Raw genomic sequence first — 922,746 nt, 5'->3', positions numbered from 1 at the left:
TTTATTAGATAATCATCATGTTAAAACCCAAAAGTCTCATTTTTACCTTAAGTCTAGTCCCGTTCTTATTAGCATCTTTGCAATTGACCAGTGAGGGAGGTAGCACAACACCAGGAGGTCCTAGTGGAAATGTATTGCCTTCACCACCATCAATTCCACAAGATCCTGTACAACCAACACAACCACCACCACCAACCGGGAAAACAACTCCAGGAGGTTCTAGTGGTGGAAGCGGTGTCACCTTCATACCTAATGCAGAGAGCATAATCGTAACCAGAGAGGGGCAAAGTGCAACTCTAGCGGTTACACAAGAAGTTCAATCAGCCCTAAACCAGCTAGTTCCTAACATAGTTCAAGTGCTTGGCACAAGCGCTAATACTACTGACTTGGTCACCCTCGTGCTTGCACGTCCAGGGGTAACGGAAGCTGCTGCAAGAATAACAGCAGCTTTAACATCGGCGGGTATTAGTCCCCAGCTGGCGATCGCACTGGTTAATGCGCTGAACGGTTTATTCTCACCTTCCACTGCATCTTCACCCGGTGCTATGTTAGTTAGCACTAAGGATTGGAAAGGTAATAATACAGTGGCACAAGCAGGTGCGGCATTTAGCGTCAACATTGACAAGCTCAGTGCTGCCATTACTGCTTACAACGGTATTGTTATCGAAAGTAAACCACCTACTCTCAAACGTCTGTCTCAAGACGCAAGTTTCGTTGGTATTGGTCGTACCCTTAAACAATTGAGAAACGCTATCCCCTAAAGTCAAGAATAACCAGCGGAGGAATTTTTCCGCTGGTCTATTTTACTCTATACTGCTGCAAAGTACACTTTGGACTTCACAGGATCAGGAATCATGGTCTTTTCACCCGGTTGCCAGCCAGCTGGACAAACTTCATCAGGATGTGATTGTACGTGCTGAATTGCTTGCAGTATGCGTAGGGTCTCATCCACGCTACGACCAAAAGCCAAGTTATTTATGGTAGCGTGTTGAATAACCCCATCCTTGTCAATGATAAACAGACCACGCAAAGCAATCCCAGCATCGGGGTCAAGAACATTGTAAGCAGTGCTAATTTCTTTTTTAATATCTGAAACCAGGGGATAGTTCAAATCGCCAACACCACCAGATTTGCGGTCTGCTTGAATCCACGCCAAGTGAGAAAATTCACTATCCACAGAAATACCTAATACCTCTGTGTTCAATTTCTTGAACTCTTCGTAGCGATCGCTAAATGCTGTGATCTCAGTGGGGCAAACAAAGGTAAAATCCAAGGGATAGAAAAACAGAACCACATACTTGCCACGATATTCAGCAAGTTTGACAGCCTTAAAATCTTGGTCTACCACAGCTGTGGCTGTAAAATCGGGAGCCTGTTGGCCAACACGAAGACTAGTCATTAAAATACTTCTCCTTCAGCACATTGTATCAAATTTTCGGCGTGGGTTTTGTGACAGTTTATTTACAGTCTATTCCAACTATATCACAGTCATTACGATTTTGAGTAGTTAAATACTAAATTTAATTTCTCAACTGTACGGGCATAGCTAAATAGGTCATCTTTAAACCACCTAGGGGAGTAAAAATCACCGGGGTGAGATTTTGATTCAAGTGCATCTGAATTTCCGTAGATGGCAATTCCTTCAGTCCTTCTAGGAGATACTTGACATTAAAGGCAATATCAATATCTTCTCCGGAAATTTGTGCGGGCATTGACTCAGTAGCATTACCCACATCTTGGGCTTCACAAGATAAAGTAATTTCCTGGTCTCCAGTATTCATACTGATTTTAACAATATTGTTTTTCTGGTCAGCTAATATGGCAATTCGTTCCAAAGTACTGATAAATTGCTTCCTTTCCAACACCAGTTGTCTTTCAAACTGACGAGGTATTAATTGTCTATAGGAAGGGTATTGACCCTCCAGGGTGCGACTAGTTAAACGTTGATTTTGCCAAGCAAATACTATTTGACCTTCGTCTAAACATAAAGATACTGCCTCTTCTGAAGCACTATGGTTTAGCATTCTTTGTAGTTCTCGTAATGCCCTAGCAGGTACGGTCACTTCCAGTTGTTCATCATTTTCCAGGGGACGTTCATTAATGGTTTCTAAAACCGCCAACCGATGTCCATCCGTAGCTGCAAACTCTAAGACATCCTGTTTAACTGTTAAATGTACCCCTGTTAGAACCTGCTTAGTTTCATCACTACTAGTAGCAAATAATGAACCTTTTAAACCCTCAACTAGAGCTGCAGTGGTTATTTGGATAGGATTGGAACTCTCAATTAAGGGTAATTCAGGAAATTCTTCTGCCCCCATGGACCTAAGTTCATACTTACCATTTTTGGGCTTTAGAATAAAATTTATACCTTCTGTAGTAGAGTCTCCCGATTGGTCATCTAGGGTAATATCCCCCTCTGGTAAACGGGAAGTAATATCCACTAAGATTTTAGCAGGGAGAGCAACTGCTCCACCTTCTATCACCTCCGCAGTGAAACTAGTACGAATACCCAAGCTTAAATCAAAAGCTGTTAAACTAACTTGATTCGTATTTACATCCGCTTGCAAGAGTACATTAGCTAATATGGGATGGGTAGGTCTAGATGGTACTGCACGACTGACCAGGGCGAGATTGGTACTAAGATCGCTTTGAGAGCAAATTAATTTCATAAATCTGAACACAAATAGTGAAGGATCATCCTAGCAAATTTTCCGCTATCCTAGCTTATGCTTCCAACCCCCCACCAATTCCACTATTGGGCCAAGCCATGTTCTAAAGCGAATCTCACCAGTTCCGTACGACTATTGGTACCAGTTTTGCTAAATAGACGACTGACGTACTTCTCCACATTACGAACACTTGTTTCCAACTTACGAGCAATTTCTTTGTTCATTAATCCTTGGGCAACGAGATTTAAGACACTTTGCTCCCTTGGGGTTAAATCAATTGTAAACGGTGGTGGAGTCTGAGATATACCGATCCTAGGAGTTAATAAATCTTTAATTTTGGCAATCTCATGGGCCAACTTGGCAATTTCCATGTTTTCACTGTCTTCACCCGCAACTGTAGTCTGGGAAATACGCTTTTCTAGTAAATTGTTGATAATGGCGATCAGCTCATCTGGGTCAAAAGGCTTTGATAAATAGGCATCTACCCCTGCTTGATATCCTTGAATGCGATCGCCCGTCATACCTTTAGCGGTTAAAAAGATAACTGGTAGCGAAGCCAATCGGGGGTCATCTCGCAGTTGTTTGAGGAACTGATAGCCATCAACTTGGGGCATCATAATATCGGAAATTACCAAGTCGGGAGTATTTTGTTGTATTAATTCCCACCCTTCGCGGGCGTTACTGGCAACTCGAACACCGAAACCGCTTTCTTGTAAGTATTCCTTTACAGCTTCGCGTAACCCCGGTTCATCATCTACCAGTAACAGTTGTGCTGACATTGAAAATTTTCCCTATTTTACCGTTGACCTAATTACTAATAACTTAGCATATCATTAGTCATTCTCACCCTCCAATCTAGAAATTTTCAACTTTTTGTGGTGGTTGGGCAAATTTACTGTCCAAGATAGCGGAAATTGCACGAGCGTACTGTGGGTCACTCAAGGTTCCAATTAAATTGGGATTAGCTGCTAACTCTCGTTCTTGGGCTTGAGTTAAATCTAGCTGAATATCGGGTGTAATACCCTTTTTGTTGATATCCGTGCCTTTAGGAGTATAATAATGGGCAATGGTGATTGCTAAACCAGATCCATCAATTAACTCATGAACTGATTGTACTAGGGCCTTACCATAGGTTTGACTACCTACCACTACTGCTCGGTTATTATCCTTAAGAGCGCCGGTCAGAATTTCACTGGCGCTGGCGGAGTTACCATCTACCAATATGGCCAGGGGTCTATTAGTTAACGCAGTGCCATTGGCTTTGGTTTCTTCGCTACCGCCTACCCGATCTACAGTCTTGACAATACCGCCTTTATCTAACCACATGCGTGCTATTTCAATACTAGCTTGCAGTAAACCACCAGGATTACCACGCAGGTCTAATACATAAAAGTCCACCTTTTGATTATTCAAATCTCGAATTGCCCGATCCATCTGCTCCGCTGCATGACTACTAAATTCTTGTAATCGAATATAGCCAATACGACGTCCATTATCTCGTTTTAAAATATATCTTACGGTTGGTACTTCAATAGTTGCTCTTGTTAACTTGATATCAAGAAAACTGTTTCCTGGTCTGGATATTTTCAGGGTGATGGCAGTTCCTGCAGGACCGCGAATCAAGCTAGATGCTTCATCTATCTTCATTTTACTAGTGGATTTACCATTTATGGCAATAATTTCATCCCCTGCTTTAATACCCGCTTTATCTGCTGGTGAATTTTGTATAGGCTCTACCACAGTCAAGCGTTTGGTTTGCTCATTGATTTCCATGCGAATCCCTATACCTGTCACCTCACCAGAGGTTTGATTAGTCAGGGCTTCAAATTGTTTGGGATCCATAAATCTGGTGTAGGGATCTTCCAGTTTTTGGAGAGCTGATCTGATGGCTACATAAGCTTCTTGCTTGGATGTGTAGTTTTTGCTTAATAGACTTTGTCTAATTGCTTGCCAATTTTGTTGATTGAATTTACCATCAACATAGTCCCGATTGACAAGTTGCCATACTTGGTCTACCAGTGCTTTCGGACTGTCTTGTAAAGCGGCTTTAACCTGTTTAGTCCATGCTTGACCAAATAAAGACAGGGTAGCACTGGTAGCAACCATTGTACCAACTAGGGCTACACGCAGTGGTGAGTAAGGTTTCGCAGATTGATTCATGTAGGTCATCTCTAATAACGCGTGGAGAGTTAGAATTTGCTTGCCTTACCGCACAATCAACAACCATATTGGTGTTACCCTGATCACTCTTTGCTTTAAAGGCCCAAATTCCTTCCCCATTATAGCATTTTGTTGAACTGGTGGGGGGTTTTTAAGAAATATGTTTAAAACATTTGTACTAAAAGAATGGACTGTATGATAGATAGGGGAACTGTGGTAAAATAGTCTTTTTGAAATTGTTCTTCCCTGATTGCTGCGCAAAAACAGTCGATTTTAGTTTTAATATTTCCATAATCACTAGCTGGAGGGCCAAATTCATAATCCATTGAACTAGTAACTGGATTCTGGTAAGTGATTTTTAAAAACTCTCCCTCACCATCAACCCTAAACCCTAGAGATTTTAAAGATTCCAATCCCAGATGTAAGCTCTGGTCATTGATACCCAATTTCTGCAAAACTTTTAACCGAGTTGTTTTTTGATTGGTGCGACTCAAAAATTTGGCAATACCCACCAAGTTCAACCAAATTTCTTCAGGTGTGAGATAATTGGGCTGTGACCAAGCCAAAGCTAAGTGTTTTTGATGAGAAATGGCAGTTTTCAACCAACCTTTTACCTCATTCCAGCCGGTGGGACAGTGTTTAATGGTCAATATTGAATCGTGGTAATTTTCACTTGGTTGATTTCTCCAATCTATAATCATTGCCGATTTGTGAGATTGAACTTCCAAGTGAATTCCTAAGTCACTAGTAGGACGGACATCAATTAATCTAATTTGATGCTCTGGTTGTGCTTTATTGTTATTGATATCTATTTCCACTATACAATCACATCTCCCCTGGGGTAGGTCATTTTTATCATGTCCCCACCAAATCCCGGGAAACCGTTGTTGACTAGAATCATCTCCCATCAGAAATTTGGTTTTCAGATATTGAATTTTATTCCCCTGGTAATCTTGAATTTTCTCATGGGAAATATTTTCAAACCAACAGTTCTTAATTAGTAATTTTGGCACTGGATTTCCCATACCACAGGGTTCCATAAGTTTCAGCTCTAAAAATAATTCTCTGCCTAAATCTGCCACAGTTACTACTAGATCCGCCTGCACTGTGGGTGTGAGGTTTATTCCCCCTACAGATAATCGGAATTGTTGGTTAATCGCATCGGTAAATAATCCGATATTTTCCACAGATAAACTTAGTCCAGCAGCAAAGGGATGTCCGCCAAAACGATGTAATAAATGTGCCTGCTTTTGAACTAGTTGGTATAAATCAATAGAGTTAATTGAACGAGCTGATCCGCGAGCTAAGTTTGTTTTACTATCTAGTGAATCTGTACTTAATAAGATAGTTGGTTTTCCTGTTTCTTGAGCAATTTGACCCGCAACTAAACCCAAGACCCCACCTGGCCATTGACTATCTACTAAAACAATCACATGGGTGGTAGATAAATCTAATTCCCCCAGTTTTTTTCTGGCCTGTTCTTGAACATCTTTTTGCAATGATTTACGTCGAGAATTGGCTAATTCTGTCTCTTGTGCTAGTTGACCACACCTTTTAATATCTCTACTAGTTAATAGCTCTACACAGAAACTTCCATCACCATGAATCCTGCTAACAGCATTAATACGTGGACCTAATCCAAAAGAAATATCCATGGGGCGATCGCCATTTTTGTGGCACAGTTCCAGTAGTTTTTTGATTCCTGGTCTCCTGCTATGTAAGATACCTTTTTTAGATTCTTGGTGTAATTTATCAATTCCAATCTGAGCCAAATAGCGACAATCACCCTTCAATTGTACCAGGTCAGCAATTAATCCTATGGCAACCAAATCTAATAAATCTTCCAGGGGGTTTTGTGGTATGTCTGGCAAAGTTTCATATAATGCTTCGACTAATTTATAAGCTACCGCAACTCCAGAAAGATGAAATAATGAATGTGTTTCGGGTAAGTAACGAGGATTGATAATAGCACTGACGGGAGGACGTTCTGTTGGTAGGGTGTGATGATCGGTGACAATTAGGTCTATACCTAATTTCTGGGCATAAACAATCTCGTCAATGTTTGTACTTCCAGTGTCGCAGGTAACTATTAATCTACAACCTTGTTGGGCTAGACGTTCAATTCCGGCAAAATTTAACCCATGGGATTCTGTTAGTCGGTTGGGAATGTAATAGGTTAATTGTTCATACTGAGGGAAAAACTCTCCTAATCCATCCCATAGTAATGCGGTGGATGTAATACCATCGGCGTCAAAATCTCCCCAAATCCCTACTTTCTCCTTGGAGATTACTGCTGCTTTTAACCGATTGACTGCTAAATTCATCTCTTCTCCAAATTCAAAGGAACTTGCAGGTCGATAGTTTTTAAAATCGAGAAAATTGACCAGTTCTAATTCAGTTCTAATTCCTCTTTGCCATAGGATTTGCGCCACAAAGTTGGCTTTTGATTTCGATCCATGACGGATGTGATACTGTTTTTGAACTGCTTGCAGAAAATCTTGGGGAATTTCTATGTTTTCTAATAAAATCCACTTCATGGCATTGATTTATGTTGTCAACTTATATTTAATTACACCCGTTAAGTAGGGAGTACGATTATTTATAGGATGGGTTAGCGGTAGGGTAACTCATGGGAGCTACTTAGTTTTAACATTCTATTTCTGGAATGGGTTGAATATTTGCCCTCGGTAATTGATTGTCTATTTCACCATAACAACGATAGCTATATGGACAATATTCACAAAGTTTTCTATGTTTTGGCTGCTGAGGTAATGGTTGATTTTTTTTATATTGTTCTAGCCAAATAGATAGATTCTCCAGCAGCTGTTTTAACTGATTTCCGTTTTTTTTATGCTCCACATTACTATATCTAAACTCAATTTTTTTTGAATTCCCTTTTCCTGGGATAAACCAATAGGTCATAGATATATTTTTGGGTAGGTATGTGCTAGTTTCTGCCAAAACATACATGTAAAGTTTAGTTTGCCAATGACTGGCTAAAGACTTGATATCCTTTAAGTCTGGTAGTTGACGATAGGTTTTCCAGTCAAATATTTTCGCCTTTTCATTGTTGGCTATCAACAGGTCATAAATGACGGTTATTAAATAATCTCCCACTTGTAGATTTCTAGAATGTTCACTTTCCTGAAATGTCTCCCCCTCCTTTCCCGCTGTCAGGATTTCCGGTATCACTCCAGTTAAATCCAATATTAAACTTTTGAGTCGCTCATCTTCCCCTATAAAACTCTCAATCGGTAGTCCCATGGCTTGCTGTTGCATTAGCAAGTGAAAACGACTACCCAATGTTTTATACTCTTCCTGTTTAGGATCTGTGGGTGTTGTTAGCATATCTAAACATGTATGCTGAAACTTCCTGGGACAGTTCTCAATTAAGTTCAGATGTCCCTGGGAAATTCTAAATAATTCCTGTTCCACTCCTACCATTTTGCTGGGTTTTACCTAAGTTTAATATGGAAAATTATATCCCTAAGAAAATCCAAATACTCAAATAAATGCTATCCTCAAAAACATGATAACCACTAAACCGAGAATGCCAACACCCACAACTACTCCAAAAGTCACAGCTTTTCCCCTTGCCGCTGTAGTCGGTCAAGAGGCAATTAAAACCGCCCTGCTATTAGCAGCAGTAGATCCCGGTTTGGGAGGTGTGGTAATTGCTGGTCGTCGTGGTACGGCTAAATCGGTTATGGCACGAGGTATTCACGCTTTATTACCAGGGATAGAAGTTGTCAAAGACTCCATGAGCAATTGTGATCCAGAACAACCAGAATCCTGGGATGACCAACTAGTGGCACAAACGTCAGAGGAAATAGTCACAGAAATTATACCTGTCCCTTTTGTACAAATACCCCTGGGAGTAACGGAGGATCGGCTTTTAGGTTCAGTAGATGTGGAGCAGTCGGTCAAACAAGGTAAAACCGTATTTCAACCAGGACTTCTAGCTACCGCTAACCGGGGTGTATTATATATAGATGAAATCAATTTGCTCGATGATCAAATTAGTAATCAATTGTTGGCCGTCCTTTCGGAAGGACGTAACCAAATAGAAAGGGAAGGGATAAGTTTTCAACACCCCTGTAAACCCCTTTTTATTGCTACCTATAACCCTGAAGAAGGCCCCCTGAGAGAACATCTGCTTGATAGAATCGCTATAGCTCTTAGTGCAGACGGAGTACTCGGGTTAGACCAAAGAGTGCAAGCAGTTGAACAGGCGATCGCTTATTCCATATCTCCTCAAGAATTCATACAGCAATACAATGAGGATATAGACTCTCTCAAAACCCAAATATTACTGGCCAGGGAATGGTTAAAAGAAGTAACTATCTCCCCCGAGCAGATTACCTACCTGGTCAACGAAGCTATTCGTGCAGGAGTGGAAGGACACCGAGCAGAATTATTTGCTGTCCGTGTTGCTAAAGCATCAGCAGCATTGGATGGACGTAATAGTGTTAGTGCTGAAGACCTACGCCGTGCAGTAGAATTAGTTATAGTTCCCAGAACCACGGTTATTCAAACTCCACCACCAGACCAACCACCACCACCACCACCCCAAAATCAGCAGGACTCACCAGAACAACAAGAGGAGCAACAAGAAGAGGAACAACAACAAGAACAACAAGAGGAGCAACAGGAACCTCCAGATATTCCCCAAGAGTTTGTTTTTGACCCCGAGGGAGTAATTCTCGATCCAGAGGTACTATATTTCACCCAGATGGCTCAAAGACAAGGAAAATCGGGCAGTCGCAGTCTGATATTTTCAGAAGATAGGGGCCGTTATATCAAACCTATGTTACCCAAGGGCAAGGTTAAACGCATTGCCGTTGATGCTACTTTAAGAGCTGCCGCTCCATATCAAAAAGCGCGTCGTTTACGACAGCCAGGGAAAAGGGTGATAGTGGAACAGGGGGATATGCGAACAAAACGGTTAGTGAGAAAAGCTGGTGCCCTGGTAGTATTTGTTGTTGATGCTTCCGGTTCAATGGCTTTAAATAGAATGCAGTCAGCTAAGGGAGCAGTAATGCAACTTTTAACTGAATCCTATCAAAACCGAGATCAAATTGCCCTAATTCCTTTTAGGGGAGAACAAGCGGAAGTGTTATTACCTCCTACCCGGTCTATTGCTTTAGCAAAAACCCGGTTAGAAAAATTACCTTGTGGAGGTGGTTCCCCCTTGGCCCATGGATTAACCCAAGCGGTCAGAGTGGGTGTCAACGCCCAAATGGGAGGAGACATTGGACAAGTGGTGATAGTGGCAATTACCGACGGTAGAGGTAATATACCGCTCTCCAGATCCCTAGGGGAGTCCCAGGAACCAGGAGAAAAACCAGATATTAAGGGAGAGCTCCTAGATATTGCAGGGAGGATTAGAGCTTCCGGGATGCAGTTACTGGTAATAGATACAGAAAGTAAATTTGTTTCAACTGGTTTTGCCAAAGAACTAGCGAAAACAGCGGGAGGCAAATATTATCAACTACCGAAAGCAACTGATAGAGCGATCGCAGCTATGGCCAGGGGGGCCATGGAGGAGATGAGAAAGTAGGGGACTTATGGAGTTTCTGTAAAGGTTTTGACTTTGCCATCGGGGGAGTAAACAACTCTAATTCTGAGAGTTTTTCCTGCTTTATTACTAGAAACAAAGGGTTTACCAATTTCTGGCATACCTGTATTATCAATGTATTCTCTAGCAGCTTGATTTAAGGGCAAAATCCGCTGAATTGTGCCATCAACCTCCAGGGTAACACTATATTCTAGGGTTTGAGTAAAATCTGCGGGTGGGCGCCATTTACCTTGAAGATACTTCCCTGCTTCTGCTACTTGGGGTGTATCGTAAGATTTGTTTTCCTGACTGGTTATGGTGGTTAGGTCTTGTTTTGCAGTTCCTGCTGTGTCATTCTCCCCAGTTCTATTACTTCTATTTAATGGTTGTGTCTGAGGTAGGGAAGGATTAGGTAGACTGTCGGGTAACCTGTTGACATCTCCCGGAGGTATGTTAGAATTAGGTATTCTACCTTGTATTCGTGGATCTGTAGGATATCCCAGTATTTTAGGGGGCACTTGGGTGCTATTAGGACTATTAGGGATAATGTCTCCTGCAATTTCTGGTGTTTTTAGGGGATTTTTACCTGTTGTACCAGGGGTTGGTGTGGGGAAGACTGTGCCCGATCTAAGAACATCCAAATTTTCCTGGTTAGGACTGGGTAAATTAAAATTGGGTAAACCAGAAGGTAGGTCAGCTAAATCAGGTGACTTAACACCAGCATCCGGGTTCATAGTAGGTGCCCCGGTTGACATAGGTTCTTGAGGTTTTTGTTGCTCACTTACTCGCACCGAGCGCATATTACTAGCATATTGCCAGGTGAAGGGAGTTAGACCCAAAGCCAAAGTTAACACTGCTGCTACAGGAGCCCATCTGGGCAATTTGGAACTTATGAACCTTTCAGCTCCCATAGTTGGTAATGCAATTATATCAGCAGAATACTCATCCAAAGCACTAGATAAATCAAATAACTGTAATAGAGTCAGTTCAATCACCGGTCCAGATCTTTGGGTAGCTAGGGAACCTAGGTATAGTTTATGAGTTAGATTCTCCTGGAATTCTAGATAAATAGTAGCCTCTAAAACCCCCGTATTATCCCTATGATGGGGAAGGGAAGCAGATGCTGGAGACGCACTAGAAGCAATATCTTCCGCTTCCGAGGGTAACGTAGGGGGTTTGGAAGGTGTAGATTCCCGAAAAATCACACAAAACCTATCGGATGACTCTTGCAAAAGTTGCTGCACGTAGCTGCTTACAGCATTACATAAAACCTCCAACTGTTCCCGATTACCCTCAATAGGTATTCTCAAATCTTCTGGTAAAGTTGGATCATCAAAATGCAATTGAAAACGTAGCTGATCCACCACAGTTTGACTCATCCAACGAGATAAGGGTGAGCTTTCCGCTAGAATTTCTAACGTACAAGTGGGCGGTGTATAACGGCGAACAACAGAATTGGATCCAGGCATAGTAAAAATACCATTATCTTGTGGAACGGTCTAGCAATGTTAACCAGAGTCGGCGATGTCCAGTAGGAGAGCTATAAAAGAGTAAATCTATCAGTAGTTTAACTGCTAAATTAGTCAACAAATCAGTAGAAATTTTATCATCTTCCTCCATTCTTTCCTGGTAAACATTGCAGAAGTTATCTGTATAATCTGCCAGTAAAGCATTTTGATGAAGTTGTTGGTGATTAGCCGCTATTTTTTCTAATAAACCTACAGCGCGCCGAATTAACTCTTGATGTTGTTTAGCAAGATAACAAGTAATTAAAACCAGAGATCTAGCCTCATCCACATCTAGCTTTTTTCTCCCTCCTGGACTTTTGCGTAGGGGGTTAGATTGGCGTAATCGCCATAAAGCTATTCTATCGGGTACTTTTGATTCCAAATCCAGATGGGTAGCTGCGGATAACATCGCATCTGAACCAATACCAGTTAAAGTTTCCAGGGCTAAAAGCACTAAATCCAATTGAGTTTTAATGTTATCCCATTCTACCGAGTTAGGAGTTGGAAACTGACTTAATTCTTGCCATGGGGAATTGGCTTTGACTGACTTATCAGTCGATTGCATAACTTTTGTCATAGGTGATCCGGTAAATAAAAGCTATCAAGCATGACAACAACAAAGATTGATTGGTTTTGGTTGACTCAACTACCCAGTTTAAACAAGAGAATAGGTCTTGGTTTTATGGGAAATGAAAATTTATTGTCTTAATTGTGAGAAGTTTTTAAGTTTTGCCTATTTGATATGGGCGATAGTTACACCAGTACCACCGTCCACCCGGGATGCTGCTTCATAATGACTGACCCTAGGGTGCTGTTGCAAGAACTCATGAACTCCTTGTTTTAGTTTACCAGTTCCATGTCCATGAATAATCCATACTGGTCCTGCTGCTTGGGAAATAACTTGGTCTAAGATATATTCAGCATCCCCTACCCTTTTTCCGCGTAAATCAACAGTATTTTTGGATGTGCGCATCTCTAAATTCTCAGTCGATGTTGATGATGCTGCTATAAGTTCTTGTTTTTGCCCAGAAACTACAGCAAGTGGGACCTTGGTTTTGCTGGGTACTAATGGTTTTTCCCCATCTAGGGATTCCACATCCTCCAGGTTTACCGTCATTTTCATCATTCCAAATCGCACTGTCAATTCCCCATTTCCATCCGCAGCAGATATTACCTGGGCAGTTTGCCCTAATTTAGGTATGCGCACCCTTTCACCAGGTTCGGGGATAAATCCTTGTTTCACTTTTGGGGGAGCTACCGGTTGGTATTTATCCGCAATTTCAGTTAGTAACTTAGTTGCTTTTTGTGCATCTTGAGCTGTGGGTTTACCTTGTTGGAGCTGGCGAATTACCTGGGCAATTTCTCCCTTGGCTTGAGTAATGGCTTTCTGTACCGCTATCTCTTGGGAAGCTCGCAGATCTTTTTCCCTTTCTTCTAACGCTGTGGCTCTCTGGGAAACTTCTTTGTATAATTTCTCCGTCTGCTTGAGTAGTTCCTGGGCCGCTGCAGCTTTTGTTTCCTGACTCCGTCTTTGAGCTTCTAGTCCTGCAATTACTTGATTAACTTCATCCGTTGTTTCTCCTAGTTGGCTTTTAGCATTCTCCACTACCTCTGGTTTTAACCCCAACCGCAAAGCTATGGCCAGCGCATTAGAACGTCCCGGAATCCCCCACAATAATCTGTAGGTGGGGGAAAGGGTGGTTTCATTAAATTCTACTGAGGCATTTTCAAAACGAATATCCTCATATTTTAAGGATTTTAATTCCCCAAAGTGTGTAGTGGCAATGGTTAATTGAGCATGATCTCCAAGATATTTCAACAGTGCGATCGCCAGGGCGCTACCTTCCACTGGATCAGTACCTGCTCCTACTTCGTCCAAAAGAATCAGGGAATGACTGGTTTGGTAGGGTGAGGACTGTCTTTCTTCGCCAATAGCATTTAAAATGCGACTAATGCGACGAATATGACCAGAAAAGGTGGATAAACTTTGTGCCAAGGACTGTTCATCTCCAATATCAGCTAAAACGTGACTAAACCAGGGTATTTCCACCGGTTCACGTGCGGGAATAAATAAACCTACTTTAGCCATTAATGCGGCCAAACCCAAAGTTTTCAAGGTTACAGTTTTACCACCGGTATTTGGTCCAGTAATAGTGACAACTTTAATATGGGGACTAATTAGTAAGTCTACTGGAACCACTGGATGTCCCTGTTCGTGTTTTTGTTGCCAAACTAACAAGGGATGACGTAATTGCCGCAGAGTGATAATTTCGGAAGATGAACCTCCTGGTATGGAAGGGTGAATCAATCTAGGCGGATTACCCTCTATCCAAAGACTATATCTAGCTTTAGCTGCAGCTACATCTATAGTGGTGACAATGGCTAGTAACTTTTCTAGATCCGGTTTTACTTCTGCTACTTTTGTAGTTAATATCCTCAGTATGGCTTCTATTTCTACCTGTTCTCGTTTTAAGGTTTGACGCAATTGGTTGCCCATAGAAACAATACTATTGGGTTCAATATACAAGGTAGCACCACTAGTAGAAGAGTCGTGAACAATTCCAGGAACTGCATCTTTTTGTACTGCTTTCACAGGCAATACATAGCGATCGCCTCTTTGAGTAATAATCAGTTCCTGTAGAGCATTAGACTTAACTTGAATAATATTATGGAGTTTCTGGGTAATTTGACTACGTAATTTACGTAAATCCTCGCGGATTTCAGACAATTTTTGACTAGCGCGGTCTGCAATCTGGGCCCGCTCATCGATACAGTGATGAATTTCCTGCTCTAACTCAGGATAAGTTCGCAATTGGGAGACCAAATTACAGAGAATGGGTAAATCTTCCTGATTATCAATTACTCGACGTAAATTTCTTGCTCCTGCTAAGGTAGTAGCTATAGCCAACAGTTCTTCACTTGATAACAAACCATGAAGTTCAGCTCTTTCTAGGGAATCACCAATATCTTGAATTCCCTCAAAAGATAATCCTGAAATCAGTTGGCTTTCTAACTGATACACCTCCTTGGTTTGGCACAATAACCCTTCACTTTCCTCCAGTGTGGATGGAATTGGTAAGGAGCGAGTAACTATTGTACCTAACTTGGTTGCAGCAAAGCTAGAAAGATGTTGACAAAGCCTAGACCATTCTAATAATTCTAAAGTTTCCGTTGCTATCATGAATTGTCAAGTTTTAACTGAGTTTAAATGTAGACTTAAATAGTTTTATCTTTTATTGAGTTGGGGGGTGATTTGTCAGCCATCTTTTTCTCCACTGAGAAGTAGATTCTAGAGTAGATGTGAGAACTTCCTGTTCTCGTCGTTTCATGATATCAGGAGCTTGGTCTTGAAGTTGAGGGTCACGATAGGGAATGGCCGCACGGGTTTTTAAGTGTTCTATTTCTGCTGCACCCAGGGGATAAGTTTCTGTGATGTACTTGTGCTGATGTGGAGCATAACCAGCAATGGTTCCTGGAGTGCGTCTTCCCACAGGAGTGGTAGAGCCAATTATCAATCCAGCAGACATTAAAGCTGTACGAACAGCAGCAGCACACGAGTAAGTTGCCAGCAATCCACCTGGTTGCAAGCAAAGAGCAACCTTTTTAATAAACTCTACAGTCCATAGTTGGGGACAATGGGGTGGAGAAAAAGGATCTAGAAAAATCACATCTGCTAAAAAACCAGAGGAAAATACCTCCTGAATGGATTTTCTCCCGTCATTTATAACTAGTCTAACACTTAAATTATCATCTTGATAACAGTGTTTAAAGGCAATCTCCCTCAAAATTAGTTTATGCTCTTGATGCCAATCGGCAAAAACATTGTGACAAATTGCGGCTTGGGGAACCAGAGGATCCGACTCTAAACCTATAACCTCTATCCGACAATTGGGATTTTCTCCCCAAATAGATTGTAACGCTACGGCGGTGTTGTAACCTAATCCGTAACAAACATCTAAAATTTTAACATTTCCTGTTTGGGCGAATAGGGGTACTTGAGTGGGAATCACAAACTTGAGAAAACTCTCCTGTTTAGCACCATAAAGACTGTGGAAAGACTCTTGAAACTCTCCAGAGAAAAAAGTGAGGGAACCATCTTTTGTGACCTGGGGTAGAAAATCCATAGTATTTCTCTCAGATTTGCCCAAGTCTGTTCAATGTGCGGGCATTTTCCTCGGGTGTCCCTATGGTGATTCGTAATCCACCAGGTAATAATCTAATTAGAGTACCTTGACTCCTTAATTTCTGACTGATGGTTTTTAACACTCCATCGGGGGAATGATTGTGTTTTAACCGGACATAAATAAAATTAGTATTACTGGGAACTACCTCTAAAATGGGGTGTGTGGATAAATCTCGAATCAATTTATCTCTTTCTGTGAGAGTTTCAACGATAGAACTCAGTAAAAGTTGGCGATTTTGTAGTGCCACCAAAGCACCAGCTAAGGAAAAACTCGGTAAATTATAGGGTAGACGAACCTTTTCTAAAATAGAAATTACTTGGGGATGACCTACACAATAACCTACCCGCATGGCGGCCAGTCGAAAAGCTTTGGAAAATGTCCGTAAAATTACCCAATTAGGATGTTTGATTAATTTTTCTACCAGGGTGTTTTGACTGAATTCAAAATAAGCCTCATCAATAACCACTAATATGTCCGGTGGTAAACCTTGCAACCAATTTAACTCTGATATGGTCAAGCAGTTGGCGGTGGGAGAGTTAGGATGGACAACAAAAACCGCCCGCACGGGGGGATTTGCTCCTTTTAAAGCTGTTTGAGCAGCAGCTAAGTCCATTTCAAAGTGATCATGGTTCCTACCCACACTAACTACGGAAATACCCAAAGTTTGTGCCAGGATAGCGTACATGGAGAAGGTAGGATTGGCAACCAAAATAGAGCCTGCTCCTCCCAAACAGGTGGAAATTAGTAGGGAACGAATTAACTCATCCGAACCATTACCCACAGAAATGTTAACAGCACTGAAAGAATCAGAAGATAGACCAGCGGATTCACTCACATATTGAGCTATTTCCGCTTTTAGTGCTTCGTGCCCCCCATCGGGATAGCGATTAGACTCTATAGTGTGTTGAAAAGTCTCAGCCAGTTTTTTCTTAATTTCCTGTGGCAAATCGTAAGGACTTTCATTAGTATCAAGCCTATCCAGTTCAGTCTTTACTGGTTCTAACGTATCACTGCTGGGATGAGGTTTATAAGATGTGAATTCGGATAAATCCGGGCGAATAAAAGAAAACATATTGTTTGTCTGATAACTAATCCAATCACTCCAACTACCAGGATAAAGTTTAGCAGTGGAAATTCCCGCTATTTCTAAGGATAGCAAATTAACACAAGCGGTGACACCTGAACCACAATAAACAATGATTTCCGGACTATTTGCTATTGCTTGCCATCTTTCTCCTTGTTCTGACACTAAATAGCCCTGGCCATTTGTTACCCCTTGCCAAGGGTAATTTATAGCACCCGGAATATGACCAGCAATTGGATCAATGGGTTCCCTTTCCCCACGATAGCGATCGCCTTCCCTTGCGTCTATTAAAACTGGTTTGTTTTCTGTTAGTGTAGACTGATTAATTTGTTCTACATAATGTTTAACATAATTAAAATCCACAATTTTTGTTGCTTGTGGGTGGGGAGTAAAATTTCCCCTGGTTCCCGGTATGGTAGATGGTATATTAGAGATGGGGTAACCCAAACTTTGCCATCCGGAAAAACCGCCATCTAAAACGGCCACATTTTCGTGGCCTAGGTAACGTAATAGCCACCATAGTCGAGATGCAAATGCCAATCGAGAATCATCATAAGCGACTACCAAAGATTCCCCATGATTAATCCCCATTTGTGCCAGCTTATCAGCCAAAATAGACACATCTGGTAAAGGGTGTCTTCCCCCATGTTGACCAACCGCACCAGACAAATCTTGGTTTAAATCCAAGTAGTAAGCACCTGGTATGTGACCCATCTGGTATTGACTCCTTCCCAGTAGGGGATCCGTCAGGGAAAATCGACAATCCACAACTACTATACACGAGTCATCCTGTGTATTATTATCTGGATTGGTAATATTACCAAATAACCACTGTGGACTAACAAACAATTGCTGACAATATTTTAATTGGTTCATGTTCCCAGGAATCTCAACAACATTGATAATACAATGACATCTCCCTTAAATGCTTGTGAGTTTAAACGCTTGTGATTGGCAAGTTCGTGTGGCCACTTCTAGTGATTTGTCTGGAATTGCCCAAATAATAACCGAAAGCTTTTATTCCCAGAATGGTTTATGGGGATGGGCCTTCCCATTGTTTAAAATTGGCATTTATGAAGATCTCAGATACCGTCTCCAAACATTAATGCCTCACCAGACTTGTTTAGTCGCTATCCATACCAGCCAGTCAGGTAACCATCAGGTTCTTGGCACAGTAGAACTGGGAGTGCGATTTGTCCATAGCTGGACAAACTACAACAGGTTATCGCCTTATGTGTCTAACTTGGCTGTTGATCCAAGATATCGGAGATATGGTTTGGGTTCTAGTTTACTAACTAGTTGTGAACAAGTGTGTAAAAGTTGGGGATTTCAAGACATTTATCTTCATGTTTTGGAAAAAAATCATCAAGCTAGGAAGCTATACTTGAAGATGGGATATGAAATCTATAGGGTGGAGTCCAGTTGGCAGGATTTTTTCTTACCCTCCCGACAGTTTTTTTTGCATAAACGTCTTAAGTAAAATAATATCTCAAGTTAAGCTTACTAACAACTATGACAATTGAACTAACTGAAGAACTGAGTCAAGCAGTAGAGCAACGGCGCAATTTTGCCATTATTTCTCACCCGGATGCTGGTAAAACTACTCTGACAGAAAAACTGTTATTATACGGGGGTGCTATTCATGAAGCTGGGGCGGTTAAAGCTCGAAGAGACCAACGTAAGGTGACTTCTGACTGGATGGCTATGGAACAACAACGGGGTATTTCTATTACCTCTACAGTTTTACAATTTGTCTATCATAGCTGTCAAATTAACTTGCTGGATACCCCTGGACACCAAGATTTTAGTGAGGACACTTATAGAACTTTAGCAGCAGCTGATAATGCGGTAATGTTAATTGATGCTGCGAAGGGTCTAGAACCTCAAACTCGTAAACTGTTTGAAGTATGTAAATTAAGAGGTATTCCCATATTTACCTTTGTCAATAAACTTGACCGTCCCGGGAGAGAACCTCTGGAATTATTGGATGAAATTGAACAGGAATTGGGTTTACAGACATACGCCGTAAATTGGCCCATAGGTATGGGAGATAGATTTAAAGGGGTATTTGACCGTAACCATAACCAGATCCATCTATTTGAACGGAGCGCCCATGGAAGTAAGGAAGCTCGCAGTACAATGGTCAATCTGGGAGATGCTAAAATTCAGGAATTGTTAGATCAGGATCTTTACCACCAACTCAAGGATGAGTTAGAATTGCTGGAAGGTGCTGGCGAAGAACTGGATTTAGATTTAGTCCACCAGGGAAAAATGACTCCCATATTTTTTGGCAGTGCTATGACCAATTTCGGGGTGGAGTTGTTTCTTAAATGCTTTTTAGAATATGCCCTCAAACCTGGAGATCATCACAGCAGCGCAGGTAAAATTGCACCGACTTACCCAGAGTTTACGGGTTTTGTATTTAAACTGCAAGCCAATATGGACCCTAAACATAGAGATAGAGTCGCTTTTGTCCGGGTTTGCACAGGCAAATTTGAAAAAGATATGACAGTCAATCATGCTCGCACAGGTAAAGCAGTTCGTCTATCTCGACCTCAGAAACTTTTTGCCCAGGAAAGAGAATCTATAGATGTCGCTTACCCGGGTGATGTGATTGGGTTAAATAATCCCGGTGTGTTTGCTATTGGGGATACAATTTATACGGGACAAAAGCTAGAATATGAGGGAATTCCCTATTTTTCTCCAGAACTTTTTGCCACCTTAAGAAATCCTAACCCATCAAAATTCAAGCAATTTCAAAAAGGTGTTTCTGAGTTAAGAGAAGAAGGTGCTGTACAAATTATGTATTCAACGGATGAGGCTAAACGAGATCCGATTTTGGCAGCAGTTGGTCAGTTACAATTTGAGGTTGTTCAGTTCCGACTACAAAATGAGTATGGTGTGGAAACGATCCTTGACCTATTGCCATATACCGTAGCTCGATGGGTAGATGGTGGTTGGGATACTTTGAATAAGGTAGGACGTTTATTTAATACTATTACGGTGAAGGATTCTATGGGAAGACCCGTTTTACTATTCCGTAACGAGTGGAACTGTCAACAATTACAAGGAGACCATCCAGAGTTAAAACTCAGCTCAATTGCACCAGTGTTCTCCGCTGGGCAAACTGTCGAATAATCCCCAGCGATCGCTCTTTTACTCTTTCCTACTCCTCCTATGGTTCCATCCCAAAAGTCCTCTCTAGAGAAGGGTTTGTCTGCTCTTAAACAAGGCAGTTACTACGCGGCAATTAGTAGTCTTGTGCCTATTGTGAATAGACCAGATAACCATCATATTAAGTTACAGGCTCAAGTGGGTCTAGTTATGGCTTATGCACACACAGGGGAACTTTCTAAGGCGATCGCTGTGTGTAGGACTTTAGTTGGTAATGATAATGCTCAACCAACTAATTCCCAGGTACAACAATGGGCAAAGGTTGCTATTGAACATTTAATTAAGCGGCAACAAAGACAACAAGCTAAACAGTCTCGTTTAGTTGCTCAGTATAATTTACAGAATGACCGCCATTTAGTAGATTCAAAACAAACCATATCTAATGAAGATTATGAGGACTCTGATCAGGTTGAGCGTACCAATACTAAATCAAATATTGCTAATAGTCCTAACATAGAAACAGCAAGTATTTATTGGCGACAGGCTAAACGGGCTAAAGTGTGGCAACCGTTGCGGAAGTACCACTTTATCCGTTTTGCAATTCCAGGAATGATCACTATGATGGCCTTATTTTTTATTTGGCAATTTGTGATCAGCCTGATATTTATTTCAATGAATGAGGTTTTACATAGATTGCCTTATGTAGATCCATTGCCTTTTTTATATGTAAACCCAACTTTATTGATTTTAACTAGCTTATTATTCCTGTTATTATTTATGATGTCTCCTTGGTTATTGGATGGATTACTGGCAAAATTCTATCACCAACAGCCATTTTCCAAGGAAGCTTTACACCGATACAGTCGAGAGTCTGTAAGGATTATCCAAAGAACCTGTCAACTGAGAAAGTTCCCCCTACCTCAACTAAAAATCCTACCCCTAACAGTACCAATTATATTTACCTATGGAAACCTACCTCAGACTGCCAGAATCGTGGTCAGCCAAGGAATGCTCACACAACTAGCAGAGGATGAAATAGGGACAGTTTATGCCCTCGCCCTAGGGCAAATTGACTCCTGGGGTTTGGGGATTATGTCCTTAGCTGTTTTAATAAGTCTACCATTTTACCTAATTTATCAGCAAACAGCCATCTGGTCAACTAAAAATCAAAATATATTATGGCACTGGATTACCACAGGGTTGGGTAGTGTGAGTTATGGAATCTGGAGTTTGTTTACCGCTACAACCTTCATTAATTCTCGCCTACGTTTCAAAAATAGCGATCGCCAGGCAGTAGAAATGACGGGAAATCCCAATGGACTAATTCGCGCCCTGTTAAAGAATACCATTGGCATAGCCAGAAACATTAAAAATCAACAACAGACAAGCTGGGAACTAGAAAGTTTAAATATAGTTGCTCCTGTAGATTATAAACACAGCCTTTTTTTAGGCAGTACTGCTGGTCAATTCACCTGGGAATCATTATTAATATGGGAAAACAATCAACCATACCGCCAATGGTTTACACTAAATAATAGCCATCCCCTCCTGGGCGATCGCCTGGAAAATCTGTGTCAAATTGCTCACCAGTGGTACTTAGATACAGAACTGTACCCGATGAAACCAAATTCACCCCAGATAACAATGCAGTCATTTTTATTACAAATCGCCCCATTTTTAGGAATCCCTATAGGTTTAGGAATGGGGGTGATACTGTGGTTAACTTGGCAAATAGGTTATGGGTTGGAGCTGTTTCACTTAAAATGGATTTATGATGGGTGGTCTTTTTTGGTAGGATTCTTAATGATTGGATTTAGTATTGGCACAATTGTGAGGTTAAACGCCTTGTTTCCCGGAATTAAACCGGAGAACCTAAACAGTGAAAAACAAATGCTAAAATTCCTAACTAACCCTGTAGTTCTACCAATTAATAGCCTCAACATCCGAATCTCCGGTAGACTTTTGGGTAGGAGGGGTTCTGGTAACTGTGTAGGTCAGGATCTAATTTTGGAATCGGAAATTGGTTTAATCAAATTACACCATGTATGGTTCCCGACCTGGCGAAAACTAATGGGAGAGCAGATTACCCTAACGGGTTGGTTACGACGGGGAGCTACACCCTGGGTTGATGTTCACAGTTTAGAAACCATAAATGGTAAGATTATTTATGGTCACCATCCCATCTGGTCAACAGTAATAGCACTGATTGCTCAGTTCTGGGGTGCTTATATTCTATTAATGGAACCTGTTGTCGGTGGACTTTAAAAACTTTGGAAGCATGTATTCATGTCGTTTGAAACTATAGTTTAACAGATGGGATTAAAAAAATTGGTTTGCGGCGATTTTATTAGTAGCATTTATATAAGAGCCTATGTAAGAGCCAAAAGTCAATACTTTTCTTTTCTCACTTTCATGTAAACCTCGGAGGAAAAATTCATGTCCGTTCGTCTGTATATAGGTAATTTACCCAAAGAAGAAATTGACCGTCAAGAGTTGCAAGCTGTATTTGCTGCTGAGGGTGATGCAGTTACTACCAAACTAATAAAAGACAGAAAAACAGGTAAGTGTCGTGGTTTTGGCTTCTTGACAGTTAACAATGACGACCAAGCAGACCAAATTATCGAAAAATATAATGGTCAAATGTTCAAGGATGCGGCCATTAAACTAGAAAAGGCATTACCTAGAACCAAAGGTGAAGAGGGTGAGGAGCAAACCCCCAAACCAGTTCTACAATCTTCTAGTACACCAGCTCCAGTTCCCAGCACCAACAAACAGAGTCGTCGTGAAAAAAGTTCCAAAAAATCCAAGCGTGGTGGGTCACCTGTGGAAAGTACAACATCAGTTGATACGGATGCAATTCGTCCCGATCCCCGCTGGGCTGAACAGCTAACAAAAATCAAGCAGATGTTAACTGCTACTGCTCCGTAAACCTATCTTTGGGAAGTGGGGTAAGTTAATCAAGTCCATGCAACAACTAATATTTGTATGGGCTATATCTATCTTTTCCATGTAAATTAGGCGGAATATGGAAATGAGCAGAACCAACAAAGTTGACAACTCAACAGTTGCTGTAATATGATTTTACCAGTAGTTCAACTTAGGTTGAGTTACACAACCAAAAAATAAGCGCGTGTACCTATCGGATACAGCTAACGCACAAGCAAAAATATGGAAACCCAAGAAATTAAACAACTGCCTAAGCCCAGAAAAATATCAACCCAACCAACCCCTTCACAACATATCAAAGTACTGGATTGTAATCAACCAGTTAGTAGGGTCATATTTGAATGCTGGCATTGTAGACAAGGGATTTTGAGTGAGGTAGATATCACATCCTCACAGTTCTTAGAAGTTCCCTGTCCCAATTGTGGTAAAACTGCAATTAGACTGATGGCCAGTAAAATCTTATCCACCACAGCTATTCCCTCACCTTGGGGATAATCTCTAACTATTTTGCAACCCCTCGACTTCACTACCCTCACCGCAATCTGTAGTCAACTGAGAACTAACTGGCTACCAGCTCGTACAGAACAGGTCTACCAGCGCGATCGCCACACCATATCTCTGGCCCTGCGGACCATGAAAAAGCGGGACTGGCTAGATATATCATGGCATCCGCAAGCTACTCGTATTTGCATCGGCGAACCGCCGCCACGTATTCCTGATACTTTTACCTTTAGCCACCAGCTTGTACATCAGTTAGGGGGGTTAGCACTAGTAGCTATGGACTTTATCGCCCCTTGGGAAAGGGTAATAGACCTAAAATTTGCCCGTCGTCCAGGGGAATCGCCCCTTTATCATTTGTATGTGGAAATTATGGGTAAGTACAGTAATGTTATTCTTACCGATGCCAAAAATGAAATCATTACTGCTGCTCATCAGGTGAGTCAACAACAATCTAGTGTTCGTCCTATTCAAACTGGTCAACCCTACGAAATTCCGCCCAAACTTACCGGGAATATACCAAATTTAACGGAAACTGAGGCCAGATGGCAAGAAAGGGTAAGTTTAGTCCCAGGAAGTATTAAAAAGCAAATATTGAAAAGTTATAGTGGAGTTAGTGCTGCATTATTGGACTCCCTGTTATTAGTAGCCCACATATCTCCTGAAACTACCACTACCAGTTTAACTAATCAAGACTGGTCTAGACTATTTGCTAAATGGCAAGAGTGGTTACGGAGGCTAGAGGAGGGTAATTTTAAACCGGGGTGGACAAACCAAGGTTATACTGTTATGGGATGGGGTGAAATCCAATCAGTTGAGAACATTCAAGAACTCATTAATCAGTATTATACGCAGCAGCTTAATCAACAAGGATTTTATCAACTGCGCCATCAATTGAACCAGAAACTGCAAAATATTCTTGGTAAATTAAATACTAAAGCCAAAGCGTTTAAGGATAGGTTAGAACAGTCCGAGGATGCGGATAAGTACAAACAGCAAGCTGACTTGTTAATGGCGCACTTGCATCAATGGCAACCAGGTATGACAGAAATTATCCTTCCAGACTTTGAGACAGATCAACCCCAGAGGATTGTCCTGGAAGCGGACAAAAATGCTGTGCAAAATGCCCAACGGTTTTATAAACAACATCAGAAATTGAAACGCGCCCGAAATGCAGTATATCCTTTACTACTGGAAGTAAATAGAGAAATAGAGTATCTAGAGCAAGTAGAAGCTGCTATTAATCAAATAGATAGTTATCAAACAAAAGAAGATTTAGAAGCAATAGAAGAAATTAGAGACGAACTAATAGAACAAAAGTACTTAGAGGAATTAGAATATCGTCGTCCCAGTCAGAGTGAAACAGTCAGCCATAATTTTCACCATTATCGCACCCCCAGTGGGTTAGAAATTTTAATTGGTCGTAATAATCATCAGAATGATTATTTAACATTTAGAGTAGCAGGGGATTATGACCTGTGGTTTCACGCGCAGGAAATACCCGGAAGTCATGTTTTATTGAGATTGCCACCTGGCACAGTTCCTGAAGAAGCGGATTTAAAATATACAGCCAACATAGCAGCCTATTTTAGTCGCGCTCGTCATAGCGAACAGGTTCCCGTAGTGTATACTCGACCCAATAGAGTATATAAACCCAAAGGTGCCAAGCCAGGACTAGTAATTTATAAGCAAGAGAAAATTATATGGGGTAACCCAGGGAAAATTAGTCAGGTAATTAATCACTTGCAGCAGGGAGTATAGAAGTATGTCTATTAGTAGGTTTTTAGACCTAATTAAACTGGGAGAAAATTCCCGGGTAGAGTTTAAATCTGGTGGCTTTCGCAATGAAAGTTTAGCCAAAGAAATTGTGGCATTTGCTAATATGAAGGGTGGGACAATATTCGTGGGGGTGGAAGATAATGGCGAAATTTCAGGAGTAGAAAATTCCCAGGAATTGATGGAGAGAATCATTCAAATTTGCCGCAATAACATTCAACCACCATTAATTCCCGAACTGATATCAATTCCTCATCAGGATAAATATATTGTGGTTATAGAAATTGAAAAGGGTATCTGCAAACCTTATAAGGTAAAATCCCTAAATCGCTATTATATTAGAGCGGGTACGGTGGCCATTGAGCCAACCCAAGAAGAATTGGTCAGATTATTACAAGATGGCGGACAATTTCACTTTGAGATTTCCTCCTTACCCGGAACGGGAATAATAGATCTAGAACCATTAAGACTGGGTTACTATTGTCAAAAAATGAGAGATTTATCAGCAGAAGAGAACAACCCACGTACCTGGTATAACCTACAAATAATCGATGAACAAGAAAGATTGACCATTGGGGGAAGTCTTTTTTTTTCCAGACAAGTAGCCAGAATATTACCACAAGCAGGAATTGAATTAAATGCCTTTAGTGGTAATGATATTACCTCTCCTATAATTGATAGTTTAACCTTAACCGAAACCATTCCTGAAGCTATAGAAGTTAGTGAATCCTTTGTCAGAAGAAATTCTCGTCATCTTCCTATTTTTAACCCAGAAGAAACCCGTCGTCATGACCTACCTGACTATCAACCATTTGTCATTAGAGAACTACTAGTTAATGCTTTTGCCCACCGAGACTGGTCTATTTTCGGTCAACGTATTCGTCTGTCTTTATTTGGCGATCGCCTGGAAATATTTTCCCCTGGTAGTTTACCTAACACCCTGAGCTTAGAGAGAGCTTTAGCTGGAATTTCCTATTATCGCAATCCTCTGATTGCCCAAATGCTCAAAGATTATGGTCTGATGGATAGATTGGGGAGAGGACTATTTAAAATCATCAAATTTTATCGTTCTCAAAACCTTCTTCTACCTAACTTTGAGAGTACCAACGCATTTTTTAAAACAACTATCTATAAAAAAGAGCATATAGATGCCACATCAAACTCTTATACGAGCGATGAGGACTGAGCAATTTCTTGCCGTTTTCCAAAATCTGTACCGACTGTTACAATTCTTCTGTTACAATTCTTGATGACAGAAAGTCGGGAAAATACGTCTTTGACTACGTCGAACGGTTCAGTTTAACCATTGCTCATTGTATATTAGACGCGTGCAATTTGGTTTGACTCTACTAAGAAGAAAAAACGAACAACATTCTTGAGACCAGCTGTGGGAAGCTGGTCTTTTTGTTGTGCTAATATTTTGTGTTATGGTAGAACCTGTTATTGCGACTGGAGTTTATATGGCCATTAACCAAGAGGAAACAGATGTAATTGATTTACAGATATATTGGCTAATACTTAAACGGCGCTGGCTAGTAATATTACTTGTTATAGCTTCAGTGTTGGGGGCTGCCATTTCCTACACTTATTCCCAGAAACCAGTTTACCAAGCCAAGGGAAAACTGCTGTTTGAGAAAAAAGATGGAGTTTCTTCCCTAACAAGTTTAGCCACAAGTGTGGGAGAACTAGGAGGACTTGGAAATAATAGTAACCCTATAGACACAGAAGCGGAAGTGATTCGTTCCCATCCTCTGATTACAAAGACTATTAATCAACTAGGGATAAAAAATACCAAAGGTGAACCCATAGAAATTGACCGGTTTCTGAAACAACTGAAACTGCAAACAATTCGGGGTACGGACGTAATGGAGCTTTCTTATAATAGTACAAACCCCCAGGAAGCAGCGGATACAGTCAACACCCTAATGAAATATTACCTAGATAATAATATTCTCATCAATCGTTCAGAAGCAACAGCAGCAAGGAAATTCTTATCTCAGGAATTACCAAGGATAGAAAAACAAGTTATTAAAGCAGAACTGGAATTACGTCGGTTTAAAGAAATTAATAGAGTAGTAGCCCTAGATGCGGAAGCTAAAGTAGGTATAGAAACCCTGGGTAAGATAGATGAGGTAATTACCCAAGCCCAAGGTCAATTGGCAGCAGCTTCTACTAGATCATTAGCACTACAAAATGAGTTACAACTGAGTACCCAGCAAGCAGTCGCTCTCAGTAACATCAGTCAAATTCCAGGAGTGCAGCAGGTGCTGACAGAATATCAGAAGACCCAGCAGGAGTTGGCTATAGCTGAAACAACCTATACCAGTGACAACCCCAAGGTGGTCAATTTGCAGCTCAAGGAACAGGCCCTGAAAAAGCAATTGCAAGAGAGAGTATCCCAAACCATAGGTAATGCGGAAGTTTTACAACAGAGTAACTTGCAAATAGGAGAGTTAAAACAAGGACTAACTCAAGATTTGGTGAGATCGGAAGTAGAAAGACTAGCACTAGCTAATCAGGTTAAAGCTTTACAGAGTGTATTTATCATTAACAGAAGACGTTTAGACAGCTTACCTCGATTGGAGCAGCAACAACTGCAACTGCAAAGACAATTACAGGTAGCACAAGGCACTTATCAACAATTATTAAAACAATTACAAGAAGTTCAGGTACTGGAGAATCAAAATGTTGGTAATGCCAGGGTCATATCCAGCGCGTTAGTTCCTGAAATACCAATCTCCCCCAGAACAGCACTCAATATTGGTATTGGGGCGCTTGTAGGTCTGGTTTTGGGTGTGGGAACAGCACTACTATTAGAAACCTTGGATAAATCCGTCAAGAATATTGAGGAGTTAAATCGAATACTAGATTTACCCATGTTGGGAACCATTCCCCAGTACGAGAACACTAAAAGACAGAAAAATCAAGAGCAGGAAGAAAATCAAAGAGAGTTACCGATTCTTGATAATCCCTATTCACCTGTTAGCACATCCATTGAAATGTTGCAAACTAATCTGGGCTTTGCTACGGATAAAGAATTGCGGGTCATTTTACTCACCAGTTCCTCTCCTGGTGAAGGTAAGTCCTTTGTATCAGCCAATTTAGCCCTAGCAGCATCCCATCTAGGCAAAAGAGTCTTGATAGTAGATGGGGATCTACGTCGTCCCCGTCAACATAAAGTGTGGGGACTGCCCAACTTTGTGGGACTTAGTAACGTGCTAGTTGCCCAAACACAACTGGAAAATTGCTTACAGGATGTATCCTCGGTGCATGTTTTAACAGCTGGTAAGGTTCCGCCCAATCCAGTTAAGCTATTAGATTCCCAATCCATGGCCAGTTTAATCGCAGCAGCTCGCCAGGACTACGACTTTGTGATTATTGACACACCACCCCTAACTGCTGTAGCTGATGCACTGATTGTGGGCAAGTTGGTAGATGGGGTGTTGTTAGTTGTCCGCCCTGGTCAGGTAGAATCTTCAGCTGTGAAAGCATCCAATTCGTTACTGGCCCAGTCCAAAGTGCCAGTTTTAGGTATGGTGGTCAATGGTGTCAGTGAAGATAGCGGATATGGAGGATATTATTATTATAGAGGTTATTATGGTGATTTAAAAGACAAACGGGAGGGTGACTCACTGGCTATAAAAAGATAATGGTCATTTGATCAAACCACACTAAGACTATATGCTGTACCATCAAGACTTTTACACATGGGCATTACAACAAGCTCAATTACTACGGGAGAAAAAATTTCAGCAGGTTGACTGGGATCATATTATTGAGGAAATTGAAGATTTGGGAAGGAGTGAATATAGAGCCCTTGTATCAGCTATAGAGCAGTTATCATTGCATCTGCTCAAATGGCAGTTTCAACCCAATCACCGTTCCCCTAGCTGGAAAATGTCCATTGATAAACAGCGTATTCAGTTAGAGCGTTTATTGGAGGATAATCCTGGGTTAAGACAGCAGCTGGATGAAATGATTGCAAAAGGTTATAAATATGGGCGCAAAGGAGCAATTAAACAGACAAATCTTCCCGAGGAGCTATTTCCCTCCGCTTGTCCTTACACTTGGGAATCCTTAATGGATGACAAATTCCCGTTCGTTCTAGAAGAGGAAAATAACGGAATTAACTAGTTACTCATGCTATCAGTGAGGTGGAACCTATGATTGAGGTGGAAAAAACTACTGGAAGTTTGTATAATGCTGATTACCATTTATGGGTATTGGAAACTGTTAAACAGTTACAAGATAGAAATCTCTCTTCCCTAGACTGGGATAATTTAATTGAGGAAGTGTTCGATCTGAGTAGAAGACAAAAGAGGAAAGTGCAAAATCTCTTAAAACGGCTTATTGAGCATTTGCTCAAGCTCAAATATTGGCAAACGGAAGTGGAAAGAAATGCTAACCACTGGAAATCAGAAATTCTCAATTTTCGCCAGCAAATCAGACAAGAGTTGGAAGATAGTCCTAGTTTAAGGTCATATTTAGAACAGATACTTGATCAATCCTATGCAGATGCTAGAAAAATTGTCCTCACCCAAGCTAGTCTTTCCACGGAAACAATCCCCCTTGCTCCCCTAGGGAACCTAGGAGAGTTCTTGGATGAAACCTGGTGTTTGCCATAATGAGATATAATAGCTGGGACAGTTTGAAAAGCAGGACAAGTAATGAACTTTCCAGAAATTAATATCGCCGGTGAGGGAAAACTTCACGCCAACCTAAATACTTCTCTGGGTAAGATTGTGGTGAGACTAGAAGAAGAGCGTGCCCCCAACACCGTTAAAAACTTTGTTGGTCTAGCAACCGGAGCAATTGACTGGAAAGACCCACAAACTGGCAAATCTATGCAAGGAACCTCCGCTTATAGCGGTGTCAGGTTTCACCGTGTGATTCCTGGTTTTATGATTCAATGTGGAGACCCTCTCACCCTTTACCCCGATTTGGCTCGTCGTTGGGGCACCGGTGGTCCCGGATACAAGTTCCCTGATGAATTTCATCCCGATCTAAAGCATGATGCACCGGGTATTTTATCCATGGCTAATGCAGGACCTGGAACTAATGGTTCTCAGTGGTTTATTACGGAAGGACCAACTCCCCATTTAGATCGAAGACACAGTGTTTTTGGTTATGTGGTTGATGGTATGGATGTGGTCAATAAGATCGCTAATGTTTCTACCACGCGCGATCGCCCTAACCAAGATGTGACCCTGGATAGTGTAGAAATTTTCCGTCAGTAATTGTTCCCTCCTGGAGACCCCCCACTCTCTTAGGTGGGGGAGGGGTAAGGTCTAAGCAACATAGCTATAACTATCCTTAGATAGGTAATGTGGACTTAGGCTGTTTCAATCCCCTGCTCTCTTAGGTGGGTACTTCTATTGATTGGATAGGTAGTCCAACTCCATTCTTTGTTCCATTTGTCTGAGAAAGTAACCGGTCATCATGGCCGATGCTAAAAGTCCAGCCAAATTATCCCTATCCGTAGTAATTTGGATATTAAAATGATCTGGTGGTAGCATTCCTACCAAACCTTGGACATTTTGGGAGATAATCTGTTTGATTTCCGGCGTGACGGACTGGGCAACACGGGCTAGAACGTCAGGAGATTGATGCTGTAAATATTTTAATAGTTGGTTTGGATTTTCCCCAAATTGACCGTTCAGAACCTGATTACCATGTTCCTCAGAGTTGTCATTCAAAAAGTCAGGATCAAACACCATTGGCAATTCTTCTTACCTTAGTTGCTAATCCTACTCTAGCTCATAGTGGAAGAAAAAGGGTAGCCCGGGTGAGAAACCTTTTATATTTCTCTCTCCTTGATTTTCTGCTGCGGTAGCTCGTCTATCTGAAAATATTGATGAAATTTTGATGTTACCTGTAGGGAGTAAGACCGGGAATTGGGATCCTTCTTTTTGCGAATAAATCCTAACTCTACCAGTTCAGCAACATGGGGATATGCACTGGATCCTCGTAAATTAATTAAGTCGGTTTGCAAAATAGGACTATTTAAGGCGATCGCTGCTAATGTTCGTAAGGACCCGACTCCCAACTCTACCGGTATTAGGGTTTGTACTAAATCTTGAAAGTCTGCTCTTAGTTGTAAACCATAACTACCTTCTGTTTCTACAATTTCTAGGGCACTTTCCCTACGGGCATAATTGTCCATTAGTTCTATTATTCCCTCTTCAATTGTGTGGCGATCGCATCCTACATATTCAGCAATTTCACTCAAAGACAAGGATTGACCCTTTAAGTATAAAACTGCCTCTATTTTCAGAGATATAGGTATATTTTCTTGGGACATGTTGGGAGATTTGCTGTTGATATGGAGGGCAATCATCTGAGACTGAGGATCAATTCAGCGATCGCTAAATCTTGGGGAGTTGTCACTTTTAGGTTGGTTTCTTCTCCTGGGACTATGCGTACTTGGATGCCACACTTTTCAAATAGGGCTGCATCATCGGTTACTTCCCACCCTTGACGTACCCCTTCTGCATGACATTGTTTTAACAACTGCACATTGAAACCCTGGGGGGTTTGAGCTGCCCAAAGCTTTTCCCGTTTTGGCGTGGACTCAATTATACCACTTTCACCCACCACCTTGATTGTATCTTTTACTGGTACTGCAGCAATCAGTCCTGGGCAATTGAGAATGGCGATCGCACAGGCATTAAATAATTCTGGTGTTGCTAAACAGCGTGCTCCATCGTGAATCAACACTTCCTTAGCCTCTGATGGCAATGCTTGTAATCCATTGTAAACAGATTCTTGTCTAGTAGTACCGCCCGGAATAAACTCCACAGGTTTAGTCATAGCCAAACCAGCCACAATAGCTTTAAAATCGTGCCATTCTGAGGGTTGAGAAATAATCCCGATCCAACGGATCTGGCTGGCAGCTTCTGCGGCCAATAAGGTCCAAGCGATAATAGACTGAGAGTGAACCTTCAATAGCAATTTGTTGCAATTAGCACCCATTCTTTTGCCGCTACCGGCGGCTGGAATTAATAAATACACTGTTTTCCTCGATTTTACGACCACTAAGACTTGAGAAAAGGAATTTTCTGATCCCGATTTTCGATAAAATAGGAACGATAAGCCTCAATAAATATATTATTTATGCGAGTAGTAGCCCTTGTACCTGGTTCCATTGCCGATCAGATTCTTTTCTTTCCTACTTTAGATTCTCTACAGCGTTCTTATCCAAATGCCTGGATAGATGTGATTGTGGAACCTAGATCAAAGGTTGCTTACCAGGTGAACAAGTGTGTTCACGAGGTATTTCTCTTTGATTACAAAGACCGTAATAGTTTAGCAGATTGGAGCAACCTGTTGGGAACAATCCGCGACCGTGAGTATGACGTAGCTATTACTGCGGGAGAAAGTTGGTTTGTTGGTTTGTTTCTTTGGTTGAGTGGTATTCCTACCCGTATTGGCTTCCAGGGTAGTGGGTCCAATTTTCTTACCCATGTCATTTCTCCCAACACTTCCCAATACATACCTCATATCTACCATGATCTATTACAGCCTTTAGGCATTAACACAGCTTGTCCACCCCTAGCCATCAACTTGCTCAAACCAGATGTGGAGTGGGCTAAACAGCAACAAAAACGATTAGGTATTGGTGAAACAGGCTACATTTTGATTTATGGTGGTTATGGTGATTTATCTTCTGATCCCGACAATATCTACCCTATAGATAGTTGGCGGCAAATTATTGGAGAATGTGAGCAAAAACAGGCAGATTTGCCCATCTTAGTGGTTAAGGAACAGGGTGATGACTATTTTGTCCCTTCTTTATTAGAATCTTTCCCTGACATTAAGGCTATTCCCGTTCCCGACATTGGTAAATTGGCTGCTATTATTGGTGGTGCCAGTTTAATGATTACTGTTAATGGTTCTCCTTTACAATTAGCCATAGCTATACAAACCTATACTATTGCCTTACTAAGCTCTGCGGATTCAACTAAGTTAATGCCCGTTAATTACAAGTTCTTAGCTATTAAATCCCCCACAGGTAAAACAGCTGATATTCCACCAGCAAGTGTTTTAAAAACAATTTGGGGGGGTTAGGTAGTTAAGAGGGAAGGGGACAAAATTTTTGCTATTTGCTATTATAGTCGTAGTTAATAGCTAAATCCTCTTAACTATCAATCATTTCAAAAAAACCATCTTCTAATTCATAACCTAACATTTGCGCTAGAGATTTTAAACGGAACCTGGCAGGTATCTGATTCTGCTTTAACCAGTTACTCAAAATAAAAATTTTGTGCATCAAGAAAATTTCTAGAGATTCAGGGTTATATTGTATACCTTCTTTCTTGTGAAATTCGTGAGGTACTAACATGGCTGTATAACGTCCTAGCTCGCCAGATTTCCAGTCTAGCAAAAATGGTAGCCATGGATATTGGGCATCTAATCGCACAAACCATAGTCGGATCTCTGGAATTTCTGAGATTTCTCTGGGATCGTCATCTTGTCTTGGGTAGTCAATATCAAAGCGCAGTTGCTGCTCCTGGGATATGATTGACTCTTTTTGGAGAATTGATTCAATTACTTTTAGTGCGGGTGATAAATCTAAGTTATTGATAGAATCCCGACCTACCTGAATGCTGATTGTCATTGACCTGTTGGCTTATTGATCTGTACTTCTACATCAACGGTAGCAGTTTTCATTTCCTAATGCCAGCAATTTGCCGATTCCCAGTGGGGGGGGGAAATCAAATGGAGCGAAGCCAGTTCCAGCTAAAGCCATATTCATACATTTAAAACTAAAAATATGCAGAAACCTGTTATTTCTACACTGGGGATTCATTCCCTGGAAGATGCTTTAGAACGATGTCAACTTTTAGGCCTGCGAATTAGCCGTCAGCGTCGCTTTATATTAGAGTTACTTTGGGAATCTAAGGAACATCTCTCAGCTAGGGAGATTTATGATCGTCTGAATAGAAAAGGTAAGGAAATAGGTCATACGTCTGTTTATCAAAATTTGGAATTGCTCTCCAGTCAAGGGATTATTGAGTGTATTGAACATAGTCATGGCAGATTATATGGCAGTGTTACCCAAGCTCATAGTCATGTTAGCTGTATTGACAATCATGAAGTTATTGATGTACACGTGGAATTACCTTTGGACTTAATTCGCCAAGTTGAATTACAAACAGGCGTGAGAATAAAAAGTTATACCATTAACTTTTTTGGTATGCGTGATCCTAAACATGGTGATAGTATTGATAGTGTTGATTACTTACATTCCTTTGAGTGAGTTAGAGACGAATATTGACCGAACTGGGAAAAAATTCTGTTTTTACTTGACCTGACATGAGCGATCGCCTTTTGACTTTCTCACATCTGGGTGCGTTATTAATCGACTCAGATCCTATTTTTCGTCTGGGTTTAAGAATTGCTTTGGAAGCTTCATCTTCTATTAAAGTAGTAGGTGACGTTTCTAATGATAGTGCCGCGTTACAGTTATTAGGTGACACTGCTTCTAGTCAGGAACAGACTGATGAAAACGAAAATAGTCAAGAACCAAAAAAAGACCACAGAGAAATTAACCTAATAGTTTTAGAATTGGGTAGGAACTCTCAAGAAGCAGAGTTAGGGTTACAATTTTGTGAACAACTGAAAGCTCTATATCCCCATATACCAGTTCTATTGCTTACAGCTGTGTCCAATTCAGAAACTCTTTTGACAGCAAAAAATCTAGGTGTGAATGGCTATTGTCCCAAAGGTATATCAATTTCCCTATTAGTGGGGATTATGGAGGAAATTGCCAAGGGTGGTTATTATTGGTGGGAGAAAAATCCTAGTAAATCTCTAGATTCACCCTTGACCCGCTGGACACATAAAATCCACTCATCGGGAATTAGTTATATCACCCGAGATTTGACCAAGATTACGCTAAGACTAAGGATTCCTGGAATCCCATTATTGGAGCGAGTCATTTTAGCTGGACATAGGAGAGAACTGTTAGCTGCGGGTTGGTTAGTACATCAGTTATTTGGTTCATCGGAACCACAACCTGTTCCCAGGAATCGGGGTGAATCTGAGTCAGTACCAATAGCTAGCTCACCATTACAAACTAAAAAAGCTCTACAGTCAATAATATTTACGTCTTGCCTTGACAAGCTGCATTCTCATTTATCCAATATAGGGGAAGTGCCATTAGAAATTGATATCTTACGGGAAGAGAAAAAAAAGGAACTGCTTTATCTGATATTACAAAAATTATCTCAACGCCTAGATAAACTCCGAGATTGCCAATTTGAGATTTCCCAACTATCCAATTTAAAAAAGGAAATACTTTATGATTTATGGGAGGGAGTAGTGAGAGAGTTTTATGGTCAAATCCCCCAGGTAAATGTGGGTAAGAGTACCATAGAAACAGTGGGATTTTTATTAGATAATGCTAGGGGAGTAGAAACTGAAATCTTAGATAAAATTCCCCTGGTTGAAGAATTATTATCCTATCTAATTTGGCAAACGGACTTATATGTGGATAATAGGTTGTATTCTCCAGGTTCAGAGTCAGCCAATTATCAAATATTAATGATTTTAGAAAATCTATTGATTCAAATTGCCAATGGTGTATTGCAACCCCTAATTAACCTTTTAGCCGATGTGGAAACTGTCAAACAACATTTTTATGACCGTCATTTTATCTCCACACGAGAAATTGAAAGATTTAGAAACAACCTATCTTGGAAGTACTGGTTAACTCGCCATTTTGGTGAACCCCAGGCAATTTTTGAAAGTCGTTATGAACTGTTTGTCATTGCACCTCGTGGTATTGCTAAAACTTCTATTTATTCCCCCCGTAACCAGCAACTAGCTAACCTTTCTGGTATTCCCCTAGTAGTAACACTAGCACTGGAGTTTAGAGATGCGATCGCACCTCGGTTACAGTCTCTATTATCTTTTGTGGGTAATGTTATAGTGTTTGTTTTAACAAAAATAGTTGGTAGAGGTTTAGGATTAATTGCTCGTGGTGTGCTTCAGGGTCTTGGTAGTGTAAACTTAGGGGATAAACCCGGAAAATAATCATGACTGAAAACTAAAAAAACCAGTTTTTTAAAAGTATGGATAAGCAAAACCTCCTAGGATTATTAATCTCCTATGGCTATGCTATGAGCCTATTAATTATTAGTGAATTTCTGCATAGAGTATTTAAAATTAAACAAAGTATCACCCGCAAAATCGTTCACATATCTGCCGGTATGTGGGTATTTGGAATTTTGATTTTATTCAACAGTTGGCAAATAGGAATTATTCCCTTTGCTAGTTTTATAATGGTTAATTACCTATTGTATAAATATCCTCTGATTCATTCCCTAGATAGAAAAAATAGCTCCCCTGGTACAGTATATTTTGCCATTTCCATTACCATACTTTTTGCCCTATTCTGGAGACCCAATGAACCCACAGACCAGGTTACAATTGCACTAGCAGGGGTCATGTCTATGACCTGGGGAGATGCACTAGCAGCATTGATTGGGGAAAAATTTGGTCAGCACAAGTACCAGGTAGGAACCTCCGTTCGCTCCTGGGAAGGATCAGCTGTGATGTTTTTTGTCACCACAATGGTGATATTTCTGATATTACTACTAATTCCCGGTTCTTTATTTAGTCCATTAGCAACCCCCATAGATGGGTGGAGGGCAATGCTTGCTGCTGTGACCAGTGCCACTTTTGCTACCTTGCTAGAGGGGATTTCTCCCCGTGGCACGGATAACTTAAGCGTGCCCTTAATAACAGCTATAGTTGTATGGTTAATTATTGGTCGCTGAGATTCATATTTGAAACCAATCAACTATTTTCCTAGAGTTAGTTCTTCCTTTTTTCCTAAAATACCTTGAGGTCGCCAAATCATTAAGCTCATAAGAATGAAACCGATGAACATAATCCGAAAAGCACCAATACGCTCCGCATCTAAAGGAACTATTTTGGGTAAAAATTCCCTGGTTAGAGCATCATAGGCAAAATAAATTACCGCTCCCAAAATTGTCCCCAGATTATTGCCAGACCCTCCTAAAATTACCATAATCCAAGCATCAAAGGTCAGTTGTGGTTGAAAGTTATCGGGATAAATAGCACTCAGTTGCCAAGCAAAAAAAGCACCAGCAATTCCAGCGATCGCACCACCTAAGATTAAAGATTGTAATTTGTAGGAAAAAACATTTTTACCCAGAGCTTTAGGTACTTCTTCATCTTCTCGAATTGCTTTAAGAACACGTCCCCAAGGAGATTGGACTAAAAATTCTAACCGCCAAAATACAAAAGCTAGAACTAATAAGACCAGTAACATTAACCCTGCTTTGGGATTATAGTTGTAAAGTCCTAGCACACCAGCAATATAAATCGCTAATGACAACAAACCCAAAATTATGGCTACCACCAAATGGGAAGTAAATTCTGCTCTATGGTTATTCTTGCGAGTATTTTTTACCCAGCGCCACAGAGAAAATAAAGTAATACTTGTAAGTAAAGTAAGCACCCCAATCATCAGTAATCGGAACAATAAATTAGGTGTTGTTGCTAGGGGAATCACATAACTTTGAATACCAAAAGCTCCAGATATCCAGCGATCGCCCACTGGTAAATCTTGATTGTTAAAAACTAACCGAATCAGCTCGCCAGTACCAATAGTGACAATGCCCAAATAATCTTCTCTCAGACGTAAAGTAGCAAAACCAATGACCAGACCCAACAAAGCAGCCACAATTGCTCCAGCAACAGCAGATAAAAATAGAGGAATACCCTTGAGACTTAAAATAACAGTGGTATAGGCACCTAAAGTCATAAAAGCAATGTGACCGAAACTAATCAGACCAGTAAAACCCCACTGCAAATTAAGTCCCAATGCAAACAAAGAAAAAGTAGCGGTAGAAATAGCCAAGAAGATCAGGTATTCACTCATAACCAGGGATTTTTAAAAAGGGATAAGGGTGGGCGATCTTCACATAAGATAAGCCATAAATGTGATATAATAAGAACATTTAACAAAACTTAACCATATTTAACCAAAGTCATAACTCCTGATTACAAACTGTATAAGACAGAGCAGGGATCGCCAAAACCATAGATTAAACTGGAGTTTGACTAAGTTATGTGAGAATTCCCTCATTATGGATGCTAAGGAACTTTGGCAACGATACCAAGACTGGTTATATTACCACGAGGGATTAGGACTGTATCTAGATATCAGCCGAATGCGGTTTGATAACACTTTCGTGGAGTCATTACAGTCAAAATTTGAGCAAGCATTTAGGGAAATGGTAGACCTAGAAAAGGGAGCAATTGCCAATCCCGATGAAAATCGCATGGTGGGACATTACTGGTTGCGAAATCCCGATTTAGCACCCAATTCCCAACTGAGAGCAGAAATTGTCAGAACTTTAGAAGAAATCGAAGTTTTTGCAGATCAAGTGCACACTGGAGCCATACATCCTCCTAAAGAAAACCGCTTTACCGATATTATCTCCATTGGAATTGGAGGTTCAGCTTTAGGGCCACAATTTGTTGCAGAAGCACTTGCTCCTGACCTTCCCCCTCTTAACATTCACTTTATCGACAATAGTGACCCTGCAGGAATTGACCGAGTGCTTTCCCGCGTGGGAGATAGGTTAAGTAGCACCCTAGTATTAGTTATTTCTAAGTCTGGTGGTACACCTGAACCTCGCAATGGTATGATAGAGGTGAAACAGGCATACTCCCGTAGAAATTTAGACTTTGCCCAATATGCGATCGCCATTACTAGTACGGGTAGTAATCTGGATAAGGTTGCCAAATCAGAAAACTGGTTAGGAACCTTCCCCATGTATGATTGGGTAGGTGGAAGGACTTCAGAAATGTCCGCTGTGGGTTTAGTTCCAGCAGCATTGCAGGGTATTAATATTCGTGCTATGCTAGATGGTGCTAAACAGATGGATGATGCTACTCGCATTGCCAACATTAAAAATAATCCAGCAGCTTTATTAGCTTTGTCCTGGTATTTTTCTGGTAATGGTAAAGGTGAAAAGGACATGGTTGTCTTACCCTATAAAGACAGCTTGTTATTATTTAGCCGTTACTTACAGCAATTGGTAATGGAGTCTTTAGGCAAAGAGAAAGACCTAGATGGCAAGACTGTATATCAAGGTATTGCTGTGTATGGCAACAAAGGTTCAACAGACCAGCATGCTTATGTACAACAGTTAAGAGAAGGAGTGCCTAATTTTTTTGCCACCTTAATTGAGGTGTTGGAAGATCGTCAAGGTGCATCTTCGGAAATTGATCCTGGTGTAACTGCTGGTGATTACCTATCTGGGTTTTTATTAGGAACCCGTCAAGCACTTTATGAGAATCATCGGGATTCCATTACTGTGACAATTCCCCAGGTTAATGCTCAAACAGTAGGGGCATTAATTGCATTGTATGAGAGAGCTGTGGGTTTATATGCTAGTTTGGTAAATGTTAATGCTTATCATCAACCAGGCGTAGAAGCAGGGAAAAAAGCAGCAGCAGTAATACTGGACTTACAGAATAAGGTAATCAAGGTATTACAATCAGAAAAGAAAGGACTAACCATTGGGGAGATCGCTGATAAAGCGGGTGCTAGTGAGCAAGTAGAACCCATTTACAAAATTCTCCGTCATCTTCATGCTAATAATCGAGGTGTGGTTTTGACAGGTGACTTGAGTAAACCGGGAACTTTAACTGTTTCTTTGACTTAAAGACGGTCTTGAATCCCCGATATCTTAAAGACATCGGGGATTTGGGATAAAAGCGGTGTTGATGGAGATTAAACAGTTTCTAACCGCTAAATAGTGAGAAAGTGCAAATGCTCCCCAGGTTGAGCGGTAAAAGTTTCTAAACTACCTTGTAATTGAATTTTCCCTTGTTCTAATAAGACAATCCAATCAGCGCGGTGCATCACGCTGGGACGATGGGTAATTAAAATTGTGGTTTTTCCCTTGCGAAATGCCAATAGTCGGTCTAGAACATGGGTTTCGCTGACAGGGTCTAATCCAGCAGTAGCTTCATCTAATATGAGAACCGGAGGGTTATTGAGTATTCCTCGAGCGATCGCCAATCGTTGTCTTTGTCCACCGGAAAGATTAGCTCCAAACTCTCCCAAAACGGTTTGATACTTATGAGGTAGTTGACTGATAAAACCGTCAGCATCAGCAATTTCACAAGCTTGAACTATCTGATCAAAAGAAAGATTAGGTATACCCAATCTAAAGTTTTCTAAAATTGAACGACTCCAGAAATGGGGTTCTTGAGGTACATAAACTACCTGTTGGCGTAAACAATCAAGGGCGAGATCATGAATATTAAAAACTCCAATTCGGATGTTTCCTGAACTGGGTTGATATAACCCAGCTAAAAGTTTTGCCAGGGTACTTTTACCACAACCTGATTTACCAATGACAGCAATAATCTTACCACCGGGAAGTTTGAGAGAAAAATCATCTAATAGATCTACCCTTCCCAGATGGTGAAATGTCAAGTGAGAAAAAAAAATATCCGCATCACCAGCAATTTGAGCAATTGGTTTTTGTCCACCGCCCACTACTTCTGGCGTAGCATCAATTACTTCTAATAATCGGGAGATTGCGGTTTGTGAACGAAAATATTCATCCACCAGTCCCACCAGAAATACAATTAAAGCCAAAACATTAATTTGTAGGGTATTAAACGCCAGCATTTGTCCAATACTCAATTGATGGTTAATCACCAATATACTGCCCAAACCTAATAAAATAACACCACCTAAACTAGAAAGAAGTTTGGCGATAGTGCTATTAATAATATCCAGTTGAATGGTGCTAAAATTCAGATTGGCGAATCGACCAAAACGACTTTGGAACTCATCCCAAAATTGGGGTGCAGCATTGGTTGTTTTTACAACCTGAGCTCCTTTAAAGGTTTCCACTAATACTCCTTGATTTTCTGCTCCTAAAACCAAGAGACTACGAGTTTTTTGTTGCAGTATGGGCAAAAATGGTAGAGCAACCACAGTCATAACAGCGGCGAAAATTATAACTGCTATGGTTAATTGCCAGCTATAAAATAGCATTAGTCCTAAGGAAATAAGTGCCACAAAAAATTGGCTAGGCAAAAGAATGACAAGTTGAGAAACCAACTGATTAATTTCGTTAATATCACTCAAGCGACTGGTAATTTCACCACTACGACGGGACTCATAATAAGTTAAAGGCAATTGCAACAATTTACGACCAAAATCCAAGACCAATCCCAATTGTAATCTTTGCCCAAAATGGGCAATCATAGTAGATTGTATTAGTTGTAAACTGCTACTAAATATGGTCATCACGACCACAGCACACACTACTACTGAGAGTAGTTGTAGGTCACCCCTGACTAAAACATCATCGGTTAATAATTGAATGAGAACTGGAGTTCCTAAAGCTAACACACCCAGAATAATATTGATAATAATAACTTGTGCTAGTAGTCCACGATAGGGTAGAATCCTCAAGAAAAAGCGTAACAAACCACCATGAGGTTGCTCTTGAGATTGGCTAGAAAACTGTTCTGGGTCAGGTTCTAATAATAGAGTTACTCCATTCCAAGCTGCTAATAATTCTTGGCGTTCAATATAGCGAATACCTACAGCTGGATCAGCAATGACATATTTTTTGCCCCTAGTACCATAGAGAATGACCCAATGATGACCTCGCCAATGAATAATAGCTGGTAAGGGAATTTCTGTGATTGTGTCTAAAATTTGCGGTGCTGCTTTAACCGCTCTGGAATTGAATCCTAAACTATCCGATCCACGTTTTAAGCCCAATAATGTTGTTCCTAATTGTCCCGTTCCTACTGCTTCTCGACTTTTATTAATGGTGAGAAATCTCCCGTAATATTTGCAGATGGAAGCTAGACAAGCTGCTCCGCAGTCTTCTTCACTTGCTTGTAAAACACATTCGTATTTTTTTCTAGGTTGGAATGGATTAAACATCATATTTGAGTGTGGGACTTATTAATGAGTAATACTTGACAAAGTATGGAAATCGAGATAAATTATTCCCCATCCCTAATTACTAATTAGTCTAGCTTTGCGGAGGATAAATTGCATCACATTTTCTTGGCGGGAAATAATATCAGCACCTCCTTCCATCCCTGGTTGTAGATAACATTTATTTTGTCCTTTACCAAGGTATAATGTTTCTGGTTGCATAGTGACTTCGTATCCATTTATGCCATTACTATTGGTTATATTATTGTTTATATTGTTAGTTATAATATTACCAGGCAAAACATCTGGAGAAATATTTTTAACCCTACCCCTGAGAGTGCCATAATCTGGATAAGGACAAGCAGAAACTCGCATTTGAATTTTCTGTCCCACTTGTACTTTATTAATTTCCTGACTCGGTATATAAGCCTTAATTTCTAACGGAACATTGAGCGGAGCAATTTGGGCGATCGCTTGACCAGATTGAACCACTTGTCCAAGATTACGAAGTTTCAATTGTAGCAGTGTTCCAGTAATAGGTGCACGAATTACAGTTTTTTGTAAGTTAATTTCTGTTTGCAGCAAATCCTGACGGTAACGAGTTAGTTGTTTTTGTATTTCTAGCCTTTGTTGTAATAAGTTGCCCAGTTCTTTATTTAAAGCTGCAATAGTCATTTCTCCCCTCACTTGTTCCTGTTTTATGCGTTGTGATGCAATAATCACAGCCGAATTACTGGGATTCATAGTTGTTCTGGCTTTATATAGATTTGTTTGGGCAGTTTTGAAAGCCTGTTGTTTATCATCCCACAGACTTTGGGCATTATTCTTGGCACTTTCTAATTTCGCTCGCGCAGATTTTATTGCCTGTTGTTTTTCTTCTAGAAGACTCGCAGGAATAGCACCAGAACTGGCGATCGCTTGTAGTCTATTTCTTTGAATTATAGCGAGGTTTAAAGCAGTTTCTGCTTCTTGGATGGTAGATTTGAGAATTCCCTGTTTTTCTAGTCGTTGTAGTTGGGATTTGGCAAATTGAAAAGCAATTTCTGCTTGCAATAATTCTGCATTTCCCTTAATCCGTTGATCATCAAAATTACGTTGAGTTCCCATAAATTCCGATTGTGCAGCAAAAATTGTCTGCTCATTTAAATTAGTCTGATCTAGAATTTGGTTACGAATTTCATTGAGCTGAGAGTCAATTTCTAGCAGTTGTAATTGGGATTTTTGAATGCTGTCTTCTAATTGTTTCTTTTGGGTTTGTAATTGAGAATCATCAACAAAAGCCATGCTATCTCCTTGACGAACTACTTGATGATTTTGCACTAAAATTCTTTGCACTTCCCCAGAAATAGCTGACTCAACTAATTTGATTTCTCCCACCGGTCTAATAGTACCACTTACTTTAACGGTTGTTTTATAAGTCAGTATAGTTGTTAGAGCTATCCCGACCAAAAAAATAGTCAACATTATCCCCGCACCAATACTAGTCAATCTATGAATTTGAGGGAGAAACTCATTCACTTCAACCGGGTGCAAATGTTCAAAATTTGGATCATCATATCCATTCTCAATACCAGATTGAGAATCTCTTTGATATTGGTATAAAAATTTCACAGTATTTTATGGCAATAATTTACAAATACGCGCCAATACTCAGTAACGTTTAGCAATAGCCATAGATATTTATTGACCAAAGGTCATCTTTGTTAACTCTTATGATTTCCATCTAATAATATAAACATAAGCACTATTGCTCAGGAATTCATAAATCCGGGGATAGACTTTAGAAAGCGAAAGGGAGGAAATGGAGATTCTATTGGTTAGAGAAGTACCTCACTTGTTTGAGATCTGGAGTTTAGACTAAAGAAGTTGGGTTGAGGAATTCCCTAATATTTGATAATAACTGTATATCTCAAGATTATATTCTCCGGTTTAGAATCCATGTTTCCATTGTGGCTGAAAATTGCGATCGCTGCTGGTTGGGTCTTTTTGATCATATTAATTGCTTGGTTAGTCAGTCGGTTTACTCCTAGTCAACCGGAAATCATCCGTAAAATTGTGCATATTGGTAGTGGTAATGTAATTTTATTAGCTTGGTGGTTCCATATTCCTGCTTACGTGGGAATTAGTGCGGCAATTTTAGCTGGTCTAATTAGCGTCATATCATATTTTGTGCCAATTTTGCCTGGAATTAATAGTGTGGGGAGACAAAGTTTAGGCACTTTTTTTTATGCTGTGAGTATTGGAATTTTGGTTGGATATTTCTGGTATTTAAAAAAACCTGAATATGCAGCTTTAGGTATTTTAATTATGACCTGGGGTGATGGACTAGCAGCACTAATTGGGCAAAGATTTGGTAAGCACAAGTATTACCTCTTTGGCGCGAATAAAAGTTGGGAAGGTTCTTTAACCATGACAGTGGTCAGTTACTTAGTAAGTGTAATTATTTTGTTAGCAACACGGGGAAGTAGTTGGCAAATATGGTTAGTATCAGCGCTAGTATCTATCACTGCCACATTGTTAGAATCCGTTTCCTTTTTGGGGATTGATAATTTAACGGTTCCCATTGGTAGTGCTATTTTGGCCTATGGTTTGACCAGTCAATGATTATGATTTTAACGATATGGTTTTCTCCTTTGGGTGAGGAACAGTTCATTTTCCTGGCTGAAATATCTGAAAAAACCTCTTGACAAATGTCCAACAATCTGGTGATAATGATTGTTTGTGAAAACTTTACTTTTAATATAATCTCTTGGCTAACGTCATTGTCATAGGTGCTCAGTGGGGCGATGAAGGAAAAGGTAAAATAACCGACCTACTCAGCCGCTCTGCAGATGTGGTGGTACGTTACCAGGGGGGAGTTAATGCCGGTCATACAATAGTGGTGAACGGTCAAACATTTAAGTTGCACTTAATTCCCTCTGGTATATTGTATCCAGATACCGAGTGTATTATCGGCTGTGGGACAGTGATTGATCCACAGGTGTTAATAGGAGAACTCGACAAACTAGAAAAATTAAATATTTCCACGGACAATTTGCGCATATCCCAGACTGCTCACGTTACTATGCCCTATCATAGATTGATTGATCGGGCCTCGGAGGAGCAGAGGGGAAGTCATAAAATTGGCACCACCGGAAGAGGTATTGGTCCAACCTACGCGGATAAGTCAGAACGAACTGGGATCAGAGTTTTAGATCTGATGGATGCTGACGGGTTACGAGAACAGTTGGAATGGACAATAAACTATAAAAACGCAATTTTAGAGAAGTTGTATAATCTTCCTCCCCTGGATCCAGAACAGGTTTTTCAGGAGTATTTGGGTTATGCCAAAAGATTACGTCCTTTTGTGGTTGACACCTCGGTGAGAATATATGACGCAGTGCAAAAACGACGTAATATTCTGTTTGAAGGTGCTCAGGGCACTCTTCTGGATTTAGATCATGGAACCTATCCCTATGTTACCTCTTCCAATCCTGTAGCTGGAGGAGCTTGTGTGGGTACGGGTGTGGGACCAACAATGATAGATCGGGTAATTGGGGTCTCCAAGGCGTATACTACCAGAGTGGGTGAAGGACCATTCCCCACGGAACTCCAGGGGGAAATTGGTGATTTGTTAGCCAGTCGGGGCGCAGAATTTGGCACGACTACGGGAAGAAAACGTCGCTGTGGTTGGTTTGATGCAGTAATTGGACGTTATGCTGTCCGTATTAATGGCATGGATTGTATGGCTATTACCAAACTAGATGTTCTAGATGAGTTGAAGGAAATCAAGGTTTGTGTAGCTTATGAAATTGATGGTCAAAGGTGTGAACATTTCCCCACTAGTGCCCGTCAGTTCTCCCGTTGTCTTCCCATATATCAAACCTTACCTGGATGGCAAGTTTCTACTACAGAATGCCGTAGATTAGAGGATTTGCCTAAGCAGGCTTTGGAATATCTGAGATTCCTAGCGGAGTTGATGGAAGTTCCGATCGCGATTGTTTCCCTAGGAGCAAGTCGTGATCAGACTATAATTGTGGAGGATCCAATCCACGGCCCAAAACGGGCTTTATTGCAACCCAATGGTACACCAGTTGCAGTTTAGCAGGAACAGTGATTGGTGATTAATTGATAACTAATTGACAAGTTAAAACTAGTATGGCACTGACAGTAGAATCTCAAAAACGTCCAGAAGGCATTAAACCCAAAGCTTTACGCCGTTCTGGTTTAATCCCCGCCAATTTGTATGGACACAACGGTACTGAGTCAATTTCCTTGGCTCTGGAAGCTAAAACAGTTGACCGCTTGCTTAAACAAGCTGCACCTAATAAGACGGAAATTGAACTGAGTATTCCAGATCTTCAATGGACTGGTAAAACTGTTTTGAGGGAAGTTCAAGTTCACCCAGCGAAGGGAACTCCCTATCATTTGAGTTTTTTTGCAGCTAAGAGTTAAGGAGTCTTGAATCCTCGTGCTGCGGGTACGGGGATTCTTGGAAACTAAATGTAACTTCAATGGAAACTACAAGTATTGAAAATTTAGTTGATCAGATGTTACATGCGGAATTTTATCCTCACCCTGTAACCCAACCTATTCAAGTCATTCAAACTCATATCTCTTGGGTAGTTTTGACAGGCAATTATGTCTATAAGCTGAAGAAGTCTGTTAACTTTGGTTTTTTAGATTACTCAACTCTGGATAGGCGCTTACATTTTTGTCAGGAAGAATTACGCTTAAATCAACGTGGTGCCAGTAAGTTATATCTACAAGTTGTACCCATTACCTGGAGTGGTGGAAAATACCATTTGGGGGGAAAGGGTGAAATTGTGGAGTATGCGGTGAAAATGCGTCAATTTCCTGAAGATGCTTTATTTAGTCAGCTACTCTCCCAAGGTAAGTTAAATCAGCTCCATCTACAAGAACTAGGAAGGGTGCTGGCTGACTATCACACTAAATGTCTTACCAATGATTATATCAGTGGTTTTGGTCAAGTAGGGTTAGTGCGGTCAGCTATTGATGAGAATTATATTCAAACATTAAAATATATTCAAAAATATAGTGGTGGACCCCAAACTCAGTCCAGATTTGAAGAAACAAAAGCCTATACAGATAAGTTTTGTCAGCAGTATTCGGAATTATTTGCCAGCAGAATCGCCCACCAACGCATCCGTGAATGTCATGGAGATTTACACTTAGCAAATATTGCTCTGTGGAATGAAGAAATTATCCTTTTTGACTGTATTGAATTTAATGAGACCTTTCGCTTCGTGGATGTTATGTATGATGTGGCATTTACAGTCATGGATCTGGAGACAAAAGGTCGAGAAGATTTAGCAAATACCTTTTTAAATACTTATGTTGAGGAAACCGGAGACTGGGAGGGTTTACAAATACTACCTTTATATTTAACTCGTCAAGCTTATGTCAGAGCTAAAGTAAATTCATTTCTATTAGACGATAAAGCTATAGGGTCAGAAACTAGAGCGATCGCATCCCAAACAGCTGAAAAATATTATCAACAGGCGTGGAAATACACCCAACCCAGACAGGGAGAATTAATATTGATGTGTGGGTTATCTGGTTCTGGTAAAAGTACTACTGGGAGGTATTTAGCTGCTAAACTGGGGGCGGTTCATTTACGTTCTGACGCGGTGCGAAAACATCTGGCGGGTATTTCTCTTAGGGAGCGGGGTAGCAATGAAATATACACTCCAGAAATGACTCAAAAGACCTACAATCGGTTGTTAGTATGGGGAATTACACTGGCTAATCAAGGTTGGTCTGTGATTCTGGATGCTAAATATGATCGTAGGTATTTACGTCAACAGGTAATTGATCAAGCAAATAAACATCAACTACCTGCAAAAATTGTTTACTGTACTGCACCATTAGAGGTGTTAGAGGAACGTATACTACACCGTAGTAATGATATTACTGATGCTACTCCCGAATTATTAGCAAGTCAAGTTGAGCAATACGAAGTATTTACGGAGGAGGAACTACCATACATTATGGTAGTAGATACTACTCAACCTTTGGCTCAACAGATTAGTGGTAAATTTAGATAAGTTAAAGCTAGATGAGAGTGATGAAATTATGGCATCCAACAAAAATATCCTCAGCGAAATACTATCCACATCACCCAACTTTTTTTCTCAATTCGTGTTTGGGTTTTTATTAGCTGCGATTTCCAGGTTTGCGGGAGCTTCTTTAATTCTATGCGTATTTTTGGGAATTGTGGGTGGTTTAGCTTTAGGTTGGTTCACTATTGCTAACGAGAATAACGAAACAATTCCCAATGTTGCTGCTAATGATGGTATTGATGCTGCGCTGAAATACTGTTTAGTTTTCATGTTTAGTTTTTTGTTTATAGGTTATTCTGCTCCTATTAGTATTTTGTTTGGTTGTCTAGCTGGTTTAGGTGGAGGTTGGATTATTGCTTGGTGGAGAAGCAAGGAATTAACCGTCACTCAAATTCAAGATGATTTAGTAGAGGATGATGATCTTGAACAATCAGATACTAGAGTTACTAAGCGGAAAAAAAGATTACCTGTTCGTCGGTTACGTCGTCCTCCCGGAAGTTTCAATTTTCGATTTTGGGAAAAATAGGTAACTTTTTGCCCAACCTTTGTTAAACCACAATATGCCAACTATGTTTTTATATCTTTCTAAACTACTACCGCTGTTTTTTTATCCTTTGGGGTTAGCTAGTATAAGTTTAGTTATTGCCCTGATCACCCTATGGAAACGTCCTAAAATTGCAGCGGGTTGGATTGGGATATCCTTAGCTATACTAATCATATCTGGTAATGGGTGGGTATCTAAAAGTTTGGTTGCATCCCTGGAATGGCAAAACATCCCCCTGGAAAAAATACCCCAAGCTGAAGCGATTGTGGTTCTGGGTGGTGCTACCAAACCAGCTGCTTGGCCTCGTTCCACAGTAGACTTGAACGAGTCCGGAGACAGGGTAATCTATGCTGCTCAACTCTATGGACAAAAAAAAGCACCTTTGATTATTTTAAGTGGTGGACGTATTGATTGGCGTGGTGGTGGAACACCAGAATCAGCGGATATGGCTACTATTCTCATATCTCTAGGTATTCCTCCAGAAGTAATTATTGAGGAACCAAATTCCTTGAATACTTACGAAAACGCCGTCAATGTCAAGAAAATCCTGGAAAGTCGGGGAATCAAAAAAGTGTTATTGGTAACCTCAGCCATGCACACACCCCGGTCTCTGAAAATTTTTCAACGTCAGGGTGTGGAAGTAATTCCCGCTCCCACGGATTTTATTGTCAGTCGGAGTGACCTAGAAGAACTAATTGCTACTCCTAAGTCCACCATATTAAATTTGTTCCCCAGTGCTGACAATTTAAATGATTTTACCAACGCTTTAAAAGAATATATTGGTTACTTAGTCTATGCTCTGCGTGGTTGGTTATAGAATTACTGGTGGATTGACGCTCCCACAATAAACTCCGCATTGCGTAAGGATGAGGTTTTCTGTTATCATCTATTTTATGGCGTGTAACAGTTGAGGTTTAATGACTGATTATTTCCCAAGCAATTTACCGTTAAAATCAATTCCACACAGCAAAAAGACAGTAAACACCCCAATGGTGGAAACTGGAGATAGCAGTGGAAAATTAGCCTTCACCATAGCACAAGCAGCATCAGAACGTAAAGCAGGCGAAATTTTACTGCTCAAAGTAACAGATGTCTCCTACCTGTCCGATTATTTTCTGGTGATGACTGGTTATTCCAGGGTCCAGGTTAGGGCCATCTCCTCTGCTATAGAAGAAAAGGTGCAAACGGAATTACAACGTCGTCCTTTGCGCACAGAAGGAAAAGGGGAAGGTAGTTGGGTGTTACAAGACTATGGGGATGTGATTGTTCACATTATGATGCCCAAGGAACGAGAATTTTATAATTTGGAAGCGTTCTGGAGTCATGCAGAGCATATTCCTTTAGAAAACCCTAAAGACCTTGAGGATGATCCAAATGATAAGATCTTCGGTTGATAATTGTCCAGTTCCCATTGAACAGCAACCGCTCCACGAGTACGAGGAATTAAAAAATTCCTGGTTTTTTGGGGAGAGTACCCTAGGTTCGCGTGGTTACCTGACCAGAATTTTATGGATTTGGGGTTGGTCTTGGTTGATAGCTGGTCCGGTTTCAGCTTCTAGTTTCCCTGTAGAAAAGCATATATTTCATTTTATCCTTTGTGGTACTGCTATTGCTAGTCTAGTGGTGGTTCTGGTACTAATCAGGTTGTATCTAGGTTGGTTCTATATAAAAGACCGCCTTTACAGTGCCACGGTCTTATATGAGGAATCTGGCTGGTATGATGGACAAATATGGCATAAGCCACGGGAAATTATTGATCGAGATCGTTTAATTGTGGCTTATGAAATTAAACCCATTTTGGGACGCTTACAGATGACCTTTGGCGTGGTGGCTATTTTATATTTCACTGGCATTTTGGTCTGGAACCTGTTCTAGTTACCAAATCCGGGGAAGTAATTCTCCCCCGTGACTGATCACAATTACAATTTAGACCCACACTGGGAACAAAAATTATGAGTGGAAGAGTTTTTGGTCCCACAATGGTTACAATACGTTGATTCTACTACTGTGGTTGGTCCTGGTTTGGGTAACCCGAACATTTGGGCATTGCTCTTACCAGGTGCTACCATGGGATAGCAGTTTTCGTCTTTAGTGACATGAACGTTAACCACTACTGGACCCTTATGCTCTAACATTTCTGCTACTTTTTGTGATAACTCTTCTTGTTTAGTAATCACCATGCCCTTAATGCCATAAGCTTGCGCTAAAAGCTCAATATCAGGCATTCCTACTTCCATATTAGAACAGGAGTACCTCTCACCATAGAAGGCCTCTTGCCATTGTCTTACCATTCCTTGCCAACCGTTATTTAAAATTACGGTCTTGACATTTATGCCATATTGTGCTAAGGTTCCCAGTTCTTGTAAACACATTTGGAAACTGGCATCACCACTAATACAAATGACCTCTTCTTCAGGAAAGGCTACTTTGGCTCCCATAGCTGCGGGTACGCCAAAACCCATGGTGCCTAAACCCGCACTAGAAATCCACCGTCTTGGTCCATTTTTGAGGAATTGGGCAGCCCACATTTGATGTTGTCCCACATCGGTGGTGTAAATGGCGTTGGGAGCTTGTTTGCCAATTTCCACTATTACTTCTTGGGGGGAAATGCTATCAGGGTAGTGGGGAACAATGAGAGGGTAATCTTGTTTCCAACGACCAATTAGGTTTAGCCATTCCTGATTGCGATTATGGTGATTGTGATGATTGTTATGACATCGCCTCAATAGGTCTTCTAAGACGTTTTTCACATCCCCAACTATGGGAACTTCCGGAACTCGGTTTTTGCCCACTTCCGCTGGGTCAATATCAATGTGAATTACTTTCGCATGGGAAGCAAATTCATCTAGTTTTCCTGTTACTCTATCATCAAATCTTGCCCCTACACAAATTAGTAGGTCACAGTCTGTTACGGCAAAATTAGCGTATGCAGTTCCGTGCATACCTAACATTCCCAAGGACAGGGGATGATGTTCGTCAAATGCACCAATTCCCATCAGGGTGGTGGTGACTGGGATATTGAATAATTCCGCCAGTTCTTTGATTTCTTTATGGGATCCAGAGGCGATCGCTCCTCCACCGACATACAAGAGTGGTTTGCGACTTTCTGTGATTAGTTGAATAGCGGCATTAATTTGTCTAGGATTGCCCTTAACTGTGGGGCGATATCCCGGTAATTTAACCGAACCTGGTTCCACTGGGGTATAGTCAAATTTTTCCAGGGCTACATCCTTGGGAACGTCTATGAGAACTGGTCCAGGTCTACCCGTACTAGCTAGATGAAAGGCTTCAGCCACAATTCTGGCCATGTCCTTGGGATCCCGCACCACGTAAGAGTGTTTGACTATGGGCAAGGTAATACCATAAATATCTGTCTCTTGGAAAGCATCAGTACCAATAGCGGGTCTGGGTACTTGTCCAGTGACAATTATCATGGGTATGGAGTCCATGTAGGCGGTGGCAATACCTGTTACTAAGTTGGTAGCTCCCGGTCCGGAAGTACCAAAACATACCCCCACCTTGCCCGTTGCACGGGCATAACCATCCGCAGCATGGGAAGCACCTTGTTCATGACGAACTAGAATGTGTTTAATACTACCTGTTTCTTCTACTTTATACAGGTCATCATAAATAGGAAGTATAGCTCCTCCGGGATAACCAAAAATATACTCCACTCCATGACGGAGTAGACTATCCAACAGAGCAAAACCACCGGTTGCTCTTATGGGTTGGGTCCAGGAGTGGGAGATAGGAGCAGACTTGCGTTTTTCAGACTGTGAGGAATTGATTTGAGAAGGCGATCGCACGATTAACCTCAAAATATAACTAAAATTAAGCCTGGATTTTGTATTTAGGATACCATTTTAATTGAAAAACCGACACTTTATTTATTCTCTAGTATTTTGCCAGGTCCACAGGCCAATTATAGCCACAGTGAGACTCATGCCAAACAGAAATAAAGATAAACCCAGAGCATTCACCAGTTTAGTAGTAATTAGTAGGGGGAAGGAAAGGGCAATATTCACGGCGTGATTTTGAAAGCCAAATACCTTCCCGTGCATGGATGGGGGAGTATATTGTTGAATTAGGGTTTGCATGGGCACGTTAACCAGGGATGCTCCTAGACCCAGGAAAACACATAGAAATAAACCCCAGGGAAGGTTATAGGTGAAAATAAACATTCCCAGTGCCAATGCCATAAATATAAACCCAATTAGGGGTAAGGGTTGACGATCTAGCTGTTGACTAAAATGCCCAATTATTGCTGCGCCCAGAACCATACCTACACCAGCTGCAGCTACGAAAAAGCTAAAATCTGTTTGTTCTAATTTTAGTCTGTTTGCTAGTCTAATGGATAATTCCAGTAAAGATGCAAAAACGCAGTATAGAGCTACAATTTGAATCATAGCATTCCATACCAAGCGGTTTGTCCTGAGATATTGCCAACCCTGTAAAAATTCTGCCACCGGGTTGACTACAGAAGTGTGACGCTGTTCTCGAAACTGGATGGGTAGCATAATAGCAGCAGATAGCAAGTATAATAAACCCACCAGTAGTTCTTTACCAAAATCAATACCAATATGTTCCGCCTCATTTAAAATAGTAGAGCCTAAGGCGTAACCCACTATTAGTGCACCCATCATGGTACTACTAAATAGAGCATTAGCTGCCATCAAGTTCTCTTTTTTGACCATAAGAGGTATGGTAGCTTGTTCCGCTGGGGCAAAAAATTGAGTAACCGAGGAAATACCAAAATTCAGTGCTAATAGAATCCCCAGCTGTCGAGGTAAGAACGCTATACTCAGTGTTAATACACCGCGAATGACATCGGAACCAATCATAATTAACTTCTTGGGCATTCTGTCAACAATTACACCACCAACCGAACCAAAGAATATTGCTGGTAGGGTAAATGCCATATACAGATAAAACCTTCCAGTCCCCGATGATAAATGGGGAGGTAAGTATTTTTTCTCCAATAAATCAATCATTAGTATTAATAATACCTTATCAGCTAACTGGGATATTAGTTGACCAATCCACAGCAGCATAAAATTGCGGTTTTTGACCAGGGCACTAAAGCCTTGATTAATTGCAGTAGGTTCCGTGGGAAACATGAGAATTGTTTGATTGGTGATTGGCGAAAATCAAGACCCAAGGTTTAACCTCCATGGTCGGTTTACTCATAACTCACTATCATAACTTTTTAGCAGCAAATGTAAAAATTCCGTTGCACTCAGGTAGGTTGGACACCCGAAAAACCCTGTGGATAGGTTTTGCCAATAACCTTGCACTTTTCCCGGTGATCCCCACATTGACAAGTGTTCCACTGGTGGATCTGCATAGAAATTATCTTGCTTACTACCCAGAATAGCAGAACTCCAATGGGTAAAATAATCATGACTCAGACGATGAATGGGGAAATTACCACCTACCGGAACCCCCCACCCATCTATAGCTATCAACGCTTTTACATTTCCACCCCGCATTTGCCATTTGATAGCAGCACCCATCGCTCCCACCACACCCGCACTAAACCCAATGAATATCACCGGTAATTCTAACCTATTCCCCAGGCGATCGCCCAGAAACAGTAAAATATGAAATGTTGATAAGGTTAAAATTCCCTCCTCGGGAAATACTAACATGTTATCCATCTGTAGATTGTTGAGATTATTTTCCCCTACAGACCATAAATCCTCGATGAATCTTTGAGTTAATTCCCGCTGATGAATTCCAGGACAGATTACAATTTGCATAACTTCACCCCTCGTCTCCAGTTTTTTGAGAGTATGTATATTTTTATGTGCAACAGTATCCTATCCCCTGGGATAGGATAATAATGGTTGGGGATATAAGTATAGATTGTGATCTTTGGCTTTGATGATTTTTAAAATTGACATCAAAAGTCCCAAGATGATTCCACTAAAATATTGAGGTAATTATTGTGGTTGTAACACCAGAAAAACTACAACATACTCACGACCATCTACCAAACCATGACTCCATAGCGGTATTACTAATGGGTTATGGTGAAGTGGAGAGTTATGAGGATTTTGCTAATTATAATGAACAGGCTTTAAATCTGCTCACTGCCAAATTTGCACCCGTCCCCACTTGGATCTATCCTCCCCTAGCTAAACTTTTGGCATTATTTGACCGTCATGAATGGGGACATACCCATCATGATTTTATTTCTCCTCACAACGCTATTTTTGAAAAGCAGCGAGCAGGGATTGAACACGAATTACAACATAAGTGGGGTAATAAGGTTCAAGTTTTCAAAGCTTTTAACTTTTGCGCTCCCTTTTTGCCTGGACAAGTTTTAGCTGAGATTAAAAATCAAGGCTTTGAAAAAATCTTAATCTATCCCTTATTGGTAGTAGACTCTATTTTTACCAGTGGTATAGCCATTGAACAAGTTAATAACGCTTTAGCAGAATTATCGGATGGAGAACAACATTGGCTCAAGGGAACGCGTTATATTCCGTCATTTTACAATGAGCCAGAATATATAAGTTTAATGGCAAGACTAGTAGAGGAAAAAGTTAGTAGTGATTTGGCGACTAATTATTTACCTTCCCAAATTGGCATTGTACTGCTCAATCATGGTTGTCCACACAAAGCCAAAGGATTCACATCAGGAATTGATGAAAGTCAAATTCTCTATGAGTTAGTCAGGGAGAAATTAATTCACCGTTATCCCTTAATTTCTGTGGGTTGGTTAAACCACGACACACCTCTAATTGAATGGACTCAACCCAATGCTACTCAAGCTGCCAAAAATTTAATTCAATTGGGTGCTAAAGTGATCATATTTATGCCCATTGGTTTTGCCACAGAAAATCATGAAACTCTGTTGGATGTACACCATATAATTCATGATTTGGAGAAACAGTATTCTGGTCTAGACTATGTGCAAATGCCTTGTGTTAATGACCACCCACAATTCTTAAAAATGGCTGCCGGTTGGGCTAACACCCAGATTAGCGAGTTGATGAAGGAAGCAGGACAGGAAGTAAATCTTCAATTGTCCACCCATCATCACCATCACCACTAAGTTGAAACTCGGGGAGATAGGGGATTTGAAAATGCCAGGAACCAGACTTGAACTGGTGACACGAGGATTTTCAGTCCTCTGCTCTACCGACTGAGCTATCCCGGCTAGGTTTGTTTATTGCTCACATTAGATAACCATAACAAAGTTATAGTTATTTGTCAAGGGGGTTTCAAAGAAATTTTTTCATAAGAAAATTGTTGTATAATACCCATAAAATAGCGATCGCCATCTATCTCCTATTACATCCCCACGGAATTTTTTTCAGGGGGAGTTGACTATTGTCTCTTGGACATAATACTCTGACAATGGAAATTTGTGTCTTATATTTAATTCCACTCACTAGTATTTGATATTCACGAGCGATCGCTCTTCCTTGTAGGGAAATTATTTGTAGAATGGGTTACCCATAATGACTCACTACAAAACCAGTCGGTTTTCAACCGACTTAGGCTTTGAGACAATGAATTCCCTGTCTCCCCCACAGACAGTCTCCAGGTAAGGGTTAATTCAACCAATTATGGTTAATCCCGTAGAGATCACTTCGCAATCGCGTTTACATATATCCTGTGGGTTTGTTGGGTTTCGTTCCTCAACCCAACCTACGTGAATCTTATATTTAATTCCACATCCCGCTGGTGTTTCAACACTACTAATATTTCATATCTCCCGCGAGCGATCGCTCTTCCTTGTAGGGAAATTATTTATGGAAATCTATATCCTGCTGGTATTTGTAACACTACTAATATTTGATATTACCCCCCTTCGGGAAAGAGCGATCGCTATTCCACTCACTAGTATTTGATATTCGGGAGCGATCGCTCTTCCTTGTAGGGAAATTATTTGTAGAATGGGTTACCCATAATGACTCACTACAAAACCAGTCGGTTTTCAACCGACTTAGGCTTTGAGACAATGAATTCCCTGTCTCCCCCACAGACAGTCTCCAGGTAAGGGTTAATTCAACCAATTATGGTTAATCCCGTAGAGATCACTTCGCAATCGCGTTTACATATATCCTGTGGGTTTGTTGGGTTTCGTTCCTCAACCCAACCTACGTGAATCTTATATTTAATTCCACATCCCGCTGGTGTTTCAACACTACTAATATTTCATATCTCCCGCGAGCGATCGCTATTCCTTCTATCTCGTAGCAGAATTTTTCCCATCTTTAGTAATTACACCGAAAATCTCATAAAATAGCGATCGCCATTAATTTCAAGTGAGGAATCTAGGCGCCGATTTTTTTCTCTATGGGGGGGGTTGACTATTGTCTCTTGAACCTGATACTCTAATAATGGAAATCTGTGCACTTTTTTTTCAGATGCTTACACTCCATTATACTCAACCTTCATAATACCACATTTTTATCCCTTCGACCACAAAAAAACTTATCTCAACCCCCTATAAATATAATTTTTTCTTATTGTTTATCTTTATATATATGAATTTAGGTGTTAATACAATTATGCAACCGTCTTTTAGCGTTATTAACAATGAGCTTACAATCCCATATAGTTTGGTCACGTTTGGTAAATTTCCTGTTGTGTTTTCTCCACTCAACAATAATGGAACTCTATATCCCGCTGGTGTTTCAACACTACTAATATTTGATATCTCCCCTTCACGAAAAAGCGATCGCTATTCCTTGCAGGGAGGCACAATTATTTGTAGAAATGGGCTGGGGGTGTTGGGTTTCATACTTCAACCCAACCTACGTTGATCTTATATTTAATTCCACTCACCCACTTACAGGATTTTCCCCATCTTTGGTAGTCCCATAAAATAGCGATCGCAATTAATTTCAAGTTAGGAATCTAGGCGCCGATTTTTTTCTCCATGGGGGGAGTTGACTATTGACCCTTGAACCTGATACTCTGATAATGGAAATCCGTGCACTTTTTTCGCGAATGCTTACACTCCATTATACTCAACCCTCATAATACCACATTTCTACCCCTTCGACCATAAAAAAACTTATCTCATATATATGAATTTAGGTGTTAATACAATTGTGCAACCGTTTTTTAGCGTTATTAACAATAAGCTTACTTCGCAATCGTGTTTATATATATCCTGTGGGTTTGTTGGGTTTCGTTCCTCAACCCAACCTACGTTGATCTTATATTTAATTCCACTCACTAGTATTTGATATTCGGGAGCGATCACAATTAATTTCAAGTGAGGAATCTAGGCGCCGATTTTTTTCTCCATGAGGGGGTTGACTATTGTCTCTTGGACGTGATACTCTGATAATGGGAATCTGTGCACTTTTTTCGCGAATGCTCACACTCCATTATACTCAACCCTCATAATACCACATTTTTATCCCTTCAACCATAAAAAAACTTATCTTAACCCCCTATAAATATAATTTTTTCTTATTGTTTATCTTTATATATATGAATTTAGGTGTTAATACAATTGTGTAACCGTTTTTTAGCGTTATTAAAAATGAGTTTACAACCCCATATAGTTTGGTCACGTTTGGTAAATTGCTTGTTGAGTTTTCTCCACCTAATAATAATGGAACTCTATATCCCGCTGGTGTTTCAACACTACTAGTATTTGATATTACCCCCCTTCGCGAAAGAGCGATCGCTACTCCTTGTGGGGAGGCACAATTATTTGTAGGATGGGTTGGGGGTGTTGGGTTTCATACTTCAACCCAACCTACATTGTCTTATATTTAATTCCACTCACTAGTATTTGATATTCGCGAGCGATCTTCCTTCAACACCACATAGTTTACCATCCCGCTGGTCTTTCTAACACTACTAATATTTGATATTCCCCTCGCTAAAGAGCGATCGCTCTTCCTTCTATCTCCTGTAGGATTTTTCCCATCTTTGGTAATTGCACCGAAAATCCCATAAAATAGCGATCGCAATTAATTTCATGAGGGGGTTGACTATTGTCTTTATATCCTCCTCAATCTGACCCAGCTAAAAGTAAACACAAACAAAAGAAACTGCACAATTACTATGGTTGGACCAGAAGCTTGGTTAAATAGACCAGAAGCTGTCATGCCAATAATACTACTCATACAACCTATTACCACTGATAAGATTAAAAATCTACTGAAATGCTCACTCATTAATTTGGCTGTCGCTGAGGGAATCACTAAAAACGCGTTCACTAGTAATACTCCTACTGCTTTAATTGCTACTGCAACTGCTAAAGATAGTAAAATCACAAAACTATAGCGATATACTTCAACCGGTACACCTTGAACTTTAGCCACATCCGGATTGAGTGTTAACAAAATTTGCGATCGCATAGTTGATAATATAAAAATACTACTTATTAATAAGATGATCAGGGTTAAAATTAAATCCGTATGGTCAATGGCCAGAATATCCCCAAAGAGAACCGCCATTAGGTTACCACGATATCCCTGAATCATGGTGGTGAGGATCACACCGATGGCTAAGGATCCTGATAAGACTATACTAAGCACACTATCACTAGCTAAATCAGTTTGGTCGATTATGTAGAGGACAATGACACCAAAAATTAGGGTAAATGGCAATAACATCCAATGGGGATTAGTATTTAATAACACTCCCAAAGCAACTCCCACCAGTGCTGCATGACCCACCGCATGACTAAAAAAGGATAGTTGGCGTAGAGTGGCAAAACTGCCCAATAACCCCCCCAATGTTCCCATTAATACTGCGCCTATCATGGCACGTTGCATAAATGGGAATTGCAAAAGATTAAACAAGTCGTGAATATTAGTAATAAGACTAGTCATTATTTAATGATGATGTTGATAACGACTGAAACCTGGGCCATAGGTTGCTAACAGATTTTGTGGTGAAAGAGCAATTTCCGGTTTACCAGAACAGACCAAGGTTTGATTTAAGCAAAGCACGCGGTCACAATGGCGATTCACCATGTCAATATCGTGGGAAACCTGTAATACGGTCCACCCTTCTTCTAATTTTAACTGATTGAGCAAAGCATAAAAATCTGCTGCTCCCTGAATATCCACCCCAGCGAAAGCTTCGTCTAAAATTAGCAGTTTTCGGGGAGTTACTAAACAATAGGCCAACAAAACCCTTTTTAATTCACCACCACTGAGTGTGCCAATGGTCTTATTTCTTAAATGGTAGGAATTTGTACGCTGTAATGCTACCTTAATAGCTGTGGATTGTTGTTGTCGGATTTGTCGAAATTTACATAACCATGAATTAATAGACGAGCTATTTCTCCCACTGACTGATTCATATTGACCAATACCTAGTCCTACTAACTCACTTGTGGAAATAGGAAAACTACGGTCAAAGATAAAGTTTTGTGGTACATAGCCCAGTAATTGACGTAAATTCCCCAATCTAGAAAGGGGGAAACCAAAAACCTCAATTTTCCCAGCAGTGTGGGGAATCAAATCTAATATACCCTTTACCAGGGTACTTTTACCAGCACCGTTAGGTCCAACTATAGCTGTATCCGTCCCCGGAAACAATTCAAAGGAAACATCCCTAATGGCCAAATATTTCCCCTGGTAGATGTTCAACCCCTCTACCTTTAATATTGGTAATGTAATTTTTGACTGATTTGACGGATTTTGAGTCATTATTATTTTTGACATCCTGTTGCTAAACTTTTTAAGTTGTCTCTCATGGCTTGAAAATAATACTGGGGATTTCTCTCTCCTGTTTCTAACGAATTGAGGGAATATAAAGTCAGATTCAAATCTTGAGCAAGACTGGTAAGTAGTTTATTATCTATTCCTGGTTCGCTAAATAAAACTTTAACTTTGTACTTTCTCACCGTATTAATTACCGCTTGTATATCTCCTGGTGCAAGTTTGTCCTCTGGTAACTCTACTACTGCAACCTGTTTCAGATTATAACGTTTAGCCATATAAGGAAAAGCATCGTGAAAAGTAATGAAAGTACAGTTAGGTATTTTACCAAGAGTTTGCTCAAATTCCCTATTTAGATTATCCAGTTCCTGAATATAAGCTGCTGCATTAGTTTGATAGGTCTGTTTATTTTGCGCATCAGCTGCAATTAAACCATCTCTAATATTAATGACTTGCTGTTTGGCTAATACCGGATCCAACCATACATGGGGATTCCCCAGGGCGTGATCATGTTTGTGGTCATGTTTCTCCCCTTTTATTTTCTCCACCGGTGAACCATCATCCATCACCTTAATCCCTTTACTAGCATCAATTTCTACTAATTTAGGGTTTTTAGCATTTTTCACTGTACCCTCTAAAAACTCTTCCAACCCTAGACCGTTTTTTACCAAAATACTCCCAGTGGCGATCGCCTTGACATTATCTGGAGTAGATTGATATTCATGAATATCAGTACCAGGCTTTACTAACACGTCTACCTTGGCTACATCCCCTACTATAGCTTTAGTGAATAGGTAGACCGGTAAAAATGTTGCCACTATTTTAGTTTGAGTAGCTGGACTAGATTCGGTTGATGTTGATTTTTCTGTTGGTACATTAACCTGCGATCGCTCACAACCATATATTAAAGAAAGAAATAGGATAGAAGATGACCAACCTAAAATCCTTCTAGTAATCTTAGTAGTTTTGGTAGTTTTGCCAAAATTTTTCATGTTCTCTCCTCCAACCATACTAAAAAACATCACCAGAAAAATATTATAGTGATTATCATTATCATGTCAATAGGCAATGAGAAATCATAAGCATGGACGAGATTTTCATGGTAGCTATGCGAAATACGAATACAACCACGATTAAGTGGGAAATAAATCAGGGTTTGTTAACTTGAGGTTAAAAAAATGTTTGCTTGGTGTTAAGGTAAGAAAGAAAGGATTTTTCCTAAGTGTTTGCATTTATCCGGTAGTGGGTAAAAGTCCTAGTTATAAAGAGGTGTGAGGGAACCATGCAAAAATTTCTGTTGTATCTGCTAACAAGTTCTGTACTTGGCTATGCCATTTCTATGAGTGGCAGTGCTTTAGCCGAGGATGTGTCAAAAACAGAATCATCTGTACAGGTATCTGAGCCAAACTACATATCCCAGATGACATCCGTGTCCCAGCTATCAGACGTGCAACCGGGGGATTGGGCATTTCAAGCAATACAGTCATTAATTGAGCGTTATGGTTGTGTGGGTGGTTATCCCGATGGCAAGTTTCGTGGTAATCGAACACTGACCAGATTTGAATTTGCCGCCGCACTAAGTGCTTGTTTAGACCGTGTTAATGAGCTAATTAGTAGTGCTACTGCTGATCAGGTAACTAAACAGGACATTGCCAATATAGAGAGACTGCAAAAACAGTTTGGTCCGGAACTGGAAACTTTCAAGCGTCGTGTAGATACATTAGAGGCTAAAACCACCCGATTGGAAGCAACCCAATTTTCCACAACCACAAAATTGCAAGGTCAGGTAGTAGCTGTTGTTAGTGACATTTCTGCTAGGAAGGTTGACGGAAATCCGGGAGCGGGTAGGAGTGCCACCTTGGGAGCGCGGACAAGATTGGAGCTGGTTACCAGTTTTACAGGTAAAGATACCCTATTTACCAGACTTCAAAGTAATAACATTAGAACCCCTGATGTGGGAACTACAGAAGCAGGTTTCTACTTTGGGGGTGGTGTAGATAGTACAGCTCTTTCCGTGACTGCATTGTCATATAAATTTCCCATAGGTGATAAAACCCAGGTCATAGCTGTTGCTAACGATGGTGCAGCGGAGGACCTAACTACCACTATTACCAGCTTTAATGGTGATGGTGCTTTTGGTGCTTTATCTACCTTTGGTACGCGTAACCCTATTTACTCCCAATTGGGTGCTAGCGGTTTGGGAATAAACCACGAGTTCAATAAAAATTTAACATTGAGCCTAGGGTACTTGGGGGGAGCGATGGATCCCAGCAGTAGCGCTGCTAGTCCCGCTTCTGGTAAGGGTTTGTTTGAGGGACCCTACGGAGCTTTAGCTCAGCTAACTGTTAAACCAAGTGACCGTCTTACTCTGGGACTGACCTACATCAACTCCTACAATTTGCCACTTGCTGCGGGTAGCAATAATGCTACAACCAATTTCTTGGGCAATTTCTCCAGCAATTCCTACGGAGTACAAGCATCCCTGGGTGTTACCCCCAAACTGCGTTTAGAAGGTTGGGCGGGATATACCAAGAGCCAGTTGTTAACGGGTATAAAAGGAGATGTGGATATTTGGAACTATGCTGTTAACCTGGCCTTTCCAGATTTGTGGAAAAAAGGCAACTTGGGTGGTTTAATAGTCGGTATGCAGCCAAAAGTGACCAATGCAAGCACCACTTTGTCCGGACTTAAAGACAAAGATACTTCCTATCATTTGGAAGGTTTTTATCAGTTTAAAGTCAATGACAATATCACCGTCACTCCCGGTCTGATTTGGCTAACTGCACCAAATCACAACAAGCAAAATGACAGTGTTATTATTGGCGCGTTGAGAACTACCTTTAGTTTCTAACCAATCATAGGGGGATCCAGGGAATTGAATTCCCTGGATTAAAGCTCTAGTCAGGTGTGTTTAGTCCAACTGTGCCAAATAGGTAGCCAACGCTTCATTGACCAGCTGAGTCATGGGTTTATTTACTCTCTCTGAGGTTTGCTTGAGCTGTAAGTAAATGTCATCTTGCAAACTTACCCGATGTCGGTATTTACTAGTGCTAACTACCTCTTCTGGCTTGTAACTAGCTGAAAATTCCCGAATGGCATCCAAACCAACCCTATCACAAAAATCACCAAAACTCTCTTTCGCTTGACGGGACTTCTTGAAAAAGACAAAGATGGGTTCTAAAAAGCTCTCAATACTATTGTGGTGCAATTTCTCAATTATTGGTTGTGCTAATCTGGTTTGATCCGGGGAACCACCTAACCATACCTGATAGGATTCTGGCGCACTCCCTACAAACCCTAATTCAGCCATGTAGGGACGAGCGCACCCATTGGGACAACCGGTCATCCTCACCACAAAATGTTCTTTTTGCAGACCTACCTTATCCAGTAAGGTGCGAATCCGCTCTAATATTCCAGGTATTGCTCTTTCTGATTCGGTAATAGCTAAACCGCAGGTGGGTAAGGCTGGACAAGCCATAGCATAGCGGGTTAGGGCAGAAATGGTCTGGGGATTAGTAATTACCCCGGATCTTTCTAAAATGGCTTGAATGGTTTGCCGATCTTTGGGGACAATATCATAGAAAATTAGGTTCTGGTTGGGGGTAAGACGCATGGGTAGGTCAAACTGTTCAACTATGGTCCGTAAGGCAGTTTTTAGTTGAAATTTCCCCTCATCTTTCACTCGACCATTGTCTATGGAAATCCCTAGAAACAGATTACCATCCCCTTGCTCATTCCATCCCAGAAAATCTTGATATTTGAATGGTGGTAGCTCTTGGAAAGGTTTAACCTTGTTGCCAAAATACTCTTCTACTTTAGCCCGGAATTTATCTACTCCCCAGTCTTGTATTAGATATTTTAACCTGGCATGTCTTCTGTCCGTGCGATCGCCATAATCTCTTTGGGTGGCAACAATTGCTTTCACAAGCTCATAGACATCTTTTTTATCTACATAGCAAATAGCATCTGCTAACCGAGCAAAAGTTTCTTCCTTGTTATGGGTTCTTCCTAAACCACCACCAGCAAAGACGTTAAAACCCTCCAGTTCTCCTTGCTCATTAGTAATGACTACCAGGGTTAAATCCTGGGAATACAAATCTACGGAATTATCACCGGGTACGGTCACGCAAACTTTGAATTTACGTGGCATATAATAAGTGCCATAAATGGGCTCTACCGAGTCATGAAAAATAGTCCCAGTGCCATTTTTTTGCCTTGCTGCTTTTACTTCTGGGTGTTCCTGGGCTGTGATGGCTTTTTCCCCATCTAACCAAATTTCATAATAAGCTCCCGTTTGAGGAGACAGTAAATCAGCAACATTTTGGGCATATTCCCAAGCATATTGATATTCTGGACGGTTTTTCCAAGGTGCGGGGGGTGCCATCACATTGCGGTTAATATCCCCACAAGCTCCCAAGGTGGACCCAAGATTTTCGATGATAGTCCCAATTACGGTTTTCAAGTTCTTTTTTAACACACCATGAATTTGAAAACCTTGACGGGTAGTGGCTCTTAGTGTATGGTTACCATATTCATCAGCTAATTTATCTAAGGCTAGGTATAGCTGGGGCGGAACTAAACCACCAGGATTTTTTGTCCGCAGCATCATCTGATAGTCTTTCTCCTGTCCTTTGACGCGGTTATCCCTATTATCCTGTTGGTAGGAACCGTGAAACTTGAGAATTTGTATGGCGTCCTCGGTGAAATGGGTCGTATCCTCAAGGATTTCCGTGGCTAGGGGTTCTCTGAGAAAGTTACTTTTCTCTTTGATCCCTTCCACTTTAGAAGGCTTGCGATCGCTAATCGAGGAAGATGCAGAGTTAATCATTACAGTGACACAGGTGTTGGTAGTAAGGTAATTAGGTATGAGTTATATTGAGTTATGATTATTCAGAATTGCTCCTGATTGTTAATACCCCAAGTACATATATTTAGTCAATAAATGTAACTGAATGTTTATTTATTTTCATGCAAGTTTTGACATTTAACCTTCATTATTTCCCCTCATGGAGACTCCCGCTCTCTTCGGTTGACTGTTGAGGGCAAAATTTATCATTTAAGGTATTGTACATTTCTCTGGTGAACATGGCAAGTACTTTCGGGAGAAAAAGCCATGTTACCTAATGGAGAGAGAAAGACCACCAGGACCTGTGTTTTTAAGTACACATTAGGTCAAAGAGTAAACCTGACCATCAATTAATAGTCGGGTAATACCCTTGGCTTGCAAATGGTTACTAGTCTTGTGCAGCACCTTACTGTCAGGTATTCTAATCACTCGATCGCGTTTGGTAGAAAACCGTTTAGCCACTCGATGATTATCAAACACTGGCAGGGTTTTTTGTTGGGTTTCCACAATGGGTATAGCGCCTAAATCACCAAAGTCTTTTAGGGGTCTGGTAATTAATTCTGCACAGCGGTCAATGACTAAATAACATGTTTTTGGTAGGGGCGCAACTGAAAGTGGCAAAATTTGCACAGAGCTATCCCCAGCCCTAGGTCGGGTTACAAAAGGTGTGGGTCTTTCAAACTCCTCTTCTTCAAAATCCTCCTCATCTTCATATAAATCATCATCTAAATCATCCAAATCTTCTGAATCTTCCAGCAAATCATCACCAAACATATTAGCAATGATACTAGCTTGAGAATCGGTCTCTTCCAGGATTGTAACTTGGTTTTTAACTGGTTCCAGATCTAAAGAGACTGGAAAAGGAGGCTTGTCCGTTGCAGAGGAGCGTGTTTTCACTCTTCTAATGATGGGAGCAGGAATGGGTATAGCTTGAATATCTACAACACCTGCAATTTCCTTTATTACAGCTTTAGACACTTCCATCTGAGGTGTATCAACTCTGGTTACCTCAACCTTGGGAGGTTCTAATTCCTCCACGGGAGTTTGGGTAGCTGCAATCTCATCCTCCTGGGATTGACCCAGCAGGGGTAGTTGTTCATAGCTTACCAGGGCCCTACCTTCCGGAGTTCTAGCAGCGCGTTTGAGGGAAACTAGATACTCATAGTCTTCTTCCGGTAAAATACCTTTAAGCAGACGGCTAATGGTGGAGTTACTCACTCCATAGCGTTCTGCCAAAGTTGAGGTAGTTTCGGCGGTTTCTCTATAGAGTTTGAGAATTTCAGTCTTGTCTGAATCTGTTAGTTTTCTCACGGTAGACACCAAAATTTGTTAACTTTATTTGTCTGTAAGGCACTAATCGAACTTTTATGCACCATTTACATCCCTATCAGCAATTATCAGGAAATTTAAACTTCTTATTCTCACTTAGTCTGTTACTAAATTAACTAGAATTAGTAGGAGCTTTGGAAGCACGGGATTCATCACATTTAACCACTAACTTATAATAACTAGCTCGCCATTTGTCCAGTATATCGAGATTGAGGAACCATTGACAAGCTATCGTCAGATTTTGATTTATGGCTCAGAACCTTATACAAACATAAAGACACAGTTTAATTTTTGGGCAAAAGGTTGACATTCCGACAATTCCTGTCTATTGTAGAATTGTATGGCATTTGGGACTCCACCAAACACAAAAGCCTAAAAAATCTTCCCCGATCGTTGAGTCTGGGAATAGTGAGGGATGTTTTGAGAATTTACAAGTGCTGAAATTGGGCGCGTAGCTCAGTGGATAGAGCAATTGCCTTCTAAGCAATTGGTCGCAGGTTCGAACCCTGCCGCGCTCGCTTTTTATCTCATTCTGTACCCGCTTTGGTGGGTACCTTAAATGGTATAGCATCCTCCAAATAGCCCTCATACTCCTCAATTGCATCCAAAGCCGCGATCGCACTGGGATAATCCGCTAATTGGGTACAAAACTGAGCAATTTCTTCGGGAGTTACTGTATTGGTATCCTTAATCATGCTAGAATAGCGGGATTGGGAATTTAGGTAACTATCAAATGCTGAAGAATGACAAGTGGATAATTGAACAAGCAAAGAAAGGAATGATTGAACCATTTGAACCTAGTTTACTTCGCACTATCAAGTTAGAATCTGGCGCAGAAGTACCTGCATTGAGTTATGGTTTATCTTCCTATGGTTATGATATACGTTTATCACCTAAAGAATTTTTAGTATTTAAACATATTCCTGGAACAGTTGTTAATCCTAAAAAATTTAATCCCAAAAATTTAGAATCTGTAGATTTACAACATGATGAAGATGGAGATTTTTTTATTATTCCTGCACATTCTTATGGACTAGGAGTAGCATTAGAAAAATTACAAATACCTCCTAATGTAACTGCAATTTGTTTGGGAAAAAGCACTTATGCCCGTGTGGGTTTGATAGCAAATATTACACCTGCGGAGGCTTCGTGGAATGGCGCACTTACCCTGGAATTTAGTAATTCATCAAGTGCTGATTGTAGAATTTATGCCAATGAAGGAGTTGTGCAATTATTGTTTTTAGAAGGAGAACCATGTCAAACTACTTATGCAGATAGAGTAGGTAAATATCAAAATCAGCCTGAAAGAGTAACTTTAGCTAAAGTATAGTTGAATTATATTGAACTAAATTATGAGGAAAAATCATCATGGTACAAGTAGCACCAAAACTAATCACTGTCAATGAGTTTATTACTCAATATGGTGACAATAATCATTATGAATTAATTGATGGGGAATTAATCGAGATGGAACCCACTGGACCACATGAACAAATATCAGCTTTTACCAGTCGTAAACTCAATGTAGAAATTGATCATCAAGATTTACCATATTTTACACCTTCTCGCTGCTTGGTGAAACTTTTGGGAACTAATACGGCTTTTCGTCCTGATGTGATTGTACTGGATCAAACTCAATTAATTAATGAGCCTTTATGGCAACAAGAACCTGTAATTACATCAGGAAAATTAATTAAATTAATTGCAGAAGTTGTGAGTACAAACTGGCAAAATGATTATGCTCGTAAGGTGGAAGATTATGCTTTATTAGGTGTACCTGAATATTGGATTATAGATTATTTGGGTTTAGGTGGTAGGGAATATATTGGTAAAGTTAAGCAGCCAACTATTACTATTTGTAAGTTAATTGAAGATGAGTATCAAAAGCAGTTGTTTCAACATGATGATCTTCTTGTTTCTGCTATTTTGCCCAGTTTACAATTAACTGCAAAACAACTTTTAACTGCTGGTGGTAGTGTAAATATGGTAGGTAGATTGTAGGTTGGGTAGAACGCAACCCAACATTTCCGCATCTACTATCTCCTCGTCTCTCCTGCACCCAGGTATAATTCTCCCACTTTGGGATCTTGGAGTAATTCCTGACCTGATCCGGAAATCTCATCTTTTCCAGAGACTAATACATATCCTGTATGAGCTAGTTCTAGTGCTTTCCGAGCATTTTGCTCTACCAAGACTATAGCTGTTCCCCCCTGGTTAATTTGTTTAATCTGCTCAAAGACCTGGGTCACTAAAATAGGAGATAAAGCTGCTGAAGGTTCATCTAATAATAATAGTCTCGGTTCTAACATTAAAGCTTTACCCATAGCTAACATTTGCCTTTCTCCACCAGATAGAGTTCCAGCACGTTGCAAACGGCGATCGCCTAATCTGGGAAACATGGTGAAGATTTTATCTTTCAAGGGTTTTAGGGGGATATTTCTGACAAAAGCGCCCATTTCCAAATTTTCTTCTATGGTTAATGAGGGGAAAACGTTGGCTATTTGGGGTACATAACACATACCCTTCTTAACGATTTGATCACATTTTAACCCGTTGATTTTTTCTCCCCCAAAGGTGATGGTACCCGTGTGAGGTGTCAAGAGTCCAAAAATGGTTTTAGCCAAGGTAGATTTCCCTGCACCATTAGGACCAATGACAGTGACCAACTCTCCATAACCAACCCGAAAATTAATCCCTTGCAAAATATCCACATCCTTAATGTACCCCGCGTGGACGTTTTCTACTTCTAGTAGGTAATTATTTCTGGAGTTGTTTTTAGGACTATTTTCCGGGTTGTTTATCATCATTATCACCTATTATTGTGGTATTTTTTGTAATTCAGGTCGTTCCTGGGGAACTATTGCTCCTTCTACTGGGCAAACTTGTAAACATATACCACAATCAATACAAGTGGTAAAGTCTATCCAGTACCAATCTGTACCTTTCATATTCTTACCTAGACCTTCATGAATGCACGCTACTGGACAAGCAGTAACACAGTCTGCAACTCCTTCGCAAGTTTCTGTAACTATTGTATGTGGCATAGATTCTCCTCTCTTAATTATTTTTCCATCAACTAACGGTTTCAATTCTGCCTGTGCCATCGGATTTAATCCAGGCAATTTGGGCTATGGAGCGTTCTTTGGCATATTCACGAACCCCTTGAGGATCTTTGCCTCCTAATTCCATTTCCACCCTAATTAAATCGGCTGAATCTCGTAACTTTTGTGCATAAGCAAAAGTGGCAACTTGAGCATTGTCCCCTTCTGGTACTACTAACCAATTACTGGAAGGAATAGTTTGGGGTAATTGTTGGGTACTGGATAAAACTTGATATAAATCATCAATACTCAATTCAAACCCAATACCAGGAATATTTTCTCCTCGAGGATTATATAAACCCAACAGTTGGTCATAGCGACCTCCCCGTCCTAAAACCTGGGCCTGACCATTCAGGTCACCCACCACTTCAAACACAATTCCCGTGTAATAATCAATGGTTTGAATGAGACTCAGATCAAGAATGAGAGAAAATTTCCCTTCCGCTTCTAATAATTCCACCAGGGATTTCAGATGGTTGACCGCTGCTTGCTGACTGGAATCTAAAGGGAAATTACTGACTTTTTGCAACACCTCCCCACTTTTTCCCCGTAAATCCATCATGATTTTCGCCTGTTTATGTAGATCCTCACCCAGGGGTAAAGTATCTATGGCTACCCTATCTAAATTGGCGATCGCCATTCTCACCTGAGTTCTAATTTCCGGGGGGAAAGCATTGAGTAGGGACTTAGTAATTCCTGCTTCACCCAAAATTAAATGCCATTGGTTTAACCCTAGAGCTGTCAAACAGTTAGAGGTCAAAAGTAACACTTCTGCATTAGCCAATAAACCCTCAGCACCTAACAGTTCCACACCTGCTTGATAATATTCTTGCTGATGATTGTGTCGTTTTTCCCAATTACGACGAAACACATTGGCGTTGTAATATAATCGCTGGGGATAATGAGCCATGGCCATACGGGTAACCACAGTCCGAGCAATAGAAGCAGTCAATTCGGGACGTAAACCCAATTCTTCATCTTGACCGGTTTGTAACTGTATAACTTTATGGCGATCAATAGCTTCTCCAGCCATAATAGTATCCATACGCTCCAAAGTTGAGGTGATAATCCTGTGATATCCCCAACGATGAAAAACCTGTTGTAACCTATCTTCAATCCAGCGTTTTTGAGCCACATCTAAGGGTAATAAATCTCTAGCTCCCGCTGCTGGTTGATACACCATGATTTTTTCTTCCCACCAAACAAATAACTAAACCAAATCCAAATTAGCGGTTAACCTGCATTAGTTCATCACTAATGACCTGGTGAAGATAACTATTAGTAGCTAGGATCCTCCCAGAATCAATTTCTAAATCACTACCATTATAGGCGGTAACCTTACCTCCTGCTTCCCGCACTAAAATTATACCAGCAACCATATCCCAAGGAGCAAGACCCCTTTCCCAATAACCATCCACCCTTCCACAGCTGATGTAGGCTAAATCTAAGGCTGCGGATCCTCCCCGTCTCACACCTTGGGTCAGGTGGGTAAAGTGGCAAAATTCTGGATAGTTAGTATCGCTTGTTTCTCTTCTATCATAGGCAAAACCCGTAGTTAGGAGACTTTTGCTCAATTGTGTGGTAGAGGAGACTCGAATGGGACGACGGTTACGTGTTGCACCCAGACCAGCAGCAGCTTGAAATAGTTCACCCCGGAGAGGATCGTAAATCACACCCACTTTTGGCTCCCCCTCCACTAGTAAGCCAATGGAAGTGCAAAAACAGGGATATTGATGGGTATAGTTAGTTGTGCCATCGAGGGGATCAATTACCCACAGGTACTGACTGGTCTGATTTCCCACTTTTCCTGATTCTTCAGCTAGAATGGGGTGTTCGGGAAAGTGACGGTTAATTACTGCCAAAATTGCTTTTTCAGCGGTTTGATCAGCAGCAGTGACTAAATCACCGGGTCTGCCTTTTTCAGTAACTGCATCTTCTACCTTTCCTAAATAGTCTTGTAAAATCACACCAGCAGCTAGGGCTGCTTCTGTAGCAATATCTAGAAAAACTTGTAAATTCGTCATCTCCATGGCAAATAAAAAAGCAAGAACTCAACCGTTGATCCGACGAAATTGACCGGGAGTCAGACGTAAGGGGTTTTCTGGATTCCAAATCCCTTCCCCCATGAGTCTAGCCCAGTGTTGGGCATTTTCCAGGCGTAAATCGTACTTGTGATTGGGGGATCTTCCTGCAAATAGAGCATACCCCTGTTTGATGATTTGCTCGTTCACTAGCACTTGATCCTTCCAAACATAAGCTAGATTGCGTCCAAATTTATCCTGGGTTTGTAAATCAAATTCTAGTTTGATTTGGGCTAGTTTGATTTGGGCTAGTTTGATTTGGGCGCTATTGGTATTATTATTGGTAGTATTATCACTATTGGCATCTTGAATCAACTTTTCTAATAATTTTCTGGCATCTTCTCCCCAAGGGTACTGACGCAGGTCGGGGGCGTCTAAACCAATTAATCGCACGGAGGATACGGAATTTGTCGGATCTCCTATTTTTGCCACTTCTAGGGTTTGCCCGCTTACTACTCTTACCACTCTCGCTTGAACTATACTATCTTTGGTTCTGTCCTTGCTTTGACAACCTACTAAGAGCAACATTAGTGAACAACAAAGTACAATTGGCAGCAAACTTAGATAATTCCAGGAATTGCCCCTAATTGCCATCCTGGGTACTAAAAGTTCTATAATCCTCATTAATTTGCCTCTAGTCCTCTTCTAAGGGAAACCCAGCCCTTACTTTACCTTTGCCAAAAAATCGCCCGAATTGAAGTTCATAAACTTCATCCTCATCTTGGGTTTCTACCTCTAGGTTGGAACAAGCATAACTTACACACAACAAAGCATAACCTTGACGACGTAATTCTGGAGATAAACCAATAGCTTCGGGTTGGTAAATTTCCCCGGATAAAACTCTCACAGCACAGGTGGTACAAGCCCCATTGCGACAAGAAAAGGGCAATTCCACACCATTGTTTTCTGCGGAGTGGAGAATGTACCGATCATCGGGAACTTGCACCCTATGGGATAGACCAGTTTGGCGATTATGAACTGTAATTGTGTGGGTTTGAGCCATGTTTCGTCGGAGTTGGAAAAATATGTAGCTTACCACTCTATTGTAAAAAACATATCTGGCAAAAATGGCAAAAATTTTTTGATTTAACCATTGCATTTTTTAAGATCTTAGTTTATAGTTATAACTCATGACCTACTGGAGAGGTGGCCGAGTGGTTGAAGGCGCAGCACTGGAAATGCTGTTTGGAGGAAACTTCAACGAGGGTTCGAATCCCTCCCTCTCCGTCTCTTGGTTTTAATGGATGTAAGTGGGTGCCATGTTGATATTAACAAAACTGAAAAGTGACCACGGTCACACTGCTTTTGACTTAGTGTTACCCCTTACTGCTGAGGAACGCAGGCGCAGTCGTTATCGCTTGATATTAGAAAACGGACAGGAAATATGTTGGCGTTTATCTCGCGGGAGGGTTATTCATCATGGAGATATGCTCGCAGATGAAAGTGAAACAACTTGGATAAAAATTGTTGCCAAACCTGAACCTGTTTTGACAGTGGTTGGCACAACCCCTATACAATTACTACGAGCAGCTTATCACCTGGGCAATCGTCATATACCAGTGGAACTTACTACTGATTATTTGCGACTGTCTCCCGATTCAGTGCTACAATCGATGCTGCAAAAATTGCAGTTGGAGGTGACAGAAGAAGTAGCACCTTTTTACCCCGAACTAGGAGCTTATGGAGACCATCACTCTCACGAATAGTCGTTTTTTGTCTATTTTACAACTAGCCAGTCCCTCTTTACCTGTGGGTGCTTATAGCTATTCTGAGGGGTTAGAAGTGCTGGTGGAAAATAGGACTATTCACGACAGGGTTGGATTGAAAAATTGGTTAGATTCCGAATTGCGCTACGGTTCGATTCGTATTGATGGTGCAGTTATGATTAGAGCCATACAATCCACTAATTTGGCAGATCTAGAAGGGTTGAAAAAATGGAACTATTGGTTGTCTGCTTTTAGAGATACACAAGAACTGCGCGCTGCTAGTTGGCAAATGGGAAGATCTCTCTTACAATTATTGGGTAAGTTATCACCCCCAATTACATCTATATCCAATACGGTTGGTTATCCTTGTAACTATGCGATCGCCTTTGGTATTGGCTGTGGTCATTGGCAAATTGATGCTCGGGTAGGGTTGTTGGCATATTTACATAGCTGGGCGAGTAATTTAATTACAGCGGGCATAAAACTCATTCCCCTAGGTCAAACCAGTGGTCAAGAATTGTTGTGGGAGTTACAGGGACTATTAGATATAACGGTGGAGGAAATTCTTTCCCTGGAAGATGATCATCTCAGTTGCTGTAGTTGGGGTTTATCTTTAGCTAGTATGCAACACGAAACCCAGTATACAAGACTATTCAGGAGTTAGAATAGTTGATAAATATTAACACTAATAATAACTAATTATTGCTTATGAGTGCCTATCGTGTAGGAGTAGCAGGACCCGTGGGTTCTGGCAAGACAGCTTTAGTGGATGCACTATGTAAATCATTGCGGGAGAGTTATAAATTAGCGGTTGTTACCAACGATATTTATACTCAAGAGGATGCACAATTTTTGGTTCGCTCTCAAGCATTAGAGAGGGAGCGTATTTTAGGGGTAGAGACGGGGGGATGTCCTCACACAGCGATTCGAGAAGATGCTTCTATGAATTTGGCAGCTATTGAACAGTTAGAAGAAAAATTCACCGATTTAGATGTGGTCTTTTTAGAAAGTGGGGGAGATAATCTAGCTGCTACATTTAGTCCGGAATTAGTGGATTTAACCATCTATGTTATAGACGTTGCTGCGGGGGATAAAATTCCCCGCAAGGGTGGACCAGGAATTACTAAGTCAGATTTACTAGTTATTAATAAAACCGATCTCGCTCCCTACGTGGGTGCAGATCTAAATGTTATGGAACGAGACACCAAGAGAATGCGTGGGGAACAACCATTTATCTTTACTAACCTAAAAGTTCAAGCAGGGTTAGCAGATGTGATTGATTTTATAATATCAAGGATCTGCTAGGTTGTGAAGAGTTGAACCTATTAATTAATTAGGTCTGCTATGGATAATTGACGTTGCTTGCTTAGTTCCTGTATTCGCATCTTGTCAGCATATATAGTTTGGGCATAAAGACTATACTGATCTGGATCCGTGCTGGGATCTGTTTTCTGCCAAAGTTCTAAAAAGTGACGATAGCGATTTTCCCTAAATACTTTTTCCATACAGGCGATCGCAGCTTGAACTAGTTGACTTGTGCGTAGTAAGATTTCTTGTTTATTCTTCTCATTCAGTTGAAATATATGCTGAACCGGACCTAGATCATTTTGTGTTTCCAAATAGAGGTTCTGTAATTGAGAAATTAAATCTAGGGTTTGTGAAGGGAACTGCAAACTTTTTTCCCATAAAAAACGATGATGGGAAACACTAAATTCCAAATTACTGAATCCCAAGGTTTCGATGATTACTTGACGCTCTTGAGGACAATGGAGAAAAATTCTTAATAATAATCCTTCAGCTTGCTCCAACAGACTGGGTTGAGGATGGGATATTTGGTGTGTGTTTGGGGATGTGGTGGAATCTGGTTGAGGAGGGCGTGGAGTTGGTGTGCGACGAGGTGCAACCTGAGTGATGAGATTTTCCACTCTCAGGGGTATTAATCTAGTATCCCCTAAACTGAGGATTTCCGCACAGTGAGAGATATAGTAATTCAAGGTGTCACTATTTAAAATTTTTTGCAATAGCTTAACAAACTCCCTACTCACCAATTGAAAATCCGTAGGTTGTCTTAAATCTCGACCTTGAATAACTTGTGCAATTTGCCAGTCCAACCACAGGGGAGCGTCAACTAATAATTGCCCATAGTCTGTTACCGAGTGATTTTTTAAGTATTCATCCGCATCCTTACCATCAGGAATATGCAAGATTTTTAACTGTACCTCACCCTTATATGCCAAGTTGCTGATTTCCCCAATTGCTCGTTCTGTGGCATTAATCCCCGCCTTATCTCCATCAAAATTTAGCACTAATTGTTTTGATTCACTATATCGCAATAATAATCTTACCTGTTCCAAACTCAACGCCGTACCCAAAGAAGCTACCACATTATTAATTCCATTGGCATGGAGTGCGATCGCATCAAAATATCCCTCTACAACCACCGCCTGATCCAATTTAGAAATAGCATCTTTAGACACATCCAGAGCGAATAGGGTTTTACTCTTATCAAATAATTCTGTTTCGGGAGAATTCAAATATTTTGGTTGTTCATCAGTCAAAGTTCTACCACCAAAAGCAATCACCCTACCTTGAACATCACGGATGGGAATCATCAACCTATTACGAAATACATCATAATAACCACCACCTTCCTTTCTTGGTTTAATCAAACCAGCTTTTTCTACCAGCTGGGCGGGGTAATTTTTATTTTCCACCAGATAATGATATAAAGTTTCCCAACCTGGAGGAGCATAACCCAAGGCAAACTTTTCCACAGTCTCTGTTTTTAAAAACCGTTTTTTTTGTAAATATTGTAGTGCTTGTTGACCTATATCCTGTCTTAGAACATGTTGATAAAATTGACTCGTAGATGCTAAAACCTCAAATAATTGCTCCCGCAAAGATAACTGACGTTGTAATTCCTGTCTTTGTTCTGGTGCTAAAGTTTTCACAGGAACTTGATAGCGTTTAGCTAGATCCAGAACCACTTCTGCAAACTGCCTCTTATTCAAGTCCATCATAAACTTAATAGCATTTCCGGAAGCCTGACAACCGAAGCAATAGTATATTTGCTTAGTAGGACTAACAGTAAAACTGGGGGTTTTCTCCTCATGAAAAGGACATAAACCGACAAAATCCTTACCTCGTCTGCGTAAAACTACATAATCTGAGATAACATCCACAATGTCCGCACGATGTTTAACCTCTTCCACGGTATCTGGGTGTAAACGGGGGATTTGCATTTCTTCAGGAACTATTTATCGCACAAGTTCATAGTACCATTAAAATTAGTAAAATGGGATTGCTGGAGTAAGTCAGAATTTCCTTGACAATCCCGGACACAGCTGCATTGTCCGGGAACACCCGGAAGGATGCTGTGTGAATGTATCAGCTTAACCATAGGAATTCATCACAATGGGACGTATTTTCATTTCTGCTGCACATGGGGGTAAAGAAGATGGCAAAATTGACCCGGGAACTATAGCTGGGGGTACGACAGAATCCAGGGAAATGATTTTGTTACGAGACCTAATTGTTACAGAACTGCGAGGTCGTAACCTAGAAGTTTTATCTGTTCCCGATGATTTAAGTGCTGTCCAAACCATCTCTTGGATTAATTCTCGTAGTCGCGCTGGTGATGTGGCGCTAGAAATTCACACTGATGGTGCTAATAACCCCACAGTCAGAGGTGCGGGAGTGTTTTATATTGCTAACAACACCGAGCGGAAACAAAATGCAGAAATACTGTTAACAGGTTTGTTGCGTCGCGTCAATCAATTGCCCAGTCGAGGAGTGAGACCAGACACGGATAGTGGTTTGGGGAGGTTACAATTTTGTCGTCAAACCAATCTTCCTGCATTACTGATGCAGGTGGGGTTTATCACCAGTCCAGAAGACCGGAATTTATTACAGACTCGTCGTCGAGATTTTGCCCTAGGAATTGTTGATGGATTAGTTGGTTGGAGTAAAATCATTGCTCCTCAACCTGAGACTCCTGTAGATGCCAATTATCTGGCAATTAACATTAATATTAATGGGCAAAACTATGGTGAACAAGGAATATTAATTAATGGTAATTCCTATATCCCCGTAGACCTAGTAGATAGACTGCGCATTGATTTATCACGGGGATCTAATATTAATCGTGTAACTTATCGTCGTATTGTTTATGTTAAAGCCATCGAACTGCGGGAGTTTAACATTTCTATTGCTTGGGATAGCAGCACCAAAACTGTAAAACTGCGGTCAGTTTTGGCCATTTGTGCTGGACATATTGATCAAATAATTTCCAATGGTAGTACGACAGAAGTGCAACTACAACTGTTTTTGCGCAACAACAACGAAAATGCCTTAAATCAGTTTGGAGATATACCAAAACTCTATCGAGAAGAAGCTACATTAGAGGGTGTAAATCATGACATTGCCTTTTGTCAGATGTGTTTAGAAACCGGATTTTTAAGATTTGGCGGTGATATTAAACCACAACAAAACAATTTTGCCGGTTTAGGAGGAATTAGTGGTGGTGCAAAAGCAGCTTCTTTTAGTAGTGCCAGAATTGGTGTTAGAGCCCATATTCAACACTTAAAAGCATACGCAAGTTTGGAACCATTAGTGCAAGAAGAAGTAGATCCGCGTTTTAGGTTTGTGACCAGGGGAGTAGCACCCTCAGTGGATCAACTTTCTGGGAGATGGTCAGCGGATTTAGACTATGGAACAAAAATTAAAGCCTTGTTCAAAAGACTATATGAGTCAGCAGGACTAATTTAGCTGGTCTAATTCAGGGGGGTCTAATTCGGTGGTTAGACGCGTTTTTTCAATCCTTCTCCCCATTGATTTTTCGCATAGTCTTCAACCTTATGGCACAATGGATCCGAGTTCTCAAAAACTAGTCCCTAAACAGATTATTTCTAGCATGACTGCAATCACCAATCTTCCTAGTCTTTACGAACCCTTCTCCACAGAAGCAAAATGGCAAACATCCTGGGAAGAAAATCAAATTTACAAAGCAAATCCTAACCACCCCGGTGTGCCATACTGTGTTGTTATTCCGCCTCCAAATGTCACTGGTAGTTTGCACATGGGTCATGCCTTTGAAAGTGCGCTAATTGATGCCCTGGTGAGATATCATCGAATGAAAGGAAGGAATACACTATGGCTACCTGGTACTGACCACGCAAGTATAGCAGTACAAACTATTTTAGAAAAAAAACTTAAATCAGAAGGTAAAAACCGCTACGAATTAGGTAGAGAGAAATTCTTAGAAAGGGCTTGGCAATGGAAAGCTGAGTCTGGTGGTACGATTATTAATCAGTTACGACGTTTGGGTGTTTCAGTGGATTGGTCACGGGAACGCTTTACCTTAGACGAAGGGTTATCAAAAGCTGTTTTAGAAGCATTTATTAAACTTTATGAAGAGGGGTTAATTTACCGTAGTAATTATTTAGTCAACTGGTGTCCAGCTTCCCAGTCTGCTGTATCGGATCTAGAGGTAGAACCCAAGGAAGTAAATGGTAATTTGTGGCATTTTCGCTATTACCTTACTGATGGTACTGGATATGTGGAGGTAGCTACCACTAGACCAGAAACCATGTTAGGAGACACAGCAGTTGCAGTCAACCCAGAAGACTCAAGGTATAAGGATCTAATCGGAAAAACCCTAAATTTGCCGATTATGAACCGACAAATCCCGATTATTGCTGATGAGTTGGTTGATCCTGCTTTTGGTACGGGATGTGTGAAAGTTACCCCCGCCCATGACCCTAACGATTTTGAAATGGGTAAGCGCCACAACTTGCCGTTTATTAATATTATGAATAAAGACGGTACTCTTAACGACAATGCGGGGGAGTTTCAAGGACAAGACCGATTTGTTGCTAGAAAGAATGTAATTAGTCGTTTGGAATCGGAAAATCTACTAATAAAAGTAGAAGAATATAAACACACAGTACCTTATAGCGATCGCGGTAAAGTTCCTGTTGAGCCCCTACTTTCTACCCAGTGGTTTGTGAAAATTCGTCCTTTAGCGGACAAAACCCTAGAGTTCCTAGACCAAGAGAACTCACCGGAATTTGTCCCCCAGAGGTGGGGAAAAGTATATCGTGACTGGTTAGTTAATCTAAGGGACTGGTGTATTTCCCGTCAGTTGTGGTGGGGTCATCAAATTCCCGCTTGGTATGCTGTGAGTGAAACTGGGGGAGAAATTACCGACAGCACACCCTATTTTGTGGCTCACAACGAAATGGAAGCATTAGAAAAGGCCCGAGCTTTAGGGTGTGAAAATGTGCAACTAATTCAAGATCCGGATGTATTAGACACATGGTTCTCCTCTGGGTTATGGCCATTTTCTACCCTGGGATGGCCAGAAAAAACCCAGGATCTTGACACATATTACCCCACAACTACTCTAGTTACGGGCTTTGACATTATATTTTTCTGGGTAGCAAGAATGACCATGATGGCTGGACATTTCACCGGAAAAATGCCTTTCCAAACTGTGTATATCCATGGTCTTGTCCGAGATGAGAACAACAAGAAAATGTCCAAGTCAGCTAATAATGGGATTGATCCATTATTGTTGATTGACAAATATGGTACGGACGCTTTACGTTACACCCTAGTAAAAGAAGTGGTTGGTGCAGGTCAAGATATTCGTTTAGAATATGACCGTAAAAAGGATGAGTCAGTTTCAGTAGAAGCATCTCGTAATTTTGCTAATAAATTATGGAATGCGGCCAGATTTGTGATGATGAATTTGGATGGACAAACACCGGAGCAGTTGGGGGAACCCCAAGGGATAGAACTAAGTGATAGATGGATTCTTTCCCGTTATCATCAAGTGGTAAAACAAACCAATAACCATATTGATAATTATGGGTTAGGGGAAGCAGCTAAAGGGTTGTATGAATTTATTTGGGGAGACTTTTGTGATTGGTATATTGAACTGGTAAAATCCAGATTACAAAAGGATGCAGATCCCGTATCTCGGAAAACTGCCCAGCAAATACTGGCCTTAGTTTTATCGGGAGTGTTAAAGTTATTACATCCTTTCATGCCCCATATTACGGAAGAAATTTGGCAAACCCTCACCCAACAACCAATAGACAACCGGCAATTTTTAGCCTTGCAAAGTTATCCAGAAGCGGATGATAAATTAATTGATTCTGAGTTAGAAGAGCAGTTTGATTTATTGATTGCTACCATTCGTAATATTCGCAATTTGCGTGCGGAAGCTGATGTTAAACCTGGGGCAAAAATAACTGCTAATTTAGAAAGTGATAGCGAAAAGGAAAGAGCAATTTTAGTTGTTGGGCAAGATTATATCAAAGACCTAGCTAAGGTGGAAACTTTAACTATTAATATTCCTCAAGGGACTAAGGGGATTGAGGAAGAACCAGAAGTTAATGTAGGAACTGATGTAGGGACTAATATCGCGAATAATCTCGGGAATATCTTCAAGAATAGCGAGATTTTCAGCAGTCCCTATTGGGATAATTTCAGAACCCTAGCCATAATTTTGGGTGTGTTGGTGATACTCAAAGTTGCCTTTTTTGTGGGCAATACACTATTGAGTGTACCACTTTTTGGAGCTTTATTTGAAGCTGTGGGTTTGTTTTATGTAGTTTGGTTTGTTTTGCGTCATTTGGTCAATTGGAAAGCCAGACGGGAATTTTTGCACAAATACCTTCCAGCTCCCTCACAAACACCAGCATCGGAAACCAAATCTACAGAATCCACAGAACCTAGCGTCAGTGTGAAGGAAAATTCGATTTCAGGTGTGGTAGGTACAGTACAGATAGTAATTCCCCTAACTGGGGTGGTTGATGTGGAGGTGTTGCGAGCCAAATTGGAAAAAAGCCTAGGTAAAGTGCAAGCAGAAATAGATGCTTTAACTGGAAGGTTGAATAATCCTAACTTTGTTGACAAAGCTCCCCCAGCTGTGGTGCAAACCGCTAGAGATACTCTAGCAGAAGCAGAAAAACAAGCTCAGATTCTCAGGGAGAGACTCGCTGATTTATTGTAGGGTACATTAAGTCGGTTTCTAACCGACTATTATAAAAAACACCAGAGGTTGGAGTTAATAGTTTGATTCAAGGAAATGGGTTTAACATCAAAAAAGATCATTACAAAATTTGGAGGATTTAAAAAAGTTAGGAATAAGTGGGTGGGTGGAATTAAATATAAGATCAACGTAGGTTGGGTTGAGGAACGAAACCCAACAAACCAACCGGATATAAGTGCATGATCAAATTTATCTACCTACATTCATTGTAGGTTGGGTTGAGGAACGAAACCCAACAAACCAACCGGATATAAGTGCATGATCAAATTTATCTACCTACATTCATTGTAGGTTGGGTTGAGGAACGAAACCCAACAAACCAACCGGATATAAGTGCATGATCAAATTTATCTACCTACATTCATTGTAGGTTGGGTTGAGGAACGAAACCCAACAAACCAACCGGATATAAGTGCATAATCAAATTTATCTACCTACATTCATTGTAGGTTGGGTTGAGGAACGAAACCCAACAAACCAACCGGATATAAGTGCATGATCAAATTTATCTACCTACATTCATTGTAGGTTGGGTTGAGGAACGAAACCCAACAAACCAACCGGATATAAGTGCATAATCAAATTTATCTACCTACATTCATTGTAGGTTGGGTTGAGGAACGAAACCCAACAAACCAACCGGATATAAGTGCATAATCAAATTTATCTACCTACATTCATTGTAGGTTGGGTTGAGGAACGAAACCCAACAAACCAACCGGATATAAGTGCATAATCAAATTTATCTATCTACATTTATTTATATAGGGATAAAAAAAATTAGGGGGATGAGATAACTTTTTTTATGGTCGAGGGGATAAAAATGTGGCAATATGAGGGTTAAGTATAATGGAGTGTGAGCATCTGTGGAAAAGTGCAAAGACTTCCATTGTTAGGGTATCACATCCAAAGGTCAATAGTCAACCCCACCAAATGAAAATAAATAATAGCTGAAATTGCATCTGTTGTAGGACTTACATGATACTATAACTCAACTCTAAATATGTAAACTTATGAATATGGTAAATTCGCCAAATCCTAAATCTTTTGTGTATACTCGAAAAACACTATCTAGAGCAGAGCGAGCCCTCATCTGTTCACCCTTTCGCCTCAAACTCTTTCGAGACATGCAAAGTCAAAGTATTCCCCAAGGAGCGATCGCCACAGTAAATGGTGTCCAACAGGGTTATACCCAAGTTAGTCTCTCAGGGTTAAGATGTGATAATGCTTTAAGTTGGTTGATTGAAGTCGGGGTATTACGTCGAGAAGTTGATGGACAGGGAATCACCGATCGATTTCGTCTCACACCCCTTGGTCATCAATTGGTGGAAAAATTTGCCCACCAACCCTGGACTAGAGCTTCATGGGGCGATCGCCTGCAGGATGCTATAACTCGTTGGTTGCGTCTACCGTCAATCTAAATTTCGGATGGAAGTATGAAATCAATTATGGTGGTGGGAACAACATCCCACGCGGGTAAATCCCTAATCACAACAGCTTTGTGTCGTATCTTTTCTCAAAATGGATGGCGAGTGGCCCCCTTTAAAGGTCAAAATATGGCTTTAAACGCCTATGTCACTGCCAATGGTGGAGAAATAGGTTACGCTCAAGCTGTACAAGCTTGGGCAGCTAAAATACCTCCAACAGTAGAGATGAATCCAATTTTACTCAAGCCCCAGGGAGATATGACTTCTCAGGTCATTATTAAGGGAAAAGTTGTAGGTAAGGTTAGTGCTACGGATTATTATGAACAGTATTTTGAAATAGGTTGGCAAACGATCCAAGAGTGTCTGAAACAGTTAAGCTCGGAATTTGATTTGATTGTTTGTGAAGGTGCTGGAAGTCCTGCGGAAATTAATCTCAAGCATCGAGATCTAACTAACATGCGGGTGGCCAAATATCTAGGAGCATCCACGATTCTCGTAGTTGATATTGATAGAGGTGGAGCTTTTGCTCATGTGGTTGGTACCCTGGAATTGTTAGAACCAGAGGAACGAGCTCTAATCAAGGGGATAATCATCAATAAGTTCCGAGGAATGCGTTCTCTGCTAGATCCGGGAATTACATGGTTAGAAGAAAGGACGGGAATTCCAGTAATTGGGGTGATACCATACATTTCAGAAATATTCCCCGCAGAAGATTCCCTAGACTTATTGGATCGCAAATCCACTAAATTTCAATCTGATCTGAATATAGCAGTTATCCGATTACCCAGAATTGCTAATTTCACCGACTTTGATCCATTGGAATCGGAACCAACAATATCAGTGAAATATATAAGTCCTAAACAGGAGTTAGGATATCCTGATGCGGTGATTATTCCAGGGACAAAAACCACCATAGCCGATCTAATTGTGCTACAAAAAAGTGGCATGGCGGAAGCAATTCAACAATATGCGGCCAGTGGAGGTACAGTTTTAGGTATCTGTGGTGGGTTTCAAATGTTAGGTCAAGTAGTAGCAGATCCAGAAGGAATTGAGGGTCCACCTGGTAAATATCAGGGACTAAACCTATTGCCAATTAAAACCATAATTACAGGGCAAAAAACCGCTCGTCAACGTCAGGTAATTTCCAATTATCCCCAGATGGGTCTACCCATACAGGGATTTGAAATTCACCAAGGACGTTCTCGCATGGAAGAACCCACGGATAAATCCAGTCATGAATCCCCCTGTCATCCTCTATTTGATGATGCTAATTTAGGTCTAGTAGATAATTGTCAATCAATTTGGGGTACTTATTTACACGGAATTTTTGATAACGGAGCTTGGAGACGCAGTTGGCTAAATCGTCTTCGTCAACAGCGCGGTCTTAAGTCTTTGCCCACTGGTGTTGCCAATTACGGAGAACACAGAGAAAAGATTTTAGATTCCCTAGCTGCTGAAATTGAAAGCCATTTGAATTTGAGTCCTCTAACTAACATTGACACCACCAGATTGTAAAAACCCTTGATCTCATATTCCCATTTATCATGACGATTAATATTCGCTTTTTACCAGATAATGTTACCGTCACAGCCACAATAGGAGAATCTCTATTAGATGTGGCACAAAGAGCAGGAGTGTCCATCCCCACTGGCTGTTTAATGGGGACTTGTCATGCTTGTACTGTAGAATTAGATGATGGTGAAGTTATCCGGGCCTGCATCACACCTGTTCCTGCAGTAACAAAGGAACTAACCATACATCTTTTTACCGATCCCACTTGGTAGGAATGCTAATTTGACTGTTAGTAGTTTTGAAATACCAGATTTCCATTATTGTTGGGTTTTCTCCACCCAACAGGAAATTTACCAAATATGACCAAATTATGTGGGGTTGTATAACTTAAAATGGTTACACAATTGCATTAATCCCTTGTGAACAAGCTGTTATGGGTCATTGCTGGTATCTGTTTCCTTCTGTTCCCCTTCATTATTTTTAGCTTGCGATCGCTTTGCGACAGCAGAAACCAACTATATGCAAAACCTATCCGAACTACTGTGTCGGTATAAAGCTATAAGTAAAATCTATTAAGTGCAATCTCCCGCAGGGAGTGCTTCGCAATCGCCCATAGCATACCATTGTGGTATATATTTGATTTGCATTTATAGATTTTTTGAGGTAAATCAATATGTTATTTATTTTTCCACAAACAGTTCATAATTAAGTATAACTACTATAGTGGTTATAATCTTATATAAGTTAGTATTGTTCTACATAAAGTTTTTGATACAAAGGTATTTTTCTATGTCAAATTTCAAGTTTTCCAAAAGTCATAATCCTGAACTAGATGCTGCACGAATACAGCATGATAGCTTACCCAAAACTGAATATGGTAAAGGTAAGAGATTGTCAAAAGAAAAGCTGGAGCAAGATAAAAAGAAAAGTTATGAGAAAAGTTACCGATTGGGACAGCTTTTATATTCCGCTGTACAGGAACATTACTCTTACTTAGAACAAGCCAAATTTCTTGATAGTCTTATGAAAGTGATAACACATCTTGGTGATAACGCCAGGATATTTCCCGATATGGACTATGATGATATTTGGTATACAGATTACTATGACCTCATAGAATTGGCTAAAGATATGGGTCTAGGAGATTATACCTTACCTCACTGGCCTGAAGAATCAAACCCATTTCATCGCTATTTAGAACTAACGACTTCTGATTTAGTTCAAATAACTCTGATTTTTGTAAAAGAGACTGTAATTGACTAATATAAGTTTGGAGCAGATTTGAATAGTTAGATCCAGTATTTATTCAGAGAAACTTTGAAATCAAGAAAGAGATGAGCCTATGCAAAACAAAAGCAAGATGGGTCTTTCTATGAAAAGGACGACCACTGCCAATGATGGACTCTATCATTGCCGCGATCGCTCTTCAGAATTCCTTAACCCTAGTTACTCGTAATGAAAAAGATTTTGCAGGGATAGACGTAATTATGTGAATCTCTTGGGGGAGTAAGCTGGCCGTAACAGAAAGACCTTTTTCAGGTCTTACCCAGGAATAGGAATTTATTTTATATTTTCTCTGGGTCAATACCAAGGGAACGTAGATAGGCAACTAGTTTTTCTTTTTGTTGGCGTTCCCGAGTAGCGATAGCTTCTGCTTGCTCTTTAGCTTCCCGCAAGGGGAGTGGTTAAAGGTTGGCGCACAGTTGATAAGAGGGGGTGCAGGGTTGGAAAGTAGTCTCATCTGACTAATTTTAGCATTTGTTTTTGGTTTTGTGTTGGTTTTTAAAAGTATCTGTGGTCTTATTTAGTAGTATATAATGACAAGGGTGTGCTTCGAAATCGCATTTATATATATCCTGTTGGTTTGTTGGGTTTCGTGCCTCAACCCAACCTACGATTACTCCTTTACTAACGATCGCTATAACGACGTACTAAATTTTTCACAAATGATAAGCTGACCTTGAATCTTTCTGCCAACTGGCGTTGAGATCCCTCTCGAGCAACCCATGCTACAATCACTGTGGTCTTATTTAGTAGTATATAATGACAAGGGTGTGCTTCGAAATCGCATTTATATATATCCTGTTGGTTTGTTGGGTTTCGTTCCTCAACCCAACCTACGTTCATCTTGCGTTTAATTCCACTCACCCACTTATCCTAAGCAGCTAGGTCTAAGGGGAAGTTGTGCGCATTACGCTCGTGCATTACTTCCATACCTAGGTTAGCGCGGTTGATTACGTCAGCCCATGTACCGATTACCCGTCCTTTAACTACGAATAACGGTAATAGTGCGTCCCCCCGGACTAATAGCTTCCTCCGTACTAATTCTCTCTCCCATGGGTGGTAACCCCGCACGGCGATCGAAAATCACTAACCAACCTGTATCTAATCCTAACCCATCCAGATATTTATCCAATTGGATCAAACCCTGGGTTAGCGGGTCTAACTTTTCTTTCCGCACCTTTAACTCTATGCCCATCACCACTTTGCCATAGCGTAAACAAATATCCATCCTTCCAGAACCAATGGCATATTCTCGTTCTAACGTACCACCACCATTTACCACCCGATGTAAAAATGCCATTAACACTAAATGGGGAGCAATCTCATGATAGGGCGCACTTTTGAGTAGTGGTTCCCCATGTTGTCGCCAAAACTCCAGAAATGCTTCCAATAATTCATCGGGTAATAGTTCCCCCTGTTCATTTAGCCAACGAGGTTCAATAACTCCAATGGAAACCCTGGTTGTGTAACTCAACACCAAAGGTAGAACTTCCTGATAAATTGGATTGGCAATTTCTAAGCCATGTCCCCGGTCTCGACACAGTCCTAAATCCAGGACATAACGAATATCATCCTGTGGTACATCAGGTAAATCTTCACCTGCTAAAATTGGTTCAATAATGGTTTTGACTCGCTCTTCCCGTAATCTTTCTGCCAAACTATCTAAATGGGTATCCTGGCGCTGAATGAGATTTTCCTTAGCCTGGTTAATCACCTCAGCGGTAATGGGTTGGGTTATATCTTTCACTAAAACCTGGGTAGCTTGACGAGCTAGGGCGTTAACTAACCACGGTTGTCCATCGGTTAAATAAAATGCCTGTTGAATTGCTTCTGGGGTAAATACCTGTCCCGTAGCTTGTGTATGTTGTAAGTAAAGTTCTTCTACTTCACGTAAGGTAAAATTATTTAAAGTTAAGGATTCAGCCTTGATATTGAAGGGACTGGAGGTATTAAGTCTTTCACTTCCACCGGATTTAACCTTATAGTCCCGCACATCCCGCATGCCAATTAACCCCACCGAATGGGGAAACCCCTGGGGACGACGGGGAAAACCGGAACGTAATTGTCTTAAAATAAAGATTAAAGCTTCATCTGTTAGGGAATCTATTTCATCTAAAAAGATTACAAGAGGTCTTGGAGATTGGCCAGACCACTCACTTAAAGTTTTGCCTATTCCTGAGTCTGCTCCACGCTCTGGCCAATAGGATGGTTGCAGTTCTTTGGGTAAGTAAAATTTGATCGCCTGTTTCCATTCTTCCAAAATAACCTGCTCCGCTTGCTGGGGATTATGGGAAAACCCTGCTCCTACTTCCACAGAGAGCATGATGGCGGTGTATTCCCCACTATCAGTCAATTCTTGAGCTAGAGCTATCATAGCCGTGGTTTTGCCTACTTGTCGCGGTGCATGAATGATAAAGTAATTTTCTCCATCAATTAGCGCTTTCAAATCCGGTAGGCGAGCAGTGGGGGAGAGCATATAGTGGATATTAGCTTTACATGGTCCAGCAGTGTTAAAGTGTTTGGGCATGGTGAGAAGGAGTTTTTAAAAAATAACCTTACCGATTTTATTCTAGAATCTCTATAGGTGAACTCATAAGGGATCCAGCACCCAACACCCTCAACTCATGGCATTACTCAAATAATACGCCATAAAAAAAGCCCCGCACCAGGTGAGGAGCTTTTCATTTACCAGTAAGTAGGGAGGCACAATTATTTGTAGGATGCCCATGGGGGCGTTGGGTTTCGTTCCTCAACCCAACCTACGTTCATCTTGTGTTTAATTCCACTCACCCACTTATCCTATTCATCTTTACATAGTTTGGTCTTTTAACGCCAACTTACTTATTGGTTATTAAATAACCGTTGATTGCGGGAGCAGTCAATGCTACAGGAGCTACATTTACATAGCTAATTTACCCAGCATGATTAGGTAAATTATGAGGATCAATTCCTTGCGATCGCAAATAAGCTATTAACCTTTCTTTTTCCTGACGTTCCTGTTCAATCAGTTCTAAAGCCCAAGGTAACAAATTACCTGTTTTATCCCACCATCGCAACCAATAGCCAGTACGTCCTTCTTTTGTACCTTGCCAAGTTCCTAAAAATAGTCCCATTGACTTAATCCAATGACGACCATTTTCGTCTGGTTGCTTTAATTCATAACGTTCATCTTCCAGTTGATAATATTCTAATAATCCTCCATCTGGATCAAAAATGATATAAATAGGAACTTGCAAAATCTGTTCATAAAAAAACCATTTTCCTGGCGGATAGGTACGTTTAAATGAGTATTCTCCGCCTTCTTTATCTGACAAAAATTCCATAACCAAAGCCGGTATATCCCCTTCTAAATGGGGTGTATAGCTTTTGCGTCCTGGCAATATTTCTTTAACTGAAGGTATATATAGCCAATCTGGTGCTTTAGCGATAAATTGAGCATTTAATGTGGCACATAAGGCAAAATTAGCAGCAATTAACATCTGTGGTTGAATAAAACCACTGATTTCTAAACTTTCACATAAAGCACCTGCTAAAAGTGGTTGTCCTATATTGTCCACTGGTTCATCCTCTCGTTGAAAATCATTGGGTAACGCTTCCCATGAGATAACCAGTCCCGTCTGTGATTTACTTTCACTGAGTAGGGTTGCCATAAAAGTTACCTTTGCTCGATTTATTTTTATTCTATCAAAGCTTGTGGGAATGGAAGTGGGAATGGGCGATTGCGAAGCACTCCTTATGAGTAATCGTACTATTTAGCGTCTAATGTGTGAGTATTTTCTATATTAGCACTTCTTATGTAAGCACCTTTGAGGTCAGCACGTTCAAGGTTAGCATCTTCAAGGTTAGCACCTAACAGATCAGCATCTTTAAGGTTAGCACCTTCGAGGTCAGCACCTTCAAGGTTAGTATCTTCAAGGTTAGCACCTGACAGATCAGCATATTTAAGGTTAGCACCTTCGAGGTCAGCATATTTGAGGTTAGCACCTGACAGGTTAGCACCGTTCAGATAAGCATATTTGAGGTCAGCGCGTTCAAGGTTAGCATGTGACAAGTCACATTTTATACATATATTAGTTTCTAAAAGTTTTTCCAAATCAGACTGGCTATAGGCATAACTAGGACTAGTGCTAAAGCTAAAAGAGGAAACAAGAAACAAGGTCAATATCAGAGCTAAGGTGAGAAATCTTTTCATTGTTTTAAATCTGTAACCAAATTATCAAGAGAAATTATACCTGACTTTTCTTCTCTACAAAAGACCAACTAATAGAAATAACCGCATGGTTCAGAATGGTGGGCGATTGCGCAGCACTCGCTACGCGAGATCGCAAGGCACGCTCTCATCTAGGCACGTTTCATGTTCGGTTCCCGGTTCGTAAAAGGTTGACGGTAAACGTTTTCCGTCAAAGGATGAATCAGTTATTTCAAGGGTTTTGGGATATTTGGAGGGGCATTTTCTAAATGCACGCCCCTCAAAATCTTCAGAATTTTCCCTGAGGAAAACTGGCGCTCTTCTTTTTAATCTAAACACCGGAAGATAAACTTAGGTTGGGTTGAAGCATGAAACCCAACACCCCCATGGGTTACACTACTGCTAACCCATCCTATTAAACTTGTGTAGTCATGCGATCGCACGGAAAACCCTCGCAGGATGTGTATTCTCCTAGGAGGAAAACTGGCGCTCTTCTTTTTAATCTAAACACCGGAAGATAAACGTAGGTTGGGTTGAAGCATGAAACCCAACACTCCCATGGGTTACATTACTGCTAACCCATCCTATTAAACTTGTGTAGTCATGCGATCGCACGTAAACCCCCACAGGATATGTATTCTCCCGGGAGGAAAACTGGCGCTCTTCTTTTTAATCTAAACACCGGAAGATAAACGTAGGTTGGGTTGAAGCATGAAACCCAACACCCCCATGGGTTACACTACTGCTAACCCATCCTATTAAACTTGTGTAGTCATGCGATCGCACGGAAAACCCTCGCAGGATGTGTATTCTCCTAGGAGGAAAACTGGCGCTCTTCTTTTTAATCTAAACACCGGAAGATAAACGTAGGTTGGGTTGAAGCATGAAACCCAACACTCCCATGGGTTACATTACTGCTAACCCATCCTATTAAACTTGTGTAGTCATGCGATCGCACGTAAACCCCCACAGGATATGTATTCTCCCGGGAGGAAAACTGGCGCTCTTCTTTTTAATCTAAACACCGGAAGATAAACGTAGGTTGGGTTGAAGCATGAAACCCAACACCCCCATGGGTTACACTACTGCTAACCCATCCTATTAAACTTGTGTAGTCATGCGATCGCACGGAAAACCCTCGCAGGATGTGTATTCTCCTAGGAGGAAAACTGGCGCTCTTCTTTTTAATCTAAACACCGGAAGATAAACGTAGGTTGGGTTGAAGCATGAAACCCAACACCCCCATGGGTTACACTACTGCTAACCCATCCTATTAAACTTGTGTAGTCACGCGATCGCACGTAAACCCCCACAGGATATGTATTCTCCCGGGAGGAAAACTGGCGCTCTTCTTTTTAATCTAAACACCGGAAGATAAACGTAGGTTGGGTTGAAGCATGAAACCCAACACCCCCATGGGTTACACTACTGCTAACCCATCCTATTAAACTTGTGTAGTTATGCGATCGCACGTAAACCCCTCGCAGGATGTGTATTCTCCTGGGAGGAAAACTGGCGCTCTTCTTTTTAATCTAAACACCGGAAGATAAACGTAGGTTGGGTTGAAGCATGAAACCCAACACCCCCATGGGTTACACTACTGCTAACCCATCCTATTAAACTTGTGTAGTCATGCGATCGCACGGAAAACCCTCGCAGGATGTGTATTCTCCTAGGAGGAAAACTGGCGCTCTTCTTTTTAATCTAAACACCGGAAGATAAACGTAGGTTGGGTTGAAGCATGAAACCCAACACCCCCATGGGTTACACTACTGCTAACCCATCCTATTAAACTTGTGTAGTCATGCGATCGCACGGAAACCCCCCGCAGGATGTGTATTCTCCTAGGAGGAAAACTGGCGCTCTTCTTTTTAATCTAAACACCGGAAGATAAACGTAGGTTGGGTTGAAGCATGAAACCCAACACCCCCATGGGTTACACTACTGCTAACCCATCCTATTAAACTTGTGTAGTCATGCGATCGCACGGAAACCCCCACAGGATATGTATTCTCCTGGGAGGAAAACTGGCGCTCTTCTTTTTAATCTAAACACCGGAAGATAAACGTAGGTTGGGTTGAAGCATGAAACCCAACACCCCCATGGGTTACACTACTGCTAACCCATCCTATTAAACTTGTGTAGTCATGCGATCGCACGGAAACCCCCACAGGATGTGTATTCTCCTAGGAGGAAAACTGGCGCTCTTCTTTTTAATCTAAACACCGGAAGATAAACGTAGGTTGGGTTGAAGCATGAAACCCAACACCCCCATGGGTTACACTACTGCTAACCCATCCTATTAAACTTGTGTAGTCATGCGATCGCACGGAAAACCCTCGCAGGATGTGTATTCTCCTAGGAGGAAAACTGGCGCTCTTCTTTTTAATCTAAACACCGGAAGATAAACGTAGGTTGGGTTGAAGCATGAAACCCAACACTCCCATGGGTTACATTACTGCTAACCCATCCTATTAAACTTGTGTAGTCATGCGATCGCACGGAAACCCCCCGCAGGATGTGTATTCTCCTAGGAGGAAAACTGGCGCTCTTCTTTTTAATCTAAACACCGGAAGATAAACGTAGGTTGGGTTGAAGCATGAAACCCAACACCCCCATGGGTTACACTACTGCTAACCCATCCTATTAAACTTGTGTAGTTATGCGATCGCACGGAAAACCCTCGCAGGATGTGTATTCTCCTGGGAGGAAAACTGGCGCTCTTCTTTTTAATCTAAACACCGGAAGTAATCCCACGCTTTTCTATAGTCCTCTATCCTATCACATTTCTCAAAGGGTGCTTGATAGATGATACTTTGGTTCGCAGGATTATTAGATAAGGTCTGATTGACAATAGGTACTTCAACTGTACCAGTAGTCATATCTTTTATATCTTCCCATATATCTTCCCATCCCGGGGATTTAGTTTTAGGGTTACCTTTGCGGGGTAAACCTACCCCCACTAATCCTTTATTAGTCGTAAACACTATTCTACCATTCATGTCATAATAGGTGTCTTTTTCGTACTGTTGCATGACAGGAAACTGGACTCGATAGATGGTATTCAATTCATCTAGGGTCATACCTAAGCTCATAGCAGCTAATACATCTATTTCTAATAAAGCCTGTCTGCGGTCATAATCCGTACGTAAGGCATTATTCCTTTGCCAAAAGGGTGTAAGTTGACTAAAGAACTGACCGTTTAATCGCGGATCCTCTCTTTTACTCCAACTCTCTTGGGTGTATTCATTATGCCAGTTTTCCTCCCATAAATCCCCGTAGTATTGTGTTAGGCAGTTTAGTGCTAGGGTACGTATGTGTAATGAGGATATAACATTAGGATAGGGAAATTGGGAGAATGATTCATTAGACATCTCCGGAAATAGCCAAAGCGTTACCAATACTACTTTTTAAGGTGAGACACCCCAATACAAAAGTAGCTGACTGGTATGCTAAAATAAGCGTTAGAGATGCCTCTTGTTGGGAATTAACCAAAAGATAACACCTATGTGAGATAATTTATTTTTAGCCAAGTCCAAATCTTGATAACTAAAATAAGTAGGTTCCCATTCGGAAACGAACAAGTCCACAAATAGTCATGATTACCTGTTCATACTTACTTGAATTTAATCGAAATCTTTCTTGTGCCACTCTGAATATTTTCACTACACGAATTAAATGTTCAACAAAAATTCGTTCGGAAGCTAACTCTTTATTTTTTTCTTTTTGTTCAGACGTTAATTCTTGGTTTTTAGGTTTTTTTGTCGGAGTTTTCATTAACTCCTCTCCTTGATAAGCTTTATCACCACTAAATTTTTGTTTTTTATCAAATATATTTCTGGTTTCACGGAATAAATTTACATCACTTTTTGGACCAGGTTTACCCGCTACTACATCAACAATATCTTTACCATTTGGTAAAACGATTAGTTGACTTTTTCTAGTATGACAGGCTTTTTTACCTGAATAATATTTTTTTTGTTCTTGGTACTCTCCAGGTCTGTCTATAGGCTGTTCATAGCTATCCACTATTAACTCAAATTCTGTTAATATTTCTTTAACGACTTCGTAATCACTGGAGTTTTTTTTTACCTGTTCTAGCAAACTTGGTGGCAATAATTCTCCTATTATTGGCAACCAATAGTTAAAGATATCATTTGCAGTTGTTTCACTTACTCCAAATTGAATACCTAGTAGCTGAAATGTTGTTAACTGCCGTAAATATGTTAATGTTAAGATTATTTGCTCCGACGGTGATAATTTGGGTTTGCGCCCTCCACCGCCTTGAATAATTCGGGTTTTTTTTGATTCAACCAATTGTTGTTTCTGATGATGCAGTTTTATGGCTTTTTCCAAAAGTTGCTGTAACTGCTCATACTTCAGACCCAATAAACGGTGTGATTCGTGAGGATTATTCTGGATATATTCAGATATGTTGCTCATAATAAGTTGCCAAAAATACCATTTCATATTATTTTATCACACTTTGATTCTTTTTCGGAGATGTCTATTATAAAAATCACCTTTTCCTGTTGTTTTGATAAAAAAATCATAGGGTAAGGAGGATGATAGTCCAGTAACTGATATGAGATGTTTGGTATTTTCAAATGTGAAAGAAATACAAGTATGAACATGTCCAACTTGTTTAGGGATAATTGCTGGGATTAAGGTTCTTTCACCCGATTGACTTAACCTTCTTCTATAAGCAACCCGATAAAAATCAGTGACGGGTTTTTGCTCACCCCAGGGAACACGGGGGGTGCGGTCAAGATAATCTCTGGGAGTGCAGTCTGGGACGTAATTGGTGCGGGGGAGATAATCTGGGGGAATTTGGGTCAGGTCAATAACATCATAATCACTTTTGGTCTTACAAACCTTTCTGGGGGTTTTATTTAAAGGATTACCCACAAAGAAATGGGGGCCAGATAATATCAACTGTTCTGCACCCTGGGCAAATTGGGTGTTACGCTTAATAGTTTGGTCTTTTTGCGAATTGGTTTCATGCCACATTTCTGTAGCAAAATACTCACCCTGTAAATCACCTAAGCGCCTTTCTTGGGCTGCAAATTTCTCCAGTACCCCCATTAACTGCTGGGAATGTAAGGTTGGCAGTCGCGCTTCTTCCCCTGGGGTTCCCTCATCATCATAGAGTTGGGAAAATAGATTTAGTCTCTCCCTATTTACAGTGATAATTCTCTCTTTGTGTCCCTGTACATTCCACTTATTTGATTCATCTTTAATTCCTTTCACCTCCCCCTTACCATCATGCTCTAAACACTCATCCACGGTTTTACTGGTAAACAGGTTAGCTATGGTTGTAAATTCAGGTAATTTCTCTGAACCATAGACATTTAAACTGTATTTAACCCTATGTCCTATAGGAAACAGAATATATTGATTTTGAAACTGAAAATGATAACGCAATCGCTGATAAATTGCCCTACGTAACCTTCCCCCCTTGGGGTCATCATAAACCCCCTCAGGATGTAAAAAAGCTGACACTCCTCCTTCTCTGGTGTATCTCCACCCCTGGGGTAAAAAACACTTAAATAAATTAGTTTGTGACCCTTTTAGCAATGGATAATTCTGTTCCGCATTGAGAAAATTCTTGGTTCCGCTTATCTCTTCATACTCTTGTATATATGCAGCCCTCAATCCAGGATGTCTATCAAAAAGCTCCTCCCGCTTTTTCGCTAATTCACTCGCTGATAGGTTGCGGATGGCTATCCTGGGGTCATAATCCCCTAAAATTCCCCCTTCTTTCCATTCCATCTTTATCCAGGGGGGATTTCCTAATATGAGGTCAAAACCTCCTCTCTCCCAAAATATATCTGCAAATTCTAGTTCCCAATGGAAAAATCGCTGGTTGTTAACAACTTCATCTACTATCTGTAACCGAATATTCTTCTGCTTTAATTTGTTTAAGTTAACAAATCCCCATTGATTAATAAACTCTTCCCCCTCTTGTGGGGTTTGGGTCTCAGGAAATAGAGATAGCTGTCTGTTACTATCCAGCAACATTTCTGTTTCGCCTAAAATAATAGCTAGGTCACAAAAAAACTGCTCTCTGTCTGGTAATTCCTCTGCTTTTTCTATGGGCCAAAACCAAAGGGCGCACCAGTAGTCCATGACTAGCTTTAATCTCCTATAGGATGTGGCGTTCTCTATCCCTTCTGCAAGTTTCTCCTGGTCATGAATCTTATCTTTCTTCTCCAGGGCTATTTCTTGCTTTTTTTCTTCCTCCTGTCCCCATATATTTAGACTGTCTGTGGTTCTTTTTCTAATTCTTTTTAACTCTTGGGCATAATGATGCCACAGTTTATCAATTCTCTCACTTAATGTATGGGCATAGCTCCCTTGCTCGTCTGTTAATTCTTGACAAAACTCTTTTCGCCAATTATCTATTTTCTTGAGGTTCTCCCCAGTCATCTTTTTTATGATTTTATCTGTATAGTTCCCCATACCCGGATCTCCCAACAGAAAATGAAAAATTCCCCCTTTGGGTAAATTTTTCCCCAAGGATAGTTGTTCTGGTTCTTGTTCATACCACTTGGTATTTTTACTACTCTTGCTCTTTTTCTTTTCCGTAATATTGTTTAAGTAGTAGATTTGTCTCCTGGCTCCTATTAAGGAGTTTCCGCACTGCAACTGGAAGCCAAACCAAGGAATAAATATGTTATCTTTATCAGCTTCTGACGCATAAATACAATTTAACCATAGGGATACTTCTGCTAGTTCCATGGCTATAGGATTTTTATCAATCCCAAATACATTTCTATCGGCTAGGAGCATCTTAATCTTTTGTTGCTCTCGCATGGCTTGTTCATGACTTATTAACTCTCCTTTTTCTTTTTGTTTCCTTTCCAAATACGTTTCTGCTAACTGGTCTATTACCTCATTTAAAAAAGCTGCACTCCCCATGGCAGGTTCACATATAGTTAGCTCTAATATATCGTCTGCTTGCTTACCCTCTAATAGTTCTTTTAAAGCATATTTAACTAAACATTTGGTTAAACTTTGTGGAGTATAGTAACTAGCACTCTTTTCTCTATCTCTCCCAGCTAACCGAAACAAAAATTTCCCTTTGGGATGTTTACGAAATTCCCCTTTCTCCCAATCTATTACCAACTCCTCTTGCTTAAATTCATCCATCCGATGTTCTGGAATAAAATATGCTACTTCCAGATCTTGTTTTAAATTCTCTTTTTCCAGATCTTGTTTTAAATTCTCTTTGGCCTTTACTGTTTTCCCCCGGGTTACATTCCCCCTCTCATTAGTTTCTAGGTCTTCCTCTTCCTGTTCTTCTGACTCATCTCCAGATTCCTTTTTATTCCACGGTTGCACTTCATATAAATCCTCTTGGGCCAAAAAGGCAGAAAGACTTAAAAGACCTTCATATACTTCCCCTAACTGGTTTACACCTAGTTGGGCGTAGCTAATTCTCCCCCTTTTCCCCTCTTGTGTTGATAGGGACATTAACCGGATTATTTTTTGGAGGGCTACATTACGAAATTTAACTTCGTTTAGCATTTCTGTGTTTTTGGGATCAAACAGATGACTTTGCAAGGAGGGGAGACGAAAGGTCTTATGAATGGGTGTATCAGCTAAAGAGGGGTTTTCAGTGGTTAGTTGTTTTTGTTTATCTAATGGATAGCCTGACCACAGCAATTCAAAGAGTAACCTAATTGACCAATCTAGGTAATAATTCTCTTCATCTTCTTCTGTTAATTTAGCCAGTTCTACATCTCGCAATGCTTCTAGGCTATATCCTTGACGGTAAACATCAGATCCCATGGGTATATATCCTAGGTCTGGTCTGGCTTCTATATAAAATAAAAATAGCAATCTATATATCCATCTTAAACATTCTTTTTTTAATTGCTGAGGGTCTATTTCTACTACACCCTGTTCTTTTTGTTTTTGATTATCGAATACTCTCTTTCCTGACTTTTGCCAGTAATAAATGGCCTCATTCCCTAGTATTTCAATGGCTTCTCTTAGGGCAAACTTTAAGTTTTCGGAAATACTATAACTATGTCGGTAGCTCTTTTCTTCTATTATATCTAATAAGCAAGTACCGTCTTTTAGGACAATAGATTCCCGATGTAATAGGTTAGCAGTTACCATGAGAGATTTCTTATCTCTTTCTTCTAATAACTTTGCTAAATCAAATCTAATTAATCGAGAAGCATTCCACTTATAACGGTCTATTAATACTATTTGCTCCATATTTATCAATATTACCCATTTTGGGGGTGCATTCTGGGCAAAAATAGCGTCGTTTAAAAGCTCTTCTAAATTTCCTTGTACTACTTGTGGTTCCCGGGAGGATTTTTTCCCCTTTTGAACTTTACTGTTAAGTAGGTAGGTGGAATTAATTTCATTAATCTGCTCTTGATTTATTTCTAAAGAGAGAATATCACTGGTTTCTATACCCAGATTAAAAGCAGATAATATCCACACGTAGGGTTCGCCAGAGTTTTTCTTGACCTCCGCCACAATAGGTAATATTCTATCGTCATCTAATAACTTAAAATCTATTTTATATTCATAGCCTAAAATAGATAATAGCTTTCTTATTAAATCACTTTGTAATTCATACTTCTCTTGTTGGTTTGTAGTTCTTTCTACCCTATTCCGAACCTGAAAATACTCTTGTTGTATTTTTTCCAAAAGCTCATAAGCTGGTTTCTCTTCAGTTTCTTTGCTTTTTACATCTACATCTTTACTCAGCAAGGTATCTACATAATAAGGCGCATAAAACTCATTTTCAATTGAAATTCCTACTAGTGCCATATCTAACCTCTCAACACAGCAATTAACTTAATATAGGGAGTGGGGGAATTAAGAGCTTTGGCGCTACTAGTGCTCATATAGCGTTCTACCCACTGCTCATGCTCTTGAAACATTTTATCAATTTCTTGTTGTTTTTTTTCTACCTTTTCTTGTGTCATTTTTTGATTTATTCCACTGTCTAGGTAGAAATGATTCCATTTTTGAAGATGATACTGCCGTAGGTCCTTTAAACGACCTTTTTCTTTGGCTATTCTCTCATTCAGCTCTTGTTGTACTGTCTTTCTTTCTTTTTCTAAATATTCCTGCCCTTTTTTTACTACCTCCTTTAAAAAACTACTCACTTCACTAATGTCTATATTCCCAGGATTAGGTATGGGCTTATTTAAGCCTACTTTTTTTATAGTTTCAGCAAAATCTTCTATTCTATAAGGGTTATTATGATCCACAATAACTGAAAATTGACGACTAATAATTGGTGAACCTTGGCGATTAGAGAAACTGCCAAAACAGATAAAAGTTAAGGTTTTTTTGTCGCTAGGTAGTTGAATTACTGGTGCTTGATGTCGAGGAATGTGGAATAAACATCTGTCGGTTAACCATTCTACTAGGGGATGTAATTCCCACAGATATTGTTTCATTGACCATTGTTTTTCTTGTTGACGCGCATCAGCAATTTCCTTTTTTATCACTTGGGGTGAATCGGTGAGATATAATAAATCTTTTGGTTCTGGAATAATTTCTCTAGGCAATCTTTTATAGCGAGACCGTAATTCATCTGGCAACTGCAATTCAATAAACCTGACTTGCTGATTTATATTTAAATTTGTGACATTTACTATATCAGAACTTAGGGCGGTAGAGACAAAATCAAAGGTCGAATCAAACAGACTCAATAAACTTCCTGTTTCGCATAGCTCTTCTGGTTGTGGAGAACTTGAATAATCATCCTCCTGGTCATTTTCAAACCAGTCAAAAAGCCCTCCCTCCTCCTTTTTATTGTTGTTTTCTAACATACTATTAAACTCTTCAGCAGTCTTTCCCTGCTCTATCACGTCAGAAATATAGTTCTCCTCCTCCTGAGCATCAAACACCCCAATTAAAATTGCGGGATCTCCTATATTTTTAGTAGCCTGTTCCTCTTTGGCCAAGAGTACCTTAATAATACGATGTACCTCATCCATTCTATTTCTACGGGATCTAGTCAAGAGATACCTAATCTCGGGCTTTTTACTTTGTCCATAACGGTCTATTCTACCGTTTCTTTGTTGCAATGTCATAAAAGACCATGGTATGTCAAAATGAATTAATCTATGACTTAAATAATGTAAATTAATTCCTTCGGAAGCTACTTCTGTTGCTAACAGAATTCTCACTGGATCCTTTTCTTTAGAGAACTGTTCTACTACCTCTAACTGCTGGGTATCAGACATATCTCCTTTTAATTTTAAAATACTTCCTGATTTCAACTTTAAATCTTTCTGCAATTCTGTAAACAGAAAATCTAAGGTTTCTAACCTACCTGTAAAAATTACTAACCTATCCCCACTATCTTCCCCATTCCAGCTTAAATCTTGCTTTATCAATTTTAAAAGTCTTTGATATTTAGAAAAATCTTCCTTACCTACTTCACCTAAAGACTGTTGTAACTCTTGTAAAGCCTCTATATCTGCTCGATGATTTTCCCCACCCACCGGATTTTTTTTATTCCCTTCTTTTAGCTTTTTCAACCTGTTATTTACCGTTGCCAAACAAGCCTTATGACTAGAAAGAATAGACTTTAGCAGGGTGGTTTTAAATAACTGTCCACCCCGTAATTGCTTATCACCGGACAGGTTTAAGTTATCCAACAAATCAAATACCCTTTCTTCACTTTCGGAAGCTGGGGTATCAATAGATTGAGAATGACGTTCTGGGACATTATCCCGTAAATCTGCCAAAACATCCTTTTTAAACCGTCTGATATACAAATTTCGGATGTCATCTTTGGTATAATCAGACTCATCTGCAATGGCAGTAGGATCCAGCATATTCATCAAACTGGCGAAACTTTGTGGTTTTCCATCATGGGGAGTAGCAGAAAGGAGGATTAAGGTATCGGAGCGTTTTGAGAGACGCTGAGCCAATTTAGAGCGTAGAGAATTATCTTCTGCTCTTCTTCTTTTCGCTACATTATGAGCTTCATCAATAATAATAATATCCCAATTTGCCTTCTCCAAATAATTACGATATTCTCTGTCTTGTTTTAGGGTATCTATAGATATAATAGTGCGGTCATAATAATAGAAGGGATTATGGTTAGTAGGTATAATAGATTTTATGCGTTGAACCTCTGTAGAATCCAACCTTACCAAGGGGATAGTAAAACGGAACCAGAATTCTTTTTGGAACTGAGCCATCATGGACTTACTGGTTACCACCAAAATTCTTCTTCCCCGGTGTCGTGCAATTAATTCTGCTACGAGAATACCACATTCGAGAGTTTTACCTAGACCTACTCCATCTGCTATGAGCATTCTTTGGCGTAGCATTTTCAGAGCCATACTTGTAGGAGAGAGCTGATATTTAAGAGTATCCATTGCTGCTCTGTGTCCCACATATATTTTTGAGTCGGGGGGGGCTATTTGTTTTAGATTTGCTTCTATAAAGAGACGACTATTTCTATATTCGGGTGAGGTATCTGTAACCAGTCCAGTTTTCTCTGCTTTTAGCACTTCAAAGGGACCTTTTTTAGATTCTAATTCTTCTAGAAATAGGGATCTGGTGCCACGAATAAACTCTGACACCCCTACGACCTGAATTATTTTATCTCCATCGGAGGAGAGGGATACATCTTTTACTAACCATTCTGCATCTCTACATAAGATGCGTGCGCCCGGTGCTAGTTCCATGCTTTTTTTTACTTTTGCATTATTGTAGCAGAATCCTTTTGCCACGATTTTTCATCTATCTTTGGATAGATATTTTGTCGTGGATAATCGTAGGTTGGGTTGGGGGAGCTCAACACCCCTACGGGATATAAATGCGATTAGGAAGCACTCCCCGTGGGCGATTGCCAGAGTATTGGAAAAAATCAGGATAAGTTTAAAAAGGGACTGGGTTTACCATAATAGGTAACTAAAATCTGTTTCTTGGCTCTGGTCGCAGCTACATGCACTAAGCATCTCTCTCTGGTTAAAAACTGCTCTTTAGCTGTTAAATCCGCTGACCTCTCTAGGGCGCTCTTGAAAGGAATAATATCGGCGTTTACACTGGGTAAAATTATATGGTCAAATTGTAATCCTTTTACTCGGTGCATGGTGGCTATTCTTATCCTCTCTCCTCTCTCTTCTTGCTCTCCAATTATTTCTTGTATCTCTAGTTCTTTTAGCCCCTCTTTGTATCTCTCTATCAGTTCTTTGGTTCTTAATGCTATACAGGTTACGCTCTCTTTCTCTGTTTTGTTTATCTCTCTTAAAAAATTTAGAATGTATTCTATTTCTTCTTCTATGCTGTTAAATCCTTTTACTATGGGTTTCTCTCCATGCAATAAGGAACGATATTCTTTTAGGTTGTCTATACCACCATCTAGGTCGTCTATGGTAAGGGGTGATAATATGTCTGTGGCCCATTTGCGGTTCTCGTCTGTGGTACGATAGTTTAAAATCAGTTTTTTTGACCTCCCTCTAATATCTATGTCGCACTGGCTCAATTTCACCGCACTCCCATAAATCCTTTGGTGCCCATCCCCTACTATAAATATGTCGTTGGGTTTTGCAGGCCCTACTATGGCTCTAATTAGCTCAAATGCTATTTTGCTCATGTCCTGGGCTTCGTCTACTATGACGCTCTGATATTTTATCCCCCTGGGGTTCTGTTTTAATATCTCTATGCCATCTCTCATGGCGTCTTTTGGTTCCCTTAACCCCTCTTCACTCAGCAGGTTCATATATTCCTCTATCACTTTCCACACTTTCTGTCTCTGCTCTCTATTTAATCTTGTCCCTCTCCCTGTCCTTACTACTTTTAGGTAGTCTCTCAAGTTCTTACATTCGTTTGTCTGTATTATTTCTTCCCATTCTTGTTTATAAAAGTCTAGGCTTAAATTTGCTTCTTCTCTTTTATTATATGCTTTTTCCCATAATGGTCTGGTTTCTTTATCATAGGCAATTTTAATGTTTATGTTCTGTTGTTTAAAAAACTCTAGTAGCCATTTATCCCACATTCCGCACCCTAAGCTGTGACAGATCAAAGAGGATCCTAATGTAGTACATAATAACTAAAATTAATTCAGGGATTAAAGGGCTTAATGAGAATAAATAGCATTAATAGAGACATGGTGTGAGAAAGTAAAGTTTGGTAACAAAAAAGAGAATTGATAACCAAATAAGAAATAATTGATTGCAACAGAAATAGTAGAGGAAACTGTTGTGAAATTAAAAAGTGAAGAAATAGAAATTCAGAATATAGACCATCTAGGGATAGTAGCAGGAATAATAGATTCAATCGGAATAGTGGAAATAATAAATGAATTGATAGGAGTCGAAAAAGACGAAAAAGTAAATGCAGGTCAAGTAGTAAAAGCCATGATAATAAACGGGTTAGGATTTGTCTCAAAACCGTTATATATGTTTCCTGAATATTTTGAAACAATAGCCTGTGAACATCTAATAGGAGCAGGAGTAAAACCAGAATATCTCAACGATGATAAACTGGGGAGAGTCATGGATAAGATGTTTGAAAAAGGATTGAGTACAATCTTTTTTATCATCGCAGTAAAAGCTGCCCAAAAATTTGGAGTATCACTATCAACATCACATCTAGACTCATCATCAATGCACGTACATGGGAAGTATAACACTAGCTTACAAGAAGTAATATTTGAGAGTCAAAAAATAGGAGATAACCAAGAATTAGAGGAAATGACAGCGAAATTACCAAAAGAAATAACTATTAGTTATGGTTATTCTCGTGACCATCGTCCAGACTTAAAACAATTCATTATAGAAATGATATGTTCGGGAGATGGAGACATGCCAATATTTTTAAAACTAGCATCGGGCAACCAAGTAGATTCATCATGTTTTGGTCAAATAGCAGTAGAATATCAAAAACAATTAGAAGTTAATAGTCTTATGGTGGCTGATTCGGCTTTATATACAGAATCAAACCTGAAAATGATGTCAGAATTATCTTGGCTGTGTCGAGTACCAGTAAGTATAAAAGCGGCAAAATCATTAATCTTAACAATACCAGAATCAGAATTTATTGATAGTACAATACCAGGATATAAACTAGCATCAAAAATAGAAAATTATGCCGGAATAGAACAAAGATGGTTAGTAGTGCAAAGTCAAGAGAGGAGAGAATCAGACTTGCGTAAGCTCACCCAAAAAATTATCAAATCAGAATCAAAAGCCGTGCAAGATTTGAGAAAATTATCACAAGAAGAATTTGCTTGTGAAGCAGATGCTATCAAGGCATTATCAAAATTATCAAAACAGTTCAAATATCATAAAATTAACGAGAGTACAGTTACTCAAGTCAAATCTAATAAAAAAGATAGTTCAGGAGAAACATCCTATCAAATATTAGCAAAAGTCTCGGAAGATGAACGTAAAATTAATAGAGAATCCCTGAGTGCGGGACGTTTTATTATTGCTACTAATGTTTTGGATTCAAAGGAACTGAGCAATGATTCCATGCTCAGTGAATATAAAGCCCAGCAGTGTTGTGAAAGAGGGTTTCGTTTTCTCAAAGACCCATTATTTTTTGCAGACAGTATTTTCCTCAAAAGTCCTAAAAGAATAGAGTCAATGGGGATGATTATGGGTTTATGTTTACTGGTTTATACTTTGGCTCAACGTGAAATTAGAGCCGCACTCAGAGAGTCTAAATCAACAATTAAAGACCAATTAGGTAAACTAACTAACCGCCCTACTTTACGCTGGATTTTTCAATGCTTTCAGGGTATTCATTTAGTTGAATATAACAATGAAAAACAAGTCTCTAATTGGACTAAAGATAGAGATTTTATCTTGAATCTTTTGCCAAATGATTGTTTACGTTACTATCGATTAGTAACTTAATTATTGTCTCTATCAATTTAATTTATCATGTTTAAATGAGCTATTTGATTTACAGCTCCATTTTGCTATGTCTATAATCTTGTTTTTACCCTGGAAAAATTAGTCTATTTTATGATTTTACCTTGAATATCTTAATTTTATTTATTTGTTCACCTCTCTGGGTAATGTGAATTCTTATTGCTGCTTATTGAGAATAGATTTTGATGACATTTTTGCTGATTTACTGTTTCTCGAATGCTTTTTTCACTCTCTATGTTTATTTTTATGCTAACTTTGATTTTTATCTCAGTAATTTCCCTCCCCGATAGTTGAGGGTGCGGAATGTGGGATTTATCTAGGTTTACTACTTTTATCCGCTCCATCTCTTCTGGTGTAACTATTGTCTTTAAACTTGATGCTATGTCTATGCTTAAATTCCTGGTGTAGGTCGTAAATAATATGCGATCGCCTGGCATATTAAAACGATGGTGCACTAACCATTTAGCTCGGTGTAGGGCGACTACGGTTTTGCCAGTCCCTGCACCTCCTAAAACTCTAACGGGACCATTCCAGTCTCGTTCTACTAGTTTACGCTGGCTAGGATGTAAAAATACACGCCACTTTTCTAGGGGTGCTGCTAACATCTCTTCTAGTTCTATGTCTTCAGTAATAACTACAAACCGACTCAGGGTGTCCTGATTTTCTAGCGCTGTTTCTATATTCTCTACATCAATAGTTGTTTTGGGGGTCTCTATTAATTGGTAGATTTCTGGAAGTTTATAGCCAGCTGCTAACATAATTATACGGTCTGTACATTCCTGGGGAAGATGTGATAGTATGTTATCTACGTCTGCATCTGTAACTAGTTTTCGCAGGGCAGGAATTAACATTTGTGGTACGCCCAATCTCATTAAATCTTCGTCTTTGATATGGTCAAATCGCCCGGGTTGTTCCTGTTTTTGTGTGGTGAGTCTTTCTGTTGTATTTTGTATTTCTTCTGTATCAATAATTTGTAAAGCTCCAGATATCTGATTGATTTGACAAACTCTTTTTTGGGCCCAAAAATAGGCTAAATCGTGTTTACCTACCCATAATAAAGGATACAAGTTCCCGGTTTCTGGTTTGAGAATAATTGCCCGGTATTCTAAATCTATTCTCACTGACCTCATGCGGTTATCTTTACAGTCTTTTATGGTCTCATAGTTAATTCCACTACTGGTGGGGTTTTGTTTGAACCGATTGAGAAAGGAGGTAACTTTACTCTGAATGTTTTTGGGTAATCGCCCAAACTGGTCTAAAAAACTGTCTGCAATGGCTAATTTGACGGGATGTTTTAATTCGACCATTATCTTCTCTCCTTAATAGTTGTTTTTAAAAACTGGTTTAGGTTCTCTATCTGGGAGGATACTTCTTCTACTAATAAGCTATGCCACCCAGTTTGCTCAAATATATGTTTGTCTTCTACTGTGGTGACAATACTTACTTTCTCTTCTACCCAGCTTAGTTCCGCACTGGCTATCACTGCTCCCTTTTTGTTCTCTAATTCATAGCCCACTACTGGTAAATTCCACTGGTTCTCTATCATCTGGTCAATCCAAGGTACTAGATCCTCTTCTATGATTAACTCCTTTATACTCTGCCATTCTTTATTTACACCTCTACTAATATTATTATGTATATTTGTATCTAACCTGGTTTCCCAGGTGGGAACCATGGTGCTAAGGTTGTCCCTGTCACTGGTTGTGGTCATGGCATAAGTATAGGGTAAAAATTGATAGAGGTTTAACATGCGTAGCATTTCTTGCCAGTCCGATTGGTAAATTTCTTGCAACCGAATTAAAACTAAACTGCCATTTTTGTTCAATTCCTTATTTCGCTTGTGGTCAACTAGGGTAAAGATCTCTAGATTCTTTGATAATTCTATTACTCCACTATGATAGTTTTGAGGTCGATTCCACATTTCTAGTTGGGGTGCTAAAAAATCTTCTATAGCAGGGGGGGTCTGGTTTTTCTTCTGTGCCTGTAGGATAGTACGCAGCAGTGCCCAGTTTTGCCACAAACTATCTATGGGAGAATAAAGATAATCCATTAACCATTCCCAGCTACTTTTATCTTCTAAATGGGCAAGTTGACTACATTGGTAGTGTTCATATAGTTCTTTCCTTCTCTGATTAATCTGTGGATTGTTCAATGAGGAATCCATTCCAGATTTAGTCCCCCCATAATCAGTGGTGGAGTTATAAAAGGTGGTTTTCTGGTTTAATTGTTTATCTATATCCGCCCAGGTCAGTGACCAACACCAATAATCTCCGGTTTTTATAATCCCTAGACGTTGCTCTAAATCCTGGTCTATTCTTTCTTGGTGATACTCCCATCCATCAGTAAATACTACTATGGGTAAACTGTTAACCCGACTATGGGCGGGATAAAACACAAAATCTGCTCTGCAATTTAGAGGTAGTCCTTCTTCTTTACCTAAAGGAACTTGTAGCTCTATGTTCCAAGCCATTTCCCCTATTTTTAGGTAGTAGGCTTTTTTGCCATGGAGTAACAATGGTTGTAATTTGGTTTCTTCTCCATTTCTTGTATAGCTTGTCAAAGCTTGAATGAATTTAGACTCTAGTTCACTTTCTAGGTCGGAGTTAATGGACAGACCAGAAAGATTTTGGCTCTTCTCTTCTCCTAAATCTGACCAGTGGTTCAAAATTTCACTCAGTAGGGATTGGGCTGCTTTACTACTAGTAAAGTCTTGGTGAAAGCTATTACGATAGGCAAATAAACATTTATAACAACCATCTTCTCCCCTTTCTTGACAACTGCAATTAATTAATACATTTAAAGCCTGTTGAAACACCTGGCGCAGATCCTCTGGTCTACTATCTACCCTGTTCTCACACAACTGTCGCAAATAACCAGTCCCTCCGGGCACTGTGTCATATAGGTAAAGAAAGGATTTACGCAGTTTATTATCTGGTTGGGGTTCTTGCACTTGGGTAATTTGCAGGTGGTCTACCCTTCCTCCAAATTTTTGTTTCAAGCCTAATTGCAATGCAGCAATAAAGGAATGTAACCCCTGTTCGCTCCAAAATCTTTGATCTGGCATTAAAAATCTAATGGATTCGGACTCAAATTCTCGGTATAAATAAAGGGTCTCTATGGTCTCCGCTGCTTCTGGTCGTTCTCGCCATTTACAAGTTAGAGCATGGTCTCGTTCTTGACTTGATTGAGTGTTATTTTTTCTTAAAATCTTCCCACACCCCTTACAAATACGAAATCCTTCTGTAAAAAAGTTCTCTCCTGCTATTTCTACATTTTTCCCGTGGGGGAGGGTCTTCCCCAAATTTATTTCTCGGAATTTGGTTCGGGATATATACTCAAATCCAAAGGGAAATTCTGTACTCTTTACCAGATAAGTGTATTCCTTAAAGGATGGGTCAAAATCTACTAACAAATGGTTTTTAAAAAAACTAGAGTCCCTGTCTTCATTCTCATCCCCAAACCGACTTTCCCTATCTGAGGTGGTGGCTATTACTTGTTTGAGACAACACATCATGTAATCTACCTTGGTCTCCCCACATGGTGTCTCCACAGCGAGGACAAGTTTTTTGGCTATTAGAAAAATCAGGTGCAGCATAATGACAGTTGCGACAGATGCGCCATTTTTCTGGTTCAGATAGTTTTAAATCTATTTGGTCTATGGTTATAGATCTACCCTCTGCATAAAACACACAACCAGGTACAAGTTCTCTAATAGCAATTTGGCTCGGTCTCTCATAAGTATAAGCAAAGGGAGTTAGGTTTTTGTAAGTAGTTTCTCTATTGGAGCTATCCTCATCTGGTTTCTCCCTTCGGAGAATGACAGAGCGCAGGGTTACCCCCGCTTGCGGAAAAGAGTAGTTGGGTAACATCCCCTCATCTGTGAGAAAGTTAAACAAATTTTTCTGATTAATTTCTTTAATTAGTTGTTGAAAGGCTAGTTTTTCCTCTTCTAGTTCCTGTTTTAGATCCTGGTTGTTCGGTAAATTTTGAATCGTATCCGGTTTTTCACCCATTTTCTTTATGGTTCTTCCAATAGAATCTATTAGATTTTTTATACGCTTACGCTCTTTATTTATTTCCTTCAACCTTTCTAATATATCCAGGTGTATTCCATCTCCTGGAGTTATCCCTATAAAAGCACCTAATTCTTTCCTTAAATATTCCCCATCCACACGATTATAGTCTTCATATTGAGTGTTATCCCTGGTTTTCTCCCTTCCTTCCCTTAGATTTGTAAACAAAGACAAAAAATCATCTAGCAACTTTTTCTTATGACGCTCAATAAACTTCAGCCAGGTGTAAGGAAAACGTCCTTCATCACACTTATCTACCGCATCTAAACTCTTTTGCAATTGAATCGGTAACTCCTCCTTACTTACCCCCTGGGTCACCCAACAGTCTAAACAAAAAGCTGTTAACTGTCTTTTTAAGATAGCTGCTGCGTTTAAATAACACCCCGCTGGTTCTACCCTCCCATCTATCAATTCCCCAGGATCTGCATAGAAAAATAAATCATGGGCTTTTCCAGTAGCGATCGCACTGATGAGTGCATTACCCTGTTTTCGCCCTGCTCTTCCTACCCGTTGTTGAAAGTTAGCACTATTGGGGGGAATGGAACAAAGAACTATACTAGATAAGTCACCAATATTAATACCCATTTCTAGAGTAGAGGTAGCAGAAATCAAATTAGGGTCACAAGCACGGGCACTAGTAATAAACAATCTTTCTAAGTTCTCCCGGTGTGGACGACTAAGCATACTTGTATGTTCTTGAGCAAACACCCGGTGAACCTGACCCCTTTGATAAAGTTGGGAATAATAAACTAGACCTGAACTGGGAATCTGGTATTTTCCGTTACATTTACTGTTATAACAAGCACCTCCTACCCCAGCATGGGGGGAGAGAGTGACTGAGTGATTACAGCTATCACATAAAAAAACATCACCCTGGGGAAAAATCTCCATCACATTCATAGGAATTCCCCAAACATCCCCTTTTTCCGATTTTCTCCTTTCTAAAATCTTCGTTTTAGTCAGTATATCCAGGGTCTGGTAGAGAATTTGTTTGCACTGTTCTCTCATCAATAAACCAAAAGAACTAAACACCCGCTCTGTCCAATTTTCACACCAACTTCCCCTAGGAGAATTAGAAAAAACTGCCTCCCAGCTATTTTCTCCATTGTTGGTAGTCAAAAATCTAGGAATAGTAGCTGAATAACTAAATTTAGGCATAAACCATAACTTACTCCATACAAAATGGTTACCCCCTGTTTCAATATACCCATGATTAGCCACTACAGGTTGGTATATGCCCCCTAAAAGGCGTAGATGATTAAGTATACCAAATATAAATTCATGCACTTTGGGGTATGACACACCATGCAATAGCTCTATCTCATTATTTAAATAAATAATTAATTCTTGTACAGACTGCTCAATAATAGATTGATTAAAACCCACACTACATAACCCACTAGACTCGAGGGTGGTACCAATGGTAGCGCGATGACTAAACTGAGCTACAACTTCCCATTCCAGACGTTTTTTTAAAAAACTCAGCAAACGAGTAAGTTCCTCTTTGCTTAAAGAGTCGGGATTCTCTATCAGTTTTTCCCATTCTTGCAACCAATGTAAATCACTGGGAAGAAAGGTGGCCACATATTTAGTGTAATCCTTATCACCCTCTTTGGTTAAGGTAGTCAACCAATAGTCTGAAAAACCCTCTACTAGTTGTTTCAAACTTATCTTTCCCTCTCCCGCGCTTAAATTCTGCACTGCTTGAAAAATAGCTGTTCTAAGGGTAGTGCGATAGGTTCGAGAATTATAAAATCCTGCGCGATGGGCTGCATCTTGAACTGAATCAGAAAAAGCCAACAGTTTCTTATCTTGATTAAACTGAGTAGTATAAAGGGTACTCACAATAGTGCTGGTCAAACTAGCAGCTTGAGAACCTAAAATAGATAAACTATTAGTAGCTTGACAGTAAGGACAGTCATGAGTAGAAACAGACTTAGACTGCTTATTTGCTTTTTTTACTTTCAGTATATCTGGAATTTCTACATCTATTAATTCTTGGGAATTACAACTATGGCAAGTAACTGCATCAGGCAAATTAATTTTTAAACACTTGGAACAAAGACGAGCAGCAAAAGCAGGATCTAGATTATTTTTGGGATTATTTTTGGGATTATTTTTAGGAAAAATAAAACAAGTCAGAGGATTATAACTAAAAAATGCCTGATAGAAATCTTGTAAATTTAGAATTAATTTATCATCATTTTGGGATCTTTTTATTGCACCCCATCCCGTCATACCACAACTACGACAGTGAATAACAGGCATAGTTTTAGTTTTTTCTTTAATTTCTGCTGTTAAATCATCGGAAAATAAAAGCCGTGGTGTTGGTTCCACGGTAGCCACCATTCGTTTTAGTTCCCGGAACCATACATGTACCCTTAAATTAGCCCAAGGTCTTACCACAGAACTATTAGCCACATCTTGAGAGCGAGCTACAGCCATTAAAGAAAATATACTATCCAACAACAAAAAATTAAAATACCTATTCTCCGGACTATTATTATTAGGGAAATGAAGACGACGACCAATCTGCTCTATAATTTCATCATAAGTATAGCTCTTTTTAGACAGAATTCGCACCAGATTATGAACAATAGGCAAGGTTTTCAAATCTCTACCCAATTCTAGACACCATTCTTCTCCTAAATCTGCACCAGGTTCTGATATGCCATATCCCCCAGACCTTTGTAACCAAAGTTCAGCTTGGGCGCGAATATAATCTGCTGGAAACAGATAATTTTCGGCACTCAGAACCTCTTTATAATCTTGAGTAGGTATGGGAATTACATTCAGTAGACTTCCCGCTAAAAACTCCATATCAGGAATGCGTTTTTCTTCTATTAAGGCCTGGTCTTCAAAACACTCTTGAAATATAGTTTCAGCATAGCGTAAAATATTCCCTGACCCTTTGGCATTAGACCCCACTCCCAGGGTAGCAGAAGTTCCCACACAGGTTAAAAAATTTTCAGGCACCTGCAAGCGATATTTCAGCCTACGTAATAAACAAGCTAAATCAGTCCCTTGGGCACCATCAAAAGTATGGAACTCATCTACCACCAGATAGCGGAGAGTGTTTGGTTGATTATTTTGCCATAGAGATTGAGAATTGGGTTGAATTAACAGATAATCTAACATTTTATAATTGGTCAGCAGAATATCCGGGGGAGATGCCAAGAGTATTTGTTTATCAGTAATAACCTTTTCTTTAGTCATCACCTTAGTGGGATTTTCATCTTCCTCACCCACATATAACCCCGCCGTAACCTTCCCCTTTAGTGAAGGAATAGAATTAATAAACTTAGCTATTCGTTTAGCCTGATCCGTTGCCAAGGCATTCATCGGATAGATGAGAATTGCCTTGATTCCCCCTTCTTGAGAATAAATTCGGCAATGTTCTAAAACGGGAATTAAAAAACACTCTGTTTTTCCTGACCCAGTCCCCGTTGCAATTAAAGTAGAATGATAATGGGGAGGCATCAAGCGAGTAAAAGCCTCTTGTTGATGTAAATAGGGGATAAAATCTAGGGGAATATGGGGGAAAAAGTCCCTACCAATAGAGCCAGTTTTAAAAGGCATACCCAATGAAACATAGGGTCCCTTACACACATTATTTCCAGGCTGATAAACCCCTGATTCTTCTCCTGATTCTCCCTCTCTTTCTCTTATTATAGGTGGATGTAAAAAATCACCAATTAAATTTTTAAAAGGACTATTAGTCGGATGAAAAGTAGTAGAAATAAAGTCTTCTACATAGTTGCGAATTTGGTTTGCTAGTACTGATGGTATCATATTTTATCTAAGTATATATTTTGGTAAATACAATTTTACCATGTTATAATAAACATTACACTAGTTCAGATACACTTCTTAAAAGGGGCGATCTCACTAATCAGTTTTGGTCTAGATTATATGGTAATAATTATAAACCCTTGTACTTTTTATTGACAAGGGATTTTATATATAAATGTGTAAAAGCAAACTAATAGTCTGGGGAAATAATGCTACAAAATAGCGATTGCGAAGCACTCCCTACGGGAGATTGCACTTAACAGATTTTACTTATAGCTTTATGCTGTCGCAAAGCGATTGCATCTTACAGGTTACTATTGTAACATTTGTCCTAGTACAGTGTTTTTTTGCAGATGGGCGATTGCGAAGCACTCCTCATAGGCGATCGCTCTTACACAGTCTGTTTTCTAGACTTTACCATTTTGCTAATGTTTTAAGTTGCTATATTTATATATAGATTTTGTGGTATACTGGTGTGCTAGTAATCCACTATAAACTTTATACTTGATGCCTATTGGGTATTTTGAATCTCATGCGATCGCCAGTAGTAGTGTTAATAAAAACAGTGGTTCGGATAGTTTTTTCATCTCATCTAGAACCTGGCTGGATTTGTTCTCTAAAATCTCCAATAAACGACTGACATTAGAAAATTTAAATGTTACATTATGTTGTTGGTTCTACAATATTGACTATTATTCTATAAATTCTCTATAATAGGGGGATTCCAGGATTTATTTTAAATTTTATTAACCAAGTATATTTAAAAAGTAAAGTAATACAAATGACACTAAAACTAGTAATTAACGAAGGAACTGCGAAGGTCAAGAAAAAACGCTGGAATGCCTATTATTTCGTCGGGAACCTCGCAGCCTTGTGGGGTAAGGGTTTCAGCCATTATTTTGAGGGTAGTGGAGGTGAAAAAGAGAGAAATTTTGCTGACCTTCGCAAAGTGGGTCTAGACACCAGTCAGGGCAAGGGCTTAAAATGGAGGGACCCGCTTCCCTCTGGGAAGTGGAATCAATGGAAACACGTTTATCGTAAGCATTGTCTCACCTCGTCTACCTACCCGCTTCCCTCTGGGAAGTGGAATCAATGGAAACTCCCAATGTATGCCGTTGGGGTCTCTGCGTAATGCAGATAACCCGCTTCCCTCTGGGAAGTGGAATCAATGGAAACTCAAGAATGCGGCTGAGCAGTGGGGGATAGCGAGATATTTGACCCGCTTCCCTCTGGGAAGTGGAATCAATGGAAACATCTAGCTGATCTTGTAGCTCTGATAGGGCGTTGCAGATTACCCGCTTCCCTCTGGGAAGTGGAATCAATGGAAACTAGGTCATATTCCTGTGGGCTACCTGTTTGAACATCAACCCGCTTCCCTCTGGGAAGTGGAATCAATGGAAACCTAACTCGTCGATCAGATGATCGACTTTATTCCAGAAGTACCCGCTTCCCTCTGGGAAGTGGAATCAATGGAAACTTGGTGTTTGGTCGGATTGGTAATCTTCCCACAAATCCTACCCGCTTCCCTCTGGGAAGTGGAATCAATGGAAACATTCATCAAAGTAACAATCTCCATAACCTTATCTCACCCGCTTCCCTCTGGGAAGTGGAATCAATGGAAACTCTTTGAGCGAGGCAAAATCAAAGCCTTTTGCTGCGTAAAACCCGCTTCCCTCTGGGAAGTGGAATCAATGGAAACTGAAACAACCGCTGCGATTACCAGGATTACAGTCTCTTACCCGCTTCCCTCTGGGAAGTGGAATCAATGGAAACGGGTAGGTCGTCCCTGACAGCTCCTCATATCTCTTGAACCCGCTTCCCTCTGGGAAGTGGAATCAATGGAAACATATTTGGATGACCAGAAGTTTGTCATCTCGTACTTACACCCGCTTCCCTCTGGGAAGTGGAATCAATGGAAACTGAACTGACCATTAGCTCCCAGAACGCCGAAGTTGGGCAACCCGCTTCCCTCTGGGAAGTGGAATCAATGGAAACTGGTACTTCAATGACAGCCAATCGATGCCCATCTGACCCGCTTCCCTCTGGGAAGTGGAATCAATGGAAACAATTATTCAGTGAGACTAAAAAACAGGTGGACAGTTAACCCGCTTCCCTCTGGGAAGTGGAATCAATGGAAACGAAAAACTGTTCATTTGGTTAGGGGTATCTAGCCTTTAAACCCGCTTCCCTCTGGGAAGTGGAATCAATGGAAACATACAAGGAGCTCTAGATTATGCTAAACAAATTATGGAACCCGCTTCCCTCTGGGAAGTGGAATCAATGGAAACCCGCAATAAGACTTTAGAAGACTCTAATTCTTCATAAACCCGCTTCCCTCTGGGAAGTGGAATCAATGGAAACTTCGTACCAACCTCCTTGTTTGTTAAGTTTGCTCACCCGCTTCCCTCTGGGAAGTGGAATCAATGGAAACTTAATAGAGGCTTAAAGCCCCTATTACAGCAGTTTTCATGTAAATAAACCACAATGATTGAACCAATTAAGCGCATCCTCTGCTGTAATATAATTTACTGCACTTGTCATGGCCTCATTTAGGGCTTCTAATGTTCGTGCCTCCCGACTACGGAGAAATTGCTTTAATTTTGACCAACACAATTCTATCGGAGATAAGTCTGGAGAATAGGGGGGTAAAAACTTAACTTTTGCACCGACTGATTCAATTGACAATCTCACGCGCTCGGCATAATGAACCTTTAAATTATCCATAACAACAATAGCCCCTTTCCATAATTGAGGTACTAAAACCTGATTTACATAAGTGAGAAATACTTCTGTATTTGTGCTTCCCTCTACAGTCATTGCTGCCAGAATTCCATCCATATTTAAAGCCCCAATCAGAGAAATATTTTTGCCCTTGTTTCCTGGTACGCTACCAATTGCTCTTTGTCCATCTTGGCTTCTGGCAAACAACCTTGACATCCCTAAATTTATCCCCGATTCATCTAAAAACACTAAATTTCTAATATCAACTGTATCTACCCAACGACGATAATCATGCCTTAATTCTTGAACACGTGGAGTCTCCTGTTCACTGGCATTTAGACTTTTTTTTATGACGTAGACCCAACTTTTCTAAGGCTCGATGCATGGTTGTGATACTAACACTAGTGCCCGTCGTTTCTCTCAGGCGATCGCACAATTCTGAAAGTAGTAAATCATTTTTCTCATCCAGCCAAGACTTGATCATGTTTAAATATTGGCCTGCAATTACAGGCTTTTCATATCCTCCACATTGCTTTGGCTCAACTTGCCCAGTTTCACGATAACGACGTACTAAATTTCTCACAAATGATAAGCTGACCTTGAATCTTTCTGCCAACTGGCGTTGAGATCCCTCTTGAGCAACCCATGCTACAATCACGCGATTACGCAAATCTATTGAATAAGGTTTTGGCATATAATTTGACAGTACTTCTACTCTATTTTAGTTTATTACCCTTATTATAGCTTATCTTATTTTGTAGTTTAACTACATGAAAATTGCTGTAATTCATAAAGGACCCGCTTCCCTCTGGGAAGTGGAATCAATGGAAACCTTCCGCCACAAAAAAAGAAATTAATTTCTTCATAGCTACCCGCTTCCCTCTGGGAAGTGGAATCAATGGAAACAACCTCTAAATAATCTGTATTTTCCCCGTGGGGTTTAATACCCGCTTCCCTCTGGGAAGTGGAATCAATGGAAACGTCCAGTGAGCAGTCGGCTTCTGCGTAGATGCAGATGTCACCCGCTTCCCTCTGGGAAGTGGAATCAATGGAAACGGGGTTACCGGGGTTACCGGTTCGTCGAAAAATGAATCTACCCGCTTCCCTCTGGGAAGTGGAATCAATGGAAACTTCCCAGTAATTTGAAAGTAGTTAAAATCTGTCGAATAACCCGCTTCCCTCTGGGAAGTGGAATCAATGGAAACCACATAACCCGTCTTTTGTTTTGTCCACTCCAATGCTTACCCGCTTCCCTCTGGGAAGTGGAATCAATGGAAACCCTATCATATACATCTATCCAAGACTCTCTAACACCAACCCGCTTCCCTCTGGGAAGTGGAATCAATGGAAACGCGATAATAGTTCCGTTACAACCAATAAGGGAAACACACCCGCTTCCCTCTGGGAAGTGGAATCAATGGAAACCTACCCAACTCTTTTAGAGCTGAGCGGTAGAGATTTGAGACCCGCTTCCCTCTGGGAAGTGGAATCAATGGAAACTCTTATTATATCTAATGCTTTATTTATACGTAGCTTAAACGCTGGTACCCGCTTCCCTCTGCGAAGTGGAATTGATGGAAACATCCCTAATACTAGATCTACTGCATTCTCTATTGTCTGAAACTACTTCCCTCAAAGGAAGTAGAACTAATTAATGGAAAGATCTAAATGGTTCAGGTGGGCGATTGCGAAGCACTCCCTACGGGAGATCGCACTTAACAGATTTTACTTGTAGCTTGATACGGACACAGTAGTTCGGATAGGTTTTGCATATAGTTGGTTTCTGCTGTCGCAAAGCGATCGCAAGCTAAAAATAATGAAGGGGAACAGAAGGAAACAGATACCAGCAATGACCCATAACACCTTGTTCAGAGGTGACTGGGTTGAGCAAAGTATTGCGAGAACAGACAAGACATGTGAGATATTACTTTGACTCTAACCAAATGAGTGGGAGATTTTTGTATTTTTCATTTATGCTTGACAAGTCGCAAGAGTTTACAAAAATTATTAATTATTTTCTGTAAACCTATTGCATATCTGTTCAAGTAGTTTTATAATTAGAAAAAAGTAAGGTGATCTCTATTTCTTGATAGGAAGTCTCGATCACCTTACACCCCAAAAAGAGGCAAATAAATTATGGCACAAATTAGAAATTTCATCAGCAGCATTGATGATTCTGGAGTGGTTGACTCTAGGGTGGTTTCACAAGCTAGTCACCGGGAGCCACTAAAACACTTGTTAATTGGGACTAAAAAGACAGTGATTAGTACGGTTCACTATCTTCATGTGCTTGGTTATGCTAATGCAACGGATTGGAGCGATCTCACGCCAACTGGTAATTCAGGGGAGGTTATGAGTATTCTGGTAAGACACATTGTGATTAATTAGTTTCTTTGCTAACTCATGGGGAGACCCATGAGTTGGATCTATATCAGGGCGATCTGTTCTCTAGACTTTGCACTTCCTTCTAAAATCTACCCGGAGATAGATGTAAAACAGATAAAACTATGCTTTCCGCTGTTATTCCACAAGCGATCGCACCATACAGATTACCATTCTAACATTCATCTCAGTACAGTGATTTATCTGCAGGAAGGCGATTGCGAAGCACTCCCTACGGGCGATCGCGAAGCACTCCCTGCGGGGGATTGGGAAGCACTCCCTTTGGGAGATTGCATTTAATAATTCCCCGCAACTTCATTAATATCACCTGTCTGCTTGATTATTATCCCTTATTTTTCAACAACTCTCTTGTATCTGTTCCTAATGAATGGGATGACAAAATGTTAGATAAGTTCCGTCTACATTTACATAGCCAATTTACTTGGCATGATTAGGTAAACTATTAGGGTCAACTCCTTGCGATCGCAAGTAAGCTATTAACCTTTCTTTTTCCTGACGTTCCTGTTCTGCTCGTTGGCGTTCCTGCTCTGCTCGTTGGCGTTCCTGCTCTGCTAGTTGACGTTCCTGTTCAATCAGTTCTAAAGCCCAAGGTAACAAATTACCTGTTTTATCCCACCATCGCAACCAATAGCCAGTACGTCCTTCTTTTGTACCTTGCCAAGTTCCTAAAAATAGTCCCATTGACTTAATCCAATGACGACCATTTTCGTCTGGTTGCTTTAATTCATAACGTTCATCTTCCAGTTGATAATATTCTAATAATCCTCCATCTGGATCAAAAATGATATAAATAGGAACTTGCAAAATCTGTTCATAAAAAAACCATTTTCCTGGCGGATAGGTACGTTTAAATGAGTATTCTCCGCCTTCTTTATCTGACAAAAATTCCATAACCAAAGCCGGTATATCCCCTTCTAAATGGGGTGTATAGCTTTTGCGTCCTGGCAATATTTCTTTAACTGAAGGTATATATAGCCAATCTGGTGCTTTAGCGATAAATTGAGCATTTAATGTGGCACATAAAGCAAAATTAGCAGCAATTAACATCTGTGGTTGAATAAAACCACTGATTTCTAAACTTTCACATAAAGCACCTGCTAAAAGTGGTTGTCCTATATTGTCCACTGGTTCATCCTCTAGTTGAAAATCATCGGGTAACGCTTCCCATGAGATAACCAGTCCCGTCTGTGATTTACTTTCACTGAGTAGGGTTGCCATAAAAGTTACCTTTGCTCGATTTATTTTTATTCTATCAAAGCTTGTGGGAATGGAAAATTTATCTGTATTTTGTTCCCAGATAATTGCAGGCCAATATTTAAACATGATCAAGTCTTGGCTGGATGAGAAAAATGATTTACTACTTTCAGAATTATGCGATCGCCTGAGAGAAACGACGGGCACTAGTGTTAGTATCACAACCATGCATAGAGCCTTAGAAAAGTTGGGTCTACGTCATAAAAAAAGTCTAAATGCCAGTGAACAGGAGACTCCACTCTCCGATAGAATTATGTTGATCAAAATTAAAGCAATTTCTCCGTAGTCGTGAGGCACGAACATTAGAAGCCCTAAATGAGTGCATGACAAGTCCAGTAAATTATATTACAGGAGAGGATGCGCTTAATTGGTTCAATCATTGTGGTTTATTTACATGAAAACCGCTGTAATATTACACTCCCTACCTGGAGACTGTCTGTGGGGGAGACCGGGAATCAATGGCAATGATTTTGTTTCAGATCAAAGATTTGTAGTTTTCCTGTGGAAATTTTATTAATAAAGATTTTTGGAGCATCCACTCCTACTCTTTTTTGTAATAAATAGCAAGTCTCCGTAACAAAGTTCTCTTACTAGAATGTAAAAGTGGCATAGCAAACAACCCCCAAGCCAAACCGGTAACTAAACCAAAGGGAGTAACAACATAATTATTAAACTCCCACAAACCAAAAACCTCAGCAGCTAACTCCCAAGGATAAGCTGTCATCAAAATTGTAGCCACGGATGCACCCATCCAACCATATTGGTGTAACCAAAAAACTCCTTTCCCCTGGGTTAGACCATACAAAACACGTGTTATTAATAATCCCGTAACTGTTCCATAACACCGCATACAAACTGTCATAATGTAAGGGGGCGCTAATTCTAAACCGGTTTCAGGTTGAGGACAAACATGATCACCTATGAAATAAATTATATTACTGATAATTTGTAGTACAAACACATTAGATGCGGCCAAGAAGGGAGCTAAGGATGGACCCAATACCATTCCTGCTAAGAGAATGTCCGCAAAAAAGCTGACTGGACTAATTTTCTTTTGTGTTAGGTTTTGTTGAAGGATAGAATGGGACATATATTGTTTAATTAATATTGTTAATGAACTATGTGTTTAATTTGTTACGGTTCCGCTTTCCTATAACATTCTTACACACGCCAAGTAAATTACAAGCCTGGTGCATAGTTAAAGAAAGAAGTCCCGGATCTGATGGCGGTAAATTGTCCACGGGAATCTTGCTCAGGTCATAACCTAAAAGCCCAATTAGGCTTTGGGCAATCTCCTTTGCTAATAGGGGAGGTACGGAATTGCCAATCTGTCTATGTCCATGCCAAATAGTTCTATGAAACTGAAACCAGTCTGGAAAGGAATGTAATCTTGCAGCTTCACGGATGGAAATACAACGTGGATGAGAGTAATGTATGGGTCGGGGCGCAGTATGTGCACCTCGTTTACTATCTGTACCCGCTCTGAGGGTGTTAGAGGGTCTATAAGGATGTAATTTGAAGAGCCTAGTTGTTGGTTCTACTACTCCTTGGGGAACATTTTTAAATCTGACGATTGATTGTTCTGTGTGGGTAGAGGACAAATGACCGTAAATTAATTTTTGGGTAAAGGTTCTTCTGTGACATAGGTCAAATACACCATTGGGATCAAAGGAAAAGTTAGATCGGGGTCCACAATATTCCAATTTATCAGGACTGAGCCCTTCATCTTTCCCAATAAAAACTGAAACACCCTCTAAATCACTCAAAACGTCTGATGCTCCTAACCATGGTGGTAGAGAAGATAGCTCCCTACTTTTACTATTTGCTGTGGGTTTTTCAAACAGAACTCCGGGATATACTGGTTTTGGCATGTCCTTGCGCCAACCCAGCAAAATTAAACGAGATCTGTTTTGTGCCACACCAAAGTCCGCTGCATTCAAAATTAAAACCGGAACAATGGTATTATAGCCTATCTGGATAAATTCATGACAAAGATCCTCTATAAATCCCTTATGCTTGCCAGACACTATACCAGGAACATTTTCAAAAATAAAGTACCTTGGTTTGATGTCTCTGACAACTCTTACATATTCAAACACTAATTTGTTTCTGGGATCTTCTATGTGTCTATATCCCATTTGGGAAAATCCTTGACAGGGCGGTCCCCCAGCTAATAAATCAACTTCATTTATATCCTTATCATTTAAAATATTCCATAACTCTTCGCTAGACACATTTGATATGTCTCGACAAATATTTGCACAGTTGGGGAAATTATAGTTGTGAATGGCACTGTGAACGGGATCAATTTCAATAGATATCACTACCTCAAAACCAGCAGATTCTATTCCTAGAGAAAGTCCACCCGCTCCAGAAAATAAATCAATGGCAATTGGTCTTCTTTTTTGTCTTTCCTTGTTTTGGTTCATTTTTATGAATCATGGCTTGTGCCAGAACGCTATATAAAGAGTTGATGACGTTCTGGCTACTAAACCATCAACTAAATCACATCAGCTGGGGTGGTATTTTCTTTGTGGGGATTATATTTAAGCAACACACCATGATCGGCAATAATAAAACCTTGATCAGGGTTGAAAAATACAACCTTATATAAGTTAGCAGCAACTTCTTCCACCTCTCGGTCTTTTTCCCAGGTTTGACCACCATCTGTGCTGCGTAATAAATTACCACTACCGCCACCAATCCAGATTTCCTGGGGTGTGCGATAAGCTAAATCTAATAACCCCCAACTGGTAGACAACTCTGGATATCTAGCTTCTAACCACTCATCCGATTTAGCTGGGTCACTAAATTGCACTTGACCACCTCTTGCTAATAACCACAGTTGACCGTTATCAGCAAAACCCATATTTTCCAAACGTCGGGAACTATTGCGATTATGAGGTTCCCAAGCGGTCATCCCCGGTTCCCAAACAGAATAAAAACTACCCTTAGCAGAAACGGCGATATATTTACCGTCACTAGAACGCTCTAAATTGCGCACCACACCTACAGCAGTTTCTACTTGAGCCTTCCAGTTTAAACCACCATCTGTAGTCCCATATATTGCTCCCACATCCGTGGCCATTTCTGCTGCATTTTCACCCAGAGCTTTTACTAAAATAGGGCTACCGGGTAATTTCTGACTCAGGGGTAAGCTAGACCAAGATTTACCACCATCGGTGGTATGTAGTAGTACGGAGGGTTCACCCACAATCCAACCTTCTTGACCAGCGAAACTAATAGAGTCAAAACGAGACCTTGGCTCTTCCACTGCTAATTCTAAACGCTGCCAAGTCTTTCCACCATCTTTAGTTTCTAATAAGGTAGCATTGCTACCTACTAAATAACCATGATTGGGCTCATCTGTAAAGGCAATATCAAACAGTTTTTCCTCTGTTGGTACACTAATTATTTCCCAAGGGTTAAAACTGGTAGATGGAACCTTACTACAAGCAATACAGGTCAGCACCACTAGTAACACGGCAAATAATCCTTGCCACTTTTTTGTTATTGAACTCATCAGTATGTTTTAGTCTTTATCAAGAGTTGAATTTTTACAGGTTTTAGCCCTAGAGGGCTGTTATTGTAAGCCGTAGAGACTAATAAAAAACAAGAATCCCAAGGCTAAGGCACCAAAAATCAAGATGTTTTTTTGCGTTGGTGTGAGTTGATTAACACCAAATCCGTAACCTAAGTTCTCTTTGAAACCAGAAGCCGTGCCCGTAGGACCAATATTGGCAAAAGCCACTTTCTTAGCACTACATACTGGACATTTCCAATTTGTCGGTAAGTCGGCAAAAGCTGTGCCCGCTGGGATATTATATTTATCATCTCCCTTCTCTGGTTCATAAACATAACCGCAGGCGCGACACTCATAACGGTCTGGCGCCTGAGTCTCCAGAGCTTCTTGAGCTTGTTCACTCATGGTCGGATTCTCCTAGAGAGGAAATCTTAAATATACGTTAAAAATTATGACATTATATTTGTAAAACTTTTCGATAATTGTCAAAACCTAATCCAATAGTTTAGTCTGTCTGTTTCCTAGATTTCAGACAGGCCGAAAAGATATAATGTAAAAGAAGCTCACAGCCTTATTTTCCTCATAGTTTGGTAGATATCCATTGTGTTTGTCCTTAGCGGTTACGAATATCTTCTAGGCTTCTTAATCCTTTGTAGCCTAGTTCCAGCCCTGGCGCTGTCAGCATCTAAAATCCTGAGACCTAGTAGCTACAGTCCTGAACGACGCACTACTTATGAGTCCGGTATGGAACCTTTTGGTGGTGCCTGGATTCAATTTAACATTCGCTACTATATGTTTGCTCTAGTCTTTGTTGTCTTTGACGTGGAGACGGTTTTTCTTTACCCTTGGGCAGTGGCTTTCCACCGTTTAGGGCTATTGGCATTTATAGAGGCATTGATTTTTATTGCGATTCTTGTAGTCGCACTAGTTTACGCATGGCGTAAAGGAGCATTAGAATGGTCGTAGGTTCTAATTTAACCACCCAAGACAAAGAAAGAATTATTAATCCTATTGAGCGGCCCACCACAGTTACTCAGGAACTGTCAGAAAACGTCATTTTAACCACGGTAGATGACCTCTATAACTGGGCTAGGCTTTCTAGTTTGTGGCCTTTGTTATTTGGTACAGCTTGCTGTTTCATTGAATTTGCCGCTTTAATTGGCTCTCGTTTCGACTTCGACCGTTTTGGGTTAATTCCCCGTTCTAGCCCCCGTCAAGCTGATTTATTGATTACTGCTGGCACAATTACCATGAAGATGGGTCCTCAATTGGTACGTCTTTATGAACAAATGCCTGAACCTAAGTATGTGATCGCCATGGGAGCTTGTACTATTACTGGTGGGATGTTTAGCGTGGACTCTCCTAGTGCGGTGCGCGGGGTAGATAAGTTAATTCCTGTAGATGTGTATTTACCCGGTTGTCCTCCTCGTCCGGAAGCAATTATTGATGCAATTATTAAGTTGCGCAAAAAAATTGCTAATGATTCTATGCAGGAACGGGATCAAATTAAGCAAACCCATCGCTATTACAGTACTACCCACAGTATGAAACCAGTTCCAGAGATTTTAACTGGTAGGTATTTACAATCAGAAACTCGCTATAATCCACCCAAGGAATTAACTCAGGCAATTGGTATGCCTGTACCACCCGCACTGTTGACATCTAGGACAAAGGAGGAACAAAAGCGTGGCTGATGTGGAGTCTCAAGCGGAATCTAAACTGGTTCCTGCAGGTCAGGTTTCTACCTGGTTAACGGAAAATGGCTTTGACCATGAGTCTTTAAGTCCTGATGTCAATGGGGTAGAAATTATTAAGGTGGCACCGGATTTTTTACTACCCACTGCAACGGCTTTATATGCTTATGGGTTTAATTATCTCCAGTTTCAAGGAGGTATTGATTTAGGTCCTGGGCAGGATTTGGTTAGTGTTTACCATTTGATTAAGGTCAGTAGTGATGCTGATAAACCAGCTGAGGTAAGACTTAAGGTATTCTTACCCAGAGAGAATCCCGTTGTACCATCTGTGTACTGGATTTGGCGGACTGCTGACTGGCAAGAACGGGAATCCTATGACATGTTTGGTATTATTTATGAGGGTCATCCCAATTTGAAACGAATCCTGATGCCTGAAGATTGGGTGGGTTGGCCTTTGCGTAAGGACTACATTTCGCCGGATTTCTACGAGTTGCAAGATGCTTATTAAGTAGCATTTTTCATGCTCTTGTCCAGATTAATATCTATCTGCAAGATAATTGCAGATAGAATATAGAATTAGAATTAACTCTTAAAATTAACCCTGTTGTCTCTTTTTAATGAATCTGTGATTACTACTCCCCTTTCTCCTAACCTGTCCCAAGCTAGTTCTGTCCCCGATAGTCTGGGACGTTTTGGTCGCTTTGGGGGCAAATATGTTCCAGAAACTTTAATGCCAGCTTTGTTTGAATTGGAAGCGGCTTATCAGCGTTATCGTCAGGAGTCGGATTTTCAAACGGAATTACAGGCTTTACTAAAAGACTATGTAGGACGCTCCACACCTTTATACTTTGCCCAAAGACTTACTGCTCATTATGCTCTTCCTGATGGTACTGGGGCGCAAATTTATTTAAAGCGTGAGGATTTAAATCATACAGGTGCTCATAAAATTAATAATGCTCTTGGTCAGGTACTTTTAGCCAAACGCATGGGTAAAGAGCGAATTATTGCTGAAACCGGAGCAGGACAGCATGGGGTAGCTACAGCAACGGTATGCGCCCGGTTTGGTTTAAAATGTGTTATTTATATGGGCGTTCATGACATGGAACGCCAATCTTTAAATGTATTTAGAATGCGATTAATGGGTGCGGAAGTGAGGGGGGTAGCTGCGGGAACAGGTACTCTTAAAGATGCCACATCTGAAGCCATTCGGGATTGGGTGACTAATGTGGAAACAACTCACTATATTCTAGGATCAGTTGCTGGTCCCCATCCTTACCCCATGATGGTGCGAGACTTTCATGCTGTGATTGGTCGGGAAACCCGGGAGCAAGCTATGGAAAAATGGGGCGGTTTACCAGATATTCTTTTGGCTTGTGTGGGAGGGGGTTCTAATGCTATGGGACTTTTCCATGAGTTTGTTAAAGAACCTTCTGTACGATTAATTGGTGTGGAAGCAGCTGGTGAAGGGGTGGATACTGGTAAACATGCTGCTACTTTGACCAAAGGACAAGTGGGTGTATTGCATGGTGCTATGAGTTATTTGCTACAAGACGGGGAGGGGCAGGTTATTGAGCCACACTCTATTAGTGCAGGACTTGATTATCCTGGTGTTGGACCAGAACACAGTTATATGAAGGATACCGGTAGAGCTGAATATTATAGTGTAACAGATAGGGAAGCTTTAGAGGCTTTTCAAAGACTTTCCCAATTGGAGGGGATTATACCAGCTTTGGAAACATCCCATGCGATCGCTTATTTAGAAACTTTATGTCCCCAGTTAGTAGGTAGTCCACGAATTGTGATTAATTGTTCTGGTAGGGGTGATAAAGATGTACAGACAGCAGCGAAGTTTCTTATCCCAGGGTAACATCGCTGACTCTCAATCACCTGTGCTAGCTCCCGACACAGGATATTTGATTTTTCTTCTGAGGTCATCCCCGCAGTGCTTGTAGTCTTCCCAGGAAATGAGGTGGGAAGACCATAGTAGTCAAACATAGTAGTACAGAAAGCCTCTGTGTCCCCTTTGATGCGGTTACGCACATCATTCAGTAGGCGTTCAATCTTGAAATTACCTCCCTTGTGACCTGGCTTACCAATGAGGGAGGGGTAGACTGCTATTCCCTTTTGGGAAAAATGGGGACGCAATACCTCTTTGATAAAATCTTCTTCTGTCTGTCCTTCACAAATGATGTGAACGCGAATCATTTTCTAGGCCTCCCTCCAAGAATATTCTTCTCCCACAGTTCACCAATGCTATAATTTTCTAGCCAAGAGGAGAAATCCTCGCCATTGTAGCGTTTGAACACGGAAGCTCCTTCCTCCCGTTCAACTACAATCAAGTCGTCTATGCTAAACTCGTTAAGTAATGGGACAGATTGAGTGGAAACGATAACCTGGGTTCGGTTGGAGTTTGCTCGAATGAGAGAACCAAGCAAAACAATGGCATGGGGATGTAGTCCTAACTCTGGTTCGTCGATGATGATAGTGGAAGGAGGATTGGGTTGCATAAGAACCGTAACTAAACAGATGAATCGGAGTGAACCATCAGAAAGCTGACTGGGCCAAAAAGCATAATCGCTGTCTTTCTGTTTCCATAGCAACCGAATTTGCTGTTCTTCTGTTGGTAGAGTGGTAGGTTCAAGAACAAAATCATCAAAGAATGGGATCGCCAACGCCACGGTCTTACGAATCTGATTATATATGGCTGTCTCCTTTTGTTGCAGAAGGTATAGGTAAGCAGCAAGGTTAGACGCTTCGGGTCTGAGATGCTTATTGTCGTGAACTGAACAAGGGCGTTTTACGCCAGCCATGTCACTAGTATCGTGAAAGTGAAAGACCTTCCAGCTTGACATTGAGGAATAAATGTAATCCTCCATACTGTCTTGCTTTGCAGCTGCTTTCCAATCTCTCAAACATGACTCTGTTTGACCTGATTTAGTTTTCTTTTTTGGATCGAAGCGTGGGCCATCGAAATACTCTTCCTCCTCCAAGAAAACAAAACCAGAAGATGCTGTCGGTCCTAGAGTAAAGCTATATTGATTCCGCGCAAAATAAATTCTAGAATACAACTCAGGAGTCTCTCTGATTCCAAAGCTCAGAACTCGCTCCGCACCGCCCTGCTTTTGTACCCAAACTTGTAATCGCTGCTCTACCAGTTCACTGAGCATTGCGAAAAATGTGACAAAATTACTCTTTCCTGCGCCATTGGCACCGATAAGAATATTGAGCGATCGCATGGGGAAGTCTTGAAGGTTTTTGATAGACTTGTATCCTTTTATAGAGAGGCTACTTATAGGAAAACTCTTAGCAGCCATGATGTCCACCTCCTAGAAAAGTTTTAGGTAATTTTTCGTACCAGCGTGGTCTTGATTGAGATTGACACTCATGAGTAGTGTGTAGTAATATTGGAGTCTGTCCCACACTACCATTAATTTTGTGTCACAGTGGTCAAATTGAGTTATGACAAAAGAATCAGTCAACTTCCAGTTTTTACAACCGCAGGATTTACAACAGTTAGTACGTCTTGGTATTTTGGCTGAGGGCTATGTGTGGAATCAACCCAACACTTGTCTGGTTAAATTGTGCTACTTTGGCCAACTCTTGGCTCAATTAATTGCTGCTAGAACGGGAAATTTCCATTCCACTGTTGAAAACCAAGCAGACCTATTGAACCAATTAGAGCTAAAGGGAATTCTACCACAAAAGGTAGCCCTTCTATTCCATCAAGTTAGGGTTGTTAGTGATAGAGCAGCCTATGAGTATACTAGTGATTCTAGTCAGGCTTTGACTATATTAAAGATAGCTAGGGAGTTAGCTATCTGGTTTCATCGCACATTTGGTGGAAACACTACTTTTACCCCCAATCCTTTTATATCTCCTTCTAGTTCAGTTGATTATGGGGCAGAGTTAGAAATATTGCAACATATAGAAACTGAATTTGAACAGGCATTACCTAAATTTTCAGTTCATTTAGCGCAAATGCAGGCTGTCTGTAGTACCCTATCACCAAGACAGACTGACACTATTATTTCCCTAGGCAATCAGGCGGTTTTAGAAATTGACCTGGAAGAGGATGCCCATACCTACCTTTGTCGAGGAATTGCCCGCAGCGACTTAGGAGACCATCGGGGGGCAATAAATGATTTTACCCAGTCCATAAGTATTAATTCTAACCTAGCTCAGGCATATATGGAGCGGGGAATTGCCCGCAGCAATTTGGGGGATGGGCAAGGAGCAATAGAGGATTTTAACCAAGCTCTTGATATTAACCCTAATCTGGCTTTAGCTGCTTATAGTCGCGGAGTCACTCATAGTGATATGGGGTATCTTGAAAAAGCAATAGATGATTTCAACCAAGCTCTTCACCTTAATTCTGCTTTTTTTGATGCTTATACTAGACGGGGACTTGCTCGATATGATTTAGGGGATAAGCAGGGAGCAATAGATGATTTTAATCAGGTTATCAGGATTAATTCCCACTTTGCTGATGGTTATGCTGCTAGAGGACTTGTTTACTGTGACTTAGGAAACCATCAAGAAGCTATCAATGATTTTAGCCAGGCAATTAGAATTAATCCTAATTATGCCCAAGCGTACCATAATCGAGGTGTTGCTCGCAGTCAATTAGGAGATAAGCAGGGAGCAATAGACGACTATACCCAGAGCTTGAATCTTAATCCTAAGTTTGCTAGTGCCTATTACAACCGGGGCATAATTCGTAGTGACCTGGGTTCTAACAAGGCGGCCATGGATGATTACACCCAAGCTATCAGAATTAATCCTAATTATGCCGAAGCATATAATAATCGGGGAGCTATTCGTACTTACTTGGGAGATTATCAAGGAGCAATAGATGATTACATTCAAGCTCTCAGAGTTGATTATAACTATACTGAAGCCTATTATAATTGGGGAACTACCCGCATTAATTTAGAAGACAACCAGGGAGCAATAGATGATTATACCCAAGCCATTAATATTAATCCTAATTATGCTCAAGCCTACTACGGTCGGGGAATTGCTCGTTTTAACCTAGGAGATAAACAAGGAGCAATAGATGATTATACCCAGAGCTTGAGTCTTAATCCTAACTATGCTCAAGCCTACTACAACCGAGGAATTGCTCGCACTAGCTTAGGAGATAAACAAGGAGCGGTAGATGATTATACTCAAGCTATTAATATTAATCCTAATTATGCTCAAGCCTACTACGCTTGGGGAATGCTTCGTAGCGAACTGGGAGATAAACAAGGGGCGATAAATGATTATACTCAAGCACTCAATATTAACCCTGATGATACTGAAACCTACATTGCACGGGGACTGACCCGAAGTGAGTTGGGAGACAACCAGGGAGCAATAGATGATTATACCCAGGCCCTGAATCTTAATCCTGATTATGCTTACGTATATAACAATCGAGGAATTGTTCGTAGTCATATGGCAGACTATCAAACGGCAATAGATGATTATACGGAAGCCATTAATATTAGTCCTGATTATGCTGATGCCTACTATAATCGGGGGATTGCTTACTATGATTTAGCAAACTACCAGAGAGCAATAGATGATTACACTCAAGCTCTAGAAATTAAGTCTAATTGTGCTGATGCCTATATTGGTAGAGGAACTGCTCTTTATAAGTTAGGAGATAGCCAAGGGGCGATAAATGATTTCAATCATGGTCTGGATATTGACCCTAGTTATGCTGATGCTTATAACAATCGGGGAATTGTTCGCTATGAGCTGGGAGATCACCAGGGAGCAATAGGGGATTTCAATCATGCTCTTAATATTAATTCCAACTATGCCCAAGCTTATAACAATAGGGGAATTGTTCGCTATGAGTTGAGGGATAATCGGGGAGCAATAGAGGATTTCAATCACGCTCTTAATATTAACTCCAACTATGCCCAAGCCTATAACAATAGGGGAATTGTGCGTATTTGTTTGGGCGAGAGGCAATTGGCTATAGAAGATTTTACTCAAGCTACTATAATTGCCTCTAATTATACAGAATCATATATTAATAGAGGATATGCACGCTATGAATTGGGAAATAGACAAAAAGCCATAGAAGATTTTAATCAGGCTTTAAACATTAATCCCAATTACGCTCAAGCATACAACAATCGGGGAGTTGCATACACAGATTTGGGAGATAGGGAATGGGCTAAAGATGATTTTAGTCAAGCTCTCCAAATAAATCCTTATTATGCAGAAGCATACAACAATCGAGCAATTGTTTGCTATAAATTAGGGGATAGACAGGGAGCAATAGAGGATTTTAATCAAGCTTTGAAGATTAACTCCAATTATGTTGAAGCGTATAACATACGAGGGAACATTCGCTACGAATTGGGAGACAGACAGGGAGCAATAGAGGATTTTAACCGAGCTTTAAGTCTTGGTAGTTTAGACCTAAAGGAAAACCTCAAGTTTTGGGAGAAGGGAGGATTAACACTGACCATTAAACTCCGTAATTACCTTAACTTAAAGATCCTAAGCTTTGAAGTAGTTAGTAAGAAAAATTCCGGAGAGATAATCAAACGTGACGCTAGTGCGATATACTTTGTGGAGGATTTAGGTGATGATATCACCTTAGAAATGGTAGAAATTCCAGGAGGGACATTTACCATCAAGTCAGCTGAAAATCGGGGAAATGCGGAGGGGATTGCTGAACATTTAGTCACAATACCCAGTTTTTTCATGGGAAAATACGAGATAACACAGGAACAATATCAAGCTGTTACGGGAGATAACCCTTCTTATTTCAAGGGTGACAAACGCCCAGTAGAAAGGGTAAAGTGGAGTCAAGCACTTGATTTCTGCGAAGAACTCAGTCAGATTACTGGAAGGATATACACCTTACCTAGTGAAGCACAGTGGGAATATGCTTGTAGGGGGGGAACCAGCACAGAATTTCATTTTGGTGACACCATTACAACAGATCTGGTCAACTATCATGGAGACCATGGGGATAGTTTAGCACCTCAAGGACAATATCGCAAACAAACTACGGAGGTGGGAAGTTTCCCTCCCAACCCATTTGGATTATACGATATGCACGGGAACGTTTGGGAATGGTGTTTAGATCATTGGCGTGATCACTACCAAGATATACCAAAGGATGGTAGTCCATGGGTTGAGAAGGGAATTTTTGGTGTTTTTCGCGGCCATCTGTTACGTGGTGGTTCTTGGTGTGATTCTGCTAAACACTGTCGTTCTGGTTCCCGTAATCGTCATCTCTCTGACAAGAACAATTTGGGTTTCCGGGTTGTTTGCTCAAACCCCAATCGTTAAACATCCCCATCTACTTTTGGGAAAATTGCATAAGAATTAAAATTCCCATCCCTAACCCACACAGATTGGGTAACCATGCACCTACAAAGGGAGACAAAATTTCTGCTTGTGCTAAAGCTCCACAAACAGATAGTAATAAATAATAAATAAAAATGACTATAATGCTGACACCAAAACTCCTTCCTCTACCAGTGCGTTGGGGGATGGTTCCCATAGCTGAACCAACTAAACCAAAAATTATACAAATGAAGGGGAAGGCTATTTTTTGTTGGATTCTGACCTCCAATTTTTTAATTCTTTGGGGATTACCTGCTAACTTTTCTATTTCTAGTTGTTGTAATGATTGGGCAATGTTCATTTCTTCATAGTCTCGACTATTTTTAGCCACAATTAAGGGTGTGCTAGGCAATTGTAATTGCTGATGTTCAAAACGCAAAATATTTCGATAAGAACGATCAGGAGCAACTAAATAAATAGTGCCATTATAAAAGTCCCAAACTTGTTTATATGCATTCCATTGGGCAGATTCAGATACAACAATTTGATTTACTCCCGCTTGAGAACGATCAATAATTGTCAGTCCTTTCATTTTTTTGCCATCAAATTCATCAGCATAAAATAAGCGCGCCAATAGTCTACTACTACCGCCATCTTTTGTTTTTTCTTCTCGATATTCTGGATAATAAATATTCTGTTGTTTAAATGATGGTTGATCTGATTTTAAGGCCCTTTCTAGAGTAACACTAGCTTCATAATTGGCTGCGGGGGAAATATATTCATTAAATATATAGGTCATTCCAGTAACTAAACCACTCAGCAAAACTGCTGTTAGGACTATTCGATACACGCTCACACCACATCCTCTTAAAGCTATCAGTTCACTGTCACTGGATAACTTGCTATAAGTCATTAAAGTTGCTAGTAAAGTAGACATGGGAAAGGAATAAACCATGACGTAGGGCAATTTCAGCACAAACACTTTTAATGCAATGTTAATTGGTAGTCCGGATTCTACTACTTTGCGCAACAACTCAAATAAACTGTCAATGGCTAAGACTACGGAAGTAAAAGCACCAACACCAAATAGAAAGATGGGTAGTAGCTGCATCGCCAAGTAGCGATCCATAATAGAAAATGGCATCAGGGAGTTAATCGTGTAAAATGGTTTGGTCTGCATATGATGGTTCGTTCCTCAACCTAACCGACAAAATTGGGCGCAGATATGAAAAGTCAATAAATTATTATCATATTTGTTGGGTTTCGTATTAAACTCAACCTACAAATAATTGTGCCTCCCTACTTAATTGTTTCTAAAGGAGAAAGTGATTTCCTAAATAGTATTGACGCACAAGAGGATTATTGTATAGTTCATCAGCAATGCCAAAGGCTAAGATTTGTCCTTCCCGCATGATATAAGCTCTGTCAGTAATGGCCAGGGTTTCTCTAACATTGTGGTCAGTGATTAAAATACCCATACCACGCTCTCTCAATCGGGCAACAATTTGCTGAATTTCTGCCACTGCGATGGGGTCAACCCCAGCAAAGGGTTCGTCCAAAAACAGAAATTTCGGACCCTCCCTACCCGCTGCTAAAGCTCTAGCTAACTCTGTACGTCGTCTTTCACCCCCAGAAAGTTGAATACCCTTACTATTAACAACTTTTTGCAGGCGAAATTCTGTTAATAGTTCTCGTAGTCTACTAGACCATTCTCGCCTTGGCACATTAGTTTGCTCTAGAACTAAAAGTATATTTTCTTTGACAGATAGTTGACGAAAAATGCTCGCTTCCTGTGCAAGATAGCCAAGACCCAATCTAGCTCTTTTGTGCATGGCCATGGAAGTAATATCTAGTTCATCTAACCATACCTTGCCCTGATCTGGTTTTTCTAAACCCGTAGCAATGTAAAATGTTGTGGTTTTACCAGCACCATTGGGTCCTAACAAACCAACTATTTCACCTTGAGATACAGAAAGACTAACACGATTGACAATAACTCTTTTACTGTAAGACTTGTGAATATTTTCCAGAAAGATTTTCACTATCGCTGCTCTTGCAATGATTAATAGTAATTAGAGGGGAGACCGAGTTTTAGAACCTTGCTTAGGAGTTGGTTTGGTTGTTGGTCTACTAGTTGGTTGACTCAAATCATCATCCTCTATCATATAAATTGATTCCACCTGACGGTTAGATTGGGGTAGGGCGATAAATCGTCCCTCATCAATGAGATAGGTAACCTTTTCAGCTCTTATACTATTATTACCTTGCTGTAAAATATATACATTACCGCTAAAGTCTATCCGGCGTTCCTTACTAAAATATTGGGCTTGGGCAGCAGTTGCTTGAATTTGACGAGCAGGATAGAGCATCTGCACATTACCACGGGCAGTAATCACCTGAGTTTTAGCATCATACTCTTGAATGTCAGCACGGATGGTCAATGGGCGATTTCCCCCGGAAGATTGGGCGGTGGATAGCTTACCAGTTAGGGTAACCGTAATGATAGTTACAGGGAGCATTATAGCCAGTCCCAGACGGTGCATTTGTGATTTGAGCATAGGTGGACATGATAAAAGTTGATTGTAAGTGCAACGAAACATTCGACGTTTTCCGCTGATTAAAGTTTCTCAACTATGGAGTTTTGCTAACTTTGAAATCGGTGCCTAGGGGATTTGACCTGACAATCTTAGGCAAGGTCATGGTTGAAACCTCTTCTGGTTTTTCCTGCTGAATGACTTTTAAAAAGTTCACACTATCAATTAAAAGTTGCCACAAATTAATCCCATAATTGTTATCATCAGCCAAACGACGCAAACGATTCGTACCCTCACCCAATAGGATCATTGCTCCTCGCAAGTTGCTATTTTCCAGATGATATAAGGCCACGGCAATTTGCAAAATTCCCTGATAGAGGGTTTTTTCTGGTTCTGTTGCTTCTATCCACAGTGCTTCTAGGGTATCATGACAAGCGTAGAACTGTCCAGCATTGAACTGTTCTACACCTAACCAAAATTCTTCTGGTTGATTTCCATTCATCGGGAACTATCCCATACTGTCTCGTACTTCTTTAATGGTTGCCATGGAAATTTCTTGTAAGTTTTTCCCGGCAAATTCGTTGTCAGAAGTAAGGAAAAGCATACAGTGGCATTCTTTGCGCTCCCGCATTGGTACACAAGGACAATTCCAATAGGCGGCGCTAACTTCCGCTTCTTTGTCTTCATAATGACGACAGGGACACAATGGTGCACCTAAATCATCTTTGTGCTTGGCTAAACCTTCAATGACCACTGCTGTCACGGATGGTTCTGAACAAAAGTATGTTCCAGTCCGTTTGGCGTACTGTTCTGAAAAGTGCCGCATTGCTTCTAAGCTCTTATCACTGGATTTTGTGTTAACTTCTGAGTTGGTCATCGGAATCAGCTTTGATAATTTAAATATTTTCTTGTATTGTACAGTAGCTAGGGATAAGTTTTTGGTTTGTCCAGCTATTCATAATCATAATCGCGACCTAAGATTTAGACTACTTTGTATCGAAATTATCATCAAAATTATTCAAAAAACCGAAATTACGCGGAATCCGGATTACTTGCTGGTAAGATTTACTAAATTAGTATTGTATGTAACAGAATTTTGCTATTTTTTTTTATAGGATCGGAAGTTAGGTTCATTTTTAAAAAACTAAAAATTGCCAAACCAAAAAATAAAACTGTTTAGGTTTTACTGTTTAACCTCAACTTAACTTTTGCTTAACCAAAAGGGAGTTGTAACATAAGCCGAATAAATGATTTAATCGGAGTCACAGGAGGTTTTTACCATAAGTAAAAAAACTGCTGATGATATATAAGATCAATCATCATAGAAAGATAATAACCGGTCAGAATGTGATTTTTGTATTAAAATCAACAAAGAAGACCAAGTTTTAAAATTCAGGTCAGCCTGGATGGCATACCATACTACCCTGTGATAACATACACCAAGTATCTATGAACTCTACAACTAATAAAAGGATTGCCCTGATTTCCGTCCATGGTGATCCGGCGATAGAAATTGGCAAAGAAGAGGCCGGGGGACAAAATGTTTATGTTCGCCAGGTAGGTGAAGCACTATCCCAGCTAGGATGGCAAGTTGATATGTTCAGTCGTAAAGTCAGTCCTGACCAGGAGAATATTGTACAACATAATTCCCATTGTCGAACAATTAGATTGACAGCAGGACCAGTGGAATTTGTTTCCAGAGACCATGGTTTTCAATATTTACGAGAATTTGTAGAACAGCTATTAAAATTTCAGAAAGAAAGCGGTTTTAAATATGAACTAGTTCACACCAACTACTGGCTATCCAGCTGGGTGGGACTCCAATTGAGACAGATTCAAGGAACTAAACAGATTCACACATATCATTCCCTAGGAGTAGTCAAATATAACACTATAGAAAACATTCCACCCATTGCCAATCAAAGGTTGGCAGTGGAAAAAGAGGTGTTGGAAAAAGCGGAAGTGATTATAGCCACGAGTCCCCAAGAAGAAGAACAAATGAGAACTTTGATCAGTAGGAAAGGTAACATTACAGTTATTCCCTGTGGTACAAATGTTCGCCGGTTTAATTGTGTGGATAGAGGGGTGGCTAGAGATACATTAGGCATTGACAAGAAGGCCAAGGTTGTGCTCTATGTGGGGAGATTTGACCCTCGTAAAGGAATAGAAACTCTGGTTCGCGCAGTGCGAGAGTCAAGGTTTTTTGGAGACCAAAACCTGAAACTGATTATTGGTGGTGGGAGTACACCAGGTAATAGCGACGGGAAGGAACGCGATCGCATTGAGGGAATTGTCCGGGAACTAGGAATGGTGGAATATACACTTTTTCCCGGTTTGTTAAAAAGGGACATACTACCTTACTACTATTCTGCGGCTGATGTTTGTGTCATACCGAGTCATTATGAACCCTTTGGTCTAGTAGCCTTGGAATCCATGGCATGTGGTACACCAGTGATAGCTAGTGACGTGGGAGGGCTGCAATTTACCGTAGTAAGTGAGAACACAGGTTTACTGGCTCCCGTTCAAGACGTAACAGCTTTTAGCTATGCTATTGATAGGATTATTGGTAATCCTCAATGGCGAGATAAATTAGGTTTAGCTGGTAGTAAGAGAGTTGTAGAAAAGTTTAGTTGGGAGGGTGTGGCCAGTCAACTAAACACAGTTTATACTCAGGTGTTAGATAGGATGATTATCGGTTCACTAACACATCCCTTGTGAAACTACCATGTAGTGCATGGGGAATATGATGCTTTAAATGTAATTTAGCTATTGTTCCCTTTTTTAGGTCACTAGCATCTAAAATTACCATATATGAACGGTGATGTTCTGCATTATAAACCAAGCCTACAATCCATCCTGCATCTTCTTGTTGACCATGGGGATGGGGAATAAAGATTGGCTCACCCATAAAACCCCTGGGTGCAGCACTCCAAATCTCTTGTTTCCCCAACTCTAAATCAATTTTTAAAATGGCTTGTAAAGGAGCATTTCCCCGGGGATTATGAGCAGCGCTCATGTATAAATAACGGTAGGGTCTGCTTACGTGATCCGGATGAATAGCAGGAAATTCACAGGCGCGGTCATTTATTAATTTGGCTGTCACTGTTTCTGACAATAAATCTAGCTCAAATCTCCATAACTTTCCAGGGGCGATCGCATCAAAGTTTGTTTGTCGATAATCTTGATTGGTTTCAATGTCTGTTAAGGCTAAGGAATCATAACAGATAGAATCAACAATAACTTTATTGTCTATTTCAAAACCATTAGCATGGTGAAAAATAAACCCAGCTGTGGTTTCTAAAACCTTTACTCCCGAACATACCATGGGACTATGCTGACGGGGAATGAGAATAATTTTGGTGGGGAGATTTTTTTCCGGTTTAATACATTGTGCTGCACCAACTTTTCCTAAGGCAAAAGGAATGGGGTTAAAACTGAGGGGGTTTTGGAAGAAAATACAATAATTTTCGGTGATAACAAAATCATGAATAAAGCAAAAACCATCAATTTTATGATTTTGCTTACTTACCACTTCAGCATCTTGATTGAGTTCAAAAATTGTAATCTTTGTTTTTATTCCTGGTTCAATGGCAAAGTTAACTAGTTTGCCCTGGGGATCTACCCGGGGATGGGCACTGAAAGCTTCTCCTGATGATAAACCATGATTAAAATATTCTTTGCCCAAGGTTTCTAAGGTGTAAGGATTTAATGAATAAGGTTCCGCTGCTTCCCACAATGCCAGTAGTTTTTTACCCCAGTAAATAACATTTGTATTAGCAATATTCTTGGTTTTAAAGTCCAGTATATTAGCTAACCAACCACCAGGTTTTTGAGTCCCAAATACTCCGCGATAAAGAATTCTACCCGCTTTCTTTTCCGCTAAATAACCCTCAGTCTGTACAAATCGATTTCGGAAGTGGGCTCGACCTTCACTAAATATAATTTGACTAATCATTCCATCACCATCAAAGGGATGATGTATTCTTTGTCCGTTGATATCTAATAACCCAGGACCATTTTTAAAAACTGTCCCTTCCAGCTCCTTGGGTATTTCACCTTCTACCTCGTCAATCCAATAGTCATACTCTTCTTTCAGGGACTCATATCCCTGTTGCCAATCTTCGCGAGTATAGGATTTTTCTAAATTTTGCTGAGTAGGTATATCTATGGATTGCATGTTTTTATCAATTGATATTAAGTTTCATCTACTATTGTAACACTGGTAGGACTAATTTGGGGGAAACCTATTTGACCACCACTCCATATTCCATTTCCTCCTTACCGGGCAAAAGTTTGACAAATAACATTGGTAGTAAGGCAATCAAGTTAGTTATTACTAGTAGCAACCACAAACTGTCAAAATTGCTCTCTGTTATTCCTAACCAGTACATAATTAAAGCTCCGGATTCTCTGGAAACCAATCCACCTAGGTTAAATACTGACATCAATACTGCAAAGAGTGTTGCTTCTATTCCCAGGGGACAAATTCTAGCTGCTAATATCATGGTAGGCATAAATGCAATTTGTCCCATGGCTGCAATAATTAAGCTATCTCCCAAACTAAACCATCTATCATTTATCCCTAAAGCTCTATTGGTATGTGTAATTAGCATTAACATAGTCATTCTTAATAATACGGATATAATAATGCTCCAGGTAAAAATACTCTGAAATGGAACGTTTTTAAGAAATCGTTGGAAAATCCAAATACCAACTAAAGAAGCTAAACTAGTAAACAGATGTATCCTACCTAAAAACTCCGGTTGGAAATGCAGCTCGTTGGTAAAGAAGTAGAAATAAGCTGATTCTCCACTGGGAGTACATTGCCAGATAAAAATAAATAGGGTTGGTAGTAAAACTGCCCTAGTGCGAAAAGCTTGTAGAAGTTGATTAGTCTGAGTTCTAATACTCACTGACTTGCTCCTATCTTGCTGTGAGTCTTCTTGATAAACCGATGTTTCGGCAATAAACCAGGCAACTAGGGAGATAAGCAAGGGGAATAACGCAGTAATTAAAAACACTGTCTTTGTAGTAAAATACTCTAATACTAGTCCGCTGAAATAGGCTGTTAAAAAACTGCCCAAGGCATTGGCTCCCCAACACAGGGATTGGAGAGAACCAGCCTTGGCCTGAGATTCTAACCTGGCACGTTCAACAACCAAGGAATCAACTATCACATCGCTGACAGCAATAGCTAAAGAAGATAAGGTGACTGTTATTGTTGCTTTCCAGCTGCTATCTACTAATGTTGCTAAGGCTAACCAACTAGCAGCACCTAGAATCCCAGATAGGACTAGATAGGGACGACGACGGTAGCCAAATATGGGAAAAGTATCAGAAACAAAGCCAAATAATGGTTTAATCATCCAAGGTAGAGTAACTATACCTAGAATGGCTGAAACTTCTACCGGACTTAGCTGTAATTCATCTTTGAGGAAAAAACTCACTGAAAGACGAGACAATCCCAAGGCGCCCTGGACAAGATAGACTGCTAGAATAGCAATTAGTTCTGGCCCGGGTTTATGTCCTAAAAAAATCTTCTCGGTGATTGAATTATCAATTGATTCTTTAAGCTTGGAAAGGCCAGAAGAGTTAATCAGCATGTGATCAGATAGTGTTAAGTTTTGTAAAAATTTAGATCCATTTCCTCATTATATGATACCTTCTGTATCCCGATTTGCCTTTTTGGCAACAAGAATATAGCCTTAGCCATCATATCTACAGGGTTTTAGCCAGCTATTACTCCAACGATGTAACAGTGGAGGATTTGATAGAGGTAGTGTGGGCATTTTCCAATTGACCTGATATGCGACTTATGGTTAGTAGCGGTACTTCTTGACGACAGGATGGGCAAAACCAGTACAGTTCGCTGTGACGAATATGCCGCAAAACGGACCCGCCACAGCAGGGGCATGTATTGGCTCTATTACTCATGTCAATATCCTCCTAAAATTTTTATGCTTAGAGAAAAACTTAGTCAAGTTAAATGGATCCTTTGTTAATTTAGTGTTCACTAACTTGCCCGAGCAATTAGTTGGTTAGTCACAACTGCTTTTGTATATAGTGGTAATTTGATTTGACATATCCTGTTAGCAGTTCCAACCTCACTTAGAGGAATTTTAAGAGGAAAGAAATTTCTACTGAGTTTTTTTCAATTTAAATTAACTTTTCTAATTTCCACAAACAAGTTGGGTTGAAATAACAGTATATAGACAATAAATATAACCATTGTTATTATAGACTAGTATATAGTCGTTTCATCTGTCTTGGGGATCATAAGTGTAGGAGTATATTTGTTGCAATTGACAATTTTCAGATTTTGTAACTCCCCATACTATAATAATTAAATTAATATTCAATATTCTCAAATTCTCTGTTTGTATAACTATTGCTAAATCTGCTCATGAAAATTGCCACTTGGAATGTCAATTCAATTCGTACTCGTCTAGGACAGGTTATTAGCTGGTTAGGGGAAAATAACGTTGATGTTCTGTGTCTACAGGAAACCAAAGTCATAGACACGGATTTTCCCCTAACTGTATTTCATGACATGGGCTATAACACTTATATTTATGGACAGAAGGCTTACAATGGTGTAGCATTAATTAGTCGCCAGCCAATGAAAAGTGTAAGTACAGGGTTTTGTCAAGTCCTGGAAAATCTGGAACCTAAGTGGGATGACCAGAAAAGAGTAATCACGGGTATTGTAGATGAAGTAAGGATTATTAATCTGTATGTTCCTAATGGTTCAGCAGTGGGAAGTGAGAAATATCAATATAAATTGCAGTGGTTAGCAGTATTAAAAACATACCTGGAGGTTTTGCTGAAGTGTAATTCTGATATTATTATGTGTGGTGATTTTAACATTGCACTAGAAGATATAGACATTTATAAACAGGTAGATACAGAAAATCAGATTATGGCATCCTTACCAGAGAGACAAGCTTTAAGAGAGATTTTGAAACTGGGTTTTGGGGATGGGTTTCGCAAGTTTAATTCCCAGGGGGGTAATTATAGTTGGTGGGACTATCGTACTGGAGCTTTTAAAAGAAACTCGGGGTGGAGAATAGACCATCACTACTTAACAGATGTACTTTATAAACAAGCTAAAAGTTGCTTTATTGATATTAGTCCTAGAAAGCTAGAACAGCCTAGTGATCATGCACCCGTGATAGTGGAAGTTTAGTGGGTTTATTGCTCCTGAAATCCACCACCACCAGGAGTTTCTATGACAAAAATATCTCCTGGTTGCATTTCTGCGGTAGCAGTGCTATCTAAAACCTCTTGGATGCCATTTTCACGTTGTATCCAGTTGTTTCCCACCTTTCCTGGTGCTCCACCATTTAATCCAAAGGGGGGGACTAAACGATGACCAGAAAGAATATTTGCCGTCATGGATTCCAGAAATTTGATTTTTCTGACCACCCCATTACCCCCGGAATATTTTCCTTTACCCCCACTATTCTCACGGATAGTAAAACTTTCCACTATTACCGGATAACGGGTTTCTAGCACTTCTGGATCGGTAAGTAGGGAATTAGTCATGTGAGTGTGAACTGCATCTGTGCCATCAAAGTCCATACCTGCTCCGGAACCACCACAAATAGTTTCATAATATTGATATTTTTCATTGCCAAAAGTGAAATTATTCATAGTTCCTTGGGAAGCAGCCATTACACCTAGGGCACCATATAAAGCATCAACAATAGTTTGTGATGTTTCCACATTTCCTGCTACTACTGCTGCAGGATAGGTGGGATTTAGCATACAACCTTGAGGAATAATAATTTCTAAAGGTTTGAGACAGCCAGCATTAAGAGGAATATTGTCATCTACCAGAGTTCTAAAGACATATAATACTGCTGCTTGGGTTACAGCTTTAGGTGCATTAAAATTACTCTTTAATTGTGGTGATGTGCCCGTAAAATCAATTTTAGCTGTGCGATTTTCCCGATTAATAGTGACTTGAACTTGAATTTTTGCCCCACTATCCATGACATATGTAAAGGATCCATTTTTTAAAACATTGATAGTTCTTCTTACTGATTCTTCCGCATTATCTTGTACAAACTGCATATAAACTTTTACAGTTTCCAGCCCATAGTGATCAACCATTTTTATTAATTCTTGGCTTCCCCTGGCGTTAGCGGCAATTTGAGCTTTAAAATCTGCTATATTTTGCTCAGGATTGCGACTGGGATAGGGATGATTTAACAGATAATTTCTCACAGAGGTTTCTTGTAGCTCTCCTTCCTGAACCAGGAGAAAATTATCAAAAATAATCCCTTCTTGGGTAATATCCGTACTATGGGGAGGCATGGATCCGGGGGTAATACCACCGATATCTGATTGGTGTCCTCGGGATGCAACAAAAAATAGGGGAGAGTCTTGCCCAGTTTTTAAAAACATATTTGAAAATGGGGGTAAAAATATGGGCGTGATAGCAGTAACATCAGGTAAATGGGTTCCCCCATTGTAGGGATTATTGGATAGATAAACATTGCCTGGTTTAATTGTAGTTCCCAAATCATTAATTAAACAGCGCACGCTTTCACTCATGGAACCTAAATGCACAGGAATATGAGGAGCGTTAGCAACTAATAAACCAGAACTGTCAAAAATAGCGCAGGAAAAATCCAGACGTTCCTTAATATTAACTGATACAGCTGTGTTTTGCAGGACTATTCCCATTTGTTCGGCAATGAATTGATAGAGATTTTTAAAAATTTCTAAGCGAACTGGATCTGGCTGAATATGATCATATAGTTTTTTCATCTTTCTGCTCTTTCCAAGATTAAATGATTACGTTCGGTTAATTTTACTTGCCAATTGGGTTCAACCACAATGGTGCTGATTTTCTCCACAATAATAGCAGTACCTGGGATAATATCTCCCGGTTGTAAATCTTCTCTTCTATAAACTGGAGTATACCACCATCTATTGGCGGTAAATAGCTCAACTACTTCTAAAGGTTGGGGAATTTGCCCCTGGGGAAGTTGACGGGAAATGATGGGTTCTTCTGGTGTGTCCATCTGTTGAATCACCTCGACAAAAATAGATTCCACAATTAAGGTTTTTTCTGGCTGAATAAACCCATATCTTGATTTGTGTTCCCTGGCAAATTGCTGCTGTATTAATTCTATATCGTTTCTAAAATCGACGGATAAGGTAGAATTAGTTCCCTCATACTTGAGGTTAAGGTTTTTAATCACCCTGACTGACAAATGATTTACCTGATTTTCTGCTGGATTTAATTCTTGATTGGCGGAAATTTCTAAACGGGTAACTAATTCCTGTAATTGGGGAATTAAGGACTGATTCAAGGGTTTTTCTACTCCGGTGACTCTGGTAGCTCTCACATCAGCTAAACCCATTCCATAAGCTGACAATACACCAGCAAAGGGATGCAAAAATATCTTTTTCATTCCTAAAGTATCCGCAATTAAACAAGCTACCTGTCCACCTGCACCTCCAAAACAACATAATACATATTCGCTAATATCATAACCCCGTTGTAGACTAATTTTTTTAATGGCATTAGCCATATTTTCCACAGCAATAGCAATAAATCCTGATGCTACCTGTGGAGGAGAAAAGGATTTTCCTGTAGTTAATGTCATATTCTGGGTCAAGTTTGTAAACTTCTCCAGCACTATTTCCCTATCCAAAGGTAATTGACCATCATTTCCAAAAACTGCTGGAAAGTATTGGGGTTGAATCTTCCCCAACATAATATTAGCGTCTGTGACTGTTAATGGTCCCCCCCGTCTGTAGGATGCAGGTCCGGGATTTGAACCTGCAGATTCTGGACCTACACGATAGGTGGATCCATCAAAAGATAAAATTGAACCTCCACCTGCAGCAATGGTATTAATCGCTAGGACGGGAACTCGCATCCGCGCACCTGCTATTTCCGAATCTAATTGTCTTTCATATTCCCCTTTAAAATGGGCCACATCTGTGCTTGTTCCTCCCATATCAAAGGTGATGATTAAATTAAATCCCGCTCTTTTACTAGTTTGTACTGCACCAACAATACCACCAGCAGGTCCACTTAAAATGCTATCTTTACCTTGAAATTTCTCTGCATCAGTTAACCCACCATCAGATTTCATAAACATTAATTTTACCTCAGGAACCTGACTGGAAACTTGATTGACATAACGACGTAATATGGGTGTTAAATAAGCATCCACAACTGTTGTATCTCCCCGACTCACAAGTTTCATTAGGGGACTAACTTGATGGGAAATGGAAATTTGGGTAAATCCAATTTCTTCGGCAATTTTTCCTATTTCTTGTTCATGTTTGGGATAGCGATCGCCATGCATAAGAACGATGGCGCAACTGTCAATTCCTGTTTGATGAATTGTTTGTAGGTCGTATTTAATTTGGTGATAATTTACGGGAAATAACTCCTTACCTTGAGCATCATATCTAGCATCTACTTCAATTACTGCTTCATACAGCATGGTGGGTAAAATTATCTGTCGAGCGAAAATGTTAGGACGGTTTTGATAACCAATTCTTAAAGCATCTTTAAAGCCTTTATTAATGACTAAAACAACCCGGTCTCCATGTCTTTCTAGCAGTGCATTTGTTGCCACTGTTGTTCCCATTTTAATCACTTCTATAGTTTGACCAGGAATACTCTGTTGGAGGGGAACTCCCATAATATGACGAATTCCTTGAATTACCGCATCTGTATACTGATCGGGATTCTCTGACAATAATTTATAAACTATTACCCATTGTTGATCGGGTAAGGGAACAATTAAAAATCTCTGGGGGTAGTTTAATAATCTATTGATTATGTCCTGATTATCGGTTAACGCTACAATATCTGTAAATGTTCCACCTCTGTCTGCAAAGAATTTTAACACCGTTTATTTCCTCATTTTCCTGTCTATATAATACCATGACCAAGGAGTCAACCACCCAGCTATGAATTTTAACGATTAACCTATTTTATGGAAATGTAAAATCCATTGGCAAGTTGTTGTTCAGACTACACCATTTTATCATTACTTGTATTAGCATCGAATATGTTAACAATTGACGATTTTTGTTAATCAACCAACTGTTTTTAAAAACTATAGTCCTATCTCTCCCTTTTGGTATATATGAAATATTCCCCATGGGCCAATGCGGTTCAAGTTCGTCAAACTAAGGAAAACTTTGCCAAACCAGAGGAAAAATTATCTTATGAATTGGGTAAAGCAGTACAAGAACTCCCTCCTATTTATACCCGACTATTAGCTGGAACTATTAGTGCAATTGTATTTAGCAGTATTTTATGGGCTCACCTTTCTCAAGTTGATGAAGTCGCAACTGCAACGGGTGAGTTAATCGCTTCTACTCAAATTAGACCAGTCACATCCTTGGGTAATGGTTCTATTTTAGCAGTAAAGGTCAAGGAAGGAGATCGGGTTAATAAGGATCAAGTGTTAATTGAAAGGAATCCTGATTTTCAACAAACTGATATTAACCGTTTAACAAAGGCCAGTAAATTAATTGAGGAAGATTTACAACGTTTAGAAACTGAAAGAACTGGAGCAAAAACTACGGGAACCAAATTACAAGACGAGTTGTTAAATTCTCGGTTATCAGACTACAAGGCTAAACAAATGTCTGCAGAAGCAGAAGCGAAACGGCAACTTGCCAATATTCAGCAAGCAAAAATCAGATTGAGTCGCTTACAAGAAAATCTGGCTAACAGTAAACCTGGTGTAGTTAATTCCCAAAACAATTTGGTCAATGCAGAAAATATTCGTAATCAAATACAAAGCAATTTGAAAATTGCTACCACTAGAGAAGAAAATCTCAGGACTCTACTCACTCCTGGTGCAGTTCCTAGGGTTGATTATCTGGAAGCTTTGGAGAGGGTAAATAGGGCAAATACGGATATTATCAGAGCTGTTAATGAGGTAAATAATGCTAAAAACAGATTACTGGAAGCTCAGGATAGGGTGACCTCTTTAGAAAAAGATATTGCTGCTCAAAAACAGGAAATTAATCAAGCACAACAGACTTATCAATCCGCTAAAAGTCAAAGTTTAAGATTAACATCAGAGAGACAAAGCGAAATTTTAACCCAGATAAATAAACGTAGAGAAGAAATGACCAATATTGTTGGACAATTAGACCAGGCAAAAAAACAAAGGGAGAAAGAAATAATTAAGGCCCCAGTATCGGGAATAATTTATAAAATCAAAGCCACTAAGGGTCCAGTTCAATCCGGTGAAGAATTACTCTCTATTTTACCCGAAGGAGAAGATATTCTACTAGAAGTAAAAGTTCTCAATCGGGATATTGGTTTTATTCGTCAAGGTATGTCAGCAAAGGTGAAGTTGGCAACTTTCCCTTTTCAAGAATTCGGTGTGGTGGATGCTGAGGTTTTACAAATTAGTCCTAATGCGGTGGTTGATGAAAAATTAGGTTTGGTTTTTCCCACTAGGATTAGGTTAAATAAGCATTCAATTACTATGGATGGTCAGGAGGTGGAGTTTACTCCAGGGATGATGGCAAATGCGGAAATAGTGACTCGCAAAAAATCAATTCTGACTTTTATTGTGGAACCAATTACTAGAAGGTTCAATGAGGCTTTTTCCGTCAGGTAAGTTGGGATTGAATCTGAGTTATTAAACTCAACCCAGGAAAATCTTAGGATGGGTTACATCCACCCATCCTACAAATAATTCCCTACTTATAGCTGGGGAACAAACTGGGTTTTATCGGGAACAACAGTATACTCAGCTACGATTTGCTGGAACTCATTACCGTCTATAGTCTCTTTTTCAATCAAAAGATCTACTAGACGATCAGTAAGAGTACGATTTTGCTTCATGATGTTTTTTGCCAAATCATAACACTCTTCTACAATTGTTCTCACTTGTGCGTCAATACGAGCGGCAATAGATTCAGAATACTCCGATCTGGTTGTCCAATCACGTCCTAAAAAGACTTCCCCTTGTTGACTTTCTAGGGATAGGGGACCAAGTTCGGACATACCGAAACGTGTTACCATTTGGCGCGCCATACCAGTTACCTGTTGTAAATCATTTCCTGCACCGGTAGTAACTTCTGCTGCACCAAAAATTACATCCTCAGCTGCACGCCCTCCTAAAGCACCTGTAATTCTCGCCTTGAGTTGAGAACGGGTAATTAATCCTTGTTCTTCATTAGGCATAAACCAGGTTAAACCCTGTGCTTGTCCTCTGGGAATTAGGGTGACTTTTTGGACTGGATCATGATCTTTTAACAAAGTACCTATTAAGGCATGTCCTATTTCATGGTAGGCAATTAATCGCTTACTCTTGCTGTCTACTAAAGGAGTGCCTTCCATCCCTGCTACTACCCGGTCAACCGCATCATCAATTTCTAATAGGGTAATTGCTTCTTTGCGTCTTCTGGCGGTCAAAATGGCCGCTTCATTCAATAAGTTGGCTAGGTCAGCACCGCTAAATCCAGGAGTTCGACGGGCAATTGCCTCTAAGGACACGCTTTGATCTAGTTTCTTGTTGCGGGCATGAACCTCTAAGATTTCTAACCGCCCTTTAATGTCAGGTGTATCTACCGTCACCTGTCTGTCAAAACGTCCAGGACGTAAAAGAGCTGAGTCAAGGACATCAGGACGGTTGGTAGCAGCAATAATAATGATGCCAGTGTTACCTTCAAAACCATCCATTTCCGTTAACAATTGGTTCAGGGTCTGCTCCCGCTCATCATTTCCACCACCTATACCCGCACCCCGTTGACGACCTACAGCATCAATTTCATCTATAAAGATAATACAAGGGGCGTTATCTTTGGCTTTTTTAAACAGGTCACGAACTCGGGAAGCTCCCACACCCACAAACATTTCTACGAATTCCGAACCGGAAATAGAAAAGAATGGTACGCCTGCTTCACCAGCAATTGCTTTTGCTAATAGGGTTTTACCTGTTCCCGGTGGTCCTACTAGCAACACACCTTTGGGAATTTTCGCCCCTACTGCAGTAAATTTCTCTGGTTGCTTTAAGAAGGTAACAACTTCTTGTAATTCTTCTTTAGCTTCTTCAATACCAGCTACGTCATCAAATTTTACTCCGGTTTTAGCCTCCATTTGGAAACGAGCACGAGATTTACCAAAGCTCATGGCTTGACCTGGTCCCCCAGGAAGGTTGTTAGAACGACGGAACAAAAAGAATAAACCGCCAATCAATAACACGGGGAAGACTAAATTGCCTAATAGACCCCAGATGGCACCGTCGTTACGAACTGGGTGAGCATCAAAACTGACTTGATGTTCTTTTAGTTTGTTCACTAGTTCGGGCGCATTGAAGGGGAGATCTACACGCCAACGTTGAACATGGTTCTCAATATCCTGATCCAGGGCTTCAATAATAGCTGTTCTACCCCCGTCGTATAGGTCTACACTGGTTACACGATCAGCATCCAGGTATTCTAAAAATCGTCCGTAGGTCATTCTGGTATTGGCAGCATTTTTGCTTTGATCCCCTGGGGATCCAGCAAATGTACCTTGCCAGAGAAAAAAGCCTATTACCAGGGCCAATACTGACCAAAGTGCTACAACTCTCCAGGAAAATTTCATCTGTTAATTTGCCTCTAGTACTAATATGACTAATTTTGTAACGGATGCTTATAAATCCATTTTGTAATTTGACATGGCAACACAGTTTGCCTAAGCTAGATCTGGGAGGTTTCCCCGCAATCTTAATTAAATTTAACATATTTCTCATACTAATATCAAATATCAAACGAAAATTGAAAATCCTAGGAATGTGGATTAATTACAGTTGGGGATTTAATTTGTTAAATTATTACTCTGTGGGTAAACACAACACAAGGTGAGGAAGAAATGGGTGTCGAGTCAATTACCGATGAAATCGTCAAAGTTCATACTAATGGACATAAATCAGAATTGAAAAACCAAAAACATAAAAAACTACTACCCCCCAGCACTAAATCGGGTGATTTATCCCGCAGTTGGAAAATAGAGGATAGTGAAGATCTATATCGCATTGAAGGTTGGGGTAGACCTTATTTTTCCATTAATGCAGCAGGACATGTTACAGTCTCTCCCAAGGGAGATCGGGGTGGATCTCTGGACTTGTTTGAGTTGGTCAATGCTCTAAAACAACGAAATCTGGGACTACCTTTGTTAATTCGTTTCTCTGATATTTTAGAGGATCGTATAGAGCGCTTAAACTCTTGCTTTGCCAAGGCGATCGCTCGCTATAATTATTCTGGAGTGTATAGGGGGGTTTTTCCGGTCAAATGCAACCAAGAACGGCACTTAATTGAAGATTTGGTGCGTTTTGGCAAGCCTCATCAGTTTGGACTGGAAGCAGGTTCTAAGCCAGAATTAATGATTGCTCTGGCTTTATTAGACACACCAGGAGCTTTATTAGTTTGTAATGGCTATAAAGACCGAGAATATATAGAAACGGCAATGTTGGCTCAAAAACTAGGACAAACTCCAATTATTGTCCTGGAACAAATTGAAGAGGTCGATCTAGCGATCGCAGCTAGTGCTCAGTTAGGGATTAAACCAATTTTAGGAGTACGGGCAAAATTAAGCACTCAAGGCATGGGTAGATGGGGAACTTCCACGGGAGACCGTGCTAAATTTGGCTTGACTATTCCAGAAATCATGGAAGCTGTGGATAGGTTAAGATCTGCCAATTTACTGGATTGTTTACAACTACTTCACTTTCATATTGGCTCACAAATTTCTGCGATTAATGTGATTAAAGATGCCATTCAAGAAGCTAGTCGGATCTATGTGGAACTGGCAATGTTAGGTGCTGACATGAAGTTCTTGGATGTGGGTGGCGGGTTAGGAGTAGATTATGATGGTTCCCAAACAAATTTCTATGCCTCTAAAAACTACAATATGCAAAACTATGCCAATGATATTGTAGCAGAGTTGAAAGATACATGCTCGGAAAGTAAAATTCCTGTACCTACCCTAATTAGTGAAAGTGGAAGAGCGATCGCATCGCACCAGTCCGTGCTTATCTTTGATGTTTTAAGTACCAGTGATGTTCCACTGAATCCACCGGAGGAGCTCCAGGAAGGAGAATCCCCAATTATAAAATACTTGTGGGAGACATATCAGTGTATCAACAAAGAAAACTATCAAGAGTTCTATCATGACGCTGCCCAGTTCAAGGAAGAAGCGATTAGTCGATTTAACTTAGGCATATTACGTCTACAGGAGCGAGCCAAGGCTGAGCGTTTATACTGGGCTTGTTGTCAAAAAATCCTGGAAATTACTAGGCAACAAGAATATGTACCAGATGAATTGGAAGATCTGGAAAAAATCATGGCTTCTATCTATTACATTAATCTCTCCGTATTTCAATCAGCACCAGACTGTTGGGCCATAGACCAATTATTTCCTATCATGCCCATTCACCGTTTAGATGAAGAACCGACTCAAAGGGGCATTTTAGCAGACCTAACTTGTGATAGCGATGGCAAAATCGACCGATTTATCGATCTAAGAGATGTTAAATCGGTTTTAGAGCTGCATAAATTCAACCCTGATAAACCCTATTATTTAGGGATGTTCCTCAACGGTGCTTACCAAGAAATCATGGGCAACCTACATAACTTGTTTGGTGATACCAATGCTGTTCACATTCAACTTACGCCCAAAGGTTACCAAATTGAGCACGTTGTCAAAGGGGATACCATGAGCGAAGTAGTCAGTTATGTCCAGTATGATTCAGAAGACATGGTAGAAAATATTCGCCAGCGTTGTGAACAAGCTCTATTAGAAGACCGTATCACCTTATCCGAATCCCAAAGATTGCTGCAAACCTACGAACAAAGTCTGAGAAGATATACGTATCTAAATAACAGTTAATCAAAGTTATCAATCCCCATTCCCCTACCATTTCCTAAACTGTAATTGCTCCTAACAACTCGGCGATCGCTTGGTGTTCTGGAGGAATTTCAGCGGGTAGGGTTTGACGTGCATCAGTAATTAGCCAGTCTAAAGCTGCTGCTTGTACGTCAATAGCAGCGCCCATTTTATCTACACAATACCGTCCAAATACCAACTTATCTACCAAGCGAACTCCTGGACCTAAGCGAGACCATTCAAAAATCACACTATTATCCACAGTCGCACCCCCACAAATCCAGCAATTTGGTCCAATCATGGATGGTCCGACAATTTTGGCCCCATCCTCAATTCGAGTCATAGCACCAATGTAAACAGGTCCAGTAATATCTACCCGATCCCAATTTACGGCTACATTTAAACCAGTATATATATTTGGAGCAACTTCATAACCGGGTATTTGTACATTTTTAATCTCTCCCAGTAAAACACCGCGAATTGCCCGCCAATAATCAGGTACTTTACCAATATCTACCCATTCAAAATCCATGGGGATAGCATAAAAGGGAGCATTAATTTCCACCAGGTGGGGGAACAACTGACTACCAATGTCATATTCAACACCGGATGGGATATACTTAAACACTTCTGGCTCAAAGATATAAATACCGGTGTTAATATTGGTGCTGAGAGCTTCTTCAACGGATGGTTTTTCCTGAAAAGCTCGCACTCGGTTATCATGATCTGTGACAACCACACCATAACTAGAAACTTCCTCTTGGGGGACAGACTTGGTAATAATAGTAGCCATTGCACCCTTAGACCTGTGCCACTTAACTGCTGCGGTGAGGTCTAAATCAATTAAAGCATCACCACACAAAACTACAAATGTTTCATCAAAAAAAGGTGAGAAATCTTGGATACGACGCATTCCCCCAGCTGAACCGATAGCTTCCCCCACTAATTTCCCTTGATCGTCTATTTTACCCTCAAAAGAATAACCAATCTGCACTCCGAACCTTTGACCATCACGGAAATAATTTTCTATCTCCTCAGCTAAATGGCTCACATTAACCATGATCTGGTCAAACCCATGTTTACGCAATAACTCTAGCAAAAACTCCATTACTGGCTTTTGCAGAATGGGAATCATTGGTTTAGGAATGGTATATGTAATAGGGCGTACACGAGTGCCTTTACCCGCTGCTAGAATCATTGCTTTCATAAAATGTTACTCCTGTTCCTCAACCACAAGCCAGTTTATTATCATTAAAATACCCAATTATAGTTTGATTATCCAATACTTTTTGGCAACCACGGATTTTTAGTTATAGCTGGCCCACCAATCAATAATTTACCATTACCATATATTTATCAAATTTGATCTAAGAATTTAGGGTACTAGCAACTACTTCTGTCTTAATAACCGCACTTTGACTTCCTGATAAAATTCTTCCTGGAATAGCTCTACTTTAGACTGGGCACAAAGGAGCAATAGTGCCCAAAACACACTGACTAGGTTACCATGCTCGGAATTGTGCTCACTGCTAGATTTTTTGTCCACCTGATTTGCTTGTTGTGTACCACTCCACAACTCTACCAGTTCTTCTAATCCCCAGGATGGTTCTGATGAATTTTCTTCTTTTGCTGCTAGAAGCAACACCTGTTCCACCTCCACAGCAACCTGGGTGAGATTTTCCTGGTGGGCTAATTCTAAGGCCGCTTTCATGGTTTTCATAGTTGGCTGACGCCTAGGTCGCTCCGATTTGTTTGGCTTTTCTACCTCCTTTAGCTGACTAGCCATAATCTGTAACTGCTCGATTAATTCTACCAGAGTAACGCGACGCTTAGGTGGGGGCATGGCAGCGGTCCGCCTTCTTAATTGCCTCTCTAACTGCAACCTCTCTATACTATGTGACTCTGTATTGTTATCATCTGTAACTACATCTTCAGAACTATTATCTATTTCACTATCTATTCTTGACAACTCCATTAAGGTATTTGCTTTAAAAAGAACAAGCATAGATGCGGATAGAAAAGCCTGACCGGACTGGTGCAAATCTGATTCATAACCTTGAGTGGTACCTTGGGGTGACATGAATTCTAAATACCGGTCAATTACCTCAACTACTTCCACATTCCAGGGATCTATCTCTCCCCTTTTGGCCTGTTCAATCAGGTTGTTAATTGTTGCTAACAGATCTTTGGCATCCATGGAAATGTATAATTAAAAACCATTTTTTCTAAGTTATTCCGTTGTTTCTAATAGTGTCAACTGTACTCTTGATAGTACCCGCAATTGGTACTGCTACTAAAGTCCCCAGCAAACCTCCAATTTCAAATCCCATCAAAATGGCAATGAAAATCCATAGGGGATTGAGTCCGGTAAAATTACCAAGTAATTTGGGTGCTAGGATATTATCTCTGATCTGTTGTATGATAATTGCCACCATTGCTACTGGAAATGCTAACCACCAAGTCTGTAAGGATACTAGTAAGGTCACTAACCCTATACCCAAAGTAGCACCAATTACAGGAACTAGTTCGGAGATTCCTATAATAATCGCAAATAATAGAGCAAAGGGAACTCTTAAAAATAAAAAAATTGGTGTTAAAGCGATTACCATGAATAATGCTAACAACAGTTGACTCAAAAAAAAGTTATGAAAATTCAATTGTAAGGATTTGCTCAGGGGTAATCCAATATAGGATGGTAGTTGATTAATTAAGCCAGACCACAAGCGATCGCCATATATCAGCATATAAAATGCCAATACGACGACTAGGACTATATTTAAAAGTCCGGACAATAAAGTTCCAGCAAAACCCACTGCACCGGAGGCAATTTGTTGTAGAATATTTTGCACGCTGGCATTAATTTGACTGCTAACCACACTGAAATCAATATGCAAACGCTTTTGACGAGCTAAGACCTGTAACCTACTTAAATTTTCTTGACTGGAAGTCACCCAATCGGGGATATTTTTGAGGAGCTGGGTTGTTTGTTCCACTAGCATGGGGACTAGGGTAAAACCCAGAATCACCAATAGGGTTAAAGTAATCACTAAAACTATTATGACTGAGTAAGTTCTAGTAATCCTGGCCTTTTCTAGTAACTGGACAGGGTAATTGAGCAAAAAAGCTAAAATAGCTGCGATGCTGAGAATAGTGATTGGGTGCTGGAAGTAGTGGAACAACAAAGAGAGTAGCCAAACATTCACAGCGATAAGTGGACAGGCCAGTCCGTATGTTAATATAGTCTGCAGGGAAGCTGAAAGTCGCATGTTTAGTAATCAGGAACACAACAATGGATAGAACTATAGCGGATCTTCGACAGGACTACTCTTTACAAGAACTGGATGAGAAAAGTATTAATGGGAATCCCCTTGTACAATTTAGAATATGGTTTGATCAAGCTATAGCAGCGGAATTACCCGAACCTAATGCCATGACCCTGGCAACTTGCACCTGTGATGGCAAACCTTCAGCCAGAATGGTCTTGTTAAAAGACTTTGACGAGAGGGGTTTTGTGTTGTTTACTAATTATAATAGTCATAAGGGACAAGAGTTAGGGATAAATCCCCATGCAGCATTAGTTTTTTGGTGGGCACAATTGGAGCGTCAGGTGAGAATCGTTGGTGGGGTGGAAAAAATTTCCCCCCAGGAGTCTGATGGGTATTTTGAAGTGCGTCCCCATGGTAGTCGCTTGGGTGCTTGGGCATCTAATCAAAGTGAAGTCATTCCCCATCGGGAGTTTTTGCAATTAAAATTGGCAGAACTTGAGCAGAAATATGAAAATCAATCAATACCCCGACCTCCTGACTGGGGAGGGTTTCGAGTGATTCCCCAGGAAATTGAATTTTGGCAGGGGCGTTCTAGTCGGTTACACGATAGATTACTGTATACCCGTTTGCATAATCATGAGTGGAGGATAGAGCGGTTATCCCCTTAAATATGTTTAAATATATTATTTATTATCAGTTTTGATTGGGTATATTTAAACTGGAATATTTCAAGTAGTAACCAAACAAAACTATAATAATAATTATTAAGGTTCCAATACTGAGCATATTGGGGAGCCAAAACACTACCTCTATTTGATTTAACTCTCCCAGTTGCATTTGCCATGTTATTTGTTGGTTATTTGTTTCTGGTGGGAGAGGTTTTACAGTGGAATTAATATTCTTAATATTCCCCCAGGGTGTTTTGAGGGTAAAGTCTATGTTGAACAGGGAAATTTGAGTTTTATCCGAACTGTTTTTTTGTGCAACTACTCCTGCTAAAGAGCGCAAATCTAATTGATAAATTAAATTATTTCTGGATAGGAACAAAAAGTTATTTTCTTTTAGGGTTATGTTGGAAGTAATATTGATTGGTTCATGGAGAGAGGTTTGTAGGGAGTGTGGGTAAAAAGTGGCTAATTTCTCCTCTAGTTCTTGACCATGAGTAAAAGGTATTTTCACCACCAGTTCACCTGGAGAAATATATTTGGTGGAACCCCCTATGTTGCTGACGCGACGAGATAAAACATTAAACCACTCCTGTAAATAATCACTGCTGAAACTGGTCAAGTTTTCAGCAATCCGAATGTGTTGTACCCATTCAGCATTATTACTGTCATGGAAATTAATACCCAGATTGTATTCTACACAACCGGATAAGATTAAGGACATAAAGATGATTAAAATCATCATCACCTTTTTGGAGTTTTTTGCCAGCTTTATTAAGCTTCTGCTATGGATACTGTTTTTAAAAACCAACCTTGTGGTTTTGTATGTGGCCATATATTTTCTCCTTTAGAACAAGGTAAACTCCATCTAACTGCTAACAACCCATTCAGAAACTCAACCAAACTAAATAGGAAATAGTACAAGCAGCAATAATTAAAGCCACCCAAATAAAAAGATTATCCTGTGTATTTACCTGACTAAGATCCACATATTCTGAATCCGGGGATTTCTGGGGTGAAGTTGATTTTTGCGGAGCAATTAGGGTTTTGGTTTGACGCTCAGAAATTGTAGCAAAATCAGGTATCTCTGTCATCCATTCTTTTGGTCGTTTGAGTTTGGGAGCTTTTAATATGTAGACTAAGCGCTTGGCCTGGGATTTAACTTCATAATGGGGATGATGGGAAAGCTCTTGACAAAGGGCGATCGCCTCTTGGGATCTTCCCGTAGCTTCGTAAGCGTTAACTAACCAGATATTTACTTCTCCAGCAAAGCGAGAATTTTGGAACAGTAGACTGGTAGCTTTTTCCAAATTATCTACAGATTGTTGATATTCTCCGTTCTCAAAGGCGATTTTGCCTTGGGAGTAAAGATTTTTCGCAGTTTCTAGGTTTTCTGTGCCCATTGGTGATTAGTTCATTGATAGTTACTTAGGGCCTAAATTTCTAGCTCCATTGAGAAACTTTTGGATACAAGCCCTATTAGTGTTTACTGAAACTGAGATCCTAAAATCATAGTTCCAATCCCCACATCCGTAAATATTTCTAACAATAGAGCATGGGGAATACGACCATCAATTATATGGGCGGCCTTTACCCCCTGCGCAAGAGAGCGCACACAACAGTTAACCTTAGGGATCATACCCCCACTCACTATACCATCATTAATCAATTCTCTTGCTTCTCTAATATCTACTTTAGGAATTAAAGTAGATGGATCCTTGTAGTTTGTTAAAATCCCCCTAGTATCCGTTAATAAAATTAACTTTTCCGCCCCTAAAGCAGCTGCTATCTCTCCTGCTACTGTATCAGCGTTAATGTTATAAGCTTGTCCGCTATCGTCAGCTGCTACGCTAGACACTACTGGAATATAACCACTTTTAGAAAGGGTTTCTAGAATTTTGATATTAATGCTGCTGACTTCCCCCACAAAACCAATACTTTCATCTCCCTGGGGACGAGCGGTAATCAAATTACCATCTTTACCACACAGTCCCACTCCCATACCACCAGATTGGTTAATCAGAGAGACTATTTCTTTATTGACTCTACCTACTAGCACCATTTCTACCACATCCATGGTTGGTGCATCGGTTACTCGCAGGCCATTTTTAAATTGTGGTTCTATCCCTAGTTTATCCAACCAGCTATTAATCTCAGGACCTCCACCATGAACCAAAATCGGTCTTAGACCAACACAAGATAAAAATACAATGTCACGAATAACTTTGTCTTTAAGATTACTGTCTTTCATCGCCGCACCTCCGTATTTGACTACTACGGTACGACCTGAAAACTGCTGGATATATGGTAGAGCTTCGCTGAGAATTTTAACGCGGGTAGCTTCTGCTTGCCTGATATACTCAATATCGTTAACCATTATGTAAATATTCCAAGTTTGATGCTGAATTTGCTATGAAACTAAATATAGCTTTAGCCAGTTAATTTTGGAATTTCTGGTGTTTTCAAAACTCCGGGAATTGCCTGCAGAATATTGGTCACCGTTTGTTCTGGTGTTTCCTGTTGGGTAATCTCAATATGTAAATCAGCTTGTGAGTATAAACTATAACGCTTATCTAAAAGCGATCGCAATTTATTCTGGGTGTCTGGGTCTTGTAAAAGGGGTCTTGTTTGATCTTCTTTTAATCGTTCTAGTAGTATTTCCACTGGTACATCAAGCCAAATTATTAACCCATGATGGAGATAACTCCAATTTTCTCGGCGCAGAACAATGCCTCCACCTGTAGCAATGGTTAATTTAGTATAGGCACAGACTTGAGCTAAAACATTACTTTCCAGTTGACGAAATGCTGGTTCTCCCTCGGTGATGAAAATGTCGCTGATGGGTTTACCCGCAGCTTTGACTATAACTTCATCAGTATCTATAAAACTATAGTTGACTGCTTGTGCTAATAAATTACCAATGGTAGTTTTACCACTTCCCATCATGCCAATTAAATATAGGTTTACTCCTTTTAATAATTGCTTGATTGAACCATCCATGATCTATTCCTCATCTGTCAAAAAATCCCAATCATCATCAGTATCATTATCCCTTGGGTTGGTGCTTGGGGGTTGATAGGGGGGAATAATGACTCGATAGTCCGCATCATAAATAGATTCAGTTTTCCCCACCCCAGTATTTTTGGGTGACTGGGAACTGTAGGAATAAACGGAGTCGGAAGGAGAAACATTCCCTTGGGTTGGTGATTTTGGTGGTTGGGTCAAATCCCAGTCATCACCTTCCTGGGAACCCCTAAGCCAATCATCAAGTTCATCGCTGCTCTCATCATTGCCATTTCTTGACTTGGGTGGATTCTTCACCGAATGTATATTCTCTTGATTATAATTATCAAAAGATTTTGATCCGCTTGGGGGAGCAGATGAACCAGTGGTGGAATACCCAGTGATTTTCCACAGGGTGCTAACAAAGGTGTTAATAAGTAAAGATGTTAAACCACCAGCAGTAATGCTAAATAAAATCCACAAAGCTAGGGGTAGGGGACGACTCCGCATTCCCAAGAACATTAGGGGTAAGGTAGGAGCAAGATTTTGGGCCAATAAAATCATTAGTCCCACCAGTACTACCACTAAAAAAGGCAATTTTCTACTCACCACTGGTTACCAATTGATTTTCTTGCCTCAGATATGCTTGGATAAAATTATCCAGATCACCATTCATCACATCACCAATAGCTGTTGTTTCAAGGTTTGTACGCAAGTCTTTGACTATTTGGTAAGGATGAAAAACATAGTTACGTATTTGATTACCCCAGGATGCTTCTACCATGTCACCACGAATTTCAGCTATCTCTTGGGCACGTTGCTCTCTGGCAATAACTAAAAGCTTAGCCTTTAGACGAGCTAAAGCTTTTTCTTTATTTTGTAATTGCGATCGCTCTTCTGTACAACGCACTGCTACTCCCGTAGGAATATGAACTATGCGCACTGCTGTTTCCACCTTGTTGACGTTTTGTCCACCCTTACCCCCTGCTCTGGAGGTAGTGATTTCTAAATCTTTTTCTGGTATTTCTAGGGTAACGGAGTTATCTATTTGTGGCATAACTTCCACTCCAGCAAAACTAGTTTGGCGTTTACCATTGGCATTAAAAGGAGAAATTCTCACTAACCGATGGGTTCCCATTTCTGCGCGTAGATAACCATAGGCATAACGACCTGTAATTTCCAGGGTAGCTGATTTTATCCCCGCTTCATCACCTTCAGATTCTTCAGCTAGTGTCACTTTATAACCATGGGCTTCTGCCCAACGGGTGTACATTCGCATTAGCATAAATGCCCAGTCTTGGGCATCTGTTCCTCCTGCACCTGCATTGATTGTTAGGACTGCGCCCTGGCTATCGTAGGGTCCAGAAAGTAGTTGTTGTAACTCCCACTGATCCAGATCGCGGTGCATTTGGTTAATGGTAGTTTCAGCTTCCTGTAAGAGTCCTTCATCTGCTTCTAGTTCCAATAGTTCCACCACTGCTTTAGTATCTTCTAAGTCAGTCTGCCAGTGGTAATACTGATCTAGGTGAGATTTGAGGTCGTTTAGTTCCTGAAGCGTTTGTTGTGCCTGGTTTTGGTCTTCCCAAAATTCTGGTTGGGCTGAGATCTGTTCCAGGTCTTGAATTTTGGCTTTGACTGCGGGTACGTCAAAGATAGTCCTGGGTTTTACCCAGGCGATTACACAATACTTCTATTTCCCGTTTTAGTTCTAGAACTTCCATAGTTTATCCTATCCATAAGAACAAGAGTGTTGTAGGAGCAGTTAACTGCTCCTACTTTAATTGATTAAAGTTGATTAGTCCCGACTATTAATGGCAATTAACAGTCTCAAAATAAACACAAAAAGGTTAATGTATGTTAAATACATTGACAAAGCTGCGGGCAAGTATTCTTCATTGGTGTAAGTGCGGGGTAGTATGTAAAAATCTACTACAGATGCTCCAGCAAAGAGAAATACTCCTAGACCAGAAATACCAATTTCTAACCAGCTGGGTGTATAAACGCCGAACAGAGCAAAAACAAATTGAGTTAGGCATACAACAACTAAAGCTAGTATTCCCAGAGAAATGGTTTTCGTCAGGGCCATGCCATCGGATTCTGAAAGATTACTACCGATTTGACGGGCTACAATGAAGGTGATACCACATGATAAGGCTGCTATGCCAATACCCTGAATACCCACTCCTTGGGTGCCTAGAGCTACGAATACTAAGCCGCTGAGGGTGTATCCTGACAACAGACTATAAATGGCTAGGAGTGGCAAAGCAATGGCATTTTGACCCTTCTTGGCCACATTTTGGGCAACAAAGAACAAAATCAGTTCCACTACTACCGCACCCAAAAAACTAGAAAAGAATAGTTCTGGGTAGGAATTAATAATACCTAGACCACCATAGGTGCCCACAGCGGTGAGAACAAGACCACCACCAACATAGGGCAAAGCTTTGGCAATAACGTTGGAACCGACGAGACTGCGGTTTTGTGCCTCACGAAAAGCTTGACGAAAATTACTAGTGTTGCTCATACTACAAGTTTACAGCCGAATTTACAAATAGCAATTACCTATGTCATTATAACAACTCTATTCTATCACTATGAACTTCCGCGAAGAATTTAAACTATTACTCCGTGCCCGCTATCCCCTAATTTACATTCCTACCCAGGAAGAGGAAAGGGTGGAAGCTACTATTAGAGAAGAAGCAACAAATCAAGGAAATCGCCCGGTTTATACCTGGGACTTTGTTGATGGTTATCAGGGAAACCCTAATGATCAGGGTTTTGGTAAACGCAATCCTCTGCAAGCTTTAGAATTTGTTGAAAAAATACCATCGTCTGTCTGTGCGGTTATAATTTTAAGAGATTATCATCGCTTTTTAGACGATGTGGCTATTGCTCGCAAACTTCGCAATTTATCCCGACTCCTGAAATCTCAACCGAAAAACATTGTTTTATTATCCCCACGTGTTCTGATCCCCGATGATTTAACGGAAGTTATGACTGTGGTGGAATTCCCCTTACCCACTGTCCCGGAAATTAAAACTGAAGTGGAAAAATTGTTACAGGTCACGGGTAACTCTCTGTCTGGTAAGTTTGTTGATGATTTGGTACGTTCCTGTCAGGGTCTATCAATGGAAAGAATTCGCCGGGTTCTGTCACGGGCTTTAGCATCTCATGGAGAGCTATTGCCAGAAGATGTAGACCTGGTTCTGGAAGAAAAACGCCAAACTATTCGCCAAACCCAAATTCTTGACTTCTACCCTGCTACCGAGCAAATCTCTGATATTGGCGGGTTGGATAATCTCAAAGACTGGTTAATTCGCCGTGGTGGCTCATTTACACAACGGGCTCGACAGTACGGATTGCCACACCCCCGTGGTTTAATGTTGGTGGGAATTCAGGGAACTGGTAAGTCCCTCACTGCTAAGGCGATCGCTCACTATTGGCATTTACCTCTGTTACGCTTAGATGTGGGTCGTTTATTTGGGGGTTTAGTTGGTGAGTCGGAATCCCGCACTAGACAAATGATTCAAGTTGCTGAAGCTCTAGCTCCCTGTGTATTGTGGATTGATGAAATTGATAAGGCTTTTTCTGGTTTGGGTAGTAGGGGTGATGCGGGAACAACCAGTCGGGTATTTGGCACTTTTATTACCTGGTTAGCAGAAAAGACTTCTCCGGTATTTGTGGTTTCTACTGCTAATGATATTCAGTCTTTACCTCCGGAAATGTTGCGTAAGGGGCGATTTGATGAAATTTTCTTTGTGGGTTTACCCACCCAGGAAGAAAGAAAGGCTATTTTTCATGTTCACCTATCTAGGTTACGTCCCCACAATGTCAAGGGTTATGACATTGATAGATTGGCCTACGAAACTCCTGATTTCTCTGGAGCAGAAATTGAGCAGACTTTAATTGAGGCTATGCATATTGCGTTTAGTCAAAACCGTGATTTTATCACTGATGATGTTTTAGAAGCTGCTAGTCAAATCATTCCTCTAGCTAGAACAGCTGTGGAACAAATTCAACAACTTCAAGAATGGGCAGCTTCTGGTCGGGCCCGTCTAGCTTCTAAGCATAGTTCTTTAACTGAACGTATACAACGTCAATTATAGTAGGTGGTGGGATGTATCCTCTTGATAAAATAAGGAATAACTATGCTATCTGGTTTGCTTAAATTTGTGCTTGGATTTTTGTTGGCGATCGCCGTTTTGTTGGGTAGTGGTATGACAATAGCTATATACTTTATCAATCGCACTGCCATCGCTCCTGAAAAACCCATGTTTGCTAATGACAATCCCGATCCAAAACCTAATTTACCCAAGGTTACCCCCAAACAGGTGGTGAAGGTAAAACCAAAACCTACTGCAACACCAGAACTCAATCGGGAATCACCTACTGCTTTACCACCAGGATCCTATACTGCTGTGGTTACCTGGTCACAAGGTTTGAGTGTGCGAGATAAACCCGCTTTTGAGGGTCAAGCTATTGGTGGGGTTGCTGGTAATCAAAAAGTGATTATTTTAGAAACCAGTCAGGATGGTAAGTGGCAAAAAATTAGGATTCCAGATACTGATCAAGAAGGTTGGGTTAAAGCTGGTAATACGGAAAAATCAAATTGAAAGGGATAAATGGGAACCCTGTTGGTTCTTATTTACTTCTATTCGCGCCTGAAATGCTTCCTTGAGATGGGGAATATGGGTCACAGTCAAAATACAGGCAAAATCGCTCGCTATTGCGTTAATAGAAGCAATCAGGCGATCGCATCCTTCCGTATCTTGGGTGCCAAATCCCTCATCTATAATTAACAACTGTAGTGCAGCGCCAGCACGCTGGGCCAGCAATTTAGCCAATGCTAACCGAATAGCAAAATTAATTCTAAACGCCTCCCCTCCAGAGTAAGTTTCATAAGCTCTTGTACCTCTTGTGTCAGCAATTAAAATTTCTAAAGTGTCCACCAACTTAGCGCCTTTCTTAGCTGATTTACTCCCCAACTTCTGGGTAATAAACTGTACATGTAACTGACTACCACTCAACCGAGAAAGTAACTTGTTAGTCTCTGCTTCCAGTTGTGGTAACACATTTTCAATCATCAGTGCTTGGATACCATTTTTACCAAATGCCTGTGCCAATTCCTGATAAACGCGCTGTTTTTTCTTACAAACTGCTAATTGGTCCTTTTCTTGCTCATATTGATTTTGCAGCAGTTCTAACTGATGTATCTTTTGTTCCAACCTGCCTAAATGAGTAATAGTTTCATCCATTTCTCGACGACGAACTACCATCTTCTGGTCTAAATCAGCAATTTTCTCTGCTGGATTGACCATAGATGCTAATTGCTTCTCTATTTCGCCCATTTCCATGGCAAGTTTTTGTTTTAGCGCCTCTCTTTGCTGCAAATCACTACTCAAATCTGCCAGTCTTTTTTCCAGATAAGGATATTGTTGTTGAGCAGATAACAACTGCTGATGTTTCAATTGCCAATGTTGACTCCCTTGAACTTTTTTATGAATTTCCTGATGTGCTTCATGACTATAATCAATAGCAGCAATATGCACTGCTAATCTCCCAATTTCCTCAGCTATTGGTGAATTAGTCTGTTCCCATAGCACTTGTGCTTGTAACTCCTCAATCTTGGCTACTAGTTTAGGCTTAATCTGTGCTAGTTGAGCTATTTTCTTTTGAGCATCTTTAATCTGAGCCTGTTTAATTTCTGCCCATCGCCAACGCTCTATCTCACTTCTAGCTAAAGCGTGATTTTCTTCCTGATAATTTAGTTGTTGTAAATGCTGATCTACTTCTTGGAGTTCCTGTTGTAGTTCGGGAGCATAATCCCCTTGTAATTGAGCCTGTAAACTTTCCTTCTCTAAAGCAAGTTGCTTCAACCTTTCCCGGTCATCGATCATAGCTTGCAGATGAGCACCTAATTCTCCTTTTTTTTGCCTTAAAGACTCATATTCTGCCACCTGTCGGGAGATTGTCTGATATTCCGTCCTTAATGCTTGAATTTCTTGGTCAGACACTGCCAATAATTCTCGTGTTTGCCAAAATTGTTCCTGAGTATCCTTGTATTCTCCCTGAGTTTTCTCTACAACCCGACTCCAATTATGCTCATCTAAAGGACGTTCACAGAGGGGACATAGAGCATTAGGCTCCTGAAGTAGCTGTATCTTTTGTTCCAGCTTACCCAAAGATTTCTCGTATTCAGTTTGATGAGTTTGCAAACGTTCAATTACATGGCGACGATCATTTCCTTTTTCATGTACCCTTTGAAGATAGACACGTTTCTTTTCCAACTCCTCAATTTGCTTATCCAGTTGTGTAGCGGACTCCTGTAACCGAGAAAAGTCAGAATCTTTCGATTGTAGTTGTTGTCGAGTATTTTCCAACCCCTCCAATTTAGCTGACAAAGTAGCATAAACCCGGTCTATCCGACTTTGTAAACTTGCTCGTTGTTGTAGGAGGGGAGTCACTTGGATTTGTAACTGTTCCATCTGGTTAAGATGTTCACGAGCAGCAGATAAACTGCTCAATGCAGATTCTACTTCTTTAGACTTGTGTAAGCACCCTTGTAATTCCTGCTCCTGTTTTTCCGAGGCCTTTAATTCTACCGACTCCTGTTGTATTTGCAGTTGAATGGTTTGAACTCGTGTCCCTAGTTCCTGTTCTCGTGCTTGTTTAAAACTAATAGCAAGATTATGTTGCTCAAATTTCCTAGTAAAAGACTCTTCCTGAGATTGTAGAGCTTGAAAACCACTATAACCAGCTTGAATTTCTTCAGACTGACCTAAAATAGAATCTAACTCCTGCAATTGAGACTTGACAACTGAACCATCTTGATACAGGCGATCGCATTCTGGAACGAGATTCTGACACTGTTGTTGAACTACCCCCAACTTAGTTTCCCAATCGTGACGTTGACGTTCAACCACCTGTAGATCTTGCAACTGTTGATAATCAGAAGTCTGTTGTTGTTGCAAATGATGTAATCTGGTTTCCAAAGTTGCTCTTTGGGTTTGAATTGTCTCCTTATCAGTCAATTGTAATTGAATGTTGTGGATAGAACGTTCCAACTCTTCCACCCTTCCCTTACACTGCTTAGAATTATCCTTAGCTCTGTCCTCCAACAAATCATACTGATTGAGCTTTAACAACTCCGCCAAAATCTCCTTACGTTGAGCAGGTCCTTTTAGCATAAATTCATCAGCGCGTCCTTGGCGGAGGTAAGCCGAATTAATAAAAGTTTCATAATCCAACTTAATATGTTGGAGAATCAGGTCCTGGGTAGCACGGATACCCTTACCCGTAAGAGGACGAAAACCAGCAGGAGTTTCCAATTGAAATTCCAAAATACCTGTAGCACCTCGGGCACGAGTACGAATTACCCGATATTTTTGTAAATTGTTGTAGAAAGTAAAATCAACCCTAACCTCTTGTGATCCAGCATAGATAACATCATCCTCAATGTTGGCACGACTTTGACCCCAGATTGCCCAAGTTATAGACTCCAACAAAGAAGATTTACCTGCTCCATTAGGACCACAAATGCAGGCCGTGTGCAATCCCATAAAATCTAAAGTTGCATCACGGTAACTCAAAAAGTTTTTTAGAATCAGTCGAACTGGAATCATTATTAACTCTGGTGAGATATATACACAAGGTAGCAAATACTTCTATCCTAATAGTTTATTTCAAATTAGGGATGCAAAAAACGATTTTTTAGTGTTGAATGTTAAAGAGTGAGGAAATTCTTGACATTGGCCACGGATTTTTTCCCAAAAAATACTAACAACTAAAGATGTTACCATACCACAATACTACCCAATAATATGAATACTATGTTCTTTGCCAAACATCTTTTTTGCCTATCTAGTCTACTAACCCTAGTGGTTTTAGGTAGTGGTTCTTCTGCAACAGCACAGGTTATTCCATCAGATAATGCTGCTCCTCCTGGTCAATCTGCCCAATCTCAAATGGATGCTGCTTTAACAAGACCTATTCAAGAAGGGGGAAGTTATATTGGGGTGGGAGGAAATATTGGTATAAGTGGTGGTAGTTCGCCATTAGCTGATGGTAATTTTGGAATTGTCAGCAAGCTCTCCGTTTTCAATTCCTTCTCCATCAGACCAGGAGCGGTTTTAGGTAGTGATACCACATTTCTAGTTCCCATCACTTATGATTTTGCCTACCCACAAATAAAACAAGTATTAAATGGTTCCGCCCTACCCATTGCTCCCTATGCGGGAATTGGTGTGGCAATTAAAGACAGTAAGGATACTAATGTGCGAGTTCAAAATGATAAATATCCTAAAATTGCTCTGTTATTATCCGGTGGTGTGGATATGCCATTAAGTGATAGATTTACCGCTACAGCATCTATCAATGCGGGGTTTTTCCGCTCCGTTGATATTGGTTTGTTATTTGGTGTGGGTTATAGATTCAGCGGAATTTAGTCACCAGGGGGAGATACCTCCCCCATAACCCTATTTGGGACTTACTTGGTCAATAACCGTAATTTTACCATTATCACCCACGGTCCAAACATCATACACACCAAGTACATCGCCATTAGCATCCACATCCACATCCCCGCTGGCGCCTTGGTAATTAATCTTTGTGCCTGCTTTTATTAGTTTGAGTCCTTCACACACATCAGAAACTTCTTTACCACTACCTTCAGCAACTTCCCGGATTTTGCTGGCAATTCCCACACCGGTATTTTCTTTAGCCGATTGAGCTGCTAACACCAACAAAGCTGCAGCATCCCAGGCTTGGGGTGCGTATTCTCCCGGAGTGCCACCTTTCTTTTGTTGCCACAATTTTTTGAAGGACTCTAGGGCTTTACCGTTGGAACCGGGGGTTGTTCCTATTGCTCCAGATAATAAATATTTACCATCTGCTCCCTTACCCACCTGTTCTGGGAAGCTATCTGATTTCACTCCATCAGTCAATAGGATTTGTACTCCTTTAGCTACTCCTTGTTGATAAGCAGCTTTGAGAAATAAACTACCTGTTTCTGCATACATTACACCTAAAACCGCATCGGGCTTACCTGCAAAAGCGGCACCAGCTTCAGTTTCAAAAGTTTGGGCTTTGGGGTCATAGCGCACAGGTTTGTTCTTATTAACTACTGTTCCACCTAATTTCTCAAATGTTTGTACGAATGCTTTTTCAAAGCCTACACCATAGTCGTTATTAATCACAACTGTGGAAACTCTCTTAAAACCCTTTTTCTTGGCCAGTTGAGCTAAAGCCAATGCTTGATAGGTATCTGGTGGTGCAGTCCGTGCCCAAAAACCTTTAAAGTCACCTTTTTGAGCTTTTTCGGTAAATACGGGACTGGTGCTTCCTGGTGATATGAGCATAACCTTATTGGGTGTAGCTACTGAAACAGCTGCGGTGGAAACACTACTAGCAAAGGAACCAACTACACCAGCTACTTTATCTACTGTAGCTAGTTTAGTCATACCAGCTGCACCACTTTCTGGTTTGGTTTGGTCATCTACTTCCACTAGTTGTACTGGTTCACCATTCACACCACCACAAGCATTGACGGTTTCTACCAGTAGGGGGACTGAACCCGCCATTTGTTGACCAATGGAAGCTAGATCCCCAGTGGTTGGCAATAAACTACCAATTTTTAGACCTTTACCAGTTCCTGCGTTTGCAGGTGAGGTGGTATTACTTGTATTTTCGGTTGTATTTTGAGTTGTATTTTCACAACCACTCAAAAGACAGGCACTAGTTACCAATGTTACACTTAACACTAGAGAAACGTTACGTTTTAACATCTGTTTCCTTTCACTCCTTCCAATACCCTTAGAACCTAAAGTCAGCATAGTCACACGTAAGTTGTCCGTGCATGACTTTTAAAGATTAATCAAAGATTAAATTGTTATTTGCGCTGCTTTATTTAGCCAAAATGATTGTTCCACAACTTTTTATTTTTGTCAACAGGGATAATCAATGTTTAATAATTGTTCTAGGGTGTAAGGGCACTTAGTGGGAAACTGTAGTTTAAATTTTGTCTTGATCTGGACAAATTTTAATGCTCTTTGATAAATATTTTCCATCTCCTGCGCTAGAAACAATTGCAAGTTGGTTGTTAATCTATCTTGCATTTGATAACGAAATCCCAGCAATTCTGATTGCCAATGATGACTATTTATTTCGTGTTCTTCCCGCCAATATTGTATCAATAATAAGTGTCTGATAATCTACTCTAATAAACTCCTAACTGCATTTTTTTTCTCATTACCCAAGTCAGTTAATTCCTCAATTAAATTTTCTAAATCCAGCTGGTCAAACTGCCCATTCTTCAACAGTTTAATGTTGGTCAATAACCACTGGTAATCATCTGTTTGGTGCAGTTGTTGTAAATCTGCTAATCCTAGGTCTTCTGAATTGCCAATACTCATAATTTACCTCTAAGCTGTTCATTTACTGATGGTTAAGTAGCGGTAAGGTAACCCATGGGGGCGTTGGGTTTCGTTCCTTAACCCAACCTACGTTGATCTTGTGTTTAATTCCACCCACTTAGTTAACCAAGATAATTAATATCTAGCAATTGTTCTAGACTATAGGGAGATTCTCTAGGAAAATCAATTTGATGGTTTGTTTTTCGTTGTACGTAACCTAAAGCTCTTTGATAAATCTTTGGCATTTCTGCAACTAGATGGCTACGTAGTTTACTGGTTAATTTACTATTTACCTGATCTCGAAAGTTGTAAATTTCCGCTTGCCAATGTCCGGAACTTCTCTCAATTTCCACATGCCAATACTGATAGAGTAATAAGTGTCTAATAACCTGTTGCAACCAACTTTCTACTGCATTTTTTTTCTCGTTACCCAGGTCAGTTAATTCCTCAATTAAATTTTCTAAATCCAGCTGGTCAAACTGCTTATTCCTCAATAATTTAATGTTGGTCAACAACCACTGGTAATCATCTGTTTCGTGCAGTTGCTGTAAATCTCCTAACCCTAAGTCTTCTAAATTGCCAACACTCATACTTTCCCTCCCTAAATATTAGCTACTGACTAGAAAACCTTGTACTTTCTCTAAATAAGTCTCCGGATCCTCTAACATGGGAAAATGAGCTGTATCAGGGATTATTTCCAACTGAATTTTATCATTCAAATTGGCTGCTTTTTTCCCAAGATCAGCAGGAATAATGATATCATGTTCTCCAGCAATTAATAATGTGGGTACTGTTAATTTGGCAAATTCATCAGGCATGGTTTCTGCTTGTTCTTTGCTTACAGATGTGAAAATTGTCCCTAAAGCTGCATCGTAATTCGCAGCTACAAAATCTTCTAAAAAGGCTATTCTTTCACTATCAGGAATTGGACGATGCAAAAATCTCGCCATGAACATTCTGTCAGCTAAGGGTATTTTGGTTAACCATTGGGGGCGAAATTTAACTACATAACCACCGAATTGATAAAATGCAGCAAAGGCTTTTTCATCATATTCAAAGATTCCACTACAAGTCAAAATTCCTTTCACCACTCTTTGGGGATAACGATTGAAAAATAAGGTGGCAATTGAAGCTCCCATGGAATGAGCGTTAATATACACTCGCTCTAGGTTCAATTGGTTTAATAAAACTGCTAGATCTTCCGCGTATTCTGTTAGTTCATAGCTTAATTTAATATTTTCTTGATTATTCTTAGGCTGACATTCGGAACTGCCAAAACCTCTTAAATCATACAAAAAACAATCAAATCTCTCCGATAATACTTCGGCTGTACTACGCCAATATCTACAAGAACCTGCCCAACCATGCAAAAACACTATCACCGGTTTTGCTATTTCCGATGGTTTTCTTATCCATTCATAGTAGTGATTCACACCGCGAACTTCTATATAAGCCATAAACCGCTAATTATAATCCATATAATATATAGCTTTTTCCCGAATACCTCCCACAGGATTGATAAAGAATAGGGGGACAATTTTTGCTGTATCTCATCCCCAAACTCTTTTATCTATTTAGTCTAAGCAGATTCTGGCTTGGGCAAAGAAGAAGGATGAACTAACAATTCGGCTGTAGAACGCTTCTCTACCATCTCTCTTGTCACTGTGCAGGTGGTTACATCTTTACGAGATGGCAACTCATACATTACGTCTAACATTAGTTCCTCTACAATCCCTCGTAGCGCCCTGGCTCCTGTTTTTCTCCGGTACGCCTCCTGGGCGATCGCACTTAATGCTTCCTCTTTAAACTCCAGGTTTACATTATCCATTTTAAGCAGTTTTTGATATTGCTTGACTAAAGCGCTACGTGGCTGGGTGAGAATAGCCATGAGAGCATCCTCATCCAAGGGTTCCACCACTGCTACCATTGGCATACGTCCGATAAATTCTGGGATCATGCCAAATTTAACTAAATCATCGGGTTCTAATTGTTTAAGGGTGGTTGCTACCCGTTTTTCTCTAGATTGCCCTTCTCCAGATTGGACAAAGCCCATTGACTTTTTCCCCACTCTGTGATCTACTACTTTTTCTAAACCGACAAAAGCTCCGCCGCAAATAAATAAGATGTTGCTGGTGTCAATCTGAATGCAGTCTTGATAGGGGTGTTTACGTCCCCCCTGTGGTGGTACATTGGCAATAGTACCTTCTAACATTTTTAAAAGGGCTTGTTGTACCCCTTCACCAGATACATCTCTGGTAATGGAAGTGTTTTCACTCTTACGAGCAATCTTATCTATTTCGTCAATGTAGATTATTCCTCTTTGTGCTTCTTCCACATCTAAGTTGGCAACTTGTAATAGTCTCAGGAGAATATTCTCTACATCTTCTCCCACATATCCTGCTTCTGTTAAGGTTGTGGCATCTGCTACAGCAAAGGGAACATCTAGGATTTTGGCTAAGCTTTGAGCTAATAGGGTTTTACCACAACCAGTAGGACCAATTAAGAGAATGTTGGATTTTTGTAACTCCACACTGTCCTCTCCTGGGGACTTGTCATTTGCCTTACCTTGAGCTACTGCTAACCGTTTGTAGTGATTGTAAACAGCAACAGAAAGCACTTTTTTTGCCTCGTCCTGCCCAATAACGTGCTCATCTAAGTAGTTTTTAATTTCCCTGGGTTTAGGAATTTGATTCAGGGAGATATTAGCAGAATTAGTGCGACGTTTTGGAGTTTGTTCTGGTTTGGGTGGTGAAGAATTGGCCGCATTATTAGCATCTAACAGTTCTTCGTCCAAAATTTCGTTGCACAGCTCAACACATTCGTCACAGATGTATACTCCCGGACCTGCTATTAACTTCCGCACTTGCTCCTGAGACTTGCCGCAAAACGAACATTTTAAGTGTGAATCGTATTTAGACATATCAAGCCTCTTATTTAACGATAGTGACTGGTGCCCCGGATGAGGGGAGATTTTGTCTGGAAATAACCTGGTCAATTAAGCCATAATCTTTGGCTTCCTGTGGTGACATAAAAAAGTCACGCTCGGTATCAGCTTCAATTCTTTCTAAAGGTTGTCCAGTATGTTTTGACATTAGTTGATTTAAGTTAGCCTTAATATAAAGAATCTCGCGTGCTTGGATCTCAATATCAATCGCTTGTCCCTGGGCACCACCCAGTGGCTGATGAATCATGATCCGTGAATCTGGTAAAGACATGCGTTTACCCGCAGTCCCTGCGGTTAACAAAAATGCTCCCATACTAGCTGCTAGTCCAAAACAAATAGTTACTACATCAGGACGTATTTGTTGGATAGTATCATAGATCGCCATTCCTGCATAAACAGACCCTCCCGGGGAGTTGATGTACAGTTGAACGTCCTTTTCTGGGTCTTCTGCATCCAGAAATAATAATTGGGCAACTATAGAGTTGGCTACATTGTCATCTATGGCCGTTCCTAAAAAAATAATCCGCTCCCGCAGTAATCGGGAGTATATGTCAAATGCTCTCTCCCCCATACCAGACTGTTCCACCACCATGGGGACAATACTGCTAGGGCTAATAGGATTTAGGTTATTATAACCACATTGGATATTCATGGTGCTCAGACTAGTGATTGGGGGATTTTCCGACTGTGATATAAGCATACAAAAATATTTAAAACTTCAGTTAGACTAATTTGGACAGAATGAAGGCGAGGGTATGGTTTTTAAATATCGAGGTTTTTGGGGTTTGTGCTAACCATTATGCCCTATATTTACTTTTCTTGTGGTTTCTTGGGAAAAATTAGGTATTTATTCACGGGAAGACTTTACAAACAATGTCTTCCCATTCTTCTTACTCAGGTGTGACGGTTTCTGGTTCTTGGTCTCCACCACTCAAGGAACCTTCGGGTACTAGTTCTAGGGATGAGTTGGCAATTAGCCACTCCAGAACTTTCTCTCTTTCTAACTCTATCCCTAATACTAACTTTAAATTCTTTACATCTATGTCTTCACCAGAGTATTGTTGTAACACCTCGTCGGCTTTTTTCTTAACTTCTTCCTTATCTACTGTGATTGATTCCCGTTTAGCAATTTCTCTTATGGCTAAGTCGCGTTTGAGATCCTCAATTGCAGAGGGCCGTATATTTTCTCGTAATTGAACAACAGTTTCTTTGGTAAACAGTCTTTTCACGTCTAAACCCTGCTGTGCCAAGTTAAAAGCAGTTTTTTCTAGTCTGTGATCTACCTGCTGTTCAATCATGGTTTCTGGCAAATCAATTTCTACATGCTGCAACAACTCTTGCAACAAAGCCTCGTGCTTATTTTCAGTATTTTTTTCTTCTACCTTCTGTTGAAATTGTTTTTCCAAGGATGCTCTTAATTCTGCTAAGGTTTTAAAATCACTGACATCTTGGGCAAAATTGTCGTCCAATTCTGGCAGTTCTTTTTCCTTAATTTCCTTGAGTGTTACTGTAAATAATGCTGCTTTATTGGACAGGTTCTCATCGGGGTAATTATGGGGAAACTGAGCTGGAATTTCCCTAGTTTCTCCCGGAATCATGCCCACTATACCAGTGACAAATCCAGGAATAAACCGATCCTCATTTAAGTCCACTGAAAAATCTTCTCCCTGGGCACCAGGAATTAGTGCGGGTTCCTGTTCTGGGGTTTCCGCAAGTGATCCACTAAAATCCACTAGCACTACATCTCCTAATTGGGCCGCCCTTCCCTCTACTGGGACTAAGGTCGCTATTTTCTCCCGTTCTTCCTCAATGGCCCGATCTACTTTGGTGGAATCGTACTTGGCTTCCTCCGCTTTAATTTGCATTCCTGTGTATTGTTTAATGTTTACTTCAGGTTCCACATCCACTGCAGCAGAAAATGTCAAGGTTTCTCCTGGCTGGTATTTACCTATAAGATCATCGAAAGATGAAACCAGTTTTGGCTGACCAATGGCTTTTATATTCTCTTGTTTAACTGCTTGTTCAATAGCTTCTGGAATTAATTCCTCTAATACGGATGCTTTAACACGATTTGCGCCAATACGTTGCAATAATATTTGTCGGTTTACTTTGCCTTTACGAAACCCAGGAATGTTTACATTACGCATTAAGTCTTTAATTACTTGCTCGTACTTTTCTCTGGTGGATTCCTGTGTAATTTCTATTTCTAGTCCAATTTGGCTTTTTTCTAGTTTTTCCTGGGTAATTTTCATGCTTGGTCTCTTGTGGTATTTTTATCTTGACAGCTGTAGTAATCTGATTTAACTAACTTGCTAGGGTACAGATGTTGTAGTAGTCGCTGATAATCAACAGCAATCGTTAGAAATTATAAATCAGTTTTGTGCAGTTTGGGCAATAGATAGTGTGTGTTGGGAACTCAGCCCCCATTGTCCATTCCCTATTTTATCTAAAAGTTGTTTTTAGCCAACCTCATATCCATTCTACTCATGGTGATTTTCTGCTACAATAGGGATGATTAGTTTAAGGAGTCCCATTTGTCTAAATCCTATTCTGTAGCTATTTTAGGTGCTACCGGTGCTGTTGGTACAGAACTACTGGAACTACTGGAAAGTCGTAAATTCCCGGTCGATAATTTAAAATTATTGGCATCAGAACGCAGTGCTGGTAAGGTTATCCAATTTCAGGGAGAAAATCTGGTAATAGAGTCAGTGAATGACCGATCCTTTGACCAGATTGATATTGTGTTGGCTAGTGCTGGGGGTGGAACCTCCAAAATTTGGGCCCCAAAGGCCGTGGATAGGGGAGCGGTAGTTATAGATAATTCTAGCACTTTCCGCATGCACCCGGATGTGCCTTTGATTGTCCCAGAGGTGAACCCTCAAGAGGCGGCAAATCATAAAGGCATTATTGCTAATCCTAACTGTACAACAATACTTATGGCATTGGTTGTTTGGCCATTACATCAGGTCAAACCAGTTAAACGAATTGTAGCTGCTACCTATCAATCAGCCAGTGGTGCTGGAGCTAAAGCCATGGAAGAGGTGAAAGTCCAGTCCCAGTTTATATTGGAAGGTAAACAACCCGTGGCCCAGGTTCTTCCCTATCCCCTGGCTTTCAATTTATTCCCCCACAACTCTCCTATGACTAGTATGGGATATTGTGAGGAGGAATTAAAAATGGTCAATGAAACCCGGAAAATATTCGGGAATCAAGATATTAGAATTACTGCTACTTGTGTGCGGGTTCCCGTACTGCGAGCCCATTCGGAAGCTATTAATCTGGAGTTTGACACCCCCTTTGCTCCAGATACTGCTAGGCAAATTTTAAGTGGTTCCCCCGGTGTTCAATTGCTGGAAGATTGGCACAAGAATTATTTCCCCATGCCCATGGAGGCTAGTGGTAAGGATGAGGTTTTGGTGGGTAGAATTAGACAGGATATTTCCCACCCCTGTGGACTGGAACTGTGGCTATGTGGCGATCAGATTCGCAAGGGAGCAGCTTTAAATGCTGTACAAATCGCTGAATTATTAGTCAAAGAAAATCTTCTGGGTTAAACTACGGTATGCCTGGATTGTCAGTCATTTTTAATAATTTATTGTAAGGAGTGAAAAACGGGTGGGAGATTTTGGCACAGTCATAACGGCAATGATTACGCCGTTTACACCGGAGGGAAACGTTAACTACGATCTGGCAGGAAAATTGGCCTCCCATCTGGTTGATAATGGCACAGATACTGTGTTAGTATGTGGTACAACTGGTGAGTCCCCTACCCTCAGCTGGGATGAAGAATACCAGCTGTTTGTTGAGGTACTACAAGCTGTGTCGGGAAAAGCTCAGGTGATTGCAGGTTGTGGTTCCAATTCCACTACAGAGGCGATCGCAGCTACCCAAAAAGCAGCCAAATTGGGTGTACATGGTTCTTTACAAGTGGTACCCTACTACAATAAACCTCCCCAATCAGGACTATATAACCATTTCCAGGCGATCGCCAAATCCTGTCCGGATATGCCAGTTCTGTTATATAATGTTCCTAGCAGAACAGGTCAAAATTTAATTCCAGAAACAGTTATGGGACTGGCAGAAATTGATAACATTGTGGGAATTAAAGAAGCTAGTGGTAATTTGGATCAAACCAGCGAAATTCGCCGCTTGACACCACAGGAGTTTCAGATCTACTCTGGAGATGATTCCCTGACTCTACCCCTACTGGCAATTGGGGCCAAAGGAGTGGTTAGCGTGGCTTCCCATTTAGTAGGTAATCAAATTAAACAAATGATTGAGTCCTTTAGTCTTGGGCAAGTTAAAACTGCTACCGAGATTCATCTACAACTCTTTCCCCTGTTTAAGGCTTTGTTTTTAACTGCCAACCCTATTCCCGTTAAACAAGCCCTAAAAATAACTGGTTGGGATGTGGGATCCCTGCGTCTGCCACTATTAGAAGCTGATATGGAAGTATGTCAGAAATTAAAAACGGTGTTGTGCGAAATGAAATTGGTCTGAATCACCATTTTAAAATATCTTCATTGGTACTTTTATAAGCAGAATGATAAGGATTACCTACGCAGTGAAGAGTTTTCATCTCTAAGTAACAATTGTTAAAACTTTAATAAGAATGTGAAAATGTATATAAACAAAGTACCTTGACAAAATACACACCGAGTATCTTTCCCCCAGGGTTTAGTGGTTGACCATATTGGGGGAGATGATATACAAGAGTTCTATTTTATACGATAAATCTAACTTTCAACTGACGGATCACTGACACAATATCTAGGAGACAATGGCTAGAAACGAAGTTAATTCTACCCTCAAAATTATTCCCTTGGGGGGACTGCACGAAATAGGGAAAAACACATGTGTTTTCGAGTACGAGGATGAAATTATCCTCTTGGATGCTGGTCTGGCTTTCCCTACAGGAGCTATGCACGGTGTGAATATAGTGTTACCTGACACCACATACTTGAGAGAAAATAAGCATAAGATTCGGGGAATGATTGTTACCCATGGTCACGAAGACCACATAGGTGGCATAGCATTTCACCTGAAACAGTTTGATATCCCAGTTATTTACGGTCCCAGATTGGCACTAGCTGTACTGGAAGGAAAACTAGAAGAAGCAGGAGTGAGCGATCGCACCCAATTAAGAAAAGTAATGCCTCGTGACGTGGTGCGCATTGGCAAATCCTTTTTTGTGGAATATATTCGCAATACCCATTCCATAGCGGACAGTTTTACGGTTGCCATTCATACTCCCATAGGCGTGGTAATTCACACAGGGGATTTCAAAATTGACCACACGCCCATAGACGGAGAAACCTTTGATTTACAGCGTCTAGCAGAACATGGAGAAAAGGGAGTATTATGTCTCCTGAGCGACTCAACCAATGCGGAGGTGCCAGGTTTCACTCCTTCAGAGCGTGCGGTTTATCCTAATCTGGATCGGGTATTCTCCCAAGCGAGGGGAAGACTATTTGTCACCACATTTGCTTCCAGCGTTCATAGGATCAACATAGTGTTACAGCTGGCCAAGGAGCATAATCGGGTGGTAACAGTCATAGGGCGTTCAATGTTGAACTTCATTGCCCATGCCCGTAACCTGGGTTACATCAAGTGTGAAGATAGTCTATTTCAGCCCTTACATACCATTCGCAACTTACCGGATGAGAACGTAGTGATTCTGACCACTGGTTCCCAAGGGGAAACCATGGCCGCCATGACCCGCATTGCCAATAAAGAACACCCCCATATCAAAATTCGAGAGGGAGACACAGTAGTTTTCTCTGCCAACCCCATTCCTGGTAATACTATTGCCGTGGTCAACACCATTGACAAACTAATGATCCAGGGAGCCAAAGTAGTCTACGGTAGGGAGAAAGGAGTACACGTTTCTGGTCATGGTTGTCAGGAAGAGCAGAAACTGATGATAGCTCTAACCCGTCCTAAATTTTTTGTACCTGTCCATGGGGAACATCGGATGTTGGTTAAACACTCGGAAACCGCCCAAAGTATGGGAATTCCCCGAGAAAATATGGTAATCATCCGCAATGGAGATGTGATAGAACTAACAGAAAACTCCATCCGCATTGCAGCTCAAGTCCCCTCCGGTATCGAGCTAGTAGATACCACCAGTTCAGGAATGGTGAGCGCCAAAGTCCTACAAGAAAGACAAACTATGGCAGCAGAAGGACTAGCAACAGTAGCAGCAGCTATTGATTGGAATGGCAAACTGCTGGCTAAACCAGAAATCTACCTCCGAGGTGTAGTCACCAGCATCGAGCGATCGCTACTATTGAAGTGGGTACAGCAGCGGATTGAAGAAATTCTGAGTGTTCGTTGGTCTGATTTTTGCACCGCAGGTAGTAATGATGTAGACTGGGGTGGACTGCAAGACACCCTAGAGAAAGAGTTAGGTCGTTCACTGCGGCGGGAATTACAATGTCAGGCTTCCGTAACATTGTTACTACAAGTTCCCGAACAATTACCCGAAACCACAGTTAAAGCTTCTGATGGTAGAAGAAGAAGGCCCCGTTCTACCGCTGTGGCTTCATAGGAACTGGGAGAGGTGGAAATCAACATGTTGCCACCTTTCCCCAGATATGTTAAGATTCATTACGTTAGTCACCAAACTCATGTAAAGGTTCAGGTGTGAACTAGAATTGGAGAGGTGCCAAGTTATCAAAAACTGTGGGCAACAAACTATTCTTCCGGTAGAAGTAATTGTCAAATTGTATATTCATCAGTCACAAACAACCCTCATCATAAAAGAGGAGTAAACATGAAAGTATTTGAGAATACAACCAAAAAGATTTTTTTGACCAGTTGGGTATCGCCACACCAAATGGAAGCAAATCCCGGTAGTGTGGTCAACGAAGAACAGCATTCCCAGACTGGATGGGACATGCTGGGGCCTGTGCGTAACTGGTTAGATAACATCAAAGTACAGGATCGAGACTTTGCCCACATACTATGTAAACTAATTCCCGCCCAGTGTCCTTTTGAGCGGGATGTAAAACTACTGGGAAAAGTCCTGTTTCACATTCCCCCCTTGTGTAAGCTCAATCCCTTTTATGACCAGCTGACCTATCTAAGATTTCGGGCGCTATGTTATTTAGCAGACGAATGTGGTGAAGCTTAGAGATTTCTATCCCCCCGGTCTTTTTGTCTACGCCATTTTTGAATGGCATCTTGAGCATCCTCAAAAGCAGAAGTTTGGGGGGGTACTAAACCAGCAGTTTCTATAGCTTGGCTAAGTTCTCCCTGATCGGCATGATTTTTAGCCAGTTGTAAAATTTGGTCGCTCCAGTCATTAATAGCAGCTTGGGCCAGATCAAACTCCGGTTGTCCCGGTGGTATTTTTTTAGCCATTTTAATGGCATCACCATAACTAGATGCTTGGTCTGGTCGAATGAGGGACTTGGCCGTGTCCAAGAGAGGAGAAGTTAAATTTTGGGAAAATTCCGAATTGCTGCTGGTATCATGGGGCGTGGAGAATTTATGCAGTCGGAAACTGGCATGATTTTGTAGAATTATCGTTGCCATCACAATTACCCCAACAATAGTACCACCCCCCCACCAAATAAATTGTTGCCAAAGGGGAGCTGATTGTGGAGTGGAAAGTTGAGCATAATCCTTAGCAAAGGGAAGAATAGGGATAAATCTACTACCCCCCCTGTTACCCCCCCCATGGGACTGTAAAGAGGTAACTGTAGATTGATTTTTATTTTCTGCTATTTGATTTTCCGGTAAAAAGGAATTCAAATCAGGAGACTTTTGGGACTGGATCTCCTGAGCTAAGGGTAAAATCTGGGCGAAACTTTCCTGGGGAAAAATTAACTGTTCATTAGAATCGTGCTTCCACGCTTCTTCTAACTCTGAAGCTGGGAACATGGAATTAAGACGATCAGGAATAGCAATTACAGGGTTTTGAATAGGTCGCCAATGATGTTGACATAGTTGTGGAGCAAGATAACTTAAATAAGAGTCTAAATCTTTTAAACTACGACATTGGGCAGAAGATAAAGCTTCTAATAATGCTGCAGTAAAAAAACCATGACCTAATTCACTGCTTTCATGGGAGAATTGTTCTGGACTGCAAGACAGCATAATGGCCATATTTAATTCCCGAGCCAGATCGAGCATTTCCTGACCCACAGGAGCATCTGCTTGGGTTCCAAAAGCACGATTAATATCAAATATCAGTAGGACATTTAACCCAGCAGTTTGGAAACCTTGCATGATTTCCCCAACTGGTATAGCAGTTTCCCCAATCCTGTCTGGATTGGCATCCTGGGGCAATAAATAGTCTTTGTTGTTATAATTAACACCATAACCACTCAAGAAAAACCAGAGATAATCTCCTGGTTGCCAAAATTTTGCCTCCAGTTCGTGCAAGAAATATAATATATTTTCTCGGTTGGGGTGAGAAGACCTTTCTCCTCTTGCTGGGGAAGAATTTGTCATTAACAGACAATTCTCCTCTAAGAACCCCAATTCGGTCACTAATAAATCGTTTAATGCTTCTGCATCGTTTTGAGCCCAACCTAAAGGTTGAAATAACTCATACTGATTGATGCCAATAGTAATTGCCCAGTAATTTGCCATCCCGCCCTTAGTCGGTTCTTAGGTGCTTGAAAGAGAGTGTCATGAAGTGTGGTATAAACAAGTTACAATTACTGGCTATTATAAACCATACCTTGCTTATTTATTAGCCAATTTGGCAGATTTCCAATACTTAGCGGTTTTTTTAGTATTGAAATTAATAGAGCTGTTAGGTTGAGGAACGAAACCCACTTATATTGTATTTATAATGTTTTATTAGATTAATGGCAATCGCTCAAAAATTGATGATAAATTCCCAGTTGATGGACTAAAATAGGGAGGTTGTCAAAAATCACCATATTGGTTCTTATGGCCGTTCCTAAGAAGAAAACCTCTAAATCAAAACGAGACAAGCGTCGAGCTACTTGGAGACATAAAGCTGCTGTTGAGGCTAAAAAAGCTCTTTCTCTGGGTAAGTCAATTTTGTCTGGACGTTCTACTTTTGTTTATCCCACCGACGAAGACGAAGAATCCTAGATAAGTGGGTGGGTGGAATTGGAATCAAATATAAGATGAACGTAGGTTGGGTTGAAGTATGAAACCCAACACCACGGGTTACGCTACCACCCATCCTACAAATAATTGTGCCTCCCTACTTGCTCCAGAAACAACACCCTAACCAGTTGGTGAGTGCTTTTTCTGGAGGAGATTGTGAAAACCTAGGCTCCAATAATCTTTTTCGGCGTTGCATAATAGAGGTATGAATTGAGGTAATCTACTGTGCATTGTCCAAACTGCGGGTCTTCCAAAATCAGAAAGAATGGCAAACGTCGAGGTAAACAAAATCACATTTGTGTTGATTGTGGTCGTCAATTTATCGATGTCTATAGTCCACCTAAAGGCTATTCAGAAGAAGTTAAACAAAGTTGCCTGCGCTCTTATGTTAACGGTATGGGATTTAGAGCAATTGAACGCGATAAAGGCGTTCATCATACAACTATTATTTACTGGCTAAAACAAATTGGTTCCATACTTCCAGATGCTCCACCAGGAAACACCCTTGGTAGGTGAGCTTGATGAGTTGGAGACCTTTGTGGGATCAAAAAAAAACAAAATATGGTTGTGGACAGCAGTAAATCACTTCCGTAAAAATATCCTGGCTTGGGTTGTGGGAGACCACAGCTCACAAGCATTTCAACCTTTGTGGGACATCGTTAAACTCTGGCAATGCTTTTTTTATGTTACTGATGGGTGGAGGGTTTATCCGAGTTTTATTCAGCCAGAGGATCATATTGTGAGCAAAACATATATGACTAGGGTAGAGGGTGAAAATACACGTTTACGTCACTACTTAGCGCGACTACATAGAAAAACGCTATGCTATTCAAAATCTGTAGATATGCTTAGGTATTCAATTAAATTATTACTTCACTATTTAAAGTATGAAGTAATACCCGCGTTTAGTTGATTCATCCCGCAAATATGCAACGCCTCTTTTTCAAGGTGGACATCTTACTTAAATATGGTGCATAACGCCAGTTTAGATCCAATCGGAAACCATTATACAGAACACTTTTATAGTGAGAAAAAGTGTCAAATCCTGCTTTACCGTGATAGCTACCCATACCGCTATCACCAACTCCACCAAATGGTAAGGAAGAAACCGCTACTTGAATAATCGTGTCATTGATACATACGCCACCCGACGAAGTATTAGTCAAAACCTGTTCTTGCAGCTTTTTATTTTCAGAGAATAGATACAGAGCTAAAGGTTTGGGTTTAGAGTTAATGATTTCTATTACTTCTTGAATATCTGTATATTCAATTATGGGTAAAATGCGTCCGAATATTTCCTCTTCCATAATTTTATCAGTTAGGGAAATATCATCTATTAGTGTTGGTGCTATATATAACCGTTCTGGGTTTATTTTTCCTCCCACAATGATTCTACCAGCTTTAAGTAGTTCGGTTAATCTATGGAAATGATGTTTATTGATAATTCGGGCAAAATCTGGACTAACTTCTGGGTTATCTCCATAGAATTCTTGAAGAACTTGCTGGAGAGAATTGATTAAAGCTGATTTAATTTTTTTGTTTACCAACAGATAGTCGGGTGCAATACAAGTTTGACCAGCATTAATAAACTTGCCCCAAATAATACGTTTACTGGTGTGTTCTAGATTAATTTCTTTGTCAACAATACAAGGACTTTTGCCACCTAATTCTAGGGTGACTGGTGTAAGATGTTTAGCTGCTGCTGTCATAACTATCTTACCAATACTAGTACTACCTGTAAAGAAAATGTGATCAAATTTTTGTTCTAGTAGTTGCTTACTAGTTTCCACCCCACCTTCTACCACCCTAATGTATTCTGGTGGAAAATATTCGCCGATCAATTTTGCTAGCAATTTGGCTGTATGGGGTGCTAGTTCAGAGGGTTTAATGATGGTGCAATTACCCGCAGCGATAGATCCCACCAAAGGCGAAATAACCAACTGAAATGGATAATTCCAAGGGGAAACAATTAAAACCATTCCCAAGGGTTCGGGCAATATTTTAGCTGAATAGTTAAAGAACTCTAGGGGAACTCCAGTTTTTTTAGGTTTAGTCCATATTTTTATATGCTTAATGGCATAATCTATTTCTTTAATAGCTCCGATCTCCATGGCATAACTTTCAAATTCTGGTTTATTTAAATCACCCTTTAGAGCTGTAATAATAGACTCTTTATTATCAGTCACCAGGGTTCTCAATTTTTGCAGTTGTGCCAGGCGAAAATTAACATCTTTAGTTTTACCTGTGGCAAAGAATTCTCTTTGTGTTTGGAGATGGGTGGTTATGGTATTTGGGTCTACACTAGCAATGGAAATCATGTAATATTCCTCTAGGTTAACAGCTTCTCAACTCAAAATAGCTCAAAATAACTTAAAACAAAAAATATCTTTGTGCCATTGGTAAAATTGTGGCGGGTTTACAAGTTAATAATTCCCCATTGGCTCTGACCTCGTAGGTTTCTGGGTCAACCTCAATGCGCGGTAACCAATCATTCAGTTTCATATCCTGTTTAGTAATTGTTCTAGTTTTGCCAACAGCAACCACTGATTTCTTTAATCCTAACATTTGAGGAACTTCTCTGACTAAACCTATTTGGGACATAAAGGTTAATGATGTAGTGTGACGAGCACCAGCAAAATTACCAAACATAGGGCGGCTATGGACAGGTTGAGGTGTGGGAATACTGGCATTAGCATCACCCATTTGGGCCCAAGCAATCATTCCCCCCTTAATTACTATTTCCGGTTTCACACCGAAAAAAGCTGGGTTCCATAAACATAGATCCGCCATTTTTCCCTCTTCCACCGAACCAACATAATCAGCAATCCCATGGGTAATAGCAGGATTAATGGTGTATTTTGCTATATATCTTTGGGCGCGAAAATTATCTGCTCCTTTTCCTGGGGTGGAGAGTTCACCCCGCTGTACTTTCATTTTATGGGCAGTTTGCCAGGTTCTAATAATTACTTCCCCTACCCTTCCCATAGCTTGAGAATCGGAAGAAATCATACTAAAACCACCCAAATCGTGGAGAATATCTTCAGCTGCGATCGTCTCTCTTCTAATACGAGATTCGGCAAAGGCCACATCTTCAGGAATGCTAGGATCTAGATGATGACATACCATTAGCATGTCCAAATGTTCATCTAGTGTATTGAGAGTATAAGGACGAGTGGGATTGGTGGATGATGGTAACACATTGGCTTGTCCACACACTTTAATAATATCAGGTGCGTGACCTCCTCCTGCTCCCTCTGTGTGGTAGGTATGAATGGCCCGATGTTTAAATGCTGCAATGGTATCCTCCACAAAACCAGCTTCGTTTAAGGTATCAGTGTGAATGGCTACCTGAATATCATATTCATCGGCAATGGTTAAACAGGTGTCAATTGTTGCGGGTGTAGTGCCCCAGTCCTCATGGAGTTTTAAGCCTATTACTCCAGCTTCTATTTGTTCTATTAGTCCTTGAGGTTGACTGGTATTACCCTTACCAGAAAACCCTAAATTCACAGGGAAAGCATCTGCTGCTTGTAGCATTCGGTAAATATTCCATGGTCCTGGGGTACAAGTTGTGGCATTTGTTCCCGTAGCAGGTCCCGTTCCTCCACCAATCATGGTCGTAATCCCGGAAGCAATAGCTACCTCAATCTGTTGGGGACAAATAAAGTGTATGTGGGTGTCTATTCCACCAGCAGTGAGAATCATACCTTCACCAGCTAGAGCTTCAGTTCCAGGTCCAATAATGATGTCTATGTTGTCTTGAATGTAGGGATTTCCAGCTTTACCAATCTTATGAATTTTCCCATCTTTAATACCAACGTCTGCTTTAACCACACCCCACCAATCCAAAATTAGGGCGTTAGTAATGACTAAATCTACAGCACCATCCCTATTGGCAATTGGGGATTGTCCCATACCATCCCGAATCACTTTTCCTCCACCAAATTTGACCTCGTCTCCATAGGTGGTGAAGTCTCTCTCTACTTCTATAAATAACTCAGTGTCTGCCAATCTAATTTTGTCTCCTACGGTGGGTCCGTATGTTTCAGCGTAAGCCCGGCGATTCATTTTATAAGGCATTATTTCTCCTATTTATTATTTTGACTAGTTTAATTATTTTCTTTGTTTTGTTTATGCGCTTGTTCTTATAACTTACCGTTGATTTTACCGTTGAACCCATAGATTTCTCTTCTCCCTACTAGGGGAACTAGGGTAATTTCTTTCTCATCTCCAGGTTCAAATCTGACTGCTGTTCCTGCGGGGATATCTAGTCTCATTCCCCGTGCTTTTTCCCTGTCAAATTTCAGGGAGCTATTAACTTCATAAAAGTGAAAGTGTGAACCAATTTGGATAGGTCTATCTCCTGTATTGGCTACTATAAGGTTAGTGGTGCTGCGACTGGCGTTTAGTTCTATGTCACCTGGTAAGGTGATGATTTCTCCTGGAATCATGCTGGTTCCTCTATCGAATGGGATTGTGAACGGTTACTAATTTTGTGCCATCGGGAAATGTAGCTTCTACTTGCACTTCGTGAATCATTTCTGCTACACCCTCCATTACGTCCTCTCGGGTTAGTAGAGTTGTTCCATAACTCATTAGTTGTGCTACTGTTTGTCCATCCCTTGCTCCTTCAAGAATGGAAGCGGAAATCAGGGCTATGGACTCGGGATAATTTAACTTCAATCCTCGATTTTTTCTTCTTTCAGCTACTAAAGCAGCTGTGAATATTAATAACTTGTCTTTTTCCTGGGGTGTCAGTTGCATTTTTACCTCCTGGTTAGTTCCTGGTAATTTGCCAGACTCTAGGAATACAATTACCACGGTTTAACAAAGATTGTCGCAAATCTTGCCAAACATTTGTAAACCAATTTTTTGCCCAGGATGTAGAATTACCACGATATCTACACAACATTCCCTGTTCTAACCTGGTTACACCAGCATCCCACCCATTAGCAATCCCAGAACGGGACTTTTCTATCCTTTCCTCAGATATGGGTAAACCAACACAGACAAAACTGCCAATTACCGGGTTCCCTTTTAAACTATGAGGGTTGTAAAATGCTTCTACACCACCGGGTATATGTTGTCTGTCTATCCATAGTGGTACTTCCCCTTGCCATATTTCTGTGTGGGATAGGATTTCTCCTTCCAGGAATTTTTCCCCTCTTGCTGTTCTCCCCAGTCTACTGATTTCCCACCCTATAAAACTACTCCCTTCTCCTAATTCTATGCGCACGTCTTGTCTATATCTCCCACCATTAAATACTATTGTCTCTTGAGGTAGGTATTCTAAACATGATCCTCTATCTATTTGGATGCTTACTTTTTGTTTCGCATACAACCCATTGCTCCGATAGATTTTATTGGCAGCTGCTGTGGTTATTAGTACGTCCGTCTCCGATTGTAAGTGAATTTTTGAACTCAGGCGATCGCCTGCTACTACACCTCCAGCGGTATGTAAAATCACACTGTGACATATTTTTTCACCTTCTGGGTAAAAAGGGCGTTGTACTTTTAAGGGTGCTTGATTGTGACTGAACATTAATTGGGTGGAGTTTTGACGTTGAGCATAGACTAACTCGAGTTTTCCATGCCAACTATTTTCCTGGTTGTCCATAAGTAAGGAAACGCTATAATTGACTACCTAGCCATCTACCAAAAACTATGACTGCCAAAGTAATTAGTATCTGTAACCTCAAAGGTGGGGTGGGTAAAACCACTCTAGTAATGACCTTAGCAGAATATTTAGCAGGTGACACCATATATGACAAACGGGTGCTTCTGATCGACTTGGATCCTCAAACTAATCTCACTAGTGCTATGATGTCGGAAGATGTATGGGAGTGGGAATATGACCAAAAGGGTTTAACTCTACCTTTTTTACTGAAAAATGTCGATTACTTCCTGGAGAAACCCCATAGTACAAGGTTCATTGTTCAAGACCAGGTTTCTAATGTCAGAAATAAAAACTCTTTTAACTGTCTGCATTTAATTCCTAGTAGTCCCAGACTATTTGATGTTCAAGAGTACTTACCAGCTAATGCTGTAGCTATTTTACATAACATTCTTACACCCTTAAAAGAACAATATGACTATGTTCTCATTGATTGTCCACCTAGCATCAACAATGTGATCAAAAGTGCCTTCTACGCTAGCGATTTTTGTTTAATCCCCTGTGTACCCAGTCGCATGTCAATTCATGGTCTGGAATTACTCCTGGAAAAACTCAGACTATTTAAAAAAGAATATGACCATCATATCACTCCTATGGGTACCATCATCTCCCGCTATAATGGTACTAATTCTCAAACACACAATTTGAATTTTATTACTGTTAATCCTCTATTACCTCCCACTTTTACGATCAAAATTCCAGAAAGATCGAAAATAGCTGAAGGATTGGATTTTGACCAGCAGTTAACCTATAAACAAAAATATGGTGATGTCCATGAAACAATGATAGCGCTAGCTAAAGAGTTTATGTACAGAGTGGATAACAGCACTGTTTTTCAATCAGTGATTGCCTAGTTACTTTGAATAACAGCTCTATCAAAAACACGGTTACTTGTATCAATAGCGTTAATTTCCATCCTATCTGCATAAACATCATAAGCAGCAAAACTCAAATCCCTAGTAGAGTATTCTGTCCATGGGGAGCGACCAACGGGACGACTTCCCGCACCTGCACCGCAAATCAGATAGGTTGTGCCATTAATGGGTTTAGTTCGCTCATAATGATGTTCGTGACCGTTAATGTAAAGTTGAACTCCATACTTTTGAAATATGGGGGTGAAGGTTTTGATGAAATTGGCATTGCTCCCATAAACACCAGAAGCATAAATTGGGTGATGACCAAATACAATCTTCCAAACAGCTTTGCTGGAGTTTAGTTCTTTATCTAACCAAATTAGTTGATTTTTCCAGTCCGCATTGCCATTGGTATCTAAAGCGAAAAACTGAACGTTTTCTCGGGTGAAGGTATAGTATCTCCCTAACATGTTAAATTTGGGATAATTCACTTGAGGCACACCATTATCGGTTCTAATGTCGTGATTGCCCAAGCAAGCATGAAATTTCACGCCTTTTTCCAGTAAGGGTTGATAGGGACGTTCAAAAACTGCTTCTACTTTCTCAATTTCCCCATTGTTATAAATGTTGTCTCCAGCCAAAATAACCAGGTTGTAGGGTTTTTTGCGATGATATTCATTCATCGCTTTTGCTACTGCATACTGTCCTTTATCTCCTGTCCCCGTGTCTGCTACGGAAACAAATCGCAGTAATGGTTCCTGGGGTTGGACATTCCCCGCTATAGCAGTCTTGGAGGTAGCATTTTGACTGTTTTTGTTAATCAGGTTTTTGCTTACAACAGTTAGTCCTAGTGTACCTAAACCGCATAGGAGAAAAAATTCTCGTCTTTTCATAGTCATAATATCGGTATATGTTAGTTAGTGTTCACACATTTAATTATGTCCCAAGATAAAAAGCCTAGGTCTAAACCACAATTGCCAGACACACCCCCCTTAGGAGGATACCATAAGAAACCGCTATTTTGGAAAATTTTAATTATTCAGGTGCTGCGTGGGACAATAGGAATTCTCGAGAGAATGGTAACTAGGTTGGAGACTTCTTCTTCTACGACTTCAGAAAAAGGAGGTCTCCTACTATGGGTTGTTCGCAAATGGGATGGGTTTTTACGGGGTTTTCGTCTGTTTTTACCTTCTAAGGTGGCTAATAATGTATCCGATAGTTTCTTAACCCTGATTTTTGTCTTTCCTGCACTATTGGCAATTGGTGTTACAGCAATTTCTTTGATTTCCCAAATCCATTCTCAACCAGTTCCCCAATTAGGTGAATCAATAGCTGATTCTATTGTTGAGGACAAATCTCAACCCCAATTAGGTGAATCAATAGCTGATTCTATTGTCGAGGATAAGTCTGAACTTCAATTAGACGAATCAACATCTGATTCTACTGTTGAGGACAAATCTGAACCTCAATTAGGTGAACCAACAGCTGATTCTATTGTTGAGGGCAAGTCTAAACCTGAATTAAGTCAACCAGCAACTGATTTTATCCTCCGATCACAATCTGAAATAGAACCAGTGGAATTAATACCACAACCGGAAGTAACTGTATTTATAGAAAAGCAGCTAAAAGAAATCACCGCAATAAGTATAATAACCAAAGATAAACAAAGAATAGAGCTGGAACTTGTTCAATCAATTAAAACTAATTTCCGTATAAGTGAGATAGTGATCAAAATAAATGAGGATTGGTATAAATTAGAATCTTCACAACAGGAAAAGTTGGCAGCAAAAATATTAAAGAGCTGTCAAGAAATGGACCTGATTCATGTAAAACTTGTTAATGCTCGAAATCAAGTAATTGCCAGAAGTCCGGTAATTGGGACAAAAATGCTCTTCTTCCAATTTCCCACTTCATAGGATATAATGGTTTACGGATTCTTGTTTTCTCGCATTTTTTTTAAAGACCATATTTTTACGCATTGGTAATTTATGACCCAAACCTTCCACGTAGAAATCAACCATCAAGGGAAAAAGTATAATTTAGAAGTTCCTAGCGATGAAACTATACTATCTGCTGCTGAACAAGCAAGACTAGACCTACCTTCTTCCTGCCACGCAGGAGTATGTACCACTTGTGCGGCTTTAATTACAGAAGGGACTGTTGATCAATCAGATGGTATGGGTGTGGGAATGGAACTTCAAGCACAAGGTTATGCTTTGCTTTGTGTCGCTAAACCTCTTTCAAACCTAAAAATTGAAACCGAAAAGGAAGATGTGGTCTATCAAAAGCAATTTGGTACAGCCAACTAACAACGGATAATTAATATTAATAATTACAATACCTTTACCAACATGACTACCCATTTTATTACCGCTGAAATAGATCTGCAAGAAACTCCCGCAGAATTACAGCAAACTATTGAAGCAGAAATCAAAAAACAAGGTCAACCCCTCCGCTGGGCCGTAACCTCTGTAGATACTACCAGAGAAAAGGCGACTGTGGAAGCGGTGGTCACCCGTTAACCTATAGGCTTAGTCTGATGCAACGCCCATACACCGCAATTCTTATTATACCAACCGGTATAGGCGCTACTATTGGTGGTTATGCAGGTGATGCCATACCCTTAGCTAGGGTCATGTCACAGGTATGCGATCGCCTGATCACCCATCCCAACGTACTAAATGGTGCAAGTCTATACTGGAATATATCTAATTCCTACTATGTAGAGGGATACGGTTTAGATAAGTTTGCCTCTGGAGAGTGGGGACTGCGCCCAGTGCGTAGTAATAGAATAGGGGTAATTTTAGACAAAGCCATAGAGCCGGATTTGATGCTGCGGCACTTACAAACGGTGGATGGGGCCAGAGCAACCCTAGGTTTAAACATTGTAGACAGTATAGTTACGGATACTTCACTAGGGGTAGAAATAGGTATATCAACCTCTGGAATAAGTTGGGGAACTATATCTAACCCAGATAGTTTGTTGCGGGCGGCGGCAAAATTGGTAACCACAGAAAAAGTAGAAGCCATAGCAGTAGTGGGGAGATTTCCTGATACTATGGAAGGGGAAGAAAAATATCGTCAGGGAAAGGGGGTAGACCCAATAGCAGGTGCTGAAGCTGTAATTAGCCATTTATTGGTGCGAACCTTTAAAATTCCTTGCGCCCATGCTCCAGCTTTAGCAACATCCCCACCCGAATTGGATTTATCACCTCTTGCAGCTGCTGAAGAAATAGGTTATACTTATATGCCATCTGTTTTAGTGGGTCTGAGTCGTGCACCCCAATTTATTACCAGTGAAAAAAACAAAAGTTTACCTGGGGATATTTGGGTAGAGGAGATTGACGCTGTCATATCACCTGCGGGTGCTTGTGGTAGTAGTCTGCTCATGAGCTTAAGTCAAATACAGTGTCAAATAGTCACGGTTACAGGCAATGAGACACTGATCACCGTACCGGCTGCATCTTTAGGAATCAAATCTACACAAGTATCCTCTTACTTAGAGGCAATAGGTGTATTGGCGGCTCATAAAGCGGGAGTAGATCCTCAAGCATTATTAAGAGAATAAATATCGCCCATTTTTTTATTTTTCCCAGCCGTTTGCGATAACTAATTAACATCCATTAATACCCGTGGTAGAGCAACAAAAACAAGAACCAGATATTCCAGAGCTTTCACGCACCCAAGTTCTAATAGCAATGGGAATAACAGCCATTATCCTATGGACAGTTGCCAAACTGTGGTTAGGGTTTGGAGACGTTATTCTGTTTAGGTTGTACTGGCAACCTACACACTTAGTTTGGGGTTTAGGATTGGGTTTGAGCATCACCATTTTCAGTAGTGTAGCCTATCGAATTTCTTCCGATTATCGTGAAAGTGCTGATTATTACCTTCGTATGGTACTTAAACCCTTAGTTTTACCTGACTTAATATGGTTAGGACTGCTGCCCGGTTTAAGCGAAGAATTGTTATTTCGTGGTGTAATGCTACCCGCTTTAGGAGCAGATAATGTAGCCGTGATAATTTCCAGTCTTTGTTTTGGAGTTCTGCACCTCACTGGTGCCAAACAGTGGCCCTACGTGGTGTGGGCCACAATTATCGGCATAGTTTTATCCTATGGTGCCCTATGGAGTGGTAACTTACTATTACCCATTGTGGCGCACACTTCCACAAATTGGTTGGCTAGTTATTTGTGGAAAAGATGGCAAATGGCAACATAGTAGTAGAAGGGAATCGCCGAAAAGCACAAAGGGAGTACTAACGGCGAATTCAGCTAAAAATCATCTATTAAACTGCTTAACCTATCAATTACAGGATCAGTTTTTTCCACTGGAACAGGTTGGGAAACAGATGGGTTAAAAACGCCCAAGCTTACTGATGAAACCACAGATTGGCCCTGATTGACCATGTTAGCCAGTTGGGCTACCTGTTGACTAAGTTGCAGAATATGAGATTCCCTGGACAAAAAACGCCGTTCAAGCTCTGCGACTTGACGTTGTAACTCACTGATTTTTTGATCTGGAGACACGGGGATTGTACCACGGGTGGGTGGAGAAGATTCCAACCCACATAGGTACTGCCAAAGAGTTTCCTTGCAGAGGTCACTAAAAGTCTTGCTAGGGTTTGCCTGCAAATAACTTTCCACCTGTGCTAGTAGACTCTCATCGCTAATCCCAGGATTAAAAGTTACAGATTTAACTGTTTTTTTTGACCACTGGAACATTGTTTTTATTGGTTAGCAACCCGACTAGTAGATAATTGGGCTTCACCATAAAGATATTGTCCCAAAGCATTAGCTTCACGAGAGGGAGCGGCTAAATAAGCATTAATTCTAGCCTCTTTGAGCAATCTTTGGATATCCGCCCAGAAGAACTCGCCGCCACCACCGGTGATAATTACATCGGTCACCCGGTCTGGTAACCAAGCTAACACACGAGAGCAAATTTCTCTAGAAAACTGCTCTGTCAAGTTGGGGAGGAAATCATCCAGGTTAGTTGGCTTAGTAGCACCTTTAGGACGATAGAAACGTTCACCTTTTGGTTTGTTCACAGCAGAAATAAGTGCTAAGGACTGACTATCAGCACCCTCGATTTCACCTGCAACTCTCTGATAGAACTCACTCATGGCAAAATCTTCACTTTGGGAAAGACCTCGGGCAAAACGGAAGTTATCAACCATGATTAGGTCAATGGTTTGATGACCAATATCCACAATTCCCACGGAAATTGTAGTTAAATCTGGAACTAATGGACTCTTATTTGGTTGAGATTCTGTCCACAGGAGACTACCATAACCCTCTGGCATTACCCAGACCTTAGTGATACTAATAAGTAAGGATTCACCCCGAAACTTAACAGTATGCGGACCAGTCAATAAGCTAACTAACTGTGCTTTTTCTTTTTCAAATTGTTCTAAGGAGAGGAAGGGTAGACCCAAAACCACGGAAATTTCGCCTTGTAATTTGAAGTAACCAACAGCAGCTAACACTTTTACCAGAGCATCTTCCACCTTGGATTTGCCAACCCCTAGATTGGCACCAAAGTCTGCTGCCAATTGACCGACTGCATAACCACTTCCTTGATATTCCAACCACAAATCTATTATGGGATCGGCAGTTTTACCTTCAAATACACCACTGCGTATCTCTTCAGTGGACATGTGCTTAACATTGGCGGGAATAAAAGCTACAGTTCCAGGTTCGCGACTGACACAGGTTTTAGTAGAGGTTCTACCCAAATCAACACTGAGGATATTTTTCCCAGAACTACTGGTTGGCTTGTGAGTAAGGCCGATGCTGGATACAGTTTGTTTGCTGATACCACTATTCATAGGCACAGCGGCCAAATTAATTGGATTAGCTGCGGGGGTTGGTTCTGTCATGAAGGCTCCTGTTTGTTAACTTAGTTGTCTTGATTTTAAGAGGTTATAGCTTTAGCTAGAAAGTTTAGGACATGAGTTGATGGATAAAAGTGAGATCCAGAGAAAGGTTCTGGCTCACCTCCACCCTCTTACAGGTGGCTACGACTATAGCATATTCACATAATTATCGAGTATGTTGACCTTTGCGCTTAAATACCCAAAGGAAAAATAATACCAATATACCAACCAAAACAATTTTTGATATGGGGTCTATGTATTTTTCCACAAGTTTATACTGGGTTCCCAAGAGGTATCCAGAATATGTCAAAAAGCCAACCCACAGTGCACTACCAAGGGTAGTATATAGCAAAAAGGGTAACATGGGCATGTTGGCCATTCCAGCAGGGATGGAAATCAAGGTGCGAATTCCTGGTACTAAACGACCTATAAGAACTGCTTTGCTACCCTGTCTATTAAACCAGGTTTTAGCCTTGTCAATATCATCGCTAGATATAGCCAACCACTTACCATATTTTTTAGCCAGTTTTTTCAACTGTTGTTCTTGTAACAACCTACCTGGATAATACCAGATTAGAGCACCAAGTGCTGAACCCACTAGTCCTGAAAAAAACACACCAATTATATTCAGTTTTGCTCCTCCTGGTTGATAGGGACTGGCTGTAAATCCGGCCAATGGCATAATCAGTTCCGAGGGGATGGGAGGAAACAGATTTTCTAGGAACATCAGCATAGCAACGCCTATATATCCTAGAGAGTTAATTGTGTTAGTAATCCATTCGAGCATACTGAATTGTTTGTAAGTGTGTTCTTGGTGGTTGATGGGGAATTAGGTTAATATGTCTCCTATTCCCCACAGTTTAGTCCATGGCCATTCCTAAACGCTAGAGGTTAGGGATTGGGACACAGATTCAGTCTGCCATTCTAACGGATTCCAAACTCTTTCTTCCAGGGCCATTTGCTCAATTAAGCTGGCCAGTCTCAAAGCTTTTAGAGCTTGTTCACCACCCACGGAGGGCTGATTACCTCCACGTACACAGTTGACAAAATGTTCCAACTCGGCACTTAAGGGTTGAATGTTACTAGTATAGACTTTTTCTATGATGCCATCTTGTCTATAAAGAGTCTGACGGTCGTTCTGGGGATTGGTATTTTGTCGATGAATAAAAATTTCATTGTTGAGAAAATCAGCTTCTGTAAATGAATTTTTGCAATGAGCGACGATGTGGCGAATTTTTCGGTGGGTGACCTTACTAGCTGTGAGAGTGGCCACAATGCCATTGGCAAACCCTAGGGTAGCAGTGACGTAATCTAAATATCCTGAATCTAGGGAACGTGTGCCATTAGCTGTTAATTTGACCACTGATGAACCAGCTAACTCCAACAGCAAGTCTATGTCATGTATCATTAGGTCTAGTACCACTGATACATCATTAGCCCGACTTGAATAGGGGCTCATCCTATGGGACTCTAGTGCTAAAACCTCTTCGGTCTTCAACACCTGGCTTAGTTCTCTAAAAGCTGGGTTAAATCGCTCAATGTGTCCTACCTGTAAAATACATTGGGACTGGGCGGCAGCATTTACTAGAGATTCTGCTTCAGGAATGCTCGCGGCAATAGGTTTTTCAATTAGTACGTGTATTCCAGCAAGCAAGCAGTTAATGCCTACGGCATAATGGAGTCTCGTTGGAACCACAATACAAACAGCATCTACATGGGGTAATAAATCACAGTATTCTTCAAAAAATCTAACTTTATATCTACTGGCAGTTTCTATTCCTCTCTCCACGTTAATATCAGAAACCCCCACTAGCTCCACATCTTTCATAGAACTGAGCAACCGGGCATGATGTTGACCCATGTTACCCACCCCAATCACCCCCATGCGAATTGCACGCGGTTGGGTGCGTTGTGAGTATAGGTTCGGTTCCGCAACTGATATACTATTGTTGTGCACTATTTTTTCTCCTCAACCACCAAATTAAAAAATGCTACGGCTGTTGGCAATTATACTAAACTGTCAAACATTATCCGTGCAAAACCATCCAAATGGTAACATAGTAGCCCAGTTTGTGAAGAATTTTAAAATTTTTTAAATTTATGTTTTTTATGTTCAATTCCCAATTTACCTTGAAGTTTACCAAAAATCAATTATGAAGGCTGTAATTCTTTTGTCCGGAGGTTTGGATTCCTCTACGGTCTTATATCAGGCTCGTGCAGATGGTTATGAATGCTATGCTATTTCTTTTGATTATCACCAGCGACATCGGCGCGAGTTACAATCAGCTATGTCTATCGCCCAATCCCTAGGAGTGGTTGAACATCAACTGGTCACTTTTGATTTACGTTCTTGGGGGGGATCAGCTTTAACTGATAATTCCATCCCTGTTCCTCATAATCGTCCCCTAGACCAAATGTCGGAGTCTATTCCCATAACCTATGTCCCCGCTCGGAATACCATTTTTTTGAGCTTTGGTCTCGCCTATGCTGAAGCAATTAGGGCTGAACGGGTATATATAGGTGTTAACGCTTTAGATTATTCTGGCTATCCTGACTGTCGTCCTGATTATATCCACGCCATGCAGGAGGTGTTCCGTCTTGGAACTAAACAGGGTCGGGAAGGAAAACCTATTGATATTATCGCACCCCTGATCAATCTGACTAAGACCCAAATTATCCAGTTGGGTAACCGCTTAGGTGTACCCTGGGAATTAACTTGGTCTTGTTATAGTGGTGGGGAACACCCCTGTGGTGTCTGTGACTCCTGTCAGTTACGTTGGGCAGCTTTCCATGAATTGGGTCTAAAGGACCCAGGTGTGTAGTTAATTTTGTTGTAATTAAGTGCGCCCTGCTGGAATCGAACCAGCCTGAAGACGAATTAGTTACCTAAATTACCCAATTACTCGGATAACTCGGCTGCAAAACCGTGCTTGCGACTTTCACCGCACACGGCTTCAAGCTACACCCAATATCTCTTTTTGAGATACCGTCATCTCTTGGTGACTTTCATGACAGTGATTATGTACTACTGCCTTGTTTTCCTTTCTGTTGTTGTTCTTATTTCCGTCTATATAGTGGATTTTAAGGTAGTCCTCAACTGTTAGGTTTTGACCACATAAGTAGCATTTACCCTCTTGTTGTGTTATTCCGAACTTGATGTTTTGAGGTGTTTCCGGGTGGTCAGCCATTCTTTTCGTCCAATAGACCCAATCTCTGTCATAGGGGCTTTTTATTCCCTCTACTTTAATGTGTTGGGCGTATGGGAACTCGTATAATGTGGGTACTGTGAAGAGAGTGTTTCCTTCCTTCCACCCGAAAGTACTAGTCTTTCTTGGTGTTTTATGGAATATCTTCTTGCGTATGTACCCGAGACCGTCTTTGGCAAATCTTTTTCTTCCCCAGTTTAGATACACTTTATCTAGCCTGTGGTTTTCCAATTCCCCAAAGGTTTCCCAGGAGTGGCTACCTGACTTGAAGTAGTTTGCCCAGCTTCTGATTATCCAGCTCAACCGCTTGATCATCATCGGGGGGTTTTTGTCGTGTCCCTGATTTAGAGTTTCTTTGATGTCATTCACAAATCTTTCCACGGACTTCTCCGATGGTTTGATTTTAGTTAACATTCCCGGAAATTCGCCATTGACTTTTTCATTGGATTTGTACTTGCCTATTTTATAGGTTCTGATGTTAAATCCAAGAAAGTCTAGTCCTGGTTTTTCCCCGTTGTATTCCTCCATGGTGTGACACATCCTGATCTTTTGTTGATTTAGGTTTAACCCTATTTCTCCTAACCAGGTCTCTACTTCAGTCTTTACTGCTTTGATGGTTTCTTCTTCCCAGTGTAGTACCAGGAAGTCATGGGCGTATTTTATGAGTCTAGCTTCCCCTATCTCCTCGACCCTACCTTGAGCCTGATTGGCACTTAGATATGGAAATTTCTGGGAAATGTGAGTTTCTAGTCCGTGTAGTGCAATATTTGCCAAAAGAGGCGAAATGACCCCTCCCACTGGCACACCTTTTTCCATTGGATGGAATACCTCGCCTATCATTACTCCGCTTTTCAGCCAAGCCCTGATTTGGCGTTCCATTATGGGGAAGGTGTTACACTTTTCTACTATTGCCTCATGTTTTACCTTGTCAAAGCAACCACTAATATCCACACTTAGGACATAGCTAGTTCTTCTACGGACTTGGCTCTCAATGGCGCTGATCGCATCGTGACAGCTTCTCCCTGGTCTAAACCCATAGTTATTGGGTTCAAATTTTGCTTCCCATTCCGGTTCTAGAGCCATTTTTGCCAAGGCTTGTTTGGCTCTATCTTCCATCTTTGAAATTCCTAGATTTCTGGATTCTCCATTGGATTTGGGGATTTCCATCCTCGTTAATGGAATTGCCTTTCCGTCTAGTTCCAGGTTTTTGGCTAGGTCGATTATCTGGTCGCCATCTGCTGTTTTTTTACCCTTGTTATCCTGTGTGACCTTTTTGATTGCCAATAGTTTGGCGCTGTAGGAATTTATTAGGATTTTCTGATATTTAACAACAGAACTTTTATCACCAGTCAGAGATGCTTGATAAATCTTGGATTGTAACCGCGACACCTTGTACTGGATGTTATTCCAATCCAAACGTGTCCATACTGCTTCTTGAGCTTTAGTCATCGGCTTTCATCTTTGATTCACCTGAAATGTAGCCACTTACCTTTTGGCATATTCTACCCATTACAGGTAGACTTTGGCTTGAGGTAAGTTCCTTCCCAACTATCTTAGGCTTTGACTTAGCCTCCTTATAAAGGTTTACAAGACAGTTAGTTCCCAGTCTTTATTCGCCAACCATTGTTATGTTCACTTAGGCTCCTACTTTCTACGGTGTGGTCTGTAAGGTCAGAGTTCCTATCACTCAACATAGGGGTTACTTTGCCACATTGAACTTTTGTTCGCAGTGTGTCAGTCCATTTCACTGCTTTATTTAGCCGTAGTTCTGACGCAGGTTCACTTTCGTTAGCCATATGAACTCCCTCTCCTCTGCTTTGATCGGACTTTCTTAGCGTTGGATTTGTGTACTTGCTTCCCCCCTCTATTGGGTCAGAATAAAGAGGTGTACACTGGAGTCACCATCTGACTTGATGGAGGGACTTTCACCCTCATGGATGGAGTTGAGACTGTCGCACTGAGTTCGTTGCCTCCCCAATCGGCCAAAGGCGCTAGTTGCTTGAAGTTCAAACCAACTCAAACTAACATAGCATAGTTTTTATAATTTTACGCCAACCCAAAAAAAATTTTTTAGTTTAGGCTGGAAATCGCTATTAAACAAGGTCTGACAATGATAACAACAAATTCCACTGCGGTTCTAACTTTAATTTTGGTAGCCCTGATGCTGATGACAGGTTCAGTTAGTGCTTTTTTGGGTTTTTCTATGGGAAGCTCTGCTCTCAAGGGGGTAACATCACCGGATGGTCGTCCCACATCTAAGTTAATTAGTAGTAAGAATAATGATTTGCAATCTGTCCCTATATCTTTCTTAAAAGAAGAGGATATAATTAATCAGGTGAAAAAACGAATAGAAAAAAACAAGACTAACAATAATCGAACAAGGAAGGTCGAAGAAGAGGAAGAAACCGTATCCACAAAAGATAAATCTCAACAAAAAGCACAAGAACTTCCAGAAGAACCCCCACAGCCAGGATTTCCCGTGGTGGCTGAAAGTGAGGGTGTAAACATGTCCGTACGGTCAGCTAGTTATTCCGGTGGTCAACTCATACTCAAGGTCAAAATGCACAATCAGTCTGATGAATCTGTGAGATTTTTATATAGTTTTCTAGATGTTACAGACGATAAAGGCAGAGTTTTGACTGCTACTACAGATGGTTTACCCGCCGAGCTACCAGGTAACGGGCCCATATTTACGGGTAAGATTAGCATCCCCACTGCTTTACTTAACGATGTGAGTAGTTTAACCTTGTCTCTAACAGACTACCCTGCTCAAAAACTTAAATTACAGCTGTCTGATATTCCTGTAGAAAAATAAGGAAAAATAAAAAATCAACACCGGATTTCATCTAAAATAGGGAGTTGGGAGCAGTCTAAAATTCTCATAAAAATTATTCTACACGAGCTTGAGAGGTGATCACTTTTCCCCAGTTAATTTGGACAGATATAGGATTAAAATTGTTGTCAATACTAATTTTGATAACAATTAACGCCTTTTTTGTAGCAGCAGAATTTGCTATGGTAACTGTGCGTCGAACCCGCATTCATCAACTGGTTCAGTCTGGTGATGCACCTGCGATCGCAGTGGAAATGTTACAACGTAGTATTGATAGGTTGCTATCTACCGCTCAATTAGGTATTACTCTTTCTAGCTTGGCTCTGGGTTGGATTGGAGAAAGTAGCATTGTTCCCCTCATAGAAGCATGGCTACAATCTCTTTCTTTACCGGGCAATTTGGGGAATCTAAGTAATGTGGTAGTGGCTCATTCCTTATCAATTCCCCTGACCTTTTTTCTGATTGCCTACTTGCAGATTGTTCTGGGAGAATTATTTCCCAAATCAGTTGCGATGATGTATTCGGAAAAATTTGCCCGTCTTTTAGGCCCTTCGGTTAAAGCTATAGTTCGGTTTTTTAGTCCGGTCATTTGGATTCTCAACCAATCTACCCGTCACTTACTAAAATTATTTGGTGTTGAGTACACAGGTCAAAGTTGGAGACCTCCGGTAACACCGGAAGAATTGCAATTAATTATTTCGACGGAGCGAGAATCAACTGGATTAGAATTAGCTGAAAGGGAACTTTTAAACAATGTGTTTGAATTTGGAGAAATCACCACCCAATCGGTGATGATCCCCCGCACAAATATTATCTCTCTATCAGTAGACGCTAGTTTTCAAAAACTTCTGGAGGAAATAACATCTAGTGGATATTCTCGTTATCCCGTGATTGGTGAATCTTTAGATGATATTCGTGGCATTATCTATTTTCAAGACCTAGCCACACCCTTGTCCCAGGGAAAAATGAACCCAGAGACAAAAATTTACCCCTGGATGCGTTCTCCTCGGTTTGTCCCAGAACAAACCCTGGTGAGCGAATTATTATCAATGATGCAACGGGAAAAATCAACCATGGTAATTGTAGTTGATGAGTTTGGTGCTACAGCAGGTATGATCACCATTGGGGATGTTATTGAGGAAATTATCGGTCATGCGGGCAATTCTTCCGCAAATGAGGGGGTAGCAATTCAAAGATTAGAAAGGCAAAGTTTTCTAGTACAAGCACAGACAAATTTGGAAGAACTCAATCGGTTCCTACAAATTGACTTACCGCTTGCACGAGAATATCAAACTCTAGGTGGGTTTTTACTGTATCAGTTACAGAGAATACCCAGTAAAGGAGAAATTTATGTCTATAATAATCTACAATTTACTGTGGTTTCCGTTAATGGTCCTAGGTTACACCAAATTGAAATCACCACCAAATCACCAAAAAGCACTGAACCTAGCCGATTATAAATACAAGCTACCAAGATACTTATCTACAACCATTTAGCTGCTTCTTTAGCATGATAGGTTAGAATCATATCAGCACCTGCACGTTTAAATCCTGTTAGAGTTTCCATTACAACTCGCTGCTCATCTATCCAGCCATTTAAAGCAGCTGCTTTTACCATAGAATACTCTCCGGATACATTATAAGCTGCCACGGGTAAATTGCTAGCTTTTTTAACCTGCCAAATAATATCCATGTATGCCAAAGCAGGTTTTACCATCAGCATATCAGCACCTTCAATAATATCCAACTCTATTTCTTTGATAGCTTCCCGGGAATTAGCTGGATCCATTTGGTAAGTACGTCTGTCACCAAATTGTGGTGTGGAGTCTGCGGCATCTCTAAATGGACCATAATAGGCAGAAGCATACTTGGCAGCATAGGACATGATGGGAATATTTTCAAAACCTGCTTCATCTAAGCCAGCGCGAATAGCTTGGACAAAACCATCCATCATTCCAGAAGGAGCAATAATATCAGCACCAGCTTGAGCTTGAGAAATTGCAGTTTTTTTCAACAACTCTAAAGTGGGATCATTTAACACTCTTCCCGTTAAGTCTCCTGTTTGTAAGTAACCACAATGACCATGACTAGTGTACTCACACAAACAAGTATCCGTGACCACGATTAAATCTGGAATTGCCTGTTTAACTGCGGTTGTTGCCTTTTGCACAATGCCACAATCATGCCACGCACCAGTAGCATCTATATCTTTGTCTTCAGGTATACCAAATAAAATAATTGCTGGAATTCCTAAATCATAGACTTCCTTTGCTTCTTCCACAATTTTGTCTATGGAGAGTTGATAAACCCCTGGCATGGATTTTACCTCATTAGCGATACTTTCACCAGGAACAGCAAACAAAGGATAGATTAAATCGCTTGTAGTTAAGACAGTTTCACGCACCATCCGACGTAATTGAGGATGGGTACGTAAACGACGGGGACGATGGGTGGGAAACATAAAACCTAATTTGATCTTAGACAAGTGGACATACAACAAACAGTCACAAACACCATAATCGGGTCTGGGACTTTCAGCCAAAATGAAAACAGTGCTTAACTGTGTTTGCCTCACTGCTAATCAAGCTATGGGGCAATTTTATATTCTACAGCTGGATTGATACTTTCTCGGAAATAATTTACTAAAAATTAATGTTGACCTTTAAAAAACTCGAAAGATAAAAGGATAGCTAAAGGCCAGGTCTGGATTTGCCAGGACCTTGACAATGGCAAAAATTGTCAGCGCCCAGTGAATTAAATATCCCACACCCGCTAGAGGAAGTAATATTATTAGGGGTAGGACTAACCAACCCAACAGAAAAAACAAACCTGCTAAAATGGCCCCATAAAACCAAACGTTAAAATGGAAATTTATGGACTCCTTGGCATTGTCTTTAACAACTGGGTCATCGGAAATAATTAGTATGGCAACAGGTAAACCCACAGATATCACCGTAGTGCTAAAGAAAATGGCACCGTGGCACAGGGCGGAGAGTATTTTGCGTTTGTCTTGATCAAAGCCCGTATACATCTTAACTTTGTCCTTATCTCTTATGGTCACTCATACAGTTATTATTTCATACATTGAATAGATTTGACCATATCGACCATCCCCTTAATACCACAAAGTAAATCTAAGTGCTAAATTTGACTCAAAATAGGTCTTCTATCTGGGTTGCTGCTTCCACAGACCAGATACTAACACCAACTGCTGTTGCTCTTGGTAAGTTTGATGGTGTTCATCTTGGTCATCAACGAGTTATTGAACCGGTTCGAAATTCCCACACCCAAGACAATATAGACAATATAAAGTCCATTCACTCAACTGTTGTGACCTTTGATCCCCATCCTGAGGAATTTTTTAGCGGCCAACCCCGCTCCCTGTTAACACCACTGGTGGAAAAGATAGAATGTCTACAAGGACTAGGTATAGACCAATTGGTATTATTACCCTTTGATAGGGAATTATCCGCTCTTTCACCCCGGGATTTTGTGGAAAAAATCTTGGTGCAACAACTCCAATGTCGGAAAATTAGTGTGGGTGAAGACTTTTGTTTTGGTCAAAAACGTCTTGGCACTGCTAGGGATTTGCAAATTTTAGCTGGTTTGTATAATATACCTGTTAATATAGTTCCTATTCAAATGGATATGATTAATTTACCCGCAAATGATGACACAATAGATGGTCAGGAGAATCGTATTAGCACTTCCCTAATCCGAGAATCTTTATCTCTAGGTGATGTCCCCAGGGCTAACCGTCTATTGGGAAGACCTTATACTCTATCTGGTATAGTAGTCACCGGAAAAAAACTGGGTAGAACTATCGGTTTTCCCACAGCTAATCTGCAACTACCACAGGATAAATTTTTACCTCGTCAAGGAGTATATGCTGTTAGGGCTTTAATAGACACCAGTCCCCAGGTCATCCTTGGGGTGATGAATATTGGCAATCGCCCTACAGTTAATGGCTATTCTTTATCTGTAGAAGTACATTTGTTTGACTGGGAGGGGGACTTATATGGCAGACAATTAGTTCTGGAGCTAGTAGAATTCCTACGTCCTGAACAAAAGTTTCCCAATCTGGAGGCTCTTAAGCAGCAAATTGAACTAGACTGTGTCACTGCTAAGCATGTTTTTGCCGCTAGTTAGTCAAAAAGCCCATCGGAACTACCAGACGGGCTTTTTTTGATACAAGTGGCGGGAAGTGGATTTGAACCACTGACCTTCGGGTTATGAGCCCGACGAGCTACCAGGCTGCTCTATCCCGCGTTGCTTTTTTTCCTTACCCATCTAACATAACTCCAAATCTAGAATTTGTCAACTATAAAAATGATAATTCTCCAATTACCTCCAAACGTTTGTATTTGCTGAGGTTCATGAATTTATCTCCTAAACTTTGGGCCACGCTAGGACTAATCCATCCCATTTGTTGTAGGAGATGAATAGCTGCTGCGTACTTAGCTCGTTTGCTCCCATCAGCCACTTTAATGGTTAATCCCATTCCTTCCCCTAGTCTGCTAATACACTGCACTCCCTCAGCTCCAGACTTACTAATTAGTTCTCCGGGAGCCAATCGCATTATTTCCGTATCAAATTCTCCTTCTCCAGCTACCATCACTGGATGGTGATTCATCGCTCGCACAATCCTTTCCATATCTAGATTATTGCTAGACCCCAAAAGAGCATATAAGAAAGCCATTTGACCCAGTTGCATGAGATATGTCGGTGCACCACAGTCATCTCGAACACCTATAAATTCTGCCGCTGGCATTCTTAGTAGTTCCGCTACTTTGCTTAGAATCAACTGTTGGACAGGATGTTTTTTGTCTAAATAATTGTTTAAAGGCCAGTGCCTTTGCTGACAAACGGCTAACATACCCGCATGTTTACCAGAACAATTATATTCCAGTGGACTGCGCTTACCGGAAGGAATGGGGCATTGTAACATGGTTGTTTCTAGATCAACCCGCCAGATAATATTAAATACTTGTCTGACTTGTTCAATGCTACCTTGGTGAGAACTAGTGATAATCGCTAGATCGCGATCGCTCAAACCATAGCGTTCTATGGTGCCCGTGCTGGTCACGGCTAGAGCTTGAAATGGTTTCAATGCGGAACGGGCAAATGTGGCTGTTTCAGCGTTACCAGCTACAGATAAAACCCTTCCTCTGTCATCACTAACTGCAGCTTGCACTACGTGTCGAGATTCGATAATACCTTCTCGCAGTAGTCTAACTTCCAGATCTTTGGCCTGTGTTCTTTTTCCCATTGTCATGGGTCTATTTTGTAATTGGTCTTGTGGTGGTCATGATAATAAAATATCATATCACTGATTTCCAGTGGATTGGGGAATATAAAGGTAGGATAGTATTGATTAAATGACAAGGATCCCTATGTCCAAAACACAGTCTAAAAGTCAGCTCGTTAAGGGCACCAGTCAAAATCCTCTTGACCTCAAACCGGAGGTAGCTATCTCCATCCTCGGACTTTTTTCCGCTGCTAATGAGCAAGAAGGTATTATTTACACTAAAGATTACCCCATACCTGACCTGTTTGATGGGTTACAAATTTTTGATGAATACACTGAAGAAGAATTTAATGCTTTATCATCTACAGTGGATTCCTATATTGATGAAAACAAGAACCGACTTGAGGATCTCATCCCCAGTGCTATTTCATCTCTGTTAAAATTAGAGGATGAAGGTATTTATTGTGAAATCGCATACGTCCTGGCCCTACTCATCATGGATATTGATGAAGAATTATCTGAAGCTGACCAAGACTATCTACTTGCACTACAGGAAGCATTAAAGATTCCTGATGATCGTGCTGAAGAGTTAATAGATGAGATTTTTGATGAAGAATATGAAGATGAGGAGGAAGATGAAGACTAATAGAAGTTATGAAAAATTAGATAACTTTAAATAATTGCAACAAGTTTAATCGCACTTACCTGCTCATGAATAGTATTTAGTTTCATGGGCTTTTACGCTCCAATAGAATTCTAATCATATTGAGAACAATCCGTGGGGATTTGGATGACAAATTCTGTTCCCATTCCCGGTTGGGATAGACAATGAATTTTTCCCCGATGTTGATTGACTATAATTTGATAACTAATAGATAATCCTAAACCAGTACCTTCACCCACGGGTTTGGTCGTGAAAAAGGGCTCAAAAATTCGGTTTTTCATTTCGGTAGTCATCCCCTTGCCATTATCTTTAACACAAATTCTCACCCAATCACGACTAATCACTGATGTGGAGATGATTATTTTTCCCGTAAAAATCTCCTTTGCTGCTGCTGATAAAGTTAGTCGGTGTTCATATACAGCATCAATTGCATTACCAATTATATTCATAAATACTTGATTTAACTGAGAAGCATAACAAGTAATTAACGGCAGATCGCTATAGTTTTTGACAATAAGATTTTTGGCAGATCCTAACTTTTCCTTAAATTGAGGTTGTAAGAGGATTAAGGTACTGTCAATACTCTGGTGAATATCTAAAGGTTTAATTTCTGATTCATCGACACGAGAAAAATTACGTAAACTCACAACTAAATCTCGAATTCTTTCCGCACCTACGGACATAGAATTTAATACCTTTGGTAAATCAGCTACTAAAAAATCAACATTTATAGACTTAATTTTTTCTACAATTATCTGGTGGGGAGTGGGATATTCTTGTTGATAGATATTGAGTAAATCTAGTAGGTATTGAATGTAGTCAATGGCGTGATCAACATTAGCATATATAAAATTGACAGGATTGTTGATTTCATGAGCGATACTAGCTACCATTTGCCCTAGACTGGACATTTTTTCCGTGTGAATCAACTGCATTTGGGTAGATTTTAACTCCTGTAAAGTTTTTTCCAGATGGAGATTATTATCATTTAACTCCTTAGTTCTAATGGCGACTTTTTCTTCCAACCTTTCATATAGTTCAGCATTCTCTAAAGAAATAGCTGCTTGGGAAGATAGTAGTTTTAAAACTTTCAGTCTGTCGGGAGTAAATGCACCTGTAGTCAAGCGATTTTCCAGATAAATTATACCCATAAGTTGTCCATGCTTTAATATAGGATTACACAGTATAGACTTGGGCTGATATTTGATAATATAAGGATCTATAGCAAATTTTTTATCTATACTATTACTATCAATAAGTATCTCATTTTGAGTGTTGTTGACATAATTGATTATATTGATTGGGATATCCTGACTATCCTTAATTGGTATAAGTTCCCAACCGGTATTTTGATTTTCTTGTACTACAGTAAACAAGTTGGAGTCTTTTTTAAGAATTAACGTGGCTTTTTTTGCTCCTGTATTTTCAATAATTACATTCAATAGAGTACCCAGCAATTTATCTATTTTTATTTCTGATGAAATGGCTAAGGATGCTTTTGTAACTGTTTCCAAATCTAGAATAGCTGATACATTTTTGTTGCTATCCATAATTTTAGTCATAAAATTCGTTTCTTCTGCAATTATTGTTCTGGGTTTGAGGACAGGAGCAAGTAATTCAGGATAAGATATTTCCAGATCGATTACTTTTGATTTAGCTCCCCAATTCACATAACAATAATAAGCATCAATTAAGTAAGTTTGAGCAATTTTGTTCCTACCACAACTAAGATAGAATCTAGCAGCCAACTCATTTGCCAGAGCTTCTTCCTGAATGTATCTATTTTTTCTAGCACCCATAATAGCCTGGTCATAAAGTTCACCTGCTTGCCAATAATTGCTGAGAACTCTTGCCATTTCTGCTGCTATTAGATCATACTTATGTTGATAATTTTCTGGACATTGACTGGCCCATATTGCCATAGATTCTTGATTGACTTTAACCGTTCCTAGATATTTTTCTAAATTTTCTTGATTTGCATGTGATTTTTGGGAGCATTCACCCAACAGAACCAAAGAATAATAAAAATTATATTGGCTACAACCAATCTGAGTGAAGACGTAGTTCAAATGTTCAGTCATTTGAAGAACAGCTTCTAAAGATTTTTGATGGTTATGGAATAGGTAGAAAAATATAGTTTTAGCCAAGTAGAATGTGAATATTAGAGTAGAAGCTTTGGATTGGATTAAGATTGATAACAATTCAGTATTATCAAATGAATTATGAAAAGAACCAGAACTGGGATCATAATTTAACAACTCTAAAACTAATTGCTTCCAAATTAAATGTACTAGAACTGCGCCCTGTTGTTTAAATCTATACATTAAATTTATATGGGTTTCCAATTCCTGTAAAAGAAAGGTTAAATTTTCACCAATTAAAAATTTATTTTGATTATAGATAGCAGATGCGTAACCGACATGCTCTAAATCGCCAGTTTCCATGCCATAATTCATGCATTCTGATAAACTAGTTATGGTTTGTTGTAAGTGATTTTTCCAGAAATTAATGTTTGAGTTACAAGTTAAGAGAACCACACATTTAACTTCCTGAGTATTAAACCTGTTGGCTAAATTCAATGCCAATTGACCATAACGGTATCCATTGTCAATATTGCCAGCAACTCTACATAATAACAGACCATAATGGGCATAACCAGAAGCAGAAGTTGAACAATTACCATATTGTAATGATAAATGGATCATCGTAAAAACTATTCTGTCAAATAGTTTTAGGTCAAAACAATAGGTAGCGGTGGTAATATTTCCTAGTATTCGCATGGCTGCTATTTTATCAGGTGCAGTCATGACAGGTAAATTAATTAGTTCATCCACATAGTTTTGATTCTGATTCTTGAGAATTTTAGGTGATTCTTCTACCAATTGAATTCCCAACATATTGATAATATGTATACCTGTTTCAATTGCCAATTTTATTTGGACTTTTGCCATATATATTTGAATTTGTATCTCATATACAGGTACTTGATCAAGGAGGGTAACTGCCTTTTGTTGGACCAATTCAATATAGATTTCTGCCCGGTCAAAATTGATGTTGAGAAATTCTACTTCTACTGCTTCTAAGTACAAGTTTAAAGTTAGATAATAATGAGTTTCCCAGCTATTTGCTGGTAAAATTTCTAAGGCAAATCTTAAGTAATTAATAGCAGCTTCGTACGCTGTTGATAGTTTGGCTTTATGACCTGCTATTAAGTTCAGTTCAGCCAATTGATATTTTTCTACTTCCCTTGCTGTGTCAATTATTGTTCTGGCCACATTTAATTGATTAGCTATAATAAATATTTTTTCTTCTAGTTCCTTTTTATCTCTATTTTTAGAGTATTCATAAATTAATTGACCAAGATGCCAATGGGTTGATTCTTTCTCGTTATCTGGAATTAATAAATAGGCTGCTTGCTGTACTCGATCATGGAAGAATTTGTATTTTTTGATGTAATCATTTTGATAGGTTTCAGGATATAATAAATTGTGTTTTTCGTCTTGAGGAATAATCAGTTCTGCGGTCAAAGCATTCTGCAAGTTGGATGCTATTTCCAGCTGGGACTTCTCACAAGTAATGGCTAGGGTTAATAAATCAAACTCATTACCAATGCAAGCAGCGATCTTTAGCACTTCCTGTGTAGCAACGGGTAATTTGTGGATTTGTGTTGCTAAGGCGTTGCATATTTGCGGGATGAATCAACTAAACGCGGGTATTACTTCATACTTTAAATAGTGAAGTAATAATTTAATTGAATACCTAAGCATATCTACAGATTTTGAATAGCATAGCGTTTTTCTATGTAGTCGCGCTAAGTAGTGACGTAAACGTGTATTTTCACCCTCTACCCTAGTCATATATGTTTTGCTCACAATATGATCCTCTGGCTGAATAAAACTCGGATAAACCCTCCACCCATCAGTAACATAAAAAAAGCATTGCCAGAGTTTAACGATGTCCCACAAAGGTTGAAATGCTTGTGAGCTGTGGTCTCCCACAACCCAAGCCAGGATATTTTTACGGAAGTGATTTACTGCTGTCCACAACCATATTTTGTTTTTTTTTGATCCCACAAAGGTCTCCAACTCATCAAGCTCACCTACCAAGGGTGTTTCCTCAACTGGTGGAGCATCTGGAAGTATGGAACCAATTTGTTTTAGCCAGTAAATAATAGTTGTATGATGAACGCCTTTATCGCGTTCAATTGCTCTAAATCCCATACCGTTAACATAAGAGCGCAGGCAACTTTGTTTAACTTCTTCTGAATAGCCTTTAGGTGGACTATAGACATCGATAAATTGACGACCACAATCAACACAAATGTGATTTTGTTTACCTCGACGTTTGCCATTCTTTCTGATTTTGGAAGACCCGCAGTTTGGACAATGCACAGTAGATTACCTCAATTCATACCTCTATTATGCAACGCCGTTTTTTGGTTTAATATCTTTATGGATAATTTTGTAATTATACAAATACTCCAGTGCTTTCACCACTGCAATGGCAATTTTTAAAAACATATTTAGTGCCAGTGGTTGAGATTGGGCATAGTTGTAAACTGATATACCACCTATATCCTCACCAATTAGGGCGTAACTATTACCATAAGGTTCTAAAGTATAGGATTTAATAATATGGGGATGGTCAATTTTTTGAGTAATGGCAAATTGATTTTTTAAGGCTATCAATTCATTTAATGGGGGATATTGGGCGTTAGCAGTTTTTATAATTACCGATCTTTTAGTTGTTTCTTGTTCACCTCGATATACACTGGTTCTGCTGCTAACGTGAATTACCTCAAGTATTTTATAGCCTGGAAGTTGGATATGACTCTTTTCCATTGGAAATCTATTGTGTAGAAACACGAAATAAATGATTATATTTGGCATCATATAGATGCGATCGCCCACTTACGGTAGACAGTGCGGGGCTGATTATATACAAAGTGGTGCGCAGCAGTTTTTGTTCATCGGTGGACTCTGCCATTTTCTCTAGGGGGACAATAAAGATCTTTTCGTCGGGCCATCCTACGCGAAAACAAATAGCTACGGGAGTTTGTGGAGGATAATGTTGTAAAAGTTGGTTTTGGGCACTAGCTACATGACGTGCACTCAAATATAAACACAGACTAGCTTGATGTGCTGCTAAACTGGCCAATTGTTCCTGATCTGGTACTTTTGTTCTTCCACTCACCCGAGTGAGAATAATACTTTGCACCAAATCAGGAACTGTCAACTCTACTTTTAATTTTGCCGCAGCAGCTTGAAAGGCACTAACTCCAGGTACTATTTCAAAAGGTATATTCGAAGCGTTAAGTAATTCAATTTGTTCGTGAATAGCACTATATAAACTAACATCTCCTGAGTGAAGACGTACAACAAACTTATTAGATTGAACTGCTGCTATAATTGTGCCTACAATCTCCTCTAAAGTTTTGGTGGCGGTACCGATAACTTGTGCATCTGGACGACAAATATCCAGGATCTGTTGGGGAACCAAAGAGTCAGCGAAAAGTACCAAATCAGCAGCAGCTAATAGCCTTTGTGCTTTCACTGTCAATAAATCTGGGTCTCCAGGTCCTGCACCCACAATATACACTGCTGGTTTTAAGGAGTTAATCATGTTGCATCCAAAATAGGAAACTTCTGCCAATTTTCCCATGAAATTTCTCAATATTTCCGCCATGGTTTTCCGGATTCACCGCTTGCGAGTGGTAGAAAGATATGGTAGATGCACCCTGGTTAAGCCCTGGAGAACACTCTGGGGCATTTTTTATTGGTGGTTATAACTAGGAGATACTACATCAGGTAGGGAGCGTTTGTATACATAAAGCCAGACTAAACCGGCTAAACCCACTACTATTCCCGTTAAGCTAACCAATTGGGCAATTCTTAGAGAACCTAACATGAGACTATCCGTACGTAAACCTTCAATAGCAAATCTTCCTATACTATAGGCTACCCAGTAAACCAAAAATAAGGTTCCGGTTTTTAATTCTGGTTTGCCAGATAAACTCCGAAAAAATAAAGTTAGTAATAGAGCAAATACCATCAAATTCCACAGGGATTCATATAAAAAGGTGGGGTGGAAATACTCAAAATTTACCAAAGCAGGAGGACGATGTTCTGGTGGAATATATAGTTTCCAAGGCAAATCTGTAGGATCACCAAAAGCTTCAGAATTAAAGAAATTCCCCCAACGTCCAATAGCTTGACCTAAAATCAGAGAAGGCGCGACTAAATCTGCCAATTGCCAAAAAGATATTCTTTTAAGTCTGGCAAAGATTAAAGCGGCTATAATACCGCCAAGAATGGCTCCATGAATGGCTATACCACCTTGCCAAATGGCTAGGATTCTCCCGGGAGAACGGGAATATTCTGACCATTGAAATAGGACATAATATAATCTCGCAGCTGGAATAGCTCCCACTACCAGCCAAACGGATAAATCACTGATGATATCGGGATGTAAATGACGACGTTTGGCCAGATGCTGGGCAAGACTAACGCCAATTAATACGGCTGATGCAATTAGCAATCCATACCAACGAATAACAAATGGTCCAAATTCTAATCCAGGTACTACGGGACCTGGGGAGGTGAACTCGAACCCTAACAGTAAGGCGGAGAAATCTACTACCATGCAAGTTACCAAACAATATGTTTCTACTTCACAGGAAACAATTGCAAAATTTATGTAACTAATGTACAATATCACGACATATTAATCAATAAATTCCATCATTCACTTAAAAAGCCTGTTCCTCTAAGGGTATTAAACAGTGTACGCGAACCTGAAATCTTTCTAATTTCTATTCAACATGATTGCTATTTATCCTGGCAGCTTTGACCCTATTACCTTGGGACACCTTGATCTTATTGAACGAGCTACTCGGCTATTTAGTCGGGTCATTGTTGCTGTTCTGCGCAATCCTAACAAAACTCCATTGTTTACTGTGGAGCAGCGTCTGAAGCAGATTAGTTCAGCTACTAGCCATTTACCCAGCGTAGAGGTGGATAGTTTTGATGGATTAACGGTTAACTATGCCCAAATGCGACAAGCGGGGGTTTTATTACGTGGTTTGCGAGCTGTTTCTGATTTTGAGATAGAGTTACAAATGGCCCATACTAATAAAACCCTTTCAACTCAGGTCGAAACTGTTTTTCTCGCCACCTCTAATGAGCATAGCTTTTTAAGTAGTAGTGTGGTGAAAGAAATTGCCAGGTTCGGTGGATCTGTCGACCATCTTGTTCCCCCGCACATTGCTATGGATATATACCAATGCTACAGCCAAATCCCTCTATCCGAAAACCCAATGACCAGGATCTCCCAGTTCCCGAATATTCCCACCCCCAGAGAGTAGTAGACATTCTCCAGGAGCTTAACCGTCTGGAAGATATTATCCTCTCTGGGATGCAAATACCCTTTATCAGTCGTACCCTTATTGATGAGGATAAGTTCCTAGAGCAGTTAGATTTTATTCGGGTTTCTTTACCCTCTGTATTTCAGGAAGCAGCGGAAATTCTCCAAGAAAAGGAGGAGATTATATTGTCAGCGGAAGAATATGCACAACAGGTTATAGAAGCAGCACAAGTCAAAAGGTCTCAAATCTTGGCTGATAACGATATTATTCGCCAAGTAGAACGGGAAACTGTTCAACTCCGTCGTGAAGCACAACAGGAGTGTGATGCCATAATGCAAGACACTCTGGCAGAAATTGAACGTAAACGACGCGATTGTGACCACGAAATGGAAGAGACACGCCAAAATGCGATCGCCCATGCTAGGGAAATCGAAAATGGCGCGGATGAATATGCAGATCGGGTGTTGCAAAATATCGAGGAGGATCTACAAGAAATGTTGCGAATTGTCACTAATGGAAGACTACAACTAGGAGGGGAAAACCGAAAACAGAGTAGTCCAAAGGAATAAGTAACTACCTGCTAACACCAGCTAGGTCTAAAATCGGTGCGATCGCTTCTTCTTTTTTAACTGCCATAATATGTACACCCTGACACAAATCTTTTGCCATTCTTACCTGTTCTGAGGCAATTTTCATACCTTCTTCCAAAGGATATTTGGCTTTGGCTAGGCGCTGGATAATATGGTCGGGTATATTAACGCCAGGAACCATCTTATTAATAAACTGAGCATTTTTCGCTGATTTTAACAGAAAAATACCTGCTAACACGGGTTTATTATAACTAGAAGCAATTTTATCCATAAACTTCTCTAATTTTTCAAAATCAGTAATTAGCTGACTTTGAAAAAATTGTGCCCCTGCTTGCACTTTCCTTTCAAATCTACTCTGTAACCCAGACCAACTTTTAGATTGAGGATCCACTGCTGCTCCAGCAAACAAATCCAAACCTCCATCAACTAAGGTCCTATGATTAAAATCTAGTCCTTGGTTCATATTAGTAATTAATTGTAATAACCGGACAGATTCCAGGTCAAAAACAGCTCTAGCATCCGGATGATCACCAGCTTTGACTGGATCACCCGTCAAAGCTAAAATATTCCTAATACCCAGAGCATGGGCCCCCATCAAGTCAGCTTGCAGTCCAATTCTATTGCGATCGCGACAAGCTAACTGACAGATTGGTTCAATTCCATGTTGGCATAAAATGGCGCATACTGCCAAAGGTGACATACCCAAAACAGCACGACTACCATCAGTAATATTAACAGCATGAACTCTCCCCTTAAGAGTCGCTGACATGGCAATAGTATGGCTGATGTCCCCTCCCTTTGGGGGTGCAACTTCTGCAGTGATTAAAAATTCTCCTGCTTGTACCGCTTCACGGAAGCTAGTGAGAGAATTGCTAGTATGGATAGTGGTGTGATTTTCCTGCATGGTAAAAGTTTTATACTTGAAAGGTTTTATTTTCAGGCTTATAATGGTGCTGTATAGCCCAAAGCCCTCTTAACATCCGCTAAAGTTTGACTGGCTATAGCTTGAGCTTTTTCCCTACCTGCTTTAAGTACAGACTCTAAGTAACCCTTTTCTGTTCTTATCTCTTTGTACTTGTTTTGAATTGGTTCTAGAGCGTTAATAGTTGTTTCTGTAAGTAAAGGTTTAAACTTACCCCATCCCATATCAGCACACTCCCCAGCTACTGCTTCCTTAGTTTTGCCAGATAATAGCATATACAAGGTCAATAAATTATTACATTCAGGACGTGCTGGGTCATCAAAACTCAAACCCCGAACTGGATCGGTTTTACACCGTTTAATTTTATTGGCAATTTGATCTGGTGGATCCAAAACATTAATTCTGCTCAATTCAGAAGGGTCAGACTTAGACATTTTCTTAGTACCATCAGCTAAACTCATTACCCTGGCGCCCTCTTTCCTAATTAAAGGAGCAGGCAACTTCAATACGGGATTCTCTTGGGCAAACAAGTAATTAAACCTATTAACAATATCTCTGGCTAGTTCTAAATGTTGCTTTTGATCTTCACCTACTGGTACCTTATCTGCTTGATACAGCAAAATATCAGCAGCCATTAAAACCGGATAAATCAATAAACCTGTGCCAACATTTTCTCCCTGTTTAACCGCCTTCTCCTTAAACTGGATCATATCCTGTAGCCAGTTCAAAGGAGTAATACAGTTTAGTAACCAACAAAGTTCACTATGGGCAGGTACATGGGACTGTACAAAAATATGTGAGTGCTGTAAATCAATACCACAAGCTAAGTATAAAGCTGCAATAGTGTAGGTATCAGCTGCTAAAGTGGCAGGGTTATGTGGTACAGTGATAGCATGTAAATCTACCACGCAAAAGAAATTATCATACTGGTCTTGCATCTCTACCCAGTTGCGAATAGCACCTAAATAGTTCCCTAAGTGTAAGTTACCAGTTGGTTGAACTCCAGACAAAACGCGTTGCTTACCCATAATTGTTGGTGATTTTTTTTTGCCAACTACCATTCTACCGTTGTTTTTTAGCCTCCCGCAACTAAAGTTGGGGGGAGTTGAATCGACAAGTCGCGCTAAATTCAATTCACATGTATCTTAAATTATGTAGTTTCTGCAAATTTAACATGCTAAGTTTTGGGTGACCTATATTGCATTTTTAGGTCAAAGATCATAGATTATTCAATTATAGGAGATAAGTTACAGGAAAATAATTCCAAATTTATTAAGATAGCCAAGGTACTAAGTCTCCTAATTACTTAAAGTTCAGTGTAAATTAACTTACTTATTTTCTGCGTATTTGCCGAGAGGGGTGATTAAGAGTGCTGGAATTAGTTTTGATATTTATTTAGCGTGTAAGAGTTATAAATGCTTTTTCTTGACATTTTGTGTCGACGGTGCTGTTTACCATGGACAAAATCATTGACCTGGAAATAGTAAGGAAGATCTCAGGTAGTTTCGGCAAAAATTTCCCATCTTGGAGTTATTCTAACCATGCAAGTGAATGAGTCACGCACAAATGCTAATGTGAAGGCAAATATAGAAGCAGAAGCATGGCATTCCTTAGAACAGTCAATTCTTTACTATCAGAAACAACCAGTAGGCACATTAGCAGCTGTTGACCAGTCTGTAGAAGCTTTAAACTATGATCAGTGTTTCGTCAGAGATTTTGTTTCTTCAGCATTGGTATTTTTGATTAAGGGAAGAACGGACATTGTTAAAAATTTTCTAGAGGCCACATTAAAGTTACAGCCTAAACAAAAGGACTTGAATCCCTACAAACCAGGTAGAGGATTAATTCCAGCCAGCTTTAAAGTTGTCACTAACCATGGTGAAGAGCATTTAGAGGCTGATTTTGGAGAACACGCCATAGCTAGGGTGACCCCAGTAGACTCTTGTTTTTGGTGGTTAATCTTATTACGGGCTTATGTGGTAAGTACGAATGATTATGATTTAGCCTACCGACCCGATTTCCAAACAGGTATTCGATTAATTATGGATATTTGTTTAGCAAATCGCTTTGATATGTACCCTACTATATTAGTACCAGATGGTGCTTGTATGATAGATAGGCGCATGGGTATTTACGGACATCCACTGGAAATACAAGTGTTGTTTTTTGCTGCATTACGTGCAGCAAGGGAGTTGTTGGTTTGTGAAGGTAACGAGGATATAGTAGAAGCAATAGACCACAGATTACCATTGTTGGGTGGACATATTCGGGAACACTATTGGATAGATATTAATCGCCTCAGTGACATTTATCGCTTCAAGAGTGAAGAGTACGGAAAAACTGCGGTAAACCTTTTCAATATATATGCTGATTCCCTACCCTATTATAATTTAGATAAATGGTTACCAAGAAAGGGGGGTTACTTTGCGGGTAATGTGGGACCTTCTCAATTGGATACCCGGTTTTTTACCCTGGGTAATTTAATGGCAGTGATTTGTGACTTAGCCACAAAAACACAAGCACAAGCGGTTATGAATTTAATTGAAAAAAGATGGGAAGATTTGGTAGGGGATATGCCAATTAAGATTTGCTTCCCTGCTTTGGAAAATGAAGAGTACAGAGTGGTAACAGGATGTGACCCTAAAAATATACCTTGGTCTTATCACAATGCTGGAAATTGGCCGGTTTTAATGTGGATGTTAGCTGCAGCAGCGGTGAAAACAGGAAGAGTGAGTATGGCCCAAGAGGCGATAGAAATTGCCCAATCCAGACTAAGTGAGGATCAGTGGCCAGAGTATTATGATGGTAAAAAGGGTAGATTAATTGGCAAACAAGCGCGAAAGTACCAAACTTGGACTATTGCGGGATATTTATTGTCTCAGGAAATGATAGAAAATCCTGATTGTTTGTCCTTGGTTAGTTTTGAGAAATTGCCTCCCCAAGGAGCTTTTAAGGCTTGTAAGTTGGAATTTTCCACATAGATACAAGACAAGGATAAGGTTCTAATGAATCCCCGTCTCTTTAGAGCGGGGAAAAGTCAACTATAGTCCCATTTTCTCCATAATTAATTTTTGTACTCTTTCTTTTAAAACACTATTATTATTAATTTCTGCTGTGATTTGATTAAATCTGTCAACGGTGAGACTATGTTGGGATACTGTTTCTTCATATTCATTACAATAGTTGATAGCTATTTTCTGGGCACTTATGGGTAGGAACTTGATACTGTTTGCATCGTTACAAATAATTGTGGGGATGGCTCTGGTATTAATTAGAGTTTTAATCTCTTTAAAGGCTTGCTGACGTTTAGGTTCCATAATCATTACTGTTTGGGCATAGTTAGTGATTTCGCTACTGGTGATAGCCGGGTTTTGACCGTTGGCATTTAGTGGAAAAGTAAAGATTAGACTAGCAGCAGTGAAAATTGACAATAGGGGAAATTTTGACAGCTTAGATAGCATAATAAGAGTTGATAACTAGTACAAAATTGTTGTGACCATGGCACGTAAAATAGAGGCTTTGGGATTATCATTACCTCTTGGTTTAAAATATACAGTCATATTTATGTTAGTAGATTTGATTTATTCTCAGGTTGAAAAGTTCCGGATTTCTGATATAGTTGACAAAGTTCAATTACTTTAGTTTGAAGGGTAAGGATTTCAGAAGCTCCTTGCTTGAGACTAACTTCTAATTCCAACAGTAGAGGTAAGGAAAAAACTAGCTGTTCTACAGATAGAGACTTGACTTCTTGCTGTAAGAAGTAAATCCGTTTAGGATTGCTTACCTCCGCACCCTGGGCGATCGCCTGGGGATTGCGCTCTCCCGATTCCATCATCATTTTTACCCATAGCCAAGTACGGAATTGACCCGTGAGGGTAGCAACTATTCTTAGTCCTGGTTCAGCAGCGCCAATTAAATCTGCTAAAATGCCTAATGCTTTGGCTGAATCACCTGCTTTAATGGCCGCAGCTAATTGGAGGGTGTTGTGAGTGGTATTTCTGACTAGTTGGGTTACAATTGTACTAGTGAGTGGAATATTACTACTGGCTAAATAAAGACGCAATTTTTCTATTTCTGTGTAGAGAAGTCGGCTATCATTACCAATAGATTCCGCCAAAGTTTCAGCAACTTGTGGTGTTAGTTTGATGCCAATATCCTGAGCAGCTTGATTCACAGCTTGGACTAGTAATTCAGTTTTCCAGGGTGGGATGAGGGAAAACTCGCGGAAATCAGCAAATTGTTTGAGTAGTTTTGTGGACTTGAGACGTTCATCGGGTTTGTTGGGACTAGTCACCAACAAAAAGGAACTTTCTGGTATGACGGGTAAGGTGCGTTTTAGTTCCGAGAATATATTCTCCGGACAATTTTGACACAAGTTGGAGTTGATTAACCAAACTAACCTCCCACCAGCTCCAAAACTGGGTGTCATAACTTGATTCAGGGCCTGAATTACAGAATCACCCTGGTCAGGGAGAAAAGTAGTATAATTGAAACTAGTCCATAAAGGGTCAAGAATGCGATCGCGCAGTAAGGTAACTGCTTTTTCTATAGCAAAATCATCTTCACCCCAATAAATATAGATTGGCATGGTTGAATAGAGTGTGAAATCAGAGTATTAGAGACACTTCTATAGTATTGTGATTCTAATGGTATTGTGGAATTCATCTTGGGATTCATTATGAAACAGCTACTTAAACAATTATTCAGCACCCCTCAATACATCACTATCTTGATACTATCAGTATTATTGATGATCGTATCTGTCCCCACCACCCCAGCTGGTGCTACGGGGGTGTATCAAATACCTGATCTGACCCCCAATACTTGGATAGTAGACGAGGGAGATGTAATTAGTCGCTTTAACGAGGGGCAAATTACTAGTGCTTTTCAAGACCTGTCTCGAAAAACCGGTAAGGAAGTGCGAATAGTAACTATTCATCGGTTCGACTACGGAGAAACACCACAGAGCTTTGCTCAGGCCTTATTCACCAAATGGTTTCCCACACCTGAAACCCAGGCAAATCAATCCATTCTAGTGGTTGATACCTTAACAAATGGGGCCACCATCGTGAGTGGAGAACAGGTGAAAACTCTCTTGACCGATGAAATAGCTACCAGTGTTACGGAAAAAACCCTGGGAATAGAATTGCGTTCTGGCAATAAATACAACCAAGGATTGCTTAATGTGCGCGATCGCCTGGTAGCAGTGCTTTCTGGTGAACCTGATCCTGGTCCACCGGAGGAGAAAGAAAGCATCCAGGTAGAAGGGACATTTGCCACAGCAGAGCAGACTAATAAGAACAAGAGCAATTCTACTGCGTGGGTAGTAGGACTGTTAATTGCAGCGACGGTTATTCCCATGGCCACCTATTACATATACCAAATCAATCAACCATCCAAGGAAGGTTAAGACCACTCCCCGACAAATACTTAATCCTGCACGTACTCCTTTCCGGTAACTAAAGCCACCTCAGCTCGGACAAATTCCCGTCCCAAGTAGGCTGCATGGTTTAGGAAGCTAACAGGACAAGGTTCGGTTTGTTCAAAGATTTTCACACACAATTCTTTGGCAGTACGACCACTGAAAACAGTTGTGTGATTTCTTTCCACCTTACCTCGTGCAGGAATGACCTTACCGGTTTCTGGGTCCACAGCTAAACCACGTTCATCAATAAAATTAGTAAAGTGTTTAGCATGAATTAAACGCTCATTGGCATCTATATATATTATAAAGTAACCATGAGGGTCAAGGTCAATGTGACGTTGGGAAAGTTTATCGTCAATAGCAGTTAAATCGTCAATTATTAAATCCATGATTGTAGAAAAATATGTCCATATTTTCTTATCTTACAGATACAAGGTAATTTTTTGTCGATTGTTTTTAACAGGGATTAGGATTGAAAGGTAGATCTGCGTTCATAGCTGTTATCTGTTGTGCTTCATGATTATTTGCCTGGGAAATATAACGGCGTAAAAGTTGACCCAAGTGGTTATGATAAAAGCGGTGCAAACTGTGATTGGGAGTAGCTGGAAAACCTCGCCGTTGCTTGTGTCTACCACCTGCACCCGGATCGAAAATTTGGATTTTACGGGATATAGCCCACTCGATGGGTGTATAATAACAAGCATCAAAGTGGAGACAATCTATTTCTTGAAAACTTCCCCAGTAACGTCCATATAACCTGTCGTCTTTAAATAAACAAAAAGACATTCCTAAAGGTTGGCTTGTGGATTGCTGATTATGGGCGGCAAAAAATACTACCCGATGGCGATAATTAAGATATAGACTTTCAAAAAACCTTTTAGTTAGATACTTACTACCCCACCAACCGAACTTATCACAGGTATCAGAGTAAAATTCGTACATTAATGGAAATAAAGACTGAGGAATCTCCTCACCTGTGACAGCTTGGAGTTTTAACCCCGCTGTTTCCACCGCTTTACGTTCTCTTTTAATATTCCTCCTTTGGTTAGCATTAAAGATTTTTAAATAATCCTCAAAACTGGCAAAACCGTCATTTTGCCAAATATAGCTATGGTGTAACCAGGGGGTAAAACCCTGTTTTTCTAGCACTAATTGCCATTGGGGGTCAACATATAAAAAATGACAGCCAGAAATATTGTGCCTAACACAAAAATCATCAATTTCGCGAACCATAACCGCTGTGATTTCTTCCTCATCCTCTCCAGGAGCAATTAGAAAGCGATAACCTTCAGCAGGAGTAAGGGGTGACATTCCCAATAACTTTGGGTAGTAGTCCACACCTATACGATAAGCTAAATCTGCCCACTGATGATCAAAAACAAATTCTCCTTGACTATGCCCTTTAATATAAAGAGGAGCTGCACCGATTAATACATTATCACGCCATAACGTTAAATGGTTTGGTAACCAGCCAGTGTTAGCAGTGACGCTATGGGAACTTTCCATATTATGTAACCAGCACCATTCCAAAAAGGGGGTTTTTAGGGGTATTGCTAAAGCATCCCAAGCAGTTTGAGGAATTTGGCTAATGTGATCACTCCATTGTACAGAATAGTTAGATTTCACTTGTTTTACCATGGTTAGTTTGGGAGATTATCGGAGGATGACAAGGTAGGTTCCTCCCACTCAGATAATTGTCTATTTACCGCATTTGCAAAATCCTTAGATACCAACAAAACCTCTATACTTTGACTATTGCTATCAGTATAATTAACTTTTGCATATAATAAAGTATTATTAAAGTTAGGTTTACCAAGAACGAGTTGATGCTTTTCTTGACTTTGAAGTTTAATATCAATAACCGCAAAAGGTTTATCTAGTCCAAACTCACTTAATCGGCTAACTGGGACGGGGATGATATTTTCAGTTTTACCCTTAGTCAATAAATCTGTCAAATAGGAAACTATGGCTTTTTGTGCTGGCTTGGGCGTAGTGGATGGAGGTAGTTTCACTAACCAATTTGGCGGTTCGGATTTGCTCCTCTGTTCTAAATCCAATGTATAGTCTTGGGTTTTAATGGTTATTGACTGAATATCACCGGTATTAAAAGAAAAAATTTGCTTTTTTTCCCGTTGATTAGATTCTTGAGAATTGTTAGGTTGATTTATTTGTTTTTGGGTATTTTGTGCAACTTGTTCTAATTGACTCTTGCGTTTCATTTCATCAAAGTAGACAAAACCACCTAAAGCTAGGGCTAAAATTACTAAAACTAAAGTCGTGTGCTTCATTTTGCTCCAAAAAGGTAAGAAAAATAAACAATTATCAATTATCTTCTGAACCACCATATAACAACACTGCTCAAAAACCCAATGAGAGGTAAAATTAGTAGAGAGGAAACACCCAGCAAATTGGCTTTCATATTCGACATAATAATCCGACGGTTTGTTTGTTCCTTGGGTCGAATGGACAAAGGTTGTTCCTCTTTTTGACTCAACCAACTAACTGAATTGAGAAATACATCTCCATTCAATTGTTGCTGAAATAACCCATCCCTAGCAAACTGTGAATTGCCAAAAATAACCAATCGAGATTCTCGAGTCTTAGCTGGGGAATTTTCCTGCATGGGAGATGCTAACTTCTTAGTTAATGCTACACCTAATGTTAAAGGACCCTTTAAATCCTTACCTTCGTTAAACTCCAGCTTTTCGTTTTCTTGATCACTTTCAGCCCAACTATCAGGATATGCTTTAGTTCTGAGTAGAGGGGTAGACTGGATACCAGGAGTAGGTTCTACAAGAATAGGACGTGCGATAGGATAAAAAGAAATACCGTTGCGAAAATCCTGGGTGATGGGGTGTTGTCCATATTCGGTAATCAAAGGAGAAGCAGGTCCTAGTCCTAAATTTCCTCCAGTGATATCAATAGCCAATCGGTTGTCTAATTGCACACCCCAACTTTTTAGTAAAGTATCAAGTTTTGGGTCATGATTTGGGTCAATCATGAGCATAAGATTGCCACCAATATTCAGATAGTTTTCCAAAGCTGTAATTTCACCTGGCAATAATTCCCGTTTGGGACTGGCAATTACCACAACCCCAGCGTCTGCAGGGACTGTAGTTTGTTGGGTTAAGCTTAGAGCTAGAGGGGTAAAATTATTATCTGTTAATCCTTGAATAGCTTGGGATATGGAATTCTCAGGATTTTTAGAGTTGGCAATTTCTAATTCACCGTGACCTTGTAAAAGGTAAACTTTAGGAGAATCGTTGCTGATAATCTTTTGTAGTTGACTGGTTAACTTGACTTCTGATAGACGTTCATTTTCATTCACATTTTGTACCAACTGATGTTTATTATTATATTCAAGATACACTTTACCAAAATCATTGACTCCAAATTTTTCTGCCAAACCTGGTCTCGTTTGAGGATCAACATATTCAAAGCTAAATTGGGGATTTTGTTGACCATACCTTTTTAGTAATTCTTGATCCTCTGGATTTTTTTCCCTAGTGAATAACCAAAGTTTGGCTGGTTCAGGTAAGGTGCGCAGTATTTCTTGAGATTGGGGCGCTAGGGTAAATAACTGGGTTTCTGTTAGGTCTAACCGAATGTGATAGCGATTACCTAAAAAATTGATTAATCCTAGAATTGTTAGGACAGCTAATATGGCAATTACAGCATTGGTGTTTGACTGGGTAGAACGTTGTTGCCAAAACTGACTTTTGTGAGCTTGCACCAGTACCCAAAAAAGACAAATTACCACCCCAGCAGTAATAAACCCTAGAGGGAGAATAGTCCATTGGGATGTAGTGCCAATCGTTAACCCCAGAGCCAAAAAGAATGGTCCTAATAAGAATCCGAATACAATCAGTGGTTTGATGAAGTTGATTTTAAGTACTTGTCTCATTTTTAGTTATGTAAATCTCCGATGATTGTGACTCTTACTAAGGTGACTATTGGCGTTGAAAACGCAGAGCATCTATTGATTGAGCAGTCAGAAAAATTCCCAGAATAATATAGCTGGCAAATAGTATGAAGCTACTGCTATCTAAAATTCCCTTGATTAAGGTGTTGTAGTGTTTTAACAGGGATAGATAACTGAGAATTTGTCCTAGTAAGCCTGGTAATGCTTGTGATAGGGACTCTATTAATAAGATTAGGATAACCACTACAAAGGTCAAGATTGCTGCTAAAACAGTGCTACTTGTTAAGGAGGAAATGAACATTCCCAAGGATAAAATTGACGCAGCTAGGAGTATTAGTCCTAGATTGCTAATTAAAGGAATGACCAAAGATATGGATGGACTTGATTCGCTAATGACTATGATCTGTAGTCCTATTATTGGTAAGATCATACTGATGAAAAAGGTTAAAACTCCCAACAGTTTACCTAGAGCTACCGCCCAATTAGTAATTGGTGAGGTGGCTAACAATTCTAAGGTTCCTAATTTCCTTTCTTCTGCGTAAAGTCCCATGGAAAGAATAGGTAACACAAATAATAATAACCAACTTATCCGATCTAAGAATGCCCTAATAAACTCGTATGGTACGTCTATAGGAGGAATGGGTACTCCAAATTGTTGTCCTTGTAAATCATACATGGCAACTGTAGGTAAAATCCCTCCTGGACCTAATAGTATAAGTATGAAAAATACACTGGCAATAAACCAAAATATTCCCGCTATTCCATAAGCTAATGGTGATACAAAATAACTTTGTAATTCTCGTCGATAAATGGCAATTATATTAGGAATTATGATAGCTATATTACCCATATTAAATGTTGTCTCCTGAGGTTTGTGCTAGGTCTTTCGCTTCTACAAACTGAGATAAGATTTTTTCTTCAGTAGTGAGTCTCAAAAATACATCTTCTAGACTAGCACCAATTCGACGCATTTCGTGTAACTCAAATCCACCGTGAATTAATGCAGATGCTATATAATTTCCCAAATTCGATCCTGGTTCTGATAAAACACGCAGAACAGGATTCTGACATGTACTCAAGTTAGGCATGGATTCTACTAAACTTACCCCCGGTATATTTTGTAAAACTTGTTTAGCCAGGTCAACTTCCCCAGAAATAGTCAGCTCATAACCAGAACCTTGTGTTAACTTTGTCATCAGGTTTTCTGGACTGTTAGTAGCCACGATTTGACCACGGTTAATAATGGCTACTCGGTTACAGGTCATACTTACTTCCGGGAGAATGTGAGTGGAAAGAATAATGGTGTGTGTACCCGCTAAACTTTTAATCAGGTTTCGCACTTCGATAATTTGTCTGGGATCTAATCCCACCGTGGGTTCATCCAGAATAATAGCCGGGGGATCGTGAACAATGGCCTGGGCTATTCCCACTCTTTGACGAAATCCCTTGGAAAGCTTACGAATAATTACTTGACGCTTTTCTGTAATATTGCACCTGGCCATGGCAGCTTTCACTTTTGTCGGGCGATCGCCTGCTGGAATACCTTTAATTTGAGCCACGAAGTACAAAAAACCTTCCACAGTCATTTCGGGGTATAAGGGAGGTGTCTCTGGCAAATAACCGATTTTTTGGCGTACTGCTAGGGAATTATCCTGGACATCATATCCAGCAATTTTAACCGTTCCCTTACTAGGGGGGAGATAACCGGCCAAAATCCTCATGGTTGTGGTTTTACCTGCACCATTAGGACCCAAAAATCCCAGAATTTCACCGGGTTCTACTTTGAAGGTGACATCTGTGATTGCAAGGGTAGAACCATATATTTTACTCAGGTGATCAACTTCTATCATGAATTGTATACTGACAAGGTTGAAGACGGCATAATTTTTCTACTCTATTATACTCGCGGAAAAATTGTCTTATGGGGCGTTTTTATTCTCTAATTTTGATGGCAAATCCTATACTATTTATATTATATTACTACTTTTTAGGTGTTAACGTGTATTATGAAACTTGCTTCATTATATGTAAATCCTATAACCGGTAATGATAGCAATAATGGTTCACAGTTGAGTCCATTTAAAACTATCACCCGTGCCTTAAAAACTATCCCATCTCCAGGAATTATACGCTTGTCTGAGGGAAGCTATAGTACCCAAACCCGGGAGATTTTTCCCCTGGTTATCCCCCAAGGAGTCGTGCTGCTGGGTAATGAGTCTAAAAAGGGTGAAGGGATTATTATTACCGGAGGGGGTGAATATCAAAGTCCCAGTTTTGGTCTACAAAACATTACCTTGTTATTTTCCGGTAATGGAAGTATACTGGGTATAACGGTCACTAACTCTGTAAGTAAAGGAACTGGAATTTGGATTGAATCCGCAGCACCAACCTTAGCTAATAATACTTTGTGTAAATGTGGTCGGGAAGGAATATTGAGTACTGGTCAATCTAAACCGGCGATTTTGGATAATGTTTTTATACAGAATATTGCCAGCGGTTTAATGATGGCACGTTCTAGCAAGGGAGAGGTTTTGCGCAATGTGTTTGAAAATAATCCTGTGGGAATAGCTATTACGGATTTAGCCGCACCTTTGATTGCTAATAACAAGTTGGGGAAAAACCAAATCGGAATGGCAATCTCCCGCGATGCTAGTCCAGTATTGCGGGGGAATTTAATGTATCAAAATACCCAATGTGGTTTATCAATTAATGGTAATGCCATCCCTGACCTTGGCAAACCACAGGATCCTGCAGGCAATATTTTTCGGGAACAGGAAAATTTTGATGTTCAAAATAGTTCATCTCAAAGTCTAATTTCCGTAGGTAATCAACTCAATACGTCTCAGATTAAAGGATTGTTAGAACTGGTAGCAGCCACCAATGATACAATTATTCCAGTTATCAGTAGTAGCTTCTCTGACCTTTATGCACACTGGGCTACAGCTTTTATTACAGCTTTAGTAGCAAAGGGGTTTATTGGCGGTTTTCCTGATGGCACTTTTCAACCTAATACACCTATTACTCGTGCCCAATATGCGGCCTTGGTTAAGAAAACTTTTCAACTACCAGATAGTCAGAATCTAAATAGGTTTAAAGATGTTAGAACCGATTTCTGGGCTAATTCAGCTATTGCTAGTGCAGCTGATGGGGGTTTTTTAAGTGGTTTTCCTGATGGTACTTTTAGACCAGGACAAAACTTAACTAGGGTTCAAGCTATAGTATCTATTGTTAATGGCTTAAAACTCACTGGCAGCAATCCTAATGGTTTACTAATTTATGGCGATCGCGCACAAATTCCTAGTTATGCCATTAATGCAACAACCATTGCCACTCAAAAACTGCTAGTCCTGAATTATCCTCAGACAGATTTATTGGAACCCCTGAGAGAAATAACCCGTGCGGAAGTAGCAACCCTAATTTACCAAGCTTTAGTGGCTAAAGGTGAAGCAGAAGCTATAGCTTCCCCTTACATTGTCAAACCCGACAAGGAACAACCTTCTTTTTCTGATTTAGTGGGGCACTGGGCAGAAGCATATATTAGAGCATTAGTTAGCATGAATCTTACCAGTGGTTTTGCTGACGGTAGTTATCAACCAGATAAACCCATGACCAGATCTCAGTATGCAGCTTTAATAGCAGCTGCTTTCAACCCGGTAGCTAAACGACCAACTGTGGATTTTATAGACATTCCCAGTGACTTTTGGGCGGTCAAAGCTATTCAGATAGCTTCTAGTGGAGGATTTATTGCTGGATTTAGTGACCGGACTTTTCGTCCCGATCAAAACATCCAGAGAATACAAGTCATTGTCTCTCTGGTGAACGGACTGGGACTGGTTCCTAACCAGAATCACTCTTCCCTTAGTTATACGGATAAAAATGCTATCCCAGAATATGCCAAAGTGGCTGTGATCGCAGCAAGTCAACAAAATATAGTTATCAATTATCCAGATCCAAAAATACTGTCACCCACAAAGGAAGCTACCAGAGCAGAGGTAGCAGCTATGACATATCAGGCACTATTAGCTATAAAAAGGGTTAAACCCATTGCTGAGAGTTGATTTTTAATGGTTTATTCTGGGACTAACCATTAGAATATGTAACATCTATGTTATACAAAAATCGTCCTGTAGCTCACAATACCTTGAAGTAAATACAACCAGTGAAATGTTGACAGAAAGACTGACACTTATCGCCTAAAGGTTACTACCCAGAAATCATCCCTGGAAAATTAAGACCCCATGCTAACAAAATTCCCCAGTCCTTATGATGAATTAGCAGTTAACTTATTAGTCCACTATGGTTTTGACTTGAATGGACACACTGCCATTGACCTAGTTACCTACTGGGGTAAAGAATATCCCCATGATTGGTTACATATAGGAATTATAGAAGCTCTATATCAGGGACGGTATAAAGCAATCTCAGTGCAGCAAATATTGACATTTTGGCAACGAAGAGGATGCGTCTATTATCATTTCAATACGGAATTTGAACGAATGATTTGTAACAAGTTCCCACAAATTCTCAAGCAGGACTCGGGTACTGTTTTATCTGTTGGAACATCATTAAACTTGGCCCGTCCACGTAATGGAGTTAAAAAAGTGTCCTCCCACTCTGATAATTATCACTTTCAGAATAATGATTTATCGGAAGATTTATTTATGGAAACCTATCTAGCATCACCTCCCATACTACCCCAGACGAGAAATTTTCCATATAATAGTAGTGCGCCTTTAAAAGATGTAATTAATCATGAAAGCTTATCTGCACCGGAACCTTTATCAGAAGTAATACCCGTTAATATTAATCACCCTCCAATTGGTCAATTTACACCCGAAAGTACCAACAATTCGGAATTATTTACGTCTAAACTTATAGCTATGACTATCAACTAGGCAAAATTGCTTCTTAATTGATTACTGGTAGTTATATAATTAAGATAATTTGCTAGACTGTTGAAAACTGGAAAACTACTATTTTTTTATTCATATGTCCGAGGACAAATCAGACAAATTAAAATCCCACAATCGAATCGTCTACCGGGAATTTGGCAAGGATTCATCGGAAGCTCTAGAACGTCCTGTTCCCGAACTACCCCCTAACCAACAAAACATCAGGATACAAGCTACCCGCGCAGGAAGAAAAGGTAAAACAGTGACCTTAATTAGCGGATTTAAAAATAAACAAGAAAACCTTATAAGTTTGTTGAAGCAATTAAAAGCCCAATGTGGTACAGGGGGAACCTTGAAAGAAAACGAAATTGAGATTCAGGGGGATCATAAACAGAAAATTTTAGAGATTTTGTTGAAACTGGGTTACAAGGCTAAGATTAGCGGTGGTTGACCATCACTGCTGTATGAAGCCCACTTTCATGATTTTTAACGTTTTTGCTATGAGTACATAAAAAATGTAATTCCCTGAGAAGAAGAAAACTGCCAAACGGCGTTTAGGTGTTGAGTTGTAGACGAGTACAAAGAAATCCTGAGCCCTGTATGACAAATACTCGCACCCCACTAACAAAATACTAGCACCCCTACCCAAAAAAAAAGATTTAATTTTTATCACCCTGATATTTAGTGGGATGATTACATTTGAGTACATCAGTAATAAATCCAATAAATTCTATCCTAGGGACGGATAAATGGAGCATAAAAAGTGCTGCTATAAATCATTTATCGCCAATCACTTAACGCTCCTTAACAAATCAACTGCGAAAAGTGAGTGCACCATTCCACCGAACCCTTGTGAAATTCAATGACACTACCGGCCACAGGAATTCTCACTTCCTCCCCACAGGAACCTCCCACAGGTAAATCTGGTGGTTGTGGTTGCGACAGCACAACAACCTCAGAAATGGACGAAAAACTCAAAGAGCGGATTGCTAAACATCCTTGTTATAGTGAGGAAGCACATCACCATTATGCAAGAATGCATGTAGCAGTAGCTCCCGCATGCAATATTCAATGTAACTATTGTAACCGCAAATACGATTGTGCCAACGAAAGTCGTCCTGGGGTAGTCAGTGAACTGCTGACACCAGAGGAAGCTGCTCATAAGGTATTAGTAATTGCCAGTAAAATTCCCCAAATGACAGTTTTGGGAATTGCTGGACCGGGAGATCCCCTAGCCAATCCTGAAAAAACATTTCGTACCTTTGAGTTGATTGCGGATAAAGCGCCGGATATTAAGCTTTGTTTATCAACCAATGGTTTGATGCTACCGGAATATATTGAACGCATCAAACAGTTAAATATAGATCACGTAACTATTACCTTGAACACCATTGACCCAGAAATAGGTGCCAAAATTTATTCCTGGGTTCACTATAAGCGGAAGCGTTATAAAGGTGTGGAAGGTGCGAGAATTTTGCTAGAGAAGCAAATGGAAGGATTGCAGGCTTTAAAAGAAGCTGATATTTTATGTAAAGTTAATTCCGTGATGATTCCTGGAATTAATGATCAACATCTAGTAGAAGTTAACAAAGTAATTAGAGAAAAAGGTGCATTCCTGCATAACATTATGCCCCTGATTTCTGCTCCAGAACATGGTACATATTTTGGGTTAAACGGTCAACCAGGTCCGACTAATAAAGAACTCAAGGAAGTGCAAGATCAATGTTCTGGCAACATGAAAATGATGCGTCACTGTCGTCAGTGTCGAGCAGATGCGGTGGGACTATTAGGAGAAGATCGCAGCCAAGAATTTACCAAAGAGAAATTATTGGAAATGTCTCCAGAATACGATCTAGAAAAACGTCAACAAGTGCAAGAAGGTATTGAGAAATTCAGAGAAGAACTGAAACTGGCAAGACAAAAAGTTACTGTTGGTAAAAAAATACCCAATCAGCTAAAAATTCTGGTAGCTGTAGCAACTAAAGGCGGTGGGTTAGTTAATCAACACTTTGGACATGCTAAGGAATTTCAGGTCTACGAGGTGGATGGAAATGAAGTTCGTTATGTAAGTCACCGCAGAATTGATCAATATTGTCAGGGTGGATACGGTGAAGAAGCAACAGCTGAAAATATAATTAAAGCAATTGCTGATTGCCAAGCAGTTTTAGTTGCTAAAATTGGCAACTGTCCAAAAGAGAAATTGCATGCAGCGGGTATACAGACTGTGGAATCATACGATTTAATTGAGAAAGTTGCCCTAGAATTTTACGAACAGTATCTAAGGGCTAATTTATAGCCCTAGCCAAACCAGAACGCCTATCCAGCAATTTAGCCATCAACTCTTTTCCTAGGCGTTCTGGAAAAAGCTATATGTTAGAGCCCAAAATCTCCAAGGAGAAATAATCATGGCTTACACTATTACTAGCCAGTGCATTTCCTGCAATCTTTGTGTATCTGCATGTCCAAATGGTGCAATTGAAAAAGTTGAAGGTAAGCACATTATTGATGCCCAACGATGTACAAACTGCGCCAACACAATTTACACTGTACCTCAATGTAAAGCAGTTTGTCCTACAGCTAGTGGGTGTGTAGAACAACCGAAAGGTTATTGGGAAATTTGGTTTTCTACCTACAATCGTATCATAGCTAAACTGACAAACAAACAGGACTATTGGGAATGTTGGTATAACACCTATTCCCAGAAGTTAGGGGAGCAATTAAAGAAGCATCAAATTGTAGCTTAGGTACTCGATGGTAATTGGTAGATAGTAAAATACCCAAGCTATACATTTTCTATTTGCCGTTACCATTTATTAGCCATAAACAATAAATCATAAGTAATGAGTGAAATGTTGAAAAATTGTATCTATCTGGATAATAATGCAACTACTAAGGTAGATCCTCAGGTTTTGGAAGCCATGCTACCTTATTTAACAGACTACTATGCAAATCCTTCTAGTATGCATAGTTTCGGGGGTCAACTGGCTAAAAATGTGAAAATAGCTAGAGAAAATGTTGCAGCTTTATTGGGATCTCAAGAGTCAGAAATCATCTTCACAAGTTGTGGAACTGAAGGTGATAATGCTGCTATTAAAGCAGCTTTGTTATCTCAACCAGATAAGCGCCATATCATCACTTCCCAAGTAGAACACCCAGCGGTTTTGAATGTTTGTAAACAATTGGAAACCCAAGGTTATGAAGTTACTTATTTGTCTGTTAATAGTCAAGGACAAATAGACTTGAATGAATTAGAGGCATCCCTAACTGGAAACACTGCTTTGGTGACTATTATGTATGCCAATAATGAAACCGGCACTATATTTCCAATTGAAGAAATTGGTGCTAGAGTAAAAGAGTATGGAGCCATATTTCATGTTGATGCAGTACAAGCGGTAGGAAAATTACCCTTGAATATGAAGACTAGTACAATTGATATGTTAACTATGTCTGGTCATAAAATTCATGCTCCTAAGGGTATTGGTGCTTTGTATGTAAAACGTGGTGTGAGATTTCGTCCCTTTTTAATTGGTGGACACCAAGAAAGGGGAAGAAGAGCAGGGACAGAAAATGTTCCAGGAATTATTGGTTTAGGAAAGGCTGCTCAATTGGAATTATTGCACTTGGAAGAGGTAACTAAAAGAGAAAGAAAACTACGGGATAATTTGGAACAAAGTTTATTAACTAAAATTCCTGATTGTGCAGTTAATGGTGATATTAATCATCGTTTGCCTAATACTTCTAATATTGGTTTTAAGTATATTGAAGGTGAGGCCATACTGCTGCTTTTAAATAAGCATGGTATTTGTGCCTCCTCCGGTTCTGCTTGCACTTCTGGGTCTCTAGAACCATCTCATGTTTTAAGAGCTATGGGTTTACCTTATACTACCTTACATGGTTCAATTCGTTTTAGTCTTTCTCGCTATACTACCCAAGAGGAAATAGATCAGGTAGTAGCTGTCATGCCAGAAATTGTGGAAAAACTCCGCAGCTTATCTCCCTTCAAAAATGATGAAGCACAATGGTTACAACAGCAATCCTTAGTAAGTAGTAAGTAGTCATTGGTAAATCCACAAATTCCTAATCTAACACTCTAATCAACAATTATGTGGGACTATACAGACAAAGTATTAGAATTGTTTTACGAACCGAAAAACCAGGGGACAATAGAAGATAACAGGGAACCTGGAGTTAAGATAGCTACTGGTGAAGTGGGAAGTATTGCATGTGGTGATGCTTTAAGATTGCATTTGAAAGTTGAAGAAGCTACGGATAAAATTCTCGATGCTCGTTTTCAAACTTTTGGTTGTACCAGTGCCATTGCTTCTTCTAGTGCGTTAACCGAAATGGTGAAAGGTCTCACCTTAGATGAAGCTTTAAGAGTAACCAATAAGGAAATAGCAGCATATTTGGGTGGATTACCTGAAGCTAAAATGCACTGTTCAGTCATGGGACAAGAAGCCTTAGAAGCAGCTATTTATAATTATCGAGGTATTCCACTAGCATCCCATGAGGACGATGATGAAGGTGTCCTAATTTGTAGTTGTTTTGGCATCACAGATGCTAAGATAAAAAAAGCAGTAAGACAAAACAATCTGTTCAGCGCCGAACAGGTTACAAATTATGTAAAAGCTGGTGGTGGATGCGGTTCTTGTTTAGCAAAAATTGATGATATAATTAAACAAGTACAACAGGATTTTGCTCTAGAAATAGGCTCTGGAAATGGTACAGTAAGTCACAAACAATTTTCCGCTTTAGGTGATAATTTAAGAGAGCAGTTAGAGCAACAAAAACCACTAACTAATGTACAGAAAATTGCTCTGATTCAAAAAGTATTAGATGAAGAGGTCCGACCTGTTTTAATTGCCGACGGGGGAGACGTAGAATTGTATGACATAGAAGGTAATAAGGTCAAAGTCATTCTTAAAGGCGCCTGTGGTTCATGTTCTAGCAGTACCGCTACATTAAAGATAGCCATTGAATCAAGATTACGAGAGCGCGTCAACAAGGAAATTATCGTCGAAGCAGTTTAGTTTTGCTGCCAAATACTTACATTCTAATAAATATTATGAAAAACAGAACAGCACTATGTCTAGTAGAGCGTTCGCCACCATTAAACCGCGACGTTCTATACACGCTCACTGCCGTAGATACAAGGCGTGAGAAATCGACACACAAAAGACCGGTAAACCACTCAGACTAGGAACTAGGAAAAATGAGCGACGAAAGAATTAGACAGATAGCATTCTACGGCAAAGGCGGTATTGGTAAATCTACCACCTCTCAAAACACTCTAGCAGCTATGGCTGAAATGGGCCAACGCATTCTAATTGTGGGTTGCGACCCCAAAGCTGACTCTACCCGTTTGATGCTGCACTCTAAAGCTCAAACTACCGTATTGCACTTGGCTGCTGAGAAAGGTGCTGTAGAAGACCTGGAATTGGAAGAAGTAATGCTGGCCGGATTCCGTGGTGTTAAATGCGTGGAATCTGGTGGTCCAGAACCCGGTGTAGGTTGTGCTGGTCGTGGTATTATCACTGCCATTAACTTTTTAGAAGAAAATGGTGCTTACCAAGATTTAGACTTCGTTTCCTACGACGTATTGGGTGACGTTGTATGTGGTGGTTTCGCTATGCCCATTCGTGAAGGTAAAGCACAAGAAATCTACATCGTTACCTCCGGTGAAATGATGGCGATGTACGCTGCAAACAACATCGCTCGTGGTATTTTGAAATATGCTCACTCCGGTGGTGTGCGTTTAGGTGGTTTAATCTGTAATAGCCGTAAGGTTGACCGTGAAGCTGAATTGATTGAAAACTTAGCTGAACGTTTAAACACCCAAATGATTCACTTCGTACCTCGTGATAACATTGTTCAACACGCGGAGTTGCGTCGTATGACAGTTAACGAGTATGCACCTGATAGTAACCAGGCTCATGAATACCGTGCATTGGGTCAAAAGATCATCAATAACACCAAGCTAACTATTCCTACCCCCATGGAAATGGATGAGTTAGAAGCTCTGTTGATTGAGTATGGTATTCTTGATGATGACAGCAAAAACGCTGAAGTAATTGGCAAGCCTGCTTCTGCAAGCAAGTAGTATTTATTGATTGAGAAATGGGAAAAAGGAATGCTCTACATTAATTTCCTTTTTACCTTTCTTTGGCAAATTTGGGGATTCCCCTACCTAAACAATACTAGAAAGAGCAAACAGACATGACACCTCAAGACAACAAGAAGATTGTTGAAGAAAGAAAAGAACTGATTAAAGAAGTTCTCCAAGCTTACCCTGAAAAAGCTGCTAAGAAGCGTGAGAAGCATCTGAATGTACACGAAGAAGGTAAAACAGATTGTGGTGTTAAATCTAACATCAAATCTTTACCTGGTGTAATGACCGCCCGTGGTTGTGCTTATGCAGGTTCCAAGGGTGTGGTTTGGGGTCCTATTAAGGACATGATTCATATCAGCCATGGTCCTGTAGGTTGTGGTTACTGGTCTTGGTCTGGTCGTCGTAACTATTATTTAGGTACTACAGGTGTTGATACCTTTGGTACTATGCACTTCACTTCTGATTTCCAAGAACGGGACATTGTGTTTGGTGGAGACAAGAAGTTATTGAAGTTGATTCAAGAGTTGGAAGAATTGTTCCCCCTCAACCGTGGTGTTTCTGTCCAATCTGAATGTCCTATTGGTTTGATTGGAGATGATATCGAAGCGGTTTCTAAGACAGCTGCTAAGGAACTGGGTAAACCAGTGGTTCCTGTCCGTTGCGAAGGTTTCCGTGGGGTATCTCAGTCTTTGGGACACCACATCGCTAACGACCAAATCCGTGACTGGGTATTCCCCAGAGCAGATCAAGCTAAAAAAGACGGTAGTCTCAAGTTTGAATCTACCCCCTATGACGTAGCAATTATTGGTGATTATAACATCGGTGGCGACGCTTGGGCTAGCCGTATTCTTTTAGAAGAACTTGGTTTACGTGTTGTTGCTCAGTGGTCTGGTGACGGTACTATTAATGAAATGTTGTTGACTCCTAATGTGAAGATCAACCTCATTCACTGTTATCGTTCTATGAACTATATCAGTCGTCACATGGAAGAAGCTTATGGTATTCCTTGGATGGAGTATAATTTCTTCGGACCTACCAAGATTGCTGAATCTTTAAGAGCGATCGCAGCCAGATTTGACTCTAAGATTCAAGAAAATGCTGAAAAGGTAATTGCTAAGTATCAGCCTTCCATCGATGCGATTATTGCTAAATACGGTCCTCGCTTGGAAGGTAAAACCGTAGCCATGATGGTTGGTGGTTTACGTCCTCGTCACGTCGTACCTGCATTCAACGATTTGGGCATGAAGTTAGTTGGTACAGGTTACGAGTTTGCTCACAGTGACGACTATAAACGTACCACTCACTATATTGACAATGGCACAATCGTTTATGACGACGTAACCGCCTTTGAATTTGAAGAATTCATCAAAGCTCTGAAGCCAGATTTAATTGCTTCTGGCGTAAAAGAGAAGTACGTATTCCAAAAGATGGGTCTTCCTTTCCGTCAAATGCACTCTTGGGATTATTCTGGTCCTTACCACGGTTACGACGGGTTTGCCATTTTCGCTCGTGACATGGATTTGGCACTCAACAGTCCAACTTGGGGATTAATCGGTGCTCCCTGGAACAAATCTGCCAAGAAAGCTTTAAGAAAAGCTACAGCAGCAGTCTAAGCAAAGAAAATATCAGGGTAAATTGCCCCCATAAATACTAAACAGTATCCTATAAGCACTGACCAATATAAGTGAAAATATGGGCAAAGTGGGGGTGAGAAATTCAAGATTCAAAATTAAAAGTTCTCAAGTTTGAATTTTCCATTCTGAATTTTGGGCAACATTTCTGACCCCCTACTTAAAAAGGGGCAATTAACTGATATCGCCACAGAAACACAACATATACAGCAATCTTGGAGAACTAGAAATGCCTCAGAATCCGGAAAAAATCAAGGATCACGTTGAACTATTCCACCAACCAGAATACCAACAACTGTTCCAAAACAAGAAAGAATTTGAAAATGGTCACACCCCTGAAGAAGTTCAACGGGTTGCAGAATGGACAAAGACCTGGGAATATCGTGAAAAGAACTTCGCTCGTGAAGCTTTAACCATTAACCCTGCTAAAGGTTGCCAACCTTTGGGTGCTATGTTCGCTGCGGTGGGTTTTGAAGGCACTCTTCCCTTCGTTCAAGGTTCTCAAGGTTGCGTTGCTTATTTCCGTACACACTTAACCCGTCACTATAAAGAACCATTTTCTGGCGTTTCTTCTTCCATGACTGAAGACGCTGCGGTTTTCGGTGGTCTGCAAAACATGATTGATGGTTTAGCAAATGCATACACACTTTACAAACCTAAAATGATTGCAGTTTGCACCACCTGTATGGCGGAAGTTATCGGTGATGACCTGGGTGCATTTATCACCAATGCTAAGAATGCTGGTTCTGTACCCCAGGATTTACCCGTACCTTTTGCACACACACCTAGTTTTGTAGGATCCCACATCACCGGTTATGACAACATGATGAAGGGTATTCTTTCTAACCTAACAGCAGGTAAAAAGAAAGCCACCAGTAATGGTAAAATCAACTTCATCCCCGGTTTCGACACTTATGTAGAAAACAACCGTGAAGTGAAGCGTATAGCTGACCTAATGGGTATTAACTACACCCTGTTATCTGACAACAGTGATTATGTTGACTCACCTAACGATGGTGAATTTAACATGTACCCAGGTGGCACAAAACTAGAAGACGCAGCGGACTCCATCAACGCTAAAGCTACTGTTGCTCTCCAAGCTTACTCCACCAGCAAAACCCGCGACTACATCGCTAAGGAATGGGGTCAAAAAGTTGAAGTTTCTCGTCCTTGGGGTATTAAGGGTACAGACGAATTCTTGATGAAACTCAGCGAGTTAACTGGTAAAGCAATTCCTGCTGAATTAGAAGTAGAACGTGGTCGTGCAGTTGACGCTATGACTGACTCCCATGCGTGGGTACATGGTAAGCGTTTTGCTATCTACGGTGATCCTGACTTAGTGTATAGTGTTGTTGGGTTCATGCTAGAAATGGGTGCTGAACCTGTACACATTTTGGTTCACAACACTAATGAAGTATTTGAGAAAGAATTGAGAGGTCTTCTAGATTCTAGTGAATTCGGTAAAGAAGCTAAAATCTGGGGTGGTAAGGACTTATGGCACTTACGTTCCCTATTGTTTACTGAACCCGTAGACCTATTAATTGGTAACTCCTACGGTAAGTATTTGTGGCGTGATTGTGGTGTACCTTTAGTTAGAATTGGTTATCCCATCATGGATCGTCACCACTACCACCGTTATGCAACCGTTGGTTACAAGGGTGTTATTAACTTGTTGAGCTGGATTGTTAACACTATCTTTGAAGAAATTGACCGCAATACCAATGTTCCTGGTAAGACAGATATTTCTTACGACTTAATTCGCTAGACAAATAACGGTTAAGTAGGGAGGCACAATTATTTGTAGGATGGGTTAGTGGTAGGGTAACCCATGGGGGCGTTGGGTTTCGTTCCTCAACCCAACCTACGTTCATGTTTAATTCCACCCACCTACTTAGTTGTCAAGCATCATCTTGAGGCCACTAATCCCTAAGTTAGTATCGGATGGGGATTGGGTATTAACCCAATTCCCTATTTCAATGAATCACCTGGTATTAAACCAACGGAAAAATTCTCCAGTACCGAAATTATCAAGAATTGCTGTTATAAAAATTCAGTTACGGATAAATAGATATCTTTTTTTGAGAATTGAAATGTGTGAATCTAATGTGAAGAGGAATTTTGCAGTAAGTCTATAGATATTTCCAACCTTGAAGTTTTGGAAAGTAACTGAATTATAAAAACTGTCAAGACCAGACATAAAGCGAGACATCAATATGAAAATGACCCAAGGCAAAATTAACGAACTGCTGAATGAATCAGGGTGTGAACATAATCAAAAAAAGCAAGCACAAAAGAAAAATAAATCCTGCACCCAACAAGCTCAACCCGGTGCTGCTCAAGGTGGTTGTGCTTTTGATGGTGCAATGATAGCCTTAGTGCCCATCACTGATGCAGCACATTTAGTCCATGGTCCAATTGCGTGCGCGGGAAATTCCTGGGGGAGTCGAGGTAGTTTGTCTTCTGGACCAATGCTGTATAAGACCGGTTTCACCACTGACTTAACAGAAAATGATGTAATTTTTGGAGGTGAGAAAAAATTATATCAAGCCATTCTAGAAATTCACAAACGTTATCAACCATCAGCTGTATTTGTTTACGCTACCTGTGTAACTGCTTTGATTGGCGATGATATGGAAGCAGTATGTAAAGTAGCAGCTGAAAAAATTGGCATTCCAGTGATTCCCGTAATTTCTCCTGGATTTATTGGCAGTAAAAATTTGGGAAATCGATTTGCAGGTGAATCTTTATTGGAATATGTGGTGGGAACTGGTGAACCAGAACATACCACACCATATGATATTAATTTGATTGGTGAGTACAATATTGCGGGAGAAATGTGGGGTGTTTTGCCCTTATTTGAGAAATTGGGGATTCGAGTCCTTGCCAAAATTACTGGTGATGCTCGTTATCAAGAAATTACATACGCTCATCGAGCTAAGTTAAATGTGATGATCTGCTCGCGGGCATTATTAAATATGGCGCGGAAAATGGAGGAACGCTATGGTATTCCCTATATTGAAGAGTCATTTTATGGGATAGATGATATTAATCATTGTCTAATAAATGTGGCGGCTAAATTAGGAGATGGGGAATTACAAGCACGGACTAAGAAATTAATTGCTGAAGAAACTGCTGCTTTAGATATTGCTCTAGCACCTTATAGAGAAAGACTAAAGGGTAAACGAGTGGTACTATATACTGGGGGAGTAAAAAGTTGGTCAATTATTTCTGCTGCTAAAGATTTAGGGATAGAAGTAGTGGCAACAAGTACTAGAAAAAGTACGGAAGAGGATAAGGCTAAAATCAAGAAATTACTAGGCAATGATGGCATTATGTTAGAAAAAGGTAATGCCCAGGAATTATTAAAATTAGTGAGGGATACAAAAGCCGATATGTTAATAGCTGGTGGCAGAAATCAGTACACAGCATTAAAAGCAAGAATTCCCTTTTTAGATATTAATCAAGAGCGTCATCATCCCTATGCTGGTTATATGGGAATGGTGGAAATGGCCAGAGAATTGTACGAAGCTTTATATAGTCCCATCTGGGAACAAATTCGCAAACCAGCACCATGGGATAATGGGGAAACATTTTAATTATTAAAGATTACATTTATGGCAATAGTCACTATTCCTAATAAACCAGTTTCGGTTAATCCCCTAAAACAAAGTCAAGCCTTGGGAGCTGCTTTGGCTTTTCTGGGATTGAAAGGAACAATGCCTTTATTTCATGGTTCCCAAGGTTGTACAGCTTTTGCTAAGGTTGTATTAGTACGACATTTTCGGGAAGCAATTCCCTTAGCTACCACAGCTATGACAGAAGTCACCACCATTTTGGGGGGAGAGGAAAATGTGGAACAAGCAATTTTAACTCTGGTGGAAAAAGCTAAACCGGAAATTATTGGATTATGTACCACTGGATTAACAGAAACTAGGGGGGATGATATTGAACGTTTTTTGAAGGAAATTAGAAAACGTCATCCTGAATTAGACCATTTACCAATTATTTTTGCCCCTACTCCTGATTTTAAAGGTGCATTACAAGATGGTTTTGCAGTTGCTGTGGAAAGTATTGTCCAGCAAATACCTAAAGCTGGAGGGGTAAAAACAGAGCAAATTACCATTTTGGCCGGTTCTGCTTTTACTCCTGGGGACATTCAAGAAATTGAAGAAATGGTCAAATCCTTTGGATTAGAACCTATTTTTGTACCCAATTTAGGTGCTTCTCTAGACGGTCATCTGGAAGATGATTATCGTGCGGTAACAGTGAGTGGGACTACTCTCCCAGAACTGCGTGCTGTGGGTAGTTCAGCTTTTACTATTGCATTGGGTGAAAGTATGCGCGGGGCAGCAAAAATTCTTCAAGAAAGATTTAATACCGATTATGAGGTCTTTCGAGATTTAACAGGTTTAGAACCGGTGGATGAATTTTTGCAAGCTTTGTCGGTATTAAGTGGAAATCCGGTTCCGGAAAAATATAGTCGTCAACGTCGTCAATTACAAGATGGGATGTTAGACACTCATTTTTATTTAGGTGCCAAACGAATTTCTTTAGCATTAGAGCCAGATTTAATGTGGTCTATGATTAGGTTTTTACAGTCTATGGGTGCTTGTATTCATGGAGCTGTGAGCACCACTAAATCCCCCTTATTAGATATTTTACCCATTAAAAGTGTCACCATTGGGGATTTGGAAGATTTGGCAGATATAGCAGTTGGATCTGATTTATTGATTGGCAACTCTAATGTAAATACCATTGCCAAACGTCTGAGTATTCCCCTTTATCGTTTAGGAATACCAATTTATGACAGATTGGGAAATGGATTATTTACCAAGGTTGGTTATCGAGGAACTATGGAAGTTCTGTTTGCCATTGGCAACCTGTTTATAGAACATGAAGAGTCATTAATGATGCAACAATGGCAACATGTAATGAATAGGGGATAAATCAAATTCTCAAGTTGTTAGTTATAAAGGACAAATGAAAGTGAAAATTGCATTTACGACCAGTGATAGAATTCACGTCAATGCCCATTTTGGATGGGCTAAGGAAATTGATGTTTATGAAATTTCCGATCAAGGCTATGAATTTAGGGAGACTCTCAGGTTTGATGGTGAGTTAAAGGAAGATGGCAATGAGGATAAAATTACCCCTAAACTTGAGGCCTTACATGACTGTACTATAGTTTATGTTCTGGCAATTGGTGGTAGTGCGGCCGCTAAACTAATTAAACATGGTGTGACTCCGGTAAAAGCCAAATCTGAAGAGGAAGAAATTGCCGAAATCTTAAATAAACTAGTGCAAACCTTAAAAGGGAATCCTCCACCTTGGTTACGGAAGGCTCTAGGTCAAAAGAAATCTAATTTTTTAGAGGAAGTAGAAAACGAAGCTGCAATATGAGTCAAAATAATAGTGTGAACGGAAATGGTACAGTCTCCCCGTTTTTAAAAACTTTGGTACAACAGATCAGAGCTAGTGATAGCTATGGTTTTTATCGAAATTGGTCTGATGAATTAATTCTCAAACCCTTTGTTGTGACCAAGCAGAACAAAAAACAAATCTCTGTAGAAGGAGAAATCGATCCGGCAACTATTGCTCGAATTAATGCCTTTTTTCGAGCTGTAGCTGCTAGTATTGAGCAAGAAACTGGTATGATTTCTAATGTGGTGATTCAATTAGGTCATGAGGGTTTTGGTTGGGCGCTAGTTTTTTCTGGGCGACTATTGTTGGCTATCAAAACTTTACGAGATGCCCATCGTTTTGGATTTGAATCTCTGGAAAAGTTAAATGAAGAGGGGCAAAACTTTGTCCAAAAAGGAATTGATTTAGCTCAACGTTTTCCACAAGTTGGTAACTTGTAGTTTGAGATTCTCAATAACTTTTCCATAACTACCTATGCTCAGTCTACTAATTACTCATCATCTATTGCAATGACAATTGAAGATCTAAGAAATACAATCAAAAGGCTAAATAGTAAAGCAGGTCAAATGAAAATGGATCTGCATGATTTAGCGGAAGGACTGCCAACAGATTACGAAAAATTGATGACTGTTGCAGCTGAAACCTATGAAATATACAAAGAATTAGATCGGCTAAAACAACAACTAAAAACTATGGAGACAAGTTAATGAATAGAACTATGGAAGAATTTAAACAAATTGTGGATGCGGAGGCATATTTTCAATTTTTTAATCTGGCTTACGATCAACACTTTGTTAATGTTAATCGTCTACATATTTTGAAGAAGTTTTCTCAATTTATGTATGAAATTAATCAAGAATATCCCAATTTAAGTGATTCAGAAAGATTGGAGAAATATAGTACAGCACTGCAACAAGCATATCAAGTTTTTATGGAATCCACACCCCATGAACAAAAACTGTTCAAGGTGTTCAATGATAAACCGAAAAATGTAGTTACTTTAACAGACATTATATCTGATTAGGAGGTATGAATTAATGAGTCTAACGCCTAAGGAATTAGAGCGGTATAGTCGCCAAATGATGCTGCCAAATTTCGGTGAACTAGCTCAAAATCGTCTTAAATCAGCGACGATTCTGGTGACTGGTGTGGGGGGATTAGGTGGTACTGCAGCTCTTTATTTAGCAGTAGCAGGTGTTGGGCGTCTGATTTTAGTTCGTGGTGGTGATTTACGTCTGGATGACATGAATCGCCAGGTTTTAATGACCGATGATTGGGTAGGTAAACCAAGAATTTTTAAGGCGAAGGAAACACTCGAAGCTATTAATCCCGATGTGGAAATTGAAGCAGTTCATGATTATATCACTGCAGAAAATGTAGACTCTTTAGTGCAATCTGCTGATATGGCCCTGGATTGTGCTCACAATTTCAACGAGCGGAATTTACTAAATGCAGCTTGTGTGCGTTGGCGCAAACCAATGGTAGAAGCAGCTATGGATGGAATGGAAGCATACCTAACAACAATTATTCCCGGTGTTACTCCCTGTTTATCCTGTTTGTTTCCAGAAAAACCGGATTGGGATAGACGTGGGTTTTCAGTTTTGGGTGCTGTTTCTGGAACTTTAGCTTGTTTAACTGCTCTGGAAGCTATTAAACTCATTACAGGTTTTAGTCAACCATTGTTGTCAGAACTGCTAACAATTAATTTTTCCAGAATGGAATTTGTTAAGCGTCGTTCCCAGAGGGATCGTAATTGTCCAGTTTGTGGTAACACTGCACCTTGGCGATATTCCCAATCTCAGTCTTTATCTGTTTAAAGATTTATTCCTAAAACTTCATGAACTTGATGATGGAATTGAGAAATAAACCATCAGCCAATCTAAATCTTAGCCAATAGGAAAAAAAATGACTATAACTTTAACCGAAAAGGCGGAATTTCGTTTGCGGGCGTTTTTAAAAACTTCTGCTACCCAAGAAAATCAGTCAGGTGTACGCATTTCTGTAAAAAATGGTGGTTGTAGTGGCTATGAATATGGTATTGAAATCACCAGTCAACCCCAACCTGATGATATTGTTACTAAACAGGGAAATGTGTTGCTTTATATTGATGCTAAAAGTGCGCCCTTGTTAGAAGGGGTGGAAATTGATTTTATTGAAGGAGTCATGGATAGCGGTTTTAAGTTCTCTAATCCAAACGCTACCGATACTTGTGGTTGTGGTAAGTCTTTCAAATCGGGAGATTGTTCACCCAATGGTGTACCTTACAGCTAAAACTATTTGGAATTTGGGAAAAAATAAATAAGGAAACTAGTTCCATCGCATCAGTTTACAACCGTGAACATTCTCCACATTTTTGTCTGGGTAGCATCTACCTAAACTACAAATTCTATTCAATTTTCAGGAGAAAGACTATGGCTACCTATAAAGTCAGATTGGTTAACGAAAAGCAAGGTTTAGATGCTACAATTGACTGTGATGAAGAGACATCAATTGTTGATGCAGCAGCAGAAGCAGATATTGAATTGCCTGTTTCTTGTCACGCTGGTTCTTGCTCTAGTTGTGTGGGCAAAATTATAGAAGGTGAGATTAACCAAGATGATCAAAATTTCTTAGATGATGACCAATTATCTAAGAAGTTTGCCCTATTATGTGTTACCTATCCTCGCTCTAACTGTACAATTAAAACCCATCAAGAAGCAAATCTTGTATAGCTAAGGCGAACCAGAACGCCTACCTAATCATCAACCCTAGCGTTCTGGACCATATACAAGTTAGAAGATTACTCCTATTTCAATTTCTGTGAGTATTTTGACAATGTTTACTCCTTTTACTGTGGTTGGTTGTTCTTTGGAATTACTTCAAACTGGAGAAAAGGGAATTGTTACAGTCTGTCAACCCCAAAATGAAATCATTAAAAAAAAGTTGATTTCAATGGGTATTAGGACAGGAACTAATATCATGGTTGAGCAAAAATTGCCAGTTTTTATTATTAAAGCTGCAAATGTATCTATGACTATAGATAGGGAAACCATGGGAGCTATTTATGTCAGAGTATTACAAAACTTCTCTACCTAAATAGCTCTGCAACGCTTCTGGTACTTTAACTGTTCCATCAGCTTGCTGATAATTCTCTAAAATCGCTGCCATTGTCCTTCCTACAGCTAGTCCGGAACCATTTAGTGTATGTACAAAACGCGTTCCTTTTTTACCAGCCTCTTTAAACCGAATATCTGCTCTCCTAGCTTGAAAGTCAATACAATTAGAACAACTGGAAATCTCTCTATATTTGTTAAAGGATGGCAACCACACCTCTAAATCATAGGTTTTGGTTGCTCCAAACCCTAAATCACCAGTACATAGTTCAATTACTCGGTACGGTAATTTTAAAGACTGTAAAATTGACTCCGCACTCCCTACTAATTTCTCTAATTCCTCAAAAGAAGATTCGGGGCTCACTATCTTTACCAGCTCAACTTTATTGAATTGATGCAGTCTAATTAAACCGCGCATATCCCTACCATAGCTACCAGCTTCTCTTCTAAAACAGGGAGTATATGCAGTATGATAGATTGGTAAATCTTCTTTGTTCAAAATTTCCCCTCTATATAAATTAGTGACGGGAACTTCTGCTGTAGGAATTAACCATAACTCATCCTCTGCACATTTAAAACTCTCTTGGGCAAATTTGGGCAGTTGTCCAGTTCCCGTCAGAGAATCCGTATTTACTAATAAGGGTGGGCTAATCTCAATATAACCGTTTTCTATGTGCTTGCTTAACATAAATTGAATTAGTGCTCGTTCCAAAGCAGCCCCTGCACCTATTAAGTTCACAAACCTACTTTGAGCTATCTTTACTGCTCTTTCAAAGTTTAAGATACCTAACTTTTCTCCTATTTCCCAGTGGGGTAATATATTGGCATTTTGGGGTTTATATTCATCTCCCCATCTTCTAATCTCCGGATTATCATCTTCGCTTTCACCAATGGGGGTACTGTCGCTGGGAAGATTGGGAAGTGCTAATAACAACTGTTCAATTTGCCCTTTTAACTCTTTTTCTCTAGGTTCTAAATCGCTTAGTTTAGTTTTAACCAGATTGCCTTCTTCCTTTAACGAGAGAAGTTCTTCACTTTGAGGACTAATTCCTGTTTTTACCTTTTGACCTACCAGTTTACCAATTTCATTACTTCTAGCTTGCAATTCGTTGCGCTCTAATTCCAACTCCCGTTGTTTTTGGCTTAAATCCAATATGGGCTGAATTTCATATTTACCACCGCGACTATTCAGCTTTTTCTGTATCAGTTGTGGGTTTTCTCTAATCTGTTTAATATCCAGCATTGGTCATCACTCCAAAAAAGATTGAAAAATTTTCGATCAACTATCTTGTGATTCGATTTAGTAAAAACAGTGAACAAACAAGCCCTGCAAAATGAGCTGAAATTGTATTGGTGTTCGCTTGAACAACTAACATATCCAATCCGCTAATCACTCGATTTGGATCAAATAGCTGGGTTGTAACTGCTTGGGGGGAAATTGATCGGGCAACCAATGTGCCTACAATTGCTTGAGCACCTAATAAAGTCACTAAAATACCTCCTAGATTAATCCATACGCCTAGTCTAATCACCTGTACACTCTCTAGTTTTCGTGGACGATTGCTAGGATTGGATGAGTCCAGTTGTTTACCAATTCTTGTATACCTGTAACCTAAATAAATACCCGCACCTAAAACTATTAATCCACATACGGCCAAAAATATGCCAAATCCCGTGCCCGGATTGTTATTAGGACTACCCGGTCTCTGACTAAAAAAGGCATATAGCAATACTATTATCCCAGATATCACACCTAATACTAGTTGTATCCAAAAACTAATCCAACCCGCTAAGCGAAACATCTGGGCGATCGCTCTTATATTAGTGGATTGCATTTCCAAGTCCTTCGTCATATTTAAATAATTCCCATAGTAGGATCAATAAACTCTTTAAGAAACTTCTATAAAAGTCAATAGATCTAGTAGCTTATCTCTTAGTGACTATCAAAAATCCCACTTGACTGGTTTGACTCCAGAATAGATCAACAATCATTAATAATAAATAGGTGGGATTCATTTAAAAAAATAAAAGTCATGGATACTGCTATCATTCCATCCACCTTTCTCCTCACCTTGTTATTGCTTGTGGGGTTGTTTTTCTTTATTCGTGCTTCCACCAAAGATCGCACTGAACAAGCAAAAATAGCCTCTGAAGACGATGAAACCATCCTGATGGGTCAACTCAAGGACTATTTCCAATCCCGTGCTTATCGAGTGGTTTCCGCAGATCCAGAAAAAAAGGAAGTCATTTTCGAGGGCTTTGTCCAACCTAGTTGGTTTTTAGCTGTGTTTCTGACTGTTTTAGCTGCTCTAGGTCTTGCTTGTCTAGGACTAGTTTTAGCCCAGCTTTTTTCCAGTCAGAATCCATTTTTTTTGGTTTTAGTAGCACCATTAAGTGGTATATTCTACTGGCGCCAATCCGGAAGAATTGAGAAGGTATTACTCAAAATGGAGTTTTGCCAAAATGAACAACACCCCTCAAGTATAATCACTGTCACTGCTCACCGAGATGAACTCGCGGAGTTAAAAAGGGCTTTACAAGTAAAAGCTTTACAAGTAAAAATTGTCGATGTGATAACCTAACACCCTGACACCAATTACCTACTTCCAACCGGAAAACAGAGAGCACATAACAAACTTTGTATTAATGGTCTTACTAAGAAATCAACTTAACTCAGTTATTTTAGTAACATACCCTTCGCTTGATTTTGTTGTCACTCTCTGCTGTACCAGGTTTAATTATCCAATTGATTAGCACCACTGTCAGTTCGGCCACAAACTAAAAAAAAATTGAATTTTTGCGTCAACTGTTCAATTTTGCCAGTTAATTGATTTTGGGGTCAGAAGTAAGAAGTTGAATGCGTAAAAAAACCATTCCAGAACCTAGCGATTTGCCAGATTCACTAGTTGTTCTGCACTAGCTGGAGTTTCCAACATTCTCAAGCTAGGGAATAAAAAATGGTTCTCTTCTACGTATTGAGCACCAAACAGACCCTTTTCCGCCCAAAAATAACGGTCTGTGGTGTGTTCGTTCCTTTTTACTAATAGCAAGGCAGGAGGCAAGATACCTTCAGCGTGAATAAACTTTCTCGCTGCTGTCACTGGTTTGTCTTCGCCGCTTTCTATGCTGTACTGAGGCACATTTTCCAGAATCCGTCGTCCTTCCTGACGACGACGGCTTTTTCTTTTACGTCTCCTTGCCAACTTATTGTCCTCCTCTTTCAAGCTAGAAGATTGTAGTCACAGCTACAAAACTCGTGGTAATTATATACGGGTTGCCAGAAAAAATCAATGGTTTTTAACCTTTCGATACATCTCTATCAATCTATTCCTCAACTGGGATCAATTACTCAGTAATTTTAAAATAACTTGTGTATATTAAATATTAATAAATACGCAAATCGTAGTAGTTAAGGTGTTATATGATAGCTGAAGTAATATTAAAATAGTAATAAAATAATAAATGGTGATAAATTCACTTCACTTAACAATTAGGAATTAGAATAGGTAACGGATACCAATAAACAAGATGGCAAAAGGGCGCCCATTGATAAAACATAACTAGCTTACACACATAACCTCTAAATTCTAATTTCTGTTATAGCTTTAGCCAAAATGCTTACAAAATAGTTGATAGGCATCCGTAGCATTTATACACTTATTCAGTGAATTTCAAAAAATGTTAATGTCTGCCAGTTCTGATTTTATTGCTCTATGTCAAGAGCAAGTATCACTGTTAACCCAGGGACTGGGAGCGTCTTCAAGTGTAGTCTACTTAACACAGGAACTGGTAGACCACCCCAGTGGAGAAGGGTTATTAATTCCCGTTCTGGTTTATCCAGAAGCTTCTCGATTAAATTATTCCCAGGACGTGGGTAGAATAAAAGTTAACAACCTCAAATTTGGCAATTTAGAAAATTTGAGCGACTCTAGTTATGTGTTGTCATTACCAGATCAAAAACTGTTAGCACCAAGATTAGACTATATTCCCTCATCTCCCCAATCAACTGGTGCTTATACTAGTGATTATAATAAGTCCCTTAACTTAGAAGATAAATATCTATTTGGACAGTACCAAATTGTATTACCCCTGGTACATGAAGGTTTAATGGTGGGACTGCTTTTGACAGCAAGGGAAGATCGTCAGTGGAAACAAGTGGAAGAAGAAGAAGTTCGCCGCATAGCTACAACTTTAGCGATCGCCTGTATATTGGATCAGCGTCAAGTTTGGTTACAACACCAACTACAGCAGGAAAAAGCCTTACAAAAGGAGCAGGGGGACTTACTAGATAATCTTTTACATCAGTTTCGTAATCCTCTGACTGCTATTCGTACTTTTGGTAAACTTCTTTTAAAAAGATTAAGATCTAATGATACTAATAGGGAAGTAGCCATAAATATTATCAACCAAAGCGATCGCCTGCAGGAGTTATTGCAAAACTTTGATCAGGTTTTAGACTCAAAAAACAGAGACACAACAGCTATTCCCACACTAGGATTAGCACTTACAGTGGAAGCATCTCCCCAGAAAACAGCTCCGCTGTTGTTGCCAGGAACGGGAGAAGAGCCTACTAGTTGTCATTTAAAAGATATACTACTACCCCTACTAGCATCTGCACAAGTCCTAGCTCAGGAAAAAACTATTCAACTTTTAATAGACATTCCCAACCATTTACCACCAGTAAAAGCCAATATTAAGGCACTCACAGAGGTTTTCAGTAACATCATAGATAATGCCATAAAATATACCCCTGTGGGTGGAAAAATCTCCATTCAGTCTCTACAAAAAAATACAGACTTTCAGGGTATAGCTATTAGCGATACAGGTCCGGGTATACCCAAAGAGGATCTGGATCGTTTGGGTGAAAGAAATTACAGAGGAGTACAAGCTAATACTGACATTCCCGGCACAGGTTTAGGAATGGCGATCGCCAAACAACTGATAGCACAAATGCAGGGAGAAATAGAGGTTTTCAGCCCTGCAGTAGAATTTGATAGCGCATCCTCTTCTCTTCCGGGAACCAGCTTTATTGTTTGGTTACCTCAATTACCACATCTTTTGAATCAACATCCTTTATAGGGGAGTTAGTTTTAGCTTTAGAAGACTTCCAGCCCTCAATAACCAATTTAGACACTTCCGATACCAATAATGTTAATAAAACCAAGTCATCAATTTGACCAACAACAGGGATAAAATCGGGGGCAATATCAATGGGACTAACCAAATAAACAATAGTTCCCATAATTACCCACCAGCGGTACTTAGGTTTACGGATCAAACTGCCATACCAAGAGTAAAGTGATTGTACGGAAAAGCTCATATTTTTTTCCAGAATTTAGTGGTTAAGAAAAATGTTCTAGCATAATTGCTATATTTAGTGTAGTGAGGAGACTGGAAAAGTGGATATTTTAGATTTGTTCAAGAAAGGCGGTCCAGCCATGTGGCCGCTGTTAGTACTGTCCGTACTATCTCTAAGTGTAATCTTTGAGCGTTTGTGGTTTTGGCTACGAATTTTGAGCCAAGAAAAACAAGTAGTAGAAAGAGTGCTAGATGCTGCAATAGATAGCTGGGAAATAGCCACAGAAATTGCCCAAAAAGCCACTGATCAGCCCATAGGTCGTTTTCTATACGCCCCACTGCGGTTGCAAAAAAGTGATGCTGAAACCTTTAAACTAGCCTTGGAGTCTACAGCAGCAGAAGAAATAGCAGGAATGAGAAGGGGAGAAAAACTTCTAGAATCTGTAATCGCGCTTTCACCACTCTTAGGATTATTAGGTACGGTTTTAGGTTTAATTCAATCCTTGCGAGCAATTAAAATTGGTGATCTGGGTACAGAATCTACAGCGGGTGTCACCACAGGTATTGGTGAGTCCTTAATTAGCACTGCTTCTGGTTTGATAGTTGCCATTGTCACCTTAGTGTTTTATCGTCTATTTCAATCCTTTGCGGTTAATCAAGTGAAAGTGTTTAATAAAGCTGGCAATGATTTAGAGTTGTTGTATCGTCAATCTCCACCTGAGTCTAAGAAAAGAGAATTTGTTTTCATTACAGAAGAATCTCCAGTGGAAGAAGAGTTGACTCACCCTGTTGAAAATCCTGTGACCAGTTCAGAATCAGAGCCAGAAAATGAAAGTTAACCTGCATACCCCCATTGAAGAAGTTCAGATTCAAATTATTCCTTTGATTGATGTTGTTTTTTGCATCCTGACTTTTTTCCTATTAGCAGCACTGCAATTTACCAGACAGCAGGCAATTAATGTTGATTTACCCAAAGCTACCACAGGTACTACCTCCGCTGCTAGTTCCCAGCCAAGTAACATTTTACCAGTTACTATTGATGCTGTAGGTAAAACTTACATTGAAAAGGATCCGGTGACCAGGGAACAATTGGAAGTGCGATTAAAACAGTATATTACTGGAAATCCCCAGGGTATTTTAGTTCTGAATGCTTCTCGCACAGCTACCTATAATGATGTGGTTCAAACATTAGATTTACTCAGACAAGTGGGGGGAAACCGAGTGTCCTTGGGAATTATCCCCGGAGCTTCTCAACCGGTGATTGATTCACTAAACCTTCCTGGGACTCCGATTGTACCACCACTAAATTTACCCACGGTTCCTGGTGCTGATCCTGGGTTGAATCCACCAAGTGCCCTTCCCACACCACCAACTGCTGGGAATTCTCCCCCTATTACTATTCACCAAACACCTGTACCCCAAAGGTAAGATGTGATTTTTAAAAACCTATTTTTTGCTTCCCTGAAACTCTTTATTAGATTGTAAACCAAACGAGTTCAGGGGAGTTTTCTTATTTTGAGATTCCCCACGCATAAACGCGGGGAATTTCAGCGTCAATGACGCCCCTAATTATTCATTAGTTGGAGCCAGAGGAGGATTACCAGAGTTCTGCTGACGCTGGTCACGCTTTTTCCTGTCCGCAGCCAGCATGTCCGCCATAACTGTTAGTGCTTGTTCCATCTTATCAAGATTAGAACGATATAAGTCTAAATCCTTATTTAGTTTATCCTCAGACAATTTTAAACCTTGAGCAATAACTGCAATAGTTTGATTGCGCTGAGTTTCATCCTTGACAAATTCAGGATCTGACAATTCCAATAGGGAGAATAAACCAATAGCCAACAAACGACTGTATTTAAAATTAGGATTTTGGGCTATAGCTTGTAGTTCCGCTTGCAGATTAGCATCTTGATCCAATGGGGTAGTTTGACTGCACCAAGCAATTAAGTCTTTTACAGAAAAAGAGCTAGCTATAGCCTTGAGCTTGGCTGCATCCTGGTGATACACCTGGGGATCCTGCTCCACAGCACAAATGATGGCATTAAAAATAGATACTAGATCCTCGGATGGTTGGTAGCCCTGCATAAAGCGGTCAAAAGTTGTGACAACCCCTAAGGCATAGATTGAATTGTAGCTAAAATCTACATTGACTGACAGCAAGTGCATCTCTACCATCAATTCCTCTACTACCCGACGGTAAATAGTGTTGATGGGGCGGGTATGACGGCTATAGAAAGTTCGCTTTGTATCAGAGACAGTACGGAAGTTATTCACAAGGAAAATGTTAAGGGCAATGTATTGTTATTTCCTATTCTAACAAAAAGCCGTCCTTTCTTAGATTCAGTTGTGCATTCAAAAAGGAATAGTAAAAGCTTCCTCTTCTGTTTCACAGATTTCAAACACAGTATCCATCATGGTGACCTCAAAAACGAGTTTTGCATCTGGATGAATATTACAAATGCGAAAAGTTCTATTTAACTTGTTTGCATCACGCATTCCAGCTACCAAGGAAGTTAAACCAGAGCTATCAATAAAATCTACTCCTCCCAAATTCACCACTAGATGACAAGTCTTCTTACTAATACACTCCTGTAACTTTAATCTAAATTCCCAAGCAGTTGTAATATCAAGGCGACCCGCTGGTGCTAAAACAATTACAGTTTCATCGCTTTTAGTCTGATAGCTTTTTTCTTGTATAGAGAGCATATTTGTTAATATTCTTGTCTAATAGTTTTAGCAGTTTTTACCAATTGAGGCTGGAATATTAAAAAGCTGCTGTCTTGCTGCCATATTATTATACCAGCCCATACCAATGCTACATACACTCAATGACTAGATTGTAACTTCCAATTGAGCCAGTCTTGGGGTTTGAGGAAAGTTTCATACAATTCGGACTCGGGAGAATTTGGTTGTGGTTGATAGCCATACTCCCAGCGAACCAAAGGAGGTAGGGACATTAAAATGGACTCCGTGCGTCCATTAGTTTGTAGTCCAAAAATCGTACCTCGGTCATAAACTAGGTTAAATTCTACATATCTACCTCTACGGTACAATTGGAAACTACGCTGGCGATCGCCATATTCCGTATTTCGGCGACGTTGCACAATAGGTGCATAAGCTGGGATAAATGCTTGACCACAGTCTTGGATTAGAGAAAACACTTGTTCCCAGGTACGACGGGGTAGCGGTGTCAAATTTCGACTGTAGTTAGCAGCTTCCCCCTGGGAATCAGGACCTCGATAAATATCACCCTGTCCATCCTGATAATCTAAAAATATGCCTCCCACACCTCTGGTTTCACCCCGATGTTTAAGATAGAAATATTCGTCGCACCAGCGTTTAAACACTGGGTAGTAATCTACATGATGTTTATCACAAGCATTTTTAAGAGTTTGATGAAAATGAATAGGATCTTCAGCAAAAGGGTAGTAAGGAGTTAAATCAGCACCACCGCCAAACCACCATACCGGACCTGCTTCAAAGTAACGATAGTTCAAATGAACAGTAGGTATGTATGGGTTACGCGGATGTAAAACTAAGGAAGTACCAGTAGCATAGAAGCCATGTCCTGCAGCTTCTGGGCGCTGAACTAAAATAGATGGTGGCAGCTGATCGCCCCAAACCTGGGAAAAATTAACACCAGCTTGTTCAAAAACTGCCCCTTCACGCAAGACGCGGGAACGCCCACCACCACCTTCTATACGCTCCCAGGAGTCTTCAGTAAATTTGCTCCCACCATCCAATAGTTCTAACTCAGTAGTAATTTTATCTTGTAGTTGTTTCATGAACTGACTGGCTCTAGTTTGAGAGTCAGGGGGGGGAAGAAATTTGGATAATTCTGCTGAGAGAGTGGGGGTTTGCGAGTTAGTCAACATAGATTCCCGAACCTAAAGATTACAATTTTTACAGAAGTTGGAAGTTTTACGTCAATCAAAACGACAAATCGTTTGGGAAAATTATATCAGAAACTATATCAGAATAAATTAAGTTCACCCAGGTGAGAAAAGGGCCGATTGTGCATATTCAGATGCTTCCCATGTTCTACAATGAAATGGAAAATGAAAATGTGTCTAGGATGCACCGCTGACCATTAAACAGACAAATTGTAGATAGGAGAGATAAGAGTGCAAGATTGGTTATCCAAATTCCTCCACCGTAAGCATCGTCGAGTTTGCGTTTCCCTAATGAGAACCTATCGACAAATCAGCTCTGCTTCCGTAGATCAATTGTGGTTCAAGGTGTCAGATCTCACAGACTTTTCCTGGCATCCCTTGTTTAAAAGCACTAATGTACCCCTAGGTTTAGTGCCCAAGCCAGGATTAATATTTCAGGCAGTGTCAAGATTTTGGCCAGTTCCTATTCATATTTTCGTAGAACGGGTAAATCCTAAACAACTGCTAAGCGTTCGTATTTTGGCAGTTCCTGGTATAGAAGAAAGAGTAACTTATCAAATAGAGTCTACTCTCTGTGGTAGTTATTTATCCTATTCAGTGGACTTACGTGGTTGGTTATCCCCGATAATTTGGTCATTGTTTGGTTCATATATAGATCGGGTGGCACGCTGTTTAGTAGAAGCAGCGGAAATGTCCCAGGGATCTAATGTTTAACTATTAACCACAGAAGGTTAAGATTTAAATTAGTAAAAATTAAAGTCTTTTAAATTTGATTAAGGCGGGTATTTATGTCCAATCTCCTCAATTCCCAGTCAGTGCTGGAAGTGTTGCGTCCAGTAGAAGACCCAGAACTTCGCAAAAGTTTGGTGGAACTAAATATGATTCGCAACGTAAAAATTGATGGTGGCAAAGTTAGCTTTACTTTAGTCTTGACTACTCCCGCTTGCCCATTACGAGAATTTATTGTAGAAGATTGTAAAAAAGCTATTCGTAATTTACCAGGTGTTACAGATATAACAGTCGAGGTAACAGCGGAAATACCCCAACAGAAATCTCTACCGGACAGGACTGGTATCCAGGGAGTAAAAAATATAATTGCTGTTTCTAGTGGTAAAGGTGGAGTTGGTAAAAGCACTATAGCTGTCAATGTGGCTGTGGCTTTAGCACAAGCAGGTTCTAAAGTGGGTTTATTAGATGCTGACATTTACGGTCCTAATGACCCAACTATGTTAGGTTTAGCAGATGCAGAAATTGCCGTGCGCTCCTCAGAGAACGGGGAAATCCTGGAACCAGCTTTTAATTACGGTGTGAAGTTAGTATCCATGGGCTTTTTAATAGACCGGGATCAGCCAGTTGTTTGGCGTGGTCCCATGCTCAATGGTGTGATTCGTCAGTTCCTATATCAGGTTGCATGGGGTGAAATTGACTATTTAATCGTGGATATGCCACCTGGAACGGGAGATGCCCAATTAACCCTAAGTCAAGCAGTGCCTATATCAGGTGCAGTGATTGTTACCACACCTCAAACCGTAGCTTTGTTGGACTCCCGCAAGGGTTTACGGATGTTCCAACAGATGAATGTCCCCGTGTTGGGAATTGTGGAAAATATGAGTTATTTTATCCCTCCGGATCAACAGGATAAACAATATGACATCTTTGGTTCCGGTGGTGGTTCTAAAACAGCTGCAGAATTGCAAGTACCACTTTTGGGGCGTGTACCTTTGGAAATGTCTATCAGAATTGGTGGAGATAATGGTATACCTGTGGTCATTTCTCACCCAGACTCAGTTTCCGCTCAGTCCCTGAAGGCGATCGCCCAGGGGATCGCTGCTAAGGTTTCTATAGCAGCTCTAACATGATTAGTGTTAACATCTACTGTTTATTAGTATAATGTTATTAAAACGTTCAACTCGAAAATTTACTTGGCATTCTTGGATAAAACCATGGCAACAAATGGACTGGTTGCTATTATGTCTACCTTTGGTAGCTAGTGTATTTGGCGGGTTGATGATATTTAGTACAGAAAGAAATCAACCTGTTACTGATTGGTGGTGGCATTGGCTGATTACCGGTATTGGGTTGATTATAGCCTTGTGCATATCTCGGTTTCGGTATGAAAAACTAATAGAATGGCATTGGTTCACCTACGGGTTGACTACTTTCAGCCTAATTTTAGTGATGATAGTCGGGACAAGTGCTAAAGGAGCTCAAAGATGGATCAGCGTTTTAGGGTTTAATGTACAACCTTCGGAATTTGCTAAAATAGGGATTATTATCACCCTAGCAGCTCTCTTACACAAGCGCACAGCTTCTAGTCTGGACAATTTTTTTCGAGCTTTAGCATTTACAGGAGTTCCCTGGTTACTAGTGTTTTTACAACCAGACCTAGCTACCTCACTAGTATTCGCCTCCATAGTGATAGGAATGCTTTACTGGGCGGATGCTAACCCTGCTTGGTTAATCCTGATGGGTTCCCCAGTAATATCTGCTATTTTGTTTAGTATCTCTTGGCCCCTACCTCAACCAATTATACTCTTTAAAGAACTCATTTTTAGTCCCCTGGGAGTACTCTGGGCGATCGCCATGGGAGTTTTAGGGTGGTTAAATTTACCCTGGCGGAAATTTAACATTGGTGCGATCACCAGTTTTAGTTTAAACATGTTAGGTGGTGAACTGGGGGTTTTTGCCTGGAATCATGTCTTAAAAGAATATCAAAAAAACCGACTGACTGTGTTTATGAACCCTGACCACGACCCCCTAGGAGCTGGCTATCACCTGGTGCAATCCCGCATTGCTATTGGTGCAGGGGAAGTGTGGGGATGGGGATTATTTAAAGGTCCAATGACTCAATTAAACTTTGTTCCCGAGCAGCACACAGATTTTATCTTTTCCGCAGTTGGGGAGGAATTTGGTTTTATTGGTTGTTTAATAGTCTTATCCCTGTACTGTTTAATTTGCCTGCGGTTGCTCCATGTGGCCAAAACTGCCAAAGATAATTTTGGCTCCCTAATAGCTATTGGTGTATTGTCAATGATTGTATTTCAACTGATTGTCAACGTTGGTATGACTCTGGGTTTAGCACCGGTGGCGGGTATACCCTTACCCTGGATGAGCTATGGACGTTCAGCAATGTTGACTAACTTTATCAGTCTAGGAATAGTGGAATCTGTAGCCATTTTCCGTCAGCAACAAAAATACTACTAAATTGATCTTCCCCCCCCCAATACCCAATAGTTTAGGATTACTATATGATCAAGCTAACAACAAAATTTGAGGATAAAAACATGATTCTACCTGGAGCTACTGTTCGCGTCAAAAATACTGCAGACACTTATTATCGTTATGAAGGACTTGTACAACGGGTTAGCGATGGTAAAGTTGCCGTTCTTTTTGAAGGAGGTAACTGGGATAAAATTATCACCTTTCGCCTTCCGGAATTAGAAGTAGTGGAAACTATACCTACAAAAAAAGGAAAATGACCATGAAGTTTGGGTGGGGATTTTATACTCACGATTGTCACCCCCCCTCTTCTCTTATACCAGTATCAACATGTTTTTACCTTTACCACAGTTTGCCACAGAAGATCGTCATCCTGACCACATTGCTGAGGTAATTGAAACCAGCTCTACCGAGTTTCTGGCTCAGTGTTTGGATCCGGAAGATTTAAGATTTCCCCTAATGCCAGCTTTTGGTAGCTGGATTTCCGCCTTTGATGAAGAATCCGATAATCAAATATATGCTGTAGTATACTATGCCACTACTGCTCCCATAGACAGTGTGCACCGGGCGCGGGCCCTGGGGTTGTCCCTAAAAAATTTACGTCAGGAACAACCCCAAATATTTGCCATGTTGAAAACAGAATTTAAAGCTGCTATTGTTGGTTTTGAGGCACCATCGGACATATCTACTCAAAGACAAATGTATCACTATTTACCTCAACGTCCACCTCAAATTCATCAGGCAGTGTATAAGTGTAGACCAGAATCTATACTTAGATTTACGGACAATATGGATTTTCTGCGAACCTTACTGTTAGTTCCCGGAGCACCAGTAGAATCATTAGTTGCATCCGCGATTCGTGAAGTTTATAAATTACGTAAGTTAGACAGAGAATGGCTTGTAAAAGCCTGTCGCTACCTAAGTTTACTTTTAAAGGACGATTATGATCAATTAAGATTTATTCTTGGTCAGATCCATCCCTAGTTAGAACGAACAGTTAGAACCGAACAAATTTGGCTGGCACACTTCTCAATTTGCAACCAGCATGAATATCCTATAGGAGTAATAATAATCAAACAACCATGAGAATTTTAGTCACTGGTGGAGCGGGTTTTATAGGTTCTCATCTTATAGACCGTCTAATGTCCAACAATCATGAAGTTATATGCCTTGATAACTTCTACACAGGAAGTAAACAAAATTTGCTGTCATGGTTAAATAATCCTAGATTTGAAATTATTCGTCATGATATTACCGAACCAATTCGCTTAGAAGTAGATCAAGTTTATCATTTAGCCTGTCCCGCATCCCCAGTACATTACCAATACAACCCCATTAAAACCGTCAAGACAAATGTAATGGGAACTTTGAATATGTTAGGTTTAGCCAAGAGAGTCAAAGCTAGATTTTTATTGGCATCTACTAGCGAAGTTTATGGAGATCCAGAAATCCATCCCCAAACGGAAGACTATCGTGGTAGTGTAAATCCCATCGGGATTCGTTCCTGTTATGACGAAGGTAAAAGGGTTGCTGAAACATTAACATTTGACTATCACCGAGAAAATAAAGTAGATGTTCGGGTAGCTAGAATTTTTAACACTTATGGACCAAGGATGTTAGAAAACGATGGTCGGGTGGTTAGTAATTTTGTAGTTCAAGCTTTGAGGGGTAATCCCCTAACTGTATATGGGGAAGGTCAACAAACTCGGAGTTTCTGCTATGTTTCAGACCTAGTAGAAGGTTTAATTAAATTAATGAATGGTGATTACACTGGTCCTGTCAACCTAGGAAATCCAGAAGAATACACAATTTTAGAACTGGCCCAGACAATACAAAACATGATTAATCCAGAGGTGCAAATTAAATTTACACCCCTACCCGCAGATGATCCCCGTCGTCGTCGTCCCGATATCACCAGGGCCAAAACCTGGTTAAATTGGGAACCAACAATTTCTCTACAAACCGGGTTAAAGATGACTGTGGAAGACTTCTACTCCCGTATTCATGCTAATGACTAAAAATATTGAATTATACAAAAATTAGAAAAAATTAGGAGTTGAAAGATGCGCGTTTGTGTAATTGGAACCGGTTACGTAGGGTTAGTAACGGGAGCCTGTCTAGCACACATTGGACATGATGTTATTTGTATAGATAACAACGAAGAAAAAATTAAAATGATGAAGTCTGGACAATCGCCAATTTTTGAGCCAGGACTATCGGAAATTATGCAATCTGCCATAAATAGCGGTAATATTCATTTTTCAGCAGATTTAGTCGCAGGAGTGGCCCATGGGGAAATTCTGTTTATTGCAGTGGGAACACCTCCCTTACCAAATGGTGAAAGTGATACTAGATATGTAGAAGCAGTAGCTCGTGGTATTGGAGCAAGTTTGAATGATGGTTATAAGGTGATTGTGAATAAATCTACCGTACCTATTGGTTCTGGTGATTGGGTACGAATGATTGTGCTAGATGGCCTTGCTGAACGCCAAGCATCCTTGGTAGAAGGAGTAAATTCCCCTGAGTTTGATGTGGTTAGCAATCCAGAGTTTTTACGGGAAGGTTCGGCAATTTATGATACTTTTAACCCAGACCGAATTGTTCTAGGAGGAAGTAGTCCAGAAGCTATTGGTATGATGAAAGAACTCTACGCCCCAATTATAGAAAGAAAATTTGCCGTGGACAAATCCTTACCACCCATACCCTTGTTGGTGACGGATTTGAGTTCAGCTGAAATGGTAAAATACGCGGCAAATGCCTTTTTAGCCACTAAGATTAGCTTTATTAATGAAGTAGCAAATATTTGCGATCGCGTAGGTGCGGATGTTACTCAAGTAGCAAAAGGCATAGGTTTAGATTCCCGCATTGGCAGCAAATTTTTACAAGCTGGAATTGGTTGGGGTGGTTCTTGTTTTCCTAAGGATATATCAGCTCTAATTCACACTGCTGATGACTATGGTTATGATACCCAAATACTCAAAGCTGCGGTAAGTGTAAATGAAAGACAACGGGTAATTGCCATAGAAAAATTGCAACAGGCGTTAAAAATTCTCAAAGGTAAAACCGTAGGACTGATGGGTCTAACCTTTAAACCAGATACGGATGATTTACGGGATGCCCCTGCGCTTAAACTTATACAGGAGCTAAATCGTTTAGGCGCAAAAGTAAAAGCTTACGACCCGGTCATTTCCCAATCTGGTATGCGCCATGGTCTTTCCGGGGTGTTAGTGGAAACCGATGTTGAAAGATTGGCAGATGGTTGTGATGCTTTAGTGCTAGTAACAGAGTGGCAAGAATTTATCAGCTTGGACTATGGAAAAATGGCGAAACTGATGAAACATGCTGTAATGATTGATGGCAGAAATTTTCTAGAACCAAAAATGTTGATTAACGCTGGTTTCCAATATTTAGGTATTGGTAGATAAGGTTGGAGAATCGCTTGCTGATTGTTGATAAACATCCTTACTACGACCTAGGGCAAAGCGTAGTGATTGGAATACCCCATGATTAGATTGGGAAATGAAGATTAAAATAGCTAGGAGGGTTAAACTGAAACTAAGACCAAAAACATGACGATAACTAGTGGATTGGGCTATGTAACCCACTACTGGACCAGCTATACCCAGTCCCAGATCAAATCCCGTCAGAGATACACTGAAAATGCGCCCTCGTTCATGGGGTAGGGCTCTATCAGTCATCATAGCAGAAATCATGGGAATGGCAATACCAGAAGCAGCACCCTCCACAATTGCTCCCAATAGGAGAATTGGAGAACTGTTGGCTTGCCAAATAATTAGCATAGCTATGCTATAAGCGATTAAACTAAGAGTGACAAATAAACCCCTACCATATTTGTCTGAAGCTCTACCCACAAATAATCTAATAACAAAGCTGGAAATGGCTGCAGCAGCGAAAAATAAGCCAGCGTTTAAATCAACTCCTATTGATTTAATATACAGAGCGATAAAGGTGTGTATGGTACCAATAGAAAAACCTATCATCAATAATATAATTGTTGGGACACGAACTCGAGGACTAATTAAAATTCCCCAGAAATCATCCCCTGTTTCTTGTTTGTTATTTTTCCATGTGGGGGGATTGGTTATAGGAATCACACAGATTAAACCTAAACCAGCTAGTAAACCGGAGAAAATAAATAATGGGGTGTAACCCGCTATGGCTTGTAAATATCCACCCAGTGCAGGACCAACTGCTACCCCAATGGGATTAACTAAGCTCATATACCCAATAATTTCGCCACGACGGTCATTCGGGGCTAAATCCGATACTAGTGCGATATAGGCTGTAGCAAATGCTGCAATGCTTATACCATGAAAGGCTCTAATTAGCATCAATCCCACTAGGGATTTTACCGCTAAATAACCTAGGGGGGCAATTGTTGCTACTACCATACCAATTAGTAAAACCAGCTTTCTCCCCTGACGGTCTGCTAATTTTCCTACCTGGGGACGAAACACCAACACTCCCACAGCAAAGCTACCCATAACAATACCAATTTGTTGCTTTGTTGAACCTAGAGACTCTATGTATAATGGCAATGTGGGCAATAAAGACGCTAAAGCTGACCAAAATAACAAACCACATGTAAAGATTACTACTAAGTTTTTCCTCAAGTCAGGATCTAAGCTGGGGGAATTTCTCACGCTGAACACTACCTAAATAAATAATAGTCATTTATTAAGTATATGTTAAGATGGGCGATCGCTCTGGATTATTTGGAGAATGTGAGGTTCAAGATGAAAGAAAACAAAAAAGCCAAATGGAAAAATCCCAGAATGGTCATTTATGCTATTATCACCATAGTCGTTGTTAGTATTATAGGTTTATTTTTGGGTCAGATAGCGACTGCAACTGTTAGAATCACGGACATAGAGTTTCTTGGTGTAGCCACTTTACCCACGGGATATACCTTTCAAAATACTCAAGTAGGTGGACTCTCGGGAATTACTTATGATGTTGAGAACGATCTTTACTATGTTGTTTCCGATGATCGGGGACAAAAAGGACCACCCCGGTTCTATAACTTCAAAATTGACCTAAGTAAAGGGAAGTTAGACCAAAGTAAAGTGTTACCCGTAGGTGTTACAACTCTACTAGATGAAAACAATCAAAAATTTGCCCTTGGGGGAATTGATCCCGAGGGTATTGCAGTGACAAAAAAATCCACCGTCTTTATTTCTTCGGAGGGGGATGTCAGTGAATCAATCAATCCTTTTATTCATGAATTTTCTCTAGCTTCAGGGAACGCAATCAATAGTCTACCCATACCAGAGAAATTTTTACCCGATGGCAAAAATCAACGGGGTGTACGTAATAATTTAGCCTTTGAAAGTCTGACAATCACACCCAACAATCAAATGCTATTTACAGCTACAGAAAACGCCCTAGTTCAAGATGGTGAAGCTGCTAAACCTAACTTTGGTACTCCATGTCGAATTCTACAATATAATCTCAGTTATAATCAACCGCAAAAAGAATTTCTTTACCCGATGGAACCAGTTACACCCCTATTTAACTTCACGGGTAGATTCGATAGTGGACTGTCGGATTTAGTAGCTTTAGATAATAGAGGAAACTTTCTTAGTTTAGAAAGAAGTTTTACTGGTTTGGGCTTTGCAGTTTCCCTCTTTGAAGTATCTTTAAACAATGCTGATGATATTCATAATATCCCCAATCTTGCAACTGTTGACATGAGCAAAATCAAACCAGTTGAGAAAAAATTACTTCTAGATTTACAAACCCTACCCCTACCCTTGGATAATATAGAGGGACTAACTATCGGACCCAAATTATCCGATGGCAGTATTTCCCTAATTTTGGTGAGTGATAACAACTTTAATAGACTACAAACCACCCAAATATTAGCATTAAAGCTGAAAAAAGAATCCCCCTTAAAAAAACTACTACGTCAGTTGGGATTGACCTAGTGACCAAAATTGAAAAGTAGTTGGAAAGTAATTGGAAAAAGTTTGAACTATTTCCAATTAATCACACCCTTAGGAAAGTTGATTTTTCAATTTCTCTAAAGCTGACCAACGTCTATCAACTGAACTTTCATTAACCCCAGTAGCTATAATTCCCGGACAATTTGAGTTACATAACTGGCGTTGAGGAATAGCTAAGCACATCTGTTCATATAGCCATTCACCGGGATCAAAATAACCATCAGGCGCAATGGTTTCTACCAAATCCTCCATAGCAACTTCCCTTTCTAAAGGTAAATCTTCTACCGGACTAGAATTAGTGTCAAACCAAATAATTTCTTTAGTCTTAATAGCTAACCTCTGATTATATTGTTGTAAACATCGGTTACAGCTACAAGTAATTATAGATTCTGCTTTACCAGAAACTTCTAAGTAATTACCATGGTGTTGCAAACGAACAACACCACGCACGGGTGTTAAAGTTTCCAGCTCCGGTAGAAATTCATCAACCTGAATCTCTTCTGTACACTGCGGAGCTTTAGTTAGTTGTGGCAGAAAAATAGCATCCATGATACTTATGAATACACTTCAATATTTACCCAATTTTAGCTTGAATAATCAGGATTAGCTGAAGATTCAGTGGCTAAACGAATCACCAGATTGCGACTAGGTTCTCGACCACGACTAAAGGTTTCCAAATCTGGAAACTCCTTCAAGAAGCTGTGAACTTGTCGTCTCTCGGCGGAATTTAGTGATCTAATTTCTACCTCCCTTCCAGAAAAGCGCACTTCCTCAGCTGCAGTTTTCACCAAAGTACTGATTTCTGCTTGTCTTAGAACACGATAACGATTTAACTCAATGATATAGGATATTTGTTCCTGTTCCTGGTGATTTAAGTTCAATACAGAATTAGCCAAGGACTGTATAGCATCTAAAACAGATCCGCTAGAACCTATCAATACCCGTATCTGTTCGGGCATTAAATTAGAGTCATCAATTGTCAACCAGTAGCTATTTGGTTCCAGGGGAGCTGTTTCTAAAGTTGGTGCAGCACCCAATTGACTGTAAACATTAGTAGAGATTCCAGCTAACTGCAGCAATTGTTTTAACCACTGTTCACTGTGCTGCATAGAAATGTCACTCATAAATCGGGTTACTTAGGTTTTAGATTCTTTGTTATTGGGCTGTTTTTTCTTAGAACCCTTTGGTTCAAAGGGTAGGGTTTTGACTTCTACCGTTGCTGCTTGTTTTTCTTTTTCCTGAATTGCTACAATTTTTTGGAGTTCTTCTGGTAAAGGTTCCCGAGACAGAATATAGGTCTGGAGAGTTTGAAAAACATTACCAATTACCATGTACATAAGTACACCTGCAGGTAAAGGAAAGAACAAAAACATCCCAGAAAAAATTACAGGAGTGATTTTATTGACGGTTTCCTGTTGAGGGTTACCACCACTGGAGTTTTGCCCAGACAGCATTTGGCTAAAGTATAAGCTAATGCCAAAGAAAATAATCATACCCACGATGTCCCAGTGAATATTGCCATCGGGATCAATTGCTCCCACCCTACCCAACGCATCAATAAACAAAAATCCACTATTGGCAGCTAGTCCAGGAATTGTGCCTTGAATTGTCACGTCTCCTGGTTCCAGAGCTTCAACATTACCATCGAGATCAATTTTGATGCGGTCTTCTCCCTTAATGATTTTCCATTCAGGAGTCAACTTTGTTTGAGGATATTCCACCAAGAGTGCATCAAAGGGTTTGCCCTCCATAGTTTGATATTGGATCTTGGTTTTTTCCCCTACTGCCAATTTATTGCCACCAGGAAGAATGGCAGTGATTTGAGTGTGCACACCATCTGCAACGTAAATGTTTTGAGGAGGAGTAGCAAAAGCCTGAGGTTGAATCCGTTCAATTTGTTCTGAGGGTACAATTTGTAGGTTAACTGAGTAATTAGCACCAGCAAATGGCGAACCCCTGAGAGTAGCAAACAAAGCCAACAACACTGGCATTTGTAACAGCAGTGGCAAACACCCAGCTAAGGGATTGCCAAATTCCTTTTGGACATTTACCATTTCCTCTTGCTGTTTTTGCGGATCATCTTTATAGCGCTCTTTTATTTCCGCCATCCGCTTTTGCATCACAGGTTGTACTATTCGCATGCGACGCATACTGCGAATAGACCCAGCACTCAGGGGGTAGAGTGCGAACCGAATGATTAGTGTTAAAGCCACAATTGCCAGTCCATAGCTGGGGAAAACGCCATAGAAAAAGTCTATGATTGGCAACATGACATTGTTCGAGAGAAACCCAATACCAAAATCCATTATTCTCAATCCAACCCAAAGTAATGTAAACGTAAACTGAATCTAATTTATCTAAATTGTGATTTACTGGCGACTATCACCAGCTACGGATAGCCGCACCTACAAGATAATAGGTAGATCAAGAGGGGTTAGAAGTATATTGAGGATTCTTAGCGGCAACCCTATCATTGATATATTCATAAACCTCTCGAAAGTTGGGAATAGCCCTAATTTCCAAACGACTACCGTTTTTCAGGGTTAACACCATGTCACCCCATAGACCAACGCCACGAGGGACTTTCACCACCTTCACAACTTCTGAATAAATCACATCAGTGCGATTTTGTCCCATCCAACCACCCATCACAGCAACTCGCCGATCAGTGATCTTAAAACGCAACCACAAAGCTCTAATAATCGCCCCAATGGTCAATGGCAAGCCAACTATAGTCAAGCCAATTAGTAGATTGAGAATTAAATCCCCAATGTGGGGACCACCTTCATAATAAACTTCCTCACGAATGCCCATTTATCACCTCAGCTTTTACCAACAACTGCTCTAATTCTCGCAGAAATTGTTGGCTTATGCACTCCCATTCTCCTGTCTTTGGCTTGACAATTACCACCAGTCGCCATCCTTTGGATAACTTCGGTAATAATTGGTACAAAACACCCGTAATTTGTCTTTTGATACGGTTGCGAACCACTGCTCTTTTGCTAACTTTAGTGCTAATAGAAATACCAATTTTAGTATTAGGTAAGTTTTCACAGGTATTAGCAGGTATATTTATAGAAGAGGAGTGCAGGTGAGTTGGAGATAGGGGTTTTAAAGCTCTCAGGGTGAAATGAGAGCTATGACACCGGACTCCTTCCCGGAAAACTGCCTGGAAGTCGCCACGGGATTTTAGTCTGTATGCTTTTGGCAACGGCACAATAGGTTTGTGTTAGCTAGGTTCCTATTAAACGCTCAAACGATGACGACCTTTTTTTCTTCTGGATCTAATTACGTTTCGACCGGTTGGGGTTTGCATTCTGGCGCGAAACCCAGAAGTTCTCTTTCTTTTGCGACAAGTTCCACCCAGTGTTCTTTGCATTGTTTTCTCCTCTTAGGCAATTTTATAAAAAGTCACAATCTCTTATCTTAGCACTTTACTCCAGATCAGAACATATTTTGCAGGTACTAGATTTAGGATATGCTAATGATCCAGGTTCCAAGATAGCGAGGAATTTGCACCCCACCAGGGGAGAGAACCTGACAGTTAAAATAGAACATCCCGCCAAAACTTGGGTTTTGCACGTTGGAGAGAATTAGTTCAACTTTACTACGAGCAGGCACGGGTTCTTGGGTCACTATCTCAATTACTCTTGTTTCTTTATCCCATTTTACTTCTTTTATATCTAAACTTTTACCTTTAACTCGAACTTCTATTTCTTTGGTGTCAAAGCTACCTTTGTAGTGTTCAGGATAAGTGATATTAAATTGAGATACTGGCAATTTCATTTTATTGGCAGGCAGTCTTAGTCTATATCTGTCTGTGCTGTTAGTTTGTCCGCCAAAATCCAAGAAAAACGACAGCTGGTTTTCTGATTTTACACCGCTAAACAGTGTTAAGCCTGGTAGGCTTTGAGCTAGGGTGGTAGTGGAAATACCAGTTAATAGACAACTAGACAGGGCTAAAGCCGGGAGTAAACGTTTCATAATTTTAACCATTCGATGATAGATTTGATTGGTATGACGTAGAAACTGGCATAAAGGTGCCAGCAATCATCAAGCAATTTTTACGGACGTTAAGTTTTTTTTCGATTTTGGACACAGCTTTAACTAAACCACTAGAATACCCTAAACAAATGAGAAAAACAATCTCAAGAACCTAGCCACTTGTTTTGAACCACAATAATATACTCAGTAATATGGATAAAAAAATCCCTAAGATAATCTGAAAACTTACACACAAAACCTGACACATAGTATATACATCAAATATACATCAAGTACAACAGCTTGCTAATGTCCAGGATTATACGTCCGCAAGCACCAACGGTAATCCATGAAGATTAAACCCGAAGCTGGGATGTTAGGAAATATTGAGTATTGATCTTATTCATCTTGAGGAGACTAAATGAAAATTGCAGTTGCTAAGGAAATAGAAGTAAGTGAACGGCGGGTGTCATTAGTTCCTGACATGGTAGCCAAACTGGTCAAACAGGGACTAGAAATCTCTGTGGAAACCGGTGCAGGAGAAAAAGCATACTTTAGTGATGGGGACTATGAAGCAGCAGGGGCAAAAATTATTACTGATGCTGCTGTATTATGGGGTGAAGCTGACATACTGCTTAAGGTGAGTCCACCCCAGGAAAGGGAAGATGGTCGTGAGGAAATAGACCTGCTCAAACCAGGAGCAGTGTTACTTAGTTTTCTCAACCCCCTGGGTAATCCGGAAGTAGCTCGAAAATTAGCACAACGGCAAATCACTGCTCTAAGTATGGAACTAATACCCCGTACTACCAGGGCCCAAAGCATGGATGCCCTGTCTTCTCAAGCTTCCATAGCTGGCTATAAAACTGTATTATTAGCCGCAGCAGCACTGCCCAAGTACTTTCCGATGTTGACCACCGCAGCAGGTACTATTGCGCCTGCTAAAGTCTTTATTATGGGTGCAGGAGTAGCTGGGTTACAAGCTATAGCTACTGCTCGTAGACTAGGTGCTTTAGTAGAGGCTTTTGATATACGCCCAGCAGTGAAGGAGGAGGTACAAAGCTTAGGAGCGAAATTCGTAGAGATTAAATTAACAGAAGAAACCACAGCAGCGGGTGGTTATGCCAAAGAGATTTCTGAAGATAGCAAAAAACGCACCCAAGAGGTGGTTGCTGAACACGTCAAACACTCGGACATAGTCATCACCACAGCTCAAGTACCAGGTAGAAAAGCCCCCATCCTAGTCACGGAGGATATGGTAAAAGGAATGAAACCTGGCTCTGTAATTGTGGATTTAGCGGCGGAACAGGGAGGAAACTGCGCTTGTACAGCACCTGGTAAGGATATAGTTTATCACGGTGTGACTATTATTGGACCGATTAATCTGCCTTCGTCAATGCCTGTACACGCTAGTCAACTTTATGCCAAGAATGTTACTGCATTAATGCAGCTGGTCGTTAAAGATAAAGCCCTAAATATTAACTTTGCAGACGACATTGTTGATGCTGCTTGTATTACCCACAATGGTGAAATTAGAAATCAACGCATCAAGGATGCGCTACAGGCTGTTCCAGTTTAATTTTTGAACAACCTCGAACTAACAATCTGTGAAATCAATCTCAAATCACAATGACTGAAACACTACTTGCGGCTTTGTCTGTACTTGTTTTGGCTTCTTTTATAGGTTTTGAAGTCATTAACAAAGTTCCCCCCACACTACATACTCCTTTAATGTCCGGTTCCAATGCTATTTCGGGAATTTCCGTAATTGGTGCGATTTTAGCAGCGGGGGAGAAAAACACTAGTTTATCGGTAATTCTTGGTTTAATTGCGGTCATATTGGCCATGGTTAACGTTGTCGGTGGTTTTTTGGTAACTGACAGAATGTTGCAGATGTTTAAGAAAAAGGAGGTTAAAGCATGACCAGTTTTATCCCTACCGGTATTCAGCTAACCTATTTACTGGCTGCATCCCTATTTATATTTGGCTTGAAAAAATTAGGCTCTCCTGCAACTGCACGCAATGGTAATGTTATTGCAGCAGTGGGAATGTTATTGGCCGTAGTTGCTACTTTATTAGACCAAGAGGTTCTCAACTATCAGATGATACTGGTGGGTCTAGTCATTGGTTCCATTATTGGGGCTATTGCAGCTTATAAAGTGCAAATGACGGAAATGCCTCAAATGGTGGGTTTACTCAACGGTTTGGGTGGAGCATCTTCCGCTCTTGTAGCTGTTGCTGAGTTTTGGCGTCTTTTGGATGCTGGCCAATCTATACCTTTGGATATTAATATATCCATGCTATTGGATGTGTTAATAGGTGGAGTGACTTTTACTGGTAGTTTTCTAGCTTTTGCTAAATTGCAAGGTTTAGTTAGTGGTACTCCCATTACTTTTCCCCTGCAACAACCTGTGAATTTGTTGCTTTTAGGTACATATCTAGCGGGGAGCGCCTATTTAATTGCTTCTCCCGACAGTTTACCAGTATTTTTAGCCGTGGTGGCCGTTTCCCTGGTACTTGGAGTAATGTTCGTATTACCCATTGGCGGTGGAGATATGCCAGTAGTAATTTCTCTGCTAAACTCATTATCAGGTGTGGCAGCATCAGCAGCAGGCTTTGTGGTGATGAATAATATGTTAATCATTGCCGGTGCTTTAGTTGGTGCTTCTGGAATTATCCTTACAGAAATTATGTGTAAGGCTATGAACCGCTCTTTGTTCAGTGTTCTATTTAGTGCCTTTGGTTCTGTTTCTACTGTTAGTGGTGGAGCTACTACTGCTACTGGTAATCAAACTGTGCGGAGTATTGATCCTGAAGAGGGGGCTATGATGTTGGCTTATGCGCGTTCTGTAGTCATAGTACCGGGTTATGGTATGGCTGTAGCACAAGCTCAGCATAGCATTCGTGAGTTAGGAGATCAACTGGAGCGCATGGGTGTGGATGTTAAATACGCCATACATCCAGTAGCTGGTAGAATGCCAGGACACATGAATGTATTGTTAGCAGAAGCTAATGTGCCTTATACTCAGTTGTATGACATGGAGGATATTAACCCCCAATTTGAACAAGCTGATGTAGCTCTAGTTATTGGTGCCAATGATGTGGTGAACCCCGCAGCTCGCAGTGATGCTAACAGTCCAATTTATGGCATGCCCATTTTAGAGGTTGATAGGGCTAGGCAAACCATTGTGATTAAGCGAGGTATGAGTAAGGGTTTTGCTGGTGTAGACAATGAGCTGTTTTATAAGGAAAAAACAACCATGTTATTTGGTAGTGCCAAGGATATGGTGGCTAAGTTGGTCTCTGAGGTGAAGCAGCTTTAGAAATATAGGGAATGGGAAATGGGGATCGATTAACATTTACGTTTATGACTCATTGGCGATCGCTTGTGGTTTGCCCAATTGTTAATGATATTTTTAAAAACAAGCTCCTCAAATGATATGATGAGCGACTTAACAGTAGCTAATCAAAATACTAACTAACCTTAATTATGACCCAAAAATATAGTATTACCCTACTTCCTGGCGATGGTATTGGTCCTGAAATTATGGAAGTAGCGGTGGATGTACTAAAACTGGTTGGTAAGCAATTCAACTTGAATTTTCAGTTTGAAACTGCTCTAATCGGTGGTGCAGCGATCGACGAAACCGGAGAACCTCTACCATCCCATACCCTGGAGACCTGTGGGCGCAGTGATGCAGTTTTATTGGCTGCTATAGGTGGTTATAAATGGGACTCTTTACCTGCAAATAAACGTCCTGAAGCAGGACTATTGGGATTGAGAGCTGGGTTAGAACTATTTGCCAATTTAAGACCCGCAAAAATAATCCCTCAGTTAATAGGTGCTTCCACCCTCAAACCGGAAGTAGTGGAGGGTGTGGATATCATGGTGGTACGAGAACTCACAGGGGGGATTTATTTTGGTAAACCCAAAGGTATTTTCACTACAGAAACAGGAGAAAAACGTGGTGTAAATACGATGGTTTACAGTGAATCAGAAATAGAAAGAATTGCCAAAGTTGCTTTTGAAACAGCACAAAAACGAGGTGGCAAACTTTGCTCAGTTGACAAAGCTAATGTGTTGGAAGTATCTCAGTTGTGGCGAGAGGGGATGAATAAATTGGCTCCGGAATACCCCCAAGTAGAGTTATCCCACTTATACGTAGATAATGCTGCCATGCAATTAGTTCGAGCCCCCAAGCAGTTTGATACTATTGTCACTGGCAACCTTTTTGGTGATATTCTCTCCGATGCAGCAGCTATGCTAACCGGTAGTATAGGCATGTTGCCATCAGCTAGCTTAGGATCTTCCGGTCCAGGTGTGTATGAACCCGTCCATGGTTCTGCTCCTGATATTGCAGGACAAGACAAAGCCAATCCTCTAGCACAAGTCCTAAGTGCGGCTATGATGTTACGCTATGGGTTAAACCAACCAGCAGCAGCAGACAGCATAGAAAACGCAGTGTTACAGGTTTTACAACAAGGCGATCGCACAGGAGATATTATGTCTCCAGGAATGAATCTTTTAGGGTGTAGAGCTATGGGTGACGCTTTAATGGACATTCTGGAAAAAAATAGTTAAATGGTCTATATAGTTAGATAGTCCATGAGGAAAAATTTAGCGTTACTTGCTAAAGGTTTCCGATAAACTAAAACCAAATCTAACTCCATCTATATAATAACCAAAGGGTTCCAGTGTACCTTTCACAACCAGATCTCAATAGTTTCAGTGTCCAACCCAACCAAACTGCTTTGATCGATCCCGCCGTGATTAAAGCTGCAGGGCAAATTTATCACACTTATTCTCAAGTCCATCCAGAAATTATCGGTCAAGTATCAGGGGTGGCGATTAGTCGCACAACCTATAGGGGTAAGGTCATTTTTACCCAACAACCGATTCTTTTACCTCAGGAGTGTTTTATACCTTTACAACAAATAGAGTCTTGTGTCTACTAAACCAGTAATTAGATGTTGATATCATGCTAACTTTAGTGCCTAGCAGTATCATTGTTTTAGTATTAGGTGCATGCGTTGGTAGCTTTATCAATGTGGTGGTTTACCGACTACCCAGAGGATTGTCATTGCTATGGCCTTCTTCCCATTGTCCTCATTGCTTGAGTCCATTAAAGGTTTATCATAACTTGCCCATTTTAGGCTGGCTATGGTTAAGAGGAAAATGCGCTGATTGTCAAGGTAAAATTTCCTATGGTTATCCCCTAGTAGAGTTGTTGACCGGAATAATATTTTTAATCGTATTTTGGGTGTTTCAATTTTCACTGCCAACTATTGGCTATTGGGTTTTTTGTAGTTGGTTACTAGCTTTATCCCTAATAGACTGGGAGACAATGACCCTACCAGGTAGTCTGACTAAATCAGGACTAGTATTGGGTTTAATATTTCAAACCACCTTAGGTTATGTAGCACATAACACCTGGTATGGCACCATTGGGCAGTTAATGTGGGGAATAGGTGGTATGGTTTTAGGTTTATGGTTGTTTGACATTATTGCTAGCTTGGGATTTCTGTTTTATGGCAAACCAGTTATGGGTGGTGGTGATGGTAAACTAGCAGCAATGATGGGTGCTTGGCTGGGTTGGCAATACTTATTAGTAGCTAGTTTTATAGCCTGCTTTTCTGGGGTGTTAGTAGGTTTTGGGGCAATTATTGTCTGTGATGGTCAAATGGAACAAAAAATGCCCTTTGGACCGTTTTTAGCCTGGGGATCGGTGATTTCTATATTTGGTGGTGAGGTCATCCTGGATCATTACCTGCGCTTTGTACTATCCCATTCTTGAGGTGAAATATATGTGTTGTAATATAATTCAAAGGAGATGAGAAATGACAGAAAATCTCATCAAAGCCCTTAATAAAAGTTCAACAACCATAAGATAACAATGGCAAACAACGAAGAATCCCGCGGTTTAAAGTCTTTATTAGATTGGTTTGCAAATCGTCGTAAATCCGGGAACACAAATTTGGATCGTCAGGAACGAGAAATTGCTGATGGATTGTGGCACAAATGTCCTGAATGCGGAGTTCTTTCCTATACTAAAGATCTCAAAGCTAATCAAATGGTTTGTTCAGAATGTGGTCATCATAATCGTGTCCATAGCGATGAACGCATTAGACAATTAATAGATGCCAATACCTGGACATCTATGGATGAAAACTTACGCCCCACAGATCCTTTGGGTTTTCGCGATCGCAAACCCTATAGCGATCGCCTGCGAGAGACCCAGGAAAAAATCGGGTTAACGGATGCGGTCAAAACCGGATTAGGACAAATCAACGGTTTACCCATTGCCTTAGGAGTGATGGACTTCCGTTTTATGGGAGGGAGTATGGGTTCAGTGGTAGGGGAAAAACTAACCCGTTTAATAGAGCAGGCCACCCAAAGACGCTATCCGGTAGTAATAGTTTGTACATCTGGTGGTGCCAGAATGCAGGAGGGAATGTTATCTTTAATGCAAATGGCTAAAATTTCTGCCGCTCTCCAGCGTCATCAGGATGCCCGTTTACTATATATTCCCGTCTTGACCAATCCTACCACCGGTGGTGTTACTGCCAGTTTTGCCATGTTAGGGGATGTAATTATTGCCGAACCCAAGGCCACCATCGGTTTTGCTGGTAGAAGGGTAATTGAACAAACCCTGCGGGAAAAACTCCCGGAAGACTTTCAAACCGCTGAAGATCTGCTAAAACACGGTTTTGTAGATGAAATTGTTCCTCGAACCCAGTTAAAACATATCCTAACCCAACTGATATCCTTACACCAACCCGTGCCCACAGCAGTAAATATGGTTTTATTAGCTGGAACCTAAAATTGAAACCGGGGTGGGAATATAGCCACAACCCCCACCCATCAATCACCAGCTATAAATCAAAAATCTGAAATCTGAAATCCCCTAAATGGTAAACTGATTCATGCTGATGTTAATGATGGGGAAATATGTTTATAAGACTGATAAGCGTTGTTTTGGCTACTGTTTTGCTGTCGTTTCATCTTTTTATGGGTAGTGCAACCGCAGTAGAGCTAGATGAAGCCACGAGAACCGTCAAACTGAATGAAGCTGGTGATACAATAGTTATTAGCCCTAAGCAGTTACAAGAAGGAAAAAGGCTATTTCAAGACACATGTGCTCAATGTCATGCTGGTGGTGTAACTAAAACCAACCAGAATGTGGGTCTGGAACCAGAAGCTTTGGCGGGTGCTGTCCCAGCACGTGACAACATTGAAGGATTGGTGGACTTTCTCAAGGAACCTAAAACTTACGATGGTGAAGAGGATATATCGGAAATACATCCTGGTCTCAAGAGCGCGGATATCTTTACGGAAATGAAAAACCTCACAGAGGATGATTTAAAAGAGATATCGGCCTACATTCTTATCCAACCCAAAGTCGTTGGTACTCGCTGGGGTGGTGGTAAAATATACTACTAAACATCTCTAGTCGGTAGCTTTCTCTAATGCGCACATTTTTGTTTTAAAATAGTTTTAGTTCCTAGTCCTGATTTGCTAAGAGTATGGGGGTTTAACTTGATTAAATTCTCATCTGCTCCACGAACTCCGGTCTAGGAATTATTTAATAAGTACAACTAAAAAAAAGCGTTTATCCCTTGCAGCTGGCTAAATCCATAAAAAATAACCGGAAAAATAAATTTTTATATGACAAGCTGTCATATTTAGTGTTAAATATAGATAACATGAGATTGGAAAAATAAAACTATATCTCGGGAGAGAATTATGAAACTAATCATGGCAAATTGGAAGCGTTTAACCTTGACTGTGCTGACTTTGGTTCTAGCCGTTAGCACCTTAGTCCTGTTTACCCCCACCGCATCAGCTGAAACCTACACCATCAAACTAGGTACTGACAGAGGACTCTTAAAATTTGAACCCAGTAAGTTAACAATTAAACCCGGGGACACAATCAAATGGGTTAACAATAAAGTTCCCCCCCATAACATTGTATTTGATCCCGTTAAAAACCCTGGTAAGGATAAAGTCTTAGCCAAATCCTTGTCCCACACTAAATTATTGTTGAATACTAGTCAAAGTGCGACCACAACTTTTCCAGCGGATGCACCTGTTGGTGACTATACCTTTTACTGTGCTCCCCACCGTGGCGCTGGTATGGCGGGTAAAATAACTGTTGCTAGCTAAAAGATATAGCTTCGGTTTTTAAAAACGGTTAGAGTGAATTTATGGCACGCCCAGCGTGCCATTGACGTATAATCAAATAGTGATTATTGGGAGGAAAATTTCTTGTCTAGACCTCTACCGTTATTAGTTTTAATTCTAGCGATCGTTGTATTTTTTAGCTTCACACTTATTATCGAACCAGTCTTATCAGCAGAAACAAGTAGAGGTCATGCTATTTTTAAGACCGAATGTGCTTCCTGCCATGTAGGGGGTGGTAACATACTTGTTGAAAATAAGACTCTGAAAACATCAGCCATGCAAAAATACTTAGAAAACTATGACACTGACCCTATTGGAGCGATTGTGAATCAAATTCAGAATGGGAAAAGTGCCATGCCTGCTTTTAAGAACAAGTTAACCAAGGAAGAAATTCTAGAGGTGGGTCTCTATGTTTTTCAAATGGCAGAAACAGGATGGTAGATTTAGTGGAGATCAAAACTATGATGTGATGACCACCACTAAACAAGCCATGCTCATTTTACCTACCTACTTTGGGGTTGCGCCCTGAGTTTGAGGAACGTTCTCACTGGCATTATTGACCAAATTGAAACGGAGTTGGAAAGGATAAGAACTAATGTTCTGTTCACCTTTAGGGGGATTGGCGTTAAAAAACTCCCGGGTTTGAGATTGGAGTTGGGGAGACACCGATTGGTCTTGAAACTTAATATCCAAAACCTTGCCATCAGGGTCCACAACCAAACGACCGAAAACTACACCTTCCATATCCCGGTTGTTCACAGACACACTTTGGCGGATTGGGTACTGTTCTTTAGAATTAGGGTATTCCTTAAGAATGGTTTGTCTGAGTTTGTTATAGGATTCCAACCTAGCGAGTAATTGTTGTCTTTTTTGAGTTCTGGCATCATTCCCTTGAGATACAGGGTTTTGCACTTCTGGTTGGGAACTAGGCAAACTAGGCGCTTGTTCCTGTAACTTTGTAGGAATATCTGGAACTGGCTTGTCTGGAACAACCGCAAGGGGCCCACCTAACTGGCCTGCAGTAGGTGAAGGAGAAGATGGATTGGAATCAGCTACATTTTGCTGTGGATTAAAGTTAGCTGGGGACTGGTTTTGAGCTATTACCCCAGTGTCTTGCGCACCGCCACTAGGGTCACTATCAATCTTAGCAGTAGAAGGATTATTTAAAGGCTCACTTGGTATTTCCGTGGTTACTTGGTTATCAGCTTGTGGTGATTTACTATCATTGGATTGATTTAGTCTAATTTGGGCATCTATATTATTGACAAAAGCAGATGTTGATGAAGGGGAAAATTTATCTTTGAAGCGTAAATTACTAGCTTTATCTACACTAGTGGCGGGGATCCTTGGCAGTGATTGCCTTTGAGGCAATACAGAAAGATTATAGTTAGAAGAAGAGGTAGGGATAGGAGGTAAGAGGGGAGGGGGTAAAACTGGCTGAACAGGAGGTTCTTGTCCAGCAACACTCAAACCACCCAGGGGAATTTGGGATTGTAAGGCCAGTTGGGGGAGCTGGGCGGCTATTTGGGCTGAAGTAGACTGTGGCAGTCTATTTTGGTCAGCAGGACTCAATTCCATTAGTCCCACAGCCTTAGTCGTGTCAGTTCGTGCAGTCTGATTGTGATTAGAATCAATGGGCATTAATGGCACAATCAAGGCAATAGCCCCATGGATACCAAGAGAAGCTATGGCAGCTATTCCTGTGGGCTGGCCTAATATTTCTGGAATGCTTTTCAGGACGGAGACGTAAGACATAATCTGAATCGTTCACTCGACTTAGTTGCTGTCAGCTAGTTCCAGCAGGCAAAAGGCGGGCAACTAACATAACTTACTTGGGGTTTGCAGTCACAGCCATTTGTGCCATGCCCAACTAGAAACTTGATTTCTTAAATTATATTCCCATTTTCCAAATGTGGCTTCATCTATTCTACAAATAATAACTGTCCACCTATCAACCTATCAAAAGAATTTGCTCATAGGCATTTTTTCCTCCACCTCTGGTAAAGTTTCTAAGGCTAAAACCCCGGACTGACTGGATCCAGAGAGAAGTTTTAACAGACTTGGTCGGGAATCATACAACAGATAAATAATGCGATCGCCCACTTCCCAAGTTTCATTCACCGATATTACCTGTAACCTTTCTTCTCTTTCCAATAACAAGGGCACTAGTACGCCAGTGCGAATCTTTTCCTGAATATGCTGCTGTTGACTTTCAAATTCTTCTTCGTTTAAAGTTGTATTTCCCAATTTCACCCTACCACCGCTCAAATACTCATTCCAGGTTTTTATTGGTAGGTCAGAAACAAAAGCCTGACTGACCCTACTATGAACTGAAACATTACCATGAGGATCTCGGGGGAATATGGCCAAAACTCGAGGTGGATTGAACTCTTCTGCTGCCCGCTGGGACAAAACAAAATTCACTTCTCCATTGTTAGTCATTGCTATGAATGTACCTATTTTAGCAATACCCGCATTTTCTAAAACCTGAGCATCTAAAGCACTATTCACAACCACAGGCAAGTTTTGAGCTTCCGCCTGAGCTAAATATTCTGAATCAGTATCAATTATTACTACCTTCTCTCCCCGTTCCTGGAAAAAGCGAGCAATCAGCAAACTGAGGGGATTACAGCCAACTATCAAGGCTCCTGTTAAATTTTCTGAAGTAATTCCTAGGCATTTCACGAGCCATGAAGCTGTTAAACCCTGACAAAAAACAGTCATAATAATAGTCAGAAATACTAAAGCCTTAATGGCATCTCCACCATTAATTCCATGTTGGGTTAGGGAAATGGCAAATAATGAAGCTACAGAGGCGGAAACTATTCCCCTGGGAGCAACCCAACTTAAAAACAACTTTTGCCGCCAATTCAGACCACTATTCCAAGTACACAAAAGAATATTAATTGGACGCACTACAAACATTAATACCAGGACGGTAAATAAACTGCCCCAACCTAGGGCAAAAACACTAGCAATAGATAAATCCGCTGCCAATAAAATAAACAGTACGGAAACGCCCAGAATTGTCAGTTGATTTTTAAAGCTGCGTAATAAGCGTTCTTCGGGAACGGATGAGTTAGCAAATACCGCACCCGCTACAACTGTGGTCATTACCCCAGATTCGCTGCGGATGGCTTGCGCCATGGTAAACAGACCCCATAGCAATGCTAAAACTACCAGATTTTTCAGTTCAAAGGAGAGGAAGTTGGCACGTTTGAAGACCATGCTCATGACTAAACCGCCTAGAACTCCAATAATCCCTCCCACACCCAGTCGCATTATTAGACCCATAATTGCTCCCATGGGATCCGGATCGCCATTAACAATGGTATCCAGCACCACATAAGCCAAAATTGCCCCCACAGGATCAATTAAAACCCCTTCCCCTTCTAATAGGGTAGCAACTTGCTTATCTACATTAATTTGTTTAACTAATGGTCCAATAACAGTTGGTCCAGTAACTACAACTATGGAGGCGTAAAGAAAGGCCAAGTTCCAGGGAAATTCTCCTAGCCAATGGGCTGCCATACTCCCACCCAGCAAGGTAATTAAAGTCCCCAGGGTTACTAACAGTTGCAAACTCACTGAAACCCTACCCACCTCACGGAAGTCCAATTTCAGTCCACCTTCAAATAAGATGATTGCCGTTGCTAGGGAGACAATCACTTCTAATCCGATACCTAATAATTGAGGATGTAATATTCCCACACCATCATTACCCAGGATGATGCCCAAGAGGAGTAGTAGTACGATACTTGGCAGACGGAAGTGTGCAGCCATCACCTGGGCACTAATACCTACCAGAACCGTTAGTACCATTTGTAAAGTGATTTGAAAAGATGTTTCCATGTTGTGGATTTTGTGATCTTGGCCTCAAAATCCTTTAATTAACCTCTTCAATAGTTACAAGTGTAAGTTTACAAGTCTAAATAACATTCCCGTCATGACGAATCCGAGGGCGTTTTTTCTACTTGGCTCCCTATATTACATGTTTTTTCCGGATTTAGCCACCCGCTGGGCATATTATGTCGGAAATGTGAGGAAATCTTGGATTGAAAGATGTGCAATTGCTGCAATTAAGAGGTTTACTCTTACCCAAAAAAGTTAGCAAAAAAAATTTTTCTTAAACTAGTTGACATTCCCGAAATAATAGGGTAGGTTAATAACAGTGAAGTCCAGCGCCCCCATCGTCTAGAGGCCTAGGACATCTCCCTTTCACGGAGGTAACGGGGATTCGAATTCCCCTGGGGGTATATAAGTATATAACAATTAAACCATATAATAACAATATCTATGTTCATGGGGGATAACCATTATTATCATTAGGAAGTATTATGAAAATCTTAGTTACTGGCGCAGCAGGCTTTATTGGATTCCATCTGAGTAACTACCTATTAAATCGGGGTGACTATGTGGTAGGAATTGACAATCTGAACAGCTACTACGATGTATCTTTAAAACAAGCTCGATTGGTGCAATTAGAACCCCACAATAAACTATTTAGCTTCATCCCCCTAGATTTAGCTGATCGCGAGAGGGTCAACAATTTATTTGCCCAACACCAATTTGATGTGGTTGTTAATCTAGCAGCTCAAGCTGGGGTCAGATATTCCATAAAAAATCCTCACGCTTATATTGATAGTAATATCATAGGATTTACTAATGTTTTAGAAGCTTGTCGTCACTATGGAGTGAAACACTTAGTATTTGCTTCCTCTAGCTCTGTTTATGGAGCTAATACCAAAATACCATTTTCTACCCATGACAATGTGGATCATCCTATTAGTTTATACGCAGCTACTAAAAAAGCTAATGAGCTAATGGCACATACTTACAGTCATCTGTATGAATTACCCATTACTGGACTACGCTTCTTTACTGTTTATGGTCCTTGGGGAAGGCCAGATATGGCCTACTTTTCATTTACCAAAGCTATTTTATCCGGACAGCCCATAGATGTTTTTAATTATGGTAAAATGAAGCGTGACTTCACTTATATTGATGATATTATCGAAGGGGTAGTAAGAGTTATAGATACTATCCCTCAAAGCAATCCTAACTGGGTTAGTGATATTCCTGATCCTGGTAGCAGTAGAGCGCCATACAAAATATATAATATTGGCAATAACAGTCCGGTAGAGTTAATGCACTTCATTGAAGTTATAGAACAGTGCCTAGGGATAAAAGCCAAAAAAAATATGCTACCCCTACAACCTGGAGATGTGACTATCACCTATGCGGATGTTGATGATTTAATTCAAGACGTTAACTTTAAGCCTGATACTCCTATCGAGGTGGGAGTGAGACAGTTTGTTAAATGGTATAGGGAATACTATCAGGTTTAAGCCGGGTTCAGACTAAACTTCAAGGGTTTATCCTGTTGATAAATCAGGTGATAGTCACTGGATAGAGCTATTTCGGCCTTTTGTAATTCCGAACCCAAATACATAGCGTGGTCAACTTGTAGTCCGGGAGAATTTAATGTTATTTCTCGGGAGAGTTGAGTGGAGGATTTACCAGAATAACAATTAACTACTTCGCCTGAATTAGGAGTAGTATGCTCCACTATAATGCTACCATTTTGGAGGTAAATAATAAAGTTGCCAGCTGGGTCATAGTAATCCTTTTTTTGGCATATTTTGTGGTAGTGGGAAGCAATTACATTTTCTGCATGTTCCCAGCATTCATCATAAATATGAGCACTTTGACTAACAGTAATTAACGGTCCAAGTTGGAGGTTCTGATGAATATCAGATCCCCGGACAATGCCATCATAAATATATTTTTGTAAAGCTCTTAATCCCATCCCATTGGCTGGCCAAGCAGAAAACATATCATTACTACGGAATGTTGCTGTTAGAGATAATTGATCATCTACTATTCTCACCCAAATATGATTTAAACAGGGTGGACTGTCATGCTCATCCTTGACCGCATCCCATAAAGACATGACTGCTCTAGCAGAATCAGGATCATTAATTAATTTATCAATGACCTGTTGAATTTGGTCTTTGCCAAACCAAGAACGTAATCTTTTCCCATAAGTATATTTGACACCTTCTTGGTCAGGAGCATCATCTAAAACCTGGGAAATATATTCTGGTAAATAGCTTCTTTCGATGGGTAAATAATTAGGCTCAGGAAAATAAAAATCATCAGGTTCATCGGTGATAATTGCCATTAAATCGATTAATTCTTGCCATTGACTATCATAAGCACTAGGTCTAATTATCCCTGTGGTTTTAATCCGATGGATAATCTTCACCCAGGTTTCAGCTATGGTTTTACCTTCTATTCTATGGCCGTAGCGTACCCCCGGTAAAATTGTGGTTTCAAACTGAGATATGGGAAATTCTAGTGCCATACCCCAAGGAGCAATCATAGGTTTTTGGGCGTAATATTTAATTTTTTCCACCGCTAGGGAAATTGATTTTGCTGTTGCTACCTCTATACTGTGACGTAGTTTTTCTAAAGCATTCAGGTCAATATCAATATCTATATATCCAGTAATAGAAGAGCAAATTACCCAAGACCTGCGACCACTAGCACTAAAATTTTCTTCCACACCATGAGCAAAAAAATCTAGCAAACATTCTATAGCACCAGCATTTTTATCTTCTTTAGTAGCATTTATAACTATTAAATAGTGCACATGGGGATTTAACAACAAATTGCGAACTAATATATTTATCCCCCTAGTTGATGAGTACAACTGTCCAATAACTGCATACTCGGATGGTTGTAGACGTTTACATAGGGCTTCTTTTACGGTCCAACCAGTTACTACTGCTGTGTTTCCATGACCGTAAATCAATTGATTGCTTTTATACTTTGCAATGTAATTAAATCTATCCATTTTAACTTCTGGTGTCATATGAACAGATCAATGATGAATTTCCAAGTTGAGAATGTATCGACCCAATTGCAACTTTTGCGACCACAATTCATATTCAATCCGTAAATTTTCTGGCAAAATTTTTCCAGTTAATTTTAGATTAGTGGTAAAATTACGTAAGCGAATGGGTTGGCATGGTTGTAAAGATTCCAGAGGTAGCCAATAGCGACTAATTCCATAAACCCCTTTCTCCCAAAAATGCCTGTAACTGATTTGAGTATTACCCTGCATGGTCATGGTTATTCGGTAGGGTGAAATCTCTAACCATAAAACTCTGGGACTGGGAGGGGTTTGCAAATGTTTGTGGATGGGAGCGATCGCATTTTCCGTAGTGGACATATTGTCTGCTTCACAACTAATTAAGGGGGGTGCTGTTAGAAGTAGGTGAAACCTTTCACTATCTTTTTGATATAGGGTAGCAGGAGTTTCCACCACTGACCAAACTGGTAAATCGGTGGAAATAATAGATAAACAAACGGGTTTGTGGTGATGAGTGAGCATGATCAATCGCCGCAGCTATATGGGAGAGCATGTTTTGTTAGAAACTTGGATACTAGGACCTAAAAAGGGGTAGGATATTGGGGAGGAATTTACCAGTGACAGCAACAGAAGCGACTGAAAAATTCCCACCTATTCCAAAGCTAGTGTACTCTAATGTCAGCTGATATTATAACCTTAGAAACTCAAGAAACTGGTTCTCATAACTTAATTATTCACAGATCTGATTCCGATTTGTCTCTACAAGGTCGCATTCAGGTTCCCGGTGATAAGTCTATTTCTCATCGCGCTTTGATGTTGGGAGCTATTGCTGAGGGAGAAACGGAAATTCAAGGACTGCTATTGGGTGAGGATCCCCGCAGCACCTCCAGCTGTTTTCGTTCTCTGGGTGCGGAAATTTCTGATTTGAACACCCAGTTGGTGCGGGTTAAGGGTATTGGTTTAGGGAATTTCCAAGAACCTCTCGATGTTTTAAATGCGGGCAACTCGGGTACGACTATTCGCCTAATGTTGGGTTTGTTAGCTTCCCATCCTGGCAGATTTTTCGCTGTGACTGGTGATGATTCCTTGCGATCGCGTCCCATGTCCCGTGTGGTCAAGCCTTTACAACAAATGTCAGCTCAAATCTGGGGTAGAAAGGGTAATACTTTAGCACCTTTAGCTATTCAAGGGCAATCTCTTAAACCCATCCATTATCACTCCCCCATTGCTTCAGCTCAGGTCAAATCTTGTATTCTTCTTGCTGGTTTGAACACGGAAGGAAAAACTACGGTAACAGAGCCAGCTTTATCTCGAGATCACAGTGAACGAATGTTAAAGGCTTTTGGAGCGGATTTAACCATAGACCCAGGAAGCAATAGTGTGACTATTACGGGTAACGCTAAACTTTATGGTCAGAAGGTGATTGTTCCTGGTGATATCAGCTCTGCTGCTTTTTGGTTGGTTGCTGGATCTATTGTTCCTGGATCTGATTTAGTGGTAGAAAATGTCGGTGTCAATCCCACCCGCACAGGAATTCTGGAAGCTTTGACTATTATGGGAGCAAATATCCAATTAGAAAATCAGCGGGAAGTCGCAGGAGAACCTGTTGCTGATTTGCATGTGCGCTCTAGTCAACTACAAAGTTGTACCATTGCTGGCGATATTATACCTAGACTAATTGATGAAATTCCTATTTTGTCCGTTGCTGCTACCTTTGCTAAGGGAACAACTATAATAAGAGATGCAGCAGAGTTGCGAGTCAAGGAGAGCGATCGCATTACTGTAATGGCACAACAGTTGAATAAAATGGGTGCTAGAGTTACTGAGTTACCTGATGGTATGGAAATTATTGGTGGTACTACTTTAGTAGGTACGGAGGTGGATAGTTATACAGATCATAGAATTGGCATGAGTTTGGCGATCGCAGCTTTAAATGCTCTTGGTACTACTACCATTCATCGTGCTGAAGCAGCAGCTATTTCCTATCCTAATTTTACCAGCACATTAGTAGAAGTTTGTCATCGACATTGCTAAACCATGCCCAAACACTTTAACACCGCTGGCCCCTGCCAATCCGACATCCACTATATGCTTTCATCCCTCGATCGTCTTCCCACCTTAGGGAACCTGATTGATCAGCGAGGTTATTTTGTCATTCATGCTCCCCGTCAAACGGGAAAAACCACTGCTATGATGACCCTCGCACAGCAGTTAACAGAAAGTGGTAACTACACAGCGATTGTTCTGTCAGTAGAAACCGGATCCGCCTTCAAACATGACCCTATACTGGCTGAAAAATATATTATTCGGAGTTGGATTGGCACGACTAAGGTAACTTTACCTGGGGAACTACAACCACCCAAGTTGCGAGACATTCAAGAAGAAATGGGTTTACTTGACCCCAGTGATTTGGATATTAAAACCTATCTTCAGGCTTGGACTCTCGCTTCTCCTCGTCCTCTGGTGGTCTTTTTAGATGAAATTGACAGTCTGGAAGATGAAACCCTGATTACAGTGCTGCGACAGTTACGAGCCGGTTTTCCCCTCCGTCCCCACGGTTTTCCCCATTCCCTAGCCTTGATTGGGGTGCGAGATGTACGGGATTACAAGGTTGCTTCTGGTGGTAGTTTTCGCCTCAATACTGCTAGCCCCTTTAATATAAAACTAGAGTCCTTTACCCTCAGTAACTTCACCCTTTCAGAGGTGACTACTCTCTACCAGCAACACACGGACGCAACGGGACAGGTGTTTTTACCAGAAGCCGTGGCGTTAGTGTTTCATTTAACCCAAGGGCAACCCTGGTTAGTCAATGCGATCGCTCGTCAACTGGTGGAAGTCTTAGTCACTGATCCCACTCAGCCCATTACCGTTGCAGAGGTTGCTCAGGCGAAGGAATTGATTATTCAACGTCAAGAAACCCACCTAGATAGCTTAGTGAAGCGGTTGCGAGAGCCTGAAATTCAGGCTATTTTTGAACCCATGTTATCTGGTGATGAACTGGGGAATATACCAGAGGATGATGTACAACTGTTACTGGATTTAGGACTTTGCCGCTTGCAAAATGGCAGTGGCTTGCAAGTAGCTAACCCAATTTACAAAGAGATTATTCCCAGGGTGCTGGCTTATGTAACCACTGCTTCCTTACCTGCACCTTCTCTTAATCCCCATTGGCTAAACCCTGATCGTAGCCTGAATCCAGAGGCACTACTGGGGTCTTTTCTGGACTTTTGGCGACAACATGGGGAACCTCTTTTGAAAAGTGCGCCTTACCATGAAATTGCTCCTCATCTGGTGTTAATGGCGTTTTTGCATCGCGTACTGAATGGTGGCGGTAGGTTAGAGCGGGAGTACGCGATCGGCTCAGGTCGCATGGATATTTGTTTGCGCTACGGTGCAGTGGTGATGGGGATGGAACTGAAGGTGTGGAAACCGGGTAAGAAAGATCCACTCCCCCAGGGACTCCAACAGTTAGACAAATATCTCGCGGGACTGGGACTCCATACGGGTTGGTTAGTCATCTTCGATCGCCGTCCTGGTTTACTTCCCATTGAAGAACGCACGACTACAGAAGAAGTGGTCAGTCCAGGGGGTAGAGCAATCGTTGTCATTCGGGGTTAAATCGATGGAGAAAAGTCTCTACTTCCTGTGCAGTTGGTTGAGATGCGATCGCTCCTGGGTTGATAGTAGTCATGGCACCTACCGCACTGGCATAGGTAATAACAGATTTGGCAATTTGCGGATCGCTTAAAGCTTGAATGCCATACTGGTTTAACTGATGGACAAACCCAGCCAAAAAACTATCTCCCGCACCAGTGGTATCCACCACGGGTACGGAAAAGGCTGGTAGTTTGCCCTCATTTTCCGCCAAACAATAGGAACAACCATTTTCTCCATCTGTTACTAAAACCCCTTCTAAAGAGTTAATTCTATAAGTAATTGCCCCGGCATCACTAGTATTAAATAGCCACTCGCCCTCTTCTTTAGTCAGCTTGATAAAATCACAATTGGGTAATATTTGGTGAATCTTCTGCTTTGCTAACTCGCTGTCTTGCCAAAACACAGGTCGCCAATTCACATCCAAAATAATCTTTAAGTCATACCGTTCCGCTAGTTTTAAAGCTTGATGAGTAGCGGCTTCACTTTCGGGGTAGGCCAATTCTAATGTTCCCAAGACTAAAAAATCCGCTTCGTTAAACAACTCTTCAGGTAAATCACTGGCCTTTAAGCAGGTGTCAGCAAACTCCCTGGTATGATATTTACCAAATCCAGCAAAAGTGCGATCGCCATTCAAGTCTCTAACCACATAAACTTGACGGGTAGGAGCTGTAGGATGGCGTTGAACACCTCTAGTATCTACACCTACATCTCCCAGGAGTTTTACCAGGGTGTCACCTGGTTCATCCTGTCCTACAGCACCGATAAATCCTGCTTTTGTTCCTAGTTTAACCAAAGCACAGGCCACATTAGCAGGAGCTCCCCCCGGGTAAGGAGTCCAGGAGTTCACTTCTTCTAATTTTAGACCTATTTGATCAGCTAGACAATCAAATAAAATCTCGCCAAGACACAAAACACTGGAATTACTCATCTGACTTTAGATAAATGACCTAGTTGGGGAGTCTGTAGGAATGGATTCAAAAACAATAGAGTTCACTATTTTTAGTCTGTTCAATATGATCAAACAACTAAATTATATCTTAAATTTATCCTATCTTTTAGAATATTTGGTGCAATAATATAACAAATTTGTCTATTTTTAACTACCAACAGAGTTAATCTTTGGAATACTAACGGAGAAATCTATAAATCATGGCTACTAGTGAGTCTCGGACCCCTGTTACTCTCTCAGATAGAGAACTGCAAATCATCGACTTGGTGGCCGCAGGCTTAACTAACCAAGAAATTGCAGCAAAGTTGGAAATTAGTAAACGTACGGTTGATAACCACATTAGCAATATCTTGACCAAAACCAGGACAGACAACCGAGTAGCTTTAGTACGTTGGGCTTTACAGTGGGGAAAAGTATGCTTAAATGATATTAATTGTTGTACATTGCCTAACTACGATATCTCAAATGGTTCACAGGATTCAAATATCAGCTAATTGATTTGACAAACTAACATCTGTTTGCTCTATCAAAAAGCTGCCTATAAATCCAAAGAAGCATTTTAGCATGAACGGGACATCTATAAAAAAAATGAGAAAACTTTACTTTTTATTACCGGGAACAAATGGTAAGTTCGCCTGTGGTGGTCTTTGGGCTGAGTTAAAAACCATTAGTTTAGTCCGCAACATCTGTAATGCAGAAGTTGTCACCTATCGACAACGGGAAAAAAACCTACTGTTTTTGGACGATCTCCTCCCAAACCCAAATTTGCAGGATGTGATTTTTGTGGTTAGCTGGGGATTTGACATTCCTAAATTGGTACGTAAACTGCAAAAATACAATGTGGTCTATCATGCTCACAGTGCTGGATATAAATTTCATCTGCCATCTTCTATACCTATTATTGCGGTCAGTCGCAATACTATGGGATACTGGGGACAAAAAGCACCCAATAATTTAATTTATTACTTACCTAATCAAATTTCTGACGAGTTTACTAATCTTCATTTAGACAGGGATATTGATGTCCTAGTCCAGTCTCGCAAGTCCTCAGAATATCTACTCCAGCAATTAATTCCCGCACTCCAACAAAAATGTCGGGTTTTAGTAGCGGATTCTTATGTTCCAGATTTACCAGGACTATTCAATAGGTCGAAGATTTACCTTTATGACTCTGCGGAATACTGGGCCCAACAGTCTGTTACTGAAGGCTTTGGGTTACAACCCATGGAAGCTTTAGCATGTGGTTGTCAGGTTTTTTCTAGTATTAACGGTGGTCTTTCAGATTATTTAGATCCCGCATTTAATTGCTATAAAATAGCTGGTTATTCTATTGAGTATGATTTACAACGCATTATAAAAATATTGGATTCCTCAGTTCATTTAACTTTGTCTAATCAAGTTTTGTCTGAGCATCGAACTGAAAGCATCACAGCACGACTTTTAGTAATCCTATCGGAAATTAACCACTTTTTTGACCATCAAAGCCATCAATTATCTACTATTCCCCAACTCACTAAATTCCGATTGGCAACTTTATTGATGAAAAGGGTCTACGGCAAATTTATCCAAAGCTGTTTGGGTAGAATGTCATAATTTCCTAACAAAACTATCCCTGAACCGGGAGTAAATGTTATAATTTGATAACAATTGATCCCCGAAGACCTGATAAATAGGTAAAATGGGTAAAAAACCCACTCTACTCCTTGATCAATAGGCATAATTACCTGTTAGTATTTCATCAGGAAAAACACACCGCCCGATCCCAAAATCGGAAAGTATGTAAACAAATTAAAAAAACAATAAAAACGCTTATACACTGGGCAAAACCAGAAGTCAGGAATGAAAATTCATTTAGAATGGGTAACATTTTATGAACCTTCCTATAATCAGGGGAAGCAATTTGCCCTACAAACTACTGGAGGCTAAAGCCAATGGCAAAAGAACGCCCACCTATGGAGGAGATGACCCTCAGGCAACTCCGTAAAGTTGCCAGTGAGTATGGTGTATCTCGGTACAGCAGAATGCGTAAATCCCAACTGCTGGCATCAATTCAAGAAGTGCAAACTCGCAAATTTTCGATTAGTCCATCTCAGTCACTGGAGGCGCAGGAAAACGTGGAAGCAACAAAATTTGAACTAGGTCAAGAAGATCGTAATGGTGGTTCTTTGTCTGACGTGGACGCTGGACTAGGAGATTTACCAGGTGGTTATGGTGAAAGTCGCATCGTACTTTTACCCCGGGATCCACAATGGGCTTACACCTACTGGGATATACCTAATGAGCATAAGCAAGAGTTGCGTCGCCAAGGTGGACAACAATTGGCTCTACGGATTTATGATGTCACCGATGTTGATTTAGATCATCAAAGTCCTCATAGTCTTCAGGAATATCCTGCGGACGAATTGGCTAGGGAATGGTACTTACCTATTCCTGTGAGCGATCGCGATTATGTTATAGATATTGGCTATCGTACTCCCGATGGTCGCTGGTTGGTGCTAGCACGTTCTGCGAGGGTTCATATTCCTCCTGTATATCCCTCGGATTGGATTGAAGATGTGTTCATCACCGTGGATTTTGAGGAAGACCTGCGTGGTAAGACCAAGTATGAATTAATACCTCCTGCTAAGAAAGCGGCGATTGGAGTTTCTACTGCAATCCCTGGAGGTGATCCAGTTCGTGACAAAATCTATGATTTAGCGGAATCAGGGGAAGCACAAAGAGTTGCTGGTTCCCTGTTTGGCTCTATGCAGCATGTACCTGGTTCCGTACGTCCAGAACAGGCTATAAGTTCTTATGTCTTCCCATCCGGTGTTGGTATGTGGGCAGTCCCCACTGCATCTGGCATTAACGTTAATATGTCTGGTGTTGGCATGTCCGGTGTCGGATTCTCTGCTTCCGCAATACCTGTACGTCCTAGACAATTTTGGTTGGTTGCTGATGCGGAACTAATTGTCTATGGTGCGACTGAACCAGATGCTACGGTGACCATTGGTGGTCGTCCAATTAAACTCAATCCAGATGGTACATTCCGTTTCCAAATGTCCTTCCAAGATGGTTTGATTGACTACCCAATTTTGGCTGTTGCTGCTGATGGTGAGCAAACCCGCTCTATTCACATGAAGTTTGAACGGGAAACACCTTCTCGCCATACTAATACCAAGGAAGAAGCTGTTCTGGAATGGCTTTCTTAGGTATTGAATTTTACATTACTTTATAACTGCAATTTCTCTCCCGCTATATAGCTATATGGCGGGGGTTTTCCCTACTTCTGGTGTTTTTCATAGGCGGAAACTATCCTTTGCACCAGGGGATGACGCACCACATCCTTTTGGGTAAACTCACAAAATGCAATACCCTCAACGTGTTTTAAAATTTGTAAGGCCACGGTCAAACCTGAGTCTTGATTGAGGGGTAAATCAGTTTGGGTGAGATCACCGGTAATAACCATACGGGAACCGAAGCCTAAGCGGGTTAGCACCATTTTCATTTGGGAAGGTGTAGTATTTTGGGCTTCGTCAACAATGATAAAGGCATTGTTTAAAGTACGTCCCCGCATATACGCCAAAGGTGCCACTTCGATGATTCCCCGTTCCATCAAGTTGGGTACTTTTTCCGGGTCAATAAACTCATTAATAGCGTCGTAAAGAGGACGCAGGTAGGGATTAACCTTTTGCTGCAAGTCCCCAGGTAAAAATCCTAGTCTTTCCCCAGCTTCCACTGCAGGACGTGTCAAGATCAATCTTTCAAACTGATTAGATAGCAGTTCTTGTACAGCAACCACAACAGCAAGATAGGTTTTACCCGTGCCCGCAGGACCAACACCAAATGTTAGGTCTCGTTTGCGAATGGCTTCAATATATTGTCGTTGACGAAAAGTTTTAGCGCGAACCTCTTGACCACGACGACTCTTAGCCAGAATGTCCCGTTGTAAATCCTGCAGTTCCCCCTGGCGATCGCCCTCTATTGCTTGACGTGCGGTTAAAATATCCGCACTGGCAATATTATTCCCTGTACTCCAAAGCTCTTCTAGGGATTGGACTATTTTCACTGCTAGATCCACATGTTGTTCCTTACCGGAAACCAGAAGTTCTTGTCCCCTGAGAACCAAATTAGCTCCCGTTTGTTGGGACAGAAATTTCAGATTTGCTTCCCCATATCCTGCTAGTGCGATCGCACTAGGAATATTAGGCAACCCAATTATAACCGTACCTGCCATATTTGTAAAATTCGTGGAACATACATCCTTAACCTCATTAAAGAAGTTAAGGATCCCAGTATGAGGTTGTTGATAACTTAACGACGGAAACGGGGTTTAGAAAAAGATCCGGGGGTATTTCCACTCCGTGATTTGGGTGGGAATATTTTTTCTTCCTCATCACTTCCATCTGGACTATGGGAATTATTGCCATAAATGTCCAGATATACCGATTGACCCGCTAATTCTGCTGCTGCTGTAACTACAGTCCTAATTGCCTGAATATTGCGTCCTCCCCGACCAAAAACCTTGCCTTTGTCCGTAGGGTCAAAAGCAATGCGAATCCAAGCCCGTTTTAGGGTATTGGACATTTCACAATCGATTCTCAAAGACCCTGGGGAGTCCAAAAATGGTTCCACAAGAAATCTCACCAGTCCCGTATAGTTAGGACTGGTTGTTGATAATTTTGTCTCTAGCTTATGATGATGCGGCGTTGGCACTGACTTGTTCAAAAACATTAGCTTTTACTAAAAGGCGACGAACTGTGTCCGTAGGCTGAGCGCCTTGTTGCAGACGCTTTACAATACCAGGAACATCAAGACGCACTTCATCAGTTCTGGGGTTGTAAAATCCTAGTTCTTCCAAAGGACGACCATCACGACGAGATAGGTCGTTAATGGCAATAATACGGTAGCTTGCTTCCCGCTTTTTACCAAGTCGCTTTAAGCGCAATTTGATCATGTTGAGAGTTTATTCTCCTGTTAATTTATCAGTGGTCATTTTTTGGGCATTAAACCCCAACTATAGCATAGCCATCAAGGAATAGGGAAACCTATAGGGTGCCAAATCCTTTTTTCTTTTTTTCCTTCTTTTTCTTGGTGGTAGGTGGTGCGCCTCCAGGATAACCCCGCCAACCTGGACTGGGACGATTTCCTGCTGCTAGGGGGTTACCCCCACCAAACATACCTGGCGGAAAATTACCCTGTCCCATTTGCTGCATTAGCGATCGCATCTTTTGAAAGTCTGATACTAATTTAGTCACATCCGATTCTTTGTAACCAGAACCGGAAGCGATTCGCCTGCGTCGACTAGGAGAGCTAGCCAACAAATCTGGGTCTTTACGCTCTTGCTTAGTCATAGAACTAATCATAGACTCACAGCGTTTTAGTTGGGTTTCCCCTTGTTTTAACTGCTCATCAGAAATTTTATTCATTCCGGGGATTAATTTCATAACCCCACCTAAAGAGCCCATATTTTTCATGAGGCGCAGCTGTTTGAGGAAGTCGGTAAAATCAAACCTGGCCGAGAGAATTTTCTCCTGCATTTTCTCAGCATCAGCTAGATCAATTTCCTCCTGTGCTTTTTCCACCAAGGTCAGCACATCACCCATACCCAAAATACGGGATGCCATGCGGTCAGGGTAAAATGGCTGTAGAGCTTCAACCTTTTCCCCCACACCGATAAATTTAATTGGGGCTCCGGAAATTTGCCGCACTGATAAAGCTGCACCGCCTCGGCTATCACCATCCATTTTAGTCAAAATAGCACCGGTAATCCCAATCTGTTCATGAAAGGTGCGGGTCAGATTAGCTGCTTCCTGTCCTGTCATGGCATCCACAACTAATAGAGTTTCATCAGGTTCAATAGTTGATTTGATCCTGGATAATTCCGCCATCATGTCCTGGTCTATTTGTAACCTTCCAGCTGTATCAACAATTACCGTGTTGATCCCTTCATTCCTGGCTCTTTCCACTCCTTGACGAGCTATTTCAACCGGGTCAGCATCACTACCCATTTCAAAAACAGGTACGTCAATTTGCTTACCTAGTGTAACTAATTGATCAATAGCCGCAGGACGATATATATCCGTAGCTACCAACAAACAACTGCGATTAGTTTTTCTTAAATGGAGAGCTAACTTAGCAGTAGCGGTAGTTTTCCCCGTACCCTGTAAACCAGCCATCAGGACGACGGTGGTTTGGTTTTGTGCTTCTGCTAGGGGTACATTTTCTTCTCCCATGACCTGCACTAGTTCATCATAAACAATTTTGATAAACTGCTGGTCAGGTCGTACTCCAGATATTACCTCTGCTCCCTGGGCCTTAGTTTCAACATCGGCAATAAAATCCTTGACTACCTGTAAGTTAACATCTGCTTCTAACAAAGCACGACGCACTTCGCGCAAGGCATCTTGAATGTTAGATTGGGAGATCTTGTCTTGTCCCCGGAGTTTTTTCCAGGCAGCTTCTAAGCGGTCAGATAGTGCATCAAACATCTGGTCAAATATGAATTTACATTATATATCATTGTATATAATTTATGATTGTCAAACTTGATTTGAGAACCTAGCTCCCTCAAAAACAAGACCCCCCCAGAGAGGTTAGTTCCAAACTGGGGGGATCACATATTGAATAGTCTATAAGTCTTTCGGTATAGTCAATTAAGTAAAATATAACCAATCTATTCCATTTTGGCTACCCCTTGAGAGTTCAATTAACAAAAATTTATAAAAAATTTATATTTCTAGGTTTTACTAGATCCCTGGCTGGTTTTTTGATAAAAAAAGAATCTGTATATGCTTGAATTAGCCAATTAATCAACTATCATGGTAGGAAGCTTAGCAAAGTACATTCCAAATAACTTCAAAAATGCTAAACCGCATTAAGGAAATAAGTAATAATATTGCACCTCGCTTACGAGAAATTTACCGTCACCTTCATGCTCACCCGGAACTGAGTGGTCAAGAACATCAAACTGCAGCATTTGTGGCGGGTGTGTTGTCTTCCAGCGGATTGCACGTCTTAGAGGAAGTGGGTAAAACTGGTGTTGTCGGGGAATTACTCACCAATCATCCGAGAGAGGAGATTTTGGCAATTCGTACTGATATGGATGCCTTACCTATACAAGAACGTACCGGACTAGACCATAGTTCATCCAGGGATGGAGTGATGCACGCTTGTGGACATGATGTTCATACCACAGTAGGTCTAGGAACAGCCATGGTGCTATCGGAAATAGCCAACCATGTAGAAGGGAGAATCAGGTTTTTATTTCAACCTGCAGAAGAAATTGCCCAGGGTGCGGGTTGGATGGTACAAGAGGGAGCAATGAATGATGTTTGTGCCATTTTAGGGGTTCATGTTTTTCCGTCTATTTCTGCCGGATCTGTAGGTATTCGTTATGGTGCATTAACTGCAGCAGCAGACGATTTAGAAATTATTATTTTAGGTGAATCTGGACATGGCGCTCGTCCTCATGAAGCAGTAGATGCAATTTGGATTGCATCTCAAGTAATTACTGCCCTACAGCAAGCTATTAGTCGAACTCAAAATCCCTTACGTCCTGTAGTATTGAGCATTGGTAAAATTAGTGGTGGTAGAGCCCCAAATGTAATTGCCGATAGAGTTCAGTTACTAGGTACAGTGCGGTCTCTTCACCCAGAAACTCGCAGTCAAATGCCAGCATGGATAGATAAAATAGTTGCTAACGTTTGTAATTGTTATAATGCCAAATATCAAGTGAATTACCGTCATGGTATATCCAGCGTGCAAAATGATTATTCCCTAACCCAATTATTACAATCTGCTGCGGAAGAAGCATGGGGTAGCGATTACGTACAGGTTTTACCAGAACCCTCCCTAGGAGCAGAGGATTTTTCTGTTTATTTGGATTATGCTCCTGGTTCCATGTTTCGTCTCGGGGTGGGTTATAAAGACAGAATTATCAATCATCCCTTACATCATCCTCAATTTGAGGTAGATGACTCTGCAATTATTACCGGAGTCGTGACATTGGCCTATGCAGCATATAAGTATTGGCAAAAATAAGATCAACATTCCATGTTAACTATCATCGGATGCGGAAATCTCAATCGTAATGATGACGGTGTGGGGGTAATCATTGCCCAGAAATTACAGCAATATGTGGCGGAAAATCCCCACCCCCAGGTGAGGATTTTTGATTGTGGTACTGGGGGAATAGAAGTGATGTTCCAAGCTAGAGGAAGCAAAAAATTAATTATTGTGGATGCTAGTTGCACGAATTCCCAACCTGGTGCTATATTTAGAGTCCCAGGGAAAGAATTGGAAGGTCTACCCCAAGTGGGTTATAACCTGCATGATTTCCGTTGGGATCACGCCCTAGCTGCTGGGAGAAAAATCTTTGCGGATGATTTCCCCCAGGATGTGACTGTTTATTTGATTGAAGCGGAAAATCTAGATTTTGGTCTAGATTTAAGTCCTGCTGTTAATCACTCCGCTCAATTAGTTTTTGCAGAACTAATTACAACAATTGAGAACGCTAACTTTACTTAGGACTTATAAGACCTATAAATCTCGGGTTCTACGCCCAATCCCGATAAACAGAGAGTTCATCTACCCTCATTTCAAATGGTATAGCACCAGCATCGGGCGGACAAATACGAATTTTGGCACTGCTAACCACACTGTAAAGTAAACTAGCCATGGGGACAATTTTTTGCAAAATTCGCCAATTGCTTACCTGGTCTGGACACTCAATTACTAAAGTCAAAGCTTTAGTATCTGTTATCATGTACCAACGACAGTAAGAGAGCAAGTTTTGAATATTCCGGTCACACCCATGATAAAAGTAGCGACTGATAGAGTATTCCAGCTGTTGGCGCAGAATAATATCTGCTGAAGTGGCTTGAATGGGGTGTTGGTCATCAGCGTTGAATCCTGACTTTATTCTAACCATTTCCGTTGATTTTCCTATGTTATTTGTCGGTAGTCGTCAAATAAAAACATCCTTATTGGGTTTTAGAAAAGATTGGGCTTAATCATCATAATAAGCACCAATATCATTACAATCTACTCCCCAATAATTATTGCTGGAGAAATATAAATAACTTCTTGGACAGGTATGTACCATCTGATTAGCTTTGGTGAGCATTCCTCCACCACTACCTAACTACCAATAAAACTCTAATTTTCAAATTCTCAATCAGTATTTAGAGGTAGTTTACGATGGTGAAAGATTGATTTTGATGTTGTTGCGTTATCAGTATTTAATTTATCGTCGTCCCTGTCTTGAGATTTCCAGCTAGACATAATGATAGACATAACTAACTAAAAAAATGAAATTATCGATACTGTCACCCAGTATAATGTTGAAGGAAGTATGCTAAAATCATGTTTTGCTTTTCTGCTAAATTTCCTATGGATCAGGATATTTATATTGAATTAAAAAAATTGAAAAAAGAAACCAAAAAAATACCCCCCATTACTGGAGGGCATTTTCAATCAATTAAAACTGTTTGAGATTAACCATTGATTGCAGGAGCAGTCAAAGCAACAGGAGCAACTTCACCAGCAGCTAGGTCTAAGGGGAAGTTGTGAGCATTGCGCTCGTGCATTACTTCCATACCCAAGTTAGCGCGGTTGATTACATCCGCCCAAGTACCGATTACACGACCTTGAGAGTCAATAATGGATTGGTTGAAGTTGAATCCGTTCAGGTTGAATGCCATGGTGCTTACACCTAAAGCAGTAAACCAAATACCAACTACTGGCCATGCAGCCAAGAAGAAGTGTAAAGAACGGCTATTGTTGAATGAAGCGTATTGGAATATCAAACGACCAAAGTAGCCGTGTGCAGCAACGATGTTATAGGTTTCTTCTTCTTGACCGAATCTGTAACCGTAGTTTTGAGATTCGGTTTCGGTGGTTTCACGCACCAAGGAAGAGGTTACCAAAGAACCGTGCATTGCAGAGAACAAGCTACCACCAAATACACCAGCTACACCTAGCATGTGGAAGGGGTGCATCAAAATGTTGTGTTCAGCTTGGAACACAATCATGAAGTTGAATGTACCGGAAATACCTAAAGGCATACCGTCGGAGAAGGAACCTTGTCCGATGGGGTAGATCAAGAATACTGCAGTAGCAGAAGCCAAAGGCGCAGAGTAAGCTACACAGATCCAAGGACGCATACCCAAGCGGTAGGACAATTCCCACTGACGACCTAAGTAGCAAGCGCAACCGATCAGGAAGTGGAAAATTACCAACTGGTAAGGACCACCGTTATATAACCATTCATCTAAGGAAGCAGCTTCCCAAATGGGGTAGAAGTGCAAACCAATGGCGTTGGAGGAAGGAACAACCGCACCGGAGATGATGTTGTTTCCGTAAATCAAAGATCCTGCCACGGGTTCGCGGATACCATCAATATCCACAGGGGGAGCAGCGATGAAGGCAATAATGAAACAGGTGGTTGCAGCCAATAGGGTAGGGATCATTAGCACTCCGAACCAACCGACGTAGATACGGTTTTCGGTGCTGGTGATGAATTCACAGAAACGATCCCATACGCTAGCGTTAGAGCGCTGTTGTAAGGTAGTGGTCATTTTTTATGATTGCTTTATGAGCTTTATGATATGATAATAAGTAGGCGGTTATCCCTACTTGATATACTAATTTAAAGGATACTTCTTCTATTGTAAAGGGGTTTACTATTAGTAAATCTGATAACATTTCCTGATTATGATAAGTTTATCAAATAGTTTTTGAATATAAACCTCCAGGAGTGGGTGGAATTAAATAGTAAGATGAACGTAGGTTGGGTTGAAGTATGAAACCCAACACCCGCACAGGTTAGGCTACCACTAACCCATCCTAAGAATAATTGTGCCTCCCTACCCCCGGATTGACTCGGGGATTTTGGGTCTTTTCAACCTGGAGGCCAGGACAAGGACCTTCCCCCCAGGATGTGTATGTGCAGGTGATAGACTGTTTGTCCTCCATCCTGTCCTGTATTCATAACTACGCGATAACCCTGTTCAAGACCCGCTATTTGGGCGACTTTTTGTACGGTTAATAATAAGTGTCCCAACAACAGCTGGTCTTCCGCTTGTGCAGTAGCTAGATTGACTATGGGTTTCTTGGGTATGACCAGAATGTGAGTGGGTGCTTGGGGGTTAACATCTGTAAATGCTAAAGCCAATTCATCCTCATAAACTATGTTGGCGGGTATTTCCCGACGGATGATTTTACCGAAAATGGTGTCTGGAGTTAAAGTCATGAAGAATTGCTGTTAAATATTGCTAAAGTGGTTTGTCTGTAAATTTTAGGACAAATCTGGCCATCTCAAAAGTAGTTTTAGAGTAGTTTTGCGTAATTTCCCCAATGGCAATCTGGGAACAAATCTGCTTTTATAAAGTGGAGTGATATCAAAAGTTCTTCCCATAGTAAAATGCTATCTAGAGTCTGGAGTGCATCCATTGTTGGTATAGACGCTGTGAAAGTAGGCGTGGAAGTGGACATTTCTGGTGGAGGATTACCAGGAATTATCATTTTAGGTTTACCCGATTCAGCAATTCAAGAGTCTAAGGAACGGGTAAAAGCAACCTTGAGAAATGCAGGTTTTAACGTTCCTGTACGTAAAATAGTGATCAATCTGACTCCCGCAGATCTTAGGAAAGAAGGACCTGCTTTTGACGTACCTATTAGTATAGGAATTTTGGCCGCATCAGAACAAGTCAATCTTGATTTATTGGGAGAATTTTTATTCTTAGGCGAGGTTTCCCTAGATGGTACACTCCTACCCGTTACAGGAGTTTTACCCATTGCAGCTGCTGCTGAAAAATTGGGGATTAGTAGTTTAGTAGTACCCATGGAAAATACTCAAGAAGCAGCAGTAGTAGAGGGTTTAAATGTTTACGGTTGCACTAACATTTTACAAGTGGTGGATTTATTAAATAACATCAAAAACCACAAGAAGGTAAGTTTAAAACCCACCCAGGAAAGTCTATTATCTACATCTTCTAACTCGGCGGATTTGCAGGATGTTAAGGGTCAATCCCACGCCCGGAGAGCATTAGAAATCGCCGCTGCAGGGGGACACAATTTGATTTTTGTCGGTCCCCCCGGGAGTGGAAAAACAATGTTGGCCAGAAGCTTACCAGGGATTTTGCCACCATTGGAATTTTCTGAATCTTTGGAAGTGACTCGCATTCATTCTGTTGCTGGTTTATTGAAAAACCGTGGTTCATTAGTGTACGAGCGTCCTTTTCGCAGTCCTCACCACTCCGCTTCCGGTCCATCCCTAGTGGGAGGTGGTAGTTTTCCTCGCCCCGGAGAAATTTCACTGTCCCATAGAGGTGTGCTTTTTTTAGATGAATTAACAGAATTTAAAAGGGATGTTTTGGAATTTTTGAGACAACCTTTAGAAGATGGATATGTAACTATTTCTCGCACTCGTCAATCAGTAGTTTTTCCAGCACTATTTACTTTGGTTGCTAGTACCAATCCCTGTCCTTGTGGATATTATGGTGATGCAGTCCAACCATGCACTTGCTCCCCCCGACAACGAGAACAATATTGGGCAAAGTTGTCGGGTCCATTAATGGATAGAATTGATTTACAGGTAGCAGTAAACCGGTTGAAACCAGAGGAAATTACTCGCGAAACCAGGGGAGAATCCTCCAAAATTGTCAGAGAAAGAGTGCAAAAAGTCAGAGCTATTGCTAACCTTCGTTTTCAGTCTGAACCCCATGTTAAATCCAATGCTCACATGCAAAGTCGTCATCTACAAAAATGGTGCAAGTTAGATGATACAAGTCGTAAGCTGTTAGAAAGTGCAATTACACGACTAGGACTTTCCGCACGGGCGAGCGATCGCATTCTTAAAGTAGCACGGACTATTGCGGATTTAGCAGATGAGGAAAACTTAAAGTCTCAACACGTCGCAGAGGCAATTCAATATAGAACTATAGATAGAATGCAGTAGAGAGTTACAATAGATTTTTATTTTTTTATTAAAGTTTTTTAGCACATACATCAACTAAATCGCAATTTTCACAACTGGGAGATCTAGCTTTACAAACTGCACGACCATGATATATTAATCTTATTGACCAGTTTTCCCATTCCGGTTGGGGTAGTAGTTCCATTAAATCTTTCTCTATGCTAATTGGTTCGGTACTTGCTGTTAGACCTAACCGTTGAGTTAATCTTTTAACGTGGGTATCCACCGTCACCCCCGCATTAATACCATAAGCATGAGCTAAGACCACATTTGCCGTTTTTCTTGCTACCCCGGGTAGTTTTAATAGTTCCTCCATCTTATTTGGAACAATTGAGTTAAAATCACTCACTATCATCATACACGCGGATTTAATGTTTTTGGCTTTGTTGCGATAGAAACCAGTAGAATGAACTAATTTCTCTAATTCTAATACATCTGCTTCTGCTAAACTTTGGACATCGGGAAAGCGACCAAATAAATCTGGGGTTACCTTATTAACTCTTTCATCCGTGCATTGTGCGGAAAGAATAGTGGCCACCAAAAGTTGGACTGGGGTTTGATAGTTTAGAGAACAGGTTGCATCAGGATAAAGACGATAAAGACGAGAGAGAATTTCTAAAGCTAGTCCCCTTTTAGATAGTTTGGAGATTTTTTTATTACCCATGGAGACGCAGGATTCTGATGATTTTAACATTGCGACTAACCGGTTTTATTCGATTAGTCGGTGATTTGGAATTACATTTTCTGAAATATTTGTTGGATAAAACTTAACTGGAGAGTTTCTTTAAAAATCAAGAAAATTCCCAGTCCTAGTAACACCACTAGTCCAGTTTGCATAACTCCCTCTTGAATTTTCATAGGTAGGGGTTTACCAAATAGACCTTCAATCAACAGAAAAAACAATTGTCCACCATCCAGAGCTGGTAATGGTAAGATGTTGATAACTGCTAAGTTAATACTAATTATAGCTGCAAATGAAAGGAGATTTGCACTATTATCTGCTGCTAATTTAGCACCAATTTTGACGATATTGACCGGACCCGACACCTGACTGGCGGTTTGTTGAAAGTTAGTGATCAGTTGTCCAAATCCTTTAATTGTGCCAACAAATAACTGCTGGAATCTCTCTCCTGCAACAGTAAAAATCTGGATGGGATTTTGAGGACGCTCGTAAATAGCTTTACCATTGGGCGCAAGTTCCACACCTACTAATCCTTTCCCTTCTGGATTTTCCCCAGGGGTGATTTGTAGGGCAATTTCCTGGTCTTGACGTTGGAGTTGCAAATCAATTGGTTGACGGGGATGGTTTTGAATTTCCCGTGTTAGATATAGGGTGGAATCTTTACCAGCCACTAATTCACGTCCATTAACGCTAATAACAATATCACCTTCTCTAATACCAGACTGGTAAGCTATTGATTGCTCGTTAATTGGTTTGATTAAAACTCCAGGTTGATATTGAAATTCCTTTGGTATACCTACAACACCTAACTGCAAAGCAAGGACTAAATAAGCAAACACCAGATTTGCCATCACGCCAGCACTAATGACAATTGCTCGATCTAGAATAGGACGATTTCGCAATAGGTTGGGATCGTTGGGGGGAATTGTGCTATCAGGATCATCATCGGGGAAACCCACAAAACCACCCAGGGGGAAAGCACGAATTGTGTATTCTGTTTGTGATCCTTGATATTTCAACAAAATAGGACCAAAACCCAGGGAAAAACGATTGGCATAAATCCCTTGGGATCTAGCTGCTATGAAATGTCCCAACTCATGTACTAAGATAAGGGTCGCCAAAACTGCTATCGCTGCTAAAACTGACATAGAGCAAATTAGTCAACATACTGAAAATATATATTCTAATTCTAGTTGGATTTTATTCTAGTTTGGGAATTTCTGGTGGGGTTTACCCTACCAACCCCGACCTAATCTATTCCAACTAGTTCTCCATCATTCCATTCTAGGGTATCACCAATGCTCTGACCATTGTGATAAGCTGCCAATAGTATTTCACTGGTCTTACCATAGGATATGTTTCCCGTGGAATCTAGGGCGATCGCACCTAAGTCTCTTTGGTTTTTACTGGCTTCGGTAAAGGAACGCCACATCGCTTCCTTTAAAGACATTCCATCACCAACACGAACCGCAATTTTGGCGGCTAAACACTCGTCAATGATATCTTCTCCAATACCTGTACAACTTATTGCTGCATGTTTAGTAGCATAGTTACCTGCTGGCATAGCAGAATCACTGACTCTACCAATGCGTTCAAAGCCTTTACCACCAGTGGAAGTGCCTGCAGCCAACTGCCCAAAGGTATCTAAAGCTACTACGCCAATGGTTCCCCTCCCAGCTTCAGGATCTGGGGTTTCCGGTTCGGCAACTACTCCAGCCATAGTTCTCTTAAATTTGTCTTCTCTTTCTTGTATCCATTCTTTGAGTCGTAAATCTGTCAAAGCATTATAACTTGGAACTTGTAACTCTCGTGCCAACTCCAGGGAACCATGATCGGACAATACCCGGTCAGGAGACTGTTGTAGAAATAGGGCCATTTCAATCGGGTTTTTCACCCGAGAAACGTTAATTACTCCACTAAATTTGCCAGATGTGCCATTCATAAAAGAAGCACTCATGCGAATTTGACCATCGGATTGTAAGACTGAACCTGTGCCAGCATTAAAACGAGGATCGTCTTCCAGGAGTTGACACCCCCTAACCACTGCTTCGCTGGCAGATACACCAGAGAGTAGCATTGAGTATACGTCTTCTATGACGTTATGGAGCGATCGCCTGACGCTGGCCAATCCTCCTTTACTTTGGAGGGAACTACCTGCTCCACCATGAATAATCAGTTTAGGTTGTACTTGATTTTGTGTTGATAAAGACATTTATTAGTTTAAGTATGTATTTAAGTTTTACGTAGTTTGAGAACGACGTCGACGACAGCGTTCTGAACAGTATTTCACATCTTCCCAACAATCTTGCCATTTCTTCCTCCAAGTGAAGGGTAGTTGACATACAGGGCAAATTTTTTCAGGTAGGTGAGATTTAGAAAGTTTACGCCCCATAAATGGAAGGTTAGAAATTGCTGTAAATGTGTTACCATTTTAATCTTACACTATGGTAACCTAAAAAAAGGTAATTAGGTAGTTAATCACTTGACAACTTTTTTGGATATTAATTGGATATTTATAAGGCAGTAATTCTTCCCCTCTTATTTAATCTAGTAAAAGCAGATCCAGAGTGGCTGCATCATGGACTAATAAGTGGCATAGATTGGTTTCTACAACCTTCCCATCCTCATCGTGCTAGATGGTTGAAATCTTTTGTCGGGGATTCTTTATGTGTCCATGACAATAGGTTAAAACAGAACCTATTCGGTTTGAATTTTCCTAACCCGCTGGGTTTGGCCGCAGGATTTGATAAAGATGGTATGGGATCTCACCTTTGGTCTATGTTCGGTTTTGGCTTAGCTGAGTTAGGTACTGTCACTTATCACGGACAACCAGGAAACCCCCAACCTCGTTTGTTTCGTTTACCCATGGACCTAGCAGCTCTTAACCGTATGGGCTTCAATAATTCCGGTGCTGCTGCTATGGCTGCAAGACTAACTTTGCTTTATCAACAACAGCTACCTGCCATACCTATAGGCATAAACCTCGGTAAATCTAAAATCACCCCCTTAGAAGCAGCAGCAACAGACTACCTACAAAGTTTTCGGTTGCTAAATAGCTTAGGTGATTATTTTGTGGTCAACGTTTCTTCTCCTAATACTCCAGGACTGCGATCGCTTCAGGATAGACCCATGCTCAGTCAAATATTGGAGGTCATTCAAACAGAAAACAGTACGCAAAACCAACCCAAGCCATTATTTGTCAAAATAGCACCTGACCTGGAATGGGAAGCAATAGTAGACATTATTAATCTTGCCAAAACCTATAAACTAGCAGGGATTATTGCCACTAACACTACTATTAGTCGTGAAGGACTAAAAACCCAGGTGATAGAAAAAACTGGTAACCCACCCCAAGCAGAACCTGGAGGAATTAGCGGATTGCCATTACGTCAACCCTCCACAGAAATTATACGTTTTATTTATAAACAAAGCCAGGGTCAAATACCAATTATTGGTGTGGGAGGGATTTTTACCGCAGAGGACGCCTGGGAAAAAATTACAGCAGGTGCAAGTTTAATCCAAGTTTACACTGGATGGATTTATGAGGGACCAATGATGGCAAGCCGAGTCTTGACAGGATTATTAGCAAAACTGCAAAATCACGGCTTGGGTTCCATTGGTGATGCGGTGGGAATCAATAGTTAAAGTCACCACCGGTTATTTATCCATGGGGAAAAACTCTCTATTTTTGCGGGAGTAAGACCAAGCAATTCCATCTGGGTCTCGACTACGAGTCCATTCCGAAAAATCAGGATCATTGCGTCGTTTGTAGACTGTACTTGAATAAACACCTAAGCGCTGGGCCAATTCAGACTGGATTAGGGAACCAAAAGCTAGCTGTTTCTCCAGGGATTTGGTTTCCAAGCGATTAGTGATTTGACCTTCTTTATTTCCTTCCTTACCTTCTAAAACAAGTACAGGTGGAGATAGTAGAGTTCTGGCCTCCTTAGTTACTGCTCTACCAACTGGTTTCATATCTGATTCGCTACCATCTAAAATCTCACCCAGAATACTCCCAGTGATAAAGTAGTAGTATGGACTGTCGGTTTCTGAGTCTACCGGATTAGTACCAAATTCCTTGGCTTTCTTTTCTAGGTAGCGTTTTGCGTCGTCTCCTGGAAAATTTCCCCTGATGGCCAGGTCAACCGAGGAGATTTTTCCCTGATTTTCCTCAATTAACTCATAAAACAGAGGATTTACCTGATCACACCATTTTTCCCACCTATACTTTTGCCACAGATGAAGACTCATCATGAGGAATAACCCTATGAGTAAAAACTTCCAGGTGTTGAGAACGACAATAATCAAAAAAGAAATTGGCGCAATGATTACGAGAAAACTTTTGCCGTAGTTTTCCATGTTTGTTTGAGTCATGCTGATTTTTGCCAAGTAGCTTTTTACAGAATAATATTTCCATTATTTCTATCTTGGCAAAAAAGGGGTCAATTTTTGTATTCCCTGGCAAAATTTCCACTATCAGTTGGCAAAAACCACCAATTGTTGGGGTTTTACCCTTTCTAAAATCCTACAACTGATTACTTACCTACCCGGTCACACCAAAATCCCAATTATACTCTTCAAATTTAAAAACAATGGCTCACATATCTTATAAAACGGTTAAAGAACTACTCATTTCTGAAAATTTAGGCGATCGCCTTCGTGGTGTGAATCAAATTCGGGAATTGGAACCCGCACAGGGTTTAGAATTATTACAAATTGCCATTAAAGATCAAAATTCGAGAGTGCGTTATTGTGCTGTAAGTCAATTAGACACCTTAGGGACGGAGGATTTAGATTTTTCCCTAAATATTTTAAGAGAGTTGCTAAATGATCCTGAAGCGGATGTACAAGCAGCAGCAGCTGATTGTTTGGGGGCGCTAAAACTACAAGTAGCCTTTCCCGATTTAGAAAAGCTTTACCATGAGACCCCAGAATGGGTAGTAAAATTCAGCATAATTGCCACCCTTGGATCCCTGGGAGATCCAAGGGGAGTAGATTTGCTCAAAAAAGCTCTGGAATCAGATAATGGTTTAGTCCAAAGTGCGGCCATTAGTTCCCTAGGTGAATTGGGTAACCCAGATGCAGTAACTATTCTAGCTCCCTATACTGAAAACCCAGATTGGCAAGTACGTCATCGCTTAGTTCATGCTTTAGCCAATTTAGGTGGAAAAGAGGCTAGGAAAGTTCTAGAAGTGTTGGCTACTGACTCAGTAGAAGCAGTTGCAAAAGAAGCCGAGGATGTTCTTAGGCACAAAATTGAGGTAGAATCGTGATATGACAACAGACTACCCAAAAATTGATATTGCCCCATTTATTGATCACTCCCTGCTTTTACCTACCACAACAGAACCCCAGGTAGAAAAGTGGTGTGAGGATGCGTATAGATTTAACTTTGCTGCAGTTTGTATTCACCCATCCCATGTTAAGCAAGCGGCGGAGCTATTACACAACAAAAAGCCACAAGTATGTACTGTAATTGGATTCCCCACAGGGTTGACCACCTCAACAGTCAAATTATATGAAGCACAGGAGGCGGTAGAAAATGGTGCCACGGAGTTGGATTTAATGATTAACTTAGGCTGGTTAAAAATCGGCAAGACTGAGCAATTACACCGAGAAATTGCCACAATTTGCGAAGAAACTGGGAAACCAGTCAAAGTAATTTTAGAAACCAGTTTACTGACAGATACAGAAAAAAAAGTGGCTGCTGAAATAGCTATGGATGCGGGTGCTGCATTTTTAAAAACTAGTACGGGTTGGAATGGTGGAGCAACAGTGAAAGACGTGGAGTTTTTAAAACAAATAACAAAAGAAAGGGTGGGAATAAAAGCTTCTGGAGGAATTCGTACCCACCAAGACGCCATAGATCTAATTATGGCCGGTGCAACCAGACTGGGTACATCTCGTGGAATAGACTTACTCCATCAGCGCCTGGATACAGAAAAATCACAGGGGTAATTACTAATGAACGGGAGTTATCACGTAAGGGGAATCAATCTCAAAAGCCAGTTTCTAGGTGAGTCGGATAAAATACTCACCGTGTTAACCAGGGAGTTGGGCCTAATTAAGGCGATCGCCCCTGGTTCCAGAAAGTACCAATCCAGCCTAAATGGTAGAAGTGGAATATTCACAGTGAATGAATTGTTGATTTCCCTTGGCAAATCTAACCCTACTCAAACATCAAACCTTTATAAGATTAACCAAGCACAGACCCTCAAGACCTATCCTGGACTCACCAAAAGTTTAGGAAAACTGGCAGCGAGTCAATACCTAGCAGAAATTGCCCTCCATCAAGCATTGGAGGAGCATACCCAAGTAGAGCTATATGACCTATTAAATCAACATCTGGACACCTTAGATTCCCTCCCCCCAATTCCCCAGATTGCCATAGTAGCACATTTAGCTAAGGGAGTCTTTGATATGTTAAAATTAGCTGGAATAAGCCCACAGATCAAAGTGTGCTGTTTAACCCAAAAACCCTTAATACCGGATTTAAGCAATCCAAAATGGCAAGCTGGTTTCAGTACAACAGCGGGGGGAACAATTTGCCTACAAACCTGGGAAAACTTCAAAAAACAGGAAAACTTTCATGAGCCAAAAATCCCAGAAAATGACTTTGAAAGGGTTTTGCACCACCAAGAGTTACCAAAAATTTCCCGTCGATTGGGAGCAAAAGAATTAATGATGCTCCAATATTTATCCCAACCAGGGATAATACAAATAGATTCAGCCTATGATGATAGCTGGTTATCTGTTGAGCAGATCTTGCGCCATTATACTCAGTACCACCTGGGTTTTCCTATTCGCTCTGCTACGTTGATAGATTCCTATTTTGCTCCCAACCATGATGCAATCGTCTGATTTAGATAGAAACAACCAGCCCTTATCACCCAAAGTTAAACACAAGAATAGGGTGAAATCATACCAAGATAATCACCAGCAAAGATCCGTGAAGGGATTTTCCATGGAAAAAACCAAGACAAGTGATTTACCAAAATCACCTCCCACCAACTCGGATCTTCCTCTGGAGGTAAATCCTATTAATGGATCTGTTGAGACCATTCATGAAAAAGAAAAAGCAGTTTTAGAAGAGACACCACCACAACTAGACCTAGAAGATAAAGACGGTTCTGGATCAGATCTAAAAGCTAGTAATAAGCATGAAAAAGAAGGATTTTTCCCAGTATTAAAAAATCGCAATTTTCTAGCACTTTGGGGGGGACAAATCTTTTGTCAATTAGCTGACAAAGTATATCTAGTTCTCATGATTGCCTTAATCAACAGTGAGTTTCAACAAAGGGGTCAAAGTATTAGTGGTTGGGTTTCAGCCCTAATGATGATTTTTACCATTCCCGCAGTCTTGTTTGGTTCTGTTGCTGGCGTATTTGTAGACCGCTGGTCAAAAAAAGCTGTACTAGTAGCATCTAATATTTGGCGTGGTGTTCTAGTTATTGCCATTCCCTTTTTAATCTGGTTAACTCATGATTGGCATCCTATAGGCGCTTTGCCAGTAGGTTTTTTAATGATTTTACTGGTAACCTTTTTAGTTTCTACCTTCACCCAATTTTTTGCCCCTGCAGAACAGGCCACTATTCCTCTGGTGGTGGAAGAACAATATTTACTCTCTGCCAATTCCCTGTACACAACTACAATGATGGCATCGGTAATTATTGGTTTTGCAGTAGGTGAACCAGTTTTAGTTTTAGCTGATAGTCTCTGGGCAAAATTCGGTGGTCCTGGTGGACTGGGCAAGGAAATTTTAGTTGGCGGTAGTTATGGTGTTGCTGGTATTATTTTACTCCTAATTCAAACTAAGGAAAAACCTCATCCTCCAGAAACAGAATTTCCTCATCTTTTATCTGACTTGTGGGATGGTTTGAACTACCTCAAGTCCAATCGCAGCATTAGAAATGCCATGCTACAGTTAACCATATTATTTTCCGTATTTGCAGCGCTTACTGTTTTAGCAGTTCGCATGGCAGAAATTATCCCCAATTTAAAGGCCTCCCAATTTGGTTTTTTACTAGCCGCAGGTGGTGTGGGTATTGCTGCTGGTGCTACAATTGTGGGACAGTTCGGTCGCAGTTTTACTTATGGACAGTTGAGTTTGTGGGGTTCCTTGGGAATGTCGGGATCTTTGATTGGTCTTGCTATCTTCACAAACCAACTATGGCCCGTACTGCTATTTATAGCATTGCTAGGTGTTTTTGGGGCTTTGGTCGGTATTCCCATGCAAACGACTATTCAAACCGAAACCCCAGCAGAAATGCGTGGTAAAGTGTTTGGACTGCAAAATAACGTGATTAACATTGCTCTAACCCTACCTCTAGCTTTAGCTGGTATAGCGGAGAATTTTATTGGGTTAAGGTCAGTTTTTTTGCTTTTATCCGTCATTGTATTTGGCGGAGGAATAATTACCTGGTATAATTCAAGCAATCATTAGTTGATAAAAGTTAATTAACAGCTCAAAAACCACTAAGTTTTGTGCTACAATTGTTTACAACATAATTTCTCAATTTTTCGTAGCCAAATAAAGAATGCGTATAGCCTGGATTGGAAAAAAATCACCCTTTTGTGGCAATGTTACTTACAGTAGGGAAATTACAAATGGTCTGTTAGACAGGGGACATGATGTAAGTTTTTTACACTTTGCCCAGGAAGAATCTCAACCTGATAACTGGCCAAATTTTAAGGAAGTTCCCTTACCATTTATTTATAAGTCGCAAGTTTACACACTTCCCGCTTTTAATGCAACTAAAGTTTTAAAAGACGCGCTACGGGAAATACAACCCCAAATAGTTCATGCTTCCTTAACCTTATCTACCCTTGACTTTGTTTTACCCGAAATTTGTCAGGAACTAGATATTCCCCTAGTGGCCACTTTCCATACTCCTTTTGCGGGTAAAGGTGCTAAATTGATCTCCGGTACTCAACTACTAGCGTACCAGTTATATGCTCCTTTTTTGGACAACTATCATCGGGTGATTGTATTTTCCCAAATTCAAAAAGAATTATTGGTAAAAATGGGAGTTAGGGAGGCAAAAATTGCTGTTATCCCTAATGGGGTAGATACTGTGAAATACTCTCCTGGTAAATCTAAGGTAAAAGATGAATTTAATGCAGAACGACTATTTGTTTATCAAGGTCGTATCGCACCGGAAAAAAACGTCGAATCCCTACTGAGAGCATGGAAACAGTCAACCATGTCACTTACTAGCAAGCTGTTAATAGTTGGCGATGGTCCTTTGAGATCTTCACTGGAGCCATTTTATGATTCCGAATATGGTATTATCTGGTTAGGTTTCGTTGCTAGTGAGGAGCGCCGTATAGAAATATTAAGAGGTGCGGATTTATTTATTTTACCTTCTTTAGTCGAAGGCTTATCTCTATCTTTATTAGAAGCTATGTCCTGCGGTTTGGCATGTCTTGCTACTGATGTGGGTGCAGATGGGGAAGTTTTAGAAAAGGGAGCAGGTGTTGTAATCAGTACGAGATCCGTGCGCTCTCAAATTAGAACTCTTTTACCCTTATTTCAAGATCATCCAGAGTTAACTGCCCTATTAGGTCAAAAAGCAAGAAAACGCGTTTTGGAAAAATATACTCTCAGTGACAATATAACCAGTTTAGAAAAGCTTTATCATGGGGTTTTACCAAAAGCTACATGAGTCTTGTACAGCCTATAACCTACACCAGCATTACCATAGCAACCTGGATTTTTTTCTAGGGGCGCTGAATAATAGTTTCTATTACTCGACGCTTCAATTTAGGATCAATAACTACCAAGCGTACATATTCACCGGCGTGTTCCAACAAACAAGATTCCAAAGCGGAAATTGCTTGTGCATAATCAATTATATGTAAGTTGCCACAAGTTTGCCAAGATCCCATAGAAAATCGTTTTTTGTCAACGTATTCCACAGTGATCTTATAACCCTGGGATAAAACCTGACGAATTTTCTCCTGGGTGTCTAGAGTTACCAGACTTAAGGGCGGGCTATTTTCTAAAGTGTTATGTGGAACATTTTGGTCATTGTGATCATGATTAGATTGGAAAGTCGGTAATTCTTTGACAGGGGATTGAGCTTGATAACCCCTAGGATTATATTCACCAACTAAGTGTATTGAGTTCCCTCGTCAAATCTACCCGCACCTGCGTCTAAATCATTAATCATCAGCACGCACATTTTACCGCGAACCTTAACCAGTTCCGCAGTCTCTCGATAGCGCAGACGAATTAATCGCGCTGGATCCCCCGCATCTGGACTTTCTAATTCCCCTCCAGAAATGAGAGTGACACCTACGCCCATTTTTTCAAATGCCAATTCGCATTGAAACGATTTTCCTTCTCCCTTTCTACCATGAATTCCTAAAATCAGCGGAACGCGCACTCCTGGGAGATTGAGAAAGTTTTTAGTGATATGAACGGCTATTTTGTCCAAAAACCGGGTAGAGATGTAGTAAGCCATATTTCGGGAGAGAATCGGTTGGAAACTGGTGAATTCCTACCAATTGTACGCTATTTTGGCAACCAGTTAGAACTTAAAACCACTGTTAAACCCAGGAAAATTACTGCCAGGGCCCAAGTGACACGATTGAGTGTATTTTCAGCACTTTTAGTACTGCTAAAAAGTTGAGCTTGTCCACCAATAGCTCCAATACCATCACCCTTGGGACTATGTAGCAAGACTAAAACAATTAAACCCAAAGCGGAAAAAGCCCAAATTCCTTGTAGAATGTTATTAATGTTCATGTGAAAATGGTGTGAAATTGAACTTGAATAATGACGTTAACCAAAAATTGTAAGTTCTCCAAATAACTATGATGTGATAAAAACCTGCAAGTGCAGGTTTTATCCCTATTGCGACCTGGAATCGCTATTACTTGGAAATACGAAAAAGTATAACTTACTTACAATCCCACTTGTACAGGTCTACGAGGGAATTGTAAATCATATTCGGTCGCTCTCAAGAGGGATTTACCAGTCATTTCTGGAGGTTGAGGTAGTTTCAAAATATCCAGAATGGTGGGAGCAATGTCCGATAGTTTGCCATCATTACGCAAATCAACATTTGCACCATATCCTGGTATTTTCAGCTTTTCTCCTTCGATTAAAATCAAGGGAACTGGGTTAGTAGTATGAGCTGTCCAGGGACTGCCATTTTCATCTACCATATACTCAGCATTGCCATGATCAGCTGTAATGATCAATGTGCCACCTGCTCTACCCACGCTTTCTACCAGTTTGCCCAAACATCGATCAACAGTTTGAATGGCCACCACGGTAGCATCCACTTTCCCCGTATGTCCTACCATGTCAGGGTTGGCATAATTCATCACTATTAAAGAATAAATTCTTTTCTCTATAGCGGAAATAGCCAAACTTGTCACAGCGTCAGCAGACATTTGGGGTTCCTTATCGTATGTAGGAACCTGGGGACTTGCTACCATTGCTCTGTCTTCACCTTCATAAGCATACTCTAATCCCCCATTAAAGAAATAGGTGACATGAGCATACTTTTCAGTTTCTGCAGTGCGAAACTGCTTGAGACCATGATTAGCAATCACCTCACCCAACATATTCTGTAAGTTCTGGGGGGCAAATGCTACAGATACAGGCAACTCGGGATCATATTGGGTAAAGGTCACAAAGGACAGGGGTGTAATTTGCTCCCGTGGAAAACCCTCAAAATTACGACTGACAAAAGCCTGAGTCAATTCCCTGGCCCGGTCTGGGCGAAAATTAAAGAATATCACCCCATCACCAGGACTAATTGCACCAGGAGCAATTCTCACAGGAAGGATAAACTCATCGGTTACCCCCTCAGCATATAGAGACTGCAAAACCTCTACAGCTGTTTTTCCTTTACCAGCACCCTCTTGTGTCATTACATCGTAGGCCAGTTGAACCCTGTCCCAACGACGGTCTCTGTCCATAGCATAATATCGACCACTGATAGTAGTTATTCTTCCTACTCCCACACGGTCTATATAGTTTTGCAATTGTTGGATGGTTTTGATTCCATCCACTGGTTGGGTGTCACGCCCATCCATAATAGCGTGAATACATACGTCCGAAACTTGCTGTGATTTAGCAAAATCAAGCAAGCCTAACAGATGGGTAATATGAGAATGTACCCCTCCATTAGAACAAAGGCCAACTAGATGCAACTTGCCATTTCGGGATTTCACTTCTTGGCAAATGTTGAGAAGTGCGGAATTAGTAGCTAGAGAACCATCTTCTACAGCATCAGAGATGCGTACCAGTTCTTGGGGAACCACTCTTCCAGCGCCAATGTTCAAATGACCAACTTCTGAATTGCCCATTTGACCCTCTGGCAACCCTACGGCTTTTCCTGATGTGCGGATGAGGGTGTGGGGATAACCTGCCCATAAACCGTCCATAATGGGAGTTTCAGCAGCTGCGATCGCGTTTCCACGTTTATCCTCACAATAGCCCCATCCGTCTAAAATGACTAGCACCACAGGACTAACAGGTGCTTTGGTCATAGTAAAATTGCCCTTTACTTTTTTAATAACCGAATAATAGCACTACTCCCTAAAGATTGCAGCAATAATTTCCACAACCTGCAATTGTAGTTAGGTAACTCTAGTTATTAGCAGTAGCTAGTTCTGCTAAACGTTCCTGTTGATCTTGAGAAATACAAGATTGAATTAAAGTTTCCAAATCCCCTTCCAAAACTGGACTGAGGGTGAAGTTTTGCCCCAAACGATGGTCAGTAGCTCGACTATCCTTATAATTGTAGGTGCGGATCTTTTCTGAACGAGAGCCAGTACCAACTTGAGATCTCCTCATAGAAGTCACCGCTTCTTGTTGTTCCCGCAGTTTGATTTCATAGAGTTTGGCCCTAAGAATTTGCATTGCTCGTTCTTTATTCTGTAGCTGACTGCGCTCTTCGGTGCAGAAAATGCGTATACCAGTTGGTTTGTGAAACAAATCAACTGCTGTTTCCACTTTGTTGACGTTTTGACCACCAGCACCACCAGAACGGGCGGTAGTCATTTCAATATCTTTTGGGTCAATATGTACTTCCACATCATCAACTTCGGGCATAATCGCCACTGTAGCTGTGGAAGTGTGAACTCTACCACCCGCCTCCGTTGCTGGAACCCGCTGAACACGATGGACTCCCGCTTCAAACTTTAACTTGCTATAAACGCTATCACCTTGAATTTCTAGAATTACTTCTTTAAATCCACCCATCTCTCCTGGAGATTCGCTAACTAGTTTCACCCTCCAACCCTGGGTGTCAGCATAACGGGAATACATGCGCAGCAAATCTCCAGCCCAAATACTAGCTTCATCTCCACCAGTACCAGCGCGGATTTCCAACATGATGTTTTTCTCATCGTTAGGATCACGGGGCAGTAGTAATATTTTTAACTGCTCTTCTAAATGTTCTATCTTGTTTTCCAAGTCTTTTACTTCCATGGTTGCCATTTCATGCAACTCCGGATCTCCATTAGACTCTTTTAGTATCTGCCGTGCTCCAACTAACTCCTCTTGAGAGTTTTTCCATGTTTCGTAGGCAATTACTACCTCTTCTAAAGAGGAACGGGACTTGGCAATTTTCTGGTACTCATCAGGACTTTTTGCCGTGTCCGGATCGGCTAAGCGACGAGTTAATTCGTGAAAGGTTTGTTCAACAGATTTGAGTTTCTCCAACAAATATAATTCAGCCATAACTAGTAAACAAGCTCCTAAAAAATCACAAGTTGGCCCAAGGTAAAAACAACAAGTGACCCTGCGCACAACTGCAGGGCCCCTGTAGTACAAGCTACAGCCAACCAGCTACTTTTTCTTTTTGTTACCTTGCTCGCTAGACATGCCATACTTACGAAGAAAGCGTTCCACACGACCCTCAGCATCAATAATTTTCTGAGTACCAGTGTAGTAGGGATGGTTTCCAGACCAAACATCTACGTGTAATTCGGGTTTGGTTGAACCGATGGTCATCACAACCTGACCATTACAATAGACTTTAGCTTCTGGATACCACTGGGGATGAATATCAGGTTTAGCCATTTTTCCTTTTTTGGTGTTTATCAAAATTATAGCTTTTATAGCTTTGCAACTCGACAGCTTTTCCGTTAACTATCGTTTTGAGTATTGAGGAGCTTTTCGAGCTTTATGTAATCCGTATTTCTTCCGCTCTTTAGCTCGTGGATCCCGAGTTAAATAGCCCTCAATTTTTAAGGGTGAACGATTGTCCGGATCCAATTGACATAGAGCACGAGCTACACCCAAACGAATTGAGTCCGCTTGTCCAGTTAGACCGCCACCTTTGGCTTTTACTAAAATGTCGTACTCGTTTTCCAACCCTAAAGTTTCTAAAGGAGCTTTAATGACTCCTAAGTAGTTGGGATTGTATTGGAAGTACAATTCCCCTTCTTTGCCATTGACCACAAATTTACCCTCTCCAGGCACTAGACGTACCTGCGCAACTGCGGACTTACGTCGACCCGTGCCCCAATACAGGGCACGACCACTATTAGTTTCTGCTACTGTTGCCATGATTAGTTTTCTCCGGGAATAGTGTTAATAATTAGTTCTTTAGGTTTTTGTGCTGTGTGAGGATGGGTCGCACCACTATAAACTTTCAGTTTGGTGAATAACTGTCTACCTAAGCTATTTTTAGGTAACATACCTTTTACAGCATGCTCGACTATTCTTTCTGGTAGGCGCTGTTGCAATTTAGCAAAGGTTTCTGTTTTCATCCCCCCGGGACGACCGGAATGCCTACGGTAAAGTTTTTGACTCTGTTTTTTGCCCGTAACTACTACTTTTTCCGCATTGATTACTACCACAAAGTCTCCTGTGTCCAAATGGGGCGTATATTCAGCTTTTCTTTTACCCCGGAGAACCATGGCAATTTCACTTGCTAGCCTACCCAGACGCTTGTCTGCGGCATCTACTACATACCAGTCACGTTTAATCTCTTCCTCTGGAGGAAGATAAGTTTTACTACTCATTATTTTTTCCTTTGTCGGGTTTAATTGATTCGTCATCGGTCCGATGACCAAATACTAAATAGGGTTGAGTTTCATACCAAATTTCCTGGGAAAACGGAAAGTCACTATATCCAACCCTTAGTAAGCATAGACCTTGAGGTGGTGCTGCATATTTCACTTTTTCTCGGTCTTCTGTTTGCCAAATGTTTGTGAAATCCTCTAGGGACTTCTGTTTGCTTCCTACCTGCACTAACATCCCCACTAATAACCTTACCATGCCATACAAAAATCCATTGGCTTGAATCTCTATATGCACTAATGAACCCTGACGACCACATTCTACAGCTTGTATTTCTACCCAGGAATGCGATCGCGCTGATCCAGCACGGTGAAAAGCTGCTAGGTGGTGTTTTCCCACAAGGGGAGTTAAAGCCGCTTGCATCAACTTTTCTTCCAGGGGAGCATAATAGTAATGCCAACTAAACGGACTCACAAACAAGTTTGGTAGAGCTTCAGTATAGATTGTATATCTATATCGTCGGTACGTTGCACTAAATCGAGCGTGCCAACTTTCTTTTACACCAGCAGAAGCCCTGATTAGTATATCCGGGGGTAAGTAACTGTTCAAAACGGTTGCCCACTTGTGCGCCGGTATATGCCCTGTAGCATTAAAATGGGCAACCTGAGCAGCTGCATGAACCCCGGCATCAGTCCTTCCCGCACCATGTAGTGTTACATGATACCCTAGAACACTGGCTATAGCTGTTTCTATTTCTTCTTGGACTGTACGTTGGGCTTTTTGCCGTTGCCACCCATGGAAGTTAGTACCTAGATACTGAATAACTAAGGCAACTCGGTAAGTTGGGGTGGACTGGCGGCTATCTGACATCATGGGTTGGATGGGTTGGGGTTCCCTATTCCCTACACTAGTTCAATAATCGCCATTTCGGCATGATCGCCCCGACGGGGCACAGTATGCAAAATACGGGTGTAACCACCTTGACGATTACCATACCTATCTGGTGCTTGCTCAAACAATGACTTGACTAGGGACTTATCGTAGATATAACCCAATGCCTCTCTACGAGCTGATAAAGATCCATCCTTTGCCAAAGTTATCATTTTTTCAGCTTCACTGCGTACTACCTTAGCACGAACTAGAGTGGTAGTAATACGACCATGACGTATAAGCTCCGTAGTCAGCGATCGCAATAAAGCACGACGCTGATCTGCTGGTTTACCAAGTTTTTTTACTTTACAACGGTGACGCATAATAGGGACCTATTAGTATGAAAAACAATCGGACTAGCTTTGTTTAGAACTTCTTTCCTGTGGTAAAGTAATACCTAGACGACGCTGTAAGGCTTCCACCACTTCTTCTGCCGATTTTTGACCAAAGTTCTTGATTTCTAACAAATCCTCTTGGGTATAATCCAACAAATCTGCTACAGAATTAACTTGAGCGCGTTTCAGGCAGTTGTAAGCACGAACAGATAGCTGTAACTCCTCAATAGGAATTTGGGCAGTGGGATCATCTGGCATATCCAAGCCCATGTCCGTAGGCTCCAAGGAGATATCCTTAAGAGGGTTAAATAATTCTACCAGAATTGCCGCAGATGAAGACAGGGCCTCCTGGGGTGAAATACTCCCATTAGTCCAAACTTCCAACAAAAGCCGATCTTTTAAGCTACCATCACCACGGGATTCTTCCACGCTATAATTAACTTTTCGCACTGGCATAAATACTGAGTCAATCTGCAAAAAGTCCAGGGATGTGGCCTCTTCTCTTCCCTTTTCTACAGTGCGATAGCCCTTACCCCTTTCAATGCGAAACTCCATTTCCAGTTTGCCGCCCTCTGCTAAAGTAGCTACATACTGGGTAGGATCAATCACCTCTACTTCACCAGGCAAATCAAAATGGGCTACGGTAACCGTTGTGGGACCGGTAACCAGCAACCTTCCTATTTGCGGTTGATGGGAATAGCTTTTAAGAATCACCTCTTTCATCCGCATGATGATTTCCATCACATCTTCCCGCACACCGGGAACTGTGGCAAACTCATGGGTAACACCAGCTATTCTTACTGCAGTAACTGCTGTTCCCTCTAAATTAGATAACAAAACCCGTCGTAACGCATTACCTACCGTCGTTCCCTGACCCCTTTCCAGGGGTTCTAGGACGAACTTACCATAATGATTACGACTTTCCTCGGTACTAGACTCTACACATTCAATTTGAAACTGCGCCACGGAGTAGCCTCCCCTTTAAGGTGCTGCTGGCAAAAATTTGCCCCTCGAATTAACTTTATGCCTTGATCTGTGATTTTGGTGGATCAAAGTGCCATAATTTAAACCAATCTTTAACCAATCTTTCCAGTGATAAAAGTTTAACCTTCCCAATTGGTTATCTAGAGTTTTCCGCTCCCCTTGAGGAAAGCCCATCAAGGGGGAATCCTGTTGACCATTAATACCAAAGCTAGATATTTACACCATATTTACACCCGACGGCGTTTAGGTGGACGACAGCCATTATGAGGAATAGGAGTAACATCGCGAATCAGGGTAATTTCTAATCCTGCCCCTTGTAAAGCGCGAATTGCCGTTTCCCTTCCTGCTCCTGGTCCACTAACCATCACCTGAATTTGACGCATTCCCTGGTCAATAGCGCGACGACCGGCGCTTTCAGCTGCGGTTTGGGCGGCAAAGGGAGTACCTTTTTTTGCCCCCTTAAATCCACTGGAACCAGCACTGGCCCAGGAGATTACATCTCCATTTTGGTCCGTAATGGTGACAATGCTATTGTTGAAAGTAGATTGAATGTAGGCAACGCCATTAGGTACATTCTTCTTCTGCTTTTTACTCCCGGTTTTTTTGGTTGGTTGTCTTGCCATGTTTGTTTGCTGAATTTAGCTGAATTTAGACTAAAACTTGTTCACTTATTTACCAGGGGCCTTTTTCTTACCAGCCACTGTTTGTCTTCTACCGCGTCTGGTTCTGGCATTGGTACGGGTTCTTTGACCCCTCACAGGTAGACCCATACGATGACGACGACCACGATAACAGCCTATATCAACTAGACGCTTGATATTCATGGCCTCTAAACGTCTCAGATCCCCTTCCACTTGATAGTTGCTTTCTATCTCAGCTCTTAAAGCCGCTAAATCAGCATCAGTCAAGTCCTTAACCCGGGTATCTGGGTTTACATCTGTGGCCGCTAAAATATCCTGCGACCTTCTCAGTCCAATCCCATATATGTAAGTTAGACCGATCTCTACGCGTTTGTCACGCGGTAGGTCTACTCCTGCAATCCGTGCCACAATTAATCTCTCCCTCTTTTTTTGGTCATTTTCTTTGTCAGCGTACTGAAACTGCAAATTTCATTGACAGTTTTAGCCTTGCCGTTGCTTGTGTTTAGGGTTTTCACAAATAACCATAACGCGACCACGACGTTTAATCACGTTACACTTATCACAGATTTTCTTGACTGAGGCTCTAACTTTCATGCCCTTTTTGTTGAACTCCAAATGGTAAATTATAACATTTCCCGAAAAATTATTTCAGTCACTACGAAGGGAAAATCCGCAGATTTTATGATTAAGATTGCTGGTCTTACTTCTTCCGTAGTCGGTAGGTAATACGACCCTTAGTTAAGTCATAGGGGGTCAGCTCCACCTTGACCCGGTCCCCCGGCAAAATTTTGATATAATTACGGCGGATTTTCCCAGAAATGTGTGCCAGGACATTAAACCCGTTATCTAGGTCAACTCGAAACATAGCGTTGGGCAATGATTCGGTTACAGTCCCTTCCATTTCAATCAAGTCTTGTTTAGACAAGGTTTTTCCTCAACTCGGTAATTATTCGTTCCAGGACAAATGCAATCTTGACAAGGAACCAATGTGGAATATATCAACAGCTTATTAATATATCTTAGCTAAAAGGGAAGAAGGAAAATAGATTAGAAACTGGGGTCATTTCCTTAAAACAGTGATAGCCATTTTTAAGGCGCTGGTGACTTCTTCTTGGGATTGGTTACCATTAACAGTCAAGAGCTTCTGGCGATCGCCATAATACTGAATTAGGGGAGCAGTGTCTCGCCTGTAAACATTTAGTCTATGGCGAATAACATCCTCCGAGTCATCTTTTCTACCCCTTCCTAACAAGCGAGAGACGACAATCTCATCGGGTGCATCGAGATTAACCACCCTTTCTGAATCACCCTGGATCTGGTCTAAAAGATTGCCCAAGAAAACTGCCTGAGATACTGTGCGGGGGAAACCATCAAGAATCCAGCCTTTTTGGGCATCCGATTTTTGCAGTCTTTCTTCCACCATATCTTGCACCAGCTGGTCAGGGACTAAATCACCCTTATCCATATACTCCTGAGCTTTCACACCTAGAGCTGTTTGGTCAGTAATAGCTTGACGTAAGATGTCCCCAGTGGAAATGTGAGGAACCTGCAAAAAATCAGCCAAAACCTTGGCTTGAGTTCCCTTACCTGCACCTGGTGGTCCCAAGAAGATTAATCGCGTCACTATTGTTTCACCATTCCTTCATAGCGTTGAGAGATAACGTAAGTCTGGATTTGCCTTGCCGTATCAATGGCCACACCCACTAAAATCAACAAGGAAGTGGCTCCCAAACCTCTAAAAGTTGGTACATTTAAAGTGCTTTCCACAGCGGTAGGAATAATGGCCACCAGTCCTAAAAACATAGCTCCTAAAAAAGTTAAGCGGTTGCTGACCCGCTCAATATACTCACTAGTAGCTTTGCCAGGTCTAATTCCAGGAATACTAGAACCCATTTTCTTCAAGTTTTGAGCTACATCTACCGGGTTGAGAATCAAGGAAGAGTAGAAATAGCTAAAGAAGATAATAGAAACCATGTACACCAAAGCATACACCCAAGAACTAGATCCGCTAGGACTCAAATAGGTGTTAACTATATTTGCCAATTCAACATTCTTAGTGAAGTTAGCAATTAGTAAAGGCAAACTGAGAATGGCAGCGGCAAAAATAATCGGCATGACACCGCCCTGATTCAAACGTAAGGGCAGAAAACTTCTTTGTTCTGCCAGAACTCGCCGACCTACTTGACGACGTGCAGAAATAATTGGAATTCGGCGTATACCTTCCTGGACGAACACAATACCAATAATGGTGGCTACAAACACCAACACCAAAACAATCACCCGTCCCACAATTTCCCTACCACCGACCTGCACCAAGTCAATAGTGTCACCCAGGGACTTAGGTAAGGAAGCCACAATATTGACAAAAATCAACAAAGATGCACCATTACCAATCCCCCGCTCCGTAATCAACTCGGATGCCCACATAACAAACATGGAACCAGCAGTCAAGGCTATTGCGGTTTCCGCCACAAAAATGGGGCCTGGATTGAGGGCAAACTGCTGTAGGAATAAAGCTGAAAAAGCCGTACTCTGAAGAATTCCCCAACCCAAAGACACGTATCGGGTAATCTGAGATATTTTCCGCCTTCCTGCTTCTCCTTCATTTTTCTGTAAATTTTCTAAAGAAGGAATAGCAGCAGTCAACAATTGGATAATAATAGACGCATTGATGAAGGGAAGAATACCCAAGGCAAAAACACCCAAGGTGGATAGTCCCCTTCCCGAAAATATATCCAACAAACCGAAAATGGCATTATTTCCAGATATGGCCTCTGCAAATCTTTCGCGGTTAATTCCGGGAACTGGCAAAAAGATGCCCAATCGCACCAAAATTAGAATCCCGACCGTGACAAGCAGCCTTCCTCTCAGTCCAGCTGCTTGCGCCATTTGCATAAAAGTTTCTTGAGCCGTTGGGGCTTTGTCTCGACTGATCATAAAGTCTTACCTTGATAGTGAACCGGGGCAGCTAGTTGACTAGCATGTCTTCAGCTTAAAACCTCACAACTACCACCAGCAGCCTCAATTTTGCTCCGAGCTTGACCGGTGAAAGCAGCAGCTTGCACCTTGAGTGGAACACCCAATTCCCCATTACCCAATACTTTTAAAGGTCCTTTAACGGAGGTAAGAATACCTGCCTCTTTTAAAGAGGCCAGATTTACTTCCGAGTTAGAAGGTAGGGAAGCCAACTTCTCTACATTTATCGTAGTGTAAACCCGACGATTGACTACAGGAAAACCTTTGAGCTTGGGTATTCGACGGTAAAGAGGTTGTTGACCCCCTTCAAAACCTGGTCTAGTGCTGCTACCAGAGCGGGACTTTTGACCCCGCATCCCCAGACCCGCACTAGCGCCTTGACCGGCAGAAATACCTCTACCTACACGCTTACGGCGTTTTTTAGAGCCCTTTTGAGGCTTAACATCGTTCAGTCTCATGTTGATTTGGGTGTTTAGATTTAGTATTGATCCTCTGGTTTTGCTATGGATTTTCTTTAGAAAATCCCGCATAAAGCATGATTAAATATAGAGATTCTCTACTGCAATGCCCCGATCTTCAGCGACTTCAGCAAATGTTCGCAGTGTAGATAAAGCATTAACAGCAGCTCTAGCGTTATTTAAAGGATTATTAGAACCTAGTTGTTTAGCCAGAACATTACGTACTCCAGCTAATTCCAATACAGTTCTAACTGCACCACCGGCGATTACACCAGTACCTGGTGCAGCTGGGCGCATAATCACCTTAGCTCCACCACCAACACCATCAATGGGATGGGGAATAGAGTTAGACTTAGTGATGGGAATTTCAATCAGATGCTTTTTGCCATCTGCGACACCCTTTTTCACCGCTCCGATCACATCGGAAGCCTTACCAACTCCCACACCCACCTGACCACGTTCGTTGCCAACGATGACAATTGCCCGGAAGCTGAGTTTTTTACCACCTTTGACCACCTTACTGACACGACGGATTTGAATCACCCGTTCTTGCCAGTTGGTTTCTTCTTTTTTCGCTTTACTTGCCTTACGACGACCCGTTGCCATAATCACTTTTCTCTCAACGTCAGTTGTCAGTTGTCAGTTGGGACTTTTTCCCCACAGAAAACTTTAGAAATCCAAACCTGCTTCCCGTGCTGCCTCAGCTAAAGCCTGAATACGACCATGATAAAGATTACCACCTCGATCAAATACGACCTTAGTAATACCCTTTTCTAAGGAGCGCGCTGCTATTAACTTACCAACTTGGGCTGAAGCATCACAGTTAGCACCAGAGGCCAAATCAGACCTCAATTGAGGGTCTACTGTTGATGCTGCTACTAGTGTGCAATGTTGTGTATCGTCAATAATTTGAGCATAAATGTGCTCATTAGAGCGAAACACTGATAGACGTGGACGTTCTGGGGAACCGTTAACTTTACCACGTACCCGCCTATGGCGACGTTGTTTTGATTCTCTACGAGTAAGTTTCATGTTTACTTCTTACCTTTACCACCAGTCTTACCGGCTTTACGTCTTACCACTTCACCGGCATAACGAATACCTTTACCTTTATATGGTTCCGGGGGACGAACAGCACGAATTTTAGCTGCCGTGTTACCCACCACCTCTTTGTCATAACCACTAACAATGACATTAGTGTTATTTTCAACAACAAATTGAACTCCCGCTGGTGGTTCGATTTGCACCTGGTGGCTATAACCAATATTCAATACCAGATTGGCACCCTGCACCTGAGCCCGATAGCCTACCCCTTGAATTTCCAACCGGCGTTGAAAACCTTGGGAAACTCCCTCCACCATATTGGCTACCAAAGTCCGGCTTAAACCGTGCATTTGTCGGGAAGTGCGTGTATCATCACGTCTGGTGACTAACAATGTTTCTCCAGATTGAGAAACTGTGACGTGGGCGGGTAGATCACGGGAAAGCTCCCCCTTGGGACCCTTAACCACCACCTTTGTACCATCTATTGCCACCTGTACTTTGGCGGGAATAGTAATTGGACGTTTACCAATACGAGACATGAATTTTGTCCTTTGTCAGTTATGAGTTGTGAGTATGAGTCATCTGGAATTAGCCTGGGTTGCCCTACTCCCGAACTCCTGAGCTTATTTTTACCAAACGTAGCAAAGCACTTCACCACCCAGGTTCTGGCGACGCGCTTCCCGGTCAGTCATAATTCCACTAGAGGTGGAAATAATCGCGATCCCAATACCACCTAGGACTCTTGGCAGTTCCTTTTTGTTGGAATAAACTCGCAACCCAGGTTTACTTACACGTTTTAGAGTCGTGATTAGAGGTTGACGACTTTTACCTTTGTATTTCAGGGAAATAACTAGGTTACGTTTTACCCCTTCTCCCGCTTCAGTGTACTCGGAAATAAACCCTTCTTGCTGTAGAACCTTAGCAATACTACGAGTCATTTTTGTTGCTGGCACTTCCGTTGTTTGATGCCTTGCCAGGTTAGCATTGCGGATGCGCGTCAGCATATCTGCAATTGTGTCGTTAGCGGCCATCGTTCCCTCTTTAGATGAACTTATTGATCCCGAAAGGGCATTCCCATTTCTTTAAGCAAAGCACGACCTTCTTCGTCGGTTTTGGCTGTGGTGATAATTGAAATATCTAAACCACGGATTTGATCGATCCTGTCGTACTCGATTTCTGGAAAGATTAGTTGTTCTCTCACCCCTAGGGTGTAGTTACCTCGACCGTCGAAGCTCTTGGCACTAACCCCGCGAAAATCCCGGATTCTGGGTAGGGCCAAACTAATCAACCGATCTAAGAAAGCATACATCCGCTCGCCTCGGAGAGTCACCATAATGCCCACGGGCATGCCTTGACGAATTTTAAAGCCAGCGATCGCCTTTTTTGCTCTGGTCACCACTGGCTTTTGACCAGTAATTAGAGCAATTTCACTTAAAGACGCTTCTAAGGCCTTAGCATTTTGAGCCGCCTCCCCCAAACCTCGGTTAACAGTAACTTTCAGCACTTTAGGTACTTGATGCACATTAGTATACTGAAACTGTTGGGTTAGTTTGGGGACAATTGTTTGGCCATATAAAGTTTTGAGTCTAGTTGTTGCCATTCACCTACTTATCCAAAATCTCACCTGTTTTCTTCAGCATGCGCACTTTTTTGCCGTCTTCGGTAAAAGTGTAACAGACACGACTAGCAATGTTTTGCTTAGTAGAATAGAGCATCACATTAGAGCTGTGAATGGGATACTCTTGGCTTACAATCCGACCAGATTCGCCTTCCTGTTGAGGTTTAACGTGCTTGGTCTTGATGTTAACACCCTTAACAATCACCCTGCTGTCTTGAGGTAATGCTTTAATCACCTCGCCTACTTTACCCTTATCCTTGCCAGCAATCACTTGCACAGTATCACCGGTTTTGACGTGCATTTTATGGAATACCTTGGGTTTTACCTTGGCCATTACAGCACCTCCGGAGCAAGAGAAACTATTTTTGTAAAGTTTTTATCCCGTAATTCCCGAGCTACCGGTCCAAATACCCGTGTACCTTTGGGATTACCTTCTTTGTTGATAATTACTGCTGCATTATCATCAAAGCGAATACTCATGCCACTGTCACGGTTAATGCTCTTTTTAGTACGAACTATTACCGCTTCCACCACATCAGACTTTTTCACAGCCATATTGGGTTGGGCATCCTTAACAACGGCGATAATTCTATCGCCCACGCCACCATAACGGCGATTGCCAGCACCCAGTACCCTTATGCACATTAGTTTGCGGGCACCGCTGTTATCGGCAACATTGAGGTAGGTTTGGGGTTGAATCACAATTAATCTCCCGATAAAAGTTGTTAATCAAATAACAACCTAAACAACAACCATTCATCAAGCCTTGACATTGAGGATTTCCGTCACTTGCCAACGCTTGGTTTTGCTCAGGGGTCTAGTTTCCTGAATACGAACGCGATCGCCCACTTTGCAGCTGTTTTCCGCATCATGAACCTTATAGCGCCGGGTTTTAACCACGGTTTTACCATACTTAGGGTGAGAAGACCGGTTTTCCACGGCGACCACCACAGTTTTTTGCATTTTATCGCTGACTACCAAGCCAACTCGTTCTTTGATTGCCATAATCTTCTAGTTGCTTTCTTGGGTCGGTTGACTACTTGCCTGTTTACGCTCTGTCTCTACTGTTAGTAATTGAGCTAAACGCTGGCGGGCATGTTTAAACTGGTGGGGTTTTTCCAACTGTCTAGTAGCCTTTTGTAATCGCAGTTGAAATAGTCGTTTTTTCAAACTCACTATTTCCTCAGCTAGTTTTTCATCACTTAATTCTCGAGCTTCTGAAATCTTGGGAAGAGGCATAACCTACTCCTGCTCCTGTGGTTGAGAGCGAACAATAAACTTGGTTTTAATTGGCAACTTATAAGCGGCCAAGCGCATAGCTTCACGAGCTATTTCTTCAGACACACCAGCGATTTCAAACAGAATCCGACCTGGTTTGACCACCGCCACCCAAAATTCCGGATTACCCTTACCAGAACCCATCCGGGTTTCTGCGGGACGCATGGTAACAGGTTTATCTGGGAAGATGCGAATCCAGATTTTACCACCCCGGCGAATATAACGAGTCATTGCCCGACGGGAGGCTTCTATTTGGCGAGAGGTGATCCAACATGGTTCTTGGGCTTGCAGGGCAAAATCCCCAAAATTCAGGGTGCTACCACGGTGTGCTAGACCCTCCATGCGTCCGCGTTGTTGTTTGCGGAATTTCGTTCTTCTAGGACTTAACATGGTTTGTCGATTGGTAGTTGGTAATTGGTTGCGACTGGTTTTGTTCTAGTCACCTAATTACGCTTCATTTGACCGGTCTTCAAATTGCTGGCGACGGCGTTGTTGTTGACGACGACGGGGTTCACGCTCTCTGGTCACTGGTTGGGAGACAATGTCTTCTTGTCCGGGAATAATCTCTCCCTTGAACACCCAAACCTTAATACCCAAAATCCCGTAAACCGTTTGAGCTGTACAATAGGAATAGTCGATATCAGCCCGTAGGGTATGTAACGGTACTCTGCCTTCACGAGTCCATTCAGTCCGAGCAATTTCCGCACCGTTGAGACGACCACTCACCTGCACTTTGATTCCCTGTACTCCTGCTCTTTGGGCCCTTTGAATCGCCTGGCGAACTACGCGACGAAAAGAAACGCGTCTTTCCAGCTGTTGAGCAATATATTCAGCAATTAAATAGGCATCCGCATCTACTTTTTGCACTTCTACAACGTTGATGCGCACTTGTCGGTGACTGCCCAACAATTGCTGGAGTCCAGTACGCAGGGCTTCTATACCCTGTCCACCCCGGCCTACAACCACACCGGGTCTGGCCGTCCGCAGCTCTAAATCAACTTGGTCAGCTTTACGCTCAATGTGGATCTCCGAGAGACCAGCATTATTTTGAGCGTTTCTACCCAGCTTTTGTTCTATGTACTGACGGAGTTTGTGGTCTTCCTGCAGCAGTTCCGGATAGCGACCGGGAACTGCGAACCAAAGGGATTGATGTTCTTGTGTTATACCCAGACGAAACCCGACTGGATGAATTTTCTGTCCCACAAATGCTTCCTCTAAAATTTCTGACTGTACTCACACAACCCAATTATTTGTAGCTGTGGTTGTAACCTTATCTGACTCATTGAGCAGCTTCTCCCACAGCAACAGTAATATGACAGGTCGGTTTACGAATCTGGTAAGCTCTCCCCTGGGCTCTAGGCTGGAATCTTTTCAGGACTGGCCCTTGATCCGCATAGGCTTGGGTGATTACTAGACTCGCCCTGTCTAATCCAGCGTTATGTTCAGCATTCGCAGCGGCACTTCTTAATACCTTTAACACTGGTTCACAAGCACGATAAGGCATAAATTCCAGGATAATTAGTGCCTCCCGATAAGATAGCCCCCGAATTTGATCTAACACCCGCCGCACTTTATAGGGAGAAACGCGGATGTATCGAGCGATCGCTTTAACTTCTGTAGTATACGTTGCCATAATTCACTCCGTTTAGGGCCACTTGTCACCAGCTATTTTTGGGGCCAATGACTAATGACATAACTATCTCCCCGATTTTTTGTCAGTTTTTCCGTGGCCCCTGTAGCTACGAGTGGGAGCAAATTCTCCCAACTTGTGTCCCACCATTTGCTCATTCACAAACACTGGAACATGTTGTTTACCGTTGTGAACTGCAATAGTATGACCTACCATAAGTGGCAGAATTGTAGAAGCCCTCGACCAAGTCTTAATAACTTGCTTTTCATTATTGGCGTTGAGCTTTTCAATCTTGCTGAGTAAGTGATCAGCGACAAAAGGACCCTTTTTTAAAGAACGACCCATAGTTCAATCTCAGATTTTGGATTTGTTGAATTTACATCCTAAGACTGACGACCGCCACGTCCCCGTTTAGAAGACTTACGACGACGACGTACAATCAATTTACTACTAGCTTTTTTACGCTTTCTGGTTTTAGCACCCAGAGCTGGTTTACCCCAAGGGGTAACCGGACCCGATCTACCAATAGGTGCCCTGCCCTCTCCACCACCATGGGGGTGATCTACAGGGTTCATCACACTACCTCTGACCTTGGGACGACGACCTTTCCAGCGATTTCTACCAGCTTTTCCTGCGCTCAGGTTTCTGGCATCCGTATTGCCCACCTGGCCAATGGTGGCGTAGCATTCCCGGCGCACCATTCTCACTTCCCCGGATGGCAGCTTTAAGGTGACATAGTTACCTTCTTTTGCCATCAACTGGGCTGTTGCTCCAGCTGCACGCACTATTTGCCCACCTTTTCCTGGTGTCATTTCCACATTGTGTACGTTAGTACCCAGGGGAATATTACTTAGGGGTAGGGCATTACCGTCTTCAAAAGGTGCTTGGGGCCCAGCAGTGATCTTTGCTCCCACCTTCAAGCCATTGGGATGTAATATATACCGCTTCTCGCCGTCTTCGTATTCTACTAAGGCAATCCGCGCATTCCGGTTAGGATCATATTCAACTGCTATAACTGTAGCGGTTATATCCCGCTTATCTCTTTTAAAGTCGATAATCCGGTATAGTTGTTTGTGTCCGCCCCCCCGACGACGGCTAGTTATCCGCCCTTGATTATTCCGACCTTTGGGTCTATGCACTGATTCAGTCAGTGATTTTTCAGGTTCGGTTTTTGTGATCTCCGCAAAGTCTGAAATAGTGACTTGGCGAGTGCTAGGGGTGTAAGGGCGATAGGAACGAGTACCCATAAACGATTTTGGATTTTGGATTTTAGTATGGGAGGCTTTTGAGTTGGATGGGGATTTTGGCGTTGCTGCTTAAATATATCTAGTACATCTATTAGATATTAGACGTAACTTACTCAGCTTCAAATCCAATCTCAAATTCTTAAACGTCTGGGAACAGAACTTGTCTGATTTTTACTTCATCCCCAGATGCAACAGTCACCACAGCTTTTTTGTACTGAGGTTTAAAGCCAGTAAACTTCCCAACACGACGCTTTTTCCTGGGTTGTAGGGCAGTATTTACTTTAACGACTTTAACCTGAAACAAATCTTCAATGGCTGCTTTAATCTGGGTCTTAGTAGACTTAGGAGTGACCTCAAACGTATATTTGTTCTGCTCCATCATGATGGTGGCTTTTTCCGTCAGGATGGGATGTCGCACTAAGTCTGGTAGGTTGCGGGGTTCAAGTTTAGGCACTGTACACCTCTTGAATTTTGGTTAATGCTGAAGATGTAACTACAATCTTGTCAGCGTGCAACAAGTCAAATACGTTTAACTGGTCAGCCGCAATCACCTTAATGTTTTCCACATTACGGGCTGAAAGACTGATAGTCTCCGTGTTTTGCCCAATTTCTGACAAAATTAGTAAGGTTTTTTGATCCGCTGTTGCTCCCCAACGAGCTAGTGCTGCCACCAATTCCTTACTCTTAGGACGTTGTAGTTGGTCTGTAAACTCTTCTACAACTATCAAATCTTCTCTACGGCTAACAAAAGCTGTGCGCAGTGCTAAACGTCTCTCTTTACGATTAAGCTTGATGTTAAAATCCCTCGGTTTTGGTCCGAAGATCACACCACCGCCACGCCATAATGGTGAACGAATAGAACCTGCTCGGGCGCGACCAGTACCTTTCTGTCTCCAAGGTTTGCGACCGCCTCCTCGCACTTCTGCACGGGTTTTGGTGCTGGCTGTACCTTGGCGAGAATTGGTCATTTGTCTAACTAGGGCCCGGTGCACTATGTGGGACGCTGTCTCTTCCTTGGCAACTCGCAACTCGAAGCTGGTTTGACCAACCTCTTCTCCTTGCCAGTTCTTAACTGTACTCTCAACCATTTTTTTGTCCTTTGTTAGTAGTCAGTTGTCAGTTTTACTGACAGCTAATCAACTAAAACTATTTGTTACCAACTTTAGTCGTGGGCACTACGTTGACTAAGCCACCGGGTTTGCCAGGAATTGCTCCCTTGATTAATATCAGGTTACGTTCCGCATCTACTTTCACCACGGTCAGTTTACGAACGGTGACGCGACTACCTCCCAATCTTCCTGCCATCCTTTTACCAGGATAAACACGACCAGGGGTTGTACCCGCTCCAATGGAACCAGGGGCTCTATGGTTTTTGGAACCATGGGACATTGGTCCCCTGCCAAAGTTATTGCGCTTCTGGTTACCCGCAAAACCACGACCGATACTCGTCCCAATCACATCTACAATCTGACCTACGCTGAAAATATCTGCCTTTATCTCCTGTCCTAGGGCATAATCACCCGCCGCGTCAGTCCGATACTCGTTTAAATACCGCACTGGTCCTGCTGATGACTTTGCCAGGTGACCTAACTTGGGTTTGTTTAACGCTTTTGGTTTTACTTCCCCATAACCAACCTGAATGGCACAATAACCATCCGTGGGTTGGGTTTTAACTTGTGTAACAGTGCATGGACCAGCTTGGATGACGGTCACGGGAATGGATACTCCCGCTTCATCAAAAATTTGGGTCATGCCCAGCTTGGTGCCGAGAATACCTACAGACACAGTAACTGGTTCTCCTTAATCTAGTTGCTGACCTTGGGAGCGGATCTTCAGAGGATTTTACTACGTCCATAACAAAATTGTACTGACATTAGACAGTGCAAGTTACTAGTGACGTAACAAACTGTGAGCCTACTGTTTGGTGAATCCGTCTATTGTTTCTCTTTTTTATCCACCAGAACAGTGATAATTACCTTTTTGATTGCAAGGCATTATTTCTGGTATCAGTGCAAAAGCTTGTAGCTTTGCTTTTGTGCAGCAATGGGTTACTTTGTTCCACTGCTCTGGCACTCTCCGTTCGCAACAGGACTTAAGCAGTGATGCTCAGTATCCATTTCCTGATAACTTTCAGGTTGCTCTTAACACCTTAAACTATCGTTTGAGGATCTGCCCTTTTAGGGCTGGCCGGAGCGAACTATAACTCAACTTCGTTTTGGCTGTGGGTTAGGGGCCTTCGCTTGAGTTTTACCTAGTCTTACCTAAATTGTCTCCATTTTAGCAGCTTTTTGGTTTTTTCACCATAAAGACTCAAGGTTTTGCGGTGCTTTTTTCCAAGGCGGCTAAATTGAGAAGACCACTAATGGCGAGGTTTTAGTTACGATCTAATAGTATAATCCATAAACCTGGTTTTGTCCAGTGGTTAATCAAAGATATTTTGGCAGCGAATAAATGGTTAATATTGCCAAAATCCAATTTCCCAACCTATCCTAATCTACCATTAAGGTGAATAATAGAAATATATAGGTGGGAGAAAAATCTATGGCACTAATTACCACTGGCAGCGGTTTCATCCGGGATTTGGAAAAATTTGGTTCCTTGGGTGTATTTGTTCCCTTGGAAGGAGGATATGAAGGTCGCTATCGTCGTCGTCTCAGGGCTGCAGGATATGTTAACCTTCATATTACGGCTAGAGGTTTAGGAGACGTAGCAGCCTATTTGATGGGGGTTCACGGAATTAGACCTCCCCATTTGGGCAAAAAGAGTACCAGCAATGGTGCAGCGGTAGGTGAGGTACAATATCTACCTCCGTTAATCTCCTCCCATTTAGCCCAACTACCCCCCAATTCCAAAGGATTGTTATTGTGGGTAATTGAGGGCAATATTCTTTCCGATCAGGAAGTGGAATACTTCACCAATTTACCCCGGTTGGAACCACGGGTCAAGGTAGTGATTGAAAGGGGTGGCGATCGCTATTTTCGTTGGACTCCCCTAGAAAAAACCTTACTTGCCAGTTAATTGCAGTTAATCACATTTAATTGTATTTAATTACCGGCGAACCTATTCGCCGTTGGCCAGGTTCGGGTCCAGATCCGCAAATTGAAGCAAGTGGTTAAGTAAAAATGAGACGTAAATCAACTCCTAGAACGGCGACAAGTTCCAAACCCTCTATTTTTCAATCTCCCATATTTAATTTAACCACCATTGCTATTTTAGGGGGAGTATTGGTCTTGGGTATTGGCATTGGCATTGCTTTTAGCTCTACCACCACCCTTGCGCCCTCAAACGTAGCTAGCCGTGAATTTATTGATTTAAAAGCCCCAAATCCAGAAATTTGTGTTCAGTATGGGGCCAGTGCAATGGTGATGGATGCCCGATTATTTGTCACTCTTAACCCATTTAATGTCTACGTATCACAACCAAATATTCGTCCTGGGTGTGTAATCCGCCAAAATAACTGGGCTATTTTAGAAAACAAGAAATTGGTCACATCTGATCAGGTAAGAGAGTGTAAAAATCGTCTGAATACTTTTGGATTTACCGGCAATTTGGACAGTGAAAAGCCCGATATTAGATGTATATATCAAAATGAGGCGGGTCAAAATTTCTTCTTATCTCAACCAGGTGCAGTAGCGCCTAATCAGGAAACAGACCGATTCTAGTTATTGATTGATAGTTATTTTTTTACCTCAAGAAAGGTATTGGTTGACCAAATTCAATAACAGGAACTTGAAAACCTTGATTTGAAGGGGTCGTTTTGGTGTTAGAGGGCATAATCAAGAATTGAGAAGGTGCAGAAGTGCCTCGATTGGGAGGCGGCACCATAATAAAGGGTTGTTGGTGATTAAGCGTCGGGTTAGTAATTGCTGATGGCAAACTAAAAGAGGGGAAAGATTTGGTGGTGGTTTGATCATGGGAAAATACCGGGCGTAATATCCAGCGTTTGGACTGGTGACCGCTCTGCACCCCCATAGCGTTCATATCCACCACTGTCCCGGGCTTAAATTCAATCACCATACGGGTAATTTGAGAGCTAAATTGGGAAAGGCGAATTTTCTGAACTCTACCAGAATAGGTTTTTTGGGTTTCCACATTGCCCAGTTGGGTATTAGGTAAATCTATCACCAACCGAGAAGGTTGTTCAAGGTAGAAGTACTCCGGTTTAGTCTTGTTAGAAAGGTTTATTTCTATCTGTTGTGATTTGACATGAAATAGCCACTTATAGAGCGTAGCTTTAGGGGATAAATTGGCTAACGCCAACTCCATCCAACCGTTAAGAGTGAACAGCGTAAACAAACTCAACATTTGCAGCCTAAACATATAAAATAAAAAACGGGTCTTATTACTGATCGGATTGTTCATTGTTGTAATTTGAATTGGTATGTCAGTGATTTGGGTGTGTTGTAGCTTTTACATTATCCAAATTCCCCCACCAGTGATCTGGTCAATTCTGACCTTGAGAATCAAACCAATCAATATGTTGTTAACTTTTGTTAAGATTGAAAATGACCTAAAAGTTTCGCTTTTTTGATCTTCTATTCCTTATTCGAGAGATATTTCATGTTAAGACTGGAACACATTAGTAAAATTTACCCGACAGGTGAAGTTCTACAAGATATTAACTGGGAAGTCAAACCGGGCGATCGCATTGGTTTAGTGGGCGTTAACGGTGCGGGAAAGTCTACCCAATTGAAAATTATCTCTGGGGAAATAGAGCCCACTGCTGGTCAGATAATTCGTCCTGCTAGTTTGCACATAGCCTATCTTAACCAGGAGTTTGAAGTAGATCCCACACGAACAGTTCAGGAAGAGTTTTGGACTGTTTTCAAAGAAGCTAATGCGGTGCAGTTAGCACTATATGAAGTGCAACGTGACATGGAAACAGCGACCGTAGAACAATTAGACAAACTAATTAATAAGTTAGACAAATTACAACGTCAGTTTGAGTCTCTAGATGGTTATAATTTAGATGCTCGCATTGGTAAAATTCTGCCAGAAATGGGTTTTCAGGTAGAAGATGGGGATCGTCTGGTGAGTGCTTTTTCGGGGGGTTGGCAAATGCGCATGAGTTTGGGCAAAATCCTCTTACAAAAGCCAGACCTATTACTACTAGACGAACCGACAAACCACTTAGACCTAGAAACCATTGAATGGTTAGAGAATTACCTCAGGAGTTTGACCACCCCCATGGTAATTGTTTCCCATGACCGGGAGTTTTTAGACCGACTTTGCACACAAATTGTGGAAACTGAACGAGGGGTTTCTACTACCTACCTAGGTAACTATTCTGCATATCTCCAACAAAAGGCTGAGAATGAAGCGTCTCAGTTAAGTGCTTTTGAACGTCAACAAAAGGAAATAGAAAAGCAGCAAGCATTTGTAGACAGATTTCGCGCTAGTGCTACTCGCAGCACCCAGGCAAAAAGCAGAGAAAAGCAGTTGGAGAAAGTTGAAAGAATTGAAGCACCAACTACAGGGGTGAGAACCCTACATTTTCGTTTTCCACCTGCACCGCGCAGTGGTAGGGAAGTGGTAGAAATTAAAGATCTTACCCACACCTATGGAGACAAAATCCTGTTTCTAGGGGCAAATTTACTTATTGAAAGGGGAGACAGGATCGCGTTCCTAGGACCCAATGGAGCAGGAAAATCCACTTTGTTAAAAATAATTACGGGTATGGAAATTCCCACGGAAGGAACTGTTAAACTAGGAGACCATAATGTTATTCCAGGTTATTTTGAACAGAATCAAGCGGAGGCCCTGGATCTAAATAAAACCGTCATGGAGACTATTCATAATGAAGTTCCTGATTGGAAAAATGAGGAAGTGCGTACGTTGCTAGGAAGGTTTTTATTTGCCGGGGATACGGTTTTCAAACAAGTAGGGGCCCTAAGCGGAGGGGAGAAAGCAAGACTGGCATTGGCAAAGATGCTATTATGCCCAGTTAATTTGATCATTTTGGATGAACCCACTAATCACCTAGATATTCCCGCTAAAGAAATGCTGGAAGAAGCACTACAAAACTATGATGGTACAGCTATAGTAGTGTCTCATGACCGTTACTTTATCTCCCAGGTGGCAAATAAAATTGTAGAAATTCGAGATGGAGAATTTCGAGTTTATCTAGGAGATTATCACTACTATCTGACTAAGATCGAGGAAGAAAAGCAACAAGCTAAATTAGCGGCAATGGAAGCAGAAAAAGCAGCCAAAAAAGCGGCAAAAACAGCAAAAGCGGCTGCTAAAAAAAAGTAAGTTAGTATCAAAGAACCTGGGGACTGAATCGCCTGTCCCCCGTTTGCCATGTTAATGAATACTCTAATAATTGTAGATGCTTGCTTGGTCATAAAGGTTATCACTTAAACTAATTTATGGGTGATAATTCAGTGATAATAATTGTGGTGAGGTGCAACCTGTCCTTGAGTTTTGGCTACTGCTGGGTATTATCCAAAGAGTTTCTCAACCGCATCAGTTGTCTTCTCATTTGAGGAGAGGCCTTAAATTCAGAGATCTCCTGAGCTTTAACAGATGCTTGTAGCATTTCCAAAAATTCATCCGATCCCTCTGTAAGTGCGTCTAAGAAGACTTGTAGAAGCTGTTCACGATCTCCCAACAAACTTTTTTCTTCTATTAAGCGAAACTTAAGGTGAATTTCACATTCATAAACACCGACTTCGAGATTATTGACCTGGCGTGGTAATGCTTTGGAGTTCATAGTTGTGAGGATTCCTTTACTGGGTTAGAAACGGTGTTCATACAGGTGGGGAGCCAAAATATCCACCAAAAAAATCTTTATATTTTCTCAAACACAGCGAAGAGGTAATTTTAGTTTACTCATCCGCTAAATTTCTTTTCCATTCCGCCCTCCATAGTGATGAAAAATCGCTTTTAACTGTTCCAATTTTACCCCTCCTTGTGTAGTGTTGTATGTTGAAGTAGTAAAGCATGATGGGATTTTTAAGTTCTACATAATTTAGGTTCTGCAAGAACTCATCCTACCTTTTTAAAAGTTTGTACAACAACTTTACCCAAACGTCAATACTGGGAAAATATATCACTTTATCAACTAGTAATTATATTTAAATTCATTTTTTAAAGTCTATACAGGTAATACAATTTGATGTCTAAGAACAGTTTTATTAAACAAAATCAGTGTCATTTGGTACATGTATTAAAATTTGTAATAAAAGTAACATCAAACCTAGCAATATTTGATATATATAAGCGAAGTCCTACCGATTCTGTTAATCAATCTATTTGGCAAATCCAAACAATTAAGATCGGGCACAGCAGTTAAAATAATTGCAGTGTGATTAACCAAAATCCTAGACCTAATTATGGATAACCCAATACTGCTCAAGTCCACAACCCGTCATATCCGCATTTTTGCGGCGGAAATAAACCAAGAGGAATTAGTCCCTAGTAACCAGGTTCTTACTTTAGACGTTGATCCAGATAACGAATTTAACTGGAGCGAAGATGCACTACAGAAAGTATATCGTAAATTTGATGAAATTGTAGAATCTTCAGAAGGTGTAGACCTAACAGACTATAATTTACGTCGGATTGGTTCAGATTTAGAGCATTTTGTGCGATCGCTGTTACAAAAAGGTGAGATTAGCTACAATCTTGCTGCTCGCGTCACCAACTACAGCATGGGACTACCCCAAGTTGCAGCGAATGACAATCCATGAGATAAAAATTTGCTTCCATTCATGGTTGATGAGTTAAGGTAAATGAAAGTTTCTAACCCATCAACAAAATTAGGGCTCTGGTAAAACCAGGCTCTAAAAAGTTGGGTGTAACATCTCCTAACCATACTCTTGAATAATTGCTAGTCGCTGCTTGGTGCGAGAAATATGGAAAATGAAGTAGCAATGCTTTTCTGCCCAAACGAATATTGTCAAGCCCCCAATCCTCTAAACCACAGGTTTTGTCAGAGATGCTCCACACCCTTGCCTAAGCGTTATCTGTGGACGGTGGGGGTCCATGATCTGGGTAATCCGGGTGAAATTGTGGGAGACCGTTATGTAATCATTGAGAGGTCGATAATTTTGGACCTCAAACCTGGATTACCACCCCAAGCACCTGAGTTAGTTTATTTAGATCAAATAAAACCCTATCTAAAACTCATCCCTTACCGCCTGCACGTACCACAGATTTATGGGGTTCTTTCTATAACTGAACAAGAACCTAGAACCAATACAATACTTTTAGAAGCCATACCCCTAATCCATGATAACAAAAACCAGCGAGTACATTTATGGAGTGACCTAATCACAGCTTGGGGTAAAGCTTCTTCTATACGACAAATCAATTGGTTGTGGCAAATGGCGAAACTGTGGCAACCCTTGTACGAGCAAGGGGTTGCTAGTAGTTTGTTAAGCTGGGACTTAATTAGAGTACAAGGGGGTTTAGTTAAACTCCTGGAATTACGCAGTGACAGATTACCGATAAACCTGTCACAGTTAGGGAAAAATTGGCAACAACTTTTAGCAAATGCTCAACCATGCTTAGTGGACTTGCTCGAGCAAGTTTGTGAATCTTTGATTAAAGAAGAAATTAGTTCGTCTGAACATTTAACTATAACTTTGGACCAAGCGCTATCACAAATAGATAAGTTGCAAAAAAACACTTCAAGCATTGACACAAAGATTTTGACTCAAACAGATCCAGGTCCAAGTCGTCAAAGAAACGAGGACTCCTGCTATCCGCCTCCAGGCATTGTAGTTAGTCCATCTTCCCCCAAGGATGGTTTAGCTATTGTTTGTGATGGTATTGGTGGACATGAGGGGGGAAATGTAGCATCCGATTTAGCAGTAAAAACCATTGTACCACAAGTAGAGGAAATATTAACAATCCAGGAAAGTGCAGACAACTATAGAGATTTATCAACAGTTGTCCAAATGTTAGAACAAGGAGTAGCACTAGCAAACGATAAGATCAGCCAGCAGAACGATATTGATCACCGTCAAGGTCGTCAGAGAATGGGAACCACCCTAGTCATGGCCATACCCATTGCTCATCAGATGTACATTACCCATGTGGGAGACAGTCGTGCTTATTGGATTACCCATCATGGTTGTTATCAAGTGACTCTGGATGATGATGTGGCTTCTCGTGAGGTGCGTTTAGGTTATGCTACTTACCGTGAAGCCATACAACATCGTGGTTCAGGTTCCTTAATTCAGGCATTGGGTATGGGTAATAGCGCTTTACTCTCTCCCACCTGTGAGCGGTTTATTCTAGATGAGGATGGTATTTTTCTCCTCAGTTCCGATGGACTGACGGATTTTGATCGGGTAGAAGACTACTGGGAAACCGAAATTCTACCTGTTTTGCGCGGGGAGTCTAATTTAGAAACTACGGCGTCTCGACTGGTAGAAATTGCCAATACTAAGAATGGGCATGATAATGTCACTATTGCTCTGTTACATTATCAAGTTCAATATCAAGAGCCCAATACAGTGCTAGAGGCAAAAATTCCGCCCATTAGTTTCAGTAAAACAGTGAATATAACGGGTAGTAATTCCCAAGCAAGGGATGTAAATTATTTCCCCCAATCAACTCGGGTGATTCCTGAAAATCCATATAGTAAGGATCATAACCGCAAAATCCCCATACAGCTATTAATTTTGTTGGCTGTAGTTTTGGCGGCCGGATTTTTAGGATTCTGGCCCAAGCGAGAAAAAAAATCCCCGGTTCCCACCCCCACACCATCCATCAGTCAATCATCTGGAGCGGTTCTAAGGGATAATTTGATCCTATCATAACTAACTGGAATTTATCTGGCGTTTACAAATGCACCAACATACTTTAGCTGCTGAAATTTGCCAAACGGGTGTGGGACTTCATAGTGGTGTAAATAGTACCGTGCGAATACTACCAGCTCCCATCGGGAGCAAACGCTACTTTGTAAGGGTAGATTTACCTGATTTGCCAATTATTCCCGCTGAAATCGCCGCAGTTAATCAAACTCTTCTCTCTACTGAATTAGGCACGGGAAATGCCCATGTACGCACAGTAGAGCATTTACTAGCATCCCTGGCTGCTATGGGTGTAGATAATGCCCGGATTGAAATTGACGGATCCGAAGTGCCCCTTTTAGATGGTTCTGCCCAAGTATGGACTAATAGTATTGCTGCTGTAGGAATAACTTCACAACCTGTTAGTAATGAATATTTAGCCATAGTAATTAAGGAACCTATCTACGTTTATGAAAAGGACGCATTTGTCTGTGTCCTACCCGGAGAGGATACACGTTTTAGCTACGGAATTGATTTTGACGTGCCAGCAATTGGCAATCAATGGCACAGTGTTGTCCTTTGCCATTCCTTTGTCACCGAAATTGCCCCAGCTCGAACCTTTGGCCTATTACATCAAATTGAACACTTGCAAAAATCTGGTTTAATCAAAGGTGGTAGTCTAGAAAACGCCCTGGTTTGCGGAATGGATGGCTGGGTAAATCCACCATTAAGGTTTATAAATGAACCAGTCAGACATAAAATCCTCGATCTGGTAGGTGATATCAGCCTATTAGGACAGTTTCCCAAGGGCCACTTTCTAGCCTACAAAGCTAGTCATCACCTCCATATCCAGTTAGCACGCAAAATTTTAGAAAGTGTCTGAAAAGTTGTGCTAAAAATTAAGTAAACTTTAAGATTATACGCTATTATCTAGGCTAATTTAGCTTCCCACATCTCAATCAAATCCATTGCCAATGTCAACCCTCAGCCAAACCAATTTTATCCAAGTGACTACATCTCAAGGAGAAGACCAAACCACTAATACATCAGCAACTAAAACAACTTTCACCATAGAAGAGATTCAGCAACTAATACCCCATCGCTACCCGTTTTTACTAGTAGACAAAATAGTTGACTATATTCCGGGAAAGTTAGCTGTAGGTATCAAAAATGTTACTTTTAACGAGCCTCAGTTCCAGGGACATTTTCCCGGACGTTCCCTAATGCCAGGGGTTCTAATCGTGGAAGCTATGGCTCAAGTTGGAGGGGTTGTTATGAGTCAAATGCCTAATATGCCCGAAGGACTATTTGTATTTGTAGGTATTGACAAAGTGCGGTTTCGTCGTCAGGTGGTACCCGGTGACCAATTAATTATGACTGTGGAACTGTTATCTGTCAAACAACGTCGGTTTGGAAAAATGCAGGGTCGAGCTGAAGTTGACGGAAATCTCGCCGCCGAGGGAGAACTAATGTTTTCTTTAATTAGTTAAAATTCGGATAGATAAAAACCTGCGTATTTAGATGCAGCCGTGAAGTGCATCATTCTAATTAATAAATATTTTGTCATCCCTGCTCCCTAATTTCAAATCTCATTCACATCTCAAATTCGCCTTCCTCACACATCACTTATTTTGCCCGACACTTTTTCTATGAAACCAGTTCTGGAGAGTCACCCTTGAAGACACTTATTCATCCAACTGCTGTAATACATCCTAACGCGGAACTCCACTCAACGGTGCAAGTAGGTGCCTATGCTGTGATTGGAGCGAATGTTCAAGTCGGACCAGAAACCGTTATTGGTGCCCATGCGGTGGTGGAAGGACCATGTAAAATTGGATCGGGAAATCACATTTTTCCAGGCGCTGTAATCGGTATGGAACCCCAAGACCTGAAATATGTGGGGGAACTATCTTGGGTTAAGATTGGTGATAATAATGCCATTCGTGAGTATGTGACTATTAACAGGGCTACCGGTCATGGTGAAGCCACCGTTATTGGTAATGGTAATCTGCTAATGGCTTACGTCCATGTGGGTCACAATTGTATAATTGAAGACTCAGTTATTATTGCTAACTCTGTAGCTTTGGCTGGTCATGTACATATTGAGTCCCGAGCTAGACTTAGTGGGGTTTTGGGTGTGCACCAATTTGTCCACATTGGTGGTATGTCCATGATTGGAGGTATGACACGTATTGATCGGGATGTTCCTCCCTATATGTTAGTGGAGGGAAATCCATCCCGCATCCGATCACTCAATCTGGTGGGATTAAAGCGGTCAGGAATGCCGATGAATGAGTTTCAACTACTGAAAAAGGCTTTTCGTATTCTCTACTGCTCTAATGTGTTGTTTAAGGATGCTTTATCTGAGTTGGAACTATTGGGGGATACATCACAGCTAAAACATTTACGTCGTTTCTTGCTACTTTCACAAATGCCAGGAAGAAGGGGGTTGATTCCAGGGAAAAGTGCCACCAAAGGTAGTGACAATAATGAGTTGTGATTCGCTATTTAGCTAGTCTTGACAAATTATGAATGATGAGTTTACTTATATTCATAAACTTTAATAAGTACTCATCATTTGGCTGAAATGCCAGAGCACCTAGAATGTCTACCTCATTTAAAATCTAAAGTTCATGCGAGTATTTATCAGTACTGGGGAAGTTTCGGGAGATTTACAGGGTGCTATGTTAATTACAGCACTGAAAAATCAAGCTGCTACTTTGGGCTTGCCATTAGAGATAGTAGCACTAGGTGGATCCCAAATGGCTAAAGCTGGGGCGAGAGTTTTGGGAGATACTAGTGGTATTGGTTCCATGGGAATTGTTGAGGCATTGCCATATATTATACCAACTATTAGGGTGCAAAGACAGGCGATCGCCTATTTAAAAAAAAATCCTCCGGATATAACAGTGTTGATTGACTACATGACACCAAATATGGGAATTGGTAGTTATATGCAGCAGCATTTTCCCCAAGTTCCCATAGTATATTATATTGCTCCCCAGGAATGGGTATGGTCAATGAGTTTAGATAGAACTAAGAAAATCGTTAGTTTTACTCATAAGTTGTTGGCAATTTTTCCCCAAGAGGCGAGATATTATGGGGAAAACGGAGCTAATGTTCATTGGGTGGGCCATCCCTTAGTAGATAAAATGGCGAACACACCCAGTCGTGAAAGTGCCAGAAAAATATTGGGTATTAAGGAGCAAGAATTGGCGATCGCTCTTTTGCCTGCTTCTCGTCATCAAGAGTTAAAATACTTACTACCTGCAATTTTTCAAGCTGGGAAAAATATACAATCCCAACTATCAAAAGTAAGTTTTCTTATACCCTTATCTTTAGAAAAATTTCGGGGAAAAATTACCAGAGCAATTAGGGAATATGGGTTAAAGGCCAGAATATTTTCTGGGAATCAGAGGGAAATTTTTGCTGCTGCTGACTTAGCAATTACTAAATCGGGGACGGCCAATTTAGAATTGGCCCTGGCCAATGTTCCTCAAGTAGTTGTTTATAGTCTTAATCCTTTCACTGCTTGGGTAGGTAGAAAGATTCTCAAAGGTTCCATTCCCTTTGCTTCCCCCGTGAATTTAGTTCTTATGCGAGAAATTGTACCTGAGCTATTACAGGAACAAGCTACAGCGGATAATATTACCAAAGCAGCGATGGAATTATTATTAAATAGTGAGAAAAGAGAAAAAACCTTATTAGATTATCAAGAAATGCGTCAATGTTTGGGTTCGGTTGGAGTGTGCGATCGCGCAGCTAAGGAAATTTTACTGATGGGGCGATTTGATTAGTTTAAGAACTATAGATAGGGGTGGATTGTTAGCATTGGAAATACCAACAATCCAGCAAGTTGATCATTCAGCTGCAACTCTTACAGATGGATAGGGAAAGAAATTTCTAAATCCTTCCAAGCGTTGTTCCAAAGTTTCAGGAGAGCGATTCCACAAAGTTTCATAATAAAAGAAAACTATACCTAACTCTTCCCTTTGCACAGTTCTGACCTGTTTAGTAATTTGTTGCATAGGAACAGGACTAGTTCTCAAACCGGCCATAATGCCAATTCCAGTAGGAATAATTTGGCGCACTTCTTGTATTTCATCCCGGGCAATTTTAGAGGTAAAACTTTCCAAATCAGAACGATAAACCTGCATAACTAACTCATCCACAATATTCAGTCTTACCCAATTCAACCAATCTTGTAACTGAAACCTATAAGCATGATTGTAGTAATTTGGTGAAACCGAAAATATGAGTTTTGGTTTAATTTGCTTGATAGTATGGTTCAACCTCACCATGAATTCCGTGATTTTATTGGCTCGCCATGCTACCCATTCTGGATCTTGAGAATTAGCTGGGGGATTTTTACCCGTTTCTTGCTTATACAAGTTTACGGTATAATCATCATAGCCAAATTCATGGGGTAAACTAGTGTGGTCATCAAACTGAATACCATCAATATCATAATTGTTAGTCAGCTCCACCAGCAGATCAATAATAAATTTTTGCACCTGGGGATGAAAGGGATTTAACCAAGATACTTCACCAGCAGCACTCATGGAAACTACAGCACCATCTCGCGTTTTAGTGAGCCAATCTGGCTTATTTAACGCCAGCTCTCCAGTATTGGGGGTCATAAATCCAAATTCAAACCAGGGTATTGCCAGTAGATTTTGACTATGGGCCTGATTAATAATATCTGCTAAAATATCATGACCATCGGATCCGCGAAATACAAAGGGTTGAATATCCAAGCTCTTAGCTACATTGCTAGGATACATAACATAACCTGAATTCCACACCACCGGGTAAATTGTATTAAAATTAAGCCGCCGCAATTTCGTCACAGCATCTTTAACTTGGGCACGATCCTTGAAAACATTTAAATCGTTACTTGTTACCCAAACACCCCGAATTTCTTCGCGAGACATTTGAGCGGTTACACTTGGTACTGAGTGTATGAGTACCACTGTCAATAGGGAAATTAAGCATAGCCAAGGGGAAAATTTCTTCCAGATTTTTCGTGGCCAGTTGGTTTGATCCATTGGATGATAATTGAACGAAAAAAGAGGGAGTTTCATGTTGGTCAAGGAGGTGTTCAAATTGGGAGGTGTTGCGGATTATCAACTCAAGTTGTTATCTAATCCCTAATCATAACTTAATAATAATCGTTATTCAAGAGACGTTATGTATATATAGCTTTATCTAAAACGCCATATACAGAGTTGACGGGTAAAAGTGACCCACCTTTACCTCCTACTACCAAAGCTATAAAACAGCGTATTGGTTAGTCTTCTCTAGTATTAACTTAGAACTCTTCATCTGTTGAGGAATCGCTACAGGATAATCACCCGTAAAACAAGCAGAACAGAACCCATTTGTATCTTCCCCAGTGGCGGCTAACATTCCCTCCCAACTTAAATAAGCGAGAGTATCCACCTCTAAATGTGTAGCTATCTCACTAACCGATTTTGTAGCTGCAATAAGCTGCTCCTGTGTATCCGTATCTATTCCATAGAAACAAGGGTGAGTCACCGGTGGAGAAGATATCCTCATGTGCACTTCCCTAGCGCCTGCTTCCCGCAGTGCTTTCACCAGTTTGCGACTAGTAGTTCCCCTGACAATAGAATCATCAATTATTACTACTCTTTTTCCCCATAACACATCCTTGAGCGGGTTCAACTTTACTTTTATCCCCGCCTCTCGCATACTCTGAGTGGGTTGAATAAATGTTCTACCGACGTAACGATTTTTAATTAGTCCCTCGCCATATACTATACCTGATTTTTGGGAAAACCCTATAGCAGCAGGTATACCAGAATCGGGTACACCAAAGACTATATCAGCATCTATCGGAGACTCCTGCGCTAAATTTCTTCCCAGTCGCATTCTATAACTATACAACGTCTCATTGTGCATTAAACTATCTGGACGGGCAAAGTAGATCATTTCAAAGATACATAATTTGCGCTGGGGTTGGGGATTCCAAAATAAAGATGCTAGACCCGTTTCTGTAATCCAAACCAACTCTCCCGGTTCCACGTCCCTTATATATTCCGCACCAATAATATCTAAAGCACAGGTTTCTGAGGCCAAAACATAGCGTATTGGCTCACTATCCAATTTGCCAATCACCAGGGGACGAATCCCATGGGGATCCCTTGCTCCCATAATTCCATCCGGTGTTCCAATTACTAAACTAAATGCGCCTTGACATCGGTGGAATGCATGAGTTGCAGCTTCCAACCATCCCTCACCAGTATTTACCTCCTCAGCGATCGCATGGGCTATCATTTCTGAATCCGTACTTGTCACCAGGTGTAAGTTGGTTTTGAGCAATTCTTCCCGTAATTGCATGGTATTCACCAAATTACCATTGTGAGCCAATGCCAGGGTTCCTAAACGAGTTTCCACCAATGCTGGTTGAGCATTCACCTTACGACTAGAACCGGTGGTGGAGTAACGAGTATGACCAACTGCCATATTACCTGGTAATTGCTCTAAAATCGCCTCGCTAAATACCTGAGAAACCAAACCCATATCCTTATGTTGATGTACATAAGGTCCTTCAAATGTAGCAATACCAGCGGATTCTTGTCCTCTATGTTGCAGCGCATATAATCCAAAATAGGTCATTTTTGCCACATCCTGTTCCGGGGCATATATACCAAAAACACCACAGGCTTCTTCCGGTTTGTCACAGAGGTTTTCAGAACTGTTCATGGTTAGATCAAAAGTGGTAGGATGCTGGGGAATCATGCTGGTTTTTGCTCCTGGTGAGTCACTAAATATTAGAAAATACGGGTGGGTTAGAGAATGGTTAGGTAGTTATTGATCTAGAAATAAATGTCGAACTTTTGCTATCCTTATTCATTCTTAATTAAAACTTAACCATTCACTATCAGAGTATCGCAAATCGGTCAAGGATAAAAAATAAATTGTTAGTTACTTCACTCATAAAAAGCCAGTCGCTGGGCGATCGCCTGATGATAAACATTGCCCATTTGAGGAATATCCATACCCATTACCTCATAGTCATCAAGGGTAGAAACAGTCAACCCAGATGATAAATTGACAACCGAACCCAACTTTTGCCAATTATTCCCTAGGTGTGTTTGTAAATAGGACTCCCAAACTTGTTGATAGGTTCCGGGTACGGAAACTAGGATTCGGGCCCCACCTTCACCAAAAAGCACTTCATCAAAGCGACATTCCTCATTAGAAGAAATACCCAAATTAATGGATGCTCCTAAATTTCCACTCAAACAGCATTCTGCCAAAGCGACTATCAGACCACCTTCAGCACTATCATGGGCAGAACTAACCCATTTGTGACTAATACCATAACGACAGACCTGTTGCACATCCCGTTCCAGGGCAAAATCAATTTTTGGTGGTTTACCAGCAACAGTGTGATGAATAACTGCTAAATATTCCGATCCACCCAACTCCAACTTCACGGAAACTGGTAAACCTAACAGATAAATTCCATCACCTACATTTTGCCAACCCTGACCACAGATTTTTTGTAAATCCTCAATTAAACCAACCATTCCCACTACCGGAGTAGGGTAAATTGCCTGAGGATTTCCCTGTGCATCAAAGGTCTCATTATATAAAGAAACATTACCACCCGTTACAGGAGTTCCCAGCTCCCTACATCCTTCACTAATTCCTTTACAAGCATAAGCCAACTGCCAATAACCTACTTCCTTTTCTGGACTGCCAAAATTCAGGTTATCAGTCACTGCTAACGGTTGTGCACCTACACAACTAAGATTCCGCGCTGCTTCAGCCACCACTGCCTTAGCACCTTCATAAGGATCAAGATACACATAGCGCGAATTACAATCTACCGTAGCCGCCACCCCAGATTCCCAATGGGTGACCGTGGATTCTGATAAGGGACGTAATCGCAGCACTGCTGCATCCGCACCACCAGGTAACAATACAGTATTATTTTGGACTTGATGATCATATTGACGATATACCCAACTCTTAGAAGCAATAGTAGGCGTATTGAGTAATTTCAAGAGAATATCTTGCCAACTTAAAAACTCTCCCTGTACCTCAATTCCCCTGACATCGCAAGTTGGTAACTTGGCTGAAGTCCACTCCCAAGCTAGTTTTACATATTCTGGAGGTTCCGACAATAGTTTCCTTTCATACAAAGGAGTATTTTCAGCCAAAGCCTTTGCTGGAATGGATGCTGCTACTTCCCCCTGAAATAAAATTCTCACCACTGGCTCACTAATTACCTCCCCTGCAACTACTGCATGGAGTCCCCAACGCTGGAAAATATCAATTAACTCCTGCTCTCTCCCCTTCTGGGACACAAATAACATCCTTTCCTGAGATTCGGAAAGCAGGTACTCATAAGGTATCATTCCTAACTCTCGAGCCGGAACCTTATCTAAGTCAAACTGAATACCTACACCACCCTTAGCAGCCATTTCCGAAGTAGAGCAAGTAATCCCTGCAGCGCCCATATCCTGAGCAGCTACTACCGCTCCTGTCTTGAATGCTTCTAAACATGCCTCAATTAAAGACTTTTCCAGAAATGGGTCGCCCACCTGCACTGCGGGACGGTTATCCATGGACTCATCGGTTAATTCAGCGCTGGCAAAACTAGCACCACCCATACCATCTCGCCCAGTGGTAGAACCAACGTATAGAACTGGGTTCCCTATTCCTGCTGCCCCAGATTTAACTATGGTGGGTGTTTCCATTAATCCCAAAGCCATAACATTAACTAGAGGATTTCCTGAATAGGCTGAATCAAAATAAACTTCACCCCCCACAGTGGGAACACCTACACAATTCCCATAATGGGCTATACCCGACACCACACCCGTAAATAATCTTTGGGTTTTTGGATCCTCTAAATTGCCAAACCGGAGGGAATTTAATATTCCAATGGGACGCGCCCCCATGGTAAATATATCCCTTAATATACCACCTACACCGGTAGCAGCACCCTGAAAAGGTTCCACAGCAGAGGGGTGATTATGGGACTCTATCTTAAATGCTAATTGCAGTCCCTGTCCCAAGTCTACCACACCAGCATTTTCGCCAGGTCCCACCAGAATGCGTGGTCCAGTAGTGGGGAACTGTTTGAGCAACGGGCGGGAATTTTTATAGCAGCAGTGTTCGGACCACATCACTCCAAACATTCCCAATTCAGCCTTATTGGGGTGACGACCTAGACGACGCACTATGTCAGCATATTCATCTGGTTTAATGCCTTGGGAGGCGATTTCTTGGGAAGAAAAGGGACTGGTACTCATGTCTGTTTTACACCAAAGGTACAGATGTTTATTTTATCGAAAAGTTGGGATAAAACCGGTGTTTCTAACACAGCTTTTTTAGAAAATCTGCTTGACATCTTGAGCAAGACAAGGTAACATCCAAGAATAGTTGAGGGGTTATAGCTCAATTGGTAGAGCGCTTCAATGGCATTGAAGAGGTCAGCGGTTCGATTCCGCTTAACTCCATTTTAAATACAACAGTGATTTGTTATGCTATTCCACCTTGTTGAACGGCTGGCATTAGATCATTTAGTTCTTCAATTCTAAGCATACGAATATCCCTTACAGATGTAGCAAACCAAGGAAGCGACTTTGATACCTCGATTGCAGCAAGAACGCACGTAACTGCGTTAATATTTTCGTTGCCAAAATAGACACTACCTTGCTGGCGAGTAAATCCGTTCCTTTGCAACACCCTACCAATCTCACTATAGGCGTTATTGTAGGGATCTCCGTAGTTAAGCTTGAGTGACTCAATATCCATGTCAAAGGCAATAGCGTACATTCTTCCTCCTTCAGGCCTTTTCTCTTTTTGTTGCTGAGTAACTACACTATTAACTACTCTCTTTTGAGGAGTCTGGGTAAGCATACTGACCTCCAATCAATCATGATTTCAACGTAGCATTATAGCTATTATAGTCGATTTTGATTAAAAAATTTTTGAAGTACATTACCTCGGTGTGATACGGCGTTGACTGATGTCTATCCACACCAGTGCATTGCCCTACCATGATAACATAATAGTGTTATGATCTCTAACATGGGCTGTGTGTAGTTTTTGAGTTTTCGTTTTGCAAGACCATAACTCTACCATATCAACCCTTCCTTATCAACCCTTCCTTTTCATACTTTTTTTTGGCTAAGGTATTAATTGACTACCACTTTTGCTCCCCCAACCAACAAGTTGCCAACCAGCTGGCATCCTCTTCAACCCATTTGGCAAGGTGAGGAAGAAGAAATTCAAGGAGGACTACCACACACCCAATTAGCTCCCCCATGGCAGTTATTATTATTGGGTGATGGTTCCCCCACTAAACACCTGCAATTACTCACCTGTGAGCCAATAGAAGTGGATGTAATTGATATGTCATTTGTGGGCATGGATTTAGATCAGGCTCCCAATTTAATTGAAACCTTACCAGGCCCAAGATTACGACGACAGGTATGGCTAAAGACATCATCCGGTCAAAGATTGGGTTATGCTACATCTTGGTGGGAGGCCAGTCATGTGGATGAATTTTTGCAAAACCGCTCTCTACCAATTTGGGCAAGTTTAGCAAGAATTCGTACGGAATTGTATAGGGACATTCGAGGAATTTATTGCGGTTACTCGGATGCGCTACAGTTAGGTTTTGGGCAACCAGGACCTTTTTGGGGTCGCCACTACTTGTTTTGGCATCATGGAAAACCTTTAACCTTAATCTATGAGGTTTTCTCACCCTATCTAACTAAATACTTAGGTGAAACTGTAGTATCCCCCGCAGACTTTTGATTTCTGATGCACGAGTGGACTTGAGTAGGTTGTAGATACCGGAGAACTTTTTATGAATCTGGTTGTACTCCAGAATTGGCTAGATAATGCTTCCTTTGCTATTTTGTTCTGTACCATGCTGATATATTGGGTGGGGACAGCTTTTCCTAGTTTTTCCATCACCGCAGCACTGGGAACCGCTGGAATGGCCATTGCCAATTTGTCCATTGCTGTTCTATTAACAGCAAGATGGATGGAGGCGGGTTATTTCCCTTTGAGTAATCTTTATGAATCCCTATTTTTTCTCACCTGGGGAATTACTGCTATTCATTTAATTGCCGAATATACTAGTCGTAGCAGATTGGTAGGCGTAGTAACTGCTCCCGTAGCCATGGGTATTACCGCTTTTGCTACCCTCACCCTACCATCGCAAATGCAAAATTCAGAACCACTAGTACCAGCTCTTAAGTCTAACTGGCTAATGATGCACGTCAGTGTGATGATGTTAAGCTATTCAGCTTTAATGGTAGGTTCTTTACTGGCGATCGCCTTTTTAATTGTCACCCAGGGTCAAAATATTGAATTACAGGGTAGTTCGGTAGGTAATGGTGGTTATCGTACCAATGGTTATAAACTGCTCAAATCCCAGGAATTAATGATGGAAGGTTCTGGAGGAGAAAAGAATGGTTTTGCCCGGGTAGAAAGCAATCAAAATGGTAATGGATATAGTACAGCAGTTTTAGAAGTGGTGAAAGCTGACCATATATCACCAGTTACAACCCTTTCTCCCCAACGTCTGACCCTAGCGGAAACCTTGGACAATATTAGCTATCGGGTAATTGGTCTTGGTTTTCCCTTACTAACAATAGGTATTATTGCTGGTGGCGTTTGGGCCAATGAGGCGTGGGGTTCCTATTGGAGTTGGGATCCAAAAGAAACTTGGGCCCTAATTACCTGGTTGGTTTTTGCTGCTTATCTTCACGCCAGAATTACCCGTGGTTGGCAAGGAAGAAAACCAGCAATTTTAGCAGCTGGTGGTTTTTTAGTGGTTTGGACCTGCTATTTAGGCGTAAATCTGTTGGGTAAAGGCTTACATTCCTACGGTTGGTTTCTCTAATTCTATCAGGGGGAATCTCCCCTGATCCCCATTCCCGATTTGACCAATATTTAGATAGAATAACTGGGTATAACCTAAAGTTACCAAATCGCTTTTGACTAAGACGAAATGATGATAAGTCAATTAAATAATGGTTTTACTCTATTTCTAAGTCTGCTGGTCGAGGCAATGCCTTTTTTGCTTTTAGGTGTTTTATTTTCTAGCTTGTTGTTGTTTTTCGTTGAAGAGCGCAAACTTGTAGATATAATGCCTAAAAATCCCTTCCTGGGAGCTTTGTTTGGCAGCATGATTGGCTTTTTATTTCCAGTTTGCGAGTGTGGTAACGTACCAGTAGCTAGACGATTACTAATGCAAGGAGTGCCCACGTCGGTTGCTATTGGTTTTTTGCTAGCAGCACCAACTATCAACCCAATTGTGATTTGGGCAACGTGGACTGCATTTAGGGATCAACCGGAAATAGTAGTTTTAAGAGTGGTTTTATCCTTATCAATTGCTACTATTATTGGCTTTGTGTTCAGCTTTCAAAAGGATATTACTCCTTACCTGCAACCCCAGATTGCCCGCTATTTGAAATTTAACCCCCCAGCACAGACAGAACCAAAAACCCCACAATTACAAGAACAGGTTACAACCCCCAGTCCCCTTTTGCAATCGGGAACCTATATCCTCGGTGGTAAAGCAGGTATATCCACCAGGTTAAGTGGAAATTTTTCTCAAACAGTTGTAAAAACACCCAACAGAACTTTAATTGGGAAACTGGGCCTGGTTTTAGATAATGCTATCCAGGAACTCCGAGAATTAGGAGCCATAATGGTACTAGGTAGTGCCATAGCAGCAGCTATTCAAGTATTAGCCCCCCGAGATGTGATTCTCAGTTTGGGTGCGGGGCCAATTAGTTCAATTCTTACCATGTTGTTACTAGCTACAGTGGTATCAATTTGTTCCACGGTTGACTCCTTTTTTGCCCTCTCCTTCGCTTCAACTTTTACTAGTGGATCTTTATTAGCCTTTCTTGTCTTCGGTCCAATGATTGACATTAAGGGTGTGGGATTAATGTTATCTGTTTTCAAACCAAAAGCTCTGTTTTATTTATTTGCCTTAGCAGGTCAATTGACACTTTTATTTACCTTGTTTTTAAATCTCCACATCATGTAGCTTAAATGCTGTGATTTTACGTGTATGACTTCACTACGAAATGCTAAATCCCAAACGCCTAATCATTTACTCCCTTGGTTAGAGGTAGTAGCCATTGCTGCTTGGGGAGTGCTAATCTTGAAGTACTGGCTAACCAATAAACTGAATCTCTTAATTCACCCTGATTTCTTTTGGTTAGTTATTGTAGCTGCTATTGGTTTACTGACCATGAGTTTTTGTAAAAGTTTGCAACTTTGGCACAAAATTCCTCCCGATCAAATCACCAGTGGTGAACAACATATTAATGTGTTTCCCCCTGGGTGGAGTAGCAGCTTGCTATTAGTTGCTGCGGTTTTAGGATTTATTATTAGTCCTCAAGTCTTTGCTTCCCAAACAGCACTGAATCGAGAAGTTACGGAAATACTAGGAGCAACACGGACTCAACCCCAGTCCTTTCGCGCTAATACCCGTCCAGAAGAGCGAACTCTAATAGATTGGGTAAGAATACTCAATGTCTATCCAGAACCGGACGCTTATACTGGACAGAAGGTCAAAGTTCAAGGGTTTGTGATTCACTCCCAGGAACTCAATCTGGACCATCTTATCTTAGCTAGGTTTGTGATTACTTGTTGTGCTGCGGACGTTTATCCCGCTGGATTACCTGTCCAACTCCCCACTAATCGCGACCAATATCCCCCAGATACCTGGTTAGAAGTGGAAGGACAAATGATCACGGCCAATATTGCTGGTAAACGCCGACTCACTATTAAGGCTAATTCTATCCGCAAAATTCCCCAGCCCAAAAATCCTTACAGTTATTAGGTGTATTAGGTGACTAAAATATGTTAATTAACCCGAGACTTGTTTAGATTTGTTTGCATTTGTACAGGAATTATTTTCCATTTCTACCGATGACTAAAACCTATAAATCTATTTTGTCTGTTTCACAACTAGATCGTGCGGCGATCGCCCTGATATTAGTGTTAGGTTTGTTGATTGGAATAACTATTGCTCAGGGGGATGGTGTAAAACCCACTGTGCGCAGTTTTAGTTGGCAAGATCGACAGATTGGTGCTGAAGATACTGCATTTAGTCTGGTCTTTAGTCGTCCCATGGATGCTAAAAGTGTGGAGGATAATTTGCAAATTACCCCACCACTAGCTGGTAAAATCAGCTGGGCGGGGAAAAGGATGGTCTACACACTATTAACACCAGCTCCCTATGGCACAAATTATCAAGTTTCGTTAAATAAAGCCAAGGACAAATTTTCCCGCAGTCAGAATAGCAATAGACTAATCAAATCTTTTACGGGTAGTTTCTCTACTCGCAATCGTGCGTTAGTCTATATTGGTGCAAGTCCCCAGGAATATGGTAGGTTGGTTCTTTATAACTTAACCCAAGAGCAGAAAACCATACTTACCCCCAGGGATTTAATTGTTATGGACTTTGAGCCATTTCCTATAGGGGATAAAATCCTGTTTTCCGCTCGTGCAAGTAATAATCCAGATTTACTGTCGGCGAAAATTTATACAGTGACTACAGGAATAGTTAATGGACAAGAACAAAAATCAGAACCAGCAGGTAAACTGGGTTTAATGTTGGACAGTCAAGAGTATCAAAACCTCAAGTTTGACTTGTCCCCTGACGGGGAAACTATTGTGGTTCAAAGAGGTAAAAAAGATAATCCTGGAGATTTTGGACTATGGTATTCATCCCTGGATAACCTAGATTCCAATGGAAAAGTAACACTAAAACGCTTAGAAGGTAAACCAGCAGGTGACTTTATCATTACACCGGATAGCAAAGCAGTAGCAGTTGCCCAAGGACAAGGAACTGCGATTTTATCCCTAGCAGGAGATACAAGTAAACCATTGGACTTTTTACCTCAGTTTGGTTTGGTACAAGCCTTTTCTAAAGATGGTTCCCAAGCTGCTATGGTAAAATTTAATAGCGATTATACTAGAGATTTATTCTTGGTTACCAATCAAGGAGTTCAGAAACCATTACTAAAAACCTCAGGATCCATACTTTACTGCAGTTTTGATCCTTCCTCACCCACTCTCTACTGCTTATTAACTAGTTTAGTATCACAAGACAAATATGTGGAACAACCTTACCTGGTGGCGATCAATCTGGATACAAAAAAGTATAAACCAATTTTAATGTTACCATTAGGACAAAGAAATGTACAAATGAGCCTAGCTCCCGATGGTTTAGCAGTTTTGTTTGACCAAATTGTACCTGTAAGTAATAACTCCCTTTCCTTACCACCTAGTATCTTGAAAACCAATGATGGAGAGGCGATCGCCAAAAGTAGTCTATGGTTTATGCCCCTAGTACCGATTGCTGAAGATCAAGGCAAGTCTCTGATTAAACCGGAAACACTTCCTATGGATGGATTTAACCCGGTATGGCTCCCATAACCTTTCTATTATTTTACAATTATACAGAGAGAAACAAGTCATGGTAGATTCAGAAATACAACAGTTAGTAACCTTAAATCAAGAACTAAAAAATGTTAACAATGATTTATGTAGAAAATTGGAGAAGTTAAACAAGGAATTAGGGGAAGCGGAAAAAATTCTACAGTGGCAAAAAAAACGCTCTAGCGTCAGCGAATCCATGTTAAATCAGCAGAATCAGGAGATAACAGCTGCTCAAGAGCGAATACAGTCCCTTTCCCAGCAATTGGAAACTGCTTTGCAAAATATGGAAAGTCAGGAGATGTTTATTGAAACCCATAAAGCAGAATCGCAAATAAATCAACAAAGAATCGCCCAACTAGAAAGAGAATGTACCCTTCTACAAACTAAATGTAGTGAACAATCTCAACAGTTACTACAGTCAGAAAATACCTGTCGTGAATTAGGTATGCGACTTTTAAGACAACAGCGTCAAACCCTACAGTTTAAAGCTGCTTTGGAAAAGTGTTTAGATAATCCTGCTTCTAGCGATCAAGAAATAGATGATAATGCTTGTTATTTAGATGTAAATACGGAGGACAGCAGATTTTATAAAAAAGTGCAGTCTTTATTATCACACAGGGAACCCATTAGACCTTGGTCAGCAATGGACTATGTAGACTCAGAATTTAACCAACCCACAGAAAACACAATGGATGTCCCCGAAGAGACTTCCCATGTAGATCAGAGATTGGAAGATATTCTGTCCGTGTTTTTTGCTTCTAATCCCGATGTGTCAGATATATCAAATACAAATCGGACAAATAATACCAAGGAGACCAATATCATAGACTCAAATCCAGAGGAAAATGAACCTAGACCAACCATGACTTCAGAAAGTTCAAAAGATATAAATAATTTACCCAAAGTGAACTTGTTATCTGATTGTCCCATAAATACCATCAACATGAACACCAGTGACCAACAAAATAATTACGATCTACAATGGTCAATTAATAAAATTAATAATTCGTCTAATAACTTCTCCCCTGTAGAACCTTTAGAGCAAGATTCAGAAGAGAAATCACCTTCACCTTTGATTTACCCTGGTCGAACGGTGAAAGTGAGAAAAACCTTAGCAGCAGTAGAGCTGCCAAATTTCCCACCTCAGTCTCAAAATCAAGACGCTCGTTAACTCTTCCTAAACTTACCTACAGACAAATCTGAAGAAATGGAAGTGACAAATCGAGTGTTAACACGCCTCCCAATGGTAATGGCATAATTAATTTCCAATAATTGTAGCCAAAGTGCGGGATAATTAGGTTCCAACCAGGACTGATTCCATTGGAGGAATGGGGAGAACCAGGTTCCCAGCAAAGCGCTTACCAGAGCATGAACACCAAAATTAAAATAATTGCCCAACCATTTAACTAGATCCTGAAAACCCGCCATTTGCCAAATCCAAATCAGTAAAGCAGGATTTTTGCTAGCAGCTTTTATCGCTAGACGATTAAAGGTTAACCAGTCACAGCGGTCTTTAATAAAATTGTCCACTACCTGTAAAGGTTCATCTACCAGCAAACCAAAGAAGGTATTGAGCATAGCATTTACCCTTTGGGGAGGAATAAATTTCCCCGTGGGAACCATCATTCCTTTAGAGAATAACCAAGTTACAGAAACGTTACTTTGGTAGGCACGAATTCTATTTAGATGTGTGAAACTCAGTAAATTATGTTTTAAAGCAGTATTCAACAGAGTCGTTAAACGGTCCAGGTTGCGAACCAGAGAACCGAAACCAGTAAATACTAAAGGAGATTGTAAAGAAGCGGAATCACCAATGGCAATTACTCGGTTAAAAGCCACCTTGCGATCTCTACTACTGGTACTAAAATGCCCGGGTATATAGCCAAAAGTAGCCTTTTTCCACACCAGGTTATCCAGGTCACAACGGCGGTATTCTGGTAAAATTGCAAAAAAGTCCTCATACATTTCCAAAAGAGAACCGGGATTTTTACCATTTACCTGATGATAGTGAAATAGATAAATTGTCAGTTCTTCCCCCTTTCCTGGAAACAACTCCCAAATTAACTGTCTTCCCCTAGAAATATCCCCATGACTATACAAAACATCCCCATACTGGGAGTCCCACACTCCAGGAGCGAATCCCTTCTCTATAATAGCACCCACTGTAGGACACACACTATCAAAAGCTCTACCACCATTTAATTGCCAAGCTATAGGAGAAGCAGTACCCATAGCATCTATGAGTAATCTACCCCCTACTAGTTTCTCATTTCCTGTAGTTATACTCTTGACAGTTACACTAACTTGTGAACTAGTGACATCTGCTCGCACAAATTCTGTTTCATCCCAAATATCACCACCAGCATCTCGCAGTTTTTGTCCACACAGGGTTAATAATATCTCAGCATCCAGAGCCACATTCAGAACCGTAGGTGTGTGTAATACAGGTGCTTGCAAGTCAGATGGATTATTGGCATCAAAAAACTTATTAAAACCATCTTTATACTCTCTAGCAATAATAGTTTCTACTTCTTCATTTGTAAGTAAGTTTAGATTGATTAGACTTTGAATTTCATCCCGAGAAATATTCCATTCCCTATTCATTCTGCCAAAAGGTAATCTTTCAATCAGTAGCACCTTATAACCCAATCTAGCCATAACTGCAGCATGGATTGAACCCAAAGCGCCACCGATATAGATTAGGTCATAGATTGGGCCAGATGAGTTTTCTGATGAGGTTGTTTGGTGGTCAAAAACTACTTGACGGGGTTGCTGAGGACTTTTGACACCTTCGCGCCAACGTTGCTCCCACCAGTAAACACGTTTAAGATCATATTCCCCATTGGGAATTTTCTGAAAATACTTGACAGTTAGAGGATAATAGGGTTCTAATTCTGTAAAAATTGACCTTTGGGGGTCAATCTTTGGGGGATCGGGGTATTGGTGGGGAAAGCGGCTCCGAATACCCATAGTTAAGCGTTGTAAAACTAAACCTTCTCTTCTAAATGGTTTATCTCCCCAACGAAACACCTTCAAGTATGTTGTTCGCTGTACAGACCAAACAAAAATCGAGAGTTCCGTAGCTAAATGTTTTTCAATAGATAACTCCTCATTTACCACGCGAACTCCTTGTGGAGTTAGTAATTTTTCTCCATCTCCCGGAACAAACTCTGTTTGTAGCCAGTCCCGGACAGCACCACTATCGCTGGTGGGAATTTCTAAGTAAAGAAGCTCTTTCATTTTCTAGTGATATCTCCCAATGTTTTTGTGATGTTGTTGTAAACGTACCTAAACTTACCTAAAAAATTTATCCTAAATTCGCGCCATGAATTATCCTATCCCACAGAGTCCTCAAGAAATCGTCGCCCTACGACAACAACCCGTTGATGAAGAGTTAGTAGCTGCCGCCATTGCAGGATTAGTCCAGTTAGGTCGCGCCCAAGGGCAGTCCCTAGAAGATTTAACTGCTCAAGTTCTGGAAGAGGATCCCATGTTAGACCGCCAACAAAGAAGATGGCTGAGCCAGCTGGTAGCACAAGCATGGGAAATTTTCTCATAAATCTTCTCCTCATCTCCTGTACTCATCACCACAGTCCCCTATGACCTGATACAAATCTCGTGATTGTTGGCAAACCCTATTGATGATTTTGATATCTTCATCATCCAAATCAAACTCAAAAACCCGCTGATTATCTGCTATGTGTTCGCTAATTCCCAGCCTTGCACCTACGATTACACCTGCTACTGCTGGCTGTTTTAGAATATAATTGATAGCCACATTAGCAATACTAGCTTGATGCTTGTCTGCTATTTGTTTAAGAGTAGTAAGTAGGGACTGGAACAATTGCCATCCACCCCAAGCATCAATCATGTTTTTGTACTTTTTTAAGCTAATGGTATTTAAATCAAAACTGCGAGGTTCTGACTGTCCCAAATATTTTTCGGATAAAAAACCACCGCAAATAGTACCATAGGTCAATAACTTAATATTGTGTGCTTCACAAAATTTAATCATATTCACTTCTGGTCTTCTATCAACTAGAGAATATTGCACTTGATTGGAAACAATTCTTATGCCAGCTTGGGTAATGATTTGCAAGTGTTCCGTATCGAAGTTAGTCAAAGCTAAGTGTTTAATTTTGCCCTGGGCTTGTAACTCTACCATATATTTTAGGGCATTTAAATAGTTAGAATTGCCATATTCCCACCAATGAAACTGCATTAGGTCCAAAGATGGCACATCCATCCTTTTTAAGGAAATATTAATATTTTCTTCAACGATTCCCTTAGTCATGTTAACAGGGCGGGGAACCCATTTGGTGAAGGTTTGAATATTATTAGCTGCTAACTCTCCGCGCTGTGCTATTAACTGACGACGGAACTCCCCGATTAAATCCTCTGCTGGGCCATAGTGATCTGCCAGATCCCAGGTAGTAAAACCAGCATCAACATATTTGAACATAGCACTTAAAGCGTTTTTTGGCACAATGCGTCCGTGTCCGCCAGAAACCTGCCACATTCCATTTAAAATGCGGCAAATTCGTAAATCAGGAGTAAGTTGTAAATAGCTTTTTGTAGGTAGCATAGATAAATTTTGATTTAACTCTTTTATAAGCTTTGAGCCTTTTAACGTAAGTTCAAGACTAAACGTTGAGCTCCATCGAAACCCACCGGAAAGTTTTCAACCGACTGGAGATAGTTGCTAGGAATTCTGTTGACTGGTTTCAGGTAATCAGGTATATTATAGGGGATCCAGCAAAAGATATTTTTATGGCCCGTCAAGTTATTCGTACTGAGAAAGCACCCGCACCGGTTGGTCCTTATAATCAAGCCATTGTAGCCACTGGGAAGATGGTGTTCGTAGCTGGACAAATAGCCATAGACCCAGTTTTAGGAGATGTGGTTCATACCACTGATATCACTAAACAAACGGAACAGGTAATGACCAATCTTGAGGCTATTCTCACTCAAGCAGGTGCCACCTTTAACGATGTGGTGAAAACTAGTGTGTTTTTGTCTGATATGCAAGATTTTGCCGCTATGAATGCGGTTTATGCTCGCTATTTTTCAACTGACTCTGCTCCCGCACGCGCCTGTGTACAGGTTTCTCGGTTGCCTAAAGATGTATTAGTAGAAATTGAATGCATTGCTGTAATTAGTTAACACTTAATTCTACCCATGTCTTTTCTGATGCCACTTCCAAGCATGGGAAACTATCTCGTTGATATGAGGGTATACCGGTTGCCAACCTAGTATTTTCCTGGCTTTCTCACTGCTACCAATGAGAATAGGCGGATCCCCGGGACGGCGATCGCACTCAGTAATGGGTATATTGTTACCTGTAACTTCCTTTGCAGCAGCAATGACTTCTTTGACGGAAAAACCGTTGCCATTACCCAAGTTAAAAACTGTGCTAGTACCCCCCTGCAGCAGGTATTCCAGACCCAAAATATGGGCAATTGCTAGGTCAGTGACGTGAATATAATCACGAATACAAGTGCCATCGGGAGTGGGATAATCAGTGCCAAAAATCGAAATTGAAGACCTTTTACCCAAGGCGGTTTGCAATACTAGTGGGATTAAATGGGTTTCTGGGTTATGGTCTTCCCCCAAAATCCCACTAGGATCAGCACCAGCAGCGTTAAAGTAACGGAAAGATACGTATTTTAACCCGTATGCAATATCAAAATCCGAGAGTATCCGCTCTACCATAAGTTTAGTAGCTCCATAGGGATTAATCGGATGCTGGGGATGTTCTTCCGTCAGGGGAATAAACTGGGGGACTCCGTAGGTAGCACAGGTGGAAGAAAAAACAAACTTGTAAATACCAGCTCCCAGCATGGCTTCTAAAAGACTTAAAGTGGCTACTACATTATTACGATAATACTTGGCTGGATCAGTAACTGACTCACCTACGTAGGCGTATGCTGAGAAATGCATAACAACTTCCACTTGATACCGTTGAAATATGGAATTTAAGAGGGGGATATCTTGTATATCTCCTTGAATGAGTTCTACCTGTAATACCTGTTCGACTAGATCCCGGTGACCATAGACCAGATTATCCAGAATAAGGACATGATAACCATCTTGTAATAGGGCTTTGACCGCATGGGAACCTATATAACCTGCTCCACCTGTGACTAAAACTGTGGGTTTTGAAATTGGGAAAATAGACATAATTTGCTCCTAATTTGTGATTTGTGCTGCATTTAGGTTTATGAGTAGCTGGGAGATTACGGTTTGACGGTAAAATAAACCCATTTGTGGCAAAAGTTTGGATTTGGGAGTAAAAAGTTATTTAGGCTTTTGACTCTGAGATGAATTTTCTGGCCACCTGGGCCACTATCCTGGGCTAATGCTATATGTAATTCTCCAGACTAGCTGTGCAAAAAAATAGAGAGTTGATTTATTTATGTTTCAATTATTAAGCCGGGTTTTACTATGGCTATTAATTGGGGTTATTGCCTACTCCCTGTTCCAAAAATTCTACCCCACGGTTAACTTTGTTGGTAGAATTGTAGTGGGGTTAATAATTTCCGTGTTGGCTTTGGCATTTTTCAACCCAGGTGAACCTGTAGTTGCTTCTCTGTGGCGATTTATTTCTTTTCCCCTCAAACCATTGGGAGCATCAGCTTTGCTGTTAATTATCGCCGCTCAAAAAATCAAGGGAGGTGGTATAGAAAAACCTGGAGGATATCTGTTAGGATGGTCATTAGCTATTTTACTATTTTCTAGTACCCCTGCTATTGCCTACTTTTTAGTCAGAACCCCTATTGCTACTATACTACCTCCTCCCGTATTAGTAGCATCCTTGCCACTAGGAATAAGCAGCAATATTACATCTGATGTAGTGAGTGGTGGTATATTAAATAGTGCTGGTGTTAACATCCCATCCTATTTGTTACAAACCCCTCAAGCAATTAGTAATAGAGGACTCAGGGTAGAAGATTTTGTGCCAAGTGCGGAAACTCTACAACTCACCACCCAGGTTTGGGAAAGTTATCTGAATCAAATTTATGTTTTCTTGCGTGGACGCTCTTAATCTGCAAAGATTAAAAAGTTGGCAGGTTTGACACTCTACCGCTGTGGAACTGGGGAGTTATTTGGGAGATACTTGCTTAGTTAGTAGAGCTCTCTCAACCTGGTAAACTCCCCCGCCCCCACCTATATGGTGCTACTATAGGTATTAAAGATAAAAATAATGGTGAAATCTCGAAGACTTGCTCAACTTGGTAACTACTTGCGTCCCCATTGGAAAGAAACATTATTGGGCGTTATTGCTCTGTTGTCTGTCAATGGCTTAGGAGTTTATATCCCTCTGCTTATTCGCTCTGGTGTTGCTACCTTATCTACTACTTTTAGTTTTAAGCAAATTCTATATTATGCGGTAGTTATTATTCTGCTCAGTTCCGCCATGTGGATGATGCGTATGGCCTCCCGCATCTGGATTTTTGGTGTTGGTCGTCAGGTAGAATTTGAACTAAAACAACGGATTTTTGAACATTTACTCAAGCTAGAACCCGCTTACTTTTCTATTAACCCACCCGGGGATTTGATTACTCGCACCACCAGCGATGTGGAAAACATCCGCCGACTTCTAGGGTTTGCAGTATTAAGCCTGGTAAATACTGTATTTGCCTATTCTATGACCATACCAATCATGCTATCGATTAACATAGAGTTGACCCTAGCAGCTTTGGTTGTTTATCCGGTAATGTTATTTTTAGTGCATACTTTTAGCGATCGCCTCCGTCAAGAACAAGCAGCAGTACAGGAAAAACTTTCGGATATAAGTGAATTAATTCAGGAGGATATGAGCGGGATTTCATTAATTAAGATCTATGCTCAAGAGGAAAATGAACGTCGGGCCTTCCAAAATAAAAACCAGGCTTTATTAAAAGCGAATTTAACACTGGCTAAAACTAGAAGCACCCTGTTTCCCATGATTGGTGGACTAGCAAATATCAGTTCTTTGATCATTATTTGGTTAGGGACAATGCGCATATCTTCCGGGAATTTGTCCGTGGGAGATTTTTTAGCTCTCCTGATTTATGTGGAACGATTAGTTTTTCCTACTGCGCTACTAGGTTTTACAATTACTGCTTACCAAAGGGGTGAAGTTAGCATTGATAGACTAGAATCTATTTTCAGTGTCACTCCTCAAATTCAAGATGTGCCAGAAGCAATTTCCTTAGATATTAATAAGGTTAAGGGAGCAATCACAGCTAATAATTTTAGTTATGCCTATCCAGGTAGTCGGATTTCTGCGTTGACAGGCGTTAACTTTAATATTAACCCAGGGGAAATGATCGCAGTTGTAGGAGCAATTGGCTCTGGTAAATCAACTCTAGCCAATGCTTTACCTAGGTTGCTAGATATTGGAGAAGGACAATTATTCTTAGATGGTTGGGACATTACAAAAATATCATTAAATGATTTGCGAGCTGCAATTGCCTATGTACCACAAGATAGTTTTTTGTTCAGCACTAGTATTAGGAATAATATCTCCTATGGTGACCTTGTAACTGAACAAGAAGAATTAGGTAGTGCTGCCAATTTAGCCAAGAATAGACTTAGGGGGAGGTTTGAACAAGAAAGAGTGGAAAGTGTTGCTAATCTAGTTCACATAGCAGCAGAAATTAATAACTTTCCCCAACAATATGACACCCTGGTAGGTGAAAGGGGAATCACCCTGTCAGGAGGTCAAAGACAACGTACTGCTTTAGCTAGAGCCATGTTAGTTGATGCTCCGGTATTAATTTTAGATGATGCTCTTTCTAGTGTGGATAATGAAACAGCTACCCAGATTCTGCAAAACCTTTCCCAAGGTAAAAAACGGAAAACTGTAATTTTCATCACCCATCAACTTGCTGCTGCTGCTAGTGCTGATAGGATTATGGTTATGGAAAAGGGTGAAATTGTGCAAATTGGTAAACATTCGGATTTGGTAGAACAACCTGGACTATACCAAAAGTTATGGAGTCAGCATCAAATGGAACAGTTATTACAATAACACAATCTCCCTATGGGTGTCTGACACCCATAGGGAGTGATTGAGGTAAGGTATGTTTTTAAAAACCTACATTTTTCCCTTTACCATTACCTGTTGCAGATGCTGGCGAATTTCATGAGCTTCATCAATTTCTGATTGACGTAATTTTTCAAATAGTTCCACGCAGGGTTGGGAATTTACCTCTTGTGCATCTTTAATATATTGTTCATAAGCTTGAACCGCTGCAGCTTTATTGTGTAAGACGGTGATAAAATCGTATTCTAAATTGCTAATTGGTTCTTGGATTTTTGTCTTAGTAGTAGTCATCAGTTTTGATTCCTTTTGCTGAGTGCATTTACTCCATAAATACTTAATTTTTCTCTGGGTTGCATCTCTCCAAGAGAGGAAAAACAATACTCGATTATACTACCTTTAGATAGAAGACCTCTAAATGATGCTGTTGTTCAAATTTTCATCTTCCTCTTCTAAATAATCGAATCCATTTGGCATTTGCTGGTTTTCTTGACCCACAAGTGGACAATATTTGGTATTTGCACTTATGCAGTCCATGTGAGGAGTTTTAGCACAAACCAGAAGCAGTCCACCCAGGATAAATAATAAACCACAAATTGCTGCTGTCTGCACTCCCGAAATATCTAGGGCACCATGCACTACCACTTCTCTCAACACGGAAACTATGGCTACTTCCACAGCTACACCTACGGAAATACTATGCTCCTGTAGATAAACTATTAGTAGTCTAAATAATTCTACTAGGATTAATACAAATAGTATTTTTGATGTCAATTCCTTATAGCCTATGAATTTAGTAATAGCAATAATTATACCCCATAATTGGATTAACATAACTGCAAATAAAGCTAAACACAATACCATGACAATCAGATCTTGAAAAGCTTCCATATTCCTGACTATTATTTGTCTATCTAGCCAGCGACCAGCAAATAAAAATCTACTCTTGAATCGTTTTTTCATGATTTTAACATTTTGGTGGTACTTAGCTAGTATACTGATAACAATTACTCGGTTTTTAAAAACTAGCTTTTTATTTATTCTATCTATAATTTATCCTTTGACATCGGGGTAGATGATGGTTTATTGGTAATTAGGAATTGGGAAATTTACTGGTGGGCAATTAAGTAGGGAGGCACGATTATTTATAGGATGGGTTAGCGGTAACTCATGGGGGCGTTGGGTTCAACCTACGTTCATGTCTAATTCCACTCACCCACTTATCTTCTAAGATTTCGTATTTGTGTCAACAGTTTCTCCGCATTATTTGCCCATGCCATATTGCCTTGTTTTTGGTATATATCTCTTGCATATTTTATTACTTTTATTGCTTGTTCATATTGTTTAAGTTGTACAAATACTAATCCCGCTCCGTAATAAGCATTGGGATAATTATAATTTGTCTGAGCAGCTTTTCTAAATGCTGATAATGAATCTTGTAGTTGTCCTTGCTCGAACAAAATTAAACCCAAATTATAATGAGCCTCTGTATAGTTAGAATTTAAACTTATAGCCTTAATAAATGTTGATTTTGCCAATTCTAATTTCCCTTGTTGTAAATAACAATTCCCCAAATGGTAAACTGGCTCTGCAGAATTTGGACTATATATTATTGCCTGTTGAAAAGAGGCGATCGCCTGTTGCCAATCTTTTTGCAGTTGTCTTGCTAATCCCAAATTATAGTGGGCAAAACCCAACTTTGGGTCTAATTGTAAAGCAGTTTTTAAATAATCGATTGCCAATGGTAAATTATTTCCTTCTAATAATGCCCCGCCTAAATTAGCAAAAGCTGATGCAAATTGGGGATCAGCTTGGGTGGCTTGATAGAATGCGTCTGCTGCTGGTTGTAATTTGCCAGTTTGTCGCAGTGCTAAACCTAGATTATAATGAGCGGGGGCTAGAGCTGGATCTAATTGTGCTGCTTGACGAAAAGCTATAATTGCGTCTTGTACTTTACCCTCTGAAATAGCTTTTAACCCCTTGTTTAACCAATCTAATGCTATTGGTTGAGTAGCTTGAACAACAAGTCCCATGGGGGATGAAATGGAAACCGCTGATTCCATGTTAATACATAAAATTGAGATGGTAATCAGCGTCATTAAAGGATATTTTTTTAGCCAGGTATTCATAATTTTCTGTTTAAAGGTTTCAATAGATAATGAATAGTGGTCAAGAAAACTGAATTTTTTCAGCGAACAAACTCTGGATTCTTTGTAATTCAGACCCAACTAGATAAACCAAATCCCCCTTACCCAATAAGTCCGCTGCTTGTGATATCTTTCCCCCTAAAATAATTTGGGAGTCCGCAGCACTTGAAGTGCGCAGAGCAATTCTTCCAGGAAGGTTGGAACGAATGATAGGAGTAACCACAGTAGCTTCTGGACGCTGGGTGGCAATAATTAGATGTATTCCCGCTGCTCTTGCCATTGCTCCTAAACGTTTAATACTCTGCTCTAAAGCAGTTCGGGTCTCTTTCTCTATCATGAAATCCGCATATTCATCAAATATACAAACTATACGTGGTAAAACCTGGGCACAGTTTTGATTATAAACTGTTATGTTGGCACATTTAGCCAGCTCAAATTTTTGGTATCGGGATTCCATCTCTGCTACTAACTCACTCATTAACTCTATGGCGCGATCGCTATTTTTTACGACTGGTGAATACAACCAGGGAATTGTTTCAAACTCAGGAAAAGTGACTCTTTTAGGGTCTACTAAAACAATTTTCAAGTGTTCAGGAGAATGTCGATAGAGCAAACTTAGGAGCAAGGATCTTAAAAACTCACTTTTGCCACTTCCGGTGGTTCCACCAACTAAAAAATGACAGGTATTAGGATCAGACAAATCAGCTTCTACTAACTTCCCATCAATATTCAATCCAAGGGCAATTTTTAACTTAGCAGTCGCAGATAAAAAATTCTTTTGCATATAATCTTCAAATCTGGCAATTTCTCGGTCTTTGCGGGGTAAATCAACACTTACATAGCCAGCTTGTGATGCAATTAAGGGTGGGCATTCTAGTCCCAATTGCACCCGTAAATCATCAGATAATTTCAATAAAGAATTCACTTTAACACCCAAATTAGGTTTTAATTTCACTCTTACAAATGCCGGACCTACTATAGCACCTTGATACTCCACACCAATACCAAAGGATTTCAAAGTGTTCACCAAATCTAACCCAATTTGATCGGGATTAAAGGGATTATTTTTCTGAGTTTTACTTGTTTGGGGGGAATTCTTACCCTCAATATTTGGGGAATCCTGATGATTAAACTCCCAGTTATTAAAATAGTTGTCAAAGTCGGGAGCAAAAAAAGTCTGACACTTTTGTTTTTCGGGGCAAATTTGACATAAGTGAGACTGGGATGTCATAGGAGGTGGATTGGGTTGGGGAGGTTCCCAGGTCAACCAATTTTGCATTTGTAATAATTTATGAGGTATGACTTGGTGAATATTATTTTCTAACTCTTCGGCAGTATATTTATACTCCTTGAATTCAGGTAGAACGCAATAAACAGCAACATTAACAGGTACTTTTTTTCTCTCAGATAATATATAGCTATACAGGGCGACCTGAGCCACTTGTGCTGATGTATCTATTGGTTGATAAGTTTTAAACTCTATCACAGAAAACCGGTTGGTTGCAAAATCAAATACCAAACAATCACATTTACCTCTTATCAGTTGTCTTTTACCATTTGGTAAATTAAAATCATGTTCTAAAACGCGATCCTCCCTCATAAAAGTATTAGCAATAAGTAAGTTGGCATGGCAATAATTTCGATTGCTAATCAATAACTCAGTGAACTTTTTAATTAATCCTGTTAATCCTAGCCAAACTTGATGTAATACCAAAGACTTGCTCTCTTCCTGGGTTTGAGAATAGGGAAAAAAGACAATTTTATAAAATGACTGCTGAAGCGCTAACACCACCTCTTGCAAATTTATTTCGTTAGGATGGGGATTAAATAGAGTTGTAAGTTCGGCATCATTCAGCAATAAATCGATAAATTCATCTGCCAATTTATGAAAAACATTACCAATACCACCAATCAAACCTTCCGGAATAAACAAAGATTTATTATTAAAACGATGATTAAGATAAAATATCCGAGGACACTCAAAAGCCAATCTTAGTTTGGTGGGAGTCAAAGAAGAATTTTCTGATTCAGGGTTTGCCATATCATGAAGGATATTGGGGGTAGTATTATCAAAATTGTTATTAAAAATACTACTGACAGCATCAGGATCGGATAATTCCATTAACCGACGATGAACAGCAGCGAGGTAAACCGTATCCATAGCAGCATACTTTAGTTGTTTTTCACACAGAGGTCGTTTTCCCCAATCACTAGCTCCTCCTTCCTTATCCACATCGGAAAAGTGACACAGTTCAACAGCTAAAGTTTTTAGTTTTAAGTTAGTGGTTTGTAAAATTCTATGTCCAATTTTTTTAGCTACTTTAAAAGTACAAGTAACGTTTTTAGCTGAGTTTTTACCTAAATATTTCAAATCAAAATCTGCATTATGAAACACCTTTTGAATCTGGGCATCAACCATAATTTGGCTAATAAAATATGTGGAAATATCGGGCTTATCTAAGACATCGAAAATATAAGCAAACTCACCGATTAAGTCCGTAGGGTTAGCCAATACCTGAATTAGTGATAACCTAGGACACGGAGTATTCCAATCAGCGATTTCCGTATCTAGCCACAGACTTTTACACTTAGCAAGCTGAGAAATTTGCTGGTAGATTTCCGCAGGATCTGTTAGGTAGTGCATTGTGTTAACTTCCGTTTACCTTATCTACTAAGCTTTAGTATCACCTAATTATAGTATAAGGTGTAATTTCCAGATGCTTTTTGCTAAACTTAGTTTTAACCTTGATTAGGATTACCATAAAATTACGTTTGTAAGCACAGGAGAAAATTTACGGTTTATACACGCCCCTTAGCCCGATTAATTGAACAATTACAACGCCTTCCCGGAGTTGGGCCCAAGTCCGCCCAACGCTTGGCTTTATATATCCTAAAGCGTCCAGAGTCAGAAATTGAGGCTCTTGCACAAACATTAATTGATGCCAAAAAACAGGTGGGTTTATGTCAGGTTTGTTATCATCTCACAGCAGAACCCGTATGTGAAATTTGCCGCAATCCCCATCGAGATAGTCAAACCATTTGTGTGGTTGCTGATTCCCGCGATGTGATTGCTCTGGAAAAAACCCGCGAGTATAGGGGTAAGTATCACGTCTTGGGTGGGGTAATTTCTCCTATGGATGGTATTGGACCTGAACAGTTGACTTTACAAGCTCTCGTCCGTCGGGTTAGTCAACAAAAACCCCAAGAGGTAATTATGGCCATTAGTCCTAGCGTGGAGGGGGAAACTACAACTCTGTATATAGCTGGGTTACTTAAACCATTTACCAGGGTAACCCGTATCGCTTTCGGTTTACCTATGGGTGGTGATTTAGAGTACGCTGATGAAATTACATTGGCTAAAGCACTAGAAGGTCGTCGGGAATTAGACTAACCATTACTAGATTCAGGAGTTGCAGGTCTTCTTAAAATTATTTTTACTAATATTAGAGGTTTGGTGCGATTTCTGTTGTAACCCGTGCATTTTGTCAAACAAATGCCAGCAATATTCTTCTGGTAACCCACAGGTAATTGCACCCCTTAATACTACATTAAAATACCAATCATTTGGTGGTATTTCCTCTAGTAATTTATTTACCACGACGTACGTGCGAACATTTTTGTATATTTCACCTTGGTGCTGAATCTTGACCATCTCACGACGATAGAATTCCTGGCATACCCCCTCTCTCTTATCCAAATTTTCGCTGAACCTCCAAGGTAGTTCATACAGCACACCCCTAACCAGGGATGCAGTATCTTGTACCACATCTAAAACTCCGCATTTACGTAAATGAGAGTAGCCATAAAATCTCAGTCTATATTCTTTTAGTATGCCATGTCCAACTACGTAAGGATGGACATTCTCACCAAGCGATCGCTTTAGGTCTACCGGGCACATGCAAGAACCATAGGCAAAATAGTAGAATGTTGGTTCTTTTGGTATCTTGTGTGTTGGTGCTTTTTGTTGTGATTCTTGCAACTGTTTTTTCCTTGCTCAGAATTCTACTATCTACCATACTATAGTAGTTTTAGTAGTTTTCCAACTTTTTGTGGTCAAACAAATTTGGCGGTTAATTCCCTGTTTTCCAGCACCTGGTAAAATACAAATGGCAGTTGACAGGTGGTTACTACAACAGCATGAGCACCAATCTTTAAAAACATACTCTGGAATTCTCAGGTTTTATACCTGGTCTCCCCCAGCTATTTCCCTGGGTCATCATCAAAAAACATACCCAGAATTTTGGCATGACTTAATTTGGCAAGGTGAGAAGATAGATTTGGTCTCTCGTCCCAGTGGTGGTAGGGCGGTTCTACATCAAGGTGATTTAACCTATACCGTTATCACATCAGGAATAACCGGGAACCGATTGCAATCTTACACCAAGATTTGTGACTTTCTGATTCAAGGATGGGGGTCACTTGGGGTACAATTAAGCTATGGTCAAGCAGGAAGGGGTTATATTCACAATCCCAACTGCTTTGGCACTGCAACGGGTGCAGATTTAATTCTATCAAATGGTGCTAAACTGATTGGTAGCGCCCAACTGCGAACTGATAAGGTCATTCTCCAACATGGCTCCATGGTTTTGGAACCGGATCAGGAGCTGTTTGAGACCATATTTGGTGAAGGTTCCTTTTTTCCCATTAGCCTCCCTAAGAGTCTGACTCAGGAAGTTATTATTCCCAGTTTGATTGCTGCTGCTTGTGATGTCTTTAATATGGTTCTAGAAGAGGAACCTCTTTCCCCGGAAGAGTGGCAAGAAATTATGGCATCTGATCCCCACTAAAGCTACACAATCAAAAAGCGCCCAGGAGTGTTGCCGTGTTTCCACCCTAAGCGCCTTTTGAACTTTGCTCCTCACACACAAATAGAATATATCACTAGTTTTAGGAAAATGGCAAGAGGTTTCATGGAAATTTTATATTAGTAAATTAAATCATTCATCCTGTGTTCATATTGGAGTCATATCGGTTAAGATCGTTGATGTAGTCTAGAAATAAGTCTAGTGACTCCCATTCAAAAAACGATAGCATTTATATAAATTTATCTTATCATTCTCCCTATATGATAGTGAACCGGTGGTTAATCACTAACAGCTTATTTCTAATATGTTTTGACAATATCTAATTAAAATTTCAGCTCTTTGTTGAATACTTTCCAATCGTGATTTTATAGTTAGTGTCTGTTTTGCACTTTGTAAAAACATCATATCAAGTTCTAATAAACGTATCTGTTTACTTATCTCTGTTTGATAAGACTGCTGACGAGATTCCAAATCACTAAAGACGGCAATTTCTCGCGCAAAAAAACCGCTGATCTCACCCAAAAGGGATTTCCAGGTGGGATCGTAGACATGGGCTTTGTTAACATCTGACAACAATAGCTCAACCAAGGTTTTCAATTCTTGATATTTTTGATATTTAAAGGACATTAGGACTTCTATTTCTTGAATCTGGAGTACAATTATATCTTCTAGAATCAGATTACTAGGTTCTGCCATGATCGCAAAAATTGATGGCAGAACTCGATTCTTAATCGATTTACAGCCAAAAACACCCAGTTTCAAGACTATATCCACAGTTTTGAAACCAAATACCAAAAGCATTAACCCACTAAAAAACCCACTATTCCTATGACCAGCTTTATTGATCCTTTGACAAAGATTAACCTACCTCAATGGCTAAAAAGATGCCTTCAAGAAAACACTAGCAACAGTGGTTCAGGAGAGGATGACCGAAGGCGTAATGATAACAATTTAATTTGCAGTGCCTTAAAGTTTGCTTATGAACTACATGAAGGACAGTACAGAAAATCGGGAGAACCCTATATAGCTCACCCAATAGCAGTAGCTGATTTGTTAAGGGATTTAGGTTGTAGTGCTACTATGATAGCAGCTGGGTTTCTACATGATGTAGTTGAGGATACAGAAGTCACAATTGAGGATATAGAACAGAAATTTGGTCATGAAGTCAGACAATTGGTGGAGGGTGTGACTAAATTATCGAAAATTAACTTCACCAGCAAAACCGAAAGTCAAGCAGAAAATTTTCGGCGAATGTTTTTATCCATGGCCCAGGATATCCGAGTGATTGTAGTGAAATTGGCAGACAGGTTACACAATATGCGCACTCTACAGTATATGTCGGAAACCAGTCGTCGTCGCAGTGCCCAGGAGACTAGAGACATTTTTGCCCCCCTAGCTAATCGGTTGGGTATTTGGCACATTAAATGGGAACTAGAAGACTTAGCGTTTAAATATTTGGAACCGGATGCTTATCGAGAAATTCAAGAACACGTGGCGGAAAAAAGAACCGCACGGGAAGAAAAATTAAACAAAGCTAAGGAGGTATTGCGGGAGAGAATTGAACAAGCGGGAATTAAATGTTTGGATATTAGTGGCCGTCCTAAACACCTGTATAGCATTTATCAGAAAATGCAGCGTCAGCAAAAGGAATTTCATGAAATTTATGATTTGGCTGCATTAAGAATTATTGTAGAAACAAATGAGGAATGTTATCGCGCTTTAGCAGTAGTGCATGATGCTTTTTGTCCCATTCCCGGTAGATTTAAAGATTACATTGGATTGCCTAAACCTAATCGTTATCAGTCTTTACATACATGTGTAATTGGTTTAACTGGTCGTCCCCTAGAGGTGCAAATCCGCACAATGGAAATGCACCATGTAGCAGAATATGGTATTGCAGCTCACTGGAAGTATAAGGAAACAGGTGGATCTACAGCTCAAGTTACAGGGACAGATGAAAAATTTGCCTGGTTACGGCAATTATTAGACTGGCAAAGTGATTTGAAAGATGCCCAAGAATATTTAGACAGTGTTAAAGATAATTTATTTGAAGATGATGTTTATGTTTTTACCCCTAAAGGAGATGTGGTTGCTCTCAGTCCAGGCTCTACTAGTATAGACTTTGCCTATAGCATTCACACAGAAGTGGGAAACCACTGCGCAGGAGCAAGGGTAAACGGGCGCATAGTACCCCTATCAACCCGACTACAGAATGGGGACATTGTTGATATTATTACTCAAAAGAATAGTCATCCTAGTTTAGACTGGTTGAATTTTGTCAGGACTTCAGCAGCAAAATATCGAATTAAACAATGGTACAAACGTTCCCGAAGGGAAGAGAATATTACTAGAGGTAAGGAATTATTAGAGAAAGAATTAGGCAAAACCGGATTTGATCACCTGTTAAAATCTAACCCCATGCAAACCATAGCAGAAAAGTGCAATTATCACAATGTGGAAGATTTATTAGCAGGTTTGGGGTATGGAGAAATTACCTTAAATTTAGTCTTAAATCGCTGGCGAGATATAATCAAGTCACAGCAGCCCGTAGCTGACATAATTCCGTTTTTACCTAAAGATTTATCTCCTAAAACTTTTAAGGACAGCTTTCCCACCACGTCCAAGTCCACTGACTCGCCAATCTTAGGAGTAGAAGGTTTGGTTTATCATGTAGCTGGATGTTGTACACCAATTCCGGGAGAACCAATTATTGGTGTGGTAACTAGAGGAAGAGGTATATCCATTCATCGTCAATCCTGTCATAACTTAGAGCAGGTAGAATATGAACGGTTCGTACCTGTACAGTGGAATACAGCTATGGAACATCACCACCGTCCCCAAACATATCCCGTGGCCATTCAAATCGAGACCCTGGATAGAGTTGGTATTTTAAAAGATGTTCTATCTAGACTCACTGATCAAGGTATCAACGTCCGTCACGCTGATGTAAAGACCACCTCCGGTCAACCAGCATTGATGAAGCTTGGTATTGAAGTCCGCGATCGCAATCAATTAGAACATTTGTTTGTGCAGATCAAAAAAATGAGTGACATTCTGAATATTCGGAGGGTGGGTGAAATGGAGAGCTCACCAACATAAGGCCTATTATCCGTTGTTAATTGGCCAGTTCCCACCCAGTGCCCTGATAACCATATTCAAAAATATCCGGGTGTAGGATTTCTGCCAAAATCTCTACAGAATCAACCAATCGTGGTCCTGGTCGATTAAAATAGGCGTTGCCATCTGTGACAAATACTCTTCCAGTTTTGACAGCATGGAGTTTACCCCAGTCTGGATGTTGAGTCAATAACTTAGCTTCCTGTTGAGTCCTTTCTAAATTAAAGCCACAGGGCATAAAAATAATTACATCTGGATTAGTTGCAACTAGAGTTTCCCGGTTAATGCGGGTAGAGGGTTTACCCATAACGGTAAACAAGATTTTTCCTCCCGCCAAATCTACCAACTCAGGTATCCAATTTGCCGCAGTCATCACTGGGTCAGTCCACTCAATACAAGCAACTGTCGGCATTTCTCCCAGGGAAAGTCCACCTATTCTTCTATTGCAAATTTTTACCCTTGCTTCTAAATTTTCTAGTATTTTTATTGAATTCACTCCAAAAGTTTGACCCACTCTTTCAATATCACCCCATACATCTCCTAAGGTGGTAGGTTGTAAAGAAATAATGTCAGGTGAAAGATGGGTAAGTTCCTTCACAGCTTTTTCCACATCTGACAAAGTAACCGCACAAACATTGCATTGAGCTTGAGTAATAATATGAGTAGGTTTTAATTTTTCTAGAACATCTAATTTAATCTTATAAATGCCCAGAGCAGACTGAAGAATTTTACTTACCTCATCGTGAATAGTACTACTGTTGCCATTACCATTTAATCGGGCTTCGGTACAAATAGGTACACCAGCTATTTCTGGGGGATAGTCACACTCATGGGAGCGACCAACAATGGCATTTTGGAGTCCCAGGGTAGCTACTATTTCAGTAGCGCTGGGACTTAAAGACACAATTCTGATATCTTTTTCCATAGGTTTCACCTCCTCAAAATTAGGAGTTACAAATCAAAAACAAATTCACAATAAAAAGTAGTCCAGTATGTGCAACTTCTTCACATTTAGTATTATAATCTTATTTCTGACACATTCATGTGAATAGTACATCTATCTTAGGGGGGAGGGAGGGAATTATGGGACTGGTAATTGGTATTGATCTGGGTGGAACATCCATAAAATCAGGCGTATTTGACCCTAATGGTAAACGCTTACAAAGCATAACATTACAGACTCCTAAACCAGCGACTCCAGAAGCTGTATTATCTACAATGTTAGAGGGGATAAATTCCCTGATTAAGCAAAATGATAGAATCCTAGCCCTAGGGGTAGGAACTCCAGGCCCCGTGGATGCAGCGGGGAGAGTTGCCAAAGTGGCCATCAACCTTGAGGGATGGGACAATGTACCCTTAGCGGAATGGTTAGAAAACCGTACGGGAATACCCACAATTCTTGCCAATGATGCCAACTGTGCAGGGTTAGGAGAAGCATGGTTGGGTGCAGGGCGTGATTTTCAAAACTTGATCTTGTTGACCTTGGGAACCGGTGTGGGTGGAGCCATTATTTTGGATGGTAAACTATTTGTTGGTCATCAGGGTGCAGCAGGGGAGCTAGGACTAATTACTCTTAATCCCAATGGCCCATTATGTAATAGTGGTAATCAAGGTTCTTTAGAACAATACACCTCCATTGGTGCTATTTCTCGTCGCACAGGAAAGGACCCAGCTATACTAGGGAAATTAGCTCAACAAGGTGATATTCAGTCCTTGACTTTTTGGCAAGAATATGGTAAGGACTTGGGCATTGGTTTAACCAGTTTAATATATGTACTTACCCCCCAAGCAATTATTATTGGTGGTGGTATTAGTGCTAGTTTTGAGTATTTTTTACCAGCAATGCAAGAGGAAATTGAAACCCGGGTTTTACCAAGTTCTCGTATAGGTTTACAAATTTTAAAAGCACAATTGGGTAATAGTGCAGGTATGGCAGGTGCAGCAAAATTAGCTTGGAATAAGTAAGTTATTTTGCGTTTAAACCGTTCCTTTGGTGGCTGTAATCATTGACAGGTATGGACTGCATTAGAAATTTGCACGATGAACACCCTAGTATGACAACCTGTCTGTTGACAGTTTTTTGACTGGGGGAGAGAATACCCACATCAGGTGTGAGTTAAAAATATGAAAAGTAGGTTTGTTTTATTCCCGGTTTTTTTATTGAATCTGTTGGTGGTTTTTCCTGCTTTTGTAGGTGGTAAGGCCCATGCTTTAGAAATAGATGGGAACCCACCCGGAGCGATCGCCAGTGAATTTTCCATCACAAGTAGTAGTTTACCAACGGAGCAAGATGATTCAGATATTTCCGTAGATGTGATAGGAGAAAAAGACGTTCTACCGGAATCTACTCCCACATATATTATTGACAAAGAAGAGATTCAAAAGCAAGGTGCGACAAGTGTAGCTGACGTTTTAAAAAGAATGCCCGGTTTTACTATTAATAATGTAGGACATGGAGCGGATATTCACACTGGTACATACTATAGAGGTGCTTCCATTGATCAATCTGTATTTTTAATTAATGGCAGACCAATTAACACTAATATTAGCACCTATCATGGAGCTACAGATTTAAATAGTATTCCCGTGGAATCCATTGAAAGAGTTGAATTATATAGCGGTGGTGCTGCTTCTTTGTATGGTTCCTCTGCTTTTGGTGGCGTGGTTAACATCATCACTAAAGAAGGCTCTTCCAAGCCAAAACTTACTGGTACTGTAGAATTTGGCTCTTTAAATTTTAATAATCAACAGTTGAGTTATTCCGGTTCTGGTGACAGAGTTAAATACAATTTAAGCTTTGAAAGATTCTTCATAGACAACCGTTATCCCGTACCCGAAGGAGCAGCTAATCGCAATCCTGCTGATGGTTTTTTATTCAATGCTGATACAGGGGTTAGTACCTATTTTGGTCGTGTGATTTTAGATGTTAACCCCAAAAATTCTTTGAATTTAGATGTGAAGAGTATTGCCAGTCGTCGGGGTTTAGTTTACTTTGGATTTCCCCTGCAAAGGGATAGATTAGACCATGATGCTATAAATGTGGGATTATCCTGGAAAACTCGATTAGCTCAAAACAATGATTCTAATCTCACCACCACCGTTGGCTATAACCAGGATTATTTTAGTACCTATGGACCAACAGGTGCAGGTGGAATATTCAATCGCACAGGAATCCTAGATACTAAACAAATTACTGCTAGGGTAGATCATGAGTGGAAACTGAGTCTCAATAATCAATTACGCTGGGGGTTAGATTTAAAAAATACTGATTTAAAGGGAGATGTTATTAGTACCAACCCAGCACTTGCTGCCAAAAATGAGAAGGAAGATAGAAGTGTTCTCAACACAGCTTTATTTGCAGTCAATACTTGGAAGATTACCGATGATTTTTCAGTTGATTTGGGTTTAAGACAAAATATTGACAGCAAATTTGGCAGTTATTTAAATCCTAGTGTGGGTTTAAAGTATGCGATTAATCCCGTAGTTGCAGTGCGAGGAAGTTGGGGGGGAGCCCAACGGAATCCGGGGTTAGACCAGTTATATGTTTTTGACACAGTCCATAACTGGGATCCTAATCCTGACTTAAAACCAGAAACTGGTTCCACTTGGACCGCAGGGTTTGATTTTAATATATCTAGGAACTTCTTGGCCCAGTTAACCTATTTTGGCAGTAGTCTGGATAATCGCTTGTCTCTTGCTCCTCGTCCCGCTCCCAATCCACCTCAATGGGACAATGTAGGGTTGGTAAATACCAATGGTTTGGAGGGAGTTTTACAATATAGGTTTGCTCCTAATTGGTCTAGTTTTGTCAATTATACTTACACTGATGCGCAAATTAAAACAGGAACAGAAAAGGGAAGACAGTTAGGTTTGATTCCTTATTCTTTATTACAAAGTGGTGTGGGTTATGAAAACAAAGGTTGGGGGGCTAATTTATATTTGACTTATAATAGCGGTACTCGTCGTGCTTTGTTTACTAATAATAATGCTGGTCAGCAAGCTACAGACTTTGCTCCTAGTTTTGTTAATTTAGATTTGAGTGGTCGCATTCCCATGGGTAAAAATGTGGGACTGACTTTTTACCTAGAAAATCTCTTGGGTGAACAGTATGAAAAGGTAAATCGTATCTACAGTCCTGGTTTCACTTTTAGAGTGGGTGTCAACGCTAATATTTAAGTCGGTGAGTGGAATTAAATATAAGATGAACGTAGGTTGGGTTGAAGTATGAAACCCAACATCCTCATGGGTTAACCCATCCTACAAATAATTGTGACTCCCTACTTAGTTGGTTTACTTGGGATGGTGGAAAACCATTGTGGAGTTTCTTCCATCCTAAGAAATAGCAAGTTTATACTGGTTCAAACACCATTTGAGGTATGAGAATCTCATTTTCTATTTTACCAATTCCCAAAAAGTTGTTATGCTGTCCGTAAACCCTAACTAAATCCATTAAACTAACTTCTACTGGCACTTTTTGTCCTTGACACCATTTTTTGGCAATTGTTTCCTCCAGGTTAATAAATGACAAGTTTTCTAATGGTGTATCCGGAGCAATAGGTTTAAATGTCTGGGACTGTAATTGGTTTTCTATGTCTAAAAAACTCAAACTGTTTTCTAAATCAAAACCACTACTTTCAGTTCTAGTCAATTTAGCCAGAGTCGCGCCTGTTTTTAACACTACCCCTAAATCCCGGGCGATCGCACGAATATAAGTACCTGTACCGCAGCATATAACTAAATCCAATTCAGGAAAATCACCAGTACGCCAACCCAGAATATCTATTTTGAATACTTGTACAGTTCTCGTTGGCGCTTGGAAGATTTCTCCCTGTCGTGCCAAATCATACAATCGTTTACCATCCACTTGGATAGCGCTATAACTGGGAGGTATCTGTTGAATTAACCCGGTAAATTGCCCAATTTCCCTTTCTATGTCAGTTAAATTTAAATGGGGACAAGGTTCACAAGTAAGTACTTCCCCTTGTAAATCATCTGTGGTGGTTCTGATCCCAAAGCGGACCGTAGCTTGATATGCTTTATTGCCAGGTAAAAATTGCAACAGTCTTGTAGCCCTACCAAGAGCAATGGGTAATACTCCCGTAGCTGCTGGGTCTAGAGTTCCTGCATGTCCTACCCGTTTTAACCGAAGCAATTTTCTCACCCTAGCTACGCAGTCATGAGAGGTCCAGTTATCAGGTTTGTTTAAATTGAGAAATCCTTCCACGAAATAATTAGTAATTTCTAAGTTATAGTTTCTAAATTATACTTTATTATATTTTCTATTTCCCTACTCTGGTTGCTCCTTGAATAGAGGTAATAACTGGGGAGTTTTTAAAAACCGAATCAGAGTTAAACCCAAGGACTGACGAGAAATCTTTTGAGCATAAGCAGCATTGAGGTAGGGGAGATATTGTGGTCTCCCCCATACATAGCTTTGGAAGAAAGGCAAACTTAAAGTATTGATATAGGTATGGGCCTGATCCGTGTCTCCGGTTAATTCTCGTGGTAATAGTATTTGCTCGCTTCCTGGTTCACTATTGCCAATGCTAGAAAAATGAGTTCCACCTACCAGCATAACCAGAAATTTATTAACCTTATTTAACCAGGAAAAAGGAAGAATTTGCTCATATAACGCTGGTGAGACAGCGTCTTGACTGCTGCTAATTAACATAACTGGAGTGGCAATTTCATTTAATCCATCCTCTCCAAATATAGAACTGATTAAAGGGTTAACCGCAATCACTGCTTTTATTCTATCATCCCGTAAATTAAGGGTTAAATTTGGTTTTAGATTAGTTTTGAGATTAGTGTTCAAGTCTCCGTACAACTTCAATTTTAACTTAACTTGTTGTTCAGTCAAGAAATTATTGGGCAATTCTAGGGCCCGACATTGAAGTAATAAGGACATGTTCCAGGTTTCCCCCAGTGCATTGGGAGTACAATCCTTTTTTAGTTGCTGAAAGTTAATTTTTGCTCCTGCTAATGCTAGGGCGGTGTAACCTCCCAGAGATTGTCCAAATACTCCCACCTGTTGCAGATTCAATTTACCCTGGAATGGTATATGGATCCGGTCAATTTTTTCTAGTTCATCTAAGATATATTTTATATCAAGAGGTCTATCAATCAGCTCTTTTGCTTCTTCTAATTTAGTGAGATTAATTTTTTTGAGCAGCACGTCAGGATGATTGGGAACAACCACAGCTAATCCATGAGAAGCTAGATGTTTGGCTAAATAGCGAAAATTACTACTATCTAAACCTAATCCATGGGAAATAATTATCACTGGAATCGACTGATGAAAATTATTACTTTCTGGAATATAAATATCTGTTAATAATTGCCGATTGCGACTAGTATCAAAAAAATTCTTGACAGATTTTTTAACTATGAAATTACCTTGATTTTGCAAATCTGGTAAAACGGATAAATTCCCTTGGGGAATATTAGCAGCTTCTTTTTTTGATTGCTCTTGTATAATGGCGATCGCCTGATTTGTTTTATTAATTAACCGCTCTAAATTCTTAGCCACATATAAACCATGGTCTAGGTCTATATTCACACTATAACCAGGGTAATTTTTCACTAAGTTCAATAATGTTAAACCCTCTGGTTGTGCTGATGCAGCAACTATAGCAGTGCGTAAATTTTCAATTTGTGATGTTGATTCCCCAGATTTATTAGTTATTAGTTTTGCCAATCTTTGTAATATAAACTCCCCTGGTAAGGTATGAAGAAACTGTTTAGTAGTGGCAGGATCAATACGTATTTTTATGGAGAGTATTTGTTTTAAATCTTGTAACTGCTGGAGGGAGTTTTGATAAACTGATAAATCATTATCTAGCACTCCCGTTTTGGTATATTTTTCCAAACTAAGGACTGGAATGGGAATTTCTAAAATGGAATAATTAACATATATTTTTTCTGCTGCTGTAGCGGAACTACCGATGCTAAAAGTTGGTAGTAGCATTGATAGTAGCAATAGAAGGGAATTTTTTTTGACTCTGTTGGGGAAATTGGGGAAATTACCAAATAAACTCTTCATATCCGGGGTTTTTTAGTGCGTTTAAGTAGGATTTTGATTTGGTAGTCATATAAACACCTGGTAAGTTGATACATTGATATACCCCTTTTTACCCCCATCCTCTGGATATTTCTGAGCAGTCCTTTGGAAGTGGTGAAAAGAGGGATTTAATAGGGAGATTACTTCGAATCCGGGGGTTATTTCAGGGTTCTTTGATACTTTTTTACCTGTCAATAAATCCCCCGTAATCCATATATGAGGGTTGTTGTTCACAGAGCGGGTCATTACTTGATTACTTGAGCAATAACAGTTCTGTGCCTAGGACTATTGCTAGTCATAGTTGGAGTTTTAAAACCAGCATCTATCAATGATTTCTCCATATCTAGGGTAAAGTAATCATCTAAATAGGGTTCTGTACTTTTTAGCAAGGTAAAAACATAAGTGGGCATTTTTTTGTAAATCTCTGATTGGGGATTCATGTCCATAATGGTCAAATGACCACCTGGACGTAAAACCCGTCTTGCTTCCACAAAGATCTTTTGAGTAGCAGACTGGGGTAATTCATGACACATTAGAAAAATAGAAACCAGATCATAGGAATTATCTGGCATTCCTGTAGACTCCGCTGCTGCATGAAGCCAATTAATGGAATTTTGATATTGAGGACTTTTTTGAGAACGATAATTAGCAACAGCTAAAAAATAGGGAGATAAGTCCAAACCCGTAATTTGGCTTTGGGGATAAATTGCTTGTAAAGCAAAGGTACTCATTCCCACACTGCAACCTAGGTCTAAAATATCCTTTGGTGTGTCGGGGATCAAGGTTTTCAGGATATGGTGGTAGCTTTGTCTAAGTTTGGCATCTCCGTCAGGAAGAAAATCTGGCCAAACCTTTGCATGAACTGCATAAGCAGCAGATTCTACCTCAAAAGCAGCTTGCCAACTCATATTACCCGTTTCGTATGCGTGAAATGAGGTAAGATAGTAGTCTGGATAGGTAAGTTGAGGATCTTGCACTTGGGCCAGATCATTGCTCCAGTCTCGTGCTTGCAACTTTTCCACTTCTTGATGCCAATTTATACCTATTTTTTGGGCCCGTTTAATCATCATTTCTCTTGCTTGGTGTTTAGCAAAATCAAATAAGGGCTTAATGGAAAGTACCCTATTGACCAAGTTTGAAGTTAAATCGGGTTTGATAGCAGTAGTCATGTGGATGGTTAGATGATGAGCAGTTGATTTACGATTGTATGCTTCCTACCTACTCGGTTTCAATCCCAATAACATTTCCAGTTGAGTGGTGGACTTATTGGGGTTGTGAAAGGTCATCCCAAAACCGCGAATTGAAGATAAAATGGCAGTTGTATCTGGTGGTAGGGGTTGACCTGATATACTATTGATTATGGGGATGGTTTTGTCCATATCCAGATAGAAATAACCACCGTTGGGTTTTTCTAGGGAACTAATTACAGACTTAAAATTGTTGCTTTTGTCAATGGTTTGTCCCTTATTGTCAGCCAGTTTCTCCCCCACCGCACCCCCAAGCGCCATAAATACGGTATCTTGATCTGACCAACCATGGGTAAATAAAATCCCTCCACCCGGAACCCCCCACTCCGTAATGCTTTTATTGTTAATGTTCCTTTTTGCTACTGTTAATGACTGCTTTCTGACTAAGTCATCTAGTTTCTTTAAGGTTGTTTCCGCTGTCGGGCGATCGCTCGTATCAAAGACCATTGCTATACCAAACCCACTATTAGCTAGTAGTCCTTGATTTGACTTGACTGCGCTCCAAGCAAACTCCCCGTCCATCCAGCTAAATATGTCTTTATTGAGGTCAATATTAGCATTGTTTTGGAATTGTTGTTTTACTTGTTGAATCCCTTGCCAAATTTGAGGATCATTTTTTGATTCGTCTAAGAAAGTTAGCCAGGTGCGATTAATGTTTTTCCCTGTGACCAAACCAATAGTATCTCCAGGAACCAGTTCCAGTATTTTGGAAGAACTGCTTTCATACTCAAACTTGTTTAGTTGAGGATCTAAATTTACCACCGCTTTAAACCTGAGTCCCCAATCATCAATCCCAACCTTGGCTACTAGTGATTTTACTCGCTTAATTTGTTCCAAAACTTGTGGTTGTAATGGTCCAGCATTCGGACTTGACGCACTTAGTTCCTTGATCATCTTACCATAATCAGGTACATATATTTGACCTAGACTATTTTTTACATCTACTGTTTGAGAAAGAATAATTTTACTTGCTTCCGCATTTGCAAAGGAAGGTTGACCTTTAAAAGTATCAATAGCTTTTTGTACAGTTTCCTTTTGATCAGATAATAGTATATATGTACTGTTTAACAAACAAAGATAACTAGACTTACCCTTGTTATTACTAGAAATAATTTTCTCCCCCTTGTAGTTGAACTCCTCAGTTTTGAGAGTCTTTTGCTGTCTTAATTTATTAGCAAAATTTAGGGCACCAAACTTATCCTTAATGCCAACCACTAGTAGATTAGGTGCTGAGGTAGATAAATTCCCATTAGAGTTTGATGGTAATACAGCAAGGGTGACACCACCAATCCAGGGTTGGATATCCTTTTCATAGGAAATATTGTTTTCAAATATACTTTGATTGACGGACTGTAACCGTTGAGTTACTATTTGTCGTGCTTGGGAAGTGCCAAATTTACCCAGTTTACTCCAGAGTTGTGGATCTGTATTGAAGTAGGTTACCATTAAAGTGTTGCTGGGAATTAATTTAGCACTCTCTAACGGAGTTTCACTTGTAAAAGAATTTAGGTACAGATATGTAGCTATGCTCCCTGCAACCACCATGGTAGCGCCAACAGCGGGAATTAGGAACTTGGATTTACTCTTAGCCATTGTCATCATCCTCTCGGGTTGAAAATATCTTAAATAGTAACAAAGTCCATTACTAAGTTTCTGGGAGTTAATTAATATCTGCTTAATGATAATCTGGATATGATTTTGGAAAATTTTGTTAACGATTCCAAATTACCCAATATCAGATGATACCAATATATGAAACTTGGGTGATAGAATGGGGGGATTGCTTGTAATCATCAGATTCCAAAGACCATACTGCTCAAGTTAAATTTTGAACAGGGTGCATTATCTATTCTGTTGAAGAAAATGTTCAGGATGACAAGGCTATTAATAAACAATGTTGCAATTCCATTTTGATACAGACAAAAAAAGATACAAATCTTTCGAACTACCAGGAGCTAAACCACATTATAATCCTGATAAGCCAGGACAAGTAGAGCATATTTTTCTGAATTTGAGTTTAGACATTTCCAACCAAATTTGTTTTGGTGATTGTAGCATTAGTCTATTACCAATACGAAATCACATTGATAGATTAGTATTGGATGCTGTCAACCTGAAAATAAAATCTGTCTTAATCAATGAAATTGAGCAGAAGTTTGAACATGATGGAAAAAAGCTTTATATTTACTTGTCTGAAGCTACCCAGTGTGGCAAAAGGCTGTTACTGGCGATCGCCTACTCAGTAGAAAAGCCCCAAAGAGGAATTTACTTTATCCAACCGGACAAATACTACCCCCATAAACCAACTCAGGTATGGACTCAAGGTGAAGACGAAGATTCCCGTTACTGGTTTCCCTGTTTTGATTATCCAGGACAGTTATCCACCTCAGAAATTCGTATTCGCGTGCCCAAACCTCTGATGGCAATTTCCAATGGTGAGTTAATTGATACATTAGAGGATGGAAATCATCAAATTTATCACTGGGTCCAAAAACAAGTACATCCAACCTATTTAATGACCTTAGCTGTCAGTGATTTTTCAGAGATAAAACAGGGGTGGCAAGATAAAACTATCAGTTATTACGTAGAGAAAGGGAGAGAAGCAGATGCTGAACGCAGCTTAGGCAAAACGCCTCGCATGGTAGAATTTTTAAGTCAAAGCTATGGTTATATTTACCCCTATCCCAAATATGCTCAAGTGTGCGTGGATGACTTCATTTTTGGGGGGATGGAAAACACTTCTACCACCCTGCTAACAGATCGATGCTTGCTAGATGAAAGATCCCTCCTAGACAACCGTAATACAGAAAGTTTAGTTGTCCATGAATTGGCGCATCAATGGTTTGGTGACTTATTAGTCATTAAACACTGGTCTCATGCTTGGATTAAGGAAGGGATGGCCTCCTATTCAGAAGTGATGTGGACAGAGCATGAATACGGACCGGAGGAAGCAGCCTACTATCGCTTGTTAGAAGCACGTAGTTATTTAAATGAAGACAGTCATCGTTATCGTCGTCCCATGGTAACTCATGTTTACCGAGAAGCGATAGAACTGTATGATCGCCATATTTACGAAAAAGGTTCCTGTGTTTATCACATGATTCGCGCAGAGCTAGGGGAAGAGCTATTTTGGCAAGCCATTCACACCTTTGTTCAAGATTATGCCCACCAAACCGTAGAAACCATAGATTTATTGCGATCCATAGAAAAAGCGACAGGGAGAAATTTAAGTTTCTTATTTGACCAATACGTTTATCGTGGTGGTCATCCGGATTTTAAAATTACTTACTTTTGGGATGGAGATGTTAACCTAGCAAAACTCACAGTAACTCAAACTCAAGCTAGTGATGAAAGAGATTTATTTGATCTCAAGATTCCCATTGGTTTTGGTTATAGAGCAGAAAAATCCCCCCTGAAAACCTTTACCGTGCGGATTAATGAAAGAGAACAAAGTTTTTACTTTCCTTTGGGAGAAAAACCAGATTTTATCAGTTTTGATGTAGGCAATAATTTTTTAAAAACTGTAGTTTTGGAATATCCCCTACCGGAACTAAAAGCCCAGTTAGAAGGTGACCCCCATCCAGTTTCTCGTATTTATGCAGCAGAAGCACTAGCCAAAAAAGGTGGTTGGGAGGTTGTACAAGCTTTATCCAACGCCTTACAAAACGATCCCTTTTGGGGGGTGAGAGCAGAAGTTGCCAAAAACCTGGCAGAAGTTAAACTAGATCAGGTCTTTGATAGTTTAGTTTCCGGGTTGGGAGATACCAGTCCCTTTGTGCGATTAGCGGTGGTTGAGTCCCTATCTCAAATCAAAACCTATTCTAGTTATCAAGCTGTGAAAGAGCTGGTAGAAAAAGGAGACCAAAGCTATTATGTAGAAGCTGCAGCTTGTCAAAGTTTGGGATTAATTAGTGCTACTAACCTAGATGAAAACATTGATGAAGACACTACAATTAACTTATTGGCATCTGTTTTACAATCAAGAGCAGGTTGGAATGAAATAGTTAGAAGTGGTGCAATTGCTGGATTATCACAATTTAAGACATCAGAAGCTGCCTTAAATTTAGTCTTGGAATACAGCAAACTAGGGGTTTCTCAAGCATTGCGATTATCTGCTATTAGAGCTTTGGGTAAAATTTCCCTAGGTCAAAGTTCAGCCAATCTAGAACGAATTTTAGGTCAATTAGGAGAAATAGCTAAGGAGACATTCTTTTTAACCCAAATCGCTGTAATCACCGCCTTAGGAAAAATGGAAACACCAAAAGCAATTGGCATTTTACAAAGTCTAGCTGATCAAACCTCTGATGGAAGGGTCAGACGCTATGCACAGGAAGAAATTCCGAAAGTTCAAAAGCACATTGGACCGGAAAAAAGTCTCCGTCACATGCGTGAAGAATTAGACCAGCTCAAACAACAAAATCAGGAGTTAAGAAGCCGTCTGGAGAATTTAGAAGCCAAATCCAAGATAGTTGGTAAGCAGGAATGATGCCCATCTAAAACTTGCTAAACAAGTTAGGAAGAGAAACCGGAGAATTGGGTTACTGTATTCTAAAGAATTTGTGATAAAAACTTTCGCGTTCTTTCCTCTTTAGGTGCAGTAAAAAACAAATCCGGGGTTGTGTCTTCGACCAAATAACCTTCATCCATAAAAATCACCCTGTCAGCAACTTCCCTAGCAAAACCAACTTCATGGGTCACCACTACCATGGTCATTCCCTCCCGGGCAAGATTCCGCATCACATCTAAAACCTCCCGCACCATTTCTGGATCCAGGGCGGATGTCGGTTCATCAAATAACATAATTTTCGGTTGCATGGCTAACGCACGCGCTATGGCTACCCGTTGTTGTTGTCCCCCAGATAATTGTCCTGGATATTTATTAGCTTGAGCTAAAATTCCCACTCTTTCTAACAGCTGCATTGCCAATTCTTCTGCTTTAACTTTTGGCAATTTACGCACCCAAATGGGTGCTAGTGTGATGTTTTGTAAGACGGTTAAATGGGGAAATAAGTTAAACTGTTGAAACACCATCCCTGTTTCTGAGCGGATCGCCTCAATATTTTTTAAATCCCTACTCAAGGTAATACCATCAATAATTATTCTCCCCTGTTGATATGCTTCTAGTGCATTAAATGTACGTATGAAGGTTGACTTTCCTGACCCGGATGGGCCCATTAAGACTACTACCTGTCCTCGATCTACTCTTAAACTCACCCCTTTAAGGACATGGAATTTACCATACCATTTATGTACGTCTTCCGCAATAATAACTGCCTTTGGTGTTTTCATGCCTGATATTTTACATTAATCTCACCTAATTATAGCTGATTTATGGTTAAACAATTAGTATTATTTCCCAACAACTCTAATAGACTTTTATCTATGATATATATCATCTTTATGTTATGGTTATAGGAGAGTTGCTATTTTTTAACCTTTAGTTCATTTACTCTTAATCTAAAAATAAACGCGATTTAACAATAATTCATCAAGATAAATATGGGTTAAAAATTTATTCGGTTAAATCTTTTAGACTCTATTTGATTAGGAGTTGATCTAAAAATATGGCTGGAAACCACGTTATTTTCATTCACCCGGATGGAACTAGTCCTTCTCACTTCGCTTTTGCTCGCTTTTTAGACAAAGGTCCTGATGGAAGATTAAACTGGGACAACCTAGAAAAGACCGGAGTATATCTTGGTCACATGGAAGATCAACTGGGTGGAACCTCCAATTCAGGAGCAGTCACCCATGCAACAGGAGCCAAGGCCTATGCAGAGTCCTTTGGTTTTGAAGCGGGAAACACTCCGATTGTTTCTCTGGATGGTAGTAATAAAACCATTGTAGAAGCAGCTCGGGATGCTGGTAAGGTAACTGCTCTAGTTCAATCTGGTGCCATTTATGAACCGGGAACTGCGGCCTTTGTCGCCAAAACAAAGGAAATTGTTAATCCTGATGGTTCCCGCATAGTACCCCGGGCTCAAGCTGCAGAAATCGCTAAACAGGTAATTGACTCCGGTGTGGATTTCATTATGGGTGGTGGGGAATTAAACCTATTACCCGTGGGAACCAATGGATTTCATGGTACTGCGGCACAGCTTGATGCTGTAAGTACAAATTCTTTACAGCGCCCCACGGAAAACCTGATAGAGAAAGCTAAAACTCTGGGCTATACGGTTGTTTACAACAAAGACCAACTTAACTCTTTACTTACTCTACCCACACCCCCGACTAAGGTATTAGGTGTTTTCGCAATCGTTCACACTTTCAATGACCGAGCTGAAGAAGTATTAGCAGGACAGAACCTCCCCTTATATTCACCAACAGCTCCTACCATTGGGGAGATGTTGGATGTAACCCAAAAGTTGATGGAACGTCATCCCAACTTCAGTAAGGGATCCATTACCATTCTGGAAGAGGAAGGAACAGACAACTTTGGTAATAATAACAATGCTTCTGGAACCCTGGAAGCTCTGCGTCGTACTGATGCGGCTATTGGGGTGGCTATGGACTTTGTTAAAAAGTATGAAAATACGCTGATTATTACCGCTGCAGATAGTGATGCCGGTGGTCTGCAAATCCGTGATCCTCTGGGAACTGGTAATGTAGGCAATATTAACAATAACCCCATTGACAGCACTTCAGCACGAAACGTACCAATGGATGGTCGAACAGGAGTAGCTAGTCCTCCATTTGTGTCCGCTCCCGATGCTGATGGTGATCTTTTTAACTTTGGTGTTGCTTGGGCGGGTCTTCCTGATTTTAGTGGTTCCATTATCTCCAAAGCCCATGGTCTAAATGCAGATAGGTTACCGCCCACTTTAGATAACACCAAAATCTATGAGTTGATGTACGAGACCTTGTTTGAAAAAGAACTGACGGCTCGTAATCCTGCTGATAATAACTTGGCCGCTCCTGCTGCTACAAAACCAACGGGGAATGTGATATTTATTCATCCGGATGGTACTAGCCCTTCTCACTTCATGGCCCTGCGAAACGTTGATTTGGGACCAGATGGCAGACTCAACTGGGATAAAATGTCCCACGCTGGAGTTTACCTCGGTCACATGGAAAACCAACTCACGGGAACCTCTAATGCAGGAGCTGTTACCCATGCTAATGGTGTCAAGGTGTTTAATGAGTCCTTTGGACTAAATGAAGATAATTCCATTGTTACCCCGGCTTCTGGTAAAGTTGGCTACACCATCCTAGAAGAGGCGATCGCCTCTGGTAAAGCAACAGCCCTAATTCAGTCTGGTCACATTGGTGAGCCTGGAACTGCGGCTTTTGCAGCTGCTACAACCAACCGAGATGGGGACAATATTCGCGCTCGGGATAAAACAGCGGAAATTGCGGAGCAGGTGATTCGCTCTGGTACTCAAATAATCATGGCTGGGGGCGAGGTTTATTTATTACCCAAGGGTACTACTGGTTTCCATGTTACTGCTGCCATTGATGCGGAATACACTGATGCAGCTGATCGTCCAACCATTAACCTAATTACAGCAATTTTCATGTAGTTAAACTACAAAATAAGATAAGCTATAATAAGGGTAATAAACTAAAATAGAGTAGAAGTACTGTCAAATTATATGCCAAAACCTTATTCAATAGATTTGCGTAATCGCGTGATTGTAGCATGGGTTGCTCAAGAGGGATCTCAACGCCAGTTGGCAGAAAGATTCAAGGTCAGCTTATCATTTGTGAGAAATTTAGTACGTCGTTATCGTGAAACTGGGCAAGTTGAGCCAAAGCAATGTGGAGGATATGAAAAGCCTGTAATTGCAGGCCAATATTTAAACATGATCAAGTCTTGGCTGGATGAGAAAAATGATTTACTACTTTCAGAATTGTGCGATCGCCTGAGAGAAACGACGGGCACTAGTGTTAGTATCACAACCATGCATCGAGCCTTAGAAAAGTTGGGTCTACGTCATAAAAAAAAGTCTAAATGCCAGTGAACAGGAGACTCCACGTGTTCAAGAATTAAGGCATGATTATCGTCGTTGGGTAGATACAGTTGATATTAGAAATTTAGTGTTTTTAGATGAATCGGGGATAAATTTAGGGATGTCAAGGTTGTTTGCCAGAAGCCAAGATGGACAAAGAGCAATTGGTAGCGTACCAGGAAACAAGGGCAAAAATATTTCTCTGATTGGGGCTTTAAATATGGATGGAATTCTGGCAGCAATGACTGTAGAGGGAAGCACAAATACAGAAGTATTTCTCACTTATGTAAATCAGGTTTTAGTACCTCAATTATGGAAAGGGGCTATTGTTGTTATGGATAATTTAAAGGTTCATTATGCCGAGCGCGTGAGATTGTCAATTGAATCAGTCGGTGCAAAAGTTAAGTTTTTACCCCCCTATTCTCCAGACTTATCTCCGATAGAATTGTGTTGGTCAAAATTAAAGCAATTTCTCCGTAGTCGGGAGGCACGAACATTAGAAGCCCTAAATGAGGCCATGACAAGTGCAGTAAATTATATTACAGCAGAGGATGCGCTTAATTGGTTCAATCATTGTGGTTTATTTACATGAAAACTGCTGTAACCTGGCTAAATCCCTCGGCTACACCGTGGTTTACACGGAGGAGCAAATGAATGCAGCAGTTGCTACTGCTACTGCTAACACCAAGCTCCTAGGGGTTTTTGCCGCCAACCACACCTTTGATGATCGTCGGGAAGAGTCTCTAGGACTGAACACCAACAGTCCTTTACCTCTGTATGTGAGTACAGCTCCCACAGTGGCGGAAATGTTAACAGCATCATTAAAAATTCTTCGTCAAGACCCCCAGGGATTCTTTGTGGTCATAGAAGAGGAAGGAACTGATAACTTTGCCAATAATAACAACGCGGTAGGAACCATAGAAGCTCTACGCCGAGCTGATGCGGCTATAGGCGTAGCTATGGACTATGTTAAACAAGACCCTAATACTCTGGTAATAACAGCAGCAGACAGTGATGCTGGTGGGATGCAGGTGTTTCAATTTGCTCCTTACAACCGTCCCAGTGGTAACTTTGATGCTAATAAACCGAATTTAGCTAATAGCCAACCTGAAGTACCATTCATTGGAGTTAACCCGACAACTACCAACAATAACCGGGCATTTTTGGATGGTCCCAAAGGTAGTACTGGTACTGCTGCGGAACCCTGGATTCCCTTTGCTGCTAAGAATAGTATTGATGGACCCATGGGTAATTTTGGGATTGCTTGGGTGGGAACTCCTGATTTTCCTGGTAGTATTGTTTCCAAGGCCTACGGAATGAATGCTGATAAGCTACCCGGTACTGTAGATAATACTCAAATTTATGATCTAATGTATCAAACTCTGTTCGGTGTAACACCAGAATTTGCTGCTACCCAACAGGAAGTGAAATTAGTTTCTGGTACTTCAGGTAATGATGTATTGGTTGCGGGTGCTAACTCCAGTCCTAGCTCCTTTGACGGTATTAATGACCTGGTATTTACTGGTGCGGGCGCTGATACGGTGGATGCTTCTACCGCAGCTTCTGCTATTGCCGGAAATAATAGCGTCTTTACCGGTAGTGGTGGAGATGAAATATATCTCAACAATAGCGATCGCATTTTTGGCGGTAGTGGTAATGATATATTTTATGCCACAGATGCCAGTGGCTACCGTATATCCGGTGGTACTGGGAATGACACATTCCACCTAGGTGCGAATGGTCGTGCTTTAGGTGGTGATGGTGATGACCGGTTCTTTGTGGGTGAAGGTGGAGGTAATGTAATCTCCGGTGGTGCTGGTGTAGATCAGTTTTGGATTCTGACTGATAACCCCACTTTGTTGAAAACCCCCAATACAATTGTTGACTACACCATTGGTACTGACGTAATTGGCATTACTAATCAGGTTGCTACATCTGTAAGCGACTTGACCTTTAGTGGTAGTAACATCAGCATCAATGGTGTGTTAGTTGCTACTCTTAACGGTGTGAATGCTGCAAGTGCAACTTTTGTTTTTGCTAGTCCTAACATTTAATTACGAATTAAGTTAGAGCAATCTTGGTTGTGCGTTCCCTGGGTCTTTTACGAAGATCCAGGGAACTTCCATTCTAGGTTTCTAACCTACGTGCAGCTAGGGACATGGAATAACAAAATAGCCAATACACTGCGCCAATAAATATATAAACCTCCATGTATGTACCCAGAAATTGTGGTTGTGCTAAAATAGAGCGGGCAATTCCGGTTAATTCCACTAAACCCACTAGGGACAGTAATGAGGTATCCTTGAATAAACCAATAAACTGTCCTACAATTGTAGGGATTACCACTCGTAAAGCTTGAGGTAATACAACCAATATCAGGAGTAAAAAGGTATTTAAACCCAATGCTCTTGCTGCTTCAAATTGTCCTTTAGGTATGGATTGCAGTCCCCCGCGCACATTTTCTGCCATATAAGCAGCACTAAATAAAACTAGTCCTGCAACACCTCTAACTAATCTGTCTAAACGCCAGTCGGCAGGTAGAAACAGAGGTAACATCACCTGGGCAATAAACAAAATTCCTATGAGCGGTAAACCTCTAACTAGCTCAATGTAGAGAATAGAAAACCAGCGAATTACAGGTAATTCACTATTTCTTCCCAATGCTAATAGTACACCCAGAGGAAAGGAAAGTGCTATACTAACAAATGCCATTAACAAGGTTAATAAAAGTCCATTCCACAGATTTGTAGGAACAGATTGTAACCCAAAACCGCCACCAAGTAACCAAATAGTAATGATAAAAGTTAATAACCATATAGGTGCTAACAGAGGTCTAATTAACTGATAAGCTTTTTGAAGCAATTGGTTTTTAGGCAAATGATATTTTTGCATCAACCCATGCCAAGTTATCAACCCTATAATAGAATTGATTGCCAAAGCTAACCAGATTCGCCAATATAAGGACCGGGGGAATCTCCCAACTAAAAATAAATGGATATTTACCGTGACAACTTGCCATTTGGCTTGATTAAATATCCAAAATAATACGCCTTTACCTAGGAAAAATAAAGCAATTACACAAACTATAGTTAATACCCCATTGTACCAGTTATTAAATAGATTTTTTCTAAGCCAAATTAGCTGATCCATAATTTAGTTATCCATAACTAGTTTGAGCAAAGTGATTATTATCTTTCTTTAATTTGAACAGTGCGATTGACTAAATTCATTACTATAGAAATAGTTAAGCTTAAAGTTAAATAGGTGATCATCAATAAAATCATGACTTCCACAGCTTTTCCTGTTTGGTTAAAGGTGGTGGAAGCGACAAAATAAATATCTGGATAACCAATAGCGATCGCTAAACTAGAATTTTTCATCAAATTCAAATATTGACTGGTAAGTGGGGGAACAATCAGCTTTAAAGCCTGGGGAAAGATTATCAACCTCATTAACAAACCAGGTCTTAATCCTAGGGATAATCCCGCTTCTCGCTGTCCCTGGGAGACTGACTTTATACCCGCTCTGACAATTTCTGCAATAAAAGCACCGGTGTAAAATGTCAGACCTAATAACAGGGTACAAAATTCTGGAGTTAGGTTAACTCCCTCATAGGTGAGGGCGGGTAAATCTATGCCATTTTGACTCAGGTAACCTAAACCAAAAAGAGAAATTTTATTTTCTGGTTTTGGTAGAGATAGAAAAACTCCAAAATACCAAAATAACAACTGCAATAATAAAGGGGTGTTTCTAAAAATCTCCACGTAAACTAAACTGATATTTCTTACTAACCAATTATCAGATAAACGCCCTATACCAGCAGTTATTCCCACAACCGTAGCGAACAAAATTCCTAAAGTTGCTACTCGCAAGGAATTAACTAGTCCCACAGCTAAAGCTCGCCCATAGGAGTCTGTGGGATGATACTTAACTAGGGTTTCGCCAATGTCAAAAGATGCTTGTTGCCCAAGAAAATCCCACCCCAAACTAATACCCAACTGTCGTAAATTATGGCTGGCATTGTTCCACAGGATATTCACTACACCAAAAGCTAGAATTATGGCTAAAACCTGTATGGCAACTTGCCAAAAACGATAATTACGCCATATTGGTGGTTGGGAATTAGTCATTGGTTATCTTCTCCAATATCACTGGTTGGGAACTAACGAAATGGTGGAGAATAGAGTAAGCCACCTTTGCTATAAAGTTCATTTTGTCCACGAGGGAGATTCAGTTTGGTTTTAGACCCTAAATTGCGATCGTAAATTTCCCCGTAGTTACCAACATGCTTAATTATTCGAGCGGCAAAATCATTGGTTAAACCTATACCTTGACCTAGGTTACCTTCTGTGCCTAAAAAACGTTTAATTTCCGGATCCTTACTATTAGCAAATTGGGATATATTTTGAGAGTTAATGCCTAACTCTTCAGCCTTGATTAGAGCGTAAACACTCCATTTAACAATGTTATGCCATTGGGGGTCTCCCTGAGCAACTGCAGGAGCTAAAGGTTCTGAAGAAAGTAATTCATTCAGAACAATATTATCTTCAGGTTTGGGTAGGGTAGTACGTCGGGAAATTAAGGCTGAACGATCAGCTGTTATGGCATCACAACGACCTTCCGAATAGGTAGCAAAGGTAACGTTAATATCTTCAAAAACTACGGGTTTATAACTAATGCCCCGCCTCCGCATTTGGTCAGCTAAATTTTGTTCTGTGGTTGTACCTGTTTGGGTGCAGATAGCTTTGTTTTTTAAATCAGCTAAGGAATTAATGCCACTATTTTTACGGATCATGATCCCTTGACCATCATATAGTACCACGGGTGAAAAATATAGACCCATAGAAGTGTCACGACTAAAAGTCCATGTTGTATTACGGCTAAGTAAATCCACTTCACCAGTTTGTAAAGCAGTGAATCTTTCTTTAGCACTAAGATTACGAAACTCTACTTTGTCCGGATTGTCAAATAAGGCAGCTGAAACAGCACGACAAACATCCACATCAATACCAGCATATTTACTATCGGTTTGCACAAAGCTAAATCCAGGTAACTCACCACTAACACCACAAACTAAACGGAGATTGGTTTTAACTTTGCCAGTAGTATTGCGTGGTTGTACTGTTGATGTAGATGTGCTGCTAGTAGGACTGCTATTGCAACCTAAAAGGGTGAAAATAAGAGGAGCAACTGCTAAAAACAAAAATGATTTTGCCATAATTTTGCTACAATGGTAAATGTCGGGATAAACTCGGGGAGAATTATAGTAAATTTTCTTAGTTACTGTCAATAGTTTCAACTATATAACCTTTACTCCCCATTATTTTCACTATGTGATGATGTCTGGGGTTTTAAACAGTAATTGTAGCCATTCTCACATTCTTTAAACCAATAGTTAATGTTCTAACTAGCTCCAATCATGTAAGTTTTCAAACAAACCTCAAACCAATAGGATTCGACTGCTTCACTTTCTCTCAAAAATATCCATAGCAAGTTAAGATGGTTGTGGTAGAGTTTCCAAATTCTCTTCCGGGTCATGATACCACCATGACTGTCCACATAGTCGTTTTTTAGTAAATATTAACAAACTGATATCGCTTGAATTTTTATGACATCATACACAACTTCCTCTGCTAAGGCAGAAATGAGCGAACTTAGACGATTAAAGAGTCTACTTCCACCAGAATTACAAAGTTGGGTAATTGTGGAAGGAACAACAGAAGTCAGTCCTCCTTTGATTCGTTCTGAAGAAATTGGTAAAGACCAAGTGGAGATTCAAATTGATTTAATTAAGTGGGATGCCTTAGCTATGGACCAGCGTAACCTCCTATTTTGGCATGAGGTGGGACGTATTCAAAATGATACTATTCCTAAAGATGGGTGGGAAATGGCTGCGTTGGCTATTGGTTTAGGTGGTGCTGTAGGTGAATTGTGGGTGCAGGATGGATTATTATTAGTTTTAGCTTTAGCTCTTTGTGGAGTTTCTGGCTGGCGACTATATCAAAAAAATAATGGCGCAAAGCAAACAAAAGAGTTAATTGATGCTGATGAAAAAGCTATTAATTTAGCTACGCGATTTGGTTATACTTTACCTAATGCCTATAAAAGTTTAGGAAGTGCTCTTAAAACCTTAATTGATACTACCCCAGGTAAGCGTCAGCGTTACCGTTACGAAGCTAGGCTTTCTGCTCTTAAACGTAGTGCTAATAAAGCCAAATCTAGATCTAACAATGTAGATGAAAATTACTAATTCAACTACCTATTTCTAAATATAAAGTTTTGTGTTGTTCTAGTGGAAAAAATGAAAGTTTATCGACATTTCCAAAAAAGGTAAGCAAGATACTTTTCGTCAATATAGGGAAATTTATCATAGGAGCAAACAGTCTAAACTGTTTTCTATTCGTAAAGTAGCCACTAGCATCTATCCTTAGAAACATAATTATTAGTTGAAACTAGTTGAGAACCTCTACCCCTTGGGTAGGGGATAAACAGTGGGAAAGATTTACCCTGGAGATGTTTATTTTTACTTAAAACTAAACATTCCGGGTGGGTGAGCGTGGTGGAATCTTAGCTTAATCTGTAGATGGTAACCCAAGTTGATAGCTTCATGACTGGAAAATTCGCAGAAATAGATCTTCCGGTTCATTATCTGGAAGGTACGATGGTAGTCCAGGCTTCAAATCGTCTCAGCGTAAATGAAGCCATTTGCTTTAAAAAGACCTGCCGAGATCTAATTGAGTCTAACCTAGATTCTAAAGTTCTATTGATAGACTTGAATAACACAACTTTTATGGATAGTAGTGGGCTGGGGGCTTTAGTCAGTAGTTTTAAGTCCGCTCAAGAAAAGGAGATAGAATTTATACTTGATAATGTGACCCCACAAGTGATGGCAGTCCTGAATTTAACGGGATTAGATCAGGTATTTATAATTAAATCTTCTGTAACTAATAAAACCTCAGAATTGACTAACTCCGGAAATAGTCGTGGCAGTAATTGTAGACTAGAAGACCTACCAGCAACTCATCCTTGCGTAAAGTCTCGGATGAAAAGAATTATTGATATAGTTGGGTCTTTAGTAGGGTTAGTAATTACAGCATGTTTATTGATTCCCATTGGGATTGCCATCAGCATCAATGATCCAGGTCCGATTTTTTTTAGACAGATCCGTTGTGGGTGGATGGGTAAACGTTTTTATATTTGGAAGTTCCGTTCCATGTGTGTAGATGCGGAAGCTAAAAAGTCCCAGGTAAAAAATCAAGTAGCTGGGGCATTTTTTAAAAATGATCATGACCCTAGAATCACTAAGGTAGGACGTTTTTTGCGTCGTACCAGTTTGGATGAACTGCCACAATTTTGGAACGTGTTAAAAGGGGAAATGAGTTTAGTTGGTACTCGTCCACCCACCCCTGATGAAGTGGAATTATACGAAGTGCCAGAATGGCAACGCTTGGATGTAAAACCAGGGATGACTGGGGAATGGCAAGTAAATGGTCGCTCCAAAGTACGCAATTTTGAGGATGTTATTCGTCTAGACCTACAGTATCAGAAAAATTGGAGTTTAGTTTACGATTTGCAATTAATTGTTAAAACTATATCCATTTTATTTAATAAAAACAGTGGTGCTGTTTAAATCCTCGGGCAAATCCGGAATCTATTGTGGTTAATGGCTTCTAGGTGGGTGGAATTAAACATAAGATGAACGTAGGTTGGGTTGAGGAACGAAACCCAACGCCCCCATGGGTTACCCTACCACTAACCCATCCTACAAATAATTGTGCCTCCCTACTTAATATAACAATAACATGAGAATCACTAACCAAAAAATTATCCAAGTTGACGCTTTTACCAACAAACCATTTCAAGGTAATCCTGCTGCGGTTTGCGTGTTGACCAATGCTGAATCTGATAAGTGGATGCAGCAAGTAGCTCAAGAAATGAATTTATCAGAAACAGCTTTTTTGCTACCAGAGAATGACGGTTTCAATTTACGGTGGTTCACGCCAACCACAGAAGTTCCCCTGTGCGGTCATGCTACCTTAGCTAGTGCCCACGTTCTTTGGTCAGAAGGATATTTATCACCGGAACAAACAGCCCGGTTTTATACTAAAAGTGGCTTATTGATTGCGAAAAAGCAAGATGATTGGATTGAATTAGATTTTCCCGTTAATCATTCCCAAATTGTGGAACCACTACCTTTGCTAAATGAGGTTTTAGGAGTTGGTTACAAATCAGTTTCTTTGAACTCCCTTGGTTATTTAGTGGAATTGGCCTCCCCACAATTAGTCCGACAAATACAGCCAGATTTGCAACAAATGAGACTGTTACCAGTCAGGAACGTGATTGTTACCAGTACTGGTGATCTGGAATATGATTTTGTATCTCGTTTTTTTGCCCCCGGTTTTGGTATTGACGAAGATCCAGTAACTGGTGCTGCACATTGTTGTTTAGCGCCCTTTTGGCGACATAAACTGCAAAAAGATAGTTTTTTAGCTTATCAAGCTTCTCAACGGGGCGGAATAGTGAAAGTGACCTATTCAGGAGGAAATCGGGTTTTTTTAAGCGGACAGGCTATTACCATCATCCGTGGTGAATTGGTGAATTATTAAGTGGGACTTACTGAAAACCCCCCATCCTCCACCATATCCATTTATAATGGTGGGAAGTACAGTTCCTCCAGTATGTGCAGGGGGCACACAGTCACCCACAAATATTGTTCAACAATCCGCAAATTCAGGATGGTTACAGTTATGAATTTTCAGGTGGCGAATCAATTCGCCCAGATGTTACTTCCAGGTCTTGTGATAGCATCATCCTCCTCAGAGTGGAGGTTCTAGTGAACAATCACACTCCATCCCCTTTAGAAATTGACCTACAGTCAATTTTTCCCTTTGAACTCGATCAATTTCAACTAGATGCGATCGCATCTTTAAATGATGGAAAATCAGTAGTTGTCTGTGCTCCGACAGGATCTGGTAAGACCTTAATTGGTGAATATGCCATTTATCGGGCTTTATCTCGTGGTAAAAGGGTATTTTACACTACTCCCCTAAAAGCCTTATCCAATCAAAAGTTACGGGACTTTCGAGAAAAATTTGGTTTTGAGCAGGTGGGACTGCTCACGGGAGATGCTTCTGTAAACCGGGAAGCACCGATTATTGTGATGACCACGGAAATTTTCCGTAATATGCTTTATGGTACCCCTATAGGACAAATTGGGGTATCTTTGACCAATGTTGAGGCTGTGGTCTTAGATGAATGCCACTACATGAATGATCAGCAGCGAGGTACGGTTTGGGAGGAATCCATAATTTACTGTCCCCAGGAGGTCCAGTTGGTTGCTCTTTCTGCTACTGTGGAAAATAGCGACCAACTAACGGATTGGTTAAATCGGGTTCATGGTCCGACAGATTTAATTTACTCTGATTTTCGTCCCGTTCCCCTGGAGTTTCACTTCTGCAACCCCAAAGGTTTATTTCCCCTACTCAATGAGAGTAAGACCAAAATTAATTCCAGGTTAATCAAACGGGGTAAGAAGGGGATTGGGGAGAGGGGTTATGGTAATCGTCCCGAACCGCCAACTATAGTTTATACCCTCAATCAATTATTCGAGAGGGATATGTTACCAGCAATTTTCTTTATTTTCAGCCGTCGTGGTTGTGATAAAGCCGTTTCAGAAGTTAGCGACCTATGGCTGGTCAATAATGAAGAATCCCAAATATTACGAGTACAAATTGATGAATTTTTAACCCGCAATCCGGAAGCTGGACGTTCTGGACAAATTGCTCCCCTGTATAAAGGTATTGCAGCACACCATGCAGGCATATTACCAGCTTGGAAGTTACTAGTTGAAGAGCTATTTCAGCAGGGTCTAATTAAAGTTGTATTTGCCACAGAGACTTTAGCGGCAGGTATTAACATGCCTGCGCGAACCACAGTAATATCAACTCTTTCCAAGCGAACTGATAATGGACATCGACTATTGAAGGCTTCTGAGTTTTTACAGATGTCCGGTCGTGCAGGTAGAAGAGGAATGGATAAACAGGGTCACGTAGTAACCCTACAAACACCCTTTGAGGGAGCAAGAGAAGCTGCATATTTAGCCACATCCCCTGCGGATCCCCTAGTGAGTCAGTTTACCCCCAGTTATGGCATGGTGTTAAACCTGTTGCAAACCCATACATTAGAACAAGCTAAGGAACTAATAGAGCGCAGTTTTGGTCAGTACATGGCGACTTTATATTTAAAGCCAGAATACGACGAAATTGAGGAAATTAAGGCAGAACTGGCAAAAATTGAGGAAGAATTAAGTGCCATAGACGAAAATGAAATTACCCTTTATGAAAAGTTGAAACAGATTTTAAAGGTAGAGCTACATATATTTAGAACCTTACAGGAGCAACTAAGGGAAGAAAGAGAGTCTGAATTGTATATGATGCTAGAATTTGCCGTCAAAGGTACCCTTTTGAGCTTGAGAGATAAAAACACGACAGCTACCCTACCAATGACAGCCATATTATATAGTAAAGTGCCAGAAACTGGTCCAAGTTCCTTCATTATTTGCTTGGGCAAGAATAATCGTTGGTATTCAGCTACAAACTCAGATGTAATTGAAGTACATGCTCACATATCTAGGGTAGAAGTGCCAGAAAGTATTATACCCCCTATAGAGCTAGGATTAAAAAAGGGTTATTCTTGGCGAGGAGATGCACAGACAGCACAAATAGCGGATTTTATTCCAGATACGACAGAGTTTTTGTACATGACACCGGAGTTAGCAAATCAACTCAATCGGGTAGTGTCTATACAGTCACAAATGGAAAAGAATTCCGTACATCAGTCGGGGAAAATTGGGCATATATTTAAGCAGAAAGCCGAGTTTGTGGAATTAAAATCATATCTGGAGGGTTTAGAGAAGAAGGTAAAACGAAACTCTGAGGAACATTGGGAGCAGTTTCTGAACTTGATTAGGATTCTACAACATTTTGACGCCCTAGACAATTTGGCACCCACACACTTGGGACAAATGGCGTCCACCATTAGGGGTGAGAATGAATTATGGTTAGGATTAGCTATAGATAGTGGTGAACTAGATAATTTAGATCCCCATCACCTAGCAGCAGCAGTAGCAGCACTAGTCACGGAAACACCACGACCTGATAGTAGGGTAAGTTTTAATTTGAGTAATGAGGTAGGGAGTGCCCTGTCAAAGTTGCGTAATATTAGACGTAAGTTATTTCAAGTTCAACATCGCTATCATGTTGCTCTACCTATATGGTTAGAATTTGAACTGATTGCTATTGTGGAACAATGGGCCCTGGGAACCAAATGGTTACAACTTTGTGCCATGACCACTTTAGATGAGGGTGATGTGGTTAGGTTATTAAGGCGAACTCTTGATTTGTTATCACAAATTCCTCATGCTCCCTTTGTGAGCGAGTCTTTGCGGAAAAACGCTGGAAGGGCGATGCAGTTAATCGACCGTTTCCCCGTCAATGAGGTAGCGGGATAAATTGGACCTAATTTTTGTACTTGTTGATAACCAATTTCTTGTGAAACATTGTTGGGAGAACCTATAGATTTTACAGACTGGGGACTGAGCGATGAGAAAATCAGCATAGCACCCATAATCGTCATAATACTATTTTCTGCAAAGCTGACGATTCCCAAAGGTGCTTTGGAATTTCCACCAATACAGGCACAGTTCAATGCCATTTTGTCTATATACACCGCCTTAAAAACAGCCACAGCACCGCTCATACCCAATATTAATGAGCCAACTCCGGTAAATAGTGGCGCTATATTCGATAGAAATCCCAAACCAATGGCCAGCTCCGCAAAAGGATAGAGTTTGCTATAGTGCTGGAACCGCTGGGTAATTAGGTCATACTTCTTGAAGCTGGTGGTAAAGCTATCAATATCCATCAATTTCAAGGAGGCCAGCATGGAAAGGGAAATACCCATAAATCCAGTTAGTCCCAAGGAGGTAGAAAGTGCTACTAATCCTGCAGTGGAAAATAGAGCAATCACCGGTGTGTAGGAGTACTCAGGAGTGATTGCTTGCACGGAAAAATACTTGGCAAGATCTGAATATCCACCTAAGCGCCGATCTCCAATAAAGATTTGGGGGGTGGTAGAAACTCCGTATTGTGCCTTAAAAGCATCAACTTCTATCTGTGAACGCAGCAGAATATCCTCAAAGGGAATGCCATGCTCAGTCAGCAATTTAATTGCCCGTAGTCCCCAAGGACACTGATGTTCAGGGGTTGACATTCGGTAGACTTTCACTGGTGCATTGAATAAAACATTAGTCATTTATGTTAGTGTATATATTGTCCTCCATACAATATACAATAAACTAATGGCACAAGTAAAAATTGTCAAGAGAGCATTCAAGGAAATGCAGAAGCTATACCATGAAGATCTAGAAACTGTTAGGAACATAATTAAGGGTTTTAGTGAAGATCTTCCTGGTGATTGTAAACAACTAGAAGGTTATGGAAACTTATGTCGTACCAGGCAAAATGACATCAGAGTAATCTGGAGACGAGATGAAAATAATGATTTTCTGGTTGTTAAGGTGGGAAGAAGAGACAAGGTTTATCAACAAATCAACAGGAATCGAAACCTAGATAATCCCCTAGCTTGGTCAGATATTCTTGATCTACCAGAAGACAGAGTAGAGAGTATTCCCACATATAAGGTATCCGATCAAAATTACTCATCCTGGTATCAGTTTGTTTATGGTGGCTATCTTTATTCACCAATTCTCACCCCAGAACAACATAGAACAATTTATAGTCACCTAAACACATTGACTAAAAATTTGAGGGAAAGGAGGGACGAAATAATTCCCAGCTTGTTGTTGCAGAGTGCACCAGGTACGGGTAAAACAGTTTGTGCTGCACTATTCGCTTGTAACCAATACACACAACCACAACAAGGTTGGAACATCATCCTAATTCTACCACCTGCTCTCTGTGAGGAAGTGAAACAATTTACCTGTATTAAAGAACTTGATCTAAAAGATGATCAATTTTTCTTTGTTGGTACTTTTCAAGAATGGCATAGAAGTGTAAATTCTGAACTACATAATCAGGTTGCCACCAATGAAGAAGAATTAGATGCTCTTACTAAAGAGGCCAGAAGGATCCATGTTATTAGTAATAATGAGTATCTGTCAGACCACGACTTGACACTATACAAAAGCTTTGTTTATGAAAGAGATAGTATAAACGTAAAAAATCCCATTTATAGAAACAACGAACTGAGAGTTAAAAAATTAATAAAAATTAAGCAAGGTAGGGAAGGATACAATAAACATCTCAACAACAAACTAGTTTGGTTAGACGCTTTGAGAAAAACAACTCAAGAACTCAATCTCACAGATATAATGACCCCCGAACAGATAACAAGACAGACCCTGTTCATTTTTGATGAAGCACAGGATTATTTACTTAGAGAATTAGATGACGTTATACAAATGCTCACAAGGTGGCGGAACCAATTTTTACCACCTATAATTTGGTTACTAGGTGATCTGAATCAACGGATTAAACCGGTTGATTTTGATTGGGGAAGTCTACATCTTAACCAACGAATTCATCTTAAATACAACTACCGCAACACCCAAAAAATACTGGAATTTGCTGAAATATTGCACAATTTTGCCAAGATCGCCAATGCTGGTGGTAGACACCTTCCTGATCCTTCCAATCCAGAACATGCTTTTGAAATAGGTGAAAAAGTTGCCATATTAGAAGTTAACTCCATGGATGATGCTAAAAATTTTCTCCAGCATTTAAGTGACAACATTAGTGCTTCAACCCAGCAAGATGACAGATATTTACTGCGTAAGTTATCGCGCCAAGTTCATTTAATTTATAAACATAATCATGAGCTTGTGGCAAACTGCTTACCTGGAATTAGTTATCTGAAAGCTGAGGAAGCCAAGGGAAGAGAATTTGATGCTTGCATTGGTTTTTTTATATTTCAAGGTGAAGGTAAACCCTCCTTTGAAGAGGCTAATATTTGGTATACCATCGCCACCCGGGCAAAATCTAGACTGTTAATCATAGCAACCCCTGGGGAATTGGAAAGGTTAGGAGGAAGAGATAAATTTACCAACTGTGATTGGTATACCTCCATGGATGGTAACTTTTTGATTAGTTGGATTTCCGAGTTATCTGGTGCTGAAGATTTCTCAGAAGATGTGGATGCGGTTGACCGGTTAATTAATGATGCTGTAAATTCCGATCCCCCCCTAATACATTGGGATATGTATACCGTTCTTCGCACAGCTGCAGATGATAGAATCAATGAAATTGAATCTAAGTTAATAGCAAGATTATCCCAGTGTAACCCAGATTTTTTGGACAGGGAATTGAAGCAAGCTGATAACAATATTACCGATTTTTATAATAGGATTGCCATAAAGTGTTTACTTCTGAGAAGTTCCCGCCGATTTTGGGATGCTATCACTCAAGCAAATGAATTAAAGAGAACCCTGGCTAATGCCTATAACCGTATCATTAATGCCATAGCTCAAGATCTTGAGGATAGGTTTTTACCCTACGAAGCAGCTCGTGTAAGAATGAATTTAGGTCAGCAGTTTCCCGCAGACTATCCATTTAGCAGTCTAATATCAAACAATAATTTCCATAATTTGTCCCCAGTGTCTAATTTATGTCAGATGGCGATCGAAAGTATCTCAGAAAGTGATTACCAAGCAGGAAACTTTATGACTTTCGATGAATATCAGATTTATCGCAATAATCTCCCGAATTGACCATCAAACACATCACGGTAACCACCTGTGACGCGTAGTTTAAGCATCATTGGTTGGGGTTGAGGGACGAAACCCCAGGAACGCCAACAAAAAGAAAAACTAGCTGCTTATCTACGTTCCCTTGGTATTGACCCGGAGAAAATATAAAATCCTGCCAACTCCATATCCTGTGCCTTTTGGCTCCAGCACATTAAGCCTTATCTAGGCGTTGCTAAACGACAGAATGATTTAACCAACATCACAATAGCATATAAGGTATCAATTATGCCGATAACGTGCAGATGATTAGCCCCTAACCAGCGTTATTGGCGATCGCACGGTGAGTGGGAAAGATTATAGAAATGGGATCTGGGGAGTGCTTAGACATCGCCCGTTTTTAAAAACATTCTATCCTAATTGCTGATATACTCTATCTATCAGCTGAAACTTGTTCTCACTATAGGAATATAAAAATAGATGAATGTTCAACATAAAACAGATTTAGATGTTGCTAGAGATCTTAAAAAATTATGTGACGTGATAAATGAGGCAATTGAAGATGCAAGAGATGTCCTAAAAGATGCAAGAGATATTTTACAAAATGCACAAGTAGTGAAAAGTGACCTGGAAGAGATTGAAACCCGTAGTCTTGCTAATTATGATCACGCTGAAAAGATTAATTCAGAACTACAGAGCTTAAGGGACTTGCCAAATCAAATTAGTGAACTAGGTGTTACCCCTGATTTATGGACGAATATTCAACAAGTCCTGGCTAGTATCAAAGAGCTTGAAGAATATCATAAGATTTATACACAAATTGAAACTAAATATATAGAAGTCAGTCAAGCAAATAAAAATATTGAATCTAACTTAGGTCAAATTAATCAAATTCTGTTAGATATAGGAGGAATGGAAAATTTAAGACAGCTCCTAGATCAGTCCATAACGGCACAAACTTCATTGGATGGAACCAAACAAGAGGCGATCGCTCTTCATGATCAAATTAGTCAAATTCTTTTAGAGACTGGGGGTGTAGAAAATTTAAGACAGCTCCTAGACCAGTCTACAACGGTACAGACTTCACTGGATAGAACTAGACAGGAGGCGATCGCATTTCAAAATCAAATTATTGAACTAGGTATTACCTCTGATTTCTGGGCAAATATCCAACAATTTTTAAGTAAGATTCAACAACTAGATAGTTCTTCCCAACTCACCTATCAGGATATACAAAATATTCAACAAAACTTACAATCTATTGAAGCAGTAGTACAAAGTAGATCACAGGAACTAGCTAGTCAATATAATCAATTACAAACCTATATTAGCCAATCGGAAACCAGGTTGGAAAATTTGATTCAAACCTACGGGAGGATTTCCACGGAAATTGAAACTAATTATGGATATATTAACCAAGCCAATGAGAATATTGAGTCCAACCTAGGTCAAATTAATCAAATTTTGTTGGAAACAGGAGGAATAGAAAATTTAAGACAGCTGCTGGATCAATCTAGAAGTGTACAGACTTCATTAGATATAAGCAAACAAGGGGCGATCACCGTTCATAATCAAATTAGTCAAATTTTGTTGGAAACAGGAGGGACAGAAAATTTAAGACAGTTGCTGGATCAATCTAGAAATATACAAACTTCGTTGGACAGAATTAAACAAGAGGCGATCGCCGTTTATAATCAAATTAGTCAACTGGGTATTAGTCCTAACTTATGGGCAGATATTCAACAAGTCTTGACTAATATCCAACAAGCCGAGAGTTCTTCCCAACTTACTTACCGAAACATACAACATATTGAACAAAACTTACAATCTATCGAAGCAGTAGCACAAACTAGATCACAGGAAGTAGCTAGTCAATATAATCAATTACAAACCTATATTAGCGAATCCGAAACCAGGTTGGAAAATCTGGTTCAAACCTACGGGAGGATTTCCACGGAAATTGCAACCCACTATAGATATATTAATCAGTCAAATAAAAGTATTGAGTCCAACCTAGGTCAAGTTAATCAAATTTTGTTGGAAACAGGAGGGACAGAAAATTTAAGACAGCTGCTGGATCAATGCAGAATGGTACGAAATTCATTAGATAGAAGCAAACAAGAGGCGATCGCCGTTCATAATCAAATTAGTCAAATTTTGTTGGAAACAGGGGGGTTAGAAAATTTAAGACAGCTCCTAGATCAGTACACAACGGTACAAACTTTACTGGATAGAAACAGACAAGAGGCGATTGCCGTTCGCAGTCTTGATGCGTATTTGATGGAATTTCGCAAACCTAGGAACCATAGAGAACTAAGAAAGTTTTTGTGGAATGAGTTAGGATTTGTAGGACTAATAATCTATTTCCTCAGATTAATAACCTCAAGAAAATAATACGACAAAACAAATTGAAATCCCCATCCATGAATGCAGGGGCCTTCATCCTTTGATTTTCGGCAAAGAAATGTAAACTAAACGCCATATCCCCTTGACTTATACAACAAATCTGATATACTCTTGGTGTTGAGGTAACTAGTGCTGACAGTAAAATCGGTAATTTTTTATGCCTGACCCTTCCTTGTATATCACGGATTTCTTAACCTGGTTAAATCACCAGGTTTCAGCGTTGAAGCATAGAAATGGCGATGTTTTAGATTGGGATAATTTGGCTGAAGAATTAACGTTAATGGGCATTAGTGAAAAAAATGAGTTAAAGAGTCGTTTAATTGTTCTACTCTCCCATTTACTCAAGTGGCAATATCAAGCTGATAAGCGGTCTATCAGTTGGTTTACCACAATTGCTAACCAACGAGACGATCTTCAAGATTTGTTAGAAGAAAATCCTGGTTTAGGAAAGTATATTCCTGACTTGGTAAGTAAAGCTTACCGAAATGCTCGTCGAGAAGCAGCAGCAGAAACAGGAATGGAGTTGGCTATATTCCCTGATGTTTGTTGTTACAAAATTGAGCAAATTTTAAATCCACAATTTATCTGTAATACGACTAAAGATTTTCAAAAAGCAATCATCGAGGCCCAACAATAAGTGGGTCAGTGGAATTAAATATAAGATGAACGTAGGTTGGGTTGAAGTATGAAACCCAACACCCCCATGGGTTACCCTACAGCTAACCCATCCTACAAATAATTGTGCCTCTCTACTTAAATCTGAAATTGTCACCGAAAAAAAATAAATGGTGCTGTGAGGTGCTATAATTTAGTCCAGCTTGTGGAGTAGAGAGTTTTTTGTTGCCAAATAATAGCTCTAGTACATCCACTCTAACTTTTATCTATTTTTGTGGCAAAGGTATTAGAACAGGTGAAGGTTTTAGTTATTGGTAATGGGGGAAGAGAACACGCTCTGGCGTGGAAACTGCTACAGTCTGAGCGGGTTAATCAGGTGGTTTGCGTACCCGGAAATGGTGGTACTGCAAATCTCAAGGGTTGTCAAAACCTACCCCTATCAGTAAACGACTTCCCTGCTATAGGCAAATTCGCCCTAGAACATAACATTTCCTTGGTGGTCGTTGGTCCAGAAGTCCCCTTGGCAAATGGCATCACTGACTACTTACAAGAACTAGGACTTATGGTATTTGGTCCTAACCGCAATGGAGCGCAAATTGAGGCAAGTAAGTCCTGGGCTAAATCATTAATGCAAGAAGCAGGGGTACCTACAGCTAAAGCTGCTGTATTTGACCAGGCCCATTTAGCAAAGATCTATGTTCAACATCAGGGAATACCAATAGTCATTAAAGCTGATGGTTTAGCTGCTGGTAAGGGTGTGACCGTGGCTGAAACTCTCACACAAGCTGAAATGGCTATAGATGCTATTTTTCAAGGACAGTTTGGTAGTGCAGGTAATTTTGTGGTTATTGAGGAATACCTCCTGGGTCAAGAAGTATCTGTTTTAGCCATCACAGATGGAGTCACTATTAGACCACTCTTACCTGCACAAGACCATAAACGTATAGGTGAAGGTGATACAGGAGAAAATACTGGAGGTATGGGAGCATACGCACCAACTCCTATCGCTACACCAGAGCTAATGTCACGGGTGCAAACGGAAGTTTTAGAAAATACCATTTCGGCTTTAAATCAAAGAGGGATTGACTATCGTGGGATTTTGTACGCTGGCCTAATGGTTGCAGATAATGGCGACTTCCGTGTTTTGGAGTTTAACTGTCGCTTTGGCGATCCTGAAACCCAAGTGATTCTACCTTTATTAGAAACCCCTTTAGATGAATTGATCCTAGCTTGTATTCACCAGCGATTAGCACACATCCCACCCTTGGTTTGGAAATCGGGCGCAGCAGCTACCGTTGTCGCAGCTTCGGCTGGTTATCCCGGTAATTATCAAAAGGGTCAGGTGATTACTGGTATCCCAGATGCGGAAATATCAGGTGCCAAAGTGTTCCATGCTGGTACTAAATTAAATGCCCAAGGGCAAATTATCTCCGATGGCGGTAGAGTGTTAAATATTACTGGATGGGGAGAAAATTTCCACCAGGCGATCGCCCAAGCATACCATGGAATTCAACAGATTGAATTTTCCGGAATGTACTACCGTCGAGATATCGGTCATCGTGTCCTCAAATTTATTGGCTAATCTCCACCAATCAGTAGATTTGATGATAGGCTAAGAATGTAATCAAACATATTGGTGGTCGAACAATGTTAATTGTAACAATTCGTAATGTGATTAATCATTGGTGGTATGAGTTTACTCTACAAACTAAGCTCCTAGCAGTTGCTACCTTAGTGGTTTCCCTATTTATGAGTGGATTAACCTTTTGGGCGGTTAATACAATTCAACAAGATGAATGGTTGAATGACACAAGATTTGGCAGAGACCTGGGACTGCTGTTAGCTTCTAACGTTACACCACTAGTTGCAGAAAAAAACTTCACAGAGGTGGCACAGTTTTCCCAGCGTTTTTACAGTAGCACATCTAGCGTGCGCTATATGCTGTATGCTGATGAAACGGGGGAAATCTTTTTTGGCATTCCCTTCTGGGATCCCCAGGTAGAAAGTTCCTTGACGATTAAACAAGAAATGCTACCACCAGAAGACTATCTTGATGATGAGCAAAAACCAATAGTTCGTCAACACAATACGCCTGATGGTTTGGTCACAGATGTATTTATCCCTTTGATGGCAAATAAGCGATATTTGGGTATGCTGGCCATTGGCATTAATCCCAATCCCACAGCGGTAATTTCCTCCAATTTTACCCGTGATGTAACTATTGCGGTTTTTATCACAATTTGGGTGATGGTAATTTTGGCAGGGGTGATTAATGCTTTGACCATTACCAAACCAATCAAGGAATTGCTAGCAGGGGTAAAGCAAATAGCAGCGGGAAATTTTAAACAGCGCATAGATTTACCCTTGGGAGGAGAATTAGGGGAACTAATTTTCAGCTTTAATGATATGGCCGAAAGACTAGAAAGGTATGAGGAACAAAATATAGAGGAATTAACTGCGGAAAAAGCTAAATTGGAAACTTTAGTTTCTACTATTGCTGATGGTGCAGTACTTATTGATAATAATATGCAGGTAATTTTGGTCAATCCCACGGCCAGACGTATTTTTGCCTGGGAAGGAACAGATGTGGTGGGTCAAAATCTTTTGAATTACCTACCACATAGTGTACAAATGGAAATAACTCGCACTTTGTATGAAATGGCCAGTGGTGAGCGTGAAAGTGCAGAATTTCGCATCCTCCTGGTAGAACCAACTAAACGTACCATCCGTATTCTTTTGACCACCGTTCTTGACTCCCAAAGAGAAAGCATTAAGGGTATTGCTATTACTGTGCAAGATATCACCCGAGAAGTGGAATTAAATGAAGCTAAAAGTCAATTTATTAGTAATATTTCCCATGAGTTGCGCACTCCCCTGTTTAATATTAAAACCTATATTGAGACTCTTCATGATTATGGTGATGACCTAGGTGCCAAAGAGCGTCAAGAATTTTTGGCAACTGTAAACCATGAAACTGATAGACTTACCCGCTTGGTTAATGATGTTTTGGACTTATCAAAACTAGAGTCTGGTCGAACCTATCATTTTGATGGTGTTGACTTAGCACAAGCATTAGAACAAACATTGAGAACTTATCAACTTAATGCTAAGGAAAAGGGTATTAACCTGGTTCAGGAACTAACACCTAATTTACCACTGGTAATAGGTAATTATGATTTATTGCTGCAAGTGTTTGGCAATTTAATCGGTAATGCTTTAAAATTCACACCAGCAGGAGGCATAGTAGCTATTCGTGCTTATAGGGTGGATGTAAATAGGTCTGGTCACAATTCTCCATTAGTTCGCATTGAGATTAGCGATACAGGTATAGGCATTGCTCCAGAAGACCAACAGGCAATTTTTGACCGCTTTTTCCGGGTGGAAAATCGAGTTCATACCCTAGAGGGTACTGGATTGGGTTTATCTATCGTTAGAAATATCATGGAAAGACACCATAGTCAAGTGCATTTGGTTAGTGAAGTTGGAGTAGGTACTACCTTTTGGTTTGATTTGGCTTTGTTTGATGAAGACAAACCCACGGTAAACCTAACTCCCCTCCCTTAAAAATCTACCCCTCTTTTTAATTCTACTCCCTGGTTTGCGTAATGCTTATGACAATAAACCTCAGAATGAATACTGGCTAAATCAAAATAGGCTGGTTGATTTTGACAACGCCCAGTAATAATGATTTCCGTACCTTTAGGTTTACGCAATAGGGCTTGTAGGATAGGCTCTACGGAGAGTAACTCAAGGTCAACCGTGGGATTTAGTTCATCAAGAATGATAGTTTTATACACCCCAGATGCGATCGCAGTTTTGGCAATTTCCCAACCTCGTTCTGCTTCCACATAGTCCAAATGTTGTCGAGAATTGCGCCACACGATCGCATCCCGACCACAGCGTAAGTGATCTACCACATCGGGATAGGATTGCTGTAAAGCGGCGATCGCTGCATCTTCAGTATATCCAGTACCACCTTTCAACCATTGCATAATCAATACACGGGCGGAACCGGGGTGATTAATTCCCCTACCGATTGATTTTAGAGCCTTACCCAAGGCACTAGTAGACTTACCTTTTCCTGAACCAGTATAAATTTCTATACCATCCAAGAGTAATTCTGCTGCTTGAGGATGATGGTGGGGTTTCATTTCCGAGTGCAGGTCAGCAATATCCAGTAATTGTTGTGGAGCTGCTCGACCTGTAGTAATAATTTCCAGTTCTTGAGGTTTAGATTTTAAGGTTTCTACGACCTCTTGAACCGGGAGCAGTCCCAAATCTAAAACCGGGTTAATTTCATCCAGAACCACCACGGAATAAAGGTCAGAAGCAAGAGCCCCCTTAGCCACATCCCAACCCCTTGCTGCTTCTGCTCGGTCAAAGGGAGTAATTTCATCATGTCCGAAATACTCAGCCCTACCCGTACGCACCTGGTCAATCAAATGAGGGAAACCCCTTTGTAAAGCTGCGATCGCTCCATCCTCGTCATAATCTCTTCCTGGTCCTTTCAAAAACCGTAATAGCAAAACGCGATTACAATTGCTCTTGGTATTGATACCCAGGCCAATAGAGCGCAAAACCACCCCTAAAGCAGCTTGAGATTTACCCTTTCCTGCACCATCATAAACGTGAATTTGACCTGTCAGTCGTTCTGACCGTGCTTGTGCTGTCAGAATACCGATTCCATTTCTTGTCATCTTCTTTTCTAGCCATTTTCTCCCAAGTTATGTATATTCTATTATATTGAATGGTTGTTCCATGAGTTTTTAACCATCCACACAGTGTCTTATGCTTGATGAATTATCACTACCCAAAGTCCTCCCGGTGGGTACTATTGTCTTTCAAACTTTATTTTTGCTGGTTGCTATTCCGATAGAGTCCTATATTCTCCACAGAGCAATCAAATTTGACAAAAAGACCAGTGTTTTTTACGCTATGGCGATCAACGTCCTCTCTACCGTTCTGGGTTGGAACATTTTTTTCTTGCTGGAACCAATCCTACCCGTCAAGGTGAAATCGGAACTGATGAGCTATGTATTCTTTAACACTTTTCAAGGTAATCTCAAAACTAATCTGTTTCTCATAGGGTTTGTGATTTTCCTGGGGACTTTTCTAATTGAGACCCTGTTTTTAAAAATACTAATGATTATTTTGCGTGAGGGTAGGAATCAGTTAAACTTGGCAGAAATGACCCAAAGAGAAAAGAGTCTGGCGAAACAAAAGCTGAAAATGCAAAATAATAACCTGATTACGACCATCCTCATAGCTAATACAATCAGCTATACCGCCATTAGCCTACTTATTTTAGCACGGGACTTTCTTAAAAGAAGTTAAAATCTACCACTCTCCCTAGGTAAAAATTATGAACTTTCCATTATTGAAAGAAATCATCCAGTTATTCACATTTATTAAAGATCTGTTTTTAGGCATTCAGAAACTATTAATGCCCCCCAGATCTTTTTCTTGGCAGACGTTTATATATCTAAGTATTTTCTCTTGGGGAATTTCATATCTAGCCACCGGTATAATCAAAGATATTATTGCTTTTACGGGTTGGATATTTTTATTCACCGGAACCGCTTGGTATACAACAGATTCTCCCGTAAGAGTCCCAGGAACTTTTATGCCTGTGGGTGCTTTGTTGACAGGATTTATATTTAGTGTATTTGCCTTTGGACATGGAGAAAACGCAATCACGGTCAGAACCATAGTTTTATGGCCCACAATTGCTGCCATAATTACAGCATTACCACAGTTTTTTACGGGGGATGGCATATCGCCAAAAGCAACTCTCCCTAAGTTGGAAGTCAGACAAAAAATCATTTTGCTGCTAAGTTGGTCAATGTTAATTAGTTGCTGGTTGCAATTTAACTTTGTCACAGATAAATGGTTAAAAGAATATCCCAGTTTATCTGCACAGAGTTTTCAACGCAGCAATTTTGTAATTAAATTTGAACCAAAAGCAAGCAAACCAGAACCGGGGAATGTAATTTTAAATAGAATTGAACCACTAATTCTACAGCAAATCACTAATAGACCTTGGTCAGAAGTAGAAAGGTGGCTATTGGAGGCTAATCAACAAGTGGGTAACTTAGGAAAAATAATGATTAATAAAAACCTGCGAGAATTTGAAGAGAAGGGACTATGGAAAATCGAACCTCGTGTGGTTAATATCAAATCAGGTTACCGATTAGATCTTCTCAGTATTTGGCAAGGACCGACTGATAGTAAAAAGGGGTTTTATTTACGCAAATCTTGTTACATTGAACCAATTGCTTCCGAGTACACCACCGATAATAAAAATGTGAAGGCAAAAATTAAATGCGATCGCAAAACGAAATTTTTTAGAGGTTCGCCACCAGCACAACAGTAGGCAAAACATTCCCATGTACTTCAGAATTATCATCAATTAACAGGTGACAACTATCCCCAAGATGAACATTATTACAACCCTTGTTATAGCCAAAAGTCTACTCCAACAAGTAGTGAGAGATCGCCTTCTATATATCCTAGGTTTTTACGCAGTTATTCTTATCCCTGCTAACCAAGTGATTTTTCAATTTGCACCAGCAACCCAAGACAAAATCTTTTTGGATGCGGGTTTGGGAATAATGAACATTATCGGTTTGATTGTAGCAGTATTTATTGGTACTAGCACGATGAATCAGGAAATAGAAAAAAGGACAATCCTGACCATTCTTGCTAAACCAATTAGCCGTGGTCAATTGATTATCAGTAAATACTTAGGTTTATGTGGGGTATTGCTCTTACTTCTGACATGTATGACAATCATTTACCTAGGATTTTTGCAATTTCAGAAAATTACCTACAATCCATATACAATCATTTTAGCGGTGATATTCTTATTTTTACAGTTAAGTTTAATCACCACCGTTGCCATAACTTTGGGAGTATTCACTAGTACCTTACTAGCTACTTTCCTTTCAATTGCTATCTACTTAATAGGTAACACTACTACCGACCTAGTCAACCTGGTACGTGCGGGTGAAAACCCGTTTATTGTAAATATTGTTACTATTTTATATCTAACTCTGCCGGATTTGTCCCGCCTGGATCTAAAAAATGATGTCGTTTATGGATGGGAAGCCATACCTGACACTATCACCTTATTCAGTAATGCAGGTTATGGATTAACCTATAGTTTGATGCTATTGGCGATCGCCATTTTCATCTTTTCTCGAAAAGAATTTTAGAAGGAGTATCAAATCTGTGGACCTGTGGTATAATGGTACTGTAGTTAATGATGTGTACATATCATGACCATAAATGATATGGATTTTAAACAGCTCCTAAAACAACAGTTACCTGCATTAATACAAGAGGATGTGGAAGTGCGGGATTTGCTGGTGAGGGCAATTTCCAGCTATTTTGCTGGAAGCTTGGAGACGGAAAGTCACTTTGATTTAGTATTGGGGGAAATACGACGGGATAGGGAAGAGCAGTCTCGCAAGTGGGATGAAAACAAACGGGAACTGGAACTTGACCGTCAGGAACAAGCTCGTAAGTGGGATGAAAACAAACAGGAACTGGAACTTGACCGTCAGGAACAAGCTCGCAAATGGGATGAAAACAAACAGGAATTTGACCGAGTATTCGCCCAAATGGAACTTGACCGTCAGGAACAAGCTCGCAAATGGGATGAAAACAAACAGGAATTTGACCGAGTATTCGCCCAAATGGAACTTGACCGTCAGGAACAAGCTCGCAAATGGGATGAAAACAGACGAGAATTTGACCAGGTCATCACCCAAATGGAACTTGACCGTCAGGAACAAGCTCGTAAGTGGGATGAAAACAAACGGGAACTGGAACTTGACCGTCAGGAACAAGCTCGTAAGTGGGATGAAAACAAACGGGAACTGGAACTTGACCGTCAGGAACAAGCTCGTAAGTGGGATGAGCAAACTGGTAAATGGAATGAAAACAGACAGGAATTTGACCGAGTTATCGCAGCAATAGATCGCATGAGTCGTAAGCATGACATTGCTATTAGCGGACTCGGTTCACGGTGGGGCCTATGTTCTGAGTCCTCGTTTCGTAATGGTCTAAAAGCAATCTTAGAAGAGTCTTTTGGCGTAGAAGTTTTGAATATAGTGGAGTATGATGATCAAGGAATAGTATTTGGTAGACCAGACCAAGTGGAACTGGATTTGATTATCAGAAATGGGGAACTAATCATTTGTGAGATCAAATCATCCGTAAGCAAAGCTGACTTGTACACGTTTTACCGGAAAGTAGACTTTTATCAGCAACAACATCAAAGACAAGCTACGAGAAAGATTGTAATTTCACCCATGGTTCACCCCAGTGCCAATTCCATAGCTTCTAAATTAGGAATTGAAATTTACAGCTCTAGTGAAGATGTTTCCGCAGAATTACCCCCTTCCCCAAGTTTGTAATTGAAAGTAAACTAGTAGGAGGGTTATTACTAATAAAACACTAGCAACTGCAGCAGCATAACCGAAATCAAATTGGGCAAAAGCTTCTTGATAGGTGTAGTAAACCAACAAATTAGTAGAATTTAAAGGACCGCCACCAGTAATTACATAAACAGGCTCAAAACTGCGAAATGTGAAAATAGAAGTGGTGACAGTAGCAAAAATTAAAGTTGGTCTTAGTCCTGGCAAAGTAATATGCCAAAACTGTTGCCAGTCACCTGCTCCGTCCAGCTCTGCTGCTTCGTAAAGAGTTGATGAAATGGCTTGTAAACCAGCTAAAAAAACCACCATGTTGAAACCAATTTGCTTCCAAATACTAAACAAAATTAAAACTGGCATGGCCCAAAAAGTATCACCTAACCAAGATATGGGAGGAAACCCAAAAAACTCCAACATTCCATTTACAGGACCAGTATTCTGAAACAACCAACGAAAACCTAAACCAGCAGCAACCAAAGAAATAATAGAAGGTAAAAAATAGAAACTACGTAAAATTCCCCGCCAAGGTAGCACACGATTTAATAATACTGCTAACCCTAGGGGAATTACTAAACTGGGAATCACCGTACCCAAAGTGAAATAGGCAGTGTTAAATAAGACCTGCCAAAAATCCGAATTTAATAACAGACGCCAGTAGTTCTTCAAACCTACCCAATAAATACCCTTAGACGTAAAACTACCAGCAGTGAAACTCAGATAAAATAAATAGACAATTGGCCAAATTATAAACAAACCTAATAATACCAGCGCCGGAGCTAGAAAAGTCCAAGCAGCAATGGTATGATTATCTAAGAGTTGACTGAGGGAAAACCGCCATCTTTTCATGATAATCTTGTTGACCGGGAGAATATCAGTAACTTTATGATTCAATCTTACTCCATGAATAGCACCTCTAGTCTAATTTCCCCTGATGTTTCAGGTTACCAGTCCCATGACATAAAACCTGTAAAATTAGGAGTCATGGCCTCTGGGAATGGGAGCAATTTTGAGGTGGTTGCTCAAGCAATCAAATCGGGGGATCTTAATGCCCAAATTCAAGTTTTAATTTATAATAATCCCCTAGCAAAAGCAGCAGAAAGGGCTCTCAATCATGGAGTAGAAGCAATATTGCTCAATCATCGTCATTACCAAAAGCGAGAAGATTTGGATCGGGAAATTGTCAGCACTCTACGCCAATATCGAGTTGATTTAGTAGTTATGGCCGGTTGGATGCGTTTAGTTACCCAAGAACTAATAGATGCTTTTCCGAATCACATTATTAATATCCACCCCAGTTTATTACCTAGTTTTAAAGGTGTTAGAGCTGTAGAGCAAGCCTTAGAAGCAGGTGTAAAAATAACAGGTTGTACAGTTCACCTGCTGAGATTAGAAATGGACAGCGGTCCAATTTTGATGCAAGCTGCAGTTCCAGTATTGCCAAACGATACAGCAGAAACCCTACATGCGAGAATCCAAGTTCAGGAACACCGGATCTTACCATTGGCCATTGCTCAGGTAGCTGATAAAATCTAAAAGATTAGAAATTATAGCTTATATCCATGCCCATATTAACCAATATGCTTCTTAGTCCTATCAAGTTTGGTACTGATGGATGGCGAGGAGTAATCGCTGATGAGTTTACTTTTGAACGTCTGACTTTAGTTGCTTCCGTAGCAGCTAAAGTGTTATATAATACATATTATTCCCTGACCGGTAGCCGTACCATTGTAGTCGGATATGACCGTCGCTTTATGGCGGAAAATTTTGCCCGCGTTGTGGCTGATGCTATTAAAGCTTTAGGATTTGATGTTCTATTTAGTCAGGACTATGCACCAACACCTGCTTTTAGTTGGGCTGCTAAAGATTTTAATGCTTTGGGAGCTTTAGTGATCACAGCTAGTCATAACCCTGGCTCCTATTTGGGGTTAAAAGTCAAGAGTGCTTTTGGGGGTTCAGTCCCTCCAGAAGTTACTCAGGAAATAGAAAGATTATTAACTGTAGAATTTTCCCCAGTAGGTAATCTAGGAAAAGAAGAGACGTTTGATCCCTGGATAAGTTATTGTCAAGCATTGGCAAAGAAAGTGAATATTGAGGCAATTCAGGAAGCAATATCCTCGGATAAATTAACACTATTTGTTGATGTGATGCATGGTGCAGCAGCTAGTGGTTTGGGGAGGCTATTAGGGCAAAAAGTGAAAGAAATTAATGGCAATCGAGATCCCCTATTTGGCGGAAAACCACCAGAACCTTTGCCTAAATATATTTCTGAAATTTCAGCTGAAATTAAAAATTATACAGAAATTCATCACCAACAAAATCGGTCAACATTAACGGTTGGTTTAGTATTTGATGGAGATGGCGATCGCATTGCGGCGTTGGATAGAAATGGCAATTTTCTAAGTTCTCAGATATTGATTCCAATTTTGATAGATCACCTAAAAACCAGACGCAATTTTACCGGAGAAATTGTCAAAACCGTCAGTGGGTCTGACTTAATTCCCAGTGTAGCCAGATCCCTAGGTTTATCAATATTTGAAACTGCTGTTGGTTATAAATACATTGCTGATAGAATGTTGATGACAGAAGTTTTATTAGGTGGTGAAGAATCCGGGGGGATTGGTTATGGTAGCCACATTCCTGAGCGGGATGCTCTATTATCTGCATTGTACGTATTAGAAGCAGTTGTGGATTCTGGTTTAGATTTGGGTGAATATTATCAGCAATTACAGGAAAAGAATAATTTCTTCTCTGCTTATGATCGGATAGATTTACCATTGGCAAGTATGCAGATCCGCGATAGATTACTACAACAACTAAAAACTCAGAAATTAACAGAAATTGCCGGTAAAAAAGTCATTGATTGTCAGACCATAGATGGTTATAAATTTCGTCTTGCGGATGAAAGTTGGTTGATGATTCGATTTAGTGGCACTGAACCAGTTTTAAGACTTTACTGTGAAGCATCTACCATAGAACAAGTTCACCAAACATTAAATTGGGCAAAAACCTGGGCAGAATCAAATTAACATTTACCAACATTTACTAGTACAATGAAAAAAACACTTGTGGTAGGGACGGGAAATCTGGGAAAATTAAGGGAAATGGAGGCTTATTTATCCGATTCTGGTTGGGAACTAACTCCCAAACCCCCTGATTTAGATGTGGATGAAACTGGAACCACCTTTGCTGAAAACGCCTGCTTGAAAGCTGTTGAGGTTGCAAAATATACATCTCAATGGGCGATCGCAGATGATTCTGGTTTATCGGTAGATTGGTTAAATGGTGCGCCTGGTGTATATTCTGCTCGGTATGGAAACACCGATGGGGAAAGGATTGGGCGGTTATTGCGAGAATTAGGAAATACAGAGAACCGACGAGCAGAATTTATCTGCGCCATAGCTGTTGCTAACCCTCAGGGGGAAATTATTTTCCAGTCTGAGGGTAGTTGTGAGGGAGAAATTCTGTATGAAGTGAGGGGAGAGGGGGGGTTTGGTTACGATCCGATTTTTTATGTTCCGGAAAAAAAATTGACCTTTGCTCAAATGTCACCGGAGTTGAAAAAAAGCATTAGTCACCGGGGTCATGCTCTGAGACAGATAATTCCCCAGTTGCTTGGAGTTGACTAATTTCCCCCGAACTCTAATTTAACGCAGGATCTTGAGTCTTAGTTTCTTCTTTCCTTTTATCGGACTGTTGTTCAGTTGATTGTTGAACTTGTTGCAAGTGAATGCTATTGACTTGGCTAATGAATAGTTCTACAGCTTGACTGGCTTTTTGTTGTTGTTCTAGGTCACCAACAACATCATAACAACGATATGCGGGTGTGATTCCTAAAATGAATTTTTCTTGTTCTGCTTCTAATAACTCTACAATTGTATTGGCTGTAACCCAATTTTTTTGAAAGGGAAAAGATGTAACAATGCTAGCGACAATAGATGCTACTGCAGGACAAATGACAGGTAGCCACTTCAACCAGGGTTGTCCGGTTTCTAGCTTATCAACCAGGACTAAAATTGGTGTGACACCTGAAAGAATTACCGTGGAAATTTGTAAGACATAGTAAAGAGATCTGGCTATATTCCTGGTTTTTTTATAGTCATTGATCAAATCTTGACAATATTCGAGAGCTTTAGCCCTTGCAGGGACAATAGTGTTATGTTCCAAGGAATTGCTATTCTGTAACAGGGATGTGTAAAGTTCAGCTTTTTTGGTGAATTCGTTTTTCTTGGCTTGTTTTTCCGCTGCACCTACTGAGTTTCTGTTGATAAGAAACAGCAAAATGGCTACTGCGGAAGCTCCAATTCCAGCTAGCAAGTAGGGCTGATTATTAGAGTCGAAATAAATGATTAGCGCTGCACCAATAAAAACAGCAGCTAATAGATAATCAATCAGTTTTAAAAACAACAACATTTTTGCGAAAGGTCAGGAAAATAAATTTGGCTGTAGGCAATTATGACTCAACTTCTAATTGAGCCGATTTGGGGGAAAACACGTTTTTCCCCCAATAACCACACCATGTTAACCTAGTTTTTGCCAATATGTCCATTTTTAACCTGATATTTAACAATAAATAATATATGGTCTTATGTCATCAATTATTTAAAAAAAGTTTAAAAAAAGTATTTTTAAAAAAAGTTAAATGCAATTAACACATAATTGAATATGTTACAAGTTGAGGAACGAAACCCAACAAACCAACTGTATATAAATATAAGTGCGTGCTCAAATTTATTTATCTAAATTTAAGAAGCTATTCATAAACAATCGTCAAGTACATAGGCTATGTACTCTCAACCTACCAGAAAGAAAATACAAATTTCAACCGAATTTCTGAGATATCCTTATATATGATAGAGATTGACTCAGAAAAGTAGAATGAAACTGGCAGCAAGAGTAGGTCAGGTAACACCCTCCATTACCCTGGCTATTACAGCTAAAGCTAAGGGTATGAAGACCGAGGGTATTGATGTTTGTAGTTTCAGTGCTGGAGAGCCGGATTTTGATACTCCAGCCCATGTTAGAGATGCAGCTATAAAGGCTTTAAAAGAAGGCAAAACCAAATATGGTGCTGCCGCTGGTGAGCCAAAGCTACGAGAAGCTATTGCTAACAAGCTAAAAAGCGATAATGGTTTAGCCTATAAACCAGACAACGTCTTGGTTACTAATGGGGGTAAACATTCCTTGTATAATCTCATGATGGCATTAATTGAACCAGGAGATGAGGTAATTATCCCCGCACCCTATTGGTTGAGTTATCCAGAAATGGTTACTTTAGCAGGTGGTAGGTCAGTAATTGTACCAACCTATGCTGATAATGGCTATAAAATTAGTGCCCAACAGCTCAAACAAGCTATTACCTCAAAAACTAAGTTATTTGTCCTTAATTCCCCTTCTAACCCCACCGGGATGGTGTACACATTAGAAGAAATTCGAGATCTAGCTCAGGTGATTGTGGAGGCGGATATTTTTGTGGTTTCTGATGAAATTTACGAAAAGATTCTCTATGATGGCTCACAACATGTTAGTATTGGCTCCCTAGGTGAGGAAATTTTTTCCAAGACTTTAATTAGTAATGGCTTTGCTAAGGGTTATTCCATGACTGGTTGGCGTTTAGGTTATTTGGCAGGACCCTTGGAAATTATTAAAGCTGCTACTACTATTCAAGGACATAGTACTTCTAATGTCTGTACTTTTGCTCAATATGGTGCGATCGCTGCTCTGGAAGGTTCACAAGACTGTGTAGAGGAAATGCGTCAAGCTTTTGCTCAACGTCGTCAGGTTATGTATGACGGCATCAACTCTATTCCTGGGTTGACTTGTGCGCGACCTGATGGGGCTTTTTATTTATTTCCCGACATCAGTAAAACCGGTTTAAGGTCTCTGGAGTTTTGCGATGCTTTATTAGAATCCCATCAAGTTGCTGTTATTCCAGGGATAGCTTTCGGAGCTGATAACAACATCCGGTTTTCTTATGCTACAGATATGACTACAATTAAGAAAGGAGTGGAAAGACTAGACAAGTTTGTTCGCTCCCTCTCCTAGTTTTACAATATAGCTGTAGCCACCTGCACCGGGTAAGGGATAAACCCTTTCCTGAGCGCTGGCTAAAGCTATAAATTAATACATCTTACTAATATGATTCACATAATGCAAATTATCCTGTATGGTAAACCTGGTTGTCATCTTTGTGAGGGATTAATAGAAAAGTTAGAACAAATAACCCATCACAATAGTAAAAGTAGTAATAAAGATGCTAATATCAGTTTTACTTTAGAAGTGCGTGATATTACCACCCGTGAAGATTGGTTTGCCGCCTATCAGTATGAAATTCCCGTGTTGTTTCTATGGCGTGGAGAAACAGAGTATTTGCAATCTGTGCCCCGTCCTTCTCCCCGTGCAAGTGTTCAGCAATTAGAGAACTTGCTATTAACCACGGCTAGTAAGTTGTTGATCTTAGCAGATCAGGAGAGATGAATATTCCAATAAAACACAGAAGATGGAATTGCCAGTTGCCAATTCGTTAGGTACTGTGGTTAAAATCGTGCAAAATAGACACAAGACATCTGCCAGATCTTTTCGCGATGAGGTATGAGATAATGAATTTAAGAGAATTATTGGCTGTTATTGATGGCGTGGAATACCAGGGTAAAGATGTGGAAGTTCGGGGGGTCAAAACCAATTCCCACGCTTGTGGTGAGGGGGATTTATTTATTGGCATACCTGGAACCAGGGTTGATGGAGGCGAGTTCTGGCCTAGTGCTTTAGCTGCTGGTGCGGTTGCGGCCATTATCTCCCCACAAGCAGCATCCAAAACTCCCCCTACCTCAGATGCTCTCGTAATCACTGCTACCAGTCTTAATAAGGTCTGTGCCCAGGTTTGTGCAGCTTTTTATGGCTATCCAGCGGAAAAACTGCAAATCGTTGGCGTAACTGGGACTAATGGCAAAACTACTACTACCCATTTAATTGAGTATTTTCTCAATCAAGCTAATTTGCCAGCGGCTTTACTCGGTACTCTTTATACTCGATGGCCTGGGTTTTCTCAAGTTGCTAACCATACCACTCCCTTTGCAATTGACTTACAGCACAATCTGGCTCAAGCTGTTGATGCTGGTTGTCAGTTGGGGATTATGGAGGTTAGTTCCCACTCCCTAGTCCAAGATAGGGTTTTTGGCTGTCCCTTTGAGGTTTCTGTATTTACCAATCTTACTCAAGATCATCTTGATTATCACCAGGATATGGAAGATTATTTTCGAGCTAAGGCTTTGTTATTTACTCCTGACTATCTTCAAGGAAGAGCAGTTATTAATATTGATGATCACTATGGACAACGTTTAACTATTGGTTTGGATAAACAGCAGCTTTGGACATACAGCATTAATAATACTAGTGCCGATTTCTGGGTGAGTGATCTGAATTATCAACCTCATGGTGTCAGCGGTATTTTACATACTCCCGAGGGTAATTCCCCTTTTAGCTCCCCCCTGGTGGGACAGTATAACTTAGAAAATCTTTTGGCAGCTGTAGCTGCGGTTCTACATCTGGGGTTGGATTTGGAAACTGTGGTAGATTATATACCTAATTTTCCAGGTGTCCCTGGCAGAATGGAACGAATTCAAATCAATCCTCACCAGGATATTAGCGTTATTGTGGATTATGCTCATACACCTGATAGTTTGGAGAATTTACTTAAAGCGGCTCGTCCATTTATACCGGGAAGAATGATTTGCGTCTTTGGCTGTGGAGGGGATAGGGATAAAACAAAACGTCCAAAAATGGGTAGAATTGCAGCGGATTTGGCAGATGTGGTCGTGGTAACCTCTGATAATCCACGCACTGAAAACCCAGATGCAATATTAGAAGATATCCTGACGGGTATGCCCGAGGATGTGTCAAGACTGGTAATTGGCGATCGCGCTAGAGCTATTCATACTGCTATACTGGAAGCTCAACCAGGTGATGGTGTATTATTAGCAGGTAAAGGTCACGAAGATTATCAAATTCTCGGGACGGAAAAAATCCATTTTGATGATAGAGAACAAGCTCGTGATGCCTTACATTTAAGAGCAGCTCAGAATAGCTAAATTTGCAATGATGTTACTTTAGGGGTAAATATGCCAAGAACACAGAAAAACGATAATTTTGTTGACAAGTCTTTTACCGTTATGGCAGATTTAATCCTGAAACTTCTGCCAACTAATAAAAAGGCTAAAGAGGCTTTTGTTTACTATCGAGATGGCATGTCAGCACAGGCTGAAGGGGAATATGCCGAAGCACTAGAATATTACGAAGAGGCTCTATCTTTAGAAGAAGATACAAATGATAAAAGTTTTATCTTGTACAACATGGGGCTGATATATGCCAGCAATGGAGACCATGATCAAGCTCTGGATTTCTATCATAAAGCCATTGATTTGAATCCTCGGTTACCTCAGGCCTTAAATAACATCGCTGTGATCTATCACTACAAGGGCGAAAAAGCAAAGGAAGAAGGTGACAACGATGGTGGAGAAGCACTATTTGACCAGGCCGCAGACTATTGGATCCGGGCAATTCGTCTGGCCCCTAATAACTACATTGAAGCCCAAAACTGGTTGAAAACTACCGGGCGATCGCAAATTGATGTATTCTTTTAACCAATAACCAAATTTTAAATAACCAATTATTTATTGCTAAAACATGATTGATCGCGAACAGGTCCGTAAAGTAGCCAACCTAGCTCGGCTAGAATTAACAGCAGAGGAGGAGGAACAATTCACATTCCAGCTGGGAAGAATTTTGGAGTATGTAGAACAACTGGGGGAACTTGATGTTAGCAACGTCCCTCCTACCACCAGGGCCATTGACTTGAGCAATGTGACTAGGGAAGACAAACTACAACCCTACCTGGACAGAGAGGCCATACTTAGAAGTGCTCCCCAACAGGAGGGTGACTTTTTCAAAGTTCCCAAAATCCTCAATGGGGAGTAAAGACCTAAAAAAATTGCCGAAGGACATAACCTGAACTAGGACAGGAAGTACCAACGGCGATTTTATTGTTTTTAAAAAGACTAGAACAGTTTAAGTCTACTGATAAGAAGCCTGCTCGGCTTCTAATTGGCGAATTAGACTCTCGTCACCTTTTGTTCTTGCTGCTTCCAGTCGGTGCTCAAGATTTTTGAGTATATTTTGTCTGTGTACTTGTTCAGCCTTTTTAGCTGCTTGTGATCTAGAATTAATCATTTATGTGACCTCTTGTCTTCAATTCGGACAGTAGATTTTAACCGCTCAAACCCAACATTCCGTAACCTACATTACAGAAAAATAATATAATATCTGAAACTGGGGGTCAAGATATATAAGGTAAAGAAATGTTGCGGAGCATTCTTGGATTGAGAGCAGTTTCTCACCCGAAGAATAAAATTTAGGTGCTGGGCGGTTAAACTGGCCTTGCTTACTAGAAATAGTTGTCGTAAAATTAAGTAGTCCTCTATGTTAGAGACGGCTTTTTGGTACAATATTGTGTGGAAATAGTCCAGGTTAAATATCTCTAGAATGGGGATTAAACACGGTGCAGGGGAAGCAAGCTGTGCAAATCGCGCTCGATTATTACCGAATCTTAGGACTCCCATTGGCTGCAACCGAGGAGCAACTCCGTCAGGCCTATAATGATCGCATTTTACAACTGCCACAACGGGAATATTCTACCTTGGCAATAGCTGCTCGCAAGCGAATCCTGGAACAAGCCTACATGGTTCTCTCAGATCCGAGAGAGCGTAGTAAATACGATCAAGCATATCTAGCATACGCATACGATCAGACAAAAATAGAGATAGCATCCGAGGACAATGGGGAAACAGGTAACCAAAATCATAATCCTCAACCCCTAACTATAGACGTTGCCAAAGAAAACTTAGTTGGTGCCTTAGTACTACTTCAAGAGTTGGGTGAATATGAGTTGGTACTAAGATTAGGTCAGCCATACTTGACGAATAGGGTCCCAGGTAAGTCTGATCGTCACTCTCAAAGGCGTACGTTAACCAATGCTGATGAATTGCCAGACGTTATTCTAACGGTTGCTTTGTCTTGTCTGGAATTAGGAAGGGAACAATGGCAACAAAGCAATTATGAGAACGCTGCCATATCCCTAGAAACAGGAGAGGAACTGCTCCTGCGGGAGGGAATGTTTACTAGTGTGCAAGGGGAAATTGCAGCGGACGTATGCAGGCTCAGACCTTATAGAATTTTGGATCTATTGGCTCTACCGATGGAGCGGACTAAGGATCGTCATCAAGGTTGGGAATTGCTACAAAATATTCTCGACCAAAGAGGTGGCATTGATGGCGTGGGGAATGATCAAACAGGTTTGAATGTGGACGATTTTCTCCGGTTTATTCAACAGCTACGACACCACTTAACGGTATCGGAACAACATAAACTTTTTGAATCTGAAAGTAAAAGACCTTCTACCGTAGCAACCTACTTATTTGTTTACGCACTAATCGCTAAAGGATTTTGCCAAAGGCAACCAGCTTTGATTCGTCAAGCCAAGCAAATTTTGCTTCCTTTAGCTAAACGTCAAGATGTACATCTAGAACAAGCTTTGTGTGCTTTACTACTGGGACAAACGGAAGAAGCAACCCGTGTTTTAGAACTAAGTCGGGAATATGAACAATTGACCATAATTAGACAGCAGTCTCAGGATTCACCAGATTTGTTACCGGGACTGTGTTTGTACTGCGAGCAGTGGTTAGATCAAGAGGTATTTCCCCATTTTCGAGACTTAGGTAAACAGCAAGCTTCCTTAAAAGATTATTTTGCTGACAAACAGGTACAAGCATACTTAGAGCAATTACCAGCAGATCCATATACAACCGAGGAAGTAAGGACAGTCAACAGTCAGGTTGGTTCACTATCAGGGATTGGCATTCCCCATACTAGCTTTAGAGAAGATGAACACCTACCTATTGTGAGTTCCTCCCAAGACCTAGAGGAATGGAAGGAACCTAAGATGGAGGTAGCTTCTCAAATTTCCACTGCGCATCCACAGGAGAGGGGAAAACAGTGGAAGATCTCAGGATATAGTCACAACTCTCATGGTTTCCTTGCACAGGAGGGAACAAACCAATCTAGTAAATATAAACATCGTAGACGAGGTTCAACTGGTATTCAAGAAGAACAGGTAGAAGAGAAACCTTCACATAATCGTTCACATAATAAGTATAGACAAAATTTCACTCGTAAATTTCCTGATTTAACCCGATTAAATATATTTTTTCTAATAGGGGGCATATTAGGGCTGTGGGTTTTAATACCTGCGATTTGGGGGAGGTTAAACAGTACAATGGTAGACCAGCCAAATTTACAGGGAGGAAAACTTGTGGTACAGTTGAATCAACCAACCGTTGTTATACCTACACTCTCGCCTCAACCAGCACCACCATCCGGACAACTCACAAAGGCGATCGCTCAAACACTAATTGAAACCTGGTTATCGACGAAAGCAGCAGCGATGGGTCCCAATCATGAGATCAAAAGATTAGACAAGATTTTAATAGATCCAGCCCTATCCCAATGGCAATCTATAGTTAAACAGGATATGGCTACAAAGCGCCATCGTAAGTATAAACATGAAGTGAAAATAGAACTTGTTCGTCAGGAGGGAAATACCTCGAACAATGCGTTAGTGGAAGCTACGGTTAAAGAAATCACCGATTTTTACCGAGGGGGAAATCGCCAGACATCTGGTCGAGAAGCATTGCGAGTTAGATATGATTTGAACCGCCAGCAAAACTCTTGGCGCATCCGCAATATGACCATAGTGAAATCCTAAAGATAAAATTGTGAGCGAGGATTGTAAAGGTTAGCCATCCGTTAAAATAGTTAGACAGCAGTGAACCAAAATCAACCGGGTTTTAGAGTTTTCCACACCAATAGACTTAATTAAAATATGAACGCTACACAACAAAAACTGAAACTGAAACTACAGCAAGCATTAGTGGCTAGATTTGGGGAAGATTATATGCAGGTAGATCCCATTTTAGTAGCAGCAAGTAATCCTAAATTTGGTGATTTTCAGGCCAATGTGGCATTATCCCTGAGTAAAAAATTGGGAATGCAGCCCAGGGCTATTGCTACATCCATAGTAGAGGAATTAGACGTATCAGATATGTGTGAAGTACCAGAAATTGCTGGACCTGGATTCATTAATCTAAAATTACAAACATCCTATTTAGAATCACAACTGAATGCCATTAAAACAGATCCCCGTTTAGGAGTTACTAGAGTGGATCAACCTGAAAAGCAGATAGTTGATTTTTCCAGTCCAAACATAGCTAAAGAAATGCACGTTGGACATTTGCGTTCCACCATTATTGGTGATTGTATTGCCAGAATTTTAGAGTTTCGTGGTCATCAGGTATTAAGACTAAATCATGTAGGTGATTGGGGGACACAATTTGGCATGTTAATTGCCTATTTACGTGAGGTGTATCCACAAGCGCTTACCACTGCCAATGTTCTAAATATAGGAGATTTAGTCAGTTTTTATCGTCAAGCCAAGCAGAGATTTGATGCAGATGCAACTTTTCAAGAAAGAGCACGTCAAGAGGTAGTTAAACTACAAGCGGGAGCAGAAGATACAACTCATGCATGGAAGTTATTGTGTGCACAATCACGTAAAGAATTTCAGACAATTTACGACCTGTTAGATATTAAAATAATTGAAAGAGGAGAATCATTTTATAATCCCTTTCTATCAAAAATAGTGGAGGATTTAGAAACAGCAGGACTCGTAGAAGAAAATCAAGGAGCAAAATGCGTTTTCCTGGAAGGATTTACCAATAGAGAAGGGGAAGCACTACCATTAATCGTACAGAAATCAGATGGTGGTTATAACTACGCGACAACAGATTTAGCAGCATTACTTTACCGTATTCGGGAAGATCAAGCTAAAAGGATAATTTACGTCACCGATGCGGGACAAGCAAATCACTTTGCCCAATTTTTTCAAGTTGCTCAAAAAGCTGGGTGGATACCCGCTGATGTAGAATTGGTTCACATTCCCTTTGGGTTAGTCTTGGGTGAAGATGGCAAAAAATTCAAAACCCGTTCTGGAGACACGGTAAGATTAAAAGACCTATTGGATGAAGCAGTTTTCCGCGCTCGCACAGATTTAGAAGCTAGATTACAACAAGAAGGTAGACAAGAAACCCCGGAATTTATCCAGAACGTGGCTCAAACAGTTGGAATAAGCGCGGTAAAATATGCAGACTTGAGTCAAAATCGTACCAGTAGCTATGTTTTTAGTTATGATAAGATGCTTTCTTTAAAAGGCAATACAGCACCATATATGCTATATGCTTATGTGCGAACTCAGGGTATTAGTCGAGAAGGTAAAATTGACTTTGAAAATTTGGCTCCCGATGCCAAAATTATTCTTCAAGAAGAGACAGAGTTAGCCCTAGCCAAGAATTTATTACAATTAGATGAGATTCTTTACCAGGTAGAGCAGGATTTATTGCCCAATCGTCTATGTGATTATTTGTATAATCTCAGCGAAAAATTTAATAAGTTCTATGACAGGTGTCCAGTGCTTAAAGCAGAAGACCCAATTAGAACTTCCAGATTGATGTTATGCTACCTAACAGCAAAAACCCTGCGACTGGGACTGAATTTACTAGGAATTAAGGTGATTGAAAGAATCTAAAAACTCTAAAATGTCTATACACAGAGAAAAATGAAACCATTGGTTATCAAAACGCTCATTACATCCCTGGGGTTACTATTATTCAACCCCTATCCAGCATCAGCACAACTCATTCCCGAACCTTGGGTAGCAGTGGGATCTAGGGATAGCACCATCACCTACGCGGGGGGTGTCAAGGTTTTTGGTTTTGGTTTAGAAGTGGGGACTGGTAAAGATGGTGTTACCGGTGCTGACCTTCTCAAGTTTATTAATCTGCCATTTATATCTCCATACGTCGGAGTTGGTTATTATTCAACTAACAAGGAAGTGTCTCTTTCCGGTGGCGTCCACGTGGAAACAAGTAAACACATTTTTATCGGAGCGGGATATAATTCCATTCGGGGATTTAACGGACAAATAGGGATTAAACTTTAACTGGATCTTTACTGAACTCTAACTGAATAGTTGAGTGGAAACCATATCTCATGTTATACTACCCTGAGTAGTTTAACGTCGCCATAACTCTCATGCAGGATCAAGTTCAGAATCGACTCAAGGATCAAGTTATAGTCATCGTTGGTGCTACTGGTGGTATTGGTTCAGCTTTAACCCGTAAATTAGCATCTACTGGAGCAAGGTTGGTCCTATCTAGTAGGGATGGGATAAGGTTACAAAACCTGGTGAGCGATTTATCATCGGAATCACTGGTAGTACCAACGGATATTACTCAACCAGAACAGGTCGAAGCACTAATACAAACAACCATAGCCAATTTTGGTAAAATTGATGTTTTGGTCAATGCAGCAGGACTAGGAATTCTTAAAGCATATAATAACATACAACCGGAGGAGTTAAATCGAATTCTGGATTTGAACTTGAAGGGTTGTTTCTATACTTGTCAAGCAGCTGCCAAGGAAATGCAAAAACGTAAATTTGGTCATATTTGTAATGTAGTAGGTATATTAGGTAAACATTCAATGCCCATGGCAGCGGCTTACTCTGCTTCCAAATTTGGTGTGGTGGGATTTAGCAAGTCCATGGCGGAAGAATTAAAGCGATTTGGTGTCAAGTTTACATTGTTTTATTTTGGTGGGATAGATTCTCCTTTTTGGGATCATGTCAGCATGAAGGTAGATAGAACAAAAATGTTAAGTTGTGAAACCGCAGCCAATGCAATTTTTTATGCTTTATCATTAGAACCTCAAGCAGTACCAATGGAAATTAATATTCAACCTGATAGTCATTTATTTTTCTAGGGGGATTCTTGACAAACTTAGGTGCTATTAAGTGGGGAGCCACAATTATTTGTAGGATGGGTCGAGTGACTAGACCCATGTGGGCGTCGGGTTTCATACTTCAACCCAACCTACGTTCATCTTATATTTAATTCCACCCACCTACTTACATAATTCCATGCTAAGCAAAAGTCTTTAATCAATAAAAACTAATATGATGCAAATTGATCATGTTCACTTTTATGTAGAAAATGCCCACAGGTGGCGAGATTGGTTTGTCAACAATTTAGGTTTTCAACAAGTTCCCCACAGGGGAACTTTTTTCGATTTGATAAATCACCAAAAATTGCGTGATACTGATACCCAAGTGGTGAGAAGTGGTAATGTTTGTTTTTTAATTTCTTCGCCATTATTGGAAACTAGTCCTGTAACAAATTTTTTATGTCATCATCCCCCTGGTGTAGCAGACGTAGCTTTTCTTGTAGAGGATATAGAAACAGTTATAGCAAGGGTGATTAGTCATGGTGGCATACTTTTAAAACCTATTCAAAAAACTCAATTTGGTAAATGTTGCCAAATAAAAGGTTGGGGAAATTTAACTCATTCATTAATTGAGTCAACCAGGAGATTAATTATCCACCAGGATAGTTTTCTCGATGTGGACCATGTAGTGTTAAATGTGGAATCTGGAGATTTGGCAACCGCAGCTACATGGTATGAAAATATTTTGGAATTTAAACCCCAACAAAGTTTTAATATCCACACAGGAATTTCAGGACTAAATAGTCAAGTCATGATCTCCGGTAATGGAAAAGTTAAATTACCTATAAATCAACCAACATCTAATAATTCTCAAATCCAGGAGTTTTTACATTTCAATCGTGGTTCCGGTGTGCAACACATCGCCCTAAGTACCACAAATATTGTCCAGGCGATCGCCCGCTTTCGTGCTGCTGGTGTCACCTTTCTTTCCATACCTCAAAGTTATTACTCACAACTAGATCAGCGGTTCCAATCTGTTTTGTCTCCCTCAGAATTTCAGGCGATCGCCCAGCAAGAGATTTTGATTGATTCTCAGGGATCTACAAATGGCTTATTGTTGCAGATCTTTACCCAGCCAATTTTTAACGAACCGACGTTTTTTCTGGAATTTATTGAACGTCGTTCCCATCCTTCTGGTTTTGGTGAAGGTAATTTTCGCGCCCTGTTTACCGCTATGGAGAATGAGCAGATTAAACGTGGTTTCGTTAGCAGTTAAAGGTTTTTAAAAACCTTTGGTTGTTGTTCCAATTTCTGGGATAATGATGGAAAAATTCATTTCAATAGCTAATGTTGAGACTAATCACTGATTTTGACGGACCAATTATGGATGTTTCTGAACGATACTATCGAGTGTACTTGTTGTGTTTACAGAAAACTAAGTACCCATCCCAGGTCATTCATAAACTAACAAAAGAAGAATTTTGGCAATTCAAGCGATCGCATACTGCTGAAAAACAAATAGCCTTTAAATCTGGACTGGATGCAGAACAAGCACAGGAGTTTGCTAAAATTCGCAAAGAAACCGTACATACAGAGCCTTATTTTGACTATGATATAATGGTTCCTGGAGCTTTAGAAGCTTTAGTTAAGGTAAAGGAAGCAGGAATTGACTTAGTAGTGATGACCATGCGACGGGTAAGGGAATTAAACTATGCTTTTGACAAGTTTAATTTAGACAAATTTTTTCCAGAAGATCGCCGTTATTGTCTGAGTAACGACTATATAAAAACCCGTGACATTGAAGATAAGCCATTGTTAATGGCTAAAGCGATCAAAGAACTTCCTCCTGCTACTGAAATCTGGATGGTGGGGGATACAGAAGCAGACATTACAGCAGCTAAGAAACATGCTGTCAAGATGATTGGGGTAGAGAGTGGAATTCGAGATCGGACTCAATTAGAACTCTATCAACCAGATTTCATCTTGGAAGATTTAAAAGCTGCTGTTAATTTCATCAATCAGTCTTGACCGATTGAGTGCCATATCTAAAATTGACCTGCCAAACTATTGCTCCCAGGTTAGTCAGCAGACAAGTAGTTCCTAAACTCAGTAAAATATAGGTTGGGGGCATAATTACACCAATACTAAACCAAGTATACACATGCCACACCATGAAAAAACTAAACACAGCTGCAATTCCAGCGGATTGAAATACTTGCCATCTTGGTCTATTAACAAATGTCAGGAAAAGCGTCATTACAGTTGCTAGTATGTTAGCAGGAACTAGAAAAGCACAAATCCCCACACAATTTGACCGAGAAAATTCAGATAAGCTGTGGAATTCTAACATTGGTAACTTTAGGGTTTAGTTTGTATAATGTGGACTCTGCTGCAAACTAGCTTAACATAAAAGTAAGTAATCACATTGAGTATTTTACAAAACTTAATCAAAACTCAATTACTTAACTTCTGTAATCTTTAAAGTATAGGGAAAATATTTTCCTTGTTGATAGGATCCAACCCAAATTTTATAAGTACCCTGCAACCATTCACCACTAATCCCCGGATTCTTGCCATCTAAATCATCATTACACCAGGTTCCACCCACTCCACTAATCATAATGGTTGTATCTTCTGGACTTTCCACTTGGAGCTTTAAGTAATCAAACTTACTAGTTAATTTCAGAATATGGTCTGGTGTTTCATCCACAAATCCACTACAAGGACCAGTGGGACTATTATCCATACGATTCACCTCACTCGACGGAATTAAACCACCACTCATTCCTCTTACCAACAATGGATCTGGGGAGAATTGATGGCCAATCTGTACATCTCCAAACATAGTTGGCATTTGTTGACCATTGGCAAAATCATCATTTACAAATGTCACTCCCAGACCAACTGTGAGTATTAATAGTCTAATTGATCTAATTGGTATATTCAGACTTTTTTTTTCCATAGTATCTATTCTACTTTCATCTTTACTCACATTATTGTTATTCCCAAGACAAAAATTCCCCATTCTGGGTTCCCAACTCCCCCATTTCCCCCTCTTCTTTTATATTAGAGCTTGACTCAGTCTTGTTTTATCCAAACCAATCTTATTTAACAGTACCCAGGACGTAATTAAGTCCGGACCATGTACATCCCCTGTTAAAGCTGCTCTCAAGGAACGCATAACTAAACCCTTTTTTACTCCCTGTTCTTTGACTACTTGCTTGAGGATATTTTGCGCTGTGTCCCCTGTTATTGTATTAATATCTAAAGCCACCAAAATTGCTTTAAGTAGGGCTTTTACCCCTTCTTGCTCCAGTTGTTGTCTCCCTTCTTCCGTCAACTCTACCCCATTGGTAAAAAAGATCTTGGTCATAGGTAGAGCATCCACCAAGCGGGTTAGACTGGGTGCTATTAAACTCACTAACTGCTCTAACCAGGGACGATCCCTACCATCGGTCAAGCTATACCCTGCATCTTGCCAAAAGGGTATTAATAAATCCGTTAGTTTTTCTATTGGCATATTATGAATGTACTGACTATTAATCCAGTCCAGTTTATCCCAGTCAAATTTTGCTCCTGCTTTGTTTACCCTGTCAAAGGTAAATTCCTTTGCTGCTTCTTCTAAGGTAAATATTTCCTGGGTTGAATCCGGTGCTGACCATCCCAATAAAGTCATATAATTGACCAGTGCTGGTGCAGTAAAACCCATCTTCTGGAAGTCTGAAATGGAGGTTACCCCATCTCGTTTTGACAGTTTTCTCCCCTCTTGGTTTAAAATTAGGGGTGTGTGGGCAAATTCGGGAATGTTTGCTCCCAGTGCTTCATACAACAAAATTTGTTTAGCTGTATTAGCAATATGGTCTTCTCCACGAATGACATGGGTGATTTCCATATCAATGTCATCTACTACAACCACAAAGTTATATAGGGGTTGACCAATTCCATCATCACTAGCACGAGCAATGACCATATCACCACCTAGGTCACTACCACGCCAACTCACTTCTCCCCTCACTAGATCATTCCAGAGGATTTGTCGCTGGTCGTCTATTTTAAACCTAATTACGTATGAACGTCCTTGTTTGACAAATTCTGCTTCCTGTTCTTGGCTCAATTCTCGATGACGGTTATCATATCTGGGCGCTTCATTTCTCGCTTTTTGCAGTTCCCTGAGAGCTTCTAATTCTTCCGTTGTGGTATAACAACGATAGGCTAAACCTTGGTCTAATAGTTTTTTCACTGCTAACTGGTATAGCTCTAACCTTTGAGACTGGAAAAAGGGTCCTTCATCCCAAGTTAATCCTAACCAGCTTAGTCCTTGTAAAATATTATCAGTGTATTCGGAACGAGATCTCTCTAGGTCTGTATCCTCAATGCGTACAATGAACTTTCCACCTTGATGATGGGCAAATAAATAGTTAAACACAGCCGTCCTGGCTGTACCAATATGCAAATTCCCAGTAGGACTGGGCGCTATACGAACTCTCACAGACACGCTTAATTCTCTCTTTCTAATTAATATACAACTCTAACCTAGATTGCTCTAGGATTCATCTCACATTTTATAAACGGGACTGACGGGGCTCGAACCCGCAACTTCCGCCGTGACAGGGCGGTGCTCTAACCAATTGAACTACAGTCCCAGAAGGTTTTTTGTTTTTACCCACTCCAAATATTATTACTAAATATTTTTTCCTTGTCAAGTGGTTAGGAGCAAAATTTTCTGAAAAACTTTTTGCCCCCTCTCAACTCAATCTATTGTGACTCCTTTGTACTTGAGCTAATAGTTCATTAAAATTTGCTGGTGCTGGTAAACATTTCAAACCTTGACACACTAGTCCTATAGTGTTACTTGGCAATTTTGATATGACATCAAAAATCGTTGTTGGTAAATATTTGCCGGCTAGTATTTTTATATTATCAATACTACTGCGAACTAAAGTGGAATTTCTATACCAATCAATAGCTATCAATAAACTGGGACAAGATTGGGGAGACTTTTCTATTATGGTGCTGAATGCTTTTAAAGCTGACTCAGCTAAATCCAAATAGTATAAGTTGTCTGTAAGTAAAGATAATTTAATCAAATTGGCGATCGCCACTCCATTAGCTGAAGGTGTGGCATTATCAACAAAGTTTCGCTCCCGAATAATTAAATCTTGACTATTGTCACTGGATGTGTTAAAATAACCTCCCAATTCCACACTCAGGAGAAATTCGTTAAATTCATCTTGAAGAGCGATCGCCTGTTCTAACCAGTTAGAACTGCCAGAGTCAGCTTGGTGTAGATCTAGTAGAGCCTTAATAAATAGAGCGTAGTCTTCAGACTGAGCTAAAACAGTAGGTTCACCATCATAGTTAAGCCTATGAAAACGTCCATCTACAAACTGATGATCTAAAATAAAGCGAGTAGCCTGCACAGCCAATTGTAAATAACTAGGTTGTTGAAAAACCTCACTAGCTCTAGCCAAACCGGAGATCATTAAACTATTCCACGCCACAATCATCTTAGTATCCGTAACAGGTGGAATACGACCATGCCAAGGATTAGTTTTTGCCTCATGATTATTTCGTGCTGGGGGGAAAATTGTCAAAGTTTCAGCAGTCTGACCATAACGGCAAAGAAATAATCTCCCCAAGATCAATTCCAGACTTGAACTTAGTTCTCCTGTAGATAACCGCTGTAAAACATTCTTACCCTCAAAGTTACCTTCTAAACTTAGAGAGAAATGCTCCTTTACTTCCAGCAACTCTTGGTCACTTAACAGCTCTTGTAATTCCCGATAACTCCACACATAGAAAGCACCTTCTTCCGGTTCCATATCAGTGGAACAGTTAAAACTATCCGCATCCTGAGCAGCATAAAAATAACCTGTAGGGGATATCATTTCCCGTTCTAACCAACTTACTGTGCCAGCCACTGCACGTTTAAAAGCTGGTTCTTCCACCCCTGCACTCCACAAATTAGCCAAATATTCAACAATTTGACCATTGTCATAAAGCATCTTTTCAAAATGGGGCACAGTCCAGGTAGCATCAACCGTATAGCGATGGAAACCACCACCCACATGGTCATAAATTCCCCCCAGGGCCAGATCCAGACCTCGTTGGGTAGCCATTTGCAGTCCATCATTTGCAGATGGGTAGTTAAAGCGAGTACCTTGTAAAACCAACTGACAATAGGGAATCATCGGAAAACTATTACCCATTTGTTTGGGAGTAATCACCCCCATAGCAGTTTCCCAACCTTGTTTTAAAAACCTGTGGAATTGACTATGGGCAAATTGATCCAGATCATGGTTTTGCAACACAGTAGAACTGAGTAAAGCTTCTAAAATAGATGCTTTGCGCTGACGAAAGTCCTCTTTTTGATGATCATAATAATGACGGATAGCTTGTAGTATTTCCAGGAAACCCGGACGACCATAGCGGGGAGCAACAGGAAAATAGGTCCCAGCATAAAAGGGGACTAAATCATCAGGAGAGAGAAAAGCATTCAGTGGCCAACCACCCTGTCCAGTCATCATCTGTAGACTCTGCATATAGATACTATCAATATCAGGTCTTTCTTCCCTATCTACCTTAATGGGAATAAAATTGGCATTCATATATTCAGCAATTGCCAAATCAGAAAATGCTTCTCCCTCCATAACTGTGCACCAATGACAACTGGAATAGCCAATGGAAAGGAAAATTGGTTTATCTTCAGTTTGAGCCATTAACAATGCTTCATTACACCAAGTCCACCAATCAATAGGGTTATCAGCGTGTTTCCTCAAATAAAGACTTCTAGTTTTAGCTAAACGGTTGGTCATAAGAAAGTTTATAATTAAAGATGATATAGTATGGCTTGTTCTGGGTGGGTTATGGTATGAATCTAACCAAAAGCCACTTTTTGCTGTTGATACAATTGTTTAAATAGAGCTTGCTGTTTTTTATGGTCTACAATAGATGCAGGATAACCAACACTTTGGCGTTCCAAGGGTGTTATATTACCACCAATTAAATATTCCGTCTCCACAGATGCCAATTCCCCTACCCAGTGTCTAATATATTCCCCATCGCTATCAAATTTTTGTGCTTGGCTAGACGGGTTAAAAATTCTTAATGGTTTAGGATCCATTCCGCTAGATGCGCTCCATTGCCATCCTCCATTATTAGCAGATAAATCACCATCAATGAGTTTCTGCATAAAATACTTCTCCCCCCACTGAGGATTAATAATTAAATCCTTAGTTAAAAAACTGGCTACTATCATTCTACACCTATTGTGCATCCAACCAGTCTCATTTAATTGTCGCATAGCAGCATCCACAATCGGATAACCAGTTTTTCCTTCACACCAAGCCTGAAAATGCTCTTGGTTATCAGACCAGGGAAAGTTTTTAAAAACATCCCTATAGGCGCCTTCAGCTAATTCAGGAAAGTGGTACATGGCATGCTGATAAAATTCCCGCCAGGCTAATTCTTTTTGCCAAGTGATAATACCATTACTAAACTCTTGACTGTTGCTTATGGCTAATAACTCCTGAGTTTTTTGCCAGATAGTCCTAATTCCAATTACCCCAAATTTCAGGGCGGGACTTAACAAAGATGTGCCATCAATAGCCGGATAGTTTCTCTTTTCTTCATATTCATCAATAGCACAATCCAGAAAATCTGTTAGTCTTTCCCAAGCTGCTACTTCCCCCGGTTCAAGTATTAGTTCCCCACTCCAGATAAAACCTAAATCTCTGGCAGTGGGCAATTTAATTACCCCTGATTTTTCAGCTATTTCCTCTTCTCTAGCTGTTAAGTTCTCACAGTTGGCTAAGATTTCTATTGGTTCCACTTTTGGTTGACTATGCCACTTTTTCCAAAAGGGAGTATAAACTGTATAGGGTGTCCCCGCACCACTGAGAATTGTGTCCGGTGAATGCAGTAATTGATCCCAATTTTTCTCTAAGGTTTCAATACCTCTGGTTTTTAGTGCCAGAGTTACATCCCGATCTCGTATTTGTGCATAGGGTTCCACATCCCAATTCCAAAAAACTGCCTTCGCTTCCAGTGCTTCAGCTAAATTGGGAATGGCTCTCACCGGATTATCATGTAAAATTAGTAACTGGCTGCCAGCTTGTAAATATAGACTCTCTAATGATTTCAAACAGCCAATCATGTAGGTTATTCTAGCAGGTGCTATATCATCCTGTCCTAATATGTTAGGGTCTAAGCAGAAAACACCTACTACTTTTTTGGTTTTTTCCCTGGCAACTCCTAGTCCCGTATTGTCAGAAGTACGTAAGTCTCGGCGATGCCAAAATAAAATTAAATCTGACATGGTCAAATAACCCATGTGAAAGGACTTGCAAGCGTTTTCCTCGCGGAAAAAACTAAGTGTGGCCTACTTATCTTTGAAGAGGTGCACAACGCTAACTGTAACATATATTTTTGACAAAGTTGAGTAACTCGGCAAAATATTTCCCATAAACCCAGCACTAAATTCATCCCCGGATTTCACAAGAAAATCGCCGAAAGGCACGGTTAGACAGGAAGTGCCAACGGCGAATTTATTCGCCTTGATATTTAACCGTGATGCGGATCTTCAATATTCCAGTGTTGTCTTTATGTTATTTTGTGGCTGCTATTGACAAGTAAGTCTTATCTGAGGCTATACTTTCGGAATAAACTTAAAGTAGCGGTGATGCTAAGAATTAATTTTAGCAGAATCAGTAGAGGCTGTTTAAGCCAGCCTCAGAAAGTTCGTTTATGGACTCTTCAGAAATCTCCGTGTCTTCAGACCGGAGAAGCTTAAGGGAGATGAATTGGTGAGATTTCACCTAGGAAATATTTTGCAATTCAGCGGTTGTCACCGAAAGATTTTGGGTTTTATTACCTCTTTGGACTTTCACTCGCAAAATCTGACCTAGACGACTATCCTCAACCACCTGTTGTAGTTGTTCAGCATTACTTATGGGTTGGTCATCAATCGCCACAATCACATCCCCACGTCGAACTCCACCCTCAGCAGCAGGGGAGTTAGGTACAACTCTCATTACTAATACCCCATTTACTTCTGGTAGTTCAAAGGTAGAGTTGGGATCGGTGTTATTTTGTCTAGATAATTGGGGTGTTAAGGTAATCATCTGCACTCCTAAATAAGGATGGGCAACCTTACCGTTCTTTTGTAATTCGGCCGCAATTACTTTGGCTTTATCAATAGGTATGGCAAAACCTATACCCATAGCATCAGCACGAATAGCTGTATTAATACCAATTACTTCCCCTTCCGCATTTAATAATGGACCACCAGAGTTACCAGGATTAATCGCTGCGTCGGTTTGAATGAAGTCTAGTCTTTTATCACTGATTCCTACCTGGGCGCTGGAACGTTTTAAGGTACTAACAATTCCTAATGTGACTGTATTATCAAATCCTAAAGGATTTCCCACTGCGATCGCCCAATCTCCTACTTGTACATTATTAGAAGAACCTAATGCAGCTACTGGTAAGTCCTTACCTGCATTGACTTTAACTACTGCTAAGTCTGTTACTTCATCAATGCCTTGGACTTTGCCTTCAAAAGTTCTACCATCTTTTAATCTCACCGTCACTTTATCCGCTTGATCCACGACGTGGGCATTGGTCAATACTAAGCCGCTCTTATCAATAATGAAACCAGAACCTAAACCTCTTAACTGCTCTGTTGGTGACATGGGTGGGAAGGTATCACCAAAAAAGCGTCGGAAGAATGGATCTTCCATAATGGGGTCAACGGGACGAGAAATGGTTTTTTCGGTGTCAATTCTCACTACAGCAGGCCCGACGCGATTAACTGCGGCAGTCACAAAACTGCTTTTACCAATTGCATCAGTTACAGCAGGTACCGATTGTGCTTGGGAGGGTGAAACTAACAGACTGGAAACCATTAACATCAAGCCCATGAACATTGCTACCACACGAGAGGTAATTGGGGAATGACGAACTTTAGGAAATCGCATCATCAAAACCTAATCTACAATTTTTATCTTGTTCTACTTACCAATTTAGCTAAAGTTATTATTGAAGTGGAAGCTCAAAAATTCAAGTTCAGCAGTTTATAATCTATGAACCCGTTAAATACGTTAGCTGATGATTTTTCCCAGGATATACATACTCACCATCATAACCATGACCATCAACAACATCCAGGTCACAATTCGGGGTTGGTGGGACCAGGTCATCCTCATGTTCATACGGAAGAATCACTAAGACGAATTGTCAACCGAATATCCCGCATAGAGGGACACATTCGCGGTATTAAAACCATGGTGCAACAGAATAGCCCCTGTCCGGAGGTATTATTACAAATAGCTGCGGTTCGAGGTGCATTAGATAAAGTTGCTCGCATCGTCCTGGATGAACATTTAACCGAATGTATTAGCCGAGCTGCCCAAAATGGTAACATTGATGCGGAAATGGAGCAACTAAAAGCTGCTTTAGACCGCTTCTTTCATTAGCCATTAATGGTCTCCACTTTCCGGTCTTCCTGTCCTGGTAGATTTTCTCTTTGATTAATTAAATAGATGCTAATCAGTGTGATCATAACTCCTATCCATTGGATCCCAGTCAAAACCTCTCCCAGTAAAATACGACCAAATATTAATGCAAATACCGGGGTGAGAAAGGTTAAAGAACTTAAACTTGTTAGGTTGCCAGTGGAGGCAAAGTAAAAGAATAAACCGTATGCGATCGCACTGCCTAATACGGTAGCATAAGTTAATGCCACCCAATCAGCGGGTAGTATATTTTGCCATTGGTCAACTTCTAGGAAAGAAGAAATTCCCCAAAGTGGTATTCCTCCCAAAATCATGTGCCATCCGGTAGCTATTACAGGGTCAGTATATTTACTAACAAAACGAATTAATATTGTTCCCAGTGCCATGGATAAAGCTGCCAGTAACATTAACCATTCGCCACTAGCAAATAAGGGTAATGAATTATCAAACAAATTATTGTTGGTACTATTGGTCACCACACCTGAGTGAATAAAATGCCAGATCCACTCCTGGGGTAACCCAATTAAACTGATACCAATCACTCCTAATGCCAGTCCTAACCATCCCCATAGACCAATACGTTCTTGAAACAACCACCATGATAATAGAGCAACAGCTAAAGGTTGGGAATCAATCATTACAGAACCCAAACCCGCAGTGGTTCTAGCTAACCCCTCCGCCAGAAAACCTTGGAATAGGGTGCCATCAACCACGGCAAATAATCCAATCCATAACCATGCTAACCATCCTTTAGGTTGATGTCTACCCATAAATGCACCGACTATTAAAATAAGCACTCCTGCTGGCACTAAACGCACACCTGCCATAAATAGAGGTGTGGTATGGGGAATTACTCCTTTCATAGCTACCATTGCCGTACCCCAAAGGAAAAATGGGGCAATTAATAATAAAGAAGAAGCTAGTATAGATCTGGATTCTCTTATTTGGAATTGCATTAAATTAATTAGATATTAAAATTTGAGATTTGGATGTTGGTGGTCAATTTTGCCATCCATCGGTTAGGTACATATAATATCATAGAAAATATAAAGTGAGGAAATGAAGGCATGGCTAAAGTTGTTTTGGATGATGTCAAACGGAAATTTGACAAAGTTACAGCAATTGAGAATATTTCCTTTGAAGTTCCAGATGGTGAGTTCTGGGTGTTGGTTGGTCCTTCAGGATGTGGCAAATCCACCATTCTGAGAACTATTGCAGGCCTAGAAACCATAACTTCAGGTAGTTTATATATAGGCGATCGCCTGGTTAATAATATACCAGCTAGATCCCGGGATGTGGCGATGGTGTTTCAAAATTACGCCCTTTATCCTCATAAAACCGTTGCTGAGAATATAGCTTTCGGTCTGGAAATGCGCCAGGTTGACCGCAAAACTATTCAATCTAGGATCATGTCCGTTGCTAAGGCCCTCTCCTTAGAACATCTTCTAGACAGAAAACCAAAGCAATTATCCGGGGGTCAACAACAAAGAGTAGCATTAGGCAGGGCGATCGCCCGTCAACCTCAAGTATTTTTACTGGATGAACCCTTGTCTAATCTGGATACGCAGTTACGGGATGATACGAGAACCGAGTTAAAACAATTACATCAAAAATTGAAGATTACCACCATTTATGTTACCCATGACCAGGTGGAAGCAATGACCTTAGCGGACAAAATTGTAGTCTTAAATCGGGGCAAAATTCAACAAATTGGGGATCCTCAGAGCATATATGGCCTACCCGCAAATCAGATGGTAGCGACTTTTTTGGGTAATCCACCCATGAACATTATACCTGCTACAGTGAAAGAGGATATGTTTGATGTGGGTGGACAGTTATTAGCTATTCCCAATCAGATTGCAGTTGTTAGCGCAGTTTATCCTGGACAAAATTATCACTTAGGTATTCGTCCAGAGCATATTCGTATAATTTGTCAAGAAACTGATTCCCAGAATATACTGAAAGAACCAGGAGAACTATGGGTAGAAGTGAAGGTTGTAGAACCTTTAGGAAAGGAAATATTGATTCGTGTGGAGTTACCTAGTTGTCCCGGGTTGATTAACATGCAGGTAGAGAGAGATAGACATTTACACCCCGGAGAAAAATTAAAAATATGTTTGGATTTAAACAATCTGTTTGTCTTTGAAACTAGTGATGGCGTGCGCATCTTCCCCCTATAGTTGAGTTTTTTTAGTTTTTTACCGGGTGGCAATAATTGTGAAAAAGGCTATAATAGGAACCTCAATAATTAACTTTAACCAAGTTAAACTAACTTCAACTAATATAAATTTATTTTATGTCCTTTGTACCTTTACACCTTCATAGTGACTACAGTTTACTAGACGGCGCTAGTCAAATACCAGAGTTAGTAGAGCAAGCGATCGCCCTAGGGATGAACAGTTTAGCATTGACAGACCATGGCGTAATGTATGGAGCGATAGAGCTAATTAAAATCTGTCGTAGCAAACCAGGATTCAAGCCAATAATAGGTAACGAGATGTATATCATCAACGGAGACATTGAAAAACAAGAACGTCGTGCGAGATACCATCAAGTTGTGTTGGCAAAAAACACCAAAGGTTATAAAAACCTAGTCAAACTAACCACCATTTCTCATCTAAAAGGAACCCAGGGAAAAGGAATTTTTTCTCGTCCTTGTATTAATAAAGACTTGCTCAAAGAACATAAAGAAGGTCTAATAGTAACGAGCGCTTGTTTAGCAGGAGAAATTCCCCAAGCAGTACTGGGAGGGAAATTAGAGAAAGCAAGAAAAGTTGCCACCTGGTATAAAGAAGTATTTGGAGAAGACTTTTATTTAGAAATTCAAGATCATGGCTCTCAGGAAGATAGAATTGTCAATGTAGAACTTGTAAAAATTGCCCGAGAACTAGACATTAAATTTATTGCCACCAATGATTCCCATTACATATCCTGTTTTGACGTAGAAGCCCATGATGCCCTACTTTGTATTCAAACTGGTAAACTAATTGCAGATGATAAGCGAATGCGGTATAGCGGTACTGAGTACCTAAAATCCACTCAAGAAATGCAGTTACTATTTCGAGATCACCTGACAGATGATGTAATTGCTGAAGCCATTGCTACCACAACAGAAGTAGCAGAGAAAGTGGAAGTCTATAATATTATGGACGAACCCAAAATTCCTGCACCACCCATTCCCACAGGACACACACCGGATACTTATACAGAAGAAGTAGCTTGGCAAGGACTATTAAAAAGATTAAATCGTAAATCTCGTAATGAGGTGGATACTGTATACAAAGAAAGACTAGAATATGAACTAAAAATGATTGAGCAAATGGGTTTTTCCAGCTACTTTTTAGTGGTTTGGGACTACATTAAATTTGCCCGAGATCATAACATTCCTGTAGGTCCAGGTCGAGGGTCAGCAGCTGGTTCATTGGTGGCTTATGCTATGGGAATTACCAATATTGATCCCGTACATCACGGACTACTATTTGAGCGGTTTTTGAACCCAGAGCGCAAATCTATGCCTGATATTGATACAGACTTTTGTATTGAAAAACGGGATCAAGTCATTAGTTATGTAACAGAAAAATATGGTGTGGATAAGGTTGCCCAAATCATTACTTTTAACCGCTTAACATCAAAAGCAGTCCTGAAAGATGTAGCCAGGGTATTAGATATCCCCTATGGTGAAGCAGACAAAATGGCCAAGATGATTCCTGTAGTCAGGGGAAAACCCACAAAACTTAAGGTAATGATTTCCGATGAAACTCCAGAACCAGAATTCAAGGCCAAATATGATAAGGAACAGCATGTTCGTCGTTGGATAGATATGGCTATGCGCATTGAGGGAACTAACAAAACCTTCGGTGTTCATGCAGCAGGAGTGGTAATTTCCTCCGAGCCATTAGATGAAATTGTGCCATTGCAGAAGAACAATGATGGTTCGGTTATTACTCAATATTTTATGGAGGATTTGGAGTCTCTGGGCTTGTTGAAAATGGACTTTTTGGGTCTGAGAAATCTGACCCTAATTCAAAAAACTATAGATTTAATTGAACAAAACCGAGGTTATACAATAGATCCAGATGATATTACCCGTCAAGAAAGAAAAGCTCAAAAGATCCTAGCTAAAGGTGAATATAGCACCTTACCTAAAGATGTAGCTCAAGCCTATTCTCTGCTGGAATCAGGAGATTTAGAGGGTGTATTTCAATTAGAATCTTCGGGAATGAAACAAATTGTTAGAGATCTAAAACCCTCCAATATTGAAGATATCTCTTCAATTTTAGCTCTATATAGACCCGGTCCCCTAGATGCTGGGTTGATTCCTAAGTTTATTAATCGTAAACATGGTCGGGAATCTATTGATTACGAATCCCAGATTTTACAGCCCATACTAAATGAAACCTACGGAATTATGGTCTATCAAGAGCAGATTATGAAAATTGCTCAAGATATGGCTGGTTACTCTCTCGGACAAGCGGATCTGCTACGTCGGGCCATGGGGAAAAAGAAGGTAGCAGAAATGCAAAAACAGCAGGAAAAATTTATTGATGGAGCAACAAAAAACGGGGTCAAAAAACAAGTTGCTGAACAATTATTTGCGGATATGTTAAAATTCGCTGAGTATTGTTTAAGTTATGAAACGGAAGTTTTAACCCTGGAGTATGGATTTGTGCCCATTGGAGAAATTGTGGATAAGCAAATGGTCTGTACAGTATTTAGTCTGAACGAGAGTGGTAACGTCTACACCCAACCTATCGGTCAATGGCATGATAGAGGGGTGCAGGATTTATACGAATACTGTTTAGACGACGGTTCAACAATCAGAGCAACTAAGGATCACAAATTTATGACCACCCAAGGAGAAATGGTACCGATTGACGAAATATTTCATCAAGGTTGGGAGCTAGTTCAGGTTTCTGGAATAAGTAAGTTGGTGCAGCAAAGAACGCTACCTTTCATCATTGTGGACCGCAAATTATAATATGATTATTAGCATCGTATTTTATTTTACCCTGTTTCTGTAGTTTGTTGAGTAAGCGAGTAATGGTTACTCTTGTGGAATTACAAGCAGTGGCAATATCCTCGTGAGTTAGGCGAAAAAGTAACCTTGTTCCTTCTACTACTGGTTCGCCAAGTTCTAGTTTTAACATTTCTAATAAACTGCTTAATCTATCCTCCACATTATAATGACTAATGATAAATAAAAAAGACTCTGTTTGTTGTAATCGCTGTTTAATTTTTGGTGACAGCATTTGATTCAAATTAGGAATAGCTCGCATTTCCGATACATAAATTAGGACTAGCTCAACATCAGAAATAGCTGTAGCTTCGTAAAGTGGTAGATTGGTCATAGTGGAACCAAAAACCATTCCTGAGGTTGCCAAACCTATGAGAATTTCTGTACCTGTTTGACTTAATGTACTCAGTTTCACCAAACCCTGTAGGACGTATCCAAAGTATGTATTACTTAAGGGAATATTATCCCTTTTAGAATATTTATGCACTTGGCGATCTTGTAATATTTCTTGGTGCATATCAATTGCTGTCATTTCCACAGTTCTTGATGTAGATGATTTTTGAATTAGCCAGTATAAATTCCTTTGATTGCTATGTAAATTGAAGCAAGATCTAACTATTAAACAGGCATCAAAAGAACTAACATAACGCGGTTTCAAAACTAAAAACAATTGTCTAACTTGATCGGATTTAGATAATTCAATAAGTTCACGACAAAAATACTGTTGGCATTCCTGAACAATAAAACTAATTAGGGGTTTACCAACTAGAAATTTTTGACTAATATTCAATAATCTTCCTGCTTCTTGGTTAGCATCTTCAATTATTCCCTGGAGGTTAGTGTGTAAATAACCTACTGGTAAATACTCAAATAATTCCTGATAGTGTTGACGTTCTATTTCTACTAAATTACGAGTTTGTACAAATTCTTCATTTTGTTGATGAAGTTCATCTATAGCTCCAAGCAACATTTTCAATGTGGTATGCAGCTCTTTAAAGACTTGTGGTAATAAATCAGAAGGGATCCATGGCAAGGCTATAGTAGTTTGATATAAATTTAATAAATGTTGCCGCATAACTCCCGTTCGCTGAAATAATCCTTCCATATTCACTTAATCACTCCTGTTTTGTTGCAATATATCTGCCGTAAATTCATTATTTTGCCTTTAAGTAGGGAGGCACAATTATTTGTAGGATGGGTCAAGTAACGAGACCCGTGGGGGTGTTGCAACCTACGTTCATCTTATATTTAATTCCACCCACCCATTTACAAAGAGTGCAAACTCTTTATCAAGTTTACTTACATAACTTGACAAGGTGAGTTAACAAAAATTGACTTATTTGAAGGTTTGTATTTTTTACGTTTTTATGTTTGATGTTTTTTGTTGTAACCGCCGTTGCATATACTTATTTTGTAATTCAAGCCACTCATCTATACAGTAATTTGACCAGCAAAAGCAGTATTCATTCCAGCAGAAGTCGCACAGACTGGAATTTCTGATTTGTCCATTACTGGTATGAATTGTCAAAGGGTTTTTAGGACAGGGGTGATAATTGCTCATGGATCTTCAACATGGTAGATATGTACTAATTAGCTGTCTGTAGAATCACTCATCTTAGAGATTTGGTGATTGTTGAGACTTTACGATAACTTACTAGGCAGAGTTACAACAATTAAAGAGACATCTCCGGAGAAATTCCCAAAAAATATTTATGAATAACCGATAAAATGAAGCATAATTAACCATGACCCAAGATACAAAAACCACGATGAATACAGGAATTACTAGTCAACCTCTTCGCATTGGAGTATTGGGCTTTGGCGGACTTGGACAAGCAGCAGCTAAAGTTCTGTCTGGGAAACGGGAAATGCTTCTAGTAGCAGTTGCAGATCAAAAAGGCTACGCCTACTCAACAGTTGGTTTAAACACAAACTTCGCCATTACCACTTATCAACAACAGGGATCCGTTGGTTACTTGCAGTCCCATGGTAATTTAAGTAATCACAGCATTAAGGATTTAATTGCTAATGCTCCAGGGGTGGATGCCTATTTTCTGGCTTTACCTAACCTTCCTAATGATTTTATCCCCAAAGTGACCCAACAATTTATCACTGCTGGTTGGCAAGGTGTGTTGGTGGATGCTATTAAACGCACCAGTGCAGTAGAGCAGCTTCTTGCCATGAAAAAAGAACTGGAGATGGCGCAAATTACCTATATGACCGGTTGTGGAGCAACTCCTGGACTTTTAACTGCTGCTGCTGCTTTAGCAGCTCAAAGCTATGCTGAAATTCATAAGGTAGAAATTACTTTTGGTGTAGGTATTGCTAATTGGGAAGCTTACCGCGCTACTATTAGGGAAGATATCGCGCACATACCTGGTTATAACGTAGAAATTGCCAGAGGAATGACCGACGAGGAAGTAGAAGCACTACTAGACAAAACTAATGGAGTGCTAACCCTAGAAAATATGGAACATGCTGATGATGTAATGCTAGAAATTGCTGGTATATGTCCACGGGATAGGGTGACAGTGGGTGGTGTGGTTGATACTCGTAACCCGAAAAAGCCCCTTAGTACTAATGTCAAAATTACTGGACGCACTTTTGAGGGCAGAATTTCTACTCATACCTTTACATTAGGGGATGAGACTAGTATGGCGGCTAATGTATGTGGACCTGCTTTTGGTTACTTGAAAGCAGGGTATCAATTCCACAAAAAAGGTATTTACGGTTTGTTTACCGCAGCAGAAGTTATGCCTCAGTTTGTTCGCTAGAAAGTGGGGAGATGGGTAAATGTACTGGCTATCCTATGTTTTCAAACATTCTAAACATTGGCAAGTACATAGCCAGCAAAATTGTCGCTACCATCCCTCCCAAGAGTACAATCATGATTGGTTCCAATATACTGAGAATTGATTTGATAGTTTGCTCCACTTCATGTTCATAAAAATCCGCAATTTTCATTAGCATTTCATCTAGTTCCCCGGTTTCTTCCCCAATTATCATCATTTGAATTGCCATTTGTGGAAACACCCCGCTTTTATTCAGAGATTGACTGAGCATACCCCCTTTTTCTAGGTCTTTCCTAGCATAATCAATAGCATTAGCAATGACCTGATTTCCCGATGTGTTTTTGACTATTGCTAAACTAGTGATCATGGGTACTCCAGAACGAATCAAGGAGGCAAAGGTTCTGCTGAATTTAGCCACAAAAGACTTTTGCATTAATTTTCCCAGTAGGGGAATTTTTAAAAATAGCCAATCAATCTTTAGTTTGCCCCCATTGGTTTTATAATATTGTTGAATAGCAAGTAATCCCATAATTATTAGTGTAATTATTACCAGAAAACCCCAGCTATTTAAAGTTTGACTAAAACTGATTAAAATTTTTGTGATTATTGGTAATTCTACTCCCATGTTTTTAAAAACATTGGCGAAAATGGGGATGATAAAAATTGTCATTGCCAAAGCAATAGCTATGGCGAAACAACCTACAAATATAGGATAGGAGAGAGCAGATTTAATTTGATTTTGTAGTTTAGCCAGGTCTTCTAATAATTTAGCCAATCGATGTAAAACATCATCAAGCACTCCTCCTGCTTCTCCAGCTTGCACCATACTAATATATAAAGCATCGAAACAATCGGGGTGCTTTTTCATGGAATCGGAAAGATTTATTCCTGTTTTAATATCCGTAGATATTTGATTTAGGGCTTTTTTCAATTTGGGGTTAGGACACTGTAGAGAAATAATATCCAAAGATTTTATGATTGTCACCCCTGAATTAACTAAGGTGGCAAATTGCCGGGAAAAAATCGCCTTATCTTGGACTGTTACCCTCACTAAGTAATGGGAAAAATAGTCCTGGAACTTTTGCCAATATAAATGTGAGTTTAATCTAGGAGATTTTTTGATGGATGATTTTGAGTATTTATTGAGAGCTTTCACCATTAGTCCCTGACAGCGGAGTTTATTTTGTGCTTCAGTTAGGGAATTAGCCATTAATTTCTGGGTTTTGGTTTTACCTTGAGAGTTTTGAACAACAGCAATGTAAATATCCATAGTTTTCTAGGTAGGAGATTTTTAGTAATTACAAAATACCGATTACAAAATACCAATTAACCGTTGCACTTCATCCGGTCTAGATGTCTTAGAAAGTGCTAGTTCTTGAGAAATAAGACCAGCTTTAAATAGCTCATATAGGGCTTTTTCTAAGGTTTGCATTCCCAATTTACTTCCTGTTTGAATAAAGGAATATATCTGGGCTATTTTTCCTTCCCTTATTAAGTTAGCAATTGCTGGAGTAACTATCATAATTTCCTGTGCCATCACCCGACTAGATCCACCTGGTCTAACGGTTTTTCTAGGGACTAGGATTTGACTGAAAACTGCCAATAGGGAGTTAGATAATTGTACTCTAATTTGCATTTGTCGTTCTGCAGGAAAAACATCAATGATTCTATCAATCGTCTGTGCTGCTGAATTAGTATGTAATGTGGCTAAGACCAAATGACCTGTTTCCGCAGCGGAAATAGCTAAAGAAATCGTTTCTAGGTCCCGCATTTCACCCACGAGAATAATATCTGGATCTTCTCGTAAAGCTGCTTTTAAAGCATTGGCAAAACTCCGTGTATCTTCACCTAATTGCCGTTGGTGGATTAAACTTTTAATTGGCTCATGCACAAATTCTATTGGGTCTTCTATGGTTAGAATATGTTCAGCTCGATTTTGGTTGATTAAATCAATCATTGCAGCTAGGGTAGTGGTTTTACCAGAACCGGTGGGACCTGTAACAAGAACTAGTCCTCTGGGTTTTTCTGCTATTTCTCGAACAATATTGGGCAAACCTAACTCTTGAAAATTGGGAATTTTATAACTTAAAACTCGTAAACAAGCTGCATAATTGCCCCTTTCTTTATAGACGTTAACTCGAAAACGTGCTAGAGCTTTTATTTCATAAGAACAATCTAACTCCCAGGTTTTTTCTAACCTGTGACGCTGGTCATTATTCAACATACTAAAAATCAGTCTTTCACATTCATTTGGTGTTAATATCTCATTACCTATAGGAGTCAGTTTTCCACCAATGCGAAAATAGGGTCTTAAACTTGCAGATAGATGCAGGTCTGAACCACCCATATCTACTAAATTTTGCAGCAGTTCTTGAATTGTGTATTCCATATATAATAGGAGATTTCTTAATTAATTAATCTGGGGGTCAAACAATAAGGACAATCTAACCACTCTGGTTTTAGGGTAGCATCACAACATTGACATGTGAGACTATTCTGTCGTGAGACTTTTAATTCCCTATCTGTATATACCACCCGCTCCACTTCTTCTAAGGTCGTTATACCTTGACGAACTAGATTGAGACTATAACCCAATAGGGTTATCATTCCCTCTTCTAAAGCTGCTTCTTTAATTTTGGCTGTGTCAGCTTCTTGATTAATTAAACTTTGTATTTTTTGCGTAATTGTCATAACTTCATACACTCCACAACGCCCTTTGTAGCCAGTACCATAACAGTTAGGACAAATTTTGATTTTATTTGGGCTTTTTCCTATTAGTTCTGATGATATGGTATTAGCTTTATAGAAAATGACATTGCCTTCTTGCGCTAGGGATAAACCATATCTCCCTAGTTCTTGAACTGTAGGAGTATAGGGAATTCGACATGTGGGACACAGTCTACGCACTAACCTCTGGGCTAATACACCAATTAGAGAACTAGAAATCATAAATGGTTCAATACCCATTTCTAGCAAGCGGGCGATCGCTCCTGCAGCATCTATAGTATGCAAGGTAGTGAATACTAGATGTCCGGTTAGTGCTGCTTCAATTGCAGTTTTCGCAGTTTCCCCATCTCGTGTTTCTCCCACCAATAACACGTCTGGGTCTTGTCGCAGAAAAGCTCGCAGAACTGTGGTAAAGTCTAATCCCTTTTCTCTGATTACCTGTACTTGAGTCAGTCCCGGTAAACTGTATTCTACGGGATCTTCAACTGTACTAATATTAATTCCCGGATCATTTAATTCTGCTAGAGCAGAATATAAGGAGGTAGTTTTTCCAGAACCGGTTGGACCTGTAACTAAAATTAAACCTAGGGGTTTATGAATAATATTTTTAAATACCTGCAAAGTATGGGGATCAGTAATTATCTGATCTAGGGGTAATTTAGTGGAGGAATTGTCTAAAATCCTCAGACAGATTTTTTCTCCGTAGCGGTTGGGTAAGGTGCTGACTCGGATATCTACCTTTCTACCATCAAATACTCTGCGAATTCTGCCATCTTGGGGCAATCTTTTTTCGGCGATATCTAGATTGGAGATAATTTTAATTCGCGCGGTAACTGCAGGAATAATATGTTTGGGAATGGGGGGAATAGATTCCGATTCCCGCAGTACCCCATCGTTGCGAAACCGAATTCGTAAATATTCTTCTTGAGGTTCAACGTGAATATCTGAAGCACTATCTCGCAGGGCTAAAAAGAGAATTTTATTCACAAGATTAATAATTGGCTCATCTTGAGCTTCTCTCATGGCTACTGTCAAATCTAGATCTCCTTCTTCTAGTCTCTGCTCCATAACCTCAAGACTTAAACTTTCTAGGTCTTGGCTAATATCTGTGAATTGAGTTTGCTCTTTTTCTCTTGCTTCTTTGATTACTTCATCTGTGTATTGATTAATTAATATTTCGTAATCTTCTGCGGCAATTACTAGACGTTTAAACTGCCAGTTTGGCGGTTGTAATATCCTATTAAGGTAATCACATGCTGCTAAATTATCTGGCTCAACCATTGCTACTAACACCTGGGGTGGATTCTGATTTTCTTCCTTTCCTAATGGTAATAATCCATAACTACGACAAATATCTATTGGTATTAAACTCTCGGTCAATTCTCTGATAATATTCCAGTTCATTTGACTGACTTCTGGGTCTATATATTCTACACCATATAGTATTTTTAATTCAAATAAATGCTGTTTTTTACATTCTCTGATTAACTGGGGATCTAACTTCCCTCTGGCTATAGATTGTAAAACATCTGTTAATACTTTCCCAGATTCAAGACTTTCCATCACGGCCAGTTTCATCTGTTCCCTATGAATATGACCAGATTTAACTAGTTTGTTTACTAAGTTGTTCAGTACGGGAAGAGTGTTAGTTTGACTAGCACTAGTTTTGTCTAAACGTTTTTTAACCGAGTAAGTCATGGTAAGGTATACTAGTTTATATTTTTACTATTTTTAGCTTTTTTACCGAAATAAAGGATCCTACTTTAGAAACATTATATACTATACTTGTAACAGTGTAGTTTTTACATCCATATTATTATTATTCTTCTTATCCTCTATCTTTGCTTAAAACACATTGCCATATCTAAATAGCAATTGTATAATGTCCAAGTGGTGGTGGTTGAACAGACTCCCCCCGCAAAATATACAAATAGTCAAAACGGGCAAAATTATCGTGTCGTCGCGACCTGGGATTTTTGTCCGATTTTTAGGTGAATTAAGTAAACCATATTATTTAGTGATTGGAAGAACCAATAGAGGTAAAGCAATGACAAGCGAGTACCCAACCGGGATCAATTCTCAAGAATCTGACAGCACCGTGAGTGACCATCAACCTGCGGATGTCAATTTGTCGGAACAATCCACTGTAAGCGAGGAAAATGGTGTCCCTACAGTGGAAGAAGTAGTAAATAGGGATCTAATTACTCAACTGACTCAACAAAATCAGTCTCTAAAGGTTCAACTTGAGGAACGTAGTTCTCAGTACATGCGAATTGCAGCAGATTTTGACAACTATCGCAGACGGATCTCCAAAGAAAAAGAAGACACAGAAACACAGGTGAAAAGAAATACAATTATGGAGTTGTTACCTGTGGTGGATAACTTTGAGCGAGCAAGGGCACACCTTAAACCACAAGATGATGGCGAGATGACAATACATAAGAGTTATCAAGGAGTTTATAAACAGTTGGTAGATTCCTTGAAAAAAATGGGAGTGTCACCCATGCGTCCTGAAGGTCAGGAATTTGACCCAAATCTCCATGAAGCAGTTATGCGAGAACAGACAAGCGAGCATCCAGAAGGAACTGTTTTAGAAGAGTTGGTTCGTGGCTATTTTTTAGGCGATCGCGTGCTACGTCATGCCATGGTGAAGGTAGCTGCTGCCATAGAAGATACAGTTACGGAAGAAAAAGACCAGTCAGATCAAGATTAGATATAGTAAGTCAACCCGGAGATTACCACCTATCTCCGGGGGAACAGGTGACGGATTTCCACACCTACTGGTACGGTTACTTCCTGTAAGAGGTGGGCTGGTTTTTGTCATGGTAGGTAGCACAATTATAATATGGAAGATTCAATGTTGCACCTATCAATAACTTTCGCGAAAGACCGATTATAGGTTATGGTTAAGGTGTAATAAGTTCATTAACAAAAATTAACTATTGTCCGTCTGAATTCCAATTTTGCTCTCTTAGTTCTTACTCTTAACCGTAGTATATGGCCCGCGACTATTATGAAATCCTAGGTGTCTCCCGTGATGCCGACAAAGAACAAATTAAACAAGCTTATCGCCGTCAAGCCCGGAAGTATCACCCAGATGTGAATAAAGAACCGGGGGCGGAAGAAAAGTTCAAAGAGATTAATCGTGCTTATGAGGTTTTATCAGAAGCGGACACGCGAGAGCGCTATAACCGATTTGGGGAAGCTGGAGTATCGGGTGCTGCTGGATTCCAGGACATGGGGGATGCTGGGGGATTTGCCGACATATTTGAAAGCATTTTTAGTGGTTTTGCTGGGGGAATGGGGGGACCTGCTCAACAGCAAAGGCGACGGGGTGGACCGGTTCGTGGTGATGATCTCCGATTAGACCTGAAGTTGGAATTTCGGGAAGCAGTGTTTGGTGGGGAAAAGGAAATTCGTATTGCCCATCAGGAGAGCTGTGAGGTGTGTGGTGGAACAGGGGCCAAACCAGGAACCCGTCCCCGCACCTGTAGTACATGTAGCGGATCTGGTCAGGTGCGCCGCGTGACTAGGACACCCTTTGGCAGTTTTACTCAAGTTTCTACTTGTCCTACTTGTAATGGAACAGGCTCAGTTATAGAAGATAAGTGTGAGTCCTGTGATGGTAAGGGAATGAAGCAGGTAACTAAGAAGCTGAAAGTGACAATTCCCGCAGGTGTGGATAACGGAACCCGTCTGCGCATTTCTCAAGAAGGAGATTCTGGTCAGCGGGGTGGTCCAGCAGGGGACTTATATGTTTATCTGTTTGTTAATGATGATGAGGAGTTTCAACGGGATGGAATTAACATTCTTTCGGAGTTGAAAATTAGCTATCTACAGGCAATTTTGGGTTGTCGAATAGATGTGAATACTGTGGATGGTCCGGTGGAGTTAACTATCCCCCCAGGGACTCAACCCAACACAGTGATGAAACTTGAAAATCGGGGAGTACCTCGGTTGGGTAATGCGGTAAGTCGAGGGGATCATCTGCTGACAGTGTTAATTGATATTCCTACCAAGGTCACTCCCGAGGAACGAGAACTACTGGAAAAATTGGCTAAGATTAAGGGAGACCGCACCGGTAAGGGTGGTTTAGAAGGTTTCTTAGGTAATCTATTTAAAGCATGAGGTGTGAACATGAGCTTGTCTACCCCTGATGACCAATTAGATTTACGTGGAACCCCTTGTCCTATTAATTTTGTACGGACGAAGTTGTGCCTAGAACAAATGTCTGATGGCAGTTTACTCGAGGTTTGGCTGGATCCGGGTGAACCAATTGAGCAGGTTCCCGACAGCCTGACCATGGCTGGGTTTCATGTAGAAAATATTACTGACAAATCTGAGTATTTTTCCTTATTAGTACGTCGTCCCCTAGTCTGATGATATCATTAAACTTTATGAGATTATGACAGGAGATAGGATTGCTACCAATCAAGAATTGGTGGGTACGGTGTTGGCTGTGCAGGCCAATTTTTACCGTGTGCAGTTACAGGGGGGACTAATTCCCACTCTCCTGTGCACTCGCAGAACCAGATTGAAGAAAATTGGTCAGCAGGTAATGGTGGGAGATCAGGTACTGGTGGAAGAACCTGACTGGATGGGGGGAAGAGGTGCGATCGCTGATGTTTTACCACGAAAAACTGAATTGGATAGACCAGCGATCGCCAATGTAAATCAAATTCTCTTAGTTTTTGCACTTGCGGATCCTCCTTTGGAACCTGTGCAGTTAAGTAGATTTTTAATTAAGGGCGAGTCTACAGGTATAGATCTTCGGTTATGTTTAAATAAATGTGACTTAATCAAAGAGGATGAAAGAAGAGCAATTAGCGATCGCTTAGAGAGTTGGGGATACAAGCCAATTTTTTTGAGCGTCCAAGAGGGTATGAATATTGAGGAAGCTAGGGAATATTTAAAAAATAAAATCACGGTAATTGCTGGTCCTTCTGGTGTGGGGAAGTCCAGTTTGATTAACCAATTAATTCCCCAGGGAAACTTGAGGGTGGGAAAGGTTTCTGGTAAGTTGGCCCGTGGTCGTCATACCACTCGTCACGTAGAATTGTTTGAGTTACCCAATGGTGGTTTACTAGCAGACACACCAGGGTTTAATCAACCAGATTTAGGTTTTGCTCCAGAAGAGTTAATCTACTATTTTCCCGAAGGTAGAAAATTCTTAGAGAAGGGGAGTTGTCGATTTAGTGATTGTTTACATCGAGACGAACCAGGTTGTATAGTCAACAATGATTGGGAAAGATATGAATACTACCTGGAATTTTTGCAAGAGGCGATCGCCTACCAAACCATTTGTCAACAGCAGTCTGACCCTGAGTCCACCCTAAAATTAAAGACTAAAGGTCAGGGTGAGAATCACTACGAGCCAAAACTAGAAAGCAAGAAATATCGACGGGTTTCCCGTAGGGTGCAGGTACAGAACCTCCACCATTGGTATACAGAAAACCAGGAATAACTCCCCAGGCCGGATTCGAACCAGCGACCAATCGATTAACAGTCGATCGCTCTACCGCTGAGCTACTGAGGAAAACTCATCATCTTTAATAATATTAAACCAACATTCAGACAATGTCAAGTACCTCGGCGAGAATTTTTTCATTGATTTGCCAATTTTGTTTTTGGACCACCAACCAGGCCTAGAGACCCATTCTTAGACGAATTAACTTTTGTCTAGCTTCATCATTTATAGAATGGGATAAAAATCTACCCTTAGATTTTTTTTGTGATTGGTGTTGATTACGCATCTGACAAACCTTTGCTTCTACCTGGTTACATAATTGTCTGGCTGATAACCACTCCGCACCATAGCCTTGAACTACTAACTGTTGAGCCCGGTCTGAAGTGGCTACAATTACGCGAGAAACTAAACATTGTGCAACTTGGTGACGTAGACCCGCACAAACCTTTTCGATATAAGTATCAGCAGTTTGTCCAAACTCTGTATAGTGGACAGTGAGGAAATCAGTAATCATTTCCCTATTGCTAGGGGTGTTCTGATAATGGGCGTCAAAAACTATATGAGACTCATATCCTTCAAACGCGCTGTAGTTGGTGATTAGTTCCACCAAATGGTCGCGAGCTGCTTCCATACTAGAATCATCACGGGTTTTTTTGAGACAAGGCCATGAGCCTATAATGTTGTAGCCATCCACCAGTAGAATGGATGGAATAGTAGAAGGGGGCATGGTTTCTAATCACAATTACTAAAATAGACAAAAATCATCCATAAGATTCATAGTAATTGAAGAATTGAAGCAATGCTGATTACACCATGCTACAGAGAACAAAAAAATCTGCTTTCATTGGGATCCGGTTAACCGCTGTTTCAGGAGTTCCGGATCCCCAGCTGCTACTAAAACCCCCTGCTCCAATAAAAAAGCACCATCACAATAATTTAACTCCTCTAGTCTATGGGTAACCCACAGAGCGGCAATAGACCGAGTTTTGACTAATTGACGCACAGTCGTCACCAACTCTAATTGACTATCAGGGTCTAATAAAGCGGTGGGTTCATCCAATAATAAAACTTCACAGTGACGAGCGATCGCTCCAGCAATAGCCACACGCTGTTTCTGTCCACCAGAAAGGGCATAAATAGGTCTGCGTTGCACAGATAGCAAATTAACAGCTTGCAAAGCCTCCTCTACTCTGGCCTTAACCATAGAAGTAGAAAGTTTTTCCGGAACCAGTCCAAAAGCCACATCAGCTCCCACAGTAGGCATAACTAACTGGTGATCGGGATTTTGGAAGACAAAACCCAGAGGAGATAAAATGTCAATCCTACCGGATTGTGGAACTAATAGACCGGCAATTAACCTCAAAAGAGTTGACTTCCCACTACCATTAGTCCCTAAAAGCATCCAAAATTCACCTTTAGGGACAGTAAGAGAGCAAGATTTAATTGCCTGCTCTCCATTAGGCCAAAAGAAGTTTAAATGTTCAACTTCGATGCCTGATGATGTCATCTTATACCTGAGTTTCCTCCTTAACGGTAAAGGCGGCAAACCCGGGAAGCTTACCACTACTACTAGCAACACCATCCTTTTGGAGGATTTGTACTCCCGAAATTTCACTGGCTAGGACAGCAATTTTCTTTTCAGTTTTGCCCTCACACTTAAGTTCCACAATAGCGGGACTGCCAGATCCCATAGCCGCCAAAATCAGTTGGTAAACAGCTTCAGCATCTTCCGCTGATTTACGCTGTACTGACATAGAGAAGGCGGTGTTTCTAATGCTTATGTCGATAGTAAACATTTACAAATAATTAAATTTGACTGATCGTAGGAACTATTCTAACCTGTTCAGAGCCATCCTACCGCTCTTCTGTCAGGGGAAAAATTAAAAAAAATTAAGGAAAATTAAAAAAAATTAAAAAAAACTAAAAAAAACTTATTACCCCTAGAAAAATTAGAGATTTGCACTTATGATAATTTACAGACAGTAAAAAATTGTAAACTGGACAGCTCAGTTAAAAGTCTGCTTGGGGAAGGTTGTATGATAACTATCTGCACGCTTCTACGGGCTTTCTAGAATCGTAATTATAAAATACGGAGATTTTCCATGACTATTGCAGTTGGACGCGCCCCTTCCAGAGGGTGGTTTGACGTATTAGATGACTGGTTGAAGCGCGATCGCTTTGTATTTGTAGGTTGGTCAGGAGTATTACTATTCCCCTGTGCCTTCCTAGCATTAGGCGGTTGGTTAACCGGTACTACTTTCGTTACATCTTGGTATACCCATGGTTTAGCCTCCTCCTACTTAGAAGGAGCTAACTTCTTGACAGTAGCAGTATCCACCCCTGCAGACAGTATGGGACACTCCCTATTATTTCTATGGGGTCCAGAAGCTCAAGGTGACTTTACCCGCTGGTGTCAACTAGGTGGTTTGTGGCCCTTTGTTGCTTTACATGGTGCCTTTGGACTAATTGGCTTCATGTTGCGTCAATTTGAAATTGCTAGACTAGTAGGTATTCGTCCTTATAATGCTCTGGCATTTTCCGGTCCGATTGCCGTATTTGTCAGCGTTTTCTTGATGTACCCCTTGGGACAATCCAGCTGGTTCTTTGCACCTAGTTTTGGCGTAGCAGCCATATTCCGGTTCCTATTATTCCTCCAAGGTTTCCACAACTGGACCTTAAACCCCTTCCACATGATGGGTGTAGCAGGAATCTTAGGTGGAGCTTTACTATGTGCTATCCATGGTGCAACAGTAGAAAACACCCTATTTGAAGATGGCGAAGGTTCCAACACCTTCCCCGCATTCAATCCTACCCAATCAGAAGAAACCTACTCCATGGTGACAGCAAACCGTTTCTGGTCACAGATTTTCGGGATTGCTTTTTCCAACAAGCGCTGGTTACACTTCTTCATGTTGTTTGTACCCGTTACCGGATTGTGGATGAGTGCTGTAGGGATTGTAGGTTTAGCATTAAACCTGCGAGCTTATGACTTCGTATCCCAAGAATTACGGGCAGCAGAAGACCCAGAGTTTGAAACATTCTATACCAAGAACATTTTATTAAACGAGGGTATCCGAGCTTGGATGGCGCCTCAAGACCAACCTCATGAACAGTTTGTCTTCCCAGAGGAAGTATTGCCACGTGGTAATGCTCTGTAAGATGTTCATAATTCAATAATCTATTCAATAAACTCCATCTCTATCTTTATCAACAAGATAGAGATTTTTTTTGTTAAAGATTTTTACCTTGTGTTTCTACTGGCAAACATTCTTGTATTTCCTGGTCTATTTTAGCTTTGATTGTGGAAGGTAATTCTAGCTTAATAGTTTGGTAAAGACGATGGAATTCCCTTTGAAAATGTGCTGCTACCGTGGGATTTTCCACAATAATTAAACTTTCATCATTATTATGATTTGCAGCTTCTGACCAGTTATGAGAACCAGTAATTACAATTTGGTGGTCAATAACCGCAAACTTGTGGTGTAGTACGTCTCCTGGTAATAAACTGGGTACTCCTACTGTGGTAATAGGATTTTGCCAGGGGCGATTATCCTTTTCATATTTACAGTTATCACTAATAGATATACCCATCATATCTAAAGCTTCACTGTAGTAGCGGTGAGCAAATTGAGCATCTATTAAAGCTCGGATCTTAACATTTTGATTATGGCGATTTTCCAAGATGTTGGCAATTTTTTGGTCAGAAAAAACAAATAATGCCATATCTATATTTTCCACTGCCATATTGAGAGTTTTACCAATTAATCCATTAGTAGACTTACTCCAGATTTGGGTACGGGAAAGAGGGGAAAACTTTACGGTTATTTGGCTATTACCTGCGGTAATCTTTTGCCACGGACGTTGAGGTTTTTGTAGTCCGAATTTACTATCTAATTTACCTCCTGGTCCATCGTCCCACATAATGTTAAATTCTTGGGTGAATAAATTGGCCAATTCTGGACTGTCAATTTTCACTAAGTTATTAGCATTCCCTAAACTCTGGAGATTATTCACATCTCCAAAAGTATCACTAGGGGTGAAATTGGCAGAACTAATAATTACCAATTTACTATCTATAACCATAAACTTATGGTGCATTAAACCACTACCTTTAGAACCATCAGCAGTATCATCTATCCAAGGAATTTGGCTATTTTGAATCATGGCTATGGCATCTCGTTGTTTAATTTCTTCAGAGGTAATTTTCCCGTCCTTATTAATATCTATAAGGGATCTCAAGGTTTGCTGTTTGTTCTTCTCTCTCCAAGGTAAGTTTTGCACCATCCTAGAGTTTAGATCTTGCCAAGGAAGAGAATACTGGTTTTCTAAGATTAACCTAATTTCCACACCAGCTCGTTGTTTTTCTATTAATGCTTGGGCAATTTTTGGTAATCTTAATTCCTGCACAGCTACATCTATGGTGGATTTTGCTTGTAAAATGCTATGGATGATTTGTTTTTCTAAATCATCCCCTAAACGGGTTTGCAAACGGTAGCTTTCTTGATATTCTGAAGATTGGGCATGATTGAAGTAAACTTGAATCAATGGATCCTGGGGTAGGGGTGGTAAAAGCTGACGGGAGGATGGTATTTTTTGACAACCACTGATGGTGGAAAAAAATAAGAGGATATAAAACGAATTTTTCAACTTAGATGGTATGCACATAGTCAGCTGATAAAATTTTTAAAAACATTCCTAAAGCCATTTTTAAAAACAAGCAACACTGTTATACAATATCTTATTATAAGACAACGCAGCACTTCTGGCCACCTTTCCCCCCACTATTAATGCTAATGCTATGCAAATTTATTTAGATTACAGTGCAACTACTCCAACCCGCCCAGAAGCCATTGCCATAATGGAATCAGTGCTAAAAGAACAATGGGGTAACCCCTCCAGCTTGCACCAATGGGGTAATCGTGCAGCATTAATTTTGGAAACTGCCAGAATACAAGTAGCAGGGTTAATCAATGCTGTTCCAGAATCTATCATTTTTACTTCGGGGGGAACTGAATCAGACAATTTAGCAATTATGGGCGTGGCACAATATTATCACCAACCTCAACATATCATTATTTCCAGTGTAGAACACTCGGCAATTTCCGCACCCATAAGCATGCTGGAAAGTTGGGGTTGGCAGATTACCCGTTTACAAGTGGATAGAAAAGCTAGGGTCAATCCGGAAGATCTAAAGTTAGCTTTTAGGGATAACACTGTTCTAGTATCTATCATTTATGGACAAAGTGAAGTGGGTACGGTACAACCCATACTAGACCTGGCTAAAATAACTAAGTCAAACAATGTTTTATTTCATACTGATGCCGTACAAGTTGGCGGAAGATTACCATTAGATGTCAATAGTCTACCAGTAGATCTATTAAGCTTATCTAGTCATAAAATTTATGGTCCCTTGGGTGCAGGTGCTTTATATGTTCGTCCAGGGGTGCAGTTAATACCCCTACTAGGTGGAGGAGGTCAAGAGAATAATCTCCGCTCTGGTACACAAGCACTACCAGCTATAGCAGGTTTTGGGGTAGCTGCAAAATTGGCAGGTCAAGAACTGGAAATGGAAAGACCACGATTAATTCAGTTGCGCGATCGCCTATTTAGTAAGTTAGCACATACTCCGGGTTTAATTCCCACGGGGGACATGGTGGAAAGATTGCCACACCATGTTAGTTTTTGTATAGACTACGCAGACGGAGAAAGAATCAGTGGTAAGACTCTAGTACGTCAGTTAAATTTAGCTGGTATTGGTATTAGTGCGGGTGCAGCTTGTAATAGCGGCAAATTAACTCCCAGTCCAGTGTTAGTGGCTATGGGTTACGGTGGGAGATTGGCTTTAGGGGGAATTAGATTAACGATAGGGAAAGAAACCACAGTAGCGGATATTGATTGGACTGTTGTAGTCTTGCAGCAAATCTTACATAGATTGTTGAAATATTAACCAACCAGCATTTTCTGGATCATTTGTAGGTGCTTGATTTTTCCGGTTCATATTTTAGTTCAAGAATTAAGTATTTGATATATTATGGTTTTATTAATACCAGAGAAAAGGTTAAATCTATGACAGCCAAAGACTTGTTCAACAATCATGAGGACATTACTGACCCTCGCCACAAAAAAACCCATCAGTTTACTATCAGCGCTAAAGCTGAGAATGGAGAACTTTACACTGACTTAGATCATGGTCAGTGGAAAGCATCTATAGAGGCAATGTATCAACACAAGAATACTAAAATTGTCTTTGAAATGGGTGAAAAAAGCATGACTGCGACAATACAAGGCAGTTGGGAATGGTGATTGACACAGTTGGGTAGGCGTTCTGAACACCATTGCCAGTTTTTCCAAATATGTCTGAAACCCGATTGATATCCTTACCATTCTATTGGGTTTCATACTTCAACCCAACAACCTACGTTCATCTTATATTTAATTCCACCCACCCAATTATTGCCTTCTGGAACCTCTAAAAATTTTCACGAAAATGCTGTCTGTAAATAAGGTACTAGATTCGGGTAAAATGAAGTCTGGACTATTGGAGTGTCACCTATGAAAGTTGGACAGGAAGTAAAAGTGTTTCGTTTGCGCGATCGCGTATCCTCTGCTATAGCTGAAAAATTAGGCAAGGTTGGTGTCATCGAGGATTATAAAATAACCGATGGTAATGGCGTGGGTTTTGTAGTTAAATTTGAGGATAAGAGCAGCACTTGGTTTTTTGAGGATGAACTCAAACCAGTCTCTTAAATATACTTCAAAGCATAAGCTAAAATTCCCTAGTTAGTGTTAAACTGGAGTTGACAGTATTTGGAAATTACGCGATGGCATTGATACTAACATTTTTAGGTAAAAACGGTATTGGTCGCAGCAAAATAGCGATCGCTGCGGCCCGGTTTTTGGCAAGTCAGGGAAAACGGGTACTTCTAGCAGGACTAGCGGATCCCACACTACCGATTTTATTAGGAACTAGTCTATCTGCGGATCCTGAACAAATTGCTCCTAATTTAGAAGCAGTGCAGTTTCAGGTCTCTGTTATGCTAGAGCGAAATTGGGAAGAGGTAAAAAAGCTAGAGGCACAATATCTACGTACGCCCATTATTCAAGACGTGTACGGACAGGAATTGGTAGTATTGCCAGGTATGGACAATGCTCTAGCGCTCAATGCTATTCGTGAATATGATGCCAGTGGTAAATATGACGTAATTATCTATGATGGTACTGGCGATATTTTTACCTTGAGGATGCTGGGAATGCCTGAATCTCTTAGCTGGTATATTCGACGTTTTCGTCAGTTGTTAGCCAATTCTGATTTAGGTAGGGCAATTTCTGAGTCACCCCTGATTCAACCGGTAATTACTAGCCTGTTTAATGTGAATTGGACTGCTGAAAATTTTGCTCAGCCAGCTAACCAAATCAATAACTTTCTTGATCAGGGGAAAGCAGCCTTAGCTGATCCTACTCGTGTCTGTGGCTTTTTAGTGACAACAGCAGACTCTATTGATGTAGCCAATGCCCGTTATCTTTGGGGGACTGCCCAACAAGTTGGTTTAACTGTTGGGGGAATAATTCTCTTATATGCCGATACAAGCAATAATTTATCCACAGAGTTTGCTCCCTTACCCGTTAGTATGGTTCCCGATATATGCTCGGGAAACTGGCAACCAATGATTGATGCTTTACCAAACTTTGTTGAACATGCAGCTAAGGCTCCTAAGCCGATAGAAATAGACGTACATAATAAACAGGTACGACTGTTTTTACCAGGATTTGACAAAAAACAGGTGAAACTAACTCAATCTGGTCCGGAGGTGACGATAGAAGCAGGAGACCATCGCCGCAATATCTTTTTACCCCCAGCACTTAGTGGTAAACCCATTACCGGAGCTAAGTTTCAAAATAGTTATTTGATTATTTCTTTTTAAAAAGATTAAGTAGGTCTTATGTCTGAATCCGCCCCTATAAATCACAATTCTCAGCCCCCAACAGTGGAATCCATAAATCAAGAATCCATAGATACAGAAAATTCAGGAGAACGCACATCTAAAACTCGTCAACTTTTAGGAATGAAAGGTGCAGCATCCGGAGAAACATCCATCTGGAAAATTCGGTTACAGTTGATGAAACCTATTACCTGGATTCCCTTAATTTGGGGCGTGGTCTGTGGTGCAGCTTCTTCTGGTAACTACAGCTGGAGCTTAGAAAATGTTTTGAAAGCAGCACTTTGTATGTTACTTTCAGGTCCCTTACTAACTGGTTACACCCAAACCATTAATGATTATTATGACCGAGAAATAGATGCTATCAATGAACCTTACCGCCCAATTCCTTCCGGAGCAATTTCTGAAAAACAAGTAGTTAGTCAGTTTGTAATTTTATTATTATTGGGCTATGGAGTTGCTTATATTTTAGATATATGGGCGGGTCACACATTCCCTAATGTTTTGATGCTGTCGGTTTTTGGCTCTTTCGTTGCCTATATTTATTCAGCTCCTCCATTAAAATTAAAACAAAATGGTTGGTTGGGTAACTATGCTTTAGGTGCTAGTTATATTGCCTTACCTTGGTGGGCGGGTCATGCTTTATTTGGTGAATTAAATTGGAAAATTGTGGTTCTTACCCTATTTTACAGTTTGGCTGGTTTGGGGATTGCTATTGTCAATGACTTTAAAAGTGTGGAAGGCGATCGCCAGTTAGGTTTAAATTCATTACCGGTGATGTTTGGCATTCAAACTGCGGCTCTAATTTGTGTGGTGATGATAGATGTATTCCAAGGTTTAGTAGCAGGTTATCTAGTCAGCATTCATGAAAATCTATATGCGGCAATTTTGGCATTATTAATCATTCCCCAAATTACTTTCCAGGATATGTATTTCCTAAGAGATCCTATCGGTAATGATGTGAAATACCAGGCCAGTGCTCAACCGTTTCTAGTTTTGGGAATGCTAGTTACTGGTCTAGCACTGGGCCATGGGGGAGGTGTTATGTGATATTAGTCCTTGGTTATTAACTGAATATTCTCCGAGGTATAAAGCTGACGGAATATAAAACGCCAGATTAATCCCACAATGACTAATCCTAAACCAATTGTCCAATAATACCATTCAATACAGAAGGCTAACACTACTGAACTGCACAAAGAAAACCAAGATATCCACTTTGGATATAATCTTTCTTGATCCCCAATTTGTAATGCTGACAAACTGGTAATAAAACTGCGGTATAGTGCACCAAAAGTGCCAAAAGACCATGTTACCCTTACATCACCAATTAATACTAAAACCGCAATTGCAATACCCACAAAGATAACGGCAAATTCTGGTGTTGTTCCTGCAGTGTTCAGTTTGGCAAACAATTTAGGCATATCTCCCCTTCTTCCCATGGCTAAAAGTAATCGAGAAACGCCTAAAACAGTTGTTAGCAATATACTTAACATGGAAGTAATTGCACCTAAAGCCAATAGGTTAGAGACTAAAGGAATACCAAAACTATCAGCTACAGCCTTTAATGGAGCAGCGTTTGTTCTTGTCGCAGCAGCAAATGATTCTGCCCCAATGGAACCTAAACTAACCAGTGAAACACCAATGTACAGAACCATTGTTGTCACCACGGTGAAAATAATTGCCCTTGGTATACTTTTTTTAGGGTCAACAATTTCTTCGCTGACCATAGAAATCCGAGCAGCACCATTATAAGAAACAAACATCAGAGCTACCGATTGCAAGAAACTAGTTGCTCCCTGATAAGAGTTTATTCCCGAAAATGTTAATTTTCCCCAACCATGGGAAAAGCAGAAGAATAGACCTGCAGTAATTAAACCCAGTAAAGAAGCCATAGTGATTAAGACCACTACAATCGTTGATATCTGGGAACTGCGCATACCACCAAACACAATCAACGTAATAATAACTACAGCTATTTCCGCTACGGGGATTAAAATACCTGCATCAGCAAGACCAATATTGTTTAAAAGATAACCAGAAAATCCCAAAGCCGCTGTGGCGGCTACAGCAGTTTTACTTAGAAGATAGATCCAACCTCCTGTAAAACCTAACCAAGGAGTTAAGTATTTATAACCATATTCATAAATACCACCACTAACCGGATGGCTAACAGCCAGTTGAGCTAGATTAACACTATTACAAGCTCCTAATATTCCTGACAGGTAACCTCAATTCCCTCGATTTCTTCCCGACAATGGCCCGTTGGTAACAACTGACCGGTTTTAGATCCCACAACCTCCATAAAATTCATCACAACTGGTGCTGCTGCTCCTGGTACTCCGTCAATAGACGTGTTACCATCATACATAATTTCAGATTGGGGAGTTTGTACTACAGTTTCAACTAATGAATTGGTGTTTAAGTTGCGAATTTTCACCTTGGTTATGGGATCTAACGCTGAGACCAAACCTCTTTTAATAGCAGCATGAGCAACTGCGGCGGTCATGTTACCACAGGATGGGCTCCAGTCAATCAAATTCTGATTAATGCTAACCTGTCCAAAAAGAAAATCTATATCTGCCCAATCGTGATGAGATGGAGAGAAAATCACAACCTTACTAGTTAATGTTGTTGCACCCCCTATACCATCTATTTGTCTTTCATCTGGTGAACCCATAGTTGCCAAAATTATTTTGTCCCGGGTGGTATGGTCATCAGGTAGATCTCCAGACAAAAAAAATGGTCCACGGGATGTTCCACTGCGAAATAGTAGACAGGGTATCGCTAACTGATTCATTCTTAAAACCTACCTTACTTGAATTTTTACCATGTTAAATTTCTTTTCTGTTCTGATTCACATAATTAACAATCTACAACCATTATTAATCCCTATCTGCTTTGTGATGGCATGGAGTATAATTACCCTATTGGTAGTAAATTTGTGGACTGCAACTAAGGATACTGTACAAATTGCCCAAAAAATGCACCAGATCCCCTGTCCTAATTGTCAGTTCTTTACCAACAATTATCGTCTCAAATGCACGGTTAATCCTTACACAGCTAGTACCGAAGCAGCTATTGGTTGTAAGGACTATATTGGCAGTTAGGAAAAACAACCAAACTAGCACTAATTCGCTTGTACCTCACGTTTGAGATATTCTCCCCAGTAGTAAAAGGGAATTATTCCCCCAACTATTACAACGAACAGTATGGATATAACCATAAATAAACGATTTGCCAAAGGGAGCGATCGCCCAAATACAGGCATGATATATTCTACCAACTTTGACTCACCTTGACTGTTTTCATCCTTGACTCGTACCTGGACTTTATGTAAAGTTCCTCGTTCTGCATTGGGTTGGATATAGCTAATTTGGTATTCTCCTAATAGAGCGTTGAGAAACAATTGTAAATTCTCTGCTATTGCTTTCTCATCTCCAGAAAACTCTGCAATTCCACCGGTCAAATTAGCAATTTCTGCCAATCTTGTTTTATCGACAAATTCTGCTTCAGGAACCTTATTTGCATTAACATCTTGACGGGTAGCTGGACGGTTGAGTCCATATTTTACTCCCAATTGTTCTGGTGTTAATCCATATCCTAAAGTGTGTACAGTAATATTTTCATAATCTTTCAACAGGGATTTTAACTCACTAAAATCTCGATATTCATTCATAGCATTGTGATAGCCATCAGATAACAGGATGATTGATAGTCTTGGTTGGGGATCTGACGAATTTTCTGGTAGGGTAAAACGTGGATCTTCTGGATTACCTAAAAACTGCAAGGACTTCTTTAAAGGTTGATATAAATTGGTAGATCCACAAGGATTCAAAGTAGATAAATATTCCAAACTATTTTGCAGTTTAAAATCACTAGCTGATATAAATTTGTCCAATGTATCCTTATCTACAGGGTATTCTGGACAATTTTTCCCTGCTTCACCAAAGGGAACTATGGAGATTTGCGTATCTCCTCCCCTCTCACTAGAAACTTTAGCAAATTGCCCAATTGCATTAATTGCACCTGTGATTTTCTTACTACCACCGCTATCCGTTTGATTCATGCTACCACTAAAATCTAGTAAAACAATAATCCACGCTGGGGGCGGTACTGTTTCTTCTGGACTTTTCCAGTCCTTGGGTTTAAATTTGAATTTTTTGCCATCCAGTTTTAACTCAAAATTATTTCTCTCTAAACCCATCACTGGTCTACTTTCTTCTCCTAACACTTTGATTTTAATGGTAACCCTATCATCTTTAATAGTAGGACTATCCACAATCTCAGCCTTTTTAATTCCCGCTAAAGTGGGACTAATTAAACTGCTCATTAAAAACAAAGATAGGGTCAGAGATTTGCCAATTAAACAAGTTTTTAAACGAAAATAACTCAATGTGTAATTTTTTTTAACTACATTCAACATTTCTACCTCCTAATATTGGGTTAGTGCTTCTTTCCATGGCTTATTATAATTAGCTTTTATCCGACTTATTTGACTCAAACTTTTTGGGAGATAATTTTAATAAGGATTGGTGAAAATCTTCAAAACAATCAACTTTGATTGCCAACTTTAGTAGCTCATCCAAAATTGGTAATACTGATATTGTGTCTACCTCTTTGGCAATTGTCTCTGGTATGTCACCTAATCGGGTTTTCAACACCAGTTTCACATAATCATGAGCTTTTTCTAATGTGCCAATTTCCTTGCCAATTTCCTTGCCAATTTCCTTACCAATTTCCTTACCAGTTTCTATTCCTTTTAACTCGATATTAGTTAATAGTGGCATTTTTGTTTCCTCCTCAAAGCTCTTTATCTTATTCTCCAAACTTTCCTGTGATTTTTTAGGTAGCGTCATCATTGTATCAATGATTCCCAGCAATCTAACTATCTGGTTTTTATCTAACCCCCCGTTATATAGTCCTCGGATTAAAATCCATTTCCATTTTTCTCTCTCCCCTGGTTTCCCCCTAGTTGCTTTTGTTTTTAGATGTGCCATTATCACTATAGCAAAAGGATTATTACTTTCTTCCAGTTCTGACCATTTTTCCTCATAGCTGAGTAGTTTCACCACGGGAAATTTCAGACTTACCTCACACCCTCCTAAGCTATAATTATAACTTTCTGGTTTCCAATCAGCTTTTTCATCTCCCAAAATTGCTAGACTAATCACCGGTTTTTGATATAGGTCAAAAGCACGGTAATTATAAATATACATCCTCTTTTGGAATTCTTCCTCATATTGACTTTGAATTTCAATGTGAATCAACACCCAGATTTCTTCCCCACTAACTAACCAGACTTTATACAATTTATCTGCAAAGCGCCTTTTCGTTTTTGATAAGGCTGTAATTCTTTGCAGTTCTTTATCTAGAGACTCTGGTGTTTTTCCCCAATCAATTAATTGGTGAATTCCCGGAAAGAAGAAAAGCAGAAATTGTTCAAAATACTCCGTTAGTGCTTCTTTCCATGGTTCGTCATAATTAGCTCTTATCCGACTCATTTGACTCAAACTTTTTGGGAGATAATTTTAATAAGGATTGGTGAAAATCTTCAAAACAATCAACTTTGATTGCCAACTTTAGTAGCTCATCCAAAATTGGTAATACTGATATTGTGTCCACCCCTTTGGCAATTGTCTCTGGTATGTCACCCAATCGGGTTTTCAACACCAGTTTCACATAATCATGAGCTTTTTCTAATGTGCCAATTTCCTTGCCAATTTCCTTGCCAATTTCCTTACCAATTTCCTTGCCAATTTCCTTACCAATTTCCTTACCAATTTCCTTACCAGTTTCTATTCCTTTTAACTCGATATTAGTTAACAGTGGCATCTTTGTTTCCTCTTCAAAGTTCTTTATCTTATTCTCCAAACTTTCCTGTGATTTTTTAGGTAGCTTCATCATTGTATCAATGATTCCCAGCAATCGAACTATCTGGTTTCTATCTAACCCCCCGTTATATAGTCCTCGGATTAAAATCCATTTCCATTTTTCTCTCTCCTCTGGTTTTCCCTTAGTTGCTTTTGTTTTTAGATGTGCCATTACCACTATAGCAAAAGGATTATTACTTTCTTCCAGTTCTGACCATTTTTCCTCATAGCTGAGTAGTTTCACCACGGGAAATTTCAGACTTACCTCACACCCTCCTAAGCTATAATTATAACTTTCTGGTTTCCAATCAGCTTTTTCATCTCCCAAAATTGCTAGACTAATCACCGGTTTTTGATATAGGTCAAAAGCACGGTAATTATAAATATACATCCTCTTTTGGAATTCTTCCTCATATTGACTTTGAATTTCAATGTGAATCAACACCCAGATTTCTTCCCCACTAACTAACCAGACTTTATACAATTTATCTGCAAAGCGCCTTTTCGTTTTTGATAAGGCTGTAATTCTTTGCAGTTCTTTATCTAGAGACTCTGGTGTTTTTCCCCAATCAATTAATTGGTGAATTCCCGGAAAGAAGAAAAGCAGAAATTGTTCAAAATACTCCGTTAGTGCTTCTTTCCATGGTTCGTCATAATTAGCTCTTATCCGACTCATTTGACTCAAACTTTTTGGGAGATAATTTTAATAAGGATTGGTGAAAATCTTCAAAACAATCAACTTTGATTGCCAACTTTAGTAGCTCATCCAAAATTGGTAATACTGATATTGTGTCCACCCCTTTGGCAATTGTCTCTGGTATGTCACCCAATCGGGTTTTCAACACCAGTTTCACATAATCATGAGCTTTTTCTAATGTGCCAATTTCCTTGCCAATTTCCTTACCAGTTTCTATTCCTTTTAACTCGATATTAGTTAACAGTGGCATCTTTGTTTCCTCTTCAAAGTTCTTTATCTTATTCTCCAAACTTTCCTGTGATTTTTTAGGTAGCTTCATCATTGTATCAATGATTCCCAGCAATCGAACTATCTGGTTTCTATCTAACCCCCCGTTATATAGTCCTCGGATTAAAATCCATTTCCATTTTTCTCTCTCCTCTGGTTTTCCCTTAGTTGCTTTTGTTTTTAGATGTGCCATTACCACTATAGCAAAAGGATTATTACTTTCTTCCAGTTCTGACCATTTTTCCTCATAGCTGAGTAGTTTCACCACGGGAAATTTCAGACTTACCTCACACCCTCCTAAGCTATAATTATAACTTTCTGGTTTCCAATCAGCTTTTTCATCTCCCAAAATTGCTAGACTAATCACCGGTTTTTGATATAGGTCAAAAGCACGGTAATTATAAATATACATCCTCTTTTGGAATTCTTCCTCATATTGACTTTGAATTTCAATGTGAATCAACACCCAGATTTCTTCCCCACTAACTAACCAGACTTTATACAATTTATCTGCAAAGCGCCTTTTCGTTTTTGATAAGGCTGTAATTCTTTGCAGTTCTTTATCTAGAGACTCTGGTGTTTTTCCCCAATCAATTAATTGGTGAATTCCCGGAAAGAAGAAAAGCAGAAATTGTTCAAAATACTCCGTTAGTGCTTCTTTCCATGGTTCGTCATAATTAGCTCTTATCCGACTCATTTGACTCAAACTTTTTGGGAGATAATTTTAATAAGGATTGGTGAAAATCTTCAAAACAATCAACTTTGATTGCCAACTTTAGTAGCTCATCCAAAATTGGTAATACTGATATTGTGTCCACCCCTTTGGCAATTGTCTCTGGTATGTCACCCAATCGGGTTTTCAACACCAGTTTCACATAATCATGAGCTTTTTCTAATGTGCCAATTTCCTTGCCAATTTCCTTACCAATTTCCTTACCAGTTTCTATTCCTTTTAACTCGATATTAGTTAATAGTGGCATCTTTGTTTCTTCCTCAAAGTTCTTCATATCATGTTTCATATGATTTTCATCAATTTCATCTAATGCTTTGGTTAGAGTTTCTCTAATCCACTTATTTCTATTCGCTCCGAAGGTATTGTTAAGCCTAGTCAAAAGAGATTTAGTAACCCACAAGCGAAGTTGAGCATTATTAGGTTCCCCTTCACTAGAAAATTGATATTTTTTGAGTTCAGGGTTTCCACCAGGTCTAGCCATATTTTTATCCTTGTTAGTTTTGGGATTAAATTGAAACTCCCCACTTCCCAATTATTTTAACTAGTTTGCTTCTCTAATGACAAACTTCTTAGCCTATCAATAAAGGTATTATATTCCTTATTGAGTTTTCACCTTATATATTGAGAATATATTGAGAGAAGTGGGTGATTGTTGATATGGAAATCGTTCTCAAGTAACTAGCGTCCTAATTAACTTGGCTACAGCTATATTATGCCTGGGGATCAAGAAAACGATTGTAGTAGACAAAACGATAATATTTTTCTTCTTTGACACCTGCTTTATTAAATGTGTATAAAGTCAATAAATAATTATGCCTTAGAGCAACTTGGCGATTGTGCCTGAGGGTAACCCCATTAACTGCGATCGCGTGGAAAAATTCACTATCAGGAATCAAGTTAGCAGCTCTTTTTTGTATTTCAATATCGGCAATGTGGGGAGGTAATCCAGGAATGGTAATATCTGTATTAATGCTATCAGATCCTATTCTGATTTTTCCTCTAGCAGGTAGTTGAATAGATAAACCTTCTTGAATCTCATTAGGCTTAATATCATTAGTTTCTTCCACATTGTTAACAAATGACAGTTGATGGCTATTAATCAATGGATAGGAAGGAACATCTTGGGTATCTTCTTTAAAGTCTTTATACTCAAAACCCTTACCTGCTCGTAAAGCTGCAATATAACTAGGAGAATTAGTCACACTAAAAACTGCACCCAATAATAAGCCTAAAATGCTGAAACCAATGATGTCTTCTATACTCTTCAAATCTGGTGGCATTTTACCGATAGTCAAACGAAGTATTTCAAATAAAACTGCTGCCATTAAACTTGCTCCACTTGCAGCAATAACACTAATTTTCAGTCTTTGTTGCAGGCGTTTTTTTCCTGATGCTTCCATGCTGTGCCAACGCCAAGTTAAACCCTCCGCTAAACCGACGGAAACTCCAATTAATAACCATCCTAGAGTTCTAACAATAGGAGTAGGTACGCGAATCACTGGCCAAAACAGAATTTGCGATATAATGCCAGCCACTAAGCCAGAAATAATACCTAATCCGGTGGCAATTAATAGAGGTTGTTTAGCAGTCTCAAAACTGCGTTTCACTCTAGTAGGATTACTGATGAATATCTCGTTCATCACCATACTACAGGAAAGGGAAACCGCTATACAGGGAAACAGAATAATTTCTGGATATTGGGGAAACAAACCTAGGTCAGTGATGAAAAACTGTCCTATATTCCAACCCAGCAAAGCGGAACTGATACCAGCTAAAAGATAAAGGTAAAGTTTCATAATACATGTAATCGCAGGAGTTTACCGCTATTATTGCCTAAGCTTTTTGTGCTCATCATATAGACTACTCTAGTTTGCAGATCTATATGATGAGCAATTATATCACTACTCCTGGTTAATAATTTTGCCTCGAAATACTACGTAGTTATAAACGTTGTAAAATAAAACTACGGGGATAAGAAAACCGATAAATGTCAACATAAACACCAAAGAACTTGGTGCTGCTGCTGCTTGATAAATGGTCACACTGGGAGGAATGATGTTCGGAAAAATTACAAAACCTAGCCCAATAAAGGAAAGACAAAAAACTAGGAATGTGTATACCAAAGGAGTATTTTCTTGACGCTGGTATAGACTTCGCAATAGTAATCCTATGAATAGGATCCCCAAAACGGGTATTAAACCAAAGATGTAAATCAGGGGAGCTGCAAATAATTGGGTTCGTGCCTCCCCAGAAATTATAGGGGTGCTAATAGTAATAAATAGTGCACCCACTAAAGTTGTCCAGGTAGCTATGGTGGCAGTCTTGTAGTAAGTTTTCTGTAAATCTCCAGTGGTTTTCAAGATTAAATAAGTAGATCCAATGAGAACATACCCTTGAATTAGAGTTAGAGCAACCACTACTGATCGCCAGGTTAACCAGTCCCAAACGCCACCGGCAAAATGTCCAGCTTGGTCAACCTTGATACCCTCAAAAACACTTCCCAAGGCAAATCCTTGTCCTAGGGCGGCCAGAAAACTGCCTACACCAAAGGCAATATTCCAAACTAATTTGTTATCAGCGTTTTCTCTAAACTCAAAGGAAACTGCTCTGAGAATTAAACCTACAACCATTACTACCGCAGGTAGATAGAGGGCGTTTAAAATGGTGGCGTATGCCAAGGGAAAAGCTCCAAATAGAGAACCCCCCATTAAAATCAACCAAGTTTCGTTGGCATCCCAAACATTACCTAAACTGGTCATCAAAATACTACGACGTTCCTCGCTAGAAGCGGTTAGGGATAGAATGCCAACTCCTAAATCAAATCCATCTAATAAAATATAAAGGAACAAAAACAGACCTAAAATGAAAAACCAAACTTGAGGCAAAAAGTGTTGTAACGGCTCTAATGGTTCCATAAAATACCTTCTTACTAACTTATCCTCTTACTGTTGTGCTTCTGCTGGACGACGATCTACTCCATGTTGAGCAGGCTCAATATCAATAGCTGGTTTAATTATTGTACGCGGTGCTGGTAATTCTAAGTTGGGTCCCTTACGAATAATACGACTGCCAAAATAAAGGGCAGCAACGAAAAACACCGCATACATACTCATCAACCCTACTAGAGAGAATAAAACTTCTCCTGGGGGAATATGGGATGCAGCATCAACGGTTCTTAGTTCCCCATACACAATCCAAGGCTGTCTACCTACACAACGAACAATCCACCCGGTTTCAACCGCTATATAACCCAGAGGACCGGCAAAGATCCATGCTCTCATTAACCACTTTTGCTGGGTGATGGTTGTGGTGGATAGTTTGCCACTTAGCCATTGTATAACTGTAATCAGCATTAACCCAGCCAAAAATAGTCCAATCCCTACCATGATTCGGAAGGAATAGTAGATCAGTCCTACCATTTGGGGTCGATTTTTGGGTTCCCATTCTTTGAGCCCCTTAACCGGTTGGTCAAGTTTAGATTTGAGTTCTAATAGGTAGCTCAACGCCCCCGGAACTTTGATTTCCCACTCATTTTTCTCAACTTTATTGTTGGGTACAGCCAACAGACTCCAATCCGCAGGTTCTCCCGCAGGAACTGTTTCCCACTGAGCTTCCATTGCTGCAAGTTTCGCCGGTTGATAGTGGTAAACTTGTTCCGCACTCAGGTGTCCTATAAAGACTTGTAGAGGTGCAATTACAATGGCGATCGCCAGTATAACTTTGAAGGAACGGAGGAAGAATTCCGTGCGACGTTGATTGATAATATACCAGGCACTAATACCACCAATCACAAACAAGGAGGTTTCTAAAGTGGCAAAGAATGTATGGAGAAAACTATTCACCATAAATGGATTGGCGATCGCTTGGAAGTAGTCTTGAACAACAAACTTACCGGCGATAAATTCACCGCCTGCTGGGGTTTGTAGCCAAGAATTTGCTGATAGAATCCAGAAGGTGGAGAGATTAGCTCCAAAAGCCACTAGAATGGTGGATATCCAATGAATAACTGGTGGGACTCGATCCCAGCCAAATAGCATAATGCCCAGGAAACTAGCTTCTAGCATAAATGCCATTGTGCCTTCAAAACCCAGGACGGTACCAAAAAAATCTCCCACTGACTCGGAGAAGGGTGCCCAGTTCAGACCAAATTGGAATGCCATCGGTAACCCAGATGCAACACCAATGCCAAAGTTGAGAACATATAATTTAGACCAGAAGCGGGCGTGGTGGTAGTATTCTAGGTTGTGAGTTTTTAACCACAATCCCTCGATTACCACTAAGTATATGGCCATACCAGTTGTTAGCACTGGCCAGAGCATGTGGAATATTGCGGTTAGTGCAAACTGTATTCGTGACAATGTTACCGTGTCTGAGATGAGTTCTTCCATTGCTGTAGTTAAAATGATGTTAATTGCTGTCAGTTTGCATTGTTTAGTGTTATAGCTAAAGCTATAATTACAATTAGAACTATTACCACCATAGTTTTAGTTTATGCAAGCGACACTATGTCAAAATTCATAGAAATTACAGATTTTCTTTGGGATCGTCAGTTTTAACCTAATTTTGTGGGTATCACCATTTATGAATTTACTCTGGGAAAGATTTACACTATCCTCCTTACCCCTAAAAGAATATGTCAATACTAGCTATCTACATAGGTTGGTGGGTATTGTAAGTCCTTGGCGCCAAACCAGCTGGCTGATGCAATGGGGAGATATGCTCTCTGCTGCTTTAATCAGCCTAATTTACGGATTGTCACCCTTTGTGTCTAGCACTTTAACTGGAATATTGCTACTAGCAGCTGCAGCATTATGGTTAATCTTAACTATATCAGATGACACTAATCTATCTAAAATTTCCTTTACCCCAATTCATCTGGTAGTTCTGCTCTATTGGTTTATTGCTGTGGTTTCAGCAGGCTTATCCCCTGTCAAAAAGGCAGCTTTTAGTGATTTGGTAACTTTAACACTCTATTTACTACTTTTTGCTCTGTGTGCTAGATCCCTGAGAATTCACCGCGTTCGCTCTTGGTTAATTACCCTGTACTTACATGTATCCCTCCTTGTTAGTGTATATGGCATTCGACAATGGTTTTTCGGGGCTAAGGCCTTGGCTACCTGGGTTGATCCAGAATCAACTCTATCTAAAACCACTAGGGTCTACAGTTATCTAGGTAATCCGAACTTATTGGCTGGGTATCTGATCCCCGCAGTGGCTTTAAGTTTAGTGGCTATTTTCGCCTGGCACGGTTGGATTAGAAAGTCTCTAGCTGTAATTATGTTAGCCGCAAACGCTTCTTGTTTGGTTTTAACTTTTAGTCGCGGTGGCTGGATTGGTATGCTAATCGCTATTTTGGCTGCTATGGTGTTGTTAGCTTATTGGTGGAGTGTACAACTGTCTCTATTTTGGCGCACTTGGTTATTGCCAATTATATTGGGAACTTTTATCGGCGCTCTTCTGCTAGCAGTAATTTTTGTTGAGCCAGTTAGATTGCGATTGGTTAGTATTTTTGCTGACCGTCAAGATAGTAGTAATAATTTTCGCCGTAATGTCTGGGATGCAGTTTTGGAAATGATTCGCGATCGCCCAATTATTGGTATTGGTCCAGGACATAATTCTTTTAATAAAATCTATCCCCTTTACCAACGTCCCCGCTATAGTGCTTTGAGTGCCTATTCAATTTTCCTAGAAACAGCTGTAGAAAGTGGTTTTGTTGGTTTGTCTTGTTTTATCTGGTTGATTATTGTCATTATCAACTCAGGACTGGTTCAAATGCGCCAGTTTCTCAAGGTGAGAAATCAGGATGGACTTTGGTTAATAGGAGCGATCGCGGCTATATTTGGTATGCTAGGTCATGGTACTGTAGATACTGTATGGTATCGTCCAGAAGTGAATACTCTTTGGTGGTTAATGGTGGCCATAGTGGCTAGCTACTGGAATCCCTTGACCGAAAACCGTGGAGAAATAAATTAGGACGGAGCATAACTACTTATGAACTCTGAAGTTCCTCCTAAATACGAACAAGACTTTTATGGTTGGATTCAATGGCAACTCAGAGCAATTTCCCAAAGACAAGTATCTCAACTGGACTGGGAAAATTTGCAGACGGAGTTAGAAGGGTTGGGAAGACAGGAATATCGGGAACTAGTTAGTCGTCTTACGGTTTTGTTGGGACACCTGCTCAAGTGGGAATACCAACCGGAGAATCGTTGTCGCAGTTGGTTTCTAACTATTAGAGAACAGCGCCGTGCTATCCATCGTCATTTTCAACGTAATCCCACCTTAAAATCCCGTATCCCCTACGCTTTGGAGGATGCTTTTGAAGGGGGAGTTGATTTAGCTCTACGAGAAACTAACCTACCATTGAGAACTTTTCCCCAAGTTTGTCCCTACCAGTTTGAACAAGCGATTTCCCATGGATTTATGTGCGATACTAGTCAAGATTGGCAATAAGAAAAACAAGGTGGAAAACTATCCACTCAATTAGTACAATTAGTAATTCTTCATCGCCCGCTGAATATCACGCTGATCTTGACGACGCTTTAAATCTTCCCGTTTATCATGGACTTTCTTCCCTCTGCATAAACCAATGCTGATCTTTACCCAGCCCCTTTTGAAGTACATTTTTAATGGAATCAAGGTTAAACCTTGTTGTTCCACTTTACCTATCAACTTACGAATTTCTAATCCGTGTAAAAGCAATTTTCGGGTGCGTCTGGGCTCATGATTGAAATATTGTCCACTGGCTGTGTAAGGGGAAATATGAGCGTTTATTAGCCATGCTTCTCCATCACGCAACAAAGCATAACCATCCTGTAAGTTGACTTTACCCGCTCGTATTGATTTCACTTCCGTACCAGTGAGCTGAATTCCTGCTTCGTAGGTTTCTAGGATTTCATATAAATAACGGGCTTGTCTATTATCACTAATAATCTTGTAACCTTCGTTTTTGTCACTCATTGAAAATTTTACTTTTGTACTGTAAACAAAATATACTTAGACAAATATGTGTAAATAATGGTCATTTTTTTAATTTTCATTTGCCTAATTTGCCTGGTAAGACCAATATGAGTTTAAACCACCAATATAACATAATGTTTCATTATATTTTCAAATGGTGTTGGCGTAAAGTAATTATATCTTTGAATATGCTATTACAGCGTCTTTCTCGAGAATGGCATTAATTTCCTAAAAGTGGTAAGTTTAGATATATATTACTGTTCAATTATTATTTTTAAATATTCCGTAATAAAAATACTGGGGATCTGGTTTTAATGCCCTTAAAAATCCTTGTGGTCGATGATGACATTGGCACTAGTCTCTCGATTAGTGATTATCTGGAACTGTGTGGTTATTCTGTACTGACAGCTGATGATGGTGAAAACGCCCTATCTATTATACAACAAGAACACCTGGATTTGATGGTGACGGACATTATTATGCCACGAATGAACGGTTATGAGTTGGTCCGTCGAGTACGTCAAAACATTGAGTTTCGCTTGCTACCTGTTATTCTCTTGACTGCTAGAACCAAAACTCAAGAGAGGATTCTCGGTTATCAGTCGGGATGTGATTTATATTTACCTAAGCCTTTTGAACTAGAGGAGTTATCCGCTGCTGTTCGTAACTTGTTAGAGCGATCGCAAATTATTCAATCGGAATATTGTTTATCCAGTCAGATCAGTGGCAGTTTTCCCCCTGATGACAAAACCAGACCTGTTTCCCCATCTATTCCTAGGACTGAGACTTTAAACCATCCCGACTCTCACATACTCATGTCCATAAGTACCAGAGAACGAGAGGTTCTGGAGTTGTTGACTCATGGGCTATCCAATGCAGAAATTGGCAGTAAATTATATTTGAGTCCACGTACAGTAGAGAAATATGTCAGTAGCTTATTGAGAAAAACTTCTAGTAATAACAGAGCTGAACTGGTAAGATTTGCTATAAAGCATGGTATAGTAGACTAGCTCGAGGAATAGTATTATTGATTTTTTATATGTTTTAACAGTCCATTACAAGCATCCATAAGTAAATCTATTACTTGATTAAATCCCTCTGGTCCTCCATAATAGGGATCAGGGACTTCCTGGAAACTGTGTTCAGAGCAAAAGTCGCACATAAGACGAACCTTGGGATGATACCTTCCTGAAGAGTCCAGAGAGAGAATATCTCGATAGTTATCCTTATCCATAGCCAAAATCAAGTCAAAATCCTCAAAGTCAGATATTTGGAACTGACGGGCTTTTCCAAGTAGGTCAATACCCAATTTAGCAGATGCGGCCGCGCTCATTCTTCTATCGGGTGGACTGCCAATGTGATAGTTGGAAGTACCAGCGGAATCGCAATGAATTTCATTACTTAAATTTGCTTTATCGATTAGATAATTCATAATATTCTCCGCTGATGGAGAACGACAAATATTGCCAAGACAGACAAAAAGTAACTTATATGACATGATTTAGGAATTTAGCAACAGCACCATAGTACCACCAGATGGGCAAATTTAGCAAAAAACTAGAGTAAGTAGCCAATAGCAGCACCAATAGTTTCCGCTAAAATGCTGATAAGACGATACAGTGCGATCGCGCTAATTAGGATAGCAGGTGGGAAAACATCGTCTAGAACCAGAATAGCAGTGGCTTCAAATACACCTATACCACCTGGAGCACCGGGGATGACTAGACCCAAAACCCAGGCCAGACTAAAAGCACCCATTAATATGGGGATTTGGTTGATATCCACATTACTAACAGCAGAAATAGTTAAAATAAACCCTGTTCCCCGTAAGTATACAAATATGAGTTCACCCACCAGAGGTAATAGGGGATAGTGGTCAAGAATTAAATTATTAATGGGCTGAATCGGGGAATTTACTGTAGGGGAGGTTTTTCCAGGGAACTTAACTTTGCTTTTTATCTGATATAGTATATCCAGCCCAGGATTTAGGACTGCTGGGTGCATGGCACTTAGCAGTAGACACAAACTGATGAATTGTAGAATTTGAGGAATGTACCTAAAGGTAAGAAATAATTGATTAGGGAGTAAAATAATATTAAATAAAGCTGCTGTAGCCATGAGTAGGGGTTCTAACAGGACACTCAAGGTGGCTACCAGTGTGGGAATATTGGTATTTTTAGCTGTTAGTATTCTTCCATAATAATGCCAAACATTTCCAGGCAAATATTTAGCGACATTAGTTTTTAAATACACTCGGATAAATAGACCAGTAGGTACAGACTGATTTAAATCTTTCAGAATCCATGTCCATACCCACCCCGCCCAAGTGTGTGCAAGTAATGTCACTATGGTGGCTAGAATCAAAGTTTTCCACTTAATTGTAACTAGACTCAGAGAGTTCACTTCCAACCAATGGTCTTGGAGAGTTTTGGCTAAAAAAAGCAAAGTCACTCCAAAAACAACCCAGCGCGAGAATTTCGCCATAATCCTAATATTATCTACAATCTTCTTTTGCAGTTACTTGTTAGTCAACGGAATTCAACTTAATGTCCTATACTATAAGGTACTTAGGTCAAGAAATTGAGTTAGATTTTATGGATGATTTAACCGCAAATTCAAAATCTCCCTCCGGAGGAGGAATACCTGTAATTCAATACTGGGTAGAAAAAACCCTCACCCCCCAAGGACCTAAATTATGGCAAACCCTGAATCATAAAAGTGCCTGTTTATCCTGCGCCTGGGGAACTGGTGGACAAAAAGGCGGATTTGTTAATGAGTCGGGAGAATACTTACAACGTTGTGCTAAAAGTGTAGAGGCGATCGCTGCTGAATTGCAACCGGGAATCAAACTAGAATTTTTTGAGCAGTACACTATTAACGAATTACAACAACTTACTTCCCAACAATGCGACAAATTGGGTAGATTAACCTATCCACTTATTCTCAGATCTGGAGCATCCCACTATCAACCTATCAGCTGGTCAGAGGTTTATCAAATTGCTCGAAAATCTTTCAGTATCACACCACAGAGAATTGCCAGTTACAGCTCTGGGCGTTCTTCTAACGAAGCAGCTTACCTGTTGCAATTATTCATGCGATCGCTGGGGAGTAATAATTTAGCTGACTGTTCAGATTTGTGTCACGCTCCTTCAACCGTGGGGTTAAAGCAAGTTTTTGGTTCTGGCACTTCCATGGTCAGTTTAGAGAGCTTAAAACACAGTGACTGCATAGTTTTAGTTGGATCTAATGCGCCTGCTAATCATCCAAGATTAATGAACGAGTTAATCAAATTACGGGACAGGGGAGGTAAGATAATTATTATCAATCCCCAGATAGAAGTTGGCTTGGTCAAATTTGGTTCTCCTGCTTTTCCCATCAAATTACTACTCACTGGTGGTTCGGATATATCAACTTTATATTTACAGCCTATTCCTGGTAGTGATGTTGCCCTATTTGTTGGTTTGCAAAAATCCCTAATTGAGCAAAATTTAATTCAAAATAACTACCTACAATCTCACACAAAAAATTGGCAAGAAATCCTAGATTATGCCCAACACACATCTTGGGAAGAAATTACTAAAACCTGCGGATTATCTCAGGAAGAAATTAGTGCAGCAGCTTATTTAATTGGTAAATCAAAAAACGTAGTTTTTGCCTGGGCAATGGGTATAACCCAACATAAGAACGCAGTCGAGAACATATTCAGCATTGCAAATACTGCCTTGATGACAGGTAATGCTGGTAAAATCGGAGCGGGAACAATGCCCATTCGGGGCCATTCCAATGTTCAAGGATTTGGCTCTATGGGTGTAACTGTAAACTTGCGGGAAGAAGTTAGGGAAGCACTATCCCAATTGCTGGGAAAACCCCTCAATAATACCCCTGGCTATCATACCCGTGATTTAATCACAGCAGCAGAAAAAGGTCGGGTAGATACCCTGTTTTGTTTGGGAGGCAATTTATATGCAGCTAATCCAGATTTACAACAGGCTAAAAAGGCATTATCTGAAATAGAAACTATATTTTATGTGGGGACAAAACCCAATCTAGGACATTTTCATGGATTGGCAAAGGTTCAGACCCTAATCTTACCAGTTTTTAACAGATTTGAAAATCCCCACCAGACCACTACGGAATCGGGAAACAATTTTGTGCGATTAAATGATGCAGGTAGAACACATCTATCTTCCCGGGAGTCTGATTTAATTTCAGAAGTAGAGTTAATTACAGAAATTGCCCATATTTCCCATCAAGAAGGTCCAATCAATTGGCGTAAATTGCAAGATCCAATCTATATCAGAGAACTTATCGCCAAAACCATTCCCGGTTATCAAAAAATTGGGCAGATTGACCAAACTCAAGAAGAATTTACCATTGATGGGCGAGTCTTTTCAGAACCAAAATTTAATACTCCCGATGGTAAAGCACAAATGTTTGTCACAACCCTACCACAATTATCTTTACCAAATAAATCCTATTTTGGAGTTCCAGAAAATCATCCGGGAACTGTTTTAATACTGGGAACTGGACGCAGTTATGGTCAGCATAATACCGTGGTATATCGTGATGAAGATAAGTATAGAAATATGCCCCATCGCCATTGTATTTTGATGAATGCTGAGGATATTGCCGCAGCAGGATTCAAAGAAAATGATCGGGTCACAGTTAAAGGTAATGCGGGGGAACTAAATAGCATTGAAGTTATTTGTGGTAGAATTCGTCAAGGCGTGGCATTTATGTTTTATCCAGAGGCAAATCTGTTATTTAAAGCAGAAATTGATATAAATAGCGGTACACCTGCATATAAAAGAGTGCCTGTGCTAGTTTATGGTGCTTATCGCTCTTAACAGATGGCTACGTCTACACGTAAGGTAAAATCAGGTAATAGTTAAGAAAAGATAAAATACCCTTGCTATCAGACCAAAGTTTGTAGTTTTATAAAGTATAATTAACAAAAAGATAAACTAACCTAGGTAATAAAAACCGCCCTATGATGGCTAATATTGCCTGGAAATGGGTGATTGGCAATTATTTTATGGGATATCTAAATCCCATGAAAAGGGGCAATATACCCACGTAAACAGTTAGTAAATAAAAGCTCAAATTCCCAGTTGTAGAGGCAAAGACGTGGGTCATTACCAACCTGCTCAATTAAAGCAGTACAATCCAGAAGCGATCGCAAGTTATTATCGTTACCGTCCCTGGTTAGCTTTAGCAAGACTGTTGAGAATCCTATTTTCTTTTGCGGTCTTTATATTCAGCCTTCAGTGGGATGAATGGCGAAATCAGGTTGAGCAAAATAGGGGAAAAAGAGCCACCCAGTTGCGAAAACTGTTAACCAACCTAGGTCCAACATTCATCAAAGTTGGTCAAGCTCTATCCACTCGACCAGACTTAATCCGTAAGGACTTTTTGGAGGAACTGGTAAAACTGCAAGACCAGTTACCACCGTTTGACCACGATATAGCCCTAAGTATTATAGAAACTGAGATCAATAGGTCCATTGATGAGATATTTACCAAACTATCACCCCAACCAGTAGCAGCAGCTAGTTTGGGTCAGGTATATAGGGGAACTTTAGTGACAGGTGAAGAAATCGCTGTAAAAGTACAACGCCCTAACCTGAGACCAATCATCACAAAAGACCTGTACTTAATGCGATGGGCAGCTACTTGGTTAAGTCCCTGGTTACCTCTCAATCTTGGTCATGACCTAACACTAATTGTGGATGAATTTGGCACCAAATTATTTGAAGAAATAGACTACATGAATGAAGGGCGTAATGCAGAGAAATTCGCCCACAATTTTCGCAACAACCCCCAGGTAAAAGTACCAGTTATTTACTGGAGTTATAGTAGTCATCGAGTTTTAACCCTGGAATGGATCAATGGTTATAAACTCACGGATACCGAAAGGATTCGTCAAGCTGGTTTAAATCCTGAAGGTATGATTCAAATTGGGGTTACTTCTGGTTTACAACAGCTATTAGAATATGGCTTTTTCCATGCGGATCCCCATCCGGGTAATTTGTTTGCGGTGGATGATGGTCGCATGGCTTACATTGACTTTGGCATGATGGATCAGTTGGAGGAAACTACTAAGGAAACTTTAGTGGATGCGCTGGTGCATCTTGTGAATAAGGATTACGCCGATCTAGCGGAAGATTTTGTCAGTTTGGGTTTTTTAGCCCCCGGGACAAATATTAGTCCTATTATTCCAGCGTTAGAAGCGGTTTTAGGGAATGCCATTGGTAAGAATGTTGGGGATTTTAACTTTAAAACTATCACCGATGAATTTTCGGAATTAATGTATGATTACCCCTTCCGAGTTCCTGCCAAATTTGCTTTGATTATTCGCTCCCTGGTAACCCAGGAAGGGATTGCGTTGAGTCTTAACCGCAATTTTAAAATTGTGGAGGTTGGCTATCCATACATAGCACGTCGTCTACTCACTGGTGAATCACCTGCGTTAAGAAGACGGTTATTGAACGTGCTATTTAAAAATGGTAAGTTCCAATGGCAAAGGTTGGAAAATTTGATTTCCATTGCTCGTACAGATGGGGAGTTTGATATGGTTCCCACGGCGAAAATGGGTTTACAGTATTTACTTTCTGAAGAGGGTAAATTCTTGCGTCGTCAATTGGTTTTAGCGTTGACTGAAGACGACCGTTTGCATACTGATGAGGTACAAAGATTATGGGAGTTAGTCAAAGATGATTTACCCCCCAATCGTTTACTCAACGTAGCTCTCAATATGTTGACCGAGTTCTCTCGGGAAAGTGTAGCAGCTATTTTACCCAGAGCAGGTTCTTTTCTTTCCTCTGTTATAGCTGAATAATAGCCTATTTTGTTTTTGTTGGTTAGTTTTTTAAAATCAGGAGTTTTCATGTATTACTATCCTCTTCAACCACCTTATATTTTACTACTGGTAGGTTTTCTGGCCGCATTAACTTCTGGTTTTGCTTTGTCTGGTACCTTAAAGGTAATTGTGCAGAAGTGGCCAGCTAATCAGATAGAACCCATTAAATCATCCGGTTCTTTAAAACAATTGTTATTGCCATTTATAGGAATTACAGGGGGCGTTTGTTTATTTATGTCTTCTGGATTGGAAATATTTGGTTTTCCCTCCCCCCTCGCTTTGGGTATAGGTCTACCATTGAGTCTGGCAACTTGTTTGTTTGTCTGGTTCCAACTGGGTAGTTTACTAGAGTTTGTTAGTAATCGTGGGATGCAATCTCTTGATTTAGATTCTTGGTCTTGAAGGTAAGTAGGGAGGCACAATTATTTGTAGGATGGCTTAGTGGTAGGGTAACCCGTGGGGGCGTTGGGTTTCGTTCCTCAACCCAACCTACCTTCATCTTATGTTTAATTCCACTCACCCACTTACTCAAGAATCTTTGTTAAATCTCTCTTCTTAAAGTAGAGAGATTTGATAATTTTTATTTATATAAATGAGGTAAAAATAATGCAAATCATTCAATTATCAGCACTGTCTGATAACTATATATTTCTCCTATACGATTCATATCATAATATTGCTGCTGTTGTCGATCCCGCTCAACCAGAACCGGTTATGGAAAAACTTACAGAATTACAATGCAATTTGGTCGCTATTTTTAATACCCATCATCATCATGACCATGTGGGAGGTAATCAGAAATTAATTGAAAAATTTCCCCAGGTGACCATATATGCTGGTATTCAAGACCGAGGAAGAATTCCTGGACAGCAGGTGTTCCTACAAGCAAATGATATTGTTAAATTTGGCGATCGCCAGGCAATAGTATTATTTATACCTGGTCATACTCGTGCTCATATTGCCTATTATTTCCCCCCTGTCACACCCGGTGACACAGGAGAGTTATTTTGTGGTGACACTCTTTTTGCTGGTGGTTGTGGTCGTCTATTTGAAGGTACACCAGCACAAATGGTGGAGTCTTTGACTCAACTGAGAGCTTTACCTGATAACACCCGGGTTTGGTGCGCCCATGAGTACACCTGGAATAACCTACGCTTTGCGCTAACAGTAGATAGTGAAAACCAAGAATTACAAAAACGTTTGACAGAAGTAACAGCTCTTCGTCAACTTCAGCAACCTACAGTTCCCTCTCTCCTGGGTACAGAAAAATTAACAAATCCCTTTTTACGTTGGGATCAACCCTCATTACAATTAGCTGTCAACAGTAGTGACCCCATACAAACCTTCGCTAAAATTCGGGGAATGAAAGATAAATACTAAAGCAAGGACATTTTTCCTAAACACTGCTTTCTCCATTGAGCATCCCTTTTTCTGTTGGTGGGAATTTCTAAAACCCTAATTCCCTGACTGGGCAAAATTCTCAATCTTTCTTCTAACTGATGCCAAGAACTAATTAGTTCATAGTCAACACCATAGGTAACACACAAATCGGCAAAGTTAATATTTTGGGGGGTGGCAAAAAAATCTTCAAAGGGCGGATCAAAATTGGCAATGGGCAACATTTCAAAAATACCACCACCATTATTATTGATTAACACGATGGTCAAATGTCCTAGGAACTTATTTCTGAGCAAAAAACCATTGGTGTCATGTAATAGAGCTAGGTCTCCTGTGAGCATTACACCACCAAGACTTGTGTGATGTTGATGGACTATTCCCAAAGCGGTGGAAAGACTACCGTCAATACCATTAGCACCTCGATTAAAGTAGGGTTTGATTCTTAAACTGTTGGGTTTCCAAAAGAATTCTACATCCCGTACTGGCATACTATTAGCAATAAATAATGGAGTGTTTTCTGGGAGTAGCTGAGAAATCAACCAAGCAGCTTTGCTTTCGGTTAACTCTTCAGTTTTTAAAAACATATCATCAATATTTTTTCTCACTGCTGCTTCCATGGCACACCATTGTTGTAAATACTGTTGTGAACATAAACTCGCCATGCTATGCCACACTCCCCCAAAGTCTAAATCCTCTACAGATATTTTCAGGTGTACCGTTTTTCCATGCAGGGGGTCTATATTTTCAAAAGAATTATCAATGACAAAACGCTGAGCATTGACATCCACTAACCAATGGCGTAATTCTTTGCTAGTGGGCATTTCCCCAATTTGAATTATTATTTGTGGAGTTAATTCCTGACGCAGTTGTGGATTACGTAAAATCAGATCGTATGTGGAAATTAAATAAGGACATAAATCCGCGTAATTCCTCACCGGAGAAAGTCCTTCTGCGAGAACTGGCCATTGTAAGGTTCGAGAAAGACAAGAAATGGCCTGACAATATTTTTCCGGGTCTTGAGGTTGTGCTACTCCTGCAATAATAATACCCCGTTCATATTTTTTCCATTCTAAGGGTAATGGGTAATTGACAGTTGGTAAGGGGGTGGGAATGATTCCCCTGAAAAATTCTTCTGTGTCCAATATAAAATCAGTTCCATCAGCAACTGGTGCAAGAGGATCACGAAAGGGTATATTCAAGTGTACAACTCCTCCCCTAGGAAACTGACAACGTTTCCAAGCATGAATTATGGTTTGTCGCAAATAACCTAACATTTGTATTTCAGCAAGGGGAGTTGCTAACTCCGTTTGCCAATTGGGATAATTACCATATAATTTGACCTGGTCAATAGTTTGTCCAGAATGACAATCTCGTAATTCTGGTGGTCTATCAGCAGTTAGGAGTAACAGGGGTACACAACTTTCCTTGGCTTCGATTACTGCAGGGTAAAAATTTGCCCCCGCTGTTCCAGAAGTGCACACTAGCACTACGGGTTTTCTCGTAGCTTTCGCCCTTCCCAGGGCAAAAAAAGCCCCTGAACGTTCGTCCAGAATTGGTATAGGTTCAATATCTGATCCTTCTTGACAAAATGCCAAAGTTAAGGGAGTGGAACGGGAACCAGGACATAAAACAGCAAAATCTAACCCCAAATGCTTTAGGGTGGAGACTACCACATAGGACCACAACTGATTGACATTTTTAAAAACCAAGTGCATTAAAGGAATTCTAGAACCGGAAGATTTTTATGGACTGTATTAATTTAACAGGTATTCGCAGTTATGGCTATATTGGGTACTTACCAGAAGAAAAGATTTTAGGACAATGGTTTGAGGTGGATTTAAAATTGTGGATGGATCTTTCCCAAGCTGCGGTTACTGATAATATACATCATACTGTGGACTACCGCAGTGTGATTGATTTGGTACAAAATTTGGTAAAAGCGTCTAGTTTTGATTTGTTGGAGCGTTTAGCGGGAGCTATTGCTCATGAGATTCTTGAGTACAATGATATGATTAGTCAGGTGCAAGTTACGGTTATTAAACCTACAGCACCTATTCCTGACTTTAGTGGTAGAATCAGCGTACAAATTACTAAGTGTAAGGACGAAAAAGGATTATAAATGACTATTCAAACCCTCTATGAAAAAGACTTTCATCTTTGGATAGAACAAACTATCAATTCCCTTCAAAATGGAGACCTAACCAACCTAGACCGAGAAAACTTAATCGAAGAAATCAAATCCATGGGGAATAGTGAAAAACGGGAAACGTTCAGTCGTTTGAAAATATTAGTCTTGCACCTATTAAAATGGAAATATCAGCCCCAAAAAAGAACTTCTAGCTGGTTGAATACTATTGATGAACAAAGAGAACAATTGGAATTAATTCTGAAAGATAGTCCCAGTTTAAAACCTTACTTGCAAACAATTTTGTCCAATTGTTATCAAAAAGCTGTTCGGGCCACTGTTAATGAAACTAATCTTTCCCATAACACTTTTCCCTGTGAATGTCCCTTTACCCCAGAACAAATCCTAGATGCTGACTATTTTCCCAATTAAGTAGGGAGGCACAATTATTTGTAGGATGGGTTAGTGGTGGCTTAACCCATGCAGGTGTTGGGTTTCATACTTCAACCCAACCTACGTTCATATTATGTTTAATTCCACCCACCCAATTAAAAGGTGACCCCAGCTATTCCTTCTGGTCTAGGACAAAATTCACCAGCTTACCGGGAACAACAATGACCTTTTTGACTTCTTTCCCCTCAATATAACGTTTTGCCACCTCTGATTCCCGCGCATATTTTTCCAAGGCCATTTTATCTATTTGGGAAGGAACTTGAATTGCACCACGGGTTTTCCCCATAATTTGAATTACTAGGGTAATTTCATCAGCTATCAAAGCTCCTGGGTCAAAACTTGGCCAACCTTGCTGATGTACTGAACCCTTATTCCCCAGTGAACTCCATAACTCATCAGCAATATGGGGTGCAAAAGGAGCTAACATAATCACTAAATTTTTAATCCCTTCTGCATAAATTGGTGAATTATGACATTTTCCATCAGTGAGAGCATTGCTCAATTTCATGAGTTCTGAAATTGCTGTGTTAAACTGATATTCGTCTTCTACATCTTCCGTAATTGCTTTAATAGCTAAGTGAGTTGTCCTTCTTAAATCTTTCTCTTCCTTTGTCAATTTCTCTAAATCAACTTTTTTTCCACAGACTCCCATATTGGCATAATCATTCACCAATCTCCAAACACGATTTAAAAATCGAAATTGTCCTTCAACATCAGCTTCATCCCATTCCAAATCTTTCTCAGGTGGTGCTTTGAATAAAATAAACATCCGCGCTGTGTCAACACCATACTTAGAAATTACGTCTTCTGGTGCTACCCCATTACCTTTTGATTTAGACATGGTTGCATAAACACGTTGTAAAGGTTCCCTTGTTTGAGGATCCACAGGATGATTAGCATCAACTAAATGGGAAGGAACCCATTTGTCTTTACCACTTTTGTTGGGGTTCATATATGTTAAACCCTGTACCATTCCCTGGGTTAATAACCTTTGAAATGGTTCATCAAAATTCAATAAACCCCTATCTCTTAACACCTTGGTGAAGAAACGAGAATACAACAAATGCAAAATGGCATGCTCAATACCACCCACATATTGATCCACTGGCATCCAATCATTTACCCGACTGCTATCAAAAATTTGTTGGGCATTTTTGGCATCAGTATAACGTAAGAAATACCAAGAAGAATCGATAAAAGTATCCATAGTGTCCGTCTCTCTTTTGGCTGGAGTACCACAATTAGGACAGGGTACATTCAACCAACTTTCTAACTGAGCTAAGGGCGATCCACCACGACCGGTAAATTCCAATTCTTCTGGTAATTCTACGGGTAAATCCGCTTCTGGTACTGGAACCATACCACATTCAGGACAATGAATCACTGGAATAGGCGCACCCCAATAACGTTGACGAGAAATTAACCAATCTCGTAGGCGATATTGAACTTTCTGGCTACCAAAACCCTGCTCTTGAGCATATTCAATAATTGCCTTTTTGCCGTCTGCTGAATTCATGCCATTAAACTGACCGGAGTTAACTAAAACTCCCCCTTCTGTATAGGCTTTAGTTAGGGTTTCCTGATTACCAATTTCTGGTACAATTACTACCTTAATCTCTAAATTTTGCTCCCGGGCAAATTTGAAATCCCGTGCATCATGAGCAGGTACACCCATCACCGCACCAGTCCCATACTCATAAAGTACGTAGTCGGCAATCCAGATGGGTACTTCCTGTTGGGTGAAAGGGTTGATAGCCTTCCCACCAGTAGGAATACCCCGCTTAGGTTTGTCCTCTGCAGTCCTTTCTAACTCACTTTGACTACTTACTTCTGCAATAAACGCTTCCACCGCTGCTTTTTGTTCCGCATTGGTTACCATTTTAGTTAAGGGGTGCTCGGGAGCTAATACAATATAACTCACTCCATAAACCGTATCGGGACGAGTGGTATAAACACCAATTTTTTCCCTTAACCCCACAATAGGAAATTCTAAATATGCACCTGTAGATTTGCCAATCCAGTTGGCCTGCATTATCTTTACCCGTTCGGGCCAACCGGGTAAATGTTCTAGATCATTTAATAGTTCCTCCGCATAGGCTGTAATTTTGAGAAACCATTGACGCAACATCTTACGTTCTACGATCGCACCACTACGCCAAGATCTTCCTTCAGCATCTACTTGTTCATTAGCTAATACAGTTTGGTCTATAGGATCCCAATTAACAGCCGCCTCTTTTTGATAGGCTAAACCAGCTGCTAAAAATTGCAGAAAAATCCATTGTGTCCAGCGATAATAATCGGATGAGCAAGTAGCAACTTCAGCTTCCCAGTCTAAGGATAAACCCAGACGTTTTAATTGTTGTCTCATCTGGTCAATATTTTGGTATGTCCACTTCGCTGGAGGAACACCCCTATCAATAGCTGCATTTTCTGCTGGCAATCCAAAGGCATCCCAACCCATTGGATGTAATACACGATACCCTTGCATTCTTTTCAGGCGAGCGATCACATCTGTAATCGTGTAGTTACGCACATGACCCATATGCAAGCTACCTGAAGGGTAGGGGAACATAGAAAGGGCGTAGAATTTTGGTTGGTTTTTGTCTTGAGGTGTTTTATCCAAACCTAGTTCTGACCATAACTGTTGCCATTTTTCTTCAATTGCTGCTGGGTCGTATAATGTTTTGGACTCCACAAATAAAACTCCTAATGTTTTTTTTTGCTATTGTGGCATAATCCAGACTTGTGCAATTTTACAGCTAATCAAAAGGATTAAAATTGATTAACCATCCCATCGGTCAATTCTGGTAAGCCAGAAAGCACGATTGTATCATAGCTTCCGGCAAAGCTACCCAAAGATGAAAGAAAATATCGTGCATATCTTAACACTAATTACTGTTGATTAGCTTTTAAGCTTACTATAAACATAACGACTAAAACTGCCCTCATTTAAATTGTTCCAAGCATAAACTCGATCCCTAAAAGGCTTCCACTCGTCATAAATGGCCTTGAAATCCGCATCTTTGGCAGCAAATTCATCATACAGGGCAAAAGATTCTTTTTCCGCAACTGCTAAAATCTCCTGACTGTAAGCACGAACCTCCGTACCACCCTTTAACAATCTTTCTAGTGCTTGATTATTTTTGGCATCGTAACGAGCCAACATTGTTAGGTTGGATTGATATGCTGCGGTTTCTAAAGCTGCTTGATATTGAGGTGGTAATTTCTTCCACTCATCTAAATTAATTTGCACTTCTAAAGTTGGACCTGGTTCCCACCAACCGGGATAATAGTAATACTTAGCAACTTTATTTAAACCCAACTTCTCGTCGTCGTAGGGTCCTACCCACTCAGCAGCATCAATAGCACCAGTTTGTAATGCCTGAAATATCTCCCCCCCAGGAACATTTTGTACTGTCACCCCCAGTTTAGCCATTACCTGTCCACCTAAACCAGGAATACGCATTTTCAATCCTTTTAGATCATTAATGGTTTTGATTTCTCGGCGAAACCACCCCCCCATCTGTGTACCTGTGTTACCAGCAGGAAATTGAATGACATTGAATTTACGGGCGTAAAGCTCTTGTAATTTAGCTAGACCGCCACCTTCGTATAACCAGGCATTTTGCTGTTGTGCATTCAATCCAAAAGGTACTGATGTACCAAAAGCTAGGGCTGGGGTTTTGCCAATATAGTAGTAGGATCCCGTATGTCCTGACTGTACCGCACCCTGGGAAACCACGTTCAACACTTCCAAACCAGGAGCTATGTCTCCAGCGGGACGAGGTTCTATGATAAATTTCCCATTAGTAAGGGCTTTTACCCTATCAGCTAAAACCTGTGCTCCACCAAAAATAATTTCTAAGGACAAAGGCCAACTGGTGGCCATTTGCCACTTTACCGTTGGTAGTTTATCTGTATTAAATCCACTTGCTTCTTGGTTTTGAGCTTTTTGACAACCTCCAACAATTGCTACCCCTGTAGCGCCAATGGCACTTTGAGATAATCTCGTAACAAGGTCTCGACGTTTCATAAATAAAACCTGACTTGGATAATTTTTAAAAAGTATTTGCCATTGAGCTGAAAATACCACCACACTCTACCATATTGTTTAGGGAAAAAATATGAATAATTAAAAATAAGTATAAAGAAGTATAACGAAATTTCTATAATATCTTCTATCAGTCCTAGTTTAGTGTAGTGTGGGGAAATTATTTGTGAGTGAAATCATGATGCACGAATCCAGAAAATGGCTATTTATTAGCAGATTATTAAGGATTTCCGAGTTTATTGATAAATATACGGATAAATTGGGATGGTTTTGCAATTGGCTGGTTTTAATCACCATTGGAGTGGGTTTTTTTAACGTGTTTGCTCGCTATTTAGGACGCTTTTTAGGAGTACAATTATCTTCGAACGCGCTTTTAGAACTGCAATGGTATTTATTTTCTATGACATTTTTACTTGGCTTTGCCTATATTTTACGTCATGGAGACAATGTTCGAGTAGATTTTTTGTATACTAATATGAATGAGAAGAAAAGAGCATTGATTGATTTTTGGGGAACAGTATTATTTTTAATTCCCTTCTGTTTAATTGGTATTTGGGTCACATTTAATCCGGTCTTACAGTCCTGGGGGAGATTAAGTGATGGTAATTGGGGAAGTTGGGAAGTTTCTTCCGATGCTAATGGGTTACCTCGCGCACCCATTAAAACTATGCTTCCCCTGGGATTATTGTTTCTCCTTTTACAGAGTATTTCTCAAGCCATTAAATATTTGGCCATACTCCTAGGCTATGAACAGGTATCAGAAAAAGTTCGACTAGAAACTTCAGAAAATATCAAAATTGAATAGTCAATCTTCAATAATTCTTAAAGTGTTAGTAATTTATCAGGTGATTTATGGGTTTTGAATGGTTATCTATTTTGATGTTTCTGGGCTTTTTTATAATTTTAATGACTGGATACCCGGTTGCCTTTTCCTTTGCAGGAACAGCAGTTGTTTTTGGTATCATTGGTATGACAGTCGGAGCTTTTAACCCTGCACGTTTGTTATCATTGCCAAATATTTGGTTTGGCACTATGTCCAATTTCACCCTCCTGGCTATTCCATTTTTTGTGTTTCTAGGTGCTATTTTAGAAAAGTCAGGTTTAGCCGAGGAATTATTAGAAACTGTAGGTATTTTATTTAGTCGTATACGAGGTGGTTTAGCCCTAGCAGTTGTTTTAGTAGGAACTATTCTAGCAGCGACGACAGGAGTTGTAGCTGCTACAGTAATTGTCATGGGAATGTTATCCTTACCGGTGATGATTCGCTATGGTTATGATAAGAAACTAGCTGCTGGAGTAATTATTGCATCGGGTACTTTGGCCCAGCTAATTCCCCCCAGTTTAGTACTCGTAATTCTCAGTGACCAAATTGGTGTGTCGGTAGGAGATTTATTTTTAGGGGCTTTAATTCCAGGTTTAATGTTATCTGGTTCTTATATTCTCTATATTCTGGCACTAGCTTTTTTTCAGCCAGACAAAGTTCCGAATATTCCTGCTAATGTGGAAATTCTTACAGGTACTAAGTTACTCAAAAAAGTCATCAAGGCTGTTATCCCCCCAATTTTATTGATTTTTGCTGTTTTAGGGAGTATTTTCTTTGGCATTGCTACGCCTACAGAAGCTGGTGCTGTTGGTGCTGTTGGTGCTTCTTTGCTGGCCGCTTTCAATAAACGGTTAACACCTCAATTAGTTCGTGATTCTGCTCACTCCACGGCAGTTATTACCGCTTTAGTGGTGATGATTTTATTTGCTTCATCCATGTTTAGTTTAGTATTTGATGCTCTGGGGGGTAAAACTTTAATTACTGAACTTTTGACAGGTTTACCCGGAGGTTATTGGGGATTTTTAATTGTCAGTAACTTGGCAATTTTTGCCCTGGGAGTTTTTCTGGAGTTCATGGAAATTTGCTTTATTGCCATGCCTTTATTTGTACCTGCAGCTCAAGCTTTAAATATTGATATGGTATGGTTTGGTGTGGTGATGGCAATTAATTTACAAACGGCCTTTATTTCTCCACCTGTGGGATTTTCTTTGTTTTATCTACAAAGTGTTGCACCTAAAGAAGTTAGCACTTTTGATATTCACAAAAGTGCTATTCCTTTTATGGTCTTACAGTTTATTGTGTTGTTAATTGTCATTATTTTCCCCCAGACAGTACGTTGGTTAATTGACATTTCTGCTGTTTGATTTCCATTTGATTTAATAGAGTGATCTAGATTTCTTACAGGAAACCCCTGATCACCCTACTACCATACCTTCCCCAACTAAGTAGGGAGGCACAATTATTTGTAGGACGTGGTGTTGGGTTTCATACTTCAACCCAACCTACGTTGATCTTATATCTAATTCCACTCACCCACTTAGAAGAATTCCATCTCATTTACATTTACTAACTCATATAATTTATCCTCAAATTTTTGACTGCAATTTGACCAATCAAATTGTAAAATTGAGGGGCGAGCTTGCCTAGACAATTGATTTTTAAGATCGGGATTTTGCAGGATTGTTACTATTTTGTCGGCAAAATCTTTGGGATTATTAGGTTGTGCAAGTAGTCCATTATAACCAATAATTACTTGTTCAGCAGTAGAGGGAGCCATAACTGCTACTACTGGTGTTCCAGAAGCTAAAGCTTCGTTATTAGTAGTGCAGAAGTTTTCTGTAACTGACGGGTTAATAAAAACATCTGCTCTAGCAAACCATCCTAAAAGTTCTGTGCCATGAGATTCACCCCAAATTGTCACACCATCAGCAAATTTTTGGGCGCGATGGCGAATTTCTTGATCTAAGGGACCACTACCAACTATGACTAAATGTACATCGGGAATTTTAGCTGCAATTAAGGGATAGGCTTCTAAAATTTGAGTCACATTCTTTTCAGCAGTGATCCGTCCTACAAATAAAATAGTTGGTCTTTTATCATTGGGGATTGGGTCATGACAAATGTTACGAGGATGAAATTTTTCACAGTTAATTCCCTGGTAAGGGACATATTCACATCTTTGGCATTGCAGTTTTTGGTACTTTTTCAGTTGCTCTCTAGAAGGAAATATGTTGAGGGTATATTGATCGCTAAATTGTCTGACTAGTAGAGGAATTATCGGACTCGTTAGTCTGAATAAAATGTCGCCTAAATAGTATTTAATATAGGCAACTATATCCGTGTGAAAAACGGAGATAATAGGGGTTTTAGTACGTTTGGCATAGTCAACTCCTACTGCTCTACCATAACCTTGTAGAAAAATAGAATATAGCCCTCTCATCTGGGCTGCTTCCTCCACAACAATAATATCAGGTTGAAAGTTTTCTAAAAGTTTAGTATCGTTCCAATGACGATAATTTAAAGGTTGTGGTAGGGATTTATAAAAAATTAGTGGTTGGGTAGGAAAAGCATAGGAAGAGAAGTTAGAAAAAATTTGCAGTTCTGATAATCCTAACATGGGACGATTGCCAACTTGTTGACTATATTGCTTATTAATTTGTGGATGAATCAGAAAAACTTCATGTCCTTGTTCTAGTAACCAATGAACGCGCTGGTGTACAGCAACAGATACTCCCGTTAAAAAAGGAGCATATAAACCGGTGAATAAGGCAATACGCAAGGGTTTCTTTTCCATGTTCAATTCCTCTGTTTGGGTAAGAAAGTTGAATTAATTAGGATTTACGCATTGACAGACCTCAGTTAATCCAGCGGATAATTAACACAATTACCCAACAAGGATACTAGAAATAAGAAAATCAATAAAATTAGAGAGACATTTTTGGATCGGTCGGTTGATCTAACCATTGATAAGGATGATATCCAACTAAGTTAATATTTCCCTTATCATTGATTTTATAAGTGATTCCACGCCAGGTTAGGGTTGATGTGGATATGGAAGATAGGATTGCTAAACCATAAAGTAACTGGGTTAAAGGAATGGCAATCAACATTTTAATAATGGTGGTTAGTGAAATTTCAGTAATTGGTTGTTGCTGCTGATAAATTATTTTTTCAACCCTCCTCTGTGTGACTAAAATCAGCAGGAGCAGTCCCAGGATATAAAGGCTATAGGATTGCAGTAAAGACAATACTTTTTCTCCTTCAGTTACTAGTAACATTCCTAGAGTTAATAAAAGTGTCAGCCCAGGAAAAACTATGCTAGAAACAGCTTCACAGATTAATGCTAACCACTTAGGGTGATAAAGTCGAGAACAAAGTATTAGACGTTGTAGAGAGGGAAGTAACTCAGATAAGTTAATTTCTTCTCGGTTGATAATTAGCGCAGAAGGAATAAATTTAATTTTCCATCCCTGTTTTTGGAGGATTTTATGCATTGGTATGTCATCACCAAGTACTTGTCCCCACTTCTCTATTAGTTGGGTTTCTTGAATAACGCTTTTTTTGATTGCTAAACTACCACCCCAAGGAATTTGAAACAGAAACATTTGTATGACGGTAGAAATATTCCCTGTGTAACGTACTAGGGAACCCCAATATTTTCCTGTGGGTACATACCACCGGTTTCCTGTGGTTACTCCTGTTGTTCCATCCATCAGCGGAATGACCAATTCTTTTAACCAGTTACTATGAACTATGGTGTCAGCATCTACTAATGCCACTACCTGATATGATTCATCTAAATCTGAAACCCCCTGTATTAAAGCACTACATTTAAGACTACAGTTATGACGCACTGTCTTCAAAATGCTAACTTCAATATTTTTTGCCCCTGTTTCATTGATTACTTCTTGAACAATTTTAAACGCTGGATCTTCCCTACTATCTATAATTAACTTCAGGTCATACTCGGGATAGTTTTGATTCAATAGCGATCGCACGCAGTGAGGTAAAAAAGGATCAGCCCCACGTAAACATAAAATTACTGCCGTTTTTGGTAGTTCACTATCCGATGGTTGTTTGTAGGTTTCTAGATACCATAAAAATATTAGAGTTAAACCTACTTGAATGATTAACCAAACCATCAGGGACTCAGATAAAAATTTAGTCAGGTCTGACATGATTAGGTTACCACTTAGTACCGGTGATAAAAGGAAAAAAATTAGAATTCGTCATTTACTATCCCCACATCCCCATGACTATTTATTACTTAGGGATCTAAAGAATATTTCATAGTGATATCAATGGTGGTATTCTGGGTCATTTTAAAACTAGCGCGACGAAATTTTGGCATACCAGTTCGCATGGAAACTATGGGATCTCGAGAAATACCAAATCCTTCTGTGGGAATGCCAAAAAAGTCCTTGTTCAGTTTCCTATCTCCATTTTGATCGTCCATTACTGCTACTGCATAGGTTCCCGGTTTTAATCCAGAGAATACGGTTTTTACAGAACTACCAGTAATTTTTGTACAGCCACTTTTCACTTCACTAGAACCATTCGTAAGGAAGCCAACTTCTGAGTTATAAACTCTTAGACAAATATCACCAGTTTTGTTAAGTATTCCGTTCACTATTACGGTCAGTTCTGTGGTTGATGGGGTTGATACTGGAGGATTTATTTGCAACATTGTTCCAGGTGTTGCTCCCACTGGATGAGGAAAACTCAAACTTAATAGGGTGGTTACCAGTAAATGAGAAATTCTGAAAATCTTAGACATTGTTGAAATAAACTCCTGAATGATATTAGTTAGTTAACTGCTTGAATCCTTATTTAATAAGTTTTTGAATATCAGTTGTCTGTAACCATTGATGGGTATTATTCATACCTACTTCCAGACTAATTTTTGGTTGATAGTTCAATATACTCCTAGCCTTAGCAATTGAATAAGAATATGGACGGCTCATAAAATCAACAGATTCTGGGAGAATATCCACCTTCTTTCTAAACAATTTTTGTCCCTGATTACGTACCTTTAAAAATAACCTCATTTCTTCTTTAGGAAGAGACATAGGAATAGGTAAACCTTCCATAGCTGCTAGGTGGGTAAAATATTCTTTCCATGAAGTATTTTCCCCATCTGTAATATTAAAAACTTCTCCATAGGTTTGTTGTGCCATTGCTAAAAATATGGCATCAATTAAGTTATCAACATATAGGTGATTCATCACTCCCTTACCATCATTGGGATAGGCAAATAACTTTTGTCTCATCATCAGGACTGGGCGAACAATCCAAGGAACACTACCTGGTCCATACACATCTCCTGCACGAATAATAGTCACCCCAAAATCCGGAGGTGAGTTAAGTTTTAAAATCTCTATTTCTGCTTCTATTTTAGTTTGACAATAAGGATTATTATCCCCAGATAATGTTTCCGTTTCTGCCACATTAGGGGTGTAATTGAATCCATAAACTAAAGCACTGGAAAGGTGTATAAATGTTTTCACTTTTGCCTGCTTTGCTGCTTGGGCAATATTACAAGTTCCCCCAACATTAATTTCTCGGAACTTTTTTATGTCTCCCCCCTCCTCCGTCAGTTGACTAGTATGTAAAACTATATCTACTCCCTGGCAAACTTTTGTAGCTATCCCTGGATCATTAATGCTACCAATTATAATCTCTACTCCCAATTTTTCCAAACTTTCACCTGAAGTTTTATCTAAAAATGGGTCAGCTTGTAAAGCTCTTACCTTCAAACCCTGACCTACTGCTAATTCTGCTGCACGGGAGCCAATAAATTCATCTGTACCTGTAATGAGAATGGTTTTGTTATTGAGATTCATCATATTGATCTGGTAGGATTTAATATTATGGGAGTTAGGAGAATTATTGGAAATTAAATTTTCCAAATCAGTTAGTCATAAGTTAGAAAATATCCGCAGGGTCAGCAGATCGGAGTTTGTTAATTGCCAATGCTCCTGATGTCATGGAAATTAACACTGTAGAAATTAAAACAATTATGGCATTATTAGAGGTCATGAGAATTGGTAATTGGGTAGCTTTCATTGCAAAATCATATAGACCCACAGAAATTAAAAATCCAGGTATATATGCTAGTAATGCCAATATCAGGGCTTGTTGAAAAACCACATTCAATAAATAACCATTAGCGTAGCCAATGGCTTTTAATGTGGCATAGGCGATAAATTGGGTGGCAATATTACTATAGAGAATCTGATAGACAATCACCACACCTACTACCGAAGCCATAGTTAACATCAAATTGAGAATAAATCCAATGGGTGTTCTTGCTGCCCAATATTGCTTTTCAAAATCAATGAATTGTTGTTTGGTAAAAATCTGCACATCATTGGGTAAATTAACCCGTAAGTTTTTTAAAACTTGATTTGGGTCAGCTTCTGGTTTTAGTTTAATAATACCAACATCTATTTTTTCAGAAGGACGAAGTAGGGGATTAATTCTCACGAAGGTGGAGTCACTAACAATCAAGTTACCATCTACCCCAAAAGAGGGACCTAAACTAAATAACCCCCCCACTCTAACTCGATAGCCCTGCAGAGAATCAAAAGAGAAAATCTCAATTGTCTGTTCTGTTTTCCCTTGATCAAATCTTTTAGCGATCGGACCAAATTCCGGGCGAGAATCTCTGTCAAATAACATCATATCAGGAATTTTTAGTTTATCCAGATTCTCTTCAACCTCTGGAATATTCATTAGAGATTTTGCCGGATCAAATCCAATTACATAAATTGAGTATTTTTCTCCAGTTTCTGGGTTTTTTAACTTGGCAAATTGTAAATACATGGGATTGACTGATTCTACACCATTAAATCCCAAAGTTTGGTATAAACGACTGCGAGAAAAACTTTGATTTGAGGTCAAAGATTTATATTGGGAACTGACTATAAATAAATCTCCCTTGAGATTTTGATGTACTGCTGTTGCACTGGAATATAGTGCATCTTGAAAACCCAGTTGAATGAACATTAAAAGTACGATAAAAGCAATCCCAGCTATAGCTACAACAAAACGTAGTTTTTGCTGGGCTAACTGTAGCCACGCTAAAGGAATTTTTAGATTCATAAACTAAATTTCAATGGCAACATCTACCTGTAAATTGGTTAGTCGATATACTTTTTGGCTATCATCTGGAGAATCAATGACTAATCTAACATGAACAATTCTCCGATCTGTATCTGAACTTGGGTTAATACTAAAGATGCTTTGTTTGTCAACTTGCCAACCAATCTCTTTCACTGTTGCTCGTATTTTATCAGAAAATGCTCCACTGGTAATAACCGCTTTTTGTCCAATTTTCACTTTTTGAATATCGGTCTGATAAACTTCAGCGATGACATTCATTGGCGAAGTTTTTCCTAGCTCTGCAAATCCAGAAATACCTATAATTTCCCCATTTTTGGCATGAATTTTTAAAATTCTGGCATCTATGGGTGATTTAATATAAGTTAAATCATGATCTGCTTTTGCCTGCTGAATAGCAGTTTCTGCACTCTCAACCTCGCTCTGTGCTAAAGCTACATCTACATTTCTTACCTCTTTAATACTGTCTAGTCTGGCTTTAGCTTCTTGAATTTGATTCTCTAAAGTATTCTTACTGCTTTGTAGTGTGGCTTTAGCTTCCATTAACTTTTGTTGTGATGTCTTCAATTGTAGCAGTTTGGTATCTAAAATGGCAGCAGAAATTGCCCCATCTTGGTATAGTTTTTGATAGCGATCACTCTCTTTGGTAGCATTCTCCACTTCAGCTTGAATACGATTTATTGTCGCTGTTTGTGTGGTCACTTCACCTTCTAACTGTGAGTATAATCTGGTCACCACTGCTTTTTGAGAATTCACATCTCCTACTTTTGCTCCCGCTTTAACTTGCGCTAGTCTTGATTTAACAATTAATAATTTATTGAATGCCTGTTTGACTGCAGCCTTTGATCGTTCATAATTCTCTAGATATGCTAAAGTTTCCCCAGCTTGTACTTGCTTACCCTCTTCCACTAATAGCTTTTCTACACGTACACCATTAATAGAATTGGGAGCAGATAAATAGGTAATTTCTCCTTGTGGTTGTAGTCTCCCCAAAGCGGTGACATAAAATTTCACTTTGGGTGCTTTTTGGGTTTTTACTGGGGAAGAGTTGATAGGAAAATTGGGTTTTAGTTTTAACTGAGAAAAGCTAGAGAAAGATGCTAAACCAGCAGCTATAGCAAGGGAAGCAGCAATAATTATTTTCCACTTCTTAGCAGCATGTATTAATAATTGATTTTGTTTGCTCGTTACCATACTTGCTCCTGTTCTTTTCTACTTAGGTGTAATTCAATCTTTTCACAAACTCCTAATAAGCGAAAAATTTAATTGTAAATAGATGTTAAACCAACTTCTAATTACAGTTATTTCTATCTTGAATTAGAGTACAACAAAGTAACCATAAATACGAATCACTAAAAAATATCTAAGTTACCGAGATGACTAAAGCATGAGATTATTTTTTCATAGTCTCTCAAAAATAGTTGATCACACTAATTTAAAACAAAAACCCTACTTCTTATTCTGCCAAAGGCTCAGAATTTTGTCAATCTATAAAATTAAGTAAATTAACTCATTTATGATGATTTCTCCACATAATTGCCGAATGTTAACTAGAATCTATTTTTTTCAAAAATATAATCATTTCATCACAAATTCAGTATATTACTTTTAATAGTTAATTACATTCACAAGTTAAGATTTGCTCACTAAATAACTATGGAAAGCCAAGATATGAGTATATTATGAATTCATCAAATATCAAAGATAAATTATCATGTTTTTTTGATAAAATATGATAATTTATCTGGATTGGGAGTGTATTTGCTAATTTGTAAGTTAGATTACAGATATGATAAAAGCATTGATATCTCAATTTTCCATAGGAGAACAAGGGTGGAATTTACTCACATAATCAGATAGATTTTAGTTCAGGAGTATACTGCTAAATGCAACAGGGAAATACAAATCATTGCCTAAAGTAGAAATATTTGTCTCAATCTAGTGGAAGTAAACTATTGAATTTCTTTAAATTGTGCTATTCTTTAAATTAATTAAACAGGAGAAAGTAGGAAATGAATCATTCTCTTAATCTCTCTAAGTTCCGAGTTAGACCACCAGACAATAAATATTATTTCTGTAGCAGATGTAGCGGGTTATATTCCCAGAATACCATAAAATAGATTATCCCAACTTGCTTGCTAAATCAATGCCAGCATAAAGTTGAGAAAGCTAGGGTAATTATGAAATCCGCCAATTAATCACTGATAATGTTTCTAAACAAACAAGAAAAGGAAAGACAACAGTGTATAGTATTATTTCATGATTGTTTGATTAATATCCCCGCTATAGAAATTACTGTAGCTTAAAAGTTACCATTCCCCAAAATTACCATATGCCATGATGTCTGCTGATTCAATAAATACTGCCTTAGCAGAGTTAGAGAACCTAATTAACAGTTGTGAAAATGATTTGATTAGATTTATAGAGGCAAGAAAAATGAATTCAGGAAACGAAATCTCAACTAAGAAAGTTAACAGACAACTGCAACAGAACCCCATTGCTATTGTGGGGATGGCTTCTCTACTACCACAGTCAAGAAATTTAAGACAATATTGGCAAAATATTGTGAGTAAAGCTGATTGTATTACTGATGTTCCAGAGAGCCACTGGAGTGTTAAAGATTACTACGATCCCAATCCTAGAACACCGGAGGATAAAACCTATTGTAAGCGGGGTGGATTTATTCCTGAAGTTGATTTTAACCCCATGGAATTTGGCATTCCTCCTAGCATTTTAGAAGTTACTGATGTATCGCAACTCTTGAGCTTAGTAGTTGCCAAAGAAGCAATGGAAGATGCTGGTTATGGTGAAGCTCGTGAATTTAATCGAGAGAATGTGGGGGTAATCTTAGGGGTAGCAATGGCTAAACAATTAGGTATGCCATTATCAGCTAGATTAGAATATCCCGTATGGGAAAAAGTTCTGATAAGTAGTGGTTTATCACCAGAAGATACTCAAAAAATCGTCGAAAAAATCAAAAGTGCCTACATTAAATGGGATGAAAATGCTTTTCCTGGAATGCTAGCAAATGTCGTAGCAGGACGTATTGCCAACCGATTGAACTTTGGTGGTATGAACTGTGTTGTTGATGCTGCTTGTGCTAGTTCCTTTGGTGCTTTAAAAATGGCTATTAGTGAACTGGTAGAATATCGGAGCGATATGATGTTAACCGGTGGTGTAGATACAGATAACACCATCATGGCTTACATTTCCTTTAGTAAAACTCCTGCGGTTTCTCCTGGTGAAAATGTTAAACCCTTTGATGCTAAATCCGATGGGATGATGTTGGGTGAAGGTATCGCCATGTTAGTTCTCAAAAGGCTAGAAGATGCACAAAAAGATGGTGATAGAATTTATGCTGTAATTAAGGGTATTGGAACTTCCAGTGATGGACGCTATAAGAGCATTTATGCTCCCAGAAAGGAAGGACAAGTGAAAGCTTTAGAACGGGCTTATAACGATGCTGGTTTTTCTCCTACGACATTAGGACTAATGGAAGCACATGGTACAGGAACTATGGCTGGAGATCCAACGGAGTTTGCTTCCTTACAAAGCTTCTTCAGTAAACATGATGAAAGAAAACAATATATTGCCCTAGGTAGTGTCAAATCTCAAATTGGGCATACGAAAGCAGCAGCAGGTGCAGCAAGTTTAGTGAAAACAGCTTTGGCGCTATATCATAAGATATTACCGCCAACTATCAATATTACTGAACCTAATCCTAAGTTAGATATTGAAAATTCCTGCTTTTATTTGAATACTGAAACTCGACCTTGGATACGTGGAGAGAGTGAATCACCCAGAAGAGCGGGAGTTAGCTCCTTTGGTTTTGGTGGTACCAATTATCATTTGGTTTTGGAAGAATATCAACAGGAACAACAACAACCTTATCGTCTACATGATGTGGCCAGTCAAATTTTATTTTCTGCTCCTAATCCCAGTGAGCTAATTAAAAATTTAGAGACAAGTTTAGAGAATTTACAAGCTGGAGATAGTAACAGATACTATTCTCAGTTAGTTGAGGAATGCAGGAATATTCAGATTCCTCAAAATGCAGCAAGAATTGGCTTTGTAGCTGGGAATAAAGCGGATGCTTGTAAACTATTAGCTCTGAGCATTGATCTATTAAAAAATAAACAATCTACCCTGAACTGGGAACATCCTCAAGGGATTTATTATCGAGCTTCTGGTATTAAATTAAGGGGGAAAGTAGTAGCCCTATTTTCAGGTCAAGGTTCTCAATATTTAGAGATGGGTAGAGAAGCTGTGATGAATTTCCCGGCTTTACGTCGCCTATATGGATTAATGGATAGCCTGTTAATTGAGGATAATTTACAGCCAATTTCCCAAGTAGTTTTTCCCCATCCTACCTTTAACCAAACAGAGAAAGCTGACCAAATTGCCACTTTACAAAGAACCGAATATGCACAACCTGCTATAGGTGTTTTTAGTGCTGGTTTGTATTCTATTTTTCAGCAAGCTGGGTTTAAATCTGATTTCACTGCTGGTCATAGTTTTGGAGAATTGACTGCTTTACTAGCAGCAGGAGTTTTGAGTGAATCAGATTATTTATACTTAGTAAAAGCTCGAGGAAAGGCAATGGCTGCGCCCAAAGATCCTGACCATGATGCAGGTAGTATGTTAGCAGTCAAGGAAGAAATTAGCAAGGTAGAATTAGTACTGAAAAATTTCCCAAAAATTACGATTGCTAATTTTAATTCTCCTAGCCAAGTAGTTTTAGCTGGTCCTAGCCATGAAATTCAGAAAATTCATCAGAAATTTCAAGATTTAGGCTATGGTGCTGTACTCTTACCTGTTGCTGCTGCTTTCCATACCCCCCTAATTGCATTTGCCCAAAAATCCTTTGCTATTGCCACTAAATCTGTCAAATTACTCAATCCTAAAATTCCCGTTTTTAGCAATGTTACAGCTCAACAGTATCCTCAAGAATCGGATAAGATTCAACGGATATTAGAAAGTCATCTGGCCAGTTCAGTTAATTTTACACAGCAAATAGAAAATATCTATGCTGCTGGTGGTTATTGCTTTGTGGAATTTGGACCGAAACGGATTCTGACCAACCTAGTTAAGGATATTTTGGGAGAACGTCCACATATTACTATATCTTTGAATCCTAGCACTCACAAAAGTAGTGATATTTCCCTTAGAGAAGCAGCGGTACAACTACAGGTTCTGGGTATGGAATTAGGTAATATTGACCCATACCAATTACCAGAAATATTCTCTAAAGAAATCAGCCAAAAAAGTTTAAATGTTAAACTCAAAGGTATTAATTACGTTTCAGAAAAAACTAAAAATGCCTTTGAAAAAGCACTAAATGATGGGTTTAAAATTCAGGGTGTTCCACAAATTCAACCGGTTTCAGTAATTGATAAACCTTCTGAACTTATACCAGAAAAAGAAGTAGTTGAAATAGTACATACTACTAATGGCAATGGTAACAGAGATCAACAAACATCAATTATCAGTTCTTTATCAACAGACCCCCAAATGAATTCTGCTAATCCTATTAATTCCAGCCTTCGAGCTGAGGAACAGTTACCCATATTAACTTACCCAATGGTACAGGTTTTAGGAGGGAAAATGACAATATCAGATAAAAATACTGAGTTTCAACAGGTTTTAGCTAGTCTAGAAAATCTCCTTAGCCAATTCCAAAATAGTCAAAGTGATAACTTACAGATTCATGACACTTACCTCCAGCATCAAATCGAATATGCCAAGACTTTTTTTCAATTAGTTCAGCAACAGAATACCTTGTTTATGAATAATAAATCTCCTGAAACTGGGGAAACTAAAAAATCAATCATGGACAGCTTTGAGCGCAGCATGATGCAATTTCATCATCAGCAAGCGGAAACCCTGCGCATTCATGAACAATACTTACGGGAACAGTTAGAACATACCAAGAATTTTTTCCACCTCATCCAACAGGAATATTCACTGCTAATTGACGGTGCAGAAGAACTAACACCTGTAATTCCCCTCCAACTTACGGATATACACACGGAAAATCTGCGGGAGATTTCGCCACAAAATTCCCAACTAACTGTGTCAGAAATGGTTGTTAGCTCTACTAGTAAAACATTGGAAGTACAAATTCCACAACCAACAATTATAGAAACTCAGCCAGTTATAACACCCATCCCGGAGACCAGGGTTGAACAACCACCTGTACCAGTTACGGAAATTGCTATAAGTTCCCAAACGAAAAAATCCGCAATTGATATTCAAGACATAGGTAAAAGTCTTCTATCTATCACCAGCGAAAAAACTGGTTATCCCATAGAAATGTTAGAATTTGACATGGATATGGAAGCTGACTTAGGAATTGACTCTATCAAACGGGTGGAAATATTAGGTGGGTTACAAGAATTATATCCCGATTTACCCAAGCCTAATTTGGAAGAACTAGCGGAAAAACGCACCATTGGTCAAATAGTTGAATATCTAGAAAAACAAGTCCTAACCAACCCGACTACTAACCAGGTAAATCATTCTGAGCATATAGTTAAGAATGTGGATCCCAAAGTAACATCTGAATTGATCATTCCTTCTCCAGTTGACATTCCCCATTCCCCCCCTACCAGTGATGAATACAGCAGTATAGCTGAAACCTTGTTAAAAATTACCAGTGAAAAAACTGGTTATCCAGTAGAGATGTTAGAACTGGATATGGACATGGAAGCTGACCTGGGGATAGATTCCATAAAAAGGGTAGAAATATTAGGGGGAATGCAAGAAGTATACCCAGATTTACCTAAACCTAACTTAGAGGAATTAGGAGACCTGAGGACAATTAGACAGATAGTTAACTACCTCCAAAGTCTGGTGGTGGTTGAAAAAAAAAATCTTGATTTTGAGCAAATAAAAGCCACGGTGGTGGATTTAACCCCACCACCTACTATTGACCCTAATCTTCCCCGTCGTCCAGTTAAATTGAAAATCTTACCGGAACCCGATTTTTGGGAATGCCAATTACCTGGAGGACATATAGGACTAATTACTGACGATGGTTCTCTAACTACCACAAAATTAGTTCATGGGTTGATAGATAAAGGTTGGAAGGTAGTAGTTTTAAGTTTTCCCCAATCAATTGTTCCAGAACGGTCACCATTACCAGTAGGAGTCACTCGCATCAATCTGGCAAATATGAGCGAAGAACATCTACAATTACTACTGCAAAGTATTAGTGTTCAATATGGTAAAATTGGAGCATTTATTCATCTTCATCCGTACTTCTCAACTACCAATCTTGCCTATTTAGAAACCGAAAAGGTAATTGTTAAACATATCTTTTTGATAGCTAAACACTTGAAACAATCACTGAATAATGCTGCCAATCTGGAAGGAAGAGTTAGTTTTTGCACAGTTGTTCATCTTGACGGTACATTTGGTTTAGATCATACAGAAAACTTCGGAATTATTGGGGGAGGATTATTTGGATTGACCAAGAGTTTGAGATGGGAATGGCCAAAGGTATTTTTGAAAGCGATTGATTTAAGTCCTAAGTTAGAACCACACCAGTCAGCAGAATATATTGTAGCCGAACTATATGATTCTAACCGATATATTGGTGAGGTTGGTTATGGTTCTAAGGGAAGAGTGACTCTTGTAGCAACAGCTGATTAGTAGGTGGGTGGAATTAAATATAAGATGAATGTAGGTTAGGTTTCGTTCCTCAACCCATCTTATATAGGGAACCAGGAATTATAAGTTTAGCCAGAAAATATATATTCCCTGTTCCCTGTCTCCTAAGTTCAATAATAGAGTGAGAAATATATGATAACAACTTTTCAAATTCCTCCATCATCGGTGTTTGTAGTTAGTGGTGGAGCTAAGGGAATCACTGCCCAGTGTACGGTTAAATTGGCACAAAGTCAAATTGGTAATTTTGGTAGTTCGAGTAATTCTGGCATTTTTATTCTTTTAGGTCGTTCAGAAATTACTCCAGAACCTGGTTACGCTCATGATTGCTTAGAAGACTCCGTTTTAAAAAAACGCATCATGGAAAATTTAATCTCCCAAGGTGAAAAACCCACACCCATGATGGTACAGAAAATATTCAATCAAATTAATTCTGTTCGGGAAATTAAAAAGACTTTAGCAGCAATCGAACAAACAGGAGCAAAAGCTGAATATATTAATGTTGATGTTACTGATGGGAAAGTTTTACAGGATAAACTCCGTGATGTTTGTCAAAAATTTGGTAAAATTACAGGTATTATCCACGGAGCTGGAAATTTGGCAGATAAATTAATTGAAAAGAAAACCGCTGACGATTTTGAAAAAGTTTATAATGCCAAAGTTCAGGGTTTACAAAACATACTTAACTCTTGTGATCCTCAGCATTTAAAGCATTTAGTCCTCTTCTCTTCCGTGAGTGGTTTTTATGGCAATATTGGTCAGACTGATTATGCTATAGCTAATGAAATTCTGAATAAATCGGCTCATCAATTTAAAAAACATTATCCTCAAACTCATGTAGTTGCTATTAACTGGGGTGGTTGGGATAGTGGTATGGTAACACCGCAATTAAAGAAGGCATTTACCGAACGAGGAATTGATATTATTCCTGTGGAAACTGGTACTCAAATGCTAGTTAATGAGCTGCATCCAGTGTTTAAAAATCAATCCCAAGTTGTCATTGGTAGTCCAATGAACCTACCTCCCACACCCCTGGATAGTGAATTGAAAAGCTACCGTATCTATCGCAGGATGACCTTGGAGCAAAATCCCTTTTTATATGATCATACTATTGCAGGTGTACAGGTATTACCAGCTACTTGTGCTATGTCTTGGATGGTTCATGCTTGTGAAGAAATTTATCCGGGATATCGCTACTTACACTGTCGGGAATTTAAGGTGCTAAAAGGTATCTCTTTCAACTCTAAATTAGGATCAGAGTACATTCTAGAAATTCAAGAAATCTCCAAAGTAGATGGTGAGTTAATTGAATTTCAAACCAAAATTTTGAGTAAAAATTCTCAAGGTAAAACCCATTTTCATTTCTCTGCTATTGTCACAGTGGTAGGGAAAATACCAAAAGCACCAATTTATGAGTCCCTGAATCTAAAGGAGGACAATGTTATCACTACTAGGGGCAAACAATTTTATCAAAATGGTGATTCTTCCTTGTTTCACGGTCCAGCATTCCAGGAAATTAGTAGGGTTCTAAATGTAAACCCACAGAAAATCACTGTGGAGTGTTGTTGGCAAACAATTTCCGAAACCGATCAGGGGCAATTTCCGGTCAAATGGCATAATCCCTACACCACAGATATTAGTACTCAATCATTGTGGATTTGGTTAAATCATTTTCATCAGCAGGTCTGTCTACCAGGACAGTTGACTTATTGGGAACAATTTCTAACTATTCCTTGTAATTCACCATTTTATGTTTCCTGTGAAGTGGAAAATAAAACTGATACAGGGGTAACAGCTAACTTTATTTTGCATAGTGAATCAGGAGAAATCTACTCCCGAATTTTGGGAGCAAAAGCGGTTATTTGGCCTATGAAAATGTTGAGCAAGAAGTAACAGATAATGTAGATATAGAAATCTAGTAATCACGTTTGGGGAATCGCGTAAATCCTAATCAAAAACCCAAACGAGGATTTAACTGTGGAAAAAATAGCCATTATTGGATTATCATGTCTCTTTCCGGATGCGAATAATCCTGACCAATTCTGGCATAATCTCAGCCAAGAAAAGGATGCAACTGCCAATATTAGTATTGATGAATTGGGAGTAGATCCCTCAATATTTTATGATGCTAATAAAGGTACACCGGAGAAATTCTACTTTTTAAAAGGTGGATTTATCCGCAATTTAGATTTTAATCCCCATGAGTATAATCTACCCGGGGAATTTATTGAAAGTCTAGATGATACTTTCAAATGGTCACTGTATGCAGCTAAACAGGCAATTATTCATAGTGGCTATTGGGGAAATCAATCTGCTCTGTCGGAATGTGGGGTAATTTTAGGAACTCTAGCTTTACCTACTAAAGCATCTAATCAATTATTTGCCCCCATTTATCATCAAACAATTGAACCCGCAATTCAAGAACTTTTACAGGAGAAACACTTCCATCTAGGTGGTAAATTAACCCTACCTAAAACATCACCATATAATGCTATGGTTTCTGGGTTACCTGCTGGTATGGTTTCCCGTGCTTTCAATCTTTCTGAAATTCATTGCTGTATAGATGCAGCCTGTTCATCATCATTTTATGCCATCAAATTAGCATCCTATTATCTACAATCTGGTAAAGCAGATTTAATGTTAGCTGGCGCTATTAGTGCTTCCGATCCTCTATTTGTCAGAATGTTATTTTCCGGTCTACAAGCATACCCAGAAAATGGTAGTAGTTTTCCTCTTGATAAAACATCACGGGGGTTAATTACCTCTGAAGGTATCGGTATGGTAATGCTCAAAAGATATGACAAAGCTGTCAGAGATGGAGATAAAATTCTGGCTACAATTTGTGGTAATGGTTTATCTAATGATGGTAAGGGTAAACATCTTTTAAGCCCTAATCTCCAAGGACAACATACTGCTTATCAAAGAGCATATCAAGAAGCAAAACTTGACCCACAAGAAATTCAATATTTGGAGTGTCATGCCACGGGTACTCCTTTGGGAGATACTACCGAATCTAAATCTATTCAAGGCTTTTTTGGGGGAAAAAATTCCCAGCCATTAGTGGGATCTACTAAAAATAATGTTGGTCACTTATTGGTCGCAGCTGGCATGGTGGGAATCACTAAAACTATTTTAGGAATGTCCCATAACCTAATTCCAGCAACTATTAATGTCAGCGAACCTATAGGTTGTGAAAATAGTGTGGTATCGCCACAGAACATTGTCACAACAACTAGACCTTGGCCAACTAAAGAAACTAAATACGCAGCTTTGAGTGCATTTGGATTTGGTGGAACTAACTCTCATTTAATTCTTGAACAAGGGGAAGTAAACAAATGAATATGCCAGCAAATAACACTATAAAAATGGCAATTGTAGGCATGGATGCCTTTTTTGGGGAATGTGATGGATTGGATGCTTTTGAAAGTAGTATTTATGATGGAAAACAACATTTTATTACTCTACCACAAACTAGATGGTTGGGAATTAATGAACACCAAGAATTACTGCAACAATATGGTTTAGAAACCGGAACACCACCTCAAGGCGCATACATTCAAGATTTTGAAATTGACACATTATCCCATAAAATTCCTCCCAATGAGGTGACTAAAATTAACCCCCAACACACCTTATTATTAAAGGTGTGCGATCGCGCATTAAAAGATAGTAATATACAGCCCAATAGTAATGTTGCTGTAATTATCGCTGCGGAAACAGAATTATCAGTCCACCAACTAGAACAAAGATGGAATTTATCTTGGCAAATTAAAGATGGGGTAAATGGAGCTGAAATTCCCCTAAGTCCAGAAAAAATCTCCCATTTAGAAACTATAGTCCAGGATAGTATTCACCATCCAGTTGAGATTGCAGAGTATATCAGTTACGTGGGTAATACCATGGCCAGTCGGGTTTCTTCCCTATGGAATTTCTCTGGACCATCTTTTACCATTAGTGCGGTAGAAACTGCTACTTTTAAGGCTTTAGAATTAGCGGAAATGCTATTAGCTACTGAGGAGGTAACAGCAGTAGTTGTAGGTGCAGTTGACCTAGCTGGTGGGGTAGAAAATGTCCTCTTGAGAAGTCAATTTGGCAAAATAAATACGGGTGTAAATACCCTAAGTTTTGATCAAAATGCTAATGGTTGGAACGTGGGGGAAGGTGCAGGTGCAGTAGTTTTGCAAAGACAGGATACGGCATTAAAAAATAAACAACGTATTTACGCAGTAGTTGAAGCTTTAAGTATTGGACAGTCCCCTTCCATGGCTATAGATAGCAGAACTATTAGCGATGTTTGTAAAAAAGCATTTACACAAGCTGGAATTAAACCCGAAGAAATTAACTACTTAGAGGTTTCTGGTAGTGGAATACCCCAGGAAGACACAGCAGAAATTGAGGGAATATTAGCAGCTTATCCTTATGTTGGTAATGGTCTACACTGTGCCCTAGGTAGCATCAAAGCAAACATAGGTCATACCTTTGTTGCTTCCGGTATTGCTAGTTTGATTAAAACTGCTTTAAGTCTCTATTATAAATATATACCTGGAACTCCCAAATGGTCAGGCGTGAAAAACCCTCAGATGTGGGAAGGGAGTCCCTTCTATGTTGCAACAGAATCTCGACCTTGGTTCTTACAAAAAGAAGTAAAATGTCGAATTTCTGCCATTAATAGTATGGGTTGTGATGGTTCCTTTGCTCATATTTTGCTGTCGGAAGAAATCCAACAGGAACCACGTCCTAGTAAATATTTAGAATCCCGACCCTATCATCTCTTTCCTATTTCTGGAGACAGTGAAACCAGTCTAATTACCGCCTTAAATAACCTAGAAAAAACCCTTGAGAATGGCGAGTGCTTGTCAAAGGTAGCCAGTGAAACATTTAGCGGTTTTCAAAAACAATCTTCCGCCAATTATACCCTATCCATCACTGGACGCAACCAAAAAGAAGTACTCAAAGAAATCAACTCTGCCAAAAAGGGTATAACAGACGCCTTCATAAATAAAAAAGATTGGGCAACACCAATAGGTAGTTACTTCACACCTAAACCCTTGGGAAAAAATGGTGAAGTTGCCTTTGTTTACCCTGCTGCTGTCAACACTTATGTAGGAATTGGTAGAACCTTATTTCGATTATTTCCCAAAGCCTTTGATGACACAGTTATCAAAACTCTATACCGACGAGCAGCGGATGTTGAGAAACTAGTGTTTCCTAGAAGTTTGAGGAAACTGGAAATTAGGGAATTAGAAAACCTAGAAAAGAAATTGCTGGATGATTCCCTGGCAATGTTGGAAGCAGAAATTCTGTTTACTAGATTTATCACCAACATTCTCACAGAAGACTTTCAAATCACACCCAAATATATGTTTGGCTATAGTTTGGGGGAAACCAGTATGATGGTTGCCCAGGGGATTTGGAGTGATTGCTATAAAGCAAGTAATACATTCAACTCATCATCATTATTTGGTGATAGACTATCAGGACCGAAGAACGCAGTGCGAGAGTATTGGGGAATAAACAAAAACTCTCCAGAACATGAGAAATTATGGGCTAATTATGTTTTAATGACCACTGCTGATCAAGTCAGGGAAGTTTTAAAAACAGAAAATCGGGTTTACCTCACTCAAATCAACACCTCGCAAGAAGTATTAATAGCTGGCGAACCCCTAGCTTGTGAAAGAGTGATTAGTAAACTGGGTTGTAACGCCTTTTTAGCACCATTTGATCATGTGATTCATGCGCCGACTATGGAGTCAGAATACCCGGAGCTATATCGAATTCATAACTTACCAGCTCAGGCAATTTCTGGGATTATCTGCTACTCAGCAGCAGAATATCAACCCATAGCATTAGAGAGCGAAACTATTGCCCATAGTATTGCCAAAGGATTATGTCAACAACTTGATTTTCCTCGCTTGGTAAATCGAGTTTATGAAGATGGAGCAAAAGTATTTATCGAAGCTGGAGCTGGTGGTATTTGTTCACGGTGGATAGATAAAGTATTAGACAAACGGGAACATATTACCATATCTTTAAACCGCCGTGGGATAGATGATCACACATCCTTAGTTAAAGCCTTGGCAAAACTGATTAGTCATGGGGTAAAATTAGATCTTTCTTCCCTGTATGATCTTTCTTTAGATACTCAACAAACCAACAAATCAGCACTCAAGAAAATTACTCTGGGTGGTAAATCCATTACCGATCAAATTTTACAGACAGATCATCGTCAACTGTTCTCAAAATATAATCAGCAAGATCTGCAACTCTTTACCAAGGACTTGGATGTTAAAATTATCAACTCTCTCCAACCAGCATACCAAATCTCCCCCCAGGAAATTTATGGTAAACCGGAAAAAAATTCTGTGAAAACTATCATAGATGACCATTTAAATCATGAAGAGCAACTAAACTTTTCACAACTACCTTGCAAAGAAACCCCCAAAGTAACCTCTAAACAAGTGAAGCATATAATTCCCATGAATGATTTCAAGATAGCCCAGTATGAAAAATTCACGAGTAACAACACCAAATTGATAAAAGCACACAGTGATTTTCTAGAAGCTAGAAAAGATTTCAGCCAGCAAATGAGCGAAATAATTAAAATGCAATTAGCTTGTGCTGAAAAATTGTTGATAGATCAAGAAAAATAATTTTTTCAGTATATAGTCTGGATTATAACCCAGACTATGAACTATCCCCATCTATATGTCATAAATTGCCCATTAATTAAGGAAAAAATTACCGTGACAACATTTAATACGGTACTGAACAAACCAAACAACGGACTAGCATTTTTAAAAACCGCTCCCCATCATAACCACAACTGGAAAGGTTCAACAGACTGCGTTGAATTTGAGCAAACTGCCATCAAGCAAAAATTGCTAACCCTAGAAAAACCCTGTCATATTCTTAAAGTAGCAGGTGAAATAGGTGTTAGTAATGATGGCTATATAACCTCAAATTATAATATTCCATCGGAACCCAACCAGCTATTAGTATCATTGCCACCATTAACAGTAGAACAATTTGGTGATCCCACTTTTTTGAAAATCCACAATGTTAAATGTGCCTATATGACAGGTGCTATGGCGGGGGGAATAGCATCAGAAGAGATGATAATTGCTTTAGGCCAGCAAAGACTTTTGGGTTCCTTTGGTTCGGGCGGACTGTCACCAGAAAGACTGGAAATAGCTATTCAAAAAATACAAGCTGCTCTACCTAACGGTCCCTATTGTTTCAACCTAATTCACAGTCCTAACGAACCAAAAATAGAAAGACGGGCTGTAGAATTATACTTAAAATATGCAGTTCACACGGTTGAAGCTTCGGCATTTTTAGATCTAACTCCCAATATTGTTTATTATCGAATTGCTGGTTTAAGTTTAGATGCTAATCACCAAATTCAAATCAAAAATAAAGTAATTGCCAAAATTTCTCGCCGAGAAGTTGCCACCAAATTTATGCAACCACCTCCTGAAAGAATGATCAAGGAATTACTAGCACAAAATCTAATTACGGAACTACAAGCTCACTTAGCAAGTAAAGTTCCTATGGCTGATGATATTACTGTGGAAGCAGATTCTGGAGGTCATACAGATAATCGTCCCCTGGTATGTCTACTCCCTTCTATTATTAGTTTAAGGAATGAAATTCAAGCTAAATATAATTATGATAAAATAATTAGAATCGGGGTAGCTGGGGGAATTGGTACGCCGGAATCAGCCTTGGCAGCTTTTGTCATGGGAGCTGGATATATTGTTACTGGTTCTATTAATCAATCCTGTGTTGAATCAGGAGCTTGTGAATACACAAAAAAATTGTTGGCCCAAGCAGAAATGGCGGATGTGATGATGGCTCCTGCTGCGGATATGTTTGAAATGGGAGTCAAATTACAGGTCTTAAAACGGGGGACGATGTTTCCCATGCGGGCACAAAAACTCTATGAATTATACCGTAATTACGAATCCATTGAAGATATTCCTTTAGCCGAAAGGGAGAAATTAGAAAAACAAATCTTTCGTAAAAGTATTGCTGAAGTTTGGGAGGGAACCGCTGCCTATTTATCTCAAAAAAATCCCGAAAAACTGGGCAAGGCTGTCAATAATTCTAAGTTAAAAATGGCATTGATTTTCCGCTGGTATTTGGGTTTATCTTCTCGATGGTCTAGTAGTGGAGAGAAGGGAAGAGAAACAGATTATCAAATTTGGTGTGGTCCAGCTATGGGTAGTTTTAATGACTGGGTAAAGGCTACTTATTTAGCTGAACCTGACAACCGCCATGTGGTAGATATTGCTCATCACATCATGGTAGGAACTGCCTTTTTATATCGAATTCAGTCCTTGAGGTTTCAAGGTTTACACCTTTCTAGTTTTTACAGTCAATATCAACCTGTTCAACCCATATTGGAGATGAAAAAATGAGTTTAACAAACACGCTAACTACCTATAGTTCAGAGGAAATTCAATCTTTTATGGTGCATAACTTGGCAGAGTTACTAGGGAAAACATCTCAAGAAATTGATGTGGATGAACATTTGGAAAATTATGGCTTGGATTCTGCTCAAGCTATGGTTATAATTAGTAAGTTGGAAGATTTACTTGGTTTTAAACCATCTCCAGTTTTATTATGGCACTACCCGACTATTGCCACACTGGCTCAACGTTTATCAGAAGAAAAAGCTGGAGGTTCTCAACCAGATAATCAGGGTAATAATGTGGATATTCCCATCCCATTTTTGGATTTAGGCGCGGAAGCAGTTCTGGACTCTACCATTCAACCGGTGGGTAGTTATATGGTTCCTCTCGCTAATCCAAAAAATATCTTGATAACCGGAGCAACTGGTTATTTAGGGGCTTTTATTATTAAGGAATTATTAGCAGAAACCCAAGCCAATATTTACTGTTTGGTACGGGCTAAAAATGTGAATGAAGCACAAGATAAACTCATCCATAATCTCCAACAATATGGAATTTGGGAGGATCAATATCAGGAGCAGTACCTGAAGCGACTTGTCCCAGTTGTTGGTGATTTGTCCCTACCACTTTTAGGAATTACCAAGGAAGAATTTGACCAGTTAGCTGCTAACGTAGATACTATTTATCACAGTGGGGCATTACTAAATTATGTCTATCCCTATTCTGCTCTAAAGTCAGCAAATGTTTTAGGTACTCAGGAAGTGCTAAGACTGGCTTGTCAAACTAAAGTTAAACCTGTACACTATGTTTCCAGCGTCGCTGTATTTGAATCAAGTGTTTATGCAGGTAAAGTAGTAAGTGAACAAGATAGCTTTGACGATTGGCAAGGTATTTTCTTGGGTTATTCTCAAACAAAATGGGTAGCAGAAAAACTAGTCAAAATTGCCCGCGATCGCGGACTACCAGTAACGATTTATAGACCACCCTTAATTGCTGGGGATAGTAAGACAGGGATTTGTAACACCCACGATTTCATCAACCTAATGATTAAAGGTTGTTTACAGATGGGGTGTTTTCCAGATGTGGACTATATGTTAGACATGTCTCCTGTAGACTACGTAAGCAAAGCTGTTGTTTACCTATCAAGAGAAGAAACATCTATTGGTAAGGCTTTCCATTTACAACATCCCCAACCTGCTTCTTTAAAATCTTTAGTGGAATGGATTCGCACCTTTGGCTTTAAGCTAGAAATGATTAGTTATGAAGAGTGGCAGAACAAACTAGCTAACATAACAGATCAAGAAAATCCACTCTATACTCTTAAACCATTTTTATTAGAGCGGTGGTCTAAAGAGAAAATTACCATTCCTGATTTGTATTTGCAGTCAAGAAGACCAGTAATTAGTTGCGAGGAAACCCTAGCTGCACTAAAGGGAAGCTCAATTATTTGTCCTCAAATCGATTCTCAATTGTTAATAACTTATACCTCCTATTTAATGCAAACGGGGTTCTTAAGTCTTATTTAACGCCTGAATGCCCGTTTGATTGTGGACAAAACTAGAATTTTCTACCACATCTCATCTTAACGACAATGTGCGGGCAAAATGCCCGCTTTTTTACTGATATTTTTTTCTTTCCGTATTTTCAGACAGAATGATAAAATGGTATATAATAACAATAGCTACCTTAACCACCTTAAAAATTCTCCCTTTTGGCACCTCTAGCAATTACTCTAATTGCTGTGATATTATAGGTGACTGATGCATACACTTGAAAAAATAAAAGTTTAATCAATCATGGCCCTGACGCAACTGCGCAAACAAGAACTGATCTCTGGATTCCAAGTACACGAAACTGACACCGGATCTGCCGATGTTCAGGTTGCTATGCTCACTGAACGAATTAATCGTCTTAGTCAGCACCTGCAAGCAAACAAAAAAGACCACTCATCTCGTAGGGGACTATTAAAGATGATTGGTGAACGTAAAAGACTTTTGAATTATATCCAAAAGAACAACTCGGATAAATATCAATCCCTGATTTCACGTCTTGGTATTCGTGGTTAGGAACTACCAATTATGTCTGCTCAAGAATCAGAACCCAGTCGTCTACCATTTGAACCGAACAAAAAGCGTCAAAAACCTTCAAAGGTCTTTAGCAAACCAGTAGTAAAGACAGAGGAATCGCCACAAAAATTGCCCGACCAACCCCCCTTTACTAAAGAGGAAATGGCGATTCCCCAAGTAGTAAGCCAAAGAATGATTCGCAGAGTGGCAACCTTTTCTGGCATACCTACAGGTTTAGGTATTGGCACCCTGGTGGTCAGCTATTTGTTGGTTAGTTATGCTCACGTTCAACTACCCCCCATTGCGGTGTTACTGGTAAATATGGGACTGTTCGGGTTGGGAGTGTTGGGAATAACTTACGGTGTGCTTTCTGCTTCCTGGGATGAGGATAATCCGGGTACTTTACTGGGTGTAGGTGAATTTGGCACCAATTGGAGTAGAATGGTTGAAGTCTGGCGCGAAACTCGAAAAAAGAAGGGTTAGACCAACCGCGATCAGGTATCTGGACGGTGCCTGACGCAACAATGCTCCCATTCGCCTGCGCCTAAATGGTATTAATACCAAATGTATAAGTCAATAATAGTTGAAATACGGGGCTGTTAAAATGATCATTGTCATGAAAGTAGGTTCCCCAAAGGTGGAAATAGACCGTTTAAGTTCAGATCTAACTGGATGGGGTTTAACACCAGAAAAAATCATTGGTAAACACAAGGTAGTAATAGGTCTAGTAGGAGAAACAGCAGATTTAGACCCGTTACAAATTCAAGAACTTAGTCCATGGATAGAACAGGTTTTAAGGGTAGAAGTACCTTATAAAAGAGCTAGTAGGCAATTTCGTCATGGTGAAGCTTCAGAAGTGGTAGTCACCACTCCCAACGGAAATGTGGTGTTTGGTGAACATCATCCCATAGTAGTAGTAGCAGGACCATGTTCTGTGGAAAATGAAGCTATGATTGTGGAAACTGCTTTGAGAGTGAAAGTTGGCGGTGCCAAGTTTTTGCGGGGTGGAGCATATAAACCCCGTACCTCACCATACGCTTTTCAAGGACATGGTGAAAGTGCTTTAGAGTTATTGGCAAAAGCACGGGAGGTCAGTGGATTAGGAATTATTACTGAGGTAATGGATGGTGCAGATTTGGAGAAAATCGCCCAAGTTGCTGATGTGATTCAGGTTGGAGCCAGAAATATGCAGAATTTCTCCCTACTCAAACAAGTGGGAGCTCAGTCAAAACCAGTGTTACTAAAACGTGGTATGGCCGCAACTATTGAAGACTGGCTCATGGCCGCCGAGTATATATTGGCAGCAGGTAACCCTAATGTAATCTTGTGTGAGCGGGGAATTAGAACCTTTGATCGTCAATATACACGGAACACTCTGGATTTATCCGTAGTCCCAGTATTAAGAAAACTCACCCATCTACCAATAATGATTGATCCCAGCCATGGTGTGGGTTGGGCAGAATTTGTACCTTCCATGGCTATGGCAGCAATTGCTGCTGGTACTGATTCTTTAATGATAGAAGTCCATCCTAACCCAGCTAAGGCTCTTTCTGATGGACCTCAATCCATTACACCAGATAGGTTCGACCAGTTAATGCAAGAACTTTCCGTAATTGGTCAAGCTGTGGGCCGTTGGCATCAGCCAGTTCTTTCACCAGTTTAACTGGTTTAATTACAGGGGGGATTTATCCCCCCTATTTTTTAACTAGCTATAGTCACATCAATACCTAATTTACCACCCAGCTTGAGCAACTGACGGTATTGTGCAGCTTCCCCTGAGTCCTTGAGTTGATTGAGATATTGAGGGATAATTTGACTGTGTAAACAGCTAAAGTACAGTTCCTGGGATTTATCCAAAGAGATACCCAAATTTAAGTCATTACCAACATCAATTAACTTTTCTAGTCTGGCAATATCCATGTATCCCGCAGATCCATGTAATAATTGCCACAACAGACGCATAATTAATTGTTCTAAAATTTGTTTCCCTTCCGGAATTTTTAATTGACAACGTAAATGTTTTGCCTCCGTGGCGATCGCCTGTAACTGTAGGACATGAGAATAACTCAACTGAGGTTCATTAATATCCTGTTCGAGAGAGCGCAAGATAGTCAAACAACGATAACCGAGAGCAATTTCAGCAGCTACTTGTAATTCTTGGGGAACTGTTAAACCATCTCGATGAAAAGCCATAATTACGCCATAATTTTCCCGATAGGTTTGGGTGTAGAGTTGGTCTAACCTAGTTAAGGTTTCCTGACTGAGCAAGCGCATAATCCGGTGGCGTTCCTCTGCAAAAAGATTTTGTAAACTAAACGCCTGTTCGCCAAACATCTTAGTCATCACAACAATAGCATGAGCTGCACTTGCTTGTTGTAGCGATGCCAAAAGATTTTCCTTGAGGTGACCATAATCTCGTCTTCCGGTAAACTGCTGTATACAGCAGTGGAAATCCCAACCGCCCAAATGCAAAACTGCAAACACCAGATTTTCACTTTCCCATGTAATTTCCGACACTAACTTTAAGTGACCAACTGCCATGGTTAAGGATCCCATCCGCTGCATTTGATAATCTAACTGATCAGCTGTGTAGCAATAAACACGTTTTTGATGACCTTCCAAGTGTTTTCTAGACTCTTGGGTAGGGACAGCACCATTGTGATGATTAAACAAAGAAGTAATAGCATAGTGAGCGGCAACTTGTTTGAATCCGATTTGAGCGGTTAGTACGCACTGACGATAAACTTCACCACCATGTTTAAACTGTTCCACATTACTAGGAGCTAGACTCAAGCGTTTAAGGAAACCCTTTTCCAGCTGTACACCCGCAATATCACCAGCCAACTCCAGAGCGCGAGCAGCATAACGAAGGATCTGAGTTCCTTCCGGTCTAGATAACTCCTCAAAAAACCAACCGCAGCTGGTAAACATAAATAGGGAGTGACGCTGCATTTCCAATAAACGCAAAGCATCCACCTGTTCACTGGGAGTAAGTTTGTGAGTTTGATGACGGGAGAGAAAACGATGAACATTAGCAGTAGAGCGGTCTCGGAGAATATCTATATATTCATCTCGTGCCAACCAGGGGTCATGAAATAACCTTCTACCATGATCCTCATAGACTGCAGTTAACTCATCTCGCAACCAATTAAGAGCTTGACGTAGAGGTCGACGCCATTTTTGATGCCATACACCCCCTTCACCACCGCAACCACAATCATCTTGCCAGCGGTCCACACCATGGGCGCAACTCCAAGCTGTGACAGGTTTTAACTCCACTTCCCAGGTGGGGGGATATAAACTTAAATAGTGAGCGAAATTAGTCACAGTCCAACCATGACGGGGGAACTCACCAATAAAAGCGTATGCCAAAGTTTTCTCAGTTCCCTTTTTGTGGTGTCCAAAAGTTTCCCCATCAGTAGCCACAGATATTAACTGAGCAAGACGATGATCGCCACGGATAGCAGCGCCCACCCGCCCGGCAAAATGACTAGAACTATAAACCACATCAGTAAAACCCATATCCCGTGATATAGGTCCATCGTAGAAAAAGATATCAATATAGGGCAACTCATCCGTACTCTGTAGGGAGGTTATTTTACTCACACTTAAAGGTGAAGAAGTGTTTTGGAAACCTGGTTTTAAATAACAACGATAGGGACGGGTAGGATCAATTTGACTACCACCCACCTCATGCCATTCTGGATGGGGATCATGGTCTGTAGGGAAAGGACGACAGCGTTGAGCTTGGGAAGGAGCAAGAATAATAAACTTAATTCCTTCGGAGATCAAAGCTGCTATGGTTGCATAATCTATAGCCGTTTCCGCCAACCAAATACCTTCTGGATCCCGACCAAACCTAGATTTAAAGTCCGCCTTACCCCAGCGAATTTGAGTGTATTTATCCCTTTCATTTGCCAAAGGCATAATTATGTGATTATAGACTTGGGCAATAGCATTGCCATGACCATTAAGCCTCTGACTACTCCTAATATCAGCCTCTAATATTCTTTGATAAACTTCCATGTCATAGCGTTCCAACCAAGACATAAGAGTTGGACCGATATTAAAACTCATGTACTCATAATTATTGACGATCCCCAATAATTCACCCCGGTCATTTAAGACTCTAGCAAAGGCATTAGGACGATAACATTCCCAATGAATACGCTCATTCCAGTCATGGAAAGGACTAGCACTAGGTTGACGTTCAATAGCATCCAAATAGGGATTTTCCCTTGGTGGTTGATAGAAGTGACCATGGACAGTCACATACACACCATGGGGTTTAGTCAGGGGATCATAACTAACTGTGGATTGGTCATTCTCATCCACCTGGAAAGTGAGAGTTGATGCAAGATTTACTGAAGATTCAGCAGCGGATGTCATATATTCTTAACCTAGAGAAAAATTGTGGTTGTAGGGAAAATCTTTGATATCGACTCGATATTTACCTTGATATTTACATTTTTACACCTGTTTGCTACCAAAATCCGGTATAAACAATGTGAGAAACAATCTTAAAAAAACTTAAAGAACAATGGGATTTTACATGGCATAAATAAGATTGTATGATAATTGTGTGACGATTGAAACCAACCAACTAACGACTAGAATAATGTCAACTAAAAATATCATCTTCCTGACTTTGCTAGTTTTCATCCCTATTTCCCTAGCCGCACACTTCTTAGAGTGGGGAGAATTGGTAGTATTTATCACTGCTGGATTAGCAATTTTACCATTAGCCGCTTGGATGGGCACAGCCACCGAAGAAATAGCAGTGGTTGTGGGTCCAGTGTTAGGAGGTTTATTAAATGCCACTTTTGGCAATGCCACAGAATTAATTATAGCTCTAGTCGCGCTAAATGCTGGACTAATAGATGTGGTGAAAGCCAGTATTACGGGATCAATTATCGGTAACCTGCTTCTGGTTATGGGGCTTTCAATGTTTTTAGGTGGAATACGTTATAAAGAGCAGAGTTTTGAATCTGTAGTTGCAAGAGTTAATGCTTCTTCAATGAATTTAGCGGTAATAGCCATTTTACTGCCAACTGCAGTGAATTATACTTCTATAGGAATTAGTGAGAACGTGCTACAAAATCTTTCTATTGCTGTAGCGGTAGTGCTCATTTTAGTTTATGGACTAACACTGCTTTTTTCTATGAAAACCCACGCTTACTTATATGATGTAGGTTTAGCAGATACAGAAGAGGAAAATAACCATCAAAAACCAAATATTGCATTGTGGACTGGTGTCTTATTAGTTTGTACCTTATTGGTAGCGTTGGAATCAGAACTATTAGTGGACTCACTAGAAGTAGCTACATCTAAACTAGGACTGACAGCATTATTTACAGGGGTGATATTAGTGCCAATTATAGGTAACGCGGCGGAACATGCCACAGCAGTAACTGTAGCCATGAAAAATAAAATGGATCTTTCACTGTCAGTAGCTGTTGGATCAAGCATGCAGATAGCCTTATTTGTAGCACCCGTACTAGTAATATCCGGATGGGTCATGAAACAACCAATGGATTTAGACTTTAATCCTTTTGAACTAGTAGCAGTAGCTGTGTCAGTCTTAATTGCTAATAGCATTAGTTCCGATGGCAAATCCAATTGGTTAGAAGGCACTTTATTATTGGCAGCATATACGGTTTTAGGCTTTGCATTTTATTTCCATCCATAAATTTGGTTAACCCAAAAAAAGTCTCATGGATGGAGAATGCACAGTTACTTGTCCTGTAAACTATCTGTTAAGTCATTTTTTCAGTTCAAAAGTTCCTTAATATGAGATAAACAGAAATGACCGAAATTGGAATGCTGATTATGGGGGAATTCAACTATAAACAGACGAATTTACCCCATTTACTAGATGAACAGCTATTAAAAGCGGAAAATGCCCAATATAAGACAAAAAATAGCCATTTTTCCCAATTACCTCATGGCATTACATCCAAGATTACAGCTCCCGAATTCATGACAGTGGGAGTCACGGAAAAAATAGCTATATCCAGAACCATTAGGACAGGGTTGATGGACAAAAATGAGGGACGCGTGGCTATTCCGGATCGCTATAGATGGCAGCAAGCATCTAAACGGACAAAAAAGCGCCAATTACCCCCACAATTTCAATTGGCTGACAGGTCAAATCTACCCAAACGAAGACCCACCCCAACAGACTACTTGGCATACAATAGACCTCAAATGCCAACCCTCCGATTTGGTGATTCTGGTCTATCCATTAGAGTCTTACAGCGTTTGTTAATATCCAATGGCTATAATGTGCGAGTTGATGGCGTATTTGGGGCGCTGACTGAAACAGCTATTAAGGCTTTTCAAAGTCAGCGTAATTTATCAGTAGATGGTGTTGTAGGTCCTAAGACTTGGTCTCAACTATGCAGCATTTAAATGCCTTTCGCCAAAACGCTATAGATAAATTTAATAGTGTGACCAGTATGTAGCTTAACCATTATGGATAGCTATAAACTAATAGCTAATTTGCAGAGTTACAGATGCTTCTACTTGTTGTTCACCACCCACTATAGGAGTGACTGCATCTGGAGCGGAAGCCTTAACCATTTGGGATCTTTGTAGCATAGGTGGAGGAGGTGCACTAGCATTGTTAATTTGAATGCTAATTATTTCTTTGGTTTGGAAACCTAAACTGCTGAGAACTGCTTCGGCTTGCTTTTTAGCCTCCTGGGTTGCTTTTCTTAGAGCTTGTTTTTGTGCTTCATTAATAGCCTCATCCGTAGCAACAAAACTAATACCATTAATTTCGCTTGCTCCAGTTTTGATCGCTTCATCTAACAAGGAACCAACCTTGTCAGTAGAAAAGCGAAAACTCACCGTGTTACTAGCAGCATAGCCAGTAATTCTTTGTATATTGTTCGTATAACTATAGACTGGATTAAGCCTGACACCGGTAGTTTCCAACTTTTCAACTTTACGGGACTTGAGTAAATTCACCACCGCAGAGGATCTGCGAGCAGCTTCCTGTTGGACCTCTTGAGCAGTTTTTCCCTGAACTTCTACGCCCAAACTCACTCTTGTTAAAGTGGTGGCTATGGTTTCTACCCCGCTACCACTAACAGTTAATGTGCGCCATAATTGAGCTTTTTCCTGAGCTGATGCTGGTAAGGTAAATATGCTGGAAATTAGTAAACTGAAATAGGCAATTTTCCCCAGTTGCTTAAACTGAAACCCAGATGGTAGTGAAATATTTCTATATATCCTAGACATTGGACGTGCACTCCTCGGCTACTGGTACATTAATACGTTAATTTGTGAATCAAACCACAAAACATTTTGGGATCTGGATAATTAACAATTTGCCATGATCTGGAGAAAAATTTTCTTTGGTTACACTTTTAGCAACAAAGTCAACCGGTTCAACTTTGTATCTCAAGAATGAGGATGATCCCGCTAGAAACTTGTACAACAAGGATAATAAAAAACATTATACATGTAGCTGAATACACAGAAAATCCAAGGATTTAGTCACAAGAAAATCGCCGGCACGGAAGCCACTTGGCTTTAGACAGGAAGTGCCAACGGCGAATTTATTCGCCTTGATATTTAACCGTGATGCGGATCTTCAATATACCTTTTAATAACATCTGCTGAAACCTGTCCAGCAGTGGAATAAAAATAACTATTAGTCCATAGGCTAGGAAGTTTAAGTAATTCAGGAAATTTTCGTCTTAACAAGCAAGATGACCGTCCTTTAAAAGCTTTAACCACTTGATTTATAGCATGGTTGATGTTCTACAAATAAATGAACATGGTGCAACCTCAAGAGCGAGGATATCCCAGTCTTTTTCTTTGGCTAGTTCGTAAATTATCTGTCGAAGGCGTTTAGGTATCCATACAAGATGCACTACTGCATTACCTTTTGAGTGATGTCCTATTCTGTATTCCAGTGTTGTCTTCATATTGTTTCGTGGCTGCTATTGACAAGTAAATCATATCTCAACTATACTTTAGACATCTCCGGAAATAGCCAAAGCGTTACCAATACTACTTTTTAAGGTGAGACACCCCAATACAAAAGTAGCTGACTGGTATGCTAAAATAAGCGTTAGAGATGCCTCTTGTTGGGAATTAACCAAAAGATAACACCTATGTGAGATAATTTATTTTTAGCCAAGTCCAAATCTTGATAACTAAAATAAGTAGGTTCCCATTCGGAAACGAACAAGTCCACAAATAGTCATGATTACCTGTTCATACTTACTTGAATTTAATCGAAATCTTTCTTGTGCCACTCTGAATATTTTCACTACACGAATTAAATGTTCAACAAAAATTCGTTCGGAAGCTAACTCTTTATTTTTTTCTTTTTGTTCAGACGTTAATTCTTGGTTTTTAGGTTTTTTTGTCGGAGTTTTCATTAACTCCTCTCCTTGATAAGCTTTATCACCACTAAATTTTTGTTTTTTATCAAATATATTTCTGGTTTCACGGAATAAATTTACATCACTTTTTGGACCAGGTTTACCCGCTACTACATCAACAATATCTTTACCATTTGGTAAAACGATTAGTTGACTTTTTCTAGTATGACAGGCTTTTTTACCTGAATAATATTTTTTTTGTTCTTGGTACTCTCCAGGTCTGTCTATAGGCTGTTCATAGCTATCCACTATTAACTCAAATTCTGTTAATATTTCTTTAACGACTTCGTAATCACTGGAGTTTTTTTTTACCTGTTCTAGCAAACTTGGTGGCAATAATTCTCCTATTATTGGCAACCAATAGTTAAAGATATCATTTGCAGTTGTTTCACTTACTCCAAATTGAATACCTAGTAGCTGAAATGTTGTTAACTGCCGTAAATATGTTAATGTTAAGATTATTTGCTCCGACGGTGATAATTTGGGTTTGCGCCCTCCACCGCCTTGAATAATTCGGGTTTTTTTTGATTCAACCAATTGTTGTTTCTGATGATGCAGTTTTATGGCTTTTTCCAAAAGTTGCTGTAACTGCTCATACTTCAGACCCAATAAACGGTGTGATTCGTGAGGATTATTCTGGATATATTCAGATATGTTGCTCATAATAAGTTGCCAAAAATACCATTTCATATTATTTTATCACACTTTGATTCTTTTTCGGAGATGTCTTTTTGAAATCAACAAACATTGAAGGTCGAACAATGTACGGATGCCAACAAGTTCTTATCAAGTCCGATAAATCAATAACAGCCATATTGGAGTACCTCTGCACAGAAGCTAAAAAGCTGACAAATTGTGGCGTTTACTATTCTAGGCAGATGTACTTTATTGAAAATAAGATTGGTGCTATTGTTTTTGGATGGAATAAAGGACAAAAAGATAGTATTGATTTGCGGAGTTACCGGAGGCGGAGTATGAACGAGTACCAATAAAGCACACGGATAGAGATACTTTAAAGGAGGCGGTATCAGAGACATTAGAAATACTAGAAAAAGCCAAATCACCAGTAATTATAGCGGGTGTGGAAGTACACCGTTTTGGGTTACAAGTAGAACTGTTAGCACTTGCAGAAAAATTGGGCGTACCGATTTGTGCCACCATGTTAGGAAAATCAGTATTTCCAGAAACCCATCCCCAATATCTAGGGATTTACAATGGTGAAGCGGGAGACGAAAATATTAACAAAATAGTGGAAGAATCCGACTGTTTATTAATGTTAGGGGTATTCATGACAGATATTAACCTAGGAATGTTTACTGCCCATATTAACCAAAAACATACCATATCTGCCACCTCAGAACGGATTGCTATTAAACATCATGAATATCAGAACATTTTATTTACCGACTTCATTGCGGGACTATTAAAAAATCCCCATTTACCACATTTTCAATTCCCAAATACTTATAGGATGCACCCGCGAGTAGAGGAAAAAATAGATAATATATCTATGGGTGGATTAATTTATGAAATTAATCAATTTATTGATCATAAAACCATAATTATTACCGATGTAGGAGACAGTTTATTTGCAGCAGATGATATTCAAACCAAACAAGGAACAAGCTATTTAGCTCCCGCTTTTTATGCGAGCATGGGTTTTGCCATTCCGGGAATAATAGGTGCTCAATTAGCAGATCCCTTTCGTCGGGTGTTGGCATTAGTTGGTGATGGTGCATTCCAAATGACAGGAATGGAACTATTAACAGCTAAAAGACTGGGAATGAACCCCATAGTAATTATTATTAATAATGGTTCTTTTGCTTCTTTAAGAGCCATGGGACATGAGGATGCGGACTTCGTAAATATTAGTACAATTGACTATGCTGATTTGGCTAAAGTTTTAGGAGGCAATGGCTTTGTAATTCATACAGGATTAGAACTAAGAAGAGCCTTGAGTGTAGCGAAAGACAGTGAAAATTTTAGCATTTTAGATGTGAGAATTTCTGCAGATGATATTTCACCAGCTTTACAAAGACTAAAAACTCTATTTACTCAAACTTTGAAATAAAACACAATAAGGAGTAAGGGAAATACCATGGAAATATTTTTAAAAATTGCTGAAATGGGACACAAGCAAGTAACATTCTGTTATGACCAAGAATCAGGATTGAAAGCTATTGTCGCCATCCACAATACTAATTTAGGTTCGGGGGTAGCCCTAGGGGGGACAAGATTATTGCCATATTCCACAGAAGAAGATGCTCTCAAAGATGTCCTGCGTTTGAGTTATGCCATGACCTATAAAGCAGCTTGTGCCAATATTCCGGTGGTGGTAAAGCAGTAATCATAGCAGATCCCGAACAGAAAACCGATAAGTTATTTAATGCCTATGGAAGTTTTGTCAATAGTTTTGGAGGGAGTTTTATTACTGGACAAGATGTAAATATTTCCTGGGAAGATGCCCATAAAATAGGTGAAAAAACACCCTATATGATTGGGTTAATATCCACATACGGTGGTTCTAGCTATCCTACCGCAGTGGGAGTAGAAGCGGGGATGAAAGCAGCAGTAGATTTTTACTGGGGGAAGAAAAATCTCCAAGGCTTAAAAGTGGCTATTCAAGGAGTAGGCAAAGTGGGTAAAAACCTTTGTGAAATTTTATCCCACCAGGAAGTGGAAATTTTTGTCAGCGATATATCTAATCATAAACTGGCAGAAGTTGAGAAGTTATATCCGGTAAATATTGTAGATGTGGAAGAAATTTATGAATTAGATGTTGATATATTTGCTCCCTGTGCTTTAGGGGGGATCATTAATAGTTGTACCATTCCCAAATTGCAAGCTAAAATTATTGCAGGAGCAGCCAACAACCAACTGGAGAATGAGGAATTAGATAGTCAGCTATTAGTAGATAGAAATATAGTCTATTGTCCAGATTATGTAATTAACGCTGGAGGTTTAATTCATGTTTATGATGGCATGATAGGGCTAAGTGAAGAAAGTTCCTTGGCAAGAGTGAGGAATATATATAATACATTAAAACAGGTATTTGCAATTTCTAAAGAATACAATATTACTCCACTAACTGCATCAAGACAGTTAGCGGAGAGTCGGTTTTTAAATAATAAAACTCAAAATTAAATTGACATATTAACCTCTAATCACTATGATCGCTCTACCCCCTGGACTGACCACTTCTTCTGTAGTAGTACGTTCTTCAATGGGGGGTAAATCAGGGCGACGATCAAAAATCACTAACCAACCCGTATCCAGTCCTAGTCCTGCCAAATATTTATCTAACTGTTGGAGTCCCTGGGGGAGTGGATCTTTCTTACCAGGTTTCCACACCTTCAGTTCCATGCCCATCACCACCACACCATAGCGTAAACAAATATCCATGCGACCCGAACCGATCGCGTACTCTCGCTCTAACGTACCGCCCCCATTCACGATACGGTGTAAGAATGCCATTAATACCAGATGGGGGGCAATCTCGTGGTAGGGCACACTTTTCAGTAACGGTTCTCCATGTTGTCGCCAGAAGTCAAGAAAAGCATTTAAGAGTTTTTCAGGATTTAAACTATGGTCGGTGTTTAACCAACTGGGTTGAATTTGGGGCAAACTATCCTGACTACCTTGAGATAACACGCGAGGAATCACTTCCTGGTAAATGGGATTGGCAATAGTTAGTCCACCCAAAGAACTACGCTTCAGTAAACCTAAATCCAGTACAAAACGGCGATCATCTTCTGGAGTATCCGGTAAGTCTGATCCCGCTAATATAGGCTGAATAATCGCTTTAACCCGATCTTCCCGCAGTCTTTCCGCAAGGCTATCTAAATGGGTATCTTGACGCTGAATAAGGATTTCCTTAGCTTGTTTAATCACATCAATCGTAATAGGTTGATTGACATCTTTTACTAAAACAGTTGTAGCTTGACGAGCTAAAGCATTAACTAACCAGGGTTGTCCATCGGTTAAATAAAAGGCATGATGAATCGCTTCGGGAGTGAAGATTTGTCCCGTGGCTTCTGTATGTTGTAAATAGAGTTCTTGAACTTCATCAAAACTAAAATTAGAGAGGGTTAAGGACTCTGCTTTAATGTTAAAAGGGCTGGCGCTATTTAGGCGTTCACTGCCCCCAGATTTTACTTTATAATCCCGCACATCTCGCATTCCAATTAACCCCAAAGAATGGGGAAATCCGTGAGGACGATTAGGAAAACCAGAACGCAATTGTCGTAATACAAATATTAATGTTTCGTCGCTAAGTGCATCAATTTCATCCAGAAAAACAGCTAAAGGACGATCAGCCGTTGCTGCCCAGTTACTCAAAAAGGTGCTCAGTTGAGAACTACTTTCCGTCGCTGGCCATTCAGTGGGTTGTAAATCTGGAGGTAACCGAAAGCGGAGTGACTGTCGCCATTCCGCTAAAATAGACTGCTCGGCTTTGTGCGGATCCTGGGAAAAAGGTGCCCCCACCTCTAAGGACAGCATCACAGAAGTATAGTGGCCACTCGCAGTTAATTCCTGGGCAAGGGCTATCATAGCAGTGGTTTTGCCCACTTGTCGCGGGGCATGGATGATAAAGTAATTGCGTCCATCAATTAAGGCTTTCAACTCAGGCAGTCGCGCTGTGGGAGATAGCATATAGTGGATATCGGATTGGCATGGGCCAGCAGTGTTAAAGTGTTTAGGCATAGTTTTAATAATTAATAATTATGAAAGCAGCGATCGTTTATTGACTTTATATCTTCCGAGAATAAATCGGGACGCAATTACTAAATGCCAGTCTCACAACGATCGCTTTTGGGGATCCCGCGATCGCATCCGACTCCAGAAAGGAACACAATTCTTAGTGAAACTTAAGGGAAATCGTTTTTAAGTTTTTAAGATAAAATTCTATTTTCGTAAGACCGACGTGATGATGATCGTAATTGTGGCACTGGCAATCAAAGTAAAGGCAAGTTGCACAACCCACTGGGTGGCCTGTTGATAGTTACTAAAACGATCATTGAATTTCTCATTGTCTGCGGATAGCTTTCCCACAGTGCTGGACAACTGATCTACAGTATTAGACAAGTGATCTACAGTATTAGACAAGTGATCTACAGTATTAGACAAGTGATCTAGTTTTTGCTCAATGCGATCGAGGCGATCTTCACTGATGGTTGATTGGGTCATGTTGAATCTCGAGATAAGTTTTAGATCCCCATTCTAACAAAAATGATTGCTCTTCTCACCTTCTAACGCTTTTTAGGGGATCCCACGATCGCGTATTTATTATAGGTACAAGACGGTTGAGGGCCAAGCATCGCTCCCAATTCCTGAAAGGATCCCCCTTCAACAAATTCAGGATTTTTCCTTGAGAAGAAACTGGGGATTTATGGAATAGTGGCAATTGAGGCGCGATCGCTAAAACCAGTCGGTTTTCAACCGACTTGCGCTTTGAGACCGGGAATTAATTCCCGGTCTCCCCCACAGACAGTGCTTTACAATCGCCCATTTTTAAAAACATTCTACCATAACTAGTAAAACACATATTGGGTTGAGGAAGGAAACCCAACCTACGTTCTTTACCGCTAACCCACTTATCTGAATTATTAAATTATATAGTACCTCTTCTAAGTGTTTTCAGAATCTTGCTGATCTTGAGAAAATGTGGATTACGTGACAGCTTGATGATAGTTGGGTCGTCAGTTTCTAGAACAATTTTGTTATAAATGTCAATCACCTGCATCAAATTGTCATAATCCAAAATTAACGCTGTTTCACCCTCCGCAAGATGATCTTGAACCAGATTTGTACTGGCTACCAATTTTTCTCCATTTAAGTTGGTAGCAGAAAAATTATTCCCAGGAATATCTAACTGGGATAGAACTTTTACAAATAACCCTAATAGCGTATCAGTATACAAGGGTGAAACTCCATCAGAGATTAAGGATGATCTGATGGAGAAAATGCCACTTGCTGATAAAGAATCACTACTATTGGGAATCAATTCCTGGATGGTATTTCTTAACTCCCGTAGGTTATTAGCAGAAACCACAAGAGTGATTTTTTCCTGATTATTAGTTGGGTTAGAGTCAATACCAGTAGCACTCTCTTGAATCTTGCCAGACTCGGATGTAGAACTAGCAGTTCCAACCATCTTGGCATCAGGTGAACTAACTTGGGCAAAACTCGTAAGCTGATGAAATAAAACTATTAAAGGTGAAAAAGTCAATGTAATAATCAAGGTTTTGATTTTGAACATGGTTATCCTCTTGCTTGAGTAACAGATGCTTGATATGGAATTTCGGTGTTGCATATTTGCGGGATGAACTGGCATCCGAAATCATTGAAAAATCGTTGAAAATTTGGGTAAATCATCCCATGATTCAGCAACGCCGGAATTTCTACCACTCAATTTTTAAAAATCCCGGAGAGCTGACTAGGTATATAAATATCTTGACCGTTTTTTTACAATTGAGACTTAGGAACTGATTAAGTTTTTACAAAATTAAAGGATAGCGAGCTATTATTTACCCGCTATCTAATTTGACAATCTTTGCTCAAACAAAAAGAAATTATTTCTCAGTCAATCATCAACAAGTTATATAATACCTGAACGAAGGGTTTTGAGAATCTTACTAATTTTGAGAAAGTCTTGGTTACGTGATAGCTTAATAATGGTTGGATCATCACTTTCTAGGACGATTCTATTATAGATATTGATTGCCTCTGTCAAGTTGTTAGAATCCAAAATTAAAGCTATTTCACCTTCAGCAAGACTATCTTGAGCTATAGTCACAGTAGGTTTGAAAATTTTTGTGCTCGCTACTAATTTTTCCGGATTTAAGTTGTTGGCAGAAAAATTGGTATTAGGAACACCCAGCTGAGATAATACCCTAGAAAAAGAAACTATTAGCTGCTCAATATGCGCAGGGGAAACACCATCGGAAATTAAAGATGCTCTCAGGGATGAAAAAGTAATCGGTGACAGAGAATCACTACCGCTAGAAACTAGTTGACCAATAGCATTTCTTAACTCCCGTAAGTTATTAGTAGAAACTATAACGGTAATGTTATCGGAACCTATAGATCCACCACCACTCATGGATCCTGCTGTCCCTAAACTGGGAGCGCTATTAGAACCTGTAGATCCACCACCACTCATAGATCCTGCTGTCCCTAAACTGGGAGCAGAAATGGGATTGTTATCAGAACCCGTAGATCCACCACCGCTTACAGATCCTGCTGTCCCTAAACTGGGAGAACTGACTTGAGCCCGACCTGTTAATTGGGTAGAAAGCACTATAAATGGTGTAAAAGTAAGAACAAAAATTACAGTTTTAAGGTTCAACATGATTAGTCTCCAAATTAAAAAGTTACAGCAATTTGCTTACGTAGCCATAGCTCTACTTACCGACAAAATTGAAACCATAACCGACCGTGAGAACAAGTATCCTACCACCCACACTATTATCAGTAAGATCTGCACCCTGAGCTGTGATTGCAAAGGGAATATTGGCTAGAGGAACTACGGATATACCAGCATTTAAACCTACCCCACTCCAACCTATACCCATTCCTATTTGGGGGTGAACTTGCACACCAAAACCCGCAAATAGTCCCGTAGTATCTTTACCCTGTCGGAAGTCACCACCTCCTGCTCCCAAGGAAAAAGAAAGGGCCATAGGATTAACAGGGTTATCAGGTTGTAAAAAAGAATAACTGGTTACCACACCGTAAACACCAGACGGTCTTATACCTTCAGTACCATACTGAGCAAAAGTTCTCCAACCAGCAGCAACACCTATAGCATGGTTTGTTTTTCTGTAGACAATGCGATGAGCTTTTAGGTCAAAGGTACCATTGTAACCAAAATTTTTGACACTCCCGTTGTTAAATGCTAGTTCTAAACCAATCAGGTTATAAGGATCGCCTAATCCAAAACCAGCAGTCATGCTCCCATCTGGATTACCATCACGACTTTTACCTGGTGTTGCAGCACCCGCTCCTATAAATATGTCACCCCAACTAGCACCAAAAGCACTGGGAGCACCAAAACTCAGTCCGGGTGTATAGGTTCGAGAGCTTTTCTGTTGTGATGTTTGTTTTTTGGGAACTGGTTCAGGTCTGGGAATTGTAGGGAGGACTGGTTCAATTAATAGGTCTCGACCCAATTTTTCCGCATTCTGAACAATCTCCATTTTCTCGTCTATCTTTTGTTCAGCATCTACCTGTTGGGCGATAGTTTGAGATTGGATGGGTAAGGGTTGATTAGCCCTTTTTTGACCAGTCTCTCTCAAACTATCAATAAATTCGGTAGTATGGTTTACCTTTATAGATTCTTCATTTGATGGGTCTATTTTTTTGTTCAATAATCCTTGATTATTCTCGCTTATGGAATCATTTGCTGAAACTGCTTTAATCCCAACAGATGTGGAAAAGAAGAGGAAACTTAATAAGTTTAGGGATAACAAACAGAGCCAATAATTAACCATTATTCTGGCTAATCGGTACTTGTACACAATATTTCTCATTAGGTTTTATAGAAGTTAATTATTGAGAAAATAGATTTTTATTCTAGTCTCATTCAGGAGATAGTTTCGATAAATTTCAATGAATTATGGCTGATATATTATGAAGAGATGCTAAATTTATCACCATGTTTATTGATAATGATATTTTTATATAAAATTTACTATATATTATTTGCAAAAAAGTGGGTTTGCAGTAAACTTGCTATTGCTTCTGGTTCCAACTTCTTATATTGCTCCTCTCCTAACATTAATATACAGTTGGGAGCTGTTCTACAAGCTTTCTGGCAATTGGTATGTTCAATTTTAACTTTATCTAATAAACCGCGATCGCACAAAGTTTTTTCTAGGTTAGCCAATAAAGATTTACCTCCATGCTTGAGACATGCAGATTTTTGACAAACCATAATTTTAGCTATATTTTCCTTCGATGAATAATCTAGGGGACAAAATCCTACAGGTCTAACCCCATAAGCTGTAAGTTTAATTTTGCCATTGACTCGATTTAATTTGCTTACTACACTTACACAAATTTGTTCCCCAGTTAATAAATTCCTCAAGGAACAGCGTAAATTCTTGGGAATCTTAATTTTTAGATCTTGGGTAGAAGTTTTTAAATACAAATGTTTGTATTTTATTTTACACTTACCCCCATCATTTCCCTGTGAACTAAAACCTAAAAATTGTCCCTCTATATTCAATTGTGATAAGGTTAGATACTTTTTACCCATGTTAATTACATAAATTAAGTTACTCAAGATATAGATACCTGCATTATTATATAATTCAGGTATCTTTTTGTGTCAGGTTAGTGTAGAAGTTTAGCTTCTACGGTTTGAGGCAAATTTTCTCGTGGGGGGATTTGACTAAATTCTAATTGCCAACCATTAGCTAAAGTAAGAACCTTGCCTGCTTCACTATCTGTTTGTTTAACAACTTCTTCTTCTAAGTCCTTTTTCGCGACATAGACAACTAAAGTTCCAGCATCATTTACCCGTAGCATTACTTTCATAAGATATTTCCTCAGCGGATTCTAGTTCTCTTTTGCGACAACCGATAATGTACCCCGTATTTAAGAAATGGACAGCATATATATAATATGCTTGTAGAAAAGTTCCTATACTCGCCACATAACCCACATCTCCAATCCTAGCTAAAACTTCTCCAATTTCTCGACCAGGAAAAGTACCATCATTTTTAATCAGTTTTTTGACTCGTACTTTTTGCCCAATCTCAAATACAGGTGGAGAGTTTAGTTCTATTTCATCTTTTTGCATTAATACCTCTATTAGTTTAACTTTTTCCTGTTAGTTTTTGAGTTGTTAAGATATAGACCTTCCTTAGTATTTATTTAATGCCAAAATCACCACTCTCCTGGTAGTGCAAATCTTCTATATATTTCCGGGTATTTTTACCTACTATAGCTTTCCAAGGTGGAACATTGGATCCCACTGCATTAGCGACTAGTTGAGATAGCTGTGAAAAGTTATCTGTGTTTATTCCTAAATCAACTCCATATATGTATTTTAAAGCCATAACAACCTCTTCTAAAGCTGCATTTCCTGCTCTTTCACCCAGTCCATTAACGGTAGTATTTACAGATAGGGCACCACCCCTAATACCAGCAATAGCATTAGCAGTAGCGAGTCCAAAATCGTTATGGGTATGAATTTCTATAGGAATTGATAATCGAGAGACTAGTCGTTTAATTTTCAGGTGGGTTTTAAAGGGTTCTAAGATACCCACCGTATCACAAAAACGAAATCTTGATGCACCCCATTCTTGAGCGTATAAAGCAACATCTTCCAGAAAACTTTCATCTGCTCTGGAACAGTCTTCTCCTCCCACTCCTACCCAAAGATTATGATCAAGTGCAAAGTGAATACAATCTTGCAATCTTTGTAAACTAACTCGCCATTGTCCATGGAATTTGCTAGCGATTTGGATTCCAGAAACGGGAATAGCAATGTGTACTCTTTTAATCCCACAGGAGAGAGAAGCTTTAATGTCTGAAATAACTGCTCGGTTCCAAGCTAGTAATTTGGCATTTAGATCTAAATCATTAATAGCTCTAATGGCATTAATTTGTTCTTCCCCCATGGCGGGTATACCTACTTCTAATTCCCCAATGCCAATGGCATCCAAAAATTGGGCGATCGCCACTTTTTCTTTGAGTGTAAAAGTAACTCTTGCTGCTTGTTCACCATCCCGTAATGTAGTATCGTTAATGTTAATTTTACCCATCACAAATATTCCTGTAGGGGACTAGTGATTAATTGGTGATCTTTCTAGCTCCCTGGCTATGGCTAGTAATTAAAGTCACTTAATTATGTCTGATTATGCCTCAATTCTTGCGTCATATCTGTATGCTAAACCACCAATTTTAGAGATAAACTAAGATGGTTTATTGGTGGGCTGATCAGAATCTTTTATGAATAATCTATGACTAATATAGCTATTAGTCATTCCCGTAATCACCAAAATAGTTAATCCAGCAATTAAACTAATAATCATGGTATTTGCCTTTTAGGGTTGGAAATAGATATTGATTAAACATTTTCCGCTAACCAATCAAAAATCTTTTCCAGTTGTTGTAAGTCTATTAGTCCATATTGCCAAAGCAACATGGGAATTGGTGCTTCATCAAACTTACGCTGTCGTAGAGCAACAGCAACATCAGCGTGGGAAAGTTCTAACTCATGATAGAGAAAGTGGAGTAGTTTCTTGTCTGTCTTGCAGTTAACCATAGAATTAGTCTAAATTCCAGTTTCTAAGGGAGGCACAATTATTTGTAGGATGGGTTGAGGTTAGATACTTAATCGGATAGTCCAGACCAAGTTTATCTTTCTAGATTAGTCAAGGATTTTGGTGAAGTTGTATGTTCTGCTTATAGCAGTTGACCTTTAACTCAAAAAAATTGCGCCTAGGGATTAAATTTATTGAATTTATTAAGATTGTACTCACTAGGTTTAAAACCTTAGTGAACAGAACTTAATCTTTTTTTTGGGTAATGGGGACTAGTTTTTTATGGATGGGGTACTAGTATTTATCAAGTGGGGTTTTAGTTTTGTAGTACTCCATTGAGAAAACCTCCATGAAGGTTGCTCATGGTAGAGCTAAAAGCTATGTATTAACCGTTGCTATTAATAGTTTATATTTTTGATCGGTAAAAGACCGATTTATTTATTTTCTTTTAATATCTCTTACCCATTATCCAAAAAATTTCCTCCTAGTAAACTTGGTTTTTTTAGGACAATACTCAGAACAGTCTATAGCTGCTTCCGTAAGGACTATATCTGGTTTTACTGCGCACTTGAGATAATGGTTATTAGAAAAGAATTTACAGTTCTTACAGGGGACTTGACTAACTCCATTGACAGTCAATGACATTTTCTCCTCTAAAGCAGAGCGAATTTTTTGGAGAATTAATAAAAATACTGCCCAAACAATCACGAAGCCCAAAGGACTTAAACTAATAGCTATATCGGAAATACTCAGCCACTGACTTACCTCTTGTTTTTGACCATTTTCTTCGACACTTTCCCTTTGTTTCAGTCGATAAAATGTCTGATTTGTTGCTAAACTTTCCGAATGTTTTTCATGTTTTGATATTACCCCCATGCAGTTTTTAAAAACCCCCATAGAAATTTTCATAATTTCATGATTTTTTCAATTATATGTTTAGCGCCATAAAAGTTCACCTATATCTTTCGATAGGTTTCATTGTAAATATCCAAATCTCTATCTCAGGAAATAACTTTTATTCCCACCGTCAACGAGGTGGGAACTCTCGCCCTATTGCTTAATTATTTGACAGACGTGCTTTTACATCCGTTGCAAAGTCTTCATATCTTCTCAGAGGGGTGACCTCCACATGGACACTTTGACCCATTTTTTTCATAATGGGTAAATCCAAGAGGATTTGATCCAGAGTATCAGGTGTGGGAACATCTACAATGGCGATTACCCGACGAGTTCCTACACATTTCCATAGGTCCACTACCACTCCTGCTTGTTTAGCTTGTAGTGCTGCATCTGCTTCCTCGCTCCAGATACTAAACAGCTCCCCCTGTGTCATGTTTGGGTATTCAACATGAAAATCCAAATGGTATAACATATCGCTCCTGTATAATTGGACTTAGCCTATTGTAACAAAAATAGTTGCTACTTGGCCCAACATATTTTTTAACTGTTTTTTGACCAAACTTATAAGTGGGCAAAACCTAACAAATTTTGTTACAATGTTACTGTTATAAAAACTAATGACCATTAGGAATCAAATTCATGCCGGAAATTACCAGATTTTACGGAATTATCATTAAACTGTTTTTTGCAGGTCATCCTCCTGCTCATTTTCATGCAATTTGTGGTGAATATAATGCCATTTTTAACCTAGAAACCCTAGAATTTATCGAAGGTGAGTATGAAATTTGGACTAATGGTCAACACTGTAGCCAAAACCTTGAACCGTAAGTTAAATTCTACCCAGATATAGAACAGGTTTTTCAACTGGGTGGGATTCCCTCCTCCTCAACAGGACGAATGATTGGTGGAGCGGGGGTAACTTCTGATCTAAATATTGCTTCTAATGCTGCTTCTAAATTTTGTGCCATGACAATACGATTCTCATAAACTACAATCACTCTAGCTAAGGTGGGTAAACTATTTTGAGTTGCTTCTAAATAAATTGGCTCTACGTACAATAAGGATTTTTCAATGGGAATAATTAGAAGATTCCCCTGTACTGCTTTCGATCCCTGACGATTCCATAGGGAAATTTGCTGAGAAATGATGGGATCTTGATTAATCCTAGCTTCTATTTGTTCTGGACCATAAATCAACCTTTCTTTGGGAAAATTGTACAATAGTAGCTTACCGTAGTTCTCACCGTCAGAACGTGCTGCTAACCAGGCAATTAAATTTGTTCTTTGTTTTGGCGTGTAGGGAAGCAATAGGATAAATTCTTCAAAGGGAACACTAGGTAAACTGGTTATCAAATAATATGGTTCAACTTGACGGGGTTCTCCGCTATAGATTTCGTTGGGAATTTGCCATTGGTCTTCGCGGTTATAAAATACTTGGGGATTGATTACATGATATGTCATTAATCGTTCCGATTGTATTTTAAACAAGTCCACTGGATAGCGAACATGACTGCGGAGATTTTCAGGCATGTTTATAAACGGTTGGAACATTTTAGGGAAAATTCTTGACCAAGTAGTAATTAAAGGATCCTCTGGTTTAGCTATATAAAATCTGACGGTACCATTATACGCATCAATGATAACTTTTACCGAATTACGAATGTAATTAATACCATTCTTATTCCGATCTGAGTAAGGGTAACTACTACTAATAGTATAGCCATCAATCACCCAATATAGATAGTTTTTGCCAGCTTTAATTTGTTTGTCTTTATCATTCAAATTACCATCTGCTGCTACTAAATAGGGTTCGCTATCAAATTTTAAAAAAGGAGCGATCGCCTGAATTCTCTGACTAATATTACGCCTGAATAATATCTTGGTTTCCGGTAAAAAATCTCGTGTAAAAATCATTGGCCAATCTTTGAAATACATGGCAAATAACCAACGTTTCCACCCAGTTCCAATTGTAATTCCCCCTTGACCATCGTAGGTATTATAAATATTATCTGCACCGCTAGGATAATCTAATTCTTTAACCCTAGTTCCGGTCATGACATGAGTATTGGAAATTTCTCCATAATAAATTCGTGGCTCACCAATAGGTATACTCTGATCAATAGCTGCATTAGCTGTAGTTAGAGCCTTACCATTACCACTGATGTCTTTAACAAAATATTCTGGCAAGCCTCCAGGTGCAGCTGTATTGACAGGACTAATTGTAAATCCATACCCATGGGTGTAGACTAAACTGCGATTGACCCAAGTTTGTGCTTGTGGGGGAACAGCATCATAATCTAATTCTCGTGCAGCAATTAGGACTTGACGTTTTTCTGGAACTGTCTGTGGTTGTGTTTCTGTGGTAATTTCTTTTTTAATCATGTAGCGGTCAATATCCGCGTCAGGAAACCGGTAATAGGGACGAATTTGCTGTAATTGACGATTAGTTTTTAAAAGTGGTTCTTGATCCCATAGTCGAATATTCCTAATAGTTAAATCATTGGCCCTTAGATCAGACCTAATCAGGTTTTGTTGGGGGTTAAAAGTTTGAGCGTCAATGGAGTCTAAATCAAATGCTTGACGGGTAAGAGCAATAGTACGTTCTATATAGGGTTTTTCTCTTTCCAGTTCATTGGGTTGTACTACCAGATATTGCATAATATTGGGTATCATCCATTCAGTGAGGATTATTAATCCTGCATAGATCCCCAACCCATAAATTGCCCATTCATGATGGGGAGATTTGCGATGCCAAAATAAACTTTGCCATAATAGGTAAAACGCTAGAATCACCGCGCCCACGCAAAGTATGGTATTAGCTGGCAACTGAAAATGCACGTCGGTAAAACTAGCGCCAAAACTCACTCCCCTGGGTGAATACACTAGCTGATAGCGCCTTAACCAATAACTAAAACCTAATACCAGCATCATCCCACTAGCTAGGGTCAATAAATGACGTTTCTGTTTCGGTGCAAACCCAGGAAATATACCCTGACTAAGACTATTAGCCGATAGTAAATAGGTAAGAGCAACTGATATGATTCCATATACACATAATCCTAAAAACCAAAAACAGAGAATTTCTGCTACTGGTAAAGAAAATACGTAAAAGCTGATATCTTTGCCAAATAAAGGTTCTGTCTGGTTAAAAGTTGTAGGGTAAAAGTATAATAAGATGCTATTCCATCTTTGACATACTAACCAGCCAAAACCACAACTGATAATTATGGCGATCGCCCACAGCAAAAATTCCCTATATACTAAAATAGCTATCCCTATCCCTAATGCCAATATAAAATACCTAAATTGAGATATTATCTTGATTAAGATTTGGGGAATTATTTCAGATCTAAATATAATTGTCGAATCAGATAAATCATCAATTCGAGTACCTGGGTTTTGCCAATAGCTGATGACTAATTGTCCATACCAGATTAATATTATTCCTATTAACAAGCTCAAACCCAAGGTCAATGGTAATAACCAAATAAATTTAATTGGTCGGGTTACAGTTTCTATGTGATCTGGTTGATATAATTGTGGATATTGGGGACTCAAAAACTTTGTGATTCTGGTGCTTAACTTATTTTTTGCTGTAATTGCTGGATCCATCTTCAACTCTTGAGGATATTGCCACTTTTTCGCTAAGGAAAGGTTCCCCCAAAAATAAATTATGCTCGTCCCAGTAATAATCACCCAGATCATACCCTGAGTTATTAGTCGCACCAGTAAGTTGGGCAAGTAACCCACTTCCTGAAACCAAAAAATTTCTGCTCCCAAGGAACACGCCAAGTCTAAACTTAGCCACAACCCCAAAGCAACAATAATAACTTTAACGCACCACTTCCAAAACATCTACTTTCTAGGAAGAATTCTTTACATCCTACATTTTACCTCTGGTTTTTAAAAACTTTAGACATTCTCGCAAAAAGTTTTGGGGAATCTCTATACTCTCACCCCAGTGTTGATGTATATAAGAAGCGTGCACATTAGGTAAATTCCATCCTTCCCATCCCATATTTTCTTCACAGTCATAACGAAAAGTATTAAATAAGGGATATGTGGTTTCACTATTTAAACAAGAACGATGAAACTCGTGTCCATAAATATTTTTTCCCCCATGGTGTAAAAAACTGTTTTCTAAAACTACTGCGCGACGATAACCTAGAGTTAGTTTTTTATCCATTTTCGCCGATGTTGGTATTATTCCTACCATAGACCAGGCTTGATTATCAAAGTCAATGATGCTTTCACATAAATACATTAAACCTCCACATTCTGCGATGGTTGGTATTCCGGATAAGATTATATTCTTCACCTGGTGAATTACCTGAATATTGGCCTCTAGTTCTTGGGCAAATACTTCGGGAAAACCACCGCCAAAATACATCCCCTGAATATTTTTGGGTAATTGATCATCATTGATGGGACTCCAAAATACTAATTCTGCTCCCAGTTCCTGCAATAGGTCTAGGTTGTCTTGATAATAGAAGTTAAAGGCTTTATCCCAGGCTACGGCAATTCTAATTTTATCATCTAATTCTTGAAGATTACCATTCGCTTCATTTAAATTACCTAGATTGGCTAATTTAGGTTCCTTGAGCTGATTCACTCGCAACAGTGGTAATAATAATTCCCAATCAAAACAATTATCTCCTAACTTTGCCAACTGGTCAATCACCCTGTCTAGGGCGGTTAATTCTCCTGTGGGCACTAAACCCAAATGACGATCAGGAATGCTTATATTATCTTCCCTTTTTAGTACACCAACAATAGGTAAACCAAGATTTTTTAGGGAACTTTTTAATAAAGATAAATGGCGATCGCTCCCCACCCTATTCAATACCAATCCAGCAATTTTTATTCTGGGATCTAAATGACAGTAACCATGAGCAATAGCAGCTACAGAACCAGAGAGACGACCACAGTCAATCACTAATATGACGGGAATATCTAATAATCTAGCCACATGAGCGGTACTGGCAAAATCCACCGGGTAATTAATCCTATCACTGTTATTATCAATAATTAGTGACGAAGCACCTACGCCGTCGAATAAACCCATTACTCCTTCAATCAAAGCATATTCAGATTTTTCGCTGTGAAGTTTAAAGCATTTTTGAATATACCCCTCAGAGGTCAAAACCGCATCTAAATTACGACAGGGTTGATTGGTTACATATTGATGAAACATAGGATCAATATAATCCGGACCAACCTTAAAAGATTGAACACTAACTCCCTGACGACACAGGGATGATAAAAGTGAGAGTGTTACAGTAGTTTTACCCACCCCACTCCGCTCTCCAGCAATAATCACGGTCATGAATTTTGATGATTGATAATCCAAGGTCTCTAAATCATAATACCAATACCAGTAAACTAATAACCACTAAGCACCTTATTAACACATGTACTTATACCTAATCCGTCATGGTATTGCTCAGGAACATCAATTAGATATTAAAGACGAAGAGCGATCGCTTACTATAGAAGGGAAAAAGAAGATGGAAAAAATTGCCCAAAGACTAATCCAACTCAAATTTAAATTCGATTTAATCTTAACTAGTCCTTTAGTTCGCGCCAGACAAACAGCGGAAATACTTATGCAAGCTGGACTGGGTTCCCAATTAGAAACTTCATTACATTTGAGCTGGGAAGGGAATGTTCACAATTGGATACAAGAATGGTTAGAACCGAGAAGACATGATCAAAAATATGATCAGCAAACTCATTTAGCATTAGTGGGACATGAACCCTGTTTAAGCAGTTGGGCAGAAATTCTTGTTTGGGGAGAAGCAAAAGAAAAACTCATCCTCAAAAAAGCAGGTATGATAGGAATAGAAGTGCCAGATAATGGCTCTATAGTGGGTCATGGTCAAATGTTTTGGTTGACACCCCCAAGATACCTGCTATAACAGTTTTTTTGAGCTTTCGCATACAATGGTTGTTAAATCAACAACTATTAACTGTGAGGGGGATCCCTGGTAAGTTAGCTTGTTGCTGATATTTCATAAGGTAAATGGTGTAGCCATGACGGTGTGCGAGTATAAGCCAGGTTTAGAAGGAATTCCTGCAGCCCAGTCTAGTATTAGCTATGTAGACGGGCAAAAGGGAGTTTTAGAGTATCGTGGCATTAGAATTGAGGAACTGGCAGGTAAAAGTACCTTCTTAGAAACTGCCTATCTCCTCATCTGGGGAAAACTACCCACTAAGGAGGAACTAGTAGACTTTGAAAAGGAGATTGCCAGCCATAGACGGATAAAATACCGTATTCGAGATATGATGAAATGCTTTCCTGAAAGCGGACATCCAATGGATGCTTTACAAGCTTCAGCAGCAGCATTAGGATTATTCTACTCTCGTCGAGATCTCCATAATCCGGTATACATCCGGGATGCAGTAGTGCGGTTAATAGCCACAATCCCTACCATGGTAGCGGCATTTCAACTAATGCGCAAGGGAAATGATCCAGTTAAACCCAGAGATGATCTAAATTATGCTGCCAACTTCTTGTACATGCTCAATGAAAAAGAGCCTGATCCCTTAGCGGCAAGAATTTTCGATATTTGCTTAATTCTTCATGTTGAGCATACCATGAACGCGTCTACTTTTAGTGCACGAGTCACAGCTTCCACACTAACTGATCCCTATGCTGTTGTAGCTAGTGCGGTGGGTACTTTGGGTGGACCATTACATGGGGGTGCTAATGAAGAAGTTATACAGATGTTAGAAGAAATTGGCTCTGTAGATAATGTTGCGCCCTATTTAGAAGACCGTCTGCAAAAAAAAGCCAAAATTATGGGGTTCGGACATCGTGTCTACAAAGTTAAAGACCCCAGAGCCACAATTCTACAAGATTTGGCTCTACAACTATTCGATAAGTTTGGATCTGACAAATATTATGCTATTGCTCAAGAAGTAGAAAGAATCATGACCGAGAAAGTTGGCAATAAGGGAATATATCCTAACGTTGACTTCTATTCCGGTTTAGTGTACAGAAAGATGGGCATTCCGACAGACTTATTTACGCCCGTATTTGCGATCGCTCGTGTTGCTGGTTGGTTAGCCCACTGGAAAGAACAACTAGAAGAAAATCGCATTTTCCGTCCCACCCAGGTTTATAACGGTCTACATGGAATAGCTTACACTGCTATAGATCAGCGTTGATGGTGAGGGGGGGGAAATCAAACCTTGTTCCCCCCTTGGAACCAATCTCAATCATAAGTAGAAGTTGTTATCTGGGATCAATTGACGAAACCCATCTAAAGATATACTAGACTCAGTAATTGGCAACAAGTCTGCCATTAGCCACCATCTCAGTTGAGATGATATACCAGTAAATTTACCTTTATTAATTTACCTAATATTCGTAGATTTACGACGAGTTGACGACTACAAAGAGTAGCAAAAATGAATGCAGGAATAGACCTCCAAGGAACTTTTATTCAATCGGTGAAGGATTTAGGAATCCCAGCCGGGGTAGCCAAAGCTATTTGGATGCCATTGCCGATGATCTTAATGTTGATTGGGGCCACAGTAGGCGTATTAGTTGCTACTTGGCTAGAGCGGAAGATATCCGCTGCTGTACAGCAAAGAATTGGTCCAGAATATCAAGGTCCATTTGGTTTGCTAGTACCTGTAGCCGATGGTCTAAAACTGATATTTAAAGAAGACATAGTACCAGCGAAAGCAGATGCCTGGTTATTCACTTTAGGACCGATTATTGTCGTAATCCCGGTATTTTTGTCATTTTTGATAGTACCGTTTGGGGAAAATATCGTCATCACTAATGTTGGTCTAGGTGTGTTTTTATGGATTGCCCTATCAAGTATTCAGCCCATAGGGTTACTAATGGCTGGTTACGCATCTAATAACAAATACTCCTTGTTGGGGGGACTTAGAGCAGCAGCACAATCCATCAGTTATGAAATACCCCTAGCATTGAGCGTTTTGGCCATAGTCATGATGTCCAATAGCTTAAGCACAATTGATATAGTCAACCAACAATCTCACCTGGGGATTTTAGGTTGGAACGTTTGGAGACAACCACTGGGTTTTATCATCTTCTGGATTGCAGCTTTGGCGGAGTGCGAACGTTTACCCTTTGACCTACCAGAAGCAGAAGAAGAACTAGTAGCTGGATATCAAACCGAATATGCGGGAATGAAATTCGGTTTATTTTACCTAGGTTCCTACATTAACCTCATCCTCTCCGCCCTACTAGTAGCAATTTTATACTTGGGAGGTTGGCATTTACCCATACCAGTTAGCCTCCTAGGTCAATGGTTAGGACTGAGTGAAACCAGCTCGATTTTACAAGTCATCACAGCGGCTTTAGGTATTACCATGACGGTGTTAAAGGCTTACTTTTTGGTATTCCTAGCCATTTTAATTCGCTGGACAGTGCCCAGGGTAAGAATTGACCAGTTATTAGATTTGGGGTGGAAATTTCTACTGCCAATTGGATTAGTCAACCTGCTGTTAACCGCAGCTCTTAAATTAGCCTTTCCCAGTGTTTTCGGTGGTTAAGAGCAATAATTCCTGAACGCCAATCATCATTAAAGGACTACAGAAGAGATAAACCATGCTAAAGTTCCTCAAACAAGTTGGTGATTACGCCAAAGAAGCAGTACAATCGGCCCGTTATATCGGACAAGGTTTAGCAGTAACCTTTGATCACATGCAACGGCGTCCTGTTACCGTACAATACCCTTATGAAAAATTGATTCCTGGTGAGCGGTTTCGCGGTAGAATTCACTATGAATTTGATAAATGCATCGCCTGTGAGGTTTGTGTCAGGGTTTGTCCCATTAACCTACCGGTGGTGGATTGGGAAATGGACAAAGCTACCAAGAAGAAAAAGCTTAAACACTACAGTATAGACTTTGGAGTTTGTATTTTCTGTGGTAATTGTGTAGAATACTGTCCTACCAATTGTTTATCCATGACAGAAGAATATGAATTAGCCACCTACGATCGCCATGAACTCAACTATGATAGTGTTGCGCTTGGAAGGTTACCATACAAAGTCACCAATGACCCCATGGTGACACCGCTGCGGGAACTAGTTTATCTACCCAAGGGAGTTACTGAACCCCATGGAGTCCCTGCTGATGCTCCTCGTGCTGGTTCCCTTCCACAAGACTTAGTGGAAAGTGGTCGTGAGTAGTTATTTGTCAAATATCAAAAGGATCGAAAACAGTGAATTTAGGCGAAGGAGTACAATCGGTTTCATTTGGCATCTTGGGTGCAATGATGATTGGTGCAGCATTGGGTGTAGTGCTGTTCTCTAATATCGTTTATTCTGCTTTTTTGCTAGGTGGTGTGTTTATCAGCATGGCTGGACTATACCTATTGCTCAATGGGGATTTTGTAGCAGCAGCTCAGGTGTTGATTTATGTAGGAGCTATTAACGTCCTCATATTGTTTGCTATCATGTTAGTAAACAAGCGTCAAGACTTTGCCGCCATACCTAGCGCTGGTTTACGAAAAATAGTCACAGGTGTGGTTAGCTTGGGACTATTTGCCCTTTTAAGTGCCATGGTGTTAGCAACACCCTGGGGTAACACCACCACACCACCAGCAACCCAAAATTCCGTAGTTGTCATAGGTGAACACCTATTTAGTGACTTCCTACTACCCTTTGAACTGGCTTCAATCTTATTATTGATAGCCATGGTGGGGGCAATTATTCTAGCTCGACGGGAATACCTACCAGACCAGGTTACCCCATCTGAGCTACCACAAACCATCCTCACTTTGCCAGAGCGTCCCAGAGAATTGGTATCTACTACTGGTAATCAGGAATAAATTTCCATCAGCAATTGTTCAATCATGCAACTTCAATACTTTTTACTACTTGCAGCAGCTTTATTTTGTATTGGCATTTATGGCTTAATTACCAGTCGTAACGCCGTTCGTGTACTTATGTCCATCGAATTGTTGTTAAATGCTGTGAATCTAAATTTAATGGCATTTTCCAATTTCTTGGATTCAACTTTAATTAAAGGCCAGGTATTCACAGTTTTTGTGATTACCGTAGCAGCTGCAGAAGCAGCGGTAGGTTTAGCAATAGTTTTAACTATTTACCGTAACCGTAATACCGTTGATATGGAGCAGTTTAACCTACTCAAGTGGTAACATTGCGTGCAACTCAAGCAGGTAATCATTGCTTACAAAGCACGGGACTCTCAAAGTAAACGTTGGGCAGAACTCTGTGCAAAACAACTAGAGAAGCGTCATTGTCAAGTTTTGGTTGGACCAAGTGGACCTAAAGATAACCCCTATCCCGTATTTTTAGCCTCCGCTACCCAACCTATTGACCTGGCTCTAGTATTGGGTGGAGATGGCACGGTTTTAACTGGTGCTAGACATTTGGCTCCAGCTGGTATCCCCATTTTAGGGGTAAATGTGGGTGGTCATCTGGGGTTTTTAACTGAGTCTATGGATGAGTTTCAGGAACCAGAACGAGTTTGGGATCGACTATTAGAAGATCGCTACGCTATACAAAGACGGATGATGTTACAGGCAGCTGTTTATGAGGGACCCAGGGTTAACCTGGAACCGATAACTGAAAACTTCCTCGCATTAAATGAGTTCTGTATTAAACCCGCTTCTGCGGATAGAATGATAACCTCAATTCTAGAAATGGAAATTGATGGAGAAGTTGTTGATCAGTATGTGGGGGATGGATTGATTGTTTCTACCCCCACTGGATCTACTGGTTATACGGTTTCTGCCAATGGTCCAATTATGCACGATGGCATGGAGGCTATTACCGTTACCCCCATTTGTCCTATGAGTCTTTCCAGTCGTCCTTTAGTGTTACCACCTGGTTCCGTGGTCAGTGTTTGGCCTCTGGGTGATTATGATTTAAGCACAAAGTTGTGGATGGATGGAGTGTTATCCACTTCTATTTGGCCTGGTCATCGTGTGGATGTGCGTATGACTGACTGTCGAGCTAAGTTTATTATCTTGCGGGCTAATAATTCTTATTATCAGACCCTGCGGGAGAAGTTACTTTGGGCTGGTACTAGGGTTCACTACGCTAATAACCATCATAATTAGATGGCGAAAAATCTCTAAATTAATCCTAATTCCCTTTGTAGTAAATTCACTGATTGTAGAGCAATATAATTTGCACAGCGAATTAGTTTGGGAGGACGAATGATATCTTCTGCTATGCCCTGTACTACCGTTTGTACACCAGAATGACTTGTGGCGTCAGTACAAAAAATCACCTCGCATCGCTTGGCGATCGCATTTAACTTATAAGCATCCTTGGGTTGGGCGGTCATGACTAGTAAATCATCACCACGTAACCCATGTAGTATTACTTCTGTAGCTCTTAGAATACCGGGACTAAGACTAACTATACCGACACAACTGGATCTAGGGAGGTTTTTAACTACATTTAGTTCTTTATTATAGTCATGAATATCAAGAGGAATAACACGCACTGCTTTGGGAGCAGCAATTGCTTCCACATCCCCTATAAAGTATCTACTTGTCACCAAGGTAGCGGAGGTAGTTTCTTCTAGGACTGCGGCCAATTCTTCCATGGCCACTAGCTCTACGGGAATTTCTAGGGACTCTTCCAATTCGTCAACCATTAATTGTCCAACCCCAATATCCTGTAATGGTACTGCTACCAAAACCCTAGCACTGCATCGCAGACGCCAATCTACCTCAGCTAAGAATAGCTCTCTAGCTTGATTGAGGGAACAACCTTGATTGAGTAGTTCGTCTAGGGTTTGTTGGATGGATTTAAATGCTTGGGGATATTGTTGCAAAATTGGTAGTTGTAAACGACTACCAGTTTCGTGGCCTTGAACCCGAACATAAATTCCTGAACCTGCTAAACTCTCGACAAATCCTTCTTCCTCCAATTGACGATACACTTTGCTAATTGTATTGCGGTGCAGTCCCGTTTGTATAGCTAAGGCTCTAGTGCTGGGTAGTTTGTAACCAGAACCATACTGTCCACAGGCGATCGCAAAGCGAATTTGATTAAATAATTGACTAGAAGCGGGAATTTCACTGTCTGGCTGAATACGGAATTGAATCATTACCAATTCTCCTAATGACTGTAGCTGTTGTTAACAGTCTTGAATTTTGTATATCTACTTTCTATCTGTTACTTGTTTAAGATAGCAATGTCAGAATTTAGTTAGAATATTCTTCAAATCAATTCATCTACTTTTTGCATTCCCTTATATTTTTTTGATCATGACGGAAAATTATCCTCGAGCTATCAATGCCAAAAAAGTTCAAATTCACGGTTTAGATGGTTCCATAGATGCTTATTTGGCACAACCTGTAGCAACTGGTATCTATCCAGGAATTGTGGTCTTGCAAGAGATATTTGGCGTAAACGAACATATTCGCGATGTCACAGAACGAATTGCCAGGTTAGGGTATGTGGCCATCGCCCCTGCTCTTTTTCAACGCCAAGCACCAGGATTTGAAGCAGGATATAGCCCAGATGAAATTGAGGTCGGTAGAAAATATGCTTGGTCACAAACTAAAGCTACAGAGCTACTGGGTGATATAGGATCCACCATCAATTATCTCAAGACCTTGGAGAATGTGCAACCAGGTAATTTTGGTTGTATAGGATTTTGCTTTGGGGGACATGTAGCCTATTTAGCAGCCACTCTCCCGGATATTAAGGCTACAGCTTCCTTTTATGGCGCTGGAATCCCTACCCGCACCCCCGGAGGTAATCACCCTACTCTACTGCGTACATCGGAAATTTCTGGCACTATTTATCTGTTTTTTGGCATGGAAGATGCTAGTATACCCCAAGAACAGGTAGATGAAATTGAGGATACTTTAAAAAAACACCACGTTCCCCATCGGATCTTTCGCTACGATGGAGCTAATCACGGATTTTTTTGCGATCACCGCGCCAGTTATAATGTTAAAGCCGCTGCTGAAGCTTGGGAACAAGTTCAACAACTGTTTAGCCTACTGGTGACAACTAATGATTGATCAATAACAAACTATCTGGAAATTGTCTACCATTAATCCATTAAATATCTTGCCCTCATCTTCAAAAATCATGACTTCTCCATCCGAATCTTCTCAAATAGCTACCTCATCTTTTTCTATGGATGATTTTGCTAAGGCTTTAGAAAAACACGATTACCAATTTCAAAAAGGACAAATTGTACGCGGTAAAGTATTTCAACTTGACCATGACGGAGCCTATGTTGATATTGGAGGTAAATCATCAGCATTCCTTCCCCGAGATGAAGCTTCCTTGAGAACAGTCACGGATTTATCGGAAATTCTTCCCCTAAATGAGGAGATGGAGTTTTTGATTATTCGTGAGCAAGATGCGGAAGGTCAAGTTACTATTTCCCGTAGACAACTGGAAATTCAGCACATTTGGGAAAAAGTTGCTCAAATGCAAGAAAGTTCCCAAAGCATCCCCGTAAGAGTTATTGGTGTGAATAAGGGTGGGGTGAATGTGGAGGTTCTTTCCCTACGCGGTTTTATTCCCAAATCCCACTTGGTGGAGCGGGAAAATCTAGAAGCTCTCAAGGGACAAACCCTTACTGTCGGTTTTTTAGAGGTGAACCGCGCTAACAAAAAGTTAATTCTTTCTCAACGATTGGCAACTCGTTCCAGTAACCTCAGTTTATTACAGACTGATCAGTTGGTCACTGGTAAGGTGACTGGGATTAAGCCATTTGGTGTGTTTGTTGATTTGGATGGGGTGAGCGCCCTACTCCATATCAAGCAAGTTAGTCAGAAATTTACTGAGTCTTTGGAAAAGGTCTTCCAAATCGGTCAGGAAATTAAGGGTATTGTTATTGATATAGATGAAAGTAAGGGGAGAGTTGCTATTTCTACCAGAAAATTGGAAAACTATCCCGGTGAGGTGTTGGAAAATTTAGCAGAAGTTATGAGTTCTGCTGATGCTCGCGCTAATAGGGCTAATAGCAGTCCCGAATAGCTCATTCATTGATTGACAATAAACCAGGGGGAGGAGTAATTTCAATCCGTCTATTGCCTAAATCTACCACAGGGACAATTTCCATCACAAAGGGAATTAAAACCGTCTTTCCCCCTAAGTTCTTATTCCAAGATGGATCACATTTTACTTCCAACAAGTCGTGTCCAGAAGGTAATATGTCCGTCACATCCCCTATCCTCTCCCCAGATTCTTGCATAAATACAGGTAGTCCTATCAGGTCTATAACGTGAAACTCTCCTGGAGCTAATTCCGGGCGATCGCCTATTGGTACAAATAGTCTACCCTCCCTCAGGTTTTCTGCAGCAGTGCGATCGCCTATACCATGCAATTTAATTACATATAGATTTTTGCCTTCTACATACCGACCATGTAATAACTGTACCGGTTGAGGTGATGGTTCTCCCGGGAGCAATAACCAGCGAGTCCCCGGTTCTTCAAACCTTTCTGGAAAATCAGTCTGGGGATAAACCCGCATTTCCCCAGTTAACCCTTGAGGTGCAACGATTTTACCAATCTCGATCCAATCATCTAGGTTGGGGAATGGGAAACTCTGATTTGTTTCCCCCTTTTTTTGATCTCCAATTTCTTGTTTTCTGTTTTTATTTTCCCGCTTCATTGTGATTCATTTAGTCTGAACACTATTGATGATAAACCTCTTGGGCAATCTTCGCCAAACGCTGCATACCAATACTAATTTCCTCATCAGTACCTGTCAAACTAATGCGTAGACATTGATGTTTGTGTTCCCAATTCTCCTCTAACCCGGGAAAGAAACTACTACCTGGTACAACTATCACACCAACTTTCTTTAACTGTTGGTAAAATTCCCAGTCACTAATGGGTAATTCCTGTAGCCATAACCAGGCAAAAATCGCTCCCTCACCCCGATGTAAAAACCACGGTAAATCCTTGGGCATTACCGCATCTAAAGTGCTTTCCAATACATCAAATTTATGCTGATAAAATGGTCTAATCACAGTTTCCGCAATATTTGCCAAGGCCCCCGATTCTATGGCACGGGTGGCGATCGCCTGACCATATCTAGAAGAATGAATACCAGCATTAGTTTGAAAACACTCTAAAACCTGTAATAATTTTTCCTCACCGATAGCCACCCCAATTCTTTCTCCTGGCAACCCAGCTTTTGACAAACTGATACAGTGGATAATATTTTCGCCAAATACGGGTTTCATCTCGGTAAAATTCAAAGCTGGGAAAGGGGGCGCATAGGCGGAATCTATGAAGACTGGTACATCATAGGGCGTGGCCAGGGCGGCAATTTTTTCCACCTCTTCATTGGTCAACACATTACCTGTGGGGTTACAGGGACGAGAAAAAATCACACAACCTGTTTCCTGAGTAATAGAAAGCTGGGTAAAATCAGGACGGTATTTAAAACGATGATTTACACCATCAACATCCAGAGCTGGTTTATAGGCAATTAAAGATTCTGGACAGATACTCACACCACCATATCCTGTATAATCTGGACTGAGGGGCAAAACAATTTTTTTCAATTTGCACTCCTCAGTATATCCACCGTAAGCATTAGCTGCATAGAAGTAAATAGTTTGACTACCAGCTGTAACTAAAATATTACGTTCTGTTAACTGCAAGCCATAACGTTGATTGAAATCCTTAACGATAGCAGCAATAAAGGGCGCGTAACCCTGAGAAGAACCATAGCGACAGACAACCTCCCCATACTCCCCACTGGACAGTAAATCTGCTGTGCAGTCTCGCCATAATTGCTCTACTTCTGGTAGTATCAAGGGATTGCCAGCACTGAGATTATATAATACCTGCCCTTGATTTGCTCTGAGTGTTTCATTTATATCTTTCATAATTGCTCTAACGCCAGTTAAGTTAGACATTTGAGCGCCAATTTTAGTTAGGGCAGGTTTGATCATAGTTGTTACAACAGTTACAAATTTTAGGGGTTGTAGGATGTAATATGGTATAACCATATCACATCCCAGCTAGTTTAACATTAAAAACAAAGCTCCACCCTGATTATGCTGTTAAAGCACCAGGAGTGGAGACCGAAAAAATTGACAGTTAGCCAGTGTAAATATGAGCTAATCTTAATCGTCGAATCATTTCTCGGCGTACTTCATTTTTAACCCGTTCACCACGTCGCCAATGTTCCAGCTGAATATTATCAACGTAGAACCTGACAGCAAATTCCATGGAAGATCCCTGAATATTGGTGATTTGTACTTGTGGTTCCTTCCAAGCTGTAGAAGACTCCTTAAAGCTGGATTCTAGCCATTCGGCAAAGTTTTCCACATAATTGTCCAATCGAGTTTCCTTAACTCCTGGATTAGAAATGATCTGAAATAGTTTATTCAGTTTAAGTTTGAGCAGGTCAATTTTCTGCTCCCATTCATCAGGTAATATCTGACGGTCTTCCATAACTAAATCTGGATCTTCTAACCAAGTGCGATACCAGATTCTGACTAAAGAAATGAGGTTTGTTTTTTGGCTAGATTCCTCTTCTAACCTAGAGCGCTGTCGTTTACCCTTGCGCTCTGTTACAATTACCATACCCACCAGTTCCAAAATATCCATGTAAGTTTTTTGGAGAACCATTAATTCCTGTGTATCTAAACCACCTCTTTCCAGAACCTTAATTTCTTCCAGTAGTGTTTCAAATGCAGCACCAATCTTTTTCAACTGTAGGCTAATTTCTTTGTCTAATTCTAGACGGTTCCGCCCCGCTTCTTTTTTAGAAGGTTTGTTATCCTGAGCTTCCTTCAATCCATAAAATGAATCCAAGTATCTTAGCTTATCATCAAAATTGGCTATGGTGTCTGGATGTCCAATCACAATTTCCTTCAAGATATTGGTTGCTAAAGCAGAATCGGCATCAATTCTCACAGACACGGGAATTTTATAGGCATAGTGTGTTGTAGGACGACTCAAGTTAGTAATACTCTGATTGCTTAGAGTAGCATTCGGTACATACTTTTCGCAATGCTCTTCAATCAGATACAATTTGGTAACTCGAATACCGATTTCCTTGATAATTGCCAGGGAACCATCAAAAACAATCACATCTCCGAATTCAAATGGTGTGTCAATTAGCAAGACCAGACCACTGAAAAAATTGCTTAAAATGTCCCTGACTGCTAAACCTAATACCAAGGTAATACTACCCAGGGCTAATCCTATTCCCGATAGGTCTACACCCAGAACGGTAAAAAATAGGGAGAAGCCAATAATATAAGTCAGAACTGGGATGAAATTCTTCAAAAGGGGTACTAAAACATCATCCCAAACCGCTTCAGTTTGTCTAGCATAGGATTTTAAGTAGACAACCACCAATTCAGTGAGTATCTGAGTAATCCAATAGGTAAATGCGGCTATGAGAAAAGCTGTAGCAAATTTTTGGATCCATTCAATGATTTCCCCGGAACTGCTAAAATTGACTAGGGAAATCTTGAGACTGGACAATACCAAAACTGCGGACAGAGGAGCTTGAGAAAGACCGAGGACGAGAATCCACGTATCTTTTTCTAACTTACGGACAATAGGTCGCAGGACATAAAAAAGTCCCAGATAAATTGCTACGGAAATTCCCGCACACAAACCCAAAGTTAAAATGAACTTAGTCAATTGTGCACCTGTTGGCGGGATGAAAAGCGCGCCTAATAGGTAGTTTGTCAGCGCAGAAGATGGTAACACTGTTGAAATGTGAGTCATTCTTGATTATTTTCTTTGGTGAGTTTCATCTTAATATATCTATATCAGTTTGCCTTGTGAGCAAGGTAAATGTAATCCCTGGGAGCTATAATACTATGATCAGCCAAGAGAATATTGATCAAAAATTAAGACTTTCTAATTTTTTCTTGACACTAAATGTGTGGTAAGTAGGGAGGCACAATTATTTGTAGGGTGGGTTGAGGAACGAAACCCGCGCTGTCGTTGGGTTTCATACTTCAATCCAACCTACGTTCATCTTATATTTAATTCCACCCACCCAGTTATCCAAAAACATGCACGGCATTTTATTATGAGTTTAATACCACTCAATAACCACTTAATAGGTTGAAAATCAAACGTTTGTAATTTTGAAATTCCCAACTTTGCTTGACTTGGTCGTATTCATTTTATTGTTTATGTAGTTGAGAGACCTGTAAATGCATAATTTTAAACTTTAAGATTTGAACAAATTTTATTTATGCTAATTATGAGCCCATTTACAAACCATACGATGTAGCATAACTAACAAAATGTCAATAACTACACCAATCAGACCAATGACAATTAACCCAGCAAAAATCTCATCTGTTTTGAGGAATCTTTGAGCCACACTAATGCGTCTACCTAGTCCCTCGGTTGCAGCTACTAACTCTGCTACAATCACCAAGTTCCAAGAAGCTGCCATATTAACTCGACAAGCATCAATGATATTCGGCACAATAAAAGGCAAAATCACTTGCAATAAAATCTGATGGTGTTGACCACCTAATGTATAAGAAGTCTCAATCAATTCTCGAGAAACAAACTTTACCGCGTCCATAATCATCAGAGTGTTAAAGAACACTGTACCAATAAATATCAACAGTATTTTTGGTGTTTCTCCTAAACCGAAATACAAAATTAGCAGGGGAATAAAAGCAGGTGCAGGCATGTAGCGAAAAATACTAATAGCAGGCTCCAATAAAGCTCGAACTACCGGAAAACTCCCCATTAATACACCCAAAGGGATAGAGATAACAGCAGCTAATAAAAACCCACCTAAAACCCGTAATAAACTAAATCCAATATCTGTTTGCAGGTCACCGGTTGCCCACAGTTTTTGTAAAGCAGAAAGAACTGCTTGAGGGGTTGGCAAAAACAATGGTTTAACTAAACCAGAGTTGGAAACAACCAACCAAATAAAAACCGGAATAGTGATTGATAAAATCATGAACAACCAGGTTGAATTATCACCAATACCCCAGGAAACGGCGGGAGAATTATTTTTTCTCATTAATCCTTTGATTGTTTATGAGTTTTTGGCATACTAGTATATTATCTCTACCTATTTTTGCTTGGCAGCGTAGGCTTTGACAAAACGATCATCAAATATTTGACTAAGGTCAGGCAATTTTTTGGCAAGTTTTACCTCAACGAGAAATTTAGCAATTTCCTGAGCTGTATATTTTAATGACACTATATTGCTAGTAGAACTAAAAGCTTGAAGATTATCCTCAACACTAAAAATTTTAGTTCCCTCGGCGTATTTTTTGTATTCATCAACAGTGACTCCAGCTCTTTTTGCCATGATTTCATTGCTTTTTTCTGGATTAGCTTTGATGTAGTCTAGTGTCTCAAACCAAGTATTAACTAGAGCTTGCACATCTTGAGGACGTTCTTTAATTAATTGGCGGGTCACTACCAGATGATCGGGAATCGCTCCAGGAAAATCTCGCGAACTGAACAATTCTTTACTACCAGGACGTTCTAAAGCTTTAGTAGTAAAGGGTGCAAACACACCGACAGCATCAACCTGACCAGCAACAAATGCTGCGGATGCTGCACCGGTTTCCAAGGGTTGCAAAATAATATCATTTGAGGTCAATCCAGCCTTTTTCATGCCCAGAAGTAATAAGAAATGGTCAACAGTTCCCTCTTCCACTGCTACTTTTTTTCCCTTCAAATCCGCAATGGTGTTAATACCTTCTCGAACAATAATCTTATCATTGCCAGTGGAATTATCGTTTACTAAGACAATCACTTGATCTGATCCTGCTGCTACGGAGCTAATAGTATCATTGAGGGTTTGGCTATTGGCATCCAATTTCCCAGAATTTAAGGCATTAATTGAGTCTAAATAACCATCAAACCACTTGAGATTTACCTGTATATTATTGGCAGTAAATAGGTTTTCGTTTGCAGCTATTTGCCATGGTAGCCATCCAGGCCATACACTAAAACCTACCTGAATTTCTCTACTATCTCCACCATAAGGTGTACAACTAATTGCTAGCAATAAGCTAAGTACAAATAGTGTGCATAGGGAAAGTGATTTTCGCATTTATTTAGTACCTTTTATATCTAAATGGTAATTTGACTTAACCTGGGTTTTCACCCAATCACACCAAGTATCCAGTCCCTCATCTGTTTTAGCTGAGAAAGGAATAATTTTAACTCCCGGATTCATCTGTCGGACATTGGCTACAATGTGATTAATATCAGTGTCTAAATAGGGCGATAAGTCTATCTTGGTAATTAACAAACAGTCTGCTGCTTGAAACATAATTGGATACTTAAGAGGTTTATCTTCTCCCTCTGTGATGCTTAATAAAGCAACTTTAAAGTGTTCACCAACTTCAAATTCAGCTGGACATACTAAATTGCCCACATTTTCCACCAAGACTAAATCTAGTTCAGTTGGATTATGTTTGTTTTCTAGTTGATGAATTCCACCAGCTACCATTTGGGAATCTAAGTGACAAGAACGACCTGTATTAATTGCAATTACCGGAATACCATATTGACGTAAGCGGTTGGCATCCAGCTCCGTGTTCATATCTCCTTCAATCACTGCAATTTTCAACTCACTTGTTAAAACAGATAAGGTTCTTTCCAATAGAGTGGTTTTACCTGCTCCCGGACTGCTCATAATATTTACACAAGTGATACCCCAACTGTTGAAGTGGGAACGATTGTGATCTGCTCCTTCTTGGTTAGCATGAAGTAAATTAATTTCCAATGCAGCACTATGGGTTTGGTGCATAATCCTCTCTACTCTTCCAAACTATATTCAATCCGCTCTATTTTCAGTTCCCTACCCGAGCGAATATCCTCCATGGGATGATAACAGCGTGGACAGCTATATTGCTGACCAATTTCCGGAAGGTACTCTAATTGACAGGGATGACAAAAGGCAATTAAGGGAATTTCCTTGATTACTAATTCTACTCCATCCAAAAATGTGTTACGTGTTTGTACTTGAAAGGCAAATTGCAAACTCCCAGGTTCTACACAGGTGAACTTACCAATCATCAGGTGAATTGCGGAAATACGCGGACAACCAGGCTGGGATTCCCACCATTGTTTAATCGTGATAATCAATGCCTTGGTCATGTCAGTTTCATGCAAGGTTTAACTCCAATCCACTATTGATTCTTGTCGTGCTTCCATTTCAATATAAGCAGGTTTATCGTTTCTTGGTAATTGACCAGACTTAATTAAGTGTCCCATAGTGTCACAAATAACACGAGTAGCCATAAGTGAAGTAATGTCACTAATATCGTAAGGAGGTGACACTTCTACTACTTCTAGTCCACAAATTGGGGCGCGCTGAACAATTTTACCTAGAATATAAAGTGCTTCCCGAGGCATAAAACCACCTGGTTCTGGCCAACCAGTTCCCGGAACAAATCCAGCATCAATACAGTCAATATCGAAACTGATGTAAACACAATCTGTACCATCTAATGCTCTTTCTAGGGCAAATTCTACCGCATAATCCAGTCCCTTTTCAACAATGTCAGTGATTGTGAGAATATTAGTAGACCGTTGGCGACAAATTTTTACCCCCTGACGCGGTACTTGCCATCCACCAATTCCCAATTGAACCAGATTTTGGGCAGGGGCATTTTTCATATTGGTGGCATGGAACCATGGACAAGTGTGCATCCTTTCGTCTAAGTCTGTTTCTTGTGTATCCACATGGCGATCAAAATGAATAATACCCATTTTTTTATCTCCCAAATGTCGGCAAATACCTCTAACAGTTGGGTAGCCAATAGAGTGATCACCACCCATAATAATGGGAAATGCACCGGAACTAAAAATGTGGGCAATTCCTTTAGATATCTGGTCGAATGACTTCTCATTATTAGCAGGGATGGTAAAAATATCCCCTACATCACATAGAGTAATTTGCTCCCTTAGATCTATCCCTAATTCAAAGTTATAGGGGGTATACAAAGCGGAAATCCGGCGGATTCCCTGGGGTCCAAATCTGGTTCCAGGACGGTAAGTGGTTCCAGAGTCATGGGGAACCCCCACAATGGCTACGTCATATTCTCCTACTTTCCAGATATCTTCTAAATAGGGAGCCTTCAAAAAAGTATTAATTCCAGCATAATGAGGTAGTTCACCACGAGCAAATGTGGAAATAGTCCGGTCATTAATGCTTGCTGCTGCTTCTAGTCCTAACTCTAAACTACGAGAGACTTCTTGCTGCCAACCAGTTAGTGGTAGTTGTCTTTCTAGTTCTAAAGCCTGTTGCGCTTCACTTTCGGGTATAGGCGGTTGGAATTCGTTCATAATATCATTAGATTGAGAATTTTGGATTTCAATTTCTAGACCCATAATTTGTATTGGGATTGGATGTGGCTTAAAACCACAAAGCCCAGGAGAGCAAACACAGTGCCATGACTGTCATTTACTTCTCCCGGGCTTTTTTCCCTCCGTGTAGTTACTGTCTAACACTAGAAAATAACTTGCCTCTCTCGGACCTGCATTTTGTTTGGTAATTAAGAAAACCGGAACCCTAGAGGCTATTTATTGATTTTTCTCACCTAACAATCCAGTTTAAAATACTAGGTGCAGGATGAATTGGTTGATGAACCTGTCGTACATTTAGTTGCGATCATAACATGTTAATTGTAACAAACTGTATATAAAACTACAAAATTCCCAAGAATGTTGATACATGGAAACAGAAAAGTCAGCTCTAGAGAAAATCAAGGTCATTTTAGTTGAACCTGCGGGATGTTTAAATTTAGGTTCTATAGCTAGGGTAATGAAAAACTTCGGGTTATGTGATTTAATTTTAGTCAATCCTCAGTGTGACCCTACTTCCTTAGAATCCCTAAGAATGGCAGTTCATGCTCCAGAAATATTAGAAACCGCCCGAATAGTAGATAATCTAACCACAGCACTAGCTGGATGCGATCGCGCTATTGCTACTGTAGGTAGGGATTATAATGGGGAGTTACCCATAGAAAGTCCTCGTCATGCTTTACCCTGGTTATTAGCAGAGTCGGAAAAACCAGCAGGTTTGATTTTTGGTAGGGAAGACCGAGGTTTAACTAATCAGGAAATTAATTATGCCCAAAAACTAGTATCTATCCCCACCAGTCCGGAATATACCTCTTTAAATTTGGCTACAGCAGTATCTATCTGTTGTTATGAATTATCACAATCTATAATGACAATGGAACCGGGGAAAATGCCCACCAGAGATATTGCTACCTTGGATGTGCTTGAATCTTACTACCAAGAGTTAGAATCTTTACTGCTCTCCATCGGTTATCTCTATCCCCACACAGCATCTAGTCGGATGGAAAAGTTCCGCCATTTGTACAATCGCAGTGAGCTAACAACCACGGAAGTAGCTATGCTCAGAGGTATTTTAAAACAGGTACAATGGGCAATTAAAAATTTTTGATAAAATGTTACATGTTCAGAAATGAGGATCTAAAATAAGGGGACTATAATTAAGTCTGGTTTGTATTTAGTAAACACAGTGGGCAATTTTAAGGAGTAGCAGTGTCAAAACCTAGCGACAAAATGATAACTGGGTCCGGGGACCAATCTCCCAAGATTCGTCGTCGTCATCACAAACAAAGATCTCAAGACCACACACAAAAGACAACTGCAAAAACTGCCCAAAGGACACAATCAAAACCGGCTAAGATGCAATCTACGGGTCTAAATTATCAACAAAACGTGAAGGTGTTACCCACAATTGCCTCTGATAATCATGAACGCAATGAAACTGATAGAATAAGACAATCACAACGCTTGGTAGTATCCGGTAATGTGAAACCTACTGCTAAACCATCTGGCAAAATGACCGGGGGTAACCCCAGGGTCAAAACATTACGTGTACCCGGACATCCCAAAAAATACGCCTATCCATCCCGAAAAGCAAGGTTAAAACCAGCAGCTAATATTATTTTGTATGCCTTGCGACTGTTAATTGTGGGGGTGGGTTTGGGTGCAATTGTGGGCACCCTATTATCAGTGTTAGACCCGGCCAATCGAATTACCACTAACTCCATTAATCCACCTGTAAGTTCTTCTCCCCAGTCTCCTATTAATAGTTCTGGACTGGTCATATCTCAGGAAATTACCCCGCTGAAAACCACTATCGAAAACCTATCAGCAGCTAACCCTAATCTCATCCCCGGTGTGTTTATAGTGGATATAGATTCTGGTGGATATGTGGATGTTAGTGGGAACAAGAATTTCTCCGCAGCTAGTACCATTAAGATACCAGTTCTAGTGGCTTTTTTAGAGGATGTTGATAGGGGTAAAATTCGTCTTGATGAAATCTTAACTATGGAGCAAGAAATGGTCGCAGGAGGTTCTGGTAATTTAAGAACTATGCCTGTAGGTACTAAGCTGAAATCCATTGAATTGGCTACCAAAATGATGACTATCAGTGACAACACTGCTACAAATATGTTGATTAGTAAAATGGGAGGAAAAGAGTTATTAAACGCTCGTTTTCGTAGTTGGGGACTAGTAAATACCGCCATTCAAAGTCCATTACCAGATTTAGAAGGTACTAATACTACCTCCCCTAAAGAGTTGGCAAGCTTAATTGCCAAAGTTAATCAGGGTGAATTAATATCCATGCGATCGCGTGATTTGATGTTAGATATTATGCGACGTACCCAAAGGGATGATTTATTACCTGCTGGTTTAGGGGAAGGAGCGACAGCATATCATAAAACCGGTGATATTGGGACGATGCTAGCAGATGCTGGTTTGATTGATGTTCCTACGGGTAAACGTTATATTGCTAGTATTATGGTGAAACGTCCTCATAATGAACCCGCTGCAGCAAAGTTAATCAATTCTATATCTCAAGCAACTTATTCTTACTTAAGTCAGAGTAATTTTCCCCCTGATGGTTCTACCAATAATCAACCATCAAACAATCAACCGTTAAATAATTCTTCCACCCCAGTTCCCCAACTTCAACCATTTACTCAACCATTTCTCCAACCTCAAGGTGGCAATTCAAATATTCCTAATGCTACAATCAACAATGTACCCCTGGGAAATTATCAGTCTCCTCTGAATAATCCCCCATATTATCCACCACAATCTCATCGGAACTAACAGGGAATTATGACATCTCCATCAATTCAATTTTTTGCGGGTTTATTTGAAGAAATGAGTAATGTAAGTTTACGTCGAGAAGTCAGGACTGGTAAATTGATTGTTGTTCTACAATTTGAGCAATTGAAAGCCATATCAGGATTTAACAGTTTTACTAAACAGTCATTGAACTCCCTATTATTAATTGACGAAGAAGGAGAAATTCGGGTTACTCCTTCGGGAACTAAATTTATTTTCGGTGGGGATGAAGGGGATGAATTAAAAAGAGTTGATTGTAAATTTGTAGTTGATCCTGGCGAAGGTTTTGATAGAATTATGCGCTTTTTACACCGTTATGCTGATGCTAATGGTATGGAGTATGCGGAGAATTAGGAGTTGGCAATTAATAGGACTTCTGATATCGCATTCCAGGAAGTTGGGAAACTAAACCCATCAATTCCAATTGCAATAAATAACCAGAAACCAAACCAGATCCCATCTTAGCCTTTTCCACAATTAGATCAAACGGTAACGCATCCACTGTAAGAATACTCATTACCTGTTGTAATTCTGGCTCCAAATTACCAAGAAAGGGATCGGATTTAACAGCAGGGGTATCAATATGTATCTTAGGAATAGCACCTAACATTGTCAATAGTTCGTTTAATTCCTGACTAATTAATCCTGCACCCTGACTAATTAGCTTTAAACAACCCTGAGAAAGTTCATCATCCACTCTTCCTGGTAAAGCATAAATATCTCGAGAAAATTCGTTAGCATAGGTAGCAGTTATGAGAGCACCAGACTTACTTCCCGCTTCCATGACTAAAACCACACGGGACAAACCCGCAATGATCCGATTGCGACGGGGAAAATGAGTGCGGTGGGGTGAAGTCTTAGTCGGATGTTCACTGATGACTATCCCAGATTTCAGAATTTCTTTATATAAGTCCTTATTACTATATGGATAAATCACATCTACACCTGTTCCTACCACTGCTATGGTTCTACCCCCAGCTTGAATAGCTGCACTATGACTTTCAGCGTCTATTCCATCGGCCATACCTGAAACAATGGTGAAACCATTTTGAGCTAAAACAGTGCTAATGTGACGAGTCCATTTTCTGCCATATTTTGTAGGCTTTCGAGTACCAACAATTCCTACCAGCGGTTTTTCACCCCTATTTTCCTCCAAATCCAACTGTCCCCTATAATACAATATGGGAGGAGGCGTGGAAATTTCTCTTAACAATTTTGGATATTCCACATCTGCTGGTGTCCAAAAATGGGGGTTGATTTTTTCATGTTCAATAAGCAGTTTCTCTGGATTAATTTTACCTCTATACTGAACTATTTTTTGCAAAATGTGAAAACCAACACCCTCTATTTTTCCTAGCTCCCCAGGACTCGATTTCCAAGCATTCTCTAAATTACCAAAGTGTTCTTGTAATCTTTGTAGTAGTATGGGTCCAACCCCGGCAATTTGTGACCATGCTAACCAGTATTGACGATCTTCCGTAATAGTAGACATATTGAGTAGAAGGAGTTAGTTACACTTTTACTTGTTTAGTCTTTGCTTTTTGCGTCGTTTTTCCGTAATAGCGATCGCATGATCTACCGGATAACCCGCAACCGGAATCACCTGGTATTTACGCTCCGCTTCTAAATTTTTCAGTTCTGTATAATCAACCCAGTGAATACAGTCCACCGGACAAGTATCTATGGCCTCTTGTATGACCTCTTCTATATCCCCATCCTGACGCACCACCCGAGAACGTCCATAATCCGGTTCAATATAAAAAGTGTTTCTAGCAACATGGGCGCAGTGCTTACATCCTATACAGGTGATTTCATCTACATAAACCCCCTTTTGTCGCAGCAGACCGCCCAGTTCCGGTTCAAATCCAGATATTTCTGGTTGATCCCGCAAAAGACCACCTAATTCTGGCTCTAAACCGGAAAGATTATTACTTAAATCCTCTGAGAACGGCTGCACTTCAGACATTACGCACTCCAACGCTGTAATACTAAACTAATGGAACCATCAGCATTTTTCTGCTCTTGGCTGATTTGAAAACCCACTTTAGCAGTTTCTTTCATCACTGTTTGGTAAGCATAACGCTGGGTAATCTGGCGTAAAAACCCATCCACTGATAAATTCTGTTGCCAGTATTGAAGGTCTGCTACGAGTTCATATTCTTGACCATTCCACTTAAAACCGATGTCATAACCATTGTCTTGTTCAATAGTGACTTCGGCGGTATGGGTTTGGCCACGATAACCGCGCACCTCCCTAGAACCGGATTTCCAATCTATTCCTAAATCGGAAAGGGCGTCCTGTAAGGATTCTAGATTACGGATTTGAGTTTTAATTTGGCTAAAGTGTGACATATCGTTTTTTAATCAATGAAAATATAGTTGATAAAGCTACCACTCACTAAAGGTGGCTTGGGTATTCACCGTTCCAGATTCCTGGAGGTGATTAGGGTTGAAATATTCTGAGGTTGACTCCCGACTTAGCACTCGTCCCAGTTGTGCTTCTATAGCTGCTGTGACTTCCGCACAAGAAACGCCAATGACACCAGTGACTTTCTCCTGTACTCTCCCATCTGGATGAATGATGAATTCTAATGTTTCCATTTTTTCTAGCCAACCTCGAAGTGTATCCTTGAACTTTTCCTACTGGAGCAGGGTTAGTTTTCCGTCAGGAACTTTAGAAATAACCTAGCCATTTGTTAACTAATGTTCCATATCAGGAAAAGATATATTGCAAAATCTTTACAAAAATTATTAATTGAACTAGTGTTTACACTCGTCTTGGTTTAGTTTCCCTTAATGTGAGCCATTAGTCAAGCTAAAACCAATTTGGTGATTTCTAAGTCTAAAATCGCCAGACATTAATCAACATCTAGCTTTCAGCTATTATGTGACCAGCAAGAAATTCTGAAAAAATCCTAAACTTGATTGGAAATTCTTATTATTATCATTGAATTTAGGTGATTATGCTTATTAAATAGCTATAGCTCATCACTATATTATCCATTCGGATGCGCGATCGCCTAGTTCAATGGGAATACTAATAGCCTTACCTAGTCGAGGTCTCTCCTTAGTTTGAACGATAAAGTTTTCTACTTGACTTGTTCCTCCTAAAGCATTAAGGTAGTTAGCAATAGTGTTCAAATGTTCTTGATATTCGGACTCGCTCAAAGGAAAAGAAGTTTGTTCCACATACTTCCACATAATTTGGAGAAAGATTTTGCCCTGGGTGCGACGAAACTGAACATCATAAGAGTATCCCCACTTATTCACTAACATCTGACGCAATTCATTTCCTGTCATTTTTAAATACTCCTTAATCAACTATCTGGAGATCTCCATATCCGTACCATTCTACTATTTTTAGTGGTACAAGATACTAGAAAATGCTAAATACCACACTTGATCCGGAATGGAAATAATGGGATGAATAAAAGTTAAATTGTTCGTGTGCTGTAAATCATTTTGAGGTTATATGTTATCCCAATTGTCATCCAAATTAAATTGTTTAACTTGTGGATCTTATGTAAATGCTGAAAAGGTAAACAGTTATAAGATGGAAGTTCAGGATGAGCACCCCATCTTTAATTCTTGGGGTGGAACAGTTACAACCTATAATGAGTTTACATTTCTTAAATGTCCTCAATGCTTTCAACCTTTCCTAACTTGTACAGAATATTGTAATGGATCAGAGTCTTATAATGACTTTGAGTATGCTCAAGTAAAAACTTTATATCCAATATCAAATACTAGTAGCACATATAGAGTACCTACATACATAAGAAAATCATTTCAGGAGGCTTTCTTGTGTCTAAATGCCAAGGCATTTTCAGCATGTATAGCTATGTGTATAAAAACTATAGAGTCTATATGTGAGGAGCATAAAATTGAGGGTAATTCTCTAAAAGAAAAGCTGGAAATAATGAGACAGCAAGAAATTATTAATCACCATCTTTATAGCTGGGCCAGTAATTTAAGACTACAGGATCTATCCCACGAGGTGGACATAAACTTTAATCAGAATGATGCTCAACAGATAGTTGAATTGACTGATTTACTGATTGAGTACATTTTCAGATACAGGAAGAATTTTGAGTTGTTTAAGAAAACAAAACTTGGTGACAAATAAAAACAAAATAACAAACTAGATTAACTAGCTTGTGACTGAGTCTATACAATACCTATTTAACGTTGACACCTTCTGCTCCTGTATAACCAGTACCAACCCATAAAATAGCGCGAAATCCATCACGAACAACCTTTTCTATTGGTTCTGGATCAGTTCTGGAAGGAACAGATATTGGTTTAAGACTAATATCTCTAGTGCCCAAAATAATTTCGCCAACTACACGAGCACGACGCATGTGAAAATCGGACGTAATTAAATAAACACTTTTAATCTTTTTGTCTTGTAAATCATCTAGTATAGTGGTAAAGTTAGTCACTGTGTCTACTGCTTCATAATCTAGATGTAAACGACTTAAATTAACTCCAGCTTTTGCAAACACCTTTTTTGTATGATCAGGCGGACTACCACCAGTAATCCATATTGGTATGTTGGGGTGTTTTTTAGCAAAATTGGCAGCAAATCTCTCTCGCTCTAAACGCTTACTAGAACCACCCAAAACCAAAACAGCTTGTGGAATTGAAAATTGGTTCTGCACTTCTCTGTATCCCCACCAGATAAAAATTGGCAGAATAAAGAACATAATGGGCAAAGATTTACCTTTAAACAATGGCCTAGTGTGTAAATTCCACCTCAATTCTATTTCCTCAAGGGAATTTTTGGTAAGGACGAAAATTACTATTTTTTTAAAAACGACTTATCCGTCTCTACTTAGTGGTTCTGACACAAGTAGGGAGGTAGGGATTAAACCTGTTCCATCAGTGCTAAAACCGCTTTGGGTAATAATTTTTCTTTAAACCAAATAATTTTGGCAGGAACATTATCCAAATTCACCCCAGATTTTTCCAGGTTCAACTTTTCAGAAATTGCCAGAATGAGGTTGTGACAATTTGCTCTTTTCACCTGGGCAAATTTCTTTTTTAAATATTCTGGTCGCCAATAACCAACAATTTCTAACAAAAAACTCCTTCCATCTGGATGCACAAGACGAAAGTCTGGTATGATTACACTTCCAGGGATGGGAATTAAATCTACTTCTGTTTCTAAAAACCAACCACTTTTCATAGCATCCCATTTATCAGCGAAGGACTGGTCTAACATACTGTCGTATGGTTTACCTTGGGGATAATGAGAGATTAGACCACATTCAGAATTTAGGGTAAATCTACTGGTTTTCCATTCCTGTGTATATAGGTCTTTTATTTGCAAGGTGGTTGATAAACTCCATTTAGTTACATGGAGCAAAGCTGGAATCATTTTAGCAATGGATAATCCGTATCGCGTACTGGAGGTAAATAAACTTGTTGGACCATCAATGGTGATAGTAAAACCATGGTTCGCATTACCCTCAATATAGGCCATTAACTGAAATAATTTTAGATATCGAAATAATAATTTATATTCTCTTGGTACATTACGGTGAGCATTTAAGATTAATTGGGTAGCTTTATAAAAAATACCTTGCACCTGGGATAAGTTATAACGGTGTAATAGGTCTTCTGGTTTAGGAGCATCAAATGCGGTGAGGATTCTATTTTCCAAGAGATCAGCATAAAGACCTTCAGCAATCTGAATTGGTAAAATTTCCCTTTCCAGTTCTTGACTAAGTTTGGCAGCAATTTGGCTAAAAATTATCTGGGTGTTTTGAGGACTAGCAACTGATTGAGCTGCTAGGGTGAATACCCTTTCCCTTAACATTTGTGGTTCTAGGGGACTGATAATTTCAAAAGTGCAAAAACTACTTTTGAGGATGTAACCTAAACCGCGTTTCATTCTATAGTCTGTGGTTTCACCCTCAAAATCTATAAGTTGTCTTTCCAAATATCCTTGGGTTTTTCCTAGAGTATCTTGAAAAAAGTTAATTAAATCATTTGCTAGGGCTAAATGTTTATCATCCAGTTTCAGTCTCTTGGGAATAATTTCTTCCCCGGTTTGACGATAAATTAGTAGTTCAGTCGGTAACATCTTTTTGATGCTTTGATTTCGTTAATTTCTTGGTCAAGTAGTTAATTTCTACCGGTTGGGCAACTTTTAATTCCGGTTCTTGATTATCTCCATACACAATACTTAATTCACCTTTTTTGCTTTTTTCCTCTGGTTTATTTCCAGAGGGTGTTTCCATCCCTCTTAATCCCTTTCTTCTCATTGATGTTCCTTCTTCACTCGTATCTTCTGCTATGACTTCATATAAAATTGCCCGTTTATTTTCTTGATTTCCTTTCCTTAAAATTCTTCCTAACCTCTGAGTATATTCCCTGATAGAACCAGTACCAGAAAGAATAATAGCTACCGCAGCAGCGGGAACATCTACCCCCTCGTTTAAAACATGGGAAGCTACCAAGGTATTATATATCCCTTGCTTGAATTTGGTGAGGATTTCGTGTCTTTCCTTAACTGGGGTTTGATGGGTAATTGCAGGAATTAACAACTCCCGAGAAATACGATAAACCGTGGCGTTATCAGCTGTAAAAATCAACACCATTTCTGGATAGTGATCAGCCAGTAGGTCAGCTAAAACTCTCATTTTCCCATCTGTTCCCAAAGCAATCTCTTTTGCTTGTCGATGCGCTAACATAGCTCTACGTCCATCCTGCGATCGCCCACTGACCTGAACAAAAGTTTGCCATCCTTGTAAACTACCTAAAGAAATTCGGGAATGCTTTAAAAAGTCATTGCGAGTTTGAATTAACCGATTATATTTTTCCCGTTCCGTTGGTGAAAGTTTAACTTTAATTTGGATGATTTCATGATCTGCTAGTACCTTACCCGCTAACTCTTCCACATACTGACGGTAAACCTCTTTTCCAATCAAAATCTCCAAATCCACATGTTTACCATCTGTACGCTCCGGTGTCGCAGAAAGTCCTAATCTATAGGGAGCGATCGCGTATTCAGCAATTACCCGATTAAAATCAGTAGGTAGATGATGACATTCATCAAAAATAATTAAACCATATTTATCACCGAGACTTTCAGCGTAAATAGCTGCACTATCATAGGTAGCGACTAAAATTGCCGTTTTATCTCGTGAACCTCCCCCCAGCAAACCTAACTCCCCATCAGGGAAGGCTGCTTTTAAATGTGCATACCACTGATGCATCAGATCCAGGGTAGGAACAATAATGAGGGTACTGCGTGGAGTTGCTTCCATAGCCATTTGGGCCAGGTAGGTTTTCCCAGCTGCTGTTGGTAGCACCACTACACCCTGTCTACCAGCCAATTTCCAAGCCACCAGGGCCTCAGTTTGATGGGGGTAGGGAGTCATCTGCACGCTGGGAAGCAATTCTAAGGGATAAAACTTTTTAGCCTCATCTATAAAATCAGTATCATCACCTTCTAGAGTTTCCACTAAAGAGCGGTATTTAATAGCTGGGATGCGGAACTTTTCGATTCTGTCATCCCAGGTGGCAAAGTATATCCAGGACTTACTACGGGGGGGAGGGTGTAAAATCAATGTACCCCGGTCAAATGTTAAAATGGGAGTTGGACCCATCTCAATAGTTCTCCCGTTTAACTGACTGAGGTTGGAAAAACACCAACGGGACAAGACACATTAGTACCACCTAAACCGCAATAACCACCGGGATTTTTGGCCAAATACTGTTGATGATAATCTTCAGCATAATAGAACTCGGGTGCATCCAAAATCTCTGTGGTGATTTTGCCATATCCTGCATTTGTCAAAGCCTGTTGGTAAGCATTCATAGATGATTCTGCCAACTCTCTTTGTTCTAGGGAATATGAATAAATTCCAGAGCGGTATTGAGTACCCACATCATTACCTTGACGCATTCCTTGGGTGGGGTTATGACTTTCCCAAAAGACCTTTAATAATTGGGAATAGGTAATTATCTTTGGGTTGAAGACCACAAGTACCACCTCGTTGTGACCAGTCATTCCCGTGCACACCTCCCTATAGGTAGGGTTAGGGGTATAGCCAGCAGCATACCCTACAGCAGTGCTATAGACTCCCTGTTGTTGCCAAAATTTACGTTCAGCACCCCAAAAACAACCCAGGCCAAACATGGCAGTTTCCATTTCTGGAGGAAAGGGAGGTTGTAAGGGGTTATTATTGACGTAATGGGTTGCAGGTACGGGCATTTTTTGTTGGCGACCTGGCAAAGCTTGCTCAGGTGTTGGCATTGCTACTTTTTTATTAAATCCAAATAGTCCCATTGTTTGACTGTCTTTTTTTTAGATCTTTATTTACCATATTATATATTATAATTAAGGACTTGCTAAAATCATTTACTCAAAGGCTATAAATTAAAGGTAATAGAGGTCCGAGTTGCTCCTGTCCATTAACTGCTAGATCGCTGTGACATAGGTAAATTTTTTCTGAAACTCTTCCTAGTAAATCCACAATGATTCTCTCTAGTCTTTGGGTTTCAGCTGTGTCTTCATCTGCTGCTGTCCATGATTTTCCTCTTCTATCTTGTAAAAATATATGGGATCCGAATAAACTGGCTGCACCACCTTTAGACCATAGTGGTGAACCTATATCCATCCAAAAGTGCCATTTGTGATATCTATAACTGGCGCGATATTGAAATACTGTGGCTAGGGTAATGGCTTTTTTGCTTTGTCCTAGGGTGCGCACCGGATAGGGATTAGCTGTAATTGTCCCCTGACGCAATAGGCTAATGAATTCATTGATGCTGTTGGTTAGTCTCTTTTGGTCGTGGGGGGGATATTCAGTTTGCCTGACTCTTTGTTCTATTTCCCAGTAGTGTTGGGCAGTTTCTAATAGTTCTCTGAGTTCTGATAGGATGCCAAATGAGGGAGTTTGGTTTTTAAAAATGAATTTCTCCATGGCTGCATATAACAGAAAAACCGGTGTGCTGGATTGGGTTTGTTGATTTTGCTGCTGCTCTATCCATGTTAATATCTCTCTATAAGCTGTGCTGGCTACATAGCCAATTCTATCCCAACGATCAAAGACTCTAATATCCAATAGGCGTGGGTTCTCTAGATCGGGAACAAAACAATTATCCACTATTATTCCCGCACGCACTGGATCAATCCGATTCTTTTGTTCTTGATTCTCTCCGTCTTCTTCTATTCTATGTTTATCACTATAATTTCTACTCAGCACTACTAACATTTCCCCTACTTGGTCTCTATTTACCAATCTCCCTAGTCCTGGATAAACTAAAGTTAGTAATGTTAATAATCCTCTAACATTAGCGGAACTAATTAATGGTCTCTGTTCATTTAGGGAATCTACTTCGATATGGTGTTTGGTAAGAATTTCTATGATCTGATAACGGGCGATCGCATCTAATCCAGGTGCGATAATCGCCACCTCTTCTGGTTGGATGTTACCTGCTGTAATTTCTCTAATTATTAGCTGGGTTGTTTGTTGTAAAAGTTCTGCACGAGAAATTGTTTGAATACTCTCTACTGTCTTAGGCAATGTGAATATTATCATCTCTTCTCTGACTAGTTTAATCATTGGTTGAGCTAGTTCAGTGACTAAATTTTCTTCTCCATCACAGACTAAATTTTCTACTTGACAACGGCTTTCTAGTCTTTTTAAAAATTCTGGGTCAGCTCCCAGACCCAATCTGACACACCCATAGGGGTTATAGCCAAAAGCTCCCACTGCTCCTTCGTCTAACAAAAACTCCAATAGGTAATAATATATGGCTGGATAATTGTCCACATCATCAGCTATGACTAGTTGATAACGCTTTTTTAAATGTTCTTGATACTGAATATTTTTAAATAAATACTTGTAATAAAGTTCTGTAATTAAACCATAAGTTAACAATCCTCTTTGTAAACACCACTGACGCCAACCTACTAACAAAGATGTTAAAAGTTCCGCCTCTAAATCTAAAGTGTGAATGTCTTTTTCTAAACCTTGGTAAAAAATCTCTCCAATATCCTCACCAGCAATACCAGCATAGGTCCCCAATTGCCATAAATCTAATATCCGTCTCACTAAACGATATTGACTGGTTCCCCCATTCGTTAGGGCGTTCAATTCCGACTTCCACAGCTTTGTAGCTAGTTCCTGCTCTGTCTCTGGACGTAATATTAAGGGAAATTGAGCTTTGATTTCTAGCATCTCTACTATTAAGGGCCAAAATAACATCACTTCATCTTGTATAAATCCCGATGTGGTTTTTGTTTCTAGTATATATTTGCTTTTGTTCAAGGTAGCAATTTTATTACTTAAATATACGCGACCATCATGATTAGATGTTAAAACTAAAACTCGAGGTTCTCTCCATAAAGGATTTAGAGTTTGAATTCTGTTTTCGCACTGGTTGGAATTTGAATTTTTCGTATAAAATGTCCATATCTCTGGTTTGCTTTCCACCCAATCAGCAAAATACCGAGCTAAACGAGTAGTTTTACCACTACGACTTGCACCCACAACCCAGATAGAATCAAAAACCACTAACTTACTCCTAATCACTCCCTTTCCCCCGGTTTCTTAAATCTCATCAGTCACCAATGAATGATTCTGTGTTTGGTCGAAAAATATACTTGTCTTTACTTTCTACTTACCGCTGGTACTTACTAACACCAGAGCGTGCTTTAGAGGAAGCATATAAATCAGCATTAAAAATTCAGGATATTGAACGTCAACATTTTAATGGTAATAAAATTTCCAGAAATGCTGACCTTTATAGCAGTAGTGTAATGGACTACTTTCAGTCTGATTTAAACAAACTATTGAAAAATGTGCGAATGCGCTTAACGGAGTTTAAAGCCAGTCGGTGGTTTTCCAATGAAAGTAAACAAGCAGCAGCGGACAAAGCGGGTATAGAATATTCTAGTCTCACCATAGTTTTACAAAAACTGGACTTTATAGATCAGGTGGTTAACAAGTACAAAAGTGAGCAGTTAGACACTTCTGTGATGAGTTTTGTCAACGAGTCTTCTGATGGAGTAGGGGATAAAGGTCGTAATCAAGGAGAAATGGTAGGTTCCAGTAAAAACCATGGGGAGAAACCAAAAAGAAAAGCAAACTCCACAAGTATTTTACCACGATCTATTTTCACTACCATTAGTCGTCTGCAAACAGAATTAGATCCCAATGCGGAAGTGGAAGTGGTGCGGAGCTTTCGTCAAACCCAGAAAATGACAATTATCTCCATCAGATTTATCTTGCTATTAATTATCGTACCTTTACTCACATATCAAATATCTAAAGTATTAGTGGTGGGTCCCATAGTTGATAGTTTAAGACAGGAAGAATCACAACAGATTTTCATTAACGAAGAAATGGAAGAGGAAGCATTAACAGAATTAGAAAAGTTTGCAGAAAGGATTAAATTTGAAAGCATGATTACTAATACACCACCTTTATCATCAACGGTATTAGAAGCTAAGATGTCCGAAAAAGCTCAGGAAATAGCCAGAGAATTTCGCCAATCTGGGTCAAATGCGATTAAGAATGTATTTTGTGATATTCTATCAGTTTTTGCGTTTATCTGTTTGCTACTGACTAGTAAATCTTCTATTTTAGTTCTAAAAGACTTTTTTGATTATGTAGTGTATGGATTAAGTGACAGTGCCAAAGCATTTATCATTATATTATTTACTGATATATTTGTCGGTTTCCACTCCCCCCATGGGTGGGAGGTGATTTTGGAAGGATTATCACATCATTGGGGTTTACCTGCAAACCGTGATTTTATTTTTCTATTTATTGCCACATTTCCAGTAATTTTAGATACAATATTCAAATATTGGATTTTCCGTTATTTGAACCGCATTTCTCCCTCTGCTGTTGCGACTTACCACAATATGAACGAGTAAGTTGATTATTTCTTGATTATTTTTTGTTTCCATCCCTAGACCTAACCAAATCATGAGAAAAATATTTCAAACAACCGTCAGTTTACCATTCTTTTTAACGATATTTTTTTTAGAAATTCCGTCAACTAAAAATATCGATACCAATCAATATAAAGTTCCTGCTGGTTGTGAAGTCAGTAAGTGGGATTTACCCCGAGATGTCAAGGCTGAAAATAGCAGCAAGCTACCAACACTCGTAAAAAGATTTGCCATTGGTTGTTGTGAAAATGATCCCTCTTGTTTGGATGAAAGAATCTTTGGTGGTACGGGGGAAGAAGTAGCTGATAGAGAACAGCTTTTAAAAGCTACAGATGAAAGCTTAAAATTTTTAAAAACCCGTCGAGCTGCGATCGCCTATCAAAAACATAAGAATCCAGGGATTACCAGATACAGAGTCTATCATAGCTTGAAAAGATTTAGGGAATTATTATTATCCACCAATTCTGCTCAGGAATTACACCAAGCCATTGCCAAAGAGTTCATTTACTATCAATCAACTGGTAGAGATAATCAGGGAACAGTTTTGTTCACTGCTTATTATGAACCATTATATGTAGCGAGTCGCAAACCCACACCAGAATTTAAATATCCCGTTTATAGATTGCCACCTGATTTAGCATCATGGTCTAAACCTCACCCCACCAGACTAGAATTAGAAGGTGCAGATGGGTTACAAGCTTCCCAGGGCAAATTAAAGGGATTAGAATTATTTTGGTTAAGAGATAGATTTGAACCTTATATTATTCAAATTCAAGGTTCTGCTCGGTTAAAATTAACAGATGGCACAGAAACAAGTATAGGTTACGCAGGGAACACAGCCCATAATTATAAAAGCCTAGGTCGTACATTAATAGAAGCAGGAAAGCTACCCGAAAAGGGTGTAACCATGCCGAAAATTTTTGAGTATTTTCACAAATATCCACAAGATTTAAACATTTACCTCCCCAAAAATAATAGCTTTGTTTTCTTTAAAGAAACACACGGGGAACCTGCTTATGGTTATGTGGGTGTACCTTTAACTCCAGAACGTTCTATAGCTACGGATAAATCCTTAATGCCTCCGGGTGCTTTAGCATTAATTCGTGCGCCTTTTCCCTTTGTAGAAAATGGCAAGTTGGAAAATCGCATTGTTAGTCGGTTCGTTTTAGACCAAGATACAGGTGGTGCGATTAAGGGACCAGGTAGGGTAGATTACTATTTGGGCACTGGTGATGTTGCGGGAAGTCGTGCGGGTGTGACAGTAAGTGATGGGCAGTTATTTTATCCCTTGCTGAAATCTCTACCACCGGTAAAACCCTAACTACTGCATTAACATTAGTCTGTGAGGGTCTAAATATATATACCAAGGGAAATCTTGGTCTTTTATTGTCGCCCATTTTTCTTTATAAACTTCCGCTTGTAGGTGATAGTCATGGATATTTTTTCCTGGTGAATATAACTTTAAAAATAAAGTTACCCGGTGGGGAGTTTCACTACTTCTCACCAACCAACAGGGAAAGATGTTTTTGCTGGGGAGATCTTTTTGTGGGAGGTTGTTTTTAAAAACTATTTGATGGGCCCGAATACCAACATGAGATGGAACATCAGATAGTTGATTGGCACAAAACTCCTCAACTTCCAAAACACAACCCCAATCTACTGCTTCCACAGTTTGAGAACTGGTGATAATAGCAGGAGAGAAATTTTTACAACCGGTAATTTTAGCAACATTAATAGTTACTGGGTGTTGAAAAATCTCAGATTTGGATCCATATTGTGCTATTTTGCCTCCTTCCAAAACCAATAAATTAGGACAAATCCGATAAGCTTCTTCCATATTGTGGGTGACAAATAAAGTCACGCCAGCATAATCAGCTAAAGTCTCTGTCATTTGTTGCTCTAAATGACTGCGTAAATAGGTATCAAGAGCGGAAAAGGGCTCATCTAACAGTAGTGCTTCTGGGTGACTGGCCAAAGCTCTAGCTAGAGCTACTCTTTGTTGTTGTCCTCCAGAAAGTTGGTGGGGATAGCGATTACCTAAACTCCATAACTGCATATCCCCTAATTGTTTTTCTACCTGTAATTTAACCTGATGGGAGGATAATCCTGTAGGTAAACCAAAAGCAATATTTTGAGCCACATTCAGATGGGGAAACAGGGCATAATTCTGAAATAAAAACCCAATTTTTCGGTCACGACTAGGAAGATTAATACCTTGCTCTGAATCAAATAAAACTCTACCATTGAGGATAATTTTTCCCTGAGAGGGTGTTTCAATTCCTGCTAGACAACGCAAAATCATACTTTTTCCCGCACCGGAACCACCCAGTAAACCCAAAGGTTGATTATCGGTGGTAAAATTCACCCGTAAATGAAAACTGGGCAATTTTTTCTCGATATCTATGAATAATTGGGCAACACTTAAATTATCAACTGGATCAAAAGAAGTATTTTGTAATCCCCATAATTGTGAAGATTCTGAAACTTCCGCAGATTTTTGAAAACCCTGGTCGAGAAAATTCTCACCACTAACCTGGGAAGTAATCTGAGAATTGACAAAATGTTTCGTTTCTTGCCAAAAATTAGTCAGCATTATCCCTGACAAAGAGATTGACAAAATAAATACAGCCCAAAACCAAGCTTCTTGTGTATCTCCAGCTTCCACAGCAAAATAGATTGCCATTGGTATATTCTGGGTTTGTCCAGGAATATTACCAGCTATCATTAAAGTAGCACCAAATTCCCCCAAAGCACGAGCAAAAGCTAATGTTGCACCGGCCAAAATTCCAGGAAAAGCCAAAGGTAAACTAACTCGCCAAAATATCTTCCACTCCCCAGCACCTAGGGTTCTTGCTACTCGCAATAAATTAGCATCAATTTGATTAAAAGCACCTAAAGCAGTTCTATACATTAAGGGGAAGGAAACCACTGTTGCAGCTATAGCAGCACCATACCAGGTAAAAACAACTGTGATGTTAAAAGACTGTAGTAGTCTACCACCAAAACCATGTTTACCAAAAAATAGTAACAACAAAAAACCCACAACTGTGGGTGGTAGAATTAGGGGAGAAATCAATATTCCCTCAATCAGAGATTTTCCCTTACCCTGATATCCTAACATCCAGTAAGCAGCAGCAATACCTAAAAAAAAGGTAATGAGGGTTGCTAAACCGGAGGTTCTTAGAGATATCCAAAGGGGTGATAAGTCCTGTGGCATAATTTTAACTTGTATTAATTCCCACAATGGCTACCAAAATTACTCAAAATAGCACCATGAGGAAATGCTAAGCATATTTTTAATATACTCCCCATGGTAAAGATGTGGCTATTTTTAGTATGGTTAAATTATTTCTGTATACTTGACTCCACTAAATCACGACTAAACTCCTCTGCTCTAGCACTGGGAACCAAGGTCCAACCCGCTTTCAATAGTTTCTGATAGGTTGCCCACCCCTTAGACCCACCAGGTATGGGATAATCAGGAACGGAAAATTGCGGAAAAGCTGTATAAGGTCGCCATGGTTGACCTGCAGCAATTTGCAGGTGTAAGATTTTCTCCCCATCACCGCTAAATTTAGATAACCAACACATTTGTCGAATCATCGCCAACTCCTTGGAATATTATACACAGTCGTGTGAGGGCAAAAATATAGATTTCAAGGAAAATTGTGGAAAAACATCAGCTCCTATTTAAAATTTGACCTAAAATTTGGGGTTTTCTAAGATGTCTCGCCTTTTGTTGAAGTTACCGACAGAGCTACAAACTGGAGTTAATTTACCTGATGGTAGGTAACTCTTTTTTATGGCAGAGTCATGCACGCTCACCCCACCTACCCAGATATTAACAATCTGGGTAGGTTTGGGTAGACATTAATGAGCGGTTGCAAAGGTACTAACAGGAGAGTTTTCAAAAGTTGCTGTCAAAATGCTTTCTCTCGGTACTAAGTTTTTTTCATGTTAACCACGGTTTTTTTCAGTGGATGTAACAATGACTACGATTTCACCCAAATTTGGTAAAAAAGGCAAAAAAAGCCCATTTGTTCCCAAGTTTTACTCATTGATGGTAATCATAGATGATAACTATTGGACTCAATTTTGGGATTGTGGTAGATTGTCAAGGTCATTTAATTTACTCTATAATATGCAACCTAACTTCCGAAAGAATTTACATACCAATATTTCTGTCACCGCAGCTGCGATCGCATTGTTGATTGCTAGTCCAGTTGCAAACTCAAATATTGCTAATGCCCAAACTAATACAACTAATACCCGCCCAGCTGCATCCATTGAAAAACCAAGAGTAATTAATATATCTATTACTGAGGCACAGGTATTAGCTGCTCAAAAGGCTTGGGGAGATGCATTAGTTAGTATCAGCACTACCTATGAACAAAAGGGAATAGCTGCTGCTAGGGAATTAGCAGGAAAAATTATTGACCAAGCTTATGGCTATCAGTTTGGAGCAGTATTGTTTAAACCAACTTTAGCAAAACCACCACAAACATACCGCACCACACGCCAAGGTGCTCTTGCTTACTTTGTTGGTGGTGATCCTGCATTCCCCTCCGATAGTGGTTTTGCTCTCAAAGGGTGGCGTAAAGTAGAAATCCGTAATGCTGGAATTTTCATTAATGGTGACACGGCCATGAGTCTAGCAACTGTGGTGTTGACTGACAAGTCTGGTAAGGTTACAAGCGTGGATAAAACTTGGGGTTTCATAAAAGATAGTAGCGGTAAGTTACGTATTATATTGCATCACTCATCCTTACCTTACGGTAGTTAAGAACTAAAAAGATGGGAAGATTGCAACTACTCTTGTTGAAAAGCCAACAACTGCTGTTGATTAATTCTTCCTGCTTCATGTAAAGTATTAACAATTTCGGAAATAGTTAATACTGAATGACCACAATAACCGTTTTCTTTTAGTTTGTCTTTCACTCCCTTTTCGTGGTCAATGAAAACTACAATATCATTGACCCTTAATCCCACAGATTTAATTTTTTCAGCTCCTTCCATTACACTTTTACCACTAATAAGAATATCATCAACCACTGCGATGGTTTCTCCGGGAAGAAAATTTCCTTCAATCGCTTTGCGTGTACCATGTGCTTTCACCTCCTTGCGGGGAAAAATCATGGGATAACCTAATCTTAATGACAACCCGGTTGCAGTAGGTAGAGAACCATAGGGAATACCAGCTAATCGGTCAAAAGTCAAACCAGCTAGTATTTTCTCATAAGCACCAATCACCTGACTAAATACCTGGGGATTGGAAATAATTTTCCGCAAGTCAATATAATAGGGAAATATGGCTCCCGATGCTTGAATAAACTCCCCAAACATGATACAACCAATGTCAAAAAGTTGTAGAATTAAGTCCTGATGGGGGTGTTTATCCTTTATATTGACATCGGGAAACCACACATCACAACTAGAAGTAGAATTAATCAAATCGCTTCTAATTTGGTTCAATTCCGTCCTTAGAGAGCGAATTTCCTGGGATAGGTTAGTGCTGCTTAACATATCTTGAGGAACCGGAATTAACAATCCATCACCATGATTGTCTAAACCCGCTGCCAAAATTGGTTGAATACTATTCTCTTGTGACCAAACACTTCGTACCATGATTATTCTTTCTGGTGCGACAGCGCGAATAGATTTTAAAATTTCAGGATTGGTTGTTCCTACTTCCAAACATAACTGTTCAGGAGTTCCCCAAGTTTTGGACTCTTGGACTACTTGCAAATAAAAGGGAGAAGTAGTAGGGTATTGTTGTAAAATAGCTGCACTAGGATTAGAAGTACAGCATAAAATAAAGACAGCTTTATCGGGATATACTAAAAATGGTGCAATATGGTCTTGTCCAGCATAAGGATTTAATGTTACCGCGTCAACTTCCCAATCTACAAATATGGAATGGGCAAACATGCTGGTAGTATTGAGATCGCCATGTTTAGCATCTAAAATAATGGGAACTTCCCCGGGAATAGATGCCATTATTTTGATTAACAGTTCTATACCTCTGACTCCTAGAGCTTGATAAAAGCCCAGGGTAGGTTTGTAAGCACAAACAAAATCTGCAGTTTCCGCAATCACAAATTGTAACCAGTTCTCTAAACTGGCGAGCAAATCAGAGCCTTGATAACGCTCTGGAATCATTTCTGGGTTAGGGTCAAGTCCTACAAAAAACAGACTCTGTTTGTCAGTAATATTTTGGTTTAATTTATCTAAAAAAATCATTTTTCACCCACCATTGTATTTTATTTGAACTGTTCTTACTTACAATCCTGCAAACCACTCATAACCTTGGTCTTCCCAATAACCTTTAAAATTTGTTAGTTCAGAAGTTAAGGTCACTCTTGTTACCCATTTACTTTGTTTATAACCCAATTTAATTGGTGTAGCTAATCGCAAGGGCGCGCCATTTTCTCTGGGTAATTTCTCGCCATTTTTTTCGTAGGCCAACAAGGTTTGTGGATGGGTGACAGAAGGTAAATCCCAACTCTCGTAATAACCATCTGCTGATTGAAAATATACGTACTTTGCATTTACATGGGGTTGAGCCAAAGCAAGTAAATCACGCAGACGAACCCCTCCCCATTGTACAATGGCCGCCCATCCCTCTACACAAACATGACGAATAATCATGGATGTGTAAGGTAAACTTTGAATTTCCCTCATATTCAGGTTTAGGGGATGATTAACTTGACCGTCAATAATCAGACGATATTTTTCTAGGTCAATAATCGGTGTACCCCGAAAGCTGTTAATGATTAGGGATTTTGGTTCAATTTGATTGGAGCTAAATTCCGGTACTGGTTTTTGTGGTTGAAATATTAACTGCTCAACTTTTTGATTCCATGGTTCTGATATTTTGCCCACTAAGTCTTCTAATGCTGGTGTACCACAACCAGTTAGGAAAAAACCCATACCTGAAATTCCCCATGTTTTTAAAAACTGACGGCGGGATACTTCCGGATTGATGACCTTAATTAGCTCTCTTTCTATTTCCTTTTGATTATGGTTCATGATTATGGTTCAATGATTTTCAATTAATTAAAAATACCAGTCTACCAAAACATGGATTCAATTAATTTATCTCCTCCTGCTCTTTTACCTAGTTGCCAATGAATGACTACAAATATAATTATCAACGGTACGGAAGCAAAATGCACAATTCTTAATCCTTGCCAGTTGCCAAATATATCCACTAGCCATGGAAATTGGGCTGGTTTATACATCCCCATACCCGTGCATATTGCTAACAAAAGAATGGGGATAATAGCTGTGTAAACAATCCGATGCCAGCTATAGGTAAGACGTTTAATATTGTCGGTTTTCTGCAAGGCTTTAATGTCATTATTCCCCACAAATCTGTGTTGCCAACGTCTGGTCAATAAAATGTACATTCCATAGCTAAAAAGATTCACTGAAAATAGCCACATAGCTGCAAAATGCCAGTGTCTACCCCCTGCTAACCAAGCTCCTAAGGTAAAAATAGGGGGAATGTGTAATCCTCCACGACCACCAAAAACCGGATTGGCATTGTAAATTTGTAGTCCACTAGTAATCATCAGAAAAAGACTGACTATATTCAAACTGTGAAATATTTTGACCGCAAGATCTTGCTTGGGCAATTTCTGAGTTTTTCTGGTGGAGTTCCTATCTATATCCATATTCAAATTTTACTGCCTCATGTTTATATTAGTCATCTGTTAATTTAAATGCAGCGGTTAAAGCTAAAGCTAGGGCATCTGCTGCATCATCAGGTTGAGGAATTTCTTCTAAATCTAACTCCCGCATCACAGCCTCTTGTACTTCTATCTTTTCAGCTTTGCCATAACTGGTTAAAGCCTGTTTAATTTGGGGAGGGGCAAACTCCAAATAGGGAAGTCTCCGTTGTCCCAAAACCAACATGATCACACCTCTTGCTTGTGCTACTAAAATTGTGTTGGCCATTCGGTAAAAAAACAACCTTTCAATAGCAACTACATCTGGTTGTAGTTGGTCTAGGAGGGTGTGTAAATCATCAAATAAGGTACATAGTCGTTGGGTGATTTCCATATCAGAGGGGGTGCGAATCACACCGAAATCAACCATTTTTATGGTGGTATCCGACATTTTGGCTGACCTTTGCTCCAGGGAAATCGCACCAAACCCGACTATTGCTAATCCTGGATCTAATCCTAAAATTTGCCGTGTCATAAATAATAATTCCGGTTTCTGGATAGAAATTTGGTTGACCCAGGACTTGGTTGGGAGTTTCCGGTTAGCAATGGCCAAATCGTGAAGGATTAAATACCAGATAGTATATAATTTTAAACACTTCCTGTACCATACTCCATTTTTAGGTATGTCCATCGGTTTTCTGAAACAGGCTATTAATGCTATACACAACCAACCATATAGCAGCACTACCCATCGGGTCAACCAATGGTTTAAATGGTTATCTCCTGGAATATCGGTTAAACGGTGGTTTATGGTCACTGTCAGCGGTGTCCTCCTAGCCATTTTAGGTTTGGCCATTTGGATGAAGCTAACCCCCATCTTTTGGATCTTAGAGTTACTCAAGGGTTTATTGGCCCTTTTAACAGACATTTTACCCCATTATGTGAGTGGACCCTTAGTTTTGTTATTGGGTGGACTCCTAGTGCTGTGGGGACAATCTCGCACGGTGGGTTCTATTACTCAAGTTTTAAGACCACAGGGATCCCAAGAGGAACTCATAGATGTGATTTTAGCACATCATCGTTTGTATCGAGGTCCAAAAATTGTGGTTGTTGGTGGTGGTACTGGACTTTCTACCCTACTAAGGGGACTAAAAACCTATAGCGCCAATATTACTGCGATTGTCACTGTTGCTGATGATGGTGGATCTTCCGGTAGGTTACGTCAGGAATTCGGTGTTTTACCACCCGGTGATATTCGCAATTGTTTAGCTGCTCTTGCAGATGAGGAAAAGTTATTAACTGAATTATTTCAATATCGTTTTCGAGCTGGTGATGGACTAACAGGACACAGCTTTGGTAATTTGTTCTTAACTGCTATGAGTGACATCACCGGCGATTTAGAACGAGCAGTGGCAGCTAGCTCTAAAGTATTGGCGGTTAGAGGACAGGTTCTACCTGCTACCTTGAGTGATGTTCGCCTTTGGGCGGAAATGGCTGATGGTCGTCGTATAGAAGGGGAATCTAGTATTCCTAAGGCTGGAGGTAAAATTGTCAAGATTGGCTGTATTCCCGCTAATCCTCCTGCCATACCCGCAGCTATTAAGGCTATTCGCAATGCTGATTATATTATTATTGGACCTGGTAGTTTATATACCAGCCTCATCCCTAACTTGCTAGTACCTGAAATCACTCAGGCGATCGCCTCTGCTAATGTACCTCGCATTTATATCTGTAATATTATGACCCAACCAGGAGAAACGGAAGGCTACAGTGTATCTGAACACATTCGGGCTATTGACCATGCTTGTGGCGATCGCAAACTTTTCGATGCTGTCCTGGTACATAGAAGAAGTCCCTCGGCTCAAGCTTTAATCCGCTATGCTCAGCAAAATTCCCACCCGGTATTTCTGGACACGGAAGCTATTTCCCAACTAGGAAGACGCATTGTCCCTGCTAATATACTATATGAGGACGAAACGGGTTTTGTTCGTCATGACCCCCAAAAACTGGCTAGGGTTCTATTAAAATGGTATGGTGCTGCGAGTAAAAAATAGGATCCACAAATTATTCTTATGACTAGGATCTACCTGCAAGATGCAAAAGCTACACGGGAATTTGGCATTAATTTGGCAAAAACCCTGAAGCCAGGTACGGTAATTTTATTACAGGGCGATTTAGGTGCAGGTAAAACTACTCTGGTGCAAGCTATAGGGGAAGGTTTAGGTATCAGTGACCCAATTGTCAGTCCTACCTTTACCCTAATTAATGAATACACTGATGGCATTCTACCTCTTTATCACCTGGATTTGTATCGCTTAGAACCTCAGGACGTAGCCAATCTCTATTTAGAAAACTACTGGGAAGGAATAGACACTACCCCGGGAATTGTGGCTATTGAATGGCCTGAACGCATGCCATACCTACCTCATAGCTATTTAAAGCTGATTCTGACTTATGAAAAAGATAACTCCCGTTATGTAGAAATTATTAGCTCTGACTACCTTGACAAGTGAGCTAGAGCAAAACGCTTAATTCCAGCTAGGTCAGTATGAATAGAAATATGGGAATAATTGCCATTATTTATCAGCATTTCTCTAACTGCTTCGTCTTGTCCAGCCATCATTTCGATTAACCATACACCGCCCGGGAGCAAATAGTGGGGAGAAACTTCTACTAGATAACGAATTGCTTCCAAACCATCCACACCTCCATCTAAAGCTAAATGGGGTTCGTGCTTGACTACTTCCGGTTCTAGGGTTCCTATCATATCACTAGGAATATAAGGTGGATTGGACACCATACCACTAATTTTACCCTGGAGGTGATTTAGAGGTTCCCACCAGCACCCCTGGTGGAATTCCACCCGCTGTGTAAAACCCAAATTCCTTGCATTTGTCCTAGCAACTGCCAAAGCCTGTTCGCTTATGTCTGTAGCATAAATCTTAGCATTTGTCAATACCTCTGCCAAACCCAGGGCGATCGCTCCACTACCAGTACCTAAATCCACCCAGATTCCAGATTGCAGGTCTTGGTTAGCAGCTTCCATCACCAAGTCAATGAGTATCTCCGTTTCTGGTCTAGGGATTAAAACTGCGTCGGACACAGCAAGGGTAAATTTTCGCCAAGGGGTTCTACCTGCAAGATACTGAATTGGCACTCTTTGTTGTAACCGCTTTTGCCACAGACTATCTAATTCAGCTAGGGATAGCACCATGGTCATTTCCTGGTAGTGTTTAAAAGATTCCAACCGCAGTGTTAACTTATCTAGTCCTGCTATCTCTTGTAATAGCCAATCCACCTCTCGTGGAGAAACCCCCTTACCTAAAGCAGTGGTTATAGCGGAATTTCGCCATTTCCATAGTTCAATTCCACTAGTTAGTTGATTAATCATGAGCGTGGTTTTGGGGGTATGGTTTTTGGCTGGGCGCTATTGGAACGCAGATTATTAAGGTGTTGTCTGGATTCGGGAGATGGAATCAAAACCAGCTGTTTTAACCAATCATCGTTCTTTTGAGTCAAGGTATTAATTAATCCGTCCACACCTACAACTTGAATATAAGCCTGGGGGAACTTTCCTTTGACCTTAGTCAGTAAATTTTGGGCATCTTGCTTGCTAAAAAACAAAGGAATTATGGTTTGAGGTTTTTCCCCACCTACTTGAATAGTAATGTGACTTTTATCCTTCCCAGATATGACCGTAAAAATCGGCACACTTTTTAACTGCTCTACCCGTTGACCACTAGCTTTCATCAGCTGTGCTGCTCCCGTCATTTCTTGGGACACCGGGTTAAAAGAAAACAAAAGTTGATTGGGTTGATTTTGTTGTTGTTGCTGTTTTTGATATATAAGTCCCAAAGGTACGGTAGTAACTTGCAACTTTTTGAGCATTTCCTGGGTTTTTCGATCCTTGTCTTTCCCTCGGATTTGCCTAAACTTTTGCACAAAGTTTAAAGCTTCTTGACGGCTCATGTATACATCCGTTATTGCTCTCTCCTGTTTTCCATCTTGGGAAGACATCATGCGACTTAAAGGTGTACCCTGATCATTAGTTATCAAGTACACTGGAACTGCATCTAATTTACCCTTAATTTCTTGTGGTGGTAAGGCAAATACGGTGCCACTATGGCTTAAACTAAGCCCTAAAGTACTTGCGATCAAACTCAAGTTAATACCCGGACCAACTAATGACCTGATAAATGATTTCATAACTAATTTTGTCTAATTGCGCTTTATTACCAAAAACGGGTGGAGGAAAATCCTCACACCCCTTGACATTAATTTCCTGACATTAGTTTCATAGTCAAGATATTTATATCAAGTTACGCCAAAAACAATGACTAAGCCCAAAACAGCTCCAAATACAATCAGAGCATAAAACTGAGCGCGACCATTTTCTAGGTACTTGAGACCTTCACCACTGACTAGGGTGAAAAACCCAGTTAAATTAACTGCACCATCCACAACTCGAAAATCAACTTCCATAACTTGTCGAGCTACACGACGCAAACCAAGAACAAACACCCGATGATAGATATCGTCAAAATACCATTTATTCAACGACAACTCATACAGAGACTGGAACTTAGCAGCGATCGCACTGGGGTCAATTTTCCTAGCCCAATACATAAGAATTGCCAAAGTAATGCCCACCACGGAAATGGCCACAGAACTACCCGCCATGAGATAAAATTCATGAGGGTCAAATTTTGCCGCTTTTTCCATTACTTCTGTTAGAGTTTCGGTTGGGGAAAAAATAAACTGCTCAAAATAGTTAGCATAGGGAGTTCCCACCAGTCCAATCAAAATAGAAGGAATAGCCAATACTAGCAAGGGTAGAGTCATCGTCCAAGGAGACTCATGGGGTGAGTGTCCGTGACTTTCCAACTCGCCTTTTTTCATTGCTCCTGGTCCAAAATTAGGTTGTAATTCCCCGCCTAACTTAGCAGTAGCTTGTTTAAGCATAGTTTTGATTGTTTGGTCATTACCCCGGAATTGACCCTCAAATGTTGAGAAATACATTCTAAACATGTAAAAGGCGGTGATTCCAGCAGTTACCCAACCAATCAACCATAGTAGAGGATTTGCAGCAAAAGCTGCGCCCAATATTTCATCTTTAGACCAGAACCCAGCAAAGGGTGGAATCCCAGCAATTGCCAAACAACCTATTAAAAAGGTAATCCCCGTAGCTGGCATATATTTCCTTAATCCACCCATTAAGCGCATGTCCTGAGCTAAAACTGGGTCGTGACCCACCACTCCTTCCATACCATGAATCACTGACCCAGAACCCAAAAACAGCATTGCTTTAAAATAAGCATGGGTCATTAAGTGAAATAAACCCGCACTGTAAGCACCCACTCCCATAGCCATCACCATATAACCCAATTGAGAAATGGTGGAGTAGGCCAGTCCCTTTTTAATGTCATTTTGGGTAATGGCAATAGTCGCTCCCAAAAATGCTGTAAATGCTCCCGTAAAGGCAATCACATTCATAGCAACTGGAACGTGTTCAAACACCGGATACATTCGCGCAATTAAAAATACACCCGCTGCTACCATTGTAGCTGCATGGATAAGCGCGGAAATCGGTGTGGGACCTTCCATAGCATCTGGGAGCCACACATGCAGGGGAAATTGGGCTGATTTAGCTACTGGACCGAGGAACACCAAAATGGCAAGCAGAATCGCCAATGCATTGCTAATAGTACCCGATTCTACCAATTCTCCTAGGCGATCGCCCATGATGGTAAAATCAAAGCTACCTGTGGCCCAAAACAGTCCTAGAATCCCCAGCAACAACCCAAAGTCGCCTACTCGGTTAGTTACAAATGCCTTTTGACAGGCTTCTGCTGCTGGTTTGCGGTCATACCAAAAACCCACCAGTAGGTAGGAACACATCCCTACCAATTCCCAAAAGATGTAAACTTGTACCAAATTAGGACTCAGTACCAACCCTAACATTGAAGAGCCGAATAAACTGAGATAAGCATAAAACCGCACATAACCCGGGTCATGGGACATATAGCCATCTGTGTAAATCATCACTAAGAAAGCTACCGTGGTCACCACTACTAACATCATAGCTGTCAGGTGGTCAATAGTATAGCCCATACTTAGGTGAAAGTTACCTGCTGATGCCCATTCCAGAGTAGTTGTGTAGGGAGCATGACCTTGGTATTGACTCCATAATAGGGACATGGAGAGACCCATGGCAATTCCCATTAGGGAGACAATCAGAACAGCATTTAGCTGTCGCAGGCGATTTGTTGTTTGATTTAACGAGATTAGTCCTAGACCTACCAGCATTGCTCCTAATAGGGGTAAAACTGGAATTATCCAGGCATACTGATAGATTACTTCCATCACTCACGCCTCAAAATTTTGACCATTTGAGGACAATAATGCCACAACTTTCCCGTTGATGACTGTGCATTAGGAAATGAGAGCAAATCAAAATTTTGTTTTTTTCACCTCTCCTATATCCAGGATGCAACAATTGGGCGGGAATTGCCTCTCTCATATTCTAACGCGTCTCCAGCTTGGGAAATAATTGCTAGGTGACTTCCGTTAATAGGACTTTGTTATGTTCAAGATACTTTATATGGGTACGCCTATTTTTTTGTCTATTTCTCCTTTTCTCTTCCCCACTCCCCTGTTACTAATATATCTGTATTTTATTTCTCCCAGTGCTTGACGTAAATCATCCCGACTGCGAAAACCCTCTAAACGTTCCCGGACAATTCCCTTTTCTATTAGTAGTAGGGTTGGTAGGGATTTCAGCCTATAGGTCGTAGACAACTTAAAATTTTGGTCGGCGTTAACCCCCACCAGTTTCACACCTACCCCGCATTCAGCTTGAAACTGTAGTAACAATGGGTGGATAAGACGACACAATCCACACCAGGGGGCCTCAAAATTAACTAACACAGGTACTGAGGATTCTAAAACTTCTTCAGTAAATGTTCGATCACTAACCGATAACACCATGATGCCTCTTGATTTATAGGGTTTTTTATCACCAGCAACTATCACCGACAGGTCTAAGAAAGTCAGATTTTTATGTGAAACAAGATATCTATCGGCTAGTCACCATGCATTAACTATGTTTTGGGTTTGCTTCATTGATAATCCAGGTAATAATTAGTATGACACAATTTGGGGATCATTAACCACTTTTAAGAAAGGCGGATAATTTAACCAATAGTCCAGCCAACTTAGTGAAATTAAAATCTTATGGCAACAGTAGGGATCGCTGCTAACTACCATAATACCATATTGCTGGCCAGGATTAACAAAGGATGAGACCACCAAAATAAACCTACAAAAATGGCCACTCCCAAGTAAGCAGGACGAATAAATTCCTGCCACTTTAGCGATTGTCGACCATCCAAAATTGCTTGAAAGGGAATAACAGAAGTGCGCTGTTTGACCAGTTCAAAAGCTTCACCATATCTTTGACTCAACCGGTGATCTCCATGCCAAACTCCAAATAAATGGTGTAAAATTAAACCCAGTGATGTCACCAAGGTGAAGCTGGTGCCAATCCAAAGGGTGTGAGCAATACACCAGATCACTTGTCCTACCATTTGTGGGTGGCGAGTAATCCGAATAATACCTGTTTCATAAAGGTGAACTTGAGGTTTTTGAATGGCAGCAATTTCTAGTAAATTGAAGGTAGCAGGATATAAAAATAAAAAGGAAATCGCTGATAATACCCAAACGGTTAACTTTACTCCCCCCATATCTTGTAATTGCCATAGTTGCCAACCATCATAACGATGATTAAAAAAGTAGCTAATTAAAACCGCTGCTAGGGGTAAGCTAACAAGTGCAAATGCGATTCGATACAATCTAGGTCCAACCTGTTTTTCTGCCCAGGGACGCAAAGCAGCACCCCCACTGTGGGCGATCGCAAAAATCAACTGTAAACCCAACATGATAAAATGACTGGTGGTCAACCAAGAATTGGAGATCATAAAGTACAACTCGAATCCAACATTTACAATACCTCAGTGTAGCTAAGTGCAGGTAACAAATATAGAGTTAAAAATAGCTAACCGCTAAATGATATAACAGTCGTATAACAACTACCCGCGCCAATTAATTTTGCCAGATGCTCTTTCCCTAGTTTATAGGTTAAGCCTTATGTCTGACCTTCCTTTTACTTTAGACCAGTTACGCATTCTCAAAGCCATTGCCCAAGAAGGGAGCTTTAAACGTGCTGCTGAGAGTCTTTATGTCTCTCAACCAGCTGTTAGCCTGCAAGTACAAAACCTGGAACGTCAGTTGGATGTTCCCCTATTTGACCGGGGTGGGAGACGGGCCCAACTGACTGAAGCTGGACATCTCCTCCTTAACTATGGTGAAAAAATCTTGGGTTTATGCCAAGAAACTTGCCGTGCAATTGAGGATTTACAAAACCTTCAAGGTGGTACCCTGATTGTGGGTGCTTCTCAAACTACGGGAACATACTTGCTACCACGTATGATTGGTATGTTTCGTCAAAAATACCCCGATGTGGCTGTACAACTTCATGTTCACTCAACCCGTCGTACAGCATGGAGCGTGGCTAATGGACAGGTTGATTTGGCAATTATTGGTGGTGAAATACCCACGGAACTGGCAGAATATTTGGAGGTTCTTCCATACGCTGAAGATGAGTTAGCTCTGATATTACCCACCTTCCACCCTTTTACAAAACTCCATACTATTCAAAAGGAAGACCTATATAAACTACAGTTTATTGCCCTCGATTCCCAATCTACTATCCGTAAAGTTATTGACCATGTGCTAATACGTTGTGGTCTTGATACTAGAAGATTTAAATTTGAAATGGAGCTAAATTCCATTGAAGCTATTAAAAATGCTGTTCAATCCGGTTTGGGCGCTGCTTTTGTTTCTACTTCAGCTATTGTTAAGGAGTTACAAATGGGCATGCTCCATCGCTCAACCATTGAGGGTGTAATTGTTAAACGCACACTGTGGTTGATTTTTAACCCCAATCGCTATCGTTCTAAGGCTGCAGAAGCTTTCAGTGAAGAAATTCTTCCTCGCTTTGCTAATCCTGGATGGAATGCAAGTGCCTTAAAAACCTCACCACCTACTACCAATCTGTTAGATATAGACACAGATAATGACAGTTTATTTGCATAAGATTCGGAATAATTCACATTAACTCACATCCTGGGCTGCTTAATTACTTTTATGGAAAACTGGCAATTTCTAATCCAGAAACAGGGCGATCGCCATTGGCAAAGTCTCGACTCCTCCCGTTTGGAAATTTCGCTGGGTAGATATAGGGTCTTGGCTCGTTCTCATCTTGTTAATCAGCAGGTGGAGGTACTAATAACTCATTCTCTTCCCTGGGCAGATCAATCTAAAAAGCTGATTGTTCAGGGCACTCGTCGATCTAATCAGGATGGTTTGATCGCAGTTTTACCTTTTACCGATCTCCAGGAGGGAATTTGGGAATTACAATGCTGGGGAAGGGTAGGGGAGGATGAATCTTGGCAATACAGTCTGGTACTGGGGGTTTCTTCCCCTGATGAAGATGGGTTAACGGAAAATAACAATCAGATTCATGCTGAAACTGAGTATAGTGAATATGGATCTGACGATGCTAGTGGTGATCCTATTTTATCCACTATGGAGGATTTTATTAATCAACCAGCTAGTCCTGTGTTCTCTGGAGGAAAAACTGCAGAAGAAATTTTCCAAAGAGTCATAGATTTCACCAGTCCCCAATCCCAGGGTGAATATTTATCCGGGACATCTGTTCCTCAGTCCCCATCTCTACCTCTGGAACTGTTTTTGGAACAGAATACCTACATCGTCAATTGGGGTAAGCCGTTTAGTATTAACGGTTATGGAATTTTATCAAGCAGCAAACAACTCACATCTCCCTCATTATCTTCCGTTAAAATATATCAGGTCCATCTGTCTGTTCAGGTGCGATCGCCTGGTGAATCCAAAATTCTCCTTGATTTCCCACAGCACCTCTCTACGGAAGAACTATTACCTTTTGCTTTTAGTCATAACCTTACTATTCCCCATGACTGCATATCACAATTACTTTTAGCTACCATAAATCTGTATGGAAGTTTTACTCCCCATGATCAGGTTATCCTACTGGCCAGCCATCCCTTTACCATCACAGCTGAATTTGACCAGCTACTACCCCTAACCTCACAAACTTCTCTGGTATTGTCTACTTCACCGGGTCATTATACTGGGATTTTATCCCCTCCCTCATCTTCTCCATCACATCTAGGATTGGAACTGTTTAATCTAGTCAAAAAACCTGAACTAGCCCATTTTCACGTTTTGGAACCAGCTCCTCACCAACCACTCCCTCCTAAAATTCAACCAGTATCTAAAGAGAGTAGGTTATCACTTGTACCAGTGGAAAGAGAGGAGGAATTTTATCCGGTAAATATGGAGCTAGAAGCAACCCCGGAAGTATCAAAACAGATGTTAACGAACACTGTCAATTTACCAGGTGATGAGATAGTTATTGATGATTTAAATATTGATACAATTATTAACCCGGAAGAACATGGTCAGTATGATGGTGCTAATCAATCCCTGGAGTTGGAAAAACAACCATGGAACGATGTAAACACTGGACAAGAGATGCTATTACCCACCCCCGGACTGTTTTTACCCAGTGGTGAGTTACTAGCTGGATCTTTGATTAAAATTCGTTTAGAAGTTGATCAGATGTATCCAAACTTAACTATTAAACTATGGTTAGAAGACTGCCAAAGCCGGGAGTTATTAGATGGTCCCCATGTACTGACAGATTTCCAACTCCATTCCCCAGGAAAGTGGCAAACAATTACCCAGTTGGTTGTACCCCTGGGTTGTACCCAAATTCTCCTAGGGGCGATCGCCGTGGAGTCTGACAGTCAAAGGGAAAGTCATAAGGTCACAGCTATCAGGAACATAATGGTAAATCCACAAGCTCCCGTTCCCATATCAAATCACAATCTTTGTTAAAAATCTTGACCATTTGTCAAAAGGGTGAAAATTGTGCAGTAAACTCCTAAGATGACCTCGATTTTCAAGGATCCTTACTATGTCAGGTTCATTATTTCCCTCTATTTTGGCTTATTCTTCATTTTTGCCTTCGATTTTCGTTCCTTTAACTGGTTTAGTTTTACCAGCAGTTGCCTTCGCTTCTTTGTTTTTATATATTGAAAGCGAAGATATTGGCTAGTTGAGGCTCCTACCGACCGAAAAGTCGGTGGGTGTGCTTTAACGGAGAGGGGGAGATTCGAACTCCCGGAGGTTTTAGCCTCATCCGATTTCAAGTCGGACGCAATCGACCACTCTGCCACCTCTCCAGATTATTAACATATAACACAAGACATTATAACCAATAATTTAATTTTTGGCAATGGTTGGTTTAACTTTTGATTCCCGTAGATCCAATCCCCTGGATCAATTGCTTTTGTCCCACAAAGAATAATACTAATACTGGAACAGTAGCAATGGTAACTGCTGCCATCATTAATGGCCAGTTATTTGTAAACTGCTCTTGAAATCCTGCTAAAGCTAGTTGTACCGTCATTAATTCTGGTCTGGTAGTAAACATTAAAGGTTTAAACAAATCGTTCCACTCACCAATAAAAGTAAATAAAAATAAAGTTACCAAAGCCGGACGGGATAAAGGTAGAAGGATATACCAGAGGATTTGTAAGGGATTAGCTCCATCTAAAATAGCAGCTTCCTCTAATTCTAAGGGAATAGTGGCAAAATATTGGCGTAAAAGAAAAATCCCAAAACCATTGGCGGCGGTGGGTAAAATCATTGCCCAGTAAGTGTTAATCATATTTCCCCACTTCAATAGGAGGAAAATAGGAATAACCAGGAGCTGAAAAGGAATAACCAAAGTTGCTAGAATTAGAAGCAAGATGGCCTGTTTACCTCGAAATTGTAACCGAGATAGGGCGTAACCAGCTAAAGCAGAGGTAATAATCTGAAAAGCTGTAACTGCGATCGCCACTAGGGTAGAATTAGCAAAAGCCAGTAGAAACCGACCTCTTTCCCAGGACTCCAGATAATTGGCCCAAGTCCAACTTTTCCCTGTCAACCCCAGACTTTCACCCGCTGAAGAAAAAGAGGTGAGAAAAACAACGATCAAAGGTAGTAAAATGATAAGTGATCCAAGCAATAAAAGGAAAAAACTCCAAAAATGTTTGACCTTACCATTCCAGATCAGATGCAACAACATTGTTTATGACTCCATTTATGACTCAAAAATCATTGGTTTTTCCTAGTCTTACCATAGAAGTAAGGGTGGGGGCACAGAGTTGTTTCTGTCCTTAAAATTTCAGTCTCAATATATATAGAGTGATGGAGTAAACATATCATGCAACAGCTAGTTGAACAAATTGAAAAAACTGATTTTCAGAGCGCGAAATATAAAGACGCTTATAGCCGAATTAATGCCATAGTAATTGAGGGTGAGCAAGAAGCACACGAAAACTACCTCACCCTAGGCCAACTACTACCACCAAATCAGGAGGAACTGATCCAGTTATCTAGGATGGAAAGTAGACACAAAAAGGGTTTTGAGTCCTGTGGGCGGAATCTATCTGTTAACCCGGATATGGAATTTGCCAGTCGGTTTTTCTCCCCCTTACATAATAACTTTCAAATCGCAGCTCAACAAGGTAAAGTTGTCACCTGTCTATTGATCCAATCCCTAATTATTGAATGCTTTGCGATCGCTGCCTATAATATATATATTCCGGTAGCAGATCCATTTGCACGTAAAATTACTGAGGGAGTAGTGAAAGAAGAATACACCCATCTTAATTTTGGTGAAGTTTGGCTAAAAGAGAACTTTGAAGCATCAAAAGAGGAGCTAGAGGTAGCGAACCGTGAAAATCTGCCTATAGTATGGCAAATGCTCAATCAAGTGGCTGAGGATGCCAAAGTATTGGGGATGGAGAAAGATGCTCTAGTGGAGGACTTTATGATTCAATACGGAGAAGCATTAAGTAATATTGGGTTTACCACCCGTGATATTATGCGTCTTTCGGCTTATGGACTGGCAACCATATAGCCACGTCAAATCCTCGGTTGTAAAACCGGGGGTTCAAATAATTAAGAGTAAGGTGTTACTATAGAAAAATTGGTTCTGATTTCTAGCTTTTAACTGCACAATCTTATATCACTAATGTTTGGTCTAATTGGACATCTGACAAGTTTAGAACACGCCCAGTCCGTGGCTCAGGATTTGGGATACCCGGAATATGCCGATCAAGGGCTGGATTTCTGGTGTAGCGCCCCTCCACAAATTGTGGACAGTATCATAGTGACCAGCGTCACGGGTCAAAAAATCGAAGGAAAATATGTGGAATCCTGCTTTTTACCAGAAATGCTAGCCAATAGACGTATTAAAGCAGCAACCCGAAAAATATTAAATGCTATGGCTCATGCTCAAAAGCATAATATTAACATTACAGCTTTAGGCGGATTTTCTTCTATAATTTTTGAGAATTTTAATTTAGAACAGTTTAAACAAGTTCGTAACCTGACATTAGAGTTTGAAAGGTTTACGACGGGTAATACCCACACAGCTTACATTATTTGCCAACAGGTAGAGGTGGCAGCTAAACAGCTAGGTATAGAATTGAGCAAGGCAACTGTAGCAGTGTGTGGAGCAACGGGTGATATTGGGAGTGCAGTTACGCGCTGGTTAGATAAAAAAACGGATGTGCAAGAACTGTTGTTGATCGCCCGCAACCAGGAACGTTTGGAGAAACTACAAGCGGAACTGGGACGAGGGAAAATCATGGATCTACAACAAGCTCTACCTCAAGCGGATATCGTGGTTTGGGTAGCAAGTATGCCCAAGGGGGTGGAAATTGACCCAAAAGTTCTCAAACAACCATGCTTACTAATTGACGGAGGTTACCCGAAAAATCTGGGGACAAAAATTCAACATCCAGGGGTACATGTGTTAAATGGAGGAATTGTGGAACACTCTTTGGATATTGAGTGGAAGATTATGAAAATAGTCAATATGGATGTCCCTTCACGTCAGTTGTTTGCCTGTTTTGCTGAATCAATGTTATTGGAATTTGAGAAGTTATACACTAACTTTTCCTGGGGAAGGAATCAGATTACAGTAGACAAAATGGAGCATATGGGTCAACTATCCCTCAAGCACGGTTTTAGACCATTGTTAGTTTAGTAATGATGGAAAATACCCGATAATCAATAACTGATAACCGATAACTGACAGACCATGGCAAACACTGAACGCAAACCCCTACTGTTGGATTTTGAAAAGCCTTTGGCAGAACTAGCCAAACGGATTGACCAAATTCGCGAATTGGCAGATGAAAATGGTGTGGACGTATCCGGGCAAATCCGCCAACTGGAAACTAGGGCAATGCAACTGCGAGAAGAAATATTTAGCAGTTTAACACCCGCTCAAAAACTTCAGGTGGCTCGACACCCCCGAAGACCAAGCACCCTGGACTATATTCAGTCTATCAGTGATGAGTGGATGGAATTACACGGCGATCGCTGTGGAGGAGACGATCCAGCTTTAGTAGGTGGTGTGGCGCGTTTAGACGGACAGCCAGTAGTGATGTTAGGTCATCAAAAAGGTCGGGATACTAAGGATAACGTGGCCCGTAACTTTGGTATGGCAGCTCCAGGAGGATATCGCAAGGCCCTACGACTCATGGAACATGCCAATAAGTTTTCTATGCCTATTATCACTTTCATTGACACTCCCGGTGCTTGGGCAGGTATAGAAGCAGAACACCAAGGACAAGGAGAGGCGATCGCCTATAATTTGAGGCAAATGTTCTGTTTTGATGTACCAATTATTTGTACAGTAATTGGTGAAGGTGGGTCCGGTGGTGCTTTGGGTATTGGAGTGGGAGACAGACTGTTAATGTTTGAACATTCAGTGTACACCGTTGCTACTCCAGAAGCATGTGCAGCAATTTTGTGGAAAGATGCCAGCAAAGCTCCACAAGCTGCGGTAGCACTGAAAATCATTTCTCAAGATCTGAAAAATTTAGGTATTATCGATCAGATTTTGCCAGAACCTCTAGGTGGAGCTCATGCAGACCCCCTAATGGCGGCGAATAATCTTAAACAAGCCCTGTTAAATAGCCTAGACGAGTTAAACAGACTAACACCATCGGAACGTCGTCAGCTCCGTTATGACAAGTTTAGAAAAATAGGTGTGTTTCATGAGGTGGGTCACTAGTAACCCATGCAATAAATTTTCTCCCAAAAATAACAACCAACTATATCTAACACTATGGTAACATAAAAGAAGGTATGGACAATATTTGGAGTTGATCCAGATGGAGTTTGACTGCGTCAATTAGAGTACGCGAACAAAAACGGTTCTAATGAATCCCCGTCTCTTTAGAGACAGGGAGAAGTCAATTTTCCAAATGCTAACCCATCTCTGACAAAGCGCGCAAAGAGTAACCCTGTGTTGACCCTGTCCAACAGTGATTGACACACACAATCTTGTACGGAACTAATTAGGGGTAGGGGGTAGCCCCTAGCACCGGCAAAAATTGGAGATAGAATGAGTTTTGAGAAGAAAAAACGGGCTTTGATTACTGGTGCAAGTGCTGGAATTGGCAAAGAAACAGCTATAGCCTTTGCTAAAGAGGGGATAGATGTTGCATTAGTGAGTCGTTCCCAAGAAAAATTACAGGGGGTAGTAGCAGCAGCAAAAGCAGCAGGAGTGGAAGCAAAAGCTTTCGCGGTTGATTTAAGTTGTGTTTCCCAGGTAAAAGCCAAAATTCAGGCGATCGCTGATGAATTTGGAGACATAGATATTTTGGTCAACAATGCTGGTATGGGATACACTGGCAATTTAAGTGACACTTCCCTAGAAGATTGGAGGAGAGTAATAGACTTAAATCTCACCAGTGTATTTCAGTGTACGATGGGAATTTTGCCCAGAATGAGACAAAGAGGAAAAGGGACAATTATTAACATAGCCTCTATAGCAGCTAAACAGGCCTTTGCTGGATGGGGGGTTTACTGTGTGAGCAAAGCTGGTTTACTGGCCCTATCTCAGACTTTAGCCCAGGAGGAGAGAGTTCACGGTATTCGAGTGAGCGCAATTTGTCCTGGGGCGGTCAACACCGAAATTTGGGATACAGAAACAGTAAATGCCAACTTTGACCGAAGTAAGATGTTAACTGCACAGACAGTAGCACAGACAATTCTACATAGTGCTTTATTACACCAGGAAGCAGTAATTGAAGAATTAACTCTGATGTCTAACGCCGGCGTGCTTTGACTCGACAATAAACAATGACCAATTATCAAGACTAATACCATGACGATTGCTAGTTCTAACGGTTCCAGTCGCTTACAATCTCCGCTGATTCCTGATTTATCACAAGCTATCAGTACTAGACCTGACCGGAACACTCATAATGGTAAGCAGCCAGATCTGCACGAACCTTCGGAAGAAAGCATAGAGCAGATGAAAGCAGCTGTGCGAACCATGCTCATAGGTGTAGGAGAAGATCCGGAGCGAGAAGGACTTCTAAAAACACCCAAGCGTGTAGCAGAGGCGATGAAATTTCTCACCAGTGGTTATAATCAGTCCTTAGAGGAACTGGTCAATGGTGCGATTTTTAACGAGGGACACGAAGAGATGGTGTTAGTGCGAGATATCAACTTCTTCAGTCTTTGTGAACATCACATGCTACCATTTATGGGTAGGGCACACGTTGCTTACATTCCCAATCAAAAAGTAGTTGGGTTAAGTAAACTAGCTAGGATTGTAGAGATGTATGCTCGTCGTTTACAAGTGCAAGAAAGATTAACCCGACAAATTGCAGAAGCGGTTCAAACTATTCTTGAACCCAAGGGTGTGGCCGTGGTGATGGAAGCCACCCACATGTGTATGGTAATGCGCGGGGTGCAAAAACCCGGTTCCTGGACCGTTACCAGCTCTATGATTGGAGTATTCCAAGAAGAGCAAAAAACCCGGGAAGAATTTTTGAACTTGATTCGTCACCAAGCAGCATTCTTTTAGGTTGAGGGGAAATGGGGAATTTGGGGGAATATAAGGTAAACGGGACTGGTGCGACTTGAACGCACGACCTGTCGCTTAGGAGGCGACCGCTCTATCCAACTGAGCTACAACCCCAAAGAAGTAAAAAATTACTCCCCAATAAACTCCCCACAAATTATAACCTAGTTTTATTGAAATTGCCAACTATTTTCCCAACTATCACCGCCCACTTCCAAACCACAAACATCACTACTGGCTTTGACAATAACTGTGGAGTGGTTTTGATGTAAACGACGCAATTCCAGACTCACTTTTCCTTGCATGGTATCCCGACAACAGATAGCTAAGCCTTGATTAGTAGGAGCCCGCAGCAATGTACCCGGTAGGTCAGTTGTTCCGGTCACTGTCACTTCATACTTATAGTTTCTAGCTTGCATTTGCCAACTACCCCAAGGTTCAATTTGCCACGTGACCTGGGAATTCCAGGGGACAAACTCATAAAAATGTCCTTGATAATGAATGCCAATCATTCCTACCGATTCCATCCAGCATAATACACCACGCTTTCCCCCACCAGCAGTCAAAGCTAAATCCGTTTCGTAGTCAAAACAGTTACAATTGATCCAAAACCATTTCTGAGGGAAAGCTCCCCCCCAGTTTTTCTCTCCATAAGCTGGTGCATTTGTGAATTGGTATATCTTACCATTCCAGTCTATATAACCACTAGCCAAACCATGAGCCATTAAGATCTGCCACCCTGGTTCAAAGATTTGTAAAAAAGATAACCATCCCGCTGTAGACTGTTGGGGGTAATTAGGCTGACCCCAACCATAAATAGGTTTGATTTCATACTGCCAGCGACAGTAATTACCGGTTCCAGGATCGGTGATTATGCCTTGATTGAGAGTAGCTGTAGCTTGATAACCCTGTTGAATATGGGTTGTAAATTTATGGGGGGTAAGATATTGGGGTGTAATCTGTAGGTCAGTTTTTCCCCAATGTCCTAAAGCTAAAACATCTCGACTAGCCCAAAACGCTTTTATATCGGGAAACGTGCGCAATAAATAGCTATCATCTGGACCCAGAACTTGAGCAGCTCCCCCACTATGAGGTTGATTGGATATTGGGTCTTCAATGGAATACATGAAAGCAAATGTTTGACCAATTTCTGGGAGTGTCACACGATTATACCACCCTTCAAAAAATCTTCTACTTGTACCATCCCAGTGGTAACCGCTGTGGGGTGTTTGGGTTTTGAATAACAATAGGTTGCTTATATTGAGCATGATCTTCGATAAAATTGGCGCTAAAATTGCTCTATAATTCACACAGTAGGAGGATAAAAAACTAGGATTCGGAATTTTCTAGGGATAACCAACAACAATGACACAAATACAACCATCTATTGCCGAATACTACCACGAACAGACAAAATATGATCCGGAGAGCTTACGACAAAAAAGCCAATATTTAGATTGGAATAAACAACCAGTCCCCTTCAAAGAGTACAAAATAGGATCCGACTTTGAATTAAAGTACTATCTGAACAAGAAACTGGAGGATTTTAGCAACAATTCTTCACAGCAATGGTGGTGGAGACTGTCAGAATTGTTATTTTGTAGTTATGGGCTAACAGCAAAAATCCCTTCTATGGGTAGTACAGTATACCTACGTTCCGCACCAAGTGCGGGAGGATTGTATCCTGCAGAATTATATGTCGTTTCCCGTGGATTACCCTTACTACCCGCAGGACTTTATAACTATCAATGTCGGACACATTCCCTAAAACAATTTTGGGACAGCGATGTTTGGGAGAATTTGCAAGCTGCTTGTTTTTGCCATCCTAGTTTAGAAAATAGCCAACTAGCAATAATCACTACAGCTGTTTTTTATCGTTCCGCATGGCGTTACCAGGATAGGGCTTATCGGCGTATTTTTTTGGATACAGGACATCTTTTAGGTAACATTGAATTGGCGGGGGCAATGACGAATTATAGACCCTATTTAATAGGGGGTTTTGTAGATGAAGCGGTTAATAATTTATTGTATGTTGATTCCCACCAAGAAGCAGCAACAGTGGTCATAGGACTAGTAGATTTATTAAAGGAGTCAAAAAAATTTTCTTCACAGAAAACCGCTCTTCCATCTTTGACTATCAAGAATTATCCTCCCATTCCCGACGGAGAAATATTAAATTATTTGCATTTACATACTCAGATTAAGTCAGATTTCCAACCTGAGAACCCAGAAGGTAAAACTACCATCAGCAATTATCAAAATAATGGTAACAATTTAGATGATAAATATAATTTTTCCTTTTGTGATAAATTTTCCACACACAGTCCATCAATTAATTGGGGTAAAAATTTGGGAGATCTAGCTGAAACCATGTATAAAAGACGTTCTACCCGATCTTACAGTGGCGAAAAGCTAAAATTCGATGAACTAAAACTTCTCTTAGATTTTACCTATCAACCACAAAATTATCTTGACCAAAATTTGGATAGTCATCCAGATTATTTCGATTTAAATTTAATTGAAACATTTATCGCTGTTTCTGGAGTCGACGGATTAGAACCTGGTTGCTATTATTATGCACCAAAGGCTCAAGAATTAAGGCAAATTCGCTTCAAAAATTTTCGCAGTGAGCTACACTTTCTCTGTTTAGGACAGGAATTGGGTAGAGATGCAGCAGCTGTCATATTTCATACTGCTGATTTAAAAAAGGCAGTGGATAAGTATGGAGACCGGGTTTACCGTTATTTACATCTTGATGCAGGTCACCTAGGACAAAGACTAAATTTGGCAGCAATTCATCTTAATTTAGGTGTTAGTGGTGTTGGTGGTTTTTTTGATAATCAGGTTAATGATATTTTAGGTATTCCTATTGATGAGGCAGTTGTCTATATTACTACATTAGGAAGACCAAGATGATTTAATCTGTACGCATCAGACTGGTTTTGCATCATGGCTAATTCTTCAGGAGGAATTCGATCTAACTGGGATAGGATTAAATTTAGTCGCCCTTGGGACTGGAGTTTTTGTCGGTGACGGGCTAAAAAATCCCAATAAAGTGGCTTTGGTAGATATATACTCCGCGCATGTACTCACGCCACCCCAAAATTTGCCGGACGAACCCCTCCACACTATTGAGATTTAGCTGGTGTCTGTTGTATTCTTCTTGGACAGCTTGAATTACTTCCATAGGGTGCAGTAAACCCAGGTTCAGATAGGGGGATAGGAGGGCATGCCATAGAGTGTCTTCACCCGTCACCATAGCATCTTGGTAAGGACCAAAATTCGGTAAGCGGGTTTCCAGAAAGTGGGATAAAACCTTGCGGGCCTGGGATCGGGTCACTGCCCATCTAAAAGTGTCCACCTCTCCATAACCATGGGGAAAGTGGTTACGCACATGGGTAATTACCGCTTGGGTGGTAGGGTCAGGAGGGAACCAAAGAGCAGGGGGAGATGCGAGACCCTTCTTTGGTGGTTTGCGATTCTGTTTATCTAAGTTCCACTGCCCACTAACGGGTTTACCCTCTTCCATTAATACATTAAACCGCTTGCGTCCCTCCCGGTAAAAGTCTTCCAAAAGTAATCGCTTGCGTCCCTGGGCCCAGTGGGTAAATTCTGACTCTTTCCATAAGAATAGGTTATTGGGTAACCAGTGGATAGAACAGGTTAGGTTGAGCTGATTGATAAATTGGATGAAGGGGCGATCGCCCGGTTCCATGATCCATAGTTCGGTAATACTATGGGTTTGTTGCCAGTTAGTCAGGGCACTGAAGAACTCGGGAGCTATCTCATAGGTAACTTGCCATCCCTGCTGGCCCAGTTCCCGGGCAAAATGGCGCATTGCTGACCATACCAACACCAGTTTTTGACGGTGGTAGGGACGTTTCTGGGCATAGGCCATGGATTCGATGAGAATAATCGAGATCTGGTCACGTTCCATGGTCAACTCTTGTAAAGCTGGGTGGTGAAAACTGAGTTGATCTCCTAAAATCCAAATTCCAATGGTCATTTTTCAACCTGCTTTCATAAATTTGTCCATTATTAAGAATTTATCTCCCCGCAGAATTGCTGAACAACTTTTTCTAATCCAACGGAATGAGCAGCTTTAAATAATAAGCGATCGCCTGGTTGTACGTAGGTTTTTAACAGGGAAACCAAATCACTATGGTTATGACAACGTTCGCAGGGTATCCCCTGAGCACTAGTAGCAATTGTTTCTGCATCTGGACTATCAACTAAAACTAATAGACCATCCAGGTTCAATTTTTTCACTGTTTCCCCCACTTGTTGATGCAGTTTAGTAGATCTTTCCCCCAATTCCTTCATAGCACCCAAAACAGCAATTTTTCTCCTTCCAGGAGTCTGTGCCAATAGCTCTAAAGCTGCTAACATTGCTTCTGGTGCAGCATTATAGGTTTCATCTAAAATCATAATGTCCCTGGGCAACTTCCAACTTTGCGATCGCCCTTGTGGCATAGTCACGTTTATTCCAGCTTCTAACAGTTTCCAATCCACACCTAATACTTTAGCCACTGCTAGTGCTGCTAAAAAATTACTCCCATTATGAACTCCAGCTAGGGGTAGGGGTAAAGTCATTCCCCCTACCTCTATCTTTTGATAATCCACTAACTTCCCTTGAATATCTCCTCCAGAAAATCCATAAGTAATTACTTCACCCGACCACACCTGCTTAGCAGTAGCCATTAATAGGGGATTATCATAGTTAAGAACCGCCACACTATCATTAGACATTTCCTCCAATAGCTCACATTTAGCTTCAGCGATCGCCTGTTCCGAACCTAGTAATTCAATATGTGCTGTTCCCACATTAGTAATTACACCTATATTCGGTTTAGCGATATGGGTTAGTTCTGCAATTTGCCCTCTCCCTCGCATAGCCATTTCTATCACAGCAAAATCATCCCCCTGAGATAATTCCAACAAGGTTTTAGGAACACCAATTTCATTATTGAAATTTCCATGGGTTTTGTGAACTTTTCCTCTTGTCCCCAATACCGCTGCAATTAACTCCTTGGTTGTGGTTTTCCCCACTGACCCAGTCACTCCAATTACAGGAATCCCAAACTGACCTCTCCACCATTTAGCCAGTTCCTGGTATGCATTTAAAGTATTTGATACTTTTATTACAGGTAAATTATGATAATTGTAAGTATAATCTACAATAGCAGCAACAGCACCTCGGGCGATCGCCATTTCGACAAACTGGTGTCCATCAAATTTTTCACCTCCTAGGGCTAGAAAAACTTCACCCGGTTGCAACACCCTGGTATCTGTTTGAATACCCACAATAATTTGAGAAAGGCTGGATGAAGGTATATTTACGAGAGAAGCTGAGAGAACAGCAGCTAATTGGGACAAAGTGGCCGTAACAGTCATAGGGACTAGGGGTATAACCAGCAGTTAATTGCGTTGATCATACAATATCATGTATCCACTTTCCCAATATATCTAGCTGGGATTTAGTATTGAGCTAAATTTACAGCAATTTTCATGTAGTTAAACTACAAAATAAGATAAGCTATAATAAGGGTAATAAACTAAAATAGAGTAGAAGTACTGTCAAATTATATGCCAAAACCTTATTCAATAGATTTGCGTAATCGCGTGATTGTAGCATGGGTTGCTCAAGAGGGATCTCAACGCCAGTTGGCAGAAAGATTCAAGGTCAGCTTATCATTTGTGAGAAATTTAGTACGTCGTTATCGTGAAACTGGGCAAGTTGAGCCAAAGCAATGTGGAGGATATGAAAAGCCTGTAATTGCAGGCCAATATTTAAACATGATCAAGTCTTGGCTGGATGAGAAAAATGATTTACTACTTTCAGAATTGTGCGATCGCCTGAGAGAAACGACGGGCACTAGTGTTAGTATCACAACCATGCATCGAGCCTTAGAAAAGTTGGGTCTACGTCATAAAAAAAAAGTCTAAATGCCAGTGAACAGGAGACTCCACGTGTTCAAGAATTAAGGCATGATTATCGTCGTTGGGTAGATACAGTTGATATTAGAAATTTAGTGTTTTTAGATGAATCGGGGATAAATTTAGGGATGTCAAGGTTGTTTGCCAGAAGCCAAGATGGACAAAGAGCAATTGGTAGCGTACCAGGAAACAAGGGCAAAAATATTTCTCTGATTGGGGCTTTAAATCCCACATTCCGCACCCTAAGCTGTGACAGATCAAAGAGGATCCTAATGTAGTACATAATAACTAAAATTAATTCAGGGATTAAAGGGCTTAATGAGAATAAATAGCATTAATAGAGACATGGTGTGAGAAAGTAAAGTTTGGTAACAAAAAAGAGAATTGATAACCAAATAAGAAATAATTGATTGCAACAGAAATAGTAGAGGAAACTGTTGTGAAATTAAAAAGTGAAGAAATAGAAATTCAGAATATAGACCATCTAGGGATAGTAGCAGGAATAATAGATTCAATCGGAATAGTGGAAATAATAAATGAATTGATAGGAGTCGAAAAAGACGAAAAAGTAAATGCAGGTCAAGTAGTAAAAGCCATGATAATAAACGGGTTAGGATTTGTCTCAAAACCGTTATATATGTTTCCTGAATATTTTGAAACAATAGCCTGTGAACATCTAATAGGAGCAGGAGTAAAACCAGAATATCTCAACGATGATAAACTGGGGAGAGTCATGGATAAGATGTTTGAAAAAGGATTGAGTACAATCTTTTTTATCATCGCAGTAAAAGCTGCCCAAAAATTTGGAGTATCACTATCAACATCACATCTAGACTCATCATCAATGCACGTACATGGGAAGTATAACACTAGCTTACAAGAAGTAATATTTGAGAGTCAAAAAATAGGAGATAACCAAGAATTAGAGGAAATGACAGCGAAATTACCAAAAGAAATAACTATTAGTTATGGTTATTCTCGTGACCATCGTCCAGACTTAAAACAATTCATTATAGAAATGATATGTTCGGGAGATGGAGACATGCCAATATTTTTAAAACTAGCATCGGGCAACCAAGTAGATTCATCATGTTTTGGTCAAATAGCAGTAGAATATCAAAAACAATTAGAAGTTAATAGTCTTATGGTGGCTGATTCGGCTTTATATACAGAATCAAACCTGAAAATGATGTCAGAATTATCTTGGCTGTGTCGAGTACCAGTAAGTATAAAAGCGGCAAAATCATTAATCTTAACAATACCAGAATCAGAATTTATTGATAGTACAATACCAGGATATAAACTAGCATCAAAAATAGAAAATTATGCCGGAATAGAACAAAGATGGTTAGTAGTGCAAAGTCAAGAGAGGAGAGAATCAGACTTGCGTAAGCTCACCCAAAAAATTATCAAATCAGAATCAAAAGCCGTGCAAGATTTGAGAAAATTATCACAAGAAGAATTTGCTTGTGAAGCAGATGCTATCAAGGCATTATCAAAATTATCAAAACAGTTCAAATATCATAAAATTAACGAGAGTACAGTTACTCAAGTCAAATCTAATAAAAAAGATAGTTCAGGAGAAACATCCTATCAAATATTAGCAAAAGTCTCGGAAGATGAACGTAAAATTAATAGAGAATCCCTGAGTGCGGGACGTTTTATTATTGCTACTAATGTTTTGGATTCAAAGGAACTGAGCAATGATTCCATGCTCAGTGAATATAAAGCCCAGCAGTGTTGTGAAAGAGGGTTTCGTTTTCTCAAAGACCCATTATTTTTTGCAGACAGTATTTTCCTCAAAAGTCCTAAAAGAATAGAGTCAATGGGGATGATTATGGGTTTATGTTTACTGGTTTATACTTTGGCTCAACGTGAAATTAGAGCCGCACTCAGAGAGTCTAAATCAACAATTAAAGACCAATTAGGTAAACTAACTAACCGCCCTACTTTACGCTGGATTTTTCAATGCTTTCAGGGTATTCATTTAGTTGAATATAACAATGAAAAACAAGTCTCTAATTGGACTAAAGATAGAGATTTTATCTTGAATCTTTTGCCAAATGATTGTTTACGTTACTATCGATTAGTAACTTAATTATTGTCTCTATCAATTTAATTTATCATGTTTAAATGAGCTATTTGATTTACAGCTCCATTTTGCTATGTCTATAATCTTGTTTTTACCCTGGAAAAATTAGTCTATTTTATGATTTTACCTTGAATATCTTAATTTTATTTATTTGTTCACCTCTCTGGGTAATGTGAATTCTTATTGCTGCTTATTGAGAATAGATTTTGATGACATTTTTGCTGATTTACTGTTTCTCGAATGCTTTTTTCACTCTCTATGTTTATTTTTATGCTAACTTTGATTTTTATCTCAGTAATTTCCCTCCCCGATAGTTGAGGGTGCGGAATGTGGGTTAAATATGGATGGAATTCTGGCAGCAATGACTGTAGAGGGAAGCACAAATACAGAAGTATTTCTCACTTATGTAAATCAGGTTTTAGTACCTCAATTATGGAAAGGGGCTATTGTTGTTATGGATAATTTAAAGGTTCATTATGCCGAGCGCGTGAGATTGTCAATTGAATCAGTCGGTGCAAAAGTTAAGTTTTTACCCCCCTATTCTCCAGACTTATCTCCGATAGAATTGTGTTGGTCAAAATTAAAGCAATTTCTCCGTAGTCGGGAGGCACGAACATTAGAAGCCCTAAATGAGGCCATGACAAGTGCAGTAAATTATATTACAGCAGAGGATGCGCTTAATTGGTTCAATCATTGTGGTTTATTTACATGAAAACTGCTGTAATGTTCTGCTGTTTTCTCGATGGTTTCAATCAGTGCCAAACCTATACTAGAAAGCAGAATTAAAGCAATTACCGAAAGTAAATAGGCATTAGTTAACATATATAGGGCCCTGTCGAAGAAAATATAGGTGGTCATGGGTTAACCTTCAGAAACATTATGGGATTACTTTTGCCATGTAGTGCTATTTACGGATTCACACTCTGGTAGCCAGATTTTGCTAATTAAGTTTCCCAGTAATCATATCTTAACAAAACTTTAGCTAATTACCTCTTTTGTGAAGAAATTTATCTTTTTTGCCAAAAGTTCCCCATTTTTGAAGTCATGGACTACATTTATATCCATCTATTAGAATTACAATCGATATAGTAAATCATAGACAAGCAGCAATGGTAGCATTAACTGATTTAGACAAGGATTCCAAATCATAACCACCTTCTAAACCAAAGAGAATTTTTCGGGTAACGCTTAGGCAATACTGAGTAAATAAGCCAAAATCTTCCGGTTGCAACCGGATACTGGCCAGGGGATCATTTTCTACTGCGTCATAACCAGCACTAATAATTAATATATCGGGGTTAAAACTTTTTAAAAACGGTAGGATTTGAGATTTCCATAGGGGTTGATAATCATTAATATCACTACCGGGTGCCAAGGGTAAATTTAAAACATTTTGATGGAAGCCAGTTTCCGTAGCTTTCCCTGTTCCTGGATAAGCAGGATACTGATGTAGGGAACAATAGGCAATTTCTCGATAGCCCTCCACTATGGATTGGGTACCATTGCCATGATGTACATCCCAGTCTAAAATGGCAACTCGATTAATTCCTGGTTGTTTTAAAGCATATAGGGCAGAAATAGCAGCATTAGACAATAAACAGAATCCCATACCCATACTACTTTCGGCGTGGTGTCCAGGTGGACGTGCCAACACAAAAGCGGGATTTTTCTCAATCAATACCTGATTTATCCCATCTAACCAGGCACTGACGGCTAATAAAGCTATATCATAACTACGGGGAGAGATGGGAGTATCTCCATCCAAATAGCCTCCTCGACCAGCTATCTGTGCCAGTTTATGAATATAATTCGGACTATGGGCCATTTCTATCCAAGACATTAACTGGGGATTAACCGGGGTGGGAGATAACCACCGGATTTTCTGAGCAAATTCTGCCGTTTTCAAAGACTGGACAATTGCTGTTAACCTTTCTGGTCTTTCTGGGTGATAGCTCCCAGTTTGATGGTCTAAAAATTCCGGAGAATAGATGACTGGTAACATGGATGGGGAAAGAAAAATACTCAGGTTCTATCATTTAAGATTAACTTACATAGCATGTTTTTTGGTGAAATGTAGTGTATTCACCCTCCCAACTCTATACTAGCCAGGAGAACTGTTTGTTTAACTGGGACTTTTCCTGGCATTAAAACTCAATTTCCTATAGAACAACATTCTAATTATAAACTCTTAATAAACTCTACATTCCGAAATTATACGGTTAAAATTAACGAAAAGTAAATATAGGGTTTTTCCGACCCATGGGCTACACCTATTCTTATGCCATGTTCGCTCTTAACTATTCCCTATCGTTTATTATTACCCTTTGATGATGTTTAGTGATATAATATCTGGGTTGAGCCATTTTGACCACAAGTTTTAGCAACAATGTGTTAGAATTATAGCTGAAACATGACAACTTTTCAAAATTAGTTGGAAGTAATTTTGCATTTTGTCAACTAACCAGGTTAAAATCTAGGATTTTTGGAGTTTTAAAGTCTATGACAACCTCACAGGAGAGGATTATCCCGACCGATTTACGACAAGAGATGTCACAATCTTACCTAGAATACGCTATGAGCGTCATTGTCGGTCGGGCGCTACCAGATGCTAGGGATGGTCTTAAACCTGTACACCGCCGCATCCTCTATGCTATGCACGAACTAGGTTTATTACATGATCGCCCCTTCAGAAAATGCGCTCGTGTGGTGGGGGAAGTACTGGGTAAATATCACCCCCATGGTGACACCGCTGTATATGATGCTCTGGTGCGAATGGCACAAGATTTTTCCATGCGATCGCCTCTGATTAATGGTCATGGGAACTTTGGATCGATTGACAATGATCCACCAGCAGCGATGCGATATACGGAATGTCGTCTTCAAGCTTTAACCAGTTCCTCTCTGTTACAAGATATTGAGTCGGAAACTGTTGATTTTATTGATAACTTCGATGGTTCCCAACAAGAACCAACGGTTTTACCTTCCCGAATTCCCCAGTTACTACTCAATGGTTCCTCGGGAATTGCTGTGGGAATGGCGACTAATATTCCTCCCCATAATTTGGGAGAACTGATAGATGGATTGGTAGCACTGATTCATAATCCGGAAATAACAGATACTCAGTTAATGCAGTATGTTCACGGTCCCGATTTTCCCACAGGGGCGCAAATTCTAGGAACATCAGCCATTAAGGAGGCTTACACCACCGGTAGAGGATCAATTACCATGCGGGGTGTGGCTACAATTGAAACCATTCAGCAACGTAACCGACCGGAAAGAGAAGCAATCATTATTACTGAATTACCGTACCAAACTAATAAAGCAGCATTAATTGAAAAAATCGCTGAGTTGGTTAATGATAAGAAAATTGACGGAATTGCGGACATTCGAGATGAGAGCGATCGCGATGGTATGCGCATTGTTATTGAACTAAAACGCGATTCCTATCCTCGTGTAGTATTAAATAACCTTTATAAACAAACTCCGTTACAAACCAATTTTGGTGCCAATATGTTGGCTTTGGTAAATGGAGAACCTCAAATACTAACTCTCAAGAATTTTCTCACGGTCTTTCTGGATTTTCGCATAGAAACAATTAATAGACGTACTCGTTACCAACTCAGAAAGGCTGAGGAAAGAGACCATTTATTACAGGGTTTATTAATTGCGCTTGCTCATTTAGATTCAATTATTAATCTAATTAGAAGTGCTCCAGATGCCCCCACTGCCAAAGGAGAATTAATTAATAGCTATGGTCTATCAGAGGTTCAAGCAGATGCGATACTACAGATGCAGTTACGAAGATTAACAGCTTTAGAAGCAGATAAAATTCGCTTGGAACACGAAGAATTGCAGTTGCAAATTACTGACCTACGGGATATTTTAGACAGACGGGAAAGGGTACTAGAAATTATCGAGACTGAAGCTGGGCAAATTAAGACCCAGTTTGCCACACCAAGACGCACAACTATTACCCATGCAGAAGGGGAAATAGATGATATTGATTTAATCGCCAATGAAAAGGTTTTAATTCTGCTGACGCAGCAAGGCTACATCAAGCGGATGCCAGTCAGCACCTTTGAAGCGCAAAATCGAGCTACCAGAGGTAAAGCAGGAGCTAAAGTTAAGGATGATGATACTATTGAGCATTTCCTAACTTGCTGTGATCATGACAGTGTTTTATTTTTTAGTGATAGGGGTGTGGTGTATAGTCTTAAAGCCTATCAAGTACCAGAGGGTTCACGCACTAGCAGGGGTACACCCATTGTTCAGATGTTACCCATACCCAAGGAAGAGAAAATTACCTCAATTGTATCTGTAAGCGAATTTAGCAGTGAAGAATATTTAGTTATGCTGACTAAGGGGGGTAACATCAAAAAAACCGCCTTGGAAGCATTCAGCCATATTCGCGCTAATGGATTAATAGCTATATCCCTAGAAGAGGGAGATCAACTACGATGGGTAAGACGAGCTAAACCGGAAGATAGTGTCATGATTGGTTCAAGACAGGGAATGGCCATTCACTTCCGCTGTGATAATGATCAAATGCGTCCCCTAGGTAGGGCTACCCGTGGAGTTAAGTCCATGAAACTGAAAACGGGAGATGAATTGATTGGTATGGACATATTGCCTGCTGCAATTCTTAACACCTTGAATACAGATACAGAAATGGAAGAAGAACTCACGGAAGTTGAGGAACTCAGCGAAAATATTGAAGAAACCTCTAATATTGAGATAGCTACTGGTGAGCCAGCTAATATCTCAGGTCCATGGGTACTAATTATCACTATAGGAGGTTATGGTAAGCGAGTGCCAGTGGGACAATTTAGACTTCAGAACCGAGCAGGTCAGGGACTTACAGCGACGAAATTCAAAAACCGCAAAACCAAAGACCAACTAGCAACTTTGCGTATAGTTAACCCTGATGAAGAAATCATGATGGCTACTAATCGTGGTATAATCATCCGTCAGTCAATCAATGCCATTTCCATCCAGTCCCGCACAGCTACGGGTGTGAGAGTGCAAAAACTAGATGAAGATGACGCAATTACTGGAGTAGCAGTGGTTCCCCCCGATGCTGGAGATGGTGAAGAGTCCGAGTAAACAAATACAAGAAAAGTTAAAACCTATACTTTTCTATATAGTACCTTTAAGTAGTGGCATTTTGATGGGAGTCACTGTTGCTCCTGTCAATGCTTGGTTTCTAGCCTGGATCGCCCTGGCTCCATTATGGGTAATCGTGGTAAAATATACTCGAAAATCCCTCCCCTCAGCTTGCTGGTGGGCGATCGCCTATCATCAGTGAAGTAGTTCAGCAAGAAAGAATATTATTGACATGATGAACATTGAACGTTACGAGCATGGTGGTCACATTTTATTTCATGGTGATGCTTTAAGCACGTTGTCGAATCAGGTTGCTTCTCAGTCTGTGGACCTTATTTTTGTTGATCCCCCCTATAATATAGGAAAACGTTTTTCAAATTTTTATGACAAGTGGGAATCTGAAGATAAATATGCGACATGGGTGTACAATATACTTAAAGAGTGTATACGTGTATTAAAACCTAATGGAAGTATGTATGTTATGGCAAGCACTCAGGCCATGCCATATTTTGATCTTTACCTGAGAAAAACTATGACCATTCTCAGTAGGATAGTATGGCATTACGACAGTTCCGGAGTTCAAGCAACAAAATACTTTGGCTCAATGTATGAGCCAATCCTTTATTGTGTTAAGGATAAAGGTAATTATATTTTCAATTCAGATGATATTAAGATAGAGGCGAAAACTGGTGCAAAACGAAAATTAATTGACTATAGAAAAACCGTTCCTAGACAATATAATAGTGAGAAAGTGCCAGGCAATGTATGGTATTTTCCCCGAGTGAGATATCGGATGGAAGAATACGAAAATCATCCATCACAAAAACCTGAGTCTTTGTTAGAAAGGATTATTCTTGCCAGTAGTGATGCGTCCAATATTGTTCTTGACCCATTTGCGGGAACTTTCACTTCTGCTTGTGTAGCCAAAAGGTTAGGAAGAAATTCCATTAGTATAGAATCTCAGGAAGAATATCTTAAGATTGGGTTAAGGAGAATTCTTGGATGGAAAGAATATAAGGGAGAAAAACTATTACCCCCATCGAAGAATTATGTTAGTAAGAATCAAAAAAGACACAAAACAAATGTTATCCAGAGAGGTCTCTTTGATGCTGACACGACAGCATGAATTCACCGAAAAAATTGTTGAAATTCTGAACTACCACTTTCCAGATCAGGGGATTATAGTTTTGAGTTCTAGTGAGTTATTACAATATCTAAACATTAAAACACAAGCTGCTAATCGAGGTTCAAAATCGCGAGCAGGATTGGCAAATCATTATGCAGTTTATGTTTTAGTCGAAGACTATCTCAATCATAAATTTCATATTAATGGGGGGTATGAAGATTATCAAGGTGCCCAGTTTGTGAACCTTTTTCGCAGACAAAGAGAACTACCATTTGGTAATAAACTTCAAAATCACGCTTTAAATCATCGCCTGAATCAAGAATTCAAGAAATACTTTCCGACAATACCCTATGTGCCTATAATAAGGGATACTAAAACCAGCAGATATTGGATTAACGAAAATCTTATTAAAATTTTAGTTAATGGGAATCAGATAAATATTGCTCAGTCCGTAAAAGATATAATTGATGCTTATGTACATGCACGGGTAAATTCATTTACTGACTTCATTATGTATTGTAAACGAATGATCAATATGCAACTTCAAACCCAAGCTGAATATTTGGAATTCATCCAAAGCTTATTGAAGCCAAATATCGATGCAAGAATTTTTGAAATTGTCAGTTATGCGATTTTAAAGCAATACTATGGTGATCAAAAAATTTACTGGGGATGGTCATATGATAATATAAATGCTGAATACCTAATTTTGTATAAAACAGGTCGCACAAATGCAAATGATGGAGGTATAGATTTTGTAATGAAACCTCTTGGAAGATTTTTTCAAATAACAGAAACTGTTGATGTTGGAAAGTACTTTTTAGACATTGATAAAGTACAAAGATACCCCATAACATTTGTTGTTAAAACTGAACAAACATCAAAGGAAATCTTATATAAGATTCAGCAGCAAGCCGTCGCAAAATATAGTGTTAAAGCTATTGTCAAGAGATATATGGAATCCATAGAAGAAGTTATAAATATTCCGGAACTAATACGTCGATTTAATTTGGTCTTGCAACAAGACAAAGGAAATTTAGTGATTGAGGAAATAGTTTTACAAAGTCACATTGAGTTCAATATGGAGACTGAGGATGTCCTAAAATAACTTGTAGGTCAATCAATGCGTTTCCATCCAGTCCCGCACAGCTACGGGTGTGAGAGTGCAAAAACTAGATGAAGATGACGCAATTACTGGAGTAGCAGTGGTTCCCCCCGATGCTGGAGATGGTGAAGAGTCCGAGTAAACAAATACAAGAAAAGTTAAAACCTATACTTTTCTATATAGTACCTTTAAGTAGTGGCATTTTGATGGGAGTCACCGTTGCTCCTGTCAATGCTTGGTTTCTAGCCTGGATCGCCCTGGCTCCATTATGGGTAATCGTGGTAAAATATACTCGAAAATCCCTCCCCTCAGCTTGCTGGTGGGCGATCGCCTATCATGGAATAGCTTTATCATGGATTACAGGTATTCACCCCATGAATTGGTTAAATGTTCCCTGGTGGCCAAGTTTATTAATTACCATCTTTTGTTGGTCATTCATTACCTTGTGGGGAGCATTATTAGTCGGACTATGGGCATTTTTGATGGTTAGGTTAAATCGCCAAAAACCCTGGTTACGAGTTTTAATCGGTACAGCTTTGTGGTGCGGATTAGAAAGTTGGTGGAGTACAGGTTCCCTATGGTGGAGTTCTTTATCTTACACACAGTCCCCGTACAATCTAGCACTTTTGCATTTGGGGCAACTTTCTGGTCCTAATACCATTACAGCAGTAATTGTAGCTGTTAATGGACTAATAGGTGAAGCATGGATATGGCAAAATCAGAAAAAAAGAGAATTAATCAGTACAGGCAAACAATGGAATGGAGTCACTAGGTTTAATAAAGTAGTGATAGGGTTGATTAATAGATATTCTATTTCAGCAGTTATTTTATTAATTGTCTCCCATATTTTAGGATCAATCCTATATTTCCAGCCATATTCTCAACCACTGAATAATCGTCAAAATTCGGGTTTAAAAATAGGGATTATTCAAGGTAACATCCCCAATGAAATCAAATTGCTTCCCCAAGGATTTACCAAAGCAATTACAGGTTATACTAATGGTTATATCAACCTAGCAAATCAAGGAGTAGACGGAGTATTAACCCCTGAAGGTGCTTTGCCATTATACGATAAGAACTTGCCTAATACACCCCTGTTGGATGCAGTTAAACAAAAAGGAGTGGTGGTCTGGATAGGGGGTTTTGGCAGAACTGGAACGAGCTACACCAATAGTTTATTTAATATCAATAGTCAGGGACAAATTACCAGCAGATATGATAAATCTAAACTAGTTCCCCTGGGTGAATTTGTGCCTTTTGCCGAGATTTTTGGCAATTTAGTTAAAAGACTATCACCTCTGGATGAACACCAAATACACGGCGCTAAACAACAAGTTTTTGATACTCCATTAGGTAGAGCAATTGTTGGTATTTGTTATGAATCTGCTTTTACAGAAATATTTAGATACCAAGCTAAGAATGGGGGAGAATTTATTTTAAGTTCATCCAATGATGCTCATTACACAGCAGCAATGGCGGATCAACACCATGCCCAGGATGTAATGAGAGCAATTGAAACAGATAGGTGGGCAGTTAGGTCTACCAACACAGGTTACTCAGCTTTTGTGGATCCCCATGGTAAAACCTTATGGAAGTCGGGATATAATGTTTATGAAACTCATGCAGAAACTATTTATCCACTTCAAACCCAAACCTTGTATGTGCGATTTGGTGACTGGATTATGCCGTTACTGCTAGTGTTAGCATCGCTGGGACTTGTATATAATTCGTTAGTCCGAATGTTATAATTAAGCTTTGCGTACTAACTACTTAAAGCCTTAATGAATCTTTGTAAGCTTTTAAACACAGTAGGCTTTTTGCTTGCTGTGATCCCGGTTTCTGGTTGTCCCTTGATTAAAATTGAGTCTATCTCATCTCCAGAAGGTTTTTGAGGTAGTTCAGCAATTTTCTGGTACTCACCATCGGTTTCCAACCATATTTCCCAGTTTCCAGGATAGGAACGCATGAGGGCGCTTTGTTCATCAATAGGACGTAGATAATAGCAAGATTCAATGGTACTAATAAAACGCCTGCGGGTTTCCCGTGCAGCATAACCAATACCCACCACACTAGAGTCTTCCAACCGAGGATTTAACATCACAAAAGGACGTTCACCGATAATTTGACAGAGTTTTTCCAATTGAGCTACTTCCACTGATGTGGGAGCTATAAACAAGAAAATTTCATCCTCTGGTTGAATTTTTGATTCTGAAGAAGCAGCTCTTCCCGTACCGATATCCATAATTTTGAAGGGTATATCACCCCAATCTCGACGAGCTAAAGCAGCAGCACCCGCATCAGCAAAAAACACCTTGAGACGAGATTCATATTCGGTAAATAGGGGGAGAAATTGTTCAGCGACTGGCATAAATTGCAGTTCTGGGAAAAGCAACTCTACCTGTATTCGCGTTTTACCATCAGACAAAGCCGATCTTACCGCTGCACGGGATTGGGCAATTGCTTCTTCTAGGGTTTTGGGTAGTTCAGTCAAGGTAGCCATGATCTTCTAGTATAACTCCAGGATGAAGATCCAGAAACATTTATTGTGCTGGTTGATTATATAGATTATATACTAGTCTAGCAGGAATACTATTGCCAATTTTGCCAAATATGTCTGAAACCCTATTGATATCCTTAGGATTTTATTGGGTTGAAAGCGGTTTCAGGACTTTGTAAGGTATTGAGAAACAAGTTAATCTTTTAAGCAGCAATTATGACCAGTCTTTTCGATTCCCTCACCCTGGGTGAACTAAATATCCCTAATCGGATAATTATGGCTCCGCTAACCAGGATGCGCAGTCACCAACCAGGTAACATCCCCACTGCACTAAATGCAACCTACTATCAACAACGAGCTAGTGCAGGTCTGATAATCAGCGAAGCAACTCAGATCATCCCCGAAGGTCAAGGATACCCTGCTACTCCTGGAATCCACAGTCCTGAACAGATTAATGGCTGGTCGCTGGTAACACAAGCTGTTCATGAAAGGGGGGGAAGAATCTTCCTCCAATTATGGCATGTGGGCAGAATTTCCCACTCTTCTTTCCAACCCGATGGTCAAGCTCCCTGGGCACCTTCCTCTATTACTCCCCAAGGTAATACTTTAACTAGTAGTGGTAAGCAAGTTCCTTTTGAAACACCTCGCTCTCTCAGTGCCACTCAAATTGCCCATCTTTTGAATCAATATGAGCTTGCTGCTCAGCACGCTCAACAAGCAGGTTTTGATGGTGTGGAAATTCATGGTGCTAATGGTTACTTACTTGATCAGTTCCTCCAAGATGGCAGTAATCAACGCGTGGATATGTATGGTGGGTCGGTGGAAAATAGAGCTAGATTACTTTTTCAGGTGATTGAAAGATGTGTCAAAATCTGGGGTAAGGGTAGGGTGGGGGTCCGTCTATCTCCCTATGGCACTTTCAACGATATGAAGGACAGCGATCCTGTAAATCTTTTCCGCTATGTTGTTGAAGGGATTTGCAATGTGGGTCTTGCTTATATTCATTTGATTGAACCACGTTCTACCAGTGCTGGTGGTAGTGATAAAACCGATGAAAGTGCGCCCAGCACCGCTGTTCTATTTGGTCCAATTATCCAAGCTGGTTCCCTAGGTACAAAGCTAATATCGTCGGGCGGGTATAATCGTGCAGAAGCTCTATTGGCAATTGCGGAGCATAAAACTGATGCAGTAGCTTTTGGCAGGTTCTATATTTCTAATCCTGATTTAGTTGAACGTTTGAGAGAAAACCACCCCCTAACTCCCTACGAACGAGCAACTTTTTATGGAGGCGGAGAAAAAGGTTATACTGATTACCCAGTATTTTCACTGCAGAAAGATATGTAAATGTTAAAAAAATAAAGACACTATTGGTGTCAGTCTCAAGGTTAAATATACAATCTGTAGATGGAATTGATCTAATCGCTCACTTATGAAAAAACAGTTCAATAGGAAAAATTGGCAACAAGTATTTTTGACGGGTTTAATTCTCTTTGCTTTGTTAGTTTTCGGATGGCAACCAGGAGTATTGGCTCAAACTGCAACGCCCACTAATGTTTATGAATATCTCCTGCAATACCAACCAGAAACTTATAATCTCTTGAAAAAACAATTAGATGGTGCGATTGAAGACGCAAAACAACCCCTCGCGGAGGAAGTGGTTAGTGATCTGTGGGCCCTATCCCCCAATAATCCTCCAATTAAATGGAGGGAGAATAATGGTAAAATCGAATATCTCATGTCTAGTTGGAGATATGTAGCTAATCCCGCTGTGGATTGGCCAGTAGGAGCTAAAAAACAACTGACGTATCAAACCTGGTTTACAGCAGTACCTCAGGTGAAGGAGTTTTGTCAGAAATATCAAGCCACAGAACCACCTATCCCAGACAATATTGAGCTTTCTCTCAGACTACAACAGTATTTGGGACTGGTTTTAAATAAGTATTCCAGTAAAACTCATTTTGTGGAAATGTGGGTGAAAGCAGAAGATTTAATTCGACCATGTATTGATCAGGAAATTAACGATACCAGTTGTCATCTTTTACCCCTACCAGTACCTGATAATAGTCCTGTAATCAAGGCAATCTATACCAATTCCTACACCAATGCTAAAAAGGAATATTATCCTTGGTCGGGTCTAGGTTATACATACGATTGGGGTAATCCTCAAAAACCACATGTGGGTCCTAGCGAGTTTATTATTAACCCAACAGCGGAAAACCCCGTCGAAGTGGAAGTGGTTTCCGTTACTCCTACTCAGGAATACTGCCATATTCAATAATCCAACAACCCCCGATTTATCGGGGGACTTGTGGTCACCCCACTTTTACTCATCAACCCTGTCTATAGCGTTCTGGCTAAAGCTATAATATTAAGAATAATTTACATTTCTTAACTGTTGGGAATATGGCGCGAGATTTACGGGGATTTATAAAAATTCTGGAAGAAAGAGGACAATTAAAGCGGATTTCCGCATTGGTTAACCCAGATATGGAGATCGCAGAAATTGCTAACCGCATGCTGCAAAAAGGAGGACCAGGTCTATTATTTGAAAATGTCAAGGGTGCTTCTTTCCCCGTAGCAGTAAATTTGATGGGCACTGTGGAGCGAATTTGCTGGGCTATGAATATGCAACACCCAGAGGAATTGGAAACTTTGGGGAAAAAGTTAAGCATGCTTCAACAACCTAAACCTCCTAAAAATCTTTCCCAAGCTATAGATTTTGGTAAGGTGCTGTTTGATGTTCTTAAGGCCAAACCAGGAAGGGATTTTTTCCCCCCTTGTCAACAAGTGGTTGTGGAAGGTGAAGATTTAAATTTAAATAAGTTACCTTTGATACGTCCTTATCCCGGAGATGCCGGTAAGATTATTACTTTGGGATTGGTAATTACTAAGGATTGTGTCACCGGTACTCCTAATGTAGGTGTGTATCGTTTACAACTACAGTCCGCCCAGACCATGACCGTACACTGGTTATCAGTTCGGGGTGGAGCTAGACACTTACGTAAAGCTGCTGAACGAGGCAAAAAGTTGGAAGTAGCTATTGCCCTAGGTGTGGATCCCCTAATAATTATGGCAGCAGCTACTCCTATTCCTGTGGACTTATCGGAGTGGTTGTTTGCAGGGTTATACGGGGGTTCTGGAGTGCCATTAGCCAAGTGTAAGACAGTGGATCTGGAAGTACCTGCGGATTCTGAATTTGTGTTAGAGGGTACTATCACTCCTGGGGAGGTGTTACCTGATGGACCCTTTGGTGATCACATGGGGTATTATGGTGGTGTGGAGGATTCCCCCTTAATTAGGTTTGGGTGCATGACGCACCGTCGGGAACCGATTTATTTGACCACTTTTAGCGGTCGTCCGCCCAAAGAGGAGGCCATGATGGCCATCGCCCTGAATCGCATTTACACGCCCATTTTAAGGCAACAGGTGTCGGAAATAGTTGATTTCTTCCTCCCTATGGAGGCCTTGAGTTATAAGGCGGCGATTATTTCCATAGACAAGGCCTACCCAGGACAAGCGAGAAGAGCAGCTTTAGCATTTTGGAGTGCCTTACCCCAATTCACATACACGAAGTTTGTGATTATTGTGGATAAGAATATCAATATTCGGGATCCACGTCAAGTGGTTTGGGCAATTAGTTCTAAAGTTGATCCATCTAGGGACGTATTTATATTGCCCAATACACCCTTTGATACTCTGGACTTTGCCAGTGAGAAACTAGGACTAGGTGGTAGAATGGGGATAGACGCGACTACCAAAATTCCTCCAGAAACTGAACACGAATGGGGAGAAGCTTTAGAATCTGATCCTAATATTGCTGCTTTAGTAGATAGACGCTGGGCAGAATACGGGTTAGCCAAATTAAATTTAGGAGAGGTCAACCCCAATCTATTTGGGTATGACATCTCTAAATAGGTGTTGGATCAGGAGGTGTCTTGTTACAGCAAGCTCTAAATATCCCTAGGAAGTAGGTTGGCATTCCAGGTGTAAAAACCAACTTGATTGGGAACCCTAGAAAATCTACCCGTGCGATGACCTCTGGATAATTCGTTGAGAGTCTTATTTTTGATCCGGGCAATTTGCTGATCGTCAAGGTTACCATAAATTCCCTGGATCACTTCATTTACAGTAAAGATCTGACCTCGATGTTGTTCTAAGAACAAACTGATAGCATCAACGAGAAACTGACCCTCAAACTGTTTCAGCAGCGGTATGATGGTGCTGGGTGATGTGCTTGTGGTAACAGACCTTTTCTTTTTGGCATGACTTGCTGAAGATGAACTAGGACGGCTATAGTCCAATAGATTTAGTGCCAAAGTGTAACAACCAGGTTCATTAGGAACCGCATACCAATCACCCTTTTCCCTACCCTGGGTTAAAGAAGATTGGAGTCTACCCTTAACAATTCTCAAAACTGCAGGTTCCAAATTGCCATAGAGCGATCGCAAAATGAAATCTATATGACAAGCAGTTCCAGCGTGCTCATCGAAAAAAAGTCTTAAAGCTTCCATTCTATTTAGAGATTTGTACTGAGCGATCATAGGAACTTCCTCCCCTTTCTCAAAGGACTTGTGGGTTTCCTCTGAAGGGGGAATAACCGTTGCGTCTATTGCATCTGTAATTGGCTCAAGGGTTTCGGGAGATACTTCCTTTTCCTCCAGGTCTAAGTTCTTATGTTCCAGACTCTTAGATGTGAATGACTCTAAAGTGGATTGGTGATTCGATGCTAAAAATAGCTGGGAACCGACTTGGTCTTCTTCTAACTCTGAAATAGGTTCATGATCTTCAGAATAGGACCATGAAGATAATAAAGCTTCCACGTGATCCAATTGCGATCGCGCTTCAATAAATAATTTCTGGTACTTCTGTACCAAACTGGCATAGTAGTTTCGTAATTCTAGCAATGGATTAATAAATGCTTCTGAGGGAGGTTTTAATTGTTCTGGAGAGGTCATATTACTGCAATCATTCTAGGGTGACATCGCTTTCATAATTCATAACACGGGGTTTTGCTTTTTTGGAATTACCAAGGGATTTTTTTGGTGGTTGTGGAGGGCGACAAGTTTCACAGTAGAGAGGTCTTGGTCCAAAAGTTTCCCGTTTTGTTGTTTGATTACACTCCTTACAGACAAAGTTAAAAATTCGGGTATGAATCTGTCTTTGATGGGCTCTGACAGTATATTCTCTCACTTGGATAATTTTGGTAGCCATAAATAAGAAACGTTGAATTGTTCAGTACTCTTAATATAGCTATTCAAGCAAACAAAGTTATTTCAGTGTTTGTTTTTCCACAAGTTTTTTTGAAATCCTTAAAATATAGCTTTATCCAGGGGGGATTAGGACAGGGTTTATGGTTGCTGGGTAAGGGTTCTGGCTCGCCTCCCCCCCTTACAAGTGGCTAGGGCTATAAAATTGATTAGACTGTATAAATAAGCTCTCTAAAATATCCAATATTTAACTAATGTCAATACACCCTATTTTGATATTGCTCTTTTAATATTAAGCTACTTGAGCAAAAACAGTGAATCTTTGTCAATCTCGAACTTCAGGTTTTTCACTTATCATTCTATGTAATCTGATTACCTGTATTACAAGTACAAAACTTTGCACAAAGTTAATAGTTCTTAGGTTATTAACTGGACTCATCAATATCTATCGTATCTCCGCTGCGATCGCTATTATCAGACCCCATGTCCAAGTTTTTAAAAACCATCGGGCCACTGGGCTACCAGAAGTCAGTAGTTAATGACTGTCTGACTTCTGATAGTTAATTGTTCAAGAACTAACCAAGATTAACCTTGACAGCTCTTTGTTTTTCCGGTTCTGTTTTAGGCAAGTTCAACCGGAGAATACCATCCTTATATTCAGCCTTAACTTCCTGATTTTTCACTGTTGAAGGCAATGGAATCACTCGCTGAAACTTACCGTAGCGAAACTCAGAACGAGTATAACCCTCCCTTTCAGTAGTAGTTTCTGATTTTCTTTCTCCAGTAATAGAAACCGCCTCGGGTGTTACTTCCACAGTTACGTCCTTAGCTGTCAATCCGGGTAATTCCACTTTTAGTTTAAAAGCATCCTCCGTTTCTTCCAGTTCAGCTGCGGGGATAAAATTTAACCCAGCTCTTTCACCTCCATCAGTGGGTAACATTCTTTCAAATAAACGACCCATTCGTCGTTGTAGGGTCTCAATTTCCCGGAAGGGATCCCAGCGTTCCAGATCACGGAAGGGTTCTAAACGTTCAATATCACGGATGGGATCCCAACGAACTAATGCCATAACCATCTCCTATACAATGTCGATTTGGATTGTGGATGCTGAAACTCAAGCTTCACATTCAACAATTAACAAATGGCAAAACCGGCATATTTCTGGATATTCTTGGTATCTCTAACTTTGTGAAACACGGTCTTTTTGCTTCCTGCTCTAACAGTAACACAAAATAATAAATTAGAGACGTTCGGTTTTATAGCTATCTAGTCGAAATAGCCGTACCTGATTGATGATTCTTCCATGATAACCGATTGCTTATTTTATCACCAATTTAATGACCAAAATCTATCCTATGTCAGTTGTTGGATAACTTTTGAGATATATATTGTAGAAGCAGCTCTTGATGGGAGCGAATAAAAAAGTGATTACCTGGCAAGGTATAGCAAGAAAACTCCCTATTAGTATGTTCCTTCCAACCGACTAAATCATCATGATTTACCATGGGATCCTCCGAACCACCAAATACAGTAATAGGAAAATCAAAAGGTGGTTCAACTTTATAGATATAAGTGTCTAAAACCTCAAAATCAGCCCGGAGAATAGGCAAAAATAATTCCCTCATTTCTGGGTTCTTGAGTATTTCGTCAGGGGTGCCATTATACTTAGCAATTTTCTCCAAAAACTCCCCATCAGGTAGATGATAAATCCCCTCGTCCCTACTGTGATTTTGGGGTGCATTACGAGCTGATATAAATAGATGTAATAGGGTTTTATATTCCAGAGCATATTCTGAGCGCAATAACCGAGCCAATTCAAAACCAACTAATCCTCCCATGCTATGACCAAAAATAGCAAAAGGCCTATCCAACAATGGCAAAATATGCTCAGCTATTGCTCGGACCAAAAGTTCCATTTTTCTGTAGGGAGGATATTTTACTCTCCCTCTTCCAGGTAATTCTACACCACGTACTTCCACAGTAGAAGGTAAATTTTTAGACCATTGATAAAATACGCTCGCACGGGCACCAGCATAGGGCAAACAAAATAAACGTAACTGTGGCTCTGAATGGGGCTGAGAGCTATCCGTTTTAGAATTAAACTTGATTAAATAAACCATAACGTAAAATAGTCACAGAGGTTAAGCGAGAAACTGGGTGAAATTTCAAGATTTGTTGCAACTCTTAATGTTTGTTTGCCCTTTTTGGGACTAGATTTTGATAGAGTAGATGTTATACAAATGTCATTATTATCCTTAATTGAAAATTAAGATGGTAAATTCCCTAAAAAAACCAACCTTTGAAGAAATACGTCCCGGGGTGAAAGTTCCTGCGAAAGAAACCCTATTAACACCCCGATTCTATACAACCGATTTTGACGAAATGGCGCGGATGGATATCTCCGTCAATGAGGACGAGCTGCGAGCCATCTTAGAAGAGTTTCGCGTTGACTATAACCGTCATCACTTTGTTCGAGATGCTGAATTTGAACAGTCCTGGGACCACATTGACGGACAAACCCGCCAATTGTTCATTGAATTTCTAGAACGCTCCTGCACAGCAGAGTTTTCTGGGTTCCTCCTCTACAAAGAACTAGGTCGCCGCTTAAAAGATAAAAGCCCTCTTCTAGCAGAGTGCTTTAATCTCATGTCACGGGATGAAGCTCGTCACGCCGGGTTTCTGAATAAGGCTATGTCGGACTTTAATCTATCCCTAGATCTAGGATTTTTGACCAAGAGTCGCAGTTATACCTTCTTCAAACCCAAATTTATCTTTTATGCCACCTATCTCTCTGAAAAGATTGGTTACTGGCGGTATATCACCATTTATCGTCATTTAGAAAAACATCCTGAAGATAGAATTTATCCAATTTTCCGTTTCTTTGAGAACTGGTGTCAGGATGAAAACCGTCATGGTGATTTCTTTGATGCTATCATGAAGGCCCAACCACAAATGTTGCGGGGGTGGCAAGGTAAACTTTGGAGTCGTTTCTTTTTGTTGTCTGTATTTGCCACCATGTATCTCAATGATATTCAGCGTAAAGACTTTTATGCTGCCATTGGTTTAGATGCTAGAGAGTACGACATTCATGTCATCAAGAAGACTAACGAAACCGCTGGTCGCGTGTTTCCCATAATTTTAGATGTGGAAAGTCCAGAGTTTTATCAGCGTCTGGATATTTGCATTAAGAATAACGAAAGGTTAACAGCTATTTCCAATGGCAATAGTCCCAAATTCCTACAATTTTTGCAGAAGATACCCATTTACATTTCCCATGGATGGCAGTTCCTCAAACTGTACTTGATGAAGCCCATTGATGTATTGGCAACCCAAGGTCAACCCAAATAGGGTGAAAAGCCCCGCTATTGCGGGGACAATATTCTAGTATCCTAAGAAGCGTCACTTTTTCCTGTTCCTTTTCATTTCTTCTAGTTCATCCTGAATTTCCCAACGACGAAACTCTTCTTCTAAGTCATCAAACTTGGAATTGGAGTAGTTGAACTTGGAATCTGTGGTTTTTGTACCCTCGTTGGTTGAAGATTTAGTTTTATCACTTTTCATCGCTTTAGCTTTTACTTGCACTTCTTCCCGACGTTGTTTAATCTTAGTTAACGTCTGTTGAGACTGCACAACTTTCTCTTTTAAAGACTGCATGTTTGCCCATTGCTGATTTCCCTCTCGCAGTAAAGAATCTTCTTTTGCTTGTGCCGGTACAGCTAAGTCTTCCCTACCTGCTGCCTTAGCTTTTTGAATACGAGCATGCCATCGTTGTATTTCTTGTGCGGTTGCCAGAATTTCATCCTGGACTTGTCGTTCCTGTAATTGTAGATCTGTAATCAATTTTATTGTTTTTTCCTCCTCGCGCTGTAGTTGTTCCGTGAGCATTTCCAACTCTATATGAGGATTGTTTCGTATAAATTCTTCTAAACGGGCTTCCAGAAAACGACTTAGATCATCAAATAGACTCACTGTAAAAACTCCAAAGGTAGATATATTTTATTATATATTTATTGAATTGGGGACCAAGGTTTTAACTAACCCAAATTAGCAAAACCTTGGTGGTGAACGACAACGGTTTTTTTAACCAAAGGAGAAGACCATATCATTAAAGTCGTAATCACTAACTCCCACACCAGCAGGTAAATCTTCAAACCCAAAGATATTATTGCCAAAGCTCTTGATGTGAGCTGCACCATCTGGGTTAGCAGCACCAAAGCTAAAGTAAGCAACGGGTAAACCCATATAATTTTGAGCAGTAGCTGCACTGTTATTGGGATTAACCTTGAAAAACTCGTTAATAGCTTCTTGGATACTACCAGAGTAATTGCCACCATTAGCAATCACAAATGGTGCATAAGTTTTGCCTCCAATACCAATCAAGTCACCATTAATATTGGGGGTAACTGACCCTCCTGCGCGCACAGTAAAATTGCTAATTACTTTACTCTTGTCCAAAGCAGCTTTGGCATAACCAGATTGTCCAGGTGCAATACCATTGACTGCTCCTGTCGCATTATCCACCTCATACAACCCAAATATGTTTTTAAAGGCAGCATCAGTTTGACCTAAAGCATTTTGTAATGCTTGTCTTGCTTCCGCTGGCCTATAGGTGCTGGGGAAATTATAGAACACATTATCAGCAATATTAGATAGGGGAGGTGCTTCTTTAGGAATCAAGGAATTTCCAGGATTAACTGTGGTTGATGAGTAGGTGACACCTGTTCCTGTCACTGCAACAGCAATTCCCAACTGTCCTGGGTCAACAATAATACCATTTTGAATTCTATCACCATCCCATTTATCTCCATCTGTAAGATTTAGACTGAGATAAAGTTCTCCAAAGTCTCGAATCCCATTGCTATTTTTATCAGTAAATTTGTACTGATATAAGGGCTTTCCTTGTTCATCTGCATACCGCTCAAACTTCTTAGCCTCAAAGTTAAATTTTGCGTATGTAGCAGATTGTAAATCATTGGGTAACTGATTGAGAATATTTTTAGGCAAATAGAAATCTAAAGTAGAGCTTCCCCCCGGAAGGACTCCACTCATGGTTAACCCCAAGGGATCTCCAATGGAGCTAATCCCAGGGGGAATAGATGCCAATACCACTGTTCCATCGTTTAAGGTAACTGAAACCTCACCAGTTGTGTTCTCGGGTAAAACTCTCACACTTTCAATGGTGGTATTGGCTCCAGTTTTAATCAGACCAAAATCTTCTATCGCAGCATTTGCTCCTTTGTTAAAGGTATCAACACCTCCAAATGGAATAACTACAATGTTCGGATCTGTTAACTTTTCTTGAGTTCCTAGAATACCTTGACCAATATTTGCTGATTGTGCTTTTTGAGTAACTTCTGCACTAATACCCTTTGGTTGGGTGGGATCTAAGGTGGGACTGCCAAGTGATGGCAGTACCCCCGTACCAATGGTTAGGGTCTGGGAACTCTTAAACTGGGGGGTTACATTATTAAGGGTGAAGATAGCAGTTAGTTGATTTGACCCTTCTTTGAAGAAGTTATAGTCGTTACTAGTTAGCTTATAAGACCAGTTCGTACCAATCACATTGGCAAGCCTGATCTGTCCCCCAAATTGAACTGTCACCTGTGCTTTTTGATCGCTTACTGTACCACTTAAAGTTACTCCCGCATTCTTTTCTTCTATTGTGAGAATGCCATCTGTAGCAATGATATTAAATGTTCCTGATACATTGGGTGTTTGATTATCATCCACATCCGTGACGTTGATGGTCACGTTTACAGGAGAAGAGGTGTTGTTGGCAGCATCACTAGCAGTTATTCCCAGTGTAAACGTATTTGGAGTAGTCTCAAAGTCATTGGACGCGGCTGATGCAGCTGCACCTGCTGCTGTGAGGGTAATTACTCCACTGTTACTAATGGCAAAGAACCCGGAATTATTTCCAGATGCGATCGCAAAGTTTGTGACTCCTACTGCATCGGTAGCTGTGACCGTTCCCACTTGGAAGTTGGCCACTTGACGTTCTGCATAGGAGAACGTTTGGTTGGCGTTTACAACGGGGGCGGTGTCATCCACATCCGTGACATTGACCGTGATATTTTGAGTGGCGATCGCATTTTTGCTATCCGTTGCAGTCACCACTAGGGTGTAAGCATTAGTACCTGCGGCGCTACCAGGGGACTCAAAGTTAGGTGCGGTTTTAAAACTCAGAACACGTGTCGTGGCATTAAAGTCGAACTTACTGGCATCCGCTCCTCCCAGGGTATAACTCAGGACATCACCTACATCTGGATCTGTAGCGGCGATAATAGTTCCCACCGCAGTTGTATTTTCAGGTGTAGAGAAAGTAGCAGTAGTAGTAACAAAGCTCGGTGCCCGGTTATCGTCAATTCTAAAGTCATCCGCTGTCAAGGTATTGGCAAGGACCGCTTTCAAAATACCCAGTATCTTTTGAGATCCATCTATCAAATCTTTCGTTTTGATAATGGTGTCATCTCCATTCTGGTCTAAGATGAGGTTATCAAAACTTTTAATCTGGCTAATACCAGAAATTATCACCTTATCATTCCCACGAGTGAAATCTAGAACCCGACTAGGAACAGTGGGAATTGCACCATTAACAATATAGAACTTGTCAGCTCCACCACCACCACTCAAGGTATTATTACCACCCTCTATGATATAGAGGTTATCATCTCCGTCTTCACCATAAAGTGTGTTATTGTTACCCTCCGCTACATATAATTGATCATTCCCAGCACCACCATAAAGTGTGTTGTTATTACCCTCCACCACATATAATTGGTCATTTCCAGCACCACCAATTAAGGTATCTGACCTTCCTGCATAAAGTTGATCGTTTCCTGCACCACCATCCAGGACGTTGTTTCCTAAACCATCACTGGCATCTAATATATCTTCTCCATCAAGTCCAAGTACATATTCACCTTTTTTGACAAATAACTCATCCTTGTTAGCAGTGCCAATTACTTCGACCAGATTATTAGGTAATTCAATTATTCCTAATTTCTCAGGAATTGTGGTAATGAAGTCATTGTCATTAACTATAGCTAGGGTATTGGCTGAAACTAGGGCTAAACCCTCTAATTTTTCCACGCCTGTATAGCCAATTTGTGCCGCATTAACTATCAAACTCTTATTCACAGGAATAATACCAGCAGGGCCTAATTCTGCTGGGGTTAACTGTTCAATGGTTTTACCCTGGGGTAAGGCGAGTTTACCAGTGTCATTAATATTCGTTGCACCAGTTAGGTCAATCTGATAGATCAGTTTGTTTGATGTTGTATCACTTCTATCATCTCTTTCCACTACTGCAAACCTAAAACCACCCAAGAAAACCGCATCTCCAATTTTATCAGTCTTAGCATTACCAGCTCCCGTAATATCATCCAACAGGTAAAGATATTCACCAGTTACCTTTTCGCTAACTATGTCAAATTCTAAAATTCGCAAATTGCGGGAACCTCTGGAAGTTGTATCCCCCGTGCTGTCCGGATTATCAATTGGCGTTTGAATAAAAGCATATAGTTTGTTACCTGCTAAAGCTACCGCTTCAAACCCTCGGTTATTGCGTCTTTGAGCATAAACTTCTGGTAACACTTCTGTGCCAAAAGTTCCCACAGGTTGGTTTGACTTGGATGCAGTTCCCTGGGGAATAAATCGACTTACCAGTATACCATTTCTATTAAAACGATAAATTGCTGGACGGTATTCATCTACCATCCAATAATCACCATTATCCGCAACTACAATCCCTTCTAAGTCAGCACCTAAAGGATCATTAGGTAAAACTGTACCATTTAAATCAACACCAATCTCGTCAGTGTAAGCTGTATTACCTGCACCAGCTTGTACGTTTGGCAGTCCTGTCAGTGGAGTTTTACCATCCGCACGGAATAGCTTAGTTCTACTGGTAATGTTAATTTCCCCGCTGGCCTTATCCAGTTCAAAACTGACTATCTCTGGTTGAAAGTTGGGTAATAGAAAAGGTCTGTTTTGTCCTGTTGGCTCACCATTGGGACCCCTGTCTGTATGGGTGACAAATTTTAGGTTGCCATTATTTGCTACCCCCTGGAAATACAGTCCAGAAAATCCCCCTAAAAGTATATTCTGGTTTGTAGTTGTGGTTCCCAATGATGGCAGATTTTTAAATTCATAACTTGTTAATTTTGGTGTTGTCATTTTTCTTACTCTCTATAACTGACTTTTTGCTGATTAAACCTGATGTGTCACGCTGTTTTTATGGGCAACAATTAAATAATCGTCCTAGAAAAAAAATTATCTTAATTAGGTTAATTAATGATTAATGAGCGGTTAAGATGCGCACGAGACTAGGTAAAATTCAAAAAAAGACCACAATCAACCCGGAAAATCAAGGCAAATTTTTGGATGGGACTATAATGGGGTATTCTTGGAATTTATCAAATGATCAGCTATCTCAAAGGTATTGTTGCTGGAGTGCAAACTGGTAGTCCCAATCGCTGGATCCTGACTTTGGAAGTCAATGGTATTGGCTATGATGTCTACATACCACAGCGTTTGGCTAATCAGTTAACTAATAACGGTGATGTAGCCCATATTTTTACCCATTACCAAATACGAGAAGAACTACCTATACTCTATGGCTTTTCTTCTCCAGCAGAAAGAGACTTATTTCGACATCTACTTTCTGTAACTGGTATTGGTACAGCTATGGCGATCGCTCTCATAGACACTTTAGAATTACCAGAACTAGTTCAAGCAATTATTTCCGGTAATACTACTATGCTAGTTCAAACCCCGGGAGTGGGTAAAAAAACCGCAGAGCGTCTGTGTTTGGAACTCAAGGGTAAATTGGTGGAATGGCGCAAGTCAGCAGGGTTTTTCGTTGCTACTGGTGGTCCACCACCAGCTATTTTAGAAGAGGTGCAAATGACACTTTTTGCCTTGGGTTATACTCCTCACGAAGTTAGTCATGCTCTCCATGTTATCAGTGAAGATATCGGTTTGCCTAAAAATTCCTACCCCGAGGACTGGATTAAACAGGCGATCGCTCATCTTAGTAGCAATGAGACTGTGAGCAACTCTTAACTTTCCCATATCACCTAAGCTAATGAAAAATAATCCTTACAGTTGGATAGAGGAATCATTAAATACTATTCATCGGGCTGACTGGTATCGTTCTGTACAAACTATTAACAGTCCCCCGGGTGCAGTTGTGCTCCTATCCGGGCAAAAGATGATCAATTTTGCCAGTAATGATTATTTGGGATTAGCTGCTGATCATAATCTCAAAATGTCTGCTATAGAAGCCATTCGTCAGTTTGGTACGGGAAGCACTGGTTCCCGATTGCTCACTGGAGATCGTCAATTACACAGGGAATTAGAGCAGGCGATCGCATCTACCAAACAGACAGAAGATGCTCTGGTATTCAGTTCGGGTTACTTAGCTAATATAGGTACAATCACCGCATTGGTAGGGAAAAGAGATATCATATTTTCCGATCAGTACAATCATTCCAGTTTAAAAAGTGGAGGGATTTTGAGTGGGGGAACCGTGATAGAATATCCCCACTGTGACATGACAGTTTTAGGAAAGAAACTACAGGAGGAGCGGCAAAAATACCGTCGTTGTTTAATAGTCACAGATAGTGTGTTTAGCATGGATGGGGATTTGTGTCCCTTACCAAACTTGTTAGATTTAGCTGAACAATTCAACAGTATGTTACTGATAGATGAAGCACATGCAACTGGGGTAATGGGTAAAAGTGGTGCTGGGTGTGTAGAGCATTTTAATTGTACGGGTAGGGAATTAATTCAAATTGGCACATTAAGTAAAGCACTGGGGAGTTTAGGAGGTTATGCTGCGGGGAGTAGCGCATTGATTGACTTTCTTAGAAATCGGGCTCCCAGTTGGATTTATAGTACAGCTCTGTCACCAGCAGACACCGCTGCTGCACTTGCGGGAATAAATATAGTGCAAAAAGAACCGGAACGAAGAAAAAGATTATGGGAGAATGTTAATTATTTACAAACAGTGGTGAAAGAGAACCTAGGGAAACTGAAAATATTACCAACCCAGTCCCCCATATTATGTTTTGAGCTACCTGATGCTGCAACAGCATTGCAGGTAGGAAAATACCTAAGAGAAGAAGGGATTTTTGCTCCAGCTATTCGTCCTCCCACTGTTCCCACAAGTCGGATCAGAATTACAATAATGGCAACCCATAACAGAGAGCAGATTGATAAGCTAGTGGATAGTTTGCAACGGATATCCTAACTGATGATAACACCAATAGAAGTGCGTAACCCCCGCACAGGTAAATTTGATTATGTGATTGTTCCCCCACCAACAAAACTGCTTTCCCAGCAATGTCATAGACTGCGTAGGGGACAAATCTCTTGGCAGGAAATTGGTGTTGAAGCAAGAATAGAAACTATAAAGCAATTTCGAGAAGCTATAGTATGCGAGTATAGTCTATTAAAAAATGCTTTAGTTAGTGATACAGGGAGATTAGGAACATCAACATTGGAGATAGATATTTTCTTAAATAACATTGATAAATGGTGTAATTTAGCTCCTCAACTGTTACAGTCAACGGCCAAAAATACATCGCTTTCCTTTATTAGTTTAAGACAACAACTAGCTCCCTACAGACTAGTTGGGATCATAAGTCCCAGTCATTTTCCTTTATTGACATCAACAGTTGATGCTATTCCTGCTCTGTTAGCGGGTTGTAGCGTAATTATCAAACCTAGTGAACTAACACCACGGTTTTTTGGCAATCTCATGACTATCATCAATAAAATTAATAAACTAAAGGATGTATTAACCTGTATTGAAGGTGGACCAGAGACAGGGGCAATTTTAATAGATGAAGTAGATCTAATTTGTTTTCGAGGTAGTTTACAAACGGGGAGATTAGTTGCTCAAAATGCTGCTAGGAATTTTATTCCAGCTTTTTTAGAATTAGAAGGGAAAGATCCAGCCATTATTTTAGAATCTGCCAATTTAGATTTAGCAGCTTCCGCAATTTTATGGTCAGCAGTTATGAATAGGGGTAGTTCATCAATTGAAAGAATTTACGTTGCGGAATCTATATATGAAGAGTTTTATCACTTACTAATCACTAAATCCCATCAATTAAAATTGGCCTATCCTGACATTAAAAGTGGAGAAATAGGACCAATTATGTCTGAAAATCAGGCCAAAATTATCAATAACCACCTACAAGATGCAATAAAAAAGGGAGCAGTAATTCATTGTGGAGGCAAAGTTGAAGAGATGGAGGGTACTTGGTGGTGTAAACCTACAGTCCTTACCCAAGTAGATCATTCCATGAAAATAATGATGGAACAAACCTTTGGTCCAATTATGCCCATCATGAGCTTTTCCACAGTTGCAGAAGCAGTGAATTTGGCTAATGATTCTATTTATGGATTGAATGCTGCCATATTTGCTGAATCAGAAGAATTAGCGGTAGAAATTGGTATGGAATTAGATGTGGGCGCCATTAGTATTAATGACGCAGGTCTAACAGCTATTATGCAAGAGGGGGAAAATCATCCCCTAAAATTTTCTGGTTTAGGAGGGTCTCGCATGGGTAACTCAGTTTTTAAAAAGTTCCTCCAAACCAAGGCTTTCTTAATAAAAACTAATAATCTTAACGATCCTTGGTGGTTTAATACAGAACAGTCTATTTAAACTCCCACACCCTCCAACTGTTCATCAGTCAACTCATACAACTGACGCAGTTGATTTAGTCTATTTTCATCCGCATTCCACAAACCTCGACCATGTGCTTCTAACATCCTGCTGACAATATTCCTAAATGCTTCCGGGTTAGCTTGACGCAATTTTTCCGCCATTTCCTGATCTAAAGCATAGGTGTCTGCTGCTTGTTCATAAACCCAATGGTCTCTAAAATCCACTGTTCCCCCCCATCCAATTAAAGCTGTCATCCGCTGGGAAATTTCAAAAGCACCTCCCGAACCTTGATTGGCCATGGAGTTAGCCCATTTAGGATTTAATAACTTAGTTCTGTACTCCATTCTTAATAAATCATCTAAATTCCTGGGTGTGGTGTCTTTAGAAAAACTCTCCACGAAACTAGCTGTCACTCGCTTTCCACTTTGCTGCTCTGCAGCTTTTTTCAAACCCCCCGTATTGGCATAATATTCTTGAATATCGGTTAAACCATACTCTACAGAGTCTATTTCCTGGACTATGCGATCGCTTGTCTTTAATAAGGTTTGTAATACCTCTGGTCTAGCTTGTCCTTTATCTTGACGACCATAACTAAAAACATTGCGACTCTCCCAGGTTTTGCCCAATTCATCACCACTATCCCAATTACCATCAACTACTCGGTCATTAACCAAAGAACCGAAATCACCGGAGGGGTTAGAAAATAATCTAGCTGATGGATTTTCTACTCCCTGTGCTTGTAAAAGCAAAGCATGTTTTCTAATAAAATTCCACTCTTGAGGTTCATCAATTTCTGCTGCTCGCAGAAATAAATCATCCAACAGTTCAATAATATTCACAAAGCTATCGCGGAAAATACCCGATAGATTACCCAGCACATCAATTCTAGGATGTCCCACAGTTTCTAGGGGTTTTAAATCGTATCTGATAATTCTTCCTGTTCCTTCCTTCACTGGTTCAGCACCTACCAACTCTAACAAAATCCCTAGGGATTCACCCTTGGTTTTAATTGCATCTAAACCCCATAATAAAACTGCTACAGTTTCTGGATAGGAGTGATGTTCTTGTAAGTGCTGGTCAAGGATTTTGCGAGCAATTTCCCTACCTCGCTCATAAGCAGCGGGGGAAGGCATTCTATAGGGATCTAAAGCATGAATATTTCTCCCCGTAGGTAATACACCCGGACCATCTCTCAACAAGTCTCCACCGGGTGCAGGGGGAATATACTCACCATTTAATCCTCGTAATAAGTTGGTTAATTCATCGGTGGACTGGTTTAATAAATCTATAATTAGATTTTCTTGGGATTTTTGGGATTCTTTTTGTAGTTCAGTTCCTTCCCCAAAATAGGCGTTCAAGTAACCGGTTAGTTCCTCCTCATTAGGTGGTTCACCTAAAGTGTGCAATCCGGAAGAAAACAGACGGTTTTCCAATACCTGTAGGTACTCATATAACTTCACTAAATAATGTTCAAAAGCATGAACACTAAACATTTTGACATTTTCTGGGGTAAAAGGAATTCCCAATTTTTTGGCATCATCGAAAGGACAATCAATATCCAAACCTGTATCAACAATTTTCTTGCAAATTCCGTCTTTTAAAACATAGTTTTTTTGTGGGTCTTCTCGATATTCAGCGATGAGATCTCGTAAACTTACTAATTCCTTATATAGACCTGCTCGACCATAAGGTGGCACATTATGAGAAATCAATACCCCATAACCACGACGTTTAGCCAAAATTGATTCAGAGGGATTATTAGCAGCATAGATATATAAATTGGGTAAATTTCCTAAAAGAATATCTGACCAAGAATAACCCGTATTCCCTAAAGGAGAACCTGGTAACCATTCCACCGTACCATGCATACCAAAATGCACCACTGCATCCGCTTGAAATTCATTTTGTAACCATTTATAATAAGCTGCATATTGGGGATGGGGAGTTAGGTCTCTTTCAAACATTAACCGCATGGGATCCCCTTGAATCCCTAAAGGTGGTTGAATGCCAATCCAAATATTTCCTAATTGCACACCACCAATATGTAATTCATCTCCATAGGTTTTAATCCCTGCACCGGTCAAAGATTGCCATTGTTTTTCAATTCGGGAAGTGCGAAGATAACCTAACCACTTTTCTAAGGTTTTGACATTCACCGTATTAGTTTTAGTGGGGAAGGGTTTATTTTTTTCCCAGGTTTCCAATTCTTCATCCACCACTTTTACTTGTCTAATTAACTCTTCCCCATCTTGGGGAATTTCACCCACTGTATAACCCTGTTCTTTGAGTGCATGAAGTAGTTTAATCAAACTGCGAGGAACATTTAATAATGCAGCAGTTCCCACCGCACCATAACCGGGAGGAAAACCATAAAGAATAATGGCAATTTTTCTCGCTGATGTTGGTTTTCGACCTAGAGCAACCCAGTTGATCACCCTATCAATTAATCTTTGCACTCGCTCAGGTACTAAGTATATATTTTCCCCCACTAGTCCACCTAGGGGAACTGTATCAATTGCTCCATCTAGTTCCGGTAAGGCATACAAAACTACACTTTGTAAACCTCCAATTCCTTGACGAGTCCAAGAGTAAATATCTTGAATTAGTAGGGGTGCAGCCACAATGTAGGGAATGTTCTTAGCCATAAGAATGCGTTTAGCCACTTCTACTTGTCTTCCCGCTTCCATGGAACCAGCTGGTCCACCCACTAGGGGAAACCCAATGGTGGAAACTAGGATATCAACTTTTACTGCTTCGATGGATAGTGAGGGTGTTTCTATATTTCCCTTTTGTCTCTCTTGACTTTCATAATCCGTTGTCAGCCAATCACGAACCGCCACATGACCTTCTACACCGTTAATGAAAATAGGTAGGGGTATTAAACCTGAACTTTCAAATTTTTTAATTAGTTGAGGAATATAATTTTGTTTAGTAATAACGTGCTTTCTATATAGTAATATGGCAACAACGGGTTTTCCTTGGATGTGACCATCTCCCCCATACCATTCTAAATATGCTCTCGGTGACAGAAAAAAACCTGGGTAGTCTGGGTGTAATAAACCCATGTTAGGTGTTTCTATAGGTTCGGGAATATTCTCCACTTTCAAACCTAAATATTTTTCCGCCAGGATCCAAAATAAAGCTGCTACATTTTCTTTCCCACCCGCATTCCAGTAACCGTAGATGATTAACCAGTTGCGCAGGTCTTGAACTTTTTGTACTGGGACAAATTTTAATAGTTTGGGCCCCAGCTTGAGGAAACTAATATAACCAGCAAGTTTGTCTTCTTCTTTACCATTGCTGAATTTATCCAGGATGAACTTAATCGGTTTTGGCATCCCCGCAGGTTTGTCACCTATGGAGAACTTACCTATTTGGGTCAAACTCATTAATTCTAACGCTGACTCAAAAATTAGTCGGATGGGAATATGACGAATATGCTCCCTTAACCACAAAACCTGATCATAATCAAAGATTAAACTGCCAAAAAATACATCGGCATTTTTAAGTGCATTTTTGATCTCTTCTTGATTTGTACTAATATTGCGATCGCTAAACACATGAATATCTAGGTCAGAACAGCGAGAACTAGCCAAAAGAGCTGCTTTTCTGTATAAGTCGGCATTAAAAGATTCAAACCCAGCAATTAAGACAATCCGTTTCATGCTATCCAAACTCTTAGATTTATTAAATATTTACCTTGATCTTAAACATTCTTAGCTGGTTTCGGGAGAATATCTATCATGGGAGTGAGTTATATTGGATTAGTTGAACCACGAATCTTATCATAATTCATGAAATTTGGCATTGATATAGGTCATAATTGCCCTCCAGACACCGGAGCTGCAGGTATTAGGTCGGAAGACAAATTAACCATGGAAGTGGGCAATAAAGTTATCTCTAAGTTAAGAGGTTTAGGTCATCAGGTGATACCTTGCAAACCCGATAGCGCTTCTTCTGTGAGTCAGTCTCTGGGTAGACGTTGTGATATTGCCAACCGTAATAGAGTTGATGTTTTTGCTTCTATTCATTTTAATGCCTTTAATGGAAAAGCAAATGGCACAGAAGTACTTGCTGGAAGTGATGCGGGAAGAAAAATTGCCCAATCCATAGTGAATGAAATTGTTAGTTTAGGGTTTTTTAACCGTGGCGTTAAAAATGGATCTCATTTATATGTACTGAGAAACACTAATATGACAAGTGTTCTCATAGAATGTTGCTTTGTAGATTCAGCTAAAGACATGCAGCTGTATGACGGGGAAGCAATGGCTAATGCTATTGTTAAAGGGTTAACTGGCAAACTACCAACCACTCCTGTGAAACCAGTGGAAGATGTAACTGGTGATAAGGATACTAAGGAGAATAAGGATACTAGTATTTTGAGGCTACAAAAAGCGCTCAATCAACTAAAAATTACTGATAGAAATAATCGACCACTGACGGAAGATAACTTTACAGGACCTGCGACAAGTTCTGCAGTAGAAAAGTTTCAAAGAGTTGTGGGTATTATTCCTACAGGAATGGCAACTCAAACTACCTGGGATGCCATCAATCAGATATTGGCAAAACGAACAGTTCAGGGGAATCAAACTAGTGGACCAATCATGAGATATTTACAATATCGTGTGGGTACAACGCCCGATGGTATTTATGGTAGACAAACAGAAGCAGCAATTAAGAGATTTCAACAGCAGAATGGTTTAACCGCTGATGGGATTATTGGTCCTGCAACTTGGACTAAGTTAATAGGGTAGAGCTTGGTAGAAGTTACCTGATAAGTGCTATACTAATCAGGTAATAATTCTCACTTCTCCCATGCCCATGGTTGTTTTGCGACCAATACCGGAAAAAAGGGCGAATTTGGCTAAAATATTCGCTATACGAGCTTGTTGCAGATCTGGAAAAAAATATTTAACCCAACCCACACAACCTATTTCTCTACGGGTTTCTATGGAGCTGTTAATTTTTAAAAACTGGGTTTTTAAATCAAAAGCTAAAGCTAAACTTTGCCATTGAATAGAAGAAAAATGTAGCTCTGGGGGTGCAAAATAGTTCCAACGATGTAGTAGGGTGTTAAATACCAAGTCTGGTAAGGGAAAAGGTTGAATATTGCGATGATGCTGTAAACTAGTGGGAGAAATAAAATTTAGCACGATCTCAGAATTAAAATTAGCAATATTTGCCAAACTTTCATAGTTAGAAATATTGACTAAATTATGAGAATTAGGTACAGTATAAATACCGCGAATGATAAAGGGAAAATTATCCAAATAAATAGATGGAGTTTGATACATTTCTATGCCTTGTAACAAGGGTTGTATTAAATTACCATTTAACAGAGAAATACGAATCAAAAATCTATCCCCTAGTCTTGTCCCATCTTTACGCCGATACCCAATGAGTCCAGATAAACTAAATGATGATTCTTGACTATTGGAAACTGATTCAGCTAGATAGGAATTCCCTATGCTTAACCAATCGATAAATTGAGCATAAATTGCCTCATTTAGTCTTGTAGGAATGGGTTTTTCACTTGCAGCGCCCAGTTCAATAATTAAACTTTGTAAAACCATATTCTTAGATCAATATCCCTGTGCTTGCACCATAACCCACTCTCTTAGGTAAGCAAGTTTGGTCTGGTAATTGATAATAATCTCCCATTAATTGTGCTTGGCTTAACAAGCTGGAGGGTGACATAAAAATCCTATTATAAAGTAATAATTTGGTGGTTCGAGATAAATCTATGGGGTTTAAAGGATGTTTACTAACATATTCTCCAGATTTTTGTTTGAAGTCTGAGATAATACTGGTTTCAACTTTAATTTTTGCTGACCATTTACCCAGTCTAATCCAGTGGGGAATTGTAATTTCATGGGGAGCAAAAATATAGGTTTTAAAGTGACTACCTACCGCTAATTCTTTGACATTGCTATACTCATGATAGCAAGGAATTTGGGCAACGGTGTTAACTTGATATGACCAGCTAATTGGTAAAGCAGGAAAGACATAAATTCCAGCTTGATTTAGATGAAAAAGACTTTGCTCTTGATTGGTATCTAAATAAGTAAGTTCTGGAACTACTTTACCCAGGAGACGGTAAGAACGAGGAATATAATCTGTTTCAAAAAAAGCAAAACTCAATGCCCAATTGTGCAGATATTTCTCGGTTTCATACAGGTTACCAATTTCACGATTGGCAAGAAATACATTATCATGTAATTTTAAATCACATTGATAAATCATCATAAATTTAATTGAGGTTTACTAGAGGTTAACTAATTGATAGTTGCTACTATCTAGACTAATAAAATTTCTTTTTCTAAAAGGTAGACTGGGGATAATTTCTTTGCCTCTTGAAGACCAAGAATCACCATAGATTTGAGCATAAATTTTTGTCTGTTGACAAAGTGTGGTCATCACAGTTTTTAATTTAGTCTCATCTTGATAAAGGATGGAAACTTCTGTTAGTAGGTCTGTTAACTGTGATCCTGTAATTATCCTAGTCTTGCGTACCGGTTCTTGATTTAACAGATTATTGCTTACTTCCGTAGCTTTGGTAATTAAGTCCACCAAGGAAGTATTAAGATCTGATTTAAAAATATCATATAATGCTTGGGTAAAATGAAGATTACTGAATATTTCACCATCACAAAATACAATGCCAATTACATGATTGGACATTTTACTAATTGTTAATTCCCGCCCTATATGAGGGGGGTTATGCAATAAATTGCCCAAAACATATAAAAAACTCTCAAAAGTAGGATCACACAAGGTTTCTAGGGTAGGAAAGGTAATTTCGGTAATAACATCATTTGATTCGTCACCGAGAGAAAAAGATGAGTCTGAGTAGACTTTTGCCAGCTCTATTCCACTTTCATTACCAGCAAATCCGTAAATAATACAATCTGGGCATTTTTTACAGCAGTTTTCACCATTACAAAATTTATCTTTATCCTTGGGGTTATCACTAGCTAAACCAAGGGAACACAATAGTTTCCTTCCTGCTAATCTTGCTGATGTGGTTTGTTGATGCTTCAACATTACTAGTTTATTAATCATATCACTAGTTTGTATTCCTGCTCGTGTTCGTACTGTGCTTAACACTCCATCGGGTTGTAATATAGGAAAGCATTGACTGTGACGCAACATTACAAAATGGACATATTTACCAGATGCTAAACGGGGTAAAGCTGTGGGAAATTCTGGTTTGATACTGTGTAAAAAACTGTCTAAAAAACTCATCTTTTTGGATCCTTAGTGCTTTTTGATTTTGCAAACATGCAAATATCTCGCAAACTCCTACTTTTCGTCTAGTTTCGAGTATAGGAGCAGTAAATAAATTTTCATTTTAGGGTAAGTGTTTACTCTAGGTATTTACTTGATGCAACTAATCTAATACTTCCTGATTGGGAGTTGTTATCAAAAAATGACCACATCTCAAAAATTTTTGGGTTTATAGATTAGAAAAATGATGTTAATTGACATCATCAAATCAAAACTTTGTTTAACACACAAAAATACTTTTTAAAAACAAGTGGTAATAAATCCTGAAATTAAGATGTATAATTATTGCTGAATTAAACATTGTCTATCCCAGTCAAGATGTCATCAAATAATGCTAGTCCATGGAATCAAATAGGATTCGCACTAGAAATATTGAGACTCCTCGCACAAAAGTCCCGAAAAAAATCAGAATTAATGTTATTGCTAGGGGAACGGGGTTTTGCAGATGGGGATCTAGGACAAAAGATCACCCGCACCGTAACTAAGTTGAGGGGTTGTGGTTTTGAAATTAAATCAGCGCCAAACCAACCATATAAATTGGTGACATCAGATTTCCCCGTAATTATAACAGAAGAACAACGACAAGCTTTAGCTATGGCATGTGAATTACTAGCAAGTCTGGGGTTTTCTGCGGAGGCGGGACATATTTACAGAATTGCTAACTCGGAAAATCGCATATCCCACAAACTGACAACGGATTTTCACCCACCTACGAATTATAGTGAAGATAAGATTCAGGAAATAGTACAGGATCTACAAAATCGGATTGGGAAAAAGCGTCGATTTGTTGTTTGGTATAGAAGCAGAAATGGTAATGACAAACAGTGGGACTTAGACAAGTCGGAATTAAGACTGCATAACGGAGTCCTTTATTTATTTAGTATAGTTCCGAGTTTTGTTGGTCAACACATTCACAAAACACCTAATCCAGAGCAGAATTGCACTTTAAGGGTAGACCGTATTACTAGGGTGGGTTCTTCTTCCCAAATACCTTGGACTTACACCAAATTTCCCACTTTGAAAATTCAATATCGTCTGACAGGGAATTTAGCCAATTATAAACCGCGTCGTCCCTATGAAAAAATTATTTCTCCTCCTGATAAGATAGAGCATGTTGATATTGAAACACAAGAAGATTGTATTTTCTGGTTTCAGCAAAGAATTTTACAATATGGCGCTAATGCTAGAGTTCTACAACCAGATTGGTTAGTAAAAATAGTGATGGAAAGTTTAAATAAGGCACATAGTAATTATCAATATCAGGTCACGGGAAGTAGGTAATAAGCCATATTTCCTATTCCCCATTTGCAATCTCTAAAATTTCAACGTTTATCAACTAATTGAATAGTTGTTGCTTGTGGTCCTTGCTCTCCTTCTTCTTGGGAAAAATGAACACAAGCACCTAGTTTTAATTGATTAAAATCTTGATGTAAAACACTATTTTTATGAAAGTATATTTCCCTCCCATCTAGGGCTTGTAAAAATCCATATCCATCTTCTTTAAATAGTTTTGTGATGAAACCTGTACTCTCCCGTGTTTCTTCATCTCTATCATATTGCTCACTGGCACGTTGCATTTGGGTAAGTTTAGATAGTTGATGAACCATGGCATCAAAAATTTGTCTAATTACTGCATCCAGAGGTTCATATCGAATACTCTCACCAGGATTTTTTTCTGCTACTAGTTCATGACCAGGAGGAACAGTTAGATCAATTCTTACCCGATAGGGAGAACCACTCCGAGGACGATCATGGCTTTTTTCTATGGCAATATGACAGCTATTAATGTAATTACAAATATTTTCCAATTTGGCTATTTTCTCCCGAACCAATTTATCAATTACCTGGGATTTATCTAGGTTACGATAGGTGATTTCTGGTGCAATCTTCATACTTTTATCATCCTAATATGTCAAACACCCACTATAGAGCTACTTAGTATGATTTCAATCATACCCAGGAAGGAATCTTTACCATTTCTTCTCTACTCAAATGGAGATCCTAATTTAAATGGGTAATTCAAAGATCCGACTTTTAAGTAAGTAAGTTGGCGTTAAAAGACCAAACTATGTAAAGATAAATAAATAGGGTAAGTGGAATTAAACATGAACGTAGGTTGGGTTGAGGAACGAAACCCAACGCCCCCATGGGTTAGCGGTAGGGTAACCCATCCTATAAATAATCGTCCCTCCCTACTTACCTCTCCGGGAAAAACTATATCTATCATTGGTAATGGTTAGTCTATTATCACTCCTAAAATGCTAACATACCCTAATGTCAGTACGACTGGAATTTTTCGGTGATGATCACAATCATATCATTAGGAATAATCAAATGGTAGATAATTTAAAAAGTCAAGTAGTTACTCAAGGAGTACAACGATCACCTAACCGCGCTATGTTGCGAGCTGTTGGCTTCCAAGATGGGGATTTTAACAAGGCTATTGTCGGTATTGCTAATGCTTATAGCACTATTACACCTTGTAATATGGGAATTAATCAGCTGGCACAAAGGGCAGAATTGGCTGTTAAAAATGCTGGTGCTATGCCTCAAATTTTCGGTACTATTACTATCAGTGATGGCATCTCTATGGGAACGGAAGGTATGAAATACTCTCTGGTCTCCCGGGAGGTAATTGCTGATTCTATAGAAACTGCCTGTAGCGGACAAAGCATGGACGGGGTAATAGCTATTGGTGGCTGTGACAAAAATATGCCAGGTGCCATGCTGGCGATCGCTCGCATGAATATACCTGCAATTTTTGTCTATGGTGGCACTATTAAACCCGGACACTATAATGGCAAGGATTTAACTGTTGTTAGCTCTTTTGAAGCGGTAGGACAGTACAGTGCGGGTAAAATTGATGAGCGAGAGCTTTTAGAAGTAGAACGTCGCGCTTGTCCTGGTGCTGGTTCTTGCGGGGGAATGTACACAGCTAATACCATGTCTTCAGCATTTGAAGCTATGGGTATGAGTTTACCCTACTCTTCGACTATGGCTGCTGAAGATGAAGAAAAAGCAGACAGTACGGCAGAATCTGCTTCTGTACTGGTAGAAGCTATTCGTAAACAAATATTACCCAGACAGATTATTACCCGCCAATCTATAGAAAATGCTATTTCCGTAATTATGGCAGTGGGTGGCTCAACAAATGCAGTATTACATTTTCTGGCTATTGCTCGCGCTGCTGGTGTAGAACTTACCCTAGATGATTTTGAAACCATTCGGGGTCGGGTTCCAGTTTTATGTGATTTAAAACCCAGTGGTAAATACGTGGCTACAGACCTACACAAAGCTGGTGGTATTCCCCAAGTCATGAAAATGCTTTTGGTTCATGGTCTCCTCCATGGTGATTGTCTAACTATATCAGGACAAACCATAAAGGAAGTTTTAGCACAAATACCTGATGAACCAAATCCCCAGCAAGATGTAATTCGCCCTTGGCATAACCCCATGTACCCCCAAGGACACCTAGCTATCCTCAAAGGTAATCTGGCTAAGGAAGGCGCAGTGGCTAAAATTACAGGGGTAAAAAACCCGGCAATTACTGGACCTGCAAGGGTATTTGAATCGGAAGAAGCCTGTTTAGATGCTATTTTATCTGGTAAAATCCAAGCCGGAGATGTGATTATTATCCGTTATGAAGGACCCAAAGGCGGACCGGGAATGAGGGAAATGCTTGCTCCTACATCAGCGATTATCGGTGCAGGTTTAGGTGATTCAGTGGGTTTAATTACCGATGGCAGATTTTCTGGTGGTACTTATGGCATGGTAGTTGGTCATGTTGCTCCAGAAGCAGCTGTGGGTGGAAATATTGCCTTGGTGAAAGAGGGTGATAGTATTACTATTGATGCGAATGCTAGACTATTACAGGTAAATGTGTCGGATGAGGAACTAGCCCAACGTCGAGCTAGTTGGCAACCTCTTCCACCTCGTTATAGTAAAGGCGTATTAGCAAAGTATGCCAAACTGGTAGCTTCTAGTAGCATTGGTGCGATTACTGATTTTGACTTGTTTAATTAGGTTAGTTAGAGTTACAACTGACCTTACTAGCAAGATTCGACCAAAAATGAGAATCAATTGCTTGGCAGGTTCAAGCAATTGATGTTAAGATAATACTTGTACAAATTAGATCATTAGAGACAATTGTGGCAGTAAAACCAGAGTGGTTGCGGGTAAAAGCACCCCAGTGGCAACGTGTAGGTAACATCAAAGAGATCTTGCGGGATTTGTCCCTGAATACGGTTTGCGAGGAGGCCTCCTGTCCCAATATTGGGGAATGCTTCAACGCTGGAACCGCCACATTTTTAATTATGGGTCCTGCTTGCACCAGAGCTTGTCCTTATTGTGACATTGATTTTGACAAAAAACCTAAATCCTTGGATCCCACTGAACCCTCAAGACTAGCAGAAGCTGCGCGCAGAATGCAGCTCAACCATCTGGTAATTACCTCCGTAAATAGAGATGATTTACCCGATGGTGGTGCATCCCAGTTTGTCAACTGTATTAATTCTGTACGAGAGGTATGTCCTAATACTACAATAGAGATTTTAATTCCTGATTTATGCGGAAATTGGCAAGCTCTGGAAAGTCTGCTACAATCAGTGCCAGAAGTGCTAAATCACAACACGGAGACAGTGCCAAGACTGTATCGGAGAGTGCGTCCCCAGGGAGATTATCAACGGACAATGGAATTATTACAACGCTCCCGCCAAATTTCACCCACAACCTATACTAAATCTGGTATTATGGTGGGTCTGGGTGAAACAGATGAGGAAGTTCGTCAAGTTATGCAGGATTTGCGAACGGTCGGTTGCGACATTTTGACTATCGGTCAATATCTCCAACCTAGTCCAAAACATCTCCCAGTCTCTGAATTTATTACCCCTGAACAATTTGCTACCTGGCAAGTTTATGGTCAGCAACTGGGGTTTCTACAAGTTGTTTCTTCCCCTTTGACCAGAAGCTCCTATCATGCGGAACAGGTCAGAGAGTTGAGGACGCTTTTTCCAAGATAAGTTATGCTAGTTAATGAAAAAAAATTTAAATCTATCCTTATTTTAGGTGCAGGTGCTTGGGGAACAACTCTGGCAAAATTAGCTCGTGTGAATGGCAATCAAGTGACCGTATGGTCGCGTCATGGATCCCAGCATTTAGGTGATCTTATCAATAATGTTGATATGGTCTTATCCGCTGTTTCTATGAAGGGTGTTCGTGAAGTGGCTTCACTAGTTAAGTCCTTTCCTGTCTCTCCCCACACTATATTTGTCACAGCTACTAAAGGTCTAGATCCAGAAACCACTTGTACACCCTCCCAAATTTGGCAAACAGAATTTCCTAATCATTCTATAGTCGTACTCTCAGGGCCTAATTTATCCCAAGAAATTGCTCAAGAATTGCCTGCTGCTACCGTGGTAGCTAGCAAAAACAATATGGCAGCTCAAGTCGTGCAACAAGTCTTTTCATCTAGTCGATTTCGTGTGTATACTAACCCTGACCCGGTAGGTGTGGAACTAGGTGGAACGCTCAAAAACGTCATGGCGATCGCAGCTGGGATTTGTGACGGACTGAACCTAGGAACTAACGCTAAAGCAGCCTTAGTAACTCGTGGCTTAGCGGAAATAATTCGCATTGGAGCAATTTTTGGTGCGAAAACGGAAACTTTTTATGGTTTATCCGGTCTAGGGGACTTGTTAGCAACTTGTAATAGCCCTCTAAGTCGTAATTACCAGGTTGGTTATCAATTGGCCCGTGGAAAAACACTGGCGGAAATTCTTGCCAATCTACCTGGAACAGCGGAAGGGGTGAATACCTGCTACGTCTTGATGCATCTATCTCGAGAACAAAGTATTCCTATGCCCATCACCCAACAAGTTTATCGTTTATTAGAAAGCCTAATCACCCCTCAACAAGCATTAGAAGAACTGATGTTAAGAGGTATGAAGTCCGAGTATCACGAATAGGGTTTTTACCCCCCACCCCAAAACACACTACAAAAGGTAAAGTTAATCCCAGACCGTCCGTCAAATCACCCTAATCATGACAATGAACAACAATTTTGACCTTTTTTTCACCCCCTCTTATCTCCCAAAAATTACCGGAAGAAATTGTTAAATTGTCAGGAAAAGACTTTTCCGGTCATGTAAATGTAACCATGTAGTTTATCCACAGCAAAATCACTGGAAATATCCTCCCGCTGAGTTAATAAAACCACTTAGCCAGATTCCCAGAAAATACTTGCTGAAGATAACTTATCTCGAATTGCATACCTTAAAAGCAACTAAAGTATAATTTGTTACGGTTTACCACAGTTTTGTTCAAGCATAAGATTAGGAAGAGTTGAGACCTGACAGTGAGGAGTAATGATTTTGGGTAAGGGTCTTCATCTTTCTGTTTGCCATTATGGCCAATTCCCAACAGATGACTTCTAGATTAGTACAACTCATAGACCGTAATTTTAGCTGACCCTCATTGTTACCTGGAGCAATAAAAAAGTTATGTTAGCCATATCGCTAGATACAGAAGTGGAATACAATCCCCAACAGTCTCATCTGACATTACCTGAGTTAGACCTTATTAATGTAGGTGATGTCAATACTGATGGGGGGGATCTATCGGAGGAGCTGTCCTTAGATGACCTACAAGACATAGAACAGGAAGAAGATATAGAAATAGCTGCTGTTGACCCTCAAAACCTAGTAGGGAACAACCGTCGCAGCACTGACCTAGTAAGAGTGTATCTACAAGAAATTGGCAAAGTCAGATTATTAGGAAGAGACGAAGAAGTTGGAGAAGCACAAAAAGTGCAGCGACATCTGAAAATCAGATTATTACTAGCCAATGCAGCTAAACAAGGTGATGCTCTAGTCGTTCCCTACCTACAATTAATTCAAGTACAAGAGCGTTTGGTCTCTGAATTAGGACATCGTCCTTCCTTAGAAAGGTGGGCTAGTACCGCTGGGATCAAACTGGCGGATCTCAAACCTACATTATCGGAAGGAAAAAGGCGCTGGGCGGAAATTACCCAGTTGACAGTGGAAGAATTAGACCAGATTCAGTCCCAGGGAATACAGGCCAAGGAACACATGATTAAGGCGAATTTGCGCCTGGTAGTATCCGTCGCCAAAAAGTATCAGAATCGTGGTTTAGAACTATTGGACTTGGTGCAAGAAGGAACTTTGGGTCTGGAGAGAGCAGTGGAAAAATTTGATCCCACCAAGGGCTATCGTTTTAGCACCTATGCTTACTGGTGGATCCGCCAAGGGATTACAAGAGCAATTGCCACATCTAGTCGCACTATTCGTCTTCCTGTTCACATTACAGAAAAACTCAATAAAATCAAAAAAGCACAGCGCAAAATAGCACAGGAAAAGGGAAGAACACCGACTTTAGAAGATTTGGCCCTAGAACTGGATATGACCCCTAACCAAGTTCGGGAAGTATTGTTGCGCGTTCCTCGTTCTGTCTCCCTAGAAACTAAGGTTGGTAAGGATAAAGACACAGAATTAGGAGAACTCCTGGAAACAGACACTATTACTCCAGAAGAAACCTTGATGCGAGAGTCTTTACAAAAAGATATACACCATTTGCTATCAGACCTAACCACAAGAGAACGGGAAGTAATTTTGATGAGATTTGGTTTAGCTGATGGGCACAGTTACTCCCTGGCTGAAATAGGGCGTGCTCTGGAACTTTCCCGCGAAAGGGTCAGACAAATTGAATCTAAGGCTTTGCAGAAGCTCCGTCAACCTAAACGGCGCAATTTAGTTCGTGATTATTTAGAGTCTCTAAGTTAGACAATACTAAGATTAAGGTTCCCAAACCACCTGGGTAAGGGAGCTTTAATTCTTTGTTTTTTGTCCTCATCTAAAGTGGCATTAATGCTCGCTGACACCGAGGACAAACAGCATGGATAGTTAACTGACAGTCCAAGAGTTGATAACCTTCTTTCTGTGCTGTTTTTGTACCTATTTTCAAAATAGATTCGTTTTTGAACTCAATCGTAGCATTACATTTCACACAGATTAGGTGATGGTGATGATGGGGATAGGGCTGATTTAATTCATAGTGCTTATGCCCCTCACCTAGTTCTAATTCCCGCAGAATTCCCAGTCTAGCCATCAACTTGAGTGTCCTGTAGACAGTGGATAGACTTATGCTTTCACCCTCATTTTCTAGGCGATAATGAAGATCCTCTGCGCTTAAATGTTCACCCTGGGGTAATTCTTGAAAAATATGTAGAATTGTTTCCCTTTGAGGAGTTAAACGCCAGCCTCGATCGTTTAGTTCTGCCTTAAGCGAACCAGTTGTGTAGACAGTCATACTAAATATTCTCAACAAAGCCTGCTAATTGACAATATAACAAACCCCAGGACTGATTTGCAATAGTCGAGACCTATTGACAATATTTATCAAGATAGTTCATTCTACCAGGGACTCCGCCTCATGTACCAGGTTTCTCAAGGTCTCTAAGGTTTCTAGACTGACATTTTGCCATAATCTCCTTTGGTGTGCTTCTAATAACCTTTCAGCTATATCACGCAAGGCCCAAGGATTCTTTTCTCGAATGAATTCACAAACTTTTGTATCTTGTAAGTAACTGTCAAAAATTCCTGTATACATGTAGTCTTCTACACATTGAGTGGTAGCATCATAACCGAATAAAAAGTCCACTGTTGCTGCTATTTCAAAAGCACCCTTATAACCATGGCGCATTACCCCTTCAATCCACTTGGGGTTAATAACCCGGGAGCGATAAACCCTGGCAATTTCCTCTTTCAGTTTGCGGACTTTTGGTTGGTTCGTATTGGCATGATCTCCAAAATAGGTTTCTGGGTTTTTACCCTGAATAGAACGAACTGCTGCGGTTAAACCTCCTTGAAATTGATAATAGTCATCAGAATCAAGTAAATCGTGTTCTCGATTATCTTGATTGTGTAAAACGATTTGCATTTGCTTTAAACGTTCTACAAAAATTTCAGTGTTAGCAACTGAAGATGGTGACTCCACAGTTCCCAAGTAGGGATGAGAACTCCAATTAATATAGGCCTGAGCTAAATCTTGGTCACTTTGCCAATTTTGAGAGGCTATTAAACCTTGAATTCCCGTACCATAGGTTCCTGGTTGGGAACCAAAAACACGATAAAGAGATTTTTCTGTAGCCACTTCTAAACTTAATCCCTGCTGGGTCCACAGGTCAATATCTTGTCCCACAGCAGTTACTAGGGGATTTTCCTCTGGTGGTTCATCCAAATTTGCCACTGCTACCACTGCTCGAGAGAATAGGTCGATTAAATTGGGGAAAGCATCCCGGAAAAAGCCAGAAATTCTCAAAGTAACATCCACGCGGGGACGACCTAAAATGGACAGGGGTAAGATTTCAAAGTCTATAACCCTTCTTGCTGCACCATCCCAAATAGGTTGTACGCCCAATAGGGCTAAGGCCTCAGCAATGTCATCACCTCCGGTTCTCATGGTGGAAGTTCCCCACACTGATAAACCTAGAGTTTTGGGATATTCCCCCTGTTCTTGAGTATAGGTTTCAATCAAGTTTTCCGCCGCTTTTCTACCTACATCCCAAGCTGTTTCTGTGGGGATAGCTCGAATATCCACAGCATAAAAATTCCTACCTGTAGGTAGCACTTCTGGTCTCCCTCTAGTAGGTGATCCAGATGCAGCGCTGGGGACGTACTTACCATCTAATCCCCGCAGTAAATTACCTATTTCTTCGGTGGTCTTTTCTAGAGCTGGAAGTAGTTTTGATTCTATCCAGTTCACAACTTGTTGAGTTGAGGACTCGTCTTGGCTAGTGTTGGTTCCATGTAACTGATTTTCTATAATTTGAGTGACCAGAAAAGCAGCTTGTTCCTCCAGAAATTCTACCACATCGCCCTGGGTGCGACAGGACTTTATTTCCATCTCCCTGGAAACCCAATTGGGTAACGGAGTTGATGGTGGATGAAATATGTCACCATATTTTGCTGTTAACGGGTCAATATTTAATCCCCAGTCTTGAGCTATAGCACGGGTGATTCCCGGAGAATGACGGTTGGGAATCCGGGCGATCGCCACTATTAAGTCTCTTAATTGTCTCCCCTGGGGAACTTGTCCAAAAATGTGTAACCCGTCACGGATTTGTGCTTCTTTAAGTTCACACAGATAACCATCTAAAGAGTTTAAAATGGCAGATTCAAAGTTAAGGATATCTTTTTCGTCTTTGATCCCTAAATCTTGGTAAAGATGTTCTTGGATCACTAACTCTTGAATACGCTGTCTTAATGTGGGTAGTCGGGAAGGATCTAAGGTTTCTGCTTCATAATACTCATCGATTAAATTTTCTACCTTTTGTAGGGAACCGTATAATTCCGCACGGGTCATGGGTGGGGTTAAATGGTCAATAATCACCGCTTGAGAGCGACGTTTAGCCTGGGAACCCTCTCCGGGATCATTGACAATAAAAGGGTAAAAGTGGGGTGTTGCTCCAAAAGCTACTTCAGGATAACAGCTATTTGATAGGGCCACACTTTTACCGGGTAACCATTCTAAATTGCCGTGTTTTCCTAGGTGAATAATGGCATCACACTTAAACACTTCCCTGACCCAATAATAAAACGCTAAATAATTATGGGTAGGTTCTAAATCTGGCGCATGATAATTTAAACTGGGGTCTTGTTCATAACCTCGTGCGGGTTGAATCCCCACAAATACATGGCCAAAACTCACTCCACAAACTGATATCCCCCTTGATTCCCCGGAATTCATCACCTCCCAATTCCCCCAACGCTTGAGAACTTCTTCCTGAACGGATCTGGGTAATGTATTAAAATATCTTGTATATTCTTCAAAGGAAACAGATTGATTTACATGCTTCCAATCCCGACCTTCCGGATCATTGGTCACCCCAGCGGTAAGAACTTTGATTAGTTCATCACCGTTTTTGGGTATGGCACTCACATCATAACCCGCACTCTCTAAGGCTAAGAGAATTTCTATACAACTAGCAGGACTATCTAAACCTACCCCATTAGCCAATCTGCCATTGGTGTTAGGGTAATTTGCCAAAATTATAGCTACACGCCTTTCTGAGGGCATTTTGCGCCGTAATCTCAGCCAATTTGCCGCCAAATCTACCACAAAATTAATGCGATCGCCCACAGGTTCATAAACCACCACATCGGTTTCTAAACTGGAATTGCGAGTTTGTAAAGTTTTAAAAGATACAGCTCTAGTAATAATTCTGCCATCTACCTCTGGTAAGGCCACATTCATAGCCATGTCCCGGGGGGTCAAACCTTGCAGTTGGGATGTCCATTGTTCTAGGGGACCACCAGAGAGGATGACCTGAAAAACTGGAACATCCAATTTTTGCCAAAGTTCAACCTGGGGTGTTTCTGTCTCCAAACGTGCTAAGGAAAAACTCGTGGTGTTGAGTAATAAATCAATATGGTGATTCTCGCAAGATTGGAATAGGTGGACTAATTGTTCGCTCACACCCGGTTCCCGCAAGGAAGAAACAAAAACCGGGACTGGATGCAGATTTTTTCTCACTAGAGCATGACACAAAGCATCAATTACACGAACATTACCTGCCAAATAATGAGCGCGATAGAATAAAATACCTACTCTGGGTAATTGGGAAAAATCTAACTCATCCAGGGATTTACTACTTTCCGGTTTTGCGGGTTCATATAGTCCTACCCTGGGGACAGCTTGTGGTGGTGCTGGGTGAAATCCAGTGGAGAGACAATTATCACAGACAAATAACAAACCATTCAGAAAGTTTTCCGTGCCACCTTCTTGAAAATACTCCCACACCTGACGAACAATTTTTTCAGAAACAGTAGACTTAGATATTAAATCCAGATCAAGAGCGTCGTCTCCTGGCATTACAATAAGACTAGTGCAGTTGGTGGCTACAATTTCTTGTACTACCTCCAAACCATAAGCCCAATAGGAACCCCCTCCTAGTAGACGTAAAACTATTACCTGAGCAAGTTCCAACACTTCTTCAGCGTAAGTGTCTATGGTCATCTGTTGCTGTAATTGCAGCAGATTGGCAACTCTCATCTGGGGAAATTGAACGGGCAATTTTGGCACTGTTGTGGCTAGGGTTTGTATATCTGTGTCAGCAGCAGTGATAAATATAAAAGGGGCTGGGGTTTGTTCCAGAAATATCAAACTTTCTGATTCGTTCCACCCACCCGGTGTGGCATTGATACGATGCATAATTCTTTAATGAATTTCCCCCGAACACTCTTAAACCTGAACACTTTTACTGATTACCAGGACTAACTTGGGATTAACAACAACCTTCCATAGTACCATGGATAAAACCACCTAAAAAACCAGTATACCACAACTAATTACCCACAAGCAAGGGAATTATTTGGCCTGTTTTTTCCAACTTTCAGGCATTCCGCCCATTTCATTAAAATCTTCAAAATGCTTAGTGACACCGATTTGAGCTTTGCTGGCATCTTACCTTTGAGTATATTTAATCAACTTGGTGATTTGTTGCATCAGGTAGCTCACGAAGTAGATAGTGCTGCTCTCATACTTACAGAAGCAGTGTTAGTACGAATCTCTGTTCCCCCAGGGTGGCAACCACAAAGATTTATTCTTGTAGTCTCTCAGCAATTTAGCGCTCTTTTACTTGGCAATCTTCCAGACGGTGCTCAACAAGGTCAGTCCATATCGGATACAACTTTGGAGTCCCTCCATATTCACTTCACTTTTAACTCGGAGGCGATCGCAAATTTTGCCACTAGACTAAGCGAATTGTTTGCTGCTAATTCTCACATTCATCAAAATATCTTGCAGTGTAGAGAACTCCTGGGAGCAAATAATGCCACTTACCAAAGTAAATTCACAATTTTGTTGTTACAATATTTACTCCCTACTATTAGTCAAAATACAATTAATCCGCATTCTCTACCACCAGAAGGGTTTACTTGTAAACCTGTGGAAGATGCTCTTACCAAACAAATTGCCCAAGAAAAACTCTTAAATCAAGTAACTACTCAAATTCGTAAAAGCTTAGATCTCCCCGTAATCATGTCTACAGCAATCACCCAAGTGCGGGAATTTCTAGAGTTGGATAGACTGGTAATTTATAAATTTGTTTCAGCTCCTATTAATAATCCCATTAATAATCTTCATGATCTTATTCCTAACAATTCTTTAACATCTCCCCAATCTCAATATTTCTCTCCTAGATCCGTAGATCATCAGTGGTTTACCCAAGATTCTGAACACAATGGAGGCTGTGTAATTTATGAATCCCTTGGTGGAGAATCAATCAACTCCATATTAAACTCCCAAGAAGACTGTTTAGCAGTGCACTCCCCATGTTGGCAAAAATATCACCAGGGTTTTATTTTAGTCGTGGAAGATGTGGAAAAAACCTACATACTGGAAAATTGCCTGCTAAATTTCCTCCGAACCAATCAAATTCGTGCTAAAGTGGTGGCACCAATTATTTTTGAAAACAAACTGTGGGGATTACTAATTGCTCACCAATGTCATGCTCCTCGACAATGGACAGAACCCGAAAAAGCCCTATTATCTTCCATTGCTGAACAGTTAGCGATCGCCATTAATCAGTCACAATTAATGGACTCATTGCGGGAAGCAACACGCAAATTAACCCAAGAAAAACAAACTTTAGAACAAAGAGTAATTGAAAGAACTATGGCCCTGCGGGAAGCACTTTTAGCCGCAGAAGCAGCCAGTCGAATTAGAAATGAGTTTTTAGCTACTATTAGTCACGAACTATTAACCCCCCTTACCTATGTAATTGGTATGTCCTCTACCTTATTACGTTGGCCTTTGGGAGAACTGACACCACGACAAAGGGAATATTTACAAACAATCCACGACAGTGGTGAAAGACTCTTAGACATGATTAATGATATTCTGGATTTATCACAAATTCAAGCTGGCAAAACTGTATTAAATATTTGTGAGTTTTCCCTAACTAGGTTAGCAGAAAATATAGTAGATTCCCTACTCGAAAAAAGCACCAATGCCAAAGTTACCTTGAAACTAGACGTGCAGGTAAATCCACGCCATGATCAATTTAGCGCTGATCCTGGTAGAATAGAGCAAATTATTTGGAACCTATTAACTAATGCCATCAAATTTACACCCCAAGGTGGAAATGTCACCCTCCGATTTTGGGTAGAAGACAATACCGTTATCTTTCAAGTAGAAGATACTGGAATTGGCATTCCAGAAGAAAAATTACCCCTGGTTTTTGAAAAGTTTCAGCAGGTAGATGCCTCCTATCATCGTCCCTATGAAGGTACAGGCATTGGTTTAGCCCTAACTAAACAAATAGTGGAACTCCACCGTGGTCGTATTGAAGTGGAGTCAACAGTAGGTGTTGGCTCAATCTTTACCGTCTGGATCCCTAGCTCGGTTTTTGATAAATAAACAATATTAACAGTATTAACAATATGAACAATTTACTATCAAAACTACCGGAACTATCAGGACTTATTGTGTCTTGTCAAGCTCCTATTACCTCACCACTCCATAATCCCACCATCATAGCAGCTATGGCACAAGCCTCCGCAAATAATGGTGCTAAAGCCGTGAGAATTGATACTCCCAATCACATCAAAGCTGTGAAAGAAAAAGTTCCAGTGCCAATTATAGGTTTATGGAAGCAAATTGTAGCAGAGTCAGATGTGTACATTACCCCTCAATTTCACCATGCTTTAGCTGTTGCAGAAGCAGGAGCAGACATAATTGCCATAGACGCAACTCAAAGAAAACGTCCAGGAGGAGAAAAACTAGTTGATATGATTAGGGGAATTCATCAACAAATAGGTAAACCAGTGATGGCTGATGTAGACACCTTTACATCTGCTAAATTAGCTATAGATAGCGGTGCGGACATAGTGGGTACAACCCTTTTTGGTTACACAGAAGAAACCAAAAACCTCATTCCTCCTGGGTGGGAACTTCTCAAACACATAGTAGAAAACCTGAAAGTGGAACACCCAGACATTCTTGTGATTTGTGAAGGGGGGATTTCCTCCCCGGAGGAAGCAAAAAAAGCATTAGAGCTGGGTGCGGATGCGGTTGTAGTAGGCACAGCAATTACTGGAATTGATCTGTTAGTTAAAGCCTACATAAAAAGGATTTAAACCTTAATCAGACCTTTTAGGAGACGGACGATCCGTACTCCAGGCCCACCAAGCACAACCACAGTGACAAAGATAAAACTCTTGCCACTTACGACGTTGCTCTGGGGTTGTCACAGGGGATCTTCGATTTAACCAGACTCCCACTGCTTCCCTGCTACCAGAGCCACATTTAGGGCAAAAAAAGTTATAAGAGTGGACTGACCGATCCGTCCATTCTGGTGGGTTAGCTGCAAAAGCATCCATGAGTTCAAATTCTCCGACCTAGATCCGGTAAAATATGGGATTAGTTCTCAAGGAAGACCTGAAAGTCTTTATGATGGATCCAAATACTGAAATTCGTCGTCTGTTGGATATAGTACCAGCTTCCGGACGCATGACAATTAAAATTATCAGCAAACCGGAACAGAATCAAGTGATTAGTGCAGAGTTTCCCCTACCTTGGATTCAGAGTAAACCGGTATATATCAATTTTGAATTATGGAGACAGTTAAAAAAGCCACAAAGAGACCTCTTAATATTGTATCACACGAGTTGGTTAATAGGAATCAAATGGATACAACCGGATATTTATCAGGGAGCAGTCCTCGTAGGACTATTAGGAGGGGTAATAGAAACTCTTCAGGGTGATATAGTTGGTTTAGTCATAGCCGGTGGCTTAACCGTCACAAGTGGCGTAAAACTGTGGCAAAACAATAAGTCTCAAGAACTACAACTGAAAGCTGATAAAACAGCGATCGCTATTGCTCAAAAACGAGGATACTCCGAATCAGAAGCAGCTGGACATTTGTTAACTGCTATTGAGACAGTTGCTAAACTTGAGGGAAGATTAGGTCTCAATTTTAATGAATTAATTCGTTGTCAAAATTTGCGAGCGATCGCCAGTTAATTCCACCTATTGCGATCGCCTGGAATAATAGGTTATAATTCATAACTTTGGGATATCAAACAAGTCGTTCCAGGTGAAGCTAAACTTTGGTGAGCCATCCTGCTGACACCCAATTAAATGAGATTTGATAGGAAACAACAAAGACAATGGTCAAACGAGTGCAGTTAGTATTAACAAAAGATGTAAGCAAACTAGGAAAATCCGGCGATCTAGTGGAAGTAGCTCCTGGTTATGCGCGGAATTATCTAATTCCCCAGAGTTTAGCCACCCAGGTAACTCCTGGCATTTTAAAGCAAGTAGAGCGTCGTCGGGAAATAGAACGCCAACGTCAACTAGAACTCAAGCAACAAGCGGAAGAGCAAAAATCTGCTTTAGAGAAACTGGTTAAAGTAGCGATCGCCAAACAGGTAGGTGAGAACGAAGCTATTTTTGGTACTGTCACCACCCAGGATGTAGTAGATGCTATTCAAGCAGCTACAGGGCAAACAATTGATAGACGTGGCATAACTATTCCAGATATTAACCATTTGGGTACTTACAAAGCGGATATTAAACTTCACTCAGAAGTGACTGCTAAAATTGATATTGAGGTTGTAGCCAGCTAAATTGGTTATAGGTCACATTAACCATTGATTAATGATTGCACCGTTCAGTGGGATGCGTTACGCCAGGTTAACGCATCACAAATTGCCCAAACAGGCATTTAACCTTTTTCCCAGAATTTCTCATTTAATAATCTTTCTAGCTCAGGAGAAAAAGGGAAATCCTCGGGAAAAATAACACTGGGATAACTATCTTTCACGTTATCCAACCCAATTCGGTAACACTTGGGCAAAATTTCTAAAATAAAATTTTTTAAACTTGGCGAATCTTCCAACTCAAACATTAAACGTTGGCGAAAATTCCGAATTTCAATTTCCCAACTACGATTACAATCGGGTATTTGCACATAGCAACGTTTCAGTAAATGTTCTAGCAGACGCACTAAATAACTGCGCACAGAACTGCGTTGACTTTTTCCCAAGGATTCCACCTCCTGGATCAAATTTTTCCAATCTACCTGTTGGAAATTCTGGGATTTTAACTTGGCCACAGTTTCTTCAACCCAGAGAGCAAAATCAGCGTCATAGTGGCCTTCATAATCACTGGTGTGAACATTCGTCATAATCAATAACATTATCCATTTCAGAAACCATGTCAACAATTTAAGTTTACAATCATTTATGGCTAAAGAATTGAACTTTCAAGGCAATAGTAGTGATCAGCTTCCTCCCCAAAACATCGAAGCGGAAGAGGCTATTTTGGGGGGTATTCTTTTGGATCCAGAAGCTATGGGTAGAATCAGGGATCGTCTTCTTCCCCAGGCGTTTTATGTTAATGCCCATAGAGAAATTTATCAAGCAGCAATAATTCTCAATAACCAAAATAAACCAACCGACTTACTTTCCCTAACAGAGTGGCTAACTGGTAATGACAAGCTAAATCGTATTGGCGGTAGAAATAAACTAGCTACATTGATAGACCGCACCGTATCATCAGTAAATATTGATATGTTAGCGGATTTAGTCATGGATAAGTATCTGCGTAGACAATTAATTAAAGCAGGTAATGAAATTGTCAAATTAGGATTTGAGACCCAGACAGAATTACCAATAGTTTTAGATCAAGCAGAGCAGAAGGTTTTTGGAATTACCCAAGAAAAACCCCAGGAGGGACTAGTTCACATTTCGGATACCCTAGTTCATACCTTTCAGGAAATTGAAACCCGTCATGAAGGAGTTGCTTTACCGGGTATTCCTAGTGGTTTTTATGATTTGGACGCCATGACCAGCGGTTTTCAGCGTTCTGATTTAATTATCGTCGCGGGTAGACCTTCTATGGGGAAGTGTGTAAGTTATGACTCGGAAATAGTCTTAGCAGATGGAGAAATTGTCACCATTGAAGAGTTATACAACCGAAAGGGGGGTATGGTATTAACCCTGAACCCAAATTGGAAATTTAGTTTTACTCAACCCTGTGGATTTGTCAACGATGGCATAAAACCAGTTTTTCGGGTTACAACTGCATTAGGTCGTTCTATTGATACCACCATTACTCATCCTTACTTAACCCCAACCGGATGGCAAAAGTTAGCAGATCTCAAACCAGGTGCTAAAATAGCAGTTCCCGCTCAAATCAATGTCTTTGGTAAGGAAAAAATTGATGATGGTCAGCTCAAAATTATAGCCCATTGTTTGGGAAATGGCAATATGGAGAAAACCATACCTCCCATAGTTTTTAAATTAGGGCGATCGCAAATAGCTTTGTTTTTAAATCAGTTATTCATCAGTAATATAGAGCATGAAGGTCACACCTTAGCTATCAAAGAAAAATTACAGACGACCTATAGAACAAACCAGGAGAAACTAGCAAGACAGATTCAACATTTATTATTAAGATTTGGCATAATTGCCAGATTAGGAAAAGGCTATAACAAAGAGCAAACTACCCAAACCACTTGGCAAGTGGAAATTACAGAACCCCTTTCCATCGAGAGATTCGAGATTGGTGTTGTAGCGCAAACATTAGAACCAATAGAAACCCAGACAGACTGTGAAATCTACTGGGATGAAATCATAGCCATTGAGAACTTGGGGGAAAAACGGGTCTATGACCTAACCATACCACATACTCATAACTTTATAGCCAATGACATTTGTGTGCATAACACTGCATTTTGTTTAAATCTAGCCCATAACATTGCCGTAGGCTATAAATTACCGGTAGCAGTGTTCAGTTTAGAAATGTCTAAAGAGCAGCTAGTACAAAGATTATTAGCTAGTGAGGCCCAAATTGAAACCGGTTATTTAAGAAGCGGGAGGATCAGTCAAACCCAATGGGAACCCCTAAGTCGCGCTATTAGTTTGCTATCAGAAATGCCCGTTTTTATTGATGACACCCCCAATATTACCATCACCCAAATGCGGAGTCAAGCTAGAAAACTACAAGCACAACAGAATTCCAAACTAGGTCTAATCGTTATAGACTACCTGCAACTAATGGAAGGTGCGGGAGACAATCGTGTACAGGAATTATCCAAAATTACCCGTTCTCTCAAGGGTTTAGCCAGGGAATTATCAGTTCCCATAATTGCCCTATCTCAGTTGAGCAGAAGTGTGGAAGCTAGAACTAATAAACGTCCTATGTTGTCAGACCTGCGAGAATCTGGTTCCATTGAACAAGATGCGGATTTAGTTATTATGCTTTACCGTGAAGAATATTATGCACCCGATACCCCCGATCGCGGTATAGCAGAAGTTATTATTGCCAAACATCGCAATGGTCCCACGGGAACAGTTAAACTTCTATTTGACCCCCAATTTACAAAATTTAAAAATCTAGCCAAACCTAAGACCTATTAAAATTATTAGTTGAAAGCAGAAAATCTGGATTTACCGAAACCGTATAATCCCCATGAAAACCACACCTATCAGTAAGGCTATTAATTGACTCCCATAGCTGCAATTATTAAACCCACCCGGAATATTTAATCCACCAATTCCATAAAAAAATTGTTGGATAAACCACCAGAATAAATAAAACATTGCGGGAATTTCCAGGGGAATAAAAACAATTACCAACGGTAAAACAGAATAGATTTTAATTTGGGGAAATTGCATAATATAAGCACCTACAATACAGGCGATCGCCCCAGTGCTACCTATAACTGGTGCTGTTAACTGCGGTTGGGCAAAAATCTCTATTATTCCTACCAGCACGCCAGCAGTTAAATATAACAGCAAGAATTGATACGACCCTATGGTTCTTTCTAATGTTCTTCCGAATACCCACAAAAATAACATATTACCCAGCAGCTGGGCAAAACTACCATGTATAAATAGGGAAACGGGTAGGGTGAATAATTGCCACCCTACAACCACCCAAGCAGCTAAACTGTCATCAATAGCACTGGAGATTGTTCGGGAGAATTCTCGAGGAATAGTAGTCCAACTATTGATAAAGTTACCTAGTTGACCATTGACATCCCACATAAGTTGCGCACAAAATATGACTAGGCTAATACCAATTATCACATAAGTAATATTCGGCTTTTTTAAGCTATAAAAGTTATCAGTAATAGGAATCATAATTGTGCTTAGAAACTGTCTGCTGATTTTTAATCATTTTTACACACTTTGATCTGGTTTCGATACTGTTATCTCGCTTTTTATTATAGTTGCAAATTTAATCGAAAACTCAGTTTAATTGTATCCAATATTAATATACATATACAGCAAAAAATACAAGGTAGTAGTATAAAATTTTAGTTAGATATTCTCTAGATTATACATATACCACACGGAGATAAATTTGAGTGAGGTGTTCATATATACAACTGCAGCGGTAGCCAAAAATAGTTGATAAAAGGGGACTAATGAAGGAAAATCCGTCAATTAGTTGAGAATTAATTTTCAGAGTGGTTGTGGTATTTATTGACTCTAGCTATATCTTGAGCTATATCTTGGGAAAAGACAAAACATTTAGACGTAGAATTACAAGTAAAGAAATGTTAAATATTTGTTTATATATCTAGACTTTACTATCTGAAGGTGATAGATTACTTTCAGCTTTGAAAACTTCTCAGAGCAAAATTTCCCCGCGCGGGGCTTTTTAAGAAAAATAAAAATAACAGTCTGAAATAGGAGTGCTGAGTGAGTCAAAAATCAAATGTGCTTTGCTTCGATGGAAAAGACAATCATGTAGTTTTACCAACAGACAATACTGATTACTCCCAGGGATTTACGGTAGAAGCATGGGTCTGGTACGGTAGTTTTGAACAGTATTGGTCAAGAATTGTTGAGTTTGGCAACGGACCAGGACAGAAAAATATTGTCTTAGGTCATGCAGGAAAATCTAATTCCCTGGGATTCCATCTTGTTGGTACTAGTACGGGGGCATATGTTTTTGAAGTTCCTAACTCCTTAGAGATAGGTAAGTGGACACACGTAGCTGCTACCATCAATAAATCCGGGGAGGCTAAACTCTACAAGAATGGTAAATTGCTTCAAACAAAACCATTCCGTCTTCCAGACAATGTGGTTCGCAAGCTAAACTACATAGGAAAGAGTAGCTGGTCAAACGATGGTTACTTTGAAGGTAAAATGGCTGAGGTCAGGTTGTGGAACATTGCCCGCACCCCAGAGGAAATTGAACAAAACATGAACCGCCGCCTAAGTGGAAGTGAAGCGGGATTGGTAGCTTATTACCCTTTAAATGGGGATGCCAATGATAAAACCAAAAATGCTAAGCATGGTGCCATTCTTGGCGCTACTTGGCAAAAGGAAGAACTCCCTATTCAGGAGCCTAATGTGAATCAAAATCAAACAACAACTACAACAACATTTATTACACCCGATAGATTGTTACCAAAATATGATGTGGTAATAGTTGGAGCTGGTGTGGCTGGAGCCATTGTTGCTAAACGATTAAGTCAGCAGGGCAAAACCGTCTTAATTCTGGAAGCGGGAGAGGCTAAGGACTTAACCCTTTCAGGATTTCAACATTATTTGGATACCTTCTATGGATCCACAGAAAAGCATCCCAACTCTCCCTATCCAGAAAACCACTATGTCCAAAGTCCCATGGACGATAATGGGTATTTTGTAGAAAAGGGTCCCATGACTCTTGGAGGTTCTTACACTAGGGTTCTAGGGGGAACAACCATGCACTGGGAAGCGAAGACACCGAGAATGTTACCCAATGATTTCAAGACCAAAAGCCTCTATGGACAGGGTCTGGATTGGCCGATTTCTTATGACGACCTGATGCCTTATTATCAACAAGCAGAGTATGAAATAGGGGTTTCTGGAGATGTAGAAGAGCAGAAAAGCCTAGGTCTCAAATTTGAAGATGGATACGTCTTTCCCATGGAAAAGATGCCACCATCATTCCTAGACCAGAAAGTTATAGAAAAGGTGGATGGCACAAAGGTTCAGGTGTGTGGTGAAACCGTAGAGTTAAAATTCTCTACCTTCCCCCAGGGACGTAATGGCATACCCAATCCTAAGTATGATCATGGTAATTTATTTGTGCCTCAAGGGGTTAGCAGTGTTACTCCTGTTCAGTATGGAGAACGTTGTCAAGGGAACGCTAATTGTGTGCCAATTTGTCCAGCTCAAGCTAAATATGATGCTCGTCGCACCCTAGCAAGAGCTCTAGAAACAGGTCGGGTTCACATATTACCAAAAGCAGTAGCTTTCCATATCAACTACAATCGCGAAAATGGGCGTATAGAAAGCATTGAGTACAAGTACTATGGAAATGAAAAAACCGGTTCCATTGACTCTCCTCTAAAAGTTGAGGGGACATTGTTTGTGCTAGCAGCAAATGCTGTGGAAAATGCCCGGCTCATGCTGTCTTGTAATTTACCTAATACAAGTGATATGATTGGGCGCCATTTGATGGATCACCCCTTCGTTTTAGCTTGGGCTTTGATGCCAGAAGTAACTGGAACTATGCGTGGACCTTTGGTAACTTCAGGTATTGGTAGTTTACGAGATGGAAAATTCCGTGCCAAACAATCTGGATTTGCCGTGGATATTCACAATGATGGTTGGGGATGGGCAACCGGATCCCCTGATACGGAATTATTTGATGCTGTTGATCACAAAAATAAATATGGTGCGGAATTGCGCGAAACTCTGATTAATAGAATCTCGCGTCAACTGTTACTAGCATTTATGTGTGAAATGCCTCCCAATATCAGTAACCGTGTAACCATAGATCCGAAGTACAAGGATAAGCTGGGTAATTATCGCCCGGTAATTAATTATAACCTGCCAGATTATTCTTTAAGAACTTTGGCCTATACCAGAAAAGTTTCCCGTCTGATGTTCCAGCGTTTGGGTGCTGAGGACTATACCCACTATGACCCCAAGGATCCCGGATATTTTGAATTTGAAGGATCGGGTTACGTTTACAAGGGTGGAAACCACTTCTCCGGTACCCATATTATGGGAACTACCCCCCAAAACTCAGTGGTGGATCAAAATCTAAAGTCTTGGGATCATCCTAATCTCTATTTAGTCGGCTCAGGTAGTATGCCCACAATTGGTACATCTAATACCACTGTGACAATTGCTGCCCTGACTTTTAAAGCTGCTGAACAGATGCTCAAAGAGTTATAAGTCTTTGTCAGGAAATTTTTTGGGGGTATTGTTAGTCCTCCTTTCTGAATTCAGAACAGATTATTACTGAGAAAATACTGGGAGAAATATGTCCACACAAACTGGTTATACACTGATTAAGACAGTAGAAAATCTACACTTCTACCTCAAGCAAGCACTTAGGCTAGAACACGCAACAATTCCTCCTTATTTGACGGCTTTGTACTCTATCAAACCCGGCAAGAATATGGATGCTTTTCATATTATTCGACAGGTAGCTGTAGAAGAAATGCTGCACCTGAGTTTAGTGTCCAATGTGTTGAATGCGGTGGGAGGGAGTCTTAAAGGTACTCTAACACACCCAGATTTTATCCCTAACTACCCAACTCCTATTCCCACTGGAGCAAGTGACTTCCAAGTAGATTTAATAAAGTTCTCTCCTCAGGCGATCGCTACCTTCATGAAGATCGAGCGTGCAGAAGAGGTAGAAGAGGATAAACCCCTAGTGGTAGCTCGAGAAACACAAGAGAAACAGAACTTCCTCACTATTCATGAGGGCAATCCTGCCAATACTTTTTATAGCATTGGACTCTTCTATGCAGAAATTATTCGTGGTCTCAATGCCTTGTATAAGGAAAAAGGAGATGCCTTATTCTGTGGAGATCCTAAGTTACAGATTACCCCTGAATACTATTACAACGGTGGTGGGGATATCATTGAAGTGACAGATTTACGTTCAGCTATCCGCGCCATCAGAATTATTCAGGAACAAGGGGAAGGTTCGAGAATTGGGGCTATCTATGATGCGGAAAGAGAAATGGCCCACTTCTATCGTTTTGAGCAGCTCACACAGACTAAGTTTTATACCATTAACCATGACGATCCTTTAGAATCTGACTCACCCCACAAACCATCTGGGGAGTCTTTAAAAGTCAATTGGGACGAGGTTTATCCAATTAAAACCAATGCCACACTAGCAGACTATCCGGAAGGAGAACTGCGTCAAGCAGCAGTAGCATTCCAAAAAGAGTACAGCAAATTTTTGGCAGAGATTGAAGCCTCTTTTACAGGAGAGCGGGAGAAATTGATCCCAGCAGTAGGGGCTATGTTCCGCCTCAAAGAACTTGCTGCCCAATTGATCCGTAATCCGATCCCCGGAAATGCTGAAGGACTTCATGGTGCTCCTGTGTTCCGAGTCATACCTAATATTCAAGATCCACAAAAACGCTATCCTTGGTAAAAGACTATGGGTGATAACTGTCTGACACTGTTTAATAACCGCACCAAGTGTTAGAGCAGACAGGTAATCCAGGGTAAGTAAATTTGACCGATTGAAAAAATGTGACGATGTTCTTGTAGAGGTAAACAACAGATGGGCAATCAAAAACCCGAGTTGGTAGGGTATTTTCTGGATTTATCAGTGGTTTTAACTGGGTTTTCTCGATTTCATCTTCAAGGAACCGGACAAACCAGTCTTTACTTTGACACGGTAAATAGTGTGGTAGGAGAGAGAATTTTTGAGGAGTTATTAACTACCTTTCACAACCTTAATTCTCAAGCTCAGGGAAAAGAATCAATCCTTACCCAAGGATTGCGGTTGAATATATTAGGGTCAGAAAAATTGGGACCAATTGCCCGGAATATCATTAAGCTCTGGTACTTGTCCACATGGTATCAATTACCTCAAGAGTGGCGAGATGTTTATGGCACAATGCCCAATGATAAAACCTTTATCCCCGCATCTGCTGCTTATCCTGAGGGATTACTCTGGCCAGCTGTTGGTGTGAACCCCAAAGGAGCTAAAGGTCAAGGATATGGTACTTGGAGTGAACCTCCCTTGGTAACTCTGGATCAGAAATAACCATAGTGTTGATCTTTCCCTAACCGCACTTCATCCAATAAGTATTCTCCCCAAACAAAAATGAACATTGTATCTTGCTTGCGTAAAGGTTCCGCAATTGCTCTGGCCGTAATTCTTAGTCTGACAGTATTCAGCTTGCCAGCTCGGGCTTTTGTTTGCAAAGACTATAATAAGCTCCTGGAAACAAATTCCTGTGTTGGTTGTGATTTATCAAACCTAGACTTGGCAGGAAAGGACTTATATGGCAGCGCACTAAGTAATGCCAATCTCTCTAACACTAACCTTTCTAAGGCTCTGATGAATGATGCCAAGCTAGATGGAGCAAACTTGACGGGTGCTAATTTATCCGATGGCAATTTGACTGGTATAGTTTTATCAGGGGCCAACCTAACAAGTGCTAACCTCTTCCATGCGGAATTGTATAACGCCTTGCTAGATAAAGCCAACTTGTTCCGGGCAAATTTAAGTAGTTCTGATTTGAATTCAGCAATTGTCTCCGATGCTAATTTAACCGAAGCTGTGGTAAAGTCTGCAAACTTAGAAAAGGTTAACCTCTCCCGTTCTAACCTATCAGGCACAGATTTTTCTGAAAGTAAGATGCGAAGAGCAAAATTATCAAAGGCGATTCTTCAGGGAGCTAAATTCATTAAAACCGACTTATTTGAGTCCACAATGCCTGACAGTACTATTTACAATGGCGATCTGTCTAAATTCGGTGCCTTGAAATAAAACAACCAAAAAACCACCAAAACTAATACCGCAGAGTTTTTATATGTTCTAAGAGCATGATTAGAATACATTTTTACAAGCGGTATGAAAGGTAACTTAATCAACACCAATTATTGACTTAGGGTACAAGAACCATGTTGTCAAAAATTAGCAGGATCTTTCGTTTATCAGTAGTTTTAGCTACTTTACTGTTGGTTGGCATTACTAGCCTGCCACTAACCGTAATGGCTGCTACCAGTGATTCCAATTCGGTATTAGTGTCCCTGGTTTCCTCTACAACCAAACCATTGTTGGATCCCACATTTGATAGTGCAAAAGTGAAGTTAGGTATTACACCAACAGGGTGGAGCAACAGTGATGATTTGACTATTGATCTCAATCCCCCTATTCCATACCAACAAATCCTTAGCGAAATTGCACTGTCGGGTTATAAGGGGACACAAAATGCACCTAAATTTCCTAAAGCGATTGAGGATTTACAAAGGGAGTTAAAAATTAGGGGACTGACAATTTCTGAGCCTTGGGTAGGAACCGAATTTACCATAGGTAAAGCTAAAGAGACTTTTGATGAATTAGAGAAACAAATAGCCTTCATGAAAGCTATAGGAGGTAACACCATAGTCGTGGCTGAATTAGGTGGTGCTGTTCATCAGAAAAAAGTTCTGGACGAGAACGGTGTGGATAAAGGTGTGGATCCATTAGTCAACAGACCTCGTTTTAATGATCAACAATGGTGTGATTTATTGAGGGGTTTAAATCAAATGGGTAAGAGGGCCAAAGAGAATGGAATGCAATTAATGTATCATCCTCATATTGGTACTGGGGTAGAAAACTTTCAGGATATTGACCGTCTAATGCAGGGTACTAACCCTGAATATGTAAATCTGCTGCTAGATACTGGTCACTTGTACTATGCAGGAGTTAACCCTCTCAAAGTAGCAGAAAAATATGCCACTCGAATTAAGCACGTACACTTGAAAAATATTCGCCAGTCGGTATTAGATGATTCTAAGAAGACTGGTCGGAGCTTTTTAAACTCCATTCGTGCAGGAATATTTACTGTTCCTGGAGATCCCAAGGGTACCATTGATTTTCAGCCTATTTTACAAGAGCTTGCTAAGGTTAACTACCAAGGATGGTTAATGGTGGAAGCTGAGCAAGATCCTAACAAGGCTGAACCATTGCAATACGCACTTATGGCTCGTCAATACCTGCAAAAACTAATAGGTTTTTAGTTTTTCCTTTTAGGTTATTCAACAAGTTTTTGAGTGGGGAGTAGAAACTAATCTAGTTCTACTCTCACATAACCAGGAATCAGGAATAGAATTATGCAAGTTCAGAATTTGAGTGATGTAGAAGAAATTAAGAAAGTGTTTGAGAGCGATTATGCAGATGCCATGAGATTACGTAATCCTGATGTTTATACTCAAATGTATACCCAGGATGCCGTTTGGATGCCACCAAATGATACGAACCGTTGCGGAGCTGCTAATATTAAGCTGGGATTTATGAATCAGATCGCTGATAAATATATAGATCCAAAATTTACGGCCGAAGAAATCAGGGTTATTGGCGATTTAGGTTATGTAATAGGCTTTTCCATAGCCCAAATTACTCCCATAGCTGGTGGTCCTACCAAAACTGTTCGTTTTCATGCATTATGGATAATGAAAAGGCAAAATGGGAAATGGAAAATTGATCGCCAAATTTGGAATAACAAACCCTAATTAAGTTAGTTGATAACCCCAGGCTAGGATTTTAAACCCCAAAATACTCCTTCATTAGACTTACCAACCCAACTAAATTTTTGTGAGTAGATAATATATGAGTGGCAAAGAAATTTACTTTAGTTTTTTCATGTTCACAAGCAATGTGAAACCCCATGATGAGCAGTACCGGGAGACTGTCGTTCGACATATTAAAGAGCTAGCAAGTTATGGTTATACGGGATTTGAGTTTCCCATTGCTGCACCAAATGAGACAGAACATGTATCAGCAAAATACGCAGAAGACTTAGTTAACTATACCAACTTGCGCCGTCATTTAGATCAACAGGGATTAAGTCACATTAAAATTAGTACTAATGTTGGAGTTACTCCCACAGCAGATCCCAGTTCATCAAACCCAGAAACACAAAGAAAAGCATTAGAATACTTGAAATCAAGGGTTGATATTACCCAAGCATTGGGTGGTGAAATCATGATGGGTCCAATTATTGTTCCCTACGCTGCTTTTCCTGAAAAACCATCTAGTGGAAAAGAACCTAAAAAAGAGTATTTTTGGAGTGATGAACTACAAGAACAGCTAAAAAACCGTTATGACAACGCCCGACCAATCCTAAATGAGTTAGGTAAGTACGCGGAAACGAAGAAAGTTAAATTAGCCATTGAACCAATTACCCACTGGGAAACGCCAGCACCGAATAAACTATCTCAATTAATTCAGTTTTTGGGAGGAGTACAAAGTAAACAGGTAGGAGTAGTTATTGATAGTGCCCATGAAATTTTAGACGGGGATGGGCCAGAAATATTTAAAACTCAAGTAGAACACCTAGCTCGTGAAGGAAGACTCCATTATATCCAAATATCTCCTCCAGACAGGGGTGCTGTGCACACTAGTTGGATCCCCTGGCAATCATTTTTAGAACCAATTGTACCGGTCTACAAAGGACCTTTTTCCATTGAAGTTTTTAATGCCATTCCTGAATTTCAGGAGTTGCTCCGACTCACTAGACGTAAGTTTTGGATTCCTGGTGAAGACAGTGCAAATGCTTACCCGAGCGCCTATCAAATTGCAAAATCAGCCATTGAAATTACCCAAAAACAATTGAGCAAAATACAATCCAAGTAGTCAAAAATAATGGTATTGAAAAATAACAGGTCGGTTAACATTCTATCAGTTTTTCTGACTTTTTTCCTGGCTTTGTCCCTCATCCTATGTGGGGTTGAGGAAACAATAGCATTACCAGCAGTTGGATCCGAAAAAGAAATGGGAGCATGGGAAATTATTCCTCTTGCACCACCAGAAAACCGGATGCAGTCTATTCATACCATCGTTCTCCCCAATGGTAAGGTATTAACCTTGAATGGAAGTAGCTTTCGTACTACTCTAACCAAAGATGAAAATGGCAATAACAAGTTTATTGAGGGAGTAGATGTCACAGACAATAAGATAGTTGACAATACTAGTTTGTTTGATCCAGTTAGTGGAAAATTTAAGCGTATTTCCACTCCGCCTGCTATGCAATTTGGTGAGAGTAATGATTTATTCTGCTCTGGTCATTTACAATTAGCAGATGGTAATGTTCTATTTATTGGTGGTACTGGACGCTATTATCCAGGGGGAGCATTTACCGGTTCTAGACAAGTAAATATATATGACTGGAAGACTGATAAATGGTCTACTGTAGGTCAATTAAAACAAGGAAGATGGTATCCCAGTTTAATTCCCTTAGCTGATGGTAAGGTGGTGATTTTCTCCGGTCTGAAGCTAGATGCTCCTAACCAGATTAACCCTAGTTTGGAAATCTACGATCCCAAAACCCAGAAATTTTCCTATGTTGACCTGACAAGAATTAAAAACAGTCCCTTCAACACTAAACTCAAGGATGTTGATAGCTACGACACGATAGACCTTTATCCTAGAGTATTTCCTACCAAAGATGGTAGACTACTAATTACTGGAGATGATGGTGGTATTGGCGGAGTTTTAGTCTCCCAGTCCAGCAAAAAAACCTATTTGATGTCTATCAAAGAAAATGCTGATGGGAGTTTCGCAGTCAGTTTTGAAATAGGTCCAGAAAAAGCTGAAACATCTAAAGCCTATGGAACTGCTATACAGGTTCCCAATAGCGAAGATGTGCTCTTACTAGGCGGAATTATCGGCACAAACGATATTAACTTTGGTAGAGGGGGAAACACAAAAGGATTTCCTGCTGGTTCTAGAGTTGCTGATAGCTTGCAACGCTGGGTATCTCCGGACAAGAGTGGAGAGAAAAATGGCAAATGGGAAATAGTCAATCACTTTCTTGACAAACCTAGAGCCAATTTAGAAGCAGTAATTCTACCTACCAAAGAGATTTTAGTGGTCAATGGTGGTCAATATCCGGAATACAAACCCGTATATGAACCTTTGTTAATGACACCTAATCCTGAAGCCCCCGGGGGTTATACTACCAAGAGTATGAACCCTGCTAACTTGCCTAGACTATACCATAATGGGGCGGTTTTATTGCCCGATGCTCGTGTTCTAGTTATTGGTGGTAATGCCAATAGGGCTTCACTAGAGAAAGATGGAACTGTACACGTTAATGCGGTCAGAGATCCACAAACATATTACAAGTTTCCTGAGTTAAAGGACAAATCTGGTCAAAAGAAAGAATTTACGGTCGATGAGTATTACAAATCTCCTCAAAGTTACTTTCTAGAAGGAGATAGCGAACCCTTTGTGCCAGCGGAAATTTGGCAAGCTGAAATATTTAGTCCGCCCTATTTATTCAAAAGTGGACCACGGCCTGAAATACTTGATGCTCCAACAACCGTGGTATATGGCAAACCTGGAGTATTATTTGTCAAAAATGCTAGTGCAACAGGTTCTGTGGTTTTAGTTAAGCTAGGAGCAGTTACTCATTCCTTCGACTATGGACAAAAGTTGGCAGAATTGTGGAATGTAAGACTGATCACAACTGCAAAAGACTCATCTAGTCCATCTAATATTGTCTTCAGAGCTCCGGAAAATGCTAATCTCTACCCCCCGGGTTACTACATGATCTTTTACCTAAATGATGTAGGTAAACCTTCTATGGCCAAGATGGTAAAACTGGAAGCCGCTAGCTAGGTGACAATCAGCACAGGAGGACCCTAGGGTCCTCTCTCAGAGTAAATCAACTAACATCTACGAAAAAGAACAAACCATGGGACTAAAAGAAGAAGATTTACGGAAATTGCCAGAAGACGGCATAGACCCAGAAAATCCTGGCAAATACGGGGGGTTACTGGAAGATTTACAGGGTAATATCCTCAGGGGACATGGACGTGACCATAGCGTTCACCTATTTGTGGAGTTTAAACCAGATAAAACCATTGAGGTTAAGCAATGGATTGAGGATTTTGCCAAAAAGTATTTAAAATCTGCTAAGCAGCAATCGGATGAAGCAGTAAACTATCGGCAAAAGAGAATATCAGGTGGATTATTCACCAACTTTTTCTTATCATGTAAAGGTTATGAATATTTAGAAATTGAACCCTTTTTGATTCCCGCAGACAACCCATTCCGTCAGGGAATGAAAAATGAGGACATCAGAGCTGTTTTAGGAGATCCAAAAATTGATAAGTGGGAACCTGGATTTCAACAGCAAATTCACGGATTAATCCTTATTGCGGATGATGACATTATTGCCCTGCTGCAAGGGGTAAATCAAATGATGCAATCACTACGCAAAGTGGCTAGTATTGTGCATCGAGAAGACGGATTTATCCTGCGAAATCAAGCGGGACAAATCGTTGAGCACTTTGGCTTCGTCGACGGTTTGAGCCAACCTATCTTTTTAAAGCGAGATGTTGTCCGCTCCCGTGTTCAAGATGGTGGTTTTAGCCAATGGGACTCCAGAGCTTCTCTGGATATTATTTTGACTCCAGACCCCAATGGCAAAAAGGAGGATAGCTATGGTAGCTACCTAGTATATCGCAAGCTAGAACAAAATATTAAGGCGTTTCGACAATCACAGGAAGAATTAGCTAATGCTCTTAAGGTGAAAGAGGACTTAGCAGGAGCTTTAGTTGTAGGTCGTTTCTATGATGGCACTCCAGTGACTCTTACAGATATACCAACTTTTTTACACAATCCAACTAATAACTTTAATTATGATGAGGATCTTACTGCAACTAAATGCCCATTTCATGCCCACGTGCGCAAAATGAACCCCCGTGGAGACACAGGAAAAGTGGTGTCTTCTCCCGGATTTGATGAAGCTTTGGCCGTGGAGAGAAAACATCGTATTGCCCGAAGGGGAGTTAGTTATGGAACTAATAATCCCATACAGGAACCAGAAGAGGGTTCAGGGCTACTATTTATGTGTTTTCAAGCGGATATTGAAAACCAGTTCAATTTCATGCAAACCAGATGGGCAAATGCTGGGGGTTTTGTTCAGGCTAATGTTGGACCAGATCCCCTCATTGGTCAACCAGAAGGAACACAAAAGTGGCCAATAACTTGGGGACAGGCTAAAACTTTACAGCACCCGTTTAAACTATGGGTAAATATGAAAGGAGGAGAGTATTTTTTTGCTCCTAGTATTAGTTTCCTCCAAAATATTACAACTTGTTAACCAACAATGATGCCAAAATAACTATGTTAAAATCATGACATTACAACAGTTTGAGGGTGGAGGGTGGGTAGTGGAGCAATCAACATAAGTAGATTTTGAGTTTTTAATTTACTATCTACTAATGTGATATTAATAATAGTTAGTATTTAATACGACTATTACTTGTGCCGATGACAATTGATGAGTTAAGTGTTCTCCTTGTTTTCAACCTTATGCGAAAGTCAAAGTTATCAATTTTACTGGCATCACTTGTTTTTGCCTGTGTATCTCTAGGTTCAGTATTTCTAGATCCTGGAATTGTTTTAGCGGAAAATGCACCTTGTGCACCTGGAGCTTCCTCCTTGTGGGCAACCTCAGTCAAGGATTTTGTGGGTACTTCAGCCGGCAAAAAATCCAATGTTTATTTCACTGGTGGAGAAGGTATTTTAACAGAGGTGTTTTATCCCACTGTGGATAACGTGCAAAATGTTGACTTGCAATTTTTAGTCACCGATGCCAAAAGAACCTGGGGTGACGAAGAGCGCAAGCAAGACCATAAAGTTACTCAGGTTAATAAACGCTCCATGGTGTGGGAAGTAACAACTACAGATAAAGACAAACGTTGGAAAATTACTAAGAGATTTTTTAGTGATCCCAATCGTCCTACTGTAATTGAAAGAGTTACTTTCGCTACTCTTGAACCAGGAAAGACAGTCCAAGACTATAACCTCTACCTGCTGAATAATCCATCTATCAACAATTCGGGTAGTGGTAGTGCTGCTAATACTTGTAGTGGACCACAAGCAACGGGTGGAGATAACTCTCGCACTCTGTCATCCAATGGTCGAACCTTTTTAGCCGCTTCCGAGCCTAATTCTACCTCTTCAGCTGTCACTACTTCCCTACCTTGGAAGACCGTTGGTGGCACTTTAATGGTGTCTAATGGGTTTGTGGCTCAAAACGATGGCTATACAGACCTTTTTGTTGGAGCAGGCGATAAAACCATGGACTGGCATTATGATAATGCTGTTGGTGGAAACGTTGCTCAAATTGGCTGGGTAGATTTTGGCAATACCACTGATACCAAGATTTCTTTTGACGTGGCACTGGCATTTGGTAACAGTGAGCAAGCTGCCATGAATGTAGCAAATGCTACTCTAAATAGTGATTTGGCTGCGGTAGAAAATGATTACACCAAAGAATGGGTAGCTTATACTGCTAAACTCAGTGATCAAAATGGATTGGCTGATGACCAGTACTACCTAGCAGCAATGAATCTGAAGAGTATTCAAGACAAGAGTAATGGTGCGATGGTAGCAGGACCTGCTACACCTTGGGGAGAAACTAACACTGATAAAAATCAAGGTGGTTACCACCTGGTTTGGCCCCGTGACTTGTTCAAATTTGCTAGTTCTTTGATTGCTGCTGGTGATACAGAGTCAGCTAATGAAGCTGTTGACTATTTCTTCAATGTTCAGATGCAGACTACTACCAGTGATGATCCCTATTCTCGTCCTGGTCGTTTTCCACAAAATAACTATGTAGATGGTAGGATATACTGGAATGGCACCCAGATGGACCAAACTGGAATGCCCATCATCTTGGCTTGGAAACTTAACCGCACGGATTTGTGGCCTAAAATTAAGTTAGCAGCTGAATATTTAGCCAAATATGGACCCTATACTCAGCAAGAACGCTGGGAAGAAATGCGTGGTTATTCACCTTCCACCATTGCTGCTGAAATTGCAGGATTAGTCTGTGCAGCTGACTTGGCTAAAAAATCCAATGATCCAGGTGCGGCTGAGTATTATCTCAAAAAAGCCGATGAGTGGCGTAATAACGTTGCCAATTGGACATTTACAACTACTGGTTATCATGGTAATAAACAGTATTATGTAAGAATCACCAGCGATAAAAATCCCAATGATGGTGTGCAACTGACCTATGGTAATGGTGGTGGAACACATGATCAGCGCTACATCATTGATGGTGGCTTTTTAGAGTTGGTACGTTTAGGGGTGATGAGTGCCAACGACTGGACAATTCTAGAAACCATTCCTGAATATGATGAAATTTTGAAACAAACCATTTCTAAGGATGGTGTAGAAGCGGAAGCTTGGTTCCGGTATAACTACGATGGCTATGGTGAATACAATGACGACCGTAATTTTGATACTAGTGGTCGTGGTCGTCTGTGGCCAATTTTCACCGCTGAACGTGGGATTTACGAAATTGCTAAATCTGGTAATGGGTGTGCTGGTCAAAAATATCTGAAAGATCTGAAAGTCATGTCTTCAGAAGCAGGATTTATTCCTGAGCAAGTTTGGAATAACAGCACTACCATTACAGGTTGGGAAACAATTACTCCCGCATCTCATCTTCCTGGCACTTCCACACGCTCTATACGTCCTCTTAGCTGGGCTATGGGTGAATATATTAACCTGATTGTAGCCGTTAAAGATGGTAAGAGTGATGCTCCGGATGTAGTTTGTCAACGCTACGCTTGTGACAAACCCCAAACTGATGTGACTTTCACCGCTAAAAATGCAACCACAAAACCAGGTGAGAATGTGTATTTGGTTGGCAATAGTCCCTTACTAGGCAATTGGGAACCCACTTCCGGTGTTAAGCTCTCTGCGGTTAGTTATCCTACCTGGAGCGTTAAGGTCTCCTTACCTGCGTCTACTAGCTTTGAGTACAAGTTTGTCAAAGTTGATGCCAATGGTAAAACTATCTGGGAAGAAGCTGAAAAACACAGTTTACAAACTCCTGTAAGTGGGGAAGTTTCACAAGTCGATAAGTTATAATTCCACTCTTTGTGATCATTTAGATTTTTACCGATCTAAAAATTAACAGTCTCCTTCATACTCCCCACCGTCTAGGATGGGGAGTTTTTTAAATTAAATAACCCTAAATGTTAAAGTGTTTGGGCATAATCGGCAATAATTTAAGGTGTGGTTCAAATTTATGGGAATCTAACTACGAATGAGGATAATGGTGCGCTCACTAGGACTAATAACCTCCTCCGTACTAATCCTCTCTCCCATGGGTGGTAATCCGGGACGGCGATCGAAAATCACTAACCAACCAGTATGTAATCCTAACCCATCTAGGTATTTATCCAGTTGGGTCAAACCCTTGATTAGCGGATCTGACTTTCTTTCACGCCACACCTTTAGTTCCATACCCATCACCACCTTGCCATAGCGTAAACAAATATCCATTCTCCCAGAACCAATGGCATATTCCCGCTCTAACGTACCACCACCATTAACTACCCGATGCAAAAATGCCATCAATACCAAATGGGGAGCAATCTCATGATAGGGCGCACTTCTGAGTAATGGTTCCCCGTGTTGTCGCCAAAATTCCAGAAAAGCATTTAATAGAGCTTGGGGATTTAAACTATTGTCAGTATTTAACCAAGTGGGTTGAATTTGAGGTAAACTGTCCTGACTACCCTGGGATAAAACACGAGGAATCACCTCCTGGTAGATGGGATTGGCAATGGTTAGTCCACCCAAAGGACTACGCTTAACTAAGCCTAAATCTAGCAAAAACCGGCGATCATCCTCTGGGGTATCTGGTAAGTCCTCACCTGCTAAAATTGGTTCAATAATAGCTTTGACCCGCTCTTCCCGTAATCTTTCTGCTAAACTATCCAAATGGGTATCCTGACGCTGGATGAGAATTTCTTTGGCTTGGTTAATCACCTCAGCAGTAATGGGTTCATTCACATCCTGGACTAACACCTGGGTAGCTTGACGAGCTAGGGCGTTAACTAACCATGGTTGTCCATCGGTTAAATAATATGCCTGTTGAACTGCTTCCGGGGTAAACACCTGTCCCGTAGCTGTTGTATGTTGTTCATATAGATTTTGGACATCTGTAAAACTAAAATTACTTAAAGTTAGGGATTCAGCCTTGATATTAAACGGACTAGACGTATTGAGTCGTTCACTTCCACCAGATTTAACCTTGTAGTCCCGCATCCCAATTAAGCCCACCGAATGGGGGAAACCCCGAGGACGACGGGGAAAACCATCCCGTAACTGTCGCAATACCGAAATCAAGGTTTGATTTTGCAATGAGTCAATTTCATCAATGAAGACCACTAGAGGACGAGGAGAGCTTTTTGCCCAACTTTTCAGGAAAGCACCAATAGTGTCCCTACGCTCCGGGTCAAAAGGGGGATGGAGGTCTTCCGGAAGCCAAATATCAATTGCATCTTGCCAAGAACCCAAAATAGCCCTTTCAGCACGTTCTGGTTCATCAGGAAAAACCGACCCCACTTCCACGGAGAGCATCACTGCTGTATACTCCCCACTATCAGTTAATTCCTGGGCTAAAGCTATCATAGCAGTGGTTTTGCCCACTTGTCGCGGTGCATGAATGATAAAGTAATTACGTCCATCAATTAATGCTTTCAACTGAGGTAGTCGCCCTGTGGGAGAGAGCATATAGTGGATATCAGATTGACAAGGTCCAGCAGTATTAAAGTGTTTAGGCATAATTGACAATAAGTTAAGGTACTACTGTGATTCAAATGTGGTTCAAATTTATGGGAATCTAACTACGAATGAGGGTAATAGTGCGTCCCCTAGGACTAATAACCTCCTCCGTACTAATCCTCTCTCCCATAGGTGGTAACCCAGGACGGCGATCGAAAATCACTAACCAACCTGTATCTAATCCTAACCCATCCAGGTATTTATCCAGTTGGGTCAAACCCTTAATTAGCGGATCTGACTTTCTTTCACGCCACATCTTAATTTCTATACCCATCACCACCTTGCTATAGCGTAAACAAATATCCATTCTCCCAGAACCAATGGCATATTCCCGCTCTAACGTACCACCACCATTTACTACCCGGTGTAAAAATGCCATTAACACCAAATGGGGGGCAATCTCATGATAGGGCGCACTTTTAAGTAATGGTTCCCCATGTTGTCGCCAAAATTCCAAGAAAGAGTTTAAGAGAATTTGAGGATTGAGAGTACCATCAGAGTTTAACCAGTTGGGTTCTACAGAAGTTAGAGATGCGATCGCCACTGCAGCTAAGGTCTTAGGTAAAATCTCCCGATAAATAGGGTTAGCAATTTCTAGTCCACCCCCGCGATCGCGACGACATAAACCCAAGTCTAGGACATATCGTAAATTATCTTCTGCTGTATCAGCTAAGTCTTCACCAGCTAACATGGGTTGAATAATATCCCTAACCCGTGCTTCCCGTAATCTTTCTGCTAAACTATCCAAATGGGTATCCTGACGCTGAATGAGAATTTCTTTTGCTTGGTTAATCACTTCAGCAGTAATGGGTTCATTCACATCCTGGACTAACACCTGGGTAGCTTGACGAGCTAGGGCGTTAACTAACCATGGTTGTCCATCAGTTAAATAATATGCCTGTTGAACTGCTTCCGGGGTAAACACCTGTCCCGTAGCTGTTGTATGTTGTTCATATAGATTTTGGACATCTGTAAAACTAAAATTACTTAAAGTTAGGGATTCAGCCTTGATATTAAACGGACTAGACGTATTAAGTCGTTCACTCCCACCAGATTTAACCTTGTAGTCCCGCACGTCCCGCATCCCAATTAAGCCCACCGAATGGGGGAAACCCCGAGGACGACGGGGAAAACCATCCCGTAACTGTCGCAATACCGAAATCAAGGTTTGATTTTGCAATGAGTCAATTTCATCAATGAAGACCACTAGAGGACGAGGAGAGCTTTTTGCCCAACTTTTCAGGAAAGCACCAATAGTCTCCCTACGCTCCGGGTCAAAAGGGGGATGGAGGTCTTCCGGAAGCCAAATATCAATTGCATCTTGCCAAGAACCCAAAATAGCCCTTTCAGCACGTTCTGGTTCATCAGGAAAAACCGACCCCACTTCCACGGAGAGCATCACTGCTGTATACTCCCCACTATCAGTTAATTCCTGGGCTAAAGCTATCATAGCAGTGGTTTTGCCCACTTGTCGCGGTGCATGAATGATAAAGTAATTACGTCCATCAATTAATGCTTTCAACTGAGGTAGTCGCCCTGTGGGAGAGAGCATATAGTGGATATCAGATTGACAAGGTCCAGCAGTATTAAAGTGTTTAGGCATAATTGACAATAAGTTAAGGTACTACTGTGATTCAAATGTGGTTCAAATTTATGGGAATCTAACTACGAATGAGGGTAATAGTGCGTCCCCTAGGACTAATAACCTCCTCCGTACTAATCCTCTCTCCCATAGGTGGTAAACCAGGACGGCGATCGAAAATCACTAACCAACCTGTATCTAATCCTAACCCATCCAGGTATTTATCCAGTTGGGTCAAACCCTTAATTAAAGGATCTGACTTTCTTTCACGCCACATCTTAATTTCTATACCCATCACCACCTTGCTATAGCGTAAACAAATATCCATTCTCCCAGAACCAATGGCATATTCCCGCTCTAACGTACCACCACCATTTACTACCCGGTGTAAAAATGCCATTAACACCAAATGGGGGCAATCTCATGATAGGGCGCACTTTTAAGTAATGGTTCCCCATGTTGTCGCCAAAATTCCAAGAAAGAGTTTAAGAGGATTTGAGGATTGAGTACCATCAGAGTTTAACCAGTTGGGTTCTACAGAAGTTAGAGATGCGATCGCCACTGCAGCTAAGGTCTTAGGTAAAATCTCCCGATAAATGGGGTTAGCAATTTCTAGTCCACCCCCGCGATCGCGACGACATAAACCCAAGTCTAGGACATATCGTAAATTATCTTCTGCTGTATCAGCTAAGTCTTCACCAGCTAACATGGGTTGAATAATATCCCTAACCCGTGCTTCCCGTAATCTTTCTGCTAAACTATCCAAATGGGTATCCTGACGCTGAATGAGAATTTCTTTTGCTTGGTTAATCACTTCAGCAGTAATGGGTTCATTCACATCCTGGACTAACACCTGGGTAGCTTGACGAGCTAGGGCGTTAACTAACCATGGTTGTCCATCAGTTAAATAATATGCCTGTTGAACTGCTTCCGGGGTAAACACCTGTCCCGTAGCTGTTGTATGTTGTTCATATAGATTTTGGACATCTGTAAAACTAAAATTACTTAAAGTTAGGGATTCAGCCTTGATATTAAACGGACTAGACGTATTAAGTCGTTCACTCCCACCAGATTTAACCTTGTAGTCCCGCACGTCCCGCATCCCAATTAAGCCCACCGAATGGGGGAAACCCTGGGGACGATTGGGATAACCCGCTCGCAACTGTCTAAGGATGGATATGAGGGTTTGATCCTCTAAGGAATCAATTTCATCCAGAAAGACAACTAAGGGTAGGGGGGAAGCCATGGCCCACCCTTGTAGGACTGTTTGAATATCTAGGGGAGAAGTCTCGGTCTCCCTTTGAATCTGGGTTAAAGTGGGCAAGGGTAATTTTCGGAACCGAATTTCATTCTGCCAACGTCTGAGGATACTTTGTTGCGCTTGTTCTGGTGCATCTGGAAATGGCGCACCGGTTTCTACGGTTAACATCACAGCTAGGTATTGCCCACTGTCAGTTAATTCTTGAGCTAGGGCCATCATAGCAGTGGTTTTGCCTACTTGTCGCGGTGCATGAATGATAAAGTAATTTTCTCCATCAATTAATGCTTTCAACTGAGGTAGTCGCCCTGTGGGAGAAAGCATATAGTGAATGTTGGCTTTGCACGGACCAGCAGTGTTAAATTGTTTAGCCATGATAAAGTATAATTTATAATCATCAAAATAATAAAGTACGTTTTACTTAGCGATCGCATTTTTCTAACTACGAATGAGGGTAATGGTGCGTCCCCTAGGACTAATAACCTTCTCCGTACTAATCCTCTCTCCCATGGGTGGTAAACCAGGACGGCGATCGAAAATCACTAACCAACCCGTATCTAATCCTAACCCATCTAGATATTTATCCAGTTGGGTCAAACCCTTGATTAACGGATCTGACTTTCTTTCACGCCACACCTTGAGTTCCATACCCATCACCACCTTGCCATATCGTAAACAAATATCCATTCTCCCAGAACCAATGGCATATTCCCGTTCTAATGTACCACCACCATTTACCACCCGGTGTAAAAATGCCATTAATACCAAATGGGGAGCAATCTCATGGTAGGGCGCACTTCTGAGTAATGGTTCCCCATGTTGTCGCCAAAATTCCAGAAAAGCATTTAATAGAGCTTGGGGATTTAAACTATTGTCAGTATTTAACCAAGTGGGTTGAATTTGAGGTAAACTGTCCTGACTACCCTGGGATAAAACACGAGGGATCACCTCCTGGTAAATGGGATTGGCAATGGTTAGTCCACCCAAAGGACTACGCTTAACTAAGCCTAAATCTAGCAAAAACCGGCGATCATCCTCTGGGGTATCTGGTAAGTCCTCACCTGCTAAAATTGGTTCAATAATAGCTTTGACCCGCTCTTCCCGTAATCTTTCTGCTAAACTATCCAAATGGGTATCCTGACGCTGAATGAGGATTTCTTTGGCTTGGTTAATCACCTCAGCAGTAATGGGTTCATTCACATCCTGGACTAACACCTGGGTAGCTTGACGAGCTAGGGCGTTAACTAGCCATGGTTGTCCATCGGTTAAATAATATGCCTGTTGAACTGCTTCCGGGGTAAACACCTGTCCCGTAGCTGTTGTATGTTGTTCATATAGATTTTGGACATCTGTAAAACTAAAATTACTTAAAGTTAGGGATTCAGCCTTGATATTAAACGGACTAGACGTATTGAGTCGTTCACTTCCACCAGATTTAACCTTGTAGTCCCGCACGTCCCGCATCCCAATTAAGCCCACCGAATGGGGGAAACCCTGGGGACGATTGGGATAACCCGCTCGCAACTGTCTAAGGATGGATATGAGGGTTTGATCCTCTAAGGAATCAATTTCATCCAGAAAGACAACTAAGGGTAGGGGGGAAGCCATGGCCCACCCTTGTAGGACTGTTTGAATATCTAGGGGAGAAGTCTCGGTCTCCCTTTGAATCTGGGTTAAAGTGGGCAAGGGTAATTTTCGGAACCGAATTTCATTCTGCCAACGTCTGAGGATACTTTGTTGCGCTTGTTCTGGTGCATCTGGAAATGGCGCACCGGTTTCTACGGTTAACATCACAGCTAGGTATTGCCCACTGTCAGTTAATTCTTGAGCTAGGGCCATCATAGCAGTGGTTTTGCCTACTTGTCGCGGTGCATGAATGATAAAGTAATTTTCTCCATCAATTAATGCTTTCAACTGAGGTAGTCGCCCTGTGGGAGAAAGCATATAGTGAATGTTGGCTTTGCACGGACCAGCAGTGTTAAATTGTTTAGCCATGATAAAGTATAATTTATAATCATCAAAATAATAAAGTACGTTTTACTTAGCGATCGCATTTTTCTAACTACGAATGAGGGTAATGGTGCGTCCCCTAGGACTAATAACCTTCTCCGTACTAATCCTCTCTCCCATGGGTGGTAAACCAGGACGGCGATCGAAAATCACTAACCAACCCGTATCTAATCCTAACCCATCTAGATATTTATCCAGTTGGGTTAAACCCTTAATTAAAGGATCCGACTTTCTTTCACGCCACAGCTTGAGTTCCATACCCATCACCACCTTGCCATAGCGTAAACAAATATCCATTCTCCCAGAACCAATGGCATATTCCCGTTCTAACGTACCACCACCATTTACCACCCGGTGTAAAAATGCCATCAAAACTAAATGGGGAGCAATCTCATGGTAGGGCGCACTTTTGAGCAATGGTTCTCCGTGTTGTCGCCAAAACTCCAGAAAAGCATGTAATAATTTATCAGGTAATAGTTCCCCTTGTTCATTTAGCCACAGAGGTTCAATTGCTCCAATAGAAACCCTAGTTGTATAACTTAGCACTAAAGGTAGAACTTCTTTATAAATTGGATTGGCAATTTCCAGTCCTTGTCCTTGATCTCGACACAGACCTAAATCCAGCACGTAACGAATATCATCCGGTGGTACGTCGGGTAAGTCCTCACCTGCTAAAATTGGTTCAATAATGGTCTTAACCCGCTCTTCCCGTAATCGCTCTGCTAAGCTATCTAAATGGGTATCCTGGCGTTGAATGAGGATTTCTTTGGCTTGGTTAATCATCTCAGCAGTAATGGGTTGATTCACATCCTGGACTAATACCTGGGTAGCTTGACGAGCTAGGGCGTTAACTAACCATGGTTGTCCATCAGTTAAATAATATGCCTGTTGAACTGCTCCCAGGGTAAACACCTGTCCCGTAGCTGTTGTATGTTGTTCATATAAATTTTGAATATCTGTAAAACTAAAATTACTCAAAGTTAGGGACTCAGCCTTGATATTAAACGGACTAGACGTATTGAGTCGTTCACTTCCACCAGATTTAACCTTGTAGTCCCGCACATCCCGCATGCCAATTAAGCCCACCGAATGGGGAAAACCCTGGGGACGACGGGGAAAACCATCCCGTAACTGTCGCAATACTGAAATCAACGTTTGATTTTGCAACGAGTCAATTTCATCAATGAACACCACTAGGGGACGAGGAGAGCTTTTTGCCCAACTTTTCAGGAAAGCACCAATATTCTCCCTACGCTCTGGGTCAAAAGGGGGATGGAGGTCTTGCGGAAGCCAAATATCAATTGCATCTTGCCAAGAACCCAAAATGGCTCTTTCAGCACGTTCTGGTTCATCAGGAAAAACCGACCCCACTTCCACGGAGAGCATCACTGCTGTATACTCCCCACTATCAGTTAATTCTTGGGCTAAAGCTATCATAGCAGTGGTTTTGCCCACTTGTCGCGGTGCATGAATGATAAAGTAATTGCGTCCATCAATTAACGCTTTTAACTGAGGTAGTCGCCCTGTGGGAGAGAGCATATAGTGGATATCAGATTGACAAGGTCCAGCAGTGTTAAATTGTTTAGGCATAGTAAGGTATAATTTATAAGTAGCAAAATAATAATTTACGTTTTACTTAGCGATCGCATTTTTCTAACTACGAATTAGGGTAATAGTGCGCCCAGTGGGACTAATAACCTCCTCCGTACTAATCCTCTCTCCCATAGGTGGTAAACCGGGACGGCGATCGAAAATCACTAACCAACCCGTATCTAATCCTAACCCATCCAGGTATTTATCCAGTTGGGTCAAACCCTTGATTAACGGATCTGACTTTCTTTCACGCCACACCTTGAGTTCCATACCCATTACCACCTTGCCATAGCGTAAACAAATATCCATTCTTCCAGAACCAATGGCATATTCCCGCTCTAAAGTACCACCACCATTAACTACCCGATGTAAAAATGCCATCAACACCAAATGGGGAGCAATCTCATGGTAGGGCGCACTTTTGAGTAATGGTTCCCCGTGTTGTCGCCAAAACTCCAGAAAAGCATGTAATAATTTATCAGGTAATAGTTCCCCTTGTTCATTTAGCCACAGAGGTTCAATTGCTCCAATAGAAACCCTAGTTGTGTAACTTAGCACTAGAGGTAGAACTTCCTTATAAATTGGATTGGCAATTTCCAAGCCTTGTCCTTGATCTCGACACAGTCCTAAATCCAGCACATAACGAATATCATCTGGTGGTATGTCGGGTAAGTCTTCACCTGCTAAAATTGGTTCAATAATAGCTTTGACCCGCTCTTCCCGTAATCTTTCTGCTAAACTATCCAAATGGGTATCCTGACGCTGGATGAGGATTTCTTTGGCTTGGTTAATCACTTCAGCAGTAATGGGTTGATTCACATCCTGGACTAATACCTGGGTAGCTTGACGAGCTAGGGCGTTAACTAACCATGGTTGTCCATCAGTTAAATAATATGCCTGTTGAACTGCTCCCAGGGTAAACACCTGTCCCGTAGCTGTTGTATGTTGTTCATATAAATTTTGAATATCTGTAAAACTAAAATTACTCAAAGTTAGGGATTCAGCCTTGATATTAAACGGACTAGACGTATTGAGTCGTTCACTTCCACCAGATTTAACCTTGTAGTCCCGCACATCCCGCATGCCAATTAAGCCCACCGAATGGGGAAAACCCTGGGGACGATTGGGATAACCCGCTCGTAATTGTCTGAGAATGGATATGAGAGTTTGATCTTCCAAAGAATCAATTTCATCCAAAAACACAACTAAAGGTAGAGGGGAAGCCATGGCCCAAGCTTGCAGAACTGTTTGAATATCTAAGGGAGAGGTCTCAGTCTCTGTTTCAATTTGTGTTAAATTAGGCAAAGGTAATTTTCGAAACCGAATTTCATTCTGCCAACGTCTCAGGATACTTTGTTGCGCTTGTTCTGGTGCATCTGGAAATGGCGCACCGGTTTCTAGGGTTAACATCACAGCTAGGTATTGTCCACTGTCAGTTAATTCTTGAGCTAGGGCCATCATGGCAGTGGTTTTACCCACTTGTCGCGGTGCATGAATGATAAAGTAATTGCGTCCATCAATTAATGCTTTCAACTGAGGTAGTCGCCCTGTGGGAGAGAGCATATAGTGGATATCAGATTGGCAAGGTCCAGCAGTATTAAAGTGTTTAAACATAATCGGCAATAATTTAAGGTGTGATTCAAATTTATCGGAATCTAACTACGAATCAGGGTAATGGTGCGCCCACTAGGACTAATAACCTCCTCCGTACTAATCCTCTCTCCCATGGGGGGTAACCCGGGACGGCGATCGAAAATCACTAACCAACCCGTATCTAATCCTAACCCATCCAGATATTTATCCAGTTGGGTTAAACCCTTGATTAACGGATCTGACTTTCTTTCACGCCACACCTTGAGTTCCATACCCATCACCACCTTGCCATAGCGTAAACAAATATCCATTCTCCCAGAACCAATGGCATATTCCCGCTCTAACGTACCACCACCATTTACCACTCGGTGTAAAAATGCCATTAACACCAAATGGGGAGCAATTTCATGATAGGGCGCACTTTTGAGTAATGGTTCCCCATGTTGTCGCCAAAATTCCAAGAAAGAGTTTAATAGAATTTGAGGATTGAGAGTACCATCAGAGTTTAACCAGTTGGGTTCCACAGAAGTTAGAGATGCGATCGCCACTGCAGCTAAGGTCTTAGGTAAAATCTCCCGATAAATGGGGTTAGCAATTTCTAATGCACCCCCGCGATCGCGACGACATAAACCCAAGTCTAGGACATATCGTAAATTATCTTCTGCTGTATCAGCTAAGTCTTCACCAGCTAACATGGGTTGAATAATATCCCTAACCCGCTCTTCCCGTAATCTTTCCGCCAAACTATCTAAATGGGTATCCTGACGCTGGATGAGGATTTCCTTGGCTTGGTTAATCACCTCAGCAGTAATGGGTTGCTTCACATCCTTTACTAACACCTGGGTAGCTTGACGAGCTAGGGCGTTAACTAACCATGGTTGTCCATCGGTTAAATAATATGCCTGTTGAACTGCTCCCAGGGTAAATACTTGCCCTGTAGCTGTTGTATGTTGTTCGTATAAATTTTGCACATCTGTAAAACTAAAATTACTTAAAGTTAGGGATTCAGCCTTGATATTGAACGGACTAGATGTATTAAGTCGTTCACTCCCACCAGATTTAACCTTGTAGTCCCGCACGTCCCGCATGCCAATTAAGCCCACCGAATGGGGGAAACCCTGGGGACGATTGGGATAACCCGCTCGCAACTGTCTAAGGATGGATATGAGGGTTTGATCCTCTAAAGAATCAATTTCATCCAGAAAGACCACTAAGGGTAGGGGGGAAGCCATGGCCCACCCTTGCAGGACTGTTTGAATATCTAGGGGAGAAGTCTCGGTCTCCCTTTGAATTTGGGTTAAAGTGGGCAAGGGTAATTTTCGGAACCGAATTTCATTCTGCCAACGTCTGAGGATACTTTGTTGCGCTTGTTCTGGTGCATCTGGAAATGGCGCACCGGTTTCTACGGTTAACATCACAGCTAGGTATTGCCCACTGTCAGTTAATTCTTGAGCTAGGGCCATCATAGCAGTGGTTTTGCCCACTTGTCGTGGTGCATGAATGATAAAGTAATTGCGTCCATCAATTAATGCTTTCAACTGAGGTAGTCGCCCTGTGGGAGAGAGCATATAGTGGATATCAGATTGACAAGGTCCAGCAGTATTAAAGTGTTTAGGCATAATTGACAATAAGTTAAGGTACTACTGTGATTCAGATGTGGTTCAAATTTATGGGAATCTAACTACGAATGAGGGTAATGGTGCGCCCATTAGGACTAATAATCTCCTCCGTACTAATCCTCTCTCCCATGGGTGGTAAACCGGGACGGCGATCGAAAATCACTAACCAACCTGTATCTAATCCTAACCCATCCAGGTATTTATCCAGTTGGGTCAAACCCTTGATTAACGGATCTGACTTTCTTTCACGCCACACCTTGAGTTCCATACCCATCACTACCTTGCCATATCGTAAACAAATATCCATTCTCCCAGAACCAATGGCATATTCCCGTTCTAACGTACCACCACCATTTACCACCCGGTGTAAAAATGCCATCAAAACTAAATGGGGGGCAATCTCATGGTAGGGCGCACTCTTGAGCAATGGTTCTCCGTGTTGTCGCCAAAACTCCAGAAAAGCATGTAATAATTTATTGGGTAATAATTCCCCTTGTTCATTTAGCCACAGAGGTTCAATTGCTCCAATAGAAACCCTAGTTGTATAACTTAGTACTAAAGGTAGAACTTCTTTATAAATTGGATTGGCAATTTCCAGTCCTTGTCCTTGATCTCGACACAGACCTAAATCCAGCACGTAACGAATATCATCCGGTGGTACGTCGGGTAAGTCCTCACCTGCTAAAATTGGTTCAATAATAGTTTTGACCCGCGCTTCCCGTAATCTTTCTGCTAAACTATCCAAATGGGTATCCTGACGCTGAATGAGCATTTCTTTGGCTTGGTTAATCACCTCAGCAGTAATGGGTTCATTCATATCCTGGACTAACACCTGGGTAGCTTGACGAGCTAGGGCGTTAACTAACCATGGTTGTCCATCGGTTAAATAATATGCCTGTTGAACTGCTTCCGGGGTAAACACCTGTCCCGTAGCTGTTGTATGTTGTTCATATAAATTTTGGACATCTGTAAAAGTAAAATTACTTAAAGTTAGGGATTCAGCCTTGATATTAAACGGACTAGACGTATTGAGTCGTTCACTTCCACCAGATTTAACCTTGTAGTCCCGCACGTCCCGCATCCCAATTAAGCCCACCGAATGGGGGAAACCCTGGGGACGATTGGGATAACCCGCTCGCAACTGTCTAAGGATGGATATGAGGGTTTGATCCTCTAAAGAATCAATTTCATCCAGAAAGACCACTAAGGGTAGGGGGGAAGCCATGGCCCACCCTTGCAGGACTGTTTGAATATCTAGGGGAGAAGTCTCGGTCTCCCTTTGAATTTGGGTTAAAGTGGGCAAGGGTAATTTTCGGAACCGAATTTCATTCTGCCAACGTCTGAGGATACTTTGTTGCGCTTGTTCTGGTGCATCTGGAAATGGCGCACCGGTTTCTACGGTTAACATCACAGCTAGGTATTGCCTACTGTCAGTTAATTCTTGAGCTAAGGCCATCATAGCAGTGGTTTTGCCTACTTGTCGCGGTGCATGAATGATAAAGTAATTTTCTCCATCAATTAATGCTTTCAACTGAGGTAGTCGCCCTGTGGGAGAGAGCATATAGTGAATGTTGGCTTTGCAGGGGCCAGCAGTGTTAAATTGTTTAGGCATAATGACATAATCAGTTCTAAGTATAAAATATGGATTTGAGGACAAATTCAAGTAAAATGGGAGTTTATCACTTAATATCTTTAGTATGCTTGATATATTACCTTTTCAATTCACGATAGATAAAGTAGCCATCGCTGGTTCTTGTTTATGGTCTTTAGCTTTGTATTTGGCTTTAGCATCCATTAGAGAATGGATAATCACACAATTAAATCGCTGGTTTAATTTTGCCGAGCGGTTTCTATATACTAGCGAGACGGAATTTGAAAAAACCCGCACAGCTAGAGAGTCTCAAATGCTTTTTATGCTTCAATTATGAGCATTTACCTTTCTTGGTATTTGGTGCATTATCCTACTGGGGTCACAAATTAGTTTAGGTTCTAGTTGGGAATTAATGCTGGTATACTCACTACTGTAGGTGCTAGCATCTATGAATTAGGAAGAGAATAAACGGAAAAATTCAGACTAGATGTGCTTAACCGTAAAATGTACTACTTCCACAACCTCAACAATTAAATTTCTCAGTTATTATTCATGGTGATGAAAATGAAGACCAGTGAAATATCATAGAAATTCAAAAATCCTTTTTGTAATAAACCGGAAGTTTGGGGGCTACCTTTCTCAATCTAAATGGGCTTCATCAGGTAGTAGGCAGGTTGATAATTGTACCAAATAGTGGAAGGCACAAATGATGAATAGATGACATTCTGCCCTAAAATTAGCATATTAAAGGATTTGCCAGGATACACGAGCATTCTTCACCGATCGCGCTCTACAAATGGACGATGTGGTAAGTAAATCAAAAGAATCCCAGTGTTATGCCTACTACAAAAGCTGGGACAAACCAGAAGTTGAGAATATGCCCTAAAAGTGATATTGAATGAAATATAGACAATAGTAAAGATGATCAGCTAAGGAACCATTCTAGTAGTTCATGTTACGCCAAAAAGTTGCCTTTGGAAAGAAAAACACCTCATGGTACAAAATCTCCACCGCGATTAACCACGGTGGACCACCTGTGGAAACATAATGATCCGGGTCATCTTTGGGATGATTGACATTGCCATGGTGTTGTAGGTGTATCTGGTAAAAACTGGGAAAGCAAGGCTAGTGGCACAGGAAGCTAGCACTTGACCCAATATGGCGTTAGCTGTTGGTTACGATGGGCTGATTGATGACAAGCATCATGAATAATCGTGCCTGAGAAATGTAGGACAGGGTGTGTTGATGCCAAAACATAACCAATAGAGGCATTCCCATACCCAGTAACCACAGCTAGAAAGTACCAACATAGTTACTACTGCAAGAATAGCAACACGGTTTAGTTCAGACCTCAGGGTCTAAAAAGGATTCTTTGGGGAAATTGTCAGCGGCTTTTTGCCTCCGACGTGAGCATTACTAACTCCTTTGCTGTCTTAAACCAACATTATCATTAACTATATCAATCCTCACTATACATTAAATATCTCAGAATTGATCCTGAAATCTGGTGAAATCATGCTTTTAGCCAAGTGCTTAGGAAAAGCGCCTAGGTGGCTGGTTTTAGTTAGAACTGTCTGTTTGTATGATTATTAAATTTTCTGTACACCAAGTCATACCAATATGTCCCTAACCAGATCACTGATAATAATCCTGCTAAACTGAGGAGTTAGACCAGTAAAGAACTAAAAATGCAAATACAGGTAAAACCGCTCAACAATGGTACAAATAATTGCTGCTAATCCTAATTGACGATTCCCACCCAACCCATAATTAAACCTATTAACACCAGTGAAATTATTAGCAGGCATTTCTCCACTCATAAACCTTGACGTATGTGGCCCAAAGTTAATAAGCGGTAAAGAACACTCCCCAGCGATCCTTCCAGATTTTTGTAAGCTCATGGGTACAGTTAAGTATGGTAGTAATATCACACCACAAAAATAATCCTGGTGCTTCTAATAATAATAAGCGAAATTATAATTCCGGTTTTACCTATGGGTTTAGTAGCCGTAAACACCGAAAGGATTTTGACAGAAACATTATCATTAAAAATCCAAGTGAATTGACTATTACCTCCATCTCTTTTTATTTCCTGAGGAACTATACCACTGGCAAAATCCGCATTAGCAAATCTGTATAGCTGTAGGGCGGAAACCAGAGAGTAACTGATTAGTGGCATTATATACCCAACACGGTCCCCCTTGTGCTTATTAACCTTTGATGGTGGCTTGCTCTCCAGGATTTAAGTCAAGGAAATCCATAATCTTCTGGACTGGTCTGTTCTAGTCTTGTCCCTTCTCTCCACTTTATATCCAGATAAGAGAGAATAGCCGTATGGTGGTGGTGCTTCAAATATAAACTGATTTTTATTATTTAGGGTATTGACTTCTATTTTGTACTCACCAGTATAGTCAGTAATATAAATGGCACTGCGATTTTGCACGTCTACTTTGATCAATAGTCGCGAATTTGGGGCCAGCCAAATTTAAATACCAGGTGACTTTTTGCTTGTCCGTCACCTTAACAATTCTATCCCTGACTCCAGGTTGTGTAGCTATAGGGTTCCTCAGTTATATAACTAACACGAGGTGCGTTGTGTTCTAATCTATCACCAGCAACAGATTCAGTTACCTTAGCCACCTTTGCTTGCTCCCAGTGATGGTAACGATTACTCAGAGGGTGGAAGTAAAGGAAAAATCGTTACTGATAAATTAACACCAATGCAAAGTGTGGTATGCCACGCAAAATTTGGGAATAACAGGCAGGCCAATCTCACCAAAATCCGCCTGCTGTTCCGTTTCCCGTCTTGAGGAAAAACTGATCAAGCGATCGCCACTCCCAAATAATAATTAAAACACTGCTAATAGTGATTTTCAACTACTTGGTACGAACCTGATTAATTCATCAGGATGTGTGAGGTCGGGTAAACTAAAGGGAATACCTGAGCAGAGGAAGATATAGCTGAAGTTTCCATTTTCCCATTCATAGGGCTGAAGGATTTTTTTATAAGAATACGCATTAAGCTTTCCAGCTCATCTGGTACTCGATATAGATTTAATACTTGTTGAATTTGCCCGCTACCCCGATGCAGAATTCAAACTGCCAGATGTCACCTGTGGAAACGGCTGTGGAGAATGGGTTCTTCGCTAATTACTCAGATATCAAGGGCAATCAGCTCGACTGCAAGTTGAGTAAAACCTCTGGTGAGATCTGCATTTTTTGCTTCAACAATCAGGAGTTTACCTGCCGGAGTATAAGTAGTAATCAAGGCAACTATGTGTTCACTAACATTTAGGAATATTCTACCTAAGTTGGGCATGAGTATAATGTAGTACATCTATTAATAAAGGAGCAATGGTAGTTCACGGCGAGCAGCTTCGCTGGTGAGGCTAATATAGGAGGCTTTCTTGGATCGGGTTTTTGGTCGTCAGTCGGTCAAGATTAATGTCTGACTGGGGAGATAATGTTGACCGTTGGAACTCATAACCGAGTTCTCCCAGAATATCTCCGGTTCATAGGTCGACGAAATATTGCCGGAAAGTGTAAGAATGTCGGTTGTAAAATGGCAGGTCTCATTTGGGTTAAATTCCTGGAGGCAATTTGCGGACCCAGTGAGCTGACAATTTATGCTATTGTATAGCAAACTGTCAGACCATAATAACAATCCTTACTGGAACGGAAGTTAAATTCCCCAGTTTCAGTAAAAAATCTCAGTATATACCCGCAATTGATTTTGGTACGAGTAATACGGTAATTACCCGATGGAACCCTGTGACCCAGCAACCAGAAACCCTCCAGTTTGCCAGGGTTATCTACTCGACAGGGTTTGAATCCTCCTTTGATGCAGTTTAGTTTATATAGAAGCGGCAAATCAAGATAGGTGTTAATTGGTCAGCAGATACGAGATCCGGGTTTTAGATCTCATGGGTGATAGTAGATTTTTTCACCCAGTTTTTAAACGGGGTGTTGGAGCAGATATTCAGGTTTCTTACCCAGAAATAGTGGAAACTATTGCTTTTGAAAAGGTGGAAGCTTTATGGTTTCTACTCCAGGGGATAATAGGGAGTTGTATCTATTGAGGGCGGATTGGACTCTTTGGTATTAACCGTTCAGTGGATAGTTTTGAAGTTTATCGTTATTGGCTAGGCAAAGTTTTCAAGCTTGCCAGTTACTAAATTAGAATGTTGGATGAGCCTACCGCTGCTGCTTTAGCATACAGTGTAAAGACTGAAAATTTGTTAGTGATTGATTTTGGCGGGAACTCTGAATCTATCTTTGGTGAAGCTGGATAAAAAGACCCAGTAGATAATAAACCTGTGAGGTTTTTTTTATTAAAAATGGGGAAATAAATCTTTGGCTGGACTCTCACAAAAGGTAAAAACAGCCAAGGTGCGGCCAAATCAGAGGACAAAACCGTTGGCACAGATATTGATAATTGGATAGTTGATTGTTTTGTGACAACTCAGGGATTGCCAGTTAATTCTATTACTACTAGATTGGCGGAGAGGTTGAAAATTGAATTGTCTACCCACAATCAAGCTGGAGAGGTCTACTTTGACGATCAAAATTTTGCCAGTTATGAGTTAAGGTTGAATCTCGTCAGACATGAAACTATTCTCCAAGATCAGTTTTTTGCCGATTGGATGAGACTATGTTGAATTTATTACAACAGGCTCGTCATCAAGGTGTGCAAATAGATGATAGCGCAGTTTTGCACGGTGGGTGGCACAGTACAATTACCTGCTATACAAAAGTGGATCCAGCAATATTTTCCACTAGAAAAAATCCGTTGCCAAAAACCTTTACGAGGCGTCGCCCGGGGTGGCACTACAAATCACCCAGGTTTAGAAATAAAGGACTTTCTATCATAGCTATGGGGATCGATATTGAGATAGACGGAATCAACGTCATAGTTGGCAGCCAATCATCAAAAGCTGGACAATCTTATCCCATGACCCAACCAGTAGAATTGATGCTTTACGTGCTTCTGGGAAAATCAACCTAGCATTGAATTAATTATGGGAACTAGCAGAAACAACCGGTGGTACAGGGTTTATTTTGATGGCGATCGCCTGATTACTCGTCAAGTCAACTCTTCCAACCACTAGTTAAACCTCGTGACAGTGACAGGAAAATCGCCCAACTCACCTTGGTTTTCCAGGGAGCGTCGCATTAAAGTTAAGTTTCAAGTTGACGGAACGGTTTAAAAGAATCACGTGGAGACATGTGAATGTGCCTGCTTGAAGGAGTCTGGACCGCAGCTCAGGTGGGTTAAATCAGTTCTCTGAATTGACAGTAAACTTAAAATTAGTTAACATATAAGTTAACAAGCATTTAATGTAATTAATTATGATCCCAGATAGATAAAACTGTTGTAGAGTAAAGGGTTACAGGTTAAATAACTAAATACCATAACATTACACCCAACTGGTGATATAAAATATCATTTCTGCTCTATTTCATGAGACAATAGAAATGTGAGGATGTAAATATAAAGGAAGGGGTATGAAACGTGAACTTTAGCTACTATAGCCTGGTGGCTCCCCTATTGTTTGTTAGCTCAGTTAATGCTGGCAACAATCATGATCTGCAAAACTTTTATCCACTGTGAGAGTGAGAGTGTCAGGAAATGCCAGCTGTCTCAGGTCAACCTGAGCGGTTCTCACCTGATTGAAAGATTTGCAGACCTACGGGGTGCAAATCTCGAGAGCTGACCTAACAAGTGTCAACTTAGAAGGAGCTGACCTAACGGAGCCGTTTATCAGGTGCCAATTTAACATCTGCCTTCGTTACCAATAGCAAACATGAAACAGTTTACAATCTCAACGGTGCCAATTTCCTGGTGCTGTGATTAATGATTCTAATGTTTATCAAGCATCTATGAATAACCTTTACCATTACTGACGCCCAAATCTATAGCACTGCCATTGGTGTTGGTGGAGAGGACAGTGAATCTGACTGGGACTAGGTATAATTAGGTTAAGCACACTTTAAACTAGTTGAGGCAAGTTGATTTTACCTCAAGCTAGAAACAGGTGAATTAACATGCTCACTGGCTGCTTGCTTAAGAACGGCTGCCTTATCCAGTACGCTCCATGGTAAAATTCCAGATCAGACGTCCCAAGTGACCATAAGCTGCGTCCTGATAAAAACGTCCGCCCCTCTCACTGGGTAAATTCCTTAGATAAAGGCGTGGATGATTCCTGCAGGACGCAGTTCAAAGTTGTCTTTGACTAATTGCAGTAAACTTCATCATCCACCTTGCTATGCCAAAGTATCTGCAAAATACTCACAGGTCTAGCCACACCAGCAGCATAACTTAACTGAACCTCGCATTTTCAGCCAATCCAGCCACCTTAATGTTTTGCTGCGTAGCGAGCCTGCGTATGCAGCAGAGCGATCTACCTTAGTGGGATCTTACTGGAAAGCACCACCACCATGGCGAATAACCACCATAGGTGTCAACAATGATTTTTTTCTTCCTGTTAGTCAGAATCCCTTGAGGTCCACCAATAACAAATTTGCCGGTGGGGATTAACCAAAAACCGAGTAGTTTGGTCTGGCTTGACAGTAATATCACCAAATACAGGTTCTACCACTAAAGCCCACAAATCTTCCTTAATCTTGGCTTGCACTCCAGCCTCATCCGTAATATCCCCAATATTAGGTGTATGCTGAGTGGAAATCAGATAGTATCAATACCCACAGGTTTACCATCTTCGTAAGCTTCAGTAACCTGGGTTTGCCATCGGGACGTAGATATGACAAATCTCAGTTTTCGACAGCTGCCAATCTACGAGCAATGCGGTGAGCCAAACTAATAGGTAAGATATGAGTTCGGGTGTTTCATTACATGCAAAACCAGACATTAGTCATGATCACCAGCCCCGATCTTATCAAATTGTTCTTCACTATCTTGAGTACGGGTTTCATGGGCAGTGTTTACACCTTGGGCAATATCAGGTGAGCTGTTCATCTATAGCTAAAAGTACACTGGTGCTATTAGCAGAAAAACCGTTGACCGCATCGGTATAGCCGATTTCCGCAATTTTCTTACGGCTAAATGCGAAAGTTGACGTTAGCTTTAGTGGTAATTTCACCGGTAATTAACACTAACCCGGTTAACAACTACCTCTGCTGCCACCCGACTAGTAGGATCTTCCGTTAATAAAGCATCCAGAATTGTATCGGAGATTTGATGCAAGATTTTATCTGGGTGTCCTTCAGTAACAGACTCGGAGGTAAATAAATAGCGTCGAGACAGAAACTCCTCCTGGTGGGTGAATCACTAAACTAAATTAAGATACTTTCGGGAGTGTGCCAGTCTTCTAGTTGAATAATTTATGAAATGATATATATTTATACAAACTGGCAATATGCATTTGTTATTCAGCCCAAAATGTTAACAAAATTATGAGAACTCAATCCAGCTCTTTGAACAAAGTCTATACTATAAATATGTTTTTGCCTATTGCACAATCAATTAAAACAACTTAAATGCTAACCTGGTAATCCAAAAAAGGATTAATTATGCAGTTAAGAAAGTTGACTTCTGCTCCAAAGGTGGTAATTAAGTAACAGATGTGACAGAAAGCCAAGTCAAAGCTTGTATTGAACAGAGATTAGTGAAAAGAAAGTAAAATTTTATGGTTTCCCCAATTCGATTTTAATGTGCGCCCCGGCCATGACGTGGACTACGTAATTAACCCCTGGATGGGGAAGGCAATATCCATAAGTCATCCCTTGATCGCGCTATTGGAGCAGTGGAATAAATTATATAAAGTAATCAAGATCACGCTGTGTAGATTTAGTCACACCAGCGAAGGTTGGCCAGACATGGTGTTTGTGAATGCGGGATTGGTTTTAGACGAGAATGTGGTTCTCAGTCGCTTTCTACATAAAGAGCGTCAGGGAGAGCCCTACTTTCAACAATGGTTTGAAAACAACGGTTATAATGTCAGGTTTGCCCAGGATCTACCGTTTGAAGGTGCTGGTGATGCACTGTTAGACCGGAAGGGGCGTTGGTTATGGGCGGGGTATGGTTTCCGTTCTGAGCTGGATTCCCACCCTATTTTGGCTAAGTGGTTAGATATTGAGGTGGTTCCCTACGGTTGATAGATGATAGGATTCTACCATCTGGACACCTGTTTTGTCCCTTGCAAATGGCTGTTGCTGTACTACCCCAGTGCGTTTGATTCCTGCTCTAATCGAGTGATTGAAATGCGGGTAGCTTTGGAAAAACACATTGCTATTGAGGAAAAGGTTGGTCAACTTTGCTTGTAATGCGATTGTATTGATCCACATCGTGATTATGAACAAAGCCAGCGATGAACTAAAATTAAAAAGTTAGCTGAAAGTTGGTTTTCAAGAGTTATTGAAACACTCCTTTAACTGAGTTCCTCAAAGCTGGTGGTGCATCCAAATGTCACAACTCTGAGTGACAGAACCTGTAAGAAGGAGTACATGCTACAACCCAGGTGGAAAGTAGAATAATTCGATTGGAAGGTTGCTAGATGCAGGATTAATCAACCGAGCTTTGGATTTAATTGTGGACATGGGAGAGAGAAGCCAAGTCCTCAGCACTTTGGTGGGGGAGAGCAGCGTCAAAGTACCTCCGCAGCAGAAGTCAAGGTTTCTGCACCATCTCATGATGTGATGGAAGAATCTTCTCCAACTTGATGATTGATCTGGGTGCGGTGGATTTACCCCAAGATAGAAAAGACGCTAAGCTAGAACCCGTTTTACAAGCGGGAGTCGCCCTGATGACTTTTATGTCGGCACCGTTTATCCACAGGATTGGGATGACGGCTGTGGTTCAAAGTAGAAAATCAACGCGCTGGACGGGCGATCGCCATTTCTCAAACACCCAATGGAATGGTGGCAAATGTAAGATTTTGCAGGATCTGGAGAAGTGGAGAGCAAGTAGTAGTTGATATTCCGAAAGTATTCGCAGCATCCGTAGAAAACCGAATCCGCGAGCAACACCAATGCTCAAGAATTTGGATTTTATGTCCTCCAGTGTTTCCAGCGAAAAACGAGTGGAACTGGTGGTCGAGCAAGTGAAGCGCAGAATTACGCAAAATTCGTGATGCTGGTGGTAAGGTAGTGGTTTGCTGCAGGACCGGTAGTGATTCATACCGGTGGCCGGAGAACATCGTAGTTAATTCGTGAAGGTTATGTTCAAGGACTTGCGGGTGGAAATCGATCGCAGTTCACGACATCGAGCAGAACATGATGGGTACATCTCGGTGTAGACATGAAACGAGTATAGCAATTGCAGGGTGGTCATGGGCATCGCGAAATGGTAATGCCATACGGCGATTTTAGCAGCATTGCTAGAGCAATAGATCTGGGGTCATCACCGGGAATTGTCATGTATGAATGTGTGAAAAATGATATTCCTTTTGTCCTAGCTGGATCCATTCGGGATGATGGACCTTTACCAGATACCAGTAGACCTCATCTTAGCTCAGCAGGAATATGCCAAAATCATTCAGGAGCAGAAATGATTTTGTGTTATCTTCAATGCTCCATTCCGTTGGAGTGGGTAATATGACCCCTCTGGGAGTTAGAATGGTGTGTGTGGATATCAACCCAGCAGTAGTCACCAAGGTTGAGCGATCACTTGGTTCAGTTGAGTCTATAGGTGTAGTAACAGATGTGAGTTTATTCCTCAGTTTGTTAATACCCAGCGGTTGAACAAACTGACCAGAATCCGCGTATCTAACATTGGCTAGTACCGACCTTGGAAATAAAAATGACTGGGGATAAAAATATCCAGTCACTGCAATATTTACTAACTAAATTGGATCAGAGCAGTCGAACTGCTGTCCAAATTGAGTATTGACCCATATACAGGTTGTTTCTTACCCTCAAAAGCTGGAATCAGTTCATTATCGAACGTAGGATGCTCTGATTAAGTCTTAGCCAACAAGCCAGCAGAGAACACTTGTTAGAGCATCCGTTGAGGGTTAGGTCTCTAGTCATAACGAGTCACACCAGAGACGCTCGGACCTATAAGAGGTTATTAGGCAGCAACTAGGGCTTCCTTACGAGCAAATTTTACGATATTGTTCGCATTTACGTTGTTTTAGGCCTTTGATTTGCGAGAGAGACTCACTCTCGACCTGAATCACAGAGTAGCTTTCCTTAGCCTGTCGAAGCCGTGACGGACCCATGCGTTTAGGCTTACATTTTATAATATATCACAAGATTTGCTAAATGTCCAGCACAAATTTTTAGAGAGAGAGAATCAAACTCAAACATTTTAACTCTTGGGGAATTCAACAGATGTTCTCTGTAAACAATTTATATCGCATTTCGTCTAAGCTACAACTGTTGAATACAATAAAAGGAAATTCCTCTATAAGTATGTCCTATGGGTAAAATATTAGTTACAGGACTTCAGGCGAATATACATAGACAATATATCTTTAAATCATATCCTCCGGTTCTTGAGGTGAGTTTCAAAGTATTGTTTCATCATCACCACTAATAAACGCAAACAGAGGAAAAGCATGATGCTTTGATCCGCTTGTAGATTTTCCTGATGTTGATCATACTTTGACTTTTTTAGGTGCATTAATTAGTTTTCCACCAATTCTATACCATCTTTTACCGCTGAGGTGAGATTTTCTGGATAACTGGGATTTAGAACTAATATTTTTCAGTTTATTTAATAGTTCTTGGTTAGCATATTTTTGAATTTCTAAAACAACATGGAATAGGACTGTCGAATTTGGGAACAGGAACAATCAATAATCACCACTAATACAAGCCAATTCTAAGAAGTAAAAATCTAATAATGATCTAATGTTTTTAGCAGAATGTAATTTGCTGTTAAGCTTTCCTGAATTTTTTAAATAACTCTCTTGTTCACTCTTGCTAACTGATGGTACAAGCTCTACTCATTAATGATTCTAGTTTCATATAGGCATCGTATAGCAGGTATGTTTTGTTATAACTATATTCTCTTTTAAGTTGGGTGATGCGGTATGATTTTACTAGCAAAAGGAATCTCCCGCTGTAAAGACTGACTTTCCACCAATGGGAATCAGAATATAATTTTTTCTTCCCTAGAGGGAAACCACAACCTTGAATTCTGGTCATGATGGATGCTTTGAGAATTAGTAGTTTAATAAACTGAGGCAATTTTCTCTCACCGCTATCTCATTTGATCACCATGATAAAACGAACGTTCTGCTAAATAAGAATTGATATACTTATCTTGATTGTCAATATCATCTTCTCCTCTCCTCTGTAAATTACCTGAATTATTTCCATGAGATTTTCTCAATTTCAAACTTAGGAATTTCACCAATATATGTGGCTTTAGGAAGGACAAATCCCGACTTCCAGAAGCAGTCATAAATATAACTTTTGCTGTTTTTGATATTTTTACTTCTTCTTTAATGATGATATATTGGCATGTATGGCTAAAAATGCTGATTTTGTCTGAAATTTTCCTTACAAGCTCTGCTGAATTTTATCAATCAATTCTGATAATTTGGACTTATTTTGGATATAAACTATAGAATTGTTCAGCATTGTCTTTTGTTAACAATTCTCAGAATATCTTCCAAATAGCTGTTCTTGACTGTTTTTTCTAAATCGGATTTGTTTTTAACTTGGATTGATTATTGAACCGTCATGATTCGACAATAATTTGATAGTTGATCGATTAAGCTCTTGGCTGGATAGGTATTTGTGTTAATCAAGAATAGCATTCTTATTATGAAATTCAAAGCATTCTACACTGATAGGTTGAATGTGAGATTCTGCTCGTCTAAAAGTAAATCTTGTTCGGTTGAGAGAACCATCTTTTTTTTAAATGTTGAGATATAGAACATCAACTTCTTGACTTATCCGCTACAATAATTTTAGTATTAAAACCATTATTCTGGTCGCTTAATTGATGCTTGACAATTTTTTAATCCTTGCAAAAATTCTGCCCTCCTCATCTCTATGTAATTTCATCTATCATAATAAATAGATGTTTAATCCGACCAGATATATTGCGCATTCTTTTCATAATTTAAGGCTTTATCTTCTTTAGTGTTGCTTTATGCATCACTCAGATTTTTCCCTGAGTGTTTTAGGTATCCCCACGCTCTATCTTTCTGAGAGATTGGACGAAGAGGTAGCAATAATTTGATTATGTTTTTGATCAGCAATTGAATGATATAGTCCTTGACAAATACTATTTAATACTCCCTTATTTTTGTCCCCATATCCTTCAAGTGTAGCTCATCGGTTATTTGCCAATCTATTTTTCTATAGGATATTCTCTCCATGTTATTTACTGTTAAGCCATACATCCCTAAAGTAAAGTCTTTTTCATATTTATTTGATGTATAAGCAACTGATAGTTCGCAGAGTTATCTTGAATCAAGTGTGTCGCTGTTAATGCTTGAATATTCCATCATCTGGTTACCATCTTCCCGATTCTTAAATTTTCCAATAATATCCAAATTAACTTGTTTGCGAGGACTAACATAGAAAAATAAAAACCTTCATCTTATGTTCAATAATAAAATCACAATGGCTGGTGGTTTTCCCAATCCAAGTTGTGATGAGAAAATAAGTAGGTGTTGTCTGAAGCAAGATATCTTTTAATTAACTGATTATGTGCTTGTCTAAGTTGGTGTTCCGTTAAATTCCAAACTAGATACCAATTCTGATGGTACAGGAGCAACGGTGTTATAAAACCTGTAATCGTTTCTGTATGACGTGGTAAAATATTGATGGTATCTGGGCTAATACCCATAATTGATCAACCATTTTTTTGCAGCGAGCAAAATTTCTTTGGGCATTCATGCGTATGTTATAGCTCTTTTGGCGCACTTCCATCATTTCTTCCTGTCTATTATGTTTCCCTATAAATTTGATAACAGGTTTCCAATAGTTCTAAAATTTTCTCCAGGAATGATTGGTGTTCTGGGCGATCCTTCTCTACAGCGTTACAGACTAATCTTTTTCTGTCAGGAATTATCCCTTTTTCAGCTAAGGATTTGTCTTTTGTAAAAGTGCCCAAAAACTATAAATGTAACTACCTGCTTGAATTGATTTAGCACTTTCTTTGTACTGATATTTAAAAGCAGTGAAAAATTCTTTCAGGTCTGAATCAAAGTCTAAACTTGGGGTTTCAGTATCAATCACCAATTTAGAAAATACACTTTTTGAACGTAAGTAGTTGACCTCTTGCAGCAATAAGTTCTAATAATTTCTACATAGTCTATTTTTTGATCATCTCATCTGTATGAATTGAAAATACTGATAAATCAAGACATAAAAGACGATAGTTATTTTTATATCTTAATAACATCAAAGTATCAGCATTAGAAACTCTCCTTTCTTTTTGTATTTATTAATATCCTGATTAATATCCTGCTCCCATGTGTTTAATTTTTGTAGCACAGAGAGCAGGTTTGTAAACCCAGTGGGTTTCACTAACTTCATGAGTACCAAGACTGTTATCATTATTTAAACCGACATTGATAATAGATAATTTCTAAATTCTTTAAACTTGATTGATGGTCACATCCCAAGACTTGAGATATTCCTAAATAAATTTAATCCAGAAAAAACCTTTTCCAAAAACACCATGTTTTGCTATTTCTTGCTCTATATCACTGATTAGTTTATTAACAATTAACTGCTCATCTTAGAAAATCAGATTTTTAGTTCTTGACTATTACAGATCCCAAATCTATTTTGAATCTGATTTTGATTAATGTAATTAAGTATTCCTACATTAAAACCAACCTCAAACAGTCTTTACAAATCATCAGCTATTTTTGCTATTCATTTTTATTCTATCATATTATGTTTTATGTGACTTTTATTCATTTCTGAAAACAAGTTCTAAATTTCTTTCATTAGTTTGTTGAGTAGTTTTCCTGACTGATAATTGATTTAATATAAGTTAAGAATGCTAAAGAGAATTAAAATCTACCTTCTCTCGAATATGTTTTAAAACCGCACACTGAGTTACAGATTCGTCTCCAATTAAATTTTTTTAAGGAGTCTAATTTTGTAGCTGGGAATTTCCAGTTTTTATAACGATAAAAATGAAATAATGTCAGGCATTGTAAAATTTCATCTTAATTATTATTATATATCAGTAGCACTCTGATATCTTCATCATCTAAAATTCCATCATAAATATTTAACAGTGTCACTAGACCCAGCCACATGATAGTTAATACTATCAAGGCTGAACCATTAAATGATTGAAGAAAATCACAGCTTGTTTTATTTCTTATCCTCCGCTAAGTTAGTAAGTTCTAGGGTATCTTGAATATATATGCCAAGGTCTTAAGCTTGAAATTTTTTCTAGCTTTACCATAGTATTTATCAAAAACATGGGATAAATTTTGATATTATCTCTTTCTTTTTTAGGGATTTGATTACATTTTTAGACATGAAGAATAATTCCTCATTTTTTCTCTTTCTGGGTATAGCAAGGTACTGCTGTAGGGAACTTTAGATATATAAATAAAGTGCTTGTATCCCTTGCTGTAAAGTTGATCCATTGTCTACTATAACAGTGGGATATTCGAAGCATTTTTTGATGATCTTCATAGTTTTCTGAAAAAGTTTTAATAGTTGAAACCTGACTGTTTTCCTTACTTCTAAGATGATAATTTCACCCACCAGGTTAGACGACTTGTATTTCCCACTCCAGACACTATCGGTTTCACGACTAGAAATGATGATAATAGCGGGTTTATCAATTTCTTGAAATGTAAATTTCGGTTTCCTTAAATTGAAATTTATATTTCTGGGAGAGTACGGAATACAAAGATGTCAAAACATTTGGAATTTTAAAGTTTATCTTTGAGGTTTGGGATTTGTTAATGACTATTCCCTGGTTGCTACGATACCCATTATTGAGTAAATGAGATAGAACTAGTTAAACAAACTATAAAGTTTTCTATGGGCGCATTGTCTGTTTTCTTTTTGGTGTATTCTTATGGGGAACAAATATTTTTGACTGGTTCTCTAAAATAACATAGAGACAAATATAGGTAAGTAGGCTATAGGTGATTTTATAAATAAATTCTTGATTGGTTTTTCTAATTGGTCTGTTTCCGAACGATGTGAAATATTAACAATCTACGAGACTTTAAATGCTGATGATAAATTTCTGCCCTTCTTTCATTGATAAAACAACACCGGTAATACTTTGATACCTGGAACTAGATCATATTTCATATCAAATATTTTGCTGATCTTCTGTTTTTAAAATGTATTTCGCTAATACTGATTTGCTGGTAAAGTAATTAATAAGTTGCCTTGGGTTGTGGCTTCCCTAGGTTAATACTGCAAGCATTCTTTTGGTTTTTGTAGGACTTCTTTAAAGAAGGTGGTTCTTTTAATAATAATGGTATCAAGGTCATTTTCTAAAATACTTTCTTTCACAGAAATATGTAGAGGATAATGCCTAACTGGGTATGGGGTTTACGTTTAATTATATTTTTATCAGTTCTTTTTGTCTTATTAATTTTTTTCCTTTATCTTTAATTCCTCAAACCTCTTAATACAATTTTTAAATAGTCGCTTTTTGACGATCATCATTTCCTTTTAGTGTGGGCAATATTTTGTTTTCTAAAATTCAATGGATTATACTCTAAATCACTTCCCATACTTTCATTAGTTCAAATATAAAACAGTACAAAAATACAGTTTTCAAAACTTTTTTCTGATAGAGGCGATTTTTCGATGATTCAGCAATTGCGGTTTATGTTCTTCCCCCATCTGGTTTAAGATCTGAGTGATATTAAAAGAACTATTTTTTTGGTGGCTTGTGCTTTACCATCAATTTCATTTTGATTCCAAGGTAAATTCTATTGCATGCTTTCTAGGACTCTCTACTTCACTAATGTTCTGAGAATGATTGGCAATATATCGTGCAACTTCACTACGAAGAAAAATAGTTCGGTAATTACTTTGTTGCTCCTGCTGTGTTGATAATCTCCATCTGCTTTACTAATTAATCGTTAATACATAATCTTCTAATAGTTTTGTCCTTTAATGAGATCTTATAAATATAACACCTTCTCCTCCGTCAACTTGCTCTAACAGAAATTCTAAATGTTGTTTAGCAAATTTATTCTAACTTTCCTAGGGTTTCTTGATTGAAGATTTTGCAATTTGTAGATGTCTGAATTATGGCTTTTTCCAAATTGGAAGTGCATATTCTAAATCTATTTATCATCTGATCTACGTCAGCAAATTTTATATTAATATAATTATTGATTCCCTTGATGAGGTTGTTGTAAAATCACAGGGCTTATCCACGCGGGTCACGGCCTTGTATTTTTAGTAGTTGTTGATTTTTTTGCTATTATCATTTTGTCTGACTGTCAGTCTTTGTTTTAGATTGGTTTCTTCTGGAAATGGATAGGTCAAATCTAATAATCTAGTTTATTATCTTCCCTATAGTTTCCTTGGAGATTCATTAATGTCTGATGTTAAGTTCTGATAAATTCAACTCTGTCATGGTACTCCCCATTTTTTTTGCATGGCTAGGGTCAATTTATCTTGTATCTCAATGTAATTTTCTAAAGATTTGCTTCCTAAATGAGTCAGTGAGTATTAGGACTAAAATTTAAAGTAGCTGCACGTGCTGACCGATCGTTACTAATGGATTAGATGGATTCAATCTCATCCTCGATGCTTCGCTTCTTCTATGTCCATACTCAATCTCTAGCCATCTCTGGTGAAATACTGAATAGTGACTTTTGTTTTAAAATTTGGGATTTTATTCAGCAGGTCCAGAGTAATCTAGGTATGCCAAGTCTGGACTAACAACTATTTTATTCATTTTCTATGGTATTTATATTCTTCCTACTGTTGTTAATCCTACTATACATCACATCAATTAGTCAAGTATTTGTACTAAGATTAGGCTGGTTGGGATCCTTTAGAGCTAGGGAGTTCAAAAGTACACAGCCCTATCTAGACAAACTCTCAAACAATCGCAAACCATCTATGCCCCCTATTGCGATCCGCTGCTTCTCTCTGGAGTGTGGCATCATCCCTATGCAATACCCTCTCGATTGCAAATGCACCCACGTATTATTTAGCGAACCATTAGGATTCTCTCCATCACCTAAACAATACTTGTTGATTATCTTCTATCGCTGCTAAAAGTGTCTTGGTGCATAAAATCTTCTCCCCATGGGCAATTGGTAGGAGTGATCACTTCTTTATCCCCATATCCACTGAGTCCAAGGTGAGTTGTTACGCTCACTTTGCAGAAATGCGATCATAGTAAAATGTAGGTTCTCATTTTCTGGATTTAAAGCCCACCAGTAGTAAGTTGGCTTCAGTTAATACCTGAAAACCATTACAAATACCGATGACAAATTTACCTTTTTTGGCATGGTTTACCACTTCCTGCATCACCGGAGAAAACCGGGCGATCGCCTATATAAATAATCCCGTAACTAGAAGCCCACCAGAATAATAATTCGTCTATATCGCTGATATCTCGATCTGATGCCCAAACCATGCGGGTGGTATGTCCCAGTATATCTCTGGTAACGTGCTGCATCGCGATCGCAGTTCGACCCTGGAAAACTAAAACACCTTAGAATTTCATACCAACCCTTATAAAAATTCAACTAAGTTAATGACCGTTTACAATAGGTGGCTATAGCTATTATTAAACGCCACCTATTATCTACTAATTAGAAAACACGGTTTGGGATTCTACTTCAATCAATTCAAAGCGATAGTTTCTATCACTGTATTATACCAACATTTGCTCGCACATATTGTTCTAGCAAGCTGTTACGAGCTTTAGCCTCATCTGGGCAAACTAGAGTAAGTTCTATATACTTACCAATACGCACTTGTTCTACATTTTCATATCCTAACTGCCCCTAAAGCCCAGATTTGTACAGCTACCCCAGCAGGATCAGAACTGAAGGACGAAGGGTAACGAAAATTTTGGCGATATACTTCTTGCATTAAAATTTAGCTAAATGGTGTAAATGGTTATCCTATACCTTTTTAGGTTCTATTTCAAGAAAAATTAGCCCCTCGGTAAATACAAGGTGAAATTTATCTCATAGGCGTAAGTTTTAATCTAAAGTCTAAAACTACTATGAAAGCTATCCATGCCATAGTCAAGATCGCATATATTAACCCTACTGGGAAGCATTAAACAAGGTATTTCAGCCCAAGACATGTACATAAATTACACAATCAGAATCAAAGTATAGGTTTAGCCACAGTTTACCGCGCTTTGGAATTTCTGAAACTAGAAGAAATTTAAGTCAGGGCAACATCAAATGGTGAGTCTCTTTATAGCTTAGCTCAACAAGACCAAGCATCATCTAACTTGCTTACAATGTGGTATTTTCCTATCCCTGTTCATCAGTTGTCAAATACGTTAAGCGATTTTAAGTCAGTCCGCCAACTTTAAGGTTTTTTATCATACCTTAGAGTTTTTTGGTTTGTGCAATAAGTGTCAAGAAATATAAAACAACAAACAAAAGTTTTATAACTTGTTCGAATCTCCTACATCGTTCACATCACCAACAATTGACCGAATTCCCTCCAAAGTTGCAGGAATAGTTCGGGGATCCATAAACATCACCTTACTGCTATTGCTTTTACCAATGCTCACCCCCATATCCAAATAACCCAAGGCGAATAAAACCTCTAAAGCTTTATGGGCTTCTGGATTAGCTTGCATTCTCTGGGCAATAATTTCAGCTGATTCTGCAATTGCTTGTGCTTTTAACACCTGTTGTTGTCTTTCCGCTTGCGCTCTTAAAACAATCGCCTTTTGTTCTGCTTCTGCCTGCAATATTACAGCCTTTTGTCGTGCTTCCGCATCTAATATCTGAGCATCTGCTTTACCCCTAGCACTGTTAACCGCTGATTCTCGGTCTCCCTCCGATGTCAAAATGGCTGCTCGTTTCTTTCTTTCTGCGGACATTTGTAATTCCATTGATTCTTGCACAGCTTTGGATGGGATAATATCCCTTAATTCCACCCTTGTTACCTTCACTCCCCAAGGGTCAGTAGCAATATCTAAATCCCTCAACAGAATCTCGTTAATTTGAGTTCTTGCTGTGAAGGTCTGATCTAATTCCAGCTGTCCCATTTCAGCACGAATTTGAGTCAGTACCAGATTCACCATAGCTGACTGTAGGTTCTCTACCTTATAGTAGGCTTTTTCCATATCAACTATTCGCCAATACACCACAGCATCAACAGTAATAGAAACATTGTCACGGGTAATACACTGCTGAGGAGGAATATCTAAAACTTTCTCTCGAATAGTTTGCTTATAAACTACGTTATCCAACAAAGGATTAATCAAGTTTAGTCCAGGCTCCAATTTCCTCTTATAACTTCCTAGAGTTTCTACTAAAGCTTCATCACCCTGGTTTATCACTCTAACACACTTCATCACAGCACCAGCACCAAAAACCAATCCCAGTAATAATAAAAACTGCTCCATTTTTCTAACCTCCGTTAAAATACTATATTATCCGTGATAGACTAATCTCTCCTTTTTCAAAGCTAGTGGTCTAAAACGTTTTCTGGCATCACAATTAGGGTAGTCCCTTCCCTGGCCACCACATAAACTTTTTGACCAGGAGGTATGGTAAGTTTATCATCATCACATCTACCTCGCCAAGAATTACCTTCGTACAGAACCCTCCCTACCTTACCAGGTAAAATTTCTGTCATGGTCTCACCTACGGTACTAGTAAGAATTTTTGATTTGGTTTGCCTTACCGCAAAAAACCTACGGGAAAAGATAGTTAAAAAACTAGAAAGTGTCAGCCAAACAATCACTTGCAGGAATAAATTACTTAAACCTAAAAGAGAAAGTCCTGCTACCAGTAGGGCACTAATCCCCATCAACAATTGCACAAAAGCTGTTGGTAACAGCAGTTCCATAACACACAGAATTATGCCCAGCAACAACCAGATTGCAGTAAAATTTTGCATGAGTCCGTTTACAGAGACTAGGTTAATAATTCAATTAAGTAACAAGTTAGTAACAAAGAGGATAAGTCTATTTTATTCTCTAACTAGAATTGTTGCAATTGTTGACATCTAAACTTAATTGAACTTTACGTTAACCCGTGTTGATTCATACGGATTTTTGTTTAAGTTTTAAAAAAGTTAACCTTTATGCATTATAACGAACGAATCATTTATTGTACTAGTCCCCATTGCGAAAACCCCACCAATTATCTGGGAGATCGCATTTGTCAAAGCTGTCAAACACCTCTAGTGTACCGATATTTATGGGCCAAGGATGCGGCAAATATATCCTCGGGAACAAAAGTTGCCAATAGATATGAGGTAATTACAGAACAGATCTGGTTAGATACCCAACCAGGAAAGACCCCAGAAGCACCATCACAATTGCCACAATCCGTCATTCCCTATCTCAAGTTATATCGGGAGCGATTACACATACCCCAACCTTATGGGATTGTTGTTTTTGGAGACAACACTGAGGATAATAGAAACCATGAGATTATCTTATTCGAAAATGCGCCTATTGATACTAATGGTAATCTTTACCCGATTATTACCACAGTTTGGGAACAGGCTAAAGCAGTTAGGCAATTATACTGGTTGTGGCAAATCCTAGAGCTATGGAAACCACTATCACAAATGGGGTTAGCAGCTAGCTTATTATCACCCGAGAATATCTTTGTGGAAGGTTGGTGTGTCAAATTATTGGAATTGCCTTCAACTACAAGCACATTTACTCTACAGGATTTAGGGCAATCTTGGCAGTCATGGGTAATAGCTGCTAAGGCTGAAATTGCCCCTAAATTAGGTATGCTTATTCAAGAGATGTGTCAGCCAGATACACAGATGGAAACTATTAGTCATGAATTAAATAACTTATTGCTCGCATCTGCTGGGGAATTACCTCTGATGGTAACAGTTGCTGGCCTTACAGATAAAGGCCCAATTATGCAACACAATGAGGACACTTGCTATCCCAGTCAATACACTGATTTGGATAACTATTTAAAAGAACACCTCTTAATAGTTTGTGACGGTGTTGGTGGTCATGAAGGTGGGGAGGTTGCCAGTCAATTGGCTGTACAATCGGCAAAATTACAAATTCGTGCTTGGTTACAAGATATAGCAGAGCAAACGGAACTGTTAACACCAGATTTGTTGCAACAACAACTAGCAGCTAGTCTGCGGGTGGTTAATAATATGATTTGGTCTTGTAATGACGAACAAAATCGCCAAGGTAGGGAACGTATGGCTACAACTCTACTAATGGCTATACAATTACCACAACCGGTTACCACTAATACAGGATGGGAATCAGACAATGGACACGAACTTTATCTAGCTAGTATTGGTGATAGTCGTGCCTATTGGATTACTCCCCACTATTGTCAATTGTTGACTATAGATGATGACATGGCAACTAAAATAGTCTCTTCTGGCAAAAGTTTGTACCGTCATGCTATGACAAGTCCCCATTCCAATGCTCTTACTCAAGCACTGGGCACCAAGGAAGCAGAATCCCTAGAGTTTAATATCGAGAGGTTTATTTTAGAGGAGGATGGAGTTTTATTACTTTGTTCAGATGGTTTAAGCGATCATGACTGGGTGGAAAAATCTTGGCAAGACCAGGTCATTCCTCTGTTAACAGGTAAAATCACGGTGGAGGATGCGGTGCATAAATGGGTGGAACTAGCTAACGAAAAAAACGGTCGGGATAATATATCAGTTGTGGTTAGTCTTTTCCGTAACCAAGCTCACTTAATAGTCACTCCACCTGCGGAAAACGGATTGGAAGTGCAGGAACCAGAAGAATTATTAATTACTGTGCTGGAACCAGAAAGTGAAATACCCCAACTACAAGCATATATAATAGACTCTCTGGCAGTAAACTCACCGGATCCACTAGATTTAAATTTAACCCTAGAAGGTTCCACAACCACGGAAAAAACCAACTCCCATAAGCATTCTCATTATTTGGTTAAGCTGGTCATTGGTTTGTTTGTTCTTTTCTTGGGAAGTGGAGGCATTTATTTATGGACCTGGAGAGAATTTCAACCCCGCGCCTGGAACCAGATTTGTCAACAACTCCCCGAAAAACTCCAACAATTCTGCCTCAAACAGTAATATACTCCTTTATTGGAACAGACTAGATATGGTAAAATCAGACAAGCAAAATACATGCTCAATAAAATTTAAGTACAAATACTCACTATGAAGATTGGCGATCGCGTGCGTGTAAAAGAGTCGGTGATAGTTTACCACCACCCGGAAAATAAAGGTCAGGGGTTTGACATTAAGGGTGCGGAAGGTGAAATTTCCGCCATTGTTACCCAATGGCAAGGTAGACCAGTGAGTGCTAACTTCCCCATTCTAGTCCAGTTTAGCAAAAAGTTCAAAGCCCATTTAAGAGAGAGTGAATTGGAGACAACTAGTTAGTTGGCGGAACGAAACCCAACCTATTTGTGCTTTGTGCAATACTCCTAGGCAATTGGTCTTTTGAGTCCCCTTTGTAGGTTGGGTTGAGGAGTGCGAAACCCAACAAACCCACGGGATATATTGAGTTATTAAACTCAACCCACGAAAATCTATTGCTACGTGGGTGATTGTTGATAACGCTACCTTTCATCCTGGTGGTCGGATTGCTCAATTAATTGAGGAGGTTGGGTATCAGTTAGTTGTCTCATAATAGCTCATGATCTAACTGTGGAAAAAAACAGTTACTAAAGGTAAAAGAGCTAAAGCAAAAACTCGCCAGTAATGTAATTTTGATTTTAAATCCCATTCTGGCCAGTTAGGTTCTAAGGGAAATAACAAAGCATCTATTCTCTGCTCCAACCTATCAACTTTAGAGGAGCTTAGTGCTGCACAACATATATCCCATGCCAATGGTTGACTGCTTACCACTAATAGTAGAGACTCAGCCAGTACAAGGGGGTCTACGCGAGCAGCAGCATAACTGTCAGCCCTCAGTTCTCGCAACATCAATAGCTCTTGCCATAAAGGTTCTGTGTTAGGTAAGCAAGCACTACAGGAACGAATCCAACCCAGCCAAAAGAAACAAAAAGTGTCTCTATAACTATAATGTCCCTGTTCATGGGCTAGAACACTCTCTAATTGTTCCGGAGAAAGATGTTTTAATAGTCCCTGACTCACCACTAGTTCAGGAGACCAAAAACCAATTTGTCCTGCAAATAGAGCAGAGGTAGGTAGCAATCTGGCTGATTGGCCTGTGAGATTGATGGTGGGACATTCACGGGCAGACTTTAATGATTGCCAGCCTTGCCAAGCCAGTTTTAAAGCTACAAAAACTAAAAATCCTAGAAACAACCAACCTAAAACATAGCTAAAATAATCTGTATATATTCCCACCATTTGACCCTGGGTTCCCATACAGACCACGGCCATCACCGTCATCAAAATCAACAACGGGGGGAAAAGGAAGAAAAATAAAGTCCTGCTCCACCTCAGATGCCAATTTCCTTGCGGTATATAGGCAGAATATCGCAAGGTGTAGGCAATTGTGACAGCTGTGATCAGCATTAGTAGATGCATAACCTTATTTATCTCCTCTAGCCTGGCGTGCAGATTGAATCCTCTGAGCGATCGCCTGAATTTGTTTACTAGCTGCTTCGTCTAAACTGTCAGCAAAGGCGGCTACCACATCAGGATTACCCACAGCCAAAAACCGTTGTAAATGTTCATGCGCCCTAATCATTTCTGCCTGTTCCTTAGTGACCAGTGGTCGCCAATAGAATGCTTTTCCTTGTTTATCACAGGCCAACCAACCCTTTTCTGTGAGACGACGTAGAACAGTAGTGACGGAAGTATAAGCTAGTTCACGATCTGGGTCACCCAGAATCAAGTCATGTACGTCCTTAACTGTAGCCGAGCCTAGATCCCAAACGATGCCCAGAATTTCTGCTTCTAAAGGTCCGACAGATAATTGTTTAGGACGGTAATCTGGTAGTGGAGCCATAATGCTAATTTCCAAAAAAAATTTTGGGGAATGTGGTGCAATTCATAAAAGAATATGATACTATAAATAATATGAAAAAAACTAGCAGTGCGGCGACATAGCCAAGTGGTAAGGCAGAGGTCTGCAAAACCTTTATCCCCCAGTTCGAATCTGGGTGTCGCCTTTTGTTATTTGGTGTTATGGTAAATCAGTGGCAAGCAATCAATAAAATGAGCAAATCATTAACTGACCTACTAAAACAAACCACAGAGGGCTTGTTTATGTCCAGTGAGTCTGAATATCCTTTTAATGTGGTCTGTTGGGAATTTTTTAATCTCAATGAAACTACTATTCAACAAAAAACTGGTATTATAGGTAATGTTAGAACCGTGACCATTGATGATTTTTTTCAGGGAGTCACAAAACAGGAAGATTGGTATGAAGAGGAGGAACGAAATCTAGCCAAGAGATTTGAAGGCCTTGTACTTGTTTTAAAAAACAATTTGGCTGAAGCAAAAGTGTATGAAATTGGTGACAAAGAGGTCCATGCTTATATACTAGGTACAAAAGATGATGAAATTATTGGAATTTCCACGGTTGTGATTAGAACCTAAAATTAGTGGTAAATAGCATTCTGGCGGCTATATACTAGAAACCAGGAAAAGCCTTCCTAGAAGGGGCGCACCCTATTCTTTTGGTTAAACAGGAGTAGAAACTTGAAAAATGGTGGACTTCCGGGAAATCCCGAAAACTTATTGTCAAACGATGATATTCCGGCCGCTTTACGGGATACTGCGGAGAAGAGGTCTTCCACGGGCTTAAAACCTCTGATTTTAATAGTTGGTGGGGTCCTAGGATTTGCTATCATGGCTGTAGGTAGTGGTTTCTTATTCTTTATTACTGCACCTAAAAAAAATACTGATACTCAATCAACACCTCTTACATCCACCCCATCCAACACATCAAGTAACAATGCAGTATTGGGACATTTAGCCTATAAAGAAGCATCATTAGAAGAGCTAACTCCTATCACAGCTGATGGAAAAATTAATATGCGGCGGAGTGCTGCTCAAAAATTTCAAGCCATGGTACAATCAGCTAGGAGTGCAGGCGTAATCCTAGTACCTATTTCCGGTTTTCGTTCCATCGAAGAACAACAACAACTGTTCTTTGACGTAGGTGCCCAACGCAATCAAACTCCAGCAGAAAGAGCAGCACTTAGTGCCCCTCCTGGTTACAGTGAACACCATACTGGTTATGCTGTGGATATTGGTGATGGAGCAGTACCGGCAACCAATCTCAGTCCTATCTTTGAAAGTACAAAAGCATTTACATGGTTACAATCTAATGCTGCTCGTTTTGGCTTTGAATTATCCTTTCCTCGGGATAATCTTCAAGGTGTAAGTTACGAACCATGGCATTGGCGCTTTGTAGGAGATAGAGATAGTTTAGAAACCTTCTACAAAGCCAAAAACATTAAGCCAGTAACATCACCTTAGAATTGTGCATCTGGTCTTTTGCGACTGTTCAGGACTGTTCCTCAATTATTCTGGGGGTAAGCAGTACAATCACTTCTCTGCGCTCACGGTCTTTGTTGGTGCTTCTAAATAATGCACCTAGGAGAGGAATATCACCCAGGAGGGGGAACTTGGTGACCACTGTCCGGTCTTGGTCTTGGATAATACCGGAAAGGAGAAGGGTTTGACCGTCCCGGAGACGAATTAGTCCTGAGTTAAGAGAGCGTTCAGCAATTAGGGTAACCTTCCCCGCACCAGTTGATTCTGAATTAACCGGAGATTTAACCACGGGAGCAACCGATAGGGAAACAAAACCATTGTCATCAATCCGCTCAACCCTCACATTTACGGTTAAACCAACCTCTTCTTTCTCGATGATCCGTTCCTCCCTAGAATTACCAGGGGTGTCAATTCTGGTGATCTTCTCCTGTCCAATGACTTGTTGAGTTAGTTTAACATTTGCATTTTGTCCTTCTTGAACAATTAAACTAGGATCTGTCAATATCTTAGCATTACCATTTGTTACCTGGGCTTGTAAAAAAGCTAAAAACCGATTGGGTAAACCCACTAGGGAAGCTGGTACTGCTCCCGAACCGGTGAATGGTCTTTGGTTGCCAAAATTGAAGGTAGCTATACCCTGGTCATTAGAAAAGAAATTATCACCAATCCCAAAGGAAAAACTGGAGTTATAGTTTTGAATTCCCCAGAGATTAACATCAATAATTTTCAGATTCACCTTCACCTGACGACGACGAATATCTAGGTTAGTCAATTTTGAAGTTGCTATATCAACTAATTGGGGATTGCCAATCAAAGTAATCGAATTTGTTCGTTCATCTCCCACAATTTGTAATCCCCTCAGCAAAGGTGTGGAGTCTTGATAATCAACCCGCTTGGCCTCCATTTTGGTTTCAGTAGTTGTCTGAGATTGAGTCACCGGTGTAACTCCACCTGCGATGGGTATGGTATTAACTGTAGTTACTGGTCTTTCACGACTGACTTCAGTTTCCGCACCCAAGGCTACCAAAAAGTCTAAACCTATACCTACTGTTACTTGATTCAGTCGTAAAGTCCTGACTATTCTATCAACACTGGTATTAGGTAATTTGGCCCCCACCAAAATTGTTCTGTCAATCCGTCTAGCTTCTAATCCACTAACTTGTAAAACATAGTTAAATACTTTTTGTACAGACTCATTTTTAATATCTAAGGAAATTTTACTACTAGTTCTAATTTTATTATTAGTATTGTTATTAATCACCTGTTGTTGTGACTTGTCTTGACCAGAGTTAATTTCTTGTTGTTCAAAGTAAATAAGATTTAACCCTGCAGTACGAGCTAATAGTGACAAAACTTCAGTAACAGGTGCATCCCGTAATAATAATCTAGTTATTGACTCTTTAGTGTTTAAATCAATAATGTTGGGAAGTATATCAATATTAGATACATTAATATTGCCCACAAGTGGGGCCACTAGTTTTTGGGGAGAAGTCTGAGCAACACTTGGCTGTACTGTGAACAACAGCCAAGCTACACCAACAGTCAGATTAAGGTTAAATAAATCATTAACTTGCCTCATATACTCCTGCACAAAAAGACCCTACTGATATATAATAGATCTAATTAAGGAAATATGGTAGGTTTATAAATTTTTTGTGAAACCCTGTATTGACTACATAACAAGACTTTCAGCTATTTTTTATTGTTTTTGAAAAAAAATTATTAAATTCCTGTGAGCATACCGCTAAAAAAATATTCCTGTGCTAGGTTTAGTCAGAGTGCGATCGCCATCCTTTCTATGAACATAATGATTGCGACTACCGATTATAAGTATCTACCCACTTCTAGAAAGAGATTTATGTTCACTGCTTTCTGTGCTAAACACAGTGTGAGCTGGGCTTATTTTGGCGTGTCAAAAAGTATCCTGAAAGCATTACAAATTGATCCGGAAGTTACATAAATCAGCTGAACAATTATTTAAGAGATCAGGAGCAGGTCAATAGCTTAATACTATGAGTTTGAGCTTTGCTATTGGTGTCAGAGTAATAATTTTAGATCTTTGGGAGCAATAACTACGAGATTATATGTAGTCACTTCCGGGGATGATGGCCTAAATCGAAGAAAAAGGATCTGCAAGATGCGGTGTCTAATGCGTTTAACCAGCTCGATTTTTTCCACAATTGTTCTGTTAAATATAGGAGCTGTGAATTTAGTATTAGATACTTTTATTTCCTCAGTTATTTTTCCCCTACAAGCTCAGGCAAAACCAACAACCATTTTATCGGATTTATCGGAACAAAAATCTCAACCAAAAGAAGTTGATCCCACTAAGCTGCGCCAGAAAATGAGAGTAAGACTGATGCGGATGGTAAATGGAAAACGAGTTTATGCGCCTGGTACATCTGCTGGCATTCCCTCAGCTTTTGGTGCGAATTGGGGAGATTTTTATGTGGCCATTGCGGGTGCAACTGCGGACAGAGTTAGACCGGTAATAGATGGTGGTATTTCAACTAGTCTTGGTCTTGGCAATGCTACAGATATATTTGGTTTAGAGTTGAACTATAACAACCTGAGCATGAGGCGATTTGCTACCAATGGGTCTTTTAATGCTAAGATACACCGCAGCATTTACTCGACTCCCAGCACCTATATCGCCGGGGCTGTGGGCTGGAATAACTTTGCTAAATATGGTAGTGATACTGCACATACATCATCAAGTGTTTATGGAATAGTCAGTGCCTATCACTTTTTAAAAACTAATCCAGCAAATCCCCTACCCATAAACCTGTCCCTAGGCGTGGGTGGAGCCCCTCTGTTTTCCAATGCTGGTGTGGGACTGATTGCTGGAGCTGGTATTCAAGTACACCCAAATATTGGAGTCAGCACCGCTTGGAGTGGACGAGGACTAAATCTTGCCGCATCCTACCTACCTATGCGGACCTTACCTCTTACCTTAAGTGTAGTTTATGGAGATGTACTAAACAATACAGAAGCTGGATCTGTATTGAGTTTTAGTATTGGCTATGGTTTTGATTTTACCCCTTAGCTGATAAAAATCATAATGATACATTTAGTAAGGAGATAGTGATATGAAATATGTACTTATACTGACAACTCTTTCTGGTTTAGGATGTGCTTTCAGCTTTTATCCAATTACGCAAACGCTTGCTGGTTCAGTCCCCGTAGGAGCGGTAAGTGGTGTTACTCTGCCAAGTTCTTTGGGAACAAGTAATATTTCACCTGTTTTGCCAACAGTACCAATATCCACACCATCAGCACCAACGTTTACACCAACAGTACCAACATCCATACCATCAGCACCAACGTTTACACCAACAGTACCAACATCCATACCATCAGTAGCTACATCTACCCCATCCGCACCATCTACGGAGGTTTCTTCAGAGAAAACAACACCTATAGTACCGGTAGTTAACCCTGGGAGTCAAATGGTGCTAAACCAGACTGCGACTCAAACTCTAACAGAACTACAGATAATAGCGCCTACTGTAGCAGGTACTATTATATCAAATGTATCCACACCACCCGTAACCCTAACCAGTCCAGTCAGTCAAATTACAATCACCCCCAGTGCAGCTTTCACTTTACCTTCCTTAGCAACTGCAACCGAATCTGTTCCCAAGGAACTTCCTAGGGGTATACTATCATCCCCAACTGGAGAAGTTACATTACCAGTAACACCATTGCAAGCAGGTCAAACTATTGCTACTCAAGTGGTATCAGGGCGAGGAGCGGAGATGACCATCAATGCTACTACACTTCGTATTGCTCCCATAAATCAGAATGCAGATAATAAAGAGGTTTCTACCACTGCGACTTTGAGAATTGCCAATGGCCAGAATCTGGACTTGGTTTTGACTGGCACCTCCGAACGGGTCGCTAATGCTGCTGGGTTTATTGCTACTGCAACTTCCGCTGGGTTATCTCTAACCCAGATACAAACTGGTACTAGCATAGCTCTGACAGGAGCTAACTTTGTTCAAGTTACGTCTTTAATTAATAGTTTATCAGGTTTAATGGTAACTGGAACAAACCAGACTATGAAACCAGACTTGTCTATTACCTTAGTTGCTAGTGGCATTACTAAGGATCCGGTAACTACCACAACCAAATCGGAAGTAAAACATGGTCCAGTAAAAGATGTAACAATTGAACCCTTGCAGTTGGGTAGGGCTATAGTAGTATTTAACCAAATCCTTGATACTAGCAGTGATGATACGGTGATTGCACTATCTGAAAATACTGAATTCCTTACCATCGGCAAAATGCTACAACGGTTACGCGATGCCTTTGATGATTAGGCAAAATTTAGAAAATGTGGCGGAATTTTCATTAATCTGACCGTATTAACATAAACAAGCTGACACTCCCAAACAAATTAACCTCTTCACCTTTTGGGAGAAAGGATTAAGAGCAATTCGGCTTTACCTTTTAACAGGAGAAATTACATGGCAATTTTAGCAGTTGGAGCGGGTCAAACTTACACCACAATTCAAGCAGCCATTAATGCTGCTAATAACGATGATATAATCGTGGTAAGGCCTGGGATTTATCAAGAAGATCTGACCATTAATAAATCCGTGACTCTAATAGGACCTTATGGTACTTTTGAGGGAATAGATGGTTTTGAAAACCGATTAGGGGTTAAGCCTCTGGATCCGGATATTAATGCAGCATTAGGAGTTGGAGGATTGCCAACAGCTAATGAAGATTTTCGTCGATATCAAGATGATAACGGAACTATCGATAACGCTTTTGGTAATACTCAAGAAGCGTGGATTAAAGGGACTATTACCGTAACAGAAGACAATGTTACTATTGATGGTTTCCGACTCAGAAATGAAAATGGTCCTCTAAAGTGGAATGATACCCCAGATAATTTTAAACTGCTTAACAACTACCTCACTGGTTATACTGCCAACAATAGCCCCAGTTTTGGAGATGCGAGCATTAACAACCCAACTGGAGTAGTCACGGGTTGGCAAATTGCTGGCAACTACATAGGCGGTTTATTGGGCGGTGGTGGTACAGGTGGTTCTATATACCTGGCTGGTTTACAAGATTCAAACATTGATGATAACACCTTCTGGCGTCCTCGAGCTGCCCATCTTTACCTAGCATCTCTGACTAATGTTACCATAGAGGATAATAAATTTTACCATGGACTACATACTGGAGGTGCCAATTTTGATGGATTTGGAGAATTTTTTAGTGGATCTGGATATGGCTATGGTGGCTATGGAGATGGTTATGGTGGTTATGGAGATGGATTCTTTGGTCGTAACTACTGGTTAGAACTGAAAGGAGATAACGATCAAGTCCTCATCAAGAATAACGAAGGTGAGTACAATAGCGGTGGTATTCAGTTGTTTGGTGAGACAGATAGTCCGTTTGCTTTTGATAATATCACTATAGAAGGCAACACTTTCCCTGATAACAACTTTATTAACGCCTATAGTGAAGCTCCTAGTAATGGCAAATCAGGTTTGATTCCCGCTGTCATGGCAACTGCTCGATTGAGTGGTCCTTCCGGTAGTAATTTGGTGATCCGTGACAATGATATCACAATGGATCTAGCTCAAGTAAAATTTATTACCGATCATAAATCTTCCTTAGAAGTGCGGGGTAATTTCAACGGAGTAAGAGTTGAGGGCAACACTCTAACACCCAAGAACATAAATGGTGGTGTTGATATAATTACTGGTCTGAGCCTATATGGCAGTTTACCTGGGGAAACTCTAATCAGAGGTAACCAACTTTTGGGACAAGATGGAGATCCACTAGAAGCTAGTTATTATGGTATTGATTTAATACCAACTTTTGCTGACTATGGCACTTATACTGGTGACCTTACTGTTGAAGATAACACTATTAACAGTTGGCAGGTGGGAGTAAATCTCAGGAATACCAATGAGATTACAGGTGATATTAACATTAATGGAAACACTTTTGAGAATAATGCTTATGGTGTTGTTTTAGATGCAACTGCTACTACAAACAGTATCAACATTGCGGGCAATACTTTCAGTAATAATTTCAGTAACGTGTTCGATGGTATTGATCCTGTTATAACAATGGATCAAGTCCTCTCCTACGAAGAAAACCAAGACCTAGGTTCTGTATTAGGAACAGTATCAGCAACCGATAACCTTCCTAACACTGATAATGTAGGTGTCACCCAATACTTTATTTCCAGCGGTAATGATGATGGATTTTTCACTATCAATAGTAGTGGAGAAATCACCCTGACAGAAGCAGGTCTAGCAGCAGCCAACGACTTTGAAACTTCTCCCAGCAGTTTTAATCTGGGCATTATCGTCACAGATGGTGGAGGTTTACAAGATACCGAAACAATCACATTGAGTATCATTAATGTCAATGAAGGTCTTGGTCAGTTGCCCCCTATAACTACTGAAGGTGCTGGTTTTACTGTTGGTGCAACACTAATTGCAGCTATACCCTTTGACGATCCCGATGGTATTCCCACGGATATAAGCTATCAATGGCAACGATTAATTGAGGGGGTTTGGACTAATATTCCTGATGCTACTGAACAAAACTACATAGCCACAGAAGATGATAACAACAACCAACTTCGAGTAGAGGTTACTTACATTGCAGGTGGATTTGAGAAAGTAATTTACTCAAATAATGTTAGTATTTCTCTAGTACCAGTATCCGGCACTTTTGATAGTATTACCGGAGACAACAACCTGGATATCAGTGAGAAAGAAGCTGGGGTAACTCTAACGGGTACTGTTAGTGAAACTGGTACAACAGTTACTATTTTATTTGGGGGTCAAACTCGAGTTGCTCAAGTTGATGGTTTATCCTGGTCTTATGTTCTCAAGCCAAATGACTATAATTTCTTTGCAGCAGGTTCAAACCTATTCACAGCCATCTTTACCCGCACTGATGGTGGTGAAACCGGTAGTTTTACAACCTTTCAAACCCTAACTATTCCCGATGGCATCTTACCACCAAACACCAGTAATGCATTTGACCCAACTCAGCCCAAGGGACTGAAATCAGAAGTTATTGATGCTGCACAAACATTAGAGATTGACGGAGTCAGTATTCTGGAAATTAGTCAAACAGTTGGCATACTGGGTGAAGGAGAAAGTTTTAATGACCCCAACATTGCGGTATTACCCATTGGCACTCGAGATATATTTGACCAGGGCGCAAATGCTGGTGCTGCTAACTATGCTGCTGTCAAAACTGAGCCTGGTACAAGCATTCAAAGTATTTACATTGTTCCAGTAGTAGAGGAAGAGGGTGTTAAAAAGCTGCAAGTTGTTCTAGCAGATGGAACAGTAGTTGAAGCGGAAATTCCCCCTGATTTGATTTCCCCTATTGGAGATCCATTAGCTATAACTATTAGCGGAGTTCAACTTGGGGGTACAACCACCTTTGTTCTCTATCTGTCCCAGAATGTTATTAATCAATTACCTGAAGATCTTGACCTTGCGCGCTACGTTAAGTTCAACTATGAATCTCAGCAGTTCGAGCTTTATGATGATTTTAATTACGACTACATTTTTAACGATGTTGATGGGGATGGTGTCCGGGATTTTGGAGAGGTCTACTTAACCGTAAACCTAACAGATGGGGATATATGGGATGGGGATGGACTAGCTAACGGTATTATAGTTGACCCAGGACAGCTGGGAATTGCTACGGATAGCGGTACTGATAATAATCCACCTATTGCTATTGAACTGAGGGGAATAGTAGCGGAGAATGACCCTGGGGCTTTTATTGGTAGTTTAACAGTTACAGATGATCCGGGTGATAGCCATACTTTCACGGTGAATGATAGCCGTTTTGAAGTGATTAATGTGGATGGTAACAACATCCTTAAACTTAGGGAAGGTGAAAGCCTGGATTATGAAGCGGCTAGTAATATAGTACTAACTATTACTGCCATCGATAATGGTGGATTAGAAATCACCCAGGATTTCACTATCACCGTCACCGATGTTAATGAAGCACCTGTGGCCATTGAATTAAATCAAATAACAGTAATAGAGAACGACCCCGGGGCTATTATTGGTACTTTAACAGTCAGTGATCCTGATGGGAATGATGGTCATACCTTAAAAGTCAATAATGATACCCGATTTGAAATTGTTGATTTTGATGGTAATCAGACGCTTAAACTCAAAGCTGGTGAAAGCCTGGATTACGAAGCTGGTAGTGTAGAACTCTCTATTACTGCAACTGACAATGGTGGATTAGAAGTCACTCAAGATCTCACCGTTAGCATCACTGATGTTAATGAACCTCCTGTTGTCAGCTTTTCTTTCTTTGTTCCTGAGAGTACAACACTAGTAAGTAATCTAACGGTTGAAGATCCTGAAAACGACCCCATCACTCTTAGTTTGGCTGGAGTTGATGCTAGTTTGTTCTCGATTAGTCCTACCGGTGAATTAACCTTTAATACTGCTCCGGACTTTGAAGAACCTCTGAATGCAGACAAAAACAACCTTTATAAATTACAGGTTGTAGCAAGGGATGAGCAAAACAATAAGTCAATTCAGGATATTTCCATTCTTGTCACCAATGTCAATGAAGCTCCCATTGCTATTGATGATGTGTTAGCTATTATTCCGGGTAGTAGTTTTGGTACTCTTAACCCACTTGACAATGATAGTGATCCAGATCTGAATGATCCTCTAACCATTATCAACAAGACGGATGGTAACTATGGTCGTGTAGAAATCAGGGATAATGAGTTAATATATACCCTGCTAGACGCAACTTACATAGGAGATGATGTTTTCAGCTACACTATTATTGATGAGCAGGGTTTAGCAGTAACAGCTAATGTCAACGTTACTATCACTGGAACAGACATCATTACATATCCAGTGGAAATACTTGATCCCGAAGATTCTTTAATTCCCGATGAAGCTGGTTCCTTATCGGACATTGTTAATGATATCTCCTTCAATTTCCTTACAGATTACGACAAAGTTCAGGCAAAGCTGGCTTTACAAGAAGCTCTCAGTAAAACAGAAGCATCCTTTACTAACCTGTTTGGGCTTTATGAAGTGGATAATGCTCTTACAGGATCGGTTAATGGTGTTTTACCAGAGGACAAATCAGCTTATGCTAAAGCAGCATTAAGTAGAGTAGTACCCAACTTTGTAGTTCGAGCTGGAGGTTCGGGAGATGGTGTAAACGGAGATGTAATCGTGAGCGAGGGTAAAATCTATGCTCCCTTTGTCATCGCCCATGGTGGTAATTTCTCTGGTAGCGTGCAGGATGCAGTTAATGCTTTCTTTCAGGTCAATCCCGACAATAGTCCAGCTACTGCTCAAAATTACACTACCTTACCCGTTGCTTACTTTAGTTTTGGTTCAGCTAACCCAGATGGTGCAGCTCACATCAAGAGTTTTGGTAACAATGTGTTTGGATTTGAAGATTTACCCGCTGGTGTGGGAGTTAGCGATTACGACTTTAATGACACGGTTTTCTCTTTTGGTTAGGTCTAAGTTTCACGGGGAACTAAGTTTACAAGTGAGCTAATTAATTGTCTCACCTAGACCTTGGTAGCAATACTTCACGATAAAACCAGTCGCTTTTCATCCGACTTCAGCTTTGAACCAGGGAATTAATTCCCTGGTTCTTGAGAATGGTTTTGTGTGCCACAAACTATGCGATCGCGAAGCACTCGCTACGAAATTAAAGGTTAGTCATAATATCTATTAGAAAGGGTTGGGCTTCTCGTCCAACTAATTTTGTTGCGTTGATATCAAATCCCAAGCATCTTTCATTAGACGACTATAATCAATTCTCTCAGCTAATTCCTCACTAGAATAACGACCTTCAAAAGCTTCTAAAGAAGCACCATCTAGTGCGGAATAATAAGCATCTGCAAGAGCTGCTTTTAATTCAGAATTACTTAAATAGTAGCCGTTTACCTTTCGTCGCTTATTAGTGCGATTAATTTGACGAACTGCATTAGAAATAGAAATATCCCAGGAACGAGTCGTCCGTTGCTCTACTTGCTGTTTAATTAGATGTAGTATGAGAATAACTGCAAAACTGTAAATTTTATTGATCTTGTCATCTTTACTCATCTCGGTCATTTCCTCCACCAAGACCAGAGCATCAAGAACCTTTCCTTGAGTTAACAATGTTTTGAGTTCTAGCAGTTCTTCCATTGTCGGTCTCCCATAAACTAGTACTGTAGAAAGCTACTCTTGGTTTTGCTGACTTACAAAATGATTTTACTAAATTTTGGTAACCTTGACCAGAACTTCTACAAAATGATCGCAGTTGACTTTAAGTAGGTGGGTGGAATTAAATATAAGATGAACGTAGGTTGGTTTGAAGTATGAAACCCAACACCCCCATCGGTTACACCATCGCCAACCCATCCTAAAAATAATTGTGCCTCCCTACTTACTTAAAAGTGATGCAATACATAGTGCTAATACTAAATAAATCTTAACAGCAAATTGTTCCATTTTGTGGTGATAATCCATCTAGTAAACATTAAGATATAGAAAAGTAGTTAAAAAAATGAAAAATGAGAAACTAAACCTAGCTACCAAATTAGCCTATGGTGCTGGAGATTTAGGACCTGCAGTAACCTCTAATATAGCCATATTTTTCCTCCTGGTCTTTTTTACTAATGTAGCTGGTATTCCTCCAGGTTTGGCGGGTAGCATTTTAATGATTGGTAAGGTGTGGGATGCAATTAACGATCCCATTGTGGGAGTGCTAACTGATAAAACTAAATCCCGTTATTGGGGTCGTCGTTTACCCTGGATGTTTTATGGTGCAATTCCTTTTGGAATTTTCTTCTTTCTCCAATGGACTATTCCTCAATTTTATTTAGACCCTGATCAAAATACTCTAGCTTTATTTTGGTACTATGTAGCTATTGGCATTTTATCTCAGGCTTTTTTTACCGTTGTTAATTTGCCCTACACTGCTATGACACCGGAGTTAACTCAGGATTATGATGAAAGAACTAGTTTAAATAGTTTTCGCTTTAGTTTCTCTATTGGTGGTAGTATTTTATCCTTAATTTTTGCCCAGGTGGTCTTTTCTCTGGTGAAAAGTCCCCAAGCACAGTATTTGGTTTTGGCAGCTTTATGTACTGTGCTTGCAGTTATATCTTTATATTGGTGTATTTATGGAACAAGGGAGCGGATTTTAGCTTTTGAAGCTAAACGTATTCAGATAGAACAACCAGTGGAAATTCCCTTTATTGACCAAATTAGAATTGCTTTTACTAATAAACCATTTTTATTTGTTATCGCAATTTATCTTTTTTCTTGGTTGGGTGTACAAATTACCGCAACGGTGATTCCTTATTTTGTTATTTACTGTATGAAATTGAATAATTCTCAGGTTCCTACAGTTTTAATAGCTGTGCAAGGAACAGCTTTGTTAATGTTATTTGTCTGGAGTTATTTAAGTAAACGATATGGCAAGAAAATAGTTTATTTCTTGGGGATGACCCTATGGATTTTTGCTGGTGCTGGATTATTTTTTCTCAACCCTGATCAGATTTTATTAATGTATATTATGGCTATCATGGCAGGTTTTGGAGTTTCCACAGCTTATCTCATTCCCTGGTCTATGATTCCGGATGTTATAGACTTGGATGAACTACAAACCGGACAAAGAAGAGAAGGCGTTTTTTATGGTTTTATGGTTTTACTCCAAAAGTTTGGGTTAGCTTTTGGTTTATTTCTGGTTGGCCATGCTTTACAAGTTTCAGGATTTAAAGAGGTTACTGCTGGAACTGCCAATATATTACCCTCCCAACCTGATTTGGCGTTATTTGCCATTAGGGTGATTATCGGACCAGTGCCAACATTTTTTTTAATTATGGGTTTAATTGTCAACTTTTTTTACCCTATCACCCGTGAGATGCACTCGGAAATTATGTTGAAGTTACAGGAGAAAAGGCAAAATTTACAATGAAAGAATCTAAGTAGGGAGGGGGTTAGCGGTAGGGTAACCCATGGGGGCGTTGGGTTTCGTTCCTCAACCCAACCTACGTTCATCTTGTGTTTAATTCCACTCACCCACTTAAACTATATTTTTAAAAACAATCCCCAAGAATGTTTAGAGATAACCTAGAAGTCCAAGACCTATACTAATTAACCCTCCACCCAATACTAACCATTGAGCATTAATCCGAAAACGTATAATCAAAACAGCAGCAATTAGGAACATAAATATACTAAACAAATCTAGCAGTGGAAATCTTTCTAAACCCAAGGTTTTGACTGCTATTTGCAAAGTTGTTACTATCATCAGGGCTACTGCACTGGCGTTTACTGCATCTAAAAAACTCCTTGTCCAGGGAGACTTCCGTAACCAGGGAATAACTGGGTTTAACAGTACGACAAATAAAAATGAGGGAAGAAAAATTCCTACTGTTGCTACAATTGCTCCGGGTAATCCAGAAATTATATATCCAATAAATGTGGCGGTTGAAAGTATAGGACCCGGAGTAAATTGACCAATGGCAATAGCGTCTAATAATTGTTGTTGTGTTAACCAATGATATTGATCTACTAGCTCCCCTTGCAAAAATGCAATTAGTAAATAACCCCCACCAAATAATACACTGCCAACTTTCAAAAAGAATAATCCTAATTGCCATATCGAAATGGTAGGAGTGAGGGCAACTTTTGGTAGGGTTGTGCCTAAAGTAAGGGCGGTAATTAATAGGTTTGTCTGCTTATTGCTATTGATGGCAATATTATGTAACCAAATCATGCCTAAAATTCCACCCAGCAATAAGGTGATGACTTCATTTACTTTACCGAAATAAGTTACCAAGGCAACTAATACGGCAATAATCAGTAGTTGTTTATTTTTTAGAGCTTTTTTACTTAACCCGAAAACAGCATTGAGAATAATTGCTAAAACTACTGGTTTAATCCCATAAAGTAAGGGAGAAAATTCTGGTACACTACCATAACTAACGTAAATAAAGGCAAAAACACCTGTAATTAAGACAGCAGGTAAAATAAAACTAATCCCGGAAACAATTAGTCCCAGCCATCCAGCATAAATATAGCCTATATGAATAACCATTTCAGTAGAATTAGGTCCGGGAATTAAATTGGTTGCACCCAATAAATCTAAAAAATGTTCTCGTGTTAACCACTGACGACGTTTCACCACCTCGTCCTCTATCATGGCAATATGGGCAACTGGTCCACCAAAACCGGTCACACCTAGTTTAAGAAAGAGTTTTGCCAATTCAATCAGTCGGTTTAATGGTATATTGTACATAACTACCCTTGTTGTTTTACATTTTTATACCTTTCCCCGCGCATAAACAGCAGTGTCTGGAAAATCAGTAAACACCCCGTCTACGCCCAAATTAAAAAACAATTCATATTCTCCCTGGGGGTGATTTTGATAATCTAGTGGGAGGAAGCAATTCTCATTACGAAAAGTCCAGGCGTGAATCAACAAGTTCTGTTGATGAGCATCCTCAACTAAAGATGTGGGTGGCAGTAATTTACCTTGACTATTTCTAGGTATTAGTAAATTTTTATTCACCCCTATAGCTTGTGCATATTGAGCTATTTTTTTTAGTCCATCAGGTTTAATCATATCCTGATAAGTACAGGATTTACCATCCATACGAAAATCATCTGGTTGACCTGAATCATTAATTAATTGTACCAGTGGAAAATCCGTGTTTTTGTTTAAGTTTTCTAAATTACCCACTTCAAAGGATTGGATAAATATGGGTAACTGGGTATTGGTTAAGGATCTTAACAAAGCTGGTTCCAATGGTAAACCTATTGATTGAAAATAACTGGGATGTTTAGTTTCTGGATAAATACCAATTGCATATCCCTTCTGTGAACTCTGGTTTTCAGCTAAATCAATTATTTCTTCTAGGGTAGGAATGGTCTCTAGTCCATCATATACGGTGTTTTGTGGACGGATTTGCCCAATTCTTTCTTTTACAGTTAAGGTCTTTAATTGTTTTAGGGTGAAGTCTTCTGTAAACCAACCGGTTCTTATTTCCCCGTCAATCATTTTTGTAGTCTGCAAATGGGCAAATTCAGGGTGATTCTCCACATCTGTGGTCATGGATATTTCATTCTCATGACGAGCAATTAATACTCCATCCTGACTGATCACTAAGTCTGGTTCAATATAATCAGCTCCCATATCAATTGCTAGTTGATATGCTGCTAATGTATGTTCTGGTCTATAACCGCTGGCGCCTCGATGGGCAATGATAATTGGTGTTGGCATCGGTAGTTTATAATCTAATCCCATTAATCTAATACCATTAAACAGACGCAAGAACCGCAATTCAATTTGAGAAGAAGTTCTCAACTGCAAAAGATATAGACAAATATATAACAACTATTGATGCTAATACCCAAGCTTTGCAGCACTATCAATTTCCTAGTTATTCAGGTAAAGTAACTTTATTCAGAACTGAGGATGAACATCGGGGTAATCATGTAGGTACTAAATATGATCATCAATTTGGTTGGGGCGATATAGTTACAGGAGAATTAGATGTTTATCACATTCCTGGTTCTCATCTTTCCCTACTAAATGAACCTTATGTTACAGTGCTGGCGGAAAAATTGCAGCCATCTCTGAAGAAGGTCGACGCTGACAAACTTGTTCTTACCCAGCAGTCCTTAAATTGCTTATAATAATAATGGACTTACATTATTACCCTACTAAATATTTTTTATGGGTCTTACTATCCAACTCCATGCTGAATCACAACGTGTGGAAGAACTAAGAAAACTGTTACAACAAGCTGGCTATGCCTACTATGTTCTCGACTCACCAATCATGGAGGATACAATTTATGACAGATTATATCGGGAATTACAAGAACTAGAAAAAAAATATCCAAACCTGGTTACTAGCGACAGTCCTACCCAACGGGTGGGGGAGCGACCTGCTACCCATTTTAGCTCGGTGCGACATAACATACCTTTATATAGTCTGGAGAATGCTTTTAATGTTGAGGAGTTACAAAGTTGGAATCAGCGATGGATTAGACATTTACCCACTCCACACTCCTTGACGGAAGTAGAATATGTAGCTGAACTGAAAATTGATGGTGCTGCTTTGGCTTTAACTTATCAAAATGGGGTTTTGGTTAGAGGTGCAACCAGGGGTGATGGAATCACCGGTGAGGACATTACTCCTAATGTGAGAACTATTCGCTCCATACCCCTACGGTTAAACTTTGACGGAATTGAATCGATTGAAAAGGTGGAAGTGCGAGGAGAAGTGTTTTTACCTTTAGAGGTATTTAAACAGATTAATCAAAAAAGGCAAAAAGCTGGTGAACAGTTATTTGCTAATCCCCGTAATGCTGTAGCTGGTACACTTCGACAATTGGATCCCCGTGTGGTGGCCCAGCGTCAACTGGATTTCTTTGCTTATACCCTACATATCCCCGGACTGGATGATAGAAGCATTGCTAATACTCAATGGGAATCTCTACAATTATTACAAAAACTCGGATTTCGCGTTGATGTCAATCATAAACTCTGTTCTTCCGTTGATGAAGTGGCTCAATATTATCAGTATTGGAATACGGAAAGACTTAATTCTCCTTACATGACTGATGGAGTGGTAGTAAAATTAAATGCCTTTAAATTGCAAGAACAATTGGGGTTTACACAGAAATTCCCCCGCTGGGCGATCGCTCTGAAATATGCAGCGGAGGAAGCACCTACTCGTGTGGAAAATATTATGGTTAATGTGGGAAGAACAGGAGCATTAACCCCCCTAGCTGAAATGCGCCCCGTACAATTAGCGGGAACTACAGTATCTAGAGCTACGCTACATAATAACGATCGCCTGCAGGAGTTAGATATTCGGATTGGGGACACGGTGATAGTACGCAAAGCTGGAGAAATTATCCCGGAGGTGGTCAGGGTAATTAAGGAACTGCGTCCTAATGACACTGAACCATTTATTATGCCCACTAATTGTCCCGTATGTGGTCAACCGGTAGTGCGAGAATTGGGGGAAGTGGTGACAAGATGTGTGAATGCTTCCTGTCCAGCAATTCTCAAGGGAGAAATCGAACATTGGGTTAGTCGAGATGCTTTGGATATTAAGGGAATAGGTGAAAAACTAGTACATCAATTAGTGGATAAAGGTCTAGTGCATTCCGTAGCTGATTTATATAATCTAACAGAAGAGCAATTATGTGGATTGGAAAGAATGGGCAAAAGATCCGCAGAAAAACTAGTCCAAGTAATTAGGGAATCAAAAAATCAACCTTGGTCTAGGGTATTATATGGTTTAGGTATTCGTCACGTGGGTAGCGTTAATGCTCAATTACTGTCCGAAAAATTTACCACAGTAGATAAATTGGCCAGTGCAAAACAATCAGATATTGAGGGTGTATATGGCATTGGTGTAGAAATTGCCCAATCCGTGTACCAATGGTTTCACATCAGTGCCAATCAAAATCTGATTATCCGTCTGGAAACTATAGGTATACAACTGGCCACTGGGAAGTCTGTTCACACTAGGACTAAACCTAATCCTCAAATTGCTGGTAAAACCTTTGTAATTACAGGTACCTTACCCACATTAAAAAGAGATGAAGCAAAAGCTATGATTCAAAAAGCTGGTGGTAAGGTCACAGACACAGTGAGCAAGAAAACTGACTTTATTGTTGTTGGTGCAGATGCAGGATCCAAATTAGAAAAAGCTCAATCTCTGGGAATTAAGCAACTAGATGAAGCTAATCTATTAGAAATGCTAATGATTCAGGAACCTGTTAAATCATGACACATCAAACCTCTGGTCGCTGGCGTTTAGGACTAACCTTGTCTTTGCTCACGGCATTTTTATGGGGAGTTTTACCAGTCGCTTTAAAAATGACTCTCCAGGTATTAGATATATACACTATTGTCTGGTTTCGGTTCTCTTTAGCATTTGTACTTTTAGGAGCTTATTTATTCACCCAGAATAAGCTACCAACTCAACAACAAATATTTTCTGCGCCTATCAAATTGTTAGTTATTACCACTGTCTTCTTATGTGGTAATTATATACTATTTATGCAGGGTATAGCCTTAACCACTGCTAACAATACAGAGGTCCTAATTCAACTCGCAGGCGTTTTATTCGGACTTGGAGGTTTGGTGATTTTCAAAGAACGTTATACCCTATGGCAATGGTTGGGTATTAGTATCTTAACTTTGGGTTTTTTATTATTTTTTAAATCCCAAATTAGCAATTTAATTACCAGTCGGGGACAATATCTCTTAGGTAGTGGGTTAGTAATATTAGGTGCCATTTCTTGGGCCATTTATGCTTTGGCACAAAAGCAGTTATTACAATCTCTCTCATCATCCCATATTATGCTCATAGTTTATGGTGGATGTGCTTTATTATTAACTCCTTTTGCCAAGATTACCACTATTTTCACTCTTGATCTTGCATCTTTATCAGTGCTAATTTTTTGTGGACTAAATACCCTAATTGCTTATGGTGCTTTTGCGGAGTCTTTAGAACATTCCCCAGCATCTATAGTCAGTGCAATTTTAGCCATAGCTCCCATTTTTACTCTAATATCAGTAGACTTAGTAGCAACTATTTTCCCTCAAATCTTTACGCCAGAATATATTAACCTGAGAGGGATTATTGGTGCTTTACTAGTTGTGGTTGGTTCAGCAACCACTGCTTTGGGTAAAAATAAATAAAGTCTTATTTTGCTTTCTAACCAATGGGATAATTACCAGGTTTGACCGCATGAATAAACTCGCTACCGGAATGAGGTCTTCCTCGCTTATAAGCTGCTTCCTCTGGTCTACCCCAACCCATCTGTAAAATTAACTCTAAGAAACTGCCATTTTCCCATTTTAAAAAACTCACCCATTCTGTTCTTTGGGCAATTCTTTCCACATCCAAGTTATGGATTTTTTCATGTTCTCTACCATTGCTCATACTCAAATATAAATCCATATTGGCTGTTACTTGCTCCCAATATGTCAGCATAGACTTTTTTGCTCCTTTCAATATTTGTAAATCAGTATCTAAGGCTATTAACTGTCCATGAACCTCTGGATAATGTAAAGTTTGAGCATTAATGGTCAAGTCTTTCCACACAATACCAGAAACCTGATGTTCTCTTTGATATTGATGAATGGAATATTTAAAATCTTGGTAAGCTGTGAATTTTTGTAATCCCTCAGTGGGAATGAACTGGTCAATGATAGGATTACCTGAAACTTTCACATCTAATTTTAAACGTTCCCCTTTTAAGCAAGCTTGGCGCTCTGCTGATAAGATCTGAATCAGTTCCCAGGTTGAATAGACTTTGTTCATTGGTAATCATTGGGTATTAGTTATTTGTTATTTGTGGATGACTTAATTATTATGTTTTAGTAATTAGCAAAATGCGGTATCACAACCAACAAAAAATTAGACTGGGGTGATCAGAGATCACCCATGGAGCTTAGTGGTGGGATTCGGTGATTTTAAGGACTTAACTCACTGCTATACTCATTAAATGAACGTTGTTGGTACTTGATGGATTGATCCCGGGGGACTAAATTAAATACTTGTCGGAACTTATCATCTATCTCTTCAAAGGGTACTTGTCCATTTTTATTGAGAACAACTTTACCTGACTGATCAAAAACCACTATTTGAGGTACACTACCAGAATAATAGTATCCTGGTTCATTAGCATTATAGACTTTTTTGGGCGGAATAGCATCCACACTCACTGGAATAATCCTCACCTCTCTACCATATAACGCTTGAGTCTGGGAAATAAATACCGCATACTGTTTACAATCCCTACTGTCATCAATATAAAACGTTAGTAGGATGGGTTTGTGTTCTGCTAAACTCTGTTCTAGGGTTTGTTTGGGGGGGACCAAGGAACCATTTCCCGCAAAAACCACAAAAATATTACCCTCATATCTGTCATCTTTACTACCTGCCAGTGCAGTATCTATATTTATACCTGTGGTAACAATCAACAGGCAAACTACCAATAATAGGAACTTTAAACAAAATCTCTGACATTTGCCAGTTAGGGATACTAGTAAAAAAGGAAACTCTATCTTATTCATTAACAAAAACCTTATTTAACACGTTTGTCTACATATAATAGTTACACCTATAGTGACAACTGGGGGATATTTTTGAGGAATTTTTTGGTGTTTGGCACTATGAACCTAGCGGTTTTGGTAAACATTAGTTAGACTAGGGGGATTGTTTTTAACAATCAGGAAATTTCTTGGGAGCGCCCGTGAAAAAGAAATCAAAGTTTATACCAATTATAAACAGAATTAAACTATACTTGGCAGTATCTATCGCTAAAACTATCACCTTTTTAGTGCGTTCCCTGGGTTTTGGAGCTGCTAGTGTGTTGCCAGGTGCTATTGCACGACGCATCGAGCCTAAACTTTTACAGTTTTTGAGTCAGCAGGTAAAAAAAGGTGTAATTTTAATTGCAGGAACCAATGGCAAAACCACGACTGCTTTGTTGTTGTGTACTATTTTGGAAAACAAAGGGTTTAAAATTGCCCATAATTCCACTGGTGCGAACCTGGAAAATGGTTTAGCAACTGCTTTAATAGAAAACACTAACTTAATGGGTTATTTGAATGTTGACTATGCAATTTTAGAGGTTGATGAAAATATTGTTCCTAAAGTATTACAACCTTTACAACCAAATTTGATTATTTGTTTAAATTTGTTTAGAGATCAACTAGACAGATATGGGGAGGTTGATACCATTAGCAAAAAATGGACAAGGGCAATTTCCACGTTACCCAGGGAGACTGTAGTTATTGCCAATGCTGATGACCCTACTTTATCCTATTTAGGTCAGCAGTTACATCAGAGAGTGTTATTTTTTGGTTTAAGTGAACCGGAAAATTATTTAGATTCCATTCCCCATGCAGTGGATTCTATTTACTGTCCCCGTTGTGGAGATCCTTTGGATTATCAAGGGGTTTATTTATCCCACCTGGGAGATTTCACCTGTCCCAGTTGTGGATTTAACAAAAGTCAACCTTTGTTATTGAGTGGTGAATGGTCACAGATTCTCGTAGGATTATACAACAAATATAACACCCTAGCTGCTGTCACTGCTGCTCAAGAATTAGGTATTGACGAACCAACGATTAAAAACAGTATTGACAATTTCCAAGCTGCTTTTGGTCGAGCTGAAGATTTATTGGTCAGTGGCAAAAAGGTGCGGATTTTGTTATCTAAAAATCCCGTGGGAACTAATGAAACTATTAGGGTGGTCACCCAAAGTCAAGATAAAACTACTTTATTGGTTTTAAATGATCGGATCCCTGATGGTACTGATGTTTCCTGGATTTGGGATGTTGATACGGAAAAATTGGTGGAACGAGGTGGAACACTAATTGTTAGCGGAGATCGTCTCTATGATATGGCTTTAAGGTTACGTTATAGCCAAAGTTCTTTGGATAGTAAGATCCGTTTAATCGTTGAGGAGGATTTGCAGCAAGCTATCAAGATTGCTCTGGAAAATACTCCTCATCATGAGACTTTGCATATTCTTCCTACCTATTCAGCTATGCTGGAAGTACGAGGAATTTTAACGGGGAGAAAAATTCTCTGATGTTTTATCTTCTTTCTAGCATTTTTTAAAAACAACTAAAAAAATGGAAATTATTATTGGTTGGTTATATCCAAAACTGATGAGCACTTATGGAGATAGAGGTAATGTTATCACTCTCCAACGTCGATCTCAATGGCGCGGATACGACGTCACAGTATTACCGTTAGACCAAAATTCCACCCCCCAGGACATAAAATCTGTGGATGTTATTGTGGGGGGAGGTGCCCAAGACCGTCAGCAAGAAATTGTTATGCGTGATTTACAAGGAGCAAAAGCTGAAGCAATTAAGGATAAAATAGAGCAAGGTACACCGGGGGTTTTTACCTGTGGTTCACCTCAACTACTAGGACATTATTATGAACCCGCTTTGGGAAAAAGAATACAAGGTTTAGGAATATTGGATTTAGTTTCTGTTCACCCAGGAGAAACCTCTAAACGCTGTATTGGCAATCTGGTTATAGAGGTGACTGCTTCCCGTTTAGCACGAGAACTACAAGCAATGACGGGAATTAAACCCTATTTGGTTGGTTTTGAAAACCATGGGGGTAGAACTAAGTTAGGAACGGTAGAACCCCTAGGACGTGTTGTTTATGGTCTAGGTAATAATGGGGAAGATGGAACTGAGGGTGCTTTTTATCAAAATGCGATCGCCACTTATTCACATGGCCCTTTACTACCCAAAAATCCCTTTGTTGCAGACTGGTTAATTGTCACAGCATTAAAGCTCAAGTATCAACAAGAATTTGAACTCTCACCTTTAGATGATACTTTAGCACTACAAGGGAGAGAGTCTATGTTTAATCGTTTAAAATTGACAAGTAGTTTAGTGATTAACGAGTAATTTGGGCCCTTTGCAAAAAGGGGCGCACCACTAAATATCCAGCACTAAAGCCAGAAACCATCACCACAAGAATGATTAAAAACAACCACCAACCATTTAGTCCTCTACTAACGAAATTAGAAGGTTTGGATCTGGTCTTGAAATTAGTCCGGGTTTTGTTTTTGATTTGTGTGTTCTTTTTATCCCCTTCTGACTTAGGTTTAGGTGCATTTTTTGGGTGGGTGGGGTGTATGGGTTGTTCCCTTAGAGATTTTGACTCATCATAAGGTGTATTCTGGCTGTTAATAGGGTTGGGACTGGTGTTATAATTTTTGTTTAATCCTTCCTGAGAATATTTACCAGGGTCATTTTTGGAATCAAGCAAATTTTGTAATTCCAAACAAGACTGAACAACTCGATTAACTTCCTGGAGTAAATACTGATTTTCCTGCACTAATTTTTGATTATGGTTGGTAACCACATCTAATTTAGATTGTACGGCTTTTAATTCTGTCACCAGTTCTCGATAGACGGAAATAGGAACGGAGGGGGAATATGTGGGATGAGATGGTTTGCCATTAACATCACCCGTAGTTGCTCGCATCTGCATGTTCGTATCACCATGAGGTTGGGAATTTAACCAAATATACCATTTTCATGGATTAATCTATTCTACCACAGTTGGTCATCATATAACTTAATAACCAACCAGCCATAGTAGCACGGCGAGTCTGTCTAGGTCCAAACTCGCCTATCTTATAACCTTTAAAACCCAATTTTTCTTTTAGTAGTTGTTTATTATCCGGAGGAATAGAACGGGTCAGCTTGACGGTTGCAGGGCGGGACTCTATGAAGTTGGGGGGTTGGGGATAATCAGTAACCCATTCAGGACTAACCTGGGTACTATCCCATGTTTGTAGATTATAATCGTATCTGTAACCTAAATAGTGCCACACCAACTGATTAACAGTAAGATCATCAATTTTTTCGTTGATGATATCCCAAATAGTTTCTTGGTTGAGTTGTGGCAAGTTAGACATAGTTAGGCATTTCTCACACGTAAAAAGTTTGTTAACTTACCATTACATCATAATCTCTAAACTATGGAAAACACCACAGAAATTACCAAACTGGTTCGGGCCCATGTTTTTATTACCGGACAGGTTCAAGGCGTGGGATACCGATATGCAACCGTAGACACAGCTACCCAGTTAGGTTTAACCGGTTGGGTGAGAAATCTTGTCGACGGTCGAGTAGAAGCGGTCTTTGAGGGATCCAGGGATATTGTAGAAGAGATGGTACGATGGTGCCATATGGGACCAACTGCTGCCATAGTTAAACAGGTTGTTATTAATTATGAACAAGCGGAAGGATTGAGAACTTTTGAACTGTGCCTTAGTCACAACGTTGGATAGGCGTTTTTTCTCCGATCGTTTGCACATCATGGCTAAAATAGCCATATACTAAGCCAAAACCAAATATGAAGAAAAATTTACGGCTTTTTCTATTTCGTGTTAGTATTTCCTAGGAGATAAATTCTAGATAACTTTTATTAAATACCAAAACTATTATGGAATAAACTGCTTGACCAAATAAATAAAGGATTCTAAAAGTCGTGGAGTATATGAAACTTCTGATGGGTTCAAAATTAATGCGGACTGTAATGGTGCTGCTAATATTTTGAAAAAAGTAGCGGTGATGCTAGGAATTGATCTTAGCGGAATCAGTAGAGGCTGTTTAAGCCAGCCTCAGAAAGTTCGTTTATGGACTCTTCAGAAATCTCCGTGTCTTTAGACCGGAGAAGCTTAATTAATAACAAAACTTCTCAAAAAAAATTGAACTAACCAACCTTCTACTAGACCTATTGAGTAACATTAGTACACTATAGGCAAAAACTCTCTTTTATTCATTGATTAGCTCCCAGACAAAACCATGAGTGCAAGTGCCACTGTTCATCAAAATCCCCTTCTTCAAGGCTCTGGTCTACCTACATTTACAGATATTACTCCGGATCAGGTAGAGCCTGCATTTACTCAGCTATTAACAGAACTATGGAAACAACTAACCATCTTAGAATCTAGTGTGGAACCAACTTGGAGTGCTTTAGTGGAGCCACTGGAGCAGTTAACAGAAAGATTATCTTGGAGTTGGCGAGTATTAAACCACCTCATGGCTGTAAAGAATAGTCCTGATTTACGAATAGCTTATCAAAAATTACAACCACAGGTGGTAGAGTTTACTAATGCCCTTGGTCAAAGTAAGCCTATTTATGAAGCATTCAAGGATCTACGTCATGGGGATTTTTGGGAGAACCTCAAACCAGCTCAAAAACGCATTGTAGAGGCTGCTATTAGAGATGCTCAACTCTCTGGTGTCGCTTTGGCGGGGGAATCAAGGGAGCGTTTTAATGAGATTCAAATGCAGTTAGCCAAACTAAACACTCAGTTTGCTAACCATCTTTTAGATGCAACTACAGCGTATAGTCTAGTTTTAACTACTAAAGAAGAAATTGAGGGGTTACCAAGCAGTTTACTTAGTTTAGCTGCTCAAGCTGCTCGCGGTGCGGGAGAGGAACAAGCTAACCCACAGACTGGTCCTTGGCACATTACCCTAGATTTCCCCAGCTACTTCCCCTTCATGCAGCATAGCACTCGTCGAGACCTGCGGGAAAAGTTATATAAAGCCTACATTAGTCGTGCTGCTAGTGGAGATTTGGACAATAATCCTCTAATTCAGGGGATTTTGGGATTAAGGCAAGAAATGGCGGGATTGCTGGGCTTTGAAAACTATGCCCAGTTAAGTCTAGCTAGTAAGATGGCCCAAAAGGTTAGTGCAGTAGAAAAACTACTAGAAGAGTTACGTCAAGTCAGTTATGATGCAGCTACCCAAGAAATAGCAGATCTGAAAACCTTTGCCAAAAACCATGGATTCCCCCAAACGGAGGATCTGGAACATTGGGATGTCAGTTTTTGGGCTGAGCGTCAGCGAGAGGCCAAATTCACTTTCACCCAGGAGGAATTACGTCCCTATTTTCCCCTACCTCAAGTTCTCAATGGCCTATTTGAGCTGGTTCAACGTCTGTTTGGTGTAATCGTTAGTCCAGCAGATGGTCAAGCTCCCATTTGGCATGAAGATGTTCGCTATTTTAAAATTTCTGACCCTTCTGGTAGGACCATTGCTTACTTTTATCTAGACCTCTACAGTAGACCAGTAGAAAAACGTGGTGGAGCTTGGATGGATGCTTGTATTCACCGCCGTAGGGCTACCCAAAATGGTGTAGATGTGGTCTGCTTACCAGTGGCCTATCTCATTTGTAATCAAACTCCCCCTGTGGATGATAAGCCCAGTTTGATGACCTTTGATGAGGTAGAAACTCTCTTCCATGAGTTCGGTCATGGTCTCCACCACATGCTCACTCAGGTTGATTATACTGGAGCAGCAGGTATTAACAATGTAGAATGGGATGCAGTGGAGTTGCCTAGTCAATTCATGGAAAATTGGTGTTATGACCGTCCCACCCTGTTTGGTATGGCTAAACACTATCAAACGGGTGAACCGCTGCCAGAGGAATACTATCACAAACTGTTAGATGCCCGCAACTACATGAGCGGTTCCGCAATGTTACGACAAATTCACCTGAGTATGGTAGATTTAGAATTACATCATCGCTATTTTCCCACCGGTCAAGAAACTCCAGTAGATATACGCAATCGTATTGCTAAAACTACTACTATTTTGTCTCCTCTACCGGAGGATCAATTTCTCTGTGCTTTCGGTCATATTTTTGAAGGTGGTTATGCGGCGGGATATTACAGTTACAAATGGGCAGAGGTTTTAAGTGCTGACGCTTTTGCTGCTTTTGAAGAAGTTGGACTAGATAATGAAGAAGCAGTACAAATTATTGGTCGTCGCTATCGAGATACAATTCTATCTATGGGTGGTAGCAAACATCCCATGGAGATTTTTGAGGCCTTTAGAGGTCGAAAACCCAGCACTAAAGCTCTACTTAGGCATAACGGTCTTTTACCAGCTCGTTAGAGGATTCGGGGGGGGAAATTGCTAACACCCCAGGGTTTCAGCTACCAACCCCCGTCTTGTGAAAACGGGGAGGTGTCAATTATGAATATCACGGTGATATGGTGTCATTCTGAACAAGCTAACACCTGTTCAGTTTATTACAAGAAACTGCGAATTTAAGAAACAGTTCTTGCCAACAGTACGGGACAAGTAGCGTTTACCCGTACATAGTCAGATAGGGAAGAACCCAATAGTCGGTCAAGATCTACAAAACTCTTGGCTATGGATGGACGGCGGTCTGGCGAACCAAGCAATAAAAGGTCAGCGTTTAGTTCCTGTGCTAGGCGGCAAATTTCCTCGCCTGGTTTACCACTGCTGGTGACACAACGCACAGGAATACCACGACTTTCAGCAGTAGCTACCGCATTACCCAAAACCGAGTTTCTTTCCGGTTTAATGTCAGTGATACCTGACACTTTTCCTCCCAGATCTGTACTAACGTTAGTTAGTATTAACTGTCCAGACTCAACGCCACTTAGCAAAAACAAAGCTAGTTGTAAACACTGGGATGAGGAAGGGGATCCATCCATAGCCACCATAACTCGTTTGATGCGTTTAACATATATATCATCCTTAACTAGCAACATAGGGCGAGAGGATAATTGAAACACATACTGACTAACAGAGTTAGACAGAATAGATTCTAGACGTTTAAGTCCCCGAGATCCCATAACAATTAGATCTACGCCGATTTCATCAGCTACTTGACAAACCACATCCTTGGGGTCGCCCTGACGCAAAATAGAAGAGACTTGGCTAGGGTCAAAATTGAGGGACTGAATAGCATTAGCGAGGATTTTACCACCCTCTTCCCATTTTTCCGTCATAGCTGCTGCGGTGCTTTGTGAAGGTACAACGTTCAGAACTGTAACCTTAGCAGATTGGATTGATGGTAGTTCCTTTAAGTTTTTCATCATTTCCTCTGCGTGTCCGAGTCCTGAGACAGCCAACAAAATTTTTTGAATCATTTTGTGAGAATTTTTCTGAAGGTTGATTAGGGTTTCCCTCTAAACTACAGACAAACCCACTCCCAATTTAGCCCAATAGACTGAGGCAAATTTGATGTTATTGATGATTTTTAACGAATTTGAGAATTGGACAAGACGGGTTGGCTGCTGTTCGACAATTTCTGGACACAGCTAGACATTCTTTGGCTGCTTGTTGCCATCAATTAGAAAAACGAAGTTTGACGATGTCATGACCTATCTTTCGTAGCCAACCTTACTTGATGGTAGGTAACTCTTTTTTATGGCGGAGTTATGCACGCTCACCCTACCTACCAAGATTGTTAAGGTCTGGGTAGGTTTGGGTGGACATTAATGAGCGGGAAGTGTCAAGGTTAGTTTTTTCCACCTTCGCGACTGGCAGTTTGAATGTAAAGAATTATTAAAAACACGGCAGGAACAAGCACGAACAAGATGCTTGCTACAAACCCTAGGTCATTCACTTGCATGGCAAGATAGCCTCTCTCTAAATTGATTTTTGTTGACATACTCACTGACCCAGAAGGCCAGCGATTTTTGACAGTTCACAGCCACCTGCTACTCAAGTAGTCTTGCGATCGCTCCCTATCCGTTTTAGGTCGTGCCGATGTTCCGTAACGACCACCTCTACACTATACACTGATTCACTGAAAATGACAAGTTGCATAGGAAAAAACCTCCCTCCTTAGTTGGAGGTTAAGGTTTGGTAATCACACTTACCGGCCCATTAACTAGAGTTTGACAAGCAAGACGGTAAGTATCTGGGGAGTTCTTAAATTTTCGCTTTTCCACATCCGTGCGCGATGACAGATTCTCCAGTCCTTCAGTAACTTCCACAATGCAAGTGGCACATTGTCCGTAACCACCACAATTGGTCATTTTACCCCACAACTTATAGATGTCAATTCCATTCTCCAGTGCTTTGAGTCGGAGGTTGGCTCCATCCGCTGCTATTACTTCCTTGTTTTCTTTGATGAATCTAATGTTCCCCATGGCTGTTAGCTGTTAATTGTGACCCGTCACTGGTTAATCTCATTCCTTATGGAAAAGTTTGAGGACAGGGATTACCTGTCCGTATTGAGGACCGATTAATTTACCTGAAGCCCACAGCAGCTTGCCAAACAAAAGCAAGCAGCAAGAAAAATACAGGGATAACCGGGAGTACATCTACCAAAGGCCCGAAGGTTTGGTAAGCTTCGGGCAGTTTTGCTAATAAAATTACTGCTTCCATGTTTGTTTAAATCCAATTAATCCGACACAGCTTTTATACTTGGGAATTATCCTATCATGGTTTGGTTATGGTTTAAAAATCTTCTGGTTGATCCTTAAGAAATTGAAGTCCCACTTTAATCTTAACAGAAAGGATACATTCAGGAGAAACTTCCTGCAATTTGAGTTATTATTGGTATTCTGAGATTCTGCATCTTCCTACTATGCTAAATCCTAATCTGGATGAAATCCAGTTAACGAAAGACGACTACGAAAGATACTCTCGCCATTTAATCTTGCCAGAAGTAGGCTTAGAAGGACAAAAACGCCTAAAGGCTGCCAGCGTGTTATGTATTGGCACAGGTGGACTTGGTTCACCACTGCTATTATACTTAGCAGCAGCAGGGGTGGGACATATCGGTATTGTTGATTTTGACGTAGTTGATTTCTCTAACTTACAACGTCAAGTCATCCACGGCACATCTTGGGTGGGTAAACCCAAAATTGCATCGGCAAAAGACCGCATTCATGAAATTAACCCCTATTGTCAAGTTGACCTATATGAAACTCGGTTAAGTTCAGAAAATGCTATTGACATACTTAGTCCCTACGACGTGATTGTGGATGGGACTGATAACTTCCCCACCCGGTATCTAGTTAATGATGCTTGTGTATTGTTAAACAAACCCAATGTTTACGGATCAATTTTCCGTTTTGAAGGACAAGCAACAGTATTTAACTACCAAGGTGGTCCTAACTATCGGGATCTATATCCTGAACCCCCGCCACCGGGTATGGTTCCTTCCTGTGCAGAAGGTGGTGTATTGGGGATTTTACCGGGAATTATCGGTGTAATTCAGGCTACGGAAACAGTAAAGATTATTATTGGTAAGGGGACTACCCTTAGTGGGCGTTTAGTGCTCTATAACGCTTTGGATATGAAGTTCCGAGAGTTGAAGTTGCGTCCTAACCCTGTCCGTCCAGTAATAGACAAACTCGTTGATTACGAAGAATTTTGTGGTCTTCCCCAAGCTAGAGCAGCGGAAGCGCAACAGCAAATGGAAACCCAGGAAATGACTGTCAAGGAGTTAAAGACTCTCATAGACAGTGGTTCTCAGGATTTTATCCTATTAGATGTGCGTAATCCTAATGAATATGAAATTGCCAGGATTCCTGGTTCTGTGTTAATACCCCTACCAGAAATTGAAAATGGTGATGGTGTAGCAAGGGTCAAAGAATTACTTAATGGACACAGTTTAATCGCCCATTGTAAGATGGGTGGACGCTCTGCCAAAGCTCTGGCCATTCTCAAAGCAGCAGGTATATCAGGAACTAATGTCAAGGGTGGTATTAATGCTTGGAGTCAGGAGGTAGACCCCTCCGTACCACAGTATTAGTTTTACTGTATTTATTATGGAGGTGGCGATCGCCCGCAGATAAATTCACCCTTTTGTAAACGAGCGATCGCCCCTTTGGAGATTTCTTGGGTCACTTTCCATTTTGGGATATCAAGATTTCATGAGTATATACAAATCTAAGTTGAGCGTTTTGTGGAAACAGGTTTGGGCTTTAGCAGGGGTACAAGGGGCAATTACACTTTCCTGGTTGGTCTATAACACCTATCTACCACAACTGTTAATTCAGTTCGGGTTTCCATCATCTTTGGCACCTTTAATTTTAATTATTGAAAATGCCTTAGCTGTAATTATGGAACCGCTAATGGGTGCACTTTCTGACCAGTCTCAACGAAAATTTGCCACTCGTTTTCCTCTTATCTCCCTTGGGGTAATTTTGTCCTCCACCCTGTTAATTGCCATACCATGTATGGTAACTTTTGTCTCCCCTTCCCAAGTCTTCCGTGGACTTTTGCCCCTAACCCTGATAGATTGGTCTCTCACAATGACCATTTTTCGTTCCCCAGCACTTTCTTTGTTGATCAAGTATTCCATGCCATCTGAATTGCCTTTGGCAGTTAGTTTTATCACCTTTGCTGGGGGTGTGGTCGGTGCTTTTCGTGGTGTTGCTCATCAGTTTATTCTTAGCTTGGGTGCCATTTGGTCCTTTGCGATCGCATCCTTTGTACTTTTAGGCACTGGTCTGGTTTTAAGGTTTTTCCACCCACCAGAAATACCCACGTTGCCCAAAAACTTCCCATCTCCAACAATACCCTTTTATAATCTATCCTTCATTTTCCTAACCGGTTTTACCATGTCCTGGGGATCTCGTTTGCTTATGGATAGCTTGGGCAAAACTCTCAAAACCCAATTATCCCCTGATAGGGTTACCATAACCATGCTATCCTTTGGTTTAACCCTGGCTTTAGCATCCTTACCTGCTGGATTTTGTGCTAGTAGGTTTGGTAATCGTCCAATTATGATACTAGGAATTATCGTCACTATTATATCGGTTTCAACCATGATAATTTTCCCAGTGCCAACACCCTTTATAATCCTCTTAATAGTGTCCTTAATAGTCGGTTTTAGCTTGATAACAAATGGCATAATTCCATTTATTCTACAGTCAACTCCTCCCCGCTGGTCAGGATTAGGAATTGGCACTTATTTTGGTGGATTTTCTTTGGCCATGAGTCTTTTTGGCTCCTTCTTTTCTCCAGCCATTACTCCTTTCATAGCTGGTATAAGCGCAGCCCTAGCGTTTTCCGCCAGTAGTATATGTATTTTTTCCACTAAAATAGAATATAACCGACCTTAAAGGTGAAAGTGCCAACATTGCCACCATGTTCAGATAGCGCTAAAATCTTCTCAAGGTTTTTTGTCAAAAATTACTAATCGCACCTTTTCTGGTTAGAATAGTATAATTGTTCTGATCAAAAAAAACAAAGCTACCTTAACGCATCTTTGTTAAATCCTATATTTAGAGACTCTAATGGCAACTAACACAGCGGATACTGGCAAACAAAAAGCACTGAGTATGGTGCTAAACCAAATTGAGCGCAGTTTTGGTAAAGGAGCAATTATGCGTTTGGGTGATGCTACCCGAATGCGAGTGGAAACCATTTCTACCGGGGCACTAACCCTAGATTTGGCTTTGGGTGGTGGTTTACCCAAAGGGAGAGTCATAGAAATCTATGGACCAGAAAGTTCCGGTAAAACCACTGTGGCCCTCCACGCAATTGCGGAAGTGCAAAGAAATGGGGGTATAGCAGCTTTCGTGGATGCAGAACACGCTCTGGATCCTACCTATGCAGGTGCATTGGGTGTGGATATTGAAAACCTGCTGGTTTCCCAACCAGATACTGGTGAAGCTGGTTTGGAAATAGTTGATCAGTTAGTACGCTCCGCCGCAGTTGATATAGTAGTAATTGACTCTGTAGCTGCCCTAGTACCTCGCGCTGAAATAGAAGGGGATATGGGTGATGCCCACGTGGGTTTACAAGCTCGATTGATGAGTCAGGCTCTACGTAAAATTACTGGTAATATTGGTAAATCCGGTTGCACAGTTATTTTTATTAACCAATTACGCCAAAAAATAGGAGTTACCTATGGTAGTCCGGAAACTACCACAGGTGGTAACGCCCTGAAATTTTATGCTTCTGTAAGGTTAGATATCCGCCGAATTCAAACACTGAAAAAAGGTTCCGATGAATTTGGTAATCGGGTTAAGGTTAAGGTAGCAAAAAATAAAGTTGCACCACCCTTTAGAATAGCTGAATTTGACATTATCTTTGGTAAGGGGATTTCAACCCTGGGTTGCTTGGTAGACCTAGCAGAAGAAACAGGTGTGCTAATTAGAAAAGGTGCATGGTATAGTCATAACGGAGAGAATATTTCCCAGGGTAGAGATAATGCCATCAAATACTTGGAAGAGAAATCTGATTTTGCCGAAAAAATTAAAGAGCAGGTACGTGCTAAACTAGATCAGGGGGCGGTAGTTTCCGCCAATTCTGTGGCTAAGTCCACTGAAGAGGAAGTAGAGGAGGAAATGGAAGAAGAGGAATAAACGTGGCCCGGGAGATGGCTCAATGTTAGAATTGTACTGTTTCAAATTCAAAGGTGGTAATCAGACTGTCGTCAACATAAACTTCTATCTTGTGTTGACCAAGAGGATCGCCAGGAGATATTTGCCAGTAGTTTTCAATCACACCATCTTTCGCCATTTGGGTGCGCCTTGTAATTGCTGTGGTACCATCTGCTCCCAGGGAGAAGTTATGTTTTTTATCCTGTGTAATCCATGTTTCTGGAGCTTTTGGTAAACGCAATACCTCCCGCCATTTTACTTGACCTCGATAATTTTCCAGGGTAATTCGCCAACCATAAACATCACCCCTCTTTAGTGGTATCCTGGTTGTAGGGAAAAAATTAACCTTACCCTGACCATCAACTATTCTCACTCCGAACTCTGATTTTAAGACGGGAATTGATTGGTTGTTAGGTAAGGGAAAAATTTCTGGAGGTTCTGGAGGTAATTGTGCCACAACTCTATTATTCAACTCCAAACCCCCTAAATCAACTCCCAGGGTCAACCACAGAAAAGCTAGGCAAAACTTGACTGATGTGAACTTCATAACCTTTTCTTGCTAGATAATTGTATTTGTAGAACTAGCCAATAATTCTATAATTGTCAGCCATAATCCGGTTTCTGTCTGTCAGCACAGGACCAATAAAAACCTATTATCGCAAACCCATTAACAATGTCTTTTTTTCGTGAAGATGAATTCCTGAACAATTTGGGCAATCAAGTTCTAACAGCTACCAGGTCGAAATTCCCTCAATTGTCTGATGACCAAATAGCTTTAACCTGGGTTGTTTACGACCCTCCTGTTATTGTCAACACGGGTGGCGCTTTGACCCCCGATGCTTTTTGGCATCATCCAGTCCGAGGTTTTAGTTATCGTGGTGGAGAGCGGGTCTATCCCGCTAGTATAGTAAAATTGTTCTACATGGTGGCAGCCCATGAGTGGTTGGAACGGGGAATGACCACCACCTCTAAGGAGTTGGAAAGAGCTCTCAATGATATGATTGTGGATTCTAGTAATGATGCTACTAGCTTGATAGTTGACATTCTTACCGGAACCACCTCTGGTCCAGAATTGCCCACTGAGCCTTTTGCTACTTGGAAGTATCAAAGACAAATTATTAACCGTTATTATCAGTCCCTGGGGTGGCAAGAAATGATGAGTATTAACGTTTGTCAAAAAACCTGGGGTGATGGTCCCTATGGGAGAGAAAGAGCTTTTTACGGGGAAATGTTTGAAAATAGAAATATGTTAACCACTAATGCTACTGGTCAGTTGTTACATAGTATTGTGGGTGGTGTGGCGGTTTCTAGTCAGCGTTCTCAGCAAATGCTGACCCTACTCAAGCGAGAATTTAGTACTGATGAATTACTAAAAGATTTAGAAGAAGATCAAGTTACAGGTTTCTTAGGAAGTGGCTTGCCTCAAAATAGCCAAATCTGGTCAAAAGCGGGTTGGACTTCTTCTGTACGCCATGATGCTGCCTATATTGAGTTACCCAATTACCATCCTTATCTTTTGGTAGTTTTTACAGAAGGGAAGGAAAACGCTAAAAATCGGGAAATTCTGCCTTTTATCTCCGCTGAGATTGCTCACACCATGACCAAGTTGTGACTTGTTGTTCATGATTTATGAAAATTTTGTCCGGCGATAGATTTCTTTCATGGGAATTTCCACGTTTATACTGTGGAAGATAACTGATTGCTCAATTTGGTCATAAATTTCCAGTTGCCAAACATTGTTTTTTTCCCCATGTTGTTTAGAGTATTGTTCAACGTATAGTTCATCCTGAGCAACTAGTACGTATTCGATAAAACTGGGAAGGGAGCGATATTTTCTAAATTTGTCTCCCCTGTCATACTTTTCTGTGGAAGGAGACAGAACCTCGATAATTAATAGGGGGTTGAGAACTTCATCCGTGCGATTATGATTGAATTCCGGACTACCACCAATTACAAATATATCAGCGTAGGTTCCATGATTTAAGCTGGGGATCCAGATTCTTAAATCGCTATTATAAGTCTCAAAACTGCTATCTCTAAGAGCAAGGTTCAAAAAGGTAGTTATATCTACAGTAATACGACTATGAACTTCCGAACCTCCTGGCATAATAATTATCCTTCCATCTGCGTACTCATGACGTTCTTGCTCAGTTTCCTCCATCCTTCTGTACTCATCTGGAGTTAGGGGGATTTCAACATCATTCCTAGGAATTGCGATCGCTCGATTATTAGGACTATCACTGTAAATAACCATTAATTGACCTCAGCAAGTTCTAGTTTCTTGACAAGACTCACCATAACAAGGATTTACCTCTATAGAAACATGAGAAATAGTAGGAATATCTCTAAGTAACATTTTATAGTATTCTGGCGTTTTTGGATCATGGGTAACTAGGGAAATCATAGCTGCTAAATGATGCTGTCCAACATACCAAATATGTATATCCGTCACACGATTGTCCGAATTTTCCTCAATGGCGTTGACAATGGCCAACCTTATTTGTTTATCACCAGACCCATCCAATAAAATCAAACCGGTATCTTGTAGCAAACCGTAAGACCATTGACTAATTACTCCTGCACCCACCAGTCCCATTGCTGCATCCATCCATACCCAACCTAAAAATTTACCAGCAAATAAGGCAATAATAGCAAATATAGAGGTCAAAGCATCAGCTAAAACGTGAAAATAGGCAGCACGTAAATTATGATCCTGCTGATGTTCGTGATCATGTTCATGGTGATCTTGCAATAAAAAGGCGCTGACTATATTGACAAATAGGCCAATAACAGCTATTGTTATAGCCTCATTGAACTGAATTCCCGTGGGTGTAAAAAATCGCTGCAGCGATTCAATCCCCATGAAAAGGGCAATAATTCCCAAGACTACAGCACTAGTAAATCCAGCTAGGACGCTAACCTTACCAGTGCCAAAAGTATATTTAGGATTGTTGGCGTTATTGCGTGCGTATTGATAGGCAAAGACAGTAATACCAAAAGCTGCAACGTGGGTAGCCATGTGCCAACCATCAGCTAGTAAGGCCATGGAACCAAAAATGGTCCCTGCTGCAATTTCCGCTATCATAGTTAATGCGGTTAGCACCATAACAATTTTGGTACTTTTCTCAGCTTGATGCTGGTTACCAGAAAAATCGTGGGAATGTTGCCATTCTTCCAAAGTATGAATATGCACAGGTTTTTGACACTCCTTGTTTATTATAGAATGGATCGAGGGAAGAGACCCATGCGGGCGTTGGGTTTCACACAAAAAACGCTTGCAAACGTAGTTGCCAGCTAATTCGTTAATAATCTTTTGAAAAGTGCGATCGCGCAGACCTGGATCTTCCACAGCAAAAGCAGGATAGCTGATTATACTTAACAATGCGGCATCTACCTCTTTAGAAGCAGATTCTCTTGGCAATAAAGACTCTAAAGTAATTCTCCCCCTAGCAATTTCATCTGGTAGAACGTGAATAACCGATGCTTGACTGCCATAAACACCAAACAAGTTCAGCCCATTTATAGCCTCTAGTGCAGCTTTAGCCATTCCTAAAGAGCTGGCATTTAATTCTGCATTACCATGATTAATTTTATTGCCCCGTTCCCAGATACCATAATTAGGAGTGCGATAGGCCCTACCCACATAGTAAACTAGATTTTGAACAAAGTTAACTTCATCCAAAGTGAAAATAATTGACAGACCAGATGCAGTCATCTGTGCCAGAATCAATAAATATATGGATGTGGCATCCAGTTGTAAATGTCCCCATTCATCATCACCAACTACGATATCACCAGTGGTTGTGTTGTATTTGGCGTTGACGGTTGACCGATGACAGATCTTGTAATGGTTATTGGTTAGTCTCCTAATCTAAAATCTGAAATCTTTTGTTTCTTAATGTATGCTGAAAACGATATCATATAAGGCATCACTTCAGACATCACAGATTGAACGCGCCATGAAAGTAGAAACTATTCGCACAACGTTAACCATACCGAAAGAATTGCTAGAAGCAACTGATAAAGCAGTGTTAGAAGGCAAAGCTAAAAATCGCAATGACTTTGTGGTGCGAGCTCTGAAAAGAGAACTAGCAGCACAAAAACGAGCTGAAATTGATGCCGCTTTAGCGGAAATGACTAGAGACCCAGATTATCAAACGGAAGTTTTAAGGATGGAGGTGGAATTTGCTACGGCGCAATGGGAAGCGTTGCGGCTAGGGGAATCTCCACGATGAGAAGGGGTGAAGTTTATGATGCGCGTCTTGAAATGACTGAAGGTTCTGAACAGGGAGGAACCCGTCCAGTAATTATTGTGAGTCGTGACGTGATTAATCTATCTAGTCCGGTTGTTTTAGCAGTACCATGTACTACCTATCAAACGGGCAAGCGGGTTTATCCCACCCAAGTTTTGATTTTAGCACCAGATGGTGGTCTCAGGAAAGATTCGGTCGCAATGGCAGATCAGGTGCGGGTTTTATCGAAAACGCGCTTTTTGCGATTACGTGGTGTGCTTTCTGAGGTGGTTATGGCCCATCTGGCCCAGGCTTTATTAATTGCTTTGGATTTACCAGGAGAAAATAGTAGTTAATTCAGTCAGATGAGTCAGCAAAAGTTATGCTCCATTTGTAATAAAACGGTATTTCTATTGTTGTGGAATCCCCGGTCACAATGCAGCTATGAAAATACTCGGGTACTGAATAGCTCTCAATTTATTGCCCATATACCCACATTTTTCAACATTTATAAGACCTTTATCATGTAAAGGTCTTATAGCTTTAAACTGTAACCGTTTTCAACCCTGTCGGATGTAGCTGTAGCCAAGAAAGCCTATCTAGTAATCAACGTCGTTTGGCTGTACTGCGGTTCATTTCTCGGTTTTCTTCCTCTCGACGACGGCGATCGCGCCAATCAGCTAAGGTTAAATAAACTACACCGCCTGTAACCCCTACTAGTAACATTAGGGCAACTACAGCTAAAATATTCAGTAATGAACTCTCCACAGTTACCCTACAGTCCGTTACGTCCCCAAACGACCATGGCAATGGACCATGTAAAGACGACCATTAGCGATACCCAACCTAGTGTCAAAATCATAGTTCTACTTTTTAAAAACAAACCACACTTTCTTATTTTATCAGAAATTCGGTGGCAAAACTCTTTGCTGTTGGCAAAGCTTTCTGCTATACCGGAAATGTCAGCGTTATGGCAAGTGGTAGAAAATTGCCATTTAGGAAAGTTAAAGTGGAATTTAATCAACAACTTTTGAAACACTACTGGAAACGTCACTTAGAGTCAGAACACCAACAGCTACATTTATTCAGTTCTGTGCACGTTTTTGAAAGTTTACCATCAACAAATCAAATGGCGTGGCAATTGTTGAGTCAAGGGGAAAAACGGGGATGTGTAGTGATTGCCCAACAGCAAACTGCGGGAAAGGGACAGTGGGGAAGACAATGGCTATCTCCCCAAGGCGGATTATATATTTCCCTGGGCATACCTTTACAACTGGAAGTTGCCAATGGGTATCAACTAACTTTAGCCAGTGCTTGGGGAATTGCATCCCAGTTAAAAAATTGTGGCGTGGAAGCAAGAATAAAGTGGCCAAATGATTTAGTATTAAATCGTCGTAAACTGGGAGGCATTTTAACAGAAACTAAAGTTAAACAAGGACAAATTACCCAGGTGGTCATTGGCGTAGGTGTCAACTGGAAAAATCCCGTGCCAGAAACAGGTATTAACCTACATTCTTGGCAAAACGAGAATTTGTGGCCAATTTCTGGACTGGAAATGCTTGCTGCTCAGGTTTTACTGGGAATACAGTCCGGTCTGGATTGTTTACAAGACGAAGGAATAAGCATTGTTTTGTCCCGTTATCTGGATTTACTTATCAATTTGGGTGATCAAGTATGTGTCAATATCCCATTTTCAGGTAAAAATGAGGATAATTTAGTTGAAACTAGTGTTTTAGCTACCGTGGTCGGGGTTACACCCCAAGGTCATTTGCGCCTACAAACATCCGGTAATAGAGAGGAACTCATCCAAGGAGAAATTTCTCTTGAACCAGGTACAATCAGTTTGGGTTACACTCAATTCTCTGTTTAGTTGTTTTTAATCTGTCCATACTATTTTAAACTTACCCACAAATAAGGAAAAAATGCCCTATTCCCATAAATCTACTAAAAAGCAAAGACAGTATAATCAAGACTTAACAGCTAAACGCTTTGCTTCTACAGTACCTGCTCAAACTTTATCCTGGTTGAGCAGTATTAGCCTACTAAGTGGGGGTTTTGTATTTGCCCAAACCGAATTGCCAGTAGATAATATTGTCTCTACAGTGGAAGTTTCTCAACCAACTACATTGGGAGACAAGGGGCAAAATGGTCAGGTATCCCTACCCGTGGAATCCAAGGTGACGGAATTGAAAACTGGTGTGCAAACCCAGGGGAAGAATTCAGAAGTTAACTCAAATCTTGAAAGTGTTGCAACAGAGGGGAATTCTGAATCTAGGTCAGAAAGTTCTCCAACTTCAGTAATCTTGAAAGTTCCCGCACTTCCGGTCCTAAAGTCCCAACCTGAAACATTGCCTACTAGTACTCAACCCATCCCAGAAACATCCACACTAGTAATTCCAGTGACTAGTCAACCCAATAATAGTGACAACGGGAATACAGGTAAGGATTATAATAGCACTCAAATTGATCCCACGGAATATAACGGAAATAGTACCGTTAAATATGATGCACCTAGTTCCGTGGAAGTTACAGGAAGAACTCAAGATTGTAAAGCGGTAATCTCCCAGCCAGGGAAATCTGTTGGCACTTGTGGTGGCAAAAATCCCACTAATCCATCCGTAGCAAACTCTACCCAAAAGTCAGCACCTACTTGGCTAAAGAAAAGTGCAGCTGTGAATTTAGGTAAAAGCCCGCTTAAAACAGTACCCAATGAAAATGCACTAAGCACTAATAATAGCAGTCCCAGGCCCCAAGGTCAGAAGTCTGAGGAGGTTGTCAATTCCTTAGCTGCTACTGTGAATAATTCCCAAAATTGGCACAGTCTAGGATCCAATTCCAGTAGTCGTCATACCAGCGCGGGGGGTTATATGGGAAGAATTTCCACAAAGACTAGCTATAATCGACCTCGCGACCCCAGAGAATTTTCCTCTAACACAACGGTGACCCCAATTACTCCCAGTTTTGGCACCCTACCACCACCAATGATAGAAGGAAAGGTGGCACCCCGTCCCAGTAAGGTTGCTTATGATTTTGACCTAGCATCGGTTTTACCACAAGTCCCTTATATTAGTTCCTTTGCTGATAATGGTACTAATTCCGGTAGTGTCTCTGGTATTACATACCCATTATCATTTGCAGCGCCTATTACCTCCCTATTTGGTTGGAGAACACATCCTATCACGGGCGATCGCCGTTTCCATGCTGGGATGGACATTGCTGCACCCACAGGAACACCAATTTTAGCAGCAGAGAAGGGACAAGTAGAGATGGCTGATTGGATGGGTGGTTATGGTTTAGCAGTAACCATTAATCATGACCAGAGACAACAAACCCTTTACGGTCACATGTCAGAAATTTTAGTGCGTCCTGGACAATGGGTAGAGCCAGGAATGATCATCGGTCGTGTGGGTAGTACAGGCAACTCCACGGGTCCCCACCTTCATTTTGAGGTTCGTCACCTGACTGCCAATGGCTGGGTTGCTGTGGATCCTAGTATGCAGTTACAGGCCGGAATGAATAGTCTTTATAATAGAGTTGCCTATAACTACAACTCCCAAAGCAAACAACTACGATAAAGCTATTTCTAAAATGGTACAAGCCTAGACATAACCATGTTCCATTAAAAACGCTGGTGTGATTTCCTCTGAAGTTTGATGTTCTTGGTGTGACATATAAAGGAAATTTTCTACGTATTTACCGAGAATATCAGCTTCCAGATTCACCCAACTCCCCGGGACTAAACAGTTAAGATTAGTTTCTGAGTATGTGACTGGAATTACAGCCACAGTGAACTGGTAGTGTTCAGGTTGATATCTGGCCACCGTGAGACTAATGCCATTAATAGCGATGCTACCTTTGGGGACAATATAGCGAGCTATGTCAGGTGGTGCAATAAAGGTCATTTCCCAAGAGCTGGCTGTTTGTGCTGAGGAAACTAACTCACCAATTCCATCCACATGACCCATAACAAAGTGACCCCCTACCTTACCCCCCACGCGCAGGGAGGTTTCCAAATTCACATATCTACTTTGAACCTCCTTTGTGCCTAAAGTTGTTCGCTGTAGGGTTTCCGGTGAAGCAGTAGCAATAAAGCCTTCCTGGAGAAGTTCTTCTACTGTTAGACATACACCATCTACGGATACACTATCACCATAACTTAAATCTTTCATAATTGTACCTGTAGGACTTTCTAACGAATTAATAAGTGTAATCTGCCATAAATCTCCTGATAAAGGTTTAATCCTACCTAATCCTTGAATCAAGCCTGTAAACATAATTAACCTGCCAAATTAACTCTAATTGTGTCACAATCTGCGGTTTTGAGGAGAAAAAAGCAATAATTGCCCATCAAAATCTTCAAAACTTCTTCAATCTTCCAGACGCTTCCAGACAATTGATCAAATTTTCCCAACCGATTAAAATTCACACATTCCCATCAATCTCAAGGCATACTTGATTAAGATAATAATTGTGGAGGAGCATAATTTGGCCTAGGTCATTAGCAACAATAAAGTCTAGATAAAGTCCAGATGGTCTGGGTTTTATCCAGCAGTCTAATACAAGTCATTATAGAGAAGAAAAACCTTATGTTTACTTCTGTCTCACACAACTGGCTCAAGGGTAATTTTTACCACTTAGCACTCACGCTAGACAAGGATTTTAGAGGGTTAGCCAATGATTGAAATGAGAGTCGCTGGTATAGCATTAGATGCCATAACCCGCAGTCCGATCGTACTCCTGAAAGATAGTTCAGATCGTCGAGCTTTACCAATCTACATTGGTCAAGAGCAAGCTAGAGCTATCATGGGTGCTATGGAGCATCAAAAACCACCCAGACCTTTAACTCATGACCTCATGGTCAATATTTTGGAAGTGTGGGATATGACCCTAGAAAAGGTCATTATTCATTCTTTACAAAAGGATACTTTCTATGCAGCTTTAATTGTTCAGCAAGGTGATGTGAAAAAGGAGATTGATTCTCGTCCAAGTGATGCGATCGCCATTGCTTTACGTACCAATTCGCCTATTTGGGTGATGGAAGAAGTGGTGGCGGATGCTTCTATTCCTGTGAACCGTGATGCTGACGAAGCTGAACAACAAGCATTTCGGGAATTTGTTTCCAATCTTCGTCCGGAGGATTTAATTAAACGATTTGGCAATAGTGATGGTTAAGGTGTTCACTGACCATTTTTAATCATGCTTCTTCTACAGCCATTTCTATAGTGGAACTACTCTCTAAATTTAGGTCATGAAATACCGTCGTTTTGGTAAAACTAATTTAGACTTATCCGTGTTTTCCTTGGGGACAATGCGGTGTATAACTGATGTGGAAACTTTCCATCACACTATAGAAAAGGCTTTAGAATGGGGAATCAATCATTTAGAGACTGCTAGGGGTTACGGTAAAAGTGAGGAGTATTTAGGTACGGCTATTAAAACAGGTTTATCAGTACCCCGAGGTCAATTTTATATTACAACTAAAATCCCTCCTTGTGCAGATAATAGCACTATGGAGCGACATATTGATGAGTCTTTACAAAAACTAAATGTTGATTATTTAGATGCTTTGGGTATTCATGGCTTAAATACAGAGCAGCATTGGGAATGGGTAAAGTCTAATAATGGCTGTATGAAAGCTATACAGAAAGCAATAGAAGATGGTAGAGTTAAACATGTTGGGTTTTCTACCCATGGTAGTTTAAAGATTATTTTGGATGCCATTAATACAGATTATTTTGAGTTTGTGAATTTGCATTATTATTATTTTTTCCAGCGCAACAATTTAGCGGTTACAGTAGCAGCAGAAAAAGATATGGGTGTATTTATTATTTCTCCTGCAGATAAGGGTGGGAGACTGTATACGCCATCGGATAAATTAAAGGAACTGTGTCAACCCTTCACCCCTCTGGAATTGAACTATCGGTTTTTGTTGAGTGATTCGCGAATTACTACCCTAAGTGTAGGTGCTGGAAATCCAGAGGAATTAACTTTACCCTTGGCAGTTTCTGATAATACTAGTAATTTAACACCAGCAGAGGTCAAAGTTTTTAAAAACTTAGAAAACTACCAAACCCAAATTTTGGGAACTGATAAATGTAGTCAGTGTTATGATTGTTTACCCTGTCCGGAAAATATCAACATCCCCGAGATATTAAGGTTACGAAATTTATCGGTTGCCTACAATATGATTGATTATGGCAAGTATCGTTATGGAATGTTGGAAAATGCTGGTCATTGGTTTTCTGGAATGAGAGGAAACCGCTGTACAGAGTGTGGTGATTGCCTACCCAAATGTCCCGAGAGTTTAGACATTCCCCATTTGTTACAAAATGCCCATGAAACATTAAATGGCAAAAGCAGCAGAAGGTTATGGGATTAAGCGCTTGCAGCAACACCCTTTCCATCAGTTTTTTCGATTATAGATTTGTGGAAAATTGTGCGATCGCATATTTTTGCATATCTTTGCATATAAATTAATTATTATCTTAGCTTACAAACTTGTCTACACACATATAAAATACCTCCAGGAGGCGAAAACCCCCACCATATATAGGAAAATCCCTAATTGGCAAAATTATTAAAAATTTTGTAAAAACCCCTTTACAAAACTAAACATTTGTCTTAATATAAGTTCATAAGGTAGAAACACCTACCTGAACATACATAAACCCTCGGTTAAACCGCATTTATAAAAACATGACCACCACCATTCAACAGCGCCAAAGCGCCAACGTATGGGATCGTTTCTGTGAATTTATCACCAGCACCAACAACCGCCTTTATATTGGCTGGTTCGGCGTGTTAATGATCCCCACCCTACTTGCAGCTACCACTTGCTTCATCATTGCTTTCATTGCTGCTCCTCCCGTTGACATCGACGGTATCCGCGAACCCGTAGCTGGTTCCTTAATGTACGGTAACAACATCATCTCCGGTGCTGTTGTTCCTTCCTCCAACGCTATTGGCTTGCACTTCTACCCAATTTGGGAAGCTGCATCCTTAGATGAATGGTTATACAACGGTGGTCCTTACCAACTAGTAATTTTCCACTTCTTGATTGGTGTAGCCTGCTACCTAGGTCGTGAATGGGAACTATCCTTCCGTTTAGGCATGCGTCCTTGGATTTGCGTAGCATTCTCCGCTCCTTTGGCAGCTGCTACCGCAGTATTCCTAATCTACCCCATCGGACAAGGTTCATTCTCTGATGGTATGCCTTTAGGTATCTCTGGAACCTTCAACTTCATGATTGTGTTCCAAGCAGAGCATAACATCCTCATGCACCCCTTCCACATGCTAGGAGTAGCAGGTGTATTCGGTGGTAGCTTGTTCAGCGCTATGCACGGTTCCTTAGTAACATCTTCCTTAGTAAGAGAAACAACTGAAACCGAGTCTCAGAACTATGGTTACAAGTTCGGACAAGAGGAAGAAACCTACAACATCGTAGCAGCACACGGTTACTTCGGACGCTTGATATTCCAATATGCTTCATTCAACAACAGCCGTTCACTACACTTCTTCTTGGCAGCATGGCCAGTAGTAGGAATCTGGTTTACAGCACTGGGTGTAAGCACCATGGCATTCAACCTGAATGGATTCAACTTCAACCAATCAATCATTGATTCCCAAGGTCGTGTAATAGGTACATGGGCTGACGTAATCAACCGCGCTAACCTGGGTATGGAAGTAATGCACGAGCGTAATGCGCACAACTTCCCCTTAGACCTAGCTGCTGGTGAAGTAGCACCTGTAGCATTAACCGCTCCCGCAATCAACGGTTAATAACCAATACTGGTAAATGAAAAGCTCCTCACCTAGTGGGGGGCTTTTTTTATGGGGTAACAAGTGAAGAGGTTCTAGAATAAAGTTGTTAAGGTTATTTTTTTAAAAACTCCACCATGGCTAAACACTTTAACACTGCTGGTCCTTGTCAATCTGATATCCACTATATGCTCTCCCCCACCGCTCGCTTACCGGATTTGAAAGCGCTAATTGATGGTCGTAATTACTTTATCATTCATGCACCGCGACAAGTAGGGAAAACCACGGCTATGATAGCTCTTGCTCAAGAATTGACTGATAGTGGTCAATACACCGCAGTTATGCTATCCGTGGAAGTAGGGTCAGGATTTTCCCATAATCCCCAGCAAGCGGAGCAGGTTATTTTACAAGAATGGAAACAGGCAATTAGGTTTTACTTACCCAAAGAACTACAACCATCCTATTGGCCAGAGGGTGAAACAGACTCAGGAATAGGCAAAACTTTAAGTGAGTGGTCTACCCAATCTCCAAGACCTCTTGTAATCCTTTTAGATGAAATTGATTCCCTAACAGACGAAGCTTTAATCTTTATTTTAAGACAATTACGTTCAGGTTTTCCCCGTCGTCCCCAGGGGTTTCCCCATTCGGTGGGGTTAATTGGTATGAGGGATGTGCGGGACTATAAGGTTAAATCCGGTGGAAGTGAAAGACTCAATACCTCTAGTCCTTTCAATATCAAGGCCGAATCTTTGACTTTAAGTAATTTTACTTTGCCAGAAGTAGAAGAACTTTACTTACAACATACACAAGCTACGGGACAGGTGTTTACCATAGAAGCAATTCAACAGGCATTTTATTTAACTGACGGACAACCGTGGTTAGTAAATGCCCTAGCTCGTCAAGCTACACAAGTTTTAGTGAAAGATATAACCCAACCCATTACCGTTGAAGTCATTAACCGAGCCAAAGAAATTCTAATTCAGCGCCAGGATACTCATTTAGATAGTTTAGCAGAGCGATTACGGGAAGATAGGGTCAAAGCCATTATTCAACCCATGTTATCTGGATCCGATCTACCAGATACCCCGGAGGATGATCGCCGGTTCTTGCTAGATTTAGGCTTGGTAAAGCGCAGTCCTTTGGGTGGACTAACCATTGCCAATCCCATTTATCAGGAAGTGATTCCTCGTGTTTTGTCCCAGGGTAGTCAGGATAGTCTACCCCAAATTCAACCCACTTGGTTAAATCCTGACAATACTTTAAATCCTGACAAACTATTACATGCTTTCTTAGAATTTTGGCGACAACATGGAGAACCACTACTCAGAAGTGCACCCTACCATGAGATTGCTCCCCATTTAGTGTTAATGGCATTTTTACATCGAGTAGTGAATGGTGGTGGCACCTTAGAGCGAGAATATGCTATTGGTTCTGGAAAGATGGATATTTGTTTACGCTATGGCCAAGTGGTGATGGGCATAGAGTTAAAGGTGCGGAGAGAAAAGTTAGATCCGTTAAGCAAGGGTTTAACCCAACTGGACAAATACCTGGATGGATTAGGATTAGATACAGGTTGGTTAGTGATTTTTGATCGTCGTCCCGGATTACCACCCATGGGAGAGAGAATTAGTACGGAGGAAGCTATTAGTCCAAGGGGACGCACTATTACCGTCATTCGTAGTTAGGGCGATTGCCATTGTTGTTTAAATGATTAATATTGATGAACTTGTAGCTGAATCACATCGTTTGGGATTTATAACCAGTCTTGTGAGTAATGGTGCGCGAATGACTCAATTACTAGAAAAACACCCCGATAAAATTGATTGGGTTGCACTCTCAGTAGATTCCGCTTCAGAAGTGATTCAAAAACATTTAGGACGAGGAACTGGTGATCATGTTCTACGGTCGATTATCTTGTTTGATAAGTTACATCTATATGGTATTCGCGTTAAACTTAATACAGTAGTTACACGATTAAACTATCAAGAAAATATGTCAACTTTTGTAATATAAGTGCCTTTTTGCGTCGGGGTGGGATCTATTCTTGGAAATAGGAAATAGTTAGGAACGGTTAATAATAAATACTGGTAAATGAAAAGCTCCTCACCTGGTGGGGGGCTTTTCTATAAAATACTAGCCACCTTCCTTCTTATACTCTGGATGTAGAAAAATTACGCCCATAGACGATCGCTATACATCCCGTCAAATACATCAACAAGCTATAAATTGCTCCAGGAATCGCCATATCTGGATTATTCAATAACCCTGCAGTAATGGCGATCGCCAGAGTTCCGTTTTGCATACCCACCTCAATGCTGATACAAATTTGTTGCTTGTAATTAAGATTAAAAAGTTTGCTCAAATAGAATCCCGCCGCCATTGAAAGAGTATTTAACAGCAAAACACCGATCCCAACTTGAAAAATAAAATTCGGTAGGCGACTCCACTCTTTAATAATCAGCAACAAAATAATTACTGCTAATAATACGGTAGCGGAGATACTAGTTATCTTTTCTATTTTTGTAGATAGTTTTGGCACAAATTGCCGAATACTCATACCAATGATGATCGGTAAGAAGGTAATTGCAAAATTTGCCCAATAGTCGTCCAAATTGGCAACTCCACCACTGCACCTTGCCCAAAAAAATGTTGACTGGCCAAATTTGCAAAAATGGGAATGGTAAATACAGTAATTAAACTACTTAAAGCTGTCAGTGTGACGCTTAAAGCTACATCACCCATTGCCAAAAATGTCACCAAATTTGAGGAAACTCCCCCCGGACATAAGGCCAAAATCATCAAACCTGTAGCGATCGCAGGTTGCATGGGTACAAGCTTTGCGATCGCCAATCCAATGAGGGGCAGTATGAACAACTGATTAAGGTTTTTAAAAACTGTTAACTGCTAGCAACCTCTAGTTAATAAAAGTCCATCGTCCTTCTACATGACGGTCAATAAGTTGATGAGTAGTTAAATATTCTTCAAGAATACTTTGGGCAGAGGTAGCAACAACTTTAGCGTTAGCTACCTCTTCAGATGTAAGGTTCAAATTCTTGAGTGAATTTTGATAATGATAATTTTCCACACACATTATGTATTGACGACTAGCTTCTACAGATTGTCCATTAATATTTAAAGACTCGATTGTCTTTTTAGTATCGTTATAAACTACTTGAACACCTTTGCTGATTTGATAACATTGACTTTCATCTGGCCTTCTGTTTTCTGGTCGCAGAATGTGGGCGAACACTTTTGTCAATTGTGTCCCATTTACTCTAATTTTATAAAGAGCACCATCGTAAGGATAAACTTTTTTAAGGTCTTCAAGTGTAACAACAGGTCCTAGTTCTTTGCCTCGTATACCACTACTTCCTGCTAAAACCACATCAATCATATCGATTTCGGAAAAGATATCGGCGATTAAATTACCCAGTTCAGTTTCTTGTTCACGTACTGGATGTATTAATTTCCGACTCAAACGACTAACAATACGATTGTACTTACGATCTACTTGCTCCTTATAAGCATCGATAAAGTTTTGCAAGTCCACATCAGGGGTAGCTACTTGATTATTGATAGGAACAAGCTGCCACTTCCATTCCACAATGCTATTAGTATCATCATCTACTGTAATGTCAAAACGTCCAATCTGATCAGTACCTACAGCAGCTTGGGAGATTAAGATGTTGTTTACTTGGGCGGGCTGTTCTAAAACAGTATGAGAGTGTCCACCAATGATTATATCTACCCCCCACTCAGGATCTAACATAGCAGCTAACTTTTTATCCTCTTCAAAACCAATGTGTGTGAGGAGAATTGTCAAATCAATATCCTCATTTTTGTAAGTGTTGCAGATTTTGCCCACCTCGGCCGCTGCATCTTCCAGTCCAACAAATGTACCGATACTTGTATCTAGTTTTAAAGAACTAAGAACTTCCTCAGTAACAATGCCGATAAACATAATATCAAATCCATCTACATTAAGGATGATATAAGGGTTCATCAATCTTTTGCTGTACTTTTTAATATACAAGTTGGCATTAACAATGGGAAAGTTGGCCATTTTTTCTAAGAATAATAAATGGGGAAAGCCATAGTCTAATTCATGGTTTCCTAAAGTTACTACATCAGGCGCTAAGTAATTCATAATTTCCATGGTTGATAAGCCTTTAAATTCGGTATCAATCATCGAACCCTGAAGCATATCACCAGCAATAACATAAAGAGTATTTTTTTCCGTTTGACGCACTTTATTAATATAACCAGAAAGTAATGACAACCCACCAACCAAATTACCTTCTCCGCTTTTAGCCTCCGCCAAAAAGTCGCCGTGCATATCATTGGAATGCAAAATCGTAAACTTTTTGAGTTTTTCTGTAGTTTGAGTCATTATTTCCCTCAGTATTTTTCCTCAATGAACGGTATTATTGTAATCAAAAATATTTATCTGAAGAAATAAAGTTGACAAAAATTAACCTAACCTGACCCGATTCCTCATTCCGCACCCTCAACTTCTTCCTTGACAAGTTCTCCTGATCTTACCCATAAAAAAAGCCCCTCACCTGGTGAGGAGCTTTTCATTTACCAGTATTGGTTATTAAATTATTAACCGTTGATTGCGGGAGCGGTTAATGCTACAGGTGCTACTTCACCAGCAGCTAGGTCTAAGGGGAAGTTGTGGGCGTTACGCTCGTGCATTACTTCCATACCTAGGTTAGCGCGGTTGATTACGTCAGCCCATGTACCGATTACGCGTCCTTGAGAATCAATGATGGATTGGTTGAAGTTGAATCCATTCAGGTTGAATGCCATGGTGCTTACACCCAGTGCTGTAAACCAGATTCCTACTACTGGCCATGCTGCCAAGAAGAAGTGTAGTGAACGGCTGTTGTTGAATGAAGCATATTGGAATATCAAGCGTCCGAAGTAACCGTGTGCTGCTACGATATTGTAGGTTTCTTCCTCTTGTCCGAACTTGTAACCATAGTTCTGAGACTCGGTTTCGGTTGTTTCTCTTACTAGGGAAGATGTTACCAAGGAACCGTGCATAGCGCTGAACAAGCTACCACCGAATACACCTGCTACTCCTAACATGTGGAAGGGGTGCATGAGGATGTTATGCTCTGCTTGGAACACAATCATGAAGTTGAAGGTTCCAGAGATACCTAAAGGCATACCATCAGAGAAGGAACCTTGTCCGATGGGGTAGATTAAGAATACTGCGGTAGCAGCTGCCAAAGGAGCGGAGAATGCTACGCAAATCCAAGGGCGCATGCCTAAACGGAAGGATAGTTCCCATTCACGACCCAGGTAGCAGGCTACACCAATCAAGAAGTGGAAAATTACTAGTTGGTAAGGACCACCGTTGTATAACCATTCATCTAAGGATGCAGCTTCCCAAATTGGGTAGAAGTGCAAGCCAATAGCGTTGGAGGAGGGAACTACAGCACCGGAGATGATGTTGTTACCGTACATTAAGGAACCAGCTACGGGTTCGCGGATACCGTCGATGTCAACGGGAGGAGCAGCAATGAAAGCAATGATGAAGCAAGTGGTAGCTGCAAGTAGGGTGGGGATCATTAACACGCCGAACCAGCCAATATAAAGGCGGTTGTTGGTGCTGGTGATAAATTCACAAAAGCGATCCCATACGTTAGCGCTTTGGCGCTGTTGAATGGCGGTGGTCATGGTTTTATAATTGCGGTTTTACGAGAGATTTATGTATGTTCTGGTAGGTGTTTCTACCTTATGAACTTATATTAAGACAAATATTTAGTTTTGTAAAGGGGTTTTTACAAAATTTTTAATAATTTTGCCAATTAGGGATTTTGCCATAAATGGTGGGGGTTTTCGCCTCCTGGAGGTATTTTATATGTATATAGACGAGTTTTTAAGTTTGTAGGTTGGGTTGACGCTAGGAAACCCAACATTAATGATTTAAACAACAATGGCGATCTCGCATACCCAGTGCTTCGCGACTAACTGCGAATGACGGTAATAGTGCGTCCCCCCGGACTAATAGCTTCCTCCGTACTAATTCTCTCTCCCATGGGTGGTAATCCGGGACGGCGATCGAAAATCACTAACCAACCTGTATCCAATCCTAAACCATCCAGATATTTATCCAGTTGGGTTAAACCCTTGGTTAACGGATCTAACTTTTCCCTCCGCACCTTTAACTCTATGCCCATCACCACTTGGCCATAGCGTAAACAAATATCCATCCTTCCAGAACCAATGGCATATTCCCGCTCTAAGGTGCCACCACCATTTACTACCCGATGTAAAAATGCCATTAACACTAAATGGGGAGCAATCTCATGGTAAGGTGCACTTCTGAGTAGTGGTTCCCCATGTTGTCGCCAAAATTCTAAGAAAGAGTCTAATAGGATTTGAGGGTTGAGTGTGCCATCAGGATTTAACCAGTTGAGCTCCACCGAAGTTAAAGAGGCGATCGCCACGGAGGCTAAAGCTTTAGGTAAAATCTCTCGATAAATAGGGTTAGCAATTTCTAGTCCACCCCCGCGATCGCGACGGCATAAACCCAGATCTAACACGTATCGTAAGTTATCTTCTGGTGTATCAGCTAAGTCTTCACCAGCTAACATAGGTTGAATAATGTCCCTGACCCTATCTTCCCGTAATCTTTCTGCCAAGCTATCTAAATGGGTATCCTGGCGTCGAATCAGAATTTCCTTGGCTTGGTTAATCACTTCAGCAGTAATGGGTTGGGTGGTATCTTTCACTAAGACCTGAGTAGCTTGACGAGCTAGGGCGTTTACTAACCACGGTTGTCCATCAGTTAAATAAAATGCCTGTTGAATTGCTTCTATGGTAAAAACCTGTCCCGTAGCTTGTGTATGTTGTAAGTAAAGTTCTTCTACTTCAGGTAAGGTAAAATTACTTAAAGTCAAGGATTCAGCCTTGATATTAAAAGGACTAGAGGTATTGAGTCGTTCACTTCCACCGGATTTCACCTTATAGTCCCGCACATCCCGCATACCAATCAACCCCACCGAATGGGGAAACGCCCGGGGACGACGATTGTAACCTGAGCGTAATTGTCTGAGAACAGAAATCAATGTTTCATCTGCTAAAGCATCAATTTCATCCAGGAAAACCACTAGGGGACGAGTAGCAACCTTAGCCCAGCTGGCTAATGCGGCTCCAATTTGCCGCCCGGGTTGAGATGGTGGCCAACGGGGTGGGTGAAGATTAGTTGGTAGGTAAACACAAGCGGATTCTTGCCATTCATCCAAAATTGCACGTTCAGCCATACCCGGATCCTGAGAGAAGGGTGCCCCTACTTCTAAAGAAAGCATGATGGCGGTGTATTCCCCACTATCAGTCAATTCTTGAGCTAGGGCTATCATAGCGGTGGTTTTGCCTACTTGTCGCGGTGCATGAATGATAAAGTAATTGCGACCATCAATTAGTGCTTTCAAGTCCGGTAGTCGAACCGTGGGGGAGAGCATATAGTGGATGTCAGATTGGCAAGGACCAGCAGTGTTAAAGTGTTTAGGCATGGTGAGAAGGAGTTTTTAAAAAATAACCTTACCGATTTTATTCTAAGTGGGTCAGTGGAATTAAATATAAGATTAACGTAGGTTGAGTTTAATACGAAACCCAACACCCTCAACTCATGGCATTACTCAAATAATATGCCATAAAAAAAGCCCCCCACTAGGTGAGGAGCTTTTCATTTAATAGTATTGGTTATTAACCGTTGATTGCGGGAGCGGTTAATGCTACAGGTGCTACTTCACCAGCAGCTAGGTCTAAGGGGAAGTTGTGGGCGTTACGCTCGTGCATTACTTCCATACCTAGGTTAGCGCGGTTGATTACATCCGCCCATGTACCGATTACCCGTCCTTGAGAATCAATGATGGATTGGTTGAAGTTGAATCCATTCAGGTTGAATGCCATGGTGCTTACACCCAGTGCTGTAAACCAGATTCCTACTACTGGCCATGCTGCCAAGAAGAAGTGTAGTGAACGGCTGTTGTTGAATGAAGCATATTGGAATATCAAGCGTCCGAAGTAACCGTGTGCTGCTACGATGTTGTAGGTTTCTTCCTCTTGTCCGAACTTGTAACCATAGTTCTGAGACTCGGTTTCAGTTGTTTCTCTTACTAAGGAAGATGTTACCAAGGAACCGTGCATAGCGCTGAACAAGCTACCACCGAATACACCTGCTACTCCTAACATGTGGAAGGGGTGCATGAGGATGTTATGCTCTGCTTGGAACACAATCATGAAGTTGAAGGTTCCAGAGATACCTAAAGGCATACCATCAGAGAATGAACCTTGTCCGATGGGGTAGATTAGGAATACTGCGGTAGCAGCTGCCAAGGGTGCGGAGAAAGCTACGCAAATCCAAGGACGCATGCCTAAACGGAAGGATAATTCCCATTCACGACCTAGGTAGCAAGCTACACCAATCAAGAAGTGGAAAATTACTAGTTGGTAAGGACCACCGTTGTATAACCATTCATCTAAGGATGCAGCTTCCCAAATGGGGTAGAAGTGCAAACCAATAGCGTTGGAGGAGGGAACCACAGCACCGGAGATGATGTTGTTACCGTACATCAAGGAACCAGCTACGGGTTCGCGAATACCGTCGATGTCCACGGGAGGAGCAGCAATAAAAGCAATGATGAAGCAAGTGGTAGCTGCAAGTAGGGTGGGGATCATTAATACACCGAACCAACCAATATAAAGGCGGTTGTTGGTGCTGGTGATAAATTCACAGAAGCGATCCCATACGTTAGCGCTTTGGCGCTGTTGAATGGCAGTGGTCATGGTTTTATAAATGCGGTTTAACCGGAGGTTTATGTATGTTCAGGTAGGTGTTTCTACTTTATGAACTTATATTAAGACAGATGTTTAGTTTTGTAAAGGGGTTTCTACAAAATTTTTCATAATTTTGCCAATTGAGGATTTTCCTATATGTGGTAGGGGTTTCCGGGTATTAAGTTACTAGTCTTAACGCTCAAGTTAGCTTTTTACTGATTGTTTGTATTAGGTAGAATATTGAATAGAATTTGATTTGATTATTTTTATATATACACTATTATGGGAATTATGATAAAAAATGCGATCGCTCATTTTGTTAGTCTAAACTCCAGTTAAAGTACCCAGGATGGGATATGATATAGTTAAGTTGTGTATAGATAAAAAAGTGACAGGAATTTTAGGACGATTGCGAAGCACTCCCTAGGGGAGATCGCCTTCTTGAGATTAATACTGAGGAACTGTTGGGAGAGTTTGGGTTTCAAGTCTTTCAATTTTAGGATTTGTTTTGTCTGTACTAAGTTCTAATCATTGGTCCGTGTTGGAATTACCTTTCTTGTTTAATATCTGCCAAACTAGAGGGAATTCCTTGTTGGGTTTTCTCAATCCAACCTAAACTCTAGCCCTTGACTTTTTTAAAAAACCTGATACCATGTTATGTTGATACAGAATGGTCAATGCCGATCACATCTAAATGAGACACAAACTGAACAATAAGGTTCTGAGCTTTGACGGTCTATATGATCTCAGTTCGTGCCAATTCAGACTCACCCAACCAAGTAGCTGCAGCTAAGAGTCGAGTGGTAGGATAAGTCTGTGCAAATTTAAACCTATGACCATTTACATTCCCCCTAATACCCTCAAAGGTCTCCTAGATAAGGTAACTGGATGAACAGGGAATCCCTCGCTTTTAGCGATGGTAGCGTCAATACTGTTAACATTGGTAACACGGGAAAACAATGACAGATACATTAAATTATAGCCCTGGTTTCATTGTCAGCTGTCGTAGTCGGCAATGGGTAGTATTACCAGATGAAAACCCAGACTTAATCCGCCTTTGTCCCCTGAGTGGCAACGAAGAGGAAATTATTGGTATTTTTCGGCACTTAAACCTAGAAACCCTAGAACCAGCTACCTTTCCTAAACCTACTGCTGACAGTATAAAAGACCACAGTGCAGCTTTATTATTGATGGATGCTGCAAGGCATTTATTACGGAGTGGGGCGGGTCCTTTTCGCTGTTTGGGTAGGTTGTCCTTGCGTCCTCGTCCCTATCAATTAGTACCATTGTTAATGGCTTTAAGGTTAGAAACAGTCAGATTATTAATTGCTGATGATGTGGGCATTGGTAAAACTATTGAAGCTGGTTTAATTGTCAGAGAATTATTAGACAGGGGAGAAATTGCCAGAATTGCTGTATTGTGTCCTCCCCATTTATGTGATCAATGGCAACAAGAATTAAGAGAAAAATTCCATATTGATGCTGTGGTAGTTCGTTCTGGTACAGCTTCTAAATTAGAAAGGGCAATACCTAATGGTTCTCATATTTTTAGTTATTATCGTCATATAATTGTTAGTTTAGACTATGCCAAATCAGAACGGCGAAAAGCCAGTTTTATTGAACATTGCCCAGATTTTGTGATTGTAGATGAAGCTCATACTTGTACCCGTGCTAGTAATAAGACTACATCCCAACAACAACGACATCAATTAATTACCGAAATAGCTGAAAAAAGATCCCGTCATTTATTATTACTCACTGCTACTCCCCATAGTGGAATTGAGGAATCTTTTTTATCTTTATTGGGTTTATTAAAAGCAGAGTTTGCTGATTTGACTTTGGATAAACTCACAGAAACAGAACGAGATAATTTAGCTGGTCATTTTATCCAACGACGACGTGCAGATGTAAAATTGTGGTTGGGTAATCAAACACCTTTTCCAGAACGTCAATCTGATGAGGAACCCTATAAATTATCTAAGGAATATAAAGAACTATTTGAGGAAGTTTATAATTTTGCACGGGGGTTAGTAAGAAATACTACGGTAGATATGACTTATGGCCAACGTCAGGGGCGTTATTGGTCAGCTTTGGCTTTAATTCGGTGTGTGATGTCTTCCCCTGCTGCTGCGATCTCTACTTTAAATCGTAGTTTAAATCGGGAGTTGGGAGTTGGGAGTCGGGAGTTGGGGGAAATGTGGGAGTCGGAAAATAATAATTACGAATTATTCAGTTCTTATGTTTATGATCCTACGGACTTGGAACAAGCGGTAGATGCTGCACCCACTGTAGTCGTAGAACAGGGACAGCGGAGTTATAAAGATGTTGATAAACGCAAACTGCGGGGTTTTATTCAAGCTGCGGAAAAATTACAGGGTAATAAAGACCAAAAATTACAAGCTTGTGCTATTTATGTGCAGAATCTTTTAGCAAATAATCATCATCCAATTATCTGGTGTCGTTATGTTGATACAGCTAATTATGTGGCTGAAAATTTAAAGCAGAAGTTAGAAAAGAAAGGTTCTCAAATTCGGGTAATTGCCATTCATGGGGAACAGTCAGAAGATGAGAGAGAAGTAAAATTAAACGAGTTAAAATCCTATCCTCAAAGGATATTAGTGGCAACTGATTGTTTGAGTGAAGGGATAAATTTACAATCTCATTTTAGTGCGGTTATTCATTATGATTTACCTTGGAATCCCAACCGTTTAGAACAAAGAGAAGGGAGAATTGACCGTTATGGACAAATAGCAGAAAAGGTGAAAAGTTGTTTACTTTATGGTCAAGATAATCCTGTAGATGGGGCGGTTTTAGAGGTTTTAATTCGCAAAGCAGTACAAATACATAAAACTCTGGGAATTACTGTTCCAGTGCCAGTGGATAGTATCACTGTTTCGGAAGCGGTGTTTAAGTCTTTATTTGATAAAAGTACGGATGCACAACAGTTATCTTTATTGGATTTGTTAGATGATGGATCTGCTGTTGAACAGGTGCATAAACAATGGGATAAGGCCGTAGAAAGGGAGAAGATCAGTCGGACTCGTTTTGCCCAAAAGGCAATTAAACCTACAGAAGTTGAACAGGAGTTATTAGAATCTGATGAAATTTTAGGTAATGAAAAAGATGTAGAAAGGTTTGTTAAAAATGCTTGTGAAAAGTTAAATTGTGGTTTGATTGAAAAAAAGCGAGCATGGTTATTACCGTCAATTCCCAGTTTTTTACAACCCGTTTTAGGTAATGAAAAACGTCTAATTACTTTCACTACTCCTGCACCGGAGGGGGTGGAATATGTAGGGCGAAATCATCTTTTGGTTGAAGGTTTAGCACGGCACATTTTAGAGGTAGCTTTACTGAATAATCAGAATGATTTAGTTGCTAGATGTGGTTTTACAATTACGAATACTGTGAGTAAACGGACTACCTTATTGTTATTTAGATTGCGACATTTATTAAAACAGAAAGTTAGTAATCGTAAGTTAAGTGAAAGTGGAAATTCTGAGAAGCGAAATTATGAACTATTAGGAGAAGAATGTGTAGTAGTTGGGTTTACGGGTCCACCATCTAACCCGGTTTGGTTAGCACCACTGGAAGCAAAAGCTTTTTTGGAACAAGCTAACCCTGTGGGGAATGCTGTTAATCCTAAACAGGAAATTGAGGATTTTTTAAATTCTTTTGATGAGTTAAAAGCAGATTTAGAAGTGTTTGCCAAAGAGCGATCGTTTTCTTTATATGAATCGCATCAACGAGTGAGGAAAATTACTAAAGAGGTGGATGTTAAGGTTACACCACAATTACCGATGGATTTATTAGGTGTGTACATTTTACAACCAGGGAAACGTAAAAATAGTTTATAATTTTTGTCGGAATTAGGATGTACAGAATTATTAATTACCCGTTACCAAAATTGTCATGAAAACTGAATTCGTAATTCGTAATTCGTAATTGGTAATTCGTAATTCGTAATTCGTAATTCGTAATTTAAGAAAGAAGAAGCAAGGGAGGATGTTAAAGGTGACAAACACAAATGCAAATGTAAATATCAAAACCAACAATCATATCACGATTACAGATAGAACAAAACAATTTGCTATTAGAATTATTAAGGCTTGTTACTTTCTTGATGAAAAATCAGGAGTTTATCGGACAATATCTAAACAATTACTTCGTTCTGGTACTTCCATTGGTGCAAATGTTAGAGAATCTCAATCTGCTCAATCTGATAAAGACTTTATTCATAAATTAGAAATAGCTCTTAAAGAAGCTAGAGAAACTCAATATTGGTTAGAAATATTAATAGAATCAGAGTTGGTGAGTAAACCAAAATTTACTTCTCTTCTCCAAGAAGCTAACGAAATTGGGAAAATCTTGGTCGCTTCTACCAAAAAACTCAAAGAAAAATAATTACGAATTACGAATTACGAATTACGAATTACGAATTACGAATTACGAATTACGAATTAAAACTATGATTGGTATTCAATTTGAAGGCAACCTATTAACACCTGATATTACCACTGAACTATTAACAGGTAATATCAAAGGACAAACACCATCAGATTTTGGGTTATCTAAAACTGATAAGCTTGAAGATGAAATTGCGATCGCTTGGGGTGATGTTAAGTCTTATTGGGTCGCATTTCAACGTCAATTAGAAAGGTTAAACGCTGAAGATACTGCTACTAGCGTTACCCGTGAAATGTGGGCAGTTCCTTTGTTACGTAGTCTTGGTTATATCCCCGTATATACCCCGAAAGCTGAGGTAGTGGAAGAACAAACCTATGCTATCTCCCATCGTGCAGTATTACCATCCGACTCTTCAATTACGAATTACGTTAGCGAAGCTCTCCCGAAGGGAGCATTACGAATTACGAATTATCCCCCGATCCACATTATTGGTTGTCGTCTGGATATTGATAAACGTCCTCCTAGTGGTACACCTCGATTATCAGCACACGCTTTAGTACAAGACTATCTCAACAAGACTGAGCATCTTTGGGCTATCACTACTAATGGTTTTCGTTGGCGGTTATTACGTGACTCGTCTTTGATGACTCGCCTTACTTATATCGAATTTGACTTAGAGCAGATTCTTAATGGCGAAAAATTTGCTGAATTTGGTTTATTTTATAGGCTTTTCCACCGTTCGCGCTTACCAGAAACTGCGGATGATGCGGATAAATGCTGGTTAGAATATTACCATCAAGAGAGTTTACAGCAAGGGGGAAGAGTACGCGACAGACTGCGGGATGGGGTAGAAAAAGCCTTGGTGCATCTAGGTAATGGTTTTTTACAACATCGTGATAGTGAAAATCTCCGCCAAAGATACTCGGATAATTACGAATTACGTTCGCGTAGGGTTTCCGAAGGAAATATTACGAATTATGAATTAATTTATTATCGTCAATTATTAAGATTAATTTATCGTCTCTTATTCTTAATGGTGGCAGAATCCCGTAATTTATTATTGGTAGGAGAAGACGCAGAAAAAGCGAGAATCTATCTTAAATATTACAGCATTGAAAGATTAAGAGAATTAGCGGAACATCCCCGCTATCGTCGGGAAGGTTTTCAAGATATTTGGCAAGGTTTACGAGTCACTTTTAAATTATTTGATGAAGATTGGCGCGGTAGAATTTTAGGTTTATCGCCTTTAAATGGTGGTTTGTTTGGTTCACAAACATTGACAGATTTAGATGATTGTGGTATTGATAATTATGATTTATTAACTGCCATTCGTTGTTTATCTTTGTATGAAGATAAGGGACAATTACGACGGGTAAATTATGCTGCTTTAGATGTGGAAGAGTTGGGTAGTGTGTATGAAAGTTTATTAGATTTTCACCCACAAGTTAATAACAGCCAAGGAATTTATGAATTTAACTTAATTTTTGGAACTGATAGAAAAACCACAGGTTCTTATTACACACCTCCCCAACTTGTCCAACAGTTAATTAAAACAGCTTTAGAACCAGTAATAGAAGAAAAATTACGGGAGTCGAATAATAGGGAGTTGAGAGTCGGGAGTCGAGAGTCGGGTAATAATACGGAGTCTGAAATTACGAATTACGTTAGCGAAGCTCTCCCGAAGGGAGCATTACGAATTACGAATTACGTTAGCGAAGCTCTCCCGAAGGGAGCATTACGAATTACGAATTACGAATTATCTCTATTAAGTATTAAAGTCATAGATCCCGCTTGTGGTTCTGGACATTTTTTATTAGCAGCAGCACGACGCATAGGTAAGGAATTAGCGAAAATTAGAACTGGGGAAGCAGAACCAGCACCAGAATATTTAAGAATTGCCATTAGAGATGTAATTCAAAATTGTATTTATGGCGTAGATTTAAACCCTTTGGCGGTAGATTTGTGTAAGGTGGCTTTATGGATAGAAGGGTTTTCTACTGATAAACCATTGAATTTTTTAGACCATAGAATTAAATGCGGTAATTCTTTGGTGGGGGTATTAGATTTAGATTGTTTAAATGATGGCATTCCAGATAATGCTTTTACACCTGTCACAGGAGATGATAAGAAATTATCTACAAATTTGAAAAAGCGGAATAAAAAAGAAAAAGACAGTCAAGGACAATTATCTATTTTTGAAACTTCTGCTGATCATAATTACATCTTTGCTAAATTATGGCAAGAATTAGCGAACTTTTCTGAAAATACACCTGAGGAAGTTAAAGAAAAAGAGAAAAAATATCAGGATAATCTTTTAGATAATAATTGGTGGTTGAAAAAAGCAGCTTGTAATTTATGGACTGCGGCGTTTTTTATGTATTTGACTGAACATAATTTACAACTTTTACCAACTACAGCAAAACTAGAAGAGTTAAAACGTGAAATTGTCCAAAAAATCCTCAATTCTCAATCTAATTACGAATTACGAATTACGAATTATGAATTACAAGGGTTAATTGATGCTGCGAATAATTTAGCTAGTAAATATAATTTCTTTCACTGGCCTTTAGAGTTTCCAGAAGTTTTTGAAGAAGGTGGTTTTAGTTGTGTTTTGGGTAATCCTCCTTGGGAGAGAATTAAGTTACAAGAAAAGGAGTTTTTCGCCTCTCGCAGTTTAGAAATTGCTAATGCACAAAATAAAGCAGCACGGGAAAAGTTGATTAAGGAATTACCTAAGAAAAATCCAGCATTGGCGCAAGCTTTTGAGGATGCTAAACATGATGCGGAAGCACAAAGTAGGTTTATTCGGGAGTCGGGGAGATTTCCGTTAACTGCTGTGGGTGATATTAATACTTATGCTGTGTTTGCAGAAACTATGAGAAGGTTAATTAATAGTAATGGTAGGGTTGGGGTAATTGTTCCCACTGGTATTGCTACTGATGATACTTGTAAACGGTTTTTTGGTGATTTAATTCAAAAGCAGAATTTAGCAAGTTTGTATGATTTTGAAAATAGAGAAGCAATATTCACTTCTGTACATCGCAGTTATAAATTTTCTTTACTTGCTATGACTAGTCAAGCAATAAAACGGGGTAATTTTGCTTTTTTCTTAACTCAACCTAAACAATTAGAAAATCAAACGCGGTTGTTTCAACTTGCACCGCAAGATATAGCATTAATTAATCCTAATACTCTCACTTGTCCAGTTTTTAGAACTAGCAAAGATGCGGAATTAACTAAAAAGATATATCAAAATGTGCCAGTTTTGGAAAATGAGAAAACGGGAATTAACCCTTGGAATTTTTCGTTTATGCGTATGTTTGATATGGCTAATGATAGCGGGTTATTTCACACCCAAGATCCGGGACTTCTTCAAGAAGTCCCGGATCTGAAAGTCCCATTATATGAAGCGAAAATGTTTCATCAATTTGATCACCGTTGGGCGACTTATACAGATAATGGTGATACTCGTGATTTAACAGATGATGAAAAAAGCGATTTATCTTTTACTATTAAACCTCGTTATTGGGTAGATAAAAAGGAAGTTGAAAATAAGTTAAGTGGGAGATGGGATAAAAATTGGTTGTTAGGTTTTAGAGATATTTGTCGTTCAACTGATGAACGTACTGCAATTTTTAGCTTATTACCTAAAGTTGCTGTAAATCATAAAGCACCATTGGTTTTGTTAAAACAAAATAAACCTCAATTTTATTGTTTATTTCTAGCTAATGTTAATAGTTTAGTTTTTGATTTTGTCACTCGTCAAAAATTGGGAGGAACTAGCTTTAGTTTTTTCATAGTCAAACAACTTCCAGTTATTCCCCCAGAAAGATACACAGAAAAAGACATAGAATATATTGCCCCCCGCGTATTAGAATTAGTATACACATCCTGGGATATGCAACCCTTTGCACTTGACTTACAACTCCCGAATTTTGATTCTCAACTCCCTCCATTCATTTGGAATCCTAACAGACGTGCATTAATCAGAGCAGAATTAGACGCATATTACGCTAAACTTTATGGTTTAACCCGTGATGAACTGAGATATATATTAGATCCTGCGGATGTATATGGTGTAGATTTTCCTAGTGAAACATTTAGAGTTTTAAAGAACAATGAAATCAAACAATATGGAGAATATAGAACCCAAAGATTAGTATTAGAAGCGTGGGATAATTCGTAATTCGTAATTCGTAATTCGTAATTCGTAATTCGTAATTATTTTGTCTGAATCAGGATATCCAGGATTAGAGGATGTACAGGATGTAAGTGTTTTATTGTCTATGAAAAATAGAGATTTGGGGATGATATTTAATAAATGAGATGTAAAGTTTTATATTATCTGCTTTTATGAGTTGACCATAATGATAATTGTATTTTATAATCTTAGATATTCACCAATAAATTATCAATAACATCCTGAAAATCCTCAAATCCTGGAAATCCTGATTCAGACAATTTTTAAGTTTAGTAAAACTAGGAGAAACAAAAATGACATTTAAAGAAGAACTCGTTGCAGAAATTGAAACCATGACAGAAGCAGAAATAGCAGAATTGCTAAAGATGGTAAAAAACATGAAAATGAAAAAAGCAAAACCTCCTCAACGTCTAGGTTCAGGTAAATCAATTTTACGCCATGTTGGTAAATGGCAAGGTGATGATCTTCAAGATTGTTTACAAGCAGTTTATGATTCCCGTGGAATAGCAGAAGATTAATAAATTTAGGAGAAACTTATAACAAAATTAAAAACTATGAACAGAGAATATTTAATTAACTTTCTCAAACAGAACTTAACCACCATAAAAAGTTATGGTGTAACTTCCTTAGCTTTATTTGGTTCTTATGCAAGAGATGAAGCAAAAACTACTAGCGACATTGATTTATTAGTAGAATTTCAAGGTAAAGTTACCTTTGATGAATATATGGACTTAAAATTTTTCTTAGAAGATAACTTATCTTTATCCGTTGATTTAGTCACGAAAAAAATGTTGAAACCTCAAATTATTGATGCTGTAGAAAAGGATGCTATTTATGTCGCGTAGCTTAAAACTTTATTGTGATGATATTTTAATTAGTTGTGATAAAATTCTCCGTTATACTCAAGGATTAGATGAACGGAGTTTTTTTGCTGATGAATTAAGATTTGATGCGGTAATTAGAAATTTACAGGTTATTGGAGAATCAGTTAAACAAATTCCCCCAGAAATAAGAAATAAATATCCAGATATTGAATGGCGCAAAATTGCCGGATTACGAGATATTTTAGTTCATGCGTACTTCTCTTTAGAAGATGAGATTATTTGGGATATCATTCACACTAAAATTAGTCCTGTAAAATCAGCGATTTTAATTATTATTGCTCAAGAATTTTAAGTTATTAATTAAAAATTATACATTATGAAAATACCAGTCAAACTACAAGAACTCATCCAACAACCAGAAGCAGCAATATTATCAATTAGTACCCTCATGGGACAAAAATTAGCATTAGTTGACTGTACAAATATTGCTGAACTCCCCCCAGAACAACTTGATTTAATTTTCACCCATATTCCCCAAGAATGGGATGATAAAGACATCACAGAAATCTTTAACTCTGACACCTGTACACAAACCTTTACCAACCAATTATTAGCATATATAGATCAACGTTTAGGACGCACACCCCAACCTTCCACAATTACGAATTATGAATTACGAATTACGAATTACGAATTATCTCGATATATTCAATTTCCGTAATCAAATTATAGGCGATTATCGTCGATATATAGAAAGTTTCTTAAAAATTCGTGATCCTAGAGTACAACAATTTGTCAATCAAGAACTAGAAAAAGGACAACTCTGGACAAATCCCTTAGTACAATTAAATCCTAAATATCGTCCTGGTGCAACAGTTAATGAATTAGTTAAAAACGGTATTCTCCATCCTGACTGTACACAATACTTCTCTAAAAATGGTCATCCTTTTAATTTCCATTATCACCAAAAACAAGCTTTTGAAACTGCTAAAAAACAAGAACCTTATGTATTAACAACAGGTACAGGTTCAGGCAAAAGCATGACTTATGTTGTCCCCATTTTTGATGACTTACTGCGTCATCCAGAAATTCAAGGAGTTAGGGCAATTTTAGTATATCCCATGAACGCCCTGATTAACTCCCAGGAAGAAGAATTAAATAAATTTCTTAACAACGTTCCTAATAGTCATATTCGGGTTGCTAAATATACTGGACAAGAAAATTTAAGCACAAAAATAGAAATTCAAAATAACCCACCCCACATATTATTAACCAACTACGTGATGCTGGAATTAATGCTTTCCCGCACCCAAGAAGAAAAACTCGTTGCTTCTCCAGAATTAAAATTTCTCGTATTAGATGAACTGCATACCTATAGAGGTAGACAAGGTGCAGATGTGGCAATATTAATTAGAAAATTACGTCAACGCTGTGGAAAAATTGCAGCATGGGGAAATAATTACCAATTATTATGTATTGGAACAAGCGCTACCATGTCCACAGAAGGAACACGCGCACAACGTCGTCAAGTAGTTGCAGATGTGGCAAGTAAATTATTTGGTGTTAAAATTAAACCTGATAACGTCATTGACGAAACTTTAGAACGTTCCATTAAAAGTCCTCAACCTACCATTACAGAACTGGGAGAAAGTATAGATCAAGGTTTACCACCAGAACCAGAACAAACATTAGAGAACTTCCAAAACCATCCTCTAAGTCATTGGATAGAAATGACCTTTGGTTTAGAAGATAAACAAGGTCATCTTGTCAGGAGAACACCTATAAGTTTAGAAAATGCTGCAGAAAAATTAGCTGATGAAACTCAACTTTCTCACCACACTTGTTTAGACTTCCTTAAACAGATGTTTTTATGGGGAAGTAAAGTTAAAGGTTTAGCATTTCGACTTCATCAATTTATCTCCCAAGGTGGTAGCGTTTACTCTACTATTGAAACTCCCGAAAAACGCTTCCTCACCCTGGAAGGACAATATACCACCACAGAAGAACGTTTACTTTATCCCCTCGTCTTTTGTCGGGAATGCGGACATGATTATTATGTTATTCATTACAATGAGGATAAACAAGTAGTCCTTCCCCAACTCCCCACATCATTGGATATGAATCCTGAATATGCTGATACAAAAGCTGGTTATCTTACCTTAGATGAACTAGGACTTTGGGATCCTTATAAAGACGAAGAAAGACTTCCTGACTCCTGGTTTACCGAAACCAAAAAGAACGGACGAGTTCCTGGAAAAGATTATGCTAAATTCATTCCCCAAAAATTACAAATTCTCCCCAACGGAAAAGTTACAACTTCCCTATTACAAGGAACAACTTGTTGGTTTGTTCCTAGACCATTTCGCGTGTGTTTAAATTGTGGTGTGGTTCATGATGGAAATAAAAACGAATTTACTAAACTTTCGCGCTTGAGTAGTGAAGGTAGAAGTACCGCTACCACCCTCCTCTGTTTATCCACTGTAAGCCGTCTCAAACAAGTTTTCACAGGTGAAAAAGCACAAGCTGCCAAAATTCTCAGTTTTACCGATAATCGCCAGGATGCCTCATTACAAGCCGGGCATTTTAATGATTTTGTGCAAACCAGTTTTTTACGTGCTGCTTTGTTAGGTGCATTGCAAAGTAAAGGAAAACTTACTCATAGTGAATTAGTGGGTGAAGTTATTAAACAAATGGGAATATCTCAAAAAGATTATGCTAAAGAAAAGGCAGAATTTGGGAAAGGTAAAACACGCAATGAAAAGGCTTTTCAAGACTTAATTGAATATCGTCTTTATGAAGACTTACGCAGAGGATGGCGTATTGTTCAACCTAATTTAGAACAGTGTGGACTTTTGGTAATTGAATATGATGGATTAGAGGAAATTTGTACAAATAAAGATATTTGGAATAAACACCGTCATCCAGTTTTATTACAAGCAACTCCTCAAGAGAGATTGACTGCTGCTTTAGCTTTATTAAATCATCTCCGTCGAGAATTAGCAATAGACGCTAGATTACTTCAATCTGATAATAAGGATTCTTTACTTAGAGATGTTTTTCAAACAATTAAAGAACCTTGGGTATTTGATGAAAATGAGAAATGGCATTTTGCCAAATTTGCCACTATTGATGGTAATTATAAAGCAAAATCTCAACACAAAGCTCCGGTAAAATTAACAACTAAAAGTAAAATTGGAAGGTTTTTACGTTCTCCTAAAGCTTGGTCACTACGCAGTGAATTGTTAACAGAAACAGAGTACAATACTTTAATTAGTACCTTCATTACTGCATTAGCTGATGCTGGTTTTTTAATTACTAAAAATGGTATTCAATTACAAATTAGTTCCTTGGTATGGAAATTTACAATATTAACTGAAATTCCCCCTGATCCTCTTTCGTCTAAGCGCTTACAGGGTCAAGAAGATGTAAAAATACCTGTTAACAGATTCTTTCAAGAGTTTTATCAAACTAGCGCCCAAAAAATTCAAGCAATGGAAGGGCGAGAACACACAGGACAAGTTAAAACTCAGGCTCGTCAAGAACGGGAAGAAAGATTTAGAAAAGGAGAATTAGCGAGTTTATTCTGTTCTCCCACAATGGAATTAGGTATAGATATTTCTGACTTAAGCGTGGTTCACTTACGTAATGTTCCCCCCAGTCCTGCAAATTATGCCCAACGTAGCGGACGTGCGGGGAGGAGTGGTCAGGAGGCTTTAGTAATAACTTATGCTGCAATTGGTAGTGGACATGATCAATATTTTTTCCAACGTCAACAGCAAATGGTAGCTGGTGCTGTTGCTCCCCCTAAATTAGAATTAGCAAATCAAGATTTAGTTGAATCTCATGTGTATTCAATTTGGTTAGCACATACAGGAGTTTATTTAGACGACTCAATGAACAAAATTCTTGATTTAGATGTTGCTGGTTATCCCCTAAAAGATAGTGTACGTGAACAATTAACACTTAGTCGTACAAAATTAGCTGAATGTCTAAAAGCTACTCAGTCAATACTTGCAGATCCTTTCTGTCAAAGTGATCTACAAAAAGCCTCTTGGTATTCTGTACATGGGCTAGAATTTACCCTAGAAAATGCATTGAATACCTTTGATAGAAAATGCGATCGCTGGCGTAAACTTTATGATAGTGCAGTCAAACAAAAAGATCAGGCTAACATCATAATCAGTCGTTATGCTGCTGGTCATGTTACAGAGGAAGAACTAAAAAACGCTAAAGCTCAAAGAGTAGAAGCAGAACGGCAAATAGATTTACTGGTAGGACACAACCAAGGTAAAAGTAATAGCGAATTTGAATTTTATCCCTATCGCTACTTTGCTGCTGAAGGATTTTTACCAGGATTTAACTTTCCCCGCTTACCTGTACGAGCATTCGTACCCACCAATGATGGGGGGGAATTTATCTCTCGTCCTCGTGTTGTGGCCTTACGGGAATTTGCACCCAGTAATATTATTTACTATGAAGGTAGTAAATTTATGGTGTCAAAAACCAAAGTACCTGTGGGGGGAATTGAAAGTCAATATCAACGAGTAAGCTGTTGTTTTAACTGTGGTTATTTCCATCTAGATACAGCACTGAATAACTGTGAAAATTGCGGTGTAGAAATTAAACCTGATAGTTCTCAAAACCTAGCTAAATTAAATCGTGTGTTGTCAATGGAGACAGTATTTAGTCACAGAAGAGAACGTATTACCTGCGATGAAGAAGAAAGATTGAAATATGGTTATAATACTACCACCCATTTCCGTTATGCGCTTCAAAAACAAGAATCAGCTACAGTTTTAGCAGCAGATAATACACCACTATTCAAATTAACCTATGGAGCTACAGCAACTATTTGGCGTATTAACAGAGGACTGAAGAGAAACACCGAGGAACGGGGATTTAAATTAGATGTGAAAACAGGTATCTGGGGAGACACAAAAACAAATTTACCTCCAGAAAGGTTACATAGGGAAGTAAATTTAATGGTAGAAGACACTTGCAATATTCTTGTCATCGAACCCTTGAATGTTCCCCAAGATAACAAAGAAGGTTTTATTGGCACACTCCAATATACCCTAGAAACAGCAATTCAAGCAGTTTATAAATTAGAACCAGATGAACTGGACTCAGAAAGATTAGGTGAAGGAAAATATTTACTATTTTGGGAAGCATCAGAAGGTGGTGCAGGAGTTTTATCTCAGCTACTACAGCAAGCAAATGCTTTTGAGAAAATCGCCAATGCTGCTTTAGATATCTGTCATTTCTTAGAACCCAAGGATACCTGTGTGCAAGCTTGTTATGAGTGTTTACTTTCCTATAGGAATCAATTTGACCATGCGTTAATTAATCGTCATCTGATTAAATCTTTGCTAGATGAACTGCAAGCAAGTACAGTAGAAATATCAGATATAGACCGCAGTGCAAAATATCAAAAGTTGCTTTCTCAAACAGATCCAAACTCTGATTTTGAACGAGTAGTGTTACAGGAGATTTATCAACGGGGGTATAAACTACCTGATGCTGCACAGGAATTTATTCCTGAAGCCAATTGTAAACCAGATTTTGTGTATAAGGAAGATGCGATCGCTCTCTTTTGTGATGGTTCAGTTCATGATAGTCCTGAGCAGAAAAAGCAAGATAAAATTGAGCGGGATAATCTCAGGTACAATGCTAGTTATCAAGTTTTAACTCTACGGTATAATGAGAATTGGGGTGAGGGGTTGGAGGTTTTAGGGAGTTTGTAAACTGATCATTTTTGGGAATCTCCCCCATGGTGCTGTTCATATATTTTATGGGATAAAATAATTCGTAATTCGTAATTCGTAATTCGTAATTTGTAATTCGTAATTCGTAATTCGTAATTCGTAATTATACAGAACTACAGCTAAATCCAGAAATAAAAGAAATCTTTGATAAAATAGACGGTTTCACATATAATTTAACCAGAGGGTTTTTACAATGGGAGTATTTCGACGGTCTAAATAGACATCTCCGAAAAAGAATCAAAGTGTGATAAAATAATATGAAATGGTATTTTTGGCAACTTATTATGAGCAACATATCTGAATATATCCAGAATAATCCTCACGAATCACACCGTTTATTGGGTCTGAAGTATGAGCAGTTACAGCAACTTTTGGAAAAAGCCATAAAACTGCATCATCAGAAACAACAATTGGTTGAATCAAAAAAAACCCGAATTATTCAAGGCGGTGGAGGGCGCAAACCCAAATTATCACCGTCGGAGCAAATAATCTTAACATTAACATATTTACGGCAGTTAACAACATTTCAGCTACTAGGTATTCAATTTGGAGTAAGTGAAACAACTGCAAATGATATCTTTAACTATTGGTTGCCAATAATAGGAGAATTATTGCCACCAAGTTTGCTAGAACAGGTAAAAAAAAACTCCAGTGATTACGAAGTCGTTAAAGAAATATTAACAGAATTTGAGTTAATAGTGGATAGCTATGAACAGCCTATAGACAGACCTGGAGAGTACCAAGAACAAAAAAAATATTATTCAGGTAAAAAAGCCTGTCATACTAGAAAAAGTCAACTAATCGTTTTACCAAATGGTAAAGATATTGTTGATGTAGTAGCGGGTAAACCTGGTCCAAAAAGTGATGTAAATTTATTCCGTGAAACCAGAAATATATTTGATAAAAAACAAAAATTTAGTGGTGATAAAGCTTATCAAGGAGAGGAGTTAATGAAAACTCCGACAAAAAAACCTAAAAACCAAGAATTAACGTCTGAACAAAAAGAAAAAAATAAAGAGTTAGCTTCCGAACGAATTTTTGTTGAACATTTAATTCGTGTAGTGAAAATATTCAGAGTGGCACAAGAAAGATTTCGATTAAATTCAAGTAAGTATGAACAGGTAATCATGACTATTTGTGGACTTGTTCGTTTCCGAATGGGAACCTACTTATTTTAGTTATCAAGATTTGGACTTGGCTAAAAATAAATTATCTCAGATAGGTGTTATCTTTTGGTTAATTCCCAACAAGAGGCATCTCTAACGCTTATTTTAACATACCAGCTAGCTACTTTTGTATTGGGGTGTCTCACCTTAAAAAGTAGTATTGGTAACGCTTTGGCTATTTCCGGAGATGTCTAATGCAGGAACATTACCTTACAGTATCGAAACAGCAAGGTTTCAAAAATTTCAGGAACTTATTAAAAAAAATCGCCCTACTTCCTTTGAAGATTTGGAGGTGTTCTTGATATGACTAGGTTATATACAGATATTTGCAACCAAGACGTTCGGAAATTACTGGAAACATTAGCCAATAAGGGTGTCAATCCAGACCAGTACAAAGAAACTATGACCAAGATAGGTGATAATCTTGGTAATTTCTTGCTGACTAAAATTAATGATAAAACTTCTGATATATACCTTGCTTGTACAGTAGAAGATGCTGATTTTTTAGCTAAAGGCATACTTTCAGAATTAGAAAATCATTATCACAATATTGGCTTTGCTTGTTTTTGGAACAAGCGATTTTCTCCATTTGAAATAGAAGATTTAAAAGTAGCTCCCATCCTCAAAAAATATCAAGAACCTTCCCATGGGAAGGTTCAGTATTTGATTGTAATTAAATCTATTATTTCTGGTGCTTGTGTAGTCAGAACTAACTTAGTGAACTTGATTCAAAAAATAGAACCAGAGAAGATATTTATAGTTGCACCTGTCATTTATAAAAATGCAGAGCAAAAACTCAAAGATGAATTTGACGAAAATATTTATAGTAAATTTGAATTTCTTTATTTTGCTAAAGACGATGAACGCACCAACGAAGGTGAAGTAATACCAGGAATAGGAGGTAATGTCTATTTAAGATTAGGATTTGATGGACAAGATAATAAAAATGAATATATCCCCGAAATCGTGAAAAAGAGACGTTCCCAATTTATGCGTCAAAAACAGGAAATTCATCTCTCAAAAAATATCAGTAACTAAATCAAATAAACTACCTTGTTTCACTTGATTTTCTTTCTCATATCTGATATTTTTAACTCTTTGTACTGCAATGTTTACATAATTTGGATTGATTTCAATACCTATTGCTTTACGTCCTGTTTTTATAGCTGCTTCTGCTATTGAACCAGAACCAAAAAAAGGATCAAATATAATATCTCCAGGATGACTACTGGCTAAAATGATTCGACTAATTAACTCAACTGGAAATTGTGCTGGATGAGGAGTTCTTTCTTTAGAACTACGATTTTGACCAGATGTAATTTTGGGGATTTGCCAAACATCAGTAGGATTTTTTCCGTTAACATTACATTTTAATTTGCCATTTTTCTTTTGATTAGGGTATTTAACATTAGGATCACGGATATCATCTAAATTAAATAAATAGTTTTGAGAGTCTTTTACATACCATAAAAATTTCTCATTACGAGGAGAAAAAAACAATTTACCTGCTACTCCCGCACCATAATTCCAAACAATTTCTTGGATTAAATAAAAAGGAATTTTATCCCAAATTAAATAGGGGATTGGAATTGCTTTAGCTGTATTAGGAATAGAAAGATAACCAAGATTTAGCCAAAACGCACCAGAAGATGATGTGCAATAATAAACTTGATTAATCCATTTAGATGTCCATTGAATATAATCTTCTAATGATAATATAGATTCATATTCTTTGCCGATATTATAGGGAGGAGATGTAACGGTTAAGGGTAAACATCCTGCTGGTAATTTATTCATGATTGTTAATGAGTCACCTTGGTAAATCAATACATCTTTATCTTCATAAACAGGATTACCTAAAAAAGATTTAAAATCATTTAGTTTCATATATTTTAACTCAGAATTATTGAATGTTAAGATTTTGATGATACTAAATTTTAGCAGTTAATCACTCTATTCTCAATAGACAAGGGATTTTACCCACAAGGATGAAAAAGGTTGTAAGGTAATTGCATTTTTCTTGACCCCGGACATAATAACTTATAATATGAGAGTTTGTCAACTCATGGGAACACATTGTTGTAACTTGGGATATGTAAGCATTTCTTCTGATTAAAGGTACGATTTTCTCCAGGGTAAGAGCATATCAACCAGGTTTGACACAAGAGGAGAACCTAATGTGTTGACCTCTCTACCACTTTGGGAATCTCCTCCCCCATGGTGCTGTTCATATATTTTATGGTAAACCCTATCCAAATCCAACTATTACCTCGCTGCTCAAAGTGAATACCTGTACTAAATTCATGGATTTCGTGGATTTTATTGTCAGATGAGTTCATGTTTTTAGTTAGTCCATAGTTGTTAATGTTTTTAAAAATGCGATCTGGTTGTACATCGATTAATTTACTTTGCGCTTTTTTTTCGAGTTTCTTGTTTGTCCATTCTTTTTATTTATATCTTCCAGTAATGTAGGTTCCAATTTAGGAAAGTTTATTATTTTCTCTCGTTCATTTTTCCATAAACACAAATTATCAAACATTGGTAATAAGGGTAAGACGCACTCTTCTTTCCCTTTTTTTTGTATGCTGCGTTTAACTTGATAATTATATACTGCTATTACCCATTGTCTTTTGACCATTTCTGTTGGCTGGTTATTCAACAAATCATCATATTGAAGTTTTGAATCACCTAAAAGTTGAGCAAGCTTTTGTGCAACTTTTAGTTCAGTATCATCTTGTTGACCAGAATTTTTTGCTGCTGGTTTTGTTCCCGCAGCTTTTGTTCGTTCTGGAGTTAGTAACTCCTTTCGTTCCTTAACAACTTGCTGCACAACTTTGGGAATTACTTCTTTAATCTCCTCAAAAGAATAGTGGGCTTGTCCATCCAATACTACAACCGGACAGTTTTCACTACCACCCGATTTTTTACACAATAATTTCTCGGCTTCATTAGCGTTGATATAATACTGCCAAGTTTTTGCTCCAATGAACCAACCACTTCCTAAGATTAACAACGAAGCGGGAATAACAAATACAAGTTTCATATCTACATCCTGATTAAAAAAGTTAACAATTTTATATCTATAAACCAATCTAATTTTAAGAACAAAATCAACTAACTCATGAGTTAGTTTTTCCTCAATTCCTAAGAATCTTAAACTATAGACCAAATTAATAATAACATCCTCTAAAGGTATTTCTCGAATTTCTAAGCCAAAAACAACTGGTGAACGAGGACTATGCCCTTTAGCTATTTTACAAAATAAATCCTTTTTAACAACTCCATCACTAACCTGATAAAAATATCCAGCCAAATCATGCTCTTTTAATTGTTCAAACAATTGAGCCAAAGGTCGATACTCTTTGCATTTGTTATATTCTCTAATACCCTCCCATCTGTTCATTAAACTTCTCCAAACCCCAGATCCACAGTTCAGGGTAATTTCACCAACAACTTGTGTCATTGGTTTTGAGTAGTAGTTGTAAATTAATTGTAGATCATCTCTAATGTTATTTATAAACTGATTTCGAGCGTGAGCCCAAATGTTATTACTATTACTCCCATCTAATAACCAAAATAATTTATCTACTGGCATTCTACGATTTAATAAATTGGGTAACAAGTAAGTAATCCCTGCTACTATTTGCTCTTTAGGGAATAAGGTCTGAATCCCTTTTTGGAGTTTTAAGGATACTCTTTTGTGCTCATCAGTGATACTGGCTTTTTGGATGTTTAACCACTGCAAAAATTCGGGTAGTGTCTCTGGAATAACTAATGCTCTGAGTGTGATTAGTCTGACTAAATGGGGGGTGTATATCTTCTCTTGCAATGCAATACTGGCACCATCTTGATTGAAGAGATCTTCCCAGTCCTGGGAGGTAACTTCCTTATTTATTAACCCATCTACAATTGTGTGTACTGCTTCGGGTTTGACTTGGGAGGTGTGGATTAATTTGCGAATCGCTTGTTTGAGCAAGGTTTGGGTTTCTGGCTTCATATTTGTTTGGGAGTGTGGTTGTATGTTTATTAATTTACCCTTTACTGTTTTTTGAAGTTTCTGGTTTATTCATTGTTTTATTGATATCTTCCACTAATTTATTTTTCAATGCAGAAAAATTTGTTATTTTTTCCGGTTTGTTTTTCTCTGGTTTATTTTTCTCTGGTTCATTTTTCCATAAACACAAATTATCAAACATTGGTAATAAGGGTAAGACGCACTCTTCTTTATCATTCTTCTGCATGACTTTTTTTACTATATTGTGTTTGATTTGATAATTATACACTGCTATTACCCATGATGTTTGGGCTTTTTGTTCTATTGTTCCTTTCTTTAAATCATCATATTGAAGGTTTGAATCACCTAAAATTTGAGCAAGCTTTTGAGCAACTTTTGGTTCATTATCATCTTGTTGACCAGAATTTTGTCCTGCTGGTTTTGTCACCGCAGCTTTTGTTGATTCTGGAGTTGGTAACTCCTTTCGTTCCTTAACAACTTGCTGCACAACTGTGGGAATTACTTCTTTAATCTCCTCAAAAGAATAGTGGGCTTCCCCATTGAACATTATAATGGGACAATTTTCACCACCACCAAATTTTTTACACAAGAACTTCTCAGCTTCATTAGCATTGACATAATAATGCCAAGTTTTTGAGCCAATGAACCAACCACTTCCTAAGATTAACAGTGAAGCGGGAATAACAAATACAAGTTTCATATCTACATCCTGATTAAAAAATTTAACAACGCCATCAGCTAAACCAATAATAATATCCTCTAAAGTTAGTTCTTTTTCAATTCCTAAACCATAAATAACCGGTGAAGGACGATTTTGCGCCTCAGCTATTTCATAAAATAGATCCTTTTTAACAAATCCATTACTAACTTGGTAAAAATATCCAGCTAAATTACACTCTTTGAATCGTTCAAATAATTGAGCTAAAGGTCGATACTTTTCACATTTTTTATACATCCTTCGGATATCTTGCCACCTGTTAATTAAACTTTTCCAAGCTTCCGCTCCACATTCAAGGGTGCTTTCATTAAAAGGTCCCACTATTGGTTTGGAATAATAATTATAAATCAATTGTAGATCATATTTGATGTTGTTTATAAACTGATTTCGACCATAAGCCCAAATGGTATCACCACCACTCTTGGCTAATAACCAACATAACCCATCTACTGATATTTTACCAGCTAATAAACTAGGTAACAAATAGGTAATACCCGCCCCTATCTTCTCTTTGGGAAATAGTGGCTGAATCTTTTTTTGTAATTCCAATGATACTCTTTGATTACCATCAACATTACTACCCTTTTGGATGTTCAACCATTGCAAAAATTCTGGTAATGTTTCTGGAATAACTAATGCTCTCAAGGTCATTAATCTGACAATTTGTGGACTGTAAATGTTTTCTTTAATGGCTCTATCTGTCCCTTGAGCATTAAATAAACTGTACCAATATTCACGAGTGACATCTTTGTTGTTTAACCCATCTACAATGGTCTCTACTGATTCGGGTTTCACTTGAGAACTATTTGCTAAACTCCTGAGAGCAGATTTTAATGCTGCTTCATCAATGTTTACCGCATTTCTGATCACTCTACTCCCAGCTGCGATCGCTCTGTTTATTCCATCTCTTGCTTTTTGGGATGCTGGTTTAATCACCTGAAATCTTTCTGGTTTGACTAGTGCTTCTACGTCAAATGCCCAACATACTGGTAGTCCATTTTTGCAGGAGTTCCATTTGTTAATTGCTAATACGTTGATGGTATATAAATCATACTGGACATTTGGCTCTAAAACTATGGGACTTAATTGCTGAAATAGGGAGTATTCCCCTGTACCCATCTGTGGTTCAGATGGTTGTTGGTATCCCCATGTAGATACAGGTTGCTGAGCAGGAGATGGGAGCTGTCCCTGTAGTTCAGTTTGTACATCTGACGGTTGTGAAAGTTCCTGTGTAAATTCAGATTGTTGTACGGGGGATGATAATCTTTGCTGTCCTGATGGCTTTCCTATCTCGAATGATAATGGTTGAACTCTCTGTGTAGATTGGTGTCCACCCACCTGTGGTTCAGAGGGTTGTTGGGATCCCCATGTAAATACAGATTGTTGTGCAGGAGATGGCAATCTTTGCTCTCCCTGCGGTTCAGTTTGTACATCTGACTGTTGTAAGAGTTCCTGTGTAAATTCAGATTGTTGTGCGGGGGATGATAATCTTTGCTCTTCCTGTGGTTTAGTTTGTACCTTGAATAATAGCAATATTTGCTCTAAATCTGGTAATTTTGGAACCTCCCCTTCAAATATATGGGGACTACCCTCATCTTGTTTATCCAGGGGGTTAAATGTTGGTCGGTTATTTTGTTCCCACCAGGCTAATATTACCCTCAGTTTATGATCTCCCTGACATAAAAAATAACGGTGAAAAGCTGCACTCCTCCCTACTTCATCTCTCCCCCTGGTAACCACTGCTATTACTGACCAAATATCATCCCCGCTCCCTAATATTCTGGCAATTATTGCTGGTTTCTCTGTGGATGATCCTTCCGCTAGGGCAAATTCTTCATTGGCAATTGACCTCTCTACCACTTTGGGAATCTCCCCCATGGTGCTGTTCATATATCGCCCAGTAAACCCTGTAGAAACCCAACTATTACCTCGCTGCTCAAAGTGAATACCTGTACTAAATTCATGTATTTTGTGTATTTCGTGGATTTTATTGTCAGATGAGTTCATATTTTTAACCGTTATCTAGTTGTGGATGACGAGAACCTTTACATAGCCAATAAATGGGAGCAATTAAACCAAAGGGTCTCCATAATTTGGGATTTCTAATGACTGCTGTCACTCCTGATCTCCCTCTGGTCAATAAGTTTACGTTGGGTTCTGGGTATTTAGTACCCAACATACCAAATGCTGATGCTGTAAAAAACTCTATGTTCCCCCCTCCCATTTTTTGCCAGGCCTTTAATCTACTACACACTTGGGGAAATCTCGCAGATGCTAGGTATTCTGGTTTGTTTCGGTTTACCCATAGGTCCGGTTGTTCACATTTATTTAATACTAGAGCAATCCTCTTTTTACTCCCCGCTATATCATTCCGATCTAATAGTAACAAAAACTTATCTAGCCCATTCACATACTCTGAGTCCTTACGTCTACTACTACCATCAACTAAAAATATAATACCATTGGCCTGGACGCAATCTTCTAAATATTCCTCTAGTTGGGAATTGTTTTGGTGCAATAGGTCTCTAAAAAATTCCCCTGAGTAGTCTTTACAACTGACGTTTAAATTCAGTAGTTGATTTTTCTCTTTTAGGGTGATTTGCAGGGTGCAATCTCTAACGTCTGATACGTTGGAGGATAGTTGGGTACTTTCTAGTTCTAGTCCCTGCTCTAGTATGTTTTGTGCTTTGCTGATTAGATCCTGTCCCCCTTCGTCTATGGCTGTTACTGCTTGCACTAAACTTTCAGGGTTGGCATTTGGCCACCTCGCTAAGGATGCCATATAGGTGGTCTTCCCCGCAGTGCGATCGCCTATTAGTCTCACTGAGGCACTATCCTGTGATGTTTTATCTTTCTTTTTGAAGAAGTTAAACATATCCTTGGATCCTCTTACCTGTACTTAACCAATAAAGGGGGGATACTAAACAGTATGGTGACCATCTGTCGGGATCTCTTAAAACAGAGTATCTGTCTTTTTTTCCTAGTTCTTCTTTACGGTTGGGTCGGGGATCTTTGTTACTTAAAACTCCAAAGGCGGATATGGCATAAAATTCTAGGTTTTTCTGGGGAATATTGTCTCTTAACAAGCGTAGTGTGTCTGGAAAGTGAATGGCAAATAGGTCGCTTTCAGGATCTAATCTACCAGGCCATAATTCCCCTCTCTCACATTTGCTCATGGCTATGGCTAATCGCAAATTTTGCAATCTTTGTTGTTCATCCATCAGGGCTATAAATCTTCTGAATACTCGTTTATAAAATTTGTCTATCCCTTGTTCCCACTCGGTTAGCAGGATTAAACAACCCTGGGTGTCTGCGCTCAAACACTCGTTTATAAATTCTTCATGTATCGGATCCCTAGAACCAGATTCTAACTCTTTAAAAACTTCTCCTGGGTAGTCTCTTACTGTTAGTTGTAGTCTCTCTAGGTTCCGCCATTTTCTCTTGATTTCAATTAAAAATGAGTAAACTTTTAAATCATCAATGGTTTTGACATATTTCTGGGTGGGTTCTAAAGAAGCTCCCTGTAAAATTATGTTTTCTGCTTTGTCTACTAGTTCTCTGGTTTCTTCATTTAATGTCTTTATCTTAATATTTGCCTGTCTCACGGGTGATCTCGATGTCTCTGGTTGGTAGGCTAAAGCTGCTAAATATGTGGTTTTACCTGCGGCCTGGGGCCCAATTATATGGATATTACTCATACTCTTCCCCTTTTTAGTTCTTTTTTAGTTGGGTAACCTTTTTTAAAATGTTTTTTGCCTAGTGTCAACAAAGTTATCTTATTTACCTAAAAAACTGCCTAAGTAAATCCAAGGTAGTTCTAATAAGCTTCGATGGTAAATTGATGTGATAAAACATTTTACGGATGGACTGCTCATACCTTCACCTAATCTCCGGATTTGGGAATACACGGGACGAAAATATTTTTTTAGTACGTGTTCATGTCTTTGTTGCCAATTACAGGGACTATTATAAGGTCTATAGGCCAGTTTCTTTCCCTCTTGGGATAGATCACAAAATAAGTCGGCTTTGTTGAGACAAATGGCTAAATGTCTAATTTGGGGACACTGGTCGCAGAAAAATGTCACCCAGGTTTCAAAACGATTACACCATTGTTGCTCTGTGGGAAATTCTTGGGTGTCTACACCAGGTTGAAAGGTCATTCCCCTATGGGGTGGAAGAATGAGTAATATCCCCTCACTCTGACGAATGGGTTCTAAGTAGTCTTTCCATTTGTCAGAATTATCCCTTTGCCAATTTCCCCGCCATACTTCCCCTCCGGTGTCAATCCAGTCTAATTCAACCCTTTTATTGCCAGATGGCAGTTGAACATTCATTTCTAAATACCTTTGATAGGGCTTTAGTGTGTCCGTAGGTTTAGACATGGAGTTTTCATCTAGTAATAATAACTTAAGTTGGTCATAGTCTGGACTGGTAACTTTCACATGTTCATGTCTCGGATTGGTTAATTCTAGGGCTAAGTGTGTCTTACCCGTTGCGCGATCGCCTATATATACTACTCCCACGGATGTAATTGTTGTTAAGGTATGTACATTTGGGTATGATTATACTATAACTCAGGGTATTTGGCGAGGCATATTTTTTTCCTAGCTGTGGCTATTCGTAAGGGGAGATATAGCATTTCCGCAAAATCGTAGAAAGTCTTGAAAAAATAAAATAATTGTGTTACAATGGCAATCAGCTAGTTAATCAGTATGGGTTACCCTACCGCTAACTCATCCTAACAAATAATTGTGCCTCCCTACTTAGTTAGCAAAAAAGTATCGCAATAAAACTAATTCCTGAAGTTTTGAATTGCTAATTCGCACAAGTTCTTAGATGTGGGAAACTCCGGTGAAATTCCGGGACTGTGCCGCAGCTGTTCAGCAATCAACGATTTTAAGCCCCTTACCTATTTGGTCTCAAGGTCTAAAATCTAAAAATTGCACAAGTCAGAATGCCACTTCTAAGAACCTCCACCTATCCTGTCCCCGCGTCGCACGGAGATTTGTTTTGTTAAGTCCATTTACAGCTTGTCCCGGTCTATTTTATAACACTTTTGCCCAAGATGGCATTCTCTGTCGCATCCGCACCCCTGGTGGCATTTTAAATAGCCAACAATTTCATCTGATCGCTAATATGGCTGACGATTATGGGGGTGGTTATGTTGATATTACTAATCGCGCTAACTTACAAATCCGAGAAATTCAGCGGGAAATAAGTACGGATGACCTGCACACCCTACAAACTTCTGGTATGGCTGCTGTTAATCCCGCTATAGACCATCTCCGCAATATCATGACTAGCCCTACTGCTGGTATAGACCCAGGAGAGTTAATAGATGTTCGCCCGCTCATTCAAGATTGGGAGCAATATATTAATAATCAACCCCAACTAGGGGAGCTTTCAGCTAAGTTTAGTGTGGGTTTTGATGGTGGTGGTAAAGTATCTATCGCCAGTTTTCCCAATGACATATCTCTTACTGCTCTGGATGCTATCTCTTTACTTGTTGAGGGGGGTAGGAAAGAACCTAAGTTCTTTCCTACGGGGAAATGGGGACATAAACCAATATATCCCATTTTTTATTTTTGTGCCACTGGAAAGGAAAATTTTTCCCCAAATTTCTCTCTTTGGTTGACTCCTGAACAATGTATACCCGTGTTGGGATCTGTGGCACAAGTCTATCTGGAATACACTTTGCTCTCTAAAGAATGCTTTGCTAAACGCAAACCCCGATTACGAGAGGTAATTAATAATGTGGGATGGCAATGTTTCTTACATAAAATGTTGGTACTTTTACATAAAAATAGGTTACTTGATTTAGAAAAGATAAGGGATCTGGAATTTCAAGTCTCCCATGCTCCTTCTCCAAATCTTTTGCCTAACCACAAATTTAACCCTCAAAAACATGACCAGGTTTTCCATTTGGGTATTCATCCCCAAAAACAATCAGGAATGTTTTATATTGGTCTGGTTTTACCTCTGGGGCGATTACAAACTTGGCAAGTTCGCCGATTGGCTAATATGGCAACCCAATATGGCTCCGGTGAACTGAGACTAACCCCTTGGCAAAATTTACTGCTCACTAATATTCCTCAACAACACCTTTCTTGGGTAACTTCGGAAATTCATGATTTGCAACTTGACTACTCACCTACAAACATAAAAAGTGGGTTGGTCTCCTGTTCCGGAAGCAGTGGTTGCTCCTCTTCTGCTACGGACACAAAAACCCATGCTTTGATATTAAGCGAATATTTACAAACCTATATAAATCTAGATTCCCATATTAATATTCATTTCACTGGCTGTCCTAAGTCTTGCGCCCAACACACTGAAAGTGATATTACATTGCTTGGGGTCAACATTGAGCAAGAAAATCAATCTGTCCCAGCATATCAAGTGTATATTGGTAATAATATTCACCGCCCAATTTATGAAAATTTCCCCTTTGCCCAATTACCTCAACTCATGGAAAATATATTCAAAGTATATATACTTAATCGTCTGAGTCCTCAAGAGTCCTTTACCGAGTTTGCCAATCGTTATGATATATCTCAACTCAAGGAGTTTTTCACTCAACTCTCAGTTGAGTGTTTTTAGTCTTGCAATTTTTCTATTTTATGTGTAGTTTATGTATAATTATATACGAGATGCTGGAGAAATATACAAAAAATCTTTTGACATTATCCGCTCGGAAGCACAATTAGATAGTCTCCCGGAGGATGTAGCAAAGATAGCTGTGCGTTTAATTCATGCCTGTGGCATGACGGATATAGTAAAAGACTTAGCATACTCACTAGATGCTGTAAATTTAGGCAAAAACGCTTTGGCTGCGGGTGCACCCATTTTATGTGATTGTCAGATGGTTGCACAGGGAATCACTAAAAAAAGATTACCTACTACGAATGCTATTATTTGTTCTTTGAATGATCCAGAAGTGCCCACAATAGCTAAACGGTTAGGCAATACCCGTTCAGCAGCAGCTCTGGAACTATGGCGATTTCATCTTGATGGTGCGGTTGTGGCTATTGGTAATGCTCCTACGGCATTATTTAGATTGCTAGAAATGTTGGATGAAGGAGTGCCACGTCCAGCTCTGATTCTAGGCTTTCCTGTGGGTTTTGTGGGCGCTGCTGAATCTAAGGCCGCCCTGGCGGAGAACAGTCGTGGTGTGCCATTTTTAACTTTACATGGTAGACGGGGTGGAAGTGCGATCGCCGCTTCTGCTATTAATGCGCTAGCATGCGAGGAAGAAACATGAATTTAAAAGGTCGTTTGTATGGAGTAGGTGTTGGTCCTGGAGATCCGGAACTGTTAACATTAAAAGCATTGCGTTTAATACGTTCTGCTTCTGTTATTGCCTATCAGTCAGCTATAGATCGAGAAAGTATTGCTAGAAAAATTGTCTCTCCCTACTTACCTGGGAATCAAATAGAGGTTTTATATCATCTTCCCCGCGCTCTGGAACCGGAAAAGGCTAAAGATATCTATGATCGCGAGGTTGAACCTATTGGGTCACATTTGGCAGCTGGTCGGGATGTGGTGGTATTATGCGAAGGAGATCCGTTTTTTTATGGATCTTTTATGTATATATTTACTCGACTTTCAGATAAGTATCAGACGGAGGTGGTGCCCGGGATTTCTTCTTTAATGGCTTGTCCGATTTCTTTGGGTGTACCTTTTACTTATTATAATGATATTTTGAAGGTTTTACCGGGTACGCTGCCTAGAGAAATGTTAATTAGTCAACTTCTTTCCGCTGATGCTGTTGCTATTATGAAGATCGGTCGTCATTTTGTCAAAATCCGGGATGTGCTGCATCAATTAGGACTAAGTTCCCGAGCAAAGTATATTGAACGCGCAACTACTACACAACAGAGAATTGTGCCACTGGATGAGGTAGACCCTGAAGAAGTACCTTATTTTTCCATGATTGTCATACCTACTAAACAAAGACTGTAGGTTACAGATTTAACATGATTAAATCTAATTTAGTATAACTACAGCAAATTAAATCGTGACAATAATATTATGAATGGATTGGAAAAAAACAAAACAAAACCGGTGGTTATAATTCTCAGTCAGAATAGTCTCATAGTGGCAAAACAAATTGTTGGTGTTATACCGGGTGCCAAAATATATGGTTTAGCCAATCGTACCTGTGATGTGGATGTGAGCTTTACTGATTTTGGACATACCCTGGGACAATTATTTGTGACGGGAACCCCCATAATTGGTATATGTGCTGCTGGTATTTTAATTAGAACACTCGCACCATTAATTACTAATAAAAATCAAGAACCACCTCTATTAGCTGTAGCAGAAGATGGTAGTGCTGTTGTTCCTCTCTTGGGTGGACTAACTGGAGTAAATGAGTTAGCACGGCAAATAGGAGCCGGTTTAAATATAAAACCTGCCATTACAACTACGGGAGATTTAAGATTTCGCACCGCTTTATTATCTCCACCCAGGGGTTATTATTTAGTTAATCCAGACAACGGAAAAAAATTTATAGCTGATTTATTAGCAGGAGCAAAAGTTAAATTACAGGGTATAGCTCCTTGGTTGAGTGGGAGTAATTTGCCCATTGATGACAGGGGAGAATTAACTATTCAAGTTACGGAAAAAAACCTAATTCCCCCATCTAATTGTTTAGTTTATCATCCCCAAACAGTGGCAGTTGTTTTATCAGCGCTTCATTCACAAACACTCAACCACATTCATGAATTATTGGCAAAATCAGAAATTTCCCCTCACGCATTAGCAGTGATAATTGCTCCTCTTACTTTAGCTAATAACTCTATTTTGCAGGATATTAGTGAAACTTTTTCCTTACCGGTGAGATTTCTGAACACAAATCAGATCCGGGAACTAACTGATAAAGGATGCAGTTTTCATGAGGCGGTGGTTGGTGCTAGTATGATCATAAATAATGCCTATCATACATACTTTCATTCACCATTTTCTCCAATTACCCTCAGCATTGCTCACGAAATTATTTCCCCAGAAACTATTGGACAACCAAGAGGAAAACTGGCCATCATCGGTACAGGTCCTGGGGGAATACAATGGATGTCCCCCCAAGTGCAGGAAATTCTCCACAATGCTACTGATTTAGTAGGCTATAAAACTTATATCAATCTCATTGGTTCCTTAGCTGATGGTAAAAACATACATGAATCAGACAACCGAGAAGAAGAATCCCGCGCCAAAAAAGCCCTAGATTTAGCAGCTCAAGGACGATATGTGGCAGTGGTTTCTTCAGGAGATCCAGGTATTTATGCCATGGCTACAGCAGTTTTTGATGTGCTGAGCCAATATGACCAACCAGAATGGCAAACAATTGATATTCAAGTTGCTCCAGGTATTTCTGCTATGCAGGCCACTGCTGCTGCGGTTGGCGCCCCCCTAGGTCATGATTTTTGTGTAATTTCTCTCTCGGATATTTTAAAGCCTTGGGAAATCATAGCTAGGCGAATTACTAATGCTGCTCAGGGGGATTTTGTCATCGCATTTTATAATCCAATTTCCCAAACCAGAACTTGGCAATTGACAGCAGCTAGGGATATATTATTAAAATATAGGAAACCCCATACTCCTGTAATATTAGGACGTAATATTGGTAGACCAGGAGAAATTTTAAAAGTCATAAGTTTACAAGACTTAGAACCTACGGATGCGGATATGCGAACTTTAATTATTGTTGGCTCTTCCCATACTAAAAAAATAGAGTCTCCCCTGGAGAAAATCTGGGTTTACACATCAAGGCGCTACTCAGTATAGTTTAAGTATTTCTTAGGTTACACAATTCTCATAATTACTGTAATTATGTCTAATTAAATGCTGCCAAACCCTTGATTTTTTCCTCATAATCGTCAAACATAAAAGCATCATGTTCCATCCATGATTGTAGCCAACAAAAGTAACAACAAGCCCTGATGTATGTCCGCATTCGCGGACATTTTATTGACCACTTTAATAAAAATAACCTAAAGTTAACCCCAATTAGTCAAAGGAAGGATTACAATCGATTCGGACAGACTCTAACTCTAATAAAGGAGGGCCATAAAAGTATGTCCGACTTGAATCGCGGAATTATGAAGTTTGAGGGTGCGGACTCTCCCAAGCTAGTAATGGTATCTACTGTATTGGTATTAGGTTCTATAGCAATACTCATTATCTGGGCTTTGAGATCAGCATACGCATTAGGCTAAGTCTATTAAGATTTCGATTAAGCCTGTAGCTTTCCCATACTTTTTAGGCACGGATGGTGGGAGCTACAGGTACTCCCAAATGTGTTGCTGGACTTATCAGGTAAGATTGTAATCTAAGTGCTATGATAAGTCCTATGAGAAAAACATCGGTTTTATGGAAAATTCCCATTGATCCTATTAAATAATCATATTTGAGATTTTGGAGTGGATAATTTCAGTTGTCATACTACTATAATTATTACATTAGTCTACAAGAACTTACCTTGCCAAAACCTAACCTAGTTTTCAAGTAAGAATACATTACACACAACAATAAATATTTATATAATGTCTCAGCTTTGGGGTTTATTAGTTATTTTAATTACTTGTCCACTCTTGGGCGCAATGCCAATAATTGCTTGGATAACCCAAATCATCCAGGGTAGGCGATTAGAACAGGTGGGTACTGGTAATCTTAGTGTGGCAGCAGCATTTTATCACGGAGGAAGAGTAGTAGGTGTTTTAGCAGTGCTCTCGGAAGCTTTGAAGGGAATTGCTGCTGTGTTAATTACTCGCATCTTCTTCCCCCAAGGGTCCTTCTGGGAATTAATTGCTCTCATTGCCTTAGTCATAGGTAGATACACTTTCACCAGGGGTGCAGGAACTACCAATGTGGCCTGGGGATTTTTGCTCCATGACCCATTAATAGCAGGATGTGTCACTTTGTCAGCAGCTATTGGCTTTCTCCTTCTCCGTTCTAGACAGGTAATCCAATTTGGGGTGCTGATTTTATTTCCTGTGCTGGTGGCCTTCCTCCATGGTCAAGACCTCAGTAAAATTATTGCCGCCTTTACTTTGGCTGGTTTAATGGGGTGGATTTATCAACAAATCCCTGATGACCTGGAATTACCACCCCAGGGAGCACAGCTGCCAGTTAAACCAATAATGGAATATTTAAGTGGTAGTAAACCAAATATTATTACCTTAGATGATGTGTTAGATCCGGAGGTATTTGGTGCTAAATCCGCTACATTATCACAGGTTAAGCGCCGGGGTTACTCCGTACCTAAAGGTTGGGTTTTAGCTCCTTTTGACGATCCTGGCCAGTTGATTAATTTCCTCCAACCATCTCCATTGTCACCCCTGGTAGTTCGCTCTTCTGCTATTGGTGAGGACTCCCAACAGGCATCCGCAGCTGGACAATATACAACAGTGTTAAATGTTACTAGCAAGCAAGGTTTAAGTCTGGCGATCGCAGAGGTTAAGAGATCCTACAATAGTGAGAATGCGGTAAAGTATAGACAGGACTTAGGGGTAAAGGATGTGGGCATGGCTGTACTAATCCAACCTCAGATACAAAGTGTTTATTCGGGGGTAGCATTTAGTCGTGATCCCATTTCTCAACAGGGGGATGCAGTAGTAATTGAGGCTGTGGTAGGAACTCCAGAGCAAGTAGTTTCTGGGAAGGTAACACCCGAACAATATCGTCTGTTTGTGTTGGGGGAAGATAAATTATCTACGGTGCAATTTGAGGGAGAGGGAAAAATTCCTCAGTCATTAATCAAACAAGTAGCCTATCTGGCCAGAAGGGTAGAAGACAATTATTATGGCATTCCCCAGGATATAGAGTGGAGTTACGATGGGCAAACCCTGTGGGTCTTGCAAGCTCGACCAATTACTACTCTAGTGCCCATCTGGACAAGAAAAATAGCGGCTGAGGTGATTCCCGGTGTGATTCGTCCCCTAACTTGGTCGATTAATTTACCTTTAACCTGTGGAGTATGGGGAAAACTATTTACTATAGTTTTAGGAGAGAGTGCTTCTGGTCTAGACTTTACTAAAATGGCTACGCTTCACTACTCCAGAGCCTACTTTAATGCTTCCTTGTTGGGTGAGGTGTTCCTGGCCATGGGGTTACCGCCAGAAAGTTTAGAGTTTTTAACCAGGGGTGGGAAAATAAGTCGTCCCCCCCTAGCTTCGACTTTCAAGAACTTACCGGGATTACTCAAACTATTGCAACGGGAAATTGCTTTAGAAAAGCAGTTCAAATTGGATTACTCCCGACTCTTTCTTCCCGGAATGACACAATTGGCTAATGAGTCTTTGGGGGAATTATCACCATCTCAACTCTTGAACAGGGTGGACCAAATTCTGGATTTATTGGAAAAGGTTACCTACTATAGTATTTTATCCCCTTTAAGTGCTGCTATCCGCCAGAAATTATTCCGTGTCAAAGATGAAGAAATTGATCACAGTAATGCTCCTGAAATATCATCATTGCACTCTTTACAACGTCTAGCCATAGCAGCAAAAGATCTATTGCCTGATTTAGAACCTCAAAGAGTTTTTGACCAATTGGCACAAACCACTTCAGGTCAAGGGATTGTAGAAGAATTCCAGGAGGTTTTAGAAGAGTATGGTTATTTAAGTCAAGTAGCAACTGATATTGCTGTGCCTAGGTGGAAGGAACAACCGGACTTGTTTAGGCAGATGTTCATACAGATCCTAGAAACCCATGAAGTTATCAGTAACCAGGGATCCACAAAACGCCAGGAGGGCAATGTTCAAAATCGTGTCAACTTAAAAGGAATAGTTACGGAAGTTTATTCTCGACTTCTGGCCGAATTACGCTGGACATTCTTGGCTTTAGAAAAGACCTGGTTAGCATCTCATCTATTAACAGCACCGGGAGACATTTTCTATTTAAACCTAGGTGAGATTAGACGTTTAGTTGTTGATGTAGATCCGCAATTGACAGAACAATTAGTAAAATTGTTAGCCAGCAGGCGATCGCAGTTTGGGCAAGATGGTGAAATCAGCCAAATTCCGGCGGTGGTTTATGGCAACAATCCACCCTATCCAATGACTAAAACTAAACCAGTGAATGTTTCTGACCGAGTTTTAGTAGGAATTCCAGCCAGTCGGGGACAAGCCATAGGAAAAGTGAAGATAGTGCGCAATTTTCAGGAAGCAGGGGAAATTAATAAACAGACAATTCTAGTGGTACCCTACACAGATTCTGGGTGGGCCACCATTTTAGTTCGTGCTGGTGGGGTGATTGCTGAAACTGGTGGCAAACTTTCCCATGGTGCAATTGTGGCCAGGGAATATGGCATTCCTGCGGTCATGGATATACATGGAGCTACTGATTTATTACGAGATGGTCAAAAAGTACGCATTGATGGATCCCGGGGAACAGTAGAAATGGGGAGACTTCCTGAGTTGGAATCTAATTAACTAACTCCCCTTTTATGTTGTTTCTCCTGACTGGGTTGCTGTTTTGTCCCAGGTCAAACTGTTCCGTGATCCCCGGTGCTGATTTCCCTCTAATTAAGAATTGCTATAATCTATTGTTTAAACTTACATTCTTATTTATTATTTAGGTGTAAATTTCTATGGTTTTGCCCATGAGTCGTCTGTCTATTTTCGTAGACGGAAATAATATGTTCTATGCTCAACAAAAAAATGGCTGGTTTTTTGACCCGCGACGAGTGTTAGAATATTTTAAGAACGAACAACCTGAAACAACATTAATCAATGCTTTTTGGTACACTGGTTTAAAAGATCCTCAAGACCAACGTGGTTTCCGGGATGCACTTATTAGTCTGGGATATACGGTACGCACGAAAATCCTCAAGGAATACTATGATGATGTTTCTGGCCGTTATTCACAAAAAGCAAATTTGGATATTGAAATTGTTGTGGATATGTTCAATACCGTCGATCAGTATGACCGAGTAGTTTTATTTAGTGGAGATGGTGACTTTGAAAGGGCAATTGAGCTGTTACGCTCTAAAAATACCCATATTACCGTTGTGTCGACAGAGGGCATGATTGCCCGAGAGTTACGTAATGCTACTGATAGATATATAGACCTGAACGATATTAGAGATCAAATAGAAAAAACCGAAGCTTAGTAGAATTACACCTAATCTAGGCAGTGTCAAAAAGCAACAGTTAGATATGAATAAGGAGTCAGTAACTATGAGTGGGAGTCAATGGATCGGTCCAACCAGGCCAAGTCCCTAACCGCCAATTGATAAATTTGCTGGTTATTTGAAATTTAATTATACATCAGCTAGTTTTAAACTATTAATTCTACATTCTTTAAACTGACTCTTACATTCCTTTTAATAAAGTTCAAGGTATTTTAACCCTTACCAATTAGTTAACTTAAAACCAACTCAAAACCAATGAACAATCAAGCAGATAGAATTATCATCTTTGATACCACACTGCGAGATGGAGAGCAGTGTCCAGGAGCTACCTTAAACATTGAAGAAAAGCTGGTTATAGCCAAACAGTTGTCACGTTTAGGGGTAGATGTGATTGAAGCTGGTTTTGCTTTTGCCAGTCCGGGTGATTTTGCCGCAGTGAGCAAAATTGCTGAGACTGTAGGTTTGCCAGAGGGTCCGATTATTTGTAGTTTGGCTAGAGCTAAACAGGATGATATTAAAACAGCAGCTGCGGCTATTAAACCAGCAGCTAAGGGTCGAATCCATACTTTTCTCGCTACTTCTGATATCCACCTACAGTACAAGCTGAAGAAGACTCGCCCAGAAGTTGTATCTATAGCTCGAGACATGGTAGCATACGCCAAGAGCTTCACTAATGATGTGGAGTTCTCCCCCGAGGATGCTGGTAGATCGGATCCAGAATTTTTGTATGAGGTTTTAACTGAGGTGATAGCTGCTGGTGCAACCACGGTTAATATTCCTGATACGGTGGGTTATACCACCCCCGGAGAGTTTGGCAATTTGATTAGGGGGATTAAGGAAAATGTTCCCAATATAAACCAAGCTATCATTTCTGTACACGGACATAATGACCTGGGTCTGGCGGTTGCTAACTTCTTAGAAGCAGTAAAGAATGGTGCTAGACAGCTGGAATGTACTATTAATGGTATTGGCGAAAGAGCTGGTAATGCTGCTCTAGAAGAATTGGTCATGGGTCTTCATGTCAGACGACAATACTTTAATCCGTTCTTTGGTAGACCAGCTGATTCGGAAGCACCTTTAACCAATATTGACACCAGACAAATTTATAAGACTTCTCGATTGGTTTCCAATTTAACGGGAATGTTGGTACAACCCAACAAAGCCATAGTGGGTGCTAATGCTTTTGCTCATGAATCTGGTATTCACCAAGATGGGGTACTCAAGAATAAACTCACTTATGAGATTATGGATGCCCAATCGATTGGATTAACTGACAACCAAATAGTATTGGGTAAACATTCGGGCAGGAATGCTTTTAGATCCCGATTAAAAGAGTTGGGCTTTGAATTGTCGGAAAATGATCTCAATAGGGCATTTATTCGTTTTAAGGATGTAGCAGACAAAAAGAAGGAAATCTCAGATTGGGATTTGGAAGCTATTGTTAATGATGAAATTAAACAAGTTCCCGATTTGTTTAAAATTGAGTTGGTGCAGGTTTCCTGTGGTAGCAATGCTAGACCCACTGCTACCGTAACTCTTCGCACTCCAGATGGTCAAGAACTGACTGATGCGGCCATAGGTACAGGGCCAGTAGACGCGGTTTATAGGGCTATCAATCGAGTGGTGAATGTGCCTAATGATCTGATAGAATTTTCTGTACAATCCGTGACAGCTGGAATTGATGCTTTGGGAGAGGTAACCATTCGTCTGCGTTACGAGTCCCGCGTGTTTTCCGGTCATGCAGCTAATACAGATATAATTGTAGCTTCTGCTCAGGCTTATGTGAATGCTTTAAATAGGCTATATGCAGCTATAAATCAAAAAACAACTCAAGAGGTTACGGCTTAAACGAGAATGGTTGGGGAGTGGTGATTGCTCACTAATTCCCGACTGAAACCTAACTAAACTAACTAAAAATAGCAATGAAAGCACAAGTATTTAGAGGCGTAAATCAGTTATCCTATGAGGAAGTTCCAGTTCCTCATTTAGCACCAGAGGAAGTATTAGTGCAAGTAAGAGTGGTGGGTTTATGTCAATCGGATATTAAAAAGATCCGTTATCCTCTGTATGAACCCCCACGGATTTTTGGACACGAAACCGCTGGCACTATTGCTGCAGTGGGTTCTCAGGTCAACGGTTGGCAAGTGGGAGACCGGGTAGCAGTGATGCATCATATACCCTGTATGCGCTGCGCCTATTGCCTGAATGAAAATTTTTCTGTATGCGATGTCTATAAAAATATTTCTACCACAGCAGGTTTTAACCCCAGTGGAGGGGGTTTTGCCGAATATGTGAAGGTGCCAGGTCATATTGTGGAAAACGGGGGTTTAATCCCCATTCCCGACCATATTAGTTTTGAAGAAGCCAGTTTTGTAGAACCTACTAATTGCTGTCTAAAAGCTGTAAAAAAAGCTCAAATAGCACCAGGACAAACAGTGTTAATTACTGGAGCAGGTCCCATTGGGTTAATGTTTATTATGTTGGTGCAATATTTTGGTGCTAGGGCGATCGCCACGGATCTCTTACCATCCAGAATTGAAAAAGCTATGGAGATAGGAGCAGAAGCAGCATTTGATGCTCGTGATCCAGACTTGGCTAAAAAAGTCCAAGACTTGACGGGAGGAATAGGTGCCGATGTGGCATTGTTGGCAGTTCCCAGTGACAAGGCTTTTTTTCAAGCCTTGAACAGTACCCGCAAGGGTGGGAAAATACTCTTTTTTGCCGAATTCCCTGACGAGGTGGAAATACCCATTAACCCCAATATTCTCTATCGTCGAGAAATAGACTTAATAGGAAGTTATAGTTCATCCTATAGGTTACAAAGCCTCGCAGCAGATATAGTTTTTCGTCGCCGCATTAATGTTCAGGCATTAATTAGCGATCGCTATCCTTTAGAAAACTTACATCAAGCAGTAGAGCAGGCGATCGCACCCACAGCAGAAACCTATAAGATCTTAATTTACCCATGAAATGAACCAATTGATTATTGCCAGCTTGTTATCATTCTATCTTGCATTTAACCTGGGTGCTAATGATATAGCTAATGCCATGGGAACATCCGTAGGGTCAAAAGCAGTTACACTCAAACAGGCCATGATCATAGCGGGGGTTTTAGAATTTGCGGGTGCTGTATTATTTGGGAGAGGTGTGACAGAAACCCTGGGGACGAAAATTGCCCATCCGGAATTGTTTATCACCACACCCAGAACCCTGTTGTTAGGGATGATGGCAGTGCTTATATCATCAGGATTATGGCTCCAACTAGCCACAGCCCTATCTTTACCTGTATCATCATCCCATGCGGTAGTTGGTGCTATTGCCGGCTTTACCTGGGTAGCAACGGGTGTAGACAATATAGACTGGCAAGCCATAAGAACCATAACCCTGATTTGGGTATTGACACCTATAGTGAGTGCCAGTATAGCTGGTATTTTTTACAGTATCATCCAGAATTACATATTATCCCCAACCAACTCCCAGCAAAGATTACAGGAATGGATTCCCTGGCTAAGTGTGATTGTTCTGAGTGTATTTGGAGCCATAGTGTTGGTTCCCTTAGCGGAACCAATAACCAGGTTTTTCGATCAACAAGTGGGCTTACAGATCCCTCCACACAGTATTGCCATTTTTACTATTGTACTTGGCATTATTGTTCTGACAATATATAGTTGGAAACAGGTGGAAAACACCACCGGGCAAATTTCAGCATCCCCCATCCACAACTTGATAGAAGGATTATTTGCCAATTTTCAACTTTTAAGTGCTTGCTTTGTTGCTTTTGCCCATGGTGCTAACGACATTGGCAATGCAATTGCTCCTTTGGCAGTAATTTCCTACATTGACCAAACCCAGAAAGTTCCCATTCATGGAATCACCGTTCCTGGGTGGGTAATAATTTTAGGAGGTGTAGGAATAGTCAGCGGATTAGGGATTTGGGGTAGAAAAGTGATCACCACCATTGGTCAACATATTATCCCTCTGCAACCAAGTGCAGGATTTTGCGCTGAATTAGCCACTGCTACCACTGTTTTGTTAGCATCTCGCCTAGGTTTACCCGTATCCACATCCCATGGGATCATAGGTAGTATAATAGGAGTTGGATTAGTCCAAAGCCCTCGTTTAATTAACTTTTCCACCATTCGAGGAATCACCGCAGCTTGGCTAATTACAGTTCCCATTAGTGCCTTTATCAGTGCTCTAATCTTCATTATTATCCGGATTGTCTGAAATCTCACGAGAAATCTTGGAATATATTTTGAGTATATAGAACCCCCACTACTCAAGAGTAAGTAGGGAGGCACAATTATTTGTGGGATGGGTTAGTGGTAGGGTAACCCATGGGGGTGTTGGGTTTCGTTCCTCAACCCAACCTACGTTCATGTTTAATTCCACCCACCTACTTAATGTTCCATAACTGACAAATAATAGGTGATAAGTGATAATGACAAAAAACTAATAACTCTTCAAGGTGTTAGAGGTGAGAAACTAATGGGGCGACTTGAAAAGCGACCAGAAAACCAACGCAGTAGAAATGACCTATCTAGGTCAGCAGAAAACGCCCTTTGGGACATGGTGGAGGATTTAGAAAATCTCCAACAGAATGTTCTACGAGCTTTACAGGATGATGTGAAGCGGTTAGAAGGTGAGAAAAGTCGTTTAGCTAAGGATATTGAAAGATTAACGGAAGAAAAGGAAAAATTACAACAAACACGACAAATTACCGAACAACAAGTTTTAATTCGCCAACTAGCGGAAGTTTTGTCCAAGCACATATCTTCTCAATTGCAGTCTTCCCTAAAGATTTTGGTTAGTCAAGCACAGTTAGTAGAGACAGAATCTTCTGACCAAGTAGCCATGAAATGGGCAGAAGTTAATGCCAAAATAGCTGGTCAGATAAGTGAGAATATTACGGAGATAGTTAACAATTTAGATAATAATTTGACAGTCGCTTTTAGTTCCCTACAGGAGGAATTAAAGAATTATCAAGGTCATCTTTCCCAACAGTTTTTAAAAATCTATGATCAACAACGACAAGGAGAACAAATTTTAACAGCTTATGTTAGTCGGTTACAAACTGAGTTAGACAAAGCTAAACAAATAAATTCTCAGGTCTTTGTGACGGGAGGATCGCCAACCGTACTACAGCTGGGACCACCTCAAGAATTATCGAAAGATGTGTCAGATCCCCAAAGCTCCTACTCTTCAATCCCAGAGTTAATACTTGACAGCAATATAGAATCACCCCCCAAACAAGTTGAAGAAGTTACAGTCGAGGAAGTAACCGATTTAATTCCTGATGCTTTAGCAAACAAAACAACTACCCATTTCTCTGTAGATACAATTATAAGTACGCCACATACTCCCATAAATACACCATATCAAGAACCTACTTTTGAGCGAAAATTGCCCAAAAATAATAGACATATCTCATCATTACAAATAGGGTTTCTGTGGTTAGGTTTATACACAATTGTCTCTTCTCTTTATAATGTAATCATCCGGGCATTTTTCTGGGATGGTTCTCAACTTTTAGGAGAGTTCCAGAGAGGGGGTCTACTATTACCAACTTTGGGTAATATTTTCCTTTTATTAATGCTGAGATTTCTGGTAGTTCTACCCTTAATGTTGCTTTTGGCTCCTACTTTCCATCCACCAATTTGGCAAGAAATTAAAAATCTGTTTGGGAAACCTAACAGAAACAATAGCAAACATAGTACAGGAAAACAATTACTAATCTTATCATTTTTAAGTGGTGGATGTCTATTCTTGTCTGAGTTGTTTATTTACGTTGCTATTAGTCAGCTAACCGTAGGGGTAGCCATGAGTTTATTTTTTGTCTATCCCCTAGTGACCGGAATATTGGCTTGGTTCCTCTTGAGTGAACGTCCTAGTCCGGTCAAGATTGGTGCTATTTTTGGTATCCTAGGCGGTCAATTATTCATCCTTAGCAGTCCCACCACTACCAATACCCTGGCAAGTATTTTTGCAATTCTTTCCGGAATAGCCTTTGGCAGCTACGTAATTATTTCTAGGTTGTCTGCATCTGCAATACATCCTGTCTCTTTTGCTTTTCTTAACTTTGCTACTATGTTACTACTAAGCTTTCTTTGCCTATTAGTACCATTACCAGCTGACTGGAATATCGTACTGAAATCATCTGGCTTCTTGGAATTAGTCCTCAGCGCTTTTATGTTGGCTGTTCTCACCCTTGGTGCCTGGTTGTTAAAAAGTTTAGGCACTAACAAGCTGGGATCACATTTTTATACTCTATTTAGAGCTTTTATTCCCATTTTTACTGTGGTCTTGGCCGGACTAATGATTCGAGAAAATTTGGATTTACCCCAGATGATAGGAGTTATATTGGTCACGGGTGGAGCAGCGGTTATTAGCTGGGAGAAAATGCACAATCGACCGAGCCCTAAGATTTAATCTTGTAAACACGTGAAACTATTGGCTGAACGAGGTTTCAAAGTTATTTTAAGGCCCCTATTCCCAAAAGTAGAACCCAAAAACTAGAAACAACAAAGTTGTTTATAAAATTTTGTCCAAAATTTTGTTAAGATCATGGAAGTTTGGCAGATCTTTCATCTGGTTGAAGACAAAAATTTAATTTTGTTGTACAATAGCTAACTTGAATTCAATTACCAACTGTTTTGTAAACGTGTCACTCATTTGTCTGTGAATATGAATAACGACATAGATCTGATCAAACGTCTTGGTCCAAGTGCAATGGATCAGATCATGCTTTATCTGGCTTTCAGTGCCATGCGCACGAGTGGACATAGGCATGGAGCGTTTTTGGATGCAGCAGCAACGGCGGCAAAGTGTGCAATTTACATGACCTATTTAGAGCAGGGGCAAAACCTGCGCATGACTGGTCACCTGCACCATTTGGAGCCTAAACGAGTCAAAATCATTGTGGAAGAGATCAGGGAGGCCCTGACAGAAGGTAAGTTGCTGAAAATGCTAGGTTCTCAAGAACCTCGTTATTTGATTCAATTACCCCATGTGTGGATGGAAAAATACTCCTGGCAACCCGGAAAATCCCGCATTCCCGGTTCAAGTCTCACAACTGAAGAGAAAAAACAGATTGAGCGCAAATTACCCGCAAATCTGCCTGATGCTCAGTTGGTAACTTCCTTTGAATTTTTAGAGCTAATTGAATTCCTCCACAAACGCTCTCAAGAAGAGTTGCCACAGCAGCATCAAATGCCTTTGAGCGAAGCACTGGCAGAACACATCAAGCGCCGACTAATCTACTCGGGTACGGTTACCCGGATTGACTCTCCCTGGGGAATGCCATTTTATGTTCTGACTCGTCACTTTTATGCTCCAGCAGATGACCAGGAGCGTACTTATACGATGATTGAAGATACTGCGCGCTATTTCCGCATGATGAAGGACTGGGCAGAAAGAAAAAGTCATGCTATGCGTGCTGTAGAAGAGTTAGACATAGCCCCAGAAAAAATTCAAGCTGCCATGGACGAGTTGGACGAAATTATCCGGGTGTGGGCAGATAGATACCATCAGGAGGGTGGTAAACCCGTAGTTTTACAAATGGCTTTTGGTCAACAGGATGATTAGATTCTCAATAGCTATGGTTGTGAAAGTCTCCGACCCAGAAGGTCGGAGATATTTGGTTTTGTAGGCTATAATATTCAGAAAAATAAGTCATCATGTGACTCAATTTTCTCTAGTTCTTGGCTAATTGCTAGAATTTATGTGATAATGGATTGTTTAGGTAAAGTTTAAACAGGATTAGATAAGGAAACTCATGTCTCGATATAGAGGTCCGCGCCTCAGAATTGTGCGCCGTCTGGGGGAATTACCAGGATTAACTCGCAAAAGTGCCAGACGTGCTTACGCACCCGGGCAACACGGTCAAAACCGTAAGAAAAGATCTGAGTATGCTATCCGTCTGGAAGAAAAGCAAAAACTCCGATTGAATTACGGTTTGACGGAAAAGCAAATGTTACGCTATGTTCGCAAAGCCAGACGAGTCACTGGATCTACTGGACAAGTGTTACTTCAGTTATTGGAGATGCGCTTGGATAACACAGTTTTTCGATTGGGAATGGCCCCCACTATCTCAGCAGCAAGACAATTAGTCAGTCACGGTCATGTGACGATAAATGGAAGGGTGGTCAACATTGCCAGTTATCAATGTCGTCCAGGAGAGGAAATTGGGGTTAAAGATAAGGAAGCATCCAGAAAATTAGTAGAAAATAATTTGCAGTATCCTGGATTGGCTAATCTTCCTAATCATCTGGAATTCGATAAGAACAAGTTGGCTGGCAAGGTCAATGGTGTGATTGAGCGGGAATGGGTGGCACTGCAGGTGAATGAACTGCTGGTTGTGGAATACTATTCACGTCAGGCATAATTTGGCTTTTGAGGCTATCCAAAACTACTTCAGATAAGTAGTTTTGGTGCTTGCTTTATCCACCGATTTGGGACATGGTACGACTGTAAGTGCCAAGTGTACCTGGGTTCCTCTCTTTAAAGTTAATTTCTGATTTCAGGTTTAATAACTCCCTTACTTGTTGCTGTAATTGCTCCATGGTCTGACTTGATCGCAGGGCTGTTTTTAGGTCTATTTGTCCAGATTCATTCAATAAACAAGGACGCAACCAACCATCAGCGGAAAGACGCACCCGGTTACAGCGATCGCAAAAACATTCAGACATCTGACTGATAAAACCTAGGGTTCCCTTGGCTCCGGGAATTTGAAATACATCTGCAGGTCCATTACCACAAACCTGTGATTCTGTCAAACCCCAACGCTGACGAATCTGATCTCGTAATTGTGCGGAGGATACCCAACCGCGATCGCTAAATAGAGTGTTGTTACCAATGGGCATAAACTCAATGAATCTAACATGCCAGTTTTTGTCTAGGGTTAGAGCAGCTAGGTTGAGAATTTCATGGTCGTTGACACCTGGAATGACCACTACATTTAACTTTAAGGGGTTAAATCCGACCTTGTCAGCGGATTGAATCCCACACCAAACTTGTTCCCAACCGTGAGAACTATGATGGCCAATAATTAAATTAAAGGTATGGGGGTTAAGGGAGTCTAGACTAATGTTAATTCTGGTTAGTCCTGCATTATAGAGATCCTGTGCTAGGGGCGCTAATAAAAAACCATTGGTGGTCATGGATAAATCTTGGGTTTGGGGGAAATGGGCAATTTTATTTACCAAGTCCACTACCCCGGGACGGAGTAAGGGTTCACCGCCGGTTAAACGAAACCGGTTGAATCCCACAGGAATAAATACATCTTTAATTAGGGTTAATAGTTCATCATTGGTTAACAGTTGTTTTTTGAGAATGTAGTTTAGTTCCGTATCATCTGGCATACAGTAGACACAACGAAAATTACAGCGGTCTATTAAACTAATACGTAAATAGTTAATCTGGTTCATTTTTGTTTAGTCGAATTTTGATACTTTTTATTTTCCCAGTCTCGAGAATTTTGACAACATAGTCAGCTATAATCTCCAGATATACGTAAATTTTTATCCATATTTATTGATCGTGCAAGATACTGACCCTATGAATAACCTTGCAGCTGTACTGCAACAACCTGTAGATTTAGACTTTGAAATACCAGATCCAGAAGATGAAGAAATTGACGAAACTGACTTTTTAGAGAGGTTAGAGGTAGTTTGGCAGGTATGTGACCGTTTTGACCTCCAGACAGAAATCTGGCGGGGTCGGATTTTACGTGCCATCCGTGACCGGGAAAAAAAAGGTGGAGACAGCAGGGGAACTGGGTTTCTCCAATGGTTAAAAGAAAGGGAAATTAGCAAAAGTCAAGCATATCACTGGATTCAACTGGCTAATAGTGCTGATACTTTAATACAAGATGGCAAGCTCGACCCGGGTAAAGTCAATAATTTTAGTAAACGGGCTTTTGTGGAAACTGCTAAAGCAACCCCAGAAGTACAGCAAATGGTCAGTGAAGCAGCTCAAAAGGGCGATCGCATTACTCGTCGAGAAGTTCGTCAATTGACTGATGAATGGACTGCCATGTCCTCGGAATTATTACCTACACCAGTGAGGGAGAAAGCTGCGGATAATAGCCTTCCTGCTAGGTATATAGCTCCCCTAGTTAAGGAAATGGAGAAACTACCAGAATCACATCAGAAGGTCTTACAAAGAGAAATAGAGGTGAGTCCTGATGTGGACACTTTAAAGCAGGCAACAACAGAGGCTAGACAGTTAGCTAGATATCTCAAATCAGCAGCTCAAGTTCAAGCGTTAGCAGAGGAGAATGTGGATATCGAAATTGCTTTGGAAGAAGCGCAAAGAGTTGGGTGTTTAAGTGTTGCTGCTGACCTGGTGAATCAAGCGTCTCAGATGGAGCAAAATATAGCTAAGTTGTATTTGGTCTGGAAACGGATTAGTAATTTGGCTGATAGATTATATGTTGATACGGGGGCAAGTACACCTAATTTACGTTCTCTACTTGGTTGTATTGAACCCCTAGGTGGTGAAATGATGGAAATCAAACTTAATGGCGCTACTGAGCATACCATTAGACTACAAATTCAGGAAACAGATTAGAGGAAAAAATGGGAACTAACCGCTATAGTTTTAGGTATAGGCCTTGATTTGTAGTAAATTTATAGTAAATTCACACCATGACAGCACAAAAACTTAACGAAATCGAAATAGCCCAAGCTCTCAAAAGTTTACCCGGATGGCAAGTTCAAGGGGGTAAGTTATCCAAAGAATATAAGTTTAAAGACTTTGCTACTGCTTTGGGTTGGATGGTCAAGGTGGGTGTTTATGCTGATACTCTAGGACATCATCCAGAATGGTTTAATGTTTATAACAGAGTAGTGGTTAATCTCGCTACCCATGATCTAGGTGATGTTATTAGTAATTTAGATGTGGAACTGGCACGAAAAATGGAAGAGAGTTTTTAGTAGGTTAATCCTTCATATTTTAACTGAAAATTTCCCTGACCATTCACCATTTTTGGTAAAAACTACTATAATTAACTAAGTTAATAATTTGTAATCAAAAGTAGTTCCTAATTGTGTTTACAACCACACTAACTCGAACCCAGAGCAAACCACCCCTGGACTTATTTACTGCCATTAATAATTTAAAAACCGAATTAAATGCAGTAATACTAGCTCACTATTATCAAGAACCAGATATACAGGATATAGCAGATTTTATTGGAGATTCTCTGCAACTAGCAAAAGCAGCAGCAAAAACCAGCGCGGATGTGATTGTATTTGCTGGTGTTCATTTTATGGCGGAAACGGCAAAAATCCTTAATCCTGATAAATTAGTGTTGTTACCAGACTTAAACGCTGGTTGTTCCCTCGCTGACAGTTGTCCTCCGGAAAAGTTTGCAGCATTTAAAGCCGCTCATCCAGATCATATAGTTATCTCCTATATTAACTGCTCCGCTGAAATAAAAGCTATGAGCGATATTATCTGTACCAGTTCCAACGCGGTCAAAATTGTTCAGCAAATACCTAAAGACCAAGGGATAATTTTTGCTCCTGATCGCAATCTGGGAAAATACGTAAGCCAACAAACAGGAAGGGATATGCTTTTATGGCAGGGTAGCTGTATTGTACATGAAACCTTCTCTGAAAAGAAAATAGTTGAGTTAAAAATTGCACATCCTCACGCCCAGGCGATCGCCCATCCAGAATGTGAGAGCAGTGTTTTGCGTCATGCTGATTATATTGGCTCTACTGCTGCGCTCCTCAATTATTGTCAAAAAAGCCCTGCTGTGGAGTTTATAGTTGCTACGGAGCCAGGAATTATCCATCAGATGCAAAAATTAGCACCGGGCAAACACTTTATCCCTGCTCCTGCTGAGAATAACTGTAATTGCAATGAGTGCCCATTTATGAGATTAAACACCTTAGAGAAGCTATATTTAGCCATGAACAACCGGACTCCAGAAATTACCATGTCAGAGAAGATTCGTGTTCAAGCATTAAAACCCATACAAAGGATGTTGGAAATGAGTAATTAAGGAAATTTCAATCATGGAAATCCGCGATCGCATTAAACCGTTCAATATTTACTCTCCTAGATGATTATGAACCTAAAAACGAAAAAAGCTATTGAACAACTAGAAAAATTCGTTTCTACTCCCCTAGAATAAACACTGAGACAGCATGAAAAGACTACACATCAAGAAATAGCAACTAACCTATTTAAGACCGTAGCCAGCACCGTACCAGCTTATCAATCGTTTTTAGCGACACATAAGATCAACGGGGAAACAATTCAAACTTTGGCGGACTTCCAAAAATTACCGGTGATTTGTAAAGAAAATTATATTTCTGTTTACAGTTTGCCAGAACTATGTGAGGATGGCATGTTAGGAGGTTGTGATATGATAGCGGCCTCCTCTGGCTCAACGGGAAAACCCACATTTTGGCCCCGGTTCTTGACTTCTATTCTTGCTCAATTGTTACGTTTAAATAGTGAGTTTGCAAATTATGTTCCTAGGGAATATCAAAGACCACAAGTAGAATTAAAAGCTACAGGTGATAGGGAATATTTTCCCACGGGGGTAAAACATAAATATACTCGTAATTTATAATTGGAAATGGTAGAGATTCCCCAGGTATCATTGACCTATACTAAAATTTGTGCTAATATTTTCCCGTACTCATAATTTTGACTATAACCATGATTTCTACTCTCCCTAATTCTGGTACTCAAAATCTACCTAAGGTACGCTTACAAATCCGTGCACTGTTACCACAACTGATAGAATGGAGACGTAAAATACATCAAAAACCAGAATTAGGGTTTCAAGAAAAACTAACCGCTCAGTTTATTTCTCATCAGTTACAATCCTGGGGAATAGAGCATCAAACCGGTATTGCCCAAACTGGTATTGTGGCTACAATCACAGGAGCAAAATCCGCCACTGGTAAGGTTTTAGCCATTCGTGCTGATATGGACGCATTGCCAGTTCAAGAAGAAAATAAGGTATCCTACTGTTCCCAACGGGATGGAATAATGCACGCCTGTGGACATGATGGACATACTGCGATCGCATTGGGAACAGCATATTACCTACAAAAACACCGTCAAGACTTTAGTGGTCAGGTAAAAATCATCTTTCAACCAGCAGAAGAAGGACCTGGTGGAGCTAAACCAATGATTGATGCGGGAGTATTAAAAAATCCCGATGTGGATGCTATTATTGGTCTCCACTTATGGAATGATCTGTTGGTGGGCACTGTGGGAGTGCGTCCAGGTCCTTTTATGGCGGCGGTGGACTTTTTTAACTGTACAATTTTAGGTAGGGGTGGACATGGAGCTTTACCTCATCAGACCATTGATTCGGTTGTGGTTGTAGCTCAGATTGTGAGTGCTTTACAAACTATTGTAGCTCGGAATGTCAACCCCCTGGATTCAGCAGTGGTGACCATTGGTGAACTTCATGCTGGTACAAGGATGAACGTAATTGCTGATACTGCGAGAATGAGCGGGTCAGTGAGGTATTTTAATGGTCAATTGGCAGAATTTTTCAAGCAGAGAATCACGGAAATTATCCGGGGGATTTGTGAAAGTCATGGAGCTAATTACGAGTTAGAATATACACATCTTTATCCCCCTGTAATCAATGATGGGGGGATGGCACAATTGGTGAGAAAAGTAGCAGAACAAGTGGTAGAAACACCTGGGAATATTATCCCTGAATGTCAAATTATGGGTAGTGAGGATATGTCATTTTTCTTGCAAGAAGTTCCAGGTTGTTATTTCTTTTTAGGTTCTGCTAATCCTGAAAAACAGTTAAACTACCCCCATCACCATCCCCGCTTTGACTTTGATGAAATAGCTTTAGCAATGGGGGTAGAAATCTTTGTGAGATGCGTGGAGAACTTCTTAATACCGCAGAATTAAACCCCATCCTCACTAATAGTTGGCACAATTGTTGGTTCTTCTGTGGGAATAGGTGTGGGAATGGGTGTAGGAATAGGTGTGGTTGTGGGGGTGGGAATAGGATCTTCTAAGGGAGCGGGGGTTAGGGTAGGAACGGGAGTTTCCGTAGGAATAGGGGTAGGGGTAGGAATAATAGTTTCCAGGGGGGTGGGAATGGTAGTTCTGGGAGGAATGGTATTTCTAGGGGGAATAGGAGCTCGTTTAATGGGATTTTCTAAAGCGACAGATAGACTATAGTTACTTTCAGAAACTGTTGTAGACAAAGTAAGTTGGATGGTTAACCTACCCCTACTTGTCAAGACTCTTTCATAGCTGGTCACTTGTTGAGCATCGGTGCTGAGGGGTTGACCGTCAGCAGTAAGAATAGTTAATAAAACGCCACTTTCCTCATTAACTGCTATGGTGAGCTTTTGTCCTGGACTACCTCTAAAACTGTATTCAATTACTTCCCCAAATTTGATTATTCCTTCTTCATTAGCATTATTAGATGAATCCCATGCTAAATTCCGTGGTTCCGTTTTGCTAGGTGTGGGTGTAAATGTGGAATTGGGGGTAGATCTGGGAATTACAGGAGAATCAAAATTCTGGGGTGTGGTGGGGGGAGATAACCTTTGACCACGAAGGTAATTAACTAGGGACCAAGAACTAAATCCCGCCAAAATAACTACAAAACCACCAATGGCGACCATGGCCAAAGTATTGTCTAAAATAGAACTATTAGTATGAGGTGATATTACTGGTTCAGGTGAGTTAGTTGGGGTGGGAGATGGATGACTAATAGCAAGAGTAGGTAAATAGGATAGATTAGGATCCCCAGGGTTTAACGGACTTGAGACTTCTAAATTAGTTAAATCAAGAAGAACTTCCTTAGCAGTTTGATAGCGATCGCCTGGCATACGACTTAACATGCGATTTAACACCTGAGCGAACTTGGGACTAACTTGTACCCAGTGCTGCCATTTCCAAACAAAAGTAGTTTCATCAAATAGATCTGCTGGTTCTTTTCCGGTGAGGAGAACTATAGCTGTAACAGCCAGTGCATACAAATCACTATTAGGATAAGCCTTTCCGGTTTGGACTTGTTCTATGGGGGAATATCCTAGTTTACCTACTGTAGTAGCCTGATGAGTTGAAGAATTTGACAATCTAGTTGCTACTTCTTTAACAACACCAAAATCAATTAACACAGGTTTTTGGTCTGTGCTGCGCAAGATTAAATTATCGGGGGAAATATCCCGGTGAATGATCTTAGCTTTGTGAATATACTCTAAAATCGGTAATAAGGATTGTAATAAATATAGCACTTCTGCTTGAGTAAAACTTTGACCTTGAGTACGACGTTCATTTAAGATAGTATGGTAGGTTTTCCCTCCCACGAAATCCTGTACTAGGAACAACCGTTGGTCTTGGGCAAATTTTTCTCGAAACTTAGGAATTTGGGGGTGATCAATTTGATATAGTATGGATGCTTCCCGATCAAACAATTCTTGAGCTTTTTTACCCTCGTATGAATCTGGTTCTAAAATAACCAATTCCTTGATAGCGCAAAGTTCGTTAAAACGTCCTTGGTCTTCTGCTAGATAGGTTCTACCAAATCCCCCCTGTCCCAAAAGACGAATAATATGGTAGCGATTTTGGAGAATAGTTCCAAGGTTAATGGGTGATGGCATAATCATAGTAGTTGAAATTAAAATTAAAAGCAAAATATTTAGAGGGTTAAATAAAGCATAAACTAGATCACAGGAATATCAAGCCCAAAAATGCTTGCTGGGGATATAGTTACAAAAGGAACTCATAAAAGTTCCCGGGAAGCAAAAATCCTCCAGCTTCCAGTTGTGGGAATTTTTACATTAATTATCTACAAATTTACAATGCTAAAAGCTGGAATAGTTGGACTTCCCAACGTCGGAAAATCAACTCTATTTAACGCTGTAGTCGCTAACGCTAAAGCGGAAGCTGCTAACTTTCCATTTTGCACCATAGAACCGAATGTAGGCGTTGTTGCAGTACCGGATGATCGGTTAAACGTCCTGGCCAAACTGGCCAGCTCTGAACAAATTATACCTGCACGGGTTGAATTTGTGGATATTGCTGGTTTGGTGAAGGGTGCTAGTCAGGGTGAAGGGTTGGGAAATCAATTTTTGTCTCACATCCGGGAAGTGGATGCTATAGTGCATGTGGTCCGTTGTTTTGAAAATGATGATATTATTCACGTTAGTGGTTCGGTGGATCCAGTACGGGATATTGACATTATTAATTTGGAACTAGGTTTGTCAGATCTAGCTCAAATTGAAAGACGCATAGAAAGATCACGCAAGCTGGCACGGACTAGTAAAGATGCACAATTTGAAATTACGGTTTTAGACAAATTAGTAGCAGCTCTCAACGAAGGTAAATTGGTTCGTCAAGTCAGTTTAACTCCAGAAGAAGCTGGGGTGATTAAAAACCTAGGACTGCTGACTAGTAAACCGATTATCTATGCTGCTAATGTAGCTGAGGATGACTTAGCTACAGGTAATGACTTTGTGGAGAAGGTACGAGCAGTTGCAGCACAGGAAAATGCTCAAGTGGTAATAGTCTCCGCTCAGGTGGAAGCTGAGTTAGTGGAATTACCTGATGCAGATAAGTTTGACTTTTTAGCATCTTTAGGTGTGCAAGAGGGTGGTCTCAAATCTTTGATTCGTGCTACCTATGCTCTTTTAGGTCTACGGACATATTTCACCTCTGGACCCAAGGAGACCCGCGCTTGGACTATTCATGCAGGAATGTCCGCACCTCAAGCAGCGGGTGTCATTCACTCTGATTTTGAGCGGGGATTTATTCGCGCAGAAACCGTTGCTTATGATGATCTGGTTACCCATGGATCTATAAATGCTGCTAAGGAAAAGGGTCTGGTCAGAAGTGAGGGTAAGGAATACATTGTGCAAGAGGGAGATGTGATGTTATTCCGATTTAATGTTTAGATAGGGAACAAGGTGGAAATGGGGACAATGTTAAGCAATACTCCCCCTCTTCCTGGCTTCTTTATAGGAAATACTAACATTTTTAATTCCCGCTTTAATCATCTCCCTTTCTAAAAGGGCGAAGAAGTGATTTCTATCCCCACTTCTAACTACTGCTTGATTATGTGCTTCCGCGATCGCTACTGGATAGCCATACCCCTTTTGTATTTGTGCCAATACGAGTCCCAGAGCTTGATCTATCATCCCAGGGTCATTGACTACCCATGCTGGAAACTCAATTCTGGCGATTTCTGTGCCTACATGCAAATAACAAAAGTAAATGACTTGATCATCATATAATTGTAGAATCCGGGAATTGCTTCGCCACAATGCGCTCCTTTGACCAGGTTGGAGTTGGGTGGCCCATAATGTGGTGTCTCGCAAACCTTCAAATTTTTTACAGGGAACGTAATCTAGTTGGTCTGGACAATAGTTAATACAGTCAGGAACGGGATAGGGACAGTTTAATAAACGCAATAGATTTTTCGCTTCGTTGTTACGAGCTGCACTTAGATATCCAACTATGGGGATTCCTGCTTGACGTAACTTTCCCCAAGCTTCTAAGATAGGTGGTAAAATTTGATCTCTGGCTTCTAGTGGTAGCTGTTCTAAAAACCAATATATTAGAGAGCCATCTACCATCGCTAGAGAGGGATGCTCGTTTTTTATGCTACAGGCTAGGTCAGATAGTACCGTAATTTCCGAAGCAGTTCGGCAATGACTCATCCATTCTTCGGTTTTTAAACCCCATTGACGAGCAATATATAGGTCTTCTTCTCGGTAAAATATCTCTGGTAAACTGTCTAGCAGGGGATGACGATTTTGTCCATAATATAAAACCACTCTCCCTATATTTAGTAAGTAGCAATAGGCAATTTCATGATGGTTAGGAGCAATTTGAGAACCGTCCGTAGCAATTATAGTATGTACTTTTGGGGGAGTAGAAATTTGAATACAGGTGTCTAAAGGTTCTATGGGTGTAGCATTGGCAAAAGTAATGCGATCGCGCCATTTTTCCTGACGCTTGACTATTTCTTCTTGACACTCGCAAGCCTTTTTTAAATTTTCCTTTGCTAATTCCAACTTACGGTTACTTTCAGCTACTTCAGAGCAAAGGTGCTGGCTTAAACCCTGCATTTGCCCAGCTAGTTTTGTTAAATCTAACATTATTCACATCAAGAGGTGGTGGGATCAGGAACTGGATATTAACCACTTAGAAAAATCTTGCACAAAGCGAGAAAGTGGGAGCAACTGAATGCGCGGGTCATTTTGTCCAGCTTCTCTTTCTGATTGGGTATTATAACCCCAATCTGCTAAAAAAAGCCCCACCTTGTCTAAATCCGATTGTTGTTGAACCAGTTGTAGAGTTTTCAATCTATCTTCCACAAACCATAATCTTGCTGGTTGATGTTCTGTTGCAGGAATTAATTTTCGTAAAATTTCGTATTTAGGAAGTTTTACTTCTTTACCAAAAATTGCCTTTTCTGGTAAATTAACCCCCTCTTGTTCTAACAATTGCTTGACAAAACGTCCCTCTTTAGTGGTAACAATGAATAATTCCACTTCACTATCAATGGTAACCTTTAATCGTTCTATCACTCCTGGATAAAATCTATGTAATCCCAACCACCCGTCTAAATCTGTGGATATCCACTGGTCACGCAAACCATCCAGTTTCTTACCAACTTCCTGAGATGATAAATGGGATGTTTTTAAGATCTCTAGGACAATTTTTGGCCAGTCTTGTAGGATCTGATCATCAGAAAAACCATCAATTATAGCTTTAATCAAAATAGGCATTTCCCAACCGGTTTCAATCACAGGACGGAGACGATAAAATCTCAAAGCTAAATCATCCGGTATTATTTCTTCCTGGGATGGACAAAATTGGCAGTAGGTGCGCCACGCCACCTCAAAGTATTCAAGGAGTCCGTCACAAATGACTCCATCAAAGTCCAGGGCTAAAATTGTAGGATGATTTACTGTCATGGTTTGGTTTAAGTAGGGAGGCACAATTATTTGTAGGGGCGATGGCGTAACCGATGGGGGTGTTGAGTTTCATATTAAACCCAACCTACGTTCATCTTATATTTAATTCCACCCACCTACTTAAAGATCAAAAACTGATGATTTCAACTCAAGTGGGTCTGGGGAACAGGAAATAGATTTAAAATAAACATGAACTATTAATCTATTATTATAGAGGATTTTCAATATGAGTAGTGCAGGTTGTAGTCAACCAAAATCAAAAATTATCCCCCTACCCAGTTGGTTACGTCCTCCTCTGGGTAAAGCTAGTGAAATCTCTACCGTACAGCGTATTATTAAACAGCGTCAAATTCATACTATTTGCGAAGAGGGACGCTGTCCTAATCGCGGAGAATGCTACTCTCAAAAAACAGCTACTTTTTTACTCATGGGACCTACCTGCACTAGAGCTTGTGCTTTTTGTCAAGTAGATAAAGGCCATTCACCTATGCCCCTAGATACAGAAGAACCCCAAAAAGTGGCTGAAGCAGTACAATTGTTGGATTTGAAGTATGTTGTACTCACCTCTGTAGCTCGTGATGACCTAGCGGATGCAGGATCAGGACATTTTGTCAAGACTATGCAGGCCATTCGTCTAGTTAATCCAGAAACCCAAATCGAGGTTTTAACACCGGATTTTTGGGGTGGTGCAGGTGTGGGTGAAATAGGTCAAAAGCAAAGAATAGCCACTGTTGTTCACGCTAAACCTGTTTGTTATAATCACAATGTGGAAACAGTACGCAGTTTAACAGGATCCGTGCGTCGGGGCGCTAAATATGACCGTTCTCTAAATGTATTAGCAACGGTTAAAGAAATTGATGCTGCTGTCCCTACTAAGTCGGGTTTAATGTTGGGCCATGGAGAAACCCAAGAGGAAATAGTTGAAACTATGCTAGACCTACGAGCTGTAGGATGTGATAGAATCACCCTGGGTCAGTATATGCGTCCTTCCTGGGAACATTTACCAGTCCAAAAGTATTGGACTCCAGCAGAATTTGCACAATTGGGTCAGTTAGCAACAAGTATGGGGTTTAGCCACGTGCGATCTGGTCCCCTAGTACGTAGTTCCTATCATGCTGGAGAATAAACACCCTAAAATACGTCAAATTGAATAATAGAGAGGAAAAGATTTGGCATCCTTGGGTTTTACATATACTCGTTCTTTTGGTTCCAAACTTAATTCATCAAATCGTTCACGACTTAAATAGGCAGTAAAAGTTTGTCCATCATCTAAAGTCAATTCCACTTGCACTTCCCAACCCAGGTGAATGATACGGTGAACTATCGCAGTTGTATTGGTTCCATTACCAGCTTTTTCTATAATCACATCTTGGGGACGTAAAAACACTTCTGGGTTAGGTGAGTCAAAACCACTACCTTGAAATATTTGAGCAGAGCTGGGCAAAACGTTGACAGGACCAATAAAACTCATAACAAAAGCGGATGCGGGATGATCATAAATTTCTGCGGGGGTTCCCATTTGTTCCAGTCTACCCTGATTGATGATCACAATTTTATTAGCAACTTCCATAGCTTCTTCTTGGTCGTGGGTGACAAAAACAGTGGTAACACTAACTTCTTCATGGAGACGACGCAACCAAGCACGTAGGTCTTTACGCACTTTAGCATCCAGGGCTCCAAATGGTTCATCTAGCAGTAGCACTTTAGGTTCTACCGCTAATGCTCTTGCTAAAGCTACTCTTTGTCTTTGTCCACCAGAAAGTTGGGAGGGATAACGCTCTCCTAATCCACTCAATTGAACTAGATCTAGTAATTGCTCTACCCTACCCTGAATTTTCTTTTTTGCCAACTTGCGGATTTCTAACCCAAATGCTATATTTTGCCTGACAGTTAAATGTTTAAATAGTGCATAGTGCTGAAAGACAAAGCCAATGTTTCTTTCCTGCACACTCTGATAAGTAGCATCTTTACCTGTTAAAAAGATTTTACCCTGGTCCGGTGTTTCCAGTCCTGCTATTAGTCGCAATAATGTGGACTTGCCAGACCCAGAGGGTCCAAGTAAAGCTACTAGTGATCCGCTGGCAATTTCTAAGCTCACATCCTCAACAGCATGAAAACTCCCAAAGTATTTAGACACGTTCTCTACTACTATACCCATTAGCTTGATACCTCTCTTACTAATCTACGGTTTGCAACTAGGATTAATGTAATTTTATTTATATCACATATCCATATCACAATTTCTCAATTTTACTGGTCAATTTTGCTGGGAGTGGGGGTAGGTATTTATGACGAAGTATGAAGGAATGTTGCAATTATGTGAAAACCTAGGAGCGAAAAGGTCGAACCCAGGAAGGTGTGTGCTAGGATTCTCTGGTAAATTGAAGGATTAGGAGTAAACCTTTGACATTACGAGTTGCTGTTGTGGGTTCTGGCCCAGCTGGTTCATCTGCTGCTGAAACTTTAGCTAAAGCAGGGATTGAAACTTATTTATTTGAGCGTAAGTTGGATAATGCTAAACCTTGTGGTGGTGCTATCCCCCTTTGTATGGTTAGTGAGTTTGATCTACCAGCGGACATTATTGACCGTCGGGTACGGAATATGAAGATGATCTCCCCCTCTAACCGGGAGGTTGATATCAATCTGATCAACCAAGAAGAATATATAGGAATGTGTCGCAGAGAGGTCCTAGATGGTTTTTTAAGAAACCGGGCCGCTAAATTGGGTGCTAACTTAATTAATGCCACTGTGCATAAATTAGATATACCTAATAATAATTCTGACCCCTATACAATTCATTATGTTGATCACAATGAGGGTGGATCTGTTGGCGTGGCCAAAACTCTCAAGGTGGATTTAATTATTGGTGCAGATGGTGCCAACTCCCGTATTGCCAAAGAAATGGATGCTGGGGACTATAATTATGCGATCGCCTTTCAGGAGAGAATTCGTCTTCCTGAAGATAAAATGGCATACTATAACAACCTAGCGGAGATGTATGTAGGAGATGATGTTTCCACAGATTTTTACGCTTGGATCTTTCCCAAGTATGACCACGTAGCTGTGGGTACTGGAACCATGCATGTGAATAAAGCCAGTATTAAACAGTTACAGGCTGGTATTCGCGCCCGTGCAGCGGAAAAATTGGCTGGAGGTACAATCATTAAGGTAGAAGCCCATCCCATACCGGAACATCCCCGTCCACGTCGGGTAGTAGGTCGAATTGCTTTAGTAGGTGATGCTGCTGGTTACGTCACCAAATCCTCGGGCGAAGGTATTTACTTTGCTGCTAAATCTGGAAGAATGTGTGCGGAGACTATTGTAGAAATATCCAATAGTGGAGCGCGCATTCCTAGTGAAAGGGAATTAAAACTTTATATTAAGCGTTGGGATAAAAAATACGGACTTACCTATAAAGTATTGGACCTGTTACAAACCGTGTTCTACCGCTCAGATGCTACCAGAGAAGCATTTGTAGAAATGTGTGATGACATGGATGTTCAAAAGCTGACTTTTGACAGCTATTTATATAAAACCGTAGTTCCAGCTAATCCAATCACCCAGTTAAAAATTACGGCTAAGACCATTGGCAGTTTATTACGTGGTAATGCACTTGCACCATAGTATATGTGGTTTAGGGCTGGGGGATGTCTAATAATCCCCTACCTTACCTATGTCAAACTACTCATACAGCATAGGAAGAGAGCTTCAGTCCATTCAACCACTGCACCATAAGTGTCACCGGTATGTCCACCCAGTTTATGGTTAAACCATGCGGGAACAATAAAGGAGATAATATTGCCAATAATTAGGGTAAATAGAACCAAAACAAAGTTACCTTGGTTAAAAGCCAAAGTGAGCAAGTTAAAACCCAAAAGCAAAACCCAACTAGGCAATAAATCCATCTGATGACGAATGGCCTGTTTATGAAATGCTCCCTTACCAGTAGATTTCAGATAGGGATATTGGAAAATAGCCAATTGCTGTCCCCATCTTCCCCAACCACAAGCAACCATTAGAAGAAAAAAGCGATTTTGGGAAATATCCGTCAAAGCAGCCATTTTCATCAGTAAAATAGCCAGAGCTGCCATGACACCAAAAGCACCCGTAGCACTATCGGTCATGACTTCTAATCTTCTTTGGGGATCAGTCACTGCTAAACCATCAGCAGTATCCATAGCACCATCTAGATGTAGACCTCCTGTGATCCCTATCCAAATAATGACTATCAAAACACTTTGTGTTAATGCTGATATTCCTAAATAATCAAACAGCATATCCAAAAGACCCAAAATAGCACCAATTAGCAAACCTATAGCAGGAGCAAAAAGGGCTACCCTTTGGAATTTCAGGCCTGGAAGATGGGGGAGTGGGATGGAAGTGTAAAACAAAACAGATGCAATCACACATAAAAATTGTCGCTGACAAAATTGCCAAACTTGCTCAAGAATTGCCATTTTAAAAAGAAATCTTTAGATAAGGCATTAAAACTTAACAAAAAACAGGGGAGAGAATCAAGAGATATAGATGGACGATTAGCATATAAAGTTGATATTTTGGAGGTATAGGTTGTTGTCTGGTAAAAAGGTCAGACATGCAACCAAAGAATCACATTTTGTGTGATTGCCAATTGCTAATTCTTACCCTTCCTCAATCCCTATTTCCCTATGAATAATCATCTACCCGAAATCCGGACACCCGCCCCTTGTATTGTAAACAACGGGATTATTGTGAATAAACTCGATATTCACAAACTTTTAAGCGATTTAGGTCGAGTTCATTACATCTACACCCAAGGAGATAAATTACTCAGTGAGGGTGATGGAGATGTTATGGAGGTATTTGCCCACTCCCAAAGATCCACATTAGTTGCCAATAACACGCTATATCTCAACATATATAGTTTTGACTATTTGGAATTGAAGCAGTCCGATGCACAAGAAACCTACCTTGACCTAATTCAGGAAGAATATTGTCTACGTCTGATTCCTTTATTCATCCCTCCAGAAGAAAGGTGTGATGACCAGTTCAATAACGGGGTGATAGAAGCTATGATGGACCAAGTGCTTTCGACCAGATGGGATGTGGAAATCGATGATGATTGTTCTGATTGTTTGTAACCCCAATATTCATGTCTAATTTTTCTTTTCAACTGGTGGTTAACTGTAGTCAAACCCAAGCTCGAGCAGGGGTGTTTTCTACCCCCCATGGGATTGTGGAAACTCCCAGATTTATGCCCGTGGGAACATTGGCTAATGTTAAAACTGTTACCCCGGCTCAATTGGCAGATACGGGAGCGCAAATGATTTTATCTAATACCTATCATTTGCACTTGCAACCGGGAGAGAAAATAGTTGCTGGTGGTGGTGGACTGCATAAATTCATGGCCTGGGATGGTCCCATGCTAACTGATTCCGGTGGATTTCAGGTATTTAGTCTCAGTGAAATGCGGAAAATTACTGAGGAAGGAGTAGTATTTCGTTCGCCTCATGATGGACAAATGATCAAGTTAACCCCCGAAAAATCCATAGAAATTCAAAATATTTTGGGGGCGGATGTAATTATGGCATTTGATGAATGTCCCCCCTATCCCGCTACTTATCAGGAAGTCACCGCAGCTACGGATAGAACCTATCGGTGGTTAGAACGTTGTATTAAGTCCCACCAACGTTTAGACCAGGCATTATTTCCTATTGTACAAGGAGGAGTTTATTTAGACCTGCGCACCCGTGCAGCAACAGATTTAGCCAAGTTAGATATGCCAGGATATGCTATTGGTGGTGTGAGTGTAGGTGAACCACCAGAATTAATGGCCCAGATAGTTAGGACTACAGCTCCCCTATTACCCAGGAACAAACCCAGATATTTGATGGGTGTGGGTACCTATCGGGAAATGGTGATTGCCATTGCAGCAGGTGTGGATCTATTTGACTGTGTTATTCCTACTAGATGGGCGCGACATGGCACTGCTATGGTTCAAGGGGAAAGATGGAACCTGAAAAATACCAAGTTTAGAGAGGACTTTGCACCCATAGATGAGACTTGTCACTGCTACACCTGTTCTAATTTCAGTCGTGCTTATGTGTCTCACTTAGTCCGTTCCCAGGAAATTCTGGCATACACTTTACTAAGTATTCATAATATTACCGAATTAATTCGCTTTACTCAAGCAATTCGAGAATCTATTTTACAGAATCGCTTTTTAACGGACTTTGGTCATTGGATGAACGATCCCGAAAAGGATCTGGAATAGGAAGTTGCGCCTCAAAAATATTCAGTTTCCATCCTTGGGTGTTAACACTGGTAACAAATAAATTAGTCCAGAAATCACCGTTAAAAGTACAGATAGCCAGAAGGCAGATTTAGCATAGATTTGCCAAGTTATGGGTAATGGTGCAATCAGTAGAGCTATGGATAGAATTTGGGTGATGGTTTTTAATTTTCCCCAAATATTAGCTCCGCTAATTGTGGTTTGATTAACTCGCCAACCTGCTATAGCTAATTCTCTTGCTAAGATGATGAATACTCCCCAACCGGGAATTTTACCCAGTTCTACAAATACTAAGAACGGTGCTAGAACTAATAACTTATCCACCAATGGATCCAGGAATTTGCCCAAATCCGTAACTTGGTTCAGTTTTCTGGCCAGATATCCATCTAACCAATCTGTTAGTGCTGCTATTAAAAATATAATTAAGCATATCCATCTAGCACCCTGGGTGGGAATATATAGCCCATACAGCAAAAACGGTATGCCCAATAGTCTAGACAAGGTAATAGTATTTGGCAAGTTCATCCAGTTCATATATAGTAGAAAAACGACAACATTCAACATAGATGAAATATAACTATATACTAGTAACGATAGGTACGGTAAATTTTGATCAGTTAGTCAACTTTTATATGCAGTTACTAGAAAGCCCACCAACCAAATTTATAGCTAGTGTTTATGTTGAGTGGCAAGTTGACCATCTGAGATTAAGTATTTTCAGACCGCAAAAAGATCATGAATCAGAATTTGTAGTTCATGGCAAAAATCCGCTAAGTTTATGTATAGAGGTGAGCAACCTAGAAAATGCCATTTCTGATCTGAAATCTCTAGGTTATCCTCCCACGGGAGAGATTTCCATAACTTCCCATGGTCAGGAGATTTATGCCCAGGATCCAGATGGTAATCGTTTAATTTTGTACAGCAGTAGCAATATTGATAAACAATGTCCATAACACAAAACTACAAATTAAATATCATCCAATGGTATCCTGGTCATATTGCTAAGGCGGAAAAAAATCTTAAAGAGCAATTAAAAAGGGTAGACGTGATATTAGAAGTTAGGGATGCACGTATTCCCTTATCTACACACCATCCCCAAGTTAAAGAATGGATAGGTAATAAATCACGGGTGCTAGTGATTAACCGACTAGACATGATTTTGCCCCAAGTGAAATCAATGTGGTCAGAATGGCTTAAAAAACAAGGAGAAGTGCCCTATTTTGCCAATGCTCAACAAGGTCAAGGAATTACAGCCATAGCTAAAGCAGCACAAATAGCAGGAACAGAACTGAATGAAAGGAGAAAACAAAGGGGGATGTTACCTCGTCCCGTGCGTGCAGTAGTGATTGGTTTTCCCAATGTGGGAAAATCCGCACTGATTAATCGGTTGTTAGGGAAAAGAGTTGTGGAAAGTGCTGCTCGTCCGGGTGTCACCCGTCAATTGCGCTGGGTGAAAATTTCTGAACATTTAGAGTTGTTAGACGCACCGGGAATTATTCCTTCTCGATTAGAAGATCAACAAGCAGCAGTGAAATTAGCCATCTGTGATGATATTGGAGAAGCATCCTACGATAATCAATTAATAGCAGCTGCTTTTGTGGATATGGTCAATCAGTTTCAAGAAACTTCCCCCCATCTATTACCACCCCATCCACTACTTTCTCGCTATGGTGTTGATTCTATTATTCATACAGGAGAAGCATATTTAGAGGTGTTAGCAGCAAGTCGTTATCAAGGAGATGTGGAACGTACTGCTAGGACTATCATTAGTGATTTTCGCAAGGGACTTCTGGGTGCTATAGTTTTAGAAGTACCTAAAATTAATAATAGTTAATTTTCTTTTCTATCTATGTCTTTAGTTAAAACACCAGTACAAGCAATAGCAAAAAAACCACTTATTGGTTTAAAAGCAGACTCTTTCCGTCACCCTTTAGACTTGGAAGCAACAAAAACTCTTCGGCAAATTCCAGGAATAGATATTATGGTCAGAAATTTGCTTGGCCCAGTTGCTGAACAGGTATTTTATGCAGAAAATATAGCCTCCAGTATTTTGGTGAGCGAAAAACAACTACCTGATTTACATTATCTATTAATAGATGCTTGTAAGAATTTGGATATTGAGCTACCACAATTATATATCCGTCAGCATCCTAGTCCCAATGCTTATACTTTTGCCATGCGGGGTAAAAAACCTTTTATAGTATTACACACTTCCCTGGTTGATATGCTCACACCAGAGGAAATACAAGCCGTAATTGGTCACGAACTCGGACACCTTAAATGTGACCACAGTGTTTATCTAACACCAGCCAACCTGTTAATATTAGCCACTTCTATTTTACCCAACATTGGCGTTGTTTTAGCTCAGTCACTACAAAACCAGTTATTAGAATGGGTACGCTGTGCTGAATTCACTTGCGATCGCGCTGCATTATTAGCGACTCAAAATCCGAAAGTGGTAATGTCAGTATTAATGAAACTAGCTGGTGGTTCACCAACCCTAGCACCCCGATTAAATCTGGATGCTTTTGTTGCCCAAGCTCGTGCTTATGATGCAATAAGCAAAACTGAATTGGGTATGATGGTTAAAGATGCTCACACAGCTCAGTTAAGTCATCCTGTACCTGTTCTGCGGGCCAGGGAAATTGATCGATGGTCTAGCAGTGTTGAGTACCATAATCTCCTGGGAAATAAGGGTTTGGAAAATCGAGATCAAACCCAGGGTGGGTGGAGAAATTGGTAAATTGGAATTCTTTTTACCTAAAATGTCTGCTTGAAGGCTCTCGGTTTTACCGATGAGATGATATAATTATAATGTAACACATTGAGATGTCGGTTCAATGCGAGTCATAGAGTTTAAAATCAAAGCGACACAAAGGCAACAAGTAGCTATCCTGGAAGCTATTAGAACAGGGCAGTTTATTCGGAATAAATGCCTTAGACTTTAAAGAAAAAGGGGAGCAACAAGCGTCAAAAACAAAAGTCAAAAGTAGCCCGTCTTCATTTAAAAGTCTCCAGACAACGTAAAGATTTTGTTGTAAAGACAGCAAAAGCGTTAATCCAATCTAACGATTTGGTAGTTTATGAAGACTTGAAGGTTTTTAATATGGTGAAAAATAGAAAACTTGCTAAGTCTATTAATGACGCAAGTTGGTCAATGTTCACCGATTGGTTAGACTACTTTGGGAAAATACACGGGAAGTTTGTAATAGCGGTAAACCCACAATATACTAGCCAGCAATGTTCTATTTGTGGCAATATTGTTAAGAAAACGTTGTCTGTAAGAACACATATTTGTTCTTGTGGTTGTGTTTTGGATAGGGATGAAAACGCCGCTAAAAACATACTTCAAAAAGCAAATACTGTCGGGCGGACAGAAATTCAAGCCCTCGGACAGACTACCCACTGTCTATTAGGTGAAAGCCTCCTAGATAAGGTAACTGGATGAACAGGGAATCCCTCGCTTTTAGCGATGGGAGCGTCAATTTATGACAATTACTAAGGGTATTAACACTCAACAAATGGAACTGCCAATTAGGGAGATATATGATGACAGTGATGAAGATGTTGAAGAGGATGAGATTGAAAACCTAGAACCGTTTGATCCTACAAAAATTAGGATCAAGACTAAGATGATGTCAATAGATATATTGCTAAAAAGAATTCAGCATGACGAAATTGATTTAGCCCCTGATTTTCAACGTCATGCCGACATTTGGAATGACAAAAATAAGAGTCGTTTAATTGAATCTGTTTTAATTGGGATTCCACTTCCAGCATTTTATGTGGATGCAACTACTGATGATAAGTGGTTAGTGATAGATGGTATTCAAAGAATTAATACATTTAAAAAATTCATTCTTGACCAGGAACTGAGATTAACTGATTTACAATTTCTGAGGGATTTAGAACACAAAAAATATGATGAATTGTCTCGTCATCACCAAAGAAGGATAGAAGAAACAGAGTTAATAGTCTGCTTAGTTGAGTCCGGAACTCCCCCGGAAGTAAAATATAATATTTTTCAAAGAATTAATACTGGTGGTGTATCACTGAATAACCAGGAGCTGCGTCAAGCTATGTACCCTGGAAAGTCCTTGAGGATTCTGAAGGAGTTTTCAGAATTAGCAGAGTTTAAGAAGTTGATAAACATCAGTGAAAAAAGAAGGAAAAGAATGGACGATCATGAATATATTATAGGTTTTATTGCATTTTGGTTGATAGATTATCATGATTATACTCAAGGAAGAAATGAGTTTTTAAATAGTGCCATGTCGAAGTTAAATAATTTAGAGGATACTAGGCTCAAGGATATGAAACGAGACTTCATTAAATCCATGAGAGCAGCAGATAGCATTTTTAGCAGTAACGCTTTCCGTAAACCTCCCAAAAATGGCAAAACAAGGTTCCCTGTTAATAAATCTCTGTTTGAAGCATGGTCAGTTATTTTGAGTAGGTTAACACCGGGGCAAATTGATAAATTGATAAATTATAAAGACTTGTTAAATAAAACATTTATGAAAAAAATTGAAACAGATGCCAACTTTGAGAAATCCATTTCTCAAGCCAGTGATCAGGTTATATATAGGTTTGAGCAAATTAACCAAATAGTTCGGGAGATTTTATCATGTTAAATAGCTTAAACTTAGAAAATTTTAAGCCATTTGAAAATCAATCTTTTGTCCTGAGACCACTAACATTACTTTCTGGATTAAACAGCACCGGTAAATCCTCTTTGCTTCAATCCTTGTTATTACTGCGCCAATCATATCAACAGAACCTGCTAAACCGTGACGGATTGGCATTAAATGGCGAGTTGGTTTCCATAGGTACAGCAAGAGATGCTCTTTTTAACCGTGCAGAGCAAGAGTTAATCACTTTTACTATCAATAATAACGATAAGAAAGCCCGTTGGGTTTTTGATTCCCGAATTGGGGAAACCGATCTTCTGAAAATGTGCGTATTAGAATCAGAGATTGATGAAGAAATTTAAGGGTACTCATGCTTTACCACTATATTGGGAAACATTAAATCATGTAGGAAATAGTAACTTATCCCTTGAGAAGATGCTATTTATCACTTGATAGAAATTGGTTTTCGTAGGGGAGGCTACTGAATACCGATACTTCTACCCGATGATCCAAGAATAATAAATTGCTCTAGTTTTTGAGGCTCCCAACCGACATTAAATCCCTTTTTCCAAGCGATTTCTCTCGCCTTTCTGTAAGTAGAAAAACTATCTGGTTTGACAATAAAAGCGATATAATCTTTTTCGGGATCGAGGCGACTTATAATTTCCTTAAACTGAGAATCAGCTTCTGATAACTGCTCGTTAGATGTTCCTATATTTTTGTTAAGTTTTTGGTACTGCCATGAAAATGATTCAATATCTACTAATTGAACTTGATAAGATTCTGTTTGCGGTCTAAATTCCCTAAATCTGCTGACTTTTTCATCAAGACAGCTTTTATATTGGCGCAGTTCTTCTATGTATACCGTTAATTGATCCAGTCCGTAGGAATAAGACTCTATAGGTTCTGTACAGGTAGGTAAGGTTTTAACAAAATCCTTAATTTGTCGAGAAATCTCCTCGGTATCTAGATAACTAACGTGGTTATCTACCACCTCAAAAAGATGAGGACTTTTTTCGGTTTGAGAGACTAGAGGAGTTCGGATCGTGGTTCCTGACTGCACGGCTACCAGAGTTATAAATAAACTGACAAACATGAGAACACCTACCGTATTGGTCATGATGTCAAGGAACGAATCTAGATTACCTGCAGATAAACTTGAATGATTGTACTTTCTTAGTTTTCTCATTTATTTGTCCAGTCAGTTTTTTATTTCTGATTTTATATTTAACTTCCAATCTTTATCCAAAGGCTCATAACCAATATCTATTCCCCTACCCTCAATCAAACTTCTGACTCTTCTAAAGGTATCGATGCCGTCGGATCTGACCACGACGATTAGATATTCTTGACCGGGATCGATTTTCTTTAGTAATATTCCGAGTGGTGAGAACTGACTTTCTAAACCAGAGGAAGGTACCAAAACTTGGTCGGGATGCAAAATTACACCATCGGCTTTACACTCGATATAACGGGGCTGTTTTGATCGATTTAAACCATTATCACTCTTAGCTACAATTGTTACTTGCTTTTGGCTGCCGATAATCTCGGAAGTAAGCACTATAATTAAGAGAATAAGACTGCCAATCGTACAGGCTAGAATCGATAAAAATGGAAATAAATCTATCTGTATAGACTGTCGGCTACGGATCGCTCTAGGCATAATTTAAGTTCTTTGATCTTCTTGTTCTAAAAGTAGAATCCGGCGCGGCTTATTCAGTTGGTCTAACGTTGGTCTTAACCGCTCCAAGCTAGTCTGAATTTCCCCTAAAACTCCTTCCAAAACGGCTTTTTCTTTGAGATTACGGAGATTATTGTCTAAACTACGCTGCAAATTATCAATCTCACTGATTTGGGTCGCGTATTTCTCTAAACTGCTTATTCTTTGTTCTAAGGCTTGCGCCGCTGCCTCCAGTTTATAACCAACTACTAGAGCTTGTTCTCTAAATCCATCGGACACAGCTAGATGATTTCGATGAATCTCCTGGACAGTTGTTTGAATCTGATTTACTAGCCCTTGCTGTAGTTTTATCTGGTCACCAAGAAAGGTCGAAAAATCCTGACTTTCTCTAGTTACCCTCTCCCTTACAGTTTGAATTTCTTGAACTGTTTGAGTAATGGCTTCTTGTATGCTGTGTACTTCTTGAGTGAACCCTTTTGCTAATGCTACCGCCGCTTGTTCTGCATAATGTTTGGCTGGTTCGATTAAAGTTTCAGGAGCAAGGAAGTTTTGTTGAACAGCTTTTATTACTGCTTGTTCGACCATTTCTTCGCTAATGGTCTCGCTCCCTTTACTTGTATCTTTTAATCGTGGTAATACCTTATCGTTGATGTAGATATCGATCGCCAGTAGCAGACGGGATTCTAAACGTTCGACCATCACTAAGGGCAACATCACCAATACGCTCATAAATAAAGCCAAAAGAGTAGTATCAAATGCAATCGCTAATCCTTGTGTCACAGTACCGATACCCTGTTTAATTTGGTCGATATCGCCGGCATTTTCCAGAAACCCTGTAAATCCCCCCACGGAAGCACTAATACCGAACACCGTGCCGATAAATCCCAATAGGGGAATTGCCCAAACTAAAATCTTCGGAATGGTATAGGAAGACTCGGAGGCACTATGGTAAAAAGCGGAATCTTCCAAAGAAAATTCGTTAGCAATTTGACGATTACCAGAGTTAATATACACGGCTAGTAGCCGACTACAACGACGGGCTAATACATTCTTCTCTTGAGCTAGATTCTGTTGAAGATTGATGACCTGATCGCTAGTTGGATCGTCAAGGGATATGTCAGATGGAATTAGTTCTTCCCCCAAAGTTCGCGATTGTTTTTGAAGCTTAAAAAATTTTAGCAGGGTTAAAGCCGCTACAATTCCGGCAAAGGCAATCGTGAGAATTTGAGTGAATCCCCTCTCATACAATAAAATCCCAATAAAAGTATTTTTGATCGGAAATAGCAGACCGTAGATGGCTAGGGTGATTACTAAGCCAATCCCAGAAACCACGAGAAAACTGACGTCTAATTCCCTTCGATCTGATTTGAGTGAGTTTAAAATAAATTTGGCTTTCATAACCAAGATTGAACAGATTGATAGATTTTCATCGGGCTAGTCTCCAATTTTACAGCAATTCTAAATTTGAGGTTTCATGACATAAAAATCTCTGGTTTTTACACAGGGATTTCATTCCTTTAAACTAGATAGTACAAGAGGAAACCACAAGAATGAATAAATTTTCATATTTTGAAATGGAGTGCAACTTCCAGTTATAGTAAACAATGAAACAGTAATTAATTAGAATATCCGATTGCATCTACCTTTAGATAGATTTTTAAGCTCAAGCATACAATAATCCTCATCAATGAATAATGTCAACATTTGAACTATTCTCTCAGTGTTTATATTCAAATTATTCTCAAATAGCCTACTTAGTAATATTTCCATAATATAGTAAAATGAATACATAATGGGTACTATCTCTGTTACAATAGCATTATGAACACTTTAGGAAACATATGATCTACGAGATGACAAAATGTATGAAGGACTAGTAGCAAGCCGTCAATTATTAATAGACTGGTTACAATCCCTACCAACCACCACAGGAATTCCCCCTTCTCCTCCTACCGGAGGCGATCGCTCACATTGCTAAAACCTAAAAGAGAGTTTTTGCAAATTAAGAGGTTGGATTAAGCTTCTCCGGTCTGAAGACACGGAGATTTCTGAAGAGTCCATAAACGAACTTTCTGAGGCTGGCTTAAACAGCCTCTACTGATTCCGCTAAGATCAATTCCTAGCATCACCGCTACTTTTTTCAAAATATTAGCAGCACCATTACAGTCCGCATTAATTTTGAACCCATCAGAAGTTTCATATACTCCACGACTAACTCGTTTCCCGCTTGCTTCCCACCCTTCGGGTTTTTCACCGAATTTAGGTATATTGTCGCAATCAAAAAACGATGATTGAGAAGTGTATGATTCTTCTGTTTCAATAAAATCTATTCCGTATTGTTTACATAATTGAGCAATACGGTCTTTTAATCTTGCTGTGGGAATTTGGACAAACTTCTGATTGTTTTTAGACCCCAAATCAATACTATCTTTTTGTCCTTTATTCCATCCAAAAACAATAGCACCAATCTTATTTTCAATACAGTGGTTAACGACTATTCTTGCAGCTTTGTTAACTGCATCACGCATTTGTCGGTTTCTTTTTTCAGTAATAGCAGCTAATCTATTAGACCAAAAACCTTGCGGTTTATCACTTTTAAGTTTAGCTACTGATTTGTTGTACCACTGATTTAAACTTTTTAAATGAAGTCCATCAACAATAAATGATGTTCCCAGATTAGAAACACAAGTTAACCAGTTATTTAACCCGTGGTCAATCCCTAAAACATTATTTCTATCAACATCAGATTTTATTTCATCTACAGTAATTAGGTAATTTTGGTTTTTGGGAAACTTCGCCCTTTTTTGCAGCTTTTACTAGCTCAATGTACGATTTAAAGGATTCAGCTACACTCAGAAGTGTTGAATGTTAAGATTTTGAGGATTGTGTCCAAGTTGTGCATTGGTATTGGTGATACCAAATTTGATCAATTAATGACTCTATTCTCAATAGACAATGGATTTTACCTGGGTAAAACGCAAAGATTGTAAATTTTTATTGCAGGATTCAACACTTGTGCTCCAGACCATGTTCATTTATTTGTAGAACATCAACCAGATGTTGCTATAAATCAAGTGGTTAAAGCTTTTAAAGGACGGTCATCTTGCTTGTTAAGACGAAAATTTCCTGAATTACTTAAACTTCCTAGCCTATGGACTAATAGTTATTTTTATTCCACTGCTGGACAGGTTTCAGCAGATGTTATTAAAAGGTATATTATCCGCATCACGGTTAAATATCAATCAGTTCAAAGCCATACTTGCGTAATATGCGCTCAACCTCGTCAGCATTCATTCTCTTGAGCCGAGTCATCCGACTATAACCTCGCAGATTAATGCTCCAGGTAAAAGTTCAATGTTATCAGGCTGCAAATAAAGCTCAATGGCTTCCCGTATATTGTTAAGAGCCTCCTCTTGTGTGATACCAGCAGATGTGCATCCAGGCAACTCTGGACACCAAATTCCCCATTCCCTGGTCTCTGGATCGGGTTCAAGTATGACTCGCCACTTCATAGTTTTAGACATCCATAGAACTATCCTAAAATTATAGCAGAACAGACAAAAAAAAGTCTTGCTATGGGAGACAAAACTACGTAAAATTAATAACAGTTAATTTTTCTGATTGTCTATATGACCTTAGATGTTATTAAAATTTCCGCCCAAACCACAAAAACTCCACTGGGACTAATTGTCACCTTACACGGTTGGGGTGCCAATGCTGAGGACGTAGCATCCTTATTACCCCATGTCAACCTACCTGAGTATGAATTTTTGCTTCCTAATGCCCCCTATCCCTATCCCTATAGCGATAATGGTAGAGCATGGTATGATCTACGAGACGACAAAATGTATGAAGGACTAGTAGTAAGCCGTCAATTGTTAATAGACTGGTTGCAATCCCTACCAACCACCACAGGAATTCCCCTGTCTAAAACTATTTTGACCGGATTTTCCCAGGGTGGCGCCATGACCTTAGATGTGGGTCTCAACTTACCCTTAGCCGGTTTAGCAGTCATGAGTGGCTATTTACATCCTCAAGTCTCCACTATGGAAAAACGCCAGTTCCCCCAACTCTGATTATGCACGGAACCCAAGACCAGATTGTTCCCCTCTCAGCTGCAATTAAAAGCCAACAGGTTGCACAATCCTTGGGAGTTCCTGTTGAGTACCATCACTTTGATGCGGGACATGAAGTTAATTTGGCTATGTTGAAAGTATTGAAATTTTGTTATTAAACTAACCAATCCGGAGAAAGGATAGTTCAACAAAATGTTTTTGGCTGTGCGATCGCTATTTCTAGAGGAATTAAAGCCCAATTTCCACATTTTCTAGGATACCCAGGGCGTGGGGAATTAAAACTACAGCGGATTGCTGAGCAGGTTTAAACAAGAATTGATATATCCAAGGTTGTTGTTTTTCTCGGAAGTTTTGACTGGAACTTCCAAGATTTAATAATGGAAAAATACTATCTTGATCAAGAGAATAAATCATTTTTCCTAGCCATTGTGCTTCTTGCTTCAACATAACTTAGCGTTGTATATTTGCGCGATGAATCAACTAAATGTGGATACTAATTTTACTTCAAGTAGTAAAGAATAACAATCATTAGGTCGGGCATCTAAATATGTGTTAAGAAATGCGATCGCTTGGATTAGATACTCCACTCAACATTGCTTCGAGAGGATTGGGGGGTTTTTAAAAAATATCCCCAAACCATGCGATCGCTCCCCTTAAATATTGCCATAAACGGGAATAGTAGCACCCCGGATATCCCCACCACGGGAGATTGCAAGGCACTCCCTACGGGAGATCGGCGGTTTTGTGTGCAGTTTGAGTCAACCCACGCCTGGAGACTGTCTGTGGGGGAGACAGGGAATTTATTCCCTGTCTCAAAGCTCAAGTCAGTTTTCAACTGACTGGTTTTGCCGTGGGTGGATGGAATTGAACACACAACATGTGTTTTACTAGTTATGTTACAATGTGAAATTGTCTTAAATTAAAAGAGCGATTGCGAAGCACTCGCACTAGGGAGATCGCATTTGGAGATTATCCCCCAGTTCCTTTACCAATTGGTCTAAAAATGATATACTATAATGAACCAGGGACAAAATTCGGCTTCATGCCGTGTGATTGTCAAGCAAAGCCTTAACAATCCTATATCCCTGGTATTTTTGTGGCTGTTAGAGGGTTTTTACGAGTATAGTACACGCCGTACCTAGCAAATTTTGTGTCATCAATATCATGCACGAGTGCAAATTTTGACCAAAGAAACTCAACATATCTACCCTCACCTCTCTCATATAGGCGTTGTAAAGCCCACAGAAAGTAATCTACCGCTTGTAAACTTGGAGAATTGGGAGGTATATTAGCAGTTATATTAATAGTTGCTGTACTGGTAATACCCCATTGTTCAGCGAATTTTGCTCTAGCTGATTCTAAAGCAACTTTGAAGGCTTCGGTTCTATCAGAAGTACCTCGTCTAGCAAAGCAAATATTATATTCATCATCCTTGTGTAAACGATTCTTAAATAAACGCCGCGTCAAATAATCGTATAATTCATTTTGTTGATAACGATAACCAGGGTCATTTTGATTACGTTGTCTAACATACTCAAGTAACTTATCTTTACTTCTCACCACAGCAAAAAATTTGAGTTCATGTCGCTGCAACAAATTAAAAACTTCTCTTCTCACTTCAGGAATATCGTCTTTAGCATGAAAATATAAAGCAGTTTTTTTATTTTCAGGTTGCATTGAAGGAACTTTCTTAAAATATGGATCAGCTAATAAATTAGCTCTTAAATTTTCCAAATCTTGAGATAAAGATTCAGTATTAGCAACGTCTAATAGACCAAGTATAAAAAAATGAGAACATCCATCTGATCCAATTAAAATCTTACCTTTACCATTAAAAATTACAGGATCTCCTGCTTCATCCACAAAATAATGACGCACCGAAGATATTTTTTCAGTTAATTCACTCATTTATCACCATTCAAAACTGACTTAGATTTAATATATCTTGAATTTCTGCCATAATCTCAGCAACATACCTATCCTTTTCTAATATGAATGGGATGAAAAAATGTTAGATAAGTTCCGTTATCTTCCAGCTTGTATGTGTCAATAAATCAGTTATGTTCATTGGATGGAAGATATTATGAGATGTTGACATTTTCACCTTTGATAGAGGTACTATATCTAACTATATAAAGTTTTGCAACGACATTCAACATTTCTGTTTCTAATTAATTGTGTTAAGTTGCTTATTCTCTCACAAATTCCATCCTGAGAAAGGGATAATGGGCGCGTTTATTTTTAGAGTTAACTTCTACTTTATGAGCGTAATTTGAACCCACTTTATCCTCACGAATTGCCCGCCAGACTAATAATCGCCAACGATCTTTAGAAACTAGATAGCGATCAGTTGTTCGCCCTGGTTTTAGCCAGCGTAAACCATCGCCAACATTGATATGTTCTGCTTGTTGAATAGTTTCATCATAATGAGTAGCAACCCTTTCTAAATAACGGAAGGGATCACAGTTATCTAATTGGGATAAATCATCGAAACAATCATTGATCGCTTTTCTGGATAAAAAAGGTACTAAAACCCCTGGAGAACGAATCTCATCAAGAAATAAAAAACCCACCGCAGAAAGGGTTATTTCGTTGTTGACTAATTCCGTCAAAGGTTCTAAGAATTTTCTTTCTTGCCTGGAAATTTTTTCCTCCCATTTTTGGAGGGAAATGCTGCTTTCTCGTTCGATTTCCTCAAATAATTCTTTGTAGATTTCAAATTGCGATCGCTTGAATTCTACGGGTAAAGGTGGCAATTCTAGGAGAGTAGTGGACTGCTCAAAAATATAATCGCACTTTACCCCTTTTAACATCCCCAGTAGCACGGTATAAGGAACTAAAGCTTTATAACCACCAGTAGGATTAAGGATAATATTTTCCGAACCATATTGATAAATTTCTCGAATAATATGGCGAACAAATTCCACTACCCCCTGACTGCGAAAAAGGTCAGCATTATTAACTTGTAATCCCGTCACCTGGTGAACTTTAGTAACAATACTAGTCCAATAATATTTAAGATATTTCTCGATAGCGCTGGCGCAGCAGTAACCATCTTCGGTCTGGGAAGCCAGGAGAATAATTCTATATCCATTATCGATGCCAATTCTAACTAGGGAGTGAATTTCTGCTGATAAATCCCTAAGATTTGCTTCTATTGGTTCCTTATCTCTAAAGGTGAGAAATATATTTTCGGCGGCGATTTCTCGGCTTTCTTGTTGATTAACCCAATTCAGGAGATCTCCCGGTTTTCCGATCGCTTTTGCCGCACTGGTTCCTACGGAACATATTACTGTCTTAACCATAGTTTTTGCTTTTGCAAGTGTTCACGCATCATTGTAGCATTTTTATCGTTTTTTTTGTTACAACTTACAAAAGTTAACAATACTATAGAGGATGGTTTCTGGTGGGAGATTGCAAGGCGCTCCCTACGGGAGATCGGCGGTAAAGCATTACCACTATATTGGGAAACATTAAATCATGTAGTAACTTATCCCTTAAGTAGAAAAACTATCTGGTTTGACAATAAAAGCGATATAATATTCTTCGGGATCGAGGCGACTTATAATTTCCTTTAGATAAATTTTTAAGACCAAGCATGCAATAATCCCAATCAATGAATAATGTTAACATCTGAACTATTCTCTCAGTGTTTATATTCAGATTATCCTCAAAGAGCCTACTTTGATGTGCACGGTTATCCCACATATGGCGGATTTCCCATTCCAGAAAATGAAGTTCCCGCTCAAATTCTCCCTCAAGAAAAAAGTGTTGCTATGGGAGACAAAACTAAGTAAAATTAATAACAGTTAATTTTTCTGATTGTCTATATGACCTTAGATGTTATTAAAATTTCCGCCCAAACCACAAAAACTCCACTGGGACTAATTGTCACCTTACACGGTTGGGGTGCCAATGCTGAGGACGTAGCATCCTTATTACCCCATGTCAACCTACCTGAGTATGAATTTTTGCTTCCTAATGCCCCCTATCCCTATCCCTATAGCGATAATGGTAGAGCATGGTATGATCTACGAGACGACAAAATGTATTAAGGACTAGTAGTAAGCCGTCAATTGTTAATAGACTGGTTGCAATCCCTACCAACCACCACAGGAATTCCCCTGTCTAAAACTATTTTGACCGGATTTTCCCAGGGTGGCGCCATGACCTTAGATGTGGGTCTCAACTTACCCTTAGCCGGTTTAGCAGTCATGAGTGGCTATTTACATCCTCAAGTCTCCACTATGGAAAAACGCCAGTTCCCCCCAACTCTGATTATGCACGGAACCCAAGACCAGATTGTTCCCCTCTCAGCTGCAATTAAAAGCCAACAGGTTGCACAATCCTTGGGAGTTCCTGTTGAGTACCATCACTTTGATGCGGGACATGAAGTTAATTTGGCTATGTTGAAAGTATTGAGAAATTTTGTTATTAAACTAACCAATCCGGAGAAAGGATAGTTCAACAAAATGTTTTTGGCTGTGCGATCGCTATTTCTAGAGGAATTAAAGCCCAATTTCCACATTTTCTAGGATACCCAGGGCGTGGGGAATTAAAACTACAGCGGATTGCTGAGCAGGTTTAAACAAGAATTGATATATCCAAGGTTGTTGTTTTTCTCGGAAGTTTTGACTGGAACTTCCAAGATTTAATAATGGAAAAATACTATCTTGATCAAGAGAATAAATCATTTTTCCTAGCCATTGTGCTTCTTGCTTCAACATAACTTAGCGTTGTATATTTGCGCGATGAATCAACTAAATATGGATACTAATTTTACTTCAAGTAGTAAAGAATAACAATGATTAGGTCGGGCATCTAAATATGTGTTAAGAAATGCGATCGCCTGGATTAGATACTCCACTCAACATTGCTTCGAGAGGATTGGGGGGTTTTTAAAAAATATCCCCAAACCATGCGATCGCTCCCCTTAAATATTGCCATAAACGGGAATAGTAGCACCCCGGATATCCCCAGCAGCTTCCGAAGCCAAAAAACAAATTACCTGGCCAATGGATTCGGGTTTGACCCATTCGCCAGCTTTTTCCACACCCATTGCCTCCCTATTAGTGGGTGTATCAATAACACTGGGTAAAACCGTATTTGCGGTGATATTAGTGCCCCTAGTTTCATCAGCTATAGCCTTAGTTAGAGCTATCACAGCGGCTTTAGATGCAGAATAAGCTGCTAGATTGGCAGCAGGCTCTAAACCAGCACGAGAACTAACAGTAACAATGCGCCCATAACCATTCTCTAGCATTCTTTTTAAACTATATTTGCAGGTTAAGAAAGTTGTGTAAACATTTAATTCAAATTGATGTTTCCAATCGTCAAAACTGCATTCATGGGTTTTGCCATAGTAAAAACCACCGACTAAATGAATTAAGACGTCGACTTTGGTCATGCTATTAACCAGTTCTTCCACGGAAGAATCGCTTTCAAGATTTACGGGAATAAATTGAATCCTGGCCATATCCGCAGGGGGTAAGATTGTTTTTAATCTTTCGACATAAGTAAGATTGCGGTACGGAATGGTGAGATATGCACCTTGAGCCAAAATCGTGGGTGTGACCCCTAAGCCCAGTCCACCTGTTCCACCTGTTAGTAAAACTTGTTTCCCTTTCATGGAAAATTTGCCCCTCCGAGTTTGTTTTAAGGTTTGTAAAAGCCTTTTCTATAACAATAAGGCTAGGTTATCATTGTTGATTAGACTTGGTATGTGGACATCATAACCCATTTCAAGGCTGGGATCTATAGGTATTAAGAAATGCGATCGCATTTCTTTCCAAGTTTTAAATATCTACCTTAAGATAGATGCGGGGAAAGATTGTAATCACCTAAAGTGTCTTTGTTTACATTTGTTGAGGCTGTAAAAAAGAATGGATGACGAAGAAAAATACATATATACTGCTGTCACCTTTGCACCTGTACAAGGATTTATAGAAAAGTCTCGGAAGTTACGAGACTTATATGGTGCATCACAAATTCTTTCGTACCTAAGTAGACATATAATTGATACTGCTGAGCGGGAGATATCTACTATCAAAGTGATTTCACCTGGATCTCCTAATATAGAAAGAGGAATTCCTAATCGAATTCTTTTTAAAGGCGATTTCCCAGAAGATAAAGCAAGAGAGTCAATTTTACAAACTTGGAAAAAAGTTCTTAACTGTTGTAAGGAATGGTTGACCAGTAATCTGCGACATTTAGAACCTTATTATTGGGATGATGAATGGAATCATTGGGCCAATCATACTTGGGAAATCTTTTGGGCTCAGGCAGATTCTCCTATATCCGTAATGAAAGAACTAGAAACCAAAAAACTGTGTCGTGATTGGACTGCAATAAATTGGGTTGGAGAAAGTTCTAGTCTAAGTGGTAGTGATGCAATCGCTTTCCCAGGATTAGGTGGAACAGGGCGTAATCCAAAACATACCAACTATAAAGAAGAAAATAAACAAATTAAAACATTCTATACGGATCTGGCAAAAATAACTGAAGAGCCAACGTCATCAGAAATTCAAGGTAAATTTATTGACCCTAGAGAAAAGTTGAGTATTCCTGAACTGACTAAACGTTTAGTTACGTATCCCAGTATTGCAGAAGAATTGGGCATGTCGGTGGTAGAAAGATTTACAGAAATCCAGCGTCAATCGAATTTTAATGGTAAAACAGAGTATCTGTGGACAGGATGGTTCATGGGAGATGGAGATAACGTTGGTGAGCATCTGAAAAATATTGCAGAAGATGAAGGAGATGTGGGTTTAAGTAGATTTAGTAGAGCAATGCTAAAGTGGGGGGAGGATTTTTATGAAGACTTTAACAGATATCCCAATCCGAATATTCAAGGGAGAGTTATTTATGCGGGTGGCGATGATTTCCTAGGGGTAATTTATGGTAGACAAACTGAAAAAAAGACTTCAGACAGTAAACAGACGGACAAAAAGATAGGGTTGGAAGTTTATGAATGGTTAATGACTTTGAATGACCGATGGAATGAGCATAAACAAAAGATAACTTTAAGTGTTGGTTTTGTCTGGGCAGCAGGGGGTGTACCTCAGCGAGATGTGTTACAGCATTGTCGAGAAACACAGAAGATAGCAAAATCTTCTGGTAAGGACAGAGTGACTATTCGAGTTGTGTTTAATAGTGGACAATATGTACAATGGACTTGTCCGTGGAATTATCTATATGTTTTAAAACGATACCGGGACAGGGATGGTAAAACTTACCCAAAATGGGAATGTAGAGGTAGGAAGGATAACTGTAAACCAAATTGGAATCATATTTATAGTGATCTTGCTGAACTCAAAGCCCGTCATGCCATTGATTTACATAAATCGAGTCAAGATCGTAGTAAATATCTATTAGGAATGTCCTTGTTTGATATTTATTTTGAGGACGAAAGACATCTACAGACAGAATCCGCAACAATTCTTTATGGTGAAAGAAACACACTTGTGAAAGATATAGATATGATTATTTGGATCAACGATCTAATTAATGTAGGGTGGCAAATATGTACAAATATCTAATTATTATTAACCCTTTAGGATTTTTATATGGCAGTGCGGGAGCATTCTTATCATCAGAAAATCTGATAGGACGTTCTGGTTCAAAGTTTCCTCCAGACGCTTATACCTTGTCTGGCTTGTTCTTTGCAGCCAATAAGACTAACCCATTTATTGAGCATGAAGAACTCAAGAAATTACATCTGGCCGGACCTTTTTGGTCAAAACCAGACCAACCACACCGCTTCTACATCCCCATTCCTTGGACAAAAATTATCAATCAAAAAAGCAATAAGTCAGATGAGTGGGAAATAAAAAATGACAAGTGGTATCGTGATCAAAAATCTTTGGAGCCTGATTGTAAATGGCATGATATTCATTATTGGCGGTATAATCGTGTTAAAGACATTATGAATCAGAGCAAAGGAGATCCATGGAGATACGTATCTATACTACATCCCAGGTTACTTAAAAATGAGCGTTGTGTTGAAGAAAGCGGATTATTTCTAGAAAATGCTATACAAAATGATCAAGAATTTTGCTTAGTTTATTTATCAACTCACGAAATACCGAAGGGGTGGTACTGTTTTGGAGGTGAGGGTCATTTGGTGGAAATTGAATCACAGGATTTGTCAAATCACGTGATATTAGGTCTGTTAAAAGAAAAAATTCAGCGTAGTTTTGCCCTGATCACACCGGGAGTCTGGGGTTCAAATCGGTTTTCACGTCGCTACCCAGACCCAAATCAGACAACTTTTCCTAAACCTAGCCATATTTTGACGGATAGACCTTCACCTTACCGTTATCGAGTGGGAGATAATAAAGGGGGAGGAAGATTAGGAAGAGGACGTTACGCAGTTCCAGCAGGGAGTGTTTATGTATTTGAAGAGCCTTTAAATAAATCTTGGTGGGGGGACGAAAATGAAGCAGGGTTTCCTAATGAATGGTTCCCCACTGAGGGCTTTTCTCTTAAACAATTAGGATGTGGTTTATGTTTACCAATCAAAATTAAGGGTGTTGAATAATACTAGAGTTGAAAAAAACTAGTTTTCATTGATTCAACAGATTATGCTATTTCATTCGTGTGGACAAGTAGTAAATAATAAAATTAGGAGAATTTAGTTTATGTATCATCAGGGTTATGGAATTATTAAAACAGAAGCACCATTACATGTAGGAGCAACAGCGGGAGAAGAAACGGGAAATATCAACCTAATTTTTCGAGATCAATTTACTCAAACTGGTATTATTCCTGGCAGCTCAATTCGTGGTAGATTCCGAGCTTTAATGCGGTACAATCACTCGGGAGACAAAAAAGAAACAGAGGTAAAAAAATGGTATGGAAATGATTTCACTTACACAGATGAGCGTAATGATGAGAATAATACAGACGATTCTGCTATTTACAGTAGAATAACTGAATCATTAGTAAAGTTTGACTATGCTTCTATCATTTGGCTACCTGTATTCTGTCCAGGTCAACCAATTGTTTGGGTAAGCTGTCCACGTTTGTTGAAGCGTTACAAGAGAATCACTGGATTGCAAAAACCTCTACCTAGTGAATATTCTAGATCCAAAAACCTTGTACCTTTACCAAACAACAAATTATTCTTCAATTTTGGTTTTTTGAGTATTAAGAACAACGAATATATAGATGACTGTTGGTTTCCGAATCAAGAAAAATTACCAGCAATAATAGTACGTGACAATGAAATTTCTATGATTCATGATATGGCACTCTACCGTCAAAGTCGTGTTGCTTTAGAAAAGGAACAAAAGTGTAGTAAGAATTTTTTTGGAGTTGAAGCATTACCAGAGGAAACCTTTTTAGTTTTTCCTATTGGTATTAAAAAGAACGGTCAAAATAAACCTGAAACATGGAAACCTTTTGCTGGAGAGTATGAACAAGATCAGCCTAGAATTAATAAGGCTAATATTTATTTTGGGGGTTTGGAGTCCGTAGGTTTTGGGTACTGTGAAGTCACAGTATTTATCCAATAAAACTGTTAGTATTTAATAATCTTACAAAGTTAGTTATATTACGAGGTAAGTATGTCCTGGGAAGATTTTAATCTAGACAAGATTGCTCACGAATTAGTCAAAAAATATAAAGATGATGAAGCATCAAAGCAAGTTTACAAAATGCGCTCTACGGTTCACTATGGTTTAGAAAGGTTCTGGGGTGAACAATTGCGATTAAAAGAAGATAAAAATAATAAGAAATCTCAATATTGGGCAGATACTTGGGACAAATTGGTCATAACTATGCATCAAGCTAGTATCCAAGTACCTCGAACACCGGAAGATTTATGGGATTCACAAAAATTTCCTTTAGCGTATCGAAAAGTTACACTTTCAATACTAACACAACTATGTGATTATATGGTTTGGTGGACACAAAGATACAAACCTACAGCAAGTAACGAAACTGATCAAGAGAATTGAATGAACCAAATTATTACAGCAAAGGTAATTTAGATAGTTTAGGTGGCTAAAAAATTGAGAGAAGTTATAGGTGAGGACAAAAAAATGAGTCATAATTCAGTACCATTAATGTATCAAGCTCAAATTAAAGATAGGGGAATGATTCAATATGCTGGAAATAAATCAGCAGCAAAACAGTGGATAGAGGAGTGGTTCAAAGGATGTCCCCCCATACCTAATAAATCAGATGAAGTCTTGCCGAAATGGAAACAGAAGCCATCAACAATAAGAATACCTAAGTTTGGACAAAATGTCCATACGTGGGAATATACACTAATTTGGCGTTTAGTTACAAATTCAGGACAAGACGACGGAATAATTCGACCTGTTATCGGTGCAAAAGGTGTACCTTACTACACAGGAACTAGTATGAAGGGAGCTTTTTTGAGAGCTTGTTTAGAGATTGAACCAGACAAAGTATTAGATTATTGTGGTGGGGAAGAAAAATGTGTTGGCGGAAAAACAACAAAGCCAGGAATTTTACGTTTTCATGGGGGCTATCCTGTAGATATGTCCTGGGCAAATAGTGATCGCTTGCTTGATATTATTCACAGTCAACAAAAATTTCAGGTTATGTATGATGACATAAAAACTAAAGCTAATTTGCAAATTTCACTGTACCGCACAACTTTTATATTTGGTATTTCAGAAATTAAATATAACCATTCAAATGATTTAGACTGGGAGTTAGTTCAAAGAATTTGGGAACATGCTTTATCGAACGGAATTGGTTCTAGAACCAGTGCTGGATACGGTAAATTTAAAAATTCTCAAAATTCTCAAAATTCGGAAACAGTATTTTTGACTGATAATAAAGTTGTTATATCGGTCGGTTTAAAAGGAAAAGGAATAAATTCTAGGTTATTAAATCAAAACGCCTCTTCGGAATTTCGTCCTAATATGTTTAAAGCGACATTAAGAGGTCATACTTTACGATTATTAGCAGGGTTAACTGACGAATACACAGTGCAAAAGATAAGTGAAGAATTATGGGGTGGGATTACTTCAGACATTCATAAAAAAGGTTCAACTGTTGGTAAATTTGGTGTTAGTTTTAAATATGATGTGAATTTTAAATATGATATTGATCAAGAAATTAGATATGATTTAGAAGGTTTACTAGAAATTAGTAATACTAATTCAACTTTAGCTGGTCGCTGTTCAGAAAATGAACGGCAATTTCTAGCTTTACTAATTAAGTTCTCCATGCTGCTAGGTGGTTTTGGTAGATCATGGCGCAGATCAGATCATAAACTCTTTTATCCAGCATATAGGAAAGATATACTAATTGGTTGCCATTGGATTTTTCAAAAATCATTTCAATTGGAAGAATATTGCATTACAGTAAACGATGGAAAATTGAATAATATAAAGAAATTTTTATCCGATCTTCCAGATACAGTAAGAGGATACTTTCCTCAATATATTAAATCCGGAACCACAGGTCCATATGTAGAAACATGGCGAGAATCTTGGCACCCAAAAAATGTACAGGTATGGGCAAGAATAGCAGAAGGTCGAGAAGATAGTAGAGCCATTGAATGGTTTCATCGAGATAATATCAAAAGAACAGATTTAACCGGATATGTTGATTCTGGAAAGAGAAAAATCAGTCAAATTTGGCACAGAATGTATCCTCTATATACTACTATACGGAACGATAAAATAGTACATGATTGTAAACAAACAAAGTGTAGATACGTAGAAATATTAACCATATTTGCTCCAGATAACCCAGATCTGAAAACAGAATTCTTCAAATTGTTAGAAAATGATAACACTTTTGAAAAACTTTGGGGCAGTTAAAGTGCTATAGTAGGGGAGACATTTTTTACTTACTTTTGACGTACAGTTGGTAATCAGTAGATAAAAAAACAACAGGTTGGAATACAGAATAGGAGAGGACTGAAGCTTATGAGTAGTAATATTTGGATCTTGACAACCGGTAACAGTGATGTTCAACTCAAAATTTCTGGAATATGTCGATGGAATGAACTATCCAAAAAACTTCCTCATGAATTTGGGGAAGAAGATAAAGAAAAAGATATGTTTTTAGTTCCAGCAAGAGCTATGGGAATGGCTATTGGCGAAAAATTAGGTTATTCCATACATGAACACCTATGTTTTCCATTACTGGATAATTTTTCTCAAAAATTAGAACAAGAAAAAAAGGATATTAATCAAATAATTGTTATTTTGACAGATCAGAGATTTATTAGGGAGAATTGCGAGGACGGCGATCCTGGTTTAGATAGCCCATACTGGAAAGATACTTGTACTTTGAAACCAATAATCGAGAAATATTTGAAAAGTAAATTTCCTCAGTCAGAGATTAATTATGTCACAATTCAACCAAAATCAGAATCAGAAAGTTTAGATAGCTGGGATCAAGTGCCCAAGCTGATCATGAAAGAACTATTTAATTCTTCAAGTATACTCGGACTAATGAAAGATCAAGATTTGAATAATATATATGTAAGTCATCAAGCTGGTACACCTGCTATTTCATCTGCAATTCAATTTCTCAGCTTATCAAGATTCGGTAAAAAAGTGAAATTTTTGGTTTCCAATGAATACAAAAGTGAAAGTACAAAAATCATAAATACTTCCAATTATTTGCGGGGACTTAAACTGCAAGAGGCAAAAATCTTACTGAAACGTTTTGATTATTCAGGTGTCCTGGATTTGTTAAAAGATGATTTATTAGACGATCCTAATAACCAGGATGAGAAAATGGATAACATTAAAAATTTATTAAATGCAGCTATTAAGTGGAATACTTCTGAATTCAAAGTTAAATCAAATACTTCTAAAGCCGAAGGTTTTATTGAGGAATTAAAAAAGCTACCAAAGTTTGAGAAAACAGCAGAAGAGCGATTGAAATATTACTGGTGGCCAGCATATGAAGCTGCCTATTTAGCTGTGGTAAGAATAGAGCAAGGAAACAGTGTGGAAGCACTATTTCACAGTTTCAGATCTGTGGAAGGATTAATCATTAACTGGATTGAAGACAAATATCATCAGCACATTACCAACAAAGACGATTATGCTAATAAAGCAATTTGTGAAACGATGATCAATGAATTGGAACGTAGTCTTCAAGAAAAAGTTAACAATAAATTTTTTAATCGATCAAATACACTTAAAGTTGATCGGTGGAAAGATTTATTCAAGATAATCAAAGAATTAGAAATAAATAAGAATGACGATATGAAAAAATTTTACGAAGTTACAAAAACCGAAAGAAATAAAATATTTCACAACATACTTGGATTATCTGAAGAAGAAGTCTTCAAGGCTTGGAAAAAAACAACAAAAGATCATTGGGAGAAAAGAGTTCTATGCTGTTTAAACTTCATTACAGATGAGAAATTTAATTCTCTGGAAGATGCAAGTATTATGTATCAAGTCCACGAGGAGATAGTTAGGGAATTAGAGAACTATGAATCCACTTGCTTATACACTTGAAAAGTAAATGTTCCATTTGTAGAGGTGTATTCCTGCCCTAACACTCGACCTCAATGTCTATAAAAGTCGTCAACTGCTGCATTGGGGTTGTTATGCCATCCCACTGATCTCTACTAACTTTTCACCAGAATGTAGCAACTCTAGCGTTTCTGGTAGAACTGAACTCAATATCTCTCTTAGCCTCACAAGAAAATCGCCGGCACGGAAGCCACTTGGCTTTAGACAGGAAGTGCCAACGGCGAATTTATTCGCCTTGATATTTAACCGTGATGCGGATCTTCAATATTCCAGTGCTGTCTTCATGTTGTTTCGTGGCTGCTATTGACAAGTAAATCATATCTCAACTATACTTTTGAAATCAACAAACATTGAAGGTCGAACAATGTACGGATGCCAACAAGTTCTTATCAAGTCCGATAAATCAATAACAGCGATACTGGAGTACGTCTGCACAGAAGCTAAAAAGCTGACAAATTGTGGCGTTTACTATTCTAGGCAGATGTACTTTAAAACGGGTTATATTCCTAGTAGAGCAGATTTGCATAAACAACTAGGAACTTATCAGAAAAACGTTCGTTATCAGGCATTGTATTCTGATACTTCTCAACAAATACTAACCAGTGTAGCTGAATCCTTTAAATCGTACATTGGGCTAGTAAAAGCTGCAAAAAAGGGCGAAGTTTCCCAAAAACCAAAATTACCTAATTACTGTAAAAGTGTTATGACTGTAGCTACTTTTACGGGCAGGTCATTAAAGTTAATTGATGGGATGATTAGGTTTCCTTTGGGAACAAAAGTTAAGGCATGGTTTGGGATAGATTCTTTTTGTCTACCAATGCCATCTAACCTTGACTTCAAATCAATCAGAGAAGTACGGATTTTACCTAGAAATAGACAATTTTATGCATAATTTGTCTATCAGGTAGCTGAAATAAAATCTGATGTTGATAGAAATAATGTTTTAGGGATTGACCACGGGTTAAATAACTGGTTAACTTGTGTTTCTAATCTGGGAACATCATTTATTGTTGATGGACTTCATTTAAAAAGTTTAAATCAGTGGTACAACAAATCAGTAGCTAAACTTAAAAGTGATAAACCGCAAGGTTTTTGGTCTAACAGATTAGCTGCTATTACCGAAAAAAGAAACCGACAAATGCGTGATGCAGTTAACAAAGCTGCAAGAATAGTCGTTAACCACTGTATTGAAAATAAGATTGGTGCTATTGTTTTTGGATGGAATAAAGGACAAAAAGATAGTATTGATTTGGGGTCTAAAAACAATCAGAAGTTTGTGCAAATTCCCACAGCAAGATTAAAAGACCGTATTGCTCAATTATGTAAACAATACGGAATAGATTTTATTGAAACAGAAGAATCATACACTTCTCAATCATCATTTTTTGATTGCGACAATATACCTAAATTCGGTGAAAAACCCGAAGGGTGGGAAGCAAGCGGGAAAGGAGTTAGTCGCGGAGTATATCAAACTTCTGATGGGTTCAAAATTAATGCGGACTGTAATGGTGCTGCTAATATTTTGAAAAAAGTAGCGGTGATGCTAGGAATTGATCTTAGCGGAATCAGTAGAGGCTGTTTAAGCCAGCCTCAGAAAGTTCGTTTATGGACTCTTCAGAAATCTCCGTGTCTTTAGACCGGAGAAGCTTAACCTTGCTATCTCGCTGTTCTTCAGCATAGATAGTCTCCAATAGTAGGGGATTTAATTGTTGATGATTTTCTACTGCATTGTTCCACCTACGGAGTAGAATTTGAGAGGGCGTTGCATATTTGCGGGATGAATCAACTAAACGCGGGTATTACTTCATACTTTAAATAGTGAAGTAATAATTTAATTGAATACCTAAGCATATCTACAGATTTTGAATAGCATAGCGTTTTTCTATGTAGTCGCGCTAAGTAGTGACGTAAACGTGTATTTTCACCCTCTACCCTAGTCATATATGTTTTGCTCACAATATGATCCTCTGGCTGAATAAAACTCGGATAAACCCTCCACCCATCAGTAACATAAAAAAAGCATTGCCAGAGTTTAACGATGTCCCACAAAGGTTGAAATGCTTGTGAGCTGTGGTCTCCCACAACCCAAGCCAGGATATTTTTACGGAAGTGATTTACTGCTGTCCACAACCATATTTTGTTTTTTTTTGATCCCACAAAGGTCTCCAACTCATCAAGCTCACCTACCAAGGGTGTTTCCTCAACTGGTGGAGCATCTGGAAGTATGGAACCAATTTGTTTTAGCCAGTAAATAATAGTTGTATGATGAACGCCTTTATCGCGTTCAATTGCTCTAAATCCCATACCGTTAACATAAGAGCGCAGGCAACTTTGTTTAACTTCTTCTGAATAGCCTTTAGGTGGACTATAGACATCGATAAATTGACGACCACAATCAACACAAATGTGATTTTGTTTACCTCGACGTTTGCCATTCTTTCTGATTTTGGAAGACCCGCAGTTTGGACAATGCACAGTAGATTACCTCAATTCATACCTCTATTATGCAACGCCTAAATTCTTTGCTAACTGGTCTATTCTTTCGTTAATTAATACTAATCTATCTGCTGATATTCCCCTCAGACTATTCTCAAACTTAGGTCCATAACTTACCTTTTCACTGGGTGAAGGATGCAATCTCTCCCCATAAATCTCTTTCTTTGTTCTTCCCCACACTAAATCTCCCCAGGGAGATAAAGAAACTTCATCTCCTATCCGCATTAATAGGGTTTCTGGTACACCACTAACGTCAGCAGTTTTCATTTCATTTGCTAGTCTACGAAAAACTTGAAGATGGTCGCGTACGCTGTCTTCTACTACCATTTTCACTGGCAATCTTGGTATGCACAACAGGTCTTTGGCTGTTTCAAATATATAAATTGTCTCATCTGCATAAAATGTGGCTAGGGTTTGTAAAAATCCCTGCACACTCTTGAATCCTCCAGTTAAGTTAAATATAATCTTATGTTGAGAATCTCTATAACCAGGTATGGTTTTTTCAAAAAACTCTACTATATCTGATAAGGCAACTTGAAAGGACTCAATATCTTTTGTTTGCAGATCCTTCTGTCGGTTTTTATCAACTATAAAACCTTTTTCTCTTAACCATTGTTCTACTAAGGTTGCTGTCTGTTCCCCTAACCAGGTGTCAGTACAAAGCAAATAGTGAATGTCTGCTTTTTTCTCTAACTTACCATTATAAAGTTTAATAATGCCATTTAGCTCCGCTGACATCTTACCTGCTAACTCAAGATCAGCAGATGCTAGTTTTTCTTCTACTCTCTTGGCAAGCGATCGCAGTTTCAGGCTATCTTCTGGGGGTATTTCTTCAATGTGTTTTGCATTAGCATATTTAGTGACTAAAGCTCTTTCTTCTTGAGCTGCTTGATTAGTCAACAAACTTGTGCCACAGGGTGAGAAAACAAATAAACGATTTTCCATAATAGACTCCTTATGATAACTTTGATAAATTCTGCAATCGTGTACTGTGCAATCAATCTTTTCTTGGGTTGATAGTTATAATTATGGCTACCCCTAGCCTACTTGTCTAATTCTTCACGCGACCGTCAAAATTAAATCCTCTTGGCGCGAACAACAGAAAGCTAGGGGAGGGGGAAAATTTCAGCAAATTCTTGTGTGGATGTACCATTACGCAATGTTTGTACAAATTTATGTCTTGGGTTGTTGTTGTCAGTAAGACCAAACACTGGTACTACTTGATATTTACCTAAATCCGCTATCCAGACAGGAGAGGGGTTTTCAGCTTTCCCACAAACGTTAGCGTCTAGTTTGAATTCCTTATAACATCAAAGTACCTAAGCAGTGTTAATTTGACGCGAACAACAAAATTAAAAGTTGTAACGATTAGTTATAGATTTGTTGTAATTGGTAATTTTAGGTAATGAAAATTTGGGAATCTTCAAGGTATTTTTCGTGATTCGCGTTAAGTATTATTAAGAATTAGTGATTTAGCCTAATATATATTTATTGATTTTTAATCATTTCTTTTATGTCTCCAATTTGTCATTGTCTTATCGGTCTTCCTGGTTCCGGAAAGTCAACCTTTGCTCGTCAGTGGGTGGAATATGATCCTAATTGTGTAATAATCTCTACAGATACAATTCGGGGGGAGTTGTTTGGTGATGAAAGTATACAAGGTGATTGGAATTTAATTGAACAGGAGGTATTGAATAGGGTTAAAGTTGCTGTTGCTTCTGGTCGTTCTGTAATTTATGATGCTACAAATTTTAAGCGATCGCAACGCATGGATATATTGCAAAAGTTTGCAGTTGTAGGTGCAGAAACTTGGATGGGTTGGTATTTGAAAACGCTTTTGGAGGAATGTTACCGCAGAAATGAACAGCGACAACGGCAAGTTGGTAAAAGTATCATTGAGAGTTTTGAAAAGCAGTTAATAAACTTTGAACCTATTGAAGCTGAGGGTTTTGCTAAAGTAAATGTTGTGCCAATGGTAAATGGCAAATATGACTTTTCTCTAGTTGCAAAACAGATTAAAAGTTTACCTCGTTCTATTATTAATCGTCGTAATTGTAGCCAGAAGAAAACTTTACATCAGTATTCTGGTTTAATTGATTTTGAACGATTGATGTATTTGATTTCGTTAATTATTAAATTCCCTGGCTTAGGTTTACTTCATGAAATTAATCCTGATCTTTTACAAAAGGAGTTAGTTGGTAATGTTCAACCTATAACAGATTCTTTAGATGAAATATCTGCATTAATGTCGCGTAAATATCATTCTATTTATGCTGAACCCAAAGCTTTAGCTAATGATTTGCAATGGTTAGAAAAAAATGGAATTCTTAATGAACAAGGGTTAACATCAGAAATTTTGGTTGGTGAATATACAGGAAATATTGATAAATTTGAGGCACATACCTATTCTGATAGTGATGCTTTTTTACGATTAATAACAATTATTCGCTGTTTGGTACACTTCCCTTGTTTTCGCCATGAGGAAGACGAGGATAAAACAGTTCAAGAGATATTTTTTGAAAGCTTGAAAAAATATATTGTTGGTTTTAGTCAAGACACACTACGTAAAGATATTCAAAGAGTTTTACACCCCTATAAAATATTACCTAAGGATATTATGAAACGTGCTTATTTTGTTGGCAATGCAATTTTAAATAAACATGAACTGGTACAGGTTTATAAAGTGCTTCGTTCTCATGCTAAAGATTTAGATGATCCTATTTCTTTATCTATTTATGAAGGGATTGAGAAAAAGTTAGAATTAAGTCAAATATTGCGTCCTCAGAAGAACAAAAAAGCAGATTGTAAAGAGCCTGGTGAATCAGAGTCTCAGGATTCTACTCAAACCGATTCTGAGGACTATACTGATGATTACCGAGTGAGAGCGATCGCTGATAGTCCCGGTATTGATCTGGAAAAATTGTCAGACAACGCAGCTTACAAGAAACTAGATCAACTTACCGAAGCTATTTTATCAGGTCAATTATTAGAACTTATCCGCTTTGCAAATACAGGACGTCATCTTAATGATCCCTATCCTAACCAACTATTCCAAGTCTGGCCTTTACAAATTGTATTTTCAAAAATAGGCTGGTATTTAGGCTACGAAACCAAAGGTGGAAAAGCTGATAAATTATTTAGATTTGAGCGATTAGATCGCTTTTCTATTAATGAGTATTTACCAACAAAACGCGACAAAAAAGAACAGAAAGCAGCTTTATCTAAATTAGAAAAATTATACCAATCTAGCTATAGTTTATTTTTAGGTAATAGCGTTGACGAACAGCAAAAGTATTTAAATACTAAACAACGTTCTTCTGTAGAAATTACAGTAGAAATATGGTGTGAAGAAAGCATTTTTAATTTTCTGAGTGAAAGAACTAAACGATTACCTCATAATAAAATTAAATTCTCAAAGCGATCAGGAAAAAGAATTTCACAAGGGGAGACGATATTTGTTTTACCACTAACAGAAGATTCTAAGTATCCTTATTGTTGCCAACTGACTTTACCCTGTTGGAGTATTGAGGATATAGACCTCAGACGTTGGATTATTGGTTTTGGAGATAAAGTTAAGGTTGTACAACCATTGGAGATTCGGGAACAAATTAAGTTAATGGCGGATGGGATTAGTAAGCTATATCAGTAGTTTTGAATGAGTTGTTTTATAAAGAGCAGATGCAAAGAGAAGAGACTTTACAAGGAGGGAGTGCGTTGGCGAAATTAGTCTAAATCTTCTTCAATCAAACCAGCATCTTTCAAAATACTTTTCAGTGTACCCGTAGGTAGATCACGATTTCCATGAACAGGTATAGAAAGAATCACACTCATACCTTCCCTAACATAGATATGATGACTACCTGTAATCCTTTTTAGATTCCATCCATAGCGTTCTCTTACACAGAGACTTACCAGAAACGGATTTCATAAAGATAACTCAATTAACTGTTTTTGTGGTTCAACTTCTTCTTGCTGACTAGCAACTTCTAACCAACCTTGAACAGCATCTTTCAACATTTCTAATAAATGTTCGTAACTTTCACCCCAGGTATGACATCCTGGTAAAGCTGGTACAGAACCACACCATACACCGTCTTCTTCCCAAATAATTGCTTTTATTTTCATAGCCAATTCCTTGAACTAAGGATATTTTAGCGCAGAAGGAGTCAGACGTACCAGTTTAATAAAAATGAATAATCGCTGTTTGGGGAGTTGAGGAGGTGCGATCTTATAGCTTATTGTAGGCGATCGCTCTCATATTTTAAATTTCTCCCCATTCCCTAGCATCAATAAAAATAGAAAGATGCTTTTTATTGCTCGTGGCAATAATTACCTAAAGACAATGCGTTTCTATTGATTCCACTTCCCAGAGGGAAGCGGGGTTTGCTAAATTTTACATTACCACTCAGGATTTTTAAGATGTTTCCATTGATTCCACTTCCCAGAGGGAAGCGGGGGTGGAACTCCTGCAGCAGAACCACAAGTTGTTCCCCTAGAGGTTTCCATTGATTCCACTTCCCAGAGGGAAGCGGGGCTAGAAGTATTAAACAACCATCCCCGTGCGGATGAGTTTCCATTGATTCCACTTCCCAGAGGGAAGCGGGGCTGAAACTCACCCGGGTTAACACCGCTTAACCGTGACAAGTTTCCATTGATTCCACTTCCCAGAGGGAAGCGGGGATATGACTTTCTGATATTTTCATATCAAACGTATCACGTTTCCATTGATTCCACTTCCCAGAGGGAAGCGGGGTAATTCTTTTAGATGGCGGAACTTTGGTAAGTTATCCACAAGTTTCCATTGATTCCACTTCCCAGAGGGAAGCGGGGCTACGCTACTAGACAATCTGTAGCAGAATTCCAATGCGTTTCCATTGATTCCACTTCCCAGAGGGAAGCGGGGGTCTATGACTTAAATGAGCAAGTTAAATTATTACAGCATGTTTCCATTGATTCCACTTCCCAGAGGGAAGCGGGATACCTTTCGGTATGAGGGGGTATTTCCAGAGGATGCCTGTTTCCATTGATTCCACTTCCCAGAGGGAAGCGGGGCCCATAGACCAATGATAACAGTTTTTTCATCAGGTAGGTTTCCATTGATTCCACTTCCCAGAGGGAAGCGGGGGACCTTACTAAAATTCTCAATGCCACTCAGGATCTTTAAAGTTTCCATTGATTCCACTTCCCAGAGGGAAGCGGGGTTTTTCCACGCGCACAGTCCTGCCACCAACTGGAGAAGTTTCCATTGATTCCACTTCCCAGAGGGAAGCGGGGTGTCAATATCTTTTTTTAAGCAACTGAAACTAATATGTTTCCATTGATTCCACTTCCCAGAGGGAAGCGGGGGAAATTCAACCATGGTATTCTGAGGGAAATAATGGGTTTCCATTGATTCCACTTCCCAGAGGGAAGCGGGGGTACGGACTTAGTTCGTACGGGTACGATATTCGGTTGGTTTCCATTGATTCCACTTCCCAGAGGGAAGCGGGGCCACAAGTTTTGAAGCGGAAGTAAGTCAGTCTGGTGGTTTCCATTGATTCCACTTCCCAGAGGGAAGCGGGGTATCCTAAACTAACCCGCGCTCTCCCGAAAGGGTGGAGGTTTCCATTGATTCCACTTCCCAGAGGGAAGCGGGGCATCCAAATTGGATGGGTTTCAGTCGAAGGGTGGCAGGTTTCCATTGATTCCACTTCCCAGAGGGAAGCGGGGTATGACAAAAAGACGGGTTGGGATCGTCCCAACTACAAGTTTCCATTGATTCCACTTCCCAGAGGGAAGCGGGGTTTTGATTAGGAGATTAGGTTATGAAGGTTAAATTTTTTGTTTCCATTGATTCCACTTCCCAGAGGGAAGCGGGGAAGATAAATATGAGTCCTGGACACCCCAAGAAGTAGGTTTCCATTGATTCCACTTCCCAGAGGGAAGCGGGGGCGGTGAAATCGTCGCACAAGCGTCCGCATCCGCGGCGGTTTCCATTGATTCCACTTCCCAGAGGGAAGCGGGGATATTCTTTGTTCCTATAGCTCAGCAGCTCCCTGAGCGTTTCCATTGATTCCACTTCCCAGAGGGAAGCGGGGTTGGATCCAAAGTCTCTTTGGTGCATCTCCCACGAACGTTTCCATTGATTCCACTTCCCAGAGGGAAGCGGGGAAGAAGCGTTTAAAAACATGGAGGTTTTGTTTGCATGACTTGTTTCCATTGATTCCACTTCCCAGAGGGAAGCGGGGGATTTATACACTTTGGTTAGCTTGGTAGATTACCTCGGGTTTCCATTGATTCCACTTCCCAGAGGGAAGCGGGGAGCTACGTATATGTAGATAGTGATTTACTGCCCAACTCGTTTCCATTGATTCCACTTCCCAGAGGGAAGCGGGGTTGCTATTTCGACATAATCTTTATCCAGTTCAATACCAATAAAAGTTTCCATTGATTCCACTTCCCAGAGGGAAGCGGGGTTTCTATTAACCAATTCGTAGCTTTATTAACAAATGTTTCCATTGATTCCACTTCCCAGAGGGAAGCGGGGCCACCCTAGTCTCGTTTTTGTCCTATAGTACCAAGTTTCCATTGATTCCACTTCCCAGAGGGAAGCGGGGGCGATGTGGCAAAAGCACCCGAACAGGAGCAAGCTTAACAAACGTTTCCATTGATTCCACTTCCCAGAGGGAAGCGGGGTTGTAATTATTAAACCATTCATCTAAACACCACTCCCGTTTCCATTGATTCCACTTCCCAGAGGGAAGCGGGGATAATCAGGCTTACAGGGAGTAGCTAGTATTTTTATTATGTTTCCATTGATTCCACTTCCCAGAGGGAAGCGGGGTTTTAGGACTTTCAGGATCTTAAAGATCCTGAGCGGGAGTGGTTTCCATTGATTCCACTTCCCAGAGGGAAGCGGGGAAAATTTACTGGAATTTTCCAGCGACGTAATAAATATCGTTTCCATTGATTCCACTTCCCAGAGGGAAGCGGGGTGTTAGTGCGATCGCCAAATCCACCCCTATCAAATCTGTTTCCATTGATTCCACTTCCCAGAGGGAAGCGGGGCTGCTAGAGGGGAACCGCTAGAGGGGAACTACCAGGGGAGTTTCCATTGATTCCACTTCCCAGAGGGAAGCGGGGCTAGCCCGTCTACTTTTATCTTGATTTCAAAATTCGTTTCCATTGATTCCACTTCCCAGAGGGAAGCGGGGAGATGATGCAATTGCTTATGGAACTCACAGAGTAAATGTTTCCATTGATTCCACTTCCCAGAGGGAAGCGGGGTTCCACTCATTGGCAGTGTGGCTAGGCCACCACTGCTCTGGGTTTCCATTGATTCCACTTCCCAGAGGGAAGCGGGGCTGTAACTGTTTATTGGTTCAAGGATGTCTATGACTGTTTCCATTGATTCCACTTCCCAGAGGGAAGCGGGGCCCAAATAACCAGGAGGTCTCTCCTGATTGTTTAAAGTTTCCATTGATTCCACTTCCCAGAGGGAAGCGGGGCCACTGAGTTTCCGTTGGTAAAGAATATAATATACCTACGGTTTCCATTGATTCCACTTCCCAGAGGGAAGCGGGGCAAAAAGATAATCAAACTGATGTTTTTATTAGTTGCAGTTTCCATTGATTCCACTTCCCAGAGGGAAGCGGGGCAAGTGGGTCTGGAAACAGAACCAGTTGAAACGGGATACAGTTTCCATTGATTCCACTTCCCAGAGGGAAGCGGGGACCTGAAACCATTGATGCTTCGTTCTTGGATTTTCAAAATAGTTTCCATTGATTCCACTTCCCAGAGGGAAGCGGGGACTTAGAACTAATCTTATTCACATCTTTGACCAAATGTTTCCATTGATTCCACTTCCCAGAGGGAAGCGGGGTGCAAAAGCGCAAAAGAATTCTCGAGGAGAGGATCCTGTTTCCATTGATTCCACTTCCCAGAGGGAAGCGGGGGGAACCAAACCCAAACCCATGGGGGTTTTGGGAGATGTTTCCATTGATTCCACTTCCCAGAGGGAAGCGGGGACCTCCATTTTAAGCCCTTACCCTGACTGGTGTCTAGACCCACTTTGCGAAGGTCAGCAAATTTTCTCTGTTTTTCACCCCTACCACCCTCAAAATAATGGCTGAAACCCTTACACCACAAGGCTGCGAGGTTCCCGACGAAATAATAGGCATTCCAGCGTTTTTTCCTGACCTTCGCATTTCATTCGTTAATCACTGAATTTACTGTCATTAATATCACTTTAGCCCTTAATTAATACTCAATAAATAATCTCAATACTAATCGTTAATTAACCCATCTAGCTATATCATTATAACTGATTCATGCTCAAATAACTAGTATTCAAAAACAAAAAATTTATTGTATATTTTATTTTTGCTTAGACTAAAGTAAACAGATATCATATAGATTAAAACTTTACCTAGCATGAATACTCAGATAATAATAGAATTGGGTAATTGCACTATGGGTACTCCCACTCCCCAAGCTTCTATTTGAGGAATGGTATGTTTAGATAAAGGATAAAATCTAATATTATCCTCTTGTAACTTGATAATCTTTTTCAGTCGGGAATGCAAATCACGATATTGCTGTGTGCTTAGTTGACACTCAAATACGGAATACTGCACTCGCTGACCATAACCTTCTAGTAAATCAGCTACTTTCTTGCGCCTTTTATCATCAGGAACATCGTAGGCAATTACATATAAAAACATAATTAGAAGTACCACTTAATAATACCATAAACTTATAATGTAATTCAGCATAAAATTAAGACATTCTGCTGTAAAGAAAAACTAATGTATTCTATATGGACGATAGTGATGGGCAGGATTGTAAACAAACTGCTTAAAAGCTCTTACCTGTTGAGTGAGTAAGTCCCACTTTGGTTGTTTAGTTCCATCCTCCGTTTGTACTTCCTCTGTCATTCTTTGCAAAAAAGCTTGTAAAAACTTTTTTCTTCCTGAATTATTTAAATAACATCCCCCTTTTATAAACTCAAAATCAGCTCCTACATCAAAAATATTGCGATTGATTAACCACATAACCAATGAGTCTATTAATGGGGAGCGAAACTCTTCAATTAAATCAGAAGCTAATGCTGGATGACCATCATGACCTTGATGCAAACAACCATAGTAAGGATCTAAACCTTGAATTTCTATTAGTGCCAATAGATGATTCCAAAGCACTTGATATCCAAAACTCAACATGGCGTTGACCTGGTTTCCAGGGGGACGACGACTGCGACCTAAAAAAATAAAATTCTCGTTGCTAAGACATTCCCCAAAAGCTGAAAAATATTGGGCAGCACCAGCGCCTTCTATCCCCATTAGTCTCTCACAACTGTCAGCTGATGCAGTTTGCTCTGCTAAATAATTAAGGCTTTCTAAAACACGTTCTAAATTAGCAGATGCTGTTTTTTTCTTCTGTCTTTGCAATAATACTCTACTGTTCTTTATTTTACTTTTAATAATCTCCCTCGCTGTTACTAATTTTTCCATAGCAGAAAGTTGTTGTTGATAACGAGACAGTTGGCGATATCCTCTCGATATTGGTAAAATTCTGCCATAGCAGTAACCCATTCTGGATAAATAGGCAATAGGAATGTCGCGCAACAAACAGGCTCGAACTACTTGAGTGGTTACCTGGGAACTACCAAATATTAGTATCTGTTCTAATAAGGGTAACTGCACTTGTGCTTGTGTAACTTCACCTCTTTTTACCACTAATATCTCTTTTTGCAAGCAAATGTAGCAGTTTTGCTCAGAAACATACAGGGTTTGCATTAACGCCACCAACGTTGTAAATTTGACTTCTTGACAGCAGAATATTCGTTTCCACCAGCTTCCATATCTTTCCTCGATTCTGACTGTAACCACCATACTATCCTATCAGCAATATTGGATACAAAATAAGTAGCAAATGTTATCAGTATTGTATTGATAATAACTGCTGCTAATCCCAAGGGCGCAATCAATAAAATTACCAAGGTGATAATTCCATTAACAACGGCAACAGAAATGTTTCTAAGAGTGGCAGAGCGACGTGAAATATACACAATTATCAAGTTCCTTATTGATTTTTCTCAAGGTGTAAAACTGGGGAGCGGAAAGTATTAAACTTTTTCAATCCGTAGATTAAATTGCTTTGAGATAGAAGACTGCAATGTAACAATATAACACAAGTTTTGTAGCCATAGTCATATACGGCTGAGGTAAGTCAGAAAGTCTACCTAGCACTCACTTCTAGCCATTAACCTTTACCCTAATTGGTGTTCCCCACTAGAGGAAAGTCTGTGATATGTCAAGAATTGTTACAAAACTGAGCTTTTGTTAAAAGTGTACCTTCTAAGTATGTACTATATAGAATAAGCAAACACGAGTTAGAGAAAATGGGTAAGTATAGTGTTGTCACTTTTGCTCCCGTACAAGGTTTCATCGAAAAGTCCCGTAAACTACGAGACTTGTATGGTGCATCCCTGATTTTATCTTATTTAAGTAAAAAAATAGCCAAACATGTGGATCAAGATCCAGATTTAAGGCTAATTTCTCCCGCAAGTCCTAACATTCTCAAGGGAATGCCCAATCGTATTCTAATTAAGGGGGAACTCACAAAAGAAACAGCTGAGCATATTATACTCTGTTCCTGGAAGGAATTACTAAAACATTGCCGAGAATGGATAGAGGGTAATATTACCAACTGTGGTCCATATTACTGGGAGAGAGAATGGAGTTTATGGGGTTCCCACGCATGGGAAGTATTCCAAGGCTCTGGTGATACTATTATTGCTGCAATGTCTGACCTAGAAGTTAAAAAGTTATCCCGCGATTGGAGCGCTGTCAATTGGATTGGCGAAAGTTCTAGTTTAAGTGGATCCGATGGTATTGCATTCCCTGATCTGGGCTCAAGTCATCGCAATCCTCAAACTTTGAATTATGGGTGGGAAAAAGAACAAATTCAAAATTTCTATACTGAATTAGCTAAATTAACCGACAATACGGAGGAAGAAAATCCCGAAGGTAAATTTATTGCAGTCAATGAAAAACTCAGTATTCCCGAACTGGTTAAACGTCTCATAACATGGCACGAAATTCAAAAGGGAATTAATATAGAGCGATCGCTCACAAATTTTAGAGAAATACAACGTAAACCAACGGAAACCTTTAAGGGTCAGTGGACAGGATGGTTTATGGGGGATGGTGATAGAGTCGGATATCACTTGCAAAAACTAGCTAGGATGGAAGATCCTGATACTGCAATTCACAATTTCAGCCTAGCTATACGACAATGGGGTAGAGATTTTGAACGAGGATTCGATTTAGGTAAGGTAGTTTATGCTGGTGGTGATGACTTTTTAGGGGTAATTTATAGTCAAGATCCTAGTCTTTCTGTCTCCCCATTAACTGCTTATGAGTGGTTGCTGGGTTTAAATGATACATGGAAAAAACATGAACAAGAAATTTCATTGAGTGTTGGTTTTGTCTGGGTAGCAGGTAGTGTGCCTCAGCGAGATGTTTTACAACACTGTCGGGAAGCTGAAAAAGTAGCTAAGTCTCGGGGAAGAAATAGGATAACTATGCGCATACTATTTAACAGTGGTCAGTATGTTCAGTGGACTTGTCCTTGGGACTATTTGGATATTCTAACCAAATACAAAGACAGAGAAGGAAAAGCAAATTGGAGTCACATTTATCAAGATTTGGCATATTTAAAATCCCGGCGTGCTTTTGATATTGATGATCGTACTAATGTCAATAAAACTAAACTGGTTGAAATAACAGCCTTGGTAACAGCTTTGCATTTTTTAGATCTTTACTTCCCTAGTCAAGATTCTGAACCAAGTTTGGTTACTACCTTGATCAATCAAATGAATAAAAATCAAGAGGAATTAGCTCAAAAATTATCAGGATTTAGTGATGATGCTGATACCATAGAAAAGGCAAAAGCTATTATTGATTGGATTACGGACTTAGTAGAAGTAGGTTGGCATTTATGTTCAATTACTTAATTAGTATTAGTCCTTTGGGACTTATGTATGGCAGTGCGGGGGCATTTTTATCTCCGGAAAACTTAGTAGGTCGCTCTGGTGCTAAATTCCCCCCTGAAGCTGCTACTTTGGCGGGTCTCATATTTAGCATCAATAAGGTCAATAACAAGCGATCTCAAGTAGAATTAAGAGATAATTTGTATGTAGCTGGGCCCTTTTGGGCAAACTCAGATAATCCACAGAACTTTTTTGTTCCCATACCACGCAATAAAATTATTGGCAAAAAAGAATGGGGAGAGTGGAATATCCAAAATGGCGAATGGTATTTGCCTAACAAGCAGGATAATAAACAAGAGGAGAAGCTAGACTATAAATTGGAGTCAGATTATAATTGGCAAACCATAGAGTCGTGGAAATTACCTACCAAAGAACTAGTCAAAGCTAGTAAACCTAGTAATGATTCTTGTAACCTTGCTAATGATCCTTGGAAATTTGTTTCTTTTCTCCACCCGAAAATTGAGTTTTCAGCAAGACGCGTTGAAAAATCCGATGGATTGTTTTTAGAAAACTCCGTACAACTACCAGATGATGTTTGTTTAGTCTATTTATCCACTTATGATATCGATAATGGTTGGTATAAATTCGGGGGCGAAAATCACATTGTGGAAATAACCTGTAAAAAACTTCAACCCAAAACCAAGGAATTACTCCAACAACCCATTGGTAAAAGTTTTGCCTTATTGACACCGGGAGTATGGGGATCCAACCGTATTTCTCACCGTTATCCCCACCCAGAAGATGACAGTCATCCCTTTCCCCAGGTTGTGCAATTACTCACAGACAAAGCAGTTCCCTATCGTTTTCGTTCCCAGGGAACTTTAGGAAGAGGACGTTATGCTGTACCTGCTGGTAGCGTTTACCTCCTCAAAGAACCCATTAATCAACCGTGGTGGAAATGGGATGAAAAATGGTTTCCTAACGAAGGTTACAGTCTCAAAAAAGTAGGCTGTGGTTTGTGTTTACCAGTAGAAATTCAGGGAATTAACTAAAGGAAGAAAAAATGTACACCAAACAATATGGCATTATAGAAACACTAGCACCCGTTCATGTTGGTGCAACTGCAGGAGAAGAAAGTGGTAATTTGAACCTCATATTCCGTGACCAGTTCACCCAAACGGGGATTATTCCCGGTAGTTCCATTCGTGGAAGATTGCGGGCTGAAACTCGCATTTTAGAAGGAGAAGAAAGGGCAAATCACTGGTATGGTAACGGAGCAGATGACGATAAAAATAACGAATCTATTGTCAAATTTGAATATGCTTCTATTATTTGGATTCCCGTTTTTTGTCCAGGTCAACCCATAGTTTGGGTTACTTCTCCTCGCTTATTAAAACGTTACCAACGTATAGCTGGTGACACGGTAGAAATAAAAAAGAATGGTCAAAATAAACTTCTTCGGGAAATATCAGTTCCCACACCTTATACAGGTTCTACCATAATTAAGACAAAACAAGCTGCAGGAGGTAAAAGAACTATATTTTTTAACCTAGGATTCTTAGAAATTAACAACACTGAAGATCTATCAGCGTGGTTCCCTGAACTTGAACAAAAATCAGCAGTAGTGGTAGATGATGGGGATATTGGAATGATCCATGATATGGCATTATATCGCCAAAGTCGGGTGCGTTTGCAATCGGAACAAAAAGTAGTAGATAAGGGTGGATTTTTCAATACTGAAGCCTTACCTGAAGGCACAATTCTAGTATTTCCCATAGCTATTAGAAACAATATCCAGGGTGAACAAAAATGGCAGGCATTTGGCACTAGTAACACGGGAGATATTTATTTGGGTGGATTAGAGTCCATTGGTTTTGGTCATTGTCAATTAACAGTTAAAGGAGCGTAAATTATGACCTGGAAATCCTATAATTTAGATCAGAAAGCTCAAAAATTAGTTCTTATCTATCGAGATAAAAAAGGTGTGATTGGTCAATCCCATAAAATGCGTAGCACCGTAGCCTACGGTTTAGAAAGATTTTCCGGTGAACACCTACGACTGTTGAGTAAAAATAATAAAAATAATGATGATGACCAACAAAAAGGTAAGTATTGGCAGGCTACCTGGAAAGAATTCACACAGATTATGAAGAATGCGGGCGTACAATTACCAGAAATACCAACTAATAATGACACCGCACAACTACAAGACTATGCATCTAGATTATGGAACCTATCTATTGATGACCAACGTGTTTGTTTAGCCGTGTTAACACAATTTTGTGATAGCTTAGTGTGGTGGACTCAACGCTATAAAAAAGCAGGTGAAAATGATGATTAATGAATTACGTTTAATGAACAGTAATGAAGTCCCCTTAATGTTTCAAGCTCAAGTTGATGGAAGGGGACAGGTTCAGTATATTGCAGATCGGTCAAAGCCAGAAAGATGGGTTGACGAATGGGATGAAGCAGTAGCAAACCTACCTAAATTTGGGACTCATGTGAGAACCAAAGAATATGAGATTTCCTGGCGTTTTCTTGCCAATAGTGGACAAGATGATGATATTATTAGACCTGTAATTGGTGCCAATGGATTTCCCTATTATCCTGGTGCTAGTATGAAGGGGGCATTTTTAAGAAGTTGCACCCGTGAACAAGGTATAAGATATTGTGGAACTCAAACTACCCAGGATACCAAACCAGGTATATTGCGGTTTCATGGTGCATATCCAAAAGATGATAGTTGGCGTGAGCAACAATTAATTGACATAGTTCACCCTCAAGAAGAATGGCAAGTTAAAAATCATAATAGTCATTCTGCATTCCTACAAATTTCCCTATATCAACCAACCCTGGTTTTTGGTATTTCTAGCAATATTGAGTTAGATGATACTGAGTGGCAAACAATTTGGGAGATTTGGGATAAAGCCATACAAAAGGGTATTGGTTCTAGAGTCAGTGCGGGTTATGGTCAACCTGTTATTGCACCAGAACAAAACCAGAATAAATTATTAAGTGTTAAACTAAAGGGCAAAGGTTTAGCATCACAGTTAATAGACAAAAGTGGTGAATTTCGTCCCAATATATTTAAAGCTGCTCTCCGTGGTCATACCCTCAGATTATTAAGTGGAATGATCAATGAAAAAACCGCAGAACAATTAACCAAAGAACTGTGGGGAGGATTTGCAGGAAATAATGGAGCCATAGCAGGAGATTTAGGGATTAGTTTTAATCCAGAAAATTTAGTCATGGGTGAGTTTAGATATAATAATGTCACCATGCCCACCTACCATTTAAAAAGTGGTACCTTAACCATTGTTTGTATGAAAAATCCTTCTCCTGAATATAAAAAGCAGTTGAAAATGTTAGCAAAAGCTATTCTGCGATTTAGTATGTTGATTGGTGGATTTGGCAAATCCTCTCGTCGGATAGATCATAGAGAATTTTTACCCGAATATTTGGATAATCAAAATAAGCCTATGATTGGTTGTCACTGGGAATTCATCCCGGATTCAAAGGACTATTATTTCCCAGTTAATAATATTCTACATATCAAAAATGCCATTGATAAAGTTCGTCAAACTGTGGAAGAATGGTTAAGGTTTAAAGGAATAACACCTGAAAATGTGAGGTGTTTATGGAGAGAATCTTTTCACCCTCAAAATGTACAAATTTGGGGACGTATAGCTGAAGATAAGGATGATAGTTTAGCAGTGCATTGGTTCCATGGTAATTATCAAGGGAATCAATCAATCAAGGGTTCTACCTTGACTGGTCGTATGGGCAATATTGGCAGAATTTATCATCGAATGTATCCTCATTACAAGAAAACTGTAGATGGTAATATAGTTCGCCAAAAGGGGTACCAAAAGGGGTACATAGAATTACTCACTATTTTTCCTGGTGCTAATCCTCCTCTTCAAACTAGGCAATTTTTGGCTTTTTTAGGAACGCCTGCAAGTAATTTCCAACGATTATGGGGCGACTAATTAAGACTAATTAAATCGTCTTTTTAAGTAGGGAGGCACAATTATTTGTAGAATGGGTTAACTCATGCGGGCGTTGGGTTTCATACTTCAACCCAACCTACACTTAGGCGATCGCAGCAGAATATTCAATCATCAGATAGAATCCAGATAGCGACGTAACTTGCTACTAAAAACATCAATTACTGTCACCACAACTAACAATACTAACATCATAGTAGTCGCCTTATTATACTCAAAACCGTCTATATAACTCTTTAACTGAAACCCAATTCCACCTGCACCTACCACACCTAGCACAGAAGCAGCACGAATATTATACTCAAACATCCACAGAGTATAACCCAGTCCCAAAGGTAACACTTGAGGTAATATGCCATACTGAACCATTTGTAACTTTGACGCACCAATTACCCGTAAAGATTCCAATGAACGGGAATCCACAGCTTCAATGGCTTGTTGATAAAATTTCGCAAGATAGCCAATAGTGTAGATAGCTAGGGCCAAGGTTCCAGCAGGTGATCCCAAACCCGTAGCAGCAACAAAGATTAAACCTAAAATAATCGAAGGAACAGAACGAACAGCATTTTGCAGGAGATTGGCTAACCATTGCAACCACAAGGGTGCAATATTATTAGCACTAGCTACTGCAATTGGTAAGGAGAGCAGCGCGCCAATAGAAGTACCCCACAAAGACATTTGCACAGTTTCTATTAGTGCCCTAACAGCTATATCCAGAACCTTCCAATCGGGGGGAAATAACCTGACAATAAAATCTATGACGTAGGGCCAACTGTTTTTGACCAATTCAAAATCAACTTTTAACCCCTGCAATGCCCAAACATACACCCCCACAACCACTAAGAGAATAATTATATTCCTTAACCAAAAAACAAGCTGAGAGTAGTGATTAAATAGAGGGTGTTTAGGTGTTTTTGTCATAGTTTAAAAGTGTGAAACCTGAGCAACTTTCTCTGGTAAATTATAAGGTTTACCGTCATAAACAATGCGCCCAGCATCCAAAACTATAGCACGATCAGCATATTTTGCAGCCATGGCTAAATCATGTAGCACCATAATAATAGTTAATCCCTGCTCTCGATTTAGTTTCACCAGGGTTTCCATTACCTGTTGAGAAGCCATCATGTCTAAACCGGTAATTGGTTCATCCGCTAGCAGGATTTGCGGGAATTGAATTAGAGCCCTGGCAATAGCTACTCTTTGTTGCTGTCCACCACTGAGTTGACTGGTTTTTTGATAGATTTTACCTTTCAAACCCAGTTGTGCTAATAATTGTTGAGCTAAGAAGTGATCCTGACGAGGAAATCCAAATAAAGTTTGGGTGGTTTTTCTTTTGCCTAAACGACCACATAACACATTATCTAAAACTGATAACTGCCCAATTAATCCCCCACCTTGAAATAACATGCCAATATCTTGACGAATTTCTGGCAAGGTCTCGTTTGTCATCTGTCTATTGTTTATGTAAACAGAACCACCTACTACCGGAGCTAACCCTATGAGCGATCGCAAGAGGGTGGATTTACCAGCTCCGTTTAAACCCAAGAGAACTACAAATTCACCTTGGCTAATCTCCAAATCAATCCCATTGAGGATCGGACGATTTGAGGATGCAGTGTAACTTGTTTTTAGATTGTGACATTCAATTAGTTTCATGGTAGTAACCAAATTATTGTTAATTAAAAATATTCTAGCACTTCTAAACAGTTTTTGACAGTAAATAGCTTTATAGAAAACTACTTATAGAAGTTACATATCCATTTTTCGCCCTATGGTTCTATACCCAAATTTTTCAGAGCATCGCGCACGGGTTTCAAGTGACGATTATGATCAACTCTCACTAGCTCGGTGGAATTATACAAACCCTGCAACAATTGGTTATTTTCTGGTTTGTTTAACTTGAGAAAGGCGTTAATAATTTTTTCTCGCATGACTACTGGAACATCATCATCAACAACTATTCCATGAGCGGGAACACCGGATATTTTATACAGCACTCGCAATTTAGCAGCATCTGTGGTAGATATATAGGGGGGATACATGGCATACTCAGAAACTGTTGCTACATCTGCTTGACCACGTACCACTGCTTCCAGTGCTTTACTGTAATTACCTCCATAAGTAATTTGACCGAAGAAACCTTCCATCCGATCTTTGTCGGGGACAAATCCGTTCTTCACCAACTCACTAACTGGGAAAATAAACCCTGATCCAGAGGTGGGGGAGGTAAAGGCAATTTTTTTGCCTCTGAGCTGTTCCAGCGTCGCTTTAGTAGAAGCTTTAGGAGTTAGAGGACTGTTTTTGGCAACTACAAATATGGAATTATAAGTGTATCTACCGGAGTAGTTAGATCTCACCTCTGCTAGATATAAACGAGAATTTGCTAGTCCCTCCGCTTTTAAGGCTGGACGACTGCTTAAAAAAGCCACATCGGCTCTATTAGCTCTTAGGGCTTCTACAGCAGCAGTATCATCGCTAATTTGTGCCTTTACGGGTATTCCTAACTCCCGGGACAAGAAGTTAGCTACTTTCCCCACTTGTTCTTGCAGGTTAGGAGCATCCTTTCGACTAGGAAAGACTATGGTCAAATTTTTGAGATTTTTTGTAAGTAACAGTGGTGCTACTGGGGGAGGATTGGAGTTAGCCACCGTGGGTTGGGTTTTGACTACATTGCTGACAAATAAACTTGTCAGTGTTGCCAATGTACCGGCAATCAAGAACTTTCTTTTCAGGAATTGGTTAAGGTTCATTAGTAATAATTCTCAGTATTTTTGCGAATTAGTTTCAACTAATCCCAAAAGTTAATGTAGAACTTTTGAGAATAAAAGTCAATAGGCTGGGGTAGAAAATTTTGGGATTCAAAATATAGGTAAAGTATTAGTATTTATTATACTAAGATTAAATACTAGCTAACACAAACTGTTGCTACTCATTCCTATCTATATTTTTATAACTCAAGTCATAATTTTTAGGGCTATTTCAAAGTGTATATTTGTTTAATCTCATCCTATAACTAAGCTCTACCTAAACATATCCTCCCAAGACAAGATGAGTTGACGGAGTTGACATATAACTTGATATCTGTTACATTAAGATAGGTGTATGTTATCTCTCTTAAAAAATCAACTACTCGTACCTATTTGCAAGGTGGTTCTGGCCAAGGCTATATATTTAAATCAGCTAAATGTAAAAGCGAATGAAAATTTCCATAAAGAATCTCGGACCTATCAAGCAGGCAGAGTTTACACTTAACGAACTAACTATTATATGTGGTGGGAACAATACCGGTAAAACCTATGCCACCTATGCATTGTTTGGCTTTATCTCATTTTGGCGTGATGCTTTCTCCATAGATATTTCCGACGGAGATGTGTGGCAATTGTTAAATGAAGGTTTAATTGAGTTAAATATTGAAGAATACATCCGCAATGCACCAAATATCCTTGAGAAAGGTTGTAAGGCATTTACACAACAATTACCTCACTTCTTCGCTTCCTCCGAAAAACATTTTGCCGGGAGTCAGTTTTTGGTAAACCTGGATTCTAGTGATATACACCCTCTTTCAACCTTCGAACGGACTATGGGTGCAGCTAAAACCCAGCTATTCTTCATATCGAAAAAAGCCGACTCTTCCCTAGTTTCAATTTCTTTGCTCGTTGAGAAAGAGCAGGTAAGGATACCTCAAGAAATAATTAGTCGAATTATCGGAGATGCTCTAAAAGACATTATTTTTGGGGACCTTTTCCCCCGTCTTTTTATTGCCAGCGCCGAACGAACTGGTGTGGCAATATTCAGAAGAGAGCTTAATTTTGCCCGAAACCGTCTCCTGGAGGAAATGAGCTCAATGGAAAAGGAAATAAATCCACTTGAATTACTTTCCAAAGTATATGCGGATTATGCCCTACCCATTAAGTCAAACGTTGATTTCACAAGACAGTTAGAAGAGCTTTCAAAAAAAGATAGCTTCATAGCAAAGAATCATCCAGAGATTACAAATGACTTCTCAGACATTATTGGTGGTGAGTATCTTGTCACGAAGAATGATGAATTATACTATAGCCCTAAAGGAAAACGCGTAAAATTGACCATGGATGAAAGTTCAAGCGCTGTTCGTTCACTACTGGATATAGGATTTTATCTGCGACATGTTGCTGCTCCTGGCGACTTACTCATGGTTGATGAACCTGAGCTTAATTTGCACCCGGAGAACCAGAGACGCGTAGCTCGTTTGTTTTCGAGGTTGGTAAATGTTGGAGTAAAAGTATTTATAACTACTCACAGTGATTATATTATTAAAGAGCTTAACACTCTCATTATGTTAAATCAGGGAGGAAAAAGGCTAAGTGAAATAGCAGAGCGTGAAGGATACCGCAAAGAAGAGTTGCTCAAAGCTGATAAGGTTAGCGTTTTTATTGCAAAAGAGGAATTGATTAAGCTAGACAGCTTAAAGAAAAAGACTTATTGCCAAACACTAGTTCCTGCTCCCATAGATGCCAAAATGGGAATTGAAGCTTCTAGCTTCGATAAAACAATTGAAGAGATGAATCGCATTCAGGAAGAAATTGTTTGGGGGGATGATGAGTAGGGACATGGAAATTCTTGCCGAACTAATTAAGAAAACCGCACAGGTTGAGCTTAAAGAGGAGAACGGGAAGTTATATGCTATACTCGATGAACCTCAATCCCCGGATTCCATGGTAAAGATACGTGACTTACCTTTGGATGCTCTGGTGATAAAAGTGGATCAGTTTCGGTCTCCCGAGGATATCTTTAATGGGACCAAAGGGGAGTGCAGACGCGCGGACTACGTAGTTGGCAGTGGAATTAATCGCGCTTGATAAATGGATGGAAAGAGTTTTCCAGCAACTTTTAAGTCAGGTGGGTCAATTTTCCGGTAAAATACTTTGAGATATTTAAACGTTGACAAGAGAACTACCATGACAGTTGCAACAGCTTTTGACTTAGAAAGTTTAAATGAACAATTTGAAACCGCCACTCCCACGGAAATCTTGGCATGGTCGGTGGAAAACGTACCTACGGGTTTAGTCCAAACCAGTGCTTTCAATGTTGATGACTTGATTATTACCCATATTCTTTATGAAGTACTGGATCACCCAACACCAGTGATTTTCCTTGATACCCTTCATCACTTTGAACAAACTTTAGACTTGGTTGCTAAAGCTAAAACAGTTTATGGCTTAGACTTAAAGACCTATAAAGTACCCAATGTCTATAGTCGTGAGGAATTTGCCGCTAAGTATGGAGAGGCGTTGTGGGATACTGATATTAGTAAATTTCATCAAATTACTAAAATTGAACCTTTGCAGCGTGGATTGGATGAATTAAATACAGTAGCTTGGATTACTGGTCGTCGTCGGGATCAGGCGGTTACCCGTGCGAATATGCCCGTGTTTGAGTTGGATAATCAAGGGCGCTTAAAAATTAATCCCTTGGCTACCTGGACAAGAAAAGAAAGCTGGGAGTATGTAGCTGAATACAAGGTAATTTATAATCCCCTACATGATCAAGGATACCCAAGTATTGGTGATGAACCCATTACTACCAGGGTAGGTGATGGAGAAGATGAAAGAGCTGGACGTTGGCGCGGTACTGGGAAGACTGAGTGTGGTATTCACATTTAAGATTTAAATCTAGATATAAATCCCACACTGTGAGTGTGGGAGCGTATCATGAAAAAAAGATTGCCGTAAATCCATGATCAAAGTTCTACACCTTTCAGATATTCATATAGGAAGCGGTTTTTCCCACGGACGTATTAACCCCAACACTGGATTAAACTCCCGCTTGGAGGATTTTGTTAATACCCTATCTTTATGTATTGATCGGGCCCTGTCTGAACCAGTAGATATGGTTATATTTGGTGGTGATGCCTTTCCGGATGCTACCCCTCCACCTTACGTACAAGAAGCATTTGCCAGTCAGTTTCGTAGGTTGGTTGATGCCCATATTCCAACGGTTTTATTAGTTGGCAATCATGATTTACATTCCCAGGGTATAGGAGGAGCAAGTCTTAATATTTACCGAACTTTGGGAGTACCCGGTTTTGTGGTGGGTGATAGTTTGACTACCCATCATATTCAAACCCCCAATGGTAAGGTACAAGTAATTACTCTACCTTGGTTGACTAGGTCTATGTTAATGACCCGCAAGGAAACTACGGGAATGTCTATGGCTGAGGTTAATCAACTTTTGATTGAAAAATTACAAGTGGTTTTAGAAGGAGAGGTGAGAAATTTAGACCCAAATCTGCCCACCATACTTTTAGCCCATTTGATGGCTGATAATGCTATGTTGGGTGCGGAACGTTTATTAGCTGTAGGTAAGGGTTTTACTCTGCCAGCTTCTTTACTTATTAGACCATGTTTTGATTATGTGGCATTAGGTCATGTCCACTGCCATCAAAATCTGAATAAATCCAACGACCCACCTGTGGTTTATCCTGGTAGTATTGAGCGAGTGGATTTTAGTGAAGAAAAAGAACAAAAGGGTTATGTCATGGTAGAGTTGGAAAAAGGTAAGGCCAATTGGCAGTTTTGCCCACTACCTGCTCGCATTTTCCGCACCATCGAGGTGGATTTATCCCCCAGAGACAATCCTCAACAAACATTATTGCAGGCGATCGCCAAACATGACCTAACAGGGAATGTAGTCAGACTAGTTTATAAACTGCGTTCGGAACAATTAGATGTAATAGAAAACGCTGTTATTCATAAGGCGCTGGGGGATGCACATCATTATACGATTCACCCAGAACTAGTGAGTCAATTAGCCAGACCGCGAATTCCCGAATTAAATGCTAGTAGTAGTATTGATCCCATAGAGGCATTAAGAACCTACTTAAACAATCGTGAAGATTTAAAAGATATTGCCACATATATGTTAGAAGCAGCACAAGAGTTATTAGGAGATGATGAGACTATGATTTTGGTAGACAGATAGTGACATATTGTTTTTTGGTAGTACCCATAAAAAAGAGAGTGGGAGGAGGCATTACCAAGCGCCATTCACTCCCACTCTCTTATTTGCTGCTGAAGCGTTTAGGGAATATCACTGACAAACCTAATCGTTAATTAGGGGGGTAATTTGTAATCGATTAGGTTTGTATTCATTGATCATTCCTATTGCAGCAAATGGTCATTTTGTTCACTCGTTTAACAAACTGTAAGAGACTAACTCTTGTTTGTCTAGTTCAATGTAACTCCCTTCTAGAGTCTCTGGTTGCCAAGTTGGCACTTACTTGAGATTTTATCAAAAAATTGTGTTTGCTGCTAACATTATAGATTATTATTTATACATCTACTGGATTTGAAATTTCATATTTTTGCTGATTATAACCAACCATGACTCCACAGAAAAATAATATAAAATTACCATATCAACGCTGGCACATAGCAAAGCAAAATGAAGAATTAGCTGAAAAGTTAGCAAGTGTCAATAATGTTTCTCCTATTATAGGTCAGTTGTTAATTAATAGAGGTATGGAAACACCAGAAATAGCTACTAGATTTATCAATCCTGAATGTATAAATTTACCCTCTCCCTTGGACGAGTTCCCCGATTTAGTTCCCAGTGTGGAATTATTGGCAAGTGCTATTAGGAACCATGAGAAAATTGCTATCTGCGGCGATTATGATGCTGATGGCATGACTAGTACAGCCTTGCTGTTACGTAGTCTTGGATCTTTAGGTGCAAACATTGACTATGCTATTCCCAGTAGAATGCACGAGGGGTATGGAATTAATAAACGAATTGTGGAAGAATTTCACAGTGAAGGGGTCAGTTTAATTCTAACCGTAGATAATGGTATTGCTGCTCTTGAACCTATTGCAAGAGCAAAAGAGTTGGGTTTGAAAGTGATTATTACGGATCACCATGATTTACCTCCCCAATTACCAGTTGCTGATGCAATTCTTAACCCCAAATTAATATCTCTATCTTCCCCTTATAGAGGTCTTGCTGGTGTGGGTGTAGCCTATGTTTTAGCTGTATGTTTAGCTCAACATTTGCAAAAAATCACAGGTCTGGTTCAACCTATGTTGGATTTATTTACCTTGGGAACTATTGCTGACCTAGCTCCTTTAACCGGTGTTAATCGTCGTTGGATAAAACGGGGCTTAAAATCATTATATAAGTCCAATTTACCGGGTGTTCAGGCTTTAATTCAAGTCTCTGGTGTACAACCAAGTATGGGAGAAAATCAGCAAGTATCTAAGGCACAAAATTCTAAGTCTTTAAAACCAGAAGATATTGGATTTCGTCTAGGACCAAGAATCAATGCTGTGGGTAGAATTGGCAATCCTCAAATTGTGATCGAATTACTAACTACTGATGATATGGGAATTGCTTTAGAACGAGCAATGCAATGTGAGCAAATAAATGCTGAACGTCAAAAAATCTGTGAGGAAATCCAAGGAGAGGCAATATTGTTGGTTGAAGATTTATATGCACAAAATTTGCATCAAGACCGAGTTCTGGTCGTAGTCAAAGATAATTGGCATCATGGTGTAATTGGCATTGTCGCTTCTCGTCTGGTAGAACGTTATGGAGTTCCTGTCTTTATCGGTACTTACGAAAATAATCACCTGGTTCGTGGTTCCGCAAGGGGAATACCTGAATTTAATGTGTTTGATGCTTTGGAGTTTAGCAGCGATTTACTATATAAATATGGTGGACATAAAGCTGCTGCTGGATTTTCTTTACCCGCAGCTAATCTAGAAAATTTTCGATTGCGTTTATCAGAGTTTGCTAATCAATGTCTGGAAGTTCAACATCTCAAACCACTATTAAGAATAGATGGTCAAATCAACTTTTGTCAGATCAATCGGGATTTATTCCAACAGTTGAATATTCTTCATCCCTGTGGAATTGAAAACCCTGACCCTATCTTTTGGACTCCCCAAGTACGAGTGGTAGAACAGCAAATGATTGGTAAGGGTAGTATTAAGTTAACTTTGGCTCAAATCATAGATAATACAAGATATGAAATTAAAGCTTTGGCTTGGCGATGGGGTGATTATTTCCCTTTACCCTTCACTATTGATATTGCTTACAAGTTACGGGAAAATAACTTTAATGGTGCGAATGATATTGAGTTGGAGTTAGTCGGTGTTAGGTTACCTCAACAGTATCATCAAAGCTGCAATTACAGCTTTGACGGAAACTAGTTGACTCAGTTTGGGCTTAATTTTGTAGTATTTTGGCAAAGTATGGCTTGCTCACACCCACTTCCCATTTCACCAATTAAAGATCCCCGTTACGAAAAGCGAGTACAAAAATTACAGCGGGTCCAGCAAGGACAATTAATGCTACACAGGTCAATTGAAACGCGACTTCCCAGTTGATATTAGCTAGAGCTTCCATTTTTCCTCCCAAGGGTTTTAAAAAATTAAATAATTCAAATTGCTAAATGGCAATTTTTCCTACTATATCAATATACCAAAAAACAGGATCAGTTCATGTCTCTTTTTGTTTCATCTATTATGGAGGTAATTTATGGCTACTTGGCAATGTGTTAAGCAGTGTGGTGCTTGCTGTCATCTGGATCCTAGCGATCGCCCCTATTTATCCGATTATCTCTCACCTACAGAACTCTCACTCTATCTCCGTTTGGTAGGTGAGGACGGTTGGTGTGTTAATTTTGATCATCAAACACGAGAATGTACTATTTATAGGGATCGTCCTTCATTTTGTCGGGTAGAGTCTAAAACCTTTGAAAAGATGTATGGTATCAAACCAGAGGAGTTAAATGACTTCGCTATTGACTGTTGTCATCAACAGATAGATTCTGTATATGGCGATCGCAGTTTAGAAATGATTCGATTTAATCAGACCCTGGGTTTTGAGTTGTGAAGTAGGGACAAAGGATCTTTTTTTAAAAACTTGTCATTGGTCATTACATTATGAGATAATGATAAAAATATGAAAAACTCCGTTAGCACCGTGAAACTTGATACTTTGGATTTAACCATTACTGCACCTGCTGACCAATCACCACCCAAGACAAAAAAGTCTGACTCGGTTTGGGTAGTATTTGGGACAACCTTTATTACCATTTTTTTGGCGGAAATTGGTGATAAGACTCAATTATCAACATTATTAATGAGTGCCCAGTCCCATGCGCCTTGGTTGGTATTCCTGGGAGCAGGAGCTGCTTTGGTCACCACTAGTTTACTGGGTGTACTGCTTGGTGGTTTTATTGCTAGTAGACTTAGTCCTAAAACGGTAGAAAAATCAGCAGGACTGGTATTATTGTTAGTTTCTTCGATGTTATTTTGGGATGTGATTCACGGTTAAGTTATTAAATAGATATAGATATGGATTGGAATCTTCTGGGAATTAGCTTTATTACCGTGTTTCTTTCCGAACTGGGTGATAAGAGTCAACTAGCTGCGATCGCATTGTCTGGTCAAGGAAAATCTAGAAAGGCTATATTTTTTGGCACCGCAGCTGCGCTGGTGTTCACTAGTTTGCTGGGTGTGTTAGCTGGGGGAGCGGTGGCACAATTATTGCCCACCAGAATTTTAAAGACAATTGCAGCTATTGGTTTTGCTGTTTTGGCTATTCGTCTTTTACTACCTGAGAATGAAGACGATCGCGCTTCCTAAAAGCGATCGCCTTATATGGTCAAACCTAGTCAAACTAGATTGCCATGATTTCTCTATCATTCCAACAGCGATTAAATAGCCAACCAGCTCCTACTAACTTAATAACTTCTAGGATAAAATAACCACCATGTAGTAAATTCATGGTTTCTGGCACTGTACCAGGTGTAACCATCAAACTCAAATTACTACCCAGAGCGGACATTTGGGGGGTGAGCAGATAGGTATCTAACAGGGCCACCATGAGCAATAAAACCGACCAACATATAGAACTCAAGTTCCATTTTGACTTGGCTTTACCCATAGCCAATATGGCGGTCAATACTACCGCAGCAGCTACTAACTCCACACGGTTAAAATTCCAAAAAATGCTGTAGCCAGCCATGGTAAAATTTGCTTCTTTCATCATACCAGTAATGTAAAGACTGGGCATGATTAACCCATCTAATACCATGGTAGCGCTGAGCCAAAAACCCAGGGTAAAGATTACGGTTGTTTGCCAACCGGATCTCTTAAATTGAAGGTTAGAAATATTGTTCATAAAACTATGATTGCTGTAATTCTTTTAATTACGTTGTTTGGGAACACGATTAGAATCAGGTTGGGAAAATTGCTGACTACCTAAAGTGCCATACTATTTAGTTTCTATCCAAAAATCGAATTTGACAACGAATATGAACCAAATGTTACAAATCGTTATCTTTCTCCCAGGGATGGGGTAAGAACCTGCTGAGGAATAACTTCTGTCACCACCCGACCAGAACTACCACCCTTAACGGTAATATTTTCCGTTGCCAAATTGCCAATTGCAGTTGACCCTTGGAAAGTCAGAGGTGGTTCCATCTGACGATAAATCACCTTTCCTTGAGCTTCCACTAATTTTCGCTCTAAATACCAAGTGAGTCGCTCTGATTTTAAAAACTGATTACGTTGCCCAATTGCCTGAACATCACCCGTTAAATAAACCGTTTTCTTTAGCAATTTCATTTCCGCTGCATTGCCAGATACTGTTATATTCTCCCCTTGATGAATTACCTTTACGGGAACATTACTTTTGACAATTTCTTGATTAATATCCCAGGCGATCGCATTGCTATTAATTTGCATTGGTGGGTTAATTAACTGGAGTTTGGCTTCCGGTCCTAGGGTGGTAATTTTCGTGTTCAAATTAACCTCTATACCCTTTCCTTGAGCGCGATCAGTAAATTGATTGTTTTGATAACGTTGAATTTCCACAGGGCGATCGCCCACCAACTTTTCTGATTGAACTTGCCAAAGTAAGCGTTCAGTTTTGATTTGTAATTTAGGGTCATTAGAAACGGCAAACACCTGGCCTGTAAACTCCACCTGTTGTTGACGAGTTTTAACTCTAGCTTCCTGGGCGGTAGCTTTCAATTGACGATGATGACCATGAAACTGATTACGGACTATTAATAAATCTTCCTGGGGTCGCCATTCCAATTCATTCCCTTCCAATACTACTCCATTACGAGGATCTGTAGCCACAATCTTACCCTTGAGCACAAGTTGTTTACCATCTTGCTGAATATCCGCCGTTTCTGCTTTAATTGTATAAACTACTTTACCATCTTGATATAGTTCACCCTGGGGATTTTTGGCTTGACCAATTTCCTTTTCTTTGGTATACTTAGCCTGACGAGCTTGCACCTTCCAAAATGGTTTACCATCTTGGTCAAATTGCTCCAGACTAACACCAAAAAAAGTCAACTGACTATCACTCCTCAACTTATCAGAATCAGAACTATTCTCCACTGGAGAAATAGTAGATGAACCCGAGCAACCAAATAATCCCGTTAACAATAATAAAATCACTGACCAATAACTAAAATTTTTAGGCATATTTAACATATAAAATCACATAAAACTGTAGCGGGAGGAATTGGATTTACTTCCCCTCTAGAAGTTGCGTATTAACGCTCCCATAATTCCCGCTTAGTTGTTTTTGCATTATTCTGGAATCTGTAAATGTCCTTCACTATCTTGATGGTCGTCCAAGAATCCCATACTGGATAATGGCCTGTAGGGATAACCCTGACGAGGTGTCTTTTGGATATCCTCCCTAATCGCTTCCAAATCAATATAGCGATCGCTCACATTAATTAAGCTGTCACTGGTCATGGAGCGTAGACTAACAACTTCCACCCTAACGCCACGATAACTGACCGAGTTAACAGCATAGGCCAAGTCGCCATCACCGCTGACCAAAACTGCGGTGTCATAGGAGTCCACTAAAGCCATCATATCCACAGCTATTTCCACATCTAGGTTAGCTTTTTTGGAACCGTCTGGCAATTGTACCAAATCCTTAGCTATGACTCGATAACCATTGCGACGCATCCACAACAAAAATCCCTGTTGCTTCTCATTAGTCCGGTCTACACCAGTATAGAAAAAAGCCCGTAATAGCCTTGATCCACCAGTCAACCGACATAATAGTTTAGTGTAATCAATTTCGATACCTAATTGCAAAGCTGCATAAAATAAATTTGAGCCATCAATAAATATTGCCACTCGACCCCGATTTTCCAAAACCTGTTCTGGCGTAAAAATCGAGTCATTTTCTAAATTATTCAACATCATTGTTAGACCTCGGTTGTTATCCATGTCGTCTGCGATAGAAATCATTAAATTTACGCCCTTATTAGATTGGGTTAATTGACTCAAAAAAAATGTCAGTTTTATTGCACCTCCCCACGGTAGCAAACACCTCTAGAAGTAACCTTTGCCATGAAAAGACAAATGTTGAGAGGGTTCCGGTTTTAAAGTTCTATCCGTTTGAAAATTGGCTGAGGTGTGCCTAACTGTTGTTTATTCGATAGTACGCCCCATGTTGCATGGGTTGTAAAAGGTGCAACGGTGGAGGTTTCTTCTGGATTGTTAAAATTGATTCCCCATCCTAATTGCTGATAAATATCGCTACTGATATTAGGAATAATTGGCGATAGTAAATAAGCTGTTAGTCTCACCGATTCCAGAACGGTGTACAACACTGTTGCTACCTCATTCTGTTTTCCTTGTTTATATAATGACCAAGGAGCTTGTTCATCTATAAACTTGTTACTGGCTTGAACTAATAACATCACAGCTTGAGCTACCTCATTGAAAGCTAAAACTGAATAAGCTTGTTTAACTTTCTCCCCTAATTGCCCACCAATTGTCTTTAAGGTATTCTCAGGGGGAATATCTTGTGGAGCAATGGAGGGAATTTCCCCAGCGCAGTATTTTTTCACCATGTTCAAAGTACGATTTAACAAATTACCTAGGTCATTGGCTAAATCTGCATTTAGAACATGAATGAACCTAATTTCATTAAAATCGCCATCCTTACCAAATTCGATTTCCTTAAGGAAGTAATAACGAACAGCATCACTACCATATTTTTTCACCAGCGCTACAGGATCAACAGTATTACCCAGAGTCTTCCCCATTTTTTGACCATCTTTAGTCAAAAATCCATGTCCGAATACTTGTTTTGGCAAGGGCAAATTAGCTGACATCAGCATAGCTGGCCAATATACGGCATGAAATCTTAATATATCTTTACCAATTAAATGTAAGTTAATTGGCCACCATTTAGACACGGCATTTTCTAAAGTTGGTTCTGTTCCTGGTTCTAATAGTGCTGTTATGTAGCCTAAAAGTGCATCAAACCAAACATAAAGAGTATGTTGGGTATCCACAGGTACAGGAAAGCCCCAATCTAAATTGACCCGTGAAATTGAAAAATCTTGTAAACCTTGACTAACAAAGCTAAGAACTTCATTTCGCCGACTAGCAGGTTGAATAAAGTTTGGATGGGATTGATAAAACTCCTCTAGTGGTTTTTGATACTTAGATAGACGAAAAAAGTAATTTTGTTCATCGCGCCATTCCACTTCCTTGGTGGTATGGATAGGACAGCGCTTACCTTCTATCAGCTCCCTTTCTTCCTTAAACTCTTCACAGGATACGCAGTACCATCCCTTCTGCTCTCCTCGGTATATATCACCCTGTTCCCAAACTCTATTAAAAAATTCTTTGACAATTACCTGATGCTTTAAATCAGTAGTACGACTAAATCGATCATATTGAATGTTCAAAATTTGCCATAAATCAATAAAACTAGGGACAATTTGATCACAAAACTCTTGGGGTGATTTTCCTTGACTTTGTGCTGATCTTTGGATCTTTTGTCCATGTTCGTCTGTTCCAGTAATAAATATCACTTCATTACCCAATAAACGCTGAAATCTGGCTATAGTATCTGCAGCTATTGTGGTATAAGCACTACCAATATGGGGAACATCGTTTACATAGTATAGCGGTGTGGTCAGGGCAAAGGTTTTTGAAGTTTTATTTGTTAGATTCATAGATAATAAAAAAGAAATTATTAAACAGTTTTACCAGCTAGTTAGTTTTGTAAAGCTAGGTAATTATATAACATTACACCTATTTTTTCCAACTGTGTTTTGATCATGACAAGTTAATAACCTCACAATTTTTTCCATTCTATAAACACTAATGATTGTTCCCTGGGATTAGGAGACAATTAGTCAACAATCACATTCCCGGATTTTGCCTGGATTTTGATTACTGTAGTCAGAGAGTGTACTCAGATCAAAAAACTGGGCAAACCAACGGAAAATCAGGCCTAATCTCTAATTTCTACAGTCCCATCTGATCCCGTTCAGGTTTAAGTACAGAAATGTAAAATATTAATTAAGAAAAATGCCAAATTTTTGCGCAACATACACGAATTAATCGGTAAATAGGTAGGAAAATTTCAGTTTTCAGTATGGACAGATTGTGCTTCGTCAAATACAATCTCATATCCATACTTCAACTACCAACCATTGAGATGGATTAACTGCGTCAAGGATTTATTCAGCGATTTCACCTATTTATATATAATTCATTCAAACTTCGTTAAAATCTGTAATTATAGTTTCAGACTGAATTGATTTTTATATAGAAAGCTTGATGTAGTTAGCTTTTAATGACTCTATTCCCCGAAAAATACCAAGATGATAGATGTGGAACTCAAACTCCGGTTTTTAACTCCCAAACCCCTACAACCAGAATATCCATTGTTTATTTATTTACCAGGAATGGATGGAACCGGTGAAATGCTACAGTCACAAATTAGCGATTTAGGGCGGGGGTTTGACATTCGTTGTTTAGCAATTCCTAAAACGGATATGAGAGATTGGAACCTATTAACCACAAATGTCCTCGACTTAATTGATATGGAATTGACTACAGGATCCTTCAAGAGAGGAAATCGCTTGGTTTATTTGTGTGGTGAGTCTTTCGGTGCTTGTTTGGCTATGAAAATAGCTATTCAGTCACCAAGTTTGTTTAAACGTATTATTCTAATTAATCCCGCTTCTTCTTTTAAACTAAATCCTTGGATCAGCTTTTCATCCCAAATGACAAATTTAGTACCATCATGGTTTTATCCGGTAGGTGCTTGGGGGTTGCTACCCTTTTTAGCATCTTTACCTCGCATATCCACTCCCCTCCGTCGTCAACTACTCCAAAGTATGACCTCCCTCCCTGCAGAAACTATTAATTGGCGATTGTCCTTATTGCGTCACTTTCACCTGGATCATGAGAAAATGCAACAACTCAAACAAGAGACACTGTTAATCGCTGGGGGAAGCGATCGCCTGTTACCATCCCTTACAGAGGTAGAAAGATTAGGAAGGATGTTGCCAAATAGTAAGATCGTGATTTTACCTGATAGTGGTCACGCTTGTCTAGTGGAGGAAGAGATAAATCTATATAAAATTCTCCAAGACCAGGGATTTTACGAGAAAGTCTCCCTCAATAGAAAATTTTAGGCCATACTGGAAGCAGGTAAAAACAAGAAAAAATGACAGAAATGATAACTCGGACTAGTGACACAGAATTATTAAATTGGACTGGTGATACCCTGGGTATTGGACTGTTTGAAGATGCAGTAGAGCTAAAAGACGACTTAGCAACTCTCAACCAGAAATACGGGGGAGTTTTCTCAGAAGTCATCGCTGAAGAAGAGTTCACCGGTAAAGCTAATACTACAGTGGTCATTCGTGTGGGAGCCAACTCCCCCATTCGTAAGGTAATTTTTATCGGTTTAGGAAAAGTAGATACACTGAAATTAGAAACTTTGCGTATAGCAGCTGCAACCCTTGCTAGGACTGCTAAAAAGCAAAAAACCAAAACCCTGGCTATTAGTTTTCCAATATACAATAATCAACCAGCAGCTACCGCCCAAGCGATTACAGAAGGGGCCCAATTAGCACTTTATCAAGATATTCGGTTCAAATCAGAACCAGAAGATAAAAATCCCCCTATTGAGACCATTGACCTATTAAATTTATCGGGACAACAACCCGCTATCACCCGCGCAGAACAAATTGTTTCCGGAGTTATTTTAGCTCGAGAGTTGGTAGCAGCTCCAGCTAATGCGGTCACACCTATTACTATGGCACAAACTGCTCAAGCGATCGCCCAGGAACATGGTTTGGAACTAAAAATTCTGGAACAAGAAGACTGTGAAAAACTTGGTATGGGAGCATATTTAGGCGTAGCACAAGCTTCCGACCTTCCACCCAAGTTTATTCACCTCATCTATAAACCCGCAACCACCCCTAAACGTAAACTAGCTATTATTGGTAAAGGTCTCACCTTTGATTCTGGTGGTTTGAATATTAAAGGAGCTGGTAGCGGAATTGAAACTATGAAAATTGACATGGGTGGAGCTGCTGCTACTCTTGGTGCTGCTAAGGCTATAGGTCAGATTAAACCAGATGTAGAAGTTCACTTCATATCCGCAGTTACTGAAAATATGATTAGCGGTAAAGCTATGCACCCAGGAGATATCCTTAAAGCATCTAATGGCAAAACTATCGAAGTAAATAACACTGATGCGGAAGGGCGTTTAACCCTAGCTGATGCTCTGGTGTACACCGATCAGTTAGGTCTGGATGCCATGGTGGATCTAGCAACCCTCACAGGCGCTTGCGTAGTAGCTTTAGGCGATAATATTGCTGGCTTATTTACCCCTAATGATAATATAGCATCTCAATTGCAAACCGCTGCTGAGTCTTCTGGAGAAAAGATTTGGCGGATGCCAATGGAAGAAAAATATTTTGAAGGGTTAAAATCAGGTATTGCTGATATGAAAAACACTGGACCCCGCTATGGTGGTTCTATTACAGCTGCTCTATTTCTAAAGCAGTTTGTTAAAACTACACCATGGGCACATTTGGATATAGCTGGACCTGTTTGGGCTGATAAAGAAAGTGGCTACAATAGTGCTGGAGCAACTGGTTTTGGTGTAAGAACCTTGGTGAGTTGGGTTGAAAGCGATTAAATCTAGTATTTTTGTGCTAGTACTTCTCTGGGAATTGATTTCAAAAGTTCAGTATTGACACCGGATTCGCGAGTGAGAGAAATTTTGCCTGTGCGGGCAATTTCCTTCAAACCGAATTTTTGTAAAACCTGAACAATTGCTACCATTTTCCCAGGGTCTCCTACCACTTCTATGGTCAGAGAATCTTCCGCTACATCAACTACCCTAGCACGGAAAATCTGAGCCAGTTCCACCACTTGGGATCTGTTGGTGCTATTGGCATTTACCTTTAAGAGCATCAATTCCCGCTCTACACAGGGAGTTTCTGTAACGTCTTGTACCTTTAATACATTAATCAATTTATATAATTGCTTAGTTATTTGTTCAAGTACGCGGTCATCTCCAGGTACAACCATAGTAATGCGGGATATTCCCTCCTGTTCAGCAGGACCAACAGCTAAGCTTTCAATGTTAAAGCCACGACGCGCAAATAAACTGGCAATGCGAGACAAGACTCCCGCTTCATCTTCTACAAGAACTGAAAGAGTATGTTTCATGTTGGTCAAAATGGAATGGGTAAAGATAACTAACAACAGACCGATTATAGGAGAAAAGAACGCGTAGAACAACTGGGAGCGGAGCAGTGTTTGCGCGGAAGATGATAATTAGATGATAATTAATTGTGTATATCTCTCCGTATACTTATATTATTTCCGATGGCTAAAAAACAAAAGTTTCCTTATTTACTTGGTTCTAAGTGGACAGCTCAACAAAAAGTGGATGGTTGGAGACACTTTCAAGTTGTTAATCGTAAAAATCAAGGTAATTGGGTATATGCGGAAATGGTAGCAGCATGTGATCCAAAAGTGCGTTTTTGGATAAATGCTAAACTATTACAGGACAATTCCCAATGGCATCCGGGTTGGCAATCTTTAGTAGAAATCAACAATAAGACGTAGTATCACTTAGCGATCGCCTTTATCCATAATCCTTTTTCGGGGATTATAGGGGAACGCTATTCTATTTTAATAATAATTTACATAAAAGCTCAACCTAGTATTAAATCTCCCCAATCCCCATATTTCCGTCTTCCTATCCTAGCACCTACCTGGATTACCCCCCATAATGGCTAATTTGTTTTTTGTAACTATTTTTAGTGTAAAAGTAATAAAAAATTGATTTAGAGCTAAATATAGAGATTTTTTAAGATTTAAGGGACATTTAACCCATAAAAAATCAGTTTTGCTTGTAAATTCTACATTTAGAGCAGAATTTCGTAGTTGATTGCCCTTTGCTTTATGGGGAACTTGGATAATAATGACAATCACAGACCTTGAGAAATTACCTGGTAAAAACCCAGGATCTCTGTGGAACCGAAAAGAAAAACTATTGAGAGATGAGAAATTATGAAATTAGCAGTTTATGGAAAGGGTGGTATTGGTAAATCTACAACCAGCTGTAACATATCCGTGGCCCTTGCCAAACGGGGTAAAAAGGTACTACAAATTGGCTGTGACCCAAAACATGACAGCACTTTTACCCTAACCGGGTTTTTGATTCCCACCATCATTGACACCCTGCAAGAAAAAGACTATCACTATGAAGATGTGTGGCCAGAGGATGTCATTTACCCTGGATATGGTGGTGTTGACTGTGTAGAAGCTGGTGGACCACCCGCAGGTGCAGGATGTGGTGGTTATGTGGTAGGTGAAACTGTCAAACTCTTAAAGGAACTCAATGCTTTTGATGAGTATGATGTGATTCTGTTTGATGTTTTAGGTGATGTGGTTTGTGGTGGTTTTGCTGCACCTCTAAACTATGCTGATTACTGTTTAATTGTCACTGATAACGGTTTTGATGCACTCTTTGCTGCTAATCGCATTGCTGCTTCTGTCCGTGAAAAAGCCAGAACTCACCCCTTACGTTTAGCAGGTTTAATTGGTAATCGCACCGCGAAACGGGATTTAATTGAGAAGTATGTAGAAGCAGTGCCAATGCCTGTATTAGAGGTATTGCCATTGATTGAAGATATTCGTGTTTCTCGTGTTAAGGGTAAAACCCTGTTTGAAATGGCAGAATCAGACCCCTCACTCAATTATGTTTGTGACTATTATTTGAGTATTGCTGACCAAATTTTAGCTCAACCAGAGGGGGTTGTTCCCAGTGATGCTCCTGACCGGGAACTGTTTTCCCTGTTGTCAGATTTCTATTTAAATCCCACTAAACCACAGACTAATAACCAGGAACAAGAATTGAAACTGATGATGGTCTGAGGTGTTTAATTAGGGGTGAAGATTAGGAACCCAGTTGCAGCAAAATAGCTATCGAAAAACAGTTTCATCTTATCTACAATTGTCCTTTAGTCTCCCGTATCATGGTCAGTTGCTGTTATATTACACATAAAACACAGCAGTTCTTGAAAACCTGATTTTTCTGCTTGGTTTTTTCACCCAACAATTTAGTTTTTACCGGATAGGGGAAATATGGCTTTCTTCGATAGTTTTACTGATGCAATTAAACAAAAGTGGTTACATTTTTTTGAGGTTAATCGTGAGTGGATTGTGGTGCAGATGGCTGCACAATCAATGTCTACCCCTGATGGAGGTAAACGTCCTTCTTCTTACCTGATCCTGGGTGTGGTCAACGCTTTGGAACCTAAACTTGCTCAGTTGATGTTTCCTTTTGCTAAGTTGAATCCTGACCCCGATATTTTAATTGAGGTTCTGGGATTAAATTTTGACCCCGACCTTGCTATTGCAGGTCAAGCACGTAATCTGGATGATGGGAAAGTATATTCCGATGCACCTAGTGTGGTGGGAGAAAATCCTTCACTGGTGAATAGGTCTCTAGGGTTGAATTTACCGGATGATGATGAATTCGATGATTTCAACCAATCCCATGAGACGGGTGAGTTGGTTTCTGACGTTTGGGGCGGAGATTCTTCTGGAAATGGCGAGGAACTACCTCCCAGGGTTTTTGATGGTTCGGAAATGGCCCGTCTCTTCCCCGAAAATTAAATAAATATAAATAAAGGAGAGAAAAATTAAATGACAGTGACTGCGGAAAATACTGCTTTAACTTTTGAATGTGAAACCGGTAATTATCATACTTTTTGTCCCATTAGTTGTGTAGCTTGGTTATATCAGAAAATCGAGGATAGCTTCTTTTTGGTAATTGGCACTAAAACTTGTGGTTATTTTCTTCAAAATGCCATGGGAGTAATGATTTTTGCTGAACCCCGTTACGCAATGGCTGAATTGGAAGAAGGTGATATCTCTGCTCAGTTGAATGATTTTAATGAGTTAAAAAGACTTTGTGAACAAATTAAACGCGATCGCAATCCTAGTGTAATTGTCTGGATTGGTACTTGTACTACTGAAATCATCAAGATGGACTTGGAGGGATTAGCTCCCAAGTTAGAAGCGGAAATTGGTATTCCTATTGTGGTTGCTCGTGCAAACGGATTGGATTATGCTTTTACCCAAGGTGAGGATACGGTTTTAGCTGCTATGGCTAATCGTTGTCCTGCTCAAACACCAGTAACTGAAACGGAAAAGAACGAACGGAATGCTATTCAAAAGTTACTACATTTTGGGAAGAAAAAGGAAGAGGTAATTGAGGAAGAATCGGAATATGTCAACCATCCACCTTTGGTATTATTCGGTTCTTTACCAGATCCTGTGGTTACCCAATTAACGTTAGAATTGAAGAAACAGGGAATTAAGGTTTCTGGTTGGCTTCCTGCAAAGAGATTTACCGAGTTACCAGTAATTGAAGAGGGCTATTATGTTGCTGGTGTTAATCCCTTTTTAAGTAGGACTGCAACAACCTTAATGAGAAGGAGAAAATGTAAACTAATTAGTGCACCATTCCCCATTGGTCCAGATGGTACCCGTGCATGGGTGGAGAAGATCTGCTCGGTTTTTGGTATTACTCCCCAGGGTTTGGAAGCAAGGGAAGCACAAATTTGGGAAAATATAGAGGATTATGTGAAGTTGATTCGCGGTAAATCTGTATTTTTCATGGGTGATAACCTGTTAGAAATTTCCCTAGCTCGGTTCCTAGTTCGCTGTGGAATGACCGTACCAGAAATTGGCATCCCTTATATGGATAAACGTTACCAAGCAGCCGAACTATCTTTACTAGAAAAGACTTGTCAAGAAATGGGTGTTGCCTTACCTAAAATTATCGAGAAACCAGATAACTATAATCAAGTTCAGCGGATTTATGAATTAAAACCAGATTTAGTAATCACTGGGATGTCTCATGCTAATCCCCTGGAAGCAAGGGGGATTAATACTAAGTGGTCTGTGGAGTTTACCTTTGCACAGATTCATGGATTTGGCAATGCGCGGGACATTTTGGAATTAGTCACCCGTCCTTTAAGGAGGAACAATAATTTGAAGGACTTGGGTTGGGATAAACTGGTGCGAGAAGCAACTACAGCTTAAGAGATACAATTATTTGTAGGTTGAGTTATTAAACTCAACAAACCCACGGGATCTCGCCAACTACCCGTTATTGCTTGAATTAATCCACACTTGGTCCATGGGGGAGACCGGGAATTGATTCCCGGTCTCAGTTGTGTTTTCCACCCACAAAAAACCTCCATAACTCATGGGAAGACCCACGAGTTAGCAAAGAAACTAATTAATCACAATGTGTCTTACCAGAATACTCATAACCTCCCCTGAATTACCAGTTGGCGTGACTAGCTTGTGGAGCTACCTTAACCAGTCGGGTTTGACCGACTTGGGCTTTGAGTCTCCCCCACGGACCAGATGTGGATTAATTTAAACAATAACGGGTAATTATTGACAAATCATTCAAATGTCAACTAATTAAGATATTTAGGTTCCCAGCTATTGTAAAGGAAAGTTAATCAATTATATAATTTCTTCTTATTTCCAGTGCGGGTTGATTTTTTCAATTTCAACCTCGCGTTTTAGTTCAGGATGTGATTAAAATGCCCTTGTTTTTTCTAGTTCCAGTACTTACCGCTTGTATAACTGGTTATTTTTTCAGTAAAAAAAATCTGGAGATTGCTTATATTGCTGGTATATTAACAGCTGTTACCCTGGTGGTGAGCCTGTTTTTAGCATCCTGGCAACTTCAGTTAGTGTTATTAGCAGTGATAATTTTCCTTTCTAACCAACTGTTGGCTAAAATTAACACCAATGACCGTTGATTCTGTGACCTCTAAATTTCTCCCCTAACTAGTATAACTGTACTATTAACACCGGAGGCAATAGTTTCAGGAATATTACCGTGGATTGCCTGTTGTAATAGTCCCTCCCGGGAAGCACCTAAAATCACCACGTCGAAACCTTCTGTGTTAACCAGTTCAATTACTGCTTGACTAACCGACTCACCTTGTAAAGACGCAGCAATTACTTGACCATGGATGTTTCGGTTACGAATTAGTTGGCGAGTAGACTCCTCTAAAACGTGCATATCCGGTTCCTTTTCCCAGGGTTTGACCACCTGGGTAAGGCGAATTTCTGGATTTTCTACTAAGCTTACTAAAGCTGGTAATAACTTAATAGCTACGGGTGCATTTGGTCCTCCAGCCATGGGTACTAACCATCGATGAAAATTAGCAAGGTATGATTTATTATGCAAGCTACTTAATTTGACCAAAACAACATCACAGGTGGCTTGACGAATAATCGTGTCTACCACCGTACCAAAAATTCTTCCTGGTGTGGAGGTGTTTCCCTTCCAACCCATAAAAATTAAATCTATATGTCGTTCCTTAATGGTTTCTAAAATGGCCTGGGCCACATCATGAGCAACCCGTATTTGGGTGTGGATGGGAATTTGCCATTTTTTGGCTAGGGATTCGGCTTGTCTAAGTATTCTTCTGCTTTTTGTTGTTCTGACCTTAGTTTCAGAAGGAGAACTATGACGAGATACTAAAATAATCTGTAAGCATTCTAATTCATAATGGCGTTCTTGAGCAATTGTAGCAGCCATTTGTAATAGAGTTTCCGCTGTATCTGGATTAGATAGGGTAACTAATAGTCTACCTCTTCCAGTACTAGGCGATCGCGTTTGATATACCAGATATGATGGTTCTGGTTGAGGTCCAGAGGCGATATTTTTACAGTTAATGCTATCTGCTTCTGCTCTAATAATATCGCCACGAGTAATAATACCAAGAATTTTTTGTTTTTCTACCACCGGTAAGCGACTAATTTGGTGACGGTTTAGTAGGTATAAAACTTCCGTTAAGCCTTGGTCTGGTTGCACGGTAATAGGTCCCGGTGTCATAATTTCCCGTAAAGTAGTATGCTGAAACGGGTAAATGTTTTTAATATCTGACTGGGTAATAATTCCCACTAACTGACTCTGATCTACCACTGGAAACCCTCGATGATGAGAACGAGAAAAAGCTTGAATAGCCTCTTTTATAGACATCTGGACATCTAAGGTTTCTACTCGTTTTTGCATTACATCTTCAGCTTTTAATTTAGTTAAAACACCTTCAATAGGACTATTTTTTTCAATGGTAATCCCATTCAATTTCAGTAATTCATCATAGAGTGAACCTGGTACAAAGTAGTCTGCAACCAAATAGGCTGTTACAGCAACAATCATTAAAGGCAATACCAGATTAAAATCCGTAGTTAGTTCAAAAACAATGACAATAGCAGTAATAGGAACCTTAGAAACTGCACTAAAGAAACCACCCATTCCTGCTAAAGCGTAAGTATTAAGGGAACCAAAACCCAAGAATTGCACCTCAAAAACACCAATAATATGACCCAAACAAGAACCTAAAATCAAGCTAGGGCCAAATAATCCCCCAGGTGCACCCGAACCAAAAGCAATTAGGGTGAGAATAAACTGACTAATGAAAGTAATAGTAGCTAATAGCAAATTAGGCTCACTAGCAATCATGTATTCTCTCAAACCAGCATTATCTCGATAGTATTCTGGTAGCAAAGCCACAATCAACCCAGAAAGTAGACCTGCTAGAGCTACCCGTAAAGGTAAAGTGATATGGAATCTTTGATAAATTTTGAGACTAAGTCTTAGCCCATGACGGAATACAGCACTGAATAGGCCAATAATTACCCCTAAAAGCAGAAAAATGGGAATTTCTGGGAGGTAAAACTGAGCAGAATAGTTAACCAGTTCTCGATTAAGTTGTAAAGTTCCACCACCCAACAATCTAGAAATTACCCCCCCAATAAAACAGGCAATAATAGCAGTTCCCAGAGTTAATTCCGACAGGTCCTTCAGTAGTTCCTCAATAATAAATAATACTCCAGTAATGGGAGCATTAAAAGCAGCAGATAACCCCGCACCCGCACCTGCAGCAATCATTTGGCGACGATGTTCAGGAGATGTGGGTACTAAACGGCTCATCCCCGCAGCCAAACCCGCACCAACCTGTATAGTCGGTCCCTGTCTCCCCAAGATTAAACCCGATCCCAAGGTAAAAATAGTACTAATTAACTTAATCCCCGCCACTTGCCAAGATAACCTGATAGGAACATTACCTAAACTGGCTTTCACTTGGGGGATACCACTACCAGCAGCTTCCGGAGCAAATCGTTGGATTAACCAACCTGCAAAAAACCCGAACCCCATGCCAATCAACGGTAATACTAACCAAGCTGGTAAAATATGGGTACTATGAATACGCCATGTTCCTAACCATCCCGAACTCTGTTTGAGTAAAACAGCTGATAAAGCAGCTACAATACCAATAATAGAAGCCTCCGCGATCGCCAAACCCTTTCTGGGTCGCCAGATTTGACGAAACTTTTGAGTGAGTTGATCAACAATCAACATATAGCAACATATAGACTTTTTAATAGGTTGTATTTATTCCATTTTTACCGATAATGGAAAGGCCTTCTACTACAAGAGAAGGAGTATAACAAGAACCATTCCAATCAGCATCACTACCGATCTTAACTACCTGCTTGAGTGCGGTATAAACATTACCAGCAACCATAGTATCCTTAACTCGACCTATAACTTCTCCTTTTTCCACTACATATCCCAAATCAACATTAATAGCAAAATCTCCAGAAATTCCCCCGCTCCCACCCAGCATTTGATCCACAATTAAACCCGTATCCATAGATTTAATTAACTCCAGCAGGGATTCTCCACCGGGTTGGATGAGAAAATTAAACATACCAGGAGCGGGGTAGCTACCTAGACCTGGACGAAAGCCATTACCCGTAGTTCCCATACCTAGGAGACCACCAGTAGTGCGATCGCTGTAGAAGTTGCGTAAAACCCCCTGATCAACAAATATCAAAGATCGGGTAGGGGTGCCTTCATCATCAAAAGGACAGCTATAGGGACCTGCTTGAGGATCCTGATATATAGTAAGATTAGGTGTCATAATTGACTGGCCCAATCTATCAGACCAGGGAGAAGCTCCTTCCCACACTTGTTTAGCATTTAGGGCAGCCTGCACAGTTCCCCAAAGCATATCAGCAGCTTTAGAGGTAAACAAAATAGGCGATCGCCGGGTGGGGGTAGGAACATTTTGTTCAGCCCAGGTTAATCGCTGAAGGATTTGATGTGCCACTTTTAGGGGGTCAAGTTGACCGCGTTGAGTTTGTCCATCAGCAACGCTTAAAAAATCATCACCTCTAACCCATTCGGCGGACATATAGCAACTGAGAGTAGTGTCACTGTAATCACAGTTTAGACCCTGACTATTAATTAACCTAATACTTTCCACATCGCATTCCCAGTCACCATTACAGACAACATCGGGATAGATATCACGTACCTGAGCGATCGCAGTTTTGCCCCAATTTATCAGTTGTTCTACGGATACGGAAATACCTATATCAAGGTAAGATTGGGGAGAATGGGTTCCCAGTTCTACTGATTCTGGTTCATTTAGTTGACTCAGGGCCAGGGCCCGTTCTACCATCCCTGGGGGGTCTAAAGGACCGTAGGCCACAGTAAGTCCTGGACGCCCATTTTTCCACAGTCGGAGTGCAGCACCTTCGGATTGACTAGTTTCTAATTGTTTAAGACGATTAGCCTCAAAAAACACGGGACGAGAAAGTGAACGGGACTGATATACTTCTGCGGCCTCGGCCCCGGATTTTAAGGCTAGTTCCAGCAGCTGTTCAGCTTGTGTATCGTGGGAAAAGTTTGCAGGACCCATGTTCCTTAATTCATGATATGTGTTGACTTCTCCCCGCCCTAAAGAGACGGGGATTCATTAGAACCGTTTTTGTGCGGAGGTTCGTTATGCCGAAAGTTCCACAAGCGTACTCTAATTGGCGCAGTCAAAGTCGCCTTACTGACTCCATCTAGAGCTAGTCCAAATATTGTCCATACTTTTGTGTTGCACCTACAAACAGCTTATCAAACCGGGGGAAAAAATTAGCAATTTCTTCCCCAAAAAGCAGGATCTCACAGTTGAAATAGTTTTTAAAAAATCCTAAACACATCCTTGTTTGGAAATAAAGATATAGAAGAGAATAAAGTTTATGGCACTAGATATAGAAACACAACCAATACAAGAGAGATTTCAGCACCTGCTAAAAGTTATTTCTGGCGATCGCTTTCTGAAAAAGCAGGGTTTAGGAAACGAAGTGCCATTTTTTATCTGTCCCTATAGACCAGAAGAGTCAGTAGAAATGGAATACATTCAGCAACAACTTACCAAGAGCCTCAATCAAGCTGGGCTTGGCGTGCTGGAAATTAACTTGTATAATCTTTCCATTGAGCTTTTACAAAAGCGAGGAGTGTGGGAGCAAATTCTGGATATTGAGCCTTCAGTTTCCAAAGAGCAACTCAAGGAGCTACTGCAAGGGGTTCTTGATCCCGAAAAGCATCTTGTACCAGCTATTGCGGAAAAAATGGACCAGAGGGAATTCGCCGTTATGTTTATTTCCGGGGTGGGTGAGGTATTTCCTTACATTCGCTCCCATAACGTTCTCAACAACCTCCAAAGCACTGCCAAGGACCGCCCCACGGTAATGTTCTTCCCAGGGGCCTACACCCATTCCCTCGAAACCGGTGCATCCCTGGATCTCTTTGGGCGATTGCGGGATGACAAATACTACCGAGCATTTAATATCTTCCATTACGAACCATAGGACCACACCATGACCTTAAAGACTATTTTTCAGAAGCCAATTGACCGCCCCATTGAAGGAGTCATCAAAGCAGATGACGAAGCAAGCCTACGGATTGAAATTGAAGAATATGTACTCACTAACGAGATAGAGAAGCGACTGGAGGAATTTCTTCATGCTTACAACAATTACCAGGGTGCCAATGGGGTGTGGGTGTCAGGTTTCTTTGGTTCTGGTAAATCTCACCTGCTCAAGATGTTAGCACTGCTACTGGAAAATAGATCTGTGGATGGGATACCGGTACTACATTCCTTCCTACCCAAGTGCGGTGAAAATGAAATGCTCCGGGGTGACCTCAAAAAGGCTGTCTCCATCCCATCAAAAAGTATTCTCTTTAACATTGACCAAAAGGCTGATGTAATTAGCAAGACTGAAATAGATGCCCTCCTAGCTGTCTTTGTCAAAGTATTTGACGAGATGTGCGGCTATTATGGTAAACATGGCTACATTGCCCAATTTGAGCGGGACTTAGATAGCCGTGGTCAATATGAAAGCTTTAAATCAGCATACAAAGAAGTGGCCCATCGACCCTGGGAAGAAGGTCGGGAGCAGGCCCTGTTAGAGTCCAAAAACATTGCCATCGCCTATGGCCAAACCGTAGGTGGCGATGCGATCGCAGGTCAAGGAATTCTCGACAAGTATCGCAGTCAATACAAGGTTTCTATTGAGGACTTTGCTAAAGCGGTTTTTGACTATGTGGAGCAACAAGGGAAAAACTTCCGCTTAAACTTCTTCGTAGATGAGGTAGGGCAATACATCGCCGACAATGTAAAATTAATGACCAACCTGCAAACCGTTGCAGAAAGCCTGGCTACCAAGTGTAGGGGACGCGCTTGGATTATGGTTACCGCCCAAGAAGATATGGACTCAGTACTAGGAGAAGATAGTCGCCAACAAACCAACGATTTTTCCAAGATTCAAGCTCGGTTTGCCAACCGGATGAAACTTACCAGCCAAGATGTTGCTGAAGTCATTCAAAAGCGACTGCTCATGAAAAATGAAATTGGCAAGAATGTGCTCTCAAAATTATATGATGACCAAGCGAATAACTTTAAGACCCTTTTTGATTTCGTTGATGGATCCCAGACCTACCGTAATTTTCAGGATCGGGATCACTTTATCCAGAGCTATCCTTTTATACCTTACCAGTTTCCCCTTTTCCAAGCTGCCATTCAAAATCTATCAGCTCACAATGCGTTTGAAGGCAAGCACAGCTCTGTTGGAGAGCGTTCCATGTTAGGTGTTTTTCAGCAAGTTGCTATACAGATTAGTGAATATGAGGAAGGTCAACTTGCCACCTTCGACCTCATGTTTGAAGGTATCCGTTCAGCACTAAAATCCAGCATCCAGCAAGCCATTTTACAGGCGGAGCGACACCTGCGTAACACTTTTGCTATCCAGCTGTTAAAAGCCCTGTTCCTGGTCAAATATGTAAGAGAATTTAAGGCAACACAGCGCAACCTCTGTGTGTTGATGTTTGATCGGTTCAATTGCCATATCACGGACTTGCGTAAGAGAGTAGAGGAAGGACTAAACCTATTAGAGCAAGAAACCTACATCCAGCGCCACGGGGAACTCTACGAGTATCTAACGGATGAAGAAAAAGACGTGGAACAGGAGATTAAGAATACGGAGGTAGACAAAAGAGCTGTTGCTGAAGAGTTAGAAAAGCTAGTCTTCGATCACACCCTCAAGCTGAAAAAGATTCGCTCCAACTCACAGGATTATCCCTTTTGTAAAAAGATAGATGATCGTCTCTATAGTCGGGAATGTGAATTGACAATACACATCATCTCCCCGTTCAATGAAAATGCTGAGAATGAAGATAACCTGCGCGCCCAGTCCATGGGACGTGATGAACTGGTAGTGATTATACCACCAGAGGAAAGACTCATGCGCGACCTTATCATGTACAAACAGACAGATAAATATATTAGCCAGAATGTGTCCATTACCCAAAAGGATTCAGTTAAAAGCATACTCACCGATAAGAATTCCCAGAATAGGCAACGCTACACAGATCTCCAGCAACGGGTACACACATTATTGAGTAAATCAAAACTCATCCTTAATGGCAGCTATATTGAAGTAGGGGGAGATGACCCCCAGAATCGCATCCTCAAGGGATTTGAGGATCTGATCCTCAAAACCTATCCCAATTTACAAATGCTGCGCGGTATGGTTTATACGGAAAAAGATCTGTCCGAGGCACTAAACAAACCTGAACAGCTTCGTGAAGACACCGAACCAGAGCAGGAGGTGCTTGCTTCCATTCAGCGCAATAAAGATCTTGGAGTAAGGACAACCCTAAAAACGCTAATAGACAAATTTGAACGTAAACCTTATGGCTGGCATCATGCAGCCCTATTGCACAATGTAGCGAGTCTTTGTGCCCGAGGTAAGCTGGAAGTACGCTGGGACAGCAATCTATTGGATGGTAATGAGCTACTCAAAGCACTAACCAACACCCGTGACCACATGAACATCATTCTTGAACCGCAAATAGATTTCACTGCTTCCCAGGTACGGGCATTAAAGAAACTATATACTGACTTTTTTAACGAACCAGCTCCCAGCGGAGATGCCAAACTACTGGGACAAAAAACCGCAACCGCCATTTCCGACTTAATTGATAGGCTTGAAGCCCTTTCTACTTCACACTATCCCTTTAAAGAAAAACTTAGTAGTGCGATCGCCAGACTAAGAAACATCAAGGGCAAACCTTATGCCTGGTATGTTACAGACCTTCTCAAACAAAAAGATGAGCTGCTTGACCTGAAAGAACAAACTATTGAACCGATTCGCACATTTCTGAATGGTTTACAGCGAAACATATTCGATTGTGCCCAGGCGTTTATTGAAGAGCAGGAAGCGAACTTTTTGATAGTGAATGCTCTTCAAGAGAAAAAGGTGCGGGAAATACTCGCTGACCCTCACTGTTTCCGAGGCGATCGCATGCAGCAGTTAAAGGAATTGGTGACTAAACTGAGGGAAGAGATTACTACTCGGTTAAATAGAGAAATTGAGGATGCTGTAGCTATAATAGAATCACTACGAAGCAAACTAGTTGCTACGGCTGAGTTTCATGTCCTTAGCTCTGGTCAGCAAACTGAGATTGCTAGCTCATTTGATGAATATATAAAGGTTATCAAGAACCAGAAGCTCATCGCTGTAATCCGTGACAGAAAGAGCTACTTTGAGCAAGAGGAATACGAAAGGCTACGGCAAATAGTTTTTTGTACCCAGCCTGGTGTGGTAGCAGAGAAGGCAAATCAATACCATACTAATCAAGAAAAAAGATTAGTGGGGAATTGGCAAGAGACACAAAGTCTGTATGTAAGTCATCGTTCCATCCAGTTTAGTTTCGACAAAGAGTGGCTGGCAGATGAAACGGATGTAGAGCAGTATGTAGCTGTTATGCGGGAGGCATTATTGGCAGAAGTTCGCAGTGGGAGAAGAGTACAACTATGATAAAATACAAGTTAGTAAACACACATATTAAGAGGCTTTGACCATGACCCCAGCATCTAATAGAAAAACTGATATCATTCGTACAGAGCGAGGATTAACGATCGCAGGTACTCGCATTACCCTGTACGATGTGATGGATTACGTAACGGAAAACTATCCACCAAAGTTTATCCGTGCTATGCTCGATCTTACCCATGGACAGGTAAATGCTGCACTATCTTATATTGAAACATACCGTGAAGAAGTTGATGCAGAGTATCAGCTTGTCCTGAAGGAAGGCGAAGAACTGAGACAGTATTACGAAGAACAAAATCGTGAGCGAGTTGCCCGTATTGCGGCTAAGCCCCCAAAACCAGGTACAGAAGCCATTCGGGCAAAACTCCAAGCAGAAAAAGCCAAGTTTGCATCACGAGTATGAATTTTTTAGTTGATCATAACCTACGAGGGCATTCTGTTGTCCTCGCTGGGAGCTTTACTGCGAGTGGTTGGCTTGACTTGATATCGATTCGTTTTATTCTCTTTGAAGAAGTCGGTTTAGCTGTCACGAGCGATGATCGCGTTGTTTGGCGGTATGCTCAAGCCAATCAGATGATCCTGATCACCGGTAACCGAAGCATGAAAGGCAAAGATTCCCTGGAGCAAGTGATGCGGGAGGAAAATACCCCCACATCATTACCCGTCGTTACAATCGGTAATATTGATCGACTACTTTCCGAGCCAGATTATCGCAATCGCTGCGTTAATCGTTTGGTTGATATTGTAGTTGATATTGAAGAGTATCAAGGCGCAAGACGCATTTTCATCCCGTAATGCGCCGAATGCTAGAGCGATCCATTATAACGCTATAAGACAAGCACAACTAATGTTCAAGGGAATCTTGATTCTCTACATATTTTTTAAGTTGGTCTGACACCTCCACAACTAGCTACAAAATAAGCCCCGGTCCATAATACTAGTCTTTCCAATAAATCTTTTTTTTTAAATGGTCAGTCCTAGCATTTCATAATCTTTTTTGGGCTGAGGTATTGACAAGAAGTACCAATTCTCCATTTAATTACTTATAGACAACAGTAAAAGGGACTATACACAGTTTCATAGCCTACACAATAAGGCTGAATCTGGAACCATCGAACTAGATAGTGTAGACAAATACATAAGTGTATTCCAAGTGGTACATCACATGCCTAAATCAAAGCACTGAGTCGAGAAAAAACTAAGAGATATGGGTACAAAATAACATAAATATGATAACACATTTAGAACTGAAAAACTTCATGGCCTTCACCGAAGTGAAAATTGATTTTTCTCCTAAGATCAACGTGATCATCGGGAAAAATGGCACAGGAAAAACCCATCTGCTCAAAGCTGCTTATTTCCTCAGTGGTGTGGCTCCCCTATTCAAAAACAATTCCCATATTAGTGACAAAGAACTTGTTAAGGAACTTGCTTCCGCCCTTACCCCTGAGCTTTTACGCCTATTTTTGCCTTTAGATGCTAAGTTAAACAAAATGCGTCACCACGGTGGAGGTGCAAAAGCCACATTAGAAGCCCACTTTGCCCATGATCAACAGATAGCTGTTAGCTTTAGCACCAGATCTAAATCCTTGGAAATCAAGATCAAGGATAGAAATAGCTGGGAACAATACCAATCCAAACCAGTTTTCTTTCCCACCAAAGAAGTCCTCTCCTTTATGGAAGGATTTAACAGTTTGTACCAGATGTACCAAGTCTCCTTTGACCAGACCTATCAAGATATTTGCCTGTTGTTAGACCTTCCCCAAATTCGTCCAGAAAACCTGCACGAAAAATCCAAATGGGCCATGGAAGAGCTGAAAGCCATCTGCGGTGGTCGATTCATTTTTTATGGAGGAGGCAAAGTCACCTTCAGAACCGAGGATTCTGAATACTCCGCTAACTCTATAGCTGAGGGTATTTGCAAAGTTGGAATGCTTTACCGTCTGTTAGAAACGGGAGCGCTTCAACCCGGTGTTAGTGGTTTGCTGTTGTGGGATGAGCCCGAATCAAACATGAATCCTAAACTAATGAAAAGTCTCGTTACCATTTTGCTAGAGCTATCACGCAATGGACAGCAAATTATTCTGGCAACCCATGATTACGTCCTACTTAAGTGGTTTGACTTACTTATGGACAAGAGTAAAGGGGATCATATTCTGTTTCATACTCTTTACCGTGACGATGAATCTGGAACCATCAAACTAGATAGTGTAGATAACTACATAGGCATGTCACCAAATGCCATTGCCGACACCTTTAGCGACCTTATCAAACAACAGGCAAACCTAAAAATGGGGGATTTAGGCAAATGAAAGTGAGAGAGGGAGATTTGGAAATTGACTTTACTGATGCAATAGAGGCACTAATTTTTGATCAAATGAAGGATAAAACACTCCCAGACTATCATGGTGTAGCCGAAATGTACCGTGTTGATTTCGTGGTTGAGTTTGAAACGCGCATCGTGTTTGTCGAGATTAAAGATCCTGGCAACCCAAAAGCACAGGTAAAGGGGTTGGAAAAGTTTTGGGAAGAATTGAAAAATGGGAGTCTCAGCAGGACTTTTGCAAACAAATTTGTTGATTCATTCTTGTATCGCTGGGCGGAAGAAAAGATTCACAAACCAGTGGACTACCTCAATATTATAACATTGGATGATGCAGTATTACTGGATAATTTTTCAGATGAAATAAGAAAGGTGATCCCTCCTATGGGTAAGACTGTGCCGCGATGGAGACGACAATTAGTAGAAAATTGTCAAGTGTTCAATTTGGAGACATGGAACGAAACTTTCCCCGGGTGGCCCGTCACACGCCTAAATCAAAGCACTGAAAGGAGAGAAAATTAACATATATGGATACAACTAGACTCAAAAGATTTGCCCAATTTGCCCGTCGCAGCCTAATTGAACAGGTTTCTAGTAAATTAAATCATATAATAGCTGAAGACAGTGTAGCTCGTCGCGAAAGCGCAGAAGCAGTAGATAAGCTAGAACAGCAAATTAAAGAACAGGGAAAACAACAGGTCATTGAGCAGGTGGCTTATATCTGGTTTAACCGATTCTGTGCCCTGCGGTTTATGGATTTAAATGGCTACACCACCACCGCCATTATATCCCCTTTGGAAGGACAGTTCCAACCAGAGGTTTTGGCTGAAGCTAAGATGGGACATATTGATGAGGATATGATGCCCATAGCTAAAACTAGAAATCATGTCTTGACCTTACTAAACGGAACTTCTACCAGCCGAGACCCACAAACGGAAGCCTATCGCCTCCTACTGGTAGCTGCTTGTAACTACTGGCATGGAGCTATGCCTTTTCTTTTTCAGCGCATTCAAGATTACACTGAGCTGTTGTTACCCGATGATTTGCTATCAGGGAAATCTATTCTCGCCTATACCCGTGAGGCTATGACTCCTGATGTTGGTCAGGATGTGGAGGTGATTGGATGGTTGTATCAGTATTATATCTCGGAGAAGAAGGATGAGGTATTTGAGGGATTAAAAAAGAATAAGAAGATTACGCCAGAGAATATTCCCGCAGCGACCCAGCTTTTTACCCCCCACTGGATTGTTAGATATTTGGTGGAAAATTCCTTGGGTCGGTTGTGGATGCTGAATCGTCCCCATTCTCCATTGGTGGAGCGCATGGAATATTATATCAAACCAGAAGTACCTGAATCTGATTTTCTCCCCATTGAAAATCCGGAGGAGATTAAGATATGTGATCCGGCCTGCGGTAGCGGACATATATTGGTATATGCCTTTGAGCTGCTGTATGCCATTTATGAAGAGGAAGGTTATGAACCATCTGAGATTCCTGGTAAGATTCTCACCCATAACCTTTATGGTGTGGAAATTGATGAACGAGCAGGGGAGTTGGCAGCGTTTGCATTGGTGATGAAGGCCCGGGAGAAATATCGGCGGTTCTTGCGTAAGCCTTTCCAACCGAATATTTGCGTATTACAAAAGGTGATATTTGAGAAGGATGAGCTAAAGAGGTACATGGATTTTATAGGGCGGGATCTGTTTACATATAAGGTGCAAAGCACCCTACATGAGTTTGAAGAGGCTGATAATTTTGGCTCTCTCATTCGTCCCACAGCGACAGATGTGGGAGGGATAGTGGCCATGTTGAAAGGGAAGAATGTTTCTGGGCAACTGCTTTTTTACCAGACCCATCAGAAGGTTTTGCAAGTGTTAAAGCAGGCAGATTATTTGAGTTCTAAGTATCATGTAGTGGTGGCTAATCCCCCCTATATGGGTGGGAAGGGGATGAATAGCAGGTTGGGGGCGTGGGTTAAAGATAATTATCCTGACAGCAAGGGGGATTTATTTGCTGTGTTTATTGAGCGCAATCTGCAACTTGCGAGAAAGCACGGTTTGGTTGCGATGATAACCATGCAGAGTTGGATGTTTCTCTCCTCATTTGAAAAACTTCGAGCGGGTATTTTGGGTCAAGATACTCTCCTTTCCATGGCCCATCTTGGCGCAAGAGGGTTTGACAGTATTGGGGGTGAGGTTGTATCCACAACTGCCTTTGTTTTAGCGAATAGCAATGATTCTGAATATAAAGGAAGTTATGTACGTTTAGTTGATGGCAACTCCGAAGGAGAGAAGGAGTCTGCGCTTCGTGAAGCCATTAAAAATCCCAATTGCGGTTGGTTTTTCCGTGCTTCTGCTGCTGATTTTACAGCAATTTTCATGTAGTTAAACTACAAAATAAGATAAGCTATAATAAGGGTAATAAACTAAAATAGAGTAGAAGTACTGTCAAATTATATGCCAAAACCTTATTCAATAGATTTGCGTAATCGCGTGATTGTAGCATGGGTTGCTCAAGAGGGATCTCAACGCCAGTTGGCAGAAAGATTCAAGGTCAGCTTATCATTTGTGAGAAATTTAGTACGTCGTTATCGTGAAACTGGGCAAGTTGAGCCAAAGCAATGTGGAGGATATGAAAAGCCTGTAATTGCAGGCCAATATTTAAACATGATCAAGTCTTGGCTGGATGAGAAAAATGATTTACTACTTTCAGAATTGTGCGATCGCCTGAGAGAAACGACGGGCACTAGTGTTAGTATCACAACCATGCATCGAGCCTTAGAAAAGTTGGGTCTACGTCATAAAAAAAAGTCTAAATGCCAGTGAACAGGAGACTCCACGTGTTCAAGAATTAAGGCATGATTATCGTCGTTGGGTAGATACAGTTGATATTAGAAATTTAGTGTTTTTAGATGAATCGGGGATAAATTTAGGGATGTCAAGGTTGTTTGCCAGAAGCCAAGATGGACAAAGAGCAATTGGTAGCGTACCAGGAAACAAGGGCAAAAATATTTCTCTGATTGGGGCTTTAAATATGGATGGAATTCTGGCAGCAATGACTGTAGAGGGAAGCACAAATACAGAAGTATTTCTCACTTATGTAAATCAGGTTTTAGTACCTCAATTATGGAAAGGGGCTATTGTTGTTATGGATAATTTAAAGGTTCATTATGCCGAGCGCGTGAGATTGTCAATTGAATCAGTCGGTGCAAAAGTTAAGTTTTTACCCCCCTATTCTCCAGACTTATCTCCGATAGAATTGTGTTGGTCAAAATTAAAGCAATTTCTCCGTAGTCGGGAGGCACGAACATTAGAAGCCCTAAATGAGGCCATGACAAGTGCAGTAAATTATATTACAGCAGAGGATGCGCTTAATTGGTTCAATCATTGTGGTTTATTTACATGAAAACTGCTGTAAGAAGATTCCGGGGAGTCCGATCGCCTATTGGGTGAGTGAAAATATCATAAATGCGTTTAGTTCAGAGCGGGTGGAAGAATGGACGATTTCTGAAGGGCAAAACATAACAGCTAACAATGACAAGTTTGTTAGAAATACATGGGAGGTTTCTGCTTCATTAATAGGTAGAAACAAAAAGTGGCTTTCATATGCAAAAGGTGGTGATTACAGAAAATGGTATGGGAATAGGGAGCATATAGTCAACTGGTCTGAATCTGCAAGGACACATTATCGACAAGACCCAAGCTGCCGAATTATTGCAGAGTATCTTTGGTACAGAAAAGGTATTACTTGGACGTTAATAACATCAGCAAAACAAAGTTTCCGTCTGCTTGTAGAAGATGAGACCTTTGATAAAGGTGGTTCAACTGTTTTTATTAAGGATGAACATCCTTTAGAGTATTTAATAGCATTCTTGAACAGCAAAGTGGCACGAGTTTTGAATAAAACACTTAATCCTACATTGAACCTGCAAATAAAAAATGTGAGGGATCTGCCAATAATAGTGAGTCAAGTGCATACTGTTATTAATACAACATTAAGTTTAATTTTGGTAGAGATGCGCGACTGGGACTCCTATGAAACCTCCTGGGACTTCACCAAACTCCCCCTCCTCGACCCCAGCTACCGCCAACCCACCCTCCAAACCACCTACCAAAAACTCCGCCATCAATGGCAGCAAACAACCCTAGAAATGCAACGCCTAGAAGAAGAAAATAACCGCATATTTATCTTGGCGTACGGACTCCAAGACGAACTCACCCCCGAAGTTCCCCTGAACGAAATCACCCTCACCTGTAACCCCCACTACCGCTACGACCACACCAAACCCCAAACAGAACTAGAAACCCTTCTCCTCGCCGACACCATTAAAGAATACATCTCCTACGCAGTAGGGTGCATGTTTGGACGCTACTCCCTCGACCAACCAGGACTCATCCTCGCCAACCAAGGAGAAACCCTCCCAGACTACCTCCAACAAATCCCCAATCCCACCTTTACCCCCACAAAAACCAACGTTATCCCCATTCTCGATGGCCAATGGTTCACCGACGATATGAGCGATCGCTTCCGCCAATTCCTGCGCCTTACCTTTGGTGAACAACACTACGAAGAAAACCTAAAATTCATCGAAAAAGCCCTAGGCAAAGATATCCGCAAATACTTCCTCAAAGACTTCTACAACGACCACGTCAAACGCTACAAAAAACGCCCCATCTACTGGCTTTTCTCCTCCCCCAAAAGCAACTTCAACGCCCTCATCTACCTACACCGCTATCGCCCAGATACAGTCAGTATAGTGCTAAACGATTACCTGCGGGAATTCCGAGCCAAACTAGAAGCCCGTCAAAATCACCTCAAACGAGTTGAAGTAAGTGCTGATGCCTCCCAGTCAGAGAAAACCAAAGCAGTCAAAGAAATCAACAAACTTGCTACCATAATCGAAGAGCTCGATGACTACGAACGAGAGATCCTCTATCCCCTGGCCATAGAGCAAATCCACATTGACCTGGATGACGGTGTCAAGGCAAATTACCCAAAATTTGGGTTAGCTTTAAAGAAAATCCCGGGATTGGAGACAAAAGAGGAGGACTAATGGCTGAGAAATCTAAGAAAGATATCCAATCAACTCTATCTCCAGTCGAGTATTCCCAACTCCTACTAGAGGTCAAAGAACGAGTTCGCACAGCCCAGTATGCAGCTCTCAAAGCCGTAAATACCCAGCTGGTAGGATTATATTGGGACATGGGCAAAATGATCGTGGAGCGACAAAAAGATAGTGGATGGGGGAAATCCGTGGTAGAAAGGCTATCTGCTGATCTCCAGGAAAAATTCCCCGGTATCAGAGGGTTTTCCGTACAAAATCTCTGGTATATGCGCCAATATTACCTGGAGTTTAGTGGGGATGAAAAACTCCAACCACTGGTTGGAGAAATTGCATGGGAACTAGAAAAAGCCATTATCCCCCGAATAAAGGAACTAAAAGGTCAATTACCTTCCTCAGAAGCGATTTCTAACCTGCTGGAGGGCATTTATGATTAACCGAATTAACCAGTCCCTCACCAAACTCTTTGAAAAACACCGCATTGTGTTCTGGTATGATGCCAAACCGGAACTTGTCCGGGAATTTTTGGGTGGTGTAGAGAAAATAGAACTTACCAACAACCAGTTCGCCGTTAAGTACCGTATCCTGCACCAGGAACCGAAAAGTAAGTTCCTACTCTATCAAGAAGGACCTCAACCCCCTGACCTAGAAAACTGGTTGCTGGATGTTCAACTGGCCCACACAGAGTTTCGTGCTGACCAGACTTCTCTATGGCTCGCCGAACTGGAACTAAGTAGGGAGTTTACCCATTTGGTGCAAGGTCACATTGCCTTTTTCCAATCCTCTGAGCGGAGGGAGTTGCTTAAACGATTGATTACATCCCACGATACTATCACTCAAATCCAATTAAAGATGTTAGCTGTCTGCACCGGCTGTGGGTCGGACTCACGATTGGAAGCGATTCTGGAACAACTTTTAGGGGAGCTTTCTAGTGACTGTGCCCAGTATGAGAAAGGTCAAATTGGGGATAAATATCGCCTGATGGTACGGTGCGAGCTAGAGCAGTATTTTTGGGAGCAGATGAAGAACTGCTATGGTTACAGCTGTGCCAAACCAAGTATGAAGGATTTTGCTCTCCAACTCTTCAGCTACTGCTATTTTGAAAACTTTGCCTCCACCCCCAAAGGAACTCAAAACCTCTCCTCCGACGCTGTGGTATTTCTCAAACGATGGAAGGATAGCATTAAATGTCAACATTCCTTCGAGACTTTATCCAGCTGGTGTGCTAAAGACCTTGGCATTGAACATGACCTAGGAGAAAGAGAGATTGGGGAACTGCTCGATGTGGACTACTTCCGCCTAATTGACCAAAGAATATTGAGCGAACTGGTGCGCGGTGTGGAGCAGAGAACTTTACTTGGTAGTGATGTTGCTCAGTGGATATGGCGGCGCAAGCAAAGCCATTGGTATGAAGAGTTTCAACACTACTACGAATGTGTTGGGGCCGCAGCTAAGTTTATACAGGAGTTAGATAGGGCATGCTTTACCATAGAATCCCTAGCTGAAGGGGTGGAAAAATACGCTAAATCATGGTTTCGCATCGACCAGCTTTACCGCAAAACTATCTACCATCTAGGCCGAGTCCCAGACTGTTCATTTATGGGAGGATTAGTTGATTTGATAGAAAACCTTTACGCTAACAATTACCTCTTAAAGCTGAATGATCACTGGCAATCATGGGTTGATCAGACTACGAGTTGGTCTGCACCATATATCTATCTCCAAAATAAATTTTTTCACCACTGGGTACTGCCCTTTCTCAACACAGATAAGAAAATATTTGTAATTATCTCCGATGCTTTGCGCTTTGAAATTGGTGATGAACTGATCAGCTTAATCCGCCAAGAAGATCGTTACGAAGCCACCCTAGAATCAGCCATGGCCATGCTCCCCAGCTATACTCAGCTTGGTATGGCTGCCTTACTCCCCCATAGCACTCTCGCCCTAGCTAATGATGGTTCGGTTTTAGTAGATTCTCAAAGTTCCATGGGAACCGAAAATCGTAAAAAACAAATCAAACGCGGACATTCCAAACGTGCCACTGCCATAACCGCAGAAGATCTAAGAGAACTAAGCTCAGACGATCGTCGCACACTCTTCCGTGACCATGATTTGGTCTATGTGTATCATAACCACATTGATGCCATAGGTGATAAACGAGAATCAGAGTCCCGAGTTTTTGATGCGGTTGAAGAAACCCTAGATCAACTCATCAAGCTGATTAAGAAACTAACCAGTGCAAATGCTAGTAATATATTGGTAACAGCAGACCACGGATTTATCTACCAGAAACGGGCGATCGAAGATAGTGATTTTGCCAGTGATGAACCCCAGGGGGAACAGATCCTGTTTAAAAACCGCCGCTTCGTCCTGGGTAAGGGACTAAAAAAGACCCCCAGCCTACGTAAATTTACTTCCAATCAGCTTGGTCTACAAGGGGAACTAGAAGTGCAGATCCCCAAATCAATCAACCGTCTCCGTCTTAAAGGTTCGGGAAGTCGTTACGTCCATGGTGGCGCCTCCCTGCAAGAAGTGGTGATTCCTATTGTGAAGATCCACAAGAAGCGAACCAGTGATATCACTATGGTGGAAGTGGAAATTCTCCGGGGAGCTAGTTCTATTATCACAGCCACCCAACTGACTGTAGTTATATACCAGACACAAGCAGTTACAGAAAAAGTACACCCCCGGTTTCTGCAAGCTGGAATCTATACTCAGACAGAGGAACTGATCTCCGACTCCCATGACCTCACCTTTGACCTAGAATCAGAAAATCCCAGAGATAGGGAAATTTCCGTCACCTTCACCCTAACACGCAAAGCGGATGAAGCCAATGGACAAGAGGTCTACTTGCGCCTTAACGAAAAACTACCCGGCACATCTCAACATAAGAAGTATAAACACCTTTCTTATACCATGCGCCGCTCGTTCACCAGTGACTTTGATTTTTAAGTGGGAGGAACTGCTTTGAACAACCTGGATCAAAAGATAAATGCCCATTTTCCTGGACTTGTGGTGCGAAAAGACCTGGTTAAGACGGTCAAAGGTAACGCCATCGTTCCTTCCTATGTACTCGAATACCTTCTCGGTCAGTATTGTGCCACCAATGACGAAGCCACTATTAACACAGGGATTGAAACAGTTAAGGAAATATTGCGGAAACATTATGTCCATCGCAACGAAGCAGGGCTGATTCGCTCTAATATTAGGGAAAAGGGACGTTATAAGGTCATAGATAAGATCAGCGTTGAGTTGAACGAAAAGGCGGATGTGTATGAAGCCGAGTTTGGCAATCTGGGCATTAAGAAGGTGTTAGTTGATTCTAGCACAGTCAAGAGCCACCCCAAACTCCTAGTGAGTGGAGTGTGGTGCATTGCAGACCTGGAATACGAATTTAGCGAAGATAAGAATTCTAGTCCCTGGATTCTGGCCTCCCTAAAACCCATTCAACTATCTTACTTTGATTTTGATACTTACGTGCAGGCCCGCCAAGCATTCACCACGGAAGAATGGATTGACTTACTAGTCCAGAGTATTGGTTTTAACCCCGAGATGTTTGGTAGGCGAAGCAAGCTACTTCAGCTCATCCGTCTGATTCCATTTTGTGAGCGCAACTATAACCTAATTGAGCTTGGACCCAAGGGGACTGGCAAATCCCACATTTTTTCCGAATTCTCCCCCCATGGCATCCTCATCTCCGGTGGCGAAGTAACCGTAGCCAAATTGTTTGTCAATAATTCCACTGGTAGGATTGGTTTAGTTGGTTATTGGGATGTGGTGGCCTTTGATGAGTTTGCTGGTAAGCAAAAGAGTGTGAATAAATCTCTTGTAGACATCATGAAGAACTACATGGCCAACAAATCCTTTTCACGAGGTATAGAAACCCTTGGAGCCGAAGCCTCCATGGTATTTGTAGGTAACACCAAGCATACAGTCCCCTATATGCTCAAGCACTCCGATCTTTTTGAAGAACTTCCCGACAAATTCCACGATTCCGCCTTCCTGGATCGCATTCATTTTTACATTCCCGGATGGGAAGTGGACATCATCCGGGGGGAAATGTTCTGCAATGGCTATGGTTTTGTCGTAGACTACCTAGCGGAAATTCTCCGAGCCATGCGTAACCTTGATTACTCAGATTACTATCATACTTACTTTTCCCTTTCTCCTGATATTTCCACCCGCGATCGCGATGGTATTCAAAAGACCTTTTCCGGTTTAATGAAACTCCTTTTTCCCCAGGGTAGTGGGACAGAGTCCGAGGTAGAGGAAATGTTACAAATTGCCATAGAGGGGCGCAAGCGGGTTAAAGATCAGCTATTGCGCATAGATTCTACCTATAGGAAAGTTAACTTTGCCTACGAAAATAGAAAGGGCACCTGTAAAACTGTCACCACCCTGGAAGAAGAAGAGTATGCCAGCTTCTACCACCAGATCCTGACCGAAGAGAAAGAGAGACCATCATTATGGGAAGAGGATGGAGAAGTTTTTCCACAGGAAGCGCACCTGACCTTTAAAGAGAATCAGCGAGGGGTTTCATTTGACACCCTGTTAGGTCCCTATTTAGAGGGTGCAAAGGAGATTACCATTACCGATCCCTACATCCGAGTTTTTCACCAGGCCTGCAACTTAATGGACTTGATAGAAACCGTAATCAAGTTAAAGCCCAACAGAGACGAAGTAAAGATTAATTTAATTACAACCCTAGATGAATTAAAAGGGGAGCAACAGGTTGAGTATTTAGTGAAGATACAAGATTCCTGTAGTATTGCTGGGATTGATTTCAAGTGGGAATTTGATGGTACTTCTACCATTCACGCTCGACACATAGTGACAGATACAGGCTGGAAGATATTATTAGACAGGGGATTAGACATATTTCAGCACTACGACCTAAAAGATGTGTTCTCGATTCCAAACCGATTGCAGGAGTTCCGGGGGTGTAAAGCTTTTGAGGTCACATTTCTCCGTTGTGACCCTGTCGATTAATCTGATGTAAGTAGGTGAGTTGTAACCATAGGTTTACTGACACGCATCACCAGATTTTTATAAATTTGATGTTGAGGTTGTGTGTAATCTACTAAACAAAGCAAAACTCCCGCATCACACAGAATCATAAATCTAAACTCTGCTGACGATATTTTTGGAGCAAACGTTGTTGATACTCATTCTGCGGTTCATGATTTAGTATAGGTAATTGATCAACCTTTTCAAACCACCGCTTCCACCTATCTGTTAAAGATTCTGAAGATTGAACATTAACTACTTGATTTTGCTTTTGTGCAATTAAGAAATTAATAAACTCATCCACTCTTGATATCAGAGGATCTGGTAATTGTTGTAACTTATTAACCACAACTTCACGAGTATTCATAGATTTATTCCTTTACTTTTTACTTAATAATAACCTAACTGGAAAATTGTGCCTCCCTACTTATCACTGGGCGATCGCTTGTTAAAATAGTAAAACCAGCATTTTAAAACTATGACAACTTTGTATGAACAAGATTTTGTTCTCTGGTCAGAAAAGATGGCTGATCTAATTGCTAACGGGCGTTTTAAGGATGTGCGATCGCACTCTCAAATTATATAATCGATAAATGCAATAAATGCGATCGCTTATTGTTCCTGTTTGTGCTAAGTGGGTGAGAGTTGGTTTTTAAAAATATCTATGGTCTTATTTAGGAGTATATAAAAACCACAGGCGATCGCGAAGCACTCCATACAGGCGATCGCTCCTCTCTTCAATCTAAACTCCAGTTAGTTAGATAGAGATAATTCAATATCTAAGCTGAAAGAAAAGGGAGTGGTCATAAGAATCACCAAATAAGTAGGCTAAATGTATGATAATGTAGGGGGTGTCGCAAACTATTACGTGCACCAAAATGTCCCCCCGGGAGAAAGATTTTTAAAAACCTTCCTCCTGCTAAAGTCAACCCAATTAATTTTAAGTGAAGGTATGCAATACATCCCTACAGAAGCCATGTTATAGTAAATTAAACCGATTGAGTCAGTACCAAAGTGAATGGGAGGTATAGATATGATGAGGCAAATTCCAATAAAAATCAGCTTGGGGAGACAATCGCGCCTGAAATTGTCTACCCAGAAAGTGATGCTCAAACCAACCTTCCGATGGCGCAAAAGGTGACTGTTTTGGAGTGGGTGGAAGGTTTATATGAGGAGCAGGTTTTTACGGGTGATGAGGTGATTTGTTCCCCTTTATTTTCTGAGGTGAAGTTAACTGTAAATGAGATCCTAAAAAAATAAAATAAATCAGTAGATAAATATGAGTAAAATTCCAGAAATCCAAGCTAGGGAATATATTGGTTTAAGCCTTCTGTCTTTGGGTGTGATCGCATTCTTGGCTACCAAAGACATACTATATATGGTTATACCTATCCTATTAGATATATTGCTATTGCACTTAGGAAATTATGTTAGGTATAATCATGCTTGGTCATCATCACAAATTCCACAAATTACAACACTACAAATAAATATGACAAATCTGACAAATCAAGTTGATGAAATTAAACAAACAATGAACCAATCTAATGAAAGAATCAAAAAAATTGAAATTTGGAAACAACAACTAAACGAAATAATTGATCAGAAAATTCAAATTTCTATACAAAAATTGCTAGTATCAACCGAAGAAATTCCTCAACAAATTAGTGATATATATAATCGCCTAAATACAATAGACAGTGAAATTAAAAACTTACTAGAGCAAACAGAAAATAAATTAGAATTAACCGAAATTAGTCAACAAATTGACCAGATTGAGTCTCGCTGTGAAAATCTGGATGATTCAATCCAGAAACTACATGAAGCTTGTCATCAAAACTTCGTCACAATTGGTGAATTTAATCAACTCAAACAGAATCAAAATCATGAAAATTCTAGATTCAATGAACTTTTTGAATCCGTGAATAACTCTTTGACAGAATTAGATAGGTGCTTTGATGATTTAATCACAGTAAGCAATTTAGAAGAAACCGAAGAACCTAATTTCAATACTCCCAAAACATCATGTATTGAAAATATAGAAACTTCACCAATCACAGGAAAATTTAATCAGGTAATTCTTGCCACATCTAAATCGGAAGCAAGTGTAGATGAAAATCTCAACCAATTATTATTTGTACAAAATTTAAAAGGTCATGAGTCTAAAGTTTCCGCAGTAGCTTTTAGTCCTGATGGTAGAAATTTAGTTAGTGGTAGTGATGATAAAACAATCAAAATTTGGGATTTAATAACTCAGACTCATCGCACCCTACCAGCACATCAAGATTCTCCCTGGAATGGAGGTATTAACTCAGTAGCAGTTAGTCCCGATGGGAACATAGTAGCTAGTGCAAGTAAAGATAAAACCATTAGATTATGGAACTTCACTAGCGGTGAAAAAATCATCACGTTAACAGGACACCAAGAACAGGTAAACTCTTTAGTTTTCAGTCCTTTAGGTAAAATCCTAGCTAGTGGAAGCAATGACAAAACTATTAAGTTGTGGAATTTAGAAAGTGGTGAAGAAATTTATTCTTTCCAGGGTCATTCAGATGGTGTTTTATGTGTAGCTTTTAGTCCTGATGGTCAGCTATTAGCTAGTGGTAGTCGTGATGGAACCATTATGATTTTAAAACTAGCTGAGAAACAAGTCAGAACCATAGTAGTGAATTCCAACTGGTTTAATGGGGGAATAAATGCTTTAGCCTTTACCCCTAATAATCAAATATTGGTGAGTGGTGGTAATGATACAATCATTAAATTATGGAATGTGGAAACTGGGGAAGAAATTAGAACTTTAAATGGACACTCTCAAGCTGTTTATACCATTGCCATTAGTCCCGATGGGAACATAGTAGCTAGTGGGAGTAAAGATAAAACTGCAAAGTTGTGGAACCTAGAGAGCGGTGAAGAAATCTCCACAGTCAAATGTGCCGAAGATGCCATTTATACAATTACTTTTAGTCCTAATGGCAAACTTCTAGCCACTGGGAGTGGAGATAAAACTATTACAGTCTTTCCCTATAATTACCCCGAAACATAACATTAAACTTAGCCAAACTTAGGCGCGAAAGTAAAGATGCTGACTGTTACGCGCACCACCTAGGGAACTATTGACTGCGGGTGGACGATACCCGGATGTGATTCTAATGGGTGAGCCAAATTTCTCTCTTACTGGTTCCCAGGTTAAGGGTATCCCCACAGACAATCTCCAGGCGTGGATTAATTTAATGGTTAATTTCGTGGCGATCTCGCGATAAATTTGCATTATTGGCAAGGAGTTAACTAAAATACAGTTAGGTGACATACTCCTACAAACCGAACAAATGGGTTGGGTTCCCCTGTCGCTACAAAAAATAGGCAAGGTATTGTTGATAAAAGCGATTTTAATTTGGTCAACCATAGATGAGGTAACAAAAAATGATTGCTGTAAAAGACAAGTTTCCTAAGTTAACACCCGAAGAATATTTTGTCTGGGAAGAAAAACAACTGCTTCGCCATGAGTATATTAATGGTGAAGTTTACGCTATGACTGGGGGAACTCAAAATCATGGACGAATTGCTAGTAATATTATTTTCATTGTTAAAGGTCATTTACGGGGTAGTGGTTGTCAGGTTGGTAATTCCGATTGTCGTGTAAATATTTTGGAAACAAAAGATTATGTTTATCCTGATGTGAGCGTTACTTGTGACGAGGGCGATCGCACTGCAATCCAAGCAATTCAATATCCCTGTCTAATTGTTGAGGTTTTATCTCCCAGTACGGCCAGTTATGACCGAGGGGATAAATTTAGATTGTATCGTCGCAATCCTAGTTTGCAAGATTATCTTTTAGTTGATGCTGAGAAAATAGCGATTGATTTATACCGCAAAAATGATCGGGGTAATTGGGAGATTTTTAATTATCAGTCGGGGGATAATATCGAGCTACAAAGTATTGATTTAAGTTTTCCCATTCAGTCGGTTTATGAGGATATTGTTTTTGAGGAATTAGCTTGATAACAGTTACAAATTAAAATCATCGACTCAGTTTTAGCACTTTGGTTTTGGTTTTTAAAAATATCTGTGGTCTTATTTAGGAGTATATAGAAATCACAGGCGATCGCACGCAGATAAACTTCTATTATGGGCAGCGATCGCTCCCCATTTTAATCTAAACTCCAGTAATAAATGCGATCGCTTATTGTTCCTGTTTTGTAAGTGCTACCTATGAGAAAAAATCATAAGGACTAAACTAGAGTCCATGTTCATTAATACTATAATATTATGATTACAGTATTTATACCTTCGTTTGTTTACCAAGTTAAGGAGTATAAAATGATTATTACATTAATAAGAAGGATGATGAGCATAACTAGGAGAAAAGAAGCATTAGTTAGACTAAGTATAATAACATCTGTATTTACAGGTATAGGCAGTATAATTGCATCTAATATTCATGAAGACTACTGGAATAAAACTATATTTCGGGTTCAAACCGTTGATTTTAATATGTTATCTCACACATTACCAACTAAACTTTCTTATGTGATAATAAAACAAAACCAGGAAGAAATTCAACGTACTTTAGACAGTAACTATAGTTTATTTGGTTTAATAGTTACAGATGCAACCGGAAAAAATATTATCTCCTATTCTGGTAAAAATTCTTCAAGACCCATATCCTGGAAAGCAGCTCTTAACCCTGAAGAACTAAAAAATCATCCTTATGACGTGCTGCTTGATCCTCCTCCTATTTTTCCTCAAGGGGTATATGCTAATCCTCGTGCAACTGAACGAACTGCTACAAAATTTATTAATAAAGGTCGCATAATCGGCAGAGTTTACTATATTAGAATACCTAAACGAACATTTAAGGATGATATTATTAAATGGATTAATAATCCTTTTTCCACTAGTGGTTGGATTGAGTCTTATACTGTAACTATAATTGCCATTGTGGTAACGATTATTTTGATCACTTTAGAACATACCTTAGCCCGAGAAAGAGAACAACAATTACAAGAAAATAATAGGAGGCTACAAATAGACCTGGCGGAAAAAATTAAGGGTCGTGAATTACAACAAGCACAAATAGATAGTCAAAGAAGTCAATTTGAGCAGGAAGTTAATCACCTGCGTAATGAAATTGGTATTTTGAATCAATCAATAGCCCAATTACAATCTCAGTCCCAAAATAAAAGGAAAAGAAGTAGAAATTCTGTCATCGTGGGGTGACAATCCTTACCAACAAGTAAAAACTTACTGTGATGCTATTAGGAGAAATAGAAATTTAAAAATTAGCAAACGTCATAAAGTCTTTATGAAAGATACTAAAGTGTATGGAATTATCGTTTTTCCTAGTGATTCACGTATTGATAGAACAGTTTTAAATATAGATTTATATTATAGGGTTATAACCATAAGCGATTTGGTTGCCACGATAAACCAATTAACTCGATTAAGTTAACTACCTCTACCTTACCATGGCGAAAATAAGTATTTATGCTCTTACAACTAACAGCATATTCTGACTTTAAGGTATCGCCACTATTTGACAAAGAAGCAATGATTCTGATTGCAGAAAATGGTTCCGGTAAAACCACAATTCTCAATGCACTGTATTACTCAATGTCATGTAGGTTCGATAAACTTAGCTCAATAGACTTTAGTTCTATCATTCTCGAATTCTCATCTGGTGAAATGGTTAAAAGCGTTGAGATTAGAAACAGTGATCTGAGGTCTTTTTATCAAAGTTATCAACGTGACCCATTTCCACCAAGTTCTTTCTTGAGAAGACTTTTGCCCAGGAGAGAAATAGATAGTTTGTTGGAAGCAGCGCGGATGAGTAATGATTTGCTTCGTGTGCATTTTGAACGTATTATCAAAACTTATAGGATCCCTATTCAATACCACTCTAGAATATTAGATGAGGTAAGGATTAAGCAAGAGGAAAATCCAGAAAGTCTAAAAGATGTCATTAAACAGATAAATGCTAATATAATTGCTACTAAGGATAGTATCCAAAATTTGAACGAGACCATTTTATACTTTCCGACTTACAGAAGAATCGAGGAAGATTTAAAA

At 40.0% G+C, this 922,746-nt stretch carries 804 protein-coding genes, 11 tRNA genes, 1 other RNA gene, 28 pseudogenes, 3 CRISPR repeat arrays and 1 riboswitch (1 of these 848 running past the window's edge); of the genes and pseudogenes, 426 read left to right on the top strand and 418 right to left on the bottom strand.

The window, feature by feature from the left end:
- The first annotated feature begins 17 nt into the window (after nucleotides 1–17).
- On the top strand, nucleotides 18–761 hold the full coding sequence (locus tag C6N34_RS12605) for a hypothetical protein (RefSeq protein WP_115538676.1): 744 nt from the start codon (nucleotides 18–20) through the stop codon (nucleotides 759–761).
- 47 nt (nucleotides 762–808) lie between these two features.
- Here C6N34_RS12605 and C6N34_RS12600 read toward each other — a convergent pair whose 3' ends face one another.
- The 6 genes from C6N34_RS12600 to C6N34_RS12575 all read right to left on the bottom strand — a co-directional run bounded on the left by C6N34_RS12600 (nucleotide 809) and on the right by C6N34_RS12575 (nucleotide 8,273).
- Entirely contained in the window at nucleotides 809–1,399 is a 591-nt protein-coding gene (locus tag C6N34_RS12600; RefSeq protein WP_115538675.1) for a peroxiredoxin, read from the bottom strand.
- A gap of 121 nt (nucleotides 1,400–1,520) precedes the next feature.
- Entirely contained in the window at nucleotides 1,521–2,669 is a 1,149-nt protein-coding gene (gene dnaN, locus C6N34_RS12595) for a DNA polymerase III subunit beta (protein ID WP_057178105.1), read from the bottom strand.
- A gap of 83 nt (nucleotides 2,670–2,752) precedes the next feature.
- On the bottom strand, nucleotides 2,753–3,448 hold the full coding sequence (locus C6N34_RS12590) for a response regulator transcription factor (RefSeq protein ID WP_057178110.1): 696 nt from the start codon (nucleotides 3,446–3,448) through the stop codon (nucleotides 2,753–2,755).
- A gap of 76 nt (nucleotides 3,449–3,524) precedes the next feature.
- Complete coding sequence (ctpB, locus tag C6N34_RS12585) at nucleotides 3,525–4,829, bottom strand: carboxyl-terminal processing protease CtpB (protein ID WP_102938609.1); 1,305 nt, start codon at nucleotides 4,827–4,829, stop codon at nucleotides 3,525–3,527.
- A 164-nt stretch (nucleotides 4,830–4,993) separates the two neighbouring features.
- A complete protein-coding gene (gene recJ / locus C6N34_RS12580) occupies nucleotides 4,994–7,366 on the bottom strand; it encodes a single-stranded-DNA-specific exonuclease RecJ (protein ID WP_115538674.1) in 2,373 nt (790 codons plus the stop codon).
- 109 nt (nucleotides 7,367–7,475) lie between these two features.
- Nucleotides 7,476–8,273: a PD-(D/E)XK nuclease family protein gene (locus tag C6N34_RS12575; protein WP_115538673.1), complete on the bottom strand. Its 798-nt coding sequence runs from the start codon at nucleotides 8,271–8,273 to the stop codon at nucleotides 7,476–7,478.
- Nucleotides 8,274–8,379: 106 nt separating this feature from the next.
- Here C6N34_RS12575 and bchD point away from each other — a divergent pair, with 106 nt between their 5' ends.
- A complete protein-coding gene (bchD, locus tag C6N34_RS12570; RefSeq protein WP_115538672.1) occupies nucleotides 8,380–10,389 on the top strand; it encodes a magnesium chelatase ATPase subunit D in 2,010 nt (669 codons plus the stop codon).
- Between the two features lie 5 nt (nucleotides 10,390–10,394).
- Here the strand turns inward: bchD and C6N34_RS12565 are convergent, their stop codons facing one another.
- The 6 genes and pseudogenes from C6N34_RS12565 to C6N34_RS12540 form a co-directional block, all read right to left on the bottom strand.
- Nucleotides 10,395–11,855, bottom strand: coding sequence for a DUF4335 domain-containing protein (locus C6N34_RS12565; protein ID WP_115538671.1), 1,461 nt, complete (start codon nucleotides 11,853–11,855; stop codon nucleotides 10,395–10,397).
- Nucleotides 11,856–11,868: 13 nt separating this feature from the next.
- Complete coding sequence (locus C6N34_RS12560) at nucleotides 11,869–12,471, bottom strand: DUF3038 domain-containing protein (RefSeq protein ID WP_369806395.1); 603 nt, start codon at nucleotides 12,469–12,471, stop codon at nucleotides 11,869–11,871.
- Nucleotides 12,472–12,627: 156 nt separating this feature from the next.
- Complete coding sequence (locus C6N34_RS12555; RefSeq protein ID WP_141303297.1) at nucleotides 12,628–15,075, bottom strand: endonuclease MutS2; 2,448 nt, start codon at nucleotides 15,073–15,075, stop codon at nucleotides 12,628–12,630.
- 52 nt (nucleotides 15,076–15,127) lie between these two features.
- Complete coding sequence (locus tag C6N34_RS12550) at nucleotides 15,128–16,018, bottom strand: tRNA (5-methylaminomethyl-2-thiouridine)(34)-methyltransferase MnmD (protein ID WP_115538669.1); 891 nt, start codon at nucleotides 16,016–16,018, stop codon at nucleotides 15,128–15,130.
- 10 nt (nucleotides 16,019–16,028) lie between these two features.
- The gene (locus C6N34_RS12545) at nucleotides 16,029–17,150 is read right to left on the bottom strand and encodes a histidinol-phosphate transaminase (protein WP_236107524.1); all 1,122 of its coding nucleotides are present in this window, start codon (nucleotides 17,148–17,150) and stop codon (nucleotides 16,029–16,031) included.
- A 78-nt stretch (nucleotides 17,151–17,228) separates the two neighbouring features.
- Nucleotides 17,229–18,038: pseudogene (locus C6N34_RS12540) on the bottom strand (sulfurtransferase); the annotation flags it as partial.
- A gap of 49 nt (nucleotides 18,039–18,087) precedes the next feature.
- On the opposite strand from C6N34_RS12540, the gene C6N34_RS12535 reads away from it, so the two are divergent.
- The 11 genes from C6N34_RS12535 to C6N34_RS12485 all read left to right on the top strand — a co-directional run bounded on the left by C6N34_RS12535 (nucleotide 18,088) and on the right by C6N34_RS12485 (nucleotide 30,733).
- Nucleotides 18,088–18,642 carry a GNAT family N-acetyltransferase gene (locus C6N34_RS12535; protein ID WP_057178118.1) on the top strand — a complete coding sequence of 185 codons (555 nt, stop codon included), beginning with the start codon at nucleotides 18,088–18,090 and terminating at the stop codon, nucleotides 18,640–18,642.
- 32 nt (nucleotides 18,643–18,674) lie between these two features.
- The gene (prfC, locus tag C6N34_RS12530; RefSeq protein ID WP_057178119.1) at nucleotides 18,675–20,300 is read left to right on the top strand and encodes a peptide chain release factor 3; all 1,626 of its coding nucleotides are present in this window, start codon (nucleotides 18,675–18,677) and stop codon (nucleotides 20,298–20,300) included.
- A 39-nt stretch (nucleotides 20,301–20,339) separates the two neighbouring features.
- Nucleotides 20,340–22,541 (top strand): M48 family metalloprotease, encoded by a 2,202-nt coding sequence (locus C6N34_RS12525; protein ID WP_236107043.1) that lies wholly within the window; start codon nucleotides 20,340–20,342, stop codon nucleotides 22,539–22,541.
- A gap of 171 nt (nucleotides 22,542–22,712) precedes the next feature.
- Nucleotides 22,713–23,204 (top strand): RNA recognition motif domain-containing protein, encoded by a 492-nt coding sequence (locus C6N34_RS12520; protein ID WP_006277102.1) that lies wholly within the window; start codon nucleotides 22,713–22,715, stop codon nucleotides 23,202–23,204.
- A gap of 240 nt (nucleotides 23,205–23,444) precedes the next feature.
- Entirely contained in the window at nucleotides 23,445–23,717 is a 273-nt protein-coding gene (locus C6N34_RS12515; RefSeq protein ID WP_057178121.1) for a hypothetical protein, read from the top strand.
- Between the two features lie 12 nt (nucleotides 23,718–23,729).
- Nucleotides 23,730–25,481 carry an Rqc2 family fibronectin-binding protein gene (locus tag C6N34_RS12510; protein ID WP_057178122.1) on the top strand — a complete coding sequence of 584 codons (1,752 nt, stop codon included), beginning with the start codon at nucleotides 23,730–23,732 and terminating at the stop codon, nucleotides 25,479–25,481.
- 4 nt (nucleotides 25,482–25,485) lie between these two features.
- Nucleotides 25,486–26,682, top strand: coding sequence for an RNA-binding domain-containing protein (locus C6N34_RS12505; RefSeq protein ID WP_115538666.1), 1,197 nt, complete (start codon nucleotides 25,486–25,488; stop codon nucleotides 26,680–26,682).
- Nucleotides 26,683–26,923: 241 nt separating this feature from the next.
- The gene (locus C6N34_RS12500) at nucleotides 26,924–29,146 is read left to right on the top strand and encodes a GumC family protein (RefSeq protein ID WP_236107041.1); all 2,223 of its coding nucleotides are present in this window, start codon (nucleotides 26,924–26,926) and stop codon (nucleotides 29,144–29,146) included.
- A gap of 31 nt (nucleotides 29,147–29,177) precedes the next feature.
- Entirely contained in the window at nucleotides 29,178–29,630 is a 453-nt protein-coding gene (locus C6N34_RS12495; RefSeq protein WP_006277110.1) for a DUF29 domain-containing protein, read from the top strand.
- Nucleotides 29,631–29,659: 29 nt separating this feature from the next.
- Nucleotides 29,660–30,121, top strand: a complete 462-nt coding sequence (locus C6N34_RS12490; RefSeq protein WP_115538664.1) for a DUF29 domain-containing protein — start codon at nucleotides 29,660–29,662, stop codon at nucleotides 30,119–30,121.
- A gap of 42 nt (nucleotides 30,122–30,163) precedes the next feature.
- A complete protein-coding gene (locus C6N34_RS12485) occupies nucleotides 30,164–30,733 on the top strand; it encodes a peptidylprolyl isomerase (protein ID WP_006277112.1) in 570 nt (189 codons plus the stop codon).
- A gap of 135 nt (nucleotides 30,734–30,868) precedes the next feature.
- Here the strand turns inward: C6N34_RS12485 and C6N34_RS12480 are convergent, their stop codons facing one another.
- The 3 genes from C6N34_RS12480 to ispD form a co-directional block, all read right to left on the bottom strand.
- Nucleotides 30,869–31,213 (bottom strand): DUF760 domain-containing protein, encoded by a 345-nt coding sequence (locus C6N34_RS12480; RefSeq protein WP_006277113.1) that lies wholly within the window; start codon nucleotides 31,211–31,213, stop codon nucleotides 30,869–30,871.
- An 80-nt stretch (nucleotides 31,214–31,293) separates the two neighbouring features.
- Nucleotides 31,294–31,797 carry an SMC-Scp complex subunit ScpB gene (gene scpB, locus C6N34_RS12475; protein ID WP_006277115.1) on the bottom strand — a complete coding sequence of 168 codons (504 nt, stop codon included), beginning with the start codon at nucleotides 31,795–31,797 and terminating at the stop codon, nucleotides 31,294–31,296.
- 32 nt (nucleotides 31,798–31,829) lie between these two features.
- On the bottom strand, nucleotides 31,830–32,507 hold the full coding sequence (ispD, locus tag C6N34_RS12470) for a 2-C-methyl-D-erythritol 4-phosphate cytidylyltransferase (RefSeq protein WP_057178125.1): 678 nt from the start codon (nucleotides 32,505–32,507) through the stop codon (nucleotides 31,830–31,832).
- A 102-nt stretch (nucleotides 32,508–32,609) separates the two neighbouring features.
- Between ispD and C6N34_RS12465 the strand changes: the two genes are divergently transcribed.
- Nucleotides 32,610–33,563 carry a glycosyltransferase family 9 protein gene (locus C6N34_RS12465; RefSeq protein WP_057178126.1) on the top strand — a complete coding sequence of 318 codons (954 nt, stop codon included), beginning with the start codon at nucleotides 32,610–32,612 and terminating at the stop codon, nucleotides 33,561–33,563.
- A 70-nt stretch (nucleotides 33,564–33,633) separates the two neighbouring features.
- On the opposite strand, the gene C6N34_RS12460 is transcribed toward C6N34_RS12465, so the two are convergent.
- A complete protein-coding gene (locus C6N34_RS12460) occupies nucleotides 33,634–34,113 on the bottom strand; it encodes a CRR6 family NdhI maturation factor (protein ID WP_057178127.1) in 480 nt (159 codons plus the stop codon).
- Nucleotides 34,114–34,269: 156 nt separating this feature from the next.
- Between C6N34_RS12460 and C6N34_RS12455 the strand changes: the two genes are divergently transcribed.
- Genes C6N34_RS12455 through C6N34_RS12445 form a run of 3 tightly spaced genes read left to right on the top strand, consistent with a single transcriptional unit; the run spans nucleotide 34,270 to nucleotide 37,279 of the window.
- On the top strand, nucleotides 34,270–34,755 hold the full coding sequence (locus tag C6N34_RS12455; protein WP_057178128.1) for a Fur family transcriptional regulator: 486 nt from the start codon (nucleotides 34,270–34,272) through the stop codon (nucleotides 34,753–34,755).
- Between the two features lie 56 nt (nucleotides 34,756–34,811).
- On the top strand, nucleotides 34,812–36,533 hold the full coding sequence (locus tag C6N34_RS12450; RefSeq protein ID WP_115538663.1) for a DUF3685 domain-containing protein: 1,722 nt from the start codon (nucleotides 34,812–34,814) through the stop codon (nucleotides 36,531–36,533).
- Nucleotides 36,534–36,571: 38 nt separating this feature from the next.
- Nucleotides 36,572–37,279, top strand: a complete 708-nt coding sequence (locus C6N34_RS12445; RefSeq protein WP_115538662.1) for a diacylglycerol/polyprenol kinase family protein — start codon at nucleotides 36,572–36,574, stop codon at nucleotides 37,277–37,279.
- A gap of 23 nt (nucleotides 37,280–37,302) precedes the next feature.
- Here the strand turns inward: C6N34_RS12445 and C6N34_RS12440 are convergent, their stop codons facing one another.
- The gene (locus tag C6N34_RS12440; RefSeq protein ID WP_115538661.1) at nucleotides 37,303–38,409 is read right to left on the bottom strand and encodes a branched-chain amino acid ABC transporter permease; all 1,107 of its coding nucleotides are present in this window, start codon (nucleotides 38,407–38,409) and stop codon (nucleotides 37,303–37,305) included.
- 208 nt (nucleotides 38,410–38,617) lie between these two features.
- On the opposite strand from C6N34_RS12440, the gene C6N34_RS12435 reads away from it, so the two are divergent.
- A complete protein-coding gene (locus C6N34_RS12435; RefSeq protein ID WP_071242417.1) occupies nucleotides 38,618–40,204 on the top strand; it encodes a glucose-6-phosphate isomerase in 1,587 nt (528 codons plus the stop codon).
- A gap of 86 nt (nucleotides 40,205–40,290) precedes the next feature.
- Here the strand turns inward: C6N34_RS12435 and C6N34_RS12430 are convergent, their stop codons facing one another.
- Both C6N34_RS12430 and C6N34_RS12425 read right to left on the bottom strand, forming a co-directional pair.
- Nucleotides 40,291–42,459: a peptidase domain-containing ABC transporter gene (locus C6N34_RS12430; protein WP_115538660.1), complete on the bottom strand. Its 2,169-nt coding sequence runs from the start codon at nucleotides 42,457–42,459 to the stop codon at nucleotides 40,291–40,293.
- Between the two features lie 75 nt (nucleotides 42,460–42,534).
- The gene (locus tag C6N34_RS12425; RefSeq protein ID WP_115538659.1) at nucleotides 42,535–44,067 is read right to left on the bottom strand and encodes an HlyD family secretion protein; all 1,533 of its coding nucleotides are present in this window, start codon (nucleotides 44,065–44,067) and stop codon (nucleotides 42,535–42,537) included.
- A 327-nt stretch (nucleotides 44,068–44,394) separates the two neighbouring features.
- On the opposite strand from C6N34_RS12425, the gene C6N34_RS12420 reads away from it, so the two are divergent.
- From C6N34_RS12420 to C6N34_RS12385, 8 genes are all read left to right on the top strand, one after another.
- Nucleotides 44,395–45,060, top strand: a complete 666-nt coding sequence (locus C6N34_RS12420; protein ID WP_115538658.1) for a diacylglycerol/polyprenol kinase family protein — start codon at nucleotides 44,395–44,397, stop codon at nucleotides 45,058–45,060.
- Between the two features lie 145 nt (nucleotides 45,061–45,205).
- Nucleotides 45,206–46,540, top strand: coding sequence for an adenylosuccinate synthase (locus tag C6N34_RS12415; protein ID WP_115538657.1), 1,335 nt, complete (start codon nucleotides 45,206–45,208; stop codon nucleotides 46,538–46,540).
- Nucleotides 46,541–46,593: 53 nt separating this feature from the next.
- Nucleotides 46,594–46,890: a 50S ribosomal protein L25 gene (gene rplY / locus C6N34_RS12410; RefSeq protein WP_009342714.1), complete on the top strand. Its 297-nt coding sequence runs from the start codon at nucleotides 46,594–46,596 to the stop codon at nucleotides 46,888–46,890.
- Nucleotides 46,891–46,949: 59 nt separating this feature from the next.
- Nucleotides 46,950–48,503 (top strand): bifunctional aminoglycoside phosphotransferase/ATP-binding protein, encoded by a 1,554-nt coding sequence (locus C6N34_RS12405; RefSeq protein WP_115538656.1) that lies wholly within the window; start codon nucleotides 46,950–46,952, stop codon nucleotides 48,501–48,503.
- A gap of 28 nt (nucleotides 48,504–48,531) precedes the next feature.
- The gene (locus C6N34_RS12400; protein ID WP_040008924.1) at nucleotides 48,532–49,044 is read left to right on the top strand and encodes a hypothetical protein; all 513 of its coding nucleotides are present in this window, start codon (nucleotides 48,532–48,534) and stop codon (nucleotides 49,042–49,044) included.
- Nucleotides 49,045–49,087: 43 nt separating this feature from the next.
- Nucleotides 49,088–49,879 (top strand): YdcF family protein, encoded by a 792-nt coding sequence (locus C6N34_RS12395; RefSeq protein WP_115538739.1) that lies wholly within the window; start codon nucleotides 49,088–49,090, stop codon nucleotides 49,877–49,879.
- 100 nt (nucleotides 49,880–49,979) lie between these two features.
- A complete protein-coding gene (gene rsfS, locus C6N34_RS12390) occupies nucleotides 49,980–50,456 on the top strand; it encodes a ribosome silencing factor (RefSeq protein ID WP_057178139.1) in 477 nt (158 codons plus the stop codon).
- Nucleotides 50,437–50,937 (top strand): CGLD27 family protein, encoded by a 501-nt coding sequence (locus C6N34_RS12385; RefSeq protein ID WP_057178140.1) that lies wholly within the window; start codon nucleotides 50,437–50,439, stop codon nucleotides 50,935–50,937. The genes rsfS and C6N34_RS12385 overlap by 20 nt, the downstream gene beginning before the upstream one ends.
- A gap of 44 nt (nucleotides 50,938–50,981) precedes the next feature.
- On the opposite strand, the gene ilvB is transcribed toward C6N34_RS12385, so the two are convergent.
- From ilvB to C6N34_RS12370, 3 genes are all read right to left on the bottom strand, one after another.
- A complete protein-coding gene (gene ilvB, locus C6N34_RS12380) occupies nucleotides 50,982–52,868 on the bottom strand; it encodes a biosynthetic-type acetolactate synthase large subunit (RefSeq protein WP_006277133.1) in 1,887 nt (628 codons plus the stop codon).
- An 81-nt stretch (nucleotides 52,869–52,949) separates the two neighbouring features.
- Nucleotides 52,950–54,179 (bottom strand): MFS transporter, encoded by a 1,230-nt coding sequence (locus C6N34_RS12375; protein WP_115538655.1) that lies wholly within the window; start codon nucleotides 54,177–54,179, stop codon nucleotides 52,950–52,952.
- 66 nt (nucleotides 54,180–54,245) lie between these two features.
- Nucleotides 54,246–54,821 (bottom strand): hypothetical protein, encoded by a 576-nt coding sequence (locus tag C6N34_RS12370; RefSeq protein ID WP_115538654.1) that lies wholly within the window; start codon nucleotides 54,819–54,821, stop codon nucleotides 54,246–54,248.
- 188 nt (nucleotides 54,822–55,009) lie between these two features.
- Between C6N34_RS12370 and C6N34_RS12365 the strand changes: the two genes are divergently transcribed.
- Nucleotides 55,010–56,122 carry a ferrochelatase gene (locus C6N34_RS12365; protein WP_057178143.1) on the top strand — a complete coding sequence of 371 codons (1,113 nt, stop codon included), beginning with the start codon at nucleotides 55,010–55,012 and terminating at the stop codon, nucleotides 56,120–56,122.
- Nucleotides 56,123–56,154: 32 nt separating this feature from the next.
- Here C6N34_RS12365 and C6N34_RS12360 read toward each other — a convergent pair.
- From C6N34_RS12360 to C6N34_RS12340, 5 genes are all read right to left on the bottom strand, one after another.
- A tRNA-Phe gene (locus C6N34_RS12360) sits at nucleotides 56,155–56,227 on the bottom strand.
- Between the two features lie 2,581 nt (nucleotides 56,228–58,808).
- Nucleotides 58,809–59,009, bottom strand: a complete 201-nt coding sequence (locus tag C6N34_RS12355) for a hypothetical protein (protein ID WP_141303283.1) — start codon at nucleotides 59,007–59,009, stop codon at nucleotides 58,809–58,811.
- Between the two features lie 30 nt (nucleotides 59,010–59,039).
- Nucleotides 59,040–59,876: a metal ABC transporter permease gene (locus C6N34_RS12350; RefSeq protein WP_115538652.1), complete on the bottom strand. Its 837-nt coding sequence runs from the start codon at nucleotides 59,874–59,876 to the stop codon at nucleotides 59,040–59,042.
- A 3-nt stretch (nucleotides 59,877–59,879) separates the two neighbouring features.
- Entirely contained in the window at nucleotides 59,880–60,701 is an 822-nt protein-coding gene (locus tag C6N34_RS12345) for a metal ABC transporter ATP-binding protein (protein ID WP_181884034.1), read from the bottom strand.
- A gap of 2 nt (nucleotides 60,702–60,703) precedes the next feature.
- On the bottom strand, nucleotides 60,704–61,705 hold the full coding sequence (locus C6N34_RS12340) for a metal ABC transporter solute-binding protein, Zn/Mn family (protein ID WP_115538651.1): 1,002 nt from the start codon (nucleotides 61,703–61,705) through the stop codon (nucleotides 60,704–60,706).
- Nucleotides 61,706–61,995: 290 nt separating this feature from the next.
- Between C6N34_RS12340 and C6N34_RS12335 the strand changes: the two genes are divergently transcribed.
- The gene (locus C6N34_RS12335) at nucleotides 61,996–63,564 is read left to right on the top strand and encodes an iron uptake porin (RefSeq protein ID WP_115538650.1); all 1,569 of its coding nucleotides are present in this window, start codon (nucleotides 61,996–61,998) and stop codon (nucleotides 63,562–63,564) included.
- Nucleotides 63,565–63,624: 60 nt separating this feature from the next.
- Here C6N34_RS12335 and sir read toward each other — a convergent pair whose 3' ends face one another.
- Both sir and C6N34_RS12325 read right to left on the bottom strand, forming a co-directional pair.
- Nucleotides 63,625–65,541 carry a sulfite reductase, ferredoxin dependent gene (gene sir / locus C6N34_RS12330; RefSeq protein WP_115538649.1) on the bottom strand — a complete coding sequence of 639 codons (1,917 nt, stop codon included), beginning with the start codon at nucleotides 65,539–65,541 and terminating at the stop codon, nucleotides 63,625–63,627.
- A gap of 339 nt (nucleotides 65,542–65,880) precedes the next feature.
- A complete protein-coding gene (locus tag C6N34_RS12325) occupies nucleotides 65,881–66,870 on the bottom strand; it encodes a helix-turn-helix domain-containing protein (protein WP_115538648.1) in 990 nt (329 codons plus the stop codon).
- Between the two features lie 463 nt (nucleotides 66,871–67,333).
- Here C6N34_RS12325 and C6N34_RS12320 point away from each other — a divergent pair.
- A tRNA-Arg gene (locus C6N34_RS12320) sits at nucleotides 67,334–67,406 on the top strand.
- A 9-nt stretch (nucleotides 67,407–67,415) separates the two neighbouring features.
- On the opposite strand, the gene C6N34_RS12315 is transcribed toward C6N34_RS12320, so the two are convergent.
- On the bottom strand, nucleotides 67,416–67,583 hold the full coding sequence (locus C6N34_RS12315) for a hypothetical protein (RefSeq protein ID WP_181407009.1): 168 nt from the start codon (nucleotides 67,581–67,583) through the stop codon (nucleotides 67,416–67,418).
- A gap of 38 nt (nucleotides 67,584–67,621) precedes the next feature.
- On the opposite strand from C6N34_RS12315, the gene dcd reads away from it, so the two are divergent.
- Nucleotides 67,622–68,218 (top strand): dCTP deaminase, encoded by a 597-nt coding sequence (dcd, locus tag C6N34_RS12310; protein ID WP_006277145.1) that lies wholly within the window; start codon nucleotides 67,622–67,624, stop codon nucleotides 68,216–68,218.
- Nucleotides 68,219–68,256: 38 nt separating this feature from the next.
- Nucleotides 68,257–68,889: a Uma2 family endonuclease gene (locus C6N34_RS12305; RefSeq protein ID WP_006277146.1), complete on the top strand. Its 633-nt coding sequence runs from the start codon at nucleotides 68,257–68,259 to the stop codon at nucleotides 68,887–68,889.
- Nucleotides 68,890–68,924: 35 nt separating this feature from the next.
- On the opposite strand, the gene C6N34_RS12300 is transcribed toward C6N34_RS12305, so the two are convergent.
- From C6N34_RS12300 to C6N34_RS12275, 6 genes are read right to left on the bottom strand one after another with little or no spacing between them, the layout of a single operon-like run.
- Nucleotides 68,925–69,692, bottom strand: coding sequence for an ABC transporter ATP-binding protein (locus C6N34_RS12300; RefSeq protein WP_115538647.1), 768 nt, complete (start codon nucleotides 69,690–69,692; stop codon nucleotides 68,925–68,927).
- Nucleotides 69,693–69,704: 12 nt separating this feature from the next.
- Nucleotides 69,705–69,932, bottom strand: coding sequence for an indolepyruvate ferredoxin oxidoreductase subunit alpha (locus tag C6N34_RS12295; RefSeq protein ID WP_115538646.1), 228 nt, complete (start codon nucleotides 69,930–69,932; stop codon nucleotides 69,705–69,707).
- A 28-nt stretch (nucleotides 69,933–69,960) separates the two neighbouring features.
- Nucleotides 69,961–71,172: an ATP phosphoribosyltransferase regulatory subunit gene (locus C6N34_RS12290; protein WP_115538645.1), complete on the bottom strand. Its 1,212-nt coding sequence runs from the start codon at nucleotides 71,170–71,172 to the stop codon at nucleotides 69,961–69,963.
- Nucleotides 71,173–71,215: 43 nt separating this feature from the next.
- Nucleotides 71,216–72,013, bottom strand: coding sequence for an inositol monophosphatase family protein (locus C6N34_RS12285; protein ID WP_115538644.1), 798 nt, complete (start codon nucleotides 72,011–72,013; stop codon nucleotides 71,216–71,218).
- Nucleotides 72,014–72,040: 27 nt separating this feature from the next.
- Entirely contained in the window at nucleotides 72,041–72,694 is a 654-nt protein-coding gene (locus C6N34_RS12280; protein WP_115538643.1) for a thermonuclease family protein, read from the bottom strand.
- Between the two features lie 10 nt (nucleotides 72,695–72,704).
- Entirely contained in the window at nucleotides 72,705–73,073 is a 369-nt protein-coding gene (locus C6N34_RS12275) for a 2Fe-2S iron-sulfur cluster-binding protein (protein WP_006277152.1), read from the bottom strand.
- Between the two features lie 137 nt (nucleotides 73,074–73,210).
- Between C6N34_RS12275 and C6N34_RS12270 the strand changes: the two genes are divergently transcribed.
- From C6N34_RS12270 to ureG, 4 genes are all read left to right on the top strand, one after another.
- Nucleotides 73,211–73,297: transfer RNA gene (locus C6N34_RS12270), tRNA-Ser, on the top strand.
- A 32-nt stretch (nucleotides 73,298–73,329) separates the two neighbouring features.
- Nucleotides 73,330–73,776, top strand: a complete 447-nt coding sequence (ureE, locus tag C6N34_RS12265; protein WP_057178704.1) for an urease accessory protein UreE — start codon at nucleotides 73,330–73,332, stop codon at nucleotides 73,774–73,776.
- Complete coding sequence (locus C6N34_RS12260; protein WP_115538642.1) at nucleotides 73,751–74,440, top strand: urease accessory protein UreF; 690 nt, start codon at nucleotides 73,751–73,753, stop codon at nucleotides 74,438–74,440. The genes ureE and C6N34_RS12260 overlap by 26 nt, the downstream gene beginning before the upstream one ends.
- Nucleotides 74,441–74,484: 44 nt before the next feature.
- Nucleotides 74,485–75,081 carry an urease accessory protein UreG gene (ureG, locus tag C6N34_RS12255; protein ID WP_057178702.1) on the top strand — a complete coding sequence of 199 codons (597 nt, stop codon included), beginning with the start codon at nucleotides 74,485–74,487 and terminating at the stop codon, nucleotides 75,079–75,081.
- A gap of 20 nt (nucleotides 75,082–75,101) precedes the next feature.
- Here the strand turns inward: ureG and dnaG are convergent, their stop codons facing one another.
- Nucleotides 75,102–77,018, bottom strand: a complete 1,917-nt coding sequence (gene dnaG / locus C6N34_RS12250; RefSeq protein WP_115538641.1) for a DNA primase — start codon at nucleotides 77,016–77,018, stop codon at nucleotides 75,102–75,104.
- Nucleotides 77,019–77,190: 172 nt separating this feature from the next.
- Here dnaG and tftA point away from each other — a divergent pair, with 172 nt between their 5' ends.
- The 6 genes from tftA (at nucleotide 77,191) to C6N34_RS12220 (ending at nucleotide 86,037) form a co-directional block, all read left to right on the top strand.
- The gene (gene tftA / locus C6N34_RS12245; RefSeq protein WP_115538640.1) at nucleotides 77,191–78,543 is read left to right on the top strand and encodes a hormogonium tapered terminus morphoprotein TftA; all 1,353 of its coding nucleotides are present in this window, start codon (nucleotides 77,191–77,193) and stop codon (nucleotides 78,541–78,543) included.
- A 145-nt stretch (nucleotides 78,544–78,688) separates the two neighbouring features.
- The gene (locus tag C6N34_RS12240; protein WP_115538639.1) at nucleotides 78,689–81,796 is read left to right on the top strand and encodes a valine--tRNA ligase; all 3,108 of its coding nucleotides are present in this window, start codon (nucleotides 78,689–78,691) and stop codon (nucleotides 81,794–81,796) included.
- A gap of 1,052 nt (nucleotides 81,797–82,848) precedes the next feature.
- Nucleotides 82,849–83,256, top strand: coding sequence for an Npun_F0494 family protein (locus C6N34_RS12235; protein ID WP_115538638.1), 408 nt, complete (start codon nucleotides 82,849–82,851; stop codon nucleotides 83,254–83,256).
- Between the two features lie 15 nt (nucleotides 83,257–83,271).
- Nucleotides 83,272–84,777: a cobyric acid synthase CobQ gene (cobQ, locus tag C6N34_RS12230; protein WP_115538637.1), complete on the top strand. Its 1,506-nt coding sequence runs from the start codon at nucleotides 83,272–83,274 to the stop codon at nucleotides 84,775–84,777.
- Nucleotides 84,778–84,806: 29 nt separating this feature from the next.
- On the top strand, nucleotides 84,807–85,046 hold the full coding sequence (locus tag C6N34_RS12225) for a 2Fe-2S iron-sulfur cluster-binding protein (protein WP_006277162.1): 240 nt from the start codon (nucleotides 84,807–84,809) through the stop codon (nucleotides 85,044–85,046).
- 517 nt (nucleotides 85,047–85,563) lie between these two features.
- The gene (locus C6N34_RS12220; protein ID WP_115538636.1) at nucleotides 85,564–86,037 is read left to right on the top strand and encodes a hypothetical protein; all 474 of its coding nucleotides are present in this window, start codon (nucleotides 85,564–85,566) and stop codon (nucleotides 86,035–86,037) included.
- A 645-nt stretch (nucleotides 86,038–86,682) separates the two neighbouring features.
- Here C6N34_RS12220 and C6N34_RS12215 read toward each other — a convergent pair.
- The 10 genes and pseudogenes from C6N34_RS12215 to C6N34_RS12170 all read right to left on the bottom strand — a co-directional run bounded on the left by C6N34_RS12215 (nucleotide 86,683) and on the right by C6N34_RS12170 (nucleotide 103,244).
- Nucleotides 86,683–86,922 (bottom strand): hypothetical protein, encoded by a 240-nt coding sequence (locus C6N34_RS12215; RefSeq protein ID WP_236107037.1) that lies wholly within the window; start codon nucleotides 86,920–86,922, stop codon nucleotides 86,683–86,685.
- Between the two features lie 9 nt (nucleotides 86,923–86,931).
- Nucleotides 86,932–87,042 (bottom strand): annotated as a pseudogene (locus tag C6N34_RS12210) (photosystem II q(b) protein); the annotation flags it as partial.
- Nucleotides 87,041–88,585 (bottom strand): AAA-like domain-containing protein, encoded by a 1,545-nt coding sequence (locus C6N34_RS12205; RefSeq protein ID WP_141303269.1) that lies wholly within the window; start codon nucleotides 88,583–88,585, stop codon nucleotides 87,041–87,043. The gene C6N34_RS12205 and the pseudogene C6N34_RS12210, both read right to left, overlap by 2 nt.
- Nucleotides 88,586–88,970: 385 nt before the next feature.
- On the bottom strand, nucleotides 88,971–89,708 hold the full coding sequence (locus tag C6N34_RS12200; RefSeq protein WP_236107035.1) for a Uma2 family endonuclease: 738 nt from the start codon (nucleotides 89,706–89,708) through the stop codon (nucleotides 88,971–88,973).
- A 98-nt stretch (nucleotides 89,709–89,806) separates the two neighbouring features.
- Complete coding sequence (locus C6N34_RS12195) at nucleotides 89,807–90,250, bottom strand: pentapeptide repeat-containing protein (RefSeq protein ID WP_236107033.1); 444 nt, start codon at nucleotides 90,248–90,250, stop codon at nucleotides 89,807–89,809.
- Between the two features lie 2,726 nt (nucleotides 90,251–92,976).
- Entirely contained in the window at nucleotides 92,977–93,621 is a 645-nt protein-coding gene (locus tag C6N34_RS12190; protein ID WP_236107031.1) for a hypothetical protein, read from the bottom strand.
- 175 nt (nucleotides 93,622–93,796) lie between these two features.
- Nucleotides 93,797–94,690 (bottom strand): transposase family protein, encoded by an 894-nt coding sequence (locus C6N34_RS12185; protein WP_057178093.1) that lies wholly within the window; start codon nucleotides 94,688–94,690, stop codon nucleotides 93,797–93,799.
- Nucleotides 94,691–94,726: 36 nt separating this feature from the next.
- Nucleotides 94,727–99,043: an Eco57I restriction-modification methylase domain-containing protein gene (locus tag C6N34_RS12180; protein ID WP_236107030.1), complete on the bottom strand. Its 4,317-nt coding sequence runs from the start codon at nucleotides 99,041–99,043 to the stop codon at nucleotides 94,727–94,729.
- Between the two features lie 2 nt (nucleotides 99,044–99,045).
- The gene (locus C6N34_RS12175) at nucleotides 99,046–101,931 is read right to left on the bottom strand and encodes a DEAD/DEAH box helicase (RefSeq protein WP_115538191.1); all 2,886 of its coding nucleotides are present in this window, start codon (nucleotides 101,929–101,931) and stop codon (nucleotides 99,046–99,048) included.
- 182 nt (nucleotides 101,932–102,113) lie between these two features.
- Nucleotides 102,114–103,244: a 3'-5' exonuclease gene (locus tag C6N34_RS12170; protein WP_115538192.1), complete on the bottom strand. Its 1,131-nt coding sequence runs from the start codon at nucleotides 103,242–103,244 to the stop codon at nucleotides 102,114–102,116.
- 205 nt (nucleotides 103,245–103,449) lie between these two features.
- Here C6N34_RS12170 and C6N34_RS12165 point away from each other — a divergent pair, with 205 nt between their 5' ends.
- Nucleotides 103,450–105,108 carry an IS1634 family transposase gene (locus C6N34_RS12165; RefSeq protein WP_115539016.1) on the top strand — a complete coding sequence of 553 codons (1,659 nt, stop codon included), beginning with the start codon at nucleotides 103,450–103,452 and terminating at the stop codon, nucleotides 105,106–105,108.
- A 149-nt stretch (nucleotides 105,109–105,257) separates the two neighbouring features.
- On the opposite strand, the gene C6N34_RS17125 is transcribed toward C6N34_RS12165, so the two are convergent.
- From C6N34_RS17125 to C6N34_RS12135, 5 genes are all read right to left on the bottom strand, one after another.
- Nucleotides 105,258–106,433, bottom strand: coding sequence for a type II toxin-antitoxin system RelE family toxin (locus tag C6N34_RS17125; protein ID WP_329606408.1), 1,176 nt, complete (start codon nucleotides 106,431–106,433; stop codon nucleotides 105,258–105,260).
- Nucleotides 106,433–108,640 (bottom strand): DUF1998 domain-containing protein, encoded by a 2,208-nt coding sequence (locus C6N34_RS12150; RefSeq protein WP_220272398.1) that lies wholly within the window; start codon nucleotides 108,638–108,640, stop codon nucleotides 106,433–106,435. The genes C6N34_RS17125 and C6N34_RS12150 overlap by 1 nt, the downstream gene beginning before the upstream one ends.
- On the bottom strand, nucleotides 108,597–112,991 hold the full coding sequence (locus C6N34_RS12145) for a DEAD/DEAH box helicase (RefSeq protein WP_220272397.1): 4,395 nt from the start codon (nucleotides 112,989–112,991) through the stop codon (nucleotides 108,597–108,599). The genes C6N34_RS12150 and C6N34_RS12145 overlap by 44 nt, the downstream gene beginning before the upstream one ends.
- A gap of 992 nt (nucleotides 112,992–113,983) precedes the next feature.
- Nucleotides 113,984–115,422: direct repeats of the CRISPR family, unit length 36 nt; unit sequence ACCCGCTTCCCTCTGGGAAGTGGAATCAATGGAAAC.
- Between the two features lie 35 nt (nucleotides 115,423–115,457).
- The gene (locus C6N34_RS12140; RefSeq protein ID WP_083383444.1) at nucleotides 115,458–116,063 is read right to left on the bottom strand and encodes an IS630 family transposase; all 606 of its coding nucleotides are present in this window, start codon (nucleotides 116,061–116,063) and stop codon (nucleotides 115,458–115,460) included.
- Nucleotides 116,038–116,406 carry a helix-turn-helix domain-containing protein gene (locus C6N34_RS12135; RefSeq protein ID WP_102981708.1) on the bottom strand — a complete coding sequence of 123 codons (369 nt, stop codon included), beginning with the start codon at nucleotides 116,404–116,406 and terminating at the stop codon, nucleotides 116,038–116,040. Before C6N34_RS12135 ends, C6N34_RS12140 begins: the two co-directional genes overlap by 26 nt.
- Before the next feature lie 101 nt (nucleotides 116,407–116,507).
- Nucleotides 116,508–117,294: a CRISPR direct-repeat array (repeat unit 36 nt; unit sequence ACCCGCTTCCCTCTGGGAAGTGGAATCAATGGAAAC).
- A 554-nt stretch (nucleotides 117,295–117,848) separates the two neighbouring features.
- Here C6N34_RS12135 and C6N34_RS12130 point away from each other — a divergent pair.
- On the top strand, nucleotides 117,849–118,100 hold the full coding sequence (locus C6N34_RS12130; RefSeq protein ID WP_236107028.1) for a hypothetical protein: 252 nt from the start codon (nucleotides 117,849–117,851) through the stop codon (nucleotides 118,098–118,100).
- Nucleotides 118,101–118,127: 27 nt separating this feature from the next.
- Entirely contained in the window at nucleotides 118,128–118,394 is a 267-nt protein-coding gene (locus C6N34_RS12125) for a hypothetical protein (protein ID WP_236107026.1), read from the top strand.
- Nucleotides 118,395–118,532: 138 nt separating this feature from the next.
- Here the strand turns inward: C6N34_RS12125 and C6N34_RS12120 are convergent, their stop codons facing one another.
- The gene (locus C6N34_RS12120; protein WP_141303253.1) at nucleotides 118,533–119,333 is read right to left on the bottom strand and encodes a Uma2 family endonuclease; all 801 of its coding nucleotides are present in this window, start codon (nucleotides 119,331–119,333) and stop codon (nucleotides 118,533–118,535) included.
- 103 nt (nucleotides 119,334–119,436) lie between these two features.
- On the opposite strand from C6N34_RS12120, the gene C6N34_RS12115 reads away from it, so the two are divergent.
- Together C6N34_RS12115 and C6N34_RS17005 are read left to right on the top strand one after the other, a co-directional pair.
- Nucleotides 119,437–119,655 carry a hypothetical protein gene (locus C6N34_RS12115; RefSeq protein ID WP_006278609.1) on the top strand — a complete coding sequence of 73 codons (219 nt, stop codon included), beginning with the start codon at nucleotides 119,437–119,439 and terminating at the stop codon, nucleotides 119,653–119,655.
- A gap of 108 nt (nucleotides 119,656–119,763) precedes the next feature.
- Nucleotides 119,764–119,886, top strand: coding sequence for a hypothetical protein (locus tag C6N34_RS17005; protein ID WP_268906676.1), 123 nt, complete (start codon nucleotides 119,764–119,766; stop codon nucleotides 119,884–119,886).
- A 24-nt stretch (nucleotides 119,887–119,910) separates the two neighbouring features.
- Here C6N34_RS17005 and C6N34_RS12110 read toward each other — a convergent pair whose 3' ends face one another.
- The 4 genes from C6N34_RS12110 to C6N34_RS12095 all read right to left on the bottom strand — a co-directional run bounded on the left by C6N34_RS12110 (nucleotide 119,911) and on the right by C6N34_RS12095 (nucleotide 123,297).
- Complete coding sequence (locus tag C6N34_RS12110) at nucleotides 119,911–120,459, bottom strand: DUF2085 domain-containing protein (protein WP_115538120.1); 549 nt, start codon at nucleotides 120,457–120,459, stop codon at nucleotides 119,911–119,913.
- A gap of 28 nt (nucleotides 120,460–120,487) precedes the next feature.
- Complete coding sequence (locus C6N34_RS12105) at nucleotides 120,488–121,798, bottom strand: DNA cytosine methyltransferase (protein ID WP_115538119.1); 1,311 nt, start codon at nucleotides 121,796–121,798, stop codon at nucleotides 120,488–120,490.
- 71 nt (nucleotides 121,799–121,869) lie between these two features.
- The gene (locus C6N34_RS12100) at nucleotides 121,870–122,892 is read right to left on the bottom strand and encodes a photosynthesis system II assembly factor Ycf48 (RefSeq protein WP_006278613.1); all 1,023 of its coding nucleotides are present in this window, start codon (nucleotides 122,890–122,892) and stop codon (nucleotides 121,870–121,872) included.
- 60 nt (nucleotides 122,893–122,952) lie between these two features.
- Nucleotides 122,953–123,297, bottom strand: coding sequence for a rubredoxin (locus tag C6N34_RS12095; protein ID WP_057177586.1), 345 nt, complete (start codon nucleotides 123,295–123,297; stop codon nucleotides 122,953–122,955).
- 198 nt (nucleotides 123,298–123,495) lie between these two features.
- Between C6N34_RS12095 and ndhC the strand changes: the two genes are divergently transcribed.
- The 4 genes from ndhC to trpB all read left to right on the top strand — a co-directional run bounded on the left by ndhC (nucleotide 123,496) and on the right by trpB (nucleotide 126,453).
- Nucleotides 123,496–123,858 (top strand): photosynthetic/respiratory NAD(P)H-quinone oxidoreductase subunit C, encoded by a 363-nt coding sequence (gene ndhC, locus C6N34_RS12090; RefSeq protein WP_006278615.1) that lies wholly within the window; start codon nucleotides 123,496–123,498, stop codon nucleotides 123,856–123,858.
- A complete protein-coding gene (locus tag C6N34_RS12085; RefSeq protein WP_115538118.1) occupies nucleotides 123,849–124,586 on the top strand; it encodes an NADH dehydrogenase subunit K in 738 nt (245 codons plus the stop codon). Before ndhC ends, C6N34_RS12085 begins: the two co-directional genes overlap by 10 nt.
- Nucleotides 124,579–125,094 carry an NAD(P)H-quinone oxidoreductase subunit J gene (locus C6N34_RS12080; protein ID WP_057177584.1) on the top strand — a complete coding sequence of 172 codons (516 nt, stop codon included), beginning with the start codon at nucleotides 124,579–124,581 and terminating at the stop codon, nucleotides 125,092–125,094. Before C6N34_RS12085 ends, C6N34_RS12080 begins: the two co-directional genes overlap by 8 nt.
- 117 nt (nucleotides 125,095–125,211) lie before the next feature.
- Nucleotides 125,212–126,453: a tryptophan synthase subunit beta gene (trpB, locus tag C6N34_RS12075; RefSeq protein WP_006278619.1), complete on the top strand. Its 1,242-nt coding sequence runs from the start codon at nucleotides 125,212–125,214 to the stop codon at nucleotides 126,451–126,453.
- Here the strand turns inward: trpB and C6N34_RS12070 are convergent.
- Nucleotides 126,339–126,791 (bottom strand): DUF4276 family protein, encoded by a 453-nt coding sequence (locus C6N34_RS12070; RefSeq protein WP_115538117.1) that lies wholly within the window; start codon nucleotides 126,789–126,791, stop codon nucleotides 126,339–126,341. The two genes, trpB and C6N34_RS12070, sit on opposite strands and share 115 nt — an antisense overlap.
- On the bottom strand, nucleotides 126,788–127,900 hold the full coding sequence (locus C6N34_RS12065; RefSeq protein WP_115538116.1) for an AAA family ATPase: 1,113 nt from the start codon (nucleotides 127,898–127,900) through the stop codon (nucleotides 126,788–126,790). Before C6N34_RS12065 ends, C6N34_RS12070 begins: the two co-directional genes overlap by 4 nt.
- 145 nt (nucleotides 127,901–128,045) lie before the next feature.
- Here C6N34_RS12065 and C6N34_RS12060 point away from each other — a divergent pair, with 145 nt between their 5' ends.
- Entirely contained in the window at nucleotides 128,046–131,888 is a 3,843-nt protein-coding gene (locus C6N34_RS12060; protein ID WP_115538115.1) for a tetratricopeptide repeat protein, read from the top strand.
- A 10-nt stretch (nucleotides 131,889–131,898) separates the two neighbouring features.
- Here the strand turns inward: C6N34_RS12060 and C6N34_RS12055 are convergent, their stop codons facing one another.
- The 5 genes from C6N34_RS12055 to C6N34_RS12035 form a co-directional block, all read right to left on the bottom strand.
- Nucleotides 131,899–133,014, bottom strand: coding sequence for an LptF/LptG family permease (locus C6N34_RS12055; RefSeq protein WP_040010030.1), 1,116 nt, complete (start codon nucleotides 133,012–133,014; stop codon nucleotides 131,899–131,901).
- Nucleotides 133,015–133,198: 184 nt separating this feature from the next.
- The gene (gene lptB, locus C6N34_RS12050) at nucleotides 133,199–133,927 is read right to left on the bottom strand and encodes an LPS export ABC transporter ATP-binding protein (RefSeq protein WP_006278624.1); all 729 of its coding nucleotides are present in this window, start codon (nucleotides 133,925–133,927) and stop codon (nucleotides 133,199–133,201) included.
- Between the two features lie 30 nt (nucleotides 133,928–133,957).
- Nucleotides 133,958–134,443, bottom strand: a complete 486-nt coding sequence (locus C6N34_RS12045; protein ID WP_040010032.1) for an LptA/OstA family protein — start codon at nucleotides 134,441–134,443, stop codon at nucleotides 133,958–133,960.
- Between the two features lie 73 nt (nucleotides 134,444–134,516).
- Entirely contained in the window at nucleotides 134,517–134,921 is a 405-nt protein-coding gene (locus tag C6N34_RS12040) for a DUF309 domain-containing protein (protein ID WP_006278626.1), read from the bottom strand.
- Nucleotides 134,922–134,927: 6 nt separating this feature from the next.
- Complete coding sequence (locus C6N34_RS12035) at nucleotides 134,928–135,296, bottom strand: ferredoxin thioredoxin reductase catalytic beta subunit (RefSeq protein ID WP_006278627.1); 369 nt, start codon at nucleotides 135,294–135,296, stop codon at nucleotides 134,928–134,930.
- Between the two features lie 572 nt (nucleotides 135,297–135,868).
- Here C6N34_RS12035 and C6N34_RS12030 point away from each other — a divergent pair.
- Nucleotides 135,869–137,137, top strand: a complete 1,269-nt coding sequence (locus C6N34_RS12030; protein WP_057177581.1) for a glycosyltransferase family 4 protein — start codon at nucleotides 135,869–135,871, stop codon at nucleotides 137,135–137,137.
- Here C6N34_RS12030 and C6N34_RS12025 read toward each other — a convergent pair.
- The 3 genes from C6N34_RS12025 to C6N34_RS12015 all read right to left on the bottom strand — a co-directional run bounded on the left by C6N34_RS12025 (nucleotide 137,109) and on the right by C6N34_RS12015 (nucleotide 140,353).
- Nucleotides 137,109–138,596, bottom strand: coding sequence for a carotenoid oxygenase family protein (locus tag C6N34_RS12025; RefSeq protein ID WP_115538114.1), 1,488 nt, complete (start codon nucleotides 138,594–138,596; stop codon nucleotides 137,109–137,111). The genes C6N34_RS12030 and C6N34_RS12025 overlap by 29 nt on opposite strands.
- A 67-nt stretch (nucleotides 138,597–138,663) precedes the next feature.
- Nucleotides 138,664–140,022: a folate/biopterin family MFS transporter gene (locus C6N34_RS12020; RefSeq protein ID WP_115538113.1), complete on the bottom strand. Its 1,359-nt coding sequence runs from the start codon at nucleotides 140,020–140,022 to the stop codon at nucleotides 138,664–138,666.
- Nucleotides 140,023–140,158: 136 nt separating this feature from the next.
- Nucleotides 140,159–140,353, bottom strand: a complete 195-nt coding sequence (locus tag C6N34_RS12015) for a hypothetical protein (RefSeq protein ID WP_072149094.1) — start codon at nucleotides 140,351–140,353, stop codon at nucleotides 140,159–140,161.
- Between the two features lie 469 nt (nucleotides 140,354–140,822).
- Here C6N34_RS12015 and xth point away from each other — a divergent pair, with 469 nt between their 5' ends.
- On the top strand, nucleotides 140,823–141,605 hold the full coding sequence (gene xth, locus C6N34_RS12010; RefSeq protein WP_115538112.1) for an exodeoxyribonuclease III: 783 nt from the start codon (nucleotides 140,823–140,825) through the stop codon (nucleotides 141,603–141,605).
- Nucleotides 141,606–141,610: 5 nt separating this feature from the next.
- Here the strand turns inward: xth and C6N34_RS12005 are convergent, their stop codons facing one another.
- The gene (locus C6N34_RS12005) at nucleotides 141,611–143,194 is read right to left on the bottom strand and encodes a hydantoinase B/oxoprolinase family protein (protein ID WP_115538111.1); all 1,584 of its coding nucleotides are present in this window, start codon (nucleotides 143,192–143,194) and stop codon (nucleotides 141,611–141,613) included.
- Nucleotides 143,191–145,302 carry a hydantoinase/oxoprolinase family protein gene (locus C6N34_RS12000; protein ID WP_057177576.1) on the bottom strand — a complete coding sequence of 704 codons (2,112 nt, stop codon included), beginning with the start codon at nucleotides 145,300–145,302 and terminating at the stop codon, nucleotides 143,191–143,193. The genes C6N34_RS12005 and C6N34_RS12000 overlap by 4 nt, the downstream gene beginning before the upstream one ends.
- Nucleotides 145,303–145,542: 240 nt before the next feature.
- Here C6N34_RS12000 and C6N34_RS11995 point away from each other — a divergent pair, with 240 nt between their 5' ends.
- Nucleotides 145,543–147,039 (top strand): HlyD family efflux transporter periplasmic adaptor subunit, encoded by a 1,497-nt coding sequence (locus C6N34_RS11995; protein ID WP_006278636.1) that lies wholly within the window; start codon nucleotides 145,543–145,545, stop codon nucleotides 147,037–147,039.
- Between the two features lie 86 nt (nucleotides 147,040–147,125).
- Here C6N34_RS11995 and ftsH2 read toward each other — a convergent pair whose 3' ends face one another.
- On the bottom strand, nucleotides 147,126–149,012 hold the full coding sequence (gene ftsH2, locus C6N34_RS11990; RefSeq protein WP_006278637.1) for an ATP-dependent zinc metalloprotease FtsH2: 1,887 nt from the start codon (nucleotides 149,010–149,012) through the stop codon (nucleotides 147,126–147,128).
- A 267-nt stretch (nucleotides 149,013–149,279) separates the two neighbouring features.
- On the opposite strand from ftsH2, the gene speA reads away from it, so the two are divergent.
- On the top strand, nucleotides 149,280–151,295 hold the full coding sequence (speA, locus tag C6N34_RS11985) for a biosynthetic arginine decarboxylase (RefSeq protein WP_006278638.1): 2,016 nt from the start codon (nucleotides 149,280–149,282) through the stop codon (nucleotides 151,293–151,295).
- Nucleotides 151,296–151,329: 34 nt separating this feature from the next.
- Here the strand turns inward: speA and C6N34_RS11980 are convergent, their stop codons facing one another.
- The 3 genes from C6N34_RS11980 to C6N34_RS11970 all read right to left on the bottom strand — a co-directional run bounded on the left by C6N34_RS11980 (nucleotide 151,330) and on the right by C6N34_RS11970 (nucleotide 154,558).
- On the bottom strand, nucleotides 151,330–152,499 hold the full coding sequence (locus C6N34_RS11980; protein ID WP_006278639.1) for a sugar phosphate nucleotidyltransferase: 1,170 nt from the start codon (nucleotides 152,497–152,499) through the stop codon (nucleotides 151,330–151,332).
- A gap of 183 nt (nucleotides 152,500–152,682) precedes the next feature.
- On the bottom strand, nucleotides 152,683–153,489 hold the full coding sequence (locus C6N34_RS11975) for a segregation/condensation protein A (RefSeq protein WP_057177575.1): 807 nt from the start codon (nucleotides 153,487–153,489) through the stop codon (nucleotides 152,683–152,685).
- A gap of 28 nt (nucleotides 153,490–153,517) precedes the next feature.
- Nucleotides 153,518–154,558, bottom strand: a complete 1,041-nt coding sequence (locus C6N34_RS11970) for an AI-2E family transporter (RefSeq protein WP_057177574.1) — start codon at nucleotides 154,556–154,558, stop codon at nucleotides 153,518–153,520.
- 23 nt (nucleotides 154,559–154,581) lie between these two features.
- On the opposite strand from C6N34_RS11970, the gene pdxH reads away from it, so the two are divergent.
- A complete protein-coding gene (gene pdxH, locus C6N34_RS11965; protein ID WP_115538109.1) occupies nucleotides 154,582–155,226 on the top strand; it encodes a pyridoxamine 5'-phosphate oxidase in 645 nt (214 codons plus the stop codon).
- 25 nt (nucleotides 155,227–155,251) lie between these two features.
- Here the strand turns inward: pdxH and C6N34_RS11960 are convergent, their stop codons facing one another.
- From C6N34_RS11960 to C6N34_RS11930, 7 genes are all read right to left on the bottom strand, one after another.
- Nucleotides 155,252–156,058, bottom strand: coding sequence for a DUF3153 domain-containing protein (locus C6N34_RS11960; protein ID WP_115538108.1), 807 nt, complete (start codon nucleotides 156,056–156,058; stop codon nucleotides 155,252–155,254).
- A gap of 52 nt (nucleotides 156,059–156,110) precedes the next feature.
- A complete protein-coding gene (gene bamD / locus C6N34_RS11955) occupies nucleotides 156,111–156,626 on the bottom strand; it encodes an outer membrane protein assembly factor BamD (protein ID WP_057177572.1) in 516 nt (171 codons plus the stop codon).
- Between the two features lie 83 nt (nucleotides 156,627–156,709).
- Nucleotides 156,710–157,603 carry an acetylglutamate kinase gene (argB, locus tag C6N34_RS11950; protein WP_175459360.1) on the bottom strand — a complete coding sequence of 298 codons (894 nt, stop codon included), beginning with the start codon at nucleotides 157,601–157,603 and terminating at the stop codon, nucleotides 156,710–156,712.
- Nucleotides 157,604–157,653: 50 nt separating this feature from the next.
- Entirely contained in the window at nucleotides 157,654–158,223 is a 570-nt protein-coding gene (locus C6N34_RS11945) for a shikimate kinase (RefSeq protein WP_057177571.1), read from the bottom strand.
- 3 nt (nucleotides 158,224–158,226) lie between these two features.
- A complete protein-coding gene (locus C6N34_RS11940; RefSeq protein ID WP_006277581.1) occupies nucleotides 158,227–158,823 on the bottom strand; it encodes a hypothetical protein in 597 nt (198 codons plus the stop codon).
- 4 nt (nucleotides 158,824–158,827) lie between these two features.
- Nucleotides 158,828–159,947, bottom strand: a protein-coding gene (gene prfB / locus C6N34_RS11935) for a peptide chain release factor 2 (RefSeq protein WP_115538107.1) whose coding sequence is annotated in 2 segments (ribosomal slippage) — nucleotides 158,828–159,874 and nucleotides 159,876–159,947 — 1,119 coding nt in all. Because the reading frame shifts where the segments join, the coding sequence is not laid out codon by codon here.
- Nucleotides 159,948–160,021: 74 nt separating this feature from the next.
- Nucleotides 160,022–160,750: a Bax inhibitor-1/YccA family protein gene (locus C6N34_RS11930; RefSeq protein ID WP_057177570.1), complete on the bottom strand. Its 729-nt coding sequence runs from the start codon at nucleotides 160,748–160,750 to the stop codon at nucleotides 160,022–160,024.
- 70 nt (nucleotides 160,751–160,820) lie between these two features.
- Here C6N34_RS11930 and C6N34_RS11925 point away from each other — a divergent pair, with 70 nt between their 5' ends.
- Together C6N34_RS11925 and C6N34_RS11920 are read left to right on the top strand one after the other, a co-directional pair.
- Nucleotides 160,821–162,332, top strand: coding sequence for an AAA family ATPase (locus C6N34_RS11925; RefSeq protein WP_057177569.1), 1,512 nt, complete (start codon nucleotides 160,821–160,823; stop codon nucleotides 162,330–162,332).
- Nucleotides 162,333–162,374: 42 nt separating this feature from the next.
- Nucleotides 162,375–162,839: an SH3 domain-containing protein gene (locus tag C6N34_RS11920; protein WP_115538106.1), complete on the top strand. Its 465-nt coding sequence runs from the start codon at nucleotides 162,375–162,377 to the stop codon at nucleotides 162,837–162,839.
- Here C6N34_RS11920 and sbcC read toward each other — a convergent pair.
- On the bottom strand, nucleotides 162,831–165,848 hold the full coding sequence (sbcC, locus tag C6N34_RS11915) for an exonuclease subunit SbcC (protein WP_115538105.1): 3,018 nt from the start codon (nucleotides 165,846–165,848) through the stop codon (nucleotides 162,831–162,833). The genes C6N34_RS11920 and sbcC overlap by 9 nt on opposite strands.
- 198 nt (nucleotides 165,849–166,046) lie before the next feature.
- Here sbcC and C6N34_RS11910 point away from each other — a divergent pair, with 198 nt between their 5' ends.
- On the top strand, nucleotides 166,047–166,670 hold the full coding sequence (locus C6N34_RS11910; protein ID WP_236107024.1) for a hypothetical protein: 624 nt from the start codon (nucleotides 166,047–166,049) through the stop codon (nucleotides 166,668–166,670).
- Between the two features lie 30 nt (nucleotides 166,671–166,700).
- Here the strand turns inward: C6N34_RS11910 and C6N34_RS11905 are convergent, their stop codons facing one another.
- From C6N34_RS11905 to tig, 7 genes and pseudogenes are all read right to left on the bottom strand, one after another.
- Nucleotides 166,701–168,008, bottom strand: coding sequence for an ABC transporter substrate-binding protein (locus C6N34_RS11905; protein WP_115538121.1), 1,308 nt, complete (start codon nucleotides 168,006–168,008; stop codon nucleotides 166,701–166,703).
- Nucleotides 168,009–168,167: 159 nt separating this feature from the next.
- Nucleotides 168,168–168,635: pseudogene (locus C6N34_RS11900) on the bottom strand (DUF29 domain-containing protein).
- 122 nt (nucleotides 168,636–168,757) lie between these two features.
- Nucleotides 168,758–169,225: a DUF29 domain-containing protein gene (locus tag C6N34_RS11895; RefSeq protein WP_115538104.1), complete on the bottom strand. Its 468-nt coding sequence runs from the start codon at nucleotides 169,223–169,225 to the stop codon at nucleotides 168,758–168,760.
- An 18-nt stretch (nucleotides 169,226–169,243) separates the two neighbouring features.
- The gene (locus C6N34_RS11890; protein ID WP_115538103.1) at nucleotides 169,244–170,092 is read right to left on the bottom strand and encodes an alpha/beta fold hydrolase; all 849 of its coding nucleotides are present in this window, start codon (nucleotides 170,090–170,092) and stop codon (nucleotides 169,244–169,246) included.
- A gap of 122 nt (nucleotides 170,093–170,214) precedes the next feature.
- Nucleotides 170,215–171,555: an ATP-dependent protease ATP-binding subunit ClpX gene (gene clpX / locus C6N34_RS11885; protein WP_115538102.1), complete on the bottom strand. Its 1,341-nt coding sequence runs from the start codon at nucleotides 171,553–171,555 to the stop codon at nucleotides 170,215–170,217.
- Nucleotides 171,556–171,565: 10 nt separating this feature from the next.
- On the bottom strand, nucleotides 171,566–172,279 hold the full coding sequence (gene clpP / locus C6N34_RS11880; RefSeq protein ID WP_115538101.1) for an ATP-dependent Clp endopeptidase proteolytic subunit ClpP: 714 nt from the start codon (nucleotides 172,277–172,279) through the stop codon (nucleotides 171,566–171,568).
- Between the two features lie 190 nt (nucleotides 172,280–172,469).
- Nucleotides 172,470–173,831: a trigger factor gene (tig, locus tag C6N34_RS11875; protein ID WP_115538100.1), complete on the bottom strand. Its 1,362-nt coding sequence runs from the start codon at nucleotides 173,829–173,831 to the stop codon at nucleotides 172,470–172,472.
- 282 nt (nucleotides 173,832–174,113) lie between these two features.
- On the opposite strand from tig, the gene C6N34_RS11870 reads away from it, so the two are divergent.
- From C6N34_RS11870 to C6N34_RS11855, 4 genes are all read left to right on the top strand, one after another.
- On the top strand, nucleotides 174,114–175,133 hold the full coding sequence (locus C6N34_RS11870) for an aspartate-semialdehyde dehydrogenase (RefSeq protein WP_115538099.1): 1,020 nt from the start codon (nucleotides 174,114–174,116) through the stop codon (nucleotides 175,131–175,133).
- Between the two features lie 61 nt (nucleotides 175,134–175,194).
- Nucleotides 175,195–176,079, top strand: a complete 885-nt coding sequence (gene dapA / locus C6N34_RS11865) for a 4-hydroxy-tetrahydrodipicolinate synthase (RefSeq protein WP_006277596.1) — start codon at nucleotides 175,195–175,197, stop codon at nucleotides 176,077–176,079.
- Between the two features lie 280 nt (nucleotides 176,080–176,359).
- Nucleotides 176,360–178,129 (top strand): ribonuclease J, encoded by a 1,770-nt coding sequence (locus C6N34_RS11860; protein ID WP_115538098.1) that lies wholly within the window; start codon nucleotides 176,360–176,362, stop codon nucleotides 178,127–178,129.
- Nucleotides 178,130–178,354: 225 nt separating this feature from the next.
- Nucleotides 178,355–178,714: a Mo-dependent nitrogenase C-terminal domain-containing protein gene (locus C6N34_RS11855; RefSeq protein WP_115538097.1), complete on the top strand. Its 360-nt coding sequence runs from the start codon at nucleotides 178,355–178,357 to the stop codon at nucleotides 178,712–178,714.
- Here C6N34_RS11855 and C6N34_RS11850 read toward each other — a convergent pair.
- A complete protein-coding gene (locus C6N34_RS11850) occupies nucleotides 178,711–180,180 on the bottom strand; it encodes a caspase family protein (protein WP_072149091.1) in 1,470 nt (489 codons plus the stop codon). The genes C6N34_RS11855 and C6N34_RS11850 overlap by 4 nt on opposite strands.
- A 306-nt stretch (nucleotides 180,181–180,486) precedes the next feature.
- Here C6N34_RS11850 and rpmF point away from each other — a divergent pair, with 306 nt between their 5' ends.
- Nucleotides 180,487–180,654 (top strand): 50S ribosomal protein L32, encoded by a 168-nt coding sequence (rpmF, locus tag C6N34_RS11845; RefSeq protein ID WP_040008035.1) that lies wholly within the window; start codon nucleotides 180,487–180,489, stop codon nucleotides 180,652–180,654.
- 243 nt (nucleotides 180,655–180,897) lie between these two features.
- Nucleotides 180,898–181,585 (top strand): IS1 family transposase gene (locus tag C6N34_RS11840; protein WP_236107022.1). Its coding sequence is split into 2 segments (ribosomal slippage): nucleotides 180,898–181,161 and nucleotides 181,163–181,585, totalling 687 coding nucleotides; the frame shifts between segments, so codons are not numbered across the junction.
- A gap of 1 nt (nucleotide 181,586) precedes the next feature.
- Here the strand turns inward: C6N34_RS11840 and C6N34_RS11835 are convergent.
- From C6N34_RS11835 to C6N34_RS11815, 5 genes are all read right to left on the bottom strand, one after another.
- A complete protein-coding gene (locus tag C6N34_RS11835; RefSeq protein WP_115539174.1) occupies nucleotides 181,587–182,990 on the bottom strand; it encodes an aldehyde dehydrogenase family protein in 1,404 nt (467 codons plus the stop codon).
- A 52-nt stretch (nucleotides 182,991–183,042) separates the two neighbouring features.
- Nucleotides 183,043–184,752 carry an urease subunit alpha gene (ureC, locus tag C6N34_RS11830; RefSeq protein ID WP_115539173.1) on the bottom strand — a complete coding sequence of 570 codons (1,710 nt, stop codon included), beginning with the start codon at nucleotides 184,750–184,752 and terminating at the stop codon, nucleotides 183,043–183,045.
- Between the two features lie 65 nt (nucleotides 184,753–184,817).
- On the bottom strand, nucleotides 184,818–185,123 hold the full coding sequence (locus C6N34_RS11825) for an urease subunit beta (RefSeq protein WP_006275903.1): 306 nt from the start codon (nucleotides 185,121–185,123) through the stop codon (nucleotides 184,818–184,820).
- A 10-nt stretch (nucleotides 185,124–185,133) separates the two neighbouring features.
- A complete protein-coding gene (gene ureA, locus C6N34_RS11820) occupies nucleotides 185,134–185,436 on the bottom strand; it encodes an urease subunit gamma (RefSeq protein ID WP_006275904.1) in 303 nt (100 codons plus the stop codon).
- 13 nt (nucleotides 185,437–185,449) lie between these two features.
- Nucleotides 185,450–186,289 (bottom strand): urease accessory protein UreD, encoded by an 840-nt coding sequence (locus C6N34_RS11815; protein WP_006275905.1) that lies wholly within the window; start codon nucleotides 186,287–186,289, stop codon nucleotides 185,450–185,452.
- A gap of 47 nt (nucleotides 186,290–186,336) precedes the next feature.
- On the opposite strand from C6N34_RS11815, the gene C6N34_RS11810 reads away from it, so the two are divergent.
- Nucleotides 186,337–187,200 (top strand): ParA family protein, encoded by an 864-nt coding sequence (locus C6N34_RS11810; RefSeq protein ID WP_115539172.1) that lies wholly within the window; start codon nucleotides 186,337–186,339, stop codon nucleotides 187,198–187,200.
- On the opposite strand, the gene C6N34_RS11805 is transcribed toward C6N34_RS11810, so the two are convergent.
- On the bottom strand, nucleotides 187,197–188,093 hold the full coding sequence (locus C6N34_RS11805) for a metallophosphoesterase (RefSeq protein ID WP_082604655.1): 897 nt from the start codon (nucleotides 188,091–188,093) through the stop codon (nucleotides 187,197–187,199). The genes C6N34_RS11810 and C6N34_RS11805 overlap by 4 nt on opposite strands.
- Before the next feature lie 45 nt (nucleotides 188,094–188,138).
- On the opposite strand from C6N34_RS11805, the gene C6N34_RS11800 reads away from it, so the two are divergent.
- From C6N34_RS11800 to C6N34_RS11780, 5 genes are all read left to right on the top strand, one after another.
- On the top strand, nucleotides 188,139–189,116 hold the full coding sequence (locus C6N34_RS11800) for a hypothetical protein (protein WP_115539171.1): 978 nt from the start codon (nucleotides 188,139–188,141) through the stop codon (nucleotides 189,114–189,116).
- A 72-nt stretch (nucleotides 189,117–189,188) separates the two neighbouring features.
- The gene (locus tag C6N34_RS11795) at nucleotides 189,189–189,509 is read left to right on the top strand and encodes a 2Fe-2S iron-sulfur cluster-binding protein (RefSeq protein WP_006275909.1); all 321 of its coding nucleotides are present in this window, start codon (nucleotides 189,189–189,191) and stop codon (nucleotides 189,507–189,509) included.
- Nucleotides 189,510–189,551: 42 nt separating this feature from the next.
- On the top strand, nucleotides 189,552–189,722 hold the full coding sequence (locus tag C6N34_RS11790) for a hypothetical protein (RefSeq protein ID WP_006275910.1): 171 nt from the start codon (nucleotides 189,552–189,554) through the stop codon (nucleotides 189,720–189,722).
- Nucleotides 189,723–189,739: 17 nt separating this feature from the next.
- Nucleotides 189,740–190,768 carry a DUF3326 domain-containing protein gene (locus C6N34_RS11785; RefSeq protein ID WP_006275911.1) on the top strand — a complete coding sequence of 343 codons (1,029 nt, stop codon included), beginning with the start codon at nucleotides 189,740–189,742 and terminating at the stop codon, nucleotides 190,766–190,768.
- Between the two features lie 64 nt (nucleotides 190,769–190,832).
- Complete coding sequence (locus C6N34_RS11780; RefSeq protein ID WP_115539170.1) at nucleotides 190,833–191,420, top strand: CPBP family intramembrane glutamic endopeptidase; 588 nt, start codon at nucleotides 190,833–190,835, stop codon at nucleotides 191,418–191,420.
- Between the two features lie 53 nt (nucleotides 191,421–191,473).
- Here the strand turns inward: C6N34_RS11780 and C6N34_RS11775 are convergent, their stop codons facing one another.
- From C6N34_RS11775 to C6N34_RS11760, 4 genes are all read right to left on the bottom strand, one after another.
- Nucleotides 191,474–191,923, bottom strand: a complete 450-nt coding sequence (locus C6N34_RS11775) for a hypothetical protein (protein WP_057177552.1) — start codon at nucleotides 191,921–191,923, stop codon at nucleotides 191,474–191,476.
- Nucleotides 191,924–191,928: 5 nt separating this feature from the next.
- Entirely contained in the window at nucleotides 191,929–193,080 is a 1,152-nt protein-coding gene (locus C6N34_RS11770) for a ParM/StbA family protein (protein WP_057177551.1), read from the bottom strand.
- A gap of 163 nt (nucleotides 193,081–193,243) precedes the next feature.
- Nucleotides 193,244–193,864: a DedA family protein gene (locus C6N34_RS11765; protein WP_115539169.1), complete on the bottom strand. Its 621-nt coding sequence runs from the start codon at nucleotides 193,862–193,864 to the stop codon at nucleotides 193,244–193,246.
- Between the two features lie 90 nt (nucleotides 193,865–193,954).
- Nucleotides 193,955–195,019 (bottom strand): Gfo/Idh/MocA family protein, encoded by a 1,065-nt coding sequence (locus C6N34_RS11760; RefSeq protein WP_180981248.1) that lies wholly within the window; start codon nucleotides 195,017–195,019, stop codon nucleotides 193,955–193,957.
- Between the two features lie 211 nt (nucleotides 195,020–195,230).
- Here C6N34_RS11760 and queC point away from each other — a divergent pair, with 211 nt between their 5' ends.
- A complete protein-coding gene (queC, locus tag C6N34_RS11755; protein WP_115539168.1) occupies nucleotides 195,231–195,899 on the top strand; it encodes a 7-cyano-7-deazaguanine synthase QueC in 669 nt (222 codons plus the stop codon).
- Nucleotides 195,900–196,031: 132 nt separating this feature from the next.
- Here the strand turns inward: queC and C6N34_RS11750 are convergent, their stop codons facing one another.
- Nucleotides 196,032–197,732 (bottom strand): reverse transcriptase domain-containing protein, encoded by a 1,701-nt coding sequence (locus C6N34_RS11750; RefSeq protein WP_115539167.1) that lies wholly within the window; start codon nucleotides 197,730–197,732, stop codon nucleotides 196,032–196,034.
- 664 nt (nucleotides 197,733–198,396) lie between these two features.
- Between C6N34_RS11750 and C6N34_RS11745 the strand changes: the two genes are divergently transcribed.
- Both C6N34_RS11745 and C6N34_RS11740 read left to right on the top strand, forming a co-directional pair.
- Nucleotides 198,397–199,098 carry a DUF3157 family protein gene (locus tag C6N34_RS11745; RefSeq protein WP_115539175.1) on the top strand — a complete coding sequence of 234 codons (702 nt, stop codon included), beginning with the start codon at nucleotides 198,397–198,399 and terminating at the stop codon, nucleotides 199,096–199,098.
- Between the two features lie 95 nt (nucleotides 199,099–199,193).
- Nucleotides 199,194–200,576 carry a hemolysin family protein gene (locus C6N34_RS11740; RefSeq protein ID WP_057177544.1) on the top strand — a complete coding sequence of 461 codons (1,383 nt, stop codon included), beginning with the start codon at nucleotides 199,194–199,196 and terminating at the stop codon, nucleotides 200,574–200,576.
- 23 nt (nucleotides 200,577–200,599) lie between these two features.
- On the opposite strand, the gene hemB is transcribed toward C6N34_RS11740, so the two are convergent.
- The gene (gene hemB, locus C6N34_RS11735) at nucleotides 200,600–201,577 is read right to left on the bottom strand and encodes a porphobilinogen synthase (protein ID WP_057177600.1); all 978 of its coding nucleotides are present in this window, start codon (nucleotides 201,575–201,577) and stop codon (nucleotides 200,600–200,602) included.
- A 201-nt stretch (nucleotides 201,578–201,778) separates the two neighbouring features.
- Entirely contained in the window at nucleotides 201,779–202,147 is a 369-nt protein-coding gene (locus C6N34_RS11730; RefSeq protein ID WP_006275923.1) for a DUF4870 domain-containing protein, read from the bottom strand.
- A 107-nt stretch (nucleotides 202,148–202,254) separates the two neighbouring features.
- Between C6N34_RS11730 and C6N34_RS11725 the strand changes: the two genes are divergently transcribed.
- Nucleotides 202,255–203,265, top strand: coding sequence for a bifunctional riboflavin kinase/FAD synthetase (locus C6N34_RS11725; RefSeq protein WP_006275924.1), 1,011 nt, complete (start codon nucleotides 202,255–202,257; stop codon nucleotides 203,263–203,265).
- Nucleotides 203,266–203,311: 46 nt separating this feature from the next.
- Here the strand turns inward: C6N34_RS11725 and C6N34_RS11720 are convergent.
- Together C6N34_RS11720 and C6N34_RS11715 are read right to left on the bottom strand one after the other, a co-directional pair.
- Nucleotides 203,312–203,385 (bottom strand) — tRNA-Met (locus C6N34_RS11720).
- Between the two features lie 52 nt (nucleotides 203,386–203,437).
- Nucleotides 203,438–204,391 (bottom strand): asparaginase, encoded by a 954-nt coding sequence (locus tag C6N34_RS11715; RefSeq protein ID WP_006275925.1) that lies wholly within the window; start codon nucleotides 204,389–204,391, stop codon nucleotides 203,438–203,440.
- Between the two features lie 118 nt (nucleotides 204,392–204,509).
- Between C6N34_RS11715 and C6N34_RS11710 the strand changes: the two genes are divergently transcribed.
- Nucleotides 204,510–205,010 (top strand): hypothetical protein, encoded by a 501-nt coding sequence (locus C6N34_RS11710; RefSeq protein WP_006275926.1) that lies wholly within the window; start codon nucleotides 204,510–204,512, stop codon nucleotides 205,008–205,010.
- Between the two features lie 110 nt (nucleotides 205,011–205,120).
- Here the strand turns inward: C6N34_RS11710 and C6N34_RS11705 are convergent, their stop codons facing one another.
- The 5 genes from C6N34_RS11705 to lgt all read right to left on the bottom strand — a co-directional run bounded on the left by C6N34_RS11705 (nucleotide 205,121) and on the right by lgt (nucleotide 211,670).
- Nucleotides 205,121–208,660, bottom strand: coding sequence for an ATP-binding protein (locus C6N34_RS11705; RefSeq protein ID WP_236107020.1), 3,540 nt, complete (start codon nucleotides 208,658–208,660; stop codon nucleotides 205,121–205,123).
- Nucleotides 208,661–208,726: 66 nt separating this feature from the next.
- Nucleotides 208,727–209,419, bottom strand: a complete 693-nt coding sequence (locus C6N34_RS11700; RefSeq protein ID WP_141302948.1) for an IS1 family transposase — start codon at nucleotides 209,417–209,419, stop codon at nucleotides 208,727–208,729.
- Between the two features lie 27 nt (nucleotides 209,420–209,446).
- Nucleotides 209,447–209,869, bottom strand: coding sequence for a protein kinase domain-containing protein (locus C6N34_RS11695; protein ID WP_236107017.1), 423 nt, complete (start codon nucleotides 209,867–209,869; stop codon nucleotides 209,447–209,449).
- 7 nt (nucleotides 209,870–209,876) lie between these two features.
- The gene (cobM, locus tag C6N34_RS11690) at nucleotides 209,877–210,689 is read right to left on the bottom strand and encodes a precorrin-4 C(11)-methyltransferase (RefSeq protein WP_071242507.1); all 813 of its coding nucleotides are present in this window, start codon (nucleotides 210,687–210,689) and stop codon (nucleotides 209,877–209,879) included.
- A gap of 111 nt (nucleotides 210,690–210,800) precedes the next feature.
- The gene (gene lgt, locus C6N34_RS11685) at nucleotides 210,801–211,670 is read right to left on the bottom strand and encodes a prolipoprotein diacylglyceryl transferase (protein WP_006275929.1); all 870 of its coding nucleotides are present in this window, start codon (nucleotides 211,668–211,670) and stop codon (nucleotides 210,801–210,803) included.
- 178 nt (nucleotides 211,671–211,848) lie between these two features.
- Between lgt and coaD the strand changes: the two genes are divergently transcribed.
- Together coaD and C6N34_RS11675 are read left to right on the top strand one after the other, a co-directional pair.
- A complete protein-coding gene (coaD, locus tag C6N34_RS11680) occupies nucleotides 211,849–212,391 on the top strand; it encodes a pantetheine-phosphate adenylyltransferase (protein WP_006275930.1) in 543 nt (180 codons plus the stop codon).
- Nucleotides 212,310–212,960 carry a hypothetical protein gene (locus tag C6N34_RS11675; RefSeq protein ID WP_040008047.1) on the top strand — a complete coding sequence of 217 codons (651 nt, stop codon included), beginning with the start codon at nucleotides 212,310–212,312 and terminating at the stop codon, nucleotides 212,958–212,960. Before coaD ends, C6N34_RS11675 begins: the two co-directional genes overlap by 82 nt.
- A gap of 4 nt (nucleotides 212,961–212,964) precedes the next feature.
- On the opposite strand, the gene C6N34_RS11670 is transcribed toward C6N34_RS11675, so the two are convergent.
- Both C6N34_RS11670 and trpS read right to left on the bottom strand, forming a co-directional pair.
- Nucleotides 212,965–213,885, bottom strand: coding sequence for a methylenetetrahydrofolate reductase (locus tag C6N34_RS11670; protein WP_115538747.1), 921 nt, complete (start codon nucleotides 213,883–213,885; stop codon nucleotides 212,965–212,967).
- Between the two features lie 38 nt (nucleotides 213,886–213,923).
- Nucleotides 213,924–214,931 (bottom strand): tryptophan--tRNA ligase, encoded by a 1,008-nt coding sequence (gene trpS / locus C6N34_RS11665; protein WP_057177598.1) that lies wholly within the window; start codon nucleotides 214,929–214,931, stop codon nucleotides 213,924–213,926.
- A 513-nt stretch (nucleotides 214,932–215,444) separates the two neighbouring features.
- On the opposite strand from trpS, the gene C6N34_RS11660 reads away from it, so the two are divergent.
- Complete coding sequence (locus C6N34_RS11660) at nucleotides 215,445–216,884, top strand: glycoside hydrolase 100 family protein (RefSeq protein ID WP_006275934.1); 1,440 nt, start codon at nucleotides 215,445–215,447, stop codon at nucleotides 216,882–216,884.
- Between the two features lie 60 nt (nucleotides 216,885–216,944).
- Here C6N34_RS11660 and C6N34_RS11655 read toward each other — a convergent pair whose 3' ends face one another.
- Entirely contained in the window at nucleotides 216,945–217,364 is a 420-nt protein-coding gene (locus C6N34_RS11655; protein WP_006275936.1) for a DUF4168 domain-containing protein, read from the bottom strand.
- Nucleotides 217,365–217,465: 101 nt separating this feature from the next.
- Nucleotides 217,466–218,491, bottom strand: coding sequence for a DNA polymerase III subunit delta (gene holA / locus C6N34_RS11650; protein WP_057177540.1), 1,026 nt, complete (start codon nucleotides 218,489–218,491; stop codon nucleotides 217,466–217,468).
- A 90-nt stretch (nucleotides 218,492–218,581) separates the two neighbouring features.
- Between holA and psb32 the strand changes: the two genes are divergently transcribed.
- A complete protein-coding gene (psb32, locus tag C6N34_RS11645; protein WP_006275938.1) occupies nucleotides 218,582–219,313 on the top strand; it encodes a photosystem II repair protein Psb32 in 732 nt (243 codons plus the stop codon).
- 20 nt (nucleotides 219,314–219,333) lie between these two features.
- On the opposite strand, the gene C6N34_RS11640 is transcribed toward psb32, so the two are convergent.
- The 6 genes from C6N34_RS11640 to C6N34_RS11615 form a co-directional block, all read right to left on the bottom strand.
- Entirely contained in the window at nucleotides 219,334–219,717 is a 384-nt protein-coding gene (locus C6N34_RS11640) for a DUF4346 domain-containing protein (RefSeq protein ID WP_006278591.1), read from the bottom strand.
- A gap of 67 nt (nucleotides 219,718–219,784) precedes the next feature.
- On the bottom strand, nucleotides 219,785–220,966 hold the full coding sequence (locus C6N34_RS11635) for a GNAT family N-acetyltransferase (RefSeq protein WP_057177539.1): 1,182 nt from the start codon (nucleotides 220,964–220,966) through the stop codon (nucleotides 219,785–219,787).
- A gap of 2 nt (nucleotides 220,967–220,968) precedes the next feature.
- Entirely contained in the window at nucleotides 220,969–221,616 is a 648-nt protein-coding gene (locus C6N34_RS11630; RefSeq protein ID WP_236107015.1) for a DUF4340 domain-containing protein, read from the bottom strand.
- A 38-nt stretch (nucleotides 221,617–221,654) separates the two neighbouring features.
- A complete protein-coding gene (locus C6N34_RS11625) occupies nucleotides 221,655–223,232 on the bottom strand; it encodes a GldG family protein (protein ID WP_057177538.1) in 1,578 nt (525 codons plus the stop codon).
- A 46-nt stretch (nucleotides 223,233–223,278) separates the two neighbouring features.
- Entirely contained in the window at nucleotides 223,279–224,100 is an 822-nt protein-coding gene (locus tag C6N34_RS11620) for an ABC transporter permease (protein ID WP_276613031.1), read from the bottom strand.
- A 1-nt stretch (nucleotide 224,101) separates the two neighbouring features.
- Nucleotides 224,102–225,100 (bottom strand): ABC transporter ATP-binding protein, encoded by a 999-nt coding sequence (locus C6N34_RS11615; RefSeq protein WP_115538749.1) that lies wholly within the window; start codon nucleotides 225,098–225,100, stop codon nucleotides 224,102–224,104.
- Between the two features lie 156 nt (nucleotides 225,101–225,256).
- Between C6N34_RS11615 and C6N34_RS11610 the strand changes: the two genes are divergently transcribed.
- From C6N34_RS11610 to C6N34_RS11515, 20 genes are all read left to right on the top strand, one after another.
- Complete coding sequence (locus C6N34_RS11610; RefSeq protein ID WP_115538750.1) at nucleotides 225,257–227,308, top strand: S-layer homology domain-containing protein; 2,052 nt, start codon at nucleotides 225,257–225,259, stop codon at nucleotides 227,306–227,308.
- Nucleotides 227,309–227,488: 180 nt separating this feature from the next.
- Nucleotides 227,489–228,145 carry a hypothetical protein gene (locus C6N34_RS11605; RefSeq protein WP_057177535.1) on the top strand — a complete coding sequence of 219 codons (657 nt, stop codon included), beginning with the start codon at nucleotides 227,489–227,491 and terminating at the stop codon, nucleotides 228,143–228,145.
- A 94-nt stretch (nucleotides 228,146–228,239) separates the two neighbouring features.
- Entirely contained in the window at nucleotides 228,240–228,593 is a 354-nt protein-coding gene (locus C6N34_RS11600; protein WP_115538751.1) for a translation initiation factor, read from the top strand.
- Nucleotides 228,594–229,004: 411 nt separating this feature from the next.
- Nucleotides 229,005–230,438: a nitrogenase cofactor biosynthesis protein NifB gene (gene nifB / locus C6N34_RS11595; protein WP_006278582.1), complete on the top strand. Its 1,434-nt coding sequence runs from the start codon at nucleotides 229,005–229,007 to the stop codon at nucleotides 230,436–230,438.
- A 109-nt stretch (nucleotides 230,439–230,547) separates the two neighbouring features.
- Nucleotides 230,548–230,886, top strand: a complete 339-nt coding sequence (locus tag C6N34_RS11590) for a 4Fe-4S binding protein (protein ID WP_115538752.1) — start codon at nucleotides 230,548–230,550, stop codon at nucleotides 230,884–230,886.
- A gap of 105 nt (nucleotides 230,887–230,991) precedes the next feature.
- Nucleotides 230,992–232,197, top strand: a complete 1,206-nt coding sequence (gene nifS / locus C6N34_RS11585; protein WP_040009945.1) for a cysteine desulfurase NifS — start codon at nucleotides 230,992–230,994, stop codon at nucleotides 232,195–232,197.
- Nucleotides 232,198–232,245: 48 nt separating this feature from the next.
- Complete coding sequence (nifU, locus tag C6N34_RS11580; protein WP_006278579.1) at nucleotides 232,246–233,172, top strand: Fe-S cluster assembly protein NifU; 927 nt, start codon at nucleotides 232,246–232,248, stop codon at nucleotides 233,170–233,172.
- 182 nt (nucleotides 233,173–233,354) lie between these two features.
- The gene (gene nifH / locus C6N34_RS11575) at nucleotides 233,355–234,242 is read left to right on the top strand and encodes a nitrogenase iron protein (protein WP_057177533.1); all 888 of its coding nucleotides are present in this window, start codon (nucleotides 233,355–233,357) and stop codon (nucleotides 234,240–234,242) included.
- 116 nt (nucleotides 234,243–234,358) lie between these two features.
- A complete protein-coding gene (gene nifD, locus C6N34_RS11570; protein ID WP_115538753.1) occupies nucleotides 234,359–235,864 on the top strand; it encodes a nitrogenase molybdenum-iron protein alpha chain in 1,506 nt (501 codons plus the stop codon).
- Nucleotides 235,865–236,111: 247 nt separating this feature from the next.
- Nucleotides 236,112–237,647 (top strand): nitrogenase molybdenum-iron protein subunit beta, encoded by a 1,536-nt coding sequence (gene nifK, locus C6N34_RS11565; RefSeq protein WP_006278576.1) that lies wholly within the window; start codon nucleotides 236,112–236,114, stop codon nucleotides 237,645–237,647.
- Between the two features lie 448 nt (nucleotides 237,648–238,095).
- Complete coding sequence (gene nifE, locus C6N34_RS11560) at nucleotides 238,096–239,478, top strand: nitrogenase iron-molybdenum cofactor biosynthesis protein NifE (protein WP_057177531.1); 1,383 nt, start codon at nucleotides 238,096–238,098, stop codon at nucleotides 239,476–239,478.
- Nucleotides 239,479–239,496: 18 nt separating this feature from the next.
- Nucleotides 239,497–240,828: a nitrogenase iron-molybdenum cofactor biosynthesis protein NifN gene (nifN, locus tag C6N34_RS11555; protein WP_057177530.1), complete on the top strand. Its 1,332-nt coding sequence runs from the start codon at nucleotides 239,497–239,499 to the stop codon at nucleotides 240,826–240,828.
- A 34-nt stretch (nucleotides 240,829–240,862) separates the two neighbouring features.
- The gene (gene nifX, locus C6N34_RS11550; protein WP_006278573.1) at nucleotides 240,863–241,282 is read left to right on the top strand and encodes a nitrogen fixation protein NifX; all 420 of its coding nucleotides are present in this window, start codon (nucleotides 240,863–240,865) and stop codon (nucleotides 241,280–241,282) included.
- Nucleotides 241,279–241,743, top strand: coding sequence for a NifX-associated nitrogen fixation protein (locus C6N34_RS11545; RefSeq protein ID WP_057177529.1), 465 nt, complete (start codon nucleotides 241,279–241,281; stop codon nucleotides 241,741–241,743). The genes nifX and C6N34_RS11545 overlap by 4 nt, the downstream gene beginning before the upstream one ends.
- 69 nt (nucleotides 241,744–241,812) lie before the next feature.
- Nucleotides 241,813–242,010, top strand: a complete 198-nt coding sequence (locus C6N34_RS11540) for a CCE_0567 family metalloprotein (RefSeq protein ID WP_006278571.1) — start codon at nucleotides 241,813–241,815, stop codon at nucleotides 242,008–242,010.
- Nucleotides 242,010–242,327: a nitrogenase-stabilizing/protective protein NifW gene (nifW, locus tag C6N34_RS11535; protein ID WP_006278570.1), complete on the top strand. Its 318-nt coding sequence runs from the start codon at nucleotides 242,010–242,012 to the stop codon at nucleotides 242,325–242,327. The genes C6N34_RS11540 and nifW overlap by 1 nt, the downstream gene beginning before the upstream one ends.
- 13 nt (nucleotides 242,328–242,340) lie before the next feature.
- Entirely contained in the window at nucleotides 242,341–243,120 is a 780-nt protein-coding gene (locus C6N34_RS11530; RefSeq protein ID WP_006278569.1) for a HesA/MoeB/ThiF family protein, read from the top strand.
- Nucleotides 243,121–243,208: 88 nt separating this feature from the next.
- A complete protein-coding gene (locus C6N34_RS11525) occupies nucleotides 243,209–243,574 on the top strand; it encodes a HesB/IscA family protein (RefSeq protein ID WP_057177528.1) in 366 nt (121 codons plus the stop codon).
- A 140-nt stretch (nucleotides 243,575–243,714) separates the two neighbouring features.
- Complete coding sequence (locus C6N34_RS11520; RefSeq protein ID WP_006278567.1) at nucleotides 243,715–244,014, top strand: 2Fe-2S iron-sulfur cluster-binding protein; 300 nt, start codon at nucleotides 243,715–243,717, stop codon at nucleotides 244,012–244,014.
- A gap of 103 nt (nucleotides 244,015–244,117) precedes the next feature.
- Nucleotides 244,118–244,378, top strand: a complete 261-nt coding sequence (locus tag C6N34_RS11515) for a FeoA family protein (protein ID WP_057177527.1) — start codon at nucleotides 244,118–244,120, stop codon at nucleotides 244,376–244,378.
- Here the strand turns inward: C6N34_RS11515 and serS are convergent.
- On the bottom strand, nucleotides 244,358–245,638 hold the full coding sequence (gene serS, locus C6N34_RS11510) for a serine--tRNA ligase (RefSeq protein WP_006278565.1): 1,281 nt from the start codon (nucleotides 245,636–245,638) through the stop codon (nucleotides 244,358–244,360). The genes C6N34_RS11515 and serS overlap by 21 nt on opposite strands.
- A gap of 40 nt (nucleotides 245,639–245,678) precedes the next feature.
- A complete protein-coding gene (locus C6N34_RS11505) occupies nucleotides 245,679–246,248 on the bottom strand; it encodes a DUF3611 family protein (RefSeq protein ID WP_006278564.1) in 570 nt (189 codons plus the stop codon).
- 180 nt (nucleotides 246,249–246,428) lie between these two features.
- Between C6N34_RS11505 and C6N34_RS11500 the strand changes: the two genes are divergently transcribed.
- Entirely contained in the window at nucleotides 246,429–246,977 is a 549-nt protein-coding gene (locus C6N34_RS11500) for a cofactor assembly of complex C subunit B (protein ID WP_115538754.1), read from the top strand.
- A 300-nt stretch (nucleotides 246,978–247,277) separates the two neighbouring features.
- On the opposite strand, the gene C6N34_RS11495 is transcribed toward C6N34_RS11500, so the two are convergent.
- Nucleotides 247,278–247,598 (bottom strand): DUF3155 domain-containing protein, encoded by a 321-nt coding sequence (locus C6N34_RS11495; protein ID WP_006278562.1) that lies wholly within the window; start codon nucleotides 247,596–247,598, stop codon nucleotides 247,278–247,280.
- A gap of 475 nt (nucleotides 247,599–248,073) precedes the next feature.
- Between C6N34_RS11495 and C6N34_RS11490 the strand changes: the two genes are divergently transcribed.
- On the top strand, nucleotides 248,074–249,474 hold the full coding sequence (locus C6N34_RS11490; RefSeq protein WP_115538755.1) for a sensor histidine kinase: 1,401 nt from the start codon (nucleotides 248,074–248,076) through the stop codon (nucleotides 249,472–249,474).
- Here the strand turns inward: C6N34_RS11490 and C6N34_RS11485 are convergent.
- On the bottom strand, nucleotides 249,422–249,715 hold the full coding sequence (locus tag C6N34_RS11485; protein WP_057177524.1) for a YkvA family protein: 294 nt from the start codon (nucleotides 249,713–249,715) through the stop codon (nucleotides 249,422–249,424). The two genes, C6N34_RS11490 and C6N34_RS11485, sit on opposite strands and share 53 nt — an antisense overlap.
- A 79-nt stretch (nucleotides 249,716–249,794) precedes the next feature.
- Here C6N34_RS11485 and C6N34_RS11480 point away from each other — a divergent pair, with 79 nt between their 5' ends.
- Both C6N34_RS11480 and C6N34_RS11475 read left to right on the top strand, forming a co-directional pair.
- On the top strand, nucleotides 249,795–250,532 hold the full coding sequence (locus C6N34_RS11480) for a MotA/TolQ/ExbB proton channel family protein (protein ID WP_115538756.1): 738 nt from the start codon (nucleotides 249,795–249,797) through the stop codon (nucleotides 250,530–250,532).
- On the top strand, nucleotides 250,522–251,121 hold the full coding sequence (locus C6N34_RS11475; protein ID WP_115538757.1) for an ExbD/TolR family protein: 600 nt from the start codon (nucleotides 250,522–250,524) through the stop codon (nucleotides 251,119–251,121). Before C6N34_RS11480 ends, C6N34_RS11475 begins: the two co-directional genes overlap by 11 nt.
- A gap of 141 nt (nucleotides 251,122–251,262) precedes the next feature.
- On the opposite strand, the gene psb29 is transcribed toward C6N34_RS11475, so the two are convergent.
- The 3 genes from psb29 to hemF all read right to left on the bottom strand — a co-directional run bounded on the left by psb29 (nucleotide 251,263) and on the right by hemF (nucleotide 253,568).
- Nucleotides 251,263–251,967, bottom strand: a complete 705-nt coding sequence (gene psb29 / locus C6N34_RS11470) for a photosystem II biogenesis protein Psp29 (protein ID WP_115538758.1) — start codon at nucleotides 251,965–251,967, stop codon at nucleotides 251,263–251,265.
- Nucleotides 251,968–252,045: 78 nt separating this feature from the next.
- Complete coding sequence (locus tag C6N34_RS11465) at nucleotides 252,046–252,399, bottom strand: STAS domain-containing protein (RefSeq protein ID WP_115538759.1); 354 nt, start codon at nucleotides 252,397–252,399, stop codon at nucleotides 252,046–252,048.
- A 119-nt stretch (nucleotides 252,400–252,518) separates the two neighbouring features.
- Entirely contained in the window at nucleotides 252,519–253,568 is a 1,050-nt protein-coding gene (gene hemF / locus C6N34_RS11460; RefSeq protein WP_006278555.1) for an oxygen-dependent coproporphyrinogen oxidase, read from the bottom strand.
- A 249-nt stretch (nucleotides 253,569–253,817) separates the two neighbouring features.
- Between hemF and C6N34_RS11455 the strand changes: the two genes are divergently transcribed.
- From C6N34_RS11455 to C6N34_RS11425, 7 genes are all read left to right on the top strand, one after another.
- A complete protein-coding gene (locus tag C6N34_RS11455; protein ID WP_006278554.1) occupies nucleotides 253,818–254,300 on the top strand; it encodes a hypothetical protein in 483 nt (160 codons plus the stop codon).
- Between the two features lie 74 nt (nucleotides 254,301–254,374).
- Complete coding sequence (locus C6N34_RS11450; RefSeq protein WP_057177519.1) at nucleotides 254,375–255,445, top strand: Mrp/NBP35 family ATP-binding protein; 1,071 nt, start codon at nucleotides 254,375–254,377, stop codon at nucleotides 255,443–255,445.
- Nucleotides 255,446–255,476: 31 nt separating this feature from the next.
- Entirely contained in the window at nucleotides 255,477–256,790 is a 1,314-nt protein-coding gene (gene rodA, locus C6N34_RS11445) for a rod shape-determining protein RodA (protein WP_115538760.1), read from the top strand.
- 80 nt (nucleotides 256,791–256,870) lie between these two features.
- The gene (locus C6N34_RS11440) at nucleotides 256,871–257,065 is read left to right on the top strand and encodes an NAD(P)H dehydrogenase subunit NdhS (RefSeq protein WP_040009990.1); all 195 of its coding nucleotides are present in this window, start codon (nucleotides 256,871–256,873) and stop codon (nucleotides 257,063–257,065) included.
- Nucleotides 257,066–257,135: 70 nt separating this feature from the next.
- Nucleotides 257,136–257,789, top strand: a complete 654-nt coding sequence (locus C6N34_RS11435) for an HAS-barrel domain-containing protein (RefSeq protein WP_057177595.1) — start codon at nucleotides 257,136–257,138, stop codon at nucleotides 257,787–257,789.
- Between the two features lie 98 nt (nucleotides 257,790–257,887).
- Nucleotides 257,888–258,823: a UDP-glucuronic acid decarboxylase family protein gene (locus C6N34_RS11430; RefSeq protein ID WP_057177517.1), complete on the top strand. Its 936-nt coding sequence runs from the start codon at nucleotides 257,888–257,890 to the stop codon at nucleotides 258,821–258,823.
- 45 nt (nucleotides 258,824–258,868) lie between these two features.
- Entirely contained in the window at nucleotides 258,869–260,230 is a 1,362-nt protein-coding gene (locus tag C6N34_RS11425; protein WP_057177516.1) for a UDP-glucose dehydrogenase family protein, read from the top strand.
- Here C6N34_RS11425 and C6N34_RS11420 read toward each other — a convergent pair.
- Entirely contained in the window at nucleotides 260,213–261,469 is a 1,257-nt protein-coding gene (locus C6N34_RS11420; RefSeq protein WP_115538761.1) for an MFS transporter, read from the bottom strand. The two genes, C6N34_RS11425 and C6N34_RS11420, sit on opposite strands and share 18 nt — an antisense overlap.
- A 93-nt stretch (nucleotides 261,470–261,562) precedes the next feature.
- Between C6N34_RS11420 and C6N34_RS11415 the strand changes: the two genes are divergently transcribed.
- On the top strand, nucleotides 261,563–262,753 hold the full coding sequence (locus C6N34_RS11415; protein ID WP_006278546.1) for an esterase-like activity of phytase family protein: 1,191 nt from the start codon (nucleotides 261,563–261,565) through the stop codon (nucleotides 262,751–262,753).
- Nucleotides 262,754–262,822: 69 nt separating this feature from the next.
- Here C6N34_RS11415 and C6N34_RS11410 read toward each other — a convergent pair whose 3' ends face one another.
- The 7 genes from C6N34_RS11410 to C6N34_RS11380 all read right to left on the bottom strand — a co-directional run bounded on the left by C6N34_RS11410 (nucleotide 262,823) and on the right by C6N34_RS11380 (nucleotide 266,755).
- Nucleotides 262,823–263,320 carry a YceD family protein gene (locus tag C6N34_RS11410; RefSeq protein WP_006278545.1) on the bottom strand — a complete coding sequence of 166 codons (498 nt, stop codon included), beginning with the start codon at nucleotides 263,318–263,320 and terminating at the stop codon, nucleotides 262,823–262,825.
- Between the two features lie 35 nt (nucleotides 263,321–263,355).
- Nucleotides 263,356–263,895 (bottom strand): Jag family protein, encoded by a 540-nt coding sequence (locus C6N34_RS11405; RefSeq protein ID WP_115538762.1) that lies wholly within the window; start codon nucleotides 263,893–263,895, stop codon nucleotides 263,356–263,358.
- Between the two features lie 12 nt (nucleotides 263,896–263,907).
- Nucleotides 263,908–265,077, bottom strand: coding sequence for a membrane protein insertase YidC (gene yidC / locus C6N34_RS11400; protein WP_115538763.1), 1,170 nt, complete (start codon nucleotides 265,075–265,077; stop codon nucleotides 263,908–263,910).
- Between the two features lie 118 nt (nucleotides 265,078–265,195).
- Nucleotides 265,196–265,585, bottom strand: a complete 390-nt coding sequence (locus C6N34_RS11395) for a PH domain-containing protein (RefSeq protein WP_006278542.1) — start codon at nucleotides 265,583–265,585, stop codon at nucleotides 265,196–265,198.
- On the bottom strand, nucleotides 265,572–265,988 hold the full coding sequence (gene rnpA / locus C6N34_RS11390; RefSeq protein ID WP_006278541.1) for a ribonuclease P protein component: 417 nt from the start codon (nucleotides 265,986–265,988) through the stop codon (nucleotides 265,572–265,574). The genes C6N34_RS11395 and rnpA overlap by 14 nt, the downstream gene beginning before the upstream one ends.
- A gap of 27 nt (nucleotides 265,989–266,015) precedes the next feature.
- On the bottom strand, nucleotides 266,016–266,150 hold the full coding sequence (rpmH, locus tag C6N34_RS11385) for a 50S ribosomal protein L34 (protein WP_071985364.1): 135 nt from the start codon (nucleotides 266,148–266,150) through the stop codon (nucleotides 266,016–266,018).
- A 92-nt stretch (nucleotides 266,151–266,242) separates the two neighbouring features.
- A complete protein-coding gene (locus tag C6N34_RS11380; RefSeq protein WP_115538798.1) occupies nucleotides 266,243–266,755 on the bottom strand; it encodes a DUF2808 domain-containing protein in 513 nt (170 codons plus the stop codon).
- Between the two features lie 421 nt (nucleotides 266,756–267,176).
- Here C6N34_RS11380 and C6N34_RS11375 point away from each other — a divergent pair, with 421 nt between their 5' ends.
- The 10 genes from C6N34_RS11375 to C6N34_RS11330 all read left to right on the top strand — a co-directional run bounded on the left by C6N34_RS11375 (nucleotide 267,177) and on the right by C6N34_RS11330 (nucleotide 275,375).
- Nucleotides 267,177–268,331 carry a Re/Si-specific NAD(P)(+) transhydrogenase subunit alpha gene (locus C6N34_RS11375; protein WP_115538764.1) on the top strand — a complete coding sequence of 385 codons (1,155 nt, stop codon included), beginning with the start codon at nucleotides 267,177–267,179 and terminating at the stop codon, nucleotides 268,329–268,331.
- Between the two features lie 50 nt (nucleotides 268,332–268,381).
- Nucleotides 268,382–268,675 (top strand): NAD(P) transhydrogenase subunit alpha, encoded by a 294-nt coding sequence (locus C6N34_RS11370; protein ID WP_006276576.1) that lies wholly within the window; start codon nucleotides 268,382–268,384, stop codon nucleotides 268,673–268,675.
- Nucleotides 268,672–270,075, top strand: a complete 1,404-nt coding sequence (locus C6N34_RS11365) for an NAD(P)(+) transhydrogenase (Re/Si-specific) subunit beta (RefSeq protein WP_115538765.1) — start codon at nucleotides 268,672–268,674, stop codon at nucleotides 270,073–270,075. Before C6N34_RS11370 ends, C6N34_RS11365 begins: the two co-directional genes overlap by 4 nt.
- A gap of 167 nt (nucleotides 270,076–270,242) precedes the next feature.
- Nucleotides 270,243–271,334: a 3-isopropylmalate dehydrogenase gene (gene leuB / locus C6N34_RS11360; RefSeq protein ID WP_115538766.1), complete on the top strand. Its 1,092-nt coding sequence runs from the start codon at nucleotides 270,243–270,245 to the stop codon at nucleotides 271,332–271,334.
- 113 nt (nucleotides 271,335–271,447) lie between these two features.
- Nucleotides 271,448–271,708: a hypothetical protein gene (locus tag C6N34_RS11355; protein WP_006276579.1), complete on the top strand. Its 261-nt coding sequence runs from the start codon at nucleotides 271,448–271,450 to the stop codon at nucleotides 271,706–271,708.
- Nucleotides 271,709–271,731: 23 nt separating this feature from the next.
- On the top strand, nucleotides 271,732–272,547 hold the full coding sequence (locus C6N34_RS11350; protein WP_115538767.1) for a prepilin peptidase: 816 nt from the start codon (nucleotides 271,732–271,734) through the stop codon (nucleotides 272,545–272,547).
- Nucleotides 272,548–272,646: 99 nt separating this feature from the next.
- Nucleotides 272,647–273,573, top strand: coding sequence for an acetyl-CoA carboxylase, carboxyltransferase subunit beta (accD, locus tag C6N34_RS11345; RefSeq protein ID WP_006276581.1), 927 nt, complete (start codon nucleotides 272,647–272,649; stop codon nucleotides 273,571–273,573).
- Between the two features lie 128 nt (nucleotides 273,574–273,701).
- Complete coding sequence (psbV, locus tag C6N34_RS11340; RefSeq protein ID WP_040008552.1) at nucleotides 273,702–274,193, top strand: photosystem II cytochrome c-550; 492 nt, start codon at nucleotides 273,702–273,704, stop codon at nucleotides 274,191–274,193.
- Between the two features lie 303 nt (nucleotides 274,194–274,496).
- Nucleotides 274,497–274,916 carry a plastocyanin gene (gene petE, locus C6N34_RS11335; protein WP_115538768.1) on the top strand — a complete coding sequence of 140 codons (420 nt, stop codon included), beginning with the start codon at nucleotides 274,497–274,499 and terminating at the stop codon, nucleotides 274,914–274,916.
- 102 nt (nucleotides 274,917–275,018) lie between these two features.
- The gene (locus C6N34_RS11330; RefSeq protein ID WP_115538769.1) at nucleotides 275,019–275,375 is read left to right on the top strand and encodes a c-type cytochrome; all 357 of its coding nucleotides are present in this window, start codon (nucleotides 275,019–275,021) and stop codon (nucleotides 275,373–275,375) included.
- Nucleotides 275,376–275,441: 66 nt separating this feature from the next.
- Here the strand turns inward: C6N34_RS11330 and C6N34_RS11325 are convergent, their stop codons facing one another.
- Nucleotides 275,442–276,689, bottom strand: a complete 1,248-nt coding sequence (locus C6N34_RS11325; protein WP_057177503.1) for an energy transducer TonB — start codon at nucleotides 276,687–276,689, stop codon at nucleotides 275,442–275,444.
- 204 nt (nucleotides 276,690–276,893) lie between these two features.
- Nucleotides 276,894–278,786, bottom strand: coding sequence for a cation:proton antiporter (locus tag C6N34_RS11320; RefSeq protein ID WP_057177502.1), 1,893 nt, complete (start codon nucleotides 278,784–278,786; stop codon nucleotides 276,894–276,896).
- Between the two features lie 331 nt (nucleotides 278,787–279,117).
- Between C6N34_RS11320 and C6N34_RS11315 the strand changes: the two genes are divergently transcribed.
- Both C6N34_RS11315 and C6N34_RS11310 read left to right on the top strand, forming a co-directional pair.
- Nucleotides 279,118–279,190: transfer RNA gene (locus C6N34_RS11315), tRNA-Glu, on the top strand.
- 81 nt (nucleotides 279,191–279,271) lie between these two features.
- Entirely contained in the window at nucleotides 279,272–280,282 is a 1,011-nt protein-coding gene (locus tag C6N34_RS11310; protein WP_057177501.1) for an NAD-dependent epimerase, read from the top strand.
- Here C6N34_RS11310 and C6N34_RS11305 read toward each other — a convergent pair.
- On the bottom strand, nucleotides 280,279–281,811 hold the full coding sequence (locus C6N34_RS11305) for a thymidylate synthase (RefSeq protein ID WP_115538770.1): 1,533 nt from the start codon (nucleotides 281,809–281,811) through the stop codon (nucleotides 280,279–280,281). The two genes, C6N34_RS11310 and C6N34_RS11305, sit on opposite strands and share 4 nt — an antisense overlap.
- 9 nt (nucleotides 281,812–281,820) lie before the next feature.
- Complete coding sequence (locus C6N34_RS11300; RefSeq protein ID WP_057177499.1) at nucleotides 281,821–282,333, bottom strand: hypothetical protein; 513 nt, start codon at nucleotides 282,331–282,333, stop codon at nucleotides 281,821–281,823.
- A gap of 153 nt (nucleotides 282,334–282,486) precedes the next feature.
- Here C6N34_RS11300 and aroA point away from each other — a divergent pair, with 153 nt between their 5' ends.
- Together aroA and C6N34_RS11290 are read left to right on the top strand one after the other, a co-directional pair.
- Nucleotides 282,487–283,845, top strand: a complete 1,359-nt coding sequence (gene aroA / locus C6N34_RS11295; protein WP_115538771.1) for a 3-phosphoshikimate 1-carboxyvinyltransferase — start codon at nucleotides 282,487–282,489, stop codon at nucleotides 283,843–283,845.
- A 3-nt stretch (nucleotides 283,846–283,848) separates the two neighbouring features.
- A complete protein-coding gene (locus C6N34_RS11290) occupies nucleotides 283,849–285,429 on the top strand; it encodes an AAA-like domain-containing protein (RefSeq protein ID WP_057177497.1) in 1,581 nt (526 codons plus the stop codon).
- Here the strand turns inward: C6N34_RS11290 and C6N34_RS11285 are convergent.
- A complete protein-coding gene (locus tag C6N34_RS11285) occupies nucleotides 285,416–286,396 on the bottom strand; it encodes a carbohydrate kinase family protein (protein ID WP_115538772.1) in 981 nt (326 codons plus the stop codon). The genes C6N34_RS11290 and C6N34_RS11285 overlap by 14 nt on opposite strands.
- A 221-nt stretch (nucleotides 286,397–286,617) precedes the next feature.
- Here C6N34_RS11285 and pedR point away from each other — a divergent pair, with 221 nt between their 5' ends.
- The 3 genes from pedR (at nucleotide 286,618) to C6N34_RS11270 (ending at nucleotide 289,608) form a co-directional block, all read left to right on the top strand.
- The gene (pedR, locus tag C6N34_RS11280) at nucleotides 286,618–286,911 is read left to right on the top strand and encodes a photosynthetic electron transport-dependent transcriptional regulator PedR (protein ID WP_115538773.1); all 294 of its coding nucleotides are present in this window, start codon (nucleotides 286,618–286,620) and stop codon (nucleotides 286,909–286,911) included.
- 94 nt (nucleotides 286,912–287,005) lie between these two features.
- Nucleotides 287,006–288,010 (top strand): glycosyltransferase, encoded by a 1,005-nt coding sequence (locus tag C6N34_RS11275; protein WP_057177495.1) that lies wholly within the window; start codon nucleotides 287,006–287,008, stop codon nucleotides 288,008–288,010.
- Between the two features lie 338 nt (nucleotides 288,011–288,348).
- Nucleotides 288,349–289,608: a DUF4912 domain-containing protein gene (locus C6N34_RS11270; protein ID WP_115538774.1), complete on the top strand. Its 1,260-nt coding sequence runs from the start codon at nucleotides 288,349–288,351 to the stop codon at nucleotides 289,606–289,608.
- A 71-nt stretch (nucleotides 289,609–289,679) separates the two neighbouring features.
- On the opposite strand, the gene C6N34_RS11265 is transcribed toward C6N34_RS11270, so the two are convergent.
- From C6N34_RS11265 to ffh, 4 genes are all read right to left on the bottom strand, one after another.
- Nucleotides 289,680–290,633 (bottom strand): PhoH family protein, encoded by a 954-nt coding sequence (locus C6N34_RS11265; RefSeq protein ID WP_006276597.1) that lies wholly within the window; start codon nucleotides 290,631–290,633, stop codon nucleotides 289,680–289,682.
- Nucleotides 290,634–290,710: 77 nt separating this feature from the next.
- Nucleotides 290,711–291,130 (bottom strand): KH domain-containing protein, encoded by a 420-nt coding sequence (locus C6N34_RS11260; RefSeq protein ID WP_057177493.1) that lies wholly within the window; start codon nucleotides 291,128–291,130, stop codon nucleotides 290,711–290,713.
- Nucleotides 291,090–291,353, bottom strand: coding sequence for a 30S ribosomal protein S16 (rpsP, locus tag C6N34_RS11255; protein ID WP_006276599.1), 264 nt, complete (start codon nucleotides 291,351–291,353; stop codon nucleotides 291,090–291,092). Before rpsP ends, C6N34_RS11260 begins: the two co-directional genes overlap by 41 nt.
- Before the next feature lie 91 nt (nucleotides 291,354–291,444).
- On the bottom strand, nucleotides 291,445–292,887 hold the full coding sequence (ffh, locus tag C6N34_RS11250) for a signal recognition particle protein (RefSeq protein ID WP_006276600.1): 1,443 nt from the start codon (nucleotides 292,885–292,887) through the stop codon (nucleotides 291,445–291,447).
- Nucleotides 292,888–293,260: 373 nt separating this feature from the next.
- Here ffh and C6N34_RS11245 point away from each other — a divergent pair, with 373 nt between their 5' ends.
- Nucleotides 293,261–294,439 (top strand): M20 family metallopeptidase, encoded by a 1,179-nt coding sequence (locus C6N34_RS11245; RefSeq protein WP_057177492.1) that lies wholly within the window; start codon nucleotides 293,261–293,263, stop codon nucleotides 294,437–294,439.
- Between the two features lie 12 nt (nucleotides 294,440–294,451).
- Complete coding sequence (locus tag C6N34_RS11240; RefSeq protein ID WP_006276602.1) at nucleotides 294,452–294,925, top strand: hydrogenase maturation protease; 474 nt, start codon at nucleotides 294,452–294,454, stop codon at nucleotides 294,923–294,925.
- Nucleotides 294,926–294,953: 28 nt separating this feature from the next.
- Here C6N34_RS11240 and C6N34_RS11235 read toward each other — a convergent pair whose 3' ends face one another.
- The 3 genes from C6N34_RS11235 to C6N34_RS11225 all read right to left on the bottom strand — a co-directional run bounded on the left by C6N34_RS11235 (nucleotide 294,954) and on the right by C6N34_RS11225 (nucleotide 297,650).
- Nucleotides 294,954–295,328: a hypothetical protein gene (locus tag C6N34_RS11235; protein WP_057177490.1), complete on the bottom strand. Its 375-nt coding sequence runs from the start codon at nucleotides 295,326–295,328 to the stop codon at nucleotides 294,954–294,956.
- A gap of 565 nt (nucleotides 295,329–295,893) precedes the next feature.
- Nucleotides 295,894–296,976 carry a photosystem II q(b) protein gene (gene psbA / locus C6N34_RS11230; protein WP_006276605.1) on the bottom strand — a complete coding sequence of 361 codons (1,083 nt, stop codon included), beginning with the start codon at nucleotides 296,974–296,976 and terminating at the stop codon, nucleotides 295,894–295,896.
- 323 nt (nucleotides 296,977–297,299) lie between these two features.
- The gene (locus C6N34_RS11225; protein WP_006276606.1) at nucleotides 297,300–297,650 is read right to left on the bottom strand and encodes a histidine triad nucleotide-binding protein; all 351 of its coding nucleotides are present in this window, start codon (nucleotides 297,648–297,650) and stop codon (nucleotides 297,300–297,302) included.
- Nucleotides 297,651–297,821: 171 nt separating this feature from the next.
- Here C6N34_RS11225 and C6N34_RS11220 point away from each other — a divergent pair, with 171 nt between their 5' ends.
- A complete protein-coding gene (locus C6N34_RS11220) occupies nucleotides 297,822–299,357 on the top strand; it encodes a YifB family Mg chelatase-like AAA ATPase (RefSeq protein WP_115538775.1) in 1,536 nt (511 codons plus the stop codon).
- 28 nt (nucleotides 299,358–299,385) lie between these two features.
- On the opposite strand, the gene nth is transcribed toward C6N34_RS11220, so the two are convergent.
- The 4 genes from nth to C6N34_RS11200 form a co-directional block, all read right to left on the bottom strand.
- The gene (nth, locus tag C6N34_RS11215) at nucleotides 299,386–300,039 is read right to left on the bottom strand and encodes an endonuclease III (protein WP_006276608.1); all 654 of its coding nucleotides are present in this window, start codon (nucleotides 300,037–300,039) and stop codon (nucleotides 299,386–299,388) included.
- Between the two features lie 71 nt (nucleotides 300,040–300,110).
- A complete protein-coding gene (rseP, locus tag C6N34_RS11210; protein WP_057177488.1) occupies nucleotides 300,111–301,205 on the bottom strand; it encodes an RIP metalloprotease RseP in 1,095 nt (364 codons plus the stop codon).
- A 101-nt stretch (nucleotides 301,206–301,306) separates the two neighbouring features.
- Nucleotides 301,307–302,269, bottom strand: coding sequence for an isoaspartyl peptidase/L-asparaginase (locus tag C6N34_RS11205; RefSeq protein ID WP_057177487.1), 963 nt, complete (start codon nucleotides 302,267–302,269; stop codon nucleotides 301,307–301,309).
- Nucleotides 302,270–302,296: 27 nt separating this feature from the next.
- Nucleotides 302,297–302,449, bottom strand: a complete 153-nt coding sequence (locus tag C6N34_RS11200; RefSeq protein WP_071985344.1) for a DUF2256 domain-containing protein — start codon at nucleotides 302,447–302,449, stop codon at nucleotides 302,297–302,299.
- Between the two features lie 113 nt (nucleotides 302,450–302,562).
- Here C6N34_RS11200 and C6N34_RS11195 point away from each other — a divergent pair, with 113 nt between their 5' ends.
- On the top strand, nucleotides 302,563–303,702 hold the full coding sequence (locus C6N34_RS11195) for a quinone-dependent dihydroorotate dehydrogenase (RefSeq protein ID WP_115538777.1): 1,140 nt from the start codon (nucleotides 302,563–302,565) through the stop codon (nucleotides 303,700–303,702).
- A gap of 12 nt (nucleotides 303,703–303,714) precedes the next feature.
- Here the strand turns inward: C6N34_RS11195 and C6N34_RS11190 are convergent, their stop codons facing one another.
- The gene (locus tag C6N34_RS11190; protein WP_096544761.1) at nucleotides 303,715–304,431 is read right to left on the bottom strand and encodes a hypothetical protein; all 717 of its coding nucleotides are present in this window, start codon (nucleotides 304,429–304,431) and stop codon (nucleotides 303,715–303,717) included.
- A gap of 218 nt (nucleotides 304,432–304,649) precedes the next feature.
- Between C6N34_RS11190 and nblB the strand changes: the two genes are divergently transcribed.
- From nblB to C6N34_RS11165, 5 genes are all read left to right on the top strand, one after another.
- The gene (gene nblB, locus C6N34_RS11185; protein ID WP_057177485.1) at nucleotides 304,650–305,330 is read left to right on the top strand and encodes a phycobilisome degradation protein NblB; all 681 of its coding nucleotides are present in this window, start codon (nucleotides 304,650–304,652) and stop codon (nucleotides 305,328–305,330) included.
- 1 nt (nucleotide 305,331) lies between these two features.
- Nucleotides 305,332–306,015: a deoxyribose-phosphate aldolase gene (deoC, locus tag C6N34_RS11180; protein WP_057177484.1), complete on the top strand. Its 684-nt coding sequence runs from the start codon at nucleotides 305,332–305,334 to the stop codon at nucleotides 306,013–306,015.
- Nucleotides 306,016–306,021: 6 nt separating this feature from the next.
- Nucleotides 306,022–306,918 (top strand): DNA repair protein RecO, encoded by an 897-nt coding sequence (gene recO, locus C6N34_RS11175; RefSeq protein WP_057177483.1) that lies wholly within the window; start codon nucleotides 306,022–306,024, stop codon nucleotides 306,916–306,918.
- Nucleotides 306,902–308,500 carry an MFS transporter gene (locus tag C6N34_RS11170; RefSeq protein WP_181406997.1) on the top strand — a complete coding sequence of 533 codons (1,599 nt, stop codon included), beginning with the start codon at nucleotides 306,902–306,904 and terminating at the stop codon, nucleotides 308,498–308,500. The genes recO and C6N34_RS11170 overlap by 17 nt, the downstream gene beginning before the upstream one ends.
- A gap of 94 nt (nucleotides 308,501–308,594) precedes the next feature.
- The gene (locus C6N34_RS11165; RefSeq protein WP_006276617.1) at nucleotides 308,595–309,722 is read left to right on the top strand and encodes a glycosyltransferase family 4 protein; all 1,128 of its coding nucleotides are present in this window, start codon (nucleotides 308,595–308,597) and stop codon (nucleotides 309,720–309,722) included.
- A 55-nt stretch (nucleotides 309,723–309,777) separates the two neighbouring features.
- On the opposite strand, the pseudogene C6N34_RS11160 reads toward C6N34_RS11165, so the two are convergent.
- The 34 genes and pseudogenes from C6N34_RS11160 to rplC all read right to left on the bottom strand — a co-directional run bounded on the left by C6N34_RS11160 (nucleotide 309,778) and on the right by rplC (nucleotide 329,972).
- Nucleotides 309,778–310,523: pseudogene (locus tag C6N34_RS11160) on the bottom strand (ribulose bisphosphate carboxylase small subunit).
- A gap of 50 nt (nucleotides 310,524–310,573) precedes the next feature.
- On the bottom strand, nucleotides 310,574–310,807 hold the full coding sequence (gene secG, locus C6N34_RS11155) for a preprotein translocase subunit SecG (RefSeq protein WP_006276991.1): 234 nt from the start codon (nucleotides 310,805–310,807) through the stop codon (nucleotides 310,574–310,576).
- 158 nt (nucleotides 310,808–310,965) lie between these two features.
- Nucleotides 310,966–312,564 carry a 2,3-bisphosphoglycerate-independent phosphoglycerate mutase gene (gene gpmI / locus C6N34_RS11150; protein ID WP_115538779.1) on the bottom strand — a complete coding sequence of 533 codons (1,599 nt, stop codon included), beginning with the start codon at nucleotides 312,562–312,564 and terminating at the stop codon, nucleotides 310,966–310,968.
- 100 nt (nucleotides 312,565–312,664) lie between these two features.
- Nucleotides 312,665–313,759 (bottom strand): peptide chain release factor 1, encoded by a 1,095-nt coding sequence (gene prfA / locus C6N34_RS11145; RefSeq protein WP_006276989.1) that lies wholly within the window; start codon nucleotides 313,757–313,759, stop codon nucleotides 312,665–312,667.
- Nucleotides 313,760–313,867: 108 nt separating this feature from the next.
- Nucleotides 313,868–314,101, bottom strand: coding sequence for a 50S ribosomal protein L31 (rpmE, locus tag C6N34_RS11140; protein WP_006276988.1), 234 nt, complete (start codon nucleotides 314,099–314,101; stop codon nucleotides 313,868–313,870).
- A 69-nt stretch (nucleotides 314,102–314,170) separates the two neighbouring features.
- Entirely contained in the window at nucleotides 314,171–314,590 is a 420-nt protein-coding gene (gene rpsI, locus C6N34_RS11135) for a 30S ribosomal protein S9 (protein ID WP_006276987.1), read from the bottom strand.
- Nucleotides 314,591–314,592: 2 nt separating this feature from the next.
- Nucleotides 314,593–315,048 (bottom strand): 50S ribosomal protein L13, encoded by a 456-nt coding sequence (gene rplM / locus C6N34_RS11130; protein ID WP_006276986.1) that lies wholly within the window; start codon nucleotides 315,046–315,048, stop codon nucleotides 314,593–314,595.
- Complete coding sequence (gene truA / locus C6N34_RS11125; protein ID WP_369814499.1) at nucleotides 315,041–315,916, bottom strand: tRNA pseudouridine(38-40) synthase TruA; 876 nt, start codon at nucleotides 315,914–315,916, stop codon at nucleotides 315,041–315,043. Before truA ends, rplM begins: the two co-directional genes overlap by 8 nt.
- A gap of 32 nt (nucleotides 315,917–315,948) precedes the next feature.
- Nucleotides 315,949–316,299 (bottom strand): 50S ribosomal protein L17, encoded by a 351-nt coding sequence (gene rplQ / locus C6N34_RS11120; protein WP_006276984.1) that lies wholly within the window; start codon nucleotides 316,297–316,299, stop codon nucleotides 315,949–315,951.
- A gap of 33 nt (nucleotides 316,300–316,332) precedes the next feature.
- Nucleotides 316,333–317,277: a DNA-directed RNA polymerase subunit alpha gene (locus tag C6N34_RS11115; RefSeq protein WP_115538780.1), complete on the bottom strand. Its 945-nt coding sequence runs from the start codon at nucleotides 317,275–317,277 to the stop codon at nucleotides 316,333–316,335.
- A gap of 245 nt (nucleotides 317,278–317,522) precedes the next feature.
- Nucleotides 317,523–317,918: a 30S ribosomal protein S11 gene (gene rpsK, locus C6N34_RS11110; protein ID WP_006276981.1), complete on the bottom strand. Its 396-nt coding sequence runs from the start codon at nucleotides 317,916–317,918 to the stop codon at nucleotides 317,523–317,525.
- 45 nt (nucleotides 317,919–317,963) lie between these two features.
- A complete protein-coding gene (gene rpsM / locus C6N34_RS11105) occupies nucleotides 317,964–318,344 on the bottom strand; it encodes a 30S ribosomal protein S13 (protein ID WP_009344494.1) in 381 nt (126 codons plus the stop codon).
- Nucleotides 318,345–318,416: 72 nt separating this feature from the next.
- Complete coding sequence (rpmJ, locus tag C6N34_RS11100; RefSeq protein ID WP_071985141.1) at nucleotides 318,417–318,530, bottom strand: 50S ribosomal protein L36; 114 nt, start codon at nucleotides 318,528–318,530, stop codon at nucleotides 318,417–318,419.
- A gap of 106 nt (nucleotides 318,531–318,636) precedes the next feature.
- Nucleotides 318,637–318,861: a translation initiation factor IF-1 gene (infA, locus tag C6N34_RS11095; protein WP_006276978.1), complete on the bottom strand. Its 225-nt coding sequence runs from the start codon at nucleotides 318,859–318,861 to the stop codon at nucleotides 318,637–318,639.
- Between the two features lie 135 nt (nucleotides 318,862–318,996).
- Nucleotides 318,997–319,560, bottom strand: coding sequence for an adenylate kinase (locus tag C6N34_RS11090; RefSeq protein ID WP_057177478.1), 564 nt, complete (start codon nucleotides 319,558–319,560; stop codon nucleotides 318,997–318,999).
- Entirely contained in the window at nucleotides 319,560–320,873 is a 1,314-nt protein-coding gene (gene secY, locus C6N34_RS11085) for a preprotein translocase subunit SecY (RefSeq protein ID WP_006276972.1), read from the bottom strand. Before secY ends, C6N34_RS11090 begins: the two co-directional genes overlap by 1 nt.
- A 50-nt stretch (nucleotides 320,874–320,923) precedes the next feature.
- A complete protein-coding gene (gene rplO / locus C6N34_RS11080; RefSeq protein ID WP_115538799.1) occupies nucleotides 320,924–321,370 on the bottom strand; it encodes a 50S ribosomal protein L15 in 447 nt (148 codons plus the stop codon).
- Nucleotides 321,371–321,451: 81 nt separating this feature from the next.
- Nucleotides 321,452–321,976, bottom strand: coding sequence for a 30S ribosomal protein S5 (gene rpsE / locus C6N34_RS11075; RefSeq protein WP_006276970.1), 525 nt, complete (start codon nucleotides 321,974–321,976; stop codon nucleotides 321,452–321,454).
- A gap of 63 nt (nucleotides 321,977–322,039) precedes the next feature.
- Entirely contained in the window at nucleotides 322,040–322,402 is a 363-nt protein-coding gene (gene rplR / locus C6N34_RS11070; RefSeq protein WP_006276969.1) for a 50S ribosomal protein L18, read from the bottom strand.
- 2 nt (nucleotides 322,403–322,404) lie between these two features.
- Nucleotides 322,405–322,953 carry a 50S ribosomal protein L6 gene (rplF, locus tag C6N34_RS11065; RefSeq protein WP_006276968.1) on the bottom strand — a complete coding sequence of 183 codons (549 nt, stop codon included), beginning with the start codon at nucleotides 322,951–322,953 and terminating at the stop codon, nucleotides 322,405–322,407.
- Between the two features lie 90 nt (nucleotides 322,954–323,043).
- Nucleotides 323,044–323,445 (bottom strand): 30S ribosomal protein S8, encoded by a 402-nt coding sequence (gene rpsH, locus C6N34_RS11060; RefSeq protein WP_006276967.1) that lies wholly within the window; start codon nucleotides 323,443–323,445, stop codon nucleotides 323,044–323,046.
- A gap of 20 nt (nucleotides 323,446–323,465) precedes the next feature.
- On the bottom strand, nucleotides 323,466–324,014 hold the full coding sequence (gene rplE / locus C6N34_RS11055) for a 50S ribosomal protein L5 (protein WP_006276966.1): 549 nt from the start codon (nucleotides 324,012–324,014) through the stop codon (nucleotides 323,466–323,468).
- Nucleotides 324,015–324,018: 4 nt separating this feature from the next.
- Nucleotides 324,019–324,366, bottom strand: coding sequence for a 50S ribosomal protein L24 (rplX, locus tag C6N34_RS11050; RefSeq protein WP_006276965.1), 348 nt, complete (start codon nucleotides 324,364–324,366; stop codon nucleotides 324,019–324,021).
- Nucleotides 324,366–324,734 (bottom strand): 50S ribosomal protein L14, encoded by a 369-nt coding sequence (rplN, locus tag C6N34_RS11045; protein WP_006276964.1) that lies wholly within the window; start codon nucleotides 324,732–324,734, stop codon nucleotides 324,366–324,368. The genes rplX and rplN overlap by 1 nt, the downstream gene beginning before the upstream one ends.
- 57 nt (nucleotides 324,735–324,791) lie before the next feature.
- Nucleotides 324,792–325,037 carry a 30S ribosomal protein S17 gene (rpsQ, locus tag C6N34_RS11040; protein ID WP_006276963.1) on the bottom strand — a complete coding sequence of 82 codons (246 nt, stop codon included), beginning with the start codon at nucleotides 325,035–325,037 and terminating at the stop codon, nucleotides 324,792–324,794.
- Nucleotides 325,038–325,043: 6 nt separating this feature from the next.
- Complete coding sequence (gene rpmC / locus C6N34_RS11035) at nucleotides 325,044–325,271, bottom strand: 50S ribosomal protein L29 (protein WP_006276962.1); 228 nt, start codon at nucleotides 325,269–325,271, stop codon at nucleotides 325,044–325,046.
- A 3-nt stretch (nucleotides 325,272–325,274) separates the two neighbouring features.
- A complete protein-coding gene (rplP, locus tag C6N34_RS11030; RefSeq protein ID WP_006276961.1) occupies nucleotides 325,275–325,700 on the bottom strand; it encodes a 50S ribosomal protein L16 in 426 nt (141 codons plus the stop codon).
- A gap of 57 nt (nucleotides 325,701–325,757) precedes the next feature.
- Nucleotides 325,758–326,513, bottom strand: coding sequence for a 30S ribosomal protein S3 (gene rpsC / locus C6N34_RS11025; protein WP_006276960.1), 756 nt, complete (start codon nucleotides 326,511–326,513; stop codon nucleotides 325,758–325,760).
- A gap of 76 nt (nucleotides 326,514–326,589) precedes the next feature.
- Nucleotides 326,590–326,943 (bottom strand): 50S ribosomal protein L22, encoded by a 354-nt coding sequence (gene rplV / locus C6N34_RS11020; protein ID WP_006276959.1) that lies wholly within the window; start codon nucleotides 326,941–326,943, stop codon nucleotides 326,590–326,592.
- A gap of 63 nt (nucleotides 326,944–327,006) precedes the next feature.
- Nucleotides 327,007–327,285, bottom strand: coding sequence for a 30S ribosomal protein S19 (gene rpsS, locus C6N34_RS11015; protein ID WP_006276958.1), 279 nt, complete (start codon nucleotides 327,283–327,285; stop codon nucleotides 327,007–327,009).
- Between the two features lie 38 nt (nucleotides 327,286–327,323).
- On the bottom strand, nucleotides 327,324–328,187 hold the full coding sequence (gene rplB, locus C6N34_RS11010; protein WP_006276957.1) for a 50S ribosomal protein L2: 864 nt from the start codon (nucleotides 328,185–328,187) through the stop codon (nucleotides 327,324–327,326).
- A 139-nt stretch (nucleotides 328,188–328,326) separates the two neighbouring features.
- Complete coding sequence (locus C6N34_RS11005) at nucleotides 328,327–328,641, bottom strand: 50S ribosomal protein L23 (RefSeq protein ID WP_006276956.1); 315 nt, start codon at nucleotides 328,639–328,641, stop codon at nucleotides 328,327–328,329.
- A complete protein-coding gene (gene rplD / locus C6N34_RS11000; protein ID WP_006276955.1) occupies nucleotides 328,634–329,275 on the bottom strand; it encodes a 50S ribosomal protein L4 in 642 nt (213 codons plus the stop codon). The genes C6N34_RS11005 and rplD overlap by 8 nt, the downstream gene beginning before the upstream one ends.
- A 58-nt stretch (nucleotides 329,276–329,333) precedes the next feature.
- Nucleotides 329,334–329,972: a 50S ribosomal protein L3 gene (gene rplC, locus C6N34_RS10995; RefSeq protein ID WP_006276954.1), complete on the bottom strand. Its 639-nt coding sequence runs from the start codon at nucleotides 329,970–329,972 to the stop codon at nucleotides 329,334–329,336.
- Between the two features lie 756 nt (nucleotides 329,973–330,728).
- Here rplC and ndhN point away from each other — a divergent pair.
- Complete coding sequence (gene ndhN / locus C6N34_RS10990) at nucleotides 330,729–331,205, top strand: NAD(P)H-quinone oxidoreductase subunit N (RefSeq protein ID WP_057177477.1); 477 nt, start codon at nucleotides 330,729–330,731, stop codon at nucleotides 331,203–331,205.
- A 104-nt stretch (nucleotides 331,206–331,309) separates the two neighbouring features.
- Nucleotides 331,310–331,849 carry a DUF3172 domain-containing protein gene (locus C6N34_RS10985; protein ID WP_006276952.1) on the top strand — a complete coding sequence of 180 codons (540 nt, stop codon included), beginning with the start codon at nucleotides 331,310–331,312 and terminating at the stop codon, nucleotides 331,847–331,849.
- Nucleotides 331,850–331,871: 22 nt separating this feature from the next.
- Here C6N34_RS10985 and C6N34_RS10980 read toward each other — a convergent pair whose 3' ends face one another.
- Nucleotides 331,872–332,507, bottom strand: a complete 636-nt coding sequence (locus C6N34_RS10980; protein ID WP_181406996.1) for an AMIN domain-containing protein — start codon at nucleotides 332,505–332,507, stop codon at nucleotides 331,872–331,874.
- Nucleotides 332,508–332,747: 240 nt separating this feature from the next.
- On the opposite strand from C6N34_RS10980, the gene C6N34_RS10975 reads away from it, so the two are divergent.
- Complete coding sequence (locus tag C6N34_RS10975; protein WP_006276950.1) at nucleotides 332,748–334,442, top strand: ABC-F family ATP-binding cassette domain-containing protein; 1,695 nt, start codon at nucleotides 332,748–332,750, stop codon at nucleotides 334,440–334,442.
- Nucleotides 334,443–334,617: 175 nt separating this feature from the next.
- Here the strand turns inward: C6N34_RS10975 and C6N34_RS10970 are convergent, their stop codons facing one another.
- Nucleotides 334,618–334,902, bottom strand: a complete 285-nt coding sequence (locus tag C6N34_RS10970; RefSeq protein WP_006276949.1) for an Npun_R1517 family heterocyst differentiation transcriptional regulator — start codon at nucleotides 334,900–334,902, stop codon at nucleotides 334,618–334,620.
- Nucleotides 334,903–335,524: 622 nt separating this feature from the next.
- On the opposite strand from C6N34_RS10970, the gene ndhM reads away from it, so the two are divergent.
- The 6 genes from ndhM to lpxB all read left to right on the top strand — a co-directional run bounded on the left by ndhM (nucleotide 335,525) and on the right by lpxB (nucleotide 341,730).
- Complete coding sequence (gene ndhM / locus C6N34_RS10965) at nucleotides 335,525–335,881, top strand: NAD(P)H-quinone oxidoreductase subunit M (RefSeq protein ID WP_057177475.1); 357 nt, start codon at nucleotides 335,525–335,527, stop codon at nucleotides 335,879–335,881.
- A gap of 261 nt (nucleotides 335,882–336,142) precedes the next feature.
- Nucleotides 336,143–337,960, top strand: a complete 1,818-nt coding sequence (locus C6N34_RS10960) for a PP2C family protein-serine/threonine phosphatase (RefSeq protein ID WP_329606407.1) — start codon at nucleotides 336,143–336,145, stop codon at nucleotides 337,958–337,960.
- Nucleotides 337,961–337,988: 28 nt separating this feature from the next.
- On the top strand, nucleotides 337,989–338,816 hold the full coding sequence (lpxC, locus tag C6N34_RS10955) for a UDP-3-O-acyl-N-acetylglucosamine deacetylase (RefSeq protein ID WP_006276945.1): 828 nt from the start codon (nucleotides 337,989–337,991) through the stop codon (nucleotides 338,814–338,816).
- Between the two features lie 91 nt (nucleotides 338,817–338,907).
- On the top strand, nucleotides 338,908–339,423 hold the full coding sequence (fabZ, locus tag C6N34_RS10950) for a 3-hydroxyacyl-ACP dehydratase FabZ (protein WP_006276944.1): 516 nt from the start codon (nucleotides 338,908–338,910) through the stop codon (nucleotides 339,421–339,423).
- 185 nt (nucleotides 339,424–339,608) lie between these two features.
- The gene (gene lpxA, locus C6N34_RS10945) at nucleotides 339,609–340,433 is read left to right on the top strand and encodes an acyl-ACP--UDP-N-acetylglucosamine O-acyltransferase (RefSeq protein ID WP_072149089.1); all 825 of its coding nucleotides are present in this window, start codon (nucleotides 339,609–339,611) and stop codon (nucleotides 340,431–340,433) included.
- Between the two features lie 133 nt (nucleotides 340,434–340,566).
- Nucleotides 340,567–341,730: a lipid-A-disaccharide synthase gene (lpxB, locus tag C6N34_RS10940; protein ID WP_115538782.1), complete on the top strand. Its 1,164-nt coding sequence runs from the start codon at nucleotides 340,567–340,569 to the stop codon at nucleotides 341,728–341,730.
- A gap of 63 nt (nucleotides 341,731–341,793) precedes the next feature.
- Here lpxB and C6N34_RS10935 read toward each other — a convergent pair whose 3' ends face one another.
- The 3 genes from C6N34_RS10935 to purL form a co-directional block, all read right to left on the bottom strand.
- Nucleotides 341,794–342,981: a glycoside hydrolase family 10 protein gene (locus C6N34_RS10935; protein ID WP_115538783.1), complete on the bottom strand. Its 1,188-nt coding sequence runs from the start codon at nucleotides 342,979–342,981 to the stop codon at nucleotides 341,794–341,796.
- Between the two features lie 223 nt (nucleotides 342,982–343,204).
- Nucleotides 343,205–344,695 (bottom strand): amidophosphoribosyltransferase, encoded by a 1,491-nt coding sequence (purF, locus tag C6N34_RS10930; protein ID WP_115538784.1) that lies wholly within the window; start codon nucleotides 344,693–344,695, stop codon nucleotides 343,205–343,207.
- A 191-nt stretch (nucleotides 344,696–344,886) separates the two neighbouring features.
- On the bottom strand, nucleotides 344,887–347,223 hold the full coding sequence (gene purL / locus C6N34_RS10925) for a phosphoribosylformylglycinamidine synthase subunit PurL (protein WP_057177468.1): 2,337 nt from the start codon (nucleotides 347,221–347,223) through the stop codon (nucleotides 344,887–344,889).
- A gap of 134 nt (nucleotides 347,224–347,357) precedes the next feature.
- Here purL and C6N34_RS10920 point away from each other — a divergent pair.
- Nucleotides 347,358–347,430: transfer RNA gene (locus tag C6N34_RS10920), tRNA-Ala, on the top strand.
- A 22-nt stretch (nucleotides 347,431–347,452) separates the two neighbouring features.
- Here C6N34_RS10920 and C6N34_RS10915 read toward each other — a convergent pair.
- Nucleotides 347,453–347,833 (bottom strand): virulence protein, encoded by a 381-nt coding sequence (locus C6N34_RS10915; RefSeq protein ID WP_220272388.1) that lies wholly within the window; start codon nucleotides 347,831–347,833, stop codon nucleotides 347,453–347,455.
- Nucleotides 347,834–348,115: 282 nt separating this feature from the next.
- On the opposite strand from C6N34_RS10915, the gene C6N34_RS10910 reads away from it, so the two are divergent.
- From C6N34_RS10910 to C6N34_RS10885, 6 genes are all read left to right on the top strand, one after another.
- On the top strand, nucleotides 348,116–348,736 hold the full coding sequence (locus C6N34_RS10910; RefSeq protein ID WP_006276937.1) for a chorismate lyase: 621 nt from the start codon (nucleotides 348,116–348,118) through the stop codon (nucleotides 348,734–348,736).
- Nucleotides 348,737–348,788: 52 nt separating this feature from the next.
- Nucleotides 348,789–349,832: a c-type cytochrome biogenesis protein CcsB gene (ccsB, locus tag C6N34_RS10905; RefSeq protein WP_006276936.1), complete on the top strand. Its 1,044-nt coding sequence runs from the start codon at nucleotides 348,789–348,791 to the stop codon at nucleotides 349,830–349,832.
- A gap of 111 nt (nucleotides 349,833–349,943) precedes the next feature.
- Nucleotides 349,944–350,987, top strand: a complete 1,044-nt coding sequence (locus C6N34_RS10900) for a permease (protein WP_006276935.1) — start codon at nucleotides 349,944–349,946, stop codon at nucleotides 350,985–350,987.
- A 24-nt stretch (nucleotides 350,988–351,011) separates the two neighbouring features.
- Complete coding sequence (locus C6N34_RS10895) at nucleotides 351,012–351,788, top strand: TIGR03943 family putative permease subunit (RefSeq protein WP_057177466.1); 777 nt, start codon at nucleotides 351,012–351,014, stop codon at nucleotides 351,786–351,788.
- 89 nt (nucleotides 351,789–351,877) lie between these two features.
- Complete coding sequence (locus C6N34_RS10890; protein ID WP_115538785.1) at nucleotides 351,878–353,389, top strand: Ig-like domain-containing protein; 1,512 nt, start codon at nucleotides 351,878–351,880, stop codon at nucleotides 353,387–353,389.
- 40 nt (nucleotides 353,390–353,429) lie between these two features.
- The gene (locus C6N34_RS10885; protein WP_057177592.1) at nucleotides 353,430–354,563 is read left to right on the top strand and encodes a coiled-coil domain-containing protein; all 1,134 of its coding nucleotides are present in this window, start codon (nucleotides 353,430–353,432) and stop codon (nucleotides 354,561–354,563) included.
- Here the strand turns inward: C6N34_RS10885 and C6N34_RS10880 are convergent.
- Entirely contained in the window at nucleotides 354,560–356,632 is a 2,073-nt protein-coding gene (locus tag C6N34_RS10880; protein ID WP_115538786.1) for an NAD(P)/FAD-dependent oxidoreductase, read from the bottom strand. The two genes, C6N34_RS10885 and C6N34_RS10880, sit on opposite strands and share 4 nt — an antisense overlap.
- Before the next feature lie 85 nt (nucleotides 356,633–356,717).
- On the opposite strand from C6N34_RS10880, the gene C6N34_RS10875 reads away from it, so the two are divergent.
- Entirely contained in the window at nucleotides 356,718–356,951 is a 234-nt protein-coding gene (locus C6N34_RS10875) for a hypothetical protein (protein ID WP_006276929.1), read from the top strand.
- Nucleotides 356,952–356,960: 9 nt separating this feature from the next.
- Here C6N34_RS10875 and C6N34_RS10870 read toward each other — a convergent pair whose 3' ends face one another.
- Nucleotides 356,961–357,977 (bottom strand): aldo/keto reductase, encoded by a 1,017-nt coding sequence (locus C6N34_RS10870; RefSeq protein WP_115538787.1) that lies wholly within the window; start codon nucleotides 357,975–357,977, stop codon nucleotides 356,961–356,963.
- Between the two features lie 65 nt (nucleotides 357,978–358,042).
- On the opposite strand from C6N34_RS10870, the gene C6N34_RS10865 reads away from it, so the two are divergent.
- Nucleotides 358,043–358,555 carry a RidA family protein gene (locus tag C6N34_RS10865; RefSeq protein WP_236107013.1) on the top strand — a complete coding sequence of 171 codons (513 nt, stop codon included), beginning with the start codon at nucleotides 358,043–358,045 and terminating at the stop codon, nucleotides 358,553–358,555.
- A 9-nt stretch (nucleotides 358,556–358,564) separates the two neighbouring features.
- On the opposite strand, the gene galE is transcribed toward C6N34_RS10865, so the two are convergent.
- Nucleotides 358,565–359,572 (bottom strand): UDP-glucose 4-epimerase GalE, encoded by a 1,008-nt coding sequence (gene galE / locus C6N34_RS10860; RefSeq protein WP_115538788.1) that lies wholly within the window; start codon nucleotides 359,570–359,572, stop codon nucleotides 358,565–358,567.
- Between the two features lie 235 nt (nucleotides 359,573–359,807).
- On the opposite strand from galE, the gene C6N34_RS10855 reads away from it, so the two are divergent.
- Entirely contained in the window at nucleotides 359,808–360,437 is a 630-nt protein-coding gene (locus tag C6N34_RS10855) for a hypothetical protein (RefSeq protein WP_057177461.1), read from the top strand.
- Nucleotides 360,438–360,596: 159 nt separating this feature from the next.
- Entirely contained in the window at nucleotides 360,597–362,408 is a 1,812-nt protein-coding gene (locus tag C6N34_RS10850; RefSeq protein WP_057177460.1) for an ABC transporter ATP-binding protein, read from the top strand.
- 66 nt (nucleotides 362,409–362,474) lie between these two features.
- On the opposite strand, the gene C6N34_RS10845 is transcribed toward C6N34_RS10850, so the two are convergent.
- From C6N34_RS10845 to C6N34_RS10830, 4 genes are all read right to left on the bottom strand, one after another.
- Nucleotides 362,475–362,714, bottom strand: coding sequence for a hypothetical protein (locus C6N34_RS10845; RefSeq protein ID WP_006276919.1), 240 nt, complete (start codon nucleotides 362,712–362,714; stop codon nucleotides 362,475–362,477).
- Between the two features lie 120 nt (nucleotides 362,715–362,834).
- On the bottom strand, nucleotides 362,835–363,383 hold the full coding sequence (locus C6N34_RS10840; RefSeq protein WP_006276918.1) for a phosphate-starvation-inducible PsiE family protein: 549 nt from the start codon (nucleotides 363,381–363,383) through the stop codon (nucleotides 362,835–362,837).
- A gap of 257 nt (nucleotides 363,384–363,640) precedes the next feature.
- Complete coding sequence (locus tag C6N34_RS10835) at nucleotides 363,641–364,549, bottom strand: tetratricopeptide repeat protein (RefSeq protein ID WP_115538789.1); 909 nt, start codon at nucleotides 364,547–364,549, stop codon at nucleotides 363,641–363,643.
- Between the two features lie 40 nt (nucleotides 364,550–364,589).
- Entirely contained in the window at nucleotides 364,590–367,211 is a 2,622-nt protein-coding gene (locus C6N34_RS10830; RefSeq protein WP_115538790.1) for a DNA translocase FtsK, read from the bottom strand.
- 180 nt (nucleotides 367,212–367,391) lie between these two features.
- Between C6N34_RS10830 and recR the strand changes: the two genes are divergently transcribed.
- On the top strand, nucleotides 367,392–367,958 hold the full coding sequence (gene recR, locus C6N34_RS10825) for a recombination mediator RecR (protein WP_040008764.1): 567 nt from the start codon (nucleotides 367,392–367,394) through the stop codon (nucleotides 367,956–367,958).
- 12 nt (nucleotides 367,959–367,970) lie between these two features.
- Here recR and C6N34_RS10820 read toward each other — a convergent pair whose 3' ends face one another.
- The gene (locus tag C6N34_RS10820; RefSeq protein WP_006276912.1) at nucleotides 367,971–368,546 is read right to left on the bottom strand and encodes a gamma-glutamylcyclotransferase; all 576 of its coding nucleotides are present in this window, start codon (nucleotides 368,544–368,546) and stop codon (nucleotides 367,971–367,973) included.
- A gap of 70 nt (nucleotides 368,547–368,616) precedes the next feature.
- On the opposite strand from C6N34_RS10820, the gene C6N34_RS10815 reads away from it, so the two are divergent.
- Nucleotides 368,617–369,354 carry a lipoate--protein ligase family protein gene (locus C6N34_RS10815; protein ID WP_006276911.1) on the top strand — a complete coding sequence of 246 codons (738 nt, stop codon included), beginning with the start codon at nucleotides 368,617–368,619 and terminating at the stop codon, nucleotides 369,352–369,354.
- Nucleotides 369,355–369,657: 303 nt separating this feature from the next.
- Here the strand turns inward: C6N34_RS10815 and patD are convergent, their stop codons facing one another.
- Complete coding sequence (gene patD / locus C6N34_RS10810) at nucleotides 369,658–370,068, bottom strand: heterocyst frequency control protein PatD (RefSeq protein ID WP_236107011.1); 411 nt, start codon at nucleotides 370,066–370,068, stop codon at nucleotides 369,658–369,660.
- A 132-nt stretch (nucleotides 370,069–370,200) separates the two neighbouring features.
- Between patD and C6N34_RS10805 the strand changes: the two genes are divergently transcribed.
- Entirely contained in the window at nucleotides 370,201–372,471 is a 2,271-nt protein-coding gene (locus C6N34_RS10805; RefSeq protein ID WP_057177458.1) for a RelA/SpoT family protein, read from the top strand.
- Between the two features lie 16 nt (nucleotides 372,472–372,487).
- Here C6N34_RS10805 and C6N34_RS10800 read toward each other — a convergent pair whose 3' ends face one another.
- On the bottom strand, nucleotides 372,488–373,414 hold the full coding sequence (locus tag C6N34_RS10800; protein WP_115538791.1) for a cobalamin-binding protein: 927 nt from the start codon (nucleotides 373,412–373,414) through the stop codon (nucleotides 372,488–372,490).
- Between the two features lie 158 nt (nucleotides 373,415–373,572).
- On the opposite strand from C6N34_RS10800, the gene C6N34_RS10795 reads away from it, so the two are divergent.
- Both C6N34_RS10795 and C6N34_RS10790 read left to right on the top strand, forming a co-directional pair.
- Entirely contained in the window at nucleotides 373,573–374,454 is an 882-nt protein-coding gene (locus tag C6N34_RS10795) for an ROK family protein (RefSeq protein ID WP_115538792.1), read from the top strand.
- 159 nt (nucleotides 374,455–374,613) lie between these two features.
- Complete coding sequence (locus C6N34_RS10790) at nucleotides 374,614–376,665, top strand: TonB-dependent receptor plug domain-containing protein (RefSeq protein ID WP_115538793.1); 2,052 nt, start codon at nucleotides 374,614–374,616, stop codon at nucleotides 376,663–376,665.
- 172 nt (nucleotides 376,666–376,837) lie between these two features.
- Here the strand turns inward: C6N34_RS10790 and truB are convergent, their stop codons facing one another.
- The 4 genes from truB to C6N34_RS10770 all read right to left on the bottom strand — a co-directional run bounded on the left by truB (nucleotide 376,838) and on the right by C6N34_RS10770 (nucleotide 382,389).
- Entirely contained in the window at nucleotides 376,838–377,713 is an 876-nt protein-coding gene (gene truB, locus C6N34_RS10785; protein WP_057177454.1) for a tRNA pseudouridine(55) synthase TruB, read from the bottom strand.
- A 63-nt stretch (nucleotides 377,714–377,776) separates the two neighbouring features.
- Complete coding sequence (locus C6N34_RS10780; RefSeq protein WP_329606406.1) at nucleotides 377,777–379,456, bottom strand: alpha/beta hydrolase; 1,680 nt, start codon at nucleotides 379,454–379,456, stop codon at nucleotides 377,777–377,779.
- Between the two features lie 338 nt (nucleotides 379,457–379,794).
- Entirely contained in the window at nucleotides 379,795–380,718 is a 924-nt protein-coding gene (locus C6N34_RS10775; RefSeq protein WP_115538795.1) for a class I SAM-dependent methyltransferase, read from the bottom strand.
- Nucleotides 380,719–380,763: 45 nt separating this feature from the next.
- Nucleotides 380,764–382,389: a DUF3352 domain-containing protein gene (locus tag C6N34_RS10770; protein WP_115538796.1), complete on the bottom strand. Its 1,626-nt coding sequence runs from the start codon at nucleotides 382,387–382,389 to the stop codon at nucleotides 380,764–380,766.
- Nucleotides 382,390–382,690: 301 nt separating this feature from the next.
- Here C6N34_RS10770 and C6N34_RS10765 point away from each other — a divergent pair, with 301 nt between their 5' ends.
- The gene (locus C6N34_RS10765; RefSeq protein WP_115538797.1) at nucleotides 382,691–385,282 is read left to right on the top strand and encodes a M1 family metallopeptidase; all 2,592 of its coding nucleotides are present in this window, start codon (nucleotides 382,691–382,693) and stop codon (nucleotides 385,280–385,282) included.
- Nucleotides 385,283–385,344: 62 nt separating this feature from the next.
- Here C6N34_RS10765 and C6N34_RS10760 read toward each other — a convergent pair whose 3' ends face one another.
- On the bottom strand, nucleotides 385,345–386,085 hold the full coding sequence (locus tag C6N34_RS10760; protein WP_057177448.1) for an amino acid ABC transporter ATP-binding protein: 741 nt from the start codon (nucleotides 386,083–386,085) through the stop codon (nucleotides 385,345–385,347).
- A gap of 275 nt (nucleotides 386,086–386,360) precedes the next feature.
- On the opposite strand from C6N34_RS10760, the gene C6N34_RS10755 reads away from it, so the two are divergent.
- The 4 genes and pseudogenes from C6N34_RS10755 to C6N34_RS10740 all read left to right on the top strand — a co-directional run.
- Nucleotides 386,361–388,316 (top strand): alkaline phosphatase, encoded by a 1,956-nt coding sequence (locus C6N34_RS10755; RefSeq protein WP_236107009.1) that lies wholly within the window; start codon nucleotides 386,361–386,363, stop codon nucleotides 388,314–388,316.
- Nucleotides 388,317–388,388: 72 nt separating this feature from the next.
- The gene (locus tag C6N34_RS10750; RefSeq protein WP_102981708.1) at nucleotides 388,389–388,757 is read left to right on the top strand and encodes a helix-turn-helix domain-containing protein; all 369 of its coding nucleotides are present in this window, start codon (nucleotides 388,389–388,391) and stop codon (nucleotides 388,755–388,757) included.
- Nucleotides 388,732–389,337 carry an IS630 family transposase gene (locus C6N34_RS10745; RefSeq protein ID WP_083383444.1) on the top strand — a complete coding sequence of 202 codons (606 nt, stop codon included), beginning with the start codon at nucleotides 388,732–388,734 and terminating at the stop codon, nucleotides 389,335–389,337. The genes C6N34_RS10750 and C6N34_RS10745 overlap by 26 nt, the downstream gene beginning before the upstream one ends.
- A 1-nt stretch (nucleotide 389,338) precedes the next feature.
- Nucleotides 389,339–390,799: pseudogene (locus tag C6N34_RS10740) on the top strand (alkaline phosphatase); the annotation flags it as partial.
- A 73-nt stretch (nucleotides 390,800–390,872) separates the two neighbouring features.
- On the opposite strand, the gene C6N34_RS10735 reads toward C6N34_RS10740, so the two are convergent.
- Genes C6N34_RS10735 through C6N34_RS10725 form a run of 3 tightly spaced genes read right to left on the bottom strand, consistent with a single transcriptional unit; the run spans nucleotide 390,873 to nucleotide 393,963 of the window.
- Nucleotides 390,873–391,895, bottom strand: a complete 1,023-nt coding sequence (locus tag C6N34_RS10735) for an amino acid ABC transporter permease (RefSeq protein ID WP_057177446.1) — start codon at nucleotides 391,893–391,895, stop codon at nucleotides 390,873–390,875.
- A gap of 38 nt (nucleotides 391,896–391,933) precedes the next feature.
- Nucleotides 391,934–392,875: an amino acid ABC transporter permease gene (locus tag C6N34_RS10730; protein ID WP_115539337.1), complete on the bottom strand. Its 942-nt coding sequence runs from the start codon at nucleotides 392,873–392,875 to the stop codon at nucleotides 391,934–391,936.
- Nucleotides 392,876–392,907: 32 nt separating this feature from the next.
- A complete protein-coding gene (locus C6N34_RS10725; protein WP_115539338.1) occupies nucleotides 392,908–393,963 on the bottom strand; it encodes an amino acid ABC transporter substrate-binding protein in 1,056 nt (351 codons plus the stop codon).
- Between the two features lie 390 nt (nucleotides 393,964–394,353).
- On the opposite strand from C6N34_RS10725, the gene C6N34_RS10720 reads away from it, so the two are divergent.
- From C6N34_RS10720 to C6N34_RS10705, 4 genes are all read left to right on the top strand, one after another.
- Entirely contained in the window at nucleotides 394,354–394,995 is a 642-nt protein-coding gene (locus C6N34_RS10720; protein WP_057177443.1) for a DUF3318 domain-containing protein, read from the top strand.
- A gap of 333 nt (nucleotides 394,996–395,328) precedes the next feature.
- Nucleotides 395,329–396,375 carry an anti-sigma factor antagonist gene (locus tag C6N34_RS10715; protein WP_057177441.1) on the top strand — a complete coding sequence of 349 codons (1,047 nt, stop codon included), beginning with the start codon at nucleotides 395,329–395,331 and terminating at the stop codon, nucleotides 396,373–396,375.
- Between the two features lie 172 nt (nucleotides 396,376–396,547).
- The gene (locus tag C6N34_RS10710) at nucleotides 396,548–397,351 is read left to right on the top strand and encodes a PhzF family phenazine biosynthesis protein (protein WP_115539339.1); all 804 of its coding nucleotides are present in this window, start codon (nucleotides 396,548–396,550) and stop codon (nucleotides 397,349–397,351) included.
- A 227-nt stretch (nucleotides 397,352–397,578) separates the two neighbouring features.
- The gene (locus C6N34_RS10705) at nucleotides 397,579–400,254 is read left to right on the top strand and encodes a DEAD/DEAH box helicase (protein ID WP_115539366.1); all 2,676 of its coding nucleotides are present in this window, start codon (nucleotides 397,579–397,581) and stop codon (nucleotides 400,252–400,254) included.
- Here the strand turns inward: C6N34_RS10705 and C6N34_RS10700 are convergent.
- The gene (locus tag C6N34_RS10700) at nucleotides 400,161–401,057 is read right to left on the bottom strand and encodes a glutaredoxin family protein (protein ID WP_115539340.1); all 897 of its coding nucleotides are present in this window, start codon (nucleotides 401,055–401,057) and stop codon (nucleotides 400,161–400,163) included. The two genes, C6N34_RS10705 and C6N34_RS10700, sit on opposite strands and share 94 nt — an antisense overlap.
- A gap of 46 nt (nucleotides 401,058–401,103) precedes the next feature.
- On the opposite strand from C6N34_RS10700, the gene C6N34_RS10695 reads away from it, so the two are divergent.
- The 5 genes from C6N34_RS10695 (at nucleotide 401,104) to nblS (ending at nucleotide 410,091) form a co-directional block, all read left to right on the top strand.
- Entirely contained in the window at nucleotides 401,104–403,530 is a 2,427-nt protein-coding gene (locus C6N34_RS10695) for a hypothetical protein (RefSeq protein ID WP_115539341.1), read from the top strand.
- Nucleotides 403,531–403,986: 456 nt separating this feature from the next.
- Entirely contained in the window at nucleotides 403,987–405,900 is a 1,914-nt protein-coding gene (locus C6N34_RS10690) for a coiled-coil domain-containing protein (RefSeq protein ID WP_115539342.1), read from the top strand.
- 169 nt (nucleotides 405,901–406,069) lie between these two features.
- A complete protein-coding gene (locus tag C6N34_RS10685; protein ID WP_115539343.1) occupies nucleotides 406,070–406,549 on the top strand; it encodes a DUF29 domain-containing protein in 480 nt (159 codons plus the stop codon).
- Between the two features lie 273 nt (nucleotides 406,550–406,822).
- Nucleotides 406,823–408,109 (top strand): phosphoribosylamine--glycine ligase, encoded by a 1,287-nt coding sequence (gene purD / locus C6N34_RS10680; protein WP_115539367.1) that lies wholly within the window; start codon nucleotides 406,823–406,825, stop codon nucleotides 408,107–408,109.
- A gap of 65 nt (nucleotides 408,110–408,174) precedes the next feature.
- Nucleotides 408,175–410,091, top strand: a complete 1,917-nt coding sequence (gene nblS, locus C6N34_RS10675; protein WP_057177096.1) for a two-component system sensor histidine kinase NblS — start codon at nucleotides 408,175–408,177, stop codon at nucleotides 410,089–410,091.
- Here nblS and C6N34_RS10670 read toward each other — a convergent pair.
- A complete protein-coding gene (locus C6N34_RS10670; protein ID WP_006276885.1) occupies nucleotides 410,088–411,224 on the bottom strand; it encodes a cob(I)yrinic acid a,c-diamide adenosyltransferase in 1,137 nt (378 codons plus the stop codon). The genes nblS and C6N34_RS10670 overlap by 4 nt on opposite strands.
- Nucleotides 411,225–411,315: 91 nt before the next feature.
- Between C6N34_RS10670 and fraC the strand changes: the two genes are divergently transcribed.
- The 4 genes from fraC to C6N34_RS10650 all read left to right on the top strand — a co-directional run bounded on the left by fraC (nucleotide 411,316) and on the right by C6N34_RS10650 (nucleotide 414,947).
- Nucleotides 411,316–411,861 (top strand): filament integrity protein FraC, encoded by a 546-nt coding sequence (gene fraC / locus C6N34_RS10665; protein WP_115539345.1) that lies wholly within the window; start codon nucleotides 411,316–411,318, stop codon nucleotides 411,859–411,861.
- 28 nt (nucleotides 411,862–411,889) lie between these two features.
- Nucleotides 411,890–412,900 (top strand): septal junction protein FraD, encoded by a 1,011-nt coding sequence (fraD, locus tag C6N34_RS10660; RefSeq protein WP_057177094.1) that lies wholly within the window; start codon nucleotides 411,890–411,892, stop codon nucleotides 412,898–412,900.
- Nucleotides 412,901–412,961: 61 nt separating this feature from the next.
- Entirely contained in the window at nucleotides 412,962–413,741 is a 780-nt protein-coding gene (locus C6N34_RS10655) for an ABC transporter permease (protein WP_057177093.1), read from the top strand.
- Nucleotides 413,742–413,804: 63 nt separating this feature from the next.
- Nucleotides 413,805–414,947 carry a PD-(D/E)XK nuclease family protein gene (locus C6N34_RS10650; RefSeq protein WP_236107007.1) on the top strand — a complete coding sequence of 381 codons (1,143 nt, stop codon included), beginning with the start codon at nucleotides 413,805–413,807 and terminating at the stop codon, nucleotides 414,945–414,947.
- On the opposite strand, the gene C6N34_RS10645 is transcribed toward C6N34_RS10650, so the two are convergent.
- Nucleotides 414,924–415,811, bottom strand: a complete 888-nt coding sequence (locus tag C6N34_RS10645) for a carbohydrate ABC transporter permease (RefSeq protein WP_057177104.1) — start codon at nucleotides 415,809–415,811, stop codon at nucleotides 414,924–414,926. The two genes, C6N34_RS10650 and C6N34_RS10645, sit on opposite strands and share 24 nt — an antisense overlap.
- A gap of 36 nt (nucleotides 415,812–415,847) precedes the next feature.
- On the opposite strand from C6N34_RS10645, the gene purN reads away from it, so the two are divergent.
- From purN to rdgB, 3 genes are read left to right on the top strand one after another with little or no spacing between them, the layout of a single operon-like run.
- Entirely contained in the window at nucleotides 415,848–416,498 is a 651-nt protein-coding gene (purN, locus tag C6N34_RS10640; RefSeq protein ID WP_115539347.1) for a phosphoribosylglycinamide formyltransferase, read from the top strand.
- Between the two features lie 26 nt (nucleotides 416,499–416,524).
- Nucleotides 416,525–417,991 carry a phosphoglucomutase/phosphomannomutase family protein gene (locus C6N34_RS10635; RefSeq protein WP_057177090.1) on the top strand — a complete coding sequence of 489 codons (1,467 nt, stop codon included), beginning with the start codon at nucleotides 416,525–416,527 and terminating at the stop codon, nucleotides 417,989–417,991.
- Between the two features lie 24 nt (nucleotides 417,992–418,015).
- A complete protein-coding gene (gene rdgB, locus C6N34_RS10630) occupies nucleotides 418,016–418,591 on the top strand; it encodes an RdgB/HAM1 family non-canonical purine NTP pyrophosphatase (RefSeq protein WP_057177089.1) in 576 nt (191 codons plus the stop codon).
- 13 nt (nucleotides 418,592–418,604) lie between these two features.
- On the opposite strand, the gene C6N34_RS10625 is transcribed toward rdgB, so the two are convergent.
- A complete protein-coding gene (locus tag C6N34_RS10625; RefSeq protein ID WP_057177088.1) occupies nucleotides 418,605–419,375 on the bottom strand; it encodes a DUF4231 domain-containing protein in 771 nt (256 codons plus the stop codon).
- A gap of 465 nt (nucleotides 419,376–419,840) precedes the next feature.
- Here C6N34_RS10625 and C6N34_RS10620 point away from each other — a divergent pair, with 465 nt between their 5' ends.
- From C6N34_RS10620 to gatC, 5 genes are all read left to right on the top strand, one after another.
- On the top strand, nucleotides 419,841–421,007 hold the full coding sequence (locus tag C6N34_RS10620; protein ID WP_115539348.1) for a pyridoxal phosphate-dependent aminotransferase: 1,167 nt from the start codon (nucleotides 419,841–419,843) through the stop codon (nucleotides 421,005–421,007).
- A 105-nt stretch (nucleotides 421,008–421,112) separates the two neighbouring features.
- Entirely contained in the window at nucleotides 421,113–421,439 is a 327-nt protein-coding gene (locus tag C6N34_RS10615) for a glutaredoxin family protein (RefSeq protein ID WP_057177086.1), read from the top strand.
- A gap of 122 nt (nucleotides 421,440–421,561) precedes the next feature.
- Nucleotides 421,562–423,049, top strand: a complete 1,488-nt coding sequence (locus tag C6N34_RS10610; protein WP_057177085.1) for a UDP-N-acetylmuramoyl-L-alanyl-D-glutamate--2,6-diaminopimelate ligase — start codon at nucleotides 421,562–421,564, stop codon at nucleotides 423,047–423,049.
- Nucleotides 423,050–423,079: 30 nt separating this feature from the next.
- A complete protein-coding gene (locus C6N34_RS10605; RefSeq protein ID WP_006276872.1) occupies nucleotides 423,080–423,601 on the top strand; it encodes a photosystem I assembly protein Ycf3 in 522 nt (173 codons plus the stop codon).
- Between the two features lie 43 nt (nucleotides 423,602–423,644).
- Nucleotides 423,645–423,935: an Asp-tRNA(Asn)/Glu-tRNA(Gln) amidotransferase subunit GatC gene (gene gatC, locus C6N34_RS10600; RefSeq protein WP_115539349.1), complete on the top strand. Its 291-nt coding sequence runs from the start codon at nucleotides 423,645–423,647 to the stop codon at nucleotides 423,933–423,935.
- A gap of 96 nt (nucleotides 423,936–424,031) precedes the next feature.
- On the opposite strand, the gene pirA is transcribed toward gatC, so the two are convergent.
- Entirely contained in the window at nucleotides 424,032–424,187 is a 156-nt protein-coding gene (gene pirA / locus C6N34_RS10595; RefSeq protein ID WP_006276870.1) for an arginine synthesis PII-interacting regulator PirA, read from the bottom strand.
- 328 nt (nucleotides 424,188–424,515) lie between these two features.
- On the opposite strand from pirA, the gene C6N34_RS10590 reads away from it, so the two are divergent.
- From C6N34_RS10590 to C6N34_RS10565, 6 genes are all read left to right on the top strand, one after another.
- Complete coding sequence (locus tag C6N34_RS10590; RefSeq protein ID WP_115539350.1) at nucleotides 424,516–426,777, top strand: IMS domain-containing protein; 2,262 nt, start codon at nucleotides 424,516–424,518, stop codon at nucleotides 426,775–426,777.
- 117 nt (nucleotides 426,778–426,894) lie between these two features.
- Nucleotides 426,895–428,652 (top strand): arginine--tRNA ligase, encoded by a 1,758-nt coding sequence (gene argS, locus C6N34_RS10585; protein ID WP_057177084.1) that lies wholly within the window; start codon nucleotides 426,895–426,897, stop codon nucleotides 428,650–428,652.
- A 30-nt stretch (nucleotides 428,653–428,682) separates the two neighbouring features.
- A complete protein-coding gene (locus tag C6N34_RS10580) occupies nucleotides 428,683–429,066 on the top strand; it encodes a hypothetical protein (protein ID WP_006276867.1) in 384 nt (127 codons plus the stop codon).
- A gap of 92 nt (nucleotides 429,067–429,158) precedes the next feature.
- Nucleotides 429,159–429,887 carry an SDR family oxidoreductase gene (locus tag C6N34_RS10575; protein ID WP_006276866.1) on the top strand — a complete coding sequence of 243 codons (729 nt, stop codon included), beginning with the start codon at nucleotides 429,159–429,161 and terminating at the stop codon, nucleotides 429,885–429,887.
- A gap of 193 nt (nucleotides 429,888–430,080) precedes the next feature.
- Nucleotides 430,081–431,124, top strand: coding sequence for a 4-hydroxyphenylpyruvate dioxygenase (gene hppD, locus C6N34_RS10570; RefSeq protein WP_181406995.1), 1,044 nt, complete (start codon nucleotides 430,081–430,083; stop codon nucleotides 431,122–431,124).
- Nucleotides 431,125–431,195: 71 nt separating this feature from the next.
- Nucleotides 431,196–431,876 (top strand): HAD family hydrolase, encoded by a 681-nt coding sequence (locus tag C6N34_RS10565; protein WP_115539352.1) that lies wholly within the window; start codon nucleotides 431,196–431,198, stop codon nucleotides 431,874–431,876.
- Here the strand turns inward: C6N34_RS10565 and C6N34_RS10560 are convergent.
- The 7 genes from C6N34_RS10560 to C6N34_RS10530 all read right to left on the bottom strand — a co-directional run bounded on the left by C6N34_RS10560 (nucleotide 431,863) and on the right by C6N34_RS10530 (nucleotide 439,828).
- The gene (locus tag C6N34_RS10560; protein ID WP_057177249.1) at nucleotides 431,863–432,198 is read right to left on the bottom strand and encodes a hypothetical protein; all 336 of its coding nucleotides are present in this window, start codon (nucleotides 432,196–432,198) and stop codon (nucleotides 431,863–431,865) included. The genes C6N34_RS10565 and C6N34_RS10560 overlap by 14 nt on opposite strands.
- Before the next feature lie 108 nt (nucleotides 432,199–432,306).
- Entirely contained in the window at nucleotides 432,307–432,810 is a 504-nt protein-coding gene (locus C6N34_RS10555; RefSeq protein WP_040008777.1) for a hypothetical protein, read from the bottom strand.
- 99 nt (nucleotides 432,811–432,909) lie between these two features.
- Nucleotides 432,910–434,343: a glutamate--tRNA ligase gene (gene gltX / locus C6N34_RS10550; RefSeq protein ID WP_057177250.1), complete on the bottom strand. Its 1,434-nt coding sequence runs from the start codon at nucleotides 434,341–434,343 to the stop codon at nucleotides 432,910–432,912.
- A gap of 74 nt (nucleotides 434,344–434,417) precedes the next feature.
- A tRNA-Asp gene (locus C6N34_RS10545) sits at nucleotides 434,418–434,491 on the bottom strand.
- 102 nt (nucleotides 434,492–434,593) lie between these two features.
- The gene (locus tag C6N34_RS10540; RefSeq protein WP_115539353.1) at nucleotides 434,594–436,663 is read right to left on the bottom strand and encodes a thioredoxin domain-containing protein; all 2,070 of its coding nucleotides are present in this window, start codon (nucleotides 436,661–436,663) and stop codon (nucleotides 434,594–434,596) included.
- 62 nt (nucleotides 436,664–436,725) lie between these two features.
- Nucleotides 436,726–438,165, bottom strand: coding sequence for an FAD-binding domain-containing protein (locus C6N34_RS10535; protein WP_096547656.1), 1,440 nt, complete (start codon nucleotides 438,163–438,165; stop codon nucleotides 436,726–436,728).
- A 499-nt stretch (nucleotides 438,166–438,664) separates the two neighbouring features.
- Nucleotides 438,665–439,828: an HhoA/HhoB/HtrA family serine endopeptidase gene (locus tag C6N34_RS10530; RefSeq protein ID WP_115539354.1), complete on the bottom strand. Its 1,164-nt coding sequence runs from the start codon at nucleotides 439,826–439,828 to the stop codon at nucleotides 438,665–438,667.
- Nucleotides 439,829–439,930: 102 nt separating this feature from the next.
- Here C6N34_RS10530 and C6N34_RS10525 point away from each other — a divergent pair, with 102 nt between their 5' ends.
- Nucleotides 439,931–440,323, top strand: coding sequence for a metal-sensing transcriptional repressor (locus C6N34_RS10525; protein ID WP_115539355.1), 393 nt, complete (start codon nucleotides 439,931–439,933; stop codon nucleotides 440,321–440,323).
- Here the strand turns inward: C6N34_RS10525 and C6N34_RS10520 are convergent.
- Entirely contained in the window at nucleotides 440,320–441,318 is a 999-nt protein-coding gene (locus C6N34_RS10520) for a DMT family transporter (RefSeq protein WP_115539356.1), read from the bottom strand. The two genes, C6N34_RS10525 and C6N34_RS10520, sit on opposite strands and share 4 nt — an antisense overlap.
- Nucleotides 441,319–441,429: 111 nt before the next feature.
- On the opposite strand from C6N34_RS10520, the gene C6N34_RS10515 reads away from it, so the two are divergent.
- Nucleotides 441,430–442,542 carry an ABC transporter ATP-binding protein gene (locus C6N34_RS10515; protein ID WP_115539357.1) on the top strand — a complete coding sequence of 371 codons (1,113 nt, stop codon included), beginning with the start codon at nucleotides 441,430–441,432 and terminating at the stop codon, nucleotides 442,540–442,542.
- A gap of 116 nt (nucleotides 442,543–442,658) precedes the next feature.
- Nucleotides 442,659–445,340, top strand: a complete 2,682-nt coding sequence (locus C6N34_RS10510; RefSeq protein ID WP_115539358.1) for a DNA polymerase III subunit alpha — start codon at nucleotides 442,659–442,661, stop codon at nucleotides 445,338–445,340.
- Here the strand turns inward: C6N34_RS10510 and C6N34_RS10505 are convergent.
- Complete coding sequence (locus tag C6N34_RS10505) at nucleotides 445,318–446,487, bottom strand: helix-turn-helix domain-containing protein (RefSeq protein ID WP_369806393.1); 1,170 nt, start codon at nucleotides 446,485–446,487, stop codon at nucleotides 445,318–445,320. The two genes, C6N34_RS10510 and C6N34_RS10505, sit on opposite strands and share 23 nt — an antisense overlap.
- Nucleotides 446,488–447,145: 658 nt before the next feature.
- On the opposite strand from C6N34_RS10505, the gene bioU reads away from it, so the two are divergent.
- A complete protein-coding gene (bioU, locus tag C6N34_RS10500; protein WP_115539368.1) occupies nucleotides 447,146–448,150 on the top strand; it encodes a (S)-8-amino-7-oxononanoate synthase BioU in 1,005 nt (334 codons plus the stop codon).
- A gap of 28 nt (nucleotides 448,151–448,178) precedes the next feature.
- Here the strand turns inward: bioU and C6N34_RS10495 are convergent, their stop codons facing one another.
- From C6N34_RS10495 to C6N34_RS10485, 3 genes are read right to left on the bottom strand one after another with little or no spacing between them, the layout of a single operon-like run.
- Nucleotides 448,179–449,438: a type II secretion system F family protein gene (locus C6N34_RS10495; protein WP_057177258.1), complete on the bottom strand. Its 1,260-nt coding sequence runs from the start codon at nucleotides 449,436–449,438 to the stop codon at nucleotides 448,179–448,181.
- 42 nt (nucleotides 449,439–449,480) lie between these two features.
- The gene (locus C6N34_RS10490; protein WP_115539360.1) at nucleotides 449,481–450,557 is read right to left on the bottom strand and encodes a type IV pilus twitching motility protein PilT; all 1,077 of its coding nucleotides are present in this window, start codon (nucleotides 450,555–450,557) and stop codon (nucleotides 449,481–449,483) included.
- A 17-nt stretch (nucleotides 450,558–450,574) separates the two neighbouring features.
- Entirely contained in the window at nucleotides 450,575–452,593 is a 2,019-nt protein-coding gene (locus C6N34_RS10485; RefSeq protein ID WP_057178780.1) for a GspE/PulE family protein, read from the bottom strand.
- Between the two features lie 319 nt (nucleotides 452,594–452,912).
- Here C6N34_RS10485 and grpE point away from each other — a divergent pair, with 319 nt between their 5' ends.
- The 4 genes from grpE to rsgA all read left to right on the top strand — a co-directional run bounded on the left by grpE (nucleotide 452,913) and on the right by rsgA (nucleotide 456,359).
- Complete coding sequence (gene grpE, locus C6N34_RS10480; protein WP_369806407.1) at nucleotides 452,913–453,608, top strand: nucleotide exchange factor GrpE; 696 nt, start codon at nucleotides 452,913–452,915, stop codon at nucleotides 453,606–453,608.
- Between the two features lie 284 nt (nucleotides 453,609–453,892).
- On the top strand, nucleotides 453,893–455,023 hold the full coding sequence (dnaJ, locus tag C6N34_RS10475; RefSeq protein WP_006276280.1) for a molecular chaperone DnaJ: 1,131 nt from the start codon (nucleotides 453,893–453,895) through the stop codon (nucleotides 455,021–455,023).
- Between the two features lie 9 nt (nucleotides 455,024–455,032).
- On the top strand, nucleotides 455,033–455,275 hold the full coding sequence (locus C6N34_RS10470; protein WP_057178779.1) for a sulfurtransferase TusA family protein: 243 nt from the start codon (nucleotides 455,033–455,035) through the stop codon (nucleotides 455,273–455,275).
- A 25-nt stretch (nucleotides 455,276–455,300) separates the two neighbouring features.
- A complete protein-coding gene (rsgA, locus tag C6N34_RS10465) occupies nucleotides 455,301–456,359 on the top strand; it encodes a small ribosomal subunit biogenesis GTPase RsgA (RefSeq protein ID WP_006276278.1) in 1,059 nt (352 codons plus the stop codon).
- Here the strand turns inward: rsgA and C6N34_RS10460 are convergent.
- From C6N34_RS10460 to C6N34_RS10445, 4 genes are all read right to left on the bottom strand, one after another.
- Nucleotides 456,360–456,431 (bottom strand) — tRNA-Asn (locus C6N34_RS10460).
- A 109-nt stretch (nucleotides 456,432–456,540) separates the two neighbouring features.
- Nucleotides 456,541–457,089 carry an NYN domain-containing protein gene (locus tag C6N34_RS10455; protein WP_006276277.1) on the bottom strand — a complete coding sequence of 183 codons (549 nt, stop codon included), beginning with the start codon at nucleotides 457,087–457,089 and terminating at the stop codon, nucleotides 456,541–456,543.
- A gap of 114 nt (nucleotides 457,090–457,203) precedes the next feature.
- Nucleotides 457,204–457,869 (bottom strand): energy-coupling factor ABC transporter ATP-binding protein, encoded by a 666-nt coding sequence (locus C6N34_RS10450; RefSeq protein ID WP_057178778.1) that lies wholly within the window; start codon nucleotides 457,867–457,869, stop codon nucleotides 457,204–457,206.
- A 1-nt stretch (nucleotide 457,870) separates the two neighbouring features.
- The gene (locus C6N34_RS10445) at nucleotides 457,871–458,158 is read right to left on the bottom strand and encodes a hypothetical protein (protein ID WP_057178777.1); all 288 of its coding nucleotides are present in this window, start codon (nucleotides 458,156–458,158) and stop codon (nucleotides 457,871–457,873) included.
- Between the two features lie 306 nt (nucleotides 458,159–458,464).
- Between C6N34_RS10445 and psbD the strand changes: the two genes are divergently transcribed.
- A complete protein-coding gene (gene psbD / locus C6N34_RS10440) occupies nucleotides 458,465–459,520 on the top strand; it encodes a photosystem II D2 protein (photosystem q(a) protein) (protein WP_006276274.1) in 1,056 nt (351 codons plus the stop codon).
- Between the two features lie 73 nt (nucleotides 459,521–459,593).
- On the opposite strand, the gene C6N34_RS10435 is transcribed toward psbD, so the two are convergent.
- Nucleotides 459,594–461,027 carry a phospholipase D-like domain-containing protein gene (locus tag C6N34_RS10435; RefSeq protein WP_115539361.1) on the bottom strand — a complete coding sequence of 478 codons (1,434 nt, stop codon included), beginning with the start codon at nucleotides 461,025–461,027 and terminating at the stop codon, nucleotides 459,594–459,596.
- A gap of 133 nt (nucleotides 461,028–461,160) precedes the next feature.
- Between C6N34_RS10435 and C6N34_RS10430 the strand changes: the two genes are divergently transcribed.
- From C6N34_RS10430 to chlG, 5 genes are all read left to right on the top strand, one after another.
- A complete protein-coding gene (locus C6N34_RS10430; protein WP_057178775.1) occupies nucleotides 461,161–462,309 on the top strand; it encodes a cysteine desulfurase family protein in 1,149 nt (382 codons plus the stop codon).
- Nucleotides 462,310–462,428: 119 nt separating this feature from the next.
- On the top strand, nucleotides 462,429–462,665 hold the full coding sequence (locus C6N34_RS10425; RefSeq protein ID WP_236107005.1) for a hypothetical protein: 237 nt from the start codon (nucleotides 462,429–462,431) through the stop codon (nucleotides 462,663–462,665).
- A gap of 249 nt (nucleotides 462,666–462,914) precedes the next feature.
- The gene (gene petP, locus C6N34_RS10420) at nucleotides 462,915–463,109 is read left to right on the top strand and encodes a cytochrome b6f subunit PetP (RefSeq protein ID WP_006276269.1); all 195 of its coding nucleotides are present in this window, start codon (nucleotides 462,915–462,917) and stop codon (nucleotides 463,107–463,109) included.
- Nucleotides 463,110–463,183: 74 nt separating this feature from the next.
- Nucleotides 463,184–464,284, top strand: a complete 1,101-nt coding sequence (locus tag C6N34_RS10415) for a Get3/ArsA fold putative tail anchor-mediating ATPase NosAFP (RefSeq protein WP_115539363.1) — start codon at nucleotides 463,184–463,186, stop codon at nucleotides 464,282–464,284.
- An 18-nt stretch (nucleotides 464,285–464,302) separates the two neighbouring features.
- Nucleotides 464,303–465,349: a chlorophyll synthase ChlG gene (chlG, locus tag C6N34_RS10410; protein ID WP_115539364.1), complete on the top strand. Its 1,047-nt coding sequence runs from the start codon at nucleotides 464,303–464,305 to the stop codon at nucleotides 465,347–465,349.
- 2 nt (nucleotides 465,350–465,351) lie between these two features.
- On the opposite strand, the gene C6N34_RS10405 is transcribed toward chlG, so the two are convergent.
- Together C6N34_RS10405 and C6N34_RS10400 are read right to left on the bottom strand one after the other, a co-directional pair.
- Nucleotides 465,352–466,479, bottom strand: a complete 1,128-nt coding sequence (locus C6N34_RS10405) for an APC family permease (protein ID WP_236107514.1) — start codon at nucleotides 466,477–466,479, stop codon at nucleotides 465,352–465,354.
- Nucleotides 466,480–466,508: 29 nt separating this feature from the next.
- Nucleotides 466,509–467,099 (bottom strand): PrpF domain-containing protein, encoded by a 591-nt coding sequence (locus tag C6N34_RS10400; protein WP_115539365.1) that lies wholly within the window; start codon nucleotides 467,097–467,099, stop codon nucleotides 466,509–466,511.
- Between the two features lie 31 nt (nucleotides 467,100–467,130).
- Here C6N34_RS10400 and C6N34_RS10395 point away from each other — a divergent pair, with 31 nt between their 5' ends.
- The gene (locus C6N34_RS10395; RefSeq protein ID WP_057178769.1) at nucleotides 467,131–467,409 is read left to right on the top strand and encodes a hypothetical protein; all 279 of its coding nucleotides are present in this window, start codon (nucleotides 467,131–467,133) and stop codon (nucleotides 467,407–467,409) included.
- A 20-nt stretch (nucleotides 467,410–467,429) separates the two neighbouring features.
- On the opposite strand, the gene C6N34_RS10390 is transcribed toward C6N34_RS10395, so the two are convergent.
- From C6N34_RS10390 to C6N34_RS10355, 8 genes are all read right to left on the bottom strand, one after another.
- Nucleotides 467,430–468,725: a vWA domain-containing protein gene (locus C6N34_RS10390; protein WP_006276263.1), complete on the bottom strand. Its 1,296-nt coding sequence runs from the start codon at nucleotides 468,723–468,725 to the stop codon at nucleotides 467,430–467,432.
- 49 nt (nucleotides 468,726–468,774) lie between these two features.
- Nucleotides 468,775–469,803 (bottom strand): RpnC/YadD family protein, encoded by a 1,029-nt coding sequence (locus tag C6N34_RS10385; protein ID WP_236107003.1) that lies wholly within the window; start codon nucleotides 469,801–469,803, stop codon nucleotides 468,775–468,777.
- On the bottom strand, nucleotides 469,784–470,848 hold the full coding sequence (locus C6N34_RS10380; RefSeq protein ID WP_236107001.1) for an RpnC/YadD family protein: 1,065 nt from the start codon (nucleotides 470,846–470,848) through the stop codon (nucleotides 469,784–469,786). Before C6N34_RS10380 ends, C6N34_RS10385 begins: the two co-directional genes overlap by 20 nt.
- Nucleotides 470,829–471,833 carry an RpnC/YadD family protein gene (locus C6N34_RS10375; protein ID WP_211942190.1) on the bottom strand — a complete coding sequence of 335 codons (1,005 nt, stop codon included), beginning with the start codon at nucleotides 471,831–471,833 and terminating at the stop codon, nucleotides 470,829–470,831. The genes C6N34_RS10380 and C6N34_RS10375 overlap by 20 nt, the downstream gene beginning before the upstream one ends.
- Nucleotides 471,814–472,350: an RpnC/YadD family protein gene (locus tag C6N34_RS10370; RefSeq protein ID WP_236106999.1), complete on the bottom strand. Its 537-nt coding sequence runs from the start codon at nucleotides 472,348–472,350 to the stop codon at nucleotides 471,814–471,816. Before C6N34_RS10370 ends, C6N34_RS10375 begins: the two co-directional genes overlap by 20 nt.
- 229 nt (nucleotides 472,351–472,579) lie before the next feature.
- On the bottom strand, nucleotides 472,580–473,665 hold the full coding sequence (locus C6N34_RS10365) for a hypothetical protein (RefSeq protein ID WP_115539042.1): 1,086 nt from the start codon (nucleotides 473,663–473,665) through the stop codon (nucleotides 472,580–472,582).
- 105 nt (nucleotides 473,666–473,770) lie between these two features.
- A complete protein-coding gene (cydB, locus tag C6N34_RS10360; RefSeq protein ID WP_057177866.1) occupies nucleotides 473,771–474,784 on the bottom strand; it encodes a cytochrome d ubiquinol oxidase subunit II in 1,014 nt (337 codons plus the stop codon).
- Nucleotides 474,785–474,811: 27 nt separating this feature from the next.
- Nucleotides 474,812–476,257 (bottom strand): cytochrome ubiquinol oxidase subunit I, encoded by a 1,446-nt coding sequence (locus C6N34_RS10355; protein ID WP_115539043.1) that lies wholly within the window; start codon nucleotides 476,255–476,257, stop codon nucleotides 474,812–474,814.
- Nucleotides 476,258–476,450: 193 nt separating this feature from the next.
- Between C6N34_RS10355 and C6N34_RS10350 the strand changes: the two genes are divergently transcribed.
- Together C6N34_RS10350 and C6N34_RS10345 are read left to right on the top strand one after the other, a co-directional pair.
- Nucleotides 476,451–477,842 carry an IctB family putative bicarbonate transporter gene (locus C6N34_RS10350; RefSeq protein WP_057177865.1) on the top strand — a complete coding sequence of 464 codons (1,392 nt, stop codon included), beginning with the start codon at nucleotides 476,451–476,453 and terminating at the stop codon, nucleotides 477,840–477,842.
- 18 nt (nucleotides 477,843–477,860) lie between these two features.
- Nucleotides 477,861–478,322 (top strand): DUF29 domain-containing protein, encoded by a 462-nt coding sequence (locus C6N34_RS10345; protein WP_115539044.1) that lies wholly within the window; start codon nucleotides 477,861–477,863, stop codon nucleotides 478,320–478,322.
- Nucleotides 478,323–478,361: 39 nt separating this feature from the next.
- Here the strand turns inward: C6N34_RS10345 and smpB are convergent, their stop codons facing one another.
- Complete coding sequence (gene smpB, locus C6N34_RS10340) at nucleotides 478,362–478,829, bottom strand: SsrA-binding protein SmpB (protein ID WP_006277749.1); 468 nt, start codon at nucleotides 478,827–478,829, stop codon at nucleotides 478,362–478,364.
- Nucleotides 478,830–479,143: 314 nt separating this feature from the next.
- On the opposite strand from smpB, the gene C6N34_RS10335 reads away from it, so the two are divergent.
- On the top strand, nucleotides 479,144–479,839 hold the full coding sequence (locus tag C6N34_RS10335) for a response regulator transcription factor (RefSeq protein ID WP_057177863.1): 696 nt from the start codon (nucleotides 479,144–479,146) through the stop codon (nucleotides 479,837–479,839).
- Nucleotides 479,840–479,853: 14 nt separating this feature from the next.
- On the opposite strand, the gene C6N34_RS10330 is transcribed toward C6N34_RS10335, so the two are convergent.
- Both C6N34_RS10330 and C6N34_RS10325 read right to left on the bottom strand, forming a co-directional pair.
- A complete protein-coding gene (locus C6N34_RS10330) occupies nucleotides 479,854–480,327 on the bottom strand; it encodes a low molecular weight protein-tyrosine-phosphatase (protein ID WP_072149104.1) in 474 nt (157 codons plus the stop codon).
- A gap of 59 nt (nucleotides 480,328–480,386) precedes the next feature.
- On the bottom strand, nucleotides 480,387–481,313 hold the full coding sequence (locus C6N34_RS10325; RefSeq protein ID WP_057177861.1) for a lysylphosphatidylglycerol synthase domain-containing protein: 927 nt from the start codon (nucleotides 481,311–481,313) through the stop codon (nucleotides 480,387–480,389).
- Nucleotides 481,314–481,423: 110 nt separating this feature from the next.
- Here C6N34_RS10325 and C6N34_RS10320 point away from each other — a divergent pair, with 110 nt between their 5' ends.
- The 4 genes from C6N34_RS10320 (at nucleotide 481,424) to gloB (ending at nucleotide 487,067) form a co-directional block, all read left to right on the top strand.
- Nucleotides 481,424–483,676 (top strand): FdhF/YdeP family oxidoreductase, encoded by a 2,253-nt coding sequence (locus tag C6N34_RS10320; RefSeq protein ID WP_115539054.1) that lies wholly within the window; start codon nucleotides 481,424–481,426, stop codon nucleotides 483,674–483,676.
- A 280-nt stretch (nucleotides 483,677–483,956) separates the two neighbouring features.
- Nucleotides 483,957–485,666: an ABC1 kinase family protein gene (locus tag C6N34_RS10315; RefSeq protein WP_115539045.1), complete on the top strand. Its 1,710-nt coding sequence runs from the start codon at nucleotides 483,957–483,959 to the stop codon at nucleotides 485,664–485,666.
- A gap of 48 nt (nucleotides 485,667–485,714) precedes the next feature.
- On the top strand, nucleotides 485,715–486,089 hold the full coding sequence (locus C6N34_RS10310) for a hypothetical protein (RefSeq protein WP_006277756.1): 375 nt from the start codon (nucleotides 485,715–485,717) through the stop codon (nucleotides 486,087–486,089).
- 204 nt (nucleotides 486,090–486,293) lie between these two features.
- Entirely contained in the window at nucleotides 486,294–487,067 is a 774-nt protein-coding gene (gene gloB / locus C6N34_RS10305; RefSeq protein ID WP_057177859.1) for a hydroxyacylglutathione hydrolase, read from the top strand.
- On the opposite strand, the gene menD is transcribed toward gloB, so the two are convergent.
- Nucleotides 487,064–488,800 (bottom strand): 2-succinyl-5-enolpyruvyl-6-hydroxy-3-cyclohexene-1-carboxylic-acid synthase, encoded by a 1,737-nt coding sequence (gene menD / locus C6N34_RS10300; RefSeq protein WP_115539046.1) that lies wholly within the window; start codon nucleotides 488,798–488,800, stop codon nucleotides 487,064–487,066. The genes gloB and menD overlap by 4 nt on opposite strands.
- A 29-nt stretch (nucleotides 488,801–488,829) precedes the next feature.
- Between menD and folB the strand changes: the two genes are divergently transcribed.
- Nucleotides 488,830–489,204: a dihydroneopterin aldolase gene (folB, locus tag C6N34_RS10295; protein WP_057177857.1), complete on the top strand. Its 375-nt coding sequence runs from the start codon at nucleotides 488,830–488,832 to the stop codon at nucleotides 489,202–489,204.
- Complete coding sequence (locus C6N34_RS10290) at nucleotides 489,205–489,642, top strand: DUF29 domain-containing protein (RefSeq protein WP_057177856.1); 438 nt, start codon at nucleotides 489,205–489,207, stop codon at nucleotides 489,640–489,642.
- Between the two features lie 133 nt (nucleotides 489,643–489,775).
- Here the strand turns inward: C6N34_RS10290 and leuS are convergent, their stop codons facing one another.
- Complete coding sequence (gene leuS, locus C6N34_RS10285; protein ID WP_115539047.1) at nucleotides 489,776–492,358, bottom strand: leucine--tRNA ligase; 2,583 nt, start codon at nucleotides 492,356–492,358, stop codon at nucleotides 489,776–489,778.
- 207 nt (nucleotides 492,359–492,565) lie between these two features.
- A complete protein-coding gene (locus C6N34_RS10280) occupies nucleotides 492,566–493,696 on the bottom strand; it encodes a TRAP transporter substrate-binding protein (RefSeq protein WP_057177872.1) in 1,131 nt (376 codons plus the stop codon).
- Nucleotides 493,697–493,892: 196 nt separating this feature from the next.
- Here C6N34_RS10280 and C6N34_RS10275 point away from each other — a divergent pair, with 196 nt between their 5' ends.
- Nucleotides 493,893–494,519, top strand: coding sequence for a TRAP transporter small permease subunit (locus tag C6N34_RS10275; protein ID WP_082604665.1), 627 nt, complete (start codon nucleotides 493,893–493,895; stop codon nucleotides 494,517–494,519).
- Nucleotides 494,520–494,566: 47 nt separating this feature from the next.
- Nucleotides 494,567–495,901, top strand: a complete 1,335-nt coding sequence (locus C6N34_RS10270; protein ID WP_057177853.1) for a TRAP transporter large permease — start codon at nucleotides 494,567–494,569, stop codon at nucleotides 495,899–495,901.
- A 173-nt stretch (nucleotides 495,902–496,074) separates the two neighbouring features.
- On the opposite strand, the gene C6N34_RS10265 is transcribed toward C6N34_RS10270, so the two are convergent.
- The 6 genes from C6N34_RS10265 to C6N34_RS10240 all read right to left on the bottom strand — a co-directional run bounded on the left by C6N34_RS10265 (nucleotide 496,075) and on the right by C6N34_RS10240 (nucleotide 502,853).
- Nucleotides 496,075–497,331: a glycosyltransferase family 4 protein gene (locus C6N34_RS10265; protein ID WP_057177852.1), complete on the bottom strand. Its 1,257-nt coding sequence runs from the start codon at nucleotides 497,329–497,331 to the stop codon at nucleotides 496,075–496,077.
- Between the two features lie 130 nt (nucleotides 497,332–497,461).
- Complete coding sequence (locus C6N34_RS10260) at nucleotides 497,462–498,715, bottom strand: glycosyltransferase (RefSeq protein WP_115539048.1); 1,254 nt, start codon at nucleotides 498,713–498,715, stop codon at nucleotides 497,462–497,464.
- 89 nt (nucleotides 498,716–498,804) lie between these two features.
- Nucleotides 498,805–499,314, bottom strand: coding sequence for a DUF2141 domain-containing protein (locus tag C6N34_RS10255; RefSeq protein ID WP_115539049.1), 510 nt, complete (start codon nucleotides 499,312–499,314; stop codon nucleotides 498,805–498,807).
- A 49-nt stretch (nucleotides 499,315–499,363) separates the two neighbouring features.
- Nucleotides 499,364–500,380: an NAD-dependent epimerase/dehydratase family protein gene (locus C6N34_RS10250; protein ID WP_057177871.1), complete on the bottom strand. Its 1,017-nt coding sequence runs from the start codon at nucleotides 500,378–500,380 to the stop codon at nucleotides 499,364–499,366.
- A gap of 82 nt (nucleotides 500,381–500,462) precedes the next feature.
- Nucleotides 500,463–501,641 (bottom strand): ABC transporter permease DevC, encoded by a 1,179-nt coding sequence (gene devC, locus C6N34_RS10245; protein ID WP_006277769.1) that lies wholly within the window; start codon nucleotides 501,639–501,641, stop codon nucleotides 500,463–500,465.
- A gap of 3 nt (nucleotides 501,642–501,644) precedes the next feature.
- Complete coding sequence (locus C6N34_RS10240) at nucleotides 501,645–502,853, bottom strand: ABC exporter membrane fusion protein (RefSeq protein ID WP_006277770.1); 1,209 nt, start codon at nucleotides 502,851–502,853, stop codon at nucleotides 501,645–501,647.
- 1,146 nt (nucleotides 502,854–503,999) lie between these two features.
- Here C6N34_RS10240 and C6N34_RS10235 point away from each other — a divergent pair.
- From C6N34_RS10235 to aroF, 9 genes are all read left to right on the top strand, one after another.
- Nucleotides 504,000–509,312, top strand: coding sequence for a type I polyketide synthase (locus C6N34_RS10235; RefSeq protein ID WP_115539050.1), 5,313 nt, complete (start codon nucleotides 504,000–504,002; stop codon nucleotides 509,310–509,312).
- A 150-nt stretch (nucleotides 509,313–509,462) separates the two neighbouring features.
- Nucleotides 509,463–511,220: an SDR family NAD(P)-dependent oxidoreductase gene (locus C6N34_RS10230; RefSeq protein ID WP_057177849.1), complete on the top strand. Its 1,758-nt coding sequence runs from the start codon at nucleotides 509,463–509,465 to the stop codon at nucleotides 511,218–511,220.
- Nucleotides 511,221–511,304: 84 nt separating this feature from the next.
- A complete protein-coding gene (locus tag C6N34_RS10225; protein WP_006277774.1) occupies nucleotides 511,305–512,666 on the top strand; it encodes a beta-ketoacyl [acyl carrier protein] synthase domain-containing protein in 1,362 nt (453 codons plus the stop codon).
- Entirely contained in the window at nucleotides 512,663–515,977 is a 3,315-nt protein-coding gene (locus tag C6N34_RS10220) for a PfaB family protein (protein WP_057177848.1), read from the top strand. The genes C6N34_RS10225 and C6N34_RS10220 overlap by 4 nt, the downstream gene beginning before the upstream one ends.
- A 93-nt stretch (nucleotides 515,978–516,070) precedes the next feature.
- Nucleotides 516,071–517,747 carry a PfaD family polyunsaturated fatty acid/polyketide biosynthesis protein gene (locus tag C6N34_RS10215; protein WP_115539051.1) on the top strand — a complete coding sequence of 559 codons (1,677 nt, stop codon included), beginning with the start codon at nucleotides 516,071–516,073 and terminating at the stop codon, nucleotides 517,745–517,747.
- Nucleotides 517,744–519,267, top strand: coding sequence for a thioester reductase domain-containing protein (locus tag C6N34_RS10210; protein ID WP_057177846.1), 1,524 nt, complete (start codon nucleotides 517,744–517,746; stop codon nucleotides 519,265–519,267). The genes C6N34_RS10215 and C6N34_RS10210 overlap by 4 nt, the downstream gene beginning before the upstream one ends.
- A 270-nt stretch (nucleotides 519,268–519,537) precedes the next feature.
- Nucleotides 519,538–519,807: a 30S ribosomal protein S15 gene (gene rpsO, locus C6N34_RS10205; RefSeq protein ID WP_006277779.1), complete on the top strand. Its 270-nt coding sequence runs from the start codon at nucleotides 519,538–519,540 to the stop codon at nucleotides 519,805–519,807.
- 12 nt (nucleotides 519,808–519,819) lie between these two features.
- Nucleotides 519,820–520,290 carry a PAM68 family protein gene (locus C6N34_RS10200; protein ID WP_006277781.1) on the top strand — a complete coding sequence of 157 codons (471 nt, stop codon included), beginning with the start codon at nucleotides 519,820–519,822 and terminating at the stop codon, nucleotides 520,288–520,290.
- Between the two features lie 121 nt (nucleotides 520,291–520,411).
- Entirely contained in the window at nucleotides 520,412–521,470 is a 1,059-nt protein-coding gene (gene aroF / locus C6N34_RS10195) for a 3-deoxy-7-phosphoheptulonate synthase (RefSeq protein ID WP_006277782.1), read from the top strand.
- A 38-nt stretch (nucleotides 521,471–521,508) separates the two neighbouring features.
- Here aroF and C6N34_RS10190 read toward each other — a convergent pair whose 3' ends face one another.
- Entirely contained in the window at nucleotides 521,509–524,196 is a 2,688-nt protein-coding gene (locus C6N34_RS10190) for a DUF3536 domain-containing protein (protein WP_115539052.1), read from the bottom strand.
- A gap of 229 nt (nucleotides 524,197–524,425) precedes the next feature.
- Here C6N34_RS10190 and cax point away from each other — a divergent pair, with 229 nt between their 5' ends.
- Together cax and C6N34_RS10180 are read left to right on the top strand one after the other, a co-directional pair.
- Nucleotides 524,426–525,496: a calcium/proton exchanger gene (gene cax, locus C6N34_RS10185; RefSeq protein WP_006277785.1), complete on the top strand. Its 1,071-nt coding sequence runs from the start codon at nucleotides 524,426–524,428 to the stop codon at nucleotides 525,494–525,496.
- Between the two features lie 116 nt (nucleotides 525,497–525,612).
- A complete protein-coding gene (locus tag C6N34_RS10180; protein ID WP_057177844.1) occupies nucleotides 525,613–526,218 on the top strand; it encodes a peptidoglycan-binding domain-containing protein in 606 nt (201 codons plus the stop codon).
- Between the two features lie 78 nt (nucleotides 526,219–526,296).
- Here C6N34_RS10180 and C6N34_RS10175 read toward each other — a convergent pair whose 3' ends face one another.
- The 3 genes and pseudogenes from C6N34_RS10175 to C6N34_RS10165 all read right to left on the bottom strand — a co-directional run bounded on the left by C6N34_RS10175 (nucleotide 526,297) and on the right by C6N34_RS10165 (nucleotide 528,869).
- Complete coding sequence (locus C6N34_RS10175) at nucleotides 526,297–527,052, bottom strand: SIMPL domain-containing protein (protein ID WP_115539053.1); 756 nt, start codon at nucleotides 527,050–527,052, stop codon at nucleotides 526,297–526,299.
- A 336-nt stretch (nucleotides 527,053–527,388) separates the two neighbouring features.
- Nucleotides 527,389–527,744: pseudogene (gene tnpA, locus C6N34_RS10170) on the bottom strand (IS200/IS605 family transposase).
- Nucleotides 527,745–527,975: 231 nt separating this feature from the next.
- A complete protein-coding gene (locus C6N34_RS10165; RefSeq protein ID WP_057178093.1) occupies nucleotides 527,976–528,869 on the bottom strand; it encodes a transposase family protein in 894 nt (297 codons plus the stop codon).
- Nucleotides 528,870–529,287: 418 nt separating this feature from the next.
- On the opposite strand from C6N34_RS10165, the gene C6N34_RS10160 reads away from it, so the two are divergent.
- From C6N34_RS10160 to C6N34_RS10155, 3 genes are read left to right on the top strand one after another with little or no spacing between them, the layout of a single operon-like run.
- Nucleotides 529,288–530,277, top strand: coding sequence for a thiamine pyrophosphate-dependent enzyme (locus tag C6N34_RS10160; protein WP_236106997.1), 990 nt, complete (start codon nucleotides 529,288–529,290; stop codon nucleotides 530,275–530,277).
- Between the two features lie 27 nt (nucleotides 530,278–530,304).
- Nucleotides 530,305–530,553 (top strand): Glu/Leu/Phe/Val dehydrogenase dimerization domain-containing protein, encoded by a 249-nt coding sequence (locus C6N34_RS17120; protein WP_329606405.1) that lies wholly within the window; start codon nucleotides 530,305–530,307, stop codon nucleotides 530,551–530,553.
- Nucleotides 530,520–531,350, top strand: a complete 831-nt coding sequence (locus tag C6N34_RS10155) for a Glu/Leu/Phe/Val dehydrogenase family protein (protein ID WP_329606404.1) — start codon at nucleotides 530,520–530,522, stop codon at nucleotides 531,348–531,350. Before C6N34_RS17120 ends, C6N34_RS10155 begins: the two co-directional genes overlap by 34 nt.
- A 9-nt stretch (nucleotides 531,351–531,359) precedes the next feature.
- Here C6N34_RS10155 and C6N34_RS10150 read toward each other — a convergent pair whose 3' ends face one another.
- The 12 genes and pseudogenes from C6N34_RS10150 to C6N34_RS10095 all read right to left on the bottom strand — a co-directional run bounded on the left by C6N34_RS10150 (nucleotide 531,360) and on the right by C6N34_RS10095 (nucleotide 540,812).
- The gene (locus C6N34_RS10150) at nucleotides 531,360–532,910 is read right to left on the bottom strand and encodes an AAA-like domain-containing protein (protein WP_057178984.1); all 1,551 of its coding nucleotides are present in this window, start codon (nucleotides 532,908–532,910) and stop codon (nucleotides 531,360–531,362) included.
- 201 nt (nucleotides 532,911–533,111) lie between these two features.
- Entirely contained in the window at nucleotides 533,112–533,393 is a 282-nt protein-coding gene (locus tag C6N34_RS10145; protein ID WP_115538045.1) for a hypothetical protein, read from the bottom strand.
- Nucleotides 533,394–533,817: 424 nt separating this feature from the next.
- Nucleotides 533,818–534,465, bottom strand: coding sequence for a hypothetical protein (locus C6N34_RS10140; RefSeq protein ID WP_115538046.1), 648 nt, complete (start codon nucleotides 534,463–534,465; stop codon nucleotides 533,818–533,820).
- Between the two features lie 339 nt (nucleotides 534,466–534,804).
- Nucleotides 534,805–535,557 carry a hypothetical protein gene (locus C6N34_RS10135; protein ID WP_006277795.1) on the bottom strand — a complete coding sequence of 251 codons (753 nt, stop codon included), beginning with the start codon at nucleotides 535,555–535,557 and terminating at the stop codon, nucleotides 534,805–534,807.
- A gap of 52 nt (nucleotides 535,558–535,609) precedes the next feature.
- Nucleotides 535,610–536,698 carry a hypothetical protein gene (locus tag C6N34_RS10130; protein ID WP_006277796.1) on the bottom strand — a complete coding sequence of 363 codons (1,089 nt, stop codon included), beginning with the start codon at nucleotides 536,696–536,698 and terminating at the stop codon, nucleotides 535,610–535,612.
- A 200-nt stretch (nucleotides 536,699–536,898) separates the two neighbouring features.
- Nucleotides 536,899–537,465, bottom strand: a complete 567-nt coding sequence (locus tag C6N34_RS10125; protein ID WP_115538047.1) for a (2Fe-2S) ferredoxin domain-containing protein — start codon at nucleotides 537,463–537,465, stop codon at nucleotides 536,899–536,901.
- A gap of 77 nt (nucleotides 537,466–537,542) precedes the next feature.
- The gene (gene nifT, locus C6N34_RS10120) at nucleotides 537,543–537,746 is read right to left on the bottom strand and encodes a putative nitrogen fixation protein NifT (RefSeq protein ID WP_006277798.1); all 204 of its coding nucleotides are present in this window, start codon (nucleotides 537,744–537,746) and stop codon (nucleotides 537,543–537,545) included.
- Nucleotides 537,721–538,011, bottom strand: a complete 291-nt coding sequence (locus tag C6N34_RS10115) for a nitrogen fixation protein NifZ (protein ID WP_006277799.1) — start codon at nucleotides 538,009–538,011, stop codon at nucleotides 537,721–537,723. The genes nifT and C6N34_RS10115 overlap by 26 nt, the downstream gene beginning before the upstream one ends.
- A 103-nt stretch (nucleotides 538,012–538,114) precedes the next feature.
- Nucleotides 538,115–538,978: pseudogene (locus tag C6N34_RS10110) on the bottom strand (homocitrate synthase); the annotation flags it as partial.
- 305 nt (nucleotides 538,979–539,283) lie between these two features.
- Nucleotides 539,284–539,481 (bottom strand): DUF2949 domain-containing protein, encoded by a 198-nt coding sequence (locus C6N34_RS10105; protein ID WP_006277801.1) that lies wholly within the window; start codon nucleotides 539,479–539,481, stop codon nucleotides 539,284–539,286.
- A gap of 463 nt (nucleotides 539,482–539,944) precedes the next feature.
- Nucleotides 539,945–540,388, bottom strand: a complete 444-nt coding sequence (locus C6N34_RS10100; RefSeq protein ID WP_115538048.1) for a hypothetical protein — start codon at nucleotides 540,386–540,388, stop codon at nucleotides 539,945–539,947.
- Nucleotides 540,389–540,536: 148 nt separating this feature from the next.
- Nucleotides 540,537–540,812 carry a muconolactone Delta-isomerase gene (locus C6N34_RS10095; protein ID WP_236106996.1) on the bottom strand — a complete coding sequence of 92 codons (276 nt, stop codon included), beginning with the start codon at nucleotides 540,810–540,812 and terminating at the stop codon, nucleotides 540,537–540,539.
- Nucleotides 540,813–541,018: 206 nt separating this feature from the next.
- On the opposite strand from C6N34_RS10095, the gene C6N34_RS10090 reads away from it, so the two are divergent.
- A complete protein-coding gene (locus tag C6N34_RS10090; RefSeq protein WP_057178978.1) occupies nucleotides 541,019–541,207 on the top strand; it encodes a DUF4160 domain-containing protein in 189 nt (62 codons plus the stop codon).
- A 32-nt stretch (nucleotides 541,208–541,239) separates the two neighbouring features.
- Here C6N34_RS10090 and C6N34_RS10085 read toward each other — a convergent pair whose 3' ends face one another.
- Together C6N34_RS10085 and C6N34_RS10080 are read right to left on the bottom strand one after the other, a co-directional pair.
- Entirely contained in the window at nucleotides 541,240–544,233 is a 2,994-nt protein-coding gene (locus C6N34_RS10085) for a UPF0182 family protein (RefSeq protein ID WP_115538050.1), read from the bottom strand.
- Between the two features lie 28 nt (nucleotides 544,234–544,261).
- Nucleotides 544,262–545,704 carry a cobyrinate a,c-diamide synthase gene (locus tag C6N34_RS10080; RefSeq protein WP_057178976.1) on the bottom strand — a complete coding sequence of 481 codons (1,443 nt, stop codon included), beginning with the start codon at nucleotides 545,702–545,704 and terminating at the stop codon, nucleotides 544,262–544,264.
- A gap of 85 nt (nucleotides 545,705–545,789) precedes the next feature.
- Here C6N34_RS10080 and sixA point away from each other — a divergent pair, with 85 nt between their 5' ends.
- The 7 genes from sixA to C6N34_RS10045 all read left to right on the top strand — a co-directional run bounded on the left by sixA (nucleotide 545,790) and on the right by C6N34_RS10045 (nucleotide 551,448).
- Nucleotides 545,790–546,296 carry a phosphohistidine phosphatase SixA gene (sixA, locus tag C6N34_RS10075; RefSeq protein ID WP_057178975.1) on the top strand — a complete coding sequence of 169 codons (507 nt, stop codon included), beginning with the start codon at nucleotides 545,790–545,792 and terminating at the stop codon, nucleotides 546,294–546,296.
- 115 nt (nucleotides 546,297–546,411) lie between these two features.
- The gene (locus C6N34_RS10070) at nucleotides 546,412–547,548 is read left to right on the top strand and encodes a citrate synthase (protein ID WP_057178974.1); all 1,137 of its coding nucleotides are present in this window, start codon (nucleotides 546,412–546,414) and stop codon (nucleotides 547,546–547,548) included.
- A 243-nt stretch (nucleotides 547,549–547,791) separates the two neighbouring features.
- Entirely contained in the window at nucleotides 547,792–548,910 is a 1,119-nt protein-coding gene (gene nuoH, locus C6N34_RS10065) for an NADH-quinone oxidoreductase subunit NuoH (RefSeq protein WP_006277809.1), read from the top strand.
- 55 nt (nucleotides 548,911–548,965) lie between these two features.
- On the top strand, nucleotides 548,966–549,550 hold the full coding sequence (gene ndhI / locus C6N34_RS10060; protein ID WP_009343498.1) for an NAD(P)H-quinone oxidoreductase subunit I: 585 nt from the start codon (nucleotides 548,966–548,968) through the stop codon (nucleotides 549,548–549,550).
- A 32-nt stretch (nucleotides 549,551–549,582) separates the two neighbouring features.
- Entirely contained in the window at nucleotides 549,583–550,191 is a 609-nt protein-coding gene (locus tag C6N34_RS10055) for an NADH-quinone oxidoreductase subunit J (protein WP_057178973.1), read from the top strand.
- 24 nt (nucleotides 550,192–550,215) lie between these two features.
- Nucleotides 550,216–550,521: an NADH-quinone oxidoreductase subunit NuoK gene (nuoK, locus tag C6N34_RS10050; protein ID WP_006277812.1), complete on the top strand. Its 306-nt coding sequence runs from the start codon at nucleotides 550,216–550,218 to the stop codon at nucleotides 550,519–550,521.
- A 6-nt stretch (nucleotides 550,522–550,527) separates the two neighbouring features.
- Nucleotides 550,528–551,448, top strand: coding sequence for an NAD(+) kinase (locus C6N34_RS10045; protein WP_057178972.1), 921 nt, complete (start codon nucleotides 550,528–550,530; stop codon nucleotides 551,446–551,448).
- 14 nt (nucleotides 551,449–551,462) lie between these two features.
- Here the strand turns inward: C6N34_RS10045 and C6N34_RS10040 are convergent, their stop codons facing one another.
- Complete coding sequence (locus tag C6N34_RS10040; RefSeq protein WP_057178971.1) at nucleotides 551,463–552,449, bottom strand: GntR family transcriptional regulator; 987 nt, start codon at nucleotides 552,447–552,449, stop codon at nucleotides 551,463–551,465.
- A gap of 160 nt (nucleotides 552,450–552,609) precedes the next feature.
- On the opposite strand from C6N34_RS10040, the gene C6N34_RS10035 reads away from it, so the two are divergent.
- On the top strand, nucleotides 552,610–553,374 hold the full coding sequence (locus C6N34_RS10035) for a dienelactone hydrolase family protein (protein WP_006277815.1): 765 nt from the start codon (nucleotides 552,610–552,612) through the stop codon (nucleotides 553,372–553,374).
- Nucleotides 553,375–553,444: 70 nt separating this feature from the next.
- Nucleotides 553,445–554,344: a S1 RNA-binding domain-containing protein gene (locus tag C6N34_RS10030; RefSeq protein WP_057178970.1), complete on the top strand. Its 900-nt coding sequence runs from the start codon at nucleotides 553,445–553,447 to the stop codon at nucleotides 554,342–554,344.
- 1 nt (nucleotide 554,345) lies between these two features.
- On the opposite strand, the gene rimM is transcribed toward C6N34_RS10030, so the two are convergent.
- From rimM to C6N34_RS09990, 8 genes are all read right to left on the bottom strand, one after another.
- The gene (rimM, locus tag C6N34_RS10025) at nucleotides 554,346–554,981 is read right to left on the bottom strand and encodes a ribosome maturation factor RimM (RefSeq protein ID WP_057178969.1); all 636 of its coding nucleotides are present in this window, start codon (nucleotides 554,979–554,981) and stop codon (nucleotides 554,346–554,348) included.
- 22 nt (nucleotides 554,982–555,003) lie between these two features.
- Nucleotides 555,004–556,272, bottom strand: coding sequence for a valine--pyruvate transaminase (locus C6N34_RS10020; RefSeq protein ID WP_057178988.1), 1,269 nt, complete (start codon nucleotides 556,270–556,272; stop codon nucleotides 555,004–555,006).
- A gap of 151 nt (nucleotides 556,273–556,423) precedes the next feature.
- Entirely contained in the window at nucleotides 556,424–557,983 is a 1,560-nt protein-coding gene (locus tag C6N34_RS10015) for a mechanosensitive ion channel family protein (protein ID WP_072149153.1), read from the bottom strand.
- A 568-nt stretch (nucleotides 557,984–558,551) separates the two neighbouring features.
- A complete protein-coding gene (locus tag C6N34_RS10010) occupies nucleotides 558,552–559,286 on the bottom strand; it encodes an ABC transporter permease (RefSeq protein WP_369806406.1) in 735 nt (244 codons plus the stop codon).
- Nucleotides 559,287–559,394: 108 nt separating this feature from the next.
- On the bottom strand, nucleotides 559,395–560,390 hold the full coding sequence (locus tag C6N34_RS10005; RefSeq protein WP_115538052.1) for an ABC transporter substrate-binding protein: 996 nt from the start codon (nucleotides 560,388–560,390) through the stop codon (nucleotides 559,395–559,397).
- Nucleotides 560,391–561,092 carry a hydrogenase nickel incorporation protein HypB gene (hypB, locus tag C6N34_RS10000; RefSeq protein WP_115538053.1) on the bottom strand — a complete coding sequence of 234 codons (702 nt, stop codon included), beginning with the start codon at nucleotides 561,090–561,092 and terminating at the stop codon, nucleotides 560,391–560,393.
- An 8-nt stretch (nucleotides 561,093–561,100) separates the two neighbouring features.
- Nucleotides 561,101–561,442 (bottom strand): hydrogenase maturation nickel metallochaperone HypA, encoded by a 342-nt coding sequence (gene hypA / locus C6N34_RS09995; protein ID WP_200959892.1) that lies wholly within the window; start codon nucleotides 561,440–561,442, stop codon nucleotides 561,101–561,103.
- Nucleotides 561,443–561,460: 18 nt separating this feature from the next.
- Nucleotides 561,461–562,633 (bottom strand): agmatinase family protein, encoded by a 1,173-nt coding sequence (locus C6N34_RS09990; RefSeq protein WP_115538071.1) that lies wholly within the window; start codon nucleotides 562,631–562,633, stop codon nucleotides 561,461–561,463.
- Nucleotides 562,634–562,755: 122 nt separating this feature from the next.
- A riboswitch (guanidine-I (ykkC/yxkD leader) is annotated at nucleotides 562,756–562,874 on the bottom strand.
- Nucleotides 562,875–563,021: 147 nt separating this feature from the next.
- Between C6N34_RS09990 and C6N34_RS09985 the strand changes: the two genes are divergently transcribed.
- The 3 genes from C6N34_RS09985 to psb28 all read left to right on the top strand — a co-directional run bounded on the left by C6N34_RS09985 (nucleotide 563,022) and on the right by psb28 (nucleotide 565,816).
- Nucleotides 563,022–563,759 (top strand): RNA methyltransferase, encoded by a 738-nt coding sequence (locus C6N34_RS09985; RefSeq protein ID WP_115538054.1) that lies wholly within the window; start codon nucleotides 563,022–563,024, stop codon nucleotides 563,757–563,759.
- Nucleotides 563,760–563,881: 122 nt separating this feature from the next.
- Nucleotides 563,882–565,444 (top strand): serine hydrolase, encoded by a 1,563-nt coding sequence (locus tag C6N34_RS09980; protein ID WP_115538055.1) that lies wholly within the window; start codon nucleotides 563,882–563,884, stop codon nucleotides 565,442–565,444.
- Nucleotides 565,445–565,453: 9 nt separating this feature from the next.
- Complete coding sequence (gene psb28, locus C6N34_RS09975) at nucleotides 565,454–565,816, top strand: photosystem II reaction center protein Psb28 (protein WP_057178961.1); 363 nt, start codon at nucleotides 565,454–565,456, stop codon at nucleotides 565,814–565,816.
- A 10-nt stretch (nucleotides 565,817–565,826) separates the two neighbouring features.
- Here the strand turns inward: psb28 and dprA are convergent, their stop codons facing one another.
- From dprA to C6N34_RS09950, 5 genes are all read right to left on the bottom strand, one after another.
- Nucleotides 565,827–566,954 (bottom strand): DNA-processing protein DprA, encoded by a 1,128-nt coding sequence (gene dprA / locus C6N34_RS09970; RefSeq protein WP_115538056.1) that lies wholly within the window; start codon nucleotides 566,952–566,954, stop codon nucleotides 565,827–565,829.
- A 27-nt stretch (nucleotides 566,955–566,981) separates the two neighbouring features.
- The gene (locus C6N34_RS09965) at nucleotides 566,982–567,428 is read right to left on the bottom strand and encodes a ferredoxin (RefSeq protein WP_006277833.1); all 447 of its coding nucleotides are present in this window, start codon (nucleotides 567,426–567,428) and stop codon (nucleotides 566,982–566,984) included.
- Nucleotides 567,428–567,814: a DUF1257 domain-containing protein gene (locus tag C6N34_RS09960; RefSeq protein ID WP_006277834.1), complete on the bottom strand. Its 387-nt coding sequence runs from the start codon at nucleotides 567,812–567,814 to the stop codon at nucleotides 567,428–567,430. The genes C6N34_RS09965 and C6N34_RS09960 overlap by 1 nt, the downstream gene beginning before the upstream one ends.
- A 36-nt stretch (nucleotides 567,815–567,850) precedes the next feature.
- Entirely contained in the window at nucleotides 567,851–568,063 is a 213-nt protein-coding gene (locus tag C6N34_RS09955; protein ID WP_006277835.1) for a DUF2997 domain-containing protein, read from the bottom strand.
- Nucleotides 568,064–568,453: 390 nt separating this feature from the next.
- Complete coding sequence (locus C6N34_RS09950; RefSeq protein ID WP_006277836.1) at nucleotides 568,454–568,762, bottom strand: DUF3067 family protein; 309 nt, start codon at nucleotides 568,760–568,762, stop codon at nucleotides 568,454–568,456.
- A gap of 541 nt (nucleotides 568,763–569,303) precedes the next feature.
- Here C6N34_RS09950 and C6N34_RS09945 point away from each other — a divergent pair.
- Complete coding sequence (locus C6N34_RS09945) at nucleotides 569,304–569,588, top strand: hypothetical protein (RefSeq protein WP_235529018.1); 285 nt, start codon at nucleotides 569,304–569,306, stop codon at nucleotides 569,586–569,588.
- A gap of 52 nt (nucleotides 569,589–569,640) precedes the next feature.
- Here C6N34_RS09945 and C6N34_RS09940 read toward each other — a convergent pair whose 3' ends face one another.
- The 5 genes from C6N34_RS09940 to C6N34_RS09920 form a co-directional block, all read right to left on the bottom strand.
- Nucleotides 569,641–570,168 carry a YdcF family protein gene (locus C6N34_RS09940; RefSeq protein ID WP_115538057.1) on the bottom strand — a complete coding sequence of 176 codons (528 nt, stop codon included), beginning with the start codon at nucleotides 570,166–570,168 and terminating at the stop codon, nucleotides 569,641–569,643.
- 161 nt (nucleotides 570,169–570,329) lie between these two features.
- Nucleotides 570,330–571,550: a DUF790 family protein gene (locus C6N34_RS09935; RefSeq protein WP_006277839.1), complete on the bottom strand. Its 1,221-nt coding sequence runs from the start codon at nucleotides 571,548–571,550 to the stop codon at nucleotides 570,330–570,332.
- Nucleotides 571,537–573,078 (bottom strand): DEAD/DEAH box helicase, encoded by a 1,542-nt coding sequence (locus C6N34_RS09930; RefSeq protein ID WP_115538058.1) that lies wholly within the window; start codon nucleotides 573,076–573,078, stop codon nucleotides 571,537–571,539. Before C6N34_RS09930 ends, C6N34_RS09935 begins: the two co-directional genes overlap by 14 nt.
- Nucleotides 573,079–573,095: 17 nt before the next feature.
- Nucleotides 573,096–573,761, bottom strand: a complete 666-nt coding sequence (gene msrA, locus C6N34_RS09925; RefSeq protein ID WP_057179100.1) for a peptide-methionine (S)-S-oxide reductase MsrA — start codon at nucleotides 573,759–573,761, stop codon at nucleotides 573,096–573,098.
- A gap of 76 nt (nucleotides 573,762–573,837) precedes the next feature.
- Nucleotides 573,838–576,012, bottom strand: coding sequence for a hypothetical protein (locus tag C6N34_RS09920; RefSeq protein WP_082604716.1), 2,175 nt, complete (start codon nucleotides 576,010–576,012; stop codon nucleotides 573,838–573,840).
- 38 nt (nucleotides 576,013–576,050) lie between these two features.
- Here C6N34_RS09920 and C6N34_RS09915 point away from each other — a divergent pair, with 38 nt between their 5' ends.
- Together C6N34_RS09915 and mltA are read left to right on the top strand one after the other, a co-directional pair.
- Nucleotides 576,051–577,361: a proton extrusion protein PcxA gene (locus tag C6N34_RS09915; RefSeq protein ID WP_115538059.1), complete on the top strand. Its 1,311-nt coding sequence runs from the start codon at nucleotides 576,051–576,053 to the stop codon at nucleotides 577,359–577,361.
- 52 nt (nucleotides 577,362–577,413) lie between these two features.
- On the top strand, nucleotides 577,414–578,700 hold the full coding sequence (mltA, locus tag C6N34_RS09910) for a murein transglycosylase A (RefSeq protein WP_057179097.1): 1,287 nt from the start codon (nucleotides 577,414–577,416) through the stop codon (nucleotides 578,698–578,700).
- Here mltA and modB read toward each other — a convergent pair whose 3' ends face one another.
- On the bottom strand, nucleotides 578,701–580,596 hold the full coding sequence (modB, locus tag C6N34_RS09905) for a molybdate ABC transporter permease subunit (RefSeq protein WP_115538060.1): 1,896 nt from the start codon (nucleotides 580,594–580,596) through the stop codon (nucleotides 578,701–578,703).
- Nucleotides 580,597–580,724: 128 nt separating this feature from the next.
- On the bottom strand, nucleotides 580,725–580,982 hold the full coding sequence (locus C6N34_RS09900) for a hypothetical protein (protein WP_057179095.1): 258 nt from the start codon (nucleotides 580,980–580,982) through the stop codon (nucleotides 580,725–580,727).
- 385 nt (nucleotides 580,983–581,367) lie between these two features.
- Here C6N34_RS09900 and C6N34_RS09895 point away from each other — a divergent pair, with 385 nt between their 5' ends.
- Nucleotides 581,368–582,162, top strand: a complete 795-nt coding sequence (locus C6N34_RS09895) for a hypothetical protein (RefSeq protein WP_231922609.1) — start codon at nucleotides 581,368–581,370, stop codon at nucleotides 582,160–582,162.
- A gap of 26 nt (nucleotides 582,163–582,188) precedes the next feature.
- On the opposite strand, the gene C6N34_RS09890 is transcribed toward C6N34_RS09895, so the two are convergent.
- From C6N34_RS09890 to ruvC, 4 genes are read right to left on the bottom strand one after another with little or no spacing between them, the layout of a single operon-like run.
- A complete protein-coding gene (locus tag C6N34_RS09890; RefSeq protein WP_115538061.1) occupies nucleotides 582,189–583,619 on the bottom strand; it encodes a bifunctional orotidine-5'-phosphate decarboxylase/orotate phosphoribosyltransferase in 1,431 nt (476 codons plus the stop codon).
- 39 nt (nucleotides 583,620–583,658) lie between these two features.
- Nucleotides 583,659–584,408: a molybdopterin-dependent oxidoreductase gene (locus tag C6N34_RS09885; protein ID WP_115538062.1), complete on the bottom strand. Its 750-nt coding sequence runs from the start codon at nucleotides 584,406–584,408 to the stop codon at nucleotides 583,659–583,661.
- Between the two features lie 41 nt (nucleotides 584,409–584,449).
- Entirely contained in the window at nucleotides 584,450–585,055 is a 606-nt protein-coding gene (locus C6N34_RS09880) for a cytochrome b/b6 domain-containing protein (RefSeq protein WP_057179092.1), read from the bottom strand.
- A gap of 28 nt (nucleotides 585,056–585,083) precedes the next feature.
- Nucleotides 585,084–585,584 (bottom strand): crossover junction endodeoxyribonuclease RuvC, encoded by a 501-nt coding sequence (ruvC, locus tag C6N34_RS09875; protein WP_181883988.1) that lies wholly within the window; start codon nucleotides 585,582–585,584, stop codon nucleotides 585,084–585,086.
- Nucleotides 585,585–585,732: 148 nt separating this feature from the next.
- On the opposite strand from ruvC, the gene C6N34_RS09870 reads away from it, so the two are divergent.
- Both C6N34_RS09870 and tsaE read left to right on the top strand, forming a co-directional pair.
- Complete coding sequence (locus tag C6N34_RS09870) at nucleotides 585,733–587,103, top strand: gluconeogenesis factor YvcK family protein (RefSeq protein ID WP_006277855.1); 1,371 nt, start codon at nucleotides 585,733–585,735, stop codon at nucleotides 587,101–587,103.
- Between the two features lie 18 nt (nucleotides 587,104–587,121).
- Nucleotides 587,122–587,562 carry a tRNA (adenosine(37)-N6)-threonylcarbamoyltransferase complex ATPase subunit type 1 TsaE gene (gene tsaE, locus C6N34_RS09865; RefSeq protein WP_102938484.1) on the top strand — a complete coding sequence of 147 codons (441 nt, stop codon included), beginning with the start codon at nucleotides 587,122–587,124 and terminating at the stop codon, nucleotides 587,560–587,562.
- Here tsaE and prmC read toward each other — a convergent pair.
- From prmC to C6N34_RS09840, 5 genes are all read right to left on the bottom strand, one after another.
- On the bottom strand, nucleotides 587,547–588,440 hold the full coding sequence (prmC, locus tag C6N34_RS09860) for a peptide chain release factor N(5)-glutamine methyltransferase (protein ID WP_115538063.1): 894 nt from the start codon (nucleotides 588,438–588,440) through the stop codon (nucleotides 587,547–587,549). The two genes, tsaE and prmC, sit on opposite strands and share 16 nt — an antisense overlap.
- Entirely contained in the window at nucleotides 588,437–589,255 is an 819-nt protein-coding gene (locus C6N34_RS09855; protein ID WP_115538064.1) for a Tic22 family protein, read from the bottom strand. The genes prmC and C6N34_RS09855 overlap by 4 nt, the downstream gene beginning before the upstream one ends.
- 108 nt (nucleotides 589,256–589,363) lie before the next feature.
- Nucleotides 589,364–591,412 carry an NAD(P)H-quinone oxidoreductase subunit 5 gene (locus C6N34_RS09850; protein WP_115538065.1) on the bottom strand — a complete coding sequence of 683 codons (2,049 nt, stop codon included), beginning with the start codon at nucleotides 591,410–591,412 and terminating at the stop codon, nucleotides 589,364–589,366.
- Nucleotides 591,413–591,646: 234 nt separating this feature from the next.
- The gene (locus C6N34_RS09845; protein ID WP_057179088.1) at nucleotides 591,647–592,036 is read right to left on the bottom strand and encodes a thioredoxin family protein; all 390 of its coding nucleotides are present in this window, start codon (nucleotides 592,034–592,036) and stop codon (nucleotides 591,647–591,649) included.
- 272 nt (nucleotides 592,037–592,308) lie between these two features.
- Nucleotides 592,309–593,025, bottom strand: coding sequence for an NnrU family protein (locus tag C6N34_RS09840; protein WP_057179087.1), 717 nt, complete (start codon nucleotides 593,023–593,025; stop codon nucleotides 592,309–592,311).
- A gap of 169 nt (nucleotides 593,026–593,194) precedes the next feature.
- On the opposite strand from C6N34_RS09840, the gene C6N34_RS09835 reads away from it, so the two are divergent.
- From C6N34_RS09835 to psaI, 3 genes are all read left to right on the top strand, one after another.
- A complete protein-coding gene (locus C6N34_RS09835; RefSeq protein WP_057179086.1) occupies nucleotides 593,195–594,202 on the top strand; it encodes a LysR family transcriptional regulator in 1,008 nt (335 codons plus the stop codon).
- A gap of 51 nt (nucleotides 594,203–594,253) precedes the next feature.
- On the top strand, nucleotides 594,254–596,047 hold the full coding sequence (locus C6N34_RS09830) for a hypothetical protein (RefSeq protein WP_115538066.1): 1,794 nt from the start codon (nucleotides 594,254–594,256) through the stop codon (nucleotides 596,045–596,047).
- A 79-nt stretch (nucleotides 596,048–596,126) separates the two neighbouring features.
- Complete coding sequence (psaI, locus tag C6N34_RS09825) at nucleotides 596,127–596,267, top strand: photosystem I reaction center subunit VIII (RefSeq protein ID WP_071985341.1); 141 nt, start codon at nucleotides 596,127–596,129, stop codon at nucleotides 596,265–596,267.
- Between the two features lie 42 nt (nucleotides 596,268–596,309).
- Here the strand turns inward: psaI and C6N34_RS09820 are convergent.
- Nucleotides 596,310–596,394: transfer RNA gene (locus C6N34_RS09820), tRNA-Ser, on the bottom strand.
- Between the two features lie 62 nt (nucleotides 596,395–596,456).
- Nucleotides 596,457–597,284 carry a carbohydrate ABC transporter permease gene (locus C6N34_RS09815; RefSeq protein ID WP_006276491.1) on the bottom strand — a complete coding sequence of 276 codons (828 nt, stop codon included), beginning with the start codon at nucleotides 597,282–597,284 and terminating at the stop codon, nucleotides 596,457–596,459.
- Nucleotides 597,285–597,422: 138 nt separating this feature from the next.
- Here C6N34_RS09815 and C6N34_RS09810 point away from each other — a divergent pair, with 138 nt between their 5' ends.
- The 5 genes from C6N34_RS09810 (at nucleotide 597,423) to folE (ending at nucleotide 602,096) form a co-directional block, all read left to right on the top strand.
- The gene (locus C6N34_RS09810) at nucleotides 597,423–598,121 is read left to right on the top strand and encodes an aldehyde oxygenase (deformylating) (protein ID WP_115538067.1); all 699 of its coding nucleotides are present in this window, start codon (nucleotides 597,423–597,425) and stop codon (nucleotides 598,119–598,121) included.
- Nucleotides 598,122–598,235: 114 nt separating this feature from the next.
- Complete coding sequence (locus C6N34_RS09805; protein WP_115538068.1) at nucleotides 598,236–599,255, top strand: long-chain acyl-[acyl-carrier-protein] reductase; 1,020 nt, start codon at nucleotides 598,236–598,238, stop codon at nucleotides 599,253–599,255.
- A 54-nt stretch (nucleotides 599,256–599,309) separates the two neighbouring features.
- Nucleotides 599,310–600,290, top strand: coding sequence for an acetyl-CoA carboxylase carboxyltransferase subunit alpha (locus tag C6N34_RS09800; RefSeq protein ID WP_057179082.1), 981 nt, complete (start codon nucleotides 599,310–599,312; stop codon nucleotides 600,288–600,290).
- A 333-nt stretch (nucleotides 600,291–600,623) separates the two neighbouring features.
- A complete protein-coding gene (locus C6N34_RS09795) occupies nucleotides 600,624–601,349 on the top strand; it encodes an SDR family oxidoreductase (RefSeq protein WP_006276487.1) in 726 nt (241 codons plus the stop codon).
- Between the two features lie 39 nt (nucleotides 601,350–601,388).
- A complete protein-coding gene (gene folE / locus C6N34_RS09790; protein WP_057179080.1) occupies nucleotides 601,389–602,096 on the top strand; it encodes a GTP cyclohydrolase I FolE in 708 nt (235 codons plus the stop codon).
- A gap of 40 nt (nucleotides 602,097–602,136) precedes the next feature.
- On the opposite strand, the gene C6N34_RS09785 is transcribed toward folE, so the two are convergent.
- Both C6N34_RS09785 and C6N34_RS09780 read right to left on the bottom strand, forming a co-directional pair.
- Nucleotides 602,137–602,210: transfer RNA gene (locus C6N34_RS09785), tRNA-Arg, on the bottom strand.
- A gap of 53 nt (nucleotides 602,211–602,263) precedes the next feature.
- Nucleotides 602,264–603,361, bottom strand: a complete 1,098-nt coding sequence (locus C6N34_RS09780) for a tocopherol cyclase family protein (RefSeq protein ID WP_057179079.1) — start codon at nucleotides 603,359–603,361, stop codon at nucleotides 602,264–602,266.
- Between the two features lie 97 nt (nucleotides 603,362–603,458).
- Here C6N34_RS09780 and C6N34_RS09775 point away from each other — a divergent pair, with 97 nt between their 5' ends.
- Nucleotides 603,459–605,009 (top strand): SagB/ThcOx family dehydrogenase, encoded by a 1,551-nt coding sequence (locus C6N34_RS09775; RefSeq protein ID WP_115538069.1) that lies wholly within the window; start codon nucleotides 603,459–603,461, stop codon nucleotides 605,007–605,009.
- Between the two features lie 121 nt (nucleotides 605,010–605,130).
- On the opposite strand, the gene C6N34_RS09770 is transcribed toward C6N34_RS09775, so the two are convergent.
- Both C6N34_RS09770 and C6N34_RS09765 read right to left on the bottom strand, forming a co-directional pair.
- Nucleotides 605,131–606,099, bottom strand: coding sequence for a cryptochrome/photolyase family protein (locus C6N34_RS09770; RefSeq protein ID WP_406876467.1), 969 nt, complete (start codon nucleotides 606,097–606,099; stop codon nucleotides 605,131–605,133).
- Nucleotides 606,100–606,131: 32 nt separating this feature from the next.
- Nucleotides 606,132–607,487 (bottom strand): UDP-N-acetylmuramoyl-tripeptide--D-alanyl-D-alanine ligase, encoded by a 1,356-nt coding sequence (locus C6N34_RS09765; protein ID WP_115538070.1) that lies wholly within the window; start codon nucleotides 607,485–607,487, stop codon nucleotides 606,132–606,134.
- Between the two features lie 192 nt (nucleotides 607,488–607,679).
- Here C6N34_RS09765 and C6N34_RS09760 point away from each other — a divergent pair, with 192 nt between their 5' ends.
- From C6N34_RS09760 to C6N34_RS09740, 4 genes are all read left to right on the top strand, one after another.
- Entirely contained in the window at nucleotides 607,680–608,039 is a 360-nt protein-coding gene (locus C6N34_RS09760; RefSeq protein ID WP_006279024.1) for a helix-turn-helix domain-containing protein, read from the top strand.
- Nucleotides 608,040–608,125: 86 nt separating this feature from the next.
- Complete coding sequence (locus C6N34_RS09755) at nucleotides 608,126–608,308, top strand: transposase (protein ID WP_236106993.1); 183 nt, start codon at nucleotides 608,126–608,128, stop codon at nucleotides 608,306–608,308.
- Nucleotides 608,309–608,469: 161 nt separating this feature from the next.
- On the top strand, nucleotides 608,470–610,128 hold the full coding sequence (locus C6N34_RS09750) for an IS1634 family transposase (protein ID WP_115539016.1): 1,659 nt from the start codon (nucleotides 608,470–608,472) through the stop codon (nucleotides 610,126–610,128).
- Nucleotides 610,129–610,462: 334 nt separating this feature from the next.
- Nucleotides 610,463–610,834 (top strand): transposase, encoded by a 372-nt coding sequence (locus C6N34_RS09740; RefSeq protein ID WP_236106992.1) that lies wholly within the window; start codon nucleotides 610,463–610,465, stop codon nucleotides 610,832–610,834.
- On the opposite strand, the gene C6N34_RS09735 is transcribed toward C6N34_RS09740, so the two are convergent.
- Both C6N34_RS09735 and C6N34_RS09730 read right to left on the bottom strand, forming a co-directional pair.
- Nucleotides 610,813–610,980, bottom strand: a complete 168-nt coding sequence (locus C6N34_RS09735; protein ID WP_181884053.1) for a hypothetical protein — start codon at nucleotides 610,978–610,980, stop codon at nucleotides 610,813–610,815. The two genes, C6N34_RS09740 and C6N34_RS09735, sit on opposite strands and share 22 nt — an antisense overlap.
- 235 nt (nucleotides 610,981–611,215) lie before the next feature.
- On the bottom strand, nucleotides 611,216–612,124 hold the full coding sequence (locus tag C6N34_RS09730) for a histone deacetylase family protein (RefSeq protein WP_115539258.1): 909 nt from the start codon (nucleotides 612,122–612,124) through the stop codon (nucleotides 611,216–611,218).
- Between the two features lie 497 nt (nucleotides 612,125–612,621).
- Between C6N34_RS09730 and gyrA the strand changes: the two genes are divergently transcribed.
- The 6 genes and pseudogenes from gyrA to lnt all read left to right on the top strand — a co-directional run bounded on the left by gyrA (nucleotide 612,622) and on the right by lnt (nucleotide 619,204).
- On the top strand, nucleotides 612,622–615,225 hold the full coding sequence (gene gyrA / locus C6N34_RS09725) for a DNA gyrase subunit A (RefSeq protein ID WP_115539259.1): 2,604 nt from the start codon (nucleotides 612,622–612,624) through the stop codon (nucleotides 615,223–615,225).
- A complete protein-coding gene (locus C6N34_RS09720; RefSeq protein WP_236106984.1) occupies nucleotides 615,206–615,427 on the top strand; it encodes a hypothetical protein in 222 nt (73 codons plus the stop codon). The genes gyrA and C6N34_RS09720 overlap by 20 nt, the downstream gene beginning before the upstream one ends.
- A 30-nt stretch (nucleotides 615,428–615,457) precedes the next feature.
- Nucleotides 615,458–616,351, top strand: a complete 894-nt coding sequence (yhdJ, locus tag C6N34_RS09715) for an adenine-specific DNA-methyltransferase (protein ID WP_115539260.1) — start codon at nucleotides 615,458–615,460, stop codon at nucleotides 616,349–616,351.
- Complete coding sequence (locus C6N34_RS09710) at nucleotides 616,275–617,459, top strand: restriction endonuclease (protein ID WP_236106982.1); 1,185 nt, start codon at nucleotides 616,275–616,277, stop codon at nucleotides 617,457–617,459. Before yhdJ ends, C6N34_RS09710 begins: the two co-directional genes overlap by 77 nt.
- Before the next feature lie 19 nt (nucleotides 617,460–617,478).
- A pseudogene (locus tag C6N34_RS17240) lies at nucleotides 617,479–617,598 on the top strand (DNA gyrase C-terminal beta-propeller domain-containing protein); the annotation flags it as partial.
- Between the two features lie 64 nt (nucleotides 617,599–617,662).
- Nucleotides 617,663–619,204, top strand: coding sequence for an apolipoprotein N-acyltransferase (lnt, locus tag C6N34_RS09705; RefSeq protein WP_147290761.1), 1,542 nt, complete (start codon nucleotides 617,663–617,665; stop codon nucleotides 619,202–619,204).
- A gap of 14 nt (nucleotides 619,205–619,218) precedes the next feature.
- Here the strand turns inward: lnt and C6N34_RS09700 are convergent, their stop codons facing one another.
- The gene (locus tag C6N34_RS09700; protein ID WP_167379335.1) at nucleotides 619,219–619,947 is read right to left on the bottom strand and encodes a DUF1995 family protein; all 729 of its coding nucleotides are present in this window, start codon (nucleotides 619,945–619,947) and stop codon (nucleotides 619,219–619,221) included.
- Between the two features lie 222 nt (nucleotides 619,948–620,169).
- On the opposite strand from C6N34_RS09700, the gene C6N34_RS09695 reads away from it, so the two are divergent.
- The 3 genes from C6N34_RS09695 to C6N34_RS09685 all read left to right on the top strand — a co-directional run bounded on the left by C6N34_RS09695 (nucleotide 620,170) and on the right by C6N34_RS09685 (nucleotide 623,868).
- Nucleotides 620,170–621,297: an alkene reductase gene (locus C6N34_RS09695; RefSeq protein ID WP_115539264.1), complete on the top strand. Its 1,128-nt coding sequence runs from the start codon at nucleotides 620,170–620,172 to the stop codon at nucleotides 621,295–621,297.
- Between the two features lie 85 nt (nucleotides 621,298–621,382).
- Nucleotides 621,383–622,231 carry a hypothetical protein gene (locus C6N34_RS09690; RefSeq protein WP_115539265.1) on the top strand — a complete coding sequence of 283 codons (849 nt, stop codon included), beginning with the start codon at nucleotides 621,383–621,385 and terminating at the stop codon, nucleotides 622,229–622,231.
- A 125-nt stretch (nucleotides 622,232–622,356) separates the two neighbouring features.
- On the top strand, nucleotides 622,357–623,868 hold the full coding sequence (locus C6N34_RS09685; protein WP_115539266.1) for a UbiD family decarboxylase: 1,512 nt from the start codon (nucleotides 622,357–622,359) through the stop codon (nucleotides 623,866–623,868).
- Nucleotides 623,869–623,903: 35 nt separating this feature from the next.
- Here C6N34_RS09685 and C6N34_RS09680 read toward each other — a convergent pair whose 3' ends face one another.
- From C6N34_RS09680 to C6N34_RS09665, 4 genes are all read right to left on the bottom strand, one after another.
- On the bottom strand, nucleotides 623,904–624,908 hold the full coding sequence (locus C6N34_RS09680; protein WP_115539267.1) for a hypothetical protein: 1,005 nt from the start codon (nucleotides 624,906–624,908) through the stop codon (nucleotides 623,904–623,906).
- A gap of 10 nt (nucleotides 624,909–624,918) precedes the next feature.
- Nucleotides 624,919–625,164, bottom strand: a complete 246-nt coding sequence (locus C6N34_RS09675) for a hypothetical protein (protein WP_006276474.1) — start codon at nucleotides 625,162–625,164, stop codon at nucleotides 624,919–624,921.
- A gap of 571 nt (nucleotides 625,165–625,735) precedes the next feature.
- Nucleotides 625,736–626,230 carry an Hsp20/alpha crystallin family protein gene (locus C6N34_RS09670; RefSeq protein WP_115539268.1) on the bottom strand — a complete coding sequence of 165 codons (495 nt, stop codon included), beginning with the start codon at nucleotides 626,228–626,230 and terminating at the stop codon, nucleotides 625,736–625,738.
- Between the two features lie 289 nt (nucleotides 626,231–626,519).
- The gene (locus C6N34_RS09665; protein WP_115539269.1) at nucleotides 626,520–627,281 is read right to left on the bottom strand and encodes a thioesterase II family protein; all 762 of its coding nucleotides are present in this window, start codon (nucleotides 627,279–627,281) and stop codon (nucleotides 626,520–626,522) included.
- Nucleotides 627,282–627,432: 151 nt separating this feature from the next.
- Between C6N34_RS09665 and acsF the strand changes: the two genes are divergently transcribed.
- Entirely contained in the window at nucleotides 627,433–628,509 is a 1,077-nt protein-coding gene (gene acsF, locus C6N34_RS09660; protein WP_006276470.1) for a magnesium-protoporphyrin IX monomethyl ester (oxidative) cyclase, read from the top strand.
- A 51-nt stretch (nucleotides 628,510–628,560) separates the two neighbouring features.
- Here the strand turns inward: acsF and C6N34_RS09655 are convergent, their stop codons facing one another.
- Both C6N34_RS09655 and C6N34_RS09650 read right to left on the bottom strand, forming a co-directional pair.
- Complete coding sequence (locus tag C6N34_RS09655; RefSeq protein ID WP_006276469.1) at nucleotides 628,561–629,130, bottom strand: TIGR04376 family protein; 570 nt, start codon at nucleotides 629,128–629,130, stop codon at nucleotides 628,561–628,563.
- Nucleotides 629,131–629,241: 111 nt separating this feature from the next.
- A pseudogene (locus C6N34_RS09650) lies at nucleotides 629,242–633,330 on the bottom strand (esterase-like activity of phytase family protein); the annotation flags it as partial.
- Between the two features lie 252 nt (nucleotides 633,331–633,582).
- Between C6N34_RS09650 and ruvA the strand changes: the two are divergent.
- The 3 genes from ruvA to C6N34_RS09635 are packed head-to-tail and all read left to right on the top strand — an operon-like array spanning nucleotide 633,583 to nucleotide 636,841.
- Nucleotides 633,583–634,227, top strand: a complete 645-nt coding sequence (gene ruvA / locus C6N34_RS09645; RefSeq protein ID WP_006276467.1) for a Holliday junction branch migration protein RuvA — start codon at nucleotides 633,583–633,585, stop codon at nucleotides 634,225–634,227.
- Nucleotides 634,228–634,249: 22 nt separating this feature from the next.
- On the top strand, nucleotides 634,250–635,416 hold the full coding sequence (gene bioF, locus C6N34_RS09640) for an 8-amino-7-oxononanoate synthase (RefSeq protein WP_115539271.1): 1,167 nt from the start codon (nucleotides 634,250–634,252) through the stop codon (nucleotides 635,414–635,416).
- 3 nt (nucleotides 635,417–635,419) lie between these two features.
- Nucleotides 635,420–636,841 (top strand): aldehyde dehydrogenase family protein, encoded by a 1,422-nt coding sequence (locus C6N34_RS09635; RefSeq protein WP_115539272.1) that lies wholly within the window; start codon nucleotides 635,420–635,422, stop codon nucleotides 636,839–636,841.
- Here the strand turns inward: C6N34_RS09635 and bchH are convergent.
- Complete coding sequence (gene bchH / locus C6N34_RS09630; RefSeq protein ID WP_115539273.1) at nucleotides 636,838–640,509, bottom strand: magnesium chelatase subunit H; 3,672 nt, start codon at nucleotides 640,507–640,509, stop codon at nucleotides 636,838–636,840. The two genes, C6N34_RS09635 and bchH, sit on opposite strands and share 4 nt — an antisense overlap.
- A gap of 129 nt (nucleotides 640,510–640,638) precedes the next feature.
- Between bchH and C6N34_RS09625 the strand changes: the two genes are divergently transcribed.
- Nucleotides 640,639–641,598 (top strand): N-acetylmuramoyl-L-alanine amidase, encoded by a 960-nt coding sequence (locus C6N34_RS09625; protein WP_057178431.1) that lies wholly within the window; start codon nucleotides 640,639–640,641, stop codon nucleotides 641,596–641,598.
- A gap of 36 nt (nucleotides 641,599–641,634) precedes the next feature.
- Here C6N34_RS09625 and cas6 read toward each other — a convergent pair whose 3' ends face one another.
- From cas6 to cas7d, 3 genes are read right to left on the bottom strand one after another with little or no spacing between them, the layout of a single operon-like run.
- Nucleotides 641,635–642,417 (bottom strand): CRISPR system precrRNA processing endoribonuclease RAMP protein Cas6, encoded by a 783-nt coding sequence (cas6, locus tag C6N34_RS09620; RefSeq protein WP_057178432.1) that lies wholly within the window; start codon nucleotides 642,415–642,417, stop codon nucleotides 641,635–641,637.
- Nucleotides 642,418–642,421: 4 nt separating this feature from the next.
- Nucleotides 642,422–643,090 (bottom strand): type I-D CRISPR-associated protein Cas5/Csc1, encoded by a 669-nt coding sequence (cas5d, locus tag C6N34_RS09615; protein ID WP_057178433.1) that lies wholly within the window; start codon nucleotides 643,088–643,090, stop codon nucleotides 642,422–642,424.
- Between the two features lie 18 nt (nucleotides 643,091–643,108).
- Nucleotides 643,109–644,089: a type I-D CRISPR-associated protein Cas7/Csc2 gene (gene cas7d / locus C6N34_RS09610; protein WP_115539274.1), complete on the bottom strand. Its 981-nt coding sequence runs from the start codon at nucleotides 644,087–644,089 to the stop codon at nucleotides 643,109–643,111.
- A gap of 360 nt (nucleotides 644,090–644,449) precedes the next feature.
- Here cas7d and C6N34_RS09605 point away from each other — a divergent pair, with 360 nt between their 5' ends.
- Nucleotides 644,450–645,412 (top strand): helix-turn-helix transcriptional regulator, encoded by a 963-nt coding sequence (locus tag C6N34_RS09605; protein ID WP_006277052.1) that lies wholly within the window; start codon nucleotides 644,450–644,452, stop codon nucleotides 645,410–645,412.
- 41 nt (nucleotides 645,413–645,453) lie between these two features.
- Here the strand turns inward: C6N34_RS09605 and C6N34_RS09600 are convergent, their stop codons facing one another.
- Complete coding sequence (locus C6N34_RS09600) at nucleotides 645,454–646,023, bottom strand: HPF/RaiA family ribosome-associated protein (protein WP_115539275.1); 570 nt, start codon at nucleotides 646,021–646,023, stop codon at nucleotides 645,454–645,456.
- A 442-nt stretch (nucleotides 646,024–646,465) separates the two neighbouring features.
- On the opposite strand from C6N34_RS09600, the gene ilvD reads away from it, so the two are divergent.
- The 4 genes from ilvD (at nucleotide 646,466) to sigC (ending at nucleotide 651,927) form a co-directional block, all read left to right on the top strand.
- Nucleotides 646,466–648,154: a dihydroxy-acid dehydratase gene (gene ilvD / locus C6N34_RS09595; RefSeq protein WP_057178452.1), complete on the top strand. Its 1,689-nt coding sequence runs from the start codon at nucleotides 646,466–646,468 to the stop codon at nucleotides 648,152–648,154.
- A gap of 125 nt (nucleotides 648,155–648,279) precedes the next feature.
- Nucleotides 648,280–649,149 (top strand): lipoyl synthase, encoded by an 870-nt coding sequence (gene lipA, locus C6N34_RS09590; RefSeq protein WP_006277048.1) that lies wholly within the window; start codon nucleotides 648,280–648,282, stop codon nucleotides 649,147–649,149.
- A 3-nt stretch (nucleotides 649,150–649,152) separates the two neighbouring features.
- Nucleotides 649,153–650,094, top strand: a complete 942-nt coding sequence (locus C6N34_RS09585) for an NAD(P)H-dependent glycerol-3-phosphate dehydrogenase (protein WP_102947357.1) — start codon at nucleotides 649,153–649,155, stop codon at nucleotides 650,092–650,094.
- 534 nt (nucleotides 650,095–650,628) lie between these two features.
- Complete coding sequence (sigC, locus tag C6N34_RS09580; protein ID WP_235528988.1) at nucleotides 650,629–651,927, top strand: RNA polymerase sigma factor SigC; 1,299 nt, start codon at nucleotides 650,629–650,631, stop codon at nucleotides 651,925–651,927.
- A gap of 70 nt (nucleotides 651,928–651,997) precedes the next feature.
- Here sigC and C6N34_RS09575 read toward each other — a convergent pair whose 3' ends face one another.
- A complete protein-coding gene (locus C6N34_RS09575; protein WP_057178437.1) occupies nucleotides 651,998–652,453 on the bottom strand; it encodes a Fur family transcriptional regulator in 456 nt (151 codons plus the stop codon).
- A 99-nt stretch (nucleotides 652,454–652,552) separates the two neighbouring features.
- On the bottom strand, nucleotides 652,553–656,356 hold the full coding sequence (gene cobN, locus C6N34_RS09570) for a cobaltochelatase subunit CobN (protein WP_115539277.1): 3,804 nt from the start codon (nucleotides 656,354–656,356) through the stop codon (nucleotides 652,553–652,555).
- Between the two features lie 216 nt (nucleotides 656,357–656,572).
- Between cobN and C6N34_RS09565 the strand changes: the two genes are divergently transcribed.
- Together C6N34_RS09565 and C6N34_RS09560 are read left to right on the top strand one after the other, a co-directional pair.
- Complete coding sequence (locus tag C6N34_RS09565; protein ID WP_057178439.1) at nucleotides 656,573–658,564, top strand: GAF domain-containing sensor histidine kinase; 1,992 nt, start codon at nucleotides 656,573–656,575, stop codon at nucleotides 658,562–658,564.
- Between the two features lie 23 nt (nucleotides 658,565–658,587).
- Complete coding sequence (locus tag C6N34_RS09560) at nucleotides 658,588–659,283, top strand: N-acetylmannosamine-6-phosphate 2-epimerase (RefSeq protein WP_057178440.1); 696 nt, start codon at nucleotides 658,588–658,590, stop codon at nucleotides 659,281–659,283.
- Nucleotides 659,284–659,286: 3 nt separating this feature from the next.
- Here the strand turns inward: C6N34_RS09560 and C6N34_RS09555 are convergent, their stop codons facing one another.
- A complete protein-coding gene (locus C6N34_RS09555) occupies nucleotides 659,287–659,526 on the bottom strand; it encodes a hypothetical protein (RefSeq protein ID WP_006277041.1) in 240 nt (79 codons plus the stop codon).
- A 73-nt stretch (nucleotides 659,527–659,599) separates the two neighbouring features.
- Between C6N34_RS09555 and C6N34_RS09550 the strand changes: the two genes are divergently transcribed.
- Entirely contained in the window at nucleotides 659,600–660,169 is a 570-nt protein-coding gene (locus C6N34_RS09550) for a DUF3318 domain-containing protein (RefSeq protein WP_115539286.1), read from the top strand.
- A 146-nt stretch (nucleotides 660,170–660,315) separates the two neighbouring features.
- Nucleotides 660,316–660,774, top strand: a complete 459-nt coding sequence (gene rplI / locus C6N34_RS09545) for a 50S ribosomal protein L9 (protein WP_006277038.1) — start codon at nucleotides 660,316–660,318, stop codon at nucleotides 660,772–660,774.
- A 98-nt stretch (nucleotides 660,775–660,872) separates the two neighbouring features.
- Here the strand turns inward: rplI and C6N34_RS09540 are convergent, their stop codons facing one another.
- Nucleotides 660,873–661,334, bottom strand: a complete 462-nt coding sequence (locus C6N34_RS09540) for a DUF29 domain-containing protein (RefSeq protein ID WP_231922553.1) — start codon at nucleotides 661,332–661,334, stop codon at nucleotides 660,873–660,875.
- A 58-nt stretch (nucleotides 661,335–661,392) separates the two neighbouring features.
- Here C6N34_RS09540 and dnaB point away from each other — a divergent pair, with 58 nt between their 5' ends.
- Nucleotides 661,393–663,570, top strand: a complete 2,178-nt coding sequence (dnaB, locus tag C6N34_RS09535; protein ID WP_115539278.1) for a replicative DNA helicase — start codon at nucleotides 661,393–661,395, stop codon at nucleotides 663,568–663,570.
- 30 nt (nucleotides 663,571–663,600) lie between these two features.
- On the opposite strand, the gene C6N34_RS09530 is transcribed toward dnaB, so the two are convergent.
- Complete coding sequence (locus C6N34_RS09530; protein ID WP_057178443.1) at nucleotides 663,601–664,296, bottom strand: rhomboid family intramembrane serine protease; 696 nt, start codon at nucleotides 664,294–664,296, stop codon at nucleotides 663,601–663,603.
- Nucleotides 664,297–664,860: 564 nt separating this feature from the next.
- Between C6N34_RS09530 and C6N34_RS09525 the strand changes: the two genes are divergently transcribed.
- The 10 genes from C6N34_RS09525 to C6N34_RS09480 all read left to right on the top strand — a co-directional run bounded on the left by C6N34_RS09525 (nucleotide 664,861) and on the right by C6N34_RS09480 (nucleotide 679,015).
- Nucleotides 664,861–667,335 carry a LamG-like jellyroll fold domain-containing protein gene (locus C6N34_RS09525; RefSeq protein ID WP_115539279.1) on the top strand — a complete coding sequence of 825 codons (2,475 nt, stop codon included), beginning with the start codon at nucleotides 664,861–664,863 and terminating at the stop codon, nucleotides 667,333–667,335.
- An 88-nt stretch (nucleotides 667,336–667,423) separates the two neighbouring features.
- On the top strand, nucleotides 667,424–668,554 hold the full coding sequence (locus C6N34_RS09520; RefSeq protein ID WP_115539280.1) for a ferritin-like domain-containing protein: 1,131 nt from the start codon (nucleotides 667,424–667,426) through the stop codon (nucleotides 668,552–668,554).
- Between the two features lie 132 nt (nucleotides 668,555–668,686).
- Nucleotides 668,687–669,175 carry a hypothetical protein gene (locus C6N34_RS09515; protein WP_057178445.1) on the top strand — a complete coding sequence of 163 codons (489 nt, stop codon included), beginning with the start codon at nucleotides 668,687–668,689 and terminating at the stop codon, nucleotides 669,173–669,175.
- Nucleotides 669,176–669,235: 60 nt separating this feature from the next.
- The gene (locus C6N34_RS09510; protein WP_057178446.1) at nucleotides 669,236–669,904 is read left to right on the top strand and encodes a pentapeptide repeat-containing protein; all 669 of its coding nucleotides are present in this window, start codon (nucleotides 669,236–669,238) and stop codon (nucleotides 669,902–669,904) included.
- Between the two features lie 134 nt (nucleotides 669,905–670,038).
- Nucleotides 670,039–671,139: a myo-inosose-2 dehydratase gene (iolE, locus tag C6N34_RS09505; RefSeq protein WP_115539281.1), complete on the top strand. Its 1,101-nt coding sequence runs from the start codon at nucleotides 670,039–670,041 to the stop codon at nucleotides 671,137–671,139.
- A gap of 93 nt (nucleotides 671,140–671,232) precedes the next feature.
- A complete protein-coding gene (locus C6N34_RS09500; protein WP_057178448.1) occupies nucleotides 671,233–671,631 on the top strand; it encodes a YybH family protein in 399 nt (132 codons plus the stop codon).
- 97 nt (nucleotides 671,632–671,728) lie between these two features.
- A complete protein-coding gene (locus C6N34_RS09495) occupies nucleotides 671,729–672,754 on the top strand; it encodes a sugar phosphate isomerase/epimerase family protein (RefSeq protein WP_115539282.1) in 1,026 nt (341 codons plus the stop codon).
- A 9-nt stretch (nucleotides 672,755–672,763) separates the two neighbouring features.
- Nucleotides 672,764–674,740, top strand: a complete 1,977-nt coding sequence (locus C6N34_RS09490) for a galactose oxidase early set domain-containing protein (protein ID WP_115539283.1) — start codon at nucleotides 672,764–672,766, stop codon at nucleotides 674,738–674,740.
- 76 nt (nucleotides 674,741–674,816) lie between these two features.
- Nucleotides 674,817–676,229 (top strand): Dyp-type peroxidase, encoded by a 1,413-nt coding sequence (locus C6N34_RS09485; RefSeq protein WP_057178451.1) that lies wholly within the window; start codon nucleotides 674,817–674,819, stop codon nucleotides 676,227–676,229.
- A gap of 212 nt (nucleotides 676,230–676,441) precedes the next feature.
- A complete protein-coding gene (locus tag C6N34_RS09480; protein WP_115539284.1) occupies nucleotides 676,442–679,015 on the top strand; it encodes a glycoside hydrolase family 15 protein in 2,574 nt (857 codons plus the stop codon).
- Between the two features lie 168 nt (nucleotides 679,016–679,183).
- On the opposite strand, the gene C6N34_RS09475 is transcribed toward C6N34_RS09480, so the two are convergent.
- The 8 genes and pseudogenes from C6N34_RS09475 to C6N34_RS09440 all read right to left on the bottom strand — a co-directional run bounded on the left by C6N34_RS09475 (nucleotide 679,184) and on the right by C6N34_RS09440 (nucleotide 691,986).
- Nucleotides 679,184–680,719 (bottom strand): ATP-binding protein, encoded by a 1,536-nt coding sequence (locus C6N34_RS09475; RefSeq protein WP_236106980.1) that lies wholly within the window; start codon nucleotides 680,717–680,719, stop codon nucleotides 679,184–679,186.
- A gap of 58 nt (nucleotides 680,720–680,777) precedes the next feature.
- Nucleotides 680,778–682,322 (bottom strand): ATP-binding protein, encoded by a 1,545-nt coding sequence (locus C6N34_RS09470; RefSeq protein ID WP_236106978.1) that lies wholly within the window; start codon nucleotides 682,320–682,322, stop codon nucleotides 680,778–680,780.
- 58 nt (nucleotides 682,323–682,380) lie between these two features.
- A pseudogene (locus C6N34_RS09465) lies at nucleotides 682,381–683,934 on the bottom strand (ATP-binding protein).
- 63 nt (nucleotides 683,935–683,997) lie between these two features.
- Complete coding sequence (locus C6N34_RS09460) at nucleotides 683,998–685,554, bottom strand: ATP-binding protein (protein ID WP_236106976.1); 1,557 nt, start codon at nucleotides 685,552–685,554, stop codon at nucleotides 683,998–684,000.
- A gap of 63 nt (nucleotides 685,555–685,617) precedes the next feature.
- Nucleotides 685,618–687,159: an ATP-binding protein gene (locus C6N34_RS09455; protein ID WP_236106974.1), complete on the bottom strand. Its 1,542-nt coding sequence runs from the start codon at nucleotides 687,157–687,159 to the stop codon at nucleotides 685,618–685,620.
- A 63-nt stretch (nucleotides 687,160–687,222) separates the two neighbouring features.
- Nucleotides 687,223–688,776, bottom strand: a complete 1,554-nt coding sequence (locus tag C6N34_RS09450; RefSeq protein ID WP_236106973.1) for an ATP-binding protein — start codon at nucleotides 688,774–688,776, stop codon at nucleotides 687,223–687,225.
- A 41-nt stretch (nucleotides 688,777–688,817) separates the two neighbouring features.
- The gene (locus C6N34_RS09445) at nucleotides 688,818–690,374 is read right to left on the bottom strand and encodes an ATP-binding protein (RefSeq protein WP_236106971.1); all 1,557 of its coding nucleotides are present in this window, start codon (nucleotides 690,372–690,374) and stop codon (nucleotides 688,818–688,820) included.
- A gap of 58 nt (nucleotides 690,375–690,432) precedes the next feature.
- Nucleotides 690,433–691,986, bottom strand: a complete 1,554-nt coding sequence (locus C6N34_RS09440) for an ATP-binding protein (RefSeq protein ID WP_236106969.1) — start codon at nucleotides 691,984–691,986, stop codon at nucleotides 690,433–690,435.
- A gap of 85 nt (nucleotides 691,987–692,071) precedes the next feature.
- Between C6N34_RS09440 and C6N34_RS17235 the strand changes: the two are divergent.
- Nucleotides 692,072–692,433, top strand: a pseudogene (locus C6N34_RS17235) (hypothetical protein).
- A gap of 78 nt (nucleotides 692,434–692,511) precedes the next feature.
- Here C6N34_RS17235 and C6N34_RS17230 read toward each other — a convergent pair.
- The 4 genes and pseudogenes from C6N34_RS17230 to C6N34_RS17105 form a co-directional block, all read right to left on the bottom strand.
- A pseudogene (locus C6N34_RS17230) lies at nucleotides 692,512–693,379 on the bottom strand (fatty acid desaturase).
- 268 nt (nucleotides 693,380–693,647) lie between these two features.
- The gene (locus C6N34_RS17115; RefSeq protein ID WP_329606400.1) at nucleotides 693,648–693,785 is read right to left on the bottom strand and encodes a hypothetical protein; all 138 of its coding nucleotides are present in this window, start codon (nucleotides 693,783–693,785) and stop codon (nucleotides 693,648–693,650) included.
- 107 nt (nucleotides 693,786–693,892) lie between these two features.
- On the bottom strand, nucleotides 693,893–694,144 hold the full coding sequence (locus C6N34_RS17110; RefSeq protein ID WP_329606399.1) for a hypothetical protein: 252 nt from the start codon (nucleotides 694,142–694,144) through the stop codon (nucleotides 693,893–693,895).
- A 63-nt stretch (nucleotides 694,145–694,207) separates the two neighbouring features.
- A complete protein-coding gene (locus tag C6N34_RS17105; protein WP_329606398.1) occupies nucleotides 694,208–694,408 on the bottom strand; it encodes a hypothetical protein in 201 nt (66 codons plus the stop codon).
- Nucleotides 694,409–695,682: 1,274 nt separating this feature from the next.
- Between C6N34_RS17105 and C6N34_RS17225 the strand changes: the two are divergent.
- Nucleotides 695,683–697,209, top strand: a pseudogene (locus C6N34_RS17225) (Hsp70 family protein).
- Nucleotides 697,210–697,470: 261 nt separating this feature from the next.
- A pseudogene (locus C6N34_RS17220) lies at nucleotides 697,471–697,933 on the top strand (pentapeptide repeat-containing protein).
- A 47-nt stretch (nucleotides 697,934–697,980) separates the two neighbouring features.
- Here the strand turns inward: C6N34_RS17220 and metK are convergent.
- Nucleotides 697,981–699,229: pseudogene (metK, locus tag C6N34_RS09410) on the bottom strand (methionine adenosyltransferase).
- Nucleotides 699,230–699,606: 377 nt separating this feature from the next.
- Here metK and C6N34_RS17215 point away from each other — a divergent pair.
- Nucleotides 699,607–701,702: pseudogene (locus C6N34_RS17215) on the top strand (ornithine cyclodeaminase, nickel-pincer nucleotide-dependent).
- 66 nt (nucleotides 701,703–701,768) lie between these two features.
- Here the strand turns inward: C6N34_RS17215 and ssrA are convergent.
- From ssrA to purS, 5 genes and pseudogenes are all read right to left on the bottom strand, one after another.
- Nucleotides 701,769–702,141, bottom strand: a transfer-messenger RNA (tmRNA) gene (ssrA, locus tag C6N34_RS09400).
- A 708-nt stretch (nucleotides 702,142–702,849) separates the two neighbouring features.
- Nucleotides 702,850–703,116 carry a hypothetical protein gene (locus C6N34_RS09395; RefSeq protein WP_236106961.1) on the bottom strand — a complete coding sequence of 89 codons (267 nt, stop codon included), beginning with the start codon at nucleotides 703,114–703,116 and terminating at the stop codon, nucleotides 702,850–702,852.
- Nucleotides 703,117–704,967: 1,851 nt separating this feature from the next.
- Nucleotides 704,968–705,126, bottom strand: coding sequence for a hypothetical protein (locus C6N34_RS09390; protein ID WP_236106959.1), 159 nt, complete (start codon nucleotides 705,124–705,126; stop codon nucleotides 704,968–704,970).
- Nucleotides 705,127–708,923: 3,797 nt separating this feature from the next.
- Nucleotides 708,924–709,568 (bottom strand): annotated as a pseudogene (locus C6N34_RS17080) (phosphoribosylformylglycinamidine synthase subunit PurQ).
- Nucleotides 709,569–709,723: 155 nt separating this feature from the next.
- A pseudogene (gene purS, locus C6N34_RS09375) lies at nucleotides 709,724–709,931 on the bottom strand (phosphoribosylformylglycinamidine synthase subunit PurS).
- A gap of 183 nt (nucleotides 709,932–710,114) precedes the next feature.
- Between purS and C6N34_RS09370 the strand changes: the two are divergent.
- Nucleotides 710,115–710,459 (top strand): annotated as a pseudogene (locus C6N34_RS09370) (Fur family transcriptional regulator).
- A 17-nt stretch (nucleotides 710,460–710,476) separates the two neighbouring features.
- Here C6N34_RS09370 and C6N34_RS09365 read toward each other — a convergent pair.
- A complete protein-coding gene (locus C6N34_RS09365; RefSeq protein ID WP_115539075.1) occupies nucleotides 710,477–711,448 on the bottom strand; it encodes an SPFH domain-containing protein in 972 nt (323 codons plus the stop codon).
- A 62-nt stretch (nucleotides 711,449–711,510) separates the two neighbouring features.
- A complete protein-coding gene (locus tag C6N34_RS09360; protein WP_115539074.1) occupies nucleotides 711,511–711,945 on the bottom strand; it encodes an NfeD family protein in 435 nt (144 codons plus the stop codon).
- Nucleotides 711,946–712,131: 186 nt separating this feature from the next.
- Between C6N34_RS09360 and C6N34_RS09355 the strand changes: the two genes are divergently transcribed.
- Complete coding sequence (locus C6N34_RS09355; RefSeq protein ID WP_057178325.1) at nucleotides 712,132–714,108, top strand: PP2C family protein-serine/threonine phosphatase; 1,977 nt, start codon at nucleotides 712,132–712,134, stop codon at nucleotides 714,106–714,108.
- A gap of 87 nt (nucleotides 714,109–714,195) precedes the next feature.
- A complete protein-coding gene (locus C6N34_RS09350; protein WP_006278357.1) occupies nucleotides 714,196–714,420 on the top strand; it encodes a ferredoxin-thioredoxin reductase variable chain in 225 nt (74 codons plus the stop codon).
- Between the two features lie 261 nt (nucleotides 714,421–714,681).
- Here the strand turns inward: C6N34_RS09350 and C6N34_RS09345 are convergent, their stop codons facing one another.
- Entirely contained in the window at nucleotides 714,682–715,536 is an 855-nt protein-coding gene (locus tag C6N34_RS09345; RefSeq protein WP_115539073.1) for a M56 family metallopeptidase, read from the bottom strand.
- A gap of 4 nt (nucleotides 715,537–715,540) precedes the next feature.
- On the bottom strand, nucleotides 715,541–715,960 hold the full coding sequence (locus C6N34_RS09340; RefSeq protein WP_006278355.1) for a BlaI/MecI/CopY family transcriptional regulator: 420 nt from the start codon (nucleotides 715,958–715,960) through the stop codon (nucleotides 715,541–715,543).
- Between the two features lie 91 nt (nucleotides 715,961–716,051).
- Here C6N34_RS09340 and C6N34_RS09335 point away from each other — a divergent pair.
- The 3 genes from C6N34_RS09335 (at nucleotide 716,052) to C6N34_RS09325 (ending at nucleotide 717,438) form a co-directional block, all read left to right on the top strand.
- A tRNA-Cys gene (locus tag C6N34_RS09335) sits at nucleotides 716,052–716,123 on the top strand.
- A 46-nt stretch (nucleotides 716,124–716,169) separates the two neighbouring features.
- On the top strand, nucleotides 716,170–716,553 hold the full coding sequence (locus C6N34_RS09330; protein WP_236106953.1) for a nuclease A inhibitor family protein: 384 nt from the start codon (nucleotides 716,170–716,172) through the stop codon (nucleotides 716,551–716,553).
- Between the two features lie 102 nt (nucleotides 716,554–716,655).
- The gene (locus tag C6N34_RS09325) at nucleotides 716,656–717,438 is read left to right on the top strand and encodes a M15 family metallopeptidase (RefSeq protein ID WP_115539071.1); all 783 of its coding nucleotides are present in this window, start codon (nucleotides 716,656–716,658) and stop codon (nucleotides 717,436–717,438) included.
- Between the two features lie 28 nt (nucleotides 717,439–717,466).
- Here the strand turns inward: C6N34_RS09325 and C6N34_RS09320 are convergent, their stop codons facing one another.
- Complete coding sequence (locus C6N34_RS09320) at nucleotides 717,467–719,035, bottom strand: secretin and TonB N-terminal domain-containing protein (RefSeq protein WP_057178290.1); 1,569 nt, start codon at nucleotides 719,033–719,035, stop codon at nucleotides 717,467–717,469.
- Nucleotides 719,036–719,188: 153 nt separating this feature from the next.
- Between C6N34_RS09320 and C6N34_RS09315 the strand changes: the two genes are divergently transcribed.
- The 4 genes from C6N34_RS09315 to C6N34_RS09300 all read left to right on the top strand — a co-directional run bounded on the left by C6N34_RS09315 (nucleotide 719,189) and on the right by C6N34_RS09300 (nucleotide 726,971).
- Nucleotides 719,189–719,416, top strand: a complete 228-nt coding sequence (locus tag C6N34_RS09315) for a hypothetical protein (protein ID WP_147290755.1) — start codon at nucleotides 719,189–719,191, stop codon at nucleotides 719,414–719,416.
- 189 nt (nucleotides 719,417–719,605) lie between these two features.
- The gene (locus tag C6N34_RS09310) at nucleotides 719,606–720,502 is read left to right on the top strand and encodes a hypothetical protein (RefSeq protein WP_006276188.1); all 897 of its coding nucleotides are present in this window, start codon (nucleotides 719,606–719,608) and stop codon (nucleotides 720,500–720,502) included.
- Nucleotides 720,503–720,545: 43 nt separating this feature from the next.
- On the top strand, nucleotides 720,546–721,778 hold the full coding sequence (locus tag C6N34_RS09305; protein ID WP_181884043.1) for a hypothetical protein: 1,233 nt from the start codon (nucleotides 720,546–720,548) through the stop codon (nucleotides 721,776–721,778).
- Nucleotides 721,779–721,925: 147 nt separating this feature from the next.
- Nucleotides 721,926–726,971 (top strand): cadherin domain-containing protein, encoded by a 5,046-nt coding sequence (locus C6N34_RS09300; protein ID WP_220272395.1) that lies wholly within the window; start codon nucleotides 721,926–721,928, stop codon nucleotides 726,969–726,971.
- 246 nt (nucleotides 726,972–727,217) lie between these two features.
- Here C6N34_RS09300 and C6N34_RS09295 read toward each other — a convergent pair whose 3' ends face one another.
- On the bottom strand, nucleotides 727,218–727,649 hold the full coding sequence (locus tag C6N34_RS09295) for a DUF29 family protein (protein ID WP_057178295.1): 432 nt from the start codon (nucleotides 727,647–727,649) through the stop codon (nucleotides 727,218–727,220).
- A gap of 361 nt (nucleotides 727,650–728,010) precedes the next feature.
- Here C6N34_RS09295 and C6N34_RS09290 point away from each other — a divergent pair, with 361 nt between their 5' ends.
- Complete coding sequence (locus C6N34_RS09290; RefSeq protein ID WP_057178296.1) at nucleotides 728,011–729,426, top strand: MFS transporter; 1,416 nt, start codon at nucleotides 728,011–728,013, stop codon at nucleotides 729,424–729,426.
- A 144-nt stretch (nucleotides 729,427–729,570) separates the two neighbouring features.
- Here C6N34_RS09290 and chrA read toward each other — a convergent pair whose 3' ends face one another.
- Nucleotides 729,571–730,752, bottom strand: coding sequence for a chromate efflux transporter (gene chrA / locus C6N34_RS09285; protein WP_057178297.1), 1,182 nt, complete (start codon nucleotides 730,750–730,752; stop codon nucleotides 729,571–729,573).
- 24 nt (nucleotides 730,753–730,776) lie between these two features.
- The gene (locus tag C6N34_RS09280) at nucleotides 730,777–731,736 is read right to left on the bottom strand and encodes a glycerophosphodiester phosphodiesterase (protein ID WP_236106951.1); all 960 of its coding nucleotides are present in this window, start codon (nucleotides 731,734–731,736) and stop codon (nucleotides 730,777–730,779) included.
- Between the two features lie 137 nt (nucleotides 731,737–731,873).
- Between C6N34_RS09280 and C6N34_RS09275 the strand changes: the two genes are divergently transcribed.
- Genes C6N34_RS09275 through C6N34_RS09265 form a run of 3 tightly spaced genes read left to right on the top strand, consistent with a single transcriptional unit; the run spans nucleotide 731,874 to nucleotide 735,182 of the window.
- Nucleotides 731,874–732,152: a thioesterase domain-containing protein gene (locus C6N34_RS09275; RefSeq protein ID WP_181884042.1), complete on the top strand. Its 279-nt coding sequence runs from the start codon at nucleotides 731,874–731,876 to the stop codon at nucleotides 732,150–732,152.
- A 40-nt stretch (nucleotides 732,153–732,192) separates the two neighbouring features.
- On the top strand, nucleotides 732,193–734,265 hold the full coding sequence (gene ligA / locus C6N34_RS09270; protein WP_115539068.1) for an NAD-dependent DNA ligase LigA: 2,073 nt from the start codon (nucleotides 732,193–732,195) through the stop codon (nucleotides 734,263–734,265).
- Complete coding sequence (locus C6N34_RS09265; RefSeq protein WP_115539067.1) at nucleotides 734,262–735,182, top strand: DMT family transporter; 921 nt, start codon at nucleotides 734,262–734,264, stop codon at nucleotides 735,180–735,182. Before ligA ends, C6N34_RS09265 begins: the two co-directional genes overlap by 4 nt.
- A 16-nt stretch (nucleotides 735,183–735,198) precedes the next feature.
- On the opposite strand, the gene C6N34_RS09260 is transcribed toward C6N34_RS09265, so the two are convergent.
- The gene (locus C6N34_RS09260; protein WP_057178302.1) at nucleotides 735,199–735,807 is read right to left on the bottom strand and encodes a hypothetical protein; all 609 of its coding nucleotides are present in this window, start codon (nucleotides 735,805–735,807) and stop codon (nucleotides 735,199–735,201) included.
- Nucleotides 735,808–735,959: 152 nt separating this feature from the next.
- The gene (locus C6N34_RS09255; RefSeq protein ID WP_057178303.1) at nucleotides 735,960–736,562 is read right to left on the bottom strand and encodes a thylakoid membrane photosystem I accumulation factor; all 603 of its coding nucleotides are present in this window, start codon (nucleotides 736,560–736,562) and stop codon (nucleotides 735,960–735,962) included.
- Nucleotides 736,563–736,762: 200 nt separating this feature from the next.
- Between C6N34_RS09255 and C6N34_RS09250 the strand changes: the two genes are divergently transcribed.
- A complete protein-coding gene (locus C6N34_RS09250; RefSeq protein ID WP_040008833.1) occupies nucleotides 736,763–738,088 on the top strand; it encodes a Mur ligase family protein in 1,326 nt (441 codons plus the stop codon).
- A gap of 43 nt (nucleotides 738,089–738,131) precedes the next feature.
- On the top strand, nucleotides 738,132–738,929 hold the full coding sequence (locus C6N34_RS09245; RefSeq protein ID WP_115539066.1) for a type 1 glutamine amidotransferase: 798 nt from the start codon (nucleotides 738,132–738,134) through the stop codon (nucleotides 738,927–738,929).
- On the opposite strand, the gene C6N34_RS09240 is transcribed toward C6N34_RS09245, so the two are convergent.
- Both C6N34_RS09240 and C6N34_RS09235 read right to left on the bottom strand, forming a co-directional pair.
- Nucleotides 738,919–739,518, bottom strand: a complete 600-nt coding sequence (locus C6N34_RS09240) for a hypothetical protein (protein WP_115539065.1) — start codon at nucleotides 739,516–739,518, stop codon at nucleotides 738,919–738,921. The genes C6N34_RS09245 and C6N34_RS09240 overlap by 11 nt on opposite strands.
- Before the next feature lie 52 nt (nucleotides 739,519–739,570).
- Nucleotides 739,571–739,948 carry a DUF1823 family protein gene (locus tag C6N34_RS09235; protein ID WP_006277002.1) on the bottom strand — a complete coding sequence of 126 codons (378 nt, stop codon included), beginning with the start codon at nucleotides 739,946–739,948 and terminating at the stop codon, nucleotides 739,571–739,573.
- 63 nt (nucleotides 739,949–740,011) lie between these two features.
- Here C6N34_RS09235 and C6N34_RS09230 point away from each other — a divergent pair, with 63 nt between their 5' ends.
- Nucleotides 740,012–740,323, top strand: coding sequence for an acylphosphatase (locus C6N34_RS09230; RefSeq protein ID WP_115539064.1), 312 nt, complete (start codon nucleotides 740,012–740,014; stop codon nucleotides 740,321–740,323).
- 517 nt (nucleotides 740,324–740,840) lie between these two features.
- Nucleotides 740,841–742,946, top strand: coding sequence for a M3 family metallopeptidase (locus C6N34_RS09225; RefSeq protein WP_115539063.1), 2,106 nt, complete (start codon nucleotides 740,841–740,843; stop codon nucleotides 742,944–742,946).
- A 155-nt stretch (nucleotides 742,947–743,101) separates the two neighbouring features.
- Here the strand turns inward: C6N34_RS09225 and C6N34_RS09220 are convergent, their stop codons facing one another.
- The 4 genes from C6N34_RS09220 to C6N34_RS09205 form a co-directional block, all read right to left on the bottom strand.
- Nucleotides 743,102–743,953, bottom strand: a complete 852-nt coding sequence (locus C6N34_RS09220) for a universal stress protein (RefSeq protein ID WP_115539062.1) — start codon at nucleotides 743,951–743,953, stop codon at nucleotides 743,102–743,104.
- Nucleotides 743,954–744,324: 371 nt separating this feature from the next.
- On the bottom strand, nucleotides 744,325–744,438 hold the full coding sequence (psbM, locus tag C6N34_RS09215; RefSeq protein WP_071985120.1) for a photosystem II reaction center protein PsbM: 114 nt from the start codon (nucleotides 744,436–744,438) through the stop codon (nucleotides 744,325–744,327).
- A 226-nt stretch (nucleotides 744,439–744,664) separates the two neighbouring features.
- Nucleotides 744,665–744,961, bottom strand: a complete 297-nt coding sequence (locus C6N34_RS09210) for a 2Fe-2S iron-sulfur cluster-binding protein (RefSeq protein ID WP_006277006.1) — start codon at nucleotides 744,959–744,961, stop codon at nucleotides 744,665–744,667.
- Nucleotides 744,962–745,061: 100 nt separating this feature from the next.
- Nucleotides 745,062–745,199 (bottom strand): photosystem II reaction center protein K, encoded by a 138-nt coding sequence (locus C6N34_RS09205; RefSeq protein ID WP_006277007.1) that lies wholly within the window; start codon nucleotides 745,197–745,199, stop codon nucleotides 745,062–745,064.
- A 202-nt stretch (nucleotides 745,200–745,401) separates the two neighbouring features.
- Here C6N34_RS09205 and moeB point away from each other — a divergent pair, with 202 nt between their 5' ends.
- The 3 genes from moeB to recA all read left to right on the top strand — a co-directional run bounded on the left by moeB (nucleotide 745,402) and on the right by recA (nucleotide 749,137).
- On the top strand, nucleotides 745,402–746,574 hold the full coding sequence (gene moeB / locus C6N34_RS09200) for a molybdopterin-synthase adenylyltransferase MoeB (protein WP_115539061.1): 1,173 nt from the start codon (nucleotides 745,402–745,404) through the stop codon (nucleotides 746,572–746,574).
- 121 nt (nucleotides 746,575–746,695) lie between these two features.
- Nucleotides 746,696–747,889, top strand: coding sequence for an MFS transporter (locus tag C6N34_RS09195; protein WP_115539060.1), 1,194 nt, complete (start codon nucleotides 746,696–746,698; stop codon nucleotides 747,887–747,889).
- Between the two features lie 174 nt (nucleotides 747,890–748,063).
- Nucleotides 748,064–749,137, top strand: coding sequence for a recombinase RecA (recA, locus tag C6N34_RS09190; RefSeq protein ID WP_057178312.1), 1,074 nt, complete (start codon nucleotides 748,064–748,066; stop codon nucleotides 749,135–749,137).
- 25 nt (nucleotides 749,138–749,162) lie between these two features.
- On the opposite strand, the gene C6N34_RS09185 is transcribed toward recA, so the two are convergent.
- Entirely contained in the window at nucleotides 749,163–749,702 is a 540-nt protein-coding gene (locus tag C6N34_RS09185; RefSeq protein ID WP_096547285.1) for a hypothetical protein, read from the bottom strand.
- Nucleotides 749,703–749,828: 126 nt separating this feature from the next.
- Here C6N34_RS09185 and C6N34_RS09180 point away from each other — a divergent pair, with 126 nt between their 5' ends.
- Complete coding sequence (locus C6N34_RS09180; protein ID WP_115539059.1) at nucleotides 749,829–750,767, top strand: serine hydrolase; 939 nt, start codon at nucleotides 749,829–749,831, stop codon at nucleotides 750,765–750,767.
- 15 nt (nucleotides 750,768–750,782) lie between these two features.
- Here the strand turns inward: C6N34_RS09180 and C6N34_RS09175 are convergent, their stop codons facing one another.
- The 3 genes and pseudogenes from C6N34_RS09175 to C6N34_RS17205 all read right to left on the bottom strand — a co-directional run.
- Nucleotides 750,783–751,409: a Uma2 family endonuclease gene (locus C6N34_RS09175; RefSeq protein WP_057178315.1), complete on the bottom strand. Its 627-nt coding sequence runs from the start codon at nucleotides 751,407–751,409 to the stop codon at nucleotides 750,783–750,785.
- Between the two features lie 9 nt (nucleotides 751,410–751,418).
- Nucleotides 751,419–752,261, bottom strand: a pseudogene (dmeF, locus tag C6N34_RS17210) (CDF family Co(II)/Ni(II) efflux transporter DmeF); the annotation flags it as partial.
- Nucleotides 752,262–752,420: 159 nt separating this feature from the next.
- Nucleotides 752,421–752,978, bottom strand: a pseudogene (locus tag C6N34_RS17205) (glycoside hydrolase family 15 protein); the annotation flags it as partial.
- A 136-nt stretch (nucleotides 752,979–753,114) separates the two neighbouring features.
- On the opposite strand from C6N34_RS17205, the gene C6N34_RS09165 reads away from it, so the two are divergent.
- Nucleotides 753,115–753,390, top strand: a complete 276-nt coding sequence (locus C6N34_RS09165) for a ribbon-helix-helix domain-containing protein (RefSeq protein ID WP_057178316.1) — start codon at nucleotides 753,115–753,117, stop codon at nucleotides 753,388–753,390.
- A complete protein-coding gene (locus C6N34_RS09160) occupies nucleotides 753,387–753,743 on the top strand; it encodes a type II toxin-antitoxin system PemK/MazF family toxin (protein WP_006277017.1) in 357 nt (118 codons plus the stop codon). The genes C6N34_RS09165 and C6N34_RS09160 overlap by 4 nt, the downstream gene beginning before the upstream one ends.
- Nucleotides 753,744–753,993: 250 nt before the next feature.
- Here the strand turns inward: C6N34_RS09160 and C6N34_RS09155 are convergent, their stop codons facing one another.
- Nucleotides 753,994–754,155 carry a hypothetical protein gene (locus tag C6N34_RS09155; protein ID WP_096543396.1) on the bottom strand — a complete coding sequence of 54 codons (162 nt, stop codon included), beginning with the start codon at nucleotides 754,153–754,155 and terminating at the stop codon, nucleotides 753,994–753,996.
- Between the two features lie 7 nt (nucleotides 754,156–754,162).
- Nucleotides 754,163–754,249 (bottom strand): cytochrome b6-f complex subunit PetN, encoded by an 87-nt coding sequence (gene petN, locus C6N34_RS09150; protein ID WP_071985122.1) that lies wholly within the window; start codon nucleotides 754,247–754,249, stop codon nucleotides 754,163–754,165.
- 147 nt (nucleotides 754,250–754,396) lie between these two features.
- Here petN and C6N34_RS09145 point away from each other — a divergent pair, with 147 nt between their 5' ends.
- On the top strand, nucleotides 754,397–755,257 hold the full coding sequence (locus C6N34_RS09145) for a biotin--[acetyl-CoA-carboxylase] ligase (RefSeq protein ID WP_040008827.1): 861 nt from the start codon (nucleotides 754,397–754,399) through the stop codon (nucleotides 755,255–755,257).
- Between the two features lie 52 nt (nucleotides 755,258–755,309).
- Nucleotides 755,310–756,962: a M23 family metallopeptidase gene (locus C6N34_RS09140; RefSeq protein WP_057178322.1), complete on the top strand. Its 1,653-nt coding sequence runs from the start codon at nucleotides 755,310–755,312 to the stop codon at nucleotides 756,960–756,962.
- Between the two features lie 24 nt (nucleotides 756,963–756,986).
- On the opposite strand, the gene C6N34_RS09135 is transcribed toward C6N34_RS09140, so the two are convergent.
- On the bottom strand, nucleotides 756,987–757,661 hold the full coding sequence (locus C6N34_RS09135) for a riboflavin synthase (protein WP_115539057.1): 675 nt from the start codon (nucleotides 757,659–757,661) through the stop codon (nucleotides 756,987–756,989).
- Nucleotides 757,662–758,061: 400 nt separating this feature from the next.
- On the opposite strand from C6N34_RS09135, the gene C6N34_RS09130 reads away from it, so the two are divergent.
- The 5 genes from C6N34_RS09130 to C6N34_RS09110 all read left to right on the top strand — a co-directional run bounded on the left by C6N34_RS09130 (nucleotide 758,062) and on the right by C6N34_RS09110 (nucleotide 763,158).
- A complete protein-coding gene (locus C6N34_RS09130) occupies nucleotides 758,062–758,559 on the top strand; it encodes a bifunctional nuclease family protein (protein WP_006277027.1) in 498 nt (165 codons plus the stop codon).
- Between the two features lie 76 nt (nucleotides 758,560–758,635).
- The gene (locus C6N34_RS09125) at nucleotides 758,636–759,766 is read left to right on the top strand and encodes an aldo/keto reductase (RefSeq protein WP_115539056.1); all 1,131 of its coding nucleotides are present in this window, start codon (nucleotides 758,636–758,638) and stop codon (nucleotides 759,764–759,766) included.
- A 317-nt stretch (nucleotides 759,767–760,083) separates the two neighbouring features.
- Nucleotides 760,084–761,166, top strand: coding sequence for a photosystem II q(b) protein (psbA, locus tag C6N34_RS09120; RefSeq protein WP_006277566.1), 1,083 nt, complete (start codon nucleotides 760,084–760,086; stop codon nucleotides 761,164–761,166).
- A 116-nt stretch (nucleotides 761,167–761,282) separates the two neighbouring features.
- Nucleotides 761,283–762,830, top strand: coding sequence for an AAA family ATPase (locus tag C6N34_RS09115; RefSeq protein ID WP_057177677.1), 1,548 nt, complete (start codon nucleotides 761,283–761,285; stop codon nucleotides 762,828–762,830).
- 22 nt (nucleotides 762,831–762,852) lie between these two features.
- On the top strand, nucleotides 762,853–763,158 hold the full coding sequence (locus tag C6N34_RS09110; RefSeq protein WP_181406990.1) for a hypothetical protein: 306 nt from the start codon (nucleotides 762,853–762,855) through the stop codon (nucleotides 763,156–763,158).
- 136 nt (nucleotides 763,159–763,294) lie between these two features.
- Here the strand turns inward: C6N34_RS09110 and C6N34_RS17075 are convergent, their stop codons facing one another.
- From C6N34_RS17075 to psbA (C6N34_RS09085), 6 genes are all read right to left on the bottom strand, one after another.
- The gene (locus tag C6N34_RS17075) at nucleotides 763,295–763,702 is read right to left on the bottom strand and encodes a bile acid:sodium symporter family protein (protein WP_329606393.1); all 408 of its coding nucleotides are present in this window, start codon (nucleotides 763,700–763,702) and stop codon (nucleotides 763,295–763,297) included.
- Nucleotides 763,699–764,019, bottom strand: a complete 321-nt coding sequence (locus C6N34_RS17070; protein WP_258316311.1) for a bile acid:sodium symporter — start codon at nucleotides 764,017–764,019, stop codon at nucleotides 763,699–763,701. The genes C6N34_RS17075 and C6N34_RS17070 overlap by 4 nt, the downstream gene beginning before the upstream one ends.
- 40 nt (nucleotides 764,020–764,059) lie before the next feature.
- Complete coding sequence (locus C6N34_RS09100) at nucleotides 764,060–765,535, bottom strand: bifunctional metallophosphatase/5'-nucleotidase (protein WP_057178427.1); 1,476 nt, start codon at nucleotides 765,533–765,535, stop codon at nucleotides 764,060–764,062.
- Between the two features lie 215 nt (nucleotides 765,536–765,750).
- The gene (gene psbA, locus C6N34_RS09095) at nucleotides 765,751–766,833 is read right to left on the bottom strand and encodes a photosystem II q(b) protein (RefSeq protein WP_006277031.1); all 1,083 of its coding nucleotides are present in this window, start codon (nucleotides 766,831–766,833) and stop codon (nucleotides 765,751–765,753) included.
- Between the two features lie 290 nt (nucleotides 766,834–767,123).
- Nucleotides 767,124–768,671 carry a P-loop NTPase family protein gene (locus C6N34_RS09090; RefSeq protein WP_115538182.1) on the bottom strand — a complete coding sequence of 516 codons (1,548 nt, stop codon included), beginning with the start codon at nucleotides 768,669–768,671 and terminating at the stop codon, nucleotides 767,124–767,126.
- A 193-nt stretch (nucleotides 768,672–768,864) separates the two neighbouring features.
- Nucleotides 768,865–769,947, bottom strand: a complete 1,083-nt coding sequence (gene psbA, locus C6N34_RS09085) for a photosystem II q(b) protein (protein WP_006277031.1) — start codon at nucleotides 769,945–769,947, stop codon at nucleotides 768,865–768,867.
- 950 nt (nucleotides 769,948–770,897) lie between these two features.
- Here psbA (C6N34_RS09085) and C6N34_RS09080 point away from each other — a divergent pair.
- From C6N34_RS09080 to C6N34_RS09035, 10 genes are all read left to right on the top strand, one after another.
- Complete coding sequence (locus C6N34_RS09080; protein WP_115539038.1) at nucleotides 770,898–773,792, top strand: helicase-related protein; 2,895 nt, start codon at nucleotides 770,898–770,900, stop codon at nucleotides 773,790–773,792.
- A 148-nt stretch (nucleotides 773,793–773,940) separates the two neighbouring features.
- On the top strand, nucleotides 773,941–774,339 hold the full coding sequence (locus C6N34_RS09075) for a four helix bundle protein (RefSeq protein WP_006277079.1): 399 nt from the start codon (nucleotides 773,941–773,943) through the stop codon (nucleotides 774,337–774,339).
- Nucleotides 774,340–774,403: 64 nt separating this feature from the next.
- Nucleotides 774,404–778,528 (top strand): Eco57I restriction-modification methylase domain-containing protein, encoded by a 4,125-nt coding sequence (locus tag C6N34_RS09070; RefSeq protein WP_181884041.1) that lies wholly within the window; start codon nucleotides 774,404–774,406, stop codon nucleotides 778,526–778,528.
- 308 nt (nucleotides 778,529–778,836) lie between these two features.
- Nucleotides 778,837–779,061, top strand: a complete 225-nt coding sequence (locus C6N34_RS09065) for a hypothetical protein (protein WP_071242329.1) — start codon at nucleotides 778,837–778,839, stop codon at nucleotides 779,059–779,061.
- Between the two features lie 36 nt (nucleotides 779,062–779,097).
- Nucleotides 779,098–779,388, top strand: coding sequence for a nucleotidyltransferase family protein (locus tag C6N34_RS09060; protein ID WP_006278641.1), 291 nt, complete (start codon nucleotides 779,098–779,100; stop codon nucleotides 779,386–779,388).
- Entirely contained in the window at nucleotides 779,378–779,719 is a 342-nt protein-coding gene (locus C6N34_RS09055; RefSeq protein WP_071242330.1) for a HepT-like ribonuclease domain-containing protein, read from the top strand. The genes C6N34_RS09060 and C6N34_RS09055 overlap by 11 nt, the downstream gene beginning before the upstream one ends.
- Nucleotides 779,720–779,743: 24 nt before the next feature.
- The gene (locus C6N34_RS09050; RefSeq protein WP_236106949.1) at nucleotides 779,744–780,088 is read left to right on the top strand and encodes a hypothetical protein; all 345 of its coding nucleotides are present in this window, start codon (nucleotides 779,744–779,746) and stop codon (nucleotides 780,086–780,088) included.
- Nucleotides 780,036–785,111 carry a DEAD/DEAH box helicase gene (locus C6N34_RS09045; RefSeq protein ID WP_115539040.1) on the top strand — a complete coding sequence of 1,692 codons (5,076 nt, stop codon included), beginning with the start codon at nucleotides 780,036–780,038 and terminating at the stop codon, nucleotides 785,109–785,111. Before C6N34_RS09050 ends, C6N34_RS09045 begins: the two co-directional genes overlap by 53 nt.
- A 305-nt stretch (nucleotides 785,112–785,416) precedes the next feature.
- Nucleotides 785,417–786,310, top strand: a complete 894-nt coding sequence (locus C6N34_RS09040) for a transposase family protein (protein WP_057178093.1) — start codon at nucleotides 785,417–785,419, stop codon at nucleotides 786,308–786,310.
- Nucleotides 786,311–786,601: 291 nt separating this feature from the next.
- Nucleotides 786,602–787,336 (top strand): hypothetical protein, encoded by a 735-nt coding sequence (locus C6N34_RS09035; protein ID WP_057178074.1) that lies wholly within the window; start codon nucleotides 786,602–786,604, stop codon nucleotides 787,334–787,336.
- Here the strand turns inward: C6N34_RS09035 and C6N34_RS09030 are convergent.
- From C6N34_RS09030 to C6N34_RS09000, 7 genes are all read right to left on the bottom strand, one after another.
- Nucleotides 787,316–788,185: a DNA-methyltransferase gene (locus tag C6N34_RS09030; protein WP_115538544.1), complete on the bottom strand. Its 870-nt coding sequence runs from the start codon at nucleotides 788,183–788,185 to the stop codon at nucleotides 787,316–787,318. The two genes, C6N34_RS09035 and C6N34_RS09030, sit on opposite strands and share 21 nt — an antisense overlap.
- A gap of 287 nt (nucleotides 788,186–788,472) precedes the next feature.
- Nucleotides 788,473–788,637 carry a hypothetical protein gene (locus C6N34_RS09025; protein WP_181884028.1) on the bottom strand — a complete coding sequence of 55 codons (165 nt, stop codon included), beginning with the start codon at nucleotides 788,635–788,637 and terminating at the stop codon, nucleotides 788,473–788,475.
- Nucleotides 788,638–788,696: 59 nt separating this feature from the next.
- Entirely contained in the window at nucleotides 788,697–790,043 is a 1,347-nt protein-coding gene (locus C6N34_RS09020) for a hypothetical protein (RefSeq protein ID WP_147290747.1), read from the bottom strand.
- 286 nt (nucleotides 790,044–790,329) lie between these two features.
- Nucleotides 790,330–793,038, bottom strand: a complete 2,709-nt coding sequence (locus tag C6N34_RS09015; RefSeq protein ID WP_236106946.1) for a hypothetical protein — start codon at nucleotides 793,036–793,038, stop codon at nucleotides 790,330–790,332.
- Nucleotides 793,039–793,042: 4 nt separating this feature from the next.
- The gene (locus C6N34_RS09010) at nucleotides 793,043–793,906 is read right to left on the bottom strand and encodes a TRAFAC clade GTPase domain-containing protein (protein ID WP_006278865.1); all 864 of its coding nucleotides are present in this window, start codon (nucleotides 793,904–793,906) and stop codon (nucleotides 793,043–793,045) included.
- Nucleotides 793,899–794,729: a hypothetical protein gene (locus C6N34_RS09005; protein ID WP_115538546.1), complete on the bottom strand. Its 831-nt coding sequence runs from the start codon at nucleotides 794,727–794,729 to the stop codon at nucleotides 793,899–793,901. Before C6N34_RS09005 ends, C6N34_RS09010 begins: the two co-directional genes overlap by 8 nt.
- 78 nt (nucleotides 794,730–794,807) lie before the next feature.
- Nucleotides 794,808–795,554, bottom strand: coding sequence for a hypothetical protein (locus tag C6N34_RS09000; RefSeq protein ID WP_115538547.1), 747 nt, complete (start codon nucleotides 795,552–795,554; stop codon nucleotides 794,808–794,810).
- 487 nt (nucleotides 795,555–796,041) lie between these two features.
- Here C6N34_RS09000 and C6N34_RS08995 point away from each other — a divergent pair, with 487 nt between their 5' ends.
- The 12 genes from C6N34_RS08995 to rpsD all read left to right on the top strand — a co-directional run bounded on the left by C6N34_RS08995 (nucleotide 796,042) and on the right by rpsD (nucleotide 813,542).
- On the top strand, nucleotides 796,042–797,628 hold the full coding sequence (locus tag C6N34_RS08995) for a hypothetical protein (protein WP_181884029.1): 1,587 nt from the start codon (nucleotides 796,042–796,044) through the stop codon (nucleotides 797,626–797,628).
- Between the two features lie 31 nt (nucleotides 797,629–797,659).
- Entirely contained in the window at nucleotides 797,660–798,289 is a 630-nt protein-coding gene (locus tag C6N34_RS08990) for a precorrin-8X methylmutase (protein ID WP_115538548.1), read from the top strand.
- Entirely contained in the window at nucleotides 798,286–798,990 is a 705-nt protein-coding gene (locus C6N34_RS08985) for a precorrin-2 C(20)-methyltransferase (protein ID WP_115538549.1), read from the top strand. Before C6N34_RS08990 ends, C6N34_RS08985 begins: the two co-directional genes overlap by 4 nt.
- Nucleotides 798,991–799,059: 69 nt before the next feature.
- Nucleotides 799,060–800,811 (top strand): precorrin-3B C(17)-methyltransferase, encoded by a 1,752-nt coding sequence (cobJ, locus tag C6N34_RS08980; RefSeq protein ID WP_115538550.1) that lies wholly within the window; start codon nucleotides 799,060–799,062, stop codon nucleotides 800,809–800,811.
- A 758-nt stretch (nucleotides 800,812–801,569) separates the two neighbouring features.
- On the top strand, nucleotides 801,570–804,458 hold the full coding sequence (locus C6N34_RS08975; RefSeq protein WP_115538552.1) for a glycerol-3-phosphate acyltransferase: 2,889 nt from the start codon (nucleotides 801,570–801,572) through the stop codon (nucleotides 804,456–804,458).
- 158 nt (nucleotides 804,459–804,616) lie between these two features.
- The gene (locus C6N34_RS08970; RefSeq protein WP_006278855.1) at nucleotides 804,617–805,138 is read left to right on the top strand and encodes a LabA-like NYN domain-containing protein; all 522 of its coding nucleotides are present in this window, start codon (nucleotides 804,617–804,619) and stop codon (nucleotides 805,136–805,138) included.
- Between the two features lie 276 nt (nucleotides 805,139–805,414).
- Nucleotides 805,415–807,007: a 2-isopropylmalate synthase gene (locus C6N34_RS08965; RefSeq protein WP_006278854.1), complete on the top strand. Its 1,593-nt coding sequence runs from the start codon at nucleotides 805,415–805,417 to the stop codon at nucleotides 807,005–807,007.
- Nucleotides 807,008–807,081: 74 nt separating this feature from the next.
- Nucleotides 807,082–808,128 (top strand): zinc-dependent dehydrogenase, encoded by a 1,047-nt coding sequence (locus tag C6N34_RS08960; protein WP_115538553.1) that lies wholly within the window; start codon nucleotides 807,082–807,084, stop codon nucleotides 808,126–808,128.
- Between the two features lie 10 nt (nucleotides 808,129–808,138).
- Complete coding sequence (locus C6N34_RS08955; protein WP_115538570.1) at nucleotides 808,139–809,386, top strand: inorganic phosphate transporter; 1,248 nt, start codon at nucleotides 808,139–808,141, stop codon at nucleotides 809,384–809,386.
- A gap of 261 nt (nucleotides 809,387–809,647) precedes the next feature.
- Nucleotides 809,648–811,588 (top strand): DMT family transporter, encoded by a 1,941-nt coding sequence (locus C6N34_RS08950; RefSeq protein WP_115538554.1) that lies wholly within the window; start codon nucleotides 809,648–809,650, stop codon nucleotides 811,586–811,588.
- Nucleotides 811,589–811,843: 255 nt separating this feature from the next.
- Nucleotides 811,844–812,743 (top strand): heterocyst differentiation master regulator HetR, encoded by a 900-nt coding sequence (hetR, locus tag C6N34_RS08945; protein WP_006278849.1) that lies wholly within the window; start codon nucleotides 811,844–811,846, stop codon nucleotides 812,741–812,743.
- 190 nt (nucleotides 812,744–812,933) lie between these two features.
- A complete protein-coding gene (rpsD, locus tag C6N34_RS08940; protein ID WP_006278848.1) occupies nucleotides 812,934–813,542 on the top strand; it encodes a 30S ribosomal protein S4 in 609 nt (202 codons plus the stop codon).
- A 55-nt stretch (nucleotides 813,543–813,597) separates the two neighbouring features.
- On the opposite strand, the gene moaA is transcribed toward rpsD, so the two are convergent.
- Nucleotides 813,598–814,584, bottom strand: coding sequence for a GTP 3',8-cyclase MoaA (gene moaA, locus C6N34_RS08935; protein ID WP_115538555.1), 987 nt, complete (start codon nucleotides 814,582–814,584; stop codon nucleotides 813,598–813,600).
- Between the two features lie 130 nt (nucleotides 814,585–814,714).
- Here moaA and C6N34_RS08930 point away from each other — a divergent pair, with 130 nt between their 5' ends.
- From C6N34_RS08930 to C6N34_RS08910, 5 genes are all read left to right on the top strand, one after another.
- Nucleotides 814,715–815,728, top strand: coding sequence for a hypothetical protein (locus C6N34_RS08930; protein WP_006278846.1), 1,014 nt, complete (start codon nucleotides 814,715–814,717; stop codon nucleotides 815,726–815,728).
- Nucleotides 815,729–815,805: 77 nt separating this feature from the next.
- Complete coding sequence (locus C6N34_RS08925) at nucleotides 815,806–816,093, top strand: 4a-hydroxytetrahydrobiopterin dehydratase (protein ID WP_071241891.1); 288 nt, start codon at nucleotides 815,806–815,808, stop codon at nucleotides 816,091–816,093.
- A gap of 113 nt (nucleotides 816,094–816,206) precedes the next feature.
- Nucleotides 816,207–817,169: a quinolinate synthase NadA gene (gene nadA, locus C6N34_RS08920; RefSeq protein WP_115538556.1), complete on the top strand. Its 963-nt coding sequence runs from the start codon at nucleotides 816,207–816,209 to the stop codon at nucleotides 817,167–817,169.
- Between the two features lie 288 nt (nucleotides 817,170–817,457).
- On the top strand, nucleotides 817,458–817,745 hold the full coding sequence (locus C6N34_RS08915; RefSeq protein WP_236106943.1) for a hypothetical protein: 288 nt from the start codon (nucleotides 817,458–817,460) through the stop codon (nucleotides 817,743–817,745).
- 89 nt (nucleotides 817,746–817,834) lie between these two features.
- Entirely contained in the window at nucleotides 817,835–819,061 is a 1,227-nt protein-coding gene (locus tag C6N34_RS08910; RefSeq protein WP_115538558.1) for a M20 family metallopeptidase, read from the top strand.
- Here the strand turns inward: C6N34_RS08910 and C6N34_RS08905 are convergent.
- A complete protein-coding gene (locus tag C6N34_RS08905) occupies nucleotides 819,058–820,770 on the bottom strand; it encodes a serine/threonine-protein kinase (protein ID WP_181884030.1) in 1,713 nt (570 codons plus the stop codon). The two genes, C6N34_RS08910 and C6N34_RS08905, sit on opposite strands and share 4 nt — an antisense overlap.
- 201 nt (nucleotides 820,771–820,971) lie before the next feature.
- Between C6N34_RS08905 and ychF the strand changes: the two genes are divergently transcribed.
- Complete coding sequence (gene ychF, locus C6N34_RS08900) at nucleotides 820,972–822,063, top strand: redox-regulated ATPase YchF (RefSeq protein WP_096547749.1); 1,092 nt, start codon at nucleotides 820,972–820,974, stop codon at nucleotides 822,061–822,063.
- A gap of 30 nt (nucleotides 822,064–822,093) precedes the next feature.
- Here ychF and C6N34_RS08895 read toward each other — a convergent pair whose 3' ends face one another.
- A complete protein-coding gene (locus C6N34_RS08895) occupies nucleotides 822,094–823,269 on the bottom strand; it encodes a DNA double-strand break repair nuclease NurA (protein ID WP_115538560.1) in 1,176 nt (391 codons plus the stop codon).
- A 24-nt stretch (nucleotides 823,270–823,293) separates the two neighbouring features.
- A complete protein-coding gene (locus C6N34_RS08890) occupies nucleotides 823,294–824,091 on the bottom strand; it encodes an HAD family hydrolase (protein ID WP_040010123.1) in 798 nt (265 codons plus the stop codon).
- Between the two features lie 226 nt (nucleotides 824,092–824,317).
- Here C6N34_RS08890 and lipA (C6N34_RS08885) point away from each other — a divergent pair, with 226 nt between their 5' ends.
- Nucleotides 824,318–825,217 (top strand): lipoyl synthase, encoded by a 900-nt coding sequence (gene lipA / locus C6N34_RS08885; RefSeq protein ID WP_057178749.1) that lies wholly within the window; start codon nucleotides 824,318–824,320, stop codon nucleotides 825,215–825,217.
- Nucleotides 825,218–825,232: 15 nt separating this feature from the next.
- On the opposite strand, the gene C6N34_RS08880 is transcribed toward lipA (C6N34_RS08885), so the two are convergent.
- Nucleotides 825,233–826,249, bottom strand: a complete 1,017-nt coding sequence (locus tag C6N34_RS08880; RefSeq protein ID WP_006278836.1) for a sulfate/molybdate ABC transporter ATP-binding protein — start codon at nucleotides 826,247–826,249, stop codon at nucleotides 825,233–825,235.
- Nucleotides 826,250–826,494: 245 nt separating this feature from the next.
- Between C6N34_RS08880 and chlP the strand changes: the two genes are divergently transcribed.
- Complete coding sequence (gene chlP / locus C6N34_RS08875; protein ID WP_057178748.1) at nucleotides 826,495–827,715, top strand: geranylgeranyl reductase; 1,221 nt, start codon at nucleotides 826,495–826,497, stop codon at nucleotides 827,713–827,715.
- 47 nt (nucleotides 827,716–827,762) lie between these two features.
- On the opposite strand, the gene cobS is transcribed toward chlP, so the two are convergent.
- On the bottom strand, nucleotides 827,763–828,548 hold the full coding sequence (cobS, locus tag C6N34_RS08870; protein ID WP_115538561.1) for an adenosylcobinamide-GDP ribazoletransferase: 786 nt from the start codon (nucleotides 828,546–828,548) through the stop codon (nucleotides 827,763–827,765).
- A 210-nt stretch (nucleotides 828,549–828,758) separates the two neighbouring features.
- Between cobS and C6N34_RS08865 the strand changes: the two genes are divergently transcribed.
- Together C6N34_RS08865 and tgt are read left to right on the top strand one after the other, a co-directional pair.
- Nucleotides 828,759–829,211 (top strand): hypothetical protein, encoded by a 453-nt coding sequence (locus C6N34_RS08865; RefSeq protein WP_040010116.1) that lies wholly within the window; start codon nucleotides 828,759–828,761, stop codon nucleotides 829,209–829,211.
- A gap of 11 nt (nucleotides 829,212–829,222) precedes the next feature.
- Complete coding sequence (gene tgt, locus C6N34_RS08860; protein ID WP_115538562.1) at nucleotides 829,223–830,344, top strand: tRNA guanosine(34) transglycosylase Tgt; 1,122 nt, start codon at nucleotides 829,223–829,225, stop codon at nucleotides 830,342–830,344.
- A 21-nt stretch (nucleotides 830,345–830,365) separates the two neighbouring features.
- Here tgt and pgsA read toward each other — a convergent pair whose 3' ends face one another.
- A complete protein-coding gene (gene pgsA, locus C6N34_RS08855; protein WP_057178745.1) occupies nucleotides 830,366–830,887 on the bottom strand; it encodes a CDP-diacylglycerol--glycerol-3-phosphate 3-phosphatidyltransferase in 522 nt (173 codons plus the stop codon).
- Between the two features lie 41 nt (nucleotides 830,888–830,928).
- Between pgsA and C6N34_RS08850 the strand changes: the two genes are divergently transcribed.
- From C6N34_RS08850 to C6N34_RS08825, 6 genes and pseudogenes are all read left to right on the top strand, one after another.
- Complete coding sequence (locus tag C6N34_RS08850; protein ID WP_115538563.1) at nucleotides 830,929–831,315, top strand: VOC family protein; 387 nt, start codon at nucleotides 830,929–830,931, stop codon at nucleotides 831,313–831,315.
- Complete coding sequence (ylqF, locus tag C6N34_RS08845; protein WP_115538564.1) at nucleotides 831,306–832,196, top strand: ribosome biogenesis GTPase YlqF; 891 nt, start codon at nucleotides 831,306–831,308, stop codon at nucleotides 832,194–832,196. The genes C6N34_RS08850 and ylqF overlap by 10 nt, the downstream gene beginning before the upstream one ends.
- 15 nt (nucleotides 832,197–832,211) lie before the next feature.
- Nucleotides 832,212–833,105 (top strand): M48 family metallopeptidase, encoded by an 894-nt coding sequence (locus C6N34_RS08840; RefSeq protein ID WP_057178744.1) that lies wholly within the window; start codon nucleotides 832,212–832,214, stop codon nucleotides 833,103–833,105.
- Between the two features lie 264 nt (nucleotides 833,106–833,369).
- Nucleotides 833,370–833,810: pseudogene (locus C6N34_RS08835) on the top strand (RNA-guided endonuclease InsQ/TnpB family protein); the annotation flags it as partial.
- Nucleotides 833,811–833,850: 40 nt separating this feature from the next.
- Nucleotides 833,851–834,996, top strand: a complete 1,146-nt coding sequence (locus tag C6N34_RS08830; RefSeq protein ID WP_057178743.1) for a DUF262 domain-containing protein — start codon at nucleotides 833,851–833,853, stop codon at nucleotides 834,994–834,996.
- The gene (locus tag C6N34_RS08825; protein ID WP_115538565.1) at nucleotides 834,990–835,355 is read left to right on the top strand and encodes an AAA family ATPase; all 366 of its coding nucleotides are present in this window, start codon (nucleotides 834,990–834,992) and stop codon (nucleotides 835,353–835,355) included. Before C6N34_RS08830 ends, C6N34_RS08825 begins: the two co-directional genes overlap by 7 nt.
- 116 nt (nucleotides 835,356–835,471) lie before the next feature.
- Here C6N34_RS08825 and C6N34_RS08820 read toward each other — a convergent pair whose 3' ends face one another.
- From C6N34_RS08820 to C6N34_RS08810, 3 genes are read right to left on the bottom strand one after another with little or no spacing between them, the layout of a single operon-like run.
- Nucleotides 835,472–836,182 (bottom strand): hypothetical protein, encoded by a 711-nt coding sequence (locus C6N34_RS08820; protein WP_115538566.1) that lies wholly within the window; start codon nucleotides 836,180–836,182, stop codon nucleotides 835,472–835,474.
- A 12-nt stretch (nucleotides 836,183–836,194) separates the two neighbouring features.
- Nucleotides 836,195–836,656 carry a hypothetical protein gene (locus tag C6N34_RS08815; protein WP_115538567.1) on the bottom strand — a complete coding sequence of 154 codons (462 nt, stop codon included), beginning with the start codon at nucleotides 836,654–836,656 and terminating at the stop codon, nucleotides 836,195–836,197.
- A 3-nt stretch (nucleotides 836,657–836,659) separates the two neighbouring features.
- Nucleotides 836,660–838,072 (bottom strand): MotA/TolQ/ExbB proton channel family protein, encoded by a 1,413-nt coding sequence (locus C6N34_RS08810; RefSeq protein ID WP_115538568.1) that lies wholly within the window; start codon nucleotides 838,070–838,072, stop codon nucleotides 836,660–836,662.
- Between the two features lie 442 nt (nucleotides 838,073–838,514).
- On the opposite strand from C6N34_RS08810, the pseudogene C6N34_RS08805 reads away from it, so the two are divergent.
- Nucleotides 838,515–838,619, top strand: a pseudogene (locus C6N34_RS08805) (alpha/beta hydrolase); the annotation flags it as partial.
- Nucleotides 838,620–838,689: 70 nt separating this feature from the next.
- On the opposite strand, the gene C6N34_RS08800 reads toward C6N34_RS08805, so the two are convergent.
- A complete protein-coding gene (locus C6N34_RS08800; RefSeq protein ID WP_329606442.1) occupies nucleotides 838,690–839,391 on the bottom strand; it encodes an RNA-guided endonuclease InsQ/TnpB family protein in 702 nt (233 codons plus the stop codon).
- A gap of 300 nt (nucleotides 839,392–839,691) precedes the next feature.
- Here C6N34_RS08800 and tnpA (C6N34_RS08795) point away from each other — a divergent pair.
- Nucleotides 839,692–839,976: pseudogene (gene tnpA, locus C6N34_RS08795) on the top strand (IS200/IS605 family transposase); the annotation flags it as partial.
- A 6-nt stretch (nucleotides 839,977–839,982) separates the two neighbouring features.
- Here tnpA (C6N34_RS08795) and C6N34_RS08790 read toward each other — a convergent pair.
- Nucleotides 839,983–840,186, bottom strand: coding sequence for a type II toxin-antitoxin system HicB family antitoxin (locus C6N34_RS08790; RefSeq protein ID WP_141302998.1), 204 nt, complete (start codon nucleotides 840,184–840,186; stop codon nucleotides 839,983–839,985).
- A 117-nt stretch (nucleotides 840,187–840,303) separates the two neighbouring features.
- Here C6N34_RS08790 and C6N34_RS08785 point away from each other — a divergent pair.
- Nucleotides 840,304–840,933, top strand: a pseudogene (locus tag C6N34_RS08785) (alpha/beta hydrolase).
- 45 nt (nucleotides 840,934–840,978) lie between these two features.
- Here the strand turns inward: C6N34_RS08785 and C6N34_RS08780 are convergent.
- The 3 genes from C6N34_RS08780 to C6N34_RS08770 form a co-directional block, all read right to left on the bottom strand.
- Nucleotides 840,979–841,197 (bottom strand): hypothetical protein, encoded by a 219-nt coding sequence (locus C6N34_RS08780; RefSeq protein WP_141302994.1) that lies wholly within the window; start codon nucleotides 841,195–841,197, stop codon nucleotides 840,979–840,981.
- Between the two features lie 630 nt (nucleotides 841,198–841,827).
- Nucleotides 841,828–842,658, bottom strand: a complete 831-nt coding sequence (locus C6N34_RS08775) for a DUF3800 domain-containing protein (RefSeq protein WP_096543858.1) — start codon at nucleotides 842,656–842,658, stop codon at nucleotides 841,828–841,830.
- 281 nt (nucleotides 842,659–842,939) lie between these two features.
- Nucleotides 842,940–844,055, bottom strand: coding sequence for a putative CRISPR-associated protein (locus tag C6N34_RS08770; RefSeq protein ID WP_115539010.1), 1,116 nt, complete (start codon nucleotides 844,053–844,055; stop codon nucleotides 842,940–842,942).
- A gap of 318 nt (nucleotides 844,056–844,373) precedes the next feature.
- Between C6N34_RS08770 and C6N34_RS08765 the strand changes: the two genes are divergently transcribed.
- On the top strand, nucleotides 844,374–844,547 hold the full coding sequence (locus C6N34_RS08765; protein ID WP_181884039.1) for a hypothetical protein: 174 nt from the start codon (nucleotides 844,374–844,376) through the stop codon (nucleotides 844,545–844,547).
- Nucleotides 844,548–844,580: 33 nt separating this feature from the next.
- Nucleotides 844,581–845,213, top strand: a pseudogene (locus C6N34_RS08760) (alpha/beta hydrolase).
- A gap of 45 nt (nucleotides 845,214–845,258) precedes the next feature.
- On the opposite strand, the gene C6N34_RS08755 reads toward C6N34_RS08760, so the two are convergent.
- Together C6N34_RS08755 and fabG are read right to left on the bottom strand one after the other, a co-directional pair.
- A complete protein-coding gene (locus C6N34_RS08755; RefSeq protein ID WP_141302994.1) occupies nucleotides 845,259–845,477 on the bottom strand; it encodes a hypothetical protein in 219 nt (72 codons plus the stop codon).
- Nucleotides 845,478–845,683: 206 nt separating this feature from the next.
- Entirely contained in the window at nucleotides 845,684–846,379 is a 696-nt protein-coding gene (gene fabG / locus C6N34_RS08750; protein WP_057178739.1) for a 3-oxoacyl-ACP reductase FabG, read from the bottom strand.
- Nucleotides 846,380–846,632: 253 nt separating this feature from the next.
- On the opposite strand from fabG, the gene C6N34_RS08745 reads away from it, so the two are divergent.
- The 8 genes from C6N34_RS08745 (at nucleotide 846,633) to C6N34_RS17060 (ending at nucleotide 855,870) form a co-directional block, all read left to right on the top strand.
- On the top strand, nucleotides 846,633–848,288 hold the full coding sequence (locus C6N34_RS08745; RefSeq protein WP_057178738.1) for a Cas10/Cmr2 second palm domain-containing protein: 1,656 nt from the start codon (nucleotides 846,633–846,635) through the stop codon (nucleotides 848,286–848,288).
- A complete protein-coding gene (locus C6N34_RS08740; RefSeq protein ID WP_115539013.1) occupies nucleotides 848,273–849,289 on the top strand; it encodes a CRISPR-associated protein in 1,017 nt (338 codons plus the stop codon). Before C6N34_RS08745 ends, C6N34_RS08740 begins: the two co-directional genes overlap by 16 nt.
- A 100-nt stretch (nucleotides 849,290–849,389) precedes the next feature.
- Nucleotides 849,390–850,265 (top strand): RAMP superfamily CRISPR-associated protein, encoded by an 876-nt coding sequence (locus C6N34_RS08735; RefSeq protein WP_057178736.1) that lies wholly within the window; start codon nucleotides 849,390–849,392, stop codon nucleotides 850,263–850,265.
- A gap of 51 nt (nucleotides 850,266–850,316) precedes the next feature.
- Entirely contained in the window at nucleotides 850,317–850,709 is a 393-nt protein-coding gene (locus C6N34_RS08730) for a hypothetical protein (protein ID WP_057178735.1), read from the top strand.
- Between the two features lie 42 nt (nucleotides 850,710–850,751).
- The gene (locus C6N34_RS08725; RefSeq protein ID WP_236106939.1) at nucleotides 850,752–852,554 is read left to right on the top strand and encodes a hypothetical protein; all 1,803 of its coding nucleotides are present in this window, start codon (nucleotides 850,752–850,754) and stop codon (nucleotides 852,552–852,554) included.
- A 108-nt stretch (nucleotides 852,555–852,662) separates the two neighbouring features.
- Nucleotides 852,663–854,216, top strand: a complete 1,554-nt coding sequence (locus C6N34_RS08720; protein WP_115539014.1) for a hypothetical protein — start codon at nucleotides 852,663–852,665, stop codon at nucleotides 854,214–854,216.
- Nucleotides 854,217–854,715: 499 nt separating this feature from the next.
- Nucleotides 854,716–855,126 carry a hypothetical protein gene (locus C6N34_RS17065; RefSeq protein ID WP_329606391.1) on the top strand — a complete coding sequence of 137 codons (411 nt, stop codon included), beginning with the start codon at nucleotides 854,716–854,718 and terminating at the stop codon, nucleotides 855,124–855,126.
- Between the two features lie 21 nt (nucleotides 855,127–855,147).
- Nucleotides 855,148–855,870 (top strand): RNA-guided endonuclease InsQ/TnpB family protein, encoded by a 723-nt coding sequence (locus tag C6N34_RS17060; protein WP_329606440.1) that lies wholly within the window; start codon nucleotides 855,148–855,150, stop codon nucleotides 855,868–855,870.
- A 146-nt stretch (nucleotides 855,871–856,016) separates the two neighbouring features.
- On the opposite strand, the gene C6N34_RS08710 is transcribed toward C6N34_RS17060, so the two are convergent.
- Both C6N34_RS08710 and C6N34_RS08705 read right to left on the bottom strand, forming a co-directional pair.
- Nucleotides 856,017–856,709: an IS1 family transposase gene (locus C6N34_RS08710; protein WP_141302948.1), complete on the bottom strand. Its 693-nt coding sequence runs from the start codon at nucleotides 856,707–856,709 to the stop codon at nucleotides 856,017–856,019.
- A 39-nt stretch (nucleotides 856,710–856,748) separates the two neighbouring features.
- Nucleotides 856,749–857,675 (bottom strand): annotated as a pseudogene (locus C6N34_RS08705) (putative CRISPR-associated protein); the annotation flags it as partial.
- A 568-nt stretch (nucleotides 857,676–858,243) separates the two neighbouring features.
- On the opposite strand from C6N34_RS08705, the gene C6N34_RS08700 reads away from it, so the two are divergent.
- Nucleotides 858,244–860,379: a WYL domain-containing protein gene (locus C6N34_RS08700; RefSeq protein ID WP_115538354.1), complete on the top strand. Its 2,136-nt coding sequence runs from the start codon at nucleotides 858,244–858,246 to the stop codon at nucleotides 860,377–860,379.
- A 74-nt stretch (nucleotides 860,380–860,453) separates the two neighbouring features.
- Here the strand turns inward: C6N34_RS08700 and C6N34_RS17200 are convergent, their stop codons facing one another.
- The 5 genes from C6N34_RS17200 to csx18 form a co-directional block, all read right to left on the bottom strand.
- Nucleotides 860,454–860,579: a type II toxin-antitoxin system HicA family toxin gene (locus C6N34_RS17200; protein ID WP_406912111.1), complete on the bottom strand. Its 126-nt coding sequence runs from the start codon at nucleotides 860,577–860,579 to the stop codon at nucleotides 860,454–860,456.
- A 75-nt stretch (nucleotides 860,580–860,654) separates the two neighbouring features.
- The gene (locus C6N34_RS08690; protein WP_006278807.1) at nucleotides 860,655–860,855 is read right to left on the bottom strand and encodes a type II toxin-antitoxin system HicB family antitoxin; all 201 of its coding nucleotides are present in this window, start codon (nucleotides 860,853–860,855) and stop codon (nucleotides 860,655–860,657) included.
- A gap of 221 nt (nucleotides 860,856–861,076) precedes the next feature.
- A CRISPR array of direct repeats spans nucleotides 861,077–864,736; the repeat unit is 36 nt; unit sequence GTTTCCATTGATTCCACTTCCCAGAGGGAAGCGGGG.
- A gap of 414 nt (nucleotides 864,737–865,150) precedes the next feature.
- The gene (cas2, locus tag C6N34_RS08685) at nucleotides 865,151–865,432 is read right to left on the bottom strand and encodes a CRISPR-associated endonuclease Cas2 (RefSeq protein ID WP_006277913.1); all 282 of its coding nucleotides are present in this window, start codon (nucleotides 865,430–865,432) and stop codon (nucleotides 865,151–865,153) included.
- Between the two features lie 81 nt (nucleotides 865,433–865,513).
- On the bottom strand, nucleotides 865,514–866,506 hold the full coding sequence (cas1, locus tag C6N34_RS08680) for a CRISPR-associated endonuclease Cas1 (protein WP_057176789.1): 993 nt from the start codon (nucleotides 866,504–866,506) through the stop codon (nucleotides 865,514–865,516).
- The gene (gene csx18 / locus C6N34_RS08675; protein WP_057176790.1) at nucleotides 866,506–866,778 is read right to left on the bottom strand and encodes a CRISPR-associated protein Csx18; all 273 of its coding nucleotides are present in this window, start codon (nucleotides 866,776–866,778) and stop codon (nucleotides 866,506–866,508) included. Before csx18 ends, cas1 begins: the two co-directional genes overlap by 1 nt.
- 333 nt (nucleotides 866,779–867,111) lie before the next feature.
- Between csx18 and C6N34_RS08670 the strand changes: the two genes are divergently transcribed.
- The 5 genes from C6N34_RS08670 to C6N34_RS08650 are packed head-to-tail and all read left to right on the top strand — an operon-like array spanning nucleotide 867,112 to nucleotide 872,693.
- Nucleotides 867,112–868,728 (top strand): Cas10/Cmr2 second palm domain-containing protein, encoded by a 1,617-nt coding sequence (locus C6N34_RS08670; RefSeq protein WP_115538355.1) that lies wholly within the window; start codon nucleotides 867,112–867,114, stop codon nucleotides 868,726–868,728.
- Nucleotides 868,713–869,756: a type III-B CRISPR module-associated Cmr3 family protein gene (locus C6N34_RS08665; RefSeq protein ID WP_115538356.1), complete on the top strand. Its 1,044-nt coding sequence runs from the start codon at nucleotides 868,713–868,715 to the stop codon at nucleotides 869,754–869,756. Before C6N34_RS08670 ends, C6N34_RS08665 begins: the two co-directional genes overlap by 16 nt.
- Nucleotides 869,757–869,767: 11 nt before the next feature.
- Nucleotides 869,768–870,613, top strand: coding sequence for a type III-B CRISPR module RAMP protein Cmr4 (gene cmr4 / locus C6N34_RS08660; protein WP_115538357.1), 846 nt, complete (start codon nucleotides 869,768–869,770; stop codon nucleotides 870,611–870,613).
- A 3-nt stretch (nucleotides 870,614–870,616) separates the two neighbouring features.
- Nucleotides 870,617–871,045, top strand: a complete 429-nt coding sequence (locus tag C6N34_RS08655) for a hypothetical protein (protein ID WP_115538358.1) — start codon at nucleotides 870,617–870,619, stop codon at nucleotides 871,043–871,045.
- The gene (locus C6N34_RS08650; protein ID WP_115538359.1) at nucleotides 871,038–872,693 is read left to right on the top strand and encodes a hypothetical protein; all 1,656 of its coding nucleotides are present in this window, start codon (nucleotides 871,038–871,040) and stop codon (nucleotides 872,691–872,693) included. Before C6N34_RS08655 ends, C6N34_RS08650 begins: the two co-directional genes overlap by 8 nt.
- 132 nt (nucleotides 872,694–872,825) lie before the next feature.
- Here the strand turns inward: C6N34_RS08650 and phnE are convergent, their stop codons facing one another.
- The 3 genes from phnE to C6N34_RS08635 all read right to left on the bottom strand — a co-directional run bounded on the left by phnE (nucleotide 872,826) and on the right by C6N34_RS08635 (nucleotide 875,461).
- Nucleotides 872,826–873,632, bottom strand: a complete 807-nt coding sequence (gene phnE, locus C6N34_RS08645; protein ID WP_065179931.1) for a phosphonate ABC transporter, permease protein PhnE — start codon at nucleotides 873,630–873,632, stop codon at nucleotides 872,826–872,828.
- A 3-nt stretch (nucleotides 873,633–873,635) separates the two neighbouring features.
- Nucleotides 873,636–874,367 carry a phosphonate ABC transporter ATP-binding protein gene (locus C6N34_RS08640; protein ID WP_057176797.1) on the bottom strand — a complete coding sequence of 244 codons (732 nt, stop codon included), beginning with the start codon at nucleotides 874,365–874,367 and terminating at the stop codon, nucleotides 873,636–873,638.
- A 113-nt stretch (nucleotides 874,368–874,480) separates the two neighbouring features.
- Entirely contained in the window at nucleotides 874,481–875,461 is a 981-nt protein-coding gene (locus tag C6N34_RS08635; RefSeq protein WP_115538361.1) for a phosphate/phosphite/phosphonate ABC transporter substrate-binding protein, read from the bottom strand.
- 446 nt (nucleotides 875,462–875,907) lie between these two features.
- On the opposite strand from C6N34_RS08635, the gene C6N34_RS08630 reads away from it, so the two are divergent.
- The 4 genes from C6N34_RS08630 (at nucleotide 875,908) to recJ (C6N34_RS08615) (ending at nucleotide 881,896) form a co-directional block, all read left to right on the top strand.
- On the top strand, nucleotides 875,908–877,296 hold the full coding sequence (locus C6N34_RS08630; RefSeq protein WP_115538362.1) for an AAA family ATPase: 1,389 nt from the start codon (nucleotides 875,908–875,910) through the stop codon (nucleotides 877,294–877,296).
- Between the two features lie 352 nt (nucleotides 877,297–877,648).
- On the top strand, nucleotides 877,649–878,353 hold the full coding sequence (gene cysH, locus C6N34_RS08625; RefSeq protein WP_115538364.1) for a phosphoadenosine phosphosulfate reductase: 705 nt from the start codon (nucleotides 877,649–877,651) through the stop codon (nucleotides 878,351–878,353).
- Between the two features lie 73 nt (nucleotides 878,354–878,426).
- Nucleotides 878,427–879,671: an exonuclease subunit SbcD gene (gene sbcD, locus C6N34_RS08620; RefSeq protein WP_115538365.1), complete on the top strand. Its 1,245-nt coding sequence runs from the start codon at nucleotides 878,427–878,429 to the stop codon at nucleotides 879,669–879,671.
- A gap of 401 nt (nucleotides 879,672–880,072) precedes the next feature.
- Nucleotides 880,073–881,896, top strand: a complete 1,824-nt coding sequence (gene recJ, locus C6N34_RS08615) for a single-stranded-DNA-specific exonuclease RecJ (RefSeq protein WP_115538366.1) — start codon at nucleotides 880,073–880,075, stop codon at nucleotides 881,894–881,896.
- A gap of 76 nt (nucleotides 881,897–881,972) precedes the next feature.
- On the opposite strand, the gene psb30 is transcribed toward recJ (C6N34_RS08615), so the two are convergent.
- A complete protein-coding gene (gene psb30 / locus C6N34_RS08610) occupies nucleotides 881,973–882,092 on the bottom strand; it encodes a photosystem II reaction center protein Ycf12/Psb30 (protein ID WP_006277899.1) in 120 nt (39 codons plus the stop codon).
- Between the two features lie 132 nt (nucleotides 882,093–882,224).
- On the opposite strand from psb30, the gene C6N34_RS08605 reads away from it, so the two are divergent.
- The 3 genes from C6N34_RS08605 to C6N34_RS08595 all read left to right on the top strand — a co-directional run bounded on the left by C6N34_RS08605 (nucleotide 882,225) and on the right by C6N34_RS08595 (nucleotide 883,336).
- A complete protein-coding gene (locus tag C6N34_RS08605; protein ID WP_006277898.1) occupies nucleotides 882,225–882,581 on the top strand; it encodes a YkgJ family cysteine cluster protein in 357 nt (118 codons plus the stop codon).
- 69 nt (nucleotides 882,582–882,650) lie between these two features.
- Nucleotides 882,651–883,025: a TMEM165/GDT1 family protein gene (locus C6N34_RS08600; protein ID WP_006277897.1), complete on the top strand. Its 375-nt coding sequence runs from the start codon at nucleotides 882,651–882,653 to the stop codon at nucleotides 883,023–883,025.
- Between the two features lie 20 nt (nucleotides 883,026–883,045).
- Nucleotides 883,046–883,336 carry a TMEM165/GDT1 family protein gene (locus tag C6N34_RS08595; protein ID WP_057176806.1) on the top strand — a complete coding sequence of 97 codons (291 nt, stop codon included), beginning with the start codon at nucleotides 883,046–883,048 and terminating at the stop codon, nucleotides 883,334–883,336.
- A gap of 34 nt (nucleotides 883,337–883,370) precedes the next feature.
- On the opposite strand, the gene C6N34_RS08590 is transcribed toward C6N34_RS08595, so the two are convergent.
- The 4 genes from C6N34_RS08590 to metG form a co-directional block, all read right to left on the bottom strand.
- On the bottom strand, nucleotides 883,371–883,874 hold the full coding sequence (locus tag C6N34_RS08590) for a hypothetical protein (RefSeq protein WP_057176807.1): 504 nt from the start codon (nucleotides 883,872–883,874) through the stop codon (nucleotides 883,371–883,373).
- A 155-nt stretch (nucleotides 883,875–884,029) separates the two neighbouring features.
- Nucleotides 884,030–885,193, bottom strand: coding sequence for an LPS export ABC transporter periplasmic protein LptC (gene lptC / locus C6N34_RS08585; RefSeq protein WP_181735955.1), 1,164 nt, complete (start codon nucleotides 885,191–885,193; stop codon nucleotides 884,030–884,032).
- A 108-nt stretch (nucleotides 885,194–885,301) separates the two neighbouring features.
- Nucleotides 885,302–885,931, bottom strand: a complete 630-nt coding sequence (locus C6N34_RS08580) for a LabA-like NYN domain-containing protein (RefSeq protein ID WP_040009398.1) — start codon at nucleotides 885,929–885,931, stop codon at nucleotides 885,302–885,304.
- Between the two features lie 182 nt (nucleotides 885,932–886,113).
- Nucleotides 886,114–887,703 carry a methionine--tRNA ligase gene (gene metG, locus C6N34_RS08575; RefSeq protein WP_057176808.1) on the bottom strand — a complete coding sequence of 530 codons (1,590 nt, stop codon included), beginning with the start codon at nucleotides 887,701–887,703 and terminating at the stop codon, nucleotides 886,114–886,116.
- 654 nt (nucleotides 887,704–888,357) lie between these two features.
- Between metG and C6N34_RS08570 the strand changes: the two genes are divergently transcribed.
- Together C6N34_RS08570 and C6N34_RS08565 are read left to right on the top strand one after the other, a co-directional pair.
- Nucleotides 888,358–889,176, top strand: coding sequence for an alpha/beta fold hydrolase (locus C6N34_RS08570; RefSeq protein WP_006277891.1), 819 nt, complete (start codon nucleotides 888,358–888,360; stop codon nucleotides 889,174–889,176).
- A gap of 41 nt (nucleotides 889,177–889,217) precedes the next feature.
- On the top strand, nucleotides 889,218–890,693 hold the full coding sequence (locus tag C6N34_RS08565; RefSeq protein ID WP_057176821.1) for a leucyl aminopeptidase: 1,476 nt from the start codon (nucleotides 889,218–889,220) through the stop codon (nucleotides 890,691–890,693).
- A gap of 2 nt (nucleotides 890,694–890,695) precedes the next feature.
- Here C6N34_RS08565 and ilvN read toward each other — a convergent pair whose 3' ends face one another.
- The gene (gene ilvN / locus C6N34_RS08560) at nucleotides 890,696–891,229 is read right to left on the bottom strand and encodes an acetolactate synthase small subunit (RefSeq protein ID WP_006277889.1); all 534 of its coding nucleotides are present in this window, start codon (nucleotides 891,227–891,229) and stop codon (nucleotides 890,696–890,698) included.
- A gap of 159 nt (nucleotides 891,230–891,388) precedes the next feature.
- Here ilvN and C6N34_RS08555 point away from each other — a divergent pair, with 159 nt between their 5' ends.
- The 5 genes from C6N34_RS08555 to C6N34_RS08535 all read left to right on the top strand — a co-directional run bounded on the left by C6N34_RS08555 (nucleotide 891,389) and on the right by C6N34_RS08535 (nucleotide 895,860).
- Nucleotides 891,389–891,631, top strand: coding sequence for a TIGR02450 family Trp-rich protein (locus tag C6N34_RS08555; RefSeq protein WP_057176809.1), 243 nt, complete (start codon nucleotides 891,389–891,391; stop codon nucleotides 891,629–891,631).
- Nucleotides 891,632–892,078: 447 nt separating this feature from the next.
- On the top strand, nucleotides 892,079–892,945 hold the full coding sequence (bchL, locus tag C6N34_RS08550; protein WP_006277886.1) for a ferredoxin:protochlorophyllide reductase (ATP-dependent) iron-sulfur ATP-binding protein: 867 nt from the start codon (nucleotides 892,079–892,081) through the stop codon (nucleotides 892,943–892,945).
- Nucleotides 892,946–893,155: 210 nt separating this feature from the next.
- Nucleotides 893,156–893,689, top strand: a complete 534-nt coding sequence (locus C6N34_RS08545; protein WP_006277885.1) for a DUF5331 domain-containing protein — start codon at nucleotides 893,156–893,158, stop codon at nucleotides 893,687–893,689.
- A 30-nt stretch (nucleotides 893,690–893,719) separates the two neighbouring features.
- A complete protein-coding gene (locus tag C6N34_RS08540) occupies nucleotides 893,720–895,123 on the top strand; it encodes a ferredoxin:protochlorophyllide reductase (ATP-dependent) subunit N (protein WP_006277884.1) in 1,404 nt (467 codons plus the stop codon).
- A 515-nt stretch (nucleotides 895,124–895,638) separates the two neighbouring features.
- Complete coding sequence (locus C6N34_RS08535; protein ID WP_115538367.1) at nucleotides 895,639–895,860, top strand: hypothetical protein; 222 nt, start codon at nucleotides 895,639–895,641, stop codon at nucleotides 895,858–895,860.
- 11 nt (nucleotides 895,861–895,871) lie between these two features.
- Here C6N34_RS08535 and C6N34_RS08530 read toward each other — a convergent pair whose 3' ends face one another.
- Both C6N34_RS08530 and C6N34_RS08525 read right to left on the bottom strand, forming a co-directional pair.
- Nucleotides 895,872–898,475, bottom strand: coding sequence for a chloride channel protein (locus C6N34_RS08530; RefSeq protein WP_115538368.1), 2,604 nt, complete (start codon nucleotides 898,473–898,475; stop codon nucleotides 895,872–895,874).
- A 19-nt stretch (nucleotides 898,476–898,494) separates the two neighbouring features.
- A complete protein-coding gene (locus C6N34_RS08525) occupies nucleotides 898,495–899,823 on the bottom strand; it encodes a TldD/PmbA family protein (RefSeq protein ID WP_115538369.1) in 1,329 nt (442 codons plus the stop codon).
- 328 nt (nucleotides 899,824–900,151) lie between these two features.
- Here C6N34_RS08525 and C6N34_RS08520 point away from each other — a divergent pair, with 328 nt between their 5' ends.
- The 4 genes from C6N34_RS08520 to C6N34_RS08505 are packed head-to-tail and all read left to right on the top strand — an operon-like array spanning nucleotide 900,152 to nucleotide 905,083.
- Nucleotides 900,152–900,763, top strand: a complete 612-nt coding sequence (locus C6N34_RS08520) for a DUF1788 domain-containing protein (RefSeq protein WP_096546041.1) — start codon at nucleotides 900,152–900,154, stop codon at nucleotides 900,761–900,763.
- A 9-nt stretch (nucleotides 900,764–900,772) separates the two neighbouring features.
- Entirely contained in the window at nucleotides 900,773–904,273 is a 3,501-nt protein-coding gene (gene brxC, locus C6N34_RS08515) for a BREX system P-loop protein BrxC (protein ID WP_115538370.1), read from the top strand.
- Nucleotides 904,274–904,316: 43 nt separating this feature from the next.
- Nucleotides 904,317–904,691 carry a DUF433 domain-containing protein gene (locus C6N34_RS08510; protein ID WP_006277877.1) on the top strand — a complete coding sequence of 125 codons (375 nt, stop codon included), beginning with the start codon at nucleotides 904,317–904,319 and terminating at the stop codon, nucleotides 904,689–904,691.
- The gene (locus tag C6N34_RS08505; RefSeq protein ID WP_006277876.1) at nucleotides 904,688–905,083 is read left to right on the top strand and encodes a hypothetical protein; all 396 of its coding nucleotides are present in this window, start codon (nucleotides 904,688–904,690) and stop codon (nucleotides 905,081–905,083) included. Before C6N34_RS08510 ends, C6N34_RS08505 begins: the two co-directional genes overlap by 4 nt.
- Before the next feature lie 49 nt (nucleotides 905,084–905,132).
- Here C6N34_RS08505 and C6N34_RS17195 read toward each other — a convergent pair.
- Nucleotides 905,133–905,226 (bottom strand): annotated as a pseudogene (locus C6N34_RS17195) (IS200/IS605 family transposase); the annotation flags it as partial.
- Between the two features lie 291 nt (nucleotides 905,227–905,517).
- Between C6N34_RS17195 and C6N34_RS08500 the strand changes: the two are divergent.
- From C6N34_RS08500 to brxL, 9 genes are all read left to right on the top strand, one after another.
- On the top strand, nucleotides 905,518–906,600 hold the full coding sequence (locus C6N34_RS08500; RefSeq protein WP_096546035.1) for an AAA family ATPase: 1,083 nt from the start codon (nucleotides 905,518–905,520) through the stop codon (nucleotides 906,598–906,600).
- Nucleotides 906,597–907,133, top strand: coding sequence for a hypothetical protein (locus tag C6N34_RS08495; protein WP_071242350.1), 537 nt, complete (start codon nucleotides 906,597–906,599; stop codon nucleotides 907,131–907,133). Before C6N34_RS08500 ends, C6N34_RS08495 begins: the two co-directional genes overlap by 4 nt.
- 5 nt (nucleotides 907,134–907,138) lie before the next feature.
- Nucleotides 907,139–908,995 (top strand): BREX-1 system adenine-specific DNA-methyltransferase PglX, encoded by a 1,857-nt coding sequence (gene pglX, locus C6N34_RS08490; protein ID WP_115538371.1) that lies wholly within the window; start codon nucleotides 907,139–907,141, stop codon nucleotides 908,993–908,995.
- Between the two features lie 72 nt (nucleotides 908,996–909,067).
- Nucleotides 909,068–909,436, top strand: coding sequence for a helix-turn-helix domain-containing protein (locus tag C6N34_RS08485; RefSeq protein WP_102981708.1), 369 nt, complete (start codon nucleotides 909,068–909,070; stop codon nucleotides 909,434–909,436).
- Entirely contained in the window at nucleotides 909,411–910,016 is a 606-nt protein-coding gene (locus C6N34_RS08480; protein ID WP_083383444.1) for an IS630 family transposase, read from the top strand. The genes C6N34_RS08485 and C6N34_RS08480 overlap by 26 nt, the downstream gene beginning before the upstream one ends.
- A gap of 43 nt (nucleotides 910,017–910,059) precedes the next feature.
- Nucleotides 910,060–911,664, top strand: coding sequence for a BREX-1 system adenine-specific DNA-methyltransferase PglX (gene pglX, locus C6N34_RS08475; protein WP_236107496.1), 1,605 nt, complete (start codon nucleotides 910,060–910,062; stop codon nucleotides 911,662–911,664).
- Nucleotides 911,664–912,110, top strand: coding sequence for a DUF1016 N-terminal domain-containing protein (locus C6N34_RS08470; RefSeq protein ID WP_115538498.1), 447 nt, complete (start codon nucleotides 911,664–911,666; stop codon nucleotides 912,108–912,110). Before pglX (C6N34_RS08475) ends, C6N34_RS08470 begins: the two co-directional genes overlap by 1 nt.
- Nucleotides 912,103–914,625 carry a BREX-1 system phosphatase PglZ type A gene (gene pglZ, locus C6N34_RS08465; RefSeq protein ID WP_115538497.1) on the top strand — a complete coding sequence of 841 codons (2,523 nt, stop codon included), beginning with the start codon at nucleotides 912,103–912,105 and terminating at the stop codon, nucleotides 914,623–914,625. The genes C6N34_RS08470 and pglZ overlap by 8 nt, the downstream gene beginning before the upstream one ends.
- A gap of 15 nt (nucleotides 914,626–914,640) precedes the next feature.
- Nucleotides 914,641–916,662, top strand: a complete 2,022-nt coding sequence (gene brxL / locus C6N34_RS08460) for a BREX system Lon protease-like protein BrxL (RefSeq protein WP_115538502.1) — start codon at nucleotides 914,641–914,643, stop codon at nucleotides 916,660–916,662.
- 124 nt (nucleotides 916,663–916,786) lie between these two features.
- Here brxL and C6N34_RS08455 read toward each other — a convergent pair whose 3' ends face one another.
- Nucleotides 916,787–917,047, bottom strand: a complete 261-nt coding sequence (locus tag C6N34_RS08455; RefSeq protein ID WP_115538496.1) for a hypothetical protein — start codon at nucleotides 917,045–917,047, stop codon at nucleotides 916,787–916,789.
- Between the two features lie 111 nt (nucleotides 917,048–917,158).
- Here C6N34_RS08455 and C6N34_RS08450 point away from each other — a divergent pair, with 111 nt between their 5' ends.
- The 3 genes from C6N34_RS08450 to C6N34_RS08440 all read left to right on the top strand — a co-directional run bounded on the left by C6N34_RS08450 (nucleotide 917,159) and on the right by C6N34_RS08440 (nucleotide 919,723).
- Nucleotides 917,159–917,266 (top strand): DUF29 domain-containing protein, encoded by a 108-nt coding sequence (locus C6N34_RS08450; RefSeq protein ID WP_235528882.1) that lies wholly within the window; start codon nucleotides 917,159–917,161, stop codon nucleotides 917,264–917,266.
- Nucleotides 917,267–917,694: 428 nt separating this feature from the next.
- Entirely contained in the window at nucleotides 917,695–917,940 is a 246-nt protein-coding gene (locus C6N34_RS08445; protein WP_236107494.1) for a hypothetical protein, read from the top strand.
- A gap of 19 nt (nucleotides 917,941–917,959) precedes the next feature.
- Nucleotides 917,960–919,723: a WD40 repeat domain-containing protein gene (locus C6N34_RS08440; RefSeq protein ID WP_236107492.1), complete on the top strand. Its 1,764-nt coding sequence runs from the start codon at nucleotides 917,960–917,962 to the stop codon at nucleotides 919,721–919,723.
- An 18-nt stretch (nucleotides 919,724–919,741) separates the two neighbouring features.
- Here the strand turns inward: C6N34_RS08440 and C6N34_RS08435 are convergent, their stop codons facing one another.
- Nucleotides 919,742–919,948 (bottom strand): D-Ala-D-Ala carboxypeptidase family metallohydrolase, encoded by a 207-nt coding sequence (locus C6N34_RS08435; protein ID WP_235678268.1) that lies wholly within the window; start codon nucleotides 919,946–919,948, stop codon nucleotides 919,742–919,744.
- Between the two features lie 152 nt (nucleotides 919,949–920,100).
- Here C6N34_RS08435 and C6N34_RS08430 point away from each other — a divergent pair, with 152 nt between their 5' ends.
- From C6N34_RS08430 to C6N34_RS08420, 3 genes are all read left to right on the top strand, one after another.
- On the top strand, nucleotides 920,101–920,679 hold the full coding sequence (locus C6N34_RS08430) for a Uma2 family endonuclease (RefSeq protein ID WP_057177931.1): 579 nt from the start codon (nucleotides 920,101–920,103) through the stop codon (nucleotides 920,677–920,679).
- Nucleotides 920,680–920,997: 318 nt separating this feature from the next.
- A complete protein-coding gene (locus tag C6N34_RS08425) occupies nucleotides 920,998–921,897 on the top strand; it encodes a hypothetical protein (RefSeq protein WP_147290751.1) in 900 nt (299 codons plus the stop codon).
- Between the two features lie 267 nt (nucleotides 921,898–922,164).
- On the top strand, nucleotides 922,165–922,746 hold the 5' portion of the coding sequence (locus tag C6N34_RS08420; RefSeq protein ID WP_115538936.1) for an AAA family ATPase. 309 nt of this gene lie beyond the right edge of the window; the window shows 582 of its 891 coding nt (coding positions 1–582); its start codon is at nucleotides 922,165–922,167; the stop codon falls past the right edge of the window.

It is taken from the genome of Cylindrospermopsis raciborskii Cr2010 (genome assembly GCF_003367075.2).
GTDB lineage: Bacteria > Cyanobacteriota > Cyanobacteriia > Cyanobacteriales > Nostocaceae > Raphidiopsis > Raphidiopsis raciborskii.
This window is presented reverse-complemented; position numbering and strand designations above follow the sequence as displayed.

What these genes read in the sequence shown, in the direction of transcription:
- C6N34_RS12605 (WP_115538676.1), top strand. Translation starts at nt 18, where the DNA reads ATGTTAAAACCCAAAAGTCTCATTTTTACCTTAAGTCTAGTCCCGTTC.
- C6N34_RS12600 (WP_115538675.1), bottom strand. Translation starts at nt 1,399, where the DNA reads ATGACTAGTCTTCGTGTTGGCCAACAGGCTCCCGATTTTACAGCCACA.
- dnaN (WP_057178105.1), bottom strand. Translation starts at nt 2,669, where the DNA reads ATGAAATTAATTTGCTCTCAAAGCGATCTTAGTACCAATCTCGCCCTG.
- C6N34_RS12590 (WP_057178110.1), bottom strand. Translation starts at nt 3,448, where the DNA reads ATGTCAGCACAACTGTTACTGGTAGATGATGAACCGGGGTTACGCGAA.
- ctpB (WP_102938609.1), bottom strand. Translation starts at nt 4,829, where the DNA reads ATGAATCAATCTGCGAAACCTTACTCACCACTGCGTGTAGCCCTAGTT.
- recJ (WP_115538674.1), bottom strand. Translation starts at nt 7,366, where the DNA reads ATGAAGTGGATTTTATTAGAAAACATAGAAATTCCCCAAGATTTTCTG.
- C6N34_RS12575 (WP_115538673.1), bottom strand. Translation starts at nt 8,273, where the DNA reads ATGGTAGGAGTGGAACAGGAATTATTTAGAATTTCCCAGGGACATCTG.
- bchD (WP_115538672.1), top strand. Translation starts at nt 8,380, where the DNA reads ATGCCAACACCCACAACTACTCCAAAAGTCACAGCTTTTCCCCTTGCC.
- C6N34_RS12565 (WP_115538671.1), bottom strand. Translation starts at nt 11,855, where the DNA reads ATGCCTGGATCCAATTCTGTTGTTCGCCGTTATACACCGCCCACTTGT.
- C6N34_RS12560 (WP_369806395.1), bottom strand. Translation starts at nt 12,471, where the DNA reads ATGACAAAAGTTATGCAATCGACTGATAAGTCAGTCAAAGCCAATTCC.
- C6N34_RS12555 (WP_141303297.1), bottom strand. Translation starts at nt 15,075, where the DNA reads ATGATAGCAACGGAAACTTTAGAATTATTAGAATGGTCTAGGCTTTGT.
- C6N34_RS12550 (WP_115538669.1), bottom strand. Translation starts at nt 16,018, where the DNA reads ATGGATTTTCTACCCCAGGTCACAAAAGATGGTTCCCTCACTTTTTTC.
- C6N34_RS12545 (WP_236107524.1), bottom strand. Translation starts at nt 17,150, where the DNA reads ATGTTTTCTTTTATTCGCCCGGATTTATCCGAATTCACATCTTATAAA.
- C6N34_RS12535 (WP_057178118.1), top strand. Translation starts at nt 18,088, where the DNA reads ATGCTTGTGAGTTTAAACGCTTGTGATTGGCAAGTTCGTGTGGCCACT.
- prfC (WP_057178119.1), top strand. Translation starts at nt 18,675, where the DNA reads ATGACAATTGAACTAACTGAAGAACTGAGTCAAGCAGTAGAGCAACGG.
- C6N34_RS12525 (WP_236107043.1), top strand. Translation starts at nt 20,340, where the DNA reads ATGGTTCCATCCCAAAAGTCCTCTCTAGAGAAGGGTTTGTCTGCTCTT.
- C6N34_RS12520 (WP_006277102.1), top strand. Translation starts at nt 22,713, where the DNA reads ATGTCCGTTCGTCTGTATATAGGTAATTTACCCAAAGAAGAAATTGAC.
- C6N34_RS12515 (WP_057178121.1), top strand. Translation starts at nt 23,445, where the DNA reads ATGGAAACCCAAGAAATTAAACAACTGCCTAAGCCCAGAAAAATATCA.
- C6N34_RS12505 (WP_115538666.1), top strand. Translation starts at nt 25,486, where the DNA reads ATGTCTATTAGTAGGTTTTTAGACCTAATTAAACTGGGAGAAAATTCC.
- C6N34_RS12500 (WP_236107041.1), top strand. Translation starts at nt 26,924, where the DNA reads ATGGTAGAACCTGTTATTGCGACTGGAGTTTATATGGCCATTAACCAA.
- C6N34_RS12495 (WP_006277110.1), top strand. Translation starts at nt 29,178, where the DNA reads ATGCTGTACCATCAAGACTTTTACACATGGGCATTACAACAAGCTCAA.
- C6N34_RS12490 (WP_115538664.1), top strand. Translation starts at nt 29,660, where the DNA reads ATGATTGAGGTGGAAAAAACTACTGGAAGTTTGTATAATGCTGATTAC.
- C6N34_RS12485 (WP_006277112.1), top strand. Translation starts at nt 30,164, where the DNA reads ATGAACTTTCCAGAAATTAATATCGCCGGTGAGGGAAAACTTCACGCC.
- C6N34_RS12480 (WP_006277113.1), bottom strand. Translation starts at nt 31,213, where the DNA reads ATGGTGTTTGATCCTGACTTTTTGAATGACAACTCTGAGGAACATGGT.
- scpB (WP_006277115.1), bottom strand. Translation starts at nt 31,797, where the DNA reads ATGTCCCAAGAAAATATACCTATATCTCTGAAAATAGAGGCAGTTTTA.
- C6N34_RS12465 (WP_057178126.1), top strand. Translation starts at nt 32,610, where the DNA reads ATGCGAGTAGTAGCCCTTGTACCTGGTTCCATTGCCGATCAGATTCTT.
- C6N34_RS12460 (WP_057178127.1), bottom strand. Translation starts at nt 34,113, where the DNA reads ATGACAATCAGCATTCAGGTAGGTCGGGATTCTATCAATAACTTAGAT.
- C6N34_RS12455 (WP_057178128.1), top strand. Translation starts at nt 34,270, where the DNA reads ATGCAGAAACCTGTTATTTCTACACTGGGGATTCATTCCCTGGAAGAT.
- C6N34_RS12450 (WP_115538663.1), top strand. Translation starts at nt 34,812, where the DNA reads ATGAGCGATCGCCTTTTGACTTTCTCACATCTGGGTGCGTTATTAATC.
- C6N34_RS12445 (WP_115538662.1), top strand. Translation starts at nt 36,572, where the DNA reads ATGGATAAGCAAAACCTCCTAGGATTATTAATCTCCTATGGCTATGCT.
- C6N34_RS12440 (WP_115538661.1), bottom strand. Translation starts at nt 38,409, where the DNA reads ATGAGTGAATACCTGATCTTCTTGGCTATTTCTACCGCTACTTTTTCT.
- C6N34_RS12435 (WP_071242417.1), top strand. Translation starts at nt 38,618, where the DNA reads ATGGATGCTAAGGAACTTTGGCAACGATACCAAGACTGGTTATATTAC.
- C6N34_RS12430 (WP_115538660.1), bottom strand. Translation starts at nt 42,459, where the DNA reads ATGTTTAATCCATTCCAACCTAGAAAAAAATACGAATGTGTTTTACAA.
- C6N34_RS12420 (WP_115538658.1), top strand. Translation starts at nt 44,395, where the DNA reads ATGTTTCCATTGTGGCTGAAAATTGCGATCGCTGCTGGTTGGGTCTTT.
- rplY (WP_009342714.1), top strand. Translation starts at nt 46,594, where the DNA reads ATGGCACTGACAGTAGAATCTCAAAAACGTCCAGAAGGCATTAAACCC.
- C6N34_RS12405 (WP_115538656.1), top strand. Translation starts at nt 46,950, where the DNA reads ATGGAAACTACAAGTATTGAAAATTTAGTTGATCAGATGTTACATGCG.
- C6N34_RS12400 (WP_040008924.1), top strand. Translation starts at nt 48,532, where the DNA reads ATGGCATCCAACAAAAATATCCTCAGCGAAATACTATCCACATCACCC.
- C6N34_RS12395 (WP_115538739.1), top strand. Translation starts at nt 49,088, where the DNA reads ATGTTTTTATATCTTTCTAAACTACTACCGCTGTTTTTTTATCCTTTG.
- rsfS (WP_057178139.1), top strand. Translation starts at nt 49,980, where the DNA reads ATGACTGATTATTTCCCAAGCAATTTACCGTTAAAATCAATTCCACAC.
- C6N34_RS12385 (WP_057178140.1), top strand. Translation starts at nt 50,437, where the DNA reads ATGATAAGATCTTCGGTTGATAATTGTCCAGTTCCCATTGAACAGCAA.
- C6N34_RS12375 (WP_115538655.1), bottom strand. Translation starts at nt 54,179, where the DNA reads ATGTTTCCCACGGAACCTACTGCAATTAATCAAGGCTTTAGTGCCCTG.
- C6N34_RS12370 (WP_115538654.1), bottom strand. Translation starts at nt 54,821, where the DNA reads ATGCAAATTGTAATCTGTCCTGGAATTCATCAGCGGGAATTAACTCAA.
- C6N34_RS12350 (WP_115538652.1), bottom strand. Translation starts at nt 59,876, where the DNA reads ATGACTAGTCTTATTACTAATATTCACGACTTGTTTAATCTTTTGCAA.
- C6N34_RS12345 (WP_181884034.1), bottom strand. Translation starts at nt 60,701, where the DNA reads ATGACTCAAAATCCGTCAAATCAGTCAAAAATTACATTACCAATATTA.
- C6N34_RS12340 (WP_115538651.1), bottom strand. Translation starts at nt 61,705, where the DNA reads ATGAAAAATTTTGGCAAAACTACCAAAACTACTAAGATTACTAGAAGG.
- C6N34_RS12335 (WP_115538650.1), top strand. Translation starts at nt 61,996, where the DNA reads ATGCAAAAATTTCTGTTGTATCTGCTAACAAGTTCTGTACTTGGCTAT.
- sir (WP_115538649.1), bottom strand. Translation starts at nt 65,541, where the DNA reads ATGATTAACTCTGCATCTTCCTCGATTAGCGATCGCAAGCCTTCTAAA.
- C6N34_RS12315 (WP_181407009.1), bottom strand. Translation starts at nt 67,583, where the DNA reads ATGATTAAGGATACCAATACAGTAACTCCCGAAGAAATTGCTCAGTTT.
- dcd (WP_006277145.1), top strand. Translation starts at nt 67,622, where the DNA reads ATGCTGAAGAATGACAAGTGGATAATTGAACAAGCAAAGAAAGGAATG.
- C6N34_RS12305 (WP_006277146.1), top strand. Translation starts at nt 68,257, where the DNA reads ATGGTACAAGTAGCACCAAAACTAATCACTGTCAATGAGTTTATTACT.
- C6N34_RS12300 (WP_115538647.1), bottom strand. Translation starts at nt 69,692, where the DNA reads ATGATAAACAACCCGGAAAATAGTCCTAAAAACAACTCCAGAAATAAT.
- C6N34_RS12295 (WP_115538646.1), bottom strand. Translation starts at nt 69,932, where the DNA reads ATGCCACATACAATAGTTACAGAAACTTGCGAAGGAGTTGCAGACTGT.
- C6N34_RS12290 (WP_115538645.1), bottom strand. Translation starts at nt 71,172, where the DNA reads ATGGTGTATCAACCAGCAGCGGGAGCTAGAGATTTATTACCCTTAGAT.
- C6N34_RS12285 (WP_115538644.1), bottom strand. Translation starts at nt 72,013, where the DNA reads ATGACGAATTTACAAGTTTTTCTAGATATTGCTACAGAAGCAGCCCTA.
- C6N34_RS12280 (WP_115538643.1), bottom strand. Translation starts at nt 72,694, where the DNA reads ATGAGGATTATAGAACTTTTAGTACCCAGGATGGCAATTAGGGGCAAT.
- C6N34_RS12275 (WP_006277152.1), bottom strand. Translation starts at nt 73,073, where the DNA reads ATGGCTCAAACCCACACAATTACAGTTCATAATCGCCAAACTGGTCTA.
- ureE (WP_057178704.1), top strand. Translation starts at nt 73,330, where the DNA reads ATGTTGATATTAACAAAACTGAAAAGTGACCACGGTCACACTGCTTTT.
- C6N34_RS12260 (WP_115538642.1), top strand. Translation starts at nt 73,751, where the DNA reads ATGGAGACCATCACTCTCACGAATAGTCGTTTTTTGTCTATTTTACAA.
- ureG (WP_057178702.1), top strand. Translation starts at nt 74,485, where the DNA reads ATGAGTGCCTATCGTGTAGGAGTAGCAGGACCCGTGGGTTCTGGCAAG.
- dnaG (WP_115538641.1), bottom strand. Translation starts at nt 77,018, where the DNA reads ATGCAAATCCCCCGTTTACACCCAGATACCGTGGAAGAGGTTAAACAT.
- tftA (WP_115538640.1), top strand. Translation starts at nt 77,191, where the DNA reads ATGGGACGTATTTTCATTTCTGCTGCACATGGGGGTAAAGAAGATGGC.
- C6N34_RS12240 (WP_115538639.1), top strand. Translation starts at nt 78,689, where the DNA reads ATGACTGCAATCACCAATCTTCCTAGTCTTTACGAACCCTTCTCCACA.
- C6N34_RS12235 (WP_115538638.1), top strand. Translation starts at nt 82,849, where the DNA reads ATGAATATGGTAAATTCGCCAAATCCTAAATCTTTTGTGTATACTCGA.
- cobQ (WP_115538637.1), top strand. Translation starts at nt 83,272, where the DNA reads ATGAAATCAATTATGGTGGTGGGAACAACATCCCACGCGGGTAAATCC.
- C6N34_RS12225 (WP_006277162.1), top strand. Translation starts at nt 84,807, where the DNA reads ATGACGATTAATATTCGCTTTTTACCAGATAATGTTACCGTCACAGCC.
- C6N34_RS12220 (WP_115538636.1), top strand. Translation starts at nt 85,564, where the DNA reads ATGTCAAATTTCAAGTTTTCCAAAAGTCATAATCCTGAACTAGATGCT.
- C6N34_RS12205 (WP_141303269.1), bottom strand. Translation starts at nt 88,585, where the DNA reads ATGCCCAAACACTTTAACACTGCTGGACCATGTAAAGCTAATATCCAC.
- C6N34_RS12200 (WP_236107035.1), bottom strand. Translation starts at nt 89,708, where the DNA reads ATGGCAACCCTACTCAGTGAAAGTAAATCACAGACGGGACTGGTTATC.
- C6N34_RS12195 (WP_236107033.1), bottom strand. Translation starts at nt 90,250, where the DNA reads ATGAAAAGATTTCTCACCTTAGCTCTGATATTGACCTTGTTTCTTGTT.
- C6N34_RS12190 (WP_236107031.1), bottom strand. Translation starts at nt 93,621, where the DNA reads ATGTCTAATGAATCATTCTCCCAATTTCCCTATCCTAATGTTATATCC.
- C6N34_RS12185 (WP_057178093.1), bottom strand. Translation starts at nt 94,690, where the DNA reads ATGAGCAACATATCTGAATATATCCAGAATAATCCTCACGAATCACAC.
- C6N34_RS12180 (WP_236107030.1), bottom strand. Translation starts at nt 99,043, where the DNA reads ATGGCACTAGTAGGAATTTCAATTGAAAATGAGTTTTATGCGCCTTAT.
- C6N34_RS12175 (WP_115538191.1), bottom strand. Translation starts at nt 101,931, where the DNA reads ATGGAACTAGCACCGGGCGCACGCATCTTATGTAGAGATGCAGAATGG.
- C6N34_RS12170 (WP_115538192.1), bottom strand. Translation starts at nt 103,244, where the DNA reads ATGTGGGATAAATGGCTACTAGAGTTTTTTAAACAACAGAACATAAAC.
- C6N34_RS17125 (WP_329606408.1), bottom strand. Translation starts at nt 106,433, where the DNA reads ATGGTCGAATTAAAACATCCCGTCAAATTAGCCATTGCAGACAGTTTT.
- C6N34_RS12150 (WP_220272398.1), bottom strand. Translation starts at nt 108,640, where the DNA reads ATGATGTGTTGTCTCAAACAAGTAATAGCCACCACCTCAGATAGGGAA.
- C6N34_RS12145 (WP_220272397.1), bottom strand. Translation starts at nt 112,991, where the DNA reads ATGATACCATCAGTACTAGCAAACCAAATTCGCAACTATGTAGAAGAC.
- C6N34_RS12135 (WP_102981708.1), bottom strand. Translation starts at nt 116,406, where the DNA reads ATGCCAAAACCTTATTCAATAGATTTGCGTAATCGCGTGATTGTAGCA.
- C6N34_RS12130 (WP_236107028.1), top strand. Translation starts at nt 117,849, where the DNA reads ATGGCACAAATTAGAAATTTCATCAGCAGCATTGATGATTCTGGAGTG.
- C6N34_RS12125 (WP_236107026.1), top strand. Translation starts at nt 118,128, where the DNA reads ATGAGTTGGATCTATATCAGGGCGATCTGTTCTCTAGACTTTGCACTT.
- C6N34_RS12120 (WP_141303253.1), bottom strand. Translation starts at nt 119,333, where the DNA reads ATGGCAACCCTACTCAGTGAAAGTAAATCACAGACGGGACTGGTTATC.
- C6N34_RS12115 (WP_006278609.1), top strand. Translation starts at nt 119,437, where the DNA reads ATGATCAAGTCTTGGCTGGATGAGAAAAATGATTTACTACTTTCAGAA.
- C6N34_RS17005 (WP_268906676.1), top strand. Translation starts at nt 119,764, where the DNA reads ATGAAAACCGCTGTAATATTACACTCCCTACCTGGAGACTGTCTGTGG.
- C6N34_RS12110 (WP_115538120.1), bottom strand. Translation starts at nt 120,459, where the DNA reads ATGTCCCATTCTATCCTTCAACAAAACCTAACACAAAAGAAAATTAGT.
- C6N34_RS12105 (WP_115538119.1), bottom strand. Translation starts at nt 121,798, where the DNA reads ATGAACCAAAACAAGGAAAGACAAAAAAGAAGACCAATTGCCATTGAT.
- C6N34_RS12100 (WP_006278613.1), bottom strand. Translation starts at nt 122,892, where the DNA reads ATGAGTTCAATAACAAAAAAGTGGCAAGGATTATTTGCCGTGTTACTA.
- C6N34_RS12095 (WP_057177586.1), bottom strand. Translation starts at nt 123,297, where the DNA reads ATGAGTGAACAAGCTCAAGAAGCTCTGGAGACTCAGGCGCCAGACCGT.
- C6N34_RS12085 (WP_115538118.1), top strand. Translation starts at nt 123,849, where the DNA reads ATGGTCGTAGGTTCTAATTTAACCACCCAAGACAAAGAAAGAATTATT.
- C6N34_RS12070 (WP_115538117.1), bottom strand. Translation starts at nt 126,791, where the DNA reads ATGATTCGCGTTCACATCATTTGTGAAGGACAGACAGAAGAAGATTTT.
- C6N34_RS12065 (WP_115538116.1), bottom strand. Translation starts at nt 127,900, where the DNA reads ATGGCTGCTAAGAGTTTTCCTATAAGTAGCCTCTCTATAAAAGGATAC.
- C6N34_RS12060 (WP_115538115.1), top strand. Translation starts at nt 128,046, where the DNA reads ATGACAAAAGAATCAGTCAACTTCCAGTTTTTACAACCGCAGGATTTA.
- C6N34_RS12055 (WP_040010030.1), bottom strand. Translation starts at nt 133,014, where the DNA reads ATGGATCGCTACTTGGCGATGCAGCTACTACCCATCTTTCTATTTGGT.
- C6N34_RS12045 (WP_040010032.1), bottom strand. Translation starts at nt 134,443, where the DNA reads ATGCTCAAATCACAAATGCACCGTCTGGGACTGGCTATAATGCTCCCT.
- C6N34_RS12040 (WP_006278626.1), bottom strand. Translation starts at nt 134,921, where the DNA reads ATGAATGGAAATCAACCAGAAGAATTTTGGTTAGGTGTAGAACAGTTC.
- C6N34_RS12035 (WP_006278627.1), bottom strand. Translation starts at nt 135,296, where the DNA reads ATGACCAACTCAGAAGTTAACACAAAATCCAGTGATAAGAGCTTAGAA.
- C6N34_RS12030 (WP_057177581.1), top strand. Translation starts at nt 135,869, where the DNA reads ATGAACTCTACAACTAATAAAAGGATTGCCCTGATTTCCGTCCATGGT.
- C6N34_RS12025 (WP_115538114.1), bottom strand. Translation starts at nt 138,596, where the DNA reads ATGCAATCCATAGATATACCTACTCAGCAAAATTTAGAAAAATCCTAT.
- C6N34_RS12020 (WP_115538113.1), bottom strand. Translation starts at nt 140,022, where the DNA reads ATGCTGATTAACTCTTCTGGCCTTTCCAAGCTTAAAGAATCAATTGAT.
- C6N34_RS12015 (WP_072149094.1), bottom strand. Translation starts at nt 140,353, where the DNA reads ATGAGTAATAGAGCCAATACATGCCCCTGCTGTGGCGGGTCCGTTTTG.
- xth (WP_115538112.1), top strand. Translation starts at nt 140,823, where the DNA reads ATGAAAATTGCCACTTGGAATGTCAATTCAATTCGTACTCGTCTAGGA.
- C6N34_RS12005 (WP_115538111.1), bottom strand. Translation starts at nt 143,194, where the DNA reads ATGAAAAAACTATATGATCATATTCAGCCAGATCCAGTTCGCTTAGAA.
- C6N34_RS11995 (WP_006278636.1), top strand. Translation starts at nt 145,543, where the DNA reads ATGAAATATTCCCCATGGGCCAATGCGGTTCAAGTTCGTCAAACTAAG.
- ftsH2 (WP_006278637.1), bottom strand. Translation starts at nt 149,012, where the DNA reads ATGAAATTTTCCTGGAGAGTTGTAGCACTTTGGTCAGTATTGGCCCTG.
- speA (WP_006278638.1), top strand. Translation starts at nt 149,280, where the DNA reads ATGGGTGTCGAGTCAATTACCGATGAAATCGTCAAAGTTCATACTAAT.
- C6N34_RS11980 (WP_006278639.1), bottom strand. Translation starts at nt 152,499, where the DNA reads ATGAAAGCAATGATTCTAGCAGCGGGTAAAGGCACTCGTGTACGCCCT.
- C6N34_RS11975 (WP_057177575.1), bottom strand. Translation starts at nt 153,489, where the DNA reads ATGGATGCCAAAGATCTGTTAGCAACAATTAACAACCTGATTGAACAG.
- C6N34_RS11970 (WP_057177574.1), bottom strand. Translation starts at nt 154,558, where the DNA reads ATGCGACTTTCAGCTTCCCTGCAGACTATATTAACATACGGACTGGCC.
- pdxH (WP_115538109.1), top strand. Translation starts at nt 154,582, where the DNA reads ATGGATAGAACTATAGCGGATCTTCGACAGGACTACTCTTTACAAGAA.
- C6N34_RS11960 (WP_115538108.1), bottom strand. Translation starts at nt 156,058, where the DNA reads ATGGCCACATACAAAACCACAAGGTTGGTTTTTAAAAACAGTATCCAT.
- bamD (WP_057177572.1), bottom strand. Translation starts at nt 156,626, where the DNA reads ATGGGCACAGAAAACCTAGAAACTGCGAAAAATCTTTACTCCCAAGGC.
- C6N34_RS11945 (WP_057177571.1), bottom strand. Translation starts at nt 158,223, where the DNA reads ATGGATGGTTCAATCAAGCAATTATTAAAAGGAGTAAACCTATATTTA.
- C6N34_RS11930 (WP_057177570.1), bottom strand. Translation starts at nt 160,750, where the DNA reads ATGAGCAACACTAGTAATTTTCGTCAAGCTTTTCGTGAGGCACAAAAC.
- C6N34_RS11925 (WP_057177569.1), top strand. Translation starts at nt 160,821, where the DNA reads ATGAACTTCCGCGAAGAATTTAAACTATTACTCCGTGCCCGCTATCCC.
- C6N34_RS11920 (WP_115538106.1), top strand. Translation starts at nt 162,375, where the DNA reads ATGCTATCTGGTTTGCTTAAATTTGTGCTTGGATTTTTGTTGGCGATC.
- sbcC (WP_115538105.1), bottom strand. Translation starts at nt 165,848, where the DNA reads ATGATTCCAGTTCGACTGATTCTAAAAAACTTTTTGAGTTACCGTGAT.
- C6N34_RS11910 (WP_236107024.1), top strand. Translation starts at nt 166,047, where the DNA reads ATGAATACTATGTTCTTTGCCAAACATCTTTTTTGCCTATCTAGTCTA.
- C6N34_RS11905 (WP_115538121.1), bottom strand. Translation starts at nt 168,008, where the DNA reads ATGTTAAAACGTAACGTTTCTCTAGTGTTAAGTGTAACATTGGTAACT.
- C6N34_RS11895 (WP_115538104.1), bottom strand. Translation starts at nt 169,225, where the DNA reads ATGAGTGTTGGCAATTTAGAAGACTTAGGGTTAGGAGATTTACAGCAA.
- C6N34_RS11890 (WP_115538103.1), bottom strand. Translation starts at nt 170,092, where the DNA reads ATGGCTTATATAGAAGTTCGCGGTGTGAATCACTACTATGAATGGATA.
- clpX (WP_115538102.1), bottom strand. Translation starts at nt 171,555, where the DNA reads ATGTCTAAATACGATTCACACTTAAAATGTTCGTTTTGCGGCAAGTCT.
- clpP (WP_115538101.1), bottom strand. Translation starts at nt 172,279, where the DNA reads ATGCTTATATCACAGTCGGAAAATCCCCCAATCACTAGTCTGAGCACC.
- tig (WP_115538100.1), bottom strand. Translation starts at nt 173,831, where the DNA reads ATGAAAATTACCCAGGAAAAACTAGAAAAAAGCCAAATTGGACTAGAA.
- C6N34_RS11860 (WP_115538098.1), top strand. Translation starts at nt 176,360, where the DNA reads ATGGCTAGAAACGAAGTTAATTCTACCCTCAAAATTATTCCCTTGGGG.
- C6N34_RS11855 (WP_115538097.1), top strand. Translation starts at nt 178,355, where the DNA reads ATGAAAGTATTTGAGAATACAACCAAAAAGATTTTTTTGACCAGTTGG.
- C6N34_RS11850 (WP_072149091.1), bottom strand. Translation starts at nt 180,180, where the DNA reads ATGGCAAATTACTGGGCAATTACTATTGGCATCAATCAGTATGAGTTA.
- rpmF (WP_040008035.1), top strand. Translation starts at nt 180,487, where the DNA reads ATGGCCGTTCCTAAGAAGAAAACCTCTAAATCAAAACGAGACAAGCGT.
- C6N34_RS11835 (WP_115539174.1), bottom strand. Translation starts at nt 182,990, where the DNA reads ATGATTTCCATTGCTAGTGTAGACCCAAATACCATAACCACCCATCTC.
- ureC (WP_115539173.1), bottom strand. Translation starts at nt 184,752, where the DNA reads ATGCCTTATAAAATGAATCGCCGGGCTTACGCTGAAACATACGGACCC.
- C6N34_RS11825 (WP_006275903.1), bottom strand. Translation starts at nt 185,123, where the DNA reads ATGATTCCAGGAGAAATCATCACCTTACCAGGTGACATAGAACTAAAC.
- ureA (WP_006275904.1), bottom strand. Translation starts at nt 185,436, where the DNA reads ATGCAACTGACACCCCAGGAAAAAGACAAGTTATTAATATTCACAGCT.
- C6N34_RS11815 (WP_006275905.1), bottom strand. Translation starts at nt 186,289, where the DNA reads ATGGACAACCAGGAAAATAGTTGGCATGGAAAACTCGAGTTAGTCTAT.
- C6N34_RS11810 (WP_115539172.1), top strand. Translation starts at nt 186,337, where the DNA reads ATGACTGCCAAAGTAATTAGTATCTGTAACCTCAAAGGTGGGGTGGGT.
- C6N34_RS11805 (WP_082604655.1), bottom strand. Translation starts at nt 188,093, where the DNA reads ATGAAAAGACGAGAATTTTTTCTCCTATGCGGTTTAGGTACACTAGGA.
- C6N34_RS11800 (WP_115539171.1), top strand. Translation starts at nt 188,139, where the DNA reads ATGTCCCAAGATAAAAAGCCTAGGTCTAAACCACAATTGCCAGACACA.
- C6N34_RS11795 (WP_006275909.1), top strand. Translation starts at nt 189,189, where the DNA reads ATGACCCAAACCTTCCACGTAGAAATCAACCATCAAGGGAAAAAGTAT.
- C6N34_RS11790 (WP_006275910.1), top strand. Translation starts at nt 189,552, where the DNA reads ATGACTACCCATTTTATTACCGCTGAAATAGATCTGCAAGAAACTCCC.
- C6N34_RS11785 (WP_006275911.1), top strand. Translation starts at nt 189,740, where the DNA reads ATGCAACGCCCATACACCGCAATTCTTATTATACCAACCGGTATAGGC.
- C6N34_RS11775 (WP_057177552.1), bottom strand. Translation starts at nt 191,923, where the DNA reads ATGTTCCAGTGGTCAAAAAAAACAGTTAAATCTGTAACTTTTAATCCT.
- C6N34_RS11770 (WP_057177551.1), bottom strand. Translation starts at nt 193,080, where the DNA reads ATGACAGAACCAACCCCCGCAGCTAATCCAATTAATTTGGCCGCTGTG.
- C6N34_RS11765 (WP_115539169.1), bottom strand. Translation starts at nt 193,864, where the DNA reads ATGCTCGAATGGATTACTAACACAATTAACTCTCTAGGATATATAGGC.
- queC (WP_115539168.1), top strand. Translation starts at nt 195,231, where the DNA reads ATGAAGGCTGTAATTCTTTTGTCCGGAGGTTTGGATTCCTCTACGGTC.
- C6N34_RS11750 (WP_115539167.1), bottom strand. Translation starts at nt 197,732, where the DNA reads ATGACTAAAGCTCAAGAAGCAGTATGGACACGTTTGGATTGGAATAAC.
- hemB (WP_057177600.1), bottom strand. Translation starts at nt 201,577, where the DNA reads ATGTTTCCCACCCATCGTCCCCGTCGTTTACGTACCCATCCTCAATTA.
- C6N34_RS11730 (WP_006275923.1), bottom strand. Translation starts at nt 202,147, where the DNA reads ATGTATACGGGCTTTGATCAAGACAAACGCAAAATACTCTCCGCCCTG.
- C6N34_RS11715 (WP_006275925.1), bottom strand. Translation starts at nt 204,391, where the DNA reads ATGACAATGGGAAAAAGAACACAGGCCAAAGATCTGGAAGTTAGACTA.
- C6N34_RS11710 (WP_006275926.1), top strand. Translation starts at nt 204,510, where the DNA reads ATGTCCAAAACACAGTCTAAAAGTCAGCTCGTTAAGGGCACCAGTCAA.
- C6N34_RS11695 (WP_236107017.1), bottom strand. Translation starts at nt 209,869, where the DNA reads ATGGAAAAGAGTCATATCCAACTTCCAGGCTATAAAATACTTGAGGTA.
- cobM (WP_071242507.1), bottom strand. Translation starts at nt 210,689, where the DNA reads ATGGGAAAATTGGCAGAAGTTTCCTATTTTGGATGCAACATGATTAAC.
- lgt (WP_006275929.1), bottom strand. Translation starts at nt 211,670, where the DNA reads ATGGTAGTAGATTTCTCCGCCTTACTGTTAGGGTTCGAGTTCACCTCC.
- coaD (WP_006275930.1), top strand. Translation starts at nt 211,849, where the DNA reads ATGATTGCTATTTATCCTGGCAGCTTTGACCCTATTACCTTGGGACAC.
- C6N34_RS11675 (WP_040008047.1), top strand. Translation starts at nt 212,310, where the DNA reads ATGCTACAGCCAAATCCCTCTATCCGAAAACCCAATGACCAGGATCTC.
- C6N34_RS11670 (WP_115538747.1), bottom strand. Translation starts at nt 213,885, where the DNA reads ATGCAGGAAAATCACACCACTATCCATACTAGCAATTCTCTCACTAGC.
- trpS (WP_057177598.1), bottom strand. Translation starts at nt 214,931, where the DNA reads ATGGGTAAGCAACGCGTTTTGTCTGGAGTTCAACCAACTGGTAACTTA.
- C6N34_RS11660 (WP_006275934.1), top strand. Translation starts at nt 215,445, where the DNA reads ATGCAAGTGAATGAGTCACGCACAAATGCTAATGTGAAGGCAAATATA.
- C6N34_RS11655 (WP_006275936.1), bottom strand. Translation starts at nt 217,364, where the DNA reads ATGCTATCTAAGCTGTCAAAATTTCCCCTATTGTCAATTTTCACTGCT.
- holA (WP_057177540.1), bottom strand. Translation starts at nt 218,491, where the DNA reads ATGCCAATCTATATTTATTGGGGTGAAGATGATTTTGCTATAGAAAAA.
- psb32 (WP_006275938.1), top strand. Translation starts at nt 218,582, where the DNA reads ATGAAACAGCTACTTAAACAATTATTCAGCACCCCTCAATACATCACT.
- C6N34_RS11640 (WP_006278591.1), bottom strand. Translation starts at nt 219,717, where the DNA reads ATGGATTTAATAATTGACGATTTAACTGCTATTGACGATAAACTTTCC.
- C6N34_RS11635 (WP_057177539.1), bottom strand. Translation starts at nt 220,966, where the DNA reads ATGGTAAAACAAGTGAAATCTAACTATTCTGTACAATGGAGTGATCAC.
- C6N34_RS11630 (WP_236107015.1), bottom strand. Translation starts at nt 221,616, where the DNA reads ATGAAGCACACGACTTTAGTTTTAGTAATTTTAGCCCTAGCTTTAGGT.
- C6N34_RS11625 (WP_057177538.1), bottom strand. Translation starts at nt 223,232, where the DNA reads ATGAGACAAGTACTTAAAATCAACTTCATCAAACCACTGATTGTATTC.
- C6N34_RS11620 (WP_276613031.1), bottom strand. Translation starts at nt 224,100, where the DNA reads ATGGGTAATATAGCTATCATAATTCCTAATATAATTGCCATTTATCGA.
- C6N34_RS11615 (WP_115538749.1), bottom strand. Translation starts at nt 225,100, where the DNA reads ATGATAGAAGTTGATCACCTGAGTAAAATATATGGTTCTACCCTTGCA.
- C6N34_RS11610 (WP_115538750.1), top strand. Translation starts at nt 225,257, where the DNA reads ATGAAACTTGCTTCATTATATGTAAATCCTATAACCGGTAATGATAGC.
- C6N34_RS11605 (WP_057177535.1), top strand. Translation starts at nt 227,489, where the DNA reads ATGCTAACAAAATTCCCCAGTCCTTATGATGAATTAGCAGTTAACTTA.
- C6N34_RS11600 (WP_115538751.1), top strand. Translation starts at nt 228,240, where the DNA reads ATGTCCGAGGACAAATCAGACAAATTAAAATCCCACAATCGAATCGTC.
- nifB (WP_006278582.1), top strand. Translation starts at nt 229,005, where the DNA reads ATGACACTACCGGCCACAGGAATTCTCACTTCCTCCCCACAGGAACCT.
- C6N34_RS11590 (WP_115538752.1), top strand. Translation starts at nt 230,548, where the DNA reads ATGGCTTACACTATTACTAGCCAGTGCATTTCCTGCAATCTTTGTGTA.
- nifS (WP_040009945.1), top strand. Translation starts at nt 230,992, where the DNA reads ATGTTGAAAAATTGTATCTATCTGGATAATAATGCAACTACTAAGGTA.
- nifU (WP_006278579.1), top strand. Translation starts at nt 232,246, where the DNA reads ATGTGGGACTATACAGACAAAGTATTAGAATTGTTTTACGAACCGAAA.
- nifH (WP_057177533.1), top strand. Translation starts at nt 233,355, where the DNA reads ATGAGCGACGAAAGAATTAGACAGATAGCATTCTACGGCAAAGGCGGT.
- nifD (WP_115538753.1), top strand. Translation starts at nt 234,359, where the DNA reads ATGACACCTCAAGACAACAAGAAGATTGTTGAAGAAAGAAAAGAACTG.
- nifK (WP_006278576.1), top strand. Translation starts at nt 236,112, where the DNA reads ATGCCTCAGAATCCGGAAAAAATCAAGGATCACGTTGAACTATTCCAC.
- nifE (WP_057177531.1), top strand. Translation starts at nt 238,096, where the DNA reads ATGAAAATGACCCAAGGCAAAATTAACGAACTGCTGAATGAATCAGGG.
- nifN (WP_057177530.1), top strand. Translation starts at nt 239,497, where the DNA reads ATGGCAATAGTCACTATTCCTAATAAACCAGTTTCGGTTAATCCCCTA.
- nifX (WP_006278573.1), top strand. Translation starts at nt 240,863, where the DNA reads ATGAAAGTGAAAATTGCATTTACGACCAGTGATAGAATTCACGTCAAT.
- C6N34_RS11545 (WP_057177529.1), top strand. Translation starts at nt 241,279, where the DNA reads ATGAGTCAAAATAATAGTGTGAACGGAAATGGTACAGTCTCCCCGTTT.
- C6N34_RS11540 (WP_006278571.1), top strand. Translation starts at nt 241,813, where the DNA reads ATGACAATTGAAGATCTAAGAAATACAATCAAAAGGCTAAATAGTAAA.
- nifW (WP_006278570.1), top strand. Translation starts at nt 242,010, where the DNA reads ATGAATAGAACTATGGAAGAATTTAAACAAATTGTGGATGCGGAGGCA.
- C6N34_RS11530 (WP_006278569.1), top strand. Translation starts at nt 242,341, where the DNA reads ATGAGTCTAACGCCTAAGGAATTAGAGCGGTATAGTCGCCAAATGATG.
- C6N34_RS11525 (WP_057177528.1), top strand. Translation starts at nt 243,209, where the DNA reads ATGACTATAACTTTAACCGAAAAGGCGGAATTTCGTTTGCGGGCGTTT.
- C6N34_RS11520 (WP_006278567.1), top strand. Translation starts at nt 243,715, where the DNA reads ATGGCTACCTATAAAGTCAGATTGGTTAACGAAAAGCAAGGTTTAGAT.
- C6N34_RS11515 (WP_057177527.1), top strand. Translation starts at nt 244,118, where the DNA reads ATGTTTACTCCTTTTACTGTGGTTGGTTGTTCTTTGGAATTACTTCAA.
- serS (WP_006278565.1), bottom strand. Translation starts at nt 245,638, where the DNA reads ATGCTGGATATTAAACAGATTAGAGAAAACCCACAACTGATACAGAAA.
- C6N34_RS11505 (WP_006278564.1), bottom strand. Translation starts at nt 246,248, where the DNA reads ATGACGAAGGACTTGGAAATGCAATCCACTAATATAAGAGCGATCGCC.
- C6N34_RS11500 (WP_115538754.1), top strand. Translation starts at nt 246,429, where the DNA reads ATGGATACTGCTATCATTCCATCCACCTTTCTCCTCACCTTGTTATTG.
- C6N34_RS11490 (WP_115538755.1), top strand. Translation starts at nt 248,074, where the DNA reads ATGTTAATGTCTGCCAGTTCTGATTTTATTGCTCTATGTCAAGAGCAA.
- C6N34_RS11485 (WP_057177524.1), bottom strand. Translation starts at nt 249,715, where the DNA reads ATGAGCTTTTCCGTACAATCACTTTACTCTTGGTATGGCAGTTTGATC.
- C6N34_RS11475 (WP_115538757.1), top strand. Translation starts at nt 250,522, where the DNA reads ATGAAAGTTAACCTGCATACCCCCATTGAAGAAGTTCAGATTCAAATT.
- C6N34_RS11465 (WP_115538759.1), bottom strand. Translation starts at nt 252,399, where the DNA reads ATGCTCTCTATACAAGAAAAAAGCTATCAGACTAAAAGCGATGAAACT.
- hemF (WP_006278555.1), bottom strand. Translation starts at nt 253,568, where the DNA reads ATGTTGACTAACTCGCAAACCCCCACTCTCTCAGCAGAATTATCCAAA.
- C6N34_RS11450 (WP_057177519.1), top strand. Translation starts at nt 254,375, where the DNA reads ATGTCCAATCTCCTCAATTCCCAGTCAGTGCTGGAAGTGTTGCGTCCA.
- rodA (WP_115538760.1), top strand. Translation starts at nt 255,477, where the DNA reads ATGTTATTAAAACGTTCAACTCGAAAATTTACTTGGCATTCTTGGATA.
- C6N34_RS11440 (WP_040009990.1), top strand. Translation starts at nt 256,871, where the DNA reads ATGATTCTACCTGGAGCTACTGTTCGCGTCAAAAATACTGCAGACACT.
- C6N34_RS11435 (WP_057177595.1), top strand. Translation starts at nt 257,136, where the DNA reads ATGTTTTTACCTTTACCACAGTTTGCCACAGAAGATCGTCATCCTGAC.
- C6N34_RS11430 (WP_057177517.1), top strand. Translation starts at nt 257,888, where the DNA reads ATGAGAATTTTAGTCACTGGTGGAGCGGGTTTTATAGGTTCTCATCTT.
- C6N34_RS11425 (WP_057177516.1), top strand. Translation starts at nt 258,869, where the DNA reads ATGCGCGTTTGTGTAATTGGAACCGGTTACGTAGGGTTAGTAACGGGA.
- C6N34_RS11415 (WP_006278546.1), top strand. Translation starts at nt 261,563, where the DNA reads ATGAAAGAAAACAAAAAAGCCAAATGGAAAAATCCCAGAATGGTCATT.
- C6N34_RS11410 (WP_006278545.1), bottom strand. Translation starts at nt 263,320, where the DNA reads ATGGATGCTATTTTTCTGCCACAACTAACTAAAGCTCCGCAGTGTACA.
- C6N34_RS11405 (WP_115538762.1), bottom strand. Translation starts at nt 263,895, where the DNA reads ATGAGTGACATTTCTATGCAGCACAGTGAACAGTGGTTAAAACAATTG.
- yidC (WP_115538763.1), bottom strand. Translation starts at nt 265,077, where the DNA reads ATGGATTTTGGTATTGGGTTTCTCTCGAACAATGTCATGTTGCCAATC.
- C6N34_RS11395 (WP_006278542.1), bottom strand. Translation starts at nt 265,585, where the DNA reads ATGGGCATTCGTGAGGAAGTTTATTATGAAGGTGGTCCCCACATTGGG.
- rpmH (WP_071985364.1), bottom strand. Translation starts at nt 266,150, where the DNA reads ATGCAAAGAACACTGGGTGGAACTTGTCGCAAAAGAAAGAGAACTTCT.
- C6N34_RS11380 (WP_115538798.1), bottom strand. Translation starts at nt 266,755, where the DNA reads ATGAAACGTTTACTCCCGGCTTTAGCCCTGTCTAGTTGTCTATTAACT.
- C6N34_RS11375 (WP_115538764.1), top strand. Translation starts at nt 267,177, where the DNA reads ATGAAAATTGCAGTTGCTAAGGAAATAGAAGTAAGTGAACGGCGGGTG.
- C6N34_RS11370 (WP_006276576.1), top strand. Translation starts at nt 268,382, where the DNA reads ATGACTGAAACACTACTTGCGGCTTTGTCTGTACTTGTTTTGGCTTCT.
- C6N34_RS11365 (WP_115538765.1), top strand. Translation starts at nt 268,672, where the DNA reads ATGACCAGTTTTATCCCTACCGGTATTCAGCTAACCTATTTACTGGCT.
- leuB (WP_115538766.1), top strand. Translation starts at nt 270,243, where the DNA reads ATGACCCAAAAATATAGTATTACCCTACTTCCTGGCGATGGTATTGGT.
- C6N34_RS11350 (WP_115538767.1), top strand. Translation starts at nt 271,732, where the DNA reads ATGCTAACTTTAGTGCCTAGCAGTATCATTGTTTTAGTATTAGGTGCA.
- accD (WP_006276581.1), top strand. Translation starts at nt 272,647, where the DNA reads ATGGCAAACAACGAAGAATCCCGCGGTTTAAAGTCTTTATTAGATTGG.
- psbV (WP_040008552.1), top strand. Translation starts at nt 273,702, where the DNA reads ATGTTTATAAGACTGATAAGCGTTGTTTTGGCTACTGTTTTGCTGTCG.
- petE (WP_115538768.1), top strand. Translation starts at nt 274,497, where the DNA reads ATGAAACTAATCATGGCAAATTGGAAGCGTTTAACCTTGACTGTGCTG.
- C6N34_RS11325 (WP_057177503.1), bottom strand. Translation starts at nt 276,689, where the DNA reads ATGTCTTACGTCTCCGTCCTGAAAAGCATTCCAGAAATATTAGGCCAG.
- C6N34_RS11320 (WP_057177502.1), bottom strand. Translation starts at nt 278,786, where the DNA reads ATGGAAACATCTTTTCAAATCACTTTACAAATGGTACTAACGGTTCTG.
- C6N34_RS11310 (WP_057177501.1), top strand. Translation starts at nt 279,272, where the DNA reads ATGAAAATCTTAGTTACTGGCGCAGCAGGCTTTATTGGATTCCATCTG.
- C6N34_RS11305 (WP_115538770.1), bottom strand. Translation starts at nt 281,811, where the DNA reads ATGACACCAGAAGTTAAAATGGATAGATTTAATTACATTGCAAAGTAT.
- C6N34_RS11300 (WP_057177499.1), bottom strand. Translation starts at nt 282,333, where the DNA reads ATGCTCACTCATCACCACAAACCCGTTTGTTTATCTATTATTTCCACC.
- aroA (WP_115538771.1), top strand. Translation starts at nt 282,487, where the DNA reads ATGTCAGCTGATATTATAACCTTAGAAACTCAAGAAACTGGTTCTCAT.
- C6N34_RS11290 (WP_057177497.1), top strand. Translation starts at nt 283,849, where the DNA reads ATGCCCAAACACTTTAACACCGCTGGCCCCTGCCAATCCGACATCCAC.
- C6N34_RS11285 (WP_115538772.1), bottom strand. Translation starts at nt 286,396, where the DNA reads ATGAGTAATTCCAGTGTTTTGTGTCTTGGCGAGATTTTATTTGATTGT.
- pedR (WP_115538773.1), top strand. Translation starts at nt 286,618, where the DNA reads ATGGCTACTAGTGAGTCTCGGACCCCTGTTACTCTCTCAGATAGAGAA.
- C6N34_RS11275 (WP_057177495.1), top strand. Translation starts at nt 287,006, where the DNA reads ATGAGAAAACTTTACTTTTTATTACCGGGAACAAATGGTAAGTTCGCC.
- C6N34_RS11270 (WP_115538774.1), top strand. Translation starts at nt 288,349, where the DNA reads ATGGCAAAAGAACGCCCACCTATGGAGGAGATGACCCTCAGGCAACTC.
- C6N34_RS11265 (WP_006276597.1), bottom strand. Translation starts at nt 290,633, where the DNA reads ATGGCAGGTACGGTTATAATTGGGTTGCCTAATATTCCTAGTGCGATC.
- C6N34_RS11260 (WP_057177493.1), bottom strand. Translation starts at nt 291,130, where the DNA reads ATGTTTTTGAACAAGTCAGTGCCAACGCCGCATCATCATAAGCTAGAG.
- rpsP (WP_006276599.1), bottom strand. Translation starts at nt 291,353, where the DNA reads ATGATCAAATTGCGCTTAAAGCGACTTGGTAAAAAGCGGGAAGCAAGC.
- ffh (WP_006276600.1), bottom strand. Translation starts at nt 292,887, where the DNA reads ATGTTTGATGCACTATCTGACCGCTTAGAAGCTGCCTGGAAAAAACTC.
- C6N34_RS11245 (WP_057177492.1), top strand. Translation starts at nt 293,261, where the DNA reads ATGCTAAACCGCATTAAGGAAATAAGTAATAATATTGCACCTCGCTTA.
- C6N34_RS11240 (WP_006276602.1), top strand. Translation starts at nt 294,452, where the DNA reads ATGTTAACTATCATCGGATGCGGAAATCTCAATCGTAATGATGACGGT.
- C6N34_RS11235 (WP_057177490.1), bottom strand. Translation starts at nt 295,328, where the DNA reads ATGGTTAGAATAAAGTCAGGATTCAACGCTGATGACCAACACCCCATT.
- psbA (WP_006276605.1), bottom strand. Translation starts at nt 296,976, where the DNA reads ATGACCACTACCTTACAACAGCGCTCTAACGCTAGCGTATGGGATCGT.
- C6N34_RS11225 (WP_006276606.1), bottom strand. Translation starts at nt 297,650, where the DNA reads ATGACTTTAACTCCAGACACCATTTTCGGTAAAATCATCCGTCGGGAA.
- C6N34_RS11220 (WP_115538775.1), top strand. Translation starts at nt 297,822, where the DNA reads ATGCTATCTAGAGTCTGGAGTGCATCCATTGTTGGTATAGACGCTGTG.
- nth (WP_006276608.1), bottom strand. Translation starts at nt 300,039, where the DNA reads ATGGGTAATAAAAAAATCTCCAAACTATCTAAAAGGGGACTAGCTTTA.
- rseP (WP_057177488.1), bottom strand. Translation starts at nt 301,205, where the DNA reads ATGTCAGTTTTAGCAGCGATAGCAGTTTTGGCGACCCTTATCTTAGTA.
- C6N34_RS11205 (WP_057177487.1), bottom strand. Translation starts at nt 302,269, where the DNA reads ATGTCTTTATCAACACAAAATCAAGTACAACCTAAACTGATTATTCAT.
- C6N34_RS11200 (WP_071985344.1), bottom strand. Translation starts at nt 302,449, where the DNA reads ATGGGGCGTAAACTTTCTAAATCTCACCTACCTGAAAAAATTTGCCCT.
- C6N34_RS11190 (WP_096544761.1), bottom strand. Translation starts at nt 304,431, where the DNA reads ATGACTCAAACAAACATGGAAAACTACGGCAAAAGTTTTCTCGTAATC.
- nblB (WP_057177485.1), top strand. Translation starts at nt 304,650, where the DNA reads ATGGCTCACATATCTTATAAAACGGTTAAAGAACTACTCATTTCTGAA.
- deoC (WP_057177484.1), top strand. Translation starts at nt 305,332, where the DNA reads ATGACAACAGACTACCCAAAAATTGATATTGCCCCATTTATTGATCAC.
- recO (WP_057177483.1), top strand. Translation starts at nt 306,022, where the DNA reads ATGAACGGGAGTTATCACGTAAGGGGAATCAATCTCAAAAGCCAGTTT.
- C6N34_RS11170 (WP_181406997.1), top strand. Translation starts at nt 306,902, where the DNA reads ATGATGCAATCGTCTGATTTAGATAGAAACAACCAGCCCTTATCACCC.
- C6N34_RS11165 (WP_006276617.1), top strand. Translation starts at nt 308,595, where the DNA reads ATGCGTATAGCCTGGATTGGAAAAAAATCACCCTTTTGTGGCAATGTT.
- secG (WP_006276991.1), bottom strand. Translation starts at nt 310,807, where the DNA reads ATGAACATTAATAACATTCTACAAGGAATTTGGGCTTTTTCCGCTTTG.
- gpmI (WP_115538779.1), bottom strand. Translation starts at nt 312,564, where the DNA reads ATGACCAAAGCACCTGTTAGTCCTGTGGTGCTAGTCATTTTAGACGGA.
- prfA (WP_006276989.1), bottom strand. Translation starts at nt 313,759, where the DNA reads ATGGCTGAATTATATTTGTTGGAGAAACTCAAATCTGTTGAACAAACC.
- rpmE (WP_006276988.1), bottom strand. Translation starts at nt 314,101, where the DNA reads ATGGCTAAACCTGATATTCATCCCCAGTGGTATCCAGAAGCTAAAGTC.
- rpsI (WP_006276987.1), bottom strand. Translation starts at nt 314,590, where the DNA reads ATGGCAACAGTAGCAGAAACTAATAGTGGTCGTGCCCTGTATTGGGGC.
- rplM (WP_006276986.1), bottom strand. Translation starts at nt 315,048, where the DNA reads ATGAGTAGTAAAACTTATCTTCCTCCAGAGGAAGAGATTAAACGTGAC.
- truA (WP_369814499.1), bottom strand. Translation starts at nt 315,916, where the DNA reads ATGTCAGATAGCCGCCAGTCCACCCCAACTTACCGAGTTGCCTTAGTT.
- rplQ (WP_006276984.1), bottom strand. Translation starts at nt 316,299, where the DNA reads ATGCGTCACCGTTGTAAAGTAAAAAAACTTGGTAAACCAGCAGATCAG.
- rpsK (WP_006276981.1), bottom strand. Translation starts at nt 317,918, where the DNA reads ATGGCAAGACAACCAACCAAAAAAACCGGGAGTAAAAAGCAGAAGAAG.
- rpmJ (WP_071985141.1), bottom strand. Translation starts at nt 318,530, where the DNA reads ATGAAAGTTAGAGCCTCAGTCAAGAAAATCTGTGATAAGTGTAACGTG.
- secY (WP_006276972.1), bottom strand. Translation starts at nt 320,873, where the DNA reads ATGATCAGTCGAGACAAAGCCCCAACGGCTCAAGAAACTTTTATGCAA.
- rplO (WP_115538799.1), bottom strand. Translation starts at nt 321,370, where the DNA reads ATGAGACTGAACGATGTTAAGCCTCAAAAGGGCTCTAAAAAACGCCGT.
- rpsE (WP_006276970.1), bottom strand. Translation starts at nt 321,976, where the DNA reads ATGGCAACGGGTCGTCGTAAGGCAAGTAAAGCGAAAAAAGAAGAAACC.
- rplR (WP_006276969.1), bottom strand. Translation starts at nt 322,402, where the DNA reads ATGAAACTTACTCGTAGAGAATCAAAACAACGTCGCCATAGGCGGGTA.
- rplF (WP_006276968.1), bottom strand. Translation starts at nt 322,953, where the DNA reads ATGTCTCGTATTGGTAAACGTCCAATTACTATTCCCGCCAAAGTACAG.
- rpsH (WP_006276967.1), bottom strand. Translation starts at nt 323,445, where the DNA reads ATGGCCGCTAACGACACAATTGCAGATATGCTGACGCGCATCCGCAAT.
- rplE (WP_006276966.1), bottom strand. Translation starts at nt 324,014, where the DNA reads ATGGCAACAACTAGACTCAAAACTTTATATGGCCAAACAATTGTCCCC.
- rplX (WP_006276965.1), bottom strand. Translation starts at nt 324,366, where the DNA reads ATGGCCAAGGTAAAACCCAAGGTATTCCATAAAATGCACGTCAAAACC.
- rpsQ (WP_006276963.1), bottom strand. Translation starts at nt 325,037, where the DNA reads ATGGCAATCAAAGAACGAGTTGGCTTGGTAGTCAGCGATAAAATGCAA.
- rpmC (WP_006276962.1), bottom strand. Translation starts at nt 325,271, where the DNA reads ATGCCTCTTCCCAAGATTTCAGAAGCTCGAGAATTAAGTGATGAAAAA.
- rplP (WP_006276961.1), bottom strand. Translation starts at nt 325,700, where the DNA reads ATGTTAAGTCCTAGAAGAACGAAATTCCGCAAACAACAACGCGGACGC.
- rplV (WP_006276959.1), bottom strand. Translation starts at nt 326,943, where the DNA reads ATGGCAACGTATACTACAGAAGTTAAAGCGATCGCTCGATACATCCGC.
- rpsS (WP_006276958.1), bottom strand. Translation starts at nt 327,285, where the DNA reads ATGGGTCGTTCTTTAAAAAAGGGTCCTTTTGTCGCTGATCACTTACTC.
- rplB (WP_006276957.1), bottom strand. Translation starts at nt 328,187, where the DNA reads ATGGGTACTCGTTCCTATCGCCCTTACACCCCTAGCACTCGCCAAGTC.
- rplD (WP_006276955.1), bottom strand. Translation starts at nt 329,275, where the DNA reads ATGGTTGAGAGTACAGTTAAGAACTGGCAAGGAGAAGAGGTTGGTCAA.
- ndhN (WP_057177477.1), top strand. Translation starts at nt 330,729, where the DNA reads ATGGCACTAATTACCACTGGCAGCGGTTTCATCCGGGATTTGGAAAAA.
- C6N34_RS10985 (WP_006276952.1), top strand. Translation starts at nt 331,310, where the DNA reads ATGAGACGTAAATCAACTCCTAGAACGGCGACAAGTTCCAAACCCTCT.
- C6N34_RS10980 (WP_181406996.1), bottom strand. Translation starts at nt 332,507, where the DNA reads ATGTTTAGGCTGCAAATGTTGAGTTTGTTTACGCTGTTCACTCTTAAC.
- C6N34_RS10975 (WP_006276950.1), top strand. Translation starts at nt 332,748, where the DNA reads ATGTTAAGACTGGAACACATTAGTAAAATTTACCCGACAGGTGAAGTT.
- C6N34_RS10970 (WP_006276949.1), bottom strand. Translation starts at nt 334,902, where the DNA reads ATGAACTCCAAAGCATTACCACGCCAGGTCAATAATCTCGAAGTCGGT.
- ndhM (WP_057177475.1), top strand. Translation starts at nt 335,525, where the DNA reads ATGGATAACCCAATACTGCTCAAGTCCACAACCCGTCATATCCGCATT.
- lpxC (WP_006276945.1), top strand. Translation starts at nt 337,989, where the DNA reads ATGCACCAACATACTTTAGCTGCTGAAATTTGCCAAACGGGTGTGGGA.
- fabZ (WP_006276944.1), top strand. Translation starts at nt 338,908, where the DNA reads ATGTCAACCCTCAGCCAAACCAATTTTATCCAAGTGACTACATCTCAA.
- lpxB (WP_115538782.1), top strand. Translation starts at nt 340,567, where the DNA reads ATGCGAGTATTTATCAGTACTGGGGAAGTTTCGGGAGATTTACAGGGT.
- C6N34_RS10935 (WP_115538783.1), bottom strand. Translation starts at nt 342,981, where the DNA reads ATGGATCAAACCAACTGGCCACGAAAAATCTGGAAGAAATTTTCCCCT.
- purF (WP_115538784.1), bottom strand. Translation starts at nt 344,695, where the DNA reads ATGATTCCCCAGCATCCTACCACTTTTGATCTAACCATGAACAGTTCT.
- purL (WP_057177468.1), bottom strand. Translation starts at nt 347,223, where the DNA reads ATGAGTACCAGTCCCTTTTCTTCCCAAGAAATCGCCTCCCAAGGCATT.
- C6N34_RS10915 (WP_220272388.1), bottom strand. Translation starts at nt 347,833, where the DNA reads ATGCTTACCCAGACTCCTCAAAAGAGAGTAGTTAATAGTGTAGTTACT.
- ccsB (WP_006276936.1), top strand. Translation starts at nt 348,789, where the DNA reads ATGAATCTGGTTGTACTCCAGAATTGGCTAGATAATGCTTCCTTTGCT.
- C6N34_RS10900 (WP_006276935.1), top strand. Translation starts at nt 349,944, where the DNA reads ATGATAAGTCAATTAAATAATGGTTTTACTCTATTTCTAAGTCTGCTG.
- C6N34_RS10895 (WP_057177466.1), top strand. Translation starts at nt 351,012, where the DNA reads ATGACTTCACTACGAAATGCTAAATCCCAAACGCCTAATCATTTACTC.
- C6N34_RS10890 (WP_115538785.1), top strand. Translation starts at nt 351,878, where the DNA reads ATGACTAAAACCTATAAATCTATTTTGTCTGTTTCACAACTAGATCGT.
- C6N34_RS10885 (WP_057177592.1), top strand. Translation starts at nt 353,430, where the DNA reads ATGGTAGATTCAGAAATACAACAGTTAGTAACCTTAAATCAAGAACTA.
- C6N34_RS10880 (WP_115538786.1), bottom strand. Translation starts at nt 356,632, where the DNA reads ATGAAAGAGCTTCTTTACTTAGAAATTCCCACCAGCGATAGTGGTGCT.
- C6N34_RS10875 (WP_006276929.1), top strand. Translation starts at nt 356,718, where the DNA reads ATGAATTATCCTATCCCACAGAGTCCTCAAGAAATCGTCGCCCTACGA.
- C6N34_RS10870 (WP_115538787.1), bottom strand. Translation starts at nt 357,977, where the DNA reads ATGCTACCTACAAAAAGCTATTTACAACTTACTCCTGATTTACGAATT.
- galE (WP_115538788.1), bottom strand. Translation starts at nt 359,572, where the DNA reads ATGTCTATTTTCCCAATTTCAAAACCCACAGTTTTAGTCACAGGTGGA.
- C6N34_RS10855 (WP_057177461.1), top strand. Translation starts at nt 359,808, where the DNA reads ATGTTTCAATTATTAAGCCGGGTTTTACTATGGCTATTAATTGGGGTT.
- C6N34_RS10850 (WP_057177460.1), top strand. Translation starts at nt 360,597, where the DNA reads ATGGTGAAATCTCGAAGACTTGCTCAACTTGGTAACTACTTGCGTCCC.
- C6N34_RS10845 (WP_006276919.1), bottom strand. Translation starts at nt 362,714, where the DNA reads ATGACTACTACTAAGACAAAAATCCAAGAACCAATTAGCAATTTAGAA.
- C6N34_RS10840 (WP_006276918.1), bottom strand. Translation starts at nt 363,383, where the DNA reads ATGAAAAAACGATTCAAGAGTAGATTTTTATTTGCTGGTCGCTGGCTA.
- C6N34_RS10835 (WP_115538789.1), bottom strand. Translation starts at nt 364,549, where the DNA reads ATGAATACCTGGCTAAAAAAATATCCTTTAATGACGCTGATTACCATC.
- C6N34_RS10830 (WP_115538790.1), bottom strand. Translation starts at nt 367,211, where the DNA reads ATGCACTACCTAACAGATCCTGCGGAAATCTACCAGCAAATTTCTCAG.
- patD (WP_236107011.1), bottom strand. Translation starts at nt 370,068, where the DNA reads ATGGCAGAACCTAGTAATCTGATTCTAGAAGATATAATTGTACTCCAG.
- C6N34_RS10805 (WP_057177458.1), top strand. Translation starts at nt 370,201, where the DNA reads ATGACCAGCTTTATTGATCCTTTGACAAAGATTAACCTACCTCAATGG.
- C6N34_RS10800 (WP_115538791.1), bottom strand. Translation starts at nt 373,414, where the DNA reads ATGGAAAAAGATATCAGAATTGTGTCTTTAAGTCCCAGCGCTACTGAA.
- C6N34_RS10795 (WP_115538792.1), top strand. Translation starts at nt 373,573, where the DNA reads ATGGGACTGGTAATTGGTATTGATCTGGGTGGAACATCCATAAAATCA.
- C6N34_RS10790 (WP_115538793.1), top strand. Translation starts at nt 374,614, where the DNA reads ATGAAAAGTAGGTTTGTTTTATTCCCGGTTTTTTTATTGAATCTGTTG.
- C6N34_RS10780 (WP_329606406.1), bottom strand. Translation starts at nt 379,456, where the DNA reads ATGCTACTACCAACTTTTAGCATCGGTAGTTCCGCTACAGCAGCAGAA.
- C6N34_RS10775 (WP_115538795.1), bottom strand. Translation starts at nt 380,718, where the DNA reads ATGACTACTGCTATCAAACCCGATTTAACTTCAAACTTGGTCAATAGG.
- C6N34_RS10770 (WP_115538796.1), bottom strand. Translation starts at nt 382,389, where the DNA reads ATGGCTAAGAGTAAATCCAAGTTCCTAATTCCCGCTGTTGGCGCTACC.
- C6N34_RS10765 (WP_115538797.1), top strand. Translation starts at nt 382,691, where the DNA reads ATGTTGCAATTCCATTTTGATACAGACAAAAAAAGATACAAATCTTTC.
- C6N34_RS10760 (WP_057177448.1), bottom strand. Translation starts at nt 386,085, where the DNA reads ATGAAAACACCAAAGGCAGTTATTATTGCGGAAGACGTACATAAATGG.
- C6N34_RS10755 (WP_236107009.1), top strand. Translation starts at nt 386,361, where the DNA reads ATGGCTGGAAACCACGTTATTTTCATTCACCCGGATGGAACTAGTCCT.
- C6N34_RS10750 (WP_102981708.1), top strand. Translation starts at nt 388,389, where the DNA reads ATGCCAAAACCTTATTCAATAGATTTGCGTAATCGCGTGATTGTAGCA.
- C6N34_RS10735 (WP_057177446.1), bottom strand. Translation starts at nt 391,895, where the DNA reads ATGGATCAGCTAATTTGGCTTAGAAAAAATCTATTTAATAACTGGTAC.
- C6N34_RS10730 (WP_115539337.1), bottom strand. Translation starts at nt 392,875, where the DNA reads ATGACTAATTCCCAACCACCAATATGGCGTAATTATCGTTTTTGGCAA.
- C6N34_RS10725 (WP_115539338.1), bottom strand. Translation starts at nt 393,963, where the DNA reads ATGGCAAAATCATTTTTGTTTTTAGCAGTTGCTCCTCTTATTTTCACC.
- C6N34_RS10720 (WP_057177443.1), top strand. Translation starts at nt 394,354, where the DNA reads ATGACATCATACACAACTTCCTCTGCTAAGGCAGAAATGAGCGAACTT.
- C6N34_RS10715 (WP_057177441.1), top strand. Translation starts at nt 395,329, where the DNA reads ATGGTAACCCAAGTTGATAGCTTCATGACTGGAAAATTCGCAGAAATA.
- C6N34_RS10710 (WP_115539339.1), top strand. Translation starts at nt 396,548, where the DNA reads ATGAGAATCACTAACCAAAAAATTATCCAAGTTGACGCTTTTACCAAC.
- C6N34_RS10700 (WP_115539340.1), bottom strand. Translation starts at nt 401,057, where the DNA reads ATGACTAATGTTTTATTCAATGCACCAGTGAAAGTCTACCGAATGTCA.
- C6N34_RS10695 (WP_115539341.1), top strand. Translation starts at nt 401,104, where the DNA reads ATGGCACAAGTAAAAATTGTCAAGAGAGCATTCAAGGAAATGCAGAAG.
- C6N34_RS10690 (WP_115539342.1), top strand. Translation starts at nt 403,987, where the DNA reads ATGAATGTTCAACATAAAACAGATTTAGATGTTGCTAGAGATCTTAAA.
- C6N34_RS10685 (WP_115539343.1), top strand. Translation starts at nt 406,070, where the DNA reads ATGCCTGACCCTTCCTTGTATATCACGGATTTCTTAACCTGGTTAAAT.
- nblS (WP_057177096.1), top strand. Translation starts at nt 408,175, where the DNA reads ATGTTAATTGTAACAATTCGTAATGTGATTAATCATTGGTGGTATGAG.
- C6N34_RS10670 (WP_006276885.1), bottom strand. Translation starts at nt 411,224, where the DNA reads ATGACAAGAAATGGAATCGGTATTCTGACAGCACAAGCACGGTCAGAA.
- fraC (WP_115539345.1), top strand. Translation starts at nt 411,316, where the DNA reads ATGCTTGATGAATTATCACTACCCAAAGTCCTCCCGGTGGGTACTATT.
- fraD (WP_057177094.1), top strand. Translation starts at nt 411,890, where the DNA reads ATGAACTTTCCATTATTGAAAGAAATCATCCAGTTATTCACATTTATT.
- C6N34_RS10655 (WP_057177093.1), top strand. Translation starts at nt 412,962, where the DNA reads ATGAACATTATTACAACCCTTGTTATAGCCAAAAGTCTACTCCAACAA.
- C6N34_RS10650 (WP_236107007.1), top strand. Translation starts at nt 413,805, where the DNA reads ATGACCATAAATGATATGGATTTTAAACAGCTCCTAAAACAACAGTTA.
- C6N34_RS10645 (WP_057177104.1), bottom strand. Translation starts at nt 415,811, where the DNA reads ATGAAAAGATGGCGGTTTTCCCTCAGTCAACTCTTAGATAATCATACC.
- purN (WP_115539347.1), top strand. Translation starts at nt 415,848, where the DNA reads ATGATTCAATCTTACTCCATGAATAGCACCTCTAGTCTAATTTCCCCT.
- C6N34_RS10635 (WP_057177090.1), top strand. Translation starts at nt 416,525, where the DNA reads ATGCCCATATTAACCAATATGCTTCTTAGTCCTATCAAGTTTGGTACT.
- rdgB (WP_057177089.1), top strand. Translation starts at nt 418,016, where the DNA reads ATGAAAAAAACACTTGTGGTAGGGACGGGAAATCTGGGAAAATTAAGG.
- C6N34_RS10625 (WP_057177088.1), bottom strand. Translation starts at nt 419,375, where the DNA reads ATGTTGTTGTTTTTAAAACTGATTGATTATCTATTAGCTGCTGTTTTT.
- C6N34_RS10620 (WP_115539348.1), top strand. Translation starts at nt 419,841, where the DNA reads ATGAAACTGGCAGCAAGAGTAGGTCAGGTAACACCCTCCATTACCCTG.
- C6N34_RS10615 (WP_057177086.1), top strand. Translation starts at nt 421,113, where the DNA reads ATGCAAATTATCCTGTATGGTAAACCTGGTTGTCATCTTTGTGAGGGA.
- C6N34_RS10610 (WP_057177085.1), top strand. Translation starts at nt 421,562, where the DNA reads ATGAATTTAAGAGAATTATTGGCTGTTATTGATGGCGTGGAATACCAG.
- C6N34_RS10605 (WP_006276872.1), top strand. Translation starts at nt 423,080, where the DNA reads ATGCCAAGAACACAGAAAAACGATAATTTTGTTGACAAGTCTTTTACC.
- gatC (WP_115539349.1), top strand. Translation starts at nt 423,645, where the DNA reads ATGATTGATCGCGAACAGGTCCGTAAAGTAGCCAACCTAGCTCGGCTA.
- pirA (WP_006276870.1), bottom strand. Translation starts at nt 424,187, where the DNA reads ATGATTAATTCTAGATCACAAGCAGCTAAAAAGGCTGAACAAGTACAC.
- argS (WP_057177084.1), top strand. Translation starts at nt 426,895, where the DNA reads ATGAACGCTACACAACAAAAACTGAAACTGAAACTACAGCAAGCATTA.
- C6N34_RS10580 (WP_006276867.1), top strand. Translation starts at nt 428,683, where the DNA reads ATGAAACCATTGGTTATCAAAACGCTCATTACATCCCTGGGGTTACTA.
- C6N34_RS10575 (WP_006276866.1), top strand. Translation starts at nt 429,159, where the DNA reads ATGCAGGATCAAGTTCAGAATCGACTCAAGGATCAAGTTATAGTCATC.
- hppD (WP_181406995.1), top strand. Translation starts at nt 430,081, where the DNA reads ATGATGCAAATTGATCATGTTCACTTTTATGTAGAAAATGCCCACAGG.
- C6N34_RS10565 (WP_115539352.1), top strand. Translation starts at nt 431,196, where the DNA reads ATGTTGAGACTAATCACTGATTTTGACGGACCAATTATGGATGTTTCT.
- C6N34_RS10560 (WP_057177249.1), bottom strand. Translation starts at nt 432,198, where the DNA reads ATGTTAGAATTCCACAGCTTATCTGAATTTTCTCGGTCAAATTGTGTG.
- C6N34_RS10555 (WP_040008777.1), bottom strand. Translation starts at nt 432,810, where the DNA reads ATGGAAAAAAAAAGTCTGAATATACCAATTAGATCAATTAGACTATTA.
- C6N34_RS10540 (WP_115539353.1), bottom strand. Translation starts at nt 436,663, where the DNA reads ATGACCAACCGTTTAGCTAAAACTAGAAGTCTTTATTTGAGGAAACAC.
- C6N34_RS10535 (WP_096547656.1), bottom strand. Translation starts at nt 438,165, where the DNA reads ATGTCAGATTTAATTTTATTTTGGCATCGCCGAGACTTACGTACTTCT.
- C6N34_RS10530 (WP_115539354.1), bottom strand. Translation starts at nt 439,828, where the DNA reads ATGATGCGATTTCCTAAAGTTCGTCATTCCCCAATTACCTCTCGTGTG.
- C6N34_RS10525 (WP_115539355.1), top strand. Translation starts at nt 439,931, where the DNA reads ATGAACCCGTTAAATACGTTAGCTGATGATTTTTCCCAGGATATACAT.
- C6N34_RS10520 (WP_115539356.1), bottom strand. Translation starts at nt 441,318, where the DNA reads ATGCAATTCCAAATAAGAGAATCCAGATCTATACTAGCTTCTTCTTTA.
- C6N34_RS10515 (WP_115539357.1), top strand. Translation starts at nt 441,430, where the DNA reads ATGGCTAAAGTTGTTTTGGATGATGTCAAACGGAAATTTGACAAAGTT.
- C6N34_RS10510 (WP_115539358.1), top strand. Translation starts at nt 442,659, where the DNA reads ATGTCCTTTGTACCTTTACACCTTCATAGTGACTACAGTTTACTAGAC.
- bioU (WP_115539368.1), top strand. Translation starts at nt 447,146, where the DNA reads ATGAATACAGGAATTACTAGTCAACCTCTTCGCATTGGAGTATTGGGC.
- C6N34_RS10495 (WP_057177258.1), bottom strand. Translation starts at nt 449,438, where the DNA reads ATGGATATTTACATTGCTGTTGTTCAAAACTCTCAAGGTAAAACCAAA.
- C6N34_RS10490 (WP_115539360.1), bottom strand. Translation starts at nt 450,557, where the DNA reads ATGGAATACACAATTCAAGAACTGCTGCAAAATTTAGTAGATATGGGT.
- C6N34_RS10485 (WP_057178780.1), bottom strand. Translation starts at nt 452,593, where the DNA reads ATGACTTACTCGGTTAAAAAACGTTTAGACAAAACTAGTGCTAGTCAA.
- dnaJ (WP_006276280.1), top strand. Translation starts at nt 453,893, where the DNA reads ATGGCCCGCGACTATTATGAAATCCTAGGTGTCTCCCGTGATGCCGAC.
- C6N34_RS10470 (WP_057178779.1), top strand. Translation starts at nt 455,033, where the DNA reads ATGAGCTTGTCTACCCCTGATGACCAATTAGATTTACGTGGAACCCCT.
- rsgA (WP_006276278.1), top strand. Translation starts at nt 455,301, where the DNA reads ATGACAGGAGATAGGATTGCTACCAATCAAGAATTGGTGGGTACGGTG.
- C6N34_RS10455 (WP_006276277.1), bottom strand. Translation starts at nt 457,089, where the DNA reads ATGCCCCCTTCTACTATTCCATCCATTCTACTGGTGGATGGCTACAAC.
- C6N34_RS10450 (WP_057178778.1), bottom strand. Translation starts at nt 457,869, where the DNA reads ATGACATCATCAGGCATCGAAGTTGAACATTTAAACTTCTTTTGGCCT.
- C6N34_RS10445 (WP_057178777.1), bottom strand. Translation starts at nt 458,158, where the DNA reads ATGTTTACTATCGACATAAGCATTAGAAACACCGCCTTCTCTATGTCA.
- psbD (WP_006276274.1), top strand. Translation starts at nt 458,465, where the DNA reads ATGACTATTGCAGTTGGACGCGCCCCTTCCAGAGGGTGGTTTGACGTA.
- C6N34_RS10435 (WP_115539361.1), bottom strand. Translation starts at nt 461,027, where the DNA reads ATGTGCATACCATCTAAGTTGAAAAATTCGTTTTATATCCTCTTATTT.
- C6N34_RS10430 (WP_057178775.1), top strand. Translation starts at nt 461,161, where the DNA reads ATGCAAATTTATTTAGATTACAGTGCAACTACTCCAACCCGCCCAGAA.
- C6N34_RS10425 (WP_236107005.1), top strand. Translation starts at nt 462,429, where the DNA reads ATGACAGCCAAAGACTTGTTCAACAATCATGAGGACATTACTGACCCT.
- petP (WP_006276269.1), top strand. Translation starts at nt 462,915, where the DNA reads ATGAAAGTTGGACAGGAAGTAAAAGTGTTTCGTTTGCGCGATCGCGTA.
- C6N34_RS10415 (WP_115539363.1), top strand. Translation starts at nt 463,184, where the DNA reads ATGGCATTGATACTAACATTTTTAGGTAAAAACGGTATTGGTCGCAGC.
- chlG (WP_115539364.1), top strand. Translation starts at nt 464,303, where the DNA reads ATGTCTGAATCCGCCCCTATAAATCACAATTCTCAGCCCCCAACAGTG.
- C6N34_RS10400 (WP_115539365.1), bottom strand. Translation starts at nt 467,099, where the DNA reads ATGAATCAGTTAGCGATACCCTGTCTACTATTTCGCAGTGGAACATCC.
- C6N34_RS10395 (WP_057178769.1), top strand. Translation starts at nt 467,131, where the DNA reads ATGTTAAATTTCTTTTCTGTTCTGATTCACATAATTAACAATCTACAA.
- C6N34_RS10390 (WP_006276263.1), bottom strand. Translation starts at nt 468,725, where the DNA reads ATGTTGAATGTAGTTAAAAAAAATTACACATTGAGTTATTTTCGTTTA.
- C6N34_RS10385 (WP_236107003.1), bottom strand. Translation starts at nt 469,803, where the DNA reads ATGAGTCGGATAAGAGCTAATTATGACGAACCATGGAAAGAAGCACTA.
- C6N34_RS10380 (WP_236107001.1), bottom strand. Translation starts at nt 470,848, where the DNA reads ATGAGTCGGATAAGAGCTAATTATGACGAACCATGGAAAGAAGCACTA.
- C6N34_RS10375 (WP_211942190.1), bottom strand. Translation starts at nt 471,833, where the DNA reads ATGAGTCGGATAAGAGCTAATTATGACGAACCATGGAAAGAAGCACTA.
- C6N34_RS10370 (WP_236106999.1), bottom strand. Translation starts at nt 472,350, where the DNA reads ATGGCTAGACCTGGTGGAAACCCTGAACTCAAAAAATATCAATTTTCT.
- C6N34_RS10365 (WP_115539042.1), bottom strand. Translation starts at nt 473,665, where the DNA reads ATGAAACTTTACCTTTATCTTTTAGCTGGTATCAGTTCCGCTTTGCTG.
- cydB (WP_057177866.1), bottom strand. Translation starts at nt 474,784, where the DNA reads ATGGAACCATTAGAGCCGTTACAACACTTTTTGCCTCAAGTTTGGTTT.
- C6N34_RS10355 (WP_115539043.1), bottom strand. Translation starts at nt 476,257, where the DNA reads ATGGAAGAACTCATCTCAGACACGGTAACATTGTCACGAATACAGTTT.
- C6N34_RS10350 (WP_057177865.1), top strand. Translation starts at nt 476,451, where the DNA reads ATGAATTTACTCTGGGAAAGATTTACACTATCCTCCTTACCCCTAAAA.
- C6N34_RS10345 (WP_115539044.1), top strand. Translation starts at nt 477,861, where the DNA reads ATGAACTCTGAAGTTCCTCCTAAATACGAACAAGACTTTTATGGTTGG.
- smpB (WP_006277749.1), bottom strand. Translation starts at nt 478,829, where the DNA reads ATGAGTGACAAAAACGAAGGTTACAAGATTATTAGTGATAATAGACAA.
- C6N34_RS10335 (WP_057177863.1), top strand. Translation starts at nt 479,144, where the DNA reads ATGCCCTTAAAAATCCTTGTGGTCGATGATGACATTGGCACTAGTCTC.
- C6N34_RS10330 (WP_072149104.1), bottom strand. Translation starts at nt 480,327, where the DNA reads ATGTCATATAAGTTACTTTTTGTCTGTCTTGGCAATATTTGTCGTTCT.
- C6N34_RS10325 (WP_057177861.1), bottom strand. Translation starts at nt 481,313, where the DNA reads ATGGCGAAATTCTCGCGCTGGGTTGTTTTTGGAGTGACTTTGCTTTTT.
- C6N34_RS10320 (WP_115539054.1), top strand. Translation starts at nt 481,424, where the DNA reads ATGGATGATTTAACCGCAAATTCAAAATCTCCCTCCGGAGGAGGAATA.
- C6N34_RS10310 (WP_006277756.1), top strand. Translation starts at nt 485,715, where the DNA reads ATGTATTACTATCCTCTTCAACCACCTTATATTTTACTACTGGTAGGT.
- gloB (WP_057177859.1), top strand. Translation starts at nt 486,294, where the DNA reads ATGCAAATCATTCAATTATCAGCACTGTCTGATAACTATATATTTCTC.
- menD (WP_115539046.1), bottom strand. Translation starts at nt 488,800, where the DNA reads ATGCACTTGGTTTTTAAAAATGTCAATCAGTTGTGGTCCTATGTGGTA.
- folB (WP_057177857.1), top strand. Translation starts at nt 488,830, where the DNA reads ATGGACTGTATTAATTTAACAGGTATTCGCAGTTATGGCTATATTGGG.
- C6N34_RS10290 (WP_057177856.1), top strand. Translation starts at nt 489,205, where the DNA reads ATGACTATTCAAACCCTCTATGAAAAAGACTTTCATCTTTGGATAGAA.
- C6N34_RS10280 (WP_057177872.1), bottom strand. Translation starts at nt 493,696, where the DNA reads ATGAAACGTCGAGACCTTGTTACGAGATTATCTCAAAGTGCCATTGGC.
- C6N34_RS10275 (WP_082604665.1), top strand. Translation starts at nt 493,893, where the DNA reads ATGATGCACGAATCCAGAAAATGGCTATTTATTAGCAGATTATTAAGG.
- C6N34_RS10270 (WP_057177853.1), top strand. Translation starts at nt 494,567, where the DNA reads ATGGGTTTTGAATGGTTATCTATTTTGATGTTTCTGGGCTTTTTTATA.
- C6N34_RS10265 (WP_057177852.1), bottom strand. Translation starts at nt 497,331, where the DNA reads ATGGAAAAGAAACCCTTGCGTATTGCCTTATTCACCGGTTTATATGCT.
- C6N34_RS10260 (WP_115539048.1), bottom strand. Translation starts at nt 498,715, where the DNA reads ATGTCAGACCTGACTAAATTTTTATCTGAGTCCCTGATGGTTTGGTTA.
- C6N34_RS10255 (WP_115539049.1), bottom strand. Translation starts at nt 499,314, where the DNA reads ATGTCTAAGATTTTCAGAATTTCTCATTTACTGGTAACCACCCTATTA.
- C6N34_RS10250 (WP_057177871.1), bottom strand. Translation starts at nt 500,380, where the DNA reads ATGAATCTCAATAACAAAACCATTCTCATTACAGGTACAGATGAATTT.
- devC (WP_006277769.1), bottom strand. Translation starts at nt 501,641, where the DNA reads ATGAATCTAAAAATTCCTTTAGCGTGGCTACAGTTAGCCCAGCAAAAA.
- C6N34_RS10240 (WP_006277770.1), bottom strand. Translation starts at nt 502,853, where the DNA reads ATGGTAACGAGCAAACAAAATCAATTATTAATACATGCTGCTAAGAAG.
- C6N34_RS10235 (WP_115539050.1), top strand. Translation starts at nt 504,000, where the DNA reads ATGTCTGCTGATTCAATAAATACTGCCTTAGCAGAGTTAGAGAACCTA.
- C6N34_RS10230 (WP_057177849.1), top strand. Translation starts at nt 509,463, where the DNA reads ATGATAACAACTTTTCAAATTCCTCCATCATCGGTGTTTGTAGTTAGT.
- C6N34_RS10220 (WP_057177848.1), top strand. Translation starts at nt 512,663, where the DNA reads ATGAATATGCCAGCAAATAACACTATAAAAATGGCAATTGTAGGCATG.
- C6N34_RS10210 (WP_057177846.1), top strand. Translation starts at nt 517,744, where the DNA reads ATGAGTTTAACAAACACGCTAACTACCTATAGTTCAGAGGAAATTCAA.
- rpsO (WP_006277779.1), top strand. Translation starts at nt 519,538, where the DNA reads ATGGCCCTGACGCAACTGCGCAAACAAGAACTGATCTCTGGATTCCAA.
- C6N34_RS10200 (WP_006277781.1), top strand. Translation starts at nt 519,820, where the DNA reads ATGTCTGCTCAAGAATCAGAACCCAGTCGTCTACCATTTGAACCGAAC.
- aroF (WP_006277782.1), top strand. Translation starts at nt 520,412, where the DNA reads ATGATCATTGTCATGAAAGTAGGTTCCCCAAAGGTGGAAATAGACCGT.
- C6N34_RS10190 (WP_115539052.1), bottom strand. Translation starts at nt 524,196, where the DNA reads ATGACATCCGCTGCTGAATCTTCAGTAAATCTTGCATCAACTCTCACT.
- cax (WP_006277785.1), top strand. Translation starts at nt 524,426, where the DNA reads ATGTCAACTAAAAATATCATCTTCCTGACTTTGCTAGTTTTCATCCCT.
- C6N34_RS10180 (WP_057177844.1), top strand. Translation starts at nt 525,613, where the DNA reads ATGACCGAAATTGGAATGCTGATTATGGGGGAATTCAACTATAAACAG.
- C6N34_RS10175 (WP_115539053.1), bottom strand. Translation starts at nt 527,052, where the DNA reads ATGTCTAGGATATATAGAAATATTTCACTACCATCTGGGTTTCAGTTT.
- C6N34_RS10165 (WP_057178093.1), bottom strand. Translation starts at nt 528,869, where the DNA reads ATGAGCAACATATCTGAATATATCCAGAATAATCCTCACGAATCACAC.
- C6N34_RS17120 (WP_329606405.1), top strand. Translation starts at nt 530,305, where the DNA reads ATGGAAATATTTTTAAAAATTGCTGAAATGGGACACAAGCAAGTAACA.
- C6N34_RS10150 (WP_057178984.1), bottom strand. Translation starts at nt 532,910, where the DNA reads ATGCCTAAACACTTTAACACTGCTGGCCCATGCCAATCCGATATCCAC.
- C6N34_RS10145 (WP_115538045.1), bottom strand. Translation starts at nt 533,393, where the DNA reads ATGACCCAATCAACCATCAGTGAAGATCGCCTCGATCGCATTGAGCAA.
- C6N34_RS10140 (WP_115538046.1), bottom strand. Translation starts at nt 534,465, where the DNA reads ATGTTCAAAATCAAAACCTTGATTATTACATTGACTTTTTCACCTTTA.
- C6N34_RS10135 (WP_006277795.1), bottom strand. Translation starts at nt 535,557, where the DNA reads ATGTTGAACCTTAAAACTGTAATTTTTGTTCTTACTTTTACACCATTT.
- C6N34_RS10130 (WP_006277796.1), bottom strand. Translation starts at nt 536,698, where the DNA reads ATGGTTAATTATTGGCTCTGTTTGTTATCCCTAAACTTATTAAGTTTC.
- C6N34_RS10125 (WP_115538047.1), bottom strand. Translation starts at nt 537,465, where the DNA reads ATGGGTAAAAAGTATCTAACCTTATCACAATTGAATATAGAGGGACAA.
- nifT (WP_006277798.1), bottom strand. Translation starts at nt 537,746, where the DNA reads ATGAAAGTAATGCTACGGGTAAATGATGCTGGAACTTTAGTTGTCTAT.
- C6N34_RS10115 (WP_006277799.1), bottom strand. Translation starts at nt 538,011, where the DNA reads ATGCAAAAAGATGAAATAGAACTAAACTCTCCACCTGTATTTGAGATT.
- C6N34_RS10105 (WP_006277801.1), bottom strand. Translation starts at nt 539,481, where the DNA reads ATGGTTAACTGCAAGACAGACAAGAAACTACTCCACTTTCTCTATCAT.
- C6N34_RS10100 (WP_115538048.1), bottom strand. Translation starts at nt 540,388, where the DNA reads ATGAAAATTTCTATGGGGGTTTTTAAAAACTGCATGGGGGTAATATCA.
- C6N34_RS10095 (WP_236106996.1), bottom strand. Translation starts at nt 540,812, where the DNA reads ATGACACAGGGGGAGCTGTTTAGTATCTGGAGCGAGGAAGCAGATGCA.
- C6N34_RS10090 (WP_057178978.1), top strand. Translation starts at nt 541,019, where the DNA reads ATGCCGGAAATTACCAGATTTTACGGAATTATCATTAAACTGTTTTTT.
- C6N34_RS10085 (WP_115538050.1), bottom strand. Translation starts at nt 544,233, where the DNA reads ATGTTTTGGAAGTGGTGCGTTAAAGTTATTATTGTTGCTTTGGGGTTG.
- C6N34_RS10080 (WP_057178976.1), bottom strand. Translation starts at nt 545,704, where the DNA reads ATGACCGTGATTATTGCTGGAGAGCGGAGTGGGGTGGGTAAAACTACT.
- sixA (WP_057178975.1), top strand. Translation starts at nt 545,790, where the DNA reads ATGTACTTATACCTAATCCGTCATGGTATTGCTCAGGAACATCAATTA.
- C6N34_RS10070 (WP_057178974.1), top strand. Translation starts at nt 546,412, where the DNA reads ATGACGGTGTGCGAGTATAAGCCAGGTTTAGAAGGAATTCCTGCAGCC.
- nuoH (WP_006277809.1), top strand. Translation starts at nt 547,792, where the DNA reads ATGAATGCAGGAATAGACCTCCAAGGAACTTTTATTCAATCGGTGAAG.
- ndhI (WP_009343498.1), top strand. Translation starts at nt 548,966, where the DNA reads ATGCTAAAGTTCCTCAAACAAGTTGGTGATTACGCCAAAGAAGCAGTA.
- nuoK (WP_006277812.1), top strand. Translation starts at nt 550,216, where the DNA reads ATGCAACTTCAATACTTTTTACTACTTGCAGCAGCTTTATTTTGTATT.
- C6N34_RS10040 (WP_057178971.1), bottom strand. Translation starts at nt 552,449, where the DNA reads ATGATTCAATTCCGTATTCAGCCAGACAGTGAAATTCCCGCTTCTAGT.
- C6N34_RS10035 (WP_006277815.1), top strand. Translation starts at nt 552,610, where the DNA reads ATGACGGAAAATTATCCTCGAGCTATCAATGCCAAAAAAGTTCAAATT.
- C6N34_RS10030 (WP_057178970.1), top strand. Translation starts at nt 553,445, where the DNA reads ATGACTTCTCCATCCGAATCTTCTCAAATAGCTACCTCATCTTTTTCT.
- rimM (WP_057178969.1), bottom strand. Translation starts at nt 554,981, where the DNA reads ATGAAGCGGGAAAATAAAAACAGAAAACAAGAAATTGGAGATCAAAAA.
- C6N34_RS10005 (WP_115538052.1), bottom strand. Translation starts at nt 560,390, where the DNA reads ATGCGAAAATCACTTTCCCTATGCACACTATTTGTACTTAGCTTATTG.
- hypB (WP_115538053.1), bottom strand. Translation starts at nt 561,092, where the DNA reads ATGCACCAAACCCATAGTGCTGCATTGGAAATTAATTTACTTCATGCT.
- hypA (WP_200959892.1), bottom strand. Translation starts at nt 561,442, where the DNA reads ATGACCAAGGCATTGATTATCACGATTAAACAATGGTGGGAATCCCAG.
- C6N34_RS09990 (WP_115538071.1), bottom strand. Translation starts at nt 562,633, where the DNA reads ATGAACGAATTCCAACCGCCTATACCCGAAAGTGAAGCGCAACAGGCT.
- C6N34_RS09985 (WP_115538054.1), top strand. Translation starts at nt 563,022, where the DNA reads ATGGAAACAGAAAAGTCAGCTCTAGAGAAAATCAAGGTCATTTTAGTT.
- C6N34_RS09980 (WP_115538055.1), top strand. Translation starts at nt 563,882, where the DNA reads ATGATAACTGGGTCCGGGGACCAATCTCCCAAGATTCGTCGTCGTCAT.
- psb28 (WP_057178961.1), top strand. Translation starts at nt 565,454, where the DNA reads ATGACATCTCCATCAATTCAATTTTTTGCGGGTTTATTTGAAGAAATG.
- dprA (WP_115538056.1), bottom strand. Translation starts at nt 566,954, where the DNA reads ATGTCTACTATTACGGAAGATCGTCAATACTGGTTAGCATGGTCACAA.
- C6N34_RS09965 (WP_006277833.1), bottom strand. Translation starts at nt 567,428, where the DNA reads ATGTCTGAAGTGCAGCCGTTCTCAGAGGATTTAAGTAATAATCTTTCC.
- C6N34_RS09960 (WP_006277834.1), bottom strand. Translation starts at nt 567,814, where the DNA reads ATGTCACACTTTAGCCAAATTAAAACTCAAATCCGTAATCTAGAATCC.
- C6N34_RS09955 (WP_006277835.1), bottom strand. Translation starts at nt 568,063, where the DNA reads ATGGAAACATTAGAATTCATCATTCATCCAGATGGGAGAGTACAGGAG.
- C6N34_RS09950 (WP_006277836.1), bottom strand. Translation starts at nt 568,762, where the DNA reads ATGACAGGAAATGAATTGCGTCAGATGTTAGTGAATAAGTGGGGATAC.
- C6N34_RS09945 (WP_235529018.1), top strand. Translation starts at nt 569,304, where the DNA reads ATGTGTATAAAAACTATAGAGTCTATATGTGAGGAGCATAAAATTGAG.
- C6N34_RS09940 (WP_115538057.1), bottom strand. Translation starts at nt 570,168, where the DNA reads ATGTTCTTTATTCTGCCAATTTTTATCTGGTGGGGATACAGAGAAGTG.
- C6N34_RS09935 (WP_006277839.1), bottom strand. Translation starts at nt 571,550, where the DNA reads ATGTTACCGACTGAACTACTAATTTATCGTCAAACCGGGGAAGAAATT.
- C6N34_RS09930 (WP_115538058.1), bottom strand. Translation starts at nt 573,078, where the DNA reads ATGGGTCCAACTCCCATTTTAACATTTGACCGGGGTACATTGATTTTA.
- msrA (WP_057179100.1), bottom strand. Translation starts at nt 573,761, where the DNA reads ATGGGACTATTTGGATTTAATAAAAAAGTAGCAATGCCAACACCTGAG.
- C6N34_RS09915 (WP_115538059.1), top strand. Translation starts at nt 576,051, where the DNA reads ATGAATGATTCTGTGTTTGGTCGAAAAATATACTTGTCTTTACTTTCT.
- mltA (WP_057179097.1), top strand. Translation starts at nt 577,414, where the DNA reads ATGAGAAAAATATTTCAAACAACCGTCAGTTTACCATTCTTTTTAACG.
- modB (WP_115538060.1), bottom strand. Translation starts at nt 580,596, where the DNA reads ATGCCACAGGACTTATCACCCCTTTGGATATCTCTAAGAACCTCCGGT.
- C6N34_RS09900 (WP_057179095.1), bottom strand. Translation starts at nt 580,982, where the DNA reads ATGATTCGACAAATGTGTTGGTTATCTAAATTTAGCGGTGATGGGGAG.
- C6N34_RS09895 (WP_231922609.1), top strand. Translation starts at nt 581,368, where the DNA reads ATGACTACGATTTCACCCAAATTTGGTAAAAAAGGCAAAAAAAGCCCA.
- C6N34_RS09890 (WP_115538061.1), bottom strand. Translation starts at nt 583,619, where the DNA reads ATGATTTTTTTAGATAAATTAAACCAAAATATTACTGACAAACAGAGT.
- C6N34_RS09885 (WP_115538062.1), bottom strand. Translation starts at nt 584,408, where the DNA reads ATGAACCATAATCAAAAGGAAATAGAAAGAGAGCTAATTAAGGTCATC.
- C6N34_RS09880 (WP_057179092.1), bottom strand. Translation starts at nt 585,055, where the DNA reads ATGGATATAGATAGGAACTCCACCAGAAAAACTCAGAAATTGCCCAAG.
- ruvC (WP_181883988.1), bottom strand. Translation starts at nt 585,584, where the DNA reads ATGACACGGCAAATTTTAGGATTAGATCCAGGATTAGCAATAGTCGGG.
- C6N34_RS09870 (WP_006277855.1), top strand. Translation starts at nt 585,733, where the DNA reads ATGTCCATCGGTTTTCTGAAACAGGCTATTAATGCTATACACAACCAA.
- tsaE (WP_102938484.1), top strand. Translation starts at nt 587,122, where the DNA reads ATGACTAGGATCTACCTGCAAGATGCAAAAGCTACACGGGAATTTGGC.
- prmC (WP_115538063.1), bottom strand. Translation starts at nt 588,440, where the DNA reads ATGATTAATCAACTAACTAGTGGAATTGAACTATGGAAATGGCGAAAT.
- C6N34_RS09855 (WP_115538064.1), bottom strand. Translation starts at nt 589,255, where the DNA reads ATGAAATCATTTATCAGGTCATTAGTTGGTCCGGGTATTAACTTGAGT.
- C6N34_RS09850 (WP_115538065.1), bottom strand. Translation starts at nt 591,412, where the DNA reads ATGGAAGTAATCTATCAGTATGCCTGGATAATTCCAGTTTTACCCCTA.
- C6N34_RS09845 (WP_057179088.1), bottom strand. Translation starts at nt 592,036, where the DNA reads ATGGTGTTATCGGTTAGTGATCGAACATTTACTGAAGAAGTTTTAGAA.
- C6N34_RS09840 (WP_057179087.1), bottom strand. Translation starts at nt 593,025, where the DNA reads ATGATCTCCAATTCTTGGTTGACCACCAGTCATTTTATCATGTTGGGT.
- C6N34_RS09835 (WP_057179086.1), top strand. Translation starts at nt 593,195, where the DNA reads ATGTCTGACCTTCCTTTTACTTTAGACCAGTTACGCATTCTCAAAGCC.
- C6N34_RS09830 (WP_115538066.1), top strand. Translation starts at nt 594,254, where the DNA reads ATGGAAAACTGGCAATTTCTAATCCAGAAACAGGGCGATCGCCATTGG.
- psaI (WP_071985341.1), top strand. Translation starts at nt 596,127, where the DNA reads ATGTCAGGTTCATTATTTCCCTCTATTTTGGCTTATTCTTCATTTTTG.
- C6N34_RS09815 (WP_006276491.1), bottom strand. Translation starts at nt 597,284, where the DNA reads ATGTTGTTGCATCTGATCTGGAATGGTAAGGTCAAACATTTTTGGAGT.
- C6N34_RS09810 (WP_115538067.1), top strand. Translation starts at nt 597,423, where the DNA reads ATGCAACAGCTAGTTGAACAAATTGAAAAAACTGATTTTCAGAGCGCG.
- C6N34_RS09805 (WP_115538068.1), top strand. Translation starts at nt 598,236, where the DNA reads ATGTTTGGTCTAATTGGACATCTGACAAGTTTAGAACACGCCCAGTCC.
- C6N34_RS09800 (WP_057179082.1), top strand. Translation starts at nt 599,310, where the DNA reads ATGGCAAACACTGAACGCAAACCCCTACTGTTGGATTTTGAAAAGCCT.
- C6N34_RS09795 (WP_006276487.1), top strand. Translation starts at nt 600,624, where the DNA reads ATGAGTTTTGAGAAGAAAAAACGGGCTTTGATTACTGGTGCAAGTGCT.
- folE (WP_057179080.1), top strand. Translation starts at nt 601,389, where the DNA reads ATGACGATTGCTAGTTCTAACGGTTCCAGTCGCTTACAATCTCCGCTG.
- C6N34_RS09780 (WP_057179079.1), bottom strand. Translation starts at nt 603,361, where the DNA reads ATGCTCAATATAAGCAACCTATTGTTATTCAAAACCCAAACACCCCAC.
- C6N34_RS09775 (WP_115538069.1), top strand. Translation starts at nt 603,459, where the DNA reads ATGACACAAATACAACCATCTATTGCCGAATACTACCACGAACAGACA.
- C6N34_RS09770 (WP_406876467.1), bottom strand. Translation starts at nt 606,099, where the DNA reads ATGACCATTGGAATTTGGATTTTAGGAGATCAACTCAGTTTTCACCAC.
- C6N34_RS09765 (WP_115538070.1), bottom strand. Translation starts at nt 607,487, where the DNA reads ATGACTGTTACGGCCACTTTGTCCCAATTAGCTGCTGTTCTCTCAGCT.
- C6N34_RS09760 (WP_006279024.1), top strand. Translation starts at nt 607,680, where the DNA reads ATGCCAAAACCTTATTCAATAGATTTGCGTAATCGCGTGATTGTAGCA.
- C6N34_RS09740 (WP_236106992.1), top strand. Translation starts at nt 610,463, where the DNA reads ATGGATGGAATTCTGGCAGCAATGACTGTAGAGGGAAGCACAAATACA.
- C6N34_RS09735 (WP_181884053.1), bottom strand. Translation starts at nt 610,980, where the DNA reads ATGACCACCTATATTTTCTTCGACAGGGCCCTATATATGTTAACTAAT.
- C6N34_RS09730 (WP_115539258.1), bottom strand. Translation starts at nt 612,124, where the DNA reads ATGTTACCAGTCATCTATTCTCCGGAATTTTTAGACCATCAAACTGGG.
- gyrA (WP_115539259.1), top strand. Translation starts at nt 612,622, where the DNA reads ATGACAACCTCACAGGAGAGGATTATCCCGACCGATTTACGACAAGAG.
- C6N34_RS09720 (WP_236106984.1), top strand. Translation starts at nt 615,206, where the DNA reads ATGGTGAAGAGTCCGAGTAAACAAATACAAGAAAAGTTAAAACCTATA.
- yhdJ (WP_115539260.1), top strand. Translation starts at nt 615,458, where the DNA reads ATGATGAACATTGAACGTTACGAGCATGGTGGTCACATTTTATTTCAT.
- C6N34_RS09710 (WP_236106982.1), top strand. Translation starts at nt 616,275, where the DNA reads ATGTTAGTAAGAATCAAAAAAGACACAAAACAAATGTTATCCAGAGAG.
- lnt (WP_147290761.1), top strand. Translation starts at nt 617,663, where the DNA reads ATGGGAGTCACCGTTGCTCCTGTCAATGCTTGGTTTCTAGCCTGGATC.
- C6N34_RS09695 (WP_115539264.1), top strand. Translation starts at nt 620,170, where the DNA reads ATGACCAGTCTTTTCGATTCCCTCACCCTGGGTGAACTAAATATCCCT.
- C6N34_RS09690 (WP_115539265.1), top strand. Translation starts at nt 621,383, where the DNA reads ATGAAAAAACAGTTCAATAGGAAAAATTGGCAACAAGTATTTTTGACG.
- C6N34_RS09685 (WP_115539266.1), top strand. Translation starts at nt 622,357, where the DNA reads ATGGCGCGAGATTTACGGGGATTTATAAAAATTCTGGAAGAAAGAGGA.
- C6N34_RS09680 (WP_115539267.1), bottom strand. Translation starts at nt 624,908, where the DNA reads ATGACCTCTCCAGAACAATTAAAACCTCCCTCAGAAGCATTTATTAAT.
- C6N34_RS09675 (WP_006276474.1), bottom strand. Translation starts at nt 625,164, where the DNA reads ATGGCTACCAAAATTATCCAAGTGAGAGAATATACTGTCAGAGCCCAT.
- C6N34_RS09670 (WP_115539268.1), bottom strand. Translation starts at nt 626,230, where the DNA reads ATGGCATTAGTTCGTTGGGATCCCATCCGTGATATTGAACGTTTAGAA.
- C6N34_RS09665 (WP_115539269.1), bottom strand. Translation starts at nt 627,281, where the DNA reads ATGGTTTATTTAATCAAGTTTAATTCTAAAACGGATAGCTCTCAGCCC.
- acsF (WP_006276470.1), top strand. Translation starts at nt 627,433, where the DNA reads ATGGTAAATTCCCTAAAAAAACCAACCTTTGAAGAAATACGTCCCGGG.
- ruvA (WP_006276467.1), top strand. Translation starts at nt 633,583, where the DNA reads ATGATCAGCTATCTCAAAGGTATTGTTGCTGGAGTGCAAACTGGTAGT.
- bioF (WP_115539271.1), top strand. Translation starts at nt 634,250, where the DNA reads ATGAAAAATAATCCTTACAGTTGGATAGAGGAATCATTAAATACTATT.
- C6N34_RS09635 (WP_115539272.1), top strand. Translation starts at nt 635,420, where the DNA reads ATGATAACACCAATAGAAGTGCGTAACCCCCGCACAGGTAAATTTGAT.
- bchH (WP_115539273.1), bottom strand. Translation starts at nt 640,509, where the DNA reads ATGAAACGGATTGTCTTAATTGCTGGGTTTGAATCTTTTAATGCCGAC.
- C6N34_RS09625 (WP_057178431.1), top strand. Translation starts at nt 640,639, where the DNA reads ATGAAATTTGGCATTGATATAGGTCATAATTGCCCTCCAGACACCGGA.
- cas6 (WP_057178432.1), bottom strand. Translation starts at nt 642,417, where the DNA reads ATGGTTTTACAAAGTTTAATTATTGAACTGGGCGCTGCAAGTGAAAAA.
- cas5d (WP_057178433.1), bottom strand. Translation starts at nt 643,090, where the DNA reads ATGATGATTTATCAATGTGATTTAAAATTACATGATAATGTATTTCTT.
- cas7d (WP_115539274.1), bottom strand. Translation starts at nt 644,089, where the DNA reads ATGAGTTTTTTAGACAGTTTTTTACACAGTATCAAACCAGAATTTCCC.
- C6N34_RS09605 (WP_006277052.1), top strand. Translation starts at nt 644,450, where the DNA reads ATGTCATCAAATAATGCTAGTCCATGGAATCAAATAGGATTCGCACTA.
- C6N34_RS09600 (WP_115539275.1), bottom strand. Translation starts at nt 646,023, where the DNA reads ATGAAGATTGCACCAGAAATCACCTATCGTAACCTAGATAAATCCCAG.
- ilvD (WP_057178452.1), top strand. Translation starts at nt 646,466, where the DNA reads ATGGTAGATAATTTAAAAAGTCAAGTAGTTACTCAAGGAGTACAACGA.
- C6N34_RS09585 (WP_102947357.1), top strand. Translation starts at nt 649,153, where the DNA reads ATGCTAGTTAATGAAAAAAAATTTAAATCTATCCTTATTTTAGGTGCA.
- sigC (WP_235528988.1), top strand. Translation starts at nt 650,629, where the DNA reads ATGTTAGCCATATCGCTAGATACAGAAGTGGAATACAATCCCCAACAG.
- C6N34_RS09575 (WP_057178437.1), bottom strand. Translation starts at nt 652,453, where the DNA reads ATGACTGTCTACACAACTGGTTCGCTTAAGGCAGAACTAAACGATCGA.
- cobN (WP_115539277.1), bottom strand. Translation starts at nt 656,356, where the DNA reads ATGCATCGTATCAATGCCACACCGGGTGGGTGGAACGAATCAGAAAGT.
- C6N34_RS09565 (WP_057178439.1), top strand. Translation starts at nt 656,573, where the DNA reads ATGCTTAGTGACACCGATTTGAGCTTTGCTGGCATCTTACCTTTGAGT.
- C6N34_RS09560 (WP_057178440.1), top strand. Translation starts at nt 658,588, where the DNA reads ATGAACAATTTACTATCAAAACTACCGGAACTATCAGGACTTATTGTG.
- C6N34_RS09555 (WP_006277041.1), bottom strand. Translation starts at nt 659,526, where the DNA reads ATGGATGCTTTTGCAGCTAACCCACCAGAATGGACGGATCGGTCAGTC.
- C6N34_RS09550 (WP_115539286.1), top strand. Translation starts at nt 659,600, where the DNA reads ATGGATCCAAATACTGAAATTCGTCGTCTGTTGGATATAGTACCAGCT.
- rplI (WP_006277038.1), top strand. Translation starts at nt 660,316, where the DNA reads ATGGTCAAACGAGTGCAGTTAGTATTAACAAAAGATGTAAGCAAACTA.
- C6N34_RS09540 (WP_231922553.1), bottom strand. Translation starts at nt 661,334, where the DNA reads ATGACGAATGTTCACACCAGTGATTATGAAGGCCACTATGACGCTGAT.
- dnaB (WP_115539278.1), top strand. Translation starts at nt 661,393, where the DNA reads ATGGCTAAAGAATTGAACTTTCAAGGCAATAGTAGTGATCAGCTTCCT.
- C6N34_RS09530 (WP_057178443.1), bottom strand. Translation starts at nt 664,296, where the DNA reads ATGATTCCTATTACTGATAACTTTTATAGCTTAAAAAAGCCGAATATT.
- C6N34_RS09520 (WP_115539280.1), top strand. Translation starts at nt 667,424, where the DNA reads ATGTCCACACAAACTGGTTATACACTGATTAAGACAGTAGAAAATCTA.
- C6N34_RS09515 (WP_057178445.1), top strand. Translation starts at nt 668,687, where the DNA reads ATGGGCAATCAAAAACCCGAGTTGGTAGGGTATTTTCTGGATTTATCA.
- C6N34_RS09510 (WP_057178446.1), top strand. Translation starts at nt 669,236, where the DNA reads ATGAACATTGTATCTTGCTTGCGTAAAGGTTCCGCAATTGCTCTGGCC.
- iolE (WP_115539281.1), top strand. Translation starts at nt 670,039, where the DNA reads ATGTTGTCAAAAATTAGCAGGATCTTTCGTTTATCAGTAGTTTTAGCT.
- C6N34_RS09500 (WP_057178448.1), top strand. Translation starts at nt 671,233, where the DNA reads ATGCAAGTTCAGAATTTGAGTGATGTAGAAGAAATTAAGAAAGTGTTT.
- C6N34_RS09495 (WP_115539282.1), top strand. Translation starts at nt 671,729, where the DNA reads ATGAGTGGCAAAGAAATTTACTTTAGTTTTTTCATGTTCACAAGCAAT.
- C6N34_RS09490 (WP_115539283.1), top strand. Translation starts at nt 672,764, where the DNA reads ATGGTATTGAAAAATAACAGGTCGGTTAACATTCTATCAGTTTTTCTG.
- C6N34_RS09485 (WP_057178451.1), top strand. Translation starts at nt 674,817, where the DNA reads ATGGGACTAAAAGAAGAAGATTTACGGAAATTGCCAGAAGACGGCATA.
- C6N34_RS09480 (WP_115539284.1), top strand. Translation starts at nt 676,442, where the DNA reads ATGCGAAAGTCAAAGTTATCAATTTTACTGGCATCACTTGTTTTTGCC.
- C6N34_RS09475 (WP_236106980.1), bottom strand. Translation starts at nt 680,719, where the DNA reads ATGCCTAAACACTTTAATACTGCTGGACCTTGTCAATCTGATATCCAC.
- C6N34_RS09470 (WP_236106978.1), bottom strand. Translation starts at nt 682,322, where the DNA reads ATGCCTAAACACTTTAATACTGCTGGACCTTGTCAATCTGATATCCAC.
- C6N34_RS09460 (WP_236106976.1), bottom strand. Translation starts at nt 685,554, where the DNA reads ATGGCTAAACAATTTAACACTGCTGGTCCGTGCAAAGCCAACATTCAC.
- C6N34_RS09455 (WP_236106974.1), bottom strand. Translation starts at nt 687,159, where the DNA reads ATGCCTAAACAATTTAACACTGCTGGACCTTGTCAATCTGATATCCAC.
- C6N34_RS09450 (WP_236106973.1), bottom strand. Translation starts at nt 688,776, where the DNA reads ATGTTTAAACACTTTAATACTGCTGGACCTTGCCAATCTGATATCCAC.
- C6N34_RS09445 (WP_236106971.1), bottom strand. Translation starts at nt 690,374, where the DNA reads ATGCCTAAACACTTTAATACTGCTGGACCTTGTCAATCTGATATCCAC.
- C6N34_RS09440 (WP_236106969.1), bottom strand. Translation starts at nt 691,986, where the DNA reads ATGCCTAAACAATTTAACACTGCTGGCCCCTGCAAAGCCAACATTCAC.
- C6N34_RS17115 (WP_329606400.1), bottom strand. Translation starts at nt 693,785, where the DNA reads ATGAGTGGAGAAATGCCTGCTAATAATTTCACTGGTGTTAATAGGTTT.
- C6N34_RS17110 (WP_329606399.1), bottom strand. Translation starts at nt 694,144, where the DNA reads ATGCCACTAATCAGTTACTCTCTGGTTTCCGCCCTACAGCTATACAGA.
- C6N34_RS09365 (WP_115539075.1), bottom strand. Translation starts at nt 711,448, where the DNA reads ATGGAGCAGTTTTTATTATTACTGGGATTGGTTTTTGGTGCTGGTGCT.
- C6N34_RS09360 (WP_115539074.1), bottom strand. Translation starts at nt 711,945, where the DNA reads ATGCAAAATTTTACTGCAATCTGGTTGTTGCTGGGCATAATTCTGTGT.
- C6N34_RS09355 (WP_057178325.1), top strand. Translation starts at nt 712,132, where the DNA reads ATGCATTATAACGAACGAATCATTTATTGTACTAGTCCCCATTGCGAA.
- C6N34_RS09350 (WP_006278357.1), top strand. Translation starts at nt 714,196, where the DNA reads ATGAAGATTGGCGATCGCGTGCGTGTAAAAGAGTCGGTGATAGTTTAC.
- C6N34_RS09345 (WP_115539073.1), bottom strand. Translation starts at nt 715,536, where the DNA reads ATGCATCTACTAATGCTGATCACAGCTGTCACAATTGCCTACACCTTG.
- C6N34_RS09340 (WP_006278355.1), bottom strand. Translation starts at nt 715,960, where the DNA reads ATGGCTCCACTACCAGATTACCGTCCTAAACAATTATCTGTCGGACCT.
- C6N34_RS09330 (WP_236106953.1), top strand. Translation starts at nt 716,170, where the DNA reads ATGAGCAAATCATTAACTGACCTACTAAAACAAACCACAGAGGGCTTG.
- C6N34_RS09320 (WP_057178290.1), bottom strand. Translation starts at nt 719,035, where the DNA reads ATGAGGCAAGTTAATGATTTATTTAACCTTAATCTGACTGTTGGTGTA.
- C6N34_RS09310 (WP_006276188.1), top strand. Translation starts at nt 719,606, where the DNA reads ATGCGTTTAACCAGCTCGATTTTTTCCACAATTGTTCTGTTAAATATA.
- C6N34_RS09305 (WP_181884043.1), top strand. Translation starts at nt 720,546, where the DNA reads ATGAAATATGTACTTATACTGACAACTCTTTCTGGTTTAGGATGTGCT.
- C6N34_RS09300 (WP_220272395.1), top strand. Translation starts at nt 721,926, where the DNA reads ATGGCAATTTTAGCAGTTGGAGCGGGTCAAACTTACACCACAATTCAA.
- C6N34_RS09295 (WP_057178295.1), bottom strand. Translation starts at nt 727,649, where the DNA reads ATGGAAGAACTGCTAGAACTCAAAACATTGTTAACTCAAGGAAAGGTT.
- C6N34_RS09290 (WP_057178296.1), top strand. Translation starts at nt 728,011, where the DNA reads ATGAAAAATGAGAAACTAAACCTAGCTACCAAATTAGCCTATGGTGCT.
- chrA (WP_057178297.1), bottom strand. Translation starts at nt 730,752, where the DNA reads ATGTACAATATACCATTAAACCGACTGATTGAATTGGCAAAACTCTTT.
- C6N34_RS09280 (WP_236106951.1), bottom strand. Translation starts at nt 731,736, where the DNA reads ATGCCAACACCAATTATCATTGCCCATCGAGGCGCCAGCGGTTATAGA.
- ligA (WP_115539068.1), top strand. Translation starts at nt 732,193, where the DNA reads ATGGGTCTTACTATCCAACTCCATGCTGAATCACAACGTGTGGAAGAA.
- C6N34_RS09265 (WP_115539067.1), top strand. Translation starts at nt 734,262, where the DNA reads ATGACACATCAAACCTCTGGTCGCTGGCGTTTAGGACTAACCTTGTCT.
- C6N34_RS09260 (WP_057178302.1), bottom strand. Translation starts at nt 735,807, where the DNA reads ATGAACAAAGTCTATTCAACCTGGGAACTGATTCAGATCTTATCAGCA.
- C6N34_RS09255 (WP_057178303.1), bottom strand. Translation starts at nt 736,562, where the DNA reads ATGAATAAGATAGAGTTTCCTTTTTTACTAGTATCCCTAACTGGCAAA.
- C6N34_RS09245 (WP_115539066.1), top strand. Translation starts at nt 738,132, where the DNA reads ATGGAAATTATTATTGGTTGGTTATATCCAAAACTGATGAGCACTTAT.
- C6N34_RS09240 (WP_115539065.1), bottom strand. Translation starts at nt 739,518, where the DNA reads ATGCAGATGCGAGCAACTACGGGTGATGTTAATGGCAAACCATCTCAT.
- C6N34_RS09235 (WP_006277002.1), bottom strand. Translation starts at nt 739,948, where the DNA reads ATGTCTAACTTGCCACAACTCAACCAAGAAACTATTTGGGATATCATC.
- C6N34_RS09230 (WP_115539064.1), top strand. Translation starts at nt 740,012, where the DNA reads ATGGAAAACACCACAGAAATTACCAAACTGGTTCGGGCCCATGTTTTT.
- C6N34_RS09225 (WP_115539063.1), top strand. Translation starts at nt 740,841, where the DNA reads ATGAGTGCAAGTGCCACTGTTCATCAAAATCCCCTTCTTCAAGGCTCT.
- C6N34_RS09220 (WP_115539062.1), bottom strand. Translation starts at nt 743,953, where the DNA reads ATGATTCAAAAAATTTTGTTGGCTGTCTCAGGACTCGGACACGCAGAG.
- psbM (WP_071985120.1), bottom strand. Translation starts at nt 744,438, where the DNA reads ATGCAAGTGAATGACCTAGGGTTTGTAGCAAGCATCTTGTTCGTGCTT.
- C6N34_RS09210 (WP_006277006.1), bottom strand. Translation starts at nt 744,961, where the DNA reads ATGGGGAACATTAGATTCATCAAAGAAAACAAGGAAGTAATAGCAGCG.
- C6N34_RS09205 (WP_006277007.1), bottom strand. Translation starts at nt 745,199, where the DNA reads ATGGAAGCAGTAATTTTATTAGCAAAACTGCCCGAAGCTTACCAAACC.
- moeB (WP_115539061.1), top strand. Translation starts at nt 745,402, where the DNA reads ATGCTAAATCCTAATCTGGATGAAATCCAGTTAACGAAAGACGACTAC.
- C6N34_RS09195 (WP_115539060.1), top strand. Translation starts at nt 746,696, where the DNA reads ATGAGTATATACAAATCTAAGTTGAGCGTTTTGTGGAAACAGGTTTGG.
- recA (WP_057178312.1), top strand. Translation starts at nt 748,064, where the DNA reads ATGGCAACTAACACAGCGGATACTGGCAAACAAAAAGCACTGAGTATG.
- C6N34_RS09185 (WP_096547285.1), bottom strand. Translation starts at nt 749,702, where the DNA reads ATGAAGTTCACATCAGTCAAGTTTTGCCTAGCTTTTCTGTGGTTGACC.
- C6N34_RS09180 (WP_115539059.1), top strand. Translation starts at nt 749,829, where the DNA reads ATGTCTTTTTTTCGTGAAGATGAATTCCTGAACAATTTGGGCAATCAA.
- C6N34_RS09175 (WP_057178315.1), bottom strand. Translation starts at nt 751,409, where the DNA reads ATGGTTATTTACAGTGATAGTCCTAATAATCGAGCGATCGCAATTCCT.
- C6N34_RS09165 (WP_057178316.1), top strand. Translation starts at nt 753,115, where the DNA reads ATGAAAGTAGAAACTATTCGCACAACGTTAACCATACCGAAAGAATTG.
- C6N34_RS09160 (WP_006277017.1), top strand. Translation starts at nt 753,387, where the DNA reads ATGAGAAGGGGTGAAGTTTATGATGCGCGTCTTGAAATGACTGAAGGT.
- petN (WP_071985122.1), bottom strand. Translation starts at nt 754,249, where the DNA reads ATGATTTTGACACTAGGTTGGGTATCGCTAATGGTCGTCTTTACATGG.
- C6N34_RS09140 (WP_057178322.1), top strand. Translation starts at nt 755,310, where the DNA reads ATGCCCTATTCCCATAAATCTACTAAAAAGCAAAGACAGTATAATCAA.
- C6N34_RS09135 (WP_115539057.1), bottom strand. Translation starts at nt 757,661, where the DNA reads ATGTTTACAGGCTTGATTCAAGGATTAGGTAGGATTAAACCTTTATCA.
- C6N34_RS09130 (WP_006277027.1), top strand. Translation starts at nt 758,062, where the DNA reads ATGATTGAAATGAGAGTCGCTGGTATAGCATTAGATGCCATAACCCGC.
- C6N34_RS09125 (WP_115539056.1), top strand. Translation starts at nt 758,636, where the DNA reads ATGAAATACCGTCGTTTTGGTAAAACTAATTTAGACTTATCCGTGTTT.
- psbA (WP_006277566.1), top strand. Translation starts at nt 760,084, where the DNA reads ATGACCACCACCATTCAACAGCGCCAAAGCGCCAACGTATGGGATCGT.
- C6N34_RS09115 (WP_057177677.1), top strand. Translation starts at nt 761,283, where the DNA reads ATGGCTAAACACTTTAACACTGCTGGTCCTTGTCAATCTGATATCCAC.
- C6N34_RS09110 (WP_181406990.1), top strand. Translation starts at nt 762,853, where the DNA reads ATGATTAATATTGATGAACTTGTAGCTGAATCACATCGTTTGGGATTT.
- C6N34_RS17075 (WP_329606393.1), bottom strand. Translation starts at nt 763,702, where the DNA reads ATGAGTATTCGGCAATTTGTGCCAAAACTATCTACAAAAATAGAAAAG.
- C6N34_RS09100 (WP_057178427.1), bottom strand. Translation starts at nt 765,535, where the DNA reads ATGACTCAAACTACAGAAAAACTCAAAAAGTTTACGATTTTGCATTCC.
- psbA (WP_006277031.1), bottom strand. Translation starts at nt 766,833, where the DNA reads ATGACCACCGCCATTCAACAGCGCCAAAGCGCTAACGTATGGGATCGC.
- C6N34_RS09090 (WP_115538182.1), bottom strand. Translation starts at nt 768,671, where the DNA reads ATGCCTAAACACTTTAACACTGCTGGTCCTTGCCAATCTGACATCCAC.
- psbA (WP_006277031.1), bottom strand. Translation starts at nt 769,947, where the DNA reads ATGACCACTGCCATTCAACAGCGCCAAAGCGCTAACGTATGGGATCGC.
- C6N34_RS09080 (WP_115539038.1), top strand. Translation starts at nt 770,898, where the DNA reads ATGACAGATACATTAAATTATAGCCCTGGTTTCATTGTCAGCTGTCGT.
- C6N34_RS09075 (WP_006277079.1), top strand. Translation starts at nt 773,941, where the DNA reads ATGTTAAAGGTGACAAACACAAATGCAAATGTAAATATCAAAACCAAC.
- C6N34_RS09070 (WP_181884041.1), top strand. Translation starts at nt 774,404, where the DNA reads ATGATTGGTATTCAATTTGAAGGCAACCTATTAACACCTGATATTACC.
- C6N34_RS09065 (WP_071242329.1), top strand. Translation starts at nt 778,837, where the DNA reads ATGACATTTAAAGAAGAACTCGTTGCAGAAATTGAAACCATGACAGAA.
- C6N34_RS09060 (WP_006278641.1), top strand. Translation starts at nt 779,098, where the DNA reads ATGAACAGAGAATATTTAATTAACTTTCTCAAACAGAACTTAACCACC.
- C6N34_RS09055 (WP_071242330.1), top strand. Translation starts at nt 779,378, where the DNA reads ATGTCGCGTAGCTTAAAACTTTATTGTGATGATATTTTAATTAGTTGT.
- C6N34_RS09050 (WP_236106949.1), top strand. Translation starts at nt 779,744, where the DNA reads ATGAAAATACCAGTCAAACTACAAGAACTCATCCAACAACCAGAAGCA.
- C6N34_RS09045 (WP_115539040.1), top strand. Translation starts at nt 780,036, where the DNA reads ATGAATTACGAATTACGAATTACGAATTATCTCGATATATTCAATTTC.
- C6N34_RS09040 (WP_057178093.1), top strand. Translation starts at nt 785,417, where the DNA reads ATGAGCAACATATCTGAATATATCCAGAATAATCCTCACGAATCACAC.
- C6N34_RS09035 (WP_057178074.1), top strand. Translation starts at nt 786,602, where the DNA reads ATGACTAGGTTATATACAGATATTTGCAACCAAGACGTTCGGAAATTA.
- C6N34_RS09030 (WP_115538544.1), bottom strand. Translation starts at nt 788,185, where the DNA reads ATGAAACTAAATGATTTTAAATCTTTTTTAGGTAATCCTGTTTATGAA.
- C6N34_RS09025 (WP_181884028.1), bottom strand. Translation starts at nt 788,637, where the DNA reads ATGAACTCATCTGACAATAAAATCCACGAAATCCATGAATTTAGTACA.
- C6N34_RS09015 (WP_236106946.1), bottom strand. Translation starts at nt 793,038, where the DNA reads ATGAACTCATCTGACAATAAAATCCACGAAATACACAAAATACATGAA.
- C6N34_RS09010 (WP_006278865.1), bottom strand. Translation starts at nt 793,906, where the DNA reads ATGTTTAACTTCTTCAAAAAGAAAGATAAAACATCACAGGATAGTGCC.
- C6N34_RS09005 (WP_115538546.1), bottom strand. Translation starts at nt 794,729, where the DNA reads ATGAGTAATATCCATATAATTGGGCCCCAGGCCGCAGGTAAAACCACA.
- C6N34_RS08990 (WP_115538548.1), top strand. Translation starts at nt 797,660, where the DNA reads ATGTATAATTATATACGAGATGCTGGAGAAATATACAAAAAATCTTTT.
- C6N34_RS08985 (WP_115538549.1), top strand. Translation starts at nt 798,286, where the DNA reads ATGAATTTAAAAGGTCGTTTGTATGGAGTAGGTGTTGGTCCTGGAGAT.
- cobJ (WP_115538550.1), top strand. Translation starts at nt 799,060, where the DNA reads ATGAATGGATTGGAAAAAAACAAAACAAAACCGGTGGTTATAATTCTC.
- C6N34_RS08975 (WP_115538552.1), top strand. Translation starts at nt 801,570, where the DNA reads ATGTCTCAGCTTTGGGGTTTATTAGTTATTTTAATTACTTGTCCACTC.
- C6N34_RS08970 (WP_006278855.1), top strand. Translation starts at nt 804,617, where the DNA reads ATGGTTTTGCCCATGAGTCGTCTGTCTATTTTCGTAGACGGAAATAAT.
- C6N34_RS08965 (WP_006278854.1), top strand. Translation starts at nt 805,415, where the DNA reads ATGAACAATCAAGCAGATAGAATTATCATCTTTGATACCACACTGCGA.
- C6N34_RS08960 (WP_115538553.1), top strand. Translation starts at nt 807,082, where the DNA reads ATGAAAGCACAAGTATTTAGAGGCGTAAATCAGTTATCCTATGAGGAA.
- C6N34_RS08950 (WP_115538554.1), top strand. Translation starts at nt 809,648, where the DNA reads ATGGGGCGACTTGAAAAGCGACCAGAAAACCAACGCAGTAGAAATGAC.
- hetR (WP_006278849.1), top strand. Translation starts at nt 811,844, where the DNA reads ATGAATAACGACATAGATCTGATCAAACGTCTTGGTCCAAGTGCAATG.
- rpsD (WP_006278848.1), top strand. Translation starts at nt 812,934, where the DNA reads ATGTCTCGATATAGAGGTCCGCGCCTCAGAATTGTGCGCCGTCTGGGG.
- moaA (WP_115538555.1), bottom strand. Translation starts at nt 814,584, where the DNA reads ATGAACCAGATTAACTATTTACGTATTAGTTTAATAGACCGCTGTAAT.
- C6N34_RS08930 (WP_006278846.1), top strand. Translation starts at nt 814,715, where the DNA reads ATGAATAACCTTGCAGCTGTACTGCAACAACCTGTAGATTTAGACTTT.
- C6N34_RS08925 (WP_071241891.1), top strand. Translation starts at nt 815,806, where the DNA reads ATGACAGCACAAAAACTTAACGAAATCGAAATAGCCCAAGCTCTCAAA.
- C6N34_RS08910 (WP_115538558.1), top strand. Translation starts at nt 817,835, where the DNA reads ATGATTTCTACTCTCCCTAATTCTGGTACTCAAAATCTACCTAAGGTA.
- C6N34_RS08905 (WP_181884030.1), bottom strand. Translation starts at nt 820,770, where the DNA reads ATGCCATCACCCATTAACCTTGGAACTATTCTCCAAAATCGCTACCAT.
- ychF (WP_096547749.1), top strand. Translation starts at nt 820,972, where the DNA reads ATGCTAAAAGCTGGAATAGTTGGACTTCCCAACGTCGGAAAATCAACT.
- C6N34_RS08895 (WP_115538560.1), bottom strand. Translation starts at nt 823,269, where the DNA reads ATGTTAGATTTAACAAAACTAGCTGGGCAAATGCAGGGTTTAAGCCAG.
- C6N34_RS08890 (WP_040010123.1), bottom strand. Translation starts at nt 824,091, where the DNA reads ATGACAGTAAATCATCCTACAATTTTAGCCCTGGACTTTGATGGAGTC.
- lipA (WP_057178749.1), top strand. Translation starts at nt 824,318, where the DNA reads ATGAGTAGTGCAGGTTGTAGTCAACCAAAATCAAAAATTATCCCCCTA.
- C6N34_RS08880 (WP_006278836.1), bottom strand. Translation starts at nt 826,249, where the DNA reads ATGGGTATAGTAGTAGAGAACGTGTCTAAATACTTTGGGAGTTTTCAT.
- cobS (WP_115538561.1), bottom strand. Translation starts at nt 828,548, where the DNA reads ATGGCAATTCTTGAGCAAGTTTGGCAATTTTGTCAGCGACAATTTTTA.
- C6N34_RS08865 (WP_040010116.1), top strand. Translation starts at nt 828,759, where the DNA reads ATGAATAATCATCTACCCGAAATCCGGACACCCGCCCCTTGTATTGTA.
- tgt (WP_115538562.1), top strand. Translation starts at nt 829,223, where the DNA reads ATGTCTAATTTTTCTTTTCAACTGGTGGTTAACTGTAGTCAAACCCAA.
- pgsA (WP_057178745.1), bottom strand. Translation starts at nt 830,887, where the DNA reads ATGAACTTGCCAAATACTATTACCTTGTCTAGACTATTGGGCATACCG.
- C6N34_RS08850 (WP_115538563.1), top strand. Translation starts at nt 830,929, where the DNA reads ATGAAATATAACTATATACTAGTAACGATAGGTACGGTAAATTTTGAT.
- ylqF (WP_115538564.1), top strand. Translation starts at nt 831,306, where the DNA reads ATGTCCATAACACAAAACTACAAATTAAATATCATCCAATGGTATCCT.
- C6N34_RS08840 (WP_057178744.1), top strand. Translation starts at nt 832,212, where the DNA reads ATGTCTTTAGTTAAAACACCAGTACAAGCAATAGCAAAAAAACCACTT.
- C6N34_RS08830 (WP_057178743.1), top strand. Translation starts at nt 833,851, where the DNA reads ATGACAATTACTAAGGGTATTAACACTCAACAAATGGAACTGCCAATT.
- C6N34_RS08825 (WP_115538565.1), top strand. Translation starts at nt 834,990, where the DNA reads ATGTTAAATAGCTTAAACTTAGAAAATTTTAAGCCATTTGAAAATCAA.
- C6N34_RS08820 (WP_115538566.1), bottom strand. Translation starts at nt 836,182, where the DNA reads ATGAGAAAACTAAGAAAGTACAATCATTCAAGTTTATCTGCAGGTAAT.
- C6N34_RS08815 (WP_115538567.1), bottom strand. Translation starts at nt 836,656, where the DNA reads ATGCCTAGAGCGATCCGTAGCCGACAGTCTATACAGATAGATTTATTT.
- C6N34_RS08810 (WP_115538568.1), bottom strand. Translation starts at nt 838,072, where the DNA reads ATGAAAGCCAAATTTATTTTAAACTCACTCAAATCAGATCGAAGGGAA.
- C6N34_RS08790 (WP_141302998.1), bottom strand. Translation starts at nt 840,186, where the DNA reads ATGAAGTGGCGAGTCATACTTGAACCCGATCCAGAGACCAGGGAATGG.
- C6N34_RS08780 (WP_141302994.1), bottom strand. Translation starts at nt 841,197, where the DNA reads ATGTTGAAGCAAGAAGCACAATGGCTAGGAAAAATGATTTATTCTCTT.
- C6N34_RS08775 (WP_096543858.1), bottom strand. Translation starts at nt 842,658, where the DNA reads ATGAGTGAATTAACTGAAAAAATATCTTCGGTGCGTCATTATTTTGTG.
- C6N34_RS08770 (WP_115539010.1), bottom strand. Translation starts at nt 844,055, where the DNA reads ATGGTTAAGACAGTAATATGTTCCGTAGGAACCAGTGCGGCAAAAGCG.
- C6N34_RS08765 (WP_181884039.1), top strand. Translation starts at nt 844,374, where the DNA reads ATGTTAACATCTGAACTATTCTCTCAGTGTTTATATTCAGATTATCCT.
- C6N34_RS08755 (WP_141302994.1), bottom strand. Translation starts at nt 845,477, where the DNA reads ATGTTGAAGCAAGAAGCACAATGGCTAGGAAAAATGATTTATTCTCTT.
- fabG (WP_057178739.1), bottom strand. Translation starts at nt 846,379, where the DNA reads ATGAAAGGGAAACAAGTTTTACTAACAGGTGGAACAGGTGGACTGGGC.
- C6N34_RS08745 (WP_057178738.1), top strand. Translation starts at nt 846,633, where the DNA reads ATGGATGACGAAGAAAAATACATATATACTGCTGTCACCTTTGCACCT.
- C6N34_RS08740 (WP_115539013.1), top strand. Translation starts at nt 848,273, where the DNA reads ATGTACAAATATCTAATTATTATTAACCCTTTAGGATTTTTATATGGC.
- C6N34_RS08735 (WP_057178736.1), top strand. Translation starts at nt 849,390, where the DNA reads ATGTATCATCAGGGTTATGGAATTATTAAAACAGAAGCACCATTACAT.
- C6N34_RS08730 (WP_057178735.1), top strand. Translation starts at nt 850,317, where the DNA reads ATGTCCTGGGAAGATTTTAATCTAGACAAGATTGCTCACGAATTAGTC.
- C6N34_RS08720 (WP_115539014.1), top strand. Translation starts at nt 852,663, where the DNA reads ATGAGTAGTAATATTTGGATCTTGACAACCGGTAACAGTGATGTTCAA.
- C6N34_RS17065 (WP_329606391.1), top strand. Translation starts at nt 854,716, where the DNA reads ATGTACTTTAAAACGGGTTATATTCCTAGTAGAGCAGATTTGCATAAA.
- C6N34_RS08700 (WP_115538354.1), top strand. Translation starts at nt 858,244, where the DNA reads ATGTCTCCAATTTGTCATTGTCTTATCGGTCTTCCTGGTTCCGGAAAG.
- C6N34_RS08690 (WP_006278807.1), bottom strand. Translation starts at nt 860,855, where the DNA reads ATGAAAATAAAAGCAATTATTTGGGAAGAAGACGGTGTATGGTGTGGT.
- cas2 (WP_006277913.1), bottom strand. Translation starts at nt 865,432, where the DNA reads ATGTTTTTATATGTAATTGCCTACGATGTTCCTGATGATAAAAGGCGC.
- cas1 (WP_057176789.1), bottom strand. Translation starts at nt 866,506, where the DNA reads ATGCAAACCCTGTATGTTTCTGAGCAAAACTGCTACATTTGCTTGCAA.
- C6N34_RS08670 (WP_115538355.1), top strand. Translation starts at nt 867,112, where the DNA reads ATGGGTAAGTATAGTGTTGTCACTTTTGCTCCCGTACAAGGTTTCATC.
- C6N34_RS08665 (WP_115538356.1), top strand. Translation starts at nt 868,713, where the DNA reads ATGTTCAATTACTTAATTAGTATTAGTCCTTTGGGACTTATGTATGGC.
- cmr4 (WP_115538357.1), top strand. Translation starts at nt 869,768, where the DNA reads ATGTACACCAAACAATATGGCATTATAGAAACACTAGCACCCGTTCAT.
- C6N34_RS08655 (WP_115538358.1), top strand. Translation starts at nt 870,617, where the DNA reads ATGACCTGGAAATCCTATAATTTAGATCAGAAAGCTCAAAAATTAGTT.
- C6N34_RS08650 (WP_115538359.1), top strand. Translation starts at nt 871,038, where the DNA reads ATGATTAATGAATTACGTTTAATGAACAGTAATGAAGTCCCCTTAATG.
- phnE (WP_065179931.1), bottom strand. Translation starts at nt 873,632, where the DNA reads ATGACAAAAACACCTAAACACCCTCTATTTAATCACTACTCTCAGCTT.
- C6N34_RS08640 (WP_057176797.1), bottom strand. Translation starts at nt 874,367, where the DNA reads ATGAAACTAATTGAATGTCACAATCTAAAAACAAGTTACACTGCATCC.
- C6N34_RS08635 (WP_115538361.1), bottom strand. Translation starts at nt 875,461, where the DNA reads ATGAACCTTAACCAATTCCTGAAAAGAAAGTTCTTGATTGCCGGTACA.
- C6N34_RS08630 (WP_115538362.1), top strand. Translation starts at nt 875,908, where the DNA reads ATGAAAATTTCCATAAAGAATCTCGGACCTATCAAGCAGGCAGAGTTT.
- cysH (WP_115538364.1), top strand. Translation starts at nt 877,649, where the DNA reads ATGACAGTTGCAACAGCTTTTGACTTAGAAAGTTTAAATGAACAATTT.
- sbcD (WP_115538365.1), top strand. Translation starts at nt 878,427, where the DNA reads ATGATCAAAGTTCTACACCTTTCAGATATTCATATAGGAAGCGGTTTT.
- recJ (WP_115538366.1), top strand. Translation starts at nt 880,073, where the DNA reads ATGACTCCACAGAAAAATAATATAAAATTACCATATCAACGCTGGCAC.
- psb30 (WP_006277899.1), bottom strand. Translation starts at nt 882,092, where the DNA reads ATGGAAGCTCTAGCTAATATCAACTGGGAAGTCGCGTTTCAATTGACC.
- C6N34_RS08605 (WP_006277898.1), top strand. Translation starts at nt 882,225, where the DNA reads ATGGCTACTTGGCAATGTGTTAAGCAGTGTGGTGCTTGCTGTCATCTG.
- C6N34_RS08600 (WP_006277897.1), top strand. Translation starts at nt 882,651, where the DNA reads ATGAAAAACTCCGTTAGCACCGTGAAACTTGATACTTTGGATTTAACC.
- C6N34_RS08595 (WP_057176806.1), top strand. Translation starts at nt 883,046, where the DNA reads ATGGATTGGAATCTTCTGGGAATTAGCTTTATTACCGTGTTTCTTTCC.
- C6N34_RS08590 (WP_057176807.1), bottom strand. Translation starts at nt 883,874, where the DNA reads ATGAACAATATTTCTAACCTTCAATTTAAGAGATCCGGTTGGCAAACA.
- lptC (WP_181735955.1), bottom strand. Translation starts at nt 885,193, where the DNA reads ATGCCTAAAAATTTTAGTTATTGGTCAGTGATTTTATTATTGTTAACG.
- C6N34_RS08580 (WP_040009398.1), bottom strand. Translation starts at nt 885,931, where the DNA reads ATGTTGAATAATTTAGAAAATGACTCGATTTTTACGCCAGAACAGGTT.
- metG (WP_057176808.1), bottom strand. Translation starts at nt 887,703, where the DNA reads ATGAATCTAACAAATAAAACTTCAAAAACCTTTGCCCTGACCACACCG.
- C6N34_RS08570 (WP_006277891.1), top strand. Translation starts at nt 888,358, where the DNA reads ATGATAGATGTGGAACTCAAACTCCGGTTTTTAACTCCCAAACCCCTA.
- C6N34_RS08565 (WP_057176821.1), top strand. Translation starts at nt 889,218, where the DNA reads ATGATAACTCGGACTAGTGACACAGAATTATTAAATTGGACTGGTGAT.
- ilvN (WP_006277889.1), bottom strand. Translation starts at nt 891,229, where the DNA reads ATGAAACATACTCTTTCAGTTCTTGTAGAAGATGAAGCGGGAGTCTTG.
- C6N34_RS08555 (WP_057176809.1), top strand. Translation starts at nt 891,389, where the DNA reads ATGGCTAAAAAACAAAAGTTTCCTTATTTACTTGGTTCTAAGTGGACA.
- bchL (WP_006277886.1), top strand. Translation starts at nt 892,079, where the DNA reads ATGAAATTAGCAGTTTATGGAAAGGGTGGTATTGGTAAATCTACAACC.
- C6N34_RS08545 (WP_006277885.1), top strand. Translation starts at nt 893,156, where the DNA reads ATGGCTTTCTTCGATAGTTTTACTGATGCAATTAAACAAAAGTGGTTA.
- C6N34_RS08540 (WP_006277884.1), top strand. Translation starts at nt 893,720, where the DNA reads ATGACAGTGACTGCGGAAAATACTGCTTTAACTTTTGAATGTGAAACC.
- C6N34_RS08535 (WP_115538367.1), top strand. Translation starts at nt 895,639, where the DNA reads ATGCCCTTGTTTTTTCTAGTTCCAGTACTTACCGCTTGTATAACTGGT.
- C6N34_RS08530 (WP_115538368.1), bottom strand. Translation starts at nt 898,475, where the DNA reads ATGTTGATTGTTGATCAACTCACTCAAAAGTTTCGTCAAATCTGGCGA.
- C6N34_RS08525 (WP_115538369.1), bottom strand. Translation starts at nt 899,823, where the DNA reads ATGGGTCCTGCAAACTTTTCCCACGATACACAAGCTGAACAGCTGCTG.
- C6N34_RS08520 (WP_096546041.1), top strand. Translation starts at nt 900,152, where the DNA reads ATGGCACTAGATATAGAAACACAACCAATACAAGAGAGATTTCAGCAC.
- brxC (WP_115538370.1), top strand. Translation starts at nt 900,773, where the DNA reads ATGACCTTAAAGACTATTTTTCAGAAGCCAATTGACCGCCCCATTGAA.
- C6N34_RS08510 (WP_006277877.1), top strand. Translation starts at nt 904,317, where the DNA reads ATGACCCCAGCATCTAATAGAAAAACTGATATCATTCGTACAGAGCGA.
- C6N34_RS08505 (WP_006277876.1), top strand. Translation starts at nt 904,688, where the DNA reads ATGAATTTTTTAGTTGATCATAACCTACGAGGGCATTCTGTTGTCCTC.
- C6N34_RS08500 (WP_096546035.1), top strand. Translation starts at nt 905,518, where the DNA reads ATGATAACACATTTAGAACTGAAAAACTTCATGGCCTTCACCGAAGTG.
- C6N34_RS08495 (WP_071242350.1), top strand. Translation starts at nt 906,597, where the DNA reads ATGAAAGTGAGAGAGGGAGATTTGGAAATTGACTTTACTGATGCAATA.
- pglX (WP_115538371.1), top strand. Translation starts at nt 907,139, where the DNA reads ATGGATACAACTAGACTCAAAAGATTTGCCCAATTTGCCCGTCGCAGC.
- C6N34_RS08485 (WP_102981708.1), top strand. Translation starts at nt 909,068, where the DNA reads ATGCCAAAACCTTATTCAATAGATTTGCGTAATCGCGTGATTGTAGCA.
- C6N34_RS08470 (WP_115538498.1), top strand. Translation starts at nt 911,664, where the DNA reads ATGGCTGAGAAATCTAAGAAAGATATCCAATCAACTCTATCTCCAGTC.
- pglZ (WP_115538497.1), top strand. Translation starts at nt 912,103, where the DNA reads ATGATTAACCGAATTAACCAGTCCCTCACCAAACTCTTTGAAAAACAC.
- C6N34_RS08455 (WP_115538496.1), bottom strand. Translation starts at nt 917,047, where the DNA reads ATGAATACTCGTGAAGTTGTGGTTAATAAGTTACAACAATTACCAGAT.
- C6N34_RS08450 (WP_235528882.1), top strand. Translation starts at nt 917,159, where the DNA reads ATGACAACTTTGTATGAACAAGATTTTGTTCTCTGGTCAGAAAAGATG.
- C6N34_RS08440 (WP_236107492.1), top strand. Translation starts at nt 917,960, where the DNA reads ATGAGTAAAATTCCAGAAATCCAAGCTAGGGAATATATTGGTTTAAGC.
- C6N34_RS08435 (WP_235678268.1), bottom strand. Translation starts at nt 919,948, where the DNA reads ATGCAAATTTATCGCGAGATCGCCACGAAATTAACCATTAAATTAATC.
- C6N34_RS08430 (WP_057177931.1), top strand. Translation starts at nt 920,101, where the DNA reads ATGATTGCTGTAAAAGACAAGTTTCCTAAGTTAACACCCGAAGAATAT.
- C6N34_RS08425 (WP_147290751.1), top strand. Translation starts at nt 920,998, where the DNA reads ATGATTATTACATTAATAAGAAGGATGATGAGCATAACTAGGAGAAAA.